The sequence below is a fragment of the Mycobacterium sp. OAS707 genome (genome assembly GCF_014873705.1).
GTDB lineage: Bacteria > Actinomycetota > Actinomycetes > Mycobacteriales > Mycobacteriaceae > Mycobacterium.
In genome coordinates, this window is the sequence record NZ_JADBDS010000003.1 from 226362 (window position 1) to 1138989 (window position 912628).

General features: G+C 65.7%; 913 protein-coding genes, 12 tRNA genes, 1 other RNA gene, 3 pseudogenes and 1 riboswitch (2 of these 930 only partly in view). Of the genes and pseudogenes, 435 read left to right on the forward strand and 494 right to left on the reverse strand.

The window, feature by feature from the left end; all coding sequences use genetic code 11:
* On the forward strand, positions 1-166 hold the 3' portion of the coding sequence (locus tag GGC64_RS19175; RefSeq protein WP_192724146.1) for an NAD(P)/FAD-dependent oxidoreductase. It extends 1319 nt beyond the left edge of the window; only the last 166 of its 1485 coding nucleotides appear in the window; its start codon lies off the left edge, out of view; the stop codon is at positions 164-166.
* A gap of 13 nt (positions 167-179) precedes the next feature.
* Here GGC64_RS19175 and GGC64_RS19180 read toward each other — a convergent pair whose 3' ends face one another.
* Together GGC64_RS19180 and GGC64_RS19185 are read right to left on the reverse strand one after the other, a co-directional pair.
* Positions 180-800, reverse strand: a complete 621-nt coding sequence (locus GGC64_RS19180) for a TetR/AcrR family transcriptional regulator (RefSeq protein WP_192724147.1) — start codon at positions 798-800, stop codon at positions 180-182.
* 56 nt (positions 801-856) lie between these two features.
* Entirely contained in the window at positions 857-1165 is a 309-nt protein-coding gene (locus GGC64_RS19185) for a hypothetical protein (RefSeq protein ID WP_192724148.1), read from the reverse strand.
* Between the two features lie 295 nt (positions 1166-1460).
* Here GGC64_RS19185 and GGC64_RS19190 point away from each other — a divergent pair, with 295 nt between their 5' ends.
* Entirely contained in the window at positions 1461-3716 is a 2256-nt protein-coding gene (locus GGC64_RS19190; protein WP_192725178.1) for a bifunctional SulP family inorganic anion transporter/carbonic anhydrase, read from the forward strand.
* 61 nt (positions 3717-3777) lie between these two features.
* Here the strand turns inward: GGC64_RS19190 and GGC64_RS19195 are convergent, their stop codons facing one another.
* The gene (locus tag GGC64_RS19195) at positions 3778-4071 is read right to left on the reverse strand and encodes a PepSY domain-containing protein (RefSeq protein ID WP_192724149.1); all 294 of its coding nucleotides are present in this window, start codon (positions 4069-4071) and stop codon (positions 3778-3780) included.
* 224 nt (positions 4072-4295) lie between these two features.
* Here GGC64_RS19195 and GGC64_RS19200 point away from each other — a divergent pair, with 224 nt between their 5' ends.
* Complete coding sequence (locus GGC64_RS19200; protein ID WP_192724150.1) at positions 4296-5066, forward strand: response regulator transcription factor; 771 nt, start codon at positions 4296-4298, stop codon at positions 5064-5066.
* Positions 5063-6562, forward strand: a pseudogene (locus tag GGC64_RS19205) (sensor histidine kinase); the annotation flags it as partial. The gene GGC64_RS19200 and the pseudogene GGC64_RS19205, both read left to right, overlap by 4 nt.
* Here the strand turns inward: GGC64_RS19205 and GGC64_RS19210 are convergent.
* From GGC64_RS19210 to GGC64_RS19220, 3 genes are all read right to left on the reverse strand, one after another.
* Positions 6542-6618, reverse strand: a tRNA-Phe gene (locus GGC64_RS19210). The pseudogene GGC64_RS19205 and the gene GGC64_RS19210 sit on opposite strands and share 21 nt — an antisense overlap.
* Before the next feature lie 37 nt (positions 6619-6655).
* Positions 6656-6732: transfer RNA gene (locus tag GGC64_RS19215), tRNA-Asp, on the reverse strand.
* Between the two features lie 35 nt (positions 6733-6767).
* Positions 6768-6840 (reverse strand) — tRNA-Glu (locus GGC64_RS19220).
* A 122-nt stretch (positions 6841-6962) separates the two neighbouring features.
* Between GGC64_RS19220 and GGC64_RS19225 the strand changes: the two genes are divergently transcribed.
* Positions 6963-7038: transfer RNA gene (locus GGC64_RS19225), tRNA-Lys, on the forward strand.
* Positions 7039-7046: 8 nt separating this feature from the next.
* On the opposite strand, the gene GGC64_RS19230 is transcribed toward GGC64_RS19225, so the two are convergent.
* From GGC64_RS19230 to GGC64_RS19245, 4 genes are all read right to left on the reverse strand, one after another.
* Positions 7047-7412, reverse strand: coding sequence for a group 1 truncated hemoglobin (locus tag GGC64_RS19230; protein ID WP_192724151.1), 366 nt, complete (start codon positions 7410-7412; stop codon positions 7047-7049).
* A 77-nt stretch (positions 7413-7489) separates the two neighbouring features.
* Positions 7490-8638 carry a serine/threonine-protein kinase gene (locus GGC64_RS19235; protein ID WP_192724152.1) on the reverse strand — a complete coding sequence of 383 codons (1149 nt, stop codon included), beginning with the start codon at positions 8636-8638 and terminating at the stop codon, positions 7490-7492.
* 40 nt (positions 8639-8678) lie between these two features.
* Positions 8679-8936, reverse strand: a complete 258-nt coding sequence (locus GGC64_RS19240) for a hypothetical protein (RefSeq protein ID WP_192724153.1) — start codon at positions 8934-8936, stop codon at positions 8679-8681.
* Positions 8937-8997: 61 nt separating this feature from the next.
* Positions 8998-9846 carry an SPFH domain-containing protein gene (locus tag GGC64_RS19245; RefSeq protein ID WP_225952094.1) on the reverse strand — a complete coding sequence of 283 codons (849 nt, stop codon included), beginning with the start codon at positions 9844-9846 and terminating at the stop codon, positions 8998-9000.
* 74 nt (positions 9847-9920) lie between these two features.
* On the opposite strand from GGC64_RS19245, the gene GGC64_RS19250 reads away from it, so the two are divergent.
* Positions 9921-10277: a DUF2510 domain-containing protein gene (locus GGC64_RS19250; protein ID WP_192724155.1), complete on the forward strand. Its 357-nt coding sequence runs from the start codon at positions 9921-9923 to the stop codon at positions 10275-10277.
* On the opposite strand, the gene GGC64_RS19255 is transcribed toward GGC64_RS19250, so the two are convergent.
* The gene (locus GGC64_RS19255) at positions 10274-11281 is read right to left on the reverse strand and encodes an oxygenase MpaB family protein (protein ID WP_192724156.1); all 1008 of its coding nucleotides are present in this window, start codon (positions 11279-11281) and stop codon (positions 10274-10276) included. The two genes, GGC64_RS19250 and GGC64_RS19255, sit on opposite strands and share 4 nt — an antisense overlap.
* Positions 11282-11354: 73 nt before the next feature.
* Between GGC64_RS19255 and GGC64_RS19260 the strand changes: the two genes are divergently transcribed.
* Complete coding sequence (locus tag GGC64_RS19260) at positions 11355-11939, forward strand: TetR/AcrR family transcriptional regulator (RefSeq protein WP_192724157.1); 585 nt, start codon at positions 11355-11357, stop codon at positions 11937-11939.
* A 3-nt stretch (positions 11940-11942) separates the two neighbouring features.
* Here GGC64_RS19260 and GGC64_RS19265 read toward each other — a convergent pair whose 3' ends face one another.
* Both GGC64_RS19265 and GGC64_RS19270 read right to left on the reverse strand, forming a co-directional pair.
* Entirely contained in the window at positions 11943-12365 is a 423-nt protein-coding gene (locus GGC64_RS19265; RefSeq protein ID WP_192724158.1) for a hypothetical protein, read from the reverse strand.
* A 99-nt stretch (positions 12366-12464) separates the two neighbouring features.
* On the reverse strand, positions 12465-12839 hold the full coding sequence (locus tag GGC64_RS19270) for a hypothetical protein (RefSeq protein WP_192724159.1): 375 nt from the start codon (positions 12837-12839) through the stop codon (positions 12465-12467).
* Positions 12840-13043: 204 nt separating this feature from the next.
* Between GGC64_RS19270 and GGC64_RS19275 the strand changes: the two genes are divergently transcribed.
* From GGC64_RS19275 to phoU, 4 genes are all read left to right on the forward strand, one after another.
* Entirely contained in the window at positions 13044-14051 is a 1008-nt protein-coding gene (locus tag GGC64_RS19275; RefSeq protein ID WP_192724160.1) for an acyl-ACP desaturase, read from the forward strand.
* On the forward strand, positions 14039-15202 hold the full coding sequence (gene dusB / locus GGC64_RS19280; protein ID WP_192725179.1) for a tRNA dihydrouridine synthase DusB: 1164 nt from the start codon (positions 14039-14041) through the stop codon (positions 15200-15202). The genes GGC64_RS19275 and dusB overlap by 13 nt, the downstream gene beginning before the upstream one ends.
* Positions 15203-15397: 195 nt before the next feature.
* Positions 15398-17461: an LCP family protein gene (locus tag GGC64_RS19285; protein ID WP_192724161.1), complete on the forward strand. Its 2064-nt coding sequence runs from the start codon at positions 15398-15400 to the stop codon at positions 17459-17461.
* A 106-nt stretch (positions 17462-17567) separates the two neighbouring features.
* Complete coding sequence (gene phoU, locus GGC64_RS19290) at positions 17568-18236, forward strand: phosphate signaling complex protein PhoU (protein WP_192724162.1); 669 nt, start codon at positions 17568-17570, stop codon at positions 18234-18236.
* A gap of 4 nt (positions 18237-18240) precedes the next feature.
* On the opposite strand, the gene GGC64_RS19295 is transcribed toward phoU, so the two are convergent.
* The 7 genes from GGC64_RS19295 to GGC64_RS19325 form a co-directional block, all read right to left on the reverse strand.
* On the reverse strand, positions 18241-19164 hold the full coding sequence (locus GGC64_RS19295) for an NADP-dependent oxidoreductase (protein WP_192724163.1): 924 nt from the start codon (positions 19162-19164) through the stop codon (positions 18241-18243).
* A gap of 35 nt (positions 19165-19199) precedes the next feature.
* Positions 19200-19976 (reverse strand): phosphate ABC transporter ATP-binding protein PstB, encoded by a 777-nt coding sequence (gene pstB, locus GGC64_RS19300; protein ID WP_192724164.1) that lies wholly within the window; start codon positions 19974-19976, stop codon positions 19200-19202.
* Positions 19977-19985: 9 nt separating this feature from the next.
* A complete protein-coding gene (pstA, locus tag GGC64_RS19305) occupies positions 19986-20900 on the reverse strand; it encodes a phosphate ABC transporter permease PstA (RefSeq protein WP_192724165.1) in 915 nt (304 codons plus the stop codon).
* A complete protein-coding gene (gene pstC, locus GGC64_RS19310; RefSeq protein ID WP_192724166.1) occupies positions 20897-21952 on the reverse strand; it encodes a phosphate ABC transporter permease subunit PstC in 1056 nt (351 codons plus the stop codon). Before pstC ends, pstA begins: the two co-directional genes overlap by 4 nt.
* Positions 21953-22000: 48 nt before the next feature.
* The gene (gene pstS / locus GGC64_RS19315) at positions 22001-23137 is read right to left on the reverse strand and encodes a phosphate ABC transporter substrate-binding protein PstS (RefSeq protein WP_192724167.1); all 1137 of its coding nucleotides are present in this window, start codon (positions 23135-23137) and stop codon (positions 22001-22003) included.
* A gap of 100 nt (positions 23138-23237) precedes the next feature.
* Positions 23238-24125 (reverse strand): mycothiol synthase, encoded by an 888-nt coding sequence (gene mshD / locus GGC64_RS19320; RefSeq protein ID WP_192724168.1) that lies wholly within the window; start codon positions 24123-24125, stop codon positions 23238-23240.
* On the reverse strand, positions 24122-24901 hold the full coding sequence (locus GGC64_RS19325) for a response regulator transcription factor (protein WP_192724169.1): 780 nt from the start codon (positions 24899-24901) through the stop codon (positions 24122-24124). The genes mshD and GGC64_RS19325 overlap by 4 nt, the downstream gene beginning before the upstream one ends.
* A 158-nt stretch (positions 24902-25059) precedes the next feature.
* Here GGC64_RS19325 and lmeA point away from each other — a divergent pair, with 158 nt between their 5' ends.
* The 9 genes from lmeA to GGC64_RS19365 all read left to right on the forward strand — a co-directional run bounded on the left by lmeA (position 25060) and on the right by GGC64_RS19365 (position 29617).
* The gene (gene lmeA / locus GGC64_RS19330; protein ID WP_192724170.1) at positions 25060-25875 is read left to right on the forward strand and encodes a mannan chain length control protein LmeA; all 816 of its coding nucleotides are present in this window, start codon (positions 25060-25062) and stop codon (positions 25873-25875) included.
* Positions 25872-26294, forward strand: a complete 423-nt coding sequence (locus GGC64_RS19335; RefSeq protein ID WP_192724171.1) for a thioredoxin family protein — start codon at positions 25872-25874, stop codon at positions 26292-26294. Before lmeA ends, GGC64_RS19335 begins: the two co-directional genes overlap by 4 nt.
* A 5-nt stretch (positions 26295-26299) precedes the next feature.
* Entirely contained in the window at positions 26300-26416 is a 117-nt protein-coding gene (locus GGC64_RS35330; protein WP_369434784.1) for an Ms5788A family Cys-rich leader peptide, read from the forward strand.
* A gap of 88 nt (positions 26417-26504) precedes the next feature.
* On the forward strand, positions 26505-26987 hold the full coding sequence (locus GGC64_RS19340) for a DUF4395 domain-containing protein (protein ID WP_192724172.1): 483 nt from the start codon (positions 26505-26507) through the stop codon (positions 26985-26987).
* On the forward strand, positions 26977-27810 hold the full coding sequence (locus tag GGC64_RS19345; protein WP_192724173.1) for a sulfurtransferase: 834 nt from the start codon (positions 26977-26979) through the stop codon (positions 27808-27810). Before GGC64_RS19340 ends, GGC64_RS19345 begins: the two co-directional genes overlap by 11 nt.
* Before the next feature lies 1 nt (position 27811).
* Entirely contained in the window at positions 27812-28114 is a 303-nt protein-coding gene (locus GGC64_RS19350; protein ID WP_015309369.1) for a DUF1416 domain-containing protein, read from the forward strand.
* A gap of 136 nt (positions 28115-28250) precedes the next feature.
* Positions 28251-28574 (forward strand): DUF732 domain-containing protein, encoded by a 324-nt coding sequence (locus GGC64_RS19355; protein WP_192724174.1) that lies wholly within the window; start codon positions 28251-28253, stop codon positions 28572-28574.
* Positions 28575-28727: 153 nt separating this feature from the next.
* Positions 28728-29357: an FABP family protein gene (locus GGC64_RS19360; protein ID WP_192724175.1), complete on the forward strand. Its 630-nt coding sequence runs from the start codon at positions 28728-28730 to the stop codon at positions 29355-29357.
* A complete protein-coding gene (locus GGC64_RS19365) occupies positions 29357-29617 on the forward strand; it encodes a hypothetical protein (RefSeq protein WP_192724176.1) in 261 nt (86 codons plus the stop codon). The genes GGC64_RS19360 and GGC64_RS19365 overlap by 1 nt, the downstream gene beginning before the upstream one ends.
* Here the strand turns inward: GGC64_RS19365 and GGC64_RS19370 are convergent.
* Positions 29614-30453: an ABC transporter substrate-binding protein gene (locus GGC64_RS19370; RefSeq protein ID WP_225952096.1), complete on the reverse strand. Its 840-nt coding sequence runs from the start codon at positions 30451-30453 to the stop codon at positions 29614-29616. The two genes, GGC64_RS19365 and GGC64_RS19370, sit on opposite strands and share 4 nt — an antisense overlap.
* Before the next feature lie 47 nt (positions 30454-30500).
* Between GGC64_RS19370 and GGC64_RS19375 the strand changes: the two genes are divergently transcribed.
* Positions 30501-31598: a sodium:calcium antiporter gene (locus tag GGC64_RS19375; RefSeq protein WP_225952097.1), complete on the forward strand. Its 1098-nt coding sequence runs from the start codon at positions 30501-30503 to the stop codon at positions 31596-31598.
* A 228-nt stretch (positions 31599-31826) separates the two neighbouring features.
* Here GGC64_RS19375 and GGC64_RS19380 read toward each other — a convergent pair whose 3' ends face one another.
* Positions 31827-32735 carry an adenylate/guanylate cyclase domain-containing protein gene (locus GGC64_RS19380; protein ID WP_192724178.1) on the reverse strand — a complete coding sequence of 303 codons (909 nt, stop codon included), beginning with the start codon at positions 32733-32735 and terminating at the stop codon, positions 31827-31829.
* A gap of 32 nt (positions 32736-32767) precedes the next feature.
* Positions 32768-33646: an aminodeoxychorismate lyase gene (locus GGC64_RS19385; RefSeq protein ID WP_192724179.1), complete on the reverse strand. Its 879-nt coding sequence runs from the start codon at positions 33644-33646 to the stop codon at positions 32768-32770.
* 32 nt (positions 33647-33678) lie between these two features.
* Between GGC64_RS19385 and GGC64_RS19390 the strand changes: the two genes are divergently transcribed.
* Entirely contained in the window at positions 33679-34752 is a 1074-nt protein-coding gene (locus tag GGC64_RS19390; RefSeq protein WP_192724180.1) for a folate-binding protein YgfZ, read from the forward strand.
* A 164-nt stretch (positions 34753-34916) separates the two neighbouring features.
* Complete coding sequence (locus tag GGC64_RS19395) at positions 34917-35108, forward strand: DUF3073 domain-containing protein (RefSeq protein ID WP_192724181.1); 192 nt, start codon at positions 34917-34919, stop codon at positions 35106-35108.
* Here GGC64_RS19395 and purM read toward each other — a convergent pair.
* Positions 35105-36178 carry a phosphoribosylformylglycinamidine cyclo-ligase gene (purM, locus tag GGC64_RS19400; protein ID WP_192724182.1) on the reverse strand — a complete coding sequence of 358 codons (1074 nt, stop codon included), beginning with the start codon at positions 36176-36178 and terminating at the stop codon, positions 35105-35107. The two genes, GGC64_RS19395 and purM, sit on opposite strands and share 4 nt — an antisense overlap.
* Before the next feature lie 107 nt (positions 36179-36285).
* On the opposite strand from purM, the gene GGC64_RS19405 reads away from it, so the two are divergent.
* Both GGC64_RS19405 and GGC64_RS19410 read left to right on the forward strand, forming a co-directional pair.
* Positions 36286-36717: a cupin domain-containing protein gene (locus GGC64_RS19405; RefSeq protein WP_192724183.1), complete on the forward strand. Its 432-nt coding sequence runs from the start codon at positions 36286-36288 to the stop codon at positions 36715-36717.
* A gap of 24 nt (positions 36718-36741) precedes the next feature.
* On the forward strand, positions 36742-37701 hold the full coding sequence (locus GGC64_RS19410) for an NAD(P)H-binding protein (protein WP_192724184.1): 960 nt from the start codon (positions 36742-36744) through the stop codon (positions 37699-37701).
* Here the strand turns inward: GGC64_RS19410 and purF are convergent.
* Both purF and GGC64_RS19420 read right to left on the reverse strand, forming a co-directional pair.
* Entirely contained in the window at positions 37698-39224 is a 1527-nt protein-coding gene (purF, locus tag GGC64_RS19415) for an amidophosphoribosyltransferase (RefSeq protein WP_192724185.1), read from the reverse strand. The genes GGC64_RS19410 and purF overlap by 4 nt on opposite strands.
* 133 nt (positions 39225-39357) lie before the next feature.
* Positions 39358-39753: a sterol carrier family protein gene (locus GGC64_RS19420; RefSeq protein WP_192724186.1), complete on the reverse strand. Its 396-nt coding sequence runs from the start codon at positions 39751-39753 to the stop codon at positions 39358-39360.
* A gap of 16 nt (positions 39754-39769) precedes the next feature.
* On the opposite strand from GGC64_RS19420, the gene GGC64_RS19425 reads away from it, so the two are divergent.
* The 3 genes from GGC64_RS19425 to GGC64_RS19435 all read left to right on the forward strand — a co-directional run bounded on the left by GGC64_RS19425 (position 39770) and on the right by GGC64_RS19435 (position 42425).
* On the forward strand, positions 39770-40975 hold the full coding sequence (locus GGC64_RS19425; RefSeq protein WP_192724187.1) for an MCE family protein: 1206 nt from the start codon (positions 39770-39772) through the stop codon (positions 40973-40975).
* 40 nt (positions 40976-41015) lie between these two features.
* A complete protein-coding gene (locus tag GGC64_RS19430) occupies positions 41016-41438 on the forward strand; it encodes a PPOX class F420-dependent oxidoreductase (protein WP_192724188.1) in 423 nt (140 codons plus the stop codon).
* A gap of 111 nt (positions 41439-41549) precedes the next feature.
* Complete coding sequence (locus tag GGC64_RS19435; protein ID WP_192724189.1) at positions 41550-42425, forward strand: LLM class flavin-dependent oxidoreductase; 876 nt, start codon at positions 41550-41552, stop codon at positions 42423-42425.
* An 11-nt stretch (positions 42426-42436) separates the two neighbouring features.
* Here the strand turns inward: GGC64_RS19435 and GGC64_RS19440 are convergent, their stop codons facing one another.
* The 4 genes from GGC64_RS19440 to purL are packed head-to-tail and all read right to left on the reverse strand — an operon-like array spanning position 42437 to position 47864.
* Positions 42437-43228 carry an SDR family NAD(P)-dependent oxidoreductase gene (locus GGC64_RS19440; RefSeq protein ID WP_192724190.1) on the reverse strand — a complete coding sequence of 264 codons (792 nt, stop codon included), beginning with the start codon at positions 43226-43228 and terminating at the stop codon, positions 42437-42439.
* Complete coding sequence (locus GGC64_RS19445) at positions 43215-43856, reverse strand: CPBP family intramembrane glutamic endopeptidase (protein ID WP_192724191.1); 642 nt, start codon at positions 43854-43856, stop codon at positions 43215-43217. The genes GGC64_RS19440 and GGC64_RS19445 overlap by 14 nt, the downstream gene beginning before the upstream one ends.
* Entirely contained in the window at positions 43856-45580 is a 1725-nt protein-coding gene (locus GGC64_RS19450) for an alpha/beta hydrolase (RefSeq protein ID WP_192724192.1), read from the reverse strand. The genes GGC64_RS19445 and GGC64_RS19450 overlap by 1 nt, the downstream gene beginning before the upstream one ends.
* 7 nt (positions 45581-45587) lie before the next feature.
* Positions 45588-47864, reverse strand: coding sequence for a phosphoribosylformylglycinamidine synthase subunit PurL (gene purL, locus GGC64_RS19455; protein ID WP_192725181.1), 2277 nt, complete (start codon positions 47862-47864; stop codon positions 45588-45590).
* A 77-nt stretch (positions 47865-47941) separates the two neighbouring features.
* Here purL and GGC64_RS19460 point away from each other — a divergent pair, with 77 nt between their 5' ends.
* Entirely contained in the window at positions 47942-49753 is a 1812-nt protein-coding gene (locus tag GGC64_RS19460) for a thiamine pyrophosphate-requiring protein (protein WP_192725182.1), read from the forward strand.
* Between the two features lie 213 nt (positions 49754-49966).
* Here GGC64_RS19460 and GGC64_RS19465 read toward each other — a convergent pair whose 3' ends face one another.
* Both GGC64_RS19465 and GGC64_RS19470 read right to left on the reverse strand, forming a co-directional pair.
* Positions 49967-50314, reverse strand: a complete 348-nt coding sequence (locus GGC64_RS19465; RefSeq protein WP_192724193.1) for a VOC family protein — start codon at positions 50312-50314, stop codon at positions 49967-49969.
* A 15-nt stretch (positions 50315-50329) separates the two neighbouring features.
* Positions 50330-51586: a M18 family aminopeptidase gene (locus tag GGC64_RS19470; RefSeq protein ID WP_192724194.1), complete on the reverse strand. Its 1257-nt coding sequence runs from the start codon at positions 51584-51586 to the stop codon at positions 50330-50332.
* A 43-nt stretch (positions 51587-51629) separates the two neighbouring features.
* Here GGC64_RS19470 and GGC64_RS19475 point away from each other — a divergent pair, with 43 nt between their 5' ends.
* Both GGC64_RS19475 and GGC64_RS19480 read left to right on the forward strand, forming a co-directional pair.
* Positions 51630-52661 (forward strand): Dyp-type peroxidase, encoded by a 1032-nt coding sequence (locus tag GGC64_RS19475; protein WP_192724195.1) that lies wholly within the window; start codon positions 51630-51632, stop codon positions 52659-52661.
* Complete coding sequence (locus tag GGC64_RS19480) at positions 52658-53455, forward strand: family 1 encapsulin nanocompartment shell protein (RefSeq protein ID WP_192724196.1); 798 nt, start codon at positions 52658-52660, stop codon at positions 53453-53455. The genes GGC64_RS19475 and GGC64_RS19480 overlap by 4 nt, the downstream gene beginning before the upstream one ends.
* Positions 53456-53536: 81 nt before the next feature.
* Here the strand turns inward: GGC64_RS19480 and GGC64_RS19485 are convergent, their stop codons facing one another.
* From GGC64_RS19485 to GGC64_RS19525, 9 genes are all read right to left on the reverse strand, one after another.
* Complete coding sequence (locus GGC64_RS19485; RefSeq protein ID WP_192724197.1) at positions 53537-54133, reverse strand: hypothetical protein; 597 nt, start codon at positions 54131-54133, stop codon at positions 53537-53539.
* Positions 54134-54216: 83 nt separating this feature from the next.
* Positions 54217-54951 carry a hypothetical protein gene (locus tag GGC64_RS19490; protein WP_192724198.1) on the reverse strand — a complete coding sequence of 245 codons (735 nt, stop codon included), beginning with the start codon at positions 54949-54951 and terminating at the stop codon, positions 54217-54219.
* 21 nt (positions 54952-54972) lie between these two features.
* Positions 54973-56079: a hypothetical protein gene (locus GGC64_RS19495; protein ID WP_192724199.1), complete on the reverse strand. Its 1107-nt coding sequence runs from the start codon at positions 56077-56079 to the stop codon at positions 54973-54975.
* Positions 56080-56299: 220 nt separating this feature from the next.
* Positions 56300-57025, reverse strand: coding sequence for a hypothetical protein (locus tag GGC64_RS19500; protein ID WP_192724200.1), 726 nt, complete (start codon positions 57023-57025; stop codon positions 56300-56302).
* Positions 57022-58365: a hypothetical protein gene (locus GGC64_RS19505; RefSeq protein WP_192724201.1), complete on the reverse strand. Its 1344-nt coding sequence runs from the start codon at positions 58363-58365 to the stop codon at positions 57022-57024. Before GGC64_RS19505 ends, GGC64_RS19500 begins: the two co-directional genes overlap by 4 nt.
* Positions 58366-58367: 2 nt before the next feature.
* Complete coding sequence (locus GGC64_RS19510; protein ID WP_192724202.1) at positions 58368-58652, reverse strand: type VII secretion target; 285 nt, start codon at positions 58650-58652, stop codon at positions 58368-58370.
* 185 nt (positions 58653-58837) lie between these two features.
* Positions 58838-59512, reverse strand: a complete 675-nt coding sequence (purQ, locus tag GGC64_RS19515) for a phosphoribosylformylglycinamidine synthase subunit PurQ (RefSeq protein WP_192724203.1) — start codon at positions 59510-59512, stop codon at positions 58838-58840.
* A complete protein-coding gene (gene purS / locus GGC64_RS19520; RefSeq protein ID WP_192724204.1) occupies positions 59509-59748 on the reverse strand; it encodes a phosphoribosylformylglycinamidine synthase subunit PurS in 240 nt (79 codons plus the stop codon). Before purS ends, purQ begins: the two co-directional genes overlap by 4 nt.
* Positions 59749-59775: 27 nt before the next feature.
* Positions 59776-60456, reverse strand: coding sequence for an ATPase (locus tag GGC64_RS19525; RefSeq protein WP_192724205.1), 681 nt, complete (start codon positions 60454-60456; stop codon positions 59776-59778).
* 45 nt (positions 60457-60501) lie between these two features.
* Between GGC64_RS19525 and GGC64_RS19530 the strand changes: the two genes are divergently transcribed.
* Positions 60502-61155, forward strand: coding sequence for an MBL fold metallo-hydrolase (locus tag GGC64_RS19530; protein ID WP_192724206.1), 654 nt, complete (start codon positions 60502-60504; stop codon positions 61153-61155).
* Here the strand turns inward: GGC64_RS19530 and GGC64_RS19535 are convergent.
* The 4 genes from GGC64_RS19535 to GGC64_RS19550 all read right to left on the reverse strand — a co-directional run bounded on the left by GGC64_RS19535 (position 61152) and on the right by GGC64_RS19550 (position 64646).
* Positions 61152-62795 carry an FAD-binding dehydrogenase gene (locus GGC64_RS19535; RefSeq protein WP_192724207.1) on the reverse strand — a complete coding sequence of 548 codons (1644 nt, stop codon included), beginning with the start codon at positions 62793-62795 and terminating at the stop codon, positions 61152-61154. The genes GGC64_RS19530 and GGC64_RS19535 overlap by 4 nt on opposite strands.
* Positions 62796-62819: 24 nt before the next feature.
* The gene (locus tag GGC64_RS19540) at positions 62820-63524 is read right to left on the reverse strand and encodes a DUF2334 domain-containing protein (protein ID WP_192724208.1); all 705 of its coding nucleotides are present in this window, start codon (positions 63522-63524) and stop codon (positions 62820-62822) included.
* Between the two features lie 63 nt (positions 63525-63587).
* Positions 63588-64079: a glutathione peroxidase gene (locus GGC64_RS19545; protein WP_192724209.1), complete on the reverse strand. Its 492-nt coding sequence runs from the start codon at positions 64077-64079 to the stop codon at positions 63588-63590.
* A gap of 9 nt (positions 64080-64088) precedes the next feature.
* Positions 64089-64646 (reverse strand): TetR/AcrR family transcriptional regulator, encoded by a 558-nt coding sequence (locus tag GGC64_RS19550; RefSeq protein ID WP_192724210.1) that lies wholly within the window; start codon positions 64644-64646, stop codon positions 64089-64091.
* Between the two features lie 82 nt (positions 64647-64728).
* On the opposite strand from GGC64_RS19550, the gene GGC64_RS19555 reads away from it, so the two are divergent.
* Complete coding sequence (locus GGC64_RS19555) at positions 64729-65178, forward strand: DoxX family protein (protein ID WP_192724211.1); 450 nt, start codon at positions 64729-64731, stop codon at positions 65176-65178.
* Here GGC64_RS19555 and GGC64_RS19560 read toward each other — a convergent pair.
* Positions 65137-67242 carry a S9 family peptidase gene (locus GGC64_RS19560; protein WP_192724212.1) on the reverse strand — a complete coding sequence of 702 codons (2106 nt, stop codon included), beginning with the start codon at positions 67240-67242 and terminating at the stop codon, positions 65137-65139. The two genes, GGC64_RS19555 and GGC64_RS19560, sit on opposite strands and share 42 nt — an antisense overlap.
* Positions 67239-68126 carry a phosphoribosylaminoimidazolesuccinocarboxamide synthase gene (locus GGC64_RS19565; protein ID WP_192724213.1) on the reverse strand — a complete coding sequence of 296 codons (888 nt, stop codon included), beginning with the start codon at positions 68124-68126 and terminating at the stop codon, positions 67239-67241. The genes GGC64_RS19560 and GGC64_RS19565 overlap by 4 nt, the downstream gene beginning before the upstream one ends.
* A gap of 30 nt (positions 68127-68156) precedes the next feature.
* On the opposite strand from GGC64_RS19565, the gene GGC64_RS19570 reads away from it, so the two are divergent.
* Complete coding sequence (locus tag GGC64_RS19570; RefSeq protein ID WP_192724214.1) at positions 68157-68774, forward strand: hypothetical protein; 618 nt, start codon at positions 68157-68159, stop codon at positions 68772-68774.
* 99 nt (positions 68775-68873) lie between these two features.
* Positions 68874-69740 (forward strand): type IV toxin-antitoxin system AbiEi family antitoxin domain-containing protein, encoded by an 867-nt coding sequence (locus GGC64_RS19575; RefSeq protein ID WP_192724215.1) that lies wholly within the window; start codon positions 68874-68876, stop codon positions 69738-69740.
* Here GGC64_RS19575 and GGC64_RS19580 read toward each other — a convergent pair.
* Genes GGC64_RS19580 through purB form a run of 4 tightly spaced genes read right to left on the reverse strand, consistent with a single transcriptional unit; the run spans position 69661 to position 73707 of the window.
* Complete coding sequence (locus GGC64_RS19580; RefSeq protein ID WP_192724216.1) at positions 69661-70581, reverse strand: tellurite resistance/C4-dicarboxylate transporter family protein; 921 nt, start codon at positions 70579-70581, stop codon at positions 69661-69663. The two genes, GGC64_RS19575 and GGC64_RS19580, sit on opposite strands and share 80 nt — an antisense overlap.
* Positions 70578-71057 carry a RidA family protein gene (locus GGC64_RS19585; RefSeq protein WP_192724217.1) on the reverse strand — a complete coding sequence of 160 codons (480 nt, stop codon included), beginning with the start codon at positions 71055-71057 and terminating at the stop codon, positions 70578-70580. The genes GGC64_RS19580 and GGC64_RS19585 overlap by 4 nt, the downstream gene beginning before the upstream one ends.
* Positions 71054-72280, reverse strand: coding sequence for a cytochrome P450 (locus GGC64_RS19590; protein ID WP_192725183.1), 1227 nt, complete (start codon positions 72278-72280; stop codon positions 71054-71056). The genes GGC64_RS19585 and GGC64_RS19590 overlap by 4 nt, the downstream gene beginning before the upstream one ends.
* An 8-nt stretch (positions 72281-72288) precedes the next feature.
* On the reverse strand, positions 72289-73707 hold the full coding sequence (gene purB / locus GGC64_RS19595; protein ID WP_192724218.1) for an adenylosuccinate lyase: 1419 nt from the start codon (positions 73705-73707) through the stop codon (positions 72289-72291).
* A gap of 40 nt (positions 73708-73747) precedes the next feature.
* On the opposite strand from purB, the gene GGC64_RS19600 reads away from it, so the two are divergent.
* Positions 73748-74590, forward strand: coding sequence for a DUF429 domain-containing protein (locus GGC64_RS19600; RefSeq protein ID WP_192724219.1), 843 nt, complete (start codon positions 73748-73750; stop codon positions 74588-74590).
* On the opposite strand, the gene GGC64_RS19605 is transcribed toward GGC64_RS19600, so the two are convergent.
* Positions 74587-75216, reverse strand: a complete 630-nt coding sequence (locus GGC64_RS19605; protein WP_192725184.1) for a TetR/AcrR family transcriptional regulator — start codon at positions 75214-75216, stop codon at positions 74587-74589. The two genes, GGC64_RS19600 and GGC64_RS19605, sit on opposite strands and share 4 nt — an antisense overlap.
* Before the next feature lie 50 nt (positions 75217-75266).
* Positions 75267-76103, reverse strand: a complete 837-nt coding sequence (locus GGC64_RS19610) for an oxidoreductase (RefSeq protein ID WP_192724220.1) — start codon at positions 76101-76103, stop codon at positions 75267-75269.
* 48 nt (positions 76104-76151) lie between these two features.
* Between GGC64_RS19610 and GGC64_RS19615 the strand changes: the two genes are divergently transcribed.
* Together GGC64_RS19615 and GGC64_RS19620 are read left to right on the forward strand one after the other, a co-directional pair.
* A complete protein-coding gene (locus tag GGC64_RS19615) occupies positions 76152-76730 on the forward strand; it encodes a TetR/AcrR family transcriptional regulator (protein ID WP_192724221.1) in 579 nt (192 codons plus the stop codon).
* Positions 76727-77635 (forward strand): alpha/beta hydrolase family protein, encoded by a 909-nt coding sequence (locus tag GGC64_RS19620; protein WP_192724222.1) that lies wholly within the window; start codon positions 76727-76729, stop codon positions 77633-77635. The genes GGC64_RS19615 and GGC64_RS19620 overlap by 4 nt, the downstream gene beginning before the upstream one ends.
* Here GGC64_RS19620 and purD read toward each other — a convergent pair.
* A complete protein-coding gene (gene purD, locus GGC64_RS19625) occupies positions 77632-78900 on the reverse strand; it encodes a phosphoribosylamine--glycine ligase (protein ID WP_192724223.1) in 1269 nt (422 codons plus the stop codon). The genes GGC64_RS19620 and purD overlap by 4 nt on opposite strands.
* Before the next feature lie 13 nt (positions 78901-78913).
* Entirely contained in the window at positions 78914-79684 is a 771-nt protein-coding gene (gene ddaH, locus GGC64_RS19630; protein WP_192724224.1) for a dimethylargininase, read from the reverse strand.
* A gap of 59 nt (positions 79685-79743) precedes the next feature.
* On the opposite strand from ddaH, the gene GGC64_RS19635 reads away from it, so the two are divergent.
* Both GGC64_RS19635 and GGC64_RS19640 read left to right on the forward strand, forming a co-directional pair.
* A complete protein-coding gene (locus GGC64_RS19635; RefSeq protein WP_192724225.1) occupies positions 79744-80973 on the forward strand; it encodes a cytochrome P450 in 1230 nt (409 codons plus the stop codon).
* 9 nt (positions 80974-80982) lie between these two features.
* Complete coding sequence (locus GGC64_RS19640) at positions 80983-81582, forward strand: TetR/AcrR family transcriptional regulator (RefSeq protein ID WP_192724226.1); 600 nt, start codon at positions 80983-80985, stop codon at positions 81580-81582.
* Here the strand turns inward: GGC64_RS19640 and GGC64_RS19645 are convergent.
* Both GGC64_RS19645 and GGC64_RS19650 read right to left on the reverse strand, forming a co-directional pair.
* A complete protein-coding gene (locus GGC64_RS19645) occupies positions 81572-82657 on the reverse strand; it encodes a dihydrodipicolinate reductase (RefSeq protein WP_192724227.1) in 1086 nt (361 codons plus the stop codon). The genes GGC64_RS19640 and GGC64_RS19645 overlap by 11 nt on opposite strands.
* Positions 82657-83682, reverse strand: coding sequence for a Rieske 2Fe-2S domain-containing protein (locus tag GGC64_RS19650; RefSeq protein ID WP_192725185.1), 1026 nt, complete (start codon positions 83680-83682; stop codon positions 82657-82659). Before GGC64_RS19650 ends, GGC64_RS19645 begins: the two co-directional genes overlap by 1 nt.
* 100 nt (positions 83683-83782) lie before the next feature.
* Between GGC64_RS19650 and GGC64_RS19655 the strand changes: the two genes are divergently transcribed.
* The gene (locus tag GGC64_RS19655) at positions 83783-84358 is read left to right on the forward strand and encodes a TetR/AcrR family transcriptional regulator (protein ID WP_225952228.1); all 576 of its coding nucleotides are present in this window, start codon (positions 83783-83785) and stop codon (positions 84356-84358) included.
* Here the strand turns inward: GGC64_RS19655 and GGC64_RS19660 are convergent.
* The 5 genes from GGC64_RS19660 to GGC64_RS19680 all read right to left on the reverse strand — a co-directional run bounded on the left by GGC64_RS19660 (position 84335) and on the right by GGC64_RS19680 (position 89123).
* On the reverse strand, positions 84335-85561 hold the full coding sequence (locus tag GGC64_RS19660) for a hypothetical protein (protein WP_192724229.1): 1227 nt from the start codon (positions 85559-85561) through the stop codon (positions 84335-84337). The genes GGC64_RS19655 and GGC64_RS19660 overlap by 24 nt on opposite strands.
* On the reverse strand, positions 85551-85979 hold the full coding sequence (locus tag GGC64_RS19665; protein ID WP_192724230.1) for a carboxymuconolactone decarboxylase family protein: 429 nt from the start codon (positions 85977-85979) through the stop codon (positions 85551-85553). The genes GGC64_RS19660 and GGC64_RS19665 overlap by 11 nt, the downstream gene beginning before the upstream one ends.
* Positions 85979-86833: an NAD(P)-dependent oxidoreductase gene (locus GGC64_RS19670; RefSeq protein WP_192724231.1), complete on the reverse strand. Its 855-nt coding sequence runs from the start codon at positions 86831-86833 to the stop codon at positions 85979-85981. Before GGC64_RS19670 ends, GGC64_RS19665 begins: the two co-directional genes overlap by 1 nt.
* A complete protein-coding gene (locus GGC64_RS19675; protein ID WP_192724232.1) occupies positions 86830-87579 on the reverse strand; it encodes an SDR family oxidoreductase in 750 nt (249 codons plus the stop codon). The genes GGC64_RS19670 and GGC64_RS19675 overlap by 4 nt, the downstream gene beginning before the upstream one ends.
* 77 nt (positions 87580-87656) lie before the next feature.
* Complete coding sequence (locus GGC64_RS19680) at positions 87657-89123, reverse strand: aldehyde dehydrogenase (protein WP_192724233.1); 1467 nt, start codon at positions 89121-89123, stop codon at positions 87657-87659.
* A gap of 141 nt (positions 89124-89264) precedes the next feature.
* Between GGC64_RS19680 and GGC64_RS19685 the strand changes: the two genes are divergently transcribed.
* The 10 genes from GGC64_RS19685 (at position 89265) to GGC64_RS19730 (ending at position 98514) form a co-directional block, all read left to right on the forward strand.
* Positions 89265-89849 carry a TetR family transcriptional regulator gene (locus tag GGC64_RS19685; RefSeq protein ID WP_192724234.1) on the forward strand — a complete coding sequence of 195 codons (585 nt, stop codon included), beginning with the start codon at positions 89265-89267 and terminating at the stop codon, positions 89847-89849.
* Positions 89846-91042, forward strand: coding sequence for a cytochrome P450 (locus GGC64_RS19690; RefSeq protein ID WP_192724235.1), 1197 nt, complete (start codon positions 89846-89848; stop codon positions 91040-91042). The genes GGC64_RS19685 and GGC64_RS19690 overlap by 4 nt, the downstream gene beginning before the upstream one ends.
* Entirely contained in the window at positions 91043-91870 is an 828-nt protein-coding gene (locus GGC64_RS19695; RefSeq protein ID WP_192724236.1) for an SDR family oxidoreductase, read from the forward strand.
* Entirely contained in the window at positions 91867-93219 is a 1353-nt protein-coding gene (locus tag GGC64_RS19700) for a cytochrome P450 (protein ID WP_192724237.1), read from the forward strand. The genes GGC64_RS19695 and GGC64_RS19700 overlap by 4 nt, the downstream gene beginning before the upstream one ends.
* Before the next feature lie 9 nt (positions 93220-93228).
* A complete protein-coding gene (locus GGC64_RS19705) occupies positions 93229-93435 on the forward strand; it encodes a ferredoxin (protein ID WP_192724238.1) in 207 nt (68 codons plus the stop codon).
* A 2-nt stretch (positions 93436-93437) separates the two neighbouring features.
* A complete protein-coding gene (locus GGC64_RS19710; protein ID WP_192724239.1) occupies positions 93438-93983 on the forward strand; it encodes a nuclear transport factor 2 family protein in 546 nt (181 codons plus the stop codon).
* A 93-nt stretch (positions 93984-94076) separates the two neighbouring features.
* A complete protein-coding gene (locus tag GGC64_RS19715; protein ID WP_192724240.1) occupies positions 94077-95204 on the forward strand; it encodes an NDMA-dependent alcohol dehydrogenase in 1128 nt (375 codons plus the stop codon).
* A gap of 2 nt (positions 95205-95206) precedes the next feature.
* Positions 95207-97207, forward strand: a complete 2001-nt coding sequence (locus tag GGC64_RS19720; protein ID WP_370582197.1) for an FAD-dependent oxidoreductase — start codon at positions 95207-95209, stop codon at positions 97205-97207.
* 13 nt (positions 97208-97220) lie between these two features.
* Entirely contained in the window at positions 97221-97655 is a 435-nt protein-coding gene (locus GGC64_RS19725) for a nuclear transport factor 2 family protein (protein WP_192724241.1), read from the forward strand.
* A 28-nt stretch (positions 97656-97683) separates the two neighbouring features.
* Complete coding sequence (locus tag GGC64_RS19730; protein ID WP_192724242.1) at positions 97684-98514, forward strand: SDR family oxidoreductase; 831 nt, start codon at positions 97684-97686, stop codon at positions 98512-98514.
* Positions 98515-98525: 11 nt separating this feature from the next.
* Here the strand turns inward: GGC64_RS19730 and GGC64_RS19735 are convergent, their stop codons facing one another.
* From GGC64_RS19735 to GGC64_RS19760, 6 genes are all read right to left on the reverse strand, one after another.
* Positions 98526-100073 (reverse strand): glycosyltransferase, encoded by a 1548-nt coding sequence (locus GGC64_RS19735; protein WP_192724243.1) that lies wholly within the window; start codon positions 100071-100073, stop codon positions 98526-98528.
* A gap of 3 nt (positions 100074-100076) precedes the next feature.
* On the reverse strand, positions 100077-101639 hold the full coding sequence (locus GGC64_RS19740) for a glycosyltransferase family 39 protein (protein WP_192724244.1): 1563 nt from the start codon (positions 101637-101639) through the stop codon (positions 100077-100079).
* Entirely contained in the window at positions 101636-102451 is an 816-nt protein-coding gene (locus GGC64_RS19745; RefSeq protein ID WP_192724245.1) for a glycosyltransferase family 2 protein, read from the reverse strand. Before GGC64_RS19745 ends, GGC64_RS19740 begins: the two co-directional genes overlap by 4 nt.
* Positions 102429-102887 carry a GtrA family protein gene (locus tag GGC64_RS19750; protein WP_192724246.1) on the reverse strand — a complete coding sequence of 153 codons (459 nt, stop codon included), beginning with the start codon at positions 102885-102887 and terminating at the stop codon, positions 102429-102431. Before GGC64_RS19750 ends, GGC64_RS19745 begins: the two co-directional genes overlap by 23 nt.
* A 27-nt stretch (positions 102888-102914) precedes the next feature.
* Complete coding sequence (locus GGC64_RS19755) at positions 102915-107783, reverse strand: PQQ-dependent sugar dehydrogenase (RefSeq protein WP_370582199.1); 4869 nt, start codon at positions 107781-107783, stop codon at positions 102915-102917.
* 604 nt (positions 107784-108387) lie between these two features.
* Positions 108388-109599 carry a glycosyltransferase gene (locus tag GGC64_RS19760; RefSeq protein WP_370582200.1) on the reverse strand — a complete coding sequence of 404 codons (1212 nt, stop codon included), beginning with the start codon at positions 109597-109599 and terminating at the stop codon, positions 108388-108390.
* Between the two features lie 73 nt (positions 109600-109672).
* Between GGC64_RS19760 and GGC64_RS19765 the strand changes: the two genes are divergently transcribed.
* Positions 109673-110077 (forward strand): HIT family protein, encoded by a 405-nt coding sequence (locus GGC64_RS19765; protein WP_192724247.1) that lies wholly within the window; start codon positions 109673-109675, stop codon positions 110075-110077.
* A gap of 3 nt (positions 110078-110080) precedes the next feature.
* Here the strand turns inward: GGC64_RS19765 and GGC64_RS19770 are convergent, their stop codons facing one another.
* The gene (locus GGC64_RS19770; RefSeq protein WP_192724248.1) at positions 110081-111517 is read right to left on the reverse strand and encodes a cell wall metabolism sensor histidine kinase WalK; all 1437 of its coding nucleotides are present in this window, start codon (positions 111515-111517) and stop codon (positions 110081-110083) included.
* 21 nt (positions 111518-111538) lie between these two features.
* The gene (locus tag GGC64_RS19775) at positions 111539-112258 is read right to left on the reverse strand and encodes a response regulator transcription factor (RefSeq protein WP_192725189.1); all 720 of its coding nucleotides are present in this window, start codon (positions 112256-112258) and stop codon (positions 111539-111541) included.
* Between the two features lie 126 nt (positions 112259-112384).
* On the opposite strand from GGC64_RS19775, the gene GGC64_RS19780 reads away from it, so the two are divergent.
* Positions 112385-113089, forward strand: a complete 705-nt coding sequence (locus GGC64_RS19780) for a hypothetical protein (protein WP_192724249.1) — start codon at positions 112385-112387, stop codon at positions 113087-113089.
* A gap of 2 nt (positions 113090-113091) precedes the next feature.
* On the opposite strand, the gene GGC64_RS19785 is transcribed toward GGC64_RS19780, so the two are convergent.
* Positions 113092-113421 carry a hypothetical protein gene (locus GGC64_RS19785; RefSeq protein WP_192724250.1) on the reverse strand — a complete coding sequence of 110 codons (330 nt, stop codon included), beginning with the start codon at positions 113419-113421 and terminating at the stop codon, positions 113092-113094.
* Positions 113422-113470: 49 nt separating this feature from the next.
* Between GGC64_RS19785 and GGC64_RS19790 the strand changes: the two genes are divergently transcribed.
* The 7 genes from GGC64_RS19790 (at position 113471) to GGC64_RS19820 (ending at position 118775) form a co-directional block, all read left to right on the forward strand.
* Positions 113471-113545, forward strand: a tRNA-Thr gene (locus GGC64_RS19790).
* Positions 113546-113589: 44 nt separating this feature from the next.
* Positions 113590-113994, forward strand: a complete 405-nt coding sequence (locus tag GGC64_RS19795; protein ID WP_192724251.1) for an HNH endonuclease — start codon at positions 113590-113592, stop codon at positions 113992-113994.
* Between the two features lie 74 nt (positions 113995-114068).
* Entirely contained in the window at positions 114069-116897 is a 2829-nt protein-coding gene (locus GGC64_RS19800) for a LuxR family transcriptional regulator (RefSeq protein WP_192724252.1), read from the forward strand.
* A 61-nt stretch (positions 116898-116958) separates the two neighbouring features.
* Positions 116959-117123: a hypothetical protein gene (locus GGC64_RS19805; protein WP_192724253.1), complete on the forward strand. Its 165-nt coding sequence runs from the start codon at positions 116959-116961 to the stop codon at positions 117121-117123.
* A 62-nt stretch (positions 117124-117185) separates the two neighbouring features.
* Positions 117186-117491, forward strand: coding sequence for a hypothetical protein (locus GGC64_RS19810; protein ID WP_225952102.1), 306 nt, complete (start codon positions 117186-117188; stop codon positions 117489-117491).
* Positions 117488-117808 (forward strand): hypothetical protein, encoded by a 321-nt coding sequence (locus GGC64_RS19815; RefSeq protein ID WP_192724254.1) that lies wholly within the window; start codon positions 117488-117490, stop codon positions 117806-117808. Before GGC64_RS19810 ends, GGC64_RS19815 begins: the two co-directional genes overlap by 4 nt.
* Positions 117809-117842: 34 nt before the next feature.
* Positions 117843-118775, forward strand: a complete 933-nt coding sequence (locus GGC64_RS19820; RefSeq protein WP_192724255.1) for a hypothetical protein — start codon at positions 117843-117845, stop codon at positions 118773-118775.
* Here GGC64_RS19820 and GGC64_RS19825 read toward each other — a convergent pair whose 3' ends face one another.
* Complete coding sequence (locus GGC64_RS19825; RefSeq protein ID WP_192724256.1) at positions 118776-118931, reverse strand: hypothetical protein; 156 nt, start codon at positions 118929-118931, stop codon at positions 118776-118778.
* Between the two features lie 95 nt (positions 118932-119026).
* Here GGC64_RS19825 and GGC64_RS19830 point away from each other — a divergent pair, with 95 nt between their 5' ends.
* Genes GGC64_RS19830 through GGC64_RS19840 form a run of 3 tightly spaced genes read left to right on the forward strand, consistent with a single transcriptional unit; the run spans position 119027 to position 121375 of the window.
* The gene (locus GGC64_RS19830; RefSeq protein ID WP_192724257.1) at positions 119027-119272 is read left to right on the forward strand and encodes a BatC protein; all 246 of its coding nucleotides are present in this window, start codon (positions 119027-119029) and stop codon (positions 119270-119272) included.
* On the forward strand, positions 119253-120491 hold the full coding sequence (locus tag GGC64_RS19835; protein ID WP_370582202.1) for a cupin domain-containing protein: 1239 nt from the start codon (positions 119253-119255) through the stop codon (positions 120489-120491). Before GGC64_RS19830 ends, GGC64_RS19835 begins: the two co-directional genes overlap by 20 nt.
* Entirely contained in the window at positions 120488-121375 is an 888-nt protein-coding gene (locus GGC64_RS19840) for a sucrase ferredoxin (RefSeq protein WP_192724258.1), read from the forward strand. Before GGC64_RS19835 ends, GGC64_RS19840 begins: the two co-directional genes overlap by 4 nt.
* Before the next feature lie 22 nt (positions 121376-121397).
* On the opposite strand, the gene ponA2 (GGC64_RS19845) is transcribed toward GGC64_RS19840, so the two are convergent.
* Complete coding sequence (ponA2, locus tag GGC64_RS19845; RefSeq protein WP_192724259.1) at positions 121398-123899, reverse strand: transglycosylase/D,D-transpeptidase PonA2; 2502 nt, start codon at positions 123897-123899, stop codon at positions 121398-121400.
* A 157-nt stretch (positions 123900-124056) separates the two neighbouring features.
* Between ponA2 (GGC64_RS19845) and GGC64_RS34755 the strand changes: the two genes are divergently transcribed.
* Positions 124057-124776 carry an SHOCT domain-containing protein gene (locus GGC64_RS34755; RefSeq protein WP_225952103.1) on the forward strand — a complete coding sequence of 240 codons (720 nt, stop codon included), beginning with the start codon at positions 124057-124059 and terminating at the stop codon, positions 124774-124776.
* Between the two features lie 87 nt (positions 124777-124863).
* On the opposite strand, the gene GGC64_RS19855 is transcribed toward GGC64_RS34755, so the two are convergent.
* A complete protein-coding gene (locus tag GGC64_RS19855) occupies positions 124864-126189 on the reverse strand; it encodes a hypothetical protein (protein ID WP_192724260.1) in 1326 nt (441 codons plus the stop codon).
* A gap of 254 nt (positions 126190-126443) precedes the next feature.
* On the opposite strand from GGC64_RS19855, the gene GGC64_RS19860 reads away from it, so the two are divergent.
* The 3 genes from GGC64_RS19860 to GGC64_RS19870 are packed head-to-tail and all read left to right on the forward strand — an operon-like array spanning position 126444 to position 131149.
* Positions 126444-129170, forward strand: coding sequence for a LuxR family transcriptional regulator (locus GGC64_RS19860; protein ID WP_192724261.1), 2727 nt, complete (start codon positions 126444-126446; stop codon positions 129168-129170).
* A gap of 51 nt (positions 129171-129221) precedes the next feature.
* A complete protein-coding gene (locus tag GGC64_RS19865; RefSeq protein WP_370582203.1) occupies positions 129222-129890 on the forward strand; it encodes an Abi-alpha family protein in 669 nt (222 codons plus the stop codon).
* A complete protein-coding gene (locus GGC64_RS19870) occupies positions 129887-131149 on the forward strand; it encodes a DUF445 domain-containing protein (RefSeq protein WP_192724262.1) in 1263 nt (420 codons plus the stop codon). Before GGC64_RS19865 ends, GGC64_RS19870 begins: the two co-directional genes overlap by 4 nt.
* A gap of 6 nt (positions 131150-131155) precedes the next feature.
* Here the strand turns inward: GGC64_RS19870 and GGC64_RS19875 are convergent, their stop codons facing one another.
* Positions 131156-131782, reverse strand: coding sequence for a TetR family transcriptional regulator (locus GGC64_RS19875; RefSeq protein ID WP_192724263.1), 627 nt, complete (start codon positions 131780-131782; stop codon positions 131156-131158).
* Between the two features lie 226 nt (positions 131783-132008).
* Between GGC64_RS19875 and GGC64_RS19880 the strand changes: the two genes are divergently transcribed.
* Positions 132009-133094, forward strand: a complete 1086-nt coding sequence (locus tag GGC64_RS19880; protein WP_225952237.1) for a cytochrome P450 — start codon at positions 132009-132011, stop codon at positions 133092-133094.
* A 12-nt stretch (positions 133095-133106) separates the two neighbouring features.
* Here the strand turns inward: GGC64_RS19880 and GGC64_RS19885 are convergent, their stop codons facing one another.
* Positions 133107-134942 carry an acyl-CoA dehydrogenase gene (locus GGC64_RS19885; protein WP_192724265.1) on the reverse strand — a complete coding sequence of 612 codons (1836 nt, stop codon included), beginning with the start codon at positions 134940-134942 and terminating at the stop codon, positions 133107-133109.
* A 154-nt stretch (positions 134943-135096) separates the two neighbouring features.
* Between GGC64_RS19885 and GGC64_RS19890 the strand changes: the two genes are divergently transcribed.
* From GGC64_RS19890 to GGC64_RS19905, 4 genes are read left to right on the forward strand one after another with little or no spacing between them, the layout of a single operon-like run.
* Positions 135097-137289 (forward strand): GAF domain-containing protein, encoded by a 2193-nt coding sequence (locus GGC64_RS19890; protein WP_192724266.1) that lies wholly within the window; start codon positions 135097-135099, stop codon positions 137287-137289.
* The gene (locus GGC64_RS19895; RefSeq protein WP_192724267.1) at positions 137286-137666 is read left to right on the forward strand and encodes a response regulator; all 381 of its coding nucleotides are present in this window, start codon (positions 137286-137288) and stop codon (positions 137664-137666) included. The genes GGC64_RS19890 and GGC64_RS19895 overlap by 4 nt, the downstream gene beginning before the upstream one ends.
* Positions 137666-138775 (forward strand): response regulator, encoded by a 1110-nt coding sequence (locus GGC64_RS19900; protein WP_192724268.1) that lies wholly within the window; start codon positions 137666-137668, stop codon positions 138773-138775. The genes GGC64_RS19895 and GGC64_RS19900 overlap by 1 nt, the downstream gene beginning before the upstream one ends.
* Positions 138776-138783: 8 nt before the next feature.
* Complete coding sequence (locus tag GGC64_RS19905; RefSeq protein ID WP_192724269.1) at positions 138784-140346, forward strand: peptide ligase PGM1-related protein; 1563 nt, start codon at positions 138784-138786, stop codon at positions 140344-140346.
* Here GGC64_RS19905 and GGC64_RS19910 read toward each other — a convergent pair.
* A complete protein-coding gene (locus tag GGC64_RS19910) occupies positions 140343-141056 on the reverse strand; it encodes a cutinase family protein (RefSeq protein ID WP_370582204.1) in 714 nt (237 codons plus the stop codon). The two genes, GGC64_RS19905 and GGC64_RS19910, sit on opposite strands and share 4 nt — an antisense overlap.
* A 55-nt stretch (positions 141057-141111) precedes the next feature.
* On the opposite strand from GGC64_RS19910, the gene GGC64_RS19915 reads away from it, so the two are divergent.
* The 3 genes from GGC64_RS19915 (at position 141112) to GGC64_RS19925 (ending at position 144210) form a co-directional block, all read left to right on the forward strand.
* Positions 141112-141477, forward strand: a complete 366-nt coding sequence (locus tag GGC64_RS19915) for a hypothetical protein (protein ID WP_192724270.1) — start codon at positions 141112-141114, stop codon at positions 141475-141477.
* Positions 141478-141650: 173 nt separating this feature from the next.
* Positions 141651-143729, forward strand: coding sequence for a DUF4185 domain-containing protein (locus GGC64_RS19920; RefSeq protein WP_192724271.1), 2079 nt, complete (start codon positions 141651-141653; stop codon positions 143727-143729).
* A 4-nt stretch (positions 143730-143733) separates the two neighbouring features.
* On the forward strand, positions 143734-144210 hold the full coding sequence (locus tag GGC64_RS19925) for a hypothetical protein (RefSeq protein WP_192724272.1): 477 nt from the start codon (positions 143734-143736) through the stop codon (positions 144208-144210).
* Between the two features lie 11 nt (positions 144211-144221).
* Here the strand turns inward: GGC64_RS19925 and GGC64_RS19930 are convergent, their stop codons facing one another.
* Both GGC64_RS19930 and GGC64_RS19935 read right to left on the reverse strand, forming a co-directional pair.
* The gene (locus GGC64_RS19930) at positions 144222-145091 is read right to left on the reverse strand and encodes a DKNYY domain-containing protein (protein WP_192724273.1); all 870 of its coding nucleotides are present in this window, start codon (positions 145089-145091) and stop codon (positions 144222-144224) included.
* Between the two features lie 16 nt (positions 145092-145107).
* Complete coding sequence (locus tag GGC64_RS19935) at positions 145108-145764, reverse strand: M15 family metallopeptidase (RefSeq protein ID WP_192724274.1); 657 nt, start codon at positions 145762-145764, stop codon at positions 145108-145110.
* A 92-nt stretch (positions 145765-145856) separates the two neighbouring features.
* Here GGC64_RS19935 and GGC64_RS19940 point away from each other — a divergent pair, with 92 nt between their 5' ends.
* From GGC64_RS19940 to GGC64_RS19975, 8 genes are all read left to right on the forward strand, one after another.
* On the forward strand, positions 145857-147086 hold the full coding sequence (locus tag GGC64_RS19940) for a cytochrome P450 (RefSeq protein WP_192724275.1): 1230 nt from the start codon (positions 145857-145859) through the stop codon (positions 147084-147086).
* A gap of 56 nt (positions 147087-147142) precedes the next feature.
* Complete coding sequence (locus tag GGC64_RS19945; protein ID WP_192724276.1) at positions 147143-148261, forward strand: XdhC/CoxI family protein; 1119 nt, start codon at positions 147143-147145, stop codon at positions 148259-148261.
* A 55-nt stretch (positions 148262-148316) separates the two neighbouring features.
* Positions 148317-150632 carry a xanthine dehydrogenase family protein molybdopterin-binding subunit gene (locus GGC64_RS19950; protein WP_192724277.1) on the forward strand — a complete coding sequence of 772 codons (2316 nt, stop codon included), beginning with the start codon at positions 148317-148319 and terminating at the stop codon, positions 150630-150632.
* On the forward strand, positions 150632-151324 hold the full coding sequence (locus GGC64_RS19955) for an SRPBCC family protein (protein ID WP_192724278.1): 693 nt from the start codon (positions 150632-150634) through the stop codon (positions 151322-151324). The genes GGC64_RS19950 and GGC64_RS19955 overlap by 1 nt, the downstream gene beginning before the upstream one ends.
* Positions 151321-152196 carry a xanthine dehydrogenase family protein subunit M gene (locus GGC64_RS19960; RefSeq protein WP_192724279.1) on the forward strand — a complete coding sequence of 292 codons (876 nt, stop codon included), beginning with the start codon at positions 151321-151323 and terminating at the stop codon, positions 152194-152196. Before GGC64_RS19955 ends, GGC64_RS19960 begins: the two co-directional genes overlap by 4 nt.
* The gene (locus GGC64_RS19965; protein ID WP_192724280.1) at positions 152189-152662 is read left to right on the forward strand and encodes a (2Fe-2S)-binding protein; all 474 of its coding nucleotides are present in this window, start codon (positions 152189-152191) and stop codon (positions 152660-152662) included. Before GGC64_RS19960 ends, GGC64_RS19965 begins: the two co-directional genes overlap by 8 nt.
* A 73-nt stretch (positions 152663-152735) precedes the next feature.
* The gene (locus GGC64_RS19970; protein WP_192724281.1) at positions 152736-153062 is read left to right on the forward strand and encodes a DUF732 domain-containing protein; all 327 of its coding nucleotides are present in this window, start codon (positions 152736-152738) and stop codon (positions 153060-153062) included.
* A 56-nt stretch (positions 153063-153118) separates the two neighbouring features.
* A complete protein-coding gene (locus tag GGC64_RS19975) occupies positions 153119-154033 on the forward strand; it encodes an NAD(P)-dependent oxidoreductase (protein ID WP_192724282.1) in 915 nt (304 codons plus the stop codon).
* On the opposite strand, the gene GGC64_RS19980 is transcribed toward GGC64_RS19975, so the two are convergent.
* Together GGC64_RS19980 and GGC64_RS19985 are read right to left on the reverse strand one after the other, a co-directional pair.
* Positions 154030-154866, reverse strand: coding sequence for an SDR family oxidoreductase (locus GGC64_RS19980; RefSeq protein ID WP_192724283.1), 837 nt, complete (start codon positions 154864-154866; stop codon positions 154030-154032). The two genes, GGC64_RS19975 and GGC64_RS19980, sit on opposite strands and share 4 nt — an antisense overlap.
* A 45-nt stretch (positions 154867-154911) precedes the next feature.
* Complete coding sequence (locus tag GGC64_RS19985; protein WP_225952104.1) at positions 154912-155877, reverse strand: enoyl-CoA hydratase; 966 nt, start codon at positions 155875-155877, stop codon at positions 154912-154914.
* A gap of 215 nt (positions 155878-156092) precedes the next feature.
* Here GGC64_RS19985 and GGC64_RS19990 point away from each other — a divergent pair, with 215 nt between their 5' ends.
* From GGC64_RS19990 to GGC64_RS20010, 5 genes are all read left to right on the forward strand, one after another.
* Positions 156093-156437: an intersectin-EH binding protein Ibp1 gene (locus tag GGC64_RS19990; protein WP_192725193.1), complete on the forward strand. Its 345-nt coding sequence runs from the start codon at positions 156093-156095 to the stop codon at positions 156435-156437.
* A gap of 123 nt (positions 156438-156560) precedes the next feature.
* On the forward strand, positions 156561-156914 hold the full coding sequence (locus GGC64_RS19995; protein ID WP_192724285.1) for an intersectin-EH binding protein Ibp1: 354 nt from the start codon (positions 156561-156563) through the stop codon (positions 156912-156914).
* A 122-nt stretch (positions 156915-157036) separates the two neighbouring features.
* Positions 157037-157387 carry an intersectin-EH binding protein Ibp1 gene (locus GGC64_RS20000; RefSeq protein WP_192724286.1) on the forward strand — a complete coding sequence of 117 codons (351 nt, stop codon included), beginning with the start codon at positions 157037-157039 and terminating at the stop codon, positions 157385-157387.
* Between the two features lie 47 nt (positions 157388-157434).
* Positions 157435-157596, forward strand: coding sequence for a hypothetical protein (locus GGC64_RS20005; RefSeq protein ID WP_192724287.1), 162 nt, complete (start codon positions 157435-157437; stop codon positions 157594-157596).
* Entirely contained in the window at positions 157597-159063 is a 1467-nt protein-coding gene (locus tag GGC64_RS20010) for a trehalose-6-phosphate synthase (protein WP_192724288.1), read from the forward strand.
* On the opposite strand, the gene GGC64_RS20015 is transcribed toward GGC64_RS20010, so the two are convergent.
* The 12 genes from GGC64_RS20015 to GGC64_RS20070 form a co-directional block, all read right to left on the reverse strand.
* On the reverse strand, positions 159050-159538 hold the full coding sequence (locus GGC64_RS20015; RefSeq protein ID WP_192724289.1) for a mammalian cell entry protein: 489 nt from the start codon (positions 159536-159538) through the stop codon (positions 159050-159052). The genes GGC64_RS20010 and GGC64_RS20015 overlap by 14 nt on opposite strands.
* Positions 159538-160230 carry a mammalian cell entry protein gene (locus GGC64_RS20020; RefSeq protein WP_192724290.1) on the reverse strand — a complete coding sequence of 231 codons (693 nt, stop codon included), beginning with the start codon at positions 160228-160230 and terminating at the stop codon, positions 159538-159540. Before GGC64_RS20020 ends, GGC64_RS20015 begins: the two co-directional genes overlap by 1 nt.
* Positions 160230-161978, reverse strand: coding sequence for a virulence factor Mce family protein (locus tag GGC64_RS20025; protein WP_192724291.1), 1749 nt, complete (start codon positions 161976-161978; stop codon positions 160230-160232). The genes GGC64_RS20020 and GGC64_RS20025 overlap by 1 nt, the downstream gene beginning before the upstream one ends.
* Complete coding sequence (locus GGC64_RS20030; protein ID WP_225952105.1) at positions 161978-163162, reverse strand: MCE family protein; 1185 nt, start codon at positions 163160-163162, stop codon at positions 161978-161980. Before GGC64_RS20030 ends, GGC64_RS20025 begins: the two co-directional genes overlap by 1 nt.
* Before the next feature lie 11 nt (positions 163163-163173).
* Positions 163174-164610, reverse strand: coding sequence for a virulence factor Mce family protein (locus GGC64_RS20035; RefSeq protein ID WP_192724292.1), 1437 nt, complete (start codon positions 164608-164610; stop codon positions 163174-163176).
* Complete coding sequence (locus GGC64_RS20040) at positions 164607-165653, reverse strand: virulence factor Mce family protein (protein ID WP_192724293.1); 1047 nt, start codon at positions 165651-165653, stop codon at positions 164607-164609. Before GGC64_RS20040 ends, GGC64_RS20035 begins: the two co-directional genes overlap by 4 nt.
* The gene (locus tag GGC64_RS20045) at positions 165646-166680 is read right to left on the reverse strand and encodes an MCE family protein (protein ID WP_192724294.1); all 1035 of its coding nucleotides are present in this window, start codon (positions 166678-166680) and stop codon (positions 165646-165648) included. Before GGC64_RS20045 ends, GGC64_RS20040 begins: the two co-directional genes overlap by 8 nt.
* Positions 166680-167870 (reverse strand): MCE family protein, encoded by a 1191-nt coding sequence (locus GGC64_RS20050; protein WP_192724295.1) that lies wholly within the window; start codon positions 167868-167870, stop codon positions 166680-166682. Before GGC64_RS20050 ends, GGC64_RS20045 begins: the two co-directional genes overlap by 1 nt.
* Before the next feature lie 11 nt (positions 167871-167881).
* Complete coding sequence (locus GGC64_RS20055) at positions 167882-168736, reverse strand: ABC transporter permease (protein WP_192724296.1); 855 nt, start codon at positions 168734-168736, stop codon at positions 167882-167884.
* Positions 168733-169497: an ABC transporter permease gene (locus GGC64_RS20060; RefSeq protein WP_192724297.1), complete on the reverse strand. Its 765-nt coding sequence runs from the start codon at positions 169495-169497 to the stop codon at positions 168733-168735. The genes GGC64_RS20055 and GGC64_RS20060 overlap by 4 nt, the downstream gene beginning before the upstream one ends.
* Positions 169498-169754: 257 nt before the next feature.
* A complete protein-coding gene (locus GGC64_RS20065) occupies positions 169755-170684 on the reverse strand; it encodes a 3-oxoacyl-ACP reductase (RefSeq protein WP_370582297.1) in 930 nt (309 codons plus the stop codon).
* 4 nt (positions 170685-170688) lie between these two features.
* Positions 170689-170880 carry a ferredoxin gene (locus tag GGC64_RS20070; protein ID WP_015309489.1) on the reverse strand — a complete coding sequence of 64 codons (192 nt, stop codon included), beginning with the start codon at positions 170878-170880 and terminating at the stop codon, positions 170689-170691.
* Positions 170881-171041: 161 nt separating this feature from the next.
* On the opposite strand from GGC64_RS20070, the gene GGC64_RS20075 reads away from it, so the two are divergent.
* Genes GGC64_RS20075 through GGC64_RS20090 form a run of 4 tightly spaced genes read left to right on the forward strand, consistent with a single transcriptional unit; the run spans position 171042 to position 175615 of the window.
* The gene (locus GGC64_RS20075) at positions 171042-172226 is read left to right on the forward strand and encodes an acyl-CoA dehydrogenase (RefSeq protein ID WP_192725195.1); all 1185 of its coding nucleotides are present in this window, start codon (positions 171042-171044) and stop codon (positions 172224-172226) included.
* 8 nt (positions 172227-172234) lie between these two features.
* Complete coding sequence (locus GGC64_RS20080) at positions 172235-173326, forward strand: acyl-CoA dehydrogenase family protein (protein ID WP_192724299.1); 1092 nt, start codon at positions 172235-172237, stop codon at positions 173324-173326.
* Position 173327: 1 nt separating this feature from the next.
* The gene (gene fadD17 / locus GGC64_RS20085; protein WP_370582206.1) at positions 173328-174827 is read left to right on the forward strand and encodes a long-chain-fatty-acid--CoA ligase FadD17; all 1500 of its coding nucleotides are present in this window, start codon (positions 173328-173330) and stop codon (positions 174825-174827) included.
* A 35-nt stretch (positions 174828-174862) separates the two neighbouring features.
* Complete coding sequence (locus tag GGC64_RS20090) at positions 174863-175615, forward strand: helix-turn-helix domain-containing protein (RefSeq protein ID WP_192724300.1); 753 nt, start codon at positions 174863-174865, stop codon at positions 175613-175615.
* Here GGC64_RS20090 and GGC64_RS20095 read toward each other — a convergent pair.
* The gene (locus tag GGC64_RS20095; RefSeq protein ID WP_192724301.1) at positions 175528-175923 is read right to left on the reverse strand and encodes a VOC family protein; all 396 of its coding nucleotides are present in this window, start codon (positions 175921-175923) and stop codon (positions 175528-175530) included. The two genes, GGC64_RS20090 and GGC64_RS20095, sit on opposite strands and share 88 nt — an antisense overlap.
* 219 nt (positions 175924-176142) lie before the next feature.
* Here GGC64_RS20095 and GGC64_RS20100 point away from each other — a divergent pair, with 219 nt between their 5' ends.
* Positions 176143-176862 (forward strand): LpqN/LpqT family lipoprotein, encoded by a 720-nt coding sequence (locus GGC64_RS20100; protein ID WP_192724302.1) that lies wholly within the window; start codon positions 176143-176145, stop codon positions 176860-176862.
* 50 nt (positions 176863-176912) lie between these two features.
* Here GGC64_RS20100 and GGC64_RS20105 read toward each other — a convergent pair whose 3' ends face one another.
* From GGC64_RS20105 to GGC64_RS20115, 3 genes are read right to left on the reverse strand one after another with little or no spacing between them, the layout of a single operon-like run.
* Entirely contained in the window at positions 176913-177614 is a 702-nt protein-coding gene (locus GGC64_RS20105) for an alpha/beta fold hydrolase (RefSeq protein ID WP_192724303.1), read from the reverse strand.
* Between the two features lie 23 nt (positions 177615-177637).
* Positions 177638-178759 (reverse strand): nitronate monooxygenase family protein, encoded by a 1122-nt coding sequence (locus tag GGC64_RS20110; RefSeq protein WP_192724304.1) that lies wholly within the window; start codon positions 178757-178759, stop codon positions 177638-177640.
* On the reverse strand, positions 178759-180411 hold the full coding sequence (locus GGC64_RS20115; RefSeq protein WP_192724305.1) for an acyl-CoA synthetase: 1653 nt from the start codon (positions 180409-180411) through the stop codon (positions 178759-178761). The genes GGC64_RS20110 and GGC64_RS20115 overlap by 1 nt, the downstream gene beginning before the upstream one ends.
* Before the next feature lie 70 nt (positions 180412-180481).
* On the opposite strand from GGC64_RS20115, the gene GGC64_RS20120 reads away from it, so the two are divergent.
* On the forward strand, positions 180482-181291 hold the full coding sequence (locus GGC64_RS20120) for a crotonase/enoyl-CoA hydratase family protein (RefSeq protein WP_192724306.1): 810 nt from the start codon (positions 180482-180484) through the stop codon (positions 181289-181291).
* Here the strand turns inward: GGC64_RS20120 and GGC64_RS20125 are convergent.
* The 4 genes from GGC64_RS20125 to GGC64_RS20140 are packed head-to-tail and all read right to left on the reverse strand — an operon-like array spanning position 181278 to position 186086.
* Positions 181278-183026, reverse strand: a complete 1749-nt coding sequence (locus GGC64_RS20125) for a fatty acyl-AMP ligase (RefSeq protein WP_192724307.1) — start codon at positions 183024-183026, stop codon at positions 181278-181280. The genes GGC64_RS20120 and GGC64_RS20125 overlap by 14 nt on opposite strands.
* Positions 183027-183053: 27 nt before the next feature.
* Complete coding sequence (locus GGC64_RS20130; protein ID WP_192724308.1) at positions 183054-184283, reverse strand: cytochrome P450; 1230 nt, start codon at positions 184281-184283, stop codon at positions 183054-183056.
* On the reverse strand, positions 184280-185011 hold the full coding sequence (locus GGC64_RS20135) for an acetoacetate decarboxylase family protein (RefSeq protein WP_192724309.1): 732 nt from the start codon (positions 185009-185011) through the stop codon (positions 184280-184282). The genes GGC64_RS20130 and GGC64_RS20135 overlap by 4 nt, the downstream gene beginning before the upstream one ends.
* A 43-nt stretch (positions 185012-185054) precedes the next feature.
* On the reverse strand, positions 185055-186086 hold the full coding sequence (locus tag GGC64_RS20140) for an LLM class F420-dependent oxidoreductase (protein ID WP_192724310.1): 1032 nt from the start codon (positions 186084-186086) through the stop codon (positions 185055-185057).
* A gap of 58 nt (positions 186087-186144) precedes the next feature.
* Between GGC64_RS20140 and GGC64_RS20145 the strand changes: the two genes are divergently transcribed.
* Genes GGC64_RS20145 through GGC64_RS20170 form a run of 6 tightly spaced genes read left to right on the forward strand, consistent with a single transcriptional unit; the run spans position 186145 to position 191630 of the window.
* The gene (locus GGC64_RS20145) at positions 186145-187134 is read left to right on the forward strand and encodes an OB-fold nucleic acid binding domain-containing protein (RefSeq protein ID WP_192724311.1); all 990 of its coding nucleotides are present in this window, start codon (positions 186145-186147) and stop codon (positions 187132-187134) included.
* A gap of 12 nt (positions 187135-187146) precedes the next feature.
* Complete coding sequence (locus GGC64_RS20150; RefSeq protein WP_192724312.1) at positions 187147-188202, forward strand: thiolase domain-containing protein; 1056 nt, start codon at positions 187147-187149, stop codon at positions 188200-188202.
* A gap of 2 nt (positions 188203-188204) precedes the next feature.
* On the forward strand, positions 188205-189374 hold the full coding sequence (locus GGC64_RS20155) for a thiolase domain-containing protein (protein WP_192724313.1): 1170 nt from the start codon (positions 188205-188207) through the stop codon (positions 189372-189374).
* Positions 189371-190249 carry a TIGR03619 family F420-dependent LLM class oxidoreductase gene (locus GGC64_RS20160; RefSeq protein ID WP_192724314.1) on the forward strand — a complete coding sequence of 293 codons (879 nt, stop codon included), beginning with the start codon at positions 189371-189373 and terminating at the stop codon, positions 190247-190249. Before GGC64_RS20155 ends, GGC64_RS20160 begins: the two co-directional genes overlap by 4 nt.
* Entirely contained in the window at positions 190246-190647 is a 402-nt protein-coding gene (locus tag GGC64_RS20165; protein ID WP_192724315.1) for a nuclear transport factor 2 family protein, read from the forward strand. Before GGC64_RS20160 ends, GGC64_RS20165 begins: the two co-directional genes overlap by 4 nt.
* Before the next feature lie 35 nt (positions 190648-190682).
* Positions 190683-191630, forward strand: coding sequence for an aldose 1-epimerase family protein (locus tag GGC64_RS20170; protein WP_192724316.1), 948 nt, complete (start codon positions 190683-190685; stop codon positions 191628-191630).
* On the opposite strand, the gene GGC64_RS20175 is transcribed toward GGC64_RS20170, so the two are convergent.
* Positions 191617-192597, reverse strand: a complete 981-nt coding sequence (locus tag GGC64_RS20175) for a zinc-binding dehydrogenase (protein WP_192724317.1) — start codon at positions 192595-192597, stop codon at positions 191617-191619. The two genes, GGC64_RS20170 and GGC64_RS20175, sit on opposite strands and share 14 nt — an antisense overlap.
* A gap of 104 nt (positions 192598-192701) precedes the next feature.
* Here GGC64_RS20175 and GGC64_RS20180 point away from each other — a divergent pair, with 104 nt between their 5' ends.
* Positions 192702-193724, forward strand: a complete 1023-nt coding sequence (locus tag GGC64_RS20180) for a LacI family DNA-binding transcriptional regulator (RefSeq protein ID WP_225952109.1) — start codon at positions 192702-192704, stop codon at positions 193722-193724.
* A gap of 4 nt (positions 193725-193728) precedes the next feature.
* Here the strand turns inward: GGC64_RS20180 and mmsB are convergent, their stop codons facing one another.
* From mmsB to chvE, 3 genes are read right to left on the reverse strand one after another with little or no spacing between them, the layout of a single operon-like run.
* The gene (mmsB, locus tag GGC64_RS20185; RefSeq protein WP_370582207.1) at positions 193729-194973 is read right to left on the reverse strand and encodes a multiple monosaccharide ABC transporter permease; all 1245 of its coding nucleotides are present in this window, start codon (positions 194971-194973) and stop codon (positions 193729-193731) included.
* Positions 194974-196482, reverse strand: a complete 1509-nt coding sequence (gene mmsA / locus GGC64_RS20190; RefSeq protein WP_225952250.1) for a multiple monosaccharide ABC transporter ATP-binding protein — start codon at positions 196480-196482, stop codon at positions 194974-194976.
* Between the two features lie 17 nt (positions 196483-196499).
* Positions 196500-197585 (reverse strand): multiple monosaccharide ABC transporter substrate-binding protein, encoded by a 1086-nt coding sequence (chvE, locus tag GGC64_RS20195; RefSeq protein WP_369434795.1) that lies wholly within the window; start codon positions 197583-197585, stop codon positions 196500-196502.
* Positions 197586-197908: 323 nt separating this feature from the next.
* Between chvE and GGC64_RS20200 the strand changes: the two genes are divergently transcribed.
* From GGC64_RS20200 to araA, 8 genes are all read left to right on the forward strand, one after another.
* Positions 197909-198880, forward strand: a complete 972-nt coding sequence (locus GGC64_RS20200; protein WP_192724319.1) for an ABC transporter substrate-binding protein — start codon at positions 197909-197911, stop codon at positions 198878-198880.
* A 93-nt stretch (positions 198881-198973) separates the two neighbouring features.
* Positions 198974-200509, forward strand: a complete 1536-nt coding sequence (locus tag GGC64_RS20205) for a sugar ABC transporter ATP-binding protein (RefSeq protein ID WP_225952110.1) — start codon at positions 198974-198976, stop codon at positions 200507-200509.
* Positions 200506-201579 carry an ABC transporter permease gene (locus tag GGC64_RS20210; RefSeq protein WP_192724320.1) on the forward strand — a complete coding sequence of 358 codons (1074 nt, stop codon included), beginning with the start codon at positions 200506-200508 and terminating at the stop codon, positions 201577-201579. The genes GGC64_RS20205 and GGC64_RS20210 overlap by 4 nt, the downstream gene beginning before the upstream one ends.
* A complete protein-coding gene (locus GGC64_RS20215) occupies positions 201576-202577 on the forward strand; it encodes a sugar ABC transporter permease YjfF (RefSeq protein ID WP_192724321.1) in 1002 nt (333 codons plus the stop codon). Before GGC64_RS20210 ends, GGC64_RS20215 begins: the two co-directional genes overlap by 4 nt.
* Positions 202574-203590: a LacI family DNA-binding transcriptional regulator gene (locus GGC64_RS20220; protein ID WP_192724322.1), complete on the forward strand. Its 1017-nt coding sequence runs from the start codon at positions 202574-202576 to the stop codon at positions 203588-203590. The genes GGC64_RS20215 and GGC64_RS20220 overlap by 4 nt, the downstream gene beginning before the upstream one ends.
* Positions 203591-203598: 8 nt before the next feature.
* On the forward strand, positions 203599-205266 hold the full coding sequence (gene araB / locus GGC64_RS20225; RefSeq protein ID WP_192724323.1) for a ribulokinase: 1668 nt from the start codon (positions 203599-203601) through the stop codon (positions 205264-205266).
* Entirely contained in the window at positions 205263-205967 is a 705-nt protein-coding gene (locus GGC64_RS20230; RefSeq protein WP_192724324.1) for an L-ribulose-5-phosphate 4-epimerase, read from the forward strand. Before araB ends, GGC64_RS20230 begins: the two co-directional genes overlap by 4 nt.
* A gap of 11 nt (positions 205968-205978) precedes the next feature.
* Positions 205979-207475, forward strand: coding sequence for an L-arabinose isomerase (gene araA / locus GGC64_RS20235; RefSeq protein WP_192725201.1), 1497 nt, complete (start codon positions 205979-205981; stop codon positions 207473-207475).
* Positions 207476-207719: 244 nt separating this feature from the next.
* Here the strand turns inward: araA and GGC64_RS20240 are convergent, their stop codons facing one another.
* Positions 207720-208706 (reverse strand): MOSC domain-containing protein, encoded by a 987-nt coding sequence (locus GGC64_RS20240; RefSeq protein WP_192724325.1) that lies wholly within the window; start codon positions 208704-208706, stop codon positions 207720-207722.
* A 22-nt stretch (positions 208707-208728) separates the two neighbouring features.
* On the reverse strand, positions 208729-209256 hold the full coding sequence (locus GGC64_RS20245) for a gamma carbonic anhydrase family protein (protein WP_192724326.1): 528 nt from the start codon (positions 209254-209256) through the stop codon (positions 208729-208731).
* 99 nt (positions 209257-209355) lie between these two features.
* Between GGC64_RS20245 and GGC64_RS20250 the strand changes: the two genes are divergently transcribed.
* The 3 genes from GGC64_RS20250 (at position 209356) to GGC64_RS20260 (ending at position 211589) form a co-directional block, all read left to right on the forward strand.
* Positions 209356-210504: a Rieske 2Fe-2S domain-containing protein gene (locus GGC64_RS20250; protein WP_192724327.1), complete on the forward strand. Its 1149-nt coding sequence runs from the start codon at positions 209356-209358 to the stop codon at positions 210502-210504.
* A gap of 1 nt (position 210505) precedes the next feature.
* The gene (locus GGC64_RS20255) at positions 210506-210970 is read left to right on the forward strand and encodes a hypothetical protein (RefSeq protein WP_192724328.1); all 465 of its coding nucleotides are present in this window, start codon (positions 210506-210508) and stop codon (positions 210968-210970) included.
* A 109-nt stretch (positions 210971-211079) separates the two neighbouring features.
* Complete coding sequence (locus GGC64_RS20260) at positions 211080-211589, forward strand: sensor domain-containing protein (protein WP_225952111.1); 510 nt, start codon at positions 211080-211082, stop codon at positions 211587-211589.
* 153 nt (positions 211590-211742) lie between these two features.
* Here GGC64_RS20260 and GGC64_RS20265 read toward each other — a convergent pair whose 3' ends face one another.
* The 3 genes from GGC64_RS20265 to GGC64_RS20275 are packed head-to-tail and all read right to left on the reverse strand — an operon-like array spanning position 211743 to position 214798.
* Positions 211743-212888, reverse strand: a complete 1146-nt coding sequence (locus GGC64_RS20265; protein ID WP_192724330.1) for a sulfotransferase — start codon at positions 212886-212888, stop codon at positions 211743-211745.
* Positions 212885-213667 (reverse strand): SDR family oxidoreductase, encoded by a 783-nt coding sequence (locus GGC64_RS20270; protein WP_192724331.1) that lies wholly within the window; start codon positions 213665-213667, stop codon positions 212885-212887. The genes GGC64_RS20265 and GGC64_RS20270 overlap by 4 nt, the downstream gene beginning before the upstream one ends.
* Positions 213668-213670: 3 nt before the next feature.
* Complete coding sequence (locus GGC64_RS20275) at positions 213671-214798, reverse strand: hypothetical protein (protein WP_192724332.1); 1128 nt, start codon at positions 214796-214798, stop codon at positions 213671-213673.
* An 86-nt stretch (positions 214799-214884) separates the two neighbouring features.
* On the opposite strand from GGC64_RS20275, the gene GGC64_RS20280 reads away from it, so the two are divergent.
* A complete protein-coding gene (locus GGC64_RS20280) occupies positions 214885-215790 on the forward strand; it encodes an IclR family transcriptional regulator (RefSeq protein WP_370582209.1) in 906 nt (301 codons plus the stop codon).
* On the opposite strand, the gene GGC64_RS20285 is transcribed toward GGC64_RS20280, so the two are convergent.
* From GGC64_RS20285 to GGC64_RS20320, 8 genes are all read right to left on the reverse strand, one after another.
* On the reverse strand, positions 215787-217874 hold the full coding sequence (locus tag GGC64_RS20285) for a RecQ family ATP-dependent DNA helicase (protein ID WP_192725202.1): 2088 nt from the start codon (positions 217872-217874) through the stop codon (positions 215787-215789). The genes GGC64_RS20280 and GGC64_RS20285 overlap by 4 nt on opposite strands.
* 52 nt (positions 217875-217926) lie before the next feature.
* Positions 217927-218637, reverse strand: coding sequence for a TIGR03943 family protein (locus tag GGC64_RS20290; RefSeq protein ID WP_192724334.1), 711 nt, complete (start codon positions 218635-218637; stop codon positions 217927-217929).
* Positions 218634-219575 carry a permease gene (locus GGC64_RS20295; protein WP_225952257.1) on the reverse strand — a complete coding sequence of 314 codons (942 nt, stop codon included), beginning with the start codon at positions 219573-219575 and terminating at the stop codon, positions 218634-218636. The genes GGC64_RS20290 and GGC64_RS20295 overlap by 4 nt, the downstream gene beginning before the upstream one ends.
* A 71-nt stretch (positions 219576-219646) precedes the next feature.
* Complete coding sequence (locus tag GGC64_RS20300; RefSeq protein ID WP_225952113.1) at positions 219647-220030, reverse strand: hemophore-related protein; 384 nt, start codon at positions 220028-220030, stop codon at positions 219647-219649.
* A gap of 87 nt (positions 220031-220117) precedes the next feature.
* Positions 220118-220507, reverse strand: a complete 390-nt coding sequence (locus GGC64_RS20305) for a heme-binding protein (protein ID WP_192724337.1) — start codon at positions 220505-220507, stop codon at positions 220118-220120.
* Positions 220508-220565: 58 nt separating this feature from the next.
* Positions 220566-221618, reverse strand: a complete 1053-nt coding sequence (gene dmpG / locus GGC64_RS20310; protein WP_192724338.1) for a 4-hydroxy-2-oxovalerate aldolase — start codon at positions 221616-221618, stop codon at positions 220566-220568.
* Complete coding sequence (locus GGC64_RS20315) at positions 221615-222532, reverse strand: acetaldehyde dehydrogenase (acetylating) (RefSeq protein ID WP_192724339.1); 918 nt, start codon at positions 222530-222532, stop codon at positions 221615-221617. The genes dmpG and GGC64_RS20315 overlap by 4 nt, the downstream gene beginning before the upstream one ends.
* Positions 222533-222554: 22 nt before the next feature.
* Positions 222555-223340: a 2-keto-4-pentenoate hydratase gene (locus GGC64_RS20320; RefSeq protein ID WP_192724340.1), complete on the reverse strand. Its 786-nt coding sequence runs from the start codon at positions 223338-223340 to the stop codon at positions 222555-222557.
* Between the two features lie 73 nt (positions 223341-223413).
* Here GGC64_RS20320 and kstD point away from each other — a divergent pair, with 73 nt between their 5' ends.
* The 5 genes from kstD (at position 223414) to GGC64_RS20345 (ending at position 229907) form a co-directional block, all read left to right on the forward strand.
* Positions 223414-225096 (forward strand): 3-oxosteroid 1-dehydrogenase, encoded by a 1683-nt coding sequence (gene kstD, locus GGC64_RS20325; protein WP_192724341.1) that lies wholly within the window; start codon positions 223414-223416, stop codon positions 225094-225096.
* A complete protein-coding gene (locus GGC64_RS20330; RefSeq protein WP_192724342.1) occupies positions 225096-225956 on the forward strand; it encodes a MaoC family dehydratase in 861 nt (286 codons plus the stop codon). Before kstD ends, GGC64_RS20330 begins: the two co-directional genes overlap by 1 nt.
* A gap of 319 nt (positions 225957-226275) precedes the next feature.
* A complete protein-coding gene (locus tag GGC64_RS20335) occupies positions 226276-226674 on the forward strand; it encodes a hypothetical protein (protein ID WP_192724343.1) in 399 nt (132 codons plus the stop codon).
* A 266-nt stretch (positions 226675-226940) separates the two neighbouring features.
* The gene (locus GGC64_RS20340; RefSeq protein WP_192724344.1) at positions 226941-228701 is read left to right on the forward strand and encodes a DUF4012 domain-containing protein; all 1761 of its coding nucleotides are present in this window, start codon (positions 226941-226943) and stop codon (positions 228699-228701) included.
* Positions 228702-228995: 294 nt separating this feature from the next.
* On the forward strand, positions 228996-229907 hold the full coding sequence (locus GGC64_RS20345; protein WP_192724345.1) for an MPT63 family protein: 912 nt from the start codon (positions 228996-228998) through the stop codon (positions 229905-229907).
* Positions 229908-230689: 782 nt separating this feature from the next.
* On the opposite strand, the gene GGC64_RS20350 is transcribed toward GGC64_RS20345, so the two are convergent.
* The 7 genes from GGC64_RS20350 to GGC64_RS20380 are packed head-to-tail and all read right to left on the reverse strand — an operon-like array spanning position 230690 to position 237480.
* Positions 230690-231460 carry a hypothetical protein gene (locus GGC64_RS20350; RefSeq protein ID WP_192724346.1) on the reverse strand — a complete coding sequence of 257 codons (771 nt, stop codon included), beginning with the start codon at positions 231458-231460 and terminating at the stop codon, positions 230690-230692.
* A 54-nt stretch (positions 231461-231514) separates the two neighbouring features.
* A complete protein-coding gene (locus GGC64_RS20355; RefSeq protein ID WP_192724347.1) occupies positions 231515-232681 on the reverse strand; it encodes a lipid-transfer protein in 1167 nt (388 codons plus the stop codon).
* A complete protein-coding gene (locus GGC64_RS20360; RefSeq protein WP_192724348.1) occupies positions 232681-233082 on the reverse strand; it encodes a MaoC family dehydratase in 402 nt (133 codons plus the stop codon). The genes GGC64_RS20355 and GGC64_RS20360 overlap by 1 nt, the downstream gene beginning before the upstream one ends.
* The gene (locus tag GGC64_RS20365; RefSeq protein WP_192724349.1) at positions 233079-234047 is read right to left on the reverse strand and encodes a bifunctional MaoC family dehydratase N-terminal/OB-fold nucleic acid binding domain-containing protein; all 969 of its coding nucleotides are present in this window, start codon (positions 234045-234047) and stop codon (positions 233079-233081) included. Before GGC64_RS20365 ends, GGC64_RS20360 begins: the two co-directional genes overlap by 4 nt.
* A complete protein-coding gene (fadE29, locus tag GGC64_RS20370) occupies positions 234044-235207 on the reverse strand; it encodes an acyl-CoA dehydrogenase FadE29 (RefSeq protein ID WP_192724350.1) in 1164 nt (387 codons plus the stop codon). The genes GGC64_RS20365 and fadE29 overlap by 4 nt, the downstream gene beginning before the upstream one ends.
* Positions 235207-236205: an acyl-CoA dehydrogenase family protein gene (locus GGC64_RS20375; protein WP_192724351.1), complete on the reverse strand. Its 999-nt coding sequence runs from the start codon at positions 236203-236205 to the stop codon at positions 235207-235209. Before GGC64_RS20375 ends, fadE29 begins: the two co-directional genes overlap by 1 nt.
* A gap of 27 nt (positions 236206-236232) precedes the next feature.
* The gene (locus GGC64_RS20380) at positions 236233-237480 is read right to left on the reverse strand and encodes a cytochrome P450 (RefSeq protein WP_192724352.1); all 1248 of its coding nucleotides are present in this window, start codon (positions 237478-237480) and stop codon (positions 236233-236235) included.
* Between the two features lie 120 nt (positions 237481-237600).
* Here GGC64_RS20380 and GGC64_RS20385 point away from each other — a divergent pair, with 120 nt between their 5' ends.
* Genes GGC64_RS20385 through GGC64_RS20400 form a run of 4 tightly spaced genes read left to right on the forward strand, consistent with a single transcriptional unit; the run spans position 237601 to position 240325 of the window.
* Positions 237601-238764 (forward strand): steroid 3-ketoacyl-CoA thiolase, encoded by a 1164-nt coding sequence (locus tag GGC64_RS20385; RefSeq protein WP_192724353.1) that lies wholly within the window; start codon positions 237601-237603, stop codon positions 238762-238764.
* A complete protein-coding gene (locus tag GGC64_RS20390; RefSeq protein ID WP_192724354.1) occupies positions 238764-239138 on the forward strand; it encodes a hypothetical protein in 375 nt (124 codons plus the stop codon). The genes GGC64_RS20385 and GGC64_RS20390 overlap by 1 nt, the downstream gene beginning before the upstream one ends.
* Positions 239139-239147: 9 nt before the next feature.
* Positions 239148-239600, forward strand: coding sequence for a nitroreductase family deazaflavin-dependent oxidoreductase (locus GGC64_RS20395; protein ID WP_192724355.1), 453 nt, complete (start codon positions 239148-239150; stop codon positions 239598-239600).
* A gap of 53 nt (positions 239601-239653) precedes the next feature.
* Positions 239654-240325, forward strand: a complete 672-nt coding sequence (locus tag GGC64_RS20400) for a hypothetical protein (RefSeq protein ID WP_225952260.1) — start codon at positions 239654-239656, stop codon at positions 240323-240325.
* A 152-nt stretch (positions 240326-240477) separates the two neighbouring features.
* Here the strand turns inward: GGC64_RS20400 and GGC64_RS20405 are convergent, their stop codons facing one another.
* Entirely contained in the window at positions 240478-241383 is a 906-nt protein-coding gene (locus tag GGC64_RS20405; RefSeq protein WP_192724357.1) for an SDR family oxidoreductase, read from the reverse strand.
* 13 nt (positions 241384-241396) lie between these two features.
* The gene (locus tag GGC64_RS20410; protein WP_192724358.1) at positions 241397-242167 is read right to left on the reverse strand and encodes an SDR family oxidoreductase; all 771 of its coding nucleotides are present in this window, start codon (positions 242165-242167) and stop codon (positions 241397-241399) included.
* Positions 242168-242221: 54 nt separating this feature from the next.
* Here GGC64_RS20410 and echA20 point away from each other — a divergent pair, with 54 nt between their 5' ends.
* The 5 genes from echA20 to GGC64_RS20435 are packed head-to-tail and all read left to right on the forward strand — an operon-like array spanning position 242222 to position 246805.
* Positions 242222-242980 carry a (7aS)-7a-methyl-1,5-dioxo-2,3,5,6,7,7a-hexahydro-1H-indene-carboxyl-CoA hydrolase gene (gene echA20, locus GGC64_RS20415; protein ID WP_192724359.1) on the forward strand — a complete coding sequence of 253 codons (759 nt, stop codon included), beginning with the start codon at positions 242222-242224 and terminating at the stop codon, positions 242978-242980.
* Positions 242977-243852 carry a cholesterol ring-cleaving hydrolase subunit IpdA gene (gene ipdA, locus GGC64_RS20420; RefSeq protein WP_192724360.1) on the forward strand — a complete coding sequence of 292 codons (876 nt, stop codon included), beginning with the start codon at positions 242977-242979 and terminating at the stop codon, positions 243850-243852. Before echA20 ends, ipdA begins: the two co-directional genes overlap by 4 nt.
* Positions 243852-244595, forward strand: a complete 744-nt coding sequence (gene ipdB, locus GGC64_RS20425; protein ID WP_192724361.1) for a cholesterol ring-cleaving hydrolase subunit IpdB — start codon at positions 243852-243854, stop codon at positions 244593-244595. The genes ipdA and ipdB overlap by 1 nt, the downstream gene beginning before the upstream one ends.
* Positions 244592-245653: a (3aS,4S,5R,7aS)-5-hydroxy-7a-methyl-1-oxo-octahydro-1H-indene-4-carboxyl-CoA dehydrogenase gene (ipdC, locus tag GGC64_RS20430; RefSeq protein WP_192724362.1), complete on the forward strand. Its 1062-nt coding sequence runs from the start codon at positions 244592-244594 to the stop codon at positions 245651-245653. Before ipdB ends, ipdC begins: the two co-directional genes overlap by 4 nt.
* A gap of 36 nt (positions 245654-245689) precedes the next feature.
* The gene (locus GGC64_RS20435; RefSeq protein WP_192724363.1) at positions 245690-246805 is read left to right on the forward strand and encodes an NDMA-dependent alcohol dehydrogenase; all 1116 of its coding nucleotides are present in this window, start codon (positions 245690-245692) and stop codon (positions 246803-246805) included.
* Between the two features lie 86 nt (positions 246806-246891).
* On the opposite strand, the gene fadA6 is transcribed toward GGC64_RS20435, so the two are convergent.
* From fadA6 to ipdE1, 7 genes are all read right to left on the reverse strand, one after another.
* A complete protein-coding gene (fadA6, locus tag GGC64_RS20440; RefSeq protein WP_192724364.1) occupies positions 246892-248040 on the reverse strand; it encodes a steroid 3-ketoacyl-CoA thiolase FadA6 in 1149 nt (382 codons plus the stop codon).
* Positions 248033-248635 carry a TetR family transcriptional regulator KstR2 gene (kstR2, locus tag GGC64_RS20445; protein WP_370582212.1) on the reverse strand — a complete coding sequence of 201 codons (603 nt, stop codon included), beginning with the start codon at positions 248633-248635 and terminating at the stop codon, positions 248033-248035. Before kstR2 ends, fadA6 begins: the two co-directional genes overlap by 8 nt.
* A 27-nt stretch (positions 248636-248662) precedes the next feature.
* Positions 248663-250174, reverse strand: a complete 1512-nt coding sequence (locus GGC64_RS20450; protein ID WP_225952114.1) for a DUF4153 domain-containing protein — start codon at positions 250172-250174, stop codon at positions 248663-248665.
* Complete coding sequence (locus tag GGC64_RS20455) at positions 250171-251124, reverse strand: HAMP domain-containing sensor histidine kinase (RefSeq protein ID WP_192725204.1); 954 nt, start codon at positions 251122-251124, stop codon at positions 250171-250173. Before GGC64_RS20455 ends, GGC64_RS20450 begins: the two co-directional genes overlap by 4 nt.
* A 68-nt stretch (positions 251125-251192) precedes the next feature.
* Positions 251193-251858, reverse strand: a complete 666-nt coding sequence (locus GGC64_RS20460) for a response regulator transcription factor (protein ID WP_192724366.1) — start codon at positions 251856-251858, stop codon at positions 251193-251195.
* 73 nt (positions 251859-251931) lie between these two features.
* On the reverse strand, positions 251932-252720 hold the full coding sequence (gene ipdF, locus GGC64_RS20465; RefSeq protein WP_192724367.1) for a (5R,7aS)-5-hydroxy-7a-methyl-1-oxo-2,3,5,6,7,7a-hexahydro-1H-indene-carboxyl-CoA reductase: 789 nt from the start codon (positions 252718-252720) through the stop codon (positions 251932-251934).
* Positions 252720-253883 (reverse strand): acyl-CoA dehydrogenase IpdE1, encoded by a 1164-nt coding sequence (ipdE1, locus tag GGC64_RS20470; RefSeq protein WP_192724368.1) that lies wholly within the window; start codon positions 253881-253883, stop codon positions 252720-252722. The genes ipdF and ipdE1 overlap by 1 nt, the downstream gene beginning before the upstream one ends.
* Positions 253884-253930: 47 nt before the next feature.
* On the opposite strand from ipdE1, the gene fadD3 reads away from it, so the two are divergent.
* The 4 genes from fadD3 to GGC64_RS20490 are packed head-to-tail and all read left to right on the forward strand — an operon-like array spanning position 253931 to position 258493.
* Entirely contained in the window at positions 253931-255475 is a 1545-nt protein-coding gene (gene fadD3 / locus GGC64_RS20475; protein ID WP_192724369.1) for a 3-((3aS,4S,7aS)-7a-methyl-1,5-dioxo-octahydro-1H-inden-4-yl)propanoate--CoA ligase FadD3, read from the forward strand.
* The gene (locus GGC64_RS20480) at positions 255475-256599 is read left to right on the forward strand and encodes an acyl-CoA dehydrogenase family protein (protein WP_192724370.1); all 1125 of its coding nucleotides are present in this window, start codon (positions 255475-255477) and stop codon (positions 256597-256599) included. The genes fadD3 and GGC64_RS20480 overlap by 1 nt, the downstream gene beginning before the upstream one ends.
* 2 nt (positions 256600-256601) lie before the next feature.
* Positions 256602-257555: an acyl-CoA dehydrogenase family protein gene (locus GGC64_RS20485; RefSeq protein WP_192724371.1), complete on the forward strand. Its 954-nt coding sequence runs from the start codon at positions 256602-256604 to the stop codon at positions 257553-257555.
* A complete protein-coding gene (locus tag GGC64_RS20490; RefSeq protein WP_192724372.1) occupies positions 257552-258493 on the forward strand; it encodes an acyl-CoA dehydrogenase family protein in 942 nt (313 codons plus the stop codon). The genes GGC64_RS20485 and GGC64_RS20490 overlap by 4 nt, the downstream gene beginning before the upstream one ends.
* Here the strand turns inward: GGC64_RS20490 and GGC64_RS20495 are convergent.
* The gene (locus GGC64_RS20495; RefSeq protein ID WP_192724373.1) at positions 258490-259308 is read right to left on the reverse strand and encodes a bifunctional 2-polyprenyl-6-hydroxyphenol methylase/3-demethylubiquinol 3-O-methyltransferase UbiG; all 819 of its coding nucleotides are present in this window, start codon (positions 259306-259308) and stop codon (positions 258490-258492) included. The two genes, GGC64_RS20490 and GGC64_RS20495, sit on opposite strands and share 4 nt — an antisense overlap.
* Positions 259309-259349: 41 nt before the next feature.
* On the opposite strand from GGC64_RS20495, the gene GGC64_RS20500 reads away from it, so the two are divergent.
* Positions 259350-260501, forward strand: a complete 1152-nt coding sequence (locus tag GGC64_RS20500; RefSeq protein WP_192724374.1) for a pyridoxal phosphate-dependent aminotransferase — start codon at positions 259350-259352, stop codon at positions 260499-260501.
* Between the two features lie 53 nt (positions 260502-260554).
* On the opposite strand, the gene GGC64_RS20505 is transcribed toward GGC64_RS20500, so the two are convergent.
* Genes GGC64_RS20505 through GGC64_RS20515 form a run of 3 tightly spaced genes read right to left on the reverse strand, consistent with a single transcriptional unit; the run spans position 260555 to position 264593 of the window.
* Positions 260555-262477 (reverse strand): acetoacetate--CoA ligase, encoded by a 1923-nt coding sequence (locus GGC64_RS20505; protein ID WP_192724375.1) that lies wholly within the window; start codon positions 262475-262477, stop codon positions 260555-260557.
* Positions 262474-263220 carry a 3-hydroxybutyrate dehydrogenase gene (locus tag GGC64_RS20510; RefSeq protein ID WP_192724376.1) on the reverse strand — a complete coding sequence of 249 codons (747 nt, stop codon included), beginning with the start codon at positions 263218-263220 and terminating at the stop codon, positions 262474-262476. Before GGC64_RS20510 ends, GGC64_RS20505 begins: the two co-directional genes overlap by 4 nt.
* On the reverse strand, positions 263217-264593 hold the full coding sequence (locus tag GGC64_RS20515) for an MFS transporter (RefSeq protein ID WP_225952115.1): 1377 nt from the start codon (positions 264591-264593) through the stop codon (positions 263217-263219). The genes GGC64_RS20510 and GGC64_RS20515 overlap by 4 nt, the downstream gene beginning before the upstream one ends.
* Before the next feature lie 113 nt (positions 264594-264706).
* On the opposite strand from GGC64_RS20515, the gene GGC64_RS20520 reads away from it, so the two are divergent.
* A complete protein-coding gene (locus GGC64_RS20520) occupies positions 264707-265621 on the forward strand; it encodes a LysR family transcriptional regulator (protein ID WP_192724377.1) in 915 nt (304 codons plus the stop codon).
* Here GGC64_RS20520 and GGC64_RS20525 read toward each other — a convergent pair.
* Positions 265618-265872: a hypothetical protein gene (locus GGC64_RS20525; protein ID WP_192724378.1), complete on the reverse strand. Its 255-nt coding sequence runs from the start codon at positions 265870-265872 to the stop codon at positions 265618-265620. The two genes, GGC64_RS20520 and GGC64_RS20525, sit on opposite strands and share 4 nt — an antisense overlap.
* Before the next feature lie 84 nt (positions 265873-265956).
* On the opposite strand from GGC64_RS20525, the gene GGC64_RS20530 reads away from it, so the two are divergent.
* From GGC64_RS20530 to GGC64_RS20555, 6 genes are all read left to right on the forward strand, one after another.
* Positions 265957-266205: a type II toxin-antitoxin system VapB family antitoxin gene (locus GGC64_RS20530; protein ID WP_192725281.1), complete on the forward strand. Its 249-nt coding sequence runs from the start codon at positions 265957-265959 to the stop codon at positions 266203-266205.
* Positions 266192-266626, forward strand: a complete 435-nt coding sequence (locus GGC64_RS20535) for a type II toxin-antitoxin system VapC family toxin (protein WP_192724379.1) — start codon at positions 266192-266194, stop codon at positions 266624-266626. The genes GGC64_RS20530 and GGC64_RS20535 overlap by 14 nt, the downstream gene beginning before the upstream one ends.
* 69 nt (positions 266627-266695) lie before the next feature.
* Positions 266696-267475: an alpha/beta fold hydrolase gene (locus tag GGC64_RS20540; RefSeq protein ID WP_192724380.1), complete on the forward strand. Its 780-nt coding sequence runs from the start codon at positions 266696-266698 to the stop codon at positions 267473-267475.
* A 230-nt stretch (positions 267476-267705) separates the two neighbouring features.
* A complete protein-coding gene (locus GGC64_RS20545) occupies positions 267706-268185 on the forward strand; it encodes a hypothetical protein (protein WP_370582214.1) in 480 nt (159 codons plus the stop codon).
* A 10-nt stretch (positions 268186-268195) separates the two neighbouring features.
* A complete protein-coding gene (locus tag GGC64_RS20550; protein ID WP_192724382.1) occupies positions 268196-269371 on the forward strand; it encodes a glutathionylspermidine synthase family protein in 1176 nt (391 codons plus the stop codon).
* A 2-nt stretch (positions 269372-269373) separates the two neighbouring features.
* On the forward strand, positions 269374-269829 hold the full coding sequence (locus tag GGC64_RS20555; RefSeq protein WP_192724383.1) for a DUF350 domain-containing protein: 456 nt from the start codon (positions 269374-269376) through the stop codon (positions 269827-269829).
* A 15-nt stretch (positions 269830-269844) separates the two neighbouring features.
* On the opposite strand, the gene GGC64_RS20560 is transcribed toward GGC64_RS20555, so the two are convergent.
* Positions 269845-270114 carry a hypothetical protein gene (locus tag GGC64_RS20560; RefSeq protein WP_192724384.1) on the reverse strand — a complete coding sequence of 90 codons (270 nt, stop codon included), beginning with the start codon at positions 270112-270114 and terminating at the stop codon, positions 269845-269847.
* Positions 270115-270157: 43 nt separating this feature from the next.
* On the opposite strand from GGC64_RS20560, the gene GGC64_RS20565 reads away from it, so the two are divergent.
* Both GGC64_RS20565 and GGC64_RS20570 read left to right on the forward strand, forming a co-directional pair.
* Complete coding sequence (locus tag GGC64_RS20565) at positions 270158-270643, forward strand: hypothetical protein (RefSeq protein WP_192724385.1); 486 nt, start codon at positions 270158-270160, stop codon at positions 270641-270643.
* Positions 270637-270885, forward strand: a complete 249-nt coding sequence (locus tag GGC64_RS20570) for a fibronectin-binding protein (protein WP_192724386.1) — start codon at positions 270637-270639, stop codon at positions 270883-270885. The genes GGC64_RS20565 and GGC64_RS20570 overlap by 7 nt, the downstream gene beginning before the upstream one ends.
* Here the strand turns inward: GGC64_RS20570 and hsaB are convergent.
* From hsaB to hsaA, 4 genes are read right to left on the reverse strand one after another with little or no spacing between them, the layout of a single operon-like run.
* Positions 270882-271448, reverse strand: a complete 567-nt coding sequence (gene hsaB, locus GGC64_RS20575) for a 3-hydroxy-9,10-secoandrosta-1,3,5(10)-triene-9,17-dione monooxygenase reductase subunit (RefSeq protein WP_192724387.1) — start codon at positions 271446-271448, stop codon at positions 270882-270884. The genes GGC64_RS20570 and hsaB overlap by 4 nt on opposite strands.
* A complete protein-coding gene (hsaC, locus tag GGC64_RS20580) occupies positions 271448-272350 on the reverse strand; it encodes an iron-dependent extradiol dioxygenase HsaC (RefSeq protein WP_192724388.1) in 903 nt (300 codons plus the stop codon). The genes hsaB and hsaC overlap by 1 nt, the downstream gene beginning before the upstream one ends.
* Positions 272347-273237: a 4,5:9,10-diseco-3-hydroxy-5,9,17-trioxoandrosta-1(10),2-diene-4-oate hydrolase gene (hsaD, locus tag GGC64_RS20585; protein ID WP_192724389.1), complete on the reverse strand. Its 891-nt coding sequence runs from the start codon at positions 273235-273237 to the stop codon at positions 272347-272349. The genes hsaC and hsaD overlap by 4 nt, the downstream gene beginning before the upstream one ends.
* Positions 273237-274421 (reverse strand): 3-hydroxy-9,10-secoandrosta-1,3,5(10)-triene-9,17-dione monooxygenase oxygenase subunit, encoded by a 1185-nt coding sequence (hsaA, locus tag GGC64_RS20590; RefSeq protein ID WP_192724390.1) that lies wholly within the window; start codon positions 274419-274421, stop codon positions 273237-273239. Before hsaA ends, hsaD begins: the two co-directional genes overlap by 1 nt.
* A 156-nt stretch (positions 274422-274577) precedes the next feature.
* On the opposite strand from hsaA, the gene GGC64_RS20595 reads away from it, so the two are divergent.
* Complete coding sequence (locus GGC64_RS20595) at positions 274578-275636, forward strand: ferredoxin--NADP reductase (RefSeq protein ID WP_192724391.1); 1059 nt, start codon at positions 274578-274580, stop codon at positions 275634-275636.
* A 38-nt stretch (positions 275637-275674) separates the two neighbouring features.
* Positions 275675-276220 carry a hypothetical protein gene (locus GGC64_RS20600; RefSeq protein ID WP_369434799.1) on the forward strand — a complete coding sequence of 182 codons (546 nt, stop codon included), beginning with the start codon at positions 275675-275677 and terminating at the stop codon, positions 276218-276220.
* A 3-nt stretch (positions 276221-276223) separates the two neighbouring features.
* Here the strand turns inward: GGC64_RS20600 and GGC64_RS20605 are convergent, their stop codons facing one another.
* Positions 276224-280690 (reverse strand): Ig-like domain-containing protein, encoded by a 4467-nt coding sequence (locus GGC64_RS20605; protein WP_192724392.1) that lies wholly within the window; start codon positions 280688-280690, stop codon positions 276224-276226.
* Between the two features lie 206 nt (positions 280691-280896).
* Positions 280897-283008, reverse strand: coding sequence for an acyl-CoA dehydrogenase (locus GGC64_RS20610; RefSeq protein WP_192724393.1), 2112 nt, complete (start codon positions 283006-283008; stop codon positions 280897-280899).
* A gap of 263 nt (positions 283009-283271) precedes the next feature.
* On the opposite strand from GGC64_RS20610, the gene kstR reads away from it, so the two are divergent.
* Positions 283272-283877, forward strand: coding sequence for a cholesterol catabolism transcriptional regulator KstR (kstR, locus tag GGC64_RS20615; protein ID WP_192724394.1), 606 nt, complete (start codon positions 283272-283274; stop codon positions 283875-283877).
* Positions 283878-283880: 3 nt separating this feature from the next.
* The gene (gene otsB, locus GGC64_RS20620) at positions 283881-286418 is read left to right on the forward strand and encodes a trehalose-phosphatase (RefSeq protein ID WP_370582216.1); all 2538 of its coding nucleotides are present in this window, start codon (positions 283881-283883) and stop codon (positions 286416-286418) included.
* Positions 286419-286489: 71 nt separating this feature from the next.
* Here otsB and GGC64_RS20625 read toward each other — a convergent pair whose 3' ends face one another.
* Positions 286490-287590, reverse strand: coding sequence for a LacI family DNA-binding transcriptional regulator (locus tag GGC64_RS20625; RefSeq protein WP_192724395.1), 1101 nt, complete (start codon positions 287588-287590; stop codon positions 286490-286492).
* A 91-nt stretch (positions 287591-287681) separates the two neighbouring features.
* Between GGC64_RS20625 and GGC64_RS20630 the strand changes: the two genes are divergently transcribed.
* From GGC64_RS20630 to GGC64_RS20645, 4 genes are read left to right on the forward strand one after another with little or no spacing between them, the layout of a single operon-like run.
* Positions 287682-288596, forward strand: a complete 915-nt coding sequence (locus tag GGC64_RS20630; RefSeq protein WP_192724396.1) for a metal ABC transporter solute-binding protein, Zn/Mn family — start codon at positions 287682-287684, stop codon at positions 288594-288596.
* Between the two features lie 9 nt (positions 288597-288605).
* A complete protein-coding gene (locus GGC64_RS20635) occupies positions 288606-289421 on the forward strand; it encodes a metal ABC transporter ATP-binding protein (RefSeq protein ID WP_192724397.1) in 816 nt (271 codons plus the stop codon).
* Positions 289414-290280, forward strand: a complete 867-nt coding sequence (locus GGC64_RS20640) for a metal ABC transporter permease (protein WP_192724398.1) — start codon at positions 289414-289416, stop codon at positions 290278-290280. Before GGC64_RS20635 ends, GGC64_RS20640 begins: the two co-directional genes overlap by 8 nt.
* Positions 290281-290312: 32 nt before the next feature.
* On the forward strand, positions 290313-291929 hold the full coding sequence (locus GGC64_RS20645; RefSeq protein ID WP_192724399.1) for an AMP-binding protein: 1617 nt from the start codon (positions 290313-290315) through the stop codon (positions 291927-291929).
* Here GGC64_RS20645 and GGC64_RS20650 read toward each other — a convergent pair.
* Positions 291902-292732, reverse strand: a complete 831-nt coding sequence (locus tag GGC64_RS20650; RefSeq protein WP_370582217.1) for a sulfurtransferase — start codon at positions 292730-292732, stop codon at positions 291902-291904. The two genes, GGC64_RS20645 and GGC64_RS20650, sit on opposite strands and share 28 nt — an antisense overlap.
* Positions 292733-292751: 19 nt before the next feature.
* On the opposite strand from GGC64_RS20650, the gene bluB reads away from it, so the two are divergent.
* Together bluB and GGC64_RS20660 are read left to right on the forward strand one after the other, a co-directional pair.
* Complete coding sequence (gene bluB, locus GGC64_RS20655) at positions 292752-293423, forward strand: 5,6-dimethylbenzimidazole synthase (RefSeq protein WP_192724401.1); 672 nt, start codon at positions 292752-292754, stop codon at positions 293421-293423.
* 10 nt (positions 293424-293433) lie between these two features.
* On the forward strand, positions 293434-294192 hold the full coding sequence (locus GGC64_RS20660) for a 5-oxoprolinase subunit PxpA (protein ID WP_192724402.1): 759 nt from the start codon (positions 293434-293436) through the stop codon (positions 294190-294192).
* On the opposite strand, the gene rpsR (GGC64_RS20665) is transcribed toward GGC64_RS20660, so the two are convergent.
* The gene (gene rpsR, locus GGC64_RS20665) at positions 294185-294442 is read right to left on the reverse strand and encodes a 30S ribosomal protein S18 (protein ID WP_370582298.1); all 258 of its coding nucleotides are present in this window, start codon (positions 294440-294442) and stop codon (positions 294185-294187) included. The genes GGC64_RS20660 and rpsR (GGC64_RS20665) overlap by 8 nt on opposite strands.
* A gap of 99 nt (positions 294443-294541) precedes the next feature.
* Between rpsR (GGC64_RS20665) and GGC64_RS20670 the strand changes: the two genes are divergently transcribed.
* The 3 genes from GGC64_RS20670 to GGC64_RS20680 all read left to right on the forward strand — a co-directional run bounded on the left by GGC64_RS20670 (position 294542) and on the right by GGC64_RS20680 (position 297557).
* A complete protein-coding gene (locus GGC64_RS20670) occupies positions 294542-295462 on the forward strand; it encodes an MBL fold metallo-hydrolase (RefSeq protein ID WP_192724404.1) in 921 nt (306 codons plus the stop codon).
* Entirely contained in the window at positions 295453-296688 is a 1236-nt protein-coding gene (locus tag GGC64_RS20675) for an SLC13 family permease (RefSeq protein WP_192724405.1), read from the forward strand. Before GGC64_RS20670 ends, GGC64_RS20675 begins: the two co-directional genes overlap by 10 nt.
* A gap of 110 nt (positions 296689-296798) precedes the next feature.
* Entirely contained in the window at positions 296799-297557 is a 759-nt protein-coding gene (locus GGC64_RS20680) for an SGNH/GDSL hydrolase family protein (protein ID WP_192724406.1), read from the forward strand.
* Positions 297558-297566: 9 nt separating this feature from the next.
* Here GGC64_RS20680 and rlmB read toward each other — a convergent pair whose 3' ends face one another.
* From rlmB to carD, 4 genes are read right to left on the reverse strand one after another with little or no spacing between them, the layout of a single operon-like run.
* A complete protein-coding gene (gene rlmB / locus GGC64_RS20685; protein ID WP_192724407.1) occupies positions 297567-298511 on the reverse strand; it encodes a 23S rRNA (guanosine(2251)-2'-O)-methyltransferase RlmB in 945 nt (314 codons plus the stop codon).
* The gene (gene cysS, locus GGC64_RS20690; protein ID WP_369434802.1) at positions 298512-299924 is read right to left on the reverse strand and encodes a cysteine--tRNA ligase; all 1413 of its coding nucleotides are present in this window, start codon (positions 299922-299924) and stop codon (positions 298512-298514) included.
* Between the two features lie 46 nt (positions 299925-299970).
* The gene (gene ispF, locus GGC64_RS20695) at positions 299971-300450 is read right to left on the reverse strand and encodes a 2-C-methyl-D-erythritol 2,4-cyclodiphosphate synthase (RefSeq protein ID WP_192724408.1); all 480 of its coding nucleotides are present in this window, start codon (positions 300448-300450) and stop codon (positions 299971-299973) included.
* 5 nt (positions 300451-300455) lie between these two features.
* The gene (gene carD, locus GGC64_RS20700) at positions 300456-300944 is read right to left on the reverse strand and encodes an RNA polymerase-binding transcription factor CarD (protein WP_043400059.1); all 489 of its coding nucleotides are present in this window, start codon (positions 300942-300944) and stop codon (positions 300456-300458) included.
* A gap of 295 nt (positions 300945-301239) precedes the next feature.
* Between carD and GGC64_RS20705 the strand changes: the two genes are divergently transcribed.
* Genes GGC64_RS20705 through disA form a run of 3 tightly spaced genes read left to right on the forward strand, consistent with a single transcriptional unit; the run spans position 301240 to position 304340 of the window.
* Positions 301240-301794: a hypothetical protein gene (locus tag GGC64_RS20705; RefSeq protein WP_192724409.1), complete on the forward strand. Its 555-nt coding sequence runs from the start codon at positions 301240-301242 to the stop codon at positions 301792-301794.
* Between the two features lie 33 nt (positions 301795-301827).
* A complete protein-coding gene (gene radA, locus GGC64_RS20710; protein ID WP_192724410.1) occupies positions 301828-303213 on the forward strand; it encodes a DNA repair protein RadA in 1386 nt (461 codons plus the stop codon).
* Between the two features lie 8 nt (positions 303214-303221).
* On the forward strand, positions 303222-304340 hold the full coding sequence (gene disA, locus GGC64_RS20715) for a DNA integrity scanning diadenylate cyclase DisA (protein WP_225952116.1): 1119 nt from the start codon (positions 303222-303224) through the stop codon (positions 304338-304340).
* 2 nt (positions 304341-304342) lie between these two features.
* Here disA and GGC64_RS20720 read toward each other — a convergent pair whose 3' ends face one another.
* Positions 304343-305287, reverse strand: a complete 945-nt coding sequence (locus GGC64_RS20720; protein ID WP_225952117.1) for a hypothetical protein — start codon at positions 305285-305287, stop codon at positions 304343-304345.
* 104 nt (positions 305288-305391) lie between these two features.
* On the opposite strand from GGC64_RS20720, the gene GGC64_RS20725 reads away from it, so the two are divergent.
* Positions 305392-305970, forward strand: coding sequence for an XRE family transcriptional regulator (locus tag GGC64_RS20725; protein WP_192724411.1), 579 nt, complete (start codon positions 305392-305394; stop codon positions 305968-305970).
* Here the strand turns inward: GGC64_RS20725 and GGC64_RS20730 are convergent.
* The gene (locus tag GGC64_RS20730; protein WP_192724412.1) at positions 305967-306743 is read right to left on the reverse strand and encodes a hypothetical protein; all 777 of its coding nucleotides are present in this window, start codon (positions 306741-306743) and stop codon (positions 305967-305969) included. The genes GGC64_RS20725 and GGC64_RS20730 overlap by 4 nt on opposite strands.
* A gap of 59 nt (positions 306744-306802) precedes the next feature.
* Positions 306803-307423, reverse strand: a complete 621-nt coding sequence (locus tag GGC64_RS20735) for a carbonic anhydrase (RefSeq protein ID WP_192724413.1) — start codon at positions 307421-307423, stop codon at positions 306803-306805.
* Between GGC64_RS20735 and GGC64_RS20740 the strand changes: the two genes are divergently transcribed.
* Both GGC64_RS20740 and GGC64_RS20745 read left to right on the forward strand, forming a co-directional pair.
* Positions 307422-308321: an A/G-specific adenine glycosylase gene (locus GGC64_RS20740; protein ID WP_192724414.1), complete on the forward strand. Its 900-nt coding sequence runs from the start codon at positions 307422-307424 to the stop codon at positions 308319-308321. The genes GGC64_RS20735 and GGC64_RS20740 overlap by 2 nt on opposite strands.
* Positions 308322-308375: 54 nt before the next feature.
* Positions 308376-309740: an adenylate/guanylate cyclase domain-containing protein gene (locus tag GGC64_RS20745; RefSeq protein WP_192724415.1), complete on the forward strand. Its 1365-nt coding sequence runs from the start codon at positions 308376-308378 to the stop codon at positions 309738-309740.
* Here the strand turns inward: GGC64_RS20745 and GGC64_RS20750 are convergent.
* Positions 309737-310723 carry a GlxA family transcriptional regulator gene (locus GGC64_RS20750; protein WP_192724416.1) on the reverse strand — a complete coding sequence of 329 codons (987 nt, stop codon included), beginning with the start codon at positions 310721-310723 and terminating at the stop codon, positions 309737-309739. The genes GGC64_RS20745 and GGC64_RS20750 overlap by 4 nt on opposite strands.
* A gap of 71 nt (positions 310724-310794) precedes the next feature.
* On the opposite strand from GGC64_RS20750, the gene GGC64_RS20755 reads away from it, so the two are divergent.
* Entirely contained in the window at positions 310795-311049 is a 255-nt protein-coding gene (locus GGC64_RS20755) for a hypothetical protein (protein ID WP_192724417.1), read from the forward strand.
* On the opposite strand, the gene GGC64_RS20760 is transcribed toward GGC64_RS20755, so the two are convergent.
* Positions 311023-311793 (reverse strand): alpha/beta fold hydrolase, encoded by a 771-nt coding sequence (locus tag GGC64_RS20760; RefSeq protein ID WP_192724418.1) that lies wholly within the window; start codon positions 311791-311793, stop codon positions 311023-311025. The genes GGC64_RS20755 and GGC64_RS20760 overlap by 27 nt on opposite strands.
* 25 nt (positions 311794-311818) lie before the next feature.
* On the opposite strand from GGC64_RS20760, the gene mhuD reads away from it, so the two are divergent.
* Positions 311819-312142, forward strand: a complete 324-nt coding sequence (mhuD, locus tag GGC64_RS20765; protein ID WP_192724419.1) for a mycobilin-forming heme oxygenase MhuD — start codon at positions 311819-311821, stop codon at positions 312140-312142.
* Positions 312111-313487: a serine hydrolase gene (locus GGC64_RS20770; RefSeq protein WP_370582219.1), complete on the forward strand. Its 1377-nt coding sequence runs from the start codon at positions 312111-312113 to the stop codon at positions 313485-313487. Before mhuD ends, GGC64_RS20770 begins: the two co-directional genes overlap by 32 nt.
* Here the strand turns inward: GGC64_RS20770 and GGC64_RS20775 are convergent.
* From GGC64_RS20775 to GGC64_RS20785, 3 genes are all read right to left on the reverse strand, one after another.
* On the reverse strand, positions 313453-314634 hold the full coding sequence (locus GGC64_RS20775; RefSeq protein WP_192724420.1) for a polysaccharide biosynthesis C-terminal domain-containing protein: 1182 nt from the start codon (positions 314632-314634) through the stop codon (positions 313453-313455). The two genes, GGC64_RS20770 and GGC64_RS20775, sit on opposite strands and share 35 nt — an antisense overlap.
* A gap of 105 nt (positions 314635-314739) precedes the next feature.
* Positions 314740-316596, reverse strand: a complete 1857-nt coding sequence (locus tag GGC64_RS20780) for a nucleoside-diphosphate sugar epimerase/dehydratase (protein ID WP_192724421.1) — start codon at positions 316594-316596, stop codon at positions 314740-314742.
* Between the two features lie 189 nt (positions 316597-316785).
* On the reverse strand, positions 316786-318300 hold the full coding sequence (locus tag GGC64_RS20785) for a polysaccharide biosynthesis tyrosine autokinase (protein WP_192724422.1): 1515 nt from the start codon (positions 318298-318300) through the stop codon (positions 316786-316788).
* A gap of 113 nt (positions 318301-318413) precedes the next feature.
* Between GGC64_RS20785 and GGC64_RS20790 the strand changes: the two genes are divergently transcribed.
* The 6 genes from GGC64_RS20790 to GGC64_RS20815 all read left to right on the forward strand — a co-directional run bounded on the left by GGC64_RS20790 (position 318414) and on the right by GGC64_RS20815 (position 324453).
* Entirely contained in the window at positions 318414-319799 is a 1386-nt protein-coding gene (locus GGC64_RS20790) for a hypothetical protein (protein WP_192724423.1), read from the forward strand.
* Positions 319789-320844 (forward strand): glycosyltransferase, encoded by a 1056-nt coding sequence (locus GGC64_RS35335; RefSeq protein ID WP_192724424.1) that lies wholly within the window; start codon positions 319789-319791, stop codon positions 320842-320844. The genes GGC64_RS20790 and GGC64_RS35335 overlap by 11 nt, the downstream gene beginning before the upstream one ends.
* Before the next feature lie 100 nt (positions 320845-320944).
* Positions 320945-321799, forward strand: coding sequence for a TylF/MycF family methyltransferase (locus GGC64_RS20800; protein ID WP_225952118.1), 855 nt, complete (start codon positions 320945-320947; stop codon positions 321797-321799).
* A complete protein-coding gene (locus GGC64_RS35340) occupies positions 321796-322941 on the forward strand; it encodes a glycosyltransferase family 4 protein (RefSeq protein ID WP_370582220.1) in 1146 nt (381 codons plus the stop codon). Before GGC64_RS20800 ends, GGC64_RS35340 begins: the two co-directional genes overlap by 4 nt.
* On the forward strand, positions 322934-323884 hold the full coding sequence (locus GGC64_RS20810) for an SDR family oxidoreductase (RefSeq protein ID WP_192724426.1): 951 nt from the start codon (positions 322934-322936) through the stop codon (positions 323882-323884). The genes GGC64_RS35340 and GGC64_RS20810 overlap by 8 nt, the downstream gene beginning before the upstream one ends.
* On the forward strand, positions 323881-324453 hold the full coding sequence (locus GGC64_RS20815) for a sugar transferase (protein ID WP_370582222.1): 573 nt from the start codon (positions 323881-323883) through the stop codon (positions 324451-324453). Before GGC64_RS20810 ends, GGC64_RS20815 begins: the two co-directional genes overlap by 4 nt.
* Before the next feature lies 1 nt (position 324454).
* Here GGC64_RS20815 and GGC64_RS20820 read toward each other — a convergent pair whose 3' ends face one another.
* The 7 genes from GGC64_RS20820 to lysS all read right to left on the reverse strand — a co-directional run bounded on the left by GGC64_RS20820 (position 324455) and on the right by lysS (position 331439).
* Positions 324455-325006 carry a histidine phosphatase family protein gene (locus GGC64_RS20820; RefSeq protein WP_192724427.1) on the reverse strand — a complete coding sequence of 184 codons (552 nt, stop codon included), beginning with the start codon at positions 325004-325006 and terminating at the stop codon, positions 324455-324457.
* Positions 325003-325728 carry a CbtA family protein gene (locus GGC64_RS20825; protein WP_192724428.1) on the reverse strand — a complete coding sequence of 242 codons (726 nt, stop codon included), beginning with the start codon at positions 325726-325728 and terminating at the stop codon, positions 325003-325005. The genes GGC64_RS20820 and GGC64_RS20825 overlap by 4 nt, the downstream gene beginning before the upstream one ends.
* A gap of 15 nt (positions 325729-325743) precedes the next feature.
* Positions 325744-325959 (reverse strand): CbtB domain-containing protein, encoded by a 216-nt coding sequence (locus GGC64_RS20830; protein WP_192724429.1) that lies wholly within the window; start codon positions 325957-325959, stop codon positions 325744-325746.
* A gap of 4 nt (positions 325960-325963) precedes the next feature.
* Positions 325964-326089, reverse strand: a riboswitch (adenosylcobalamin (AdoCbl) riboswitch).
* Positions 326090-326103: 14 nt separating this feature from the next.
* Positions 326104-326475 (reverse strand): YbjQ family protein, encoded by a 372-nt coding sequence (locus GGC64_RS20835; RefSeq protein WP_192724430.1) that lies wholly within the window; start codon positions 326473-326475, stop codon positions 326104-326106.
* A gap of 157 nt (positions 326476-326632) precedes the next feature.
* Complete coding sequence (gene clpC1 / locus GGC64_RS20840) at positions 326633-329182, reverse strand: ATP-dependent protease ATP-binding subunit ClpC (protein ID WP_192724431.1); 2550 nt, start codon at positions 329180-329182, stop codon at positions 326633-326635.
* 278 nt (positions 329183-329460) lie between these two features.
* Positions 329461-329802 carry a histone-like nucleoid-structuring protein Lsr2 gene (gene lsr2, locus GGC64_RS20845; RefSeq protein WP_192724432.1) on the reverse strand — a complete coding sequence of 114 codons (342 nt, stop codon included), beginning with the start codon at positions 329800-329802 and terminating at the stop codon, positions 329461-329463.
* A 122-nt stretch (positions 329803-329924) separates the two neighbouring features.
* Positions 329925-331439, reverse strand: coding sequence for a lysine--tRNA ligase (lysS, locus tag GGC64_RS20850; protein ID WP_192724433.1), 1515 nt, complete (start codon positions 331437-331439; stop codon positions 329925-329927).
* A gap of 23 nt (positions 331440-331462) precedes the next feature.
* On the opposite strand from lysS, the pseudogene GGC64_RS20855 reads away from it, so the two are divergent.
* Positions 331463-332679, forward strand: a pseudogene (locus tag GGC64_RS20855) (alanine racemase).
* Between the two features lie 30 nt (positions 332680-332709).
* Here GGC64_RS20855 and GGC64_RS20860 read toward each other — a convergent pair.
* The 11 genes from GGC64_RS20860 to ftsH form a co-directional block, all read right to left on the reverse strand.
* On the reverse strand, positions 332710-333525 hold the full coding sequence (locus GGC64_RS20860) for a type III pantothenate kinase (RefSeq protein ID WP_192724434.1): 816 nt from the start codon (positions 333523-333525) through the stop codon (positions 332710-332712).
* A gap of 4 nt (positions 333526-333529) precedes the next feature.
* Positions 333530-333937, reverse strand: a complete 408-nt coding sequence (panD, locus tag GGC64_RS20865) for an aspartate 1-decarboxylase (protein WP_192725214.1) — start codon at positions 333935-333937, stop codon at positions 333530-333532.
* On the reverse strand, positions 333937-334878 hold the full coding sequence (panC, locus tag GGC64_RS20870; protein ID WP_192724435.1) for a pantoate--beta-alanine ligase: 942 nt from the start codon (positions 334876-334878) through the stop codon (positions 333937-333939). The genes panD and panC overlap by 1 nt, the downstream gene beginning before the upstream one ends.
* Positions 334875-335819, reverse strand: a complete 945-nt coding sequence (locus GGC64_RS20875) for a Rossmann-like and DUF2520 domain-containing protein (RefSeq protein ID WP_192724436.1) — start codon at positions 335817-335819, stop codon at positions 334875-334877. Before GGC64_RS20875 ends, panC begins: the two co-directional genes overlap by 4 nt.
* Before the next feature lie 80 nt (positions 335820-335899).
* Positions 335900-337333, reverse strand: a complete 1434-nt coding sequence (locus GGC64_RS20880) for a DUF6779 domain-containing protein (protein WP_192724437.1) — start codon at positions 337331-337333, stop codon at positions 335900-335902.
* A 76-nt stretch (positions 337334-337409) separates the two neighbouring features.
* Positions 337410-337886 (reverse strand): DUF3180 domain-containing protein, encoded by a 477-nt coding sequence (locus GGC64_RS20885; protein ID WP_192724438.1) that lies wholly within the window; start codon positions 337884-337886, stop codon positions 337410-337412.
* Positions 337886-338398 (reverse strand): 2-amino-4-hydroxy-6-hydroxymethyldihydropteridine diphosphokinase, encoded by a 513-nt coding sequence (gene folK, locus GGC64_RS20890; RefSeq protein WP_192724439.1) that lies wholly within the window; start codon positions 338396-338398, stop codon positions 337886-337888. Before folK ends, GGC64_RS20885 begins: the two co-directional genes overlap by 1 nt.
* A complete protein-coding gene (gene folB / locus GGC64_RS20895; protein WP_192724440.1) occupies positions 338395-338778 on the reverse strand; it encodes a dihydroneopterin aldolase in 384 nt (127 codons plus the stop codon). The genes folK and folB overlap by 4 nt, the downstream gene beginning before the upstream one ends.
* A gap of 12 nt (positions 338779-338790) precedes the next feature.
* Positions 338791-339609: a dihydropteroate synthase gene (gene folP / locus GGC64_RS20900; RefSeq protein ID WP_370582223.1), complete on the reverse strand. Its 819-nt coding sequence runs from the start codon at positions 339607-339609 to the stop codon at positions 338791-338793.
* Positions 339606-340241 (reverse strand): GTP cyclohydrolase I FolE, encoded by a 636-nt coding sequence (folE, locus tag GGC64_RS20905; RefSeq protein WP_192724442.1) that lies wholly within the window; start codon positions 340239-340241, stop codon positions 339606-339608. The genes folP and folE overlap by 4 nt, the downstream gene beginning before the upstream one ends.
* Before the next feature lie 19 nt (positions 340242-340260).
* Positions 340261-342594, reverse strand: coding sequence for an ATP-dependent zinc metalloprotease FtsH (ftsH, locus tag GGC64_RS20910; RefSeq protein ID WP_192724443.1), 2334 nt, complete (start codon positions 342592-342594; stop codon positions 340261-340263).
* Between the two features lie 220 nt (positions 342595-342814).
* Here ftsH and GGC64_RS20915 point away from each other — a divergent pair, with 220 nt between their 5' ends.
* Genes GGC64_RS20915 through GGC64_RS20930 form a run of 4 tightly spaced genes read left to right on the forward strand, consistent with a single transcriptional unit; the run spans position 342815 to position 346674 of the window.
* A complete protein-coding gene (locus tag GGC64_RS20915) occupies positions 342815-343711 on the forward strand; it encodes an alpha/beta fold hydrolase (RefSeq protein ID WP_192724444.1) in 897 nt (298 codons plus the stop codon).
* Positions 343708-344901, forward strand: a complete 1194-nt coding sequence (locus GGC64_RS20920; RefSeq protein ID WP_192724445.1) for an LLM class flavin-dependent oxidoreductase — start codon at positions 343708-343710, stop codon at positions 344899-344901. The genes GGC64_RS20915 and GGC64_RS20920 overlap by 4 nt, the downstream gene beginning before the upstream one ends.
* A complete protein-coding gene (locus GGC64_RS20925; RefSeq protein WP_192724446.1) occupies positions 344901-345917 on the forward strand; it encodes a zinc-binding dehydrogenase in 1017 nt (338 codons plus the stop codon). The genes GGC64_RS20920 and GGC64_RS20925 overlap by 1 nt, the downstream gene beginning before the upstream one ends.
* Before the next feature lie 16 nt (positions 345918-345933).
* On the forward strand, positions 345934-346674 hold the full coding sequence (locus GGC64_RS20930) for an SIMPL domain-containing protein (protein WP_192724447.1): 741 nt from the start codon (positions 345934-345936) through the stop codon (positions 346672-346674).
* A gap of 104 nt (positions 346675-346778) precedes the next feature.
* Here GGC64_RS20930 and GGC64_RS20935 read toward each other — a convergent pair whose 3' ends face one another.
* The 6 genes from GGC64_RS20935 to dacB all read right to left on the reverse strand — a co-directional run bounded on the left by GGC64_RS20935 (position 346779) and on the right by dacB (position 353350).
* Positions 346779-348998: a molybdopterin-dependent oxidoreductase gene (locus GGC64_RS20935; RefSeq protein ID WP_192724448.1), complete on the reverse strand. Its 2220-nt coding sequence runs from the start codon at positions 348996-348998 to the stop codon at positions 346779-346781.
* Positions 348999-349062: 64 nt separating this feature from the next.
* Positions 349063-349299: a hypothetical protein gene (locus tag GGC64_RS20940; protein ID WP_192724449.1), complete on the reverse strand. Its 237-nt coding sequence runs from the start codon at positions 349297-349299 to the stop codon at positions 349063-349065.
* Positions 349300-349301: 2 nt separating this feature from the next.
* The gene (hpt, locus tag GGC64_RS20945; RefSeq protein WP_370582225.1) at positions 349302-349904 is read right to left on the reverse strand and encodes a hypoxanthine phosphoribosyltransferase; all 603 of its coding nucleotides are present in this window, start codon (positions 349902-349904) and stop codon (positions 349302-349304) included.
* Positions 349901-350863: a tRNA lysidine(34) synthetase TilS gene (gene tilS / locus GGC64_RS20950; protein ID WP_192724450.1), complete on the reverse strand. Its 963-nt coding sequence runs from the start codon at positions 350861-350863 to the stop codon at positions 349901-349903. Before tilS ends, hpt begins: the two co-directional genes overlap by 4 nt.
* Positions 350842-351894 (reverse strand): zinc-dependent metalloprotease, encoded by a 1053-nt coding sequence (locus tag GGC64_RS20955; protein ID WP_192724451.1) that lies wholly within the window; start codon positions 351892-351894, stop codon positions 350842-350844. Before GGC64_RS20955 ends, tilS begins: the two co-directional genes overlap by 22 nt.
* 73 nt (positions 351895-351967) lie before the next feature.
* On the reverse strand, positions 351968-353350 hold the full coding sequence (gene dacB, locus GGC64_RS20960; RefSeq protein ID WP_192724452.1) for a D-alanyl-D-alanine carboxypeptidase/D-alanyl-D-alanine-endopeptidase: 1383 nt from the start codon (positions 353348-353350) through the stop codon (positions 351968-351970).
* Positions 353351-353456: 106 nt separating this feature from the next.
* On the opposite strand from dacB, the gene GGC64_RS20965 reads away from it, so the two are divergent.
* Both GGC64_RS20965 and GGC64_RS20970 read left to right on the forward strand, forming a co-directional pair.
* Entirely contained in the window at positions 353457-353945 is a 489-nt protein-coding gene (locus tag GGC64_RS20965) for an inorganic diphosphatase (protein WP_192724453.1), read from the forward strand.
* 63 nt (positions 353946-354008) lie between these two features.
* Positions 354009-354530, forward strand: a complete 522-nt coding sequence (locus GGC64_RS20970; protein ID WP_192724454.1) for a 2-oxo-4-hydroxy-4-carboxy-5-ureidoimidazoline decarboxylase — start codon at positions 354009-354011, stop codon at positions 354528-354530.
* Between the two features lie 4 nt (positions 354531-354534).
* On the opposite strand, the gene GGC64_RS20975 is transcribed toward GGC64_RS20970, so the two are convergent.
* From GGC64_RS20975 to GGC64_RS20985, 3 genes are all read right to left on the reverse strand, one after another.
* Positions 354535-355065 (reverse strand): hypothetical protein, encoded by a 531-nt coding sequence (locus GGC64_RS20975; RefSeq protein ID WP_192724455.1) that lies wholly within the window; start codon positions 355063-355065, stop codon positions 354535-354537.
* Positions 355066-355087: 22 nt separating this feature from the next.
* Positions 355088-355327, reverse strand: coding sequence for a hypothetical protein (locus GGC64_RS20980; protein WP_192724456.1), 240 nt, complete (start codon positions 355325-355327; stop codon positions 355088-355090).
* Positions 355328-355462: 135 nt separating this feature from the next.
* Positions 355463-357805 (reverse strand): RyR domain-containing protein, encoded by a 2343-nt coding sequence (locus tag GGC64_RS20985; protein WP_192725216.1) that lies wholly within the window; start codon positions 357803-357805, stop codon positions 355463-355465.
* Positions 357806-357929: 124 nt separating this feature from the next.
* Between GGC64_RS20985 and GGC64_RS20990 the strand changes: the two genes are divergently transcribed.
* Positions 357930-361973, forward strand: a complete 4044-nt coding sequence (locus tag GGC64_RS20990; protein WP_192724457.1) for a TIR domain-containing protein — start codon at positions 357930-357932, stop codon at positions 361971-361973.
* A gap of 40 nt (positions 361974-362013) precedes the next feature.
* A complete protein-coding gene (locus tag GGC64_RS20995) occupies positions 362014-363165 on the forward strand; it encodes a serine hydrolase domain-containing protein (protein ID WP_192724458.1) in 1152 nt (383 codons plus the stop codon).
* Here GGC64_RS20995 and GGC64_RS21000 read toward each other — a convergent pair.
* The 3 genes from GGC64_RS21000 to GGC64_RS21010 form a co-directional block, all read right to left on the reverse strand.
* Complete coding sequence (locus GGC64_RS21000) at positions 363143-364477, reverse strand: acyltransferase (protein WP_192724459.1); 1335 nt, start codon at positions 364475-364477, stop codon at positions 363143-363145. The genes GGC64_RS20995 and GGC64_RS21000 overlap by 23 nt on opposite strands.
* A gap of 316 nt (positions 364478-364793) precedes the next feature.
* Positions 364794-365192: a hypothetical protein gene (locus GGC64_RS21005; RefSeq protein ID WP_370582227.1), complete on the reverse strand. Its 399-nt coding sequence runs from the start codon at positions 365190-365192 to the stop codon at positions 364794-364796.
* 45 nt (positions 365193-365237) lie between these two features.
* Positions 365238-366251, reverse strand: coding sequence for a TerC family protein (locus GGC64_RS21010; RefSeq protein ID WP_192725217.1), 1014 nt, complete (start codon positions 366249-366251; stop codon positions 365238-365240).
* A gap of 196 nt (positions 366252-366447) precedes the next feature.
* Here GGC64_RS21010 and GGC64_RS21015 point away from each other — a divergent pair, with 196 nt between their 5' ends.
* The 6 genes from GGC64_RS21015 to GGC64_RS21040 are packed head-to-tail and all read left to right on the forward strand — an operon-like array spanning position 366448 to position 374664.
* Positions 366448-367077, forward strand: a complete 630-nt coding sequence (locus GGC64_RS21015; RefSeq protein ID WP_192724461.1) for a DedA family protein — start codon at positions 366448-366450, stop codon at positions 367075-367077.
* A 12-nt stretch (positions 367078-367089) separates the two neighbouring features.
* Positions 367090-371016 carry a Pls/PosA family non-ribosomal peptide synthetase gene (locus GGC64_RS21020; protein WP_192724462.1) on the forward strand — a complete coding sequence of 1309 codons (3927 nt, stop codon included), beginning with the start codon at positions 367090-367092 and terminating at the stop codon, positions 371014-371016.
* On the forward strand, positions 371013-372362 hold the full coding sequence (locus GGC64_RS21025) for a M1 family metallopeptidase (RefSeq protein ID WP_192724463.1): 1350 nt from the start codon (positions 371013-371015) through the stop codon (positions 372360-372362). Before GGC64_RS21020 ends, GGC64_RS21025 begins: the two co-directional genes overlap by 4 nt.
* The gene (locus GGC64_RS21030) at positions 372359-373600 is read left to right on the forward strand and encodes a hypothetical protein (protein WP_192724464.1); all 1242 of its coding nucleotides are present in this window, start codon (positions 372359-372361) and stop codon (positions 373598-373600) included. Before GGC64_RS21025 ends, GGC64_RS21030 begins: the two co-directional genes overlap by 4 nt.
* A gap of 9 nt (positions 373601-373609) precedes the next feature.
* Positions 373610-374326, forward strand: a complete 717-nt coding sequence (locus tag GGC64_RS21035; protein ID WP_225952119.1) for a glycosyltransferase family 2 protein — start codon at positions 373610-373612, stop codon at positions 374324-374326.
* A complete protein-coding gene (locus GGC64_RS21040) occupies positions 374323-374664 on the forward strand; it encodes a DUF2304 domain-containing protein (RefSeq protein WP_192724465.1) in 342 nt (113 codons plus the stop codon). Before GGC64_RS21035 ends, GGC64_RS21040 begins: the two co-directional genes overlap by 4 nt.
* On the opposite strand, the gene GGC64_RS21045 is transcribed toward GGC64_RS21040, so the two are convergent.
* Genes GGC64_RS21045 through GGC64_RS21055 form a run of 3 tightly spaced genes read right to left on the reverse strand, consistent with a single transcriptional unit; the run spans position 374661 to position 378006 of the window.
* Positions 374661-375248, reverse strand: coding sequence for a TetR/AcrR family transcriptional regulator (locus GGC64_RS21045; protein ID WP_192724466.1), 588 nt, complete (start codon positions 375246-375248; stop codon positions 374661-374663). The genes GGC64_RS21040 and GGC64_RS21045 overlap by 4 nt on opposite strands.
* Position 375249: 1 nt before the next feature.
* Positions 375250-377031: an amidohydrolase family protein gene (locus GGC64_RS21050; protein ID WP_192724467.1), complete on the reverse strand. Its 1782-nt coding sequence runs from the start codon at positions 377029-377031 to the stop codon at positions 375250-375252.
* A gap of 39 nt (positions 377032-377070) precedes the next feature.
* On the reverse strand, positions 377071-378006 hold the full coding sequence (locus GGC64_RS21055) for a GDP-mannose 4,6-dehydratase (protein WP_192724468.1): 936 nt from the start codon (positions 378004-378006) through the stop codon (positions 377071-377073).
* A 57-nt stretch (positions 378007-378063) separates the two neighbouring features.
* Here GGC64_RS21055 and GGC64_RS21060 point away from each other — a divergent pair, with 57 nt between their 5' ends.
* From GGC64_RS21060 to GGC64_RS21070, 3 genes are read left to right on the forward strand one after another with little or no spacing between them, the layout of a single operon-like run.
* On the forward strand, positions 378064-379827 hold the full coding sequence (locus tag GGC64_RS21060; RefSeq protein ID WP_192724469.1) for a hypothetical protein: 1764 nt from the start codon (positions 378064-378066) through the stop codon (positions 379825-379827).
* An 18-nt stretch (positions 379828-379845) separates the two neighbouring features.
* Positions 379846-380214, forward strand: coding sequence for a carboxymuconolactone decarboxylase family protein (locus tag GGC64_RS21065; RefSeq protein WP_192724470.1), 369 nt, complete (start codon positions 379846-379848; stop codon positions 380212-380214).
* A gap of 17 nt (positions 380215-380231) precedes the next feature.
* Positions 380232-381110 carry an alpha/beta fold hydrolase gene (locus tag GGC64_RS21070; RefSeq protein ID WP_192724471.1) on the forward strand — a complete coding sequence of 293 codons (879 nt, stop codon included), beginning with the start codon at positions 380232-380234 and terminating at the stop codon, positions 381108-381110.
* 84 nt (positions 381111-381194) lie between these two features.
* On the opposite strand, the gene GGC64_RS21075 is transcribed toward GGC64_RS21070, so the two are convergent.
* Positions 381195-381267 (reverse strand) — tRNA-Thr (locus GGC64_RS21075).
* 58 nt (positions 381268-381325) lie between these two features.
* Positions 381326-382534, reverse strand: coding sequence for a DNA polymerase III subunit delta' (locus GGC64_RS21080; RefSeq protein WP_192724472.1), 1209 nt, complete (start codon positions 382532-382534; stop codon positions 381326-381328).
* Positions 382535-382615: 81 nt separating this feature from the next.
* Here GGC64_RS21080 and GGC64_RS21085 point away from each other — a divergent pair, with 81 nt between their 5' ends.
* Entirely contained in the window at positions 382616-384223 is a 1608-nt protein-coding gene (locus GGC64_RS21085; RefSeq protein WP_192724473.1) for an adenylate/guanylate cyclase domain-containing protein, read from the forward strand.
* On the opposite strand, the gene topA is transcribed toward GGC64_RS21085, so the two are convergent.
* The 3 genes from topA to GGC64_RS21100 all read right to left on the reverse strand — a co-directional run bounded on the left by topA (position 384220) and on the right by GGC64_RS21100 (position 388062).
* Positions 384220-387015, reverse strand: coding sequence for a type I DNA topoisomerase (topA, locus tag GGC64_RS21090; RefSeq protein WP_192724474.1), 2796 nt, complete (start codon positions 387013-387015; stop codon positions 384220-384222). The two genes, GGC64_RS21085 and topA, sit on opposite strands and share 4 nt — an antisense overlap.
* Before the next feature lie 136 nt (positions 387016-387151).
* A complete protein-coding gene (locus tag GGC64_RS21095; RefSeq protein WP_192724475.1) occupies positions 387152-387730 on the reverse strand; it encodes a hypothetical protein in 579 nt (192 codons plus the stop codon).
* Positions 387731-387858: 128 nt separating this feature from the next.
* On the reverse strand, positions 387859-388062 hold the full coding sequence (locus GGC64_RS21100) for a cold-shock protein (RefSeq protein WP_006243848.1): 204 nt from the start codon (positions 388060-388062) through the stop codon (positions 387859-387861).
* A gap of 283 nt (positions 388063-388345) precedes the next feature.
* Between GGC64_RS21100 and GGC64_RS21105 the strand changes: the two genes are divergently transcribed.
* Together GGC64_RS21105 and GGC64_RS21110 are read left to right on the forward strand one after the other, a co-directional pair.
* The gene (locus GGC64_RS21105; RefSeq protein WP_370582299.1) at positions 388346-390670 is read left to right on the forward strand and encodes a DEAD/DEAH box helicase; all 2325 of its coding nucleotides are present in this window, start codon (positions 388346-388348) and stop codon (positions 390668-390670) included.
* A gap of 290 nt (positions 390671-390960) precedes the next feature.
* Positions 390961-392004 (forward strand): PAS domain-containing protein, encoded by a 1044-nt coding sequence (locus GGC64_RS21110; protein ID WP_192724477.1) that lies wholly within the window; start codon positions 390961-390963, stop codon positions 392002-392004.
* Here GGC64_RS21110 and GGC64_RS34770 read toward each other — a convergent pair.
* From GGC64_RS34770 to ssd, 7 genes are read right to left on the reverse strand one after another with little or no spacing between them, the layout of a single operon-like run.
* Positions 392001-392423, reverse strand: coding sequence for an Rv3654c family TadE-like protein (locus GGC64_RS34770; protein ID WP_370582228.1), 423 nt, complete (start codon positions 392421-392423; stop codon positions 392001-392003). The two genes, GGC64_RS21110 and GGC64_RS34770, sit on opposite strands and share 4 nt — an antisense overlap.
* Complete coding sequence (locus tag GGC64_RS34775) at positions 392341-392628, reverse strand: TadE family type IV pilus minor pilin (RefSeq protein WP_369435030.1); 288 nt, start codon at positions 392626-392628, stop codon at positions 392341-392343. Before GGC64_RS34775 ends, GGC64_RS34770 begins: the two co-directional genes overlap by 83 nt.
* A gap of 41 nt (positions 392629-392669) precedes the next feature.
* Entirely contained in the window at positions 392670-392876 is a 207-nt protein-coding gene (locus GGC64_RS21120; protein WP_192724479.1) for a DUF4244 domain-containing protein, read from the reverse strand.
* A gap of 26 nt (positions 392877-392902) precedes the next feature.
* The gene (locus GGC64_RS21125; RefSeq protein ID WP_192724480.1) at positions 392903-393472 is read right to left on the reverse strand and encodes a type II secretion system F family protein; all 570 of its coding nucleotides are present in this window, start codon (positions 393470-393472) and stop codon (positions 392903-392905) included.
* On the reverse strand, positions 393469-394251 hold the full coding sequence (locus GGC64_RS21130) for a type II secretion system F family protein (RefSeq protein ID WP_192724481.1): 783 nt from the start codon (positions 394249-394251) through the stop codon (positions 393469-393471). The genes GGC64_RS21125 and GGC64_RS21130 overlap by 4 nt, the downstream gene beginning before the upstream one ends.
* On the reverse strand, positions 394248-395414 hold the full coding sequence (locus GGC64_RS21135; RefSeq protein ID WP_192724482.1) for a TadA family conjugal transfer-associated ATPase: 1167 nt from the start codon (positions 395412-395414) through the stop codon (positions 394248-394250). The genes GGC64_RS21130 and GGC64_RS21135 overlap by 4 nt, the downstream gene beginning before the upstream one ends.
* Entirely contained in the window at positions 395411-396481 is a 1071-nt protein-coding gene (gene ssd / locus GGC64_RS21140) for a septum site-determining protein Ssd (protein ID WP_304611115.1), read from the reverse strand. The genes GGC64_RS21135 and ssd overlap by 4 nt, the downstream gene beginning before the upstream one ends.
* Before the next feature lie 481 nt (positions 396482-396962).
* Between ssd and GGC64_RS21145 the strand changes: the two genes are divergently transcribed.
* The gene (locus GGC64_RS21145) at positions 396963-397766 is read left to right on the forward strand and encodes an HAD-IB family hydrolase (RefSeq protein WP_225952303.1); all 804 of its coding nucleotides are present in this window, start codon (positions 396963-396965) and stop codon (positions 397764-397766) included.
* 426 nt (positions 397767-398192) lie between these two features.
* Here the strand turns inward: GGC64_RS21145 and GGC64_RS21150 are convergent, their stop codons facing one another.
* Positions 398193-398939, reverse strand: coding sequence for an oxidoreductase (locus tag GGC64_RS21150; RefSeq protein ID WP_192724484.1), 747 nt, complete (start codon positions 398937-398939; stop codon positions 398193-398195).
* Positions 398940-399017: 78 nt separating this feature from the next.
* Between GGC64_RS21150 and acs the strand changes: the two genes are divergently transcribed.
* Complete coding sequence (gene acs, locus GGC64_RS21155; RefSeq protein ID WP_192724485.1) at positions 399018-400964, forward strand: acetate--CoA ligase; 1947 nt, start codon at positions 399018-399020, stop codon at positions 400962-400964.
* On the opposite strand, the gene GGC64_RS21160 is transcribed toward acs, so the two are convergent.
* Entirely contained in the window at positions 400965-401666 is a 702-nt protein-coding gene (locus GGC64_RS21160) for a S1 family peptidase (protein WP_192724486.1), read from the reverse strand.
* Positions 401667-401798: 132 nt separating this feature from the next.
* On the opposite strand from GGC64_RS21160, the gene GGC64_RS21165 reads away from it, so the two are divergent.
* Positions 401799-402308 carry a phage holin family protein gene (locus GGC64_RS21165; protein ID WP_192724487.1) on the forward strand — a complete coding sequence of 170 codons (510 nt, stop codon included), beginning with the start codon at positions 401799-401801 and terminating at the stop codon, positions 402306-402308.
* Entirely contained in the window at positions 402308-403252 is a 945-nt protein-coding gene (locus GGC64_RS21170; RefSeq protein WP_192724488.1) for an alpha/beta fold hydrolase, read from the forward strand. The genes GGC64_RS21165 and GGC64_RS21170 overlap by 1 nt, the downstream gene beginning before the upstream one ends.
* Here the strand turns inward: GGC64_RS21170 and marP are convergent.
* From marP to nth, 4 genes are read right to left on the reverse strand one after another with little or no spacing between them, the layout of a single operon-like run.
* Positions 403249-404439: an acid resistance serine protease MarP gene (gene marP / locus GGC64_RS21175; RefSeq protein WP_192724489.1), complete on the reverse strand. Its 1191-nt coding sequence runs from the start codon at positions 404437-404439 to the stop codon at positions 403249-403251. The two genes, GGC64_RS21170 and marP, sit on opposite strands and share 4 nt — an antisense overlap.
* Positions 404436-405218: a CoA pyrophosphatase gene (locus tag GGC64_RS21180; RefSeq protein ID WP_192724490.1), complete on the reverse strand. Its 783-nt coding sequence runs from the start codon at positions 405216-405218 to the stop codon at positions 404436-404438. The genes marP and GGC64_RS21180 overlap by 4 nt, the downstream gene beginning before the upstream one ends.
* Positions 405215-405871 (reverse strand): TlpA disulfide reductase family protein, encoded by a 657-nt coding sequence (locus GGC64_RS21185; RefSeq protein ID WP_192724491.1) that lies wholly within the window; start codon positions 405869-405871, stop codon positions 405215-405217. The genes GGC64_RS21180 and GGC64_RS21185 overlap by 4 nt, the downstream gene beginning before the upstream one ends.
* Positions 405872-405881: 10 nt before the next feature.
* The gene (gene nth / locus GGC64_RS21190; RefSeq protein ID WP_192725220.1) at positions 405882-406562 is read right to left on the reverse strand and encodes an endonuclease III; all 681 of its coding nucleotides are present in this window, start codon (positions 406560-406562) and stop codon (positions 405882-405884) included.
* A gap of 222 nt (positions 406563-406784) precedes the next feature.
* On the opposite strand from nth, the gene GGC64_RS21195 reads away from it, so the two are divergent.
* Together GGC64_RS21195 and crp are read left to right on the forward strand one after the other, a co-directional pair.
* Positions 406785-407117, forward strand: coding sequence for a hypothetical protein (locus GGC64_RS21195; RefSeq protein ID WP_192724492.1), 333 nt, complete (start codon positions 406785-406787; stop codon positions 407115-407117).
* A gap of 102 nt (positions 407118-407219) precedes the next feature.
* Complete coding sequence (crp, locus tag GGC64_RS21200; protein WP_041312815.1) at positions 407220-407894, forward strand: cAMP-activated global transcriptional regulator CRP; 675 nt, start codon at positions 407220-407222, stop codon at positions 407892-407894.
* Positions 407895-407906: 12 nt separating this feature from the next.
* Here crp and GGC64_RS21205 read toward each other — a convergent pair whose 3' ends face one another.
* The 3 genes from GGC64_RS21205 to GGC64_RS21215 are packed head-to-tail and all read right to left on the reverse strand — an operon-like array spanning position 407907 to position 409293.
* Complete coding sequence (locus GGC64_RS21205; protein WP_192724493.1) at positions 407907-408683, reverse strand: MBL fold metallo-hydrolase; 777 nt, start codon at positions 408681-408683, stop codon at positions 407907-407909.
* Positions 408680-409135, reverse strand: a complete 456-nt coding sequence (locus GGC64_RS21210; protein WP_192724494.1) for a RidA family protein — start codon at positions 409133-409135, stop codon at positions 408680-408682. The genes GGC64_RS21205 and GGC64_RS21210 overlap by 4 nt, the downstream gene beginning before the upstream one ends.
* Positions 409132-409293 (reverse strand): DUF4177 domain-containing protein, encoded by a 162-nt coding sequence (locus tag GGC64_RS21215; RefSeq protein ID WP_014817956.1) that lies wholly within the window; start codon positions 409291-409293, stop codon positions 409132-409134. The genes GGC64_RS21210 and GGC64_RS21215 overlap by 4 nt, the downstream gene beginning before the upstream one ends.
* Positions 409294-409341: 48 nt before the next feature.
* Here GGC64_RS21215 and GGC64_RS21220 point away from each other — a divergent pair, with 48 nt between their 5' ends.
* A complete protein-coding gene (locus GGC64_RS21220) occupies positions 409342-410361 on the forward strand; it encodes an ArsA family ATPase (protein ID WP_192724495.1) in 1020 nt (339 codons plus the stop codon).
* The gene (locus GGC64_RS21225; protein WP_192724496.1) at positions 410361-411503 is read left to right on the forward strand and encodes an ArsA family ATPase; all 1143 of its coding nucleotides are present in this window, start codon (positions 410361-410363) and stop codon (positions 411501-411503) included. The genes GGC64_RS21220 and GGC64_RS21225 overlap by 1 nt, the downstream gene beginning before the upstream one ends.
* On the opposite strand, the gene GGC64_RS21230 is transcribed toward GGC64_RS21225, so the two are convergent.
* Complete coding sequence (locus GGC64_RS21230; protein WP_192724497.1) at positions 411500-411856, reverse strand: WhiB family transcriptional regulator; 357 nt, start codon at positions 411854-411856, stop codon at positions 411500-411502. The two genes, GGC64_RS21225 and GGC64_RS21230, sit on opposite strands and share 4 nt — an antisense overlap.
* A 301-nt stretch (positions 411857-412157) precedes the next feature.
* Between GGC64_RS21230 and ponA2 (GGC64_RS21235) the strand changes: the two genes are divergently transcribed.
* The 4 genes from ponA2 (GGC64_RS21235) to GGC64_RS21250 all read left to right on the forward strand — a co-directional run bounded on the left by ponA2 (GGC64_RS21235) (position 412158) and on the right by GGC64_RS21250 (position 417161).
* Positions 412158-414620 (forward strand): transglycosylase/D,D-transpeptidase PonA2, encoded by a 2463-nt coding sequence (gene ponA2 / locus GGC64_RS21235; RefSeq protein WP_192724498.1) that lies wholly within the window; start codon positions 412158-412160, stop codon positions 414618-414620.
* 74 nt (positions 414621-414694) lie between these two features.
* A complete protein-coding gene (locus GGC64_RS21240; RefSeq protein WP_192724499.1) occupies positions 414695-415651 on the forward strand; it encodes a metallophosphoesterase in 957 nt (318 codons plus the stop codon).
* Between the two features lie 75 nt (positions 415652-415726).
* Positions 415727-416836 (forward strand): PLP-dependent cysteine synthase family protein, encoded by a 1110-nt coding sequence (locus GGC64_RS21245; RefSeq protein WP_192724500.1) that lies wholly within the window; start codon positions 415727-415729, stop codon positions 416834-416836.
* Between the two features lie 251 nt (positions 416837-417087).
* A tRNA-Pro gene (locus tag GGC64_RS21250) sits at positions 417088-417161 on the forward strand.
* Positions 417162-417194: 33 nt separating this feature from the next.
* Here GGC64_RS21250 and GGC64_RS21255 read toward each other — a convergent pair.
* Positions 417195-417440: a hypothetical protein gene (locus GGC64_RS21255; protein ID WP_192724501.1), complete on the reverse strand. Its 246-nt coding sequence runs from the start codon at positions 417438-417440 to the stop codon at positions 417195-417197.
* A 247-nt stretch (positions 417441-417687) separates the two neighbouring features.
* Here GGC64_RS21255 and GGC64_RS21260 point away from each other — a divergent pair, with 247 nt between their 5' ends.
* A complete protein-coding gene (locus tag GGC64_RS21260; protein WP_192724502.1) occupies positions 417688-418704 on the forward strand; it encodes an iron-containing redox enzyme family protein in 1017 nt (338 codons plus the stop codon).
* Here the strand turns inward: GGC64_RS21260 and GGC64_RS21265 are convergent.
* Entirely contained in the window at positions 418687-418902 is a 216-nt protein-coding gene (locus tag GGC64_RS21265) for a CDGSH iron-sulfur domain-containing protein (RefSeq protein ID WP_192724503.1), read from the reverse strand. The genes GGC64_RS21260 and GGC64_RS21265 overlap by 18 nt on opposite strands.
* Positions 418899-419594, reverse strand: a complete 696-nt coding sequence (locus GGC64_RS21270) for a HemK2/MTQ2 family protein methyltransferase (RefSeq protein ID WP_192724504.1) — start codon at positions 419592-419594, stop codon at positions 418899-418901. Before GGC64_RS21270 ends, GGC64_RS21265 begins: the two co-directional genes overlap by 4 nt.
* A 118-nt stretch (positions 419595-419712) precedes the next feature.
* On the opposite strand from GGC64_RS21270, the gene GGC64_RS21275 reads away from it, so the two are divergent.
* A complete protein-coding gene (locus tag GGC64_RS21275) occupies positions 419713-420384 on the forward strand; it encodes a phosphodiesterase (RefSeq protein WP_192724505.1) in 672 nt (223 codons plus the stop codon).
* Here GGC64_RS21275 and GGC64_RS21280 read toward each other — a convergent pair.
* Positions 420381-420533, reverse strand: a complete 153-nt coding sequence (locus GGC64_RS21280) for a hypothetical protein (protein WP_192724506.1) — start codon at positions 420531-420533, stop codon at positions 420381-420383. The genes GGC64_RS21275 and GGC64_RS21280 overlap by 4 nt on opposite strands.
* 103 nt (positions 420534-420636) lie before the next feature.
* Between GGC64_RS21280 and GGC64_RS21285 the strand changes: the two genes are divergently transcribed.
* A complete protein-coding gene (locus tag GGC64_RS21285; RefSeq protein WP_192724507.1) occupies positions 420637-421221 on the forward strand; it encodes a hemerythrin domain-containing protein in 585 nt (194 codons plus the stop codon).
* Between the two features lie 53 nt (positions 421222-421274).
* Here the strand turns inward: GGC64_RS21285 and GGC64_RS21290 are convergent, their stop codons facing one another.
* The 3 genes from GGC64_RS21290 to GGC64_RS21300 all read right to left on the reverse strand — a co-directional run bounded on the left by GGC64_RS21290 (position 421275) and on the right by GGC64_RS21300 (position 423743).
* The gene (locus GGC64_RS21290; protein ID WP_192724508.1) at positions 421275-422171 is read right to left on the reverse strand and encodes a manganese catalase family protein; all 897 of its coding nucleotides are present in this window, start codon (positions 422169-422171) and stop codon (positions 421275-421277) included.
* Positions 422172-422242: 71 nt separating this feature from the next.
* Positions 422243-423229 carry an LLM class F420-dependent oxidoreductase gene (locus tag GGC64_RS21295; protein WP_192724509.1) on the reverse strand — a complete coding sequence of 329 codons (987 nt, stop codon included), beginning with the start codon at positions 423227-423229 and terminating at the stop codon, positions 422243-422245.
* Between the two features lie 49 nt (positions 423230-423278).
* Entirely contained in the window at positions 423279-423743 is a 465-nt protein-coding gene (locus GGC64_RS21300) for a GatB/YqeY domain-containing protein (protein WP_192724510.1), read from the reverse strand.
* Positions 423744-423846: 103 nt separating this feature from the next.
* On the opposite strand from GGC64_RS21300, the gene GGC64_RS21305 reads away from it, so the two are divergent.
* Genes GGC64_RS21305 through GGC64_RS21325 form a run of 5 tightly spaced genes read left to right on the forward strand, consistent with a single transcriptional unit; the run spans position 423847 to position 429184 of the window.
* Positions 423847-425076 carry a glycerophosphoryl diester phosphodiesterase membrane domain-containing protein gene (locus GGC64_RS21305; protein ID WP_192725221.1) on the forward strand — a complete coding sequence of 410 codons (1230 nt, stop codon included), beginning with the start codon at positions 423847-423849 and terminating at the stop codon, positions 425074-425076.
* A 1-nt stretch (position 425077) separates the two neighbouring features.
* On the forward strand, positions 425078-425734 hold the full coding sequence (locus GGC64_RS21310) for a DUF4129 domain-containing protein (RefSeq protein WP_192724511.1): 657 nt from the start codon (positions 425078-425080) through the stop codon (positions 425732-425734).
* Positions 425731-426888: a DUF4350 domain-containing protein gene (locus GGC64_RS21315; RefSeq protein ID WP_192724512.1), complete on the forward strand. Its 1158-nt coding sequence runs from the start codon at positions 425731-425733 to the stop codon at positions 426886-426888. Before GGC64_RS21310 ends, GGC64_RS21315 begins: the two co-directional genes overlap by 4 nt.
* Positions 426885-427862, forward strand: coding sequence for a MoxR family ATPase (locus tag GGC64_RS21320; RefSeq protein ID WP_192724513.1), 978 nt, complete (start codon positions 426885-426887; stop codon positions 427860-427862). Before GGC64_RS21315 ends, GGC64_RS21320 begins: the two co-directional genes overlap by 4 nt.
* Complete coding sequence (locus tag GGC64_RS21325) at positions 427862-429184, forward strand: DUF58 domain-containing protein (RefSeq protein ID WP_192724514.1); 1323 nt, start codon at positions 427862-427864, stop codon at positions 429182-429184. Before GGC64_RS21320 ends, GGC64_RS21325 begins: the two co-directional genes overlap by 1 nt.
* Here the strand turns inward: GGC64_RS21325 and GGC64_RS21330 are convergent.
* Complete coding sequence (locus GGC64_RS21330) at positions 429181-430173, reverse strand: stage II sporulation protein M (protein WP_192724515.1); 993 nt, start codon at positions 430171-430173, stop codon at positions 429181-429183. The genes GGC64_RS21325 and GGC64_RS21330 overlap by 4 nt on opposite strands.
* A 28-nt stretch (positions 430174-430201) precedes the next feature.
* Between GGC64_RS21330 and GGC64_RS21335 the strand changes: the two genes are divergently transcribed.
* Positions 430202-431074: an RDD family protein gene (locus tag GGC64_RS21335; protein WP_192724516.1), complete on the forward strand. Its 873-nt coding sequence runs from the start codon at positions 430202-430204 to the stop codon at positions 431072-431074.
* A 2-nt stretch (positions 431075-431076) separates the two neighbouring features.
* Here the strand turns inward: GGC64_RS21335 and GGC64_RS21340 are convergent, their stop codons facing one another.
* Complete coding sequence (locus tag GGC64_RS21340) at positions 431077-431571, reverse strand: DUF1772 domain-containing protein (RefSeq protein WP_192724517.1); 495 nt, start codon at positions 431569-431571, stop codon at positions 431077-431079.
* 68 nt (positions 431572-431639) lie between these two features.
* Positions 431640-432305, reverse strand: coding sequence for a DUF998 domain-containing protein (locus tag GGC64_RS21345; RefSeq protein WP_192724518.1), 666 nt, complete (start codon positions 432303-432305; stop codon positions 431640-431642).
* 87 nt (positions 432306-432392) lie between these two features.
* On the opposite strand from GGC64_RS21345, the gene GGC64_RS21350 reads away from it, so the two are divergent.
* Both GGC64_RS21350 and GGC64_RS21355 read left to right on the forward strand, forming a co-directional pair.
* Positions 432393-433028, forward strand: coding sequence for a TetR/AcrR family transcriptional regulator (locus GGC64_RS21350; RefSeq protein ID WP_192724519.1), 636 nt, complete (start codon positions 432393-432395; stop codon positions 433026-433028).
* A gap of 9 nt (positions 433029-433037) precedes the next feature.
* Positions 433038-433997, forward strand: a complete 960-nt coding sequence (locus GGC64_RS21355; protein WP_192724520.1) for an AraC family transcriptional regulator — start codon at positions 433038-433040, stop codon at positions 433995-433997.
* Here GGC64_RS21355 and GGC64_RS21360 read toward each other — a convergent pair.
* The 3 genes from GGC64_RS21360 to GGC64_RS21370 form a co-directional block, all read right to left on the reverse strand.
* Positions 433967-435124, reverse strand: coding sequence for a cation:proton antiporter (locus GGC64_RS21360; protein WP_192724521.1), 1158 nt, complete (start codon positions 435122-435124; stop codon positions 433967-433969). The two genes, GGC64_RS21355 and GGC64_RS21360, sit on opposite strands and share 31 nt — an antisense overlap.
* Complete coding sequence (locus GGC64_RS21365; RefSeq protein WP_192724522.1) at positions 435125-435499, reverse strand: hypothetical protein; 375 nt, start codon at positions 435497-435499, stop codon at positions 435125-435127.
* A 95-nt stretch (positions 435500-435594) separates the two neighbouring features.
* Entirely contained in the window at positions 435595-436926 is a 1332-nt protein-coding gene (locus GGC64_RS21370; protein WP_192724523.1) for a carotenoid oxygenase family protein, read from the reverse strand.
* Between the two features lie 55 nt (positions 436927-436981).
* Between GGC64_RS21370 and GGC64_RS21375 the strand changes: the two genes are divergently transcribed.
* The 5 genes from GGC64_RS21375 (at position 436982) to GGC64_RS21395 (ending at position 440217) form a co-directional block, all read left to right on the forward strand.
* The gene (locus GGC64_RS21375) at positions 436982-437560 is read left to right on the forward strand and encodes a PadR family transcriptional regulator (protein ID WP_192724524.1); all 579 of its coding nucleotides are present in this window, start codon (positions 436982-436984) and stop codon (positions 437558-437560) included.
* A 74-nt stretch (positions 437561-437634) separates the two neighbouring features.
* Positions 437635-438015 (forward strand): hypothetical protein, encoded by a 381-nt coding sequence (locus GGC64_RS21380; protein WP_225952124.1) that lies wholly within the window; start codon positions 437635-437637, stop codon positions 438013-438015.
* 150 nt (positions 438016-438165) lie between these two features.
* A complete protein-coding gene (locus GGC64_RS21385; RefSeq protein WP_192724525.1) occupies positions 438166-438906 on the forward strand; it encodes a PadR family transcriptional regulator in 741 nt (246 codons plus the stop codon).
* Positions 438907-438956: 50 nt separating this feature from the next.
* Positions 438957-439829: an oxidoreductase gene (locus GGC64_RS21390; protein ID WP_192724526.1), complete on the forward strand. Its 873-nt coding sequence runs from the start codon at positions 438957-438959 to the stop codon at positions 439827-439829.
* A 142-nt stretch (positions 439830-439971) separates the two neighbouring features.
* Complete coding sequence (locus tag GGC64_RS21395) at positions 439972-440217, forward strand: hypothetical protein (RefSeq protein WP_192724527.1); 246 nt, start codon at positions 439972-439974, stop codon at positions 440215-440217.
* A 15-nt stretch (positions 440218-440232) separates the two neighbouring features.
* Here GGC64_RS21395 and glpK read toward each other — a convergent pair whose 3' ends face one another.
* Positions 440233-441786, reverse strand: a complete 1554-nt coding sequence (gene glpK, locus GGC64_RS21400; protein ID WP_192724528.1) for a glycerol kinase GlpK — start codon at positions 441784-441786, stop codon at positions 440233-440235.
* A 1-nt stretch (position 441787) separates the two neighbouring features.
* Here glpK and GGC64_RS21405 point away from each other — a divergent pair, with 1 nt between their 5' ends.
* Positions 441788-442564: a class I SAM-dependent methyltransferase gene (locus GGC64_RS21405; protein ID WP_192724529.1), complete on the forward strand. Its 777-nt coding sequence runs from the start codon at positions 441788-441790 to the stop codon at positions 442562-442564.
* 151 nt (positions 442565-442715) lie between these two features.
* Here GGC64_RS21405 and GGC64_RS21410 read toward each other — a convergent pair whose 3' ends face one another.
* Positions 442716-443363, reverse strand: coding sequence for a hypothetical protein (locus tag GGC64_RS21410; RefSeq protein ID WP_192724530.1), 648 nt, complete (start codon positions 443361-443363; stop codon positions 442716-442718).
* Between GGC64_RS21410 and GGC64_RS21415 the strand changes: the two genes are divergently transcribed.
* From GGC64_RS21415 to GGC64_RS21425, 3 genes are all read left to right on the forward strand, one after another.
* On the forward strand, positions 443317-446958 hold the full coding sequence (locus tag GGC64_RS21415; RefSeq protein ID WP_192724531.1) for a hypothetical protein: 3642 nt from the start codon (positions 443317-443319) through the stop codon (positions 446956-446958). The genes GGC64_RS21410 and GGC64_RS21415 overlap by 47 nt on opposite strands.
* A gap of 74 nt (positions 446959-447032) precedes the next feature.
* Complete coding sequence (locus GGC64_RS21420) at positions 447033-448511, forward strand: glutamate--cysteine ligase (protein WP_192724532.1); 1479 nt, start codon at positions 447033-447035, stop codon at positions 448509-448511.
* A gap of 10 nt (positions 448512-448521) precedes the next feature.
* Positions 448522-449199 carry a class I SAM-dependent methyltransferase gene (locus GGC64_RS21425; protein ID WP_192724533.1) on the forward strand — a complete coding sequence of 226 codons (678 nt, stop codon included), beginning with the start codon at positions 448522-448524 and terminating at the stop codon, positions 449197-449199.
* On the opposite strand, the gene GGC64_RS21430 is transcribed toward GGC64_RS21425, so the two are convergent.
* The 12 genes from GGC64_RS21430 to GGC64_RS21485 form a co-directional block, all read right to left on the reverse strand.
* Positions 449196-450566 (reverse strand): cation:dicarboxylate symporter family transporter, encoded by a 1371-nt coding sequence (locus tag GGC64_RS21430; protein WP_192724534.1) that lies wholly within the window; start codon positions 450564-450566, stop codon positions 449196-449198. The two genes, GGC64_RS21425 and GGC64_RS21430, sit on opposite strands and share 4 nt — an antisense overlap.
* 50 nt (positions 450567-450616) lie before the next feature.
* Positions 450617-451741: an ergothioneine biosynthesis PLP-dependent enzyme EgtE gene (egtE, locus tag GGC64_RS21435; RefSeq protein ID WP_192724535.1), complete on the reverse strand. Its 1125-nt coding sequence runs from the start codon at positions 451739-451741 to the stop codon at positions 450617-450619.
* On the reverse strand, positions 451738-452703 hold the full coding sequence (gene egtD / locus GGC64_RS21440) for an L-histidine N(alpha)-methyltransferase (protein ID WP_192724536.1): 966 nt from the start codon (positions 452701-452703) through the stop codon (positions 451738-451740). Before egtD ends, egtE begins: the two co-directional genes overlap by 4 nt.
* Positions 452700-453392, reverse strand: coding sequence for an ergothioneine biosynthesis protein EgtC (gene egtC, locus GGC64_RS21445; protein WP_192724537.1), 693 nt, complete (start codon positions 453390-453392; stop codon positions 452700-452702). Before egtC ends, egtD begins: the two co-directional genes overlap by 4 nt.
* On the reverse strand, positions 453392-454666 hold the full coding sequence (egtB, locus tag GGC64_RS21450; protein WP_192724538.1) for an ergothioneine biosynthesis protein EgtB: 1275 nt from the start codon (positions 454664-454666) through the stop codon (positions 453392-453394). The genes egtC and egtB overlap by 1 nt, the downstream gene beginning before the upstream one ends.
* Positions 454666-455958 (reverse strand): ergothioneine biosynthesis glutamate--cysteine ligase EgtA, encoded by a 1293-nt coding sequence (gene egtA / locus GGC64_RS21455; protein WP_370582230.1) that lies wholly within the window; start codon positions 455956-455958, stop codon positions 454666-454668. Before egtA ends, egtB begins: the two co-directional genes overlap by 1 nt.
* Before the next feature lie 123 nt (positions 455959-456081).
* Positions 456082-456723: a sensor domain-containing protein gene (locus GGC64_RS21460; RefSeq protein WP_192724539.1), complete on the reverse strand. Its 642-nt coding sequence runs from the start codon at positions 456721-456723 to the stop codon at positions 456082-456084.
* A 3-nt stretch (positions 456724-456726) separates the two neighbouring features.
* A complete protein-coding gene (locus GGC64_RS21465; protein ID WP_192724540.1) occupies positions 456727-457155 on the reverse strand; it encodes an organic hydroperoxide resistance protein in 429 nt (142 codons plus the stop codon).
* Positions 457156-457236: 81 nt separating this feature from the next.
* Entirely contained in the window at positions 457237-457656 is a 420-nt protein-coding gene (locus tag GGC64_RS21470; RefSeq protein ID WP_192724541.1) for a hypothetical protein, read from the reverse strand.
* 233 nt (positions 457657-457889) lie between these two features.
* Positions 457890-458975, reverse strand: coding sequence for a DUF4185 domain-containing protein (locus GGC64_RS21475; RefSeq protein ID WP_225952125.1), 1086 nt, complete (start codon positions 458973-458975; stop codon positions 457890-457892).
* 35 nt (positions 458976-459010) lie between these two features.
* Positions 459011-460042, reverse strand: a complete 1032-nt coding sequence (locus GGC64_RS21480) for an aspartate-semialdehyde dehydrogenase (RefSeq protein ID WP_192724543.1) — start codon at positions 460040-460042, stop codon at positions 459011-459013.
* Positions 460043-461308 (reverse strand): aspartate kinase, encoded by a 1266-nt coding sequence (locus GGC64_RS21485; protein WP_192724544.1) that lies wholly within the window; start codon positions 461306-461308, stop codon positions 460043-460045.
* A 79-nt stretch (positions 461309-461387) separates the two neighbouring features.
* Between GGC64_RS21485 and GGC64_RS21490 the strand changes: the two genes are divergently transcribed.
* Positions 461388-462005, forward strand: a complete 618-nt coding sequence (locus tag GGC64_RS21490; protein WP_370582232.1) for a nitroreductase family protein — start codon at positions 461388-461390, stop codon at positions 462003-462005.
* Between the two features lies 1 nt (position 462006).
* Here GGC64_RS21490 and GGC64_RS21495 read toward each other — a convergent pair whose 3' ends face one another.
* Positions 462007-462459, reverse strand: coding sequence for a hypothetical protein (locus GGC64_RS21495; protein WP_192724545.1), 453 nt, complete (start codon positions 462457-462459; stop codon positions 462007-462009).
* Between the two features lie 109 nt (positions 462460-462568).
* Between GGC64_RS21495 and GGC64_RS21500 the strand changes: the two genes are divergently transcribed.
* From GGC64_RS21500 to GGC64_RS21530, 7 genes are all read left to right on the forward strand, one after another.
* The gene (locus tag GGC64_RS21500; RefSeq protein WP_192724546.1) at positions 462569-463822 is read left to right on the forward strand and encodes an ammonium transporter; all 1254 of its coding nucleotides are present in this window, start codon (positions 462569-462571) and stop codon (positions 463820-463822) included.
* A gap of 72 nt (positions 463823-463894) precedes the next feature.
* Positions 463895-465196 carry a type III glutamate--ammonia ligase gene (gene glnT, locus GGC64_RS21505; protein WP_192724547.1) on the forward strand — a complete coding sequence of 434 codons (1302 nt, stop codon included), beginning with the start codon at positions 463895-463897 and terminating at the stop codon, positions 465194-465196.
* Positions 465197-465224: 28 nt separating this feature from the next.
* Positions 465225-466097: a glutamine amidotransferase gene (locus GGC64_RS21510; RefSeq protein ID WP_192724548.1), complete on the forward strand. Its 873-nt coding sequence runs from the start codon at positions 465225-465227 to the stop codon at positions 466095-466097.
* The gene (locus GGC64_RS21515; RefSeq protein ID WP_192724549.1) at positions 466085-466771 is read left to right on the forward strand and encodes a protein glxC; all 687 of its coding nucleotides are present in this window, start codon (positions 466085-466087) and stop codon (positions 466769-466771) included. Before GGC64_RS21510 ends, GGC64_RS21515 begins: the two co-directional genes overlap by 13 nt.
* On the forward strand, positions 466771-468078 hold the full coding sequence (locus tag GGC64_RS21520) for an FMN-binding glutamate synthase family protein (RefSeq protein ID WP_192724550.1): 1308 nt from the start codon (positions 466771-466773) through the stop codon (positions 468076-468078). The genes GGC64_RS21515 and GGC64_RS21520 overlap by 1 nt, the downstream gene beginning before the upstream one ends.
* A complete protein-coding gene (locus GGC64_RS21525; protein WP_225952127.1) occupies positions 468075-469256 on the forward strand; it encodes an FAD-binding oxidoreductase in 1182 nt (393 codons plus the stop codon). Before GGC64_RS21520 ends, GGC64_RS21525 begins: the two co-directional genes overlap by 4 nt.
* Complete coding sequence (locus tag GGC64_RS21530; protein ID WP_192724552.1) at positions 469231-469914, forward strand: XRE family transcriptional regulator; 684 nt, start codon at positions 469231-469233, stop codon at positions 469912-469914. Before GGC64_RS21525 ends, GGC64_RS21530 begins: the two co-directional genes overlap by 26 nt.
* A gap of 4 nt (positions 469915-469918) precedes the next feature.
* Here the strand turns inward: GGC64_RS21530 and GGC64_RS21535 are convergent, their stop codons facing one another.
* Positions 469919-470578: a hypothetical protein gene (locus GGC64_RS21535; protein ID WP_192724553.1), complete on the reverse strand. Its 660-nt coding sequence runs from the start codon at positions 470576-470578 to the stop codon at positions 469919-469921.
* Positions 470579-470824: 246 nt separating this feature from the next.
* On the opposite strand from GGC64_RS21535, the gene leuA reads away from it, so the two are divergent.
* A complete protein-coding gene (leuA, locus tag GGC64_RS21540; protein WP_192724554.1) occupies positions 470825-472645 on the forward strand; it encodes a 2-isopropylmalate synthase in 1821 nt (606 codons plus the stop codon).
* On the opposite strand, the gene GGC64_RS21545 is transcribed toward leuA, so the two are convergent.
* From GGC64_RS21545 to GGC64_RS21565, 5 genes are read right to left on the reverse strand one after another with little or no spacing between them, the layout of a single operon-like run.
* Positions 472642-473208 (reverse strand): TetR/AcrR family transcriptional regulator, encoded by a 567-nt coding sequence (locus tag GGC64_RS21545; RefSeq protein ID WP_192724555.1) that lies wholly within the window; start codon positions 473206-473208, stop codon positions 472642-472644. The two genes, leuA and GGC64_RS21545, sit on opposite strands and share 4 nt — an antisense overlap.
* Complete coding sequence (locus GGC64_RS21550) at positions 473208-473663, reverse strand: hypothetical protein (protein WP_192724556.1); 456 nt, start codon at positions 473661-473663, stop codon at positions 473208-473210. The genes GGC64_RS21545 and GGC64_RS21550 overlap by 1 nt, the downstream gene beginning before the upstream one ends.
* A 39-nt stretch (positions 473664-473702) precedes the next feature.
* Complete coding sequence (locus GGC64_RS21555; protein WP_192724557.1) at positions 473703-474152, reverse strand: VOC family protein; 450 nt, start codon at positions 474150-474152, stop codon at positions 473703-473705.
* On the reverse strand, positions 474152-475234 hold the full coding sequence (locus tag GGC64_RS21560; protein WP_192724558.1) for a Xaa-Pro peptidase family protein: 1083 nt from the start codon (positions 475232-475234) through the stop codon (positions 474152-474154). The genes GGC64_RS21555 and GGC64_RS21560 overlap by 1 nt, the downstream gene beginning before the upstream one ends.
* Positions 475231-476388 carry a Xaa-Pro peptidase family protein gene (locus GGC64_RS21565; RefSeq protein ID WP_225952128.1) on the reverse strand — a complete coding sequence of 386 codons (1158 nt, stop codon included), beginning with the start codon at positions 476386-476388 and terminating at the stop codon, positions 475231-475233. The genes GGC64_RS21560 and GGC64_RS21565 overlap by 4 nt, the downstream gene beginning before the upstream one ends.
* Positions 476389-476494: 106 nt before the next feature.
* Here GGC64_RS21565 and GGC64_RS21570 point away from each other — a divergent pair, with 106 nt between their 5' ends.
* On the forward strand, positions 476495-477757 hold the full coding sequence (locus tag GGC64_RS21570; protein ID WP_192724559.1) for a cytochrome P450: 1263 nt from the start codon (positions 476495-476497) through the stop codon (positions 477755-477757).
* Here the strand turns inward: GGC64_RS21570 and GGC64_RS21575 are convergent.
* On the reverse strand, positions 477754-478743 hold the full coding sequence (locus tag GGC64_RS21575; protein ID WP_192724560.1) for a DEDDh family exonuclease: 990 nt from the start codon (positions 478741-478743) through the stop codon (positions 477754-477756). The two genes, GGC64_RS21570 and GGC64_RS21575, sit on opposite strands and share 4 nt — an antisense overlap.
* 99 nt (positions 478744-478842) lie before the next feature.
* Here GGC64_RS21575 and GGC64_RS21580 point away from each other — a divergent pair, with 99 nt between their 5' ends.
* Complete coding sequence (locus tag GGC64_RS21580; RefSeq protein ID WP_192724561.1) at positions 478843-480072, forward strand: Mur ligase family protein; 1230 nt, start codon at positions 478843-478845, stop codon at positions 480070-480072.
* The gene (locus GGC64_RS21585; protein ID WP_192724562.1) at positions 480065-480781 is read left to right on the forward strand and encodes a type 1 glutamine amidotransferase; all 717 of its coding nucleotides are present in this window, start codon (positions 480065-480067) and stop codon (positions 480779-480781) included. Before GGC64_RS21580 ends, GGC64_RS21585 begins: the two co-directional genes overlap by 8 nt.
* Before the next feature lie 69 nt (positions 480782-480850).
* Here GGC64_RS21585 and GGC64_RS21590 read toward each other — a convergent pair whose 3' ends face one another.
* From GGC64_RS21590 to GGC64_RS21600, 3 genes are all read right to left on the reverse strand, one after another.
* Complete coding sequence (locus GGC64_RS21590) at positions 480851-481699, reverse strand: hypothetical protein (protein WP_192724563.1); 849 nt, start codon at positions 481697-481699, stop codon at positions 480851-480853.
* A 102-nt stretch (positions 481700-481801) separates the two neighbouring features.
* Positions 481802-482401 (reverse strand): recombination mediator RecR, encoded by a 600-nt coding sequence (gene recR / locus GGC64_RS21595; RefSeq protein ID WP_192724564.1) that lies wholly within the window; start codon positions 482399-482401, stop codon positions 481802-481804.
* Positions 482402-482734 (reverse strand): YbaB/EbfC family nucleoid-associated protein, encoded by a 333-nt coding sequence (locus GGC64_RS21600; RefSeq protein ID WP_192724565.1) that lies wholly within the window; start codon positions 482732-482734, stop codon positions 482402-482404. It lies immediately after the preceding gene.
* Between the two features lie 111 nt (positions 482735-482845).
* On the opposite strand from GGC64_RS21600, the gene GGC64_RS21605 reads away from it, so the two are divergent.
* Positions 482846-483601: an Rv3717 family N-acetylmuramoyl-L-alanine amidase gene (locus GGC64_RS21605; protein ID WP_192724566.1), complete on the forward strand. Its 756-nt coding sequence runs from the start codon at positions 482846-482848 to the stop codon at positions 483599-483601.
* On the opposite strand, the gene GGC64_RS21610 is transcribed toward GGC64_RS21605, so the two are convergent.
* A complete protein-coding gene (locus GGC64_RS21610) occupies positions 483598-484038 on the reverse strand; it encodes an SRPBCC family protein (RefSeq protein WP_192724567.1) in 441 nt (146 codons plus the stop codon). The genes GGC64_RS21605 and GGC64_RS21610 overlap by 4 nt on opposite strands.
* A 64-nt stretch (positions 484039-484102) precedes the next feature.
* Here GGC64_RS21610 and GGC64_RS21615 point away from each other — a divergent pair, with 64 nt between their 5' ends.
* Complete coding sequence (locus GGC64_RS21615) at positions 484103-485482, forward strand: FAD-binding oxidoreductase (RefSeq protein ID WP_192724568.1); 1380 nt, start codon at positions 484103-484105, stop codon at positions 485480-485482.
* Positions 485479-486789: a class I SAM-dependent methyltransferase gene (locus GGC64_RS21620; RefSeq protein WP_192724569.1), complete on the forward strand. Its 1311-nt coding sequence runs from the start codon at positions 485479-485481 to the stop codon at positions 486787-486789. The genes GGC64_RS21615 and GGC64_RS21620 overlap by 4 nt, the downstream gene beginning before the upstream one ends.
* Before the next feature lie 3 nt (positions 486790-486792).
* Here the strand turns inward: GGC64_RS21620 and GGC64_RS21625 are convergent, their stop codons facing one another.
* The 4 genes from GGC64_RS21625 to ffs all read right to left on the reverse strand — a co-directional run bounded on the left by GGC64_RS21625 (position 486793) and on the right by ffs (position 490667).
* On the reverse strand, positions 486793-487263 hold the full coding sequence (locus tag GGC64_RS21625) for a hypothetical protein (RefSeq protein ID WP_192724570.1): 471 nt from the start codon (positions 487261-487263) through the stop codon (positions 486793-486795).
* Between the two features lie 89 nt (positions 487264-487352).
* On the reverse strand, positions 487353-489221 hold the full coding sequence (locus tag GGC64_RS21630) for a DNA polymerase III subunits gamma/tau (protein ID WP_192724571.1): 1869 nt from the start codon (positions 489219-489221) through the stop codon (positions 487353-487355).
* 39 nt (positions 489222-489260) lie between these two features.
* Positions 489261-490544 (reverse strand): aminotransferase class I/II-fold pyridoxal phosphate-dependent enzyme, encoded by a 1284-nt coding sequence (locus tag GGC64_RS21635; protein ID WP_192724572.1) that lies wholly within the window; start codon positions 490542-490544, stop codon positions 489261-489263.
* A 28-nt stretch (positions 490545-490572) separates the two neighbouring features.
* Positions 490573-490667: signal recognition particle sRNA small type (gene ffs, locus GGC64_RS21640), an RNA gene on the reverse strand.
* A 68-nt stretch (positions 490668-490735) separates the two neighbouring features.
* Here ffs and GGC64_RS21645 point away from each other — a divergent pair.
* The 5 genes from GGC64_RS21645 to GGC64_RS21665 all read left to right on the forward strand — a co-directional run bounded on the left by GGC64_RS21645 (position 490736) and on the right by GGC64_RS21665 (position 494224).
* Positions 490736-490821 (forward strand) — tRNA-Ser (locus GGC64_RS21645).
* 74 nt (positions 490822-490895) lie between these two features.
* Entirely contained in the window at positions 490896-491642 is a 747-nt protein-coding gene (locus GGC64_RS21650) for a hypothetical protein (protein WP_192724573.1), read from the forward strand.
* 31 nt (positions 491643-491673) lie between these two features.
* Positions 491674-492087: a hypothetical protein gene (locus tag GGC64_RS21655; RefSeq protein WP_192724574.1), complete on the forward strand. Its 414-nt coding sequence runs from the start codon at positions 491674-491676 to the stop codon at positions 492085-492087.
* A 28-nt stretch (positions 492088-492115) separates the two neighbouring features.
* Positions 492116-493135: a S1C family serine protease gene (locus tag GGC64_RS21660; RefSeq protein ID WP_192724575.1), complete on the forward strand. Its 1020-nt coding sequence runs from the start codon at positions 492116-492118 to the stop codon at positions 493133-493135.
* Between the two features lie 18 nt (positions 493136-493153).
* Positions 493154-494224 carry a dihydrodipicolinate reductase gene (locus GGC64_RS21665; protein ID WP_192724576.1) on the forward strand — a complete coding sequence of 357 codons (1071 nt, stop codon included), beginning with the start codon at positions 493154-493156 and terminating at the stop codon, positions 494222-494224.
* Here the strand turns inward: GGC64_RS21665 and GGC64_RS21670 are convergent.
* Both GGC64_RS21670 and GGC64_RS21675 read right to left on the reverse strand, forming a co-directional pair.
* Positions 494221-495507 carry a serine hydrolase domain-containing protein gene (locus tag GGC64_RS21670; protein WP_192724577.1) on the reverse strand — a complete coding sequence of 429 codons (1287 nt, stop codon included), beginning with the start codon at positions 495505-495507 and terminating at the stop codon, positions 494221-494223. The two genes, GGC64_RS21665 and GGC64_RS21670, sit on opposite strands and share 4 nt — an antisense overlap.
* Before the next feature lie 50 nt (positions 495508-495557).
* A complete protein-coding gene (locus tag GGC64_RS21675; RefSeq protein WP_192724578.1) occupies positions 495558-495989 on the reverse strand; it encodes a hypothetical protein in 432 nt (143 codons plus the stop codon).
* Between the two features lie 153 nt (positions 495990-496142).
* On the opposite strand from GGC64_RS21675, the gene GGC64_RS21680 reads away from it, so the two are divergent.
* The 3 genes from GGC64_RS21680 (at position 496143) to GGC64_RS21690 (ending at position 499627) form a co-directional block, all read left to right on the forward strand.
* Positions 496143-498089 (forward strand): serine/threonine-protein kinase, encoded by a 1947-nt coding sequence (locus GGC64_RS21680; RefSeq protein ID WP_192724579.1) that lies wholly within the window; start codon positions 496143-496145, stop codon positions 498087-498089.
* Positions 498090-498173: 84 nt separating this feature from the next.
* The gene (locus tag GGC64_RS21685; protein WP_370582235.1) at positions 498174-498863 is read left to right on the forward strand and encodes a cutinase family protein; all 690 of its coding nucleotides are present in this window, start codon (positions 498174-498176) and stop codon (positions 498861-498863) included.
* 137 nt (positions 498864-499000) lie between these two features.
* Positions 499001-499627, forward strand: a complete 627-nt coding sequence (locus tag GGC64_RS21690; protein WP_192724580.1) for a DUF4352 domain-containing protein — start codon at positions 499001-499003, stop codon at positions 499625-499627.
* On the opposite strand, the gene GGC64_RS21695 is transcribed toward GGC64_RS21690, so the two are convergent.
* The 3 genes from GGC64_RS21695 to GGC64_RS21705 are packed head-to-tail and all read right to left on the reverse strand — an operon-like array spanning position 499628 to position 502796.
* Positions 499628-500692: a low specificity L-threonine aldolase gene (locus GGC64_RS21695; RefSeq protein WP_192724581.1), complete on the reverse strand. Its 1065-nt coding sequence runs from the start codon at positions 500690-500692 to the stop codon at positions 499628-499630. It abuts the gene before it with no gap.
* Positions 500689-501741 carry a non-homologous end-joining DNA ligase gene (ligD, locus tag GGC64_RS21700; RefSeq protein ID WP_192724582.1) on the reverse strand — a complete coding sequence of 351 codons (1053 nt, stop codon included), beginning with the start codon at positions 501739-501741 and terminating at the stop codon, positions 500689-500691. Before ligD ends, GGC64_RS21695 begins: the two co-directional genes overlap by 4 nt.
* Positions 501741-502796, reverse strand: a complete 1056-nt coding sequence (locus GGC64_RS21705; RefSeq protein WP_192725227.1) for an ATP-dependent DNA ligase — start codon at positions 502794-502796, stop codon at positions 501741-501743. The genes ligD and GGC64_RS21705 overlap by 1 nt, the downstream gene beginning before the upstream one ends.
* A 107-nt stretch (positions 502797-502903) precedes the next feature.
* Between GGC64_RS21705 and GGC64_RS21710 the strand changes: the two genes are divergently transcribed.
* Both GGC64_RS21710 and GGC64_RS21715 read left to right on the forward strand, forming a co-directional pair.
* Positions 502904-503977 (forward strand): ATP-dependent DNA ligase, encoded by a 1074-nt coding sequence (locus tag GGC64_RS21710; RefSeq protein ID WP_192724583.1) that lies wholly within the window; start codon positions 502904-502906, stop codon positions 503975-503977.
* A 10-nt stretch (positions 503978-503987) separates the two neighbouring features.
* On the forward strand, positions 503988-504455 hold the full coding sequence (locus GGC64_RS21715) for a hypothetical protein (RefSeq protein ID WP_192724584.1): 468 nt from the start codon (positions 503988-503990) through the stop codon (positions 504453-504455).
* 7 nt (positions 504456-504462) lie between these two features.
* On the opposite strand, the gene GGC64_RS21720 is transcribed toward GGC64_RS21715, so the two are convergent.
* The 13 genes from GGC64_RS21720 to GGC64_RS21780 form a co-directional block, all read right to left on the reverse strand.
* Positions 504463-504777: a gas vesicle protein K gene (locus GGC64_RS21720; protein WP_192724585.1), complete on the reverse strand. Its 315-nt coding sequence runs from the start codon at positions 504775-504777 to the stop codon at positions 504463-504465.
* A complete protein-coding gene (locus GGC64_RS21725) occupies positions 504755-504979 on the reverse strand; it encodes a gas vesicle protein (RefSeq protein WP_192724586.1) in 225 nt (74 codons plus the stop codon). Before GGC64_RS21725 ends, GGC64_RS21720 begins: the two co-directional genes overlap by 23 nt.
* Positions 504976-505752: a GvpL/GvpF family gas vesicle protein gene (locus GGC64_RS21730; protein WP_192724587.1), complete on the reverse strand. Its 777-nt coding sequence runs from the start codon at positions 505750-505752 to the stop codon at positions 504976-504978. Before GGC64_RS21730 ends, GGC64_RS21725 begins: the two co-directional genes overlap by 4 nt.
* Entirely contained in the window at positions 505742-506113 is a 372-nt protein-coding gene (locus GGC64_RS21735; RefSeq protein ID WP_192724588.1) for a gas vesicle protein, read from the reverse strand. The genes GGC64_RS21730 and GGC64_RS21735 overlap by 11 nt, the downstream gene beginning before the upstream one ends.
* Complete coding sequence (locus GGC64_RS21740; protein ID WP_192724589.1) at positions 506110-506415, reverse strand: gas vesicle protein; 306 nt, start codon at positions 506413-506415, stop codon at positions 506110-506112. The genes GGC64_RS21735 and GGC64_RS21740 overlap by 4 nt, the downstream gene beginning before the upstream one ends.
* Positions 506416-506420: 5 nt before the next feature.
* Positions 506421-506678: a gas vesicle protein GvpG gene (locus GGC64_RS21745; RefSeq protein ID WP_192724590.1), complete on the reverse strand. Its 258-nt coding sequence runs from the start codon at positions 506676-506678 to the stop codon at positions 506421-506423.
* A gap of 2 nt (positions 506679-506680) precedes the next feature.
* Positions 506681-507466 carry a GvpL/GvpF family gas vesicle protein gene (locus GGC64_RS21750; protein ID WP_192724591.1) on the reverse strand — a complete coding sequence of 262 codons (786 nt, stop codon included), beginning with the start codon at positions 507464-507466 and terminating at the stop codon, positions 506681-506683.
* On the reverse strand, positions 507453-507863 hold the full coding sequence (locus GGC64_RS21755; RefSeq protein ID WP_192724592.1) for a gas vesicle structural protein GvpA: 411 nt from the start codon (positions 507861-507863) through the stop codon (positions 507453-507455). Before GGC64_RS21755 ends, GGC64_RS21750 begins: the two co-directional genes overlap by 14 nt.
* Entirely contained in the window at positions 507860-508861 is a 1002-nt protein-coding gene (locus GGC64_RS21760) for an SRPBCC family protein (protein WP_192724593.1), read from the reverse strand. Before GGC64_RS21760 ends, GGC64_RS21755 begins: the two co-directional genes overlap by 4 nt.
* Before the next feature lie 5 nt (positions 508862-508866).
* The gene (locus GGC64_RS21765) at positions 508867-509604 is read right to left on the reverse strand and encodes a hypothetical protein (protein ID WP_192724594.1); all 738 of its coding nucleotides are present in this window, start codon (positions 509602-509604) and stop codon (positions 508867-508869) included.
* A 392-nt stretch (positions 509605-509996) separates the two neighbouring features.
* Positions 509997-510245 carry a hypothetical protein gene (locus tag GGC64_RS21770; RefSeq protein ID WP_192724595.1) on the reverse strand — a complete coding sequence of 83 codons (249 nt, stop codon included), beginning with the start codon at positions 510243-510245 and terminating at the stop codon, positions 509997-509999.
* 1 nt (position 510246) lies between these two features.
* Positions 510247-510456 carry a hypothetical protein gene (locus tag GGC64_RS21775; RefSeq protein WP_192724596.1) on the reverse strand — a complete coding sequence of 70 codons (210 nt, stop codon included), beginning with the start codon at positions 510454-510456 and terminating at the stop codon, positions 510247-510249.
* A 128-nt stretch (positions 510457-510584) separates the two neighbouring features.
* The gene (locus tag GGC64_RS21780; protein ID WP_192724597.1) at positions 510585-511598 is read right to left on the reverse strand and encodes a phosphotransferase enzyme family protein; all 1014 of its coding nucleotides are present in this window, start codon (positions 511596-511598) and stop codon (positions 510585-510587) included.
* Positions 511599-511644: 46 nt separating this feature from the next.
* Between GGC64_RS21780 and GGC64_RS21785 the strand changes: the two genes are divergently transcribed.
* From GGC64_RS21785 to GGC64_RS21805, 5 genes are all read left to right on the forward strand, one after another.
* Positions 511645-512946: an aspartate aminotransferase family protein gene (locus GGC64_RS21785; protein WP_192724598.1), complete on the forward strand. Its 1302-nt coding sequence runs from the start codon at positions 511645-511647 to the stop codon at positions 512944-512946.
* A gap of 29 nt (positions 512947-512975) precedes the next feature.
* A complete protein-coding gene (locus GGC64_RS21790; RefSeq protein ID WP_015309820.1) occupies positions 512976-513344 on the forward strand; it encodes a hypothetical protein in 369 nt (122 codons plus the stop codon).
* A 13-nt stretch (positions 513345-513357) separates the two neighbouring features.
* The gene (gene gluQRS / locus GGC64_RS21795; RefSeq protein WP_192724599.1) at positions 513358-514230 is read left to right on the forward strand and encodes a tRNA glutamyl-Q(34) synthetase GluQRS; all 873 of its coding nucleotides are present in this window, start codon (positions 513358-513360) and stop codon (positions 514228-514230) included.
* A 77-nt stretch (positions 514231-514307) separates the two neighbouring features.
* A complete protein-coding gene (locus GGC64_RS21800) occupies positions 514308-515738 on the forward strand; it encodes an ABC transporter permease subunit (protein WP_225952331.1) in 1431 nt (476 codons plus the stop codon).
* Positions 515735-516490: an amino acid ABC transporter ATP-binding protein gene (locus GGC64_RS21805; RefSeq protein WP_192724601.1), complete on the forward strand. Its 756-nt coding sequence runs from the start codon at positions 515735-515737 to the stop codon at positions 516488-516490. The genes GGC64_RS21800 and GGC64_RS21805 overlap by 4 nt, the downstream gene beginning before the upstream one ends.
* A 67-nt stretch (positions 516491-516557) precedes the next feature.
* Here the strand turns inward: GGC64_RS21805 and GGC64_RS21810 are convergent, their stop codons facing one another.
* From GGC64_RS21810 to tgt, 3 genes are all read right to left on the reverse strand, one after another.
* Complete coding sequence (locus GGC64_RS21810; protein WP_192724602.1) at positions 516558-517880, reverse strand: acetyl-CoA hydrolase/transferase family protein; 1323 nt, start codon at positions 517878-517880, stop codon at positions 516558-516560.
* Between the two features lie 3 nt (positions 517881-517883).
* Entirely contained in the window at positions 517884-519089 is a 1206-nt protein-coding gene (locus tag GGC64_RS21815; RefSeq protein WP_192724603.1) for a saccharopine dehydrogenase family protein, read from the reverse strand.
* Positions 519090-519156: 67 nt separating this feature from the next.
* Complete coding sequence (gene tgt / locus GGC64_RS21820; RefSeq protein ID WP_192724604.1) at positions 519157-520386, reverse strand: tRNA guanosine(34) transglycosylase Tgt; 1230 nt, start codon at positions 520384-520386, stop codon at positions 519157-519159.
* 17 nt (positions 520387-520403) lie between these two features.
* Between tgt and GGC64_RS21825 the strand changes: the two genes are divergently transcribed.
* Complete coding sequence (locus GGC64_RS21825) at positions 520404-520838, forward strand: lipoprotein LpqH (RefSeq protein WP_369434816.1); 435 nt, start codon at positions 520404-520406, stop codon at positions 520836-520838.
* Here GGC64_RS21825 and GGC64_RS21830 read toward each other — a convergent pair.
* Positions 520835-521740 (reverse strand): haloalkane dehalogenase, encoded by a 906-nt coding sequence (locus GGC64_RS21830; RefSeq protein WP_192724605.1) that lies wholly within the window; start codon positions 521738-521740, stop codon positions 520835-520837. The genes GGC64_RS21825 and GGC64_RS21830 overlap by 4 nt on opposite strands.
* Before the next feature lie 186 nt (positions 521741-521926).
* On the opposite strand from GGC64_RS21830, the gene GGC64_RS21835 reads away from it, so the two are divergent.
* A complete protein-coding gene (locus GGC64_RS21835; protein WP_192725229.1) occupies positions 521927-522424 on the forward strand; it encodes a lipoprotein LpqH in 498 nt (165 codons plus the stop codon).
* A gap of 73 nt (positions 522425-522497) precedes the next feature.
* Here the strand turns inward: GGC64_RS21835 and GGC64_RS21840 are convergent, their stop codons facing one another.
* Positions 522498-522839, reverse strand: a complete 342-nt coding sequence (locus GGC64_RS21840; RefSeq protein ID WP_192724606.1) for a DUF732 domain-containing protein — start codon at positions 522837-522839, stop codon at positions 522498-522500.
* Positions 522840-522895: 56 nt separating this feature from the next.
* On the opposite strand from GGC64_RS21840, the gene GGC64_RS21845 reads away from it, so the two are divergent.
* Positions 522896-523270 carry a hypothetical protein gene (locus GGC64_RS21845; RefSeq protein ID WP_192724607.1) on the forward strand — a complete coding sequence of 125 codons (375 nt, stop codon included), beginning with the start codon at positions 522896-522898 and terminating at the stop codon, positions 523268-523270.
* Here the strand turns inward: GGC64_RS21845 and GGC64_RS21850 are convergent.
* The 5 genes from GGC64_RS21850 to GGC64_RS21870 form a co-directional block, all read right to left on the reverse strand.
* The gene (locus GGC64_RS21850; protein WP_192724608.1) at positions 523267-523899 is read right to left on the reverse strand and encodes a hypothetical protein; all 633 of its coding nucleotides are present in this window, start codon (positions 523897-523899) and stop codon (positions 523267-523269) included. The genes GGC64_RS21845 and GGC64_RS21850 overlap by 4 nt on opposite strands.
* Positions 523900-523944: 45 nt before the next feature.
* Complete coding sequence (locus GGC64_RS21855) at positions 523945-524877, reverse strand: hypothetical protein (protein WP_192724609.1); 933 nt, start codon at positions 524875-524877, stop codon at positions 523945-523947.
* A gap of 381 nt (positions 524878-525258) precedes the next feature.
* A tRNA-Ser gene (locus GGC64_RS21860) sits at positions 525259-525349 on the reverse strand.
* Between the two features lie 29 nt (positions 525350-525378).
* The gene (locus GGC64_RS21865) at positions 525379-525837 is read right to left on the reverse strand and encodes a nucleoside deaminase (RefSeq protein WP_192724610.1); all 459 of its coding nucleotides are present in this window, start codon (positions 525835-525837) and stop codon (positions 525379-525381) included.
* Positions 525834-526355, reverse strand: coding sequence for a tRNA adenosine deaminase-associated protein (locus GGC64_RS21870; RefSeq protein ID WP_192724611.1), 522 nt, complete (start codon positions 526353-526355; stop codon positions 525834-525836). Before GGC64_RS21870 ends, GGC64_RS21865 begins: the two co-directional genes overlap by 4 nt.
* 108 nt (positions 526356-526463) lie before the next feature.
* Here GGC64_RS21870 and GGC64_RS21875 point away from each other — a divergent pair, with 108 nt between their 5' ends.
* Positions 526464-527408 (forward strand): prephenate dehydrogenase, encoded by a 945-nt coding sequence (locus GGC64_RS21875; protein ID WP_192725230.1) that lies wholly within the window; start codon positions 526464-526466, stop codon positions 527406-527408.
* Here GGC64_RS21875 and GGC64_RS21880 read toward each other — a convergent pair.
* From GGC64_RS21880 to GGC64_RS21900, 5 genes are read right to left on the reverse strand one after another with little or no spacing between them, the layout of a single operon-like run.
* Positions 527371-527988 carry a putative glycolipid-binding domain-containing protein gene (locus tag GGC64_RS21880; protein ID WP_192724612.1) on the reverse strand — a complete coding sequence of 206 codons (618 nt, stop codon included), beginning with the start codon at positions 527986-527988 and terminating at the stop codon, positions 527371-527373. The genes GGC64_RS21875 and GGC64_RS21880 overlap by 38 nt on opposite strands.
* The gene (locus GGC64_RS21885) at positions 527985-528785 is read right to left on the reverse strand and encodes an ABC transporter permease (protein ID WP_192724613.1); all 801 of its coding nucleotides are present in this window, start codon (positions 528783-528785) and stop codon (positions 527985-527987) included. The genes GGC64_RS21880 and GGC64_RS21885 overlap by 4 nt, the downstream gene beginning before the upstream one ends.
* Positions 528782-529465 carry an ABC transporter permease gene (locus GGC64_RS21890; RefSeq protein WP_192724614.1) on the reverse strand — a complete coding sequence of 228 codons (684 nt, stop codon included), beginning with the start codon at positions 529463-529465 and terminating at the stop codon, positions 528782-528784. The genes GGC64_RS21885 and GGC64_RS21890 overlap by 4 nt, the downstream gene beginning before the upstream one ends.
* Before the next feature lie 3 nt (positions 529466-529468).
* Positions 529469-530578 (reverse strand): ABC transporter ATP-binding protein, encoded by a 1110-nt coding sequence (locus tag GGC64_RS21895; protein WP_192724615.1) that lies wholly within the window; start codon positions 530576-530578, stop codon positions 529469-529471.
* 4 nt (positions 530579-530582) lie between these two features.
* Positions 530583-531524, reverse strand: coding sequence for an ABC transporter substrate-binding protein (locus GGC64_RS21900; protein WP_192724616.1), 942 nt, complete (start codon positions 531522-531524; stop codon positions 530583-530585).
* A gap of 129 nt (positions 531525-531653) precedes the next feature.
* On the opposite strand from GGC64_RS21900, the gene GGC64_RS21905 reads away from it, so the two are divergent.
* A complete protein-coding gene (locus GGC64_RS21905; RefSeq protein ID WP_192724617.1) occupies positions 531654-532058 on the forward strand; it encodes a lipopolysaccharide assembly LapA domain-containing protein in 405 nt (134 codons plus the stop codon).
* Here GGC64_RS21905 and GGC64_RS21910 read toward each other — a convergent pair.
* The 3 genes from GGC64_RS21910 to GGC64_RS21920 are packed head-to-tail and all read right to left on the reverse strand — an operon-like array spanning position 532055 to position 534617.
* Entirely contained in the window at positions 532055-532972 is a 918-nt protein-coding gene (locus GGC64_RS21910) for an alpha/beta fold hydrolase (protein ID WP_192724618.1), read from the reverse strand. The two genes, GGC64_RS21905 and GGC64_RS21910, sit on opposite strands and share 4 nt — an antisense overlap.
* 1 nt (position 532973) lies before the next feature.
* Entirely contained in the window at positions 532974-533999 is a 1026-nt protein-coding gene (locus GGC64_RS21915; protein WP_192724619.1) for a phosphotransferase family protein, read from the reverse strand.
* A gap of 9 nt (positions 534000-534008) precedes the next feature.
* Positions 534009-534617 (reverse strand): histidine phosphatase family protein, encoded by a 609-nt coding sequence (locus GGC64_RS21920; protein WP_192724620.1) that lies wholly within the window; start codon positions 534615-534617, stop codon positions 534009-534011.
* Positions 534618-534634: 17 nt separating this feature from the next.
* Here GGC64_RS21920 and GGC64_RS21925 point away from each other — a divergent pair, with 17 nt between their 5' ends.
* Entirely contained in the window at positions 534635-535405 is a 771-nt protein-coding gene (locus tag GGC64_RS21925; protein WP_192724621.1) for an SDR family oxidoreductase, read from the forward strand.
* A gap of 4 nt (positions 535406-535409) precedes the next feature.
* On the opposite strand, the gene GGC64_RS21930 is transcribed toward GGC64_RS21925, so the two are convergent.
* On the reverse strand, positions 535410-537287 hold the full coding sequence (locus GGC64_RS21930) for an alkyl/aryl-sulfatase (protein ID WP_192724622.1): 1878 nt from the start codon (positions 537285-537287) through the stop codon (positions 535410-535412).
* 48 nt (positions 537288-537335) lie between these two features.
* Between GGC64_RS21930 and GGC64_RS21935 the strand changes: the two genes are divergently transcribed.
* On the forward strand, positions 537336-537884 hold the full coding sequence (locus tag GGC64_RS21935; protein WP_192724623.1) for a cupin domain-containing protein: 549 nt from the start codon (positions 537336-537338) through the stop codon (positions 537882-537884).
* Here the strand turns inward: GGC64_RS21935 and GGC64_RS21940 are convergent.
* Positions 537859-538740 (reverse strand): NAD(P)-dependent oxidoreductase, encoded by an 882-nt coding sequence (locus tag GGC64_RS21940; protein ID WP_192724624.1) that lies wholly within the window; start codon positions 538738-538740, stop codon positions 537859-537861. The two genes, GGC64_RS21935 and GGC64_RS21940, sit on opposite strands and share 26 nt — an antisense overlap.
* An 89-nt stretch (positions 538741-538829) precedes the next feature.
* Here GGC64_RS21940 and GGC64_RS21945 point away from each other — a divergent pair, with 89 nt between their 5' ends.
* Positions 538830-539168, forward strand: coding sequence for a helix-turn-helix domain-containing protein (locus GGC64_RS21945; RefSeq protein ID WP_192724625.1), 339 nt, complete (start codon positions 538830-538832; stop codon positions 539166-539168).
* A 1-nt stretch (position 539169) separates the two neighbouring features.
* Here the strand turns inward: GGC64_RS21945 and GGC64_RS21950 are convergent, their stop codons facing one another.
* From GGC64_RS21950 to GGC64_RS21975, 6 genes are read right to left on the reverse strand one after another with little or no spacing between them, the layout of a single operon-like run.
* Positions 539170-539583, reverse strand: coding sequence for an MmcQ/YjbR family DNA-binding protein (locus tag GGC64_RS21950; RefSeq protein ID WP_192724626.1), 414 nt, complete (start codon positions 539581-539583; stop codon positions 539170-539172).
* A complete protein-coding gene (locus GGC64_RS21955) occupies positions 539576-540079 on the reverse strand; it encodes a metallophosphoesterase (protein ID WP_192724627.1) in 504 nt (167 codons plus the stop codon). Before GGC64_RS21955 ends, GGC64_RS21950 begins: the two co-directional genes overlap by 8 nt.
* 9 nt (positions 540080-540088) lie before the next feature.
* Positions 540089-540649 carry a DUF664 domain-containing protein gene (locus tag GGC64_RS21960; RefSeq protein ID WP_192724628.1) on the reverse strand — a complete coding sequence of 187 codons (561 nt, stop codon included), beginning with the start codon at positions 540647-540649 and terminating at the stop codon, positions 540089-540091.
* A 17-nt stretch (positions 540650-540666) separates the two neighbouring features.
* Positions 540667-541362 carry a Rieske (2Fe-2S) protein gene (locus tag GGC64_RS21965; RefSeq protein ID WP_192724629.1) on the reverse strand — a complete coding sequence of 232 codons (696 nt, stop codon included), beginning with the start codon at positions 541360-541362 and terminating at the stop codon, positions 540667-540669.
* The gene (locus GGC64_RS21970) at positions 541359-541910 is read right to left on the reverse strand and encodes an RNA polymerase sigma factor (RefSeq protein ID WP_370582302.1); all 552 of its coding nucleotides are present in this window, start codon (positions 541908-541910) and stop codon (positions 541359-541361) included. Before GGC64_RS21970 ends, GGC64_RS21965 begins: the two co-directional genes overlap by 4 nt.
* A gap of 3 nt (positions 541911-541913) precedes the next feature.
* Positions 541914-542387 carry a DoxX family protein gene (locus GGC64_RS21975; protein ID WP_192724630.1) on the reverse strand — a complete coding sequence of 158 codons (474 nt, stop codon included), beginning with the start codon at positions 542385-542387 and terminating at the stop codon, positions 541914-541916.
* A gap of 85 nt (positions 542388-542472) precedes the next feature.
* Between GGC64_RS21975 and GGC64_RS21980 the strand changes: the two genes are divergently transcribed.
* Together GGC64_RS21980 and GGC64_RS21985 are read left to right on the forward strand one after the other, a co-directional pair.
* Positions 542473-543930 (forward strand): adenylate/guanylate cyclase domain-containing protein, encoded by a 1458-nt coding sequence (locus GGC64_RS21980; RefSeq protein WP_192724631.1) that lies wholly within the window; start codon positions 542473-542475, stop codon positions 543928-543930.
* Entirely contained in the window at positions 543927-545285 is a 1359-nt protein-coding gene (locus GGC64_RS21985) for an adenylate/guanylate cyclase domain-containing protein (protein WP_192724632.1), read from the forward strand. The genes GGC64_RS21980 and GGC64_RS21985 overlap by 4 nt, the downstream gene beginning before the upstream one ends.
* Before the next feature lie 11 nt (positions 545286-545296).
* On the opposite strand, the gene GGC64_RS21990 is transcribed toward GGC64_RS21985, so the two are convergent.
* The 3 genes from GGC64_RS21990 to GGC64_RS22000 form a co-directional block, all read right to left on the reverse strand.
* Complete coding sequence (locus GGC64_RS21990; protein ID WP_370582239.1) at positions 545297-547405, reverse strand: acyltransferase family protein; 2109 nt, start codon at positions 547403-547405, stop codon at positions 545297-545299.
* A gap of 280 nt (positions 547406-547685) precedes the next feature.
* Positions 547686-547758: transfer RNA gene (locus GGC64_RS21995), tRNA-Arg, on the reverse strand.
* Positions 547759-547797: 39 nt separating this feature from the next.
* A tRNA-Ser gene (locus GGC64_RS22000) sits at positions 547798-547886 on the reverse strand.
* Positions 547887-547969: 83 nt separating this feature from the next.
* On the opposite strand from GGC64_RS22000, the gene GGC64_RS22005 reads away from it, so the two are divergent.
* The gene (locus tag GGC64_RS22005) at positions 547970-549019 is read left to right on the forward strand and encodes a pyridoxal phosphate-dependent aminotransferase (RefSeq protein ID WP_192724634.1); all 1050 of its coding nucleotides are present in this window, start codon (positions 547970-547972) and stop codon (positions 549017-549019) included.
* Here GGC64_RS22005 and GGC64_RS22010 read toward each other — a convergent pair.
* Positions 549016-549597 carry a TIGR03086 family metal-binding protein gene (locus GGC64_RS22010; RefSeq protein ID WP_192724635.1) on the reverse strand — a complete coding sequence of 194 codons (582 nt, stop codon included), beginning with the start codon at positions 549595-549597 and terminating at the stop codon, positions 549016-549018. The two genes, GGC64_RS22005 and GGC64_RS22010, sit on opposite strands and share 4 nt — an antisense overlap.
* 40 nt (positions 549598-549637) lie before the next feature.
* Here GGC64_RS22010 and GGC64_RS22015 point away from each other — a divergent pair, with 40 nt between their 5' ends.
* The 4 genes from GGC64_RS22015 (at position 549638) to GGC64_RS22030 (ending at position 552676) form a co-directional block, all read left to right on the forward strand.
* Positions 549638-550078: a hypothetical protein gene (locus GGC64_RS22015; RefSeq protein ID WP_192724636.1), complete on the forward strand. Its 441-nt coding sequence runs from the start codon at positions 549638-549640 to the stop codon at positions 550076-550078.
* Positions 550079-550097: 19 nt separating this feature from the next.
* The gene (locus GGC64_RS22020; protein WP_192724637.1) at positions 550098-550931 is read left to right on the forward strand and encodes a crotonase/enoyl-CoA hydratase family protein; all 834 of its coding nucleotides are present in this window, start codon (positions 550098-550100) and stop codon (positions 550929-550931) included.
* Positions 550932-551064: 133 nt separating this feature from the next.
* Positions 551065-552171 (forward strand): type III polyketide synthase, encoded by a 1107-nt coding sequence (locus tag GGC64_RS22025; RefSeq protein ID WP_192724638.1) that lies wholly within the window; start codon positions 551065-551067, stop codon positions 552169-552171.
* A gap of 4 nt (positions 552172-552175) precedes the next feature.
* The gene (locus tag GGC64_RS22030) at positions 552176-552676 is read left to right on the forward strand and encodes an isoprenylcysteine carboxyl methyltransferase family protein (protein WP_192724639.1); all 501 of its coding nucleotides are present in this window, start codon (positions 552176-552178) and stop codon (positions 552674-552676) included.
* Here the strand turns inward: GGC64_RS22030 and GGC64_RS22035 are convergent.
* Both GGC64_RS22035 and GGC64_RS22040 read right to left on the reverse strand, forming a co-directional pair.
* Entirely contained in the window at positions 552630-553574 is a 945-nt protein-coding gene (locus GGC64_RS22035) for an NAD(P)-dependent oxidoreductase (protein WP_192724640.1), read from the reverse strand. The genes GGC64_RS22030 and GGC64_RS22035 overlap by 47 nt on opposite strands.
* Positions 553571-553981, reverse strand: a complete 411-nt coding sequence (locus GGC64_RS22040) for a hypothetical protein (protein WP_192724641.1) — start codon at positions 553979-553981, stop codon at positions 553571-553573. Before GGC64_RS22040 ends, GGC64_RS22035 begins: the two co-directional genes overlap by 4 nt.
* A gap of 46 nt (positions 553982-554027) precedes the next feature.
* Here GGC64_RS22040 and GGC64_RS22045 point away from each other — a divergent pair, with 46 nt between their 5' ends.
* The gene (locus GGC64_RS22045) at positions 554028-555413 is read left to right on the forward strand and encodes a PLP-dependent aminotransferase family protein (RefSeq protein ID WP_192724642.1); all 1386 of its coding nucleotides are present in this window, start codon (positions 554028-554030) and stop codon (positions 555411-555413) included.
* A gap of 269 nt (positions 555414-555682) precedes the next feature.
* Here the strand turns inward: GGC64_RS22045 and GGC64_RS22050 are convergent.
* Positions 555683-555769 (reverse strand) — tRNA-Ser (locus tag GGC64_RS22050).
* A 77-nt stretch (positions 555770-555846) separates the two neighbouring features.
* Complete coding sequence (locus GGC64_RS22055; protein WP_192724643.1) at positions 555847-556359, reverse strand: MarR family winged helix-turn-helix transcriptional regulator; 513 nt, start codon at positions 556357-556359, stop codon at positions 555847-555849.
* 78 nt (positions 556360-556437) lie between these two features.
* Between GGC64_RS22055 and GGC64_RS22060 the strand changes: the two genes are divergently transcribed.
* Positions 556438-557418, forward strand: coding sequence for an NAD(P)H-quinone oxidoreductase (locus tag GGC64_RS22060; protein WP_192724644.1), 981 nt, complete (start codon positions 556438-556440; stop codon positions 557416-557418).
* Here the strand turns inward: GGC64_RS22060 and GGC64_RS22065 are convergent.
* Positions 557410-558606 carry a cysteine desulfurase-like protein gene (locus tag GGC64_RS22065; RefSeq protein ID WP_192724645.1) on the reverse strand — a complete coding sequence of 399 codons (1197 nt, stop codon included), beginning with the start codon at positions 558604-558606 and terminating at the stop codon, positions 557410-557412. The two genes, GGC64_RS22060 and GGC64_RS22065, sit on opposite strands and share 9 nt — an antisense overlap.
* A 125-nt stretch (positions 558607-558731) precedes the next feature.
* Between GGC64_RS22065 and GGC64_RS22070 the strand changes: the two genes are divergently transcribed.
* Genes GGC64_RS22070 through GGC64_RS22090 form a run of 5 tightly spaced genes read left to right on the forward strand, consistent with a single transcriptional unit; the run spans position 558732 to position 563740 of the window.
* Complete coding sequence (locus GGC64_RS22070) at positions 558732-560684, forward strand: DUF6541 family protein (RefSeq protein WP_192724646.1); 1953 nt, start codon at positions 558732-558734, stop codon at positions 560682-560684.
* A 27-nt stretch (positions 560685-560711) separates the two neighbouring features.
* Positions 560712-561215 (forward strand): bacterial proteasome activator family protein, encoded by a 504-nt coding sequence (locus tag GGC64_RS22075; protein ID WP_192724647.1) that lies wholly within the window; start codon positions 560712-560714, stop codon positions 561213-561215.
* 5 nt (positions 561216-561220) lie between these two features.
* A complete protein-coding gene (locus tag GGC64_RS22080) occupies positions 561221-562021 on the forward strand; it encodes an ABC transporter ATP-binding protein (protein ID WP_192724648.1) in 801 nt (266 codons plus the stop codon).
* Entirely contained in the window at positions 562014-562913 is a 900-nt protein-coding gene (locus tag GGC64_RS22085; protein WP_192724649.1) for a glycosyltransferase, read from the forward strand. Before GGC64_RS22080 ends, GGC64_RS22085 begins: the two co-directional genes overlap by 8 nt.
* Positions 562910-563740, forward strand: a complete 831-nt coding sequence (locus GGC64_RS22090) for an ABC transporter permease (protein WP_192724650.1) — start codon at positions 562910-562912, stop codon at positions 563738-563740. The genes GGC64_RS22085 and GGC64_RS22090 overlap by 4 nt, the downstream gene beginning before the upstream one ends.
* Here GGC64_RS22090 and GGC64_RS22095 read toward each other — a convergent pair.
* A complete protein-coding gene (locus GGC64_RS22095) occupies positions 563737-564255 on the reverse strand; it encodes an isoprenylcysteine carboxylmethyltransferase family protein (RefSeq protein WP_192724651.1) in 519 nt (172 codons plus the stop codon). The two genes, GGC64_RS22090 and GGC64_RS22095, sit on opposite strands and share 4 nt — an antisense overlap.
* 91 nt (positions 564256-564346) lie before the next feature.
* Here GGC64_RS22095 and GGC64_RS22100 point away from each other — a divergent pair, with 91 nt between their 5' ends.
* From GGC64_RS22100 to GGC64_RS22110, 3 genes are all read left to right on the forward strand, one after another.
* The gene (locus tag GGC64_RS22100) at positions 564347-564961 is read left to right on the forward strand and encodes a TetR family transcriptional regulator (RefSeq protein ID WP_192724652.1); all 615 of its coding nucleotides are present in this window, start codon (positions 564347-564349) and stop codon (positions 564959-564961) included.
* Between the two features lie 89 nt (positions 564962-565050).
* Entirely contained in the window at positions 565051-566433 is a 1383-nt protein-coding gene (locus tag GGC64_RS22105) for an HNH endonuclease signature motif containing protein (RefSeq protein ID WP_192724653.1), read from the forward strand.
* A 123-nt stretch (positions 566434-566556) separates the two neighbouring features.
* Complete coding sequence (locus GGC64_RS22110; protein ID WP_192724654.1) at positions 566557-568887, forward strand: tetratricopeptide repeat protein; 2331 nt, start codon at positions 566557-566559, stop codon at positions 568885-568887.
* 91 nt (positions 568888-568978) lie between these two features.
* Here the strand turns inward: GGC64_RS22110 and GGC64_RS22115 are convergent, their stop codons facing one another.
* Positions 568979-569446 carry a carboxymuconolactone decarboxylase family protein gene (locus GGC64_RS22115; RefSeq protein ID WP_192724655.1) on the reverse strand — a complete coding sequence of 156 codons (468 nt, stop codon included), beginning with the start codon at positions 569444-569446 and terminating at the stop codon, positions 568979-568981.
* A 48-nt stretch (positions 569447-569494) separates the two neighbouring features.
* On the opposite strand from GGC64_RS22115, the gene GGC64_RS22120 reads away from it, so the two are divergent.
* From GGC64_RS22120 to GGC64_RS22170, 11 genes are all read left to right on the forward strand, one after another.
* The gene (locus GGC64_RS22120) at positions 569495-570907 is read left to right on the forward strand and encodes a PLP-dependent aminotransferase family protein (protein WP_192724656.1); all 1413 of its coding nucleotides are present in this window, start codon (positions 569495-569497) and stop codon (positions 570905-570907) included.
* Between the two features lie 43 nt (positions 570908-570950).
* Positions 570951-571613 carry a phosphatase PAP2 family protein gene (locus GGC64_RS22125; RefSeq protein ID WP_192724657.1) on the forward strand — a complete coding sequence of 221 codons (663 nt, stop codon included), beginning with the start codon at positions 570951-570953 and terminating at the stop codon, positions 571611-571613.
* A 31-nt stretch (positions 571614-571644) separates the two neighbouring features.
* On the forward strand, positions 571645-572040 hold the full coding sequence (locus GGC64_RS22130) for a GtrA family protein (RefSeq protein ID WP_192725232.1): 396 nt from the start codon (positions 571645-571647) through the stop codon (positions 572038-572040).
* Between the two features lie 31 nt (positions 572041-572071).
* On the forward strand, positions 572072-573472 hold the full coding sequence (locus GGC64_RS22135; RefSeq protein WP_192724658.1) for an FAD-binding oxidoreductase: 1401 nt from the start codon (positions 572072-572074) through the stop codon (positions 573470-573472).
* Positions 573473-574255 (forward strand): decaprenylphospho-beta-D-erythro-pentofuranosid-2-ulose 2-reductase, encoded by a 783-nt coding sequence (locus tag GGC64_RS22140; protein ID WP_192724659.1) that lies wholly within the window; start codon positions 573473-573475, stop codon positions 574253-574255.
* Positions 574255-576108 (forward strand): galactan 5-O-arabinofuranosyltransferase, encoded by a 1854-nt coding sequence (locus GGC64_RS22145; RefSeq protein WP_192724660.1) that lies wholly within the window; start codon positions 574255-574257, stop codon positions 576106-576108. The genes GGC64_RS22140 and GGC64_RS22145 overlap by 1 nt, the downstream gene beginning before the upstream one ends.
* Entirely contained in the window at positions 576108-579350 is a 3243-nt protein-coding gene (locus tag GGC64_RS22150) for an arabinosyltransferase domain-containing protein (RefSeq protein ID WP_192724661.1), read from the forward strand. Before GGC64_RS22145 ends, GGC64_RS22150 begins: the two co-directional genes overlap by 1 nt.
* 126 nt (positions 579351-579476) lie before the next feature.
* Positions 579477-582725 (forward strand): arabinosyltransferase domain-containing protein, encoded by a 3249-nt coding sequence (locus GGC64_RS22155; RefSeq protein ID WP_192724662.1) that lies wholly within the window; start codon positions 579477-579479, stop codon positions 582723-582725.
* A complete protein-coding gene (locus GGC64_RS22160) occupies positions 582722-585922 on the forward strand; it encodes an arabinosyltransferase domain-containing protein (protein ID WP_225952133.1) in 3201 nt (1066 codons plus the stop codon). Before GGC64_RS22155 ends, GGC64_RS22160 begins: the two co-directional genes overlap by 4 nt.
* 1 nt (position 585923) lies before the next feature.
* Positions 585924-586835: an MBL fold metallo-hydrolase gene (locus GGC64_RS22165; protein WP_370582241.1), complete on the forward strand. Its 912-nt coding sequence runs from the start codon at positions 585924-585926 to the stop codon at positions 586833-586835.
* A gap of 325 nt (positions 586836-587160) precedes the next feature.
* Positions 587161-588006: a hypothetical protein gene (locus tag GGC64_RS22170; protein WP_192724664.1), complete on the forward strand. Its 846-nt coding sequence runs from the start codon at positions 587161-587163 to the stop codon at positions 588004-588006.
* Here the strand turns inward: GGC64_RS22170 and GGC64_RS22175 are convergent, their stop codons facing one another.
* From GGC64_RS22175 to glf, 14 genes are all read right to left on the reverse strand, one after another.
* Positions 588007-589353, reverse strand: coding sequence for a serine/threonine-protein kinase (locus GGC64_RS22175; RefSeq protein ID WP_192724665.1), 1347 nt, complete (start codon positions 589351-589353; stop codon positions 588007-588009).
* A gap of 21 nt (positions 589354-589374) precedes the next feature.
* A complete protein-coding gene (locus GGC64_RS22180) occupies positions 589375-590928 on the reverse strand; it encodes an acyl-CoA carboxylase subunit beta (RefSeq protein WP_192724666.1) in 1554 nt (517 codons plus the stop codon).
* On the reverse strand, positions 590925-596273 hold the full coding sequence (pks13, locus tag GGC64_RS22185) for a polyketide synthase Pks13 (RefSeq protein ID WP_370582242.1): 5349 nt from the start codon (positions 596271-596273) through the stop codon (positions 590925-590927). Before pks13 ends, GGC64_RS22180 begins: the two co-directional genes overlap by 4 nt.
* Positions 596274-596349: 76 nt before the next feature.
* On the reverse strand, positions 596350-598242 hold the full coding sequence (gene fadD32, locus GGC64_RS22190) for a long-chain-fatty-acid--AMP ligase FadD32 (protein WP_192724667.1): 1893 nt from the start codon (positions 598240-598242) through the stop codon (positions 596350-596352).
* Between the two features lie 243 nt (positions 598243-598485).
* Positions 598486-599496, reverse strand: coding sequence for a cutinase family protein (locus GGC64_RS22195; RefSeq protein WP_192724668.1), 1011 nt, complete (start codon positions 599494-599496; stop codon positions 598486-598488).
* A gap of 13 nt (positions 599497-599509) precedes the next feature.
* A complete protein-coding gene (locus GGC64_RS22200) occupies positions 599510-599854 on the reverse strand; it encodes a DUF732 domain-containing protein (protein WP_370582244.1) in 345 nt (114 codons plus the stop codon).
* 171 nt (positions 599855-600025) lie between these two features.
* Positions 600026-600904 (reverse strand): alpha/beta hydrolase-fold protein, encoded by an 879-nt coding sequence (locus GGC64_RS22205; protein ID WP_192724670.1) that lies wholly within the window; start codon positions 600902-600904, stop codon positions 600026-600028.
* A 131-nt stretch (positions 600905-601035) separates the two neighbouring features.
* Positions 601036-602088, reverse strand: coding sequence for an esterase family protein (locus tag GGC64_RS22210; protein ID WP_192724671.1), 1053 nt, complete (start codon positions 602086-602088; stop codon positions 601036-601038).
* 118 nt (positions 602089-602206) lie between these two features.
* A complete protein-coding gene (locus tag GGC64_RS22215) occupies positions 602207-603205 on the reverse strand; it encodes an alpha/beta hydrolase family protein (RefSeq protein WP_192724672.1) in 999 nt (332 codons plus the stop codon).
* A gap of 128 nt (positions 603206-603333) precedes the next feature.
* Positions 603334-605418, reverse strand: coding sequence for a flagellar motor control protein ZomB (zomB, locus tag GGC64_RS22220; RefSeq protein ID WP_370582245.1), 2085 nt, complete (start codon positions 605416-605418; stop codon positions 603334-603336).
* Positions 605396-606310: a decaprenyl-phosphate phosphoribosyltransferase gene (locus GGC64_RS22225; protein ID WP_192725235.1), complete on the reverse strand. Its 915-nt coding sequence runs from the start codon at positions 606308-606310 to the stop codon at positions 605396-605398. The genes zomB and GGC64_RS22225 overlap by 23 nt, the downstream gene beginning before the upstream one ends.
* A gap of 38 nt (positions 606311-606348) precedes the next feature.
* Positions 606349-606873, reverse strand: a complete 525-nt coding sequence (locus GGC64_RS22230) for a phosphatase PAP2 family protein (protein ID WP_192724673.1) — start codon at positions 606871-606873, stop codon at positions 606349-606351.
* The gene (locus GGC64_RS22235) at positions 606866-608806 is read right to left on the reverse strand and encodes a glycosyltransferase (protein ID WP_192724674.1); all 1941 of its coding nucleotides are present in this window, start codon (positions 608804-608806) and stop codon (positions 606866-606868) included. Before GGC64_RS22235 ends, GGC64_RS22230 begins: the two co-directional genes overlap by 8 nt.
* Entirely contained in the window at positions 608803-610017 is a 1215-nt protein-coding gene (glf, locus tag GGC64_RS22240) for a UDP-galactopyranose mutase (RefSeq protein ID WP_192724675.1), read from the reverse strand. Before glf ends, GGC64_RS22235 begins: the two co-directional genes overlap by 4 nt.
* 180 nt (positions 610018-610197) lie before the next feature.
* Between glf and GGC64_RS22245 the strand changes: the two genes are divergently transcribed.
* Positions 610198-611166, forward strand: a complete 969-nt coding sequence (locus GGC64_RS22245; protein ID WP_192724676.1) for a hypothetical protein — start codon at positions 610198-610200, stop codon at positions 611164-611166.
* A gap of 136 nt (positions 611167-611302) precedes the next feature.
* Positions 611303-612910, forward strand: coding sequence for an N-acetylmuramoyl-L-alanine amidase (locus GGC64_RS22250; RefSeq protein ID WP_192724677.1), 1608 nt, complete (start codon positions 611303-611305; stop codon positions 612908-612910).
* 11 nt (positions 612911-612921) lie between these two features.
* Here GGC64_RS22250 and GGC64_RS22255 read toward each other — a convergent pair whose 3' ends face one another.
* Genes GGC64_RS22255 through GGC64_RS22265 form a run of 3 tightly spaced genes read right to left on the reverse strand, consistent with a single transcriptional unit; the run spans position 612922 to position 615276 of the window.
* Entirely contained in the window at positions 612922-613734 is an 813-nt protein-coding gene (locus GGC64_RS22255) for an HAD family hydrolase (protein WP_192724678.1), read from the reverse strand.
* Positions 613731-614495, reverse strand: coding sequence for a 1-acyl-sn-glycerol-3-phosphate acyltransferase (locus tag GGC64_RS22260; RefSeq protein ID WP_192724679.1), 765 nt, complete (start codon positions 614493-614495; stop codon positions 613731-613733). The genes GGC64_RS22255 and GGC64_RS22260 overlap by 4 nt, the downstream gene beginning before the upstream one ends.
* A 4-nt stretch (positions 614496-614499) precedes the next feature.
* Entirely contained in the window at positions 614500-615276 is a 777-nt protein-coding gene (locus GGC64_RS22265) for a lysophospholipid acyltransferase family protein (protein WP_192724680.1), read from the reverse strand.
* A gap of 176 nt (positions 615277-615452) precedes the next feature.
* Between GGC64_RS22265 and GGC64_RS22270 the strand changes: the two genes are divergently transcribed.
* Entirely contained in the window at positions 615453-617015 is a 1563-nt protein-coding gene (locus tag GGC64_RS22270) for a Rieske 2Fe-2S domain-containing protein (RefSeq protein ID WP_192724681.1), read from the forward strand.
* Positions 617012-617347, forward strand: a complete 336-nt coding sequence (locus GGC64_RS22275; protein WP_192724682.1) for a hypothetical protein — start codon at positions 617012-617014, stop codon at positions 617345-617347. The genes GGC64_RS22270 and GGC64_RS22275 overlap by 4 nt, the downstream gene beginning before the upstream one ends.
* Here the strand turns inward: GGC64_RS22275 and serS are convergent.
* Positions 617344-618603 (reverse strand): serine--tRNA ligase, encoded by a 1260-nt coding sequence (gene serS, locus GGC64_RS22280; protein WP_192724683.1) that lies wholly within the window; start codon positions 618601-618603, stop codon positions 617344-617346. The genes GGC64_RS22275 and serS overlap by 4 nt on opposite strands.
* Positions 618604-618715: 112 nt before the next feature.
* On the opposite strand from serS, the gene GGC64_RS22285 reads away from it, so the two are divergent.
* The 3 genes from GGC64_RS22285 to GGC64_RS22295 are packed head-to-tail and all read left to right on the forward strand — an operon-like array spanning position 618716 to position 620744.
* Positions 618716-620149: a septum formation family protein gene (locus tag GGC64_RS22285; protein WP_192724684.1), complete on the forward strand. Its 1434-nt coding sequence runs from the start codon at positions 618716-618718 to the stop codon at positions 620147-620149.
* 4 nt (positions 620150-620153) lie between these two features.
* Positions 620154-620504, forward strand: coding sequence for a metallopeptidase family protein (locus tag GGC64_RS22290; RefSeq protein ID WP_192724685.1), 351 nt, complete (start codon positions 620154-620156; stop codon positions 620502-620504).
* A gap of 45 nt (positions 620505-620549) precedes the next feature.
* Complete coding sequence (locus GGC64_RS22295) at positions 620550-620744, forward strand: hypothetical protein (protein WP_192724686.1); 195 nt, start codon at positions 620550-620552, stop codon at positions 620742-620744.
* Here the strand turns inward: GGC64_RS22295 and GGC64_RS22300 are convergent.
* On the reverse strand, positions 620724-621410 hold the full coding sequence (locus tag GGC64_RS22300; RefSeq protein ID WP_192724687.1) for a histidine phosphatase family protein: 687 nt from the start codon (positions 621408-621410) through the stop codon (positions 620724-620726). The genes GGC64_RS22295 and GGC64_RS22300 overlap by 21 nt on opposite strands.
* A complete protein-coding gene (gene pheA / locus GGC64_RS22305) occupies positions 621407-622333 on the reverse strand; it encodes a prephenate dehydratase (RefSeq protein WP_192724688.1) in 927 nt (308 codons plus the stop codon). Before pheA ends, GGC64_RS22300 begins: the two co-directional genes overlap by 4 nt.
* A 116-nt stretch (positions 622334-622449) precedes the next feature.
* Between pheA and GGC64_RS22310 the strand changes: the two genes are divergently transcribed.
* From GGC64_RS22310 to GGC64_RS22320, 3 genes are read left to right on the forward strand one after another with little or no spacing between them, the layout of a single operon-like run.
* Complete coding sequence (locus tag GGC64_RS22310; RefSeq protein ID WP_192724689.1) at positions 622450-623211, forward strand: DUF2470 domain-containing protein; 762 nt, start codon at positions 622450-622452, stop codon at positions 623209-623211.
* Between the two features lie 28 nt (positions 623212-623239).
* Positions 623240-624007, forward strand: coding sequence for a type II CAAX endopeptidase family protein (locus GGC64_RS22315; RefSeq protein WP_192724690.1), 768 nt, complete (start codon positions 623240-623242; stop codon positions 624005-624007).
* Positions 624008-624016: 9 nt separating this feature from the next.
* Positions 624017-625207, forward strand: coding sequence for an LCP family protein (locus GGC64_RS22320; protein ID WP_370582248.1), 1191 nt, complete (start codon positions 624017-624019; stop codon positions 625205-625207).
* Here GGC64_RS22320 and GGC64_RS22325 read toward each other — a convergent pair.
* Genes GGC64_RS22325 through GGC64_RS22335 form a run of 3 tightly spaced genes read right to left on the reverse strand, consistent with a single transcriptional unit; the run spans position 625204 to position 627429 of the window.
* The gene (locus GGC64_RS22325) at positions 625204-626028 is read right to left on the reverse strand and encodes a glycerophosphodiester phosphodiesterase (protein WP_192724691.1); all 825 of its coding nucleotides are present in this window, start codon (positions 626026-626028) and stop codon (positions 625204-625206) included. The two genes, GGC64_RS22320 and GGC64_RS22325, sit on opposite strands and share 4 nt — an antisense overlap.
* 4 nt (positions 626029-626032) lie before the next feature.
* Positions 626033-627064 (reverse strand): DUF4328 domain-containing protein, encoded by a 1032-nt coding sequence (locus GGC64_RS22330; protein WP_192724692.1) that lies wholly within the window; start codon positions 627062-627064, stop codon positions 626033-626035.
* 23 nt (positions 627065-627087) lie between these two features.
* Positions 627088-627429 carry a rhodanese-like domain-containing protein gene (locus tag GGC64_RS22335; protein ID WP_192724693.1) on the reverse strand — a complete coding sequence of 114 codons (342 nt, stop codon included), beginning with the start codon at positions 627427-627429 and terminating at the stop codon, positions 627088-627090.
* A gap of 572 nt (positions 627430-628001) precedes the next feature.
* On the opposite strand from GGC64_RS22335, the gene GGC64_RS22340 reads away from it, so the two are divergent.
* Positions 628002-628160, forward strand: coding sequence for a hypothetical protein (locus GGC64_RS22340; RefSeq protein ID WP_192724694.1), 159 nt, complete (start codon positions 628002-628004; stop codon positions 628158-628160).
* Positions 628161-628229: 69 nt separating this feature from the next.
* On the opposite strand, the gene sodN is transcribed toward GGC64_RS22340, so the two are convergent.
* The gene (gene sodN / locus GGC64_RS22345; RefSeq protein WP_192724695.1) at positions 628230-628652 is read right to left on the reverse strand and encodes a superoxide dismutase, Ni; all 423 of its coding nucleotides are present in this window, start codon (positions 628650-628652) and stop codon (positions 628230-628232) included.
* 23 nt (positions 628653-628675) lie between these two features.
* Here sodN and GGC64_RS22350 point away from each other — a divergent pair, with 23 nt between their 5' ends.
* The 4 genes from GGC64_RS22350 (at position 628676) to GGC64_RS22365 (ending at position 631473) form a co-directional block, all read left to right on the forward strand.
* Positions 628676-629008: a S26 family signal peptidase gene (locus GGC64_RS22350; protein ID WP_370582249.1), complete on the forward strand. Its 333-nt coding sequence runs from the start codon at positions 628676-628678 to the stop codon at positions 629006-629008.
* A gap of 107 nt (positions 629009-629115) precedes the next feature.
* Entirely contained in the window at positions 629116-629649 is a 534-nt protein-coding gene (locus GGC64_RS22355) for a peptidase (RefSeq protein WP_192724696.1), read from the forward strand.
* A gap of 282 nt (positions 629650-629931) precedes the next feature.
* On the forward strand, positions 629932-630669 hold the full coding sequence (locus GGC64_RS22360; RefSeq protein WP_192724697.1) for a TMEM165/GDT1 family protein: 738 nt from the start codon (positions 629932-629934) through the stop codon (positions 630667-630669).
* A gap of 405 nt (positions 630670-631074) precedes the next feature.
* Positions 631075-631473: a helix-turn-helix transcriptional regulator gene (locus GGC64_RS22365; protein ID WP_192724698.1), complete on the forward strand. Its 399-nt coding sequence runs from the start codon at positions 631075-631077 to the stop codon at positions 631471-631473.
* A gap of 51 nt (positions 631474-631524) precedes the next feature.
* Here the strand turns inward: GGC64_RS22365 and GGC64_RS22370 are convergent, their stop codons facing one another.
* From GGC64_RS22370 to GGC64_RS22380, 3 genes are read right to left on the reverse strand one after another with little or no spacing between them, the layout of a single operon-like run.
* Positions 631525-632676 (reverse strand): hypothetical protein, encoded by a 1152-nt coding sequence (locus GGC64_RS22370; RefSeq protein WP_192724699.1) that lies wholly within the window; start codon positions 632674-632676, stop codon positions 631525-631527.
* A complete protein-coding gene (locus GGC64_RS22375) occupies positions 632673-633164 on the reverse strand; it encodes an ImmA/IrrE family metallo-endopeptidase (RefSeq protein WP_192724700.1) in 492 nt (163 codons plus the stop codon). The genes GGC64_RS22370 and GGC64_RS22375 overlap by 4 nt, the downstream gene beginning before the upstream one ends.
* Before the next feature lie 60 nt (positions 633165-633224).
* The gene (locus GGC64_RS22380; protein ID WP_192724701.1) at positions 633225-634211 is read right to left on the reverse strand and encodes a hypothetical protein; all 987 of its coding nucleotides are present in this window, start codon (positions 634209-634211) and stop codon (positions 633225-633227) included.
* A 210-nt stretch (positions 634212-634421) separates the two neighbouring features.
* Between GGC64_RS22380 and GGC64_RS22385 the strand changes: the two genes are divergently transcribed.
* The 10 genes from GGC64_RS22385 (at position 634422) to rraA (ending at position 645230) form a co-directional block, all read left to right on the forward strand.
* Positions 634422-635075: a DUF6474 family protein gene (locus GGC64_RS22385; protein WP_192724702.1), complete on the forward strand. Its 654-nt coding sequence runs from the start codon at positions 634422-634424 to the stop codon at positions 635073-635075.
* 5 nt (positions 635076-635080) lie between these two features.
* Complete coding sequence (locus GGC64_RS22390; protein ID WP_370582252.1) at positions 635081-635623, forward strand: hypothetical protein; 543 nt, start codon at positions 635081-635083, stop codon at positions 635621-635623.
* Between the two features lie 35 nt (positions 635624-635658).
* Complete coding sequence (locus tag GGC64_RS22395; protein ID WP_192724703.1) at positions 635659-636327, forward strand: YcnI family protein; 669 nt, start codon at positions 635659-635661, stop codon at positions 636325-636327.
* Complete coding sequence (locus GGC64_RS22400; protein WP_192724704.1) at positions 636324-636830, forward strand: copper resistance CopC family protein; 507 nt, start codon at positions 636324-636326, stop codon at positions 636828-636830. Before GGC64_RS22395 ends, GGC64_RS22400 begins: the two co-directional genes overlap by 4 nt.
* Positions 636806-637669, forward strand: coding sequence for a copper resistance D family protein (locus GGC64_RS22405; RefSeq protein ID WP_370582254.1), 864 nt, complete (start codon positions 636806-636808; stop codon positions 637667-637669). Before GGC64_RS22400 ends, GGC64_RS22405 begins: the two co-directional genes overlap by 25 nt.
* Before the next feature lie 69 nt (positions 637670-637738).
* Positions 637739-638227 (forward strand): hypothetical protein, encoded by a 489-nt coding sequence (locus GGC64_RS22410; protein WP_192724705.1) that lies wholly within the window; start codon positions 637739-637741, stop codon positions 638225-638227.
* 65 nt (positions 638228-638292) lie between these two features.
* The gene (locus GGC64_RS22415) at positions 638293-639045 is read left to right on the forward strand and encodes a MerR family transcriptional regulator (protein ID WP_192724706.1); all 753 of its coding nucleotides are present in this window, start codon (positions 638293-638295) and stop codon (positions 639043-639045) included.
* Positions 639046-639108: 63 nt separating this feature from the next.
* Positions 639109-641907 carry an adenylate/guanylate cyclase domain-containing protein gene (locus tag GGC64_RS22420; RefSeq protein ID WP_192724707.1) on the forward strand — a complete coding sequence of 933 codons (2799 nt, stop codon included), beginning with the start codon at positions 639109-639111 and terminating at the stop codon, positions 641905-641907.
* A 3-nt stretch (positions 641908-641910) separates the two neighbouring features.
* Positions 641911-644751, forward strand: coding sequence for an NB-ARC domain-containing protein (locus GGC64_RS22425; protein ID WP_192724708.1), 2841 nt, complete (start codon positions 641911-641913; stop codon positions 644749-644751).
* On the forward strand, positions 644748-645230 hold the full coding sequence (rraA, locus tag GGC64_RS22430; protein WP_192724709.1) for a ribonuclease E activity regulator RraA: 483 nt from the start codon (positions 644748-644750) through the stop codon (positions 645228-645230). Before GGC64_RS22425 ends, rraA begins: the two co-directional genes overlap by 4 nt.
* A gap of 4 nt (positions 645231-645234) precedes the next feature.
* Here rraA and GGC64_RS22435 read toward each other — a convergent pair whose 3' ends face one another.
* Positions 645235-646710: an NAD(P)/FAD-dependent oxidoreductase gene (locus tag GGC64_RS22435; RefSeq protein ID WP_192724710.1), complete on the reverse strand. Its 1476-nt coding sequence runs from the start codon at positions 646708-646710 to the stop codon at positions 645235-645237.
* A gap of 77 nt (positions 646711-646787) precedes the next feature.
* On the opposite strand from GGC64_RS22435, the gene GGC64_RS22440 reads away from it, so the two are divergent.
* Both GGC64_RS22440 and dinB read left to right on the forward strand, forming a co-directional pair.
* A complete protein-coding gene (locus tag GGC64_RS22440) occupies positions 646788-647429 on the forward strand; it encodes a TetR/AcrR family transcriptional regulator (RefSeq protein WP_192724711.1) in 642 nt (213 codons plus the stop codon).
* Positions 647430-647453: 24 nt separating this feature from the next.
* Complete coding sequence (dinB, locus tag GGC64_RS22445; protein WP_192724712.1) at positions 647454-648662, forward strand: DNA polymerase IV; 1209 nt, start codon at positions 647454-647456, stop codon at positions 648660-648662.
* Here dinB and GGC64_RS22450 read toward each other — a convergent pair.
* Positions 648659-649663 (reverse strand): PHP domain-containing protein, encoded by a 1005-nt coding sequence (locus GGC64_RS22450; protein WP_192724713.1) that lies wholly within the window; start codon positions 649661-649663, stop codon positions 648659-648661. The two genes, dinB and GGC64_RS22450, sit on opposite strands and share 4 nt — an antisense overlap.
* A gap of 101 nt (positions 649664-649764) precedes the next feature.
* On the opposite strand from GGC64_RS22450, the gene GGC64_RS22455 reads away from it, so the two are divergent.
* Both GGC64_RS22455 and GGC64_RS22460 read left to right on the forward strand, forming a co-directional pair.
* Positions 649765-650142 carry a metalloregulator ArsR/SmtB family transcription factor gene (locus tag GGC64_RS22455; RefSeq protein WP_192724714.1) on the forward strand — a complete coding sequence of 126 codons (378 nt, stop codon included), beginning with the start codon at positions 649765-649767 and terminating at the stop codon, positions 650140-650142.
* Positions 650139-651785, forward strand: a complete 1647-nt coding sequence (locus GGC64_RS22460; RefSeq protein ID WP_192724715.1) for a SulP family inorganic anion transporter — start codon at positions 650139-650141, stop codon at positions 651783-651785. The genes GGC64_RS22455 and GGC64_RS22460 overlap by 4 nt, the downstream gene beginning before the upstream one ends.
* Before the next feature lie 3 nt (positions 651786-651788).
* Here the strand turns inward: GGC64_RS22460 and GGC64_RS22465 are convergent, their stop codons facing one another.
* On the reverse strand, positions 651789-652358 hold the full coding sequence (locus GGC64_RS22465; protein WP_192724716.1) for a TIGR03086 family metal-binding protein: 570 nt from the start codon (positions 652356-652358) through the stop codon (positions 651789-651791).
* Positions 652359-652418: 60 nt separating this feature from the next.
* On the opposite strand from GGC64_RS22465, the gene GGC64_RS22470 reads away from it, so the two are divergent.
* A complete protein-coding gene (locus tag GGC64_RS22470) occupies positions 652419-653306 on the forward strand; it encodes an LLM class F420-dependent oxidoreductase (RefSeq protein ID WP_192724717.1) in 888 nt (295 codons plus the stop codon).
* Positions 653307-653379: 73 nt separating this feature from the next.
* Here GGC64_RS22470 and GGC64_RS22475 read toward each other — a convergent pair whose 3' ends face one another.
* The 5 genes from GGC64_RS22475 to GGC64_RS22495 all read right to left on the reverse strand — a co-directional run bounded on the left by GGC64_RS22475 (position 653380) and on the right by GGC64_RS22495 (position 663095).
* On the reverse strand, positions 653380-653529 hold the full coding sequence (locus GGC64_RS22475; protein ID WP_192725282.1) for a hypothetical protein: 150 nt from the start codon (positions 653527-653529) through the stop codon (positions 653380-653382).
* 165 nt (positions 653530-653694) lie between these two features.
* Positions 653695-654513 carry a polysaccharide deacetylase family protein gene (locus tag GGC64_RS22480; RefSeq protein ID WP_192724718.1) on the reverse strand — a complete coding sequence of 273 codons (819 nt, stop codon included), beginning with the start codon at positions 654511-654513 and terminating at the stop codon, positions 653695-653697.
* Between the two features lie 80 nt (positions 654514-654593).
* The gene (locus tag GGC64_RS22485; protein WP_192724719.1) at positions 654594-656060 is read right to left on the reverse strand and encodes a glutamate synthase subunit beta; all 1467 of its coding nucleotides are present in this window, start codon (positions 656058-656060) and stop codon (positions 654594-654596) included.
* Positions 656053-660636 (reverse strand): glutamate synthase large subunit, encoded by a 4584-nt coding sequence (gltB, locus tag GGC64_RS22490; RefSeq protein ID WP_192724720.1) that lies wholly within the window; start codon positions 660634-660636, stop codon positions 656053-656055. The genes GGC64_RS22485 and gltB overlap by 8 nt, the downstream gene beginning before the upstream one ends.
* Before the next feature lie 410 nt (positions 660637-661046).
* Positions 661047-663095: a heavy metal translocating P-type ATPase gene (locus GGC64_RS22495; protein WP_192724721.1), complete on the reverse strand. Its 2049-nt coding sequence runs from the start codon at positions 663093-663095 to the stop codon at positions 661047-661049.
* Between the two features lie 64 nt (positions 663096-663159).
* Between GGC64_RS22495 and GGC64_RS22500 the strand changes: the two genes are divergently transcribed.
* From GGC64_RS22500 to GGC64_RS22510, 3 genes are read left to right on the forward strand one after another with little or no spacing between them, the layout of a single operon-like run.
* Complete coding sequence (locus GGC64_RS22500) at positions 663160-663966, forward strand: PaaI family thioesterase (RefSeq protein ID WP_192724722.1); 807 nt, start codon at positions 663160-663162, stop codon at positions 663964-663966.
* 10 nt (positions 663967-663976) lie between these two features.
* On the forward strand, positions 663977-665287 hold the full coding sequence (locus GGC64_RS22505; protein ID WP_192724723.1) for a ClC family H(+)/Cl(-) exchange transporter: 1311 nt from the start codon (positions 663977-663979) through the stop codon (positions 665285-665287).
* A 58-nt stretch (positions 665288-665345) separates the two neighbouring features.
* Positions 665346-666410 carry a cupin domain-containing protein gene (locus tag GGC64_RS22510; protein WP_192724724.1) on the forward strand — a complete coding sequence of 355 codons (1065 nt, stop codon included), beginning with the start codon at positions 665346-665348 and terminating at the stop codon, positions 666408-666410.
* Here the strand turns inward: GGC64_RS22510 and GGC64_RS22515 are convergent.
* The 3 genes from GGC64_RS22515 to GGC64_RS22525 are packed head-to-tail and all read right to left on the reverse strand — an operon-like array spanning position 666396 to position 668282.
* On the reverse strand, positions 666396-666953 hold the full coding sequence (locus tag GGC64_RS22515) for a Dps family protein (RefSeq protein WP_192724725.1): 558 nt from the start codon (positions 666951-666953) through the stop codon (positions 666396-666398). The two genes, GGC64_RS22510 and GGC64_RS22515, sit on opposite strands and share 15 nt — an antisense overlap.
* A gap of 39 nt (positions 666954-666992) precedes the next feature.
* Positions 666993-667898, reverse strand: a complete 906-nt coding sequence (locus GGC64_RS22520; RefSeq protein ID WP_192724726.1) for a DNA-3-methyladenine glycosylase 2 family protein — start codon at positions 667896-667898, stop codon at positions 666993-666995.
* Positions 667899-667907: 9 nt separating this feature from the next.
* Complete coding sequence (locus GGC64_RS22525) at positions 667908-668282, reverse strand: DUF427 domain-containing protein (RefSeq protein WP_192724727.1); 375 nt, start codon at positions 668280-668282, stop codon at positions 667908-667910.
* A 60-nt stretch (positions 668283-668342) separates the two neighbouring features.
* Between GGC64_RS22525 and GGC64_RS22530 the strand changes: the two genes are divergently transcribed.
* On the forward strand, positions 668343-668810 hold the full coding sequence (locus GGC64_RS22530; RefSeq protein WP_192724728.1) for an SRPBCC family protein: 468 nt from the start codon (positions 668343-668345) through the stop codon (positions 668808-668810).
* On the opposite strand, the gene GGC64_RS22535 is transcribed toward GGC64_RS22530, so the two are convergent.
* On the reverse strand, positions 668807-670189 hold the full coding sequence (locus GGC64_RS22535) for an FAD-dependent oxidoreductase (RefSeq protein ID WP_192724729.1): 1383 nt from the start codon (positions 670187-670189) through the stop codon (positions 668807-668809). The genes GGC64_RS22530 and GGC64_RS22535 overlap by 4 nt on opposite strands.
* Before the next feature lie 26 nt (positions 670190-670215).
* On the opposite strand from GGC64_RS22535, the gene GGC64_RS22540 reads away from it, so the two are divergent.
* Together GGC64_RS22540 and GGC64_RS22545 are read left to right on the forward strand one after the other, a co-directional pair.
* Positions 670216-670746: a DUF4262 domain-containing protein gene (locus GGC64_RS22540; protein WP_370582256.1), complete on the forward strand. Its 531-nt coding sequence runs from the start codon at positions 670216-670218 to the stop codon at positions 670744-670746.
* 21 nt (positions 670747-670767) lie between these two features.
* Complete coding sequence (locus GGC64_RS22545) at positions 670768-671256, forward strand: DUF4262 domain-containing protein (protein WP_192724730.1); 489 nt, start codon at positions 670768-670770, stop codon at positions 671254-671256.
* Here the strand turns inward: GGC64_RS22545 and GGC64_RS22550 are convergent.
* From GGC64_RS22550 to GGC64_RS22560, 3 genes are all read right to left on the reverse strand, one after another.
* A complete protein-coding gene (locus GGC64_RS22550; RefSeq protein ID WP_192724731.1) occupies positions 671225-672043 on the reverse strand; it encodes a class I SAM-dependent methyltransferase in 819 nt (272 codons plus the stop codon). The two genes, GGC64_RS22545 and GGC64_RS22550, sit on opposite strands and share 32 nt — an antisense overlap.
* A gap of 64 nt (positions 672044-672107) precedes the next feature.
* Positions 672108-673121: an NAD-dependent epimerase/dehydratase family protein gene (locus GGC64_RS22555; protein WP_192724732.1), complete on the reverse strand. Its 1014-nt coding sequence runs from the start codon at positions 673119-673121 to the stop codon at positions 672108-672110.
* Complete coding sequence (locus GGC64_RS22560; protein ID WP_192724733.1) at positions 673118-673624, reverse strand: nuclear transport factor 2 family protein; 507 nt, start codon at positions 673622-673624, stop codon at positions 673118-673120. Before GGC64_RS22560 ends, GGC64_RS22555 begins: the two co-directional genes overlap by 4 nt.
* A gap of 61 nt (positions 673625-673685) precedes the next feature.
* Here GGC64_RS22560 and GGC64_RS22565 point away from each other — a divergent pair, with 61 nt between their 5' ends.
* Entirely contained in the window at positions 673686-674534 is an 849-nt protein-coding gene (locus GGC64_RS22565) for an alpha/beta fold hydrolase (protein ID WP_192724734.1), read from the forward strand.
* Here GGC64_RS22565 and GGC64_RS22570 read toward each other — a convergent pair.
* A complete protein-coding gene (locus GGC64_RS22570) occupies positions 674521-674919 on the reverse strand; it encodes a hypothetical protein (protein ID WP_192724735.1) in 399 nt (132 codons plus the stop codon). The two genes, GGC64_RS22565 and GGC64_RS22570, sit on opposite strands and share 14 nt — an antisense overlap.
* Before the next feature lie 61 nt (positions 674920-674980).
* Here GGC64_RS22570 and msrB point away from each other — a divergent pair, with 61 nt between their 5' ends.
* Positions 674981-675439, forward strand: coding sequence for a peptide-methionine (R)-S-oxide reductase MsrB (msrB, locus tag GGC64_RS22575; protein WP_192724736.1), 459 nt, complete (start codon positions 674981-674983; stop codon positions 675437-675439).
* Complete coding sequence (msrA, locus tag GGC64_RS22580; protein WP_192724737.1) at positions 675436-675945, forward strand: peptide-methionine (S)-S-oxide reductase MsrA; 510 nt, start codon at positions 675436-675438, stop codon at positions 675943-675945. The genes msrB and msrA overlap by 4 nt, the downstream gene beginning before the upstream one ends.
* Here msrA and GGC64_RS22585 read toward each other — a convergent pair.
* Positions 675942-677279 (reverse strand): cytochrome P450, encoded by a 1338-nt coding sequence (locus GGC64_RS22585; RefSeq protein ID WP_192724738.1) that lies wholly within the window; start codon positions 677277-677279, stop codon positions 675942-675944. The genes msrA and GGC64_RS22585 overlap by 4 nt on opposite strands.
* Positions 677280-677385: 106 nt before the next feature.
* Here GGC64_RS22585 and GGC64_RS22590 point away from each other — a divergent pair, with 106 nt between their 5' ends.
* Complete coding sequence (locus GGC64_RS22590) at positions 677386-677985, forward strand: TetR/AcrR family transcriptional regulator (protein ID WP_192724739.1); 600 nt, start codon at positions 677386-677388, stop codon at positions 677983-677985.
* Here GGC64_RS22590 and GGC64_RS22595 read toward each other — a convergent pair.
* Positions 677982-678551, reverse strand: coding sequence for a TetR family transcriptional regulator (locus GGC64_RS22595; protein ID WP_192724740.1), 570 nt, complete (start codon positions 678549-678551; stop codon positions 677982-677984). The genes GGC64_RS22590 and GGC64_RS22595 overlap by 4 nt on opposite strands.
* 54 nt (positions 678552-678605) lie before the next feature.
* On the opposite strand from GGC64_RS22595, the gene GGC64_RS22600 reads away from it, so the two are divergent.
* Positions 678606-679253, forward strand: a complete 648-nt coding sequence (locus GGC64_RS22600; RefSeq protein ID WP_192724741.1) for a class I SAM-dependent methyltransferase — start codon at positions 678606-678608, stop codon at positions 679251-679253.
* Between the two features lie 4 nt (positions 679254-679257).
* On the opposite strand, the gene GGC64_RS22605 is transcribed toward GGC64_RS22600, so the two are convergent.
* Entirely contained in the window at positions 679258-681861 is a 2604-nt protein-coding gene (locus GGC64_RS22605; RefSeq protein ID WP_370582258.1) for a LuxR C-terminal-related transcriptional regulator, read from the reverse strand.
* A gap of 85 nt (positions 681862-681946) precedes the next feature.
* On the opposite strand from GGC64_RS22605, the gene GGC64_RS22610 reads away from it, so the two are divergent.
* Positions 681947-683275: a cytochrome P450 gene (locus tag GGC64_RS22610; protein WP_225952137.1), complete on the forward strand. Its 1329-nt coding sequence runs from the start codon at positions 681947-681949 to the stop codon at positions 683273-683275.
* Here the strand turns inward: GGC64_RS22610 and GGC64_RS22615 are convergent.
* From GGC64_RS22615 to GGC64_RS22625, 3 genes are read right to left on the reverse strand one after another with little or no spacing between them, the layout of a single operon-like run.
* The gene (locus tag GGC64_RS22615) at positions 683272-684342 is read right to left on the reverse strand and encodes a prenyltransferase (RefSeq protein WP_192724742.1); all 1071 of its coding nucleotides are present in this window, start codon (positions 684340-684342) and stop codon (positions 683272-683274) included. The two genes, GGC64_RS22610 and GGC64_RS22615, sit on opposite strands and share 4 nt — an antisense overlap.
* Positions 684329-685060 carry a class I SAM-dependent methyltransferase gene (locus GGC64_RS22620; RefSeq protein WP_192724743.1) on the reverse strand — a complete coding sequence of 244 codons (732 nt, stop codon included), beginning with the start codon at positions 685058-685060 and terminating at the stop codon, positions 684329-684331. Before GGC64_RS22620 ends, GGC64_RS22615 begins: the two co-directional genes overlap by 14 nt.
* Positions 685054-686280: a glycosyltransferase family 4 protein gene (locus GGC64_RS22625; RefSeq protein WP_192724744.1), complete on the reverse strand. Its 1227-nt coding sequence runs from the start codon at positions 686278-686280 to the stop codon at positions 685054-685056. The genes GGC64_RS22620 and GGC64_RS22625 overlap by 7 nt, the downstream gene beginning before the upstream one ends.
* A 203-nt stretch (positions 686281-686483) precedes the next feature.
* On the opposite strand from GGC64_RS22625, the gene GGC64_RS22630 reads away from it, so the two are divergent.
* Positions 686484-686873: a DUF3224 domain-containing protein gene (locus tag GGC64_RS22630; protein ID WP_192724745.1), complete on the forward strand. Its 390-nt coding sequence runs from the start codon at positions 686484-686486 to the stop codon at positions 686871-686873.
* A 2-nt stretch (positions 686874-686875) separates the two neighbouring features.
* Here GGC64_RS22630 and GGC64_RS22635 read toward each other — a convergent pair whose 3' ends face one another.
* Positions 686876-687331: a PPOX class F420-dependent oxidoreductase gene (locus GGC64_RS22635; protein ID WP_192724746.1), complete on the reverse strand. Its 456-nt coding sequence runs from the start codon at positions 687329-687331 to the stop codon at positions 686876-686878.
* Positions 687332-687354: 23 nt separating this feature from the next.
* Between GGC64_RS22635 and GGC64_RS22640 the strand changes: the two genes are divergently transcribed.
* Genes GGC64_RS22640 through GGC64_RS22650 form a run of 3 tightly spaced genes read left to right on the forward strand, consistent with a single transcriptional unit; the run spans position 687355 to position 688674 of the window.
* Positions 687355-687840, forward strand: coding sequence for a flavin reductase family protein (locus GGC64_RS22640; RefSeq protein ID WP_192724747.1), 486 nt, complete (start codon positions 687355-687357; stop codon positions 687838-687840).
* A 9-nt stretch (positions 687841-687849) separates the two neighbouring features.
* Positions 687850-688314, forward strand: coding sequence for a nuclear transport factor 2 family protein (locus GGC64_RS22645; RefSeq protein ID WP_192724748.1), 465 nt, complete (start codon positions 687850-687852; stop codon positions 688312-688314).
* Between the two features lie 60 nt (positions 688315-688374).
* Complete coding sequence (locus GGC64_RS22650; RefSeq protein WP_192724749.1) at positions 688375-688674, forward strand: DUF222 domain-containing protein; 300 nt, start codon at positions 688375-688377, stop codon at positions 688672-688674.
* Here the strand turns inward: GGC64_RS22650 and GGC64_RS22655 are convergent.
* Positions 688671-688979: a hypothetical protein gene (locus tag GGC64_RS22655; protein WP_192724750.1), complete on the reverse strand. Its 309-nt coding sequence runs from the start codon at positions 688977-688979 to the stop codon at positions 688671-688673. The genes GGC64_RS22650 and GGC64_RS22655 overlap by 4 nt on opposite strands.
* A gap of 63 nt (positions 688980-689042) precedes the next feature.
* On the opposite strand from GGC64_RS22655, the gene GGC64_RS22660 reads away from it, so the two are divergent.
* Positions 689043-689681, forward strand: coding sequence for an FMN-binding negative transcriptional regulator (locus tag GGC64_RS22660; protein WP_192724751.1), 639 nt, complete (start codon positions 689043-689045; stop codon positions 689679-689681).
* On the opposite strand, the gene GGC64_RS22665 is transcribed toward GGC64_RS22660, so the two are convergent.
* Positions 689621-690142: a hypothetical protein gene (locus GGC64_RS22665; RefSeq protein WP_192724752.1), complete on the reverse strand. Its 522-nt coding sequence runs from the start codon at positions 690140-690142 to the stop codon at positions 689621-689623. The genes GGC64_RS22660 and GGC64_RS22665 overlap by 61 nt on opposite strands.
* Before the next feature lie 36 nt (positions 690143-690178).
* Here GGC64_RS22665 and GGC64_RS22670 point away from each other — a divergent pair, with 36 nt between their 5' ends.
* Together GGC64_RS22670 and GGC64_RS22675 are read left to right on the forward strand one after the other, a co-directional pair.
* Entirely contained in the window at positions 690179-691561 is a 1383-nt protein-coding gene (locus tag GGC64_RS22670) for an acyl-CoA dehydrogenase family protein (protein ID WP_192724753.1), read from the forward strand.
* A 43-nt stretch (positions 691562-691604) separates the two neighbouring features.
* Entirely contained in the window at positions 691605-692381 is a 777-nt protein-coding gene (locus GGC64_RS22675) for an isocitrate lyase/phosphoenolpyruvate mutase family protein (RefSeq protein ID WP_192724754.1), read from the forward strand.
* Here GGC64_RS22675 and GGC64_RS22680 read toward each other — a convergent pair.
* Positions 692363-693115: an SDR family NAD(P)-dependent oxidoreductase gene (locus GGC64_RS22680; protein WP_192724755.1), complete on the reverse strand. Its 753-nt coding sequence runs from the start codon at positions 693113-693115 to the stop codon at positions 692363-692365. The genes GGC64_RS22675 and GGC64_RS22680 overlap by 19 nt on opposite strands.
* Positions 693112-695427, reverse strand: a complete 2316-nt coding sequence (locus tag GGC64_RS22685) for a hypothetical protein (RefSeq protein ID WP_192724756.1) — start codon at positions 695425-695427, stop codon at positions 693112-693114. Before GGC64_RS22685 ends, GGC64_RS22680 begins: the two co-directional genes overlap by 4 nt.
* A gap of 80 nt (positions 695428-695507) precedes the next feature.
* On the opposite strand from GGC64_RS22685, the gene GGC64_RS22690 reads away from it, so the two are divergent.
* The 7 genes from GGC64_RS22690 to GGC64_RS22720 all read left to right on the forward strand — a co-directional run bounded on the left by GGC64_RS22690 (position 695508) and on the right by GGC64_RS22720 (position 702563).
* Positions 695508-696686: a zinc-dependent alcohol dehydrogenase gene (locus GGC64_RS22690; RefSeq protein ID WP_192724757.1), complete on the forward strand. Its 1179-nt coding sequence runs from the start codon at positions 695508-695510 to the stop codon at positions 696684-696686.
* Between the two features lie 18 nt (positions 696687-696704).
* On the forward strand, positions 696705-698165 hold the full coding sequence (locus GGC64_RS22695; protein WP_192724758.1) for an aminotransferase class I/II-fold pyridoxal phosphate-dependent enzyme: 1461 nt from the start codon (positions 696705-696707) through the stop codon (positions 698163-698165).
* An 83-nt stretch (positions 698166-698248) separates the two neighbouring features.
* Positions 698249-700105 (forward strand): hypothetical protein, encoded by a 1857-nt coding sequence (locus tag GGC64_RS22700; protein ID WP_192724759.1) that lies wholly within the window; start codon positions 698249-698251, stop codon positions 700103-700105.
* Positions 700102-700284 (forward strand): hypothetical protein, encoded by a 183-nt coding sequence (locus GGC64_RS22705; protein WP_192724760.1) that lies wholly within the window; start codon positions 700102-700104, stop codon positions 700282-700284. Before GGC64_RS22700 ends, GGC64_RS22705 begins: the two co-directional genes overlap by 4 nt.
* A complete protein-coding gene (locus GGC64_RS22710; protein ID WP_192724761.1) occupies positions 700281-700706 on the forward strand; it encodes a hypothetical protein in 426 nt (141 codons plus the stop codon). Before GGC64_RS22705 ends, GGC64_RS22710 begins: the two co-directional genes overlap by 4 nt.
* Positions 700703-702001, forward strand: a complete 1299-nt coding sequence (locus GGC64_RS22715) for a hypothetical protein (protein ID WP_192724762.1) — start codon at positions 700703-700705, stop codon at positions 701999-702001. The genes GGC64_RS22710 and GGC64_RS22715 overlap by 4 nt, the downstream gene beginning before the upstream one ends.
* A 10-nt stretch (positions 702002-702011) precedes the next feature.
* A complete protein-coding gene (locus tag GGC64_RS22720; protein ID WP_192724763.1) occupies positions 702012-702563 on the forward strand; it encodes an isochorismatase family protein in 552 nt (183 codons plus the stop codon).
* On the opposite strand, the gene GGC64_RS22725 is transcribed toward GGC64_RS22720, so the two are convergent.
* Complete coding sequence (locus tag GGC64_RS22725) at positions 702560-703375, reverse strand: enoyl-CoA hydratase/isomerase family protein (RefSeq protein WP_192724764.1); 816 nt, start codon at positions 703373-703375, stop codon at positions 702560-702562. The genes GGC64_RS22720 and GGC64_RS22725 overlap by 4 nt on opposite strands.
* A 96-nt stretch (positions 703376-703471) precedes the next feature.
* Here GGC64_RS22725 and glgX point away from each other — a divergent pair, with 96 nt between their 5' ends.
* The gene (gene glgX, locus GGC64_RS22730; protein ID WP_370582259.1) at positions 703472-705628 is read left to right on the forward strand and encodes a glycogen debranching protein GlgX; all 2157 of its coding nucleotides are present in this window, start codon (positions 703472-703474) and stop codon (positions 705626-705628) included.
* A gap of 1 nt (position 705629) precedes the next feature.
* Here the strand turns inward: glgX and GGC64_RS22735 are convergent, their stop codons facing one another.
* A complete protein-coding gene (locus tag GGC64_RS22735; protein ID WP_370582260.1) occupies positions 705630-705995 on the reverse strand; it encodes a hypothetical protein in 366 nt (121 codons plus the stop codon).
* 28 nt (positions 705996-706023) lie between these two features.
* Positions 706024-706377, reverse strand: a complete 354-nt coding sequence (locus tag GGC64_RS22740; RefSeq protein WP_192724766.1) for a hypothetical protein — start codon at positions 706375-706377, stop codon at positions 706024-706026.
* Between the two features lie 326 nt (positions 706378-706703).
* Here GGC64_RS22740 and GGC64_RS22745 point away from each other — a divergent pair, with 326 nt between their 5' ends.
* Entirely contained in the window at positions 706704-707264 is a 561-nt protein-coding gene (locus GGC64_RS22745) for a TetR/AcrR family transcriptional regulator (protein ID WP_225952139.1), read from the forward strand.
* On the opposite strand, the gene GGC64_RS22750 is transcribed toward GGC64_RS22745, so the two are convergent.
* Positions 707261-707632 carry a hypothetical protein gene (locus tag GGC64_RS22750; RefSeq protein WP_192724768.1) on the reverse strand — a complete coding sequence of 124 codons (372 nt, stop codon included), beginning with the start codon at positions 707630-707632 and terminating at the stop codon, positions 707261-707263. The genes GGC64_RS22745 and GGC64_RS22750 overlap by 4 nt on opposite strands.
* 53 nt (positions 707633-707685) lie before the next feature.
* Here GGC64_RS22750 and fabG point away from each other — a divergent pair, with 53 nt between their 5' ends.
* The gene (gene fabG, locus GGC64_RS22755; RefSeq protein WP_192724769.1) at positions 707686-708462 is read left to right on the forward strand and encodes a 3-oxoacyl-ACP reductase FabG; all 777 of its coding nucleotides are present in this window, start codon (positions 707686-707688) and stop codon (positions 708460-708462) included.
* Here the strand turns inward: fabG and GGC64_RS22760 are convergent.
* Entirely contained in the window at positions 708459-709088 is a 630-nt protein-coding gene (locus GGC64_RS22760; RefSeq protein ID WP_192725245.1) for a PAS and ANTAR domain-containing protein, read from the reverse strand. The two genes, fabG and GGC64_RS22760, sit on opposite strands and share 4 nt — an antisense overlap.
* A 75-nt stretch (positions 709089-709163) precedes the next feature.
* On the opposite strand from GGC64_RS22760, the gene GGC64_RS22765 reads away from it, so the two are divergent.
* The 3 genes from GGC64_RS22765 (at position 709164) to GGC64_RS22775 (ending at position 711248) form a co-directional block, all read left to right on the forward strand.
* A complete protein-coding gene (locus tag GGC64_RS22765; RefSeq protein ID WP_192725246.1) occupies positions 709164-709625 on the forward strand; it encodes a MarR family transcriptional regulator in 462 nt (153 codons plus the stop codon).
* Entirely contained in the window at positions 709622-710428 is an 807-nt protein-coding gene (locus GGC64_RS22770) for an ATP-binding cassette domain-containing protein (RefSeq protein WP_192724770.1), read from the forward strand. Before GGC64_RS22765 ends, GGC64_RS22770 begins: the two co-directional genes overlap by 4 nt.
* A 67-nt stretch (positions 710429-710495) precedes the next feature.
* A complete protein-coding gene (locus GGC64_RS22775) occupies positions 710496-711248 on the forward strand; it encodes an ABC transporter permease (RefSeq protein WP_192725247.1) in 753 nt (250 codons plus the stop codon).
* Position 711249: 1 nt separating this feature from the next.
* On the opposite strand, the gene GGC64_RS22780 is transcribed toward GGC64_RS22775, so the two are convergent.
* Together GGC64_RS22780 and GGC64_RS22785 are read right to left on the reverse strand one after the other, a co-directional pair.
* Complete coding sequence (locus GGC64_RS22780) at positions 711250-713076, reverse strand: glycosyltransferase family 39 protein (RefSeq protein WP_192725248.1); 1827 nt, start codon at positions 713074-713076, stop codon at positions 711250-711252.
* A gap of 82 nt (positions 713077-713158) precedes the next feature.
* Positions 713159-713647, reverse strand: coding sequence for a YkgB family protein (locus tag GGC64_RS22785; protein WP_192724771.1), 489 nt, complete (start codon positions 713645-713647; stop codon positions 713159-713161).
* A gap of 335 nt (positions 713648-713982) precedes the next feature.
* On the opposite strand from GGC64_RS22785, the gene GGC64_RS22790 reads away from it, so the two are divergent.
* Positions 713983-715056, forward strand: a complete 1074-nt coding sequence (locus tag GGC64_RS22790) for an endo-1,4-beta-xylanase (RefSeq protein ID WP_192724772.1) — start codon at positions 713983-713985, stop codon at positions 715054-715056.
* 9 nt (positions 715057-715065) lie between these two features.
* Here the strand turns inward: GGC64_RS22790 and GGC64_RS22795 are convergent, their stop codons facing one another.
* Positions 715066-716388, reverse strand: coding sequence for a phosphotransferase (locus GGC64_RS22795; protein WP_192724773.1), 1323 nt, complete (start codon positions 716386-716388; stop codon positions 715066-715068).
* Positions 716385-718163, reverse strand: coding sequence for a maltose alpha-D-glucosyltransferase (treS, locus tag GGC64_RS22800; RefSeq protein WP_192724774.1), 1779 nt, complete (start codon positions 718161-718163; stop codon positions 716385-716387). The genes GGC64_RS22795 and treS overlap by 4 nt, the downstream gene beginning before the upstream one ends.
* Before the next feature lie 227 nt (positions 718164-718390).
* Between treS and GGC64_RS22805 the strand changes: the two genes are divergently transcribed.
* Positions 718391-718780 (forward strand): hypothetical protein, encoded by a 390-nt coding sequence (locus tag GGC64_RS22805; RefSeq protein ID WP_192725249.1) that lies wholly within the window; start codon positions 718391-718393, stop codon positions 718778-718780.
* A 6-nt stretch (positions 718781-718786) separates the two neighbouring features.
* Here the strand turns inward: GGC64_RS22805 and GGC64_RS22810 are convergent, their stop codons facing one another.
* Positions 718787-719752, reverse strand: a complete 966-nt coding sequence (locus GGC64_RS22810) for a hypothetical protein (RefSeq protein WP_192724775.1) — start codon at positions 719750-719752, stop codon at positions 718787-718789.
* A gap of 185 nt (positions 719753-719937) precedes the next feature.
* On the opposite strand from GGC64_RS22810, the gene GGC64_RS22815 reads away from it, so the two are divergent.
* On the forward strand, positions 719938-720738 hold the full coding sequence (locus GGC64_RS22815; protein ID WP_192724776.1) for a DUF2470 domain-containing protein: 801 nt from the start codon (positions 719938-719940) through the stop codon (positions 720736-720738).
* 15 nt (positions 720739-720753) lie between these two features.
* On the forward strand, positions 720754-721329 hold the full coding sequence (pyrE, locus tag GGC64_RS22820; RefSeq protein WP_192724777.1) for an orotate phosphoribosyltransferase: 576 nt from the start codon (positions 720754-720756) through the stop codon (positions 721327-721329).
* Between the two features lie 76 nt (positions 721330-721405).
* Here pyrE and GGC64_RS22825 read toward each other — a convergent pair whose 3' ends face one another.
* Genes GGC64_RS22825 through GGC64_RS22840 form a run of 4 tightly spaced genes read right to left on the reverse strand, consistent with a single transcriptional unit; the run spans position 721406 to position 725217 of the window.
* Positions 721406-722449, reverse strand: a complete 1044-nt coding sequence (locus GGC64_RS22825; RefSeq protein ID WP_192724778.1) for an ABC transporter ATP-binding protein — start codon at positions 722447-722449, stop codon at positions 721406-721408.
* Positions 722446-723249, reverse strand: coding sequence for an ABC transporter permease (locus GGC64_RS22830; RefSeq protein ID WP_192724779.1), 804 nt, complete (start codon positions 723247-723249; stop codon positions 722446-722448). The genes GGC64_RS22825 and GGC64_RS22830 overlap by 4 nt, the downstream gene beginning before the upstream one ends.
* Positions 723246-724088 carry an ABC transporter permease subunit gene (locus GGC64_RS22835; RefSeq protein WP_192724780.1) on the reverse strand — a complete coding sequence of 281 codons (843 nt, stop codon included), beginning with the start codon at positions 724086-724088 and terminating at the stop codon, positions 723246-723248. Before GGC64_RS22835 ends, GGC64_RS22830 begins: the two co-directional genes overlap by 4 nt.
* Position 724089: 1 nt before the next feature.
* Positions 724090-725217, reverse strand: coding sequence for an ABC transporter substrate-binding protein (locus GGC64_RS22840; protein ID WP_192724781.1), 1128 nt, complete (start codon positions 725215-725217; stop codon positions 724090-724092).
* A gap of 195 nt (positions 725218-725412) precedes the next feature.
* Here GGC64_RS22840 and GGC64_RS22845 point away from each other — a divergent pair, with 195 nt between their 5' ends.
* Together GGC64_RS22845 and GGC64_RS22850 are read left to right on the forward strand one after the other, a co-directional pair.
* On the forward strand, positions 725413-726051 hold the full coding sequence (locus GGC64_RS22845; RefSeq protein ID WP_192724782.1) for a hypothetical protein: 639 nt from the start codon (positions 725413-725415) through the stop codon (positions 726049-726051).
* The gene (locus GGC64_RS22850) at positions 726051-726464 is read left to right on the forward strand and encodes a TIGR03668 family PPOX class F420-dependent oxidoreductase (RefSeq protein WP_192724783.1); all 414 of its coding nucleotides are present in this window, start codon (positions 726051-726053) and stop codon (positions 726462-726464) included. Before GGC64_RS22845 ends, GGC64_RS22850 begins: the two co-directional genes overlap by 1 nt.
* Position 726465: 1 nt before the next feature.
* Here the strand turns inward: GGC64_RS22850 and GGC64_RS22855 are convergent, their stop codons facing one another.
* Positions 726466-726834, reverse strand: coding sequence for a nuclear transport factor 2 family protein (locus GGC64_RS22855; protein WP_192724784.1), 369 nt, complete (start codon positions 726832-726834; stop codon positions 726466-726468).
* Positions 726835-726989: 155 nt separating this feature from the next.
* Between GGC64_RS22855 and GGC64_RS22860 the strand changes: the two genes are divergently transcribed.
* A complete protein-coding gene (locus GGC64_RS22860) occupies positions 726990-729182 on the forward strand; it encodes an elongation factor G-like protein EF-G2 (protein WP_192724785.1) in 2193 nt (730 codons plus the stop codon).
* Between the two features lie 4 nt (positions 729183-729186).
* The gene (locus GGC64_RS22865; RefSeq protein ID WP_370582262.1) at positions 729187-729675 is read left to right on the forward strand and encodes a hypothetical protein; all 489 of its coding nucleotides are present in this window, start codon (positions 729187-729189) and stop codon (positions 729673-729675) included.
* Between the two features lie 34 nt (positions 729676-729709).
* Here GGC64_RS22865 and GGC64_RS22870 read toward each other — a convergent pair whose 3' ends face one another.
* From GGC64_RS22870 to GGC64_RS22880, 3 genes are all read right to left on the reverse strand, one after another.
* On the reverse strand, positions 729710-731095 hold the full coding sequence (locus tag GGC64_RS22870; RefSeq protein ID WP_192724786.1) for an HNH endonuclease signature motif containing protein: 1386 nt from the start codon (positions 731093-731095) through the stop codon (positions 729710-729712).
* A 116-nt stretch (positions 731096-731211) separates the two neighbouring features.
* Positions 731212-731679 carry a GNAT family N-acetyltransferase gene (locus GGC64_RS22875; RefSeq protein WP_192724787.1) on the reverse strand — a complete coding sequence of 156 codons (468 nt, stop codon included), beginning with the start codon at positions 731677-731679 and terminating at the stop codon, positions 731212-731214.
* Positions 731680-731690: 11 nt separating this feature from the next.
* Positions 731691-733028 (reverse strand): DUF4118 domain-containing protein, encoded by a 1338-nt coding sequence (locus GGC64_RS22880; RefSeq protein WP_370582264.1) that lies wholly within the window; start codon positions 733026-733028, stop codon positions 731691-731693.
* Positions 733029-733425: 397 nt separating this feature from the next.
* On the opposite strand from GGC64_RS22880, the gene GGC64_RS22885 reads away from it, so the two are divergent.
* A complete protein-coding gene (locus tag GGC64_RS22885) occupies positions 733426-734028 on the forward strand; it encodes a sigma-70 family RNA polymerase sigma factor (RefSeq protein WP_192724789.1) in 603 nt (200 codons plus the stop codon).
* On the opposite strand, the gene GGC64_RS22890 is transcribed toward GGC64_RS22885, so the two are convergent.
* From GGC64_RS22890 to GGC64_RS22905, 4 genes are read right to left on the reverse strand one after another with little or no spacing between them, the layout of a single operon-like run.
* Positions 734029-734751 carry a hypothetical protein gene (locus GGC64_RS22890; RefSeq protein WP_192724790.1) on the reverse strand — a complete coding sequence of 241 codons (723 nt, stop codon included), beginning with the start codon at positions 734749-734751 and terminating at the stop codon, positions 734029-734031.
* Positions 734748-735956, reverse strand: a complete 1209-nt coding sequence (locus tag GGC64_RS22895) for a zinc ribbon domain-containing protein (protein ID WP_192724791.1) — start codon at positions 735954-735956, stop codon at positions 734748-734750. The genes GGC64_RS22890 and GGC64_RS22895 overlap by 4 nt, the downstream gene beginning before the upstream one ends.
* The gene (locus tag GGC64_RS22900) at positions 735956-737539 is read right to left on the reverse strand and encodes a S53 family peptidase (RefSeq protein WP_192724792.1); all 1584 of its coding nucleotides are present in this window, start codon (positions 737537-737539) and stop codon (positions 735956-735958) included. Before GGC64_RS22900 ends, GGC64_RS22895 begins: the two co-directional genes overlap by 1 nt.
* A gap of 37 nt (positions 737540-737576) precedes the next feature.
* Positions 737577-737840, reverse strand: coding sequence for a hypothetical protein (locus GGC64_RS22905; protein ID WP_192724793.1), 264 nt, complete (start codon positions 737838-737840; stop codon positions 737577-737579).
* A gap of 154 nt (positions 737841-737994) precedes the next feature.
* Between GGC64_RS22905 and GGC64_RS22910 the strand changes: the two genes are divergently transcribed.
* Positions 737995-739629 carry an L-lactate permease gene (locus GGC64_RS22910; RefSeq protein ID WP_192724794.1) on the forward strand — a complete coding sequence of 545 codons (1635 nt, stop codon included), beginning with the start codon at positions 737995-737997 and terminating at the stop codon, positions 739627-739629.
* Between the two features lie 21 nt (positions 739630-739650).
* Here GGC64_RS22910 and GGC64_RS22915 read toward each other — a convergent pair whose 3' ends face one another.
* Complete coding sequence (locus GGC64_RS22915; RefSeq protein WP_192724795.1) at positions 739651-740007, reverse strand: STAS domain-containing protein; 357 nt, start codon at positions 740005-740007, stop codon at positions 739651-739653.
* A gap of 130 nt (positions 740008-740137) precedes the next feature.
* Between GGC64_RS22915 and GGC64_RS22920 the strand changes: the two genes are divergently transcribed.
* The 8 genes from GGC64_RS22920 to GGC64_RS22955 all read left to right on the forward strand — a co-directional run bounded on the left by GGC64_RS22920 (position 740138) and on the right by GGC64_RS22955 (position 746291).
* The gene (locus tag GGC64_RS22920; protein WP_192724796.1) at positions 740138-741037 is read left to right on the forward strand and encodes an STAS domain-containing protein; all 900 of its coding nucleotides are present in this window, start codon (positions 740138-740140) and stop codon (positions 741035-741037) included.
* Between the two features lie 15 nt (positions 741038-741052).
* Entirely contained in the window at positions 741053-741442 is a 390-nt protein-coding gene (locus tag GGC64_RS22925) for an STAS domain-containing protein (RefSeq protein ID WP_192724797.1), read from the forward strand.
* Positions 741443-741449: 7 nt separating this feature from the next.
* The gene (locus GGC64_RS22930) at positions 741450-741863 is read left to right on the forward strand and encodes an anti-sigma regulatory factor (RefSeq protein ID WP_192725251.1); all 414 of its coding nucleotides are present in this window, start codon (positions 741450-741452) and stop codon (positions 741861-741863) included.
* Positions 741856-742482 carry a SpoIIE family protein phosphatase gene (locus tag GGC64_RS22935; protein WP_192724798.1) on the forward strand — a complete coding sequence of 209 codons (627 nt, stop codon included), beginning with the start codon at positions 741856-741858 and terminating at the stop codon, positions 742480-742482. Before GGC64_RS22930 ends, GGC64_RS22935 begins: the two co-directional genes overlap by 8 nt.
* Complete coding sequence (locus tag GGC64_RS22940) at positions 742479-744665, forward strand: SpoIIE family protein phosphatase (RefSeq protein WP_192724799.1); 2187 nt, start codon at positions 742479-742481, stop codon at positions 744663-744665. Before GGC64_RS22935 ends, GGC64_RS22940 begins: the two co-directional genes overlap by 4 nt.
* A gap of 85 nt (positions 744666-744750) precedes the next feature.
* Positions 744751-745173, forward strand: coding sequence for an ATP-binding protein (locus GGC64_RS22945; RefSeq protein WP_192724800.1), 423 nt, complete (start codon positions 744751-744753; stop codon positions 745171-745173).
* 3 nt (positions 745174-745176) lie between these two features.
* Positions 745177-745488 (forward strand): STAS domain-containing protein, encoded by a 312-nt coding sequence (locus GGC64_RS22950; RefSeq protein ID WP_192724801.1) that lies wholly within the window; start codon positions 745177-745179, stop codon positions 745486-745488.
* A gap of 44 nt (positions 745489-745532) precedes the next feature.
* Positions 745533-746291 (forward strand): ANTAR domain-containing protein, encoded by a 759-nt coding sequence (locus GGC64_RS22955; protein ID WP_225952142.1) that lies wholly within the window; start codon positions 745533-745535, stop codon positions 746289-746291.
* On the opposite strand, the gene GGC64_RS22960 is transcribed toward GGC64_RS22955, so the two are convergent.
* From GGC64_RS22960 to GGC64_RS22970, 3 genes are read right to left on the reverse strand one after another with little or no spacing between them, the layout of a single operon-like run.
* The gene (locus tag GGC64_RS22960; protein ID WP_192724803.1) at positions 746280-747368 is read right to left on the reverse strand and encodes a galactokinase; all 1089 of its coding nucleotides are present in this window, start codon (positions 747366-747368) and stop codon (positions 746280-746282) included. The genes GGC64_RS22955 and GGC64_RS22960 overlap by 12 nt on opposite strands.
* Positions 747365-748408 carry a galactose-1-phosphate uridylyltransferase gene (galT, locus tag GGC64_RS22965; protein ID WP_225952386.1) on the reverse strand — a complete coding sequence of 348 codons (1044 nt, stop codon included), beginning with the start codon at positions 748406-748408 and terminating at the stop codon, positions 747365-747367. The genes GGC64_RS22960 and galT overlap by 4 nt, the downstream gene beginning before the upstream one ends.
* 44 nt (positions 748409-748452) lie before the next feature.
* Positions 748453-749232: a DeoR/GlpR family DNA-binding transcription regulator gene (locus GGC64_RS22970; protein WP_192724805.1), complete on the reverse strand. Its 780-nt coding sequence runs from the start codon at positions 749230-749232 to the stop codon at positions 748453-748455.
* Positions 749233-749366: 134 nt separating this feature from the next.
* On the opposite strand from GGC64_RS22970, the gene GGC64_RS22975 reads away from it, so the two are divergent.
* Together GGC64_RS22975 and GGC64_RS22980 are read left to right on the forward strand one after the other, a co-directional pair.
* Positions 749367-751058: a sodium:solute symporter family protein gene (locus GGC64_RS22975; RefSeq protein ID WP_192725252.1), complete on the forward strand. Its 1692-nt coding sequence runs from the start codon at positions 749367-749369 to the stop codon at positions 751056-751058.
* A gap of 27 nt (positions 751059-751085) precedes the next feature.
* Positions 751086-751370 (forward strand): hypothetical protein, encoded by a 285-nt coding sequence (locus tag GGC64_RS22980; protein WP_192724806.1) that lies wholly within the window; start codon positions 751086-751088, stop codon positions 751368-751370.
* Here GGC64_RS22980 and GGC64_RS22985 read toward each other — a convergent pair.
* Positions 751367-752260 (reverse strand): DMT family transporter, encoded by an 894-nt coding sequence (locus tag GGC64_RS22985; protein WP_192725253.1) that lies wholly within the window; start codon positions 752258-752260, stop codon positions 751367-751369. The genes GGC64_RS22980 and GGC64_RS22985 overlap by 4 nt on opposite strands.
* 128 nt (positions 752261-752388) lie before the next feature.
* Between GGC64_RS22985 and GGC64_RS22990 the strand changes: the two genes are divergently transcribed.
* On the forward strand, positions 752389-752730 hold the full coding sequence (locus GGC64_RS22990) for an aminopeptidase (RefSeq protein WP_192724807.1): 342 nt from the start codon (positions 752389-752391) through the stop codon (positions 752728-752730).
* Between the two features lie 4 nt (positions 752731-752734).
* On the opposite strand, the gene GGC64_RS22995 is transcribed toward GGC64_RS22990, so the two are convergent.
* Together GGC64_RS22995 and GGC64_RS23000 are read right to left on the reverse strand one after the other, a co-directional pair.
* Positions 752735-753010, reverse strand: coding sequence for a hypothetical protein (locus GGC64_RS22995; RefSeq protein WP_192724808.1), 276 nt, complete (start codon positions 753008-753010; stop codon positions 752735-752737).
* 70 nt (positions 753011-753080) lie between these two features.
* Positions 753081-753482, reverse strand: a complete 402-nt coding sequence (locus GGC64_RS23000) for a hypothetical protein (RefSeq protein ID WP_192724809.1) — start codon at positions 753480-753482, stop codon at positions 753081-753083.
* 241 nt (positions 753483-753723) lie between these two features.
* On the opposite strand from GGC64_RS23000, the gene GGC64_RS23005 reads away from it, so the two are divergent.
* Positions 753724-753987, forward strand: coding sequence for a hypothetical protein (locus GGC64_RS23005; RefSeq protein WP_192724810.1), 264 nt, complete (start codon positions 753724-753726; stop codon positions 753985-753987).
* Between the two features lie 69 nt (positions 753988-754056).
* Here the strand turns inward: GGC64_RS23005 and GGC64_RS23010 are convergent, their stop codons facing one another.
* Positions 754057-754701 carry a TetR/AcrR family transcriptional regulator gene (locus tag GGC64_RS23010; protein WP_192724811.1) on the reverse strand — a complete coding sequence of 215 codons (645 nt, stop codon included), beginning with the start codon at positions 754699-754701 and terminating at the stop codon, positions 754057-754059.
* Between the two features lie 146 nt (positions 754702-754847).
* Here GGC64_RS23010 and GGC64_RS23015 point away from each other — a divergent pair, with 146 nt between their 5' ends.
* A complete protein-coding gene (locus tag GGC64_RS23015) occupies positions 754848-755309 on the forward strand; it encodes a hypothetical protein (RefSeq protein ID WP_192724812.1) in 462 nt (153 codons plus the stop codon).
* Positions 755310-755377: 68 nt separating this feature from the next.
* Positions 755378-756052, forward strand: coding sequence for a DUF899 domain-containing protein (locus tag GGC64_RS23020; protein ID WP_192725254.1), 675 nt, complete (start codon positions 755378-755380; stop codon positions 756050-756052).
* 139 nt (positions 756053-756191) lie between these two features.
* On the opposite strand, the gene GGC64_RS23025 is transcribed toward GGC64_RS23020, so the two are convergent.
* The 5 genes from GGC64_RS23025 to GGC64_RS23045 are packed head-to-tail and all read right to left on the reverse strand — an operon-like array spanning position 756192 to position 760275.
* The gene (locus GGC64_RS23025) at positions 756192-756605 is read right to left on the reverse strand and encodes a hypothetical protein (protein WP_192724813.1); all 414 of its coding nucleotides are present in this window, start codon (positions 756603-756605) and stop codon (positions 756192-756194) included.
* Positions 756602-757867, reverse strand: a complete 1266-nt coding sequence (locus GGC64_RS23030; RefSeq protein WP_192724814.1) for a DUF58 domain-containing protein — start codon at positions 757865-757867, stop codon at positions 756602-756604. The genes GGC64_RS23025 and GGC64_RS23030 overlap by 4 nt, the downstream gene beginning before the upstream one ends.
* A gap of 4 nt (positions 757868-757871) precedes the next feature.
* Positions 757872-758843, reverse strand: a complete 972-nt coding sequence (locus tag GGC64_RS23035; RefSeq protein ID WP_192724815.1) for a MoxR family ATPase — start codon at positions 758841-758843, stop codon at positions 757872-757874.
* Entirely contained in the window at positions 758840-759322 is a 483-nt protein-coding gene (locus GGC64_RS23040) for a hypothetical protein (protein WP_192724816.1), read from the reverse strand. The genes GGC64_RS23035 and GGC64_RS23040 overlap by 4 nt, the downstream gene beginning before the upstream one ends.
* A complete protein-coding gene (locus GGC64_RS23045) occupies positions 759319-760275 on the reverse strand; it encodes a DUF4129 domain-containing protein (protein ID WP_192724817.1) in 957 nt (318 codons plus the stop codon). Before GGC64_RS23045 ends, GGC64_RS23040 begins: the two co-directional genes overlap by 4 nt.
* A gap of 121 nt (positions 760276-760396) precedes the next feature.
* Between GGC64_RS23045 and GGC64_RS23050 the strand changes: the two genes are divergently transcribed.
* Positions 760397-761062 carry a class I SAM-dependent methyltransferase gene (locus GGC64_RS23050; protein ID WP_192724818.1) on the forward strand — a complete coding sequence of 222 codons (666 nt, stop codon included), beginning with the start codon at positions 760397-760399 and terminating at the stop codon, positions 761060-761062.
* Here the strand turns inward: GGC64_RS23050 and GGC64_RS23055 are convergent.
* Genes GGC64_RS23055 through GGC64_RS23065 form a run of 3 tightly spaced genes read right to left on the reverse strand, consistent with a single transcriptional unit; the run spans position 761055 to position 763268 of the window.
* Positions 761055-761282 carry an enoyl-CoA hydratase-related protein gene (locus tag GGC64_RS23055; RefSeq protein ID WP_225952143.1) on the reverse strand — a complete coding sequence of 76 codons (228 nt, stop codon included), beginning with the start codon at positions 761280-761282 and terminating at the stop codon, positions 761055-761057. The two genes, GGC64_RS23050 and GGC64_RS23055, sit on opposite strands and share 8 nt — an antisense overlap.
* Before the next feature lie 9 nt (positions 761283-761291).
* On the reverse strand, positions 761292-762095 hold the full coding sequence (locus GGC64_RS23060) for a hypothetical protein (protein ID WP_192724819.1): 804 nt from the start codon (positions 762093-762095) through the stop codon (positions 761292-761294).
* Positions 762096-762101: 6 nt separating this feature from the next.
* Entirely contained in the window at positions 762102-763268 is a 1167-nt protein-coding gene (locus GGC64_RS23065) for an alpha/beta hydrolase (protein ID WP_192724820.1), read from the reverse strand.
* A 33-nt stretch (positions 763269-763301) separates the two neighbouring features.
* Between GGC64_RS23065 and GGC64_RS23070 the strand changes: the two genes are divergently transcribed.
* Complete coding sequence (locus tag GGC64_RS23070) at positions 763302-765212, forward strand: potassium transporter Kup (RefSeq protein ID WP_192724821.1); 1911 nt, start codon at positions 763302-763304, stop codon at positions 765210-765212.
* 3 nt (positions 765213-765215) lie between these two features.
* Here GGC64_RS23070 and GGC64_RS23075 read toward each other — a convergent pair whose 3' ends face one another.
* Both GGC64_RS23075 and GGC64_RS23080 read right to left on the reverse strand, forming a co-directional pair.
* Complete coding sequence (locus GGC64_RS23075; RefSeq protein ID WP_192724822.1) at positions 765216-765515, reverse strand: hypothetical protein; 300 nt, start codon at positions 765513-765515, stop codon at positions 765216-765218.
* A 10-nt stretch (positions 765516-765525) separates the two neighbouring features.
* Positions 765526-766242: an SDR family oxidoreductase gene (locus GGC64_RS23080; RefSeq protein WP_192724823.1), complete on the reverse strand. Its 717-nt coding sequence runs from the start codon at positions 766240-766242 to the stop codon at positions 765526-765528.
* A 121-nt stretch (positions 766243-766363) separates the two neighbouring features.
* Between GGC64_RS23080 and GGC64_RS23085 the strand changes: the two genes are divergently transcribed.
* On the forward strand, positions 766364-767311 hold the full coding sequence (locus tag GGC64_RS23085; RefSeq protein WP_192724824.1) for a sigma-70 family RNA polymerase sigma factor: 948 nt from the start codon (positions 766364-766366) through the stop codon (positions 767309-767311).
* Here the strand turns inward: GGC64_RS23085 and GGC64_RS23090 are convergent.
* From GGC64_RS23090 to GGC64_RS23105, 4 genes are read right to left on the reverse strand one after another with little or no spacing between them, the layout of a single operon-like run.
* Positions 767300-767779 (reverse strand): GtrA family protein, encoded by a 480-nt coding sequence (locus GGC64_RS23090; RefSeq protein ID WP_192724825.1) that lies wholly within the window; start codon positions 767777-767779, stop codon positions 767300-767302. The genes GGC64_RS23085 and GGC64_RS23090 overlap by 12 nt on opposite strands.
* A 51-nt stretch (positions 767780-767830) precedes the next feature.
* A complete protein-coding gene (locus GGC64_RS23095) occupies positions 767831-768691 on the reverse strand; it encodes a rhomboid family intramembrane serine protease (RefSeq protein ID WP_192724826.1) in 861 nt (286 codons plus the stop codon).
* The gene (locus tag GGC64_RS23100; protein WP_192724827.1) at positions 768688-769101 is read right to left on the reverse strand and encodes a VOC family protein; all 414 of its coding nucleotides are present in this window, start codon (positions 769099-769101) and stop codon (positions 768688-768690) included. Before GGC64_RS23100 ends, GGC64_RS23095 begins: the two co-directional genes overlap by 4 nt.
* Positions 769102-769105: 4 nt before the next feature.
* Positions 769106-769474, reverse strand: a complete 369-nt coding sequence (locus GGC64_RS23105) for a VOC family protein (RefSeq protein ID WP_192724828.1) — start codon at positions 769472-769474, stop codon at positions 769106-769108.
* Positions 769475-769820: 346 nt separating this feature from the next.
* Between GGC64_RS23105 and GGC64_RS23110 the strand changes: the two genes are divergently transcribed.
* Both GGC64_RS23110 and GGC64_RS23115 read left to right on the forward strand, forming a co-directional pair.
* Positions 769821-770219: a heme-binding protein gene (locus tag GGC64_RS23110; protein ID WP_192724829.1), complete on the forward strand. Its 399-nt coding sequence runs from the start codon at positions 769821-769823 to the stop codon at positions 770217-770219.
* Positions 770220-770301: 82 nt separating this feature from the next.
* Positions 770302-770751, forward strand: a complete 450-nt coding sequence (locus GGC64_RS23115) for a hypothetical protein (protein WP_192724830.1) — start codon at positions 770302-770304, stop codon at positions 770749-770751.
* Here the strand turns inward: GGC64_RS23115 and GGC64_RS23120 are convergent.
* Positions 770748-771179 carry a PPOX class F420-dependent oxidoreductase gene (locus GGC64_RS23120; RefSeq protein ID WP_192724831.1) on the reverse strand — a complete coding sequence of 144 codons (432 nt, stop codon included), beginning with the start codon at positions 771177-771179 and terminating at the stop codon, positions 770748-770750. The two genes, GGC64_RS23115 and GGC64_RS23120, sit on opposite strands and share 4 nt — an antisense overlap.
* Before the next feature lie 50 nt (positions 771180-771229).
* Here GGC64_RS23120 and GGC64_RS23125 point away from each other — a divergent pair, with 50 nt between their 5' ends.
* From GGC64_RS23125 to GGC64_RS23140, 4 genes are all read left to right on the forward strand, one after another.
* Positions 771230-771715: a peroxynitrite isomerase gene (locus tag GGC64_RS23125; protein ID WP_192724832.1), complete on the forward strand. Its 486-nt coding sequence runs from the start codon at positions 771230-771232 to the stop codon at positions 771713-771715.
* Positions 771712-772959 carry a lipase LipE gene (gene lipE / locus GGC64_RS23130; RefSeq protein ID WP_192724833.1) on the forward strand — a complete coding sequence of 416 codons (1248 nt, stop codon included), beginning with the start codon at positions 771712-771714 and terminating at the stop codon, positions 772957-772959. The genes GGC64_RS23125 and lipE overlap by 4 nt, the downstream gene beginning before the upstream one ends.
* A gap of 85 nt (positions 772960-773044) precedes the next feature.
* Entirely contained in the window at positions 773045-773407 is a 363-nt protein-coding gene (locus GGC64_RS23135; protein WP_192724834.1) for an STAS domain-containing protein, read from the forward strand.
* Between the two features lie 77 nt (positions 773408-773484).
* On the forward strand, positions 773485-773880 hold the full coding sequence (locus GGC64_RS23140) for an ATP-binding protein (RefSeq protein ID WP_225952144.1): 396 nt from the start codon (positions 773485-773487) through the stop codon (positions 773878-773880).
* On the opposite strand, the gene GGC64_RS23145 is transcribed toward GGC64_RS23140, so the two are convergent.
* The 3 genes from GGC64_RS23145 to GGC64_RS23155 are packed head-to-tail and all read right to left on the reverse strand — an operon-like array spanning position 773877 to position 777102.
* The gene (locus tag GGC64_RS23145; RefSeq protein ID WP_192724836.1) at positions 773877-774326 is read right to left on the reverse strand and encodes a response regulator; all 450 of its coding nucleotides are present in this window, start codon (positions 774324-774326) and stop codon (positions 773877-773879) included. The genes GGC64_RS23140 and GGC64_RS23145 overlap by 4 nt on opposite strands.
* The gene (locus tag GGC64_RS23150; protein WP_192724837.1) at positions 774323-775897 is read right to left on the reverse strand and encodes an ATP-binding protein; all 1575 of its coding nucleotides are present in this window, start codon (positions 775895-775897) and stop codon (positions 774323-774325) included. The genes GGC64_RS23145 and GGC64_RS23150 overlap by 4 nt, the downstream gene beginning before the upstream one ends.
* Positions 775894-777102, reverse strand: a complete 1209-nt coding sequence (locus GGC64_RS23155) for a PP2C family protein-serine/threonine phosphatase (protein WP_192724838.1) — start codon at positions 777100-777102, stop codon at positions 775894-775896. The genes GGC64_RS23150 and GGC64_RS23155 overlap by 4 nt, the downstream gene beginning before the upstream one ends.
* A gap of 189 nt (positions 777103-777291) precedes the next feature.
* On the opposite strand from GGC64_RS23155, the gene GGC64_RS23160 reads away from it, so the two are divergent.
* Both GGC64_RS23160 and GGC64_RS23165 read left to right on the forward strand, forming a co-directional pair.
* Positions 777292-777558: a long chain fatty acid-CoA synthetase gene (locus tag GGC64_RS23160; RefSeq protein WP_225952145.1), complete on the forward strand. Its 267-nt coding sequence runs from the start codon at positions 777292-777294 to the stop codon at positions 777556-777558.
* Between the two features lie 109 nt (positions 777559-777667).
* Entirely contained in the window at positions 777668-779284 is a 1617-nt protein-coding gene (locus GGC64_RS23165; RefSeq protein ID WP_192724839.1) for a cytochrome bc complex cytochrome b subunit, read from the forward strand.
* On the opposite strand, the gene GGC64_RS23170 is transcribed toward GGC64_RS23165, so the two are convergent.
* Together GGC64_RS23170 and GGC64_RS23175 are read right to left on the reverse strand one after the other, a co-directional pair.
* Positions 779248-780372, reverse strand: coding sequence for an FAD-dependent oxidoreductase (locus tag GGC64_RS23170; RefSeq protein WP_192724840.1), 1125 nt, complete (start codon positions 780370-780372; stop codon positions 779248-779250). The two genes, GGC64_RS23165 and GGC64_RS23170, sit on opposite strands and share 37 nt — an antisense overlap.
* A 69-nt stretch (positions 780373-780441) precedes the next feature.
* Entirely contained in the window at positions 780442-780609 is a 168-nt protein-coding gene (locus GGC64_RS23175) for a hypothetical protein (RefSeq protein ID WP_192724841.1), read from the reverse strand.
* A gap of 172 nt (positions 780610-780781) precedes the next feature.
* On the opposite strand from GGC64_RS23175, the gene GGC64_RS23180 reads away from it, so the two are divergent.
* Entirely contained in the window at positions 780782-782482 is a 1701-nt protein-coding gene (locus GGC64_RS23180; RefSeq protein ID WP_192724842.1) for an MOSC domain-containing protein, read from the forward strand.
* A 30-nt stretch (positions 782483-782512) separates the two neighbouring features.
* Positions 782513-783775 (forward strand): carboxylesterase family protein, encoded by a 1263-nt coding sequence (locus tag GGC64_RS23185; protein ID WP_192724843.1) that lies wholly within the window; start codon positions 782513-782515, stop codon positions 783773-783775.
* Here GGC64_RS23185 and GGC64_RS23190 read toward each other — a convergent pair.
* The 3 genes from GGC64_RS23190 to GGC64_RS23200 are packed head-to-tail and all read right to left on the reverse strand — an operon-like array spanning position 783738 to position 789087.
* Positions 783738-784265 carry an OsmC family protein gene (locus GGC64_RS23190; protein WP_192724844.1) on the reverse strand — a complete coding sequence of 176 codons (528 nt, stop codon included), beginning with the start codon at positions 784263-784265 and terminating at the stop codon, positions 783738-783740. The genes GGC64_RS23185 and GGC64_RS23190 overlap by 38 nt on opposite strands.
* 20 nt (positions 784266-784285) lie before the next feature.
* The gene (gene hrpA / locus GGC64_RS23195; RefSeq protein WP_192724845.1) at positions 784286-788182 is read right to left on the reverse strand and encodes an ATP-dependent RNA helicase HrpA; all 3897 of its coding nucleotides are present in this window, start codon (positions 788180-788182) and stop codon (positions 784286-784288) included.
* 11 nt (positions 788183-788193) lie between these two features.
* Positions 788194-789087 carry a mycobacterial-type methylenetetrahydrofolate reductase gene (locus GGC64_RS23200; RefSeq protein ID WP_192725256.1) on the reverse strand — a complete coding sequence of 298 codons (894 nt, stop codon included), beginning with the start codon at positions 789085-789087 and terminating at the stop codon, positions 788194-788196.
* A gap of 282 nt (positions 789088-789369) precedes the next feature.
* On the opposite strand from GGC64_RS23200, the gene GGC64_RS23205 reads away from it, so the two are divergent.
* Positions 789370-789582, forward strand: coding sequence for a hypothetical protein (locus GGC64_RS23205; RefSeq protein ID WP_192724846.1), 213 nt, complete (start codon positions 789370-789372; stop codon positions 789580-789582).
* Positions 789583-789586: 4 nt separating this feature from the next.
* On the opposite strand, the gene GGC64_RS23210 is transcribed toward GGC64_RS23205, so the two are convergent.
* Positions 789587-790093: a hypothetical protein gene (locus tag GGC64_RS23210; protein ID WP_192724847.1), complete on the reverse strand. Its 507-nt coding sequence runs from the start codon at positions 790091-790093 to the stop codon at positions 789587-789589.
* Between the two features lie 15 nt (positions 790094-790108).
* On the opposite strand from GGC64_RS23210, the gene GGC64_RS23215 reads away from it, so the two are divergent.
* Complete coding sequence (locus GGC64_RS23215; RefSeq protein WP_192724848.1) at positions 790109-790615, forward strand: hypothetical protein; 507 nt, start codon at positions 790109-790111, stop codon at positions 790613-790615.
* 111 nt (positions 790616-790726) lie between these two features.
* A complete protein-coding gene (locus tag GGC64_RS23220) occupies positions 790727-792118 on the forward strand; it encodes a YdiU family protein (RefSeq protein ID WP_255528968.1) in 1392 nt (463 codons plus the stop codon).
* Here GGC64_RS23220 and GGC64_RS23225 read toward each other — a convergent pair.
* Positions 792115-793032 (reverse strand): CoA ester lyase, encoded by a 918-nt coding sequence (locus tag GGC64_RS23225; RefSeq protein ID WP_192724850.1) that lies wholly within the window; start codon positions 793030-793032, stop codon positions 792115-792117. The genes GGC64_RS23220 and GGC64_RS23225 overlap by 4 nt on opposite strands.
* 54 nt (positions 793033-793086) lie before the next feature.
* On the opposite strand from GGC64_RS23225, the gene GGC64_RS23230 reads away from it, so the two are divergent.
* Both GGC64_RS23230 and GGC64_RS23235 read left to right on the forward strand, forming a co-directional pair.
* A complete protein-coding gene (locus GGC64_RS23230) occupies positions 793087-793842 on the forward strand; it encodes a S9 family peptidase (RefSeq protein ID WP_192724851.1) in 756 nt (251 codons plus the stop codon).
* A 66-nt stretch (positions 793843-793908) separates the two neighbouring features.
* Positions 793909-794610, forward strand: a complete 702-nt coding sequence (locus GGC64_RS23235) for a cutinase family protein (RefSeq protein WP_192724852.1) — start codon at positions 793909-793911, stop codon at positions 794608-794610.
* Between the two features lie 7 nt (positions 794611-794617).
* Here GGC64_RS23235 and GGC64_RS23240 read toward each other — a convergent pair whose 3' ends face one another.
* From GGC64_RS23240 to GGC64_RS23295, 12 genes are all read right to left on the reverse strand, one after another.
* Positions 794618-795244, reverse strand: coding sequence for a hypothetical protein (locus GGC64_RS23240; protein WP_192724853.1), 627 nt, complete (start codon positions 795242-795244; stop codon positions 794618-794620).
* 22 nt (positions 795245-795266) lie between these two features.
* Entirely contained in the window at positions 795267-796130 is an 864-nt protein-coding gene (locus tag GGC64_RS23245) for a hypothetical protein (protein ID WP_192724854.1), read from the reverse strand.
* A 12-nt stretch (positions 796131-796142) separates the two neighbouring features.
* Entirely contained in the window at positions 796143-796553 is a 411-nt protein-coding gene (locus GGC64_RS23250) for a cupin domain-containing protein (protein ID WP_192724855.1), read from the reverse strand.
* A gap of 20 nt (positions 796554-796573) precedes the next feature.
* On the reverse strand, positions 796574-797296 hold the full coding sequence (locus GGC64_RS23255; RefSeq protein ID WP_192724856.1) for an SDR family NAD(P)-dependent oxidoreductase: 723 nt from the start codon (positions 797294-797296) through the stop codon (positions 796574-796576).
* A gap of 15 nt (positions 797297-797311) precedes the next feature.
* Complete coding sequence (locus GGC64_RS23260) at positions 797312-797863, reverse strand: sigma-70 family RNA polymerase sigma factor (protein ID WP_192724857.1); 552 nt, start codon at positions 797861-797863, stop codon at positions 797312-797314.
* Positions 797864-797992: 129 nt separating this feature from the next.
* Positions 797993-800788: an AAA family ATPase gene (locus GGC64_RS23265; RefSeq protein WP_192724858.1), complete on the reverse strand. Its 2796-nt coding sequence runs from the start codon at positions 800786-800788 to the stop codon at positions 797993-797995.
* A 96-nt stretch (positions 800789-800884) separates the two neighbouring features.
* Positions 800885-801640 (reverse strand): SDR family oxidoreductase, encoded by a 756-nt coding sequence (locus GGC64_RS23270; RefSeq protein WP_192724859.1) that lies wholly within the window; start codon positions 801638-801640, stop codon positions 800885-800887.
* A 78-nt stretch (positions 801641-801718) separates the two neighbouring features.
* A complete protein-coding gene (locus tag GGC64_RS23275) occupies positions 801719-802762 on the reverse strand; it encodes a methyltransferase (protein ID WP_192724860.1) in 1044 nt (347 codons plus the stop codon).
* Positions 802763-802835: 73 nt separating this feature from the next.
* Positions 802836-804020 (reverse strand): hypothetical protein, encoded by a 1185-nt coding sequence (locus GGC64_RS23280; RefSeq protein ID WP_192724861.1) that lies wholly within the window; start codon positions 804018-804020, stop codon positions 802836-802838.
* A gap of 99 nt (positions 804021-804119) precedes the next feature.
* Positions 804120-805289: an RNA polymerase sigma factor gene (locus GGC64_RS23285; RefSeq protein ID WP_192724862.1), complete on the reverse strand. Its 1170-nt coding sequence runs from the start codon at positions 805287-805289 to the stop codon at positions 804120-804122.
* A gap of 3 nt (positions 805290-805292) precedes the next feature.
* A complete protein-coding gene (locus tag GGC64_RS23290) occupies positions 805293-805706 on the reverse strand; it encodes a YciI family protein (RefSeq protein ID WP_192724863.1) in 414 nt (137 codons plus the stop codon).
* 93 nt (positions 805707-805799) lie between these two features.
* Entirely contained in the window at positions 805800-806630 is an 831-nt protein-coding gene (locus GGC64_RS23295) for an LLM class F420-dependent oxidoreductase (protein ID WP_192724864.1), read from the reverse strand.
* A 172-nt stretch (positions 806631-806802) separates the two neighbouring features.
* Between GGC64_RS23295 and GGC64_RS23300 the strand changes: the two genes are divergently transcribed.
* Positions 806803-807915, forward strand: coding sequence for a metallophosphoesterase (locus GGC64_RS23300; RefSeq protein WP_370582267.1), 1113 nt, complete (start codon positions 806803-806805; stop codon positions 807913-807915).
* 1 nt (position 807916) lies between these two features.
* Here the strand turns inward: GGC64_RS23300 and GGC64_RS23305 are convergent, their stop codons facing one another.
* Positions 807917-808561, reverse strand: coding sequence for a dihydrofolate reductase family protein (locus GGC64_RS23305; protein ID WP_192724865.1), 645 nt, complete (start codon positions 808559-808561; stop codon positions 807917-807919).
* 88 nt (positions 808562-808649) lie between these two features.
* Here GGC64_RS23305 and GGC64_RS23310 point away from each other — a divergent pair, with 88 nt between their 5' ends.
* Positions 808650-810977, forward strand: coding sequence for a Tex family protein (locus GGC64_RS23310; protein ID WP_192724866.1), 2328 nt, complete (start codon positions 808650-808652; stop codon positions 810975-810977).
* Positions 810978-810982: 5 nt separating this feature from the next.
* Here the strand turns inward: GGC64_RS23310 and GGC64_RS23315 are convergent, their stop codons facing one another.
* The 11 genes from GGC64_RS23315 to GGC64_RS23365 form a co-directional block, all read right to left on the reverse strand.
* Positions 810983-811720 carry a hypothetical protein gene (locus tag GGC64_RS23315; protein ID WP_192724867.1) on the reverse strand — a complete coding sequence of 246 codons (738 nt, stop codon included), beginning with the start codon at positions 811718-811720 and terminating at the stop codon, positions 810983-810985.
* A gap of 141 nt (positions 811721-811861) precedes the next feature.
* Complete coding sequence (locus GGC64_RS23320) at positions 811862-812959, reverse strand: ABC transporter ATP-binding protein (protein WP_192724868.1); 1098 nt, start codon at positions 812957-812959, stop codon at positions 811862-811864.
* Positions 812960-812961: 2 nt separating this feature from the next.
* On the reverse strand, positions 812962-813876 hold the full coding sequence (locus GGC64_RS23325) for a carbohydrate ABC transporter permease (RefSeq protein ID WP_225952147.1): 915 nt from the start codon (positions 813874-813876) through the stop codon (positions 812962-812964).
* Complete coding sequence (locus GGC64_RS23330; protein ID WP_192724869.1) at positions 813873-814766, reverse strand: carbohydrate ABC transporter permease; 894 nt, start codon at positions 814764-814766, stop codon at positions 813873-813875. The genes GGC64_RS23325 and GGC64_RS23330 overlap by 4 nt, the downstream gene beginning before the upstream one ends.
* Positions 814767-814773: 7 nt before the next feature.
* Positions 814774-816054 carry an ABC transporter substrate-binding protein gene (locus GGC64_RS23335; RefSeq protein ID WP_192724870.1) on the reverse strand — a complete coding sequence of 427 codons (1281 nt, stop codon included), beginning with the start codon at positions 816052-816054 and terminating at the stop codon, positions 814774-814776.
* A 5-nt stretch (positions 816055-816059) separates the two neighbouring features.
* The gene (locus GGC64_RS23340; protein ID WP_192724871.1) at positions 816060-817370 is read right to left on the reverse strand and encodes an alpha-glucosidase/alpha-galactosidase; all 1311 of its coding nucleotides are present in this window, start codon (positions 817368-817370) and stop codon (positions 816060-816062) included.
* The gene (locus GGC64_RS23345; protein WP_370582268.1) at positions 817367-818329 is read right to left on the reverse strand and encodes a DMT family transporter; all 963 of its coding nucleotides are present in this window, start codon (positions 818327-818329) and stop codon (positions 817367-817369) included. Before GGC64_RS23345 ends, GGC64_RS23340 begins: the two co-directional genes overlap by 4 nt.
* A 17-nt stretch (positions 818330-818346) precedes the next feature.
* On the reverse strand, positions 818347-819318 hold the full coding sequence (locus GGC64_RS23350) for a BadF/BadG/BcrA/BcrD ATPase family protein (RefSeq protein ID WP_192724872.1): 972 nt from the start codon (positions 819316-819318) through the stop codon (positions 818347-818349).
* A 7-nt stretch (positions 819319-819325) separates the two neighbouring features.
* On the reverse strand, positions 819326-820492 hold the full coding sequence (locus tag GGC64_RS23355) for an SIS domain-containing protein (RefSeq protein ID WP_192724873.1): 1167 nt from the start codon (positions 820490-820492) through the stop codon (positions 819326-819328).
* The gene (locus tag GGC64_RS23360; RefSeq protein WP_192724874.1) at positions 820485-821801 is read right to left on the reverse strand and encodes a D-tagatose-bisphosphate aldolase, class II, non-catalytic subunit; all 1317 of its coding nucleotides are present in this window, start codon (positions 821799-821801) and stop codon (positions 820485-820487) included. Before GGC64_RS23360 ends, GGC64_RS23355 begins: the two co-directional genes overlap by 8 nt.
* The gene (locus tag GGC64_RS23365) at positions 821798-822685 is read right to left on the reverse strand and encodes a class II fructose-bisphosphate aldolase (protein ID WP_192724875.1); all 888 of its coding nucleotides are present in this window, start codon (positions 822683-822685) and stop codon (positions 821798-821800) included. Before GGC64_RS23365 ends, GGC64_RS23360 begins: the two co-directional genes overlap by 4 nt.
* 131 nt (positions 822686-822816) lie before the next feature.
* On the opposite strand from GGC64_RS23365, the gene GGC64_RS23370 reads away from it, so the two are divergent.
* Positions 822817-823596 carry a DeoR/GlpR family DNA-binding transcription regulator gene (locus GGC64_RS23370; RefSeq protein WP_192724876.1) on the forward strand — a complete coding sequence of 260 codons (780 nt, stop codon included), beginning with the start codon at positions 822817-822819 and terminating at the stop codon, positions 823594-823596.
* Between the two features lie 18 nt (positions 823597-823614).
* On the opposite strand, the gene GGC64_RS23375 is transcribed toward GGC64_RS23370, so the two are convergent.
* The 5 genes from GGC64_RS23375 to GGC64_RS23395 form a co-directional block, all read right to left on the reverse strand.
* Positions 823615-824769 carry a hypothetical protein gene (locus tag GGC64_RS23375; protein WP_192724877.1) on the reverse strand — a complete coding sequence of 385 codons (1155 nt, stop codon included), beginning with the start codon at positions 824767-824769 and terminating at the stop codon, positions 823615-823617.
* A 110-nt stretch (positions 824770-824879) separates the two neighbouring features.
* The gene (locus GGC64_RS35180) at positions 824880-827522 is read right to left on the reverse strand and encodes a LuxR family transcriptional regulator (protein WP_192724878.1); all 2643 of its coding nucleotides are present in this window, start codon (positions 827520-827522) and stop codon (positions 824880-824882) included.
* Between the two features lie 117 nt (positions 827523-827639).
* Complete coding sequence (locus GGC64_RS23385; RefSeq protein WP_192724879.1) at positions 827640-828374, reverse strand: hypothetical protein; 735 nt, start codon at positions 828372-828374, stop codon at positions 827640-827642.
* A 22-nt stretch (positions 828375-828396) separates the two neighbouring features.
* Positions 828397-828726, reverse strand: a complete 330-nt coding sequence (locus GGC64_RS23390; protein WP_192724880.1) for a hypothetical protein — start codon at positions 828724-828726, stop codon at positions 828397-828399.
* 26 nt (positions 828727-828752) lie between these two features.
* Positions 828753-829037, reverse strand: a complete 285-nt coding sequence (locus GGC64_RS23395; protein ID WP_192724881.1) for a hypothetical protein — start codon at positions 829035-829037, stop codon at positions 828753-828755.
* A 179-nt stretch (positions 829038-829216) separates the two neighbouring features.
* On the opposite strand from GGC64_RS23395, the gene GGC64_RS23400 reads away from it, so the two are divergent.
* Complete coding sequence (locus GGC64_RS23400) at positions 829217-830299, forward strand: hypothetical protein (protein WP_225952148.1); 1083 nt, start codon at positions 829217-829219, stop codon at positions 830297-830299.
* A gap of 9 nt (positions 830300-830308) precedes the next feature.
* Here the strand turns inward: GGC64_RS23400 and GGC64_RS23405 are convergent, their stop codons facing one another.
* The 3 genes from GGC64_RS23405 to GGC64_RS23415 all read right to left on the reverse strand — a co-directional run bounded on the left by GGC64_RS23405 (position 830309) and on the right by GGC64_RS23415 (position 833335).
* Complete coding sequence (locus tag GGC64_RS23405) at positions 830309-831301, reverse strand: glycoside hydrolase family 6 protein (protein ID WP_192725261.1); 993 nt, start codon at positions 831299-831301, stop codon at positions 830309-830311.
* Between the two features lie 60 nt (positions 831302-831361).
* Positions 831362-832708, reverse strand: coding sequence for a S1C family serine protease (locus GGC64_RS23410; protein ID WP_192724882.1), 1347 nt, complete (start codon positions 832706-832708; stop codon positions 831362-831364).
* Between the two features lie 87 nt (positions 832709-832795).
* A complete protein-coding gene (locus GGC64_RS23415) occupies positions 832796-833335 on the reverse strand; it encodes a hypothetical protein (protein ID WP_192724883.1) in 540 nt (179 codons plus the stop codon).
* Between the two features lie 308 nt (positions 833336-833643).
* Here GGC64_RS23415 and GGC64_RS23420 point away from each other — a divergent pair, with 308 nt between their 5' ends.
* The 7 genes from GGC64_RS23420 to GGC64_RS23450 all read left to right on the forward strand — a co-directional run bounded on the left by GGC64_RS23420 (position 833644) and on the right by GGC64_RS23450 (position 839606).
* On the forward strand, positions 833644-835083 hold the full coding sequence (locus GGC64_RS23420) for an RNA polymerase sigma factor (protein WP_192724884.1): 1440 nt from the start codon (positions 833644-833646) through the stop codon (positions 835081-835083).
* Between the two features lie 109 nt (positions 835084-835192).
* Positions 835193-835453, forward strand: coding sequence for a hypothetical protein (locus GGC64_RS23425; RefSeq protein ID WP_192724885.1), 261 nt, complete (start codon positions 835193-835195; stop codon positions 835451-835453).
* 32 nt (positions 835454-835485) lie between these two features.
* Complete coding sequence (locus GGC64_RS23430; RefSeq protein ID WP_192724886.1) at positions 835486-836529, forward strand: alpha/beta fold hydrolase; 1044 nt, start codon at positions 835486-835488, stop codon at positions 836527-836529.
* An 80-nt stretch (positions 836530-836609) separates the two neighbouring features.
* A complete protein-coding gene (locus GGC64_RS23435) occupies positions 836610-837281 on the forward strand; it encodes a class I SAM-dependent methyltransferase (protein ID WP_192724887.1) in 672 nt (223 codons plus the stop codon).
* A 76-nt stretch (positions 837282-837357) separates the two neighbouring features.
* Positions 837358-838389: a fused (3R)-hydroxyacyl-ACP dehydratase subunits HadA/HadB gene (locus GGC64_RS23440; protein WP_192724888.1), complete on the forward strand. Its 1032-nt coding sequence runs from the start codon at positions 837358-837360 to the stop codon at positions 838387-838389.
* Positions 838390-838493: 104 nt separating this feature from the next.
* A complete protein-coding gene (locus tag GGC64_RS23445; protein WP_370582303.1) occupies positions 838494-839063 on the forward strand; it encodes an FKBP-type peptidyl-prolyl cis-trans isomerase in 570 nt (189 codons plus the stop codon).
* Positions 839064-839126: 63 nt separating this feature from the next.
* Positions 839127-839606 (forward strand): hypothetical protein, encoded by a 480-nt coding sequence (locus GGC64_RS23450; protein ID WP_192724889.1) that lies wholly within the window; start codon positions 839127-839129, stop codon positions 839604-839606.
* 9 nt (positions 839607-839615) lie between these two features.
* Here GGC64_RS23450 and GGC64_RS23455 read toward each other — a convergent pair whose 3' ends face one another.
* Positions 839616-842414: an RND family transporter gene (locus tag GGC64_RS23455; protein WP_192724890.1), complete on the reverse strand. Its 2799-nt coding sequence runs from the start codon at positions 842412-842414 to the stop codon at positions 839616-839618.
* Positions 842411-842857: an MmpS family transport accessory protein gene (locus GGC64_RS23460; protein WP_192725263.1), complete on the reverse strand. Its 447-nt coding sequence runs from the start codon at positions 842855-842857 to the stop codon at positions 842411-842413. The genes GGC64_RS23455 and GGC64_RS23460 overlap by 4 nt, the downstream gene beginning before the upstream one ends.
* Before the next feature lie 218 nt (positions 842858-843075).
* Here GGC64_RS23460 and GGC64_RS23465 point away from each other — a divergent pair, with 218 nt between their 5' ends.
* Positions 843076-844065, forward strand: coding sequence for an NAD-dependent epimerase/dehydratase family protein (locus GGC64_RS23465; protein ID WP_192724891.1), 990 nt, complete (start codon positions 843076-843078; stop codon positions 844063-844065).
* 93 nt (positions 844066-844158) lie between these two features.
* Here the strand turns inward: GGC64_RS23465 and GGC64_RS23470 are convergent, their stop codons facing one another.
* Entirely contained in the window at positions 844159-844470 is a 312-nt protein-coding gene (locus GGC64_RS23470; protein ID WP_192724892.1) for a hypothetical protein, read from the reverse strand.
* A gap of 95 nt (positions 844471-844565) precedes the next feature.
* Between GGC64_RS23470 and GGC64_RS23475 the strand changes: the two genes are divergently transcribed.
* Both GGC64_RS23475 and GGC64_RS23480 read left to right on the forward strand, forming a co-directional pair.
* On the forward strand, positions 844566-845186 hold the full coding sequence (locus GGC64_RS23475) for a hypothetical protein (protein WP_192724893.1): 621 nt from the start codon (positions 844566-844568) through the stop codon (positions 845184-845186).
* 98 nt (positions 845187-845284) lie between these two features.
* A complete protein-coding gene (locus tag GGC64_RS23480) occupies positions 845285-847363 on the forward strand; it encodes an AMP-binding protein (RefSeq protein ID WP_192724894.1) in 2079 nt (692 codons plus the stop codon).
* A gap of 5 nt (positions 847364-847368) precedes the next feature.
* Here the strand turns inward: GGC64_RS23480 and GGC64_RS23485 are convergent, their stop codons facing one another.
* The 5 genes from GGC64_RS23485 to GGC64_RS23505 form a co-directional block, all read right to left on the reverse strand.
* Positions 847369-848793 carry an MFS transporter gene (locus tag GGC64_RS23485; RefSeq protein WP_225952150.1) on the reverse strand — a complete coding sequence of 475 codons (1425 nt, stop codon included), beginning with the start codon at positions 848791-848793 and terminating at the stop codon, positions 847369-847371.
* 48 nt (positions 848794-848841) lie between these two features.
* Complete coding sequence (locus GGC64_RS23490; RefSeq protein WP_192724895.1) at positions 848842-849627, reverse strand: maleylpyruvate isomerase N-terminal domain-containing protein; 786 nt, start codon at positions 849625-849627, stop codon at positions 848842-848844.
* Between the two features lie 71 nt (positions 849628-849698).
* Positions 849699-849995, reverse strand: a complete 297-nt coding sequence (locus GGC64_RS23495) for a hypothetical protein (RefSeq protein ID WP_225952151.1) — start codon at positions 849993-849995, stop codon at positions 849699-849701.
* A gap of 279 nt (positions 849996-850274) precedes the next feature.
* Complete coding sequence (locus GGC64_RS23500; RefSeq protein ID WP_192724896.1) at positions 850275-851525, reverse strand: KasA/KasB family beta-ketoacyl-ACP synthase; 1251 nt, start codon at positions 851523-851525, stop codon at positions 850275-850277.
* Positions 851526-851798: 273 nt separating this feature from the next.
* Positions 851799-852101, reverse strand: coding sequence for a hypothetical protein (locus GGC64_RS23505; protein WP_192725283.1), 303 nt, complete (start codon positions 852099-852101; stop codon positions 851799-851801).
* Between GGC64_RS23505 and GGC64_RS23510 the strand changes: the two genes are divergently transcribed.
* Positions 852019-852669, forward strand: coding sequence for a cutinase family protein (locus tag GGC64_RS23510; RefSeq protein ID WP_192725266.1), 651 nt, complete (start codon positions 852019-852021; stop codon positions 852667-852669). The genes GGC64_RS23505 and GGC64_RS23510 overlap by 83 nt on opposite strands.
* A gap of 15 nt (positions 852670-852684) precedes the next feature.
* Here the strand turns inward: GGC64_RS23510 and GGC64_RS23515 are convergent, their stop codons facing one another.
* Complete coding sequence (locus tag GGC64_RS23515; protein ID WP_192724897.1) at positions 852685-853002, reverse strand: SHOCT domain-containing protein; 318 nt, start codon at positions 853000-853002, stop codon at positions 852685-852687.
* A 302-nt stretch (positions 853003-853304) separates the two neighbouring features.
* On the opposite strand from GGC64_RS23515, the gene GGC64_RS23520 reads away from it, so the two are divergent.
* The gene (locus GGC64_RS23520; RefSeq protein WP_192724898.1) at positions 853305-854294 is read left to right on the forward strand and encodes a YihY/virulence factor BrkB family protein; all 990 of its coding nucleotides are present in this window, start codon (positions 853305-853307) and stop codon (positions 854292-854294) included.
* A gap of 10 nt (positions 854295-854304) precedes the next feature.
* On the opposite strand, the gene GGC64_RS23525 is transcribed toward GGC64_RS23520, so the two are convergent.
* Complete coding sequence (locus tag GGC64_RS23525; RefSeq protein WP_192724899.1) at positions 854305-854910, reverse strand: TetR/AcrR family transcriptional regulator; 606 nt, start codon at positions 854908-854910, stop codon at positions 854305-854307.
* A 144-nt stretch (positions 854911-855054) separates the two neighbouring features.
* Here GGC64_RS23525 and GGC64_RS23530 point away from each other — a divergent pair, with 144 nt between their 5' ends.
* Together GGC64_RS23530 and GGC64_RS23535 are read left to right on the forward strand one after the other, a co-directional pair.
* Positions 855055-855849: an SDR family oxidoreductase gene (locus tag GGC64_RS23530; RefSeq protein WP_192724900.1), complete on the forward strand. Its 795-nt coding sequence runs from the start codon at positions 855055-855057 to the stop codon at positions 855847-855849.
* Positions 855850-855941: 92 nt separating this feature from the next.
* Positions 855942-857195, forward strand: a complete 1254-nt coding sequence (locus tag GGC64_RS23535; protein WP_192724901.1) for a hypothetical protein — start codon at positions 855942-855944, stop codon at positions 857193-857195.
* Between the two features lie 75 nt (positions 857196-857270).
* Here GGC64_RS23535 and GGC64_RS23540 read toward each other — a convergent pair whose 3' ends face one another.
* Positions 857271-857744 carry a MerR family transcriptional regulator gene (locus GGC64_RS23540; protein WP_192724902.1) on the reverse strand — a complete coding sequence of 158 codons (474 nt, stop codon included), beginning with the start codon at positions 857742-857744 and terminating at the stop codon, positions 857271-857273.
* Between the two features lie 8 nt (positions 857745-857752).
* Entirely contained in the window at positions 857753-858625 is an 873-nt protein-coding gene (locus GGC64_RS23545) for an SDR family NAD(P)-dependent oxidoreductase (RefSeq protein ID WP_192724903.1), read from the reverse strand.
* A gap of 251 nt (positions 858626-858876) precedes the next feature.
* Here GGC64_RS23545 and GGC64_RS23550 point away from each other — a divergent pair, with 251 nt between their 5' ends.
* Complete coding sequence (locus GGC64_RS23550; RefSeq protein ID WP_225952152.1) at positions 858877-859320, forward strand: nucleoside deaminase; 444 nt, start codon at positions 858877-858879, stop codon at positions 859318-859320.
* A gap of 53 nt (positions 859321-859373) precedes the next feature.
* Here the strand turns inward: GGC64_RS23550 and GGC64_RS23555 are convergent, their stop codons facing one another.
* From GGC64_RS23555 to GGC64_RS23575, 5 genes are all read right to left on the reverse strand, one after another.
* Positions 859374-859616: a hypothetical protein gene (locus GGC64_RS23555; RefSeq protein WP_192724905.1), complete on the reverse strand. Its 243-nt coding sequence runs from the start codon at positions 859614-859616 to the stop codon at positions 859374-859376.
* A gap of 78 nt (positions 859617-859694) precedes the next feature.
* The gene (locus tag GGC64_RS23560; protein ID WP_370582305.1) at positions 859695-860852 is read right to left on the reverse strand and encodes an epoxide hydrolase family protein; all 1158 of its coding nucleotides are present in this window, start codon (positions 860850-860852) and stop codon (positions 859695-859697) included.
* Positions 860853-861201: 349 nt separating this feature from the next.
* Positions 861202-862191 (reverse strand): sigma-70 family RNA polymerase sigma factor, encoded by a 990-nt coding sequence (locus GGC64_RS23565; RefSeq protein ID WP_192724907.1) that lies wholly within the window; start codon positions 862189-862191, stop codon positions 861202-861204.
* Complete coding sequence (locus GGC64_RS23570; RefSeq protein WP_192724908.1) at positions 862172-862912, reverse strand: DUF899 domain-containing protein; 741 nt, start codon at positions 862910-862912, stop codon at positions 862172-862174. Before GGC64_RS23570 ends, GGC64_RS23565 begins: the two co-directional genes overlap by 20 nt.
* A gap of 46 nt (positions 862913-862958) precedes the next feature.
* Positions 862959-863297 (reverse strand): hypothetical protein, encoded by a 339-nt coding sequence (locus GGC64_RS23575; RefSeq protein WP_192724909.1) that lies wholly within the window; start codon positions 863295-863297, stop codon positions 862959-862961.
* A 173-nt stretch (positions 863298-863470) separates the two neighbouring features.
* Between GGC64_RS23575 and GGC64_RS23580 the strand changes: the two genes are divergently transcribed.
* The 5 genes from GGC64_RS23580 (at position 863471) to GGC64_RS23600 (ending at position 868257) form a co-directional block, all read left to right on the forward strand.
* Positions 863471-864187, forward strand: coding sequence for a hypothetical protein (locus GGC64_RS23580; RefSeq protein ID WP_192724910.1), 717 nt, complete (start codon positions 863471-863473; stop codon positions 864185-864187).
* 139 nt (positions 864188-864326) lie between these two features.
* Positions 864327-864971 carry a TetR/AcrR family transcriptional regulator gene (locus GGC64_RS23585; RefSeq protein WP_192724911.1) on the forward strand — a complete coding sequence of 215 codons (645 nt, stop codon included), beginning with the start codon at positions 864327-864329 and terminating at the stop codon, positions 864969-864971.
* A 608-nt stretch (positions 864972-865579) separates the two neighbouring features.
* The gene (locus GGC64_RS23590; protein WP_192724912.1) at positions 865580-866779 is read left to right on the forward strand and encodes a S9 family peptidase; all 1200 of its coding nucleotides are present in this window, start codon (positions 865580-865582) and stop codon (positions 866777-866779) included.
* A 32-nt stretch (positions 866780-866811) separates the two neighbouring features.
* The gene (locus GGC64_RS23595) at positions 866812-867411 is read left to right on the forward strand and encodes a carboxymuconolactone decarboxylase family protein (protein ID WP_192724913.1); all 600 of its coding nucleotides are present in this window, start codon (positions 866812-866814) and stop codon (positions 867409-867411) included.
* A gap of 18 nt (positions 867412-867429) precedes the next feature.
* Positions 867430-868257, forward strand: a complete 828-nt coding sequence (locus tag GGC64_RS23600) for an MBL fold metallo-hydrolase (protein ID WP_192724914.1) — start codon at positions 867430-867432, stop codon at positions 868255-868257.
* Between the two features lie 88 nt (positions 868258-868345).
* On the opposite strand, the gene GGC64_RS23605 is transcribed toward GGC64_RS23600, so the two are convergent.
* From GGC64_RS23605 to GGC64_RS23625, 5 genes are all read right to left on the reverse strand, one after another.
* Positions 868346-869227 (reverse strand): polysaccharide deacetylase, encoded by an 882-nt coding sequence (locus GGC64_RS23605; protein WP_192724915.1) that lies wholly within the window; start codon positions 869225-869227, stop codon positions 868346-868348.
* Positions 869224-870357, reverse strand: coding sequence for an NADH:flavin oxidoreductase (locus GGC64_RS23610; RefSeq protein ID WP_192724916.1), 1134 nt, complete (start codon positions 870355-870357; stop codon positions 869224-869226). The genes GGC64_RS23605 and GGC64_RS23610 overlap by 4 nt, the downstream gene beginning before the upstream one ends.
* A complete protein-coding gene (locus GGC64_RS23615; protein WP_192724917.1) occupies positions 870354-871829 on the reverse strand; it encodes a cytosine permease in 1476 nt (491 codons plus the stop codon). Before GGC64_RS23615 ends, GGC64_RS23610 begins: the two co-directional genes overlap by 4 nt.
* A 65-nt stretch (positions 871830-871894) precedes the next feature.
* Positions 871895-873025: an asparaginase gene (locus tag GGC64_RS23620; protein WP_192724918.1), complete on the reverse strand. Its 1131-nt coding sequence runs from the start codon at positions 873023-873025 to the stop codon at positions 871895-871897.
* Positions 873026-873086: 61 nt separating this feature from the next.
* Entirely contained in the window at positions 873087-873650 is a 564-nt protein-coding gene (locus GGC64_RS23625; protein ID WP_192724919.1) for a helix-turn-helix domain-containing protein, read from the reverse strand.
* Between the two features lie 167 nt (positions 873651-873817).
* On the opposite strand from GGC64_RS23625, the gene GGC64_RS23630 reads away from it, so the two are divergent.
* Both GGC64_RS23630 and GGC64_RS23635 read left to right on the forward strand, forming a co-directional pair.
* A complete protein-coding gene (locus GGC64_RS23630) occupies positions 873818-874489 on the forward strand; it encodes an urea carboxylase-associated family protein (protein ID WP_192724920.1) in 672 nt (223 codons plus the stop codon).
* A complete protein-coding gene (locus tag GGC64_RS23635; RefSeq protein WP_192724921.1) occupies positions 874489-875049 on the forward strand; it encodes a VOC family protein in 561 nt (186 codons plus the stop codon). The genes GGC64_RS23630 and GGC64_RS23635 overlap by 1 nt, the downstream gene beginning before the upstream one ends.
* Positions 875050-875249: 200 nt before the next feature.
* Here GGC64_RS23635 and GGC64_RS23640 read toward each other — a convergent pair whose 3' ends face one another.
* Both GGC64_RS23640 and GGC64_RS23645 read right to left on the reverse strand, forming a co-directional pair.
* Positions 875250-875717, reverse strand: a complete 468-nt coding sequence (locus GGC64_RS23640) for a cupin domain-containing protein (RefSeq protein ID WP_192724922.1) — start codon at positions 875715-875717, stop codon at positions 875250-875252.
* Between the two features lie 53 nt (positions 875718-875770).
* Positions 875771-876643, reverse strand: coding sequence for an NmrA/HSCARG family protein (locus GGC64_RS23645; protein WP_192724923.1), 873 nt, complete (start codon positions 876641-876643; stop codon positions 875771-875773).
* A 225-nt stretch (positions 876644-876868) separates the two neighbouring features.
* On the opposite strand from GGC64_RS23645, the gene GGC64_RS23650 reads away from it, so the two are divergent.
* Both GGC64_RS23650 and GGC64_RS23655 read left to right on the forward strand, forming a co-directional pair.
* Positions 876869-877516 carry a TetR/AcrR family transcriptional regulator gene (locus GGC64_RS23650; protein ID WP_192724924.1) on the forward strand — a complete coding sequence of 216 codons (648 nt, stop codon included), beginning with the start codon at positions 876869-876871 and terminating at the stop codon, positions 877514-877516.
* A gap of 566 nt (positions 877517-878082) precedes the next feature.
* Complete coding sequence (locus tag GGC64_RS23655) at positions 878083-878592, forward strand: hypothetical protein (RefSeq protein WP_192724925.1); 510 nt, start codon at positions 878083-878085, stop codon at positions 878590-878592.
* Positions 878593-878734: 142 nt separating this feature from the next.
* Here GGC64_RS23655 and GGC64_RS23660 read toward each other — a convergent pair whose 3' ends face one another.
* Positions 878735-879388, reverse strand: coding sequence for a hypothetical protein (locus GGC64_RS23660; RefSeq protein ID WP_192724926.1), 654 nt, complete (start codon positions 879386-879388; stop codon positions 878735-878737).
* Positions 879389-879740: 352 nt separating this feature from the next.
* Positions 879741-880070: a winged helix-turn-helix transcriptional regulator gene (locus tag GGC64_RS23665; protein ID WP_370582273.1), complete on the reverse strand. Its 330-nt coding sequence runs from the start codon at positions 880068-880070 to the stop codon at positions 879741-879743.
* Between the two features lie 110 nt (positions 880071-880180).
* Here GGC64_RS23665 and GGC64_RS23670 point away from each other — a divergent pair, with 110 nt between their 5' ends.
* Positions 880181-881074 (forward strand): SDR family oxidoreductase, encoded by an 894-nt coding sequence (locus tag GGC64_RS23670; RefSeq protein ID WP_225952154.1) that lies wholly within the window; start codon positions 880181-880183, stop codon positions 881072-881074.
* Between the two features lie 104 nt (positions 881075-881178).
* Here GGC64_RS23670 and dnaB read toward each other — a convergent pair whose 3' ends face one another.
* From dnaB to rpsF, 5 genes are all read right to left on the reverse strand, one after another.
* On the reverse strand, positions 881179-883812 hold the full coding sequence (dnaB, locus tag GGC64_RS23675) for a replicative DNA helicase (RefSeq protein WP_192724928.1): 2634 nt from the start codon (positions 883810-883812) through the stop codon (positions 881179-881181).
* A 484-nt stretch (positions 883813-884296) separates the two neighbouring features.
* Positions 884297-884752: a 50S ribosomal protein L9 gene (rplI, locus tag GGC64_RS23680; RefSeq protein WP_192724929.1), complete on the reverse strand. Its 456-nt coding sequence runs from the start codon at positions 884750-884752 to the stop codon at positions 884297-884299.
* Positions 884753-884766: 14 nt separating this feature from the next.
* On the reverse strand, positions 884767-885030 hold the full coding sequence (rpsR, locus tag GGC64_RS23685; protein WP_015310183.1) for a 30S ribosomal protein S18: 264 nt from the start codon (positions 885028-885030) through the stop codon (positions 884767-884769).
* A gap of 42 nt (positions 885031-885072) precedes the next feature.
* A complete protein-coding gene (locus GGC64_RS23690) occupies positions 885073-885582 on the reverse strand; it encodes a single-stranded DNA-binding protein (protein ID WP_192724930.1) in 510 nt (169 codons plus the stop codon).
* Between the two features lie 88 nt (positions 885583-885670).
* The gene (gene rpsF / locus GGC64_RS23695) at positions 885671-885961 is read right to left on the reverse strand and encodes a 30S ribosomal protein S6 (RefSeq protein WP_015310185.1); all 291 of its coding nucleotides are present in this window, start codon (positions 885959-885961) and stop codon (positions 885671-885673) included.
* 142 nt (positions 885962-886103) lie between these two features.
* Between rpsF and GGC64_RS23700 the strand changes: the two genes are divergently transcribed.
* From GGC64_RS23700 to GGC64_RS23710, 3 genes are all read left to right on the forward strand, one after another.
* Positions 886104-887426, forward strand: a complete 1323-nt coding sequence (locus GGC64_RS23700) for an adenylate/guanylate cyclase domain-containing protein (protein WP_192724931.1) — start codon at positions 886104-886106, stop codon at positions 887424-887426.
* Between the two features lie 2 nt (positions 887427-887428).
* Positions 887429-888742: an adenylate/guanylate cyclase domain-containing protein gene (locus GGC64_RS23705; RefSeq protein ID WP_192724932.1), complete on the forward strand. Its 1314-nt coding sequence runs from the start codon at positions 887429-887431 to the stop codon at positions 888740-888742.
* 129 nt (positions 888743-888871) lie between these two features.
* Positions 888872-889027, forward strand: a complete 156-nt coding sequence (locus tag GGC64_RS23710; RefSeq protein WP_015310187.1) for a hypothetical protein — start codon at positions 888872-888874, stop codon at positions 889025-889027.
* Positions 889028-889096: 69 nt separating this feature from the next.
* Here GGC64_RS23710 and GGC64_RS23715 read toward each other — a convergent pair whose 3' ends face one another.
* From GGC64_RS23715 to GGC64_RS23725, 3 genes are read right to left on the reverse strand one after another with little or no spacing between them, the layout of a single operon-like run.
* Complete coding sequence (locus GGC64_RS23715) at positions 889097-890737, reverse strand: glycosyltransferase family 87 protein (RefSeq protein ID WP_192724933.1); 1641 nt, start codon at positions 890735-890737, stop codon at positions 889097-889099.
* Complete coding sequence (locus GGC64_RS23720) at positions 890734-893190, reverse strand: transglycosylase domain-containing protein (protein ID WP_192724934.1); 2457 nt, start codon at positions 893188-893190, stop codon at positions 890734-890736. Before GGC64_RS23720 ends, GGC64_RS23715 begins: the two co-directional genes overlap by 4 nt.
* A complete protein-coding gene (locus GGC64_RS23725) occupies positions 893183-893617 on the reverse strand; it encodes a DUF5318 domain-containing protein (protein ID WP_192724935.1) in 435 nt (144 codons plus the stop codon). Before GGC64_RS23725 ends, GGC64_RS23720 begins: the two co-directional genes overlap by 8 nt.
* 112 nt (positions 893618-893729) lie before the next feature.
* Here GGC64_RS23725 and GGC64_RS23730 point away from each other — a divergent pair, with 112 nt between their 5' ends.
* From GGC64_RS23730 to GGC64_RS34790, 4 genes are all read left to right on the forward strand, one after another.
* Entirely contained in the window at positions 893730-894590 is an 861-nt protein-coding gene (locus GGC64_RS23730; RefSeq protein WP_192724936.1) for a DUF1707 domain-containing protein, read from the forward strand.
* Between the two features lie 121 nt (positions 894591-894711).
* The gene (locus GGC64_RS23735) at positions 894712-895266 is read left to right on the forward strand and encodes a PadR family transcriptional regulator (RefSeq protein WP_192724937.1); all 555 of its coding nucleotides are present in this window, start codon (positions 894712-894714) and stop codon (positions 895264-895266) included.
* 46 nt (positions 895267-895312) lie between these two features.
* Positions 895313-896389, forward strand: coding sequence for an inositol-3-phosphate synthase (locus tag GGC64_RS23740; RefSeq protein ID WP_192724938.1), 1077 nt, complete (start codon positions 895313-895315; stop codon positions 896387-896389).
* Between the two features lie 10 nt (positions 896390-896399).
* Positions 896400-897299 (forward strand): alpha/beta fold hydrolase, encoded by a 900-nt coding sequence (locus GGC64_RS34790; protein ID WP_370582275.1) that lies wholly within the window; start codon positions 896400-896402, stop codon positions 897297-897299.
* 166 nt (positions 897300-897465) lie between these two features.
* Here the strand turns inward: GGC64_RS34790 and GGC64_RS23745 are convergent.
* Positions 897466-898716: pseudogene (locus GGC64_RS23745) on the reverse strand (flavin-containing monooxygenase); the annotation flags it as partial.
* 112 nt (positions 898717-898828) lie between these two features.
* On the opposite strand from GGC64_RS23745, the gene GGC64_RS23750 reads away from it, so the two are divergent.
* From GGC64_RS23750 to GGC64_RS23775, 6 genes are all read left to right on the forward strand, one after another.
* Entirely contained in the window at positions 898829-900898 is a 2070-nt protein-coding gene (locus GGC64_RS23750; RefSeq protein ID WP_192724940.1) for a PhoX family phosphatase, read from the forward strand.
* A 10-nt stretch (positions 900899-900908) separates the two neighbouring features.
* Positions 900909-901697 (forward strand): LLM class F420-dependent oxidoreductase, encoded by a 789-nt coding sequence (locus tag GGC64_RS23755; protein WP_192724941.1) that lies wholly within the window; start codon positions 900909-900911, stop codon positions 901695-901697.
* Between the two features lie 62 nt (positions 901698-901759).
* Positions 901760-902464 carry a GntR family transcriptional regulator gene (locus GGC64_RS23760; protein WP_192724942.1) on the forward strand — a complete coding sequence of 235 codons (705 nt, stop codon included), beginning with the start codon at positions 901760-901762 and terminating at the stop codon, positions 902462-902464.
* 48 nt (positions 902465-902512) lie between these two features.
* Positions 902513-904279 carry an ABC transporter substrate-binding protein/permease gene (locus tag GGC64_RS23765; RefSeq protein ID WP_192724943.1) on the forward strand — a complete coding sequence of 589 codons (1767 nt, stop codon included), beginning with the start codon at positions 902513-902515 and terminating at the stop codon, positions 904277-904279.
* Positions 904279-905007: an amino acid ABC transporter ATP-binding protein gene (locus tag GGC64_RS23770; protein WP_192724944.1), complete on the forward strand. Its 729-nt coding sequence runs from the start codon at positions 904279-904281 to the stop codon at positions 905005-905007. The genes GGC64_RS23765 and GGC64_RS23770 overlap by 1 nt, the downstream gene beginning before the upstream one ends.
* 56 nt (positions 905008-905063) lie before the next feature.
* A complete protein-coding gene (locus tag GGC64_RS23775) occupies positions 905064-905507 on the forward strand; it encodes a MarR family winged helix-turn-helix transcriptional regulator (RefSeq protein WP_192724945.1) in 444 nt (147 codons plus the stop codon).
* Positions 905508-905516: 9 nt separating this feature from the next.
* Here the strand turns inward: GGC64_RS23775 and GGC64_RS23780 are convergent, their stop codons facing one another.
* Both GGC64_RS23780 and GGC64_RS23785 read right to left on the reverse strand, forming a co-directional pair.
* Positions 905517-906332 (reverse strand): methyltransferase domain-containing protein, encoded by an 816-nt coding sequence (locus GGC64_RS23780; protein WP_192724946.1) that lies wholly within the window; start codon positions 906330-906332, stop codon positions 905517-905519.
* A gap of 111 nt (positions 906333-906443) precedes the next feature.
* Positions 906444-907784 carry an amylo-alpha-1,6-glucosidase gene (locus GGC64_RS23785; protein WP_192724947.1) on the reverse strand — a complete coding sequence of 447 codons (1341 nt, stop codon included), beginning with the start codon at positions 907782-907784 and terminating at the stop codon, positions 906444-906446.
* A 54-nt stretch (positions 907785-907838) separates the two neighbouring features.
* Between GGC64_RS23785 and GGC64_RS23790 the strand changes: the two genes are divergently transcribed.
* Positions 907839-908504 (forward strand): SDR family oxidoreductase, encoded by a 666-nt coding sequence (locus tag GGC64_RS23790; protein ID WP_192724948.1) that lies wholly within the window; start codon positions 907839-907841, stop codon positions 908502-908504.
* A 9-nt stretch (positions 908505-908513) separates the two neighbouring features.
* On the opposite strand, the gene GGC64_RS23795 is transcribed toward GGC64_RS23790, so the two are convergent.
* Complete coding sequence (locus tag GGC64_RS23795) at positions 908514-909815, reverse strand: lipase family protein (RefSeq protein ID WP_192724949.1); 1302 nt, start codon at positions 909813-909815, stop codon at positions 908514-908516.
* A gap of 103 nt (positions 909816-909918) precedes the next feature.
* On the reverse strand, positions 909919-912628 hold the 3' portion of the coding sequence (leuS, locus tag GGC64_RS23800; protein ID WP_192724950.1) for a leucine--tRNA ligase. The gene runs 131 nt beyond the window's last position; only the last 2710 of its 2841 coding nucleotides appear in the window; its start codon lies beyond the right edge, outside the window — the gene reads right to left on this strand; it ends in the stop codon at positions 909919-909921.

Sequence of the window (912628 nt, forward strand, 5' to 3'; positions counted from 1 at the left end):
CTACGTCAAGCGCAGCCTCGCCGAACTTCCCAAGCAGGGCGATCGGGCGCCATGGCGACTGCACCAGAACTACGTCAAGGACGTGCGACTGCTACGTCGCGGCCCGATCGATGACGCCGTCGTATTCGCACCGGCCGTCTCAGCACGGGTCAGGAGCATGGCGTGATGCGGGTTGTCGACTAGTCGGTCTGATCGCGCGGCGTCAGCAGCGCAATCGAGGCGTCCACCGCTTCCTCGGTGATGTCGCTCATCTGGCCACCTTCTTCGACGGTGATCGCGGCTAGTTCGCGGAGGCCGCCGAGCAGCATGATGATGCGTTGACGGGAAACGGGAGCGATGCCGGCGGCGCGGAATTCGTCGGTGCCGCCGAGTGCCTGCACCATTTCGATGAAGTTCTCGGTCGCGTCGCGCTGCAACCGGCGCGCAGCCTCGCCGAGCGACGGCACGTCGCGAAACCAGCTGAGCATCAGCGGGGACCGGGATTCGCCCGTGGAGATCCAGGCCTCGATCGCCTGCCGCACCTGGGTTCGCCATGGCGCGTGGGGGTCGACGGCCGCTGCGATCTGCCGAACCTGCGCGTTGTTTGCATCGTGAAGCAATGCGACGAAGCAGGCTTCCTTGGTGTCGAAGTGCTCGTAGAACGTGCGCCGCGACGTGCGCGCGCGCCGCACGATGTCGGCGACGGTCGTGCGCGAGTAGCCGTCCTCGGCAACCGATGCTTCGAGCGCGTCGAGCAGGCGCTGGCGGAAGTTGCTCTTCTCCTCGCCTGCGCGTTGTCCCGCCGTCTTGGCTGCGGTCACCGGCTCGCCCTCATCTCGCAGCCATCGTACGGCGGGCGCGCGTCAGCGCTGCGGGATCAGCATTTCAGGCCGACGTGAACTGTCGTGGTGGTCTGCATGTTGGGCACCCCGGTCAGCGGGTTGCCTGTGGGTGCCTGCCGCGTCTGAACCGGCCGAACCGATGCGACCGTGCACTGGCTGATCGGTCCCGAGCCCACCTTGTTGAGGATGACCTGGCTGCCCTGAGCCTGCAGGCGCGCGATGGTCTCAACGGCTGACGACGGGCCGGCAGGCGCCGCGCCGGCGGTAGCAGAGCCAAACGTCAGCGATCCGGCCAAGCCGCCCAGCATGATTGCCGACGCCGCAGCAATGCGTTTGGAATTCATTGTGTTTCTCCAATCAAAGTTGTTGTGACACTTCGAGATTAAGAACGCCCGGCGCGGGTCGGCAATAAAGTCATAGACCACGCATAGAAACGCGACGTGATCGGGGACACGTCTTTATGTGTTGTCTATGAATTCCTTGTCGCTGTGCGTATTCCGCGAATAGCTTCGATGAAGGCAACGCCGCCACACAGCTCGCACCGCTCGACGCGGACGTAATGCGCTGGGCTCTAATTCTTCTGACGCTTTGCCAGCGAACGCACCGATAGCGCTGCGCGACCGAACAAAGGAGACTCCGATTCTGCAACTTCGCGAAGCTCAACCCCGCGCCGAAGAACCGGCGCCCACATGGCGGGACCGCGCCCGGCCGCTACTTCGGTATGACCTACCGGCGTCGCTGGTGGTGTTTCTGGTCGCGTTGCCGCTTTCCCTCGGCATTGCGGTGGCCTCTGACGCCCCCGTGCTGGCCGGACTGATCGCTGCCGTCGTCGGCGGCATCGTCGCCGGGGCGCTGGGTGGCTCGCCGCTGCAAGTCAGCGGCCCTGCGGCCGGACTGACCGTCATCGTCGCCGGGCTGGTCGGCGAATTCGGCTGGGCGGTCACGTGCGCAATCACCGTGTGCGCAGGCATTCTTCAGGTCATCTTCGGGATGAGCGGGGTCGCTCGGTCCGCGCTGGCGATCTCCCCTGTCGTCGTGCACGCGATGCTCGCAGGCATCGGCATCACCATCGCGCTTCAGCAGGTACATGTGCTGCTCGGCGGCGAGTCACACAGCTCGGCGTGGAACAACGTCACCGACCTGCCATCGCAGTTGCTGACCGTCGAGCCCGCCGGTCTGTTCCTCGGCGTGCTCGTGATCGCCGTGATGGTGGCGTGGCGGTGGGTGCGGGGCCCGCTGTCGAAGGTGCCCGGTCCGCTCGTCGCGATCGTCACCGCGACGCTGGTCTCGGTTGTGCTACCGATCGACGTGGCCCGCATCCAGATCGACGGCTCGCTCCTGGATGCGCTCCAACTCCCCGCACTGCCCGACGGCAAGTGGGGCGCGTTCGCCACCGGTGTGCTCACCGTCGCGCTGATCGCGAGCGTCGAAAGCCTGCTCTCGGCGGTGTCGGTCGACAAGATGCACCGCGGGACGCGCACCGACTTCAACCGCGAACTGGTCGGCCAGGGCGCAGCGAACATCGCCTCGGGCGCTATCGGAGGCCTGCCCGTCACGGGCGTCATCGTGCGCAGCACGGCCAACGTCACCGCCGGTGCCCGCACCCGCGCCTCGACGATCATGCACGGCGTCTGGGTATTGGTGTTCGCAGTGCCGTTCGCGGGCCTGGCCCGCCAGATCCCAAGCGCGGCACTGGCCGGGCTGCTCATCGTGATCGGCGTGCAACTGGTCAAGCGCGCACACATCGAAACCGCCCGCCGAACCGGCGACATCGCGGTCTACCTCGTGACGATCCTCAGCGTCGTCTTCCTCAATCTGCTGGAAGGCGTGCTGCTGGGGCTGGCGCTGGCGGTGATGCTGACGGTGTGGCGGGTCATTCGGGTCCGGCTGCGCGCCGAGCAGATCAGCGCCGACGAGTGGCGTGTCGTCGTCGAAGGCTCGTGCACGTTCCTCTCGCTGCCCCGGTTGACCGCCACCCTGGCGTCCGTTCCGCCCGCGACCAGGGTGACGCTCGAGCTGACCGTCGACTTTCTGGATCACGCCGCACACGAGGCGATCGCCCAGTGGCGCCAGCAGCATGAGGCATCCGGCGGATCGGTTCACATCCACGACGTCGGCGCCCTGGAAGTAGGCACCACGGTCGACGGTCCACCTGCCCGGGCGTTCGCACCGATCGACAAGCGTGTCGGTGTAATGCCATGGAACTCTTGGCAACACGGCGAAGCGGACGGTTCACGGCGCCACAATGGACAGAGCCGGTCGGTGCTCACCGGGCTGGCGGTCTACCACCGGCGAACTGCCCCGCTGCTCAGACCGCACATGCGCGAACTGGCGCATGGCCAGCGCCCGGAAACATTGTTCATCACCTGCGCTGACTCCCGCGTGGTGCCCAACGTGATCACCAGCAGCGGGCCCGGCGACCTGTTCACCGTACGCAATGTCGGCAACCTGGTGCCTGCGGGCGACGGCGATGCGTCCACCCAGGCCGCGATCGCGTTTGCCGTCGGAAAACTGGCGGTCTCCTCGATTGTGGTCTGCGGGCACTCCGGTTGCGGCGCGATGAACGCACTGATCGCACCCGGCGCAGGGAGTCCCACCGACGCCTATCTGCGGCCGTGGCTGGCCAATGGCCAACCCACGCTGACGGCTTTCGCAGATGGCACGCATCCGGTGGCGCAGTCAGCCGCCGAAGCCGGCTTCGACACCGTCGACCAACTCAGCATGGTGAACGTCGCGGTGCAGGTCGAGACGCTGCTGCGGCATCCGCTGGTTGCCGAGGCACATCGACAGGGTCGCGTCGAAGTGCTCGGACTGTTCTATGACATCGCCAGCGCGCGGGCGCTGCAGGTCAGCCCCACCTATGTGCTGCCGTTCGAGGTCCACGAGAGCGTGTAACGGTTAGCTGGTCGAGGTCGGCGCTGGCGCGAGGTTGCGCGCCAGCGTCGGCCTCGTTGACCTACGCCGTGGCGTTACAGGAGACATCCACGTAGACGGCGGTGTGCCGCGTCGGGTCCAGTTGGCGGCCATGTGCGTCGATATTGGAGTCACGCAACCCGTGCACGCCGGTCGTAATGCATTGCGATAGAGGCCCGTTCGGTGCCGAGTTGAGATGCACGGTGTAGCCCTGCTCCTGCAGCCAGTCAATGGTCTCGGTGGCCGGCCAGCCGCCGGTGGGCGAGGCAGCCGCGACGGGGGCGAGTCCAATCGCAGCAGAAGCCGCCACACCGACAGCTATCGCGAAGATCTTCATTGTTCTCCTTTGTCCGTATTGCATTGCCAGACAACACATGTCGTCTACATCCGATCCTGACCGCGCGTGCCGGGCTTGTCGCCGAACTCATCGCGAACTCATATGTCTATGGAAAGGGCTGTGCAGCAAGGTGATTACCGCCACATACCGCCACATCAGGACGGCACCTTAGAAAAGGCTATGAATTCCGTGACAACGGTCTGTGCAGTCCGCACGATGGGTGTATGACACCGCCGTCCGCGCCTGCGCCCAACCGTCCACGTCAGGCCATCCTGGGTCAGTTGCCCCGCATTGAGCGCCTGGATGGCTCACCGATCCGCGTTCTGCTGGTGGACGACGAGCCTGCGTTGACGAACTTGGTCAAGATGGCACTGCACTACGAGGGCTGGACCGTGGACGTGGCGCACGGAGGTCGCGAGGCGGTCGCCAAATTCGACGAGCTGGGCCCCGACGTTCTCGTACTCGACATCATGCTGCCCGACGTCGACGGCCTGCAGATCCTGCGGCGGGTTCGCGAAGCCGAAACCTATACGCCGACCTTGTTTCTCACCGCGCGCGATTCGGTGTCCGACCGTGTCATCGGACTCACCGCCGGCGCCGACGACTACATGACCAAGCCGTTCAGCCTGGAGGAACTAGTGGCCAGGCTGCGCGGTCTACTCCGGCGGACCAGCTACCAGGAGGCCGTCCACGGCGAGCAGCTCAAGGTCGGCGACCTGGTGCTGTCCGAAGCCAGCCGTGAGGTCACCCGGGCGGGCGAGCCCATCTCGTTGACAGCGACCGAGTTCGAGCTGCTGCGCTACCTGATGCGCAACCCACGGCGTGCGCTGAGCCGGGCCGAGATCCTGGAGCGGGTCTGGAATTACGGGTTCGACGGGCGATCGAGCATCGTCGACCTCTACATCTCGTATCTGCGCAAGAAGATCGACGCGCGGCACGAGCCGATGCTGCACACGGTCCGCGGCGTCGGCTACATGTTGCGCCCGCCTCGATGAGACCCGCGCACGGCGGGCGCCGATGGTGGCCGCGCTCGGTGCGCCAGCAATTGGTGCTGGGCGTTTCGGCGGTCGTCTCCGTTGTGTTGTTGACCGTCGGGGTGGCGTCGGTGCTGATCCTGCGTACGTTCGTGACCAACATGACCGATACAGCGGTTGCGACTTCGCTTGGGGCGCTTGATCATTCAATCGCAAAGTTGGACAGCAAGCAGGCCGCGGTCACCGACGAGGCAATCAAGCACTTCACCGGTCACGCGCCGGGAAGTTTCGTCGCCGTCGTGCGCGACGGCACCGTGATCGCCTCGGCAGTGTTTTCGGAAGGTGAACCACAGTCCGCGCCGCCCGACGTCATTGCGGCGATCGAGGCCGAAGCGTGGCACGGCGGGCCGCCGCGCACGGTCAAGCTGGCGAGCCTTGGCAAATACCGGGTGCAGAGCACCATATCCGCGGCGGGCAACACGCTCGTGGTGGGAACGTCGATGGCCCCGGCCAACGAGGCAGTAGCCCGCAAGGTCGCGACGACGGTCGTCCTGATAGGCGCCGCGCTGATAGTCACATGCGCGGGAACAGCTTTGGTGGTCCGGTATGCGCTTCGGCCATTGCGCCGCGTCGCAGCGACGGCAGCCAACGTCGCTGCCCAACCCCTCACATTGGACGCCCACCGGATCACCGCCAGGGTGCGCTACGCCGATCCGGACAATGAAGTGGGCGTGGTAGGCGACACGCTGAACCGGTTGCTCGAGAACGTCGATGCGGCACTGGTCCATCGCGCCGAATCCGACCGCAGGACAAGGCAATTCCTCACCGACGCCAGCCATGAACTGCGCACACCATTGGCCGCGATCCGGGGCTACGCCGAACTCACCCGCCAGGACAGCGCCGACCTGCCGCCGACGAGCGAGTACGCGTTGGCGGGCATCGAGACTGCGGCACACCGGATGACCCGGCTGGTCGACGAACTGCTGCTGCTCTCCAGGCTCGACGAAGCTCAGGACCTGGAGACCGAAGACGTGGACCTGGTCGATGTGACCATGCAAGCGGTGAACGACGCCGTGGTGTCGGGGCCCGGCCACCGATGGTTGACCGACCTACCCGAGCGCCCGGTGTGGGTGCGTGGGGACCACGCCCGGCTGCATCAGCTGGTGAGCAACCTGCTGACGAACGCACGCGTGCACACGCCGGCCGGGGTGACGGTGACCACGAAGATCATGCACGGCGCGAATGCCGACGGTCCCTACGCCGAACTGACGGTCACCGATGACGGGCCGGGAATCGACCATGAACTTCTGCCGCACCTGTTCGAGAGATTCGTGCGGGCGGACGAGGCACGGTCGCGCCAGTTGGGTAGCACGGGACTTGGCCTGGCGATCGTGTTGTCGATCGTCGAAGCACACCATGGCTCGGTGTCTGTTGAATCCGACGATGAGCGAACGTCATTTCGGGTCCGCATTCCGACAATCGGTGCTTCCACCGCGTGGTGGCCAGGGCCGGGATCGAACCGGCGACCTTCCGCTTTTCAGGCGGACGCTCATACCAACTGAGCTACCTGGCCGGAAGGCACCCAACTCGCCCAAGTGCCTCGCCATGACTGGCGACCCTGACGGGACTTGAACCCGCGACCTCCGCCGTGACAGGGCGGCGCGCTAACCAACTGCGCCACAGGGCCTTGCTTTGCGACTCCATCGTACGAGGCGCCGCGTGTACCCCCTACGGGATTCGAACCCGCGCTACCGCCTTGAAAGGGCGGCGTCCTAGGCCGCTAGACGAAGGGGGCCAGCCGAATCTCTCCGGGGTACTCCCAACGCTGTGACGCTGGGAGCCTCGATAGCTTAGGGTACCGGGACCCCAATCCTCAAACGAGATGCCCTCAGGGACGCAGTATCCTGTTCACTCGTCGCCCCTATAGCTCAGTTGGTAGAGCTACGGACTTTTAATCCGCAGGTCGCAGGTTCGAGCCCTGCTGGGGGCACCAGCGTCGGACTACGCAGTTCGCGCCGTGGCGATGTCGTCGGCCAGCGGTGCGACGGCGCCGATGATCTTGCCGACGATCTCCTGGGGTACCCCGGCGGCCGACAGGCTGTCGGTCAGGTGCCCTGCGACCAGATTGAAGTGGTCCATCGTGATGCCGCGGCCCTGGTGCACCTGTCGCATCGGCGCCCCGGTGTAGGACTCCGGCCCGCCGAGCGCCGCGGCGAAGAACTCCGCCTGCTTGCCTTTCAGCCGCGCCATGTTCGTGCCGGTGAAGAACCCGGCCAGCTCGTCATCGGCCAGCACCCGGTCGTAGAAATCGGCGACAACCGCTTCGAGTGCCTCGGCGCCACCGATCTGCTCGTAAATGCTTGTCATGCCGATCCAGGAAACGCGCGACCGATTGCCGCCGTGTTGCCCTCCAATAGCGGCGGCGCTAACAACGCCTCACACCGCTAGTCACCCTTCTTGTGGCCGTTGCCATTTCCGTTGCCGCCGCGCTTCTTCGGTGGTGGCGGCTGCTCCACCTGAACCGGTGTGGTCGTCGGCGGTGGGGGCGGCACGAAAGAAGGTGTCGGTGCGGGAACCGACGTGCTGGTGCTGGCCGGCTCCGGGATCCCCGGGGTCGACGTCGAGTCGACGATGAACGCGACCGCGGCGATCAACACTGCAATCACGGCCGCCGCCGCGCCCAGGTACCACCGCGACGGCCTGCTGCGCCGCGGCGCCACCACCATCGTCGTCGGGTCGGGCAGCGGAGCGGCCAGCACGCGCGTCGCAGGCCGCACGGGCGGGCCTGCCGGGCCCGTCAGCGCCGCCCGCATCTCGTCGGCACTGCCGAACCGCCACGCCGGGTCCCGCGTCATCGCCCGTTCGATCATGGCTGCCAGCGCGGGGTCCACGTCGGGACGCAGCGCGGTCAGCGGCGCCGGCGCACCGTCGCAGATGGCACGGGCCAACTCGGCCAGGTTTTCCTGGGGGAAAGCCCGACGGCCCGTCAACGCCTCATAGCCGACGACACCGACGGCGTAGAGGTCGTCGGCGACGGAGGCAGGCCTGCCCGCGATCCGGTCGGGAGACAGATACGCCATCGTGCCGACGATCTGACCCGTCGCCGTGTGGGCGCTTGCCGCGCTCTTGGCGATACCGAAGTCGGCGAGCTTGGCGTGGCCCGACGGCGAGAACAGGATGTTGGCCGGCTTGATATCGCGGTGCAGGATGCCCGCGGCGTGCGCTGCCGCCAGCGCTGAGAGCACCTCGGCGAGGATCGAGCGCACCTGGGGTTGCGGTAGCGGTCCCCGGGCGATCACATCGGCCAGCGTCTGCTCGGACAGCCGTTCCATCACGATGTACGGCATGCCGGCGTGCTCGCCGCTGTCGTGGACGGACACGATGTGCGGATGGTTGAGCGCGGCGGCCGCACGGGCCTCCACCTCGAAGCGCATCCGGTTGTCCGGCTGCGAGGTGAACACCGGGTACAGCAGTTTGATCGCGACCGGACGGTCGAGCCGGATATCCCAGCCGTCGCGGACCTCCGCCATACCGCCGCGCCCAAGCACGCCGCGCAGTTCGTAGCGGCCGCCAAGCACTTCTGGCGCCTGCATAGGCTAAAACTAGCCGGTCTACACCGGCGTCAAACCACCCCTAGGCGCCGCTGCGCGGTGCGGGGACCGCGATCGGCGCAGGAGTGGCGAGCATCTCGACCGCGTCGGCAAGCCCCTCGGCGATGGTCTCGATGACATGCATACCGAAAGTAAACGGTGTGGTCAGCACCGTCAGGGGCGACGGCGGCGGTGGGTAAGCGTCCGTCACGTTCGTCGCCGACGCAGTCGGGGGCGCGGACAGCCCGATGACCACCGCGGCGAGCAATGACATCACCGCGCAGCCGACAGACCGCGTCACACGAAACACAAGTGAATCGTGCCCCATAAATCGCTCCAGGCATAGCGAAAAACGCCGAATGTTACCGGGCTGGCACGGTCGGCACCACAGAAGTGCCCGGCCAGCAGCCCAACGGGCTGATATGGGCCTCCCGCGCAGCGTCCAGGCACTTGCTCACCAGCACGTTGGGATCGTTGGAAACCGAAGCGGCCAGAACCTCGTTGGCCTTCGCCTCGGCGGCGGCGGTCTTCGCCCGCTGTTCGGCCACCCGGGTGTTGGCCTTCTCGACGTTCAGCGCGTTGATGCGCGACTGGGTGGCTTCGTCGTAATTGACCAGCGGCACAATCACATTGATGATCTCGATCTGCGCGCCGACCTTTGCCCGTAGCTTGTCGGCCACCTTGTCGCCAAGCGCCTGCACGTTGGCGCCGTCGGAGTTCTCAGGAGCCAGCGGATCGAAGTCGGCGAACACCTCGTTGAGGGCGGCCCTCAGCTCGCGGGTGACGAGGTTGTCACGGACGTTTTCGAAGTCGCGGTAGTCCAGGAACAGCTCATCGGCGGCCGCCGGCTGGATGCGCCAGCGCACGCTGTTGTCGACGAAGGCCGTCGAATTGTTGCCCAACCGGACCGTCGTCGCCGCTTCTCCAGTGTGGTTGTCGATCTGAATGGTGCCGTTCATCTCGGTCACCGACTGCCACGGCGCCTTGACGTGCAGGCCGTTGGTCAGCGTGCCGCTGGGCCTGCCGAACGTCGTCACAACGCCGATGTTGCGGGTCGAGACGATCGTCGTCGAGCCGAGGATCAGCACGAAGACCAGCAGGCCACCGGCGATCACCGCGGTCCGCGTCGCCCAGCTACGGCCCGCCTCGCTTTTCGACGTGGCCCGCATCAGCAGGGCGATCACGGTGACGATGACGAGCAATATCGCCATAAACACTTGCCAAGGCACTTGGGGCATTCCTTTTCGCAGAGGGAAACGTCCGCCGAATCGTATGATCAAAGGCGATGCTCTTCCAGCAAGTTCACAGGTCGTTTTGGCGGCGGCACCCGATATTCACCGGCGCGGGACTGGTGTTGGCGCTCTGGTGGCTGTACATCGGCGCCTATGACGCGCTGGCCGTGACGGCCGTCATCGGCTTGCTGATCTTCGTGGCGAGGCGGAGGCGGGCGCTGGCCATCCGCGATGCGGGGTTGCGGGCGCGCGCCGAATTCGAGCATCGGCTGAGCCTGGCCGGTGATCAGCGCGGCGTCTTCGGCCGCTACCCGCCCGTACAGCCAGGCTGGTTTCCGGATCCCCAAAACCGTTCGCAGCTAAGGTATTTCGACGGCGCACTGTGGACGCCGTACGCGCGGCCGCGCTAGACGACGGGGCAGTAATGCATGCCGTTGTCGCGGTGCCCTACCGGCGGCAGATTGCGGGCAGGCGTGTGCACCAGTGGCGCGTCGGCAGGAAGGCGGCCCGTCGCACGATCCCACCCCGCGCGCGCCCTCGGGTGGTAACGGCGACGCTTCGGCAGCAGCTTGAAGGACAAGTTCACCAGCCTGCCGAACAGCCAGTGCAATCGCTCATCGCGTGCCGACCACGTATAGCCCATCAATTCGCGGACCGCGGGATCGTAGAGACCGACAGTCACCCAAACAGCAAAGGGCCCAAGGACTTTCAGCTGCAGCTTCCACAGCCAATCCGGGATCCACTGCAGTGACGGGTGTTTGGGCATGGTCGACAGGTCGAGTACCTCGCGTGCTGCGAAGTTGTTTTCCAATACGTTGCGGCACATGTGATCCCAGTAGGCCTGGAAGTCTTCCCATGTCTTGGGCACCGGCCGCATACTCATTCCGTACATCGAGTACCAGGTGATGTGCTCGTCGAACAACTGCCGCTTCTGCTCCTCGGTCAAACCGTCACCGAAGCGTTCGGCCGTCAGAATCGTGCCCATGAAGAACGTCGAGTGCGCCCAATAGAACACGTCAGGATTCAGCGCGCTGTACCTGCGACCCTGGGCGTCGACGCCCTTGATGCCGACGTGATAGTCGCGTACCTCGGCGCCGGTCTGCGGCGCCCGGTCACCGTCGAAGACCACACCCCCGATCGGGTACAGCGACCGCAGCAGTCGTGGCATGCGCTCTGAGAAGAAGATCGAATGCTGCTCGACGGCGGCGCCCAATTGCGGATGCATGTTCTGCATCGAACCCGCCCACGGCCCCTGCAGCAGACCGCGCCAGTCGCCGAACAACTGCCAGGTCAACGAGTCCGGCCCGAGCGGAGCAGGCACGGCGGAATACCCGCCCGCGGAAACGGGACAGCCTGGCGCCGCAGAGGAGGATCCGGTGGTCTCCGGGCACACCTCAGACGTATCTTGAGTCACTGGTGATCTTCCGATCGGAGTCAGTGGCATTTCTGACTACGGGCGTTGTCACCAACAGAGCTTAGGGAGTGAAGTGCCGTCCAGTCAACGACGCGGCCGATGGTCAGGCGTTCCGCTGCAGGACCGCCAGGTCTTGCGCCGCGACGAACTGATCAGCGCCGGGGTCGACTTGTTGGGCGGCCCCGCAGGTCCGGCCTTGACGGTGCGGGCGGTCTGCCGTGCCGCGGGCTTGACCGAGCGGTACTTCTACGAGAGCTTCGCCGACCGCGACGACTTCGTCCGCGCCGTTTACGACGACGTGTGCACGAGGGCGATGTCCACGCTGATGACCGCCGAAACCCCGCGCGACGCCGTCGAGCGCTTCGTCGCACTGATGGTCGACGACCCGTCGCGCGGCCGGGTGCTGCTGCTGGCGCCAGGCGTCGAACCCGTGCTCACCCGCTCGGGCGCCGAATGGATGCCCACCTTCATCGACCTGCTGCAGCGAAAGCTGACCCGCATCACCGATCCGGCCGTCCAGGCCATGGTGGCCACCGGCCTGATCGGTGCCTTGACGGCGTTGTTCACCGCCTACTTGGACGGCCGCCTGGCCGCGACGCGGGAGCAGTTCATCGACTATTGCGTCGACATGCTCCTCAGCCGAGTTTCGAGCTACTGACCGCTACTGGTCGGGAGTGCTGACCTCGGCCAGCTGGGCTTCCTCTTCGGCGGCAGCCTGGTCAGCTGCGGCCTTGGCCTCGCGGCCCTCCGGGCTGGCCAGCGAGGCGCCGGGGTTGGTCGCCGTCGCGTATCCGCCGTTGCAGTTCAGGTAGAACTGCACCTGGCTGTCGTAATGTGCGCCGTCATTGGCAGAGATGAACGGTGCTGTCTGCGAACGGGTTACCAGGCAATCGTCCTGTGAGAGCTTGTCGCCGACGCGGCCTGCGACGACCACCGTCTGGCCGGCATCACTGGCCGCCGAGGAAGCGTCCGCGTAGGTCTGCCCCGCATAATCGTCCGCCGCAGCCACACCCGTGCCGAACAGCGCCATCGAGGCTGATGCGGCGACGGCCGCGGCGGCCGAGAGAACGATAGACTTCTTCACTGAGCTCGACCTCCGAAATATCGTAGAAATTCCTGGGAAAAACTGTTATTTCCGGAGTCTATTGCGTGGCCCGCGTCACCGCTACCGCGCGCGTCAGCGTCAGCCCGCTTCTTGCGCTATCAGCGCCTGACGACCTTCTGGGCTGGCCGCGGATGGCCCGGCCGATCCAGCCGAAGCGACCGCGGCATTGCAGTTCAGTGCCACCCAGACCTCGTCGGGACCGGGCGCCTGCCTCGGCTGATCGACGCTCGGTTTGGCCCATGCGTTGGTGACGATGCACTTGTCGATATCGGCCGATCCGCCGGTGCGTGTCGCGATGACGACCGCCGCCCCCTGGCCCTGGATGGTGTTCTTGGCGTCCTTGTACGTCTGGCCGACGACATCCGGGACCGCGGCGGTGGCTGCTCCCGCGCCGATCGAGATGGTTGCTGCAACCCCGATGGCAGCGCCGAACAGAACAGTGAGAGTCTTCATGAGAGCCCGACCTCCGAGTCGTCAAAGTGGCTGCGGTAGGAAATCACGGGCTCCCCAATATGCCCGCGCAGATAATAGCGCGACGCACGTTGCCCTGTGAGGCGGATGTGACACTCCGAGGACGACGATGCAACAACTTGATGTCACCGGAGTACACAGATATATTGAGTGCAACCATCAGGTACAGATAAACCGGGAGGGGCCATGGCGCAAGGTCTGACAGATCTGCAGCTACTGCACGAGCTCGAGCCCGTCGTCGAGCAGAACATCAATCGGCACCTGTCGATGCGCAAGGACTGGAACCCGCACGACTACATCCCGTGGTCGGACGGCAAGAACTATTACGCACTCGGCGGCAAGGACTGGGACCCCGAGGAATCGAAGCTGTCCGAGGTGGCCCGGGTCGCAATGCTGACCAACCTCTTGACAGAGGACAATCTGCCCGCATATCACCGCGAGATCGCGATGAACTTCTCGATGGACGGACCGTGGGGCTTCTGGGTCAACCGCTGGACGGCCGAGGAGAACCGACACGGCATCGCGCTTCGTGACTACCTCGTCGTCACCCGCGCCGTCGATCCGGTCGAGCTCGAGATGCTGCGCATGGAGCAGGTCACCCGCGGCTTCTCCCCCGGCCAGAACCAGCAGCTCGAGGGCGACGCCGACCTGTTCGCAGAAAGCCTGTTCGACTCCGTCATCTACGTGACGTTCCAGGAGCTGGCTACGCGTGTCAGCCACCGCAACACCGGCAAGGCGTGCAACGAAAGCGTCGCCGACCAACTGCTGCAACGGGTTTCGGCCGACGAGAACCTGCACATGATCTTCTACCGCGACGTTTCCGCGGCCGGGTTCGATATCGCACCCAACCAGGCGATGCACTCGCTGCACAAGGTGCTGAGCAACTTCAAGATGCCCGGCTACACGATTCCGGACTTCCGGCGTAAGGCCGTCGTCATCGCGTCGGGTGGTGTCTACGATCCGCGCATTCACCTCGACGACGTGGTCATGCCGGTGCTCAAGAAGTGGCGCATCTTCGAGCGCGAGGACTTCACGGGCGAGGCCGCGCGTCAGCGCGACGAGCTGGCCAAGCTTGTCGAGGAGCTCGAGGAGGCCTGCGTCAAGTTCGAGATCGCCAAGCAGCGCCGTCTCGAGCGGCTGGCCCAGATGGCGGACAAGAAGGCGGCAAAGGAGCTCGCCGCATCAGCGTCGTAACCGACGATCGGCCCGCATTACGGATAGGGCCGATCGAGCTGCGGAGCCCTGTCGTACTGGCCCCGATGGCCGGTGTGACAAATGTCGCATTCCGCACGCTGTGCCGAGAGCTGGAGCTGGCCCGGGCCGGCACGGTCAGCGGCCTCTACGTGTGCGAGATGGTGACCGCCCGCGCGCTCGTCGAGCGCCATCCGGTCACCATGCACATGACGACGTTCGCGCCCGACGAGTCGCCCCGCTCGCTGCAGCTCTACAGCGTCGACCCGGACAACACCTTTGCTGCGGCGAAAATGATCGCTGACGAGGGCCTGGCCGACCATATCGACATGAATTTCGGCTGTCCGGTGCCCAAGGTCACCCGGCGCGGCGGCGGTGCCGCGCTGCCCTTCAAGCGGCGGCTGTTCGGCCGGATCGTCGCCGCGGCCGTGCGCGCTACCGAGGGCACCGGCATCCCGGTGACCGTGAAGTTCCGGATCGGCATCGACGACGCGCACCACACCCATCTGGACGCAGGCCGGATCGCGGCCGAAGAGGGCGCGGCCGCCGTGGCACTGCATGCCCGCACCGCGGCGCAGCGCTACTCCGGAACTGCGGACTGGGAGCAGATCGCCGCATTGAAACAGCACGTCACGACGGTTCCCGTGCTCGGCAACGGCGATATCTTCGACGCGGATGACGCGCTGGCGATGATGGCAGCCACCGGGTGTGACGGAGTCGTCATCGGCCGTGGCTGCCTTGGCAGGCCGTGGTTGTTCGCCGAACTTTCGGCGGCCTTCGCCGGAACGACGCCTGCCACGCCGCCCACCCTCGGGGAGGTCGCGGCCATCATGCGCAGACACGGCCAGTTGCTCGCCGACCATTTCGGCGAGGACAAGGGCATGCGCGACATGCGCAAGCACATCGCGTGGTACCTGCACGGATTTCCCGCCGGGGCCGACCTACGACGGGCATTGGCCCTGGTCAAGACGCTTTCGGAGCTGGACTCGCTGCTGGCTCAGCTCGACCCGCAGGTGCCGTTTCCACTTGCGGCGACGGGGCCGCGCGGACGGCAAGGTTCGGCTGCATCGGTGGCCCTGCCCGAGGGCTGGCTGGCCGATCCCGACGACTGCACGGTGCCCGCGGGAGCAGACGTCATGCACTCCGGAGGCTAAACCGAGACGTTCTCGGTACTTCGGTGGACTGGCCGTCTCTCAGGATGTCTCAGTACGATAAGGCTCTTGTCGTATCCGGCTCCAACGGCGGAGCCCGCAGAGTGTCGTTACCCGAGCTAGAGGCACACGAAGTACTGCATACGCCCACGCGCACCGACGCGCGCGACGGTCCAGAAAGTCGGAGGCCACCAGAACATGAGTGACGGCGACGGGGATTTCCCTGATGCCACTCCTGGGCTTCCCAGCGCTGGGCCCAACCGATGGCTTACCCGAAGTACGCCGCCATCGCCAGGCGCCGCGCCGTGGGAGCGCAGCGGGCATTCCGATGCCGAGGACGACGACAAGGGCGCCCCTGCCGGTAACCACACCGACGGCGTCACCGTCGCCGACCTGATTGCGAAGCTGAACGGTGCTTCGAGCGTCCCCGAGGAACTGAGGCGACCCCGGCCTGCGCCGGAACCCCGGCCTGCGCCCGAACCGCCCGCTCCGGCGACCGAGATCATTCCGCCCGCTCCGGCGACCGAGATCATTCCGCCCGTCATCGAGCTGGACGATCCGGACACGGAGATCATCCCCGTGGTCGCCGGGTACGCCTCTGAGGTGCCGGATCTGGCGGCGCTGCGCAGCGACGACCGGGTGCAGCCGTCGCGTATCGGGTCCGGACGCGGCGCGCCCAAGGCCGAGAAGAAGCGGCCGCGTTTCACCAAGACGATGGTGGCCGGTCGGGTGGCCGCCGCGTTGATCGCGGTGAGCGCGCTGGCACTGACCGGCGGTGCCTGGCAATGGCAGTCGTCGAAGAACAACATGCTCAACAAGGTCTCGGCGCTGGATCCGAACTCGCGAGACATTCTGGACCCGAATGCACAGTTCGGTGACGAGAACTTCTTGATCGTCGGGGTGGACAGCCGATTCGGCGAGAACAGCGATATGGGTGCGGGAACCACCGACGACGCCGCAGGCGCACGGTCGGACACGATCATGCTGGTGAACATCCCGGCCAATCGCAAACGCGTTGTGGCCGTGTCGTTCCCGCGTGATCTCGCGATCACCCCCACCAAGTGCGAGCACTGGGATCCCGATACGCATCAATATGGTCCGGTCACCGACCAAGAGTCCGACGCCTACGGACAAGACCAGGTCTACACCGAGACGAAGATCAACTCCGCGTACGCGGTCGGCGGGCCCAAGTGTCTGGTCAAGGTGATCCAGAAGCTGTCCGGTCTTTCGGTAAACCGGTTCATGGCAGTCGATTTCGCCGGCTTCTCGAAGATGGTCGACGCTCTTGGCGGTGTCGAGGTGTGCAGCACCACCCCGCTGGAGGACTACGAACTCGGCACCGTGCTGGCCAATGCGGGCAGGCAGATGGTCGACGGGCACACCGCATTGCAGTACGTGCGCGCCCGCCAGGTCACCACCGAGACCAACGGCGACTACGGCCGCATCAAGCGCCAACAGCTGTTCCTGTCCTCGCTGCTGCGCTCGATGATCTCCAAGGAAGTGTTCTTCTCGCTGTCCAAGCTCAACAACGTGGTCAACATGTTCATCAACGACAGCTTCGTCGACAACATCGACACCAAGGACCTCGTCGACCTCGGCCAGTCCGTCCAGGGGGTCAGCGCCGGCCGCATCACATTCGTGACGGTGCCGACGGTCGGCTACGCCGACGAGTACGGCAACGAAACCCCCCGCACCGACGACATGCGGGCGCTGTTCGACGCGATCATCAACGACGACCCGCTGCCCGAGGAGAAGAATCCGGACAACACCCCGGTGCCCGGCACGCCCGAGTCGAAGACCAGCACCCCCGCGGCATCTCCTTCGCCTGCGCCGGAGAACGCCGAGTTGGTCAGCGCGGTCACCACCAACCCGCAGGACATCACCGTGCGCGTGTCGAACTCGACCGGTGAGGACGGCCTGGCGTCCACCGCCGCGAGCGAACTGCAGTCGCACGGCTTCAACGTGACCAGCCCCGACGACTATCCCGGACCGCTGAACTCGACGACGGTGTTCTTCTCGCCAGGCAACGAGCAGGCCGCGGCCACCGTTGCGTCGTCCTTCACCAATCCCACCATCGAACGGGTCAGCGGCTTGGGCGATGTGGTGCGGGTGGCGCTCGGAAGCGACTTCCTGTCGGTGACTCCGCCGTCGCCGAGCGGATCCCCCGTGCAGGTTCACGTTGTACGTGGGACCAGTACGACACCGACGCATCTGCCCGAGGATCTGACGGTCACCAACGCCGCCGACACCTCGTGCGAATAACGCTGTAGCACCGCCACCTTCGGGCCCCATTTAGGCAGGTGGCATTCACCTTTCGTTCACCGCTTGCGTCGTGACGTACCGACGACAAACACCGTAGGCTTGGCGCATGCGAACCGCGTACCACGAGCAATTGGATGCCCTGACAGCCCAGCTCGGCGAGATGTGCGGGCTGGCGGGCGCTGCCATGGAACGCGCCACGCAGGCCCTACTGCAAGCCGATCTCGTGCTGGCCGAGCAGGTCATCACCGACCACGAGCAGATCGCGGCGATGAGCACGCGCGCCGAAGAAAGCGCGTTCGTGCTCCTGGCGCTGCAGGCGCCGGTGGCAGGCGATCTGCGATCGATCGTCAGCTCGATTCAGATCGTCGCCGACGTTGACCGGATGGGCGCGCTGGCGCTGCACGTCGCCAAGATCGCAAGGCGCCGCCATCCCCAGCACGCGCTGCCCGAAGAGGTCAACGGTTATTTCGCTGAAATGGGCCGCGTTGCAGTCGAATTGGGCAACAGCGCGCAGGAGGTGCTGATCACCCGGGATCCGGAGAAGGCAGCGCGAATCCGCGAAGAAGACGACGCGATGGACGACCTACACCGTCACCTGTTCACGGTGCTGATGGACCGGGAATGGAAGCACGGGGTCGCCGCGGCCGTCGACGTGACGCTGCTCGGCCGCTTCTACGAGCGGTTCGCCGACCACGCCGTGGAGGTGGCCCGCCGCGTCATCTTCCAGGTCACCGGCAATCACCCCGACGAGGAACAGATCCCCACTCCGCGCTGAGGCGTTACGGCCGCAGCACGATCTTTCCCCTGGTGTGCCGCTCCTCCAGCGTGCGGTACGCCGCTTGTACCTGGTCAAGCGGGTACACCGCGGCAATGGGCAGCTCCAGCTCACCCGCTGCGATCAGCTCCGCCAACTCCGCGAGCACCCGAGCATCGGCACCCTCGGCATTGCCGTCGCCCTTCACGCCGAACCGCTCGATGGCTGCGAAGTCGATGATGGTGTCCACCCGCTGCGGATCGATGCCTAGTTCGGTCACCGCCAATTCGACGTAGCCACCGCCGAAGAAGTCCAGGAACGCGTCGATTCCATTGGGCGCCGCCGCGCGGAGCCGGTCGGCCAGCGAGTCGCCATAGTTGACGGGGACCACGCCGTGTGCGGTGAGCCATTCGTCGTTCGACGGGCCGGCGATGCCCAAAACCGTTGCGCCAGCGCGCTTTGCGAGCTGAACGGCGATGGTGCCGACTCCCCCGGCCGCACCCGCGACGGCGACCGTGTCACCCGGCTTCAACGCAACGGCACGGACCGCGGCGTAAGCGGTGGCGCCCACGCCGGGCAGGCCGCCTGCGACCTCCCACGGCACCGGATCGGGTTTGGCCGTGAGCTGGTCAGCGGGTACTGCGACGAATTCGGCCTGACTGGAGCGCTTCTCGGTGAAGCCCAGCACCCCGTCGCCGACTGCGAAGCCGTCGACGCCGGCACCGATCTCGGCGACCACACCCGCCAGATCACTGCCCTGTCCGGACGGGAACGTCGCCGGCCACCGGTCGTGAAATGCACCGCGGCGAATCATCGCCTCACCAGGGTTGATTCCGGCTGCCTTGACCGCAACCAGCACCTCGCCCTCACCAGGCACAGGCTTGTCGACCTCACGCACCGCGAGGACGTCGATGTCGCCGTACTGATCGAACTGCACTGCTTTGGCCATGGCCACTACGAACGCCGCAGCGTGTCGATTATTCCCTACCCGAAGCGGCCGGAGATGTAGTCCTCCGTGGCCTTTTCGTTCGGGTTGGAGAAGATCTTCTCGGTGTCGTCGATCTCGATGAGCCGGCCCGGCTTACCCGTCGCCTCCAGATTGAAGAACGCGGTCTGGTCGCTGACGCGGGCGGCCTGTTGCATGTTGTGCGTGACGATGACGATCGTGAAGTCCTGCTTGAGCTCCGCGATCAGGTCCTCGATCGCCAGCGTCGAGATCGGGTCGAGCGCTGAGCACGGCTCGTCCATCAGCAGCACATCCGGCTGCACCGCGATCGCGCGGGCGATGCACAGCCGCTGCTGCTGGCCACCCGAAAGGCCGCCGCCGGGCTTCTCCAACCGGTCCTTGACCTCGTTCCACAGGTTGGCACCCTTGAGGGAACGCTCGGCGACCTCGTCGAGCGCCTTCTTGCTGCGCACGCCCTGCAACTTCAGCCCGGCCACCACGTTGTCGCGAATTGACATGGTGGGGAACGGGTTTGGCCGCTGGAACACCATGCCGATGGTCTTGCGGACACCGACAGGGTCGACTCCCGCACCGTAGATGTCCTCACCGTCGAGCAGCACCGAACCTTCGACGCGGGCGCCGGGAATCACCTCGTGCATGCGATTGAGCGTCCGCAGCACCGTCGACTTGCCGCAACCCGACGGCCCGATGAACGCCGTAACACTGCGGGGCTGAACGGACAGCGCGACATCGGCCACGGCGTGGAACGAGCCGTAGTAGATGTTGACGTCCTTGAGGTCCAACCGCTTGGCCACTTGAAGCTCCTAAACCTTCTTGGGGGCGAAGATCTTCGCGATGAACCGCGCCCCGATATTGAGTATGGCGATCAACAGGATCAATGTCAGGGCCGCGCCCCAGAGTCGGTCGGTCGGCACCGGGTTGGCGCCCGCGCCCGCCGAAATCTGGTCGTACATCATGCCCGGCAGCGATCCCATGAATCCGTTGAACATGTCGAAGTTCATCGCCTGCGCGTAGCCGACCAGGATCAGCAACGGCGCGGTCTCCCCCATCACGCGGGCCAGCGCCAGCATGATGCCGGTGACGATGCCCGACAACGCCGTCGGAATGACGATGCGCACGATCGTCTTCCACTTCGGCACGCCCAGCGCATAACTGGCTTCGCGCAGGTCCATCGGAACGATGCGCAACATCTCTTCGGTGGCGCGCACGATGACCGGAATCATCAACAGCACCAACGCAAGTGACACCGCAAAGCCGGAGCGTTGGAAGCCGAGTGTGGCCACCCACAACGCGTAGATGAACAGCGCCGCCACAATCGAGGGCACACCCGTGAGGATGTCGACCATGAACGTGGTGATCTTGCCAAGTCGCGTACCACCGCCGTACTCAACAAGATAGACGGCGACGAAGATGCCGATCGGAATCGAGATGATCGCACACACCAAGCCCTGCAACACGGTGCCGATGATTGCGTGGTAAACCCCGCCACCGGCCTGGAATGCCGTCATGCCCGCCTGGGAGTTGGTGAACCAGACGGGTGAGGCGAGCGCCTTGATGCCCTTGGTGATGGTCGAGTACAACACCCACAGCAGCGGCACCAACGCGATCACCAGCGACGCCGTAACCAACACTGTCGCAATGTTGTTGGTGACCTTGCGGCGAAGGCTCACGCCCTGGAAGGTCGTGACTTTGACCGGGCGGTCCAGAGTCGAGGTCATTTCGCGCCCCTTCCGGCGACCGCGGCGCGAGCAAGCGAGTTCACCACGAACGTCAGGATGAACAACACCAGGCCGGCGGCGATGTACGCGCCTGCTTTGTACTGGTCGTTGAATTCGCTTGCGGTGGCGGCGATCTTGCTCGCAAATGTGTAGCCACCGTCGAACAGCGTCCAACTGAACGCCTTCTGCGTACCGCGCAGGATGATCAACAACGCGATCGTCTCACCCAGCGCACGGCCGAGGCCGAGCATCGCACCGCTGATGTAACCGGACAGGCCGAACGGCAACACCGTGGTGCGCACGACCTCCCATCGGGTGGCGCCGAGCGCGAGCGCCGCCTCGATCTGACCGCGGGGCGTCTGGATGAACACCTCTCGTGTCACCGCGGTGATGATCGGCAGGATCATGACGGCGAGCACGATGCCGGCCGTGAAGATGGTTCCGCCTCCCGCCACCGATGCGTTGCCGGTCTTGAACAGAAACAGCCAGTCGAGATTCTTGTTGAGCCACAAGGCAAACGGCTTGAGCACCGGGGCCAGCACGTAGAGCCCCCACACGCCGTACACGATCGACGGCACCGCCGCGAGAAGGTCGACCATGTAGCCCAGCGGGCCCGCCAGCCGCCGTGGCGAGTAGTGGGTGAGAAATATCGCGATGCCCAATGCGACGGGCATGGCGAGGATCAACGCGAAAAGCGATACGAAGACGGTCACCTGGAGCAGATCGAGGATGCCGAAGTGCATCGCCGACGTGTCGGTGGTGATCCAGTTTCCGCCGTAGAGGAAGAAGTTCTCTTTGTTGCGGGCGAGCGCCGGGACCGCCCGCCACAACAGGAAAGCCCCGATCGCGGCGATGATGACGACGATCAGGACTCCTGAGCCCTCCGCAAGCCCGCGGAAGACCCTGTCTCCCAACCGGACCTTCGTGCCTTTGGCAGGGTCGGTGGAGATGGGCGGCGGTGCGGGAAAGGGTGAAGCGATCACTTCACCCGAGCCCGCGTCCGCTGGGTTCGGCAGCCCGTTTGCTTCGGTCACATCGAGCCTATCGGTCATTGGTCCCGGCACCCATCCTCACCGCAATCGTGCTGTCGCGCAGGGCAACTATGCAATTGCGTCGACGGACTTGAGCAGGCGCTGCTTGAAGGAGTCCGGCAGCGGGACGTAACCGGCGGCAGACAGGTTGGCCTGGCCCTGGTTCGCCGAAACCGTCAGGAACGACTTCACCGCGGCAGCGGTGTCGGCGTCGTAGCCCTTGCTGCACACGATCTCGTAGGTGGCCAGCATCAGCGGGTACGAGCCGGGCTCCTTGCTGGCATACAGCGCGTTCAGGTCCAACGTCAGGTCGTTGCCGTCGCCCTTGACCTTGGCGGCGGCAACGGCCTTCCCGGTGGAGTCGTCGGTCAGGGCGACCGCGCCCGCACCGCTGTCGATCTCCGCATTCTTCAGGCCGGCAGCCGCGGCCGGACTCTTCTCCACGTAGCCGATCGACCCGGGCGTCGCCTGGATGGCCTGCACCACGCCGGACGACTTCTGCGCACCCTCGCCCGCGCCACCCTGGAACTCCTTGCCTGCGCCCTTGGTCCACGACTGCGGGGCGGCGGCGGCCAGGTACTTCTGGAAGTTGTCGGTGGTGCCCGACGAGTCCGAGCGGTAGACGGGCTTGATGTCGGCGTCCGGCAGGCTCGTGCCGCTGTTCAGGGCGGCGATGGCCGGGTCGTTCCACTTGGTGATCTGTCCCTGGAAGATCTTCGCCAGCACGTCCGCGTTCACGACGAGCTTGTCGACACCGTCGATGTTGAAGGCCAGCGCAACCGGGCCGAAGACCAGCGGCAGGTTCCATGCGGGGTTGCCGCCGCAACGGTCGGCGGCCTTCTTGACCTGGTCGTCCTTCAGCGCGGAGTCGGAGCCCGCGAAGTCGACCTGCTTGGCGATGAACTGGTCAACGCCGGCGCCCGAACCTGTCGGGTTGTAGGCGAGGGTCTTGCCGGAGCAGACCTGGCCCCACACCTTGTTCAGCTCGGCGATCGCGTTCTGCTGCGCCGTCGAACCCTCGCCGGTGAGCGAGTTCTTCCCGCCGCAATCAGCCTTGGCGGACGCGGTGCCGGTGCCCGTGCCCGACGCGCTCGTGCCAGGAGCCGAGGCGTTGTTGTCGCTACCGCAGGCGGTCAGCGTCAGCGCGGCGATCGCCGTCGCTGAGAGGGTAGTGCCGAGCGCCTTGCCAATGCTGTTGAGCTTCACTGATCCCACTTTCGGTTGACGGCTTTGAACTCCACGGCAACGTATGCGGCCGTAGTGGACGAATCTCAGATGGAAAGTGAACGGAAGGTGAACAGGTCAGCTAATTCACAGGTGGCGCCGCGTAGGCCGCGTCGACGCTGAATACGTCGAAACCCAGCCGTTGATACGTCTTGACGGCCGCGGAGTTATCTGCCTCGACGTAAAGCATCACCGTCGGTTGTTCACTTTCGGAAAGCCGCACGGCTAGATGGTGCAATCCGACCAATGTGAGTGTGGCGCCCAGTCCGCGTCCCTGCGCGGCCGGATCGACCCCGACGACGTAGACCTCGCCGAGATCGGCGTTGTGCACTTTGGTCCAGTGAAAGCCCACCAGCTTGTCGGTCTGCTCATCGAATGCCATGAACAATCCCGCGGGGTCGAACCAGGGCTCGCCGCGACGCTCGGCGATGTCGGCAGCCGTCCAGCCGCCCTGTTCCGGGTGCCATGCGAACGCGGCGTTGTTCACGCGCAGCAGTTCGGAGTCGTCGGCGGCCCCGGAATAAGTGGTGATACGGACTCCCTCGGCTGCGGTGACCGGGGGTAGGTCGGTCAGCGGCCGACGCATCTGGAGCAGCTCGCGCACTGTGACGAGGCCGAGCGCGTTGGCTGTCGCACGCGCGGCCTCGAGGTTGCCGTGCGCCCAGATTCGCGCGTCGTCGCCGCCTTCGGACAACCCGGCACGCGCCATCGCCGAACCGATGCCCCGGCGTCTGGCGTCGGGACGCACCACCAACTCAGCCATCGCGGGGTCTGCGGTGAGGTTGAGGTAGCCGAGGATGTCGTCGCCCTCGACGGCCAGCAGGTGTCGGGTGCGATCGTGGGCGAGTTCGCGAAGCACCTGGTCGCCGACGGGTGCGACGCCGTCTTCTTGTCGGGCCGCCGCGATCAGCTCACGGATCCGGCGCTGCTCATCATCGGACAGGCCCGCACGCCAGCCGATTGAGCTCACGGACTGCGCAGCGGGTCAGCCAGCGCGTCGGGCACGCTGTCCGGCGTCTCGTAGCTCGCGTCGTCGACGTCGTCGGACACTTCCGACCCCGGCGCAGGCGGCCTGCCGCGCGCGGGCCGCACCGCCTTGTAGCCGACGTTGCGCACAGTGCCGATCAGCGATTCGTATTCCGTGCCGAGCTTGGCGCGCAACCGTCGCACGTGCACGTCGACGGTGCGGGTGCCACCGAAGAAGTCATAACCCCACACCTCTTGCAGCAGTTGAGCGCGGGTGAACACTCGACCGGCGTGCTGAGCGAGATACTTCAGCAGCTCGAATTCCTTGTAGGTGAGGTCCAGCGGGCGTCCGCGCAGCCGGGCGGTGTAGGTGCCTTCGTCGATGATCAGCTCGCCGAGGCTGATCTTGCCGACGTTCTCCTGGTTCGCCACGCCCCCGCGGCGTCCGACCAGCAGCCGCAGCCGGGCGTCGATCTCGGCAGGCCCAGTGCCTGGCAACAAAATCTCGTCGAGACCCCATTCGACGTTGACGGCGACCAGGCCGCCCTCGGTCACGACGGCAACGACGGGCACCGAGGTTCCCGTCGTACCCAACAACCGACACAGGCCGCGAGCGGCGGCCAGATCCGTGCGCGCATCGACGATCGCCACATCCGCGGTGCCTGCCTCGAGAAGGGAGGACACCTCCGTCGGTGCTGTCCGCACGTTGTGGGCCAACAGGGCCAACGAGGGCAGCACAGTTTCGGGATGCGGATCGACGGTCAGTAGCAATAGATCCAACTGGCCCTCCAACAGCCATAGGGACCTCGCCCGGACAACGATGTCGGTGGTGACTTCCCAGATTCACGCCTGACATACGGCCGTTACCCGGCCGATGGTCACATAACGATAGCGCGGCACCAGGCGGTTAGCCGCGTCGAGCAGGGCAACCCGTCGCGGTGGGCCAGAATGTCCGGGTGCGAAAGCTGCTGATCGGTGCCATCGCGACCGTAACCGTGGTCGTGGTGGGTGCCGTGGGTGCTGACTTCGGGGCGGCGATCTACGCCGAATACCGGCTGGCCAGAAGCGTGCGCGCGGCCGCAAACCTGAACTTCGACCCGTGGGTGAGCATCCTGGGCTTTCCGTTCATCACGCAGGCGACCAGCGACCACTTCAATGAGATCGAGATCAAGGCGAGTGGCGTTGATCACCCTGTCGTCGGCAAGGTCGGCCTGGAGGCAACCCTGCATTCGGTCGACGCGGCCGACGCTTCCTGGCTCATCGGGCCCGATGCGAAGCTGCCGGTCGGCAAGCTGGAAAGCCGCATCATCATCGATTCGACGCATCTCGGGCGGTTCATGGGCGTCCCCGATCTGTTGGTCGAGGCCCCGTCGCGGGAGACCAACGACGCGACGGGCGGCACCACCGAGTCCGGCATTTCCAGCAACCGGGGGCTCGTGTTCACCGGAACTCCGAAGAAGGCGGGCTACGACAAGAAGGTCAGCATCTCCGTCGACCTCTCGATCGCCGGGCCCGACGAGACAACGCTGATCTTCACCGCGACCGGCGTGCTGACCGGCGCAGGCACCGCCGACCAGGAGATTCCCGAGGACAAACTGCCTGCTGTGCTCGCCGCGTTCAGCAATTCCCTGCCTGGTCAGAAGCTGCCGTTCGGGGTGCGGCCAACCAGCGAGGGGGCCCGCGGTTCGGACGTCATCATCGAGGGCATCACCAAGGGAGTAACCATCCCGCTCGATCGGTTCAATTTGTCATGAGCTCATCAGTGGTACTGGCGGTCACGGTGCTGATCGCCGCCTTGGGCGTGGCCTTTGTAATAGGCCGGCTGGTGACGCTGCGTGCCGGGATGCTGAAGGCCGCCTCCGACGCCAGCAATGTCGACACCTCCGACCTCGGGCTTTCCGAAAGCGGGCCGACCATCCTGCACTTCAGCGCGGATTGGTGCGGACCCTGCGGGGCGGTCCGGCGGGTGGTCGATCAGGTGTGCGATGAGCTGCCCGGCGTCGCGCACGTCGAGATCGACATGGACGCCAATCCCGAAGCCGCTCGACGGCTTTCGGTGATGTCGCTGCCTACGACGTTGATTTTCGATGCGGACGGCCGTCCCCGCTATCGCACCACCGGTGTGCCCAAGGCCGCTGACCTGCGCTCCGCCGTCGAACCGCTGTTGGCTTGATCACCATGTCATTGGGTAAGCTGTCCGACGTGTCCGCCCGCCTCGAGCCCATGCTCACCAAGCGCCGCGCAGTCGATCTGTGCCGCGTTGCGGGTTGTTGCTGTTGTTGTTGTAGCTGCTGAGCGCAGCCGCGCGGTCTAGCGCGCTCGCTCGGAGCAGCCGTTTCGGCCTGCTCATTCCCGGCCCGTCAACGCAACAGGAGTCTGTTTCATGTCGACCAACACCACGACCACGCAGGTGGATGTGCGTGGCCCCCGCTTCGCCGCGTGGATCACCACCGCCGTGCTCGTGGCGACGCTGCTCGCGGCGGCCGTCAGCCCGCTCGCCGCGGCCGTGGTTCTGGGCGTCCAGGCCGTCGTTTTCGCCATCGGCGCGTGGCGCGGCCCGCGTCAGCATCCCTATGGACTGATCTTCGCGCACCTCGTACTTCCGCGGCTCGGACCCACCACCGAGAAGGAACCCGTGCCGCCGCTGAAATTCGCGCAGCTGGTCGGTTTCGTGTTCGCTGTCGTCGGCGTCGTCGGATTCGCTTGTGGCATACAGCTTCTCGGCCTGATCGCCACCGGCTTCGCACTCGTGGCGGCGTTCCTCAATGCGGCCTTCGGCATCTGCCTCGGTTGCCAGCTCTATCCGCTCATTTCCCGTTTGACTCAATCACCAAGCAACCGAAAGGAATTCGTTCATGGCTCGTAGTGAGGTCCTGGTCAGTACCGACTGGGCCGAGAGCAATCTCACCGCGCCGAACACCGTCTTCGTCGAGGTCGACGAAGACACCAGCGCCTACGACGGCGGCCACATCGAGGGCGCCATCAAGCTCGACTGGAAAGAAGATCTCCAGGACCACGTCAAGCGCGACTTCGTCGACGCACAGCAGTTCTCCAAACTGCTGTCTGAACGCGGTATCTCCAACGACGACACCGTGATCCTCTACGGCGGCAACAACAACTGGTTCGCGGCGTACGCGTACTGGTACTTCAAGCTTTACGGCCACGACAAGGTCAAGCTGCTCGACGGCGGCCGCAAGAAGTGGGAGCTCGACGGGCGCCCGCTGTCGGCGGAGCCGGTGAACCGGCCGCAGACCAGCTACACCGCCAAGGAGCCCAACAACGCGATCCGCGCGTTCCGCGACGAGGTCATCGCCGCGATCGGCGAGAAGAACTTGGTCGACGTGCGCTCCCCCGACGAGTTCTCCGGGAAGATCCTCGCTCCCGCGCACCTGCCGCAGGAGCAGAGCCAGCGGCCAGGGCATATCCCCGGCGCGATCAACGTTCCGTGGAGCAAGGCGGCCAACGAGGACGGCACCTTCAAGTCGGACGAGGATCTGGCCAAGTTGTACGCCGAGGCGGGCCTCGACGGCGAAAAGGAAACCATCGCCTACTGCCGCATCGGTGAGCGCTCGTCGCACACCTGGTTCGTGCTGCAGGAACTGTTGGGACACAAGAACGTCAAGAACTACGACGGCAGTTGGACGGAATACGGCTCTCTCGTTGGGGCCCCGATCGAGTTGGGAAGTTGATATGTGCTCTGCACCGAAGCAAGGCCTGACGTTGCCAGCAAGCGTCGACCTCGAGAAGGAGACGGTGATCACCGGTCGCGTCGTCGACGGGTCGGGTCAGGCGGTCGGCGGCGCGTTCGTGCGCCTGCTGGACGCCTCTGACGAGTTCACCGCAGAGGTCGTCGCGTCGGCCACCGGTGACTTCCGGTTCTTCGCCGCGCCCGGCACGTGGACGCTGCGCGCGCTGTCGCCCGCGGGCAACGGCGACGCCAGCGTGGCACCGTCGGGAGCTGGCATCCACGAGGTCGACGTCAAGGTCGCTTGAGCGGACGCTGAGGCCGGGTTGCCGGCCGCAGCGCAGCTTTCGCTGCGAAAACGCTCCGAAATTAGCTAGGCCGGTCCACCATGGGGTTAGTTCCTGCGCCGCTGCGCAGGGACAACCACAATGAACAGGGCCGATCATGAAATTCGCAATTGGGGGATTCGCGACGACGGTGTTCGCCCTCCTCGCCATAGCAACTCCACCGCTGGCTGCGGCCAGCCCCGACACCGAGTTCCTCGACGCATTGGCCAGCAACGGTCTCACGATCCCGCCGCAGGCGCGGGTCGGAGTGATCAGTGCCGGGCACTCGGTATGCCGTGATTTCGCGGCCGGGGACACCTTCAAAGAGACCGTCGCGGACATCGCAGGCCGCGGTCTCGGCGGAAACAAGGGTCTCGCCGCGACGTTCGTCACCACCGCGGCTACCTCGTTTTGCCCGGAGTTCGTAAAGGAACTCGGGTAGTTTCGGCCAACCACGGCCGGCGAGAACCATTGGGGCCTCGGCGGCTAGACTCGCTGCCGTGGTGCTGTTCTTCGAGATCATGCTCGTCGCGGCCGTCGTGGTGATCACGTGGTTCGCGCTGTACGCGCTCTACCGTCTGATCACCGCCGAGTCGTGACGTCCGGCGACGACGCCGTCGCGGCGGCAGCCGAACGCGCCAAGACAACGGCGGCCCGCAACATCCCGGTGTTCGACGATCTACCGCTGCCAGCCGACACCGCCAATTTGCGTGAGGGCGCCAACCTCAACGACGCGTTGCTCGCCCTGCTGCCGTTGGTAGGCGTGTGGCGCGGCGAGGGTGAGGGCCGCACGGCCGGGCGTGATTACCGGTTCGGTCAGCAGATCGTCGTCTCGCACGACGGCGGCGACTACCTGAACTGGGAGGCCCGTTCCTGGCGGCTGACCGAGAGCGGCGACTACGAGGCGCCCGGTCTGCGGGAAACCGGCTTCTGGCGGTTCGTCAACGACCCGACCGACCCGTCCGAGTCGCAGGCCATCGAGCTGCTGCTCGCCCATTCCGCCGGTTACATCGAACTGTTCTATGGCAGCCCGCGCACCCAATCCTCCTGGGAGCTGGTCACCGACGCGTTGGCCCGCAGCAAGTCCGGAATGCTGGTCGGCGGGGCCAAGCGGCTCTACGGCATCGTCGAGGGTGGCGACCTGGCATATGTGGAAGAACGGGTGGACGCCGACGGCGGCCTGGTCCCGCACCTGTCGGCCCGGCTGTCACGATTCGTCGGCTGATGCGGGTGCGACCGATCGCCGTCGGGCTCGCCGCGGCCGGCCTGCTCGCCGCATGTTCGTCGAACACGCCGCCGCCCCAACAACAACCGTCGACGTCGGTCACGCCGGCAGGCCACGGAAGTCTCGCGCATTGTCTGAGCGAGCATGGTGTGCCCGCGGCGCCGGGTCCGGCCGCCGGTCCCCCGCCTGGCGTCGACGAGAGCACCTGGCGCAGCGCCATGCAGGCGTGCTCGTCGCTGGCGCCGGGTCCGGCGAGCTAAGCCAGCACGGGCGCCCTGCCCGCGTCGGTCAGCCACTGCTGCTTAAGCCGGTCCAGCGTGCCGTCCTTGCGGAGGCTGTCGACGGCCCACGATACGCAGCGAGTCAGTGCGCTGCCCTTGTCCAGCACGACGCCGAACTGCTCGATATCACCTGAGGCGCTTGGCAATTGGCCCACCATCAACCCGTTGCGCAGCTCGTTGGCGACGGAGAACGCTGTTGGCAGGTCGGCCACCAGTGCATCGATTTCGCCGTTGCTCAGCGCAATTTTGGCGTCGCCGTTGGTGTTGTACACCTCGACAGGAAAGTCACCGTTCACCGATGTCGCCGCGGTGTAACTGGTGGTACCGACCTGCACACCCAGTCGCAGCGCCTTGAGCTGCTGCACGGTCTTGACGGCCGCCGCCGGTGACGTCTTGATCGTGACGACCGCCTGCGTCACGTCGAAATACGGCGAGGAGAAATCCACTGCGGCCTTGCGCTGTTCGGTGATCGAGAACTCAGATAGGTTGGCGTCGAACGTCTTTGGCCCAAAAGCCAGCGCCGTGTTGAATGGCATCCGTACCCACCGCACCTCGTCGTCCGTGTACTTCATCTTGGCCGCGATGGCATAGGCGAGCGCAGCCTCGAATCCCTCACCGCTGGCGGGGTTGTCGCCCATGTACCACGGCGGGTACACCGGTTGGTCGGTGCCGAAGGTGAAGATGCCGGGATACAGCGTTCCGAGATTGTCCTTCGTGCACTTGTCTGCCGTGCCGGTGGCGGTCCGCTCGGAGATCGGCGCGCATGCGGTGGCTACTGCGACGGCCGCGACGGCCAGCCTCCACACGTTGCCCATGGGGCGCATCATCGCGCACCCAGCTAACTCACGCCAGCTTCACAGGGATGCTGGGCAGTCAAGCGGGTATTCGCCTCGGCGTGACGTCGTTGCCGTCGTGGGTGCTGCTGTGCGTTTTCCTCCTCTGCGCGATCGTGATCTGGGCGGCCGGCGTCAAATTGTCCGATGCCACCGACGTGCTGTCCCAACGGTGGCACCTCGGGTCGGCATTGGGCGGAATCCTCCTGTTGGCGATTGCCACCAACCTGCCCGAGATCGCGATCACGACCAGCGCGGCGCTGGCGCATCAACTCGACGTCGCGGTCGGCAACATCCTCGGCGGCATCGCGATCCAGACGGTAGTGCTGGTGGCACTCGACGCCGCCGGCGTGCGGCCCCGTAAGCCGTTGACTTACCTGGCGGCATCGCTGACCCTCGTCCTCGAGGGCGCGTTGGTGGTGGCGTTGTTGGTTGTGGTGGTGATGTCGACGCAACTGCCACCGGAGCTGATCGTCTGGCGGGTCACACCGGGTGCCGCGTTGATAGCCGTCATCTGGGCGGTGGGTCTGCTCTTGGTGCGCCGCGGTGACCGGGAGTTGCCGTGGCATGAGGGCGGTCACGCACCGGGCAGCCAGCAGAAGCCGCCCGGCCATTCCGCAAAGACCAACGCCGACAAGGCAACTCAGGGAGGTGTCAGCACGGCCCGGACCGTGACGGTGTTCGCGGTCGCGGCGGTCGCCACCTTGGTCGCGGGCGTCTATATCGAACGCAGCGGCGAAGCGGTGTTCGGGCGCTGGGGGATGTCCGGCGTGGTCTTCGGTGCGACCGTGTTGGCGGCCGCCACCTCATTGCCGGAATTGTCCACCGGGCTCACGTCGACCCGCCTTGGCGATTACAAGCTGGCGGTCAGCGACATCTTTGGCGGCAATGCGTTCCTTCCGGTGCTCTTCCTGCTCGCAGAAGTGCTGTCGGGATCCGCCGTCTTACCGTTGGCACACCACACCGACATCTACCTCACCGCGCTGGCGGCGTTGCTCACGGTGGTCTACATGGTCGGATTGGTGTTTCGCCCGGAGCGCCAATGGTTGCGCATGGGGCTGGATTCGATCGTCGTGCTCGTGCTCTACATCGTCGGCATCGTCGGACTGGCCTTCATCAGCGGCTAGCCGACGGCAGACATGAAGCGGCCCCCGAGCCGTTGTACCTGGTTGGACAAAACCGAGAGGCTCGGGGGCCGGGTGACTGCGGGGAATTCGCCAGCGCGCGCGGAGGACTCCCCGTGCGCTGCTAGCTCGCAGCCACCTCACATGTCCGTAAGTCAATCAATTGGTCGGACCACCTCCTTCCTTGTGTACGGCCGACCGTACCCTCGCATCCGCACGGCGACAACCGATTTAGCGCACTTTCGGTGTCTCGAACCAACGCACTCGTTGGGCGGCGACGGGCTCGTGCTTGCCCTTGACCGTGACGTGCTCGAGCGGACCGGCCGGTTCGTCGAGAAATCGCGCGAGGCGTTCGGCCACGATGACCTCGCCACTGCTTGCGCAGGACTGCAGCCGGGCCGCGGTGTTCACGACGTCACCGATGGCCGTGAAGTCACTGACCGCAGTGCCCCCGCCGATGTTGCCGACGAACGCTTCGCCGTAATCGAGGCCGATACCGAGGTCCAGCGCCGCACCTTCGCGACTGCCATAGCCCAGCCCTTCGAGCAGCCTGCGGGCATGGTCGAGCATCACGTTGGCCACCGTTCGCCGGTCGTCATCCTCGGGTGACCATGAGCTCCCTGCGACAAAGATCGGCAGATAAAGCGCCATGACCTCGTCGCCGATCAGCTTGTCGATCAGCGCTTCCGGGAAGAGCACGTCTTCTGCGACGGAATACAACCGGCGCAGCAGCGCGCTCGCCTCCTGCGGGGTGATGGACTCCGAACGCGTGGTGAAGCCCCGCAGGTCGGCGAACATGACGCCGACCTCTGTGGTGATGCCACCCGGCGGCGCCAGCTCGACGCACGTCGCACACAGCGTCGGATTCTTCCGGGACGGGCGAAAACCCAGCGGCCGAACCAACCGGCTGCCGATTCCGGCGAACGGCGCGCCGCACATGCCGCACCGCGGGCTGGCCGGCAGTGAGCGTAGGACGCGATGTACCGCCCGCGTGCTGGTGATGGTGGAGAACTCGAAGTAGGCCTGCCAGTCGCCCGGTGTCAGCGGCTCTCCAGGCCGCCTTCCCGCGTGCCTGATCAAGCGGCGCAACGCCAGCCGCTGCCACCTCGTCAGCCGTTCGTCAGCCGACCCGTCCCCCACCCATCCAGGATGTCGTATGGGTGGGTGCGACGTCAGCGATCGCTCAAGATGGCCTCGTCGACCAGCTCGGCGATCTCGCCGGCCAGCGGCGCAGACGACAGCGGCTTGCCATCCAGCGTATGCACCCGCGCGGCGAGCGTGATGCTCGAAACCAGCCAAACTCCTTGTGCGGCAAACAGATCGGCTGGCCGCAGATTGCGGTAGTCGCAGTCGTAGCCCTTGTTGCGCGCCACCTCGAACAGTGCCTGTTGCGTGGTGCCGCGCAGAATCGGATACCACGGCGGCGGCGTCAGTAGCGCGGGGTTCCCATCGAGTTCGGTCGCGATCACCACCGTCGACCGCGGCCCCTCCAGGACGTAGCCGTCAGAGCTGACGAAGATCACGTCCCCGGCACCCTGCTGCTCCGCATGCCGCAGCGCTGCCATGTTCACCGCGTAGGACAACGTCTTCGCACCCGCCAGCAGCCACGGCATGTCGGACGCCCCTTCGGCGGGCAGGCCGCGCGCCAGCGTCACCGCCGCCACGCCGTTACGCCTGGCCTCGGCGACCCGCGCGGCCAATTGCCCGATTGTCGCGAACGCCGTCGGCGGCGATCCGCTTTCCCTGCCGCGGCTGTACACCAGCCGAAGCACGCCCTCGCCTTCGCCATCGGCAAGCCAGCGTGCTACCCCCGCAGCGACGGCCGCCCGCCACTGCGGCAGGTCGGGCTCGGGCAGATCGGCCATTCGCGCCGACTGCGTCAACCGGGCCAGGTGCGCCTCCAGTAGGCATGGGCTGCCGTCGCGCACCAACAGCGTTTCGAAGACGCCGTCGCCGCGCACCGCTGCCAGATCGTCTGCGAAAAGCAGTGGCGCCGCGGGGTCGTGCAGTTGGCCGTCGAGGGTGACTACGACTCCGGGTTGGCTGGCCATGGCGTAGCAGCCTAGCCCGTAGAGTTGAAGGCATGTCCGCAGTTCCCGCGCCTGAGACCGGACCGGACGCAGGTGCCGTGTGGCACTACGGCGACCCCCTTGGCGAGCAGCGCTCGGCCGCCGACCACGCCGTCGTCGTCGACCGCTCGCACCGGGCCGTGCTGACGCTCACCGGCAGTGAGCGCAAGAGCTGGCTGCACAACATCTCCTCGCAGCACGTCAGCGAGCTCCCAGATGGCGCGGTCACGCAGAATCTGAGCCTCGACATGCAGGGACGTGTCGAAGATCACTGGATCCAGACCGAGCTCGACGGCGTCACTTATCTGGACACCGAGCCATGGCGCGGCGAACCGCTGCTCGCGTTCCTGCGCAAGATGGTGTTCTGGTCCGACGTCGCGGTCGAACCGGCCGAACTGGCGGTGTTGTCACTACTCGGCCCGCGGCTGGCCGATCCCGAGGTGCTCGAGGCGCTCGGCGTCGATTCGCTGCCCGGCGAAGGCACCGCTGTGGCGCTCGAAAGCGGCGGTTTTCTGCGGCGAATGCCAGGTAAAGGCATCGAGTTGGACCTTGTCGTACCCCGCGAACAAGCCGCCCAGTGGCGACAGCGACTCGTGGACGCCGGGGTCAGGCCTGCAGGCGTGTGGGCATACGAAGCCCATCGGGTGGCGGCGCTGCGGCCGCGTCTTGGCGTGGACACCGACGAGCGGACCATCCCGCATGAGGTCGGTTGGATCGGCACGGCCGTGCACCTCGACAAGGGTTGCTACCGCGGCCAGGAAACCGTCGCTCGCGTCCATAACCTGGGCAAACCGCCGCGCATGCTGGTGCTCGTTCAGCTGGACGGCTCGGCGGATCGCCCGGCAACCGGCGATCCTCTGCTGGCGGGCGGGCGCAGCGTCGGCAGGCTGGGCACCGTCATCGACCACGTCGACGACGGGCCCATCGCCTTGGCGCTGCTCAAGCGTGGCCTGCCGGCGGACACGCCGTTGACCACGGGCGGGGAAACGGAGGTCGCGGCGGTGATCGATCCCGATTCGCTACCCCCCGCCGATGTGGTCGGAGCGGGCCGAGTCGCGGTGGAACAGCTGCGCGGCCGCGGGCGTTGAGGTAGTCGGCTGACTGATCGGGCCTGACTCACGGCTCAGCCGGGAGCGGGCCTGCCAGCACGCGACAGCCGGGCACGGTAAAGTGTTGGCAGGACAATAAAGACACACAGATCGGAGCCGCCTAAAAATTGGGCCGCTCCGTTATTGCGCGAGGGGGTACCCCCATGGGCCGCGGCCGGGCTAAGGCAAAGCAGACCAAGGTTGCTCGTGAGCTCAAATACAGCTCACCGCAGACTGATTTCACCCAACTTCAGCGCGAGCTGGCTGGGTCGGACGGCTCTGGCGATCTCAACGGCACCGACGGATCGGGTGACGAATGGGCGCCCGATGAGGACGACTGGCGCATCAAGCCCTAGAAGCGGGGGTGCTGGCCCACCAGGCTGGCACGGGCGCTGTCCTTGCTGCCCTTCTTGACGGTGCCAAGCGTCCAGCAATCCAGATGCCTGGCGGTCAACACGGCCAGCGCGCGGTCGGTGTCCTCCGGCGCGACGACGGCGACCATGCCGACACCCATGTTGAACGTCTTCTCCATCTCCACCCGGTCGACGCGGCCACGCTGCGCGATCATCCCGAACACCGGCGCGGGCGTCCACGTCCCGCGGTCGATTTCGGCGACGAGGCCGTGGGGGATGACACGCTCGAGGTTTCCGGCCAGCCCGCCCCCGGTGACATGGCAGAACGTCCGGACCTGGGTTTCGGCGGCCAGCGCTAGGCAGTCCTTGGCGTAGATGCGGGTCGGCTCGAGCAACTCTTCGCCGAGGGTGCGGCCGAACTCCTCGACATGGCCCGCCAGGTTCATCCGGTCGATCTCCAGCAGCACCTTGCGCGCCAACGAGTAGCCGTTGGAATGCAGGCCCGTCGCCGCCATCGCGATGATCACGTCGCCGGGCTTGACCCGCTCAGGTCCCAGCACGTCGTCGGCCTCAACCACGCCGACGCCGGTGGCCGAGATGTCGTAGTGGTCGGGTGCCATCAGTCCCGGGTGTTCGGCGGTTTCGCCGCCGAGCAGCGCGCAGCCGGCCATCACGCAGCCGTTGGCGATGCCTGACACCAGTTCGCTGACCCGTTCGGGAACCGTGCGGCCGACGGCGATGTAGTCCTGCAGGAACAACGGCTCTGCGCCGCACACGACCAGGTCGTCGACCACCATCGCGACCAGGTCGATGCCGACCGTGTCGTGCTTGTCCATGGCCTGGGCGACGGCCAGCTTGGTGCCGACACCGTCGGTCGACGAAGCCAGCAGCGGTTCGCGGTAGCCGCCGCGCAGCGCGAACAGCCCGGCGAATCCGCCGAGCCCGCCGCGCACTTCGGGTCTGGTGGCCTTCATGGCCAGCGGTTTGAACAATTCGACGGCGCGGTCACCGGCTTCGATGTCCACCCCAGCCGATGCGTAGGAGATGCCGTGTTGTTCGGCTTGATCCGTCATCGACAGCAAGGCTACCGTCGTTGCCCACCCGCCGGTAACCGGTCGATCATCAGCCTTCCCGCAGATCGGCTCGCACGATCACCTCCGGTGTGAGAACGTGACCGACCATGAAAACAGTTCGCTGGTTTGCGTTGGTCGCCACGGCGATCGTGCCGGCTTCAACGGTCCTGTCAGCGCCCGCATCGGCGACTCCCGGCGTCGGCATCGACGCGGTCATCATCTCGCAGTCGACCGTCAACGGCGTGGACTACATCACCAAGGAGATCACCATCCAACCCGGCGGCAGCACCGGCTGGCACTATCACGACGGCCGGGTGTTCGGCGTGGTCCGCGAGGGCACCCTCACCCGCACGATGGGGGATTGCTCCGACGTCGTCTCCCCCGCCGGCTCAGCAGTCACCGAGGAAAGCGGGTCGAATCACGTGCACAACGGCCGCAACCTGGGGCCTGACCCAGTGGTGCTGTGGGTCGACTACATCGAACCCGCGGGCAGCCCTCAGGCCGTCGATGTACCCGATCCGGGCTGCGGCGTCGCCTGAGGACAATTTGGGTATCCGGCGTCGGTGTCTACCGACAAGACCCGCTGCCTGGTAACGGGAGCGACCGGCTACATCGGTGGCCGGTTGGCGCCGGTGCTGCTGGACCGCGGCCATGCGGTTCGCACTCTGGCCCGCAATCCGGACAAACTGGCCGCGGTGCCGTGGCGGGAACGTGTAGAGGTGGTTCGCGGTGATCTCGGCGAACCGGATTCGCTGACAGCAGCGTTCGAAGGCGTCGACGTCGTCTTCTACCTCGTGCACTCGATGGGCACTTCGCAGGACTTCGTGGCCGAGGAAGCCCGCTCAGCGCGCAACGTCGTCGCGGCGGCGCGCCGCGCGAATGTCAAGCGACTGGTGTACCTCGGCGGGCTGCACCCGCCGGACGTCGACCTGTCGCCTCATCTGCGATCGCGAACGGCGGTCGGTGACATCCTGCTCGAATCAGACATCGAGACAGTGGTGCTGCAGGCTGGAATCGTAATCGGTTCTGGCTCAGCGTCATTCGAGATGATGCGGCACCTGACCAACCGGCTGCCCGCGATGACGACTCCGAAGTGGGTGCACAACCGCATTCAGCCGATCGCGATCGACGACGTGCTGCACTATCTGTCCGAGGCGGCCGACGTCACGGTGCCGACATCACGCACGTGGGATATCGGCGGGCCGGACGTGCTCGAGTACGGCGAGGCGATGCAGGGTTACGCCGAGGTCGCCGGCCTGCGCAGACGGCTGATTGTGGCGATACCGTTTCTGACTCCGACGATCGCTAGCTTGTGGGTGGGGCTGGTCACGCCCATGCCTCCCGGCCTGGCGCGACCGTTGATCGAATCCCTGGAAGTCGACGCGGTCATGGCTGACCACGACATCGACTCGGTGATACCCCCGCCGAGGCAAGGGCTCATCGGATATCGAGACGCCGTCGCACGCGCGTTGCGGAACGGGCCGTTACCAACCGACCCGCAGTGGGCGCAGGTCGGGCGTTAGGGCCTGCGCAGCGCTGAGGCGTTGTCGTTCTCGGCCTGCAGCGGAATCCCGGTGCGCGCCGCGGTGGTCAGCATCTGCTCGATCACGTTCTTGCCCAACGCCGTTTCGCCGGGCAGTTCGATCGGGTAGTTGCCGTCGAAGCAGGCCGTGCACAACCGCGAGGCGGGCTGCTCGGTGGCCGCGACCATGCCGTGCTGCGAGATGTAGCCGAGTGTGTCGGCGCCGATCGCGTGCCGCACCGCCTCGAGCATCTCGTCCTCGTTTTCGACGGCGTTGGCGATCAACTCGGCAGGGGTGGCGAAGTCGATGCCGTAGAAGCACGGCCACTTCACCGGCGGCGAGGCGATCCGCACATGCACCTCGACGGCACCCGCTTCACGCAGCATCCGCACCAGGGACCGCTGGGTGTTGCCGCGCACGATCGAGTCGTCGACGACGATCAGGCGCTTGCCGCGGATGACCTCTTTGAGCGGATTGAGCTTGAGCCGGATGCCCAGTTGGCGAATGGTCTGCGACGGCTGGATGAAGGTCCGCCCGACGTAGGCGTTTTTCGTCAGGCCCTGCCCGTAGGGGATGCCGGACTCCTGCGCGTAACCGACGGCGGCCGGAATGCCGGACTCGGGCACACCGATCACCAGGTCGGCCTCGACCGGCTTCTCCTGGGCCAGCCTGCGGCCGATGTCGACGCGGGTCTTGTGCACCGATCGGCCTGCGATCGTGCTGTCGGGCCGGGCCAGATACACATATTCGAAGACGCAGCCCTTCGGCGACGGCGGGGCAAAGCGACTGGAGCGCACGCCGTCGGCGTCGATGGCCAACAGTTCACCGGGCTCGATGTCGCGGACAAACGACGCGCCGACGATGTCGAGCGCCGCCGTCTCCGAGGCGACCACCCAGCCACGATCCAGCCGCCCCAGCGACAACGGCCGCACGCCGTAGGGATCGCGGGCCGCGTAGAGGGTGTTCTCGTCCATGAACGTCAGACAGAACGCGCCGCGGACCGTCGGCAGCAGCTCGAGTGCGGCCTGCTCCAGCGTCGCGTCGGCAGCGCCGTGGGCCAGCAGGGCGCCAAGGATGTCGGAGTCGGTCGTGGCTGCGGGCGCGCCACGCGTTCCCAGCAGCCCGGCGTCGCGGGCGCGGGCAGCCAGTTCGGTGCCGTTGACCAAGTTGCCGTTATGGCCGAGCGCGACGCCGGTACCGGCGGCGGTGTTGCGGAAGACCGGCTGGGCGTTCTCCCAGGTCGTGGAGCCGCTGGTGGAATAACGACAGTGGCCGATGGCGACGTGGCCCTCCATGGCGGCCAGCGTCTGCTCATCGAAGACCTGGCTGACCAGGCCGAGGTCCTTGAACACGAGCACCTGCGAGCCGTCGGCGACGGCGATGCCCGCCGCCTCCTGGCCGCGGTGCTGAAGCGCGTACAGGCCGTAGTAGGTGAGTTTGGCGACTTCTTCACCCGGCGCCCAGACGCCGAATACGCCACACTCTTCGCGGGGTTCTGGATCGGTCTGCTGCTGGCCGGTCACAATATGGCTGCTCCCAGGGCGGGGTGGGTAGACGTGTTCAGTCTACGGCTACCACCGAGTAATCACGGAATCGCGGCAAAGTGTCGCGCAACACATCAACAAACTGCCGGCCCCAGACATTTCCGCATCTCCGTTACCGACCGTCGATTGTGACCAAGGGCAACCACTGCCCGATCTCATTTGCGCGCGACCCGGACAACTGCACAGCGCCTGTGGCGGCGGCGTCGGCGACGTCGAGCAGTCCGGCGGCGAGCAACAGCCAGGTGCGTGGATCGGTTTCGACGACGTTGGGCGGATTGCCGCGCCGATGCTCGGGCCCCGAAATGCATTGCACCGCAATGAACGGCGGCACACGAACTTCCACGCTGGCGCCCGGTGCCATGGCAGCCAGGGTGCGCGCGGTCAACCGCACCGCCTCGCCGAGCTCGGATCGGCCCGGTTCGGGGCGGTTGGGATCGTGCAACCACTCGGCGACGGCTGACACTGCGGCGCGGGTCTTCGCCGGATCGACACTGCGGCGGGCGGCCATACCTTAGATTCTCAAAGTGCATGTCGACCGCCACCGGCCGCCCTACAAAACAGCCGGCGCGGTCCTTCTGGTGATCGTCGCGGCGGTTGCATCCTTCATCTATCTGGAATTCCGCGGCGCGCTGTCCGGAAAGACTCAGTTGACTCTGCTGTCGCCGCGGGCGGGCCTCGTCGTCGAGCCCGGCGCGAAGGTGACGTACAACGGTGTCGAGATCGGTCGCGTTACCCGAATCGCCATGACCGACGAACGCGGCGCCCCGATGGCCAGGATGACGCTCGACGTGAAACCCGGTTACATTCAATACATTCCGGTCAATGTCGCGGTCGAGATCCAGGCTACGACGGTGTTCGGCAACAAGTACATCTCGTTCAGCTCACCGGAACACCCTTCACCGCAACGTATTTCGTCTCACGACGTGATCGACGCAACGGGCGTGAGCACAGAATTCAACACGTTGTTCGAGACGGTCACGGCGATCGCCGAGCAGGTGGATCCGATCAAGCTCAATCAGACGCTGGCCGCCGCCGCCGAGGCAATCACCGGGCTTGGTGACCGGTTCGGGCAGTCGCTGCAGAACGGCAACGAGATCCTCGACGACCTCAATCCGCAGCTGCCGCAAATCAATGAGGACACTCGCGAATTGGCCGATATTGCCGACGTCTATGCCGACGCATCCCCCGACTTGTGGAACGGGCTGGAAAACGCGGTACGGACCGCGCAGACCTTCAATGAGCACAGCGCCGACATCGATCAGGCGCTGATGGCCGCTGTCGGGTTCGCCAACGACGCCGCCGACAGCTTCGAACGCGGCGGGCCGTATCTGGTCCGCGGCGCCGCCGACCTGGTTCCCACGACGCAACTCCTCGACACGTACCAGGGCGAGATCTTTTGCACCATCCGCAAGTTCTCGAACGTCCAGAAGCGCTCGGCGGCGGTGCTCGGCGGCAACGGCTACTCGCTGGCCTCAGCGTCGGGCGTGCTGGCGGGAGCGGGCAATCCGTACGTCTATCCGGACAACCTGCCGCGGGTGAACGCCCGCGGCGGTCCCGAGGGGCGGCCCGGCTGCTGGCAGGACATCAGCCGAAACCTGTGGCCCGCGCCGTACCTGGTGATGGACACCGGCGCATCCATCGCGCCGTACAACCACGTCGAGCTCGCCCAGCCGTTGTTGGTCGACTACGTCTGGGGCAGACAGGTCGGCGAGTACACGATCAACCCATGACGGTTGACCTCAAGAATTGTTGAGGTTCTACGTTGGGGTCATGACGTTCAAACCGCATGAACTCGACTTCCTGAAGCAGGCCGAACTGGGCCGGCTGGCGACCATCCAGCCCGATGGCACACCACAGAACAGCCCGGTGGGGTTCAGTTACAACGAGGAACTTGGCACCATCGACATTGCGGGCTATCGGATGTCGAAGAGCCAGAAGTTCCGCAACATCGCTCACAACAACAAGGTGGCGTTCGTCGTCGACGACATCACCTCACGCGACCCGTGGCGGGTGCGCTGCCTGGAAATCCGCGGCACAGCCGAACAGGCCGAGATTCCGCCTTCACACGGCGCGGCAGGCGACGAACTCGACACCGCGATCATCCGGGTGACGCCGCGGCGCATCATCAGCTTCGGCATCGACGATCAACTCAGCGAGCCCCATCAGCTACAGGCGGACCGTCGCGACGTCTAATTCTTACCCGTCGGTGCCTAACGCACCAAATAGTGCCTACTTGCGGTTCCCGCAGTGGCACCTAATGTGGAAAGCCCCCTGCCACAACGCAATAGATGGAGCGCGCCCCGAATGGCCACCTTGAGCTTCGGAGTGATGCTGTACCCGGACGCCTCACTGTTGGAGCTGCCCAAGCAGTTCCGCTGGCTCGAAGAACTCGGTTTCGACCAAGTTTTCCTACCCGACCACAGCTCGGATCTGCGTGATCGCGACGGTGCCTGGTTCGATGGCTGGAGCGTGCTGCCGCTGGCCGCCGAGGCCACCGAACGCATCCGCATCGGCACACTGGTCAGCAATCCGATTCTGCGACCTGCCGCGACGTTGGCCCGGCAGGCGCTCACCGTCGATCACTTATCGGGCGGTCGCCTGGACCTTGGCATCGGGGCCGGGCTGTTCGAATGGGACCACCACGCCGTCGGCGAGGAGCCGTGGTCGCCGCGCGAACGCGCCGGCCGCTTCGCGGACTACGTTGCGATTCTCGACGGCATACTGCGCGGCGACGAAGAGCGCTTCACGCACAACGGTGAATGGCTTTGGGCAAAAGACGTTCCGACCGCCCCGCGATCAATCCAACGACCGCGTCCGACCCTTATCACGGGTGGTCAATCACCGACCGTCCTGCGCGTCACCGCCGAGCGCGCCGACGTCTGGAACACCATCGGCCCCATCACCGACGACGCCGACGACATCGTCGCGGTCACAGCTCGCCAGAACAAACTGCTCGATGAGCTCTGCGTGGCCAACGGCAGGGAGCCGACGTCGTTGCGGCGGTCGTACACCCCGTTCGGGCCGTTCGACTTCTGGCACCAGCCAATCTCTTTCGAGGCGCTGGTCGACCAATTCAGCGCGATCGGCATGACGGAGTTCGTCATCGAGATGCCGCCGCGTACTCGCATCGCGGAGTTCGAAAAGCTGGCCGGCCACATCATTCCGGCAATGCGCGGCTGAGCCGCATCACCTCAGTCGGGGAAGCCGAAGAGCTTGACTACGCCGTGATCACGGCCGGCGGTGTAGCCGCCGTCCACCGCGATCGCCTGGCCGGTCACGAACGACGCGTCAAGGGAGACAAGGAAAGCCGCAACCGCGGCGATCTCGTCGGGTTGACCTCGGCGGCCCAGCGCATGTTCCTCGGTGATGGAGCGCAGTGGGCCCTCCATTCCCTCCAGGCCCATCACGCTGGCCAGCATCGGCGTGTCAACGAAGCCGGGGCAGATGGCATTTGCCCGAATTCCACTCGGACCATAGTCCAGCGCAATGTTTTTCGTGAGCAACACGACGCCGCCCTTCGAGGCGTTGTATACGCTGCCGCCCGCGGTCCCCTCCAGGCCCTCGACGCTGGCGAGCGTGACGATCGAGCCGCGCTCGCCGTCCACCCGTGGCTGCTCGATCATTCCGGCCACCGCCGCCTTGGCGACCAAGAACGTCCCGGTCAGGTTGATTCCGATCACGCGTTCCCATTCGGACTGCGGCAGCAGATGGATGGGACCGCCGCCGGCCACGCCAGCGGAGTGAACGACGCCGTCGAGTCGATCAGGAACCGCGGCGAACACCGAGCCGACCGCGGATTCGTCGCTGATGTCGGCCGCCACGAACTCGAACCGCGCACCGAGATCGTCTGGCGGGGCGGCCAAGTCGGTGCCGATCACGGTGCCGCCCTCGGCCAACAGCCGACGCGCGGTCGCAAGACCGATGCCTGACGCGACTCCGGTGACGACGAATGTGCGCGAGCTCGCGCGATCAGCGCTGACCATTGGTAGACCCTAGCTGCCTGGCGCGCCGTTGCACGCCAAGAGCGGCCAGCCCGGCTGCCTGGTTCACAGCCAGGTGCGCCAGCATCGGCGCGGCCAGGCTGCCGGACCGCCTGTGCAGCCAGCCGAACAACCACCCCCCGATGCCGGTGAACAGCACGGTGCCCAGCACCGGTTGGCCAGTGACCCGGGCATCGACGATGTGCCACAACCCGAACGCCGCGGCCTGCAACAGCCGGCCGCGCGTCGGGCCGAACGCCTCTTCGGCGACGGTGCCAAGCGTGGCGCGGTAGGCGGCTTCCTCGGGCCATACCGTGCCGATCGGAATGCTCAGCAGCAGCCAGCGGGCGGGATGCTCGGGTAGCTCGCGCGCAGCCATAGCCCGGCGCACGGGCGGCAACGCACTGGTCGCGAAGACACCGAGCGCCGCGACGGCGCCTGCCGCAGAGCCGTACCGGATGCCCGACCACAACGCCGGCGGGCGCAGGCCCAGCGGCGAGCCGGTTGCTGCGACGAGTCCGGTGCCAAGCGCCGCGTTGGGAATCGGATGCCAGCGCACTCGCGGTGCGGCAAAGCTCCAGCCCACCATTGCCGCAGCCAGGCCGACCGCGCGTAACTTACTGGGCCGCATCAGTATTCGGGCCCGTCTTCGGCTTCCGTCTTCTCCAGCGCGATGCGGATGCGTTCGGTGTCGTGCTGCGTCCAGCCGTCGGGCGGGGCGACGGCGGCCCAGCCGTCGAGCACGAAGTCGCCGTAGTTGTGGCCGTGTCCACCGGGAACCGACGAGGCGTTCGTCATGTCCGCGGCCACCTGCCAGAACGTGATGATCGGATACCAGCGCATCGACGAGGTGCGGTCGCGGCCCGGCGGTTCCCTCAACCAGTCTGGGCGGTCGAACAGCAGATCCTGCGACCACCACACGATCGGGTCCGACGGATGCTGCAGAAACAGCACCCGGGTGCCCTCCCATGGCGACATCGTGTCGCTGTGAATCTCGTTGGCGTCGACGCCTTGTGAGAACCGCACGGTGCGCCCGTTGTCGTAGCGTGGGTTCACCGCCGTGGTGCCGGGATCGCGCCGCGCGATGATGCCGCTCCAGATCGGGCTGGCGTTGGGTGGCCCGACCCACAGCACCGACGAGAAGCCCATCCGCGAGATGTCCGGCAACCAGTCGAACGCGCCCTGCCCGGCCATCGAACCGAGGCTTTCGCCGTAGAGCACCAGCTTGGGCCGGTGATCGGGCGGCAGCTTGCTCCACCGATCGTGGATGGCTTCGATCATCATCCTGCCGGAACGCATCGACTTTTCTTCGTCGCCCAGAAACGAAATCCAGCTCGGCAGAAAGGAATACTGCGACCCGACGAGCGCGGTGTCGCCGTTGTACATCATCTCCAGAGCTCGCGCGGCAATCGGGTTGATCCACCCGGTGCCGGTAGTCGGGACGATGACGAGCAGCTTGCGGTCGAAGGCCCCGGTGCGCTCGAGTTCGCTCAGCAGCACCGCCATTCGGCTCTCGTCGTCGTCGGCGGTGTTCAGGCCGACGTAAACGCGCACCGGCTCCTTGGCGGGTTTACCGTTGAGTCGGGTGAGCCCGTCGGCGTGCGGACCAGTGGCGACGAAGTTGCGACCCTGGAAGCCGAGCGTGTCCCACGGCGCGAAAGACGTTGGGCTGCCGGAACGTTCAGGCTGCTGCGGCTGCACGATCCCCTCGCGGGTGGTGGTGTTCTGCGGCTGGAACACGCGGTTGGCGCCTGCCAGGAACCCGCGGACGAGCACACCGTTGATCAGGGTGATGGCCAACACGACGACGATCGCGGTGCCGATGAACAACGCCATCTCGTCGTGCAGGTGCCAACGCCTGATCAAGAAGCGGGCCATCGTCTTGATGAGGTCGAGCAGCACCCGAGTTACCCCGACGCACACCGCACCGACCAGCACCGCGACGATCAGGGTGCGCAGGTAACCCAGCGTGTTCGGGCCCTCCATGCCCATCACCGCCGACACCTGACGTTGCCATGCGGCAGCGGGGATCATCATCAGCACACACGCCGTCGCCGATCCCGCGACGATCACCGTTTTCACGGCATACATCGCCCGCCTCGGCGGCGGCCACCACTTGAGGCGACGTACCACGAAGCGCCGCAACATCTTTTCCACGAATGCGCCGATGCCGTAGCCGATCGCCGCGTTGAGCCCACCGATCAGTCCCTGGAACAGCCAGTCACGCGGGAGCAGCGAAGGGGTCAGCGAGAGGCAGAAGAACAGCGCGCCGAAAGCGATCCCGGTGAAGTCGAGGTGGACCAGGCTCCACGCCCAGACGAGTAGCGGATGTCGTTCGCGAGGTGCCCCGGTCACCCGAAGCTCACCCGAACAACCGGGGAAGCACGCCCTCCGACGTACTGCGCAGGTCCTCCAGCGAAACCGTGAACAAGCCTTGCACTTCTATCGCGTCGCTGGCCTCGTCCACGACCCCGATGCGCGCTGCGGGCAGCCCGCGCGCCTCACACATCGCGGTGAACCTGCTCTCCTCGGTTCGGGGCACCGCGACCAGCACCCGCCCCGCGGACTCCGAGAACAGCGTGACAAAGGGATCGGCGCCCTCGGGAAGCACAATGCGGCAACCGGTTTCGCCAGCGAGGGCCGCCTCGACGACCGCCTGCACCAGCCCGCCTTCGGACAGATCGTGCGCAGCCGAGACCATCCCGTCACGAGACCCCGCGGCGAGCACCTCGGCGATCAACTTCTCGCGCGGCAGGTCGACGCGCGGCGGCAACCCACCGAGATGATCGGCGGTGACCTGCGCCCAGATCGACCCATCGAACTCGTCGCGGGTGTCGCCGAGCAGGATCAGCGTTTCGCCGGGTTCTGCCCCGAGGCCGGTCGGAATGCGGCGCTTGACATCGTCGATGACACCCAGCACACCGACGACCGGCGTCGGCAGGATCGGCGCGGTCCCCGTCTGGTTGTAGAAGCTGACGTTGCCGCCGGTGACCGGAATGCCAAGTGCCGCACAGCCGTCGGCGAGGCCACGGACGGCCTGACTGAACTGCCACATCACGCCGGGGTCCTCGGGCGAGCCGAAGTTGAGGCAGTTGGTCACCGCAACCGGCTTCGCACCGGTGACTGCGACGTTGCGATACGCCTCGGCCAGCGCGAGCTGAGCGCCCGTGTACGGGTCGAGCTGGGTGTAGCGCCCGGATGCGTCGGTGGACACCGCGATGCCGCGCCCGCTCGCTTCGTCGACGCGCAGCACCCCGCCGTCGGCGTGTTCGGCGAGCACGGTGTTGCCGCGTACGTACCGGTCGTACTGCTCGGTGATGAAGGCCCGGCTGCACAGGTGCGGACTGCCAACCAGCGCAAGCAAAGTCGCCTTGAGTTCGTCGCCCGTCGACGGCCTCGGAAGCTTGGCCGACGTGTCGGCGTTCAACGCGTCCTGAGTGTCAGGACGCTGCACCGGACGCTCGTAGACCGGACCCTCGTGGGCGACGGTGCGCGGCGGCACGTCGACCACGGTCTCGCCGTGCCAGGTGATCTGCAGCCGGTCGCCGTCGGTGACCTCACCGATGACGGTGGCCAGCACCTCCCACTTGCGGCACACGGCCATGAACTTGTCGACGTTTTCCGGCGTGACGACCGCACACATGCGTTCCTGCGACTCGCTCGACAGAATCTCGGCCGGCGTCATGTTGGCCGCCCGCAGTGGCACGGTGTCCAGCTCGATACGCATGCCGCCATCACCGGCAGACGCGAGTTCCGATGTGGCACAAGATAATCCGGCGCCGCCGAGATCCTGGATGCCGACGACCAGGTCGTTGGCGTACAGCTCGAGGCAGCATTCGATGAGCACCTTCTCCATGAAGGGATCGCCCACCTGAACGCTTGGCAGCTTCTTGCGGCCGGGCGCACCGGATTCGTCGCCGCCGAATGTCTCCGACGCCAGCACCGAAACGCCGCCGATGCCGTCGAGACCCGTGCGCGCCCCGAACAGGATGATCTTGTTACCGGTGCCCGACGCGAACGCCAGGTGCAGATCTTCCTTGCGCAGCACGCCGACGCACAGCGCGTTCACCAACGGGTTGCCGGCATACGACGCGTCGAAAACCGTCTCCCCACCGATGTTGGGCAGCCCCAGCGAGTTTCCGTAGCCGCCGATGCCCCGCACCACACCGTCGACGACCCGGCGGGTGTCAGGCGCGTCGGCGGCGCCGAAGCGCAGTTGGTCCATGACTGCGACCGGGCGCGCGCCCATGGCCATGATGTCGCGGACGATGCCGCCGACACCGGTGGCCGCGCCCTGATACGGCTCGATGTAGGACGGGTGGTTGTGCGACTCCACCTTGAAGGTGGCCGCCCAGCCGTCGCCGATGTCGACGACGCCCGCGTTCTCGCCGATGCCTGCGAGCATTGCCTCGCGCATCTTTTCGGTGGTGGTCTCACCGAAGTAACGCAGATGCACCTTGGAGGATTTGTAGGAGCAGTGCTCGCTCCACATCACCGAGTACATGGCCAGCTCGGCGTCGGTGGGCCGACGGCCGAGGATCTCACGTATCCGCTGGTACTCGTCATCCTTCAGGCCGAGTTCGCGAAACGGCTGAGGTTGCTCGGGAGTGGCGGTGGCGTGGTCGACGGTGTCAGCGATATTCAGGCCGTGGGTTAGCTCCGACGTCACCCGGCCAGTCTAGTTTGGCACCGATCATGGCGGGTATCGCGACGCGTATGGGCCAAACCGTCGCCGACTACATCTTGTCCCGTCTACGCGAATGGCACGTCGGCCAGGTCTTCGGCTATCCCGGCGACGGGATCAACGGGCTGATCGCCGCGTTCGGCAAGGCCGACAACAACCCGCGGTTCATCCAGTCGCGCCACGAGGAGATGTCGGCGTTTCAGGCCACCGGCTACGCGAAATTCTCCGGCGAGGTCGGCGTGTGCATGGCGACGTCGGGGCCTGGCGCGATTCACCTGCTCAACGGGCTCTACGACGCCAAACTCGACCACACCCCGGTCGTGGCGATCGTCGGGCAGACGGCACGCAGCGCAATGGGCGGCAGTTACCAGCAAGAGGTCGATCTGCAGACCCTGTTCAAGGACGTGGCCAGCGACTACCTGGTCGAGGTCAACGTCGCCAGCCAGCTGCCCAATGCTCTCGATCGCGCGTTCCGGACCGCGCAAGCGCGGCGTGCGCCGACGGCGATCGTGATCCCGTCGGATCTGCAGGAGGAGGCCTACGAGCCACCGGCGCACGCATTCAAACAGGTGCCGTCGAGCGCGCCACACGACGTCGAACCGGTGCTGACCGCCAATCCCGATGCGATCTCACTGGCCGCCGACATTCTGAACAGCGGATCGCGCGTCGCGATTCTGGTGGGTCAGGGTGCCCGGGGTGCCGCGGCCGAGATCCACGAGGTGGCCGAACGCACCGGCGCCGGTGTGGCGAAGGCGCTGCTCGGCAAGGACGTGCTCTCCGACGACCTTCCGTATGTCACGGGGTCGATCGGCCTGCTGGGCACCAGGGCCAGCTATGAGTTGATGCGGGACTGCGACACGTTGCTGATCGTGGGGTCCAACTTCCCGTACAGCCAGTTCCTGCCCGAGTACGACAAGGCCCGCGCGGTGCAGATCGACATCGACGGCGCCAACATCGGCATGCGCTATCCCACCGAGGTCAACATCGTTGCGGACGCCAAAACCGCTCTGGTGCAACTGCTTCCGTTGCTGACCCGCAAGACAGAGCGCTCGTGGCGGGACACCGTCGAGGCCAACGTCGCGCAATGGTGGCAGACGGTGGAACGGCAGGCCATGCTGTCGGCCGATCCGGTGAACCCGATGCGGGTCGTGTGGGAACTATCCAGCCGGCTGCCCGCTAACGCGATCGTCGTCGGTGACTCGGGGTCGTCGACCAACTGGTACGCGCGCTGTCTGCGGTTCGGCCCGGACATGCGCGGGTCGCTGTCGGGGACGCTGGCGACCATGGGCCCGGCGGTGCCCTATGCGATCGGCGCCAAATACGCACACCCGGACCGGCCGGTGATCGCTTTGGCAGGCGACGGCGCGATGCAGATGAACGGCCTGGCCGAACTGCTCACCATCCGCAGGTACTGGCGGCAGTGGTCGGATCCGCGACTGGTGGTGTGCGTGTTCCACAACAACGACCTCTCCCACGTCACCTGGGAACTGCGCGCGATGGGCGGCGCGCCGAAGTTCGACGAGTCGCAGGCACTGCCCGACGTGTCCTACGCCGAGGTGGCCCGCACGATGGGGCTCAAGGCGATCGCCGTCGACGATCCCGACGCGGTTGGGTCGGCATGGGATCAGGCGCTGGCGACCAACGAACCCATCGTGCTCGACATGCGGACCGATCCCGAGGTGCCCCCGATCCCGCCACACACCACCTACGACGAGATGAAGTCGATGACCGAGGCCCTCCTCAAGGGCGATCCGAACGGCTGGCATGTGGTCGGAGAAATTGCGAAAAACAAAGCGGCGGAACTCCTTACGCGCGCAGGTTTGTCGCCCAAAAGCGGCGCGTAGGCGCTCGAGCGCTGCGGCTCGAGACCTACGTCAGCGACGCCCCGGGTTTGCGCTCGGCAAACGGCGGGTACGTGCTACTCGTGCCCGCCGCCGGCGAACCTTGCAGCGTCACTGACTTCAGCGACAGGAACTACAACGTCCTGTGGTACGCCGAGCAGTGCCTCCTTCGATTGCAGAACCACCTCGCCGCCGCGGAATTAGACGATCACCAGGTCAGCCCTCGTCGGTGACGCAGAAGGCGTTGCCCTCCGGGTCGGTGAGCACCACCCAGGCGACAGGGCCCATGCTGTGCCGCCCATTTTCGGTGGCACCGAGATCTACGAGCCGCTTCACCTCGGCGTCGACGTCGGCGGCGGAGAAATCGAGGTGGATCTTGTTCTTCCCCGGTGTCGGGTCGGCGACCTTCTGGAACAGCAGCTTGGGGCCCGGCTGCCGTTCGACGGCGACGTATTCGCCAGGGACATAAGGGGTTAGCTGCCCGCCCGCGGCTTGTGCCCACCACTGCGCGGCCTTGTCGGGGTCGGTTGTGTCGAAGGTGATCGATTCCACATTGAGCGCCATGGCGCCGACCCTAGATCACAGGGGTGACAAAAAAGCCTGAAGCGCGGCGGAGTAGGCGGCGACATCGGCGGCACCCATCACCTCGCGCGCGGAATGCATGGCGAGTTGCGGGGCACCGACGTCGACGGTGGGGATGCCGGTGCGCGCGGAGGTCATCGGACCGATGGTGGAGCCACATGGCAGGTCGGCGCGATGCTCGTAGCGCTGCAGCGGGACCCCCGCTTGAGCGCATGCCAGCGCGAAGGCGGCCGCGGTGCGCCCGTCGGTGGCGTACCGCAGATTGGGCTGCACCTTGAGCACCGGGCCCGCGTTGACCTCGATGAGGTGGCCCGGTTCGTGCCGCTCGGGGTAATTCGGATGGGTGGCATGCGCCATGTCGCCCGATGCCACCATCGAGCGCGACGCCCGTCGCAGGAAATCCTCCCGGCTGCCGCGCGCCGCCAGCGTGATCCGCTCCAGAACCGTCGGCAGCAAGTCGGACTGCGCGCCGTGGTCGGACTGCGAGCCGACCTCCTCGTGATCGAAGAGGGCGAGTACCGGAACGTGATCGGTGGGTTCGACGGCCAGCAGCGCTTCGAGGCCGGCGTAGCAGGTGGCTTGGTTATCCAACCGGGGTGCGCTCACAAGCTCTTGGTCGACGCCGGCCAGCCGTGAGGGCGTCAGGTCGTGGGTCATCAGGTCGTAGCCGAGCACGTCGGCCTCCGCGACGCCCGCATGCTCGGCGACATAGCGCAGAAATGACCGGCTGCCGCTGCCGACGCCCCACACCGCGTTGACGTGCCGCTGCGGGTCAAGGGCCACCGCCTTGCGATCGTCGGCCAGATGGATGGCCAACTGCGGCACCCGCAGGATCGGCTCATCGATGCGGACCGGCCAATGGTCGACGGTGTTGCCGACACGCAGTGAGAGTCGGCCGCTGACGCCGAGGTCGCGGTCGAGCCACGAGTTCAGCCACGCCCCGCCGTATGGCTGCAGCGCCACAACCTGCCAGCCGGAGACGAAGCGGTCGGGGTGTTGCTTGACCCGCAGGTTGGGGCTGTCGGTATGCGCGCCGACCACGCGGAACGGTGTGTTCGGGTCGGTGCCGGCGATCCACGCGACCAGCGAGCCGGCGCGCACGGTGAAGAAGCGGCCCGAGGCGGGCCAGGCGTCGGCCTCGGACAGCTCCGTAAACCCTGCGTCGACGAGGCGCTGCGCCACCGTCGCGCAGACGTGGAACGGCGACGGTGAGGCGTCGATGAACTCGCACAGCCCCTGTGCACTTGCGGACATGGTTAACCATCATTGCCGACGATCTTGACGATAAGGTCGAACGGTGCCCGACCCACTGCCGCAACCGGTAACGGCGCCGTTGACACCTGCAGCCATCTTCTTGGTGGTCACCATCAATGAAGAGGAGGGGGCGGTCCAAGAAGTCCACGACGCGCTGCCCGACATCGCTGGACTGGTCCGCGCCGTCGGCTTCCGTGACCCGGACAAGAGGTTGTCGGTGGTCACGTCGATCGGATCGGATGCCTGGGATCGGCTGTTCTCCGGCCCGCGTCCCGCTGAGCTGACGCCGTTCATCGAGCTGACCGGGGGCCGCCACGAAGCGCCTGCGACGCCAGGGGATCTGCTGTTCCACATCAAGGCCATGTCGATGGACATGTGCTTTGAGCTGGCCGGCCGCATCGTCAAGGCGCTGGGACCGGTCACGGTCGTCGACGAGACGCACGGCTTCCGGTTTTTCGACAACAGGGATCTGCTCGGTTTCGTCGACGGGACCGAGAACCCGGACGGCCCACTTGCGGTGTCCGCCACCGAGATCGGCGACGAGGATCCCGATTTTGCAGGCGGCTGCTATGTGCACGTGCAGAAATACCTGCACGACATGTCGGCGTGGGATGCGCTGTCGGTCACGGAGCAGGAGTTGGTGATCGGGCGGAGCAAGCTCGAGGACATCGAGATGGATGACGATGTCAAGCCGGCGAATTCGCATATTGCGCTGAATGTCATCGAGGACGAAGACGGCAACGAGCTGAAGATCGTCCGGCACAACATGCCGTTCGGGGAGATCGGCAAGGGCGAGTACGGCACGTACTTCATCGGCTACTCGCGCACCGCCGCGGTCACCGAGCAGATGCTGCGCAACATGTTCGTCGGCGACCCGCCGGGCAACACGGACCACATCCTGGAGTTCTCGACCGCGATCACCGGTGGCAAGTTCTTCACACCGATCGTCGACTTTCTCAATGACCCTCCACCGCTTCCGAATTCGGAGCCCGAAGAAGAGCAGCCCGAAGTCACCGTCGCGCCCGTCAGGAACGGCTCGCTGGGTATCGGCAGCCTGAAAGGAACCCGCCAATGAACAACCTGTATCGCGATCTGGCTCCGATCACCGAAGGCGCATGGGCGCAGATCGAAGAGGAAGCGACGCGAACGTTCAAGCGGCACATCGCGGGACGGCGTGTGGTCGACGTCAGCGAACCGGGCGGCCCAGTGACCGCGGCGATCAGCACGGGTCATCTCAGTGATGTCGCGGCGCCTGGCGATGGCGTGGTGGCGCATCTGCGCGACAGCAAGCCGCTGGTGCGGTTGCGGGTGCCGTTCACGGTGTCGCGCAACGCAATTGACGATGTCGAACGCGGTGCGCAGGATTCGGATTGGGATCCGGTGAAGGACGCGGCGAAGAAGCTGGCTTTCGTGGAGGACCGCGCGATCTTCGAGGGGTATGAGGCCGCGTCCATCGAGGGCATTCGGGCGTGCAGCTCGAACCCGGCGCTGGCCCTGCCGCAGGATGCACGCGAGATCCCTGACGTGATTGCCCAAGCGTTGTCGGAGCTGCGGCTCGCGGGTGTCGACGGGCCCTATTGCGTGCTGCTGTCGGCCGATGTCTACACCAAGGTCAGCGAGACGACCGAACACGGCTATCCGATCCGCGAGCACCTCAACCGTCTCGTCGACGGCGACATCATCTGGGCCCCCGCGATCGACGGTGCGTTCGTGTTGTCAACGCGCGGCGGCGATTTCGACCTGCAGCTGGGCACCGACGTGTCGATCGGTTACCTGTCGCACGACGCCGACAATGTCGAGCTGTATCTCGAGGAGACGCTGACGTTCCTCTGCTACACGGCCGAAGCCTCAGTCGCCTTGACTCCCTAGCCCCAACTACGCCGAGCGTGCGTGTCTGCACGCCGACACGCCGTAATTTGCGTACATTTCGCGCACGCTCGCGGCGCTCGATTACCCGATCCGTGGATCGGTTACCTCGTCGACGAGCTCATTCGCTTCCAGATCGAGCCGTTGCGGACGAGCTAGGTGTGCGGCGTCCGTCGTCACCTTCATGATGAGATCTGCCGGGTTCAAGCCGAGGCCCGTCAGCCCGTGCATCGCCGTCTGGACGGCTTCGTCTTCAGGGATGTCACGGCCGCCGGCATAAACCTTGGTGGTGTGGACGTATGCGGTGGTTCCGTTCGACGGGCGATGAAAGGAGACCATCCGCACACTGGTGGCCGTTTGGGGTGGCCCGCTGAATGAGCCCGTGGTGTCGAACTGGTTGACGACGGCGGCCGCCGCACCGTTGTCGGAGATCAACTGGAAGTGCATCTCGGTCACGTCCGCCGCGACGAAGGAAGGTCCGTTCACCACGGTCGCCGCTCCGTTGACGACGACGTTCTGAAAGAGCGCATAACTGCGGAACATTGGATGTGGCGGAAGATTGGAGTTGAACTCCAGATGCAGCGCCAGCGTTGACTGGGCGACGACTGTGTGCGGTGCGTGGGAGTAGTGAACCGTGGCGGTGCAACCCCAGGTATGCACGTGGTCTGTCAAGACGATCATCGACCGTGCCCCTTCTGCAGCGTGCACCAATTGTGACAGGCGGATCATGCGGGGAATGCGAAATTGCTCTCAGTTCAGATGGCTCAGTTCTTCGCTTGAATCTGCGCCAGACGCTTGAGCGCTCTCCCGTCGGTGAGTTCGCCCCGGGATTCTGGGTGCTGCCAATAGAACCGGACGAGTTCTCGCAATGCTGCACCGTAAGGTGTCATCCCACCGGCTGCGATCGTGGCGGTGCTTTCGTCTGACATGACGAACACGATCGCGTTCGGTGTTGGCGCCTGTTTGCTCGGTTCCTCGTCGGTGACGTCGTGGACTTGCTCCCAGCCACCCGAATTTGACCGAAAACCTTCTGACAACTCGAATCCGGCCGGCGTCACGCGCAGGTACTTGGTGCTGCCCCGACTTACATTCCGCCACAACATCGGTGCGCCCATCGCCACAAGCACGGCGCTGACAAACGGCAGCGAGTAGCGCATGAAGGGTGGCACCGGGATATCCAGCTTCCCGAGTGGTACGAGTACCACGATCAGGGCGCAGGCTACGACGGCGCCGGCGAGCGACACCTGGATGGATGTGTCGATGACGCGATCGGGCCGAAACGTCGTGCCCGCGTCGTCGACTTCTACGCGTGGAGTCACCGTGCCTCGGACAGCCTTAGCCACAGGAAATATCAACCCGTAGCAGAACGCGCAGCCACCAAGCGCCACAACGGCCGACGGGTACTCACCACGCACCAGACTGCGCACAGCCAAAAACGCGGCAACAGTTCCGATGGTGCCGAAGAAAAGCCAGGCCAGTATCGCAGTGGACATCTTCATCAGCGGCGAACTTCCTGGCCGTCAGTGGGGAGCCACCAACGAGAAGAGCTTGTCGTCGGTGCGTTGAACCAATGTCGTGTTCACCTTCCACACCTCTTTGGCTTCGTTCGGCGCGGAACCCGGAATCGACCACAGCGTGTCGCAGGTCGCTAGGTCGACACCTTGTGCAGGAGATTCCGCCGTCAGGGCGACCGCAACCTCGCCGTCTGACGCGATGTACTGGTAACCGAGGCTTGCGCCTTCACACGCTTTCCCTGCCTTGGCCGTTCGCAAGTCGAATTGCTGCCATCTTCGATGGTCGGCATCGGTCGAGATGTAGAACCGAAACCCGATCAGACGTGCATCTGGCGACGGTACCGATGGCGGCAGGTCGAGCAGCTTTCTGCCATCGATGCTGTAAACACGATTGTTGGAAGCCGACCCCACAACAGGGAGGTCTAAGGAGCGGGTCTCGAGACGGCCATCCCCCTGCGGCTCACCGACCTTCTTGCCGGTGTTGTCGAAGAAGGCGACCCGTTCCGTGAGATCAGGTCCCTCGGTGTATTCGTAACCGAAGCCCCCGGGATAGACAACTGCCTGACCAAGCTGAACATCCTGCAGCACAGCAGGTTTCACAATTTTTCCGTCGACGACAGAGAACACGATGTCACTTACCTGGCCACTGCCTTGGACTGCGAGCGTCGATGGAGCGCTGTCACGCGCCATCTTGGTGAACTGAGCGGGAAGTATGCCGTTGCCGGGCACGAACCAGGTCAGCTCGCCACGCGATCCCACGCCGTAGATGCCTTTGCCGGTGACGGTCGCAACGGCGTAGTCGCCGATCTGTTCGAGAATGGGCTGACCGTCCGTTCTCGCTACGCGCAGATCGGTAGGACCGTCGAAGGTTAGTGTGCCCGACGACGTATCGACCGCCCATGCGGTTGACGGCACTTTGGGGTCAGGCCCTTGTCGTACGCACAGAACCGCGGGTGGGCCGTTGACGTAACAGTTGAAATCCGTTGCATCACCGGCCGATCCGAGGCGCACCGGTCCGAACACACGCCGACCATTCGTCACGTCGAGGCCAAGCAGCCACCACCCCTCGCCTGCAATACCCAGGAAGACGCCACGATCACCGATATTGCCCACCGGCCGCACTACTGTTCCCGGCGGAAGACCTAGGTCCTTCGCGGTCGTTGTCCACCCAGGCACCGGCTGCCGGCGCATCGATGAGGACAGCAGAGTCTGTTGCGGCAGGCCCGTCACCGACGGTGCGGCATGCGGCTGCTCCTCTGCAGCGCGGCCACCGCAGCCGACCAACACGAGCAAGGCTGCGAAGAGCCACAGGATTTTCAGCATCATTCGTGCCTCAGGATTCTGTCTCGAGCCGCCGCAGAGCCCGGCCGTCGGTTAGTTCCTGACGGTCATCGGGATGTTTCCAGTAGTAGCGCACAAACTCCCGCAGCGCGTGACCGCCTGGTGTGTACCAGTCAGAGGGCAAGATTCGAGTACGCCCCTCGGTGGTTGTGATGTAGGTGGTTCCACTGGATCGGCGCGAGTTCTGGGGTCTGTCCGCGACATCTGTCACTTCGTCCCATGTTCGCAGCGCGGAGTTCACCGTGTTTCCCAACTCCAGGTTGTCGACCGTCATGCGGACGTAACTCGTCCCGCGTCGTCTGACGATCTGGAGCACACTGAAAACGCCTACCAACGTTGCGGCGGCACAAGCGAACACGAAGTACCTCACGTCGTTGCGTGGCACGCGAATGGCGATCATATCGAGAGGTGCGAAAACGGCGTAGCACGCCATCCCGAGGAACGCCCCGAAGGTCGAAGCCATCAAAAGGGCGTCCACTCGCCGGTCCGGCCGCACCATGATTCCGTCACTCTCACGCTGGATGCGCGGCTTCACTTTTCGCAGGGCGACGACGGCCAGCATCAATATCAAGCCCAGCGTGAAGACCGCGAATCCCAGTGCCACGACGGCCGATAGGTACTCTCCGCGCGCGATGTAGACGAATGCCCAAATGAGGCAGAAAATACCCAAAGGACCGAAGAGAATCCACAGGTACGCGGTAGCGAGCGACGACTTCACGGCGCGCACATTACGTTGCCGACCAATTCCCCCACGTATCCGAAGACGAAGCCGCCCGCCGTGTTTGCGCCGAACGCCGCGATTGGACCGACTCCCGGTATGGCTCCCACGACAACAGAGGTTGCGAGACCTCCGGCCACCCCAACACCACCCGACCACGCGGCAACGCAGCGGTCGTACAAGGTATCCGCCGTGACCATGTTGTAGGCCATCGTCGCGATGCCCAGCGCCGGCCCACCCCATTTCGCGCCGGCTTTGACCTTCTCCAGTTCCGCCATCGACAGCCCCGGAATGCCTTTGTCGGCTTTGGTTTCCAGCCCCGAGAGCGCACCGCCGGCCAATGTGGGAATCGGGTCGTTGAAGAACGAGTCCGGCAACACGGCGTGCCGACCGTCAGGCGTCGTGCAGCTACCGGTGCGGACTCCGTCGGCGGTTTCCGACATCACGACGTGCGTTCCATCGCCGTACCACACCTCGGTCGACTTGCCGCCGTCCTCACGCGGAATGGTCGACGTCAGCGATACCGTTTTCCCGTTCTTGTCGGTGTGCAGCACCGTGATCGTCCCCGCTGGGTACACCTGCTCGCTGGGCAAGCCTTGGTCGATGTACTCCGTCGTTACCTGTTTGCTGCCGTCCAGCATCGTGAACGTGGTGATCTGGTTGCCGTCCTTGTCCACTGAGTGGCTGACTTCGCGGACCGTCGACGCCATGTCCTGAGCACGGGCGATTTCCTGGAACTGCCTCCCCTCCTCTGTTCTCGGATCTGCCACGTCGTCGCCGGGGACGGGCGGCACCGGACCGGGAGGCCCGTACTCCAGATTCGTGAAAACCGATCCAGCGCCTGCCCTCGTTACCAGCAACGCCCGAGCGGTCGACGCGTCGGCTTCGTCAACGGCCTCCAACAGCCCGTTGACCTCGCCCTGGGCCGCTTCGGCTTCCTTCTGCAGTTGAGCGGCCTTCTCCGCTGACATCTCCGCCGGGTCGATCATCACGACCCACTGGTCAGTGACGTTCAGTGGTCCGCTGTCGATTTCCTCGGCGGTCGCCAATAGCTTGGCCCTGGCCCCACCGATCGACGAACTGCCTTTTTCCAGAGCGCCGGCAAAAGCTTCGGCATAGTTTTTGAATCGTGACGCCCTGTCAGTCGCTCGACCGAACATGTCCGCGGCCGCGGCGTGAGCCTCACCGCCCCATCCCCGCGCCTCAGGCATCCGGTCGATTCGATCATCGAGATCGCGGACCGCGGTGTAAATCGATCCTCCGGCGGCCCTGATGGTCGATGCCGGCGCCAACAGCGACTCAGGGTTCCAGCTCTGCAACCGCGAACGTGAAGGCAGCAAGATCAGAACAGCTGCTTGAAGGTGCCTGCCAGCGCGTGGTCGTCGACCTCGTAACGGTCGCCAGCACCGCGGACGGCTTGGCCCATGGACGTGATGTCCTTCACGATGTCCTTTGCCGCGAGCCCCAGGTGGTGGCCGACCTGGCGAGCCGCCCACTGCGTCTCCGACCCCGGCAACCCGTCGGCCGCAATTGTTGAGGTATTACCAACGTCGATTCCACTGATCGTCGCCGCGATGGCATCAACTTGAGCAGCGAAGGCGCGCAACACTTCTGGATCGACAAGCACCAATACTCCCGTGGTTCACCAAGCCGGGCGGCGCCGTGACAGCGACCACCGATGCGAACCTAACACGGGTCATATAGGGGCTCTGACACCAATTTGCGCACCTCGGCATCCCATCGAGCGTGCGCAAAATGCCAACATCCGCCCGCGTGTCGTGTGCAGACACGCACGCTCGGCTGTTCGGGAGGTTAGGCCGCGAGCACCAGATCCAGCGCGGAGTAGAACAGGCCGAGGCCGTCGTCGGACGGACCAGTCAACGCCTCGGTGGCGTGCTCTGGATGCGGCATCAAGCCGACGACGCGGCCGTTGGCCGAGCTGATACCGGCGATGTCGCGCATCGATCCGTTGGGATTGTCGCGGTAGCGGAACACCACGCGGCCGTCGCCCTCGAGTTCGTCGAGCACCTGCTCGCTGGCGACGTAGCGGCCCTCCCCGGACTTCAGCGGCACCAGGATGTCGGCGCCGACGTCGTAACGCGAGGTCCACGCCGACGAATTCGACGCCACCTCGAGCCACAGATCGCGGCAGACGAAGTGCAGGCCCGCGTTACGCGTCAACGCGCCCGGCAGCAGGCCCGCCTCGCACAGCACCTGAAAACCGTTGCAAATCCCCAACACTGGCAGTCCCTGCTCCGCGCCGCGGACGACCTCGCCCATCACAGGTGCGAACTTCGCGATCGCACCGCATCGCAGATAGTCGCCGTACGAGAAACCACCGGGCACCACAACAGCGTCGACGCCCTTGAGGTCGGCATCGGCGTGCCACAGGCTGACCGCCTCGGCGCCTGCCAGTCGAACCGCCCGTGCCGCGTCGACGTCGTCAAGTGTGCCCGGGAATGTGATCACGCCCACTCGCGCGGTCACGATTGCTCCCTGCTGACGCTGAAGTCCTCGATGACCGTGTTCGCCAACAGAGATTCGGCGATTTCGGCCAGGGTCTCGTCGTCGATGCTGTCGTCGACCTCGAGCTCGAATCGCTTGCCCTGCCGGACATCTGACACACCGTCGAAGCCGAGACGACCCAGCGCGCCGACGATCGCCTGCCCTTGCGGGTCCAGGATCTCCGCCTTGGGCATCACGTGCACCACCACCCTTGCCACGGCGATCACTCTACCTGCGGCTACTGCTCAACCACCCGACCGGCACGATCCGAGGTACGCGTCGCAGAGTGGCGCGGCCATCGCATCGAAGAGCTGCGCGTCGGCGACCCCAGGCCAGTCGACTCGTGGGGGCAGCGTCGACCACATGGCCAGTTCGACGACGGTGCTGCTCTCGGGGTGGGCCAGCAAGTACTCGTGCATGACCTGATGACCCGCATCGCTGATCACGGCAGCAATCCGGCGCGGCTCATCAGTGGTGATCGAAGGCGAGACTCCCGCGGCCGTCGATTGGCAGCCCTGCAGTCGTGACCTGGCGGTCCCCAGCGCGGTCAGCGCCGTCGGGCCGCCCGTCGCGGAGTCACCGCGCCAATGCATCACCTGCACCAACAGGTTCCACTGGCCCTGCTCGTGCAGCACGACCGACCGCGCTGCCACCGCGTACGCACGAGGGTCGTTGGCAACCAACGGGCTGCCACACATCGCCTCGAAGCCGAAGCGCGGCGACGGCGCCGTCACCGCCAGGCCTGCCAGTCCTGGCCAGCGATAGACCGGATACAGCGGAATGGACGTCGGCGCGATCCACGCCGAATCGGGGATCGCGTCGCAGATCGGCGGGCACACGCCTGGCACCGCGTGCGCAGGCCAGGCCGCATTCGGGGCGACAGCCAACCCGCAGGTCACCATTGCCATCGCCAGTAGCAATCGCACCGCTTAACTTCCCCCTGCTCGCCCCTTGCGCGCCACAATATAGGCATGCAATTGACGCATTTCGGCCATTCATGCTTACTCGCAAATTTCAAGGGCGAATCCGGTGAGGACACGACGGTGTTGTTCGATCCTGGGAACTTCTCGCACGGATTCGAGGGAATCACCGGCCTGTCGGCGATCCTGATCACCCACCAGCACCCCGACCACGCCGATACAGAACGACTGCCGGCCCTCGTCGAGGCCAACCCGCAGGCCGCGCTGTACGCGGACCCGCAGACCGCTCAGCAGCTGGGCGGCCCGTGGAAGGCCGTGCATGTCGGGGACGAGTTCAGCGTCGGCCACCTGACGGTGCGCGGCGTCGGCGGTCGGCACGCCGTGATTCACCCGGAAATCCCTGTGATCGACAACATTTCGTATCTCGTCGGCGACGGTGCGCACGCCGCACGGTTGATGCATCCCGGCGACGCGCTGTTCACCCCTGGCGAGCCCGTCGACGTGCTCGCCACCCCGGCCGCCGCGCCATGGATGAAGATCTCGGAGGCCGTCGAGTATCTGCGCGCGGTCGCGCCCGCCCGCGCGGTGCCGATCCACCAGGCGATCATCGAACCGAACGCCCGCGGCATCTACTACGGACGGCTGTCCGAGATGACTGACACCGACTTCCAGGTGCTCGAGGAGGAAAGCAGCAGGGAGTTCTAGGCCGTCGCCCGCGCCGCGGCCCGTCCCGCCGCCCGACCCGAGAACACGCATCCGCCAAGGAACGTGCCCTCCAAGGAGCGATAGCCGTGCACGCCGCCGCCACCGAAACCGGCGGCCTCACCCGCTGCATACAGCCCGTCGAACACAGTGCCGTCAGGGCGCAGCGCCCGGGAGTCGAGATCAGTCTCCAAGCCGCCCAATGACTTACGCGTCAGAATGTGCAGCTTCACCGCGATCAGCGGACCCGCCTTCGGGTCGGTGAGCCGGTGCGGTGCGGCGACGCGGGCGACCCGGTCGCCAAGATAGTTGCGCGCCAGCCTGATCCAGGCGATCTGGGTGTCCTTCGTGAACCGATTGGCCACCTCCCGATCGCGGGCGGTGACCTCCGCCTCGACAGTGCCGTAGTCGAGCGGCAACACGTCAGGGACATCGTTCATCGCGGACACCAAGTCGCGCAAGGAGTTTGCGCTGACGAAGTCAACTCCCTTGTCGACGAACGCCTGCACTGGCGCCGGCGCGCCTCCCCGCCCCCGAGACAGCACCTCACGCACGCTGCGGCCAGTGAGATCGGGGTTCTGCTCCTGCCCGGAGAGCCCGAACTCCTTTCCGATGATCCGCGCGTTCAGCAGATACCACGTGTAGTCCTGTCCGGTCTGCGAGATGTACTCGAGCGTGCCGAGCGTGTCGAAGCCCGGATACAACGGCGACGGCAACCGCTTGCCGTGGGCGTCCAGCCACAGCGAGGACGGCCCCGGGATGATCCGGATCCCGTGCAGCGGCCAGATCGGGTCGTAGTTCGTGATGCCCTCGGTGTAATGCCACATCCGGTCGGCATTGATGACGCGGGCCCCAGCGGATTCGGTGATGCCGATCATCCGACCGTCGACATGCGCGGGCACACCGGACAGCAACTGTTCGGGCACCCGGCCCATCCGCTTGGGCCAGTTCTGCCGGACCAGGTCGTGATTGCCGCCGATACCGCCGCTGGCGACGATCACCGCCTGTGCGCGAAATTCGAAGTCGCCGAAGGTGTTTCGTGACGACGCCACACCGCGCGCGACCGTCGTCGGCTCCAGCACCGCGCCACGTACACCGGTAACCGCACCGCCGTCGACGATCAACTCGTCGACGCGGTGCCTGTAGGCGAACCGCACCTTCGCATTGCCAAGCAGCCGGCGCGCGAAAACGTCGACGATCGCCGGGCCAGTCCCCCATGTGATGTGGAACCGCGGCACCGAGTTGCCATGGCCGCGGGCGTCATAGCCGCCGCGCTCAGCCCACCCGACGAGCGGAAAGGTCTGCAGCCCCCGCTCCCGCAGCCAACTGCGCTTCTCCCCCGCCGCGAAGTCGACATAGGCATGCGCCCACTGCCGCGGCCAGTGGTCCTCGGGCCGGTCGAAGCCCGCCGTGCCCAGCCAGTCCTGCAGCGCCAGTTCGTGGCTGTCGCGAATACCCAGCCGACGCTGTTCGGGGCTGTCGACGAAGAACAGCCCGCCGAAGGACCAGAACGCCTGACCACCGAGGTTGTTGGCGTTCTCCTGATCGACGATCAGCACGCTGCGCCCTCGTTCGACCAGCTCACAGGCGGCAACCAAGCCGGCCAGCCCGGCACCCACCACGATCACATCAGCGTCAGCCATGGCCGCCAATGTAGCGGTCTCGAGTCAGGCTGCGTCGGTGAGCGCTGGATACGGATCCCAGTGGTAGACGGCAGGCACGCACTGATGCATCAGCGCCAGGTCGACGGCGTCGAGCATGGCCTGCCGTGGTCCCGGCCTGCGCAGGTGCCGCGCGGCGACCGCGACGCGGACGACACCGTCGCGCCGCGCAGTGCGGTCCGCCGAAAGCACCAGCGTCCGGCACCACCATGGCTCGCTCAAGAACCCCTCGCCGATGCCGAGCACGCGGCCCTGCACCGTAGTCTGACGAACCAGATCCGTGATGCCGCTCAGGCTGGCCAGCAGTCGAAAGCCATTGCGGGGCAACACAGTTACAGTGCCCTGCGAAACCGTCCAGCCCGGCGCGGCGAACAACCGGGTCCGCAGCCCCAGGTGTTCGAGCACCCGGTCGGCCGCCATCAGCCGCAAATTGGCTTCGTGTGCAGGCAATGTCGCGAACTCGCCGCGCCGTTTCTTGGTAGCCGCCTCGTCGAAGCCGTGCAAGACGATGGCATCGCCTTGCTCACGCCGCTGCGCCAGCCACTCGACCGTCGGCGCATCGGAGTCGAGGCGGTAGCCGCCCTTGATCCGCGGAGCGACCAGAAATGAGACGGGCACATCGCGCTCGTCGAGCCGACGGCAGAACGCGTCGACGTCGGCAACTGTGCGGTCGCTGATCCCGGAAACCGAGACGATCAGTTGTCCAGCCACGTGTTCAGTGTGGCAACCTCAGGTGTCCCAACGGTTTACAACACGTGGTCAGCAGTTGACCATCTATCGCGGCAGGACGGCCTCGATGGCCGTGATCACCTCTGGCGCATCCGGAGCCGTGCGTGGCCGGAACCGGTTGACCACCCGGCCGCCCGGTGCGAGCAGGAACTTCTCGAAATTCCATTGGATGTCGCCCGCCTCGCCGCTGTCGTCGGCGGCCTTGGTCAGTTCTGCGTAGAGCGGGTGGCGGTGATCGCCGTTGACGTCGGTCTTGGCCAGCAGTGGGAACGTCACACCGTAGTTCGTCGAGCAGAACGTCTGGATCTCCTCCGCGGTGCCCGGCTCCTGGCCCATGAACTGGTTGCACGGCACGCCGATAACCGTCAGGCCGCGGTCACCGTAGTCCTTCGCCAGCTGCTCCAGCGCGGAGTATTGCGGCGTGAGACCGCATTTCGAGGCCACGTTCACCACCAGCGCAGCGCCGTCGGCAAGTTCGGCCAGCGTGGTGGGACGCCCGTCCAGCGTCGTCAGGGCGATCTCGTTCAGCGAAGTCATACCGGCACATTAACCGTTCTTGAAAAGCATTCCCGCAACACGGTGCACCAACGCGATCGGATCCGCTTCGTTATCGATGGCCTTGTTGAGCCACAGCAGCGAAAAGCCATGTACCAGAGACCATGCCGCCAATGCCGCGGCTTGCGGATCGCCTTTGGCGCGCGAATCGTCGAGCGTGCCTACGCCTTGGACAAGCTCGGTCCCAGCGGCGCCCACCGCCGCGATCAGCTCCTGGTCGTCCGGATTCAGCAGGGAGCTGTCGAACATCACCGCGTAGTGGCCGGGGTGGTCGAGCGCGAAGCGAACATAGGCAAGCGCGGCATCGATGAACTCCGGGCGAGCACCTTTCAATGCCTCGGCCAGCAACCGCCAGCCCTCGGCTGCCAAGGCCGTGAACAGGCCGCGACGGTCGGTGAAGTGATGCGCAGGGGCGGCGTGGGATACCCCGGCCTCTCGCGCGAGCTCGCGCAGAGAGATTCCGTCGGCGCCGCGCTCGGCGACCAGAGTGGCGGCCTTGGTCAGGATGACCGCCTTCAGATCGCCGTGGTGGTAGGTGTCCCTGCTCATTACGACATCCTAACCGCCAAATCTTGACAGTGGCTAGATTACTCGATACGTTCATCTTGTCACTGTCTAGATAGGAGCCGCGATGGCCGTCATCATCACTTTGGTCCTCGGCACGCTGGGTGCCCGCGTGGTCGGCTGGCTTGGGGTCGACTACGTCAACAGCTGGCCGCAGGCGTTCGCCGTCGGGCTCGCCGCGATGTTCGTGATGACCGGCGTCGCGCACTTCGTGAACCCGCTTCGGCGCGACATGATCGCGATCGTGCCGCCGCGGCTGCCCGCCGCCGGAATGCTCGTCACCATCACCGGCGTCCTCGAACTACTGGGCGCAGCCGGGCTGCTGTATCCGCCGACCCGGGTGGCTGCAGCGGTGTGCCTGTTCGTGCTGATGCTGGTGATGTTCCCCGCCAACATCTACGCCGCACGGATGCCCAACCCGCCGAAGTCGATGACCTCGCGGCTGGACGTGCGCACGGTCGAGGAGGTCGTGTACCTAGCCGCTGCCGTCGTGGTTGGCCTTGGCAGCATCCAATAGCCAGGCGTACTGGAATGCGGCTTCTTTCCAGCGCTCGTAACGTCCGCTGATTCCACCGTGGCCGGCGTTCATCTCGGTCTTGAGCAACACCGGGTGATCGTCGGTCTTGGTGTGGCGAAGCGCTGCAACCCATTTCGCGGGCTCGACATAGAGCACCCTAGTGTCGTTCAACGACGTCATCGCCAGTATCGGCGGATAATTCTTCGCCTCGATGTTCTCGTAGGGCGAGTAGGACTTCATGTAGTAGTAGACGTCCTTGTCTTGCAACGGGTTTCCCCACTCGTCCCATTCGGTCACAGTCAGTGGCAGCGACGGGTCGAGGATGGTGGTCAACGCGTCGACGAACGGCACCGCGGCCAGAATGCCCGAGAAGAGCTCGGGTGCCATGTTAGCGACGGCGCCCATCAGCAAGCCGCCTGCGCTGCCACCGAAGGCGACCAGGTTCTCCGGCCGCGTCACGTCGGTCTGGATGAGATGGCCTGCCACGACGATGAAATCGGTGAAGGTGTTCCTCTTCTCCAGCAGCTTGCCGTGTTCGTACCACGGCCTGCCGAGCTCCCCGCCGCCGCGCACGTGCGCGACCGCGAACACCATGCCGCGGTCCAGCAGCGACAGCCGGGCGATCGAAAACCGCGGATCCTCGCACGACTCGTAGGCGCCGTAGCCGTACAGCAGCGTCGGCGCCGGATAGGGCACGCCGATGCGGTGGACGATCGAGATCGGCACCCGCGCACCGTCTGGAGCCACCGCCCAGTCGCGCCGCTCCACATACTCATCAGGGTGGTAGTCGCCGAGCACCGGCTGCTCTCGCAGCAGCGTGCGTTCACCGCTGGCGAGGTCGATGTCGTAGATGCGCACCGGAATCACGAACGACGTCGCGCCGATCCGCAGCTTGGGCGAGCTCCAGTTCGGGTTGGCCGAAATGCCGGCCGACATCAGCTCGGAGTCGAAGGTGATGTCCTCGGGATGGCCGTAATCACCGTCGGCGTAGATCGGCCAGAGCTGAATCCGGGGCAGCGCCTCGCTGCGGTAGCTGACCACTAGATGGCGCTCGAACGCGTCGACCGAGTCGAGCCGGACATCGTCGCGATGCTCGATCAACGTGCGATATGTGTTGGGATCGCTGACCGGAGCCTCGACGAGCGTGAAGTTCTCTGCGCCGTCGTTGTGCAGGATCAGAAACCGGTCCTCGCCGCCGACAATCGCATGCTCGACGGAATACTCGACCAGCTCACGGCGCGGCCAGATGACCGTGAACTCGGCAGTGCCGTCGGTAGCGTCGGCGTATCGCATTTCGGTGGTGACGGCGCTACCGGCCGCGATGATGACGTACTTGTTGCTTCGCGTACGGCCGACCGCGAGCCAGAACTTCTCATCGGGTTCGTGGTACACCTTCTCAGCGGGCAGACCGGAGCCGAGTCGGTGCCGCCACACGGTGTCCGGTCGCCAAGCCTCGTCCACCGTGACGTAGTAGACGGTGCGGTTGTCCGCGGCCCAGGTGGCACCGGCGCCGATGCCGACGATCTCGTCGTCGTACAGCGAACCGGTGCGCAAGTCCTTGAACCGCAACGTGTATCGCTCGTCACCCTTGACGTCAACAGAGTAAGCCAGGATGTTGCCGTCCAGGCTGACGCCTGCTGCGCCGAGCGCGAAGAAGTCGTGGCCTTCGGCTTCGATGTTCTCGTCGAGCAGGATCTGCTCACCGGGAATCTCGGTGTCCTCGTCGAACTGCGGCGGCACCCAGTCGTCGAGATCGGTGACGGGGCAACGACATTGCACGCTGTACTGCTTGCCTTCGAAGCTTCTGCCGTAGTACCACCACTCGCCGCGGCGAGTCGGCACCGACAGATCGGTTTCCTTGGTGCGGGCCTTGATCTCGTCGAAGATCTTCTGCCGCAGCGGCGCCAGCCGTTCGGTCGTGTGGTCGGTGTACTCGTTCTCGGCCTTGAGATATTCGACGACTTCGGGATTGTCCTTGTCGCGCAGCCATTCGTAGGGATCGATGAACACGTCGCCGTGATACTCGCGGCGGTGCTCGACGCGCTTTGCTTCGGGTGGTTTCACGGCTTGATCCAGTCGCTGAATTTGAGGCCCGAGATACGTTCGTAGGCCTCGATATAACGGGCTCGGGTGGCGTCGACGATATCTGGCGGCAGCGCGGGCGGTGGCTTGTCGCCGTTGCGGTCCCATCCTGACTCAGGGCCGGTGAGCCAGTTGCGGACGAACTGCTTGTCGAAGCTCTGCTGGGTGACGCCTTCTTTGTACTCGTCGGCGCGCCAGTACCTGCTGGAGTCGGGAGTGAACACCTCGTCGGCCAGCCGCATGTTGCCGTGCTTGTCAACACCGAACTCGAACTTGGTGTCCGCGACGATGATTCCCTTCGTCAACGCGTGATCGGCACCCTGGATGTAGGTCTGCAGGGTCTTCTCGCGCAACTGGTTGGCCCGCACCGCACCGACGAGCTCGATCACGTCGACGAAGCTGATGTTCTCATCATGTTGTCCCAGTTCGGCTTTGGTGGCCGGGGTGAACAGCGGTTGGGCGAACTTGCTGGCTTCCGTCAGTCCTGGTGGCAGCGCGATGCCGCACACCTTGCCGGTTTTCTGGTAATCGATCAGGCCCGAGCCGGTCAGATATCCGCGGGCGACGGCCTCGACGGGCAACATTTCCAGCTCCTGCACCACCAGCGCTCGGCCAAGCACCTCCTGCGGGATGCGTTCATCGTCGGGCGGGCCTGCCAGATGGTTGGGCGTCTTGACGTAGTCGAAGAAGAACACGCTCATCGCGGTCAGGATTCGGCCCTTGTCGGGTATCTCGGAGTCGAGGATGTAGTCGTAGGCGGAGATCCGGTCCGTGGCGACGAACAGCAGGGTCTCGTCGTCGACGCGGTACAGCTCGCGAACCTTGCCGCTGGCCAGATGTTCGTAGTCCGACAGAGACGGGCGCATCGGGCCAGCCTATCTGCTGGGATCAATGCCATGACGTCCCGTTACGTGCCTTATGCCACCACCCCGACGCGGCTGCTCGGGCAGCTGATCAGCGACGCGGTCGTGATCGCCTGGTCGACCATCTGGGTGCTGGTCGGGATTGCGGTGCACTCCGCCGTGTCGACCATCGCCGAGGTCGGCCGTCAGGTCGAGACCGGGGCGAACGGCGTGGCCGACAACCTCGACTCCGCTGGTGATCGCACCGACGACTTCCCGCTCATCGGCGACGCGTTGAGCAAGCCGCTGCGGGCAGCCAGCCACGCCGCGCTCGATATCGCCGGGGCAGGCCACAGCCTGAACACCACGGCGTCGTGGCTGGCGTGGGTGCTGGCCATTGCCGTGGCCGCGCCACCCATCCTCTTCGTCGCAATGCCCTGGCTGTTCCTGCGGGTGCGGTTCTTCCGTCGCAAGTGGACGGCGTTGACGTTGGCGGCGACGCCGGCAGGCGAGCAGCTGCTGGCGCTGCGCGCGCTGGCGAATCGACCGCTGGCCAAGCTCGCGGCCATCCACGACGATCCGGTCGGAGCGTGGCGCAGCCACGACAGCGCGGCGATCCGCGGCCTCGCGGCCCTGGAACTCCGCGCGGCAGGCGTCCGCCTCCGCCGCTAACCCGCGATTTGTGCACGTTTTCACGCGGCGAGCGCGGATTTTCGTGCACGAATCGCTGGGCGTGGAACCCGTAGGGCGTGGGACACGTCCACCCTGAATGTGGTCGACGAGTATTTGCGTCAGCACGATGGCGTAATAACCCTTGCTCAAGCCATGCGCGCTGGACTCAGCCATGATGCAGTACGCAGACGAGTCCTCGCGGGCCGATGGCTGCGCTGCTCGCCAGGCGTGTTTTTCGCTGACGATCGACCATTCACTGACGCGTCGCGAGTACGTGTCGCGGTCTGGTCCTATGGCACGAAGGCAACCGCGAGCGGGCTTGCCGCTGCTTGGTGGCACGGCGTTACTCGATACGCTCCGGAAGTCGTCGAAGTAACGGTGCCGAAGGTGAGCAATCATCGACAACGACCCGGTGTCCGAGCTCGGCGACGGGATTTGGCGCCAAAGGACGTTGTCGAGCGGAACGGGTTGAGAGTGACAGCGCTGCCGCTGACGGTCGTCGAGGCCGCCGCGCGACGCGGCGGAGGCGCGAAGCTGATGGACTCGGCGCTCCAGCGTCATGTCGAGCTCGCACAGCTGTGGAATGCGCACTTGCGCAACAAGGGCCGCCACGGCTCACCCGCCGCGCGGCAACTACTGCACGCCGCATCCGACGGCGCGCGATCAGAAGCCGAGCGCCTGCTGATCAAGCTGTTGCGCGACAACAACATAACCGGGTGGAAAGCCAACTATCCGCTCGCCGGGTTCAAAATCGACGTCGCGTTTCCTAGCCAGAAGGTCGCCGTCGAGACCGACGGCTGGGCCTTTCACAGCAGCCAGGAAGACTTCCAAACAGATCGTGAACGGCAGAACAAGATCGCGCTGCTCGGCTGGAAGGTGCTGCGATTCACGTGGCTAGATCTAACCGAGTACCCCCAGCGGGTGCTGGCGGAGATCCGATTCGCGAGAGGGCTTGTAGCGCTGTGAACGCCCACGCCACCAACGCGATCCAGAAGAATGCCAGCGACACCGCCGTCAGCCACCGCCAGCCGGTCTCGACGGCGGTGGCATATGTCGCCGATGCGTACATCCCGAGGGGAAACACCGCGGGCCACGCCAGTCCGACTCGCCTGCGCAGCACCACATAGACCAGCACCGGGATCCACGCCGTCGCAACGATCCACGTCACCACCGTCACCGGCCATACAAACGTCAACCCCGCCTTGTGGATGTGATCACCTGCCAGAGTCGCGACCGCCGCGCCACCCATCAGAATCCAGATGTCGGGCTGCGCCAACTCCGGCGCAGAAGGATCACGCGCAGCCCGCCAGACGATCAGCCCGGTCATCATCAGGTACGCGACGATCGCGACCGCCCACAACACCAGCGCCCAGAACACGATCCGCAGATCCGCCATCAATATCGCCACTGCCGACGTCGCGACACTGGCCAACTCCCACCCGCCACGCGCACGGTCGCGCAGGCCTGAGCGGTCGCGCCACATCCGTCGCGCGATCACCGGCGCCAACGAAAGCCAGCCCTGCAGTGCCATTCCCGTCAGCGCCCACAGCACCCATCGGTGTTCGGCCAGGCGCGCACCGACCACCGCGCACGCCGCGACATAGGTGCACAACCGAAGGGAGACATCGAGATCCGTGAGCCTCCACGACTCGCGTTTCCACGCGATTGCGACGCCGACGATGAGCACGGGCAGCGCCACGGCGGCCAGCGCGATCAATGCCTCACTGATGACGTCAAAGCCGTGATCCAGAGCCGCGATCGACACGATGCCGGTCGCCATGACCGCCGCGAACGCATCGGGTTTCACGGCGTGACGATCACCTCTGCCGACATGATCACCGGCAGGTTCAGCGGCAGCGCGCCCGCCCCGATAGCGCTTCGCGCATGTCTACCGTGTTCGCGGAACACTTCGAGCAATAGGTCCGAGGCGGGGTTGAGCACCGCCGTCGTTTGCGGATAGCCGGGATCGGCGTTGACGAACCCGGTCAGAGTCACCCAATCACGCACGCGGTCAAGCGATCCCAACGCGATACGTAACGAGCTCAGCATCGCCAGCACCGTCAACCGCGCAGACTCCTGCGCGGCCTCCAACGACACCTCACTCGGCACCCGCCCGAAGGGACCCGCGGGCGCGCCATCCAAACCAAGCGCGCCATGGCCACTGAGCACACACCGCGAATCCACCACCCGCACCCACTCGAACGGAATCCGCACCCCCGGCGGAAGCAACGGCTCCGGCGGCAACTGCAGGCCGAGTTCTGAGACGCGCTGCTCGAATGTCACCGCAGCTCGACCACCAGATGCCGAATGCCGGTGTGACGGTTGCTTCGCGTCCACTCCACCGGCTTGACCACCTGCACCGACGAGAACCGGCCGAGCAGCTCCTCGAACAGCACCCGTAGCTCCAGCCGGGCCAGGTTTGCGCCGAGACAGTAGTGCACGCCCTGGCCAAACCCTAAGTGCGGATTGGGTTTACGCGTGATATCGAACGAATCGGCATTCGCGAAAACCAACGAGTCGCGGTTCGCCGACCCTTCCCAGATCTGGACCTTCTGCCCGGCCTCGATCAGGCAACCACCCAACGAGACGTCGCGCGTGGCGGTGCGGCGCTTGGACGGCGACGGCGACGTCCACCGCACCATCTCTTCGATAGCCGTCGGCAGCAGCCCAAGATCCGAACGCAACAACGCCAGCTGGGCGGGATGTTCAGCCAATGCCAGCAGCCCGCCGGCAACGGCGTTACGCGTGGTCTCCGCACCGGCACTGAACAGCAGGCTGAAGAACAAGTACAGTTCGAGATCCGAAAGCCCGCCGGCGTTGGCGACCACCGACAGCATGTCGTCGGTTGGCTTGGCGCGCTTCGCCGCAATCAACTCCTGGCCATAGGTGTACATCCGCGAGCCGGCCTCCTCGGCCGTCAACTGCCTAACTGTGCCTATCTGGGCCCTACGGGCCTCGCCGAAGTCGAACTGCGGCTCGATCGCGTGAAACAGCCAATGCCGTTCGTACTCAGGCACTCCCAGCAGAATGCAGATCATCTGCATCGGCAGTTCGGCGGCGATCTCGACCAGGAAGTCGAACGGCGACCCCGGCACGACCGCGTCCAGCAGACGACGAGCCCGCGCCCGCAGATCGTCCTCAACCCGAGCGATCATCCGCGGCGTCAACCCCGAACTGACCAGTCGGCGGATCTCCGAGTGTCGCGGATCATCCATCATGTTCAGAACCTGTCCCGCGATCGACAGATCCTGTAACAGCGTGCCACCGAACGGCCGCGACCCCCCGGTCACCGACGAGAAGGTGACCGGATCACGAAACACCGCAAGCGTTTCCGCGTGCGTGGCCACCGACCAGAAGCCCTCCCCATCCGGCGTGCGCTCGGTCGCGGCATGCCAGTACACCGGCGCCTCGCGCCGATGCACCTCGAACAGCGCGTGCGGGAATCCACCGGCGAAGTTGTCCAGATCGGTGAAGTCGATCTCCGACAACCCCGAAGACCCAGACAACGACGAACTCACAGGATGGCACCCGAGGTGTACTTGGCCGCCTCGGGATAGCGGCCGACCAGATCGTCGACCGCGTCCACCACCCGGTCGACCTGATCGCCCGCGGCGCCGGTGAACGCCTGCTTGTCAGCCAGCGCCGCATCAAGCGCCGGACGGTCCAGCGGCAGCCGCGGATCGGCCGCCAACCGATCCAAAAGGTCGGGCTCCGAACCCTTCTCGCGCATGGCCAACGCCACCGCGACGGCGTGCTCCTTGATCACCTCGTGCGCGGCCTCGCGGCCCATCCCGGCGCGCACCGCGGCGATCAGGATCCGCGTAGTGGCCAGGAACGGCAGATAGCGGTCGAGTTCACGTTGAATCACCGCGGGGTATGCGCCGAACTCGTCGAGCACCGTCAGGAATGTCTCGATCTGCCCGTCGATCGCGAAGAACGCGTCGGGCAGCGCGACCCGGCGCACCACCGAGCAGAACACGTCGCCCTCGTTCCATTGCGCGCCTGCCAATTCGGCGGCCATCGACCCATAGCCGCGCACCACCACTTGCAGCCCGTTCACCCGTTCACACGACCGGGTGTTCATCTTGTGCGGCATGGCCGACGAACCGACCTGGCCCGGTGCGAACCCCTCGGTCACCAACTCGTGGCCTGCCATCAGTCGGATGGTGTGCGCCAGTGACGACGGCCCCGCGCCCAGCTGAACCAAGGCCGAAACCACGTCGTGGTCCAGCGACCGCGGATACACCTGGCCGACGCTGGTGAAAATGTCTGTGAAGCCGAGGAATTCGGCTACCCGCCGCTCCAGCTCGGCCAGCCGAGACGTATCGCCGGAGAACAGGTCCAGCATGTCCTGTGCGGTGCCCATCGGACCTTTGATGCCGCGCAACGGATATCGGTCGATCAGCCCCCGAAGCCGTTCCAAGGCCAACAGCATCTCCTCGGCCGCCGATGCGAATCGCTTGCCGAGCGTCGTCGCCTGCGCAGCGACGTTGTGGCTGCGGCCCGCCATCACCAGATCGCGGTAGCTGATCGCCCGTTCGGCCAACCGCGCCACCACCGCGACGCCGTGCGCGAAAACAAGTTCCAAGGACCGGCGGATCTGCAGTTGCTCGACGTTCTCGGTCAGATCACGAGAAGTCATGCCCTTGTGCACGTGCTCGTGGCCGGCCAGGGCGTTGAATTCCTCGATGCGAGCCTTCACGTCGTGACGTAGCACCCGTTCGCGCTCGGCGATCGACGACAGGTCGACGTCCTCGAGAACCCGCTCGTAATCGGAGACCACGCCGTCGGGTACGTCGACGCCCAACGAGGCCTGCGCCCGAAGCACCGCCAGCCACAGCCGACGCTCGGCGACGACCTTGGCCTCCGGCGACCAGATCGCCACCATTTCCTCGCTGGCATACCGGTTGGCCAGCACATTGGGGATCGTCACAGACACACAGCTTACGGCCCGGATAAGGCAGGCTAGGCGCATGCACTTTGTTGGGCTGGATCTTGCGTGGGGCGAAAAGAAGCAGACCGGGGTGGCCGCAATCGACTCCGACGGGCGCCTGCTTCACGTCGGCATCGCCGAGGACGACGCCAGCATCATCGACGCGGTGGCCCCGTTCACCGGCGACGACTGCGTGGTTGCCATCGACGCGCCGCTGATCGTGAACAACCCGACCGGATATCGGGCCGCCGAGACCGCGTTCAACCGCGACTTCCAGAAATTCGATGCGGGCGCATATCCGGCCAACACCACCAATCCCCTTTTCAATCCGCCGCGCGCCGCGGTGCTGGCAGCCAACCTCGGTCTCGACATGGATCCGGGCTCAAACGCGAACCGGCGGGCCATCGAGGTCTACCCGCACCCGGCCACCGTCGTCCTCTTCAACCTCGAGAAGACGTTGAAGTACAAGAAGGGGCCGTTCGACGAACGCCAGCGCGAGTTGCTCAAGCTGATGACGCTGATCGAGGGACTCGACAACGCAACACCGAGGCTTCGCGCGAATCGCAGCGTCTCGTGGGTCGAACTCCGCAGAAGGGTCGGGGCCGCCACCAAACCGAGTCAACTCGACAGGGACGAGGATCCGGTCGACGCGGTCATCGCCGCCTACGTCGCGCTGTACTGGTATCACCGGCCGGAGGACGTGACCATCTACGGCGACTACGAAAACGGCTACATCGTGACACCGACGCTGCCCGTCAAGACTTCTGCAGTTCCAGAACGCAAAGGCAGTCGGTCGTCGCTGGAGAATCGGGTCATCCGGGCGATGGAACTGCTCGAAGACGCCCAGCGCGAACTGACCGCGATCCGGGAAGCGCTGCGTTAGGCCGACACCGCCGGTTCGTCGATCGGTGCGAGCACATCGATCACATCGATCAGTGTCGCGCGGGCCGTCGCACGCGGGCCGTCGCCGTCGCCAACCAACGCCGCCACCACGGCGCCGTCGACAGCGCACACCAGCGCGGTGAGAAGTTCGGCGCGCACTGCGCGGCCCGACCTCTCGACGACCTCGACCACAGCGTCGGTGCGCTGCTGCAGAATCCGTCGTTCGATCTCGCGCAGCCCGGGCTGGCGCGCGCAGGCGATGTATCGCTCATAGCGTGAGATCAACTGCTCGGTGACCCGCAGCCCGTTGGCCTCGCCGACCAACAAATCAACCAACAGATCGGCCGTTGCCTCCGCACCGCGACGCCGCCGCGACAGCACCGAAACCCGTGACCGCAACTGTTCGGCTTCACGCGTTCCGGCGTGTTCTACGGCCTTTGCGATGAGGTCGTCGAGGGACGAGAAGTAGTACGTCGTCGACGCCAGCGGCAACCCCGCCCGGCGGGCGACGGCGCGGTGCCGCACCGCGTCGAAGCCACCCTCGCACAGCAGATCAGCGGCCGCGCTCACCAGCGCATACCGCCGACGTTCTCCCTTAGGAGTGACTGCTGCCGTCACCTCTAGCATGCTGCCAGTCACGGCCTTGCGGCATCGCGCTTTCGGCTAATCATCAGGCTTTACTCAGGGAAGTCGGCGCTGCGGCTGACGGCCGCCCACTGCCGGGCCTCCTCGTTGCGCTCGGTGCCATTCGCCAGTGCTAGTTCGACGGCGTCGCTGCCGAGCAGCAGGCGCCGTGGCGGCTCGGGTGATTCGACCACATCGATGATGATGCGTGCGGCGCGCGCCGGGTCGCCGGGCTGAGTTCCGTTGGCGGTTCTGCGCAATTCATGAATGAACGAAATCGCTTCTCGGTAGTCGGCGCCCGGCTCGTGCATCGTCATCGATGAGCCCATCCAATCGGTGCGGAACGCGCCGGGTTCGACGATGATCACCTTCAGCCCGAACGCGGCCACCTCGTTGGCGAGCACTTCGGAGAAACCCTCGACGGCGAACTTCGCCGTCTGATATGCCCCAAGGCCAGGAGTGCCACCGACGCGGCCGCCGATCGACGAAAACTGAACGAACACACCGGATCGCTGCGCCCGCAACACGGGTAGCGCTGCGCGAGTGACGTTTACGACGCCGAACAGGTTGGCCTCGATCTGGGCGCGGAAGTCGACAGGGTCGGTTTCCTCGATAGGCGCGCTGTTCGCGTAGCCGGCGTTGTTGACGACGACGTCGATGCGACCGAACTCGGCGACGGCGAATTCGACTGCGGCGACGGCGGCGTCGGCGTCGGTCACGTCCAGAGCGAAAACGCGCGCGCGGTCCTCATATCCCGCAACGAGCGCGCGCAGTTGCTCCGGCTTACGTGCGGTGGCGACGACGCGATCGCCGTTGGCGAGGACGGCGCGCACCAACTCGGCGCCGAAGCCGCGGGAACTTCCGGTGATGAACCAAACCTTCGATGTCATATGTCTACAGACGTAGACTTAGCGCTTCCTATTCCCTACCGTCGAGCCATGGCATCCACGCACCGCCGACCGCGCAACGCCGCAGCCACCCGCGACGCGATCCTCGAATCCGCGATTCGCAACTTCGCCCGCGCCGGCTACGACGGGGTCGGCGTGCGCGAGATCGCGACCGACGCCGGCGTCACGGCAATGATGGTGAACAGGTACTTCGGCTCGAAGGAGCAGTTGTTCGCCGAGGCCGTCGAGACGTCGTTCGCGATTCCGGCCGTGATCGCCGACGATGCCGACGACCCTCCGCACGGCGCGGCCGTCGCGCTGGTCGCCAGGACCGATCCGGACGCCGACCCCCTCGAGCCGTTCCTGATCATGCTGCGCTCGGTGTCGAATCCGCGCGCCGTCGAGATCGTGCGCGCCGGTATCGAGCGTCACGTCGGCACGCGGCTGTCCCGTCAGCTTCCCGAACCCGGTCGCGCGATCCGCACCGAAGTCATGCTGTCGGTGATCGCCGGGGTGCTGCTGATGCGCCGGGCGGTCGGCACCCGTGCACTCAACCAGGCCGACCCCGATCAGCTGGTCAACGTGCTCGACGCGGTGTTCACGGCGATCGTCGAAACGCCTTTGGCATGATGGCCCGCATGCCTGAACTCAGTCGCCGCGCGATTCTGCGCCTTGGCGTCGGCGCCGTGGCCGGGGCCGCCGGTGCTTACGCGCTGGGTTCGGTGCTGCACACGCCGAGCACGGCCGCGCCGTCGGTGTCGATGACGAGTGCGGGCACTCCACTGGCTCCCCCGCCGCCGATGGAGCCCGCACCCGCAGCCGTGCAGCCGACGTACGTCGACGGCTCGTTCGTCTCCGCCGCGCGTGGCGGTGTTGCGACGAACTGGGCGATAGCGCGCCCGCCCGGACAGACCGCCGCGCTGCGGCCGGTGATCGCACTGCACGGCAAGGGGCAGGATGCCGCGGGCGTGATGGCGGGCGGCGTCGAGAACGGTTTGGCGCAGGCCGTCGCGGCGGGAATCCCGCCGTTCGCGGTTGTCGCGGTCGACGGCGGCGGAGGCTACTGGCACAAGCGTGCGTCAGGCGAGGACTCCGGCGCGATGGTGCTCAACGAACTCATCCCGATGCTGGCCTCGCAAGGGCTCGACACTTCACGGGTCGGCTTTCTCGGCTGGTCGATGGGCGGCTACGGCGCGCTGCTGCTCGGCGCGCGACTCGGCCCCGCCCGCACCGCGGCGATCTGCGCGGTGAGCCCCGCGCTGTGGACATCGTCGGGCGCGACGGCCCCGGGTGCGTTCGACGGGGCCGACGACTACGCCACCAACAGCGTGTGGGGTCTGCCGCAGCTGGGCCAGATCCCTATCCGAATCGACTGCGGCAACAGCGATCCGTTCTACTCGGCGACCAAGCAGTTCATCGGCCAGCTGCCCACTCCGCCATCGGGCGGGTTTTCGCCCGGCGGACACGACGGTGCGTTCTGGAGTTCGCAGCTGCCGGCGGAGATCGCCTGGATGGCTCCCCTGCTGACTGCTTAGACGCTGACGCGGCCCTCCGCCGCTGCCAGCCCGATGTCGGACCGAAAGTGGCTGCCGGGCAAGCGAATCGAATTGGTCAGCGCATAGGCGGCATCGCGAGCGGCCACCAGATCCGCGCCAGTGCCGACGACTGAGAGGACCCGGCCGCCCGACGACACGATCGCGCCGTCGTCGCGTCGCGCGGTGCCCGCGTGCAGCACGCCGTCGGCCTCCGACCCGACGATCACGTCGCCGACCCGCGGCCGCCCCGGATAGTTCTCCGCAGCGACGACGACGGTCACGGCATAGCCGTCGCGCCATTGCAGCGGCGGCTGATCGGCCAGTTGACCGGTGGCGGCCGCGCGCAGCAGTTGCCCTAATGGACTGTCCAGCAGCGTCAGCACGGACTGAGTCTCGGGATCGCCGAAGCGGCAATTGAATTCGACGACGGCAGGGCCGCGCGATGTGATCGCCAGCCCGGCGTACAGCAGACCCGAGAACGGGCTCCCCCGCCGAACCATCTCCACCGCAACGGGTTTGACCACTTCGTCGACGATCCGCTCGACCACCTCGGCGGGCAGCCACGGCAGCGGTGCGTAGGCACCCATCCCGCCGGTGTTGGGTCCGGTGTCGTTGTCGCCGACTCGTTTGAAATCCTGTGCGGGAACCAGCGGTACGACGGTCTCGCCGTCGACAATGCTGAACAGCGACACCTCGGGGCCGTCGAGAAACGATTCCAGTAGCACCGGGTGTCCGGAGTCGAGCAGGCTCGCGGCGTGCGCCCGCGCGGCGTCGCGGTCAGCGGTCACCACCACGCCCTTGCCTGCGGCCAGCCCGTCGTCCTTGACCACCCACGCCTGCTCGCCGGCGGCGGGACCAAACCGGTCCAGCGCCGCGTCGAGGTGCGCAGGGTTGTCGACGATCTCGCTCGTCGCGGTCCGCACACCCGCGGCGGTCATCACGTCCTTGGCGAACGCCTTGGATCCTTCGATGCGGGCGGCGTCCTTCGTCGGCCCGAAGCACGCGATGCCCGCGGCGCGCACGGCGTCGGCGACGCCGAGGACCAATGGCACCTCGGGACCCACGACAACCAGGTCGGCACCGATGCGCTGGGCCAGTTGGGTGACGGCCTCGCCGGAGCCGACGTCGACGTCGTACTGATCGGCGATGATCGCGGTTCCGGCATTGCCTGGGGCGACAGCCAACTCCTCGACTTCGGGGTCTCGGCGCAGCGCCAACAGCAACGCATGTTCACGGGCTCCGGATCCGATCACGAGGACGCGCACAGGCACACCCTAATCAGATGCCGCGCAGCCGGACCGACAGGCACGTCACGCAGCCCTCGAGCTTCTCGAACTCTCCGATGTCGACGAGCACCGGTTCGTAGCCACGCGTCCGCAGCAACGCGGCGGTCTCGGGTGCGGCCGAGGACATCAGTAGCTTTCCGTCGCCGAGCAGGACGACGTGGGCACCCGGCTCCTCGGGTACCGCGAGGAACGTTGGAAAGACCGACGGGTCGTCGACCACCGGCTCGTAGCCGATGATCGTGCCGTCGGGCAGCGCGGTCACCGCGGACTTGAGGTGCAGCGCCTTGGACAGCGCGACGGGCAGCACGGTCGCGCCGAACGACTCGAGGTGCTCGGCCAGCTGGCGGATGCCGTCGGCGTTGGTGCGGCCCGACTGTCCGACGTAGACGATGCCGTCGTGCTTGAGCACATCGCCGCCGTCGAGCACCCCGGGTGCCTCGATATGTGCGATGCGGTAACCCATTTCGGCGACAGCTTTCTCGGTGCCCGCAGTTTCCGGGCGGCGTTCGGCGGGCCCGGGTCGTGCGATGACGGCGAGGTCGCCGTACACCACGACGGTGTCTTCGACGAACACGCTGTCGGGACACGCAGGCGCGGGCTCGACCTCGGTGACCCGCCACCCTGCGTCGACGAACGCCCTGAGGTAGCCCTCCCACTGCCTCATCGCGGTGTTCACGTCGACAGGGGACCGCTCGATGTGGGTGAGGAGCCCTTCGGCCAGCCGTGAGCCGGGCCGCCTCACCAACGCCTTCTTGCCGTGCACTGCTCGATCGTACGGTCGGATCAGGCCATACACTTGACATCGCGGTGTATGGTCTAACTATGACGCAGACCACATGTCCGTTCGGCCAGGGTTACGACTTCACCGACCCCGACGTCCTGCTCAAAGGCATCCCCGTCACCGAGTTCGCCGAGCTGCGCAAGACCGCGCCGGTGTGGTGGAACGAGCAAAAGGAATCGATCTTCGACGACGGCGGCTACTGGGTGATCAGCCGTCATGCCGACATCAAGGAGATCTCGCGCAACGGCGACCTGTGGTCGACCAACCGCAAGGGTGTGGTGATGCGGATGCCCGAGGGCACCGACGCCGAACAACTCGAGCTGACCAAGGCCTTGCTGATCAACCACGACGCGCCGGAGCACACGCGGCTGCGCAAGCTCGTGTCACGGTTGTTCACGCCGCGAGCCGTGTCCACGTTGGAGGACAAGCTCGCCGTCGCGGCCCGTGAGATCGTCGCCGCGGCAAAGGAGAAGGGAAGCGGTGACTTTGTCGACGACATCGCGATGAAGCTACCGCTGCTGGCGATCGCGGACCTCATCGGTGTGCCCGAGGCGGACCGCGAAAAGTTGTTCCACTGGACCAACGCGATCATGAACACCGAAGATCCCGACTTCGAGGCGGGTTACGTTGCCGCCAACGCCGAGTTGATGGGCTACGCCTACACCATGGCCGAGGAGAGGCGCCGCTGCCCGGCCGACGACATCGTCACGCGGTTGGTCCAGGCCGATATCGACGGCGAATCCATGGAAGACGTGGAGTTCGCGTTCTTCGTGATCCTGCTGGCGGTCGCGGGCAACGAGACCACCCGTAATGCGATGACACACGGGATGAACGCGTTCTTCGAAAACTCCGACCAGTGGGAGTTGTTCAAGCGTGAGCGGCCCGAGACGACGGCCGACGAGATCGTCCGCTGGGCCACCCCCGTGCATTGCTTCCAACGAACGGCGTTGGCGGACACCGAAATCGACGGGGTCGCCATCCGTGAGGGGCAGCGCGTCGGCCTGTTCTACAGCTCCGCCAACTACGACGACGCGGTGTTCGACCAACCCTTCCGATTCAATATCCAGCGCGACCCCAACCCGCATCTGGGCTTCGGCGGCAACGGAGCACACTTCTGCATCGGCGCCAACCTCGCGCGCATGGAGATCAAGCTGATCTTCAACGAGATCGCCGAGCAGATCCCCGACATCGCCAAACTGTCGGAGCCGGAACGGCTTCGATCAGGCTGGCTCAACGGGGTCAAGCGGCTACAGGTCTCTTATCGCGGATAGCATCGGCGCGTGCGCACCCACGGCTGGTCGGGCTCGGCCCCCGCAACCGACGAAGAAGCCGTCGCCCGCATCCTCGACGCCGCGGGCAAGGCCATCGACGCCAAGGGTGCCGACTTCTCCATCGCCGACGTCGCCCGCACGCTCGGGGTCACCCGACAGACCGTCTACCGGTATTTCCCCAGCACCGAGACGTTGCTTGTGGCCGCTGCCGTGCACGCCGCCACCGACTTCCTCGACCGACTGGCCACGCATCTGCAGGGCATCACCGATCCGGTCGAAGCGGTCACGGAAGGCATTGCGACGGCGCTGGAATGGCTACCGAAGGACAAGCACATCGGGCTGCTGATCGTTCCGGGCCGCGCCGATGCGCATACCGAATCGGTCACCTCCGACGTCGCCGTGCAGTTCGCCAACTCGATGCTGCGTCGGTTCGATGTCGACTGGGCCGGTCTCGGCTTCAGCGACGCGGATCTCGACGAACTCGCCGAGCATCTGCTGCGCATCATCCAGTCGTTCGTCGTCGATCCCGGCCGACCGCCGCGGCAGGGCGCCGAGTTGCGCGACTACTTGAGGCGTTGGGTCGGCTCGGCTGTCGGGCCTAGATCCTGAATCGGCCTGCGAACCCCCGAAGCGGGAGATCGGCACTGGTGAGCAGCCCTGGCGGGGCGGCCACCACCGACTCGATCGCATGCAGCGCGGGCATGCCAGTGACGGTCATGCCGATCGACGCGAAGTTCGACGGATCGGAGAGGTCCACGCCGGGCTTCGGGAAGATCATGTGCTTGTTGTAGATGCACGGGTCGCCCTTGATCTGAGTGATGTAGCAGCCCTTGATATCCCAGCTCGGATCCGTGTGCGGTGTCATCTGCCACTCGAGGTGCGTCTCGACGCGCGGCACCCCGTCCACCATGCCCTGGTACTTGATGTAGTTGCCGCCGAGGGAGCCCTTCGGCAGGGTGTACCAACCCAGATCGACGTCCTTGGTGCACGCGCCCAGTTCGTAGCTGAACTTGACCTCGTCGAGCTTCAGTTCGAAGCAATCGGCCATCATCAGCACACTGTCGGCGAAGACACGCGTGTACTTTTCCAGCTTGCCCGGAATGCTCGGATCGTCAACGGGCAGACCGTAACCCACCTCTATCCAGGTGTCCTTGCTGTGGTGGCACGACACGTCGACGGACTCGATGGTGGTGACGTTCTCGATCTCGGCGACATCCGATGAGCAGACGACGCCGAGGATCTGGTTGACACCGGGGTTCATTCCCGTGCCGTAGAAAGTAGCGCCGCCCTTCTCGCACGCCTCTGCCAGCACCTGGCTGACCGGCTTGCCCGATGGGTGGGGGTGGTTGGTGTCGCGGTGCCAGCCGGTGATCCAGTCGGCCGTGGTGACAACATTGATCCCGGCCTCGAGCACCTTGACGTAGAGGTCCTCGTCGGGGAACACGCCGTGGAAGGTCAGCACGTCGGGCTTGGCGGCGATGATCTCCTCGACCGTGCCCGTGGCGACGACGCCGTTCGGTTCGATACCCGCAAGCTCGCCGGCATCCTTGCCGATCTTATCCGGCGAATAGCAGTGCACCCCAACCAGTTCGAGCTCGGACTGTGCGCCGTAGCGCTTGATCATCTCGGAGCCCACGTTGCCCGTGGCGACTTGGAACACACGAATCGGCTTGTTGGACAACATCAACCCTTCTGATTGGCCGAGGCAAGGTCCGCGGCACTGCCGCCGCGGCCGTCGGGATAGAACTGCAGGGCCCACTTGCGGATCGCCGTGAACCCTTCGTACTCGGAGCTGGCCAGCGCGGGCGGATCGGAATAACGCTGGTGCGACCAGATGTGGATGTCCTGGCGGAACTGCCGGATGACTTCTTCGCCGAACTCCGCGGCCTTCTGCGCCGCCCGCTCCGTGTCTTTGCCGGGCGTCCGGCCGATGTAGACCATGAACCGGACGTCAGATGTTGATTCGTCGACGGGGGTGATCGCGGAGATCGTGCGGTTGTCGATCATCCCCCAACTCTTGGTCACCGCCACACCGAGTCCGCCGTTGATGGCCTCCACCCCACTGCCGACGTCGTCGATGGACTGTTGGTCATCGCCCTCGAACGTGATGGTGAAGTCGACGTAGGACACCGGTGCGGCGAAGTCGTGGCGGGTGAAGATCGGGTTGATCGGCGTCTGGTGCACGTACTTGAAATGCGCGAAGTCGACACCGTTTTCGAGCACGTACTGCGGATGCAGCTCATGGCCTTGCTCGAAGAGCCGCTGCTGCGGGTAGTAGTCGGCCGGGTTGCGGCCGTCATGGAAGTCGGCGAACACGTCCGGTGCGTCGAAGAACGGGTCGCGACCCTCGATGTCGTGCCAGAGGTAGATCGACTCGTTGCGCTCAACGACGGGATAGGTCTTGATCCGACGGCCGCGGTTGGGCCTGCTCTCGTAGGGGATGCAGACGTTGCGGCCGTCGGCGTTCCACTGCCAGCCGTGGAACGGGCACTGGATCACCTCCCCCACGACGTGGCCGCCGAACCCGAGGTGCGCGCCGAGGTGTTCACAGTAGGCATTCATGACCGTGACCTGGCCGGACTCGCAACGCCATGCGATCAGCTCCTCGCCGAAGTACTTCATCGCGTGCACGTCGCCGACGCCGACCTCGTCCGACCAGGCGACCTGGAACCAGCCCGTCGGCTTCATGGACAGTGGCGGCTTGGCCATGTCGACAAGAATCACAGAGGGCTCTATCATTCGTCAAGTGTCAGATTCGGCGACGAGCGCTCGGCGGAGCAACCGCCGCGGTCAGGCGACGCGTGACGCCATGCTCGACGCGGCGCTGCGCGCCCTGGCGAGCGGTGATGTCGCCGCGGCTTCCGCCAATCGCATCGCGAAGGACGCCGGCGCGACTTGGGGTGCGGTCAAATATCAGTTCGGCGATATCGACGGCTTGTGGGCCGCGGTGTTGCGTCGCACCGCTGAGCGGCGCGGGCAATTGCCTTCACAGGCCACCCCGGATGCGCCGTTGCGCGAGCGGGTGGCCGCCATCATCGACCTCCTCTTCGACGGGTTGTCGGCACCCGATTCGCGCGCGATCGAGACGCTGCGGGCAGCGTTGCCCCGCGATGGCGCGGAGTTGGAGCGGCTCTATCCGAAGACGGCCGCTGAACTCCAGTCATGGGGGCGTAGTTGGATCGAAGCGTGCCAAGAGGCGTTCCGCGACGTCGATGTCGATCCCGAACGGGTCCGTGAGGTCGCGTCGTTCATCCCAGGCGCTATGCGGGGCCTCGCCTCGGAGCGCCAACTCGGTTCCTACTACGACCTCGATATGGCGCGGCGTGGCCTGACGAACGCCATCGTGACGTACGTGCAGCGCTCAGATCACGGTGAGCGGCAGTGACTTCCGGTGCTCGAAGGTAAACGTCGCGCCGCCGCTGACCCGGACCACCGATACCTCCGGTAATTCCTTTGCCGCCGTGTCGGTTTCGATGATTCGCGCCGTCCACTCGTTGTCAGTTCCTGCGGTCTCGACGTCGAGTCGCGGGTCGATCGCGGCGACGGCCGCCTGCAGTGGGCGCGTCTCGGTCGGTCCGACCAACGACAACCACGCCCCGTCCTCGTGCGCCGCAGAGCGGCGGACGTGCACGGTGTCCGGGCCGAATTCGGCGGTCACGTACGGGGCGGGATTGAACATCGGATGCAGTTCAAGCGTGCGCATCGCGCCCTCGATGCCGCCGGGCAGGCCCAGAGCGCGGTGAATACGTTCGGCGGCGATGCCGGCAAGGCCGATGAGCTGTTTGGTGCAGATCTCGGTCGCCAGTTCGGTGTTCGTACCCGCGCGCTTGCCGACCGCGATGACGAACGACAGGTTCAGCAGGTGCATCTGCAGACATACTTCGTCGGCCATCCGCACGAGCGCCGACTGTGAGAACGCGCCGAAGTCGAAGTCGGACACCAAGGCGCCCGAGTAATCCGACTGCCCTTCGTCGGCAGCGTCGATCGGGTCGAGTTCGGTTCGGGCGGCGCGAGTTCGGCGTATCACGTCGAGGACGGGATGGTCCTGCACCTCTGGGTGAGACTCGTCGATGACCACGGTCCACGCGCAGTGGGGGTGGCGGTCGGCAGGCGCCCGCGGCGGGCGGTGAATGGGACGGATCTGCGCCCTGCGGTTGGTGGCCACCGCGGTGGCGTCGAACGTCGGGTCCTCGATGTCGTGGCACATGCCGCGGACGTACTCCTCGCCCATCGGTTCGACGTCGAGCAGCGCGCCGCAGTGGTCGAGGTGGAACTCACCGTGCCAACGGTCATGCACTGTGTAGCGGAAGTCCATGAATTGCGGGGGCGCGCCGATGTCGAGTTGCAGGCCCTTGAAGATCGTGACGACGTCGTCGCCCTCGTAGTTGAGAGCCTTCTGCATTCGCCTGGTGTAGATCGGGCTGGCGCCCATCCATTCCTCGATCGCGATCTGCAGCATCTCCTCGCGACCGAAATTGCTGATGCACCAAGCCATTCCGGAGCGGTCGATCAGCTGACCGATCAACAGCAGCTCCGGCACCAGCGTCGCGAGCTGCTCCCGCGACAGGCCGGCAAACCTACTTGTCATCGAGACTGCTTCCCGAGTGCATCTTCAGCGCCGCGTCGACGTTCGCCTTCTTGTCCTCGCCCTGCTGCTTCTTCCGCTGCTTTGTCACCTTCGTGACCACGCCGTCGAGCTTGGAACCCAACGGGAATCCGAGGTAGTGGGTAAGGAAGATCGCCATCTCCTTGAGCTCGTCCTCGGTGATCTCGCCGTTGGCGAGCGCGGCGTTGGCCTGGATCTCGGCCAAGTCAGAGATACCGAGAGCGGTCACCACGGTCAGCGTCATGATCCGTTTGTCCCGCATCGACAGGCCGGGGCGCGTCCAGATGGTGCCGAAGAGGTGGTCTGCGGTCAGGGCGAAGTACTCGCCGGGCATGTCCGGCATCTCCCACCCATAGACCTCGTTCATCTTGGCGAGGCCCTTCTTGCGCAGCTCTTCCATTACGACTCCTTCGTATGCGGGACGCCGAGGCTGGCGGCGAAGTTTTGCAGTGCGTATTCCGCCATCGGCAGCTCGACGCCCAATTCCTCACCGAGCGCCAGCGCCAGGCGCAAATCCTTCTCGCCTAACGCGCGGTTGTGCAGGAAGGGTTGATACAGAAAGTGGTCAGGGGCAAGTGGCTTCGCATCGTCGCGCCACATGACCATGCCTGCGCCGCCGCTCTGCTTGTCACTGTGGCGGACGACTTTGCCGAGGTCCTGGCAGTTCACACCTGCTGCGTCGGCGAGCTTCAATGCCTCACCCGCGGCGGTGAACGAAATGAAGTGCAACATGTTGCGGGCCAGTTTCATTCGGGTACCCGCGCCAGGCTGTCCGGCGTGCACGATGAGCGATGCCCACAGCGAGAACGGCTTCTCGACGAGTTCGAACGCCTCATCACTGGCGCCGACCATCACTGCCAACTCGCCCTTCTTCGCGGCGCGGTCGCCACCGCTGACTGGTGCATCAACGATGTGAATGCCCTCCGAATGCAACTGCTCGGCCAACTCGGCGGCAGTCCCGTCGCTGATCGTGGAGTGGATCGCGATGACGGTGCCGGGCTTCGCATGCGCCGCCAACTCCCCGACAACATCGCGCACCTGCTCGTCGTTGAGCACGGTGACACTGATGACGTCGGCCTCCGCCACGTCGGCCACACTGTCGGCGAGACTGGCGCCGGCTTCGGCCAGCGGCGTCATCGCCTCGGCGCGCGCATCGAAAACCACCAGACCGCCGGGCCATTCGACGAGACGCTTGGCCATGGGCGCGCCCTGGTTGCCAAGGCCGATATAGCCGAGCTTGATGTCGTCACTCATGAGCGGATGATCTGTCCGCCGTCGACGTTGAAGATCTGGCCGGTGATCCACTTCGCTTGATCGGACAGCAGGAACAGGCACATGCCGACCAGGTCTTCGGGTTGGCCCATGCGGGACAACGGAATTCCCTTGACGATGTCGGCAACCATCTCCTGCGGCGTCGTGGTCCGGTTCGCCTCGGTGTCGATGGGACCGGGCGCGATCGCGTTGACCCGGATGTTCTGCCCGCCGAGCTCAGTGGCCAGCTGCTGGGTGAGGCCGTTGACGCCGACCTTCGCCAGACCGTAGAAGTTCGAGTACAGCCAGGCCGCCGTCGAGGACTGATTGACGATGGCGCCGCCACCGCGCTTGGCCATCTTTCGATACACCGCGCGAGTGCACACCAGGGCACCGTCCATATTCACGCTCATGAACTTCTTGTAGTAGTCCCAGTCGACGGTGATCAGGAAGTCCAGCTTCATGCCGCCGAAGATCGCCGCATTGTTGACCAGATAGTCGATGCCACCGAACTCCGAAAGCGTCTGCGCGGCCATCTCTTTCGCTGAGTCCGGATCGGACACATCCACTCGGACCGCCAGCGCGTTGCCGCCCTCGCCCTTGATCCCGTCGGCGACCTTCTGCGCGCCCTCGGTGTTGATGTCGGCCACCACCACCGCAGCGCCCTCGCGGGCCAGCGCCTCGGCGTAGGCCTGGCCGATGCCGCCACCGGCGCCGGTGACGATCGCGACCTTTTCGTCGAACTGCATATCTTTCCTTTCCGCCGAGCGTGGACTTGATGCACGTTTTTCGCCGTTAGGCGTGCGGGTAACCCACGTTCGGCGGGTCAAATTGCTGTGGCAATGGCCTTGGTCTCGAGGTACTCCTCGAAACCCGCCAGGCCCATCTCCCGGCCGATGCCGGACTGCTTGTATCCCCCGAACGGCATGTCGGCGGAGTACCAGACGCCGCCGTTGACATTGACGGTGCCGACGCGCATCCGCGCGGCGATGCCCGCGGCACGGTCCGGATCGGCCGAGAACACGGTGCCGGACAGCCCGTACGGCGAATCATTGGCGATCCGCACCGCGTCGTCGTCGCCGTCGTGCGCGATCACCGTCAACACCGGGCCGAAGATCTCCTCACGTGCGACCTTCGCGTTGTTGTCAAGGCCCGCAATGACTGTCGGCTCGATGAAGAAGCCGGTGTCGCGGTCGGCGGGCCTGCCGCCGCCGCAGGCGAACTTGCCGCCCTCGTCGGTGGCCGAGTCCAGATAGCCCTGAACGCGGTCCCGCTGCCGCGCGGAGATCAACGGCCCGCAGACGGTGCCGGGGTCTGTCGGATCGCCCGGCTTGATCGAGCCCATGGTTGCCGCCGCAGCCTCGACCGCCTCGTTGTAACGCGCTCGCGGCACCACCAGCCGGGTCGTGATCGCGCAGCCCTGACCGGCGTGCATCGATGCAGTGAACGCCGACATCGAACACGCGCCGGCCAGATCCGCGTCGTCGAGCACGAGGAAGGCCGACTTGCCACCGAGTTCAAGGAAGACCTTCTTGAGTGTCGCGGCGCCGTCGGCCATCACTGCGCGTCCGGTGGCCGTCGACCCGGTGAACGAAACCATGTCCACGCGTGGGTCTTTCGACAGCAGCGCGCCGACGCCGTGGTCGCTGGAGGTGACGATGTTGAGCACGCCGGGCGGGATGTCGGTGTGCTCAGCGATCAACTCGCCGAGGATGGCGGCACACCATGGCGTGTCCGGCGCCGGCTTGAGGACGACGGTGTTGCCCGCCGCCAGCGCCGGGCCGAGCTTGGCCAGGTTGATCTGATGCGGGAAGTTCCATGGGGTGATGGCACCCACGACGCCGACGGCTTCCCGTGCGACGGTGCGGTGCGTCTTGATGCCCATCGGCTCGGCGATGCCGAAGTCGGTTGTCCACTGGTAGGACTCGGCGGTGTCGGCGCAGAAACTCAGGTCGGCGATCGGACCTTCCAGCTGCGCCATCGAGGTCAGCATGACTGGGGCACCGACTTCGGCAATGGTCAGCTCGCGTAGTTCCTCGACGTTCTTGGTGAGCGCCTCCTGCAGCTGGCGCACACACCGCACCCGCAACTCGACGTTGGTCGACCAGTCCGTCTCGTCGAACGCGCGGCGAGCTGCCTCGATCGCCCGGTCCATGTCGTCGACGGTCGCGTCGGCGGCCATTCCGAGCACCTCTTCGGTGGCGGGATTGATCGTCGGAAACGTGCCACCACTACCGGCAACCAGCTTCCCGTCGATGAACAGCTGACTCTGGCGATCGCTGCGCAGGCCCATGACCAACTCTCCGCTTCTTTGCTGGACAACTGTCCGACTTGGCTTATCCGAACGATAGCCCGCGAAGCGTCCTTGTTGCAAGCATGACCCGATTCACCTGCGTACTTGCCTATCGGCCATCCGGTCAGATAACTTGGACATGTGTCCAGCGATGCCGTGGCAGCCGTCACAGAACAGCCACGCAACCGCCGCCAGGAGGAGACGTTCCGCAAGGTGCTCGCCGCCGGCGTCGAAATGCTGCGCGAGTCGTCATATGCCGATCTGACGGTGCGGGCGGTGGCCGCCCGCGCCAAGGTCGCCCCGGCGACCGCCTACACCTACTTCTCGTCCAAGAACCATCTGATTGCCGAGGTGTACCTGGACCTCGTCCGGCAAGTGCCGTACTTCACCGACGTCAACGACACCCGCACCAGTCGCGTCGAGCAGGCGCTGCGTGCGCTGACACTGATGATCGCCGACGAGCCGGAGGTCGCGGCCGCGTGCACGACGGCGCTGCTGAGCAATGGCGATCAGGCCGTGCGCGCGGTGCGCGATCGCATCGGCGCGGAGATCCACAAGCGCATCCGGTCGGCGGTCGGCCCAGACGCCGACCCACGCACGGTATCGGCCCTCGAGATGACGTATTTCGGCGCGCTGGTCCATGCGGGCAGCGGCGTCGTCACGTACCACCAGATCGCCGACCGCCTCACCTACGTCGTCGGCCTCATCCTGGGAGAAGAAGAGTGACCGTAAGCGACCTCGTGCTCGATCCGTACGACTACGACTTCCACGAAGACCCGTACCCGTACTACCAGCGGCTGCGCGACGAAGCTCCGCTGTATCACAATGAGGAGCTCGGGTTTTGGGCGTTGTCGCGGCACAGTGACGTGCTGCAGGGTTTCCGCAACAGCACGACGCTGTCGAACAAGTTCGGCGTTTCGCTCGACCCGGCGTCACGTGGCCCGCACGCATCCAAGACCATGTCGTTTCTCGCGATGGACGATCCCGCGCACTTGCGGTTGCGCACCCTGGTCTCCAAGGGTTTCACCCCGCGGCGCATCCGCGAACTGGAACCACGAGTCACCGAGATCGCCATTCAGCACCTCGACATCGCTTTGCAGTCAGAGACTTTCGACTACGTCGACGAATTCGCGGGCAAGCTCCCGATGGACGTCATCTCCGAATTGATGGGCGTTCCCCAGCCCGACCGGGCTCAGGTCCGTGCTTGGGCCGACGGTGTCATGCACCGCGACGAAGGCGTCACCGACGTGCCGCAAGCGGCGGTCGAGGCGTCCATCAACCTGATCGTCTACTACCAGGAGATGGTCGCCGAGCGTCGCAAGAAGCCCACCGACGACCTGACGACGGCGCTGCTGGAGGCCGAGATCGACGGCGACCGGTTGACCGACGACGAGATTCTGGGCTTCATGTTCCTGATGGTCATCGCGGGCAACGAGACCACCACCAAACTGCTTGCCAACGCGGCGTTCTGGGGGCACAAGAACCCTGACCAGCTGACGCCCGTCTACGACGACATGGAGCGGGTGCCGTTGTGGGTCGAGGAGACGCTGCGTTACGACACCTCCAGTCAGATCCTCGCGCGCACCGTCTCCGGAGACCTGACGCTGTATGACACCACCATTCCCGACGGCGACGTCCTGTTGCTCCTGCCGGGTTCGGCCCACCGCGACGAGCGAGTCTTCACCAACCCCGACGACTACCTCATCGGACGCGAAATCGGGTCCAAACTCATGAGTTTCGGCAGCGGTGCCCACTTCTGCCTCGGCGCGCACTTGGCGCGAATGGAGGCTCGGGTGGCGCTGGCCGAGTTGTTCAAGCGAATCCGCGGATATGAAGTCGACGAGGCCAACGCCGTCCGCGTCCACTCCAGTAACGTCCGCGGATTCGCTCATCTACCGATCACCGTGGAGACCCGCTGAATGCCCCGCTTTGAACCGCTGCCCAAGCGCAGACCAGCCATCGTCGCCGGCGCCTCGTCCGGGATCGGCGAAGCCACCGCGATCGAGCTTGCCGCGCACGGCTTTCCCGTCGCACTCGGCGCTCGCCGCGTCGAGAAGCTCGACGAAATCGTCGGCAAGATCCGCGCCGACGGCGGCGAGGCCGTTGGTTTCCACCTCGACGTCACCGACCCCGGCTCGGTCAAATCCTTTGTCTCGCAATCGGTCGAGGCGCTCGGTGAGATCGAGGTACTGGTGGCGGGCGCCGGTGACACCTACTTCGGCAAGCTGGCTGACATCAGCACCGACGAGTTCGAGTCGCAGCTGCAGATCCACCTGGTCGGCGCCAACCGGCTGGCCGCCGCGGTGCTGCCCGGCATGATCGAGCGCCAGCGTGGTGACCTGATCTTCGTGGGCTCCGACGTCGCACTTCGTCAGCGCCCGCACATGGGTGCCTACGGGGCGGCCAAGGCCGCACTGGTCGCGATGGTCACCAACTTCCAGATGGAACTCGAAGGCACCGGCGTCCGTGCCTCGATCGTGCATCCCGGCCCGACCAAGACCAACATGGGTTGGAGCCTGCCCGCCGAGTTGATCGGTCCAGCCCTCGAAGACTGGGCCAGATGGGGCCAGGCCCGTCACGACTACTTCCTGCGGGCGGCGGATCTCGCGCGGGCCATCACGTTCGTCGCCGAGACGCCGCGTGGCGGGTTCATCGCGAACATGGAACTGCAGCCCGAGGCGCCGTTGGCCGACAAGAAGGACCGGCAGAAACTTGCGCTTGGCGAGGAAGGAATGCCACCGGTATGACCACCGCAATTGTGCCCCGGGTGTCCGGGGGCGAAGAAGAGCACGGCCACCTCGAGGAATTCCGCACCGACCCAATCGGTTTGATGAAACGCATCCGCGAGGAATGCGGCGATGTCGGCTGGTTCCAACTCGTCGACAAGCACGTGATCTTCCTGTCCGGCGCGGAGGCCAACGAGTTCTTCTTCCGCTCTGCCGACGAAGATCTCGACCAGGCCGAGGCCTACCCGTTCATGACGCCGATCTTCGGCAAGGGTGTGGTGTTCGACGCCAGCCCCGAGCGGCGCAAGGAGATGCTGCACAACTCGGCGCTGCGCGGGGAGCAGATGAAGGGCCACGCCGCGACCATCGAGGGCGAAGTCAAGAAGATGATCGCCGACTGGGGCGACGAAGGCGAGATCGAACTGCTCGACTTCTTCGCCGAGCTGACCATATACACCTCGACCGCGTGCCTGATCGGGTTGAAGTTCCGCGAACAGCTCGACCACAGGTTCGCCGAGTACTACCACGACCTGGAGCGCGGCACCGATCCGCTGTGCTATGTCGACCCGTACCTGCCGATCGAGAGCTTCAGGCGCCGCGACGAGGCCCGCGTGAAACTCGTTGCGCTGGTGCAGGAGATCATGGACCAGCGGTTGGCCAATCCGCCGAAGGACAAGGCCGACCGCGACATGCTCGACGTGCTGGTGTCGATCCGCGACGAGGACGGAAACCCCCGGTTCTCCGCCGACGAGGTCACCGGCATGTTCATCTCGCTGATGTTCGCAGGCCACCACACCAGCTCAGGAACATCGGCGTGGACGCTGATCGAACTGATCCGCAATCCCGAAATCTACGCCGAGGTGCGCGACGAACTCGACGAGCTCTACGCCGACGGCCAAGAGGTCAGTTTCCATGCGCTGCGCCAGATTCCGAAGCTGGACAACGTCGTCAAGGAGACGCTGCGGCTGCATCCGCCGCTGATCATCTTGATGCGGGTCGCCCAGGGCGAGTTCGAAGTGCAGGGCTTTCCGATTCACAAGGGTGACTTCGTCGCCGCGTCTCCCGCTGTCTCCAACCGGATCCCCGAGGACTTCCCCGATCCGGACGCTTTCATCCCCGATCGCTACAACAAGCCCGAACAGGCCGACATCGCCAACCGCTGGACCTGGATCCCGTTCGGCGCGGGACGGCACCGCTGCGTCGGCGCCGCGTTCGCCCAGATGCAGATCAAGGCGATCTTCTCGGTGTTGTTGCGCGAGTACGAGTTCGAGATGGCGCAGCCCGCCGACTCGTACCGCAATGACCACTCGAAGATGGTGGTGCAACTGGAGCGCCCGGCCAAAGCACGCTACCGCAGGCGCGCCAAGTAGGAGGAGACCATGGGTTTTCGGATCGAGGTCGACTTGGATCTCTGCCAGGGCCACGCCATGTGCGAGGTCGAGGCACCCGACTACTTCACGGTGCCTAAACGGGGGAAGGTCGAAATTCTCAATACAGAACCGCCGGAAGAAGATCGGGCCCAGATCGAACAAGCCGTGTGGGCCTGTCCCACGCAAGCACTGTCCATCAAAGAAGATAAGGACTGACTATGCCGTCATTGCCCCGAGAAGAACTCGACAACTGGGTCGAGCAGTGGCTTGCGGTCAACCGCGACTGCGAAAAGAACGGTGACTGGCGACCTCTCGCCGACTTCTACACAGACGACGCCACGTACGGCTGGAACATCGGCCCGATGGAAGACGTGATGTGCGTCGGCATCGATGAAATCCGCGACGTCGCCTTGGGTCTGGAGATGCAGGGCCTGGAGAACTGGCGCTACGAGTATCAGAAGGTGATCGTCGACGACAAGCTCGGCGAGATCGTCGGCTTCTGGAAGCAGATCGTGGACAAGGCGGACGGCACGCAGGACGAGATCTACGGCATCGGCGGCAGTTGGTTCCGGCTGAACGCGAACCTGAAGATCGAGTGGCAGCGTGACTTCTTCGACTTCGGCCACGTCTCCAAGATGTTCATGAAGCTGATCGAGTCCGGTGACCTCAGCGCGGGCATGCAGAAGCGGATCGAACGCTCGCTGGCCGGGGAGAAGCTGCCCGGCTACTACCCGCTCGGGCAAGCGCCGGTGCCGATCTGGTGACTCCCGGCCAAGCGGTTGCTTGGGGGCGGGTGTGACGCACCTAACTAATGGCTCTAGTCTGTGGTCAGTGGCACTAGCGGAAGGCACCTGAGGATGAAGACAAAAGGCGCTCTCATCTGGGAGTTCAACCAGCCGTGGTCGATCGAGGAGATCGAGATCGGCGACCCCGTCAAGGACGAGGTGAAGATCCAGATGGAGGCGTCGGGGATGTGCCACTCCGACCATCATCTGGTCACTGGCGGCATCCCGATGGGCGGCTTCCCGGTGCTCGGCGGCCATGAGGGAGCCGGCATCGTCACCGAGGTCGGGCCCGGCGTGGAGGAAGTCGCCCCCGGCGACCACGTCGTGCTGTCCTTCATCCCGTCGTGCGGGCACTGTCCGTCGTGTCAGGCCGGGCTGCGCAACTTGTGTGACCTGGGCGCAGGACTTCTCAACGGCGCGGCCGTCTCCGACGGCACCTTCCGGATCCAGGCCAAGGGCCAGAACGTTTTCCCGATGACGCTGCTGGGCACCTTCTCGCCGTACATGGTCGTGCACAAGAGCTCTGTGGTGAAGATCGACCCGTCGATCCCGTTCGAGGTGGCCGCCCTGGTGGGTTGCGGCGTGACCACCGGCTACGGCTCGGCAGTACGCACCGCTGACATCCGGCCCGGCCAGGACGTCGCGGTCGTCGGCGTCGGCGGCGTCGGCATGTCAGCCCTTCAGGGTGCGGTCAATGCTGGCGCTCGGCACATCTTCGTCATCGAGCCCGTCGAGTGGAAGCGCGACGCGGCACTGAAATTCGGTGCCACCCACGCATATCCGGACATCAACACCGCGCTGATGGGCATCGCCGAGGTCACCGCGGGCTTCATGGCCCACAAAGTCATCGTCACCGTCGGTGAGCTCCACGGGGAAGACATCGACAACTACCTGATGATCACCGCCAAGGGCGGCACCTGCGTCGCGACCGCGATCGGCAGTCTGCTCGACACCCAGGTGACGCTCAACCTCGCGATGCTCACGCTGATGCAGAAGAACCTGCAGGGCACCATCTTCGGCGGCGGCAACCCGCACTACGACATTCCGCAGCTGCTGTCGATGTACAAGGTAGGCAAGCTCAACATCGACGACATGATCACCCGTCAGTACAAGCTGGAGCAGATCAACGAGGGCTACCAGGACATGCTGGACGGCAAGAACATTCGCGGCGTGATCCGCTACACCGACGACGACCGGTAGCGGTGGCCCGCGGGTTCACCCACCTGTTGCAGCCGGGCCGGATCGGCTCGATGACGCTGCGCAACCGCTTCGTCATGTCTCCGATGGAGACCATGTACGGAACGCCGGACGGCCTACCCGCGGAGCGCACGCGTGCCTACTTCGCCGCCCGGGCCAAGGGAGGCGTTGGGCTGATCACCGTGGGCGCCACCGGAATCGACCCCAAACACCCCGAGACGCCCGGCGGCCTGCACCTTGGCACCGACGCGGCCGTCGACGCCCACCGCGCACTGGTTGACGCGGTGCACGAACACGGCGCCAAGATCCAGCCGCAGATCGTGCACGCCGGACCCGACGGGCTGGGACCGGAGATGTACGGCGTGACTTCCATTGGGCCGTCGGTCATTCCGTCGTACCTGACCGGTAGGCCGTCGGCGGAGGTCACCCACGAACAACTCGTCGAGGTGTTCGACTTGTTCAAAGCGGCGGTTCGCCGAGCGGCCGAAGCCGGCTACGACGGCATCGAACTACATGCCGCGCACGGCTACATGTTCCTCGGGTCATTCCTGGCGCCGCAGCGCAACCGCCGCACCGACGACTACCGCGGCGACTCGGTCAAGGGCCGCATCCGCGTCGTCGTCGAGGCGCTGGCCGCCATCAGATCCGAGATCGGTGACGCACTACCGATCACACTGCGCATCTCCGGGTATGAGCGGGTCGCAGGCGGTCGACCGATGTTCGAAACCGCCCAGGTGGCACCGCAATTGGTAGCCGCCGGTGTGAACGCCTTCCACGTCAGCGGCGGCGTGATCGACCGGCTCGTAACCGGCATGGTCAACTCCTCAGACGACGGCGACGCGCTCAACGTCGGCGCGGCTGCCGCGGTCAAGCAAGTCGTCGATGTGCCGGTCATCGCTGTCGGACGCATCCACGACGCCGAGCGTGCCGAGCAGATTCTCGCCGACGGGCGCGCCGACTTCATCGCGATGGGCCGTCCGATGCTCGCCGACCCCGAGCTGCCGAACAAAGTCGCCTCCGGTCACGCCGACCGCGTGCGCAAGTGCATCTCATGCGAAAACTGCATCGACGCCATGGAACAACGCTTCTCTGTCGACTGCGCCGTCAATCCCCGCACCGGCAAGGAACGCGAACTGGCCGCACCCCGCGCGCCGCGCGCCAAGAACGTGGTGGTGATCGGCAGCGGACCGGCAGGCATGGAAGCAGCGCGGGTCGCCGCCGGGCGCGGCCACCGTGTCACGCTCTTCGAACGCAACACCCAGACCGGCGGCGCGCTGCTGTGGGCGTCGATCCTGCACCAGGAGAACGAACCGTTCTTGCGGTGGCTACGCGATGAGGTCAGCCGCAGCGAGGTGAATGTCGAGCTGGGACACGAGGTTTCAGCAGATGACATCGTTTCCCTGCAGCCCGACGCGGTCGTGGTTGCCAACGGTGGCCAGGTCGTCCTGCCTACCATCGCAGGAAGTTCACTGCCGCATGTGCAGACCGGCGAAGCGCTTCGCGAACAGTTCGGCGGGTGGCGGCAGCGGCTGGTCCGCCCCGGGACTGTTCGGCTGGCGTCCAAGGCATGGATGCCGATCGGTCATCGCGTCGTGATCATCGGCGCCGACCTCGTCGCGCTGGAGCTCGCCGAGTTCCTCGCCGCGCGTGGTCGGCTCGTCTCGGTGCTCGAGACAGGCAAGACCATCGCGCCCGAACTGGGCAACAAGCGCAAGACCGAACACATGGACCGGCTCGACCGGTTGGGCGTCACGGTGCACGTGCGCGTCGCGGTGGAGCAGATCGCGCCCGACGGGGTGGATTTCACGCCCTATGGCGGCCGCAGCCGCAGGCTCGCTGCGGACAGCGTCGTCGTTGCAGGCACCCTGCAACCGAACACGGAACTGTACGAGAAGCTCGTCGCCGCGCTGCCCAACGCGGCTGTGCACGCCGCGGGGGACTGCACTGGGCTCGGGCTGATCCGCAAGGCCACCGCGGACGGCGCCCGCGCCGCCTGCGCCATCTAACAAGAGGAGTGAAATGAGTCAGGAGACAGTGGAAAAGACGCCCGTCGTCGCCGCATCGGAGTCGTCATGGCGCTGCGTGCAATCCGGGGACAGGGAGGGTTGGCTGGCGTTGATGGCCGACGACGTCATGATCGAGGACCCGATCGGCGATGCGTTCACCAATCCTGGTGGCACCGGTGTGCGCGGCAAAGAGGCCGTTGCGGCCTTCTACGACGCGAACATCGGCCCGAACAAGCTCACGGTCACTCGGGAAGAGACATTCCCGTCGAGCTCACCGACCGAGATCGCCTACATTCTGGTGCTGCGCACCGAGTTTCCTAACGGCATGGTTGCCACCGTGCGCGGCGCGTTCACCTACAAGGTCAACGACGCCGGGCTGATCACCAATCTGCGCGGCTACTGGAACATGGACGCCATGCAGTTCACTGAGCCGGACAAGAAGGATTAGCGCGCTTCTCGCCGGCCGCGGCGCCGTCGTGGTCGGCGGCACCCGTGGTGTCGGTCTCGCGGTCGCCGAATTGCTGGCCGCGCAAGGCGCCGGCGTGGTGGTCAACGGCCGCGATCAGGGCACGGCCGCCGAAGCAGCCCAACGCATTACGGGTGCTGTCGCATTCGCGGGTTCTCCTGCCGAACCCGCCGTCGCTGACGCGTTGATCGACGCCTGCGTCCAACAGTTCGACCGGATCGACATCCTGGTGAACTGTGCGGGGACCGCCGGGCTGGCCAGCGAGTCGATACTCACCGTGACCAGTGCACGGTTCCGCGACCTGGTCGACGCGCACCTCGGCACGACCTTCGAGACGTGTCGCGCTGCGGCACCGAAAATGGTTGCGCAGGGCGGCGGTTCGATCATCAACAGCAGTTCGTTCGCCTACCTCGGCGACTACGGCGGCACCGGCTACCCGGCCGGCAAGGGCGGTGTCAACGGGCTGACGATGGCGATCGCGGCCGAGCTGAAGGAGCACGACGTGCGCGCGAACGTCGTGTGCCCTGGCGCGAAGACGCGGCTGTCGACAGGCCCGGAGTACGAAGACCACATCGTCGCGTTGCACCGCCGCGGTCTGCTCGACGACACCAGCATGCAGGCGGCGCTCGACGCTCCGCCAGCCGAGTTCGTGGCACCGACGTATGCGTATCTGGCCAGCGATCTCGCCAAGGGCATCACGGGTCAGATCTTCATCGCCGCAGGTGGTTTCGTCGGCCGCTTCGACCGCCCGAAACCGTCGATCGTTGCGTACCGGGACCACAGTGAGTCGCCCCCATGGTCGGTGAACGAACTCGACGAGATGATCCGCACAGCCGACTAGCGACAGATCAGCTACGCCGTTTCCTCATGCACCTGCCTCTCGGCGTCGGGCCGCAGCGGAATCACGTTGTCGCCTGTCGCGACTTCCAAAGTGTGCAAATCGTGCCCGTGCGCCGTCTTGTCCCAGAAGTGCCGCTTCGTCGGCGTCATGAGCTCGTAGACCGCCTTCACCAGTGACACCACGGTCAGCATCTGCCAGATTCCGCACAGCACCAAGAGCATGTATTTGACGGTGCTGAACCCTTTACGCTTGTTGGCGGCAGCCACATGCTGCAGGAACAGCGCGAAGTTGCCGAAAACGAGCAGTAGCACGCCCAGATAGAGCAACAACACGGGAAAGAGCTTTTCGATGCCGGGCGATCGAGTGGCGAAGTAGACGAACGTCAAGACCCAGGACAATGCGCTGAGCAGAATGCTCAATGGTGTTCCGATCAAGAACAATTCGTAAACGAACCACCGGCGCAGACCCATGTGGCGGATGGTGCGCAACGGCCTGCGCATGAAGATCAGCGCGGTTTGAATGTAGCCCTTGAGCCACCGCGAACGCTGGCCGATCAAGGTAGGCACCGTCGTAGTGGCGATCTCGTACGTGACGCTGTCGAGCATGGCGATCTTGTAGCCGTGCAGAGCCAAAGCGCCCGCCAAGTCGGCATCCTCGGTGACGTTGTACATGTCCCATATCCCGATCCACTTGGCGTCGCGGGGCAGCCGACTCCTGCTGATGCCGACACGGATCAACGGTTCAAAGCGGAAGTGATTGGACGTGCCGCCGAGTGGGGGTACCAGGCCGAGGTGTGCGAGTCCGGGCAGCACCCATTCGAAGTGGATCGCGTACTCCACCCACATCAACCGCGACACCCAGCTGCTGGTCTGGTTGGAGAACGCCAATCGCGCCTGCAAGCAGACAACGCCCGGGTCGACCTTCTCGTAGGCGCGGAATGCGCCCGCGGCCTTGAGCAGCTGGCTCGGCTCCGGGCGGTCCTCCGCGTCGTACACAACGCAAAGGCCGGCCCTGAACTTCTTCGACTTGTCCTGAAGGACCTTGTGCGCACCGTAGTTCAGGGCACGCTGCTTGCCGTAGGGCTTGACCGGCGGCACTTCGACGACCTCGACATAATCGGGCAGCTTGGCCTCGTCGATTGCGGCACGAGTCTGCGGGTCGCGATCGCGGGTTTCGACAAGCAGCATCACCCGCAATTTGTCTCTCGGATAAAGCAATTCATTCAGCCCCCGTATCATCGGCGGTATCATCGCTGCTTCCTGGTACAAGGGCACGAAGATGGTGTAACGCGGCAGGTCTGGGTCGGTGACGTCCGGCACGACGTAGTCCGGATGCCGGTACCGCGTCGACGCCCACCATGCGCCCATCTTGAAGAGACCGACGAAAACGGCGAAGAACGTCAGCACCAGTGCGACAACCACTTTCGCCGCGGTCAGCGGGGCGACAATTGTGAACGCGACGACCAGGACGATTACCGTCGCGAAGAAGATCAGTTGGCCGGTATTGACGACAGCGGCGGCGGTGTAGCGCACCGGACGCGCGGCGGCTTGCGTGACCATGCCTCACGCCTTTCTCTCGTAAATGATGTAGAGGTCATTGCGGAACACTTCGGTATAGGCAGCGATCTTGTTGGACGAATACAGCTCGCCGAACGTCTTGTCGGGGGTCTTCCCGACGCGCATCACGATCCACTTGATCTGCTGACCGGGCGGATCGCTGAGGGCGGGATCCCATTTCTGGTAGCTGCCCTCGTAAACGTTGTTGGTGAGCGGCACCCTGGCGTTGAAGAGGACCGATTCATTGCCGAACGACTCGATCAATATCACTTCGCCCTTGCGGTAATTGGCAGCGAGATACTCGCTGGTCTCCCTGACGTTGCTTTCCAATCCGATGAAGAGGCTGCCTTCCCTGGCAGTGACTGCGCCGGTCGGACCGTCCGGGAAGAGGGGGATGAGCGTGACGGCGCAGGCCAAGATGAGTCCGTAAACGCGTGCGCGCGAGGGGATGAGGCTGACGAGATATCCCCCGAGGATCGCCGCGGGAATGGCCATCAGTAGACCGAACCGGACGTTGTAGATGTCGCCTGTGATCTCCGCGACGTGTAGCGGGCGCTGGCCGACAGTGAGGGCTACGGCGAAGAAGGGCGCCATCGTCAGCAAGCCGAGTGTCGGCAGGGAGTCCAGTTTCCTGCGCTTCACTACCATCATGACCACGCCCACGAACATGACGAGGACGAGGACCAGCCCGATGTTGTCCACCGTCGCATACCAGTACGTCTTGATCGCGACAATCGGGTTGCCGACCGCTTTCTCGCCCTCGCTCACCCATAGCGACGGCTTCGCATATTCGCCGTTCTGGAAATTCAGCGGATTGCCGAAGATGAGGGTGTTCCAACCTATCCAGAGCGCAATGGCGGCGCCTGCGAAGAACAGAAACGTCAGCAACACACCCTCAGCGGCGCTCCGGCCGAACTTCCGCCACGCGGCGAACAACAGCACCGCCGCCAGTACGAAGGTGACGACCCAGGCCTCGTAGCGTGTCAGGCAACCGAGAAACAGCGCGAACGCACCGGCGAAGAGGAACGGATAGCCGCGCGAATGGTCGTCTGTCTGAATCCACTTCTGCACGTAGTAGGTCGCGGCGGCGACAGTGGCGAAGAAGAGCAGTTCGGTCATCGGGGTGCTCTGCATGTAGAGCACATTGGGATTCAGAGCGAACACCAGAGTTCCGGCGACCGCGGCAGTTCGTGTATTGGTGAGATCTCGGATGATCCGGTAGATGAAGACGCAGCTGACGACGTAGCTGGCCATGCTCACCACACTGCCGGCGAAACCGCTGTAGTAGAACGAATCCACCCACACGAACGGCAGCATCAACAGGTGCGGTACCGGCAACCAGACGCCGCCCAGCTGCGCGAAGCCCGCGGTCGGGCTGTCCAGCGTGCGTGCGGCGATCTGCAGATGCGAAATCGAGTCCGCATAGCCGAGGGCGATGCCCTTGCTGACGAAGTACATGTACGCGCAGACAGAGGTGATGACAGCGAAGATCGCCACCCACCATGATGTGTGATCGGGACGGGCCGCGGGGGCTGCGGCACGGACCTTTACCGCTTCGGTGACGATCACGATGCGTCCTGTCCCGCGATTCTGATGGCGATCGCGGCAAGTGGATCGTTGACTACCAGGCCACGCTGACGAGGCCCCGCGAGTTCATGTCGAACGTTGTAGAGGTCGACGAAGGACCGGATCACCACTCTGACCTTCAGACCGGTCTGCGTACCGTTCACGCGTGGATAGTGCGGTACAGGGACCTCGACGAACTTCTGACCGTCGCGGTAGAGCCGGGCCAGCAGCTCCGGCGAGATCGCCGCGTAATCGCTTTGCAAGCGGCCGACGACGGCTCCGATCGCTGTTCGGTGCATCAACTTGAAGCCGCAATCCACGTCGGCCGCCTGGAATTTCAACACGAGCCGGCTGATGCCGTGCCACATACGGCCCGCGGCCCTTCGCGCCAAGTTGTCGGCACGCTTGGTGCGTACCCCTAGCACGACGTTGACGTCGTGCGAGTACGCGGCCACCAACAGCAACGCCAGATCGCTCGGATTGAACTGGCCATCGGAGTCGCAAAAGGCCACCCATTCACAACCCGTCGCCAGTGCCGCGCTGAACCCCGAACGCAGCGCCCGACCGTAGCCGCCGTTGACCTCGTGGGAGACGGTCTCGACAGGGTAAGTGCTCCTGAGGTTTTCGATGACGTCGGCGGTGTCGTCGGTCGACCCGTCATCGACGATGATGACGGCTCGCTTCTCGATGCCGACCGCGTCGAAGAATTCGAATGCCTTCGTCACGACGCCGACGAGGTTGGCTGCTTCGTTGAATGCCGGCATGAACAACGCGACACTGGGCAGTGGTGTTTTAGCAATGGGCAATATCCGCATGATGCTCTTCTCCATGAACGGTCGATGAAGGTTTACGTTCGGCTTTGAACACGACGAAGTGGTTCACAAGGAAAGTCCAGACTGTGCTGGCAGCGTTCGCGACGAGCAGCGCAAGCCAGAGCCACAGACCTGTCTCACAAAGCAGCCAGAAGACGGCCGCATTGATGATGCTGACCGAGATCAGCGCGCTGGTGTTGAATTTGGCCCACCGCACAAGCAGCGATTCACCGCGCAGACGGTCGCGCCAGGTGAACACCTGACTCAGTGTGAAATTCAGCTGTGCGGAAAGAAGAAAGGCGATCAAGTCGGCACAGTAGAGATGCATGCTGTGTTCGAGACAAACCATGAGGCCTAATTGGACTGTGTAGCAGAGCATTCCGACCGCTGCGAACCGCACGATCCGGGGGGCGAAGTTGAGGCCCGTCTCCGCTGCCACCGTTGTCATATTCCCCCCGCTTTCGATTCAGACTGCTGCCGGCGACACGGACACGTTGTCGAATACCGACGTGTTGATCATCGAGCCGTTGTGCGAGCAGACGAAGAAGCCGAACTCCGCAGCGGTTCCCAACGCGAGAACTGTTGTGCCAACTGGTGTCCACGTGGTGCCGTTCGCGGAAACGTAGGCGGTGATCACGCTGCCCGACCGGGTGAGCTTCAGCCACGCATTCGTGGGTGTGTACGGAACGGAATCGGTATTGCCTGTGAAGTTGTATTGGAATGCGACTCCGTGCTGGGGGGTGACAGCAAGTAGCGCGTAAGGCGATCCGGAGGCAGTGGACTGCTTGATCATCACACCCGATTTGGCCCAGGGATCCGTTGGTGTCTGGCTGGCGACTCGCGCGATGATCGTGCCGTCTCCCGTCAACTTCTGGTGCACGAACTGGAACTGGTCGGCGCTGCCCCAGATGTCGTTGCCTGCACCCTTTACCGTGAACGAGCCCGCCGAGTACGTGCTCGAACCAGCCACCGTGGGTGTGCCGATGTCACCTGCCTGCCACGGCGCGGGTACCGCAGGGGGCGCCGCGACACCTTGGGTCACCCGGACGTTGTCGAACGTCGCGGTGCTCAACTGCCCACCATTGTGCGATGTGACGAACAACCCGATCTGCGCATCAGCGCCTGCCGCAGCAGCGACGGTGGCCGTCCCTACTTGAGTCCACGTCTGACCGTCAACCGAGGCATAACTCGTGACCGTGTTGCCGGAACGCGTCAGCTTCAGCCATGACGCTCCCGCCGGGCCCCCGACCGAATTGTTGAAGTTGGACTGGAAGTTCACCCCGTTGCCGGGTGTGACGGCAAGCAGGGCGTATGGCGAGCCGGCGATCGTCGACTGCTTGATCATCACACCGGCCTTGGCCCACGGGTCGGTCGGTGCCTGGCCAGTGACGTGCGCGACGATCTCACCGTCACCGGACAGCGCTTGATGCACGAACTGGAACTGGTCTGCGGTGTCCCAGATGTCGTTGCCGCCACCCCTGACCGTGAACACGCCACCGGCATACGACGATGCACCTGACACGGCCGGGCCCCCGACGTCGTCGGCGGTCCACGGGGCAGGCAACACTGCCCTGGTCACCGAGACGTTGTCGAAGGTCGCGGTGCTCAACTGCGCGCCGTTGTGTGACGTGACGAACAATCCGATCTGCGCGGCGGCACCCAAAGCCACTGTGGCCGTGCCTACTTGGTTCCAGCTCTGCCCATCGGTCGAAGCGAAGCTCGTCACCGTGTTGCCGGTGCGCGTGAGTTTCAGCCACGCGGTCCCTGCTGGGATCGCCGGACCTGCCACCGAGTTGTTGAAGTTGGACTGGAAGTTCAGCCCATGGTCCGGCGTCACCGCGATCAGCGCGTACGGTGCGCCGGCCGCCGTCGACTGCTTGACCATCAGGCCGGCCTTGGCCCATCCGTCAGTGACCTGCTGACTGGTGACTCGCGCGACGATCTCACCATCACCCGTCAGACCCTGATGTAGGAATTGGAATTGGTCCGCGGTGCCCCAGATGTCGTTGCCGCCACCCTTGACGGTGTAGGTGTTGCCGATGATGGTGGTGCCGCCTGCGAGCGTCGGGGCCCCGACGTCCTCGCTCGTCCATTCCGGGTGAGATGAAACGCTGACGTTGTCGAACGTCGAGGTGTTCAATGTGCCGTTCACATGAGAGGTGACTGCAAGGCCTGCAGTGGCATTCGCGCCCATGACCACTGTTGCCTGGCCTACGAGGGTCCAGTCGGTGCCGTTGGCGGACGTGTAACCCCTGAACACGTCGCCTTGGCGCTCCAGCTTCAGCCACGCGTTGGGATACGTGTATGGCGCATTCCCGCTTTCGCCGTTGAAGTTGTACTGGAATCTGACGCCGTTGTCGGGAGTGGCCGCCAGCAGTACGTACTTGCTGTTCGGATCCGTCGACTCCTTGATGATGATTCCCGACTTGGCGAAGGGGTCGGTGTCGTCCTGCGAGGTCACCCGGGCGATGACCGTGCCGTCGCCACCGAATGACTGGTAGACATAATGGAATTCGTCGGTGTCGGCCCAGATGTCGTTGCCGGACCCCCGCACTGTGAATACGCCGTTTTGAAACGACGTGTAGCCCAACGTGGTGCGAACTCCGATGTCGCCGTCGTGCCATGGCGCAGGCGGTGTGAAGAACTTGTCGTAGTTCACCGTGTAGGTTGCATCGGCGCCTGGCGTCGTGAGCGTGTGAGTCTGGGCCTGGCCGTCGGACCAGTTGTCGAATACGAACTGTCCGTCGCTGACGAATTGCGGTGAAAGCCCGCCGATCACGCGTTCCACACCCACGACGGCTCGTTCCGTGTGCGAGCCCTTGTATGGGATGCCGTCGATGGTGAAGGATGCCTCCGGATCGCTCGCGTTGACGGTGAGATTGACGAGGTTTGGCTTTATCTCGACCGACCGCGAGGTCGATAGGCCACTGCTGTCGGTCACCGTGAGCGTCAGGATGTAGGACGTGGTGTCGATGTTGTCGGGACTGCGCGGGATGGTGATGCTTCCGGTGGGGCCGACGATGTCGTTGCGGAACGGGTGGATGTGTTCGGCGTGATGGAACACGACCGACCAGTTGTACGCGCTGGCAGGCAGCGTGCCGTCCTCGGCGTCGGAACCGATGCCGCTGAACGTGATCACATCACCGGCGTTGTACTTGGTCGCAGAGGTCGGGCTGAGGATCTGAGCGGTCGGTGCGGTACTGCCGACGACGATTCGCTTTGCGGCCTGGCCGATCTTCGCGCCGTCGCTGACTGTCAGGGTCACGTCATAGGGACCGTTGACTGTGTAGGTATGTGTCGGGTTGGTCGATGTCGACGTCGCGCCGTCGCCAAAGTTCCACGCATACGTCAGGGTCGTGTCGGGGTCCGGATCGTTGGAGCCTTGCGAGGAGAAGTTGACCGTCAACGGTGACAGACCGTTGTCGGGACTGGCGGTGATGACTGCGCTCGGCGCGCGGTTGCCGCCCGACGGGGCGATCATCGACAGCTCGCCGGGGAAGATGTTCAGTTGATAGATGTTGCCGTCGGGTCCCTGGGCAAGCTTGACGACGGTGCCGGCATTGCTGTCGAACATCTGCTCGCCGATGAAGCTGCTGTAGGTGGAGTCGAAGGTCAACGTCTTGATCCAGCCGAGCGTGTAGTCGGCGATGAACACCTTGTTCTCATACGACGGGTCGAAAGTTGTACCGGTGTAGACCATCACGGCCGTGATCGAACCCGCGTGCGCCTCGTCTGCAGTGTGCGCGTAGGAATAGATCGGGTTCGCGAACCCGCACCCGTCACAGACTCCTTCGGCCAGCGGCCAGCCGTAATTGGCGCCAGGTGTGACGACGTCGAGTTCTTCGAAAAGGCTGCCGCCTACATCGCCTGCCATGAGCTTGCCGTCGGGTGTGAAGGTGAATCGGAACGGGTTGCGAAGTCCGTACGCCCAGATCTGGGGCAATGCCCCGGGGGTATCGACGAACGGATTGTCCGCAGGCACAGTGCCATCCGGGTTGATGCGCAGGATCTTGCCGTGGACGTTGGCGAGGTTCTGCGAATTGGGGTTGTACGTGTTCATCCCCATCGCCCAGTAGAGCTTGCCGTCGGGGCCGAAATGAATTTCTCCACCGTGGTGGAACACGTTGCCCAACTGGTCGGATTCGAGTAATACGACCTCGGACGTGGGGTCGGCGGTGTTGCCGGACACCGTGATGCGCGACAAGCGATCGTGGTTCTGCGCAGTGGTGTAGGAGACGTACAGGTAGCCGTTTTGGGTGAAATTCGGATCGACTTCGATACCGAGAAGGCCGCGTTCCTCGTCGTTGTCGGTCTGCAGCACGGCCAGGGTGATCACCGGATCGGGGTGCAGCGTTCCGTCGTAAACCTTGATGGCGCCGCCCTTTTCGGCGATGAGGATTCGGCCGTCAGGCAGGAAGCGGAAGTCAGTCGGCTGGTTGAGCCCGGACACGATGGTGGTTCTGTCGAACTCGGGATTCAAACCTTCGACGTCGGATGCGTCAAGCTCCAATTGGGTCGTCTGTCCAACGGTCGACGTTGCCCCCTGGCCGGAAAGGGCTTGGACGAGCTGTTGACGACCCCACGCCAGTAGTCCCAGAAGCGTTGGCGACTCCGGCGGAGCACCGGTGCCCGGTCCGATAGTGCCGAGTACTGTGCGGATCAAATCTGCCGCCACGGTGATCACAGTTCTGGGAATCGCCGCAATGGTGGGCATCGAATCCGCCGTTGCGGGCGCAAAGGTCGGCGTACTGAAGCCCTGGTCGGCGGTCGTACCGGCGATACGCGCGGGTGCGTCTACGGTGCCGCTCGAAAAACTCTGCACCTGCTCGACCGCATCAGCCCTGGTATAGGACGGTGCGTCGACAGCTTGCTTCCGCGCGAATCGTGTTGCGCTCGAGATAGTCCGGCGCTGGCCACGCGTAACGGCTTGACGCGGTGAGGCATCCTCAGTATTCGCGCCGCCTTTTGGCGGCACCGCGGTGTCGTGGTCGCTCGGCTGGTTCTCATCAGCGTCGGCAGCACCATCGTCGACGATTGACGTGTGCGCGCCACCGGAGCTTCGCACGATCACGCCGTCAGACGTGACCGTCTCCGTCGCCGTTGCCGATGCGCCCGGTTTGTCGCTCGTGCTGTTCGGGTCCGAGGACCCAGCGGAATTCGCCTGTGCGGCTTCGCTTGGCGTCGAGCTGTCCACCGTTGACGTCGAAGGAGACGCATTCGCCTCCGATGAGGTAGACGTGGGCGGAGAGGACCCGGTCGGGTCATCCGCCCACGCCACCCCCGGGAGGGCAACGACGGCCGCGCCTACGCCGAGCACGACCGCGAGTGCGCCCACACGTCCAATGTGTTTCGCGTACCCATTGGTTAGCGGAGTCGCCCCGCTACCGCCCCCCCATTCAGCTGGCCGGTAACTCGCGTACGAAGTGGCTGCACGCATGATCCCCCCACCGATCGGCCCGATATTCAGCAGCAGTCAATATTTGCTACTGAATAGTGGCACCAAATTGTCAGCAACGTGAGATATCTATCGCCCATGGGGTGGCAAGATCTTGCTTTTGCAACGACTACCATGTGAGACCGCAATGGCCTGACATCGGCTTTAGCGTAGTTGAGCTGGTTTTTGTCTCGACCAGCGCATCAAATGACAAACACAACTGGCGTCAATATTGCTATGCCATGTCCGCCATGGCGCTCGGGCCTCAGTGCCGGTACAGCGAATGTCTAGGTGACCTTTACCAATTTGCTAGCAACAATACAAAGGCCCGGTTGGGCATATTCGCACCCGTCCTGTGAAGGATGCACAGGTGAATTCTGGGTAACTCTCCTGCCACTGCAGGGAAGGTCAATGCTGCGGAGACGAGTGACCGGCCGCCTCGCAAACGCGACGACCAGCCCAGCGGCCACACAAGTGGATGTGCTCCTCGCACCTTCGCCGACCGTCAGGCGCTGAAAACCCTTCGCAGCGCGACGAATCGGATCAACGTCGCCACCAGGTTCGCCCCGACGAGCACCGACAGCTCCACAACCCTGCCGACGGTCGGGTCGAATCGATGCAGCACGAACAGCGAGCCGCTGGTGATGGCCAGACAGAACGCGAACACCACCAAGCCATTCAACTGATGACGAGCAACGCCAGTACGCCCACGGATGCCGAACGTGAAGGCCCGGTTGGCCGCGGTGTTGGCGATCGCGGTCAACAACAACGCGGTGAGGTTCGCGGCCTGTGCGCCCATCACGGGGTGAAGCAGCAGATACAGCAGGGCGAAGGCGAGCGTGCTCGCGATGCCGACGATGCCGAACCGCACCATCTGCCCGACCATGCCGCGCGGTACGCCGGCCACCAGCGGCTCGCGGCCGAGGCTGCGCTGCAGCTCGCGGATCGGCAGCTCGCCGGTCGCCAGCGCCCTGCCCACCCGCCAACAGCCCTTGAGGTCGTTGATCGCAGTGCGAACGATGTCGACCCGCGAATCCGGATCGTCGACCCAGTCGACCGGAACTTCGTGGATGCGCAGCCCGGCACGCTCGGCGATCACCAGCAGCTCGGTGTCGAAGAACCATCCGGTGTCGGCGACGTGCGGCAGCAGTTGGCGTGCGACGTCGGCACGCACGGCCTTGAAACCGCACTGCGCGTCGGAGAACTTGGCGCCGAGCACACCGCGCAGAATCAAATTGTAACTGCGAGAGACGAATTCGCGCTTGGGCCCGCGCACCACACGCGATGACGCCGCCAGCCGTGAGCCGATCGCGACGTCGGAGTGGCCCGAAATGAGCGGCGCTACAAGGGGCATCAACGCTGACAGATCGGTGGACAGGTCGACGTCCATGTAGGCGACCACGTCGGCGTCCGAAGCCATCCACGCGGTGTACAGCGCGCCGCCGCGGCCCTTGGCGTCGAGGTGGATGACGTCGACGTCGGCCAGCTCGTCAGCCAATGAATGCGCAACGGCCAGTGTGGTGTCCGTGCTCGCATTGTCGGCGATCGTGATTCGCGACGGGTAGGGCACCTCGGTGGCCAGGAAGTGATGCAGCCGGCGGACGCTTCCCGGAAGATCGCGCTCCTCGTTGTAGACGGGAATCACGATGTCGAGGACGTAGCTGCGCGTCGAACGTGGCGCCGCCTCGGCCGTGGGGGAAGCCACCAGGTCAGTCACGATGTCGAGCGTCTCTAAATAGGCTGCTACCCCACTGCGCCCTACCTGGGAGCTTGCTGGAATGCTCATCGGCATGTCGACCGTTTTCACCAAGATCATCAACGGGGAAATACCGGGCCGGTTCGTCTACGAGGACGACGACGTGGTCGCCTTCCTGACGATCGCGCCGATCACGCAGGGCCACACGCTGGTGGTGCCGCGCGCCGAGATCGACCAGTGGCAGGATGTCGACGCCCCCGAGTTCAACCGGGTGATGGCCGCCTCGCAGCTGATCGGCAAGGCCGTCTGCAAGGCATTCGACGTCGAGCGCGCGGGGCTGATCATCGCGGGGCTCGAGGTGCCGCACCTACACGTGCACGTCTTCCCGGCCCGCAACCTGAGCGACTTCGGCTTCGCCAACGCCGATCAGAACCCTTCGGCCGAATCACTCGATGAGGCACAGTCGAAGATCAAAGCGGCGCTGAACGAATTGGCTTGAGCCTCAACTGACCTGAGCGGGCACGTCGGCGATTCGCGGCAGGTTGACCTTGAATCGACAGCCCTCGCCCGGCGCCGTGACGACGCTGACGGAGCCACCGTGGGCGTGAACCAGCGAGTCGACGATCGAAAGGCCCAGGCCGGTGCCGCCGCTGGCGCGGGCGCGTGACGAGTCGGCGCGGTAGAACCGCTCGAACACCCGGTGCGCGTCGTCCTTACTCATGCCGGGCCCCTCATCGCACACCTCGAGCACCGCGTTGTCCCCGTTGGTGCCGACCCGCACTGTGATGCCTGCGGTGTCGGGGGTGTGCTGCAACGCGTTGGCGACAAGATTGCCCAGCACCTGACGCAGCCTGGCCTCGTCGCCAAGTACTTCCGGCGTGCCAGGCCCGTCGAACACCTCCATCGTGATCTTGCGTGCCGGTGGCGCGATCGACTGCGCGTCGTGCACGGCGTCGGTGGCGATGGCCAGCAGGTCGACGCGGTGACGGTCCAGCGGGCGCTGCTGGTCGAGGCGGGCCAGTAGCAGCAGATCCTCGACGAGCAGACCCATGCGACGGGATTCGCTCTCGATGCGGTTCATCAGCATCTCGACGTCGTTGGCTGCGCCCTGCCGGTACAACTCGGCGAAACCGCGGATGGTGGTCAGTGGGGTGCGCAACTCATGGCTGGCGTCGGTGATGAATCGCCGCATCCGGTCCTCGGAGGTGCGCGCCGCCTCGGCCGACGACTCCGACGACGCCACGGCCCGCTGGATCTGCGCGAGCATTCCGTTCAGCGCGGCCGACAACCGGCCCACCTCCGTGCGCGGATCCCGTTCTGGGACACGACGATCCAGCTGTCCGGCGGCGATAGCCGCCGCGGTGCGCTCCACCTCCACCAGTGGCCGCAGGCTGCGATGCACCACCCAATACCCGACGACACCGAGCACCAGCAGCACCGCACCGCCGATACCGAGCTGCGCGTAAATCAGCGCCCGCACGGTCGTCTGGACATCGGACAGGTCGATCGCGACGGTGGTCAGCTCGCCGCGGATTCCGCGCACACTCATCGCCCGCCACTGCACGTTCGAGTGGTCGATCGAGCCGACGGTCACCGGCACCGGCCCCACGTCGTTGTCGGCCGGTAGCGCGGGCTCGGCCGCGCGGTCGTTGACCGCCATCCAGATGCGGCCGTCGGGATCGATGCCGCGCACGTAGAAGTTGGACGGCGGCCTGGCCGGGTTGGGGCCCTCGATCGGCGGGGCGGGCATTCGTCGTGGGGCCTGCGCCCAGCTGCGGGAGGCGTCAAGCAGCGTCTCGTCGACGCGGTTGGTCAGGTCGTGGCGCAGGATCGTGGTGACGGCGATGCCGGACGCCAGCAGGCCGCCGGCCACCAGCACAAGGGTGGCGGCGACCAGCCCGACTCTCAGGGGTATGCCTCGCCCGCGCAGGACCGCCATCCCCCTATTCTCGCGAACTTGCTAACGCGGTTCACGCAGGACGTACCCGACGCCCCGCAATGTGTGCAACAGCCGCTTCTCGCCGGTGTCGATCTTGCGCCGCAGATAGGACACATAGGATTCGACGACGTTGACGTCGCCGCCGAAGTCGTAGCGCCAGACGTGGTCGAGGATCTTGGGCTTCGACAGCACCGTGCCTGCATTGATGATGAAGTAGCGCAGCAGCGTGAACTCCGTCGGCGACAGCGAAACGGGCTCGCCGGCCTTCCAGACCTCGTGGGTGTCCTCGTCGAGCTCGATGTCGGCGAAGGTGAGCCGGGCGTTGCGGGGTTCCTCGACGCCGCGGCCGGACCGGCGAAGGATCACCCGCAGCCGGGCCACCACCTCTTCGAGGGAAAACGGCTTGGTGACATAGTCGTCGCCGCCAAGCGTCAAGCCCGCGATCTTGTCCTGCAGGGAGTCGCGGGCGGTCAGGAACAACGCCGGGGAATCGATGCCGTCCGCGCGCAGCCTGCGCAGCAACCCGAAGCCGTCCATGCCCGGCATCATCACGTCGAGGATGACCGCATCGGGCCGTACTTCACGCGCCTTGTCCAGCGCCGCGGGCCCATTGGACGCGGTGTGGACCTCGAAACCTTGGAACTTCAGGCTCACCGACAGGAGCTCGACGATATTGGTCTCGTCGTCCACGACGAGAACCCGCGCCTCTGGAGTGTTGTCAGGTAATGCAGCCATCGCCATTCCGCTAATGTCCACGACTTCACTTGGAATCATGCTGCATGAAGCCTGTCAGCTCCCTGTGAGTTTGTTTTCAGGCGCTACGCGGAAGCCTCAGGTGCGCCGACGCTACACCCATAGACTGAGCCCATGAACCTCGGCAAAGCGCTGACGGATCTCGCCACCACGCCGGTACGCGTCGGTATCGCGGTCGCGGAAACCGGTCTCGACATCGCCAAGAGCGCGCTGGGGCAGGCCCAATCGGGGTCCGGATCGGTGGCCCACATCCTCGGCATCGACGACGCCGTCGAACGCGCGAACCGGCTGGCCAGGCTGATGGATGCCGATCAACCGCTCGGCCGCGCGCTGGCGCCGGACGGTCCGGTGGATCGCCTGCTTCAGCCCGGCGGCTTGGTCGACCGGCTGACCGCGCCGGGAGGTGTGCTGGACCGGGCCACGCAGGAGAACAGTGGCCTGATGCGCGCGATCGAACCGGGCGGACTGATCGATCAGCTCCTCGCCGAGGACGGTTTGGTCAACCGGGTGCTCGCAGAAGACGGCGTGGCCGATCGGCTTCTCGCCGAAGGTGGGGTGATCGACACCCTCACCGCGAAGAATGGTCCGCTCGAGCAGCTCGCGATGGTCGCGGACACACTCAACCGGCTGACGCCCGGACTCGAGGCGTTGGAGCCGACGATCGAAGCGCTGCGGGAGGCCGTGATCACGCTGAGCCAGGTGGTCAATCCGCTGAGCAACATCGCCGACCGCATCCCGTTCCCGGGCCGCAGGCCGAGAAGCCGCCCGTCATCGGCTAGGCCCGTGCCGTCGCAGCGGATCATCGAAGCCGAGGAGTGACCTCAGCCCTCCGCTTCGACGACCTCGATGCTCTTCGAGATGTTCTCCGGAGCCGGAGGGTGCTCGTCGTCCTGCCACTCCTGAAGCAATAGGACGACGGCGCCGCGCAAGATACGGACGTATTCATCGACATCGCCGGACTGCTTGTATGACTCGATCCTGGCTGCGACCTCGGGCGCCACTGGTTTCAGGGCCGTGGCGATGCTGAGGCCGAGGCGGCCCTCGGTGCTGGCACTTTTGTCGAGGAGCGTCAGCAGCTGCTCGACCTCCGGCCGGGCCAGGCCCGGATAGATCCGGGAGAAGTCATCGAGCAGGTCGTCTTTGACACTCACGGGCAGCGGACTTCCCGAACCGGCGACCCGATAAACTCTTAGCCCGCAGGCCTCCTTAGCTCAGTGGTAGAGCGTTCGCCTTGTAAGCGGAATGTCATCGGTTCAATCCCGATAGGAGGCTCCACTTGGCGGCGCTGGTTGTCGGTAGCCAGCCGTAGCGTCACTCGCATGAGACAGTGTCGCGGTTGCGGTTCAGTTCTCTTGAAACGCAGCCAAAAGATCTACTGCAGCAACGCATGTCAGGCGTCGGTCCGCCGCGACAACGGTACGAAGCGGTGGCTCGAGTCCGGCGATGCGGTCGTCGCCACTTCCCGCGGTCACTACATCCGGATGTATCTCGTAGCCGCTCAGTCGGGCTGCTGCGCGATCTGCGGCGGAGCCAGCACCTGGCTTGGCCTGCCACTGGCATTGGTGTTGGACCACATCGATGGTGACCCGACCAACAATCGACGAGACAACCTGCGGCTGATCTGTCCGAACTGCGACTCGCAGCTTCCGACCTATAAGAGTCGGAATCGCGGCAACGGGCGCCATTACCGCCGGCAGCGATACGCCGACGGTCAGTCGTACTGAACTCGCGACTCTCTCCGTCACGCGAAATCGCTGCGACACCGACGTTTGCGGCGCCGACGCCCGATAATGCGACCGTGGTCGCGGAGCTGATCGAGCGCGAAGGCCAACTGGCGGCTGGCGCCGCACTGATACGGCAGGCGCTGGAGGGCGTCGGCAACCTGCTCATCGTCGAGGGCCTTGCGGGTACCGGCAAAACTCGGCTGCTGACTGAGCTTGTCGCGATCGCCCGGGCGCAGCCGATGGCGATCCTGACGGCCGCGGGCGGTGAGCTCGAGATGGACGTGACTTACGGGATCGCCCGCCAGTTGTTCGAGCGACGGCTGCACGACGCCCCGGCCGCTGAGCGGCATCGGCTGCTGTCGGGTGCGGCGAAGCTGGCACAGGCCGCGGTGGTTCCGGATACGGATGTCGAGTTCTCGCCGGCCACCGGCGTCGATCACGGTCTGTACTGGCTTGTCGCGAACATCGAGTCCGACGGGCCGCTCGTCCTGGTCGTCGACGACGCGCAGTGGGCCGACGCGGAGTCGCTGCGGTTCCTGCTGTACCTGGCGCGCCGCGTCGGATCGCTGCGCGTGCTGATCGTGGTCGCGATCCGCACGGGCGAACTGCCCGCGGACCCCGCGCTGATCCGCCACCTGCGCGCCCAAGCGGTCCGGACCATCGTCGTCGAGCCGCTCAGCGAGGCCGGCAGCGAAGCGCTGTTACGCGCACGCTTCGACGGCGCGCTGCCGACCGCGGTCGCGCGGGCCTGCCACCGCGTATCGGGTGGCAACCCGTTCTTCCTCGGGCAGGTCGCGGACGCGCTGCCGGACGCCCAAGGTGTCGACGAGCGGGCTCTGATCGAGCGGGTGGACACGCTCGTGCCGGACGAGGTCCGCGTGTCGATTCTGCTGCGCCTCAGTCGAATTGGTGACGACGCCCGCCGGCTGGCCGAGGCGTTGGCGGTGGCAGGCGACGGCGTGTCGGCGCAGGTGCTGGCGGCAATGGTCCAGCGTCCGGTACCCGCGACGGCTGGCATGCTCGATGACCTGGTGCGCGCTGGGATCGCCGCGCCCGGCGAACCGGCGCGCGTCGTCCATCCCGTCGTGCGCACGGCGATCTATCACGACATCCGCCCCGACCGGCGCGAGTGGCTGCATGCCGCTGCGGCCGCCGCGCTGCGCGCCGCTGCGGCGCCGGTGGAGGAGGTCGCCCACCATCTCGGACTCACCAGCCCGGCCGGCGACGAGGGGGTGGCCAGTACGTTGCGCGCTGCCGGCGAGCGTGCCCTGGCGCGTGGCGCGACCCAAACGGCGACCGCAATGCTGCGTCGGGCGCTCACGGAGCCGCCTGCGCCAGCGGATCTCGCCGCGGTGCTCGTCGCGCTCGGCGAGTCCGAGTTCCGCAGCGGCGCAAACGCGGAGACACTCGGGCATCTCGAGCAGGCGCTGCAATTGCGGCCCGACAGTCAGCTGTCCGTGCGGGCGGCGGTCACGCTCGCGTCGGCGCTGTTCGCGCAGGGCCGCGTCGGTGAAGCGTTCTCGGCACTCGAACGCGAGGGCAGGCGGATCGGCGGCGCCGGCACGCTGCGGCTCGACACCGAGCGCGTATTGCTCGCCAACTGGATCCGAGATTCGACACAGCCACCGTGGCGCGACGCGTTGCTCGCAGACTTCCGCCGCCTGCAAGGCGCCACGCCCGAGGAGCGCTTCGCGCTCGTGCAGGCCGCGATTGGACAGGCCTTCGACCCCGGTTCCGATAGCGAGTCGGCGGCGGCACTCGCCCGCCGCGCGATAGGCGATGGCGCCCTGATCGCGGAGTTTCCAGTCGACAACGTTGGCGGCGCTCAAGCCACCTACGTGCTGGTGATGGCCGAGGATCTCGAAGTCGCCGAGACGGAGATCGCGGCGCTGCTGGCGCGGGCGCGGGAGCGCGGATCGGTCGCCGAGTTGTTGCAGGCGTCCATGCTCGCCGGCCAGGTTGCACTGGCACGGGGCCGACTCGCGTCGGCGGCGGCGGACTTCGAGGTCGGACTCAACGCCGCGCTGTCTCTTGGCGAATCGCCCATCGCACACCGCTCGATCGCGTTTGCCTCGAGCTGGCTGATCGAGGCGCTGCTGGGCCGGGGCCAGGTCGACGCCGCGCGCAAGGTGCTCGAAGGCGTCCAGGCCCTCGACGCCTTCGAGCGACACGAGCTCGTGTGGGCGCGAGCGGGGCGCGGCTGGGTGCGGCTCCTCGTCGATCAGGACGCCGACGGCGCCGCCGCTGACTTCCTGGCTTTCGGCGACGCCGCGCTCGCCGGCGGCTACGAGGAGCGCGGCGCACTGTGGCGGCTGTGGGCCGCGCAAGCATTGGCTGCGGCGGGCGCGGGCGAGCGCGCGGCCGCGCTGGCCGACGAGCAGTTGACGATCGCCCGCGCGTGGGGCGCGCCCGGGGGCCTGGGTATGGCGCTTCGCGTGCGCGCGGCCGTCGACCCGTACGCCGACGGTGGTTCGACGCTCGATCGCGCTATCGCGTCGTTGCGCGACTCCGCGTATCGCCTCGAGCTCGCGCGGGCGCTTGTCGATCGCGGACGGCTGCTGCGACGCGACGGGCGGCGCGTCGCAGCGCGGTCGCTGTTCGAGGAGGGCATGGAACTCGGCGCGCGGTGTGAGGCGGCGCCGCTTGTGGAAGCCGCGCGCGCCGAACTCGTCGTGCTCGGCGCGCGACCACGACGGCTGATGGTCTCCGGTGTGGAGGCGCTGACGGCGGCTGAGCGCCGCGTGGCCGACCTGGCTGCGACCGGGCTCGCCAACCGCGAGATCGCGCAGACGTTGTTCGTGACCGAGAAGACCATCGAGGCCCATCTGCACCGCGTGTTCCGCAAGCTCGCGATCCGATCGCGCCGGCAACTGCCGACGCTGCTCGCCGAGGCGGGACCCTAACACAAAAGATCAGGGTGCCGATCCTGATGACCGTCGCCGCTCCCGGCGACAGGCTGCTCGCATGGAGAACGAACACGACGCAGCGGCCGAGCTCCCCATCGCCCCAATCCCTCTCGAGGTCGTCGAGCTGGCCCGCTCCGGCAACCGGCTAGAGGCCATCCGGCGCTACCGGCAGCTTCGCGGCGGCAGCCACGAGGACGCCCAGACCGCGATCCGCGAGGTTTAGCGACTCGTGTCAACCAGGACGACGTCGTCAAGTAGGCGGCATCAAACGAAAGGAATAACCCAATGAAGATCGTCCCGACCAGCATCCAGCAGCACGTCAACCGCGTCGATCGCCAACGCAGCCTGGCGATTGGAATCAGCTGCGGCCTACTCGCATTCTGGTCCGCCTACCGGGTGATCTGGTCCCTGTACCTGACGATGACTTACAACTTCTTGTTCGGCTCGCTGGTCTTCCAGATTGTGCTGTGGGGCGTGATCGGTGCCGCGGCTGCGATCGCGGCGACGGCGTTTCTCACTCATTACACCGCCGCCCCGGCGAACGACGGAAACGACCGCACTGAAGACACCACAGAAGGCAAAACGATATGAGCACCGCTCATGCGCTGAAGCAGATCATCGCCGGAGCCGTCCTGTCTGGCGGCGTTGCAGTGGCCAGTCTGGGATTCGGCGCAGGCGTGGCCCAGGCCGATAACCAGGGGCCATTTCAATGGTGTCCAGGCCAACCCATGTCCTACCCGGGGCCAGGGAACGAATACGTGTGGGACATGGGCATCTGCCACACCTGGTACCGCGTCGACTATGGAAAGGGCAACGTCTCCAAGAACATTCCGCCGCCGCCGGAGTCCAACGTCTGGGACGGAGACAATCCCCCGCCGAGCGATCGCTGCTATCCGTGGTGCCTGTGATGAGCACTGTCCACCCCTGGAACACCGAACTGCCATGACCAACAACATGTTTACCGCTACAGGCACGGTCCACCTGACCGATCTGGCTGCCGGCTCGTCCGGCTCGGGCCACAGTGCCCTGTGGATGGGACTCCTCGCCGCGACCGTCTTCGGCGGTGTTACTGTCTTGGGCCCGATCGTCATTCGTCAAATGCGAAAGATCCGCGGGCCGGTAGTGCCCGGAACGGCAGAAGTGTTGTCGTTGAGACAGTTCGGCTCCGTGGCATCGAACGGCCCAGCCCGCATGATCTGCCGACTCCGATTGAGGGTGTCTATCCTCGGTCAAGAGCCCTACGACGTCAAAGTGTGGTGGAATATCGCGCCATGGGACTTGGGTGCCTTCCAAAAGGGAAGCACTGTCGCGGTCGAAGTCAGTGAGACGAACCGGAAGAGGCTTCGACTCGGCCGCAGCCAACCGCAAGCGAGGTCAGCTGTCCAGACACGTGTTGTCAACCTGCCGCCGAAGGTCACGTTCAACCAGTCCTCGTGGTCACCGGACACAGGATGGTCTGGCTCACCGCCCCCCGCCGACCTCGCCGATCAAATCAAGGCCGCGGTTGACGGTGCGTTCAGCCAGAACCCAGGTGCCGTACCGGGTTTCGCGCACCCGAACGCCGCCGTGTTATCGGCGGCAGCCTTGCTCGCGTCGGGTCAGCGCGTGCCTGCCGTGCTGAAGTCGTTCGCCGCCACGGGAACGACACCCCGCAGCCTAGGCAGGACTCCCAGCCGACCCGAATTCATCGACGCCCCGCACTACATGCTCGAAGTCGAGCTTCATCTCCCGAATCTCGCTCCGACTGTCGGTAGAGCCGTCCAATCGGTACCCGTCGCCCAAGTTCCCAACCTGGCCGTCGGCCTCCCCCTGACGTGTGCGGTCGACCCGGCTGACCCCTCACACCGGTTCGTCGTGGACTGGGGCTACGTGTGACTAGGTTTCGTCAGCGACCTGATCCTTCGACTGGTGCCGCCCAGGAGCGTCTGGATCGTCATGTTGATGATCGAGCTCGCTTTGGAGCTCACGCTGTTCTTCCGTCGCCTTCGTGGCGTCCTTCGGCGTCGCCCGCGGGTCGTTCGTCGGTTCCATGCCGATGCAATACCCGTCAGATGAAAGAACGAAAGCCGTTTCACAACGACGGTCCCGGGTAACTCTGCGCCCACGCATCGCGGGAAGGGATCACCATGGCACTGAACGACGACGACATCACCACCTCGGGCGGCGGCGAGGGTACCGCTGACGGCGGCTCAAACCCGCAGGGCCACGACGGCGGCGCCGACGGCAGCGCGGGCGGCGAAGGCCCAGCTGACGGCGGCTCGAACCCTGAAGGCCACGACGGCGGCGCCGACGGCAGCGCGGGCGGCGAAGGCCCGGCCGACGGCGGCTCGAACCCTGAAGGCCACGACGGCGGTGCCGACGGAACCGCATGAGCGCTTCGCGGCACTGAGTCGCTGCATCGCGACCGACCCCGGATCATTTGCCACTGAGTTCTGGGGCCGTAAGCCGCTACTCAGCCCGTCGAGCGCGCTGCCCCGCGATTTCAGCGATTTGCTTTCGGCCGACACGGTCGACGAATTGATCGCCGAGCGCGGAGTGCGCGCGCCGTTCATCCGGTTGGCCAAGGAGGGCGAGGTCTTGGCCCGGGATTGCTATCTCGGCCCGGCCGGCTTTGGCGCGGAGATGCCTGACCAAGTGGACTCCGCCAAGGTGCTCGCCCAGTTCGCTTCTGGCGCAACGATTGTGTTGCAGGGTTTGCATCGGCTCTGGCCACCGCTCATCGACTTCGTCCGGCAAGCCGTCGACGAATTCGGCCATCCGGTGCAAGCGAACGCTTACATCACCCCGCCCGGCAATCGCGGGTTCGATCCGCATTACGACGTCCACGACGTCTTCGTCCTGCAGGCGGCTGGGCAGAAGCGCTGGGTAGTGCACGAGCCGGTACACAACCATCCGCTGCCCTCTCAACCGTGGACGCAATATCGGTCCGCGATCGCGGAGCGAGTGAGCGCCGAGCCAGTGATCGACGCTGTGCTTTCCGAAGGCGACGCACTGTACATACCGCGTGGGTGGGTGCATGCGGCGCAAGCCTTGGACAGCACGTCCGTCCACATCACTGTTGGCATCTCTGCCGTGACGGCACTGGACGTGGCGCGCGCGGTCATCGATCAATTCGCGACGATCGAAGAATTCAGAAAGCCGCTACCGCTGGGCCATGACCCGACCGACCAGGATGAGCTCGACGCGACGGTGACCAAGGTGATGGCCGAAGTGGTCGACACGTTGCGGGACGAGGCGGCTGCGCTCAGCGCCGGCGCCGCCGCGCAACTGATTCAAAGCCACGCCGAGCGGACACGGCCCGTCGCAGTCCGTCCGCTTGCTGCGGTCGACGCATCAGAACGCGCAGGCACCTCAGTGGTCCGGTGGCGCCGCGGGCTCGTCGCCACCACGGAATACTCCGACGGACGTGTCGTGCTCCGGTTGCCTGACAAGGTGATGACGTTTCCGATCGCGTGTGCCGACGCCGTGGCGGCGCTTCACCAGGGGATGACGGCCGATGCCGAGACGTTGCCGGGTCTGGACCGCGCGGACGCCACAGTGCTGATCCGCCGCCTGCTGCGGGAGGCCGTTGTCGTACCGGTGAACGGATGACGGCTGCTAAGCGGGTGCCGTGCAGTGACCAGTCGCTCGCAAGGGACGATCCGATGTACGGCACGGCTTCGGCCGGCCTGTCGTGGGTGCTGCTCGAATTAGCGGGCGGCTGGGGGCATTCGGCGTTTCTTCGGTCTCCGTCGGTGATCGATCCCGAAATCGGTCGCGCCATTGTCCGTCGCGTCGAGAAGGCAAAGATGCGTATCGCGGCCATACGCAAGCACGGCCGACGCCCGTCCACGCCGCGATGGCGCTGGTTCATCGCGCACTCCGAAGTCGGCAACGAGGTGCTCTACAGCGGAGAGGTGAGCGATCCGCGCGACTATCTGGATCTCGCACTCGACGGCAGCGATGGCGCGGTGTGTACGGATCCACTTGTCGCGGTCTGCGCCCATGGCAAGCACGACCAGTGTTGCGCTGTTCGCGGCCGCAGCGCATGCAAAGCGATTGCGGCAAAGTACCCCGACTTCACTTGGGAATGCTCGCATTTGGGCGGCGATCGGTTTGCCGCCACCATGCTGGTGCTACCCGAGGGACTCTGTTACGGCCGGGTCGACTCGACCGATTCGGCCGACCTGGTGCGGTTGTATCTCGAGGGGCGACTCGACAACACGCTATTGCGCGGCCGCACCTCGCTACCGCACGCCGTGCAAGCCGCACAATACTTCGCACGGGAAGCCACCGGCGACGACTCCATTGCGGGCTTACCTCCCCTGGCCGTTGAGCGCGGCGAGGGCAAAATCCGCGTTCTGCTTCGCGGCGCGGCGGGGCCCATCGAGGTATGGCTTCGCGAGGAAATGTCAGAGCCTCTGCTGTCACAGTGTCACGCACAGGTTTCCGGCCGGGTGCGGACCTTCGCCCTCGACGCGATCACGTCGGCGTAATCGCATCCCTCGAGCGCGGCCGTCACGGTGGTGGCGGCGGCGGTGGTGGTGGTGCGAAGGGTGGCGGCGGCGGCGCGAACGGCGGAGGCGGTTCGCCAGGCGGCGGCGCGACCAGAGGCACGAAAATCGGCGGCAGCCCGGGAATCTCGACGACGGTCATGCCGTCGGGCGGAACGACCGGAGGCGGCGGCTCACCCGGCGGTGGCGGAGGCGGCGGCGGCGGTGCGGGCGGGACGCCGTTGCTGATGTTGATCGTGATGATCGATCCCGGAATCGTCTTACCGCTTGGGGAGGTTCCGACCACCGTGCCGTAGCTCGAGAAGCTGTTCACCGGTGTGGCCTGGTCGGCAACCTGAAATCCGGCATTCTTCAACCGCTCTCGCGCGGCATCGAGCTTCATGCCCGAGACATTCGGCACCTGGCTGCCGGATGTGCCGTCGACGTAGCGCAGATCCGTCGGGGGAAGGTGGACATCGCCGAAGTCGGTGGCAATCGGCTTCATCGCCTCGAACCAGGTGCGGGCCGGCTCGCTGCCGCCAAAGAGGTCGCCGCTGCCGCACTTGCGCAGTGGGAACGAGCAGATTCCGGCCGGATTGCTGGAGTCGTCGAAGATATAGTTCGCGGCCGCGTATTGATTTGTGAATCCCACGAAGCCGGCGGAGCGATGCGCTTCCGTCGTGCCGGTCTTACCCGACATCGGCAGGTCCCACCCCACCGAGGCTGCGGCGCCGGACGCGGTACCCGGACTCAACGCGTCCTTGCTCAGCGCGTTCGCCAACGTGTTGGCCAGCCCCTCCGGCACGGCCTGCTCGCACGGCTGTGTGGCAACCGGAACCTCGTTGCCGTGGCGGTCGAATATCTTGTCGACAGGATTCGGCGGGCACCACACCCCACCCGAGGCCAGCGTTGCCGCAACATTCGACAGCTCGAGTGCGTTGAGCTCGAACGGCCCCAGCGTGAACGACCCCATGTTCTGTCTCTTGATGAAGTCGGCCAGGCTTTCGTTGCTGTCGGGGTCATAGTCACGCGCCGTTCCTGGCAGCGCATAGGACCGCATCCCCAGCCGCACCGCCATGTCGACGGCGCGGGTCACGCCAACCTGTTGAATCAGCTTGGCGAAAGCGGTGTTCGGCGAGACAGCCAGCGCGTCGGTGACCTTCAGCGAGCCGCGGTAGTTGCCGGCATTCCTGACACACCACGTCTCCTTCGGACAGCCCGGCGTATCGCTGCTGCCGAGCCCCCTGGCCTGAAACGTGCCAGGCACATCCAAATCGGCATCGATGCCCATACCCATATCGAGGGCTGCCGCCGTGGTGAAGATCTTGAAGATCGAACCGGCGCCGTCGCCGACGAGCGAGAACGGCAGCGGCTGCATGGTCTCGTGGGCATCGTCGTTCAGTCCGTACGCGCGATTGCTCGCCATCGCGATCACCCGGTGCGCATCCTTGCCGGGCCTGATCACATTCATCACGCTTGCGACGCTGTCGAGTTTGGGGCTGGCCAGCTTGTCGATCGCCGCCTTGACCGAACCCTGCACCTTCGGGTCCAGCGACGTGCGAATCAGAAAGCCGCCGCGGGCCACCTGGTCCGTGCTGATGCCTGCCCGCGCGAGGTAGTCCAACACGTAGTCGCAGAAGAACCCGCGATCGCCCGCGGTGATGCAGCCGTTCGGCAGCCCGTTCGGCTGGGGCAGCACGCCCAGCGGCTGGTTCTTGGCCGCCCTCAGCTCGTCGGCGTACTGCGGAAGATTGTCGATCATGGTGTCCAACACGACGTTTCGCCGGCTGATCGCGCTGTCGGGGTTGGTGTAGGGATCGTGCAGACTGGTCGACTGCACCAGTCCCGCGAGCAGCGCGGCCTGCTGCCAGTTCAGCTCGGAGGCGTCGATCCCGAAGTAGGTCTGCGCGGCGTCCTGGACACCGAACGCGCCGTTGCCGAAATACACCAGGTTGAGGTACCGGGTCAGGATCTCGGCTTTACTCAGCGACTTGTCGAGCGCCAGCGCCATCCGGATCTCGCGCAGCTTCCGCGCCGGTGTCACTGCGACAGCGGCGCGCCGCTGGGCATCGGTCTGAGCCGTCACCAGCAGTTGGTAGTTCTTGACGTATTGCTGCTCGATCGTCGAACCGCCGCGCGTGTCGGGGTTGCCTGCGAGGTAGCCGGACAGGCCGGTCAGTGTGCCGGGCCAGTCCACGCCGTTGTGCTCGGCGAATCGCTTGTCCTCGATCGATACGATCGCGAGCTTCATCGTGTTGGCGATCTGGTCGGTCGGCACTTCGAAACGGCGCTGTGCGTACAGCCAAGCAATTGGATGGCCCTCGGTGTCGACCATCGTCGACACCTGCGGGACGTCACCCGCGATCAGTTGCGAGGAGCCGTTGGCTACGACGTCCGCCGCGCGATTCGACATGAACCCGATGCCGCCGACGAACGGGAACATCAACGCCGCTGCGAGCGCTCCGGCCAACACACAGCAGCCCGCCAACTTGCGGACTGTGGCCCCCGTCGGCCGCCCCTCCGACATAACTCCAGGTTATTCGCGGCTGCCGCCCGAATTCCGGTTATTGACGAAAGCGTGACACTACGTAAACCGCGGGCGGACAACGCATGACGCTTTCAGCAAGCTCCCAGGGTCGCCGATTTGGGATCGGTAGCCAACCGGTCGACCTTTACTTGTGCTCATGAAACTCAAACGGCTATCCGACCGCGAGCTGTTGATGAACCAGCAGGCCGCCGCGGTCGCGGCGACGGTGCTGTCCCAGCCGGTCGAGGCCGCCACGCGATGCGAGCAGATCTCGACCAAGGCGACGAAAATGTATGCCTCCGGTGGCGGCGAGATGCGTTGGAAGAGCGTTCCGAACGGAACCGGCCTGCCGAAGAGCTTCATCCTGGCCCTCACCCGCACTCATGTTTATGCGCTCGAGGACAAGCAGCACCGGGGCGACCTGGTTCCCGGACAGGTGCTCAAGGTTTGGGACCGCGGGGGATTCCGGGCGCAACCCGGGCGCGACGCCATGTTGGCGGCGAGCGGAATGCCCGAGGATCGTCAGAGCCTCATTCTCTTTCTTCCCATCGACGCCGACAGCAGTCCGATGGCACAGCAGATCGCCAGCCAGCGCGCGGCGACCGGCCAACGAACCCCAGGCCTTCCGCACGGGTTCGTCGTGGGCAGGGATGCGGCGAGCCAGCGGGTGGTCGCCGCGCTTGCCGCGTCGTCGCCGCCGGCAGGTGGCATCACGATCAACGGTCAGACCATCCAGCAGATGGTCAACCAGGCGGCCCAGCCCCAACAGCGGCCGGTAGCCCAACGGCTTGCCGAACTGGAGACGCTTCGCGCCACCGGCGTGCTCACCGAGGCCGAGTACACCCACAAACGCCAGCAGATCATCTCCGAGATCTGAGCACCGCAGGCACATGACAGCCGACGCATGAAAGGAGGCCTCCCCCATCGCATTTGATGGAGGAGGCCAACCCCTCGACAGAGGGCGCTATTTGGCTTTGGCGTGCTTGGCCGTGCCTGCGCTCTTTTCCACACTCTTCGCTGCACTGCCGGACGGCGCGGCGTCCGCGGCGGACGACGTATCCGTCTTCTCCGTCGTTGCTTCCTGCGTGGGCGACTCCGTCGCGTCGCCCGCCTTGGTCACGTCGGAACCGCTGGCGGGCTTCGGCTCCACTTTGTTGCCGGATGTCACGTCGACGCTGGTTACCGTTGGCTTGGTGGTCGAAGCAGTCTGGGACTTCGAATCCGTTGTGGTGCTTGGTGATTCACTAGTGGTTGAACCGTTCGACGAGGGCTTCGGTGCCGTCGCCTCGACAGCGGTCGCCGCCTCCTTGGTCGGGGCGGGGACGCCGGTCGACACAGTTACGGTCGTGGCGGCGGTCGACGGAACACTCGCAACGTCCGCGGTCTTGACCGCGACCGGGGTCTTCGGTGCGAGCGCGCCCGCGATCTTCGCAAGTGCGGCCTGGAGCGCGGCGATTGGGCCCCCGGTGTTGACGAAGAAGCTGCCGTCCGGATTGAAGACCAGCGTGGAGGAACTGAGAAGTCCGCCTGCCTTGACCGGGAAGGGGCTGTCGACGAGCGGCCCGAGGTCAGGTCCGTAACCACCATTGAGCAGACCGTCGGCAACCGTGGCCGGCGCGCCGAGAAGCGCGCCGACGACCGCCATCGGGTTGCCTGTACCCACGGCAGTGATCACGTTCTGGACGGCGGTCGCTGCGGCGGCGGGCGTGCTGATCAGCGGTCCGATGAAACCGGCGAGAATCAGCTCGGTCCCCAACGTGTCGCCGGTGAACGCCTTGACCACGTTGACGATGTTCTCCAGCGGTTTGGTGATGATCGTCGCGAGCGCGGGCAGGATGTTCTGCAGGGGCAACCCGAGCGTCAGCGGGATCTGAAGCAGGGCGTTCGCCGCACCCGCGACGTTGCCCGCCGCGAGTTGACCGACTGCGGTCTGCACTGTCTGCGGCAGCTGAGCCAGGGCGCCACCGACGGCACCACTGGTCGCGCCGAGGGCAGCGCCGAGCGTTCCGGCGCTGTTGAGCTGGTTGGCGAGGATGGCCTGCAGCACCTGCCCGGGCTTGGCGTTCTCGGCCAGCGTGCTGACGTTGGTGAGCGCGTCATGCAGGACCTGCGAGTAGATCGCGAGCGGATTCACCGCGGCCGTGAGATCGACATCCATGGTGCGGATCGCGGGCAGGTGGATATCCGGCAGATGGACGTCGGCTACCGGTGCCACGGTCGAGGCGACGACAAGACTCGCGCCGACGAGCGCGACACCTGTCGTGAAACGTGGACGACTGGCAACTTGCATGGAAAACCCCTTGGCTGGTGATCGCCGGCACTGGCGGAACTTACTTGCGGGTAATGTCGCAAGCAGCGCTGACTCAATCACCAAAGCCATCGCCTGCCCATCGCATGAATGGATGATCTTTTTCCACGCGCGGATTAGATGGACGGAATCATTCCGGCGATGCGGCGTTAGTCACTACGTAAAACACAGTTCGGCCCGTCGGGGGTGCGCGGCCTCAGTGGTATCGATTTGGGGCTTGACGGGATGGACGACTGATGGCGCGGGTCGCGCTCAGAGGACGCAGCGACGCGATGTCGAAGGCGCTGACCGCACTGGATCGCGCGGCGCGCACCGGCCAGGACGCGCTTGTGGTGATCAGCGGCGAACCAGGCATCGGCAAGTCGGCCGTGTTGCGAACCGTCGTCGAACAAGCGGCGCGGGCCGCGTTCCGGGTCGGCAGCGGCAAGGCTGAGCAGGGCGACCAAATCGCGCCGGGCGCACCACTTCTGATGGCGTTGCGCTCCGGCCCGCAGCCATTGCTGGCGGGTGAGGTCTTCGCGGGCCTGGCACCGCTCTATGACAAGCCGCTATGGCTCGTCGACCGGATCGGTGCGCTGCTCGAGGAGTTGACCGTCCACAGCCCGGTGTTGATCGCGATCGACGATCTGCAGTGGGCCGACCGCCTGACCAGGTTCGCGCTCCGTGTGCTGCCCGCCCGACTGGCGGGTTCGCCGGTGGTGTGGGCCGTCGCCAGTCGGTGGCTGCCCCGCGAACCCGTCGAAGAGTTGATCGCGGGGACGGCCGACGCCACCACGGTCACCCGCATCGAACTCGGACCGCTGAGGGCCGCCGACATCGACGACATCGCAGCGGATCTCCTTGGCGCCGAACCGTCGGTGCATACCCGCAAACTTCTCGGCGGAGTTGGCGGTAACCCATTCTGGGCGGTGCAGGTGATCGAGGGCCTCGCCCGTCGCCACGAACGGGGCCAGGACATCGGCGACCTGCATGCCGAGCTGTCGGTCGGGGTGCGGGCTCGCCTCGAAGCGCTTTCGGCGCAGACGGCTGCGTTGATCCGGCTGGCCGCGGTGTGGGGTCGCGCCATGAGCATGGCCGACGCGGGACACCTCCTCGGCAACGTGTCGGACGCCCAACTGCGGCTGTTGGCGCGGGAAGCCATCGACAACGGCTTGCTCGGCAGCGCCGAAGGCGAAGTGTTCTTCCCACACGACCTGGTTCGTGAAGCGGTGTACGCGGATATCCTGCCTGCGGACCGGCGTGCGCTGCACCGCGCGTGTGCACGACACATCACCGGCGAAGGTGGATCAGCGTTGGCCGCCGCCAACCACTTTCACGCCAGCGCCGTGCGGGGCGACGAAGAGGCGGTGCTCGCACTCGAACAGGCCGCGCGCGAATGCATGGTCTCGATGCCGGATCAAGCCGCCGAACTCGCGCGCCAGGCGTTCGCGCTGACGACGCAGGGCCACCGGTTGTGGTTGCGCGCCGGTGAGTGCGCCGTCGAGACCCTGGTCAACATGCAGCGCGACGGCGAGGCGCTGGCAGTGGCGGATCGGCTGCTGGCCGTCGCTGCGGAGCCCGAGATCATCGCCAGGATCGAACTGCACGCCTGCCGGGCGCTGTGGGTGGCAGGCGAATGCGTTCAGATGGAGCGACGTGCCGCAGTCGCACTCGCTCACGACGGCGTCTCCGAGGCGCTGCGAGCGCGATTGTCGGCGGCTGTCGCGTTGGCCGCGTCGCGGACGCAGTCGGCGGCACACGCGGAGGCCATGGCACAGAAGGCGTTCGCCGAGGGAAACCGATTGAACGACAACTACTCTCAGCGACTGGCCGTCGTCGCGTTGATCGAGGCCGCCCGCAACCAAGGCCGGCATCGCCTGGCATTGGATCGCTTCAGCGACCTGCGCCGGCTATCGGATACGGCGTATCTGGCCGAAGAGATCCGCACACTGCAGCATCTGGATCGCTACGACGATGCCGAAGCCATGCTCGTCAAGGCTCGCGAGGCCGCCGACGACATCGACAGCTCGCCGATGCTGTATGCCCAGATGTGGCAGGATCACAACCTCGCGCGCCTCGACGCCGCCGAAGCCGGCGCACGGACACTGTTGACACTTGCCGACGAGACCGGAAACTACGGCTACCGACTCAACGCGCGCATGGTGCTCGCCGCCGTGGCGACCTACCGGGGTGATCCGGCCAAGGCGACGGAGCTGTTGGCTCCCGTCGAAGACGACGGAAATGCCCCGCGCCTGCGCCTGATGCAGGGCTGGTTGAAGGCCAGCATGGGCGATTTCGGTGGCAGCCTGACGATTCTGAGCCCGCTGCTCGACAGGGCCGGCGAGTTCGAGGATCCGTGGCCGTGGTCGCCGCCGTGGATGCGGATACTGGCCCGCATCGGCCTCGACGCCGGCGACCGCATCTTTGCGAGCAAGGCTGCTGACATCGCTGACCTTGTCGCACAACGCAATCCAGGGGTCCCAACATTGGAAGGCACGGCACTGCACATCCACGGTGCGCTGGCCGACGATCCCCGCCCGCTTGCCGATGCGGTGCGTGTCCTTCGAGATTCCCCACGCCCGTTGTTGCTCGCCGATGCGCTGAAAGATCTCGGATCAACCCTGTTGGACCACACGCAGCCGGACGAGGCCGTCGAAGCTCTTCTCGAAGCGGCTGAAATCTATCAGCGTGCCGGCGCGGAAGGGGGCAGCCGTGCGGTGTCGACTCTTCTTCGCAGCCACGGCATCCGCGGCGTTCGTATCAACGCGCCCGCCCCTCGACCGTCCACTGGATGGGCGGCGCTGACACCGACAGAGCTCAGCGTCGTCGACCTGATCAGCTCGGGTCACACGAACCGTTCAGCCGCAGCGGAACTGGGGGTTTCACCGAACACCGTCAACACGCATCTGCGTGCGGTGTTCCGAAAGCTCGACGTGAACTCGCGTGTGCAGTTGACCAACGCCTACCGCGAGCGCTCGTCATGAGTTGACGACGTCTCGCTGCTGCGCCGTACCCCCAGCCGCTACGGTTCACTCGTGGGGAATTCCCAAGATCCGTTCGGACTGGTCGGAATGGCGTCAGGAGTCGCGAGATTCTGGCTGCGCACCTCGATCCGGACCCAGGAACAGCTGATCGGGCTGCTCGGCGAAAAGGCTGAGGAGCCCGAGGCGCCGACGAGCCCGCCCCAGGCCGCAGCAGAGCCCACGGACACCGAAGCGCTGGGCTCGAAGATGCGCGGGTTGCTCGACCGGGCCCTCGACCACAGCACCAGCAGCAGTCAGATGGAGCTGTTCCATCACATCCTCGACCAACTGGTCGCCGACGAGGCGCGGATCATCAGCGCGCTGTCCGACGGCTCGTCCTCGCCGTTGGTGAGCATTCACGACTGGACCCGGCGCCGTGTCCAGGGCCGAGCCGTGCTCGAGAACGCATCGTTGATCGGGCGGACCGCCAACGTCGCATTGCCCGGCATGGTCCCGTCGTATGTCAGCCATCTGCTCTCCCTCGGCCTGGTGGAGATCGGTCCCGAGGACCCCGATTTGAAGGACGACTACGAAGTGCTGATGGCCGAGCCGTCGGTACTCGCGGCCATCAAGACCGCCTCCCGCGGACCCCTCGCCGCGAAGATCGAGAAGTTCACCCTGACGCTGTCCGGCCTCGGCCAGTCACTGTGGGCCGCCACGATGCAACAGGGCGGGTCGTGACCGACCTTGTGGTCGCGTTGCAGTCCTGGCGGGAGATCAAACACGACTTCGGCGCCAACTGGCTGATCTATTTGTCGATGCCTTTCGTGGCCGCCTTCGTCGGCTGGAGCACCAAGATCGTTGCGCTGGAGATGATTTACCGCCCGCTCGAGTTCAAGGGCATCGGGCCGATCGGCTGGCAGGGCATTGTGCCGAGACGGGCAGGCAAGGTCGGCTCGAAGACCATCGAATTGCTGACCTCGAACCTGCTCAAGCCCGAGGAGTTGTTGGAACGGATCGATGCGGCGGAAGCCGTTGAGGCACTGCGTGATCCGCTGGTTCAGGCGGTTGACGACATCTCCCGCGACCTCGCCGAGCAGATTCGGCCCGGGCTCTGGGACTCGCTGCCCGAGGCAGCACGAAAGGCCGTGCAAGAGCGCATCCAGGCACAGGCACCGCGCGTCACCGAGAACATGCTCAACGAGATGAAGGCGGACCTCGGCCGGTACGTCGATCTGCAATTCCTCGCCGTCACCACGCTGGTGCGCAATAAGGAGAAGCTGGTCAAGCTGATGCGCGGCGTCAGCGACGACGCGATGGCCTTCGTCCGGCGCAGCGGAATCTACTTCGGGCTTGCCATAGGTCTCGTGCAGATGATCGCGTGGGCCCTGTTCAAGAACCCGTGGATCATGCCTGCGTTCGGTTTCGCCGTCGGCTTCATCAGCGACTACATCGCACTCAACATGCTGTTCCGGCCTGTGCAGCCCAAGAAGTTTCTCGGCATCTTCGCATTCCAGGGAATGCTGCACGCGCAACGGGAGAAGATCACCCGCGACTACGCCAAAATCCTTGCCGACGACCTCTTTTCACCAGAGATCCTGCTCGACGGCATCCTCAAGGGACCCGGCTCGGACAAGCTGTTCGCGTTGGCGGCCAAGGAAGTCGAGGCTGCCATCGATGCGCAGACCGGGATCGCGGGCCCGATCGTCGTGCTCGCCGTCGGCACGAAACGCTATCGCGCACTGAAGGACCGGGTGGTGCAGCTGGTGCTCGACCGTCTTCCGACCACGTTGGTCGAGGCGCAGGAGTACGCCGTTGGCGCCATCGACCTCGAGAACACCATCGTCGAAAAGATGAATCAGCTCACCAACGAGCAGTACGAGTCGATTCTTCGGCCCATCTTCAAGGACGACGAACCGCTGATGATCGCGGTCGGCGGCGTGCTGGGCGGCGTCGTCGGCGAGTTGCAGGTCCTGCTCATCGAACAGTTCGGACACTGAAGGCAGTCACATCCAACTGCTCGACGCGCGATCGAGACGCAGCGGAGCCGAAACGGGCAGCGGCTCGGGGTCACCGGTCGAGATCGCGTCCAGAATGAGCGCGACATAACGTCGCCAGCCGTCGCTTCGCGCATCCATCGTGAACAACACCGTGTAGAGCATCGCGATCATTCGCGGCAGGTCATCGGCGACCAGGTCGGCGCGCACCAGGCCGGCCTCTTGGCCCCTCTCGGCAAGCTCGGCGAGCGCTTCATGCAGCGGGGCCGAGATGTCGGTGCTCAACGAACCGGCCCGCAGCGCCGCGGTCAACAAGTTGTGTTCGCGGGCGCCCAGTGAGATCGCGGCCTCGATCAGTTGCGCGAGGCCGCGCAGCGGGTTGTCTGCCCGGCGGGCTTTTTCGATCGCCGGGCTGAGGTCTTCGGCGATGCTCTGATCCAGGGCGGCCCCGATCAGGTCACCCTTTGTCGGAAACCTTCGGTAGATCGTGCGCTCGCCGACGCCGGCGTGGCGCGCGATCGCGTCGATTTGCGCATCCGGTCCCACCTCGCTGTAGACCTCGCGCGCGGCGCGCAGGATGCGTTCCGCGTTGCGGGCGGCGTCTGCCCGCAATGGCCGTTCGGTAACCGCTGTCACGTGGTCAGCGTAACTGACAGTTGACTGCCAATAAAGCGCGTCCTAGGCTCGGACCAACTGACAGGCATCTGACACTTGATGGGAAACGCCGGTGGTATCAACGACTTCCGATCTGACCCCGGAGACGGAACTGCCCGTCATTCCCGCCTCACGTGCTGCGCACTGCCCGCTGCATCCGCCTGCGGAATTCACTCAATGGCGGTCGGAACCCGGCCTGCGACGGGCGATGTACCGGGGCCAACCGGCCTGGGTGGTGAGCCGTTACCAAGACATCCGGGCCGCGCTCGTCGACCCACGACTGTCCGCGCAGACCATTCCGGACTATCTGATTCCCGATACCGAAGATCACCACATTCCCGTGATGTTCGCTCGGACCGACGATCCCGAACATCATCGGCTGCGAAGGATGATGACCAGCGTCTTCACCTTCAGACGCACCGACGCGATGCGTCCGGCGATCCAGGAACTCGTCGACGAACACCTGGACGCGATGATCGCCAACGGACCACCCGCAGAGCTCGTGCGCGACTTCGCGTTGCCGATTCCGTCACTCGTGATCGCGCACCTGCTCGGCGTGCCACCGCAGGACCTCGAGTTCTTCCAGAGCAACACGTCACGCGGAATGGACATGAACTCCTCCGACGAGCAGAAGGCCGAGGCCTTCGCCGTCATGTACGTCTACCTTCTGGAGTTGATAGACCGCAAAGAGCGCTCTCCCGGCGACGACTTGATCAGCCATCTCGTCTCCGAGTACGTAGCGACCGGCCAACTCACCCGTGAGACCACAGCCATGAACGGCGTGATCATGATGCAGGCGGGCCACGAGACGACGGCCAACATGATCTCGCTGGGAACCGTTGCGCTGCTCGAACATCCCGAGGTGTTCGCACGCCTCGCCGCCACCGAAGACCGCGCCGTCGTCGCCAACATCGTCGAGGAGTTGATGCGCTATCTCACCATCGTGCACAGCCAGGTGGACCGGGTGGCCCTCGCGGATTTCACACTGGGCGGGCAGCGTATCCGGGCAGGCGACATGCTCGTGATGAACCTTCCCGCAGGCAATTGGGACACGGAGTTCGTCGACAACCCCGAGACGTTCGATGTCGAGCGAAGCGCCCGCGGGCACTTGGGTTTCGGTTACGGCGTGCACCAATGCATCGGACAGAACCTCGCCCGGGTGGAGATGCAGGTCGCTTTCGCCACGCTCGCGCGGCGCCTCCCCGGCCTGCGCTTGGCGACAGCACCGGAGCAACTGAAGTTCAAAGGTGAGTCGGATATCTACGGCATGAAAGAGTTGCCCGTCACGTGGTGAAACGCCGACGCATCAGAAGGCGTCTTCGCTGACCTCCATGATCGCGAGATCGTCGGCCTCGATCGTGCGGCGCAGAGCATTCAGCCGCGGAAGCACCGTGGTCGCGAAAAACCTTGCGGTTACCACCTTCCCGCGATAGAACGCCTCATCCCGCGGGGACGGCTGTTGATCGAGCGTGCGAAGCGCGATGTCGGCCTGGCGCAGCAGCAGCCAACCGATCAGCAGGTCGGCCAGGCCGAGTAGGAATGGCACCGCCTGCAACCCGATCCGATAGACGTTGCGAGGCTCGCTGCTCGACTGCACGAGCACATCGGTGAACGTCGCAACGATGGCGTCGATGTCGGCGGCTGCCGCGGCAAGGTGCGCGGTGGCGTCGTGCAGACTCGGCGGCACGGCGCCGCTGTCGAGGTACGTCCGAACCTGCAGCAGGAGGTGGTCCAGGGCGCCGCGCTGATCACGAATGATCTTGCGGAACACCAGATCCTGGGCCTGAATGGCGGTGGTGCCCTCGTAAAGCGAGTCGATCTTCGCGTCGCGGATGTACTGCTCGATCGGATAGTCGTTGAGGTAGCCGGAACCGCCCAGTGTCTGCAGTGATTCGGTGAGGTACTGGTAGGACCGCTCCGATCCGGCCCCCTTGACAACCGGCAGCAGCAGACCGCTGACGCGCGCGGCCATTGCCGGGTCTGCACCCGAGACCAGTTGTGCAGCAACGTCGTCCAGATGGGCGGCGGTGTAGAGGTACAGCGCACGCAGCCCTTCGGCATAGGCCTTCTGCGTCATCAGCGATCGGCGGACATCCGGGTGTCCGATGATCGCGATGCGAGGCGCCGTCTTGTCCGTCATCCGCGTGAGGTCGGCACCCTGGACCCGTGTCTTGGCGTATTCGAGGGCATTCAGGTAGCCGGTGGACAAGGTGGCAACGCCCTTGATGCCCACCATCATTCGCGCGAACTCCATGATCTTGAACATCTGCGCGATGCCGTTGTGACTGTCCCCCACCAGCCACCCGACCGCGGGCACACCGTGCTGGCCGAACGTCAGCTCGCAGGTGGCCGACGCGGTCAGGCCCATCTTGTGTTCCAGACCCGTGGCAAAAACTCCGTTGCGTGCACCTGGTTCACCTGTCTCGGGGTCCGGCAGATACTTCGGCACGAAGAACATGCTCAGGCCCTTGGTGCCGGGCTCGGCGCCGACGGGCCGGGCCAGCACCAGGTGCACGATGTTCTCGAAGAGGTCGTCGGAGTCTCCCGAGGTGATGAAACGCTTGACACCTTCCAGGTGCCAGGTGCCATCGCCTTGGTCGACGGCCTTGGTGCGCGCGGCGCCGACGTCGGACCCGGCGTCGGGTTCGGTGAGCACCATCGTCGAGCCCCAATTGCGTTCCATCCCCAGCGCCGCCCAGTGCCGCTGTTGCGCGTTGCCGACGCGGTAGAGGACGTCGAACATGGGCGGGCCGACGAGGTAGAAGAACGCCGCGGGTTGGCCGCCGAACAGAAACTCGTTGATCGCGCAGCCCACGCTGGCCGGCGCAGGCACGCCGCCGATTTCCTCGTGCAGTCCGACCCGCACCCAGCCCGCATCGTTCCAGGCCCGCACCGACTCCTTGAACGCGTCGGGCAGCGTCACGTCATGGGTCTGCGGATCGAGGGTGGGCGGATTGCGGTCGCCCTCGGCGAACGATTCGGCCAACGGACCCGCCGCCAGCCGCGCGGCCTCGTGCAGCATGTCCCGGACGGTCGGCCCGTCGAGGTCGCCGAATTCGCCTGTGGCCAGCACCTTCTCGAGGTCGAGCACCTCGAAGAGGTTGAACTCCAGGTCACGCACGTTGGCTTTGTAGTGGCTCATCGGCAGCCTTTCGCCGTCGGTGCGCTCAGAGTAACCGTCGCCGCAGCGCGGCCGCATATCACATGCGTGTGACGAAATTGACGAAACTGTCACGGCCAATTGGCTGTCAAGTCGCTGTGTAAACAGCAGACTTAGACGGGTTCGGGAGGGACCAGTGGGTGAGCGAAGCGAACGTACGACGCGAGTCTCGCGCGCCTCGACACAACTGAATGAGGCGCTGCGCGACGCGCGCGAGCAGTCAACGGCAAGTCGCGAGATCCTCGCAGCTCTAGGACGTGCCGACGCCGACCCCGAGGTCATCCTTGACACCATCCTCGAGCGCGCCACCCATCTCTGCCGTGCGCAGGCCGCAACGCTGTACATCCCCGAGGAGGATGTGTTCCGACTGTCGCGCCACTCCGGCAAGATCCCCGAGGAATTTCGCAGGCAGGTCCTCGACCGCCCACTTGCCAGGAACAGATCATCCACCGTCGGTCGCGCCGCCGAAGAGATGCGGACAATCCAGATTCCCGACGTGTTCAACGACGCCGAGTTCGGGCGCCAAGACCTGCAACGCCTCGCCGGCTATCGCACGCTGCTGTCCACGCCGATGATCCTGCAGAACGAGGTCGTCGGTGTGCTGTCCATGTGGCGCACCAGGGTCAAGCCCTTCAACACCCGCGAATGCGAGCTCCTCGAGGAGTTCGCCGTGCAGGGCGCAATCGTGATGCGCCAGGACGCGCTGCGGCGCGCACTGGCCAGCAAGGTCAAGCAGCTGGAGGTGCTGGGGGAAGTCGGCGATGCCGTCGGCTCGACGCTCGACCTCGACGAAGTGCTCGACCAGATCGTCAGCAACGCCGTGGGGCTGACGAACACCGACGGCGGATCCATCATGGAGTACGACGAGTCGACCGATTCCTTTCACGTTCGCGCCGCATACGGCAGCAGCCCCGAACTGCTGAAGCAGTTGCGCGCCATCACAATTGACCGCAAGACGACGCTGGTCGGCCTGGCTGCGACCGACCACCACACGCTCGAGGTCCCTGATCTGGCAGCCAAAACCGAACTCGACCCCCACCTGGAAGCGTTGTTCCGCGACGGCTGGCGGTCTGTGCTGGCGGTTCCGATTCTGCGAGGTGAGCGGATCTTGGGCGTTCTGGTGATCCGGCGGCGCACCACCGGCTCGTTCGGTCCCCACGTCGAACTGCTCGAGACCTTCGCGGGCCAGTCGGCACTTGCCATCGTCAACGCGCGCCTGTTCGGTGAGCTGCAAACCAAGACCAGGGAACTCGAGGTCGCCAGCCAACACAAATCCGAGTTCCTGGCCAGCATGTCCCACGAGCTGCGGACCCCACTCAATGCGGTGATCGGCTTCTCAGAGGTGCTGCTGGACCGGATGTTCGGCGAACTCAACGAGCGCCAGGACGAGTACCTGCGCGACATCTGGAACTCCGGCAAACACCTGCTGGAGTTATTGAACGAGATCCTCGACCTGTCCAAGGTCGAGGCCGGCCAAATGGTGCTTGAACAAAGCACATTCAGCGTCATCAGCGCCATCGACTACTGCGTGACGATGCTGCGCGAGCGCGCGACACAGCACGCGATCACCGTCACCGTCGAGGTCGCCGACGAAATCGCGACGATCGATGCCGATGAGCGCAAGTTCAAGCAGGTCGTGCTCAACCTGGTGTCCAACGCCGTCAAGTTCACCCCCGACGGCGGATCCGTTGCCGTCCGCGCCTTCCGCGACGCGGGCGATTTGTTGGTGACGGTGACCGATACCGGCGTCGGCGTACCACTCGAAGATCAGGAACGGATTTTCGAGTCCTTCCAGCAGGGCCGTCGTGGCGCGCCGAAGGAGGAAGGCACCGGCCTCGGCCTGACGCTGTCGCGTCGCTTCGTCTGGTTGTGGGGTGGGCGCATGTGGCTGGACAGCACTCCCGGCGAAGGCAGCACGTTCGGTTTCTCGATCCCCGGGGTGCTCAAGGGTGACGAGGCAGTGCCCGCGGATGTGCCGGCCATCCTCCTTGTCGACGACGACCGGGCCTCGCTGGACCTCAACTCGGCCTACCTTGACGGTTCGCCGACGCGGGTACTGCGGGCCAGAGACGGCGTCGAGGCCCTCGAGATGGCGCGCAAAGAACGCCCGGCCGCCGTCATCCTCGAAGTGGGGTTACCCAGGCGCGACGGTTGGCAGGTGCTGGCCGACCTCAAGGACGATTCCGGCACCGCCACCATCCCGGTGATCATCGCCACGGACGTCGACGATCGGGCCCGCGGGCTCGCCCTCGGCGCGGATGCCTACCTGCGCAAGCCAATTGGCCGCGATGAGTTGATCGAAGCACTGAAACGAGTTGGTGTGCTTTGACGCCACACCGCATCCTGGTAGTCGAGGACAATCCGTTGAACCTCAAGCTGGTTCGCGATGTATTGAGCTTCGCCGGCTACGACGTTATCGAGGCACAGTCGGGCGAGGAGGGCCTGCGCGCGGCCAAGGAGACTCCCCCGGACCTGGTGCTGATGGACCTCCAACTGCCCGGTATCGACGGAACCGAGACGCTGCACAGACTGCGCAGGGACACCCTCGGACCTGACGTGCCGATCGTCGCCGTGACTGCCTTCGCGATGGCAGAGGACAAGGAGCGGGCAGCGCGTGCCGGCTTCGACGGCTACATCGAGAAGCCGATCAGCGTGCGTGCATTACCCGGCCAGATCGAAGCGTTCCTCGGCGGACAGGCGGACTGATGGACATCATGGCGACGGTACTGGCTGTCGACGATCAGCAGACCAACCTGAAGTTGCTCGACGCGGTGCTCGCCCCGCGCGGGCACCGCGTGCTGACCGCGCAATCGGGCCCCGAAGCGCTCGCGCTGCTCGAGAAGGAGGACATCGACATCGTTCTTCTCGACATCCTGATGCCCGAGATGGACGGTTATGAGGTGTGCCGACGGATACGGTCAACTCCCGCAACGGAATTCCTTCCGGTCGTGATGATCACGGCCAGCGGCAGTGAACAACGGCTGGCGGCACTGCAGGCTGGCGCCGACGACTTCGTCACCAAACCCTTCGACAAGAGCGAGCTGCTGGCGCGGGTGGCGTCGCTGACGCGGATCAAGCGCTATCACGACACCATCCTGCGCCAGGCCGCCGAGCTGGCCGAGTGGAACGCCGAACTCGAAAGCCGCGTCGCCCAACAGGTTTCGGAATTGGAGCGCACCAACCGGTTACGCCGTTTCCTGTCCCCCCAGCTTGCCGACCTCGTGGTCGGCGACGAGAGCCTGCTTGCCAGCCACCGCCGCGAAATCGTGGTCCTGTTCACCGATCTCAGGAACTTCACCCCGTTCGCAGAGACCAGTGAGCCCGAGGAGGTGATGGGCGTACTCGCCGAATATCACCACGCCATCGGCCGCCTCGTCCATGCCTACGAAGGCACGCTGGAACGGTTCACCGGCGACGGGATCATGGTGTTCTTCAACGACCCCGTCCAATGCGACGACCCCGCGCAGCGGGCGGTGCGGATGGCACTTGAGATCCGTGACGCCGTGCGCGATCTGGCCGATGGCTGGCGCCGCAGGGGCTACGAGCTCGCCGTGGGCATCGGCATCGCCCAGAACCACGCGACGCTCGGCCGGATCGGTTTCGAGGGCCGGTTCGACTACGCCGCCATCGGCAGCGTCACCAATCTGTCCGCGAGGCTGTGTTCGGATGCGGGCCCCTGGCAGGTGCTGGTGACCGACCGCGTGCTCGCTGCCACCGAGGACATCTGCGTCTCCGAAATGGTCGGGGACGTGCAGCCCAAGGGATTCAGCCGCAAGGTGCGGGTGCACAACATCAGCGCACTCAAAGAGAATTAAGGAAAGACATGGCACCCAGTCAGAAACTGTCGGAGCTCGACGAAGACCAACGCTACAACTACTTCGACAAACTACAGCTGACCATGCCGGGCGTCTGGGAGTCGATGCGGCGCGACCTGGAGGGTGAATCGGTCGTGGTGGTGCCCTCGATCAGCATCGCCCGCACCACATCCGGCAGCGGCACCGTCATGCAGGCCATGGAGGAGCGGGCGCTGTTTCTGCTGCTGTTGTTGCGCCAGCCTCGGCTGCAGATGATCTACGTGACCAGCCAGCCGGTCTCCGAGTCGATCATCGAGTACTACCTCGGGCTGCTGCCCGGCGTGATCCCCAGCCACGCGCGCGCCCGCCTGACGTTGGTCCCCGTCGGTGACGCATCGACGCTTCCGCTGAGTGCGAAACTGCTTGCACGGCCGCGACTTCTGCGTGAGATCAGGTCACTGATTCCCGATCCGGACCGCAGCCACCTGATCCCGTACAACACCACGCCGCTCGAGCGGGACGTCGCGCTGAGCTTGCGAATTCCGATGTACGGCGCGGACCCCCGGCTCGAGGATCTTGGCAGCAAGACCGGCTGCCGCAGGATGTTCGAGGATCTCGGCGTGCGGTGTCCGGTTGGCGCAGAGGACCTCCGCACAGTCGACGACATCATCGCCGGCGTGCAGAGCATGCGGCGGCGGCGGCCGTCGCTGAGCCAGGCGATCGTGAAGCTCAACGAAGGGGTCTCCGGGGCCGGCAACGCGATGGTGGACCTCAGCGACCTGCCCGCTCCCGACGCGCCCGATGAGGCGGCCGTCATCAAGGACCGCATCATGAACATGGCGCCCGAAGCCGAAACCCTTTCCGTCGACTCGTATCTGGCCGCGTTCGAGAAGGACGGCGGGATCGTCGAAGAGCGGATCACCGGGCAGGCGCTGGAAAGCCCGAGCGTGCAGATGCGGGCCCTGCCCGACGGCACCGTCGAGCTGTTGTCCACCCACGACCAGTTGCTCGGCGGCAAGAGCGGCCAGAAGTATCTAGGCTGCGTCTTCCCGGCCAACCCGGACTACGCGGCGGCTATTGCCGAGCCCGCCATGGTGATCGGCAGACGCCTGGCCGAGTTGGGCGCTCTCGGTAGGTTCGCAGTGGATTTCGTTGTGGTGCAAGACAACACGGGAGCATGGACGCCATATGCGATCGAGTTGAACCTCCGCAAGGGCGGTACCACCCATCCGTTCCTCACCCTGCAGTTCCTCACCGACGGCACCTACGACGGCGAGCGCGGGGTGTTCCTGACACCCAGCGGCAGCGAGAAACATCTGATCGCGACCGACCATTTCGAGGACGACCGCCTCAAGGCGCTGACGGTGCGCGAGCTGTTCGACGTCGTCGTGCGTCACGGCCTGCATTTCGATCAGGCTCGGCGAACCGGCGTGGTGTTCCACATGATCAGCTGCCTCACCGAGTGCGGCCGCGTCGGTTTGACCGCAGTCGGCGATACCCCCGAGGACGCCGCGCGCCTCTACGAGTTGGCCCAGTCCGTCGTTCTGCAGGAGGCGGGGCAGGCGCTCGAAGAAGGCTGCGTGATCGGCTAGAGCCGGCCTGCCGCGAACTCTGCGCCCTGGTTGACCATGCCGTTCATCGGATACATGGCGTGCGCCATCGAGGGGCCACCCAACGGGGCGCCGTTGCAGATCGTGTCACCGTCGGCGCACAGATCGAGAGTCTTGGGCACGTACAGCGGACCGATCACCACCGGCGGGGCGCCCGCGTCGCTCAGCCATTGAGTCGACGGCTTGCCGAACAGAACGACCGCGGCGACGTGGTTGGCCACCTCGGGCGGCATCGGATTGGGGATGAAGGACCGGAATTCGGCAGGGACCGAATCCGGGATGACCGCAGCGGTCACGTAACCCGCCACCACGGCGCCCTGGGAGTACCCGCCGATGACGATCCTGGTGTTCGGACAGTTCGCCGCGGTCGCCTCTACGTGGGTGCCGGCGTCCCTGATCCCGTCGACGACGGTTCTCGCGAACCCGATGCGGTCACCGAAGTCGCCGCTGGCGACGTAGTCGACCGGGTACACATCCATCGATTTCGCGCCGATCTGCGAGCGCAGTGTGTCGACGAACGCCTGCCCGACACCGCCGACTCCCGGCGGCTCGCCGGTGCCCCGCGCGAAAACCACCTCCACGTCCGGGCACGGCTGCGCGGACGCGGCCGGGATTTGTGCGGTCAGCAGCATCCCGATAGCCAGGATTGCGACACCCGCGAGATGCAGAAAACGAGCGATTCGGTCCGTCATGAGTGAACTCCTACATTTCCCCGAATAGACCGATCCTCAGTTTAAGGTCGGGGCCATGGCCGAATCCGGATTCTGGGTCGCATGGGGACTACCCACACAGGGCCGGGAAAAACAAGCCCTCGACTTGCTCACCGAGTCGAGGTCCTACCTCGAGCGTCTGGCAGAAAATGACCGGATCGAGCGGTTCGATATCGCGATTCTGCGGCCACAGACCACAGAGCTGGGCGGCTTCTTCCTGATTCAGGGCACCCAGGCGCAGGTCGACGCGCTGCGTCACGACGACGACTTCCAGGTCTGGGTGAACCGCGTCCAGCTCGTCGCCGACCGGGTCGGAGTCGTCGACGCGTGGGTCGGTGACGGCATCGCCGAGGCGAGCAAACTCTACGAGCAGGCGCTTCAACAGGCCGGGCTGTACCCCTAGCGCAGGTATAGCTCCACACGCAAAAACCGCGAAAAAACCCCACCAAGATCAAAACCACTGCGACAGCTGTTGTTCTTGAGACGTTTGTCCCTTTTGCTGTGGCCGTCCCCTCGATTCGATTTAATGGGCCCATATTGCTAATTGACGGGGGAGAAGCTTCATGGAGGCAGGGCATGGGAGCGGCAGCGTACATCGGACGCGTCGGGGGACTGGCGGTCGCGTTGGGCGTTGGAACGGCGATCGCCACAGGACAGGGGGTCGCCGCCGCCGACGATGCGCCCGCGACCCCGCCGTCGGCTGACACGACTGACGCATCGACGGGCGGGGCGACCGACACCAAAGCGCCGGCCACCACCACCGACACGAAGGCGTCGAACGAACCGTCGACACCGGAGCCCGACAAACCCAGCACTTCGGCGGGCACCACCACGACCACGGTGAAGGACGGCACCGTGGTGAGCGCGCAGACCAACACCGGGACGACCGCCACCACGGGCACAACGACAGAGCCGACTCAGGCCGCAGAGCCGACCACCGAGCCCACGCAAAGCGCCGAGCCCACGCAGGCACCCGCGACCGAAACACCTGAAGAAACTCCGAAGCCGAAGCCGACCGCCGTAAAAAAGGCGTCGACCAAAACGTCCGAGGAGTCGACGACTTCGGTGGCCGCCCACACTGTCCGGTCCGTCGCCGATCCCACCGCGGCACTCGAGTCGACCGATCCGGTCGCCGTGTTCGCCGATGCACGAACGCTGGCCGCCGCGTCGCCGACAAGGATCTCGCCGATGATGGCGGCCCAAGTCACCTCCGTCGACACAACGCAGCCGGCCGTCACCACAGCACCGGAAAGTCCGCTGACCGCCGTCACCAAGCTGGTGTCGAACGTCCTGGGCTTCGTGCTGAACCCGTTGGCAGGCAACATGCCGACGACACCGGCGCAGCCCCCGCTGATCTGGAGCCTGCTCGCATTCGCGCGCAAGGAGTTCGACAACTTCTTCGCGGTGTTGGCCGGCGCAACGGCCGACACCGCCTCGCCGGTGGCGCGCCTCACCAGCCTCGCGCTTGCCTCGATCAATAACCCCATTCCGCCTCGACCTGCCTTCCCCGCTCCCGGTCAGCAACTCAGCACGTCGACGAACTTCGTCGACTGGGTCACGGGAAACTTCCTGCCCAACAACACGTCCCAGCGATTCTCCATCTGGGGCACCGACGTCGGGACGATGTGGGACAACGGCATTCCCGACGACCCGAGCACGCCGTACAACGAACACCAAATACTCATCGCCGTCGGCGACACATTCAGCGGCGCCAACATGACGGGTGACTGGCGGTCCAACACGATTCTGCGCAGCGGCGACACCTTGCTCGTCGACGGCATGTCGATCCCCGACGGAGAGTGGTTCAACGGCAACATGTTCGGCGGCGCGCCGTTGTCGAGCCCGACCACAGCGCGCCAAGTCATCTTCCCCGGCAAGCTGCCCGCGGGCGTGACGCTGATCCCGACGGCGGGCATCAGCCTCCCGACGCCGGGCACTCGGTTCGGGGCCACCCAGTACATGAGCTTCATGTCGGTCAAGCAGTGGGGCAACCCGGGCTCGTGGACCACGAACTACTCCGCGATCGCCTACTCGACGGACAACGGTGAGAACTGGACCGTGGCACCGACATCCGTCCGGTACAACCAGTCGTGGAGCGGTAACAAGAACTTCCAGCAGGCGGCGTTCGTGTTGGGCAACGACGGTTACGTCTACGCGTACGGCACACCGAACGGCCGTCAGGGCGCTGCGTATGTGTCCCGCGTGCTGCCCAAGGACATCCTGGACACGACGAAGTACGAGTACTACAGCAAGGGCACGAAGAGCTGGTTCTCGAGCACGCCCGCCGGGTGGTATAAGAACGACCCCGGCAAGGCCACCCCTGTCTTCGGCAAGGAGGGCGGGGCCTGCGGCGTCGCCAGCGCGGGCAACACCGTCAGCGAAATGTCGGTGCAATTCAACAAGACGCTCAACAAGTATGTCGTGCTCTACGGCGACCAGTTCAACAACATCGTGATCCGCACCTCGGACAGTCCGCAAGGCGCGTGGTCAACCGCGAAAACCATTCTCACACAGCAGAACGGCGGCATTTACGCGCCGATGATGCATCCGTGGTCGCCGTCCACGATGGGCACGGGAACCGACCTGTATTGGAACCTGTCGCTGTGGTCGCAGTACAACGTGATGTTGATGCGCACCGACCTGACGAAGGTGTAGCCCAATGCTGAGAACGACGCTCGCCATCGGGGTGCTGGCGGCCGCGCTGGGCGCACTGCCCGTCGCGTCCGCCGAACCGCCTGCGCCACAGGCCGGTACGGCGTGCACGTCCGACCTGGCCGGCGTGATGACCTGGCCCGCAGATGAACTGACACCCCTGGTGTGCGTCGATGGACAGTGGCAGGCCCTCACAGCACCGCAACCACCCAACGACCGGTGGTTGAGCGTCGGGCCGACGATCACGTTGCACGGCCAGGGGCTACGCAACCCCGACGTCGCATCGGGTCAATGGACCGCCACCCCGCTGGAACCCGGCAGCCGATGCCGAGCCGAGCAACAGACGGTCGTCAGCCCTGGCGTCAAGAGCGCACCGCAGGTCTCCGAAGGTGAACCAGGACAACCACTTTCGCTTCAGTTGCTGCCCAGTCTGTTCTCGGTGGAACTGAGCGGGCACTGCCTGTGGACCCGAAGCCCCAGTTGAGCCGGCGCGCCCTACTCGGCAAACGAGATGGTGGTGTCGCTGCAGTTGGTCGCCTGACGCCCAGCGGGAAAAGTCTTCGGGTCTGCGCCCACGATGACGGCCTGCCGGTAGTACGCACGGGTGGCATCGGCTGAACATTCGAACGCCGCGTTCAACACACGGAAGGTGGCGGGATCGGCGCCGTCGATCACCTTGCCCATCCAGTAGATGCGGGTGGCGTCGCGGGCATACGGCCCGTCGAGCGGACGAAATGAGGCCGCGTCGGCGGCCACTACCGGATCGGTGAAGTAGAAGACTCGGTGAGCGTCTTGCGCGTATGCGCCTGCCAGCACACGGAATGTCGCGGGATCCGCCTGCGCGATCGGGTTGCCGTTGACGTGGACGCTTCGCCCGTCTTTCGTGAACAGGTAATGATCGTCGCTGGAGATGACCGCGAAATGCGTTGGATCGTTGGACAACACCCGACCGTCGGTCCAGTACACGGCGGCGCTGTCCTTCGACAGTCCGCCGTCGAGGAACTCGAAGTGCACCGGGTCCTCGCTGATCGGCCGGTCCAGTTGGTAGACGTGGCTGCGGTCCTTGGCGAAGCTGCTGCGGCTCAGCACGTCGAAGCTGGCTGCATCAGCGCCCGCGATCGGGTGGCCGTTGAAATACGCGTTGGTCTTGTCTTTTGCATAGGTGGTGTCAAACGCCTTGAACGACAGGGGGTCTGCGTCCGGGATTTCGAACGCCTTACCCGGGAACGCGACCAGGTAGTACACCTTGTCGCCGCGGACGTGGTAGCCGGCGCCGTCGAACAGCGAGTTGGGCGCCTTGTTGTCGCTGCAGGCCGGCAACAACACCACCGCGACGAGGCACAGGGCCGCGATCGATCTGCGCATGCGACGATCGAAGCACCTAATTCAGCGGCGCATTGAGAATCGGGCGCTTCTCGTAGGCGCCGCTGGTGTCGAAATGCCACCACTCGCCCTGGTAGACCGTCAGTCCGCCTGCGCTCATCGCGTCGCGCAGTCGGGCGCGGTTGGCCTGCGCGGCCGCGCTGACGCCGTCGGTCGCGTAGGCCAGTGCGCGCGGAGTGAAGTCGTCGAAGTCGGTGCCCATCTCGAGAGGTCCGGCGGCGTCGGCGATCGTCACGTCGACGGATCGGCCGGTCTCGTGGCTGCGCGAGTACGGCCCCGGCTTGGCGACCCAGTTCGGGTCGGGCACCTTCTGAAACATTCGCACCTGCACATCGTGGGGCCGATAGCAGTCCCAGAACTGCAGCACTTCACTTTTGGACCGCAATACCGCAGCGGCGGCAGCCAAGCCCTGCGCCATCGACTCGTGCACCAGGCAGCGGGCGTCCGCGGGGTAGAGCGGGACCCCGACGAAGTTGTTTGGCGTCGCGTACCGAAGGTCGATGATCGCGTCGGGTACTACAGTGCGCACGTCGATCAGCCCGGCCGCCCGCGCGGCGTCGGACACCGGGGGCACCGGTGGCGCGGCAAATGCGCTGACAGAAGTGCTGCCGGCGATACACAAAGTTGCCAGCACAACGACCACACGTACTCGCATGCAAACACCTCCCAAAAGCAGGTATCCGCATACGCTATCGGCCCCCTGTATGCGGTCAGACCATGTAGGCGTCCCGAAAAGAGGAGGCCAGCATGACTGCTGCGACCGTCAAGTGCCCGACCGTCTTCGAGGCCGACCTGCCAATCGTCTCCTACCAAGATGCGCCAAGCCCGCAGGCGGCGCACGAAAACCTCAAGCGAGCGCGGGAACAATCCGCGATCGGCATGGGGGCGCAGGGGCCCGAGATCCTGCGATACGAACTCGCCCACATCGCGCTGCGTGATCCGCGGATGTGCCCGCCGCCGGGGATGGGCCTGGAGACGCAGGGCATCACGTCTGGCGAGCTGTGGGATCGGGTCAGCTCGTCGCTACTGTGCATCAACGGTGAGGACCACGCTCGGCTACGCCGACTGGTGTCCAAGGCCTTCACCCCGCGCTCGGTCGCGAGACTGGACAAGACGATCACCGCCATCATCAACGAGTTGACCGACCCGCTGATGGAGCTCGGCCGCTCGGAGATCGTCGCGGACATCGCGCGCCCCTATCCGGTTCCGGTGATCTGCGAGTTGCTCGGGGCGCCACGCCAGGATTGGCAGCTGTTCTCCGCGTGGGCCGACGACTTCTTCAAGACCTTCACCTGGAGGGCGGCCGAGTACGAGGCCGAGATCCTCAAGGCGTGGCGGGAACTCGACGACTACGTCGACGACATGGTGGCCGAGCGACGCACTTCGCCGACCGACGACCTGATCACGGGGCTGGTTCGGGCCGAGCACGAGGGCGACCACCTGACCATGGCCGAACTTCGCATGCTTGCCGGCGGCATTCTCATGGCAGGCACCGATACCACCCGCAACCAGGTGGCCGCTGCCATCGATGCGCTCTGCGATCATCCCGAGCAATGGGAGCTGCTCGCCGAGCATCCCGAATTGGCGATGAAGGCGGTCGAAGAGCTGATGCGCTTCTATCCCGTGACCTTCGGCGTGATGCGGATGACGACCGAAGACGTCGAGTACGAGGGTGTCGTGATCCCGGCAGACACATTCGTCTGGGTCAACACGGCCGCTGCCAACCGGGATCCATCGGTCTACGAGGATCCCGACCGTCTCGACATCACGCGCGAAGGGGCGCCGCCGATGCAGTCGTTCGGCGCTGGCGCACATTACTGCCTGGGCGCGAACCTGGCCCGGCGCGAGATGGCCGAAGCGTTGACCGTGATGGCCCGCCGCATGCGCAACCTGCGTCGCGCAGGTCCTGCGCCGTGGAAGCCGCTGGTCGGCATCAGCGGGCCCGACATGCTGCCGGTGGAATTCGACGCGGCCTGACGTCGCGCTGAGCACTCGCACAGAGCGGCCGGGTCACCGGCATAGACTTAGCGACCGTGCGAGACGTGCTCGACGAACTGCTGGCGGTGTGGCATGCCGGCGGGACGGCGGGCGTCGCCACCGTCGTCCGCACCATCAAGTCCGCGCCGCGCCCGCCTGGCGCCACCATGGTGGTCTCCCCCGACGGCACCGTCGCCGGTTCGGTGTCAGGGGGTTGCGTCGAGGCCTCGGTGTACGAACTCGCCAACGAGGTCGTCGAAACCGGACGACCCGAACTGCACCGCTACGGGATATCCGACGACGACGCTTTCGCCGTTGGTCTCACGTGTGGCGGGATCATCGATATCTTCGCAGAGCCGGTGTCGCGCAACACTTTTCCGCAGTTGCAGACGATCGCTGACGATATTGCGGGCCAACGCCCGACTGCTGTTGCCACGGTGATCGCACACCCCGACCCCGCATGGCTCGGGCGCAGGTTGGTCGTCGGGCCCCAAGCGGTCACGGGATCGCTGGGGTCTGCGCGCGCCGACGACGCCGTCGCCGACGACGCCAAAGGATTGCTTGCCGCGGGCCGAACCGCGGTGCTGTCGTATGGCCCCGACGGGCAGCGCCAGGAAGCGGGCATGGAGGTGTTCGTCGCCAGCCATGCCCCGCGGCCGCGGATGCTGATCTTCGGCGCCATCGACTTCGCGGCGGCGCTGGCCCGCCAGGGCGCGTTCCTCGGATATCGGGTCACGGTGTGCGACGCGAGGCCCGTGTTCGCGACGCAGGCCCGCTTTCCCGACGCCGATGAGGTCATCGTTGACTGGCCCGACCGCTATCTGCGCGCGCAGGCCGAGCAGGGGGCCATCGACGGCAGGACGGCGATCTGCGTGCTGACCCACGACCCGAAGTTCGACGTGCCCGTGTTGCAGGTGGCGGTGCGGCTGCCCGAGGTCGACTACATCGGCGTGATGGGGTCACGGCGCACCCACGAAGACCGGATGAACCGGTTGCGCGAGGTCGGCCTGACCGACGCCGACCTGGACAGACTGGCCAGCCCCATCGGCCTCGACCTGGGCGCCCGCACCCCAGAAGAGACAGCCGTTTCGATCGCCGCGGAGATCATCGCGCGCCGATGGGGCGGCGGCGGACGGCCGTTGACCGAGGTCAATGGCCGAATCCACCACGATTAATTAGATGAGACAATCAGGGTGGAAATGTCGCTCTCAAATACGATAACGTGATTCCGTGACGGAGACCGTAGCTACTCGTTACGCAGGCACCCGCGTTCCTCGCGTCGAGGACAACCGGCTTCTCACCGGTCGTGGCACGTTCGTCGACGACGTCACCAGGCCGGGCATGCTGCACGCCTGCTTCGTGCGCAGCCCATTCGCCCACGCGAAACTCGGCGCCATCGACACGACCGCGGCGCTCGCACTGCCGGGGGTCCGCGCGGTGTTGACGGCCGCTGATATCAATCCGGAGGTCAAGGAGGCGTGGCACGCGGTCGCCGGTAAGGACATCCCGGACACGCCGCGCCCGCCGCTGGCCGAGGCCGAAGTCAAGTTCGTCGGCGACCCGGTCGCGTTGGTCATCGCTGAGAGCCGCTACCTCGCCGAAGATGCGGTCGAATTGGTCGAGGTGGACTACGAGCCGCTGCCTGCGATCGCCGACTTCACGCGCGCCATCGGCGCCGACGTCATCGTCCACGAGGCGTATCCCGACAACGTTGCGGGCGGTATGGGCGGCGCACCGCCGGACGAAGAGACCTTCTCGTCGGCGCCACACGTCGCGGAAGCGAGTGTCTACCAACAGATTTACGCGCCGGTGCCGATGGAGACCCGCGGCATGGTCGTGGAGTGGGATGCCCCTTCGGCGGAGCTGACGGTGTGGGCGTCCACCCAAACCCCCCACGAACTGCGGGCATTCGCCGCGCGACTGCTCGGCATTCCGGCGCAAGGCGTGCGAGTCATCATGCGCGACACCGGCGGTGGCTTCGGCCAAAAGGTCGTCCCGATGCGCGAGGACATGTGCATTCTGCTGGCCGCACGCAAGGTCCCTGTCGCGCTGAAGTGGGTAGAGGACCGCCGCGAGAACCTGATGTCGGCCGGCCAGGCGCGCCACGTCGACGGCAAGGCCAGGATGGCATTCGACGCCGAGGGCAACATCCTCGCCGCCGACATCGACTTCCTTCAGGACGTCGGGGCGTATCCGACGCCCTACCCCGTGCTGACCACCGCTGCGATCGGGATGTTCTTCCCTGGGCCGTACCGCATACCGAAGGCGAGCTTCAACTACAAGACGGTGTTCTCGAACACCGCGGGGCTGGCGGCCTACCGCGGGCCGTGGCAGTACGAAACGCTGGCCCGCGAAGTTCTTCTCGACATCGCCGCGCGCAAGATGAACATGGATCCCGTCGAGCTACGGCGGCGCAACATCCTGCGCGGCGACGAGATGCCGTACTTCAACCCCAACGGCATGCCCTACGACCACGTCGCGCCCGCCGACACGTTCGAGCAGGCCGTGAAAATACTTGACCACGAAGGGTTTCGCCGCGAACAGCGCGAAGCCCTGGACCAGGGCCGCTATATCGGGCTCGGCTTCTCGGCCTACATCGAGCCGACGGGCGCGGCCACGGGGCACCTCGCCACCGAAGGTGCGACCATCCGGATGGAGCCGACAGGCAAGATCAACGTCTACGTGAACGGCGGGTCGACCGGCAACAGCATCGAGACGACGGTCGTGCAGCTGACGGCAGACGCGCTGGGCGCCAACATCGAAGACGTCTCCACCATCCAGGGCGACACCGCTGTGACACCGTACGGTGCGGGCACGCAGGGCAGCCGATCCGGTCCGATGACGGCGGGCGCAGTTCACGAGGCGGGCAGCATGCTGCGCAAGCAGATCGTGGCGATGGCCGCGCATCGGCTGGGTGCCGAGGAGGCCGACATCGAGCTGAGCGAATCGAAAGCCGTTGTCCGCGACGACCCGTCGAAGAGCGTCACTTTCGCCGATATCGCCTACCGGTCGTATTACGAGCCACAGCAACTCCCGCCGGGGATGGCTGCGACACTGGAGGCGACGGCGCGCTTCACGTCGCAGACCATGATCCACTGGGCGAACGCCACCCACGCATGCACGTGCGAGGTCGACGTCGAGACCGGCCACGTCACGCTGACGCGCTACATCGTCAGCGAGGACGTCGGCGCGATGATCAACCCCAATGTGGTCGAGGGGCAGATCGCGGGCGGCACGGCGCAGGGCATCGGCGGCGCGCTCCTGGAGAACATGGCCTACGACGACGACGGAAACCCGCTGTCCTCAACGTTTGTCGACTACCTGCTGCCGACCGCCACCGAGGTGCCCCCGATCGAGTACGGCCACGTCGAGATCCCCGGCCCTGGCATCGGCGGCTACAAGGGTGTCGGCGAGGGCGGGGCCATCGGGTCCACTCCCGCGGTGATCAACGCGATCAACGACGCGCTGGCACCACTGGGCGTCACACTCACCCGTCTACCGGCCAGCCCAGCCGCGATCGTCGCACTGATCGAGGAGTCCCAATAATGGAACTGAACAACGAATTTCGGGTCGCGGTGCCTGCGGCGAAGACGTGGGAGGTGCTCACCGACGTCCAACGCGTCGCGCCCTGCCTTCCCGGCGCCACGCTGCTGACCGTCGACGGCGACGAGTTCACCGGCGCGGTGAAGGTCAAGGTCGGCCCGATCACCGTGTCCTACAAGGGAAATGCCGCGTTCCTGGAGAAGGATCCAACAGCGCATCGGGTGGTGCTGAAGGCGAACGGCAAGGAGACGAGGGGCAACGGCAACGCGGCCGCCGTCGTCACGGCGCAACTCAAGGACGAAGGCGACGCCACCACCGTGGTGATCAAGACGGACCTGACCATCTCGGGCAAGGCCGCCCAGTTCGGTCGCGGCGTGCTCGGCGATGTCGCGGGCAATCTGATCGCACAATTCGCCAAGGCGCTCGAGGCCGACATCATCGGTGGGACACCGAACACCACAGCCGCGCCGAGCGTCACAGCCGCGCCCACGGCCGAAACCCTCACGGCGGCAAGCCAACCCGCCGCCGCGGATTCCGTGGACCTGCTCAAGGTCGTCGCGGTGCCGATGGCCAAGCGGTTCGCGCCCGCATTGGTCGCGCTGGCGGCGGGCGGGGTGATCGGTTTCCTTCTGGGTCGCCGACGTAACCGCCGCTCCGATGATCTGCTGGATGCGCTGGCACGGTTGGTGTCATGAAGGCAGCCCCATTCGCGTATCACCGGCCCGAGGGCGTCGACGAAGCCGTCGGGCTGCTAGCCGAGTACGGCGACGATGCGAAGATACTGGCGGGTGGACAGAGCCTGGTACCGATGCTCGCGATGCGCCTTACGCATTTCGACAACCTCATCGACATCTCACGCATCAGTGAGTTGGTCGGTATCGACGTGCGCGACAACGAGATTCGGATTGGCGCCGCGACGCCGCATGTATTCGTCGGGATGGACGACGAGGTCGCAGAGTCGGTGCCGCTGCTGACGTTGGCGACGCCGTACATCGGCCATTTCCAGATCCGCACCCGCGGCACGCTCGGGGGCGCGATCGCGCACGCCGATCCCGCGGCGGAGTACGCAGCGGTCGCGCTGGCGCTCGATGCGCGGATGGAAACAGTCTCGCCGCGCGGCGCACGAGACATCCCGGCTGCCGAGTTCTTCAGCGGGCTGTGGGAGAACTCCATGGCCTCCGACGAAATCCTCACCGCGGTGCGATTTCCCGTGTGGGGGTCGCGGTCGGGCTTCGCGGTTGAGGAGTTCGCGCGCAGGCACGGCGACTTCGCCATCGCCGGTGCAGCCGTCGCGGTACAGCTCGATGCGGATAATCGGGTGAGCCGCTGCGGGATAGGGCTGCTGGGTCTCGGATCGACGCCGTTGCGGGGTTCGCCTGCCGAGCAGGCCGTCGTCGGGCGCCCCGTCGACGACATCACACCCGATGACGTCGGCAGGCTGGCCGTCAGTGCGTTGACCGACATCCCTGCCGATCTGCAGGGGTCGGCCGCTTATCGAGCCAAGGTCGGGGCCACCATGGTGGCGCGCGCCTGGAAGTCTGCGACAGCGGAGGCAAGCGATGCATGAGTGGCCGGTGCAGGTGTCCGTCAACGGGCAGCCGACCGAGGCGACGGTGGAACCGCGGCTGACGCTCGCTGACTACTTGCGCGAGCGGTGCGGCCTGACCGGGACGCACCTGGGGTGCGAGCACGGCGCCTGCGGGGCGTGCACGGTGTTGGTCGACGGGCAGGCGATGCGCTCCTGCCTGATGTTCGCCGTGCAGGCGGACGGCTGCGAAGTGACGACGGTCGAGGGCGTGGCGTCCGCCGACGGCGCACTGTCCCCGGTGCAGGAAGCGCTGCGGGAGTGCCACGGCCTGCAATGCGGGTTCTGTACCCCTGGGTTCGTCATGTCGATCACCGCGCTGCTGCGGGACAACCCGACACCCACTGACGAAGAAATCCGCGAAGGCCTGTCCGGGAACTTCTGCCGCTGCACGGGCTACCAGGGCATCATCAACGCAGTTCACCGCGCTGCAGAGAGTCAAGCCTGACTAACTGCCCCTGGCAGCGATACCTTTGCCGGCGTACTCTGCTGAAAGGCCGGGGACGTTACTGGGGAGACAGATGAGAAAGAAGCATTTGTTGGCGGCGATCGCGGTTGCGGTCGGCACAGCCACGGCGCTGGCGGCGCCGGCCTCCGCCGATGATCAGTTGGACCAGGCATTCCTGAAGGGCCTTCAGCAGAAGGGCATCACCGTCAAGTCGGACCAGTACGCCCTCGACCTGGCCCACTCCACGTGCGACCTCCTCAATGGCGGTGGCTCTGTCAACGACGCGCTGAACATGATCGTGAAGAAGACCAAGTGGTCGACGCAGAAATCCGCTGACTTCGGCGGCATCGCCGTCTACGCCTACTGCAAGGACAAGATTCCCGCCGGAACCGGCGGCTAGCTTCGACCAGTCACCCCGCCCGGCTTCCCACAGGAACACCCGGCATGGTGGACACCATGAAGATTGGGTTCATCGGGTTGGGCAACATGGGCGCCGGCATGGCCGCGAACCTGCTGAAGGCCGGCCACGAGGTGACGGCGTACAACCGGTCGCAGGACAAGGTTGCGGCCCTTGCGGAGCAGGGCGCCAAGCCGGCGAAGTCGGTGGCGGAGACGTGCGACGGCGACATCGTGATCACGATGCTGGCCAACGACGACGCTGTGTCAGCTGTGACGTTCGGCGACGACGGCATCCTGGCCTCGCTGAGGCCCGGCGCGACGCATGTCTCGTCGAGCACGATCAGCGTCGCGCTGTCCGAGCGGTTGACAGCCGCGCACACCGAGGCGGGCCAGGGGTTCGTCGCGGCACCGGTCTTCGGCAGGCCGGAAGCAGCCGCGGCCGCAAAGCTTTTCGTGGTCGCGGCAGGAGACGGCGATGCAGTGCAATCGCTCTCACCTGTGTTCGACGCGATCGGCCAGCGAACGTTCGTGGTGTCAGACGAGCCGAAGGCAGCCAGCCTGGTGAAGTTGAGCGGCAACTTCCTGATCGCCTCGGTGATCGAATCTCTCGGGGAAGCAATGGCTTTGGTGGCCAAAGCGGGTGTCGACAAGAACGACTATCTCGAGATCCTCACCTCGACGCTGTTCGGCGCCCCGGTGTACAAGACATACGGCGGCCTGATCGCGCGCGACGAGTTCGAGCCAGCGGGATTCGCCGCAGAACTCGGCCAAAAGGACATCCGACTGGTTCTCGCGGCGGCCGAGGAACTGCAGACTCCGCTGCCGATCGCCAGCCTGCTGCGGGATCGCTTCCTGACGCTGCTCGCCAATGGTGGCGCCCACCTGGACTGGTCGGCCGTCGGCGCGCTATCCGCCTGGGAGGCAGGCGGATCGAACCCAGCGGCACGCGACCAGGGCGTCGCCCGAAGCTAGGTCGCGACGACGCCGCGCAGCCCGTCGGCGCCGAAGAGCGGTTCCAGCATCGCCGAGTAGTCAGGCCCGCGCCGGACCAGCACGCCGCCGTCGACGTTGATCACCTGGCCGGTGATGTAGCTCGACGCGTCGCTGAGAAGAAACAGTGCCGCGTTCGCGATGTCTTCGACCTCGCCGGGACGGGGCAACGGTGTGATCGTCGCGTAGTCGGCGCTCAGCTCCGGTGAATCGAGAACGGGCGCAACGAGTTCGGTGCGGATCAGACCGGGCCGGATGCTGTTGACTCGCACCCACGACGCACCCAGTTCGTCGGCGGCCAACTGCATCAGATGATCGATCCCCGCCTTGGAGACCCCGTATGCGCCGAACCACCGGTGGGTGTTGCTCGCCGCGATCGACGAGATACCGATGAACGATCCGCCACCGCCGCGGACCATCTCCCGCGCGGCGTGCTTGATCATGTACATGGTGCCGTTGATGTTCAGGTCGACGGTACGCCGCCACGCCTCGGAGTCGATCTGCGTGATCGGTCCGATGGTCTCGCTGCCGCCCGCGCAGTGCACCACGCCCCACAGCCGTCCGGTCCACGCGGTCGCCGCCTCGACGACACGTGCCACTTCGTCCTCGTTGGTGACATCGGCCGGTTCGTACAGCACCGCCCCGGGGCCGCCTTGCGCCGTGATCTCATCGGCCGCAGCAGCCAGTTTGTCGGCGTTGCGACCGACCAGCATCGCGTTGCCGCCGGCAGCCACCACCGCGGCGGCCGTACCCTTGCCGATCCCGCTGCCACCGCCGGTGACCAGAACCGTTCGCTCCGCCAATGACAGCTGCACCGCTGCCCCCTTCGCCGCGTTACTAGAACAGGTTCTAGTTATACGTCACGGCTCGTCGCGGCGGGCGAGCTTGGGGGCACCAAGGCTGCGCCAGTCCGGTACGTCGGGCGGCAGGCCGACCGGATAGCGGTTCTCGTTGGCCGCCGCCCAGTGTGCGTGGCCGAGCTCGTGAATGTGAAATGCGTGTCGCAAGGCTTCGGTGAACCCCATCGCGTCGGCCGCCGCGTTGACGGAATCCTTCACCAGCAGCGCGGCCATGGTCGGCCGCTCAGCGATGCGCCGCGCGAACGCCAGCGTCTTGTCCTCGAGTTCTGCGCGCGGAAAAACCTTGGACACCATGCCAAGCCGATATGCTTCCTCCGCGTCAATCGAATCACCGGTCAGCAGAAGCTCTTTTGCTTTGCGCGCGCCGAATTCCCATGGATGCGCGTAATACTCAACGCCTGGCATCCCCATCCGTACGGCGACCACATCGCTGAACTTCGCATCGTCGGCGGCGACAATGAGGTCGCACGCCCAGATCAGCATCAGGGCCGCCGAGATCGCGTTGCCCTGCACCTGCGCGATGGTGATCTTGCGCAGATCACGCCAGCGCCGGGTGTTTTCGAAGAAGTAGTGCCACTCCTGTAGATACGTCCTCTCCGCAACGGCAGACCTTGTCGCGCCGTTGAGTTGGAACGTGGGATGCTGCCCCGGTCCGGGCTTGCGCTCGGCCAGTGCCTCCTCCGAACCGAGGTCGTGGCCTGCCGAGAAGTTCTTGCCGCGCGCGGCCAGGATCACCACACGCACCGTGTCGTCGGCTTCTGCGCGACCGAAGGCCTCATCGAGCTGCACCAACAGCGTTCGCGATTGCGCGTTCTGGGCGTCGGGCCGGTTCAGCCAGATCCGCGCGATCGTGCCGTCTTCCAGCGTCTCGTACGTCACCTGCTGGGGCGCGTCGCCGCCGATCTCCTCGGTGCTGGTCAGGTCAGGGCTTGCCACAGCGGACCACCTCGTTCGCTTAAAAACCATTGACGGCTTGCACATTACGGTGCCGGCGCAAGCGGTCGCGAAGTGGTGCCACAGCCACCTGACAGCAACTTTTCAGAATTGGCACAACCGCACCACTTTATTGACGTTGACCGGGCGTTTTCCCAGTCGGCAGCGTAAGGTCTCCGCTAGCAGATCCCCTCTGCCGCCACAACTTCGGGCGACAAACAAACAGCAAAACTACAGAAAGCGTGACGATGCCGACCTTCAAGCTTCCACTTCAACGACTGCTCCTTGCCGGCGGGTTCGCAGTCGCTATTACGGCCGCGCCTGCGGTCGCCGTCGTCGCCACGCCCACCCACGTGCCCACGATCGCGGCCTGCCCCGGCGGCGAGTCCGAGGACACGTTCACCGGTGAATGCACGCCGGATCTGGTGCCGAATTCCCCTGAGGTTGGCGTGACCTCGCCGGGCGGCCTCCCGGAGGTGGACAGCATTCCGTGCACCGGAGGCAATTCCGGCCAGTGCATCGGCTTGTCCGAAGAGGAGCAGGCAGAAGGCCCGCAGCCGGTGCCGCATTCGACCGTGAGCTCGAGCCCCTAGCGGACAATTCAAAAAGCCGGGGCGCGCAGAAGTGCCCCGGCTTTTTTGTTTGCGCCGCAGAGAGATTCCCAGCGAACACGGAGAATGTCTGCAGATTGCTTTCAGCATTCGTAGAATTCGACGATGACGAAAGATTCGATCACCACTCGACGCCTGTTGCTTGCCGGCGGATTCGCGTTCGCGGTTGCCCTCACGCCGGCCGTCGCAATCGCCGCGCATCCAACGGATTCCAGGCCGATAGCGCAATGCGACACCGGCGAAGAAGAAGACGTTTACACGGCTTCCTGCACGCCTTTCCTGGTGCCGAACTCACCCGAGGGATTCACCTCGACGGCAGCCAATCCCGACATTCCAGAAATCGAGGGCGTTCCGTGCACCGGCGGGCGCAGTTCAGGCGCCTGCATCGGCCTGGCCGAGAATGAGGCGGACGCGGGCCCTCAACCTGTGCCGCGCTCGACCATCGAAGCCAGCCCGTAAACACTGGCTGCTCGGCGAGCCGAGGGGTCGCACTCTCAGGGAACTCACGGAAGATCTGCAGGTTTCTCCCAGCTTCCATAGAATCCCCGACGAGATTGTCAATGACTACGTAAGGCGTGACGATGGCGACCCTTGAGCTTTCAGTACGACGACTGATCCTGGCCGGCGGATTCGCGGTCGCAGTAGCCGCGGCCCCGGCCATCGCCGTCGCGACCATTCCGAGCGCCTCGGTGCCGCTGGCGCAGTGCCCGTCGGGTGAAGAGGAAGACCTGTACACCGGCACCTGCGTCCCGCACACGGTGCCGAACTCGGGGGCAGTGTTCAGCAGCATCCCCGGCAATCCGGACCTGCCATCGGTCGCTGGCGTCCCCTGCACCGGCCACAACTCCGGCCAGTGCATCGGCCTGGCCGAGGAATCGGAGGACCTCGGGCCACAGCCGGTCCCGCGTTCGACCGTCAGTTCGAGCCCGTAGCGGACGGCGTCGACCCTTCCTGACCACGCGGTCGGTAAGGTTGTCATATGCCTGCGAAATCTGACCCCGCCGAGATCGGCGACGTGGAGCCGCTTGCCGACAGCACTGCACGCCAGGCCAGGCGCGTCGTCGCTGCATACGCGAACGACGCCGACGAATGCCGGATCTTTTTATCGATGCTCGGCATTGGACCGAAGCTCGAGGCTTAAGTGAGTCCGGGGGACCGCCAAGCGCACGGCCCCGGTGAGGCGGACTTCGTCGTGGTGGCCAACCGGCTACCCATCGACATGGAGCGGCTGCCCGATGGCAGCACGACGTGGAAGCGGAGCCCCGGTGGCCTCGTCACCGCGCTGGAGCCCCTGCTCCGCCGTCGCCGCGGCGCGTGGATCGGCTGGCCGGGTATACCGGATGCCGACGACGAACCGATCGAGCAGGATGACATGTACCTGTGCCCGGTCCGGTTGTCGGCCGACGAGGTGGCCGACTATTACGAGGGTTTTTCAAACGCCACCCTGTGGCCGCTGTACCACGACGTGATCGTCAAGCCGATCTACCACCGAGAGTGGTGGGACGCCTATGTCACGGTCAACCGGCGCTTCGCCGAGGCCACCGCCAAAGTGGCGGCCGAGGGCGCGACCGTGTGGGTGCAGGACTATCAGCTGCAGCTGGTCCCGAAAATGCTGCGGATGCTGCGGCCCGATCTGACCATCGGCTTCTTTCTGCATATTCCGTTCCCACCGGTCGAGCTGTTCATGCAGATGCCGTGGCGCACCGAGATCACCGAGGGCCTGCTCGGCGCCGACCTGGTCGGGTTCCACTTACCCGGCGGCGCACAGAATTTCATGATCCTGGCGCGCCGGCTTGTCGGGGCGAACACCTCACGCGGGACAGTCGGCGTGCGTTCCAAATTCGGCGAGATCGACGTCGGCTTCCGCACGGTCAAGGTCGGCGCCTTCCCGATCTCCATCGACTCGACGGCCCTGGACCAGCAGTCCCGCAGCCGCGCGATCCGGCAGCGCGCGCGAGAGATCCGCAGCGAGCTGGGCAACCCGCGCAAGATCCTGCTCGGTGTGGACCGGCTGGACTACACGAAGGGCATTGACGTTCGGCTGCGGGCGTTTTCGGAACTGCTCGCCGAACATCGGGCCAAGCGGGAAAACACGGTGCTCGTGCAGCTCGCGACGCCGAGCAGGGAGCGCGTCGAGAGCTACATCGAGATGCGCGAGGACATCGAACGGCAGGTCGGGCACATCAACGGCGAGTACGCCGAGGTCGGTCATCCCATCGTGCATTACCTGCATCGGCCGATCCCCCGCGAAGAATTGATCGCGTTCTTCGTGGCGGCCGACGTCATGCTGGTCACCCCGTTGCGCGACGGAATGAATCTGGTGGCCAAGGAGTATGTGGCCTGCCGCAGCGATCTGGGAGGTGCGCTGGTGCTCAGCGAATTCACCGGCGCCGCATCCGAACTCCGCCAGGCCTATCTCACCAACCCCCATCACCTCGAAGGTGTCAAGGATGCGATCGAGGCGGCGTTGAATCAGGCCCCTGAAGAGGGCAGGCGGCGCATGCGTGCCCTGCGCAGGCAGGTGCTGGCACACGACGTCGACCGATGGGCAAGGTCGTTCCTCGATGCTTTGGCTGGCACGAACGGCGAAGCCGCTAAATCGGAGTGATGTAGTTGATCAACCATTTGCCGTCGATGCGCTTGTATTCCACGCGCAATCGCACGCCGTCGTAGATCGGCCGCTCGCGACTCGACTTATCGGACACCGTCCGGTTGAGGTACACCATCACAGCTGCGGAGTTGCGCTGCGCGTCCATGACTCCGACGCCGACCACGTTGGCTTGGCTCACCACCTCCCGCTGCCGCGCCTGCGGGATGATGTCTGAATTCGCTCTGCTCTGGAACTCCTTGCGGTAGTCCGGAGTCAGCAGGTTGTAGGCGTCGGTGAGGCTGCGCTCCACGGTTTTGTAGTCGTAGTTGAACACGGCAGGAATCTGCTGTTGCGCAAGCGGTCCCAGCTCATCGCGGGCGGCTTGCTCACTACGCATTTCGACTCGTTGCCAATACATCGAACCGCCCACCGCGGCCAACCCCACGAATGCGGCGGTGAGTAGGCCGGCGACGATGCTCGCGAACCAGCGCATCAGTTCCCGCCGTTGGGGTACTTGAGGTCATATGCCGTCATGCGTCCGTCGTCGCCCTCATGCACGACGATGCGCAGTCGGTAGGGCTGCGACGGCCTGTTGTTTCCGTTCATGTCGCTCGCGGTGACGCGGGCGGACACGAGCACCGAGGCGTTGCCACTGATGCCGTCAACGCCTTCCAGCGCGGCGCCGTTGATCACCGCCTCCGAGCTACCACCGGTGTCCCGGAAAATCGCCTTCAGGTTCTCGACATTGTTGCTTCGGCCGAGCATGTCGCGCAGCGGCCCACTTGTGTTGTCGTACAACCTGTTAACGCTGTCATCGATGGTGTCCTGTTTGAAGCTGAACATGTTCACCACCGTCTGCGTGGCGGTGTCGATGAATCGCTGGTTGCGCGCCTGCGCGGCTTCCGCGTGGTTTCTCTGGACGACCATCACCGACACCGCAGTGGCCAGCAGAGCCGTTGCCACGAGTCCGACGCTCAGCGCAACGACCGCCACCATCCGACGATTTGCCGGTCGGCGTGCAGGCGCCGCGGGCCTGCCGGCCTTGCGAGCGCTGGTGGCGCTGGTTGAAACGGGCGCCTCGACGCGCACCGCTATTGTCTCGGCCGACTTTCCGTTCGCGGGACCAGCGGCCCTCGATGCGCGGCGGCGCGCAGCCTGCGGGGAACGTGTAGGACTGGACGTCATCACGTCTGCCTCGGATAAAGCATGAGATCTACCCAATTCTCTTGTGGCCGCATGTCAGAGGCACCTGCCGCGAACACCCCGGTACCGCCTGCCGGGTCGACGAACACACCGGTGTGCTGATCGTACGTGCCGTAAGCGGTTCCGCTGGCCAGCGGCGGGCTCACCGCCGACGGCGGCAGCTCAGCAGGCGCCGGCGGCGGTGGTGGGGCCGGAGCCGGCCCCGGTGGCGGTGCCACCGGGTTGTACGGACCCGGAAACATGAACGGCGGTTGCGGATTCGCCGGTGGCGGCCATGCATCCGGATACGGCGCAGGCGGTATCCATGCCGTCGCCGGGGGTGGGGGTCCATTGTCGTTCGGGGGCGGGATATACGGCCACGGTTGATGCGGCGCAGGCCCCGGACCTGGCTGGATCCCCGGCGGAATCAACCCCGGTGCCACCGGATAGCCCGGGTCGGGATCGGCTTCCGGCGGAATGTACGGGAACTTGTTCGGCGGCAGGATGTTGCGAGGGTCCGTAACCGGTGTACCCGTCGGAATCGGCGGCCCTCGCCACGGATTGCTGCCGATCGGGACGTATCCCTTCGGATCCCGGCAGAGCTGCACCGTTGGAGCCCGCTTACCGGGGAATTCCTGGCACGGGTAATTCCTCGCGCCGCGCACGACGCTCGGATCATTCTGGGGCACCTTGCAATACAGGTCCGTCGGCAACTCGCGCAACGTCGTGTCGCCCGGCGATCGAATATCCATCGGCGACAGGAACCCGACGTTGCACGGAGGGGGGTCGTTGATGGATATCTTGAAGTCCTGTTTGCCACCTTCGTCCGCGGGTAGCTGACCGCCGATGGTGATGAGAGCAGCCTGCAGGGCGGGGAAGATGACCAGCGCCTGTTCGATCGACCTGTTGTAGATGACACCGATGCGGCCGAGGTTGGCCAGGTTGGCTGCGAGCACCGGGAAGGACGGGCGAATGCCCTCGAACGTCTGACTGGCCTCATCGGCCGTCGACGGCGCGTTCGCCAGCACCGACCGCAGCTGAGGATCGGCGTTGGCCACCTCCGTCGTCAAGCGGGCAAGCCCGTCGGCGAAGGACCGGATGTCGTCGCCGCTACGGATCTGAGTGTCCAGGAACGGCCCGGCCTGGTCGATGAGCGCCGAGGTCTGCGGCCAGCTCGAGTTGGCCTCGTCGATCAACAACCGCGTCGATTGGATCAGCCGCGCGAGTTCAGGCCCAGAACCGTTGAACGCCTTGAACGTTTCTCGCAGCAGGTCCTGAAGACGCGTGTTGTTGAGGCTGCTCACCAATTGGTCTGCCTGGTGCAACAGGTCGGCTACGTCCTGCGGGAGCGCCGTCCGCTCCTTCGGGATCACGGAACCGTCACCCAGCACCGCCTGCGACGGATGCTCGGGCGGCACGAAGTCCACATACTGTTCGCCGACCGCAGAGACGCTCTTGACCGTCGCGGTCGAGTTCGCCGGGATTTTGACGTCGCTGTTGAGCCGCAACCGCGCGGCGACGCCATCGTCGGTCAGTGTCACGGACTCAACGCGTCCAGCCTGCACACCGCGGAAAGCGACGTTGGCGTTTTGATAGAGGCCACCGCCCGCGGCAAAGTTCGCCGTGACCTCATAGGCGCCAATTCCCAGCCGAGCCGGGACGCGCAGGTAGAACATCGCGATCGCCGCGACCGTGAGCACGGTCACGAGGGCGAAGATGACGAGTTGGATTCGCGCAGTTCGGTTCAGCATTACTTGGGTGGTACCTCCTGACCCGACGCGGTACCGGGCGGAATCTTGAACGGATCTGCGGCCTGCCCCGAGAGATTGGCCATCTCCCCGACCAGGAAGTCCGGCGGGCTGACGACTTCGTCGAGGTGCTTCATGTTCGGGTCCAGGCCCAACGACGTCGTGAAGATCGTCTCGCCCAGGCGGCGAAGGGTCAGGTCGAAAACTTCCCAGATGTTGAAGTAGTCGCCTCTTGCCACGCGCTTCAGGTTCTTACCAGGGAACGGGAAGGTCGCCAGGAAGTCCAGGGAGTCCACCAGCGCCGAGCGATTGTCGTTGACCGGCTTGATGACTGCGTACAGGTCCTTTGTTTCCGCGGCGAAATCAGTCTTCGTCTCCGAGAGGATGCGTGCCCCGACCGTGGCGAGCCTGCGCAGCCCGGCGAACGCGTCGACTATGTTGGCGCGGTTGTCGTTGAGCACCTTCAACGCTGCGGGAAGCGTGTCAAGGGTGCGGTTCAGGCTGTCCTTTTGGTTCGCGAGGATTCCGGCGAAACGGTTGAGACCTTCGGCCGCACTGATGATGTCGTCGGTCTGCCGATTCAACGACGCCGCCAGCTCGGCGAGCCGCGGAATCAGGTCAGCGAACTGGCCTTCACGTCCGGCCACCGCGGTCGAGACTTCTTGGGTGATGTCTTGCAGCGCACCAAGGTTGCCCTTGTTGACGACGACACCCAGCGCGGACAGCACTTCCTCGGTGGACGGGAAGCGGCCGCCGTGGCTCTCGGGGATCCGCGACCCGTCACGCAGCTCCCCAATCGCGGGCTGGCCCACGGGCGCCGACAGCTCGACGTGCTGCGAGCCCAATAGCGATGTCTGCCCGACTTGGGCGGTGGCGTTGGCCGGCAACTTGACGTTGTGTTCCAGCGAGAGTTTCACCGCCGCATAGAAAGTGCCATCCGCGCGCTGTACGGCCTCCACGCCCGACACACTGCCGACGGTGACGTCGTTGATGATCACCGGCGAGTTCTGCGGCAGGGTGGCCACATCCGGCAGCTCAACCGTGATCGAGTAGGCGCCTGCGCCATGGCCAACGGTGCCCGGCATGTTCAGCGAGTTCAGCCCGCCGAATTGGCAGCCGGCCAGCAGCATCACGCCGGAACCCATGGCCACGGTGCCGCGGGTAGCGCGGCCGACGTTGAGGCTCATCGACTTTCGCATCATCCGCCGCCTCCAGGGCCGACCGGTTGCATCGGTGGTACGGCGTCGGCCGGCACCGGCGCCTCCGCAGGGAGCGGACCGGCCGCAGCGGGCGCAGGCGCGTCCGGCGCTGGTCCTGGCGGCGGCACTACGGGACCCAACGTGTACGGCTGCGCCGGTGGCGGCGGGCCGGGAGTGGGATTCGGCGGCAGCAGCAACGAACTGACATCACCGCCCTCACCGGATCGGGGCGGATACCGTCCGTCTGACGGTATCCACTGCAGATACGGGATGTAGGTCTGCGCCTTGGCCTCGGTCGCTGGCGTGTCGTAGATGATCTGGCCCTTGTACGCGGTGATCGTGTTGATTCCGTGCGACATGATGGGCGGGTAGTTCATCATCAAGCGCCGCAGCACGGGGGCCATCCGTTGGCGACAGATTTCGGTTCGCTTGTAGTTGTCGGGCTGGCCTGCAGCGTCAAAGTCTGCGCAGATGAACTGCACCGGGTTGGTGAACTCCGGCAGGCTGAGCAGACCGTTCGCGGTGCCCTGGGCCGGGTTGTAGATGTTGTAGAAATTCGCCATCGCGTTCGGAAGGACATGCAGCAACTGCTCGATGTCCTCGCCCTGGTTCGACAGCAGGCTGGTGAAGTCGGTCAACTTGTTGACGCTGCTGATCAGGGTCTGATTGTGCTCGCCCAGGAAGCCGCGAATGTCTGACAGGGCCTGGTTGAGCGTGCCGAGGGTGTTGTTCAGCCCCTGCGAGCTTTCGGCAAGCACCTGCGACACCGACGCCAAATGCCCACTGAATTGCACGATTTGCTCGTTGCTGCGCGACAGTGCGTCGATCAGGATCTGCAGATTCTTGACCGTACCGAACAGGTCGGTGCGTGAGTCACCCAATCTCCCTGCGGTCTGGGACAACTCGCGCAGGGCTTTCCGGAACGAATCGCCGTTTCCGTCGAACGTGTCGGCCGCTTGGTCAATGAATGCGCCCAATGGACCTTGAACCTGGCCCGCCTGCGGTCCGAGCTGCTGGCTGAGTTGCGTCAGCTCGGTTTTGACTTCGTCCCATTCCACCGGAACAGCGGTGTGCTGCAGCCCGATGCTGCCGCCGTCCTTCATCGCCGCGCCGCCCTTGAATGCGGGGGTGAGCTGAATGAACCGGGCCGCAACGATATTCGGCGCAATGATGACCGCGCGGGCATCAGCGGGCAATTTGACGTCGTCCTGCACCCGCATCGTGATCTTGACTGCATCGGCTTCCGCCGAGATCGATTCGATCGAGCCGACGGGGACACCGACCACGCGGACATCGTCCCCGGGATACAGGCCGGTTGCCGACGTGAAATAGCCGACCACCCGGTATGTGCCGACTCGCGGCCACACCACGTACACGCCACCGATCAGTGCCACCACCAGCGCACCGATGACTCCATAACGCAACCAGCGGCTCATGGTGACTTCGGCCTTACTATCAACCGCTCGTCGATGAATCCGCGGATGAAATCGGCGAGGCTGTCTGGAACCTTGCCCGGTTGGAAGTAGAGGTCCAGCAACAGCTCCTGCTGAGAAATGTTCGGTACGGCGTTGGGCAGGTTGACGTTGAAGCCCGAACCGGAACCAACCGATTCGCCGAGGGCGGTGGCATACGGCGGCAACCGACGAATCGCCTGGCTGATGTGCTCGCGGCGCTCGAGGAGATTGTCGAGCACGAGGTTCAACTTCGTCAGAGCCGGACCGAACTCACGGCGGTTGTCGGCGACAAATCCCGAAATCTGGCGTGAGACATCGTCGATGCCTGCGATCAAGGTGCTCAACGCGGTACGGCGCTCGTCGAGCGCGGCGAATAGTTGATTGCCGTCAGTGACGAGCTGGTTCACCTGACCGGCCCGGTCGGCGAGCACCTTGGTCACCTTCTGAGCGTGGTCCAACAGCTGCCCCAATGCCTCATCGTTGGCATTGATGCTGCGGGACAACGACGCAACTCCGTCCAGTGTTCGACGCAGCTGCGGGGTCGCGTCGCGCAGGGATTCGGTCAACACGCTCAACGCCTGGTCCAACTGCCCCTTGTCGAGTTCGGCGGAATTCTGACCGAGATCCTGCAGCGCCATGTTCAGCGTGTAAGGAACTGTGGTGCGCCCCAGAGGAATTGATGTCACTGACCCGCCGCCTCGCGGTGTCACCGCTAGCGACCTCTCACCCAGCACGGTGTCGGTCTTGATCGAGGCTAGCGTCTGATCACCCACTCGGACCTTGCGGTTGACGGTGAACGTCACCTTTGCGACGTCGCCCGCGAGTTCGACCCCGGTCACCTTGCCGACCGCAATGCCGGAGACGTTGACGTCATTGCCCGGCGAAATGCCGCCGGCGTCGGCGAAGTAAGCCTCGTATTGCTTGCCCTGCGGATAGAAAGGCAGTGTGGTGTAACCGAACGCGACGATCAAGACACATATGACGATCACCAGTCCGAAGATGCCCGAGCGCAGTGTCTTATCCATTTTCCGAGCACCTCCCCTTCGACAGGTCCGGGACGCCGCCTATTGGCAGGAACACATCGCTGCCCGCTGGCCCGTTGAACTTCAGCGACACCGAGCAGATGTAGTAGTTGAAGTATGAGCCGTATGCGCCAAGGGAATTGAGCCGCAGGTAGTTCTCGGCGAGCGGTTCGATGACTTTGTTGATGTCTCCCTTGCGGTTGTCGAGCTCGGTTGCCAGCGGGCGAAGGTTTTCGAGTATGCCCTGCACCGGCCGGCGCGAGTTCACCAGGAGGTCGGTCAGGTCCGTTTCAGCGGATGCCAGGGGTGGAATGGCCCCGGCGATCGGGTCGCGGCCTTGGGCCAATCCACTTACCAGCTTCTGGAGCTGGTCCACGCTGGCATCGAACTGTGCGCTCTTCCCGTCGATGGTGCCGAGCACCTCATTGAGATTGTGGATCACCTCCGAGATCACCTGATAGCGATCGGCCAGAGATTGGCTGAATGTTCCAGTGTCGGACAGCAATTGCGACAACGCACCGCCTTGGCCCTGCAAGAGCTCGAGGATCGCATTGTTGATCTGGTTGATCTGCGTGCCGTTGAGGCCCTTGACCACCGGACGCAGCCCGCCGAGCAAGGCATCGAGATCCAGAGCGGGCTCGGTGTGGTCGATGCTGACCGTACCGCCAGGCGGCAACTTCCGAAGGTCACCGGGCCCCGACGTGACTTCCATGTAGCGGTCGCCAACCAGATTCTCGTATCGGATCGCCGTACGCGTCGACGTATACATCTGATACTTCTTGTTGACGGTGAACGCCACATCGACGGTGTTGTCGGGGTTCAGCTTCACGTCTTTGACACTGCCCACCGGTACGCCCGCGATGCGCACATCGTTGCCACTCTCCAACCGCGACGCGTCGGTGAAGGTGGCGTGGTAGGTGTTGGTGGAGGCGAACCGGAACTCGCCGAAGATCACCACCAAGGCAGCGGATACCAACAGCATGACCACTGCGAAGATGCTCACCTTGAGCAGGAGTGCTCGGTGGCCCATCAGAAATCGTCCCGCTCTGCGAATGCGCCATTGAACAGGAACTGCAACGTATTTGGCGCGTCGACCTGAACCTCCGTGAAGGGCTCGTACGGGATGTAGGCGTTGTCGGTGACCAGGAACGGTGCCCGGTACCAGGAGCCGCCGTACTGCTTGGTGGGGATGTCGGGCAGGCCGCGGCAGTTGGGACCGCCGGACGCGTTCACGATGGGCAGGCTCTCCGGGTAGGTGTACGACGGCACGCCGAGCACGAAGCTGGAACTCACCATTGCGCCGGGGTGCATGCCGCCGACAACCCGTTCTCCGCGCTGAGCGGCGATCTTGGTGCCCTGCAAGACACAACCGATCTCCGGCGAATAGTCGCCAAGCACCTTCAGCGGTGCCCGCAGTCGCTGGATCGCGGCGATGTAATCGTCTGCTCCCGGTTCGAGCGTGTCGGCTCCGACGTTCGCCAAACCGATTGTGGCGAGCAGCGTGGCGTTCAGGTCGTCCTGCTCATCGATGATCGTCTGATTGATCTTCGGCACGTTGTTGATCACAGTGACCAGATCCTGGCCCGCATCTCCGTAGATGTTGGCGACCTTCGCCGTCTGCGCGATATCCGACTCGAGCGTTGGCAGCTTTGGATTCACCTGCGCCAGAAACTGATTCAGCCCCGCAAGGCCGGCGCCGGCGTCGTCGCCATGGTTACGCAAGCCCTCGGCGATCGCCGTCAGGGTGGCGTTGAGGTGTATCGGGTCGATCTTGTGCAGCACGTCGGTCAGCGTCTGGAACAACGTGTTGGCTTCCAGCTGCACCGAGGAAGCCTGCACGTTGGCGCCAGGATGCAGCGGCGTGCGGTCCGGCTGCGGCGGTGCAATGAACTCCACCGACTTCGCGCCGAACACCGTGGTACTGCCGATGCGCACCAACGCGTTCGACGGGACATAACGCATTTGGTCGCGGTTGATCGCCAATGTCAACTTGGCCTGGTCACCGGTATACGCGATGTCTTCGACCTTGCCGATTTGGACACCGCGGTATTTGACCTTGGCCTCCTTGTCCATCACCAAACCGGCGCGCGGCGACGTCACGGTCACGGAGTCGGTGGGGGTGAAGGCGGCGGTATATGCCAGATAGGTGAACACGGTGAACGCCACGATGATCAACGCCAACACAGCGGCGGCGATTCTGATCGCGGCAGTCCTCGACACGACGTCTCCCCTTACCCCGAGAGGTTGAAGTTACCGGACGCGCCGTATACGGCGAGGGCGATGAACAAAGTGATGACGACCACGACGATGAGCGACGTCCGCACCGCCTGACCCACGGCGACGCCCACGCCGACGGGGCCACCCGACGCGTTGTAGCCGTAGTAGGTGTGCACCAGCATCACCGCGATCGACATCACGATGGCCTGGGCGAACGACCACAGTAGGTCTGTCGGTATCAGGAACGTATTGAAGTAGTGGTCGTAGAGGCCGGCGGATTGTCCGTTGACATAGACGGTGATCGCGCGGGCAGAGAAGAACGCCGCGAGCGTGGCCAGCGAGTACAACGGAATGATCGCCACCAGGCCGGCCATGATCCGAGTGGAAACCAGATAAGCCACCGAGTGCACGGCCATGGCCTCGACCGCATCGATCTCCTCGGCGATGCGCATCGCGCCGAGTTGGGCTGTGGTGCCGGCGCCGATCGTGGCGGCGAGCGCGATCCCCGCGATGATCGGGGCGACGATGCGTACGTTGAGGAAGGCGGACAGGAAGCCGGTCAGCGCCTCGATCCCGATGTTGCCCAGCGACTGGTAGCCCTGCACGGCGATGACCCCGCCAGAGGCGAGGGTCAGGAACGCCGCGACGCCCACTGTGCCGCCGATGAGTATCAATGCACCGGTGCCCAACGTCATCTCTGCGATCAGCCGCACGGTTTCCGTGCGGTATCGCCTCAGCGCCAGAGGTATGAATCGGACCGACGTCGAGTAGAACAGGGCCTGTTCACCGAAGCTGTCCACCGCGGCCGTCACCCGTCGAAGCGCCCGCCGCAACCGCAGCGTGACGTCGTAGCTCCCCAGCTCGCTCATCTGCCGAGGATCCGAATGCCGATTGCCGTCATGAGGACGTTGATCACGAACAGGCAGATGAACGCGTAGATGACCGTCTCGTTGACGGCTTCTCCGACACCCTTGGGTCCGCCTTTCACGGTCAGACCGCGGTAGCAGCCGACGAGCCCCGCCATGACACCGAACAGCAATGCCTTGAACTCAGAAATAACCAACTCGCCCAACCCGGTCAGGATGGTCAGGCCGTTGATGAACGCGCCGGGGTTCACGCCCTGTAACAGCACGGAGAATACGTAGCCGCCGCTCAGGCCGATCGCGATCACAAGACCGTTGAGAAGCAGTGCCACGAACGTCGAAGCCAGAACGCGAGGCACCACCAGGCGCTGGATCGGGTCGATACCCAGCACCCGCATCGCGTCGATTTCCTCGCGGATGGTGCGGGCACCCAGGTCGGCGCAGATCGCAGTCGCCCCCGCTCCGGCAACGACCAGCACGGTTGAGACCGGGCCCAGCTGCGTCACGGTGCCGAAAGCGGTACCCGATCCGGACAAGTCCGCGGCGCCGATCTCGCGCAACAAGATGTTGAGGGTGAAGGCGACCAGCACTGTGAACGGAATAGAGATCAGCAGCGTCGGAACGATCGAAACCCGCGCAATCATCCAGGTCTGATCGAGAAACTCACCGAATTGAAAGGGTCGACGAAAGATCGCCCGGAAGGTGTCGAGAGACATTTCCATGAACCCGCCGACGGCCCGAGCCGGAATGGCGAGTTGCTCCCTCAACCTCGGCTCCGTTTCTGGCGGGGCGCGGAAAGTGCGCCTTGGCGAAGAGTTCGAAACCACTCCCCGCGGCGGTTCTCCCACCCTTTTGTTAAGCGTTGCTCTTAGTGAGCCGGATCATACTAACTAGAACAAGTTCGCAGTGTCAAAGAACGGAAAAACTACTCTAAATCGTAACTTTTGTGCAGGTCAAAGCCACTGTGACCCAGGTCATTCTGTAACACGTTCTAGCTCTACACAAGGCCCTCAAAGAGAGAACGTCATTCTCCTTGAGCCATGAGGGCCGTTGCTGAGAAATTCCTTTCAGGATCACGGCCAGCAAAGTAATTCTGCAACGTTTCCGACAGCTTGGACGGGTCCCAAGCCTCGGAATCCGCACTGAAGCGGTGCTCTGCCGTCGGCGCCGCCACGAGGGTCACCGTAGGACCGTAGACGATGAACAGCTGTCCGTTGACGTCTCGCGACGCGGGCGACGCGAGGAACCGCACGAGGTTGACCACGTGCTCGGGCGACAGCGGGTCGATCTGCCCGTCGGCGAGTTCCGGGGAATCGCCGAAGACGTCGGCGGTCATCGCGGTGCGCGCGCGGGGCGCGATCGCGTTGGCCCGCACCCCGTAGCGCTCGAGCGCACGTGCCGCGGTCAGCGTCAGCGCGGTGATGCCTGCCTTGGCGGCACCATAATTCGCCTGGCCGACCGGTCCTGCCAGGCCGGCCTCCGAGGAGGTGTTGATGATGCGGCCGTAGACCTGTCCATCGTTTTCCTTGGCCTTGGCCCGCCAGTAGGTGGCCGCGTTGCGGGTCAACAGGAAGTGGCCGCGCAGATGCACTGCGATCACCGCATCCCAGTCTTCGTCGGACATGTTGAACAACATCCGGTCACGAGTGATCCCCGCATTGTTCACCACAATGCCGAGACCCCCGAGACCATCGGCGGTCTGCACCAATTCGTCGGCGGTCGACCGCTCGCTGATGTCGCCTGCGACAGCGACAGCCTTGGAGCCGGCAGCCGTGATCTCGTCGATGACGTCGGAGCGGTCCAACGCGCTCGCGATGTCGTTGACGACGATGGTGGCGCCCACCCGGGCAAGCCCGATGGCCTCGGCGCGGCCAAGCCCCGCCGCCGCGCCTGTGACCACCGCGACCAGTCCGGACAGATCGGTCGCGTCGTTCGAAACCGTCACTTTATGAATACCTCTAGTCTCTGCGGATCAGGGCAGCTCGTGGGCACTCGGCGATCGACTGCTCGGCCAGGTCCTCCTGGTCGGCAGGCACCGGGTCAGCCTTGACCACCGCATAGTCCTCGTCGTCGAGATCGAACAGGTCGGGGGCAATTCCGACGCAAACGGCGTTGCCCTCACAGCGGTCACGGTCCACTTCCACTCGCATGACAGTCTCCTTTCGGGGCCACGCGGCCCCTGCTGCTTTGCGCGCCAGTGTGGCACCGGCCTGGACCCCAAGACTAGAACGTGTTACAACCGGGAGTGAAGGCGGGCCGTATGACGGCTTTCTTAATACACCAGAAGTATCCAAGACGTGAGGACATGGCGATGCGGATCGGCTACACCCCGGAGCAGGAGGAGTTGCGCCGCGAGCTGCGGTCCTACTTCACCAAACTCATGACACCTGAGCGTGCCGAGGCGCTGTCCGCGGGCGATGGCGGCGAGATGGGCCGCGGCAACGTCTACCGCGAAACGGTCCAGCAGATGGGCAAGGACGGCTGGCTCACGCTGAACTGGCCCAAGGAGTACGGCGGCCAGGAGCGCACGCCGATGGAGAGCCTGATCTTCAATGACGAAGCCGCGATCGCGAATGTGCCGGTGCCGTTCCTGACCATCAACAGCGTCGCGCCGACGATCATGCATTTCGGCAGCGAGGAGCAGAAGAAGTTCTTCCTGCCCAAGATCGCCGCCGGTGAACTGCACTTCTCGATCGGCTACTCCGAACCTGGTGCGGGCACCGACCTCGCCGCGCTGCGCACCACCGCGGTGCGTGACGGCGACGACTACGTCATCAACGGCCAGAAGATGTGGACCAGCCTGATCGCCTACGCCGACTACGTGTGGCTGGCCGTGCGCACGAACCCGGAAGCCAAGAAGCATCGCGGCATTTCGATGCTGATCGTGCCGACCACCGCCGAGGGCTTCTCGTGGACGCCGGTGCACACGATGGCCGGCGTCGACACCAGCGCCACCTACTACCAGGACGTGCGGGTGCCCGTCACGAACCTCGTCGGCGAGGAGAACGCCGGCTGGAAGCTGGTGACCAACCAGCTCAACCACGAGCGCGTCGCACTCGTTTCTGCCCAGCCGATCTTCGTGGCGCTCAACGGCGTTCGCGAATGGGCGCAGAACACCAAGGACATCCACGGCAACCGGCTGATCGACTCCGAATGGGTGCAGCTGAATTTGGCAAGGGTGCACGCCAAGGCCGAGGTGCTCAAGCTGATCAACTGGGAGCTGGCGTCCTCTGCCGAGGCCTCCCCGTCTCCCGCGGACGCGTCGGCGGCCAAGGTGTACGGCACCGAGTTGGCCACCGAGGCCTACCGGCTGCTGATGGAGGTGCTCGGCACCGCGGGCACGCTTCGCACGAACTCCCCCGGCGCGCTGCTGCGTGGACGCGTCGAGCGCATGCATCGCAGCTGCCTGATCCTCACGTTCGGCGGCGGCACCAACGAGATTCAGCGCGACATCATCGGAATGGTGGCGCTCGGACTGCCCCGGGTCAATCGGTAAGGAAGATCATGGATTTCAAGACGACGGAAGCCGCGGACGATCTGGGCGGTCTGGCCCGCACCATCACCGATTCGGTGTGCACCAATGAGCATCAGCGCGAGCTCGACAAGCTCGACGAGCGCTTCGACCGCGACCTGTGGGGCAAGTTGATCGAGGCCGACATCCTGTCCGCAGCCGCGCCAGAGGCACTGGGCGGTGGCGGTTTTGGCGTGCTGGAGCAGGTGGCCGTGCTGGAGGCGCTTGGCCGTCAGCTTGCCGCGGTGCCCTATCTGGATTCGGTGGTGCTCGGCGCAGGCGCGCTGGCGAAGTTCGGCTCCGAGGCGCTGCAGCAGGAGTGGGCGACGCCCGCGGTCGCCGGCGAGAAGATCATCGCAGTGGCGCTTGACGGCGAGATGGGCGAAGGCCCGGTACGGGCTCAGGCTAGTGGCTCTGGCTATCGGTTGACGGGTTCGCGCACGCAGGTCGCCTTCGGGCCGGTCGCAGACGCGTTCCTGGTTCCGGCCGAAACCGATTCCGGGACAAAGGTTTTTCTGATCGGCGAGGCAGACGCGGGCGTGACGGTGACGAGCCTCGAAACCACCGGCCTCGGCAGCATCGGCCACCTCGAACTGCAGGGTGTCGAGACCGATCGGGTCGTCGGCGGCGAGGAGGTCATCGGCTGGCTGACCATCCACGGCGCGTTGGGTCGCAGCGCGTATCAACTCGGCGTGCTCGACCGGGCGCTGGAGCTGACGGCGTCCTACGCCCGTGAACGTGAGCAGTTCGACCGGCCAATCGGCAGTTTCCAGGCGGTGTCATCGCGGCTGGCCGATGACTACATCAACGTGAAGGCGCTGCGCCTGACGGTCACCCAGGCCGCGTGGCGGTTGTCGGAGGACTTACCCGCAGACATCGACGTCAATACGGCGGCGTTCTGGGCGGCCGACGCCGGTCACCGCGTGGCGCACACCACCGTGCACGTGCACGGCGGCGTCGGTATCGACCTGGACCATCCCGTGCACCGGTACTTCCTGGCGGCCAAGCAGACCGAGTTCGCCGTCGGCAGCGCGACGGGACAGTTGCTGCGCATCGGCCGTGAATTGGCCGATACGCCCGCTTAGCGTGGATCTTCCAACTGTCACCGGCCTGCTGACCCCGCTGGTCGAGGTCGACGATCGCGGCGTCTTCTTCGAGGACGACTTCACCAGCTGGCGCGACCACATCGCGCACGCGGCCGCGATCGCTGCCGCTTTGAAGGCGCGCCTGGACCCCGCACGACCGCCGCACGTCGGTGTCCTACTGCAGAACACGCCGTTCTTCTCCGCGGTGCTCGTCGCTGCGGCGCTGACGGGAATCGTCCCGGTGGGACTGAATCCGGTGCGACGCGGAGCGGCTCTGGCCCGTGACGTCACCCACGCGGATTGCCAAGTGGTGCTGGCTGATTCGGCGTCGGCAACCGGACTCGATGTCGACTACATCGATGTCGATTCGCCGGAGTGGGCGACAGAGGTGGCCGCCTACCGGGGCACACCCGTCGTCGCGTACGACGCAGATCCCGGCGACCTGTTCATGCTCATCTACACCTCGGGCACCAGCGGCGAGCCCAAAGCCGTGAAATGCAGCGAAGGCAAGGTCGCGATCGCGGGAGTGACGATGGCGCAGCGCTTCTCGCTCGGCCCCCAAGACGTGTGCTACGTCTCGATGCCGCTGTTTCATTCGAACGCGGTGCTCGTCGGCTGGGCGGTGGCGATCGCATGCGGTGGCTCACTTGTGTTGCGGCGCAAGTTCTCTGCGTCGCAGTTCATTCCCGATGTCCGCCACTACGGTGCGACGTATGCGAATTACGTCGGCAAACCGTTGTCGTACGTGCTCGCCACGCCCGAGCGTCCCGACGATGCGGACAACCCGCTGCGAGCGGTCTACGGCAACGAGGGCGCGCCTGCCGATGTGGAGCGGTTCGCCAAGCGGTTCGACACCCTGGTGATGGACGGGTTCGGGTCGACGGAGGGCGGCATCGCGATCGGCCGCACACCCGACACGCCGCCCGGCGCACTTGGCCCGTTACCGCCTGGGACCGAGATCATCGACGTCGAGACCGGTGAGCCGTGCCCGCCCGGCGTCACCGGCGAGCTGGTAAACGCTTCGGACGCAGGGCGTTTCGAGGGCTATTACAACGACCCCGATGCCGAGGCCGAGCGGATGCGCGGAGGCATGTACCACAGCGGGGACCTGGCGTACCGCGACGAGAACGGCTACGCGTACTTCGCGGGCAGGCTCGGCGACTGGATGCGCGTCGACGGCGAGAACCTCGGGTCCGCGCCGATCGAGCGAGTGCTGCTGCGCCACCCCGACGTGGTCGAGGTCGCGGTGTACGGTGTCCCCGCTCCTGACGTCGGCGATCAGGTGATGGCGGCGCTGGTGCTCACCGAGGATGCGGAGTTCGACCCCGACAAGTTCACGGCGTTTCTGGCCGAACAACCCGATCTCGGGCCTAAGCAATGGCCCTCGTTCGTGCGCGTCGGCGCGCAACTGCCGAGGACCGAGACGTTCAAGGTGATCAAGCGACAGTTGCAAGCGCAAGGCACCGACTGCCCCGACCCGGTGTATCCGATCAAGCGCTGACGCCGTTGTCGTAGCGCGGCGGTAGCCTGGCGATCGTGGGCTATCGGGAGTTTTCGCCCCCGACCGCGCTGCGCGACCTCGTCGAATGCGCGTGGGTGGTGGACGGCCCGCCCCAGGTGGTGCGTGTGCTTCCCGATGGCTGCATGGATTTGATTCGGATGGACGGCCGCATCATGGTCGCCGGACCCGATACCAGCGCGTCGGTCACCCCAAACGGTGGAGAGCCGTTCGTGGGCTTGCGGTTTCGTCCAGGCGTACTGCCCCGCTTACTCGGTGTGCCCGCCGCAGAGCTGCGCGACGACCGCGTGGCACTGACCGAGTTGCGCAGCGGGCTCCCCCGCCGTCGTTCTCTGGTTGATCTCGCGACGGAGCTCGCAGCTAACGAACCCCGCCCAGAGACCGCGCCCTGGTCGCTGTCGCTGCTGGGCCATGTGACCGAAAGGCTCGCCACGGGCTCAGCGGTCGCCGGCGTGGCCCGCGAGATCGGTTGGTCGAACCGAACCATGCAGCGCCAGTGCACATCTGTATACGGCTACGGTCCCGCAACACTGCGCCGCATCTTGCGATTCCGGCGCGCTGTGGTTCTGGCACGCGACGGGCTGCCGCCGACGGAGGTGGCCGCCAGGGCCGGGTATGCAGACCAGCCACACCTGTACCGCGAGGTGCGCGACCTTGCGGGAGTGCCGCTGGCCGAGTTGCGTCAGGAATCCAGTAGCGCGAACAGATCGACCCAATTGCCGTCGGGATCGGCGACAGTCGCATACCGCATTCCCCACGGCGCGTCATAGGGCGGCAACGGCCCGGCATGACCTGCGGCCGTGACCTTCTCGAACAACGCGTCGACTTCCGCCGGTGATCCGACCCCCAGCGCCAATGCCAGTCGGCTGTCCGAGGAAGTCGGCGCCCAACCCGGATGCATGCCGGCGATCGTGTTCTCAGTGTCGAGCGACAGCTTGTTTCCACCAGGTAGGTCAACCGCTACGTGCGGGGTTTCGCCATCCGGTATGCGCAGGCCCAGCAGGCGGTAGAAGTCAATCGATCGCTCGAGGTCCGACGCGAAGACTTGGAACACGGCCGAATTCAGGTGTATGTCCATGTCCAGCACGCTAGGTTGCGGCCTGCGGCGCTGTCGTGAACAAATCGGACACGAACGGTGCGCACTCGCCGACCCTTGCTAGGTAGTTCGCAGGGGAAGAATAAGTAGATCTACTCTGCCTGCATATGGGCGATTTTGCACTACGCTTCGCTACGGCACATCCGCCGAATCCGTTTGCCGTCACGGCGACCGGCGAGCACAGATCGACAGGAGTAATTAGTGAAACGCACAGCAATCACTGGGACCGTCGCGATAGCCGCGACGCTCGCCGTCCTGCTGTCCGGTTGCGGCTCTGACACGAAGACTGCACCCAGCACATCCACCTCTTCGAAGACCTCCACCAGTTCCTCGACGAGCAAGAAGGCCGCCCCGTCGTCGAAACCCAAGGTGGCCCCGCGCGATGAGGACGCAAAGGGACCGAACCCGACCATCGCCAGCTACATCGCGGAGAACAACATCCAGGAGACCCCGGTCAAGCGCGGCGATCCCGGTTCGCCCACCATCGATCTGCCGGTTCCCGACGGCTGGGAGCCCGCCGGTGAGGACACGCCCGATTGGGCATACGGCGCAATCGTTTACACCGGACCTGACGCCGGCGACTACACACCGAGCATCGTCGCCCTGGTTTCAAAACTGACCGGCAACGTCGATCCCCAGAAGATCATCGACCTGGCTCCCGGTGAGCTCAACAACCTGCCCGGTTGGAAGGCGATGAACGAGGGCGAGACGAGCACACTTGGCGAGTACCCGGCCTTCCAGCTCGGTGGCACCTGGACCCAGGACGGCCAGACGAAGATCGTCGCGCAGAAGACGGTCGTGATCCCAGGCAGCGACGGCCTTTACGTCCTGCAGCTCAACGCCGACGGTCTGGAAGACCAGAAGGAAATCATCGGCGCGGCAACCGATGTGATCGACACGGACACCACGATCACGCCCTGACCGACTGCGACGCAACGCCGCCGGAGATCTGCATTCCGGCGGCGTTTGCGTTATGCCAGACCGCTCAGAGCAGCAGCCAAATCGGTTGGCCGCGAGTAGAACGGCGAATGGCCGCCTGGCAGTTCAACGATTTCGGCCTTGAGCCAGTCCCGCGCGATCCGCCTCGACCACGGCGGATTGACCATGCGGTCCTGTTCGCACACTATGTATTTGGTGTCGACGGCGGGATACGCGGGCAACGAACACGGCACCTTGTACGGCTCCATGGATTGCGGACGAAGCCGAACGAAAGCGGCCGAAGCCGTCGCTTCGTCGCAATCACCGAAAACGTGAGAGTGCGCCAGTTTCTGGTCTATCCAGTTGCGACGACCTTCGGCATCCTTCACGCCCAACCCACTCGGATAGTCGCGGTTGAGCATTTCCGGTTCGTCGATCATCTGCTGCGCGAACGCCCGGCCAGGAATCGGTGGTACGCCGCACACATAGACCAGACGTCGCAACGGCCTGCGCGCAGCGACGAGTGGGATCGTTTGTCCGCCCATTGAATGACCGACAAGAACCAGATCATCGCCGCGGACGTCTCTGATTGCGGCACAGACGATGTCGGCGTAGTCGTCGAACGTTGCTGCACTGTCGTCTACCGGTAGGTCCATCACGATCACTCGATGACCTTGTGCTTCGAGTTCGGGTACCAGGCTTTCCCAACACCACGGGCCGAGCCACGCCCCGTGCACCAACGCAAAAGTCGCCATCATCCCCCCTCAGGGGACTCTAGCTAACCCTCCCGGATGTCGTCGAGCTTGCGAGTAGCTTGCTCGAAGCCGGCTACGAGCTCGGCGATGATGTCGGCGACGGGCCGGATCTCGTTCATCCGGCCGACGATCTGGCCGACAGGCATCGCGACGGTGTCGGGATTGTCGGACTCGTTCATCCGCTGATGGGCCTCACTGACGAGGATGTTCTGCAGCGGCATCGGCAGCGGCTCCGGCGCATCGCGTTCGTCCCACGCGTCAGTCCAGCGAGTCTTGAGCAGCCGGGCCGGCTTGCCCGTGTAGATGCGGCGGCGGACCGTATCGCTGGAGTTGGCCCGTAGCAGCGCTTCCTGAATCGTCGAAACGCCGCCCGGTTTACGGTTACCGAGGTCGTACTCCGCCGACGTCAGGAACGCCGAACCCATCCAAACACCTTGTGCGCCAAGGGCTAACGCCGCGGCCACCTGCCTGCCGGTGCCGATGCCTCCGGCCGCCAGCGCCGGCGCCTTACCGTCGAGAGCGTCGACGATCTCCGGCCACAACACCATCGACCCGATCTCACCGGTGTGTCCACCGGCCTCATGGCCCTGCGCGACAACGATGTCAACACCGTTGTCGACATGGCGCTGCGCGTGTTTGGCGCTGCCGGCCAGCGCCGCCACTGGAACACCGGCCTCGTGGGCCTGGTCGATGACGTCGCGCGGCGGTGAGCCAAGCGCGTTCGCGATCAGCTTGATCGGATGCTTGAGGGCCACCTCGACGTGCGAGCGCGCCACCGAGTGCAACCACCCGAGTACACCCTCGTTGCGCTCCCCCTCGTCGGGCAGCGGCGGAACACCAAGATCGGCAAGGGTTTTGGCGACGAAGTCACGATGGCTCTGTGGAATCAGCTTGTCGATGTCGACTGCCGAGCCTTCTTGCGGCACCTTGGCGGGCATGACGATGTCGACGCCGTACGGTTTGCCGTCGGTGTTCTCGTCCATCCAGCACAGCACGTTCTCGAGATCGTCGGCATCGTTGAACCGCACACACCCGAGCACGCCGAGTCCACCGGCCTTGCTGACAGCAGCGGCAACCTTTTCCGATGGTGTGAAAACGAAGATCGGATAGTCGATGCCGAAGCGGTCACACAGCTCGGTGCGCATCAGCTCGACGACCCCACGTGGTTGGCGTGCGCATCGTCGGCCGGCCGCTCCTCGGTCTGGTCTTTCGCCCATCGGTAATCGGGCTTCCCGGCCGGGGTCCGCTGGATCCCGTCGACCCACCAAACCTTGCGCGGCACCTTGTATCCCGCGATCTCGTTGCGCACGAAGGCGTCGAGTTCGGCAAGCGTCGGGTTGGTGCCGGGCCTGCGATGCACGACGGCGGCGACGCAGTTGCCGTACCGCTCGTCGGGAACGCCAACCACGAGCGCGTCGAAAACGTCGGGATGGCCCTTGAGCGCGGCCTCGACCTCTTCGGGGTAAATCTTCTCGCCGCCGCTGTTGATGGACTGCGAGCCGCGACCGAGCATCGTCACCGATCCGTCTTCCTCGACCTCTGCGTAGTCGCCGGGGATCGCGTAGCGGATGCCGTTGAAGGTCTTGAAGGTTTCGGCGGTCTTTTTCTCGTCCTTGTAATAGCCGACCGGGATGTTGCCCTTCTTCGCGATCATCCCGCGCACTCCGGAGCCCGGCTTGACCTCGTTGCCGTTCTCGTCGAGGACGACGGTGCGGTGATCGATGGTGACGCGCGGCCCGCCGGTGTGCGACTGCCCCTTGACGACGATGTTGGTACCGCCGAACCCGGTTTCCGACGAACCGATCGAGTCCGTGATGACCCGGTTGGGCAGCAGTTCGAGGAATTTCTCCTTGATGCTGGTCGAGAACAACGCGGCCGTGCTGGCCAGCAGGAACAGGCTCGACAAGTCCGGCTCGTGGCCACCGTCGTGCAGCTTGGTCAGCGCATCGAGCAGCGGGCGCGCCATCGCGTCACCGGTGAAGAACAGCAGGTTGACCTTGTACTTCTCGATCGTCCGCCACACGTCGTCGGCGTCGAATTCCGGTGCAAGAACAGTGGTTTGGCCCGAGAACAGCGACATCCACGTGGCCGACTGCGTGGCACCGTGGATCATCGGCGGAATCGGGTAGCGGATCATCGGCGGGTTCTCCGCTGCGGCCTTGGCCAGGTCGTACTCGTCCTTGACGAACTCGCCCGTCGCAAAGTCGGTGCCGCCGAACAACACTCGGTAGATGTCCTCGTGGCGCCACATCACGCCCTTGGGGAAACCGGTCGTGCCGCCCGTGTAGAGCAGATAGATGTCGTCGGCGCTGCGTTCACCGAAATCACGCTCGGCTGAGGCCTGCTCGAGTGCGGAGTAGAACTCGATGCCGCCGTAGCGGGCGAAGTCGTCATCGCTGCCGTCCTCGACGACCAGGATGGTCTTGACGTTCGGCGTCTCCGGCAACACGTTGGCGACCCGGTCGGAGTAGCGGCGCTCGTGTACCAACGCGACCATGTCGGAGTTCTCGAACAGGTACTTCAACTCGCCCTCGACGTAGCGGAAGTTGACGTTGACCAGGATGGCGCCGGCCTTCACGATGCCGAGCATCGCGATCACGATTTCGATGCGGTTGCGGCAGTACAGGCCGACCTTGTCGTCCTTCTTCACGCCCTGGTCGAGGAGGTAGTGAGCAAGGCGGTTGGCCTTCTCCTCCAACTCGGCGTAGGTGATCTGCTCGTCACCGCAGATCAGGGCAACACGGTCAGGCACAGCGTCGATGGCGTGCTCGGCGAGATCGGCAATGTTCAGGGCCACGAGACCTAAACTAGAACGTGTTACATTTTCATTCAAGTCTGTGGCATCGACGCTGGAAAGAAGGCTGGTCGTGAGCGACGCGCAAACATCGGAAAAAGGCCCCGACGCCCTCATTGAGCAGCGCGGACACACTTTGATCTTGACACTGAACCGGCCCGAGGCGCGCAACGCGCTTTCCACCGAGATGCTCTCGATCATGGTCGAGGCTTGGGACCGCGTCGACAACGATCCGGAGATTCGCAGCTGCATCCTGACCGGCGCCGGCGGCTACTTCTGTGCGGGCATGGACCTGAAGGCCGCGACGGCCAAACCGCCGGGCGACTCGTTCAAGGACGGCAGCTATGACCCGTCGCGCATCGATGCCCTGCTCAAGGGCAGGCGGCTGACCAAGCCACTGATCGCAGCCGTCGAAGGCCCCGCGATCGCCGGCGGCACCGAGATCCTGCAGGGCACCGACATCCGCATCGCGGGCGAGAGCGCCAAGTTCGGTGTCTCGGAGGCCAAGTGGAGCCTGTACCCGATGGGCGGCTCGGCCGTTCGGCTGGTGCGCCAGATTCCTTACACCGTGGCCTGCGACATTCTGCTGACCGGCAGGCACATCACGGCCGCCGAGGCCAAGGAGATGGGCCTGATCGGCTACGTCGTCCCCGACGGCACCGCACTGGAGAAGGCGCTCGAGATCGCCGAGGTGATCAACAACAACGGACCGCTGGCCGTGCAGGCGATCCTGCGCACGATCCACGAGACCGAGGGTCTGCACGAGAACGACGCGTTCAAGATCGACACCAAGATCGGTATCGAGGTGTTCCTCTCCGACGACGCCAAGGAAGGCCCGCTGGCGTTCAAGGAGAAGCGCGCGCCGAATTTCAAGATGCGCTGAGGTAACGGGTGCGCGACGCCCACCGGGCGAGCTTGCCGCTCGTGGTGCGGGGGATGGCACCCGCGGGCACGAAGCGAACATCGGACACCGTCAGCCCGTGTTTGTGCGACACCAACTCCGCGATGGCCTCGATCGCCGGCGCCGGGTCGTCGCGGGACGTGCCCGCAGCGCGTTCCGCCACGATCACGAGCCGCTGACTGTCGTCGGTGAACGCGGCCACGTAGCCCCGCCGTACCATCGGCGACGCCGCCGCAGCCGTGGCCTCGATGTCCTGCGGGTAATGATGCATCCCGCCGACGGTGATCAGGTCCGCAATCCGGCCTACGACGTAGAGCTCGCCGGCCAGATACACGCCCAGATCGCCGGTGCGCAACCAGTCACCGGGCCGCGACGGCAACCTGGCGCCGAACGTGCGGCGGCTTTCGTCGGGTCTGCCCCAATAGCCTCGACAAATGTTGTTGCCCTGCAACCAGATCTCGCCGACGCATCCGGCGGGCAACTCCTCGGCGGCATCGGGGTCGACGATCACCGCTACGAGACTTCGCGCCACCTGACCGCACGACACGTGCGGCATCGCGCTGGGATCGTCGGCGGTCGTCGTAACCGCCCTGTCGCGGGCCAGTTCTTCGCGATCGAAGTAACGCACGATGGGCTCCGCATCGGGCGCGATGGTCGACACCAGCAACGTTGCCTCTGCAATCCCGTAGGACGGCTTGAACGCCGAGCGCGGTAAACCGAAGGGCGCGAACGCTTTATCGAAAGCACGGATCGCATCCATGCTCACCGGTTCCGATCCGATGATCAGCGCCACATTGCTCAGATCGATATCGTCGCCGGGATCGGGCACGCCGCGCTGCGCCGCCCACTCGTAGGCGAAGTTCGGCGCGGCGGTGATCACGCGTCCCTCGCGGGATCCCGCCGACAGCGCATTGATCCACCGTTGCGGCCTGCGGATGAACGCCGTCGGCGACATCAGTGTCGAATGGCCGCCGTACACCGCGGGGAACCCGATCATCGACAATCCCATGTCGTGGTACAGCGGTAACCAGCTGACGCCGTGGGTGTTTCGGTCCAACAGGTCGATCGACAGGATCATCTGGATGAGATTGGTACCGACCGCGCGGTGGGTGACCTCGACGCCGACGGGTGGCCGCGTCGCGCCTCCGGTGTACTGCAGATGAGAGATGTCGGCGACGTCGACTGTCACAGGGGCGAACTCGTCGGCCGCCGAATCCGGGATCTCGTCGACGGCGATCACGTGCGGCCTTCGCGCGGGCGCCATCGTTGTGAGGAACGCGTCAACCGAATCCCTGGCGGCTGCGGTGGTCAGCACGAGGACGGGTTGCGAGTCGTTCAGCGCCGTTTCCAGCCGCTCCGCATGGCCGGGCAATTCCGGCGCAAACAATGGCACCGCAATGGTTCCCGCCTTGATCGCCGCATAAAACGCCGAGACGTACTCCAGGCCCTGCGGAGCCAAGATCGCCACTCGGTCACCATGGCCCGCGACCTGCTGAATGCGTGCGCCGATGGCTTCCAGCCGAAGCCCGAGTCGCTTCCACGTGATCTCCGTCGGTTGCCCTGCCTCCGATCGCGTGAAGTCGAGGTATCGGTAGGCCACCGAGTCACCGACGTTGGCGATGTTGCGCTCGATCAGCGAGATCAGCGTGACCCCGGGCGGCACCACGACGCTGCCGTCGGCGGCGAGGCATTCCTCGATCTGTAGCAACCCGGCCATGGAGACAGGGTATGCAGTGCCGCTGTCCTAGCCGGTCAGCGGCTTGGTCGGGGTGAATTGCACCGGCATCGACTCCAGGCCGGACACGAAGTTCGCCGGGCGCAGCGGAAGGTCAGCGCCGTCCGCCAGCCTCAGATCGGGTAGCCGGTTGAGCACGCGACTCGTCATGTTGATCAACTCGATCCTGGCCAGCTGGTTGCCAAGGCAGAAATGCGTGCCGAAGCCGAATGCCAAGTGGCTGTTGGGATCCCGCTGAATCCGGAAGTTGTCCGGGTCGCCGAAAACGGCCTCATCGAAGTTCGCCGACTCGAACAGCAGCAGCATCTTCTCACCCTGCTTGAGGCTGGTGCCGTGAAACTCCGTGTCGGCGGTGATTGTTCGGGCCATGTTCTTCAACGGTGATGTCCAGCGCAGCATCTCCTCGATCGCTCCGGGGAGCAGGCCAGGATCGTTGCGCAGTAGCTCCCACTGGTCCCGGTTGCGTATCAGCTGCTCGATACCACCGGAAATCGTGTGACGCGTCGTCTCGTCACCGCCGACGAGGATCAGCAGCGTCTCCTGAAGGATGTCGTCATCACTGAGCCGTTCGCCGTCGACTTCGGAGTGCACCAGGACGCTGATCAGGTCCTCGGTCGGTTCGGCGCGACGCTGTTCGATCTTGTTGCGGGTGTAGTCGTTGTAGGCGACGAACGCATCCATGGTGGCCTGCATGTCGGCCTCGGACACCGTGGAACTGAGTCCGCTGACCAAGTCGTCGGACCACTTGAGGAACAGTTCCCGCTCGTCCGGCAGTACGCCGAGCATGTCGCCGATGACCGCCATCGGCAGAGGTGCGGCAAGGTCTCTGACCAAGTCGCATTCCCCGCGTTCGCATACCGCGTCGATGAGCATGTCGCACAACCGACCGATCGACTCGTCTTGAACCTTGAGCCGCTTTCGCGTGAAGCCGGCGTTGACGAGCTTGCGGCGCAACAGGTGTGCCGGATCGTCCATGTCGATCATCATCGGCAGCGGAGGCTGGTCGGGCCTGATGCCGCCGGCATTGGAGAACAGTTCGGGGTTGCGCTCGGCCTCGATCACCGCGGCATAGGTGGCCGCCGCCGCCAACCCGTTGCGGTCGCGGAACACGGGCTGGTTGGCCCTCATCCAGCGATAGGCCTCGCGCGAGGCCGGGCGGTCGGCGTAGAAATTGCCGTCGGTCAAGTCGACGTCGGGGACGGTAGCCCGCGGCGCAGCCGAGGATGAAACGTCCGTCATGAGATCTCCCGCGCGTCGGCGAATGTCATCTCCACATTGCCCGCCGAACTGGAGACCAGGGCGCGTTTCGGGAAACCAAGCGAGGCCAGTTCTTTCGCGTACGGATGATCGCCAAGACGCACCTGGGCGCCGCCGAGTCGGTAGCGCACGTCGTGCATCGTCATCTCTCCGATGGTTTCGCGTAGCACCCCGTCGCGATACGAGTAAGTGGGGTTGGATTGCGGGCGCGACGTGAGCGCTGCAGGCATCGGCAGCCCCGGACGGAAATCCATGCCGACTGCGAATTGACCGTCGATGGACACATCGAAACTGAACGGCTTGCCGTCACGAACGGTGAAGTCCGCCATGACTTTTGGATAGCCCCAGATCTTTGTGCCCGCCTCGAGGGTGAATGCCTGGTCGACGGGAAGGTGGTGGATGAACGCCCCGGCATCCTGAAGCGCCTTGACCCCGGACGCATTCGAGCCTGGCGGATTGACCATCACGTTCGTGCCGTACTCCAGGTACTGGCCGAGGTCGCCGTCGAGGTAGTGCATCAACATCAGGACGACGATCGCGCGACCAGGGAGGTACCGACACACTTTCAGGCCGCTGTAGTCGATCAGTCGCTGCGCGGCGTCGGCGTCCACCGAGAACATCGCCATGTGCTGGTTGGCCTTGCGGATTTTCACCGGCATGGTGAGCACGGTGCCTGCAATGGTGTGCTGCGAAGACGCTGAGCCGGTCATCCGGCCAATCTAGAACGCGTTCTAGACAAGTAGCAAGAAGTGTCTACACCAATCCGGCAAGGTCGCGGATCTGCTCCGTCGAGCGGGCGCCCACGACCATCATCGTCACGCCTGCGGCCTCCCAGGCCTTGATCTGTTGCTGCACATAGGGGAGGTCGCCGACGATCGCCGAGTCGTCGACGAGCTCGTCGGGAATGATCTTGGCGGCCTCGTCCTTGCGGTCGCTGCGGAACAGCTTGGTGACGTCGTCGACCACCTCGGCGTAGCCCATCCTCCGGTAGACGTCGGCGTGGAAGTTGGTGTCCTCGGCGCCCATGCCGCCCATGTACAGCGCCAGGTGGGGCTTCATCAGTTCCATGATCGCCGGGCGGTCATCGGTGACGACCACCTGCGCGGTCGCGCAGATTTCGAAGTCCTCGCGGCTGCGGCGAGCGCCCGGCCGCGCGAAGCCTTCGTCGAGCCACTCGTTGTACATGCCCGCGATCCGGGGCGAGTAGAAGATCGGCAGCCAGCCGTCGCAGATCTCGGCGGCCAGCGCGACGTTCTTCGGCCCCTCGGCGCCGAGCATCACCGGGATGTCGGCGCGCAACGGATGAGTGATCGGCTTGAGGTTCTTGCCGAGCCCGGTGGTGCCCTCACCGGACAGCGGCAGCGGGTAGTGCGGGCCGTCGCTGTGCACAGGGGCCTCGCGGGCCCAGACCTGGCGAAGGATGTCGATGTACTCGCGGGTGCGGGCCAGCGGCTTGGGGAACTTCGCGCCGTACCAACCCTCGACGACCTGCGGCCCGGACACTCCGAGCCCGAGGATGTGGCGGCCGCCGGACAGATGGTCGAGCGTCAGCGCCGCCATCGCGCAGGCAGTGGGCGTGCGGGCCGAGAGCTGGATGACCGAGGTGCCCAGCCGCATGCGCTTGGTCTCGCGGCCCCACCAGGCCAGCGGCGTGTAGGCGTCCGAGCCCCAGGCTTCGGCGGTGAACACGGTGTCGAAGCCCGCATCCTCGGCCGCGGCCACGAGTTCAGCGTGGTTTTCCGGCGGCTGCGCGCCCCAATATCCCAGCTGCAAACCCAGCTTCATTAGCCTGCCTCTCGACCCGTGGTTGAAACCATTCTTAGAACCTGTTCTACTCGATGCCGTGACCACCAGCCAAAGCAGCCCGGTGCAGATCGACAAGCATGAGCGGCCGCTCTCCGCGCCGCTGAAGCTCTCATTCGACTACACCCGTTCAGTCGGCCCACTCCTGTCTCAGTTCTTCACCGCCCTGCGGGAGCGGCGCATCGTCGGTGTGCGCGGTTCAGACGGGCGCGTGCACGTGCCGCCCGCAGAGTACGACCCGGTCACGTACGAACAATTGACCGAGATCGTACCGGTGAGCGGCGTCGGCACGGTGCTGTCGTGGACCTGGCAGTCGACCCCACTGGAGGGCCAGCCGCTGGACCGTCCGTTCGCATGGGCGCTGATAAAACTGGACGGCGCAGACACCCCCCTGCTGCACGCCGTCGATACCGGCTCCTCCGACGCCATCAGCACCGGCGCCCGCGTGCATGCGCACTGGATTGACGAGCCGGTCGGCGCGATCACCGACATCGCGCATTTCCTGCCAGGCGAAGATGCCGAGCCGGAGGGCCAGCCCGACGACCGGGAGCCGGTCAAGATTCAGGTGACGCCGTCGTCCATCGAGATCCAGCACACCGCGTCGCTGCCCGAGACCAAGTTCCTCAAGGCGCTGGAAGAGGGCAAGCTACTTGGCGCGCGGACCGGCGACAACGGGAAGGTGTACTTCCCGCCCAAGGAGGCCGACCCGGCCACCGGCCTGGAACTCGACCAGTTCGTCGAGCTGCCCGACAAGGGCACGGTCACCACGTTCGCGATCATCAACATCCCGTTCTCGGGTCAGCGGATCAAGCCGCCCTACGTCGCGGCCTATGTGCTGCTCGACGGCGCCGACATCCCGTTCCTGCATCTGGTCACCGAGATCGACCCGGCCGATGTCCGGATGGGTATGCGGGTTCAGGCCGTGTGGAAGCCCCGCGAGGAGTGGGGTCTCGGCATCGACAACATCGACTACTTCCGGCCGACGGATGAGCCCGACGCGGAGTACGACACCTACAAGCACCACCTGTAAAGGGCTTTTCATATGACTGATATCGCAGTGGTGGGCTTCGCGCACGCACCGCATGTTCGCCGCACCGACGGCACCACCAACGGCGTGGAGATGCTGATGCCGTGTTTCCACCAGCTCTACGACGAACTCGGGTTGCAGCAGACCGATATCGGCTTCTGGTGCTCGGGATCGTCGGATTACCTTGCCGGGCGGGCGTTCTCGTTCATCTCGGCGATCGACTCCATCGGCGCGGTGCCGCCCATCAACGAGTCGCACGTCGAGATGGATGCCGCATGGGCGCTCTACGAGGCCTACATCAAGCTGCTGACCGGCCAGGTCGAGACCGCGCTGGTCTACGGATTCGGTAAGTCGTCGGCGGGCACGCTGCGGCGCGTGCTGGCACTGCAGACCGACCCCTACACGGTCGCCCCGCTGTGGCCGGATTCGGTGTCGATGGCCGGTCTGCAGGCCCGGATGGGGCTCGACGCAGGCAAGTGGACGGCCGAGGACATGGCGCAGGTCGCACTGGATTCCTTTGCGGCGGCGGGTCGTACCGACTCGGAGAAACCTGCCAAGTCCATCGATGAACTGCTGTCTCGGCCGTTCTTCGCCGACCCGTTGCGGCGCCATGACATCGCCCCGATCACCGACGGCGCGTCGGCGATCGTGCTCGCCGCAGGCGACCGGGCTCGAGAACTCCGCGAAAATCCGGCCTGGATAACCGGATTCGAGCACCGCATCGAAACCCCGATTCTCGGCGCACGCGATCTGATCACCTCGCCGTCGACGGCCGCGTCGGCCAAGGCGGCCACGGGTGGTGACGCCGGCTCCATCGAGGTAGCCGAGATCTACGCGCCGTTCACCCATCAGCAGTTGATCCTCACGGAGGCGATCGGGCTGGCGTCGTCGACCAAAGTGAACCCTTCGGGCGGCGCGCTGGCGGCCAACCCGATGTTCTCGGCGGGGCTCGAACGCATCGGCTTCGCCGCGCAGCACATATTCGACGGGTCAGCCCAGCGCGTGCTGGCGCACGCCACGAGCGGGCCTGCGCTGCAGCAGAATCTCGTCGCCGTCCTGGAAGGGAAATAGAAATGGCGGGGCAGCTCGCAGCGGTGCTCGGCACCGGGCAGACGAAATACGTCGCCAAGCGCCACGACGTGTCGATGAACGGCCTGGTTCGCGAGGCCATCGACAGGGCGTTGGAAGACTCTGGCTCGACGTTCGACGACATCGACGCCGTGGTGGTCGGCAAGGCGCCCGACTTCTTCGAGGGCGTGATGATGCCCGAACTGTTCATGGCCGACGCAACCGGCGCCACGAACAAGCCGTTGATCCGCGTGCACACCGCGGGCTCGGTCGGCGGCTCGACCGCGATCGTCGCAGCCAGCCTCGTGCAGTCAGGCAAGTACAAGCGCGTGCTGACGATGGCGTGGGAAAAGCAGTCGGAGTCAAACGCCATGTGGGCGTTGAGCATTCCCGTCCCGTTCACCAAACCGGTCGGTGCGGGCGCGGGTGGCTATTTCGCCCCCCATATCCGCGCCTACATCCGCCGCTCCGGCGCGCCCAACCATATCGGCGCGATCGTCGCTGTGAAGGATCGCCGCAACGGCGCCAAGAACCCGTTGGCACATCTGCACCAGCCCGACATCACCGTCGAGAAGGTGATGGAGTCGCCGATGCTGTGGGATCCGATCCGCTACGACGAGACGTGTCCGTCGTCGGACGGCGCGGCGGCCATGGTGATCGGCAATGAGGAAGCGGCAGAGGCGCATATCGCCGACGGTCATCCGGTCGCATGGATCCACGCGACCGCGCTGCGCACCGAGCCACTCGCCTACGCCGGCCGTGATCAGGTCAACCCGCAGGCCAGCCGTGACGCCGCCGCCGCGTTGTGGAAGGCCGCCGGAATCAAGAGCCCGATCGACGAGATCGACGCCGCCGAGGTGTACGTGCCGTTCTCCTGGTACGAGCCGATGTGGTTGGAGAGCCTCGGCTTCGCCGCGGAAGGCGAAGGGTGGAAACTCACCGAAGCGGGCGAGACCGAGATCACCGGAAAGATCCCGCTCAACGCCTCCGGCGGTGTGCTCTCGTCGAATCCGATCGGCGCCTCCGGCATGATCCGGTTCGCCGAGTCGGCGATCCAGGTGATGGGCAAGGCCGGCGACCATCAGGTTCCCGGCGCCAGAAAGGCGTTGGGTCACGCGTACGGCGGTGGCGCGCAGTATTACTCGATGTGGGTCGTGGGGGCTGACAAGCCGTGAAGTACACCGTCAGCGTGGCGATGAGCCCGATCGAGCAACTCATCGAGCTCGCGAAGACGGCGGAGGAAGTCGGCTTCGACTCGATCGCACTGCCGGACTCGATCTTCTACATGGAGAAGCAGTCGACCGACTATCCGTACACCGCCGACGGTTCGCGGATGTGGAACGAGGAAACCCCGTGGGCGGATCCGTTGATCGTCGCGGGCGCCATGGGTGCGGTGACATCGACGCTGCGCTTCTACACCAACGTGATGAAGCTGGGCTCGCGCAACCCGCTGCTGCTCGCGCGCCAGGTGGGCTCGGTAGCCAACCTCACCAACAATCGGTTCGGCTTCGGTGTCGGGATCGGTTGGGCACCTGAGGAATTCGAGTGGTGCGGCGTGCCGTACGCCAAGCGCGGCAAGCGCGTCGACGAGATGATCGAGGTGATCAAGATCGTGCTTGCCGGCGGCATGGTCGAATTCCACGGCGACTTCTACGATTTCGACAAGCTGCAGATGAGCCCGGCGCCGAGCAAGCCGGTCCCGTTCTATGTCGGCGGCCACACCGACGTTGCGCTCAAGCGCGCCGCGCGCATCGGCGACGGGTGGACCAGCGCGATGTTGACCTGCGACCAACTGGCCGAGATCATCGGCAAACTGAAAGCTCTGCTCGCCGAGCACGACCGCGCTCACGTGCCGTTCGAGTTCCAGGCGGTGTGCATCGACAAGTTCGACGTCGACGGGCACCGTGAACTCGCCGACGCCGGGGTGACCGACAACATCGTCATCCCATGGGTTCTCGAGGGGCACGGCTTCGATGCTCCACTCGAGACGAAGAAGGACTCTTTGAAGCGGTACGCCGACACCTTCATTCACTCCGGTTGGCAACAGTGACGGCGCCGGTTCATCTGGCGGGCAAGCGTTCCCGCGAGGCCGCCACGGCGCACGACAAAGAGGCGTGGCTGGCCGTGTTCGCCGATGACGCCATCGTCGAGGATCCGATCGGTCCTTCGCATTTCGACCCGGACGGTAAGGGCCATCGCGGTAAGGAGGCGATCGCGAAGTTCTACGACATGGCGATCGCCCCGAGCGAGCTGACGTTCAACTTCGAGAAAACCTACGTCTGCGGCAACGAGGAAGCCAACGTCGGCAACATCGTGATCAGGTCCGCAGGCTACGAAGTCACCGCCGAGGGCGTCTTCACGTACCGCGTCAACGACGACGGCAAGATCGTCGCGCTGCGGGCCTATTGGGAACTCGACAAGGCCACGGCGAGCGCGCGCAAGCTGTAACTGCGCTCAGGAAATGTTAGCGCTAACATTACCGGGTGACGGTTACCCCTTGGCCCGCGCTCGGTGAGCAATACGAGCTATCTCTCGACGCGGTCGGCCGGTCCGTGCGGGCGATCGTCACCGAGGTCGCCGCCGCCATCCGGCACCTCTCCATCGACGGCGTGCAACTCACCGCAGGCTACGACGCCGACGCCCCGCCGCCGTTCGGAAGCGGAATCGTCCTGGTGCCGTGGCCCAATCGGGTGCGCGACGGGCGATGGACGTACGCGGGCCAGACGATGCAACTCGACATCACAGAACCAGCGCGCGGCAACGCGCTGCATGGCCTGCTGCGCAATACGCCGTACCAACTCGCCGAACGCACCGAACGGTCGGTGACCCTGCGGGCACCCGTCTTCCCGCAGAACGGCTACCCGTTCACGCTGGACACCACCGTCCGCTACGCGGTCGTCTCCGACGGCCTCGAGGTGATGCACACCGTCCGCAACGTCGGATCCGCCTGCGCGCCAGTCGCTGTCGGAGCCCATCCGTTCCTGAGAATCGGCGACGTCCCAACGGATTCGCTCACCTTGACGGTATCGGCCAGCAGGCACATCGATGTCGACGAACGGCTCAATCCGATTGGCGTGACGCCCGTCGACGGCACAAAGTGGGACCTGCGTGCGGGCCGACTGCTGGCCACCCTTGACCTCGACGACGCATGGTCGGCAGTGGTGACGGCCGGCGGTGGCAGCACCCACTGGCTCAGCGCGCCGGACGGGCGGACCGTATCCCTATGGGCCGACGAACAATTCGGCTATGTGCAGGTTTTCATCACACGCGAATTCCCGGGCGCGGGCGGATTGACCACGGCTGTCGCGATCGAACCGATGACCGCACCGGCCGATGCGTTCAACAGCGGGGAAGGACTTCGGTGGCTCGAGCCCGGCGAGTGCTGGTCGATGTCGTGGGCGATCCGCTACCACGACGCTAGGGCTCGATGACGACCTTCAGCCCTTGCCTGTCGGCGGCCACGGCGAACGCCTCGGCGGCATGCTCGAGCGGGTATCGATGGGTCACGATCGACGAGATGTCGACCAGCCCTTGCTCGACGAGCCGAATCGCCCGCGGGTAAGCCTCGTTCATGCGCCTGACCAATACCAGCGTCAGGCCCTTCCGGCGCGCGATGGACGCTTGAAACGACGTGCGGTCACCGTCGGGAATGCCACCGAGCACCACCCTGGCGCCCGGTCGCGCGGCGCGCAGCGCGATCTCGACCGCTGCGTCGGTGCCTGCCATTTCGAAAACGGTGTCGGCGCCGATATCGTCGCCCGCCTCATCAACGTCGAGCACGACGTCGGCTCCCAATCGCTTGGCTGCGTCTCGTCGGTGCGCAAGCGGTTCGACGACCACGACGCGAGTAGCCCCAGATCTCCTCGCGGCCTGCGCCAACAGCAGGCCGATCGGGCCAGCGCCGACGACTGCGATCGTCGAGCCAATTCGTAAGTGGCCCAAGTCCAATGCGTGCAGTGCGACGCCGAGTGGCTCGAGAACTGCGCCGTCGATCGCGCTCATCCCGGCTGGCAAGGGATGAAGGGCCCACGACGGCCAGGCCAGGTACTGCTGCAGTCCGCCGTCCTTGCCGCCGTGCCCGGCGAACACGACATCCGGACAGAGGTTGAGATCACCGCCGAGGCATATCTCGCACTGACGGCATGGCAAGGCCGGGTCCACGGCGACGGCCACGCCGTGGCGCGGTCCGCCCTCGATGACGCCTGCGAATTCGTGGCCCGGCACCACCGGTCGCGTCAGCTTCGCGTCGCCGATGCCCGCCTCGGTGAACCAATGCAGGTCGGATCCGCACAGCCCGACCGCGGTAATACGCACCAGTTCCTCACCGGCACCCGCGGTTGGCACGGCCTCGCTGTGGCACCTGATATCCCGCACTCCGTGGAGTCGCGCGACGGTCATCTCGGCCAGCATAACCGAAATGTTAGCGCTCACATCTAGTCCGTCAAAGCCCGGTGACCGTACATATTCCGACTACGATGCGACAGCAAAGGAGGTCGCTTTCGATGGCTGAACGGGTCGAGCGCCGACCGGTGAACATGTTCGACGTCGCCAAGGCCGCGGGCGTCTCACATCAGACCGTGTCCCGGGTGCTCAACGACTCCGCGGCGGTGAAGGAATCCACCCGGCGCCGCGTGCACGCCGCCATCGACCAGCTGGGCTATCACCGCAACCTGGCAGCGCGGGCACTTGCCACTCACCGGTCAAAAACGTTGGGCGTCATCTGCTTTGACAGCACGCTGTACGGGCCGGCGAGCATGCTCTACGCGATCGAGCATGCATCCCGCAGCGCGGGCTATTTCGTCAGCGTGGCCAGTGAATCCACCATCGACCGCACCACCTTGCCTGGCGCGATGAACCGACTGACCGAACAGTCCGTCGAAGGCGTGGTGGTGATCGCGCCGCTGTCCGAAACCCGCGAGGCGCTTTCGGGGCTGCGGCGCGACATGCCCGTCGTTGCCGTCGACGGCACCGGTGGATTGGGGTTGCCGGTGGTCAGCGTCGATCAGTTCGACGGGGCGCGACAGGTCACGCGGCACATGCTCGAGCAGGGCGCATCGACCGTCTGGCACGTGACTGGTGCCGACGGCTGGACGGAAACCGAAGCCCGGTTGGCCGGGTGGCGCGAGGAGCTGTCCGCCTCGGGGCGGGTCATTCCCGAACCGCTGCAAGGCAACTGGTCCGCCGCCTCGGGCTATCAGGCCGGCATCGCTCTCGCGCGTCGCACCGACGTCGAGGCCGTCTTCGTCGCCAACGATCAGATGGCGCTCGGCCTGCTGCGTGCACTGGCCGAGGCAGGCCGCACGGTCCCGGACGACATCCTGGTGGCCGGATTCGACGATGTGCCGGAAGCCGAGTTCTATTCGCCGCCGCTCACCACGGTCCGCCAGGATTTCGCAACGGTCGGCCGCCGAAGCGTCGAAATGCTCGTCGCTCGAATCGAAAACACCGACGACGGGCCGATCGACGATCAACCGATCCTGGTACCCGCTCAACTCGTCATTCGGCAGAGCACCAGGCGACGCTGACGTTCTAGCGTCCGCCCTTTCGCCTGTTGTAGACGTCGAAACCGACTGCTGCGAGCAGCACCAGGCCCTTGATCACCTGTTGCACGTCACTGCCGATGCCGAGGATCGACATGCCGTTGTTCAGCACGCCAAGCACCAGTCCACCGACGATCGCCCCGAACACGGTACCGACACCGCCGCTGGACGACGCGCCGCCGATGAACGCCGCAGCGATGGCCTCGAGTTCGAAGTTGATGCCCGCCTGAGGTGTCGCCGAGTTCAGTCGCGCCGCGAACAACAGGCCCGCAACCGCGGCCAGGATGCCCATGTTCACGAACACCAGCAGTGTGACGCGTTGGTTGCGGACCCCCGAAAGCCTTGCTGCAGCGGAGTTTCCGCCGACGGCGTATACCTGGCGCCCGAGGACGGTGTTGCGCATGACGAATGCGTAGACGATGGTGAGCACGACGAGGATGATGCCGACGATCGGTACGCCCCGGTAACTGGCCAGCAGAAGAGTGAATGCTGCCAGAGCGACGACGATGGCCGCGCACTTCGCGACGAAGATCGCGGTTGACGAAACCTCGTGGCCGTATCGGAGTTGTGAACGCCGACGACGGACTTGCACCACCACGGCGGCAACGGTGACGACGGCTCCGAGAATGACGGTCGGCCAGTGGTAGACGGCGTTGGCCCCGAGCTCTGGCAGAAATCCGCTGCTGACTTGCTCCAACCCATGCGGCATCGGGGCGATGGACTGTCCCTCGAGTAGGTATTGAGTCGCGCCGCGGAAGACCAGCATTCCGCCAAGGGTGACGATGAACGACGGGATCCCGACGTAGGCGATCCAGAACCCCTGCCAGGCGCCGATGAGTGCGCCTATCCCAATACACACCGCGACGCCAAGCAGCCACGGCATGTCGTTGCGCACCATCAAGACTCCGGACATCGCCCCGATGAATCCGGCGATGGATCCGACGGACAGGTCGATGTGGCCGGCGATGATCACGATGACCATGCCGATCGCGAGAACCAGTATGTACCCGTTCTGCTGAATGATGTTGGTGACGTTCAGCGGCTTGAGCAGGATTCCGCCGGTCCACACCTGGAACAACAACACGATCGCGGCCAGCGCCACCACCATGCCGGACTGACGAATGTGTGACACGAGAAATGAGGACACCCGTTGGCGCAGTCCCGGCGGCGCCGGCTTGTTCGATTCTGGTTGCGCCTCTGGGGTCTGCGACGGCTGCTCGACGGTGGTGGTCACCTACGCACGTCCTTTCATCATGTAACGCATCAGTGTTTCTTGCGTCGCGTCAGCTTGCGCCACCTCGCCGGTGAGCTGGCCCTGGCTCAGTGCATAGATGCGATCGCAGATGCCAATCAGCTCAGGCAGTTCCGATGAGATGACCAGCACCGCCTTTCCGCGTGCGGCCAGCTCGTTGATGATCGTGTAGATCTCGTACTTGGCGCCGACGTCGATGCCGCGCGTCGGCTCATCGAGAATGAGCACGTCGGGGTCGGTGAACAGCCACTTACTCAGCACGACCTTCTGCTGGTTGCCGCCCGAGAGCTTGCCCGTCACCGCCGACACGGACGACGTCTTGATACGCATCGAGGCGCGAAACCGTTCGGCAACACCGGATTCCTCATGCTGGTTGACCACCCACCGCTTGCTGATCTTGCGCAGCGACGGCAGGGTGATGCTTTCGGCGATGCTGTCCATCAGGTTAAGACCGAGATGCTTTCGATCCTCGGTCGCGTAGGCGATGCCGTTGCGGATCGCATCCGAGACGGTTCGGGTACTGATTTCCTTCTCACCCTTGAAGACCTTGCCGCTCACGTACTTTCCGTACGAGCGGCCGAACACGCTGAGGGCCAGCTCTGTCCGGCCTGCACCCATCAGTCCCGCGATGCCCACGATCTCGCCTGCGCGTACTTGAAGCGACACATCGTCGACGACCTTGCGCTGCTGGTCGATTGGATGCAGAACGGTCCAGTTGGACACCGCGAACGCGATTTCACCGATGTCGCGCTGCGGCCGAGGCGGAAACCGGTGGGTGAGGTCGCGGCCGACCATGCCGCGCACGATGCGGTCCTCCGAGAGCTCATCGTCGACACTCATCGTCTCGATCGTGTGCCCGTCACGCAGAATGGTGATGGTGTCCGCCACCTGCATCACCTCGTTGAGCTTGTGGGAGATGATGATCGAAGTGATGCCTTGCTCGCGGAGGTCGACGATGAGGTCGAGCAGGTGACGGCTGTCGGAGTCGTTGAGCGCCGCGGTCGGCTCATCCAGGATGAGCAGGCGAACCTTTTTCGAAAGCGCCTTGGCGATCTCGACCAGTTGTTGCTTACCGACACCGATGTCAGCGACGCGGGTTTGTGGGCTCTCCCGCAGACCGACCCGGTCGAGCAGCGCCTGCGCCTCGATAAGGGTCTCGTCCCAGCCGATTACGCCGCGACGGCTACGTTCGTTGCCGAGGAACACGTTCTCGGCTATCGAGAGGTAGGGCACCAGCGCGAGTTCCTGGTGGATGATCGCGATGCCGGCGCGCTCGCTGGACCGAATGCCCTTGAACTCGCATACCTGATCGTCGAAGCGGATCTCACCGTCGTAGTCCCCATGCGGATAGACCCCACTGAGGATCTTCATCAGCGTGGACTTACCGGCGCCGTTCTCACCGCAGATGGCATGGATGGCACCGGCTTTCACCGTCAGATCCACATCGGAGAGCGCGGTGACGCCGGGGAACCGCTTGGTGATGCCCCGCATCTCCAGCAGCGTCGAGGTCACTGCACCTGCGCTTCGGTGTAGTAGCCCGAGTCGACAAGCGCGGCCTTGTAGTTCGACTTGTCGACGCTGACCGGCTGGAGCAGATACGACGGGACCACCTTGACGCCGTTGTTGTACGTCTTGGTGTCGTTGACCTCCGGCTTGCCGCCGGTGAGCACGGCATTGCCCTCCTGCACAGCAGCTTTCGCGAGTTCGCGGGTGTCCTTGAAGACGGTCTGGGTCTGCTCACCGGCGACGATGGATTTCACCGAGGCCAATTCGGCGTCCTGTCCGGTGACGATCGGCAGCGGCTTGGCGGGGGTGCCGTAACCCGCACTCTTCAGCGCCGACAGCACACCGCGGGAGATGCCGTCGTAGGGCGACAGCACAGCATCGACTCGCGCCGTGGTGTAGGCCTGGCTGAGCAGATTGTCCATCCTCGACTGGGCCAGACCGGCATCCCACCGCAGAGTCGCGATCTGGTCGAAGGACGTCTGGCCGCTCTTGACGACCAGCTTGCCGCTGTCGAGGTAGGGCTTGAGCACGCTCATCGCGCCGTCGAAGAAGTACGTGGCGTTGTTGTCGTCGGGTGAACCGGCGAACAGCTCGATGTTGAACGGACCCTTGCCCTGGGCCAGTCCGAGCTTGTCGATGATGTAACTGCCTTGCAGCACGCCGACTTTGAAGTTGTCGAATGTCGCGTAGTAATCGACGTTGGGCGTGCCCTTGATCAACCGGTCATAGCTGATCACTGGGATCTTGGCATCCGCCGCATGTTGCAGAGTGGTGGTCAGTGAGGATCCATCGATCGGTGCGATGACAAGGAGCTTGACGCCCTTGGTGATCATATTCTCGATCTGGGACACCTGGTTCTGCACGACGTCATCGCCGTACTGCAGATCGGTGGTGTAGCCCAGCGACTGGAATTGATCGACCATGTTCTTGCCGTCGGCGACCCAGCGCTCCGACGACTTGGTCGGCATCGCGATTCCGACGGTGCCCTTCTCCCCGTTGCCGCTGGCCGTGTCCGTGGACCGGCCGCAGCCCGAGAGAGCCAGCGTGGTCAGCAGCGCCACGACGGCGAGCCAGATCAACTTCCGCACGAGATCCTCCTGGTAAACCCGGCACAGAGGCCGGTCAGAATGTGAGCGTTAACATGCAAGGCGATAGTATGTGAGCCAACTCACTGGCTTGTCAACAACTTCGGTCATTCAGGGCACTGAACTGGTGCGTTGGCAAATTTCGCGTCAACAACGCGACGGCTTCTCCGCCTGGATTCGCATCTCGATTCAGGCGTTGACACCCTTTGATTGTTAGCGCTAACATCCAGGCAGTGTAACGCCGGTCACACTGCAGGTGCAGCGCGAACCCGCGCCGACCTGGCCCGCAGCGACCGAGTTCGACAACCGACAAGTGAGGAGTCGCGGTGAAGAGAACCCTGGCAGCGGCGCTGGGTGCGCTGATCGCAGCAACGGTGGTGGGCTGCGGAAGCGGTCCGGCGCCCGGCGGCTCCGCGGACGGCAAGATCACCATGGGCTTCTCCCAGGTGGGTGCCGAGAGCGGCTGGCGAACGGCCAACACGAAGAACATCCAAGAGGCCGCCACGGCCGCCGGCATCGACCTGAAGTTCTCCGACGCCAACGGAAAACAGGAGAACCAGATCTCGGCGATCCGGTCGTTCATTCAGCAACACGTCGACGTGATCGCGTTCAGCCCCGTCGTGCGGACCGGTTGGGATGCGGTGCTGCTCGAAGCAAAGAACGCCGGCATCCCGGTGATCCTGACCGACCGCGCGGTCGACACCCAGGAGACCGACGTCTACAAGACGTTCGTCGGCGCCGACTTCGTTGCCGAAGGCCGCAGCGCCGGTGACTGGGTCGTGAAGCAATTTGCAGCGGCGCCAGCACAAGTGAACATTGTCCAACTCGAAGGCACCACCGGAGCGGACCCTGCCATCGACCGAAGCAAGGGGTTCGCCGACGCCATCGCGGCCAACCCGAAACTGAAGGTCATCGCCTCGCAGACAGGAGATTTCACGCGCTCGGGCGGCAAGCAGGTGATGGAAGCCTTCCTGAAAGCCAATCCGAAGATCGACGTGGTGTTCGCCCAGAACGACGACATGGGTCTGGGAGCCATCGAGGCCATCGAGGCAGCCGGTCTCAAGCCGGGACAAGACGTCAAGATCGTCGCGGTCGACGCCACCCACGACGGCATGCAGGCGTTGGCCGACGGCAAGTTCAACTTCCTCGTCGAATGCAATCCCTTGCTTGGCCCGCAACTGATGGATCTGGCCAAGAAGGTTGTCGCCGGTGAAGCGGTGCCATCGCGTGTTGTCGTGCCCGACAAGACGTTCGATCAGCAGCAAGCAATCGCAGCGCTGCCCGATCGCAAGTACTGACAACACCTTTTGAAGACTCTTGGCGCCGCCCCGGTCGGCCCAACCCCTCATCCTGGGGCGGCGCCAAGTTCCACACCGGAAAGCGATGGCCCCATGGCACCGACATCCACCGCAGAGTCGCCGACTCCCGTGGTCGAGATGCGTGACATCAGCATCACCTTTCCCGGGGTGAAGGCGCTCGACGGCGTCGACTTCCGGTTGTTACCCGGTGAGGTCCACGCCCTGATGGGCGAAAACGGCGCGGGCAAATCGACTCTGATCAAAGCTCTTACCGGTGTGTACGACATCGACGCCGGAAGCATCACGGTGGCCGGTGTGCCATGCCGTTTCACCGGTCCACGCCAGGCACAGGACGCCGGAATCAGCACCGTCTACCAGGAAGTCAACCTCTGCACCAATCTGACTGTCGCAGAGAACATTCTGCTCGGCCGCGAACCGCGAAAGTTCGGACGCATCGATCACCGTGCACTGAACCGCCGCGCTCGCGACCTGCTCTCGCACCTGGAACTCGACATCGACCCTCGTTCGACACTCGGTGCCCATCCGATCGCCATTCAGCAGCTCGTCGCGATCGCCCGCGCCACGGCGGTTTCGGCGCGGGTCCTCATTCTCGATGAGCCGACGTCCAGCCTGGATGCCGAGGAAGTCGCCGAGCTGTTCCGGGTGATCCGGCAACTGCGCGACAACGGCACGGCCGTGCTCTTCGTTTCGCACTTTCTCGACCAGGTGTATGAGATTTCGGACCGAATGACGGTGCTGCGCAACGGACGGCGGGTCGGCGAATACCTCACCGCCGACCTCGGTCGCCACCAGCTGGTCACCGCGATGCTGGGCCGTGAGCTCGAGGTACTCGACGAAATCGCGGAGACGGCACAGGAAACACACCGCAACGACATGGTGCCGCCGATTGTCAGTACCTCAGACATCGGCAGGCCGCCACGGGTGCACCCTGTCACCCTCGACATCTTCCCCGGCGAGGTGGTTGGCCTGGCGGGGCTACTCGGTTCTGGCCGAACGGAATTCGCCCGCCTGCTGTTCGGCGCGGACAGGCCGACGAGCGGGCACCTCAGCGTCGACGGCAAGCAGGCCCGGTTGCGCTCGCCGCGGGCCGCGATCGCTCGCAGGTTCGCGTTCACCTCCGAGGACCGCAAGACGCACGGCATCGTCGCCGAGCTCAGCGTGCGCGACAACCTGGTGCTGGCGCTGCAGGCCAGGCGCGGCTTCGCCCGGCCGCTGTCGGCGAAGGCGAAAAACAGGCTGGTCAGTCGCTACATGGAGACACTCGACATCCGGCCCCGAGATCCGAATACGCTCATCAAGAACCTCAGCGGCGGCAACCAGCAGAAGGTGCTGCTGGCCCGCTGGCTGATCACCCAACCCGCGCTGCTCATCCTCGACGAGCCGACGCGCGGCATCGACGTCGGCGCCAAAGCCGAGATCCAGAAGCTGGTCACCGAACTGGCTGCCGACGGCATGGCGGTGCTGTTCATCTCGACCGAACTCGATGAGGTCGTTCGCATCAGCGACCGAATCGCGTTGATGCGTGACGGCCACAACATCGCCCAACTGGACGGCGGCTGCCCGGTTTCGGAGCTCACCCGGCTCATCGCGAGCGGCAGCCAACAATGACTCGCCGCGCGATCGCCTCACCACTGCTTTGGCCGGCGTTGGCGTTGATCGCCCTGCTGGGTCTCAATGTCGTACTCACGCCGTCCTTTTTGGCGATCCGCGTCGAGGACGGCCACCTGTACGGGAGTTTGATCGACATTCTCCGCAACGGTGCTCCGACCATGCTCGTCGCACTTGGGATGACGCTCGTCATTGCGTCGCGCGGCATCGACCTGTCCGTCGGCGCGGTGGTCGCGATTTCCGGCGCGCTGGCGTGCGCACATATTGCGGCGCAGCCGGACGGCAACAGCCTGACCGGAGTTGCGACGGCGATGCTGATCGCGCTCGGTGCGGCGGTGGTGCTCGGCTTGTGGAACGGGATCCTGGTGTCCAGCTTCGGAATTCAGCCGATCATCGCCACGCTGGTGTTGATGACGGCTGGTCGTGGCATCGCGCTGCTGATCACCAACGGACAGATTGTCACGGTCAGCAGTGAGCGGTTCAAGGTCCTCGGCGCCGGCTATGCGCTCGGGCTGCCGGTGGCGATCCTGGTGAGCCTGGCCGTGTTCGCCGTCGTCGCAATCATCACCCGTCGCAGCGCGCTGGGCATGCTGCTGGAAGCCATCGGCGTCAATCCTGAGGCCAGCCGACTGGCTGGTGTGCGGTACCGGACGATCGTGTTCGCCGTCTACGTGTTCAGCGCGTTGTGCGCCGGTATCGCAGGCTTGATGATCGCCTCCAACATTTCGGCCGCCGACGCCAACAACGCGGGATTGTGGATCGAGATGGATGCCATCCTGGCAGTGGTGATCGGCGGTACATCGCTGCTGGGTGGTCGCTTCAGCCTGACCGGAACCATTCTGGGCGCCTTGATCATTCAGACGCTGACCACCACGGTGTACACCGCGGGTATCACGCCGGAGACGACGCTGGTGTTCAAGGCGGTGGTGGTCATCGCGGTGTGCCTGATGCAAGCACCCAAATTCCGGAGGCTACTTCGGCGGCGGCGCGCTACAGCGGGGCAGCCCACGATCCCCAATGACGACGTCGCCGAATCTGCGCCGAGAACGGACACGGTGGCGGCGTCATGAGCACCCAGACCTTGCATCGCCGTGATGGCTTCCTGCCCGCGGTGACCGACCGAATCCGCGGCCGGTACCTGTCCCCTGTCGCCTCGTTCGTCCTTTTCGTCGCGTTGTTCGCCACCATCGTCGTGCGGTACGGGTTCAGCAGCCCCTCGCAGGTGTTCTTGAACCTGCTTGTCGACAACGCTCACCTGATCGTGCTGGCCGTCGGAATGACCTTCGTCATTCTCACCGGCGGCATCGATTTGAGCGTCGGCTCGGTGGTCGCATTGTCCACGGTGATACTCGCCAAGACGCTGGAATCGGGTTGGCCCGCACCGGTTGCCATCGTGTTCGTACTCCTGGCCGGCACGGTGCTGGGTCTGTTGATGGGCACGGTCATCGAGTACTTCGACGTGCAACCGTTCATCGTCACGCTGGCAGGCATGTTCCTGGCCCGCGGGCTGTGCTACGTCATCAGTGTCGGCACGCTGCCGATCAAGGATCCGCTGTTGCGCAAGCTCGGGTTGAACTATCTGTATCTCTACGAGGACAAGTTCATCCGCTGGACCGTCGTCATCGCGTTGATCGTCGTGGTGGCGGCGATATATGTATTGCACGAAACGCGGTTCGGACGCACGGTTTACGCCATCGGCGGCAGTAGGCAGTCGGCCCAGCTGATGGGATTGGCCGCCGCCCGTACCCAGGTCTGTGTGTATGTGATCAGCGGCTTCTGTGCCGCGTTGGCAGGCGTGCTGCTGGGCGTGCAGAAGTTGTCCGGGTACAGCCTCAACGGCATCGGATTGGAACTCGACGCGATCGCCGCCGCGGTGATCGGCGGTGTATTGCTCTCCGGTGGGGTCGGTTTCGTGCTCGGCGCCGTGATCGGGGTGCTCGTGCTCGGCACGATCCAGGTCTTTGTCACCACGGAGAACCTCGACTCCTACTGGACGCGCATCATGACGGGGGTTCTGCTGCTGGTGTTCGTGTTGGTGCAACGCGTACTGGTCAGGGACACCCGATGACCGTCGAACCCACTCCGCGCAGACCCGTGATGGCCGACGTCGCGAAACTCGCGGGCGTGTCCCACCAGACGGTTTCGCGGGTCATCAACGGCTCGGCGAACATCCGGCCCAGCACGCGCGAACGGGTGGAGCGCGCGATCGCCCACCTGGACTATCGACCCAACACGGCCGCCCGCGCACTGGTCACCAGACGCTCCAAGATCATCGGGATCATCGGCAGCAACACCGCCCTCCACGGGCCTGCCAGCATCCAATTCTCCATTCAGGACGCGGCCCGTGCGGCTGGCTACTTCACCAGTCTGGTGACCGTCGCCGCGGTGACTCATGACGAATTGCGCGGCGCGCTGGACTATCTCAGCCGCCAGTCGGTCGAGGCGATCATCATGATCGTCACCCAACAGGACGCACTCGCCGTCGTGCGCTCAGAGGCCACGTCGATCCCGTTGATCGTCGTCGAAGGCGAGCTGTCAGGGCGAGGGCTGAGCGTCGGTGTCGACCAGACCGAAGGAGCACGGCTGGCGACCCAACACCTCGTGGATCTCGGTCACCGCGACATCATCCACGTCAGCGGCCCGCTGACGTGGACCGAGGCCCGGGCCCGCCGTGCCGGGTACGTCGAGGTCATGCATGCAGCCCGACTACCGGTACGAGCTGACCTCGAAGGCGACTGGACTCCCGCCCGCGGCTACGCCATAGGCCGGGAACTGGTCAACCGCAACGACTTCTCGGCTGTCTTCGTCGCCAACGACCAGATGGCGATCGGCATCCTGCACGCATTCGCGGAAGCCGGCATCTCGGTGCCCGGCGACGTCAGCATGGTCGGGTTCGACGACGTGCCCGAGGCCGCCTACCTCAATCCCGCGTTGACCACAGTCCGACAGGACTTCCACGCCGTAGGCCAACGCGCAATCGAACTTCTGACCGCCGTCATCGACGGGGTCTCGCACGCCACACCACTGCTCGCTCCCGAACTCATCGTTCGGGACAGCACTCGGGCATACCCGACCAAGTGAGGAACGACATGCAACGCCAGAAGTACACGATCGGAGTCGATTTCGGCACGCTGTCGGGCCGCGCCGTCGTGGTCCGCGTCGACGATGGCGAGGAAGTGGCCAGCGCGGTGCACGACTACGAACACGGTGTGCTCACCCGCTCGCTACCGGCCGGGGACGTGCGCCTGCCCGCCGAATGGGCTCTGCAGGTCCCCGAGGACTATCGGCGGGTGCTCAAAAGGGCTGTCCCGGAAGCGATCCGCCGGTCCGGTATCAATCCGGATGACGTGATTGGAATCGGCACGGATTTCACGGCCTGCACCATGATCCCGGTCCAGGCCGACGGTAGGCCGCTGTGCGAGACGGCAGCGTTCGCGGAGCGCCCGCACGCCTATGCCAAACTGTGGAAACATCACTCTGCGCAACCGCAGGCAGACCGGATCAACGCATTGGCCGCTGACCGAAAAGAGCCATGGCTCAAGCGCTACGGCGGCTTGATCTCGAGCGAATGGGAGTTCGCCAAGGCCCTGCAAATCCTTGAGGAGGACCCGGAGGTCTACCACGCAATCGACCGGTGGGTCGAGGCCGCCGATTGGATCGTGTGGCAGCTGTGCGGAACTTATGTGCGCAACGCGTGCAGTGCCGGCTACAAGGGCATCCTCCAGGACGGTCACTACCCCACCCCGGACTTCCTTGCGGCGCTTGCTCCCGACTTCGCCGATTTCGTCGACACCAAACTGCGCCATCCGATCGGCGCGCTCGGAGACGCGGCAGGAACCTTGACCGAGACCGCCGCGGCTTGGACGGGCTTGCCTGCCGGTGTTCCGGTTGCTGTCGGAAATGTCGACGCACACGTAACGGCCGCAGCGGCCGACTGCCTTGAACCCGGCCAGATGCTGGCGATCATGGGCACGTCTACCTGCCACGTGATGAATTCCAATGTCCTGCGCGAAGTCCCAGGCATGTGCGGCGTCGTCGACGGCGGCATCGTCACCGGCTATTGGGGCTATGAAGCAGGCCAGTCAGGAGTCGGTGACATCTTCGGCTGGTTCGTCGACAATTGCGTCCCCGCCGCAGCACACGAGAAGGCGCTGGCGCGCAACATCACGGTGCACGAGCTGCTCACCGAGGCCGCCGCCGGCCAGGCCGTCGGCGAGCATGGCCTGATCGCACTCGATTGGCACAGCGGCAATCGGTCGGTGCTCGTCGACCACCAGCTGTCGGGTGCAATCGTCGGGCAGACCCTTGCCACCACGTCCGTCGACATGTATCGCGCCTTGTTGGAGGCGACGGCCTACGGCACCCGGATGATCGTCGAGACGTTCATCAACAGCGGTGTGCCCGTGACCGAACTCGTGGTGGCAGGCGGCCTGCTCAAGAACCGCCTGCTGATGCAGATCTACGCCGACGTCTTGGGATTGCCTCTGTCGACAGTGAATTCGGCCCAAGCTCCGGCGCTGGGCTCGGCCATTCACGCCGCCGCGGCGGCGGGCGCGTACCAGGATGTGGCCGCCGCCGCCAAGCAGATGGGCGGACGCGTCCGCAATGCGTACGTCCCGAATCCCGACAACGTTGCGCGCTACGACGCGCTGTATGCGGAGTACGTGAAGCTGCACGACTGGTTCGGGCGCGGCAACGCAATGATGCGCACGCTTCGCGAGATATCGGCAACCGCACGAGCTGGAGCAACCGAGTGACCGTCACATCTGAAATCAATTCCGTTGTCGCACAACTGCGGCGAGAGGTCTGCGAGCTACACGCGCAGTTGACGAAGTATCAGCTCGTCATCTGGACGGCGGGCAACGTATCAGCCCGCGTGCCGGGCCATGACCTGATGGTGATCAAACCGTCGGGCGTGGACTACGACGCGCTGACACCCGACGACATCGTGGTATGCGACCTGCACGGAAACCTTGTCGACGGCCGTCTCGCCCCCTCGTCGGACACAGCCGCGCATGCCTATGTCTACCGCCACATGCCCGAGGTCGGCGGAGTGGTGCACACCCACTCGACATACGCCACCGCGTGGGCGGCCAGGGGCGAACCCATTCCGTGTGTGCTGACGATGATCGCCGACGAGTTCGGCGGTGACATCCCCATCGGCCCCTTCGCCCTGATCGGTGACGACTCGATCGGCCGCGGCATCGTCGAGGCGTTGCGCGGCAGCCGATCTCCTGCGGTGCTCATGCGCAACCACGGACCGTTCACCGTGGGACCCGACGCCCGCTCGGCGGTCAAGGCCGCTGTGATGGTCGAGGACGTCGCGCGCACCGTGCACATCGGTCAACAGCTCGGATCGGTCGACCGCATCGACGATCGCCACGTCACCGCGCTCTTCGACCGCTACCAGAACGTCTACGGCCAGCCGGAGGTTCCACAGGAAGGCTCAGCAACGTGATCGACTCCCGAATGCTCGATGGCGAAGTATGGTTCGTCACCGGCAGCCAATCGATGTATGGCCAGGAGACCCTCGACCAAGTGGCGAGCCAGTCACGCCAACTGGCCGAAAAGCTCGACGGCTGCACCGAGATTCCCGTCAAGATCGTTTGGCAGCCAACGGTCGTCACCTCCGACAGCATCGCGTCGGTGATCCGACAAGCCAACGACAGCGCCCAATGCGTCGGGGTGATCGCGTGGATGCACACCTTCTCCCCGGCGAAGATGTGGATCCGTGGACTGAAGACGCTCCAAAAGCCACTGCTGCACCTGCACACGCAGTTCGGAGTCGAACTGCCTTGGGACAGCATCGACATGGACTTCATGAACCTCAACCAGGCCGCCCACGGCGACCGCGAGTTCGGCTACATCCAGTCACGGCTGTCGACCTCACGCAAGACCATCGCAGGCCACGTCAACGACCAGCGCACCCGCTCTCGGATCGGGGCGTGGACACGGGCTGCGCTGGCCGCCGCCGAACTCGCGACCTTGCGGGTGGCACGATTCGGCGACAACATGCGAAACGTCGCCGTCACCGAGGGCGACAAGGTCGAAGCCGAAGCGCACTTCGGGGCGTCGATCAACACCTATCCGGTCAACGAGCTCGTCGACATGGTCGAACGTGTCCCGGCGTCCGAGGTGGACAAGCTGGTCCGCGAGTACGAGCACGCCTATCGGCTGGCGCCAGAGCTGCGGCCCGGCGGTGATCGCCACACCTCGCTTCGGCATGGTGCGCAGATCGAAGCCGGCCTGCGAAAGTTTCTGGAGACAGGCGGTTTTCACGCCTTCACCACGAACTTCGAGGACCTGGGTGGGCTGCGCCAGTTGCCTGGCCTCGCCGTGCAGCGCCTGATGGCCGACGGTTACGGCTTCGGCGCCGAGGGTGACTGGAAAACGGCGGTGATGTTGCGGGCGGTCAAGGTGATGGCTGAGGGCCTGCCAGGGGGTACGTCATTCATGGAGGACTACACCTACGACCTGACACCCGGCGACGAACGCGTACTGGGTGCCCACATGCTGGAGGTCTGCCCGTCGATCGCGGGCGACGTGCCGTCGCTGGAGGTGCATCCACTGTCCATCGGCGGCCGCGAGGATCCCGTCCGGCTGCGGTTCACCGCGGCCCCCGCCGACGCGGTAATCCTCGGAATCAGCGATATCGGATCGCGATTCCGGCTGGTGGCCAACGAGGTTCGGGTCGTCGAGCCGACGGCCCCGTTGCCGAACCTTCCGGTGGCGTGCGCGGTCTGGGAGCCACGCCCAAGCTGGTCGGTCGCCGCGGAAACCTGGCTGATGGCGGGTGCGCCGCACCACACGGTGCTCACCACCGCCGTCGGCACGGAGCTGCTCGAGGATTTCGCCGCGATGACCGATACCGAGTTGCTGGTGATCGACGGCGACACCACCGTCCGCGGATTCACCCGGGAGCTCAGATGGAACGATGTGTACCACCACGCGGCAGCCGGTCTGTGACTACAAGCGGTTCGCGCAAGCGGCAATTGGATCGCTTCGACCGCGACCTGCTTACGTTCGTGCTCAGCTGGGCGCCCTACGGCGGACCACCCGACAGCGAGTGCTTCGTCGAGTTCGGGATGAACGCCGAGCGCGTGCGTAAGCGGTGCATGGACGTCGTTTCGACCACTCGCGCAATGGATTGTGCCGACGACGAGCGTGAGCTACTGCTGCGCACCTGCCGGCTGCTGCTGGGATGCCAGAGTCAACGCGACAGACGGTCCATCGCCTCGTTGACCAAGCCGAAAGTGACCCGCTTGGTACGTCGCGCGGCGTTGAGGACCGCTTTGCGGCCCGCTGAAACGGGTTGGAGCGCAACGTCGTCCCCGACGCGAACGCTGCCGCCGCTGTGGACCCAGCAGTAGACGCCCAGGCACCGGTCCGCTCGAGTCGCCACGGCCTTGGTGATGCGGCGGTCGACCTCGATACCTGGCTGCGCGCGGCTGGGCATCACGCAGCGAATCGTCGGCATCGCAACGTTGAGGCCGACGTCGCCGACCGTGAGGCGGGACCCGGTCCAGTGCGACTCCGGTAACTCTCCTGATGGATTGTCCAGCGCCAGTAGCACATTGGGGCGGAAGCGGCGCACATCGAGATCGCTGCCGACCTCCGCGCCGATGGTTGCCAGGCTGGTCTTGGTCAGCACATGAATCGGAGCAAGGTCGACGAACATGCCGGGCGGAGTCGAGTAGCGGGTGAAGTTGACCATGTCTGACACCCGGACCATCGACAGATCGGGCAACTTCTCGTCGTCCGAGAGACCGAACGCGGCGCGCAGCCACCCGGCCGACATGGTTTCGGCGCGCTCTGTTCGACTCAGCTTGTGCAAGCTGGTGTCCTCGGCAGGCGGCAGTGCGGTCAGCTCGACTTCACGCCCAGTCAGTTCGGAGAGCTTGGCATGCACCCCGCCGTCGCTACTGGACATCACCGTCCCGTCGGGGAACGTGATCTCCACCTCGGGAACGTTGCCGGGGCCTGCGTCGGGCGGGACCGCGGCGGGGTAACGAGCGGTTGCGGTCAGCAGCACCGGCAGCTGCCTCGCCGACGCGGTGACGTCCTTCCCGACGTCGCGGACCGCCCACAAGCGGTCGCCAAGCACCCCCCTGGCGCTCACGTCGGCCTGATCAATCTGCGTGCCGCCCAGCGACTTGACGGGGTACCGCCATAGTTCGGCGACCTGGCCGATGGTCATAGCGCCACGGTACGGCGCACCGCTACGTAACGGGCTGCATTCCGGTCAGGTAGCGGCGGGCCAGATCCTGATAGGCACCGGGGTTTGTGTTCACCCACATCTCCGCCCCCGTGCCCGCGATCGGACCCCGCACTTTCGCGGGCGAGCCGGTCACCAGCACCTCGTCGGGGATCTTGGTGCCGCCGACCACCAGTGAATGGGCGGCGATGAGGCTACGAGCGCCGATGACGGCACCGTCGAGCACCGTGCAGTGGTTGGCGAGCACGGCCTGAGAGCCGATGTGCACCCCGTGCACCACACAACCGTGCGCGACCGTCGCACCCGGTCCGACGTCGACGGGGATGCCCGGCGGGGCGTGCAGCACGCAGTTGTCCTGCACGTTGGCCCCCTCGCGGACGATGATCGGGGCGAAGTCTGCGCGGATGACCGCGTTGAACCACACCGACGCTCCCGCCTCGACGTGGACGTCGCCGACGAGCGTGGCGGTGGGGGCGATGAATGCGCCTGCATCGATCGTCGGTGAACGACCCTCAAATGAGTACAACGGCATCGTCTAGATATACCGCAGGTAAAACCCGTTTAGATTGCGCCCCGGGGGGCAAAAACTGTAACGTGTTCTAGTTAGAGAGCACAGATTGGGAGGCCCCAGGTGACCACCGAAACCGCAGCCATTCGCGAGATCGACGCCGGAGCGCTGCCGGACAGGTACGCGCGAGGCTGGCACTGCCTTGGCCCGGTGCAGACCTACCTGGACGGCAAGCCACACGGCATCGAGATTTTCGGCACGATGCTGGTGGTCTTCGCCGACTCCAATGGCGACGTCAAGGTGCTTGACGGCTACTGCAGGCACATGGGCGGCAACCTCGCTCAGGGCACGATCAAGGGCGACGAGGTCGCCTGCCCCTTCCACGACTGGCGCTGGGGCGGCGACGGCAAATGCAAGCTGGTGCCCTACGCCAAGCGCACGCCGCGACTGGCCCGCACCCGGTCGTGGACCACCGACGTCCGCGGCGGCCTGCTGTTCGTCTGGCATGACCACGAAGGCAACCCCCCGCAACCAGAAGTTCGAATCCCCGAGATCCCCGAGGCGGCCAGCGACGAGTGGACCGACTGGAAGTGGAACTCGATCCTGATCGAGGGGTCGAACTGCCGAGACATCATCGACAACGTCACCGACATGGCGCACTTCTTCTACATCCATTTCGGTCTGCCGACCTATTTCAAGAACGTGTTCGAAGGTCACATCGCATCGCAGTACCTGCACAACGTCGGGCGTCCCGATATCAACGACATGGGCACCACTTACGGTGAGGCACATCTGGATTCGGAGGCGTCCTACTTCGGCCCGTCGTTCATGATCAACTGGCTGCACAACAGCTACGGCGGCTTCAAGGCCGAGTCGATCCTGATCAACTGCCACTACCCGGTCACCCAGAACTCGTTCATGCTGCAGTGGGGCGTGATCGTCGAAAAGCCCAAGGGGCTCGACGAGCAGACGACCGAGAAGCTGGCCACGGTGTTCACCGAAGGGGTGAGCAAGGGCTTCGTGCAGGACGTCGAGATCTGGAAGCACAAGACCCGCATCGACAATCCGCTGCTGGTCGAGGAGGACGGCGCGGTCTATCAGATGCGCCGCTGGTATCAGCAGTTCTATGTGAACGCCGCCGACGTGACGCCCGACATGACCGACCGCTTCGAGATCGAGATCGACACCACTGCGGCCAACGAGAAGTGGAATGTCGAGGTCGAGGAGAACCTCAAGCAGCAGGCTGCCGAGAAGGAAAAGACCGGCTCCTGAGATGACGCCGCGCGATCAAGCCCCAGACGTCGACCAGCTCGCCCGGTCGATGCTGAGGCTCTATGGCGCACACGACGACCACGACGAGCATGGCGGTGATCCGGAAGTTCGTGCTCGAAGTTTTTCCGGGGCACCGGACTTCGCATCTGACCCCGCCCGCGCCGCCGCGGTCCGGGAGGCAAGCCTGCGTGACCGCGAGCGGTACCTGACGTCGGGGTTGGTGTCTGTCGACTGCCGGTTCTGTCATGTCGCAGTGCAGGTGAAGAAGCTCGGGCCGGGGCATACTTCCGTGCAGTGGAACACGGAGGCTTCCCGGCGTTGTGCGTACTTCAGTGAGATCCGGCAGTCCGGCGGTGATTCCGCGCGCGCCAAGGCGTGTCCGAAGCTCGCCGACAGCATCAAACACGCGGTCGCCGAAGGGTGCCTGGAGGAAATCTCCAGTGCGCCTTCGCCGGGCGACGGCTAGCGCTGCGCTGCTCCTCGTTCTCGCGGGCTGTACGCGTGGCGCCGAAAAGCCACGACCTCGACCACAGCAACCGGTAGCCCCCATCACCGCACTTCAGGTCGGCGACCTGTTGAGCGACAAGGTCCAAGACAGGGACGGCAACCTGTTCATCACCGTTGAGCCGAAACAATGCAGCGGCATGGCGCTCGAGGTGGATCCACCGCTGATCTTCGATCTCGATCCAGCGGCCACCGACGGCGGGCACTGGGTGACCGAGGACGGCCGCAATGTCGTCATCGACGAGGCCGCAGGCGTCTATCCCGCCGATTTCGATGCCGAGCATGCACTCGCGGAAACCAAGCGCACCATCGACTCCTGCCGATCCGTTCCGTTCACCGTCACCGACATGCGGGGCCGCGAATACCATTTCCGGCTACTGCCGCAAGTGGATTCCGGCTCGCCCGACATCGTGCTCTACTCGTTTGCGGCTCCCGACTGGGCGTGCGACAACGCGTTCACCGCCGCGCACAACGCTGCGGTCCGTATTTCCACGTGCGCCACGGTCAATGGCTACGACGTGCTGTCGCTGGCTCGAGACGCGCTGAAACGGATTGAGACGCTGGCCAATACGACTGCGTGACCGCACCTAGTCGAGTGGCGGCCGCGAGATTGCACTTACTGCGCCGGCGTCTCGAAGTCTTTCGCAATAACTGCAATCTGGAAAGCGCGCACCGGCCGGCGCCACGTCACGCCCCCGTCGCCACCATGTGGACCGCGGGCGTCGGCGCGACTGTCACAGGCCCTTGAACCGTTCCTCCACCTCTTCGTCGGTCAGGCCGTAGTCGGCCAGCGAGTAGGTGTGCTTCGGCGCGCGCGGGCCCTTCTTGCTCTCGGCATGGGTATGCTCCACGGCGGCGCGGGCCTCCTCGGTGAAGTCGATGCCGAAGTGCCGGTAGATCCTCTCGACCTCGCGCACCGGATCGGCGATGAAGTCGAAGTAGTCCATGTCGTAGAACTGGGCCGAATCATGTTTTACGCGTTCGGCGTTGAACCGCTCCAGCCCGCGCGACCAGGTGTCCAGGGTGTCCTGGCCGAGGGTGGCGCCGACAAAGGTATTCGACCAGCCTTCTGTCGTGTGCTGAGCGAGGGAACACGTCGACGCCATGATGGTCGCGGGCGGCCGGTGGCACTGAATGACGAGCGCGTCGGGATACGTCGCGAACAACGCGTCAAGCGCGAAGAGGTGGCTCGGGTTCTTCAACACCCATCGCTTTTCGGTGTCGTTGAGCCCGATGAGTTGCAGATTCTTGCGGTGCCGCTGATAGGGCTTGGTCCAGTCCTGCTTCGCAAGCCAGTGCGCATATGTCGGGATGTGCGCCATCGTCTCGTACGACACCGAATGCAGCGACTGGCGCAGCAGCTGCCAGCACTCCTCCACCTCGTCGGCGGTCATATAGTGCAAGCCTGTGTAATCCGGGTTCTCATCGTGCGCCTGCTTGAACCGGGCGTCCAGGTCGACGAAAACCGGGTTGTCGGACCATGTTTCGCGCGGTGGCCGCGGCTGGGGGAACTCGGCGAGCCACAGTTCCAGGCCCTGATGCCTCGGATCGGCGCAAAGCAATCGGTGCAGTGCGGTCGTGCCGGTACGGGTCAGGCCGGTGACAAAGATCGGACGTTCGATCGTCACGTCGGCATGCTGCGGATACTGCTTCCACGCCGCCTCACTCAACAGCCGCGCCACGAGCGCGTTGCGCAGGAAGAACCGCGACATCTTGCTGCCCAGTTCGGTGAGATTTGCCTCGCGCGCGTACGACTCGAGCAAGATCGCCAGCGCTTCGCGATAGTTGTCGTCGTCGGCGCCGAAATCGTCGAGCCCGCACGCCTTCGTCGCCGAGGCGTGCAAATCCTCGACGGTCCCGACATCGGTACGTGGTGTCACGCCTTGAACTCCCCGCAGTTGACGTCCAAGGTCTGCCCGGTGATGCCGCTCGACAGGTCGCTGGCCATGAACAAGATGGCCGACGCGACCTCGTCTTCGGTGGGCAGTCGCTTCAGGTCACTGTTGACCGCGGCCGCCTTGTAGATCTCATCGACGGTGGTGCCGTACTTGCCGGCTTGATGCTCGAAGTAACCCTGCAGGGTGCCGCCCCAGATATAGCCGGGCAGCACCGAATTCACCCGAACGCCCTGGGGGCCAAGCTCGCTGGCCAGCGACTGCGACATGGCAAGCAATGCCGATTTGGCCATCTTGTAGGCGCCCTGCTTCGGATCGGAGTGGCGGACCACCATCGAGTTCACGTTGACGATGGAGCCCTTCGCCTCGGTCAGTGCGGGGGTGAAGCCCTGGATCAGCCGCAGTGCGCCGAGCACGGTGAGTTCCATGGTGTCGCGGATGTGGTCGAAGGTGGTGTTCGCGAACGGCTTCATGGACGGCACCTTGAAGGCGTTGTTGATCAGCACGTCGACCTTGCCGTACGCCTTGAGCGTCTCTTCGACGAGGTTGTTCACCTGCGCCTCATCGGTGATGTCGGTGCCGACCGACACCGCGCGCCTGCCCAGATCGGTGATCTGCTTGGCCACATCGTCGAGGCGCTCGACTGTCCGCGCCGCCAACACCAGGTCCGCGCCCGCCTCGGCGCAGCGCCGCGCGAGCGTAGTGCCGAGGGCGGGGCCCACACCACTGATGACGACAACCTTGTTGTCCAGCAAGCCGGCCATCTGCTACCCCACCATCCTGTGTCCAATTTGCTCCTGGCGCTGGGCAATTCGCGCGCGCCAGTCTTCCTCGGAGATCTTGTTCTGCTCGTAGTACGGCAACGCGGCGGCGACCTTGTCGAAGTCGACCAACTCCGCGGTCGGCCCATCCGCCTCGGTGAGCTCACGCGATACCCGCTGCCACCGGAACTGCAGATAGCCCTTGGCGTGGCCCAGGGTTTCCACCCAGTTCGTGACGCCCGGGTTGCGGTCGCCGACCACAATCCGGATCTTGCCGTCCGGATCAGCTTGCGCCTGAGTGCCGTTCAGCGACGTCTGGTGGTTGATGTAGTCCAGCGAGATGTACCACAGGCTGCCCAACTGGAAGCCCAGATACGGCGCGTCGCTCACCGGCAGGGTGATCACCAGCGCCTGATCCGGTGTCAGGTCGAATTGCCCGACGGACGAGTACTGCGTGGCCAGGCCGCCCGGGGTGAGCCGCGGCGCCACCAGGGTATTCACTCCAATGTTCGTATAGAACCACTGCGGAAACTGCAGCCAGGTCTTGACCCGCTGCACCAACTGCTTACCTGCTGTCGCGTAACGCTTTTCGATGAGCTCGCGGGTCAGCGGCGGCGGCGCTGTGCCGGCCGTGTCCAGTCGTTTGATGGCGAAGGACCCGCGCTGCGCCGACCAGTCGTTGTAGACCTCCCTGATCACCAACTGCGAAGGGGTCTCCGGGCGGAACCGCCATTCGAAGCTGCCGTCGGCCGCGATGTCGAGCTTGCGATCGTCGAACGCGGTCTCACTGTCCGGCACCACCTCGTCGGTGTATTCACCGCCGAGTAGTTGGAAGCTCACGTCGGTGGTGGTGCCGCGCTTGCCGGTCACGACGTAGTCGTGCCCTGGCAGCACACGGGTCCCGAAATACATCGTGTCGGGATTGTCCAGGCCCATCTTCGTGAACGGTCCGGTGCCGCTGTGCAGGAACGGATGGTCGCGCTCGTAGTCGAACGCGACATGCGTACAGGCCGCGATGCAGCCCGCCAAATACTGCAGGCCCTCCAGTAGATCGGCTTCGGATTCGATGTGCGGGGCCGCCGCGACTAGTTTCTCGGCCTCGGCGATCGCGTCTGTGAATGGCTGCGAGTACACGCCCTTGAAACTAGAACGCGTTCTACTGATAGTCAACATATCGACCGCTCTGTTCCATATATGGACCGACGGTGTACGCTGCTCGCGTGTCCGCCCCCGACTCCGCAGGCCGCGCCTCGCCGCCTACCGAGCGCGTGGTCCGCATCCTGGACTATCTCGCAGGCCGACCGGAAAGCCGCTTCGGCCTGTCCGATCTGGCGCGGCGGGTGGGGCTGAGCAAGCCCACCTGCCTCGGCATCGTCACGTCGCTGACCGACGCCGGCTACCTGGTCCGCGATGCCGCCGACAAGACCTACCGGCTGGGGCCTTCGCTGATCACGCTTGGGCACAAGGCGCAGGAGTCGATGCGGGTCAGCCCCGCGGCCCGCGACGAGTTGCGCAGGCTGTCGGCGCGCTTCGAGGTCACGGCGGCCCTCTCGGGGGTGATCGAAGATCGGATCACGCTGCTGGACTTGGTGGCCCCCGCAGGCGCCCACCCCGGCGTAGAGGTCGGCCAGAGTTACCCGTTCGCCCCGCCCGTCGGGTTGATGTTCGTGCTGTGGGACGACGAGGCCGAGCGCAACTGGCTGGCCAAGGAGCCGACAATCCCGCTGCGCACCAACACCGAACGGCTCAACCGGGTGATCGCCGCCTGCCGCGCCGACGGCTACCTGGTCGAGCGCCTGACGCCGGGCGGCCGTCGGCTGTATTCGTTGATGGCGGGTATGTCGAGCAATCTGCCCGACGAATTACGCGCGCTGCTCGGCGAATTGGTGTCCGACATCGGTGAGCGGGTGTACCTGCGCGACGAGAGCGCGGGCGGTCGTACCCGTCACGACGTCAGCGTCATCTCCGCACCTGTCTACGACCACTATCAGCGCCAGGTCATGGTCGCGTCCATGCACATCGGAAAGGCGTTGACCGACAACGAGATCGCCGACCGGGCCCGGGCGGTTGTGGCGACGGCCGACGCCGTCACCAAACAACTCGGTGGCGTGAAACCAGGACGCTAGCTGACACTGGCCAATGCGAAAGGCAGTACTTCCTGCGCGCCGGCACGACGCAGCACCCTGGCGGCCATGGTCAGCGTCCATCCGGTATCGGCGACATCGTCGACCAACAACACCGGGCCGTCCAGCCCATTGATGATCGACGGGTCGGGCTCGCACCACGAATTGTTCAGCGCGGCAACGCGGTAGGCGGAGTTGGCCGCCGTCACAGGTCGACGGCCGGGGGCGTATTGCAGGGTGCCCAGGTTGATCAGCCGGCCGAGTCGGGAAAGCCCATCCACGACGGAGCCGATCAACATGGGATGGGCAACCGAATCCAGACCCATGACAGCGCTCGGCCGGGTCTCCCACGGCCACGCGGCCAGCACCGCGACCGCGGCCCGAATCACCTCGTCGGGAACGGGACCGTCCGGTTCATCAAGCAACCGCTTCAGCCGTGCACCCCAGCCGAGATCGGTCAGCCGCCCGATCGTTCGGCCAACCGCAGGCCCGTCGTCGATCCGGCCGCTCAGTTCGACGCCCAGCTTGTTCATGCCCGACGGCCATTGCTTGCGGGGCGTCAGTTCGATCCCCGGTCGGCGGAGTTGGTCGCGGGCGGCATCGGTCGCGGTCGAATCCACCTCAGCGCTGTAGCGTGGGCCCCCGCAGTTGTCACAACGTCCGCACCGGGCGCCTTCGGTCAACTCCGGATCGTCCAATTGTCCACGCAGGAAAGCCATTCGGCACCCCGACGTGTCCTGATAGTCCAGCATCGCCTGCTGTTCGCGGCGTCGGGCTTCGTCGAGCTTGCGGTACCGCGGTTCGTCGTACGTCCATGGTTGGCCGGTACTGACCCAGCCGCCCTTCACCCGCCGCACCGCACCGTCCACATCGAGCACCTTGAGCACCATCTCCAGGCGTGACCGACCAAGGTCTACGAGGGGTTCCAGGGCCGGCGTCGACTGCGGGCGATCGGGTTCGAGCGCGTCGATCACGCTGCGCACCATGGGTTCTGACGGAAACGCCACCGAAGCGAAGTAACGCCAGATGTCCTGGTCCTCGTGACCGGGCAGCAGGATGACCTCTGCGCTGGCGGTGGCCCGGCCGGCACGGCCGACCTGCTGGTAGTACGCGATGGGCGAGGAGGGGGCCCCGAGGTGGATGACGAAACCGAGGTCGGGTTTGTCGAATCCCATGCCGAGCGCCGAGGTGGCAACCAGCGCCTTGACGCGGTTGTCGAGTAGGTCGGCTTCGAGTTGCTCGCGTTCGGCGGGGTCGGTCGCGCCGGTATACGCGGCGACCTTGTGGCCGCAGTCCCTCAACAAGGTGGCGATGTCATGGGCATTGGCGACCGTGAGGGTATAGATGATGCCGCTGCCGTCGATCGAATCCAATTGCGCGGCAATCCAAGCCGCTCGTTGCGCAGGGGTGGTCAGCTTCACCACGGAAAGCCGCAACGACTCACGGTCCAGGCCGCCCCGGAGCACCAGGGTGTCTCTGCCACCGACCCCGAGTTGAGCGGCAACGTCGTCGACCACCCGATCGTTGGCGGTGGCTGTAGTGGCCAAAACCGGTATGTCCGTTCCCAACTCGGCGATCAGTGTGCGGATGCGCCGGTAATCCGGCCGGAAGTCATGGCCCCAGTCGGACACGCAGTGCGCCTCGTCGACCACCACCAGCCCCGCATCGGCCGCCAGCGACGGCAACACATTGTCGCGGAAGTCGGGATTGTTCAGCCGTTCCGGGCTCACCAGCAGCACGTCGAGTTCACCGTCGGCGACCCTGGAATGGATGGCATCCCATTCTGTGACGTTGCCCGAATTGATCGTGGCCGCACGGACGCCTGCGCGCTCGGCGGCCGCGACCTGGTTACGCATCAGCGCCAGCAGTGGGGACACGATCACCGTCGCCCCGCGGCCGCTCTCGCGCAGCAGCTTGGCGGCGATGAAATACACCGCAGACTTACCCCAGCCGGTCCGTTGCACCACCAGCGCCTGCCGTCGCTGCACCACAAGGGCTTCGATCGCCGTCCACTGGTCGTCACGCAGGTTGGCCGCGGATCCAGCGAGCTGTTCGAGGATCGCCTGGGCCCGGTCTCGGGTGATGATCGGCGAGCTGGTGGCGGTCATCAGACCATCGTGCCTTGCCGCTCCGACAGGGTTAGTAGGCGTACGTGTTCGCGGGTTTGTCGATGCGCGTGACGCGTGACACCGAGAACGTCGGGACGAAATTGGTCGATGCCGTCGACGTTCCCGGGACCACGGTGCCCTCCACCTGCAACCAGGTGTCTTCGGGGTAACCGGCCGCCTCGGCCGCCGCGGCGCCGGACAGATGGATTCGGGCCAGTTGCGCATCGGCGGCGCAGCAGACGATGACGACGCGACCCAGATCGGTGCCATCGGGATACTTGACCGTGAATCCAGCCAGGGTGATGAGCCTGCGGTCCAGGCTGTTGGTGGAATCGGCGGCCGCCCGCATGACCGCGTCGGGAATCGACACCGCTGGCGCCCGTCCGGCAGGCAGCGGCGGGAACGCCCGCTTCGGCGGTGCAGTCGCCGCGACGGCCTCGGGAGCGGCCCCCTGTGCGCCCAGCGGGGGCGGTACCACGAATGTCGTCAGCGCGATCGGCAGCAACAACAGCCACACGAGCCACGGCCGATGCCCGTGCTCGTCGGCGTCGGAGCCGTCCGGGGCGTCGCGCAGGTCGCGAACGATCGATGCCACCGCGAGCACAACCAAGACGACCCCTGCGGCGATCAACCACGGCAACAGCGACGGCTTCACGAAGTGCAAGTAGGTGCCCTTGATCGCCATCAGCAGGGCACTCAGACCGACGAGCAGGACCAGAGTGTTCTGCGTACCCCGGCTCATCGGAGAACCACCAGGCCGACGCTGGTTGCGACCACAGTGGCGACGACGAATGTCGCGGGACCGAAGCGAATAGCGAAGGGACGCCCGAACATTCCGGCCTGCATCGCCGACAGCTTGACGTCGATGGCAGGGCCGACGACGAGAAAGACCAGCCGAGGCAGCAACGGCAGCATTGTCAGGCTGGCGGCGACGAAGGCATCGGCCTCCGAACACAATGCCAACACGACGGCCAACACCGCCATGGTCAGAACCCCGAGGACCAGATGGCCGGCGAGGTGCTGAAATACCCAGGGCGGCAAGGCAACTCGCAACAATGCCGCGGCGGCCGCTCCGAGCACCAGATAGGAGGCTCCCTGTAGGAAATCGTGGCGTGCCGCCTCGGTGAACACCGTCCAGCGAGACGCCTCGGTGGCGTGCGGCGTCGGCAGCCGCCGGGTCACCCATTCGGCGCGGCCAAACCGTTGCCAGAGCAATCCCATCGCGACCGCGGTGAGCAACGACGCGGCGCAGCGAGCGAGCACCATCGCAGGCTGGCCGGGAAAGGCAACCGCGGTGGCCACCAGCACAACGGGATTGATGGCGGGCGCCGACAACATGAATGTCAGCGCGGCCGCTCCGGACACCCCGTCACCGAACAGTCGTCGAGCCACCGGCACCGAGCCGCATTCGCAGCCCGGCAGCGCCGCGCCGCCCACTCCGGCGACCGCAACGGCCGCCGCCGGCCGACGGGGCAGCCAGCGCGCCAGGCGATCGGCCGAGACGAACGCGGCGATCAGCCCGCTGATCACCACACCGAGCACCAGGAACGGCAAGGCCTGAACGAACACGCCGCAGAACACGGTGGCGGCCACGCTCACGTCGGCATGACCGGCCACGAAAGCACTCATCGCGCCGGCCGCTAAGGCCAGCGCGATGAGCGAGGCGAGCAAGACTTCCATCGACCCGATGCGCCTGCGGCGCTGAATGGAGGCGGCGACGATCACCGGCCCATCTTGCCCGTCTCAGCTGATTACAGCGTCTGCAGAATCTCCGAGATCGGTGTCGGCGTCACAGTCACGCCGCACTGCGCCAACAGGTCGTCGGCGGGCTGGTTGATCGCTTGCAACTCGTTGGCGATCTGCGGATTGCTCGCGAAGTACGCCTGGTAGGCCGCCTCGGCCTGATCGGAGGGCTGCTTCGCGATATCAGTCAGCTCCTGGTTGGTCTGCGGATGGGCAGCCAGGTAGGCCGCGGTGCTCGCTGAGACCGAGCTTGCGGTGGTTGCGATTCCACTTTGGGTACAGCCGTCAGGCGTGGCGTTGGCGACCGGCATCACGATGGCCGCCGAACCCAGGGCCAACACGCCGCCGGCGAACATGCCGTACAGGCCGCGTCGCACGGTCGTTGCGGACATATACATCGAATCACTCCTTGTGGTCTGCGACGAAAGTCGCAACCAAAGGCCTAACCGGTTACCCGGGAGCGCTAAACAAGCCGCAGGTCAAACCTCGGCGAGGACCGTCAGCGCGTCGGTCGGCGACACCTCCATGCCACAGCGGTTCTTGTAGTCGGCCAAGGGCTGCTGAATGGCACGCAGCTCATCGGCTTCCTGGGGGTGATCGTTGAAGTAGCCGTCGAACTGCCCGACCGCGACAAATGCCGGTTGCCTGGTGATATCGATCAGCGCCTGGTTCGCGTCGGGATGGGCCGCGAAGTAGTCCGATAGCGACGCGGTGACCGAACTGACCGTTTTGGCCAGCGTGCTGGCGTTGCAATCGCTGGGCGGGGCGGGCGCAGGAGCGGGGTCAGGGTCGGCGCCGGCTACCGGCACAGTCAGGGCCGCGCAGGCCAGGGCGCCGAAAGCGGCAAACGCAACGTTGCGAAATTTCACGGGCGAGCTCCTAGGGTCGACGAATTCCACTCTGCTTGTCGCCGGCCGCAGCGAACCGTTACTTCGCGGCGGCCGCGTCCTGTTCCCGCTTGATCTCGAGTGCGATGTCGATGAGCTGGTCTTCCTGACCGCCGATCAGCTTGCGCTGACCCGCCCGGTGCAGCAGTTGATGGGCGGGCACACCGTAACGCTCGGACTGACGGATGGCGTGCTTGAGGAAGCTCGAGTACACGCCGGAGTAGCCCATGATCAGGGCGTTGCGGTCGAGCAGGCACTCCTGGGGCATCGCGGGTGCGACGACCTCTTCGGCGGCATCCGCGATGTCGAAGAAGTCGATGCCGGTCTTCACGCCGATCTTGTCGAACACACCGATCAAAGCTTCGACCGGCGCGTTGCCCGCTCCGGCACCGAACCGGCGGCAGGAGCCGTCGATCTGCTTGGCGCCCGCCCGCACGGCCTCAACGCTGTTGGCCACACCAAGGCCGAGGTTCTCGTGGCCGTGAAAACCGACCTGTACATCGGGCCCCAGTTCGGCAACCAGGGCAGCGACGCGATCACGCACGCCTTCGAGCACCAGCGCCCCGGCCGAGTCGACGACATAGACGCACTGGCAGCCGGCGTCGGCCATGATCCGGGCCTGGGCGGCAAGCTTTTCCGGCGGGATCGTGTGGCTCATCATCAGGAACCCCACCGTCTCCAGGCCGAGCTCGCGGGCCAAGCCGAAGTGCTGAATGGAAACGTCGGCCTCGGTGCAGTGGGTGGCGATGCGGCAGATCGAGCCGCCGTTGTTCTGCGCTTCTTTGATGTCCTCCTTGGTGCCGACCCCGGGCAACATCAGGAACGCGATCTTGGCTTCTTTGGCTGTCTCGGCGGCCAGCTTGATCAGTTCCTGCTCAGGGGTTTTCGAGAAGCCGTAGTTGAAGCTCGACCCCCCGAGCCCGTCGCCGTGGGTGACCTCGATGACCGGCACACCTGCTTCGTCGAGCGCCGAAACAATCGCGTGCACTTCGTCTTTCGTGAACTGGTGTCGCTTGTGGTGTGAGCCGTCGCGAAGCGACGTATCGGTGATGCGGATGTCCCACACCGGGTTGAAGAAGATGTCGGTGCTCATGCCTGTGCACCTCCCGCCAAAGAGAGTGATTCCTTTGCGATTTCCTCGCCGACCTTCGTGGCCGCCGCGGTCATGATGTCCAGGTTTCCCGCGTACGGTGGCAAGTAGTCTCCTGCGCCCTCGACCTCGATGAACGTCGTGACCAGATGGTTGCCGCCGTTGACTACCGACGGCTCGTCGAACTGCGGCTCGTTCAGCAGCCGATATCCGGGCACATAGGTCTGCACCTCGGCGACGACATCCTTGATCGACTGGGTGATCGCGTCGTGGTCGGCGTCTTCGGGGATGGCGCAGAAGATGGTGTCGCGCATGATCATTGGCGGCTCGGCCGGGTTCAGGATGATGATCGCCTTGCCGCGCTTGGCGCCACCGATGTTCTGCACGCCCGCACTGGTGGTCTTGGTGAACTCGTCGATGTTGGCCCGCGTTCCCGGTCCGGCCGACGCCGACGACACCGACGCGACGATCTCGCCGTAGGGCACGTCGACGACGCGACTGACCGCGTAGACGATCGGGATGGTGGCCTGCCCACCGCAGGTCACCATGTTGACGTTCGGCGCGTCCAAATGCTCGCGCAGGTTCGCCGGCGGAATCACGCCAGGCCCGACGGCGGCAGGGGTCAGGTCGACAGCGCGGATGCCGGCCTCGGCGTACTTCGGCGCCGCGTCACGGTGCACGTAGGCGCTTGTCGCCTCGAACACCAGATCCGGCTTGTCGCTTTGAGCGAGCAGCCAGTCCACACCTTCGTGCGACGTCTCCAACCCGAGCTTGCGCGCGCGGGCCAGCCCTTCGGACTGCGGGTCGATGCCGATCATCCAGCGCGGCTCGAGCCACTCCGAGCGCAACAACTTGTACAGCAGGTCGGTGCTGATGTTGCCCGAACCGACAATCGCCACCGAGGCTTTGGAAGGCATATGCAATTCCTTGCTATTGGAGCTACTCGAAACTCAGTCGTACAGAACCTAACCCGGCGAAGTCCGCAACGAAATTGCTGCCCGGCGGTGCATCTATCGCACGCGTGCACGAGCCGGGCAACACGATGTCTCCGGCCTTCAGGCGGACGCCAAAACTCTCGACCTTGCGCGCCAACCACGCCACCGCGGTCACCGGATTTCCCAGCACCGCATCGCTGCGGCCCTTGGCGACCACCTCACCGTTGTTGGTGAGCACCGCGTCGATGTTGCGGATGTCGATGTCCTTCGGCGACACCCGCGCCTCACCGAGCACCCACCCGGCCGACGACGCGTTGTCGGCGATGGTGTCGCACAGCTTGATCTTCCAGTCGGTGATGCGGGTGTCGATCAACTCGATCGAGGGCGCGAATGCCGCCGTCGCCGCCAGCACGTCGTCCTCGGTGCAGCCCGCGCCGGGCAAGTCGTCGGCGAGCACGAAACCGACCTCGACCTCGACGCGCGGATACAGATACTTCGCCGACTTCACCGGCCGGTCTTCAAACACAGCCATCTCGTCGAGCAGGTGCCCGTAATCCGGTTCGTCCACGTTCATCATCTTCTGCATGGCCTCGGACGACAGGCCAACCTTGTGTCCCACTACGCGGGCACCCTCTGCGACCCGCTGCCGGATGTTGATCAGCTGAATCTCATAGGCGTCGACCACGTCCATGTCGGGGTTTCGGTCGGTCAACGGCGAAATCGGGACGCGGCTGCGCTCGGCCTCGGCCAGGTCGGCCGCCAGCTGTTCACGCACCTCGGCACTGAGCATGTCCGCGAATTCCCCTCGTCTCTTCCACCGGCGCAGTTGTGGGTCGGCCGGGCAATTCTATAACGTGTTCTACATGACGGGTCAGGAGTACGACGTCGTCGTGGTGGGCAGTGGCGCGGCCGGCATGGTCGCCGCCCTCACCGCGGCCCACCAGGGACTATCCACAGTAGTCGTCGAGAAGGCGCCACACTATGGCGGTTCCACTGCGCGGTCAGGCGGTGGCGTGTGGATTCCGAACAACGAGGTCCTCAAGCGCGCAGGCGTCACGGACACCCCCGAGGCAGCGCGTACATATCTGCACACGATCATCGGCGACGTGGTCGAACCGGAGCGTATCGACACCTACCTCGAGCGCGGTCCCGAGATGCTGTCCTTCGTTCTGAAGCACTCACCGCTGAAGATGTGCTGGGTGCCCGGCTACTCGGACTACTACCCGGAGACGCCCGGCGGTCGCCCCGCGGGCCGGTCGATCGAGCCGAAGCCGTTCAACGCGCGCAAGCTCGGAGCAGACGAGTCCGGCCTGGAACCACCTTACGGCAAGGTGCCGCTCAATGTCGTTGTGATGCAACAGGATTACGTCCGGCTCAACCAGCTGAAGCGTCATCCGCGTGGCGTGCTGCGCAGCCTCAAGGTCGGCGGGCGCACGATGTGGGCGAAGGCGACAGGTAAGAACCTCGTCGGCATGGGACGTGCTTTGATCGCCCCTCTTCGGATCGGCCTGCAAAAGGCCGGCGTCCCAGTGCGATTGAACACCGCGCTCACCGACCTCTACGTCGAGGACGGCGTCGTCCGGGGAATCTACGTCCGCGACGCAGGCGCTCCGGAATCGGCTGAGCCCGAACTTATCCGGGCCCGGCGCGGGGTGATCCTCGGTGCCGGCGGTTTTGAGCACAACGAGCAGATGCGGGTGAAGTACCAGCGCGCGCCGATCACCACCGAGTGGACTGTCGGCGCCAAAGCGAACACCGGCGACGGCATTCTGGCCGCCGAGAAACTGGGCGCCGCGCTGGATGTCATGGAAGACGCGTGGTGGGGTCCGACGGTGCCACTGGTGGGTGCGCCGTGGTTCGCATTGTCCGAACGTAACTCCCCTGGCTCGATCATCGTGAACATGTCGGGCAAGCGATTCATGAACGAGTCGATGCCCTACGTCGAGGCGTGCCACCACATGTACGGCGGACAGTATGGCCAGGGGCCAGGGCCCGGCGAAAACATCCCCGCTTGGCTGGTGTTCGACCAGCAGTACCGCGACCGCTACATCTTCGCCGGATTGCAACCGGGACAGCGCATTCCGAACAAGTGGCTGGAGTCCGGCGTCATCGTCAAGGCCGACACTCTCGAGGAGCTGGCGGCCAAGGCAGGCCTGCCCGGTGAGGATTTGAAGGTGACGGTCGAGCGGTTCAACGGGTTCGCCCGGTCGGGCACAGACGAGGATTTTCACCGCGGCGAGAGCGCCTACGACCGGTACTACGGTGACCCGACGAACAAGCCGAACCCCAACCTCGGCGAGATCACCCATGCGCCGTTCTACGCGGCCAAGATGGTGCCTGGCGACCTCGGTACCAAGGGCGGCATCCGCACCGATGTGTACGCCCGCGCGCTGCGCGACGACGGTTCGGTGATCGACGGGCTGTACGCGGCCGGCAACGTCAGCGCGCCGGTGATGGGCCACACGTACCCGGGACCGGGCGGGACGATCGGCCCTGCTATGACTTTCGGATATCTTGCAGCGCTACACCTGGCGGGGAAGAGCTAATGCCGATCAATCTGGACGTCGCACTGGGCGCGGAGCTCGAACCCGCTGAATTCTCTTGGACCAGTAGCGATATTCAGCTTTACCACCTCGGCCTCGGGGCTGGCAGCGACCCGATGGACAAGCGCGAGCTGCGCTACCTCACCGACGAGACCCCGCAGGTGCTGCCCACGTTCGGCAACGTCGCGCAGAGCTTCCATATGACGAAGCCACCGACAGTGCAGTTTCCCGGCATCGACATCGAATTGAGCAAGGTGCTGCACGCCAGCGAGGCGGTGTCGGCACCTGGCCCCATTCCGCCGGCGGGGACCGGTATCGCGGTGACACGCTTCACCGACATCTGGGACAAGGGCAAGGCCGCTGTCATCTGGTCGGAGACCACGGTGAAGGCTCCCGACGGCACGGTGCTGTGGACTCAGAAGCGCTCCATCTTCGCCCGCGGCGAAGGCGGCTTCGGCGGTGAGCGCGGCCCCTCGACTTCATCGCAACCGCCAGAGCGGGCGCCAGATTTCGAACTCTCCATCCCGGTGTCGCCGCAGCAGGCGCTGCTGTACCGGATGTGCGGAGACCGCAACCCGCTGCACTCGGATCCCGATTTCGCCGCGGCGGCCGGGTTCCCCCGCCCCATCCTGCACGGGCTCTGCACCTACGGCATGACATGCAAAGCCATGGTCGACCATCTACTCGACGGCGACACCGCACGGGTCGGCAGCTACGGCGCCCGGTTCGCGGGCGTCGTGTTCCCCGGTGAAACGCTGAAGGCCAGCATTTGGAAGGACGGCGATGGCTTCCAGGCCGTCGTCACCGCGCCTGAAAGGGACGATGCGGTGGCGTTGGCCGGCGTGGAGTTGATTCCGGCCTGAATGCGTCGCCCAAGCACCACCAGGGCGTTTAGTTGCAAGATCAAATTGCAGCAAACTTGCAACCGGCAGGACCATCAGCGCGTCGTACCTCGTCGGGCCGTCGCAGCGCTGTGACATGCATCACTTCCGGTTAAGTTCGCTGTCGCAATCGTCGAATCAGGCGTCGAAGTTCGCTGACGCTACCGTTGAATTAAATAGTCCGAATGGCCGACAACGGTTGCTGGCAAAGCCCTTATTTCATCGAATCTAGTGGTTGACAGGCTGCATGCGAGTCTGAGACGCTAGCAGAGACTTCCACGGAGGAAAGGCAGGGGGATCCATGAATACGATTGCTACAAGGCTCAAAGTCGGGACAGCGGCGATTGCGGTAGCGGCGGCGGCGACCTTAGTTCCGGTAGCGGCGCAAGCAGCACCCGAGATCTCGGCGCCCACAGCGCCGATCACGCAGGTGATCGACCGGGTGGCATCGAGTGTCGGTGTGGGTGCCGCGAGCATCCCCGAATTCAGCTTCTTCTTCTTCGGTCCGACGCCCGCGTCGCAGCCGCCAGGGGTCACCTTGTTCAGCCCCGCCTTCCCGCTTCTCGGGCCGGTCTCACGGATCCTTGATCCGCTGTGGGCCGTGCTCGGCCTGAACGGTAAGGAACTCTGCCTCGGCGGCGCCAGCATCCAGTTCGGCGCGTACGGCGGGTTCAGCATCCGTGTCGGCCTGGGCTGCTAGCCACCTCCGACTGTAAGTAAGCAGAATCGACCGCTCGACACTCGTCGGGCGGTCGATTTTGCATTGCTGACGTAACGCATTCGTCGAGCTGGCAACTTTGTTGATTCTCGAAGAATGTTGTCTGATTTGCGAATTGACGGCAATGTGCGGGGGATACTGTCCGAGTGGCAAACACGGGGGATAAAGATCAAGATTCGCCAGCGGAGGACGGCCCGCAGGAAGAGCGCGGCGTCGCTCCAGTAGAGCGGGGGTCTCGATGGCAGTCGATGCCTCGAGGCGTGCGGCGGGCGGTAGTACCTGGGCTGCTGTTGCTTCTAGCCGTGGCGTTTGCCGGCTGGCTCGGTTTCCAGGCGACACACGCGAAGTCATATCTCGAGCAGGCGCGCAGTGACGCCCAACAGGCCAGAGATGCGATCTCGAATGCGAACGTCGGTGAAGCAACGAAATGGGCTGACGCCGCGCAAGGGCATGCCCAGCAGGCACACGACGCGACCCATTCACTGCCGTGGAACATCGTCGCTGCGGTGCCGTGGCTCGGTAGCCCGTTCAAGAGCGGCCAGCAGATATCCGACGTCGTAGCCGATCTGGCTTCGCAGGTGCTGAAACCGTCGGTCGACGTCGCACAAGCCCTCTCACCGGATCACTTGCTCAGCGGGGAGGGCCGGGTCGATGTTCAGCTGCTCAGCAGCAACGCGCCGAAACTGGACGAGCTGTCGGCTGCTGCCACCAAACTGGACGCCCAAGCCAAAGCGATCACCGAACCCGCGTACCTGTCTGCCATCGGAGACGCGCGGTCCGCGCTTCAGACGCAGACGTCAGAACTCGCCGGACTGCTCGCGAACACCGCCCTGGCGGGGCGTCTCGCGGCGCCAATGATGGGTGCCGAGGGTCCCCGCGCGTACTTCATGGGGTTCCAGACGAACGCTGAGGCTCGTGGCACCGGCGGCCTGATGGGTGGATTCGGCATTTTGCGCTTCACCGACGGCACCGCAAGGGTGGATACGCTAGGACAGAACGCCGATCTGAACAAGGAGTTCTCGCCGCTCGATCTCGGTCCAGACTTCGCCAAGCAATACGGGTACAACAACCCCTCCACCGATTGGCGGAACAGCAACTGGAGTCCCCATTTTCCGTATGCCGCCCAGATCTGGAAATCCATGTGGCAGCAGCAATCCGGAGAGAGTGTGGACGGTGCCATCTCGATCGACCCCATCGCACTGAGCTACATCCTGGCCGCCGTCGGTCCAGTCAACATGGCGGACGGGGAAACGATCACCGCCGATAATGTGGTCGAGCTGACCGAATCGACGGCCTACATCCGGTTCGCTGATGACAACGCCGCGCGCAAGGCGTATCTGCAGGACGTCGCCGCCGCGGTCGTGCGGAAGATGACGGGGCACCTGGACTCGCCGCGCCAACTTCTCGATGCGCTCGGTAAGGCAGTCGGCGAAGGCCGGATCGCGGTGTGGAGTAGCTCGCCGGAACAACAAAAGCTACTCGAGAAGACCCAGCTGGCGCATATCGTGCCAGACGATGCAGCGCCGTATGCCTCGGTGATCATCAACAACATCGGCGGAAACAAGCTGGATTACTACCTGTCGCGAGAGATCGAATACAACGGCAGCGCTTGCGATTCCGACACGCGGAAGACCGCAGTCACCGTGCGACTGATCAACCATGTTCCCGACACGCCGTTACCCGAGTACGTCGCCGGATACGGTGGTTTCACCGGCAGGCAGGTTGATTTGCCGCCGGGAACCAACCCGACGTCCGTCACGCTTCTCGCTACCAAGGGGGCGAAGCTGACGGGGGCCTTCGTCAACGGCCTGAAGGTGCCGTCGGTATTCGGTGGCATGGAGCGCGGTCATCCCACCTTCGAGGTACAGGTGGGTCTGCAGCGCGAACAGCCCGTCGTGATCAGGTGGGAACTCAGCGAGCCGACGGCGCCCGGTGAAGTTCGCGTACCGATACAACCGTTGCGGGACGAAGTCGCTCCGAAGGTATCGGTTCCCGAGTGCACCAAGTGAACCTGGCCGCGCCAGGTCGCTCGGTCCTTGCTGCCGGGGGCTAGGCAATCGCGAACCTACCGACGGTAGGGGCTGAAGACTTCAGCAACTTTGCGTAGGACTCCTGTTGAGCAAAATGTGGCGACGTTGCTTCGCCGTGTGCTGACTTCGCGATATCCGCCGACCGTCGAATTGCGTTGCGTCAGAGGGTGAGCCGTGCGCGGTCCACAACCCCGACACAACCTGATAACTTCCTTTGCAAACAAGTGCACGAGCCCGTTACGGGCCGGTCGGACGACTCAGGAGCACACCACAGTGAAGATCACCACGCCTGCCACCGTATTGACCGCGGCAGCGACCGCCGCCGCGAGCGCCCTCGGCATCGTCGCAGCGCCGATCTCAGCGGCCGAGGACGTGACGACGACCTCTATCGGCACTCAAGGCAAGCTCGTCGACGGCAATGTCGTGCAGGGCTGGACCATCACCGATCTGCGACCGAGTTCAGATGTGATCCCTTATCCCGTCGCCGGCACGCTGTGGGAGGCGACCGCCACCGACGAAGCCATCCAGGGTGCGGCGACGCCGATCGTGTCGAATCTGAACGCCCGCGCCCGCAGCGGCCAGACGTACCGGGTTCTGTTCGGCGTCGCGACCCCGCAGGGCGTCAACCCGGCCACCCTCGGTCAAGGTGAAAAGACTACGGGCAAAGTGTATTTCGATGTGACCGGTGATTCACCCGACGCCGTCGTTTACAGCGCCGGCGGGCAAGACCTGCTGGCGTGGGTACAAGCGCCGCCTGCGCCGCGCCAGACCGGCACCCAATGGTCGCCACCTGCTCGTAGCCAGACCTCGCCTGCCCCGGCCGCTACACCGGCGACTCCCGCACCGGCCGCCGCCCCGGGGAGCACGCCCACCCCGACCGCTGCGCCCGGAACTCCGCTGCCCGCATCGGCGGAAGCCAGTCCAGGAGCACCTCTTCCGGCGGGGAGCCAGGGCACGCCGCTTCCTGCCGGCGCGCAGGGCACACCGCTACCAGCCGGCTCTCAAGGCACGCCGCTGCCCGCCGGCAGCCAGAGCGCTCCCGCCGCGGCCACGCCTGAGGGTGCTCCGGTTCCGGCAAGCACAGCGACCACGCCGCTGCCCGCCGGCAGCCAAGGCACTCCGGCTACCCCTCCGGCGGCGCCGGCAACGCCGGTGACCACGGTCCCCCCGGCACCCGCCGCCTGAGCGACGGCCGCTTCTGGCTAACCCGCCGCCTTGTGCAGCGCCACGTCGGCCGATCGTGGCCGCGGCGCCGGGCACGTCTGCAAGTGCGTGTAGATGTAGTCGTGCAGTTTTGGTGCCTCGGCCACGAACCGAACATCTAGGTCCCCCGAGTCGCTGACCGACGGAATGTCGACCAACGTTATCGGGACCGACAAACTGACCCCGCACCCCGCGGGGCACTCGACAGTCAAAATGCCCGGCGGCTTGACAACATTGATGGCCTCCGACTGAACCAGCGGAATGCCCGGTTCACAGCCATGGCGCGATGCGTGAACGAACGCGTCCACTTTCGCCGCCGACAACATCAGACGTGATCTGCCAACCCATCCGCACGAGCACATCGCCTGAGCCCGATGCCTAGGTTGCGTAGCTACGACGACGCCTTTGCCGCCCCCCGAATCCCCCATTACGTCAATTCACCGTCCCACAACTGAATCCCCCCAGTGCCTACTGGCACTGCAATCGCCCAGCGGCCATTGCGGTCGCTCCCTCCGCCCGCGGGCCTGGTGTCCGCTTGTGGCGTGTATCACACCACCCTATAGTTTGCCAGAAACGAGGTCAAGCGACGCGAAACCGTGTCGGCGGTGACTCGATCCGGCTGACCTCCAGCAGGGCAATAACCGCCAATTACCTGGTATTTCGGCTATGCCGTCGTGATTGACGGCTACGTTACTCAAGCTGGAGCTACCCACTGCGGCCAACATGGATTGATTGCTAGTGCAATTGCCTGCCGCGCTGAGCAGTCAGGAGTGGGAAGACCACCAGGCGTACAACTCGTCGAACGTTGGGGCCCGGGGACCCGCATGGACCGAGCTCATCACGAGTCGGGCGTCATCGGTCCACGCGATCGTCGGACGATCGCCTTCCAGACCACAAAACAGGGTCCCGCTGGTTTTGTCCGGGGTCGCGTTGCGTCGCCACGGCCCGGGTGACTGGATATTGCCGGGGCAGTTGACTCTGGTCGACGCTCGGATGACGTCGTTGAAGGTGGCCTCGAGTGAGGCCCTGTCCTTGACCAGGCTGTAGGTCGCGGTAGCCGGACCGCCGAAGTCGGAGTTGGTATCGCATTTCACCTGTGCGAGCACACTTTTGGGCGTGGTGGCCGGTGTGCATGAGCCTGCCGGGTAGCCGGTCGGAAGTAGCCGCATCAGCGCCTGCGTTTGCGCGTCTCGCTCGTCTGAGGGGGGCGCGCTGGGTGTCTGCTGATTCGCGGTCGACGACTCTGCATTGTCAGACGAGGGACGCACGAGCCAGTAGATCAAACCGCCCACGACGGCGATGACCACCACCGCGACGATGCTGAAGAAGACAATCGGCTTGCGATTGTCTTGCACTTGCCGTGGGTTCACCGTCAACGGTGCGTCGAAGCGGGCCGCCCAGGTATCAGGTGTGGGCCTCCAGTCGTCGTCGGCCTGCGCCGACTTCGACACCTGCAGTGGGCCGGTGTCCGCGTCGTCCGGGTCGGGTTCGTCGGGCGACGAGCCTTCTGTCGGGTGCACTTGCACAACCCCCATGAATCGCTTCGGCGAGTCCAGCGGTACTGAGGGTAGTAGACCGGCGGCGCCGGATCAGCCCAGAATCAGCCCCGAGGTCGGGACGCCGGTGCCCGCGGTGACCAACACGTGTTCGACGTCGTCGACCTGATTGACGGATGTACCGCGAAGCTGGCGAACCCCTTCGGCGATGCCGTTCATCCCGTGGATGTACGCCTCACCCAACTGGCCGCCGTGGGTGTTGATCGGCAGCCTGCCGCCGATCTCGATCGCGCCGTCGGCGATGTAGTCCTTGGCCTCACCTTGACCGCAGAATCCCAACTCCTCCAACTGAATCAGCGTGAACGGAGTGAAGTGGTCATAGAGAATCGCGGTCTGGATATCGGTCGGCTTGAGGCCCGACTGCTGCCACAGCTGCCGGCCGACGAGACCCATTTCCGGCAGCCCTAGCTCCGGGCGGTAGTAGCTGACCATCGAGTACTGGTCGGGGCTCGCTCCCTGCGACGCGGCCTCGATGATCACCGGCCGGTGTTTGAGATCCTTCGCCCGCTCAGGTGATGTGACGACGATGGCGACGGCACCGTCGGTCTCCTGGCAGCAGTCGAGTAGGCGCAGCGGCTCGGCGATCCACCGCGAATTCTGGTGTTCCTCAATGGTGATCGGCTTCTCGTAGAAGTAGGCCTTCGGGTTGTTCGCCGCGTGTTTGCGGTCGGCAACCGAAACCGCGCCGAAGTCCCTGCTGGTCGCGCCGGACAGGTGCATGTAGCGCTGGGCGATCATCGCCACCTGCGCCGCCGGGGTGGACAGGCCGTGGGGATACGAGAACGAGTTGTCGACGCCAGTGGAGTCGGCGTTCTCCACCAACCGCATCTGCACCTGACCGAACCGCGTTCCCGAGCGTTCGTTGAAAGCACGGTATGCGACAACGCAATCCGCGACGCCGGTGGCCACCGCGATCGCGGCCTGCTGAATCGTCGCGCAGGCTGCGCCGCCACCGTGGTGGATCTTGGAGAAGAACTTCAGCTCCCCGATAGCTGTCGCGCGCGAGACGGCGACCTCGGTATTGGAGTCCATCGTGAACGTCACCATGCCGTCGACGTCAGACGGTGTCAGCCCGGCGTCGTCTAATGCGTCGAGCACCGCCTCGGCCGCCAGCCGAAGCTCACTGCGGCCGGAGTTCTTCGAGAAGTCGGTGGCGCCGATACCGACGATCGCCGCCCTCCCGGACAGCTGGCCCGGCATCAGGCAGCTCCAATCGTCAGTGTCGAGGTCGCGATCACGTGGTCGCCGAGACTGTTGCTGCCAACGACTTTCAGGGTTATCAGGTCACCGTCGATCGCGGTGACTTCGCCCCTGAAGGTCACGGTGTCGTAGGCGTACCACGGCACACCGAGTCGCAGCGATATCGACTTGATGACCGCACTCGGCCCAGCCCAGTCGGTGACGTAACGCTGCACCAGCCCGGTGTCGGTCAGGATGTTGACGAAGATGTCCTTCGACCCCTTGGCCTGTGCCTTGTCGCGGTCGTGGTGCACGTCCTGGTAATCGCGGGTCGCGATCGCCGTCGACACGATGAACGTCGGGTCGCCGTAGAGGGACAGCTCGGGTAGCTTCGTGCCGACTTCGATTGTTGGTGAACTCATGCGTCGGGCTCCCATGCATACAGCGTCCACGCGGGCCCCGCATCTCCCTCTGGGAAGTCGATATACGTTGCGCGAACGGGCAATCCGATCTTCACCTTCGCAGGGTCTATGTTGCGGAGCTCGCCGAGCATGCGCACTCCTTCTTCGAGTTCGACGAGCGCGATGACGAAGGGCAGCGTGCGACCGGGCACCTTCGGGGCGTGGTGCACGACGTAACTGAACACCGTGCCCTTGCCGCTGGCCACCTGATATTCGATGGGAGCCGACTTGTCCTGCCAGATCGCAGGTACCGGTGGGTGTTGCAGGCTGCCGTCGGCCCTCTTTTGGATGCGCAACTCGTGGGCGTTGACGCCGTCCCAGAAGAACTTCGTGTCGCGCGATGACGCCGGTCGCATCATCGAGGCGGCATCGAGGTCATCGGGGACAGTTGCGGCCTTGTCGGCCGAGTCGTTTTCGGCGGGTCTGAATTTCATGATGCGCCACATCATTTCGGCGACGTCCTCGTCGCCGACCTGCCAGGTGATCTTCTGCGTGATGAAGAAGCCTTCACCAAGTGCGGTCCGCTTCGGGCCCACCACGTCGGTCAGCTCCGCCAAAACGCTGACTTCCTCACCCGGCCGCAGATAGCGGTGGTAGGTCTGTTCGCAATTGGTTGCGACCACGCCGACGTACCCTGCGTTGTCGAACAGATCCATGATCTTGCTCAGGGGGTCATCGGCGGCACGACCGCCGCCGAGGCCACCCATCGTCCACACCTGGATCATCGCCGGTGGCGCGACGATGCCGGGATGGCCTGCGGCCCTGGCCGCATCGTCGTCGACGTAGATGGGGTTCTTGTCGCCCATCGCATCGAGCCAGTGGTCAACCATCGGCTGGTTGACCGGATGGCGCCCGACGCGCGGCTTGCTCTTGCCCTCCGCCTTGACCTTCTCGGCGGCTGCCTGAATGTCTTCGACCGCACTCATCTCGGAACCCTCGGTACCTTCAGACCCGACGCCGCAATCATCTCGCGCATCACCTCGTTCACTCCGCCGCCGAATGTGATCACCAGATTCCGCTTGGTCTGGCTGTCGAGCCACTTCAGAAGTTCGGCGGTATCCGGTTCTGCCGGGTTGCCGTACTTTCCGACAATCTCCTCGGCCAGCCGGCCCGCGTACTGGATGCGTTCGGTGCCAAACACTTTGGTCGCTGCCGCATCGGCGATGTCGATGGTTTCGCCCGATGCAGCGACCTGCCAGTTGAGCAGTTCGTTGATCCGCCACATGGCCTTGAGTTCACCCAGCGAGCGTTTGACGTCGTCGTGGTCGAGCGGGATGTCGCCGTTGCCGCCCGGCTTGGATGCCCACGCATGGATTCGGTCGTAGAGCGCGGCGAACCGGCCGGCGGGGCCCAGCATCACGCGTTCGTTGTTGAGCTGGGTGGTGATCAGCCGCCAGCCGCCGTTCTCCTCACCGACGAGCATGTCGGCGGGCACCCGCACGTCGCTGTAGTACGTGGCATTGGTGTGGTGCGCGCCGTCGGACAGGATCATCGGCGTCCACGAGTAGCCGGGATCCTTCGTGTCCACGATGAGAATCGAAATCCCCTTGTGCTTGACCGCTTCCGGATCTGTGCGGCACGCAAGCCAGATGTAGTCGGCGTCATGCCCACCGGTGGTGAAGACCTTCTGCCCGTTGACGATGTACTCGTCGCCCTGCCGAACCGCGGTGGTGCGCAACGACGCAAGGTCGGTGCCCGCCTCAGGCTCGGTATAGCCGATCGCGAAGTGCACATCACCGGAGAGGATGGCCGGCAGGAACTTCTTCTTCTGCGCCTCGGTGCCGAACACCTGCAGCGTCGGGCCCACGGTTTGCAGGGTGACGGCCGGCAGGGGCACATCGGCGCGGTGGGCTTCGTTGACGAAAATCGACTGCTCGATCGGGCCATACCCGAGGCCGCCGAACTCCTTGGGCCAGCCGACACCGAGTTTGCCGTCGGAACCCATGCGCTTGATCACGGCACGATAGGCCTTGCCGTGCCGGTCGGCCTCCATCTCCTTGTATTCCTCTGAGGAGATGAGGTTCGAAAAGTATTGCCGCAGTTCGGCTTGCAGCTGCCGCTGCTCAGGCGTCAGTTCGATGAACATTACGCTCCCACCAGATCGAGACGATGCGACGGGCCGCCAACCAACCTGGTCAAGTCCTTGATGGTGGAGTAGTAGCGGTCCATCGGGTAGTCGATGTCCATGCCCATGCCGCCGTGCAGGTGATGACAGATCTGCATCACCGGCGGCGCCTGGGAGGCCAGCCAGTAGCCGAGGACGTCCAGATCGTCGTCGGCGTCGCGCCCTTCCGAGAGCCGCCAGACGACTGACGTCGCCGCCAACGTCAATGTGCGCGAAGCGATGTACACCTCGGCCAGCTGAGCGGCGACAGTCTGGAATGTGGACAGCGGTTTGCCGAACTGATGACGGTTGGCCACATAGTCGGCGGTCAGCCGCAACGCACCCGCCACCACACCGGAGGCGAACGCACCAATTGCCGCCAGCGCCAACTGGTTTACGCGATGCACGGTCGCACCCTCGAGCACACCGTCGGCCTCGGCATCAGCGAACGTCACGGTGTACTCGTCGCCGTGGTTGGAGGTCGGCGACTTCGCCAGCGCAACGCCGTCGGCCTTCGGTGAGATCACCACCAACGCGTTGTCGGCGGTCACCAGAATCCAATCCGCTTGCTCCGCATAGCCGACCGCGACTTTAGTGCCGTTGAGTCTGCCGTTCGAAAACGTCGTCGCAGGCCGATCCGGCAGCGGTGCACCCGGCTCATTCAGCGCCGCCGTGACGACACCACCCTTGGCGACGCCTGCGAGGTATCGATCCTGCTGCTCGTGCGAAGCCAGGTCGATCAACGGCACCAGACCGAGGCCGAGGGTCGCCAGCGCCGGGCCTGTCGTGCCGTGCCTGCCGATCTCGGTCAGGGCCGTAGCGACCTCCGACAGACCGAGGCCGTCTCCGCCGAGTCGCTCCGGCACGGCCAGCGCCGTCACGGCTCCTGCGACCAGAGCATCCCAGCTGTTGTCGCGTTCGAGCACCGACGTCACCACGTCGGCGACAGCCTGCTGCTCCGGGTTCGGTGTGAAATCCACCCGACTCCTCCTTGAGTTGCGTGGTTTCTAGTGAGAGACCGGGCACTTACCGGTGTAATCCACCTGCCAGTGCTTGATGCCGTTCAGCCAACCTGATTTCAGCCGCTCGGGCTCGCCGATCGGTTTGAGGTCGGGCATGTGATCTGCAATCGCATTGAAGATCAGGTTGATGGTCATCTTGGCGAGATTAGCGCCGATGCAGTAGTGCGCACCCGTGCCGCCGAAGCCGACGTGCGGATTGGGATTACGCAGCACGTTGAACTTGTGCGGCTCCTCGAACACGTCTTCGTCGAAGTTGGCCGAGCGGTAGGACATCACCACTCGTTGCCCCTTCTTGATCTGCACACCACCCAATTCGGTGTCCTCGAGCGCGGTGCGCTGGAACGCCGAAACCGGGGTGGCCCACCGGACGATCTCGTCGGCCGCTGTCTCCGGGCGCTCCTTCTTGTAGAGCTCCCACTGATCCGGGTTTTGCGAGAAGCCGATCATGCCGTGGGTGATGGAGTTGCGGGTCGTCTCGTTGCCTGCCACGGCCAGCATGACCACGAAGAAACCGAACTCGTCGTCGGAAAGCTTCTCGCCCTCGATGTCGGCCTCGATCAGTTGCGTGACGATGTCCTCGGTCGGATTCTTCGCGCGCTCCGCGGCCATCTGCATCGCGTACTGAATGAGCTCGATCGACGACATCGCCGGGTCGATGTGCGCGTACTCCGGGTCCTCGCCGGCTGTCATCTCATTCGACCAGCGGAACAGCTTGTCGCGGTCGTCCTGCGGCACGCCGAGCAGCCCGGCGATGGCCTGCAGCGGCAGCTCGCACGACACCTGCTCGACGAAGTCGCCGGATTCTTGCGAGGCGGCGGTCTCGGCGATCTTCTGAGCGCGGATCCGCAGCTCATCCTCTAGCCGCCCCACAGCGCGGGGGGTGAAGCCACGGGAAATGATCTTGCGCAGTCGGGTGTGCTGCGGTGCATCCATGTTGAGCAGCACGCTGCGCTGCAAGTCGATGGCGTCGCGCGTCATCTCCTGGGGCCAGACGGGGATGGCGCCATCGGGCGAGCTACCGAAGATCTCGTTGCGTTTCGAGACCTCCTTGACGTCGGCGTGCTTGGTAACCAGCCAGTACCCTTTGTCTCCGAACCCACCAGTGCCACCGGGAACATCGACCCAGTGGACCGGCTCGGACTTGCGCAGCTCGGCGAGTTCGGCGACGGGCAGACCCGCTCGATTGAGCTCGGCGTCGAGGAAATCGAAGTCGGCTGAGATGGGGCAGGGCATATAAAGCTCTCCTCAATTGCAACGTGTTCTAGTGCCAGTAAAACATGGCTTCTGCGCAGATAAAAGGCAGGTCACCATCCTCGCTTGTCAGAGTAATGAAACGTGTTCTAGCCTGACGGAATGGGTAACCCTGTCATCGTTGAAGCCACCCGCAGCCCCATCGGCAAGCGGAACGGATGGCTGTCAGGCCTGCACGCCACCGAGTTGCTGGGCGCCACGCAGAGGGCACTGGTCGAGAAGGCCGGCATCGATGCCGGCGACGTGGAGCAGGTCATCGGCGGCTGCGTCACGCAGTTCGGTGAGCAGTCCAACAACATCACCCGGGTCAGCTGGCTGGTCGCCGGGCTGCCGGAGCACGTGGGTGCGATGACGGTGGACTGCCAGTGCGGCAGCGGCCAGCAGGCCAACGGCTTGGTCGCCGGGCTGATCGCTGCGGGCGCCATCGACATCGGCATCGCCTGCGGCATCGAGGCGATGAGCCGCGTCGGCCTCGGCGCCAACGCGGGTCCGGACCGTGGCATCCTGCGGCCGGCTTCGTGGGACATCGACCTGCCCGACCAGTTCACCGCCGCCGAGCGGATCGCCAAGCGCCGCGGCATCACCCGCGAGGACATCGACCAGTTCGGTTTCGACTCGCAGCGCAAGGCCAAGGAGGCTTGGGCCGAGGGCCGGTTCGACCGCGAGATCAGCGGCATCGAGGCCCCGGTGCTCGACGAGAACAAGCAGCCGACCTCGGAGCGCCACGTCGTCACGCGCGATCAGGGCCTGCGGGACACCACGCTGGAGGGCTTGGCATCGTTGAAGCCGGTCATCGAGGACGGCATCCATACGGCGGGAACGTCGTCGCAGATCTCCGACGGTGCCGCTGCGGTGCTGTGGATGGACGAGGACAAGGCCAAGGCGCTCGGCCTGCGGCCGCGGGCCCGGATCATCAGCCAGGCGCTGGTCGGAGCGGAGCCCTACTACCACCTCGACGGTCCGGTGCAGTCGACGGCGAAGGTGCTGGAGAAGGCCGGGATGAAGATGGGTGACATCGACATCACGGAGATCAACGAGGCGTTCGCGTCCGTCGTGCTGTCGTGGGCGCGCGTCCACAACCCCGACATGGACAAGGTGAACGTCAACGGCGGCGCGATCGCGCTCGGTCACCCCGTCGGCAGCACCGGCAGCAGGCTGATCACCACCGCGCTGCACGAACTGGAGCGCACCGACAAGACCACGGCGCTGATCACGATGTGCGCCGGCGGCGCCCTGTCCACCGGAACGATCATCGAGCGAATCTGATGCCGGCTTCCGACGACGAACGGATCGCCGCGGCGCAGGCGTACATCGACGCGCTGGTCAGTCACGACGCCGACAAGGTTCCGTTCGCGCCCGGATGCACCCGCATCGAGTTCGGCGTCAAGACCGGATTCTCGGGAGATCACTTGCGCCGCAGCCTGAACGGCGGACCGCAGTATCGAATCATTCGAGACACGTCGGTGCCCGAGTTCACGATCGAGGGCGACGTCGTGCGCGCGAAATTCGATCTGGTGACCAAGCCATCAATCGCCGGCCGACGGGTCGGCGCACACATCGACGAAACCTTCCTCATACCTGCCTCCGACGGCGCAATCCATCACATCACGGCGGTCGTTCGGCCCTTCCTGACGTCCTAGGATCGAGCCATGCCAAAGTCGCCGCCACGTAACCTGAACTCACCGTTCGCCGACTCGTTCATCAAGTGGATGTCACGCGGTAACACGTGGATCTACAAGGTGACCGGCGGCAGGCTCGGCGGCACCGTTCAGAAGGCACCCGTCGCACTGCTGACAACGATCGGCCGAAAGACGGGTCAGCCCCGGGTAGCGCCGCTGCTGTATATCCGCGACGGGGACAAGGTCATCGTGCCGGCGTCAAGGGGCGGCAGCGACAAACACCCGATGTGGTACCTCAATCTGAAGGCCAACCCGAAGGTGCAGGTTCAGATCAAGAAGGATACGTTTCACCTGACCGCCCGCGACGCCAACGAGCAAGAGCGCGAACGCTATTGGCAGCAACTGGCCCAGGTCTATCCGACGATTGAGGACTACAAGTCCTGGACCGACCGAGTGATTCCGCTCGTGGTTTGCGAACCGTGACAACAGGTTACGACCTTCACTTCTACTTCGATCCGGTCTGCCCGTTTGCCTGGATGACCAGCAAGTGGGTGCGCATCGTTGCCGCCCAGCGCGACTACACGGTGGATTGGCGCTTCATCTCATTGCGGATACTCAATGCACACATCGACTATGCGGCGCACTTCCCTCCTGAGTACGAGGAGGGACACACCGCCGGATTGCGGCTGTTGCGGGTCGCCGCACGCTTGCGTGCAGAGCAGGGACGCGACGCGGTCGGGCCCCTCTACGAGGCGATGGGCACCAGGATCTTCGACACGTCACGCGAGGTCGATCCGTTGTCGGCATCAGGTCAAGGTTCGCGCCAAATGCTGGAGCCGTTGCTGCAAGAGCTTGGATTGGCCGTTGATTTCCTTGAAGCGCTTGAGGATACGTCGCTGGACGAGGAGATCCGGACGGAGACGGACGAGGCGCTGGCACTGACGGGGCGCGATGTCGGCACCCCGATCCTGCACTTCCAACCTCCCGGCGGCAAGGCGTTCTTCGGACCGGTGATCAGCAGGCTGCCGTCGCCCGACGACGCCGCTGAGCTGTGGGACCACGTCATCGCGCTGGCGAGCTTCCCCGGGTTCGCCGAGATGAAGCGCAGCCTGCGTGAGCGGCCGCAGCTGGCGAGCTTCGGCGTCGATACCGATTCGGTTGGCAAACAAGAGGATTGGCACGGCGGCAGCCGTCGGCTCAAGAAGTAGGTCGACGTCGCAGAGCTGCTGCTGAAATACTTCGCGCGCGCTCACATCTGGGTCTACCAGCGGACCAATGGGCCCTAGTATCGGTCCGCGTCGAAACCGCAGTTGTCGGGCGAGAGTGCGAGAAGCCAACGCGAGAACTGCAATCTCGAGGCCTAGGCGCCGTAGACCGGAACCGGCGGACGAGCCTTGGCCAGCAGATCCTTGACCACCGGGCCGAGTTCGGCGGGGTCCCACCGGGCGCCCTTGTCGATCTGTGGTCCGTGTGCCCAACCCTCGGCGACCCGGACAATGCCCCCCTCGACCTCGAACATCCTGCCAGTGACGTCCCTCGACTCGACGCTGCCCAGCCAAACCACAAGCGGTGAAATGTTTTCCGGCGCCATCGCATCGAAGTCGTTGTCCTGCGTCGACATCATCTCGGCGAACACCGTCTCGGTCATGCGGGTGCGCGCCGACGGCGCGATCGCATTGACGGTGACGCCGTAGCGCCCCATCTCGGCGGCTGCCACCAGCGTCATCGCCGCGATGCCAGCCTTCGCCACGCTGTAATTCGCTTGTCCCACACTGCCTTGCAGGCCCGCGCCGGAACTGGTGTTGATGATGCGTGCATCGACGGCGTTGCCCGCCTTCGACTGTGCACGCCAGTAGGCCGCCGCATGGCGCATGGTCGCGAAGTGGCCCTTGAGATGTACGGCGATGACCGCGTCGAATTCTTCCTCACTGGTGTTCGCGAACATTCTGTCGCGAACGATCCCCGCGTTGTTGACCAGAACGTCCAGGCCACCGAAGCTGTCGACCGCCGTCTGGATCAGGCCTTCGGCTTGCGCCCAGTCGGCGACGTTCGCCCCACTGGTGACGGCTTCGCCTCCGGCGGCGGTGATCTCGTCGACGACACCCTGTGCAGCGCTGCCGCCGCCAGCGGGTGAACCGTCCAAGCCAACGCCGATGTCGTTGACCACAACGCGTGCGCCCTCCGCGGCGAACGCCAGCGCGTGCGCGCGCCCGATGCCGCCACCGGCACCTGTCACGATGACCACCCGGCCGTCGAGCAAACCCATATCCGATGTCTCCTTAACTGATTGCGTTCGTTGTGGCCAGGTAGTGCGGCGGCTCACCGCCGCCGTGTACTTCGAGGCTCGCTCCACTGATGTAAGACGCGGCGTCCGACGCGAGAAACGCTGCGGCCCAACCGACATCGGTAGGCTTGGCCAGCCTGCCGAGCGGCACATTCTTCGAGATGGCCGCGATGGACTCTTCGTCGCCGTAGAACAATTCGGATTGTTCTGTCTCGACCATGCCGACGACCACGGAGTTGACCCTGACCTTCGGTGCCCACTCGACAGCCAGTGTGCTGGTGAGGCTTTCGACACCGGCCTTGGCGGCACCGTACGGCGCCGTCCCTGGCGTCGGCCGACGCCCGCTGACGCTGGCGACGTTCACGATCGACCCGCCACGCTCCTGCGTCTGCATCACCGCGTTCGCGTGCTGTGACACCGAGAGCGGACCCAGCAGGTTGAGCTCGATGATCTTTCGGCTGAACTTCGCACTGGCGTCCGCCGTGAGCACGTACGGCGAGCCGCCCGCGTTGTTGATGACGACGTCGAGTCGCCCGTAGCGCTCGGCGATGGCGCCGATCATTGCGGCGACGGCATCGTCGTCGCGCACGTCGCAGGAGTGGAACTCATACGGCAGCCCCTCGACCGCGCGGCGTGCGCAGGTCACCACCGTGGCGCCCTGATGGGCGAAAACGGCGCTGATGCCGGCGCCGACGCCGCGGACCCCACCGGTCACCAGGACCACCCTGTCCTTGAGCCCGAGGTTGATGTCAGCGGCGTCGGTCACTGTGCTAGCGTACCAAGCAAGTGCTTGCTTAGGTACCGACCCCCAGGAAGTGCAATGCCAATCACCTCCACGACCACTGAGCCGGGCATCGTCTCGGTCACCGTCGACTACCCGCCGGTCAACGCGATCCCGTCGCAAGGCTGGTTCGAACTCGGCGATGTCATCACCAAGGCGGGGGCGGACCCCACGACCCACGTCGTGATCCTCCGCGCCGAGGGCCGTGGCTTCAACGCCGGCGTCGACATCAAGGAAATGCAGAACACCGAGGGCTTCACCGCGCTCATCGACGCCAACCGCGGATGCTATGCGGCGTTCCGCGCGGTCTATGAATGCGCGGTTCCGGTGGTCGCCGCCGTCAACGGCTTCTGCGTCGGCGGCGGCATCGGCCTTGTCGGCAACGCCGACGTGATCGTCGCCTCCGACGACGCGAAGTTCGGCTTGCCCGAGGTGGAACGGGGCGCTTTGGGCGCGGCCACCCACCTGTCGCGCCTGGTACCCCAGCACATGATGCGCAGGCTGTTCTTCACCGCAGCCACCGTCGACGCAGCGACGCTGCATCACTTCGGATCGGTGCACGAAGTGGTGCCTCGCGCGGAGTTGGACGAGGCCGCCCTGCGGGTCGCACGCGACATCGCGGCCAAGGACACCCGGGTGATCCGCGCCGCCAAGGAAGCGCTGAACCTGATCGATGTGCAGAAGGTCAACTCCAGTTACCGCATGGAGCAAGGCTTTACGTTCGAATTGAATCTGGCCGGCGTGGCGGACGAACACCGCGACGCCTTCGCAGGGACGGCGAAGGGCAAGAAGGCGTGAGCGACAAGCGGACCACATTGGACGAGGCCGTCGCCTCGGTCGAAAGCGGTATGACGATCGGCATCGGCGGCTGGGGTTCACGTCGCAAGCCGATGGCGTTCGTACGCGCGCTGCTGCGTACTTCAGTGAAGGACTTGACCGTTGTCACGTACGGCGGACCCGACCTCGGGCTGCTGTGCTCGGCCGGCAAGGTGAAGCGCGTCTACTACGGTTTTGTGTCGCTGGATTCACCGCCGTTCTACGACCCGTGGTTCTCCAAGGCCCGTACCAGCGGTGCGATCGAGTCGCGTGAGATGGACGAGGGCATGTTGCGGTGCGGGCTGCAGGCCGCCGCGCAGCGGTTGCCGTTCCTGCCCATCCGCGCCGGCCTCGGCAGCGATGTGCGCGCCTTCTGGGGTGACGAACTGAAGACGGTGAAGTCGCCGTACCCCACCGATGGCGGTTTCGAGGAGCTCGTCGCGATGCCTGCGCTGCGGCTCGACGCCGCATTCGTGCACATGAATCTCGGTGACGCGCAAGGCAACGCCGCCTACACCGGCATCGACCCGTACTTCGACGACCTGTACCTGATGGCCGCCGACCGGCGCTACCTGTCGGTGGAAAAGGTGGTGCCCACCGAGGAATTGGTCAAAGGCGTACCGCCGCAGGCACTGTTGATCAACCGGATGATGGTGGATTCCGTGGTCGAGGCGCCCAACGGAGCCCACTTCACCACCGCCGAACCGGATTATCGGCGTGACGAGAAGTTCCAGCGCCACTACGCCGAGGCGGCTGGGTCCGACGAGACGTGGCAGGAATTCGTGGCGACATATCTGTCTGGCAGCGAGGCCGATTACCAGGCGGCCGTACGGAAGTTTGGAGAGACGAAGTGATGTCGACGACCCGAGCCGAGGTCTGTGCCGTCGCATGCGCCGAACTGTTCCGCGATGCCGGTGAGATCATGGTCAGCCCGATGGCGAACATGGTGTCGATCGGCGCCCGGTTGGCGCGGCTGACGTTCTCCCCCGACATCCTGCTCACCGACGGTGAGGCCCGACTGCTCGCCGACACGCCCGCGATTGGTGTGGTCGGAGCGATCGAAGGCTGGATGCCGTTCGGCCGCGTATTCGAGACGCTGGCCTGGGGTCGTCGCCATGTTGTCATGGGCGCCAACCAGATTGACCGTTACGGCAACCAGAATCTGTCAGCGTTCGGCCCGCTGCAGCACCCGACCCGGCAGATGTTCGGGGTGCGTGGCGCCCCGGGCAACACGATCAACCACGCGACCAGCTATTGGGTCGGCAACCATTCCAAGCGGGTGTTCGGCGATTCCGTCGACGTGGTCTCCGGCATCGGCTGGGACAAGGTGGACCCGGATAATCCGGCGTACCGCTTCGTCAACGTCTACCGGGTCGTGACCAACCTCGGCGTGTTCGACTTCAACGGGCCGGATCACCAGATGCGAGCGGTGTCACTGCATCCGGGTGTGGAAGCCGATCAGGTCGCCGAGAACACCTCGTTCGAGGTACACGACCTGGACAAGGCCGAGGCGACAAGACTCCCCACCGCTGATGAGCTGAAGCTGATCCGCGACGTGATCGATCCGAAGTCGGTGCGGGACAAGGAAGTACGATGAGCAAGCTGCGCACGCCACTGACCGAGCTGATCGGCATCGAGCATCCAGTGGTGCAGACCGGGATGGGCTGGGTGGCGGGTGCGCGGTTGGTGTCGGCGACGTCCAATGCAGGCGGCCTCGGCATCCTGGCCTCGGCGACGATGACCCTCGAGGAACTGCAGACGGCGGTCACGAAGGTCAAGGCCACGACGGACAAACCGTTCGGCATCAACATCCGCGCCGACGCGGGCGATGCGGGTGATCGCATAGATCTGCTGATCCGCGAGGGCGTGAAGGTCGCGTCTTTCGCGCTGGCGCCCAAGCCTGACCTGATCGCGAAGCTCAAAGAGGCTGGCGTGGTGGTGATTCCGTCTGTCGGCCTGGCCAAGCATGCGAAGAAGGTCGCAGGCTGGGGTGCCGACGCGGTCATCGTCCAGGGCGGCGAGGGCGGTGGGCACACCGGTCCGATCGCGACCACGCTGCTACTTCCGTCGGTGCTCGACGCCGTCGACATTCCCGTCGTCGCGGCGGGCGGGTTCTTCGACGGCCGCGGGTTGGCGGCGGCGCTGTCCTACGGCGCCGCGGGCGTTGCGATGGGCACGCGCTTCCTGTTGACCTCCGACTCCACCGTGCCCGACGCCGTCAAGCAGCGGTATCTCGAGGCAGGCCTGGACGGCACCGTGGTGTCGACGCGCGTCGATGGCATGCCGCACCGGGTGCTTCGCACCGGACTGGTCGAGAAGCTCGAGAGTGGCTCGCGGGTAAGGGGTTTCACGGCTGCGGTGCGCAACGCGCAGAAGTTCAAGAAGATGTCGGGCATGACGTGGCGGTCGATGATCAGCGATGGTCTGGAGATGCGCCACGGCAAGGAACTGAGCTGGGCGCAGGTGGTCATGGCGGCCAACACCCCGATGCTACTGAAGGCCGGCCTTGTCGAAGGCAATACGACCGCGGGTGTGCTGGCATCGGGTCAGGTCGCAGGCATTCTCGACGACCTGCCGTCGTGTGCCGAACTGATCGACACGATCGTGAGTGACGCCGTCAAGCATCTGCAGGCGGCCGCCGCGTTCGTCGAGTAGCCCGTATCGGGCCTGGGTCTTTCCTACACTCGGCCCATGAAGACGAACGCGGCTGTGCTGTGGGGGCTCAACGAGAAGTGGAGCGTCGAAGAGGTCGAGCTTGATGGGCCGAAAGAGGGCGAAGTCCTGATCTCATTCGAGGCGACCGGCCTGTGCCATTCAGATCACCACGTGGTCACCGGCGACTTCGCCGGCGTCCCTCTGCCGATCATCGGTGGACACGAGGGTGCAGGAATTGTGCAGGAAGTCGGCCCTGGCGTGCGCGACCTCAAGGTGGGCGATCACGTGGTGACGTCATTCCTGCCGGCATGCGGGCGCTGTCGCTGGTGCGCCAGCGGGCACCAGAACCTGTGCGACCTCGGCGCACTGATCATGGTCGGGGTGCAGGCCGACGGCACATTCCGGCGCAAGGTGCGGGGACAGGACGTCGGAGTTTTATCGGGCGTCGGGAGCTTCTCGCAGTACGGCACGCTCTCGGAGGCGTCCGTCGTGAAGATCGACGACGACCTGCCGTTGGCCAGAGCCTGCTTGTTGGGGTGCGGCGTGATGACCGGCTGGGGGTCTGCCGTGAACAGTGCTGGGGTCAGTCCCGGCGACACCGTCGTGGTGATTGGTTGCGGCGGAATCGGCAGCGGCGCCATCCAGGGCGCTCGACTCGCGGGTGCCGAGCACATCGTGGTGGTCGACATCGTTGATACCAAGCGGGACAAGGCCTTTCAGTTCGGCGCAACACACTTCGTCACCTCTGTGGTCGAGGCGACCGAACTGGTGACCGACCTGACGCGCGGCGTGATGGCGGACTCAGCGCTGCTCACCATGGGGGTGTTGGAGGGCGCGATGCTCAACGACGCGTTCAACATCATCCGCAAGGGCGGTGCCGTCGTGATGACGGCGATCGCCTCAATGGCCGACGTCACGCCGACGTTGCCGATGACGTTCGTGACGCTGTTCCAGAAGCGACTGCTCGGCAGCCTCTACGGCGAGGCCAACCCACGCGCCGATATCCCGCGGCTGCTCAACCTCTACCGGGACGGCAAGCTACTGCTGGACGAGACGGTGACGGCCGAGTACAAACTCGCCGACATCAACGACGGATATGACGACATGCTCGCCGGCCGCAACATCCGTGGCGTGGTCCTCCACGACCACTGAGCGGGTGCTCGACTCCGCGCGAGCGACCGCATTTGTACACAAAAGTGCGGCGTGTCGTGCACAGACACGGTCGCTCGGCGTAGTGACTACAGCCGCTCGATGATGGTGACGTTGGCGGTGCCGCCGCCCTCGCACATCGTCTGCAAGCCGTAGCGACCGCCGGTGCGCTCCAACGTATTCAGCATGGTGGCGAACAGCTTGGCGCCGGTGGCACCCAGCGGGTGGCCGAGCGCGATGGCGCCGCCACTGGGGTTGACCTTCGCGTGGTCGACCTTGAGCTCCTTCATCCACGCCATGACGACCGGCGCGAACGCCTCGTTGATCTCCACTGTGTCGATGTCGTCCATCGTCAGGCCCGTCTTCTCCAGCGCGTAGCGCGTCGCGGGAATCGGCCCCGTCAGCATGAACACGGGGTCCGCGCCACGGGCACTGATGTGGTGGATGCGGGCGCGTGGCTTCAACCCGTGGTCCTTGACGGCCTGCTCGGATGCGAGCAACACCGCGCTGGCGCCGTCGGAAATCTGGCTGGCCATCGCGGCGGTCAGGCGGCCGCCGTCGACCAACGTCTTCAGCCCCGCCATCTTCTCCAGTGAGGTGTCGCGCGGCCCCTCGTCGGTGACAAAACCGTCGACCGGGATGATCTCGTTCTCGAAGTAGCCGGACCGGATCGCCTCCTGCGCGCGCTGGTGGCTGGCAAGCGAGAACTCCTCCATCTCCTCGCGAGAGATCTCCCACTTCTCGGCGATCAGCTCCGCGCCACGGAACTGCGAGATCTCCTGATCCCCGTAGCGGTGCAGCCAGCTCTTGGATTCGTTTGTGGGAGAAGTGAATCCGAACTGCTCGCCGACGCTCATCGCGGAGCTGATCGGGATCTGGCTCATGTTCTGCATACCGCCGGCGACGATCAAGTCGGCAGTGCCCGACATGATGGCCTGCGCGCCGAAGGACACCGCCTGCTGGCTGGAACCGCACTGCCGGTCCACGGTGACGCCAGGCACCTCCTCCGGGTATCCGGCCGCCAGCCAGGACAGCCGGGCGATGTTGCCCGCCTGCCCCCCGATCGCGTCGACGCAGCCGGCGATCACGTCGTCGACCGCAGCGGGATCGACGTCCACCCGGTCGAAGAGTCCGCGCCACCCGGCCGCGCCTAGGTCGACGGGATGCACACCGGCGAGCGAGCCATTGCGCTTGCCGACCGCGGTGCGCACAGCTTCGATGACGTACGCCTCAGCCATTTGGAGCTCCTTCTTTGGTAATGCCGCCAAGCACGATGCTCAGATACTGCTGGCCGACTTGTTCGGCCGTCAGTGGTCCGCCGGGTTGATACCAGCGGACCGAAACCCACGTCGTGTCGCGGATGAACCGATAGACCAGGTCGACGTCGATGTCGGGCCGGAAGCGGCCCTCGGCGACACCCTGCTTGAGCACATCCACCCACATCCTGCGCTGTTCGCGGTTGCGGCTCTCGACGAACTCGAACTGCGGAAGCGAGGACAGTCGTTTGGCCTCGTCCTGGTAGATGACGACCTGCGCATGCCGGTGTTCGATCGCCTCGAACGAGGTCATGAAGAGGCCCTTCACGCGCTCCAGCGGATCGGTTTCGCGTGCGACGATCTCGGCGTACCGGTCGAACAGCCAGTCCAGGAAGTCCCGCAGGACCTCCTCGACCATCTGCTCCTTGGACTTGAAGTGGTGATACAGGCTGCCGGAAAGGATGCCCGCCGAGTCGGCGATGTCGCGCACGGTGGTCGCGCGCAACCCCCGCTCGGCGAACATCGTCGCCGCGAGGTCTAAGAGCTCGTCGCGGCGGCTCGGAAGCGCCTTATCCACTCCGATAGGATAGCAACCAAGCGCTTGCTAGGTAAGACCGGGGCATCCGCCGTGTGGAGCACGCCAGTGCGCCAGGTTGAACTCGTACCACGGGTCCGGTCGGTCGTCGCGGTACGTCGGGCAGACGCGGACCCCTGCGGGCAGCCCTGCCAACGCCGGTTCGATGTCCGCCGACAGACCACTGAGGTAGCCGATGTCCAACACTTCCCCCTGCTCGTAACGGTCGATGTTGCGTTCGGCGATCAGCCGCTCCGGGTTGGTGGCGGCCAGGCCCAGTAACGCGACTGCACCGGCCACCAGGATCGCCCGTGGCAACCACCGCCCTTTCATCCGTATGCCCGCGACCGCGACGAGGACGAACACCAGACCGAGCCACGACTCGATGGTGATCACCATCAGTCGTTGCACGCTGAACCCGTAGGCCTGCTGATACAGCCACATCCGGTGTATCGCCGAGATCACCACCACAACCGAAGTCGCACAAAGGATCCCGACGAGTATCCGAAGGAGGCGACGACCTGTCGCCTGACGCCGCCCTGCCACGCGGATGACGCCGCTCAGCACCAGAAGCGTCAGCGCAGAAACCCACAACAGCTGCCAGAAGCCCTGGCGCGCATACTCCGCGTAGGTCAACCCCTCAGTCTCAAGCACATGCTGGTGTCCGCCGAACAACACCGTGGCCTGAACCGCGACGAATCCGATGAAGAGCACATCCAGCACCGCGAGCGGCACCGCCCACTCCCAATTCGGCAAGGGACGCATGGGTTCTGGCGCCAATGCATCCAGCTTGGGGGCGAAACGCACCACGTATCCGCCGAACAGCACGAGGCACAGCACAATTCCGAAGACGAAGCCGCGGGCGTAAAACTCGGCGAGGTTCAACTCGGGTATCAGGGCATCGATCAGTCGCGCGAAGGCCACGTCGGCGGAGGCAAACAGGCCGCCGAATACCAGCGCCAGCACGATCGTGACTGCTGCGACGACGCCGATCCGGACCCCACTTGGCCGATCGTTCCACGTCAATCCGCCCTCGGGAACGGCGCGACGCACCCACCCGACCACCCTGGCGGGCAGCAGCGCCGGGATGAACGGTCCTGTGAAGACGGCGGTCCACGTCCGGCCGCCGACAAGTGTGCCCCAGCCGACCAGCCAGGCCGCCAGAATGCACAGCACCCCAAGCCATTTGGCGGCCAACAACGCGGGCACGGACAGCAGTGCCAGGGTGAGCGCGATCCCGAGCCATTGCCCGCGCGAAGGACGACGCCCGGCGGTGCCATACACGACGGCGAACACCGCGATACCCACGACGAGGTAGCCAGCGCTGAGCACCGAGGGTCGCCAGAACTCGGCGCCCGCTCCGGCAGCGACGAGCGCCAACGTGACAAGCCGCCGCGGCGCGACGGCCCGAAGGTCGAGCGGCCAGATCCGATGCGGCCAGACGGTCCAGCCTGGTTCGCCGTGTCGCGCCGGTTGTGGACCGAGCATCGGCGGCGGTGGCGGTGGCGGTGGTGTCCCGTACCGGCCGTACAACGTGGTCAACGCGAGTCCTCCTGTGTCGTCGGGATCGTGACCCCGATACGGCATCCCGCGGGCGCAGCTATCACTTCTATTGCGCCCCCGTGCAATTCGACCGCCCACCGCGCGATCGCCAACCCGAGACCGGTACCTCCTGCCGACGTCGCTCCCCTGGTGAAGCGCTGGAACACGCGTTCGCGCTCGGCAGGCGGTATTCCCGGTCCCTCGTCGCACACCTCTAGCCGCAGGCCGGTCGGCTGCGCCGCGCGTGCCATCACGGAGACCGCAGCGCCTGCGGGACTGTGTCGAATCGCGTTGTCGACCAAGTTGACGACCACCTGCCGCAACCGAGCCTGATCGGCGACGGCCACCAAGTCCTCCGGTGAGACCTGCACCGACACCTGCACACCGTCGGCAGTCACCGCCACGTGCCCGATTGCTTCCTCGAGGAATCGCTTGACGCCGAATCTCGTGGGTTGCAACGGGATCGCGCCGCCCTCGAGACGGGACAGGTCGAGTAGATTGGTCACCAGTTCGCCGAGCCGCTCGGTCTGCGACAGCGCCATCCGCATGGTTTTCTGGTCCGGCTCGGCGATGCCGTCGACGACGTTCTCCAGCAACGCATGCAACGCCGTGATCGGTGTGAGCAATTCGTGCGAGACATTGGCGATGAGCCCACGCCGATACTCGTCGGCCGCCCCCAGGTCGGCCGCCATCTGGTTGTAGGCCGTCGCAAGCTGTCCGACTTCATCCCTCGAGGTGGCCCGGACGCGGACGCTGTAGTCACCGCGGGCCATCACCCGCGCGGCCGCCGTCATCTGACGCAGCGGCGACGTCATACCGTGTGCGAGAAACAAAGTGAGCCCGAGTGATCCGACGAGCGCGGCGAGCAGCGTGTAGCGCAGCTGCCAACCCGCGCCGATCCAGAACATGAACGCGACGAGGGTGATCGCGCCGACGACGAGCAGACCCATCTTGACCTTGAATGAGGCGAAGGGATCCAGCGGCCGCGGCAGCCGATCCCATGCGGCGCCGAGCCGGCTCACCGCGGTAACTCCAATGCGTACCCGACGCCGTGCACGGTGCGGATGAGCTCTGCACCGAGCTTGCGGCGCAACGCCTTCACATGCGTATCGACGGTACGGCTCTCCACGCCAGACCCCCAACCCCACACATGTTCGAGCAGGGCATCGCGGGACACCGCGGCGCTCGGCCTGCCTGCCAGAAAGACGAGCAGATCGAATTCTGTTCGCGTCAAGTGGACTTCGGCATCACCCTTGTGAACCCTGCGCGCCTGCAGATCGATTCGATGTTCACCGATCCACATAGGCTGAGCGGGGCCAGTGCGATCCATGCGGCGCAACAGCACCCGGATCCGCGCGACCAGTTCGCGCATGCTGAACGGCTTGGTGAGATAGTCGTCGGCGCCGATTCCGAGCCCGATCAGCATGTCGGTCTCGTCGCTTCGCGCAGTCAACATCAACACCGGGATGGGCTGCACGGACTGAATTCGCCGGCACACCTCGAGCCCGTCGAACCCGGGCAACATGACATCGAGCACCACGAGGTCCGGCGGATCGGCCAGCGCCGCTGCGACGGCCGACGGTCCGTCCACGGCCGTCGCGACCTGGAACTCCTCGGCACGCAGCCTGGTGGCGACAGCAGCCAAGATGGTCGGCTCGTCCTCGACCACCAGGATTCGCTTCACACACCTGACTGTAGGTGCCAGATGTGGGGCTTCTGGGCAGCGTTTGTGAAGATTCCGTGGAGAAAGCGCTGCGTCAGGCCCGCTGGCTCGACACCGAGATGACCTCGCCAGTCAGATAACTGGAGTAGTCGCTGGCCAGGAATGCGATGGTGGCCGCGATCTCCCACGGTTCCGCCGCGCGGCCGAACGCCTCCCCCTCCGAGAGCCGGTCGAGCAGATCTGCAGAGCTGGTCTTCTCGAGGAACTTATGCCTGGCGATGCTCGGCGATACCGCGTTGATGCGCACGCCGTAGTCGACGGCTTCGATTGCGCTGCATCGGGTCAACGCCATCACACCCGCCTTCGCCGCGGCATAGTGCGACTGCGAGTGCTGCGCCCGCCAGCCGAGCACGCTGGCGTTGTTGACGATCACGCCGCCGTGATCGGCGTCGCGGAAATACCGCAGCGCCGCGCGGGTGGCCCGCATCGTCGACGTGAGGGTCACGTTGAGCACCCGATCCCATTCCTCGTCGGTCATGTCGACGACTGGCGTGGTGCCGCCAAGGCCGGCGTTGTTGACCAAGACGTCGAGGCGGCCCATTCGCGCGGTGGTCGACGAGATCAATGCGTCGACCTGAGCTGTTGACGTCACGTCGCAGACGACGCTTTCAACACGGCCCAGCCCGAGCTCGGTCAACTGGTCGCGCGTATCCCCCAGCCGGCGTTCGTGGTGGTCGGAGACGACGACGTCGGCGCCTTCGGCCAGTGCACGGCGAGCGACGGCCGAGCCGATGCCGGTGCCTGCGGCGGCCGTCACGACGACCACCTTGCCTGTCAGAAGTCCGTGTCCCTCAATCTCTTTCGGCGGTTCCGCCAGTGTCACTAGCCCTTCACCTCACGCGGTAGGCCGAGCACCCGCTCGGCGATGATGTTGCGCTGGATCTCGTTCGACCCGCCGTAGATGGTGTCCGCGCGGGTGAACAGGTACAGGTGCTGCCAGACGTCGAACTCGCCGTCCTTGGCCACCAGACCGGCCTTGCCAACGATGTCCATCGCCAGCTCGCCGAGATCGCGATGCCAGTTGGCCCACAGCAGCTTCGACACTGAGTCTTTCCCGGCGGACTGACCGCCTCGCTGCTCGACATCCATGGTCGCAAGCGCATACGACCGCATTGTCTGCAGGCCCACCCACGATCGTGTCAGCCGTTCACGGATCAGCGGGTCGTCATCGGCGCCGGTGCGCTTGGCCTCCTCGACCAAGTTGGAAAGCTCACGCGCATAACGGATCTGCTGACCAAGCGTCGACACGCCACGCTCGAACGTCAGCGTCCCCATCGCGACCCGCCAGCCGTCGCCGGGTTCGCCGACCACCAGATCGGCGTCGGTGCGGGCGTCGTCGAAGAACACCTCGTTGAAGTCGGCGGTGCCGGTAAGCTGCACAACCGGCCGGATCTCGACACCGGGTTGATCAAGCGGCACAAGCAGATACGACAAGCCGGCGTGTCGCTTCGAGCCCTTTTCGGTGCGGGCCACCACGAAGCACCACTGCGACAGGTGCGCCATCGACGTCCACACCTTCTGGCCGTTGATCACCCACTGATCACCGTCGAGCTCGGCTGTCGTCGAGACGTTGGCGAGGTCACTGCCCGCGCCGGGTTCCGAGTAGCCCTGACACCACAGCTCGGTGACGTCGAGGATCTTCGGCAGGAACCGCTTCTTCTGCTCCTCGGTGCCGAACGCGATCAGCGTCGGGCCAAGCAGTTCCTCACCGAAGTGATTGACCTTGTGCGGCGCGTCCGCGCGGGCGTACTCCTCGTAAAAAGCGACGCGGTGAGCGACCGATAAGCCGCGACCACCGTGCTCGACCGGCCAGCCCAGGCAGGTCAGGCCCGCGGCCGCCAGATGCTGGTTCCAGGCGCGTCGCTCCTCGAACGCCTCGTCCTCGCGGCCAGGCGCCCCTAGGCCCTTGAGCGCGGCGAAATCGCCGACGAGGTTCTCGGCGAGCCAGTCACGGACCTCGGCCCTGAACTCCTCGACCTCTATCACCCCTGTAGGCTAACCTACCAAGCACTTGCTTTGTTAGAGGAGCATCAATGGGGTGGGCCCACGACCGCAGGACCGGGGACGACCGTAGGACCATTCCGCAGGTCCTGGACCGGATTGCCGACCAATTCTCCGAGCATGACGCGCTGGTCACTCCAGATCGGCGGCTGACCTACGCCGAGCTGCGCGACGAGGTCCGCCGGGCCGCTGCGGCAATGGTCGACCTCGGCGTCAGCGCCGGAGATCGGGTCGCGATCTGGTCGCCGAACACCTGGCATTGGGTGGTGGCATGCCTGGCCACCACCTACGCCGGCGGAGTCCTCGTGCCGCTGAACACCCGCTACACCGCCAGCGAGGCCACCGACATCCTGGCGCGAACCGAGGCGCCGCTGTTGTTCGCGTCCGGCGAGTTCCTTGGCGCCGACAAGGCCGCGTCACTGGACCGCTCCGCGCTGCCCGCGTTGCGCCACATCGTCCGAATCCCGGTCGAGAAGGTCGACGGGACCTGGGATGAGTTCATGGCCCGCGGCACCGACTTACCGGCGGCCGATGCCAGGGCATCCGCCGTGACACCCGACGACGTCTCCGACATCCTGTTCACCTCCGGCACCACCGGGCGCAGCAAGGGCGCGCTGTGTGCGCACCGGCAATCGCTGGCCGGTTCGGCGGCGTGGGCGCAGTGCGGCCAGATCACCAGCGATGACCGCTACCTCTGCATCAACCCGTTCTTCCACAACTTCGGATACAAGGCCGGCATCCTCGCGTGCCTGCAGACCGGGGCCACCTTGATTCCGCAGCTGACATTCGACCCCGAGGGCGCGATGCGGTCGGTGCAGGAACACCGGATCACCGTGCTGCCCGGGCCGCCGACGATCTACCAAGTGCTTCTCGACCATCCCAAGCGCGGCGACTACGACCTGTCCTCGCTGAGGTTCGCGGTCACCGGCGCGGCGGTGGTGCCGGTCGTGCTGATCGAGCGCATGCAGAAGGAGTTGGACTTCGACATCGTGCTCACTGCATACGGGCTGACCGAGGCCAACGGGTTCGGCACCATGTGCAGCGCCGGCGACGACCCCGTCACCGTCGCCACCACGTGCGGACGACCGATTGCGGACTTCGAACTCCGGATTGGCGAACACGACGAGGTGCTATTGCGCGGGCCGAACGTGATGCTGGGCTACCTCGACGATCCCGAAGCGACCGCCGCAGCGATCGACGCCGACGGCTGGTTGCACACCGGAGACGTCGGAAAGCTGGACGCTGCAGGCAATCTCAGCATCACCGACCGCCTCAAGGACATGTACATCAGCGGTGGATTCAACGTGTACCCCGCCGAGGTCGAGCAGGTGCTGGCAAGGTTGGACGGCGTCGTCGAGTCCGCGGTCATCGGCGTGCCGGATGAGCGCCTCGGTGAGGTTGGTAAGGCCTTCGTCGTGGTCAAGCCGGGTGTATCGCTGGATGAAGAGACGGTAATCGCCTACACGCGTGAGCATTTGGCGAAGTTCAAGACGCCGCAGTCTGTGGAATTCCTCGATGTTCTGCCGAGGAACCCGGGCGGCAAGGTGGTCAAACCACTGTTAAGGGAAAGAGCCTGATGGACCTGAACTTTGACGACGCCACACTGGCGTTCCAGAACGAGGTACGTGAATTCCTCGCCTCGAACAGGGACTCGTTCCCCACCAAGTCGTACGACACCGCCGAGGGCTTTCAACAGCATCGGCGTTGGGACAAGGTGCTTTTCGATGCAGGACTGTCGGTGATCACGTGGCCCGAGAAGTACGGCGGTCGTGACGCCACGCTTCTGCAATGGGTGGTCTACGAAGAGGAGTACTTCCGCGCAGGCGCACCGGGACGGGCCAGCGCCAACGGCACCTCAATGCTCGCACCGACGCTATTCGCCCACGGCACCGAAGAACAGCTCGATCGGGTGCTGCCGAAAATGGCCAGCGGCGAGGAGATCTGGGCGCAGGCGTGGTCTGAGCCGGAGTCGGGCAGCGACCTGGCATCGCTGCGTTCGACCGCGACAAAGACCGACGGCGGCTGGCTGCTGAACGGTCAGAAGATCTGGAGTTCACGGGCTCCGTTCGGGGAGCGCGCATTCGGGTTGTTCCGTTCGGATCCAGCTGCCGAGCGCCACCGCGGTCTGACGTATTTCATGTTCGACCTGAAGGCCGACGGCATCACCGTCAGGCCGATTGCGCAGCTGGGTGGGGACACCGGCTTCGGTGAGATCTTCCTCGACGACGTGTTTGTGCCCGACAACGACGTGATCGGCGACGTGCACGACGGCTGGCGCGCGGCGATGAGCACATCGAGCAATGAGCGTGGCATGTCGCTGCGCAGCCCGGCCCGCTTCCTTGCACCGGCCGAACGACTTGTCGAGCAATGGAAAGCCAATCCCGATCCGGTGTTCGCCGACCGTGTCGCCGATGCGTGGATCAAGGCGCAGGCGTACCGGCTACACACCTTCGGGACGGTCACGCGTGTGGCCGCGGGCGGCGAGCTCGGCGCCGAGTCGTCGGTGACCAAGGTGTTCTGGTCCGAGCTCGATGTCGCCCTGCACCAGACCGCGCTGGACATGCAGGCCGCCGATGGTGAGCTGGTCGATTCCTGGACCGATGGCCTGCTGTTCGCGCTCGGCGGCCCGATCTACGCGGGCACCAACGAAATTCAGCGCAACATCATCGCCGAGCGCCTGCTGGGCCTACCGCGGAAGTAATCATGAAATTCAGTCTTGACGAACAGCAGCGCGACTTCGCCGCCAGCATCGACGCTGCGTTGGGCGCTGCCGACATGCCGGCCGCGGTGCGCGCCTGGGCCGCGGGCGACACCGCGCCCGGCCGCAAAGTGTGGGCGCAGCTGGCCGACCTCGGTGTGACGGCACTGGCTGTGCCGGAGAAATACGACGGCATCGAGGCACACCCTGTCGATCTTGTGGTCGCCGTCGAGCGGCTGGGCCGGTGGTGTGTGCCGGGGCCGGTAGTTGAGTCCATAGCGGTGGCACCGGTTTTGCTCGCCGATGACGAGCGGTCGGCTGCGCTGGCGTCCGGTGAACTGATCGCGACCGTCGCGCTGCCGCCGCAGGTGCCGCGGGCCGTTGATGCGGATGTCGCAGGCATCGTCTTGGTGGCCGCCGATGGCCAGGTGCGTGACGGCGCTCGCGGGGAGCAACACGAATCCGTCGATCCGAGCCGAAAGCTGTTCGAAGTCAACGCCTCCGGTGAACCGCAGTCGGCCGATGTGGCGCGGGCCTACGAATTCGGTGCACTGACGACGGCTGCACAGCTGGTCGGTGCGGGCCAGGCGCTGCTCGACGCGTCGGTCGAATACGCCAAGCAGCGCAGCCAGTTCGGCAAAGTGATCGGCACCTACCAGGCGATCAAGCACAAGCTGGCCGACGTGCACATCGCGCTCGAGTTGGCGCGGCCGTTGGTGTACGGCGCGGCGCTGTCGCTGGCCGACACCTCGGAAGACACCGCACGCGACGTGAGCGCCGCCAAGGCCGCCGCTTCCGATGCCGCGTTGCTTGCGGCACGGTCTGCGCTGCAGACCCACGGCGCCATCGGCTTCACGCAGGAACACGACATGTCGCTGTTGCTGCTGCGGGTGCAGGCACTGCGCTCGGCGTGGGGCGACCCGACCGCGCATCGGCGTCGACTTTTGGAGGCTTTGTGACAGAAGAACGGGAACTGCTGCGCGAGACCGTCGCGACGCTGGTCGACAGGCACGCGTCGCCGGCCGCGGTGCGCGAGGCGATGGCGTCCGAACGCGGTTACGACGAGTCGCTGTGGAAGTTGTTGTGCGAGCAGGTCGGTGCGGCCGCACTCGTGGTGCCCGAGGAGTTGGGCGGCGCCGGCGGCGAGCTCGCCGATGCCGCGGTGGTGCTCGAGGAACTGGGCAAGGCGCTGGTGCCGACTCCGTTGCTGGGGACCACGCTTGCCGAACTCGCCCTGTTGGCGTCTGACGAGCCCGACGCCGACGCATTGGAACGGTTGGCCGAGGGCACGTCGATCGGCACGGTCGTCTTCGACCCCGAGTTTGTGATCAATGGCGATGTCGCGGACATCGTGATCGCGGCGGACGGGACAACGCTGAGCCGATGGACGACCTTCGCAGCGCACCGCGTCGACGCCATGGATCAGACGCGCCGACTCGCCCGTGTCGAACCCACGGACACCGCCGACATCGGCACCGACCCCGGGCTCGCCGACATCGCCGCGATCCTGTTGGCCGCCGAGCAGGTCGGCGCGGCCGCCAAGTGTCTGGACCTGACCGTCGAATACACCAAGGACCGCGTTCAGTTCGGCAGACCGATCGGCAGCTTCCAGGCACTCAAGCACCGGATGGCCGACCTGTACGTGGCGGTGCAGTCCGCGCGGGCCGTCGTCAACGACGCGATCGCCGCGCCATCGGCCACGTCGGCGGCGCTGGCGCGGGTGACGGCCAGTGAGGCCTTCACCAAGGTGGCCGCCGAAGCCGTCCAGATGCACGGCGGGATCGCGATCACCTGGGAGCACGACATCCAGCTGTACTTCAAGCGCGCCCACGGCAGCGCACAGCTGCTCGGCCCGCCGCGCGAACATCTGCGGCGGCTCGAAACCGAAGTGTTCTAACGTTTGACGGCTTGCAGCGTGTAGCTCAGCGGGAGCCGCTCAGGGTGCTCGATGAGGCGCCATTCGCCGTCGTCTCGATGCATGCGACCCGGAAGCGTCTCGTTCGGCGCGGAGTCGTGCTCGACGAACATGGTGAGCTCCAAGCCCGCCTGAAGGATCGCGGTGATGACGTCGCCGATCCCGTGACTCCAGTCGCTGACCTGCTTGTGGCCGAACTCGGCTTCGGTGTGGACGTACGTTCCCGGCGCGTCGAAGACGCCCGGTTCTGGCTGCTCGAAATACGAATAGCGCAATACCCATTCGTCCGTTCGCTGTTCATCGAAGGCCAGCATCATCGGGTGAAGCTCGCGCAAGAACAGCCTGCCACCCGGGCGCAGTAGTTCTGCGACGGTCCTTGCCCATCGCCCGACATCGGGTAGCCAGCACAGTGCGCCGATGCCGGTGAAGACGAAATCGAAACCGCCGCCCACGACGGCGGGCGCGTCGTAGACGTCGGCTTCGACGAAGGTGACATCGGCGCGGGCGTCGGCGGCTATGCGTCGGGCGATGGCGATCGATTCGCCCGAGAAGTCAAGGCCTGTCATCGCGGCACCGAGGCGATGCAGTGAGATGGTGTCGGTCCCGATGTGACATTGCAGATGGATTCCCCGCTGCCCCTTGATGTCACCAAGGCGGGGCACGTCGAATCGGACCACGTCGGAAAGGCGCGTCGGGTCGGCGATGAGTGCTTGCACGGCGTAGTCCGGCGAACCGGCGTGGGCTGGCGCGCGTTCGTCCCACCAGGCTCGGTTGATCGCGAAGTGGTCGTCCGCCATGCGCCAAACCCTTCCATACCGCCGTTGTTAACCTGACTCAGATGAGCGTTGCGTTGCGAGCAGGGATTCCGCCGTTCTATGTGATGGACGTGTGGTTGGCCGCCGCGGAGCGCCAACGCACCCACGGCGACCTGGTCAATTTGTCGGCAGGCCAACCCAGCGCGGGGGCGCCGAAGGCGGTGCGGGAGACCGCCAAGCAGGCGCTGGACAGCGGCCCGCTGGGTTACTCGGTCGCTTTGGGCATCCCCGAGTTGCGTACCGCGATCGCGAGCTCCTATACGGACCGGCACGGTCTCGACGTCGACCCCGACGATGTCGTGATCACCACCGGTTCCAGCGGTGGCTTCCTGCTGGCGTTTCTCGCATGCTTCGACGTCGGCGATCGGGTGGCCATCGCCAGTCCCGGCTACCCGTGCTACCGCAACATCCTCTCGGCGCTGGGCTGCGAGGTCGTCGAGCTACCGTGCGGACCCGAGACGCGGTTCCAGCCGACCGCGCAGATGCTTGCCGAGCTCGATCCGCCCGTACAGGGCGTGATCGTGGCGAGCCCGGCCAATCCGACCGGCACCGTCATCCCACCCGAAGAACTGGCGGCGATTGCGTCGTGGTGTGATCAGGCGGGCGTTCGTCTGATCAGCGATGAGGTCTACCACGGGCTGGTCTATGAGGGCGCGCCCGCCACCAGCTGCGCATGGCAGACGTCGCGAGATGCCGTGGTGGTCAACAGTTTTTCGAAGTACTTCGCGATGACGGGATGGCGGCTGGGCTGGCTGCTGGTGCCGAAGGAACTGCAGCGGGCAGTGGACTGCCTGACGGGGAACTTCACCATCTGTCCCCCCGTGCTACCGCAGTACGCCGCGGTCGCGGCGTTCACGCCCGAATCGATCGCCGAGGCGGACGCGCTGCTGCATCACTACGCGGCCAATCGCCAACTGCTGCTCAACGGGTTGCGCTCGATCGGCATCGACCGGCTCGCTCCCACCGATGGTGCCTTCTACGTGTACGCCGACGTCTCGCACCTGACTACGGACTCGCTGTCGTTCTGCTCGAAGCTGTTGAACGACACCGGCGTTGCGATCGCGCCGGGCATCGATTTCGACACCGTGCGCGGCGGTTCGTTCGTCCGGTTGTCGTTCGCGGGTCCGACATCCGACGTCGAAGAAGCGCTGCGCCGCATCGGGTCCTGGCTCTAGTCCCCGATTACGCCGAAATAAGGTTCCGGTACACAAAACCGGCGTCTAGCGTGTCACAAGTCTGAGCTCGTCGAGCGGCGGTAGCTGGCGTACCAGTCGAGCAAGGCAGGGTCATCGACGGCGCTCTTCTCGACGACGCGCGACGCGTCGGCGCCCTGGAACAATTTCTTGATCGGCACCTCGAGCTTCTTGCCCGTGCGCGTATGCGGAACGCCCGGGGCGACGATGATTTCATCGGGCACGTGCCGCGGCGACACTTCTTCGCGGATGGTGCCCTTGATGCGGTCGCGTAGCTCGTCGGTCAGTTCGGCGTCATCGACAAGCACTACGAACAGCGGCATCCAATAGCCGCCGTCGGGTTGTTCGGCACCGATGACCAACGCCTCGGCAATCTCCGGTAGCCGCTCCACGGCTTGGTAGATATCTGCGCTTCCCATGCGGATGCCGTGGCGATTCAGCGTCGAGTCGGACCGTCCGTGCACGATGATGCTGCCGTGATCGGTGATGGTGATCCAGTCGCCGTGTCGCCAGACTCCTGGGAACATCTCGAAATACGCACTGCGATAACGGGATCCGTCCTGGTCGTCCCAGAACGAAATCGGCATCGACGGCATCGGCTTGGTGATCACGAGTTCACCGACCTCGCCGCGCACGGGCTTGCCCGATTCATCCCACGCGTCGAGCGCCACGCCTAGGTACGGGGCGGACAACTCGCCAGGCCACACCGGAACAGTGCGCACACCGCCGATGAACGCCGACACGACATCGGTGCCGCCGCTGATCGAGGCCACCTGTACCCGGTCACCCACATTGTCACGGAGCCACAGCGACGACGACGGCGGTAGCGAGGACCCGGTGATTCCCACTGTCCGCAATGCCGACAGGTCGTGTTCGGTGCGCGGCACCGCTCCTGCCTTGGCGCACCCCAATACGTAGCCGGGGCTGGTGCCCAGCACGGTCGCACCGACGCGGGCGGCGATGTTCCACAATGCATCCGGTCTCGGGTGGTTCGGACTGCCTTCGTAGCAGACGATCGTCGCACCGACCAGGAGCCCTGCAACCTGGAAGTTCCACATCATCCAGCTAGGGCTGGTGTACCAGAAGAAAGTGTCGTTGGATCCGATATCCGATTGCAGTGCAAGGGCTTTCAGGTGCTCGAGCACCACGCCGCCATGCCCGTGCATGATTCCCTTCGGCAGGCCCGTCGTGCCCGACGAGAAGAGGATCCACAGCGGATGGTCGAAATCGACGGGAACCGTCTCCAGTTCGGTGTGGGTCTGAGCGGTCAACTCGGATGCCAGCACGGTGGCACGCAGCGTCGGCAGTCCCGCCTGCAGTGCGGCGACGTCGTCGCGCTTGTCGTGGTCCTTGCCGCCGTACCGATACCCGTCAGCGGTGACGAGGACGACTGGCTCCAGCTGGCCGAGCCGGTCCAGCGCCGCTTTCGCGGAGTAGTCCTGGCCGCAGGCACTCCAGACGGCTCCGAGGCTCGCTGTAGCGAGGAACGCGATAACCGCCTCCGGGATGTTGGGCAGATAGCCGACAACACGATCGCCTGCCTGGACTCCGTGCGAGTGCAAGGTCTGCGCGAATGCTGCTACGCACCCGAGCAATTCGCGCCAGGACAGCTCGCTGACCCCGCCGTCCTCACCGACGTGCAGGATGGCGGGCCGGTCGGAGCGCGCGTTGCGCACGATCTGGTCGACGTAGTTGAGCCGAACGCCGGGGAACCAGCGGGCCTCCGGCATGTCGGCGCTGTCGAGTATGCGATCGGGCGGATCGCCGAGGTCGAAGTACTCCCACAGCGCGCCCCAAAACGCGGCCGGGTCGTCAACCGACCACTGCCACAATGACTTGTAATCGGGCAGCGTCGCACCGATGCGGTTTTGCACGAACTTGGCGAAGTCGGTGACGCGCGCGTTCGCGATATCGCTTTCCGTCGGCTCCCACTGCGGAACATCGACAGCATGTGTCATCGGGCGCTCCACCCACCGTCCATCGTGTACGACGCACCGGTCACCATGCCTGCGCTCGGCGAGGCAAGCCAACCGACAAGGGCGGCAACCTCTTCCGGTTCGACCAGTCGCTTGATCGCGCTCTCCTTCAGCAGGATGTCGGCCACCACCTGATCCTCGGGGATATTGTGGGTGCGAGCCTGGTCGGCGATCTGCTTGGTCACTAGGGGTGTGCGGACGTATCCGGGGTTCACACAGTTGCTTGTCACGTCGTGCGGACCGCCTTCGAGTGCGGTCACCTTGGACAGTCCTTCGAGCGCGTGTTTGGCGGTGACGTAGGCGACCTTGTACTCAGAAGCGCGAATGCCGTGCACCGATGAGATGTTAATGACGCGGCCGAACTTCTGCCGGTACATGTGCGGAAGCGCTGCCCGGATCAACAGAAATGGTGCCTCTACCATCAAGGCGAGCATCATCCGGAATTTGTCGGGCGGAAACTCTTCGATCGCGTTGATGCTCTGCACGCCGGCGTTGTTCACCAGGATGTCGGTCTCCAGCTGAAGCTTCTCCAGCGATGAGACGTCGAGCAGGTCGACTGCCCACGCTCGTCCGCCGATGTCGCTGGCCAGTTCCTTGGCACCGGCTTCGTCGACGTCGGCGACGGTGACCGTAGCGCCGCGCGCGGCGAGTTCCCTGGCGCACGCCGCCCCGATCCCGCTCGCACCCCCGGTGACCAACGCGGTGCGGCCGTCGAGATCGGTCATGCGACACCCGCTTTCGCGAGATCCTCACGATCGGCGCGATCCAGCGTGGCCAGGTCAATGCCGTTGGTTTCGCGGGTGAAGTAGACCGCAACGAGCGTGATGGCTGCAGCACCGGCCAGGTAGAGCGCGATCGGCACCGACGAGTCGTACACCTCGAGCAGTTTGACCGCGATGATCGGTGCTAGCGAGCCTGCGACGATCGACGTGACCTGATAGCCAAGGGAGACACCGGAATACCGCATGCGGGTGGGGAACATCTCGGCCATGATCGCCGGCTGTGGCGCGTACATGATCGCATGGATGATCAGCCCGATGATGATCGCACTCATGATGACGAGATAGTTGGCGCTGTTCATCATCGGAAACGCGAAGAAGCCCCACGTCCCGGCGGCCAGCGCACCGACGAAGTACACCGGGCGACGGCCGATTCGATCGGAAAGCCTGCCCACCAATGGAATTACGGCGAAATGGACCGCGTGGGCGGCCAGCAGCCACCACAGGATGTCGCTGGTGTCGGCGTGCACCTGAACCTTGAGGTAGGTGATCGAGAAGGTGACCACCAGGTAGTACATGATGTTCTCGGCGAAGCGCAGGCCCATCGCGGTGAAAACGCCACGGGGGTAACGCTTCAGCACCTCGAAGACGCCGTATGAGACGGCCTTGACGCGTTCGGCCTCCTGCTGGGCCGCGACGAAGATCGGCGCATCGGTGACCTTGGTGCGGATGTAGTAGCCGATGAGCACGACGACGGCCGACAGCCAGAACGCGACGCGCCAGCCCCAGGACAGGAACGCGTCATCGGTGAGCGTGGTGGTGAGCACCAGAAGCACGACGGTGGCAAGCATGTTGCCCATGGGCACAGCGGCTTGCGGCCAGCTGGCCCAGAACGCGCGGCTCTTGTTCGGGCTGTGTTCGGCGACCAGCAGCACCGCGCCGCCCCATTCGCCGCCGACGGCGAAGCCCTGCAGGAACCGCAACACGACGAGCAGCGCCGGCGCCAGGTAGCCGACCTGGCCGTATGTGGGCAGACAGCCCATCAGGAAGGTGACGGCACCGACCAGCAGCAGGCTGAACTGCAGGAGTTTCTTGCGGCCGTACTTGTCACCGAAGTGGCCGAAGACCACGCCGCCGATCGGTCGCGCGGCGAAGCCGACCGCATAGGTGAGGAACGCCGCGAGGATCGCATCGAGGTCGCTGTCGCCCTTGGCGAAGAACACCTTGCTGAACACCAGGGTGGCGGCGGTGCCGTAGAGGAAAAACTCGTACCACTCGACGACGGTGCCGGCCATCGACGCCGCCACCACGCGCTTCAGCCCCGTCGTGATCGTTGCTGGTTGGTCGCTTACCTGCGGTGTGTCGTCGCGGACACTCATCGCACACTCCTGCCTCAGATGTGATGGCGGACACAGATCTCTGGTGAGTATTCATGCAGATAACGGCCGGTGCAATGGTCAAATCTGCAGGACATATCTGCAAAAATGCAGATATGTCCGAGTCGCCCGGCCGCCGGCCCAGCGCCGATGACCTGCTGGTGCTGCTGGCGGTGGGCCGTTCCGGGCGCTACAACACGGCGGCCGAGGAGTTGGGTCTCAACCACACCACGATCTCGCGGCGCATCGCCGCACTGGAACAGTCGATCGGCGGCCGTGTGCTCGCGCGCGTCGGCGGCGGATGGGAGCTCACCGACCTCGGACGCGAGGCGTTGGCCGCCGCAGAGGCCGTCGAGTCTGCGGTCCGCTCATTGACCGTCGACGCCGGCGGCGTGCGCACCATGGAAGGTGTGGTGCGAATCTCGGCCACCGACGGGTTCAGCGCGTATATCGCCGCCCCGGCCGCAGCCGAGGTGCAGCGTAAGCATCCCAAGGTGGCGGTCGAGATCGTCGCCGCAACTCGGCGGGCCACCCAGCAGCGCTCCGGACTCGATGTGGAGATCGTCGTCGGAGAACCAAAGGTCCACCGTGCCAAGGCAATTCGGCTTGGCGACTACTGCCTCGGGCTCTACGGATCCCGCACCTACCTCGCACGGCACGGCACGCCGACGAGCATCGCGGACCTCGCGAGTTATCCGCTGGTGTACTTCATCGACTCGATGCTGCAGGTCGACGATCTCGACATCGCGACGAGCTTCGCCCCCGCGATGCGCGAATCAGTCACGTCCACCAACGTTTTCGTGCACGTCGAAGCGACCCGCGCGGACGCAGGCATCGGCCTGCTGCCGTGCTTCATGGCCGACCGCCATGACGACCTGATTCGCGTGCTGCCTCGCGAGGTCGCCATCCAGTTGACGTACTGGTTGGTCACCCGCGCCGAAACGCTACGCAGGCCCGAGGTCGCCGCCGTCGTGGCCGCGATCCGCGACCGCGTGAGCGAGCAGCGCGACGTGCTGCTCGGCCGGAACTAGCGCCGGCGCCGTTTTCGCGCCTTTCGTCGTCGGCGGCGGGGCGAGCCGAGGGCCACGCGCGGACTGGACGGTGTGGGCGCCGAACCCGTGGCGGCGCGCAGGCCACGCCGGTAAATCTCCTGTATTGCGGCGACGCGGACATCCATAGCCGCCGTCTCTACCACTGTGGCGAGCAGCATGGCATCCAGCAGTCCGAGATCGTCGAGGTCAGGAAAGGTTTCCGGGCCGGGCAAATCAATCGTTTCGAACATGTTTGCGACAATAGCGTCCAGCCCTGACATATCGGTGCAGGATGATCGCATCATGATGACCCGTAGTGATGTTATGATGCTTCAGTGCGTACGACCGTCAACATCGACGACCACCTTCTGGCCGAAGCCAAGATCCTCGCAGCGCGAACTTCGAGATCCCTGGGCTCGGTGGTTGAGGATGCGTTACGTGCGATGCTCCGGCGCGATGCCGATGAACGCGGTCACGGCGAATTCCGTCTGGCGACGCACGGCAGCGGAGGCCTGCAAGCGGGCGTTGACCTGAACGATAAGGAAGCCCTCGCCGAGCTAGTTGGCGACAATGCTGCTCCTTGATGTAAACGTCTGCATATACGCCATTCGTGAGGACACCGTCGATCACGAGGCATACCAGAGATGGGTCGGCAGCGTCCTCACCGGCGAGGAGCCCATCGGTATAAGCGAACTCGTGCTCTCGGGCGTCATGCGGCTTCTGACGAATCACCGAGTTTTTCGAGAACCCAGCACGACCAGCGAGGCGCTCGACGCATGCAATTCGCTTCGATCGGCGCCAGCCGCGGTCCCGTTACGGCCCGGGCCACGACACTGGGGGATCTTCGAATCGCTTTGCACTGAGGTCGGCGCGAGGGCCAACACGATTCCAGATGCCTACCATGCGGCACTCGCCATCGAAAACGGCGCAACGTGGATCACCACCGACAGATCTTTCGCACGATTCCCTGGCCTGCGCTGGGAACTGCCTTTGGGGCGGGCCTGACGAGCCCGCTTCGCTCACAGCGTGATCCGAAGGCTTGCGGTTCGAGGCGCAACTTGCTGCAGTCGTGGCATGCCGTTCATCGATCACCCGCAGGGTCGCGCCTATTACCGGCACTGGGCGGCGGCAGAGCCGCGCGCCGCTGTCGTCTTCCTGCATGGCTTCGGAGAGCACACCGGCGTATATCACCGCTACGGGTTCACGCTCAACGGCGCAGGCATCGACCTATGGGCCGTCGATCAGTTCGGCCATGGCCTCAGCCCAGGCAACCGCGGCGACTTCGGGTCGATCGAGGACAGTTCCGCACTGGGCGACGCATTGACCGACCTGGCCGAACGTGAAAGTCCCGGCCTGCCGCTGATCGCACAGGGACATTCGTTCGGTTCGGTAGTCACTCTGTTCCGGCTACTGGATCAACCCGAGCGCTACCGCGCGGGCGTGATCTCCGGGGCTCCGCTGGTTCCCATCCCTGAAATGCTGGACTCTGACACGTCTTTCGACTTGGACCCCGGCTGGTTATCGGGCGACCCGTTCTATCTCGACTCGCTGGAGAATGACCCGCTGGCATTCGTCGACGCAGACGGCAAGCCACTGGCGCGTGAACTCGACAGGGCCTGGGACCGGTTTGGCGCCGAGCTGCCGAGGCTGGCGGTCCCGACCCTTGCGGTGCACGGCGTCAACGATCCGATCGCGCCCATCGAGCCGGTGCGCGCGTATGCCGAACAGATAGCGCCGCTGCAACTGCAGGAGTTTCCCGGCGCGCACCACGACATTCTCAACGAGACCGTGCACCGGGAGGTTGCGGCGGCCATCATCGACTTCATCGAAAAATTTGCGGGTCTATCCGAATAGTCGTGGAACCTTGGCGTTTGCTGTGCCAGACTGCCTGCGAGGTCCGAGACCGCGGTGACGACAAGGAGCGATGAGTGGGGCCGCAGGAAGATCCGCCCCCGGGCAGCCGTCCGTCGGGGGACGACCATGGTGATCCTGGCGACAACGCCGGAAAGGGCTCTTCGCAACCCGGGAACCGACCTGAGGATCCAGAGACCGCATCTCGTGGCAGCATGCGGTTCCAGGACCCCGTGACTACGCGTCCGCGCCCGCCAACCCTTGGCGAGACGCGTGCCAGGGAGAAAGCCGAGCGCGAGCGCAAGGCGGCCGAGCGGGCGCGCTTCGAGGCGAACGTCAAGCGGTATCACCGCAACCGGCGCCTCAAGGGTGGTGCCGCCGTCGTCGGTGTCGTAGGTGTTGTTGCGGCGCTGGGTTATTGGGCGTTGTCGCCGAGAACGGTCAACGCGCAGTGCGTCCAGGAGGACGGTACGGGTGGGCCGATCATCGTGCCTGACAACTACTGCACCGGCCACAGCAGTGGCCCCGGCGGTTTCTTCATCTACAGCGGCCACCAGTACCGCTATTACTACGGCAGCAGCGGCACTGTTGGGGCGAGGCCGGCGGGCGGCACCACAGTGATGCCGAAGGACACGACCGTCAAGACATCGTCGGGTACAACCATTCAACGCGGCGGTCTGGGCACCAGGTTCTCGGGCAGCGGCGGCGGCTGAGCAGCGACACGTGAAACGCGTCAGAACACACCGACGGCCGGACTGGCAGTCGATCGTGGAAACACAGGGGCTGGTCTTCGGCACACCGGCAGTCGATGCGTCGGGCGCCGACCGCGTGTACTGGGACGAGTCGGTGTACTACGAATTCGAGATGGACGAAGTGCTGGCTCTAGAGGCCGACGTCGAACTGCTGCACTCCATGTGCCTGAACGCCGTCGAGCAGGTCGTGACGTTGGAGCGGTACGCGGACTTCGGTCTGCCGGAATGGAGTTGGCAGCCAATCGCCCAGTCCTGGCGCCGGTCCGATCCGCATGTCTACGGTCGCTTCGACCTGCGCTACGACGGCGGCTCCCCCGCCAAGTTGCTGGAGTACAACGCCGATACCCCGACCACGTTGCTCGAGTCGTCGGTTCTGCAGTGGCACTGGCTGCAAGACATGTTCCCGGGTTTCGACCAATGGAACTCACTGCACGAGCAGCTCGTCGATCGCTGGAAGGCCGTGCGGGAGTCGTTGCCCAGCAATGATATTCACTTCTCATGGTCGGGTGCCGAGCAGACCGGCGAAGATCAGATCACAACCACCTACATGCAGGAGACTGCAGCCGAGGCCGGGTTCGAGACGATCGCGCTGGAAATCGAGGATGTCGGATGGGACACCGCGCTGGAGCGTTTCGTCGATCTGGAAGAGGCGCCGATAGCCGCGATGTTCAAGCTCTACCCCTGGGAGTGGGTATTGGACGACGAGTTCGGCCAGCGCGTCGTGTCGAGCCTGCCACAGACCATGTGGATCGAGCCGCTATGGAAGACGCTGCTGTCGAACAAGGCGATACTGGCGATCCTGTGGGAAATGTATCCCGGCCACCCGAACCTGCTACCGGCCTATCTCGATGATCCGCACGAACTCACCGAGTATGTCCGTAAACCCAAGCTCGGGCGCGAGGGAGGAAACATCACCATCGTCGGGCCCGGCATAGAGTTGGCCACCGGCGGGATCTACGGCGAAGAAGGTTATGTCTACCAGCTTTTCGACCCCCTACCGCTTTTCGACGACATGCGGCCCTCGCTGGGCGCGTGGGTGGTCGGCGATTCGTCCGCGGGTCTGGGCATCCGCGAGGCAGGCGGACTGGTGACCGATGATCGCGCAGCCTTTGTCCCACACCGTATTCCGTTGACCGAAGAAAGCTGATGATGACGACCAACGTGATGGCGCTGAATGCAGAATTCTGGAGCACGATCGGCCGGGGCGTCGGCGCCATGTGGCTGTATGCCGCTGTGGGGCTGGTGCTGATGGTGATCGGGTTCTATGCGATCGATCTGACGACGCCGGGCCCGCTGCGCCAAATGGTCAAGCAGGGCAAGCCGAATGCTGTCGTCATCTCCGCGGCGGGCATCATCAGCATGGCGCTCATCGTGGTGTTGGCGATCTACGGATCCGGTGGCAGGTTGGCCGAGGGACTGACCTCGACGGCGATATTCGGTTTCGTCGGCATCGTGGCGCAGGTGATCATGATGCGGGTCGCGACGATCGTGCTAGGCGTCAACATGGCCGGCTGTTTGGAGTCCGAGGAGTTCCGCTACCCCACGCTGATGGTTGCGGCCGCGCAGTTCGCGCTCGGCCTGGTGGTCGCGGTCGCCATTCTTTGAGAAGTCGGTGGTAGGTCAGTCGCCCCCGCCGCCGCATCCGCCGCCTCCGCAACTGCTGCCGCCTCCGCAACTGCCGCCATGGTCCGATCCGCCGCCACAGCCCCCGTGGTGCGAGGTCCCGCTGGCGTGGTCGCCTCCCCCGTCACCGATCACGAATCCGCCGGCCGACCAAGCGCCGAATTGCTGGCGTTTGGGCCTGCGGAAAAGCCGCCACCACACGAAAAATGCGACGGCAAGCGCCTCCACCACAAACGAGCCGATGATGATCAGCATGACGGTGTCCACGGCAAGAGGCTACGGGGCCTGACTCCCCGCTTAGAGTGAAAACGTGAAGCTCAGGCGCGTCAATCGGCTCGACCGCGTATCCACAGCGGTGGCCGAACTCGACTTACCGCCAGCCGTGTTCAAGACGTGCCCGTGGCAGCCACGCGAGCTCATCGAAACGGGTTTGCGGCAGTGGCTGCGCTGCTGCGCACCCGCGTTATGGGACAACCAAGTGATCGGGATGCCGTCGCGCGCGGTCGACGAGGCGTGGCACGGCCTGATCCTCTGCACCGCAAGGTATTCGGCGTTCTGCACGAAGGCATACGGCGAGTTCCTTCATCACCACCCCGACGGTGGCGCTCCCGCAGGTCTCGACGCAGACCCGACAGGCACGCAACTCGGCAGGACCGTCGTCGCGTGGTCGCTGGTCGCCGAACCCGGCGAAGCGTGCGTGTTGTGGGATCTGGATGCTCGGGTCGGTGTCGAGGCACCGTGGGGTATAGACGCAGCCCGGGTAGAAGCGATCCAGAGTAAGGTGAGCCGATGCTGAAGAGGACAGCCGTCGCGGCGGTCGCAGCGCTGGCTGCGGGGATACTCGTGGCGAGCCCGGCGAATGCCGACCCCAACGACGGCCCGTGTGAGCTGGCGATCAGCTACTTCTGCAAGTTCGTCCCGATCGCGCCCGACCTCGACCATGACCTCGATCTCACCCAACAGCAGCCGGTCGACCCCAATGCGCCGCCACCGGAGTCACTTCCATTGATCAACCCGTGCGCGACGGGATGTATCTAGAGCCAGGTGTCGTCGGTGGTGGCAGTGAGGAACGCCTCGAGGTCATCACGCCACTGCGCGGGGCTGTTCTTGTCGGGCTCGATTCCGGTGTACTCGCCGCGGTAGAACAGCAGCGGCCGCGGCTTCTTGTGCGGCACATCTGACAACGAGTGCACCGCGCCGAACACGACGTAGTGATCGCCGCCGTCATGCACGGAGTGCACTGTGCAGTCGATGTGGGCCAGCGTCCCGTCGATGATCGGCGACCCGAGTTTGGAAGGACGCCAATCCAACCCGGCGAACTTGTCAGGCTCCTTGGAGCCGAACCGCGCCGAGACGTCCTTCTGCTTCTCGTGCAACACGTTCACGCAGAACTGTCCGCTGGACTCGATCGCCTGCCACGACCGCGACACTTTCGTCGGGCAGAACAACACCAGCGGCGGATCCAACGAGAGTGCCGCGAACGACTGACACGCGAACCCAACCGGCGCCCCGTCATGCATGGTGGTGATCACGGTGATGCCGGTGCAGAACTGCCCCAGCACATTTCGGAATGTGCGCGGGTCCAGCGGTTCCTTGGTCACTAGCTCTTGAAGCCGACGCTGAAGTCGTGGCCCCACAGACTGACGGCCGTGCTTTCGCGGGCCACCCAATCGGTGTCCTCGACTTCGAGCCCTTCGCAACCGAATTCGACGTCGAAACCGCCGGGAGTCTTCATGTAGAACGACAGCATCTTGTCGTTGACGTGTCTGCCGAGTGTCGCCGACATCGGCACCTTGCGTCGCAGCGCGCGATCCAGGCACAGCCCGACGTCGTCAGCGTTCTCCACCTCGACCATCAAATGCACGATGCCGCTTGGTGTCTCACCCGGCATGAACGCGAGGCTGTGGTGGCGCGGGTTGACTCCGAAGAACCTCAGCCACGCGGGCGGGCCGTCTGCGGGCCTGCCGACCAGCTGCGGTGGCAGCCGCATCGAATCGCGCAGCCTGAAGCCCAACACGTCGCGGTAGAAGTGCAACGACTCCATGTCATCCCGCGTGGTGAGCACGACGTGCCCCAGGCCTTGCTCCTCGGTGACGAACTTGTGTCCGTAGGGACTCACTACCCGGCGGTGTTCCAGCGCGGCGCCGTGAAAGACCTCCAAGCAGTTGCCAGACGGGTCTTGGAAGCGGATCAGTTCGTCGACCCGACGGTCGGCAAGCTCTGCGGCGGTGGCCTCCTTGTACGGCGTGCCCTCCACGTCGAGGCGATTGCGGATCTCTTGCAGCCCTTCAGCATTGGCGCATTCCCAACCGGACTCCAGCAGGCGGTCGCTCTCGCCAGGCACGATCACCAGCCGCGCCGGAAACTCGTCCATCCGCAAGTAGAGCGCGCCTTCGGTCTGCCCCTTGCCTTCGACCATGCCGAGCACCTTGAGGCCGTACTCGCGCCACGCCGCCACGTCCGTCGACTCGATCCGCAGGTAACCAAGTGACCGGATGCTCATGACCCGCCTCCCAGAAAGTCAACCGTGAGCTTGTTGAACTCGTCGAACTTCTCCAGCTGCGCCCAGTGCCCGCACTGCCCGAAGACGTGCAACTGGACCTTCGGGATCTGCTTGAGGGCAACAAGCGCACCGTCGAGCGGATTCACCCGGTCCTCCCGACCCCAGATCAGCAGTACCCGCTGGCGCAGCTTGTACACCTCGCGCCACATCATGCCGAGTTCGAAGTCGGGGCCGGCGAACGACTTTCCCATCGCGCGCGTGGCCGCCAGCGATTCCGGTGTGCTGGCGATCGCAAAGCGTTCGTCGACCAGCTCGGGCGTGATCAGCTTCTGGTCGTACACCATGATTCGCAGGAACGCCTCGAGGTTCTCGCGGGTGGGCTCGGCGGAGAACTTGCCAAGCAGCTTGACACCCTCGGTCGGGTCTGGCGCGAACAGGTTCACCGACAGTCCGCCAGGACCCATCAACACCAGCCTGCCCGCACGCCTGCCGTTGTCCAACGCGAACCGCACCGCGGTCCCGCCGCCGAGCGAATTGCCAATCAGGTCAGCACTTTCGATGCCGAGGTGATCGAACAAGTTCAGCAGCGCCGTGGCGCTGTAGCGGTTGTACTGCTCGTGCTCGGTGTGCTTGTCGGAGTGGCCGTAGCCGGGCTGATCGACGGCGAGCACGTGGAAATGCTGTGCCAGCACGCTGATGTTGCGCCCGAAGTTGGACCAGCTCGAGGCACCAGGTCCACCTCCGTGCAGCAGCACGACCGTCTTGTCGTTGCCGACGCCGGCCTCGTGGTAGTGCAGCCGCATGTCGTCGCGAACCTGCGCGTAGCGCGAGGTCGATTCGAACGTGATCTCTTGCTGCTGTGCGGTTTCGGCGGCGAAGGACGTCATCAGACCATCGTGTCCTGCGGCGGCAGTCCAAACTCGTTGTTGCCGAAGATCAGGTACGCGCGTTCGGGGTCGTTGGCCGCGTGCACCCGACCCGCGTGCGCATCGCGCCAGAACCGCTGCACCGGAGCGTCGTTGTTCAGCGCGGTGGCACCAGACGCCTCGAAGAGCCGGTCGATCGACGAGATGGCGCGGCCGGTGGCGCGCACCTGATCACGCCGGGCGCGCGCACGCAGTTCGAACGGAATTTCCTTGTCCGCCTTGAGCAGTGCGTACTCGTCGCCGACGTTGCCGATCAGCTGTCGCCAAGCGGCGTCGATGTCGCTGGCCGCCTCGGCGATACGCACCTTGGCGAACGGGTCATCCTTGGCCTTCTCGCCCGCGAACGCGGCGCGCACGCGCTTGCCCTGATGCTCGACGTGGGCGTCATAGGCGCCATACGCCATGCCAACGATCGGCGCTGAGATGGTCGTCGGATGCACTGTGCCCCAAGGCATCTTGTAAACCGGCGCGGTGTTCGTCTGCAGGCCGCCCGCGGTGCGGTCGTTCATCGCCTTGTACGACAGGAAGCGGTGCCGTGGCACGAAGACGTCCTTGACGACGACGGTGTTGCTGCCGGTGCCGCGCAGACCCACCACGTGCCAGACGTCATCGATGCGGTATTCGGTGCGCGGGATCAAGAAGCTGCCGAAGTCGACCGGTCGGCCATCCTTGATGACGGGACCGCCGAGGAACGCCCACGTGGCGTGATCGCAGCCCGAGGACCAGTTCCACGAACCGCTGACCAAGTAGCCGCCGTCGACGACCGTGCCCGCACCCATCGGCGCGTAGGACGAGGAGATGCGCACCGACGGGTCGTCGCCCCACACCTCTTCCTGGGCCTGCTGGTCGAACAGCGCGAGGTGCCAGTTGTGCACACCGATGATCGAACTGACCCACCCGGTGGAACCGCATGCCGTCGCGATGCGGCGCACGGCTTCGTAGAACACCGTCGGGTCGCACTGCAGGCCGCCCCACTGCTCGGGCTGGAGCAGCTTGAAGAAGCCGACCTCAACGAGCTCGGCGACGGTTTCGTCGGGCAGCCGACGCAGATCTTCGGTCGCCTGGGCTCGCTTGGCGATCAGAGGTAACAGGTCGTCGATGCCGGCTAGGACCGACTGCACGTCACCCTGTTCAATGGACGTCACTGCTTTGCCTCCCGAGAGAACGGACCTGAAAGAAGATTAGAACACGTTACGATTTGTGTCGAGCAGGGTGTATCTGCGGCGGCTGGACCTGGACACATGCATTTCTGTAACCTGTTCTAGTTATCTCCGCATCTTTGACTAGGAAGGGCGTCGCTAGTGACCGACGAGCCGCTTGGTAGCCACGTGCTCGAGCTGCAAGTGGCCGATGTCGTCGAGGAGACCGACGATGCACGGTCGCTGGTGTTCGCCGTGCCTGACGGTGTCGACATCCCCGCCGATCGGCTGCGGTACTCGCCTGGGCAGTTCTTGACGCTGCGGGTGCCAAGCGACCGCACTGGTTCGGTGGCCCGCTGCTACTCGCTGTGCAGTTCGCCGTTCACCGGTGACCCGATGACCGTCACCGTCAAACGCACGGTGGACGGGTATGCGTCGAACTGGTTGTGCGACCACGCGCACCCCGGCATGAAGATCCATGTGCTCGCCCCGTCGGGCACATTCGTACCCAAGACGCTGGACCAAGACTTCCTGCTGCTGGCGGCCGGCAGCGGCATCACCCCGATGATGGCGATCTGCAAGTCCGCTCTCGCCGAGGGCAGCGGCAAGGTGGTGTTGATCTACGCCAACCGCGACGAGCAGTCGGTGATTTTCGGTGGCGTGCTGCGGGATCTGGCGGCGAAGTATCCCGACCGTCTGAGCGTGGTGCACTGGCTGGAGAGCGTGCAGGGGCTGCCGAATGCGGCGGCACTGGCCGGCCTGGCCGCGCCGTATATCGGCCGCGACGCCTACATCTGCGGGCCCGGGCCGTTCATGGCGGCGGCCGAGGAGGCGCTGAAGAACTCCGGTGCGCCCGCCGACAAGATCCACATCGAGGTGTTCAAGTCGCTGGAGTCCGACCCGTTCGCGGCAGTGGTCATCGAGGAAGACGACAGCGACGAGGGTCCGGCAACAGCGATCGTCACGCTCGACGGCCAACGCCACGAGGTGCGGTGGCCGCGCAACGCGAAGCTGCTCGACGTCCTGCTCGACAAAGGTCTCGACGCGCCGTTCTCCTGCCGCGAAGGCCACTGCGGCGCATGCGCGGTGCTGAAGAAAAGCGGTGACGTCGAGATGGAGGTCAACGATGTGCTCGAGCAACAGGATCTCGACGAGGGACTGATCCTTGGCTGCCAGGCCCATCCGCGGTCGGATTCCGTCGAAGTCACCTACGACGAGTGAGCGCGGGCTACCATTCGCCGCACCGAAGGGAGCGAACCGTGAAGCGGTTGAGCAGTCTTGTCGGGCCGTTGTGTGCGGGTGTGATGATGGCCGCCGCGCTTTGGATGCCGGCTGTTTCGTCGGCCGCGACCAACAATGGGGACTCCTCCATCCCGCTGCCCGACGGCACCACTTTGGAGATGCACACCACGCTGAACTGTCCGCTGCCTGACAAGCAGTGCTACTTCACGACGCAGGCGCAACGCCGCGATGGCGACGGGGTCGAAGGGTTTCCAGGGGACCTCTGGGCACGGCAGACGACCACGATGCGCTCGATGAACAAGTACAACTATTTGGAGACCCAGGTCGTCGCCGAGAACACCAGGGTCTTCAAGGCAGGCGGCACCCGCGAGGTCACCACGATCTACTTCGGCGGCGGCCCGCCCGAGAAGTACTTCATCAGCGGCCAGATCCAACCCACCGACTGGCACACCGGCCAGCCGATGCTGACCGCCGACGTGATCGTCTGCGCTCACATTCAGGTCGTCTACGCCGGCGTGAACATCACGTCGCCGGACGCGTGCGCGCAGACCACGTTCAGCTAGCGATTACAGTCCCGGGTCCACCAGGAACGGCGCGGTATTTACGACGGTCACGGCCGTGCTGTCGTTCGATGCCGTGGCAACCACCAAACGGGATCCGCTCAGTGTCACCCGTACATCACCGAATGAAGGTTGAGTGCCCTCGAGCGCGATGACGCCGAGAACGGTTGGGGTGCCGGTGATGTCGACAATGACCAGTCGCGTCGACTGTGTGCCGCCGTCATCGACGATCACCGTTTGGAAAGCAGTCTTGCCGTCCGACGCGATGACCGGTGCCCCGACCGCTGTTCCTGTACCCAGCGGCGTCGAGGTGGCGCTGCCGTCGGATAGGTTCACAGCGGTCAGCGTCGCCGTGCTTGTTGCAGGGCTACCGCCGCTGGTCGCGGTGACGAACACGCGGCTTCCGTCGGCACTAAAGGTCAACCCTGTCTCCCCGCCTCCCAACGGAATTGGTGCACCCACGGCCAAACCCGTGTCGGCATTCAACACAGTCACCGCTGTGTTCCCTGACGATCTAGTTTGCAGGATCACGCGTGTGTCGTCGAAGGCGAACTGCGGGCCGCCCGTCAGGGCGGCGTTGACTTCATAGGTGCTACCGACTTGGTTACCGGTCGCGGCCTCGATCACCGCCACGCGAGTTGTGGAGGACGGCGGACCAAACGGGCCACCGCCACTCGACGTCATAGTTGTGATCACGACGTGCGATCCGTCGTCGCTGAACTGTGGACTACGGATGGCAGGTCCGGTGACAGTAGTGGCGCTGTTGACAACTGTCCCTGATGCCGTATCGATGACCGCAACTCGCGTCGTCGTGCCCTGCAGGATCAGCTGAACCGCGAGCGTGCCATCGTCATTGAGCACCGCGTTACCTTGCGGTGGGCCTCCAGGCGCGCCGGCGAATTCGATCGGATCGCCTGGCGCGGTCGTCCCATTGACCAAGTCGAGGGTGTAGATCCGGGTCGCAATTGTCTGGCCGGTATTCGGGTCGCGGATATCGACCGTCTGCAGCGCTCGGTCGCCACCGTCGAACAATTGCAGCCCGCCTGCCGCGGCGCCGTCCAAAACTATCGGGTCACCGATCTGTTCGCCCGTCACCGCGTTTATGATCTGCACTCGCGTTTCGACAGGTTGGTTCGGGGCGATGTAGCTGACTGTCTGGTATGCACGTGTGCCGTCCGTGCTGAATTTCACCGGATCGATGGAGGTGCCGAGAACGCCTGGCGTCGTGTGGATTCGGCCACCGTTGATGGCGTCGACCACGGTGACGAACGTCGTTATGGTCCCGTCCGGATTCGAGACGACGGTTGACATGAAGGCTCGTTGGCCGTCGCGGCTGAATTGCACGCCCTGAAAGGCATTGCCGGTCGCATCGACGGTACTTCCGACTTGCTCACCCGTCGCGGTGTTGATGATCGAGACGGACGAGTGCGTCGTTGAGGACGCTTGGTCAAATTGCGATGTAACGACTGCGACGCGTGAGCCGTCGACATTGAACACCGGCACGCCAACCGATTGCGCCGTCGGCAGCGGTGCCGTCTCCCCAACCTGTTGCCCGGTGACTGTGTCGATGACGGCCACTTGCGGAGTCTGTGCCGAGTCGAGTGTTACCTGAGCAGCGAGCGTCCCGTTCGGGCTGAGCGTCGGACCGCTCGTGTTTGGCGTGCCGTCCACCGGCGTCTGGCCCAAAATCCCGGCCGGCGCGATCTCGACGGTGACGGTCGACGGCACCAAGCCGCCGTGCCCGTCATCGGTGAGGATCTCGAAGCTGTCCGTATCGATGCCGAGAGTTGCCGCCGCTGCACGACGCGCTGCCGCGTCGGGTGTGTACGTGAACTGCCCGGTGGTCGGGTCGATAATGGCGTTGCCGCTGGTGCCGTTCGAGGAAACTGTGTAAGTCAACGAATCGTTGTCTGCGTCCGTCGCGGTCATGTGGCCGGTGACGACACCGGTATTGAGATTGATGTTGTCCAAACTCGATGTGACGACGGGTGAGTCGTTGCCGACGAGCAGAAGCACAGTGACGGTGTTGTCCAGCGAGTTTGTGATCGTTGCTTCTGTGCCGTCCTCGCTGATCGTTACGTCGTGCGGTCCGTCGCCCACTGACACGTAGGTCACCGCGTTGTTGTTTGTTGTGTCGATGATCGCGATGTTGTCGTCGCCGAAATCCGCGACGTAAACCTTTCCGTCCGGGGCGATGTCGATGCCGCGGGGTTGGTCGCCGACGGACACGTAGGTCACGAAGTTGTCGTTTGTCGTGTCGATGACAGCAACGCGGTCCTCGTCGGTGAGGGTGACGTAAATGCGATCACCCGACGGGGTTGCGACGACCCCGTACGGTCCGAGCCCGACGGGCACGTTCACGATGTCCCCGGATGGTCTTCGGTCGATGATGGTGAGGGCGCCCTCGTCAGGGTTGGCGGCGTATATGAGGAGCCCGTCGTCGCTCACGTCTAGACCAATGGGATCAACGGTGATCGGAGTGGTTGTGCCAGTTGCGAGGTCGATGATGGTGAGGGTGTCGTTGGCGTTGGCCGTGATGAGAAAATCGCCGTTCTCGGTGAGAACCATGCCGGTCGGTTCGCCGTCCACTTGAATCGGAGTACCGACCGTTCCTGTTGCGGTGTCGATCGCCACGACCGCACTGTCGCCCGCGTTGGCGACATAGAGAGTGCTTCCGTCGCTATTCAGTGCCAGGGCGACCGGGCGGTCTCCGACGCCGTTGAAGGTCGTGACGACTTCATTTGTAGAGGCATTCAAGACCGTGACGCTGTCATCGTCGGTGTTCGCGACATACGCGAAGTGCTGGTTGACCACGACGACGCTGGGCCCTTGGCCGACGCCGACCGTGGCGATCGGGCTGTTGGTGGGCAGTTCGGCGACCACGATGTCGGGGACGGTGACTGCGACGGGAGTATGCAATCCGTCGGTCACAGCGACTGTGAACGAATCGGTCTCTGATGTTGTGGTGGTGAGTGCCGCCTGCAAACGGGATGCCGGATCGGGCGTATACGTGTAAATGCCTGTATTCGGGTCCACGGTCACTGAGCCGTATGTGGGCCCGTCGGTGACCGTGTAGGTGAGGTCATCGCCGTCCGGATCGACGACGTTGATGTTGCCGATGACGACACCGTCCGAAGTCGGCAAGTTCTGAGTGGGATCGGACGTCGCGAACGGTGCCTCGTTGGTATTTGGCGCGGCCAGCGTCAGTTTGACGAAGGTCGTGTGGTTCAGCGCTTGCTTACCTTTCAACCGGAATCCGGCAGCACCGATGTCGCTGACAGTCACCGTGAAGTCGTCTGGGTCCGTTGCTTGCGGACTGGGCGTGTAGATGAAGTCGCCATCGGGGCTGGTGATCTGGAAAGTCGCGCCGGGGTCGAGTCCAGTGGCGCGGTACGTGAGTACGTCGCCATCGGGATCAGCGGCGCCGAGAGATCCGATGATTTGACCGTTCACCACTTCGTCCTTGGCCGGGACGTAGCTGGTCGTGGGTGGATGATTCAGCGGTGGTTTGGGCGGCTTCACGGGCTTGCCCGTGGGGCTGACGAGTGAACTGGTCGCGAGGTTCGGGTCAACGAGGCTCGTAGTCGTCGCCTGATCGATCGTGTTGGACGAGTCGGCAGCCAGTTCCTCCCGGCTCTGTCGACGCTGCCACGCCAGTACCACGGCGGCGGCAGGCGGCGGCGAAGACGGCGCCGACGGAAGGTCCGTCCCGGAGGGATCAAGGCCCGCCACGGCCAGCAGCGTGGTGGCCACCGAGATGGTGGGCGATGTACTTGGCACATCCGATGCCACCGTCCCACCACCTGCGTCAGCGGAGTTGAGGGCGGGCAGCGTGGAATCGAGAACGACTTGTGAGACAGGCGGCTTCACAACGTCGGCTGGAGCGGGAGTGTCGACCGGGTTCGGCTGCGTCGTCACGTTCGAAAGGCTTTCGGCCGCGTTGACGGAGCTATCAAGCTGGCTGCTGTTGTGTGCCAGCTTACGCGAATCGCTGCCCTTGCGCGCCGGTTTCGCGTTGACGGCATCAACCCCCGGTTTGCCCTTCGGCGTGTCGTCAGCGACAGTCGTGTTGGAGCCGCCGGCAGCACTCACCGTGACCGGCGGTGACGATTCTCGGCCCACGACAGCGGTATCCTGTGACTGCGAATCAGATTGGGGCACAGCAGAAACCGCGCCAGGTTCGACCTCGGAGATGGTTTCCGATGAAGGCGGCGGAGTGGTCGCCACGTCGCCTGGGGATCCACCAGTATCCGTAGTAGGGGGCGGAACCGCTGGTGCCCCTCCTTCGGGTCCAGCAGTATCCGTTGCGCTATTGGAAGCCGACGGCGGATCCTGCGCCGATTCGACCGAGCCGGCGGACGAGTTCGGGTCGGTGGTCCCCCACGCGAAACCCGGAAAACCGCCAACTGCGGCGCCGACCCCGAGTGCGACGGCAAGTGCACCCACCCGCCCGACGTGCTTTGCGTAGCCCATGATCCCCCCGCCATCGTGCCGGCGCTTTGGCTGAACGTACGCTGTGAGCCGCTTCGAGGAATCGGGGGTTTCCCTCGATTGTCATCCTGCTTAGCCGCGCGAAACCGATTGAATCGCTTGTTTTTTCACGAAGTTATGTTGCACATTCAAAGGTTTGTCAACGCGGACCTCAACGAACGGCCGACATTGGCGTTTCGCCCCTGGATCTAGCGCGGCAGTCCCAGCAGCCGCTCACCGGCCATCGTGAGCAGGATCTGCTCGGTGCCGCCCGCGATGGTCAGGCAGCGGGTGTTGAGGAAGTCGTGCACTTCAGTGTTCTCCACAATGCCTGCTCCTGCGGAGAGCTCCATCCGGAACTCGGAGAGCGCCTGCCGGTACCGCACGCCAATCAGCTTGCGCGCGCTTGCCTGTGGGCCGGGGTCCTGACCGCCGAGGATCAACTGCGCGATCTTCTGGTCCAGTAGCGAACCGACCTGCGCCGACCGGATCAGCTCGCCCATCTGATCGGCGACGGCGGGATCGAGGTCGAGTTCGGAAACGGTGCGAAGCAGTTCTTCCATCGGATTGCCGAGCGCGGTGCCGTGGGCCATCGCGACGCGTTCGTTGGCCAGCGTCGTGCGAGCCAGTCGCCAGCCGTCGTTGACCTGACCGACCACCATCTCGTCGGGCACGAACACCTCGTCGAAGAACACTTCGTTGAAGAGGTTGTCGCCGGTGATCTCGCGCAACGGCCTGATGTCGATACCCGGCGACTTCATGTCGATCAGGAAGTACGTGATGCCCTTGTGCTTCGGGGCATCGGGATCGGTGCGCGCCAGGCACACCCCGAACTGCGCCCAATCCGCCCGCGATGTCCAGACTTTCTGTCCTGTGAGCTTCCAACCGCCTTCGGCGCGAACGGCTTTCATTCGCAGCGACGCCAGGTCGGAACCCGCGCCCGGCTCGCTGAACAGCTGGCACCAGAACAGCTCGCCCGTCAGAGTGGGAGGCACGAAGCGCTCGATCTGCTCGGGGCTGCCGTGTTCGAGGATCGTCGGCGCTGCCCACCATCCGATCACCAGATCGGGACGGGTCACGCCGGCCTTGGCCATCTCCTGATCGATCAGCAGTTGTTCGGCCGGGCTCGCTTCCCGGCCGTACGGTCGCGGCCAGTGTGGCGCCAGCAGCCCGGCCTCGGCCAGGGCAACGCGCTGCTTCTCGACTGGCTGTGCGGCGACTTCGGCCACGGCAGAAGCGATTTCGGGCTGTAGATCGGCCACCGAGTCCAGATCGATGTGCAGTTCGCGGCGGACACCGTCAGCCGTCAGCGCGGCGACCCGTCGCAGCCACCGCGACAGGCCGCCGAGGAACTGCGAAATCCCGTATGCGCGACGCAGATACAGATGCGCGTCGTGTTCGAAGGTGATGCCGATTCCGCCGAGCACCTGGATGCAGTCCTTGGCGTTGGCCTTCGCGGCTTCGATGGCGGTCGCCGCGGCTACCGCTGCAGCGACAGAGAGTTGGCGCTCATCAGGATTGGCGACAGCGGCGGCCGCGTCGGTGGCCGCCACCGAAATCTGTTCAGAGCGCAGCAGCATCTCGGCGCACATGTGCTTGATGGCTTGGAAACTGCCGATCGGCTTGCCGAACTGCTCGCGCACCTTCGCATATTCGGTGGCCGTCTGCAGTGTCCAGCGGGCCACGCCCGCGGCCTCGGCGGCCAACACCGTCGCTGCCAGGTCCTCGACACGCTGGGCGGAAACGTCCAGCGCTTCCGCAGGAGCGGAGTCGAGCACCACCCGCGCCAGCGGGCGCGAGAAGTCGGTGGCTTTCAAAGACTCCAGCGTCACGCCGTCGGCCGCCGCGTCGACGAGCAGCCAGGTGTCCCCCGCGGGCAGCAGCAGCACGCCCTGTGGTTCGGCCCCCAGCACCCACTCCGCCGTCCCGCTGGCCCGGCCGTCGCCGAATCGGAGGTCTGCCGAAAGCGCGACACCTGCGGTCCGCTGCCCTGATGCCAGGGCTTCGAGTAACTCGACATGTGAGCCACCGAGGACGAGCGTGGCCAAGGCCGTCGTGGCAACGGGACCTGGCACCATCGCGGCAGCCGCCTCGTCGACCATCGCCAACAGATCCTCGGCGGTGCCGTCGGCGCCACCATGCTCCTCGGGCAGCGCGACGCCGAAAAGCCCCAGCTCAGCCACGCCCTGGTACGCGGTACGCCAGGCGTCGGCGTCGCCGCGTTCGACGGCGCGCGCGGCCGCAACCGCGCCCGAGCTGGCTGCCCAGCTACGGATCAGTTCGCGCGCGGCAAACTGCTCATCAGTGATCGTGGCCGACACCGTAGACTCCTAGCGTTTGGGTGAGAAGAGCGTGCTTCTCACTAGAACGTGTTCTAATAGTGCCAGCGTTCGACCGTCAAGTCGACCGCCATTAGAGCAGGACACGTCGATGCCGCAGCGGCGCCGAGGTGAGAAAATGGAGCCGCGCATGCGTATCGTTTTCGGCGAGTACGCACGATGAAGGAGCAGCCGACCACATGTCGTCACCAGCACAGCCCAACTCGGGTTCAGGGTCGGATTCTCGGCCTCGCCAGGTGATGAATGTGGCGGTATTAGCGGAATCCGAGCTTGGGTCCGAAGCCCAACGCGAGCGCCGCAAGCGCATCCTGGACGCCACCCTGGCCATCGCATCGAAGGGCGGCTACGAGGCCGTTCAGATGCGCGCTGTCGCCGAACGCGCCGACGTGGCCGTCGGCACGCTGTACCGCTACTTCCCTTCGAAGGTGCACCTGCTGGTGTCAGCGCTGGGTAGGGAGTTCGAGCGCATCGACGCCAAGACCGACCGCGCGGCACTGTCGGGCGGCACGCCGTATCAGCGGCTCAACCTGATGGTCGGCAAGCTCAACCGCGCGATGCAGCGCAATCCGCTGTTGACCGAGGCGATGACGCGGGCATTCGTGTTCGCCGACGCGTCGGCCGCTGGTGAGGTCGATCACGTCGGCAAGCTGATGGACTCGATGTTCGCCCGCGCGATGAGCGACGGCGAGCCGACCGAGGACCAGTACCACATTGCGCGCGTGATCTCCGACGTCTGGTTGTCCAATCTGCTGGCCTGGCTCACCCGCCGCGCATCGGCAACCGACGTCAGCAAGCGGTTGGATCTTGCCGTACGACTACTCATCGGCGACGGCGAGCACCCTAAGATTTAGCGGGTGGCTTCACCGCTACCAATCGAACTGCAACGCGCGCTCACCACAGCCGCCCGGGTACCGCGGCTCTTGGTGGCTTGCGACTACGACGGCACCATGGCCCCGATCGTCGCGAACCCCGACGATGCGCGTCCCCTGATGGAGTCAGCGGCGGCGCTGCGCTCGCTTGCGGCGTTGCCGTCGACGACGGCTGCACTGATCTCCGGTCGTGCGCTGCGCGATCTGGCGACGCTGTCGCGGATGCCCGCCGAGGTCCATCTCGTCGGCTCCCACGGTTCTGAGTTCGACACCGGCTTCGTGCACGCGATCGACGATGCCGCCAAGGCCCTGCTGGGCAAGATCAAGGACGCGTTGAGCGCGATCGCGGCGGAGTATCCGGGAGTCGCTGTCGAAATCAAGCCGGCCAGTGTCGCGCTACATGTGCGCAACGCCGATTCCGCCGACGCAGATGAGGCGCTGAAGAAGGCGCACGCCGCGTCGCAGCATTGGGATGCGCAGATCACCGAGGGCAAGGCTGTTGCCGAGTTCGCGGTCATCCAGACCGACAAGGGCCAGGCGCTCGACATCCTGCGGCACCAGAACGGCGCGTCGGCCGCGGTGTTCATCGGCGACGACGTCACCGACGAGAAGGCGTTTCGCCGTTTGCACGGACCCGACGTCGGCATCAAGGTCGGTGACGGTGACACGCTGGCCGGCTATCGCATCGAGTCGCCGGAAGATGTTGCGACGGTGCTGGAATGCCTGCTCGACGCGCGTCGAACCTGGTTGCTCGGCGGGCACAGCACGCCGATCGAGCGGCTGACGATGCTGTCCAACTCGCGCACAGTCGCCCTGCTGACACCCGACGCCGACGTGGTGTGGATGTGCCATCCGCAGGCCGATTCGGCCGCCGTGTTTTCCCGACTGCTCGGCGATGCGACCGCAGGACACTTCTCGATCGGCCCGCAACGCGAGGCACTTCCGCTGTCGCAGCGCTACGTGACGGGCACGATGACCGTCGAAACCCGTTGGGCCAGTTTGCTTGTCACCGATTACCTGTCACACGACGTCGGTGCGGGCCGGACCGACCTGATCCGGGTGATCAGCGGCCAGGCGGCGGCGGTGGTCGAGTTCGCGCCGCGGCCCGAGTTCGCCCAGGCGCCCGTGCATCTGCGCGTCGACGAGGGCGGCCTCCGAGTGTTCGCGACAAACGACCCGATGGTGCTGCGCTCGCCGGGCGTTGCGTGGGAGATCGTCCCCGACGGTATTCACCAGACCGCGCGGGCGGTCATCGACCCGTCCCAAGGGCCGGTTGTCTTGGAATTGCGCTGCGGTACCGAGGATTTGGCTGAAAGCCCGGTCGACGACCCGTCACGGCGCGCACGCGCGGAAAGCTATTGGAGCGACTGGGTTTCAGAGCTTTCGCTGCCGTCGCTGAAACCGGAGCTGATGAAGCGCTCAGCCTTGACGCTTCGGGGCTTGGTGCATGCCGACACCGGCGCGATCATGGCGGCGGCCACCACATCGCTGCCCGAGGAGATCGGTGGCGTTCGCAACTGGGATTACCGCTACTGCTGGATCCGCGACGCGGCGATGACCGCCTCGGCGCTGGTGTCACTGGGCTCGATCGTCGAGGCCGAGGGCTATTTGAACTGGCTGCACGGGGTGATCGAGACCATGCACGGGCCCGAGCGCCTGCATCCGCTGTATGCGTTGTCTGGAGCGATCCTCGGCCCTGAGGCGGTCATCGACTCGCTGCCCGGCTACGCGGGTTCGCGACCTGTGCGGGTCGGCAACGCCGCCAACGTTCAGGTGCAACTCGACGTGTTCGGCCCTGTGGTGCAGCTGATCTGCGATCTGAGTCATCGACGGGTAGCCGACGGAGTGGCGGAGGCATTGACCGATGCCGACTGGAACCTGGTCAGCGAGATGGTGTTCGCTGTCGAAAGCCGTTGGGTGGAGCCGGATCACGGTATCTGGGAGATCCGCGGCAATCCGCGACATCACGTCTACTCGAAGGTGATGTGCTGGTTGACGGTGGACCGCGCGCTGAAGCTGGCCAAGGAGTTCGGTCGAGAAGCCCCACCCGGTTGGGCCACACTGCGCGACGCGATCTCAGCGCAGGTGCGCGAGCGCGGCTGGAACGACGAGGTGCGCTCGTTCACCGCCGCATACGACGGCACCGACCTCGACGCCGCGACGCTGCACATCGGGCTGTCGGGGCTGATCGACCCGTCCGACGAGCGGTTCGCCGCGACGGTCGTCGCCACCGAAGCCGAATTGCGCAGCGGTGCAACCGTTTACCGATACCACCGCGACGACGGGTTGCCGGGCACCGAGGGCGGCTTCCATCTGTGCGCGGCGTGGCTGCTCGAGGCATATCTGCTGACGGATCAGCGCTCGCAGGCTGAGGCGCTGTTCGACCGGTTGGTCGCGGCTGCGGGGCCGACGGGTTTGTTGTCCGAAGAGTACGACCCGGTCGCTGAACGCGCACTGGGCAACCACCCGCAGGCCTACAGCCATATCGGGCTGCTGCGCTGCGCGCAATTACTCGACGCTTGAGCGCCGCGAGCGTGCGCGAAATGTACGCGATTTGCGGCGTGTCGATGTGCAGACACGCACGCTCGGCGTAGTTAGGCGGGGGGGCCTGCGGTGCGGCCGCGCACCACTTCGGTTGGGAGCACATCCATTACCGGCAGGCCGTCGCGCGGCGGGTTGTGCAGCAACCGTCCGGCGCGCCTGCCCTTCTCCATGCTCGGCTGCACGACCGTCGTCAGGCCGCGGCGCACCGCCTCGGGGATACCGTCGAATCCGGTGACGGTCATCTGGCCCGGTACGTAGATCCCTCGTGCGCGCAGGTGGTCCATCGCCGACAGCGCGAGGACGTCGGCCGTACACATCAACGCGGTGATTCGCGGATTCGCGTCGAGCGCCACGTCGGCCGCCGCGCCACCCGACGTCGGAAGGTGTTCGTAGCTCTCCACCACGGTCAGCGACTTGGGATCCAGCCCGGCTCCCCGCATCGCGTCGTAGACGCCGTGGATGCGCTCCCGCTGCACGTGAAAGTGCGGCGTCTGCACGCGTTCGGGGTCGGCCACCGCGGGTCGGGGCCCGCCGTGCGGCCAGTCGCGGCCGAGCCGCATGGTGAGCAGGCCGATCTCCCGATGACCCAGTCCAACAACGTATTCCGCCAACTTTCGCATCGCTGTGCGGTCGTCGATGCTGACCCGCGAGGTGCCAGGGACGTCCTTGGGCTGATCGACGACCACCACCGGCAGATGCCGCTGCTGCACGACGGACAGATACGGGTCGTCGTCAGAGGCCGAGTAGACGACGAAGCCGTCGACACCCGCGGCGAGCACTGCCGCGGTGCCGTCGCTCACACTGCGGTTCGGCCCGATCGCCACCAGCAGCAGGCCTTGTCCCGCCTCCTCACACGATTCAGCAAGTCCGGCAACGAAATCCAGTGCGGCGGGATCGGAGAACGAGTAGTTCAGCGGCTCGGTGATCATCAGGCCGACCGCGCCGGCCTTACGGGTGCGCAGCGACCGGGCCACCGGATCGGGACCCGGGTATCCCAGCCGCTTGGCGGTGGCCAGCACCCGCTCGCGCAGGTCAGCCGACAACTGGTCCGGCCGGTTGTACGCATTGGAGATGGTGGTCCGCGAAACCTTGAGCTCGGCGGCCAACGAAGCCAGGGTCGCACGCCGTCTGGGCGTCGAACTCCTCGACATGCTCCACGAGGTTAGCCGATCAAGTTGATAAACCTCGGATGCCGTGCGGTAGAGTAATTGGAAACGGTTTTCATTTGTATTAGGAGCATGCATGCGCGCGATCAGGGCAGCGGTCGGTTTGGCGTTGAGCACCGGCCTGATCGCCGGTGCGGTCGGCTGCAGCCAGGACAACAAGGCCGCCTCTGACCACACGGCGTCGGTGGTGGCCTCGACCAATGTCTGGGGCAGCGTGGCCAGCGCCATCGCCGGTGATCACGCATCGGTCAAGTCGATCATCTCCAACCCCGAGCAGGATCCGCACTCGTTCGAGGCCACGCCGTCGGACGCCGCCGCCATTACGGACGCGACGCTGGTCGTCTACAACGGTGGCGGCTACGACCATTGGGTCGACGATGTGCTGGCCGGCCATCAGGGCGTGGCGGCCGTGGACGCCTACTCGCTGCTGCCTGCCGTCGGGCCGCAGCCGGCCAACGAGCATGTGTTCTATGACCTGGAGACCGTCAAGTCCGTCGGAAATCAGATCGCCGACAAGCTCTCGCAGGCCGATGCCGGCCACGCCGACGACTACCGGGCCAACGCCGCCAAGTTCGCCGACCAGGCCGACACCATCGCCGCCGCCGAGCGCGCGATCGGCGCTGCGCATCCAGGAGCGACCGTGGTCGCGACCGAGCCCGTCGCGCACTACCTGCTGACCAACTCCGGCATCACCGACAAGACGCCGCAGGGTTTCACCAAGGCGATCGAAGGCGACAGCGACCCGTCACCCGCCGACCTGGCCGCCGTGCTGGATCTGATCAAGACGCGCCAGGTCTCGGCGCTGGTGTACAACACCCAGACCCAGACCGACGTCACGAAGCAACTCGAGAACGCGGCCAACCAAGCATCGGTGCCCGTCATCTCGGTGACCGAGACGCTTCCCGCGGGCGTCGACTACCTGACCTGGCAGCGGCAGACGGTGGACCAGATGGCGAACCAGCTCGACAAAGCGCCGCAGGCGAGTCGATAGGTTCTGTCTGTGTCTGCTGACGTCGTCGCCGAACTGACCGGCGCCCGACTGGCATTCGGCGACCGCGTGCTGTGGGACCACCTCGACCTGACCGTGGCTGCCGGCGAATTCGTCGCTGTCCTCGGCCCCAACGGAACCGGTAAAACCTCGCTGCTCAAGGTGTTGCTCGGTCAAATGACGCTGACCGCGGGCACCGTAACGGCCGAACGGCAGCCGGTACGTGCGGGCAGCGAACGCATCGGATACGTCCCGCAGCACCGTTCGGTGGAGCGGGGGCTGTCGATGCGCGGGCAGGACCTCGTGGGGCTGGGCTACGACGGCCATCGCTGGGGTGTCGCGAGCATGCGGCCCGGTGACCGCGCGGCCAAACACGCCGCCGTGCAGCGTGCACTCAAACAGGTCAACGGCATGCATCTGGCCGGCGTGCCGGTCGGTGTGATGTCCGGCGGTGAGCTACAACGGATCCGCATCGCGCAGGCGCTGGCGAGCGATCCGGTGCTGCTGCTGTGCGACGAACCGCTGCTCAACCTCGACCCGGCCAACGCCCGGTTGGTTTCCGCATTGATCGACCAGCGCCGCCGCGAGGCAGGCACCGCGGTGCTGTTCGTCACGCACGAGGTGAATCCCGTTCTGCCGTATGTGGATCGGGTGTTGTATCTGGTCGACGGCCGGTTCCGCGTCGGCGCAGTCGAGGAGGTGATGACGTCGGCCACGCTGTCGGAGCTGTACCGCGCCGACATCCAGGTGGTCAAGGTCGGCGGCCGTTACGTGGTGGTCGGCCAGGAGGACCACTCGGGTCATGCGAGCGGACACACCCATGACTGAACGACTCACGGACATGTTGTCGAAGCTGTTCTCGTTCGACGTCACCGCAGACCTGCTTGGCCGCGATTTCGTCCAGCAGGCGATTCTGGCCGCAGCCCTGCTTGCCTTGGTTTCGGGCTTGATCGGACCGTTCATCGTGATGCGACAGATGTCCTTCGCAGTGCATGGATCGAGTGAATTATCGCTTACCGGAGCATCTTTCGCGCTTCTGGCCGGCTTCAATGTCGGGCTCGGCGCCCTGATCGGGTGCGGGCTGGCTGCCGTGTTGTTCGGCATTTTGGGACAGCGCGCCCGCGAACGGGATTCAGCGATCGGCGTCGTGCTCGCCTTCGGACTCGGTCTTGCGGTGTTGTTCATCCATCTGTATCCGGGGCGCACCGGCACCAGTTTCGCATTGCTGACCGGTCAGATCGTCGGTGTCGGATATTCCGGCCTGGCACTGTTGAGTGTCATCGTCGTGCTCGTCGTCGCGGTGCTCGCGGTCTCCTACCGCCCGTTGTTGTTCGCGACCGTCGACCCCGAAGTGGCCGCAGGACGCGGAGTTCCGGTGCGGGCGTTGGGCATTGTGTTCGCAGCACTCGTCGGGGTGACCGCGGCACAGGGCGTACAGATCGTCGGCGCGCTGCTGGTGATGTCTCTGTTGATCACACCCGCCGCGGCTGCGGTTCGGGTGTTCGTTTCACCGATCGCGACGATCGTCGCGTCGGTGGTCTTCGCCGAGATCGCCGCCGTCGGCGGGATCGTGCTCTCTCTTGCCCCCGGCGTTCCGGTTTCGGTGTTCGTCACGACGATTTCGTTCGCAATCTTCTTGGTGTGCTGGGCGATCGGAAGTCGTGATCGTTCCTCGGCTTCCAGCTAAGCTGTTGCTCACCTGGCACCGGGGGGCGACAGATGAGTGCTTTGACCACCTCGCATTGGATTCCCGACGGCAGCGGCCTGCCGTTGTTGGACGGCGTGATCGTCGGCGGCCGGCTTCGCGAGATCGCCGACGAAGTGCCCGATCGCGTCGCCCTGGTCGAGGGGTTGCCGACGCCTGATCGACGCCAGTGGACTTATGCGGAGCTGCTCGCCGACGCGGAACGCTGCGCATATTGGCTCCTGGACCACTTCGAACCGGGTGAGCACGTCGCGGTGTGGGCGCACAACCTGCCGGAGTGGGTGATTGTCGAGTACGGCGCCGCGCTCGCCGGATTGACTCTGGTGACCGTGAACCCAAGCCTGCAGCCCGAGGAGGTGAAATACATACTCGGGCAGTCGAAGGCCGCTGGGGTGCTACTGGTGCCCGAGGTGAGAGGCAATCCGTTGATCGCGCACATCGACGCGATCCGACCCGACCTGCCGGGGCTTCGCCATGTCTTGCGGCTCGACCAGCTCGAGGAGCTGACGACCGACGCGGGTGGCGCAACCCTGCCGACCGTCGGCTCCGACGACCCCGCCCAGATTCAGTACACGAGCGGTACCACCGGCTTTCCCAAGGGCGTCATGCTGCGCCACAGCAGCATCGTCAACAACGCCAGGCTGTGGGCCGATCGGGTCGGGATTCCCGACGGTGCCGGCATGCTGTTACCGATGCCGTTGTTTCACACGGCTGGATGCGTGATGGGCGTGCTGGGAGCGCTCGACCGCCGCGCGACGTTCATGACGATGCCGACGTTCGACCCCGGCTTGTATCTGGAGCTGATCGAGCGGGAACGGCCCTGGTTCGCGGGCGGCGTGCCGACCATGCTGATCGCAGCCATGGAGCACCCCGACGCGACGCGGCGCGATCTGTCGTCGTGGAAGTCCGCGGTGGCCGGTGGTACACAGGTGCCCGAGGTCCTGGTGCGTCGCGTCGAAGAGGCTTTGGGTGTCGACTTCACCATCATCTACGGCCAGACCGAGTGCTCTCCCGTACTGACCAACACCTTTCCCTCGGATAGCGTCGAAGACAAAGGTACGACGGTCGGAAAGCCTTTGCCTCACACCGAGATTCGCATTGCCGATCCCACATCGCTGGAGACGGTGCCTGTCGGTGCTTCCGGAGAACTGTTGGCCCGCGGGTACTTCACGATGCTCGGCTATTTCAACATGCCCGAGGCAACTGCCAAGACCGTGACTTCTGACGGCTGGGTACGCACCGGCGACCTGGCGGTGATGGACGAGCGCGGCTATTGCCGAATCGTCGGGCGGTGCAAGGACATGATCATTCGCGGCGGCGAGAATCTGTTCCCTGCCGAGATAGAAGACGTCCTCTACCGTCATCCCGCTGTCGCCGAGGCGACCGTTGTCGGTCTTCCCGACGATCATTGGGGGGAGGTCGTCGGCGCATTCATCCGACCGCATGATCGGGCACCGACGATCACCGAATTGCGTTCGCACATGCGGGCACACATCTCACCGCAGAAGACGCCGACGAAGTGGTATGCCGTCGATGGCTTCCCGCTCACCGGCTCCGGCAAGATACAGAAATTCGCCATCCGCGAGGCGTGGGAGAAGGGCGCCTACGACGGCCAGGAACTCGTGCCCTGACCCGTTTCGACCGGATGCGTTGCGTCCGAGCACCATTCGGACCACGACCCAGGGTAAAGCGCCGCAGTGAGGCCGTTGGCGGCCAGTGCAGCAACCACGACCGATGCGGTGACACCCGATCCGCAATAGGCTCCGACCTCCCCATCGACCACAGGAAGCCGGTCAAGGGCGAAGGTGCCGTCGGGTTTCAACAACCCGGTGCTCGGCACGTTCCTGGCTCCGGGAATGTGGCCTGCGACCGGATCAACAGGTTCGACCTCACCGCGGAATCGCTCCGGTGCCCGCGCATCGAGCAAGACGTCGGCAGCGCCGGCCTGCTCCGCGGTCAGTGTTGGCAGTGCGCCGGCATACAGGTCGTCGTATGCCACCGTCACGTCGCCAGGTTCCGGTGTGACGGCCCCGGTTTCGAGCGGCCCGGTCCAGGCGCTCAGGCCGCCGTCCAGGATGCGGACGCCGGCAATGCCCGCGGCGGTCAACACCCACCAGGCCCGCGCCGAGCCTGCCCGATTCCAGTCGTCGTAGACGACGACCGGAACTCCCTCGCGCACACCCCACCGCCGGGCCGCGGCCTCGACACTGCGCCCCGAAGGCAGCGGATGGCGTCCGCGCCCGGTCACGCTGTGATCGCTCAGCTCGTCTTCGAGAGACACGTACACCGCCCCTGGGAGGTGTCCCCGCTCGTAGGCGGGCCTGCCGTCGGGCTCAGTCAACTGCCAGCGGACATCCAGAATCGTCAACGGCTCAACGGCGGCCATCCGCTGAGCCAATTCGGTTGCGGTGATCAACACGTCATCGCGGCTCACTGCATCGATGGTGCCACCTATGCTGTCCCGCGTGACCGACCACGCCTTCAGCGCAACGGAGCGCCGGGCCATCTACCGCGCCATCGCCGAGCGGCGCGATATGCGCAGATTCGTGCCGGATGCCGCGGTGCCGGAGGACGTGCTCGCGCGACTGCTGCAGGCCGCACACGCTGCGCCCAGCGTCGGGTTGATGCAGCCGTGGCGGTTCATCAGGGTCACCGAGGCTGGGTTGCGGGCGCGAATCCACACCCTCGTCGATGAGGAGCGGCTGCGCACCGCCGAGGCGCTGGGCCCGCGTGGCGACGAGTTCCTCTCGCTGAAGGTCGAGGGCATTCTCGAATGCGCCGAACTGCTGGTGGTGGCGCTGGCCGACGATCGAGCAGCCCACGTGTTCGGCAGGCGCACCCTGCCGCAGATGGACCTGGCGTCCGTGTCGTGCGCGATCCAGAATCTGTGGCTGGCCGCGCGTGCCGAAGGCCTCGGCATGGGCTGGGTGTCGATCTTCGATCCCGTCCGACTCGGCGAGCTGCTGGGAATGCCAGACGGGGCGGAGCCGGTCGCGATCCTGTGCCTCGGACCGGTGCCCGACTTTCCGCCGAGGCCACAACTGGAGATCGACCACTGGACACTCGGTCGTCCGCTTCGTGAATTCGTTTCGGAGAACGGCTGGACCGCGCCGGCACCGGCATAGGCTGGCAGCCGTGGGGACAGTGGATCTCAACGCGGATCTGGGCGAGAGCTTCGGGGTTTGGCGGCTCGGCGACGACGACGCGATGCTCGACGTGGTCACCAGCGCCAACGTGGCGTGCGGGTTTCACGCAGGCGACGCCGCGACGCTGGCGCGGACCTGTCGGGCAGCCGCCGAACGCGGCGTGCGGATCGGCGCGCAGGTCAGCTATCGCGACCTGGCCGGGTTCGGCCGTCGCTTCATCGACATGTCACCCGAGGAGCTGACCGCCGACGTCATCTATCAGATCGGTGCGCTGCAGGCGCTCGCCCACACCGAGGGCTCGTCGGTCAGCTACGTCAAACCCCATGGCGCGCTGTACAACACGATCGTCAACAACCACGGTCAAGCCCGCGCCGTCGCACAGGCGGTGCACGCCGTCGACCCGGGTCTCGCCGTGCTCGGGCTTTCGGGATCGGTGTTCTTCGCCGAGGCTCAGGAACTCGGGCTGCGAACGGTGCCCGAAGCGTTCGCCGATCGCGCGTATCGCTCTGATGGACAACTGGTTTCGCGGAAGTTGGCCAATGCCGTCCTGCATGACGTTGCGGAGATTGCCGAGCGGGTGGCGTCAATGGTCACCGCAGGCCGAGTGGCTGCCGTAGATGGATCGACAATCCCGATCACCGTGGAATCCGTTTGCGTGCACGGTGACTCGCCCGGTGCAGTGCAGATCGCGAACGCCGTACGGGATCGGCTCGTGGCCGACGGCGTCGAGTTGAAGGCGTTTACTTGATCTCGACGAACGGCAGCAACGCCATTTCGCGCGCATTCTTGATCGCGATCGCGACCTGACGCTGTTGCTGCGGAGTCAGCCCTGTCACGCGCCGGGACCGGATCTTGCCGCGCTCGGAAATGAAGGTGCGCAGCAGGTGGGTGTCCTTGTAATCGATGGCCGTGACGCCGAGCGCCTTGAGTGGATTCTTCTTCTGCCGCTTGAGCTCTGGCAGTGGCGGCCTGCGCATCCGGGACTTCTTGGCCATCAGCGCAGTGTCCTCAATCTGGACGTCGAGAGTGTGGGATATGACAGATTTCGGCCGGATTCCGTCAATTATCCGACGTCCGGCAGCCTCTAAGGTGGCGGTATGCGCCTCAAGCTCGGCCGCCCCGACCTGCGGGACTACGTCAGCGCCTTCGACGCGCCCGCTGCTGGGCCGAACGCGCCATTGACGGTCACGTGGGCCGGTGTCACCACGTTGTTGATCGACGACGGCGACTCGGCGCTGATGACCGACGGGTTCTTCTCCCGGCCCAGCCTGCTCGAGGTCGGGCTGAGGCGACTCGAGCCGTCGGCACCGCGTATCGACGGCTGCCTGGCCCGCCTGGGCGCACACCGGTTGGAGGCGGTGTTGCCGGTGCACACCCACTTCGACCATGCGATGGATTCGGCCGTCGTAGCCGAACGAACGGGCGCACGCGTGGTCGGCGGAACGTCGGCGGTTCAGGTCGGCCGCGGCGCAGGCCTGCCCGACAACCGCTTGACGACCGTCACACCGGGCGAGCCGGTGACGCTGGGCGCCTACGACGTCACGCTCATCGAGGCCGAACACTGCCCACCCGACCGATTCCCGGGAATCATCCGTGAACCCGTCGTTCCCCCCGTCAAGGTCTCTGCCTACAAGTGTGGCGAAGCCTGGTCGACGCTGATACATCACCGCCCGTCCGAGAAAGGGATGCTGATCGTCGGCAGCGCAGGCTTCCTCCGGGGCGCGCTCGTCGGGCAGCACGCCGCGGTGGTGTACCTCGGCGTCGGCCAACTCGGGCTGCAACCGGAGGAGTACATCGTCGACTACTGGACCGAGACCGTCCGCACCGTCGGCGCCCGTCGGGTGGTGCTGATCCACTGGGACGACTTCTTCCGGCCACTGCACAAGCCGCTGCGTGCGCTGCCGTACGCAGGCGACGACCTCGACGTGTCGATGCGGGTGTTGTCCCGGCTGGCCGAAGAGGATGGCGTCCCGTTACACCTGCCGACGCTCTGGCAGCGCTGCGACCCGTGGAGTTGACGCTGGCGCTGGCTGCGCTGGCTGTGGTGCTCGGATTCGCGATGGTCCGCCCGCACCGGTGGCCAGAGGCCGTCGTCGCGGTGCCTGCCGCAGGCCTGCTGATCGGATTCGGGGTGATCTCCTGGCACGACGCCGCGGCGGAGGTGAGCAGGCTGCTGCCGGTGGTCGGCTTTCTCGCAGCTGTGCTCGTGCTGGCCAGGCTCTGTGACGACGAAGGGCTGTTTCGTGCTGCGGGCGCGGCCATGGCGCGGTCGAACTCAGGCAGTCAACGAGGGTTGCTGGCAACGGTTTTCGTGATAGCGGCGGCCACGACAGCGATCCTGAGCCTGGACGCGACCGTGGTCCTGCTCACCCCCGTGGTGCTCGCGACGGCCCGTACGCTCCGTGTGCCTGCGAGGCCGCATGCCTACGCCACGGCGCATCTGGCGAACAGTGCCTCACTGCTGCTACCGGTTTCCAATCTGACCAATCTGCTGGCGTTCGGCGCGGCGGGCCTGTCGTTCGTCCACTTCACCGCCGTCATGACGCTGCCGTGGCTGGCGGCGATCGGTGTCGAATTCGTCCTGCTGCGTTGGCTTTTCCGCCGCGATCTGGCGGTAACACCGACACACGACGGCGTTCCCGACGAGGTGCAGACACCGGTGTTCGCACTCGTGGTGGTCGCGTTGACGCTCGTCGGGTTCGCGGTGACATCGCTGTTCGGTTGGTCGCCTGCGTGGGCCGCGCTTGCCGGTGCTGTCGTGCTCGGCGTGCATGGCGTGGCCCGCCGCCGCAGCACCGTCTCCGGAATCGTTGCCGCGCTCGACGTGCCGTTCCTGGCGTTCGTGTTGTGCCTTGGCGTCGTCGTGGCAGCGGTCATGCTCAACGGCCTCGACGACGCGATGCGCGACGTGCTGCCCGCCGGGCACGGGTTGCTTGCGCTGCTGGGTGTCGCCGCGATCGCAGCCCTGCTGTCCAACGTCGTCAACAACCTGCCTGCGGTGCTCGTACTTCTGCCATTGGTATCGGGCCCGGCCGCCGTGCTTGCGGTGCTGATCGGCGTCAACATCGGACCGAACCTGACTTATGTCGGGTCGCTGGCGAACCTGCTGTGGCGCAGTGTGGTACGCCGCGACATCAAGGTCGGTTTCGTCGAGTTCACCCGGGTCGGCGTGCTCACCACGCCGGCCACGCTTGTGGTAGCGGTGCTCGGCCTGTGGGTGGGGCTTCGGATCTTCGGCGTCTGACGAAGCGGGGGTTACGACGACGCGAACAACGAAGGACCAGCTGACGTCGATTCGCCGACCTGCCGCGCTGCTGGCGAGCAAATCGCCGTAGCATCGGGAAAATTGGTGCCGTGTTCACCAGGTACGTGGCGCTCGGCGACTCGTTCACCGAGGGTGTCGGCGACCCACATCCCAATAGCCCCAACGGCTTGCGTGGCTGGGCGGATCATGTCGCAGTCGCGCTGGCCCAGATCAACCCTGGGCTTCGCTACGCGAACCTGGCGGTGCGTGGCCGCAGAATGAACGAGATCATCGCAGATCAGCTCCAGACCGCCGTCATGCTCGAACCCGACCTAGTCATCATCTACGCGGGCATGAACGACCTGCTGTTGGTTCGCAACGACATCGACGCGATGATGGCCAGATACGCCGACGCACTGAAGACGCTGCAGCAGACCGGCGCCCATGTGCTGGCATTCACCGCCGGTGATCTGGGCACGGTGCCGCTGTTTCGGCGGTTGCGTGGACGTGCCGCCGTCTACAACGAACTGTTGCGCGGCATCGCCGACGACCTCGGCCTGCAGTTGGTCGACTTCTGGCGGTTCACCGAGTTCCGCGATCCGCGGCTGTGGGCAGGCGACCGTATCCACCTCTCACCCCTCGGCCACGAACGGATGGCCGCGAAAGTCCTTGACGCACTGACTGTTTCCCATACCCTGCCGACACGCTCGGCCGCGTTGCTTTCGTCCGATCCTCCCGTGCGCAGCTTCTGGGCCAACCTGCAGTGGACATTGGCGTTCGCTGCGCCTTGGGTGGCCAAACGGCTGCGCCGCGCGACGCCGGGCAGAGGCGTCGAGCCAAAGTATCCGACACTGACGCCGATTCTCTAGCCCGAGAAGCTAACCCCGCCGCTGGCGGGCGATTTCGGCCAGCACCACGCCCGCGGCCACCGACGCGTTGAGCGACTCCGTTGGCCCCGCCATCGGGATGGACACCACGGCATCGCAGTTCTCGCGCACCAGTCGCGACAGGCCCTTGCCCTCGGAGCCGACCACCACGACCATCGGCCCGGTGCAGTCGAGTTCGTCGATCGTGGTGTCGCCGCCCGCGTCGAGGCCGACCACCTGCAGCCCGGCATCGGCCCAATCCTTCAGTGTCCGATTGAGATTCGTTGCCCTGGCCACCGGCAACCTGGCCGCAGCACCAGCGCTGGTGCGCCAGGCCACCGCGGTTACGGACGCCGAACGCCGCTGCGGGATCACGACACCGTGGCCGCCGAACGCTGCAACCGAGCGCACGATCGCCCCGAGATTGCGCGGGTCGGAGATGTTGTCCAGCGCAACCATCAGCGCCGGAGCGCTGTCCTTCGTCGCTTCGGCCAGCAGGTCGTCGGGGTGCGCGTACTGGTACGGCGGCACCTGCAGCGCGATTCCCTGGTGCAGGCCGTTGGCGGCGATGCGATCGAGGTCGTGTCGCGGCACCTCCAGAATCGAGATACCGGAATCGGCAGCCAATTTCACCGATTCGGTGAGTCGTTCGTCGGCCTCGGCGCCGAGTGCGACGTACAGCGCAGTGGCGGGCACTGCGGCCCGCAGGCACTCGAGCACCGGATTACGGCCGAGCACGATCTCGGTGTCGTCGGTCTTGCGACCGGACCGTCCCTGCTGTTGCTTCTGTGCCTTCGACGCTCGTTTGGCCGCCGGGTGGCCCGGCCGCATGTGCGCGGGCGGGGTGGCGCCGCGGCCCTCGAGCCCGCGACGGCGCACGCCGCCGGATCCGACGGTCGGCCCCTTCTTGGTACCGGGTTTGCGAATCGCGCCCCGACGCCGTGAATTACCGGCCATCTATTTCGTGTATCCGTCGAGCAGTGCCCACTGAGGCCCGTCAGCGGTGTCGGTGACCTCGATGCCGGCTTCCTTGAGCCGGTCGCGGATCGCGTCGGCCTCGGCCCAGTCCCGCCGCGCCCTGGCGTCCTCGCGACGCTGCACCTCGGCCTGCACCAGGACGTCGACCGCGGCCAGCGCTGCGGACGTTTCGTCGTGGGATTCCCAGCGCTCGTCGAGGGGGTCGGCGCCGAGGATGCCCATCATCGCGCGGATCGACATCGCTTGCGCCAGCGCCGTGTCGTGATCGCCTGCGTCCAAGGCGCGGTTGCCCTCGGCACGGGCGGCGTGCACCTCGGCCAGTGCGATCGGCACCGCCAGGTCGTCGTCCAGAGCCGCCGCGAACTTCGGCGTCCACTCTGAAGGCACCACCGCGCCGACGCGGTTGCGGACACGGTGCAGGAAGTCCTCGATCCCGGCGTAGGCCTTGGCCGCATCCTGCAGCGCATTCTCGGAGAACTCGAGCATCGACCGGTAATGCGCGCTGCCAAGGTAGTAGCGCAACTCGGCGGCCCGAACCCGTTGCAGCACAGCGGGAATCGCCAGCACGTTGCCAAGCGACTTACTCATCTTCTCGCCACCCATGGTGACCCAGCCGTTGTGCAGCCAGAATCGGGCGAACGGGTCGCCGGCCGCCTCGGCCTGGGCGATCTCGTTTTCGTGGTGGGGGAACACCAGATCCATGCCGCCGGCGTGGATATCGAATTCGGGGCCGAGGTACGCCTCGCACATCGCCACACACTCGGTGTGCCAGCCCGGCCTGCCGGGACCCCACGGCGTCGGCCAGGACGGCTCACCGGGCTTGGCGCCCTTCCACAGCGTGAAGTCGCGTTCGTCGCGTTTGCCCCTGGCTAGACCCTCGCCTTGGTGCACGTCGTCGATCTTGTGGCCGGAGAGCTTGCCGTAGTCGGGCAGGCTCAACACGTCGAAGTAGACGTCGCCTGCCCCGTCACCGGAGCCCGCGTAGGCGTGTCCCCGCTCGATCAGCCGCTCGATCAACTCGACCATCTGTGTGATGTGGCCGGTGGCGCGGGGCTCAGCCGACGGCGGAAGCACCCCCAGCGCGTCGTAAGCGGCCGAAAACGCCCGCTCGTATGTTGCCGCCCATTCCCACCACGGCCTACCGGCGTCGGCCGCCTTGTTGAGGATCTTGTCGTCGATGTCGGTCACGTTGCGGATGAAAGCGACGTCGTAGCCCTTGGCCATCAGCCAGCGACGCAGCACATCGAAAGCGACGCCGCTTCGGACATGTCCGATGTGCGGCAAACCCTGCACGGTGGCGCCACACAGATAGATCGACGCGTGGCCGGGCCGCAGCGGCACGAAATCGCGCACGGCACCGGTCATGGTGTCGTAAAGCCGCAACTCGGTCACCCCGACTTGCCGTTCGCTCCGCTCACGACGGGCCAGCTTACCGGCACTATTCGGCGCGAATTACCAGAGCGGTCGCGATGGCAGCCAAACCTTCGCCACGGCCAGTCAGCCCGAGGCCGTCGGTGGTCGTCGCAGACACCGATACCGGGGCGTCCAGCAGTTCGGAAAGAACTTTTTGCGCCTCGGTGCGTCGCGGCCCCACTTTGGGCCGATTCCCGATCACCTGAACCGCGGCATTGCCGATCCGATAGCCCTCTGCGGTCAACAGCTCACGGACATGCCGGAGCATGTCGGAGCCGCTGGCATTGCGCCACTGCGGGCGCCCTGTGCCGAAGACTTCGCCGAGGTCACCCAGGCCCGCCGCCGACAACAACGCATCGCATAACGCGTGCGACGCGACGTCACCGTCGGAATGGCCGGCGCAACCGTCGGCGTCGTCGAACAACAGGCACAGCAGCCAACACGGCCGACCGGCTTCGATTGGGTGTACGTCGGTGCCGAGCCCGATCCTGGGCAGGCCGCTCATGGCCTTCAGGAGGCGGCGGCCAGAACCTCGTCGAGGATGGTCGACGCCTTGGCGTCATCCGTGTTCTCGGCAAGCGCGAGCTCGCCGACCAGGATCTGACGCGCCTTGGCCAGCATCCGCTTCTCGCCGGCAGACAACCCGCGCTCCTGATCACGACGCCACAGGTCACGGACCACCTCGGCGACCTTGTTCACGTCGCCCGAGGCCAACTTCTCGAGATTGGCCTTGTACCGCCTAGACCAGTTCGTCGGCTCTTCGGTGTGCGGGGCACGAAGCACCTGGAAAACCTTGTCCAAGCCCTCCTGCCCGACGACATCGCGAACCCCGACATACTCGGCATTCTCTGCGGGCACTCGAACGGTGAGATCTCCCTGGGCAACCTTCAAGACGAGGTATTCCTTTTGTTCGCCTTTGATGGTTCGGGTTTCGATCGCCTCGATCAATGCAGCACCGTGGTGTGGATAGACAACGGTGTCTCCGACCTTAAAAATCATCAGATTCGAGCCCCTTTCACCCCTCAATGCTAACACGGGGCTCAGACAGGTGCCGATCAACTATGCAGGTCAGGGGCACCGCAGGTGAAGACCAGGGGTTGACAGGGTGACGAAACCGTGCAACACCGGGGCTGGTTGACGCGGCATTTCTTGCGGCGCGGCGACCCTGTCGAGGTAGCTGCGATGCACCCTCGCGCCCTCAGCTACCGCCGCCAACCGCCACCTACTACTGTGCATAGTCGAATCGAGAGCGGCCGCGCCACGGTCGCGTAGTCGGCCGAGCAGGAGGTTGCGCGTGAACCGCTTCATATTGGCCGCGTGCGGGGTTGCCGCCGCCGTCGCCCTTTCCGGTTGCGGCGCAGGCCAGGTGTCCCAGACCGCGACGCAGGAGCCCGCTGTGAACGGCACGCTCGCCACCGTCGGGCCGATCGCGCTGCGCAACATCCATCTGCGCGCCCCGCAGAGCACCGATTACGTCCAGCCGGGCAGCGACGCCGAGCTGTTGTTCGTCGCTGCCAACAACTCGCCGGACGTCAACGACAAATTGCTCTCGGTCACCACCGACATCGGCACGGTCAGCCTGTCCGGCGACACCTCGGTGCCAGCCAACGGCGTCCTGGTGGTCGGCGAGCCCGACGGCCAGATCGCGCCGCTGGAGGCCGCCGAAAAGGCCGAGGTCGTCAAGGCAACAGTCGCGCTGTCGAAGCCGATCACCAATGGGCTGACCTACAAGCTCACGTTCACCTTCGAGAAGGCGGGCGAGACCTCGGTGCAGGTGCCGATCTCGGCCGGTGAGCAGCCGCGGCGTGAAGCCGCCGCGGAAGCGGGCGACACGGGCGGTCACCAGTAAGGATCTGTCGGTCCGACCGGTTACGGTCACGGCGTGGCTAAAGCGCGTTCGCAGTACCGCTGCTCGGAATGCCACCACGTGACCCCGAAATGGGTCGGCCGCTGTCCCGATTGCGGCACCTGGGGCACCGTCGATGAAGTCGCGGTGCTGGCCGCGGTCAACGGTTCGGCCACGCGCCGCGCCGTCGCGCCGACTTCGCCGGCTGTGCCGATCAGCTCGATCGACCCCGGCACTACCCGCCACTTCCACACTGGCGTAAGCGAATTGGACCGTGTGCTCGGCGGAGGTCTGGTCCCCGGCTCCGTGACCCTGCTCGCGGGTGACCCGGGCGTCGGCAAGTCGACACTGCTGCTCGAGGTCGCCCACCGCTGGGCGCAGACGGGCAGGCGGGCGCTGTATCTGTCCGGCGAGGAGTCCGCGGGCCAGATCCGGCTGCGGGCCGAGCGCACCGGCTGCACCCACGATGAGGTCTACCTGGCCGCCGAGTCGGATCTGCAGATGGCGCTCGGCCACATCGACGAGGTGAAGCCGAGCCTTGTCGTCGTCGACTCGGTGCAGACCATGTCGACCACGGAAGTCGACGGCGTCACCGGCGGCGTCACCCAGGTGCGGGCAGTGACGACCGCGTTGACCATGACCGCCAAGACGTCCGGCGTGGCAATGCTTCTGGTCGGCCACGTCACCAAGGACGGCGCGATCGCCGGGCCGCGGTCCCTCGAGCATCTCGTCGACGTGGTGCTGCACTTCGAGGGCGACCGGGCGTCGGCGCTGCGGATGGTGCGCGGCGTGAAGAACCGGTTCGGCGCGGCCGACGAGGTTGGCTGTTTCCTGTTGCACGACAACGGGATCGAATGTGTGGCCGACCCGTCGGGACTGTTCCTCGACCAGCGGCCGAAACCGGTATCGGGCACCGCGGTGACCGTCACGCTCGACGGTAAGCGGCCGCTGATCGGTGAAGTGCAGGCACTCATCGGGTCACCCGCCAGCGGATCGCCGCGCCGGGCGGTCAGCGGCATCGACTCGTCGCGCGCCGCGATGATCACCGCCGTGCTCGAGAAGCGCGCCAGGTTGCCCGTCGGCACCAACGACATCTACCTGTCGACGGTCGGCGGCATGCGGCTGACCGACCCGTCGTCGGATCTCGCGGTGGCGCTTGCGATCGCCTCCGCCTACACCGACCTCCCGATGCCCGCCAACGCGGTGGCCATCGGCGAGGTAGGCCTGGCAGGCGATCTGCGCCGGGTCAGTGGCATGGACCGCAGGCTCTCGGAGGCGGCGCGGCTGGGCTTCGGCTGCGCCGTCGTGCCCGCCGGTGTCACCGCGGCCCCTGCAGGTTTGCGGGCTCTTCCCGCCGACAACATCCAGACCGCGTTGCGGGTGTTACGGGAAATCAGTCAGACTGACGCCGGCCGACCCTAGGAGGAGGCATGGCCGTCAAGGCGAGCGGCAGGTCGAGTCGCAACGTGGTGCAGTTGGCACGCCCGACCCTGCGGGAAACGATCGCGCGGCTGGCGCCGGGTACCGCGCTGCGCGACGGGCTGGAGCGCATCCTGCGCGGCCGCACCGGCGCGCTGATCGTGATCGGCTATGACGACAGCGTCGAGGGCATCTGCGACGGCGGTTTCGAGCTCGACGTCCGCTACGCGCCGACCCGGCTGCGGGAGTTGTCGAAGATGGACGGCGCGGTCATCCTCTCCACCGACGGCGGCCGCATCGTGCGGGCGAATGTCCAGCTGGTGCCCGACCCGTCGATTCCCACCGAAGAATCAGGCACCAGGCACCGTTCCGCCGAGCGCACCGCGATCCAGACGGGCTATCCGGTCATCTCGGTGAGCCACTCGATGAGCATCGTGACGGTGTACGTCGCAGGCGAGCGCCACGTCATCCCGGATTCGGCCGCAATCCTGTCGCGGGCCAACCAGACCATCGACACGCTGGAGCGCTACAAGACCCGCCTCGACGAAGTCAGCCGTCAGCTCTCGACCGCCGAGATCGAGGACTTCGTGACGCTGCGGGACGTGATGACCGTCGTGCAGCGGCTGGAGATGGTTCGCCGCATCAGCCTCGAAATCGACTCCGACGTCGTCGAACTCGGCACCGACGGACGCCAGCTCAAGCTGCAGCTGGAGGAGCTTGTCGGCGACAACGACACCGCCCGCGAGCTGATCGTGCGGGACTATCACGCCAACCCCGATCCGCCGACCGCCGCTCAAGTCAGTGCCACGCTCGAAGAGCTCGACTCCCTTTCGGATAACGAACTTCTCGACTTCACCACTCTGGCAAGGGTTTTCGGCTATCCGTCGACGGCAGAAGCGCAGGATTCGGCGATGAGCTCGCGTGGCTACCGCGCGATGGCGGGCATTCCGCGCCTGCAATTCGCTCACGTCGACTTGCTGGTGCGGTCATTCGGCTCACTGCAGGGACTGCTCGCCGCGACGTCCGACGACCTGCAGTCGGTGGAAGGCATCGGCTCGATGTGGGCCCGCCACATCCGGGAAGGCCTGTCTCAATTGGCCGAGTCGACCATCGCCGACCGACTGGCCTAGCCCTATTCTCTTGCCGCGCTTGAGTTGTCGAGCCCGTTGCGGAGCAACTCCCACGCCAGGCTGCGGGCTTCTGCGGCTCTGGTCTGCATGATCCGCTGCACGGTTCTGATGGAATCCGCCTTGGGCGTGCGGCCGTCGACGACCGCGTCGTGTACATCCTCGGCCACCCGGATCGCCATCACGGCAGCCTCGTTGACCTGGTTCAGCGAGCGGTGCAGGCGATCGTCTTCGATCAGCACGTTGGCGTTGCTGATCTCGACGGAAAAGTCGTTCACCACCCGGCTGATCTGCTCGAAGATGGGGTTCATCGCCTGCTCGCGCTCATCGCGGTCCTCGATGCGCAGGATGCGGGCACCCTCGTTCCACAGCGTGGCGAGCATCTGGGTGTGCCCGTTGACGGCGCGCGACACCTCGACCATCGCTTGCTTTTGCAGCTGGTTGAGCAGATGCATGCGCTCGATGCGAGCCAGCTCGCGCTGTGCCTCGACCTCCGCGCGGAACACCTTCTCGCGTGCTTCCATCTCGACTCTGTGCAACGCCTGCGTCATCGCGATCTCGCGCGCGGTGCGTTCCTCGGCGGCCACCAGCTCGACGCGCAGCCGTTCGGCGGCCGCCGCCGCGTGCCGATTGGCCTGGCGCTGGACGGTCAGCGTCTGCCACATGGTCACCAGCACAACGCAGAACACGGCCGCACCGAAGAACCACTCGGCCTTCGACCCGAGCTCGCCGCGGCTGAAGAAGATGAACCACGCAATCGCGAGAAGGCCCGCGATGCCGCAGGCAAACCATCCGACCGGGTGCCAGCCCTGCCGACTGGGTTCAGGGCTAACTGGTGCCGCGGGGGCTGGGGGTGCGTGCACCTCTGAAAGCGCCGAATCCTCGGTGGCCCTGGTGGATTGCACCAATCCGGTCATCGTGGTCTCCCGTTCGCCCGAGCCTGCGGCCATGCTGGTTCAGACTAGGCGGCACCAGTCGAGCCGTCTGCCTCAGACCGCTAGGGTCGACCCGTAATCACCGCTATCGGATTGACCCGCTAGAGAATTGAGGGCCCATGGCACTATCCGCGTCACAGGAAGGTGATTCGGGGATCATCGTCGACCTCTCCGAGGCGGCGATGCACATGTACACGGCGGCGATCGACGCGTTGCCGTTCCAAGAGGACCGAAAGTTTCATGCTCGCGCGGACGTGGTCCTGTCAGGTCTGCGAAAGTTGCGCGCCGCGCTGACGGAGGCAGCAAGCACCAGCAGGCCGTCGTCCGCGGTCATCGTCGCGCTGAGCAATGTTCGGCGCCGCTACGAGTCGCTGGTAGAGCACGCCGCGGCGGCGCCAGGGTCCAGCCTTGGCCTGCAGATGTACGCCACCCGCGTCCACGCCAAGCTCTCTGCGACGGAAGTGGAAAACGGCGCGGGACTTCGCACCGGTCTGCTCGACGAGCTCGAAGCAGGCGCCACCCCCACCGCCGAGGAAGCCGAAAAGATCACCGAAGCGATCGCGGCTCTCGGCGGGGTCCCGGGTACCGAGCACCTCCGGCCCCACGTTGCCGAACCCGAGCCTGAGCCGGCCGCGGAAGTGGCCGAGGAGTCACACGTCAACGGCTGGGACGGGGAACTGGTCGAGAACGCCGGTTAGCCACCCTGCGGCGGCGCAGGCGCGGGCCCGGCCTGCGGAAGCTGCTCACCCGGTGGGGGTGCTGCCGCAGCAGGCGCGAGGATGAACGGCACCGTTGCCGATCTCAGATTGCCCAGCTGCACGACGAGGTTGTACGTGCCGGGCCCGATCGGCTGACGCGGCAGCGGGCACTGGGGTGCCGAGCCCATACCTGTCCAGGTCACCTCGGTCGTCACCTGCTCGCCGGGCTGGAACGTCTTGACCAGTGTCTCGTTCGACGGCGCGCAGTCGAGGTTCGACCACAGCCGCTGGTTGTCCAGCGAGTACACGTAGGCGGCCAACACCGCGGCGCCAACGTCTCGCTGGCACGCGACCAGGCCGATGTTGGTGACGACCATGGTGAACTTCGGCTGATCGCCGACGACGTACTGCGGCTGGTTGGTGATGCCCTTGACCGCGAGCGTGGAGTCCGGGCAGTCGTCACCTTCCTTGAGCACCGGCGGCGGTACGACGGCAGCGGTCGGCGTTGGGGTCGGCGCAGGGGCCTGCTGTGCCGGCGGCATCACCGGCGTCTTGACCTCGGGGTTCTCCCCGGGAAGCGGGGTCGGCGCGGCCGCCTGGGTGGGCGCCGGCTTCTCGGCGGGCTTGGCTGGGCTGCTCGTGCTGTTCATGACGACCATCACCACCACTGCGGCGATGACGCCGATGACGAGGACCGCTATACCGAGCGCGAGTGCCCTCCGACGCCAGTAGATCTGCCTCGGTAGCGGGCCATGCGGTTCTAGATCCAGCACATCTTCACGGTAAGGGCAGGTCATGCCACCCCGTCCGAGGTGACTCGGCGTGTCGGCGGTTAGCCTTCGCCGATGTCGCCCAGATGATCCCGCAACACCACCCGACCGTCGGACAGGTGGTACGTCAAGCCGACGATCGCCAGGTCGCCGGAAGCGACCCGTTCGGCGATCGCAGTCGAGCGCGCAAGCAGCTGCGAACCGGTTTCCGTGACGTGCCGCGCCTCGAACTCGTCCACCCTGCTCAGCCCTTCACGGCGGCCCGCGAGGATCGACGGGGTCACCCGCTCGACGATGTCGCGGACATAGCCACCGGGCACCACGCCCTCGTCCAGCGCCGACAAGGTCGCCTTCACCGCGCCGCAGCTGTCGTGGCCGAGCACCGCGATCAACGGCACGTTGAGCACCGTGACAGCGAACTCGATCGAGCCGAGGACCGCCGAGTCGATGACATGGCCGGCGGTACGCACCACAAACATGTCGCCGAGGCCCTGGTCGAAGATGATCTCCGCAGCCACCCGGCTGTCCCCGCAGCCGAACACCACCACGTTGGGCTTCTGGGACTCGGCCAGGCTGGCGCGATGCTCAATGCTCTGACTCGGGTGTAATGGCTTACCGGCGACGAATCGCTCGTTACCTTCTTTGAGTGCTTTCCAAGCGGTCAACGGGCTCGTGTTCGGCATGGCCGACATTCTGCCGGAGTATCCGGCGGTGATCGATTCACGTGAGTTATCACACTGGTTTGCGCACGCGCAGCGTGACCTGCCATGGCGGCGACCAGGCGTAACGCCGTGGCAGATCCTGGTCAGCGAGTTCATGCTCCAGCAGACGCCGGTCTCGCGGGTCGAGCCGATCTGGCTGGCCTGGGTGGATCGGTGGCCGACGCCATCGGCGACCGCTGCGGCCAGCGCTGCCGATGTGTTGCGGGCGTGGGGCAAGCTCGGCTACCCGCGACGGGCCAAGCGCCTGCATGAATGCGCGACGGTGATCGCCGAGCAGTTCGACGACCGGGTGCCCTCGGACGTAGAGACGTTGTTGACGCTGCCCGGCATCGGCGCCTACACCGCCAGGGCCATCGCCTGTTTCGCCTACGGGCAGCGAGTGCCGGTCGTCGACACGAATGTGCGCAGGGTGGTCGCCAGGGCGGTGCACGGCAGGGCCGACGCGGCCGCCTCTTCGTCACCGCGCGACCTCGACGACGTCGCCGCTTTGTTGCCCGATGATGTTGATGCGCCGAGGTTTTCGGTTGCGCTGATGGAACTGGGTGCGACGGTGTGCACGGCCCGCTCGCCGAAATGCGGCCTGTGCCCGTTGAGCGCGTGCGCGTGGCGGACGCTCGGTTATCCGCCCGGCACCGAGGCCCGCCGCGTGCAGAAGTACGCGGGTACGGACCGTCAGGTCCGGGGCAGGTTGCTGGATGTGTTGCGCGGCAACGACTCTCCGGTCTCACGCGCCGAGCTGGACGTGGCGTGGCTGACCGACACCGCGCAGCGCGACCGGGCGCTGGATTCGTTGCTCGTCGACGGCTTGGTGGAGCAGACGGCCGACGGCCGTTTCGCGTTGGCCGGCGAAGGCGACTAGCGGGCAATTTGCACAACGGGTTTAGAGCCGGGTCGGTGGCGTTAGCCTGAGGCTGTGGCGCAGGTTCTGCGTACTCGGTATGCCAGCTGTGGTGACATCGACATCGCCTACCAGGTCCTCGGCGACGGGCCGAGCGACCTCATCATGCTGTCCGGACCGTTCATCCCGGTCGACTCCATAGACGACGAGCCTTCGTTTCACCGCTTCCATCGGCGGCTCGCATCATTCAACCGTGTCATCCGGTTCGACCACCGCGGCACCGGCCTTTCCTCGCGAGTGCCCTCCATGGATGTCGTCGGGCCTGCTTTCTGGGTCGCGGACGCGCTCGCGGTCATGGATGCCGTTGGCTGCGAGCAGGCTGCGATCTTCGCGCCGAGCTTCTCTGCGATGACCGGAATCGTGCTCGCTGCCGATTACCCGGAGCGGGTGCGCAGCCTGTTGATCGTCAACGGCACGTCGCGGATGGTGCAAGCGCCGGACTATCCGATTGGCGCGGACATCAGCGCAGCCAATCCATTCATGACGGTCGCCATGGAGCCCGATGCCGTAGAACGGGGCTTTGACACTCTCAGATACGTTGCACCGACCGTCGCGGACGACGACTCATTCCGCACGTGGTGGGACCACGCAGGCAATCGCGCCGCGTCGCCGAGCATGGCCCGTGCTCTCACCCAGGTGGTCGCCGCGGCCGATGTGCGCGACACGCTCGCGCGCGTCACGGCGCCGACGTTGATTCTGCATCGAAGGGACGCGATATTCATTCCGGTGGGCCACGCCCGATACCTTGCCGAGCGGATCGCAGGATCGCGCTACGTCGAGTTCCCCGGAGCCGATTCGCTGTACTGGGTCGGCGACAGCGCACCGATGCTCGACGAAATAGAGGAATTCATCACCGGCGTGCGCGGCGGATCCGATGCCGAACGTGTACTCACCACAATCGTTTTCACCGACATCGTCGGTTCAACGGAACGGGCCGCCGCCCTTGGCGACGACCGCTGGCATGCGCTTCTCGACAACCACGACAACGTCGTCCGTCACGAACTCAAGCGGTTCGGCGGTCGGGAGGTCAACACGGTCGGAGATGGTTTCGTCGCGATATTCACCAGCCCCAGCGTCGCGATCGATTGCGCGGAAGCGATCGTCGACGCCGTTCGTCTGCTCGGGATCGAAGTCCGCGTCGGCATTCACGCCGGTGAGGTTGAGGTGCGCGGCGAAGACATCGCCGGAATGGCGGTCCACATCGGCGCTCGGGTGGCGGCACTCGCCGCACCGAGCGAGGTGCTCGTGTCGTCGACCGTACGGGAGATCGTCACCGGGTCGCGGCGCAGGTTTTCGGAACGCGGCGGTCACGAACTCAAAGGTGTACCTGGCCGCTGGCGAGTCTACGGCCTGGTCGGTAGCCGCGCTGAGCACCGCTAGGCGGTCGCGGCCTCCTCCTCGCACGGGCCACCGCAGGCGAACCGGCGGCGGTAGTCCGACGGCGTGACGCCGATGACCCTGCGGAAGTGGTGGCGCAACAGCGTGGCGGTGCCGAAGCCTGACCGGTCCGCGATCCTGTCGATGTCGAGATCGGTCTCCTCGAGCAGCCGACGCGCATACAGCACCCGTTGATCGGTCACCCATTGCATCGGGGTGCGCCCTGTCTCCTCGACGAATCGGCGGGCGAAGGTGCGCGCAGACATGTTCACCCGGCGCGCCAGCATCGCCACCGTCAGCGGCTTGTCGAGGTTGCTCAGGACCCAATCCAGGTGCGGCGCAAACCCTTCCGAGCATCGCACCGGGATGGGCTGGTCGATGTACTGACGCTGACCACCGTCGCGCTGCGGGGGCACCACCATTCGACGCGCGATCTTGTTGGTGACCTCGCTGCCCAGCTCGCGTCGCACCAGGTGCAGGCAGGCGTCGATACCCGCCGCAGTGCCCGCGCTGGTGATCAGATTGCCGTCGTCGACGAACAGCACGTTGCGGTCGACCTTGGCGGTCGGATACATCTGGGCCAGTTCGTCTGCGTGCATCCAGTGCGTGGTGCACGGCCTGCCGTCGAGCAGGCCGGCTGCCCCGGCAAGGAAGGCACCAGAGCACACCGTCAGGATGATCGAGCCCGAATCGGCGGCCTTTCGCACCGCCTCGAGAGCCTCCGGCAGGTACCCGCCGAACTGGCTGCTGATCGCCGGTATCGCAACCAGGTCCACGCCGACGAGGTCGTCGAGACCGTGGTCAGGAGTGATGGTGGCGCCGACGGACGTCCGCACCGCCTTGCCCGGCTCCGGCCCGCAGACCTTGAAATCGAAGTTGGGGACACCGTCGGCTGACCGGTCGATTCCGAAGACCTCGCAGATCACGCCGAACTCAAAAACCGCTAGACCGTCCAGCACCAGTGCAGATACGCTCTTTAATGCCATGGCAGCATTTTATCGCAAGGTGTCCTTCCTGCCACTGTTGGCTGGATTTTTATCAGCGGAGCATTACTGCCATGACCACTGCACTCTCACTCCTCATCCTGATCGCCCCCTTCGCGGTGGCAGCGGCGCTCAGCTGGGCCGCCCATCGCTCTGACTCGCTTCGTATCCGCTTCGATCAGTTCCGGTGGTCGGCCCCGATGGTGGGTCGGCTGTTCGAGGACGATCGTGACGGCTTCCGCATCGCACACGACGTTGATGCGATCCGCTCACGGTTTGAGAAGCAACCGTTTTGGCCCGCCTCAGGCGCCAGCGGCGAGCGTCGCTAGGAACTCTTCGACCGCCTGCCGGTAAACCGAAGGCGCGTCATCGTGGATCAGGTGACCGGCGCCGGGCACGTGCAAATACGTTGCCCGGTAGCCGGTTTCCTGCATTCTGCGCATCTGTCCCTCGGGCGTGACCGAGTTACCCGCCTCCAGGAGCAGAGCGGGTACGCGCACCGCATTCCACTGCGACCAGTAGTCGCGGGTGCCCCACTCGGCTGCGATTTCGATCCACGTACTGGGGCGGCCGTGCAACCGCCAGCCCGTCGCAGTCCGGTCGAATGCCTCGAGGAAATACTGACCGGCGACCGGCCCGAACTCGTCGTAAACCTGTTGGGCCGTGGCGAATTCGACCGGAAGCGCATGCACCCACGGTTCCCAAGGCCCGGTGGTGCGACCGCGAAAGTCCGGTGCCATGTCCTCTACCACCAATGCGCTGACAAGGTCGGGCCGTTGCGCGGCCAGACACCACGAGTGCAGCGCGCCCATCGAATGGCCGATCATCACGGCAGGCCGGCCCAGTTCGCCGACCGCGTCGCCGAGATCGGCAACGAACCGCTCGGTGCTGATCGGGTACGGGTCGACGACGTCGCGGCCACGGTGCCACGGTGCGTCGTAGGTGTAGACCGCACCGAGGCGGCTCAGCCATGGCAGCTGACGTGACCACGTGCTGCCCCGCCCCATCAGCCCATGCACCAGGACCAGCGGATCACCGTCGCCTCCGCGCGGGGTGAGCAGGTCGGGGGCCATGGCAGCGCACGGTAACCTGGGCGGCATGCCGAGCCCAAACGTAGTGGTGAAGATCAACGCAATCGAGGTCCCGCCCGACGCAGGACCGGAACTGGAGAAGCGGTTCGCTCACCGCGCGCACGCGGTCGACAACCAGCCCGGTTTCCTGGGCTTCCAACTGCTGCGCCCGGTCAAGGGCGAAGACCGCTACTTCGTCGTCACACAGTGGGAATCCGAAGAGGCGTTCCAGGCGTGGGCGACCGGCCCGGCCATCGAGGCGCACAAGGGCCAGGCCGCCAACCCGGTGGCCACGGGGGCCTCACTCCTCGAGTTCGAGGTTGTCCTGGACGTTGCGGGCGCCGGCAAGTAAGGCTCGGCGTAGCGCGCGCGCCGCGGCCAGCCTGTCGATCGCCGCGGCGCTAGTCGTCGCGTTGGCGTGTGGCTGTGCGAAGACCGCAGCGCCCGCGCCGGTGGCGGACACGACGTACGGCGCGCCGATCGAGATCAACACGCCCCAGGGTCTGCGGGCCAAGCAGACCATCGACATGATCAACTCCGAATGGCCGATCGGAACCGTCGGGGTGGCCACGATGGCCGCCCCCGATCAGGTCAACGGCGTCACCTCGGCCATGGGCAACCTCTGGCTGGATCGACCGATCACGGTGGCTGGCATCGAGATCCGCGCGGGACAGGCGACAGTGCACACGCTGACGCCCTACGGCGCCGCGCAGGACATCGAATTGCGCACCAACGCAGACGGTTTCGTCGACCGGTTCGCGGTGAAGCTACAACCCCCGAAGATCACCGACTGGCGCGATATCGACGCGGTGCTTGCGAAAACCGGTGCGCGCTACTCGTATCAGGTCGCCAAAGTCGATAACGGCAAATGCGAGGCGATAGCCGGCGCCAACGCGGACCTCTCCCTGCCGTTGGCGTCCATCATGAAACTGTATGTGCTGCTTGCGGTTGCCGACGCCGTCAAGGCAGGCACGCTGCACTGGACCGACCAACTCACCATCACTGACGAAGCCAAGAAGGTCGGATCGGCCACTCTCGGCAAGCTGCCGTCGGGCACAGAGGTTCCCGTGCGCAAGGCGGCCCAGGAAATGATCTCCGCAAGCGACAACATGGCGACCGACTTGCTGATCGAGCGGTTGACCCCCAGGGCCGTCGAGCGCGCCCTCGTCGCGGCCGGTCATCACGACCCGGCCAGCATGACGCCGTTTCCGACCATGCACGAACTGTTCTCGATCGGTTGGGGCAAGCCGGATCTGCGCGAGCAGTGGAAGGAAGCCACCCCCCAAGTTCGTGCGCAGCTGCTAGAGCAGACGAATTCCCGCCCCTACGAACCAGATCCAGCCCGCACCGGCACACCGGCGTCCATCTACGGTGCCGAGTGGTACGGCAGTGCCGCCGACATCTGCCGGGTACACGCCGCGCTGCAGACCGCGGCGGTCGGTGCGGCGGCACCGGTCAAAGACATCCTTTCCAACGTGCCTGGCATCGACTTGGACTCCTCGAAGTGGCCGTATATCGGGGCCAAGGCCGGAAACCTGCCCGGCGACATGACGTTCAGCTGGTATGCGGTCGACCGCACCGGCCAGCCCTGGGTGGTCAGCTTTCAGGCGAACTGGGCGAGTTTCCGAAGCAATACCGCGGCGGGCTGGCTGCTGTCGATCGCTAAGCAGGCGTTCGGTCTGATTCCCGTCGGCTGACCCTTCCGGATGTGCTGCGGGCGATTTCGCGCCGGGCGAGCAGCGCCATTACGCAGTAGGCCGCGACAGTCGAGATGGTCGCCCCCCATAGGTTCAGGAACGGGACTGTCACCACGCAACAGGTGAGAAGAATGCTTGCGCCCACCACGTTGATTCGGCGTGCGCTTGCGAGCCTGCCAAGACCACTGAGCGCGGCGATGTCCAAGTTGTAACTGGCCAGCGGAACCATTGCGGCGATCAGCGCGTAGCTGACGCTGATTGCTCCCACATAGGCAGGGCCCAATACGTGCCAAACGAGGTACGGCGACGCCAGCGCCATCGCCGCGCAACCGCAAACTGTCAGCAGCATCGCAACGTTGCGAATGTGTTTGTACCACAATCCTGTTCCGGTTACCGCCATGCGACGGAAGACGACCTGCGACACTCCAAGCGAGATCAGGCCGACGACTTCAGCCATCGTTGCCGCGACGCTGTAGATTCCCACGGCCGCCGTTGTGGCCAACGTCGCGAGAATCAACCGATCGCCGCGGTAAGCAAATGCCTGGCAGAACACTCCGATTGCCGCCGGCGAGCTGAACCGCACGATGTCGGCGAACGTCAATCGATCGACGACGGAGGGTGCCGCGGATCGGATCCTGCGAATCTGCCTCCAGAGGAACAGATTCTGCGCGACGGATCCCGCGAGCACGGCCGCACACGCCATGTCGATGTTCAAACCGGCAATCAGATGCACCGTAGCGACCAGTACGATCTGCACCGTCGCCCAGATCAGTTCGCCGGAGATCGCGGTGGCGTGAAATCCGAAGCCGTGCAGGCCTTCACGTTGAAAGTAGCCGTACAACTGCGATGCCGCGTTCGCGACGAAGAGAACAGCTACCACGGTGTCGGGTAAAGCATCTGAGAGCCAGAGGATTCCCAGGCCGACGGTGGCCGACCCAACGACGTGCAGAACTGACAGTGTTCGCGCAATCGACAGATATCGGTCAAGGCTCAGGCGGGTGGCCAGGAGCACCCGTCCGCCGGTTGGCACACCCACAGACCCGATGAGCATCAAGAATGTCGAGGCCGCGATGAACGTGACCAGAACCCCTCGGTCTGTCGGGCCGAGCCACCGCGCCGTCAGTACCGAGAGAACTGTTGCTGACATCGCTTGAATGCCAAGGGTCGCAACGACACGGACTTCCGGTCGCACGACCGACGTTCGTAGGGTCCGCACCGACCGGATCATCACGCGACGAAAGACCGGCCGGGATCAACCAGCGATTGCGATGGGATCACCGGCGATGGTCGAGTTGGTACCGGCAACTGTACTTCTGGAGGCCAGGGCATTCATTATCGTCCGCACCCACTTCGGTGTGGCGATGGAATCGAGCTGAGAACCCGTTAGTTCGAACGTAAGTGGCGGCACGAGGACGTGCGAAATCAGGGGGTTGACGGGGCGGAAGTCCCGCGGCTCGTCGGCTGAGAAAAGGCATTCGTGCATCTTTTCGCCGGGTCGCAAACCGGTGTACACGATATCGATGCCTGCTTTGCCGGACCGTGCGATCAGCAACCTCGCGATGTCAGCTATCTTCACCGGCACCCCCATATCGAGGACCATCGCCTCACCCGAACGTCCAATTGCGCTCGCCTGCAACACAAGTTGGCAGGCCTCGGTGACGGTCATGAAGTAACGGGTGACATCGGGGTGTGTCACCGTCACCGGCCCGCCGGCAGCGATCTGGGCCTCGAATGTGGGCAGCATCGAACCGCGCGAACCGAGCACGTTTCCGAATCGAACGCTCACGTAGAGGCCGTCGCAACCCTCGACTCCGGACGTCAGGCGCTCACCGATTCGCTTGCTTTTACCAAGGACACTGATTGGGTCGGCGGCCTTGTCGCTCGAGATGTTCACGAAGGTGCTCACGCCGCTTGCTCGGGCTGCCGCCAAGACGTTCATGGTTCCCACCACGTTGCTGAGCCACGCCTCGCGCGGATGGGCTTCCAGCATCGGAAGATGTTTGAGCGCAGCGGCATGGAACACCACCTCGGGGCGGTGCTCGGCGAATGCGAGGGACAGAGAGCCGGGATCCCGAATGTCAGCCAGCGCGATGGCGGGTTCAGCGTGGAGCGCCCCGGCGTAGATCGACATCCGGACAGCGTGCAGAGCGGACTCGTCGCGATCGAGCATGATCAGCCGCGACGGTCCGAATTCGTGAATCAATCTGCACAACTCTGAGCCGATCGAACCGCCTGCGCCGGTCACGAGAACCCTCTTGTCGCGAATGCGGCCGGATATCGATTCCACGTCGAGCTGAATCGGTTCGCGCCCAAGGATGTCCGCCAACTCGACTTCCTTCAAGTGGCGAGGCTCGACGGACGCGTGGAGCAGGTCACGAAAACGGGGAAGAACGAATGTCTTCATTCCCAAAGCCGCCGCCTCCGCGGAGACTTCGCGGACGGTGGCGCCGTCCGCGTCGGGGATAGCGATGACGACGGCACTTGCCTTCGATCGCCGCGCCGCCGCCGCGAGGTGTTTGCGTGTTCCAGATACCGCGATCCCTTCGATGTGCATCCGGCGTTTCGACGGATCGTCGTCGAGGACTGCGACCGGATGGAACGGCGAGGTCGCGTCGGTGCGCATGTGCCGCAGCAACTGCACGCCCGTGTTCCCCGCCCCAAGGACTATCGCGTTGTCAGCTGGGATCCGATCGATGCGGCGATACTCTCGCAGTCGACCGATGACCCGCACTCCCCACATGCCCACCAGTGCACACGCTCCGGCGATCACCGGCACACTTCGAGGGACATCCGCCGGGTGGACCAGTAGGAGGACGCACTGCAGCGCGCTCGCCGAGATCAGCACGTTCAGTGCGATCATCTTGGCCTCGTCGAAGCTGCCAGCCACATAGCTGCGTCGGTAGATGTGTACACAGAATCCGACGGCGGCATTGATCACGACCGCAAAGAGCGCGACAAGCGCGGTCGCCCGGGGGGCGACGCCGGCGAAACCGAAATCGTGGCGGGCCCACGCGGCGGCCATCACAGAGACGAACCACACCGCCGAGTCCGGCGCGATCAGGGACGTAGGCGACGACAGTTCGCTGCGAGGCGCGACGGTTTGTACCATCTACCACCTCCACCTGCTCCCCGCTTCGTCATCGTAACGTCCATTTGGTAGCCAGAATCGCATAATTGACGTATACGCCTATTTTAGGCGGACCTTGGGCTGGTGGCAGCTTCGCTAGGGCTGCAGGAACTCGTAGCGTGTGACGGCCGGTGTTCGGTCAGAACCAGTCCTGTTGGGCGTCGCTCTGACCTAGCCGTCCGTCCGTACCTCGCCGTTCGGACGACGTCGCGCGCTTGGTGCAGAGTGCCGGGTGCGGGACGGATGCCCGTTTTGATTACCCCGATCCGCTGATCGAAGCCAGGACTTTCGCGACGTGACGGGGTCGGGCTTGATGTGCGGTGCGATCGCGGGTGGCGCGGAGGCGCTGTCGCGATCAGAGCCGCGCTTACCGCCGCGAGTCGTGACTGTGTTCAGGATGGTGCCAAGGAAGTTGCAGTCGACACCCTCGAGAATTCCGACCGCGCCCCGGAGCTCGTCGATCCTGGTGTGACGACGGCGGGCCACGACGATCACACCGTCCGACAGGGTCGCCAACACGGCGCCGTCGGTGACAGCCAGCAGTGGTGGTGCGTCGATCACGACGTAGTCGAACTGCTTCCGCAACGAGGCGACGACCGACAGCATCTGCTGCGAACCGAGTAGCTCACTTGGGTTCGCCGGGCGGGGACCAGGTCCCAGCACCTTGATGTGGTGGCCTTTGGGCTCCTGAATGACCTGGTCGATTGCGGCGGCGCCGGACAGGACGCTGGTCAAGCCGGCGTGCTCCACCAAGCCCAGGTAACCACTCACCGCCGGATGTCTGAGGTCCCCTTCGACCAGCACGACGGAGGCTCCTGTCTCCGACAAGGCCGCCGAGAGGTTGATCGCGACCATCGTTTTGCCTTCGGTCGAGCCGGCACTCGTGACGGTGATGACGCGCGGGGATCGTTCGACATCGGCGAAGAGCAGCTTCGTCCTGACCTGTCGGAATGCTTCGGCTGCAGCGGAATTCCCGGCCGTGAAATCGATCAACGGCTGCTTTGTTCGTTTGGTGTCGAATGGGATCAACCCGATCAATTCCGTCCCGGTGATCTCGGCAACTTCGGCGGGGTCGTTGAGCCGGGTGTCGAAGTGGGCGCGGAGCAAGGCGAGGCTGCAGCCGACGATCAACCCGAGGAGGCCGGCAAACGCGACATTTCGTTTCGTCCTCGGCGACACCGGCGCCGTGGGTAGCAACGCTTTTTGCACTATCGACGCGTCGGCGGATGGGACGGTGGAACCGGGCGGTGTCTCCAACTCCGCGATCTGCTGCGCCAACTGTTCGGCAAGTCCGTTGGCCAGGTCCCTGGCCATCTGCGGCGACCGGTCGTTGACGACGATCGTCAACATCACGGTGTCGGACGCGGGCAGAACCGTGGTTTCGCGGACCAGCTCGGCAGCCGAGATCGGCAGCTTCGTTGCGTCGACAACCTTCTGCGCAAGCTGTTGGTTCTTCGCGAGCTGGGCGTACGAAGCCATTCGTTGCTGCGTGTACAGGCCTCCGGAATACAAGCCGCCAGGGGATTCGGGCGTGGTGGCAGTCTGCACGAATATCTGTGCCTGCGACTCGTAGCGCGGTGTCATCAGCAGCGAGAGTGCAAGCCCCGCAAGGGCGGCGGCGAGGGTGACCGCGACGATCAGCAGCGCGTTATCCCGAAACGTCGCCAAGAGCCGTCGGATACTCACTGCCGGACTACTTTCAGTTTCAATTCTTCAATTCACGGTTGCTCCCGCCGAAAGACGGGCGGTCACAGCCGTTGGCGCAGAGTATGCTCCCAGCAGCCCACGGAGGGTTGAAAATGGTGCGACTCGTCAGCGCGCTCGCCTTGGCGTACATCGTCTGGCGGCCGGTTTCCAGTGGCTATGCCTTGTATCCGACGCTGACCGTGATCGCCGCCCTGGCATTGTGGCGGGTGTCGTCTCGCCGATATGTCGCCGAACCATTCGTAGTGAGTGGATTGCTATTTGTGTTCGCTGGCGCGATCGCCGCGGTGATCGGATCATTCAACTCGGCACCCGGTCTTTCACACGAATGCTGGGTGTGGTTCGGCAGTTTCATCATCTGGGGGCTGTGGGCAATTTCCTTGGACCGGACCGCAATTCGCGACGCTCTGCTCGCAATTACGATCACGGCGACATTGGTGGGCGGCACCATCGTGCTGTACACCTGGGGCAACGATGGCATCCTTCCGCAACTCATTCCTGACTGGTTGGTGCGTGCCCAGGGAGCGGGGTTCAGCCTCACGGCGGAGGGCAGCCACATCCGCTACTACAGCTTGTCCTCGCTGGCCGCTGCGGCACCGTTGGTGACCGCCGGTCTACTGGCAGGCAAAGACAGCTTGTTACCTCCGCGGTGGCTGCTCGCCGTCGCCTCTGCCGTATGCATCACTGCAGCGCTGGTTTCCGGACGGCGTGCGATCGCCGTGGTCGCGATCATGGCTCCGATCATCGCGTTCCTCTTCATGAGGGCGCTGCGACCAACGCCCGTGCGGCGCGGCCGACCCCGCGATATCGATTTGCGGGTAGTCGCCGCGGTCCCACTTCTTCTCATCGGCATCGCGATTGCTGCCAACTTCTTGGTCGTTCGGCGAGTTCTGACTGCGATGTCGCAGGCCGCGTTCGTGTTCTTCGACATCGGCCGGCCCACCATCGGTGTCAAAGGGGCAGGCGACATCGAGCGGGACATCCAGGCCACCCAACTGCTGACCGCCTTTGCCGAAAAGCCGCTATTCGGTTACGGATTGGGCGCACGGTTGCCCAGCGGGTACTACCGTGCCGTGGACCGGCCATACCTGTTCGAACTGCAATACCACCAGTTGCTGTTCACATCCGGTCTGGTGGGCTTTGCACTCGTGACGGCCGCAGGGGTGGCAGCAATTGTCGGCATCCGCCGTGCGGCAAGGGCATGCCCCCAGCATCTGCCCGTGCTCGTCGCATCGGCGACGGGCGCCGCGGCGCTTCTGATCGTGAATGCGTCGAACCCGTACCTGCAGGCCGTCGGCCACGGGTGGGGACTCGCACTGGTTGTCGGCGTCGCGAACGCGCTACTCGACCCGCAGCAGCGCGACGACCCTCCCTCGAGTTCCGACGCCAACTCGTGGAAGCAGAAATACTTCGAGGCGTTCGGTAGGAGCATCAGCGGCCGGCGTGCCGCCGGCCGGGCGGGGGCGATTGGTGGCGACTAGCGCGCCACTCACCACAGTCGCGACGTATGGCCGCGCCGGATCGAGCAGTCGCGTCCGGATCCATGACTGGATCACGCACCTCGGCTTGTCGACGACGAACTACGACTACCTCGGCACGCCAAACCTTTTCGGCAGGACAGTGATGGCCAATTGGACGCGAATACCCGCGGCCGAGGCACGGATTCGGCTTGCTGGTCGGTCACGGCGGATCGACAACCTACTGATGTCGCGAGAGGCGACGCCGTTCAGCAGAGGCGGAGTCGAAACCCGATTGCTACGCAGGGCGAAACACAGCTCGTACGATTTCGATGACGCCATTTGGGCGGACGACCGTGGCGGAATCCATCGCTTGCTTTCGAAGCCCAGAGTGTGGGCGCGTTCGGTCGCAGCTGCCGATTGTGTGATCGCGGGAAGTGACTACCTGGCCAACGCCGCGGCGCGTTTCAACTCCAATGTCGTCATGATTCCCAGTTGTGTCGAACCCGACATGTACGAGTGCCCCTCGTCGTACGAATTGGACGAGTCCCCGGCTCTCGTCTGGCTTGGGTCGCCGACCACTGAACATCACCTCACCGCGATCACCGACGCGCTTCTGCAGTTGAACAAGCGGCGCGGGGCCAGGCTCAAGGTCATCAGTTCGGGTGATCGCCCGCTCGGGCCGCTGGCGGCGATGACCGATCGCATCGCGTGGAACCTGGACGACTTCACCAAGCATCTGTCCATGTCCGCGGTCGGGTTGGCTCCCCTGCGCGAGGATCCGTACAGCGCCGGGAAATGTGCCTACAAATTGCTGCAATACGGAGCGGCCGGGCTACCGATTGTGGCCTCGCCGGTAGGCGCCAATCGCGAGGTGGTGGATGCGTTGGGCGGGCTGGCGGCGACGTCGCAGTCAGAATGGGTCGACGCGGTCGGTTCGATTCTGGACGCCTCTGCCGAGTCGCGCGCGGCGATGGGCAGAAGGGCCAGGAACGGCGTATGTGAGGGCTACAGCTTTGCGGCGTGGTCCGCGCAGTGGCGCAACGCAGTGCTTGATCACTCAAGTTGACGCTCGGCCGCCGTCTCAAGAACTTCGCTGACAGCATCGAAAGCACCCGCGTTATTGACGGTGGCGCATAAAATGGCGGTGGCCATTTGAGGAGTGCCCCTTGTCAAAGCCCTCTGCCGAGCGGGTCGGAGCCGTCGACGTCGGTGAACGGTACGTCGATCTGCTGCAAAGCGCCCTCATCATGTCGCTGTGGAATGCCGGCGACGGCGCACTCGAGCAGCGGATCGGCGGCCCACTTCAGGTCCTGGCCACCAAGGTGAAAACGCAAATCAAGCGACAGCTCACGATGTCGCAGGCCGAGCGCGCGGCCAAACTCGGAGCACGCGATGACGGCCGGGATTGGCCGCGGCTTGCACATACGATGATCGGCCGGAAACGCATGGAGAACCTGCGCTTCTGCATGGAAGACGTGCTTGCCAACGACGTGCCCGGCGACTTCATTGAGACGGGCGTATGGCGCGGCGGCGCCTGCATCTTCATGCGCGGCATCCTCGCCGCGCGCGGGGTCACCGACAGGCGCGTGTGGGTTGCCGATTCCTTTGCCGGACTTCCGCCGCCCAATGCCGCGAAGTACCCGGCGGACGCCCGAGGGAAGCTGTACGACTGCGCCGAACTGGCGGTTCCACTGGAGACGGTGAAGGCAACATTCGAGCGCTACGGCCTGCTCGACGACAACGTCCGATTCCTCAAGGGCTGGTTCAAGGACACACTCCCGTCGGCTCCGATCGAACGACTGGCCGTCGCCAGGCTCGACGGCGACATGTATGAATCCACGATCGACGCTTTGACCAATCTGTATCCGAAGCTCTCGCCGGGCGGGTATCTGATCGTCGACGACTACGGCGCGGTACGGGCATGCAGACGGGCCGTTGCCGATTACCGCGCCGAGTACGGCATCGAGGACCCGATCGTGGCTATCGACTCGTCCGGGGTGTTCTGGCAGAAGTCGGGGTGATCGGCGTTACCGGGCAGGATCGCGTCGGGATCATCACCAGCCAGGCCTTCTCGGTGGTCAACTTCAGAGGCCCGTTGATCAGCGAACTGGTCAAAATCGGCGTCGCGATCTACGCGCTGGCCCCGGACTACACCGAGGACCTGAAGCGTCAGGTCCGCGAACTGGGCGCCGAACCCGTCGACTACTCCCTTTCGCGGGCAGGCCTGAATCCCATTTCAGATGCGAAAAGCATGTTCAGCATGATCGCAACCGTGCGGCGGCTGAGACTCGACGCGGTCCTCACTTACCACATCAAACCGGTGATCTACGGATCGATTGCCGCCGTGATCGCACGAGTTCCAAACCGGTACGCGATGATCGAAGGGTTGGGATATCTGTTTTTGAACGATCCCGACTCAGGAAGTAAATCCCGGGCTGTCATGCGTTGGGTGGCGACCAACATGTATCGACTGTCGCTCTTCTTCAATCGCAGGGTCTTCTTCGAAAACGAAGACGACCCAACGCGATTCCGTCACCTTGGCGTCGTCAAGCCGACTCAGATCGTGGTCCTGGACGGGATAGGTGTGGACCTCGAGCACTATCCGGTGAAACATGACTTTCCTCCCCCGACGACATTCATCCTCGTCGCAAGGATGTTGCGCACCAAGGGCGTCCGCGACTACGTCGATGCGGCCAGAATCGTCTGCGCGAGATATCCGACCAGCCGATTCATTCTGGTGGGGCAGGTCGACGTCAATCCAGACTCGATCACAGCGTCCGAGCTGCAAACCTGGGTGGACGAAGGCATCGTCGAATGGACCGGCCACGTCCCAGACGTCCGCGTCTGGCTGGCGCAGGCGAGCGTGTTCGTATTGCCCTCCTACGGCGAGGGAAAGCCCCGCAGCACGCTGGAAGCGATGGCCAGCGGCCTGCCGATCATCACCACCGACTGCAGCGGCTGCCGCGAAACCGTCGAAGAGGGCGTGAACGGATTGCTGGTCCCCGTTCACGACCCGAAAGCCCTCGCCAAGGCCATGATTCGGTTCGTTGAAGACCCGGCGCTGGCCAAAGAGTTCGGCCGGATGAGTCGCCAGATAGCGGAACGCAGATTCGACATTCACGAAGCCAACACACAAATCATGCGGGCGCTGGGTTATGGCTGACCGCGTCTTACTCACTGGTGCAACAGGTTTCGTCGGCAGGGCCGTGTTGGACCGGCTGACGGAACTCGATTTCGACGCCGTGGCGGCATCTCGCGACTTCGACGCGGTGTCACCCGATGTGCGTAGGTTCGGTATCGATCGGTTGGATGCCGGCACGGAGTGGGAAGACGCTCTTCGAGACGTGGCGTGTGTCATTCACACGGCTGCTCGCGTGCCCGGGACAAACGACGCCGAACATGCGGCTGACTTTCGCACCGTCAACGTCGATGGGACGCTGAATTTGGCTCGGCAGGCCGCGGATGCGGGCGTGCGCCGATTCGTCTTCCTCAGTTCAATCAAGGTCAACGGCGAAGAGACCACGTCCGATCGCCCCTTCGACGCCGATGATGCACCCGCACCTGTTGGCCCATATGGGATTTCGAAGCTACAGGCCGAGCAACAGCTGCTGAAGTTCGCCGATAGCAGTGGCATGGATGTGGTCATCATCCGTCCGCCACTCGTGTACGGCCCACACGTGAAGGCAAGCTTCCTCGGCATGATGAGATCGCTGGACAAGGGTTTGGCTCTGCCGTTCGGGCTGATTCGGAACAAGCGCAGCCTGATTGGTGTGGACAACTTGGTGGGCTTGATCATGACCTGCATCAGCCATCCGGGCGCCGCCAATCAGGTGTTCCTGATCAGCGACGGCGAAGACCTCTCGACGCCGGAGTTGCTGCGACGTCTCGGACGAGCGATGGGCAAGCCCGCCAGGTTGGTGCCCACACCCCTGTCTGCGATCGAATCGGGAGACTCGTTCCTCGGAAAGCCCGAAGTTGTACGACGACTGTGCCGAAACCTGCATGTCGACATCTCAAAGACCAAGCGCGTCCTCGGTTGGGCACCGACGATGAGCGTCGACGACGGCCTGCGCCGCACGGCGACCTGGTATCGAGTGTCGACGTGAGTGCCGCGGGGAAGCGCATAGCCGACTGGGTGCTGGCCATCGCGGCGCTCCCAGCGTTCGTTTCCGTCGGCGTGATCGTGGCCGTCGCTGTGCGAGTCACGTCGCCGGGCCCAATCTTGTATTGGAGTCAGCGCGTTGGCGCCCATGACAAGCTCTTCCTGATGCCGAAGTTTCGGACTATGCGCGTCGACACCCCTGCTGTGGCAACTCATCTGCTCGAGAACTGCGATGCGTACCTGACGCCGATCGGAGCTTTTCTACGCAAAACGAGCCTCGACGAGTTGCCGCAGATATGGAGCATCTTGGTTGGCGACATGAGCTTTGTCGGCCCGCGTCCGGCACTGTTCAACCAATTCGATCTGATCGAGTTGCGCAGAAAGCGCGGTGTCGACGCACTCATGCCAGGACTGACCGGCTGGGCTCAGGTCAATGGCCGGGATGACCTCGCCATCCCCGAGAAGGTGCGGTTCGACAGCGAATACCTGGCTCGGCAATCCCTGCACTTCGACATGTATATTCTGCTGCTGTCGATCGCGAAAGTCGTTCGCCGCGAAGGTGTTTCACACTGACTTACAGACTCGACCGCAGCGTCCAGGCGTGCCCGCGGAAGTGCATCACCGTGCGGCTGACCGGCGCAATGTCAATGCGCCAGAACGATTTCGGCGGTGCGTTGAGAACCACGAGGATCGCGGCGCGGACCACCGCGGGGTGGGTGACAGCGACCAGCCGGGCACGACGGGCGGTCAGCGAATCCATCCACCCTGCGACCCGGTCGATCAACTCCACGACGGTCTCGCCACCGTGCGGCGCCCGCGTCGGGTCGGTGAGCCAGATCGCCAGATCGTCGGACTGCACGCCGCCGACCACATCGCCGCGCCAGCGGCCATAGTCCAGATCCGCCAATCGGTTGTCGACGGTGGCGTGCAGCCCGAGAAGTTCGGCGGTCTGTCTCGTTCGCTTCTCCGGTCCGCAGTACGCGCGCTCGGTGATGCCAAGGTCGATCGATGCGTCGACCTGACGATGCCCAACGGCGTTGAGCGGTTCATCGGTGGGAAATCGTCCGGCTGCCATCGCGTCGGTCATGGCGTGCGACACGAGGGTGAGCCGGACGACCTCACTCACGCCGCGATGCTCTCCCGTCGCGGTTGTCGCAGCAGCCGGTCAGCCATCGATCCGAACACCAGTCCGATCATCGCCCACAGCACGAATTGCGTGCCGAGCGAATACAACCGGAAGTCGTAGAGGACCTCGGCCGAAAAATCGCCGGGCGTCTCGTCGATCGTGGGCAGAACCAGCATCACGACCGCAATCGCCACCACGTACGCCCCGGCACCGATCAGCGTCGCGCTCCATCGGCCGTACTGCGCCACCAGGCGGTGGCCCAGGTACACCGCCGCCACCAGCAGCGCAGCCGACAGCACGACCATCAGCAGGTAAAGCAGGGTGCGCTGCCTGATGGTTTCCTCGAGGCTGGTCGCGGGAGGATTCGGTGGATACTTCAAAAACGGAATCACGTACAGCGACAAGAACATTCCGCAGGCAAGCGCGACGGACAGGGATCGCGGCGACAGGTTGCCGACGCGGCCGTAGAGCACGCAGTACGCCACGGCGAACAGGGCGCCCATCGCCACGCTGAACGCGAGCACGCCGAAGCCCATGCCGATGTTGGCCTGCACTCCGCGGGTGAACAGTTCGACGCCGTGCTCATGGCCGTGTTCGTGTGATTCCTCATAGGCGAGCGCACGGGTGATCACCGGCTCGACAAACGTGCGCGCGAATAGAAAGGCGAGCACGCCACCGATTGCGCCGGCCAATAGCCCGCGCGCGATTATTCGTTTTTCCATACCGCGGCTACCTGCTCAGTGGCAGGGGAAGCCGAGCAGATGGCGCGCATCGTGCACGAATTCGTGCACATACATGTTGTCGCCGAACACCGAGGTTGCCCCCTGGTCCAGACCGACGAAGTACAGCACCACCAAGGCGAGGAACACCGTCAGCGACAGCCACATGGCCGCCTTGGCCACCGACAGATCGACTGCCGGTACGACGGTCTTGCGAGCCTCGGGAGAAGTCATCTCGTTTCCTTTCCGGGATGTCGCGTCCCAGCTACAGGGTTGACGACGGACGTCGGGTCTGACTGTCCACAGTGGCGCGACCGTTCTGGATTTTCACCAGCATTCCTTCGCCCGTCGATTACATGAGCATCCTAAACAAAGCCGCTAGCCTCCGGCGCCATATCCCAACTGCTGGGCGGTGTACTTCGCCGCATCGGTGACGGGCACGGCCTGTACCGCGGTGCCGTAGGCGCAAATCTCGGTCCACACGTCGCCGAGTTCGGTGGTGTCGAACCGCATACAGATGATGGCGTTCCCGCCCCTTCCGCGCGCCTCGGACATCAGCCGGTTCATCGCCTCGTTGCGGCTCTCGGCGAGGTTCTTCGTCATGCCCTGCAATTCGCCGCCGAACATCGACTTGAACCCGGCGCCGATTTGCGCGAAAGCGTTTCGGGATCGGACGGTCAGCCCGAATACCTCGCCGCACACTCGCTGGATCTCCCAGCCGGGAAGATCATTGGTGGTCACTATCAGCACGCGCGGTCCTTTCTGAGGTGTTGCGGCCGAGATTAGCCGCAGCGAGTGTGCGAATTTATCCGCCGGCCGCGGCGCGTCGCGGATGAAACGGCACAGTCGTGGCCATTGCATGCAAAAACGCCCCCGACAATGTCGGGGGCGCTTTCGCTGTCGTTGTTTACTCGGACGCTGCCGCTGTCGGCGTGCCAGCCGCCGCTGCCTTCTCCAGTTCCGGCTCGACCGGCTCGGCCGGCTTCTTGGTTCCGGTGAACGTGAACTTCGCGTCCTCTCCGGAGCCTTCGCCGTCCCAGTTGTCGACGTCGACGGTGACGAGCTGGCCGGGTCCGACCTCCTCGAAGAGGATCTTCTCGCTCAACGCGTCTTCGATCTCGCGCTGGATGGTGCGGCGCAGCGGCCGGGCACCGAGCACGGGGTCGAACCCGCGCTTGGCCAGCAGGGCCTTGGCCTTGTCGGTCAAGACCATGGCCATGTCCTTGCCCTTGAGCTGCTTGGACACCCGGCCGATCATCAGGTCCACCATCGTGATGATCTCGTCGCGAGTCAGCTGGTGGAAGACGATGATGTCGTCGATGCGGTTGAGGAACTCAGGCCGGAAGTGCTTCTTCAGCTCGTCGTTGACCTTCTGCTTCATCCGCTCGTAGTTGTTCTCACCACCGCCCTGGGTGAAGCCGAGCCCGACTGCCTTGCTGATGTCGGACGTACCGAGGTTCGACGTGAAGATCAGCACGGTGTTCTTGAAGTCGACCGTGCGACCCTGACCGTCGGTCAGGCGGCCGTCCTCGAGGACCTGCAACAGGCTGTTGTAGATCTCCTGGTGGGCCTTCTCGATCTCGTCGAAGAGAACCACGCTGAACGGCTTGCGCCGCACCTTCTCGGTGAGCTGGCCGCCCTCCTCGTAGCCGACGTAGCCCGGAGGGGCACCGAACAGCCGCGAGGCGGTGAAGCGGTCGTGGAACTCGCCCATGTCGATCTGGATCAGCGCGTCGTCGTCGCCGAACAGGAACTCAGCGAGCGCCTTGGACAGCTCGGTCTTACCCACACCGGACGGACCGGCGAAGATGAACGAGCCCGACGGCCGCTTGGGATCCTTCAGCCCGGCGCGGGTACGCCGGATCGCCTTGGAGACAGCCTTGACGGCGTCCTCCTGGCCGATGATCCGCTTGTGCAGCTCGTCCTCCATGCGCAGCAGACGAGTGGTCTCGGCCTCGGTCAACTTGAACACGGGGATACCGGTCCAGTTGCCGAGCACCTCGGCGATCTGCTCGTCGTCGACCTCGGCGACCACGTCGAGATCGCCTGAGCGCCATTGCTTCTCGCGCTCAGCCCGCTGCGCGACGAGTTGCTTCTCCTTGTCGCGCAGGCTGGCGGCCTTCTCGAAGTCCTGCGCGTCGATCGCGGACTCCTTCTCACGGCGCGCCTCGGCGATCTTCTCGTCGAAGTCGCGCAGGTCTGGCGGCGCCGTCATCCGGCGGATCCGCATCCGGGCACCGGCCTCGTCGATCAGGTCGATCGCCTTGTCCGGCAGGAAGCGGTCGTTGATGTACCGATCGGCCAGGGTGGCCGCGGCCACCATCGCGCTGTCGGTGATCGAGACGCGGTGATGCGCCTCGTAGCGATCGCGCAGCCCCTTGAGGATCTCGATGGTGTGCTCGACCGTCGGCTCGCCGACCTGCACCGGCTGGAACCGGCGCTCCAGCGCGGCGTCCTTCTCGATGTACTTGCGGTACTCGTCGAGAGTGGTCGCGCCGATGGTCTGCAGCTCGCCGCGGGCCAGCTTCGGCTTGAGGATGCTGGCCGCATCGATGGCGCCCTCGGCGGCACCCGCGCCGACGAGCGTGTGCAACTCGTCGATGAACAGGATGATGTCGCCGCGGGTGTTGATCTCCTTGAGCACCTTCTTCAGGCGTTCCTCGAAGTCACCGCGGTAGCGGCTGCCCGCCACCAGCGAACCGAGGTCCAGCGTGTAGAGCTGCTTGTCCTTCAGCGTCTCGGGCACCTCGCCGTGCACGATGGCCTGCGCCAGTCCTTCGACGACGGCCGTCTTGCCGACACCGGGCTCGCCGATCAGCACCGGGTTGTTCTTGGTGCGCCGGCTCAGCACCTGCATCACCCGCTCGATTTCCTTCTCGCGGCCGATGACGGGGTCGAGTTTGCCCTCCATCGCGGCCGCGGTCAGGTTGCGGCCGAACTGGTCGAGGACCAGCGAAGTGGACGGATTGCCCGCCTCGCCGCCGCGGCCGCCGGTGCCGGCCTCCGCGGCTTCCTTGCCCTGGTATCCGCTCAGCAGCTGGATCACCTGCTGGCGCACGCGGGTCAGTTCCGCGCCCAGCTTCACCAGCACCTGGGCTGCGACGCCCTCGCCCTCACGAATCAGGCCGAGCAGAATGTGCTCGGTGCCGATGTAGTTGTGGCCGAGTTGCAGCGCCTCGCGCAGGCTCAACTCGAGCACCTTCTTGGCGCGGGGAGTGAAGGGGATGTGGCCCGACGGCGCCTGCTGGCCCTGGCCGATGATCTCCTCGACCTGGCTGCGCACGCCTTCGAGCGAGATGCCAAGCGACTCCAGCGACTTGGCCGCTACGCCTTCACCCTCGTGAATAAGTCCCAACAGGATGTGCTCGGTGCCGATGTAGTTGTGGTTGAGCATCCGGGCTTCTTCTTGAGCCAGGACGACGACCCTGCGGGCACGGTCGGTGAATCTCTCAAACATCGGTGGTTACCTGCTCTCCATCAAATAGGTATCGCGCATGCACGCTGTACCCGTCACCCAAGTCTAGTGGGCGGCCGCCGCCGCTGCGCTGCCCGCTGGCACAGTCCAGAAAGCCGGTGCAAAGACGGTCCTTGGCGCCATAGGCCCTGTACCCGGCACCGCACATAGCAACGCCCCTGGTGGAGAATTCGTTTCCGAAGACCGCTCGCCGCGGGTTCGCCGCTAGCGAAAGGCGACTACCGGCCGTATCCAGGGCGAGCTGACCTGGCAACTCCCGCTTATGTTGCCGCGTGAAAAGCGTCTATCACATCCGCGGGGATGCGTCCGCGGGTGGAAACGTTGTGCCCGTTGCGCCGGGCCCATTCGCGAATTGCCGCACTTTGTTCGCGGTCGATCGCCGCGCGACCGCGGCCGGATCCAGCTGAACGGCCCCGCCTGCGGCCACCTACCCGACGGCCCGCGTCGACCCATTGCTTCAGGTCGTTTCGAAGCTTTGCGGCATTTTTGGAGGAAAGGTCGATCTCATAGCTCACCCCGTCGAGCCCGAATTCGACCGTCTCATCGGCTGCGCCTTCGCCGTCGAAATCATCGACAAGCGTGACGGTCACTTTCTTCGCCATTCCCCACACTGCCCTTCTGCTTGAGCACTAGCCCGGTAGTTTAGTCCTCGAACCCCCGCCCCAATGTGCCATAAGAACGCATACCATTCAACAAGTTCTGAAAAAATCGGAAACGAACCAGTTCAGTTGCTGTGCCGACGAACAATCGGGAACAAAACAGTCTCTCGAATCGACAGTCCCGTCAATGCCATCAACAACCGGTCGACGCCCATTCCGGTGCCAGTAGAAGGCGGCATCGCATACTCCAATGCGGACAAAAAATCCTCATCAAGAGCCATTGCCTCGTCATCGCCGGCGGCCGCCGCGCGAGCTTGGGCTTCGAACCTTTCGCGTTGGATAACGGGGTCGATCAGCTCGGAGTAACCGGTGGCCAGTTCGATCCTTCTGACGTACAGATCCCACTTTTCAGTGACGCCTTCGACGCTGCGGTGTGAGCGGGTCAGCGGGGTCGTCTCAACGGGAAAATCGCGCACGAAGGTCGGCGCCCAAAGGTTGTTACCGACAGTATGTTCCCAGAGTTCCTCGACCAATTTCCCGTGGCCGTAACCGCGATCGCGTGGAATCTCGACTTCGAGTTGATCGGCGATCTCCCATAACCGATCGGCCGGAGTCTGGGGCGTGATCTCTTCACCGAGTGCATCTGACAGAGACGGATACATTTGTATCGTCTCCCATTCACCGTCGATGTCGTAGATGCTGCCATCGGGCAATGGCAGCTTTCTTGTGCCGATGGCTTCGTCGGCGACCTCCTGAATAACCTCACGCGTCATGACGGCGGAATCGTCGTACGTGCCGTAGGCCTGATAAGTCTCGAGCATCGCGAATTCCGGCGAATGCGTCCAATCCGCGCCTTCGTTTCGGAACACCCGATTCAACTCGAAGACGCGCTCGAATCCGCCTACCAAGCAACGCTTTAGGAACAGTTCCGGCGCGATCCGAAGGTACAGGTCGGCATCGAGCGCATTGGAGTGTGTGACGAACGGACGCGCGGCGGCGCCGCCTGCCAACGTCTGCAGCATTGGCGTCTCGACTTCGAGAAAACCGCGCCGCTGCAGCGCCTCGCGGACTGCACGCACCACTGCCACCCGTTGGCGAGCAATGGCGCGGGCTTCCGGACGAACGATCAGGTCGACATAGCGCTGCCGGACACGGGACTCTTCACTCATCTCTTTATGTGCAACAGGAAGGGGTCGCAATGCCTTGGAAACAATTTGCCAGGAATCAGCGAGCACAGAAAGTTCGCCGCGTCGGGAACTGATCACCTCGCCGTGCGCGAAAACGAGGTCGCCGAGGTCGACATCCGACTTCCAGGCATCGAGCGATTCCTGTCCGACGCGATCGAGGCTGATCATCAGCTGCAGTTGCGTGCCGTCGCCCTCCTGCAACGTGGCGAAGCAGAGCTTTCCGGAATTACGCGCAAACATCACGCGGCCGGCGACGCCGACGAGCTGGCCCGTTTCGGCGTTGGCCTCCAGATCGGGATACGCCTGGCGGATCTCGGCCAGCGTGTGCGTGCGGGCGACCTCGACGGGGTAGGGCTCACGGCCCTCAGCGAGCAGCCGCTCCCGCTTGGCCTGACGGATCCGGAACTGCTCGGGGACGTCGGACTCGAATTCGGGCTGATCAGGTGAGGTCACGACCGACCAGCTTAAATGAACGCATGGCCGCTCCGATCAGCGCCGCTGCGGTCACCGCGCTGGCCGACGAAGTGATCGACTGGCGCTTCAAGGGTCTGCCATCGGCGTGGTGGGGCCGCACCGTAGCGGAGGTTTGTGCAGAGCGACCCGATCTGTTCGAGGCAGGCGCGGTCGGCCCGGTATGCGTGCTGCGTGCCGATGCGCTGACGCACAACCTCACCGCGATGGCGGGCTGGTGCCGTGACCGTGGCGTCGAGCTGGCGCCACACGGCAAGACGCACATGGCCCCTGAGCTGTTCGCCAGGCAACTCGAAGCGGGCGCCTGCGCGATCACCGCAGCGACACTGAGTCACGTGCGCGCATACCGCGCCTTCGGGGTGCGGGACATCGTGCTGGCCAATGAACTTGTCGACACGGCCGGATTGCGCTGGCTGGCAACCGAACTCGACGCCAATCCCGACTTCTCGGTGGTGTGCTGGGTGGATTCGGTCCGCGGCGTCGAACTGATGACGGCGGCACTGGCGGCCGGTGACAGGCCGGTCGAGGTCTGCGTGGAGATCGGTATGCCCGGCGGGCGTACGGGCTGCCGCGACCGTGCCGCTCTCGACGAGGTGGCGCGGGCGGTCGCCGCGTCGCCACGGCTGCGGCTGGTCGGCGTCGGGGGCTACGAGGCCGCGTTCGGCCACGACATCGCACCGGACGCCGTCGCTGCGGTGACGGGATATCTACGTGACATGCGCGAAGCAGCGGTGCGACTGGCGCCGCTGTTCGAGACGGATCACGCGATCGTGACCGCGGGTGGCAGCACCTACTTCGATGCGGTGGCCGACGTGCTGGGTGGAGATTGGCGCACGATCGTGCGCAGCGGTGCGTACCTGACCCACGACGACGGCCTGTACGCGCGCACCTCGCCGCTTCGCACCACGCTGCAGCCCGCATTGCAGGTGTGGGCACAGGTGATGTCCCGTCCAGAGCCCGGATTGGCCTTGCTGACCATGGGCCGCCGCGACGTGTCCTTCGATCAGGATCTGCCGATGCCGCTCGGCTTGGCCGACAGTGAGGGACCAAGCTCAACGATCAGCACGCGTACTTGCGGCTGGGCGGCGACGACGGCGTCGAGGTCGGCGACTGGCTGGGCTTCGGTGTTTCGCACCCGTGCACGGTGTTCGACAAGTGGCAGCTCATCCCTGAACTCGATGCGCACGACCGCGTCGTCGGCCTGATCCGGACCTACTTTTGAGCGGCCCTGGCCAGCAGGCCGCTCGGCCGTCTAGCGGGCCTGCTTCAGCCGGCCACGGCTGCTGTCGCGGTTGCGTTCGAACACCAGCCGCAGGCCGTCGAGCGTCAAGTGTTGGTCGTACTTCTCGACGGTGTGCACGTCGGGCAGCACCAGCGGGGCGGTGTGTCCGGTGGCGACCACCGCGACGTCGTCGCCGGCGAAGCCCTCGACGTCCTCACGGATGCGGTTGACCAACCCGTCGACCAGCCCGGCGAATCCGAACACGGCGCCGGCCTGCATGCACTCGACGGTGTTCTTGCCGACGACCGAACGGGGGCGGGTCAGCTCGACGCGACGCAACGCCGCCGATCGCGCGGCTGCGGCGTCGGAGGACACCTGCACCCCGGGAGCGATTGCGCCGCCGAGGAATTCACCTTTCGCGGACACGACGTCCACGCAGATCGACGAACCGAAGTCGACCACGATCGCCGCGGAATTGTACTTGTGGTAGGCCGCCAGACAGTTGACGATGCGGTCTGCCCCAACCTCTTTCGGGTTGTCGACCAATAGCGGAATGCCGGTGCGGACCCCCGGTTCGATCAACACGTGCGGCACCGAGGGCCAGTACTGCTCGAGCATCACCCGAACCTCGTGCAGCACCGACGGCACAGTTGAAAGGCCCGCCGCGCCGGTCAGACGTTCGGAATCGTCACCGATCAGGCCGTCGATGGTCAGGGCAAGCTCATCGGAGGTCACCTCCGACTCGGTGCGAATCCGCCAGTGCTGCACCACCTTCGCGTGGTCGCCAGATCCCGAGATCAGGCCGACGACGGTGTGAGTGTTGCGTACGTCGATAGCGAGAAGCACGGGCTTACCGCGGCGACATCAGCTCGGCCGCATCGGCCGGCACGTAGGCGGGATCATGCCCCAGGTCGATCTGCTTGTTGTCGGCGTCGACGAAAACCACGCGGGGCTGATAGGTCCTGGCTTCGGCGTCTTCCATTGTGCCGTAGGCGATCAGGATCACCAGATCACCCGGATGCACCAGATGTGCTGCAGCACCGTTGATGCCGATGACACCGCTGCCGCGCTCACCAGTGATCGCGTAGGTGACCAGCCTGGCGCCGTTGTCGACGTCGACGATGGTCACCTGCTCGCCCTCGAGCAGGTCGGCCGCGTCCATCAGGTCGGCGTCGATGGTCACCGACCCGACGTAGTGAAGGTCGGCCTTGGTGACCGTCGCGCGGTGGATCTTCGATTTGAGCATTGTCCGTAACATCAATTCCTCCAAGGTAATTCGTGAGTCTCTTCAGGCCCGACACGTGGGTGGCCGTCGGTCGCGCCGGTTGCTCCGATGTCGATGGCGATGTTGTCGAGAAGTCTGGTACCGCCGAGTCGGGCCGCGATGAGCATGCGGGCGACGCCCTCTGCGGGAGCAGGACCCAGCATCACGTCGCGCACCTCGAGGTAGTCGACGTCGATCGCGGGCACTTCGTCGAGCACGGCGCGCGCGGCGTCCAGCGCCGATGCGGTACCACCCGACGCGGCATACATGCCTGCGAGCAGCGCCGCCGAGAGCGCACCGGCCTGCTCACGTTCCTCCTCACTGAGATAGCGGTTGCGCGACGACATGGCGAGCCCGTCAGCCTCCCGCACTATCGGCACGCCCACGATCTGTGTGTCGATATTCAGGTCGGCGACCATCTGCCGGATCAACACCAGCTGCTGGTAGTCCTTCTCACCGAAGAACGCCCGGTCCGGGTGCACGATCTGAAGCAGTTTGAGCACGACGGTCAGTACACCGGCGAAATGTGTTGGGCGGGCTCCTCCTTCGAGTTCGCTGCCCAGCTGGCCGGGGTGTACCGAAGTGCGCATGCCGTCGGGATACATGTCGGCGGCCGTCGGTGTGAACGCGATTTCGACACCTTCGGAGCGCAGCGCGGCGAGATCGTCGTCGAGCGTGCGCGGGTAGGCGTCCAAGTCTTCACCCGCGCCGAACTGCAACGGATTGACGAAGATCGACACCACGACGACCGCGCCCTGCACTCGCTTGGCGGTCCGAACCAGCGTCAGATGGCCCTCGTGCAGCGCCCCCATCGTGGGTACCAGCATCACCCTGCGCCCCGTCGCACGCAGCGCCTTGGTGACATCTGAGACGTCGCGGGGGCTGGCGTAGACGTTGAGGTCACCGGAGGTGAACTTCGGTTTCGACATGGTCATGATTGTCCCGTCCCCAGGCGACGCGTGGGCCCATCGGCGAGCACGGAGAACACTTCCCTGGGCGCGTGGGCGCGCTGCGCCGTACGCAACGAGTTGGCCCGATACGCCTGCGCCAGTTGCGGATCCACTTCTTCCAGCGCCCGCAGGTGACCGGCGACGGCGTCCGCATCGCCGCGAGCCACCGGCCCGGTCAGCGCCGCTTGCCCGCGCTGCAGCGAGTTCTCCAGCGAGGCCCGCGCCAGCGGACCGATCACGCGCTCGGCGATGCCGCCAGGTGCGTCACCGACAAGCTCCTGCCCCAACAGCTCCTGACCCCACAGCGCCGCACGCAATGCTTCGACGGCGTCGAGCAGCACCGTCACGACGTGGTTGCTGGCATGGGCCAATGCCGCGTGATACAGCGTGCGAGCGTCCTCGCGGACACGGAACGGTTCTCCGCCGATCTCGAGCACCAGCGACTGCGCGATCGCGTAACCGACCCCGTCGGCGGCCGTGACGCCGAAGCAGGTCTCCGACAGCCGCGCAATGTCCTCGTCGGCTCCGGTGAACGTCATCGCGGGATGAATGGCCAGCGGTATGCAGCCCCGCTCGGTCAGCGGCGCGAGCACGCCGATGCCGTTCGCACCCGATGTGTGCGCGACGATGGTGCCCGGCCGAACCGAGGACGTGGCCGCCAGACCTGACACCAGGGCGGCGAGCTCGGCGTCCGGCACGGTCAGCAACAGCAGTTCGGCGCGAGCGGCGACCTCGTCGGGCGGCAGGATCGCGGTGTCGGGCAGGCGCCGCTCGGCGCGCTGGCGCGAAGCGCGCGAGATCGCGCTGCATGCGACCACCACATGATCGGCGCGCTCGAGCGCGACGCCGAGCGCTGTGCCCACCCGACCAGCGGAGATGATGCCGATCGTGAGGCGCGCCGGACGCAGTCCGTCCACCTGCTCCATCGCAGACGACCTCGCAAAATGTCTGGTTTCTTCGTTCCGGTCCTGCGTTGCGGGTACCGGACGGTCGCTGAAAGCCTAACTCACTCGTCGCGGCGCCTGCGACGGCCGCCCCCGGTCGGGGTGGCCTGGAGCCGGGCCAGCAGCTCGGCAACCGATTGTCCGCCGGTGTCCTCTGCGCTGCGGTGCCTGCGCCCCTCGGACTCGGCAGGCGGGGGTTCGGTCGCCGGCTCTTGCTCGCGCTCGTGATGTGGCGGCGGACCGCCGGATTCCGCGTGCAAGGACGGCGGAGCGGGCGGGCGACCGGGGTCGGCCGCCTCCGGGGGTGCGGAGTGGCGGCCGCGGCGGAGCTCGGCTGACGGGGACTGCATGGCCGGCTGAGCCGGCGATTGGGCAGGGGCGGGCGGAGCCGGCGACTGGGTAGGGGCGGGCGGAGCCGGCGAATCGGTAGGGGCCGGCTGAGCCGGCGGATAGGCGGGGGCCGGCTGCGCCGGCGACTCGGCGGAGTCCGGCTCGGGTGCCCGTCGTCTGCCGACGTACTCGGCGGTCGAGCCGTTCTCGGTAGGCACCTCGGCGACCGGGGTCGGCACGGGCGCAACCCAGTTGCTACCCGGTGCGCCAGGGGGTAGCCACTGACCCTCGGCCGGTGCCGGCTGCCAATCGGAAGCCTGTGCTCCGGCTTCTTCCTTCGCAACCGGCTCCGGCTCGGGGCGCGGTGGCGGGGCCGGTGGTCGCTCCTGTTGCGGTGGCTCCCAAGTGAATTGGGTGGTGGTCTCGTTGACCGATGGTGGTGGTGGCGGCGACCACGCGCGTGACTGCTCCTCGGCGCGATGGCGTCGGGCCCGCTCCTGCTCTGTCTCCGACGGTCGACGGTGTGCACCGCCGGTCATCGGCGCCCACTCCGCCTCGGGTGCGTGGGGTTCGGCCGACACGTCGATGATCGGGCTTTCCTCGGTGTTCGCATCGCCGTCGTCGGAATCTTCGGTGTCGATCCGGCTGGCGGTGACCCGGCCTGCGGATTCTGCGACCCGTGGCCAGTCGCCGTAGTCGCGGCTGCGATCGGTTTCGATCGCGGGCCGGTGCGACAGGTCGGCGTCGAACAGAATTTCCAAATTGGCCCGAAGCGCGGCCAATTCGGCCCGTAGACCGGCAACCTCGTCGGCGGCCTGTGCGCGGATCTCAGAGGTCAGCTCGCGGCGTAGCTGGGTTTCGACCGTTAGTTCATATTCACGCCGCGCCGAGATCTCGCGGTCCAACTGCAGGTCATACACGAGCTTGAGGTCGCGCACCTTGGCCTGGTCGATGTCGCTTTGCCTGCGGTAGATCACCGAAACGAATGCCGCCACCACGGCGGCCCACAACGCCAGGATGACGGCCAGCTTCAGCAACTCCACCTTGTTGGTGAATACGAGCGCCGAACTCGCCCCGATGGCGAGCACCAGCAACACCGTCATCAGCAGCCAACCCGGCCTGCGGGCAGCGCGCCGGGAGCGCGTACCGCGGGACAGATCGGCCATGGGCCGACTGTACCTGCCACAGGTCATCTCGCGTGTCGACCCATTCGGCGATTCGGCCGTCGACGCCGCTGGTCAGTTACTCGGTCGCCCCGTCGGCGTTCTCCGGCGGCTCCTGTGGGGACTTGCAGCAATGCTGTAGCCATAGCGCAGCAATCACCAGCGCGAGCGCGCAGACGGCCGCCACGATCGCTCCCGCGGTGTCCTCGCCCGCCACCCGAAGCGTGCCGCGGCGCGGCAAAAGGTAGACCAGCACGGCGATCCACCAACCGAACACCAGCGCGCCCACCCACGCCGACGCCTTTGCGATCACCACGGACCGTGCCACCGCAAGCGGATGCAGCCAACCGCGCGCGTCGCCGATTTCGTTGTTGTTGATCTTGGTGCGTACATAGAACGCCCAGCCGGCCTCAGCGATCGCAACGGCAAGCAGCGACACCCCAGTCCACACCGTGATCGGCGGGAAGTAGCGGTACGCCAGCACGACGAACAAGTAGCCAACGACGGCGGCGAGCACCGTCGCGGCCGTCAGGTCACGCTTGCGAGTGGGTCCCATCAGTTCAGCGCCAGCTCGGTAGCGCGCACACCGTCGCGGTCGGCAGCGTCGAGTTCGGAGAGCAGGTTTCCGACCCGGCGCGGTTGGCCTGCCACCGTCAAGACGGCATCCGGGTCGATCGCCAGCCACGGGATGAGCACGAATGCCCTCAGGTGTGCCAGGGGGTGCGGCAGCGTGAGCTCGGCGTCACGCGACGTCACTTCACGCTCGCCGTCATGACAGGTGACGAGATCAACGTCGAGAGTACGTGGGCCCCAACGCTGTTCGCGTACCCGGTCGGCCACCGCTTCGAGCTCCTGTGCACGACGAAGCCAGCCATGCGCGTCCATGGCGGGGTCGTCGGCGATGAGCACCGCATTGAGAAACGGGCCTTGCTCGACCCCACCCCACGGCGGCGTCTCGTAAACCGGTGACACCGCCCGTACCGCCCCCTCGAGACCGTCGACCACCGACTGCAGTCGCGCCAGCCGATCACCGAGGTTCGATCCGATGGACAACACGACGCGCGTCATGCCGCTCCCCCGCGTCCCCCGCGCCGCGAACGTCGCGCTGTGACGGCAACATCGGTGAATGCCAGCGGAATCGGTGCCGACGGCTTGTGCACGACGACCTCGACAGCGTGCGCGCGTTCGTCGGTCATCACATCGTCGGCGATCGCGCCTGCCACCGCCTCGATGAGGTTGCGCGGCGGCCCCGCGACGATATCGGCGGCGCGCTGGGCGAGCCTGCCGTAGTCGAGCGTGTCGGCGAGGTCGTCGCTCGCGGCGGCGCCCGCCAAGTCGATCCATACCGTGATGTCGACGATGAAGTCCTGGCCGTCGCGACGTTCGTGATCGAACACACCGTGGTGGCCGCGAACGGTCAAGCCACGCAACTCGATTCGATCAGCCATGCTCAACCATTCTCAGCCCGTCCAAGCCTCGAGCACCTTCAGAGCGTCCACCGACGCCCGCACATCGTGCACCCGCACCCCCCACGCGCCGTGCAGTCCTGCCAGCGCAGAGATCACCGCTGTTGCGGTCTCCCTTCCGTCCGGCGACCGGGGCTCGCCGTTCGTGCCCGCCAGCAGTGAGCCTAGGAAGCGCTTGCGCGACGCGCCGACGAGCACCGGGATACCAGTGTCGACGAACTCCGGCAGCGCACGCAGCAGTGCCCAATTGTGTTCTGCGGTCTTGGCGAAACCCAAGCCGGGATCGATTATCAGCCGGGACTGGTCAACACCCGCATGCACCGCCGCATCGACGCTTGCGAGCAACTCGTCACGCACTGCCGCCACCACGTCGCGGTAGTTGGGCGCCTGATGGGGTGCCTCTGCGCCGACCGAGCGCCAATGCATCAGCACCCAAGGCACTTTCGCGTCAGCGAGCAGTGGAGCCATGTTGGGGTCGGCGCGCCCGCCGGACACGTCGTTGACGATCTGGGCGCCGTTTTCCAGCGCCGCCTGCGCCACCTCGGCGTGCATCGTGTCGATGCTGACCGTAATACCTTGCCCGGCAAGCTCTTTGATGACGGGCAGCACGCGGGCTGACTCGACGCGCGACTCGACGCGGGTGGCGCCGGGCCGGGTCGATTCGCCGCCGACGTCGATGATCGCTGCACCCTGCGCGGCCAGCGCCAGTCCATGTTCGACGGCGCGGTCACGGTCGAGGAACAGTCCCCCGTCGGAGAAGGAATCGTCGGTGACGTTCACGACACCCATGACCTGCACGCGCGTCGTGCTCACTTTCGCAGGATCAGATCCAGCGCCTCGGCACGCGATGCCGCATCGCATTTGAACTGCCCGCGCACCGCCGATGTGGTGGTGATGGCGCCGGGTTTACGCACGCCGCGCATCGCCATGCAGAGGTGCTCGGCCTCGACGACGACGATCGCGCCGCGCGGATCGAGCTTGCGCATCAGCGCGTCGGCGATCTGCGCAGTCAGCCGCTCCTGCACCTGCGGGCGCTTGGCGTACAAGTCGACGAGGCGCGCGATCTTCGAGAGGCCGGTGACCCTGCCGTCCTTGCCGGGGATGTAGCCGACGTGCGCGACGCCGTGGAACGACACCAGGTGGTGTTCGCAGGTGGAGTACATCGGAATCTGCTTGACCAACACCAGTTCGTCGTGCTGTTCGTCAAAGGTGGTGTCCAGCACGGTATCCGGGTCGGTGTAGAGCCCGGCGAACATCTCCTGGTACGCCCGCGCCACCCGGGCGGGCGTGTCCTCGAGACCATGCCGGTCGGGGTCCTCGCCGACGGCGATCAGCAGTTCGCGGACCGCGGCCTCGGCGCGCGGTTGGTCAAAGACACGGTGGCTCACCGTGGCCGAGTTGTTGTGCGACGTCTGCGGTACCGCTCCTCGCGTGCGCGGGGTCATCGGAGCCTCCGTTTATCTGTCAGCCGTTCGGGCGGCCGCTGTCATGGCCCGGATCCTCGTTGGCGCCCTGCGCAGGCGGAGTGTCCTGTACCCCAGGAGCGTCCTGTACGGGCGGAGCATCCTGTACGGGCTGCGGATGTCCGGTCTGCGGGTAGGGCTGATACGGGTAGTGCTGCTGCCAGTGGGGCGGCGGGTACCAGTACCCCTGCGGTTGGGGGTACGGCTGTCCCGGCGGCTGGCCCTGCGGTGGCCAGCCGGGCGCGTGCCATCCGGCTGGGGCGCCGTAGTCGGGCTGCGTCGGCGCATTCGCGGGGATTCCGTTGGCGCCGTTACCATTTGTGCCGTTCTGGTGGGCCTGGCGCGCGGCGGCCTCCTGGCTTGCCTGCGCGATGGCCGCCTTGAACGCGGGCTCGGGGATCGGCTTGGGCCACGGCTCGCCGCGTTCGATGGCGAGCTCGCCCGGCGTCTTGATCGGCGGCTTGTCGGACGGCACCCGGCCGCCGAAGTCGTCGAACATGGTGAGCCGGGGCCGCTTCTTCACGTCACCGAAGATGGCCTGCAGTTCGGCGCGGTGCAGGGTTTCCTTCTCCAGCAGCTCGCCTGCGAGCGTGTCGAGCACGTCGCGGTATTCGGTGAGGATCTCCCACGCCTCGGTGTGCGCGGCCTCGATCAGCTTGCGCACCTCGTCGTCGATGATCTGCGCGACCTCATGGCTGTAGTCGGCCTGCGTGCCCATCGTCCTACCGAGGAAGGGGTCGCCGTGTTCGGTGCCGTAGCGCACCGCGCCCAGTTTGCTGCTCATGCCGTACTCGGTCACCATCGCACGGGCGATCTTGGTGGCCTGGTCGATATCGGAGGACGCCCCGGTGGTCGGCTCGCGGAACACCAGTTCCTCGGCGGCGCGCCCGCCCATCGCGAACACCAGTCGGGCGATCATCTCCGAGCGGGTCATCAGGCCCTTGTCGTCCTCGGGCACCGCCATCGCGTGGCCGCCGGTGCGGCCGCGGGCAAGGATCGTCACCTTGTAGATCGGGTCGATGTCCGGCATCGCCCACGCCGCGAGCGTGTGACCGCCCTCGTGGTAGGCGGTGATCTTCTTCTCGTGCTCGCTGATGATCCGGCTCTTGCGCCGCGGCCCGCCGACGACGCGGTCGACCGCCTCCTCCAGCGCGGGGCCGGTGATCACGGTGCCGTTCTCCCGGGCGGTCAGCAGCGCGGCCTCGTTGACGACGTTGGCCAGATCGGCGCCGGACATGCCGACGGTCCGCTTGGCCAGCCCGTCGAGGTCGGCGTCGGGCGCGATCGGCTTGCCCTGCGAATGCACGCGCAGCACCGCGCGGCGGCCGGCGAGATCGGGGTTGGACACCGGGATCTGGCGGTCGAAGCGGCCCGGCCGCAGCAGCGCTGGGTCGAGGATGTCGGGTCGGTTGGTGGCCGCGATCAGGATGACGCCCTGACGGTCGCCGAAGCCGTCCATCTCGACGAGCAGCTGGTTCAACGTCTGCTCGCGCTCGTCGTGCCCGCCGCCGAGGCCGGCGCCACGCTGGCGACCGACCGCGTCGATCTCGTCGACGAAGATGATGCACGGGCTGTTCTGCTTGGCCTGCTCGAACAGGTCGCGCACCCGGGACGCGCCGACACCGACGAACATCTCGACGAAGTCCGAACCCGAAATCGTGAAGAACGGAACCCCGGCCTCGCCTGCGACGGCCCTGGCGAGCAGCGTCTTGCCGGTGCCCGGTGGGCCGTAAAGCAGCACGCCCTTGGGGATCTTGGCGCCGAGCGCCTGATAGCGGGTCGGGTTCTGCAGGAAGTCCTTGATCTCGTAGAGCTCTTCGACCGCCTCGTCGACACCCGCGACGTCGGCGAACGTGGTCTTCGGCATGTCCTTGGAGAGCTGCTTGGCCCGCGACTTGCCAAAGCCGAAGCCCATCCGCCCGCCGGTCTGCATGCGGGAGAACATCACGAACAACCCGACGAGCAACAGCAGCGGCAATAGGTAGATCAGCAGCGAGCCCAACATGCTGCCCTGGTTGACCACGGTGTTGACCTTGGCGTTCTTCGCGTTCAGCGCGTCGAACAGCGGCACGGCGTACCCGGTGGGGAACTTGGTGATGACCTTGTCGCTGTTGTCGGTGTCGGCGTTGCCGTTCTTCAGCTCGAGCCGCAGTTGCTGCTCACGGTCGTCGATCTGCGCGCTCTTGATGTTGTCGCTGTTGATCTGGGCCATCGCCACCGAGGTATCGACGGGTTTATAGCCGCGGGTGTCGTCACTGAAATAGAAGAACGACCAGACCAGCAGCAGGATCACGCAGACCGCCGTGACCGTGCGAATCACATTTTTCCGGTTCATCAAGCATCGGCCCTCGTGGGCCAGGTCCTTCCATACGCGCAGCTGGAAACCTCAAGGCTACCGCTAGACCAACGAACAACAGTTCCCGCGGTTGTCTGGCCCTTCCGCCGAACGTGGGTTACCCGCACGCTTGTCGCGCTCGAAGCGTGACACGAGCCCACACTCGGCCCCGGCAGAACACACTCTTTCGGCGACCGTTGCCCTGTGCTTGGCTGTGGTCGTGCTCACCTCGACCGAACGGTTAGTTGAGACAAACGGCGTTTCACTGCGGGTGTACGAAGCCGGCGAGCGCGGCGCACCCCTGGTCGTGCTGGCACACGGTTTCCCCGAACTGGCTTACTCGTGGCGCCACCAGATCCCGGTGATCGCGGCGGCGGGCTACCACGTGCTGGCTCCCGACCAGCGCGGCTACGGCGGCTCGGACCGTCCCGACGCTGTCGAGGACTACGACATCCACGCGCTCACCGGCGACCTCGTCGGCCTGCTCGACGCCGTCGGCGCACGACAAGCGATATTCATCGGCCACGACTGGGGTGCCATGGTCGTCTGGCACACCGCCGTCTTGCACCCCGGACGCGTGCGGGCGGTCGCGGGCCTTTCTGTTCCACCCATCCCGCGGGCACGGTCGCGCCCCACCGAACGCTGGCGGCAGAAGTTCGGCGACGACTTCTACATGCTGCGGTTCCAGAACCCAGGCGTGGCCGAGGCCGAGATGGAAGCCGACGTCGCCGCGACGATGAGCGGAATGTTCGCCGGGCTGTTGACCGGACCCGCGCCGCTGCCGGACTGGATCAGCGCCGACGAATTCGAGCACTACGTCACCGAGTTCAGCAGGACGGGCTTCACCGGCGCGCTGAACTGGTACCGCAACTACGACCGCAACTGGGAGTCGACGCCGCAGCTCGCCGACGCGAAGATCACGGCGCCCGCGCTGTTCGTCGGCGGCACCGCAGACCCGGTGGGCCACACCATGAACCCGGCCCGCGCGCGTGAACTGGCCGTCGGCCCCTACACCGAAAAGTGGATCGACGGTGCGGGCCACTGGGTGCAACAGGAACGCGCCGACGAGGTCAACCGAATCCTGCTGGCATTCCTGACCGAACTGGAGGAGTCATGAGCGGTAAGCCGATGAACTTCGGAGTCTTCATCACGCCGTTTCACCCCGTCGGTCAATCTCCAACCGTCGCACTGGAATACGACCTCGACCGCACCGTCGCACTCGACAAGCTCGGATACGACGAAGTCTGGTACGGCGAGCACCACTCCGGCGGCTACGAACTGATCGCGTGCCCGGAGGTGTTCATCGCCGCAGCCGCCGAGCGCACCAAGCACATCAAGCTGGGCACCGGCGTGGTGTCGCTGCCCTACCACCATCCGCTGATGGTCGCCGACCGTTGGGTGCTGCTCGACCACCTGACCCGCGGACGCGTGATCTTCGGCACCGGCCCGGGCGCGCTGCCTTCCGACGCCTACATGATGGGGATCGACCCGGTCGAGCAGCGGCGGATGATGCAGGAATCCCTCGAGGCGATCCTGGCATTGTTCCGCGCGGCGCCAGAGGAGCGGGTCAGCAGGCATTCCGACTGGTTCACGCTGCAGGAAGCCCAGCTGCACATTCGTCCGTACACGTGGCCGTATCCCGAAATCTCAACGGCGGCAATGATTTCCCCGTCCGGTCCGCGGCTGGCGGGTGCGCTTGGCACCTCGCTGCTTTCGCTGTCGATGTCGGTGCCCGGCGGCTATGCAGCGCTGGAGAACACCTGGGAGGTCGTGGTCGACCAGGCCGAGAAGTCCTGCCGTGACGAGCCGGACCGCGACGACTGGCGGGTGTTGGCCATCATCCATCTGGCTGACACCAAGGAGCAGGCGATCGACGACTGCACCTATGGGTTGCAGGATTTCGCGAACTACTTCGGAGCGGCCGGATTCGTGCCCTTGTCGAATTCGGTTGAGGGAACGCAATCCCCGCGCGAATTCGTGGCCGAGTATGCAGGCATGGGCAATTGCTGCATCGGCACGCCCGGCGATGCAGTGGCCTACATTCAGGATCTGCTCGATCAGTCCGGTGGGTTCGGCACGCTGTTGCTACTCGGCCACGACTGGGCCTCGCCCGCTGCCACGTACCACTCGTACGAACTGTTCGCGCGTGAGGTCATGCCGCATTTCAAGGGACAGCTGTCCGCGCCGCGTGCCAGCCACGATTGGGCAAAGGGCATGCGCGACAAGCTCCTTGGCCGCGCGGGCGAGGCCATCGTCAAGGCGATCAACGAGCACACCGACGAGCTCAAAGAGCGCGAGCAAACCTGATGCGCGCCTCCGTTCTGCGCGACGGCCGCATGGTACTGCGCGACGATGTCGCCGAACCGGTTCCCGGCCCCGGCCAGGTGCTCGTCGGCGTGAAGGCGTGCGGAATCTGCGGCTCGGACCTGCATTTCGCCAAACACGGCGCCGATGTGCTTGAACTCAACGATCAGATCGAGGGCTTCGGTGGCGGCGGCATGAATATCGATCTGAGCCGTGACGTTTTCATGGGTCATGAGTTCAGCGCCGAAGTACTCGAGGCGGGGCCCGACACCGAGGCGCCTGCGCCCGGCACGCTGGTCACCTCCCTGCCGGTGCTGGTTTCGGCCGGCGGCATCGAGCCGATCGTCTACTCCAACAGGACGATTGGCGGCTACGCGGAGCGGATGCTGTTATCGGCTCCGCTGCTGACGCCGATCCCTAATGGACTGGACCCGCGGCACGCTGCGCTGACCGAGCCGATGGCCGTCGGCCTGCACGCGGTGAACAAATCTGCTATCGAGCGCGGTGAGGCCGCTTTGGTGCTCGGTTGCGGGCCCATCGGCATCGCGATCATCGCGGGGCTTCGCCACCGCGGTGTGGAAACAGTTGTGGCGGCGGACTATTCGGCCCGCCGACGCGAACTGGCCCTCGCGATGGGCGCAACGTCGACCGTAGACCCCGCTGATGGGTCACCGTTCGACAGCGCGCGCCCCACGGTGGTGTTCGAGGCAGTCGGCGTGCCGGGCATCATCGACGACATCCTGCGCCGGGCGCCTGTCGGTGCGCGCGTCGTCGTCGCCGGAGTGTGCATGCAGGCCGATAGTTTCCATCCGTATTTCGCGATCGCCAAGCAGATCAACGTGCAGTTCGTGTTGGCCTACGACCCGACGGAGTTCACCGATTGCCTGCGCGCGATCGCCGAGGGTGACGTCGACGTGGCGCCGATGATCACCGGTGAGGTCGGCCTGGACGGCGTCGGTGCGGCGTTCGACGAGCTGGCGCACCCCGACGCGCACTGCAAGATCCTGGTGGCTCCCTGAAGGTATGGTGCGAGGCATGCCGATCGCAGCGAGAGCGAAGATGTCCACCCGTTTCCTCCTTCTCGCCGCGGCGGGGCTTGCCGCCGTTGGTCTCTCGGCCTGCGACTCCTCCTCTGGCCCAACGGCAACGGGCGACAAGGACGCCCGGCAAGTAACCGTCGTCGGCGCGGGCGAGGTGCAGGGCACGCCGGACCGGCTCACCGTCAACGCGTCGATCGAGTTCGTCGCACCCGACGTCAGCGGCGCCATGAACCAGACCAGCGACCGTCAACAGGCGGTCATCGACGCGTTGGTGGGCTCGGGCATCGACCGCAAGGACATCAGCACGTCGAATGTGAGCCTGCAACCGCAATTCGCGGGCGGCGACAGCACGACGATCATCGGCTACCGCGCCACGAATTCGATCGACGTGAAGATCCGCAAACTCGACAGCGCATCGCAGGCGTTGGCGTTGATCGTCAGCACCGGCGGGGACGCCACGCGCATCAACTCGGTGAACTATTCGCTCGAGGACGACTCGCAACTCGTCAAGGACGCGCGGGCGCGGGCGTTCAACGATGCCAAGGACCGCGCCCAGCAGTACGCGCAGTTGTCCGGTCTGAAGCTCGGCAAGGTCATCTCGATCACCGAGTCGGGCGGCTCGACACCGCCGACGCCCGTGCCCAACTTCAAGGGTGCGGAGATGGCGGCCGTGCCGCTGGAGCCCGGCCAGCAGACGGTCGGCTTCTCGGTGACGGTGATCTTCGAGCTCACCTGACTTTGCGCACACTCGCGCCGCGCCGAGCGTGCGCGAAATGTCCGCAACTAGCGGCGTGTCGGCGTGCAGACACGCACGCTCGCGGTAGTTGGGGCTAGGTGTGGCTAGGCGGGGGCGACGACGACCGGGATGCCGTTGAGCACAGCGGTGCCCGACAGCGGGTCGAGTTGGCCGCCGTCGTTGAGCTGGTTGACGTTGACGCCGGGTTGATCGGCGGCCACCGCCTGCCGCGTGCCGCCGCGGTCGTGGCCCCAGCCGTGCGGCAGCGACACGACGCCACGCCGCATACCCGGATCCAGTTCGATCGGCGCGACCACATCGCCGCCGGGCCCCTTGATCGACGCGTTGTCGGTCAGCCCCAGTTCTGCCGCGTCATCCGGATGGATCTGCAGCGTGCAGCGGTTCGTCCCGCCCGCCAGAGCGGGCAGGTTGTGCATCCAGCTGTTGTTCGAACGCAGGTGCCTGCGACCGATCAGCACGAAACCGTCGTCGCCGCGGCTCAGCGAATCCTGCAGTCGAGCGGCGTCGGCGATCAGCGGCTCGGGTGCGAGTTCGATTCTGCCCGAACGTGTTTTGAGCACCGCCGGCATCCTGGGCTGTAGCGGGCCGAAGTCGATGCCGTGCGGCGTCGCCTTGAGTCGCTCCAGGGTCAGGCCATCGGCGTTGGCGCCGAACGCATCTCCGTAAGGGCCGAGCCGAAGCATCATGTCGAGACGGCGTTCGTATCCCGGACCGTCGATCAGCATCGCTGTCAGTTCGTCCACCGCACGCCCGGCAACCGGTGAATCGGGGTCGGCGGTTTCCTTCTGCAGCGTCGTCGCGATGACCTGGTCGTCCACCAACGCCGGGTCGGCCTGATACCCGATGCCGTAAAGGATCAGCGCGAGGCGCGACAGGATCTCCGGCTCGTCGGGTCGACCATCCGATTGCAGCGCCGGCGGCGAGTAGCGGGCATTGTTGCGCACCGCAAGGTTGTTCAGCGCGAAGTCGAAATGGCCTGCCTGTGACGGCGGTGGCGGCGGCAGGATCACGTCGGCGTGCCGCGTCGTCTCGTTGAGATACGGGTCGATGCTGAGCATGAAATCGACGCTGTCCAGCGCCCGGTCGAGCCGGTCGCCGTCGGGCGCCGACAGCACGGGGTTGCCGGCGATCGTGATCATCGCCTTGATCTGACCATCGCCTGCGGTGTCGATCTCCTCGGCGAGCGCGACCGCGGGCAGCTCCCCGAGCGCCTCGGGATAGCCGGAGACGCGGCTGTGCCAGCGGCCGGTGGTGAACCCCTTGCCGGGGCCCGCAGGCCGTGGCGCGGACATCGCCGCGCCCAGCGGGAACATCGCCCCACCCGGCCGGTCGAGATTCCCGGTAAGGACGTTGATGACGTCGACCAGCCAGCTGCCGATCGTGCCGAATTCGACTGTGGACGTACCGATTCGGCCGTACACCGCCGCCGACGGCGCGGCGGCGATCTCCCGCGCCAAGGCCCGGATCTCGTCGGCCGGCACACCACAGTGCGTGGCGACCGATTCCGGTGAGAAGCCTGACGCCAACTCGCGAAGTTCCTCAAGGCCGTTCACATGCTCGGCCAGACCGCCGAGATCCGGTGCGACAAGGCCTTCTTCGAACAAGGTGTGAACTACCCCGAACAGCAGAGCGGCATCGGTGCCTGGACGCGGTGCGATATGACGATCGGCGAGTTCGGCGGTGCGGGTGCGGGCCGGATCGATGACGGTGAGCTTGCCGCCGCGCTTGCGCAACGCCCGCAGCTTGCCGGGGAAGTCCGCCGCAGTGGCCAAACTGCCGTTGGACACAAGGGGATTCGCGCCGATGATCACCAGATAGTCGGTGCGGTCAAGGTCGGGGACGGTGAATGCGACTGGGCTGCCGAACACGTAGCCAAGGGCGACGTGTTTGGGCATCTGGTCAAGAGTGCTCGCGCTGTACACGTGCCGGGTTTTCAGCGCCCTGATGATCAGCGGTCCGTAGAGGGCACCGGCGATCGTGTGTGCGTTCGGGTTGCCGAGATACACGCCGACCGACGTCGCGCCGTGGTCCTTGATGACCCCGCCGAGCCGCTCGGCGATGACGGCGTACGCCTCATCCCAGGTGGCCTCGGTGAGTTCGCCGTCACGACGGACCAGCGGCGTCGTCAACCGGTCGGGGTCGTTGTCGAGTTCGGCGAAGCTGGCGCCCTTCGGGCAGATGAACCCGTGGCTGAACACGTCGTCGCGGTCGCCGCGGGCGCCGGTCACCCGGCCGTCCTCGATCGTCAGCGTCAAGCCGCAGGTGGCCTCGCAGAACGGGCAGATCCGAAGGGCTGTGGTCATCTCCGCATTCTGCGCTGTGCCCCGGCGGTCGCGCCATTACCCCCTACGTAATCGCTGTTGCCGCTCATTTGAGCAGGAGATCGGGCGGAAGCGGGCGGGCCGGATCGACCTCGACGTGGATCACGTTCTGCTGGCTGTAGCCCGCCCAGTCCGGCATCCAGGTCTCCACGTAGTAGTCCCCTGGCTGCAACGGCGGATGCCAGCCCTCCTGACGTGTGGACTCGTCGACACCCGCCCGCACCTGCCGGTATCCGAGCCCCTCGAGCACATGCAGCGATTCGGCGAGCTCTTCGTTGCCCACGCCTACTCCTGCTCGTACACCTTGGGATCGAGCGTGCCGATATACGGCAGGTCGCGGTAGCGCTCGGCGTAGTCGAGGCCGTAGCCCACCACGAACTCGTTGGGGATGTCGAAGCCGACGTAGGCGATGTCGACGTCGGCGCGCACCGCGTCGGGCTTGCGCAGCAGCGTGCACACCCGAAGCGACCTCGGCCGCCGGGTGGCCAGGTTGCGCAGCAACCACGACAAGGTCAGCCCGGAGTCGACAACGTCCTCGACGATCAGCACGTCGCGGTCGTTGATGTCGCGGTCGAGGTCCTTGAGGATGCGCACGACGCCCGAGGACGAGGTCGAGGAGCCGTAGGAGCTGACCGCCATGAACTCCAGCTGTGTCGGCACCGGAATGGCCCGCGCGAGGTCGGTGACGAAGAACACCGCACCCTTGAGCACCGTGACGAGAAGCAGGTCGTTCTCGGCGATCGCGTCGCGGTAGTCCGCGCCGACCTGCGCACCGAGTTCGGCCACCTTGTCCTGGATCGCCTGCGCTGAGAGCAACACCGACTTGATGTCGCCTGGGTACAGCTCGGCGGGTTGCTCAGCCACGTCCACAGCGTGCCATATCTTCACACCGGCTCGGTGTGCAGCGTCAGCATCCCGTCGCGGCGCCCGGCGATCAGACGCTGATTGCGCAACGCCGAGCCGACGGCCACGCCGCCCTGACCGCGCCACGCCGTCACCAACGTGTCCACTCCGCGGATCTGCTTGTCGGTCAGACCGCTGGCCCCACCTGCGAGCAGCCAACCCCGAATCACCCTGCGGCGGACCGCGTCCGGCAGCGCCGCCAGCCGCACAATGTCCAGACCCCCGCGGGTGCCGATCTCGGCCATCGCGTGCGCTGCCAGGTCGTCGAGGGCTTCGGTGTCTTCGCGCAGCGCGGTCGCGGTCCGCGCCAGCGCCTCGGCCACCCCGCCGCCAAGCACGTCCTCCAGCAGGGGCAGCACCTCGGTGCGCAGCCGCGTGCGGGTGAACCTTCGATCGGCGTTGTGTGGGTCCTGCCACGGTGAGAGCCGCAGTTCCTCGCAGGCGGCATGCGTCACCGCCCGACGAACAGCCAGCAGCGGGCGATACCACGGCGGGTCGCAGACCCGCATGCCTGCGATGGACCGCGCGCCCGAGCCACGCCCCAGCCCGAGCAGCACCGTCTCGGCCTGGTCGTCGAGGGTGTGCGCGAGCAGCACCGGGGCCTGCCCGCTGGCATCCCGCAGGGCTTGATAGCGAGCGGTGCGCGCGGCCGCCTCCGGCCCGCCGTCGGTGCCCACATCGACGCAAAGCACTTGGGCGTCAACACATCCCAGCGATAACGCCTGCTCTCGCGCCGTCGCCGCCACCCGGCCGGATTCGGGTTGCAGCCGATGGTCGACGATCAGCGCGACGGTGGGTTTGGCTGCGGCGGCCACGGCCGTGAGCGCCAACGAATCCGCACCGCCGGACAACGCCACACACCAGCGTTCGTGATGTGCGGCATGCGCGCTGACGAAGGCGGCCACCGCCGCGGTCAGCGTCGCTACAGCACCCGGTCGATCCATCGCTGAGGATCATCGACTTCGGTTGGCAGCGGCAGGGTTTCGGGGCTGGTCCAGATCGTGTTGAACCTGGCCATGCCGACCCGGCCGACGACATGGTCGACGAATGCCTTACCGCGCGTGTACTGACTGAGCTTGGCGTCGAATCCCAGCAGCGCCCGCACGATGCGCTGCAGCGGCGGTTGCTTGCGTTTGCGGCGCTCGTCGAACCGGCGCCGAATCGTGCTGACCGTCGGGACCACTGCGGGACCCACGGCGTCCATCACGTGGTCGGCGTGTCCCTCCAGCAGCGTGCCGAGCACAAGCAACCGATCGAGCGCCTGGCGCTGCGGCTCGGACTGCACCGCTCGCAGCAAGCCGAGTACACCAGCCGAATTCGGTTCCGGCGCAACGCCGTCACGCCTGTTACGGATGATCTCGGCCAGCCGCCCGACCACCTGGGAGACATCCTCCCCGGCGTCCTCGGTCAGCACCGCGAGTGACTGCGACATGTGCTGGGCGAGCCAGGGGTTGGCCCGGAACTGGACCCGGTGGGTGACCTCGTGCAGGCACACCCACAGCCTGAAATCGGCTGGCAACACCCGCAATTGACGCTCGACTGCGATCACGTTCGGATACACCAGCAGCAGCTCGCCGCCGTTCGGCCCGAACGGGTCGTACTGGCCGAGGATTCCCGACGAGATGAACGCCAGCACGGCGCCGGTCTGCGCCCCGGTGAGGCGGCCGGTGATGAAGCCGCTGGGGTGTTCTGCACCGCCCGTCATCACCCGCATGGATTGCGTTGCGGCGCGGATCCATTCGACGCGGTCGACGACGCGTGCCTCGGGAATCTCGCCGCCCTCGATCAACCCCGTCACCTCGCGCACAGGTAATTCGGCGGTGCGCGACGACTCGGCCAGCTGATCGATGACCTGCCGGTGGGTGTAGTCGGTGGCGGCGGGACCGGGCCGGACCAATTTGGCGCCGACGGTCGCGGCGAACTGCCAGTCCACGGCGCGGCCGACAGTGAGCTTTGGCCTCGTTGACGGACTCATGCCTCGACTCCCGGTCGCTCCGGTCCTCGCTCGTTCCTCGCTGCGATCCTCACTCGCGGTCGTCTTCGGGTGCTCATGCGCTGCACCCGCACGACCGCAGGGCAGCGGCCAGCGCGTCGATCGCAGTGCGGCCCGTCGGGCCGGCGTTGTTGGAGATGAACGCGAACGTGAGCACCCGCCCGCTGGCGTCGGTGACGATGCCGACCAACGAATTGGTTCCGGTCAACGACCCCGTCTTGGCCCGTAGGTATCCGGCGGCGGCACGGCCGGCGTCGGTGTCCAGGTAGCGGTTGGACAGCGTGCCGCTGCCACCCGCGATCGGCAGCAGGTCGACCAGCGGCCGCAGCCGTGGCTGGTCATCGCCGGCGGCGGCGGTCACCACCCCGTCCAGCGTCTCGGCGGTGAGCCGGTCGTCGGCGGAGAGCCCGCTGGAGTCCAGCAGATGCGCATTGCCGGTGTCGATCTTCGCCTTGTCCAGTTGAGCAAGCACCGCCTGCACACCGCCGTCGAAACTCTGCGGCTTGTTCTCATGCGCCGCCACCTCGCGGCCGATCGACTCGGCCATCACGTTGTCGGAGTCGTTCATCATCTGCCGCAGCCGCTCGATCAGCGGCGGCGACTGCACCGACGCGATCTCCTTGCCTCCGCTCATGCCGGAAGGCAACACGGTCACCGTGGCGGGGTCGACCTTCAGCGCGACGGCCAGCGCGCGGCCCGCGTCAAGCGCGGGCGTCCTGGACCGTGCCGAATCGACGCTCACCGGCTGGGTGCGGCCGCCGTCGAGCATCACCGCTTCCATCGGCGCCATGTCGCCGCCGTCGATGTCGGCGGGATCCCAACCGGGCGCCAAGGTCGGTCCGCTGTACGCACTGACGTCGACCTGCACGGTCGTCACGTCGACGCCGCTGCTACGCACCTGGTCGGCGAGGTCGCTGATGCGCGCCGCACCCTTGTACCAGGTGTCCTGACCGATCGGCGCCGCCGAAAGCGTCGGGTCGCCGCCGCCCTTGAGCACGACGACACCGGGCTGCCCGGTCGACAGCACCCGGGTGGTCAGCCTCGCGTCGCGGTCGAGGGCAAGCAACGCCGCGGCCGTGGTGAGCGTCTTGTTCACCGACGCGGGTTGCATCGGCACCTCCGCGCCCTGCGCCCACAGCTGCGCCCCGGTGATCGCGTCGGTGATCCGGCCGGTCAGCGCCCCCAGGTTGGGGTCGGCCACCAGCGGGGCCAGCGTGGCTGCCAGCCGGTCGGGAGTCGGCTTGGTCGCAGAGTCGGAAACGGGCACGATGCCCGGCGCCGCGGTCGCAGCGGCCGGCACGGCCTTGACGGCCTGCGCGTCGCTGGTGGAGTTGCCGCTACCGAACACCGCGGCCGCCGCGACGACGCCTGCGACCAGCAGCAGCACCGCCACGCCGATCCCCACATGCGTGGATCGCCGCCACTGCGTCGGCCGCATATCTCTCCTGATCTAGTGAACCGCCCCCTTACAGCAGCGTATCGCTCCGTTAGGGTGAGGCCCGTCCCCGGAAGAGACCTGAGCACATGCGTGAGGAGCTGCGGCGGTGGAGTTCGACGTCGTCATCGAGATCCCGAAGGGATCGCGCAACAAGTACGAGGTGGACCACGACACCGGCCGGGTGAAGCTGGACCGCTACCTGTTCACCCCGATGGGCTACCCGACCGACTACGGCTTCTTCGAGAACACGCTCGGCGAAGACGGCGATCCGCTGGACGCGCTGGTGTTGCTGCCTGAGTCGGTGTTCCCCGGCTGCGTCGTGGAGGCCAGGCCCGTCGCGATGTTCAAGATGACCGACGAGGCAGGCGGTGACGACAAGCTGCTGTGTGTGCCCGCAGGCGATCCGCGGTGGGACCACATTCAGGACCTCGGCGACGTGCCCGCCTTCGAGCTCGAGGCGATCAAGCACTTCTTCGTGCACTACAAGGACCTGGAGCCGGGCAAGTTCGTCAAGGCCGCCGACTGGGTGGGCCGCGAGGAGGCCGAGGCCGAGTTGAAGGCGTCCGTCGACCGCTTCAAGAACGCCGGGCACTAGTTAGTTTTCCTCGCTGTAACACGCGGTAACGTCGGCGTGCTCTGCGCCTCTGATGATTGCTGTGTGTTGCTGCATCAGGGGATCGGCCTGGCCGCGTTCAACGCATTGCCGATGCGTCGTGCGGTGCACGCCATCTACGAGTGCTGCTACAGCGTGCCGCTGGCCGCCGATTTGGCCCGCGGCCGACCGTACGACAGCCACGATCGGTTGTTCCGCGAAGCCGACGCGCTGCTGTTCGGCCTGTCCGAGGACTCGATCGACTCCATCCTGCAGGCCTACCCCGATGTGGGGCGGCGGCCGGGCAGCGAGAAGTCGCAGGCCGAGCAGTGCGCGGTCTGGTGTGATCAGCCCGAGGTGATGGACCGCCTGACAGCCGCGTCCAAGAAATACCTCGAGCACTTCGGCTTCGGCTTCGTGATGTTCATCAACGGCTACACCGCCCAAGACGTGCTGGCCACCATGAACGACCGGCTCCTCAACGACTTCGAAACCGAGCGCAAGGTGGTGCGCAACGAACTCGCGCGCATCAACCGCACCCGGCTCGAACGCATGCTCGGACCCGAGGGCGGCTACGACAACTGGTGAGCTGTTAAGCGGCCTGCCAGTCGCGGATCGCGGTGTCCTGCTTGCGACCCAGTTCCAGCACCAGGTCCGACGGCGCGGGATCCTTTGGTGCACCGGCGAATTCGATTGTGGTAGCCGTATTGCCCTCGGTGAAGGACAGCACGGTCACCGACTTCGACCCGTCCGGCGACATTCCGGTCAGCATCGTTCCGCCCGAACCGACCGCCGCGGGCTGTGACTTGCCGTTGGCGACCGCCAAACCTGCTCTCGCACCGTCCAATGCCGCGGCTGCCGCGCCTGCGTCGGGCAGCACGAGCACGGTGGTGGTGATCGTCCGACTGCCGTCGCGGTGGGTGTAGACGGTCTCGACACCCGGCTGCCCATTCGGGTTGTAGACGGCAGGCGCCGCGTTGTAGGCCAGCGAATCGGTGATCAGATTGGGGTCAACCGGTAGCGTGCTGAAGTCGCCGGGTTGTGCTGCGGCATAACCGAAACCGCTCATGGTCAGCACCGCGGCCGCTGCGAATCCGCCTGCCATTGTGCGAATCTTGTTCACGACATGCTCCAATCGGTGGTGATCAGCAGGGGTAGCAGGCCCAACCGCGCCAGCCGTCGCGCCACACCCAGCCCGGTCCACAGCCCATTCCGCCCGTGGTCCCGAAGCAGTCGAGCATCTGCACGGCCGGACCGACAGGCACCGAAGGCTGGGTGTAGGTGGTCGTGTCGTGTGAGCTCTGCGCCGCGTATGCCGTCTGCGCGGTGACCACCGAGCCCGACATCATCGCGACGATCGCGAGGGCCATACCGAACTTGCGCATCACATTCCTCCCCGGGGTGTGGGAAATTTGCGAAGAAAACGGTACGCCGCGCGGACCCCTCTGTTGGCGCATTTGCGCAATGCGAGTGCGCAATTCGCGGAATTTCGAGGGTGTAATTGCGTCGTTGTTTTCTGCTCAGTCCACAGGTCCTTCATAGCGACGGCCGAACTCCTCGGCCGACACCGGCCATCGCTCGCCGCCCTCTCCACGCACGATCCATCCGCCGGGTCCTGCTGCCGCCGTGCCTTCCAACGTGTCGACGACCTCACCGTCGCGGGCCGGCCGTGCCGCGACGAATCCGGCTCTGCGCCAATGCTTGTCGTCGACGCGCTGATAGGTGGCGCGGAAGATGTCGTCGCGCACCGACCACGACCTTCCCCCGTCCTCATGTACCAGCCAGTCGCCCGCGCCGGCACGCATCTCGTGTCCCGAGTCCGACGTCCATGTCCACGGCTGCGACCGCTGCTCTGCGGTGACCACCCCGACGCGGCGGTAGCGCCGCCAGCGCGGCACTGATCGGTAACCTAGTTCGCGCAGCTGCGAGAGCGTGGCAGCCAGGCTGGCCAGCGAGGCGTGCAGGAGTTCGGGGTCGGCCTCGACGGTGCGCCAATCGGTCAGGTTCGGGTGCGTCTTGCGTTCGTGGTCGCGGACCTCACCCCACGACCACCCGGCTTTGCGGTAGTAGCGACACCAGTCCTCGTGTTCTGCGCGCGCCATCGCCAGCGCAGCAGCGCGGTCAAAGCCCATCGCCTGCAGCTGATCCAGCGGCTCACAAGCCTGGGCCTTCGGGATGTCGGGGGCCCCGCCCTCCAGGCTGTTCCAGGTGTGCCCGCCGATCTGCTCCACCAGCCACAGGGCATTGCGCACTTGGCGACGGTTCGAGCCGCGGTAGAACTCGTCCAGCTCCGCCCACGGCCGACGCGCCGGCGACGTCCCGCCGGCACTGAGCCGGTACCGCTCGTGGATCAGCATCGCCGCCCGCTCCCACGCGTCGTGCGCGTGCCCAGCGGGCAGATCCATGGTGAGTCGATAGGTGCGCAGCGCGTCGATGCCGGCGCGCTCGCCGCCCGCACTTTCGGCCTTGGCGTTCCAGGCGAAGATCGGCACGTCCGGGAATCGCATCGCCAGCCGTGTCGCGATGGTCGGGTCGATCGCGGCGCCGAACATCGGGTCGGCGTCGACGAAGATCACCGCGCAACCGGCGTCGTGTGCTTCCGCGATCAGTCGCGTGAGTACCGGTATCGACGGTGCCTCATCGACGGCGTCGACGTAGCGGTCGCCGCGCGGCAGCCCGAGCCGTTGTTGGCGGTGCCGGTGGTCGTTGGCGTATTCCTCCGCCGCATCGGCGACCACCGTGATCGTGGGAAAGTCATGATCGCCGCGAACGCAGAACTCGTGTTCGCGCCTGCGCTGTTCGAGGTCGGCGCACAAGGCCAACGTCAGAGGCGACGTGCCGCACACCAGGATGCGGTTGACGCCACCGCGTTCGCCGATCTCGTCGAGCAGCCGCCGCGCAGTCACCTCGTACTTGCCGACCGCGTCGGCGGCCCAGCGGCCGTCGCTTCCCCCGGCCTGCTGAGCGCGCCAGGCAACGGCATACCAGGGGTCGTCGATGCGCACGATCAGGGGAAGCCGGTGTTCGGCGCCGCGGGCGGCTCTGGCCTCGCCGATGGTCTGCAGGCGGGCCAGGTTGGTCGACGGGTCACCGTGCAGCAGGTAGAGCCGGTTCAACTTGTGCCACAACGGAAGTGCGGCAAGAGCTTCGGGTGAATCAAGCGACGCGGCGATCAGCCGCGCGCCATCCGCTCGGCAATCCGCCACGACAGGCTGGTCGATGTTGTCGGCGACGACGACCAGTTGGCTGCGCGGCTCGAGGGTTCGAGCGACTGCAGTGATCATCGAACGGGAGTCGTCGTCGACGCCGATCACCGCGGTCACCGTCCGGGCAGCGCGCGCCCTGACCCGGTCGACCTGAGCGCGAAACAGCGCAATGGCCACGCTGGCGACGCCGAGGAAGATCACCGCGAGCGCACCCATCCGCGCGATGTCCAATGCGACCGGGATCGGCGTCGGACAGGCGACGCCGCCGGCCATCTGCAGTTCCGAAACGCCGCCCTTGACCAGTTGCGCGGTCCACATCAACGGCGTGATGAACACGGGATGGGCGCTGTCGTGGCAATTCCAGTAGGAGGCCATGCCGAGCACGCAGTTCATCACCGTCAGGGCAAGCACGATGCTCAGCGAGACACTGCTTGCGGCCCTGGCGCGGTAGGCGATCACGCACAACGTGACGATGCCGATCGCGACGACGGCGATGGTCGGCCCGGAGCCCGGTCGGCCGAACCACCGCAGCCCTTCGGGTGCGGCCTCGCGGACCGCGGGGTCGACCGCCAGCACCGACAGATACACCGTCGCGGCCACGACGACGCCGAGCAATCCAGCCTGGGCCAGGCGCACCGCATCGATGTCACGACGCATCACGAATCGAGCTTGCGTCAACCGCAGTCTGCAGAATGGCCTTTTCACGTTTTCAGACCCATTGCGGGCGGTAACCGAAATACGCTAGGCCGGTTGCCGATGTAATTTGCGAAGGCGTGAACTAATGTCGCGTATCTTCCTGAGCCATTCCAGCCGGGATAACCGGCAGGCAATTGCCTTGCGCCAGTGGCTGATCGGTCAGGACGCGCGGTTAGCCGACGAAATCTTCCTCGACCTCGACGCCTCTGCAGGCATTCGGACAGGCACGCGGTGGAAGGAAGCTCTGCGCCAGGCCAGCACCAGATGCGAGGCGGTTATCTGTCTGCTGTCTGACAATTGGCTGTCCTCACCGGAATGCATAACCGAATACCGGTTCGCGGAGTATCTCAACAAGCGAATCTTCAGTGCGCGCATCGGTGCCACCTCGGGCGAGGATCCGACCGCCGAATGGCAACGCATCGACTTGGTCGGCGACGGTGCCCTCACCGCAGTCGACATCGGCGACGGCGCGGAGCCCGTCGCCTTCCTCACCGACGGGTTGCGTGGGCTTCGCGACGGGATCGTCAGCGCGGGCATCGGTGCCGAGTCGTTCGCGTGGCCGCCTGCACACGAACCGGATCGCGCGCCGTACCGCGGCTGGAACCCGCTCGAAGAAGTCGACGCGGCAGTGTTTTTCGGCCGCGACGCGCAGATCGTGCGCGGCCTCGACGCGCTACGCGGGATGCGACGCTCGGGCATCGAGACACTGTTCGTGGTGCTCGGGCCGTCCGGAACAGGTAAGTCGTCGTTCCTGCGGGCGGGGTTGTTGCCCCGATTGCGGCGTGACGACCGCGACTTCGCGTTGCTCGACATCGTGCGCCCGCAGCGCAATGTGTTGACCGGTGATGCCGGTCTGGCGAAGGCAGTGCACGCCACACATGCCCGGTTCGGTGTCACCGGTCCCGACCTCGGTGAGATCAAGCGGGCCTGCGTCGCAGGCGATTCAGAACGGGTGCGGCAGTGGCTGCTCGACATCCGTCGCGCCGCGGCAGCGCGGTTGTTGACCGAGGCGCAGCAGCCACCGCCGACATTGGTGCTGCCCGTCGACCAGGCCGAGGAGTTGTTCGGCGCCGATGCGGGACGCGAAGCGGTGGCGTTTCTCGAGCTGATCGCCGACCTGGCAGCAGCGCCCGGCGACGACACTGCCGACGTCGACTTGATCGTCGCGGTGACAATCCGCAGCGATCTGTACGAGCCGCTGCAGACCGCGCCCCAGCTCGCCGAGGTCGGCAGCGTCTTGTTCGACGATCTGAAACCGATGCCCCGCACCCAGTTCAAGGAGGTGATCACCGGCCCCGCGGCCCGCGCAACCGAGGGTGGCCGGCCGCTGTCGGTCGATCCCGCTCTGGTGAACCACCTGCTCGACGACTGCACCGAGGGGGCGGACACGCTTCCGTTGCTCGCGCTCACACTGGCCCGCCTCTACGAGGACTACGGCGACGACGGCGCGCTGACGCTTCGCGACTACCGCTCGATGGGCGGCGTCCGAAGCGTCGTGCAGTCCGAGATCGACCACCTGTTGTCCTCCGACGACGAACGTCGTGTCGAGCAACTGCAGCACCTGCGCAGCGCGTTCATCCCATGGCTGGCCACCATAAGTCCGGACAGCGATCAACCGGTACGACGAGCCGCCCGGTGGACCGATCTGCCACCCGAAAGTCGGCCTCTGCTGGAAGGATTCGTCGCTCGACGGCTGCTGGTGAGGGACACTCACGACGGCGAGGTCGTCGTCGAGGTGGCCCTGGAGAGCCTGCTGCGCCAGTGGGACGACCTGGCCACCTGGCTCGCCGAAGAGCGCGGCGACCTGAAGGACGCCGACCATCTCGAGCGCTCCGCTGCCGCGTGGGAGGACAACAACCGCAACCCGGCCTGGCTGCTCGAAGGCACCCGGTTAGCGGACGCCGAAAAGCTCAGTGCCAAAACGGCTTTCCGCGACCGGTTGACCCATGTGCACGATTTCCTCGCCGCGTCGCGGCGCCGCGAGCAGGACAGAATCGAGGCCGAGGACAAGCGCCGTATCGCCGAACTTGAGAAGGCCCAAGCACACGCCGCAGTGCTGCGCAAGCGCTCACTCGTGCTGCGCCTCGTGCTGGTCGTCGCACTGTTGATCGCGGCCGCCGCCGTGTACGGCTTCGTCACCGCCAAGAAGGAAACCGACCGGGCCAACGAGCGCACCCGCGAGGCACTCGGGTTGCGGCTGACGTATCAGGGTCAGGCAATGCTCGCGGGAATCCAAGGCGGAGGCGACATCCGGGCGCTGTCACAGATTCTTGCCGCACAACACGTGATGTCCGACAACGTCGGCGGCCTGTTCACCGCAGCGCTGATGCGCATCGACACCACAAAGATCATCCAGTCGAACGCCCCGATCATGGATGTCACGTACAGCACCGACGGGCAGCGTCTGGTGTCGGGCGGCGCAGACCACACCGTGCGGGTGTGGGACGCGCACACCGGTGCGCCGGTCGGGCCGCCGATGATGCAGACCAACGCAGTCACCAACGCGGCGTTGAGCGATGACGGCAAGGACGTGGCTTTCGCGAGCGCCGACAGCGTGCGGGTATGGAACGCGCTGACCGGTCAGCCCGTCGATCCGCCGATGCTGCAGAACTCGGCCGTGACGAGTCTGGATCTGAGCGACAACGGCCAACTCGTCGCCGCGGGCAGCCCGGACGGCACCACCCGCATCTGGAATGCCGCAACCGCCGTACCGTTGGCGGCCCCGATGGCCGGACAGTTGAGCCCAGTCACGACAGTGGATTTCAGCGACGACGGGCAACGTGTCGCGGTCGGCGATGCCAACGGCACGCTGCGCGTCTGGAACACCGGCACCGGCCAGCCCATCACACCACCGATGACCGGCCACACCGGCGCGGTCACCACCGCGGCGTTCAGCCCTGACGGCCAGCGCGTCGTGTCCGGCGGCGCCGACCACACCGTGCGGTTGTGGAACGCCGACACCGGCCAGCCCATCGGGGTTCCGATGACCGGACATCAGAACACGGTGACCAGCGTGGTGTTCAACCCGGACGGCGGCCGCATCGCCTCCGGCAGTTTCGATGGCACCCTGCGGATCTGGGACGCGAGCACCCAGCAGCCGGTCGCCCAGCCCATGACCGGTCACGTCGGGTCGATCAACGCGGTGTCGTTCAGCCCCGACGGGCATCGTCTTCTCACCGGCGGCGCCGACGAGACGCTTCGCGTCTGGGACGCCGATGTGGGGCCACAGCCAGGCGTTCCCGCCAACTCCGCGGTGACGAGTGTGACGGTCAGTACCGATCGTCATCGCATCGTCTCGGGCAATGGTGACGGCACGGTGCGGTTGTGGGACGCCGACAACCGAAGCCTGCTAGCCGAATTGACCAACGGCAGGCACGCGGCGACGACGAGCGTCGCGATCAGTCCGGACGGTCGCTCGATCGCGTCGGGCGCAGCCGACGGCACGGTGCAGCGGTGGAACGCCGAAACCAAGACGGCCGTGGGCCCCGTGATCAACGCACACAAGGGCGCCGTCACGAGCCTGACATACAGCTGGAACGGCAGCCGGCTCGGCTCAGGGGGCGCCGACAACACCGCACGAGTGTGGGATCTCGCGACAGGACACCCGGTCGGCACGGCGATGACCGGCCACACCGCGCCGGTGCTTACCGTGGCGTTCAGCCCGAACGGGCAGCTGCTGCTGTCCGGGAGCGCAGACACCACGCTGCGGATGTGGAACACCGAGACCGGTAAACCCGTTGGCACCCCGATGACCGGGCACACCGCCGCGGTGACGGACGTGGCCTTCGGGCCTGGCGGCGGGCGGATGGTGTCCAGAAGCGAGGACCACACGCTGCGACTCTGGGATGCTGCCAGCACCACGCCTGTCGGACCGCCGATGAACGCGCACAACGCCTACATGCTGGGCGTGCAGTTCAGCGCTGATGGTCAGCAACTGCTGTCGGACGGCGCCGCCCCGGATCGCCGGTTGTTCCCACCGCCTGCCCTGACGGCATGGTCAAACCTGTTGTGCGCCAAGCTTTCTGCGAACCTCAGTCATCAGCAGTGGCATGACTGGGTCGCTCCTGACATCGCGTACACGGAATTGTGCCCCGGGCTGCCGGTGGCACCGGAGGGCGGCACGGGCTGAAGTTGTCCCGAAACCCGTCGGTGGGGCGCATGATGGCCCGATGAACGATCTCGTGCACGGGCACTGCGACAGCCGTTTCTCCCGCGTCGCCGACGCATTGGCCGACGAGGTGGCCAAGGGTGAGGAGTTGGGCGCCTCGATCGCCGTCGACATCGACGGTGAACTCGTCGTCGACATCTGGGCCGGCCACGCCGACCGCGCAAAGACCGTCCCGTGGCAGCAGGACACCATCGTCAACTTCTTCTCCTGCACCAAGACGCTCACCGCGCTGGCGGCACTGATCGTGATCGATCGCGGCATCGTCGATGCGTTCGCGCCTGTCGCGAAGTACTGGCCGGAGTTCGCGGCGAATGGCAAGCAGGACATCGAGGTACGCCACCTGATGTCCCATACGTCAGGGGTTTCCGGGTGGCAGGTGCCGTTCGCGGTCGAGGACATGTACGACTGGGAGAAGGCCACCGACCACCTCGCGCGTCAGGAACCGTGGTGGCAGCCGGGAACGGCGTCGGGCTATCACGCCGTCAACTACGGACACCTGATCGGCGAGGTGATCCGCCGCGCGACCGGCAAGACCCTCAAGGAGTTCGTGCGCGACGAGATCGCAGGCCCGCTCGACGCCGACGTCCAAATCGGCCTCGACCCGTCCGACGAACATCGCGTCGCCCAGATCATCCCGCCCCCGCCGTTGCCGATCCCGCTCGACGCGTTACCCACCGACCACCCGGCCTACAAGACGTTCGCCAGCTTCCCGCCCGACGACAACACCGCCCTGATAGCCGAGACGACTGGATGGCGTCGCGCGGACATCGGCGGGGTCAACGGACACGGCAACGCCCGCGCGCTCGCCCGGGCGCTGTCACCAATCACGTTGGGCGGCAAGGCCAACGGCGTGCAACTGCTGAGCCCGGAGACGATCGACCTGATCTTCGAAGAACAGTCGAACGGCCCCGACCTGGTGCTGCTGGTCCCGCTGCGGTTCGGCATCGGCTTCGGACTGCCGTCGCCGCAAAGCGTGCCCGCCATTCCCGAGGGCAGGATCTGTTGGTGGGGCGGCTGGGGCGGCTCGGCGATCGTGATGAATCCCGACCGCGGCGCCACCTTCGCCTACGTGATGAACAGAATGGGGCCCGGCACGACCGGCACCGAGCGCACCAACCGCTACTCCGCGCTCATCTACCAAGCCCTGGGCTGACCCCTACCTTCTCGTCAGTCTGGCGCGGCGGCGCCTTCTTGGCGGCACGAAGCCGTCTGGCGTAGTTCATCGCCGGCTTCTCGATGAGGTAGTACGTCACCGATGCGGCGAGAATCGTTGCGGCGAGCAGGATCACGATGTTGTGCAGCATTCCGGGCAGCGTGTCACCCGCCATCCAGCCGAGGCGACCCAGCAACAGCAGCATCGGAAAGTGCCAGAGGTAGGCAGACAGTGAGATCTCACCGACGTACCGAATCGGCCGCACGTCGAGGAACGTCGCCAACTTCGACTTGCGGCCACGGGCCAACGGCACCACGACGATCAGGATCATCATGGCGGCGACGACACCGACCCCCGCCGTCACGAACTGCACCGCGATGGCGAAAAACGCCGCGCTGACCACCAATACGGGCAGGATCAAAACCGCGCTGAGCAGTCGAACGCGTCGACTGATCCGTTCGGCAAGGGCGCCGTGCTCGATCGCGACGAACACGATCGCGGCGAACATGCCCATCGCGAAGTTGTCGGCGTTGGTAAGGATGCTCTTGGTGAATACCGCGGCGATGTTCGGACCCCAGTTGAGCAGGATGAAGTCCGTGGTGCCTGCGTAGCGATTCACCACTGGAATCAGCGCGCGTCCGATGAGGCCGACGATCAACAGGATGCTGGGCGCCAGCATGGCCACCACGAACGGGTTGCGGGTGCTGCGCTTGCGCATGCGGAAGACGGCCAATCCCAGCAGTGGCAACGACAGATAGAAGGCGTACTCCAGCGTCAGCGACCACGACGGCCCGATGCCGGTCTGGATGTAGGACGGGAAGTAGGTCTGCACCAGCGCCAGGTTGGCGAGCAATTCACCGGGATCGGTGATGACGCCGACGCCGGTCCTGGCGTCATCGGGCATCAACGCCGCATTCTGCACATAGGACAACCGCAAGACGAAATTCACGATCAAAAAGATCGCCAGGTAGGCAGGCATGATCCGGGCCAGCCGGTGCACCGCGTAATCGCGCGTGTTCGGCATGCGAGCCGACGAGCGCTCGGCAACCACATTTCGGACATACGGTAAGAACAACAGGAAACCACTTAGCACGAAGAAGTACACCAGCGAGAAGCCGAAGATATTCGTCTTCCAGACCGCAGCGGTGTGTTTGGAGTAGTACCCCGTCACGTGCGTGATTGCGATGCTCAGGCACAACAGCCCACGGACGCCATCGAGGCCGATGATGCGCGCCCGCCTGCGGGTTTGCGGTTCGGGCGGATCCGTTGCCGCCGCTGAGTCTGCTGTTCGATGAGTCGAGTCGGCGGTCATCGCGAACAAAAATTGACGTCGGAAATAATTACCGGCAACTGACGCCCCTTTTTCTGCAGACTCGTGAAATATGCACGGCCATCCCCATAGCAACCGATAGTGATGCCTGGCCAGCTAATGAACTGTACATCGCAGGCGATACTTTCGCATGCGAAATAAGTCGACTTATTGTGCCGCTATTTGTGTTATGCGCATCGAATTGTATTGCTTTATTAAAGCTAGTTACGTAACGGAAAGCCGATGGGTCCGCTCCGATTATGTAAATCGGCGGCGGTGAGCGGCTTCAGCGAACTCGGACCGGGATGCCCGGCCGCCACTACGACGCGCGCAATTGGTCCCGAACGCTGAGCCGGCGCAACACCTGCCGCGCGAGGTCACTCAGGTCCTGACGCGGTGACGCGGAGATCAGCGTGACGCCATCGGCGACGTCGGCCATTGCGATGTCGGAGATCAGGCCGGCAAGTCCGTCCACTGTGCCCGCATAGTGCACGGTGTGTCCGGAGGACCCCAGAGCGGTTCGCGCCGAACGGAAGTCACTTGCTACGGCCACCGTGACGTCGAGGATCACCGCCACGTCCCGATCGCCTGCGCGTATCCGCATGCGGGCCCGGCGCGCCTGCTGCAGGTCCGTCGCCGCGACGCGCACAGTGCGCGCCTCACCGTCGGTCAGTTCTGTCCAGTCGCCGCTCGGCGTGTCCGCCACGAATAGCCGCACCAGGGTCACGCTAAAAAAACGGACCGTTGGTGTCGACTATTCCGATCAAGCCGAATCCAAGGCCTTCTCTTCGGCCTCCTTGGCGTCCTTCCTGACGTCGTGCACCCGCGTCTTGTACAGGCTGGCCGCGGTGGTGATGACGAGCGTCACCACGATCACGCCGAGGCTGGCCAGCGTCGGGATCTCCGGGACCGGCACGTGCTCACCGCCGTTGATGAACGGCAGCTCGTTCTCATGCAGGGCATGCAGCAGGAGCTTCAGCCCGATGAACGCCAAGATGAACGCCAAGCCCTGCGACAGGTAGACCAGCCGCTTGAGCAGATCCCCGAGCAGGAAGTACAGCTGGCGCAGTCCCATCAGCGCGAACACGTTCGCCGTGAACACCAGATACGGCTCCTGGGTGAGGCCGTAGATTGCGGGGATCGAGTCCAGCGCAAACAGCAGGTCGGTGGTCCCGAGCGCGACGATGACGAGGAACATCGGCGTCATCAGCCGCTTGCCGTTGTCCTTGATCCACAGCTTCAGGCCGGCATCCCATTTCTCCGTGAGCTTCAGATGCCTTCGCGCGAACCGCACCACGAAGTTCTCGGCGTCGTCGTCGTGCTCGGTGTCGCGTGCCAGGGTGATCGCGGTGTACACCAAAAACGCGCCGAAAAGATAGAACACCCAGGAGAACTGGTTGATGGCCACCGCGCCGAGTGCGATGAAGACACCGCGGAAGATCAGCGCAAGGATGATGCCGACCAACAGCGCCTCCTGCTGATACTTCTTGGGCACCTTGAAGCTGGCCATGATGATCAAGAAGATGAACAGGTTGTCCACCGACAGGCTGTATTCGGTCAGCCAGCCGGCGAAGAACTCCAGCCCGTACTGGTCGCCGTGGTAGAACCACGTCCACAAGCCGAACGCCACGGCGAGCGCTACGTACACCGACAGCGAGACAATGAGCTCCCGCTTGGAGGGTTCGTGCGGTCGACGCCCGATCACGATCACGTCGAACAACAGCACAGCAATCGTCACGCTCAGCGTGATGATCCACTCGAGTTGGGTTACGTGCATGCAGAAGCCTCCGGCCGTTGTTGAAACGCCGGAGGTCTCTTCCACCGACCCGAAGGTCGGCCCGCGGTCCCGGTCGGCCGATGACGGTCGACGTGGTGACGACACCGTGGCGAAGGAATACTCCCCTCCACCGGCCATTGTGCCAGCCGGCCGCCTTCGATCGAAATCGGAGCCGCATGAACTTACGGTTACAGCCATGACCGACACCCAACTGCCTGGTGTTTTCGGGGATGTTCAGCCGCTGCTCGAGCACTACGGCTACCTGGGTGTGGCCGGAATGTTGTTCCTGGAGGACTTCGGCGTCCCTGTGCCCGGCGAGATCATGTTGATCGCCGCCGCGGTGTTCGCCGGTGCGGGTCAGATGAACATCGCCGTCATCTTCGTGGTTGCGGTGGCGGCCGCCGTGATCGGCGACAACGTCGGGTTCGTCGTCGGTCACTTCGGCGGCAGGCCACTGGCCGAGCGCTACGGCCGGTACGTGTTCCTGACACCGCAGCGGTTGGACCGGGCCGAGGCGTTCTTCAACCGCCACGGCGGCAAGATCGTCACCGTCGCGCGCTTCATCGACGGCCTGCGTCAGATCAACGGCCTACTGGCAGGCATCGTCGGCATGCATTGGCTGAAATTCCTCGGCTACAACGCACTGGGCGCGGTGCTGTGGGTGGGCGCGTGGTCTGCGCTGGGGTACCTCGCGGGTGAGCACATCGTGGAGATCTACGACACGTTCGAGCGGTACAAGTGGTACGTCGTCGCCGCCGTCGTCCTGGTTGTCGCGATTGTGATCACCCACCGCGTGCGGCGCGCCCGGGCCGAGCGAGCGGCTTAGTAGTTTGTACTCGTGACAACGGCTTTCCATCCCGAGGTACCGCCTCAATACCTGTTGTCTTCGTGCGCGCCCGAACCGCGCACGCTCATCGACATCCTCAACGACACGGCAGCCCGATACCCGGATGCACCGGCGCTCGACGACGGCGAGGTCCAGCTGACCTACGCCGAGTTGCTCTCCGACATCGAGGAGAGCGTCGAATGGCTCGCTGCCCGCGGCATCGGCCGCGGCGACCGCATCGGGATCCGGATGCCCTCGGGCAACTACGCGTTGTACGTGGCGATCCTCGCGACGCTGGCCGCGGGAGCCGCCTACGTGCCCGTCGACGCCGACGACCCCGACGAACGCGCCGAGCTGGTGTTCGGCGAAGCCGACGTGGTCGGCATCATCACCGAGCGGGGCCTGCACCGCGCGCAGGGCGAATCGCGCGGATGGCGGACCGGCGCGCCGCTCGGTCGCGACGATGCCTGGATCATCTTCACGTCCGGATCCACCGGCACCCCGAAGGGTGTCGCCGTCACGCACCGCAGCGCCGCCGCGTTCGTCGATGCGGAAGCGCAAATGTTCTTGCAGGACAACCCCATTGGTCCCGGTGACCGGGTGCTGGCAGGCCTGTCGGTTGCGTTCGACGCATCGTGTGAGGAGATGTGGCTGGCCTGGCGGCACGGGGCGTGTCTGGTGCCCGCCCCGCGCGCGCTGGTGCGCAGCGGCATGGACCTGGGCCCGTGGCTGGTGAGCCGCGACATCACCGTGGTTTCGACGGTGCCGACGCTGGCGGCACTGTGGCCCGCCGAGGCGCTCGAAGCGGTGCGGCTGCTGATCTTCGGCGGCGAGGCATGCCCGCCGGAGCTCGCCGAGCGGCTGGCCGTCGATGGTCGCGAGGTGTGGAACACCTACGGCCCGACCGAGGCGACGGTGGTGGCATGCGCAGCGCGTCTGGAGGGCTCTGCGCCGGTGAGCATCGGCCTGCCGCTGCGGGGCTGGGATCTCGCGGTGGTGGACAAAGAGGGCCTGCCGGTGGGCACGGGCGAGGTCGGTGAACTCGTCATCGGCGGTGTCGGGCTGGCCCGCTACCTGGATCCGGCCAAGGACGCCGAGAAGTACGCGATGATGCCGACGCTCGCATGGTCACGCGCCTATCGCAGCGGCGATCTGGTGCGGCTCGAGCCCGACGGCTTGTACTTCATGGGCCGCGCCGACGACCAGGTGAAGGTCGGCGGCCGCCGCATCGAGCTCGGCGAGGTCGACGCCGCGCTGGTGAATCTGCCAGGGGTCAGCGGCGGCGCCGCTGCGGTGCGCAAGACCGCCACCGGCACACCGCTGTTGGTTGGCTACATCGCAAGCGCCGACCCGTCGTTCGACATCGGTAAGGCCCGCGCCGCGCTGGCCGACACCCTGCCTGCCGCGCTGGTGCCGAGGCTGGTGCTCGTCGACGAGCTGCCGACCCGCACGTCGGGAAAGGTCGACCGCAACGCCCTGCCGTGGCCCGTCGCAGGCAGTGCCGAGGAGGAGCCGGATCTCGGCGGCACGCTCGGGTGGCTGGCCGGATTGTGGCGCGAGGTCCTCGCCGCACCGATTGACGGGCCGGAAGCCGATTTCCATGCCCTCGGCGGAGGTTCGCTGTCCGCCGCGCAGTTGGTCGCCGCGATGCGCCATCGCTATCCGCAGGTGACCGTCGCCGACCTCTACGACCATCCCCGCCTCGGGTCGCTGGCGGGCTATCTCGACGAGCTGGACCCACCGCCTGCGGTCGAAACGCGCGTGGTCAAGCCAACCCCGCGATTGACCCAGGCCGTGCAGGTGGCGGTGTCACTGCCGCTGGCCACGCTGACCGGGCTGCAGTGGGTGGTGTGGCTGGCATTGCTGAACAATGTTGTCGAAAGCGGTATCGCCCAACTTCATCCGCTGCCGTGGCTGGTGCCGGTGAACTGGTGGTTCGTCGGCGTCGGCTTCCTTCTGTTCATCACTCCGGTCGGCCGCATGTCGATCGCTGCGCTGTGCGCGCGAATCCTGTTGGGCGGGTTGCAACCTGGCACGTATCGCCGCGGCGGGTCGGTCCACCTGCGGGTGTGGCTTGCCGAGCGCCTCGCCGAGGCCAGCGGTGCGGAGAATCAGGCCGGCGCACCATGGCTGGTCTACTACGCCCGCATGCTCGGCAACCAGGTCGGCAAGGGCGTCGATCTGCACTCGGCCCCGCCCGTGACGGGCATGCTGCGTCTGGGCCATCGCTGCTCGATCGAACCCGAGGTCGACCTTTCTGGGCACTGGATCGACGGCGACCACTTCCATGTCGGGCCGATCACCGTCGGCAACGATGCGTCCATCGGTGCGCGCACCACGCTGCTGCCCGGAGCCGTCGTCGGCAAGAACGCCGACGTCGCGCCGGGCTCCGGGGTGGTCGGCAAGGTCAAGAACGGCCAGTACTGGAAAGGCTCGCCCGCGGTGAAGTCGGGCAAGGCCCGCCACCCGTGGCCTGAGCACCGGCCGCCGAGCGCACCGTTCTGGATGGCCGTCTACGGCGTGACATCGATTCTGCTCGGCGCGCTGCCGCTGCTGGCGCTCGGAGTCGGTCTTGCCGTGATCGGTTGGGCCGTCCGCGATTCCGCGTCACTGACGGATGCGGCGCTGGCCGCTGCGGTGTGGACGCCCGCTGCAACGCTGGCCGCGATCGTCACCTACGCCGCGCTGACGGTGATCGGGGTGCGGCTGTTGTCGATGTGGATGCCCGAGGGATATCACCCCGTGCGCAGCCGCGTCGGATGGCAGCTGTGGGCGACCGAGCGGCTGATGGACGCCGCCCGCAATTACCTGTTTCCGATTTATGCCAGCCTTCTGACGCCGTGGTGGCTGCGGATGCTCGGAGCGAAAGTCGGTCGTGGCACCGAGATTTCGACAGCGCTGCTGGTGCCGAAGTTCACCGTCGTCGAGGACGGCGCGTTCCTGGCCGACGACACCATGGTGGCGTCCTACGAACTGGGCGGTGGCTGGATCCACGTCGCCAAGGCGACGATCGGCAAGCGGGCGTTCCTCGGCAACTCCGGCATCACCCAGCCCGGCCGACGGGTGCCCGACGACGGTCTGGTGGCCGTGCTGTCGGCGACGCCGCACAAGGCCAAAGCTGGCTCGTCGTGGCTGGGCAGCCCGCCGGTCCGGTTGCGCCGCAAGACCACCGCGGCCGATGTGTTGCGCACATTCCATCCCTCGCCGCGGCTGAAGATCCTCCGCGCAATGGTCGAGACGTGCCGGCTGATCCCGATGATCGTGACGTTCGCGATCGGGGTGGCCGTGCTGTTCGCCGTGCAGTGGTTGGCGATCGAAGTCGGCTGGGGTTGGACCGCGGCGGCAGGCGGTGTCGTGCTGCTGGCCGCGGGCGCGTTCGCGGGCGCCGTCGCGGTGGTCGCGAAATGGCTTGTGGTCGGCCGTATCACCGCCATCGAGCACCCGCTGTGGTCGTCATTCGTGTGGCGAAACGAGGTGTCCGATACGTTCGTCGAAACCGTCGCCGCGCCCTGGTTCGCCCGCGCCGCCAGCGGCACTCCGGTGATGAACCTGTGGCTGCGCGCGCTGGGCGCCAAGATCGGCCGCGGTGTCTGGTGTGAAACCTATTGGCTGCCCGAGGCCGACCTCGTCACCCTCGAGAAGGGCGCAACGGTCAACCGCGGCTGCGTGGTGCAGACCCACTTGTTCCATGACCGGATCATGCGGATGGACACCGTGGTGCTGGAGGAGGGCGCGACGCTGGGCACGCACTGTGTCGCACTGCCCGCCGCGCGCATCGGTGCAGGCGCGACGGTCGGTCCGGCGTCGCTGGTGATGCGCGGCGACGAGGTGCCCCCGTCCAGCCGCTGGCAAGGCAATCCGATCGCCCCGTGGGACCTGTTCCGCAAGAAGGGCGGCGACGCGACCAAACCCCCCAAGAACAAGGCAACCGCCGCGTGACAAGAAGCAAGAAAGCGGCGAAGAAAGCGGCCCAACCACCGGTCATCGACCCGTACCTACCCAGCAATGGCAACTTCGGCTATCGGGTGTCGCGCTACGAACTCGACCTCGAATACAAGGTGACGATCAACCGGCTGGCCGGATCCGCCACCATCACCGCCGTCACCCTTGCCGCGTTGCGCACGTTCACCCTTGACTTGTCGGACGCCCTTTCGGTTTCGAAGGTGACGGTCAACGGCAAGCGCCCGGCCCAGTTCCGGTCGTCGAACGGAAAATTGCACATTGCGCTGTCCGACACGCTGCCCGCGGGCGCGGCCATGACGATCTCGGTGCGCTACGGCGGCACGCCGCGGCCGGTCCGCTCCCATTGGGGCGAAGTCGGTTTCGAGGAACTGTCAGAGGGCGTGCTCGTCGCAGGCCAGCCCAACGGCGCCGCGTCGTGGTTTCCGTGTGACGACCATCCCAGCGCCAAGGCCAGCTTCCGTCTCCAGATCAGCACGGAGAGCGCGTATTACGCGCTGGCCAACGGCGAGCTGTTGTCGCGACGCGCGAGAGCGGGCATGACGACGTGGACGTACGAGCAGGCCGAGCCGACTTCGACATATCTGATCACCCTGCAGATCGGTGTGTACGACCGGCACCGGATAGCCAAGAACGGTGTCCAGATACACGCAGTGCTGCCCGACCGGCTGCGCCGCAATTTCGAGCAGGACTTCGCCGACCAACCGCAGATGATGAAGTTGTTCGTCAAGCTGTTCGGTCCGTACCCATTGGACAGCGGTTACACCGTCGTGGTCACCGACGACGATCTCGAGATACCCCTTGAAGCACAAGGGATTTCGATCTTCGGCGCCAACCATTGCGACGGTCATGGTCGCGCTGAGCGGCTGATCGCCCACGAGCTGGCCCATCAGTGGTTCGGCAATTCCGTCACCGCCAAACGCTGGCGCCACATCTGGCTGCACGAAGGTTTCGCCTGCTACGCCGAATGGTTGTGGTCCGAGCATTCCGGCGACCGCAGCGCCGACGAGTGGGCGCGCCACTATCACCAGCGGCTGGTGGATTCGCCGCAGGATCTGGTGCTGGCCGACCCGGGACCGCGAGACATGTTCGACGACCGCGTGTACAAACGCGGGGCGCTGACCCTGCACGTGTTGCGCGGGCACATCGGCGACGACAGTTTCTTTGCGCTGCTGAAGGATTGGACGGCACGCTATCGGCACGGCACCGTCGTCACCGACGATTTCACCGGATTGGCCGCCAACTACGCAGACGAATCGTTGCGTCCGCTGTGGGACGCGTGGCTGTACTCGATGCCGGTGCCCTCGCTCGACGAGCCGTCATGACCGACGCGGCGCCGACCGGACCGATCACCCGCGCCAGCGTGACGCGGGTCGGCACCGCCACCGTGTTGTCCGCGCTGTGCGGATACGCGGTGCTGTACCTGGCGGCGCGCGATCTCGAGCCGGCGGGTTTTTCGGTGTTCGGGGTGTTCTGGGGCGCATTCGGGTTGGTCACCGGCGCGGCGTTCGGACTGCTCCAGGAGGCCACCCGCGAGGTGCGCTCGACGCGCTACGCGGAGGTCGTCGCCGGGCCGCGCACGCATCCGATGCGGGTGGCGGCGATGGTCGGGGTGGTGGCCGCGGCGGTCATCGCCGTCAGCTCGCCGCTGTGGTCGGCGCACGTGTTCGTCGAGTCGCAGTGGCTGAGCGTCGGGCTGCTGAGTGTGGGGTTGGCCGGCTTCTGCCTGCACGCGACCCTGCTGGGCATGTTGGCGGGGGTGAATCGGTGGACCGAGTACGGCTCGCTGATGGTGACCGACGCAGGCATGCGCGTGGCAGTGGCGGCCGCGACGTTCGTGGTCGGCTGGGGCCTGGTCGGCTATCTGTGGGCGACGGTCGCAGGCGCGATCGCGTGGCTGATCCTGCTCATCGCATCCCCCTCCACCCGCGCAGCGGCGCAACTGCTGACACCTGGCGGCACCGTGACGTTCCTGCGCGGCGCTTCGCATTCGATCGCTGCCGCCGGGGCAAGCGCTGTCCTGGTGATGGGCTTTCCGGTGCTGCTCAAGGCGACCTCGGGTGACCTGGGCGCCACCGGCGGCGTGGTGATCCTGGCGGTCACGCTGACCAGGGCACCGCTGCTGGTGCCGCTGACCGCCATGCAGGGCAACCTGATCGCGCACTTCGTCGACCAGCGCACGGAGCGGCTGCGGGCGCTGGTGCAGCCCGCGCTGGTGGTGACCGGCGTCGGTCTGCTGGGGGTGCTGCTCGCGGGGGTGTTCGGGCCGTGGCTGCTGCGCGAAGGGTTCGGCGCGCAGTATCGGGCCGACGGCGAGCTGCTGGCCTGGCTGACCGGCGCGGCGGTCGCGATCGCGATCCTGACGTTGACCGGCGCCGCTGCGGTCGCGGCCGCCCTGCATCGGGCATATTCGCTCGGCTGGGTGTCGGCGACGGTGGCCTCGGCGTTGCTGCTGCTCCTGCCGGTAGGTCTGGAAACACGCACGGTGATCGCGCTGCTGTGCGGGCCGCTGGTAGGAATCGCGGTGCACCTGGCCGCGCTTGCCAGGATGCCGGATCGCTGACCCTGTATTTTGAGGGGCATCAGTATCTCGGACTCGCGCTACCACGACGTTTGGCTCATCATCCCCGCCTTCAACGAGGCGAGCGTCATCGGCGACGTCATCTCTGACGTTCGCTCCGTTTTCGACAACGTGGTGTGCGTCGACGACGGCAGCCGCGATGACACCGGCGACGTGGCGTTGCGCGCCGGGGCCCATTCGGTGCGCCACCCGGTCAATCTCGGACAGGGCGCGGCCATCCAGACCGGTGTGGAGTACGCCCGCAGGCAACCGGGTGCGGCGGTGTTCGCCACCTTCGACGCCGACGGCCAGCATCGCGTCAAGGACGTCATCCGGATGATCGACCGGCTCGCAGGCGACGACGTCGACCTCGTCGTCGGCACCCGATTCGCCGACCCCGGTGTGGTGAGCCACACGCCGCTACTCAAGCGCGTTGTGCTGCGCACGGCGGCCACCTTGAGCAGGCGCAGCCGCAAGCTCGGGCTGACCGACGCGCACAACGGGCTGCGGGTGTTCAACAAGAAGGTGGCCGACGGGCTCAACCTCACCATGAACGGCATGAGCCACGCCGACGAGTTCATCGCGCTGGCGTATGAAAACGGTTGGCGGGTAACGGAAGAACCCGTCGAGATTCTCTACACCGAGTACTCGATGTCCAAGGGCCAGCCGTTGCTCAACGGCGTCAACATCATCTTCGACGGTTGGTTGCGAGGAAGGATGTCGCGATGAACTGGATCCAGGCGCTGCTGATCGTTTCGGTGCTGTCGCTGTTGGTTTACCTGTTGCGCTCGCGGCGCAGCGCGCGGTCCAAGGCGTGGGTGAAGGTCGGTTACGTGTTGTTCGTCATCGCCGGTATCTACGCGATCCTTCGCCCCGACGACACCACTGTGGTCGCGAATTGGCTTGGCGTGAAACGCGGTACCGACCTGATGTTGTATCTGCTTGTGATCGCGTTCGTGTTCACAACGCTGTCTGCCTACATGCGGTTCAAGGATCTCGAACTGAAGTACGCGCGGTTGGCGCGGGCCGTGGCGCTACAAACCGCCCGGGTGCCTGAAGAACATTAGGGCGCTTCACCGATCAGCCGTGCCAGCAAGGCAATTCGATTGTCCTCGAGATCGGGCTGCGGCATGACCGCCCTGACGATCGCCGCGCCGTCGAAGGTATTGGTGATGATGGCAACCAATGCGGTGAAGGTGTCGTCGGGGAATCGGTCAGCTCCTGGCAGCGCCCGTGCGACATCGTAGATGTTGGCGGCGTATTCGGTGAGCACCTCTTGCAGTGTGGTCCGCAGCTTCTCGTCGGTGCGGGCAGCGACCATGAGTTCGTACATCACGGCGTTGGTGGGGTTGCCGGTGACATCGCGCATGATCGTCAGCGCCGCCTGTAGCGGAGGCTTGTCGGCGGGGATCTCGGCGACTTGCTTGGTGAACGAATCGAGTTGGCGCCGCATCACCTCGCGCGCGGTGGCGGCCATGAAGTCGCCCATGGTCGGGAAGTGCCGGAACAGCGCGCCGTCGGAGACCTGGGCACGTTTGGCGATCACCGCGGCCGACGCGCGCGCATAGCCGACATCGATGATGGAGTCGATGCTCGCGTCCAGTAGCCGCGCGATGGTTTCCTCGCGACGTTGTTGCTGAGTTCTTGCCATGTCAGGCAAGCGCTTTCACGGCGTCGCCGACGCCGGCGCGCAGGAAGCGGCCGGTCTTCAGAGTCGTGGCGTAACCGTCGCAGAACTGTCCGTCGCGGAAGACCACGGTGCCGTTGACACCGGTCGCGACGATCGCGGCGTCATTGCGGTTGACCATGCGGCTCAGGTCGCCGTAGAACGGCACCTTCTCCTCGTGATAAGCGTCGACCGAGGCGTCGAGGCCGGCCGGGTCGATCACCACGAAGTCCGCACGGTCGCCCTCACGCAACGTGCCTGCGTCCAGACCGAACCAGTCGGCGACCTCGGCGGTGAGCCGGTGCACCGCTCGCTGCAGGCTCAGGAACGGGCGCCCGGCGGCCTCTGCGTCGCGGACCCGCTTCAGCAATCGCAGCGAGAAGTTGTAGAAGGCCATGTTTCGCAGGTGCGCACCGGCGTCGGAGAAGCCCATGTGGACCGACGGATCCGCGGCCAGCTTGTCGAGTTGTTCGGGCCGGTGGTTGGCCACGATGGTGGTCCAGCGCACGTTGCGCTCGCCGTTCTCGACGAGCACATCCAAGAACGCATCAAGGGGATGCAGCCCGCGCTCGTCGGCGATCTGCCCAAAGCTCTTGCCGATCAATGTCTTATCCGGGCACTCGACGATGGTGGCGTCGTGAAAATCCCGATGCCACAACGTCGGGCCGAGCTTGCGGCGGTCGAACGACCTGCGGAACCGGCGACGGTAGTCGGTGTCGGCGAGCAGTTCGTTGCGCTGGATCTGGTCGCGCAGATGAAGCGCGGCGGTGCCTGCCCCGAACTCCTCGAACACGGGCAAGTCGATGCCGTCGGAGTACAGCTCGAACGGCACGGGAAGATGCTGGAACCGCACCAGCGAGTCGAAGACCTTGTTGAGAAGCCTTGTCCCTGGCCCGAATACGTGCACGGCGCCCGGAGCGGACTTGGCATCGGCCGACACCAGCAGGCTCATGCGCACGCCTGCACGCCGACCGAACAGCCTGCTGCTGGTCAGGAAGAACATCAACGCTTCGAGGGGGTTCTTGGTGTTGGGTGCGCTCTGCAGAATTCGGCGGCGCTTGCGCAGCACGGAGATCAGTTTGCGGCGCTCCCGCCAGGTGGCGAACGTCGACGGCAGCGCGCGCGACCGGTAGCGGTCGCCGTCGAGTTTGTCGATGGGAGCGTCCATTCCGGACATGCCGAGCAACCCGGCGTCGAGAGCCTGATCGAGCATGTCTGCCATCCGGTTCAATTCGGCTTCCGTCGGCTTGACGCCGTCGGTGGTGGCGCGGTCGAGGCCGAGAACAGCCGTGCGCAGATCCGAATGCCCAAGCATGGAGCCGACATTGGGGCCGAGCGGCAGTTCGTCGAGGGCGCGAACGTATTCCGCTGGCGTCGACCACGTCTTCTTGGCTTCCAGCGCACCGAGCACGTAGTCCCGGGGAACAGCTTCGACGCGGCTGAACAGATCGGCGGCGTCGTCGGAGTCGGCGTATACAGCCGACAGCGAGCAGTTGCCCAACAGGATCGTTGTCACGCCGTGGCGGACCGACTCCCGCAGACCCGGGTCGAGCAGCACCTCCGCGTCGTAGTGCGTGTGCACGTCGATGAACCCCGGCGCGATCCACTTGCCCGCGGCATCGATGACGTCGGGGCAGCCCGCCTCGTCGACCGGGTCGGCCGAAACCGCGACGACGATTCCGTCGCGAATCCCCAGCGTGCGAACCTGCGGCGCGGCTCCCGTGCCGTCGAACCACAGGCCGTTGCGAATGATGACGTCGTAGGGCATGGCGCCAACGCTACAACAGAAAGTAAGTACTTACAATCTTTATTGAGCGCGGAAGTAGTCGACTGTCCTGGCGACGCCCTCGTCGATGTCGACCTCCGGAGCCCACCCGAGCACTCGCCTGGCGCGGCTGATGTCGAGGCAGGACCGGCGCAGATCGCCGAGTCGCGGGGGGTGAAACTCCGGCTCGTCGGGGGCGCCCGCGGCCTTGGCGATCACCGAATGCAGTTGCCGCGTCGAGGTTTCGGTTCCGGTGGCGACGTTGAAGCGTTGCCCGTCACCGGCCTCGCCGGACGCCTTGACGAACGCGTCCACGACATCGTCGACAAATACGTAGTCGCGGGTGTCGCTGCCATCGCCGAAGATCTTGGTCGGCTTCCCCGCCAGCAGCGCCCTGGAAAAGATCGCCACCACGCCCGCCTCGCCGTGCGGATCCTGGCGAGGCCCGTAGACGTTGCCCGGCGCGATGTGCGAGCACTGCAGGCCGTAGAGGTTGCGGTACATGTTCAGATACACCTCGCCCGCGACCTTGCTTGCCGCATACGGCGACGACGGGTTTGTCGGCACGTCTTCACTGGTCGGGTATGTCGGCGGGGTGCCGTAGACGGAGCCGCCGGAGGAGGTGTGCACGATCTTGCGGACCCCGGCACGACGCGCCGCCTCGGCAAGCCGCACCGTGCCGACCACGTTGACCGAGGAATCGAACTGCGGGTCGTCGACCGAGAGCTTCACCGAGATCTGCGCGGCCAAGTGGAAAACCACCTCGGGTCGGGTGTCGGCGAGCAGCCCGATGAGGTCAGCGCTGACGATGTCGGCCTTGGCGAATTCGAAGCCGTCGTGCCGCTCTGCCGAGACGATGTTCTCGCTGCGCCCCGAGCTCAGGTCATCGACTCCTACAACCGTGTGTCCCTCTGCAAGAAGGCGGTCTACCAGCGTTGATCCGATGAAACCGGCTGCCCCGGTGACCAGTGTGCGCATCGGCCCACCATACCGACGGCGGCTACGCGTCAGCTCTGTCCGTAGGCTCGACCACCGATGAACTGGGTTGCCCGCACCGCCGCCGTGCTGATCGTGGTGCAGCTCGTCGTCCGGGCCGTGCTGGCGTTCCGAGGCTATTTCTACTGGGACGACCTGATCCTGACCGGCCGCGCAGGCACGCAGAGCCTGCTGTCGCCGGCGTATCTGTTCGACGACCACGACGGACACGTGATGCCGGGCGCCTTCCTGGTCGCGGGCGGCATCACCCGTATCGCGCCGCTGAACTGGATCGGACCAGCGCTCAGCCTGGTGGTGCTGCAACTGCTGGCGTCGTTGGCACTGCTGCGGGCGCTGCACACGATTCTCGGCTGGCGCCCGGTGCTGCTGCTGCCGTTGACGTTCGCGTTGTTCACGCCGCTGTCGGTACCCGCATTCGCATGGTGGGCGGCGGCACTGAACTCACTGCCGATGCTCGCCGCGCTGGCGTGGGTATGCGCCGACGCGGTGCTGTTGGTCCGCACCGGCAACCAGCGGTATGCGGTGACCGGGCTGCTGGTGTACTTCGGTGGCTTGCTGTTCTTCGAAAAGGCGGCCGTCATTCCGTTCGTCGCCTTCACGATCGCGGCGCTCTACGCGCACGTCACCTCGACCGGCTCGGTGCTGCAGGTGTGGCGGCGCGGGCTGCGGCTGTGGGTGTCGGCGCTGGCCCTGACGGCGGCGTGGATCGGCGTCTACCTGGTGGTGGTCGATCAGAAGCGGTGGAGCTTCGACCTGGCGATGACCTGGGACCTGTTGAGCCGCTCGGTAACTCACGGCATCGTGCCCGGTTTGGTCGGCGGACCGTGGGAGTGGCAGCGCTGGGCCCCGGCGTCGCCGTGGGCGACACCGCCGATCGCGGTGATGGTGCTGGGCTGGGTGGCGTTGGCGGGCGTGGTCGCGATCTCGTTGCTGCGCAAACAGCGAATCGGGGCGGTGTGGGCGGTGGCAGTCGGCTACGCGGTCGCCTGCCAGATTCCGATCTACCTGATGCGTTCGTCGCGGTTCACCGCACTCGAACTCGCGCAGACGCTGCGTTATCTGCCCGACCTCGTGGTGGTGTTGGCGCTGCTGCTCGCGGTCGGCCTGTGCGCGCCGAACCGCAAGCGATCGACATGGCTGGACGCCTCACGGCCCCGCACAGCTGTAATTGTCTGTCTCACAGTCATTTTCGCTGCGAGCAGCATGTACTCGACGGCTACGTTCATGACCATCTGGCGGGAGAACCCGACACAACCGTATCTGCAGAACGCCAGGGCGGGACTGGCGGCGGCGCATGCGGCATCGAGTGCGCCGATGCTCGACCAGGAGGTCGACCCGATGGTGTTGCAGCGCGTTGTCGGGCCGGAGAACTTGGCCAGTCACATGTTCGCCCTGCTGCCGGATCGGCCCGACTTCGCAGGCGCGACAACAGATTTGCGCATGTTCGATGTGAGTGGGCACGTCATCGATGCGAAAGTCACGTGGGTGCGGTCGATCGCGCCAGGGCCCGAACCGAATTGCGGATATCTGGTACAGCCCGACTTTCCCGTTTCGATGAAACTGGATGGTCCACTGCTGCCTGCCGACTGGACAGCGGAGATCAACTACCTGGCCAACAGCGACGGGTCGCTGACGATGTCGCTGTCGGAGGGCACGGAGACGAAGGTGCCGGTACGTCCCGGCCTCAACCGTGTCTTCGTCCGACTGCCGGGGGCAGGCGGTGCGATCAAGGTACGGGCGAACACGGCCGCGTTGTCGGTGTGTCTCGCGTCGGGGCCCGTCGGGTTCGTGGCGCCTCTCTAGTCATGCCAGTCTGAATGGATGACAGACATCCGTGAACAGGGCCTGCGGGTCTTTCGTGAACTTCTGCCGGGCGCTGCCACAGCAGAGAGGTTGCGGGACGGCAAGTTCGGTGACGAGCTGATGGAGATCGGCATCGACAACGTCTTCGGACGGCTGTGGGGACGCGACGGCCTGAGCCGACGTGACCGCAGCCTCGTCACGCTCGGCATCCTGATCTCGTTGCGCGCCACCGACGAGCTTTCGATTCACTTCCAGATCGCTCGCACCAACGGTCTCACCGAAGACGAGATCGCCGAAGTCATCTACCACGCCAGCGGATACGCGGGCTTTCCCGCGGCCAACACCGCCCGCAAGATCGCCCGCGAGGTGTTTGACGAGTCACAGTGACGGGGAACGTGAGCGGTATGCCGCTCGCACCTGTGCGCCACCGCCGCATCACCGTCGACGGGATCGACACCTTCTACCGCGAGTCCGGTCCCACCGACGCTCCCGTCGTGCTGCTTCCGCACGGCTACCCGTGCTCGTCGTACGCCTACCGCCACCTGTTGGCCCACCTCGGCGCGCGCTGGCGATGCATTGCGCCAGACCTACCCGGATTCGGTTACAGCGCAACACCTTCCACTGACAGCTTCGGCTACACGTTCGACGCCTACGCGGAGTTTCTGCAAGCCTTCGTCGAAACCATGGGCCTGACGCGCTACGTGGTCTGGTTGCACGACTACGGTTCGCAGTTCGGCTTGCGTCTGGCGCTTCACCAACCCGACCGCATCGCCGGGCTCGTCATCCAAAACGGAGACATCTACGAGGATGCGTTCGGCCCGAAGTACGAGTTTCTCAAGAAGTCATGGAGCAACCCGGGCCCCGACGCGCGACGCCGCATCGCCCAACACGTCACGTTCGACGGCTTCCGCAGCGAGTTCGTCGGCGAGCTGCCCGATGACGTCGCCGACCGCATCAGCCCCGACCTGTGGACGCTGCACTGGTCGCTGATGTCCACGCCCGACCGCGTCGCCAACCTGATCCGTCTGCTCGAGGACCAGCCGTCGACGCTGGAGTGGTTCTCCAAGGAGCAGGCATACCTTCGCGAGCACCGGCCGCCGACGCTGATCGTCTGGGGTTTTCATGACGGGTACATGCCGGAGGAGTCGGCCCGCGCCTACCATCGCGATTTGCCGGACGCGCCGCTGCACCTGCTCGGCGGTGGGCACTGGCTGCTGGAAACGCACCTCGACGAGGTGGCGCCTCTGGTGCAGGACTTCTTGACTAGCGCATATGGCCGGTGAAATCCCCGCGAGCGACCGCAGAATGCCAGTAGGACTCGGCGCGTCGCGTACAAACACGGTCATTCGCGGGAAGGGAACGGCTTGAGCCACCTAGGAGAATCGAACTCCTGACCTATTCATTACGAGTGAATCGCTCTACCGACTGAGCTAAGGTGGCGCGCCCGGCCTCTGTCCGGGCGGGACGAGTCTACGGCAGGCCCCAGTCGCAACCCAAGTCAGTTCCGCAGGGCCTGCCCGACGGTGGCCACCATGGCATCGACCGCGAACTTCGGCTTCACGTTCACCGCCAGCGCGTCCCGGCACTCCAGCACCGCCTCGATGCAACGCAACAGCTTCTCCGGTGACGCGTGCGCGGCCATCGCCGCCACCCGATCGGTCATGTCCGGATGGTTGGCCTGGACCTGGCCTGCTCCCGACGACACGAGCAGCGCATCGCGGAAATATGTCGCCAGGTCGATCAGCGCGCGGTCCAACGCATCGCGTGACGCTCGCGTCTGCCGCGACTTCTGCCGTCGCTCAAGGTCTTTGATGGCACCCGTGGCGCCGCGCAACGTTCCGGTGGTGCCCTTACCGGTGCCGCCCGCGCCGAGCGCGGTGCGCAACTCCTCGGTCTCGGCCTCGTTGCGGTCTTCGGTCAGCGCCCGCGCCTCGGCCTCGGCCGTCGCCACCAACTCCTCGGCCGCGGCGTAGGCCCGCGACGGCGTCGCCGCGTCACGCGCCAGCCCGAGGGCACGCTGCCGCCGCTCACGCGCCTGCTCGTCGGTGGCCAGCCGCCGCGCGCGCCCCACATGGCCACCGCTGACCGACGCCGCCCAGACGGCCTCGTCCTCCGGCAGTTCGTCGGTCTCGATCAGCACCCTGGCGATCGCATCGACCGGCGGCGTGACCAGTGCCACATGCCGGCACCGCGAGCGCAGCGTGATGGCGATGTCCTCGGGGTCGACGGACGGCGCGCACAGCAGGAACACCGTCGACGGCGGCGGCTCCTCGACCACCTTGAGCAGCGCGTTCGCGGCGCCTTCCGTGAGCCGGTCGGCGTCCTCGACCACCACGATCTGCCAGCGCCCTGTCCCAGGACGGCGCGACGCGATCTGCACGATGGTGCGCATCTCGTCGACACCGATCGACAAGCCCTCGGGGATGATCCGGCGCACGTCGGCGTGGGTCCCGGCCATCGTCGTGGTGCAGGCCCGGCATTCTCCGCAGCCGGGGATGCCCTCGGAGGTGCATTGCAGCGCAGCGGCGAAGCACAGCGCCGCGACCGAACGGCCCGAGCCGGGCGGCCCGGTGATCAACCAGGCGTGTGTCATGGTCCCGGCTGAAAGGACACTGTGAGCCGAATCACCGCGGGCGGCCTGCGCCGCGGCAACCAGTTCCGATTCCACGGCGTCTTGCCCCACCAGACGCGAAAACACACCGGCCATCGAGATAACAGTAATGCTGCGAACCGACACGTCCGTCCCACAGCACCCTTTTCCGTCCGCCCCGCCCGATACGGTTGAGCTGTGAGCACGGAGGCCATTCCGATCAGGCGAATCAGCGGATTCGTCCGCTGGGCTGCGCGCACGCCGTGGCCGGTGTTCACGCTGGGCATGCTGCAGAGCGACATCATCGGCGCGCTGTTCGTGCTCGGCTTCCTTCGCTTCGGCCTGCCGCCCGAGGACCGCATCCAGCTGCAGGATTTGCCGGCCTTCAACCTGGCGGTGTTCCTCGGCTACCTGTTCCTGTCGTTCACCGTGGGCTCGTATCTGAGCCTGCGACTGCTGATCCCGGTGATGCGGTGGCAACGCCGAGACACGCTGCTCGGCGACTCGGATCCATCCAGTACTGAGCTCGCGCGGGCCCGCGCATTGAAGATGCCGTTCTATCGCACCCTGATCAGCGTCGCGAACTGGTGCCTCGGCTCGATCGTGTTCATCGTCGCCAGCTGGCCGGTCGCCAGCAGGTCCGCGCCGGTGGTGGCCGTCGCGACGGGACTTGGCGCCACCGCGACGGCGATCATCGGCTACCTGCAATCCGAGCGAGTGCTGCGGCCGGTCGCCGTGGCTGCCCTGCGAGGCGGCGTGCCCGAGAACTTCCGGGCGCCCGGCGTCATCCAGCGTCAGGTGCTGACCTGGGTGCTGTCCACCGCCGTGCCGGTGCTGGCGATCGTGTTGGCCTTGGTGGCAAGCAAGTTTCAGATCCTCACCGCGTCAGCGGACCGCCTCACCACGCCGATCCTGCTGCTCGCCGTCGCCGCGTTGGTGATCGGGCTGTTCGGCACGGTGCTGGTGGCCATGTCGATCGCCGACCCGCTGCGCCAATTGCGTTGGGCGCTTGGCGAAGTGCAACGCGGCAACTACAACGCGCATATGCAGATCTACGACGCCAGCGAATTGGGCTTGTTGCAGGCCGGGTTCAACGACATGGTGCGCGACCTTGCCGAGCGGCAACGGCTGCGCGACCTGTTCGGCCGGTACGTCGGCGAAGACGTGGCTCGTCGCGCGCTCGAACGCGGCACCGAGCTCGGCGGCCAAGAGCGCGATGCCGCAGTGCTTTTCGTCGACCTGGTCGGTTCGACGCACTTGGCGTCGACACGCCCGGCGGCCGAGGTCGTCAGCCTGCTCAACGAGTTCTTCCGCGTCGTCGTCGACACCGTCAACCGGCACGGCGGCTTCGTCAACAAGTTCCAGGGTGACGCGGCGTTGTGCATCTTCGGCGCACCGATCGAACACCCCGACGCGTGCGGTGCGGCGCTGGCCGCATCGCGTGAGCTGCACGACGAACTGATCACCGTGCTCGGCGAGACGGAGTTCGGCATCGGCGTCTCCGCCGGACGCGCCATCGCCGGCCACATCGGCGCGCAGGCCCGCTTCGAGTACACAGTGATCGGCGACCCGGTCAACGAGGCCGCCCGGCTGACAGAGCTGGCGAAACTCGAGCCGGGCCACGTGCTCGCATCGGCGATCGCGGTCAGCGGCGCGCTCGACGCAGAGGCACTGTGCTGGGATGTCGGCGAGATCGTCGAACTGCGCGGCCGCACCGCACCCACTCAGCTGGCCCGCCCGCTGAACCTGGTGTCGCCAAGCGAAGCCGCTCATCCCGACGACGTCCGGAGCGACGCGACGCGCTAGCCCTTCTTCGCGGCCTTTTTCGCGGGCGCCTTCTTCTTGGCGGGTGCCTTCTTCGTCCGCTTGACCGGCCCGCGCGCACGGCGGTCCGCCAGTAGCTCGGCGGCCCGCTCGTCGGTGATCGACAGCACGTCGTCGCCCTTGCGCAGGCTTGCGTTGGTCTCGCCGTCGGTGACGTACGGCCCGAACCGGCCGTCCTTGATCACCATCGGCTTGCCGCTCGCCGGGTCGTTGCCGAGCTCGCGCAGCGGCGGGGTCGCCGCACGCTGTCCGCCACGGCGTTTGGGCTCCGCGTAGATCTTCAGCGCCTCGTCGAGCGTGATGTCGAACATCTGCTCCTCGGTCGCCAACGAGCGAGAGTCGGTGCCGCGCTTCAGATATGGGCCGTACCGGCCATTCTGAGCAGTGATCTCCTCGTTCGTGTTCGGGTCGACCCCGACCACCCGGGGCAGCGACAGCAGTCGCAGCGCGTCTTCGAGCGTCACCGTTTCCAGGTCCATGGTCCGCAACAGCGAACCCGTGCGCGGCTTGGGACCCGTCGGCTTCTTGCCCTTCTTCGCCGGTGTGCCTGCGTCGCCTTCGTCACCCGACTCCGGTTCCGGCAGCACCTCGGTGACGTAAGGACCGTAGCGTCCGTCCTTGGCGACGATCTCGTGACCGGTCGCCGGGTCGACACCCAGCGAGCGCCCCTCTTGCGGTGTGGCGAAAAGCTTTTCGGCCAGCTCGAGGGTCAACTCGTCGGGCGTCAGCTCATCCTTGAGGTTGGCCCGCTGCGGTTTGAGCTCGCCGTCTTCGTCGGCCACCATGCGCTCGAGGTACGCGCCGTTCTTGCCGACCCGCACGTAGATGGGCCGGCCCTCTTCGTCGTCAAACAGCTTGATGGAGTTGACTTCTCGAGCGTCGATGCCCTCGAGGTTCACTCCGACAAGCTTTTTCAGTCCGCCAGAGCGCGCGATCGAGTCCTGCACCCCGTGCTCGCCACCGAAGTAGAAGTTCGACAGCCAATTGGTGCGCTGCTCGTTGCCTGCGGCGATCTCGTCGAGCTCGTCCTCCATGGCAGCGGTGAAGCCGTAGTCGACCAGCCTGCCGAAGTGCTGCTCCAGCAGGCCCGTCACCGCGAACGCCACCCAGGACGGCACCAGCGCGCTGCCCTTCTTGTGCACATAACCGCGGTCCTGAATGGTCTTGATGATCGACGAGTACGTCGACGGCCTGCCGATGCCGAGATCTTCCAGCGCCTTGATCAGCGACGCCTCGGTGTAGCGCGCGGGCGGCGACGTGGTGTGGCCGTCGGCGGTCAGCTCCTTGGCGTCGACGCGCTGGCCCTGTTCGAGGTTGGGCAGCCTGCTCTCGGCGTCGTCGGCCTCGCCGCCCGCCTGGTCGTCGATGCTCTCGACGTAGGCCTTCAGGAAACCGGCGAACGTGATGGTGCGGCCGCTCGCGTTGAACACCACCTGCTCACCGGTCGACGCGGCTCCGCTGATCCGCAGGGACAGCGTCGTACCGCGGGCATCGGCCATCTGCGACGCCACCGTGCGCTGCCAGATCAACTCGTAGAGCCGGAACTCGTCGGTGTCCAACTGGCTGTGCAGCTGCCCCGGCGTGGAGAACACGTCACCGGCGGGCCGGATCGCCTCGTGTGCTTCCTGCGCGTTCTTCACCTTGCGGGTGTACTGCCGCGGCGTCGGGTGCACGTACTCCTCGCCATAAAGCTGGCGGGCCTGATTGCGCGCGGCGTTGATCGCCGACTCCGACAAAGTCGTGGAGTCGGTACGCATATAAGTGATGTAGCCGTTCTCGTAGAGCCGCTGCGCGATGCTCATGGTGCGCTCCGAAGAGAACCGGAGCTTGCGACCGGCCTCCTGCTGCAGCGTCGACGTCATGAACGGCGCATAGGGCCTGCGGGTGTACGGCTTCTGCTCAACCGAGGACACTGCCAGCTGCGCCCCGCGCAGCCCGGTGGCCAGCGCGCCCGCGGTGGCTTCGGTGAGTACCAGCACCTCGTCGGGCTTCTTCAGCCCACCAAGCGAGTCGAAGTCGCGGCCGGTGGCGACGCGCCTGCCGTCGACCGAATTCAGCTTGGCCGTGAACGTCGGCGGCTGCGCCTGCGGATCGGAGACGCTGGCGTCGAGTTCGGCGGTGACGTCCCAGTAGCCGGCGCTGCGGAACGCCATCCGCTCACGCTCGCGCGAGACGATGATGCGCGTCGCGACCGACTGGACGCGGCCCGCCGACAACTTCGGCGCGACCTTCTTCCACAGCACGGGGCTGACCTCATAGCCGTAGAGCCGGTCGAGAATGCGGCGGGTCTCCTGCGCGTCGACCAGGTCGTTGTCCAGGTCGCGAGGGTCCTCTGCGGCGGCCCGGATGGCCGGCTCGGTGATCTCGTGGAACACCATCCGCTTGACCGGCACACGCGGCTTCAGCGTCTCCAGCAGGTGCCAGGCGATCGCCTCACCCTCGCGGTCGCCGTCCGTCGCCAGATAGAGCTCGTCGACGTCCTTGAGCAGATCCTTCAGCTCGGCGACGGTGCTCTTCTTCTCCGGGCTGATGATGTAGAGCGGCTCGAAGTTGTGGTCGACGTCCACCCCGAGGCGTGCCCAGGGCTCGGATTTGTACTTGGCCGGCACGTCGGCGGCGTTTCGCGGCAGGTCGCGGATGTGCCCCCGGGACGACTCGACAATGTAGTTGGATCCCAGGTAGCCAGCTATTTTGCGTGCCTTGGTAGGCGACTCGACTATGACGAGCCGCCGCACGCTCCCGTTGCGGCCGCTGCTGCGGTCGGTGTCTGCCACCTCTGCCTACGCTCCACTTCTTCTGTTGCCAGGGGCCCAAGATATATAACGCCTCGGACGAATCGGACCCCCCTGGCAACTGACAATTTCGCACCCCGCGCCAGCCGACGCAAACTGACCCCCCGGGCGCGGCCCCTCAAATACGAGGCCACTGTTCAAACGCCTCGACGCTCCCAGGGGGTTCCCCCACGTTCTCTACCAGGCGCGATAGCCGTCGACGGCCACTGATCCGCAGCGCTGGGTGCGACCCTCTTGTGCCAATCAAGGTTGGGGCGATCCCGACCCGCATCATCGCCGACGCCAGCGCCGCATGGGTGTCCGGGGCGTGCGGATCAAGGCCCAGCAAGTACCGGTCGGCTTCGGGGGTGCCCGACGCCAGCGTCCAGGCCCGCAACTCGCGAGGTCCGGGCAGCCACTGCGGCGGCACGGTCTTGACGGCGCCAAGCGTCCAATCGCGGGCAATGGCCAACAACCGCGGGTCGGCTTGGGTGCGCACCAACGGCGTGTTCTCGTCGGTGCGCGCTATCTCCGCCTGCAGCCCGGCGTCGGTGATCATCTCCGCGAGGCCCTCTGCGCGCCACAGCCGATCCACGACGACGGACAGCCGAGCCCCGCTGCCGACGAGGACCACCTGGCCCGGCGCGGCGAGAATTCCCGTCAGGTCGGCAACCGCGGGCGGCACCGACTCAGCCGAGAAGAACGACAGCTGGCTCACGTCAACGACAGTAGGCCAGGGGTGCACCACAGATGTGTCGCCAGGCCGCTCGGAAGCGTCCGCCAAAACGAAAACACCCCGCGCCGTCCGATCAAGGATGACGCGGGGAGTTATTCAGTTTCGCTTGCTCAGACGGCCCGAACACCCGTGGCCTGCGGCCCCTTGGGGCTCTGGCCAACCTCGAATTCAACCTTCTGGTTCTCCTCCAGGGTGCGGAATCCGCTGCCCTGAATTTCCGTGTAGTGAACGAACACGTCCGCAGAGCCGTCCTCCGGGGCGATAAAGCCGAAGCCCTTCTCCGCGTTGAACCACTTCACAGTTCCCTGTGGCATTTCCTTGATCTTTCCTTTTCTTTTTTCCGGGTGCGGTCCACCGTGTTTCGGTACACCGGGCCCGTTCCGACCGCTGACCTTCGCGGAGTAATCGGAACTTGACCCGACCTACATTCCTCGCAGGAACCGCGATCGCAACGACGATCCTGCGAGTGCTAATACACGAACACAGAAGCTGCGACCGCGCTAAGTCAATCATGTTCGGCGCTGGTGCGACAGTCTCAACGCAATCGAGTGGGGAACAATTCACTTACATAGGGGTTTCAGGAGGCTGGCAGTGTCAATTCCGGGGTCGGATTTCGGCCGCGCACTGCTTTCCTGTGCGATCGAAGGCACGGATCCCGACGAACAACCGTTGCGGCACGTCGCAGACTTGCCCGCGCGTCAGGGCAGGCCGCAACCGTGGCCGCGATGGGCGGACCCAGATGTGGTGCGGGCGTTCGTTGATCGCGGTATCGAGTCACTTTGGGCGCATCAACTCGCCGCCGCCGATCTCGCCCGCGACGGGCGGCACGTCGTGCTCAGCACAGGAACCGCATCGGGAAAGTCATTGGCATACCAGTTGCCGATATTGACGGCCCTGAAAGCGAATCCGCGTGCGCGGGTGCTCTATTTGTCGCCGACCAAGGCCCTCGGCCACGATCAACTGCGAACCGCAGTGGCACTCACCGAAGCCGTGCCGGGGCTGGACAACGTCGCGCCCAGTTCATACGACGGCGACAGTCCGAGCGAGGTGCGACGTTTCGCGCGTGAGCGGTCGCGCTGGATCTTCTCGAATCCGGACATGATTCATCTGTCGCTGCTGCGCAACCACGCCCGCTGGGCGGTGTTCTTGCGCAACCTGCAGTTCATCGTTGTCGACGAATGCCATTACTACCGAGGCGTTTTCGGCTCGAACGTGGCCATGGTGCTGCGCCGACTGCTGAGGCTGTGCAATCGGTACTCGTCGACTCCGACAGTCATCTTCGCCAGCGCCACCACCGCACAGCCCGCGGCGACCGCGTCCGAGCTCATCGGCCAGACCGTCGAAGAGGTCACCGAGGACGGTTCCCCGCACGGCGCGCGCACGGTCGCGCTGTGGGAGCCGGCACTGCGGGACGACATCCTCGGCGAAAACGGCGCTCCGGTAAGGCGTTCGGCGGGTGCTGAGGCCGCGCGGGTGATGGCCGACCTGATCGCCGAAGGCGCCCGGACGCTGACGTTCGTGCGATCGCGCCGCGGCGCGGAGTTGACCGCGCTGGGGGCGCGGGCCCGACTCGAGGACACCGCACCCGAACTCGCCGAGCGGGTGGCGTCCTATCGCGCCGGCTATCTCGCCGAGGACCGCCGAGCACTGGAACGTGCTCTGGCCGAAGGGGAATTACGCGGCATGGCCACCACCAACGCGCTCGAATTGGGTGTGGACATCGCGGGCCTCGACGCGGTGGTGCTGGCCGGCTTCCCCGGCACGGTCACGTCGTTCTGGCAACAGGCCGGCCGCTCCGGCCGTCGCGGGCAGAGCGCGTTGATCGTGCTGATCGCCCGCGACGATCCACTGGACACCTACCTCGTGCACCACCCAGCAGCGCTGCTCGACAAACCGATCGAGCGAGTGGTTATCGATCCAGCCAACCCGTATGTGCTTGGGCCACAACTACTTTGCGCCGCGACAGAACTTCCGCTGAGCGATGCGGAGGTCCGCATGTGGAATGCGGAGGCGGTGGCGGAAGCGCTCGTCGACGACGGGCTGTTGCGCCGACGACCGAGCGGCTACTTCCCCACTCCCGGCGTCGATCCGCATCCGGCGGTTGACATTCGCGGGTCGTCGGGCGGGCAGATCGCGATCCTGGAGGCTGACACCGGCCGACTGCTCGGCAGCGCCGGCGCGGGACAGGCGCCCGCGTCGGTGCATCCCGGCGCGGTGTATCTGCATCAGGGTGAGAGTTATGTCGTCGACTCGCTGGATTTCGAGGACGGCGTCGCGTTCGTGCACGCGGAGGATCCCGGCTACACCACCTTCGCTCGCGAGCTCACCGACATCGCCGTCACCGGCGACGGCGAACGAAACACCTACGGCGCGGTGACCGTTGGCGTGGTTCCGGTGTCGGTGACCAACACCGTGACCGGTTACCTGCGGCGCCGCCTGGACGGTGAGGTGATCGACTTCGTCGAGCTTGACATGCCGACCCGTACGCTCGACACCATGGCGGTGATGTGCACCATCACCCCAGAGGCGTTGCAGCACAACGGGATCGAGTTGCTCCGCGTGCCGGGCGCACTGCATGCCGCAGAGCATGCGGCCATCGGACTGCTGCCATTGGTCGCCAGCTGCGACCGCGGCGACATCGGCGGCATGTCGACAGCAGTCGGTCCGGTCGACGGCCTGCCGACGATCTTCGTCTACGACGGCTACCCGGGCGGGGCTGGTTTCGCCGACCGCGGCTTCCGCAAAATCGACACGTGGTGGGCGGCGACGGCGGCGGCGATCGAGGCCTGCGAATGCCCGCTCGGTTGCCCGTCCTGCGTTCAGTCGCCGAAGTGCGGCAGCGGCAACGACCCGCTCGACAAGGAGGGTGCGGTGAGGGTGCTGCGGCTGGTGCTCGAGGCGGTGGCAGGAAGGCGCCATTAGCCGACCATGGGGGCGACCCACCCCTCGACGGTCGCCCCCATGGACCCGTGGCCAGTGTGCTTGCGCACACAGCGGACTCACAGACGGCTGCGGTCGAACGGTCGGACAACTCGATCCGTTCCCAATCCCAGAAAGTGGGCGCAGACGGAAAATACCTCGTCGGAGGGGCTATGGCAACTTAGGGATGCTTTACCGAAACCGCGCTGTGACCTCCTAGCTGCACAGATTTGCGGAATCCGTAGACGGCTCACCTGGCGGGTAGCTGTGAGGCCGACGGCTAAAATGCCGCCATGACCCACGACTGGCTGCTCGTGGAAACACTGGGCAGCGAGCCCGCCGTGGTCGCACAAGGTCCTCGAACCAAGAATCTCGTTCCAATCAGCGCGTTCTTGAGGCGAAACCCACACCTGATGGCGATACAGAGTGCCATCGGTGAAACCGTGCGCGCCGGTGTCGGCCTGAGCAGCATCACCCCGAAGAACGACCGCGTAATCCGTACCGAAATTGTCAAGATGTCCGACGGGTTAATACACGGTGTCCATTTGTGGATCGGTCCGCCGGACCTCGAAGCGCCCGCACGGCCGGTCCCCGGACCGTTGCTCTGGGACCTGACGAGCGGGACCGCGACCGATACCCCGGAGTCGCTGTGGAACAGCGGATGGGATCCCGAGAAGGCGCCGACCCACGGCAGGGCGTTCGCCGATGATCTGCCGCGCCGCGACCTCAATCCAAGCGAAGCCAAGGTGCTGTCCATGGCGATCAAACCCGAAGTGGGTATGGCGTTTTCCAGCACCTGGGACGTCACGGATTACCAGGGGGAACCAATCACCATCGGGTTCGTGTCCCGCGTGCGTCAGGAGAGCCAGGACGACGGCAGTGAACGGTTGATCTGCCGCGCGATGAACTGGCGAAGCGTGCGCGAGGAAACAGCGATCCCGCGCGATTACCTGGCGCAGCGCATTCTCGACAGCCTCTCGCGACCGGGCGTGTATCGGTGCATGGTCGATCTGAACAACTGGACGCTGCTGAAGTGGCTCGACGACCCCGTGCCGTTCTTCGACTGGCGTGCCAGCATGACTGGAGACCACGCGGTGCATCCTGCTGATCGCCGTCAGATGTCAAAGATGGCAAGCGAATTCGTGCCGACAGGGACAGCCTCGGGCGTGCTGCGGATGGTGGCCAACGGCGGCGGCTGGACGCCGGTGCACGTGACCGTCAACCGGGTGCAACTCGAAGAGGACATCTACGCGGGGTTGGCGACGCTGCGAATTCCGACCGACGCAGAGATCGCCGCGGCCGGCCTCGACGACATCGACGAGGCGGCCCTCCGCTAGCCGTCCTCAACCGGTCCAGCCCTCGCGGTTGCGCGGGCCGGGCCGACGCCGAACCTGCCGAGTGCGACAGCGGCGTCGACAGTGACGATCACATCGAGGTCCTCGACGGCGCACTGCGTGACGGTCGTGTGCATGGCGCGCGCCAACGACGCTGCGTGCACGCAGGCCTCGGCGCTGCCATCGGCAAGGTGCGCGGCGGCCGCAAGCGCGGCCAGGTCGGCGGCGCCCTGCGCCCGATGACGCGCCACCACCGTCGACCCGACGTACACCCCACCCACGGTGAGCGCCAACAACACGGCCATCATCGCGACGGCCACCAGCGAAGCCGAGCCGTGCTCAGCGCATACCAGGCTCGAGCGCGGCGACGGCGTCGGCTGCGATCGTGACGCCCGGCAGCAGCGGTGATCGCGCCGTGACACTGGCCACGACCAGTTCCCCGTCGCGCCGCAGCTGCACGGCCGCCCCGTCCGGCGCAATGCGTTGCGCGGCAACGGCGGCCGAACCGTCGTCGCCACGCGCGGCGAGGCGGGCGGCCTCCCGTGCGGCATCGACGCAACGCACCTGCATCGACACCGCGGTGAGCCCCGACACGCACAGCGTGAGAACCACGACCAGGGCCGCGATCGCGAAGGCCGCCTCAACCGTGACGCCCCCGGCCTCATCGGCTAGATGTTGGTGTTCAACGCCCGGTTGATGATGTTGGTCAACGCACTGACGATCGAGTCGCCGGTGACGACCGTGTAGAGGATCGCCCCGAACGCCGCCGCGGCGATGGTGCCGATCGCGTACTCCACCGTCGACATCCCGTCGTCGTCGGTGGCCAACAAAGTCAGCCGCGCCCACAGTGTGCGAATCTTGTTGCCTACCATCATGCTTTCCCCTCATTTCTCGTCGGCCGTCACAGAATTCCCGACCCCAGTACATCGCCGGCCAACCCGGCGACCACGGGCACAATGCCCAAGCACACGAATGCCGGCAGATAGCACAGACCCAGCGGCCCTGCGATCAACACCGAAGCCCGCTCCGCGGCAGCGGTCGCCGTGGCGGCCGCCTCATGGCGTGACTGGTCGGCCAGGTCGGCCACTCCTTGGGCCAAAGCCGCTCCCGACGCTGCCGACCGCCTGGCGAGCCGCAACAAGGCGTCAACGGTCTTGTCGTCGGGCCCAGTGGCGTTCGTCCACGCCATCGCCGGTTCGGCGCCCAGCGCCAATAGGTCGGCGGCACGGCCGAGTGCGCCCGCCAGTGCGGCCGGCGCAGACGGCGCGGTCGCCGACGCGGCCGTCGCTACGGCCATGCCCGAGCGCAGGCACGCCGCGAGCACGTCGAGACTGGACGCGGCGGCCAACGGGTCATCGACGCGCGCCGGCGCCGACCGGCGTCGGACGACCTGCAATCCCGCGCGCATCCTGGGCCGGGAATCGGTGGCCAGCATCAGCGCGGCAGCCAAAAGCATTGCGACCCAACTCATATCGTTGCCTGCGCGGTGATCCGATCCGACCAGAGCATGCCCACGCACACCAGCGCGACGCCGATGACCAACAACCAGCCGCCGACGCCGCCGGACAACAGGAAGCTCAACGGTGCCGCGCCGATCAACTCGCCAAGGCCGACACCGAGGAGCGGCAGCCCGGCCAGCACGAAGGCAGTGGTTCGCGCGCCGGTCAGCCCGGCATCGACCCTTGCCGCGAACTGCTCGCGTTCGACGACATCCCGCTGTGCGGTCTGCATCAACGGCGCGATCGACAGGCCGTGGTCCTGGGCGAGTTGCCAGCAGACGCCGAGCCGCTCCCAATGCGCAGGCAGCGCCGAGCCCGCGGACACGCTACGCAGGCCCGCGGGGACGTCGGCGCCGAGTCGGGCACGCGCCGCTACCGCTCGCATCGACTCCGCGACCGGGCTGTCGACCTCTGAGGCGGCGACACCGAACGCGGCAACCGGATGCGCGCCGACGCGCAGTTCGCCGACGAGGACTTCCAATGCGCCCTGCAGCGCAGCGGATTCGGCCGCTCGCCGCTTCTCCCGGATACGCCGCCGCCTCCGGACCCACCACGTGACACCGAGGATCGCCGTGGCGGCAACGAGACCGGCGGGCAGCACGACCGCCAACGCCGCCGCCACGCCTGCGCACGGCAATACCGACGGCCGGCGTCGCCGCGTCACCGCGAAACCGAGCACATCGAGCCTGCCACGCGTCGGCGCGGGCAGGATCAGCAGCGCTGCTGCCAGCGACAGCAGCGCGGCACTCACAGCACCCCCCGGCCGCGCAACAACAGCGTCAAAGTATCTCTCCCGCAACCAAATCCAGTGTCGGCACGCCAAGCGGTCACGACCCTGACCCTGCCGTCGTCGGTGCGGTCGAGCACCGCGATCTCGGTCAGTCGCCGCACGCCCGTTCGGTCACGACTGACGTGCAACACCACCTGCACCGCCGCGGCCAGTTGGCTGTGCAACGCGACGCGGTCCAGCCCGCCCAGAGCAGCGAGGGCCTCGAGCCGTGCCGGCACCTCAGCAGGGTTGTTGGCATGCACGGTGCCCGCGCCCCCGTCGTGGCCGGTGTTGAGGGCAGCGAGCAGATCCACCACCTCGGCGCCGCGCACCTCGCCGACCACGATCCGGTCCGGTCGCATCCGCAGCGCCTGCCGGACCAGATCGCGGACAGTCACCTCGCCGACGCCTTCGACGTTGGCACACCGCGCAACCAGCTTGACCAAATGCGGATGGGCAGGCGCGAGTTCGGCCGCATCCTCCACGCAAACGATGCGTTCGTCGGCGGCAACCGCGCCCAACACCGCGGCCAACAGGGTCGTCTTGCCCGCACCCGTCCCGCCGGAGATGAGGAACGCCAACCGCGCCGCGATGATGTCCCTGAGCAACGCGGCCGCGTCTGGTGCGATCGCACCGGAGTCGGCAAGCGTGGCCAGATCCTGAGTAGCGGGCCGCAGCACCCGCAGCGACAGGCACGTGCCGCCGTCAGCGATCGGCGGCAACACCGCGTGCAGCCGCACGCTGAACCGGCCCGTGCCGAGCCCCGTCAATTGGCCGTCGACCCACGGTTGCGCCTCGTCGAGGCGCCGACCTGCCGCCAGCGCCAGACGCTGCGCCAGCCGTCGCACCGCGGCTTCATCGGTGAATCGAATTTCGCTGCGGCGCAACCCGTCTCCGTCGTCAACCCAGACCGCATCCGGCGCCGTGACGAGCACGTCGGTGGTGCCTTCTGCAGTCAGCAGCGGCTCGAGGATGCCAGCCCCGGTGAGCTCGGTCTGAAGCACCCGCAAGCTGCTCAGCACTTCGGAGTCGCCGAGCACTCCTCCTGACTCGGCGCGAATGGCGGCGGCCACCACGTTGGGCCGCAGCGGTGCCGACTCGGCGGCCAGCCGTTCGCGCACGCGGTCGATCAGGGACGCGCTCATCCGGGTGCCTGCCGACGCTGGTGCAGCATTCCCAGGACGCGCCGCGACGCGGCAGCCAGTGGCGATCGCCGTCGCAAATGCAACCCGCCCCGCTCCAGCACGTCTGCCACCCCCGGCTGCGCGCGCATCGCGGCCAGCAGGGGCAACCCGACGATCCGCGCGACGTCCGCAGAGCGCAGGCCGCCCGGCGAGGGGCCACGCACCACCACGCCGGCGTTTGGATTGGCCGCCGACACCCACGGCGCGAGCGCCGCCGCCGCAGCACACGACCGCACGTCGGCGGGAGCGACCACGACGACGAGGTCGGCCGCGTCGAGCACGGTCTCCACCGCGCCCGTCGACCGCCGGGGCAGGTCGCAGATCACGGTCGCTCCGCCGCGACTGCCCGCCTCGACCACCGCGGCCAGCGGAGCGGCCTCGATGTCGCTGCCGACGCGGCTGCCCGACAGCACGCACACCCCGTTTCGTTGCGGCAATGCGTCCCGCAACGCCGGATAGCTCAACCGGCCACCCTGCAACGCCAGGTCCGGCCAGCGCAGGCCGGTCTCGCCTTCACATCCGGCGACGAGGTCGATGCCACCGCCCCATGGATCGGCATCGATGAGCAGCGCGTCGCAATTCGTTGTCGCCGACTGTGCCAACGCGGTCGCAAGAACCGAGGCCCCTGCCCCGCCGCGACCCGCCATCACTGCGACTATCGCGCCGCGTCTGCCCTCCTCACGGTAGGCGTCGGCGGCGTCGGAGAGTTCGCTCATCAACTCGCCGTCATGGGCAGGCAGCATCACGACTCGCTGCGCGCCGGCCGCAATCGCGGCCTGGAAATCGCTCGCCGCTGGCTCGGAGCCGACGACCAGAATCACTCGGCTGCGCCGCGGCAGCGCTCGATCCGTGCAGCGCCGGGCAGCGTCAACATCCACCAATACGGCCGCAGCGCCCGTCCACGCGTTGCGGCCCGGCGGCTCCGTCGAGTGGACGACCGGCAGTCCGGCGGCTGCCGCGACTCGGTCGACGTCGTCTCGAAGTTCGGGGTCGCCTACCAGCGCCAAGACCCCGTTGGTTGCGGTCATGACCTCAGCTTGCAGTCGGCTGACGACGTCCGGCCATCGCTGCGACGGCATCTGTGGATGAATGCGAATCTGGGGACAGACCAAACAAACCGTTTGGTATGTACCTAGTGAAAATCGCATTCCGCAACTAATGCGGCGTGGATTAGCTGTCCCGGATGCGAAAAGACCCCACAAAAGGGACGACCCCCGCCAGGGGGGGAGGAGGCGGAGGTCGTCGTGTATCAGCCCCGGGGGGTCGGGCTGATGCACACCCGGCATAAGCCGAGTAATGCTCACTATACACACGCCATAGCGGATCGGCGCAAGTGCTGCTTGCCAGAGAAAGCACCCGATAGCAGGAAAGACTGCAGTTACCGGCACCTGTCGTGAACTGCCAATTTGTACACTCTGTCGCCAGTTGTCACGCGTCCACCCCTATGCTGGCGCTGTGACCGCACCGGAGCCCAGGGCCGACGGGTTGATTGCGCGGCAAACACCAACAATGGCTGGCAAACCCGTTCGGACCGCTGCCTTCTTCGATCTTGATAAGACCGTCATCGCCAAATCCAGCACATTGGCTTTCAGCAAACCTTTCTTCGATCAGGGGCTAATCAATCGGCGTGCGGTCCTCAAGTCGACCTATGCGCAGTTCCTGTTCTTGATGTCGGGTGCCGATCACGACCAAATGGACCGAATGCGGTCCTACGTGACGAACATGTGCACCGGATGGGACGTCGAGCAGGTGAAGTCGATCGTCGGCGAGACGCTGCACGACATCGTCGACCCGCTGGTGTTCGCCGAAGCGGCCGACCTGATCGCCGACCACAAAATCTGTGGCCGCGACGTCGTCGTGGTCTCGGCATCTGGCGAGGAGATCGTCGCGCCGATCGCGCGGGCGCTTGGCGCCACCCACGCGATGGCAACCCGGATGGTCGTCGAGGACGGCCGCTACACCGGCGAGATCGCGTTCTACTGCTACGGCGAGGGCAAGGTGGAGGCGATTCGTCAGCTCGCGGCCCGCGAGGGCTACGCGCTCGAACATTGCTACGCCTACTCCGACTCGATCACCGATCTGCCGATGCTCGGCACCGTCGGACACCCGACTGTGGTGAACCCGGATCGCGCACTGCGCAAAGAAGCCGCCGCACGGGATTGGCCGGTGCTCACCTTCTCCAAACCGGTGTCTTTGCGCGACCGCATCCCGGCCCCGTCCGGCGCGGCCGTCGCAACCACCGCGGCCGTCGGAGTCAGCGCCCTGGCGGCAGGCGCGCTGACGTATTCGTTGCTGCGCCGGTTCGCGTTTTAAGGCGCGGCTTCGTCCAAAAGAGCAAGTAGCTGGCGCGGGCTTGTAACGATCCCGAGTCACCGGCGTTTGGCCCTTGATGTGACGAGGGTCACGGAGTACAAAGGAAGCACGGAAGCCTGGGGAGGCCAAGACCGAGCCGGAAGAGAAGGCTCGATCTCCCGAACCGGACTTTCCAGCACGGATCCCGGCACCCACGCGGAGCACATACCGCGGAATAGGTAAAAGTGTTGCGGGCCTGCGTAATTGCGAAGAGCGGACGGCCACGACGGCCCCTTGGGTGGGGTTGCAGTCGAAGCGCATCGCAAGGACGCCGAGGTCAACCCACGCAACCCACAAAGCACGCTTGGTAACCGGAGTCCGTGCTAGCGGGCGGCGAGCCGAATCAGTTCGGAGCGTCGCCCGCTTCGCGTTGCTGGGGCCGTCACGTCAGGTCTGCGCCGACGCGCCTTGCGCGATCGAAAGTGCCTCGCGCGCACCCGCATGCAACGCCTTGGCACTCAACACCAGCCAGGCGGTCAGACCGTCGGGTGTGCCGGACGAGAAGCCACGCGCGGCGGCCCGGTAATCGCCGGAGCGCTGCATCCAATACACCTCCGGCACGCCGAGGCCGTGTGGGTCCAGCCCGCTGGCGATGGTCACCAGCCGCGAAACCGCTCTGGCCACCACACCATCGGCGACGCCGAACGGCTCGAGCGTGAGCAGCTCACCGTGGACGACCGCGGCCAGGACCGTGGCAGGCACCTGGGTCCCGCCCGTCACGATGTCGGCCAACAAGGCCAGCCGCGTGCCGACCTGCTCGTCGCCGCGTGGCCGGCCCAACCGGTCATCGTCGACGAGGTCGGCAGCTGCCAACGCATGCAGTCGCGCGATGGCTTGCAGCGGAGCGCGCTGCCAAACGCCGATCAGCGACGTGGCGCCGCCCTCCAGTGCCTCCGAGACGCGAAGCGCCCCCGCCAACACCGGATCCGGCTCACCGGCCTCGGACAGCTGAAGCGAGCCGCCGTCGAGCACCGAAGAGGCACGCGCCGCCCGCAGCGACGCCTCGGCGGCCGTCGCAGGCCAGCCCCGCAGATTCGTGCGGTGGCGGTGAGCGCGGCCCAGCGCCTCACGGGCTTCCTCGCCGGCCGCGGCCACACCGGGCAGGTCGGCCAGCGGGGCCAGCGGATCAGTCACGGCAGCCCAGGCTACTGCTACCCGCCGAGCTGTGACTTGCCAACCTCAGTGCAACGTTCGGTGACTACCCTCACAGATATGTCCGACGCGCACACCGAAGTTCACTCCGTCTACCCACCGTCCTCCGAGTTCGCTGCGCAGGCCAATGCGACCGACGAGCTGTATCGCGCGGCCGAGGCCGACCGGCTGGCCTTCTGGGCGGAGCAGGCCAACCGGCTGTCCTGGGACACCCCGTTCGACGACGTGCTCGACTGGTCGGAGGCCCCGGTCGCCAAGTGGTTTGTCGGCGGCAAGCTCAACGTCGCCTACAACTGCGTGGACCGACACGTCGAGGCGGGCAACGGCGATCGGGTGGCGATCAAATGGGAGGGCGAGCCCGGCGACAGCCGCGAGCTGACGTACGCAGACCTGCTCGCCGAGGTGAGCAAGGCCGCCAATGCGCTTACCGAACTCGGGCTCGTCGCGGGCGACCGCGTCGCGATCTACCTGCCGATGCTGCCGGAGGCGATCGTCGCGATGCTGGCGTGCGCGCGGCTGGGTGTGCTGCATTCGGTGGTGTTCGCCGGTTTCTCCTCGACGGCGCTTGCCGCCCGGATCGAGGACGCAGAGGCCAAGCTGGTCATCACGGCCGACGGCCAGTACCGCCGCGGGCAGGCGGTGTCGCTCAAGGAGGCGGTCGACGAAGCCTGCGACGGGCAGAAGTCTGTTGAGCACGTTCTTGTGGTGCGCCGCACCGGAATTGACACGCCATGGACCGAGGGCCGCGACCTGTGGTGGCACGACACTGTGGACACGGCCTCGGACCAGCACACGCCCGAGGCGTTCGACTCCGAGCACCCGCTGTTCCTGCTCTACACATCGGGAACCACCGGCAAGCCCAAGGGCATCATGCACACTTCCGGCGGATATCTGACCCAGTCGTCGTACACCCACTACAACGTGTTCGACATCAAGCCGGAGACCGATGTGTATTGGTGCACAGCCGATATCGGCTGGGTCACCGGCCACACCTACATCGTCTACGGGCCCCTGTCGAACGGGTGCACGCAGGTGGTCTACGAGGGAACGCCGAACAGCCCGAATGAGCATCGGCATTTCGAGGTCATCGAAAAGTATGGCGTCACCATCTATTACACGGCGCCGACGCTGATCCGGATGTTCATGAAGTGGGGTCGCGAGATCCCCGACGCCCATGACCTGTCCAGTCTGCGCCTGCTGGGCAGCGTTGGTGAGCCGATCAACCCGGAGGCGTGGCGCTGGTATCGGGATGCGTTCGGCGGCAACCGAACTCCGGTCGTCGACACGTGGTGGCAGACCGAGACCGGCGCGATCATGATCTCACCCCTCCCCGGCGTCACGGCGGCCAAGCCGGGGTCGGCGATGAAACCACTACCGGGCATCTCGGCAAAGATCGTCGACGAGGAGGGCAACGAGCTGGTGCCCGGTGCCGACGAGGCCGAACACGTGACCGGCTACCTGGTGCTCGATCAGCCATGGCCGTCGATGCTGCGCGGCATCTGGGGCGACCCGGAGCGGTACAAGGAAACGTACTGGTCGCGTTACGCCGACAAAGGCTGGTATTTCGCGGGCGACGGGGCACGCGTGGACTCCGACGGTTCGATCTGGCTGCTGGGCCGCATCGACGACGTGATGAACGTGTCGGGCCACCGCATCTCCACCACCGAAGTGGAATCGGCATTGGTCGGACACTCGGGTGTCGCCGAAGCAGCGGTGGTCGGCGCGTCGGATGAGACGACGGGACAAGGCATTTGCGCGTTCGTCATACTCGAGTCGCACGCCAAGGACAACGACAACATGGTCGAGGAGCTACGCGAACAGGTCGCCAAGGAGATCGGAAAGATCGCCCGGCCCCGCGAGATTCACGTCGTGCCGGAGCTGCCGAAGACCCGCAGCGGCAAGATCATGCGCAGGCTGCTGCGTGACGTGGCGGAGGGCCGCGAACTCGGCGACACCTCAACGTTGGTGGACCCCAGCGTGTTTGAGGCGATCCGGGCCAGCAAGTAGCTAAGCCGCGGCAGAACCGACCGGGACGAACCCCGAGCCCGGTCGGTTCTTGGCGGTGATGTCTGCCAACTGGGTGCTGAACGACATGGTCACCGCAGGCGTGTGCAGCGGTATGTACTTGACGACGCACGTCGGCAAATCCTCGCTGAATGCGCCGTGGATCATGCCGACCAGTCGGTTGTTGACGGTGACCGGCGCGCCGGAATCGCCGGGCTGGCCGCAGACCTGGTTGACGATCGTGCCCGGCTGATCACCAGGCCCCCACGTCACACCGCACGAATAACCTGTCGTGCGACCGAGTTTGCACGCGATGTCGCCGAATACCGGATCGGGCCCAAGGCCGTCGATCTGGAAACCCTTGACGTTGTTGACCGGTTGCACCTTCTGCGGGTCGAACTGAATGACCGCATAGTCGAGCGTGTCATTGCCCGCGACCATGGTGCCCAGCACGCCCGCCGCTTCAGCGCCTTCGGCGGACACCTGCTCGCCCTGACCTCCGCAGTGCGCCGAGGTGAAGCCGATGAGGTTGCCGCGGTTGTCGCTGCCGATCGCGGTGAGCGTGCAGAACGTGTCGCCTTCGATCACGATGCCAGAACCGCCGCCCAACGGAACCAGCCCGTCGGCGTGCGCGGACGGCAGCAGCAGCGCGAACAGCGCCACGACCACCGCGGAAACAGTCAGGCAGCGGACGCTGGTCCTCAACTTCTCAACCCCCATCGATGTGCCGCCCGACCGATCAACCGGGCCAGTCTAACGTCGGCCGGGATCGTTTCCATGGACGGCACGTGGCAACATGAACGCGACTGACACCGTGATGCGGGGAGGAAATGTTCCGTGAGTGATCGCAGGGATGGCGTGCCGACGACTGTGACCTCGATACCGCTGGTCGACCCGCATGCGCCCAAGGAAAATCCGTCCATCGGTGACCTCGTGAAGGATGCGACGGCCCAGGTGTCGACGCTGGTGCGGGCGGAGGTCGAACTCGCCAAGGCCGAGATCACGCGGGACGTCAAAAAGGGCCTCACCGGCAGCGTGTTCTTCATCCTGGCGCTGGTGGTGCTGTTCTACTCCACATTCTTTTTCTTCTTCTTCCTCGCCGAGTTGCTGGACACCTGGCTGTGGCGGTGGGTTGCGTTCCTGATCGTGTTCGCCCTGATGCTCGTGGTCACCGGCGTCCTTGCGTTGTTCGGCTACCTGAAGGTGCGACGCATTCGCGGGCCGCAGCAGACCATCGAGTCGGTGAAGGAAACCCGCGAGGCCCTCACCCCGGGCCATGACAAGGCGCTGACCTCGTCGCCCAATGGTGACGGCAAACCCCTGGCGACCGATCCGTCAGGCTGGTAGTGGCCCCACCCGACCCGTCGGTGGTGCGCATCGACGGTCCCTGGCGTCATCTCGAGGTGCACGCCAACGGGATTCGCTTCCACGTCACGGAAGCGGAGTCGGCCGATACGGGTTCGATCACGGATCGCCCGCTGGTGATCCTGCTGCACGGCTTCGGCTCGTTCTGGTGGTCGTGGCGGCACCAATTGCGCGGCCTGACCGGTGCCAGAGTGGTCGCGGTCGACCTGCGGGGCTACGGCGGCACCGATAAACCGCCCCGCGGCTACGACGGCTGGACGCTTGCCGGCGACACCGCGGGCCTGGTCCGCGCACTGGGCCACAAGTCCGCGACGCTGGTCGGCCATGCCGACGGCGGGCTGGTGTGTTGGGCCACGTCTGTGCTGCACCCGCGGATGGTGCGCGCGATCGCGGTGGTGAGCTCGCCGCATCCCGTCGCGCTGCGGGCCTCCGCGCTGACCCGCCGCGACCAGGGCCGGGCACTGATGCCGTCGATGCTGCGCTACCAGGTTCCGATCTGGCCGGAGCGATCGTTGACCCGCCACGACGCCGAGGAGCTGGAACGCTTGGTGCGCAGCCGTGCCAGCGGCAAATGGCAAGCCTGCGAAGACTTCTCGGAGACGATTCGGCATATGCGACGGGCCATCCAGATTCCCTCGGCGGCGCATTCGGCGCTGGAGTATCAGCGCTGGGCGGTACGCAGCCAGCTGCGCGGCGAGGGCAGGCGCTTCATGCGGTCGATGAAACGTCCGCTGCCGGTGCCGGTGCTGCACCTTCGCGGGGACGCCGACCCCTACGTGCTGGCCGATCCGGTGTACCGCACCCAGCGCTACGCCCCGCACGGCCGCTACGTATCCATCGCAGGCGCAGGGCATTACGGCCACGAGGAAGCACCAGAGCTGGTCAACGAGCAGCTGTCGCGGTTCTTGGCGCAGGTGTACCGCTAGCCGCCGACGCAGGCGCCGGTCGGAACGCGTTGCGTGTTGCCGATCTTCGCCATCTGGCGGGAGACTTCCTTCGCGGTCAACACGAAGCCGGTGTCGGCGTCGTCGACGGCTGCGCCGAACACCACACCGAGCACCTTGCCGCTGCGGTCAAGCATCGGCCCACCCGAATTTCCTTGCCGCACAGTGCCTCTGATGGTGTACACCTCGCGGGTGACGGTGGCGGTGCGATAGATGTCGGGTCCGTTGAGCTCGATGATCTCGCGAACACGGGCAGGTGTTGCGACGAAGTCGCCGCCGCCGGGGTAGCCCATCACGATCGCGTCGGTGCCCGTCGGTGCGCCACCCTGGACGAATTCCAGCGGCGCTGACTGCAGGTTCGGCACGTCGAGTATCGAGATGTCGGCTTCGGGGTCATAGGAGACCACGCTTGCGTCGTAGGTCTGTCCGTCGACCTCGACGGTGACGCTGTCTGAGCCGGCGACCACGTGCGCATTGGACATCACGCGGTTCGGTCCGACCACGAAACCGGTTCCCTCCAACACCTTTTGACAGCTGGGCGCCACGCCGCGGATCTTCACGACACTGGGCCGGCTGGCGGTCACGACGGCGTCATTGGCCAGCGCTGCGTCGGGAGCGTCGACGGCGATGATCGGGGTGCGGCCGTACTGGGAGAGCACGTCGGGCAGACCCGACGTATCCAGCAGCGCCGACAGCCGAGTCGGCACGGACTTCAGCCAACTGGGTGCCACCTCGTCGACCTGGGCGAGCACCTTCGACCCGCGCACGGCAGCCGCCAGGTTGGGCTGGTCCGAGGACGTCAGCGGGGTCGCGAGCATCCACGCCGCGACCAGCACCGCGATCAACTGCAGGCCGACGCCGATGATCGAGTCGAACGTGCGCAGCGTGCGGTTGCGCAGCGCGCCGCGCACCGCCCGGCCCAGCACCACACCGGCGATCTCACCGATCACCACCAGCGCGAGGATCAGGAACAGCGTGACGAACAGCTTGGTGCGGGGGCCGCTGATGTGCGTGACGATGTGCGGCGCCAACAGCACGCCTGCGACCGCGCCGAGCACGACGCCGACGAATGACAGCAGGGAGCCGAGTGCGCCGGAGCGCCATCCGGAGATGGCGGCAACGAACGCGATCGCGAGGACGGCGAGGTCAAGCCACTGTGACGATGTCATTGTTGTGCATCACCGTAGCTGCCCTCGTGCCCGACGAGCGCCATTGCGTCGTCGAGTTCTCGAACGTCGTCGGTGTTCCACGGCCTGGCCCAGCCGGCGACGTCGAGCATGGCCGAGATCACCTGACCGGTGAAGCCCCACACCAGCATCTCGTTGAGCAGGAAGGCCGGACCCGCGAAGTGGCGGCCATTTTCCTTGCGGTACACCATGATTCGGTTTTCGGGATTGATGAACGCCCGCACCGGCACCCGCGCGACGATCGCGGTCTCTGCTTCGTTGACCACCGCCACTGGCCCCGGATCCTGTGAATATGCCAGGACCGGCACCACGTGGAACCCCGATGGCGGGATGAACATCCGTTCCAGGGTGCACAGCGGGCGCAGCAGGCTGGTGTCGATGCCGGTTTCCTCGTTGGCTTCGCGCAGCGCGGTGTGCACAGGTCCTTCGTCGCCGGGGTCGGCCGCCCCACCGGGGAACGCGGCCTGACCTGCGTGGTGGCGAAGCGTCGAGGCACGCACCGTGAGCAGCAGGTCGGCGTCGTCGGGCAGGCCGCCGGTCGGCGAGTCCGGAGGGCCGGAGAACAGCACCAGCACCGCCGCGTCGCGCTTCTGCCCCGTGATCGCCGCCTTGGCGTTGGCCGCGGTGAGCAGCGCCAGCATCTCGGCAGGCACGCGCTTTCGATAGGCGCGCTTCACGTGGCCACAGTTGTCGGTCAGGGGCTTCAACCAGGTCGGGGCCGCGTCAGGGGTCAGCTGCCCCGGTGCGCTGGCCCAACTCACCCCGGCACTCCTGTCTTCTGGCCGACCGCCGGTTCCACCGCCGCGGCGATCTCGTCGGCGCTGGCGAATGACCTCGGCAGAACTTCGGCAACGCTACCGTCCGAGCGCAGCACCACGGTCGCGGGCATCACGTTGGGTACCCGCAACGCGGCGGCCACCAGCCTGCGTCCGTCCTGCAGCGTCGGCAGCCGCACCCCGAGGTCGGCCAGCCGCAGCAATGCGGCTTCCTCGTTCTCGTCCTGGTGCACCGTCAGCACGGTGACGCTGGGTCCGACGCGGCGTTGGTATTCGGCCATCGCGGGCAGTTCCTTGGCACATGGCGCACACCAGTAGGCCCAGAGGTTGAGGATCGTCGGGCGGCCTGCGACAGCCTTGGCCACCTCGACGCTCACACCGTCGCCCGCGCATTCGAGGGTGATGCCGCGCAACGGCTGAGGCCCTTGCCCGTTGCCGACAGGACACGGCGGCAGGTCGGCGCGTGCGCGCGGGCCTGCGAGGGCTTGGGCGGTGTCGGCGTCGCGACGGTCGCGAGGCTGTCCCTGCCCCAGCGACCCTGTCGGCGAACCGTCGTCATCCAGTTGCATCCAGAATGCGACGCCCAGCGCGACCACCACGACCAGCACCGCGACGGTCCACCGGGTCGACGTCCTCATCTGCAGCAGGTTAGAGGCCGGCCATCGCGAGCAGGTGCTCGGTCTCCGGACCCTTGACCAGCGGCGCTGCGATCAGCGGGTCGGTGGGCCCTGTGCCGAAGGACGGGCAGTCCTTGGCCAGCACGCACACCCCGCAGGCGGGCTTGCGCGCATGGCAGACGCGCCGGCCGTGGAAGATCACCCGGTGGCTCAGCAGCGTCCACTCGTGGCGCTCGATCAGCTCGCCGACCGCGTGCTCGACCTTGACCGGGTCCTCTTCGGCGGTCCACCGCCACCGGCGCACCAGCCGACCGAAGTGGGTGTCGACGGTGATCCCCGGAATGTCGAACGCGTTGCCCAGGATGACGTTGGCGGTCTTGCGGCCGACGCCGGGCAGCGTCACCAGTTCCTCGATGGTGTCGGGGACGTTGCCGTCGAAGCGCTCGACCAACTCCTGACCGAGCCGCATCAGCGAGGTGGTCTTGTTGCGGTAGAAACCAGTCGGCCGGATCAGCTCTTCGAGCTCGGTGCGGTCGGCCTGCGCGTAATCGAGTGCGGTGCGGTAGCGCTTGAACAGCGCGGGCGTGGTGAGGTTGACGCGCTTGTCGGTGCTTTGCGCCGACAATATGGTCGCCACCGTCAGTTCCAGCGGATTGGTGAAGTCCAGCTCACAGTAGACATGCGGAAATGCTTGTGCCAGTGAGCGATTCATCCTGCGAGCCCGGCGGACGAGCCCGACGCGGGTCTCGTTGTCCCACTTGCGCGCCGACGCACGCCGAGGCGCCTTGGCGGGGGTGGTCTTATCGGCTGAACTCTGGCCAACGGTCACGAATGTCAGCCTACGCAGCGGGTACGACGCGCCCGGCGGATACCGGTGCGGACCGGTTACATTTCGTGATCCCGCTGAGACCTTCGCAGTGTTTACTTCACCCTTGTGTCTTGGTTGCTCGCTGCGTTTATCCCGGCGTTGCTGATGCTGGCAACATTCGGGCTGCAGCGACTCGAATCGAATCTCGAAAACGAAGCCGTCTCCGCTGCCGACGTAGCCGAGTTTCTCGACCAAGCCGAGGCTGATGACGTCAACACGCTGGCGCGGGAAGGCATGGGCAGCGCGCTCGACGGCCTGCATAAGCGATTGGGCGAACAGGAATGGACACTGGCCACTGCGCCAGCCGCTCGCGAGATGTCAAGTTTGCCAAATCGGCTGGTCATGCATCATCGAGCCAATCCTGAATTTCAGCCGACTCGACATGCCAATCGTGTGTAGCGTGGGCTAGTCGCGGCGGGCCGTACCTCTAGACTGATTTCGCTAACCAGTAAGAGGTCGGCTGGCGCATGTCATATCACCCAACAGCTTAAGAGGGGCAACGTGGACGAGATCCTGGCGAGGGCCGGAATCTTCCAGGGGGTCGAACCCAGCGCCGTATCCGCGCTGACCAAGCAACTACAGCCCGTCGACTTTCCGCGCGGACACACGGTGTTCGCCGAGGGAGAGCCCGGCGATCGGCTGTTCATCATCATTTCGGGCAAGGTCAAGATCGGCCGCCGTTCGCCCGACGGTCGCGAGAATCTGCTCACGATCATGGGTCCATCGGACATGTTCGGCGAGCTGTCGATCTTCGACCCGGGGCCGCGGACGTCGAGCGCGACAACCATCACCGAGGTACGCGCGGTGTCGATGGACCGCGACGCGCTGCGGGCGTGGATCGCCGACCGTCCTGAGATCGCCGAGCAATTGCTGCGAGTCCTGGCCCGCCGCCTTCGTCGCACCAACAACAACCTGGCCGATCTGATCTTCACCGACGTTCCCGGCCGCGTGGCCAAGCAACTGCTGCAGTTGGCGCAGCGGTTCGGCACACAGGAGGGCGGCGCGCTGCGCGTGACGCACGATCTGACGCAGGAAGAGATCGCGCAGTTGGTCGGCGCATCCCGCGAGACGGTCAACAAGGCGCTCGCCGATTTCGCCCACCGCGGCTGGATTCGCTTGGAGGGCAAGAGCGTGTTGATCTCCGACTCGGAGCGGCTGGCCCGCCGGGCCCGCTAGCTCCTTGCGATTTCAGGAACGTAAGTAGTCCAGTTGCGCCTGGACACTCCATTCGGCTGCGTCCCATAGCTTTTCGTCGACGTCGGTGTAGACGTGCTCGACGATCTGTCGCGCCGTGGCGTCGTCGCCGAGTGCACGGAGCGCGCCGCGCACCTGGTCGAGTCGCTCTTCACGGTGTGTCAGGTACATGGCGCTGACGGCTTCGAGGTCGTCGAGGTCGGGCCCGTGGCCGGGCAGCACGGTGCGATGGCCAAGGCCGTGCAGCCGGCGCAGCGACTCCATATAGTCGCCGAGGCTGCCGTCTTCGTTGTCGATGACGGTGGTGCCGCGGCCCAGCACCGTATCCGCGGTCAGCACCGCATCGTCGAGCAGGAACGACACCGAGTCGGCGGTATGTCCCGGCGTCGCCATCACCGTGATGCGCAAGCCGGCCGCATCGATGACCTCACCCTCGGCCAACGGACCGCCGAGGCCGCGCAGGAAGCCGCTGCCGACGGAGCGGACCACCGCGCCGGTACGGGCGACGATCTTGTCGATGGCCCCGGTGTGGTCTTCGTGTTTGTGGCTGATCAGCACCAGCGGGATCTTTCCGAGTTCGGCGATCTTCGCGACGTGCTCATCGTCGTCGGGCCCCGGGTCGACGACCACCATCTCGTCGCTACCCGGTCCGCGCAGCACCCAGGTGTTGGTGCCATCCAGCGTCATCAAGCCCGGGTTGTTGCACAGCAACACCGACGCCGTGTCGGTGACCGGTCTGAGCAGCCCGTACGCGGGATGCTCGAGGCTCACGACACCTCGACGATGATCTCAACCTCGACGGGCGTATCGATCGGTAGCTCCGAAACCCCGACCGCCGAGCGGGCGTGCTTGCCCGCATCGCCGAACACCTCACCGAGCAGCTCCGAGGCTCCGTTGATGACGCCGGGTTGACCGTTGAAGCCCGGCGCGGATGCGACGAATCCGACGACCTTGACGACGCGGGTGACGCTGTCGATGCCGACCAGCGAATGCACGGCGGCCAATGCGTTGAGTGCGCACGTGCGCGCCAGCGCCTTGGCCTCCTCGGGGGTCACCTCGCCGCCGACCTTGCCGGTCTGCGGCAGCTTGCCGCCCTGCATCGGCAGCTGGCCCGCGGTGTAGACCAGGTTGCCGGTGCGCACCGCGGGCACATAAGCACCTGCAGGCGGGACCACGTCCGGAAGCTCGATGCCCAGCTCGGCGAGCCGTTCTGATGCGGTCATTTCGGACGTTTCAGATAGGCGACGTGCTGCTCGCCCGTCGGCCCCGGCAGCACCGACACCAGTTCCCAACCATCCTCACCCCACTGGTCGAGGATCTGCTTCGTCGCGTGCGTCAGCAGCGGGACGGTGGCGTATTCCCAACGGGTCGGTTCGCTCATGTGGCTGAGCTTATCGGGCATCGATTTCCTCCCAGCTAGCATGCAGGTGTGGCTACCTCAGCGAACAGCGGTAGACCGGTCGGCTGGCCGTCTCGCCTGACAAAGGCGCGGCTGCACTTCGTCACCGGCAAGGGCGGCACCGGCAAGTCGACGATCGCGGCCTCGCTGGCGTTGGCTCTGGCCGCGGGCGGACGCAGCGTGCTGTTGGTGGAAGTCGAAGGGCGCCAAGGCATTGCGCAGCTGTTCGACGTGCCACCGCTGCCGTACGCGGAGGTGAAGATCGCCACTGCCGACGGCGGCGGCACCGTGAATGCGCTCGCGATCGACACCGAGGCGGCCTTCCTCGAATACCTCGACATGTTCTACAACCTCGGCCTCGCAGGCCGCGCGATGCGCCGGATCGGGGCCGTCGAGTTCGCGACGACGATCGCGCCTGGCCTGCGCGACGTGCTGCTCACCGGCAAGATCCGCGAGATCGTCACCCGCGCCGAGAAGGGTAAGCAACCCGTCTACGACGCCGTCGTGGTCGACTCCCCACCGACCGGCCGCATCGCCCGGTTCCTCGACGTCACCAAGGCCGTGTCGGATCTCGCGAAGGGCGGACCGGTGCATTCGCAGGCCGAGAGCGTGGTCAAGGTGCTGCACTCCGACCTCACCGCGATCCACCTGGTCACCCTGTTGGAAGCGCTGCCCATCCAGGAGACCATCGAGGCCATCGAGGAATTGCGGGAACTGGAACTGCCGATCGGCAGCGTGATCGTCAACCGCAACATCCCCGCCTATCTACCGGCAGATGACCTGGCCAAAGCCGCCGAGGGAGACATCGATGCCGACGCGGTGCGCACCGGACTGGAAAGTGTCGGAATCACGTTGCCCGACAGTGAGTTTGCCGGCCTGTTGACCGAGACCATCCAGCACGCGACACGGATCACGGCGCGTGCTGAGAGTGCCGAGCAGCTCGACGCCCTCGACGTCGCGCGGTTGGAGTTGCCGCAGATCGCTGACGGGGTCGATCTCGGCAGCCTCTACGAACTGGCCGAAGCGCTTGCCCACCAGGGGGTTCGATGATGAGCACCACACCGCCGGCCCTCGATATGGGCTCGATCCTGACCGACACCTCCAACCGCGTCGTGGTGTGCTGTGGCGCGGGCGGCGTCGGCAAGACCACCACCGCGGCGGCAATGGCGTTGCGGGCGGCCGAATACGGCCGCACCGTCGTCGTGCTGACCATCGACCCGGCCAGGCGACTGGCCCAGGCACTTGGCATCAAGGATCTGGGCAATACCCCGCAGCGGGTACCGCTTGCCCCCGAGGTACCCGGCGAGTTGCACGCGATGATGCTCGACATGCGCCGGACGTTCGACGAAATGGTGATCCAGTACTCCGGACGCGACCGCGCACAGGAGATTCTGGACAACCAGTTCTATCAGACGGTGGCCACTTCGCTTGCAGGCACGCAGGAGTACATGGCGATGGAGAAGCTGGGTCAGCTTCTCGCCCAAGACAAGTGGGACCTCGTCGTCGTCGATACCCCGCCGTCGCGTAATGCACTGGACTTCCTGGACGCGCCAAAACGCTTGGGCGGCTTCATGGATAGCCGTCTCTGGAAGCTGCTTCTCGGCCCGGGGCGCGGCATCGGCAAGCTGGTGACGGGCGCAATGGGACTTGCCATGCGTGCGTTGTCCACCGTGCTTGGCTCGCAAATGCTTTCCGACGCAGCCTCTTTCGTGCAGTCACTAGACGCGACGTTCGGCGGCTTCCGGGAGAAGGCCGACCGCACCTACGAGCTCCTCAAGCGACGCGGCACGCAGTTCGTCGTGGTGTCGGCCGCCGAGCCCGACGCGCTGAGGGAGGCGTCGTTCTTCATCGATCGGCTTTCGCAGGAACACATGCCGCTGGCCGGGTTGATTCTCAACCGCACCCACCCCACGTTGACCGAACTGCACGCCGACAAGGCCGAGGAAGCCGCAGACGAATTGGACAAGAAGGATCCCGATTCGTTGGCGGCCGCGGTGCTGCGCATCCACGCCGACCGGGCGATGACCGCCAAGCGTGAAATCCGGCTGCTGTCGCGGTTCACCGGCGCCAACCCGCACGTGGCGATCGTGGGTGTGCCGTCGCTGCCGTTCGACGTGTCCGACCTCGAGGCACTGAGGGCCATCGCCGATCAGATCACCGGCGAGACGAAGACAGTTACTGAAACGGCCTAAACGGCGCTGCGGTGCTTGCGTTGGGCGGCGAAGAAGTCAGCCCAGGAAACGACCTCGGGGTGCTGCTTGAGCAGGGCACGGCGCTGGCGTTCGGTCATGCCGCCCCAGACACCGAATTCGACGCGGTTATCGAGTGCATCGGCGCCGCATTCGAGGATCACCGGGCAGTGGCGGCAGATGACGGCGGCCTTGCGCTGTGCGGCACCGCGGACGAAGAGCTCATCGGGATCGGCCTGGCGGCACCGAGCCTGGGATACCCAAGCAATACGGGCCTCGGCCTCCGCGCCGTGGACAATGGCGTGTGCTGACATGTTCGGGGTTGTCCTCCGCGCGGCGGGCCTCGTTGCTGACACCAGCGTTCCCTTCGTTCCAAGCCGCCGAGCTAGCACAGCGACGGCGTAGTCCTCCGGTGTAGAACGCTGATGCGATCTACGCCACATTGCGAGGGTCGAGTGTGACCTGCATCGCACTGTTAGCTCAACTTAGGTGGTCAGGGGCGTTCTTGGCAACAGTCTGGGAGGCACTTTTTTGGGACGACCGTGCCGTCAGACTGCAAAATTGACGCAACGGCAGGTCGGCGCGGCCAGCGAACCCGGCAATCGACCGACATGAACTGCCATTTTGTGCTCTCAAGGCCCTAGTTACTCTGTACGCATGCCGGAGCAGCCACCGACCCGACCACCGACCGTGCCCGTCACGGTTACGGTCATCAAGCTCGCCTGGTGCTGCCTTCTGGCCAGCGTGGTCGTTGCCGGGCTGATGTTTCCCGTCGTCGGCGGGTTCGGATTGCTGTCCAATCGCGCCTCCGACGTAGTGGCCAACGGCTCCGCCGCGCTCGTCGAGGGTGAGGTGCCGCAGGTGTCCACCATGGTCGACGCCAAAGGCAACGTCATCGCGTGGCTCTACTCGCAGCGCCGGTTCGAGGTGCCAAGCGATCAGATCGCCAACACGATGAAGCTCGCGATCGTCTCGATCGAGGACAAGCGGTTCGCCGAACACAACGGCGTGGACTGGCAGGGCACGCTCACCGGCCTTTCGGGCTACCTGACCGGAAACCTCGACACCCGCGGCGGGTCGACGCTGGAACAGCAGTATGTGAAGAACTACCAGCTGCTGGTGATCGCGCAGACCGACGCCGAGAAACGGGCCGCCGTCGAGACGACGCCCGCCCGCAAGCTGCGCGAGATCCGGATGGCGCTGACCCTGGACAAGACGTTCACCAAGCCGGAGATCCTGACCCGCTACCTCAACCTGGTGTCGTTCGGTAACGGCGCGTTCGGAATTCAGGACGCGGCGCAGACGTACTTCGGGGTCAACGCCTCCGAACTGAACTGGCAGCAGGCCGCGCTGCTGGCGGGCATGGTGCAGTCGACGAGCACACTGAACCCGTACACCAACCCCGACGGTGCGCTGGCTCGTCGAAATCTGGTGCTGGACACCATGATTGACAATCTTCCCGAACACGCCGACGAGCTGCGCGCGGCCAAGGAGCAGCCGCTGGGCATCCTGCCGCAGCCCAACGAGCTGCCTCGAGGCTGCATTGCCGCGGGCGATCGCGCGTTTTTCTGCGACTACGTGCTCGAGTACCTCGCCCGCGCCGGCATCAGCAAGGAGCAGGTCGCCAAGGGCGGCTACCTGATCAAGACCACGCTCGACCCCGACGTGCAGACCCCGGTCAAGTCGGCGATCGACAGCCTCGCGGCGCCCGATCTCGACGGAGTCGCCAGTGTGATGAGCGTGATCAAACCGGGCAAACAGTCGCATCCGGTGCTGGCGATGGCCAGCAATCGCACCTACGGCCTGAACACCGAAGCCGGGGAAACCATGCAGCCGCAGCCGTTTTCACTGGTCGGCGACGGCGCAGGCTCGGTGTTCAAGATCTTCACGACGGCCGCCGCGCTGGACATGGGCATGGGCATCAACGCGCAGCTCGACGCCCCGGCCCGCTTCGAGGCCAAAGGCCTCGGCAGCGGCGGCGCCAAGGGCTGCCCACCTGCGACCTGGTGTGTGCAGAACGATGGCAACTACCGCGGTCAGATGAGCGTCACCGATGCACTGGCACAGTCGCCCAACACCGCGTTCGCGAAGCTGATCTCTCAGGTCGGCGTGCAGCGCACCGTCGACATGGCGGTCAAGCTGGGCATGCGGTCCTACGCCCTGCCCGGCACGGCACGCGACTACGACCCGCAGAGCAACGAAAGCCTGGCCGATTTCGTCAAGCGCCAAAACCTCGGCTCGTTCACGCTGGGCCCCATCGAGGTCAACGCCCTCGAGTTGTCGAACGTCGCGGCGACGCTGGCATCGGGTGGCACCTGGTGCCCGCCCAACCCGATCGACAAGGTCATCGACCGCACCGGCAAGGACGTCGCCGTCACGACCGAAACGTGTGAGCAGGTGGTGCCCGAGGGGCTGGCCAACACGCTGGCCAACGCGATGAGCAAGGACGACACCGGCGGCACCGCCGCTTCTGCCGCCGGTTCGGCCGGGTGGAATCTGCCGATGTCGGGCAAGACTGGCACCACCGAGGCGCACCGGTCATCGGCGTTCGTAGGCTTCACGCCCTTCTACGCGGCGGCGAACTACATCTACGACGACTCGACCACGCCGGGCGACCTGTGTTCATTCCCGTTGCGGCAGTGCGGTTCTGGGAACCTGTACGGCGGCAACGAGCCTGCGCGCACCTGGTTCACTGCGATGAAGCCGATCGCCGACAACTTCGGTCCTGTTGCGTTGCCGCCCACCGACCCGCGCTATGTCGACGGGGCGCCGGGCTCCAAGGTGCCCAGCGTGGCAGGCATGAACCAGGACACCGCGCGCATGCGGCTCAAGGAGGCGGGCTTCCAGGTTGCCGACCAGGCCACGCCGGTCAACAGCACCGCGCCGTACGGAGCGGTGGTCGGCACGTCGCCGGCCGGGCAGACGGTGCCCGGTTCGATCATCACGATCCAGATCTCCAACGGCATCCCGCCGCCACCGCCCCCGCCGCCGCCAGGCGCGATTCCTGGCCTACCTGGCATGCCGCCGGAAATCGGTTCGACCGTCGTGGAGATTCCTGGTCTGCCGCCGATCACGGTTCCCGTGCTCGGGCCACCCCCGCCTGCGCCGCCGCCACCGTGACCAGGCTGTGGAATTGACCACGCGCACCGGGTGTGAAGACGGTGCCTGCCAGTAACTGGCAGTAGGCTCTCTACATGCCCGCCCGTTCGTCGATCCTGAAGAACACCGCAGCCGTGACCGTCGGTTCGGTCGTAGCAGGGATCGGTTATGCGTCGCTGATCGAGCGCAACGCGTTCGTGGTTCGCGAAGTGACCATGCCGGTGCTGTCGCCCGGCTCGTCACCGCTGAAGGTGCTGCACGTCAGCGATATCCACATGCGGCCCAAGCAGCGGCGCAAGCAGGCCTGGTTGCGCGACCTGGCCCGCTGGGAGCCCGATCTGGTCGTCAACACCGGCGACAACCTGGCGCACCCGAAGGCGGTGCCCGGCGTCGTTCAGGCGATGGGCGATCTGCTGGCCGCCCCGGGTGTCTTCGTCTTCGGCAGCAACGACTACTTCGGGCCGCGGCCGAAGAACCCGGCGAATTACCTGACCAAGCCCAGCCACCGCATCCACGGCGAACCGTTGCCCTGGCAGGACCTGCGGGCGGCGTTCACCGAGCGCGGCTGGCTGGACATGACGCACACCAAGCGCGAGCTCGAGGTGGCCGGTCTGCGCATCGCCGTCGCCGGTGTCGACGATCCGCATCTGTCGCGGGATCGCTACGACACCATCGCGGGCCCGGCCAGCCCGGCGGCGAACCTGACGCTGGGGCTGACGCACTCCCCCGAGCCGCGGGTGCTCGACCGCTTCGCCGCCGACGGCTATCAGCTGGTGATGGCCGGCCACACGCACGGCGGCCAGCTGTGTCTGCCGTTCTACGGCGCCATCGTCACCAACTGCGACCTCGACAGGTCGCGCGCGAAGGGTGCTTCGCGGTGGGGTGCACGGACGCAACTGCACGTCTCGGCGGGCATCGGCACGTCGCCTTACTATCCGGTGCGGTTCTGCTGCCGGCCGGAGGCCACGCTGCTGACGTTGGTGGCGGCGCCCATCGGCGGGCGTGACGCGGGAAAAAGGGCGGAGTCCCACCCGAGCGTTTCGGTGCGGTGAAGAACCGTTGTCGAGTGTGGGCTTAACGCACGCTTTCGGCGCAAAAACGTGTCATAACCCCACACTCGCGGGGATATGACCACCGAAAAGGCCGCGACGGCTGTTCGGAGCCAGCCGCGCTCATGGGTGGACAATGCGGTTCGGCTGATCGAGGCCGACGCCAGGCGCAGCGCCGACACCCATCTGCTGCGCTATCCATTGCCTGCGGCGTGGTGCGACGGCTGCGACATTCAGCTCTACCTGAAGGACGAGACCACCCACATCACCGGCAGCCTCAAGCACCGACTGGCGCGGTCGTTGTTCCTCTACGGGCTGTGCAACGGCTGGATCGGTGAGGGCACCACGGTCATCGAGGCGTCGTCGGGGTCGACGGCCGTTTCGGAGGCCTACTTCGCGGCGCTGCTGGGTCTGCCGTTCATCGCGGTGATGACGTCATCGACAAGTGCCACCAAGATCGCGCTGATCGAATCTCAAGGCGGCCGTTGCCATTTCGTCGCCGAGGCGTCGCAGGTGTACGCCGAGGCGGAACGGCTGGCCGCAGAGACCGGCGGCCACTACCTTGACCAGTTCACCAATGCCGAGCGTGCGACCGACTGGCGCGGCAACAACAACATCGCCGAGTCGATCTTCGAGCAGATGCGTGACGAGACGCATCCGATTCCGGAGTGGGTCGTCGTCGGTGCGGGGACGGGCGGCACCAGCGCCACCATCGGCCGCTACATCCGCTACCGGCGCTACGCGACGCGGTTGTGCGTCGTGGACCCGGAGAATTCGGCGTTCTTCCCGTCCTACGCGCAGGGCCGTCGCGACGTGGTGACCGGTATGTCGTCGCGGATCGAGGGCATCGGCCGGCCGAGGGTTGAGCCGTCGTTTCTGCCTGAGGTGGTGGACCGGATGGTGGCGGTGCCAGACGCCGCGTCGGTCGCGGCGGCACACCACGTCAGTAAAGTTCTCGGCCGTCGGGTCGGCCCGTCAACCGGGACGAATCTTTGGGGGGCGTTCGGCTTGCTGGCCGAGATGATCACCGAAGGGCGCAGCGGCTCGGTAGTGACGCTGCTCGCCGACAGCGGCGATCGCTACGCGGACACCTACTTCTGCGGCGAGTGGCTGACCAGCCAGGGGATTGATCCCTCGGCATCGGCCGAGGTGTTGGTGGAGTTCGAGCGCTCGGGCCGCTGGCCTTGATCGTCGGATCCGCCGGTGAGTGGCCCATCGGAGGTCAGAAACAGCCACAATGCGGCCAGGGCGAAGAATCCCAGGTAGATGGAAGCTCCAAGCCCAGTCATTTCGTGCCTCGATTCTGGAGTTACTGCCGTCAGTGTGCATAACGCCACCGACAAGTGACTTCCATCCCGCGGCGTGTCGTGATCTGGCTAACGTACGAAAGCCGTTTGGCTTCACCGACCGCCGGTGCGATACGCTGTCGTGGCTTCACGCGGGGTGTGGCGCAGCTTGGTAGCGCGCTTCGTTCGGGACGAAGAGGTCGTGGGTTCGAATCCCGCCACCCCGACTGTGTGATCTGCTCGGCCGACTGCGGCCGCGACTAGGCGTAGATGCCGATACTGCGTCGGGGTTTCGACGGGACCTTCGTCAGCACCATCACCGAACTCATCTCGACGAGCCCGACGACCAACAGCGGCCAGATGGCGCCGGCGCCCAGGCTGACGACCATCATCAACGGCTGGTCCGCGCGCGCTCTGCGATCTGCAAGACGGGTGCCCGCCGCGTACGCCACAAGGCTCACGGGCAACCAGCCGATGAGGTAGATGGCTATCAGCGTGCCGACCATAACGTTCTCCCCCTGCGACTCGACAACGTTGGGAGCCGACTTCCCCACCAACTCTAGAACTAAACAAACCCCCACGACATTAGGCTCGCGATCACGCCGACGGATTTGCGGCACGAGTGGTGACACCCGCCTTTTCCGTACCTTTTGGTCTACCGCATTTCGCATGCTGGATATCGGCCGCAGACGCCAGTAACGGAGTCGCTCGGACGTAGTTTGACTGCCCGTGTGGTGGGGAATTACATGCGGCGTGACTTTGCCGTCGACCTCCATCGAACCCAAGCTGCCCCGTGCCGTCGGCCCTCTCTCTTCGGCGATCATCGACACGCTCGCGCGCGGCAGGCCGGCGCTGCACGCCCGTCCGATCGACGTCCCCCTCTGTGAGGCCGATCCGTACGGTCTCGACCTGCAGCTGGCCCTCTACGTCTGCTACGAACTGCACTACCGCGGCTTCGACGGCGTCAACCCCCGCTGGGAATGGAATCCGGGACTGCTGCACGTCCGCGGTCGTCTCGAGGAAGCGTTCCTGAGCGCGGTCCGCCACGACGTCGGCGAGATCGCCGACGACGAAACCGCGGCCGACGCGATGGACGCGTTGTCGATCGAACCGGTCGACGGCGAGGGCCCGTCGTATTACCTGCGCGACAGCGGCACCTGGGATCAGATGCGGGAGTACTTCGTGCACCGCTCGCTGTATCACCTCAAGGAAGCCGACCCGCACGCGTTCGCGATACCTCGCTTGATCGGACAGGCCAAGGCGTCGTTCGTCGCCGTCGAGTTCGACGAATACGGCGGTGGCCGTGGACCTTTGGTGCATCAGCAGCTGTTCGCCGACCTATTGGACGCCGCCGGCCTCGACTCGACCTACCTGGCCTATCTCGACGATGTGCCTGCCGACGCACTGGCTTCGGTCAACCTGATGTCGCTGTTCGGTCTGCACCGCGAACTGCGCGGCGCCGCCGTCGGCCACTTCGCATCGACGGAAATCACGTCGTCACCCGGTTCCCGCCGCCTCGTCGACGCGCTGGAGCGGATGGGCGCACCGCAGGCGTGCATCAGTTTCTACCGCGAACACATCGTCGCCGACGCAGTGCACGAACAGGTGGTCCGCACCGATGTGGTGGGGGATCTCGTTGCGCGCGAACCACATTTGGACCGCGACGTGGTGTTCGGCATCAAGGCACGTGACATCGTGGAAGACCGACTCGCCGCACATGTGATGGCGTGCTGGAAGTCGGGCCGCTCGTCGCTACGCCGTCCGCTCTGACCGTTCGGGCCGCTGACGGCAGCGGTGGCTGGTGTCGCACAGCGGGTAACTCTTGCTGCGCCGGCAGGTGCAGATCGCGACCATGAACCGGTCGGACTCCACGACGCTGCCGTCGGCCATCTCGATGCGCACCGGCCCCTGCACCATCACCGGGCCTGCGGGCACCACCCGCACGATGCGGGGCTCGTCGTCGCTCACGCCTTGTCCGCCCTGATCACCAACAGCTCTTCCTCGCGACGGCCCGGCTCGAGCCGACCCGTCTCCTCCAACCACTGCGCCCGTGACGACAGCACCGGACCAAAGGGAATCCATTGCCATGCAATGACTTCCGCGTCCAGCCCGGTGCTGGCCAGCTGCGCCAACGTCTGACGGGGGCCGGCGAACTCCGACTGCACCAACAGCAAGGTGCCGCCGGTAGCGAGTAAATCGTTCGCGGAGGCGCACAGGGGGTCAAGGACCATGCGGCCGTCGTATCCGGCATCCCACGCCACCGAGGACCCGAGATGAGACGGGAACTGCACCCCTTCGGCGCTCGGATCATGCGGCACGTATGGCGGGTTGCAGACGATCAAGTCGTACGGGCCGAATTCGATCGCGCGCGCCCACGAGCCGAGGTGCACCGCGACATCGAAGCCGGCGCCTGCGGCGTTGCTTCGCGCGCAGTGCACGGCGCGCGGGCAGATGTCGAAGGCCGTGACCTCGGTGGCGCCCTGTTGGTAGGCGGCGATCGCGGCCACACCGCTGCCGGTGCACAGGTCGGCGACGCGGTGACCACGCGCGAGGCCGGTCTTGTCCATGACGTCAATGAGCAGTTGAGAGTCCGCTTGTGGTGTGTAAACACCCTCGACAACGGCTGGAAAATCCAGGTCGGTGTATGCCCTTGTCAACATCGGCCTTTCGACAGTGTTTGCTTGTGCGTCCAGCACTGCGGTGATTAATGCCCGGTATCGGCTGCGTTAAACCACTGGTATGGGTTTTGCACTGCGGCATTCAGGGCACACATGCCTGGTGCATGCTTCTGACGTCGTGGCGTTGCCGGTGCGGCTCGGAGCCGCCATCCGCCAGAGTCGGCTGTTCCATCCGCATGGTGTCCTCGCCGCGGGCCGACTCGAGCGGGTAGCGCCACCGGACCACGGACTGCCGATGCAGTCGTGCGACATCATCGGCCGGGTCTCCAAAGGCGTGGGCCTACCAGGCGCGATGGCCGACGTCGCCGGCCTCGCCTGGCGTATCCCGCCTCCGCAGGATCTGCGCTCGTGCGTGCCATGGGATGTCCTGCTGGCCTCGACGATCGCGAACAGCCGCTTCGTCCTCGGGCCGACACGGTCGTGGTCTGGCACGTCGTTCTCCAGCCTGATGCCGCTTCGATTCCGCGACGAGACGTGGTGGGTGCGCGCCAGACTGGTCACGAGGATCGATGAGCCCGGCCTGTCGCTGGACACGATCAGCAATCAAATCGACTCTGGCGGAATAGATTTCGATATCGAACAAGCCAAGGGCAGCGGAGAGTTCGAACCGCTGGCACGGTTGAAACTGCTCCATCTGGATCCGAGCAACGACGACATCGCGTTCGATCCCGTACTCCACAGCGATGAGGACGTGCAGTTGGCTCCCGGTTGGCTCGCGAACATCCGCCGAGCGGCGTATCGGCGCAGTCGCGAAGGCAGAGAATCCAACTAAGCGGTGGGCTCCGCGTCGGTCTCCGCGACATCAGGCGCATTCTCCCGGGTCGCCATACCCCCTTCGCGGCCTTCATCTTTCGGACCGGGACGCCCGCCCTTTGGCTCGTCGGCGTTTTCGTTGTCGTAGATCCCTTTACCGGTTGGCATCGCAATACCTTTCGTCCTCGTGGAACTACCCGCTGACGGCCCGTTTCAACCTGCCTGCCTCGGGTATGCGCTGCGGACTATCGACTCGCGAAAGGCAACAAGAGTGGAAGCTTTGACGTTTCTTCGAGAAGATCACAAAAGCGTGCTCGGGATGTTGGAGGTCCTCGACGGCGCCCCGTCGGGTTCCGGTGCCGACCTCAGCGGCCTCGGCACCATGGTGACCAACCTCGTCATCGCCGAGTCGCAGCATGAGGCTATCGAAGAGCAATTCTTCTGGCCTGCGGTCCGGGACGCGCTCAGCAACGGTGATGAGTTGGCCGACGAAGCAATCGCCCAAGAACAAGAGGGCAAGAAGCTGCTTCAGCGACTGGAAGACGGCAAGCCGGGAGAGCCCGATTACCAACAGGCGCTCCAGGATTTCGTCAAGGCCGCGCGAGAGCACATCAGGTATGAGCAGGACGTCGTGTGGCCCGCATTCGAGGCGGCGGTCAGTCGGCAGGAACGCGACAAATTGGGCGAAAAGCTCGAAGCCGCAAAGAAGATCGCACCGACCCGGCCCCACCCGGACACTCCACCCAATTCGGCCGTGCAGAAGACGATGGGAACGGCAGCGGCGATCGCCGACCACGTGCGTGACGCGGCCACTGGCCGAGAGGCGGAGAACCCGCCCGACCCACAGATGCACTGAGCACGCCGGAACCGGCGTCGTGGGTTCGACGCCGGTTCCGCGCTATGGGTGAATCAGGTTGTGGGCATGCGTTGTTCGTGCGTGAACGGCTTTTCGCAGGGCACGTCCGGTTCCCCGTCGGGGTTCATCTTGGCGCCTTTATTCTCGCGCAACTTGGTGCCCAGCCACTCTTCTTCCGGCTTGCCGACGTACTTCCACTTCATGCCGTCAGGCCACGGTCCCTGACCCTGGTTCCACGGACCACGAACCGGCCGACTCCCGCCGTTTGACATGTTGAACGCCACGTTCTGGAAGCGGTCGTCGCCGGCCAGCGTGCCGGGCGGGAAGTTGACCGGCAGCTCGTTGAGAGCAGCGGTGAACTGCTGGTAGTGCGCGATTTCCCGGGTCATCAAGAATGTCAGGGTGTCCTGCACACCGGGGTCGTCGGTGAATTGCTTGAGGTACTCGTAGACGACCTTCGCCCGTGACTCGGCGGCAAGATTGTTACGAAGGTCGACGGTCGGATCGCCGTTGGCGTCGATGTAGGCGCCCGTCCAGTTGTTGCCTGCCGAATCCTTGGCATCCGGTCCGCCGCCACTGAGAACGAAGAACAACGGGTTGACGGCGACTTGATGGATGGCCTGCTCGCGGCCGTCCGCGTTAGCCACCGCAGGCATCCAGTCGCAGCGCTCATGGGCCATCTTGAGGTCGTCGTTGAGGCCGTCGAGAAGCATCGTGATCGTCGACCCGACGATTTCCAGGTGGCTGAGTTCCTCGGTGGCGATATCCATGAAAAGGTCGTACATCTTCGGATTCTTCTGACGCAGAACGAATGCCTGGATGAAGTACTGCAGGGCAGCAGTGAGCTCACCATTGGCTCCCCCGAATTGCTCCATGAGTAGCGAGGCAAACCTCGGGTCGGGCCGCTCCACCCGCACCTCGAATTGAAGATCTTTGTTGTGAACGAACATTGGCGCCTCCCGGCGATTGAAGTAGTGCAGATCGCCGCCGGTTACCCAAGGTCTTGGACGCCAAACTGAATCTAGCCCGATGCGCTGCGCAGCTTCTCCAACAGTGAGCCCGCCGCCTCCTTCAGGAACAGCTCCTGGTTGTCATCGCCGATCTGCACGAGCGCAATGTCGGTGAACCCGGCTTCCCAGTACTTGCGCACCGCGTCGACGATTGCGTCGAGATCCGGTCCGCACGGGATGGATTCGGCGACATCCTCCGGCCTGACGAATTGCGTGGCACCCTCGAATCCCGCCGTCGTCGGTAGATCGGCATTGACTGCCCAGCCGCCACCGAACCAACGGAACTGATCGTGGGCACGCGCGACCGCGGCGTCGCGGTCGGGGTCCCAGCAGATCGGTATCTGCCCGATCACGCGCACGTCGCCGGGCAGTCCGGTCGCGCGGCGTGCGTCATGCCATGCATCGACGAGGTCCTTGTTCGGCTCGACGGCGATCAGATGGTCGGACAGCGGCGCGAACATGTCGACCGACCGCTCGCCGGAGACAGCCGTGGCAATCGCGACGGGTGTCTCGGGCACGTCCCATATCCGGGCCGAGTCAACCTCGAAATACTCACCTTTCCAGTCGATCAGCTCGCCGGTGAACAACTCGCGGATGATCTGGATGGCTTCCTTGAGCATCTGCTGGCGCCGTGACACCGTCGGCCAGCGCCCGCCGACCACATGTTCGTTGAGATTCTCGCCGCTGCCTACGCCGAGCGTGAATCGCCCATCGGCGAGGATCTGAAGTGTCGCGGCTTTTTGCGCCACGACTGCGGGGTGATACCGCATCGTCGGGCAGGTGACGTAGGTGAACAGCTCGACCTGTTCGGTCGCATGCGCGACGGCACCGAGCACCGACCACGCGTACGGCGCATGGCCTTGCGACGCCAGCCACGGAAAGTAGTGGTCGCTGGACACCTCGAAGTCAAAGCCTGCGCGTTCCGCCGAAACGGCATAACGGACAAGCTCTTTAGGGCCGCTCTGTTCTGTCATCAGGGTGTAGCCAAAACGCGTCATGGCACTCGGGTACCCGGCCGTCTTTCCCGAGAAACGATCGGCGAACCGGCTACAGCCTGTCCTTGACCGCCTCCGACAGTCGCTTGCCGTCGGCCTTGCCTGCGGCAATGGCGGTCGCGGCCTTCATCACCTGGCCCATCTGTCGCATGCCGGGCCGCTCCCCGATCTCCTCGGCCACCTGTGCGATCGCGGTGTCGACGACGTCGGCCACCTCGGCTTCCGTGAGCTGCGTCGGCAGATACTCGTCGATGATGCGAGCCTCGGCGTGCTCGTTCGCCGCGAGTTCGCCGCGACCGTTCTGCGTGTAGATCTCGGCCGACTCACCGCGCTTTTTCGCCTCGCGCTGGAGCACTTTGATCACGTCTGCGTCGGATAGCTCACGCGGCGCGTTCCCTGAAACCTCTTCGGTCTGTATCGCCGCCAGCACCAACCGCAACGTCGCGGTGCGCAGCTTGTCCTGCGACTTCATCGCGGAGGTCAAGTCGGCGCGCAACCGGTCTTTGAGTTCGGCCATGACGCAAACGCTACGCCGGGGCGGCCGCAGGCCGGTGCGCCTTTCCGGCGGCGCGCCGTCGACGACGTTGTCAATTCGCACTGTCATCGACAGGATGGTGACCATGAGCAACGACGCCGGCGGCTACCCCACGGCTGGCCCGTCGACGCCCGGCTATCCACCTCCCGGCTATCCGCCGCCGGGCTACCAGGGTCATCCGACGCCCCCGTATCAGGGCTATCCACCCCCTGGGGGCTATCCCCCGCCGGGATACCCGCCGCCGGGATACCCGCCGCCTGGCTACGGCTTCCCGGGTGGCTACCCCCCGCCGGGCTACCCACCACCCGGATACCCCCCGCCCGGGTACGGTGCACCGTTGGCTCTCAAGCCCGGCGTGATTGCGTTGCGGCCGTTGAGTCTGTCGGACATCTTCAACGGGGCGGTGGCCTACATCCGCGCCAATCCCAAAGCGACGCTGGGGTTGACGACCGTGGTAGTGGTTATCGCACAGCTTCTCGCGCTCGTATTATCGGTCGGCCCGTTCGCCGTCACGGGTCGGCTTCAGCCGACGCTGAACGGTCAGGAAGTATCGACGGGCTTGCTGATCGGTTCGTCGGCCTCGAGCATCGCGGGCGCAGCCGCCACGTGGCTGTCGTCCATCTTGTTGAGCGGCATGCTCACCGTCGTCGTCGGACGTGCCGTGTTCGGCGCGAGCATCACCGTGAAGGAGGCGTGGCAGCGGCTGCGCCCCCGACTGTGGGCGCTGATCGGCTTCGCGGTGCTGCAGGTGCTCGGCGCCGTCGTCCTGGTCACCATCGGTGTGCTCGTCATCGCCGGAGTCGCGGTGGCGGCCAACGGTACCGCGGCCGCCGTTGTCGGGGTGCCGTTGGTGATCGCACTGGCTCTCGGCATGATCTACCTGGCCACGATGCTGATGTTCACACCGTCGCTCATCGTGCTGGAACGGCTCGCGATCTTTCCTGCGATCGCGCGCTCATTCAAATTGGTGCGCAACGACTTCTGGCGGGTGTTCGGCATCTGGCTGCTCGCCATGATCGTGACCTCAGTGGTGGCGGGAGCGGTATCCGTACCATTCAGCCTCGGCGGCCAAATCCTGCTCACTGCAGCGTCTTCCACGATGGCGTTCCTTTTCGCCCTGGTGCTGTTGTCCGTGGGCAGCGCGATCGGCCAGATCATCACCGCGCCGTTCTCTGCCGGTGTCGTCGTGCTGCTCTACACCGACCGCCGCATCCGGGCCGAGGCGTTCGACATGGTGCTGCAGACCGGTGCGTGGTTGGGGCCCGGCGCTCCACCAGATTCCACCGACCACCTGTGGCTGACCCGCCAACCCTGACGTGCCGACAATAGACATCGACCGCGACGCCGCGCACGAGGCGGCGCAGCACGAGCTCGCAAAGCCGATATACCCCAAGGCATCACTGACCGATCGGATCCTCGACTGGATCAACGAGATGCTGTACCGGCTGATGGAGGCCAGCGCATCGGTGCCCGGCGGTTGGCTGACGCTGAGCGTGTTGGGGATTCTGCTTGCGATCGCCATCGTGGTCGCTATCCGCATCGCCCGACGCACCATGCGCACCAACCGTCGCGGCGAGCATGCACTGTTCGGCGAGCACGAACTCAGCGCCGCTCAACACCGCGCCACTGCCGAACAGAATGCGGCACAAGGCAATTGGTCCGCCGCGATCCGCAACCGGCTCAGGGCCGTCGCCCGGCAGTTGGAGGAGAGCTCGGTCCTCGATCCCGTACCCGGCCGCACCGCGACCGAACTCGCGCGCGACGCCGGCCGCGCGCTACCCGCGCTGACCACCGAATTGAGCGGGGCAGCAGAGGCTTTCAACGACGTCAGCTACGGTGAGCGGCCGGGAACCGAGGCTGCTTACCGGATGATCGCCGACCTCGACAACCACCTGAGATCACGCACGTCGGCCACCTCCAACGCCGCGGCTGTGGTCCCCGCGGCCGCCGACGGTTGGGCCGAAGTGCGATGACAGCCCGCGATACCGCAGTCGGGCCGACGCTCACCCAGCGATGGCGAAGTGCTCGATGGGTGCTGTTCGCATTGGCCGTCATCATCGCGGTGGCCGCCGTCAGCGCATTACTGACGGCGCCGCGACCCGGCGGCCCGATGGACCCCGAATCGACGTCACCGGAAGGCGCCCGAGCGCTGGTGACGATCCTGCGCGAGCACGGCGTGGACGTCGTCGCGGCAGGCGACATCGCCGCGGTAGAAGCCGCTGCGCGACCCGACACCTTACTTCTCATCGCGCAAACGATGTATCTGTCCGACGACGACGTGCTGCACCGGTTGGCCGCGCTGCCCGGTGATCGTCTGTTGGTTTCGCCGATATCCAGAACCCGCGAGCAACTCGCCCCCGAGGTGCGTCTCGGTGGCTCCACGATCGCCTTCGCCGATGCAAAACCCGACTGCGACATGCGTGAGGCGAACCGCGCGGGGCGGGTGCAACTCGGCCTCGGCGATGACTACGAGGCGGCCGGCAAGGTGTCGGTGACGCGCTGCTACGGCGGAGCGCTGGTCCGCTACACCGAAGATGGCCGTGAGGTGACGGTCGTCAGCTCAGCGGATTTCATGACCAACTCCGGCCTGCTCAAGGAGGGCAACGCCGCGCTGGCGATGAATCTGGCTGGATCGCATCCGCGGCTGATCTGGTACGCGCCCCAGCACAGTGAGGCCAGCGGCACCGAATCAAGCGGCAGCCCAGGGCTTTTCGGGTTGATGCCCGCGCCGGTCAAATGGGTCCTTCTGCAGTTGGTGTTGGTGGTCGCAGTGCTGGCGGTCTGGAAGGGCCGCCGCATCGGCCCGCTGGTTGCAGAGCAATTGCCCGTAGTCGTCCGGGCCTCGGAGACCGTCGAGGGTCGTGGCCGACTGTACCGGTCGCAGCGTGCGCGCGATCGCGCAGCAGAAGCGCTGCGCACCGCCGCGCTGCAACGGATGACGCCTCGACTCGGACTCGGGCCCGACGCAGACCCACCTGCGATCACCGCGGCGGTCGCCGAACGCAGCGGATCGTCTCCACCAGCGGTGACACACATATTGTTCGGGCCACCGCCAGCCAGCGACCCCGAACTAGTCAATCTCGCGCACGAACTCGACAACCTCGAAAGGCAGGTCGCTCAATCGTGACTCAGCCAACCGCCCAGAGCACCGCGACATCGGACTCCGCGCGAAACGCCTTGCTGGCGTTGCGCGGTGAAATCGCCAAGGCGGTCGTCGGACAGGACGCCGTCGTCAGCGGGTTGGTGATCGCGCTGCTCTGCCGTGGCCATGTGTTGCTCGAAGGTGTGCCGGGCGTGGCGAAAACGCTGCTGGTGCGAACCCTGGCCGCGGCATTGCAACTCGAGTTCAAACGCGTGCAGTTCACCCCCGACCTGATGCCCGGCGATGTGACCGGCTCACTCGTATATGACGCCCGCACAGCGGAATTCGAGTTTCACTCGGGCCCGGTGTTCACCAACCTGCTGCTCGCCGACGAGATCAACCGAACCCCGCCCAAAACCCAGGCCGCCTTGTTGGAGGCCATGGAGGAACGCCAGGTCAGTGTCGAGGGCGAGCCGCGTCCGCTGCCCGACCCGTTCATCGTCGCCGCGACACAGAACCCGATCGAGTACGAGGGCACCTATCAGCTACCCGAGGCCCAGCTGGACCGCTTTCTGCTGAAGCTCAACGTGCCCCTGCCACCGCGAGATCAGGAGATCGCGATCCTCAACCGGCATGCGCGGGGCTTCGACCCACGCGACCTGTCGGCGGTGAAACCCGTTGCCGGAGCGGCCGAGCTGGCGGCCGGCCGCGAGGCAGTTCGTGAGGTGCTGGTGGCCGACGAGGTGCTCGGCTACATCGTCGACATCGTCGGGGCGACGCGGCACTCGCCGTCACTGCAACTGGGTGTGTCGCCACGCGGGGCGACGGCGCTGCTGGCCACGGCGCGGTCCTGGGCGTGGCTGTCCGGCCGCAACTACGTGACCCCCGATGATGTCAAGGCCATGGCCCGGCCGACCCTGCGCCACCGGGTATCCCTTCGGCCGGAGGCCGAACTGGAGGGCGCCAACCCGGACGGCGTGCTCGACGGCATACTCGCGGCCGTGCCGGTACCGCGGTAGTGATTTTGACCGGCCGCGTCGGCCTGATCGCGCTGATCTGTGTTTTGCCGATCGCGGTATCACCCTGGCCCGCAACCACTTTCGCCGTACTGCTGGCGGCCCTGGGCGCGGGCATCGTCGCGGATATCGCGCTGGCCGCGAGCCCACGCAGTCTGCAGTGCAGCCGGCTCGGCGAGACGGCGGCTCGGCTCGGCCAGCCAGTCGAAGCCGAGTTGGTGGTCGAAAACGCGGGCAGTGCACGCTTCCGCGGCCAAATCCGCGACGCATGGGCGCCCAGTGCCCGCCCGCAACCGCGCACGCACGCCGTCAATGTCGCTGCGGGCCAGCAGGTTCGCCTTGTCACCACGCTACGCCCGGTGCGCCGCGGCGATCAGCGTTCCGGGCTCGTCACGGCACGCTCGATCGGGCCGCTAGGGCTGGCCGGCAGGCAGGGCTCGCACCGGGTGCCGTGGCAGATCCGGATCCTGCCGCCGTTCCTTTCGCGAAAGCACCTGCCCGCCCGGCTCGCGAAACTGCGTGAACTGGAGGGCATGACGCCGGTGCTGATCCGCGGCCAGGGCACCGAATTCGACTCGTTGCGCGAATACGTCATCGGCGACGACGTTCGATCCATCGACTGGCGTGCCACCGCCAGGCGCGGCGACGTGGTGGTGCGGACGTGGCGGCCGGAGCGTGACCGACGCGTTGTCATCGTGCTCGATACCGGCCGCACGTCGGCGGGCCGCGTCGGAGTCGACCCGACCGCCGGCGATCCCGGCGGCTGGCCGCGGCTGGACTGGTCGATGGACGCGGCGTTGCTACTGGCCGCGTTGGCGGCGCGCGCAGGCGATCACGTCGACTTCATCGCCCACGACCGGGTGGCCCGAAGCGGCGTCCACAACGCGTCGCGTACCGAACTTCTCGCACAGTTGGTCGAGGCCATGGCGCCGCTTGAGCCCGCACTGGTGGAATCGGATGCGCGGGCGATGGTGGCCGCGGTGCGACGGCGAATCCGGCAACGGGCGCTGGTTGTGCTGTTGACGGACCTCAACGCCTCGGCACTGCACGAAGGCCTGATGGCGGTGCTGCCGCAACTGTCGGCCAAGCATCAGATACTGCTCGCAGCCGTCGCGGATCCACGCATCGAACGCCTTGCCGCGGGCCGCTCCGACGCCGCCGAAGTATATGACGCCGCGGCGGCAGAACGGGCACGCAACGACAGGCGCGCGATCGCGTCGCGGCTGCGCCGCTCGGGCGTCGACGTGGTGGACGCCCCGCCCGAGGAGTTGGCACCCGCACTCGCCGACCACTATCTGGCGATGAAAGCCAGCGGACGGCTCTAGCCCGTCGGCACCACGTCGGGGGCGTCGTCGATGTCGCCGGTCTCGCCTGCCCTCGCGGCCTTGCGCCCGAAGTGGAAAATGTAAGCGAGGAAAGCGATTTCGGCCCCAACGCCGATGGCGATGCGCACGGCCGTCGGCAGCGACGACGGAGTCACGAAAGCCTCGATCATCGCCGAAACCAACAGCACACCGAACAACCCGATGGTCACCGCGACCACCGCCCTGCCGCGTTCAGCGAGAACCTGAGTGCGGGGCCGGTTTCCCGGTGAGACCACCGACCATCCGAGCCGCATACCGACCGCGCCGGAAAGAAACACCGCCGTCAGTTCCAGCAGCCCGTGCGGGATGATGAGGCTGAGGAAGACGTCGCCCTTCCCGGCGTCGAACATCAACGCCGCGTTCGCGCCGAGGTTGAGGGCGTTCTGGAACAGCATCCAGGGAATCGGGATGCCGAGCAGGATCGAGGCGCCGATGCACTGCGCCGAAACCCACCAATTGTTCAGCCACACCTGCGAGAAGAACGATCCCGCCGGGTGTTCGCTGTAGTACGACACGAAGTCGTGATTGACCAATTGGTCTATCTCGCTTGGGGTTTTGAGACTGGACTGCAGCTCGTGGTTGCCGGAAATCCACAGCGCGACCAAGACACTCACCAACAGAAACCCGATGGCCGTGCCGAGCCACCACCGCCAGGCCTGGTACACCACGACCGGAAAGGACACCGCGAAGAACCGGATGAACTCGCTCCACAGCGGTGCGTGGGCGCCGGTCACCGCAGAACGCGCCCGCGCCACCAGACCCGACAATCGCCCGATCAGCAGCGCGTCGGTTGAAGCGCTGCGCACCATCGACAGGTGCGTCGACACCCGCTGATAGAGATCGACCAGTTCGTCGACCTCCGCGCCGGTCAATCGCCGACGACGCTTGACCAGCGTCTCGAGCCGATCCCACGTCGGGCGATGCGCGAGCACAAACGCGTCGACATCCACATGGCAAATCCTAGTAGCGTGGGTTGACATGGTCGGCCAGCAAGAACAAGTGGTGACCGGGGACGCGGTGGTCCTTGATGTCCAGATCGCCCAGCTACCGGTGCGCGCGCTGTCGGCGATGATCGACATCACGGTGGTGTTCATCGCCTACATCCTCGGAACGCTGTTGTGGGCGGCCACGCTGACGCAGTTGGACGAAGCCTTGTCGGCCGCCATCCTGATCATCTTCACCGTGCTGGCGCTGGTGGGTTATCCGGTCGTGTTCGAGACGGCAACCAGGGGGAGATCGCTTGGCAAGATGGCGCTCGGGCTGCGAGTGGTGTCGGAGGACGGTGGTCCAGAACGCTTTCGTCAAGCACTCTTTCGGGCGCTGGCCGGGATATTCGAGATCTGGACATTCCTCGGCGGACCTGCCGTGATCTGTAGCCTGCTGTCCGCCAAGGGAAAACGCATCGGCGACTTCTTCGCGGGCACCGTGGTGATCACCGAGCGCGCCCCCCGACTGAGCCCACCACCGCCGATGCCACCCCAGCTCGCGTGGTGGGCGTCGTCGCTCCAATTGTCGGGCCTCAATCCCGAGCAGGCCGAGCTCGCCCGTCAATTCCTTTCCCGTGCAGCGCAATTGGATCCTGCCGTGCGCGACCCGATGGCTTATCGGATCACCACCGATGTGGTGGCCCAGATCTCCCCGCCGCCCCCGCCTGGCACGCCGCCGCAACTGGTGCTGGCGGCGGTGCTGGCCGAGCGGCATCGCCGCGAGCTCGAGCGGCTGCGGGTCGCGGGCCCGCCGACTGCTCCCCCACCCCAGTGGCAGCAGTGGCCCGCTCAGCCGGCATATCCACCCCAGGCGCCGCCGCCCCAACCGCCAACGGATTCGGGCGGTTTCACGCCGCCGAGCTGATGTCAGCGGTGACGTAGCCCGACAAGCAGCACCGCCGCTCCGATGAAAGCGGTGAGGGTGCGGGCGTGGTTCCACGCCGTCCAGGTCGAGAAATACGCCTGCCACTCACGCGCGGCATCGGCCGCCGACAGAGCAGCGGGGTCGACCGAATCGAGGTGGTTGTTGAGCGGCACATTGAAAGCCATCGTGATGATGGCACCGAGGATTGCGAAGATCGCGCCGATCAGCAGCCACCAACTGCCTGGCTGATTGAGTCGCACGACCGCGATGACGCCGACCACCAGCGCAAGGATCGTCGCGCTGAAGTACCCCAGCAGGAACGCGGGGCTGGCGTTGGCTTCGGCGTTGATGCCGCGCATCGCGGTGATGGCGTCCACCGGTCCGGTGCGGTCGAGACCGCGCATCACCATGGTCGAGAACACGTACATCATTCCGCCGCCTGCGGCACTGGCGAGGGCGGTGAGCGAGGTCAGGATGACGACGGGGCTGGTATTCATGCCATGAAGTCAACCGAGACCAGCGGCGACGGGCCATCGTTGACCGTCCCGACTCCATACGCGTGCGTCTATGCCGGGCCGGTGCCGCCGTACAGCTTGACCGACACCGCGGTCAACCAGCCCCACGCCAACACCACGGCCGCGGTGAACACGAGAATCGTTGCCGCCCCGCCGGATCCGGATGCCAGCGCCATGAAGCTGCCCGCGAATACGACGCCGGTGATGCGGGAGAACCACGCCCACCGCGACTGTCCGGTGCGCGCGAACCACGCGCCGAGCACGAAGCATGCTGCCACCAGACACGCGAAACCGACGCTCGCCACCATCAGGTGCGCCATGCCGTGCCAGCTGACCTCACCCATGCCAGGTGGAGTGCCCGGTGGGAACCCGTCCGACGGGTCAGCCCGAAAGATGCCAGCCCCGACAAGTGCGACGCCGTAAACACCGAGCAGCCCAGAGGCCCAGGCCGACAATCGTCCCGGCCCAAGCGCACGCCGCACGCCGACGGCGGCCGCGATCGTCATCGCGCCGGTGACCAGAAACGTCGCGATCTGAATCCAGCCGAGGTGTCCGTTCGCGAGTTGACTGGCCGCGTGCCGGGTCGGGTCGAACCCATCGCGCGTCGCCATCTGGCCGGCGACCGCAACCACGTAGATAGGGCCCGCGATGACGCCATAGCCGAGCAGCGACTTTGTGATCCGCACCGATAGTGGCGGGCAATCGGTCGTGATCATGACGGGCCTTTCGCCGAAATCAAACTAGGCTGTCCAGTACTGTACTCATCGCAGAACTAGACTGTCCAGTACCGAAAGGAGGGCCGCATGCCCGAGGCAGTACTCGGTCGCTCCGCGCGCAAGCGACTGACCATCCTGGAGGCGGGACGAGACCTGTTTCTGAGCAACGGCTACCAAGCCACCAGCGTCGACCAGATTGCCGCCTCGGCAGCGGTCTCCAAGCAGACGGTCTACAAGCACTTCGGCGACAAGCACGAACTGCTGCTGAGCATTGTGAACGAAGCCTTGAACGACACGGTGGCACCGTTCCTCGACAGGATTGCGGCGCTCGCGGACGCCGCCGATCTCGAAACCGAATTGACCGCGCTGGCCGCCGACTATCTTCGGGCTGTGTTGCAGGAGCCCGTCGTTCAGCTGCGACGGCTGGTCGTCGGCGAGGCCAACCGGGTGCCCGAGTTGGCCGAGCTCTACTACACGCAGGCACCCGCCCGCACGCTGTCCGCCTTCGCCGCCTGCTTCGCGGCGCTGCATCGGCGTGGCCTCCTGCACGTCGCTGAACCTGCCGTCGCCGCAGAGCATTTCGCGTTCCTGATCGTCGGACGATCGATCGACCAGGCGTTGTTCTACGGTGGGCCGCAGGTGTTGGCGGATATCGACATCGAGCACCATGTCCGTGCGGGTGTACAGGTTTTTCTGGCCGCCTATCAGGTGCACACGGGTTAGGCTCGCGGCGTGGACGCCGTGGTCGGGCTGCTCGATGGTGTGCGAGCGCGAGGCGCTTTCGTGTTGCGGATGATGATGGACCCGCCGTGGTCGATGAGCATCAAAGACGATGCGCCGCTGACGCTTATCTGCCAGACGCACGGCCGCGCGGTGATCCTCGGTGAGCACAGCGGAACGTTGTGGCTTGGCCCCGGCGACGTCGCGCTCACCCGCGGTACCGAACATTACGTCTTCGCCGACGACCCGGCCACCACGCCGATGGTCGTCATCCATCCGGGCCAGCGGTGCACGACGCTGTCCGGTGAAAGCCTGAAGTTCGAGATGTCGCTCGGCGTGCGGACGTGGGGCAATAGTTCATCGGGTGCCACGCGCTCGGTGATCTGTGCGTATGAGGGCCGCAGCGAGGTCAGCACGCGCCTACTCGAGGCGTTGCCCGCTGTGCTGGTGCTGCGGGCCGACGATTGGGAAACGCCGCTGGTCGATCTGCTGACGACCGAGGCGGGCCACGATGGGCACGGTCAGGAGGCGTATCTCGACAGACTGCTGGATCTGTTGCTGATCGCCGTGCTGCGCACGTGGTTCGACCGCGACGAGAACGCCCCGACCTGGTGGCACGCCGAACACGACCCGGTGGTCGGCCCTGCGCTGAAGCTGATCTACAACCATCCTGGCCATCCCTGGACTGTCGCGAATCTTGCTGCGGCGGTTGGTAGTTCGCGGGCCGTATTCGCGAGCAGGTTCACCGAGCAGGTCGGCGAGCCACCCATCTCGTTTCTGACCAACTGGCGGCTAGCGCTGGCCGCGGATCTGTTGCGGTCCAGCCAGTCCACCATCGCAGCGGTGGCGCGGCACGTCGGATACAGCACCCCGTTCGCGTTGAGCAGCGCGTTCAAACGCGCCTACGGAGTCAGCCCGAACACCTACCGCGCCGACGCCGCCTACCCGGGCGCAGCGGTCGAGGCGCTCTGACCACGGGCAGCCACCATTGAAGCGATCGACGTGGTCGCCACCGTGACCAATGCCCCAAGCATCAACGCCGACGGCTCACCGGGAGCCAACAGATGTTGTTCGGTGCCCAGGGTTGCGGCGGCGACCGGTACCCCGAGCTGTGCTGCCGACAGCACGGCGAGTGTCAGGGGCTGGCCGAACAAGCTGCCCAGGCCGTGGGCAAGCAGCGCACCCACACCGAGGCCAAGGCCGAGCAGGATGAGGGCGGGATGGTGGCCGAGTTCGCGCACTTGCAGTGAAGCACCCAGCCAGACGAAGAACAGCGGGCCGAAGAAGCCTTCAGTGATGCCGAACAGCTGCCGCGCCAGTCGGTGCGGTTCGCCGACCCCGGACACCACGAGGCCAAGAGCGAAGCCGGCCAACATGATCGATACGTGTGTGCTCAGAGCCAGCGCACACAGCCCGAAAAGGATGATCAGGCTCAGCCGAAGTTCCAGCGCGACCCGGCGCTTGTGCGAGTAGCGGTGCAACCGCCTGCGCCAGCCGCGCCGGTTGGCGATGCGCAGCACGAAGAAGACTGCCGCGGCACAGCACGCTATCGCGAGCGCGCCCAGCGCAGCGCGTGGCGCCTGCGCAGGATTGATCACCAACGGCAGCAACACGATCGAGGCTGCGTCGGCGATCGCAATCTGGGTAGTCACCGACAGCACCGGCGGCCCATCCAGTCGCAGCGCATCGATCACCGGCAGCGCCAACGCAGCCGAGGAGGACGCCATCAGCACCGCGTAGACCGCCGCGTGTCCGGTGCCGAAGATCTCCGCCAGCACGACTGAAACCACAGCGGCCACCGCGCCCACCGCCACCGCGCGCAGCAGCGCCTTTGGAACCGATGACCGCAACGTCTTGTCCCGCACGGGAACATGCGTACCGGCGACGAACATCACCAACGCAAAGCCGATGTTGGCCAATAACGTGAACGTCGGATCGGTATGGTCCACGATGCCGAAACCCGTCCGCCCGACCACAAGACCGGCGACCAGTTCACCGATGACCACCGGGATGGCGAACCGCGGCATCGACGCCAGCAGTGGCCCCGCAACGCCGATGACGGCTATCACGGCCAGGGTGTCGAAGCCGAACCCGGACATCTATTGCCAGGACACCAAATGGCAAGGGATATCGGTGTTTTCGTCGGTCAGATAGCTCGCACAGACCCGGTGGTAGCCGTCGGCGATCTGCAACGAACAACCCCCGACGGCGCTGCCCCGCACCAATAGAATGGGCGACAGTTTCTTGCCATCGCTGATCTTCGCCAAGTCGGCCCGGACATGGGCGTTGGTCTCAGGTAACAGCTTCAGTCCGGCCGCGCGCAGAATATCCTTGGCCTTCTGAGAGACGGGCTTGGCTTTTTTCAGCGCCGCCACGGTCTTGTCGACAGCGTCGTCCTCCGCGAGCATGCTGAGGTACGCCGCCGCCGCGTCGTAATCGTGGGCCTCGGGTTCGGCCAGCCACTTCACCGTCATGGCCGGACACGTTACTCAGCCCGCTGACCACTTGCCATCGAAAGCTGCCAAGTACGGTGCGACAGCGCAATTCTGGCAACCGGCTGTGTTTCGGCCTAGTTGCCGATCCAGTTGCCGTGGAAGCCGTACGGAACTCTGTGCGGCAGCTTGATTCTGGCTACCGGCGGCGCGGCGAAGTCCGATGCGTCGATGATCACCAGATCGCTGCCGTCACGCGCCGGGTCATAGACGTAGCCGAGGTACCAGCCACTGCTCTCATCGGCAGGCCCTGCTGCCGAAGGCACGAACACCGCCTCCCCTGGTCCGCCCGGCGAGTCCGCCGTGCCGAACGGATGCTCGACCGCGGCTCCGGTGGTCAGGTCGTAACGGACCAGACGCGCGTCGCCGACAGACACCGCGTAACGGGCGGGAAGTGTCGCCAACCGGTCGTCGATGCGCGGGAACTCCACCGCGCGGTCGTCGAGCTGCCGTTCGGCAACCGTGCCCGCCTGTAGGTCGATGGTCCAGCTCCACAGCACTCCGTCGGAGTCGAACCCGCCGCTGTCGCGCCACAGTTCGGGATAGCGAACCGCCTGCAGCACAATCGAATTCCCTTCGTCGTAGGCGTTGGCGACATGGAACACATAACACGGCTCGATGTCGAACCACCGGATCGGGCCGAACGGGTCGTCGCGCCGCATGACGCCGAACCGCGCACCGTACTCGTCGCTCCACCGGTAGGGCATGTCGCCTTCGCCCTTGATCGCGACGTCGAGGTTGAACACGATCGGCAGGTCCATGAAGACGACGTGCTCGGCAGTCAGCGCGAAGTCGTGCATCATGGTGTGCGCCTTGGTGTCCAGCGGCCGGTTGATGGTCAGCTCACCATGTGCGTCGGCCCGGTGATAGGTCACGTAGGGCTCGAAGATGCTGCCGTAGCCGAAGAAGTGCAACTCCCCGGTCGTCGGGCAGATCTTCGGATGCGCGGTCATCGAATCGACCAGCTTGCCGCCGAAATCGTAGGCGCCCAACGTTTCCAGCTCGTTGGTGATCTCGTACGGCAGTGACGATTCGACGAGCGCCAGTGTCTTGCCTGCATGGTTGACGACGTGGGTGTTCGCGACGCTGGCCCGCAGGTTGCGGGTGCCGTCGGCGTTGTAGAGCGGGAAGTCCTCCTTGAAACTGTCCGTGCGCACCCATCTGTTGCGGTACCAGGCGGCGCGGCCGTTTTCGATGCGGACGCCGTGGATCATGCCGTCGCCGGTGAACCAGTGCGCGGTCGCCTGCCTCGGGTTGGGTCCATTGCGTAGGTACCAGCCGTCGAGTTCGGCAGGGATGGCGCCCTCCACGGGCAGGTCGAACTCGGTCAACTCGTCGGTCACCGGAGCGTAGTTGTCGCGCTTGAAGTACTCGCCGGTGCCGAACAGCGTCGAGGTGGTATCGGTCATGCCCCAAACATGACATGTCTAAAGTGACATGTCAAGAGTGGAGTATGCTTCGTGCGTGAGTTTGCGAATGGCGGCGTTGGGCCTGCTGGCCCAGGAACCGGGCAGCGGATACGACCTGCTCAAACACTTCGAGAAGTCGATGGCCAACGTGTGGCCGGCCACGCAGAGCCAGCTGTATGGCGAGCTCAACAAGCTTGCGGACTCGGGGCTGATCGAGGTGTCCGCCGTCGGCGCGCGCGGGCGCAAGGAGTACCGGATCACCGACGCCGGGCGTGCCGAACTGCGGCGGTGGGTGAACAGCCCGCACGATGATCCACCATTTCGCAGCGCAGCATTGCTACGGGTGTTCCTGCTTGGCGAAGTACCACCCGAGGACGCCCGCGACCACGTGATGGCGATGGCCGGGCACGCCGAAGCCGAGGTCAAGCGCCTCGAAAAGTTGCGCGCCTCCATCGACTGGGCCGATGACGAAGGGGCGTTCTACGGCCTCGCCGCCCTCGAGTACGGACTGCGGATGAACGCGATGCAGGCGGACTGGGCGAACTGGCTGGTGCAGCAGATCGACAAGCGCGCACCGGCAGCGCCGCGGCTGGGCGGAAATCGCGCCCGCAAAAATTCTTCTCAAAAAATGTAAGACCCGCGCGACCTGACTGCTCCTACCTGTGAAAGCGGCTCAACGGGAGTCGCGACCACACAAAGGAGCAAGAAATGAACGACAACACCAACAATCGGAAGAAGTCCGTCACCGCGGTACTCGGTGCAGTCGCGGCCACCCTGGCCGCACCGGCGATGCTGTTTCTCGGCTCGGGCAGCGCGCAGGCGGCGAGCACGCTCAACACGGCTAGCGACGCGGCCGGCGTGACCGTCGAAATCCACTCGACGGGCAGCGAGGGCCTGTGCTTCTACAGTGCCGAACCGTGGTTCGGCTGGCAGACCGTGAAGCCGTTACCGGTGTACAAGGTGCCGTTCTATCTGCAGGCGAACCAGACCCACAACCTCTGGTTTCCGGGCATCCAGACCGGCACCACCTGGAAAGCCCAGGTGGAATGCCCCGTCGGCGGCGTTGACTACTTCAACCCGACCTACTGAGTGCCAGCCGCCAAGCGTGGTGGTCGTGACGCAAGTCCCGATCACCACGCTTGCGGCGCATTAGACGTTGCATCGCGATAGGTTCCGATATATCGTTAACGTATCGGTAGCGCATCAGGCGCATCCATCACAAACGTAAGGAACCATCAAGTGACCAACCCATTCACACCACCTCACGGTCCGTTCGGCTTCGGCTTCGGCCCCGGCGATCGGCGCGCATTTCATCAGCAGCGGCGCCAAGCCCGCCGCGACTTCCGCGAACACCTTCGCGACCACCTACGCGAGCACGACGCCGGGCCCGACTTTCAGGCAGGCTTTGGCCCCGGTCGTGCCTTCGGACCCGGCCGCGGCTTCGAGTTCGGCTTCGATCCCCGCGCCGGTTTCGGCGGATTCGGCTTCGGCGGCCCAGGAGGTCCGCGCGGCCGCGGCCGTGGCGGTCGAGGACGCGGCAAGCGCGGTGACGTCCGCGCCGCGATCCTCAAATTGTTGGCCGAGCGGCCGATGCACGGCTACGAGATGATCCAGGAGATCGCCGAGCGAAGCCAGAACCTGTGGCGACCAAGCCCCGGTTCGGTCTACCCGACACTGCAACTGCTGGTGGACGAGGGACTGATTGCCGGAACCGAAAGTGAAGGCAGCAAAAAGCTTTTCGAGCTGACCGACGACGGCCGCGCCACGGCCGAGAAGATCGAGACCCCGCCATGGGACGAGATCGCCGAAGGCTGGAAAGACGAAGCGCCCGGACACCTGAACCTGCGCGCCGCGATCGGCCAGCTGATGGGCGCCGTCGCACAGTCGGCGCACACGGCCAGCGATGAGCAGCAGGAGCGCATCGTCGACATCGTCAACAATGCCCGTCGTGAGATCTACGGGATCCTCGGCGAAGACTGACTAGTCAACTGCAGGGAATAAGTCCAGCGGGACTGGTGTACGCATTCACTATGCAAACCTTCCCGCTGGGCTCATTCCATGTTGGCCGCGTCGGATTCGGCGCCATGCAGCTACCCGGCCCCGGGGTGTTGGGGCCGCCACGCGATCACGATCAGGCGCTGGCCGTGCTGCGGCGCGCAATTGAATTGGGCATCAACCACATCGACACTGCGCAGTTCTACGGCCCCGATGTCGCCAACGAACTGATCCGCGAAGCGCTGCACCCCTACCCTGCGGATCTCGCTCTGGTCAGCAAGGTCGGCGCCCGCCGCGACGACGCAGGGACATGGGTTGCCGCGCAGGAGCCCGACGATCTGCGGGCCGACATCGAAACGAACCTGCAAACGCTGGGCGTCGACCGGTTGGCCGCGGTCAATCTGCGCATCCACTCCGGTGACCCCACGGCGGTCGGCCCTGTCGACCGCGAGCTGTTCGACGCCCAGTTGTCGGCGATGATCAAGGCCCGGGACGAAGGATTGATCGGTGGGATCGGGCTGAGCAGCATCAGCCTCGAGCACCTACAGATCGCACTCGATCGCACTGACATCGTGTGCGTGCAGAACGCCTACAACCTCCTCGACAGGACATCGCAACCCGTCCTCGACGCCTGCCTGGACCGCGGCATCGCGTTTGTCCCGTTCTTCCCGCTCGGTTCGGGCTTCTCGCCCGACAACCCGGTGCTCAATCACCCGGCGGTGCGCAGCGAAGCCGACAAGCTCGGCCGCGCGCCTGCCCAGATCGTGCTCGCGTGGACGCTGTCGGTGGCGCCCAACGTGTTATTGATCCCCGGCACGTCATCGGTGGCGCATCTCGAGGAGAACACCGCCGTCGCCGAGATCGAGTTGGACGACGACACCAGGACGCAACTCGACGACGCGGCATAGATCACATTTCGGGGACGGGGAATACCCGGTTCCGCGCGGCTGCTGAATCACCTTGTCGGACAACATCAGTCCGATGCACGAAGTATAATTAGCCTAGCTAATACAACTAGTGATCAAACGCTGCGGAAGGAGTTGATCAACGATGAAACCCGCAAAGATCTTCGCAACACTGGCAGTCGCCGGTGGTCTTGCCGCCGGGGCGATCGGAGTCGGTGCCGGCGTCGCAAGCGCCGACCCAGGTTATTGGTACGGCGACGGCCACCATGGGCACGGCTGGAACGGTCCTCGATGGGACAACCGCGGATGGAACGGCGACCCTGTTCCAGGTGGCTGGAACGGCGGCTGGGAACCCTGGGGCGGCGTCTGCGTGTTCGGGGCGTGCATCTAACGCGCTAGCACCCGGTCAGTCGACATCGACCCAGTCCAGCGTGCGCTGCACGGCTTTCTGCCAACCGGCGTAACCGGACGAGCGCTGGTCCTCGCTCCACGCGGGTGACCAGCGCTTGTCCTCCTGCCAGTTGGCGCGAAGGTCGTCGGGGTTCTCCCAGAACCCGACGGCCAGGCCTGCCGCGTACGCCGCACCCAGCGCGGTGGTTTCGGCGACGACGGGCTTGACCACATCGACGCCGAGCACGTCGGCTTGGATCTGCATGCACAGATCGTTGGCGGTGATGCCTCCGTCGACCTTCAGGACTTCCAGGTGCACACCGGAGTCGGCCTCCATCGCGTCGACGACGTCGCGGCTCTGGTAGCAGATCGCCTCGAGGGTTGCGCGTGCCAGGTGGGCATTGGTGTTGAACCGCGACAGGCCGACGATTGCGCCGCGGGCATCCGAACGCCAGTACGGCGCAAACAATCCCGAGAACGCGGGGACGAAGTACACGCCGCCGTTGTCGTCAACCTGACGGGCCAGCGCTTCGCTCTGTGCGGCGCCGCTGATGATGCCCAACTGGTCGCGAAGCCACTGCACGGCCGAGCCGGTGACCGCGATCGAACCCTCAAGGGCGTAAACGGGTTTGGCGTCACCGAACTGATAGCAGACGGTGGTCAGCAGTCCGTTCTCGGAGCGCACGATCTTTTCGCCGGTGTTGAGCAGCAGGAAATTGCCTGTGCCATAAGTGTTTTTGGCCTCACCGGCGTCCAGGCAGACCTGCCCGACCATCGCGGCCTGCTGATCGCCGAGTATCCCGGTGATCGGTACCTGCCCCGAGACGGGCCCGTCGTCGCGGGTGACGCCGTATGACTCGGGAAACGACGACGGTTTGATCTCGGGCAGCATCTGGCGCGGAATCCCGAAGAACGAGCACAACTCGTCGTCCCAGTCGAGGGTCTCCAGATCCATCAGCATGGTCCGGCTGGCGTTGGTCACGTCAGTGACGTGCACGCCGCCACGCGGCCCTCCGGTGAGATTCCACAGCACCCAGGTGTCAGGGGTGCCGAACAGCGCGTCGCCGTTCTCGGCGTCGGCCCGCACACCATCGACGTTGTCCAGAATCCACTGCACCTTGCCTGCGGAGAAATACGTGGCCGGTGGCAGGCCGGCCTTGCGCCGGATCACGTCGCCGCGGCCATCGCGATCCAGTGCCGAGGCGATGCGGTCGGTGCGGGTGTCCTGCCAGACGATCGCGTTGTGATACGGCCGCCCGGTCCGTCTGTTCCACACGAGTGCGGTTTCGCGCTGGTTGGTGATGCCCAACGCGGCCAGGTCGGGAGCCGACAACTTCGTCTTGTTCAGGGCCGACTGGATCACGGACGCGGTGCGTTCCCAGATCTCCACGGGGTTGTGCTCAACCCAGCCGGCCTTGGGCAGGATCTGTTCGTGTTCGAGCTGGTGGCGCCCGACCTCGGCGCCGTCGTGGTCGAAGATCATGCACCGCGTGCTGGTGGTGCCCTGGTCAACGGCGGCTACGAACTCGGCCACTCCCGCTCCCTCCTGACGGCGATTCCAATCGACCATCATGGTCTACATGGCTGCACCGATCACTGACATTGACCGCATGCCCCGCGGGGGGCCGGATGCCTCCTGCCTCGACCGGCTGTTGCAGACCGACCGCTCGGAGTACCTCGACCGCGACGACGTCGATGACAAGACCAAGCGCAGCGTCATTCGCGCACTCGAATGGGCGGGCGAATTCTTCGGCAACACCGAGAAGTTCGCGCAGATCGTGCTCGACGAGGTAGCCGACGTGCCCGACCCGAAGATCCTCGAACTGGGCTCCGGCCACGGTGGCCTGTCGCGGAAGCTCCTCGAATGGCATCCGACCGCAGAGCTCACGGTGACCGACGTCGAAGCGCAATCCGTTAAGGCGATCCAGCAGAGCGACCTCGGTGAGCATCCACGCGCGCAAGTGCGGGAGATGGACGCAACCGAAATCGACGCGCCCGACCGGTATTTCGACGTCGCCGTGTTCGCGTTCTCGTTTCATCACCTGCCGCCGGGCCAGGCAGCGCGGGTGTTCGCCGAAGGCACCCGCGTTGCCGACAAGCTGGTGATCATCGACCTGCCGCGGCCGCCTTCGCCGTTGCACCTCATCCGGCTGGCGACAATGCTGCCGCTCGCGCCGATCGTGCCGTTTGTCCACGACGGTGTGATCAGCTCACTGCGCTGCTACAGCCCGTCCGCGCTGCGCGCGCTCGCCACGCACGCCGATCCGCAAATCGAGGTGGAACTGCGCGGCGGACTGATGAATCCGCAGATCGCGGTGGCCAGCCGCCGAGTCACCACACCCCGCTGATCGCCGGTACGTCCACCCCGATACGCAAATTTGTCAGGTGAATACCTGATTTCTTCCGCGGTCGTATCGCTCTAGCGTTCCGACCGAGTGCATAGCGCCCGTTCGGCGTTTGCTGTGCGTCAGGGCGGAGGAACGTCGTGGGAAATTCGCACTATGTCGGTCGGGTGGGCGCGCTGGCGGTGGCCCTTGGCGTGGGCGCGGCGATCGCCTCCACACTGCCGATAGCTTCTGCCGACACCACCGGCTCAGGCGACTCGGCGTCGGGGACGACGACGCATACGGATTCTCCGGACACCGGATCGTCGGCAGGCACATCACCGTCGGGCGGCACGGCCGGCGCCGGCAGCGGGGACGTCTCAGGCGGTTCGCCGACCGCATCGGACCCGCCCGGAACCTCAGGTGCGGGCGGCGCGGACACCACCGGATCCGGCTCGACGACCACGACCGGCTCACCGGGTGGATCGACCAGCACGGCAGGAAATCCCAAATCGACTGGCGGCACATCGACAAACGGCACTGGCGGACGCCGGGTCCCTCGTAAGGGCGCCACGACCGGTTCGACCACTAAGACGGCTCGCCCGTCGACCCCCACTTCGGAGTCCTCGGCCGCGCCGACGTCGTCAGCTTCGACTCCGGCCCGCAGTGATATGGCTGCGCCGAGCCTGTCGGCAGCCCCATCAGGTTCGTCGTCATCGGTGCCGACGGCAGCCACACTGTCGTCGCCGACGTTCGCCGACTTGCCGGCCGCGGCGGTGGCAACACCCACCACAACGGCCGCGCCCTCGCCGAACGTCGTCACCGCCCTGGTGGCCGGGCTCCTGTCGTCGCTGGGCCTCGGTCCGCAGGCCACCGGAACCGACCCCGAGACCCCGGTACAACTGCCGTTCACGTGGGCGGCGCTGGCATTCGTGCGACGCGAACTCGGGCAGCCGGCGACGCACGATCGGCTCGATGACGTCGATCCCGCCGGAGCCGATTTGGCGCGCAACAGCCTGGCCATCGCTTCGGGTGCTGGACAACCGAACGCGTTGATCGGCTCGGCCGCCAACCCACCCGTCGATACGTCCGCGCTAGCCGCTCCCCATGTCGCCGCTCTGCCGGCCGTATCCGACATCGGTTCCCTGATCGGTGATTTCGTCGCCGTGTTCATCAGCAACGGCACCGCCGCCCACCCCAACGGCGGCTTTCTGATCGGCAGCGGGTTCAGCTATGACGCCAGCACGTGTGCCAGCGTGTGCCGGGGCGGCAACGGCGGATTGCTGCTCGGCAGCGGTGGCAGCGGCTTCAATGGCGGCGCAGGCGGCAACGCCGGTCTGGTCGGCAACGGCGGTGACGGCGGCGCCGGGCTGGCCGGGGTCAACAACGGCGATGGTGGCCGCGGCGGCCTAGGTGGCCTGATTCTGGGTAGCGGCGGTGACGGCGGCGCGGGCGCCGCCGGGATCACCGGAGTCAACGACGGCGCAGGAGGCAAGGGCGGCGCAGGCGGGAATGCGGGCCTGCTGTCGTTGGCCGGCAGTGGCGGTGACGGCGGCGCCGGCGGAGCCGGTGCAGCGGGCGCGGCCAGCGTGGACGGTATCGATCCGGGTGAAGCGGGATCGTCGGGCGGTGACGGTGGCGCGGGTGGCGCGGGTGGCGCCGGCGGCAGCGCGGGCGGACTTGCCCTGTTCGGCAACGGCGGATCGGGTGGCGTCGGCGGCACCGGAGGTGACGGAGCCGGCGGCGGCGACGGCGCGCAGGGCCTGACCGCCACCACCGCGGGAGAGGGCGGCGGCGACGGTGGTGACGGCGGCAGCGGCGGGGCCGGTGGCACCGGCGGAGTCGGCGGCGCGGCAGGCAGAGGCGCATTTTTCGGCCGAGTGGGAGTCAACGGCGACGGCGGCGAGGGAGGCGACGGCGGCGACGCGGGCGCACCTGGCGACGGAGGGGACGGGGCCGACGGTGATGTCGCATCGCCCGACGGCGGAGCGGGCGGCGACGGCGGCGACCCCGGCAGTGTCGGGGCCGCGGGACTCGGCGGCGCTCCCGGCACCGGTGGTACCGGGGGTGGCAGCGGGGCCAATGGAAGCAGCGGTACAGGCGTAACCGGCCCGGCCGGCAGCGGCGGCGACGGCGGAAACGGTTTCGACGCGGCCGCGCCAGGTGCACCGAAGGGATCCACACCCGGCGACGGCGGCGACGGCGGAAACGGTGGCGCCATCGGCAACGGCGGTGACGGCGGCTCCGGCGGCAGAGCGATAAACGGCAATAGCGGTGACGGCGGCGCCGGCGGAAACGGCGGGTCGATCAGCGGTGACGGCGGTAACGGCGGCGACGGCGGCGACGGCGAGGGCGGCTTCGCCGGACACGTGACCGCGGGTAGGGGTGGTAACGGCGGCGATGCCTTGAGCGTCGGTGACGGCGGCACGGGCGGCGACGGCGGCAACGGCAACGGCGTTCGCGGTGGCATCAGCGGCGCAGGCGGCGACGGCGGCAAGGGCGGTCTGGTCAGCGGTGACGGCGGCGACGGCGGCGACGGCGGCAGCTCGGGCCGCGACTCCACCAGCGAAACCGGAGACATGACCGGCGGAGCGGGCGGCCGCGGCGGTGATGCCCGTGGCGACGGGAACGGCGGCAACGGCGGCAACGGCGGTTTCGCCGATTCCGACAATGGAATCAATGTCGGTGGTGGGGGCGGTGCCGGTGGCAATGCCGGAGTCAACGGCGATGGCGGCAAGGGCGGTGACGGCGGCTTCGGCGGCGACGGCACCCGCGCGGCCACTGGCGGTGCCGGCGGCGACGGTGGTTCCGGTGGCACCGAAACCGGCGACGGCGGCGACGGTGGAAATGGTGGCAAGGGCACCAGTGGGGTGAGCAAGGGCACCGGCGGTGCGGGTGGAAACGGCGGTGCCGCAGGCAAATCCGGTGATGGCGGCGATGGCGGCATCGGAGGTGAGGCCGAAGGCGGCTTCAGCTCCACCGCGACCGGAGGTAAGGGTGGTGACGGCGGCAGCGGCGGCACCACCGAGGGTGCCGGCGGAGTCGGCGGTGACGGCGGCAAAGCCACCGGCCACGGCAACGCCAAGGCCAGCGCCGGTGACGGCGGCGCAGGCGGGCAAGCCTTCGTCGGCCCAGCAGGTGCCGGCGGTACGGGCGGGGAGGCCAGGGGAACCGACAACGCCAGCGCCACGGGAGGCACCGGCGGCGCCGGGGGCAGCGTGCTCACCGCAGGTGACGGCGGGGCAGGCGGCGCCGGCGGTAAGGCGATCGCCCTCGGCGGCGGCGACGCGACCGGCGGTGACGGCGGTGCCGGCGGATCCGGCGGCCAGCAGAGCGGCAACGGCGGCGACGGCGGCAAGGGCGAGATCGGCGGAACGTCCAGCGGAGACGCCAAGGGCGGGCACGGCGGTGACGGCGGCGCCTCTTACTTCGGTGACGCGGGAGACGGCGGAGCAGGCGGTGAGGGCAACGGCGGCGTGTTCGGCAGCTCCGTGGGCGGCGATGGTGGCGTCGGCGGCGACGCGGCGATCCAGGGCAACGGCGGCAGGGGCGGTGACGGTGGCGCTGGCCAGGGTGTCAAAGGCGGCATTGGCGGTGACGGCGGTGCCGGCGGCAAGGGCGGCACGCAGAGCGGTGACGGCGGCGACGGCGGCAACGGCGGCTCGGTCGGCAGGGAAAGCACCACCGAAAACGGCCCTGGCACCGGCGGAGCGGGCGGCCGCGGCGGCGACGCCCGTGGCGACGGCGACGGCGGCGATGGCGGCAACGGCGGCAACGCCGATCCCGACCAAGGAGTCACGGTCGGCGGCGCCGGCGGTGACGGCGGCAACGGCGGCATCAACGGCGACGGCGGACGAGGCGGTGACGGCGGCTTCGGCGGCGACGGCACCCACGCGGCCACTGGCGGTGCCGGCGGCGACGGTGGTGCCGGCGGCACCGAAACCGGCGACGGCGGCGACGGCGGAAACGGCGGCAAAGGCACCACTGGTATCAGCAAGGGCACCGGCGGTGCGGGTGGAAACGGCGGTGCCGCAGGCAAATCCGGTGATGGTGGCGATGGCGGCATCGGCGGTCAGGCCGAAGGCGGTATGAATTCCACCGCGACCGGAGGCATCGGCGGTGACGGCGGTAGTGGCGGCACCACTGTGGGTGCCGGCGGCGACGGCGGCGACGGCGGCCAAGCCATCGGCCATGGCGGCGCCACAGCCAACGCAGGCGACGGCGGCAACGGCGGCAACGGCACCGGCGCCCCAGGCGGAGCGGGCGGCGACGGTGGGTCGACCGTCACTACCGACGCCGCCACCGGTAACGGCGGAGACGGCGGCGACGGCGGGCACGGCTCGCCCGGCGGGCCCGGCGGCAGCGGCGGCACGGGCAGCGGCGGCGGCAGCAACGGCAGCGACGGTGCCGACGGCTAGTCCGGCGACACCTTGAAGTCCACCAATCGCGGCGTGTCGGCGTAGAAACACCTCGGCTCGCCGACAATGGCGGTGTGGGCGAAGAGGTGAAGCAGACCGACTTTTCTCGCGCACAGCGCCGCGAGTACCGCCGCAAGGTGCAGCTGTGCCTCGATGTCTTCGAGACGATGCTCGCCCAGTCCAGCTTCGAATTCGACCGACCGTTGACCGGCATGGAGATCGAGTGCAATCTCGTCGACGGCGACTATCAGCCCGCGATGAGCAACCAAGAGGTGCTGGCGTCCATCGCCGACCCGGCTTACCAAACCGAATTGGGCGCCTACAACATCGAATTCAACGTTCCACCGCGACGGTTGCCCGGCCGGGCCGCACTGGAGTTGGAGGCCGACGTCCGGGCCAGTCTCAACGCCGCGGAAGCGAAGGCGAACTCCAACGGCGCGCACATCGTGATGATCGGCATCCTCCCGACGCTGATGCCCGAACATCTTTCGGGCGGTTGGATGAGCGATTCGACGCGCTATCAGGCGCTGGAGAACTCGATCTTCACCGCGCGTGGCGAGGACATCCTGATCGACATCGCGGGGCCCGAACGGTTGAGCCTGCAACTGGCGTCGATCGCGCCGGAATCGGCGTGCACCAGCATGCAACTGCACCTGCAGGTCTCCCCCGCCCAGTTCGCGAACAACTGGAATGCCGCCCAGGTGATTGCGGGTCCGCAGTTGGCACTCGGCGCCAATTCGCCGTACTTCTTCGGCCACCAGCTGTGGCCCGAGACCCGCATCGAGTTGTTCGCCCAAGCCACCGACACCCGACCCGACGAGCTCAAGTCGCAGGGCGTTCGTCCGAGAGTGTGGTTCGGCGAGCGGTGGATCACGTCGATCTTCGATCTGTTCGAGGAGAACGTCCGCTACTTTCCGTCGCTGCTACCCGAACTGTCCGACGAGGATCCCGTTGCGGCGCTCGGCGACGGTCGCACCCCGCAACTGGCCGAGCTGCGACTGCACAACGGCACGATCTGGCGATGGAACCGGCCGGTGTACGACGTCGTCGAGGGCAAGCCACATCTCCGTGTGGAGAACCGGGTGCTGCCCGCAGGGCCCACCGTTGTCGACATGTTGGCCAACGCGGCGTTTTACTACGGCATGCTGCGGACGCTGTCCGAAGAGGACAGGCCGCTGTGGACCAAGATGAGTTTCGCTGCGGCACAACATAATTTCGTCGCATCGGCCGAGCACGGCATGGAGGCCATGTTGTATTGGCCAGGCCTCGGCGAGGTGACCCCCGACGAATTGGTGTTGCGCAAGCTGCTGCCGATGGCCGATGAGGGGCTGCGCCGCTGGGAGGTGGCAAGCGAGGTGCGCGACCGGTATCTCAGCGTGATCGAGGGTCGGGCGAAGACCGGACGCAACGGCGCCTCGTGGCAAGTGGCCACCGTGGCGGCATTGCAGGAGCGGGGCATGACGCGCCCCAGCGCACTGGCCGAGATGCTGCGCCTCTACTGCGAGCGGATGCACAGCAACGAACCCGTACACACCTGGGATGGCCCGGACTAGCCTGAGTGACATGACATCTGACGACATGATCGATTGGGACGGCGCGTACCGCGGGGAAGGTCAATTCACGGGTCCGCCGCCGTGGAACATCGGCGAGCCGCAGCCCGAATTGGCTGCGCTGCACCGCGACGGCAAGTTCCGCGGCGACGTACTCGACGCCGGCTGCGGGCACGCCGAACTGTCGCTCGCATTGGCAGCCGACGGCTACCCGGTGGTCGGAGTGGACCTCAGCCCGACGGCGATCGCCGCGGCCACCAGCGCGGCGCAGGACCGCGGTCTGACGAACGTCTCGTTCGTCCAGGCCGACATCACCAACCTCACCGGATACGACGGCCGCTTCGACACGGTCATCGACAGCACGCTGTTTCACTCGCTGCCCGTCGAGGGTCGGGATGGCTATCTACGGTCTGTGCATCAAGCGGCCGCACCCGGCGCGTCCTACTACATACTCGTTTTCGCCAAGGGCGCGTTTCCCGCCGAGATGGAGCCCAAGCCCAACGAGGTCGATGAGGACGAGCTGCGCACTGCGGTGTCGAAGTACTGGGAGATCGACGAGATCCGGCCCGCGGCAATACATGCCAACCCGATCGAAGTCCCTGACGCGCCGTTCGAGATGCCTGCGCACCCGACCGACGACAAGGGCAGGGTCAAGTTCCCCGCTTACCTGCTGACGGCGCACAAAGGTTAGTGCCCGGCCCTGGCGGGTTGGCCCGCTGAGGCGTGTTCGTCGTCGACCATGGTGCGTTCGTCGAACGGCTTGTCGCCGTCGAGCACCTGATGCATCTGTCGGTGGTCGACGGATTGAGTCCATGCGCCGATGAGCACCGTGGCGACCGCATTGCCCGAAAAGTTTGTCAGCGCACGGGCTTCCGACATGAACTTGTCGATGCCGACCACCAAGCCGATGCCGTCGAGCAATTCGGGTCGGTGACTCTGCAGGCCTGCGGCGAGTGTGGCGAGGCCCGCGCCGGTGACGCCTGCCGCCCCCTTGGAAGCGATCATCATGAACACCAGCAGCCCCAGCTGCTCACCGATCGACAACGGCTTGCCCATCGCATCGGCGATGAACAGCGATGCCATTGTCATGTAGATGGCGGTGCCGTCGAGGTTGAATGAATATCCTGTCGGCACAACGATTCCCACGGTGGTTGGTTGCACACCGGCATGCTCCATCTTCGCGATCAGCCGCGGCAGCGCCGATTCCGACGACGACGTGGCGAGGATCAACAGGTATTCGCGCGCGAGGTAACGAACCAGTTTGAACACGGAGACACCTGCGGCGAAGCGCAGCAGCGCACCCAGCACGCCGAACACGAAGATGAGGCAAGTGAGATAGAACGCCAGCATCAACACGCCCAACTGGATTACCGCGTCAAACCCGGTGTCGCCCACCACCTTAGCGATCGCGCCGAACGCGCCGATCGGCGCCAGCCACAGGATCCCGCCAAGGATGCGGAAGACCAGTTTCTGCAGCAGAGCGACGCCACGAAGCAGCGGCTCGCCGGAGGCGCCCATTGCCTGAATGCCGAACCCGACCAGCAGCGCAACGAACAACGCCTGCAGCACGTTTCCTGCGGTCAGCGACGAGAACAGCGTCTTCGGGATGATGTCCTGGATGAAGTCCATGGTGCCGCCGGAACTGTGCGCCTCCGACGCGAGCTTTGCGCCCGCACCCGGATCCCCATGCGCGTTGAGGCCACTGCCGGGGCTGATGATGTTGCCCACCAGCAGGCCGATGCCCAGCGCTGCGGTCGACATGACGAGGAAGTAGCCCAGTGCCAACCCGCCGACCTTGCCGACGGACGCCACCTTTCGCACCGAACCGATGCCGAGCACGATGGTGCAGAAGATCACCGGCGTGATCATCATCTTGATCAGGTTGACGAACATCGTGCCGAGCACGCCGAGCGATTTGCCTGTGTCGGGCGCGAGCAGGCCAACCACCACACCGGCGACCACACCGACGATCACCAGTATGTAGAGCCAATGTGTGCGGTCGCGTTTGGGTTGCTTCTCGTCGGCCGACTTGGCCGGGCCGTCCTCTACGTGCGTCATCTGCGGCTCCCTCGGTGTCGTGCACCTGGGATAGCCAGAAGTGCGCTACGTCACACCTGTGTGGTCGCGACGGCCAACGCCTCGGCGAACTGATCCAGGTCCTCGGCGGTCGTGTCGACATGGGGCGACGCCCGCAGCACCGGAGTGGTCATCTCGAAGGGTGCGCGCTGCAGCTCGGCATAGGTCGTCACGATGCCGCGCTCGGCGATCAGCCACGTCCGCACGCGCTGCGGATCGGCTCCGTCGACGGGCTCCAACGTCGTGATCGCGGTCGGCTCGTCGACCGGCTCGACGACTCGCCACCCCTTCACGTCGGCGAGCGCGGTGCGCGTCATCCGGCCGACCTGCGCGAGGCCGTCGCGGATGTGCTCCGGCCCGGCAGCCAGATGCTCGCCGAGTGCGATCGAATAGCCAACGCGCGCAGCGATATTCGTCTCGCCGAGGTCAACGGATTGCATCACCGGGATCGGCAAGCCCCATTCCGGTGGCGGCAGCCGCGGCCGCAGCCGCTGCGCCAGGTCGGGGTGAATCGCCAGGGCACCGACGCCACGCGGACCCGCCATCCATTTGCGCGACGAGCTGTAGACGGCTGCGGCGCCAACCGCACAGTCGAGATGTCCGAGTGCTTGCGCGGCGTCCACCACAAGCGGCAGACCGAGATCGCGGCACACGTCGGCGATCTCGGCCAGCGGCTGGGCCAGCCCCCGGTGGCTGGCGAGCGCGGTGATGTGAACCATGGCGGGTGCATCATGGGCGAGTTGGCGCGCGGCGTCGTCGACGGCGAGCCTGCCGAGGTCGTTGGCGGGCAGCGCACTGATCCGAAACCCGTTGGCCGCCATGACCGCGAGGTTGGGACCGTACTCACCGGGTAGACAGCCGACTGAGCGTTCGCCGGACCAACTGCTGAGCAGGATGTCGAGGGCGTTGTTGGAGCCGGTGGTGAATACGACGTCGGAACCGGTCAAGCCGGTCAGTGCGCCGATGGCCGCGCGGCCCGCGTCGAGCACAGGCGTTGCGGCTTCTGCGGCGACGTACCCGCCGACTTCTGCCTCATGTCTGGCGTGCTGCGTTGCCGCGTCGATGACCGCGAAGCTCTGCCGCGAGCAGGCGCCGCTGTCGAGATGCAACCCGGCGACCTTGGGCCGGGCCGCGCGCCACTGCTCGGGCAGGTTCATTTGGTCGACAGGGACAGCCCGAAGTCACCCGCGGGGTCGGTCCACCAATGGGTGCGGCGCAGACCCGCCGCGGCCAGTTCGGCTTCCACCCCCTCGGGCCGGAACTTGCACGACACCTCGGTCAGCATCCCCTCACCCTCGGCGAAGTCAACGCTCAGATCCAAGGCGCTGATCCGAACGTGTTGTGCGGTCGATGCCCGCAACCACATCTCGATGCGCTCCTCGGCGGGGTTCCACTTCGCCACATGCTCGAACGCGCCCAGATCGAAGTCGGCGTCGAGTTGCCGGTTGACCACAGCGAGCACGTTGCGGTTGAACCGGGCCGTCACCCCGGCGCTGTCGTCGTAGGCACGCACCAATCGATCGGTGTCCTTGACGAGGTCGGTGCCCAGCAGCAGGCTGTCGCCCGGCTGCAACGTCTCCGCCAAAGTGGACAGAAATTCGGTTCGCGGGCCCAGCGTCAGGTTGCCGATCGTCGAACCGAGGAACACCACCAGTCGTCGGCCGACGCGCGGGATCTTGCCGAGGTGCTCTTCGAAATCGCCGCACACCGCATCGATTTCGATGCCCGGGTACTCGCGTTCGATCGCCGACCCCGCCGCCTGGAGTACGCTCGCGTCCACGTCGAACGGGATGAACCGGCGCAGGGCTCCACTGTCGCGCAATGCGCCCAGCAGCAGGCGGGTCTTCTCCGAGGTACCGCTGCCGAGTTCGACAAGCGTGTCGGCACCGGACGCGGCGGCGATCTCAGCTGAGCGCGCCCGCAGAATCTGCGCCTCCGCACGGGTGGGGTAATACTCCGGGAGCCGGGTGATCTGGTCGAACAGTTCGCTGCCCGTCGAGTCGTAGAACCATTTGGGCGGCAACGACTTCGGCGTCTGCATCAACCCGTCGCGCACGTCTCGGCGCAGCGCCTGTGCGGCGGAGTCGGCGGCCAGATAGTTGGACAGCGAGAGGGTCATGGCGATCCTTTCAGTGGGATCAAGTCGACACGCGATCCCTCGACCAGCACGAGATGGCGATCGGGGATTTCCTGCCAATCGGGGTTGTCGTCGTATGGTTCGCTGGCCAGCACCACGCCGTCGTCTCGACGTAGTACCGACAAGGTGTCGCCCCACGTGGTGGCGTGTAGTTGAGATCCGTTGGCCGCCAGGATGTTCAGCCTGGCATTGGGGTCCGCGGCGGCGACCTCGACGATGGTTTCGCCGAGCGCGTCGAGACCTCGCTCGAAGATCAATGCGGCCAGAAGCGCGCTGTCGACGGTCGACTCGGCTTTGGCGGACAACGGCAACACCCCGCGGTCGACCAAGCCGTTGTGGGACAGCAGCCACTGTCCGTCGCTGAACGGCGCCGACGCCGACGGTTCGATCGGCATGCCGATGGAGGCCGAACGCACCGCAGCGACAACGCAATTGCTGCGCAACGCCGGTGCCACCGACGCGAACGACGCGTCGCCCCACAGCGGTGCGGCGCTACGCCACCGACGCGCGACCCCTTCGTCGAAAAAGCCAACGCCCCAGCCGTCGGCGTTCATCAGCCCGTGCTTCTGGCGGCGAGGGGCATACGACTGGACCAGCAGCCCCGATGCCGGCTCAAGCACCAGAGACGCGATCGATCGCGGTTCGCCGAGCCAGCCGAGGTGCCGGCACATCAGGCGTCCCAGGCCAGGCGTACGCCGGAGAAGATCTGTCGGCGGATCGGGTGGTCCCAGTTGCGAAAGCTCGGCCGCAGGATGCCCGCCGCGACCGCCCATGATCCGCCGCGCAACACTTTGTAGTCGCCGTCGAAGAAGGGCTGTGAGTACTGCTCATAGATCATGGGCGTGAACCCGGGCCACGGTCGCAGCGGCGACGTCGTCCACTCCCACACGTCGCCGAGCATCTGCTCGGCACCGTACGCCGACGCACCGGCCGGGTAGGCGCCAACCGGCGCCGGACGCAGCGCGTCACCGCCGAGATTCGCCAGCGCATCGGTGGGTTCGGTTGCGCCCCAAGGGAATCGGCGACGCTTACCCGCTGCGGGGTCCCAGGCGGCCGCCTTCTCCCATTCGATCTCGCTGGGCAACCGCGCGCCGGCCCACGCGGCGTACGCCTCGGCCTCGAAGTAGGTGACGTGCTGCACGGGTTCGTCGGCGGGGATCGCCTCGACGTGTCCGAACCGGGTGCGCGTGCCGTCTGGATTCCAGAACTGCGGCGCGCTCAGGCCGGCCTCCTGCCGATGCCGCCACCCGCGCTCCGACCACCAGCGTTGCTGTTGGTATCCGCCGTCGTCGACGAACTGTCGCCATTCGCCGTTGGTCACGGGCACCCGGCCGATGCGGAAGGCCGGCACGTCGACCACGTGCGCGGTCCGCTCGTTGTCGAGCGAATGCGGCTCGCTGACGGCGTCGACGCCGAGGACGAATTCCCCTGCCGGAACCAGCACCGAAGTACCCGCGACGCCCGACCGTCCCGGCGGCAACGGCGATCCGGTGCTCAACAGCGGCGGACCAGTCCGCAGATTCAGTGCCTGCAACATGGTTTCGTCGTGCTGGTTCTCGTGGCTGATCACCAAGCCGAAGTTGAAACCCGTGTCGTCATCCGGCAATGCGTCCAACGTGTCGAGGACTTTGTTTCGCACCGTGCGGCAGTAGGCGCGGGCATCCGACGGCGGCAGCAGCGGCAGATTCACCCGGCTGGCGCGCGAGTTCACGAACGCGTCGTAACACCGCTCGACTTGCGGCTCCAGCAATCCGGGCTTGTCGGCGTTGTTACCGCGAAGCAGCCAGAGTTCTTCCTGCCATCCGATGTGCGCGAGGTCCCACACCAGCGGGCTCATCAGCGGGTCATATTGCCGGTGCAGTTCGGCGTCGTCGAAATCGACGAGCCGCAACGTGCGGTCCCTCGCCTTGGTCAGCTCACGCGCAAGCGTCTCGCGTGCGGCCACTACTCCCCTTGCGCCAGTTGAGTGATCGCCGTTGCGATCCCGTATTTGACTGCCCGGTCGGAGAAATCGTCGGCCGGACAGCGTCCTTTCTCGACCGAACGCACCAACTGCGCCATCGATTCCTCGATTTCGGCGGGCGCTCGCTCGGCGGCGACCGCCACGCAGCGAGTTGCCGCCTCGCGCAACCGGCGGTCACCGAGGCCGATCTGGGCCGCGCGGTCCCAGGCCGTGGCCACCGGTTCGGTGACTTCTGCGGCGATGTCGGCGGCCACCGGGTCGTCGAGCAGGGTGACAAGGGTGAACACCACGGCAGGCCACACCGTATCGGGCAGGCTGTCGAGGTAGCGGATCTCCAGCCAGCGCCGCGGCCGCACCGGTGGGAACAGCGTCGTCAGGTGGTACTCGAGGTCCGCCTGCGTCGGCCTGCGACCGTCGAGCAGCACCCGCCCGTCGGCCCAGTCCGCGAACGGCACCCAGTCCGTCACGGGCACGGCATCCATCTCCGGGGTCGGGTGCACCAGCATCACCGGCGCCTTCAGCGCGTAGCGGGCCCAGTCGGCGGCCGGGTCGTCGCCGTTGGTCCCGAGGATGGGGCCGCAGCGCGCCGAGTCCAGCTGGCTCCACACCCGCTGCCGCGTCGACTGCCACCCGGTGAACTGGCCGCCAAGCAGCGGCGAGTTGGCGGCGATCGCGATCATCGTCGGGCCCAATGCATGCGCCAGCCGCACCCGGTCTGCCCATCCCTCGCGCGGGCCCGCATCGAGGTTGACCTGTACGGATGCCGTCGACGTCATCATCGCCGCACCGGCTTCTCCGGTTTGGCTGGCCGTGAAGAACTGCTCCATCGCCAGATACCGGTCGCCCGGGTTCACCCGTTTGGCCGGCCGCAGCGGGTCGGCGCCAAGGAGCACCAGGCCGAGGCCGGCCTGCGCGAACGCCGCCCTCAGCGTCGCCCGATCAGCCGTCATCGCGGCGATGGCGGTCACAGGATCGTCCATCGGCGGACCGGACAGCTCGACGGCGCCGCCGGGTTCGACGGTGATCGCGCTGCCGCCGGGCAGTGCCGGCACTCGCGTGATCGCGTCGGTCAGCTCGGCCCAGCCCGGGCGACGCGTCGGATCGGCGAGATCGAAGCAGTGCGCTTCGACTTCGAGGCCCACCTTTCCTACGGGACCGTCGGCAAGACACGTCTCACCGATGTGCTGCGCAGCGGCATACGCGCTGGTCAGCTCGCCTGCCTGCGCTTGCATTGGATGAGCGTCGTCCACCTCGGACGGGATGGCGAAGGTCATGTCTTCCGGCCCCTTTCGGGTAGGGAACGATCGCGGCCTTCTATCCATCTTCCAGAGCACACCGACAAAATCCCGCGATTTTTGGATGACGCGTTGGTGACACGTACCCAAAAACGTTGCCTGCTACTGCCCCAATGTGTTCTGCATCGCCCCGGCCAGCACGTTCACCGCCGGGCCGCCGTTGCCAGATTGGCAGACTTTCGCCTGCAGCAGAACGTTCTCGCGCTTTCGGGTGGTGGTGAAGCAGCGGCGGTCGGTCCCCGCCTCCTGTTTCACCCAGTCCGCGTCGGTCGCCCCGGCCGGCCCGCCGCTGAAGGTCCACACCTGAGTGGTGAAGTTGTCCAGGTGCATCGCGGTGGTCTGGCCATTGCAGCCCGCGGTTCGGTCGACGACGCGGTGGAAGGCGCGGTCGGCCGCGTCGCTGGTGGCGAATACCCCGACCGCCTGCTTGACCATATGGGTCTGGTCGTTGTCGGCGGTCTGCGCGACCGCACCGTTGAACGACGCCAGGTCCGGATCGAGGTAGACCTCCGGCAACCCGACGTCGGCCCAGTTGTTGCAGGCCGGCTCGTCGACGTAATACGACTGGAACGGATCGGTGTATGTCCACGCGAACCGCAATGGCGCGCCGACGATATTGCTCACCGAACCCTTGCCCATCACCGCGTAGTTCACCACGCCGGGGTCAGACGGACGGGCTTGCGCCGGCGCAGCCACCGCAAGACCGACGGCCAGCACAACGCCTGCGCCCGCGGCGGTCCGCACCCGCTAGACCTTCGCCGACAACGTGACGTCGATATTGCCGCGGGTGGCCTTGGAGTACGGGCAGACCTGGTGGGCCTGGTTCATCAGATCGTCGGCCGCGCTCTGCTCGAGGCCCGGCAGGTAACCGATCAGCGCAGCGTTGATCGCGAAGCCCCCTTCGGGGTCCTTGCCGAAGCCGACCTGTGCGGTGATCCCGCTCGCGTCGTCCAGGTCGATCTTGTTGTTGCGCGCTACAAGTCGAAGCGCACCCAGGAAGCACGCCGCGTAACCGGCGGAGAAGAGCTGCTCGGGGTTGGTGCCCTCGCCGTTGCCGCCTGCTTCCTTCGGCATGCGGGTGTCGAGATCGATCCTGCCGTCTGACGACTTCACGTGGCCGTCGCGGCCGCCCCCGGTTGCGGTTGACTCAGCGGTGAAAACGACTTCGATGCTCATGGGCTCGATCATGCCAGCCGGCACGACAACGGCAAGACGCCCCGGCCGAGGGGTGACCGGGGCGTCTTGGGTGACAAGTTGTTACGACGGGCGTGGTGCAGTGGTGCTCGGGGCGCCCGGCTGTTGCGGGCCGGGACCCTGTGGCCCTTGGAAGTTCGGGCCGCCCGGTCCCATCGGGAAGGGACGTTCGAACTCGCCGCGCGGCGGACCCATCGGGAACATCGGCGGCGGGCCCTGGTGGATGATGCCGAATTCGCGGTCGCCGTCACCGTGGTGCCAGCCGCCGCGGTGGCCGCCGGAATGCGCGCCGAGGAAGAAGCCGGAGAAGAAGACGACGGCGACGATGAAGACGACGCCCGCCACAATCCCGACCCAGGCGGCAACCGCGGTGAGCCGGCTGTGGCCTCGCGGCTCGGTGACTACAGCGGTCGGCTCGGTCGGCGGAGGCGTGGCGGTGGCCACTGGGCCGGTCGCAGGTTCAGAGGACGTTGGTTCGCTCATGTATCGAGGATGCAAGCGATGCCGATGCGTCCGTGATGAATTGCTTATGAATCAGCTGTGAATGCTCCAATGTGTTGCTGGCGCGTGGCGCGGGTACAGGTGCAGTCATGAACAGCGACGCGCTAATCGCGGTGTCGGGCCTGCTCATGCTGGGCGGCGCCGCGCTGACCGGGGCTTTGTGGGGCACTCAATTGGTGGCAGCACCACTGCGGTGGTTGTTGAGATAACCGGGACTACGCCTTCACGGGGTTCACTGCGAACTGGATGACCCGGTACGGCGTGTTGTCGCCGGGGCCGGTGTTCCACTGGCTGACGAACACCCGTAGCTCGTCGAGCGTCGAGCCGGGTGAGAGGTAGCCGCCGTACGGCTGTGCCAGCTGGTTGTTTTCCGGCGGGCCCAGCTCCTCGGCAGGATCGGGCCAGGTGCCCGCGACGACCACCGTTGTAACCGGCGCGGTTCCCAGCCCGGTCGGATCAGCCGCGACGCGCACCTCCATGTTCCCGGTGCTGGCGTTGAAGTACGACAGCACCGTCTGGCCGTCGATCTGTCGCACACTCATTTCGCCGACGCGATCTGGCCACAGCGGTGTCGGCGGCTTGCCCCAGCCCCCCTGAGCCGACCAGCCCTGCCAGGTGGCCCGGTCGGTGAACGTTTCCTTCTTCGCCCGGTACAACACCACCGGCCCGCTGCGGTCGAAGTTGTTGGCGACGAGATACACCCAGCCGGTTGGGGAATCCGGCTTGGGGATCGGGTCGTAGTAACCGCTGACCTGCGACTGCGTGGCGCCCTCATAGCTGGCGGGCCGGGCAGAGTTCGGGACGGTAGGCCAATTACCTTGTGCCGGATTGGCTTTCACCAGCCTGGAATTCTGCGGCACCAGATCCTTCACCGTCGTCACCATCAGGTAGTTGTCCCTGTTGATCTGCACCACGCCCGCGGGCAACTGCGACATCCCCGGCGGTGTCGGGTCGGCCAGCAGCGGATTCATGTTGCCGGTGACCCGGTCGTAGCGCACGCCCGTCGGGTCGTCGATCGAGTCGCCGTCGACGTGCAACGCAATCGGTGAGTGCCACGGCCCGAACCCGACGCCTTGTCCTGCGAAGCTGTCGCCGCACACCTGCAGGATGCCGTCCGGGAACTCCATGAACTCGCAGAGGTCGGTGGCGCCGATGTCGTAATCGCTTGTCGGCGTACCAGTTCCGGCCGCGGGCGCGATACGGATCACCTGACCGGGCGCCAACGGGGGCAGCACGGGCGCGGGGACGGGCTCCGGCTCCGCATGCGCCGGCGAAACTGTATTCCAGCAGAGAAAGATCAAGAAGAGGCCTGCTGGAATACAGTTTCGGCGCAAGGTTAGCCTCGAGCCAGCAGCTCAGCGATCTGAATTGTGTTCAGCGCAGCACCTTTTCGCAGGTTGTCGCCTGAGACGAACAGCGCGAGCCCGCGACCGTTTTCCACGCCGGGATCCTGGCGGATCCTTCCGACGAGCGACTCGTCGACACCCGCGGCGGCCAGCGGCGTGGGCACGTCGACCAGCTTCACCCCAGGCGCCTCGGCCAACAGCTGACGCGCATGCTCGACCGAAAGCGGCCGCGCGAATTCGGCGTTGATCGACAACGAGTGCCCGGTGTAGACCGGCACCCGCACGCACGTTCCGCTCACCAAGAGGTCGGGGATGCCGAGGATCTTGCGGCTTTCGTTGCGCAGCTTCTGGTCTTCGTCGGTCTCGCCGGAGCCGTCTTCGACGTACGAGCCGGCAAGCGGGACAACGTTGAACGCGATCGGGGCGACGTATTTGTCAGGCGCGGGGAATTGCAACGCCGAACCGTTGGCCACCAACTCCCTGCTGTCGCCGACGACGGCGCTGGCCTGTCCGTACAACTCCTCGACGCCTGCGACGCCACTGCCCGACACCGCCTGGTACGTCGAGGCGATCATCCGCACCAGTCCGGCCTCGTCGTGCAGCGGCTTGAGCACCGGCATCGCGGCCATCGTCGTGCAATTCGGGTTGGCGATAATGCCTTTCGGCCGGTTGCGGGCGTCGCGCTCGAAGTTGACCTCGCTGACCACCAGCGGCACGTCGGGGTCCTTGCGCCATGCCGACGAGTTGTCGATGACGACCGCTCCCGCCTCGGCGAACCGCGGCGCCTGCACCCGCGACATCGTCGCGCCTGCCGAAAACAGGGCAATGTCAATGCCACTCGGATCAGCCGTCGACGCGTCCTCGACCTCGATCTCCTGACCACGGAACGACAGCTTCTTGCCCTGCGAGCGCGCCGACGCGAAGAACCGAACACTGGTGGCCGGAAAGTCCCTCTCCTCCAACAGCGTTCGCATCACCTGGCCGACCTGACCGGTCGCACCAACCACACCGATGTTGACCATTTATCGCCCCGTCCCCGCGTAGACAACCGCTGCCTCGTCGCCGCCGAGTTCGAACGCCTCGTGCAGCGCCAGAACCGCCTTGTCCAGCTCAGTGTCCTTGATCAACACCGAGATTCGGATCTCCGAGGTCGAGATCAGGTCGATGTTGACTCCGACCTCGGCGAGCGCCTCGCAGAACTTCGCCGTGACGCCGGGATGGCTGCGCATGCCCGCGCCGACCAACGACACCTTGCCGATGTGGTCGTCGTAGAGCACCTTCGAGAATCCGATCTCCTCCTGCAGGGAGGCCAGCTTCTCCACTGCGCCAGGGCCGCTTTCGCGCGAGCAGGTGAACGTGATGTCGGTCTTGCCGTCCTCGATCTTGGAGATGTTCTGCAGCACCATGTCGATGTTCACGTCGGCGTCGGCAACCGCGCGGAACACCTTGGCGGCGTAGCCGGGTACGTCGGGGATGCCGACGATCGTCACCTTCGCCTCGCTGCGATCGTGAGCGACTCCGGTGATGATGGCGTCTTCCATGGGGATGTCCTCTATCGATCCGGTCACGAACGTGCCGGGCTTATCTGAATACGACGACCGGACGTGGACCGGCACGTTGTAGCGGCGGGCATATTCGACGCAGCGCAGCATCAGCACCTTGGCGCCGCACGCGGCGAGCTCGAGCATCTCTTCGAACGTCACCGTGTCCATCCGCCTGGCGTTGGGCACGATGCGCGGGTCGGCGGTGAAGATGCCGTCGACGTCGGTGTAGATCTCGCAGACGTCGGCCTTGAGCGCCGCGGCCAGTGCCACGGCGGTGGTATCCGACCCGCCGCGGCCGAGCGTGGTGACGTCCTTGCTGTCCTGGCTGACCCCTTGGAAGCCGGCGACGAGGACGATCAGGCCCTCGTCGAGTGCGTCCTGCACCCGGCTCGGGGTGACGTCGATGATCTTGGCGTTGCCGTGCGTGCTGGTGGTGATCACGCCCGCCTGCGACCCGGTGAACGACCGGGCCTGCGCGCCCAGCGAGTCGATGGCCATCGCGACCAGCGCGTTGGAGATCCGCTCACCGGCGGTCAACAGCATGTCCATTTCCCGCGCCGGGGGCGCCGGGCACACCTGCTTGGCCAGATCCAGCAGGTCATCGGTGGTGTCGCCCATCGCGGAGACCACGACGACGACGTCGTTGCCCTGCTTCTTGGTTTCGACGATGCGTTCGGCGACGCGGCGGATCCGTTCGGCATCCGATACCGAGGATCCGCCGTACTTCTGTACGACGAGCGCCACTGTGAAACCTTTCTTGGCGGGGTTCATCTAAGAATAAGGGGTCTGCGCACACCATTTACTCCGCCGGTAGCGTCAAGATGTGGTCAAGACCGACGAGCGCTTGCGCGAGGAGCAGACAGCCACGGCCCAGACCCGAGTGCCCATCCATCCGCACCTCGCCCAACGCTGGAGTCCGCGGTTGTTCGACGCAGACGCCGTGCTCGAGGCCGATGACCTCGTCGCGGTCCTCGAGGCAGCACGCTGGGCCGCCACCTGGGGGCACCGTCAGCCGGTGCGCTTCCTGGTCGGACTGCGTGGCGATGAGACCAACACCAAGATCGCCGGGCTGCTCAAGCGCGGGAACAGCTACGCCAAGGCCGCCGGGGCGCTGGTGATGGTCTGCGTCGACGAGGGCGAGGACGAGCGGACCGCACGATATGCCGCCGTCGACGCCGGTGCGGCGATCGCCCAGTTGACCGTGGAGGCGACCTCGCGCGGTTTGATCGCGCACCCGATGGCGGGCTTCGACGGCGACGCCGCGCACGAGGTGTTCGGCATTCCCGAAGGAGTGCGTCCCATCGCGGTCGTCGCGGTCGGATCGCTTGGCGACTACGACAACGCGCCGCCCGAGATCGTCGAACGCGACGCGAAGGGTCGCGACCGACTGCCCCTGGAGGACGTGGCCTTCACAGGCACGTGGGGCCAACCGCTGCTGTGACTCAGGAGCAGGCCTTGGCCAACTCGTCGAGACCGTTGGAGATCCTGGCGTTCAGCGCCGCCATCTCGTAGACCGCAGGCGGCGCAGGCGCGCCGGGAGCACGCGAGTCGGTCTGTGAGCGCACAAGCGACAGCTTCCCGACGAAATCATTGGCCAGGCTGGCGACCGTCGTCGCCGTGCGCGCCAGGTCGGGCTTGGTCACCTTCTGCGCGCGCTCAGCCATGCCGTCGGCCCATGCCTGATATGCGGCTTCCTCGGCGACCGTCGGAACGCCTTTCGCGTCACCGGTTTTCGACGCGATCTGCTCACCCTGGGCCCGGTTGAAGTCCAGCAGGTCCTTGACCGGACGGCACTCCTCGGACGGTCCGGCGAACACCGTGTAGCGCAGCACCAGCGCCGCAACTGCGACCACCACGACAGCAATGGCGACCCACCAACGCCGGTCTAGTTTCATCCGACGAACTTAACCCGTCCGAAACACCGCGAGCCTGTCCACGTAACAGAAACATTGATTACTACCAGTGAACGGCCCTGGCGAGGGCCGCCCACTCCAGGAGATGTACATGGATACAGGAACCACGGCATTCATGCTGTGTTGCATCATCGGGCTGACGATGATGATTCCCGGGCTCGCGCTTTTCTACGGCGGCATGGTGTCGGTCAAGAGCTCGACCAACATGATGATGATGACGTTCGGCGCGGTGGCCGTCGTCGGCGTGCTCTGGGTGCTGTTCGGGTTCTCGATGACATTCGGCACGTCCTACGGCGGCTTCGTCGGCAGCTTCACCGAGTTCGCGGGCATGAAGAACCTGACCGAGCCGATGACCACCATCAACGGCCTGCCGGTGAGCCTGTTCTCGTTGTTCCAAGCACTTTTCGCGGCGATCACGGTTGCGCTGGTTTCCGGTGCGGCAGCCGACCGGATGAAGTTCGGCGCCTGGATGACGTTTGCAACGGCGTGGGCGATCCTCGTCTACTTCCCCGTCGCGCACTGGGTGTTCGCGTTCGACGGCGTGGTGACGCCGGACGCCAAGGGCGGCTGGATCGCCAACCAGCTCAAGGCCATTGACTTCGCGGGCGGCACGGCTGTGCACATCAACTCGGGCGCCGCGGCGCTGGCCGTCGCGATCGTGCTCGGCAAGTCGCTCGGATTCGGCAAGTTCCGCAAGCCGCACAATGTGCCGCTGACACTGCTCGGTGCCGGACTGCTGTGGGCAGGCTGGTATGCGTTCAACGGTGGCTCGGCGCTGGCCGCAGGCACCTCGGCGGCCATCGTCATGGTCACGACGTTCACCGCGACCTGCGCGGCGACGCTGGCGTGGCTCGGCGTGGAGAAGATCAAGGACGGGCACGTCACCGGTGTCGGCGCGGCGTCGGGTGCAGTGGCCGGGCTCGTGGCCATCACGCCCGCGTGCGGCGCGGTCACCCCGGTCGGCTCGATCTTCCTGGGCCTGATCGCCGGTGCGATCTGCCCGTTGGCGGTGGGCCTGAAATCCCGCTTCGGCTACGACGACTCACTGGACGTGGTCGGCGTTCACCTGGTCGGCGGCGTGATCGGCACGCTGCTGATCGGCTTGTTCGCCAGCGCAAGCATGCCGAACAAGACCGACGGCCTGTTCTACGGCGGTGGGCCCGAGCAACTGTTGAAGCAGGCGATCGCCGCGGGCGCGGTGATGGCCTACTCGTTCGTGGTCGCGTACATCATCGCGTTCGTCATCAAGAAGACGATGGGCATTCGCATCTCCACCGACGAAGAGGAAAAGGGCATCGACGCGAAGTTCCACCGGGACGCCGCGTACGAACTTCAGCCCGCCTGACGAGCTCCGGCCGGCGCGGAAACCACTCGCCCGCGCCGGCCGGCCCTCACTGGTGAAAGAAATGGGAGAAGCATGTCCGAGCTAGCCACCCTGGCCGAACAGTCGGGAACGAAGTTCATCCTCGCACTGTTCGTCGACCTCCGCGGCAAGCCGTGCGCGAAGCTGGTGCCGGTCGAGGCCGTCGATCTGCTCGCGACCGAGGGCGTCGGGTTCGCCGGGTACGCCGTCGGCGCGATCGGCCAGGAGCCCAAAGACCCTGACCTGATGGCCATTCCGGACCCGGCATCGTTCACGCCGGTCCCCTTCATCAAGGACGGCCTCGCGATCGTGCACTGCGATCCGCACGTCAACGGCGAGCCGTGGCCCTTTGCGCCGCGGGTCATCCTCAAGTCGCTGATCCAGCGGGTTGCCGACGCGGGCTACGAGCCGTGGGTCGGCGCCGAGGTCGAATATTTTCTGCTGCACCGGAATTCAGACGGCAGTCTGTCGGTCGCCGACACCGCCGACGACGCCGCACAGCCCTGTTACGACGCCAGGGGCGTGACACGGATGTACGAGCACCTCACCGCGATATCGACGGCGATGAACACGCTCGGTTGGTCCAATTACGCCAACGACCACGAGGACGGTAACGGCCAGTTCGAGCAGAACTTCGAATACGCCGAGGCGCTGACCACCGCCGATCGCGTCATCACGCTGCGCTACATCCTGTCGATGATCGCGGCCGAACGCGGCATGGTGGCCACCTTCATGCCGAAGCCGTTTGCCGACAAAACCGGCAGCGGTCTGCATCTGCACCTGTCGCTGACCAGTGGCGGCGCGCCGGTCTTTCCCGCTGACGACGACCCTCGCGGCCTCGGTCTTTCCGAGACCGCATATGCATTCGTCGGTGGAATCCTCGATCACGCCGGTGCGCTGCAGGCTGTGGTGGCGCCAACAGTCAACTCCTACAAGCGAACCGGCGCGACGACGACGGCTTCGGGAGCATCGTGGGCGCCGAGGACGCCAACCTACGGCGGCAACGACCGCACCCACTACATCCGCGTGCCCGACTCGGCGCGCGTCGAGTTGCGCGGCGGCGACGGCAGCGCCAACCCGTATCTCGCGATCGCCGCGGCACTGGGCGCCGGCATCGATGGGGTCAAGCGCAGCGCTGACCCCGGAGACATTGGCGGACAACACCGTTCACCGCTGCCGCCAACGCTGCTGCACGCAGTCGACGAGTTCCAGCGCGACCCCGTCGTCACCGGGGTGCTCGACGCCGCGGGCGACGGTGTCGCCGATTACTTCGCCAACGTCAAGCGTGACGAGTTCTTTGCCTATCACAGCGCGGTGACGCCGTGGGAGGTCGACAGCTACCTCACCGCGTTCTGAATCGCCGAAGAGTCAAAGGAGACAGTAGATGTGCGGGATCGTCGGGCTGCACCTGCGCACGCCGGATCTCTATCCCCGGCTTGGCGAACTGCTGACCGGGATGCTGTGCGAGATGGGCGAGCGCGGCAGCGACTCGGCAGGTGTCGCTGTGTACGGCGACCCGGTCTGGTCGCCGCCGGGCCGCGGCTGCGTCTCGGTCCTGGAGGTGACCCCGGCGGCCGATGCCATCGACCTCGACGTGAGCATCGTTCGCCTCGGCGACACCTATCTCGTTACCGCAGAAGCGTCTTCCGGTGAGCTATTACACGCGGTGAAGGCGGCCTACCCGCAGGCCCTCATCGCGGGGTTCGGCGCGGATATGGCCGTGCTGAAGGGAGTTGGACATCCGCGCGAGCTGACCGAGGGCTGGGGTTTGAGCAAGGCACAGGGTTGGCAGGGCGTCGGCCACACCAGGATGGCAACCGAGTCGGCGGTGACGCCGGCGGGTTGCCATCCGTACGCGGTCGGTCCAGAACAGTGCATGGTGCACAACGGCTCGTTCGCCAACCACGCCACGATCCGCCGCGAACTCCGCGCCGCCGGTGTGCAATTCGACAGCGAGAACGACACGGAGGTGGGCGCGCGGTTCATCGCCAAGCAGTTGGCCGACGGCCGCGACGTCGAGGCCGCACTCAAGGAACTGTGCGCGGTCTTCGACGGGTTCTACACGCTGCTGGTGTCCAATCGCGACTCCTTCGCAGTGGTGCGCGACGCGATCGCATGCAAACCGGCCGTCATCGCCGAGACCGACGATTGGGTCGCGATGGGCAGCGAATACCGGGCGCTCGCAGGGCTTCCCGGCGTCGAATCGGCCAAGATCTGGGAGCCGGAACCGGAGGTGATCTACGCGTGGAACAGGTGACCGCATTCGATCTGCGCACCACGCCGCTGCGGGAGATCAACGCCGCACTGCACAAGCCGGACCTGTCTGGTGAGTTCGTGATCGCGAATCCCGATGGCGCGCACAACGTCGCCGTCGGCGTCGACGCGCCGGTGAAGGTGACGATCGACGGACACGTCGGCTACTACGCCGCGGGGATGAACCAGCAGGCCGAGATCACCATCGACGGTAACGCGGGCACCGGCCTGGCGGAGAACATGATGAGCGGGACCGTCTGGGTCAAAGGCAGCGCGTCGCAGTCGGCGGGTGCCACCGCGCACGGCGGTCTGCTGGTGATCGAGGGAGACGCAGCCGCTCGGTGCGGGATTTCGATGAAGGGCGTCGACATCGTGGTGGGTGGCAATGTCGGACACATGAGCGCGTTCATGGCCCAGGCCGGCCGGCTGGTGGTTCGCGGCAATGCCGCCGACGCACTGGGCGACTCGATCTACGAAGCGCGCATCTACGTCCGCGGCGACGTCGCATCGCTCGGCGCCGACTGCGTCGCCAAGCCGATGCGGTCCGAGCATCACGAGGAGCTCGAATATCTGCTGAAGGCTGCGGGTTTCGAGGGAGACGACACCGCGGCCTACACCCGGTACGGCTCCGCGCGAAACCTCTACCACTTCCACATCGACAACACCTCGAGCTACTGATGACCAACTGGGAACTTCGCGAATCCGCCACCTTCGACAGGCCGACGATCGCGGCCATCCAGCGTGCCGCCGAGACTGGCATCTACGACATTCGGGGATGGGGCGCCAAGCGGCCGCTGCCACATTTCGACGACCTGCTGTTCCTCGGTGCGTCGATGTCGCGCTATCCGCTCGAGGGTTATCGCGAGCGGTGCGGCACCGATGTCGTGCTCGGTGACCGGTTCGCGAAACATCCACTGCACCTGGATATTCCAGTGACGATTGCCGGCATGTCGTTCGGTGCGCTGTCGGGGCCGGCCAAGGAGGCGCTTGGCCGCGGCGCCAGCGAGGTGGGCACATCGACAACCACGGGCGACGGTGGCATGACACTCGAGGAGCGCGGGCAGAGCAAGTACCTTGTCTACCAATATCTTCCGTCGCGATACGGGATGAACCCCGACGACCTGCGCAAGGCAGACGCGATCGAGGTGGTGCTCGGCCAGGGCGCCAAACCCGGCGGCGGCGGAATGCTGCTGGGTCAGAAGATCTCCGAACGCGTCGCCGCGATGCGCACGCTTCCCGAGGGCATCGACCAACGCTCCGCGTGCAGACACCCGGATTGGACGGGTCCCGACGACCTGACCATCAAGATCAACGAACTGCGCGAGATCACGGACTTCCAGAAACCGATCTACGTCAAGGTCGGTGCCACGCGGACGTACTACGACGTGAAACTGGCCGTGCATGCCGGTGCCGATGTCGTGGTCGTCGACGGCATGCAGGGCGGCACCGCCGCCACCCAGGAGGTGTTCATCGAACACGTCGGCGTCCCGACGCTGGCCGCAGTGCCGCAGGCCGTGCAGGCGCTGGCAGAGCTCGGCGTGCACCGCAAAGTGCAACTCATCGTGAGCGGCGGCATCCGCACCGGCGCCGACGTCGCCAAGGCGCTTGCGCTGGGGGCCGACGCCGTCGCGATCGGCACCGCAGCGCTGATCGCGTTGGGCGACAACCATCCTCGCTACGCCGCCGAGTACGAGAAGCTCGGCAGCGCGGCAGGCTTCTTCGACGATTTCCAGGACGGCACGGATCCGGCCGGGATCAGCACGCAGGATCCCGAACTCGCGGCGCGGTTCGACCCGGTCGAGGGGGGCCGCAGGCTCGCCAACTATCTGCGGGTGCTGACCATGGAGGCCCAGACCATCGCCCGCGCCTGCGGCAAGGCGCACGTGTGCCACCTCGAACCGGAGGACCTGGTCGCGGTGACCATCGAGGCAGCCGCGATGGCGCGGGTGCCGCTGGCGGGAACGTCATGGATCCCGGGGCTATGACGGCAGACGTCGTCATCGTCGGCGGCGGCATCGAAGGTGCGGCGACCGCGTGGGCGCTCAGTCAGCGCGGCATCACCGATGTCGTTCTGCTCGAACGCAATACCGTCGCGTCGGGGATGACCGGCAAGTCCAGTGGCATCGTCCGCTGCCACTACGGGGTCACGTCGCTTGCCGCGATGGCCACCGTCGGACTCGAAGTCTTCGAAAATGCCGAGGAGATCTTCGGTACTGACATCGGATTCCGGCAGACCGGATACGTCGTCGGCGTCGGCGAATCCAACGTCGAATCGCTGCGCAAAAGCCTTGCCGCGCAACGCGCGGTCGGTGTGCAGACCGAGGAGATCGACAAATCGGACGTCGCCGACCTGTGGCCGTTCGCAGACCTGTCGCCGTTCGAGGCGTTCGGCTGGGAGGCGCGCGGCGGCTACGGCGACGCGTACATGACCGCGCAGGCGTTCGCGGCGTCGGCCCGCGCGGCGGGCGTGCGAATCCGCCAGGGCGCCAATGTGATCGAACTGCTGGTCACCGGCGATCGCGTCACCGGCGTCCGGCTCGCCGACGGCAGCGAGATCTCCGCCGGCACCGTCGTCGTCGCTACGGGCGTGTGGACGAAACCGTTTTTGGCGCCGTACGGCGTCGACGTGCCGATCCGCGTGGTGCGCGAACAGATCGTCACGATCGCGCCAGGCATCGATATCGGGGCGGTGCCCGTGTTCTCCGATCTGGTGTCGTTGCAGTACGTGAGGCCAGAGGTCGGCGGCGACATCCTGTTCGGCAACAGCGACCTGTCCGACGTCGAAGAAGCGGATCCGGACAACTACCTGAACCGGGCCACCGACGCCTTCGTCGACCTCACCGTGGACAAAGTCGGCTCCCGATTCCCCGGCTTCGCGGACGCGGCGATCAGCAGCAGCTACGCGGGCTGTTACGACGTCACACCGGATTGGAACCCCGTCATCAGCCGAACCGACATGCAGGGCCTCGTCGTCGCAGCGGGATTCAGCGGGCACGGATTCAAGATCGCGCCCGCAGTGGGCCGACTGGTCGCCGACCTCGTCATCGACGGACACAGCACCGACGCGCGCATTCCGCACTCCGACTTCCGGCTGTCCCGGTTCGACGAGGGTGACCTGCTCAAGAGCCCGTATCCGTATGTCGGCGCCGGGCAAATGCGATGATGGTGGCCCCGTGACAGACGTTCCGCTTCTTCGCAACAAGTCGGGCACGGCGCGAGACCGTGACCCACACGAGCCCGTCGAGGAGCTCGAGTTCGAAGCCGCGATCGGTCGAAACGTGCGCCAGCTGCGGCTGCAGCACGGCCTGACAGTGGCGGAAATGGCTGCCCGCGTTGGCATTTCGAAGGCCATGATGTCGAAGATCGAAAACGCCCAGACGTCATGCAGCCTGGGCACGCTTGCGTTGCTGGCCAAGGGTTTCGACGTGCCGGTCACCAGCCTGTTCCGTGGTGCGGACGTCGAGCGGCCCGCGGCGTTCGTCAAGGCGGGCACCGGCGCGCGCATCGTGCGCAACGGCACGAAGGAAGGCCACGAGTATCAGCTGCTCGGGTCGTTGCGGGGCGAGCACAAACGCCTCGAGTGCCTGCACGTCACGCTGTCGGAGAAGAGCCAGACCTATCCGCTGTTCCAGCACCCCGGCACCGAATTCATTTACATGCTCGAGGGCGTCATGGACTACAGCCACAGCCGCTCGGTGTATCGCCTGCACCCCGGCGACTCGCTGCAGATCGACGGTGAAGGCGCACATGGGCCTGTCGATCTGGTGGAGTTGCCGATCCGCTTCCTGTCGGTCATCGCCTTCCCTGACTCTCAGGTCTGAGTGGCTATGCGACCGTCCCGTCCTGCGGCAGCACCTCGATCCCAGACAGGACAGTCTCGGCCTCGCTCTGCTGCGCAGGATCTTGCGACCCACCGACCTGCACCACGGCGATCAGGTATGTGTCCCCGCCGGATTCGGCCACCACGGCCACGGTCTTGAACGGGTCGTCGCTCGGCAACGCATTCACCGCGCCGCCCATCGCCGGCTCAGCCGCCGCGATGGAGACCGTCTCTGCAGGCAACCCGCAGACGGTGCCAGGCGTGCTGGTCAGTTCAGCCGACAGGCCCTCCTGTTCGGCGCCAATCAACAAGCCCTCTTGGAAGTTGTCGAAGATGACTGCAGGATCGCCCTCCGGAATCGACCTCACCATGACTATGACCGCCGCTTCGTCGTCCGACAGCGCGAGCCGGGTGGGCGAGCCATCCTTTTCGAGTTCGGGGGTGCGCTCCCAACCGGTGGGCTGGGGAATGCGGATCTGCGGTTCAGTACTGCCTGCGGCCGGAACATCCAGCATCGGTGTGTCGACGTGTGTGCAGGGGCCCCGGTCACCCGCCATGGCGGCTCCGGGCGTGACGTTGGTGCAGCCGGTCACGGACAGGGCCAGCACCGTTGCGGCGCCTGCGGCGGTCAGGATCAGTCGGCTGCGGGTAGAAGTGGTGGCCACGATGTGCTCTTTCTGCGTTCGGCGACCCCCGATGGGCCGCGCTCATAGGTAGGAGCGGCGACGCCCGGTACCTCTGACACTTTTTTGACGACTTTTTTGGACCGACAGCCAGGCTTGCTACAGTGGTCGGGTGCAGCGGGTGCTCCTTCTCGGCAGCCGCGACGGGGTCTGATCAGACTGGCCTCCCGTCGCGGGTAGTCGCGATGCGCCGGTCGAGTCCCGTCTATAACTCCCGGAGCAATCCCAATGACTACCTTCTCGAAATCCACGCCAGATTCACCTGACGCCTTCAATTCCGTACGAAGCATCAACAAGCCGTCCGGCCCGGCCAACCCGGGCCAACCGGCCTGGAACACTCAACGGGCCACGTCCATGCCGGTCAGCCGGTATCGGCCATTCGCCCAGGAAGTCGAACCCGTCACGCTCGCCGACCGCAGCTGGCCCGACAAGGTCGTCGACCGCGCCCCGATGTGGTGTGCCGTCGACCTGCGCGACGGCAATCAGGCGCTGATCGACCCGATGAGCCCGGCGCGCAAGCGTCGCATGTTCGACCTGCTGGTCCGGATGGGCTACAAGGAGATCGAGGTCGGTTTCCCGTCGGCCAGCCAGACCGACTTCGACTTCGTCCGCGAGATCATCACCCAGGGCGCGATCCCCGACGACGTGACCATCCAGGTGCTGACGCAGTGCAGGCCCGAGTTGATCGAGCGGACGTTCGAGGCGTGCGAGGGTGCACCGCGAGCGATCGTGCACTTCTACAACTCGACCTCGATCCTGCAGCGCAGGGTCGTGTTCCGCGCCGACCGCGAGGCGGTCAAGGCCATCGCCACCGACGGCGCCCGCAAGTGCGTCGAGGAAGCCAAGAAGTACCCGGGCACGCTCTGGCGCTACGAGTACAGCCCGGAGTCCTACACCGGTACCGAGTTGGAGTACGCCGTCGACGTGTGCAACTCCGTCGCCGAGATCATCCAGCCGACGTCCGACGTGCCGCTCATCGTCAATCTGCCCGCCACCGTCGAGATGGCCACGCCGAATGTGTACGCCGACTCGATCGAGTGGATGCACCGGCACCTGACCCCGCGCGAGGCCATCATCTTGAGCCTGCATCCGCACAACGATCGCGGAACTGCCGTTGCCGCAGCGGAATTGGGCTATCAGGCCGGTGCCGACCGAATCGAGGGCTGCCTGTTCGGCAACGGCGAGCGTACCGGCAACGTCTGCCTCGTGACGCTGGGATTGAACCTGTTCTCCCGCGGCATCGACCCGCAGATCGACTTCTCCAACATCGACGAGATCCGTCGCACTGTCGAGTACTGCAACCAGCTACCGGTGCACGAACGCCACCCGTACGGCGGCGATCTCGTCTACACCGCGTTCTCCGGCAGCCATCAGGACGCCATCAACAAGGGCCTCGACGCGATGAAGGTATCGGCCGACGAGCAGGACGCCGATGTTGACGACATCCTTTGGCAGGTCCCGTATCTGCCCATCGATCCGAAGGACGTCGGCCGCACCTATGAGGCGGTCATCCGGGTCAATTCGCAGTCGGGCAAGGGCGGCGTGGCCTACATCATGAAGGCCGACCACGGTTTGGCCCTGCCGCGCCGGTTGCAGATCGAGTTCAGCCAGGCGATCCAGAAGATCACCGACGGTGAGGGCGGCGAGGTCTCCCCGAAGGAGATGTGGGACGTTTTCGCCGACGAGTACCTGGCGCCGATCCGGCCGCTGGAGCGCATTCGGCAGAAGGTCACCGCAGCCGAGGTCGACGGTGGAACGGACACGATCGAGGCCGTGGTCAAGGTCGACGGCATCGAACGCGAGATCGTCGGCGCAGGCAACGGTCCGCTCGCCGCGTTCGTCGACGCGCTCGGCGCAATCGGGATCAACGTCTCGGTGCTGGATTACTCCGAGCATGCGCTTTCGGCTGGCGAGGAGGCGCAGGCCGCTGCCTACGTCGAGGCGTCCATCGACGGCAAGACCGTGTGGGGCGTCGGCATCGCGACTTCGATCACCACTGCATCGCTTCGCGCGGTGGTGTCGGCGGTCAACCGCGCAAGTCGCTCCTAATCGAGGAAGGCGCTCAGCAGTCGGTTCACAAGACCGGCGGCATCTAGCGCGCCCGACTCGGGCGCCATGGTGAGATTGCTGAACACAAAGCCGTTGAGCAATCTGCTGAGTTCGTCCATCCGCTGCGGTGTCGGGGTGAAGCCGGCGGCCTCGATGATGAGTGTCGCCGACTTCACCGCGGCCGCCTGAAGCTCCTTCATTAGCGGCCGAAGCTCTTCTCGCCGGGTGCTTTCCATGAAAAGCTCGAACCGTGCGAGGGTGAAGCGCCGCATCTGCTCGTCGGGTTCGAGCATGCGAATCATCAACGCCTTCAACGCATCCCGACTCAGCGGACCGATCGCCGACTGCAGCGTCTCGACGCGCTGCCAGTGCAGATCAACCGTCCGTTGGGCGGTCGCCTCGAGCAGCGCCTGGCGCGTGCGGAAGTAGTTCGACGTGGTGCCCGCCGGCACGCCCGCGCGGCTGTCGACCTGTCGGTGCGTGAGCCCCCCGACGCCGTCATCACACAGGATGTCGATCGCGGCGTCGAGGATCTGCGTCCGTCGTTCTGGATTGGGTGGCATCAGTTCCTATATTGCAGCCTGGCGAACAGGGTCAGGAACGCCGGGTAGACGACGATCAGCAGGAACCAGCTGAACCACATCGGAAACCATGTGACCAAAGTGGTGTCCCAGATGATGTAGGAGCAGTAGATGTGCAGCGGCACACTGCCTGCGATGTAGACCACCGAGCCGGTGAAAAGCGCGCGGTGCCGTTTGTTGGCAAACCTCACGCGATGCGTCGCCAGCAGCACGATCCCGGTGACGGCGGCATATGTCATCGGCACGAGCAGGATCTTGTCGGTCGTCGGCGTGATCGCGTATTGCAACGCCCAGGCGTCACCGAAAATCACCCGCAGCAGATGCAGGACCACGCCGAGAACGATGGTCAGCATCGCCGCTTCCTTGAAGAAGTAGCCGTGGCGCCGATAAGCGTCTGAACGGGACGGTTTACGTACTACGTCTGTAGTGGTTGTCATCAGCCGACGGTATCACTACGTGTGTAGTGACTGCAATAGTTAGGGCCGGGGCGGCAGGTTGGCGAGCCACGAATCGGGCAGCAGTTCGATCAACTGCCCGTCGGGATCACGGATCATGGCGAACTGCTCGGTGACGGTCTCGTGGACCACCGCTCCGCCGAACTCCTCCACCATCGCCAGCACGGCAGCCAGATCCGACACCGACAGCGACATGTGCGTCAGCCCCGCGTGGTCCATCGCACGCTGCTGCGGCTTGACCTCTCGCTTCGAGTAGTCGAGCAGTTCGAGCACCAGCCCGTCGCGCACCAGGTAGGTCGCGTGCACCCCGATCGGCCGTTCGAGTTGGAGCAGCTTTTCGGTGCCTGCGTCTGGCAGTTCCAGTTCCCACCAGAACTGGAAGCCGAGCAGGCCTTCGTAGAAGCGCCGCGATCGCTCGCGATCGGCCACACACAACCCGATGTGGTTGAAAGCCGTTCGGTGGCTTGCCATTACAACCTTCCGTATCGGGTGAGCAGCCTTGGCCCGTCGCTCTCGACGAGCACCGTATCCCGCTGCAGGCAGCCGCCATCTGGCTCGGTAACCCACGACTGCACGCTCAACACCATTCCCTCCACGATGGCAGCCTCGCGGCCGCGCCCAAGGCCGATCAGTGGCGGTTCGGCACCCAGCCCCAGCCCGTGCGCCAGCGGTAGCCCTGGATCCGCGTTGCCGGTCGCCTCCCATGCCCGGTACAGGTCCGCGCCGGTGTTCCCCGGGCGGCATGCGGCGACTAGCGCGTCCATTGCACCTTCACATCGCGACACCAAATCGCTGTCGGCTGTCCTGGTGCGCGCCAGGCCGGCCTCGTAGCCCGCGTAGAGCGCGCCGGGCGCGAGCATCACCGACGATGGCGTCACGGTGCAGACGTCTTCGGACGGCGGCATCGGTGCGCCGAGATTCGCGATCCGCTCGTGGTAGACGGCGAGCAGTTCGCGCGCGGTGATGCCAGGCGCCAGTGCGCCTTTCATCGCGCTCAGCGCGGCCTCGGCGATCGCCGACGCGACCTCAACGCAGAGGATCTCGTCGGCCGTCTTGGTCCGCCGCGCAGCGGTCAGCATCGGTCCGGCATCGACGAGGTCCGCCTTCGTCACCATCTCCGGAATCAACGAAGCGAACATCGGCGTCAGCCCGTCGGTGCCGACGCGCCGCGCGTCGCGCACCCCGGGAACCTTGGCGAGATCGGCAGCGAGATTGGCTGGATTCCAGCTCATGCGGTACAGGTCGTCGCGGCCGATCTCGGGCGGCACTCCCTCGTCCCACGTGGAAAGCAGATGCACGCGTTCGGTTTCCCGTACCACCACCACGACGGGTGCGAACGGCAGCACACCCGAACGTCCCAGCTGACGCGCGCCCGACACGTACTTCACATTGCCGACGCCGCCGAGCATCAGCGCATCGAGATCGTGAGCTGCCATGCCGGAGAATACTTTTGACCGTCGCTCGGCACGCAGGCGCGCGAAGTCGACGCGTGCGCTGTCCTCGAGGCCCATCATGCCGATGAACACTCCGCGGTCGCGGGGAGCCGGGCTCATGCCTCGACTCCATACGGCTCATAGGTTGACCCGCTGAGCTTCACCCAACCGGTATCCGTCACGGCCACAATGTCTTCCGACCGATAGCCGGCATGGCCGTCTTCCCAGATGACCGGCTCGAGGACGAGCACCATTCCCGGTTGCATGATGAGGCGCTCGTCAAAGCCTTCGCCCAGGTCGGTTCCGATCAGCGGCATTTCGGCGCTGTCCGTGCCGACACCGTGAGCCAGATAGAAGTGCTCGATCCAGGGCCGCATACCGTCGTTGGCGTCGATGGCAACCTTGCCGAGTTCGAGCGCGGACACGCCGGGCTTCAGAACGTCAAGGGCGGCGTCGACGACGGTACGCCAGCGACGAAAGTGTGCTTGCTGCTTGGCATTCGGGGCAGCGCCGGTGGTCCATGTTCGGCCGTAATCGGATGCGTAGCCCTCCCAGGTGATGCCGGAGTCGACCCAGATGACGTCACCCTCGCGGAGAAAGCGGTCGGTGGTGACGGTCGGGTAAGCCAGGTCGCCGTGCAACGTCCAGGGCCCCAGCTGGCGGGTCGGCGCCATCACCTGCCAGATCGGATCGATGCCGTTCGCCGACGCTCCGAGTTCGAACACTCGCCGCAGGAATACTGCGCTCAGGTCGATCTGGCGGACCCCGGGACGCAGCGCCGCCAACGCGTCGGCCATCGCGAGTTCATTGAGCCGCTGCGCGTTGCGGATACACGCGATTTCGTCGGGCGTCTTGGTCAGCTTCGCGGCGCCGACCACGTCGGAGGCGTCGGCCCATTCGAATCTCGGCAGCCCGCGCAACATCGCATGCGTCTGGTCGTCGACGCCGAGGCGTGCTCCGGAACTGAAGTGTTCGGCGAGCTCCTTGGCGAAGACATCGATACCGTCGTCGAGATCGGGGAACAACGGCCCGTGCAGATGGTCGTCGGGAAGTTCGGCTGGCACGCCGTCGGAGAACGGTGTGTAAAGGTGCGGCGCCGAATCCCCGGTCACCACCACCGCCACCTGGCGGAACAGCGCCGCCCGGTCACCGTCTTGGGCGGGGGCCGCGGCTCCGGTGGCATAGCCGACCGAACTCGATCCGAGCAGGACAAGGCCGTCGATGCCCTGCGTCTCGAGCTGTCGCTGCAACCGCTCGAAACGTTCCCTTCGCATCCGCGGCAGATCAGGCTGGTCCGGAATCGCTCGCCCGCCGATGGTCGCTCCGCCGATGAGTCCACCTCCTGCGGACTTAATTCCCTAAAAATGTAAAGATAGCCGAATGGGCCGTCCCGACGTCAGTGCCGACGCGATCGTGGGATTTGATCACCATTCCGCGGAGTTCACCCGCAACGAGAACGAGCTCAACGCCGACCTACGCAGCCGGTGCCCCGTCGCGTGGAACGAGAAGTACGGCGGGTTCTGGTACGTGTCCTCCTACGACGCGGTGGAACAGATCGCGCGCGACACTGACACCTTCGCCCACAAGTACGAGCCGGACGCCGCCGACGGCGTGAATTATCAAGGCGAGATGGGTGTTCCGCGTCCCGAAGGGCAGCCGCCGCTTGGCATCGGCGAGGTCGACGGCCCGTACCATCTGGCGCTGCGCAAGGCACTCACGCCGTTCTTCTCATCGGGCGCGGTCGAGAAGATGCGGCCGTTCATGGAGCAGTCTGTGCACTGGTTCCTCGACCAGAGAATCGCCGACGGCCGAATGGACCTCGTGCTCGACTACGCGAGCCCGGTCCCTGCCATTCTCACCATGCGACTGATGGGCCTGCCCTACGACAACTGGCGGCTGTATGCCGACCTCTTCCACGGGGTGATGGATGCGGGCGACGCCGCGCAGTACAACAAGGTGATCGCCGAAGTACCTGCGATGATCGACGGGCTGCTGAGGTTCGCAGCGACCCGGCGTGCCGATCCTGCCGACGATCTGACCAGCTTCCTCGTTCAGTTCGAATTCGACGGCAAACGCCTTGACGACAACCAGCTCATCGACATCCTCTGGAACTTGATCGGCGGCGGCGTCGACACCACAACCTCACTGACCGCGCTGAGCCTGCTGCATCTCGGCACCCATCCCGAACTGCGGCGCCAACTCATCGAACAGCCAGACCTCTATCGCACTGCAGCCGACGAATACCTCCGCTATTGCTCGGTCAACAAGACGCTCAGCCGCACCGTCAGCCGCGACACCGTCCTTGGCGGACAACAACTTCGGCGCAACGACCAAGTGCTCATCAGCTGGTTGGCCGCCAACCACGACGAGCGGGCGTTCGACCGCGCCGATGAGGTCGTGCTCGATCGCGCGCCCAATCGTCACCTCGCGTTCGGCCTCGGGCCGCACCGCTGCATCGGCGCGCCGCTGGCGCGGGTGATGTTCGCGGTGATGGTGAAGGCCGTGCTCGACCGCATCCCCGACTACGAGGTCGATCTGACACGCGTGCATCGCTACTCCGGCAACCCGAGCATGACGGGGCTCGGCAGGCTGCCGGTCACGTTCACACCCGGTGCTTCGCTGGGTACCGCCCCGCCGAGTTAGAAGAGTGCGAACTGGTCGCCGGCCAGTGTGGTGTCGGTGAACTGCTCGATGTCGGTGCCGCCGATGACGCCGTCGAGGAGTCGCATGAAGTCGGCATCGTTCACCAGCGGCACACCCACCTCGATGGCCTGATAGCCCTTGCCGTGTTCGGGTTCGGCCTCGTTGCAGATGACGAGCGAGGTTTCGGGGTCGACGTTGTCGGTGTAGGCCAGCCCGGCGTGCACGATCCGCTCGATCAGCTCTTCGTGGGTGCGGGTGACTTCGGCCGACAACGCGACCCGCATGCCCTGGACCAGCGGCCTGCCCGCGACGAATCGGCCGGGATTCATGTACGGGCACGGCAGCCGCGAGGCCAACATCTTCAGCGGGCGCAACTCGTCGTGGGTGACCTGGCCGTTGGGCCATTGCCGCCGCGACACCGAGCGCACGGGCAGCCATACCTTGCGCTCCCTGGCGCGGACCAGCACCGGCTTGAGGATCTGCGCGAGCACCATCGCGTCGTCGAGCGCGTCGTGCGGCTTGATCTGCGTGATGCCCCAGTGCGACGCGAGCGTCGACAATTGCAGGTTCTCGGTGCCCAGCTCGAGGCGACGGGCCAGCTCGACTGTGCACATCACGGTGTCGATGGGCAGCTCCGCCCCGACCAGCTCGGCCTCTGCGGCCAGGAATGAGTAGTCGAAGCCGACGTTGTGCGCGACGAGCGTGCGGTCCTTGAGCAACGCGATCAGGTCGCCGACGACGTCGCCGAAGCACGGCTGGTCCTGCAGCATCTCGGCGGTCAGCCCGTGCACGTGGGTCGGGCCGGGGTCGACGCCCGGGTTCAGCAGGGTATAGAGGCTTTGCTCGACGTTGCCGTCGTCGCCGACGGCGAGCGCCGCGACACTGACGATGCGGGCCTGCCCGGGGCGGAAGCCGGACGTCTCTACGTCCACGACGGCCCAGCCCGGACCGGTCTCGTTTGCCGGCCGGCCCCAGGTTTGACTCACATTTCGAGCATGGCACGGGGTCCCGACAATTCCCCTCAAGGACTTGATCGCCGTCACAGCGTGTCGGCTCCCTGCCTCTACCCTTTTAGACTGCCGAGGATGGTCACCACTCGTGGACGTGTCGCGCTTGCGGCCGGGGCAAGCGCGCGCTGGGCGTCGCGGGTCACCGGGCGCGGCGCGGGCGCGATGATCGGCGGGCTGGTGGCGCTTGCGCTCGACAAATCGATGCTCCGCCAGCTGGGCGAAGGCCGTCGCACGGTGGTGATCACCGGCACCAACGGCAAGTCCACGACGACGCGGATGACAGCGGCGGCCTTGGGAACGCTGGGGCCCGTCGCCACCAATGCCGAGGGCGCGAACATGGATGCGGGACTGGTGGCGGCCTTGGCTGGGGCCCGTTCCGCGTCGTTGGCCGCGCTCGAGGTCGACGAGATGCATGTGCCGCATGTCGCTGACGCTGTGCAGCCCGCGGTGATCGTGCTGTTGAATCTGTCGCGCGATCAGCTGGACCGCGTCGGCGAGATCAACCACATCGAGCGAACGCTCCGTAGCGGGTTGGCGCGTCACCCCGGCACCGTCGTCGTAGCCAACTGCGATGACGTGCTGATGACGTCGGCGGCCTACGACAGCCCGCGCGTGGTGTGGGTGGCCGCGGGTGGCGGCTGGGCCAACGACTCCGTGAGCTGTCCGCGGTCAGGTGAGACCATCGTGCGTGACGGCAGCCACTGGTATTCGACGGGCACCGACTTCAAACGACCGACCCCGCAATGGTGGTACGACGATGCGAACATCTATGGGCCGGAAGGGCTTTCGCTGCCGATGACGCTGGCGCTGCCGGGGGCGGTGAACCGCGGGAATGCCACGCAGGCGGTGGCGGCTGCGGTGACGCTCGGCGCGGATCCGGCCGCGGCGGTGGCGGCTGTCTCGGGTGTGGATGAGGTCGCAGGCCGGTACAGCACGGTGCAACTCGGCGCGCACTCGGTGCGAATGTTGTTGGCGAAGAACCCAGCCGGTTGGCAGGAAGCGCTGTCGATGGTCGACACCGACGCGGGCTCGGTGGTGATCTCCGTCAACGGTCAGGTGCCCGACGGCGAAGACCTGTCGTGGCTGTGGGACGTCAACTTCGAGCATTTCGTGAACAAGCCGGTGGTTGCCGCCGGTGAGCGCGGCACCGATCTTGCTGTACGACTTGGGTATGCGGGCGTCGAGCACACATTGGTGCACAACGCGATTGAGGCGATCGCGTCGTGCCCGCCGGGACATGTCGAGGTGGTCGCGAACTACACCGCGTTCCTTCAGCTTCAGCGGGCGGTTGCGCGCCATGGCTGAATCTGCTGTGCGGATCGGGCTGGTGCTGCCCGATGTGATGGGCACCTACGGCGACGGCGGCAACTCGGTGGTGCTGCGGCAACGGTTGCGGCTCAGGGGTTTTGACGCCGAGATCGTCGAGATCACGCTGGCGGACCCGGTGCCGTCAGAACTCGACTTGTACACGCTTGGCGGCGCAGAGGATTACGCGCAGCGCCTGGCCACCAAGCACCTGATTCGTTACCCCGGATTGCAGCAGGCGGCCGCGCGCGGTGCGCCGGTGTTGGCGATCTGCGCGGCGATCCAGGTGCTCGGGCATTGGTACGAGACGTCGTCGGGTGAGCGCGTCGAAGGCGTGGGACTGCTGGACGTGACGACGTCGCCGCAGGAGACTCGGACCATCGGCGAGGTGGTGTCGCAGCCCTTGGTGGCCGGGCTGTCGCAGCGGCTCACCGGTTTCGAAAACCACCGCGGCGGAACGGTTCTCGGCCCTGCGGCGCACCCACTGGCGAAGGTGATCAGCGGGGCGGGCAACCGCGCGGGCGACGGCATCGACGGCGCGGTGCAGGGCAGTGTGATCGCGACGTATCTGCATGGGCCGTGCCTGGCCCGCAACCCGGAGTTGGCCGACCATCTGTTGTCGAAGGTCGTCGGAGAGTTGGCGCCGCTCGAGATCGCCGAAGTGGCGCAACTACGCCGCGAACGCCTGGCGGCCCCGCGCCGCGTCTAGGCGGACGGCGAAACTGCAGTTATTGCGCGAAAGTTCGAGTGGGCCACGCAGTAAGCGCGATTTCGCGGACTACGGTCGCCAACCGCGCGAGACCAATGCCTTCCGCGCGCGGGCGACGATCTCCGCGGGCCGATCCTCTTTGATCACTTGGTCGACGATCCAACCGAGTTCTCTGGCCCTTCGTAGGCTTCGGATGTCCTTGGTGTACTGCCCGCGATTGGTGCGGTGTTGATCCCCGTCGTACTCGGAAACGACCATGAATTCTTCCCAGCCCATGTCCGCCCACCGGACAAGTCGCCCGCGGCCTTCGACGATGGGGATCTGGGTTGTCGGCGTTGGCAATCCCGCGTCGATGTACAACAACCGAAGCCGTGTCTCCCGTGGCGACGCGGAACCACCGTCGACAAGCGGAAGGGCTGTTCGAAGTGCCTTCAGCCCCCGTGCGCCTCGGTATCGCTTGGCGAGCAGCAACACGTCCTCAATCGAGAACACCTGCGAGTGCATGAGGGAGTCGAGTCGGGCGATGGCTTCGTCACGGGGCAAGTAGCGGCCGAGATCGAACGCGGTACGCACTCGCGTTGTCACGGGAATCCCAGCCACCCTGGTGATCTCATCCTCGGCCAACGCCTCATTGCGAACGAGCAATTCGTTGGGCGAGCGGCCGTAGTTCCAGATCAGCTCGATCGGGATGTCATCGCCAACCCATTGGGCATTGTGCAGTGCCGAGGCTGCAACTCCCGCGATGACGCCTTCGCGGCCAGATCGCAGCCAGGCGCCCTCGATCCGATCGCGGAGCGTCACGTCATTCGACTTTTCGAGATATACATCGCGGAAAAGGCGCTGATGCCAGCGACGCAACTCGTGGGCGGTCAGCGCCCCCTCTTCCACCGCCTCGCTACCTAGAAACACTCTCCGCATGTGGGGATGCTCGCAGCGAGGGCCGACATGTCCGCGAAACTACAGTTACTGCGGGAGAGTTCGAGTGAGCAACGCGATAAGTGCGATCTCGCGAAAAGCAAGCTAGGCCATGGCGCGGCGGCCGGCCAGCGCCCGGCCCAGCGTCAGCTCGTCGGCGAACTCCAGGTCGCCGCCCATCGGCAGACCCGACGCAATGCGCGTCACCGTCAAACCGGGGATATCGCGCAGCATCCGCACCAAGTACGTGGCCGTCGCCTCACCCTCGGTGTTGGGATCCGTCGCGATGATCACCTCGGAGATCTCGGTCTCGGCCAGCCGGTTCAACAGCTCGCGAATCCGCAGTTGTTCTGGCCCAATGCCAGACAGCGGATCGAGCGCCCCACCCAACACGTGGTAGGTGCCACGAAATTCGCGGGTGCGTTCGACGGCCTGCACGTCCTTCGGCTCCTCGACCACACACACCACAGCGGGATCACGGCGTGCATCCGAACAGATTCGGCAGCGGTCCTCGTCGGAGACATTTCCGCACACCGCGCAAAACTTCACACCGTCGCGGACCTTGTTCAACACGGCGGTCAGCCGGTCGATGTCGGGCGGCTCCACCGACAACAAATGGAATGCGATCCGCTGCGCGCTCTTCGGCCCGATGCCGGGCAGCTTGCCTAGCTCGTCGATCAGATCCTGGACGGGGCCTTCGAACACTTAGAGTCCTGGCAGACCCAGGCCACCCATCCCGCCCGCGAGCGGCCCGAGCCGGTCGTGCGCCAGGATGGTGACCTGCTTGGCGGCGTCGGCAATGGCGCCGACGACAAGGTCCTGCAGCGTCTCGACGTCGGAGGGATCCACGACCTTCGGATCGATCGACACCGCGACCACTTCACCGCTGCCCTTCATGGTGACCTGCACCAGGCCGCCGCCCGCCTGCCCGTGCACCTCGGAGTTGGCCAGCGCTTCCTGCGCCTCCATCAACTGCTGCTGCACCTGCTGGGCCTGCGCGAGGAGTGCCGACATGTCGGGCGTGCCTCCGGGTTGCATGACTGTTCCCCTTGCGTGTTAGTTGCAGATGGGTCTCGACTTGGTTGCGCTCATCGGTAAGCGGCGGTTCGGGCTTTCAGCCTAGTCGCCAGACGGGCTACCGTGGCGCCCGTGCCAGCCACCCTGCGTGTCGGCGCCGCAATCGCCGCCGGTCTCCTCGTCGTCGCGTCGACGCTCGCCAGCCCAGCGTCGGCCGCCCCCGCCAACATCGCGGGGATGATCGTGTTTCTCGACCCCGGCCACAACGGCTCCAACGACGCCTCCATCGGCAAGCAGGTGCCCACCGGCCGCGGTGGCACCAAGAACTGCCAGGAGAGCGGTACCTCGACCGACGACGGCTACCCCGAACACACGTTCACCTGGGACACCACTCTGCGCATCCGCCAGGCCCTCACCGCGCTCGGTGTGCGCACCGCGATGTCCCGCGGCGACGACACGGGCCTGGGCCCGTGCGTCGACGAACGCGCCGCGATGGCCAATGCGCTGGCGCCGAACGCGGTCGTCAGCATCCACGGCGACGGCGGCCCGCCCACCGGTCGCGGCTTCCACGTGCTCTACTCGTCGCCTCCGCTGAACCAGGTGCAGGCCGGCCCTTCCGTCCAGTTCGCGCAGACCATGCGTGACCAGATGCAGGCCGCAGGATTCGTGCCGTCGACCTACACCGGCTCCAACGGCCTCGACCCCCGCTCCGACATCGCTGGCCTCAACCTGGCGCAGTACCCGTCGATCCTCGTCGAATGCGGGAACATGAAGAACCCTGTCGACTCGGGGCTGATGAAAACACCGGAGGGACGGCAAAAGTACGCCGAGGCCGTCGTGCGCGGAATTGCGGGCTTCCTGGCCACCCAGCCGCCGCGGACCAATTAGCCCTTCTCGACCTCAGACTTCAAGTTCGCCAGCACCTCGCCCTGGATCTTGCGCAGCCCCAGCGGCGCGAAGGTCTTCTCGAAGAAGCCGCCGATGCCGCCTGCGCCCTGCCACGAAGTCTTGACCGTGACCGACGACCCCGGGCCGGCCGGTGCGACGGTCCAGTTGGTGATCATCGACGAGTTGGCGTCCTTCTCGATGACGGTGTGGCCTGCCACGTCGACGTTGGCCTTCACGTCACGCACCCGCGATTTCGTCGCCTGCAGCTTCCAGGTCGCGACGGTGCCCGCGCCCTGACCGCCCTCGAGCACCTGGTAATCGCGGTAATGCGACGACAGGATCTTCGGGCGGACGGTCGCATAGTCGGCAACGGCCGCCAGTACGCGCTCCGGCGGGGCGTCAATCAAGACGGTGCTGGACGCGCTGACCTGTCCCATGAGATGGCTCTCCTGTCCGCTAGGTGCGGTCGCATCGGCTGCGACCGCGGACTAGCGTATATCTGTGTCAGTTGAGGGGAGCGACGCACAGGCTGCGCACGCTGCGGGCGTGCAGCGCCTTCTTGCCAGTTACCGCGCGATTCCGCCGAACGCCACGGTGCGACTCGCCAAGCGCACGTCAAACCTGTTCCGCGCGCGGGCCAAATCGACGGCCAAAGGGCTGGACACCTCGGGGTTGACGGGCGTCATCTCCGTCGATCCCGAGCGCAAGACGGCCGACGTGGCGGGCATGTGCACCTACGAGGACCTCGTCTCAGCCACCCTGCCCTACGGGCTCGCGCCGTTCGTGGTGCCGCAGCTCAAGACCATCACGCTGGGCGGCGCGGTCACCGGGCTCGGCATTGAGTCGACATCGTTCCGCAACGGGCTGCCGCATGAGTCGGTGCTGGAGATGGACATCCTGACCGGCACGGGCGAGGTCGTGACGGCAAGTCGTGACCACTGCTCCGACCTGTTCCATGCCTTTCCGAATTCTTATGGCACGCTTGGCTATTCGGTCCGATTGAAGATCGAGCTGGAATCCGTCAAACCGTTCGTGGCGTTGCGGCACTTGAGATTCCACACGCTGGACGACCTGGTCGCGGCCATGGATCGCATCATCGAGACCGGCGGACACGACGGCACCCCTGTCGATTACCTCGACGGTGTGGTGTTCACCGCGGACGAGAGTTACCTGACGCTGGGCTTCCAGACCGGCACGCCCGGTCCTGTCAGCGACTACACCGGCCAGCAGATCTACTACCGCTCCATCCAGCACGCCCACGGCGAGAAGCACGACCGACTCACCATCCACGACTACCTGTGGCGGTGGGACACCGACTGGTTCTGGTGCTCGCGCGCATTCGGTGCGCAGGATCCGCGGATCCGCCGACTCTGGCCGCGGCGCTACCGGCGCAGCAGCGTCTACTGGAAGCTGATCGCCTACGACCAGCGCTTCAACATCGCCGACCGGATCGAGAAACGCAACGGAAGGCCGCCCCGCGAACGCGTGGTGCAGGACGTCGAGGTGCCCATCGAGCGCACCGCGGAATTCCTCGCCTGGTTCCTGGACAACGTCCCGATCGAACCGGTGTGGCTGTGCCCGCTGCGACTGCGCGGCGACGAGCGCTGGCCGCTGTATCCGATCCGCCCGCACCACACCTACGTCAATGTCGGCTTCTGGTCATCGGTGCCGATCGGACCGACCGAAGGGCACACCAACAGGCTGATCGAACACAAGGTCAGCAGCCTGGAAGGGCACAAATCGCTGTATTCCGACGCTTTTTACTCCCTTGAAGAGTTTGACGAGCTGTATGGCGGGGAGGCTTACAAGACCGTCAAGAAAACCTACGACCCTGACTCACGGCTGCTAGACCTGTACGCGAAGGCGGTGCAAAGACGATGACGACCTATAAAGAGCAATCACACGCCCCGGCGAGGAAGCTGACGCTGGCCGAGATCCTGGAAATCTTCGCGTCAGGGCAACTGCCCCTGAGGTTCAGCGCTTACGACGGCAGCACGGCCGGGCCCGACGACGCGCCCGTCGGCCTCGACCTGAAGACGCCGCGCGGCACCACGTATCTGGCCACTGCCCCCGGCGATCTCGGCCTGGCGCGCGCCTACGTGTCCGGCGACCTGGAACCGCTCGGGGTGCATCCCGGCGATCCCTATGAGCTACTCAAGGCGCTCGCCGACAAGATGGACTTCAAGCTGCCACCGGCGCGGCTGTTGCCGAATATCATTCGCTCGATCGGCTTCGAACATCTCAAGCCCATCGCGCCGCCGCCGCAGGAAGCGCTGCCGCGCTGGCGTCGGATCGCAGAAGGGCTGCGGCACAGCCGAATCCGTGACGCCGAGGCAATTCACCATCACTACGACGTGTCAAACACGTTCTACGAGTGGGTTCTTGGCCCTTCGATGACGTACACCTGCGCGTGTTACCCGACTCCGGACGCCACGTTGGAAGAGGCGCAGGAGAACAAATACCGACTGGTGTTCGACAAGCTGCGGCTGAAGCCAGGCGACCGACTGCTCGACGTGGGCTGCGGCTGGGGTGGCATGGTGCGTTACGCGGCCAGCCACGGCGTCAAGGCCATCGGCGTGACGCTGTCGAAAGAACAGGCCGCGTGGGCGCAGAACGCGATCGAGGAACAGGGACTTTCGGATCTGGCCGAGGTCCGCCACAGCGATTACCGCGACGTGCGTGAGTCCGGATTCGACGCGGTTTCGTCCATCGGCTTGACGGAACACATTGGCGTGCACAACTATCCGGCATACTTCCGGTTCCTCAAGTCGAAGCTGCGCACCGGCGGTCTGCTGCTCAACCACTGCATCACGCGCCACGACAACCGAACTGGGGCGAACGCGGGCGGTTTCATCGACCGCTATGTGTTCCCCGACGGTGAGCTGACCGGTTCGGGCCGCATCATCACCGAGGCCCAGGACGTCGGTCTCGAAGTGATCCACGAGGAGAACCTGCGCCACCACTACGCGTTGACGCTGCGCGACTGGTGCCGCAATCTCGTCGAACACTGGGACGAGGCCGTCGAAGAAGTCGGACTGCCCACGGCCAAGGTGTGGGGCCTGTACATGGCGGGCTCGCGCGTCGGCTTCGAGACGAATGTCGTTCAGCTGCACCAGGTGCTGGCGGTCAAGCTCGACTCGCATGGCCACGACGGCGGGCTGCCGCTGCGGCCGTGGTGGACGCCCTAGCTTCTACCAGTTGTCGCCCCGGGTGTAGGAGAGCAGGAAGCCGTGCTCGCCCGTCTCGCAGACCATCGAGCCCTGAAGGCCGTGGCTGCATTTGGCGTTCCCGTTCACCAGTTGGCGGCCTTCCGGCAGAATATCGACCTCGCGAGTAAACGTCGGAGCGAGTGAAAAGCGGTAGCTGGCCGCCTCAGCCGGCGTGGCGACGGTCTGGTTGGTGCCCGCAGGCGGATAGGTCTTCGGCTGCATGGCGGGGTATTGATCGGGTTGCGGAACCCGGTCGCAGCCGACCGTACCGTCCGGGCCGATGCCACAACCGAAGTAGTCATGAATGTCGGGCTTCATGAATTCGTCGATCACGAAGTACACCCAGCCGGGATCGCCGTCAGTCGTGTAGTTTCCTTCGGCCGTCGGGAAATCGCTCGTGTGAGGCACGCCGTGATGGTCCGCACTCGCCACCGGTGCGGCGGCCAGTGCCACCGAGAACAACGCGATCAGGACAGGATTTCGATACACAGACACATCACAACTACAGCACAGCGAACGGCGAGAAGTGCGTGATTACGCAACTAACCGCCGTCGATGCGACGAGCGCCGAGTTCGGTCTGCAGTAGCTCGAGCGCGGCTTCCTCAGGATCGCGGCGCGTCACCTCGGAGGTGTCGTTGCTGGCCTCGGCCAGCATGTCCTCTTCGTCGTCATCTTGCTGCGGCGCCGACACCACCACAGGATCAGCTGGCTCCGGCGCCACAGGGGCGGCGGCGGTTCCGACTTCGCAGCGGATCTTCCAGTCCACGCCGAGCGCGTCCTTGAGCGCCTCCCGGATCACGTCGGAATTACGTTGTTCCACAAGTCGTTTCGCCAACGGCGCTGACTCGTGGCTGAGCACCAGCGTGTCACCCTCGACCGCGCGGACGATGGCGCCCGCAAGCATCACGTCGATGGTGCGGCTGCGCTGCCGAACCTTCTCACGCACCGTGGTCCACATGCTGCGCACCGCGGCCGCGTTGAGTTCACCTCCGACCGGCGGTGTCGGGGGCGCCTCCACCACGGGGTCGGACGGCGGTCGCACCGGGGGCGGTGACGGCGGCGGTTCTGGCGCGGACACCGGTTCGGGTGCAGGCGGGGTCGGCTCGGTCTCGACCTTCGGTGCCGGCGTGGGCTCCGGCTTGGGCTCCGGCTTCGGCTCGGCGGCCGGAGTCGGCTCGGTCTTGCTCTTGCGGGCGTACTGCTTCGGCGGCGCCAGTGAAGCCGAACCAGACGCGGCCTCCCCCGCCGGGATGGACAGGTCCAGCCGCGTCTCGATGCGTTCGACACGTTGCAGCAGCGCCGCTTCGGTGTCGCTGGCCGACGGCAACAGCAGCCGTGCGCACACCACCTCGAGCAGTAGGCGCGGCGCAGTGGCACCCCGCATCTCACCGAGCCCGGCGTGCACCACTTCGGCGTACCGGGTCAGGGTCGCAGTGCCGACGCGCGTGGCCTGCTCGCGCATCCGCTCCAGAATGTCCTCGGGCCCGTCAACCACGCCGCGGGCGATCGCGTCGGGTACGGACTGCAGCACGATCAAATCGCGGAAGCGCTCCAGCAGATCGGTCGCGAACCGGCGCGGGTCGTGACCGGCGTCGATCACCGCCTCGATGGCCCCGAACAGCGCCGCGGCGTCCCCTGCCGCCAGCGCGTCGACGGCGACATCGATCAGCGCGACGTCCGTCGCGCCGAGCAACGCCAGCGCGCGCTGATAGTCCACCCGGTTGCCTTCGGCACCTGCCAGCAGCTGGTCCAGCACACTCAACGTGTCGCGCGGCGACCCACCGCCGGCCCGAATGACCAACGGGTACACCGCATCATCTACCGAAACGTCCTCGGCCGAGCAGATGCGTTCGAGCAGTGACCGCATCGTCCGCGGCGCCAGCAACCGGAACGGATAGTGATGCGTGCGCGAGCGGATGGTCGGCAGCACTTTTTCCGGCTCCGTCGTCGCGAACACGAAGATCAAGTGGTCCGGCGGCTCCTCGACGATCTTCAGCAGCGCGTTGAAGCCGGCGGTGGTGACCATGTGCGCCTCGTCGACGATGAAGATGCGATAGCGCGACTGGGCAGGAGCATAGAACGCCCGGTCACGAAGCTCGCGGGTGTCGTCGACGCCGCCGTGGCTGGCCGCGTCGAGTTCGACGACGTCGACACTGCCCGGCCCGTTCGGCGCCAGGGCGACGCAGGAGTCACATACGCCACACGGCGTCGGAGTGGGCCCCTGCTCGCAGTTCAGCGAGCGCGCCAGGATCCGCGCCGAGGACGTCTTGCCGCAACCCCGCGGCCCCGAGAACAGGTACGCATGGTTGATGCGTCCCGCGGACAGGGCGGTCGAGAGCGGTTCGGTGACGTGCTCCTGGCCGACTACATCAGCGAAGGTTGCCGGTCGATACTTCCGGTAGAGCGCCACGCTCAGCAGGCTACCGGCGCGGTCCGACGGATGGACACGTCAGCTCTTCAGAAGCGACTCGGTCGCCGACAGCAGCGCGCACGTGGCAAGGCCGTCGATCGCGTCGCGCAGCTCGGGCAGGCCGGGAAAGGACGGCGCGATTCGAATGTTCTTGTCTTCCGGGTCTTTTCGATACGGAAACGCAGAGCCGGCTTCCGTGACCGCGATGCCCGCGTCCTTTGCCAGCGCGACGGTGCGCTTGGCAGTACCAGGCAGCACGTCGAGGCTGACGAAGTAGCCGCCCTTGGGATCGGTCCACGACGCGACCTTCGATTCGGCGAGGCGGTCGTCGAGAATCTCCTGAACCAACGCGAACTTGGGCGCAAGCAGCTCTTGGTGGCGCTGCATCTGCAGGCGCACGCCGTCGGCGTCCCCGAAGAACCGCAGGTGCCGCAGCTGGTTGACCTTGTCCGGCCCGATGGACTTCTTGCCCGCGTATTGCAGATACCAGGCGATGTTGCCGAGCGAGCCTGCGAAGAAGCTGACGCCGGCGCCCGCGAACGTGATCTTGGACGTCGACGAGAACACCAGCGGCCGGTTCGGGTTGCCCGCGGCCTCGGCCAGCCCGAGCACGTCGACCTGCTGAACGAAGTCGTGGGTCAGCGTGTGCACGGGATAGGCGTTGTCCCACATCAGCCGGAAATCTTTTGCCGCCGTTTGCATTTGCACCAGCCGACGGACGGTTTCCCAGGAGAACGTGACACCGGTCGGGTTCGAGTAGACCGGCACGCACCACATGCCCTTGATGGCCGGGTCGGCGGCGACGAGTTCCTCGATCAGGTCGACGTCGGGGCCCTCCTCGCGCATCGGCACGGTGATCATCTCGATTCCGAGGGTCTCGGTGATCGCGAAGTGCCGGTCGTATCCGGGCGACGGGCAGAGAAATTTGACGGTCGGCTCTTTGATCCACGGCTGGGTGGAGTCCACGCCGCCGTGCAGCATCGAGTACGTCACCACGTCGTGCATCAGCTCGAGGCTGGCGTTGTTGCCTGCGATGAGGTTGGGCACCGGAATGCCCAGCAGCTCGCTGAAGATCGCGCGCAGTTCGGGCAGACCGTGCAGGCCGCCGTAGTTGCGGGTGTCGGTGCCGTCACCGTCGCGGAAGGCATCCTTTCCGGAACCGGGCAGCTCTAGCAGGGCATTGGACAGATCCAGCTGCGCAGGCGACGGCTTTCCGCGGGTCAGATCGAGGCTGAGCTTCTTGGCCTGCAGGTCGGCGTAGTTGCGGGACTGCAGCTCGTGCTGTGCCTGCAGTTCGTCACGGCCAAGAGACAAAAACGACACGGCGCGCCTTTCCGATTAGCCGTGAAACAGAAGGGGACCCCGCGCACCCGCCAGAGCCCATTGACCCTTGCTGCCTTCCGGCCCTGGGGGAGTTCACAGGATAGACGCCGCGCGGGGTCCGTAGCGAGTGTAATACCCGCGGACCCTGCGACTCGACGGGCACATCAGCGCGGTCGGCTACCATAGCCCGCGGAGGATTCGCCTAGTGGCCTATGGCGCTCGCCTGGAACGCGGGTTGGGTTAATAGCCCTCAGGGGTTCAAATCCCCTATCCTCCGCACTCGGCTCGGGAGTGCGACCGGCTGGTCCAACGGCCCGGTCGCACCCCGGCCAAATAACCAATAGGAGGGCTATGAGCCGCACCGTGGCGGTGGTTTGGCACGCGTCGTTTTCTATCGCCGCCGGTGTCCTCTACTTCTTCTTCGTCCTACCGCGGTGGTGGGAACTTTCGGGCGACACGTCACCCACTCTCGGTACCGCGTTGCGCATCGTCACCGGCGCGCTCATCGGCCTGGCTGCGCTGCCGGTGGTGTTCACGCTGCTGCGCACCCGTCGGCCGGAGTTCGGCACGCCGCAGATGGCCCTGCGCCTTTACACGTCGTCGATCGTGTTGCACGTGCTCGCGGGAGTGCTGATCCTGGGCACCGCGATCAGCGAGATCTGGATCAGCCTCGACAACGCCGGGCAGTGGCTGTTCGGCATCTACGGCGCCGCCGCCGCCATCGCGCTGCTCGGCATCTCCGCGTTCTATCTGGCGTTCGTTGCCGAACTGCCGCCGCCTCCGCCCAAACCGCTCAAGCCGAAGAAGGCCAAGCAGGGCCGCCGTGGCCGCAAGGCCGCCGAGGACGAGGCCACCGAAGACGCCGCTGAAGACGCCGCTGAGGACGCCGCCGAGGAGACCCCTGAGGACGTTACGGACGAAGCCGACGCGGAACCAGCCGAGGTCACCGCCGAAAGCACGGACACCGCGGAGACGGAGTCGACGACAGAGGATCCGGAGCTCCCCGTGGAGGACGAACCGGCTGCCGAGTCCACCAACGGCGGGCTGCGCAACCGCAGACGCAGGCGGCTGCGGGGCCGTGTCGCCGTCGAGGACTAGCGTCTGCGCAGTTCTCATCGGCTTGGCATTGATGAGCTGCCGGGCCGGCGGGCCCGCCCGGGCCGATATCCCCGAGTTCACCCTCGATACGCCGTTCGCGTTGGCAGGCGGTCGGGAAGCCCTGATACCGAGCGAGAAATTGCGCCTTCGGTTCGCCGACGTACTCGAAGACTCCCGCTGCCCGACCAGGGTGCAGTGCTTCTGGACCGGACAGGCCAGGATCGCGATTGCGGTGCAACCCGATTCCACCGCCCCGACGACGGTGGAGTTCAACACCAACCCGGCGCCGGGTCAGACGGTCAACGTGGCGACTGTTGGCGCATACCGCATCGCGTTGCAGTCGCTTGAGCCCTATCCGCAGACGCCCGACGACCCGATCAGGTTCGAGGATTACCGGGCCACGATCGTGGTGCAGAACGCTGACGACGACGCCTTCGAGGGTTAGCGGACCGCAGTTCGGGCACTATAGGCAGATGCGCACATCTCCCAAGCGCCGCCTGGTGCCTGCATTGCTGACCGTGCTCGCCGCGGTCTTCGCCCTCGTCGCACCGGCGACGTCGGCGGCAGCACCGGTGGACATCGCCGCGGCTGCCGCTGCGGTCGAACCTGCGGTCGTCCAGATCACCACGAAGATCGACTATCAGCAGGCGATCGGGACCGGCACCGGGATGGTCATCGATCCGGGTGGCGTGGTCCTGACCAACTACCACGTCGTCGCGGGCGCCAACACCATCACCGGCACGGTCGGCGGCCGGGACTACCCGGTCGACCTGGTCGGCTACGACCGCAAGAACGACATCGCGGTGTTGCAGTTGCGTGGCGCCGGCGGAGTGCCCGCCGCCCCGATCGGTGACTCCGGTCAGGTCGTCGTCGGTGAGCCGACGGTCGGCCTTGGCAACGCGCGCGGTACGGGCGCACCCCTCACCCACGAAACCGGCCCGGTGGCCGCACTGAACCGCACCGTGAACGCCGAAGACGCGCTGACCGGCAGCTCGGAAGAGGTCAACGGGCTCATCGAGGTGTCCGCCGACGTACGTCCCGGCGATTCCGGGGGTCCGCTGGTGAACGGCGCCGGGCAGGTCATCGGGGTGGTCACCGCCGCGACGGTGAACTTCCAAATGGGCCCTGCTGGAAAGGGTTTCGCGATACCCATCAATGACGCGATGGCCGTCGCGAACCAGATCCGCTCCGGTGCGCCGTCGCCGAGCGTGCACATCGGACAGCCGACGCTGCTCGGCGTCGGCGTCGGCACGCAGCCGCGCAACGGCGGCGGGATCATCGTGCGCGACGTGGTGATCGGAGGCCCGGCCGCCCAGGCGGGCCTGACCATCGGCGACGTGCTGACGGTGCTCGACGGCACCTCGCTGGACTCGGCCACCACACTGACCTACGTGCTTGACCGGCACTACCCCGGTGATGTCGTCGACCTGACCTGGATCGACCGCAGCGGCCAGGAGCGCACCGGCAAGGCGACTCTGGTTTCCGGCCCCTGACCGCCCTATGCTGAGCGAGTGCTCAACACCACTCCTCATCGCGTTGTCCAGTGGACGACGGGAAACGTCGGAAAAAGCTCCGTAGCGGCCATCGCTGCCAACCCCACACTTGACCTCATCGGGTGCTACGCCTGGTCGAAGGACAAGGTCGGCCGTGACGTCGGCGAACTGGCCGGCATCCAACCGCTTGGCGTCAAGGCAACCGACGACGTCGCCGCGCTGCTCGCGCTCAAGCCCGACTGCGTCGTCTACAACCCGATGTGGATCGACGTCGACGAGCTGGCCCGCATCCTCTCGGCCGGTGTCAACGTCGTCGCCTCCGCGTCCTTCATCACCGGCCACAATCTCGGCGACGACAGAGCCAAACTCGAGGATGCCTGCCAGAAGGGTGGGTCGACGCTGTTCGGCTCCGGTGTGAGTCCTGGCTTCGCGGAACTGCTCGCGATCGTGGCGGCGACATCATGCGACCGCGTCGACAAGGTCACCATCGCGGAGTCCGCCGACACCACCCTCTACGACTCGCCCGACACCGAGCGGCCGTGTGGTTTCGGCATGCCGATCGACGACCCCGACCTGGAGCCGATGATGTCGAAGGGCACCGTGGTGTTCGCCGAGGCGGTACAACTGGTCGCCGATTCGCTCGGGGTGGAACTCGACGAGATCAAGTGCGTGGCCGAATACGCCCAGACCACAGAGGATCTCACGATGGCCTCGTGGACCATTCCCGCGGGCCACGTGGCGGGCACCTTCGCCAGCTGGCAAGGGATTGCCAACGGCAAGACAGTCATCGACATCAACGTCCGGTGGAAGAAGGGCCAGACGCTCGACCCTGACTGGAAGCTGGACGCCGATGGTTGGAAGATCACGATCGAGGGCCGTCCGACGGTCAACATGCAGGTCGGCTTTCTTCCGCCACAGGACATGATCGAGAACGCGAAGTCGATTGACGATTTCTTCGTCCTCGGCCACATCATGACGGCGATGCCGCCGATCCACGCGATCCCGGCCGTCGTCGCCGCGCCACCCGGCATCGTGACCTACAACGACCTGCCCCTTCCACAAGCGAAAGGCGTTGTGCCGCAGAACTAACGGCGCCCTGCCAGCCTCTTCTTCTCCTTTTGGCCGACGTCGCGATACCGCGCACCGTATCTCGGTACCGCAAGCGGGCCCGCGTGCCGGGCCGCGGTGATTGCGTTTCGTAACGGCCGGGCCAGTCCGGCGAACGACGCCATGTCGAGCACCATCGGGGTCAACAGCCGGTTGTGTACGAATGCGAACGCCGCGCCCGACGCCGGGTCGGCCCAGCCGAGGGTGCCGCCAAGGCCGAAGTGGCCAAAGCCCTTGAGCAGGCCGGGTATCGGCGACTCGTGATAGCCGAGGTGAAACGGCATCGGTACGCCGATGTTGAGATCAGGCCAGGGTTTCGGGTTTCCGATCAGCCCCTGCGCCAAGTCGTTCGACACGAACTGGGTGTCGTCGATCCTGCCGCCGTTGGCGATCGCGGCGTACATCTTGGCCAGCCCACGGGCGGTGACGACGCCGTTGGCAGCGGGCACCTCGCCGTCGAGAAATGGAATATCGCCCTGCACAAACGATTTGATGCCGGGAAAGAACATCGCCCCGAACGCGCCAGAGAGCGGCAGGCCCGCCACCTTCGGCGCGACGAAGTTGAACACCGGATTGCCGCGACTGCTCTGCGGTGCAAGGATTTGCGCGACCTTCGTCGGCGAGCCGGCAGGCGGGCGGCCCAAATGCAGACCGTCGGTGTCCAGAGGACGGGCCACCTCTTCGCGGATCAGCTCACGCATGCCCTGCCCGGTCACCGCGCGGGCCAACCCGGAAAGGATCCACCCGTACGTCAGCGCGTGGTAGGCCGGCCAGCCACGCAGGTGGTCCACCGACGCAGCGGCCAGCCGCTGCTCCATCAGCTCGTGGTCGAGCAACTCGTCGCGGCCGACACCCTTCAGATGCGACAGGCCGGAGCGGTGCCGCAGCACGTCGCGGATCGTGATGGCGTCCTTGCCGTTGGCCCCGAACGCGGGCCAGTACGTTGCGACCGGTTCGTCGTAGTCCAGCAGGCCGCGATCGACGAGGCGGTGAATGACAGTCGCCGCTACGCCTTTCGTCGCCGAAAACACCATCGCACCGGTGTCAACGGTCCAGGGCTGTTCCCCCGCGCGGTCGGACCAGCCCGTCCAGACATCGACGACCGGCCGCCCGTCGATGTACACCGAAAGCGCGCCGCCACCAAACCGTCTGCCCGGGAACAGACCCGCGAACACGCGAACGACATTGGAGAACCGCGAATCGGCCGCCCCCTGAACACCGCGGGGCAGGCCTTCCTCAGCGCGGAGCAACGAGGCCTTGCTCATAGCGCTAACAATGCGTCCAGGACGCCGCCACGCGTGGGAAATCGCAATATTCAGCCGACTACCTGCAGGACGACGGCTTGCAGTCGGGCCGCAGGCGGTCCTTCGAGCACCACGTCCTTGAGGATCTTTGCCTGGTTGCCCTCGACGGTGAACTCGCCGGGCTGGGGCAGGTTTCCACCCTGCACCTCATATTTGACCGTGAACGGGGTGGTCGGCAACGGATGGAAGCCAATGTATTTCGGCTCGATCGTGTACTTGTAGACGCATCCGGGACCAGGGTCACAGTTCTGCTCGGTGACGACCACGTTGACCGTGAACTCCTTGGGTATCGGCACCGACGGCGGTGGCGGAGGCGGAGGTGTGGCGACCGTCGGCACAGGTTTGGAGTGGTCACCGAAGATCAGCGCCGCCGCAATGCTGATGCCGCCGATGAGCATTGCAACGATCGCGACCGCGGCAAGCAGCTTGCGGATTGTTTGCATCGGGTCCCCAGGCTAGTTCGGGCGGACGTGTCCGTCGATGATTTCAGCCAGGTTGTCACTCCCAATGCGGACCTCAATACCCGCCTCCGGGCGAGGCAACGGCCTTAGTGTGATCGCTGTGAACCTGTCGGTTTGCCGCCGAGCGGAGTCGTTGTGAAGGGCACGCCGTTCGGCCGATACCAATTGCTCGAGCTGTTGGGTCGCGGCGGCATGGGTGAGGTTTGGAAGGCCTTCGACACCGCCACCCAGCGCATGGTGGCCGTGAAAGTCCTGCCGGCGCAGTTGGCCGCCGACCCGATGTTCGAGCAGCGATTCCGTCGCGAGGCCTTCACCGCTGCCGGACTGAACAATCCTCATGTGGTGCCGATCCACGACTTCGGCGAGATCGCGGGGCGCCTCTACGTCGACATGCGCCTGATCGAGGGAGAAGACCTCGAGCACACGCTGGAGCGCGGCGCACTGGAACCGGAACGGGCTGTGAAAATCATCGAGCAGGTTTCCTCGGCGCTCAACGCTGCGCACCGGGCGGGGCTGGTGCATCGCGACGTCAAACCCTCCAACATCCTTATCGCGGAGGATGATTTCGCGTATCTCATCGACTTCGGGATTGCCCGCGCAGCGAGCGAGACAAAGCTGACCGCAACCGGCAATGTCGTTGGCACGTGGGCGTATATGGCCCCGGAACGCTTCACCAGCGGTGTATCGGATGCGCGTTCGGACATCTATGCCCTCGCCTGCGTCCTGTACGAGTGCCTGACGTCGAACAGGCCCTTTCCCGGCGAAAGCGTCGAGCAGCAGATCGCCGGTCATCTCACGACTCCCCCACCGCGGCCGTCGATTTCACGGCCCGGAGTGTCAGCTGCGCTGGATGCGGTTGTCACCACGGGGATGGCCAAAGAGCCTACCGATCGATACAGCACGACCACAGAGATGGCGCGCGCGGCGCGCAAGGCACTGACTGCCGTCACCCCCACGACTCCGACTGGTCTCGAACACACTGCGATCGGCGTTGCGGCCGATTCACCGACCGAGGTTTTCTCTCAGGAATCCGCAGAAGCCTGGGCGCCAACGCAGACCGGTACGCCGGTACACCTCGAGAAAGCCTGGGCCCCAACACAGTACGGCACGGCCGAAGCCACCGAAGCCAAACCTGACGAGTTCCACCCGCCGCTGCCATGGTGGCAACGAAAGACGGTCGTGATCCCCGTCGCCGTAACCTTGATGGTCATTGCTCTGGTCACGATTTTCTCGGTCGTCGGTGGCAGCGACAGCGGGAACAAACCGCAGCAAGTGACACCTCTCAACGGCATCTACACCGTCGAGTTCGGCACTGCTGAGCCGCCTGATGCGCAGTCAAACGCGAACCAATCGGGCGGTTCGGAGACATGGGTGATCAAGTCTGCCTGCCAGACCGAAGGATGCGTGGCCACCGCATCAAAGGTCAGCGGATCTCGATCAGCTGCATCGACGATGGTGCTCGACGAGCTCGGCGGACACTGGGTCGCCGTGAGCGCAGCGCAGGGGTCATGCATGAACAGCCAGGCCGAGGTCTGGGAAGCGATGTCGCTTCAGCTTCGGCCAGACGGAACGCTGGACGGTAACTTCGTCGTTCGGTCAACGGCAAGCTGTGCGACCGACCAACAGGTTCAGTTCACACGCGTCGGAGATTTGAAACCCGATGCGTCAGTTGCTGATCCGTGGAAGCAACCGCCGCGCGTGCCATCGCCGGCCCAAGGGCTGCACGGCAATTACCAAGAGACGGATACCTATGCCGTCGGTGGCCGCAACGCGGAAGTGAACTTCGACATTGCGACGTATTGCCTGCGCACCGGCGATCGCTGCCTGAGTTATTGGCAGAATCCCGGCGACACCAAGGTCCTGCTATTCGCGAAGAATCAGTGGGTGCTGGCGGACACGTCACAAGATGCGAAGTGCACCAACGGCAGCCCTGCTCGTGCCCAGATCACCCTGAACTACCCGCTTCCCCAGCCGGCCCAAGACCCCGTCACGCTGCTGACGGGGCGGGGCCACTACACCGTCACCGGCGAGTGTCCGTTCAACAGTGACTTCGACTCCCGGGTCCAGCGGACCGGCGACTAGACCAGTCGGCCGCCGTGCCACCCAGTTCCTTGCACTCGCAACAAGATCCGTGCTTATACCGACCTGTTATGCCACGATTGAGACGTGAGCGCACACGCAGTCGTGTGTGTCCTGGGTTCCGCGATGGTGACAGCGTGGACGGCCCTTTCTATGCCCGCCATCATCGCCCCGGCACTCGCCGCAGGCTGCCCCGACATCGAAGTCGTATTCGCCCGCGCCACAACCGAACCGCCCGGTGTTGGGCAGGTCGGGCAGGTATTCGTGGACACACTGCGCTCACAGGTCGGTGGCAGATCCGTCGCCGTTTACCCGGTTGACTACCCCGCCTCGGACGACTTCGCCAGTTCCGCCTCGGTGGGTGCCGACAATGCCCGAGCACACGTTCAGTCGACGGTGACGAACTGCCCCAACACCCGCATCGTGCTCGGCGGCTACTCCCAAGGCGCGTTGACGATCGATCTGATCACCGCGATCCCGGTATCGCTCGCGGGCTTCACTCCCGCGCCGATGCCACCAGATGTCGCGAATCACGTTGCAGCGGTGGCAGTCTTCGGCAATCCGTTGGACAGATATGTCGGCATGCCGCTGACAGGTGTGAGCCCGCTATATGCCGACAAGACCCTCGACTTGTGCGCGGCCGGCGACCCGATCTGCACACCCGGCGGCGGTATGTCGACACCTACGCGCGACGAGATGTTCTCCGACGCGCACCTGTCCTACGTGCGCTCGGGCATGGCCAGTCAGGGCGCGGCGTTCGCCGCGGGCCGGGTCTAGCTAGCACCTTCTTGAGCAAACAACCACCAAACCGCCAACGACCAGGCTCTCAAGTTAATTCGACGCCCTAGTTAGTTCCAGCAAACTTTACTCCCGATGCTGCGTGCCGCTATGGTCCATTTCGGGAGGGAATTTCAGTGGCAAGCACACCAATGAGGGGATGGTATCCGGACCCATCGGGCGCGCCGCGGCAGCGCTACTGGGACGGTGTTCAGTGGACCGGCCATGCGCCTGCGCGGCCAACCCTGAGCAGGACCGGGCTGTGGATCGCAGTAAGCGTCATCGCGGTGATCGCGCTGTTCTTCGGGGGCTGCACCGCGATGGTCGTGGCGGGATCGAAGTCGGACACCCCTAGCGCAGACAAATTCCATGGGCCCACCGGTTGGCTCGGTACACCGCTCCGTGATGGTGATTTGGAGTTCGTCGTCACGGACGTGGCCACCCCGGCCAATTGGCGTGGCGATCCGCGCCCGAAGGGTGAGTGGCTCATCGCGACGATGACCGTGCACAACCTCGATGACGAGTCGCAGGAATTCGCTGCCACCAACCAGAGGTTGATCGACTCGAATGGCCATGTCTACGCGGCCGATGCCGAAGCAGCTGTCGCGATGAACAACAGCTCGATGGTGGTCACGATGAAGCCCGGCGCCAACATGACCGTGAAGTTGCCGTTCGACGTGCCAACGGGAACACTGCCGAAGGCGCTGGAACTACACGACTCGGTGTTCTCCGAAGGCGCTCGCATTCAGGTGAATTCGTCCTGACTAGCGCGCCATCTCTTCCTTCACGGCCGTGACGAATGCATCGACGTCGGCCTCGGTGGTGTCGAACGAACACATCCAGCGGACGTCGCCGGCCGCCTCGTCCCAGAAGTAGAACCGGAATCGCTTCTGCAGCCGCTCGCTGACGTCACGGGGTAGCCGAGCGAAGACCGCGTTGGCCTGCACCGGATGAAGCACTTGAACCCCGTCGACGGCGCGCACTCCTTCGGCGAGGCGTTGCGCCATTTGGTTCGCGTGCCGGGCGTTGCGCAGCCAAAGGTCCTTGGCCAGCAGCGCTTCCAGCTGCACCGCGACGAAGCGCATCTTGGAGTGCAGCTGCATCGACAGCTTGCGCAGATGCTTCATATGGCTGGCCGCATCCGGGTTGAGCACCACAACAGCCTCGCCCAACAGCGCGCCGTTCTTGGTGCCACCCAGCGACAGGATGTCAACGCCGACGTCGGAGATGAATGCACGCATCGGGAGGTCAAGTGTCGCAGCCGCATTGGCGATACGTGACCCGTCGACGTGCACCTTCATGTTTCTGCCGTGGGCCTGGTCGCAGATCGCCCGGATCTCGTCGGGTGTGTACAGCGTGCCCAACTCGGTGCTTTGGGTGATCGACACGACCTGCGGCATCGCTCGGTGCTCGTCGCTCCACCCCCACGCCTGCCGGTCGATCAGGTCCGGGGTGAGCTTGCCGTCGACTGTGGGCACGGTGAGCAGCTTGAGTCCGCCCATCCGCTCGGGCGCGCCGCACTCGTCGACGTTGATGTGCGCGGTCTCGGCGCACACCACAGCACCCCATCGATCGGTGACGGCTTGCAGGGCAACGACGTTCGCCCCTGTGCCGTTGAAAACGGGAAACGCTTCCGCGGTGGGGCCGAAGTGCTCGCGGATGATGTTCTGCAGGTTCTCGGTGTACGCGTCGTCACCGTAGGCCACCTGGTGCCCGCCGTTGGCCAGCGCGAGAGCGTCGAGTATTTCCGGGTGAACGCCGGCGTAGTTGTCACTGGCGAAGCTACGAACGTCCGGGTCGTGGCGGCGTTGGGCGTCGGTGTGGCTCACCGGCTCACCGGGTTGCCCGCGTCGTCCCAATTCGCGGCCACCTTCTTACTCGGCTGCACCCTCGGCGGTTCGCCCGGCATCTTCGGATAACTCGGCGGATACGGCAGATCGCCGAGCCCGCGGTCCTCGTCGGCCTTGACCATCTCCAACAACGGCTCCAATGACTGTGCGACGGAATCGATTCCGTCCCAGGGGTCGGGTCGGCCTGCGACGAAATCGGGTGCGGTGGTGATCGTGTAGTCATCGGGATCGGCGTCGCGCAGTTCGTCCCATGTCAACGGCATCGACACCGTCGCAATCGGCGTCTTGCGTGCCGAGTACGCCGACGCGAAGGTGCGGTCGCGGGCATTCTGGTTGTAGTCGATGAAGATTCGCTCGCCGCGCTCTTCTTTCCACCATGACGTCGTGACCGCGTCGGGCGCCCGCCGCTCCACCTCGCGGGCCAACGCGATGCCCGCTCGCCGCACCGCGATGAAATCCCAGTCGGGCTTGATGCGGACGAAGATGTGCACACCGCGACCGCCGGACGTCTTCGGATAGCCGACCAGGCCGAGTTCGTCGAGCACCGGCTTGAGCACGTCGACCGCGATTGTGCGAGCCTCCTTGAACGCTGTGCCGGGCTGCGGATCCAGGTCGACCCGCAACTCGTCGGGATGCTCGGTGTCCGCGCAGCGCACCTGCCAGGGATGCAGGGTGATGGTTCCCATCTGCGCTGCCCACACGATCGCTGCCGGGTGAGTCACCTTGAGCGCGTCCGCAGTTCGGCCCGAGGGGAAGGTCACCACGCAGGTCTCCAGGTAATCTGGCGCATGCTTGGGAATCCGCTTCTGATAGATCTCCTCGCCCTCGATGCCGTCTGGAAAGCGCTGCAGATGTGTTGGCCGGTCGCGCAGCGCCGTGAGCATCGGACCGCTCGCGACGGCCAGGTAATACTCGACGAGTTTGCGCTTGGTGCCCTCGGAGCCCAGCTTCGGGAAGTACACCTTGTCGGGGTTGGTCAGCCGGACGTTGATGCCGTCGACGTCGATTTCCTCTGCGGGCGTGGCCATCAGCGCGACTCCAGCACGTCGTACAGGTCGAAGGTGATCGGCACATCGAGCTGTTCGAAGGTGCAGCTGTCCGGTTCGCGATCAGGGCGCCATCGGACGAACTTGACAGCGTGCCGAAACCGCTTGCCGTGCACTGTGTTTCCCTCCATCTGGTCGTAGGCCACCTCGCACACCTTCTCCGGACGCACCGGAATCCAGCGCTTGTCGGCCGCCGAGTTCCACCGGCTCGGATCCCCTTCGCGCACTTCGTCGCCTTCGCGCAGCGGCTCGAGATCGGCGAGCAGCTTGAGTCGGTCCTTCGCGGTGAACGACGCAGCGCCGCCGACCATTTGCAGTTCGCCGTCGTCGCGGTAGAGCCCGAGCAGTATCGAGCCGATACCCTCGCCGCTCTTGTGGATGCGGTAGCCCATCGCCACACAGTCGGCATCGCGGGCGTGCTTGACCTTGACCATCTCCCGCTTGCCCGACAGGTAGGGGCCGTCCAGTCGCTTGGCGATCACGCCGTCAAGGCCGGCGCCCTCGAAAGTGTCGAGCCACTTGGCGCCCTGCTCCGGATCCTCGGTGGTGCGGGTGACATGGCACCACTGCTTTTCGTTGACCGAATCGGACAGCACGTCGCGGCGCACCCGGAACGGCTCTTTCAACAAAGACCTCTCGCCGGTGGCCAACGCGTCGAATCCGATGAAATGTGCGGGCGTCTGCTCGGCCAGCAGCTTGATTCGGCTGGCTGCCGGGTGGATGCGCTGCGACAGCGACTCCCAGTCCAGCCGGATGCGGCCGTCGATCTCGCGCGGCACCACGATCTCTCCGTCGAGCACGCAACGTGGCGCGAGTTCGTCGCGCAATGCCTGCTCCAATTCGGGGAAGTAGCGGCCGAGTTCCTTGCCGTTGCGCGACTGCATGACGACTTTGTCGCCGTCGCGGAACACCAGCGCGCGAAAACCGTCCCACTTCGGTTCGTAGGACCACACCCCCGGTTCGGGTGGCACCTTGGCCTGGGCCTTGGCCAGCATCGGCTCCAACGGTGGCAATACGGGGAGATCCACGCTTTCCATACTCACGTAGACCGCCGACACCGGGCAATGTCATCGGACGGCGAACGGGTTGATTACTAGCGCCTGGTACGAGTAATCACCCCGTTAAGGCGCGAGAGAATGAGCCAGTGCAGCTGCCTGTGATGCCGCCGGTGTCTCCGATGCTGGCCAAGCCGGTGCGGTCCATCCCGCCGGACGCCTCCTACGAACCGAAGTGGGACGGGTTTCGGACGATCTGCTTCCGTGACGGCGACGAGGTGGAGCTGGGCAGCCGCAACGAGCGGCCGATGACCCGGTATTTCCCGGAAGTCGTAGCGGCAATTGCCTCCGAATTACCGCAACGCTGCGTGGTCGACGGTGAGATCGTCATCGCCACCGACCGTGGACTGGACTTCGAGGCTCTGCAGTTGCGCCTGCACCCTGCGGCCAGCCGCGTCAACATGCTCGCCGAGCAGACACCGGCGGCGTTCATCGCGTTCGACCTGCTCGCCCTCGGCGACGACGACTACACCGGTCGACCGTTTCACGAACGTCGCGCCGCGCTGGTCGACGCGTTGGCCAGTTCAGGTCCGTCGGTCCATGTCACGCCCGCGACCACCGACCTGACGACCGCGCGGCGGTGGTTCACCGAACTCGAGGGCGCCGGGCTCGACGGGCTGATCGCCAAGCCGTTGGACATCACCTATCAGCCGGACAAGCGGGTCATGTTCAAGGTCAAGCACGAACGGACCGCCGACTGCGTGGTCGCCGGCTACCGGGTGCACAAATCGGGCGAGGACGCGGTCGGCTCGCTGCTGCTCGGCCTCTACACCGACGACGGCACGCTCGCATCGGTCGGCGTCATCGGCGCATTCCCGATGGCCGAACGCCGGCGGCTGTACGCCGAGTTGCAGCCTCTCGTCACGACGTTTGAAGGCCACCCGTGGAACTGGGCCGCACACGCGGTGGCCGACAACCCAAGGCGCTACGAAGGGGGCTCGCGCTGGAACGCAGGCAAGGACCTTTCGTTCGTCCCGCTACGACCCGAGCGCGTGGTGGAGGTCCGTTACGACCACATGGAAGGCCGACGGTTCCGCCACACTGCGCAGTTCAACCGCTGGCGGCCAGACCGCGACCCACGCTCATGTACTTACGAGCAGCTCGAGCGGCCTGCGACGTTCGACCTTGGCGATATCGTGCCCGGCCTCGGCCGAAACATGTGATGCTTCGCCGATGGCGATCACCCGCGCGATGGCTGCCGCCATCACTGTCACCAGCGCCGCTATCGGCTTGGCAAGCCCGGCATCGGCGGACGACCAACTCGATGGCGACTACAACCTTGTCACCGACGGCCCGCCGACCATCTGGACCATCACTACGCAATGCAATGCAGAGCGCACTTGCGGAGGGTCGGTGGCGACGTCTCGGGGGTGGGTCGGGGCGATCAGCAGAGTGGCCGGCGGCCCCTGGACCGCTGAACGCCTTGGCGCCTCGACCGGGTGGACGTGCCCCGACGGAAGTACCGGCCCGGCAGACCTGCTGTACTCGTTCGACCCTGTGACGCTCGCGGGCACCGTCAGCGCCACGTCGAAACCCGGGGTGTGCAACGACCCCAACCCGCAGCAGGGTCAACAGCCGATCAGTCTGGAGCCCGCGGCCCCGTCTGCGCCACCAAAGTTTCTCGACGGCCTGATTCCCTGACATTGATCTAGGCCGGATCGGTCGGAAGCAACGTACCCAACGGGCCGAGGTCGATGTTGAGATCCTCTGGCCGCAAATCGAAATGTTCGCGGAGCTCAACCATCTTCTCCTCCAACAACATCAGCGTGGTTCCGACCCGCTCGATCTGCTCCTCGGTCAACAGCCCGTCGTCCACCCGGCGGATCGCTTGGCGTTCCATCAGCTGCCGCAGCAACTCGACCAGGGTCAGCACCAAACTCACCAGGCCGCGCTCCACGGTCGCGGGGTCAGCGTTGATTCGTTGCCGCGGCGCAACGAGATCACCGCGCTCGGCGCCCGTCATGGTCACCTCCAGTGATTCCTTCAACCGACATCAACGAACCGACCGACGAGACGAGCGTGCGCAGGGAGATGACGACCAGATCGACGTCGGCGATGGACAGCACCACTTCGCCGCTGATCACCACGCCTCCCGCGAGCACGCGATCCAGAAGGTCCACCAGCGAGATGCGCCGGTCCTCCTGCGCAGGTAGCACTTCGTTCATTCGGCGACCGGCTCTCCCGCGAACGAGTACGGCGGCCATGGCCCCGTCGTCTCCAGTGACAGTCGTGCCGTCGACATTGCCAGTGCGGCAACGGTTTCCCGGAAGAACTCGACGGCGTCAGCGTCGACGAGGTACGTACCGTTGAGCACCGCGAGGTCGTTTCGGCCTGAGAGACTGCGGTCGGGCGGCGGTTTGCGCTTACCGTCGACGGCGTGCCGCATCAGCGTCGTGTGGATGCGGTCAGCCTCCACAGCCGCGGCTTGGTAGGCCTCCTCGCGGGAGGCGAGCTCACGCCGGCGACGCATCAGATACGAAGTGCCGCTGCGCGCCCCGTGATCGACAAATCCTTCGTCCGGCATCGTCAAGCTCGCCGGATCGGCATATACCTTCACGCCGACTTCAGCGCGTCCGGACAGCCGACTCAGCGTCGCGACGAATTCTCGGCGCCGGTGCTCCAACAGATCCCGCACCCGGCCGTCATCGAGGTACACCGTCGCCATCCGCACCGGAATCACCGCGCCTGAGCGTGCAATCGCGCTTATCACTGCGTCATGCGCGCGCGCCTTCTGCGACATCCAATCGAGGTCTTCGAGGTTGCGGCGCAAGGCATCCTGGCCGTACTCGTCGAGACTGACGACGCCAACAACCGCGGCCAGGTCATCGGAAGCGACCACCTGCACTGGTTCGCCCGCCACCCCGCGCAACCCAGACACACGGCTCTCAGCGCGGCCGACGTGGATGACCGCATAGACCCAGACAGCGTCAACGCTCATCCTCGTACTCCGCGGATCGCGCCGTCACCGCACGACGGTCACCGTCGCCCTGCTGCAGGCGCTCGATGTCGGCGCGCAGCCGCTGGTTCTCGATTTCGAGGCGCGACTTCTTACCGGTCAGCCAGGGATCGTTTTCCCACCAATCGATTCCGACCTCCTTAGCCGTTTCCAGCGACGCGACGACGAGGCGGAGTTTGATCGTCAGGAGCTCGATATCGAGCAGGTTCACCTGGATGTCGCCTGCGATGACGATGCCCTTGTCCAGCACCCGCTCCAGGATGTCGCCAAGGTTGGCGGGCTGGGGGTTGCCTACGGCGCCGCCGTAGCCGCGAGGCACCAGGCTGTCGTCTCCCAACGTCACGTCGCCTCACTCCCATCGCGGGTCTGGCCTCGGAGGTACCGGCGTGTCCTGCGGAAGCCGAGCAGTTCGCCGTCGGCATCCAGTTCCACTTCGTAGAGCGCCAGCACATCCGCCGACGACGGAATTCGACGGTCTTCTACCACTTCGAATTCCACGACCCAGCCGTCGGCATCGGTCAGTTCCACCGATGTCATCGCGACCGGTTCGCCGCCGTTGAGCTCCGTGATGAATTCCCTGGCCACTTCGGCGGCATCTCTCGCGCGAAGCGGTGGGTCGTTTCGCGACTGAGTGCGTTGGGCCATCGTTCTCACCTCTTTCTGCGAGGTGCGCGCCTGGCCGGCTGCGGACCAATCCTCGATTCAAGGATCCGTGCCTGCGCTTCGCGCTCCTCACGCGCGGATATCTCTCCACGGCCGCGCGCTTCCGCGAGTTCCTCTAGCTGCCGACGAGTCCTTGCCGGATCGTTCAGTTCGTCGTTGACCTGCCGCTGGATCAGCTCGGCGAGCGTCACTACGCCGCGAACCGGAGTCAGGGGCCACAGCACCAGCGACGAGAGGATGCCCATTGTCAGCCTTCCGCCGTACGGGTGACGACGAAGTCGTATGCCGCAAGGGGCCCCAGCAGCCGCAGCTGCACTCTGTCGCCCCATTCCTCGGCAAGGTCGTCCACCTCGGCCTGCAGTTCGTCGTGGTCGTCGACGGCAGCGAGCACCGCCAGATTGACGGCGTCCAGTTCATGCGTGGGCTTGCGGACATTGACCTGCTTGGCAACACCCTTGAGCTTGTTGACCGCGGCGTCGGTGTCTGCGGCACGTTTGGCGTCGATCGCCTTTACCACGATTTCGCCAAGCGCCATCCGCGCCTTGCGGGAAGCGTCTTCTGACATGCCCACCAGGCTCTGGCGAAGGCGTTGCGCCTCACTGCTTTCCGAGATCACCTCCCGCAGGATGATGTCCTCCTCGTAACGGCCCTTCAGGACGTACTCCGCCTGTCCTTCAAGGGCATGCAGCGCCCCGGCGAACTCGTCGTGATTCTTCCGCAGCAGTTCTTCGGCAACCGAGTCTTCGTCGGTCATCACCGCCCCGAATCGCAACGGCAGCACCGGCGCAACCGACGCCGTTCCGTCGAGCAGCCGGGCGTGCGCCTGCAGGCATTCCGGCTTCCCGAGCGGTTCGTCGGTGGGTACCTGACTGACGAGCGCCGCGATGTCGCCCTCGCGAATCACCGTGACCGTCGCCGGTGGATCGCCGATGCCTTGCGCGTCTTCCTCGACCTCGACATCGGCGGGAACGATTCCGTACACATAAATTCCCGTCGCCGCTTCAGCGCGGCCGGACCCTTTACTCGTCATCATCACTCCTTCGCCGCGCTCGGCGGGGAGCCCGTTCGCGTGACGACGTGGACTCGCCAAGGAGATCGCTGAGCTTTTCACCCGCCGCTTCGAGCGCGCCTTTCGTCTTGTGTTTGGCACCGCCCTCGGTGATGTCACCCACCAGTTCGGGCAGGCCGGCCTTGGGCTCCTGCGCAGAGATGTCGAGCCGGTTCACCGCTTCGGCGAACCGTAGATACGTGTCGACGCTGGCGACAACGACGCGAGCGTCAACGGTCAATATCTCGATGCCCACCAACGAAACTCGAACATAGGCATCGATGACCAGCCCCTTGTCGAGGATCGTGTCGATCACGTCGGCGAGGCTGCTGGAACTCGGCCCACCGACGTCGCCGCCGGCGGGTTGAATCGCGGTAGTCACGAGCGGGCCGCCTTCCTGGCCGGCGAGCGCCGTTGCCCCGAAGCGGACCGCGGTTGGGTGCGCGTCCTGGATCGGCTTGGCTTCGACTCACTGGTTTTACTGCGCGCGGCCGTCTTTCGCGGCCGACGCTTGGGCCGATCGGCCGACTTCTCGTCGGATTCAGCGTCGTTCGACACGACTTCGCCATCCCGGATTTCACCCTGCCAGCCGTCGACGTCGTCCGCATGCAGGATCGTGTCGGTCATCACCTGCCGCTGGAAGTGCTTGAGTTCCAGCCGAACCCGCCTACCCTGAGCGCGCCACAGGTTGCCGGTCTTTTCAAAGAGTCCTTGCGGATGGTATTCGAGCACAACCACGACACGCGTCAGGTCGGGCGTCAATTCATGGAACGTGATGGCACCGTCGACATACCCCTTGTCGCCCTTGGATTTCCATACGATCCGGTCATTGGGCACCTGCTCGACGATCGTGGACTCCCACGTCCGGTGCGACAAGAACACCTGCGCCTTCCACCGCAACTTCTCGTCGGAGACCTGCTCGACCTGTTCCACTTTCTTCATGAACTTCGGGAACTCGGCGAATTGAGTCCACTGCCGGTAGGCCACGTCGATCGGGACTCCCACGTCGATCTCCTCGACGATGTTGGTGACCTTGATCTTGCCGCCGCCACCCTTGCCGCCCTTGCCGCCAAGAGCCTCTGTTACCGAATCCTTTACGCCCTTCAGCGAGTCCTTCACCTTTCCCGCGGCACCGCCAACACCCGCGCGCAGCGCCGACTTCACCGGGGATGACACATCGTCGAGGCCAGTCACCGCCGAGAGCAGACCCCCTCCACCGTTCTGCGCGTAATCGGTCAAGCGGCCGGTCGCTCCGGTGAGACGATCTGACACCGAACTCACCGCCCGGTCGGTCATGGACCCCGCCAGCCGCTGGATGGAATCCTGCAGGGCGCCTGCTCCGTTGGACGAGGCGCTTTTTTGGGTTGTCTGCCTTGCCATTTCACTCACCTGCCTCGGCGCACAGGTGCCCGCTTGGCGGCCGCCGATGCGCGTCCGCGACGCGACGGCCCCTTTGGCGGTTCACCGTCACCGCTCGATGTCGTCGTTCTGCGCCGCGTCGATGCCCGCGGAGCTGACGCCTTCCGTGCCGCCCGCCTACGCGGTGGTGGCGGCTCGTCCTCGAATTCGGCTTCGTCATCCAAGTCGTCCTGGTCGTCCTGCTCGTCCTGGTCGTCGCCATCGAGGTCTTGGTCGTCGAAATCGTCATCATCGAGGTCCTCGTCTTCGAGGTCCTCTTCTTCCACGTCCAACGGCTCTTCGTCGTCGTAGGCTTGCTCGTCTTCAAACTCGTCGCGGTCATCGAAGTCGTCACGCCGGCGACGTCCGCGCCCGGCAACCGATGTCAGTCCCCGGCCCGCGGAGCCAACCGCACGTCCGACGTCTTCGGTGGGCACCACGCCCTGCAGACGATCGTTGAGCGCATCAACCCGATGAGTCGCAGCAGAAACCGCGGCAGCTTTGGCGGCTGTCAGCACCTCTCCGCGCAATTGGTCGGTCAGATCATGCAATTGATCGGCGGCGCCGAGCGACTTCAATCCATGGGCGAGGAGTTCGGCGGATCGGGCCGGAAACTTTCCGGTGATCCCCGCTGCCGCCAACATCATGGCTATCCGCATCTTCCTGGTTCTGCCGAGTAGGTAGCCCGCTCCGACAGCGACCGCCACCTTTGCTCCGTTCGACACGATGCGCCTCCCTTCCGCTTTCTAACGTCCGATACATCCGGTGCGTAGCGCTGGATCGCTGTTGGCCGTTCCGTCGCCCGCGACCGTCGTATGTCACCTGCTCTACCCCGTCGCGCTCGCCGCTAACCCGATAAATGCTGAGGTAAATCGCTGTTTCTACGTATCCGTCAGTAATGCAAACCCTTGCCGATAGCTCGCCGCGCAGGTATGACGCATGTCACAGCGCTTATGTACCTCGGGATCGTTCGCTTAGTTAATTAACGCGTCAAATAGGTAGATCTTGACTCACCGGAAAGTTCGCTAGATCCGCTTCGGCCGACCATTTTCCACCGGGCACGCTCGACCGGCCCACGCGCGTGTGGGCCAAACACACGGTCTGTCGACTCGCCGCTTCAGGCCACGCGCTTGCGAAGCTTGCGTGCCTTCTTCTGCGTCGTCTTGGTGATCTCGTCAACAGGGTGCGCCAACGACCGCGGCAGCATCAGCTGGACCGCCCGCGTCAGCAGCCGCCGAGCGAGGCCCAGCAGCGGAATGCCGAGCGGAAGCAGAATGACCGTCACACACAGCACAAAGCCGAGAAGGCCGAGAATCGCCGCGACGATCCACAGCAGCGCGCCAAGCAGGCCTCGTAGGAGCCGCATCTCAGCCGCCGATGTGCATCATGTCGCCGGCGAGGCCGAACAGCCGAGAACCGAGCTTCATCACTGGAATGCCAAGCGGGATCAGGAGCACCGTCACGCACAGCACGGCCCCGACGAGCCACACCAACGCCGCGACGATGCCCAAGACGACGCCGAGCACAGCCCCGAGGATTCCGAGCACCACACCAAGCAGGCGATTGAGAACTTGCACGATGACCCTCCTCAACTACGGAGGATCAGAGCCGGCGAAGCGGGCGCAATCACCGGCTCCGCTCCCCGTAGGTGGGGCTACCCCTTGGGCACAGAATTAACCCAGGCGTCGATTCCGCCCTGTAGCGGTCACACTCGCGACGAGTGGATCGCGTCGCGCAGCCAGTCGCGATCGGTGAGGTATCGCTCGGCCAGCCTGGCCGTCCCCGTCGCGAACCCGTCGGTGAACGCGATCGCGGCGTCGGCATCGGCGTGCGAGGCAACCCAGGCGGTCAGCATGAGTCTGCGCAGCATCACCAACGTCGGGATCACCTCCAGGTGTTCGCCGGGAATGTCGCGCACCTCGTGGTAACCGCGCAGCCAGTCGGCGATCATCCGCTCGGCCTCGGGGGTGTCCTCGATGAACGACACCACTGCGGCGAGATCGAAGAGATACCAGGACCATCCGCAGTCGTCGAAGTCGATGACCGTGATCCGTCCCGAAGCATCGGTCGGGTCGACCATCAGATTCGCCATCCGCAGATCCGCGTGGATCAGGCCGAAACGGTCTGTCCCACATCCGAATTCGGTGAGCCGGCGGCCAACCTCGGCGGCCGCGCGTGCCACGACGGCCTCGTCCGCGGAAGTAAGACCAGGCGCGTGCCGCCAGTTGCCCCAGCGCGCCTCACGACCGAGCGTGGCGTCGACGTCCCAGCTGAACCGGGTGAAGTATTCGGGTGCAGTCCATCGCTGGACGTGATTGTGCATGGCCGCCGTGATGCGACCGAGTTCGTCGAAGCCGACGACATCGGGTTGCTCTTCGGCGGTGCAGCCGGAAATGAACGTCACCGCGTCGACGTGCAGGGTATTGCCGCCGACCGTGGCTGGGACCACGTCACGGCCATCACGCGCCGGGATCAGATGCGGGGTCAGCACGCCGGCCTGCTCACGCAGTGCGGTCATCCACTGCAGTTCCGAGCGGATCCCGTCCAGCGAGTGGTAGCCGGGCCGGTGCACCCGCAACACCATCGGGTCGCCGTCGTCGACCAGGTACGTGGCGTTCTCCGACAGGCTGAGCAGACGCAGCGGACTGTCGGGTTCGCGGCCGTAGGCGGCCAGCGCCGCACGGGCATACGACACGTGGTCGGGCGGCAATCCGGACATTCCACACAGTCTGACGGACGACGCCGGATACAGCAGACTGGGCCCGGTGAGCTTCAGCAACATCATGGACTCGAACAGCTACACCGCCGGCGACGACGGCGACCCGCTGATCGAGGCGCGTGAGCGGGTGCTCGGCCCGGCGAACCGGCTGTTCTACGACCGGCCTGTGCATCTGGTCCGCGGGCTGGGCAGCCACGTGTTCGACGTCGACGGCCAGCGGTATCTGGACGCTTACAACAACGTCGTCAGCGTCGGGCACTGCCACCCGCACGTGATCGAGGCGGTCACGCGCCAGATGTCGACGCTGAACACCCACACCCGTTACCTGCACCGCGGCATCGTCGACTATTCCGAGCGGCTGCTCGCCACCATGCCCGCCGAGATCGATCAGGTGATGTACGGCTGCACCGGCTCAGAGGTCAACGACCTCGCGTTGCGCGTCGCCGAGGCCTTCACCGAAGCCAAGGGCGTCATCGTCACCCGCGACGCTTACCACGGCAACACCGCTGCGGTGACACAGATTTCGCCGTCGCTGGGTGACTCGACCACGCTCGCCCCGCACGTGCGGACGGTGCCGCCACCGGACAGCTACCGATATCCGGACGCGGCAGCGCGATTCGCAGCCGATGTGGCGCAGGCAGCTGACGACCTGAGCCAGAAGGGGATTCGCGTCAGCTGCCTGATCGCCGACACGATCTTCTCGTCCGACGGCATCTATCCCGACCGCTCCGTGCTTGCACCCGCGGTCGACATCGTGCGCCGAAGCGGGGGCGTGTTCATCGCCGACGAGGTGCAACCGGGCTTCGCGCGCACCGGCGAGTCCATGTGGGGCTTCGAGCGCCACGGCGTGGTCCCCGACATCGTCACGATGGCCAAGCCGATGGGCAACGGCCTGCCGGTCGCTGCGATGGCGGTGCGCGACCAGGTCTTGTATCCGTTCGCGGTCAGGGTGCCGTACTTCAACACCTATGCCGGCAACCCGGTGTCGATGGCCGCCGCGGCGGCGGTGCTCGATGTCATCGAGGTCGAGAACCTGATGGCCAATGCGGCCACGATCGGCACGGCGCTGCGGACCGAGTTGGCGCGGATCGCGGAAAGCAACCCGCGGATCGGCGATGTGCGCGGGGCAGGGCTGTACATCGGCGTGGAGATCGTCAGCGACGCCGAAACCAAGGCACCGGATCGTGCCGGCGCCAAGGCACTGGTCAACGCCATGCGCGAACGGCGGGTGCTGATCTCGGTGTGCGGTCATGACGGCAACGTCCTGAAAATCCGCCCGCCGCTGGTGTTTTCCAGCAGCGACGTCGACTGGTTTTGCAGCGAATTCACAGCGGCGCTGGCGGTTTAGCCCGTCCGTGGTGCGGGCACGCTTTTCCTATGTCAGTGACAGCATTTCAAGATCTGCCGCTCGCTGATCGCGACCGTGAGTGGGACGGCGACGCGGCAGAAAAGCGAGTTCGTAAGTGGGCCGATGCGCAAGACGAGCCCAACCAGAAATATCGCGACGCGCACGTCTGGTACGACAGCGACAACAAGGACAACTTCACCGCCTACAAGCTGCTGATCGCCGACGTCGTCGACGGCAAGCTGGAGGCCGTCCCTCGGGGTGTGATGGCCGCCGGCGCGATCATGCAGGGCTCACGCGGCGGCGTCGACCTTCCGAAGGACGACATCGACCGCGTCAAGAGCCACCTGGCCAAGTACTACAAGAAGATGGGCGACACGGCTCCCTGGGAGCGCAGCTAGGTAGATTGCGGGCGTGACCGCCGGCAGGTTCGCGCCCAGCCCGTCCGCCGATCTGCACATCGGCAATCTGCGTACAGCAGTGCTGGCGTGGCTGTTCGCGCGTTCGACGGGACGTCGGTTTCTGATGCGCGTCGAGGACCTCGACGACCGCACCCATGCCGACATCGCCAACCGCCAACTCGACGATCTGGCGGCGATCGGGCTGACGTGGGACGAGCCTGCCGAATGGCAGTCCGCACACCCGCAGCGCTACGACGCCGTCGTCGGCGAGTTGGCCGAGCGCGGTCTGCTCTACGAATGCTATTGCACCAGAAGGGATATCGCGCAGGCCCCGCGAGCGCCGCACGCACCGCAGGGCGCTTACCCGGGCACCTGCCGCGACCTCTCCGATGCCGAACGGGAGGACCGGCGTCGCGAGACAGGCCGCCCGCCGGCGCTGCGGTTGCGCGCTGACACGTTCGTGCACACGGTCCACGACCTGCTGCACGGCCAGTACACGGGCATCGTCGACGATTTCGTTGTGCGGCGCGGCGACGGCGTGGCGGCCTACAACCTCGCGGTGGTGGTGGATGACGCTGCGCAGGGTGTCGACCAGGTGGTGCGGGGCGACGACCTGCTGTCGTCCTCCCCGCGGCAGGCCTACCTCGCGCGGCTGCTCGGCTACCCGGAGCCGACGTACGCCCACGTCGCATTGGTGCTCAACGAAGACGGCGCGCGGCTGGCCAAACGCGACGGCGCTGTGACGCTTGCCGAGATCGGCGTCGAGCGGGCACTGGCGCAGATCGCTTCCTCACTCGGCTATTCGGCGGCGACCCCAGAGCAGATGCTCACGCAGTTCAAACCGGCTGCGCTGCCTCGCGAACCGTGGATATACCGGCCGGGTTGAGCAGAACTCTTGGTGTACACGAGCAGACTTGCTAGCTTCCGCCGGTGTGCAATCTACGAAGAGCCGTCGTGGCCGTTTTGCTGCTCGCCGCCTGTCTGCTCACGGCATGCGGTTCGTCGGCCACCAACGGCGACAACCCGGTCAAGTCGGCAGGAGTGCTGCGCGTCGGGACCGAAGGTGTCTACTCACCGTTCAGCTACCACGACCCTGCCACCGGCCAGCTCGTCGGCTACGACGTCGACGTGGCCCGCGCGGTGGCCGACAAGCTCGGCGTGAAGGTCGAATTCGTTGAGACGCCGTGGGATTCGATCTTTGCGGCGCTGGAGGCCAACCGGTTCGATGTGGTGGCCAACGAGGTGACCATCAACGCCGAACGCAAACAGAAGTACGACCTGTCCGAGCCGTACTCGGTCGGCGAGGGCGTGATCGTCACACGCACGAACGACAACTCCATAACGAAGCTCGCAGACCTGAAGGGCAAGATCGCAGGCGAGAACGCGACCAGCAACTGGGCGGACGTGGCCCGAAAGGCGGGGGCGCGCGTCGAGACCGTCGAAGGGTTCACCCAGGCGATCAAGCTTCTCAATCAGGGCCGCGTCGACGTCGTCGTCAACGACAGCATCGCGGTGTACGCCTACCTTGCCGAGACTGGCGACACCTCCGTCAAAATCGCCGGGAACGTCGGCGAGAAGAGCGAACAGGGCTTCGCCGCGCGCAAAAACAGCGGACTTCTCCCGGACCTGAACAAGGCGCTCGACGAACTCCGTGCCGATGGCACGCTGGCGAATATCTCGCAGAAGTATCTGAAGGCCAACGCGTCCGGGGCCCCCGCAGGCAAGCAGTCGAAGTCGACGTGGGGGCTCATTGCGGAGAGCCTCGGGCCGCTGGCCAAGGCGGCGATCACCAAGACGATCCCGTTGACGGTGATCAGTTTCGTGATCGGCCTCGTGCTGGCTCTTGCGGTTGCGCTGGCGCGACTCTCTCCGAACCTGATCCTCACCAACGTCGCGCGGTTCTACATCTCGATCATCCGCGGAACCCCTTTGCTGGTACAGCTTTTCATCGTGTTCTACGCGCTTCCTGAATTGGGCGTGAAGATCGATCCGTTCCCCGCGGCGATCATCGCGTTCTCGCTGAACGTGGGCGGCTACGCGGCGGAGATCATCCGGTCGGCGATCCAGAGCATCCCCAAGGGGCAGTGGGAAGCCGCCGAGACGATCGGCCTCAATTACGTTGGCGCGCTTAGGCGCATCATCCTTCCACAAGCCGCGCGGGTGGCGGTGCCGCCACTGTCGAACACGTTGATCTCACTGGTGAAAGACACTTCCCTCGCCTCGACCATATTGGTCACCGAGTTGCTGCGGCAGGCCCAGATCATCGCGGCGCCGACATTCGAGTTCTTTGCGTTGTACGGCACGGCGGCCGTGTACTACTGGGTGATCTGCCTGGTGCTGTCGTTCGGTCAGAGCCGCGTGGAACACCGGCTGGAAAGGTATGTGGCGCGATGACAGAGAACCGCGTGGTGGCCGAAGGTGTGCACAAGGCCTTCGGAGACAACGAAGTGCTCAAAGGCGTTTCCTTCAACGTGCCGCAAGGCTCGGCGACGACGATCATCGGACCGTCGGGTTCGGGGAAGACGACCCTGCTGCGCGCGCTCAACGCGCTGGACGTGCCTGACGCGGGAGTGGTTCGGGTCGGGGGGGTCGAACTGGACTTCTCCAAGCCGGTGAGCAAGGACCTGCTGCGTCGCTATCGCGCGCAGAGCGGCTTTGTCTTCCAGTCTCACAACCTTTTTCCGCACAAGACGGTGCTGCAGAACATCACCGAAGGCCCGATCTTCGTGCAGAAGAGATCGAAGGACGATGCCGAGGCCGAAGCCCTCGAACTGCTCCAGCAGGTCGGCTTGGCCGAAAAGCGCGACCAATATCCGTATCAACTGTCCGGTGGGCAACAGCAGCGCGTCGGCATAGCGCGGGCGCTGGCGCTGAAGCCGAAGGTCGTGTTGTTCGACGAGCCGACGTCGGCGCTGGATCCCGAACTCGTCGGCGAGGTGCTGTCAGTCATCAGGGACCTGGCCGTCGAAGGTTGGACTCTGATCATCGTCACGCACGAAATCCAGTTCGCCAAGCAGGTTTCCGATCAGGTGCTGTTCACCGATCAAGGAGTGATCCTGGAGCAGGGCCCGCCCGCCGAAGTCATCGGCAATCCGAAAGAAGAGCGCACCCGCCAGTTCCTTGACCGGATTCTCAACCCGCTCTAGCGGCGCGAGTGTGGGATTGATGCACGCACTTTGTGGTTCAGGTGTGCGGGTAACCCACGTTCGCGCGTCAGGTCGCGACGGGCGAGCGGCCTTTTGCGGCGCGCTCTGCCGCTGCGGTCAGTTCGTCGCGGAACTGCGGGTGGGCGATCGCGGCCAGCGCCTCGCCGCGCTCACGCACGGTCTTGCCCTCCAGTTCGGCGGCGCCGTATTCGGTGACGATGACGTCGACCTGATGCCGTGGCGTCGTGATCACAGCACCGGGACCGAACCATGGCACGATCCGCGACTGCACCACGCCGTCCTTCTCGAACGTCGACGGCAGGCAGATCAGCGAGCGATCGGACAGTTCCAGTCCGGCGCCCGCCACGAAGTCTTCGGCACCTCCGATTCCGCTGAACTGCCCGCCGGAAATCGTGTCCGCGACGACCTGACCCTGGACGTCGATGGCCAGCGCGCCGTTGATGGTGGTCATGTCGTTGTTGGCCGCGATCACATCCGGTGCGTTCACGATCTCGACAGGCAGGAACGCGACATCGGAGTTGCCGTTCAGCCAGTCGTAGAGTTCGGCCGAGCCGAACGCGAACGTCGTCACACTCACCCCGTCGTATTGGCCCTTGCAGGCGTTGGTCACCTTGCCCGCGCGGTGCAGGCGCATGCAGCCGTCGGTGAACATCTCGCTGTGCAGGCCGTAGTTGCCGCCATTGCCCTCGGCCAACAGCGTGGCGATCTGGTTGGGAATCGAGCCGATTCCCGTCTGCAGCGTCGCCCCGGAAGGGATGTATGCGACGGCGTGCCGTGCGATCGCGCGGTCGACGTCAGTCGGTGCCGCCTCGCCCCCGGGCAGCGCGAGCGGGGCATCGGTCGAGTGCACCAGGATGTCGATCTCGTCGACATGCAGCGCGTGGCGGTCCTCGCCGAGCCCGAACGTCCGCGGATAGGCGTCCGACACCTCGACGACCAGTAGTCGGTCGGGATCGGCTCCGGCGCGGTGCAATTCGCCGATCGTGCCGCCTGCGTGCAACGAAAGCGAACACCAGCCGTTCGTGTCTGGCGGCGTCGCGACGGTCGTCATCACCCGCGGCGCCTGACGCTCGAGCAGCGGGCCGAACCGGCGAAAGTCGGCAGGCGCGAAGTCGATGTCGGCACCCATGGCTTGCAGCGCCCGCTCGATCGGACCGTAGAAGCCCGAAAGGTAGTGCACGCCTTGGCGCGAGAACAGTTCGGTCCCGACGGCCAGTAGCGCACCGTACACACGCAGATTCGTCCAGTCATCGCGCTGACCGAGCGCGCGCATGAACGCCGGCGGTTGGCCCGGCCCGAGCGGCATCCCGAGCGTGTCGGCCGTGTCGAGCAGCGCAGCGGCCTGCTCGGCGGTGAGCTCTGTTGGCATCCGCTAGAGCTCCTTTTGGCCCCACGGCGAACCGTAGGCGGTCAGCAGTTCGAGGAAGGGCACCGAGTCGAACGCCTCGGGCCCGAGCACGCCGCTGCCCCTCCAGGTGTCGTTGGCCAGAAGCTCCAGCGCCACAACGGGATTGATGGCGGTTTGCCAGACCACGCACTGATGACCGTACTCCGTCATCGACCATTGGTTGTCGACCACGTGGTACAGGTAGGTCGATCGCGGATTGCCGTCCTTGCCGGTCCCCGTCACCCACAGGCCGGCGCAGGTCTTGCCGTGCATCTTGGGCCCGAGCGTGGCGGGATTCGGCAGGCAGGCCGCGACGACATCGCGCGGACTGACCTCGACGCCGCCGACGGTGACCTTGTCGGTGCGATCGAGGCCGAGCTTGTGCAGCGTCTTGAGCACGTCGATGAACTCCTCGCCGAGGCCGTACTTGAAGGTGGCGCGTTTGCAGTTCACCCAGCGCGGCATCAGCAGGACTTCTTCGTGCTCGACGTTGACGCATTCGACCGGGCCGATGCCGTCGGGAAAGTCGAAAACCTCTGGCTCAGAAAAGGGTTCGGTGGTGAACCAGCCGCGGTCGGCCTGCCAGATCACCGGCGGATTGAGGCACTCCTCGATGGTGGTCCAGATCGAGAACGACGGCGCGAACTCGTAACCGTCGACGGTGAGGTTCGAGCCATCGCGCGTGCCGAGCTCATCGATGTCGGAAAACAAGTGATCGGCGGCGTATCGGGCGAACACGTCGGAGAGGCCGGGCTCCACGCCTATCCCGACCAGAGCGAGTCGGCCCGCCGCCTTCCACTGCTCCTCGACCGCGAACTGCTCGTCGCCGAGTTTGACGCCGGTGAGTTCGTAAGGTCGCTCGGGATGGCGTTGCGACAGGCTCATCGCCATATCGAGGTAGTCGGCGTTGCCGGCCAGTGCACCGTTGAAGATGGGCATCACGAACCGCGGGTCGACGGCGTTCATGACGTGGGTGATGCCGTGTTGGTCGACTACTGCAGCGACGTCGTCGGCCCACGTCGCGTCCACCCGCGCTGCCGAGAACCTGTCGTCGCCAACGGCCTCCGCGGCTTGTTTGGCCCGCGATTCGTCGTAGTCACTGACGACGATGTGCTCGAAGAAATCTCGACGCGCCGCGATGGCGCAGAACGCCGCACCGACCCCGCCTGCGCCCACCAACAGAATTCGCATGCGCTCGACCGTATACACGGTCTCGCCGAGATCGACGTTTTGGCGAGTTCTACTCGAACTTTTTCGGTTATAAGCGCGTCGAGTAGTACTGGCCGAGAACGTGCGCGCGGAGTTCGTCGAACTCGCCGGAGCGGATCGCGCTGCGAATCTGATCGACGAGGCGGATGACGAAGCGCTCGTTGTGGATGGTGCACAGCGTCTTGGCGAGCAGTTCTTTCGCCTTGAACAGGTGGTGCAGGTAGGCACGGGTGTAGTGGGCGCAGGTGTAGCAGTCGCAGTTCGCGTCGACGGGACCGAAGTCACGCCGGTAGCGCGAGTTGGTGACGTTGAAGCGGCCGGTCGGCGAGTAGACGGCGGCGTTGCGCGCGACGCGCGACGGCGAAACGCAGTCGAAAGTGTCGGCGCCCGCCGCGACCGCGGCGAACAGGTCGTCGGGCTCGCTGATGCCCAGCAGGTGGCGGGGTTTGTCCGCGGGCAGCTCACTGCTCACCCAGCCGACGATGGTCGCGAGGTTCTGCTTCTCCAGCGCGCCGCCGATGCCGTACCCGTCGAAGCCTCGCCCGTCCTCGTCGACGATGCTCGTCAGCCCGCGGGTGGCTTGCCTCCGCAGGTCCTCGTATTGGGCGCCCTGCACGACACCGAACAACGCCTGCGCGGGCTTGTCCGGATGTTCGGTGGTCAAGCGGCGGTGTTCGACCAGGCATCGGACCGCCCAGTCGTGGGTGCGCTGCACCGACTCTTCCTGGTAGCCACGGGTGTTGACCAGCGTGGTCAACTCGTCGAACGCGAAGATGATGTCCGCCCCGAGCTTGTGCTGAATTCCGATCGACACCTCTGGGGTGAAGCGATGGGTCGAGCCGTCGAGATGGGAACGGAATGTGACGCCGTCGTCGTCGACGTGGGCCAGCCGCTCCTTGCCCTCGGCGATGATGTCGTCGGCCTGCACTCGCTCGGTGTCCATCGCCAGCACCTTTTTGAAGCCGGCACCTAGCGAGAGCACCTGAAACCCGCCGCTGTCGGTGAAGGTGGGGCCGTGCCAGTTCATGAACGCGCCGAGACCGCCTGCCTCCTCGACAATGTCGGGGCCGGGCTGCAGATACAGGTGGTACGCGTTGGCCAGAATGGCTTGCGCACCAAGCTCTTTCATGGTTTCGGGCAGGACCGCCTTGACGGTGGCCTGGGTGCCGACGGCGATGAACGCCGGGGTGTGGATGTCGCCGTGCGGAGTGCGAATGATGCCGGCGCGACCGAGTCGTCCAGGCAATTCTGCGTCAACGCTGAAGAACGACTCACTCACGCCGTAGATTCTGCACTGTGAGAACTGGGTGGGTGGCCGCCGCAGCGGCAACGTTGGCTGTCGCGGGCTGTTCATCTGCTCCGCCGGACTACAAACCAGGGCCGGGGATGCTCGTCGCGGGCACCGCGCAGGTCACCGTCAACGGTCAGAACGTCGGTACCACCCAGGCGGTGGCGTGCACGCCTGCGGGCCCGCTGACCACGATTACCACCGGCGACCAGGTGTCGGGGGTGACGGCGCTGATCTCCAACAAGGACGAACTGGCCGCCGACGCCGTCAGCATCAACAACGTCGGCGGCTTCACCGGCAGCTACAACAGGGGCCTGGGCGGGGACGCCAAGGTCACGATGGCCGGCAGGACCTACGACATCAGTGGAACAGCCGACGGCTTCGCCACCGCCAACCCCAGCTTCCGCACCTCGGGCACGTTCGCCATCAAGGTGGCTTGTTAACGCGCCAGGAATCGAACAATCGCCTCAGCGAGCTCCTCGCCGGCGTCTTCCTGCAGGAAGTGTCCGGCATTGGCGATGACGGGATGCTCGATGCCTTGGGCGCCACGCATCCTGCTCGAGAAGATGGGAGCCATTGCGCCGGTGATCGGGTCGCTGTCGCTGAACGCCACCAGCATAGGAGTCGTGCTCTCGCACAACGCTTTCCACGCCGCGCGGTTGGCCTGCGTCGCCGGGTCCTCGGGTGAAGTGGGCACCAGCCCCGGCATCGCGCGCGGGCCGACGCAGTAGCTGTCGTCGGGGAACGGCGCACTGTAGGCCGCGCGGATTGGGTCGGTGAGCGGGTGCGCGCAACCGGCCTCCACCCACCTGCCCACGTCGAGTTGCGGGGTCCGCTGAATGGTCTTGTAGAAGTTCCACCACACGTCGGGCATCCGGTGATCGCCGGTGGGCAGTCCGGTGTTGGCGACGACGATGCGCGCCAAGCGATCCGGATTCTCGGCGGCGATGCGCAGGCCGATCAGGCCACCCCAGTCCTGTCCGACGAGCGTCACCTGTCGCAGGTCGAGCACGTCGAACGCGAGGGTGCGCATCCATTCCACGTGCCGGGCATAGGTGTGGTCCTCGATGCGGGTCGGCTTGTCGGACCTACCGAAACCGACCAGGTCCGGACAAATGACCCGATACCCCGCAGCCACCAGGATGGGCATCATCTTGCGGTAAAGAAACGACCACGACGGCTCACCGTGCAGCATCAGCACCGGATTACCTTCGGCCGGGCCGTCTTCCACCCACGCCACCCGCAATTGCCCGCCCTCACCGTCATCGACTTCGCAATACTTTGCGGGATAAGGGAATTCAGGCAGTTCGGCAAACCGCTCGTCTGGCGTGCGCAAACTCTGCATGGTGGCGAAGATATCGGATATCGCAAGAGCCACGGGGCCGTTCGCGTCAACCCCAGATAACAATCAGCGGCTGAACAGGCAAATTTTTCGCCAAATCGCCATGTCCGCGTTGAACAAGCCAACCATACTGGCCGGGATGCTCCGCCGATCTTGACGGATCACAACAAAAACAAAGGAGAACCAGTGGTGAAGCGTGGGTTCGTGGTCGCCGTAGGCGGCGCGGCAATTGTCATCGCCGGCCTGTCAGGCTGTTCGTCGGATGACAAGAAGTCCGAAAGCAGCGGCAGTTCAACAGCGAGCAGCGCGTCGGGCACCGCCTCAGTCAGCGCAACGGCAGCACCCAGCGGGGGCGGCACCAAGGTCACGATCGACGGCAAGGACCAGAACGTCGCCGGCACCGTGGTCTGCACCGCGATGGGCGGAAACATGAACATCGCGATCGGCGAGGCCGCAACCGGCATCGCCGCCGTGGTCAGCGAGGATGGCTCGAACGTCACCTCCGTGGGCCTCGGCAACGTCAACGGCGTCACGCTGGGCTACCAGAGCGGCACCGGCCAGGGTGAGGCCAAGGCCACCAAGGACGGCAACAAGTGGACGATCACCGGCACAGCGACCGGCATTGACATGGCCAACCCCATGCAGCCGGTGAACAAGCCGTTCGAAATCGACGTCACCTGCCCGTAGCCAGGTACTTCAGGTTCGACACGACGGCGGCGCCTCCGAAAGGGGCGCCGCTGTTGTCGTGAGAACGCAAGGCTCAGGCGGGAAGGGTGTAACCGGCCGCCGACTGGCGCAGCTGCCAGACCTGAGCTGGGCACAGCTCGTTCACGGCCTGGTTGATCAGGTAGGCGCCCTGGTAATAGTCGGCCGTGTTGAAGTCGGCCTTGACCTGTTCGACCAGTTGCGCGTAACTCATCTTCGCGGCGACCCGGTCGCAGATGCTGTTGCCGTAGCCGATCGCGGCGTCTGCGTTGGGGAAGTTGTAGCCGGGACGCACGGTCACGTTGACGAGGTAGGCCACCACATCGGCATTGGCGGGTGCCGCGAAAGCAACCAGCGACAACAAGCTCGCGAACACGGCGACAGCCAGCGACTTCATGCGTAGTGAGCCTAATGCGCACCCGTGCGCCTGCGCAGGGCCCTACGCTAAGCGCCATGAAACTCATGGCTGCAGTGGCGTTGGGTTGTGGATTCATCGCGGCACCGATGGTGACGGCGACGAGCGCATCGGCGTATCCGGTGTCCTGTGACGGCACCGCGCCCGCCTGCGTGCCGTATATCGAACGCGGCGCCAGCGCGGGCGATGCCTGTGTCACGAGCACCCGATACAACCTGGCCCTCGACCCGTCCGGTGCCACGCTGGCATGCAGCGCCAAGGGGCAGTGGATCAGCTCGCCGCCGCTGGTCGGCATCCGCACCAACCGCGCGGCGTGCGGTGAGGACAAGGGCGTGGCGCTGACGGCCGACGGCGTGACGATGAGCTGCATCGGCGGCGCATGGACACCCGACTACGGCGTGCCGTTCGCTTAACGGCGTAGGGGAGGCGGGCTGTCGGCAGGCCCGATCAAGTCGCTTGGGCTACTCGACGTGGTCCGTCGCCACCGTCCATACAAAGGAAGCTCGCGCATGGTCCGGGTCGACCGGCGTGGGTATCGACGGGCTACATGCCGAATGCCGGTGCGCACGAAGCGAGTCGGTTCGGTGAACCAACGCCATTCGTAGAGCTGACTGTCGTTGAGCCGCTGAGCAATTGCCTCGGAATCGATGCCCTCGAAGTGCGACCGAATCCAGGAGACCATCACCCAGGCGTCGGACGCTGCTTCGCCGTCCGGCACGGTGAAGGTCCAGTCGATCGGGTCGTCGCGGGCGCTCATCGTGGTTCGAGGTGCCGGCGACACGGGTGTTGCAGCGAATTCCGGCAATCCGAGGAGATCCACCGTGACGTTGTGAAAGACGCCGGGACCACCAACCTCGAAGCGGACGCAGTGCTCACGACCCCCGGCCGATTCCGTGCGCTCCGACGAGAACGCCACCATCCCGCCGACTGCAACCAATCGGGCGTATACGAGCTGACTTCCGAAGTCGAGGAGTCGCCGTGCAGCAAGAATCACTGTCAGCGTCGCGACGGTAAGCGCGAAAACACTCAGCACGAGCTGCACGGGGACAGCCTTACAGACGAGCGCGCCGTTGTCGGCAACAAAGCGCTACCAGTGCAACAACCCCTGGCCGATTGTGTTGACAGTCGCAGTGGTGCTTCCCAGCACTGCGGTGACCGGAATCAACAGCGTCACTCCTGGCACTGGCACCGCTTTGAGAATCGGGGTGGCCAGGGCGAGAACGCCGCTGACGATGTCCAAAGCGCCGCCGATCAGATGAAGAGTCTTGAGTTCGTTCAACCCGGTTTGCAGATGCCATACGCCCAACGCCCCTGCGATCACGGGGTTCATCAGGTCCTGGGCTCCTTTGAGGTCGTAGGCAATCACCGCACCGATGAGCCCAAACGGGTTGGGCAGTGCGGCGGCAGGCCCGGCGAGTGAGACAGCGCTCGTCGGCTTCGCCGTCGCCGAAAAACGGCTCCCCGCCGTGTTGGCGCCATTGAAGCCGAACACCGTCGAACTGCCTACGGCGTCAACGGGATCCGGGCTGGAAACCTCAACGGGGTCGGCAACGGGCTGCGCATCGGCTGCCACCGCAGCCGACTTCTCCGAGGTGTCGGTGACTGTCTCCGTCGGGGACTTTGAATCCTCTGCTGTCGGTGTGGCGTCGGGCGACTCAGTGTCCTTCTGCGTCGTCGCGTGCTTACCGGCATCCGACGACTTGGTGTCGGGTTTTTCTGTTCCATCGAGCGCAGAATCGGCGACTTTGGTAGTCGTTGCTGTGTCCGCAGCCGCTGAGTCATCGGACGTCGGCGTGTCCGACTCGGACTTCTTGTGGTCGGTAGCGGGAGAGTCGGGCTTCTTCGGGGCGTGGACCTGGTCGTCGGACGAGGTCGACGTCGATGATGCCGAGGACGCGGTGGCGGCGGGTTTACCCGAATCGTCGTCAGCCTGTGCGATACCCGACCCGCCGACGAATGCGGCCCCGAGCGCGACACTGACCGTGATCGCGCCGGCGCCCAGCCAGTTGTACGGCTCCAAATGGCGCGATGTTCTCGCGCGATGGCGGCCGCCTCCGTTTCGACGGGCACTCGAGCGAGCCTGAGATGAATGTGCGGCCATGAGCAAATCCCCGTTCGTTAGGGCAGTGCGGGTGAGAGTCGCGTTTATTTACCACGGCGCAGGTTTGACGTAGGTGCAAATAAGATAAGTGTGAGCAAGACCAAGATCAGAGTCCTGGTGCATCCACTGAAACCGCAGCTCAAGCGAATCGGCAGCCCTCGCTGATCGTCTCGGAGACGGCGTAACCGGCCGGCGATCGCGGCCTCGAAAGCTTCGCCATCAAGCGCTGAGCGAACTTCTCGCAGGTCTTCAGCGTCGAGAAGTGACGCCATCGACCTGCTCGAACAGGCTGCTGGCTGTTGGCGGTGGCGGAGGGATTTGAACCCTCGGACGGGGGTTACCCGTCACACGCTTTCGAGGCGTGCTCCTTAGGCCGCTCGGACACGCCACCGTGTGGCAGCTTACCGGCCGACGACCGCCCTAATCCAATCGCTGCTTCGCGAAGAACGCCTCGAGCGGCGCGGCGCACTCGGAAGCCAACACTCCCCCGCGTACTTCGGGCCGGTGCGTGAGCCGACGATCGCGCACCACGTCCCACAACGACCCGACCGCACCGGTCTTGGGTTCCCACGCACCGAACACCAGTCGCGCTACCCGCGCCATCACCAACGCGCCCGCGCACATCGTGCATGGCTCCACCGTGACCGCCAGCGTGGCGCCTTCCAACCGCCAGCCGTCGCCCAACGCGGATGCCGCGGCCCGCATCGCCAGGATCTCGGCATGCGCGGTCGGATCACCGAGTTCCTCGCGCATGTTGGCCGCCCGCGCCAATTCCGTGCCGTCCGCGCCGACGATCACCGCCCCGATCGGCACATCGCGCGGGCCCGCTGCCCGCGCGGCCTCCAACGCAACCCGGATGAGGTCTTCGTCGGTTTTCACCGACCCAAACGGTCGAGGACGGCCGACAGCTCGTCGGCGAATCCCATCTCCCTGGCGATCCGGCCCAACTGCTCGTCGGCATACAGGTCGGATTCGTCGAGGATCACGCCAAGCACCGCTTCCGGCAGGCCGATATCGGCCAATACCCCGAGGTCGCCCTCCTCGAACGGGTCGGCTTCTTCGAGTTCCTCGGGTGAGATGTCGTTGTCGAGCTTCTCGAGCACCTCGGCAGCGATGTCGTAGTCGAGTGCGGCGGTTGCGTCCGAAAGCAGCAGCCGCGTTCCGGCAGGCGCCGGCCGCACGATCACGAAGAACTCGTCGTCGACGTCCAGCAATCCGAAAACGGCACCGGCACTGCGCAATTCGCGTAGCTCTGTTTCCGCCGCGGTGAGGCTGTTCAGGGCGGCCTTGCGCATCGCCGAGCAACGCCACTTGCCGTCCTCGCGTACAACGGCCACGCCGAAGCCGTCGGGCATATCCGCGGCCTGGCCCTGTGCCGGTGCACTCTGTGCTCCCATGTGGGCTAACGGTAGTCCGGAGGTGCAGGCTTTACCAGCAATGGCCACCAAGCCTGACGTCGGGCGATACCGGCGATATGCCAACCTGGAAGGGTGACAAACACACCCATTTGCGTGGTGGGTCTTGGACTTATCGGGGGCTCCGTAATGCGCGCGGCGGCCGCGGCCGGGCGTGAGGTGTTCGGCTACAACCGCTCGATCGATGGCGTCCAGGCCGCGAAGTTCGACGGCTTCGACGCCACCGACAACCTCGACGATGCCCTGACGCACGCCGCCGACAGCAAAGCCCTGATCGTGCTCGCCGTCCCGGTGCCTGCACTGTCGCAGATGTTGGGTCGCATCCGTGACACCGCGCCCGAATGCCCGCTGACCGACGTGACCAGTGTGAAGGGCTGCGTTGTCGACGAAGTCCGGTCGTTCGGTCTGCTCGAGCGCTTCGTCGGCGGCCATCCGATGACCGGGACAGCGCACTCCGGCTGGGCCGCCGGCAACGCTCGGCTGTTCGTCGGCGCGCCCTGGGTGGTCGCCGTCGACGACCACGTTGACCCCGACATCTGGACGATGGTGATGAACCTCGCGCTGGACTGCGGCGCCGTCGTCGTCCCGGCCCGATCCGACGAGCACGACGCCGCCGCCGCCACCATCTCACACCTACCCCACCTGCTTGCCGAAGCGCTCGCGATCACCGCGGGCGAGGTGCCGTTAGCGTTCGCGTTGGCCGCCGGCTCGTTTCGTGACGGCACCAGAGTGGCGGCCACCGCACCTGATCTGGTGCGCGCCATGTGCGAGGCCAATGCCGATCAGCTGCTGCCTGTTCTGGAGCGCACGCTTTCACTGCTCGGCCAGGCCCGCGATGCGCTGGCCGCGAAGAGCCCGCTGACGGAGCTGGTCGAACCAGGTCATGCGGCCCGGATCCGCTACGACAGCTTCAGCAGACCCGACATCGTGACGGTCGTCGTCGGCAACGAGAGGTGGCGCGAGGAGCTCGCCGCCGCCGGCCGCGCGGGCGGGGTGATCAGATCCGCTCTGCCAACCCTGGGTAGTCGAGGATGAAGCCCTCGTCGTCGACCCGGATCGTGGTCTCGGCGACCGGAGAATGCAGCTTGATCCCGTCGGGCGCGCTGCTGTAGCCGATGACCGCAGGGTCCACCGACAGCTCGGGCAGCCGCACGTAGACCACCGGGCACGTGATCGAATCGGTGCGCTGATAGAGCCCGGTGCGCCGGATCGGCAGCGCGTTGAAGAACGGGCTGAAGATCACATCGACATCGAGCGCGCCCTCATAGGCGGCGCGTTTGGATTCGCCGGTGTGCTGTTGGATCAGCCACATGTTCTCTTCGTCGCGGGCGATCGACAGCTGCCGCTCGCGCTCGGCAAGTGTGACGGTCATCGACAGCCGCTTTGTCCCGCCCGCCTCATCGGTCACCAGGTCATAGGAAGCCGAGAAGGCGGGATGCGACGGCGTCGCGGCGGCGACGATCCTGCCGTATGCCTTTATGCGGTTGCCGGACAGCTGAACCCGCACGGATTCCATCCGCGGTACGTCATGCGCTCGCCAGGTCAAGATTCGCGGCCACTGGCCCTTTTGCTCCTCGCGTGCGCCTGCGCTTTCGGAGCCGCCTGCTTCACTCACCCCTCTACCGTAAGCGAAGGATCCCCTCGTTCGTAGCGGCCTACCGAACTGCTTGAAGAAGGCGAGTGCGCCGTCGTTCTCGACTCGAGGACGATCTCGTCGCCGAGCAACGGTTGCGGCATGCCCCGAAGTTTCTGCAGCCGGCCGGAGCCGGGGACCGACGCCCATACGGCGAAAGCCAGCGCCGCGTCGAGGAGCAACGCCAGCGCGGTGACCATCAGCGCACCGACCAACGCGAGATAGAACTGACGCACCTTGATGCCGTCGATCAGGTAGCGGCCGAGGCCGCCGAGACTGGCGTAGGCCGCGACCGTCGCGGTGGCGACGATCTGCAGCGTCGCCGTGCGCAGGCCCCCGAGGATCAGCGGCATCGCGTTGGGCACCTCGACGCGCAGCAGCACCCGGGTCTCTGTCATGCCCATCGAACGCGCCGCGTCGACGACCGCGCGGTCCACATTGGCGATGCCGGAGTAGGTGCCCGCCAACAACGGTGGGATGCCCAGCAACATCAGCGCCACCGTCGGCGGCACCAGCCCCAGGCCCCACAGCAGTACACCCAGCAACAACACGCCGAGCGTGGGCAGTGCGCGAAGCGCGTTGACCCCGGTCACTACGAGGAAGGTGCCGCGGCCGGTGTGCCCGATGATCATGCCGAGTGGGATGGCAATGAGGGCCGAGAAGACGACGGCGACGAGGGTGTACTGCAGGTGCTCGAGAATGCGGGCCGTAAGGCCGGCGGCCCCACCCCAGTTGGCCGCGGTGAAGATGTACGAAAGTGCTTGCTGCAGAAAGTTCATGCGGCCGCTCCTGCGGTCGCTCCTGCGCGTGCTGCTCGGGGCACATTGGTGGCCCTCGTCCAGGGCGTCATCGCCTTTCCGGCGAACATGATCAGGGAGTCGATGACGATGGCCAGCACGAAGATCGCAATGATGCCTGCGATGATCTGGTCGCTCTTGTTGGCCTGATACCCCTCGGTGAACCAGGTGCCAAGGCCACCGATTCCGATCACCGATCCGACCGAAACCATGGAGATGTTGGTGACGGCGACCACGCGCAGACTTGCAATGAGCACCGGAACAGCAAGTGGCAGCTCCACTTTCAACATTCGCGAGATCGGCTTGTAGCCGACGGCGGTCGCGGCGTCGAGCACCGCGGGTGACACCGCGTCCAGCGCCTCGGGCACCGCGCGCACCAACAGCGCGACGGTGTAAAGCGTCAGCGCCACAATGACATTCGCCTCGTCGAGGATGCGGGTAGGAATGATCAGCGGCAGCACGACGAACAGGGCCAGGGACGGGATGGTGAAGATGATGCTGGCAGTCACCGTCGTCAGCCGTCGCAACGCAGTGGTCCGCTGGACCAGCGCGCCGAGCGGCACGGCGATGATCAGTCCAAGGACGATTGGAACCAGTGACAACCGTAGGTGGATCAGCGTCAGCGTCCAGAGGTCGTCGAGGTGAGTGAGCAGATAGCGCATCGGCTACCCCAGCTCCGGAACGCGGCGCTGTTCGCTGAGCGCCTCGAGCACATCATCGGCGCGCACGCCGCCGATCAAGTGGCCGCTCTCATCGACCGCAACACCCAACCCGGTCGGTGAGGACAGCGCGGCGTCGAGCGCCTGTCGCAGGGTGCCGTCCGGCTTGAAGAAGGACCCGCCGCCGACGGTGCTGTCATACAGCGATGAGCCCTTGCGGTGGACCGCGACACCATCGGCGTTGATCCAGGCCAGTGGCGTGCGATCTGCCTTGACGACCAGGGACCATTCACCGGGCTGCAACGCCAGAGCGTCGACCTCGCCGTCGGCCACCGTCTTGATCTCGTGCAGCGGCAGACCCGTCGCATGGAAGAACTGCAAGCCCCGATAACCACGGTCGGCCCCGACGAATCCCGAAACGAGCTCGTTGGCGGGGTTGGACAACACGAACGCCGGGTCTGCGTACTGCAACAACGTGCCGCCGCGCCCGAACACCGCGACCTTGTCGCCTAGCTTGACCGCCTCGTCGATGTCGTGGGTGACGAACACGATCGTCTTGCGCAATTCGCTTTGCAGCCGCAGGATTTCGGTCTGCAACTCTTCGCGCACCACCGGGTCCACCGCGCTGAACGGTTCATCCATCAACAGGATCGGCGGGTCCGCAGCCAACGCGCGAGCCACACCAACCCGCTGCTGTTGACCGCCCGACAATTGCGCCGGGTAGCGGTTGGCGAGCTTCGGGTCCAGACCGACGCGCTCCATCACGTCCAGCGCGGATTTGCGTGCGCTGCGCCGTGATTCGCCTCGCAGCACCGGCACGGTGGCGACGTTGTCGACCACCCGCAGATGCGGCATCAACCCCGCGCTCTGGATGACATAGCCGATGCCGAGCCGCAGCTTCACCGCGTCGACTTTCGTGACGTCTTTACCGTCCACGGTGAGTGTGCCCGACGTCGGCTCGATCATCCGGTTGATCATCCGCATCGAGGTGGTCTTGCCGCAGCCGGATGGACCGACGAACACCGTCAGCGTCCCCTCCGGGACCTCCAGTGTCAGGTTGTCAACCGCGACAGTGCCATCGGGATATTTCTTGGTGACGTTCTCGAATGTGATCATTCGTCTATTTCTGCAGGGGCTTGTCGAAGCCGTTGTCCTTGATCCACTTTTGCGCCGCCTCGTCGGGGTCGATGCCCTTGTTGCCTTCCACCGCCGTGTTGAGCTGAATCAGACCCTCTGTGGTCAGTTTCGCGCTGACGGCGTCCAATACGGTCTTGAGCTCAGCGGACATCTTCTGTGACGCCACCAGCGGCACCACGTTCGCCGCGAGGAATACGTTCTTCGGATCCTCGAGAACCACAAGGTGACTCTGCTCGATCGCCGGTGAAGTGCTGAAGACGTTGGCCGCGGTGATGGCACCGCTCGTCAGGGCTTGCACTGTCGCGGGTCCGCCGCCGTCACTGATCGCGACGAAGTTGGCGGGCGCGATGTCCAGACCGTATTTGTCCTTGAGACCGACGAGGCCGGTCACGCGGGTCTGAAATTCCGATGGCCCGCCGACTTTCACCTCGGCTGAATGCGCGGCAAGGTCCGCAATCGATTTGAGATTCCACTTCTGCGCGGTCGCCTCGGCCACCGCCAGGGTGTCTTTGTCCTCCGCCGGTGATGGATACAAGATCGACAGATCGCCGGGAAGCGCTTTGAGCAGAGCCAACAGCACCGCATCGGACGTCGTCGCCGTCGCCTGCTTGTCGAAGTACTGAAGGAGGTTGCCGGTGTACTCCGGGATCAGGTCGATGGAATGGTCTTGCACCGCAGGGATATACGTTTCGCGGCTGCCGATGCCGAACTGACGGCCGACGGTGAAGCCGTTGGCTTCCAACGCCTGGGCGTAGAGCTCGGCGATGATCTTCGACTCGGTGAAGTCGGCCGAACCGACCTTGATCGACTTGAGATCTCCGGATATCTCTCCGCCGCCGAGCGGGTTGGAGCTGCCGCAGCCTGCGATCACGAGCGCGAGAACCGCCGCCATGACCGCCAGAATCGATGTACGCGTGCTCGACATACCGAACGTCCTCCCGGCGCATTGGCTCCCCCGGGACCCTATCGAGATGTGCGCCGAAACGCCGCCCTTTAGGTCAGCGTGATCACTGATGTGGTTTCTTTCGGTGCTGGAACGGGCAAAGATGGCACTATGACCAGCGATCCGCCCGCCTCGCCCGATCACCCCCGCGGCGAGGTTCCGCCGAGGCCTCTTGAGCCGCAGGCGGGCTCCTCGAAGGGGGCGCCGCCGGACCCGACGGCCACCCCGGGCGAGTATCTCGTTTCGCCGGAGTCGGCCGTCAAGTTCACGCGTGCGGCGGCGCTGTGGTCGGCGCTGATCGTCGGGTTCGTGATTCTGATCCTGCTGCTGGTCTTCATCCTGCAGAACACCGATTCGGCGACCATCCACTTCTTCGGGTGGGAGTGGAACCTGCCGGTGGGCGTGGCGATTCTGCTCGCCGCGGTGTGCGGCGGACTGCTGACCGTCGCGGCAGGCACCGCGCGCATTGTGCAGTTGCGCCGCGCGGCGAAGAAGAATTTGAAGGCAGGCCTTTAATTCAGCACCGCAGCGGCGATCACGTCGGGGTGGGTGTACGGGATCATGTGGTTGCCGTCGACGATGACCAGTCGGGTCTGCGGCAGGCTGTCGGCGAGCCGTCGGGCGTGGTCGATACTGATCAGCTTGTCGTCGAGCGCGGCGACGATCACCGACGGCACGCGGATCTGGGACACGTTGGCGTCCACCCAACGCGAGGTGTCGTCGAACTCCAGTTGGTCTGAGGCGTATGCGGCCAGATTGCCGGGCGTCATCGTCACCGACAGCAGGCGCGCCTCGTATGTCGCGTCCGTCGGCTTCGGCTCGAAGGCATGCGCTGCACCACCGCTCGCGATCAGCCGTTTGATCACGTTTCCTGCCGTCACGTCGATGACTGTGCCGACGACCGGCAGCTGACTGAACTGGACGTAGTGGGCGTTGAATTGATCCATCGGCTTCGAGCGGGTGCCACCCGCGCCGGGCGCGACGAGGATCATCTTTGCGATGTCTTGCGGATACCGACGCGCAAGCCCGAGCGCCACCGTGCCGCCGAACGAGTGCCCGACCACAACCGCGCGGGAAAGCCTTAGCTGCGTGAGCATTTCGTGCACCAGCTCGATCTGTTCCTGATACGGCAGCCAGCCGCCCTTCGACCACCCGAACCCGGGGCGGTCGATTGCGATCACGTGCCTGCCCCGCAGCAGCGGGAAGACCCGCTCGAAATCCTTGTGCGTGCCGGGCAGTCCATGAATCAGCACCACCGGAGGACCTTCGCCGGGCTGCTCGAAGAAGTTAATGTCCTTGCCCCGCAGGCTGATATACCGCCCGTCGGACTGCGGCATCGAAGGCAGCTTCGCCAATGTGAGGTTGACCGCCGTCAGTGCAACCACCAGGAGAACAACCGACCAGGCAGCGAAGCGGACGAACCGGCGCATGTCAGGCCAGGATGCGCAGGCCCTCGGCGACCAGCGGAGCCACCGCCTTGTCGACCGCATCCGCATCGTCGGCCACCCCGCCACCCATGCGGGCTCGAAATGCGATGCCCGCGGCGATGATTGCCACCTTGAAGTAGCCGAGTGCCAGATAGAAGTCCCAGTTGTCCAGCGGCTGTTCGGCTGCCAACGAATAGCGATTCGCGAGGTCGTCCACCTCGGGCATGAGCGGTGACGCCCACGCCGACGCCGCGTGGATCATGTTGAACATGGGGTGGCGGTAAACGCACATCAGCGCGGCGTCACTGAGCGGATCGCCAAGCGTGGACATCTCCCAGTCCAGCACCGCCACGACCTTGGTGGCATCCTGCGCATCGAGAATCGTGTTGTCGATCCGGTAGTCGCCGTGCACGATCGAGCTACGACTCTGCGGCGGAATCGCTTCTGCCAGAGCCGAATGCAGCCGTTTGACGTCGGCGTCGCACGGGTCGTCCTCGCGCCGCACCAGGTCCCACTGCCCGCCCCAACGGCGTACCTGCCGTTCGAGGTAGCCCGTTGGCTTGCCGAAGTCGCCGAGCCCGACGGCCTCAGGGTCGACGGCATGCAGATCGGCGAGCACCCGAATCAGCGCGTCGACGCAGTCGCTGATGACGGCCTTGTCGCCGAGCTTCTCGAGCTCGTCGTCGTAGCGGACGACCCGGCCCGCAACATGCTCCACCATTTGGAACGGCGCGCCGAGCACGGAGTCGTCGTTGCGCATCGTGACGGCGCGCGCGACGGGCACCGGGGTGTCGGCCAGCGCCGCAACCACCTTGTACTCGCGCGCCATGTCGTGGGCCGAGGGCGTCAGCCCGTGCAGCGGCGGCCGCCGCAACACCCACTTGTGCGCGTCGTCGGACACCAGGAACGTCAGGTTGGACCGGCCGCCGGAGATCAGCTCGGCCCGCAACTCCCCGCTGCGTGCGATGCCGATGGACTGCAGATGGCGATCAAGGGCGTCGAGGTCCAGCCCTTCGAGCGAGGTAGTCACTCGACTTGTCTACCACCGCTGGTTTCGCGGCAAGAGGTCCCATACGTGCTCGGTTCCGTTGACGGCGGCGACGTAGAGGTTGCCTTCGCGGGAGGACAGCAGCCGCGTGATGCCGGCGTAGTCGACGTTGACGCACAGGATCTTCTCGGTGCCCATGATGGTGTGCACGAGACCGTTGATGACGCCACCGTGGGTGAACACCGCGACCGTGTCCTCGTGCTCGCTGGATTCAGCGATCGCCCGGATGCCCGCATTGATGCGGTCCAGGAACGCCTGCTCGTCGACACTGCTGGGCAGGTGCCCCTGCGCCAGGCGCGCCAGCTCCTCGGGGAATTCGGCGGCGATCTGTTCGATCGGGATGTAGTGGGCCATGTCGCGGTCGTATTCGGCGAGCCGGTCGTCGACCTCGATGTCCAGCCCCAGCGCGTCGGCAACGGGCTGGGCGGTCTGTATCGAGCGGACCTGCGGGCTGCTGACCAGCCGCGTGATCGGGAACCGGGCGAGCGCGTCGGGCAGTCGCTTGGCCTGCTCGAAACCCTCCTCGGACAAGTCAGGGTCCGAGCCTTGTCCTGGTTCGCTGCGCAGCGGCAGCGCATGCCTGATGAGAAGCAGTTGCACCGTGTCACCATATTGCTGTGACTTCTCGCGGATACGCCGACCAACTCTTCGATCTCACCGACCGGGTCGTGCTGGTCACCGGCGGCAGCCGCGGCCTCGGCCGGGAGATGGCGTTCGCGGCCGCGCACTGCGGCGCGGATCTGGTGATCGCCAGCCGCAAATACGACTCGTGCGTCGACACCGCCAAGGAGATCGAGGCCGCCACCGGGCGCAGCGCGTTCCCGTACCAGGTGCACGTCGGGCACTGGGACGAGATCGACGGGCTGGTGGCCGCGGCCTACGAACGGTTCGGCAAGGTCGACGTCCTGATCAACAACGCGGGCATGTCGCCGCTGTACGAATCGCTGAGCTCGGTCACCGAGAAGTTGTTCGACTCCGTGATCAACTTGAACCTCAAAGGCCCGTTCCGGTTGTCGGCCCTGGTCGGCGAGCGGATGGTGGCCGACGGCGGCGGTTCGATCATCAACGTCAGCTCGAGCGGGTCACGCCGGCCCAGGCCCGAGCAGCTGCCGTACTCAGCGGCCAAGGCGGGGCTCAACGCGCTGACCGAAGGGCTGGCCCTTGCCTTCGGACCGACGGTGCGCGTCAACACGTTGATGCCGGGGCCTTTCCTGACCGACATCAGCAAGGCCTGGGACATCCCGGCGACGACTAAGGGCGCCCAGCACTTCGCGCTCAAGCGGCTGGGCAATCCGCCCGAAATCATCGGCGCCGCTTTGTTTTTGGCGTCCGATGCGTCGAGCTACACCAGCGGTTCGATCATCCGCGTCGACGGCGGCATTCCGTGACGATTCAGGGCGTGATGATGTTGAAGTTCGGGTCGGGCCGGTCGACCACGGCGATGATCGACGGCAAAGCCCCGGCATCCCCGCTGATCTCGATCCCGGGCGAGTCGCTGTCGCCGGCGGCAAAGGTCAACAGCCGCAGCTTGTTTGCGAGTTTGACCGTCGCATTGGCTGTCGAGTCGTCCGCAGGTACCTTGCGATACACCAGCACGCCGTTGCGGAGCGTCAGCCGGTAGTTGGTGCCGACGTCGAGGAAGGTGATGTCGACGGCGACGTCGAGATCCCACGCCTGCGGCCCGTTGATGTTGATCGCGAACGTGTCGAACATCTGCTCAGGAGTCAGTTGGCCGAGGAGGGACGGCGACGCGGCCACTGTCGGAGATCCGAAGTTGCCCTCACGCAGCTCCGTCGCACCGCCGAGGAAGAAGTTGCGCCACACTGCGTTCTCCGCCCCGTAGGCCAGTTGTTCGAGTGTGTCCGCGTAGAGCTCGCGTGCCGCGGTGTGGTTCTGGTCAGTGAAGATCGCGTGATCGAGCAGGGTTGCGGCCCAACGGAAGTCGCCATCGTCGAAGGCCTGGCGCGCAACTTCGACAACGCGGTCGATGCCGCCGATCGCCTCGACATAGCGTGGCGCCAATGCCTCGGGTGGATGCGCCCACAGCCGGCCGGGATTGCCGTCGAACCAGCCCATGTAGCGCTGATAGACCGCCTTGACGTTGTGGCTGACCGAGCCGTAGTACCCGCGTGTGTGCCACGCCCGCTCCAGCGCGGGCGGCATCCGAAAAGTCTCGGCGATCTCGATGCCGGTGAAGCCCTGGTTGAGCTGTCGCAGCGTCTGGTCGTGTAGATAGGCGTACAGATCCCGTTGCAGGGAAAGGAATTCCACAATGCGGTCGCGGCCCCAGGTGGGCCAGTGGTGTGAGGCGAAAACGACGTCGGCCCGGTCGGCGAAGCGGTCGAGGGCCTCGGTCAGATAGCCGGCCCATCCGTGTGGATCGCGTACCAGTGCACCGCGCAGCGTCAGCAGGTTGTGCAGGTTGTGCGTGGCATTCTCGGCCATGCACAACGCCCGGAATTTCGGGAAGTAGAAGTGCATCTCGGCGGGCGCTTCGGTGCCGGGTGCCATCTGGAACTCGATCTCGACGCCGTCAATGGTGTGCGTCTCGCCGGTTTCGCGAATGTCGAGCGTTGGCACGATCAGCGCCACCTCACCGGTGGAACCGACCTGGCCCAGCCCGCAGCCGACCTGACCTTGCGGGCCGCGTTGCAACGCTGCGCCGTACATGTAGGCCGCCCGCCGCGCCATCGCGGTGCCGGCGTAGACGTTCTCCTGGACGGCGTGTTGGGTGAAGTGTTCGGGCGCAATCACTGCCACCCGGCCCGCGTCGACGTCTGCCTGCGTGATCACACCGAGCACGCCACCGAAATGGTCGACATGGCTGTGGGTATAGATCACGGCGACGACGGGCCGCTCACCGCGGTGCGTGCGGTACAGGTTCAGCGCGGCGGCGGCCGTCTCTGTGGAGATCAACGGATCGATCACGATGACTCCGGTGTCGCCCTCGATGAAGCTGATGTTCGACAGGTCAAGACCACGCACTTGGTAGATGCCCTCGACCACTTCGTAGAGGCCCTGTTTGGCGCACAACTGGCTCTGTCGCCACAGGCTGGGATGCACCGAGTTCGGCACATCGGCATTCAGGAACGCGTAAACGTCGTTGTCCCACACCACTCTTCCGTCGGCGGCCTTGACGACGCATGGTTCGAGCGCGCCGATGAACCCGCGGTCGGCATCCTCGAAGTCGCGGCTGTCATCGAACGGCAGGCCGTTGAGGTGGCCGCTGTTTGCCGACTCGATGGTGGCGGTGGGCGGTTTCTGCTCCATGACGCAGACACTGCCACGGATTCCCGACGGCGGTGCTTGACTGACGCCATGAATGTGCGTCGAGTAGTGACCGGGCACAACCCGTCCGGCAAGTCCGTGTTCGTCAGCGACGAGTTGGTGCAGCCGTCGCCGACGACGGGGTTTCATCGACTATGGGGTGGCGACACGACGCCGGAGTTCCCGGACGACGGCAGCATCCCCGACCATCACTCGTATTTCCCGCCGGTCGGTGGCTTTCGATTCGGGATGTTCTCCTTGCCGCCGGCCAGCACGGCAGGCTCCGATATCGAGGGCGCCGCGAGCGTGGCCGACCTCGAGGCCGAGGCGCCGGGGCTGCTCCGGTACATGGACCGGTCCGACCCTGGTATGCACACCACCGACACGATCGACTTCGAAGTCGTCCTCGAGGGCACGGTCGTGCTGGAACTCGACGACGGCGCGGAGGTCACCTTGACCGCCGGTGACACCGTGGTGCAGAACGGCACTCGGCATCGGTGGCGGAATGCCGGCGACACGGTGGCGCGTCTCGCGGTCTTCATGTGCGGCGCGAACCACGCCGCCGTGCCTGCCGTTACGCCACCTCCTCCGGGTGCTTGATGCTCTCGATCGCGCGGGCGAACCCGTCCTTGCCGTAGCCCGCGTCGATCTGCCGGTGGATCAGACGCTGGACCATGTCGACCACTTCGGTGCTTATGCCGAGTGCGCGGCTCGCCTCGACGATGTCGCTGATGTCGGAGAACTCGAGGCTCTGCTGGCCGGGGCGCGAGTAGTCTCCGGCATCGATGATCTCGGCGTATCCGGCGATCGAAGGCACCATGCTGTGCAGCCACCCGACCGCTCGCGTCGCGAACTCACTGGCGGGGACGCCCGCGGCGCCGACCATCGCCGCGCCGTGGAAGAAGCCTGCGAACATCACGTACATTCCTGACAGCAGCGCCAGGTCATACAGGGATGCCATCCCCGCGTCGGCACCGAAATATTCAGCGCCGCCCCATAATTCGAGTAAATCCCGGTACTCGTCATAGAGCCGCCGCGAGCCGCTGTACAACACACTTGATGACGGCGTGCCGATCATCTTCGGTGTCGCCATGATCCCGCCGTCGAGGTAGTCGACACCGACGTCCGACGCCCATCGCGCCAGTTCGCGGGAACCGTCGGGGGATGTCGTCGTCAGGTTGAGCAGGCGCCGGCCCGCGAGCCGATCGCCCAGCGGGTCGAGTACGTCGTGGACGGATTGGTGGTCGAACAGGCACACCACGATCAGGTCGGAGGACATGACGGCGTCGGCTGCCGTGCCGGCAGGGCGGGCGCCTGCGTCGACAAGGGCGGTCATCTTGTCGGCACTGCGATTCCAGACGGTAGTGGCGCAGCCCCCGGCCAGGGCTACGCGGGCAAGGGCAGAACCCATTTCACCGAGTCCGAGGAAGCTCACCGTGCGCTGTGGAGTGGTCATGCGACCATCGTTGGGTCCACGCAAACTTTTGGACAAGTACCCACTAAAAAGTGCGATACTTACCTTTTTGGAACTAATGGAGGTGAGCAGTGGCGGCGTTGGGGAAGTACACCTGCGGGCTCGACGCCGCGATGGCCGTGGTGGACGGCAAGTGGAAGCCGCTGATCCTCTGGGAGCTACAGGGCGGACCCAAACGGTTCAACGCACTGCACCGCAGCCTGGCCGGCATTTCGCAGAAAATGCTGACTCAGCACCTCAAGGAGTTGCAGCGCCACGGTGTCGTGCACCGGGAGAGCTATCACGAGGTGCCGCCGCGGGTCGAGTACTCGATGACACCGGCCGGCGAGGAGCTATTGAAAGCCCTTGGACCCCTTGGTGATTGGGCGACCAAACATATCGGCTTGATTTGCGCCGCCGACGCGAGCTGAGCTAGCCTTCCCGCTCGGCCAGCCACTTCTCCGCGCGCCGCTTCGACGCCCGCGACAGCCAGGCGTCCTGGATCAGCTCGGTCAACTCGCTTTTGCTGATCGAGCGTAAGTCCTTGGCGCGCACCAAAACCGACAGATGCCCGTCGAACCGGTCGGTGGTGAAGAACGGCGAACCGGGATCCTGGATGAGCGCGAGCTTGTCGCTCTCGGACTCCACCCAGATCATGATCACGTCGGCGTAGCGTTCGCCGGTCTCCGGATCTTCGGCATCGGGCTGCGGCGTGCGGAAGAACACGAACGATTTGCCGCCGACCTGATAGATGGCGTTTCCCTTCGGCCCCTCGATGCGGGTCACGTGGGGCATCGCTGCGGCGATCTCATGCACGTCGGCGACGCGCGCTTTGCGGTCAGGCATGGCGATCCAGGTTGTGCAGCACGACATCTGACAATGCGGCGTGCTCAACGGTCGCCGTCATGTACGTGCAGAACGGTTGCCTGCGCCGGTCGGTCGGTGAGCCGGGGTTGAGCAGGCGCAGACCGGTCTTCGCGGTGGTGTCCCACGGAATGTGGCTGTGGCCGAACACCAGCACATCGGTGTCGGGGTACGCATTGGCCATCCGCGCTTCGCGGCCGGTGGCCGCCCCGGTCTCGTGCACCACTGTGAAGCGCAGTCCGCCTAGCGTCACGTCGGCGCGTTCGGGCAGCCGTCGCCGCAACTCCGCGCCGTCGTTGTTGCCCCAGCAGCCGATCAGACGCTTGGCCTTGGCTTCGAGCGCGTCCAGCAGCGCAGGGTCTACCCAGTCGCCGGCGTGCAGCACGACGTCGGCGTCGGCTACCTCGTCCCACACGCGACCGGGTAGGTCACGGGCTCGCTTGGGGATATGAGTGTCGGCGATCAGAAGCAGTCGCACAGTCCCAACCTATCGGTTGGACACCGGGCGCCATCCCGGAGGCGGATCCTCGCCCACCCGTCCGTCGACGACCTCTCGAATCAGGTCGGCGTGCCCGGTATGGCGCCCGTATTCCTCGATCAGATCGCACAGCAGACGGCGCAGGCTCGCGTGCTCGCCGTCGGCGGAACAGACGTCGACGAGTTGATCGAGGCCGCCGCGGGCCAGCGCCGCGTCGACCCGCGCGCGAGACCGCTCGACCGCGTCGTCCCACAACTCGTAGAGCCGCTCGGGTGCATCGCCTGCGGCACTGGTGAACTCCCAGTCGTCGGTGCCGTCCCACCACGACTCCCACGGTTCGCCGATCGGTTCGCCGGTCAGCTTGCTGGTGAACATGGCGTCCTCGTTGATCGCCATGTGTTTGAGCAGGCCGCCGAGCGTCAGCGCCGACGCACCGATCCGCGTGGCCAGTCCGTCCGCGTCGAGGTCGTCGACCTTCCATCTGAACGTCGTGCGCAGACGGTCGAGGGCACCGAGGAGGTGCTCGGGTTCGGTGCCGGCAAGCGGGGGCTCCCACGGGGTGTCGGTCATACCGACACCGTATGCGGCTAGGCGGATTTCGTCGGCGCGAAGACCTGGATCACCCCGTCGATCTCGCGTACCCGGTACCTCGGCAGCGGCGGCGGAGCGACGGGTAGCTGATGGGTGACGTTCGTCCCCTCCAACGAGAACGACGTCGAGTGACAGGGACAACGCAGCCGGCTCTCCGGCGCATCCAGCCACAGCTTGCAGCCCTGATGCGTGCAGACGCCGGACACCGCCTCCAGTTTGGCGTCGTTGCGATGCACGAATCCGTTGACTGAGCCGAGGTCGAAGGCAAGTGCCCCGCCATCGGGTAGATCGGCGCTCGCACCGACAGCCCGCCACGTTCCCGCGTTGGGTTCGAGTTCGCCTTGGACGGGCGCCGCCTGCTGGGTCACGGTGGGCGCGAGCAGATTACGGCCGACGACCAAACCTGCTGCCGCCGAGGCGGCGGCCACCGAGCCGCCGATGACCACCTCCCGCCGGCGTGGCGCCCATCGCGGATGCGAGACCGCGGGCTGGTCTTCGGCCATCTCGGCCGCCAGCCTGCGATGCAGATCGGTGACGAATTCCTCGCGGGGGGCATCGCTGCCCAGTCGCGCCGCCCGCAATTCGATCGCGGTCTTCATCTGTTCGGCCTCGAAGTCGTCGGGGCGTGCGGACTCTGTGCGTTGCCCTCGCAACAGCCCCTCGACGAAACGGCGTACGGTTCGGTTGCTCACGACGTGGCCTCCTCACCCGACTGTGCGGCCATCCGCAGCGCGCGGTGCTGCAACACCTTTGCGTTCGCGACAGTCACCCCCATCTGGTTGGCGGCCTCCCGCACCGAAAACGCCTGCAGGAAGCGCAGTTCCAGGATGCGACGATAGTTGTCCGGCAGGCGCTGCAGCAGCTGGCGCACCTTGTCTGGTGCCTCGCTGGCGATCGACTCCGGTTCGATGGGCTCGGGCACGTCGTCCTCGATGACGGTCACCTGGCGGCCCATTCGGTCACCCCAGTAGGACGCGAGGACCGTGCGAGCCGTCATACGAAGATACTTGCGCACCTCGGGCACGGTTGCCGAAACCCGCAGCGGGCGCAGCGCGGTCATGAAGACTTCTGCGGTCAGATCCTCGGCGTCGGGCTGGTTGCCGACCTTGCCGTACATCAGCCGATAAACCCACGTGACGTTGTCGCGGTACACCGCATCCCAATCCGCATACGCCGCCCCCGTCACCGGTTGCAGTCCGGCAACGGGTCGAGGACGGCGCTCCTCACGCTCGCTGCGGATCACTTACGTGACTACGGCAGGAGCGCGGTCAGGGTTCACTCGGGCATCGTACGAATACGCCCCGGCACCGACCATGAGCAGGAAGACACTGCCGCACAGCATCGCCACTTCGAGGCGGCCTTCGTGGAAGAAGTCCCAGAAGCCGCTCTCCTTCGGGTACAGCGGCGCATGCCCCCACAGCAGTGGCACCTTGGTGATGCCCAACGCCCCGAGCATGTCGACGATCATCGGCAAAGTTGCCAGCCGCGTGAACAACCCGACGAGAATCAGCATGCCGCAGCCGATTTCGAAGACGCCATCCAAGTACGCGAAGAACGTCGCGCCGGGGATGCCGACCTTGATGAAGCGGCCGGGCCCAAGTGAGTCCGGCCGCAGGAACTTCAGCACCCCTTCGCACGCGAAGACCAGGCCGACATAGAGGCGGATCAGAACAACAGCGCTCGACGCGCGCGTGGCAGTCAACTGAGTCAGCGTCATACCAAGAGATAGGCGCGGCGGTTACACCGTTGCTGCAATCGCCAGAAACGCCCTGATCACGCGGTCAAGTGGGATACTGGGCGCGATGGCCCCGTTGCCGCAGACGCAGTACGCAAAGGGCCCGGGGGGAGATCTCGCCTATCAGATCGTCGGCGACGGTCCGATTGACTTGGTGATCGTTCCGGGCTGGTTCTCCCATGTCGACCTGCTGTGGGCGGATCCGGGCTGGAAGGCTTTCCTTGACGACCTGGCCTCGTTCGCCCGCGTGATCCTCTACGACAAACTCGGCACGGGGCTGTCCGACCCCATCGACCGACCGCCGACTCTCGAAGACGAAGTTGCCGACTTGCGGGCCGTACTGGATGCCGCCGAATCCGAACACACGGCGCTATTCGGTTACTCAGAGGGTGGGCCGATCAGTGTGCTGTTCGCCGGAACGTATCCCGAGCGGGTTCGGGCACTCGTGATGTTCGGGTCCTATGCCTGCGGATGGCCGGAAGAAGACGATTCGCCCGCGAGGGCTAAATGGCTCGAACTCAAGCGACTGGCGCGGGATTCCCTCGACCATTGGGGCGAGGGTCGGACCGTGGACTGGGCGGCACCCAGCCGAAAAGGCAGCGCCCTGTACCGAAGGGCCGTTGGCGCGTACGAACGCGCGGGCATGAGCCCGAAAATGGCCCGATTGGTCTTCGAGTCGATCCTGATACATATCGACATCCGGGACATTCTCGGTAGCGTTCGCGTTCCTACGCTCGTACTGCACCGCACAGGGGATGCGATCCCTGTGGAGTACGGTCGCGAGCTCGCCGAGAAGATTCCCAATGCGCGGTTCATCGAACTGGATGGCGTCGATCATTGGCCTGGTGCCGGCGACATCAAATCGATCACCGGCGCGACCGAGGAGTTCCTCACCGGCCACCGACACCAGACTCCGGCCGACCGCGTGCTGGCCACGGTGATGTTCACCGACATCGTGGATTCGACAAGGCGCGCCGCCGAACTCGGCGATCGAAGCTGGCGCGAACTGCTTGGACGCCACGACGAGATGACGCGTGAAGAGATCGCGCGGTTCCAGGGGCGAGAAATCAAGCACACCGGCGACGGTTTCCTTGCGACCTTCGATGGGCCAACGCGCGCCGTACGTTGTGCCACCACGCTCAACGAGCGCATCGCGGGGCTGGGGATCGACATCCGAACGGGCCTTCACACCGGCGAGTGTGAGGTACGCGGCGACGACATCGGTGGGATCGCCGTCCACATCGGAGCCCGAATCGCTGCGCTGGCCGACAGACAGGAGGTGCTCGTCTCCAGCACGGTCAAGGACCTTGTGAACGGATCCGGCATCACGTTCGAAGAGCGCGGCACACATGCGCTGAAGGGCATTCCGGCGCGATGGCAGCTATACGCGCCCGTAGGCGAGCGCGATCCCGCTGAGATTGATCAGGCAGTGGCAACTCAGCCGCGCCGAGATCTGCTGGCGGATCAGCTCGGACGTCAACCCCGAATCGCACGTACCGTGCTGCGATTGGCGCGAAGACGATGACTCCGCACACGCAGTACGCAAAGGGCCCGGGGGGAGATCTCGCCTATCAGATCGTCGGCGACGGTCCGGTGGACTTGGTGATCGTCCCGGGGTGGCTCTCCCACGTCGACCTGCTGTGGGCGGATGCCAGCTGGGCGAAGCTTGTCGGAGATTTTGCGTCGTTCGCGCGCGTGATCCTCTACGACAAGCGCGGTACGGGGCTGTCTGATCCAGTCGATGGCGTACCCACCCTCGAGAGCCGCGCCGACGACCTTCGCGCCGTACTGGACGCCGCAGGAAGCCGGCGCGCTGCACTGCTCGGATACTCCGAAGGCGGGCCCATCAGTGTCATGTTCGCCGCCACGTATCCACACCGCGTGCATTCGCTGATCCTCTTCGGCACGTACGCAAATGGATCGCGTGATGACGACGGCTCACCCGGCCGCGCGAAGTGGATAGAGCTGATGGCCCGGGTCGAGGCGACCCTCGACCATTGGGGCGAGGGATCGACTTTGGATTGGGCGGCCCCCAGCCTCAAGAACAGCCCCGCGAGCCGAATGGGCACCGGAGCGCTGGAGCGGGCCGCGATGAGCCCGAAGATGGCCCGCCTCACCTTCGAGGCCGTGCTCACCAGGGCCAAGGTCCAGGACATCCTGAAAAGTGTTTCGGTGCCGACGCTTGTGCTGCATCGCACCGATGAAGCCATCCCGGTGGAGTTCGCACGGGAGATCGCCGAAGAGATCCCGACGGCACGCCTCATCGAGCTGAATGGCATCGATCACTGGATGGCCGTCGGGGATATCGCCTCGATCACCGGTGAGGTCGAGCAGTTCCTCACCGGGCACCGCCACGAGCCGCCGCCCGATCGCGTGCTGGCCACCGTGCTGTTCACCGACATTGTCGATTCGACGCGCCAAGCTGCCGAGCTCGGCGACCGCGACTGGCGTGAGCTGCTCGAGCGCCACGATGATCTGACTCGCGAGCACATCAGTCGCTTCCAGGGCCGCGAGGTCAAGCACACCGGTGACGGATTCCTGGCGACGTTCGACGGACCAACCAGGGCGGTGCGCTGCGCGAAGACGCTCGTTGACCTCATGCCGCAGATCGGCATCGAGATCCGCAGCGGTTTGCACACCGGCGAATGTGAGGTACGCGGCGACGATATCGGCGGCATCGCCGTCCACATCGGGGCGCGGATCGCCGCACTCGCCAAGAGCCGAGAGGTCTTGGTGTCGCGCACCGTCAAGGATCTCGTCAACGGCTCCGGCATCACGTTCGAAGAGCGCGGCGCACATGTGCTGAAGGGCATTCCCGCGGCGTGGGAGCTGTACGCGCCTGTGGGCGAACACGATCCGGCTGCGGGATTGCTCCATTGAGCCGACGCGATTCAGTAAACGCCTGCAGCCCTTAATGACTCGTCGATGACCGCAACGATCCGCTCACCGTAGGCCCGGGTCGGGTGCGTCGCATCGCGTTTGGTCGGCGTGGTTCCGACAAAGCCGGGGCAACGTCCGTCCCCGCTGCAGAACCACGGACGCGAGTCCACCCACAGCCCGCCAACGGATTCGGCGAGGCGCTTCTCGGCTGCAGCAGTGGAAGCCCATTGGTCGGTGACGCGACTGATGCAGTTCGCCGGGACGCTCGACCCGGTGCCGTAGCAGTCTTCGATGTTCTTGTCGGCGGGCGGCGGTGAAAGGAACGCGAGCTTGGTGGCGGCGTCGCGGATCTGGCCGACGATTTGACGCACCGAATCAAACCACACGTCCGTCGTCATCGGACGACCGTCGCCGGCTCGAAAGTCCCCGTAGGAGTTCGCGATCAACACAACTGTCGGCCTGTTCGCGGTGATGTAGTCCACCGCGCGTTGCTTGCGGGCAGTGCAGGCGTCGGCGGACTGCTGATCATTGTTGAACGGGCAACCGCCCATCGCCTCCAGATGTATCTGTATCTGGTCGCCGGAGTTCAGCGCCAGCTCACGCAGCGAGTTCGCGTAATTCAGCGCGGCATCGTCGCCCACCATCACGATCCGGGTCGGCGCCGAAGTTGCGCCCCACGTGCACTCTTCGTCGCTGGGCAGTGTGGTGTCCGAACAACGCTGGATCTCCGACGGCAAGGGCTCGACCATCGCGGCTTCCATCGAGGGGTCGAGCGGAGGCCACTGCGTGGCTGACAGCGCAGCAGTGATCTCCACTTGCAGCGCCGAAGCCAGGGGACCGGACTTCGCTTCGGACTTTTCCAGCACCGCGACCGGAGGCCGAGCCGCCATCGGCGACGGGGCCGGCGTTGCCACCGACGGCGGCACGTAAATGGACTGTGTCGTAAGCCCCAAGGCGTAGGCGGTGAGCCCCACCGCCGACAGCATCAGCACCGCGGCGGCGGCAGGGCGTATCGACCGCTGCGGTTGGAAGCCGCCGCGAGGTATCTCACGGAGCGCGGAAACGGTTTTGCGCCAGTCGAAATACCGCAACGGATTCTCGACGAAGTGGTAGCAGCCGACCGCCAACGCGAAGGTGAGCGCGCCGGCCGCGAAGAAGAAGCTGCCGCCACGCGGCATCTGCGCGGCGAGGAAGACGATCACGGGCCAGTGCACCAGATATAGCGAGTACGAGATGTCGCCCAGATAGACACTGGCGGGATTTCGCAGAAATGCTTGTGGCGGTTCGTGTTCCACGCCTGCTGCGATGACAAGTGCCGCGCCCGTCACCGGCAGCAGCGCCCATGGCGCCGGGAAGCCCGCCTCGGGGATCAGCAGCAGGCCCGCCGCGATCAGCGCGAGTCCTCCCCATGACAACCACGACTTGAGCGCCGGCGGTATTCGACCCAGCGTCCCGACCGCTGTCGCCAACAGCGCGCCGACGCCTAGCTCCCACACCCTGGCGAAGGTGTTGAAGTACGCCCATGTCGGCCACGTCGCGGTCGCGTGTAGGGCGAATGCCAGGGAGGCGATGACGATGTATGTCACCACCGCGACCATGAACTTCATTTGGCGTCGTCGGGTCCACGCCATGCGGACGACAATGAGCCCGATCACGAAGATCAGCGCCGGCCAAACGAGGTAGAACTGTTCCGCGATCGACACCGCCCAGTAGTGCTGGACCGGCGAAACAGCGCCCTCCGCCGCGAAGTAATCCGGCTGCTGGGCAGCGAATCGCCAATTCGACATGAAGATGAAAGCCGACCACGCATCCACGCCGACCTGACGGGCCCGAGATGGTGGGAACACCACCACCGAAGCCAGATAGGTACAAAGCAGAACGGCGGAGGCGGCCGGGAGGATCCGGCGGACCCGATTCCAATAGAACCGCCGGATCGACACACTCCCGCGACGGCCGGTGCTGCGTAACAGGCTGCCGGTGATCAGGAACCCCGTAATCACGAAGAACACATCCACGCCGATGAAGCCGCCCCGCGGCCAGCCGCACAGGTGGAAGGCGAACACGGCCACCACCGCGACCATCCGCAGGCCCTGGATGTCCAAGCGCTGCTGCGCCGGCACGGCTTCGCTTCGTCGGCGCCGCGATGGGCGCGGGCTCTGATCCAGAACGGCTGCCACCTCAGGCCTCCCGGGATTTCCCGTTTGCAGGGGACCTTACAAGAAAGATATACCGGCTACGTCAATTTCGAATCGTGAGGCCCTGACCTGTTGATCAGTCAAAAATCGGAGACGATCCGGGAGTTCACGGAAGAACTAGCACACACACGTACATTTGCTGTTGCGGCGGCCGAGCGGGCAACAAAAACGCCCCGACCGATGCCGGGGCGTCCTCGAAAGTGAGCGCGCCCGAAGGGATTCGAACCCCTAACCTTCTGATCCGTAGTCAGATGCTCTATCCGTTGAGCTACGGGCGCCTGTCCTGTTCAGTTGTGTGGCTGACGAATCAGCCGCGGCGGAGGCGAGAGGATTTGAACCTCCGGTCGCCTTTGAGGGCGACAACTCATTAGCAGTGAGCCCCATTCGGCCGCTCTGGCACGCCTCCCGACGATTACCGCCGATCCGACAGCGTACACAGGGGTAACAGGCGAAGGCAAAGCGCAGGTGAGCGACCCATAAACTGGTCGGGTGACCGCCCGTCTACGACCCGAACTGGCCGATCTACCCGCCTACACCCCGGGCAAGACGGTGCCGGGTGCGATCAAGATCGCCAGCAACGAGACGGTGCACGGGCCGCTGCCGAGCGTGCGGGCCGCTATCGAGAAGGCCGCCGACAACATCAACCGCTATCCCGACAACGGGTACGTGGAACTCAAGGAACGCCTGGCCAAGCATGTCGACTTCGCCCCCGAGCACATCTCGGTGGGCTGCGGATCGGTCAGCTTGTGTCAACAGCTGATCCAGATCACCTCGACGGTCGGTGACGAGGTGCTGTTCGGTTGGCGCAGCTTCGAGATCTATCCCCTACAGGTCCGCACCGCGGGTGCGACGCCCGTGCAGGTGCCGCTGACCGATTACACCTTCGACCTCGACGCCATGCTCGCCGCGATCACCGACCGCACCCGGCTGATCTTCGTGTGCAACCCGAACAACCCGACCAGCACCGTCGTCGACCCCGACGCGCTGGCCCGGTTCGTCGAGGCGGTGCCGCCGAACATTCTGATCGCTCTCGACGAGGCCTACGTCGAGTACATCCGCGACGGCCTGGTTCCCGACAGCTTCGGGCTGGTCCGCAAGCACAGCAATGTCGTTGTGCTGCGGACGTTTTCGAAGGCTTACGGCTTGGCCGGGTTGCGCATCGGGTACGCGGTGGGCGATCCGGACATCATCACCGCGCTGGGCAAGGTCTACGTGCCGTTCACCGCGACCAGCATCTCGCAGGCCGCGGCCATCGCGTCACTCGACGCCGCGGACGAATTGCTGGCCCGCACCGACGCCGTGATCGCCGAACGCGCCCGCGTCTCTGCGGCTTTGCGCGATGCCGGTTATACCGTTCCGCCGTCACAGGCCAACTTCGTCTGGCTGCCGTTGCCCGGTCGCGCTCAGGAGTTCGCGAACGACTCGGCGAACAGCCGGGTGATCGTCCGGCCTTACGGCGACGACGGCGTGCGCGTCACCGTCGCCGCCCCGCATGAGAACGACGCGTTCCTCGCCTTCGCGACGGGCTGGAACCGCTAGCTCGGCTGGCGTCCGGTGTAGGCGACCAACCGATCCAAAGCGCCGGCATCGGCGGCCACGTCGATCGGATTGTCAAACCCGACGTTGGTGCGGCCCTCCGGCGTGATGATCGTCTTGGCGAGGCCCAAGACGTAGTCGGACAGCGAATCGGGTGCGGTCACCTTACGTCCGGTCGCCTTCGCGTAATCCCAAGCGTGGACCAGGAATTCGAGCGAAAGGATGCTCACCATCATCTTGGCGGGAGCCTCCCCCGACCGGAACGGCACATTGCCCTCGAGGCCGTGCTTATGCCACGCGTCCAGAGCCGGCCGCGCAGCGAGCACGACCTGCCGCTCGACCGAGTCGGAGCTGTCGCGTTCGGGGAACTCCGCACCGACCATCCCACCGATCGTGGTGATCGAGTTCATCAGATGGTCTGTCAGCGCGGCGACGTCGAACTCCCGGCACGGCGTCTGTTTGGCTTCGTCGTCTTTGGCGATGCCGTGCAACACGTGCACCAGCACAGCCAGCGTCGCTTCGGCGCTTTGCAGCTCGTCAGTCGGCGGTGAATCAGGTCCGGGACGCAAGTCGTCAGGCATGCGCTCACGCTACGACGCGGCACCGCATATCGTTGCCGGGATGAGGACCCACGTTTTGGCGGTGGCCGGAGCCGCCCTGATCCTCGCCGGCCTGATCGCCGGCTGCGAGCGCTCAACGCCCGGCACTGTCGCCATGACGACCGAGCCCGGGCCACCGCTCACGTCGACACGCGCGCCGAGCACGACGATGCCCGGGCTGCCAGGCATCCCGATCCCTAACATTCCGTTCCCCGGCTTCCCGAAGAACACCGACGTCCCTGTGGTGCCCGCACCGCCCAACGCGCTGACAATGACCTGCAGCGACTTCAACAAACTCGATGAGGCCACCCGACTGGCCGTCATCCGGGAAATCCTCAAACAGAAGGACAACCCGCTCGGCCCCAACGGCGAATCCGTCGGCCAGATGCTGGTCGAGGCGGCCTGTCAGTTCCTGCCTCAGGCCACTGTCAGCGAGGTACTGATGGGAACGCCGCCTCGCTGAGTGGCTAGCGTATTGCGGCATGGGCCGCGAAGTTGAGGCATATGAATCCGTCACCGTCGACATTGAGAACCATGTCGCGCAGGTGACCCTGATTGGTCCCGGCAAGGGCAACGCGATGGGACCGGCGTTCTGGGCGGAGATGCCCGAGGTGTTCGCCAAGCTCGACGCCGACCGCGACGTTCGCGCCATCGTGCTGACCGGATCGGGCAACAACTTCAGTTACGGCCTTGATCTGCCCGCGATGGGCGGCGCGCTGTCGGGGGTGCTCGGCGGTGGCGGATCGGCTCTGCCGCGGGCGGAGTTTCACCAGACCATCCTGCGGATGCAGGGTGCGATGAACGCCGTCGCCGACTGCCGCACCCCGACCATCGCGTCGGTACACGGCTGGTGCATCGGCGGCGGCGTCGACCTGATCTCGGCAGTCGATATCCGTTACGCCAGTGCGGACGCGAAGTTTTCCGTGCGCGAGGTCAAACTGGCCATCGTCGCGGATGTCGGCAGCCTCGCCCGGCTGCCGCTGATCCTGACCGACGGGCATCTGCGCGAATTGGCGTTGACGGGCAAGGACATTGACGCTTCCCGCGCCGAGAAGATCGGTCTCGTCAACGATGTCTACGCCGACGCCGACGCATCGCTGGCCGCGGCACACCAGACGGCGGCTGAGATCGCCGGCAACCCGCCGCTGGTGGTCAACGGGATCAAAGACGTGCTCGATCAGCAACGCATTGCCCGCGTCTCGGAAAGCCTGCGCTATGTCGCGGCCTGGAACGCCGCATTCTTGCCGTCGAAGGATCTCACCGAGGGGCTCACCGCGACGTTCGAAAAGCGCGCGCCGAACTTCACCGGCGAGTAATTGTCCTCCGGTCTGCCTGCGAAAACACTGCGAGGAAGCGGTGAATTCGCCAAGGCGGCCGTGCGCGGTGTTTCGCGTCACTATGCGGATGCAGAACTGAATACATATGCGGCTCAACGCCGTATTGATCGGTATGACGGATACAACGCATTCCATTTCGCTGGATCACATTGCCGGACAGCGAACCGGCGCCCCACATATTGCAGGCACTGCGGTCGCACTGACCACGCACCGCTACGAGCAAGACCAAGTCGCGAGCGTGCTGACGAGCGGCCTCGGCCCTGAATTCGCCCGCTTCGCACAGACCAGCGGCGTGGATACCCGCAGCCTCGCGCTGCCGTTGTCCCGCTACCCCGAGTTGACCGGCTTCACCGAGGCGAACGACGCCTACCTGCAAGTCGCCGTCGAGCTTGGCGAGCAGGCTGTGCGGGCGGCGCTCGACGCGGCGCACGTCACGCCCCAGGAAGTGGATGCCATCGTGATGGTGTCCAGCACCGGGGTCGCCGTGCCGACCATCGACGCCAGGCTGGCGTCGCGGATCGGGTTCAGGCCGGATATCAAACGCATTCCGTTGTTCGGGCTCGGTTGCGTCGCCGGTGCGGCAGGGATGGCGCGGGTGCACGACTACCTTCGCGGCTTCCCCGGCCATGTCGCGGTGCTGTTGTCGGTGGAGTTGTGCTCACTCACGCTGCAACGTGACGATCTGTCCATTCCCGCACTGATCGGCGCGTGCCTGTTCGGTGACGGCGCAGCAGCCGTTGTCGCCACCGGAGCCGACCGCGTTCCCGTTGCGCCGACGGCCTACCCCGGTCCTGCCGTACTGTCCACGCGAAGCCGGTTGTTCCCGGGGACCGTCGACGTAATGGGTTGGAAGGTCAGCTCGAACGGCTTCAGTCTGGTGATGTCGCGCGATGTGCCCCACATGGCCGACGCGTATCTCGGCGACGAGGTCGACCGCTTCCTCGCTGATCACGGCCTGACGACCGGTGACATCTCGACGTGGATCTGTCACCCCGGTGGCCCGAAGGTGCTGGACGCGATCGAGCGTGCTGTCGGCTTGCCTCCGGAAGCCAATGTGCACAGCCGAGAATCGATGCGGCAGAACGGAAACTTCTCGTCGGCATCGGTGCTCGACGTGTTGCACCGCACGCTGGCTACCCCGCCGCCGGCCGGTTCGCTTGGTGTAATGCTGGCGATGGGGCCGGGATTCAGCTTCGAGCTGTTGCTGCTGAGCTGGTAGCGCGATGTACTACCTGTTCATCCTCGCCATCGGCGCGGAACGACTCGTCGAGCTCGTCGTCTCACGGCGCAATGCGAACTGGTCATTTGCCAACGGTGGCAAGGAGTTCGGCCGCGGCCACTATCCGGTGATGATCGGCATGCACACCCTGCTGCTGGTCTGCTGCATCGCCGAAGTCGCGCTGCTGCACCGGCCTTTCATTCCATGGCTGGGTTGGCCGATGGTGGTGCTCGTGGCACTCAGCACCGTCCTGCGGTGGTGGTGCGTGGCAACGCTCGGTAAGCATTGGAATCCGCGACTGATCGTCATTCCCGGTGAGCCGCTGGTACATCGGGGACCGTACCGCTTCCTGCACCACCCCAACTACACGGCGGTGACCGTGGAGGTGGCTGCGCTGCCCCTTGTGCATGCGGCGTGGCTGACGGCGATCGTGTTCACTATCGCCAACGCCCTGGTGCTCAACGTGCGGATCCGCTCCGAGAACGTAGCGCTGGGTTACGCGTGACGGGCGTCCAGCCCAGATCCGCCTTGGCCTTCGCGTTCGACAACGGCAACCAGGTGTCGCCGAACGCGATTGCCCCGTAGGGAGCGACGAGGCCGAACAGTCGCCGTGGAATAGGCAGCGGCTTGGGCCGGTGCAGCGTTGCTGCCAGTTCGCGGATGTAGTCGCCGAACGATTGCGGTCGATCGTCGACGATGTTGTAGATCTGTCCGCCCCGACCGCTGTCGACGGCGTCTGCGGTCGCCTTGACGACGTCGTCGATGTGAACCCAGGACACGACGCCGTTTCCGGTCGGGGCGGGCATCGCCCACCACTTCACCAGCCGGGTGAACAGTTCGTCGTGCGGCACGCCGGGGCCGTAGAAAGCGCCGTAGCGCAACACGATTCCCTCGGTTTCGCTGTGTTGACCCGAGGTGAGCACCGTCTGCTCCATGTCACGCAGCGCCTTGAGCATCGCCTCACCTCCTGGCGGCGGCGGACCGGGATATGGGTCGGACTCGTCCATCAGCGCGGGCCCGGCCGACGGGTATCCATACGCGAAGATCACCGACTCCGCGACGATCCGGCGCACGCCGGCACGCTGCGCAGCCGCGACCAGGTTCGGTGCGCCGCGGCCCCACAGTGCGCGTGCCGGCTCAAAGTCCTTGAGCCGCATAGGACCCCGCTTCGGCAGCGTGGTCAACAGACTGACCACGACCTCGGGTTCGACGTCGGCGACAAGGGCATCGATCTGGTCGGCATCGAAGACGTCGGCCACCACCGGTTTAGCACCTGCCTGTTCGATCTGCGGTGTCTTCGACGACTGCCGGGTCAACCCGACGACGTCGTGGCCGCGTGCGCTCAATTCCCTCAGCAGTGGAAGACCCGGCACGCTGGTCGCTCCTGCTACCAGAATTCTCATCGGGCCCTCTCCCCGGAGATGCTGGCGCGCAGCGCAATTGCGAGGAAGACGGTGGTCACCACCAACCCCGCAGCCTCGAGCCAGCCGACCGATTCACCCGCCGCGTGGTGCGGGTCGATGATGTGACTGACGGCGTGCAGGCCCCAATGCACTGTGGCGAACGCCAATGCGGGGACTCGCCACGACGGCCATCGCAGCGCGGCCAGCATCATCAGGCCGAGCGGAAACTCGAACGACGCGTTGTCGACGATGTAGTGGTCGTTGCGGACGCCGAAGTTTCCGAGTGTCTCGAAGAAGGTTCCCGGCGCGAAGAACATGAACAGTCCGAGGGCCACCGAGTACGCGCCGAAGACGATGAGAATCACCTCGACGTAGCGGGTCCTTGTGCGCAGGGGTGTCGTCGTCATATCTTCACGCTAGTTCTTCAATGGCCTCACGATAGGCTCCACTTCGATGGCAATTTCGGGTACCACTTCTGGTCCGGAGCTGCTGGTCGAGCTCGACCGGGCGGCGCCGGAGCCGCTGCACCGTCAACTGGCCAACGGTCTGCGCGACGCCATCCGCACCGGACGGTTGGCACCCGAGACGCGGCTGCCGTCAACCCGTGTGCTGGCCGCAGATCTCGGCGTCTCGCGACGCCTCGTGGTCGATGCGTACAGCCAGCTCGCCGCGGAGGGGTTTCTGCTCAGCACGCACGGCTCCGGCACCCGCGTGTCGAGGGTCGACACGGCCAGCACCCCGCGGCGCGACGCCGGCGAAGCTGCCAAGCAATTCGACTTCGACTTCGCTCCCGGCTCGCCGGACCTCGCGAGCTTTCCGCGGCACGCCTGGCTGCGGGCGCTGAGACAAGGGCTCGCCGAGACCGAATCGCAGGCGTTCGGTTATGTCGAACCGCAGGGGTTGTATTCCGCACGCGTGGCGGTGGCGGACTATCTGCGGCGTGCCAGGGGTGTTGTTGCCGACCCGCGGTACATCGTGCTGTGCTCGGGGGCGACGCAGGCCGTCGCGCTGCTCGCGTCGACGTTGAGCGGCCAGCCGGTGGCGATGGAAGATCCCGGCTTCTGGCTGCATCGGATGGTGCTGCGGCACAACGGTATCGAGCCGGTGCCCGTGCCTGTCGATGACGATGGCCTTGACGTCGAAGCACTGGCGGCCAGCGATGCGACGGCTGTCCTTGCGACGCCGGCACATCAATCGCCGACCGGGGTGGTGCTGTCCGCGGCGCGGCGCACCGCGCTGGTGCAGTGGGCGAGGTCGGACCACCTTGTCATCGAGGACGATTACGATGCCGAATACCGCTACGACCGTGCGCCCGTGGGCGCGCTTCAGGGCATCGCTGCCGACCGGGTGGTGTACATCGGTTCGACCAGCAAAACGCTCGCGCCAGGACTGCGCATCGGCTGGATGGTGCTGCCCGCACACCTCGTCGGCGCTGTCGCACTGGCCAAAGGGCTGGCAGACACTGGAAGCTCGGTGATGGACCAGATCGCATTCGCCAAGCTGTTGGTGTCGGGTGAATACGATCGGCATCTGCGCCAGATGCGCCGCCGCTACCTCAGTCGCCGAAATGCATTGCTGCAGGCGCTGACCCGGCACTTGCCGGAAGCAACGGTGCTCGGCGCGGCAGCGGGCGTTCACCTGACCGTCCGCTTTCCTGACGGTTATCCAATCGCGGAATTGGTGCGCCGCGCGGCACGGCGTCGAGTGCGGGTCGAGCCGCTGTCGCCGTGCTACGCCGAAGACTCCTCAGCGCCACCGGGTTTGATGCTCGGCTATGCCAATCTGACCGAGTCCCAGATCGTCACCGGTGTGGAGACGCTTGCGCAGGCTATCCGCTGAAGACGCGGTACCAGAGGTTGGTCACCGCAGACGGGTGCGACGGCATGAATATCGCCGACGAAGGTGACACCGGCCACCGAAAGCCTCGCCCTCGCCCTCGCCGTCCAGCCACGACAGGTCCCCGCCTGGTCCTGCGATGAAGCCGTCGGCGGACATCGCGGCCGAATAGAGAGATTTCGCCATATCGGTACCGGCCATTTCGGCCGCCGCGATTCACCGCACCCGACATTTTTGCTGAGTCAATTTCCGCAAGCGTCAATTCGGAAGAGCGGTGGCGGAGGGATTTGAACCCCCGGACGGTTTTAGCCGTCTCTCGCTTTCAAGGCGAGTGCATTAGGCCGCTCTGCCACGCCACCGCCGACAAGAGTACGGGGCGGATGCGCGCTTGTGCGAAGGGCCGACGGGTCAGTCGGCCCTCGAGCCTGGACGTGAGCTAGACGCGGCCGAGCTTCGCCGGCGGCGCACCTGCCTTCAGTGCGACGTTGATGCGCCGACAGTTTTCGCCCATCGCCGCGATCTGCGGGCGAGACAATCTGCCGAGGAAATGCGACCGCACTCCCTGGCCGTAAGTGACCATGGCCTCGGTCACCGCGGCCCGGCCCTCCTCGGTGATGGAGGCCAGCACGCCTCGGCCGTCATCGGGGCTGGCCCCGCGGCGCACCAATCCCTGCAGTTCCAGGCGCCGGATCTGCCGGGTGACCCGGCTCGGCAATGACATCAGCCCGTCGGCTAGGTCCCCCATACGCGCAGAGCCGGTCGCGGACTTGTCCAACATGTCGAGCAGCCGCACATCATTCAACGTCAGATGATGCGCGTCTACCAGCGACCGGTTCAGGGTCGCGTACATCCTCAACGCCGAGTCGAGGAAGTTTTGCCACGACCTCTGCTCAGCGATATCTAGACCAGGCATCTCACTAGCAGTACGCCCGGCAATCATCCCCTCCATTTCGCTATAGTAAATCAAGCAAGCATTGCTCCGTGAGGGAAATGCATACTACATTCCGCGCGTAGTAGCGTTGACCCAATGCGCGCGATCGTGGCCGAAGCAGCCGATCAGCTCAGCTGGCAAGAAATCCCCGACATCGCACCGGAAACCGGCGAAGTCCTCATCAAAGTAAGTGCCGCTGGTGTCAACCGTGCGGACCTGCTGCAGGCCGCCGGGAACTATCCGCCCCCTCCCGGTGCCAGCCAGACACTCGGACTCGAGGTCTCCGGAACCGTCGCACAAGTGGGCAACGACGTGACCCAGTGGGCTGTCGGGCAACAAGTCTGCGCTTTGCTGGCAGGCGGCGGCTACGCCGAATTCGTCGCCGTCCCCGCCGGCCAGGTGATGCCGGTTCCCGACGGTGTTCCGCTGCCGCACGCCGCCGCGCTCCCCGAAGTGGCGTGCACCGTCTGGTCGAACCTCATCATGACCGCTGGTTTGGCGTCCGGCCAGCTGCTGCTGATCCACGGCGGCGCCAGCGGCATCGGCACGCACGGCATTCAGGTGGCCCGCGCGCTCGGCGCCAGGGTGGCCGTGACCGCAGGGGCACAGAACAAACTCGACCTGTGCGCCGAACTGGGAGCCGAGATCACCATCAACTACCGCGACGAGGACTTCGTCGAGCGGCTCCGCGGCGAAGGCGGAGCGAACGTGATCCTCGACATCATGGGGGCCAAGTACCTCGACCGCAACATCGATGCACTGGCCACCGGCGGGCGGTTGGTGATCATCGGGATGCAGGGCGGCGTCAAGGCCGAACTCAACATCGGCAAACTGCTCGGCAAACGAGCCGGTGTCATCGCCACAGCGTTGCGGTCTCGTCCGGTCAGCGGGCCGGGCAGCAAGAGTGAGATCGTCGCGGAGGTGATCGACAACGTCTGGCCGATGATCGCCGACGGCCAGGTGCGTCCGATCATCGGCGCCGAGTTCCCGATCGATCAGGCCAAGGCCGCGCATGAGCTGCTGGCCTCGGGCGAGGCGTCAGGGAAAATCCTTATGCGCGTTGGTGATTCAGCCTAGCGAGGCCAGCGCACGCACCAACTGATCGACCTCGGCAGTGGTCGTGTAGTGCGCCAAGCCGACGGTGACCGCACCACCGACATCGTTGACCCCGATGACATCGAGCACCCGCGAGCTGACATTGGAGACGGCCAGGATGCCGTTGTCGGCCAGTCGTTGCACTACCCGTTCGGCAGGCACGTCGCTGACCGCGAAGCTCAGCACCGGGATGTGTGTCTCCGGCCTTCCGATCACCATCACGGTGGACAGCGAACGCAATGAGGTCAACAGGTAGTCGAACACGCGGTTCATGTAAGTCGCCGCGGATTGCATTGAGAGCGAAAGTCGTTCGCGCCTCGATCCGCGCGCCGACTCATCCAGGCTTGCCAGGTATTCGATGCTGGCGACGACTCCCGCAAGCAGACCGAATTGGTGTGTGCCCACCTCCAGTCGCGCGGGACCGGTGGCGTACGGGTTCAGCGATACCGAGCTGAACGAGTCGATCAGCGACGGCTCGCGGAACACCAGCGCGCCGATCGGGGGGCCACCCCACGCCACCGCGTTCACCGCAACCACGTCGGCGTCGATCTCGTCGATGTCGATCAACCGGTACGGGGCGGCCGCAGAGTGATCGACGACCACCAGCCCGCCGCCGTCGTGCACCAGCTTCGTGACCGCCCGCAGATCGGTCACCGTGCCAAGCGTCGAAGAGGCCGACGAGATCGCGACCAACCGGGTCGACCGCGAGATCAGCCCCTCCCACTGCCAGGTCGGCAGTTCACCGGTTTCGATGTCGACTTCGGCCCACTTCACTTTGGCGCCATAGCGATTCGCCGCGCGCAGCCACGGTGCGATGTTCGCCTCGTCGTCGAGGCGGGTCACCACCACCTCGTATCCGAGACCGACCCGGGACGAGGACGCGTCGGCCAGCGACGTCAGCAGCACCGCACGATCGGCACCGAGCACCACGCCCCGCGGGTCCGCGTTGACCAGATCAGCGACGGCCTGGCGCGCGGCCTCCAGCACCGCCGCACTGCGTTGCGCCGACGGATGCGGTCCAACGGGCGTCGGCATCGAGCCACGGAACGCGGTCGACACTGCTCGGCCGACTGTGTCGGGCAGCAGCATGCCGTTCTGGGCGTCGAAATGCACCCAACCATCGCCCAAGGACGGGTGCAGACCGCGCACCCGGGCGACGTCGTATGCCATTCCAGCCCACCTTAGAGCGCCTGTGAATTCCACAAACCGACACAATCTTGGCGGATGCCCGGCCGTGCCCTGTCGCTGCCCATGCCGTGCCCGGACCGAGTCACCTGGGCAGCCATACTAGTGCAGTGAGCTTGGGGTTCGGAGTGCTAATTGCACTGTTGTTGCTGGTGATCCCCGGGGCAGTCGTCGCACGTGTTGGCCGGCTAACTTGGCCGGCCGCGGTCGTAGTCGGTCCTGCACTGACCTACGGCACAGTGGCGTTGGCCATCGTTCCGTTTGGCGCACTTGGCGTCCCGTGGAACGGATGGACGGCACTGTTTGCTCTGGCGATCGTTACGGGTATTGCGTGGTGTTTGCGGATCGTGCTCGGCCGTGTTCGCGACGTCGATGCCGAGGCCCTGGCGGTCGCCCGCGGACCCGCACTGGTGGTGGCGGCAGGCGTCCTGGTGGGCGCCTTGCTGATCGCGTTGGCAGCGGTTCGGGGGATGCCGAACTGGCAGTCCATTCCGAGTAACTGGGATTCGGTGTGGCACGCCAACACGATTCGCTTCATCGTCGACACCGGCCAGGCCTCGCCGACGCACATGGGCGAGTTGCGCAACGTCGAGACGCGCGAAGCGCTGTACTACCCGTCGACGTTTCACGCTCTCGCGGCGGTGTTCAGTCAGCTCACCGGTTCGGCACCCACCACCGCCTACACGCTGAGTTCACTGGCCGCCTCGATCTGGTTGTTTCCGGTCAGCGCCGCGGCGCTGACGTGGCGGATGCTGCGCACCCGCACCGACGCATGGCGTACGGCGGGCGCCGCTGCCACCGCAGCGGCGCTGTCGGCATCGTTCACCGCGCTGCCCTACATCGAGTTCGACGTTGCGTCTATGCCCAACCTCGCCGCCTACGGCATCGCGATCCCGACGATGGTGTTGGTGGTGTCGTCGCTGCGACACCGGGATCGCATGCCGCTCGCAGTGCTGGCGCTGCTCGGTGTGTTCTCCGTGCACATCACCGGCGGAGTGGTGACGGTTCTGTTCGTGGCCGCCTGGTGGCTGTTCGACGCGCTGTGGCGGCCGGTCCGCGGCCGCGTGGCCGACTTCGTCAACCTGTTGCTCATCGCCGCCCCAACCGTGGTGCTGTTGCTGCCACAGTTTCTCGGCGTGCTGCAGCAGGCAGAGATCATCGTCGGGCACGCGTTCGTCACCCACGAGGGTAAGAAGCGGGGCTTGTTCGACGCCGTCGTGCAGCACACCCGTCACCTCAACGACTTCCCGATCCAGTGGGTGCTGATCATCCTGGCGGCCGTCGGAGCGATCGTGCTGATCGTGCGGAGGGTGTGGTGGCCGCTGGCCATCTGGTGCCTGCTGGTCGTGGCGATCGTGCACTCGTCGGCGCCGTTTCGGCTGGGGCCGGTCGGCCCGATCATCGGAAAGTTCGCCGACCTGTTCTACAGCGATCCCCGCCGGCTGTCGGGGGTCATCACGATGCTGCTGTACGGGGCGGTCGGCATAGCCGTGTTCACGCTGGCGTCGTTTGTCGTCGCAGGGGCGCGCCGGGTGGTCAAGCGCGGCGATCAACGGGCCTGGCACGCGGCGACGGCCGCCATCTGTGTGGCCGTCAGCATCGGCATCGGGCTCGCGTATCTACCGCGGGCCCAATTTCTGTTCGGCGAGAAGTACGACCGGGTGATGGTCGATGCCAAGGACCTGCAGGCATGGGCGTATCTGGCCACGCTGCCGGGCGCGCATGACACCCTGATCGCCGATGCGAACACCGACGGCACCGCGTGGATGTACGCCGTCGCCGACCTGCATCCGCTGTGGACGCACTACGACTATCCGGTTCAGCAGGGCCCGGGCTTTCACCGGTTCATCATCTGGGCCTATGCCGACGACGCCGACACCGACCCGCGCGTTGCCGAGGCGGTCAAGGCGCTCAACATCCGGTACGTGGTCACCAGCACACCGGTGGTCCGCGGGTTCGTGATGCCCGACGGACTAGTGTCGCTAGATAGGTCACGGTCGTGGGAGAAGATCTACGACAACGGCGAGGCCCGCATCTACGAGTGGCGCGGCATTGAGCACTAGCGAAGAGCAGAAGACCGGAGAGGAAAAATGACGGCCAATCCCGACGACGACAACATCGAAATCATCGGCGGCGAACCCCGCGCGATGTCCGATGACGATGCCGACGGCAAGTCGTTGACCGATCTGGTTGAGCAGCCTGCCAAGGTGATGCGGATCGGCACGATGATCAAGCAGCTGTTGGAGGAAGTGCGCGCGGCACCGCTGGACGACGCCAGCCGCAACCGGCTGCGCGACATCCACCGCACCAGCATTCGCGAGCTCGAGGACGGACTCGCGCCAGAACTTCGCGACGAGCTCGAGCGGCTCACGCTGCCGTTCACCGAGGACGGCGTCCCGTCCGATGCCGAACTGCGGATCGCACAGGCCCAGCTGGTCGGCTGGCTCGAAGGGTTGTTCCACGGCATCCAGACCGCGTTGTTCGCCCAGCAGATGGCGGCCCGTCAGCAGTTGGAGCAGATGCGCCAGGGCGCGCTGCCGCCCGGCGTGGGCGTGCCCGGCCAGCGCGGCGGCGGGACTGGTCAGTACCTGTAGGTCACGTGGTCCACATCGAGACCCACAACGCGTGGGTGGAGTTCCCGATCTTCGACGCCAAGACGCGGTCGCTGAAGAAGGCATTCCTGGGGAAGGCCGGCGGCGCGATCGGACGCAACGAATCCAATGTCGTTGTCATCGAGGCGTTGCGTGACATCACGATGTCGCTCGAACTCGGCGACCGAGTTGGTCTCGTCGGACACAACGGCGCAGGCAAGTCGACGCTGCTGCGGCTGCTGTCCGGCATCTACGAACCGACCCGCGGCGTGGCTTCGGTGACGGGCAGGGTGGCGCCCGTGTTCGACCTCGGCGTCGGGATGGACCCGGAGATCTCTGGGTTCGAGAACATCATCATCCGCGGGCTTTTCCTCGGTCAGACGCGAAAGCAGATGCTGGCCAAGGTCGATGAGATCGCGGAGTTCACCGAACTCGGCGACTACCTTTCGATGCCGCTGCGCACCTACTCGACCGGCATGCGGGTGCGGTTGGCGATGGGTGTGGTCACCAGCATCGACCCCGAGATCCTGCTGCTCGACGAGGGTATCGGCGCTGTGGACGCCGAATTCCTCAAGAAGGCCCAGACCCGGCTGCAAGGTCTCGTCGAGCGATCCGGAATCCTGGTGTTCGCAAGCCATTCCAACGAATTTCTCGCCCGCCTCTGCAAGACCGCGATGTGGATCGACCACGGCACCATCAAGATGACCGGCGGCATCGAGGACGTCGTGCGCGCCTACGAGGGTGAGGACGCGGCCCGACACGTACGAGAGGTGTTGGAAGAGAACGCCCGAGAACGTGCACATGACTGAGTCGATATGCGCAGTGGTCGTCACGCATCGACGACCCGATGAACTCGCGAAATCCCTTGACGCGGTTACCGCCCAGACCCGGGCACCTGATCACCTGGTGGTTGTCGATAACGACGACGACCCTCGGGTGCGCGAGATCGTCGACGGCCAGCCGGTCGCGTCAACCTATCTCGGATCGCGCCGAAACCTCGGTGGCGCAGGCGGTTTCGCGCTGGGCATACTGCACGCGCTGGCGCTTGGCGCGGACTGGGTATGGCTGGCCGACGACGACGGCCGTCCGGCCGACTCCCAGGTGCTGGCCACGCTGCTGGCGTGCGCTGAAACGTACGGGCTGGCCGAGGTGTCGCCGATGGTGTGCGACATGGATGACCCGCGACGGCTGGCGTTTCCGTTGCGCAGGGGCCTGGCGTGGCGGCGATGGGTCAGTGAATTGAGCACGGGCACCGAAGATGTGCTGCCCGGCATCGCGTCGTTGTTCAACGGCGCGCTGTTTCGCGCAGCGACGCTGGAGGCGATCGGGGTTCCGGATCTTCGATTGTTCGTGCGCGGCGACGAGGTAGAGATGCACCGCCGTCTGGTCCGGTCCGGGCTGCCATTCGCCACCTGCCTGAACACGGTGTACCTGCATCCGCACGGCAGTGATGAGTTCAAGCCGATCCTCGGTGGCCGGATGCACACCCAGTACCCCGACGACGCCTCGAAGCGATTCTTCACGTATCGGAACCGTGGTTATCTGATGTCGCAGCCTGGCATGCGGAAACTGTTGCCGCAGGAATGGATCCGCTTCGGCTGGTACTTCCTGGTGTCGCGGCGTGACCCGGCAGCCCTGTGGGAGTGGATTCGGTTGCGGCGCTTGGGTCGTCGCGAGAGATTCGAAAGGCCTGGCTCTTGACGTTCACCGATGCGGCGGCGCAGTCGCGCACGATGAATCGCGCGTGGGGTGACCTCGTCGCGGGATTCGGCAAGCGTGAGCTGTGGCTGCACCTTGGCTGGCAGGACATCAAGCAGCGGTACCGGCGTTCGGTGCTCGGCCCGTTCTGGATCACGATCGCGACGGGTGCTACCGCGATCGCGATGGGCCTGCTGTACTCGAAACTGTTCAAGCTGCCGCTCGCCGAGCATCTTCCTTACGTGACGCTGGGCCTGATCATCTGGAATCTGATCAACGCCTCGATCCTCGAGGGCGCCGAGGTGTTCGTCGCCAATGAGGGCCTCATCAAACAACTTCCGACACCGCTGAGCGTGCACGTCTATCGGCTGGTGTGGCGCCAAGTCATCCTGTTCGCCCACAACATCATCATCTTCGTCGTCATCGCGATCATCTTTCCCAAACCGTGGAAATGGACCGATCTTGCCGTCATCCCAGCCCTTGGCCTGATCGTGCTGAACATGGTTTGGGTGTCGATCTGCTTCGGCATCTTGGCCACGCGCTATCGCGATATCAGCCCGTTGTTGTTCAGCCTTGTGCAGTTGTTGTTCTTCATGACGCCGATCATCTGGAACGAGTCCACGCTGCGGCAGCAGGGCGCGGGTTCGTACGCCAGGATCGTCGAACTCAACCCGCTACTGCACTACCTCGACATCGTGCGGGCCCCGCTGCTGGGCGCCGATCAGGAATTGCATCACTGGGTGATCGTGGTGGTGCTGACCGTAATTGGGTGGATGTTCGCCGCGTTGGCGATGCGCCAGTTTCGCGCGCGCGTGCCGTACTGGGTTTAGACCCGGCTCGGCTCCCACGCGGTGGGCTGCGGAATCCACCGCGGCACGTGACGCAAGTATTCGTCGTAGTCCGCGCCGAACCGCCGGCGTAGGTGGGGTTCTTCTATCCCCCGAATCGCGATCAGTACGCAGGTGAAGAAGAACGCGAACCAGCCGAACAGCCACGGCGACGCGGTGGCGATCGCAGTGCCGAGCTGAATGCAGAACACGCCCGTCATCATCGGATTGCGCACGTGTCGATACGGGCCGCGGACAACCAGTTTGGTTGGTGACCCGATGGCCAGGGTGCCCTCACCGACGCGGTCGAACAGCACGACAGTCCACACCAACATCGCCAGGCCGCCTGCGATCAGTACGGCGCCTGCGATGGCCAATGTCAGGCCCTTGGCGGTGCTCAGATCCGGGGCGTGCGTATCCGTGGCCGACGCGATCGCCCACGGAATGAAGACCGTCATCATCGCCGGTGCCAGCAGTACCGAAAGCAGATGCCGCCACCAGAGCCGTCGTCTTGCCATTTCGGGTGCCTCCTTCTTCAACAGTCGCTGAAGAAGACGGTACGCTTGGAGTTCGGTAAACGTCAACAGGCGTTGAAGTACGCTGCTCGGCATGGCTGAACTGCGGCGAACGGGCCGATGGCGGACGGGCCAGCAGAGCAAGCAGCGCATCATCGAGGTGGCCCGCGAGCACTTCAAGCACGGTTATGAGAAGGCGACCGTGCGCGGAATCGCCGCCGACGCCGGCGTCGACGTCGCGATGGTCTACTACTTCTTCGATAACAAGGAAGGCCTGTTCAACGCCGCCGTCATCGACATCCCAGAGCACCCACTGCACCAATTGGCCGAACTGCTCGACGATCAGGGCCGAGACGGGATCGGCACGCGCCTTGTCCGGCGCTTCATCGAACGCTGGGATGAAGGCGATACCTTCGAGCCGCTACTGACCGTGTGGCGGTCGGCGACGGTACATCCCTTGGCGCGCAAGCTACTTCACGATGCATTGGCAGGCCCAGTCGCTGAACGGGTCGCGACGGAGTTCGGTGTCGCTGACGCCGTGCTGCGCGTCGAATTGGTCGCCTCGCATCTGATGGGGTTGGCGTTCGCGCGTTACCAGCTGCAGATCGAACCGATGGCGTCCGCTGATATCGATGAGCTCGTCGCGTGGGTGGGTCCAACCGTGCAGCGGTACCTGACGGGTCCGACATCTTTGGGCCCGGAGGTGTAGTTATCCCCAGGTTCGAATTCATCCACAGGTTGGCGTCGAGAGTGCTTGTTGCCGAGCCGAATTGACGGCGGATTCGGAAGAATTGAGGTGTGTTCGAAGAGTGTGGTGATGGCGAGTTGCTTGATCTGATGGGTGATGCCCAGCAGGTCGAGCGGGCCGCGTCGGCTCAGCGGTTGCTGGCCATCGGCCAGTACACGGTGCGTCGGATCGCTGAGCAGACCGATGAACACAACTTCTGGGCGGTCGATGGCTGGGAGCAGATCGCCGCGGAGATCAGCGCGCAGTTGGGCATCAGCCGCAAACGCGCGTCGTCGCAGATGAGCGACGGGCAAAGCCTGATCGAACGCCTGCCCAAACTGGCCGAGGTGTTCGCCGCAGGGCAGGTGGATTTGCGGGTGATCGCGGCCGCCATTTACCGCACCGATTTGATCATTGACGAGGCCGCGTTGGCGAGCGTTGATGCGCAGTTGGCGGACAAGGCGCCGGGCTGGAACAAGCTCTCGCGCGAGAGGGTCGCCGAGTTGGTCGACTGGATGGTCATCGCTGCCGACCCCGAGGCGATCCGGGTCGCCAAACAGGCCGACGCCGATCGCCATATCGCGGTGCGCCCCGGCGCCAACGGGTCCGCCGAAATCTATGGCCAGGTCCGCGGCCCCGATGCCGCGGTCTTCGACACCGCGTTAGACGAACTAGCGGCCACGGTGTGCCCGGATGATCCACGCACCCACAAACAGCGCCGCACCGACGCACTGACACCGCTGGCCGCCCGCGCAATGAACATGGCGTGTCTGTGCGGGTCCCCGGACTGCCCCGCCACCGGTGCCGCCACCCCGGCTAATCCGGTGGTGATCAATGTGATCGCCGAGGCCGCCACCGTCGCCGGCACCAGTAGCAAGCCGGGGTATCTGCCTGGCTATGGCGCGGTGCCCGCGGCCACAGTCGCCGAGTTGGCCAACAGCGCCTCGGTGCGCCCGGTACCCACCGCCAAAGACCTGGCCGCTGAACCCCATTACCGCCCGTCGGCGGCACTGACGCGGTTCATTCAGTCCCGGGATCTGACGTGCACGTTCCCCGGGTGTGATCAACGGGCGGTGGGTTGCGACATCGACCACAGCGTGCCCTACCCGCACGGCCCGACGCATCCGTCGAACACCGGCTTGAAGTGCCGGATTCATCATCTACTCAAAACGTTCTGCGGCTGGGCCGACTCCCAACGTCCGGATGGCACCGTCGTGTGGACCTCACCGCGCGGGCGCACCTACACCACCGCCCCGGCCGGGGCGCGGTTCTTCCCCCAGCTCGCCACACCCACCGAAACACTGACCCTGCCCAACAGCCCACCGCCCGACCCGAACCGCGACCTGGCGATGCCCCAACGCAAACGCACCCGAACCCAAGACCGCGCCTACCGCATCGACTACGAACGCGCCCAAAACCGCGCCCGCTACGCAGCCGACCCACCACCCTTCTAAGCGAGTCGGATCGAGGAAGGCTTCCTTGATCTCCGGACCCGGCTGGCGCCAACGCGGCAACAAGCATTATCGAAAGCAAGGATTCGGCCGCGTGCACTGCTCTAGTTAGCTAGGCTCCACGCCGTGCTGGATCGACTGCGACGGCTCGCAGGCGGCACATCGCGGCGCTCGCTGGAGCGCGCGGCCGCCGACGGCGACATCGAAGCCATGTATCGCCTAGGCCACCTGTGTCTCGAGGAGCCCAAGGCCGATGTCAGCATCGTGCGTACCTGGTGGGAGCGCGCGGCAGCGGCTGGTCACTGCGGCGCAATGTACGACCTCGGGTGGCTTCACGAGGAGTTGCTGGAGCCGCCAGATCTCGATGGTGCCTGCCATTGGTACGGGCGGGCGGCCGACGCCGGTGACATCGAGGCCATGCGCGCGCTCGGCCTCATCTACGGCCACGTCATGAACCCTCCAGACTCCGACTCCGCGCGGCAATGGTTTCACCGGGCCGCTGATGCAGGCGACGCCGACGCGATGAACATGCTCGGCCTCATCTACGCCCAAGAGACGAATCCTCCCGACCTAGCGGCGGCACGCCACTGGTGGGAACGCGCCGCCGCCGGCGGTCACGGCGAGGCCATGAACCAACTGGGCGCGCTCCATATGAGGATGGAGCCCCCAGATCTGGAGATGGCTCGGCACTGGTACACGCGCGCCGCCGAGACAGGCACCACCAAGGCCATGACGAATCTCGGCGAGGTGTGTGGCTGGCTGATCGAGCCACCGGATCTCGACACCGCGCGACACTGGCTTCAACGCGCAGCCGAGGCCGGCGACGGCAGGGCCATGTTCAGACTGGGCGCCCTCTACGCGACGCAGATTCAACCGCTCGATTTGGCGACGGCACGCCACTGGTGGGAACGCGCTGCAGCCGGGGGCTACAGCGATGCGATGAACCAACTCGGGGTGATCTGCGAGCAGCAGACGGAGTCGCAGGATCTCGAAAGCGCCCGCCAATGGTATGAGCGCGCAGCCACTGCCGGGAACGCTACGGCCGCGGGCAACCTCGGTAGGCTCGCCGCGACATCGACGCCGCCTGACGTCGAAGCAGCGCGCCGTTGGTACACGCAAGCCGCCGATGCAGGCGACGCCGACGCGATGAACATGCTCGGCCTCATCTACGCCCAAGAGACGAATCCTCCCGACCTGGAGGCGGCACGCCACTGGTGGGAACGCGCCGCCGCCGGCGGTCACGGCGAGGCCATGAACCAACTGGGCGCGCTCCATATGGGGATGGAGCCCCCAGATCTGGAAACGGCTCAACACTGGTACGCGCGCGCCGCCGAGGCAGGCACCACCAACGCCATGACGAATCTCGGCGAGGTGTGTGGCTGGCTGATCGAGCCACCGGATCTCGACACCGCGCGACACTGGCTTCAACGCGCGGCCGAGGCCGGTGACGGCAGGGCCATGTTCAGACTGGGCGCCCTCTACGCAACGCGGTTAGAGCCACCAGATTTCGCGATGGCGCGGCACTGGTACACCCAGGCCGCAGATGCCGGCGTCGCCGACGCGATGAATGCCCTCGGGACGATTTACGCGTCATCGGCACCGCCCGACTACGAGAGCGCACGCCGGTGGTTCGAGCGCGCCGCCGAGACCGGGCACCACGAGGCGCTGAACAACCTCATCACCATTCACTTCCGGTCGAGGCATGACTACGACTTGCCAGCAGCGCGACCACTTTTCGAGCGGGCCGCCGAGGCCGGACACCGCGGCGCGATGTACTGGCTCGGGATGGTGTGGGCGTATCACGTGGACCCACCCGATTTGGATCTGGCACGCCAATGGTTCGAACGGTCGGCAGAGGCGGGACACAGCGGTGCAATGACCGCGCTCGGAGATATGTTCGCGCAGTTGATGAATCCGCCGAATCTCGTTGCCGCCCGACAGTGGTACCAGCGCGGCAGCGCCGCCGGTGATCGCGGCGCGATGCACAACCTGGAGGTGCTGTTCGGGGATACCACGCAGGCTCCCGCGGGCTGGGGTGTGAGTCCGCCGAACGACGAAGAGATAGACAAGATGGTCGACTGGGTTCACGAACACGGTGTCGTTGTCGGCGAAGCGATCGAGTTCTCGTTCGTCGCCCTTCTCGAGTTCGGTGATTCACCTGAGCGTACCGACGAAGCGGCGGGAAGGGTTGTGCTCGACAAGATCTGCCGTCGCATCGTGGACGAATTCCCGCTGGCGCTTCCGACTCCGGACGCCGAATTGACACGGGTCTTACAAGGGACGATCGACGATGCGGGCGAATGGATTTGGACCCACCGCGAATCATCGGGGTCGCTGACACCGCAGCAGCGCGAGACGCTGCACAGCCGCACAGCCGAATTGCTATCGCGTCTCCAAGTCCTGACGTCGATCCTCGCGCGTGACGAGCAGATTCTCGAATCGTCCGGCCGGGCCTAGAGCATCCGCTCGCAAGCGCGAAAGCCGGGTCGTCAACGCTCGATCGTGTTAGTTCGGTCATCTGCTCGGTCAACGCCAGCGCGGCGATGGCTCACCGGCGCGGGGGCTCAAGGCCTATCGTCACGTTGATCCGGTTCCACGCATTGATGGTGACTGCCATCGCGATGACCTGACCGAGCTCGCGTTCGGTGAAAACCGCTGCGGCCCTTGCATACACCTCATCGGAGACGTGGCCGTTGCTCAGCTCGGTGACGGCTTCCGTCAGCGCCAGCGCCGCCCGCTCACGCTCGGTGTACAAATCGCCCGCTTCCTGCCAGGCAGCCAGCACGTCCAGCTTCTGATCGCTGACGCCATGCTTGCGCGCGTCGCGGGTGTGCATGTCGAGGCAGAACGCGCAGTGGTTGATCTGCGAGGCACGGATCTTGATCAGCTCGCCGAGCTCCGGCTCGACATCCTTGGCAGCCGCGGTGCTCAGCGCCATCATCGCCTCGTACAGCTCCGGCGACGTCTTGTAGATCTTCAGGCGGGTGGTGGGCAGGTTGTCCAGTGTCGTTGTCATGCCTCAACGCTAACGACGAAAGTCCCATCTACATGGTTCAATTCCGCTATGAATTCATGGGCCAATTCGGGGAGTCGCGATCTGCACCTCGATCTGCGCCAGACGATCAACCCGGGCTCCCGCGGGGTACGCGACCTGCTGCTCAGCGCCTTGCGCGACGCCGTACGGTCAGGCCGGTTGGCCCCCGGCACCATGCTGCCTCCGTCGCGCAGCCTGGCCACCGATCTCGGATTGGCCCGCAACACCGTGGCGGAGGTCTACGCCGAACTGGTCGCCGAAGGCTGGCTCGGATCGCGCCAGGGCGCGGGCACCTGGGTGCTCAACGTCGGTGCGACCGGGGGCCCCGCCACACCGCGCGGCGTTCGCGTGGTGCCGAACCACAACCTGATGCCGGGATCGCCTGATGTGTCGGAGTTTCCGCGCGCCCAATGGGTCGCCGCCACGCGCCGGGCCCTGACCAATGCCCCCACCGAGGCGCTGCGGATGGGCGATCCCCGCGGACGGCCCGAGCTGCGCGACGCGCTCGCCGAATACGTCGCCCGGGCGCGGGGCGTGCGGACATCACCTGAGACCATCGTGATCTGCGCCGGTGTCAGACATGCGGTCGAATTGTTGACGCGCGTGGTCGGCAGCCCCATTGCCGTCGAGGCCTACGGACTCCATTTCTTTCGCGATGCCATCACCGCTCTCGGGGTGTCGACAGTACCGATCGGCCTCGACGAAAACGGCGCTGTGATAAGCGATCTCGACGACGTGGATGTGTCGGCCGTGCTGCTCACCCCCGCTCATCACAATCCGCAGGGCATGCCGCTGCATCCGTCGCGGCGCACCGCCGTCATCGAATGGGCACAGCGCACCGACGGCTACATATTCGACGACGACTACGACGGCGAGTTCCGCTACGACCGCCAGCCGGTCGGCGCTCTACAAGCGCTGTGCCCCCAACGGGTCGCCTACCTGGGGTCGACCAGCAAGAGCATGGCGCAGACGATGCGACTCGGCTGGATGGTGCTGCCCGAGGAACTCGTCGACCCGGTGATCGACGCCGCAGGCGGCGCACAGTTCTACGTCGACGCCATCAACCAGCTCACGATGGCCGACTTCATCACCAGCGGCCAGTACGACCGCCACATCCGCAGGATGCGAATGCGCTACCGCAGACGTCGCGACGCGCTCGTCGACGCGCTCGCCGGGTTCGACGTCGGGATCAGCGGCCTGGCCGCGGGGGTCAACGTGCTGCTGACCCTGCCCGACGGAAGCGAGCCAGAGGTGCTGCGGCGGTCCGGCGAGGCAGGCATCACCCTGCAAGGCCTATCGCGGATGCGCCACCCACACGCCGGTCCGCAGACTCCCGCCCGCGATGGCATCATCGTCGGCTTCGCCGCCCCCGCCGAGCACGCGTTCGGTCCAGCAGTCGATGCGCTCTGTGGCGTGCTGCGGGCCAGCGGGCTGGCAAAGTAGTCGGCATGATCGCGCAGCGCCGCCAGCTCCGGCGAGCCGCGCCGTGACCGATCCCCCGGCTCCGTTTCCGCGGTGGCTGCGCGCATTGCTGTGCCTGGGGGCTTCGGTGTGCTTCTTCGCATTGCTTGTCGCGGTCGCGTACAACATCCGCGAAGGCGGCGACGCGCTCTGGCTCGACGACGCGATCGCTCGGCATGTGCCGCCTCACATCGCGCCCCACCGGACCCGGCTAGCGGAGAGGTTGACCCAGATCGGATCGCCGGCGTTCATCATCCCTGCCACCTTCGTCGCAGCGCTGATCAGCGCCATCGTGCGCCGATCGTTCTGGACCGGCATCGTTGTGATCGCAACGGTGGGTCTGGTGGGGATTGGCAGCACTGTCGGAAAGCAGGTGATCACTGCCGCCCACCCGCACTTGGTGGAGAAGATGCAAATCGGGCTGCAGCACACCTTTCCGTCCGGTCACGTGGCGTCGGCCTTGTCGCTGATCGGCATCGTGGCCATTGCGTGCGGCGCGAAGCCGCGACATCTGCTCGTTTGGGTGGGCATCGCGATCGTCACCGCGACCGTCGCCGCGACGCGCATCTACCTCGGCGTGCATTGGTTCTCAGACACGCTTGGTGGCGTATTCCTCGGTTGCAGCGCCGTATTTGCCGGCGCCGCGCTGTTGCCCGATCGGCCCAGACCCCGAGCCGGCCAGGGTTGATCGCTACGCTGCCCGGGTGGCCGAGCCCCCGATGTCGCCGAACCTGACCCTGAAGACCCAGGCGTGGCGGTTCATCGTGACCGGCGGATTCTCCGCGATCGTCGACTACGGGCTCTACGTCGGGTTGCACGCGCTGGGCCTTCAGCGCGACCTCGCCAAGATCCTGAGCTTTATTGCCGGCACCACTACGGCCTACGTCATCAATCGACGCTGGACATTCCAAGCGCCCCCCAGCACGGCCCGATTCATCGCCGTCGTCGTGCTCTACGCGCTCACGTTCGTCGTACAGGTGGGCATCAACCATGTCCTGTACACGGCATGGGCCGACAAGTCGTGGGGTGTGCCGGTGGCATTCGTGATCGCCCAGGGCACCGCGACGGTGATCAACTTCATCGTCCAGCGGGCGGTCATATTCCGGCTGCGCTGAGCCCCAGACGCCAGGCGGTACCCTCGTCACGATGTTTGAGAACCTCCCGACGACCGCGCGTGCCCTGACGGGCTTCGGGCGCACCGCCCCGTCCGTCGCGCAGGTTCTCGCCACCCCCGACGTCGAACTGATCGCCAAGGCCGTCCGCGAAGCCGCCGATCCCAGTGCGTCGAGCCCGTCCTTCCTGCGGCGCGGCATCCTGGCCCGCGGACTCGGCCGCTCCTACGGCGACCAGGCCTGCAACGGCGGCGGCCTCGTCATCGACATGACCGCGCTCAACAAGATCCATTCGATCAGCGCCGAGTCGGCGGTGGCCGACGTCGATGCAGGCGTCAGCCTCGACCAACTGATGAAGGCCGCGCTGCCGTTCGGACTGTGGGTCCCGGTGCTGCCCGGCACCAGGCAGGTCACCGTCGGCGGGGCAATCGCCTCCGACATCCACGGCAAGAATCACCACAGCGCGGGCAGCTTCGGCAACCACGTGCTGTCGCTGGACCTTCTGATGGCCGACGGCGAAGTGCACACCATCACGCCCGACGGCCCCGACAGCGACCTGTTCTGGGCAACCGTCGGCGGCAACGGCCTGACGGGAATCGTGCTGCGGGCCAGCATCGCCATGACCCGAACCGAGACCGCGTACTTCATCGCCGACGGCGTGGCCACCAAGGACCTCGAAGAGACGGTGGCCGTCCATCTCGACGGCAGCGAAGACAAATACACCTACTCGAGCGCGTGGTTCGACCTCATCAGCCCGCCGCCGAAACTGGGCAGGGCCGCAGTCAGCAGGGGCAGCCTCGCGACGCTGGACCAGCTGCCGCCCAAGCTGGCGAAGAACCCGCTGAAATTCGATGCACCGCAACTGCTCACGGTGCCCAACGTCTTTCCGGTCAGCGCCATGAACAAGCTGTCGTTCATGGCGATCGGCGAGGTGTACTACCGCCTCGGCGGAACGTACAGCGGCAAGATCATGAACCTGTCGCAGTTCTACCACATGCTTGATCTGGTCAGCGGGTGGAACAACGCTTACGGCCCAACGGGTTTCGCGCAGCATCAGTTCCTCGTACCGCCCGACGCGCTCGACGAGTTCAAGGCCATCATCCGGTGGATTCAGACGCGCGGCCACTACTCGGCACTCAATGTTTTCAAGCTGTTCGGCCCCGGCAACCGCGCGCCGTTGAGCTTTCCGATGGCCGGGTGGAACGTCGCGATGGACTTCCCGAACAAACCCGGGGTCAACGAGTTCCTCAACGAACTCGACGACCGCGTCATGCAATTCGGCGGCCGCGTCTACACCGCGAAGGACTCCAGGGTGAGCGCCGACAGGTTCCACAAGATGTATCCCCGTATTGACGAGTGGATTGCGCTGCGCCGCAAGGCCGACCCGAACGGCGTCTTCGCATCCGACATGGCCCGACGCTTGGAGCTGCTCTAGATGGTGCTTGACGCCGTAGGCAACCCCCAGACCATCCTGCTGCTCGGCGGCACGTCCGAGATCGGGCTGGCCATTTGCGCGCGTTATCTGCGCAATGCCCACGCTCGCATCGTGCTGGCCGACCTGCCGGACCACCCGCGCAAGGACGAAGCCGTCGCCGCGATGAAAGAGGCCGGTGCCAAGTCCGTCGACTGGATCGACTTCGACGGCACCGAAACCGAGAACCATCCGAAGGTCATCGACGCCGCGGCGGCCGGTGGCGACATAGATGTGGCGATCGTCGCGTTCGGTCTGCTCGGCAATGCCGAAGAGCTGTGGCAGAACCAGCGCAAGGCCGTACAGATCGCCGAGATCAACTACACCGCAGCGGTTTCCGTCGGCGTACTGCTCGGCGAGAAGATGAAGGCGCAAGGCTTCGGGCAGATCATCGCGATGAGCTCGGCAGCCGGTGAGCGAGTGCGCCGGTCCAACTTCGTCTACGGGTCCACCAAGGCCGGCCTCGACGGGTTCTACCTCGGTCTCGGAGAAGCGTTGCGCGAGTTCGGGGTTCGGGTGCTGGTGATCAGGCCCGGGCAGGTGCGCACCAGCACCACCATCGCGCACTGGAAATCGACAGGCGCCAAGGAAGCGCCGTTCACCGTCGACAAGGAGTACGTCGCCGAGTTGGCGGTCACGGCATCGGCCAAGGGCAAGGAACTGGTATGGGCGCCGGGGGCGTTCAGGTACGTGATGATGGTGTTGCGACACATTCCGCGGCCCATCTTCCGCAAGCTCCCCATCTGATGCGCGGCCCGCTGGCCGTTCTCGGCCAGATGACGGTCGCGGTCGTCGTGGCGGTGGCGGTTGCGGCGATCTCGCTCGCCGCGATAGCGCGGGTGGAGTGGCCCGCCTACAACTCATCTAACCAGTTGCATGCGTTGACCACTGTCGGCCAATTCGGTTGCCTGGCAGGCATCTTCGCTAGCGGATGGGTGTGGCGCCGCGGACGGCGACTGCTCGCGAGGGCAGGTGCCGTGGTGTTCCTGTCGGCGTTCGCGGTCGTCACTCTCGGGATGCCACTCGGTGCGACCAAGCTCTATCTGTTCGGCATCTCGGTGGATCAGCAATTCCGCACCGAGTACCTGACCCGACTGGCCGACACCGCCGCCCCGCACGACATGACCTATTACGGTCTGTCGCCGTTCTATCCGCCGGGCTGGTTCTGGCTGGGCGGGCGGCTCGCGGCGCTGACGGGCACCCCCGCATGGGAGATGTTCAAGCCGTGGGCCATCACGTCGATCGCGATCGCCGTTGTGCTCGCTTTCGTGTTGTGGGCCAGCATGATTCGTTTCGAGTACGCGCTGATCGTCTCGACAGCCACGACCGCCGCGGCGCTGGCATACTCACCGGCAGAGCCCTACTCGGCGATCATCGCCGTGCTGCTACCGCCGGTGTTCGTCCTCGCCTGGTCGGGGCTCCGGGGGGCGACTCGCGGTGGTGGCTGGGCTGCCGTCATCGGCGTCGGCGTCTTCCTTGGTGTCGCCGCGCTGTTCTACACACTGCTGTTCGGGTTCGCCGCGTTCACGCTGGCAATCATGGGCCTGCTCCTCGCGGTCGCGCGGCGACGGCTGGAGCCATTGGTCAGGCTCGTCGTCATCGCCGTCATCGCAGGCGCCATCGCACTGATCGGTTGGGGTCCGTATGTGATGGCCGCGATCAACGGCCATCCCGCCGATTCCGGCACCGCGCAGCACTATCTGCCCGCCGACGGCGCGGAACTGTCCTTCCCGATGCTGCAGTTCACCCTTCTCGGCGGGCTCTGCATGGTCGGCACGCTGTGGCTCGCGGTCCGCGCCCGTTCCTCGACCCGCGCCGGGGCACTGGCGATCGCGGTGCTGGCCGTCTACGCGTGGTCGCTGCTGTCGATGCTGACCACACTCGCCCGCACGACGCTGTTGTCGTTCCGGCTGCAGCCGACACTGACGGTGCTGCTCGCCGCCGCAGGCGCATTCGGGTTCGTCGAGGCGACACTCGCGATCGCCAGCAGATACCGACCGGAAGTCGGCAGGCGGGTCGTCGCCGCGGCGGCGGTCCTCGGCGCTGCGGGCGCACTCGGGTTCACCCAGGACATTCCGAACGTGCTGAAGCCAGACATCGTCGTCGCGTACACGGATACCGACGCCGACGGCCACCGCGCGGATCGCAGGCCGCCGGGGGCCGAGCAGTACTACCGCGAGATCGACGCGAAGATCCAGGCGACGACGGGGCAGCCGCGCAACCAAACCGTCGTGCTCACGGCGGACTACAGCTTCCTGTCCTACTACCCCTACTACGGGTTCCAAGGACTGACGTCGCATTACGCCAATCCGCTCGCCCAGTTCGACGAGCGGGCCAAGGCGATTGAAAGCTGGGCCACGCTCACCAACGCCGACCAGTTCATCACCGCCCTGGACAAGCTGCCGTGGAGGCCGCCGACGGTGTTCTTGATGCGCCGCGGCGCCAATGACACCTACACGCTGCGGTTGGCCGCCGACGTCTACCCGAACCAGCCCAATGTCCGCCGCTACCACGTCACCCTGGACAAGGCGCTCTTCACCGACCCGCGGTTCGCCGTGACCGACATCGGGCCCTTCGTGCTGGCGATCAGGAAGTCGTGATGGCCACAGAAGCCCCGCCACACACCGGCCAATTACCATCAACCCCCGTGACCGCTGCGGGCAACCATCGCATCGCGCGGCTCATTGCCATCGTCGCCGGGCTGCTCGGTGCCGCGCTCGCGATCGCCACCCCGTTGCTTCCGGTCACCCAGACCACCGCGCAGCTCAACTGGCCGCAGAACGGTGTGCTGCAGAGCGTCAACGCGCCGCTGATCGGATACGTCGCCACCGACCTGGACATCTCGGTGCCGTGCAGCGCGGCCGCCGGGCTGACCGGCCCAGGCAAGACCGTGCTGCTTTCGACGGTGCCCAAGCAGGCACCGAAGGCGGTCGACCGCGGGCTACTCATCGAGCGGGTCAACAACGACCTGCTCGTCATCGTCCGCAACACGCCGGTGGTCAGCGCCCCGCTGACTCAGGTGCTCAGCCCCTCCTGTCGAGAGCTCACGTTCACCGCGCACGCCGACAAGGTCACCGGTGAGTTCGTCGGCCTGGTGACGCCGCACGATTCCGACAACCCGGGCAAGCCGTTGCGCGGCGAACGCAGCGGTTATGACTTCCGCCCGCAGATCGTCGGCGTCTTCACCGATCTGGCAGGCCCCGCGCCCCCGGGCCTGAAGTTCTCCGCGACCATCGACTCCCGCTACAGCAGTTCGCCGACGCTGCTGAAAATGCTGGCGATGATCGTCGGCGTCGCGATGACCGTGCTCGCGCTCGGCGCGCTGCACGTACTCGACGCCGCCGACGGCAGACGGGTCAAGCGATTCCTGCCCCAGCGCTGGTGGTCGGCGACCCCGCTGGACGGCGTGGTGACCGCCGTCCTGGTGTGGTGGCATTTCGTAGGCGCCAACACATCTGACGACGGCTACATCCTGACCATGGCCCGGGTGTCGGAGCACGCCGGTTACATGGCCAACTACTACCGGTGGTTCGGCACCCCGGAAGCGCCCTTCGGCTGGTACTACGACCTGCTGGCGCTGTGGGCGCATGTCAGCACCAACAGCGCCTGGGTGCGACTGCCGACGCTGGTGATGGCGCTGACGTGCTGGTGGCTGATCAGCCGCGAGGTCATCCCCCGACTCGGCCACGCGGTCAAGACCAGTCGGGCCGCGGCATGGACGGCCGCGGGCATGTTCCTGGCGTTCTGGCTGCCGCTGAACAACGGGCTGCGCCCGGAACCGATTATCGCCCTTGGCATTCTGCTGACCTGGTGCTCGGTCGAACGGGGCGTAGCCACCAACCGGATGCTGCCGGTGGCCATCGCGATCATCATCGGCGCGCTGACGCTGTTCTCCGGTCCCACGGGCATCGCCGCCGTCGGCGCCCTGCTCGTTGCCGTCGGTCCGCTGAAAACCATTGTGGCGCGGCATACTTCGCGGTTCGGCTACCTGGCCCTGCTGGCGCCGATCCTGGCTGCCTGCACGGTGACGATCATCCTGATCTTCCGCGACCAGACGCTGATCGGAGAGGTCCAGGCCAGCACCTTCAAGTCCGCAGTCGGCCCGAGCCTGAGCTGGTTCGACGAACACATCCGCTACGAGCGGCTGTTCACCACCAGCCCCGACGGGTCGGTGGCCCGCCGGTTCGGTGTGCTTACTCTGCTGCTGGCGCTGGCCGTTTCGGTGGCAATGTCGTTGCGCAAGGGCCGGATTCCCGGCACCGCGCTCGGGCCCAGCAGGCGCATCGTCGGCATCACGATCATCTCGTTCCTCGCGATGATGTTCACCCCCACCAAGTGGACCCACCACTTCGGCGTGTTCGCCGGGCTCGCAGGATCGCTCGGAGCATTGGCCGCGGTGGCCATCACGGCATCGGCGATGAAGTCGCGCCGCAACCGGGCGGTGTTCGCCGCCACGGTGCTGTTCGTGATGGCATTGTCGTTCGCCACCGTCAACGGCTGGTGGTACGTCTCCAACTTCGGTGTGCCGTGGTCGAATCAGTTCCCGGAGTGGCATTTCGGCTTCACCACATTCCTGCTCGGCCTATCTGTGCTGGCGCTCTTGGTCGCGGCGTGGTTCCACTTCTCCGGCCGTGACGAATCCCCGCCGACCCAACGCCGGTGGCAGCGAATTGTGCAGAGCCCGTTGGCAATTGCGACCTGGGTGCTGGTCATCTTCGAAGTGCTGACCCTGACACTAGGGATGACGCAACAGTTCCCGGCGTGGAGCAACGGCCGATCCAACCTCGAGGCGCTCACCGGCAAGACCTGCGGGCTGGCCAACGACGTGATGGTCGAACAGGATCCCAACGCCGGACTGCTGCCTCCCATCGGCGTGCCCGTGGGCGAGGCGCTTGGTCACGTCACGGCAGAAGGCTTCGGCCCCAACGGCATTCCCGGGGATGTGTCCGCCGACCCGGTGATGGAGTCTCCCGGCACCTCCAACTTCGCAGACACCGAGACCGGAACCCTGAGCGCCAACGAGGCCGGCACAGAGGGCGGCACGACAGCGGCCGCGGGGGTCAACGGCTCGAAGGCCCGGCTGCCGTACAACCTCGACCCCACCCGCACTCCGGTGATGGGCAGCTGGCGGCCCGGCACCCAGCAGCCCGCGGTGTTGCGCTCCGCGTGGTACCGGCTGCCGCCCCGCGACCAAGCGGGCCCGCTGCTCGTTGTCTCGGCCGCAGGGCGCTTCGATCCGGGCGAGGTCGTCGTGCAATGGGCCAACGATCAACAGGCGGCCAAGGGCGAGCCGGCGGGCGGAGTCGGGTTCGCCGACGTCGGCTCGGCACCCGCCTGGCGCAACCTGCGGGCACCGATGGCCGCGATTCCGCGCGACGCCACCCAGGTGCGGCTGGTCGCCACCGACGACGACCTCAACCCGATGCACTGGATCGCCGTCACCCCGCCGCGGATCCCCCACCTGCGCACGCTGCAGGACGTCGTCGGCTCACAGGACCCGGTGCTCCTCGACTGGCTCGTCGGCATGGCGTTCCCCTGCCAGCGGCCGTTCGGCCATCAGTACGGCGTCGTCGAGGTGCCGAAGTGGCGCATCCTGCCCGACCGGTTCGGCGCGGAAGCCAACTCGCCGGTGATGGACAACCTCGGCGGCGGCCCGCTCGGCATCACTGAACTGCTGCTGCGGCCCACCACGGTGCCGACCTATCTGCGCGACGACTGGTTCCGCGACTGGGGCGCGCTGCAGCAGCTCACGCCGTACTACGCCAACGCCCAACCAGCACGGCTCGATCTCGGTTCGGCAACTCGCAGCGGACTCTGGAGCCCGGCGCCGCTGCGTCATTAGGCACACCCAGCGCCCAAACTGCGGCCAGATCGCGAACTCGCGCAAAATCACGATCTCACCGCAGTCTCGCGGAGCCCGGCCACGCGTCGACAACCAACAAAGGTCCGTCGCCTACCATCGACGCTCGTGCCTGCCCACCGCATCGCCCGGCTGATCGCCGTCATCGCGGGCATCGCGGGCGTCGTGTTGTGCGGGCTGGTCCCGCTGCTGCCGGTCACGCAGACCACCGCGACCATCGCCTGGCCGCAGGCGCCGGGCCCGGACGGACTGGTCACCGACATCACGGCGCCGCTGGTCTCCGGAGCCCCGCAGGCCCTCGACGCCTCGATCCCCTGCCGGACCATCGCGTCGATGCCTGCCGCGGGCGGTGTGGTGCTGTCCACCAACCCGCCCGGCGGCATCCAGGCCACGCGCAACGGGCTGTTCGTGACGGCCAACGCGGACTCCGTCGTCGTCGCCTTCCGTGACTCGGTGGCCGCGGTGGCGCCGAGGGCGGCCGTCGCCTCCGGCGCGTGCAGCACCCTGCACGTGTGGGCCAACCCCGGCAGCGTCGGCGCCGACTTCATCGGCATGCCCGGCGCCACCGGAACGCTGGCCGCGGAGAAGAAGCCTCAGGTGACCGGCGTGTTCACCGACCTCCAGGTGGCGGCTCAGCCGGGGCTGTCGGCACGCATCGATGTCGACACCCGCTTCATCACCTCACCGACTGCTTTGAAGCTCGGTGTGATGGTGCTCGGCGTCATCTGCGTGATCGCCTCGATCGTGGCGTTGGCGGTGCTCGACCGCCGGTCCGGTCGTCGCGTCCCGTGGCGGCGGTTCTGGCGGGCCGGCCCGTCGACGTGGATCCTCGACGTCGGCGTTGTCGGCACCCTGCTGCTCTGGCATCTGATCGGCGCGACATCGTCCGACGACGGCTACAACCTCACCATCGCGCGCGTGTCCGCCGACGCCGGTTACGCGGCCAACTACTACCGCTTCTTCGGCGCGACCGAGGCGCCGTTCGACTGGTATCAGTCGGTGCTCGCGCACATGGCCGCGATCAGCACGGCGGGTGTGTGGATGCGACTGCCCGCCACGTTGGCGGCCATCGGTACCTGGCTGATCATCAGTCGCTGGGTGCTGCCACGAGTCGGTCGGCGGCTGGCCAACAATCGGGTCGCAGCGTGGACCGCGGGCGCGGTGTTCCTTGCCGCGTGGCTGCCGTTCAACAACGGCCTTCGGCCCGAGCCGTTGATCGCATTCGGTGCACTCGTCGCGTGGGTGTTGATCGAGAACACCATCGCCAGCCGTCGGTTGTGGCCCGCCGCGGTCGCGATCGTGGTGGCAGTCTTCTGCGTGACGCTGGCGCCCCAGGGTCTGATCGCACTGGCACCGCTTTTGGTCGGGGCGCGGGCGGTCGCCGGGGTGGTTCGGAGCAGACGCGCCGTCGACGGGATTCTGGCGCAGGTGGCGCCACTGGCCGCTGCGCTTGCGTTGATCTTCGTTGTCGTCTTCCGCGACCAGACGCTGGCCACGGTCGCCGAGTCGGCACGCATCAAATACAAGGTCGGCCCGACGATCCCGTGGTATCAGGACTTTCTGCGCTACTACTTCCTGACCGTCGAGGACAGCGCCGACTCCTCCCTGACCCGGCGCTTTGCGGTGCTGGTGCTGCTGGTGTGTCTGTTCGGCATGCTGGCGGTGCTGCTGCGGCGCGGCGGGGTGCCCGGCATGGCGCGCGGGCCGGTGTGGCGGTTGATCGGCGCGACGGCGGTGGGACTGCTGCTGCTCACCTTCACGCCGACGAAGTGGGCGGTCCAGTTCGGTGCGTTCGCCGGCCTGGCGGGTGCGCTCGGCGGGGTGGCCGCCTTCGCGTTCACCCGGGTCGGACTGCACAGTCGCCGAAACCTGGCGCTGTACGTCACGGCGCTGTTGTTCGTATTGGCTTGGGCGACATCAGGTATCAACGGCTGGTTCTACGTCGGCAACTACGGGGTGCCGTGGTTCGACAAGCAGCCCGTCATCGTCGGGATCCCGGTGACGGGCATCTTCCTTGCGCTGGCGATCGTGACCGGCCTGCTCGCAGGCTGGCTGCACTTCCGGATGGATTACACCGGACACACCGAAGTTGCCAACACCCGCCGCAACCGGGTGCTCGCATCGACGCCGCTGCTCGTGGTGGCGGTCATCATGGTCGTACTCGAAGTGGGCTCGATGGCCAAGGGCGCCGCGCAGCGCTACCCCGTTTACACCACTGCGAAGGCGAACGTCGACGCGCTGGCATCCGGGTTGTCGAACACCAGTTGCGCGATGGCCGACGACGTCCTCGTCGAACCCGACGCGAATGCCGGTCTGCTGCAGCCTGTTGCAGATCAGCGCTTTGGTCAGTACGGGCCGCTCGGCGGTGAGAGCCCGGTCGGGTTCACGCCCAACGGCGTCAGCGACGTCCTCGAGCCCGCCGAGCCCGTCACAGCCAATCCCGGCACGGTGAACTCGCCGGGTTCGCCGAACGAGCCCAACATCGGCATCGGGTATGCCGCGGGCACCGGCGGCGGCTACGGCCCCGTCGGCGTCAACGGGTCCAATGTCTTTCTGCCGTTCGGCCTCGACCCGAAGCGGACGCCGGTGATGGGCAGTTATAACGAGAACACCGTTGCGGCCAAGGTCACTTCGGCGTGGTATCAGCTGCCGCCGCGCACCCCCGATCGTCCGCTGGTGACGGTCGCCGCGGCGGGCGCGATCTGGTACTACGAAGAGGACGGCTCGTTCAACTACGGCCAGTCACTGAAGCTCGAATGGGGCGTGCACCGTCCCGACGGCAGCTACCAGGCTCTGGGCCAGGTGCAGCCGATCGACATCTTTCCCCAAAAGGCTTGGCGCAACCTGCGTTTCCCGCTGGCGTGGGCGCCGCCGGAGGCCAATGTCGCGCGCATCGTCGCCAACGACCCGAATCTGTCCACCGATCAGTGGTTCGCGTTCACCCCGCCGCGGGTACCTGTGCTGGAGACCGCGCAGCAGCTGCTCGGCTCGCACACACCCGTGTTGATGGACATCGCCACCGCGGCGAACTTCCCCTGCCAGCGCCCGTTCTCCGAACACCTTGGCGTTGCTGAACTTCCGGAGTACCGCATCCTGCCGAACTTCAAGCAAGTGGTGGTGTCGTCCAAGCAGTGGCAGTCCGCCGAGGGCGGCGGCCCGTTCCTGTTCATCCAGTCACTGCTCGGCACCACCACCGTGCCGACCTATCTGCGCGACGACTGGTATCGCGACTGGGGTTGGATCGAGCGCTACAACCGAGTCGTGCCCGCGTCAGTGGCGCCCAACGCCGTGATCGATGAGGGCTCGAAGCGAGTGTTCGGCTGGAGCCGCAGCGGACCGATCAGGGCGTTGCCATGAGTGGGGCGATGACGCGCGACGTCAGGATCGCGCGCTGGACGGCGACGATCGCGGGCCTGATCGGGTTCATACTCTCGGTCGCGACGCCGCTGTTGCCGGTGGTGCAGACCACGGCGACGTTGAATTGGCCGCAGGGCGGTCAACTGAATAGTGTTACCGCGCCGCTGATTTCGCAGGTGCCCGTGACCATGACGGTGACGGTGCCGTGCGATGTCATCCGCTCCCTGCCGCCGGCGGGCGGGATGGTGCTGGGCACCGCGCCGAAGGACGGCAAGCAGGCGGCGCTGCAGTCGTTGTTCGTCAATGTCAACAAGGACCGCGTCGACATCACCGACCGCAACGTGGTGGTGGCCAGCGTGCCCAGAACGCGAGTGGCAGCACCGGAGTGCCAGCGCATCGAAATCACCTCCTCGGAGGCGGGCACCTTCGCGAAGTTCGTCGGGTTGACCGATCCCGCGACGGGCAAGGAACAGAACACGGGCTTCCCCGACCCGAACCTGCGCCCGTCGATCGTCGGCATCTTCACCGATCTGACCGGGCCCGCCCCGCCGGGGCTGAGCGCGTCGGCCGTCATCGACACCCGGTTCTCCACCAAGCCAACGGCTTTGAAGCTGACAGCGATGGTGCTCGCGATCATCTCGACGATCATCGCGCTGGTCGCACTGTGGCGCCTCGACCGCCTCGACGGCCGTCGGATGCAGCGGTGGATCCCGCAGCGGTGGCGCACATTCTCGGCGACCGATGTCGTGGTGATCGGCGGCTTCGTCGTCTGGCACATCATGGGCGCCAACTCCTCGGATGACGGCTACATCCTGCAGATGGCGCGCGTCGCCGGGCACGCCGGTTACATGTCGAACTACTTCCGCTGGTTCGGCAGTCCGGAGGACCCGTTCGGCTGGTACTACAACCTGCTTGCGGTGATGACCGGCGTCAGCGACGCCAGCATCTGGATCCGGCTGCCCGACCTGGTCTGCGGAATCGTGTGCTGGCTCTTGCTATCTCGCGAGGTACTGCCCCGGCTCGGACCCGCGGTCGCAGCGAGCAAGCCTGCGGTATGGGCCGCGGGTCTGGTGCTGTTGGGCGCATGGATGCCGTTCAACAACGGCCTGCGCCCCGAGGGCCAGATCGCCACCGGCGCGCTGATCACCTACGTGCTGATCGAGCGCGCGATCATCTCGAGCCGGATGACGCCTGCGGCGCTGGCGATCCTGACCGCCGCGTTCACGTTGGGCATTCAGCCAACGGGTTTGATCGCCGTGGCAGCCCTGCTGGCGGGGGGCCGCCCGATTCTGCGAATCCTGGTGAAGCGCCACCGCATCGTCGGCACCCTGCCGTTGGTTGCACCGCTGCTCGCGGCAGGCACGATTGTGTTGGCCATCGTGTTCGCCGATCAGACGTTGGCAACGGTGTTGGAGGCCACCAGGATTCGCACCGCAATCGGACCAAGCCAGGCGTGGTACACCGAGAACCTCCGGTACTACTATTTGTTCCTGCCGACTGTGGACGGCTCGCTGTCGCGTCGGTTCGGTTTCTTCTTCACTGCGCTGTCGCTGTTCACCGCGATGTTTGTGATGTTGCGGCGCAAGCGTGTTCCCGGTGTTGCGCGCGGGCCGGTGTGGCGGTTGATGGGCGTCATCTTCGGCACCATGTTCTTCCTGATGTTCACGCCGACCAAGTGGGTGCATCACTTCGGCCTGTTCGCGGCGGTTGGCGCGGCGATGGCCGCGGTGGCCACCGTGCTCGTGTCACCCGCCGTGATGCGATGGTCGCGCAACCGCATGGCGTTCCTCGCGGCGGTGTTCTTCACGCTGGCGCTGTGCTTCGCGACCACCAACGGTTGGTGGTACGTGTCGAGTTACGGCGTGCCGTTCAACAATGCGACACCGAAGATCGCCGGGCTGACAGTCAGTTTCCTGTTCTTCGTCCTCTTCGTGATCACCGCGATCTATGCGATGTGGCTGCATTTCGCGTCGCGTGACCACGGCGAGGGCCGCATTGCGCGCGCGTTGACGGCCGCACCGATTCCGATCGCGGCCGGCTTCATGGTTGTGGTCTTCGTCGGGTCGATGACCGCGGGCATCGTGCGGCAGTATCCGACCTACTCCAATGCTTGGGCGAATCTGCGCGCCTTCACGGGTGGCTGTGGACTGGCCGACGACGTGCTGGTCGAGCCCGACGCGAACGACGGCTTCCTGACGCCGCTGCCTGGCAACTACGGTCCGCTGGGCCCGCTCGGGGGCGACAAGCCGGTCGGCTTCATTCCCAACGGTGTTCCGGAAAAGATAGTCGCCGAGACGATTCGGCAGAACCTGCCGCAGCCCGGCACCGACTACGACTGGGATCAACCCATCAAGCTCAAAGCCCCCGGCGTCAACGGGTCGACTGTCCCGCTGCCGTTCGGGCTCGATCCCGCACGAGTTCCGTTGGCGGGCACGTACATCGAGGGACCGCAGCAGCAGAGCAGGTTGACGTCGGCGTGGTACCAGCTGCCTGCGCGCGACGACGCACATCCGCTCGTCGTGATCACCGCTGCGGGCACCATCAGCGGAGTCAGTATCTTCAACGGGCGCACCGACGCTCAGAAGGTCGAACTGGAGTACGCGCGCCCCGGTCCGGGCGGCGCCCCGGTCGCCGCGGGCAGCCTGGTGCCCTACGACCTGGGACCGATCCCGTCGTGGCGCAACCTGCGCTTCCCGCGGGCGCAGATTCCCGCCGACGCCGTCGCGGTGCGAGTGGTGGCCGAGGACCGGTCGCTGACGCCGGGCGACTGGATCGCGGTAACCCCGCCGCGGGTGCCCGAACTGCGGTCGGTGCAGGAGTACATCGGCTCGAAGCAGCCCGTGCTGATGGACTGGGCGGTGGGCCTTGCCTTCCCGTGTCAGCAGCCGATGCTGCACGCCAACGGCGTGACCGAGATTCCGAAGTTCCGCATCACGCCGGACTACAACGCCAAGCGCAAAGACACCGACACGTGGGAGGACGGCCTCAACGGCGGTCTGCTCGGCATCACGGACCTGTTGTTGCGGGCGCACGTGATGGCGACGTACCTGTCCAACGACTGGGGCCGGGACTGGGGCTCACTGCGCAAGTTCGACACCACCCCTGATGCGCGCGACGCCCAGCCCGCGCAGATCGACTTCGGCACCGCGACGCACAGCGGGTTGTGGAAGCCCGGCAAGATCCGCATCGGACCCTGAAGTGGCAGACCGGATTCGGCTCGGCAACGCGGCGCTGACCCGCGTGGTCGAGTGGCAGGTCGACACCTTGCCGGTGACGGTCTTCCCGCGAACTCCGGCGCAGGCGTGGCTCGAACTCGCGGACGAGTTCGCACCGACGTTCTGGCGCGATGAGCAGTGGCGAATCGCATTGCAGATCTGGGTCGTCGAGGTGGACGGCCTCACGGTCGTGGTCGACACCGGCGTTGGCAACGACAGGAATCGGCCTCGGATGGCGGTGCTCGATCACCTGCACACCGACTTCTTGACGTCGCTGGGCAACGCGGGAGTCGACCGAGCCGATGTCGACGTCGTCATCAACACACATCTGCACTTCGATCACGTCGGCTGGAACACGATGCGAGACGGCGACGGGTGGGTACCGACGTTCCCCAACGCCCGCTACTTCGTGCCGGACGCGGATTACCGGCATTTTCATCCAGACAGCGCCGAGCAGCGCGCGGCGCCGCGGTCCGAAGAGGAGGCATCGGTGCGCGAGCATGTCCGAACGGTGTTCGCGGACAGCGTGCTTCCGGTGGAAGACCAGATCGAATTGTGGTCCGACGACTATCAGCTGAGTGAGTCGCTGCGCCTGCGTCCCGCGCCGGGTCATACCCCTGGGTCGTCGGTGGTGTGGCTGGACGCAGGCAAGCCCGCCGTGTTCGTCGGGGACCTCACGCACTGCCCGATGCAGCTGCACAGACCCGCTGATCCGTGCATTTGGGACGAGGACTTCGAGGCCGCCGCGGTGACGCGCAAGCGGGTGCTGACGGAGGCGTCGCGGCGGCGCGCTTCGGTGATTCCGGCGCACTATCCGGGCCACGGCGGCGCGACGGTCGTCGCCCGCGGCGACGCGTTCATGGTCGACGACTGGCTGGACTTGCCGGAGATTTAGGGGCGCCGCGGTCTCGGACCCCTAATACCTGAAAGTGCCCAGCTCTGGGCGACAGAGTCGCGGGCGACGACACTGTCGCTAAGAGCCGGGCGCTCAACAAAGTTGTGGTCTAGCTGGTCCGCGGGGCCCTTGGCTTGGCCCGAATCCGCGAGGTTGCCGGTGAGGTAGCAGGCGATTGCACCCCTACGAATTATCGTTTCCGCTAATTGATTTCGCCTGCGAGTCCGGATCGACCCGCTCCAGAAACTTTGCTGGAAGCCTTCTTTTTTGCAAACGCAACCGTTTATGATCATGATGCTCATCCGGCTGAATCGAGGTGGATCTCATGCATCGCACCGCTATGCCCCACATCGCCACCGCAATGGCTCTCGTCGGCGCAGGCATCATCGCGACCACTCCCATGACCGCGCCGCCTCCCGATTTGCATCCAATGAAGATCGCTACCGTCCAAGACGTTGAGCTAACGAGCTTGAGCAGTGCACTTGTGGGAGTAATCGAAGGACTCAGGACCACCGTCGACACAGGTGCGGCCTCGGTGGAAACCGGCCTGGAGCAGACGTGGTCGACGCAATATCTGGCGGTGAAAGGCCTTATCGCCGACGGCCAGAGCATCAACACCGCGATCACCACCGCAGTCGAATCGGCCGCAGGCGCCATCCCCGTCGTCGGACCCGTGTTGGTCACCGTCATCGACACCCCCCGCAGCGTCGTCCCCCAAGGGCTGGCGACGCTCGACGTGGTCTACCGAATCGGCACGCAGTTGGCGTTCGGCGCTGTCGAATTCGTCCCCCTCGAGGCAGCGAATGTCACCGATGTTGTCGCCAAGACGGTGATCGGTCTGCTCAACGCGGTGCCGGCACCGTTGGCCGTCGCGTCGACCACCAGTGCGCCGCTGAAGACCACCGCCGCGAGCAGCGTGGGCAGCAACACTGGAACAGAGACCACCCCGGTTGCTAAGCCGGGTACCCGTGCGGCCAAGGCTGTTTCCGCTGCCGCGACCGCCGCCAACAAGGCGTTCTCCCATGTCGTTTCGAGCGCCTTGAGCGGGCTGCACCCACCGAAAAAGAAGAAGTCCGCCGCAACCAACACGGTCACGACCGCATCGCCTTCGGACACGAGCGGCGATACCAAGTCGTCGGACGGCGCTGACAACACCGGTTCGTCGAAGTAGCTAGGACGTCGGCGCCGCAGAGGCTGTGGCGTTGCTCTGCAGAATGTCGTTGTGACAGTCCAGGTGCGTCTGGCCGGTCTGCTCCATGCACACCAGCACCGGTGCCTCCGTCTCCGACGGATACACCTCGTCGTTGGGCCCCGCGGTGGCGGTGGGGCTGGAGATCTCCCCCGGATATTTCGACCAGATCGTGTCATCGGTGGTCGGCAGGTGCGCGCAGTACGCCGGGACGCCTGCTTCGGTGATACCTGCGGCGCCCAACGTCGCACACTTGGCGCCGACCACCACCACCGGCAGCGTGATATTGCCAGTCGCTGCGGAGTGCCCACGCGTCCGGTCGAAAACGACGAAACCGACTGCGGCAAGGGCGATTACGACGAGGCCGGCCGCGACACCGATCATCACGCGCCGCCGTCGTCGGTTCTGCTTCTGCCCATTCCTGGCGTGCCGCGGGCCCGTCGTCGGGATTGCCAGCTTCGTCGCGTCCGCGTTGAGATTCTGTTCGTCGGCGCCGATGTGATGCGCCAGCGCGCGGGCGAAGTCGATGCACTTGTCGTAGCGGTCGCGCGGCGACTTCGCGAGCGCCTTGTCGAAAACCGGGCCGAGGCCCGCCAATTCCGGCCGTCGCTTCCCGATTTTGGGCGGGTCGGCCGTCAAGTGCTGACTGATCACCACGGCCGGGTTGGAATGCTGGAACGGCGGTGTGCCAGTGAGTAATTGGAACGCGGTGGCCGCCAGCGCATACTGATCGGCACGGCCGTCGATCTCTTCGCCCTTGAGTTGCTCAGGGGCAGAGTACGCGACGGTGCCCACGGTCATGTTGGTGCCGGTCAGCGTGCTCGACTCATCGATCCACCGGGCAATCCCGAAGTCCGCCAACATGATCCGCGCGCCGTCGGCATCGTCGTCGGTCATCAGGATGTTGGCCGGCTTCACGTCGCGATGCAGCAGGCCTTTGGAATGAGCGTAGTCGAGCGCTCCTGCGACCGCCGTCACGATCCGGGCGACCTCGTCGGGCGGCATACCCTCCTGATAGCTCTCAGCCAGCAGTCGCCCCGCGTCGGTGCCCTCGACGTAATCCATCGAGATCCACAGCTGTCCGTCGACGTCGCCGCGGTCGTGTACCTCGACGATGTGCGGGTGCCACAGCGTGGCTGCGATATCGGCTTCGCGGTTGAACCGCTGCCGGTACTCGCTTTCCGAACACACCGACGCCGAGAGCACCTTGAGCGCGTCGCGGCGGGGCAATCGCGGATGCTGGGCCAGGTAGACCTCGCCCATCCCGCCAACGCCCAGCGATCGCAGGATCGTGTACCCCGCGATCACCTCGCCTTCGGCTAGCGGCATGGGCGCATCTTAATCGCCGGTTTAGAGCGGCGTGAGACCGTGCTTGCGTTGCACTTTGGTCAAATTCTGTTTGTCCCGCAACAGCCGCAGCGACTTGCGCAGCAGCAGCCGCGTCTCGTGCGGTTGGATGACGCCGTCGATGTAGCCGCGCTCGGCGGCGATCCACGGCGTTGCCATGTTCAGGTTGTAGCCCTCGATGAAGTCGTCGCGGATCTTCTGCACCTCGGGCGCGGTCGGATCGGGGAACCGTTTCACCAGCAGCTGGGCGGCACCCTCGGCACCGATCACGGCGATCCGCGCGGTGGGCCATGCGAAGTTGAGATCCGCCGACAACTGCTTGGAGCCCATGACCGCGTATCCGCCGCCGTAAGCCTTGCGCACGATGATGGTCACCTTGGGCACGTCGGCTTCCACGATGGCGTTGAAGAACCGGCCACCGCGCTTGATGATGCCGCCCTTCTCCTCCTCGACACCCGGCATCGCGCCAGGGGTGTCGACGACGAACACCAGCGGCAGATTGAACGAGTCACAGAACCGGATGAACCCGGCGGCCTTGTCGGATGCCTCGTTGCCAACCGCGCCGGACATGTGCATCGGCTGATTGGCGATCACACCGACCGGATGGCCGTCGACGCGGGCGAACGCGGTGATCATGGACGGGCTGCGCTGCTCGGCGATTTCGAAGACGTCACCGTCGTCGAAGATCCGCAGCAGGATCTCGTGCATGTCATAGGCCATGTTGTCGCTGTCCGGCACGATCGTGTCGAGTTCGTAGTCGTGCGGGGTCAGCTCCGGCTCCAGCCCGGGGTTGATGATCGGCGGGTCATCGAAGTGGTTGGCAGGCAGGAAGCTCAGGTAGTCGCGCACATACTGGTAGGCCGCGGCCTCCGAGTCGACCACCTTGTGAATGTTGCCGCGCTGCGCCTGGACGTCGGCGCCACCGAGTTCGTCGAAGGTGACGTCCTCGCCGGTGACGTCCTTGATGACGTCCGGGCCGGTGATGAACATGTAGCCCTGATCGCGCACCGCGACCAGCAGGTCAGTCTGGATCGGCGAATAAACCGCGCCCCCAGCGCATTTCCCGAAGATCAGGGAAATCTCAGGGACCAGACCGCGCAGCATCTCATGGCGGCGGCCCAGCTCGGCATACCAGGCCAGCGAGGTCACCGCGTCCTGGATGCGGGCGCCGGCCGAGTCGTTGATGCCGATGATCGGGCAGCCGACCATGGCCACCCACTCCATCAGCTTGGCGACCTTGCGACCGAACATCTCGCCGACCGAGCCCTGGAACACCGTCTGGTCGTGGCTGAAGACGCCAACGGGCCGACCGTCGATCGTGGCGTGGCCGGTGACCACGCCGTCGCCGAACAACGCGTTGGGATCACCGGGCGTCTTGGCCAGCGCACCGATCTCCAGGAAGCTGCCGGGGTCGACCAGCGCTTCGATGCGGGCCCGGGCGCTGGGGATGCCCTTCTTCTCCCGCTTGGCGACGGCCTTCTCGCCGCCGGGTTCCTTGGCCAGTTCGAGCTTCTCGCGGAGTTCGGCCAGCAGCGCCGCGGTGGTTCGATTGGTCACTTGGCCTGCTTCTCCTCGGCGTGGATGCGGTCGATCGCCTCGCTCATATGCGCCCCGACCTTCGCAATGTACGGCTCGTCGATGGCCTGGATGTGCTCACCCCCGATGTGCACGATCTCCAGGTCCGAGACGAACTCGCCCCAGCCGCCGTCGGGCTGGCGGATGGCGTAACGCGGCTCGAAGAAGATCGCGTCGTCGTGGTAGCGGTCGGCCATGTAGAGGGTGACGTGTCCGTCGTAGGGCTGGATCTCGGCCGTCTCGAGCAGCCGGTTGTCCAGGTAGGACGTCCGCTGATGCTCGATGACGCCGCCGGGGATCTGGACGCCGCTTTCCTTGATCGCGTTCAGCACGAACTGGACCTGCCCGTCGTCGTCGAGATCCTCGAGCTGCTCGTACGGGATCGGCGGCACCTCGACGTTGAAGGTCCGCTCGGCGAACCGCGCGTAGCGGTCCCAACGGGCGCGCGTTTCCTCCTTGGTCTGCGGGATCTCCTCGCCGGGCCGGACCATGTCGATCAGCCCGACGAAGCGGACGTCGGCGCCCGCACGCTTCAGGCCGATCGCGCAGGCGTAGGCCAGTGCACCGCCAAGCGACCAGCCGACCAGGACGAACGGCCCGTTGCCGCCCAGCTCCAGCAGCTTCGGCAGATACTGGCGTGCGCGTTCCTCAACCGAGCCCTCGACTCGTTCGAAGCCGTACATCGGGGTGTCCTGCGGCAGCCGCTTCAGCAGCGGCTCGTACACCACCGTCGAGCCGCCGGCCGGGTGGAAGACGAACACCGGCGTGCTGTCGGATCCCTCCTGCGGCGCACGCAGGGTGCGGACGAACCCGTCGATCTCACCGGCCTCGAGGTACTCGCGCACAATCGTGGCCAGCGCCTCGATCGTCGGCGAGTTCTTCACGTCATCGACGGTGATGGTTCCCTCGGCCCGTTCCGAAAGCCGTTGTGCCAGTTTCTCGGCGGTCGCATCGTCGAGTGTGGGCAGCGCGTTGAAGATGCCGCCCGGCGACTTGCCGGTGACGATCGCCCACGTCGCGAACGTGACGCGCTCGGCGGCCTCACGCGGCGGCACGTCGGCGCCGAGCGCCTCGGTGACGGCCTCCTGGGTCAGCACCTGCGCGGCCAGCGACGCAGCTGACGGCTGGTCCGGGCCCGCCGGATTGGTCGGTGGCGGCGGCACGGCCGGCCCACTGGGATCGGTTGGGGGCGGCGGAATGTCGCTTGCCCTGGCGGTGCCCGCACTGGTGAGCGCATCTTCGACCTCGGCCACAGTCGACGCGCCGCCCATCAACTGAGCCTGTTCGGCGGCGATCTCCTCAGGCGTCAATTCCTTCTGATGCTCGGCGAGCTGCTCGACCTCGTCGCGGTGCTCGATCGCGTATTCGATCAGCTTCTCCACCGCGTAAAGGTTCGCGTCTCGCACCGCGGTCAGCTGAATCGGCGGCAGGTCGAAGTCGTACTCGACACGGTTCTTGATCCGCACCGCCATCAGCGAGTCGAGGCCGAGTTCGATCAGCGGCACCTCCCACGGCAGGTCCTCGGGCTCGTAGCCCATCGCACCGCCGACGATCGTGCCAAGCCGGTCACGCACGGTCTCGCCGGAATCAGGCGACCACTTGGCAAAGCCTGCACCGAGATTCGCGCCCTGCGTCAGGTTGTCCTGCAGGATCTCCGCACTGTCCGGTTCTTCCTCGACGACGGACGTTGCGGTAGGCGCCGCGACCGCGACTCCTGCACCCACTGCGGCCGGCAGAGGCGCGGCCTGGCCACCGCGTGCGACGACCGCGTCGTAGACCAACGTGAAGGACTCGTCGATGCGGGCGTGCACCTGAACCGTCGCTCCGCCGGGGTGGCGCGTCAACGTCGTCACCAGTCGCGCGCCCTCGCCGGGCACCGCGCGCTGTTCGAACGCCGTCAGCTTCGCATCCGGAATAACCTGTGCCGCAGCGGCTTTCACCAATGCACCGAGGTCGGGCTGGCCCTTCGGAGCGAACTCCCAGACATGGCGACCGTCGGGTGTGGCGACGTGGTTGCCGGGCATCATCACTGAGCTGTCGCCGGTGAACTTCGCGTCCAGCCAGTGCGACTTGCGGCGGAAGCGGGTTGGCGGAATATTCGCATATTCACCGCGCTGGAAAAGCGTCCGGAAGTCCAGATCGTGACCGTGCACGAACAACTGCGCCAAGGCCGACGTCATCGAGTCGACCTCGTCCTGCTTGCGCGCCAGCGTCGCGATCAGCTGCGCGTCGTGCAGCCCCGCAGCCGCGGTGGTCAGGCCAACCTGCATGAGGGCCACCGGATTCGGTGCCAGCTCGAGGAAAGTGGTGTGGCCGTTGTCGACGGCATTGCGAACGCCCTGGGTGAAGTAGACGCTGTGGCGCAGCCCCTTCTTCCAGTACTCCACGTCGTGGATCGCCTCGCCGGGCCGGATGTATTTGCCCTCGTGCACCGTCGAGAAGTAGCCGATGGTGATCGGATGCGGCTGGATGCCCTGCAGTTCGGCGGCGAGCTCACCGAGCAGCGGATCCATCTGCGAGGTGTGGCTGGCGCCCTTCGTCTGCATCTTGCGCGCGAACTTGCCTTCCTGCTCGCAGCGCTCGATTATCGCGTCCACCTGGTCGGGTGGACCGCCGATGACGGTCTGGGTGGGCGCGGCGTACACGCACACCTCGAGGTCCTTGAAGTCGGCGAACACCGTCTCGATCTCCTCGGCCGAATACTCGACCAGGGCCATGAGCCGGATCCATTCGCCGAACAGCATCGCCTCGCCTTCACCCATCAGGTGCGCACGCGCACAGATGGCCCGGGTGGCATCCTCGAGTGACAGGCCGCCTGCGAAATATGCCGCGGCCGCCTCGCCAAGCGACTGTCCCACCACGGCAGCCGGTTTCGCGCCGTGATGCTTGAGGAGCTCGCCGAGCGCGATCTGCAGGGCGAAGATCACTGTCTGGACTACTTCGATCGGGTAGTCGCAGGTCTCGTTGGTGTAGTCGATCCGGTCATCGAGGATCAGCTCGACGATCGAGTAGCCACGTTCATCCTGGATCAGCGCGTCGACTTTGTTGATCCACTGCGCGAAGGTCTCGTTGCGCAGATAGAGGTTCTTGCCCATCTTGCGGTGCTGCGCACCGAATCCCGCGAGCACCCACACGGGCCCGTTGGTGACAGGTCCGTCGGCGGTGAACACGTTGGGGTTCTGCTTGCCTTCGGCCAGCGCGCGCAGACCCTTGATGGCCTCGTCGTGGTCGTGGGCGAGCACGACCGCGCGCGAGCGACCGTGGTTGCGCCGCGACAGCGATCGACCGATCGACTCCAGCGACGACGCCCGGCCCTCGGGGCTGTCGATCCAGTCGGCCAGCTCGGCTGCGGTCGCCTTCTTACGGGACGTCAGGAAGCCTGAAACCGCGAGCGGCACAACGGGAGTGGGCTGCTCGGAAGCCTCGAGCTCCTCGCGGGCGACCTCGAGCAGGCGCAGCGCCTCGTCGGTGAGGCCCGGCAGGTCCGGCTCGTCATCGGCGACGTGAGCGGGCCGGTCAAGGCCGTCGCTATCGTCTTCTGCGGAGTCGATGAACTCGCCGTACTCGTCCATGCGCACGCCGCCGACGTACACGGCGTCCGCGTCGGATTGCTCCGCTTTTTCGGGCTCGGCGTGCGGCTGCGGTTCCGGCTCAACGAGATCCGACGGCAACACCTCACGCAGCACCATGTGCGCATTGGCGCCGCCGAAGCCGAAGCCCGACACACCGGCGATCGCGTGACCGCTGTAACGCGGCCAGTCGGTGACGGTGTCGGCGACCTTCAGCCGGACAGCTTCGAAGTCGATGTACGGGTTGGGACCTGAGTAGTTGATCGACGGCGGGATCTTGTCGTTCTTCAGCGCCAACGCCATCTTCGCCAGGCTGGCGGCGCCTGCGGCCGACTCCAGGTGGCCCACATTGGATTTCACCGCGCCGAGCAGCGCCGGCTTGTCTGCCGGACGGCCCCTGCCGACGACGCGGCCGAGCGCGTCGGCCTCGATCGGGTCACCGAGGATGGTGCCGGTGCCGTGCGCCTCGATGTAGTCGACGTCGCGGGGGTTGATGCCCGCGTCCTTGTATGCCGTGCGCAGCACCTCGGCCTGAGCATCCGGGTTGGGCGCCAGCAGCCCGTTGGACCGGCCGTCATGGTTGACCGCGCTGCCCGCGATGACCGCCAAGATCTCGTCGCCGTCGCGTCGCGCGTCCGAGAGTCGCTTGAGGACGAGCATGCCGCCGCCCTCGGAGCGCGCGTAGCCGTCGGCGTCCTTCGAGAACGACTTGATCCGGCCGTCCGGTGCCAGCACCCCGCCGACCTCGTCGAAGCCGATCGTGACCAGCGGGGTGATCAGCGCGTTGACGCCGCCGACCACTGCCACGTCGGCCTCGCCCGAGCGCAGCGCCGCGACACCCTGGTGTGCGGCCACCAACGAACTCGAGCATGCGGTGTCGATGGCCATCGACGGGCCGCGGAAGTCGTAGAAGTAGGACACCCGGTTGGCGATGATCGAGCTCGTTGTCCCGGTGATCGCGTACGGATGCGCGATCGACGGGTCCGAGACGCTCAGGAAGCTGTAGTCGTTGTTCGAAGCCCCGATGTAGACACCGACGCGCTCGCCGCGCAAGCTCGATGCCGGGATGCGCGCGTTTTCCAGTGCCTCCCAGGTCAATTCGAGGGCCATCCGCTGTTGCGGGTCGACGTTGTCGGCCTCCATCTTCGACAGCGTGAAGAACTCGGCGTCGAAACCCTTGATGTCAGAGAGGTAGCCGCCGCGGGTGCGGGCCTTCGCCACGCGTTCCGCGATCCGCGGCTCGTCTAGGAACTCCTCCCACCGGCCGGGGGGTAGATCGGTGATCGCGTCGCGGCCCTCGAGCAGCGCCTGCCACGTCTCGTCGGGGGTGTTCATGTCGCCGGGGAAGCGGGTGGCGATGCCCACGATCGCGATGTCGTCGACATCGCGGGTGCGCGACCAGTCCTCACCGCTGTCGGACATGTCGACCTCGGGCTCGCCCTCGACGATCACGGTCGCCAACGACTCGATGGTCGGATGCCGGAACGCGACCGTCGCGGTCAGCGTCACACCGGTGAGGTCCTCGATGTCGCTGGCCATGGCGACCGCGTCACGTGACGACAGGCCAAGCTCGACCATCGGCGTCGCGTCGTTGATCGCATCGGGTGCCTGGCCGGTTGCGTTGGCGATCCAGTTGCGCAGCCACTCGCGCATCTCGGCGACCGTCATATCAGTACGCGCAGGCGTCAGCGGCTTCTCCGGCGCGAGCTGGAACTCCTGCTCGGCCGCGGGTTGCGAATCATCGTGTGTATCAGTCATTTTCACTTCACCTTCGATGGACGCTTCGATGGACCACGCGCCCGTCGTCCGCTGGTCATTTCTGCTCAGTCAGCAGTTAGTCCGTCTCGTCTGGGAACGCGTTGGCCACCTTGCCGCTGCGCAGACTTCCGTCCAGATACGCAGTACGGCAGGCGCGCCTGCCGATCTTGCCGCTCGAGGTCCGGGGAATCGCGCCTGCAGGAGTGAGCAGCACGTCACGCACGGTCACGCCGTGCCGCACCGCGATCGCCGCCCGGATGTCGTCGGCGATGGGACCCATCTCCAGCTTGTGTGCACCTGGGGCGCGCTCTCCGACAATCACCAACTGCTCGGACGTGTCGTTCGGGTCGCGCTTGAGGCCGGCGTGTGCGTTCTCGAAAACCGCGTCGGGCAACTGGTTCGCGGGTACCGAGAAGGCCGCGACGTAGCCGACTCGCAGCGCCTTGGTCGCCTCCTGCGCGGAGTACTCGAGGTCCTGCGGGTAGTGGTTGCGGCCGTCGATGATCACCAAATCCTTTGTGCGGCCGGTGATGTAGAGCTCGCCCTTGTGATAAGCGCCGAGGTCGCCGGTGCGCACCCACGTCGCGTCGTCGGTCGCGCCTTCGGCGTGCGACGGGTTCGTCCGAGACTTCAGGATGTTCTGGAAGGTCGCGACCGTCTCCTCGGGCTTGCCCCAGTAGCCGGTGCCCATGTTCTGGCCGCTGATCCAGACCTCACCGATCTGACCGTCGGGAAGCTCGGTGGCGGTCTCCGCGTCGACGATGACGGCCCATTCGGCCACGCCGATCTTGCCTGCGCCTGCCTGCGCGACGGCCTTTGGCGAATCGGCTGAGACCTCGACGAAGGTGCCGGTGTTCAGCGCATCGCGGTCGACGTGGATGATGCTCGGCTCGGCGTCCATCGGTGTCGTCGACACGAACAGGGTGGCCTCGGCCAGGCCGTAGGACGGTTTGATGGCCTGCGGCTTGAATCCGTACGGGGCGAACGCGTCGTTGAACCGGTTCACGGTGGCGGCCGAGATCGGCTCACTGCCGTTGAGGATGCACTTCACCACGCTCAGGTCCAGGGGCGGTTCGTCGTCCTTGGGCAGGCCCCGGGCCGCGGCGTGATCGAACGCGAAGTTCGGCGCGACCGAGATGACGCCGCCGGTGTCATCGGGTTTGCGCGACATCTCCCGCAGCCACCTGCTGGGCCTGCGGACGAACGCGGCCGGCGTCATGAACGTGAAATGGTGCCCGATCATCGGCGCGAGCATGGCCGTGATGAGGCCCATGTCGTGGAAGAACGGCAGCCACGAGCAGCCCCGGTCACCTTCCTGACCATCGAGGGCCTCGATGACCTGAACGATGTTGGTGGCGAGGTTGAGGTGGGTGATCTGCACGCCGGTCGGGATGCGGGTCGAGCCCGAGGTGTACTGCAGGTAGGCGATGGTGTCCTCGGTGACGTCCTCGACGGGCACCCAGGTGGCGCCGACCTCGTCGGGCACAGCGTCGACGGCGATGACGCGGGGCCGCTCCTTGGCAGGCCGGGTGCGGAAGAACTTGCGCACGCCCTCGGCGGCTTCGGTGGTGGTCAGGATCGCGGAGGGCTGGCAGTCATCGAGCACGGCGTGCAGCCGGCCGACGTGACCGGGCTCGGAGGGGTCGAACAGTGGTACCGCGATGCGACCCGAATAGATGGTGCCGTACATCGCGACCACGTAGTGGAGATTCTGCGGGCAGAGGATGGCCACCCGGTCACCCGGTTGGGTGACCTGCTGCAGCCGGGCGGCGAGCGCGCGGTTGCGGGCACCGAAGTCCGCCCAGTTCAGGTCGCGGGCCACACCGTCGCGCTCGACAGAGAAGTCGAGGAAGCGGTAGGCGAGCTTGTCGCCGCGAACCTTGGCCCACTTCTCAACGTGCTTGACCAAGCTGCCGTTGTCCGGGAACTTGATCAGTCCGTCTTTGAGAAACGGGTTATGGAAGGCCATCGCACTCTCCTGTCAAAGCCACGCTCACTGCGAAGCCGCTTGCGCTCTTGTCGGCGGGACGCCGCAGACGCTGGACCTCAGCCGCGCGAACCCTAAACCCCGAAGATCCTACCGGGGAGTAGGCGCTCACCGCCTTTAAGGGCTCTGGCCTGCGGATTCAGCCCGGCTTCCGACCACCGCTCTTACTTTTTTCTTAATGTTAGGCGACCTGTTGGCACACGCCAAATCGCCCTCGGTCACATGTCAGCCATGTTTTGGGTGCGGAGCGTTATCGATCACGTTCTGCGCCCAGCCCAGTGTCCACTGCGTGGACGTCGCACCGTCGAGATTCCAGAACTCGGGCGTGGCGTACAGCGCATGCACCGGCGCGCCGCCGCCGCCGGTCAGCACCTGAAGCGTCCTCGGCAGCTCGGTGATGCTGAACGCGGACTCCGGCGCCGCACAGATCAGGTCACCCTTCGCGCAGATCTCGTTGGTGCGGTCGTTGAGCATGCCGAATCCACCGGGCCGCGCGCCCGTCATCGTCAGGCCCATCGCCGACAGCGTCGGGACCTCCTGCAGCGTGATCTCGGCGCCCTGGCCGTCAGGGTTGGGGCCGATGTCCTGACCGACGTTGTCCTGACGACGTCCGTCGGCGATCAGTGTCACGCCAAGCACGAGATCCTCGTCGACCGGTCCCCTGCCGTTGCCGACGTCACTGGCGATGTCGCCGGCGATCACCGCGCCCTGCGAGAACCCGGCCAGCACGTAACTGGTCAGCGGGCACCGGTTGTTCATATCCGTGATCGCCTTGACGGCGCCGCGGGTGCCCTCGGCGCGGCTGTCGTTGTAGGACATCTGCTGATCGGCAGACAGCGGATTGTGGAACTGCGCGGTGTAGGGAACCGTGAAGATCTCCACCCGGTCGTTGCCGAACTGCGAACGCAGCGGGTTGGTCACCTTCGACATCAACGAGTTCGGAAACTGGTTGGGGTTGAAGGGATCGTCGGTCGGGGAAGATTCCCACGTCCCGGGTATCGACACCATCATCACGTCGGGGCAGCTCGCGTCCTGGAACTCGGGGCGCGGCTTTTTCGGCGCCGTTGGCACGCCGGTGGGCGGCACCGCGGTCGGCGGCAGAGCAGTCTGCGGCGTCTCCGGTTTGCGCAGCACGACGATCACGATCGCCACGATCAGCACGACGACGAGCGCCATTGCCCCGGCTGCAACGAGCGCGAGTATCCGGTGGCGTTTCCGCCGGTTGGTCTTTGGCATCTGTTGTTTCCTGCTAGCAGAGTTTGTCGGTTGCGATCCGAATGTAGTCAGCGGTCGCCGCATCAACCTCATCGGCAGAGGGCACGGCGGAGCTCATGTGTGCGGTGCGCACGTCGCCGCGCACCAGCGGCACAACGACATCCCACACCGCCTGATCACTCTGCTTGGCGGCGCGGGCCTGGCACACATAGGACCCGATGCGCAGGGCCATCAGGTCGCTCGACGGCTTGACTCCCGCGGCGTTCAGCGAGTCGAGGTAGGCGCGCTGCTGGCCGGTGACGACCATTGCGTTGGTATCACCCTGCGGTTGCTCGGGGGCGGGCGCGGTCTGCGATACCGGCATGCCGACGGTTGCCATCACGTCATCGGCGACGGAGCATCCAGTCAGCAGGGCCGCCGACGAAGCGACAAGCAACGTGGTTGCCGAGCAACCAAAAAAGGTTGCTAGACACCTCGGTCGTCGTTCGGCGTGCAGCACTCCTCCAAGGTACCGGCTGCCGCTGAGCGAACCGGTTGACCGAGATCGTGCCTACTTGATCGTGGCGGCGAGTTCGCCCGACATCGCGCCGAGCTGACCCGACCAGGTACCCCAGTCGTGTTGAGGGCCGTCGGGGAAGTCGAAGTGCCCGTTGTGCCCGCCGACGTTGCGGTAGTGCTGGTAGAACGTGCGGTTACTGCCCTGGGCCTGATCGCAGTAGCCGATCATCGCGGCGGGGTCGCTGCAGCTCAGCGTCGACGGGCTCATCACCCACAGCCGCGTGTTGTTGTCCGCCAGCAGTTGCACGTGCACGTCGGGGTCGTGCCACTTCCACCGGCCCAGCTGTGGCAATCCCCACATATTGCGGGTGTCGACGCCGCCGAACTGCGCCAGCCCAGCGGTGATTGCGCCGTTGGTATAGGTGTTGGACGGGGTGAGGAACCCCGACAGTGAGCCGGCGAAGCGGTAGCGGTCGGGGTGGAACGTCGCGATCGTCAGCGCACCCGTGCCGCCCTGGGCGGCGCCGACGATGCCGTGGCCGCCCGGCGCCAGGCCCTTGTTGGCGGCCAGCCAGTCGGGCAGCTCGTTGGCCAGGAAGGTCTCCCATTGCATGGAGCCGTCCTGCTCCCAATCGGTGTAGAGGCTCCACGCGCCGCCTGCAGGTGCGGCCACCGAGATGCCCTTGCCTGCGAGCGTGTTCATCGCATTGCCTGCGGTCACCCAGTTGCTGACGTCCGGCGCGGCATTGAACGCGTCGAGGAGGACGACCATGTGCGGGCCACCGGCCTGGAAGGCGACGGGGATGTCGCGGCCCATGGCAGCCGAAGGGACCATCAGCATTTCGACCTGGGCGCTGGCGGTCGGTGCTGTGGCGGTCCACAGTCCCGCGGCAAGCACAACGGTCAAGAGCGCTCTTACCCACCCACGCATAAAGCCCACCTCACGTCGCATTGGTCCCCGCCGGAGGTAGTGAATCATATTGACGGGACAGGGCGCTCCCGAAACGAGCACGGCGGCGACCCCCGAGGGGATCGCCGCCGTCGAACGTATTGCTGTTGCGATTAGCCGCCGTTGGTGGCTGCGGCGGCCTGGGCCGCCGGAGCCGCTTGCGGCGTTGCGCCGAGCACCCGCTGGATGTCGGGCTTCATCTGCTGCAGCTGCTGACCCCAGTAAGGCCAGTCGTGCACGCCGTCGGACGGGAAGTTGAACACGCCGTTGCGACCGCCGGCGGCGAGATAGTTCTCCTGGAACGTCTTGTTCGTGCGGAGAGTGAAGCCCTCCAGGAACTTGGCGTTGAACAGGTTGCCCGCCGACAGACCCGCGCTCAGGTCGTTCGGGGTGCCGTTACCGCAGTACACCCAGATGCGGGTGTTGTTGGCGACCAGCGTCGACATCTGCACCATCGGATCGTTGCGCTTCCATGCGCTGTTCGCGTCCTCGGTCTTGCCCCACATGTCGTCGGCCTTGTAGCCGCCTGCGTCACCCATCGAGATGTTGACCAGCATCGGCCACCAACCCTCGGACAGGTTCAGGAAGCCGGACAGCGAAGCCGCGTACGGGAACTGCTCCGGGTGGTAGATCGCCAGCGTCAGCGCTGCCGAACCTGCCATCGAAAGACCGACAACGGCGCTGCCGGTCGGCTTGACCTGCTTCTGAGAAGCGAGGTATGCGGGCAGCTCCTGAGTCAGGAACGTCTCCCACTTGTAGGTCTGGCAGGCGCCGGTCTTCTTGCTGCACGCAGGCGAATACCAGTCGCTGTAGAAGCTGGACTGGCCGCCGACCGGCATGACCACCGAAAGGCCCGAGTTGAGGTACCACTCAAAGGCCGCGGTGTTGATGTCCCAGCCGTTGAAGTCATCCTGTGCGCGCAGACCATCGAGCAGGTACACGGCCGGTGAATTCGGCCCGCCGCTCTGGAACTGCACCTTGATATCGCGTCCCATCCCCGCTGACGGAACCTGGAGGTACTCGACCGGCAGACCCGGACGAGAGAAAGCCCCCGCAGTCGCCGAGCCGCCGACGACACCTACGAGGCCGGGCAACACGGCGGCGGCCATGGCCGCAATCGTGAGCCGACGCACCCAGGCGCCGCGCATCTTCCCAACGAACTTCATGCTTCTACCTATCCCATCTGTCGAATGCCGCACAGCAGACACGAGGCGCCGTGCCCGTGCAGTCAACCACAACTTGCTGTCATCCCTCTATTCAGCGTGTATTGTCCCTGGTCGCTCCTCACCCGTTGAGGGTCGCGATCAGGTCTGGTTTCAGTGACATCAACTGCTGACCCCAGTACGGCCACGCGTGGTTACCCGCGGTGGGAAATACAAAGGTGGCGTTGTTGCCGCCGGCCTTGGCGTAGGCCTCCTGAAAGTCCTTGTTGCTCTTCAGCGCCATGCCTTCGAGGCTGTCTGCGTTGAATTGCTGATTCGGATCGGGGTTCGGATTGACGGGGCTGTTACCACCGGGCGCGCAGTAGATCCACAGCCTCGTTCCGTTGCCGACGATGCGCGTCACCTGCTGGATCGGGTCGTTTCGTTTCCACGCGGAATCCCAAGGCGCGCCCCACATGTTGTCGACGTTGTAGCTGCCCGCATCCAGCATCGCGACGCGGATGGCCTGCTGCATCAACAGCGCCGAAGGGTTCAAAAAGCCCGACAACGACGCGGCGTATTTGAACTGCGACGGGTGGTATGCGGACAGAATCAGCGCCGCACCACCCGACATCGACAGTCCGACAACGCCGTTGCCCGTCATCGAGATCTGCTTGTTGGTGGCCAGCCACTGCGGAAGCTCAGTTGTGAGAAACGTCTCCCACTTATAGGTGTAGCCCTGGTTGTTGAAGCTCGACGGCGAATACCAGTCGGAATAGAAGCTGGACTGCCCGCCGACGGGCATCACCACAGCGACACCGGAGTTGTAAAACCACTCGAAAGCGGGGGTTTCGATATCCCAGCCGTTGTAGTCGTCACGTGCACGCATGCCGTCGAGCAGGTAGACAGCCTTGTTCGAGGCGGCGCCTGCGGGCTGGAACTGAACGCGGACGTTGCGGCCCATCGACGTCGAGTACACGTCGAGGTATTCGACGGGCAGACCCTCACGCGAGAACGCGCTGGCGTGCGGGGTGCCGCCGACGACGACCAACAGCGCGGGCAGCGTCAGCAGCGCGGCGGTGACCGCAAGCAGGCGGCGAAGCCGAAAAGGCACAGCGTTGAGCGCCGATGGCCTGGGCATCTGTTGCTTCTACCGTCCGTTCACGTATGCACGCCGTAGCAACGGCGGTCTCGAGGTGGCTATCGCGCCAACATGGCTGCGGCGTTACCGAATTCCCAGAAAAGTGCGCCACCTAACACCGCTGGCCGTCACGGTCCCGTCGCTGGCATGCCGGTATAGGGCGCGCCCTTTGGTGGCGGTATTTCGAGTCCGCAGCGGACGAGCTCATACATCGGAACGCGATTAATTCGGTAACTGGTGAATTCTGGCGAGTGCAACAGGTTGGACGCGAACCTTCGCAAACCCATCGGACCACGCACCGCGGTCAGCATGGCGTCGGTCGCCGGGCACTTCAGCGCGGCCCTGGCCTGTAGCACCCAGTCCTCGTCCAGGTAGGGCGGAATGAACGGCGGCATCGTCAGGAACGGCCCGTCGGCCACGGCCCAGTCGGGGAACAGGTTCTTGTCGTGTCCGATGCGGCCATCGGTCAGGCGTTGCGTGTGCGCCGCCAATGGGTTTGCCAGGCCGATCTGGTCGAGCACCCGCACGTCCAACCCGACGTTCATGCCAAGCATGCCGAGGTTGGTGAAAAACACTGTGTGCGGTCCTTTGTAGTCCTTGCGCACATCGGCAGGCATGTCGGGCGGCGGCGGAACGGCGGGCACCACGTCCCATTGGTCATAGTTGCCCGACGGCAGCAGAAGCGCGCCGTCCGGAGTGTTGTTCAACGCGACGAGCACAGCCCGCATACGCGGATAGTCAAGGTAGTCAGCGGCGGTCAACGGATGCGGGTTGCCGGTCGCCTGCGAGTAGAACCGGCGTTCGTCGACGATTCCGGTGTAGGTGACGCGGGTCGCGTCGGACCCCATCCCGGGCGAGTTGGCAGCCCACAGCGACCACGCCGCCACCGCGAGCCACAGCACACCCGTCGCGCTGGCGAACAAATATGCTGGGCCCCTTGGCATTTGAGCGCCGTCGGGCAGCGCCATTGGGATGACGGCCACCGGCGCCAGCAGACAGAACAACGGTGTGAGCAGCACGCGGCCGTGCATGAAGTCGCCGCCCTGGCGAATCCAGTAGATGGCCTGCAGCAGCCCACTGACCAGCATGAAAATCACGACCGCAGAAGGGCTTTGCACTCTACGCGCCAACCAGGTGTAGCCAGGCGGCGTTGCGCGGCGGATCCACCACGGCCTGCCGCGAGTGGCCAACGCGACCAGGCCGAGCCCGACGAGCAGTATCGCAGGAGCCCACAGCAGGTATGGACGGTTGAAGTTGGCCAGGTACACAAAGCCTTGCGTCCATTTGGATCCCGACGCATCCTTGGCGATGGCCGTGCTCGGGTAAAGCAGGCCGTAATAGCCCATCCGGAAGATCTGATAGCCCACCGGTAGCAGGCCGCCCGCGACGATGATCAGCACGCGCCGTCGCCAGCCACGGGCGGCCACGAGCATCATGACCAGTGCGAGCCCACCGATGAGCGCCAACTCCGGACGCACCAGGACGCTCAGCCCCGCAACGAACGCCAGTGCCGCATCGAAATATCGGCTGACGACATTGGTGGCGGGCGGCGGCACGGGCGGGCCGGCATAAGGCGCTCTGCGGAGCGTCGGGGGGGCGCCGCGACGCGGCATCGGTTGCTGTTGGGGGACGGAAACGGCGCGCAAGGCCTGCGACCAGCAGACCATCATCCACCACAGCAGGCCCAAATACGCCATCACCAAACCGTTTTCGAGACCGGACGTGGCGAAGTCGCGGGCGGGCGGAACCGCGATGTAGACCAGCGCGCCCGCAGGCAGCAGCAGCGCGCGTCGACCGCGCAGCCCGGGGGCGTAGAGCCTGCCCGCGCCGAGCATCGCCAGCGCCATCCCGGTGACACTGAGCACCAGCGCGACGACCAGCGCGACGTACTCGAGCCGCACCGGGCCGCCGATCCAACCACCGAGGGTGATCAGGTAGGTCCAGATCGTCGACGTGTTGGCCTCCACCCGCTCGCCCGCGTTGAACACCGGACCGTTGCCTGCCAAGAGGTTTCGCACCGTGCGCAACACGATCAGGCCGTCGTCGGCGATCCAGCGACGCTCCCACGCCCCCCAGCCGAACAGTGCGCAGACCACGACCACACCGAGCCACAGGCTGATGCGTGCCGTCACGCCATACGGAAACGCCGGCCACCGGGCCAGGCGCTCAGCAGCCGGAGTCCGGATTCGCTCAGCTGAGGAAGACTGCGGCACCGATGGTTCCGATCCACGCCAGCAGGAGGAGTTGCAGCACACGGTCCTTCGACGCGATCTCCTCCGGCTCACCGGCCAACCCACCGTCGACGTCAACCGCGTAACGGAGGACTGCGATAGTGATCGGAATGATGGTCACCGCATACCAGGATGCGTTGGTGCCGTCGCGCTCGAAGGCCCATAGCGCATAGCACAACACCATCGCCCCTGCCGACAGTGTCCAGACGAACCGCAGGTAAGAAGCCGTGTAGCTCTCCAGCGACTTGCGGATCTTGGCGCCGGTTCGCTCGGCGAGTTGTAGTTCGGCGTAACGCTTTCCGGCCACCATGAACAGCGACCCGAAGGTCATCACCAACAGGAACCACTGCGACAGCGGGATACCCGTTGCAGCGCCACCTGCAATCGCGCGAATCAGGTAAGCAGAGGACACGATGCAGATGTCGAGCACGGCCTGATGCTTGAGTCCGAAGCAGTAAGCCATCTGCATCGCGATGTAGATCGCGATCACGATCACGAGGTTCAGCGAGGCCAGGTACGAAATGCCCAGTGCCGCAACGCCGAGCACGACCGCGACGGTATAGGCAAGCCAGACCGGCACCACGCCCGCCGCGATCGGCCGGAACCGCTTCGTCGGGTGCTGGCGGTCCGCTTCGACATCGCGGACGTCGTTGACCAGATACACCGTCGAGGCGGCCAATGAGAACGCCACGAACGCGATCAAGACTTTGACCGCGACCTCGCGATAGTCGTAGTGAACGTTCCCGCCGAGCGCGGCCACCGGTGCCAGCAGCACCAGTAGGTTCTTCATCCACTGCCGCGGCCGGATCGCCTTGATGACGCCGGTGACGAGATTCTTTGGTGGGCCCTTGACCGGTGCCGGTTCTTCACTCATCTGCTGGGCGCTCTCTGCACTGCTGTCACTTGAGATGCTCATCGATCCCCTCCAACCCGATCAGCGACGGCTCCGACCGTCTTCGCGACCACCGCCCCGACCGCGACGCCGGTGAGCACGTCGCTGGGGTAATGCACGCCAAGAACCAAGCGGGACAACGCCATCGGCGGCACCAGCACCACAGGCAACGGCAGGCCGGTGGTGCGCGCCAGCAAGATCGACGCTGCAGTGGTGGACGTGGCGTGCGCAGAAGGGAAGCTCAACCGGCTCGGGGTGCCGACGTTGACGGCGACTGCCGGGTGGTGCGGGCGCTCCCGCTTGACCACCCGCTTGATCACCACGGCGGCGGCGTGCGCGATGAACGCTCCCGCGCCCACCGCAAGCCACGCCTTGCGGCGGCGCGGTTGGAGCAGCGCGCCCAGCGCGGACACCGCCACCCAGCCGATGCTGTGCTCACCGAAATGCGAGAGTGCACGTGCACCTGCCAGCACACCGGGCCGGTCGGCCAGCGCCGACTGCACGGCCACCAGCGCGGCTTCCTCGCCTCGAGGCTCGTCAGCCATTGGCCGGCGACGATTCCAGCAGCACCGTTTCCCATTTCTGCTTGCTCGACAGCACCGGGAGCGCCTCGCGGTAGACCCTGCGCATCTTGTTGAACTTGCGGGCGAGGAGCAACTGCCGCCGCAGCGACTCACGAAGCAGCTCGAACATTTTCGCGCGGTCACGCTGGCGATAGACCACTCCGCGACCGTCGGCGGTGGTGACCGTGACGCCGTCGACTCGGCACAGCGAGAACCACCGGGCGTCCTGCGTCGCGACATTGACCTGCGGGCGGCGATGGTGCTCGGGGTCGTGCGCCTTGAGCTGATGAATGACGCCGCGGGTCAACCGGTACGAGATCGACAACGCGTTCGTCGGGATGGTGACCTTCTTGCGCCAGCGCTTGTCCGACGGTGGCGGCAGGGCTGTGGCACCCGGCAGCACCACGGCGTCTGGGTAGCCCTGGCGCATCTTGCGTACCTCGGGCAGCGCCGATTCCAGAATCGAGAAGATGTGCTCCGGGCCGGCCAGGAAGTCGTCCATCGCCTTGTTCTGAATCGCGACGGTCGAATACTCAAGGCAGAGCAGGTGTTTGAACGTCGCCTTGAGGTGGCTCGCCAGCAGCCCCATGACGTTGCCGTCCCAGTGCATGGCCGCGACAACCAACCGGTTACGCAGATGGAAGTACGCCTGCCAATCGATGGCGTCGTCCTTGTCGCTCCACGCCATGTGCCAGATCGCGGCACCGGGCAGCGTGACGGTCGGATAGCCGTGCTCACCGGCGCGCAACCCGTAGTCGGCGTCGTCCCACTTGATGAACAGGGGCAGCGGCTGGCCGAGCTCCTCGGCGACCTGGCGCGGGATCATGCACATCCACCAGCCGTTGTAGTCGACGTCGATGCGGCGGTGCAGCAGCCGGCTGCGGTATTCCTCTTCGTCGTTGAGCCGATACTTCGCGAAGTTGTGGTCGTACTCGGTGTTGACGGCGTTGGTCCACATGAAGTTCTCTGCGTCGACCATCTCGCCCATCACGTGTAGATGCGACGGCTCCTGCAGATTGAGCATCTGACCGCCGACCAGTGTCGGCGTCTTGGCGAACCGGTTCATCGCCAAGGCCCGCAGGATCGAGTCGGGCTCGATGCGGATGTCGTCGTCCATGAACAGGATCTGTTCGCAGTCAGTGTTTTTCAGCGCCTCGTACATCACCCGGCTGTATCCACCGGAGCCACCGAGGTTGGGTTGGTTGTGGATGGTCAGCCGGTTGCCCAGCGCTGCGGCGGCCGCAGCGAATCCTGGGTGGTCGACGGCCTTCTGGGTGCCCTGGTCGGACACGATCACAGCGCCGATGACGTTGTCCACCAACGGATCTGAGGTCAGCGCGGCCAGCGCGTTGACGCAGTCGGCGGGCCGGTTGAACGTCGGAATGCCGACTGCGACGTTGGCCCGGCCCGGCGCAGGCACCGGCGCGTACCAACCGGCGCTGTGCAAAGTGACCTTGGAATTGGTGGTGATGTCGAACCAGATCCAGCCGCCGTCCTCGAACGGATCGAGACCGATCTCGAACTCGACTACCGCGGGCTCTTCGGAGTCACCGCTGGAGGCCGGGGCGCCGCCGACCGTGATCCGGGCGCCGGTGGCCTTGGACCGGTAGACGTCGACGCGGGCACTGCCGGTCAACTCGACGCGCAGCACCACCGACTCGAGCACCGACCAACGCCGCCAGTAGCTGGCGGGGAAGCCGTTGAAGTAGGTGGCGAACGAAACCTCGGACTCCGCGCCGATCTCGAGCGTGGTGCGGGTCGGCGCATGCGCGCGCCTGGCGTTGGTGTCCGACTCCTCGATGTAGAGCTTGCGGACGTCCAGCGGCTCGCCCGGTCTCGGCAGGATGACACGGGAGAGAAGGCTGACCGCCTTGGATTCCGCGGCGTCGAGCGCGCCGGACGGGATGTCACTCATGCGCTGTTGCTTTCTGTGCCGTTTTCGGTCAGGGGGGCGCCGTCACGCAGGTGCGGCGCGAGTGTGTTGTCGTACATATTCAGCGCACTGGCGATCGCCATGTGCATGTCGAGGTACTGGTAGGTGCCCAGCCGGCCGCCGAACAACACCTTCGATGATGCCGTCTCGGCCTTGGCCCGCGCACGGTACGCGCCGAGCACAGCCCGGTCGGCTTCGGTGTTGATCGGGTAATAGGGCTCGTCCTCGGCATCGGCGAATCGGGAGTACTCCCGCATGATCACCGTCTTGTCGGTCGGATAGGCCCGCTCCGGGTGGAAGTGCCGGAACTCGTGGATGCGGGTGTAGGGCACGTCTTCGTCGTTGTAGTTCATCACCGGGGTGCCCTGGAAATCACCGGTGTCCAGGACCTCGACCTCGAAATCGAGTGTGCGCCAACCCAACCGGCCGTCGGCGTAGTCGAAGTAGCGGTCCAGCGGTCCGGTGTAGACCACGGGCGCGTCGGGACTTTCCGCCCGCAGCCCGTCGCGCACGTCGAACCAGTCGGTATCCAACCGCACCTCGATGCGGTCGTCGGCCGCCATGTTCTTCAGCCAGGCCGTGTAGCCGTCGGCGGGCAGACCCTCGTAGGTGTCGTTGAAGTAGCGATTGTCGAAGGTGTAGCGAACCGGCAGCCGGGTGATGTTGGCTGCGGGCAGTTCCTTGGGGTCGGTCTGCCACTGCTTGGCGGTGTAGCCCTTGACGAACGCCTCGTAGAGCGGTCGGCCGATCAGCGAGATCGCCTTTTCCTCGAGGTTCTGCGCGTCTTCGGTCTTGATCTCGGCCGACTGCTCCTTGATCAGCTGGCGCGCTTCGTCGGGGGTGAAGTACTTGCCGAAGAACTGCGACACCAGACCAAGGCCCATCGGGAACTGGTACGCCTGGCCGTTGTGCAGCGCGAAGACGCGGTGCTGGTAGCCGGTGAACTCGGTGAACTGGCGCACGTAGTCCCACACCCGCTGATTGGAGGTGTGGAACAGGTGTGCGCCGTACTTGTGCACCTCGATACCGGTATGCGGCTCGGGTTCGGAGTACGCGTTGCCGCCGATGTGCGGGCGGCGCTCGACCACGAGGACACGCTTGTCCAGTTGCGTCGCCACGCGCTCGGCAATCGTCAGACCGAAAAACCCGGAACCGACGACAAATAGATCAAAACGAGCGGTCATCGGCAGCAAGGGTATCCGACCGCTCCGGCGCGCCCCGAATCCACAGAGGGCCGAAGGTTGCGATCGGCTCACAATTCCGTATCGCCACTTTGGTCTCACTAGTCACACCAGTACCGTCGATCACGTTAGTTCTTGGCGCAGTTGCCAAGCCCACGTACCAGACGTAGTCCATATATTGAGGAGACTTCCGTGCCGAACCGACGTCGACGCAGGCTTTCCACAGCCATGAGCGCGGTCGCCGCCCTGGCAGTCGCGAGTCCAGCAGCAGTTATCGCCGTGTCCGACTTGTCCGACAGCGCCGAGCCACCGACGCAGCACCGCCAGTTCGTCCAGGCCGCAATGATCACCGACCTGCCCAACGAGCTGATGTCGGCGCTGTCGCAGGGCCTGTCGCAATTCGGGGTCAACCTGCCCCCGATGCCGACGGGTCTGCTGACCGGCTCGGGCTCGAGCACGCCCGCGTCGTTGACCTCTCCTGGCCTCACCACACCGGGCCTGACCGCCCCCGGGTTGACCACACCGGGCCTGACCACACCGGGCCTGACCACGCCAGGTCTGACCACGCCCGGTCTGACGACACCGGGTCTGACGACACCAGGCCTGACGGCGCCCAGCGCCACCCTGCCGGGAGTCACCGCGACGGGTCCCGCCCTTACGGATCCCGCGCTGAGCAACCCCGCGCTGACGAACCCGGCGCTGACCAGCCCGACGGGTCAAGTTCCCGGGCTGGCGACGCCGGGTCTCACTACTCCGGCTGCCGGTGCCGTGGATCCGGCGCTGGCCTCGCCGATCTCCAACGCGGGGGCCCTGCCCGCGCCTGGCGAGGTGCCGATCTCCGCACCGATCGGGCTGGATCCGGCGGCGGGCACCTACCCGCTTCTCGGTGATCCGTCGCTGGCGGCTGCTCCTGCTGCCACCGGCGGCAGCGGTGGACTGCTCGGCGACCTGTCAAGCGCCGCCAATCAGCTTGGCGCGGGCCAGGCGATCGACCTGCTCAAGGGCGTTTTGATGCCGGCGATCATGTCCGCGGTCAAGCCGGCGGGCGCTCCGGCAGCGGATGCGGCTGCGGCGGCCACGTCGGCCATCCCCGCAGCGGCTGCCGCCCTGCCGGCGGGAGCACCGGAAATCCCGGGCCCCGGGCTCATCCCCGGCCTGTAAAGACCTGCAACCAGACGGCACCGCAGAAACGCCTCCAAGGCTCTGCGGTGCCGTTGCAGGTTGCTGTGTGCATTTAGTCACGGCAACTACCGTGTCGAAACACTGGTAACAACTGACACATACGTAACATCGGGCCGTGTCGTGCCGTCGTCCCGCGCCGTCGCTGCTGTTCACCGCGGTGGCGGCAACAGTCGTGATGCTGCCGATGGCGGTCAACGGGCTGCCCGGCGACGACAAGCAGGCAAGCCAGGCGCCACAGGTCGCACAGCAGCCGCTCTCCGGGGTCGGCGGGGGCGAGACGCTCCGCGAGGTCCATCAGGACACGCCGTTCTCGATGGTGGCGCTGACGTCGGACGACCTGAGCGGCACCACGGCGAAGGTCAGGGCCAAGAAGGCCGACGGGTCGTGGGGTCCCTGGTACGACGCCGAGACACTCGAAGGCGTCGGCCCCGACTCTGCTGCGCCGCGCGGCACTGAGCCCATCTTCGTCGGCCGCACCACCACGGTGCAGATCTCGGTCACCAGACCGGCCGGGTCGGCGCCTACCGCCGGGCCGACGACTGCACCTGCCAAGCCCGGCCTCGGGTACATACCCGCCAATGTCGAGCAGCCGTTCGCACAGAACATCAACGCGGTGCTGATCAGCCCGCCGCAGGCACCCGTTGACACGTTGCCGCTGCCGTCGGCCGTCACCGTTCCCGGCCAGCCCCCCAACATCATCAACCGCGCGCAGTGGGGTGCTGATGAGGGAATGCGGTGCGGTAATACCGTGTACGACAACGGAATTCGGGCCGCCGTGGTCCATCACACCGCAGGCAGCAACGACTATGCTCCGGAGGATTCGGCAGGCATCGTCCGGTCGATCTACGAGTACCACACCCGCACGCTGGGGTGGTGCGACATCGCCTACAACGCGTTGGTCGACAAATACGGTCAGGTATTCGAGGGCCGCGCCGGCGGCATGGACAAACCGGTCGAGGGTTCACACACCGGCGGTTTCAACCGAAACACCTGGGGCGTGGCGATGCTCGGCGACTTCGACACCGTGCCACCGACTCCGATTCAGCTGCGCACCGTCGCCCGTCTGATCGGCTGGCGACTCGGCCTTGACCACATCGATCCTCGCGGCACGGTGGTATTGCCTTCTGCGGGTGGGTCATTCACCAAGTTCCCGACGGGTGCGACGCCGACGTTGCCGACGATCTTCACCCACCGCGACGTCGGCAACACCGACTGTCCCGGCAACGAGGCGTATGCACTGATGGACCAACTGCGCGATATCGCGGCGCGGTTCAACGACCCGCCGGGTCCCGCAGACCTGGCCGAATCCCTGCGCGGCGGAGCGATCTTCGCGCGGTGGGACACGATGGGCGGGATGAACAGCCTGCTGGGCAAGCCCACCTCACCGGAGGCATCAGGCGAAGGTGCGGCGCGTTACGTCACGTTCGACAAGGGTGCGATCTACTGGTCGCCGCAGAGCGGAGCCGAACCCGTCACAGGTGAAATCTACAAGGCGTGGGGATCGCTGGGCTTCGAGCGCGGCGCACTCGGCCTGCCGACCAGCGGGGAGATCCAGGAGCCGCAGTGGATCGTGCAGAACTTCCAGCACGGCACACTGAACTTCGATCGCGAGAAGGGTACGGTGACGCGGGTAATCGACGGCGTCCCATTGGAATTGCCACCGCCCTCCATCGAGGCCGCACCGATTCAGCTCGAGCGGTTCAGGCCGATCAACCCTGCCTAGTCTTTCGCCCGTCAGCCCCACCAGCGTTCGAGCACGCGCGCGAGGCCGTCTTCGGTGTTGGGCGCGGTGACCTCGTTGGCCGCGGCCACCGCATCCGGATGGGCGTTACCCATCGCGACGCCGAGGCCGGCCCAGGACAACATCGGCACATCGTTGGGCATGTCACCGAATGCGACGACGCGCTCGGCGGTGATGCCCAGGGGGCGGGCTAGCTCCTCGACGCCGGTGGCCTTGCTGATGCCGAGCGGAACGACCTCGATAAGGCCGTTGTTGGTGGAATACGTGAGATCGCCTTGTTGCCCAACATGTTTGGCCAACGCCTCGGCCATTTCGGAGCTGCGGGCACCGGACTTACGGATCAGCAGCTTGACCGCGGGGGCGCTGAGCAGATCCTCGATGGACACCTCGGTGTTGTCGGGGTTCAGCCAGGCATGTTCATAACCGGGTGAACTGACGAACTGCGGGGTGGCGGCGTCGTGCGCGCTGGTGCCGACGCGCTCGACGGCCAGCCCCGCGCCGGGGATGACGCGGGTGGCGATCTCAGCCAACTCACCAAGCACGTCGGCGGAAAGTGTGCGGGCCGACACGATGCGGTCGGTGGCGGGGTCGTATATCACTGCGCCGTTGGCGCACACCGCCATTGGGGCGAAGCCCAGCGCATCGACCACGGGCTGCACCCAGCGCGGCGGGCGACCGGTGGCGAGCACGAAAGTCGCGCCGGCAGCGACGGCCGCCGATACGGCCTCGCGAGTTCGGGCAGTGACCTTCTCATCGTCGTCGAGCAGCGTGCCGTCCACGTCGGAGGCAATGAGGTCAGGAGTCACCGGTGACTCTTCGCCTCACGCTCGGCCCGCTTACGCGCACGCTCGGCCAACTCCGCCTCGTCAAGCGCCTTGGCCTGTGCCAAAGTCGGTGCGCTGCCGCCCAACCGGCGCGGCACCCAATACGCACCCTCGGGATGCGGATAATCCAGCTGCACCTTGTGCAGCAACACCGTCATCGCCTCGCGCATCGCATCGCTTGTCTCATCCATGGTGGCCGATGCACGCAGAGGAGCTCCCACCGCGACAGTCACCGGGATTTTGCTCTTGCGCCGCATGTCTTTTGGGTGATCCTTGGTCCAGCGCCGGTGCGCCCCCCACACGATCAGCGGGATGATCGGCACGTCGGCATCGCGGGCCATCCTGGCTGCGCCCGTCTTGAACTCCTTCAGTTCGAAGCTGCGGCTGATGGTCGCTTCTGGGTACACCCCGACGATTTCACCGGCCCTCAGTCGGTCGACTGCGACCGCGTACGCACCTGCGCCGGCGCGGCGGTCCACCGGGATGGTGCCGGAGTGCTTGATCAGGAAGTTGACGACCTTCACGTCCTGCATCTCCGCCTTGATCATGAACCGCATCCGTCGGCGCCGCTGGTAGGCGGCCAGCGCCGCAGGGGCCCAGTCGAGGTAGCTCGTGTGGTTGATCGCGATGACGGCACCGCCGCTTTCCGGGATGTTTTCCAGACCCTGGTAGGTGATCGTCGTCCCGATGACTTTGGTCGCTGTGTCGACGGCAATCTCGAGCGCGCGGAAAACCGGCTCCATGCTGCTACCCCGGCGCCTCGGTGGGGTCGGCTCGTTGCGCGCGACGGGCGGCTTTCTCTGCCGCCTCCTCGGCATCCATCCGGTTGGCCTCGGCCAGCGTCGGGGCTCCCCCGCCCAGCCGGTGCGGCACCCAGAACTCGCCGGGCGGATGCGGGCCGTATTCGTCTTGCACCCGTTCGAGCAGATGCTGCATCCGAGAGTGCAGCAGCGCCGTCAGCTCCGTTGCCGGCAGGGTCGGCATGATCGGCTCGCCGACCGCGACGGTGATCGGCACCTTCGGGCGCCACATCTTCTTCGGGTGGCCCTTGGTCCAGATGCGCTGCGCGCCCCAGACGATGTGCGGCACGATCGGCACGTCGCAGGCCAGGGCCATTCGGGCTGCCCCGGACTTGAACTCCTTGATCTCAAAGCTGCGGCTGATCGTGGCCTCGGGATAGACGCCGACCAGTTCGCCATCCTTGAGCGCACGGCAGGCGTGCTCGAACGACGCGGCGCCGTCATGGCGATCCACCTCGATGTGCCGCAGGCTGCGCATGATCGGGCCGCTGACCTTGCTGTCGAAGACTTCCTTCTTGGCCATGAACCGGACCTTGCGGCCGAGGTGCTGTTTGTAGGCGGGCAGCCCGGCGAAGGTGAAGTCGAAGTAGCTGGTGTGGTTGATCGCGATGACGGCACCGCCGGTGCGGGGCAGGTTCTCCACGCCGGTGACGGTGAACTTCAGCCCCTGCACGCGCCACACCAGGCGGGCGAGCTGGATGACAGTTCCGTATACCGGTTCCACATCAGGCAGCCTAGTCGGGTGAGCGTGCCCATCGAACCCGTGCCGGTTCCGGAGATCGTCGAGCGCATCGCAGCGGGCCGGATGGTCGTCGCGGCGTGGGACTCGTCCGAGGACGATCAGGACCCGCTGGCGGGCTAGACTCGCGCGAGCGACTATACCGCAAAGAAAGGGCATTAGTGCAGGTCACCAGCGTCGGGCATGCGGGATTCCGGATCGACACGAAGGCCGGAAGCATCCTGTGCGACCCGTGGGTCAACCCCGCGTACTTCGCGTCGTGGTTCCCGTTCCCCGACAACAGCGCGCTGGACTGGGACGCTCTCGGCGACGTCGACTATCTGTACGTGTCGCATCTGCACCGCGACCACTTCGACCCGCGGAACCTGCGCGAGCACGTCAACAAGGACGCCGTCGTGCTGTTGCCCGACTTCCCGGTGCCCGACCTGCAACGCGAACTCGAGAAGGTGGGTTTTCACCGGTTCTTCGAGACGACGGACTCGGTCAAGCATCGCGTCAGCGGCCCCAAGGGTGATCTCGACGTGATGATCATCGCGCTGCGCGCGCCTGCCGACGGGCCGATCGGCGACTCCGGCTTGGTGGTCGACGACGGAGAAACGGTGTGCTTCAACATGAATGACGCACGCCCCGTCGACCTCGACGTGTTGCACGCCGACTTCGGTCAGGTTGACGTGCACATGCTGCAGTACTCCGGCGCGATCTGGTACCCGATGGTCTACGACATGCCTGCGCGCGCCAAGGAAGCCTTCGGCACCCAGAAGCGTCAGCGGCAAATGGACCGCTGCCGCCAGTACATCGCGCAGGTGGGTGCGACCTGGGTGGTGCCGTCGGCGGGCCCGCCCTGCTTCCTCGACCCGGCGCTTCGTGACCTGAACGACGATCACGGCGACCCCGCCAACATCTTCCCGGACCAGGCGGTGTTCCTCGACCAGATGCGCGCGCATGGCCATGACGGCGGCCTGCTGATGATGCCCGGGTCCACAGGGGATTTCACTGGCTCACAGCTGAATTCGCTGATCCATCCGCTGCCCGAAGACGAAGTGCAGGCCATCTTCACGACCGGAAAGGCCGCCTACATCGAGGCCTACGCACAGCGGATGGCGCCGGTGCTGGCGGCGGAGAAGGCGAGCTGGGCGCCCGCGGCGGGCGAACCTCTGCTGGAGCCGCTGCGAGTGGTGCTCGAACCGATCATGCTGCAGAGCGATCAGATCTGCGACGGTATCGGGTATCCGGTCGAACTTCGGCTACAGGGCGGAGGCCATCAAGAGACCGTTGTGCTGGATTTCCCGAAACGGGTGGTGCGCGAGCCGATTCCGGACGAGAAGTTCCGATATGGGTTCGGCATCCCGCCGGAACTGGTGCGCACTGTCCTGCGCGACAACGAGCCGGACTGGGTGAACACCATCTTCCTGTCGACGCGGTTTTCGGCGTGGCGGGTCGGGGGTTACAACGAGTACCTCTACACGTTCTTCAAATGCCTCACCGATGAGCGGATCGCCTACGCCGACGGCTGGTTCGCCGAGGCGCACGACGACACCGCGTCGATCACCTTGGACGGCTGGGAGATTCAGCGCCGCTGCCCCCATCTGAAGGCCGACCTCTCGAAGTTCGGCGTGGTCGAGGGCACCAAGCTGACGTGCAATCTGCACGGCTGGGAGTGGAACCTGGAGACCGGTCGCTGCCTGACCACCAAGGGCCATGAACTTCGGAGCGCACGCAAGTGACCGGTCCGCGACAGTACTACGACGACGGCCTGATTCAGCTCGACCGCGAGGCAATCACATTGCGGCGCTATCACTTTCCGTCAGGAACGTCGAAGATCATCCCGCTGAGTGCGATCCGCGGATACAAGGCCGAGTCCCTTGGCCTGTTCACCGAGCGCTTCCGGATCTGGGGCAGCACCGATCCGCGCCGCTGGATGCCGCTGGACGTGTGGCGCCCGATCAAGTCGACCCTGGTGACGCTCGACGTGCCGGGAGTGCGACCGAGCCCCGCGTTCACCCCGCAACGCCCGCAGGAGTTTCTGGCGCGGCTCGACGAGCTGCTGAAGAACTAGCCCTTCGGTTCGAGCACCTCGGCGCCGACATACGGCACCAGCGCCTCGGGAATGCGCACGCTGCCGTCGGGCTGCTGGTGGTTCTCCAGGATCGCCACCAACCACCGTGTGGTGCCCAACGTTCCGTTGAGCGTCGCCGCGGTCTGCGGCTTACCGTTCTCGTCGCGGTAGCGCACCGACAACCGTCGCGCCTGGAACGTGGTGCAGTTCGACGTCGAGGTCAACTCGCGGTAGGTGCCCTGCGTCGGAACCCATGCCTCACAGTCGAACTTGCGTGCCGCCGATGAGCCCAAATCGCCTGCGGCGACGTCGATTACGCGGTACGGCACCTCGATTTGCGCCAGCATCTGTCGCTGCCAGCCGAGCAGCCGTTCGTGTTCGGCCTCGGCGTCCTCCGGCTTGCAGTAGACGAATCCCTCGACCTTGTCGAACTGGTGCACGCGGATGATGCCGCGGGTGTCCTTGCCGTAGCTGCCCGCCTCGCGGCGAAAGCACGACGACCAGCCGGCGTAGCGCAGCGGGCCGTCGGACAGGTCGAGGATCTCGTCGGCGTGATACCCCGCCAGCGGCACCTCGGACGTGCCGACCAGATAAAGGTCGTCGGCCTCGATGCGATACACCTCGTCGGCGTGTGCACCAAGGAAGCCGGTGCCCGCCATCACCTCCGGGCGCACCAGCACCGGCGGGATGACGAGCGTGAAGCCGTTGGCCGTCGCCAGCCGCACCGCGAGCTGCAGCAGGCCCAGCTGCAGCAGTGCTCCCGCGCCGGTCAGGAAGTAGAACCGCGAGCCGGACACCTTCGCGCCGCGCTCCATGTCGATCAGGCCGAGCGCCTCGCCGAGTTCGAGGTGGTCCTTCGGGTTTTCGATGGCCCGCGGCTCCCCGACGGTGTCGAGCACCGCGAAGTCGTCCTCGCCGCCGGCGGGAACCCCGTCAATGACGACGTTCGAGATCGCCATATGCGCTGCGGTGAAAGCGTTTTCGGCCTCGGCCTGCTCGGCCTCGGCCTTCTTGACCTTCTCAGCGAACGCCTTCGCCTGCTCCAGCAGCGCCGGCCGTTCGTCGGGCGACGCCTTGCCCACCTGCTTGCTGACGGCCTTCTGCTCTGCGCGCATGTTGTCGGCGGTCGACACCGCAGACCGGCGAGCGGAGTCGGCTTCGAGCAACGAATCGACGAGCGCCGGGTCTTCGCCGCGGGCCCGCTGAGACGCGCGCACCACGTCCGGATTTTCGCGCAGCAGCTTGAGGTCGATCACGGCCGCAACCCTACTTTTGATGGTGGGCCGCGGCGCCGTCGGCCCCGCTCAGCCACAACCTCATAACGTTACAACTGCAACTCTTGTCACAGCGCCTGACACGCCTGTCACAATGGAGCGGATGTTGGAGGCACCCGAGCGCTTGACTGACAGCGCTTTGCGCGCCGAACGCGAAGATGGGCAGCCGTCGGACCGGGTCGCGTGGTGGCAGAGTCTGCACGCTACGTCGACGCGCCGCGTGCTGCTGTTGACCGCGCTCGGCGGCCTGTTGATCGCCGGATTGATCACCGCGCTACCGACCAAAGACGGCGCCAACGGCCTGACGGCCAACTCGATCTCGCTCGGCCCCCGTGGCAACGAAACGTTCAACCACGCGAAGGCCGGCGACTGCCTGAGCTGGCCGGAGCGCACGCCCGATGCGGCCGAGATCGTCGACTGCAAGGGCGACCACCGCTTCGAGGTCGCCGAGTCGGTCGACATGCGTACGTTCCCCGGCAGCGAATACGGTCCGGACGCGGCGCCGCCATCACCCGGGCGCATTCAGCAGATCAGCCAGGAGCAGTGCTCGGCGGCCGTCAAGAACTATCTCGGCAACCGCTTCGACCCGAACAGCCGCTTCACGGTCAGCATGCTGTGGTCGGGCGACAAGGCGTGGCGGCAGGCGGGTGAGCGACGCATGCTGTGCGGGCTGCAGCTGCCGGGGCCGAACAACCAGCAGTTGGCGTTCAAGGGCAAGGTCGCCGACGTCGACCAGTCGAAGGTGTGGCCGGCAGGCACCTGCCTCGGCATCGACCCGGGCACCAACCAGCCCACCGACATTCCCGTCGACTGCGCGGCGCCGCACGCGATGGAGGTCACCGGCGCAGTCAACCTCGCCGAGAAGTTCCCCGAGGCGCTGCCGCCCGAGGCCGAGCAGGACGGCTTCATCAAGGACGCCTGCACCCGGATGACCGACGCCTACCTGGCGCCGATCCAGCTGCGCAGCACCACACTGACGCTGATCTACAGCACCATCTCGCTGCCGAGCTGGTCGGCAGGCAGCCACCAGGTGTCGTGCAGCATCGGCGCCACCCTCGGCAACGGCGGCTGGTCGACGCTGCTGAACAGCGCCAAGGGCCAGCTGATGATCAACGGCCAGCCGCCCGTCGCACCACCCGACATCCCGGTCGACCGGCTGAATCTTCCGCCGATCCCGGCGATCGAGCCGCAGATGCCGGACTCGTCGGACTCCTCGTCATCGTCATCGTCATCGTCCTCGTCGTCGAGCGGCAGCCAGAGCGATTCGGGCCAGCAGACGCAGCACATGCCGGGACAGCAGTCGACGGGCTCCACCCAGACCACGCAACCGTCGACGGCTGCGCCTGCCCCGCCCGCGGGCAACACATTCCTCAACGGGCCACCGCCGCCTCCTGGCGCGCCGCAGGACGGGCCGCCACCGCCGGAAGGTGCTTCCCCGCCGCCAGCCGAGGGCGCGCCGCCACCGGCGGGCGCACCACCTGGGCCGCCGCCTGGCGAGCCGGTGCTGCTGCCACCGCCAGGGCAGTAGCCGCGTGGCCGTTCGGATGAGCCCGCAACGGTTTGACGAGCTGGTCTCCGACGCACTCGATTTGATTCCAGGCGAGCTCGCCGCGGCAATCGACAACGTCGTGGTGCTCGTGGAAGACCGCAACCCCGACGAGCCCGACCTGCTCGGCCTGTATCACGGCGTGGCGCTGACCGAACGCGATTCGTGGTACGCCGGCTCGCTCCCCGACACGATCACCATCTACCGCGACGCCCTGCTCGACGTCTGCCACGACGAGGCCGAGGTGGTCGACGAGGTGGTGATCACGGTCATCCACGAGATTGCGCACCACTTCGGGATCGACGACGAACGGCTACACGAACTGGGTTGGGGCTAGGCGCGGCAACCACACTTCGTGACGGCCCAGTGCCATTCTTGGGCCATGAGTACGGAGTGCCGCGAGTGTCTGGCGGGGCTCGAGCATTGCCATGGCACCGTCATTCATCACGCCTGGTTCCGGTCGGAGTGCACCGAGGACGGCTGCGTCACCCCAGAGGTGATGCACGCATTCAGCGTCGACTGCGACGCGCTCGGCTGCACATGCAGTGTCCGGGCGTCAGCCCATCGGGTCAGCTGACGACAGCGCATCCTCGACCGGATGCACATCCGGCTCGGGATAGAACGGCGGCGTCAGCTTCGACCACTGCACGCAGCTCCATCGCCCGTCGGTGATAGGCGCCAGCACAACGGACTCGGCGTTGGGCAGGTGATGGTCGAGAACGAAGCTGCCGTCGACCCCGGCCAGCACGGCAGACACCAGCCGGATGGCCGCGCCGTGACTGACGACGACGATGTCGCCGTGCCACGCGGCGTCGTCGAGGTAGCGCATCCGCAGCTGCGTCAGCACCGGCACATAACGGTCGAGCACCTCGTTGCCCGTCTCGCCGCCGGGCATCGACACATCCAGGTCGCCCTCGTGCCACCGCTGATAGACCGTCTCGAACTCCGCGATCGCCTCGTCGTCCTTACGGTCCTCGAGGTCACCCACCTGTACCTCGTGAATGCCCTCGAATTCATGTGGCGGCAGGCCGAGTTCGCCGCTGATCTCCTCGGCGGTCTGCGCGGCCCGTACGGCCACCGAGTGCACGAGCATCCCGGCGGGGTGTGCCAACTCGCGGGCGAAGGTGCGGGCCTGTTGGCGGCCGAGGTCGGTCAGTTCGGCGCCGGGCGGTCGGGTGTCCAGCCGACGGTCGACGTTGCCGTGCGACTGTCCGTGTCGAACCAAGACAAGCCGACCGGTCACTGCTTGCCCTCCCGCAGCTGTGTCAGCCAGCGTGCGGCCTCGTCGAGTTCCGGCGGCGTCGAACCGGCGGCCGACCCCGTCGGCCATGAACCTAGAAATCTCACGTCTGCACAACGTCGGTGCAACGCCTTGAGTGCCTCGGCGACGGCTTCATCCTCGAGGTGTCCGACACAGTCGAGGAAAAAGAAGTACGTGCCCAACTCCTTTCGCGTTGGCCGCGATTCGATGCGCGTGAGATCGATATCGCGGATCGCGAACTCGGTGAGCGCCGACACCAGCGCACCGGGCACGTTGTCGAGCCACAGCACCACCGAGGTGCGGTCGGAGCCGGTGCGGTCAGGTGGCGGCGCGGGCCGACCCGCCAGCACGAAGCGCGTGCGCGCGTTGGGTTCGTCGACGACACCGGCGGCCAGCGTCGAAAGGCCGTAGCGTTCGGCGGCCAGCGCCGTGCTCACTCCGGCGTCGGCGCGGCCGTCGGCAACATCCTGCGCGGCCGCGGCATTCGAATTGGCAGGCACCACTTGTGCTTTCGGCACGTGGTCGGCAAGCCAATGCCGCACCTGTGCCGCGGCCACCGGAAACGCCGCCACAGTCGCCACGTCGGCGGCAGCCGTACCCTTTCGCACGACGATGGAGAACGACACCTCCAGCGTCAGTTCGGCGAAGATCTGCAGCGGTGTTCCGGTGGCGAGGTGGTCCATGGTCGGCAGCACCGGTCCCTCGATCGAGTTCTCGATCGGCACGCACGCGTAGTCGGCTTCGCCGGAGCGGACCGCAGCAAGGGCCGCAGGCGTGCTCTCGGTGGGCATCGGCGTGATGCCCTCCGGCGAGACAGTGCCGGGCACCAGACCATTGGCCGAGATCTTCAACAACGCCGCTTCGGTGAAGGTCCCTTCAGGTCCGAGGTAGGCGATGCGCGGCACATTTCAACCCTATCCGTTGTCGCAGGGACGCCCCGGATGCCGCGGCGGTAGGGCTTGCGTCACCTCTGTCATTCCAGTTAAGTAAGGCTTACCTCACTTACACGAAAGGCGACGCGATGACAGGTGCGGCACCGACGACGGCCGAGCGGATCCGCAGTGCGTGCATGCGGGCCGGCGGCGCGATGCTCGCCGTCGAGGGTCTCGAACCCACCTGCACGCCGGTTCATCACCTACTCGACGACGGCTCGTTCGCGATCACGGTCCCTGGCGACGGCATCCTCGCCGGGATGGTGCTGGCCGCGGGCAGCGCGGGTGTCCAGGCGGTTCTGGAGATGACCGACTACGCCCCGCTGCCACTGCGCGAGCCGGTGCGCTCGCTGGTGTGGATCCGCGGCAGGCTGCACGGCGTCTCCGACAGCGAAGTCGCCGGTCTGCTCGATCTGATAGCGGCCGATGATCCCAATCCTGCTCTGCTGGAGGTTAATTCGGAGTCGACGCTGATGCGGCTGGAGATCGAGTCGGTAGTGGTGGCGGACTCCTCAGGCGCCGAAGCGATCAGCGTCGCCGCACTGCTGGGTGCCAGGCCCGACCCGTTCTGCGCGATGGAGTCGTGCTGGCTCAAGCACATGGAATCCGCGCACCGCGAGGTCGTCGACAGGCTCGCCAGCCGGCTGCCGTCCCCGCTGCGGCGTGGCCGCGTACGCCCGCTTGGCCTCGACCGTTACGGCGTGCAGTTGCGCGTGGAGGGCGACGACGGCGATCACGACGTGCGACTGCCGTTCGCCAAACCGGTCGACGACGTGACGGGGCTGAGCCAAGCGATTCGCATCCTGATGGGCTGCCCGTTCCTCAATGGGCTGCGCGCCCGGCGACTCTAGGGAGGTGGCGGCCGCTAGCGTGGCTCCGGTGACTGGGCCACCCGACGAGCTGAGCAATCCGCAGCGGCGCGGCATGCGCATCGAGATCACCGTCGTGCTGGCCGTGACGTTCGGGATATCGGCCTACACCGCGTTCCTGCAACTGATCGAGGCGGTGCTGCTCGGCCTTGCCGGCAGGCGGGTCGCGCTGAACCCGCGTCGCTCACCGTTCGACCTCATCGATCTGGGCCTCAACCTCGCCGTCACCTTCCAGCTCGTCGCGTGGGGCGCGCTGGCCGTATACCTGTTGTGGCGCAGCGGGTTTGGCCTCGCGCAGATCGGACTCGGCAAGGTCCGCTGGCGACCGGACGTGCTCGGTGGTCTCGGCCTGGCGGCCGTGATCGGCCTGCCGGGACTCGGCTTGTACATGGCCGCGCGGGCGCTTGGCCTTTCGGCGCACGTCGAACCCGCGGAGCTCTACGACACCTGGTGGCGCATACCGGTGCTGCTGCTGACGGCCTTCGCCAATGGCTGGGCCGAGGAAGTGGTCGTGGTCACGTTCCTGCTGACCCGGCTTCGCCAGCTGCGCGTCAATCCCGTCGTCGCATTGTTGGCATCCAGCCTGCTGCGCGGCGCGTACCACCTCTACCAGGGCTTCAGCGCGGGACTGGGCAATGTCGTGATGGGCGTGATCTTCGGCTACGTATGGCAGCGCACCGGCAGGTTGTGGCCGCTGATCATCGCCCACGGAATCATCGACTCGGTCGCCTACGTCGGTTACGCGCTGGCGGCGGGGCATTTGAGCTGGCTGTCGTAAATTCAGACTGTGAACGACAACCGGCCGCCGGGTCGCGACCCAAGAGCGTATCGCCGGGAGCCGTCGCAAGTGATCCGGCGTGACCCGAACTACCGGCCACCACCGCCTGCCCAACCGAGGCCGCCCAACCCGCCCCCACCGCCCGCGCGTCGCCCCCCGCCGCCACCACCCCCGCGTCGGCCGCCGCCACCGGTGACACAGCAGCCACCTCCGCTACCGAGGCCGAAAAAGCCTCGGCGCAAACGACATTGGGGCCGCGTGGTGTTGGCGCTGCTGTTGGTCTTCGTCATCGCGACGATTGCGGGCGGGTGGTGGATGGACACGTCGCTGCACCGCATCCCCGCCCTCGCCGATTACGCCGAGCGGCCGGCCTCCGGCAAGGGCACGACCTGGCTGCTGGTCGGCTCGGACAGTCGTCAGGGTCTGACGCCCGAACAGCAGGCCGAGCTGACCACCGGTGACGACATGGGCAACGGCCGCACCGACACCATCCTGATCGTGCACGTGCCTGCCTTCGGCTCCAGCGCGCCCACGACGATGGTGTCGATCCCCCGCGATTCCTACGTGTCGATTCCCGGTTACGGCGAAGACAAGATCAACGCAGCGTTCTCCGAGGGCGGGGCGCCGCTGTTGGCGCAGACCGTCGAGCAGGCCACTGGGATGCGACTCGACCATTACGCCGAGGTCGGGTTCGACGGTTTCGCCGTGCTGGTCGACGCGGTCGGTGGGGTGACCATGTGCCCCACCGAACCGATCAGCGACCCGCTTGCAGGCATCGACCTGCCCGCCGGCTGCCAGAAGCTCGACGGCCGCAATGCGCTCGGGTTCGTCCGCACCCGCGCCACCCCGCGCGCCGACCTGGATCGGATGGTGAACCAGCGGCAGTTCATGGAGGCGTTGATGCATCGCGCCGCCAGCCCGGCCGTGCTGCTCAATCCGCTGCGCTGGTATCCGATGGCGCATGCGGTCAACGGTGCGCTCACCGTCGATACGGGTGCCCACATCTGGGATCTGGCGCGACTGGCGTGGTCGTTGCACGGCGACATCACCACCACGACGGTGCCGATCGGCGAGTTCACCGGTAGCGACTCCGGCTCCGTCGTGATCTGGAACAGCGACGCCGCGGGCCGCTTGTTCGCGGCGCTGACATCGGATTCGCCTGTCCCCCAGGATGTTTTGGACGCCGCCAAACCCGACTAGTCCCTGCCCGCTCCCGTCAGCCCGTCCTGCAGCCAGCTCTTGGTGCGACCGGGGTGGTTCGTCGCGACCCACGCCACGCCGACATCGCGGCAGTACCGGACGTCCTCGTAGTGGTCGACGGTCCAGCAGTACAGCGCCCGGCCCTGAGCCGCGGCCCGGTCGACCAACTCGGGGTGATCGCGCAGCGTGGCGATCGAGGGGCCGACCGCGGTGGCACCGACGGTGGTGGCCGCGCCGCCGCCGAGATAGCGGGAGGTCTCGCCGAGCAACACAGTGGGCAGCATCGGGGCAGCGCGACGGATCCGCCACACCGCCGCGGCCGAGAAGGACATCACCACCGCGCGGGAAAGGTCCGCCGACGCAGGAGAGGCGATGCCGTAACGGTGCAGCAAGGCCAGCACCTTGCTCTCGACCAGCGCGCCGTAGCGCACGGGATGTTTGGTCTCGATGAACAGCTTGACCGGCCGATTGTGGTCCAGCACGAGCGAAACCAGATCATCGAGGGCGAGCAGACCGGTGTTGCCGTGGCTGCCGTCGGCGCGCCAACTGGGATGCCATGCCCCGAAATCGAGTTCACGCAACTGCGCCAGTGTCATCTCACTGACCAGCCCGGTCCCGTTCGACGTGCGGTCGACCCGCCGGTCGTGCACGCACACCAGGTGCCCGTCGCGGGTGAGCCGAACGTCGCACTCGACGCCGTCGGCGCCTTCTTTCAGTGCCAGTTCGTAGGCGGCCAGCGTGTGCTCGGGACGTTCGGCCGATGCGCCCCGGTGCGCCACCACGAACGGATGGCCGCCGAGCAGCTCGTCGCCCGAATTCATATGGCTATGCTGCCGGGTCCTGGCCTTCGGACTCAACTGCAACGGCCGGGGCCTCATCTTGCTGGGCTTTCTGGTCATCCCGGACGACCACCCAACGCTTCGTCGGTCGTGCCACCGGCTGGCGTTCGAAGCCGAGGAACACCTTCATGACCAGCAGCAGCGCCGCCATCGTCAGCAGGTAGGCGACGATCGTGGTCACCGTGTTGTCCGCGATGCCCTGCGCATCCTGGGTGAAGCTGGTCGCGATCGAGAAGATCGACACCACGTAGCTGAAGACCCAGACGATCCACCACACCACGATCGGCCGGCGCAGCCAATTCAACCGCTCTTCGACACCGGCCAGCTCGAGCACGAACACCGGCGCCCAGAACAGATTCACAAGCGGCACAAGGCAACCCAGACGCAGCGCCGTCGCGGAGCGGGGGTCGTCGCGGCGGTGATGCGCGTAGGCCGCGGCCCGCCGCGCGATCAGCCAGTTGGTCAACACCACCAGGCTCGCGACGAACATGAACAGTGCGATCACGCTGACGAGCACGCCCGCCCAGGTGGCGGCGAACGCCACGACCTTGTTCAACAACATCGACCGGTTCACGATGAGCAGCACGTAACGCACGACGTGAACGAACGCGGCGAGACCCAGCATCACGATGGTCGCGACGAGCACGCCACGCACCATTGCGAGCGAGGGTCCGTTGCGCGGGGCGGCGGCAGCCTGTACGTCCGACGTCTCGAAGCGGTCGACCAGACCCCACCGAGGGATGGCGCCGTAGCGAGGGGTGGGCCCGAGAGCGCGCGTTCGACGGCGAGGCGGTGGCGCCGTGCCAGGTCGCACCGCGATCCAACGGTATCCGGGCGGCAGTGGCCGACCTGGCGGCGTGCGATCGCTCTGCCCCAGCGGCGAGGCCGTCGGCCGCCACTCGGAACCAGGCGGCGGACCCGACGGTGCATGCAGCGTCCCGTGACACCGCGGGCACCACACCCGCCTGCGGTCGCGCACGTTCCACCGCGTCCCGCACTGCGAACACACCTGGATCACGCGACCAGCCTAGCGACGCCGGCTCAGATGACGCCCGCACCGCCGTCGTCGGTGATCACGGGTCGGCCGGCGGCGGCCCAGGCCAACATGCCACCCGAGACGTTCACCGGGGCGTAGCCGTTTCCGGCCAGGTACTGGGCGACGCGTTGGGATCGGCCGCCGGCCTGGCACACCACGAACAGCTTCGCGTCGGTGTCGATCTCACCGAGGCGCGACGGCACCTGGCCCATCGGGATGTGCTGGGCGCCGGGTGCGTGCCCCCGCTGCCATTCGTCGTCCTCACGCACGTCGAGCAAGACCACGGGCCCGTCGAACGTCGAGGGAACATCGGCGATCGACGCTTGCGTGACCTCGACTTCGTCCATACCGCCAATGCTGACACGACACCGGCTCGTGGCTCTACCGCCGCAGGGCTGACCGACGCGTCGATTCAACGTCAGCAATTGCCGACTATCCACAATTTCCACAAGTTCATCCACAGGGCTTCAACGGGCGAAACCCCGTTTGAGCCGCTCAATCTGTGCGCTTGCTGGGAGTTATTGTGGATAACCCTGCGGGGCGACACGCCGCCGATCAACAGGGTCGCGGGTGCCCGAGCGAAATGGATTGCCCCACTAAGTTTCCGATGGCAAGCATTGGTCTGCACCCAGCCGTGTCGGCCATTCGGGCGACAGTCGGCTACGCCGCCCGACAGCTTCGATGACGTGATGCGGAGTTTGCTAGGACGCGCATGACCACCCTTGGGCGAACTTGCCGCGCTGGTTTTATCCACAGCGCCGGGCACGGCCGCCCCCTCCGCGCCCGACGGGCCGCGGCTTGCGATGCGGAGCCGATTTTTCACGGCCGAACAACAGGGGTTATGATCGGCGTCACACGCGCTGTTTGTGACAGATCTCACTGGGGGAGGGCCATAGATCGTGCAGGTAGGGAGGGTTTGATGGCGTCACATCCGATGGGTCCGGGTTCAGCTGTACCGCCGTCTGAATGGCACACGTCGTCGAATGTCTATACGCGCGGCCAGATGATGGCCTGTCTGCGCGCCGGCGTCATCGCGCTGATTCTGCTGGGCGTTCTCGCGCTCATCGTCCTGTTCTGATCCGCAGCAAAAAGATCCCCGGCTCAACATTGTGAGCCGGGGATTTCCTGTACGGACGGGTGAGCGTTCTCAGGCGGGCGGGTAAACGCCCATGCCCTTGGCCTTCTCGGTCTGCCAGAAGATGTCAGCGATCTCGTCGATCGTCTTGAGCAGCTTCTCGGCGACGGCGACGTCGAGCGACTTCTTGACGTCACCTGCCCCGTGCACGCCGTCCCAGAACAGCTGGTGCAGATTCGGGAACTGCTCGAAGTGCTCCTTGGTGAAGAAGTCGGCCCACAGCACCATCAGGTGATGCTTGACCTCCTCGGCGCGCTGCTCCTTGATGAGAATTGCGCGGGTCTTGAAGTGCTCGTCATCGGAGTCCGCGTACTTCTGAAGGATTTTCAGGCAGGAGAGCGCTTCGATCTTGGCCTGGGCGGGGTCATAGACGCCGCAGTACAGATCGCAGTGGGCGTGGGCGGGGGTGGCGTTGGCGAAAAGTCGATGCAGCATGTTCCTAAACCTACCCTTTGGGGGTGGACGGAAACCATCCGCGGCGACGGTGGCCGCTACGCCGTTTCGCCGTCGTCGAGGACTCGATGCGTCCCACCCTCAATCCAGGTGACGGGCTGCTGGCGGTCAGCGGCGGCGCTCCCCGGCGAGGCCAGCTTCGCGTGTTTGCCGACCCCACTTCGCCGTCGCGATGGCTCGTCAAACGCGTCGGAAATGTGCGAGGGCGCGGCCGCAGCGCGACATTTGAAGCCGTTTCGGACAATCCGCGCGCGGTAGGGGTCGTCGACTCGCGGCAGTTCGGTTGGGTGCCCGCGGCAGGCTCTTACCGCGTGCTGTGGACGGTCCGTGCGCGTTGAGTGTTGTGCGTGTCCACTTGCTAGCAGGTTTGACCTGCCGCATTCTGGTCAAATCGACCCAAAGGCGTGTCGCGGAGGAATCCGAACACCGATGGCGCGGAGGCGAGATGGAAATGGGGTCTGGCCGGGCGATAGAGATCGCCCCTTTCCATTCGCATGGGTCTCTCAAGGGGTTTGTGGTGTCCGGTCGGTGGCCGGAGTCCACAAAGGAGTGGGCACAGCTACTCATCGTCGCCGTGCGCGTCGCGTCGCTGCCCGGATTGCTCTCAACCACAACGATTTTCGGCGCCCGTGAAGAGCTACCGGACGCGCCCGTCCCCGGCACCGTCGGACTGGTCGTGGCCGAAGGCACGGTGGTCGGTGAATCCGCAGTTCCCCCAGGGCATTTCGCCGAACACCAGCCACCCGCGCTACTCATGCTGCACCCACCCTCGGAGACCATGCCGTCGCTGCCGGAGTGCAACGGCGCCGCGTCGGGTTGCGTGCTGCTACCGGGGCTCCCCTATCTCGGTCTCGAGCATCGCGCAGCGTGGGTCGAAGCGGAAGCCGACGGCACAGTGACGTCGATGGTGAGCCGGGTCGGTGTGGATCCCATCAGCCATCCCGACACCGCCATCTTGGCGATGCTGCTTGCGGCATAAGGTTTTTCGAACCATTTGATTCGTCGCCCTGAACGCTCGATTCGGGCACCCGAAACTCGCTTGCCGAGTGGCGCGGCCCCGAAACCGCCGCTATCGTCGACGGAGTCAGCGAAGGGGAGTAGCCCCCAATCGTCGAGTCGACATACTGGCGGCCGCGCACGTGAGGAGCAATAGTGCCGGAGCCCGGCCGACGAACCGCATTGCGGTGGGCGAGACCTTCGACCGAAGTCTGACGGGTTGCGCGCAATCGACCCGTCGGCGACGTGTCGAGAGGTCGTTCCCATGCTCACCGCCGCACTGGTCAGTCTCTCCGTGGTGTTCGTCGCCGAACTAGGCGACAAGTCGCAGTTGATGACCATGACCTACGCCCTGCGGCATCGGTGGTGGGTGGTGCTGTCCGGCGTCGGCATCGCGTCGTTCATGGTGCACGGCCTGTCGGTGACGGTCGGCCACTTCCTCGGTCTCACATTGCCCCAACGCCCGATAGCGTTCGCCGCCGCGATCGCCTTCTTGTTGTTCGCGGTGTGGACGTGGCGGGAGGGCCGCAGAGGCGGCGACGACGAGATCAAGGTCGCCGAACCGCGGCATGTGCTACTGGCCGTCATCTCCTCGTTCGTTCTCGCCGAACTCGGCGACAAGACGATGTTGGCCACCGTCGCCTTGGCCAGTGATCACAACTGGGCAGGCGTCTGGATCGGCGCGACCGTGGGCATGGTGCTCGCCGACGGCGTGGCCATCGCGGTGGGCACGCTGCTGCACAAGCGATTGCCCGAACGGTTCCTACACGGTTTGGCCAGCGTGCTGTTTGCCCTCTTCGGAATCTGGATACTGCTCGACACGGCGATCGGTCTGCGCTGGATGGCGATCTCGGCTACCGCGACGATCGCCGTGGCTGCGGCGATGGGGGCCGCGGTGACCCTGGTCCGCAGCCGACGCGAGCATTCTCCTGCGCTGTTGCCACTCGAACCGTCGCGCGATCCCGAAGACCCTCCTGCTGGCTACTGTCGGTCAATCGACTGACCAGGTTCTGACGGTCTGCTCGCTATCGGGCGTCAACTGCCGAGGAGCATGACGGCCGGTGTCCATACCACCCACTTGCGTGCGCAACTAGCAAACACCGGTTTCCGCTTCCTTTCGCGCATGCGGAGTTGCCCGTGGTGAACTTCAGCATTCCTGTGACGGGTTGTGCGCAACTTCTGCAAAAGTCATCGCCAGGCAGCCGTTATTATTTGCTTCGCCGCACCGTAAGATGACGGTGCCGGCACACACCGACGGCGCCGTTAAGACCTGTAGCGGCCTCACGAAACAAAAGGCGGGTTAACTTTTCCGCGGTTTGCACTTGGTTGTTGGCACAACTCTCGCTACGATGATCAGCAAATACGCCGCCCCAGAAACCCGCTCGTCCAGCAAGTGGAGGTCAATTCGATGAGCAAGACGTTCGCCGCCCGGCTAAACCGCCTGTTCGACACGGTTTACCCGCCCGGTCGTGGCCCGCATACGTCCGCTGAAGTCATCGCAGCGCTCAAGGCAGAGGGCGTCACGATGTCGGCTCCGTACCTGTCGCAGCTCCGCTCAGGCAACCGCACCAACCCCTCGGCGGCCACCATGGCAGCCCTTGCCAACTTCTTCCGCATCAAGCCGGCTTACTTCACCGACGACGAGTACTACGAGAAGCTCGACAAGGAATTGACCTGGCTGGCGAATATGCGCGACGAGGGTGTTCGCCGTATTGCGGCACGCACCGTCGGTCTGTCCGTTGAGGCCCAGCAGGACATTGTTCAGAAGGTCGACGAGCTGCGTCGCCGGGAGCACCTGGACGATTAGCTTGCCGCTCGCCGCAACGCGGCGTCCGGCGAATTTGGGCAATTCGGTCTGTCAGGCCGACCCAGTCTTGGAGATTGCCAGTTGGCGATACTGCTGTGCGATCTCGAGGATCCATTCGCGATCAGAAAATGACGTGGGCTGGCGCAGCCAGCCAAGTCCAGGGAAGGTAGCGCCGGCATCGTCCGGCGCGTCTTCTCGGCCGTCGTAGATCCACTGCGCGATGCCGCGTGCCTGCTCCTCCGGCGGCACCCCCGGTGACTCGACTTCGGATACGTCGTCTTCCTCATCGAGCTCACGCGCAGGTGGCGTTCCGACGGGCCGCTTGCGCGCCGCGTCGGCCGAGGTGGCCTCGAGGAACAGCGCGTCCGAGATCAGCGACATCCGCTCGGCGACGCGAAACACCAGCGGTCCGCGGGGCCGGACACCGATGCCGATGTCCGGGTGGCGCCGACCGAGTTCGGTGAGCAGCGGTGAGATGGTGCGCAGCTCATAGCGGGCGCCGAACCAGTCCTCGACGCTCGGTAGCAGCGAGCCCGCCGCGACGACCAGCATCGCGCAGCCCAGTAGCGTGGCCGCCGCGCCGACGCCGAGTAGTTGGGTGCTGCCGGCGGCCCGCAGCAGGAAAAACGCGGACGCCAGCACGATGAGCACGATGCCGAGGGTGAACACGAACAGTGCGCGCCCGCGTCTGCTGCGATTGGAGTGACGCATTCCCGCCCACGACACCAGGGTCAGCGCCAAGAACACATAGAGCAGGGGCAGCAACCACGGCAACCTTCCGCCGCTGGAGGCCAGGTTCTGCTTGAGGTACTCCTCCGGCGCCATCTCCGATTGCTGGCCCGAAGCGAAGAAGATCACCAGACTCAACAGCCCGATCACGCCGGCAACGCTGTACTGCGCAATAGCAATTTTTCGAATGGTCGCGGGTGACTTCTCCGACGCGACGGTCGTGATCATCACGCAACTGCCCGCGGCGCAGCCGATCAAGGCCAGCTGCGATAACCCCATCGCAAGGTTGTTCCAGCCCAGCGCCTCATCGATCAGCAGCGTCAGCGGCTGCCAATTCAGCGCCGCGACCACCCCGAGGCTGCCAAGCGCGAGGATCATCGCGGTACTGACGAGAGACTGCTTGTTGACCAGGGCCCAGCCAATCCGGAGGCCGGTCGCCAATCCGAGCAGACCGGCGATCACCCAGATGATCAACCAAATGCCTCTCCGAGCCGGACCTGAACTATCGAGGATCGATCCGACGGAAGCCGACCAAGGCGGTAGATGAGCAGTGCCGCGAAGTCCTCGGCCTCCTGCTCGGCGTCTTCACCCGCGGGACCCATGCAGCCGGTCCGCTGGTTGAGCATGTAGCCGATCAGGTCGGAACTGGCCATCTCGGTGTTCTCCCGGGCTGCCTGGACCACAGGGATGCCTTCGTGCCCGAGCACCAGGTGGCCGAGCTCGTGGGCCAACGTGCGGTCCCAGGCGGGGAGGCCCTTCTGGATCAGGAAGACGTCGCGGTCGGCGTACTGACGCCACTGCCCACACACTCCGGGTGGCAGATCGGCCATCTTCAGTTCAATGGGCCGGTCGCGGTCCTCGCTCACCGCATCGACAAGGCGGGGCAGTGACACTTCCCCGCGTCGTGGGGCGAGTTCGAGCACCGCGCTTACGGCACGGGTGACGCGGCGGCTGGCAGGCATACAACCCCCTTCTCGACGAGTCCACTATGCGCTGTCCCGCCCCAAAAAGGCGGGCAGTTGTCAGTTCACGAACCTTGCGGTGCCGTTTGTGTGTACCGCATGGCCCGCCTTTGCCTGGCGATATCCAACCCATCCCCCGGCACCGGTGAGTACCAGCATGCCCGTTACGCCGGGCACTGCCAAGGCCGCTACCTGGGACAATCCTGCATTCCGCAAATAATCGGCGTAGCCGACCCGGTATGACGCAGCCGGTACGGCCACGTTGCTGCCCACATTGGCAGGCAGTGGCTCTCGGCCCGCAGGTGGCTCGGCAGAAACGGCACGCGGAGCTGCTGGCAACTCCGGTAGACCCGCCGACCCTGCTCCGAGCCCCGCAGCAGGCGCGACGATGATCGGCAGCGTCATCGGCGGGATCGGAACCTCGACGGCCGCCGCTCCGACGCCGGGAACCACGTCGATCGCCGACGGCTCGGAAGCCGGTGGCAGCTGCATGGCCGGCACTTGCGGGCGGCCGGACGGTGCCTCGGCCCCGCCACCGCCGCCGCCACCGATACCCGGCGCAGGCACGCCCACCGAGGAACTTGTCGTGGACGTTGTGCCGGTGGTCTCGCTCGACGTTGTCGTCTTTGTCGTCGTGGTCTTCGTCGACGATTCCGTGGTCTTCGTCGACGATTCCGTGGTCTTCGTCGACGATTCCGTGGATTTCGTCGTCGACGGGCTGGGCGGCGGCGATTCCGAGCCTCCACCGCAGTGCTGCGCGTTCCCGTTGCTGCCGTCGTTGCCGCAGTTGCCGTTCCCAGGATTCTCGCCGTTGCCGGGTTTGTCCTCGGCGGACTGCGGATCCTCTTCCGCGCTGGCTTTTGAACCGTCCTTGCCGTCGGAGTCGCTCTTCGGTCCGTTGTCGTGCACGTCGTTGGAATGAGTACCGGGCGGCAGATCAGATGGCGACGACGGCTCGGCGATTGCCAGCGCCCCGCCCAGGCCACACAGGAAAAGCCCTACAGCGACGAAGCAGGCCGACGCGGCGCCGTGCACACGCGAACCCACCTCGTCACCACCCCTTCAAGGCGTCAGCAGTCACCTATTCACAAGACCCGTCAATCTTCGCACAGCCAGGGCAAACGGTTCGCTGGCAAGTTGAATGTACCCGCGAGGAGGACACGCCGAAACCGCCAATGACCCGGACGATAATGTTGGGCTGCACCATTTCTGCTTTTGTCATGATTCGCCCGCCACGATGACCGGGAGGCCGCCGGGATGAGCCTGTTCAAGCGCAAAACCCGTGCCACCCGCCGGGCCGAAGCACGCGCGATCAAGGCCAAGGCCAAGCTCGAGGCGAAGCTCGCCGCGAAGAACGAGGCCCGCCGCATCAAGTCCCAGCACAGGACCGAAACGCGGGCCCTCAAGGCGCAACTGCGGGCCCAGCGCGAGAGCGACAGGGCCGCACTCAAGGTCGCCGAGACTCAGCTGAAGGCGGCGCGCGAAGGAAAATTGTTCTCCCCCAGCCGAATTCGACGCCTTCTTACGGTGACCCGGCTGCTTGCTCCGATCGCCGTTCCGCTGTTCTACCGTGGCGCCGTCGCCGCACGCGGCTATCTCGACGAACGCAAGGCCGACCGGCTCGGCGTTTCGCTGAGCCAGCTCGGCCAGTTCTCCGGCCACGGCGCTGAGTTGTCGGCGCGGATCGCGGGAGCCGAGCAGTCGTTGCGCCTGGTTGCCGAGAAGAAGCCGAAGGACGCCGAGACCAAGCAATTCGTCGCGGCGATCACCGAGCGTCTGCGCGACCTGTCAGCGGCGGTCACGGCCGCCGAGAACATGCCGTCGTCGCGCCGCCGCGCAGCGCACGACGCCATTTCCCAGCAGCTCGACGGCATCGATGCCGACCTGATGGCCCGGCTCGGCCTGGTCTGACCGACGTGTCTCACGGCCGTTCCAGAGTGCGCAATCCCGCTGCGCGCCTTCGCGGTTCGGCCGCGGGCCTGCTGACCGCAGCGCTGGCGGTGGCGGCGCACTCGGTTGGCAGTGGGACAGCACCGACCGGCGCCGTCGTCGCGCAGTTGGCAGTCCTCGCGGCGACAGTCGGCGCTCTCGCGGCGACGATCTCCCGCGCCGCCGATGTCAGGGTGCTGCTGGGCTTGCTCGCGGCGGGCCAGCTGATCGGTCACGTCATGCTCAGTGCCGCCGGGCATCACCACCCCGAGGTGGCGGGTCCACCTGCCGCGGTGATGCTCGCCGCGCATGCAGTGGCGATCGGCGCGGGCGCGCTTCTGATCGCCGCGAGTGATCGGCTGTGCCGTGCGGTGTCACGCGCAGTGCGCGTCGCGGTTCGGATCGTCGCCGTGCCGGTTGCAGGACCGCCTGTCGTAGTGGTCGGCCAGGCCGATCAGCCACTGCGCTCCACACTTCTGATTGCCGCTTCGATGTCGCACCGGGGTCCGCCGGTCAGCCGCAACTGCTGACCGACATCCCAACGACACAAGAAAGCCACAATCGAATGCGATCCACTACTCGGGCGTCCTCGCGCGCCCTCATCACCGGTGCGCTGGTATCCATCGGCCTGTTGGCCGCCGCTGCGCCCGCATCCGCCCACGTTCGCGCCACCGCGGACAATCCCACGCCCGGCTCCTATTCGTTGGTCACCTTGAAGGTGCCCAACGAGTCCGAAAAGGGCGCGCTCACAACACAATTGAGCGTTACTTTGCCCAACGTCGCATCCGCCAGCACGGAAGCCATGCCGGGCTGGACCGCCAAGCTGGACCGCGACGCGGCCGCGGGCACCGTCCGCTCCGTCACGTGGACTGCCGCGCCAGGAACGGGTATCGCAGCCGACCAGTTCGCGCTGTTCCGGATTTCGGTGAAGCTGCCCGACACCCCCACACTCAGCCTCCCGGCCATCCAGACGTATTCGGATGGGACGGTCGTGAAGTGGGACCAGCCGACACCGGCGGGCGGAGCCGAACCCGAATACCCGACTCCCGAAATCGCGCTGACAGGCGCCAAGTCCGAAGCGGGTGATGGCGATCCGACGCCGATGACCCAGGCGGCCCACGGGTCGCCTGCGGCTCCTGCCGCCGACAACACCGCACGATGGTTGGCCGGCGGCGCGCTGGCGCTGGCCGCCGTTGCGGTGGCGACCGCGCTGCTGGTACGACGACGAGCATGAATCGCTTCCTCGCGGCACTGGTCCTGGCCATCTCGCTGACCGCAGCGGCGATGGCCGGGGCCGGTGTGGCGTCGGCTCATGCGACCCGCCTGGCCACCGACCCAGTCGAGAACAGCGAACTGACCAAGGCGCCGGAGAAGGTCAGCGCGACGTTCAACGAGGCGCTGCAGCAGTCATTCGCCGCGATGACGGTCGTCGGTCCCGACGGCAACCTCTGGTCGACGGGCGACCCGCATGTCGATGGCGCTGTCGTCAGCGTCGGCGTGCGGCCACTGGGCCCGTCCGGCACCTACACGGTGAACTACCGGGTGACGTCCGCCGACGGGCACGTGGTCTCTGGGTCGTGGTCGTTCAAGATGACGGTGTCCGGCACCGGCACACCAGGGCCGTCGGCATCGGCGACGAGCGCGGCGGATGACGGCATCCCGGTGTGGCCGTTCTTCGTCGCGGCGGGCTTGATCGTCGCAGGCGGCGCACTGTGGGCGGTGCGACGGCAGAAGTGACCCCGCTGACCGCAACGCTGGTGCGGGCGGCTGCCGACTTCTGCGCGGTGGTCGCGCTCGGCCTGGCCGTGGTGCCGATGCTCGACATCGACCGCTATCGCGGTGAGCTGATCCGTCGTGCCACCGGCCCGTTGACCGTGGCAGGCGCGGCCTGGTTACTCGCCGAGCTGCTTCGGTTGGGGGTGGCAGCGGCCCAGGCCGCGGCTACTCCGCTGTCCCGGCTGGGCGTGCACACCGCGGTCGATTTCGCCGTGCACACCACACCGGGGCGGTCGGGATTGTTCAGCGTGGTGGCCGCGGCGCTGGTGTGCGTGGTCGTAGTGGTGGTTCCGCGCTCGGCGGCGACGAACGTCGCGGTCGTCGGCATCGCGGCCGCGGGACTGGCGGCGCGTCCGCTCACCGGCCACCTGTCCGAGAGCGCACTGGGCGGGTTGGCGATGGCCGTACACACCCTCGCTGCGGCGGTGTGGTGCGGTGCGCTGGCGGCACTCGTGCTCACAGTCGACCATCGCGGTCAGTGGGCGCGGGTGCTGCCGCGGTTCTCGCAGCTGTCGCTGGCGTGTGTGGCTGCGCTGCTAGTCGGTGGGGTGCTGGGCGCCGCGGTGACGCTCGGGGCGCCCAGTCAGCTTTATACGACCGCATATGGGCGGCTGCTGTCGGCGAAGGTCGTGGTGACCGTGGTGCTCGTGCTGCTGGCGTACCGCAACCGGACGGTATGGCTGCCCGCAGCGCGTTCGCACCGAACCACGGCCGTGGTGTCGCGGTCCAGGGCACTGATCGAGGTCGCGATCATGGCCGTAGCGCTGACCCTGGCGGCCGCGTTGGCCGTGACCGGTTAGCGCCATCTCCGGCCTGGCATGATGGGAGCCACTGCCGGGTAGACGTAACGGTCGCAAAGGAGCAGCCAGATGGCAGACCAGCAGGATCGGCCCGACGAGACGCCTGACGCCGCCATACCGGCAGAGCAACCGGCCTCGTCGGCGCCCAGCCCTGATCCGGCGCCGCCAGCCACCGAATCGCCCGCGCCACCTGCCCCGCCTGCCAAGGCTGCTGCGAAGAAGGCGCCGGCCAAGGCGGCCAAGAAGACGCCTGCTAAGAAGGCACCTGCTAAGAAGGCCGCCAAAAAGACCGCAGCCAAGAAAGCCCCGGCGAAGAAGGCGCCGCCCGTCGCCGCGAAACTGGCGGACACCAACGGTGATCTCACGTCGGCCGCCAAAGAGGTTGCGGCACAAGCGAAGTCAACGGTATCGACTGCGAGCAACCCCGTCGCCGGACCAGCACCCGTGCCGTTGATCGGTCCAGAGCCGTCGCGCCTGCCGCTGGCTGCCGCTATCGCCGCCGGCGTGCTGGCGATCCTGGTCGTGCTGCTGGCGTCCCGCCGCGGAAGCAGCAATTGAGCACGCGCGATTCCGAGGGTTAATCTCCTTGACCCTGACGCGGCGTCAGGGTCGATAGTGGCGTCATGGACGCCAACACTGTCGGCGCGGTAGCCGCCCTCACGGGTGTCTCCGTACGCACTCTGCATCACTACGACCACATCGGTCTGGTGGTGCCGAGCGTCCGCACGCAGGCGGGTTACCGCGGATACACCGACGCCGACATCGAGCGGCTGCACCTCGTGCTGGTGTACCGCTCGGTCGGGATCCCGCTCGACGATGTCCGTGCGCTGCTCGATGACCCGGGTGCGGACGTGGTCGAGCATCTGCGGCGCCAACACCAATTGCTGCTGGAGCAGGCCGACCGACTGCAGCACACGATCAAAGCAGTGGAGGAACTGATGAACGCTCACCGCAGCGGTATCCAGCTGAGCGCGCAGGAACAGGTGGAGATCTTCGGCACGACGGCTTTCGGCGAGGAGTACGCCACCGAAGCCGAAGAGCGTTGGGGCGACACCGATGCGTGGAAGCAATCCCAGCAACGGGTTTCGCAATTCAGCAAGCAGGATTGGATCGCGATCAAGGCCGATGGCGACGCCCTGCTGTCGGACTTGGCGCGGGCCAAGCGCGACGGCGTCGAACCGGGATCCGCAGAAGCGAACGCGCTGGCGGCCCGTCACCGCGCGTCGATCGAACGCTTCTACGACTGCGGCGACGAGATGCACCGCAATCTGGTGCAGATGTATCTGGCCGACGAGCGGTTCACCCGCTATTACGACGACGTCGAACCGGGGCTGGCGCAATTCCTGCACGACATCGTGGTGGCTAGCTACGCTTAACCTCCTATAACCCGAGTTCAACGGGTTTGGGGGGAGTTGGCGGTGCACCCACCGTCGGGCACGGTGACCTTTCTTCTCACCGACCTCGAAGGGTCCACCCGTATGTGGGAAAAGGACCCCGAGGCGATGAAGGCGGCCATGGTGCGCCACGACGAAATCCTGGAGAAAACGATTGCGGCGCACCGCGGATTCGTGTTCGCGCGGATGGGTGACGGCATGGCGGCTTCATTCGCAACGGCGCGCGACGCGCTTTCGGCGGCGATCGCGTTTCAGCAGGCCCTGGCGCGGGTGCCGTGGGGTACCGAGCGCCCGTTGCGGGCCCGGGTCGGATTGCATACCGACGAGGCGGTGATCGTCGACGACACTGGTTATGCGAGCTTGCCGATCAATCGGTGCGCGCGGTTGATGGCCGCGGGGCACGGGGGGCAGACGCTGATTTCGGAAGCCACCGAGATGCTGATGCGCGGTCAGTTACCCGACGGTATGGCACTGGTCGATCTCGGCGAGCACCGACTGCGCGACCTCGGCCGGCCGACACGCATCTTTCAATTGAAGCGCTACGGCGATCACGCTGAATTCCCACCGCTACGCACCCTCGATGCATTTCCGGGAAACATTCCCGCACAGGTCAGTTCGTTCATCGGGCGGCAAGACGATGTAGCCCGAGTGTGCGCGGCGCTCGAAACATCCAGGGTGGTAACAGTCACCGGCGTGGGCGGGGTTGGCAAGACCCGGTTGGCATTACAGGTCGCTGCCGAGATACTGCCCCGTCATCGAGACGGTGCGTGGCTGATCGAGCTGGCCGCCGTTCGCGACACGGCGGCGGTGGTAGACGCGGTCGCTGAGGTGTTTCGCGTCACCGGCCGCGCTGGTCAGCCGGTCGAAGACTCCTTGCTCGAGATGTTTGCGCATAAAGAGGCACTGCTGGTCCTGGACAATTGCGAGCACGTGCTCGGCGTGGTGGCAAGGCTCGTGAGCCGGATAGAACGGCAGTGCCCCGGCATCGCGGTCTTGGCTACCAGCCGCGAAGGACTCGCGATCGACGGCGAACAGATCCTCGCACTTCCGCCCCTGGACGCCGGGCAACCGGACGACGACATCGACCGGCTGATACACACCGACGCGATAAGCCTGTTCGTCGAGCGCGCGCGCCAAGTCAAAGCTGACTTTGCACTGACCGCCAATAACTCGCGCGCAGTGGTCGATATCTGCCGACGTCTGGACGGTGTGCCGTTGGCGATCGAACTGGCGGCCGCACGCGTAATGGCCTTGAGTCCGGCCGAACTGCTGCGCCGGCTCGACCGCCGATTTGAGGTGCTTTCCGGTGGACGCCGGGGTGCAATCGAGCGGCACGCGACATTGCGGGCCGCGATCGATTGGTCCTACGACCTATTGAACTGTGCCGAGCAGCGACTGCTCGTGCGCCTCTCGGTATTCTCCGGAGGCTGCACGCTCGAAGCAATCGAAGAGATCTGTAGTGGAGATCCGGTCGAGCGTGACGATGTCATGGACTTGGTCGCCGCGCTTGTCGCCCGCTCGCTTGTGGTTGCCGAGGACAACGACGTCGGCACCCGCTACCGCCTTCTGGAAACCATTCGCCAATACGGCGAAGAACGGCTCGCGGATCACGGCGAAACCGATGCGTTGCAGCTTCGGCATGCCGCGTTCTATACCCGGCTCTCCGCGCGCGCAGCCGAAAACACGCACGGGCCAGAACAACTCGTCTGGACCCGACAGATCAAGCTCGAGCGGGACAACTTTCTCGCCGCCCTGGCGAAGGCGGTCCATTCCGGCAACGTAGCAGCGGCCGTCGAGTTGGTGGCCAGCTATCCCATCCAATACCGGGCGGAGGGGACAACCGGTGAGATAGCCGTAGTCGACGTCACGCCCGTGCTCCGCATGCCCGGGGCATCCGAACAGCCGGCATATCCCTTCGCGCTCGTGGTGGCGGCGTATAAGGCGCAATCGATCGGCGATTGGCAGCGCGTGAACGAGCTGTGCGAGCAGGCACTGGAAGCTGAGAAAAGACTCGGCGCGATACACGGTCCGAAGATCGAGATGGAGATCTGCAGTCTGCAAGCTCAGATCTTTCTTGGGCGCGGTGCCTATGGCGATGCGGTCTCGGCATACTCAAGGGCCGCCGAATTGGCAAACCGCGATGGATCTCCCGGCATGGCCGCGATCTTCCTGGCCTACAAGGTCAGTTGTGCGATCCTCGGAGGGAGTCCGGCGGAGGAGCTGGAGCCGACTGCCGAGGAATCTGTTGCGCTGGCAAGACAATCCGGGATGCCGGGCGCCATGGTCATCAGCCTCAACTCGATGGCGATGACGCTATCAGAGCGTAATCCGCTGCGAGCTAAGACGGTTCTTCGCGAGAGCATCGAACGCTCAAGTACCCCCGGCCAAGAAGTACCGACGGGTTTCATCATGGCCGCAATGGTTGCCACCAGACTTGATCAGTGGGAAATTGCGTTGGCGCTTGCAGCTCGGAACCTGCAGATGTGGCGCGGAGTGCAGGCATACATGGCCGCCGCCCCCAGCCTGGCCGTATGCGCGCGGGCGCTCGCTGAGGCTGAACCAGAGGTGGCGGGGGTGCTGCGGGGTGCGGCCTATGCCGCCTACCAGCACGGAAGCACTGGACAGTCCGCGCCAGACACAGAAGGCGGCAACCCCAGCATCAACTATCTCCATCAGGAGCTGCGCAATGCAGGTGACATCGTTACCGCTGCGTTGGGTGAGGAGCGAAGACGGCAGCTGCGTGAGCAGGGCGCCGCGATGACCATGGACGAAGCCGCGTCCTACGCCCTGAGCCACATCGATCCGAAGCTTCTCGTCGGACCCATCTCGATGGCTCAGGACTAAGAGATGACCGCACAGCCGCCTTCGGGCACAGTGACTTTCCTGCTCACCGATCTCGAGGGTTCCACCCGGATGTGGGAACAGGAACCCGATGCGATGAAGGCGGCTATGGTGCGCCACGACGAGATTCTCGAGAAGGCGTTCGCGGCGAACCGTGGTTTCGTCTTCGCGCGGATGGGCGACGGCATGGCCGTCGCCTTCGCGACAGCCGGTGATGCGATATGCGCTGCAATCGCAATCAAACAAGCTCTCACAGAAGAGAATTGGCGAACAGCGACGCCGTTGAAGGCCCGCATCGGGGTGCATACCGCGGAGGCTGTCATCGTCGACGACACCGGCTATGCCAGCTTGCCGATCAACCGATGCTCCCGGCTGATGTCGTCGGCGCACGGCGGACAGATCGTCCTTTCCAATACCACTGAATCCTTGGTGGGCGATGCGCTGCCCGATGACGTCGAGCTGACGGATTTGGGCGAGCACCGCCTGCGTGACCTTGGCCGACCCCTCAGGATTTTCCAGATCGGGCGGGAAGAGTTCCCACCTATTCGAGGCTTGGATTCCTTCCCCGGCAATCTGCCCGCCCAGGTGAGCTCATTCATCGGACGCCAGACCGAGGTGTCCCGCGTCGCTTCCGCGCTCGGCGAATCGCGAGTTGTAACGATTACGGGCGTGGGCGGAGTTGGCAAGACACGCTTGGCAATCCAGGTTGCCGCCGATTTACTACCCCGCTATCGCGAAGGCGTTTGGCTTGTCGAGTTGGCATCTGTGACCGAGCAGTCGTCTGTCGTCGAGGTGATATCTGACGTCTTCCATGCCGCCAGTCGAAGCGGGCAGTCCCTCGAGGACAGCCTCATCGAAACCCTCTCCCGTAAACAGGTGCTCGTGATACTGGACAACTGCGAACACCTCCTGGGATCGGTATCACGACTTGTGACGCGCATCGAAGAGTCGTGCCCCGGCGTGGTCGTGCTGGCGACAAGCCGAGAAGGGATGGCAATCGAAGGCGAACAACTGATTGCACTCCCGCCGCTTGGTACCGGTGCGCCGGGCGACGACATCGATCAGCTGATACACACAGAAGCCGCCAGCTTGTTCATCGAACGGGCTCGACGGGTCAAATCCGACTTCACGCTGACTCAGGACAATGCACATGCAGCCGTTGAGATCTGCCGACGTCTCGACGGTGTGCCACTCGCGATCGAGTTGGCCGCAGCCCGCGTTATCGCGTTGAGCCCCAACGAGATTCTGCGGCGTCTGGATCGTCGCTTTGACCTTCTCGCGGGCGGTCGGCGAGGCGCAGTAGGACGCCACGCTACGCTTCGCGCGGCGATAGACTGGTCATATGAGTTGCTCGACTACAGCGAGCAGCGGCTTCTCGCACGTCTGTCCGTGTTCGCCAGCGGCTGCACCCTGGAGGCGATCGAGGAGGTGTGCAGTGGCGATCCCGTTGAGCGAGACGCTGCGCTCGATCTGATCACCGCCCTGGTCACCCGCTCATTGGTGATCGTCGAGGACCACGCGGCAGGAACGCGGTACCGCCTGCTGGAAACCATCCGCCAGTACGCAGAGCAGAAGCTCGCCGAGTTCGGCGAGACGCAGACGGTGCGGACTCGACACTCCCGCTTCTACGCCGACCTCTGTCTGGGGACCACGCGAGGCCATTTCAGAAAGCTCGCAGTTGATTCCGAGGTGTCATGGACCGGAAGGATAGGTGTCGAACGCGACAACATCCGGTCGGGGCTCGCAAATGCCATCGACGCCGGCGACGTTGAGGACGCGGTCCTGATCGTCGCCAACCATCCTCATCGTGATCGCGCCCAGGCTGGTCGCACCGGTCAGGTGTTCTCGGTGCCCGCCTCACGGGTGATCCAGATGCCGGGCGCGACAACGCATCCGGAGTATCCGAGGGCGTTGATGGTCGCGTCGTACGAGGCACTGGACAGTGGGGACTACGCCCGCGCCGACCAGCTGTGTCAGCAGGCGCTGGAGGCTGCCAGCCGCATGCCCACTCCAGTAGAAGGACCACCGATCGCGCTCGACGCACTCACCGTACGGGCGGAAGAGGCGATGGGAGCCGGTGAGTACGACGATGCGGTCGCCGCTTATGTCCACGCAGCGCAGCTTGCCGAGAGCAGCGGCTACCAGGGAATCGCCGCCATTCATCTTGCCTACAGCGTGACCAGCGCCCTGCTCGGCAACGGCGACCCGGAGGCGGCGCTGGGCCGGGCCGAGAAGTCGTTGGCGTTGGCGCGTCAGAACGAGATGTCGGGTGCAATTGTGATCGCGCTGAATGCCCTTGCTCTTGCACTCGTAGAGCATGACCCCGAACAGGCCCGAACGCTGCTCCACGAGAGCGTTGAACGCAGCATCACTCCTGGCGAGGAGATCGCTCCGGCGTTCGTCACCGCAGCGTTGGTCGCCGGTCGGCTGCACGACTGGCGACTCACACTGGCGCTGGCAGGCCGGGCCATGTACATGTTCCGCGGCATCATGAACCCGCTGCATGCGGCACCATGCCTCACGGGGTGCGCTCGAGCGCTGGGAGAGGACCAGCCCGAGGCCGCCGGATTGTTGAATGGAGCCGCATTCGCCACCTTCCGAAGCGCCGACCCGACGACCCACACAGCGCGTCGAGCAGACAAGCAGCCGTTCGGAACCAGCACCAACTTCCTCCTGCAGATGCTGCGTGAAACCAGTGACATCGTGACGGCGGCGGTGGGCGACGCGCGGGCGCGCGAGCTCCGCCGGACCGGCGCCGCAATGGGACTGGACGAGGCGGTCTCCTTCGCCCTGGCCAACGTCGACCCGAAACTGCTCACCGGTCCCATCGCTAACATCGAGCGGTGACCATCGAGCCTCGCCCCACCGCTGACCTCGTCGACGAGATCGGCCCCGACGTCCGCAGCTGCGACCTTCAGTTCACTCAGTACGGCGGCCGGATGCAGTTCGCGGGTCCGATGACCACCGTTCGGTGCTTCGAGGACAACGCGCTTCTGAAGTCTGTGCTCTCGGAGCCCGGCAACGGCGGTGTACTGGTGATCGACGGCGACGGGTCGCTACACAGCGCGCTGGTGGGCGACGTGATCGCCGGGCTCGGCGTCGACAACGGCTGGGCGGGACTGATCATCAACGGCGCGGTCCGCGATGCGGCGACGCTGCGCACACTGCCGATCGGAATCAAAGCGCTTGGCACCAATCCCCGCAAGAGCACCAAGACCGGCGAGGGCCAACGTGACGTTGCAGTCGAGTTCGGTGGCGTACTGTTCAAGCCCGGCGAGATCGCCTACAGCGACGACGACGGCATTGTCGTCGTCACCGCAGACTGAATCGCTAGGCCGAAACGCGCTCCGCGGCACGGTGTTTGGTGAACGCCAACGCCTCGTCGTCGACGCTGCCATGCCGGATCAGGCGCAGGTCGAGCAGGTAGTTCTGCCTGAGTCGCCACGGTGCGACGTGACCGGCCTTCGGCAGGTAGTCCAGCGCGCGCAGCACGTAGCCCGGCGTGAAGTCCATCAGCGGCCGCTCGTCGACCGAGTTGCCAGGGTGCTGCGGCTCGACGGTGTCAAAGCCGTTGGCGTCCATGTAGTTCAGCACGCGGCAGACGAACTCCGAAACCAGGTCGGCCTTCAGCGTCCACGATGCATTGGTGTAGCCAATGGTGAACGCCATGTTCGGCATATGCGTGAGCATCATGCCCTTGTACGCCATGGTCTCGTTGAGATCGACCGGCTCCCCGTTGCGTGAAATCGCGGCACCGCCGAACAGCTGAAGGTTCAAACCCGTTGCGGTAACGATGATGTCGGCCTGCAGCTCTTCGCCAGAGGCCAGCTTGATGCCGGTCTTGGTGAAACGCTCGATGGTGTCGGTGACGACGTCGGCCTTACCCGAGCGGATCGTCTTGAACAGATCGCCGTTGGGCGCCAGGCAGAGACGCTGATCCCACGGGTTGTAACTGGGACCGAAGTGCTTCTCGACGTCATAGCCTTCGGGCAGGCGCCGCTGCGCCATGGTCATCAGCGTCTTGCGCATGAAGTTCGGGAAACGCCTGCTGATGTTGTACTGCGCGGACTGGAAGAGGATGCTCTTCCATCGGTTCAGCACGTAGGCCGGCTTGGTAGGCAGCGCCTTGTTGGTCCGCACGGTGAACGGGTCGACGTCAGGCAGCGCACCGATGTACGTCGGCGACCGCTGCAGCATCGTCACATGTCCTGCGCCCGAATTGGCAAGGGCCGGAATCAGAGTCACGGCGGTGGCGCCGCTGCCGATCACGACGATCTTCTTGCCCGTGTAGTCGAGGTCCTCAGGCCAGTGCTGCGGGTGAATGATCGTGCCCTCGAAGTCGTCGCGTCCCACGAACTCCGGGGTGTAACCCTCGTCGTAGTTGTAGTAGCCGCTCGCCGCGAACAGGAAGCCGGCCTTGATCTCGACCTCTTCGCCGTCGCGTTCGACGCGAACGGTCCACCGGTTCTCGGCGTCGGACCAGTCGGCTCCAACGACCTTCTGGCCGTAGCGGATGTGCTTGTCGATGCCGTACTCGGCGACCGTTTCCTTCAGGTACGCCATGATGGACGGACCGTCGGCGATGGCTTTCTCAGACGTCCACGGCTTGAAGCGGAAGCCAAGGGTGAACATGTCGGAGTCCGAGCGGATGCCCGGGTACTTGAACAGGTCCCAGGTGCCCCCGGGGTTCTCGCGGCGCTCCAGGATCACATAGCTCTTGTCCGGGCAGCGGTCCTGTAGGTGCCAGGCAGCGCTGATGCCGGAGATGCCGGCCCCGACGATGACTACGTCGACAAATTCGGTCATGATGTAAAGCTATCAACACTGTGTCGAATGAGTCAACAGTGTGTCGAGAAATTCGACATGGCGTAAAGTCATACCCCGTGACCAGCGTCAGCCAGCCGCGTGCCGCCCGCGGGCGCCGCACGGTCCGGCCGTCCGGCGACGACCGTGAGCTGGCCATCTTCTCCACCTTGGAGCGACTGCTGGAAGGCCGGTCGTTCGCCGAAATCTCCGTCGATGACCTGGCCAGAGGCGCGGGGATCTCGCGTCCGACGTTCTACTTCTACTTCCCGTCGAAGGACGCGGTGCTGCTCACGCTGTTCGAGCGAGTGCTCGCCGAGGCTGATGCCACGTTCGAGAGCAGGGCCGACGACTACTCCCTCGACCCGGCGCGGGTCTGGCGCGAAGGCATCTACGCCTTCTTCGAACCTCTGCGCGCGCACCTCGCCGTCGCCCTGGCCGGTGTGGCGGCGACCGGTACCAACGCCGAGATCCGCGAACTCTGGTCGACGTTCATGCAGAAATGGGTGGACCGCACAGCCGCGGTCATCACCGCCGAACGCGCTCGTGGCGCCGCGCCGGAGACTGTGCCTGCCCAAGACCTCGCCGTGGCGCTGAACCTGATGAACGAGCGGACCATGTTCGCGTCGTACACCGGCCAGAAGCCGGCGATCGTCGAAGACACGGCACTGGACACCCTGGTGCACGTCTGGATCACCAGCATCTACGGCCGGATGCCCTGACCTGTCGGGCCCGAATGCGAACATATGTTCGTGTCCGGCGCCGGCGCCACCATCCTGCACGCCGATCTCGACTCGTTCTACGCATCGGTCGAGCAGCGTGACGACCCCGCCCTGCGCGGCAAGCCGGTGATCGTCGGCGGCGGTGTCGTGTTGGCGGCCAGCTACGAGGCGAAGGCCTACGGCGTCCGCACCGCGATGGGTGGCCGTCAGGCGCGCGCGTTGTGCCCGCACGCGATCGTGGTCCGGCCGCGGATGTCGGCCTATTCGCAAGCAAGTGACGCAGTGTTCGAGGTGTTCCGCGACACCACGCCGATGGTCGAACCGCTCTCAGTGGACGAGGCATTCCTCGACGTATCGGGACTGTGGCGGGTATCGGGCACGCCGGTTCAAATCGCGGCCCGCTTACGCGCAGAAGTCCGCGACCGCGTCGGTTTACCCATCACCGTCGGCATCGCACGCACCAAATTCCTGGCCAAGGTCGCCAGCCAAGAGGCCAAGCCCGACGGACTGCTGCTCGTCCCGCCCGACCGCGAACTCGCGTTCCTGCACCCGTTGCCGGTACGACGACTCTGGGGCGTCGGCGCGAAGACCGCCGAGAAGTTGCACGCACACGGCATCGAGACAGTCGCCGACGTCGCCGAACTGGGCGAGTCGACGCTCGCCGCGATGGTCGGCGGTGCGATGGGCCGTCAGCTGTTTGCGTTGTCGCGCAACATAGATCGTCGCCGCGTGGTGACGGGTGTACGCCGTCGTTCGGTCGGCGCGCAGCGGGCGCTGGGCCGGGCGGGCAACACGATGTCGGCGGCGGAGGTCGACGCCGTCGTCGTCAACCTGGTCGACCGGATCACCCGCCGCATGCGCAAGGCCGGCCGGACGGGCCGAACGGTGGTGTTGCGGTTACGGTTTGACGATTTCGGCCGGGCCACCCGCTCACACACGATGCCGCGCGCTACGGCGTCGACGGATGTCATCCTGGCAGCCGCCCGCGGTTTGGTCGCGGCGGCCGCTCCGTTGATCGCCGATCGGGGTCTGACACTCGTCGGGTTCGCGGTGTCGAACATCGACCGCGACGGCGCCCAGCAGTTGGAGCTGCCTTTCGAGGAATCCGCGGACACCGTCGCGATCGACGATGCGGTCGACAAGGTGCGGGAGCGTTACGGGAACACGGCACTGACGCGCGGCGTGCTGCTCGGCCGGGACCCCGGCCTCGAAATGCCGCACCTACCTGATTAACTCGTCGTCCACTCCAGCAGCTTGTCGGCCGACCAGGTGTTGACGATCCGCTCGGTGGGCACGCCGGCGTCGAGCGCGCGTTGCGCGCCATAGCCAAGGAAGTCCAACTGCCCGGGCGCATGCGAATCCGTGTCGATGGAGAACAGGCACCCGATGTCCAGCGCCAGTTTCAACAGCCTGGTCGGCGGGTCCCTGCGTTCAGGCCGGGAATTGATCTCGACGGCCGTTCCGTTGTCCCGGCACGCGGTGAACACCTTCTCCGCATCGAACTTCGACTCCGGCCTGGTGCCGCGGCCGCCGGTGACGAGCCGGCCGGTGCAGTGCCCGAGCACATCGGTGTGTGGGTTGGCCACCGCCTTGAGCATGCGGCGCGTCATCGACGACTCATCCATCGACAGCTTGGAATGCACACTTGCCACCACCACGTCGAGGCGTTCCAACAACTCGGGTTCCTGGTCCAGCGACCCATCCTCGAGAATGTCGACTTCGATGCCGGTCAGGATTCGCATCGGCGCGACGGTGTCGCGTAGTTCGTCGATGACGTCGAGCTGCTTACGCAGCCGCTCCGGCGACAGGCCGTTGGCGACTTTGAGCCGGGGCGAATGGTCGGTCAGCGCGCAGTACTCATGCCCCAGCTCCTTGGCGGCGAGCATCATCTCCTCGATCGGCGCCGAGCCGTCCGACCAGTTGGAATGCACATGCAGGTCGCCCTTGAGCGCGGCACGAAGCTCGCCGCCGCCCAGATCCTTTACCGCCGAACGCAATTCGACGAGCACATCCGGTTCGCCACCGGCCCATGCCTGGGCGATGACCTTGGCGGTCTTCGGTCCGATACCAGGCAACGACTGCCAACTGTTGGCGGTGCCGTGTCGCTCGCGCTCCGCTTCGGACAGTCCTTCGACGATGTCGGCGGCGTTGCGGTAGGCCATCACGCGACGCGGATCTTCGCGGGCCCGGTCCTTGTAGTACGCGATCTGACGCAGCGCGAGTACTGGATCCATCTCTCCAGTGTGCCGCTCGGCATCCGGTTTGCCTGGCGTGGCCTGCTCACCCTAGACTGGATTGAGATTTCCTTCAATCCATCAATCCACTAGGTTGTCGCGTGCCCACTCAGTTTCCAGGTAGTACCGAGCAGCCCCTTTACGAGATCAAGGCGAACCTGTTCAAGGCACTCGCCCATCCGGCCCGAATCCGCATCCTCGAGATCTTGTCGGCCAATGATCGGCCAACTCCAGTCAGCGAGATCCTCGCCGACACGGATATCGAGCCCACCCTGTTGTCGCAGCACCTGGCTGTCCTCAAACGCCACCACGTGGTCCGTGCCAAGCGCATCGGCAATGCCGTGATCTACGAGCTGGCCCATCCGAAGGTCTCTGAGCTTCTGGTCATCGCCAGGACCTTCCTTGCTGACACGCTCGGTGCTCAACGCGACCAACTCGAGGCACTCAGCTCGCTGCCCCCGCTGGGAACCCTCAAGTGATCGCAGCCGCCGCAGACAACATCGCCCGACTACTCCCGCATCGCCGCGACTACGCCGACCTGCCCCGCTCATGGCGGCGCGACATCCTTGCCGGCGTCACCGTTGGCGTCGTCGCACTTCCACTGGCGCTGGCATTCGGTATCAGCTCGGGCGTGGGCGCTGCGGCCGGTCTGATCACCGCCGTCGTGGCGGGATTGGTGGCCGCTGTCTTCGGTGGCTCCCACGTGCAGGTGTCTGGGCCCACCGGGGCGATGGCCGTGGTGCTTGCACCGATCGTCGCCCAGCACGGTTTGGGGAGTGTCGCGTTGGTAACCGTGCTCGCCGGGCTACTCGTGGTTGCCGCGGGCGTCACCGGCCTCGGCCGCGCAGTGACGTTCATTCCGTGGCCGGTCATCGAAGGCTTCACGCTTGGAATCGCGGCCATCATTTTCTTGCAGCAGGTTCCTGCCGCATTCGCCCGTGAGGCGCCCGCGGGGCTGAAGACATTGCCGGCAGCCTGGCAGGCGATCAGTCATGCCGACTGGTCTGCCGCCACGAAAAGCCTTGCGGTGGTTGCATTTATCGCGGTGCTGATGGTTGTCCTGCCTCGTGTGCACCGCAGCATCCCCGAGTCGTTGACAGCCGTGGTCGTCGTGACGGTGGCCGTAGTCATGTTTGGCGTTTCGGTTGCCACCATCGGTGAATTGCCGTCGCACCTGCCGAGTCCGGTGCTGCCGCATGTAGACCTCGGCGCGCTGCGGACAGTCGTCGGTGCCGCGGTCGCGATCGCCGCGCTGGCAGCCATCGAATCACTGCTGTCTGCGCGGGTCGCTGCCACCATGGCGGCCACCGGCCCCTATGACCCCGATCGCGAATTGGTCGGGCAGGGCCTGGCATCGATGGCGTCGGGCGCGTTCGGCGGCATGCCCGCGACGGGTGCCATCGCGCGGACCGCTGTCAACGTGCGGTCCGGCGCACGCACCCGCGTTTCGGCAATCGTGCATTCGCTCGTCCTGCTTGCGGTGGTGTATCTGGCGACTGCCCCGGTGTCGGCAATTCCGTTGTGCGCGTTGGCCGGCGTGCTCATGGTGACGTCGTTTCGGATGATCTCGGCGTCGACCATCCGCAAGATACTGTGCTCCACCCGCTCTGATGCGCTGACGTTTGTCCTGACCGCCGTCATCACGGTGTGCTTTGACCTCATCGAAGCCGTGGAGATCGGGCTCGTCGTCGCGGCGTTCTTCGCGCTGCGCAGTGTGGCGCGGCGCAGCAGCGTCGTGCGCGAGCAACTCCCGGGGGCGAGTCGGCCCGGCGACGGTCAGATCGCGTTGCTGCGGCTCGACGGCGCGATGTTCTTCGGTGTGGCCGAACGCATCTCGAACGCGATCGTCGACGCCGACCATCCACGAACGTCGGTGGTGATCATCAGGATGTCTCAGCTGGGCATGCTCGATGCCACGGGCGCTCACACACTGGCGCAGATCTGTACCGAACTGGAGGCTCGCGGAATCACGGTGATCATCAAGGGCGTTCGGCCCGAACACCTCAACCTCTTGACCAATGTGGGTGTCTTCGAGTCGCTCCGGCACGAGAACCACTTGCTCGACACGCTCGACGACGCGATCAGCCACGCCCGCACGCATGTCGCCGCCCAGCCGCACTGAGCGTCAGGCGCGTCGCACCGGGTCGCGTCCGCTCAATGCAATGACCCGATCGAGCATCGGCGCGTCATCGGCGACCGGCATCGCCGGTCCGAACAACCCCTCGACGGGACCCTGCTCAGCCGTGGCCGTCACGTGCGGCAGCACCGCCTGCAACGTGGCCGGGTCGACGTCGTAGTCCTGGCCCGTCGCGGCCGCGATGTCCCAGCCGTGGATGACGACCTCGGTGAGCGCGACGATGCCGCCGACCTCGGCAGGAAAGTCGACGCCACCGGCGCGCGTCATGCCCTCCCACGACGCCGGCTCACGCCATGCTGCAGCCAGTTCCGCCAGTCGCTGCGGGTACGCGGTGCGCCAGTCCTCGTCCAGCGGCGCTCCCTCGACCGGCGGGGTGTCCGTGAGCGGGCCGAACTCCTTGCGGGCGGCGGCGGTGAACGCCAACGCCAAGCCACCCACGTGGCCGACGAGGTCTCGCAGGCTCAGCTTCGCGCACGGCGTCGGGCCTGCTAGCTGTTCGTCGGTCAGGTTCTTGAGCGTGTCGGCCGTGCGTGCACAGGCCGGGGCGAAATCGATCATGGGTTATTGACCTCACCGGTGCCAGGAATTAATCGGGTTCGGCGACTACTTTGGAAACACGTGAGATTCGCATTCAAAACTTCCCCGCAGAACACCACTTGGTCGGACATGCTCGCCGTTTGGCAGGCCGCCGACGACATCGACGTTTTCGAGTCCGGCTGGACCTTCGATCACTTCTATCCGATCTTCTCCGACTCGTCAGGTCCCTGCCTGGAGGGCTGGACCACCCTGACGGCGCTCGCGCAGGCCACCAAACGCCTTCGCGTTGGCGTTCTGGTGACCGGCATTCACTACCGCCATCCCGCCGTTCTCGCGAACATGGCTTCGGCGCTCGACATCGTGTCCAACGGCCGGCTCGAGCTCGGCATCGGCGCGGGCTGGAACGAAGAGGAGTCCGGTGCCTACGGCATCGAGCTCGGCAGCATCAAGGAGCGCTTCGATCGGTTCGAGGAGGCCTGTGAAGTGCTGACCAGCCTGCTGAGCAAGGACAGCACGACCTTCGACGGCAAGTTCTACCAGCTCAAGGATGCTCGCAACGAGCCAAAGGGGCCGCAGAAGCCCCATCCCCCGATCTGCATTGGCGGCAGCGGCGAAAAGCGGACGCTGCGCATCACTGCGAAGTACGCCCAGCACTGGAACTTCGTGGGCGGCCCGCCGGAGGAGTTCGCGCGCAAGCGCGACGTGCTCGCCGCGCACTGTGCGGACATCGGCCGCGACCCGAAGGAGATCATGCTGTCCTCGCACATCCGGTTGAGCGACAACCATCTCGAGCACGGCAAGCCGCTCGACTTCGCACACGGGATCGCCGAGGCGGCCGCGCTCGGTGAAGAAGGGCTGGATCTGGCGATCATCTATCTGCCGACGCCGCACACCCCCACGGTTCTCGAACCGCTCGCCGAGGCGATCAGGGATTCAGGCTTGCTCACCAGCAAAGAGAATGGACGGTAACGATAATATAACGGTTAGGCAAACACAGGGTCCGACGCCGTCTCGCCGGCGCAACCACTGGGCTTCAGATTCGCTAGACGCCGTAACGAAGTAGCTCGTCGGCGGTGATCAAGCGCTCTGCCTTGGCGGGGAATTCGCGGCACTTCAGCGGATGACGGAACAATGACCAGGCGATTCGGCTCACCCGAGACCGGGACAGCGGGTTGACGTACACGGCGCTCACTCCTGCGACTTAGCAATAGCTGAACCGGGGGCTTACGTTACCGCAAAACCCTCATCAAGTCATTAGATACCTAGTATCCGGCAAACTGAACTAGGCACGCCGATCAATAATCTGCTGTTTTTGAAGTGACTGGTGTGACAGATGTGACGACGCACAGGAAGCGTCTCAAGCCTGCTGTTCGGGTTTCGCGAACACGTCATTGAGCGTGACGGTGCGCAGATTCCGCGACCTGATCACGTCGACCAACTGGTCGTAAACGTGCGTGACAGGCACATGGTTGAGGTGGCCGATCACGATGGCCTGAGGGTTGAAGTACTTGTTGGCCATCTTGACGATCTCGTCCTCGGGAATGATGTTCTGGTCTTCCAACGACCCCGACCACATTGTCGGCACGAAGTACCCGAGCTCGGCGGCGACGGCGTCGACAACCGGGTTGTGGCTGCCATACGGCGGCCGAAAGTAGGGCCTGGCGTCGACGCCGTAGTTTCGCAGCAGGAACTGGTGGTTGCGCCGAAGTTGTTCGGCCACTTGGTCTTTGGGTAGCGCCGCCAAGTCGGGATGCGACCAGGTGTGGTTGCCGAGCTGGATCTGGCCCGCCTCAACAAGGGGCCGCAACAGATCCCGGTTGTCGGTCCATGACGCGTACCGGCCGTTGACGAAGTACGTCAGCCGCACGCCGGTGTCCTTGGCGAACTGCGTGTAAGCCCGCACCACATCGCTGTTGACGCCGTCGTCCAGCGTGAGCGCCAGCAGGTCGCCGTCCCCGGGGATGCTGCTCAGCGCCCCGCCACCCGGCAACGGGATTTTGTTCGCCACCACCGGAGGTGCGACGGGCGCCGTCGCCGCCTGCGCGAGCCGTGGCGGCGCGCCGATGGTCCACCGCGCCAGTCCAACTCCGGCCAGGGTGGCCACAGACAGACCCGCAAGGAAATGGCGCCGAGTTAGCTCGGTGCCTGCGTAGGTGATCGGTGTGCGGCCAGTCATCGGGACTACTGTCTCGCGACCCGACGCAAATGCCGCTCATTCCGCTGCGTGTCGCAGCCCTTAGCTACCTAACGCACAGGCTAGCGCTGCGGAACGGCCGTCGGCTTGATCGGCGCAGGAAGCGCCGTCTCCCCCATCAGGTAACGGTCCGCGCCCGCCGCGGCCGCACGCCCTTCGGCGATTGCCCACACGATCAGCGACTGCCCGCGGCCCATGTCGCCCGCGACGAAGACGCCCGGCACGTTGGTGGCGAAATTCGCGTCGCGTGCGACGTTGCCGCGCTCGTTAATTTCTACGCCGAGGTCCGTCAGCAGTCCTTCACGCTCGGGGCCCACGAAGCCCATCGCCAACAGCACCAGGTCGGCTTCCATCTCGAAGTCGGTGCCGTCGACCTTCTCGAACTTGCCCGCGTTCATCACGACCTCGTGTCCGCGCAGTCCGGTGACATGGCCGTCGCTGCCGACGAACTCCTCGGTGTTGACCGAATAGACGCGCTCGCCGCCCTCCTCGTGCGCCGAGGACACCCGGAACATCAGCGGGTACACCGGCCACGGCGTGGAGTCCGCGCGGGTCTCCGGCGGGCGGGGCATGATCTCGAACTGGTGCACACTGGCGCAGCCCTGCCGGTGCACAGTGCCAAGGCAGTCGGCGCCGGTGTCGCCACCGCCGATGATGATGACCTTCTTGTCCTTCGCGTGCAGCGGCGGCAGACCGTTCTCGTCGACGACCGGATCACCGTTTTGCACCCGGTTCGCCCACGGCAGGAACTCCATCGCCTGATGGATACCGTCCAGCTCGCGGCCGGGGATCGGCAGATCGCGCCACGCGGTCGCACCACCGGCCAGCACCACCGCGTCGAACTCCGACCGCAGCTGCGCGGCAGTGATGTCGACACCGACGTTCACGCCGGCGCGGAAGACGGTGCCCTCGGCCTCCATCTGCGCGAGGCGCCGGTCGATGTGGCGCTTCTCCATCTTGAATTCCGGGATGCCGTAACGCAGTAGGCCGCCGATGCGGTCGTCGCGCTCGAACACCGTCACCTTGTGGCCGGCGCGAGTCAGCTGTTGTGCGGCGGCCAGACCAGCGGGCCCGGATCCGATGACCGCGACGGTCTTGCCGGTCAGCTTGTCGGGCGGCAGGGGGACGACCCAGCCCTGGTCGAAGGCGTTGTCGATGATCTCGACCTCGACCTGCTTGATGGTCACCGGGTCCTGGTTGATGCCGAGCACGCAGGAGCCCTCACACGGGGCCGGGCACAGTCTGCCGGTGAACTCAGGGAAGTTATTGGTGGCGTGCAGCCGCTCGATCGCGTCGCGCCAGCGGTCCGTGCGCACCAGGTCGTTCCACTCCGGGATGAGATTCCCGAGTGGACAACCGTTGTGACAGAACGGGATACCGCAGTCCATGCATCGGGCGGCCTGCTCCTGCAGCACGTCGTGGGAGAAGTCCTCGTAGACCTCTTTCCAGTCCATCAACCGCAACGGGACCGGCCGACGTTGCGGGGTCTCGCGCTTGGTGTACTTGAGGAAGCCCTTGGGATCAGCCATTGGCCGCCGCCGTCATGATCGCCTCGTCGACGTTCGCGCCGTCCCGTTTCGCTTCCGCGATGGCCACGAGCACTCGCTTGAAGTCGCGCGGCATCACCTTGGTGAAGTTCTTCAGTTCGTTCTCCCAATCGGACAGGACACGTTGTCCCACAGCCGAGTCCGTCGCATCGACATGCGCCTGGATCATGTCCTTCAGCCACTGAATGTCGTCGGCGTCCATCTCGTCGAGGTCGACCATCTCGGCGTTGAGGTTCTCGCCAAGCTCGCCCGCGGGATCGTAGACGTACGCGACACCGCCCGACATGCCTGCGGCGAAGTTGCGTCCGGTGGGCCCGAGGATGACGACCTTGCCGCCCGTCATGTACTCGCAGCCGTGGTCGCCAACGCCTTCGACGACCGCATGCGCACCGGAGTTACGGACCGCGAACCGTTCGCCCACCACACCGCGCAGGAACACCTGACCGCTGGTGGCGCCGAACAGGATCACGTTGCCTGCGATGATGTTGTCCTCGGCGACGTAGTCGGCGGGCGCGTTGTCCGACGGCCGCACCACAATGCGGCCACCCGAAAGGCCCTTGCCGACATAGTCGTTGGCGTCGCCGTAAACGCGCAGCGTGATGCCCTTCGGCACGAACGCGCCGAAGCTGTTGCCCGCCGACCCCTCGAACGTGATGTCGATGGTGCCGTCCGGCAGTCCTTGTCCGCCATATGCTTTCGTCAACTCGTGGCCCAGCATCGTGCCCACCGTGCGGTTGGTGTTGGCGATCGTGGTGGAGAACCTCACCGGCGTGCCGGAATCGAGGGCCTCGCGGCTCTGCACGATCAGCTGCTGATCCAGCGCCTTGTCAAGGCCGTGGTCCTGGCGCGAGCTGCAGTACAGATCCTGGTTCATGAACGCAGACTCTGGCTCATGCAACACCGGCGTCAGGTCCAGCTTGTAGGCCTTCCAGTGCTCGGCGGCCTTCGTGGTGTCCAGCGAGCCGACCTGACCGACCATCTCGTTGACGGTCCGGAAGCCCAACTGCGCCATCATCTCCCGTACTTCCTCGGCGAGGAACATGAAGAAGTTCTCGACGAATTCCGGCTTGCCGGTGAACCGCTGCCGCAGCACCGGGTTCTGGGTGGCCACGCCGACGGGGCAGGTGTCGAGGTGACACACCCGCATCATGATGCAGCCCGACACCACCAGCGGTGCGGTGGCGAAACCGAACTCCTCGGCACCGAGCAGCGCGGCGACCACCACGTCGCGTCCGGTCTTGAGCTGGCCGTCGACCTGCACGACGATGCGATCGCGTAACCCGTTGAGCAGCAATGTCTGCTGCGTCTCGGCAAGGCCGAGCTCCCACGGCGCGCCCGCGTGCTTCTGCGACGTCAGCGGCGTCGCGCCGGTGCCGCCGTCATGACCGGAGATCAGCACGACGTCGGCGTGTGCCTTGGACACACCCGCAGCCACCGTGCCGACGCCGTTCTCGCTCACCAGCTTCACGTGCACGCGCGCCTGCGGGTTGGCGTTCTTCAGGTCGTGGATCAGCTGCGCCAGATCCTCGATCGAGTAGATGTCGTGGTGCGGCGGCGGGGAGATCAGGCCAACGCCCGGCGTGGAGTGCCGGACCTCGGCCACCCACGGGTACACCTTGTTGCCGGGAAGCTGTCCGCCCTCACCGGGTTTCGCGCCCTGGGCCATCTTGATCTGGATGTCGGTGCAGTTGGTCAGGTAATGGCTGGTGACACCGAAGCGCGCCGAGGCCACCTGCTTGATGGCGCTGCGCCGCCAGTCGCCGTTCTCGTCGTGCTCGAAGCGACGGACATCCTCACCGCCCTCACCCGAATTCGACCGGCCGCCAAGGCGATTCATCGCGATCGCCAGCGTCTCGTGCGCCTCGGCGGAGATCGAGCCGTAGCTCATCGCTCCGGTCGAGAAGCGCTTGACGATCTCGCTCGCCGGCTCCACCTCGTCCAGCGGCACCGGCGGTCGCACGCCATCCTTGAACTTCAGCAGGCCGCGCAGCGACGCGATCTTCTCGCTCTGGTCGTCGACGAGAGCGGTGTACTCCTTGAAGATCGAGTGCTGACCGGTGCGCGTCGAGTGCTGCAGCTTGAATACCGTGTCCGGATTGAACAGGTGGTACTCGCCCTCACGGCGCCACTGGTACTCGCCGCCGACCTCGAGTTCGCGGTGTGCCCACTCGTCGGGTCGGTCGAGGTAGGCCAGCGCGTGGCGGGCCGCCACATCGTCGGCGATGTCGTCGAGATCGATGCCACCGACCGGACACGTGAGGCCGGTGAAGTACTCGTCGAGCAGCGACTGGCTGACGCCGATGGCTTGGAACAGCTGCGCACCGGTGTAGGAAGCCAGCGTCGAGATGCCCATCTTGGACATCACCTTCAGCACACCCTTGCCCGCGGCCTTGACGTAGTTGGCCTTGGCCTGGTCGCTGGTGATGCCCTTGATCGCGCCGCGATCGATCATGTCCTCGATGGACTCGAACGCCATGTAGGGGTTGATCGCCGCGGCGCCGAAGCCGACGAGGCACGCCATGTGGTGCACCTCGCGAGCGTCGCCCGCCTCGACGACGAGCCCGACCTTGGTGCGGGTGCGGTCGCGAACGAGGTGATGGTGCACGGCCGAAACGCTCAGCAGCGACGGAATCGGCGCCATGGTCTCGTCGGACTCGCGGTCGGAGAGCACGATGATCCGCGCGCCGTCACGAATGGCGGCCGACACCTTGGCCCGGACGTTGTCGAGCGCTTCCCGCAGGCCCTGCCCGCCGCGGTTGACCGGGTACAGGCAGCGGATCACCGCCGCGCGCATGCCGTGCTTGTGCCCGCGGATCTCGTGGTCGGGATCCACGCAGATCAGCTTCGACAGTTCCGCGTTTCGCAGGATCGGGTTCGAGAGCGTGATTTGGCGGCACGACTCCGCCGTCGGATTGAGCAGATCGCCCTCCGGACCGACGGTGCCAGACAGGCTCGTCACCACCTCTTCGCGGATCGCGTCCAGCGGTGGGTTGGTGACCTGTGCGAAGAGCTGCTGAAAATAGTCGTAGAGCGTCCGCGGCCGCTGCGACAGCACCGCAACCGGGGTGTCGGTGCCCATCGAGCCCAGCGCTTCGGCGCCCGTCCGCGCCATCGGCGCGACCAGCAGGTTGAGCTCCTCGTAGGTGTAGCCAAAGATCTGCTGGCGCAACACAACCCGGTGATGGGGCATGCGGACGTAATCGCCTGGCGGCAGCTCTTCGAGATGGAACAGGCCGGCGTCGAGCCATTCCTGGTATGGCTGCTCGGCGGCCAACTCGGCCTTGATCTCCTCGTCGGCGACGATGCGGCCCGCCGACGTGTCGACCAGGAACATGCGCCCGGGCTGCAGCCGCATCTTCTTGACCACGGTGGAGGGGTCGAGGTTCAGCACGCCCGCCTCGGACGCCATCACGACCAGGCCGTCCTCGGTGACCCAAATGCGTGACGGGCGAAGGCCGTTGCGATCCAGCACCGCCCCGATCACGGTGCCATCGGTGAACGTCATCGACGCCGGGCCGTCCCACGGTTCCATGAGCGACGCGTGGTACTGGTAGAAAGCGCGGCGCGCCGGATCCATCGACTCGTGCCGCTCCCACGCCTCGGGGATCATCATCAACACCGCGTGCGGCAGGCTGCGCCCGCCGAGATGAAGGAGTTCGAGCACCTCGTCGAAGCGTGCGGTATCCGATGCGCCCGGCGTGCAGACCGGGACGATCTTGTCGAGATTGTCGGAACCGAACACATCGGTGTTGATCAGCGCCTCGCGGGCACGCATCCAGTTCTCGTTGCCGGTGACCGTGTTGATTTCACCGTTGTGCGCGATGCGCCGGAACGGGTGGGCCAGCGGCCATGACGGGAACGTGTTCGTCGAGAAGCGCGAGTGCACGATGCCCAGGGCGCTCATCAGCCGATCGTCTTGCAGGTCAAGGTAGAACGCCTTGAGCTGCGGCGTGGTCAGCATGCCCTTGTAGACGAAGGTCTGACCGGAAAGGCTTGGGAAATAAACGGTTTCGCGCCCGGGGCCGTCCTGACCTGGACCCTTGGTGCCGAGCTCGTGCTCGGCGCGCTTGCGCACGACGTACGCACGGCGCTCCAGATCCATGCCAGAGGCACCGGCGATGAACAGCTGGCGGAACGTCGGCATCGCGTCGCGGGCCAGCGCACCCAGCGACGACTCGTCGGTGGGCACATCGCGCCAGCCCAGCACCTCGAGGCCCTCGGCCTCGACGATCTTCTCGACAGACTCGCAGGCCGCGGCGGCATCCTTGGACGACTGCGGCAGAAACGCGATACCGGTCGCATAGCTGCCGTATTCGGGCAGGTCGAATTCGACCACGGCGCGCAGGAACTCATCGGGAACCTGAAGCAGGATGCCCGCACCGTCCCCGGTGTGCGGTTCAGCGCCCTGAGCACCGCGGTGCTCCAGGTTCACCAGGGCCGTGATGGCCTTGTCGACAATGTCGCGGCTGCGGCGGCCGTGCATGTCGGCCACCATTGCCACGCCACACGCGTCATGCTCGAACGCGGGGTTGTACAGCCCTTGACTGCTGGGCGCCATTCCCACCTGTCCTTTTCTCAACGCCTTACGAAGCTTCTACAAGGCAGCCGTCGACGACGGCATTAGCCGGATCGGCGATGGAGGTGCCTTCGTGCAGCATCGAACGACGGCCCTATCCCACTCGCCACAAGTGGAGAAAACGATATGACAAACACCGCCTGACATGCCAACTTAGTCAGACCTAACTATACTCGTCGCGCGGATCGGGATTGCCGACGATTTCGGCGTCGATAACAATCGAATAACGTTGCCCCTGTTGGGCTTTCGCGGGGCTGGGCGCCCTGCCGATGTTGTGAGTGGTAGATCACATCTTTGGCCCATTCATCCACAAGATTTGCTGTGATGGACATGCAACTGTGTACCCAGCGATGACTGCGAGCAACCAGTTTGCGAAAAGCCTTCTCAGATTCTTAGAGAATGGCCGCCACACTGGCCTCCGGCCGCAAATCCAGGCGCCGCAGCAGTTGAGCGTTGAGCGCCACCACCACGGTCGAGATCGACATCAAGATCGCCCCTACCGACATCGGCATGACGAACCCGATCGGGGCCAGCACCCCGGCGGCAAGAGGCACCGAGATCAAGTTGTATCCCGCTGCCCACCAAAGGTTTTGCTGCATCTTGCGATACGAAGCCTTGGACAGCTGGATCACCGAAAGCACCGAGCGCGGGTCGGAGCTGGCCAGGATCACGCCTGCCGACGCGATCGCCACATCGGTGCCCGCGCCGATGGCGATGCCGACGTCCGCTTGGGCCAGCGCGGGTGCGTCGTTGACGCCGTCGCCGACCATCGCGACCGACAGCCCCTCGTCCTGCAGCCGTGCCACCTTGGCGGCCTTGTCCTCGGGCCTTACACCTGCGAACACTCGGTCAATACCGAGCTGAGCGCCGACCGCGTCCGCCACCGCCTGCGCGTCCCCTGTGATCATCACCACCTCGATGCCGAGCCGGTGCAGTGCGTCGACCGCCTGCCGCGATTCCTCGCGGATCTCGTCGGCCAGTGCCAGCGCCCCGACGACGGCTCCGTCGACAAGCACATGCAGGATGATGGCGCCCTCGGCACGCCAGCGCGCCGCGTCCTGCAGCTCCGACTGGCCGGCCTCCTGGAGCATGCGCGGCCCGCCCACTCTGATCGTGTGGCCGTCGACTCGTGCCGTCACGCCGACGGCCGGCGACGAGGTGAAGTCCGAGGATGCGGGCACCCTCAGCTCGCGGCGGCGCGCAGCCTCGACGATGGCCCTGGCGAGCGGGTGCTCGGAGTCGCCCTCTGCGGCCGCAGCAAGTGCCAGCACGTCGTCGATGCTGTGAGACCCCGCCGCGGCTATCGCGGTCACCGTCGGCTCGCCCTTGGTCAACGTTCCGGTCTTGTCGAACAGCACCGCGCGCACCGTGCGCATGCTTTCCAGCGCCAGCCGATCCTTGATCAGCACACCGCCGCGGGCGGCGCGTTCGGTCGCAATGGAGATCACCAGCGGGATGGCCAGACCAAGCGCGTGCGGGCAGGCGATCACCAACACGGTGATGGTCCGGATCACCGCCTCGGAAGGCTGCCCGATGAGGCCCCACACCACCGCGGTCACGATCGCCGCCGAGAGGGCGAACCAGAACAGCCAGGCCGCCGCCCTGTCGGCCAGCCGCTGCGCCCGCGACGACGAGTTCTGCGCCTCGGTCACCAGTCGCTGGATGCCGGCCAGTGCAGTGTCGTCCCCGACGGCAGTCACCTTGACACGCAGGCCGGAGTCGGTGGCCACGGTGCCCGCGACGACGGCGTCACCCACGCCGCGGCGCACGGGCCGGGATTCGCCGGTCACCATCGACTCGTCCATCTCGGCGGCACCGTCGACGATGACGCCGTCGGCGGGCACGCTCCCACCGGGCCGCACGATCACGACGTCGTCGACCCGCAGATCGGCAGGGGCCACGGTTTCTGTGCCTTCGTCCGTGACGCGCTCGGCCTCGTCGGGCAGCAGCGCGGCCAGGGAATCCAGCGCCGACGTGGTCTGGGCCAGCGACCGCATCTCGATCCAATGGCCGAGCAGCATGATCACGATCAGCAGCGCCAGTTCCCACCAGAAGTCCAGGCTGTGCGGCAACACGCCGATGCTGGCGCCCCAGGACGAGACGAACGCGACCGTGATAGCCAAACCGATCAGCAACATCATTCCCGGTGCGCGGGAACGGATTTCACTGACCGCGCCGGTCAGGAACGGCCGGCCACCCCATAGGTACATCACGGTGCCCAGCACGGGCGAGATCCAGGTCGAGCCAGGGAAATCCGGCACCGCGTAGCCGAGGATCATCGCGAACATGCCCGAGAGCGCGACCGTCGGGACGGCGAGCACGAGCATGGTCCAAAACAGCCTGCGGAACTGTGCGACGTGATCTCCGTGGCCCCCGTGGCCGTGCGCCGCATGACCATGCTCGGCATGTTCGGCGTGCATCTGGTGCTGCGTCTCGGTCATGATCATAACTATATACCCCCTAGGGGTATATAGGCCAGCCCGATGCACGTCACTGTGGACGGCGATGTCGCATCCGCTGAACACTCCACTGGGCCGCTTCGGCATCGTGACGGCCGAGGAGGGCCCGCAGCGCTGCATTGCCTCGATACCCGCGGGCGCGATGACCAACCCGCTGACCGGCCAACCGACCATCGCGGCGCTGGCGATGCTCGTAGACCACGTCGGCGGTTTGATCAACCATCACCGCAGGGGACCCGGCGAATGGACCCTCAGCAGCGAGTTGTCGCTCGAGGTCGCACCCGATGCGCTGGCGCATATCGCCGCGGCACCCGAACTCCCGGTGACCGCGACCAGCCGACCGTGCGGCCGCAAAGGCCCCAACGCTCTCGGGTTGTGCGAATTCACCCATCGCGACGCCGTCATCGCGACCGCCACGGTGCGCTCGTTCTACATCGCAGCGCCCGACCACCTCGCCGCGTTTCCCGACGGCCCGACGGGGCCGCTCCCGCCCGGTTCGCTTGCCGACCGGATGGCGGTGCGGGTCGCCGAGAGTGGCGGCGCGACGAAAGTCCTCGTGCAGGACTCCGATCCGGTGCTGAACAACAGCCTGGGCATCGTGCACGGCGGGGTGTCGGCGATGGCGCTGGAACTGGTGAGCTCGGCGGCTCTCAACGACGGCCGCGAGGATCAACCACTGCATACGGCGTCGCTGCGCGTGAACTTCTTGCGCCAATTTCGCGCTGGTCCCGAATCCCGTTATGAAGCAAGAGCTTTAAGGGTGGGCCGCAGCAGCGGCGTTGCGGAGGCCCTTGCCGTCGACGCCTCCGGTAAGCCGGCGATCATCGCCCGCGTCACCGCCTATCTCGGATAGCATCCGCGTCATGGCCGACCCCGACGATTCCATGCGGGGCGCCTTACACATCTGCGTCACGGCGATCGTCGCCGGCGTGCTCATCGGCTTCGTCGGCGGCGCGTTCCGCTGGTGTCTGCAGAGAGCCGATGAGCTGCGCATCGACGTCGTCGACTGGGCCCACAAACTGCCGGGCCCGGGTTGGCTGGTGCCGATGGCCGCCGCCGCGGCAGGCGCTGCCCTCGCCGCGCTGATCGTGCGGTGGGAGCCGTTGGCCGCGGGAAGCGGTATCCAGCATGTCGAGGCGGTGTTCCTGGGTGAGGCTCAGCCGCCGCTGATCCGACTGCTTCCCGCGAAGTTCGTCGGTGGCGTGCTGAGCATCGGGTCGGGACTCGTGCTGGGTCGCGAGGGTCCGACCGTGCATATGGGCGCGGCGATCGGAGCGGAGGCGGCACGCCGCGCCCGGCTACCCGACAGCGAGGTCCGGATGATGCAGACGGCGCTGGGCGGCGCCGGACTGGCGGTGGCGTTCAACGCACCGATCGGTGGCACCCTTTTCACGCTCGAAGAAGTCACCCAATCGTTTCGGCTGAAAACCGTTCTGGCGACATTGTTTTCAGCTGCCTCGGCCGTCGCTTGCTCGCGGCTGATATTGGGGAACCACGCCGATTTCGACGTCGAGTCCATCGGTGATACCGCCCTCGCCTGGCTGCCCCTTTTCGTGGTCTTCGGGTTGGTCACCGGTGGTCTGGGGGCCGTCTACAACTGGCTGGTGCTGTGGTTCCTCGATCACGTCGGCGCCGTTCGCCGGATCCCGACCCTGGCGAAGGCGGCCATCATCGGCGCCGTCATCGGGCTCGCGATGTTCGCCTACCCGTTCGCGGGCGGTGGCGGCGAGGACCTGACCCAGCGCATCCTCGGCGGACAGCACCTGGTCCTCTCCGCGGTCATCGCGATCCTTGCGGTGCGGTTCGTCGCTGGCCCGCTGTCCTATTCGGCCGCGGTCCCCGGCGGTCTGTTCGCGCCACTGCTTGCGGTTGGCGCGCTGTGGGGGCTGTTGTTCGTCGGCGGATTCGACGCGGTATGGCCCGGCGACGCAACGCAGTTGGCGGTGCCGATGGCGCTGGTCGGGATGGCGGCGTTCTTCGGGGCCACCGTGCGCGCACCCGTGACGGGCATGGTCGTCGTGACGGAGATGACGGCGACCACCGAGGTGCTCGTGCCGATGATGGCGGCGACCGCGGCGGCGGTGTTCGTCGCGTACCTCGTTGGCTCGCCGCCGATTTACGAGAGCCTGCGCGAGCGGATGTCCGACGCCACGCCCGACCGAGATCAGAGTTGACGCACGGTTCTAGTCATTTCGCGTGCAACAACTCTGATCTGGGCGGAAGCTTTCGGCCATGCCAACTACACACGCCACTTCACTGATAGACGGCGAGATCGTCGAGGAGAACGACCTCGGTTCGATCAGGCGGGTGACCGCTGACACGCTGCCGATCTTGTCGGGCCTCTCCATCAAGCGGATCGTCATCAACCCCGGCGCAATGCGAACCCCGCACTGGCACGCCGATTGCAACGAGCTCACCTACTGCGTGTCCGGCACGTCGTTCGTCTCGGTGCTCGACACCTACAGCAGGTTCTCCAGCTTCACGGTCAGCGCAGGCGAGATGTTCCACATCGACTCGGGCTCGCTGCACCACATCGAAAACGTCGGGCAGGAACCAGCCGAGTTCATCCTCGCCTTCCGCAGCGAGCGCCCCGAAGACTTCGGTCTGGCAGCGGCTTTCGGCGCGATGACCGACGCTGTGCTCGGCAACACCTACGACCTGCCCGCCGCCGACTTCGCCAAGGTGCGTCGGGACACCACCGACCGCAAGTTGGCGGCACGCACCGGCGATCCGGTGGTTCCGGCGACCGCAGCGTTCGACGACCCACACAAGTTCGCGGTCGAGGCGCAGAGCCCGCCGATCGGCATCGCTGTCGGCTCCGCGCGGCTGGCCCGCCTGCAGTTCTGGCCGGCTCTGAAGGACCTGTCGATGTACTCGCTGCGCATCCGTTCCGACGGCATGCGTGAACCCCACTGGCATCCGATCACCGCCGAGATGGGTTATGTGCACAAGGGTTCGGCGCGGATGACGGTGATGGATCCCGATGGGACGCTTGACACTTGGCGCCTGAAGGAGGGCGATGTGTACTTCATTCCGCGCGCCTACCCGCACCACATCGAGGTCGTCGATGCGCCCGATATGCACTTCGCGATCTTCTTCGACCAGCCCACACCTGGCGACATCGGCTATCGCGCGTCGGCGAGTGCATACTCCCGCGAGGTGCTTGCCGCGACGTTCAACATGCACATCGACGACCTGCCGAACTTCCCGTTCACCAAGACCGATCCGCTCATCGTCACACGCAACAATCCCGTCGACGAATACGCAGTCGGAGAACGCCAATTACTTGACGGGTGACTTCTTCTTCGCCTTGGTTGCAGCGGCCCGCTCGGTCCGTGCGCCCTCGTTGGCCAACTGACCGCCGGAGTTTTCCAGATGCGCACGCACGAACCACTGGAACTTCTCCAACTCGCCTGCGTGGCTGATGATCATGTCCTGGGAAACCAGGTCGAGATCTTCCAGCGTCTCGATGCACTTGCGGGTGTCCTCGATCACGCCGGTGTACACCAGGTCGAGCGCTGCGAGATGCGCCTGCACCGTGTCACGCTCGACGGAGTAGTCGTCCCAGGTGCGGTCCTTGATGATCGCGCCGGGGGTGCCCTGCGGCGACTTACCAAGTGCCGCAATGCGTTCGGCGACTTCGTCGGCGTACCCACGGACCAGATCGACCTGGGGATCGATCATTTCGTGTACGCCGATGAAGTTGGGGCCGACAACGTTCCAGTGCACGTGCTTGAGCGTGAGGTGCAGGTCGTTGTACGTGCTGAGCTGCTTCTGCAGCAAGTCGGCGACCTTGTTGCCGTCTTTCTCGGACATGCCGGGGATGGTGAACTCAGTCATGCGCGACGGGTACCCGGACCCGCGCGGCGGTAATCGTGGCTAGAGCGCACGCAGCTTCGGTATCGCTTGCCGCGCCGCCCGCCGCGGGGCGTGTGCAGGACCGGTGACCTCGAGCAGCCGGACGGCCCGATGGCGATGCGGCCGCAGCGGCTCGAGCAGTTTCTCCATCGCCGGGTCGTCGATCGGATGGCCGAGCAGCCGCCAGCCGACCATCGAGGCGAGATGGTAGTCACCGACACTCAGCGCGTCGGCGTCGCCGAATGCCCGCTGAGCCGTCTCCGCCGCCGTCCATATGCCGACGCCGGGCAGCGACATCAGCGCTGTTCGGGCGTCCTCGGGCGCACGGGTACAGAGCCGCTCCAGCGAATCCGCCCGCTGCGCACAACCGACGATGGTGCGGGCCCGGCCCGGGTCGACGTTGGCGCGGTGGAACTCCCACGACGGGACGCGCCGCCATACCTCGCCTGGCGGCGGTACCCGCATGTGGGCTGGCGCAGGCCCCGGCGCAGGCGAGCCGAACTTGGTGACCAGCGCGCGCCACGCACGACGCGCGTCCATGCCGTACACCCGCTGCTCGAGGATGGCGGGAACCAACGCCTCGAGCACCCGGCCCGTCCGGCCGAGTCGCAGGTGCGGCACCGACCGGTGTGCGGCAGCGATCGTCGGCTCAGTCGGCGCGAACCCCGACGCATCGTCGTCGGCGCCGAGCAGCGCTGGCAGCGATTCGACGAATTCGGTTGCGCCCGTTCCCCATACCTCACATTCGACGGTGTCGGGCGCCGACTTCGTGAGGCGCGCGGTGACCGGCCCGCTGCCCATCAGCGTGGTTCGCCAGATCGCCCCGTCGGCAGCGTCGTGATAGCAGGGATCGCCGCGACCGCGGCGCAACGGCGCCAGCGTCAGGCCCGGGCTGGCCGGCCCGTCGAAGCTGACCGACGTGTGCACCCGTTCAGGCTATGTGACGGTGATGTCGGCCTTGTCCGGATAGAACGCGACATGTCCCGCGATCTGCGCGACCGCCGGATACGGCTGCTGGTAGGTCCAGATCACGTCGTCGACGGTCGCGCCCGCCTCGGTGACGACGTGGTAGTAGCTGGCGTCGCCCTTGAACGGGCAGTACGTCTCGGTGTCGCTGGCCTTCAGTCGCGCGGCCACAACGTCGTGCAGCGGGATGTACTGCACGGCGGGATAGGTGGATTCCTGCAACGTCAGCGCGTCGTCGGTTTCGGCGACCAGGTCGCCGTTCACGCGCACGGTCACATGCTTGCCCGTCGGTTCGACGGTGATCGGATGCGCTTCGGTGGGCTCGAGTACAGGTCGGTCGGTCATAACTGAGCCAACGTCGGCACAACGGCCGCTGTTCCGCAAAGCCGTCGCTACGATCGCCCCATGACTGATCAAGGTGCCGCCTGCGCACAGGCCGAGGTGACCATCAGTGCCGACCCCGAGCGGGTGTATCACCTGATCACCGATCTCTCCACGCTTGCCGCATGCGCCGAAGAGGCCGCAGCGATGAAATGGCTGAAGGGCGACTCGGCGCGGCCCGGCGCGGTGTTCAAGGGGACGAACCGCAACGGAATCCGGCGGTGGAGCACCAAGTGCACCGTCACCGACGCCGAACCCGGTCGGGCGTTCGCCTTCGACGTCGGCTATTTCGGGATCCCCGTCGCGCACTGGCGCTACGACATAACTGCCGCAGGCGACGGCTGTCGACTGACCGAACGCATGTGGGACCGCCGGCCCGGCTGGTTCGTGAAGCCCGGCGGCCTGGCCACCGGGGTGATGGACCGCCCCTCGGCCAACACCGAGCACATCAGGCTGACGTTGCAGCGGCTGAAGGAGAAGGCCGAAAGCTAGTGCGGGCGGCCTGCGATCTTGTCGGCGATGACCGCGATCGGTGACGTCGTCTGTCGCCCCCGCGCCTCGTGCCAGTCGGCGGCCTTGTAGGCGAGGTACATGCCGCGTACTCCGATCCAGCGCAGCGGCTCGGGTTCCCAGTTGCGTGACCGATGGCCGACCCACGGCAGCTCGGTGAGCGGGCTGCGCTGATCGCACACCAGGTCTGCCAGGGTGCGGCCGGCGAGGTTGGTCGCGGTGACGCCATGGCCGACGTAGCCGCCCGCCCAGCCGAGACCCGTCGACTTGTCGAGCACGATCCCGGCCTCCCAGTCACGCGGCACCGCAAGTACACCGCACCAGCCGTGCGCGATCGGGACGTCGCGAACCTGCGGCAGGATCGCGTGCAGTGTCGCGGTCAGGTGCTCGATGGTGCGCTGGGGCACCGCGCCGTCGACGTCGGTGCGAGACGCGTATCGATACGGCACGCTGCGACCGCCGATCGCGATCCTGTTGTCGACGGTGCGCTGGGCGTAGAAGAACCCGTGCGCGGTGTCGCCGACGGTTTCGCGGCCGTCCCAGCCGATCGATGCCCACACGCTCTCGGAAATCGGATCGGTGGCGATCATCGAGCTGTTCATCGGAAGCCAGCGGCGACGCAGTCCCCGCATCCGCGCGGTGAAGCCCTCCGTGGCGCGCAGCACGATCGGCGCGCTGACGGTGCCGAGGGGCGTGACTGCGCGGCCGGACGCGATCTCGGTGACCGGCGACTTCTCGTAGATGTCGACGCCTAGCCGGGCGACGGTATCGGCCAGACCGCGCGCCAGTTGCGCAGGCTGGATCCGCGCACAGTGTGGTGTGTAGTAGGCCGAAACCACACCGTCGAACTGAATGCGTTGGGCGGCTTCGGTTTTGGTCAAAGGCGCGATGCCGTCGACCTTCCAGTTGAGTTCCTCGTCGATCTCGGCGGCCAGTCGGACTGCCTGCGCAGCATTGCGGGCGATCTGCATGGTGCCGCCCTTGACGATGCCCGCGTCGATCCCCTCAGCCGTCGTGATGTCGATGACTTCGTCGATGGCCTCGTTGAGCGCCTGCTGCCACGCCAGCACGCGCTCGCGCCCGTGCTGCTGGGCCATCCGGTTGCGGTCGCCGGGAACCAGGCCGGAGAGCCAGCCACCGTTACGACCCGACGCGCCGAAGCCGGCGAAGCGGGCCTCGAGGACGACGATGCGCAGCGAGGGATCGGCCCGCTTCAGGTAATACGCCGTCCACAACCCGGTGTATCCGGCGCCGACGATGCACACATCGGCGTCGCGGTGTCCTGGCAGCGGTGGCCGCGATGAGGGGTAGTCGGTGAACCAATTCGAGACGCGACCGTTGACCGGACCTGCTGTGGACACCGTCCGATTCTGGCAGGCACGCGGACTTGTCGGACCGCGGGTGCAAGCTGTGCTCCAACGACGACTACGAGAGGCGCGGCATGTGCTGGTTGTGCGATCACCCCGAAGCGACGCGCGACGACTACTACGACTTGTTGCAGGGAAGGATCCGCAAGGACGGCTGGACGGTGCAGTACGTCGAAAGTGACCGCAGGCCATACGCTTACACGGTCGGACTGCACGACTGGGACGTGCCCGAGCTACTCATCACCGGGGTATCCCGACAGCGCGCACTGCGGCTGCTGAACACAGCGGCCCGCAAGCTGGTCAGCGGTGAGGTGATGACTCCCGGACAGCAGGTCTCGCTGCCTGAGGGCCCTCTGATCGAGGTCGTCGAGGTGAACCATCCGGATGCCCACATGGGCTGGGCGGTGGCGTTCGGGGGACCGGAGATCAACGCACTGCAATTGGTATGGGCCGACGGTCGAGGGCGCTGGCCCTGGTCGGCGGAGTTCGCCGACGGACGCGCGACGCAACCGGTGCTGGGTTGTCGGACCCCGAGCGCAAGCTGGCCGTAACTACGACAGGAAGGTGCGGTCATGTGCTGGCAATGCGACAACCCCAACGGCACCACCGAGGAGTACCTCGACGAACTCCGCGCGTCGGTCCGGTTGCACAGTTGGGTGGTGCAGGGCGTCGAAGACGACCGGCTGCCGTTCGCCTACACGATCGGGCTGCACGACCGCGGGCTGCCCGAACTGCTGGTGACCGGGCTGCCGCAGGACAGCGCGGCGGGTCTGCTGAACGATGTCGCGGCGGCCGCGGTGGGCGGTCGCGTTTTCCAACCCGGCGCGCACATTGCGGTAGGCGATGGCCCGCTGCTGGAGATCGTCGAGGTGGACAACCCCGACGCGCACCTGAATTTTGCTGTGGCACTGGGCGGTCCGGATATCCGGGCGTTGCAGCTGGTCTGGTGCGACGACCGCGGCCGCTGGCCGTGGGCTGCCGGGTGGGGTCCCGGCCAGCTTCGGCAACCGGTACTGGGAAAACGCGCGCTCAGAAGGCGTAGCGGTGGTACTGGGCCATGAAGCGAAGGGCGGGAACGATTTTCATCGTCTTGAGCGTCCACCGGTAATACCAGGACACGTGCTCGAATGCATCCGATTCGAGGGCCGATACCCATGACAACAGTCGTACCCCGGGCACCGCCTCGGTGATGTCATCGGGCCCGTCGATGCCCCAGTGCAGCGTCGCTCCAGAGCGCCGTACCACGGTGTTCGTCCACTGCGACTTGATGCCAAGGCGGTTGAACGCATCGAACTGCAGTTCGCCGGACGGCGCGTGGTCCACGACACGACGCAGCAGTGCGACGCCGTCCTGTTCGGTCAGGTACATGGTCAGGCCCTCGCCGATCATCAAAGTCGGCCGGTCGCAAGGAATCTCCGCGAACCAGGCCGGGTCGGTGACCGAGCCCGCGATCACGTGGTAGTGGTCGTGGCTCGGGTAGAGCTGCCGGCGCAGGTGGGCGACGTCGGGATAGTCGATGTCGTACCACTCGACACCGGGTCCCGGTGCCAGCCGGAAGAAGCGGGCGTCAAGGCCGCAGCCGAGGTGCAGCACAACGGCTTCGGGGTGCACCGCGAGGAACTGTCGTGCCCAAAGGTCGAAGTGTGCGCTGCGGGTGGTCACCGCGGGCGAGTTCCTCGCCGTGATCGACGTCTTCTTCCAGTCGTAGTCGATGCGGTCGACGATCTCCTTCGCGAACCGGTCGCCGAGGATCGGATGCTCGAGGTCGGCGTCCACCGCCTTGGCGTAGAAGGTCGCCAGCATCGTTTGCGGTGCACCGGAAAGGTCGACGCGCAGTTTCTCCGTCACGTCGTCGACGTTAGTGGGGCGCCAAGGCCGAAGGCCAGCGACTAAACGGCTCTCGGCGCGCCGTTCAGCTGCTGGTCTTGCTTTTGCGTTTGGCGTCGCGCAGACCGACCCAGAACCGGGCGGCTTCGCGAATCGATTCCTCGACCGGCCTTGGCTGCCAACCCAATTCGCGAACCGCCTTGCTGTGGTCGACAGGCGCTTCTGCGCGCATGAGACGCAGCGAGCCCATCGACAGCTGCTCGTCGGTACCCCGCAGCTTCGCCTTGATGCTGCCCGCGCCCGCCAACGCGTACGACACGGGCAGCGGAATCGACTTGGTAGGAGCCGGAACTCCGGCCGCCTCCGCGGCGATGCGCACCACCTCGGCGTTGCTGATCATCTTCTCCGAGACGAGGTAGCGCTCGCCGACACGACCGCGTTCGGCGGCGAGAATCATTGCGCGCGCGGCGTCGTCGACTCCGACGGCCTCCAGTTCGATGCCGCTCATCACGAACGGCAGCTTGCCGAACGCCGCGCCGGCGATGATCGCACCGTGGGGTGTGCGGCCCCAGTCGCCGCTGCCGTAGGTCGTCGACACACACATCGCAACCACCGGCAGACCATGCTCTTTGGCATAGGCCAGCACGAGGTTCTCGGCCTGCACCCGCGACCGTACGTACGGTGTCAGCCCGCGATCGTCGCCGATGATGTCGTCTTCGGTGGCGACGTGCCCGCGCCGCCGGCCGACGGTCACATAGCTGCTCGTGAAGATGAACTTCCGCAGCCCCGCGTCCTTCGCGACGTCCAGCACGTTGCGCGTGCCCTCGACGTTGGTGTGGAACAGCGGCGCAGGATCACGCAGCCACCCGCGGGTGTCGACCACGCAGTAGTACACGTCGTCGACACCGGCCATCGCTTCGCGCAACGTGTCGTTGTCCCAGATGTCGCCGTGGTACCGCGTGACGGCCAGGTCGTCGATACCGATCGTCATCGCATTCGGCCGGACCATCGCCCGCACCTCATGCCCATCGGCGACAAGCTGCCTGGTGACATGCGAGCCGAGAAACCCGTTGGCTCCGATGACCAGTTTCGCGCTCACTTGGCGTCTCCGAACTGCCGCATCCACGCGGCGGCCTCATCGGGCAGCGTGCCCAGTTCCTCGGCTTTGCGGCACCACTTCCGCGTCGCCGCGACGAACCGCAGCGGGTTGTAGATGTCCTCCTGGCGACACCACAAGCCGTCGCCGGCGTAGGTGATGATCGAGATGTTGGTGGCGCTGATGATCGTGCCGTCACCGGGGTCGCGCATCGGGTTGTCGAGCTCGCAGATGATCCGCCCCGTCGACTCGTCGATCACCGACCACAGCGACGGAAACGACGTCATGTAGCTGCCGGGGAAGCTTTCCATCGTCGCCCAGATCCACGGCCGCACCTCGTCGCGGCCATGCATGGTGCCTGCCGCGTGTTCGACGTAGGTGACGTCGGGTGAGTACTGGTCAACCCATGGATCCCAGTCGCGGGTCCGAGCGGCGCGGTCCACCGTCGCTTCAAATCTCTCGAACGCCTCGGCCAGCTCGTCGCGAGTGAACGTCTTGCTCGTCACCTGAAGAACTAGAACACGTTCTACCTGTATTTGTCGAGCACCTCGTCGTATCGTCAGCGGGGTGAAGGCCCTGCTCGGGCTGATCTTCGCGCTCGTCGTCCTCGCCGGGTGCGTGGCAGAACCGCGCGACGCGAACTTCGCGGGACTTGTGGACATCGGAAACGGTCGAGCGCTGTTCCTGACCTGTCACGGCGCCGGGTCGCCGACGGTGTTCATCATTCCTGGCAAGGGCAGCGACGCCGAGGCCTGGAGCACCGCTGCCCCGGCGATCGCCGGGACGACTCGGGTCTGTGCCTACGACAGGCCCAACACCCGACAGGACGGGCCGCTGCGGTCCACGCCCGTGCCGCAGCCGCACTCCGTTGGGCAGGCCGTCGCCGATGTCGTGAAACTGATTGCGGCGGCTCGACTTTCGACACCGATGGTGGTTGTCGCGCATTCCTACGGCGGACTCATCGCCGATCTGCTGGCCCGGACCCACCCCGAAATGGTCAGCGGCCTGGTGTTCGTGGACCCGATGTCGGAGTATCTGCCGCGACTGGGCCGGGCAGCTCAGGACGCCGAGTTCGATCAGGCTGCGCGCACACCGGCGCCCGCTCCCGAGGGCGAGGCGTTCTTCGCCGACGATGCGTTCGCCGCGATCAAAGCCGCGCCCCCGCTGGCGTTACCGAGAGTGCCCGCCGTCGTGCTGAGCTCCGACGTCTTCCCGCCGCGCGCAACGGTCGGGCCTGACGACTTCACCAAGTTCCAGGTCCACCGCGCGAACAGCCTGTTGGCCGAGACGCTGTGGACCGACAACGTGATCGTCGGTGGCAGCGGACACAACATGATGCTCTATCAGCCCGACGCGGTCGCCACCAAGACCATCTCGGTCGTCGAGTTGGTGCGCTCGGGCGCTAGACGGCGCTGAGCACCTGCCGGTCGCCGAGCGGGCTGCTGAGAGGGACGACCAGCGTGCCGGTCACCGCCAGCATGATGCACATCCGGCCCGGGACCGAGGGCAGCGAACCGCCCGTCAGCGTGACGGTCACGGCGTCCGCTGTCTCCTGTGCGGTGGCATGCACGCCGTTGCAGGCGGGCGTCCCGCTGGTGAAATGCACCGCCACCGCGCGCTCACTACCGACGCGACTCCACGACTCGACGGGCACCGGACGCGGATCGACGATCGACGAGTTGTCGGTGAACGCGACGCCATCGACATCGGCCACTTCGGGTGGGGCGCTCGTCGCCGAAGCGGTAGGCGCACCCCAGCCGACGAGGACTAGGGCGGCAAGGACCACCGCGGCTGAACGCATCTATTAACGGTAGCGACAATCACGGGATTAACCGGCTGCGCCGCGCGGTTATAAAGGCACTATGTCGCACCAATACAACAACAATCCGGCCGCGGTCGACGCGCTCTCGCCGGAGCAGTACTACGTCACCCAGAAGAACGGCACCGAACGGCCCTTCACCGGCGAATACTGGGACAACCACGAGCCGGGCATCTACGTCGACGTGGTTTCGGGTGAGCCGCTGTTCGCCTCGGTCGACAAGTTCGACAGCGGCACCGGCTGGCCCAGCTTCACTCGGCCCCTCGATGCCGAGAACGTCGTCGAGAAGCGCGACTTCTCGCACCTGATGCTGCGCACCGAGGTCCGCTCCGCACACGGCGACAGCCATCTCGGCCACGTGTTCAACGACGGGCCGCGCGCCGAAGGCGGGCTGCGGTACTGCATCAACTCGGCGTCGCTGCGGTTCATCCACCTCGACGACCTCGAGGCGCAAGGATATGGGCAATACAAGTCTTTGTTCACAAAAGAGGAGACAGCGTGAGCGAGTACAAGAAGGCGATCCTGGCTGGTGGCTGCTTCTGGGGCATGCAGGACCTGATCCGCAAGCAGCCCGGCGTGGTGTCCACCCGCGTCGGCTACACCGGCGGGCAGAATGCCCACGCCACCTACCGCAACCACCCCGGCCACGCGGAGGCGATCGAGATCGTCTACGACCCGTCGCAGACCGACTTCCGCAACCTGCTCGAGTTCTTCTTCCAGATCCACGATCCGACCACGAAGGACCGGCAGGGCAACGACGTCGGCAGCAGCTACCGGTCGGCGATCTTCTACGTCGACGACGAGCAGAAGCGCGTCGCGCTCGACACCATCGCCGACGTCGAGGCGTCCGGGCTGTGGCCGGGCAAGGTGGTCACCGAGGTGACGCCTGCGAGCGACTTCTGGGAAGCCGAACCCGAGCACCAGGACTACCTGGAGCGCTACCCCAGCGGCTACACGTGCCACTTCCCGCGCCCCGGCTGGAAGCTGCCGAAGCGAGCCGAAGTTTAAGCAGCCCTGCGGCGCACGGTGATTCGGCCGCCGTCCTTCGGTGTGAACGCGATGCCCCGGAAGTGAACTTTTTCTTCCGGGGCGTCGTCGGTTTCGATCACGAAGTGCTGCAGGATCGTTCGCAACACTACGTCCATCTCGACGTTGGCGAATGCCGCGCCGATGCAGCGCCGGGTGCCGCCGCCGAACGGGATCCACGCCGTCGGCGTCCTGGTGCCGATGAAGCGGTCGGGGTCGAAGCGCTCGGGGTCGGGGAACATGTCGGCATTGGCGTGCACGTTGGCGATCGCGATCATCACGGTATAGCCGTGCGGAATTCGGAACTCGCCGAGATCGAAGTGCGGCGCCTGCACGTGCCGGCCTGAGAAGTCGATCACGGTCCGGTTGCGCTGCAACTCTTGAATGGTCGCCTGACGAAACTCGTTGCCGCCCTTGTCGTTTTCCTCCACCAGCCGGGCCAGCACCGCGGGGTGACGACGCAGCCGCTCGAACGCCCAGCCAAGCGTCGACGCGGTGGTCTCATGCCCGGCCCCGAGAAGCGTCAGCAGTTCATCGGAAACGTCCTGGCGCGACATCGGAGTGCCGTCCTCATACGTGCTGCGCAGCAACAGCGCGAGGATGTCGGTGCGCTCTTCGAGCCGCGGGTCGGCTTGGGCCTTGTCGATGAGCGCGAACACGGTGCGGTCGAAGTTGCTGCGGAACTCCGCGAGCTTGCCCCACGGACTGCGGCGCCCCGTGTTGAACGGCGGCTCCGGCAGCGTTGCCATCCGCGACCCCAACTCGGCCCACGGCGGAATGATCTCGCGTAGGAAATCGAGCTCCGCGCCATCGGCGCCAAAAACGGTGCGCAGGATGACATTCAGTGTGATTCGGTTCATCGGCTCGAGCGTGCGGAACTCGACGCCTTCGGGCCACGACGCGGTCTCGCGCAGTGTCTCCTCTTCGATGACCTTCTCGTAGTTCTTGATGCTCTGGCCGTGGAACGGCGGGGCCAGCAGCTTGCGCCGGGCGCGGTGCTCCTTGCCGTCCAACGCGAAAACCGAACCGGGGCCGAAGATCCGGCTGAGGTTCGGTTGCACGTTGATCAGGTCGTCGGTGCTCGCGAGGAACACCTGACGCGCGAGCGCAGGGTCGGAGACCACGACGCTGCGGCCGAAGAACGGAACGTTGATCGCGAACACGGAGCCGTAACGCTTGCCCGCATATCGCAGGAACCTGCGGCGGAACCCTGCCATCAGCACCATCTGGACCGGCTTGGGCAGGCGAATCGCGGGCGCCGTCTTGCCCGGAGTTGTCGGGGGCTTGGCTTCGACGGTCACTGCGGTGTCTGTCATCGGTGCATCACTCCCAGCCGTTTCCCTGGTACTTCGGTGTACCGTGGGTGTGTGTAGTACGGTACCGCTTGGTACCAGGCACGCGCAAGGGTTGCGGGGAGGCGAAATGACGACAGCGCTCGACACAGGGGCGTCCGTCGATGACCCCTTTCGCGACCGGTTGATCGACGGCCTCGCCGCCTCGATCGGTGAACGCGGCTATCGCGACTCCACCGTGGCCGACATCGTCCGGCATGCGCGCACCTCCAAGCGCACCTTTTACGAGCAGTTCGCCAGCAAGGAAGAGTGCCTGATCGAGCTGCTGCGCAGGAACAACGAGGACCTGATCGCCAACATCCAGACAGCCGTCGACCCCGAGGCGGACTGGCAGGACCAGATCCGCCAGGCGGCGGTGGCCTACGTCGACCACATCGGGTCGCGGCCGGCGATCACGCTGAGCTGGATCCGCGAGGCGCCGGCACTCGGCCTGGTGGCGCGGCCGCTGAACCGCCTCGCCATGGAGGCGCTGACCGACATGCTGGTCGACCTGACCGACAGCCCCGGTTTCCGGCGAGCCGACCTGACCCCGATCTCGCGCCCGCTGGCGCTGATTCTGCTGGGCGGCCTGCGGGAGTTGACCGCGCTGTTCGTCGAGGACGACCGCGACGTGCAGGGCATCGTCGAACACGCGATCGCGGCGGCCACCGCGATCCTCGGCCCCCGCTAACGCAGCATCAGCCGGGCGGACTTCTCCAACCGGTGCGCGATATCCGCGTACGACGCGTAGCCCATCCCCGCTCGCACCAGCGCGCCCGAGTACAGCATCTCCAGTGAGTCGATGATCTCCGGGTCGGTGTCGGATCCCAGCGCGGCGGTCAACCGGTCGCGAATGTCGCGGCCGATGCGCAGCCGAAGCACCTCGACGTCAGGGTCCTTCCCGAGCAGCGAATTCGTTACCGCACAAGCGAATTCGGGTTCATCAGCGACCAGCAGCGAGATGTGGCGCAGTACGTCCACCACCCGGGTGGCCGCGTCGGCCGAGTCGTGCGCCGCCGGTGGCGCGCCCGCGAGTCGACGCCAGAACACCTCGGCGACGAGGTGCTCCTTCGACGAGAAATACGTGTAAGCGGTGGCCGCTCCGACCCCGGCTTCAGCGGCTACCCGTCGCACGGTCAGGCCGGAGAATCCTTCCCGACTCAAGAGGTCCACGGCGGCGCGGCCGAGGCGATCGACGGTGTCGGCCTGTTTGGCGGTCAGGCGACGACGAGTCGACTCCAAGACCGGATCGGACACGTGTCCGGACGCTACTACAAGTGCCATTCACCAGCAACGGTAAGGTGGCCGCCAATGAGCAGCACAGACGAACTCTTCACCCTTGCCGAACAGGTCATCGGCTTCATGCCGGCCGAAGAGGGGCGCACGCTTTACGACATCGCGGTCAGATACCTGGGTGACGGCGTCGGCGTCGAAATCGGCACGTACTGCGGTAAATCGACGGTCCTGCTCGGCGCCGCCGCACAGCAGACCGGCGGGGTGATCTACACCGTCGACCATCACCACGGCTCGGAGGAACATCAGCCGGGCTGGGAGTATCACGATGCGTCGATGGTGGACGACGTGACCGGGCTGTTCGACACCCTTCCCACGCTGCGGCACACGCTCGACGCGGCGGGACTCGACGACCACGTGGTGGCGATCGTGGGCAAGTCCCCGATCGTCGCGCGCGGCTGGCGAATGCCGTTGCGGCTGTTGTTCATTGACGGAGGGCACACCGAAGAGGCCGCGCAGCGCGACTTCGACGGGTGGGCGCGATGGGTCGACATCGGCGGTGCGCTGATCATCCACGATGTGTTCCCCGACCCGAACGACGGCGGCCAGGCGCCGTTCCACATCTACCAGCGGGCACTGGCCACCGGTGACTTCCGCGAAGTGTTGGCGACAGGTTCGATGCGCGTGCTCGAGCGGACGTCAGGAACGCCGGGCCAGGACCTGTAGCGAGCTATTTACTCGGCCGCTTCAACAACCCGGCGAGTTCCTCGCGACTGGCCGTGCCTGTCCGGGCCATCGCCCGGTAGATGTGGCCCTCGACGGTGCGCACGGACAGACACAACCGGTCGGCGACTTCGCGGTTGGTCAGGCCCTCTGCGATCAGTGCGACGATCTCACGTTCGCGCGACGACAGCGGCACGGGTTCAACTGCCTCACGCAGCGCGGGTGTCGTTGCACCGCCGCATGATTCGGCCAGCCCCGCCGCCCTGGCTGCATGTGTGTACGCCGAGCCCCGCAGATCCTGGCCGCGGCATATCAACGCGGCGTGCGCAGCCGCATCTGCCGCCGCGATGAGGTCGCCGATCTCCTCGAAACCCTTGGATACGTCGGCGAGTTCGGCTCCATCGCCCCTGTGCAACGCGCCGGCAAATCGGGCCACCAGTGGGGCGCGTGGCCCTTCGACAATCTCGGCCAAGGCTTGCAGGCGGGACTCCGCGGACGCGTGGCCGAACTGCGTCGCCGCCTGCAGACAGACCACTTCGGCCGCCAGCTGCCCATTGGCTGCAGCGGTATCAGCCGCCGCGAGCGCATGCGAAATCGCCTGGCTGACAATGCCTTGGGCCGCCGCGACCCACGCCTGCGCCAGCCCCAGCTCGAAGTCAGTGCAGCCATGACTGGGATGGCGATGCTTCTCGGCGCTGGCAAGTGCCGCCGCCGCGTCATCGGCTGATCCACGCATGGCCAGCGCGATCGCGTGCGGTAACTGGTATCGATACCCCCAGCCGTTGCTCTCAGCGATCAACAAATCGATCGGCTGCAACATCGCACATGCGGCCTCCAACTGACCGGCTCCCAGGGCGGCACGGCCTGCGACGGCGAGGCTGAGCACCTGAAGGACACCCGGCAGATCAGCCCACCGCCTGCGTAAGCCCTCGGCGGCGAGCACCGCATCACGCACGCGACCCGACTGCACCAGCAGGCCGACATGACTGGTGGTGATGACGAATCGAATGTTCTCAGCATCGAAGGAGCCATCCACGATGGCGTAACCCTCCTCGGCCGCTGCAACGCCGTCTGTCGTGCGGCCGACGTCTCCCAGTGCCAGGGCAATCTGCGACGCGGCCTGCGCGCCGACAACGGCGGGTAGGTCCGTCAGGACCAGATCCTGCGACGCCGCCAACGAAAGTTGTGGCTTGCCCAGCATGGCCCAATACACGGAGTGGAAGGCGTCGAGGCAGCCGTCTGCGCCGGTGCGTGAAAATACCTCGTCGACAACGGCTTTCGCACGACCCGGATCAGCCAGCGTGTAGATCAAGTTCATGCCGCGAACGAAGGCCAGCCGGGCATGATCGGCACCGGTGAAGCCCTCGGTTGGGACGGAGGCCAGTACTGCTTCGGCGTCCTCGCCACGGCTGAGCCCCGAAAGGTTGCATCCGCGAATGATGTACGCCTCCGCGCCGCCGCCCGCTCGGATGGCCGCGTCGGCAAGCCGATCGGCGAGCGGAAGATCGGCCAGCCACACGGCGCCGTGGGCGGCATTGACAAGCAGCTCGGGGTCCGGCTCCAGATCGGAGTCGATGCTCAACGTCGCGCGCCGCACGATCGTCCGCATGTCGTCGGCGTCGCTGCCGTTGGCGAGTTCAGCGGCTACACACCCACGCAGTCGGCGTAGGCGGGTCGATGGCGCTCGGTTGCGGCGAACCTCGCCGTAAAGCGGATGTGCCAACCGTGCTTCGACCCTTCCGTCGGCGCTGTCGAGCTTGATCAGGCCGCGCATGTCAGCCTCTTCCACCGCAGCGGCGTCGGTGATTCTGCACAGCGAAGCCAGCTCGATGGGTTCGCCCACCGCCAGCGCGTCGATCACCTCGCCGACCGCTGCCGACAGTGCACCTGTGCGCGCTTCGATCATCTCGACCAGGCTCGACGTCACGACCGGCTTACCCGTCCACGTCCAGAAGCCATGCCGCTCGGCGAGCCGCCCGTCGGCCACTTCTTGTTCAACGATGTTGCGCAGATACAAGACATTTCCTCGGGTGAGGTTCCACAAGCGACGCGTCGCATCCGCGTCAACGGGACCGCCCAGCGCCGCCGCGATGAGTGTCGCGGTTTCGTCGCGGGAAATCGGTTGAAGGTCGATGCGTTCGAACTGCTCGCGCGTCCACATCTCCTGCAGCCCCATCGGAATCGGCTCACCCTCGCGGGCCGTCACCACCACCTTGGCGACTCCGCGCTGCACGATCTGCTGCAGCACGAAGGTGGAGAGGTCGTCGAGCAGGTGCACGTCGTCGACGGCGACGACCACGCAGGCGTTCTGGCGTCTGGCGGTCAGCGCTTCGATCACACCACGCACCAGCTGCAGCATGTCGCCGGAAGCCGAGCCGACGAAAGACGCGAACGCGCCAAGCGGAAGGGCACGGGCAGCAGTGGTGGCGACGGCCCAGTGGACCTCGCAGCCACGCGACTCGGCGGCCGAAAGCGCCTCCCTGGCGATCCGGCTCTTGCCGACGCCTGCGGCTCCCGATAGGAGTATCCCGGCGGTGTCTTTGTGTGCGATCGCCGCCGAGACCAGCTGCATCTCCTCCGAGCGGCCCGTCAGGGGCCACGTCAAGCGCACCCGAATAGCGTAAGAGGATGCCGACGCGTGGTCGTCGCTTTCCGTCCATTGACTGGATGCCTCGCCCGCATACCATCCCCGCGCCATGACAACGATTGAGCGCGACGCGTCGATGACCGCTGTGAAGTTGCCGCCGGGTCCGCGCCTGCCGCGGACTGTGCAGGGGGCGTTGGCGTCGACAAACCGCAGGATCGCGCTGCAGATGCTGCGGCGCGTCTACGGCTCGGCCTTCACCATCGACCTGCCCATCTTCGGTCGGCTGGTTGTCCTCAGCGATCCCAACGACATTCGGCAGCTTTTCAAGGCCGCGCCGCACCTCGTCGACACCACCGATGCGAACCTCGGCCGGGTGATGGGACCGAACTCGATGTTCGCGATGATGGGTGATCGGCACCGCGCTCGCCGCAAGTTATTGACACCGTCGTTCAATGGCAGGCGGTTGGCCGCTTACGAGTCGATCATCGAACGCGAAGCGGCCCAGGAATTCTCGACATGGCCCGAGAATGAGGCCTTCGCGGCGCTGCCGTCGATGATGCGCATCACGCTGAACGTGATCCTGCGTGCCGTCTTCGGCGCCGAGGGACAGGAGCTGGAACGGCTGCGGGAGATCCTGCCCGCGGGGATCAAGCTCGGCTCAAGGCTCGCGATGATCCCTGTACCGCAATGGGATTGGGGCGCGTGGAGTCCGTGGGGTCGGTTCTTGCGATACCGCCGCGAATACGACGCAATCGTCAACCGACTGATCGGCAACACGCTGGCCGACCCAGGTCTGGCCGATCGTGACGATGTGCTGGCGTTGATGCTGCGGAGTCGCTACGACGACGGGTCGCCGATGAGTCGCGACGAGATCGCCGACGAGTTGATCACCCTGCTCGCCGCCGGTCACGAGACGACGGCCACCGCGCTTGCCTGGGCCCTCGAGCGGTTGCAGCGACACCCGGCGCTGCTCGAGCGTCTCGTCGTCGACCTCGATGCCGGCTCCGAGGAACTGTTGACCGCGACCCTCTTTGAGGTGCTGCGGATCCGCCCCGTCATCGATACGACCTTCCGCCAGGTGAAGGCCCCGACCCTGCAGATCGGTCCGTGGTCCATCCCGCAAGGGCACACGATCGTCGCCAGCATCGGGCTGCTGCATGCCGACGAGTCGGTCTTCCATGACGCCGCCCGCTTCGATCCCGGTCGCTTCACGGCTCAACGCCCCGATCCGGCGCAGTGGATCCCGTATGGCGGCGGCGTCCGTCGTTGCATCGGCGCGGCATTCGCGACGATGGAGATGCGCATCGTCTTGCGAACCTTGCTGCGCGACTATGCGATTCAAGCCTCGAGCGCCCGCGACGAAAGATGGCAGACACGCGGCGTCGCGCTGGCCCCGGCGCGTGGCGCCCTGGTCCGTGTCCGCCGCCGGGACGGCTAGCGCTCGCTGGCGGCGCAGGCGCAGTCGTACTCGCCTTCGAGGCCGCGCGGCAGGTCGGTGCCGCGGAAGATGCCGTTGGCAGCAGTGGTCCTCGACAGCGCGTCGGCAGCGAGAATCATCGCCGCACCGGTCCACGTCGTGCGCTCGACCGGCCACCGCTTGCCGTCGGCGTACACCAGGCCGGTCCAGTAGGAGCCGTCCTCTTCGCGGAGGTGGTGCATCGCCGCGAACTGCTGGTGCGCACGGGCCGAATCGCCGATGGCGTCCAATGCCATCACCAGTTCGCAGGTTTCGGCTCCGGTGACCCACGGCCGGTCGTCGACGCACCGGATGCCAAGGCCCGGTACCACGAAGTCGTCCCATCGTTCGTCGATGCGTTCGCGCGCCGCCGGCCCGCGTAAGGCGCCGCCGAGCACCGGGTAGTACCACTCCATCGACCAACGGTCCTTGATCACAAACGCCTCGGGGTGGTGGGCGATCGCGTGACCCAACTGACCGACAGCGACTTCCCATTCCGGTTGTGGATCACCGAAGTAGTCCGCCAGGGCAAGCGCGCATCTGATGCTGTGGTAGATGCTGGCACAGCCCGTTAGCAGCGCCTCCGGCTCAGGGCCGGAAGAGCTTCTGGCCCAAGCGATTTCACCGCCACTGGCCTGCAGGTCGACGACGAAGTCGATGGCCTTGGCGACCACCGGCCACATCGTCTCGGCGAACTGGCGGTCGCGAGTGATCAGCACGTGATGCCAGACGCCAGTTGCGATATAGGCGCAGAAGTTGCTGTCGCTGTTGGCGTCTTCGATCGCGCCGTTGCGCAATTGGATGGGCCAGGAGCCGTCCGGTCGCTGGGCATTGCGGCACCACTCGAACGCGGCCCGAGCCGGCTCCAAAAGCCCTGCGACGGTGAGGGCCATCGCATTCTCCACGTGGTCCCACGGATCGGTGTGCCCGCCGTCGAACCAGGGGATCGCGCCAGAGGATTCCTGAGTTGCGGCGATCGACTGCGCGGTCTGACGACACTGCGCCGGCGTCAGCACGCCGGGAACGCCGGGAAGCTCAGGAGACAGCAACAGTCTTTACCGGCTTCCTGAAGTACAGCGCCACGCTCTTGCCGATCAGCGGATTCAGCAGCGACTCCGCGGTGCGGGTGAGCCAGGGCTGCTCCATCATGTCCCAGACCAGCAGTTTGTGGTACGCCGCCACGGCGGGGTGATCGTTGTTCGAGGTTCCCACAGCACATTTCAGCCACCAGAACGGCGCATGCAGCGCGTGCGCGTGATGCGTGTGCGTCAACCGCAGGCCGTGCGCCAGTACCTTGTCGCGCAGCGCGTCGGCCCGGTAGATCCGGATGTGGCCGCCTTCGTTGGCGTGGTATTCGTCCGAAAGCACCCAGCACACCTTCTCCGGCAGCCACCGCGGCACCGTGATGCCCAGCGAGCCGCCGGGTTTCAGCACCCGAACGAGTTCGCTGATGGCCCTGTCGTCCTCGGGGACGTGCTCGAGGATCTCCGATGCGATGACGCAGTCGAAAGTGCCGTCGGCATAAGGCAAGTCGAGCGCGTCGCCCTTGACAGCTTCGGCCCGCGCCGAGGACGGCGCCTCGCCCTGGTCCTTCATCGCCTGCAGTATCTCGTCGACGTCGTTGAGGTCGGCCGCGCTCTGGTCGAACGCGATCACGTCGGCGCCGCGCCGGTAGGCCTCGAATGAGTGTCTGCCCGCGCCGCACCCCACATCGATCACCTTCGTGCCGGCACCGACGCCCAGCCGGTCGAAGTCGACAGTCAGCATTTAGCCATTGCTTTCTCGTAGACCGCGACGGTCTGCGCCGCAACCGATTCCCAACTGAACACCTCGACTGCGCGGCGACGCCCTGCGGCCCCCAAGCGCGCCAGCTCCTGCGGCGAGTCCAACAGCTGCCCTAGGACACTGGTCAGCTCGTCGACGTCGGCGGGCCGCACCAGTCGGGCGCACTCGCCGTCGGCACCGACCACCTCGGGCAACGCCCCTGCACGGCTGGCCACGATCGGGGTGCCGCTGGCCATCGCCTCAACGGCAGGCAGCGAGAAGCCTTCGTACAGCGAAGGGATGCAAGCGATTTCGGCCGATGCGAGCAGATCTGCCAGCTCAGTGTCGCTCAGCCCGCTGGAGATGTGGACGATGTCCGAGACGCCCAGTTCGGCGATCAGCTTCTCGGTCGGCCCGTTGGGTTCGAGCTTGGCCACCAGCTGTAGCTCGAGATCGCGTTCGACGCGCAGCCGCGCCACCGCGTGCAGCAGGTGACTGACGCCCTTGAGCGGTACGTCGGCGCTGGCGATCGCGATGATCCGGTTGCGCACCCGCTTTTCAGCGGGCTGGAACAACGCGGTGTCGACACCGAGGGGCACCACGTGCAGCTGGCTCGGTGTGACCTCGAAGTCTTCGGCGATGTCGGCTGCCGACGTCGAGGACACCGTCAGCAGCTCGGGAATCTGGCGGGCCACCTTCTTCTGCATCTCGGCAAACCCGTACCAACGACGGACCAACGGTTTCCGCCACCACTGCGCGGCCGCCACGTCCAGGACACGATCGCGCGTGATCGGATGGTGCACCGTCGCCACCACCGGCAGGCCCAGTTCGGCGAGGTCCAGCAGCCCGGTGCCCAGGCTCTGGTTGTCGTGCACGACGTCGAAGTCGCCGAGTCGCCGGCTCAGCAGCCGGGCGGCACGCATCGTGAAGGTGCGCGGCTCGGGGAAACCGGCTGTCCACGTCGTCAGCAGCTCGAGCATGTCGATGCGGTCGCGGATCTCGCTCGGCCGCGGAATGCGGAACGGATCGGGCTCCCGGTACAGGTCGAGGCTGGGCACCTTCGTCAGGCGCACGCGCGGGTCGAGCACCTCGGGATAGGGCTGGCCGGAAAACACCTCGACGTCATGACCGAGTTCGACGAGGCCGCGCGAGAGGTGCCGGACGTAGACCCCCTGCCCGCCGCAATGAGTTTTGCTCCGGTAGGACAACAACGCGATGCGCATGGTCAGCGCAAAGATCGAGGGCCGGTGAGCTGGGCAAATGCTGTCACGCAGTAACTCCGAACCCTCTGGACATGTGTCCAGACTATAGTTTGACGTGCTAGCGGACGCAATGCGGCCACCTAGCCCTGACTATCACAGGCGGCGCGAAGCGCGCTGGTCGGCCCGTCGATTCCGGACCTGTCGTCCGGGGTACCCGGCCCCCTATGAGCAGACACATCGAAGCTCGTTTCGAGATCGCCAGCTGGGACGAGACGCCGTTCGAGGACGGCGACGACGCAACGAAGCTGACCGAGGCGCTGGTGGCGAAGCGCTATGAGGGTGACATCCAGGGCACGTCCACGACGAAGTGGTTACTGGCCTACGCGCCCGACAAGAGCGCGTTGTTCGTCGGCGTCGAACACATCACCGGGACGATCGGCGGCAAGAAGGGTGGCGTGGTGCTGTTGCACGACGGTCAGTACCGCGACGGCGTGGCGGCCGCGGAGCTGAGGGTCGCTGCGGGCACCCAGGGGCTGGCGAAGGTGGCAGGCACCGGAAAGTTCCGCGCCGATCCGGCGGGCACGATGACGCTGGACCTCGACGGCGCGTGGTAGCGCTATTGCGGAGGGAAGCCGCCCGTCGCAACGGGACCCCAGCGTCGGGGAGTGACGCGGATCAGGCACTTGCCCTGATCGACCATCGCCTGCCGGTATTCGGCCCAGTCAGGGTGCTCGCCTGCGATGGAGCGGTAGTAGTCGACCAGCGGTTCGACGGCGTCGGGCAGTTCGATCACCTCGGCGTCGCCGTCGACCTGGACGTAGGCATCATTGAATTCATCGGACAACACCAACACACTGGCCTGCGGGGTGCGACGAACATTCGCCGACTTGGCCCGCTGGGGGTAGCTGGAAATCACGATGCGACCGGCGTCGTCGACCCCGCCGGACACCGGCGAGGTCTGCAGCGATCCGTCAGCGCGAAATGTGGTGAGCACCATGCGATGTCGCGGCCGGATGAAATCGAGCAGATCGGGCAACTCGACTGCGTCCGCAGTCGCGTACTTTCTGGCCATGCCACAACCTTAGCGACGCGGCCATGACGCAACCCTTCGAGAAGCTGGTCGCTCTGCTCGACTATCCGATGTTCGTCGTCACCACGCGCTCCGGTGACGAGTTGGCCGGTTGCCTTGTCGGGTTCACCAGCCAGACGAGCATCCACCCGCCGCGGTTCTTGACGGGACTGTCGAAACGCAACCGCACCTTTCGCGTCGCCGAGCACGCCAGCCACCTGGCGGTCCACCTCCTCGAGCGACAGCACGGCGAACTCGCCAGGCTGTTCGGCGGCGAAACCGGCGATCACACCGACAAGTTCGCGCGCTGCGCATGGCATCGCGGCCCGCACGACTTGCCGATCCTCGACGAAGCCGCCGGGTGGTTCGCAGGCGAAGTGCGCAACCGTTACGACCTCGGCGACCACGTCGGTTTCCTGCTCGAACCCGTAGCGGGCGACGCCCCCGAAGGGTTCGAGCAACTGGTCACGTTCTCTGATGTTCGCGACCTCGACCCGGGCCATGAGGCCTAGAATTCAGCGGTGACAAATCCTGCGGCACAGCCACTTTCGGCATTGGACCGGCACGCCATCGCCGAGACTGTGACCGGGGTGGGTTTCTATTGCGACGTCCGGCAATGGGATCGCGTGACGGAGCTACTTGCCGACGACGTGCGCACCGACTACACGAGCCTTTTCGGTGGCGAGGTGACCACAGCGGCCGGTGCGGCGCTGGTCGGGCAATGGCGCTCGACGCTTCAGGGTTTCGACGCCACCCAACATCTGATTACCAACGTGCAGGTCGACGGCGCCGGCGACGAGGCAACCACCCGGTCACACGTGCGGGCGACCCATCGGCTCGATGACCGATTCTGGACCGTCGGCGGTGTCTACACCCACCACCTCCGGCGTTGCGCAACGCGTTGGCGAGTCACCTATATGCGGATCGATCGGCTCTATGAAGAAGGCGACCGGGCCGTGCTCCAAGAAGCCGCCGCGCGCGGGTAACGAAGCCCTTCAGTCGTCCGACTTCGCGGTGTTGTCGGTGGGCCCGGGCATGGTTGCGGTATGAGAACTACCAAGGACGAGGTCATCGGAGCGCTCGAGGCCGTTGAATCCGGCTATCGCACACTTTCCGCCTTGCCGCTCGAGGCATTGTCTCGATCGGAGACTTATGCGCTCATCGAGCGGCTGGAGACACTGGACAAGGCCGCGGCCGGACTGAGCCGACGACTCATCGGGCTGCTCATCTCTGCACCCGACCCCGCGACGTTCGGTGGATCGTCGCGGGCGGAGGCACTCGCGAGGCGACTGCGCATCTCGCCGGGGGAAGCGCAGCGGCGCATAGACGACGCGATGCCGGCCTAGTCGGTTTTTCGCTTGAGCACCCATGCCGGAATCCAGTGGGTCACCGACTTGCGTCGCGAACCATAGGCGATCTCGTAGGTGACCAGTCCCCACCAATAGCCCTGCTCGCAGATGCCCCAACAGGTCAGCCTGCCGTCGACGACGGAGTGCATCTGCAGGCCGGCGGGGTTGTAGCCGCCGCCACGATGCGGCTCGCGCGGGAACAGCGCAGCAAGGTCCACCAGCACCGCGACCGGCGGGTCGACGCGGCGGAAGGCCTGCTGCACGGGCTGCCCGTTGTAGCCGATCGATTGGAGCTCGCCCACTGTTCGATCATACGTTCGAATGGACCGCATCCCGGTTGCTGACCGCTTTACGCTGAAGCTGCCATGTACATACCTAGACAGTTCGCACTTGCCGACGAGGAAACCGCGGCCGCGCTGGCTCAGGCGGGCTTCGCCCATCTCGTCACACACGACCCCTCGGGGTTGATGGTGACGCCGCTGCCGCTGCTCTATGACGCGGACCGGCACTCGCTCGTCGGGCACGTGTCGCGGGCCAACCCGCACTGGAAGGCCGACGGCTGCGAGTCGGTGGCGATCTTCTCCGGACCGCACGCCTACATCTCGCCCAGCTTCTACGCGACGAAGACGGAAACGGGCAAGGTCGTGCCGACGTGGAACTACGAGTTGCTGAACGTCTACGGCCGACTCGTCGCCCACGACGACGCGGAGTGGGTGCTCGACCTCGTCACGATGCTGACGAACCGGCACGAGCAAGGTCGCGCTCAGCCGTGGCAGGTCACCGATGCGCCCGAGAGCTACACGCGGGCACAGCTGCGTGCGATCGTCGGCGTCGAGCTGGTGATCGCGAAAGTCGAAGGCAAGGCGAAGATGTCGCAGAACCAACCCGAACGCAACCGCACGGGAGTGGTGGCAGGGCTCAAGGAATCCGATGCGCCGGGCGATCAGCTCGTCGCCGACCGTGTCGAGGCTTTCGGCAGCACGAACGCGAACACCCGGGGATAGCCCAACGCGGCCAGCCGCGATCGCCTCACCGCGTCGACCGACACCGTGCGTACCGCTCCGGACGACGGCTCGTAGCACTGCCACAGCGGTCCGGCCACTTCGACGATCAGCACCCAGTGCCGCGGGATGAACCGTCCTATCAACATCGCGACCGGACGGCCGGCCTGCACCGCACGCCCCACATCGGACAAGTTGTCGCGCCACCCCCGAAACACCCGCCACCGGTAGCGGACGCCGGAACCGCTCAGCGCATGCGCCATCCCCATCGGCGTGGTGCCCAATCGGCGCGGCCAGATCCGGTTCACCTCACGATGCACCCTGGCCTGTTCGTCGGCGAACCACGCGGGATCGGACAGCCCGACGCCCCGGCCCGGGTCCAGCAGCGCACCCGCGACTACTGCGACGGTCGGTCCGCACGTCACGCCGTCACGCTGCCGAAGGTTCAGCTCACCGAGGTTCACCGGTTACCACGGTAGGTCGAGGGGTACCCGGCGCTGGTGAGCTTCGACATCACGCCTACGGCTGCGCAGCACGACCTCGCCCGACGCACACACGAGTTCGCAGAGCAATGCGTCAGACCGGTGGCCCTCGAGTACGACCAGCGCCAGGAGTTTCCGTGGCCGGTGCTGGAGGAGGCCGCAGGCCGAGGGTTCTACAGCCCGCTGTTCTACCGCGACCTGATCGGCGACCCGACCGGGCTGTCGCTGCCGATGTTCATGGAGGAGCTGTTCTGGGGCTGCGCAGGCATCGGGCTTGCGATCGTGATGCCTGCATTGGCGCTTTCGGCGATCGGCCAGGCCGCCTCGCCGGAGCAGATGCTGCAGTGGGCGCCCGAATGTTTCGGCACACCAGGCGATCTCAAGCTCGCCGCCCTCGCCATCTCGGAGCCCGAGGGTGGCAGCGACGTGCGCAACCTGCGCACCCGAGCACGCCGCGATGGCGACGACTGGATCATCGACGGCCACAAGATGTGGATCGGCAACGGCGGCATCGCCAACGTGCACGTGGTCAACGCCGTGGTCGACGAGGAACTCGGCCACCGAGGCCAGGCGCTGTTCATCGTGCCGGGCGGCACGCCTGGCCTGGAACTCGTGCGCAAACTCGACAAGCTCGGCTGTCGCGCGTCGCACACCGCCGAGCTGAAGTTCAACGGCGTTCGGGTGCCAGGCGCCAACCTGCTCGGCGGTCAGGAAAAGCTCGAGCACAAGCTCGCCAAGGCCCGCGAAGCGATCGAGGGCGCCAAGCATTCCGGCTCAGCCACCATGGGCACCTTCGAGCAGACCCGCCCGATGGTCGCCGCACAGGCGCTCGGAATCACCAGGGCCGCACTGGAATACGCGACCGAGTATGCCAACAGACGCGAGGCTTTCGGCGCCCCGATCATCGACAACCAGGGCATCGCGTTCCCGCTGGCCGACCTGGCCACCGCACTGGACGCCGCGCGGTTGCTGACCTGGCGGGCCTCCTGGATGGCCGCGACCGGGGTGCCGTTCGAGCGCGGTGAAGGCTCGATGGCCAAGCTTGCCGCCAGCGAACTCGCCGTGCGCACCACCGAACGCGCGATCCAGACCATGGGCGGCTGGGGCTACATCAAGGACCATCCTGTCGAGAAGTGGTATCGAGATGCCAAGCTGTACACCATCTTTGAGGGCACCAGCGAGATTCAGCGCGTGGTCATCTCCAATGCGCTCGGTGCCGCCGACGGCAAACCGCCCCTGCATGTGGACCTGGAGCCGACCGGTGGCCCGCTGAACAAATGGTTCGGTCGCGGCACGCCACTGCGCGGCAGGGCGGCCGATGCGGCGCTTGCGGCCAAGGATCGCGTCCCCGGCCCGATAATGCGGTTGGCGATGAACGCTTTGCGTCCGCCCCGCAAGTGACCCGCAAGTGAAAGGTGTCCGCGATGGCGGTCAGGACCGGCGAGTGACGTTTCGGGACCTGCACTATCGCGACGTTCCGCTGCTGCTGCCCAACGCCTGGGATGTGCCGTCTGCGCTGGCGCTGCTGGAATGTGGCTTCACCGCTGTCGGCACGACGAGCTTCGGCGTCGCATCCAGCCTCGGCAGACCCGACGGCGGCCGAGCCACCAAAGAGGCCAACCTCGCCCTCGCCGCCGCACTGCAACCGCTGGACTGCTACGTCAGCATGGACATCGAAGACGGCTACGCCGATGACCCCGGCCAGGTCGCCGAATACGTCACCCGACTGCAGGCCGCCGGCATCAACATCGAGGACAGCACCGACGAGAAGCTGATCGACCCCGGCCGGCATGCGGCGAAAGTGCAAGCCATCAAACATCGTTCGCCCGACGTGTTCGTCAACGCCCGCGTCGACACCTACTGGCTCGGCCAGGATGCCACGGTGACAGCGACGCTCACCCGTGCCGCGCGATACGTCGAAGCAGGCGCCGACGGCATCTTCGTCCCCGGCGCCACCGACCCCGACGTGGTACGTCAGCTCACGACAGAGATTCCGGTACCCGTCAATGCCCTTGCCATCCCCGGTCACTCGCTCGCAGAACTCGCCGAACTCGGCGTGCGAAGGGTATCCACGGGCTCACTGCCGTACCGCGCCGCAATTCGCGCCGCAGCGCAGGCCGCCGTCGCGCTGCGCGACGCCACCGAGGTGCCCGCGGCCGACCCCTACCCCGAGATGCAGGCCCGCCTCGTGCGCTACGCCGATCAGAAGTTCAGCGGGTAGCCGCCGCTGACCTTGAGCGTCTCACCGGTGATGAACGACGCCTCGTCCGAACACAGGAACAACATCGCCGACACGACGTCGTCCATTGTGCCGAGCCGGTGCACGAGCTGGAGTCGTTGCACGAATTCGTCGATCAGCGGTGTCGGCAGATCGGCAAGCGCGTTCTCGGTGCTCATCAGGCCGGGAGCTATCGCGTTGACCCGGATGCGGTCCGGCGCCAGTTCGGTCGCGAACGCGACGGTCAGACCACGGACGGTCAGCTTGGACACCGCGTACGGCGTCGCGCTCTGATAGCCGGCAATCGACGAGATGTTCAGCACGACACCGCCCCCGCGGTCGCGCATCGAATCCCGGCACGCCAATGTCACGTTGATCACGCCCATCACATTGACGTCGAAGAGGTTGCGGATCTCGTCACGCGACAACGCCCCGAAGGGCTGGTTGTACTTCGTCAGGTGCAGACCGGCGTTGTTGATGACGATGTCGATACCGCCGAACTGCGCGCTCGCCGCGGCGACTGCGGCGTCTACCCGGTCCGCGTCGGCGACGTCGCAGTCCACCGCGATCGCGTGAGCCCCCGACGAAACGAGTTCGGCCGCAGTGCGTTCGGCTCCGTCGACGTCGATGTCGGCCAGTACGACGTTGGCGCCCCCGGCTGCCAGTGCCCTCGCGAACGCCCTGCCAAAGCCGATCGCGCCGCCGGTGATCAGGGCGGTGCGACTTTCGAAGGTCATTGCAACTCCTTCGTCGGCGGCGCCGTCGCGCTGGTATCGGCCGGCGCAGATCCTTCTGGCAGCACCGTGGACTGGAGGGCGGTCATGGCGTCGTCGTACTCCTTGCGGGTCCAGAAACCGGAGTGCCCGCAGACCCGTCCCCCGGGGTCCGGTACCGACCCCGTCCGCGGTACATCAAACAGGCGCCAGTCGATGTCCTCGCTCTGTGCCAGTCGCAGTTCGGTGTTCTCGTCGTCGAAGATCCACGCCCCGATCGGGTCGGAGCAGCACCACAGGTTGATCCACTGTTCGTTCGGCTGCAGCTGCCACTGCCGCAACCGTCCCAACGCCTCGGCGCCGAAGTAGGCCGGGAAGTTCTGCGCGTACAGCCGCCGCAGCGGTGAGCCGAACGTCAGCAGGGGGTAGTGCTCGGTTGCCGTATTCGCCTGCAGCAGCGTCGCTCCCGCGATCACGGTGCCCTGGCTGTGGGCGACGAGTACGACTGGGACACCGGCTCGCCTGAACCCGTCGAGCCGCAACCGCACATCCCACACCGTTCGGGCGCCATACGACGGCGGAGTCAACGGGTGATTGGCGCGTGGCCAGAATGTCACCACATCCCACAGGATGGCCACCGCGCGTCGCAGTTGGCGGTTCCGATAGGCCGCCGCGGCCAGCAGCACCAAGCCGGCCGCCAGTGCGGCGGAGATGAACACGCTGATCCGAAAGATCCATGTCGACCAGTTGAACGAACTGAACTGGGGCACTGAAAGATTCACGATCAGCGCGCCCGCGGTTGTTATCACGGCGACCAGCGCCATGGCTGCCAAGCTGCGGGCGCCGACGTCGGTCAGTGACGCCAACGCCCGTGCCCGAGCAATCGTGTCGAGCTGTGCACTGGGGCCGGTGACGCCGGGGTAGTCGGTGCGCACTTCACGCAGTTGGCTTTCGACGCGTCTCGGAATGACCCGCAGCCACACGTACGCGCCCACCGCGATTGCGACAGCGATCGTCGCGACGGTGGCAACGGCCGCCCAGACATACGGCGGCGGCACGATCAGCGGCGCATCTACCTTCGGTGTCTGCGCAGTCTCGGCGGACAGCACGGGCCTGCCGAACACCTGCGCAATCCCGAGGCCGACACCGACGCTGAACCCGCCGCCGATGAGCCAACCGACCAACGCCACAAAAGGTCCGGTGAATCCGCTGAGCGTCATCCGGTAGCCGCCGTCGCGTGTGGTTCGCTCCGCGGTTTGTGTACCGCGCATCGACAACGCGGTGAACACAAACAACGCGCACAGCATCACCACCTGCACGACGAACAAGACATAGATCGCCATGTGCAGGCCCGGCAGGTGTCCCGGAGCGGTCGGATAGGACACGTCGGCAACGCCGGCCCAAAGCAGCGCTGCGACAAGCATTCCCAGCGATACGACCCGCACCGCGTTCAGCGGGCGTGTCACATGGTTGACGCCGTTTCCGCCGCGCGCGGTGGCCTTGCTCGAGGCGGTGGCCAATACGGCGGTGGGCAGAAGCAGGCCGTTGACCGCCAGCAGGCCAATGCCCACCGTGCGGGCGGTAGGCGACGCGGCGTACTGCACCGGTGCGGCCAACACCACGGCGGCCAACCCGGCCGCCCACGCCGTCACATGGCAGTAGCGCAGCCGCAGCACCGACTCGTCGGGATTCCAGAACGAGTTCTGCGCCAGCGGCGTATCTTGCTCCAGCACAGCAGGACTCGGCGGTGCGTCACGGCCATCCGTGTCGACCTTCGTCTCCTCGGCACCCAGCCGCCACAACAACGCGATTGCCGCCACCAGCGGCAGCGCGCTCGCCGCCAGCTGCCAACCGCGGGGCCACGCTTCCATGAACGTCAACGGACCCGCGCTGCAGTAGTCCAAACCCACGCACTGCCAGACGATTACATCCATCACCGCGATCGCCGCGGCGAGCATCAGCGTCAACGTGAACGACAAGGCGATCAACCGCAGCAATGTCACCGAGATGGCGGCGGGACGCCTTCGGCCCGCGGGCGGCAACATCCAGTGCGCGAGGTCGATCAGGATGAACGGCAGAAACAGCAGCCACAGCGCGCGGCTGGCCTTACCGGATGTCAACGCGCCCCACGAATACGCCTCCATCACCCTGCGCCACCCGTCGGGCTTTGACGGGCCGGCCGCCTCGTCGATCCCCGGCTTTCGGCGATAGAAGCCGGCATCCGCGTCGCCTGCGGTCCGCTCGACGTCCTCGGGGGGACAGCCGAGCAGCGCTTCTGGCGGTGCACCCGAGACGCCGTGCACCCGCAACTCCACGACCGTTCCGATGTCGGTCATCCCCCCATCCTTGCCCGAGGTTTGGCGATCGCCGAGATGGGCACGCCCGTAGAAACGACGAATCTGCAAGGAGCACACACATGCGAGCAGTCACGTGGCAGGGCAGGCGAAAGGTGTCCGTGGACACGGTGCCCGATCCGGCGATCAAGGAGCCCACCGACGCGATCATCCGAGTAACCAGCACGAACATCTGCGGATCGGATCTGCACCTGTATGAGGTGCTCGGAGCGTTCATGACGCCGGGCGACATCCTCGGCCACGAAGCGATGGGCGTCGTCGAAGAAGTCGGCCGCGAGGTCGACACCCTGGCCGTCGGAGACCGCGTCGTGATTCCGTTCAACATCTCCTGCGGCAGCTGCTTCATGTGTGACCACGGACTGCAGAGCCAATGCGAGACGACGCAGAATCGCGACCAGGGCACCGGCGCTGCGCTGTTCGGCTACTCCAAGTTGTACGGCGAGGTGGCCGGCGGCCAGGCGGAGTATCTGCGGGTGCCGCAGGCGCAGTACACCCACATCAAGGTGCCGCAGGACGGGCCGGACGAGCGGTACGTGTACCTGTCGGACGTGCTGCCCACCGCGTGGCAGGCCGTGGAGTACGCCGACGTCCCCGACGGTGGCACGCTCGTCGTGCTCGGTCTCGGACCGATCGGTTCGATGGCGTGCCGGATCGCGGCGCACCGCAAGAGTTGCCGGGTGATCGGAGTGGACCTGGTCGAGGAGCGACTGGACCGCGCCCGCGAATACTGCACTGACGTCATCGATTTGCGAAAAGAAGACGTGCACGACGTGGTGCTGAGCCACACCGACGGCCGCGGCGCCGACTCGGTGATCGACGCGGTCGGGATGGAAGCTCACGGCTCGCCCATCGCCGAGACCATGCAGACCGCCGCCGGCTTCCTTCCTTCACCGGTTGGTCGCGTGGTGATGAAGCAGGCAGGGGTCGACCGCCTGGCCGCACTGAACTCCGCGATCGCGTTGGTGCGCAGGGGCGGCACCATCTCGCTGTCCGGCGTCTACGGCGGAGCGGCAGACCCGATCAACATGATGTCGTTGTTCGACAAACAGATTCAGTTGCGGATGGGCCAGGCCAACGTCAAGAAGTGGGTGCCCGACATCATGCCGCTGCTGACCGCCGAGGATCCGCTGGGAGTCGAGCAGTTCGCCACTCACCGACTGCCGCTGACAGCTGCACCCGACGCCTACGAGACGTTCCAGAAGAAGCAGGACGGCATGGTCAAGGTGGTACTCACGCCGTAAACGGGTACTCCGCCGATCATGGATCAATCCGAAGCGCCGATCCTTGATGCCCTTGTCGGCTACCGCAAGAGCAACCGGTACGGATACACCCCACCGGGACATCGGCAGGGTCGCGGCGTCGACGACCGCGTGCTGGCCGTGCTCGGCCACGAACCCTTTCGGGACGACCTGCTCGCCAGTGGCGGCCTCGATGACCGCAGAACCAGCAACAAGTATCTGAAGCGCGCCGAAGACCTGATGGCCGAGGCGGTCGGCGCCGACGTCGCATGGTTCTCGACGTGCGGCAGTTCGCTGTCGGTGAAGGCGGCGATGATGGCAGTGGCGGGCGGCGACGGGAGTCTGCTGGTCCCCCGCGACAGCCACAAGTCGATCGTCGCGGGGCTGATCTTCTCCGGCGTGCAGGCGCGGTGGGTGACTCCGCAGTGGGACGCCGAACGCCACATCTCCCACCCGCCGTCGCCGCAGGACTACCGCGAAGTCTGGGACCGGTACCCCGACGCGGCAGGCGCGTTGGTGGTCAGCCCCAGCCCATACGGCACCTGCGCCGATTTGGAGGGCATTGCGAAGGTGTGCCACGAACGCGGTAAACCGCTGATCGTCGACGAGGCATGGGGCGCACATCTGCCGTTCCATGAAGACCTGCCGACATGGGCGATGGACGCGGGCGCCGACGTGTGTGTGGTCAGCGTCCACAAGATGGGCGCCGGGTTCGAGCAGGGGTCGGTGTTCCATCTGCAGGGTGACCTGGTGGACCAGGATCGGTTGTCGGCGTGCGCTGACCTGCTGATGACCACCAGCCCCAACGTCATGGTGTACGCGGCGATGGACGGCTGGCGGCGACAGATGGTCGAGCACGGCCGCCAATTGCTCGGCGACACACTGGAATTGGTGCGAGGGCTGCGTGACGACATCGAGTTGATTCCCGACGTCGAGGTGCTCGACGACGAGCTCCTCGGCCACGAGGCGTCCCACGACCTCGACCGGCTTCAGATCCTGATGGACGTTTCGGCGACGGGAACGTCTGGTTATCAGGCCGCCGACTGGCTGCGCGAGCACAAGCAGATCGACGTGGGCATGAGCGATCACCGGCGGATCCTGGCGACCATCACGTTCGCCGACGACAAGGCCACCGGCGAGCGACTGCTCGATGCGCTGTGGGGTTGGCGAAAGGCGGCCAACGACTTCGACTCGCCGCCGCCGATGCGACTGCCGTCGCCGCGGGGGATCGAACTCGAGAACGTCCAACTGCCGCGGGACGCGTTCTTCGGCAAGGTCGAAGAGGTGCCGGCGGAGAAGGCCGGCGGCCGCATCTCGGCCGAGCAGATCACCCCGTACCCGCCTGGTATCCCGGCCGTGGTGCCGGGCGAACGGCTCAACGACGCCGTGATCGACTACCTGCGCTCCGGGCTCGACGCCGGGATGAACGTCCCCGACGCCGCCGACCCGACATTGAAGACGTTCAAAGTCGCGGTTACCTGATACCCCTGGTTTCGACTGGGGAGCTTCTGGCAACATTACTCACGAGTCAGTTCGTCCGACGACAGTCAGCGGTGGGGATGGCAATGACGTATTCGACGGGGTATTCGACCAGTTCAGAGCACTTTTCTGTGCTTGCTCAGGGCACTGAGGGCGGGGGTGCGGCACTCGACCAAGTGATCGGCATGTCGGTGGTCGCGCTGGTGGTCACGGCAGGTCTGCTGTGGATCGGGTACCTGCACCGGCAGCGCCGCATCACGTGGCTCAACAGCCTCGCGGAGTGGGCGGCCGGCAAGTTCAAGCGTCCGCCGTGGGTGGCACTGCCGATGGCGTTGTTCATCGCGACGCTGATCTGCGCGTTGTTCGGGTTCATCTGGGATGTCAGCCTGCACATCGGCAAGGGCCGCGACCCGGGTCCGCTGGCCAACCCCGCGCACTACTTCATCCTGTTCGGGCTGTTCCTGTTGTTCATCGCCGGCTGCATGGCGTGCGTGCTGCCGTACGAGAAGCCGGGCCCATCGGCCGTCCGCATCACCAGAGATTGGTATGCCCCTGTCGGCGGCATCCTGATGGCCGGTTGCGGCCTGTACGCGTTGCTCGGTTTCCCCCTCGACGACATCTGGCACCGCATCTTCGGCCAGGACGTGACGCTGTGGGGACCGACCCACCTGATGATGATCGGCGGCGCCGGCTTCTCGACGCTGTCAGCGATTCTGCTCAACCATGAGGGTCTGAGGGCCATGGGCGATGATGCGCCGACGGGCGGCATCGGCATCAAGTTCGTCCAGTACCTCGGGTTCGGCGGCATCATCGTCGGTTTGTCGGTTTATCAGATCGAATTCGATTTCGGCGTACCGCAATTCCGCCAGGTGTTCCAGCCGATGCTCATCGCTGCCGCGGGCGCGTTCGCGTTGGTGGCTGCCCGCATCATGCTGGGTCGCGGCGCAGCGATCATCGCGGCTCTGTTGGCGATCGTGCTTCGCGGCGGGGTTGCACTCGTTGTCGGCCCGATTCTCGGCGCGCCGATCAACTGGTTTGCGCTGTATCTCGGATCGGCGATCGTCGTCGAATTGGTCGGCCTGACACCGCTATACAAGCGGCCCGTGGTGTTCGGCGCCGTGAGCGGCCTTGCCGTGGCCACCGTCGGGCTCTGGCTCGAATCGTTGTGGATCGACACTGTCTACTACTTCCCCTGGCCCACCAGCATCTGGCCCGAAGCATTGGCCATGGCCATCCCCGTCGCCATACTGACCGGTTGCTGCGGTGCGATGTTCGGTCTGGTGGTCTCCTCGCAAAGGCTGCCTTCGCGTGCGATCAGCATCGGTCTGGTGGTGCTGACCATCCTGGCCATCGGCGGGGCGACAGCCAATGGGCTGCGCTATAACGTCCCCCAAAACGTCACGGCCACGGTCACTCTCACCGAAGCCCCGGCCAGCCCCGGCCAGCGGATGGTGAACGTCGATGCGCGGATCAATCCGCCGAACTTCATCAGCGAGAACCCCAACTGGGTAGCGATACTCGCTTGGCAAGGTCATCTGAACAACGAGCGGGGCCGGGTGATCAACAACCTCGAGAAACTCGGCCCCGGCCACTACCGCAGCACCGAGCCCGTGCCGGTTTGGGGCACCTGGAAGACGTTGCTGCGCCTGCACGACGGAAACACGTTGACCGCAGTGCCGATCTACCTCGCGGGCGATCCCGGCATCGGCGCCAAAGAAGTTCCTGCCGACGCCACGTTCACCCGGCCGTTCGTTGCCGAGGTCACGATCCTGCAGCGTGAGCGCAACCCCGAGACCCCGGCGGTGCTGTGGACCATCGGCTGCCTGACTGTGCTGTTCTGCACGCTCGTCATGCTGGGTGGACTCAGTTGGGGCGCAGGGCGAATCAACCGCAGCGAGGCCTCGGGCAGCAAGGCCGAGCTTCAACCGACGGCGCAGGCGTGACCGGACAACCGCACGTCGAGATACTGGCCCACCACGGGTTGCTGCTCGCGATACCGGCGTTCGCACCGGCGATAGCTGTCGCGGGCGTGGTGATCTATGTGGCGGTGCGCGACCGCCGCAAAGGCGAGGACCCTCAACGTGAGAGTTCGGACGCCTCGGGCCAAGATGGTTCACCGTGACAACATCCAGGACCCTTGTGATCATCACCGCCGCCGCGCTCATCACCGCCGGATGCGGCGGTTCGAACAGCTCGAACAGCGCGTCGAACAGCACTTCGGCCAGCCAGCCGTCGACCGTCAGTCCCTCGGACATGTCGAACGAGCAGGCGCCCCCGGCCCGGCTCGAAATCGATGTCGACATCAAGGGCGGTAACGTCACGCCGACCAATCAACAACTGCAGGCGGCCGTCAAGGAGCAGATCGTCGTGCGCGTCAACAGCGACGCCGCCGATGAGTTGCACGTGCACTCCACGCCCGAGCACAGCTTCAACGTCGAGGCCAAGCCGATGCAGATCTTCCAGTTCACCGTCGACGTGCCCGGCAAGGTCGACGTGGAGCTGCACAAGCTGAACAAGACCGTCGCGACCATCACGGTGCAGTGACAACTGATCGGTCGACCGAGTTACTGGCCCACGGCCTCGGCGGCTCGACCGATCTGCCAATCCCGTTGAGCTACGCACTCATTGGCGGGGCATGGGCGCTGACGTTCACATTCGCGGTCGTCGCGCTGGCATGGCGACGGCCTCGGTTCGACCCCGACAAACAGGGCCGTGCGCTGCCGCGCTGGGTGACAGCGCTCGTCGACGCGCGAGTGACCCGATGGGCTGTCGGGATCGCGGCGCTGTTGTTCGCAGGGTGGGTGGCGATCGCGGGCTGGTTCGGCCCGCAGGATGCGACGAACCCGTTGCCCGGCGTGTTCTACGTGTTGCTCTGGGTCGGGCTGGTGGCGCTGTCGTTGGCCGTTGGACCGGTGTGGCGGGTCATCTCTCCGGTGCGCACCGTGCACCGGTTGCTGGGCCGGCGGTCAGTGGGGTTGCGCTATCCGGAGCGGGCTGGTTACTGGCCTGCGGCGGCCGGCCTGTTTGCGTTCGTCTGGCTCGAGCTCGCCAGCCCTGACCCGGGATCCCTTGGCGCCATCAAGATTTGGCTGATCGCCTATCTGGCCGTGACGCTGTCCGGCGCGCTGCTCTGCGGGCAGCGCTGGTGTGCGCGCGCCGACCCGTTCGAGGTGTACAGCGTGGTGGCGTCGCGGCTGTCGCTGTTTCGCCGCAACGACGACGGCCGCATTGCAATCGGCAACCCGTTCGACCACCTGCCGTCGCTGCCGGTGCGGGCCGGCACTCTCGCGGTGCTCGCCGTGCTGCTGGGATCGACTGCGTTCGACAGCTTTTCGGCTTCTCCGCAGTGGCGGGGCTTCGTCGACGGCCACACCGACTCTGCCGCGACGGCGACGCTGATGAAGACCGCGGGCCTGCTGGTCTTCGCTGGCGTGGTGGCGGGCACGTTCTGGCTCGCTGCGCGCGCGACCGGCGGCGTCGACCCGGCGCGCCGTCGCGAATTGCCCGGTCTGATGGCGCATTCGCTGGTCCCGATCGTCATCGGCTATGTGTTCGCGCACTACCTGACCTACCTCGTCGAGCGCGGACAACAGACGATCATCCTGCTGCTCGGCCTGCACGACGTGCAGGCGAATTATGTGCTTTCCATGCATCCTTCGGTGCTGGCGACAATCAAGGTCTGCTGTGTGGTCGCAGGACACATCGCGGCGGTGATCGCCGCGCACGACAGGGCGTTGCGCATACTGCCCGCAGGCCATCAGCTGACCGGACAGCTGGCGATGATGCTGGTGATGGTCGGGTACACCTTCACCGGGCTCTATCTGCTGTTCGGCGGGTAGGGTGACGGCCGTGCGCGCGCTGATCATCGTCGACGTTCAGAACGACTTTTCCGAAGGTGGCTCGCTGGCCGTCGTCGGCGCGGCAGCGGTAGCGGGCCGAATCAGTGAGTTCCTTGCCAGCGGGCCCGACTACGCGCACGTCGTGGCCACCAAGGATTTCCACATCGACCCCGGTGAGCACTTCTCCGAGAGCCCGGACTACGCGACATCGTGGCCGCGCCACTGCGTGGTCGGAACGCCCGGCGCCGACTTTCATCCCGAACTCGACACCCGCGCGGTGGAAGCCGTCTTCACAAAGGGCAACTACGCGGCGGCGTACAGCGGCTTCGAAGGCACCGACGCCGACGGCACGCGACTGGCCGACTGGCTACGGCGGCGCGGCGTCGAGCAGGTGGACATCGCCGGCGTTGCGACGGACTACTGCGTGCGTGCCACTGCGGCAGACGCCGTGGCGGCCGGGTTTTCCACGCGGGTGCTGCTCGACCTCACCGCGGGCGTCGCACCGGACACCACCGCCAAGGCAGTGAAGGAACTGCGAGCGGTCGGCGTCGAAGTCGCCTAACGGGTCGGGTCGCGCGGGACACCGGTCCACCGCGGCGGGCGACGGTCCAGGTGCGCACGCACGCCCTCCTTCGCGTCGTCGTGATCCATCAGCGCCAGGTGAACGGCGGTCTCGCGAGCGCCGACGGTCTCACGGTCGAGGTCGAACGAATCCCACAGCAGCCGCTTGCTGGCGGCCACCGACATCGGGGCGGTGTTCTGCGCGATGTCGTTGGCGAGGTCAAGCGCGGCGGGCAGCACGTCGGCGGCATCGAGCACGCGACTGCCGAGCCCCAACTGCACCGCCCGGTGACCGTCGAAAGTTGCTCCCGTCAACAGGATTTCGGCGGCGTTGGCGATGCCGACCAGCCGCGGCAACACCCAGTGCGAGTAGGCGTCGCCGACGACGCCGCGCCGCACCTGCACGACGCCGTAGCGCGCGTCGGCGGCGAAGAACCGGATGTCGCACTGCAGCGCCAGCGTCAGGCCCAGCCCGATCGCATGACCGTTGACCGCGGCGATCACCGGCTTGGACAGCGACCATGCCGGCACCTCGATGCCCGCCGCGCTGAAACCCGGACCTGGTTCGGCGAAGGTTCGCTCACCGGCAGCGAGGTCGGCGCCCGCGCAGAACGCAGGCGGTGTTCCGGTCAACACGATCACTCGCACGGCGTCGTCGGCATCGCAGGCGCGGTAGGCGTCGCACAGCTCGTCGCGCATCCCGTCGCCGATCGCGTTGCGTTGCTGTGGCCTATTCAGCGTGATCGTGGCCACGCCGCGGTCGAGGTTGAACAGCAAAGTTCGGTACCCGGGCAGGTTGGTATGGCGGGACATTGGGTACCTCCGTTGGGCGAGATCGGGTCACCGGTGACCCGTATTGTCGCTCTGGTCCGTCTGTCGTCCCGTCTGTATCCGTCTGGAGCGTGCACTTTGCCCCCCGCCACCCCGAATGCCGAGCAGGTCGCGGCGCAGCCGCTGGAAATCTGGCCAGGTAAGGCGTACCCGCTGGGCGCCACCTACGACGGCTCCGGAACGAACTTCGCGGTGTTCAGCGAGGCCGCCGAAAAGATCGAACTGTGCCTGTTCGACAACGGCGACGAGACGCGTATCGCGCTGCCTGAGGTCGACGGTTTCGTGTGGCACGGCTTCGTCCCGAACATCGAGCCCGGCCAGCGCTACGGCTACCGCGTACACGGTCCGTACGACCCCGCCGCCGGGCAGCGCTGCAACCCGAACAAGTTGCTGATCGACCCGTATGCGAAGGCCATCGACGGCACCTTCGACTGGAATCAGTCGCTGTTCAGCTACAACTTCGGCGATCCCGAGAGCCGCAACGATGAGGACTCCGCGGCCAGCGTGCCGAAGTGTGTGGTGATCAATCCCTACTTCGACTGGGGGGTGGATCGTCCGCCCGGCCACGAGTACGCCGACACCGTCATCTACGAGGCCCATGTCAAAGGCCTCACCCAGACACACCCGGATATTCCCGAGAACATCCGCGGCACGTATGCGGCCGTCGCGCACCCGGTGATCATCGAGCATCTGAAAGCATTGGGCGTCAACGCAATCGAGTTGATGCCGGTGCACCATTTCGCCAATGACTCGACGCTCGTCGACAAGGGGCTGTCGAATTACTGGGGCTACAACACCATCGGATTCTTGGCCCCGGACTCGAAATACAGTTCAAGCCCCAATCCCGGCGGCCAGGTGCAGGAGTTCAAGGCGATGGTGCGGGCCCTGCACGAGGCCGACATCGAGGTGATTCTCGACGTGGTGTACAACCACACCGCCGAGGGCAACCACATGGGTCCGACGCTGTCGATGCGCGGTATCGACAACGCCGCGTATTACCGACTGGTCGACGATGACAAGCGGTACTACATGGACTACACCGGCACCGGCAACAGCCTCAACGTCGGCCACCCGCACGCATTGCAGTTGATCATGGATTCGCTGCGCTATTGGGTGACCGAGATGCACGTCGACGGCTTCCGGTTCGACCTCGCCGCAACCCTGGCGCGCGAGTTCTACGATGTCGACCGGCTGTCAGCGTTTTTTGAACTCGTGCAACAGGATCCGACGGTCAGCCAGGTCAAACTGATCGCCGAACCGTGGGACGTCGGCCCAGGCGGCTATCAGGTCGGCAACTTCCCGCCGCAGTGGACGGAATGGAACGGCAAGTACCGCGACACCGTGCGAGACTACTGGCGCGGCGAACCGGCCACCCTCGACGAGTTCGCCTACCGTCTCACCGGATCCGCCGACCTCTACGAGCACACCGGCCGCCGCCCCGTCGCCTCGATCAACTTCGTCATAGCCCACGACGGGTTCACGCTGCGGGACCTGGTGTCCTACAACGAGAAACACAACGAGGCCAACGGCGAAGACAACAACGACGGTGAAAGCCACAACCGCTCGTGGAACTGCGGGGCGGAAGGGCCGACCGACGACAAGGAGATCAACGCGCTGCGTGCCCGCCAGCAGCGGAATTTCCTTGCCACCCTTCTGCTTTCCCAAGGCGTACCGATGCTGGCACACGGTGATGAACTCGGCCGCACTCAGCAGGGCAACAACAACGTCTACTGCCAGGACAACGAGCTGTCGTGGATCGACTGGTCGAATGCCGACACCGAGCTGATCGAGTTCACCAAGACCGTGTCGGCGCTACGCACCGCGCATCCGGTTTTCCGCAGGCGACGGTTCTTCAGCGGTAAGCCAGTGGGGCGCCGAGGGGCCGCGGGACTGCCCGACATCGCGTGGTTCGCACCCGACGGCTCAGAGATGACCGAAGAGGATTGGGATTCCGGCTTCGCCAAGTCGGTCGCGGTGTATCTGAACGGTCAAGGTATCCCCGACCTCGACGTGCGCGGTCAACGCGTCACCGACGACTCGTTCGTGCTGTTCTTCAACGCCCACTACGAGCCGATCGAATTCTCTTTGCCTGCAGACGAATTCGGGTCCGCCTGGGTGCCGGTGATCTACACCGCCGACACGTCCACGGCCGACGAAGCCAAACCGGTGACTGCGAACGCCAAGGTGTCGGTCGACGCCAGGGCGCTGATGGTACTTCGGGCGGCGACGGACTAGCTCACTCGACGATCGGGAACAATGAATCGCCGTCCTCGGGGCTTCCGCTGATCTGACCCTCTTCGGTGCCGTGGTCCGCGGGGTCGATGCGGTCCATCGCCACTCCCTCATCCGTCGGTTGCGCCGGCGGTTCGGGTTCCTCGGCGGCGAGCTTCTCATCGAGCGATTCACCGTCGGGTTCCTCGGCGATGTGGTCGGCCGCGGCCCAGTCTTCGGGCGGGTCGACGACCTCGTCGCCATCGTCGTTGCGGACGTCGTCTGCGTCGAGCGCCTCGGCGGGGCGCAGCGTGTCGTCCACTCCGCCGGTGTCGTTGGGTGATTCGGGGAATTCGGGGTCTGCGCTATCCACGGTTGACCGGTTGCCCACTCGTGCGATCACTAAACGCGCAGGCGGATCACTCGACGACGTCGTAGAACGACTCCCCATCCTCGGGCGTGCCGTCGATCTGGCCGTATTCGCGGCCGTGCTGTTCGGTGTCCATGCGGTCGATTTCGTCATTGCTGACCAAGGTCAGGCCACCGCCCGCGTCGGAGTCGTGCGCGTCGCGCGGTGCGTCGTCCTCTTCGTCCTCGCCGTCGTTGTCGGGTATCTCCTCGGCGAGTCGCTCATCGAGCGTTTCGTTGTCCTTGGCCTCAATCCACTCATCTGGTGGGTCGACGACCTCGTCGCCGTCGTCATTGCGGATCTCGTCGGAGTCGAGTTGCTCCTCGGGCTCCAAGGGATTGTCGTCGAAGGCGTCACTGGCCATGGGCCCCATGTTGCCCGACGCAGCGATGCACTGAAAGGGCGGGCGGCGTTCGAAAGTGTTGCGCGGCAGGCCGCTTGCAAACCGAGATGACGCGTCCATACCAGGCCGTATGGTACGGTAGGGCGCTGCAGCAACCGTGGCCGCCGCCTTGGCTCTCGGGATTTCTCGAAGATCTCGTTGATGCCACCGGCCGGGCGGGCCGGGAGTAGTAGGAGCCGAAGAGCGGCGGCGCCCTACCTGGCGGTCACGGTTGCCAGCACCCCTGCTGAACGCAATTTTCCCCGGTGTCAACAGCGGCAGCGTTCGATCGCCGTATGCTGCCCCACATGGCGCCGCCGCGCGATTCCGGCCGTCGGCTCACGGCCGACGACTGGATCGACGCCGGATTTGCTGTGCTGGCTGACGGCGGTCCGAACGCACTGCGGATTGATCGGCTGTGCGAGCGATTGAATGTCACAAAAGGCAGCTTCTACTGGCATTTCGCCGACTTCTCGGCATATCGCGGGGCGCTGATCGAGGCGTGGGGCAGCCTGCACGACCGCAGCCGGAGGCACTTCGAGCACATGCCCGACGTCGAGCCACGCGAACGGCTGACGGCGATGATTCAGACCTGGCTCGCCCCTCAACACTGGCAACTGGAGCGGGCGATGCGGATATGGGCGTTGACCGACGACGCTGTGCTGGCCAGTGTCCAACACAGCGACGCACGCGTGCTGCGCGCGATCCGACAGGCCTTTGTCGACTGCGACTTCGCTCCCGAGGATGCCGCATTGCGCGCCTTGGTGGCGTTCTCTGCGGGTGTCGGGATGCTGCACTCGACGGATGCAGCCCCTGCCGCACCGCCGGACCTTCAGGACGCTTTCCTGGATTTCATGCTGCGGCCCTAGCTTTTGGCCGTCGGCTCCAGCCCCGTCTTCTTGTCGAGGTACTGCAACAGGTCGTGTGCCGCGAGCTCGACGTCTTTGTGGCGCCATTCCGATGCGCGATACACGCACGCGATCAGGCCGGTGCGGTGGATTCTGCGAAAATCCCCGTACACGAACGCATATCGCGCCTTCGTCTCGTCGTTTGCGCCCTCGGTCAACCCGAGATGCCATTCGGCGTACTCGTCCCAGGAATGCGACTTCAGGTAATCGTTCTGCGCATCTGCCCGTGGCTGCACCTCACCCCAGTCACTGTCGAGCACGTACTGGCGACCATCGATGAGCGAGCGCGCCTTGACCACCGCGGCTTCGTTTAGCGAATAAGAGGCCATGGACTCGATTGTCCGCCCTGCGGAGCGGGCGTCCATGGCCGACACTGATCCGCATGTTCTCACTGGCGGGTAAATCGGTTCTGGTCACCGGCGGTAGCAAGGGAATCGGCCGCGGTATCGCGTCGGTATTCGCAGCGGCGGGCGCGCACGTCGCGATCGCGGCGCGCTCACGTGCCGACCTCGATTCGGCGGTCGCCGCCCTCGACGGCCTCGGCGCAGGCAAGGTCCTCGGCGTCACAGTGGACGTGTCCGACCCCGATTCCTGTGCCGCGATGGCAGCCGACGCGGTGGAGGCGTTGGGCGGGCTGGACGTGTTGTGCGCCAATGCGGGGATCTTCCCGGATGCTCCGCTGCAGTCGATGACCCCCGCCCAGCTCGCCGAGGTGCTCGACGTCAACGTGAAGGGCACCGTCTACAGCGTGCAGGCCTGCCTCGATGCGCTGATCGCATCGGGCCGCGGCCGGGTGGTGCTGACGTCGTCGATCACCGGGCCGATCACCGGTCTGCCCGGCTGGTCGCACTACGGCGCCTCCAAGGCTGCGCAACTGGGATTCATGCGTTCTGCGGCCATCGAACTGGCCCCGCACAAGATCACCGTGAACGCCGTGCTGCCCGGCAACATCCTCACCGAAGGCCTCGCTGATCTCGGCGACGACTACCTCGCGGGCATGGCGCGTGCGATTCCCGCGGGCGCGCTCGGCACACCGGAAGACATCGGCTACACGGCGGCGTTTCTCGCCAGCGACGAAGCCGGCTACATCACGGGCCAGGCAATCACCGTCGACGGCGGCCAGGTGCTTCCGGAGTCGCCGGACGCCGTCACGCCCTAGCGGGGCAGTCGCTCGTGGGCGGTGGCCAGAATCTCGTCGATGCGCGCCGTGTCCTGCAGCGGCGCGGCGGCCGCCTCCTTGACGAACTGAGCGGCCAACTCGCGCAGTTTGACGTTCGTCTGTTGTGAGCGCTGGGCCAGCATGGCGAACGCCTTCTCGGCGGTCACCCCATGGGCCAGCATCAGCATGCCGATGGCCTGGTTGATGGTGGCCCTGCGCGCAGCGATCGTCGCGACCACCTCGTCGAGCGAGCGCCGCACGTCGGCGTCGAAGTCTTCGGTGACATCGACATAGAAGCCCGTCGTGCCGATGACCTCGCCGCCGCCGTCGGTCCACCGGTCGCCGACCACGACGACCACGTGGATGTTGCCCGCTGTGTCGATGATGCGATGCCTGCTGGAGAACGGGATGCCGAGGCGCCGAACCTGATCGATCAGCTGTGCCACCGTCGGCTTGTCGTCCGGATGCTTGTGCGACAGCACGAGTTCGGTCGTCGGGGTGACGGTCCCAGGTTCGTAGCCGTGCATCGCGGCCACCTCGTCGGACCACTCCCAGCGGTCCTCCTGGGCGTGGTATCTGAAACTTCCCGCTGCCGGCCACCCCGGCGGCGATTGCTCCGCGTCGATGCTGCCTCCCCTTTCGCCTGACTGGAGTATGTCAATTCCCGGCCGCCGTGAAAATGGCTCTGTTACAGAGGTACCATCGGGACGGTGGACACCCGCACCGATCTGATCGCCCAGCTGTTCAATGTCGTGGGCCGGTTCCGGCGGCAACTGCGCCGGTCGACCGGCAGCGGGTTCGACACCACCGGGGTGACCGAGTCGCAGGCGGAGATGCTGCGCTTGGTCGGCCGCCAACCGGGTATCTCCGTTCGGGAGGCGGCCACCGAGCTGGCACTGGTGCCCAACACCGCCTCGACGCTGGTGTCCAAACTGGCCGCCGAGGGGTTGCTGATTCGCAGTGTCGACGCCGACGACCGCAGGGTGGGCCGACTACGGCTCACCGAGCCTGCACAGCGCATCGCCGACGAGTCCCGCGCCGCGCGCCGCGCTGCGCTGTCGCAGGTGCTCGATGAGCTGGATCCCGAGCAGCTGGACAGCCTCGAGCGCGGATTGGAGGTACTGGCCGAGATGACCCGCATGCTGCACGAGAGGCAACCATGACACTCGCGATCGACTGCGCGGACCTGACCCACCGCTACGGCAGTTTCACCGCCGTCGACGACCTCAGCCTGCAGGTGCGCTGCGGTGAAACGGTAGGCCTGCTCGGACCCAACGGCGCAGGCAAGACCACGGTCGTGCGGGTGCTGACCACGCTGACGCCCGTGCAGAGTGGAAGGGTGTGCATCTTCGGTCTCGACTCGCGCAGGCACACGATGGACATCCGACACAACATCGGCTATGTCCCCCAACAACTTTCGATCGAGTCGGCGTTGACGGGCAGGCAGAACGTCGAGTTGTTCGCACGGCTGTACGACGTGCCACGGCGCGAGCGAACCGACCGCGTCGACGAGGCACTTGGTGCGATGCAACTGCTCGATGTCGCCGACGGCCTTGCCAGCACCTACTCCGGCGGCATGGTGCGCAGGCTCGAGCTGGCCCAAGCGTTGGTCAACCGGCCGTCGCTGCTGATTCTCGATGAGCCGACGGTCGGCCTTGATCCCATTGCGCGCGACAGTGTTTGGGCTCAGGTGGGCCGCATGCAGCAGGAGTACGGCATGACAGTGCTGTTGACCACTCACTACATGGCCGAGGCCGACGAATTGTGTGACCGGGTGGCGCTGATGCACCACGGCCGCCTGCAGGCGGTGGGCTCGCCGGCTGAGTTGAAACGGACGGTGGGAGAGGACGCCACACTCGAAGATGTCTTCCGGCACTACGCGGGCTCGGATCTGGGCGAGGACACGTCCCAGGCCGGATTGCGCGCGGTGCGCAACAGCAGAAGGACGGCGCGCCGTGTCAGTTGAGCAGAACCTGGAAGGCCCGGGGGTTCGGATCGTCCGCGCGCCCCACGGATGGCGACGCGTCCGCGGAATGGCCATGCGGATGGGCGCTTTCGCGATCGTCGAATTGCAGAAGTTGCGACACGACCACACCGAATTGCTCACCAGGATGGTCCAGCCGGCGCTGTGGCTGTTGATCTTCGGGCAGACGTTTTCCCGGCTGCGCGTCATCGACACCGGCCACGTGCCGTACCTGGCGTTCCTGGCGCCGGGCATCATCGCGCAGTCGGCGCTGTTCATTTCGATCTTCTACGGCATCCAGATCATCTGGGACCGCGATGCGGGCATCCTCGCGAAGTTGATGGTGACGCCTGCCCCGTCGTCGGCGCTGATCACCGGCAAGTCGTTCGCCGCGGGCGTGCGGTCGGTGGTGCAAGTCATCGGCGTGGTCGCGCTGGCATATCTGCTCGGCGTGCACATGACCGTCAACCCCCTGAAAATCCTTGGCGCAATGGGTGTTGTGATGCTGGGCGCGGCGTTTTTCGCGTGCCTGTCGATGACGCTGGCCGGGCTGGTGCAGAACAGGGACCGGCTGATGGGCATCGGCCAGGCCATCACGATGCCGTTGTTCTTTGCGTCCAACGCGCTCTACCCGGTCGACGTGATGCCGCAATGGCTGCGCTGGCTGTCGGCGGTCAACCCGCTCAGTTATGAGGTCAACGCGCTGCGCGGACTGCTGATCGGCACGCCCACCAACGGCTGGCTCGACGTCGCGGTGCTGGTGGTTGCCGCCGTCGCAGGCATTGCGATGGCGTCGGCGTTGTTGCGCCGGCTGGTCCGCTAGGTCATTTGGGCACCGACAGGTTGTACACCGTCGCGTCGCCAACCGACGTCGAGCCGAACGTGGCCGCGACCCACTTCGCAATGTCGGCGTGACCGCGGTTGTTGCCCCAGCCCGGTCCGTGGCCGTGGTCGTTCACGAGGACGTAGTACGCCACCTTGTGTTGCGCCACATCGTTCTTGAACTCGTCCAGCGTCGGCGCGGGGTCACTGCCCGAGAAGCCGCCGATCGCCATCACCGCTGTGTCCGTTGACAATTCAAGACCCGCGGCGCTCGACGACCGACTGATCGCAGCCGACCATTCGGTATCGGCGGCCCTCAGCATCGCGTCGAGGGCGGGGTTGTCCTTGTTCTGTCCGAAGCCGAAGTGCCCCTGGCGAGAGGCGTCGGCAGGCCCGACTGACGGTCCGCCGCCTTCATGTGGCTGTCCGACAGTGACAATGGCATACACGGCGGGGCCTGCGAGCGCAGCGGCCAGTCCGGCGCCCAATGCGGCCACCGGGAAGCGCCGGAAAAGCCACGCCACCACCGAGACCACCGCCACCGCGAGGACGGTCCAGCGCAGACCGGGCAGCCAGCTTGCATTCCGGCCGAGGAGCCACCAACCCCATATGCCCGTCCCGCCCAGCAGCGCCGCCAAACCGATTCGGTACAACCACTTTTCGCGGCGCTGCCACATTTCGTGCACACCGATGGCGAACATCGCGGCCACCGGAGGCGCGATGGACAGGCAGTAGTAGGCATGGATCGCGCCGTTCATGAAGCTCAGCACCAGTCCGTCGACGATCAGCCAGCCGCCGAAAAGAATCGCCGCCGCGCGGGTCAGATCCGTCCGCGGAGCACGCCCGCGGGACAACACGACAAGAACGGTCGCCAACAGCGCCGCGGGTACCAGCCAGCCGATCTCGAACCCGAATTCGCCACTGAACAATCGCGCCAACCCATGCGACTGGTTGCCGAACGCGAAGCCGCCGTGTCCGCCGGTGTGCAACTGCGCCCCCGCGGAGGTACCGACGACGTTGTCGGGCGTACCGAAGCCCATGTGGTTCTTGCCGAGTACCCGCGCAAAACCGTTGTAGCCCAACACCAGGTTCATGAAGTTGTTGTCGGTGGAGCCCGCGATGTACGGCCGCGAGGAAGCCGGCCACAGCAACGTCAGCACCACGAACCAGCCGGCGGACACGACGAACGCGACCGCGGCCACCCCGACGTGCCGCAGCCTGGCACGAAGTGTCGTCGGCGCCGCGATCAGATAGGCAGCGGCCAGAGCCGGGGCCACCATCAGTCCTTCCAGCATCTTGGCCAGAAACGCGAATCCCAGTGCCACCGCAGCCAACGCCAACCATCTCGAGCTGGCCAATTGCAGCGCGCGCACGGTGCAGTACGCGGCAGCCGTCATCAGCAACACCATCACCGCGTCGGGGTTGTTGAACCGAAACATCAACGCCGCCACCGGAGTCAAGGCCAGCACTGCACCCGCAAGCAGCCCGGTGCGCGGTCCGCTGATGCGCTGCACAGCGCCGTACAGCAGCGCGACGGAAGCAACCGCCATCAACGCCTGCGGGACCATCATGCTCGCGCTGCTGAAGCCGAATAGCTGGCCGGACAGCCCCATCACCCATTGCGAGACGGGCGGCTTGTCGACGGTGATGAAGTTGTGTTGATCGAGCGAGCCGAAGAGCAGCGCTTCCCAATTCTTCGAACCCGCTTGCGCCGCAGCGGCATAGAACTGATTGCCCATCCCGTTGACCGTGATGTTCCACAGGTACATCACCGCCGTGGCGATCAGCAGCACGGCCAGGCCCACCCGGTCCCACGTGATCGCGGTCATCCGGGTGGGCCGTGGCCGGTCTGCGTCGGCGGGCGGTGCTGGCGTCTGTAGCGTGGAAGTCACACCAGCCAGTGAGGCATCGCTAGGTTGCGTGAACCTGTGAGGACCCGGCGAGCCTGCTGCGGGTTGCGCGCAGCGCGTCGGTCAGCGTCCATACCGAAATGCCAAGCAGCGCGACGTCCTTGAACAAGAATCCGGTGGTCAGCGACGGCGCGGGATAGCTGATTGAGTCGTCGAAGGCGCCTGGCGTGGTGAACAGGAAGCTGATGGTCGCAACGAACAGCAGGACGGCGAGTGCGCTGCCGAACGCCGACGCCTTCGGCCACCACGGCTTGACGGCGATCAGCACCGCCGCGGCCAGTTCGAACACGCCCAGCAGGACCGAGAACGTATACACCGAGAAGATGCCGTACAGCCAGCTCATGAAGGGGCTCGCGGAGACGAGCGGCTCAATGCCTTTTGCCTCGAATTCCGTGAACTTCAGCAGCCCGAAGGCACCGATCACGATGACCAGGCCGTAGCGGGCGGCCAGGCCGCCGATCTCGTCGTATCGAATCTTGTTGAGTGTCATACCCGGTCGTGGTGCGCCGGGCTCCGACCGTTACGCCGTCCGATAGAGCGCACCGAGGGTGGCCGACGCCCATGGCTCAGGGTCCAGAAAATCGTGCCGGAGTAGCGGTATTGCCTGCCGCCGATGATCATCATGCTTTGCCGGTCATCAACGCCTTGATCCGGTCCTACCCGGGCCCGATCCACGCGCCGGCGCAGATCACGCAATAATTGACGTCCGGCATAATTGCCATGCTGCGCCCACGAATCATTTGTCGTGTGGTTTTGTTACTTTCAGCGGGGAAATACCGATACATCAGTTGATGTCATTTCGGTGCCCGAGATAAGGGGAATTCGTTGCGTATCTTGCTCAAGGCCGCAGGCGCGCTGGCGGCGGTCGTGCTGCTTTCGCTGTCCCTGACTAACATGCTGTCCCCGGGTTCGAGGCCGCAGAACTACCCGGTGCGCGAGACGGCGGCCGTCGGGTCCCTCGGTTTCGCGGATTCGTGGCTGTGGTTTTTGTCGCCCGATGACGTCAACCGGCAGCTGGACCTGATGGTGTCGACCGGCGTGCACAACGCCCGCATCCTGATGCCCTGGGCTGCCATCCAGCCCGCCCCCGACGCGTACGACTGGGGGCAGGCCGACACGATCATCAACGCCGCCAACGCCAGAGGTATCGCGGTCGTCGGGCTGCTCAACTCGACCCCCGGCTGGGCCACCGGAGGCGGACCGGCCATCTCGAGCCCGCCCGCTGACCCGGCAACATTCGCCAGCTTCGCGGGCACCGTCGCGAGCCACTTCGCGGGCCGGATTGCTGCGTACGAGGTCTGGAACGAGGAGAACGCAGTCCAGTTCTGGAACGCCGGACCGGCCGGACCGCAGCCCGACCGATACGCCGACATGCTGAAGGCCGCCTATCCCGCGATCAAGGGCGGCGATCCTGGTGCGACTGTCGTCATGGGCGGACTCAGCCCCACCATCAACTTCTTCTCGATCACCAAGAACCCGGTCGACTACCTGAACAACGTCTACGCGGCGGGCGGCGGCGGGTCCTTCGATGCCGTCGCGTTCCACCCGTATCTGTTCACCAGCAACACCGACGCGAGGTTCTCGACGGGCAAGGTCAACTCGCCGCGCAGTCTGTACGACGGCTTGCGCGGGGCGATGAACGCCAACGGCGACGGTGGAAAGCAGATCTGGGCGACCGAGTTCGGCGAGGCGACGTCGAAGGTGGACGAAGCCACCCAGGCCGCGTGGATCCAAGACTTCATCACCACCTGGCGCGGACTGCCCGGCGCAGGCCCGGCGTTCGTGTACACCACTCGCGACCGCAACACCGGCAACGGCAACGCGCAGGACAACTACGGGGTGTACCGCACCGACTGGTCGCCCAAGCCGGCGGCGGACGTGATCAAGGGTCTTGCCTGACGCGACCGCCTAAGTCACTATTCGGGCGATCGACTTCAACGGGATCGGCAGCCAGCTGGGCCGGTGCCGCGCCTCGTACGCGGCCTCATACACCGCCTTGTCGAGTTCGTAGGCTTCGAGAAGATGGCGGGAGTCGCGCGGATCTGCGCCGGTGACTTCGGCGTAGCCCTCGCAGAACGACGCGGCATTGCGGTCCACCCACTCCCGGGCCCGCGCGGCCAGCTGCCGATCCCGGTCGTCGTCGCCTGCCTGCTCCATCAACCGTTGGTAGGCCGCGTACTCGAATGACCGCAGCACGCCGGCTACGTCGCGCAGCGGGGAGTCGGGCCTGCGTCGCTCATCGAGCGGCTGGCCGGGTTCGCCCTCGAAGTCGATCAGCAGCCAACCCTCGGGGGTGCGCAGTACCTGCCCGAGATGCAGGTCGCCGTGCACCCGTTGGACTGTGACCGTTTCCTCCGCGAGCTTGCCGTAGCGCTCCTCGATCAGCGATACGTACTCCCGCAGCTCGGGCACCGCCGCGGCTGCAGCCGACAGTCGCTCCAACACGGTCTCGGTGGGGAACAGGATCGTTGACGTGCCGAGTTGTTCGGCGAGCGTCGCATGCACGGCCGCGACGGCCTCGCCGAGCCGGTACGACTCGCCGGCGAAGTCACCACCGACCTCGTCGGCATACAGGTCGCCCTCCGCGAACAGGTCACGGGTGCTGGCCGTGGCCATGTCCCATCCTTCGGCGGAGTTGGCGGCGAACTCGGTGACCATGCCGAGCGCGTACGGCTCCCCGGCGAGCGTCGTCTCATACGAGCCGAGCAGCCGCGCCACATGCTCGTTTCCTGCGCGCGCCAACACGCGATTCAGTTCGATATCCGGATTGATGCCAGGCGTGATGCGGCGGAACACCTTGAACACGGCCTGTTCTTCGAAGATCACGCTGGTGTTCGATTGCTCCGCCGCTGACACCCGCGGCGCCGCCTCAACGGGCAGCGTGACATCGGGCTCGCGAGCGAACCGCACATCGCCGAGCGTTGCCGACGAGTCGACAAGCGACAGAAGGTATTTCGCGTCCGCCGGGTTGTACAGCGCGTCGTAGGCGGTGCGGTCGTCGTCCGAGCCGATGGTCGCGACCGAGCTGTACTCCTCGATGGGACCCGTATCCCATCGCACGATGACCTGGTATCGCTCGCCCGGGCCTTCGGCGTAGCCGACGTCGAGCAGCACCAGCTCGAGGTCGTCTCGCAGCGACACCACCAAACCGGGCTCGGCGGACGTCAGTTCGCGGTTGCGTCCGGCATACCAGCGTTGCTGGACGATCCATTCGTCGAACGGAAGGTTCATTGCTGCTCTCCAGATTCTGGCGGCCGCAACTGGAACCAGTAGAAACCGTGGCCGGGCAGGGTCAGCAGGTAAGGCAGCTGGCCGATGCGGGGGAACTCAACGTACCCGGTCATCTCAACCGGGGTGTACCCATTCCAGTTCTGCAGGTTCATCTCGATCGGTTGCGGGAAGCGCGACAGGTTGTTCACGCACAACACGGTGTCCTTGTGGCCGTCCTCTCCCATCTCGCGCACGAACGTCAGCACCGAGGGGTTCGACCCGCCAAGCTCTCGGAAGGTACCGATGGCGAATGCGTCGTGGCGGCGGCGCACCGCGAGCATGGTCCGCGTCCAGTTCAACAGCGAGTTCGAACTGTCGCGCTGCGCTTCGACGTTGACGGCTTGATAGCCGTAGATCGCGTCCTGGTTCGGCGGCAGGTACAGCCGGCCGGGGGTTGCCGTCGAAAACCCCGCGTTGCGATCCGGTGTCCACTGCATGGGCGTGCGCACACCGTCGCGGTCGCCGAGCCAGATGATGTCGCCCATGCCGATCTCGTCGCCGTAGTAAAGCACCGGCGAGCCGGGCAACGACAACAGCAGCGCGGTGAACAACTCGATCTGGTTGCGGTCGTTCTCCAGCAGCGGCGCCAACCGACGGCGGATGCCCACGTTGGCTTTCATCCGCGGGTCCTTGGCGTATTCGGAGTACATGTAGTCGCGCTCTTCGTCGGTGACCATCTCGAGCGTGAGCTCGTCGTGGTTACGCAGGAAGATGCCCCACTGCGCCATGTCGGGAATGTCCGGCGTCTGCGCCAGAATCTCTGAGATCGGGAACCGCGACTCCCGCCGCACGGCCATGAAAATGCGTGGCATCAGCGGGAAGTGGAACGCCATATGGCATTCGTCGCCGCCGGTGTCGGGATCACCGAAGTACTCGACGACATCGGCGGGCCATTGATTGGCCTCGGCAAGCAGCACGCGGCCGGGGAACTCGTCGTCGATGACCTTGCGGCAATGCTTGAGGAACGCGTGCGTCTCGGGCAGGTTCTCGCAGTTGGTCCCTTCCCGCTCGAACAGGTAGGGCACGGCGTCCAACCGGAAGCCGTCGATGCCGAGGTCCAGCCAGAACCGCAACACGTCGAGCATCGCGTTCTGCACGGCTGGGTTGTCGTAGTTGAGATCGGGCTGGTGGCTGAAGAACCGGTGCCAGTAGAACTGGCGGCGCACCGGGTCGAACGTCCAGTTCGACTCCTCGGTGTCGACGAAGATGACCCGCGCGTCGGGGTACTTGTCGCTGGTATCGCTCCACACGTAGTAGTCGCCGTACGGTCCGTCCGGGTTTCGCCGCGACTCCTGAAACCACTCGTGCGAATCGGACGTGTGATTCATGACCAGATCGGTGATGACGCGAATGCCGCGGCGGTGCGCGGCGTCGAGCAGTTCGACGAAATCGTCGACCGTGCCGAACTCGGGCAGCACCTTGTAGAAGTCGCGGATGTCGTAGCCCCCGTCGCGCAGCGGCGAGTCGTAGAACGGCGGCAGCCAAAGACAGTCGACGCCAAGCCACTTCAGGTAGTCGAGCTGTTCGCACAGCCCGCGCAGATCACCGGACCCATCTGAGTTCGAGTCGTAGAACGCTCGCACCAACACCTCATAAAACACCGCACGTTTGAACCACGTGCGGTCCTCCGGCAATGCGCGAGCGTGTCCGAAGTCTTCTGCGGTTGGATGTTCGACCACGCCGTCCTCGACGTGGCTGCCTTCCACCGGATCGTGTACCGCGCTGCTTGGGTCCATCGATCTTCAAACCTACCCATGTCGAGCGGAATGCAATCGCGCTCAGTCCACCAGTTGAAACCGCAATCAAGTCGGGTTACGGTTTCGGCGTCCTAGATCCGTCAGCGTGGCGATCTGGCCATCACTGGCGTTTGCGTACGACTAAGAATCGAGTGGCCGTGGCTGATTCGACGCCCAATGATGGTGAAGCTCCAGTAATTGTCGGCATGGCCGACGCGGCGATGCACATGTACTCCGCCGCAATCGACGCGCTTCCCGATGTGCACGACCCGGAGTATCCGCACCGCGCAGGCATCATCCTCGCCGGGCTCCGCAAACTTTCGGGTTCGTTGTCTGAGGCCGCCGGGCGCAGCAGGGTCACCCCATCGGTGATCGTCGCGTTGAGCGGTGTGCGGCACCGGTACGACGAGTTGATGGAGACCGCCGCCCACGGGCCGGGCGCGACGCTGGGTCAGCGACTGTATGTCGCCCGCGGTCGCGCCAAGCTTTCGACGAAGGAAGCGGCAAACGGTGTGGGGCTGCGCAAGGACCTCATCGAGGCGGTCGAGGCGGAAGAGCCCGCCACCGAAGAAGAGACCAGCCGGATCAAGGATCTGATCGCCGCCCTTGGCGGCTGACGTCGCTCAGCGCAGGAACCGCGCGGCGCTCTGCGCGCGGAACATCCGGGCGCTGTTGGCCTGCCGGTAGCCGATGAACCCGCCGGACAGCGTGAGCACCATCAGTCCGGCGAGGCCCGGCAGTGCCATGAGCGCGAGCTCGCCTGTCGTGGGCTCGCGTAGATAGCGGGGGTAGCCCAGCCTGGTCGGCTGTCCGCTCGTCGACGACGTCATCGAGATCATCGACGAATTGGCGGGCTCCGTCGTCGGCGGCAGCGAGCCGCGGATCACCGGCGCCCTGGCTCCGACCGCAGCGACGTCGACGGCGGCCGGCGCGGGGGCCGCAGCGCCTGCCGCCGTGCCAAGCGGAGCAACGGGCGGGGCCGCGGCAGAAATCGGAATGGGCAGCGGCGCGATCACCAACGGCACCTGCAGCACCGGCGGCTCGGCGGCAACAGCGGCGGACAACGGGTTGTCGCCACCGCCTCCTGCGTCCACAACCGGCGGCGACTCCTCCTGCGTTTTGAAGGTGGGACCCGGCGCGGGCGCCGGCGGCTGCGGCTGCGCGGCGGCGAACAACTCGGCAAGAGTCGGCACCGGAATGACCAGTGTCGTATAAAAAAGTTCGGGATTCGGCAATCCACTCTGCGGTAGCTCGTCGCGCCTGGGGATGCGCAGGATAGGAATGGTCCACGCGCCTTTGAATTTCTTCGTCGCCGACGGCACGCCGTTATTCTTTTTGTCGTCTTCTGCGGTCTTTACGTCGACGCCATCGCGGCCATTTCCGAACGTACTGCTCGGCGGCTCGGGATTGCTGGCGCCCGCCGCACCCGAGCCCGAATCGTTGTCGTCAGATTTGCTGGTGACAGCTGCAGCATCGGCTTCGGCGCTCGCCGCATCGCCGGTGTCCGCGACCGAAATTCCCCCGCTCATCAACAGCCCCGTGCTCAGCACGCCGGCACATGCGAACAAACGCATTGCCAAACGTGCCACGGCGCTCACCCCCGATGAGAATCGTTGTCCGTGTTGACCATAAGTGGCGTTATTCTCCCACATTCACGCCTTTAGGTAGATGCGAAATTCGTGGCCGAATTCGAACGACTATTGGCGGACCACGTCATTTGACCGGAGCTGACGCGAGGGCTCGCCGGTCGGGTGGGATTGGGTATCGTGCCGACGTGGCGTCCCGTGATCACGGGGACCCGGGCGATGCGCCTTCGGTCCCTCCCCCGCTTACCGCCGTCGCGAATGCGGACCGCCCGTCGGCGGCCGAGGAGGCTCGCACGATCGCGGCGTCGACCAATACGGGCACACTGGCGACGCTGACCGCCGACGGCGATCCGTGGGCGTCGTTCGTCACCTACGGACTGCTGGGCGGTGCCCCGGTGCTGTGCGTGTCGAATCTGGCCGAGCACGGCCGAAACCTTGCCGCAGACCCCCGGGCGAGCATCGCGATCGTGGCGCCCCAGCGCGAGTCCGATCCGCTGGCCAGCGGACGCGTCACGTTGGCAGGCGTCGTCGAGGCACCGACCGGCGACGAACGCGTGGCCGCCCGTGAGGCGCACCTGTCGGCCGTCGCAGCGGCGAAGTACTACATCGACTACAGCGACTTCTCCCTGTGGGTGCTGCGGGTGCGACGGGTGCGCTGGGTCGGTGGGTACGGGCGAATGGACTCGGCGAGCGGAGAGGACTACGCCGCTGCCGCGCCCGACCCCGTGTCACCGCATGCGGACGGGGCGATCGTTCATCTGAACAACGACCACGCCGACGCATTGGTCGCGATGGCCCGGGCATTCGGCGGATACCCGGACACCACCACGGCCACCTGCACAGGTGCCGACCGCTACGGGCTCGACCTGCGGGTGCTCACCGAGCGCGGCGTCGCCTACACCCGCATCGGCTATGCCAGCCCCATCGACTCGATCGACGAATTGCGTTCGGCCACGGTCGAGTTGACGCATCGCGCTCGGCAGGCCTGAAATAGGCTCTCGACTATGTCTGTCACCGACCGCCCGGACACCTGGCAAGCCGCCTTCGATCTCATCCGCACGCGCGGCTACGAACATCGCGAGGAACCGTTCCGGCTGGCCAGCGGACAGCTGAGCCACGACTACATCGACGGCAAGTACGCGATCGACAACGGAGAGCGGCTGGCGATCGTCAGCCGCGCGGTCGCCGAGCTCGCGACGATGAACGGAATCGAGTTCGACGCAGTCGGCGGCTTGACGATGGGCGCCGACCCGCTGGCGCACGGCGTCGCGATGGTCACCGGCAAGGCGTGGTTCTCGGTGCGCAAGGAGCAGAAGCAGCGCGGCCGCGAACAGTGGATCGAAGGCACTCGGCTAGAGCCAGGCACACGAGTGTTGTTGGTCGACGACGTGATCAGCACCGGCGGCTCAACGGAGAAGGCGCTCGAGCGCGTGACCGCGGTGGGCGCCGTCGTCACGGGTGTGATCCCGATGGTGGACCGCGGAGACGTCGCGACCAAGCGTTTCGCCGCGCGGGGCGTACCGTTTGTCGCGCTTGTCACCTATCGCGATCTCGGCATCGAACCGGTCAAGGACGTGTGACTAGTGCGTCCAGCGGCCACTTAATGCACGAGTTTCACCGAATCGCGTGACATAACTGGCCACTCGACGCGGCTAGCTAGGCGGCGTCCACGACGAGCACACCGCTGGGTTCGACGCCGACGCTCACCGCGTCGCCGGGCGAGAACACCCGCGCCGCCGAACTGGCCATCTGGGCGCTGATCACCGAGCCGTCGGGCAGCGCGCAGTACACCCGTGAGATCGGGCCGAGGAAGGCGACCGAGGTGATCGTCGACGTTCCCGACGAGTCGGGTGACACCGTGACGGACTCCGGGCGCACCATCGCCAAGCCTGATCCCGACGCGATCGAGCCAGGCAGCGTCGGCACCGATGCTCCGAGCACACGGGCCTGGCCGCCCGAAACCTCAGCTGGCACTTTGTTGTTCAGCCCGACGAACTCGGCGACGAACGGCGTCGCGGGGTTGGCGTAGAGATCGGCAGGCGCCGCCAGTTGTTCGAGCTTGCCCTGGCTCATCACGCCGACCCGATCGGCGACGGCCAGCGCTTCCTCCTGGTCGTGGGTGACGAACAGCGTCGTCGTGCCGACTTCCAGTTGGACGCGCCGGATCTCGTCGCGCAGTTGGCTGCGCACCTTGGCATCCAGCGCCGACAACGGCTCGTCGAGTAGCAGCACGCGAGGCTGGATCGCAAGCGCCCGTGCCAGTGCGACGCGCTGCTGTTGGCCGCCGGACAGTTCGCTGGCGTATTTGTGTTTGTGTGCCGACAGTCCGACCAGATCCAACATGTCCGCGGCCTGAGATGTGCGTTCGCCCTTGGCCTTTCCGCGCATCTTCAGCCCGAAGGCGACGTTGTCGAGCACCGTGAGGTGCGGGAAGAGGCTGTAGGCCTGGAACACCATGCCCATGTCGCGTTTGTTGGCAGGCACCTTGCTGACGTCCTGACCGCCGACCGATACCGTGCCCGACGTGGCTTCGTCGAGGCCGGCCAGGATGCGCAGCGCGGTCGTCTTACCGCAACCGGACGGTCCGAGCAGCGCGACGAGTTCGCCGGGCTCGATGTGCAGGGTGAGCCCGTCGAGCGCCTTCACCGTGCCGTAGACACGGGTGAGCTCGTTGAGTTCGACGGCGACTCCACTTGTCATTCAGTAACTCCCGTCGGTGTGGGGACCGCGGCGTCCAGCGCGGTGGCCCTGCGGCGGCCGCGCGTGACCAACGACAGCACGAGCAGCAGGACGAAGCCGAACAGCAGCACGGCCAGCGATGCGGCCACCGATGTGGGGCCGTCGGTCTTGCCGATCTGGACGATCTGCACCTGCAGCGTCTGATACCCGGACAGCGAAGCGATCGTGAACTCGCCGAGTACCACCGCGATGGAAATGAATGCGGCAGAAAGGATTCCGGACCAGATATTGGGCACCACAACCCGCAGAATCGTCGTAGCCCAGCCGGCGCCCAGCGAGCGCGCCGCCTCGGCCAGGGTCTTGAGGTCGATGGACGCCAGCGCCGCATCGATGGCCCGGTACGCGAACGGCAGCACCAGCACGACGTAGACGAACGTCAATGTCAGCGCCGATTCGCCGAGGAAGTACGTCACCCACAGATACACGTTGCGCAGTCCGACAACGATCACCAACGCCGGGATTGTCAACGGCAGCAGACACAGAAACTCGACGAAGCCCTTGGCCCACGGCGTGCGCAGCCGCACCCAGATCATCGTCGGCACCAATATGAGCAGCATCGCCACCACGGTGAAAACCGCAAGCAGCAAAGAGATCACGATCGCGGAGTACAGCGCATCGTCGGCGATGAGGTTCTGCCACGCCCGCAAGGTCCGCCCACCGGAGATCAGGTTGCGCGTCGAGAAGTCGGCCATCGCGTACAGCGGGAACAAGAAGAACAGCCCGAACGCCAGCCACAGCACCGCGCGCACGATGCGCGTCATCGCAGCCACCTCGCGGTGCGTCGAACCAGTGCGTTGTAGGCCACCATCACCGCCGCGACCACGACGATCATCTCGAGTGCCAGCGCGTAGGCGAAGCCGGACTGGCCCAGCACCACCTCACTGGTCAACGCGGACCGGATCAGCAGCGGCACGATCGGGCTGCCTTGGCTGACCAGTGCGGCCGCCGTCGCGTACGCCGCAAAGGCGTTGGCGAACAACAGCAGCGCCGATCCGAGAAACGCCGGCGTCAGCAGCGGCACCGCGACCTCGCGCCAATAGCGCCACGTCGAGGCGCCGAGGCTGACCGCGGCCTCACGCCACTGATCGCGCAGCCCTTCGAGCGCGGGCACGAAAACGATCACCATCAACGGGATCTGGAAATACGTGTAGACCAGGATCAGACCGGTCAGGCTGTACAGCCAGCCCGACCCTGCGAGGTTCCAGCCGAAGACCTGCTGCACCCACAAGGTCAGCACACCGTTGAGACCGACAGTCGCCAAAAACGCGAATGCCAGTGCGACGCCGCCGAACTGGGCCAGCACGCTGCACAACGAGATCACCGCGCGGCGCACCATCGACGTCGGCGGGCTGCTCACGATCAGCCACGCCAGCACCGCGCCGAGCACCGCCCCGATGAGCGCCGTGCTCCCGGAAAGCAGCACGCTCTGCCACAGTGCCGCCAGCGCCGTCGATGAGAACAGCGCCTGGATGCGCGCCAGCGAGAACTGCCCGTCGGCGAAAAACGCGCTGCCGATCACCGTCACGGTCGGGATGATCAGAAAGATCACCACCACCGCGAGGAACGGCAGCAGCGGCAGCCCGTCCCTCAGCTTGCGCACGTCAGCCGATCGCCTTCGCCCAGTTCTCCGACAGGTACTTGGTGGCCTTGCTGGTCTGATCGGGGGACGGCACAGTCACCGGGCCATCGATGACCGGGATCTTGCTCGTGACCGCCTTGTCCATCGTGCCGGCCTGCAGCATCTGGTCGGCGCGCACCGGCCGCACCCCGCCTGCGGCGAACAGGTTCTGGCCCTCGTCGCTGTAGAGGAACTCCTGCCACAACCGGGCGGCCGCGGGATGCGGGGCGTCCTTGTTGATGGCCTGGTAGTAGTAGCCGGCGACCACACCGTTGTTGGGAACCAGGACCTGCCAGCTGGGCAGCTTCGCGGTGGTCGCGGCGTTCAGGTAGTTCCAGTCGATCACCACAGGCGTCTGCCCGGACTCGATGGTGGCCGGAGTGGGGTCCACGGGCAGGAAGTTGCCCGCCTCCTTGAGCTTGCGGAAGAACTCGACGCCGGGAGCGATGTTGTCGGCCGAACCGCCTTGCGATAACGCGACCATCAGCACACCGGAGAACGCGGCGCCTGCCTGGGTGGGATCACCGTTGAGCGCGACCTTGCCCTTGTATTCGGGCTTGAGAAGGTCGTTCACGCTCGTGACCGGCGGCACCTTGGCGGTGTCGAATCCGATCGACATGTAGCCGCCGTAGTCGTTCACCCAAGTGCCGCTCGGATCCTTGTACGCCTGCGGGATGTCGTCGAACGTCGCGACCTTGTACGGCGCGAATGTCGCAGTGTTGGCGAGCGCGACTGACTGGCCGAGGTCGAAGACGTCGGGTGCTGAGCTCTTGCCCTTCTGCTGGTTGGCCGCGTTGATCTCGTCCTGGCTGGCCGCGTCGGGCTGCGCGGAGTTGACCTTGATGCCGTACTTGTCACCGAAGGCCTTGATGATCGCGCCGTAGTTGGCCCAATCCGGGGGCAGCGCAATCACATTGAGCTCGCCCTCCTTCTTGGCCGCCGCGACGAGGGCATCCATCCCGCCGACGTCCGCGGCGGACTTCGCCTCGCTGATCTTCACGCCGTTGGCCGACTCGCCGCCGGAGTTGTCTTTCTGCGGCGGCGCACAGCCGATCAAGCTCGCGAAGACGAGAGCCGATGCGGCGGAGACTGCCAGGAGGGACTTGTTCATTGGCGAAACCTTCCGATGGGTAGGAAACGGCACGATGGCGCGGCGGCAACGGCGGCTGATCTACGCGGTGAATGAAGATCCAACAGGCGACCGAACCCTATCGTGGCTGCGACGATGCCGGTGCAAGTTCTTTCAGACTGCGTCCGATTCCAGCCGGCTGCCCATTTGCCCTGGTACGGGCGTTAGCATCTCTATGTGGTTGAACGCGAAGCCTCGGGGGACTTCGACTACCTCTGGGACGACCCGGCCGACGAGGGCGGGTTGACCAGCCATGACCTGGGCGCCCACGCGCAGGCGGGACACGAACCCGAGGATCTTTTGAAGGGTCCCGGCGACGACCAGTGGGACGACCCGGATGACAATTTCTGGGATAACCAGCCCGATGTCGACGACCCGGGTCAGTTCGACGCGTTCAACGACAACACGTGGAGCTTCACGCCTGCGCCGGTGCCGTGGTACCGCACCAAGCAGGCGATGACGGCGATCGTTGCCGCCTCTGCGGCCGTGGCCGCGATCGTGGTGGCGGGCGTGCTGCTGGTGTTCCGCGGCGGCGAGGGGACCGTCAACGACAACACGTCATCGGTGACCCCGACGGCGCCGACGAGCGTCGCGCCCGTTCAGGTCGCGAGCAGCGAGGCGCCTCCGCCGGAGCCACCACCGCCGCCACCGCCAACGGAGACGGCGGCCTCGCCGGTGAACCCCGGGCCGGGCTACAACCCGACATACGAGCCCCGGCCGACGAAGCCGCCCGAGATCGGCGTGACACGAACGCCCGTGACGCGGTTGCCGATCAGCGTCGCGCCGCAGCAGCGCGGTCCGCGCAACGGGCACTGATGGCCGACTCCGATGCGGCCGCAGTGGCCAGGTTCGCCGAGTCGCCCGTCGCGATGCTCGCGACCGTCGGGGCAGATGGCGCACCGCATCTGGTCCCAGTGGTGTTCGCGGTGCACAAGGACGTCGTGTACACCGCCGTCGACGCCAAACGTAAATCCACCCAACGACTTCGCCGGTTGGCGAACATCGAAGACAACCCCCAAGTGAGCATGCTCGTCGATCATTACGACGACGACTGGGCGCAGTTGTGGTGGGTGCGCGCAGACGGCGTAGCGGCGGTCCACTACAGCGGTGAGGAGATGGCCGCCGGCTACGCCCTGCTTCGCAAGAAATACGTTCAGTACCAACGCATTGCGCTCGATGGACCGGTCGTCACGGTCCAGGTGCGGCGCTGGGCGTCCTGGCAGGCCTGAGTCAAGCCGCAGCGGGCACCTTGTCGAGGAATCCGAGCACTGTCTGGATGTGGCCGGAGTCGTCGCAGACGGCGACGTCGAATCCGACGATCGGTGCATCGGCGCCCGCGGGCCCGAGCTCCCAGCCGAACCGCGCCTGGTTGTGGTGCCCGTCGACGGGGCCGACCAACCGGAACACGAAGCCGGGGAACTGCTGCTGCACGGCGCCGATCATCTCGGTGATCGCTTCACGTCCCTCAGCGGCGGCCAACGGGTCGACGTAGCGGGCGTCCTCGGTGTAGAGCCGGTCGACTGCGGCCCGTCGGGCATCGGCGTCCGTCTCGTTCCAGGTGTCGATGTAGCGCTGTGCGAGTTCGTCATATGTGGTCATGCCGTCAACCCTCGCCGGGCGGGCGCCGCGTGTCGATTACCTCGGGGGTAGGCACTCACGAAAGTCACCGAAACGGTTGTGCTCGGTGGCGGTTGGGGGAATTGTGGTGTTCACACGCCTCGGTAGCAGAGCCGCTGCCATCAGGAGGGAACGTCATGGCTGACAAGACGACAACTTCTGCGGGCGCCGGAGCCGCCCCCACCGCGGACAGTCCGGCCGCCATCCGCAACGTGGTGCTGGTGGGCCCATCGGGTGGCGGCAAAACCACACTCGTCGAGGCCCTCCTGGTCGCCTCCGGGGTACTCACCAGACAGGGATCGACCGTGGACGGCACCACGGTGTGCGACTTCGACGAAGCCGAGATCACTCAGCAGCGGTCGGTTGGTCTCGCGCTCGCGTCGTTGCAACATGATGGCGTCAAGGTGAACCTGATCGACACGCCCGGCTATGCCGACTTCGTCGGCGAGCTGCGGGCCGGGTTGCGCGCTGCGGACTGTGCGCTGTTCGTGATCGCCGCCAACGAGGGCGTCGACGACCCGACCAAGTCCCTGTGGCAGGAGTGCGCCCAGGTTGGTATGCCACGGGCCGTGGTGATCACCAAACTCGACCACGCCCGCGCCAGCTACGAGAACGCTCTGGCGGCGGCGCAGGAGGCGTTCGGCGACAAGGTGCTTCCGCTTTATCTGGCCGCCGACACTCCCTGCACGGGGCTGATCGGGCTGCTGTCGCAGACGCATTACGAATACGCCAACGGCAAGCGCGCCGATTCCCATGCACCGGATGCGTCGTACTCCGATTCGATCGAGGAACTGCGCGGCAGCCTGATCGAGGGAATCATCGAGGAATCCGAGGACGAGACGCTGATGGAGCGTTACCTCGGCGGCGAGGAAATCGACCAGGCGGTGCTCATCGAGGATCTCGAGAAGGCCGTTGCCCGCGCCTCGTTCTTCCCCGTGATCCCGGCGTGCAGCGCCACCGGCGTCGGAACGCTCGAACTGCTCGAGATCATCACCAGCGGGTTCCCGTCGCCGCCCGAACACACACTGCCAGAGGTGTTCACGCCGCAAGGCAAGGAGCGCACCGGGCTGACGTGCGACCAGAACGGACCGCTACTCGCCGAGGTAGTGAAGACGACGTCGGATCCGTATGTCGGCAGGGTCAGTCTGGTCCGGGTGTTCTCCGGGACCATCACGCCCGACGCGACAGTGCATGTGTCGGGCCATCTCTCGCAGTTCTTCGGTTCCGAGGGATTCCTGGCCTCGGCTGCCATCCATGCCGAGTCCGGGGCGATGGCTGCGCACGCCGACCACGACGAGGACGAGCGGATCGGCACGCTGTCTTTCCCCTTGGGCAAGCAACAGCGGCCCGCGCCCGCGGTGGTGGCCGGAGACATCTGCGCGATCGGCAAGCTGAGCAGGGCCGAGACCGGTGACACGCTGTCCGATAAATCCGATCCGCTGGTGCTCAAGCCGTGGACGATGCCCGAGCCGCTGTTGCCGGTGGCCGTGCAACCGCGGGCCAAGACCGATGAGGACAAGTTGTCGGTTGGGTTGCAGCGGTTGGCCGCCGAGGATCCGACGCTGCGCATCGAGCAGAACCCGGAGACCCATCAGATCGTGCTGTGGTGCATGGGCGAGGCGCACGTCGGCGTGGTGCTCGACGCGCTGAACCGGAGATACGGGGTCGCGGTCGACACCGTGGAGCTGCGGGTCCCATTGCGAGAAACGTTCGGCGGCAACGCCAAAGGACACGGCAGACATGTCAAGCAGTCCGGCGGACACGGTCAATACGCGGTGTGTGACATCGAGGTGGAACCGCTGCCGGAGGGCTCCGGGTTCGAGTTCGTCGACAAGGTGGTCGGTGGCGCGGTGCCGCGAAACTTCATCCCGAGCGTCGAGAAAGGCGTCCGCGCACAGATGGAAAAGGGAGTCGGCGCGGGCTTCCCGGTCGTCGACATCCGGGTGACGCTGTTCGACGGCAAGGCCCACAGCGTGGACTCGTCGGACTTCGCCTTCCAGATGGCAGGGGGGCTGGCGTTGCGCGAAGCCGCTGCGGCGACGCGGGTGAACCTGCTCGAGCCCGTCGATATCGTTTCGGTGCTGGTGCCCGACGACATGGTCGGGTCGGTGATGGGTGACTTGGCCGGACGACGCGGCCGCGTGCTCGGCACCGACAAGGTCGGCGAGGATCGCACGCTCATCAAGGCGGAGATCCCCGAGGTCGAATTGACCCGCTACGCAATCGATTTGAGGTCGCTGTCGCACGGAGCCGGATCCTTCACCCGGGCGTTCGCCCGCTATGAGCCGATGCCTGAGTCGGCGGCAGCGAAGGTGAAGGCTTCTGCCTGACGCGGTGCTCGGGATCGATTTCGGCCGGGTGATCGAAGGTGGTCTCGGCGTGGACGATGCTGCCGACACCAGCTTCCTCGATTCCAGCTTCGAAGAGGCGCTCGCGACCCCGGCGACGCCCGGCGCCTTCGAGGTCATTCCTCGACTCGTCGCCCTCTTCGACGGCAGGGTGTGGATCATCTCGAAATGCGGTGAGAGCACACAACGTAAGACGTTGGCCTGGTTGGACCATCACGACTTCTACGACCGGACCGGCTTTCCGCGCGGCAACGTCCGGTTCTGCCGCGAGCGCGCCGAGAAGGCCATCCACTGCCGCGAGTTGGGTATCACGCACATGATCGACGACCGGCTCGATGTGCACCGGGCGATCAGGGACGTCGTCCCGCACTTGTATCTGTTCGGCCCTCAGAACGGCGATGTCCCTGACTGGGTGGTCCACGCACCGGACTGGCACGCCGTGGAGGCCGCGCTGCGCTCTACGTCTTCCTGCTAGCAGGAGGCGCGCCGAGAGCTGTTGGGCGCCAAGGTCACTCACCCCCGAGCTCAGGTGGGTCGGGGTTGCCGTGTAGGAGTTCTTCGGGGTGGTGGGCGTGGTTGATCTCGGGTGCTGTGGTGCCGTCGGTCCAGGCCAGTCGGCCGTTGTGGGTGATGCTGGTCTGGTAGTGGCCGTCGGTGATGAGTTTGTGGTCGGGTCCGCAGGCAAAGAACAGGCAATCGGCGTCGGTGCGGCCCTCGGGTGTCCAGTCCGGGCAGTGGTGGACCTCGCTGTGATAGCCGGGTTGCGTGCAGCCCGGCCGGGTGCAGCCGCCGTCGCGCGCATAGCAGATGATCCGTTGATCGGCCGTGGCGATGCGAGTCTGGCGCCCGAGGTAAATGGGCCGTTCGGTGTGGTCGTCGAACACCGCCAGATAGTGGATGGAATCGGCGGCCAGCCGGATCACATCACGCATCGGCAGGACACCGTCTCCGCCGGTGCGCGCCGGCGAGGGCATCGGGATATCGGGGTTGGTGACCGCGTGGGCGGCCTGGTTGAGTTCGGCCAGCGTGGTGCGCGCGATCACCGTTACCGGATGACCGCGATGGCTGCCCAGCCCACCGGCAGCGATACCGGCCTTGAGCCCGAGTTTGACCCCGTCGTGGCAGCGCTGGGGGCCACTGCGCTCATCGACGACCTCGGCCATGTGTCCGTCGGGTAGGTGGCGGCCGGGGCGCACCGCGGCGGTCACCGCCTCCACATAGGCGCGGGTTTCGGGGTCGATGTAGCCCGACAACCGTGACATCCCATCGCGGCCCTGCGTCCCCAGGAGCAGTCCGCGCCGCCGCTGCCGGTCGGCTTCATCGAAGTCACCGTCGGGGTTGAAGATCTCATCGATACGCCGCGCCAGGGCCCGCACGATCTCGGCGTCGTTCTTGGTGGCCTCGCGCACCAGGCTGGCCTCGACGTCCTCGCGATCTGTGCCCGACACCGCCGAGGGCAGCGTGTCGATGGCCCGCGCGATGACCCGCAGATGATCCTCACCGATCACCCCGGCGGCCAGCGCGTCGGCCACCTGGGGTAGTTCCGGTGCCAACGACGGACCCGACAGACAGCGCCGCGGCACCAAACGGGCCGCAGTCTTCATCCGGCGTTTGACCTCAGCCGGCGCGATCCGCAGTCGCGCGGCCAGACTGTTGACCAGTGCAGGCACCATCGCGGTCTCATCGGGCGGATCAGCAATCTCACCGAAGAACCGATACATCAACCCCCGATTGGTGCGCTCCTGGGCCTCCAACCGCTCGGCGAGGTCCACCCGAAACTCGTTGCCCACCTCAGCCGACGACAACCCACGCATCTCGGCATAGGCGGCATCCACCGCATCAGCCAGCGCGTCAAACCGCTCCCGCGCCGCTTGTGCAGTGACGAATTCGCCCATGGCACAACACTATCGAACACCTGTGCCAAATCCCCGGCACTCAACTGCCACCTGTGGATGAATTCGCACCTGGGGACAACCCACCACCCACAGCCAAAAAATGTCAGACCCACATGCTAAGCCGTCGGCAATTCCTTGCGCATTGCTATACCAAGAGCGCCACGACCCTGACCCACCACACGAAACCCTTTGCGTCGGTACAAGTGTGCCGCCGGATTTCGTTGGTGGACGTTCAGGGCAAGCGCGTCGTACTTACCCGTGCAATGCTCGATCAATTCGTCCAGCAGCGCCGCACCGATACCCTGCCCACGCATCTCCCGGACAACTGCGATGGCGATTTCCGGCAGCGGGACGTTCTCGGCGTCGAAGAGGAGCGGCGGATTGTGACGGAAGGTCCACACCGCGCCGAGCCTTACTTCTCCTGCTCCTGAGGCGACGATCCCCGTGTCATCAATGCCTGGCAGGAGACTTCGCGTGTCTTCGGAGTCCGCCTCGGGTAGTGGCCAGTCTTCAATGACGCAGGCATGGCGAGCCATTTCAACGATGAAGGCGGTGTCGTCGAAGTTCGTCAGTCGCAACCGCACGGTGACACATGCTAGGCCGCGCACGGGATCGACGCCGCCAGCGACGTGCCGACGCCGACCGGACTGTCGACCCACAGGTGCCCGCCGACCGCTTCGACCCGATCGACCAACCCGGTCAGTCCGGACCCGTTCGACGGGTCGGCGCCGCCGGCACCATCGTCGGAGATCATCAAGTTCAGTTGGCCATCGACGGCCTGCACTCTGATCTTGACCTCGTCAGCGCGGGCATGCCGCGCGGTGTTGGTAAGTGCCTCAGCCACAACGTAATACGCGGCCACCTCAACGCGGTCGGGCAGCCGGCAGGGCACATCGACATTCAGGTCGACCGGCACCACCGAACGGCATGCCAGTGACCGCAGCGCGGGGCCGAGCCCGCCCTTGGACAGGATCGCCGGATGGATGCCGCGGGAGATTGCGCGCAGTTCCTCGCAGATGTCGCCGAGACCCTGCACGATCTCGTTGAGTTGCTCCCGCACCGCGTTCTGCCAATCGGGCAACGACACTTCCGTCATGCGTGCCTTGAGCGCCAGCGACACCAGGCGCTGCTGTGCACCGTCGTGCAGATCGCGTTCGAGGCGTCGGCGCGCATCGTCAGCAGCGGTCACGATCCTCATCCGCGACGAGGTCAGGTCCGATCGGGCCTGCGCGTTCGCGATAGCCATCGCCACCAGTCGGGCGAAGTCCGCAAGCCGTGCGTCTGTGTCAGAGGGAAGCGGTTGGGCGCGTGACGAACTCACCACGGCGACGCCCCATTGGTGTCCGTCGACGACGATCGGTGCGGTGCGACCGACGGATGTCGACTTCCCGCCGGACTCAGCGACCAGGACGACGGTTCCGTCAGCTTCATGGCGAAACAGCGCGGCATGCTCGGCGTGCAGAGCGTGCGCCAACTCCGTTGTCACGGTTGCGAACACGTCACCGGCCGGCAGTCCTTGCGCAACCGCGGTCGCGACACGTCGCAGCGCCGCCTGCCGCTCGGCAATCCGTTCGGCCTCTGCCGCTCTGGCCCGCGCCACACCGGCCAGCGTGTTCGCCATCAACGTGATGACAAGGAACACGCCGATCACCACCCAGTTGCGCAGGTCGGTCGGATCGAAGCTGTCGTCGGGCCAGTCGCGGAAGTAACCGAAACCAAACGCGCTCACCACCGAAGTCACCGCAGCAAGGCCAGTACCCCAGCCGATCGCGACCACGAGCGCACCGAGCAGATAGACCACACCGAACGTGTCCATCGGCGCAAGCGTTCGCAGCACGACTACCAATAGTGTCTCGGCCGAAATCGCCGCTGCGGCAACCAGTAATCCCACCCACATCGGTGGTGCGGTCGGGCGCACCAGCAATGACAACACCCGGCCGGTCACACCCCTTGATAGCTCTCGTGGCTGTTCAGCAGCTGTGCAAGGGCTGTCGAGCGGCTGCCAGGCTGTCAAGTGCCGCTAGCGGTAATCATGAATGGCCGCCAGCATCGAAGACCGGATCGGCGCGGCGCGCAAAGGTCTAGTGACATGGACACCACCACCGACAGACGCCTGGCCCGCCATGTCGTCGTGACGGTCATCCTCGCCGTTGCGGCAGCGGTGGCTGCCTGGGATGTCCTGTTCACCGGACCCGATATGGGGGTTAACCGGTATGTGCCAGGTCGGGTTTTCATTACCGACGTTAGGGGGCCAGCCATGCAGACACCGCCCAAGCCCACAACGAGAGTTGTGAGCATACAAGAAGATCCGTTGCCAATAGGAGTAACGCATGCTCAGTACCGCCGCAGTACCCGAGTCCCACGATGACGAGTTGGCCGCGCGGTTCGAGCGTGATGCCGTCCCGTTGATCGCCGCGTTCTACCCGCAGGCGATGAAGCTGACCCGCAATCGCACCGAGGCAGAAGATCTGCTGCAGGAGACCGCGGCCAAGGCGTTCGCCGGGTTCCGTGGTTTTCGCGATGGCACCAACCTCGGCGGCTGGCTGTATCGCATCCTGCTCAACACGCACATCAGCGGCTACCGCAAGCAACAACGCCGGCCCGTGCAGTGGCTGACCGACGAGATCACCGACGGACAACTGCTCGCAGAGGCGCGTCACTCGTCGATCGGACTGCGCTCGGCAGAAGACCAGGTGTTGGACATGCTCGGCGACACAGATGTCAGAGCGGCGATGCGTCAACTGCCCGAAAAGCTGCGTACCGCAGTCTATTACGCCGATATCGAGGGCCGCCGATTCAAGGAGATCGCCGCGATCACCGACGTCCCGATCGGGACGGTGATGTCGCGGCTGCATCGCGGACGACACCGGCTGCGCGCACTGCTGGCCGAGGTGGCCAGGGACCGCGGCTACGGACTCACCGAAGTCGCCTGATCACCGCGGCGGGTCGCCGCGCCAAGCGAAGCTGTTGACGTACTTGCCCATGTCCAAAGCGATTTGGAGATTGGCGCCGGACGGTTTGCCGCTGCCGAAGCTCGGGCCGAACTGCCGAAACGGGCCAATCGCAGCGGCGACCAGAGCCAGGTCGTTCTTGACCGCAACCATGACCAACACGCGCATCTTCATGTAGCTGCTGTTGGCGCCCTGCGGCCAACAGTCGGCGGCCTCGCCGTAGCCGGGCTGATACCCCACCATCGCGTTGGGAATCTTGTAGGCGGTGCGCGCGTCCGGAAACGTCTTGCGGATCAAGCTCTTCGCTATCTGCTCCGGTGACCGGTTCGCCGCCGGCTCGCTGAACAACTGCAACGTGCCGCCGTCGCCTGCCTGCAGATCCGCGGTGACGCCGTTGGGTTTGGTGGTGATTTTGTACGCCGTCCCCTCGGCGGGATACGACACCGAGAACGCGCCGTCTGCCGCCGTGAACCGGGGGTTGGTGTTGACCGGTGTCCCCGTCGGCGGATGCCCGCAGCTGGGCGGACACATATATCGGGCGGGCGGCTTGCTTCTCAACATCGTCACACCGACCAGCGCGACGGCCACCACCGCGATCGCGGTGAACCAGATCAGCAGCACCCTGACACGCGAATGGCGCACCGGCGGGGCGGCATAGGACCCGGCGGGCACCGCATAGCCCGGAAAGAAGGTCGGCGAGCTCATGATCCGTCCGTCTCCTGCTCGCTGCGCACGGGTCGGACATCACGACGTGCCGTGCGCGACGATCGCGACGACGCCCGCGTCGCGACACCGCACGCTGGGCAGAACGCCATATCGGGTACGACGTGTCCGCAGTGCGGGCACAGCAGCGGCTCGTCGGATTGGATCTCGTCGTGCGCCTCGTGCAGCAGCGAAAGGTGCAGTCCGATACGCAACAGCAACAGCGCGAGCCCGGCAACCGCCAGATACAACACGAGCATCAGCACCTGCGGGAAATGGGAAACGTCGATCAGGCCGAGCGCCAGATACACGGCGAGCACCGCCACCGCGAACGACACCAGCAGCGCACGCACCACACCGGGACGCTGCTTCTCCTTGCTCGGCGGGCGCCTGAACCACAGTGCGGCACCGATCAATCCGCCCGCCGCTGCCGCGGTGAGCGGCACCGCCACGCCCCTGATTCCCGCCTCGACGAGCAGGCTGTCGAGCGGGCGCTTGCTCACCACGCCGCTGCCGAACTGGGGGGCAAGTCGCGTCAACGTCGCGGCCGCGGTGAACGAGAGCGCGCCGAGCGCGCCAACCATGAAGCCCTCCAGCGCTTCCCGCGTTGGCGGCCGCAGCAGCCGCACGATCACCGCCGGCATCAGCATCAGGATCACGCCACCAAGGGGGATACCGATCCCCATGCTCAACATGCGCGAGCCAACGACGCCCGCTCCCAACGCAATTCCGTACGAGCGGGCCACCATCGCGCCCGTCAGCAGCACCCACCCGACCCCCAACCCGACACCGAGCGCGGCGGTCAGCGCCCACGTGCGGGCCGGCACGTCCTCGAACCCGTCCGACTCGCGCACGTACAGCGCGAACAGGAACGGGAAACCGAGCGCGGAAACCGCAACCAGTGCACCGGGCATCCGCAGCACCGCGAACACCACCAGTGCCACCAAAACCAGAGCCAGCCCGACCCGGAACACGGTGCGCGACCGCGCAGGCAGATGGGGGAACAGGGAACTCGCCAGCGACGGCTGAAGCAGATGCTCACCCGGTGCGGCACCAAAGTCGCGGATTCGCAACCAGTCCGGACCTTCTCCCGGCCGCGGCGTGAGGTGGCAACCGCACAGGCCGCAGTACTCGCCGGCAGGCACATCGACCTTGCATATCCGGCACTCCGTCTGCGGGACGGCGTCTTCGTTCGGTCCAGTACTCATCACGTCGCCTTCTGCACGATCAGCAGGTTGCGCACCAGGTTGTCGATGTCGGGTGTGCCGAGCCCGGTCACCAGGTCGTAGCCAGGGGTGGCGTCGTCAACGGCGTTGCCGCCCAACACCACATCGCGGAACCCCGGGAGCGGCGCGCCTGCCGCGATTCGGTACAGCAGCGGGTTGAGGTCGCCGACCTCTCGTCCGCCGTTGGCGAGCAGGTACTGGTTCATCACCGCGGCGAGGCCCGCCCAGATCGGTGCCGACTGCGATGTCCCGCCGCCTACGAGGTCCTGCTGGTCGAACACGATCCGCACGCCGGTGAACGGGTCGGCGACCGCAGCGACATCGGGAGTCAGCCTGCGCGTCCGATCGCGTTCGGCCAACACCCCGCGCTGCCAGTCGGGTCGGTCGAACAACGACGACACCCCACCGCCGGTGCCTTGCGACAGCGGTACGTCGAACCACGCCTGCTCGGCCTGCCACACGCCGTTGGCGTCGGTGGACAGCGTGGTGCCGCCGACGTCGACCATCTCCGGCAGCGAGGCCACCGAATCCAATCCGACGTCGCTCGCCCCAGGCGGCGACGACCAATCTTCACCGCCCTTGCACTCCAGGCCGGCAAGGTCTCCGCTGGCGTTGAACGCAGTCGTGCCATGCGCGTGCGCAGTCTTCATCGCCGACCGCACCGGCGCGAGATCGGCGGCGGTGATCAGCTTGTCGCAGCCCCATCCGATCGAAAAGCTCCACACCGCACCGGGGAACTCCCGGTCGGCGTCCTGCAGCATCTGCCCGATCTTCTCGTAACCGCCAGCGCCTTCCACAGTGGAGCGGGCGTTCCACACCACCTTGCGCGCATCGGGCGCGACGGCGTGGGCGACCTCGAGGTCCATCGTCGTCTCACCGCGCGCCTCACCCGGCTGGCCGCCGACCACCGTCGGGGTGAACTTCGGCAACTTGTACGTGGTGGCGAACGTGTCGAGGTCGGCCTGCTCGAACCCGTCGAACGCGAAGAAGACGATGGTCTGGCCTTTACCGGTGAAGCCGTCGGTCGCCAGCTTCTGGGCGTTGTAGGTGGTCAGCAATCCCGCTGGGGTGAGCCCTCGGTCCGGCACATCCAACGGCAGGATCGACGGGCGCGACGTGTGGTGCGGCGTATAGCCGAGGATCCTGCCGAACTCAGCGACTTCGTCGCGCAGCGGATCGGGGATCGACGGTTGCTGCGGCGACGCATAGAACACCTGGCCGCGCTGGCCGCGGTAGTCGTGCACCTCGACGTCGAATGCCTTCGCCACGTCCTCGGCGTTGCCCTCGACGACCGCCCACTCCTCGCCCGGTCGCCACCGCACGTCGAGCCCGTTGTCACCGGCCCAGCCGTACAGCGCGTCCGGTCGGGTCGAACCGCGCAGGGCGGCGGTCAACTGCGTGTCCGTGCGGTGCGACGGACCGAGATCGGTGGAGCTGGCCAACAGATACGCGTAGGGCCCGCTGATCAGACCCGCGGTGCCGGACACCGTCGGGCGCAGGTCGGAGGCGAGCACGAACACGCCGACAGCGACCAGCGCCAACGTTGTGAAATGCCGGGCGACCACGTAAGCCAGCGTACGTCCGAGCTGGCCAGGGGCGGTTCTAGTTATCGCCGGGGATGGCCGTCGGCGCCGGCGGCGCCTTCACCGGCGGCGTGAACAGGTTGCCGCCGGTCGGGTTGATCGACTTCTCCGTCGGCGCGACGGTCGGCGGGGCGGTGGTCGCCGACGTGGTCGTGGTGGTCGTAGTCGTCGACGTCTCGGGAGCCTTCTGCTCTTCCTTGCCGCACGAGGCGGTCAAGCCCACCATCGTGACAACCGCGGCACCTCCGACAACTGCCGCGACACGGCGAGCGATCCGACCCATGAGTTATGTCCTTCCCGACCTTTACCAGCGGCTTTGAAGATCAAGCCGGCGAAACCGAACTCTAATCCAATGTTTTGACAGTCGCACAGTGATTACGCAGTCAGCGCCAAGCCCGCGAGGGTTGAACCGCACGTCCACGGGCTATTCCGTCCCGGTGTACCAACAGGTTCTCGATCCGGTAGCGCATTCACTGGCGTGGAGCTCGCTGGTCGCAGCCCTACCTCTGCTGCTGCTTTTCGTCATGCTTGGCGCGCTGCGGGTGACCGCATGGGTGGCTTCGTTGGTATCCCTGGTGCTGGCGATCGTGCTCGCGGTCCTCGTGTACGGGATGCCGGTCGGCCAGACCCTGCTGGCCGGGACCGAAGGCGCCGCTTTCGGGTTCTTCCCGATCCTCTGGATCGTGATCAACGCGATCTGGGTCTACCAAATGACCGTGGAGACAGGGCATTTCGACGTTTTGAGGCGGTCGTTCGCCCGGGTCAGCGACGACCAGCGAGTGCAGGCGGTCATCATCGCGTTCTCGTTCGGCGCGCTTCTCGAGGCGCTGGCCGGTTTCGGCACCCCGGTAGCGGTGACGTCGGTGATGCTGATGGCGCTCGGATTCCGGCCGCTCAAGGCGGCGGCGCTCGCACTGACCGCAAACACCGCACCCGTCGCATTCGGCGCGATGGCCACCCCGATCCTGACGCTCGGCAAGGTGACCGACCTGCCCAGCGACACGCTCGGTGCGATGGTCGGCAGACAGACGCCGATCCTCGCGTTGTTCGTGCCGCTCGCCCTGGTCGCAATCGTCGACGGGTGGCGGGGCCTGCGCGAGACCTGGCCGGTCGCACTGGTCTGCGGCATCGTGTTCGCGCTCGGGCAGTATGCGACGTCGAATTTCATCTCGGTGCCGCTGGCTGACGTGGTCGCGTCGCTGCTGTCGGCGGCCGCGGTGGTCGCGATGGTGCGGGTCTGGCGGCCGCGCGTCGAGCACTCCCCCGCGGTCGTCGCCGGTGGCGCCGCTGATGAGCCGACGCCCGAGTTCGCGCAGCGGGTCGCGAATCCCGACAGCCGCGCCGAGGTCGCCAAGGCGTATGCGCCCTACGCGATCATCATCGCGGTCTTTGTCATCTGTCAGATCGGCGCGGTCAAGAAGCTGCTCGACAAGGCCACGATCAAGTTCGGATGGCCCGGCCTGCACGTCGTCAGTCCCAAGGGAAAGCCGGTGTCGCTCACCGAATTCACCCTCAACCTGCTGACCACCCCCGGCACCCAGATGCTCATCGCGGGCCTGCTGACGATGATCGTGCTGAAGCTGTCGGTGCCGCGCGCGATCAAGGCGTACGGCGCGACGCTGGTGCAGCTGCGCTTCGCGATCGCGACCGTGATGATGGTGCTGGCACTGGCGTTCGTGATGAACCTGTCGGGGCAGACCATCACACTCGGCACCTGGATGGCGGGCGCGGGCGGCGCGTTCGCGCTGCTGTCGCCGGTGCTCGGCTGGCTCGGCGTCGCGGTGACCGGCTCGGATACGTCGTCGAACTCGCTGTTCGGCGCCCTTCAGGTGACCGCAGCCAACCAGGCCGGACTGTCCGATGTGCTGATGGCCGCCACCAACAGCTCGGGCGGCGTACTCGGCAAGATGATCTCACCGCAGAACCTGGCCATCGCCGCGGCCGCGGTCGGGATGAACGGCAAGGAAGGCGACATCTTCCGCCGCGTGGTGGTGTGGAGCCTCGTGTTCCTGGCGCTGCTGTGCGTCCTGTCGGCGCTGCAGGCCTCGGTGCTGTCGTGGATGGTGCCCTGACGAAACCGGTTGGCGGCCAGGCTATTTGGACTGAACCGCGGTCAACGCCTCGTCCAGCGTCGGGTACAGCGCAAAGATCTGGTCGAGGCCGGTCAGCTGAATCGGGCGACTGGTCGCGGCGCTGTTCGCAACGACCGCGAACTGCGCGCTCTCGCTGACGTTGTTGTGCGTGGCGACCAGGGCCTGCAGGCCTGCTGAGGCGAGGAAGCCGACCTCTGACAGGTCGATTACCAGCCCCGTCGGCTTGGGTATCAGGGCTTCGTCGATAGCGGCTTCCAGTGCGGGGACCGTGGCCAGGTCGATGTCTCCGTCGACCTTGAGCACGGCGATCCCATTCTGGTAGGCGAGCGCGGTGGCGATCGCTTCCTCGGCGGGCATGGGGAGAGCCTAGTAGGCAATCGCAGGAGGAGTTTGGCGACTTCGTCAGTTGGACTCCCTTCGCAAAGACTAGGGTCGGCTCAGGACTCGTGCATTCGACTGGGCGCGAGTGGAGTTGGGAGGCCGCCGAATGTCTGAATCGACGACAGATCTCGCCGCAGGCGTCACCATCCCGCCGGCCGAGCTCGTCGGCGAAGTTCTACTGCCCCAACTCGTCCAGCACCTTCGCCAAAACCGCACCGTCCTGCGTGAGGAGTGGGCGCGCCGCATCACCGAAGCCGAACTGCTCACCGCGATGTCGCCGGAGGAGATCTTCTCCGAGGCCACCACGGTGTACGACAGCTACGTCGAGGTGCTCGAGACCGGCAGCGTCGAAGCGCTGCAGGACTACGCACGCGACCTGTCGGAACGCATCATCCCCCGTGGCGTCGAAACCGACGAGGTGGTCGGCATCGTGCTGCTGCTGCGAGACGTGCTGGCCCGCTCTCTGTTCGAGAAGTACCAGACCGACTTCAACCTGCTGAACCGGGTGCTCGACGCGTACGAGCCCGCCGCGAACCGCATCGCGAACACCGTGGCCGTCGGCTTCGTGCAGGAACGCGAACGCATCATCCGGCAACAGCAGGAAGCCATCCGCGAGCTGTCCACACCCGTGCTCCAGGTGCGCGAACAGCTGCTGATTCTGCCGATCATCGGCGTGCTCGACAGCCAGCGCGCCCGCCAGGTCACCGAGCAACTGCTCCGTGCCATCCGCGCCAACCGCGCCAAGGTGGTCGTCATCGACATCACCGGTGTGCCGACCATCGACTCCACCGTGGCCAACCACCTGGTGCAGACCGTCGACGCATCCGGTCTGATGGGCGCCAGCGTGATCATCACCGGCCTGTCGTCGGATATCGCACTGACCCTGGTGACCATCGGGCTCGATCTGTCCAAGATGAACGCCGTCGGCGACCTGCAGGGCGGTATCGAGGAGGCCGAGCGGCTCCTCGGTTACGAAGTTACCCGAACCGGCGAGCAGAACGGCTGACGGCGCTAGCGCGACATGCCAGTACCCATCCTGAAACAGGGCGCGATCCTCATCGCTTCGGTGCAGGCCGCGCTCACCGACTCCGACGCCGAACGGCTGCGCCACGATCTGATGGAGCGGGTCAGCCGGTACCGCGCACACGGCATCATCGTCGACGTCACCGCGATCGACGTAATGGACTCGTTCGCCGCCAGGTCGTTGCGCACGATCGCGCACATGACCCGGCTGCGGGGCGCCGACACCGTAATCGTGGGTCTGCAACCCGAAGTGGCGTTCGCGATGGTCCAACTGGGCCTTGTCTTCGACGACATGTACACCGCGCTGGATCTCGAGGAGGGACTCGCGTTTCTCACCCGGCAACTCGAAGCGCGCCAGCCGACGATCGGGCGCGACGGTGCCGATTGACGCCGAGATGACCCCGAGAGAAGAAGTGATCGACGTCAAGAATTCCGACGACATCGTCGCTGCCCGCCAGGCCGGGCATCAGCTCGCCCGGGATCTCGGTTTCTCGCTGACCGACGTCACGATGATCGCCACCGCGATCTCGGAGGTGGCGCGCAACATCACCAGTTACGCGGGCTCCGGCGCGATCCGGGTCGCGGTCGCCGAGCGGGACGGACGCACGGCGTTGGTGGTGCGGGCCGAGGACGAGGGTCCCGGCATCGTCGACATCGAACGTGCCTTGGAGGATGGCTACTCGACGGGCCGGGGCCTTGGCCTCGGGTTACCCGGTGCTCGACGCTTGATGGATCGACTGATCGTCGAGTCGACGCCCGGGCAGGGCACGGTGGTCGAGATGTGGAAGTGGATACCGGCCAATGCGTAGAAAGGGGTCGATCGGACCGATTGAGTGGGCCGCGGCGCGTCGCCCGCTACCCGGCGAGGACGTGTGCGGCGACTATCCGATCGCCGTCGACCTCGGAGGCACCGCCGCGTTGTTCGGGGTCGCCGACGGGCTCGGTCACGGCACGGCCGCGGAGACCGCGGCACTACGCGCCGACGAGGTGGTCAACCGCAGCCGCAATGAACCGCTCGACGTGCTGCTGCAGCGCTGTCACCGCGGACTCACCGACACACGCGGCGCGGCAATCACGTTGGCGCGCATCGACTTCGAGACCGACACGCTGAGCTGGATCGGCATCGGCAACGTGACGGCCGACCTGGTCTCCAAGAGTGCAGCCGGTATCCACATCCGGGCTTCAGCACTGCTGTCGGGCGGCATCGTCGGCTATCGCATCCCGCACGCCCTGGCCACCCACCAGGTATCGATGACCCCCGGCGACCTGCTCGTGATCGCCACCGACGGCATTTTGGAAGACCACGTGAAGGGCATCGACTTCGCCGCACCAGCGATGTCGATCGCCGAACACATCCTCGACGTTTACAGCCGCGAGTCCGACGACGCGCTGGTGCTCACGGCGCGGCATCGGGGCGTCTCGTCATGACTCCCGCGGCCGAGTTTCACGCCTCCTACGCCGCCGCGCTGAGTGCCTACCTCGCCGCACAGGGCGAAGACACCCTCGCAGTCGGCCATGAACTCGGACGCCGCGCACTGGCTGAACAGATCAGCATCCTGGACATCATCGAGAACCACGCACGCCTGGTGGCAGGGCAAGACTCGGCGGTCGCGCTGCAGTTTCTGCTACAGACGCTGGCGACACTGGACGTCGCTACGCGCGGATTCATCGACGGCACAAAGAGATACGAGCAGCAGCGGGCCCGCGCCGACGATCTGGCCGACCGCGACGAGTTCCGCACGGCTCTGGTGAACTCGCTGCAGGAGGGCTTCTTCGTTTCCGACAGCAGCGGCGCGGTCATCGAGGTCAACGAGGCGTTCGCCGACATCACCGGTTACGGACCCGAGGGTCTGCCGTACGCATGGCAACACCCGTGGATGGCCGACGACGCCGGCTCGGGTGATCGATTGTCAAGGCTGCTCGCCGAGGGCACTCTGGAGGCCGAGGCGCCGATCCGGCATCGCGACGGTCACACCGTATGGGTGGCGATGAGCGTCAACAAAGTCACCTCACCGGGCGCCGAGGACGCCGGGGGGACCTACGTCGGAACCATTCGCGACATCACCGCCCCGCGCGCCGCTGCCGAACGTGAGCGCGCCGTCGCTCATTTGGCGACCGCGGTCAGCGTCGCCAAGAGCATCGGCGAGGTGCTTTCGGCCACCCTCGACGAGTGCCGAACCAGGCTGGGCGTGCGGCAGGTGGCCGCGATCGCGTGGCCGCCCAGCGAATACGAAGAACCGACGGTGCACCTCGCAGGCACGCCCGTGACAGTAACGTGGCATGACCTCGAACCCGAGCTGCGGCGGTCGCTCGACGACGCCAGGGCATGGCTTCCGCTATCGGTCGAAACCGTCGGCTGGGCAACGGAATTCGACTACGCACATGGCATCGTGGCCACTTTGACGCGTGACCTGACCCTGTGGCTCGAGTTCGACGCACCCCGCAGGGTCGGCGCGGAAGACCGCCAACTGGTCGCCGCGCTCGCCGGCCACCTCAGCCTTGCCATGCAGCATGTGCGCCAGTTCGAGCTCGCCCGTGACACGTCGTTGACGCTGCAGCGGGCGATGCTCGCGCCGACAGAACTGCCGCCTGGCTTCGCGGCGCGCTACGAGCCTGCGGTCTCACCGCTGGAAATCGGCGGAGACTGGTACGACGTGCTGCCTGTCGGCGACGACCGGATCGGCATCATCGTCGGCGACTGCGTCGGTCGCGGGTTGGCCGCGGCTGCGGTGATGGGTCAGCTGCGCAGCTCGGCCCGTGCGCTGCTGCTCACGGGTGAATCGCCGGCGACATTGCTCGAACACCTCGACTCAGTAGCGGCGTTCATTCCAGATGCGTTCTGCACCACCGTCTTCGTCGCAATCCTCGATGCACAATCCGAGACGCTGTCCTACAGCAGTGCCGGACACGTGCCCGCGGTACTGGCCGATGTCGAGGCTGAACCACAGCTGTTGATCGATGCGCGGTCGGTGCCGCTGGCCGTGCACAGGGACGAACCCCGCCCACAGGCCACCACGACCCTGACCGGCGGTTCCACCCTGCTGCTCTACACCGACGGTCTTGTCGAGCGGCGTGGCGAACCGATCGACGCCGGCATCGCTCGGGTCGGCGACGTGCTGACGCGGACCACGGAGCTGCCGGTGGACACCGTGGCCGACACGATGCTCGAGCAATTGGCACCCGCCCTCGGCTACGACGACGATGTCGCGATCGTGCTGTACCGTCACCCGGGCCCCGCGCTCGTCATTGAAATCGACGCGATTCCAGCACGATTGACCGATGTCCGGCATCAGCTCACCGCGTGGCTGCACAGCGCCGGCGTATCCGAGATGCAGGCCGCGGACATCGTGTTGGTGGTCAACGAGGCGTGCAGCAACAGCGCCGAGCACGCTTACCGTGGTCAGGACCCCGGCCCGATGCGGGTGGAGGGGGCGGTCGATGACCAGCACATTCACATCCGGGTCGCCGACTCTGGTTCGTGGAAGACACCGCCCGCCGACCCCGGCACCAGGGGCAGGGGCCTGCTGCTGATGCGGACACTCAGCGACAAGGTCGACCTGGAAGGCACCGCGCACGGCACCACTGTCGGCATGCGGTTCGCGGTCGGATAGGCCCACACCGTGAAGGTTCACGTGATATGACAGCTACGGCAATTTGCGGCTGTCGGGCCTGCCGCTCGACGTGCCGGAGGTACTGATGACCAAGATATCCGGGGCATCCAGTACCGACGCGCGTCAACCCGCGCCGATGCGGGTGCTGTTACCCGCGATCCCGGCGAGCCTGGCCGTCATCCGCGCCCACCTGCGCAAGTGGTTGCCGACCGCGGCGGTGAATGCCTCGGCCGCGGCCGAGGTGCTGCTCGCCGTCGGCGAAGCCGCGTCCAATGCCATCGAACACGCTGTGCGCGACGCCGCCCACAATGTCGTCGTGGAAGTCACGGCACGCGCCACTGATACGGGTCTGGCGTTGACCGTCAAGGACAACGGCCGCTGGCATGCGCCACAGTCGAGTCCGCGGGGTCGCGGCCACGGCAGCAGGTTGATGAGGGCCCTCGTCGACACAGTCACGATCACGCCAACCCCGCAGGGGACCACGGTGGAAATGCGCAAGGAGCTGTAGTTAATGAACAACCGTCAGTTCCAGATGTCCGCCGCGGACGCCGAGCAGCCGCCGGTGGTCACCGCGTCCGGAGACATCGACCTGGCCAACGTCAACGAGTTCTCCGAAGTCCTCGACCGCGCCGCCGCCGATAGCGACACGATCACGGTCGACCTCTCTGAGGTGACCTACTGCGACAGCGCTGCCGTACGAGCCTTGTTCGCTGTCGCCGCGACGACGAAGCTCGCGTTGATCGTGCCTGCGACGGGACCGATCATCACGCTGCTGAACATCTCCGGCCTCGACCGCGTAGCCACCGTCGCGACCCGCGACTGAACATGCCCCCGCCCCACTTTCAACCGCGCCAGCATCCGCAGTTGATGGCGCTGCTGCATCGCATCCTCGAGCGGATACAGTCCGACCACCTCGATGCGGTCGGATTGACGATCACGGTGCACGACAAGCGCCATGACGAGGCGCCGTCCGTGCTCGCCGCAATCGGTGTGGGTGCCGAGTTCGTCGAAGCTCAGCTGGCAGGCATCGGCGGTCCGGTTCCCGATGCAATCGCCTATCAGGTGCCGGTGCTGAGTCCAGACCTGTGGACCGACAACCGCTGGCCCCAGCTGACCCTGGCGAGTATGAATAGCCTTGCGCCGCAATATGAGTCGACGTGGGAACAGTTACACGGCGTCGCCGCCGTTCCCGGCGTGTGGGCCGACGATGCGACGGTCGTCATCTGCTGCACGCTGTCCCAACCTGCCGGCGCTGCGACGGTGGCCAGCCTGATCAACTACGAACAGCTGATCTCAGCGGCGTTGATCACCACCGCGGCCGAGAACGCGTCCGCGATCGCCGACATCATCACGGTGCTGCAGTCACGCGGCGCTATCGAGCAAGCCAAGGGTGCGCTGATGGGCCTGGTGCGTTGCGACGCCGACCACGCGTGGCGGATCCTGCGTCGCGCCAGCCAGGAGTTCAACGTGAAGCTGCGGGAACTGGCCGTCGCGCTCCTCGAGCACATCAGCGGCGCGCCCGCCGAACAACCAGACACCGGAGCGCCGATCACGCCCGACGAACGCACCCGGCAAGCGGCCCGGCTGATGTGGGCCGCACTCTCGGACCCGCCACTACCGCAATAGGTGTGCGCCCGCACCCGCGTTGGTGCGGACGATCGTCGGCGCGTTGTAGCCGGCGTCGGCGACCGCTGTGCGGACGGCGTCGGAGATGTGGTCGGACTTCGCGGCAGGCGCCAGCGCGATCACACATCCACCGAAGCCGCCGCCGGTCATCCTGGCGCCCAACGCACCTGCCGCCACCGCGGTGTCGGCGATCAGGTCGATGTGCTCGGTGGTGATCTCGAAGTCGTCGCGCATCGATGCCTGGGATGCGTTGAACAGATGGCCGATCGTCGTGAAGTCGGAATCCTGCAGCGCGGCAACGACATCGAGCACGCGCTGATTGTCGGTCAGGATGTGGCGGGCCCGCCGGGCATCGACGGGATCGGCCACCCCGGCCAGCACGGCAACGCCGCGGTCCTGGACCTCGCGCAGCGAGGCCACGCCGAGGTCGGCGGCCGCCCGTTCACACGACGCCCTGCGCAATGCGTACTCCCCACCGGCATGTTGGTGTGGTGCCCGCGAATTGATCAGCAGCAGGGCGACATCGGCGGCGTCGGGATCGAACGCCACCGGTTCGACGGTCGGCTCACGAAAGTCGATCATCAACGCTTTGCGCGATTCACCACACAGCGAGGCCAGTTGATCCAACATTCCGGTCGGCGCACCGACGTATTCGTTCTCGGCCCGCTGCGCCAGGCGGGCCAGTTCGACGCGATCGAGGTGAATGTCGGCGCCCGTTGTCAACGCGCCGATGACCGCGCACTCCAGTGCCGCCGAAGACGAGACACCAGAGCCCATTTCGACATCGCTGACGATCGACATCGTCCCGCCGCGGATTCGGTGGCCTGCCGCGTGCAGCGCCCACATCACCCCGGCCACATAGCCCGCCCAGCCGTCCACGTCGCCGGGTGCGGTGTCGAGCGGGATCGACACGTCGCCGTCTTCCTGGTCGCTGCGCACCGCGAGTTGCCCGCCGTCATCTGGCGCATAGGTGACCACCGTGCGTTCGGGTAGCGCGATCGGCAGCGCGAAGCCCAAGTTGTAATCGGTGTGTTCGCCGATCAGGTTGATCCGACCGGGCGCCGCGTATCGAATCATGCCAACTCCCGCAGTCGCTCGGCCACACTCTCCGGAGTCACATCGCTGATGAATGCGTTCATCGCGGACTCCGAGCCGGCCAGAAACTTCAGTTTGGTCGCGCTGCGCCGCACCGACATCAGCTCGACGTGAAAGTAGCCCTGCCGCTGTTCGTCGGAGTTGGCGTATTGGTGGAGTGCCGAAATATAGGGCAGCGCAGTGGGATACATGCGATCGAACCGCTTCAGGACGTCGAGGTAGATCTGCGCGAAGCCGTCGAGCTCTGCGTCGGTCAGGTCAACGAGGTTGTGTACGAATCGGTTCGGATAGATGTGCACTTCCACGGGCCACCGCGCCGCGAACGGCACGAACGCGGTGAACAGCTCGGTGCTCGCGACGATGCGGCTGCCCTCGCCAACTTCGCGGGCAAGGATGTCGGTGAACAGGTTGCCACCCGTGCGGTCGGCATAAGCGCGGGCCTCGCGCAGCATCTCGGCCGCCCGCGGCGGCAGATACGGGTAGCCGTAGATCTGACCGTGCGGGTGGGTCAGCGTCACGCCGATCTCCTCGCCGCGGTTCTCGAAGCAGAACACGTTCGCAATGCCGGGGCGAGCCATCAGATCCGCGGTGCGATGCCGCCACGCGTCGACGACGAGGCGCGCGTGCGCCTGCGCGAGTTGGCTGAACGAGCCGGTGTGATCGCTGGAGAAGCAGATGACCTCGCATCGGCCGTGGCCAGGGGCGGACTGGAAAAGATCCCCGTTGGGGTACGGAAGCTCGAACGCGGCACCGCCCGCCCCGGACAAGCTGGGGAAGCGGTTCTCGAACACCGCGACGTCGTAGTCGGGTGCCGGGATCTCACTGGTTAGCCCGGTAGGACCGGGGCACAGCGGGCACTGGTCGGCAGGCGGCTTGTAGGTCCGATCCTGGCGCAGCGCCGCGATGATCACCCACTGCCCGGTCTGGCGGTCGAACCGCAACTGCGACCGTTGATCACCGCGCTCGGGCAGCGGGCGCCTGTCGGGCACCGGCGCCGGGGTGTGCCCGGCCAACGGGAACATCAACAGCTCACGACCGTCGGCAAGCGGCCATCTCGTCGGGTCGGTCACGGGTGCACCGTGGCGATGGTCAGGCGCCCGACATGTTCCTCGACGATGCCGCGGTCGACGATGTCAAGGCCGTCGTCGACGATCAGGTTGTCGACCCGGCGCATGCGTGCGAACACGTTTGTCCCCACTTCTCGGTACTTGGTGTGATCGGCCAGCACCGTCAACTGAGCGCCGATGCCGATCATCGTCCGATTGGTCTGTGCCTCAGCGATATTCGGTGTCGTCAAGCCCGCCTCCGGGTCGAAGCCATGTACGCCGAGATACGTGCCGTCCACCCGGAAGGACCCGATCGTCGCCTCGGCCACGGGTCCGACGAGCGCATCCGACGGCGTGCGGACTCCGCCTGACAGATACACCTGCGGAGCGTCGGTCGCGTCGGGATCGGTCAGCACCTCGAACACGCGCAGCGAGTTCGTCACCACGGTGATCGACGACCGGTGCCGCAGCCGGCGCGCCAACTCTGTGGTCGTGGTGCCTGCACTGATCGCGATCGTCATGCCGTCTTCGACGGTCTCGGCTGCCACCGCGGCGATCGCCGCCTTCTCGGCGCGCTGCTGGCCCGCCTTGACCGACGACCACGGTTCTTCTCCGCGGTTGTGCCGGGTCACCGCGCCGCCGTGCACTTTGCGAAGCAGATTCTGCGCATCCAGCGCGTCGAGGTCGCGGCGCACGGTCATCTCGGACACGTCGAGTTCGGCGGCCAGGTCGGCGACCCGGACCGCTCCGTCGGCGTTCAACGCCCGCAAGATCGCATATCGGCGTTCGGCGGCGAGCATGGGAACGCACAATATCAAACAAAATTTCCTGATTTGGCCCAGTTTGCTGGGGTCGCCCTGTTAGTTTCTGGTTGTTTGTGACCGATCATGTGCTGGATTCGACTTACTCCAACCAAGGAGTTGATGACTACGAGATGACCGAAAACGTGCTGCGCCTCAACCTCGGCTGGCTCGATTACGTGCTCGTCGCGATCTACTTCGTCTTCGTCCTGGGCATCGGCTTCATCGCCAGAAGCCAGATCTCGACAAGCCTGGACTTCTTCCTGTCCGGCCGCCGGTTGCCCGCCTGGGTGACCGGTCTGGCGTTCATCTCGGCGAACCTCGGCGCCGTCGAGATCATGGGCATGTCCGCCAACGGCGCCCAGGTCGGGCTGTCGACCATGCATTACTACTGGATCGGCGCGATCCCGGCCATGCTGTTCCTCGGCGTGGTGATGATGCCGTTCTACTACGGCTCCAAGGTGCGAAGCGTGCCCGAGTTCATGCGGCGGCGCTTCGGGCCCGGCGCCCACCTGGTCAACGCGATCAGCTTCGCCACCGCGCAGGTGCTGATCGCGGGGGTCAACCTGTTCCTTCTTGCGACGGTCATCAACGCGCTGCTCGGCTGGCCGCGGTGGCTGTCGCTGATCGTCGCAGCGCTGGTTGTTCTCAGCTACATCACGCTGGGTGGCCTTTCGGCCGCGATCTACAACGAGGTGCTGCAGTTCTTCGTCATCGTGGCGGCGCTGGTGCCCCTGACGATATTCGGGCTGACGAAGGTCGGCGGCTGGAATGGCTTGAAGGACAAGGTCATTGACACCGTCTCCTCCGGCAAGGTGACAGCGACGACACACGAGCAGCTCACCACATGGCCAGGTACGGCGTTGTCCGGGTTCTCCAGCCCGGTGTGGTCGGTGATCGGGATCGTGTTCGGTCTGGGGTTCGTGCTGTCCTTCGGATACTGGACCACGAACTTCGTCGAGGTGCAGCGCGCGATGGCTTCGGACTCGATATCCGCGGCGCGGCGTGCGCCGATCATCGGTTCTTTCCCGAAGATGTTCATCCCGTTCGTGATCATCGTGCCCGGCATGATCGCCGCCGCGTCGATCGGCGACATGATCCGGCTGAAAACGACTGGCAAAGGCGACATCACGTACAACGACGCGATGCTGCTGATGATCCGCGACATCCTGCCCAACGGCCTGCTCGGCGTCGCCATCGCGGGCCTACTGGCCTCGTTCATGGCGGGCATGGCGGCCAACATCTCCGCCTTCAACACCGTGTTCAGCTATGACATCTGGCAGGACTACGTCGTCAAGGACCGGCCCGACAGCTATTACATCGCTGTCGGGCGAATCGCCACCATTGCCGCCACCATCCTTGCGATCTTCACCGCGCTGATCGCGGCGGGTTACTCCAACCTGATGGACTACCTGCAGACGCTGTTCGGCTTCTTCAACGCGCCGTTGTTCGCGACCTTCATCCTCGGCATGTTCTGGAAGCGGATGACGTCGACCGCAGGCTGGGCCGGCCTGGTCAGCGGAACCCTTTCTGCCATCTTCGTTTTCATTCTCTCCAAGGTCGGTGTGCTCAGCCTTCCCGGCCAGGGCGTGCCGTTCGTCGCCGCATCGGTGGCGTTCGTCGTCGACATCGCCGTCAGCGTGGCCGTCACCATGGTGACCACGCCGAAGCCCGTCAGCGAATTGGTCGGACTGGTGTACTCCGAGACGTCGAAGGACGTCTTCTCCGACCCTGAGAGTGCCGGAAAGGCGTGGTACTACAAGCCTGTTCCGCTCGCCGCGGTTTCACTCGCACTGGTCATCGTGCTCAACATCGTTTTCCACTAGCCGGCTTTCACTGAGAAGGACTTGAAGATGCGACACCTTTTCGACGTCCGCAACATCATCGGCGCGCTGCTCGGGATCTACGGCATCGTGCTGACCATCGCCGGCTTCGTCCCGGCCCTGCTCGGCAACCACCACAGCGCCGCCACCGACAACCCCGTCGACCTGTATGTGGGCACCGACGCCAACTGGTGGGTGGGCCTGGTGCTCATCGCCGTTTCGATCGTGTTCATCGGCTGGGCGTTACTGCGGCCGGTGAAGGTGCCTGAAACACCCGAAACAGCCTCAGCGACAGAGGAAACCGAGCCGCACTAGGCCGAGCGGCGCGCCATCGCCGCCTCGAGTTGCTCCTCGTAGGCACCCTCGTCGCGACCGAGCGCGATGGTGGCCGAAACCATCGCGATCGTGCTGATCGTGATCAGCACGGCGTCGAGGTGGCTGACGTCCAAGTTCTCGCCGAGCACGATCGCGCCGAGCAAGACGGCGATCAGCGGTTCGAGCACCAGCATCGTCGGCACCGACGTCTGCAGCGACCCGGCGTGAAAAGCCGACTGCTGCAGGAAGGTTGCGAAAACCGCAATCAGCGCAAGCAGATACGGCACCGGCGTGCTCAGCAGTGCGCGTACGCCTTCGTGAATCAGGACGTGCATCAACAGCTTGGTCAGCACCGCGACGACACCGAACAGCACACCGACTGCGAGTGCGAGTAACACTGCGCGCTTCCAGCCCATCGTGCGAGTCGCGACCACCACGCATGCGCACACCGCGGCCGTGCAGATCACCGCCACGAGCGCGGTCAACGGCAGCGACGCCTCGTAGTCACCGGGGCGGGTCTTCGCGAGCACGACGAACACCGCAAGCGCAACCGTCAGCACCACAGCCCACAGCCATTCGCCGCGGGTGACGCGCCGGTGGGCCAGCCTGGCGCTCAACGGCAGCGCGAAAAGCAGCGCCGACACCAGGATTGGCTGCACCAACAGCAGCGAGCCCTTCGCCAGCGCAAGCGCCTGGAAGACATACCCCGCGACCGCCGCCGCGGTGCCTGCCCACCACAGTGGACGGCGCAGCAGGGTGAGGAACATGACCGAACTGACGCCGTGCTCTTGTGGGACGTCCATCGTGGCGCGCTGGCGCACCACGATTCCGATCGCAAGAAACACCGCGGCGAGCACGGCGAGCAACACCGTCAGACCATGGCCTACCAAAGCGTCGCGCTCCTTTCGGGCCACGGCCACCACACCGGACAAGAACAACATATATGCGCGCGCGGTGCACCCTTCGGGCCAGCTGTCCAGATGGTTTCAAACCCGGGCGATTGGGCATAAAACAGCCCATGAACTTGCGACGGTTGATTTTGCTGGTGGGGGCGGTCGTGCTCGTGGTCGGCATCATCGGGCTGCTCATGCCCGTATCGGTGCCCGGGCCCGACAACGGCAGCATCGGATGCGGCAATGGTCTCGCTGCCGATCAGTCAGCCGCACAGCAGGCGGACAACCAGAATCCCGCCAACCTGCCGATACTCAACCAAGTCATCCCGCACACCGACTATGTCCAGCAATGTCAATCGGCGGTCTCGAGCCGGCGGACGTGGGCCATTCCGGTCGCGGTGATCGGTCTGGTGGTGATCGCAGGCTCGTTCGTGGTCGGCGGCCGGACCGGCGCGCGAACGCCCTAGCGCGCTAGCTGGCCTCGCGGCCGCCGACGAGGTGCAGGCGCGGCTCGCGCGGTTCTTCGGTGCCCAGCTTGTCGGTGACTCGCTCGACGACTGTGTCCACTCGATGGACGGCTCTGTCGCACAGGTCGCGCACCCTGTCACCGGCCGCGTCGACGTCGTCGGCGGCGCTCAGCAGATACGCCCTGACGTTGACGCGCAGGCGTTCTCCCGCACGGCGTACGCGACGGCGGAGCCGATCGTCGATCTCGACGGTGACGTAGGGCAACACCTGAAGCTTCATTCCCGCCCTCCCCTTCGTGGATGCCTGGCCTCACCCTACTGGGCAGCGCGGCCCGCGGCCGGGGCTGGCGCTACGAAGATCCGGACGCGGCCTTGGCCTCGTCTTCCTGTGCCTTCTGGATGGCCGCCCGGCCCTCGGGGCTGGCCGCCGAGTTGCCGGGATCCTTTGCAGACGCGACGGTGGCGTTGCAGTTCAGGTAGACCAGGACGGTGTCGGTGACAGGGGAGAAGTCGTCACCCTTGATCCACGGCGCCGACTGCGAATGCGAGACGATGCATTCGTCGTCGGCGAGCGTGTCACCGGCCCGGCTGGCGATGACGGCCTTCTTGCCCGCATCGCTGATGGCCTTCGACGCGTCGCCATAGGTCTGCCCGCTGTAGTCGTCGGCCGCGGCGACGCCGGAACCAAAGAACGCCATCGACACCGCCGCCGCACCGACAGCGCTGATGGCATAAACGCCGAACTTCTTCACGTACGACCTCCGGAGCCTGTGGTTGTGCTTGTCAAAAACTGAGGGTTTTGTGCACAGGACGTTAGAGACGCTGGCTGGCAAGACGCTGATAAGAACAATGCAAGTTCCTGCCAATACCAGGCCCGCCCTTGACAGCACTCCCCGAGTTGGACGGCCGCGTCCCGCGCGATGCCGATTGTCACGTTGACGAGCAGGTTTTTTGGACGATATAGTTCAGTTCTCGATACAGATAGGACGCAATATGAGGTCAGGCACCCGTCGCCTCGCCGCTACCGCCGGCATGGGCGCGATCATCGCCATGGGCGTGCTCTCAGCCTGTGGTCAGGGCGAGAAGGCACCGGAGACCACGACGCCCACCACCACGACTACCACCAGCGAGACGACGTCGGCGCCTGCGCCTGCGCCCGCTCCGACGGAGAAGTCGATCAACCCGACCGGCGGCAACCTGTTCACGCCTCCGGTCAAGGCGCCACCGGCGCCGACGGCCATCCCCGGCGACAACTAGCCGCCGGACTGGTCGATCAGGTCCAGATCGCGGCCGGCGGACATTTCGCCGGCCGCGTTTTTGGCGCTCTCACCGCACTGCTGTGCCCGCGGTCGCGAAGGACGCCACGTGGCCGATCGCCATGTTCAGCGCCGACTGCATGAGCCGCGGGTCCCGTCCCGTCTGGGACAGCAGGTAACCGCCTTCCACCGCCGCAAGTAGCCCTGTCGCAAGGGATTTCACGTCGACGTCGGCGACGAGCGCGCCGTTGTCCCGCATCCGCTCGAGCGCCGCACCGAGCAGGCCCCGCCACTCGGAGAAATGCTCCGACAGCGAGGCCCTGGCCTTGTCGTCGGTATCGGACAATTCCGCAGCCAGAGAACCGAGTTCGCAACCCCACAGCCCCCGCCGCAGCGCGCACCGCTGCACCATCGCGTCGCGCCATTGGTAGAGCCCGCGAAACGAATCGACCTTCTCCAGTCGTAGCCGCTGCCAGGACAGAATCTCGTCAGCGCGCATCGTGATGACCTCGTACACCAACTCCGATTTGTCCTCGAAGTGTTGGTAGAACTGGGATTTACTCGCTGCGCTCGCCGCCAATACGTCGTCGATCGTGGTCGCTGCGACGCCCTGCACATGCATCAACTCGGCGGCGGCAAGAACGATGCGGTTGCGCGTGGCAGCGCCGCGTGACGTCAACTTGGGCCGCGTCGCTGGACTGTCTTGCTGCGGCACCCACTTACTGTAACCCGCCGGATTGGAACGTTTGGTCCGATACGCACTGTGACAGTGCCCGGTCCGCAGCCGGAGATATTTCTAGAACGGGTTCCATTTTTCGACATCGTCAATTACTGTCCGCTCGAAGGCAGGAAAGGGGCACGATGGGCTTCTTCGACAGCTGGCTGGAAAGAGCGATCAGAGAGCGAATGCCAGCAACGCTTGGTCCCGATCATATGGTCGACGCGCTTGGTGAGTTGGGACCCGCATATACCGCCGATCGCGGCAAGACGATGCGTGATCCGGTCGAGGGCTGGATGCATGTCGTCGGCTGCACAGCAAGCAACCCCGGTGCGAGCCGGGCGCCGTGTCACATCACGTACGTCGTCCAGGCCGAAGGCGTCGGCCTTTTCTCGGGCGACCAGGTCTTCGAGTTGGACAGCGAGCAATGGCCGAAACCCTGCGACGATCTGCCGGTCGTCTTCGACCGCGCCCACATCGACCATATTCAGATCCAGTGGGACCGGCTGCCGACCCATGCCGAAGGCCTCAAGCACCAAATCAACTCGCACCCCAAAGGCGCAGACTCCTGGCGGAAGACGACGTCGCACAACGCCGCCACCTGAGGTTCACGCCGATGACTTTCGGCCGGTCGGAGTGTCTATACCTCGGACCGACCGAAGGAGATGCGCCGATGGACCTGCCGCCGATCGTCTCGCCACAGGAGTGGGACGCCGCCCGCCAGGAACTACTCGTGAAGGAAAAGGAGCACACGCGCGCCCGCGACGCGCTGGCGGCTCAGCGTCGGAGGATGCCGAGGATGGCCGTCGACAAGGACTACCTCTTCGACGGTCCCGCCGGTCCGGCCAGCCTGCTCGATCTCTTCGACGGCAGGCGCCAGCTGATCGTCTACCGGTTCTTCTTCCAGCCCGATGTCGACGGCTGGCCCGACGCCGGTTGCCCCGGTTGTTCGATGCTCGCGGACCAGGTCGGCCATCTGGCTCACCTCAACGCCCGCGACACGACCCTGGTGTTCGTCTCCCGTGCGCCCCAGGACGCGATCACGCGGTTGAAGAAGAAGATGGGCTGGGACATCCCGTGGTTCACCCTGACCGATTCGTTCGACGCCGACTTCGGGGTCGACGAATGGCACGGCACCAACGCATTCCTGCGAGACGGCCATGAGGTTTTCCGCACGTACTTCGTCGACAACCGTGGCGACGAAGCGATGGGTAGCACGTGGTCATACCTGGACATCACCGCGCTGGGCCGTCAGGAGGAGTGGGAGGACTCCCCCGACGGCTACCCGCAAACACCGCCCTATCAGTGGTGGCGCCGACACGACGAATACCCGGCGACGGGGACTTGACAGCAAATTAGTACTTCGAAACGCTCACGTACCAAAGCCGCGTCAATTAATCTCCCGCCCAACTACAGAGAGGCGTTGCTGATGGGCTGGCTGGACAATGCGATCAGGCGACGCATGCCTGTGACGCTCGGTGTCGAGATCACGACGTCCAATATGGACGAGTCATCAGAACGTAAAGCCCCAGCACCGCCAGCGGCGCCAGCAGTGGTACCCACGGCAACTGGAACGGAAGCGACGCTGCCGCCAGCCCTGCCGCGGTAAATCCCGCCGCTCCCAACACCGTCGGCGAACCGACCGCCGCGGTGTGTCGCAATACGAGGTAGGCCGTCGCGCAGAGCCCCGCCGTCGCGGCCAGCACGGGATCGGCGTCGGCGAGCACGATCACCGCGACGGTGCACAGCACCGCGACCGAGGCCGCCGGCCGAAGCCAACTGCTCACCAACACGGCAGCCGCCGCGACGACGGCCGCGATCAGCGCCGGACCGTCGGCCTGCGCTGCGGCCGACGCCACCATCACCAGACCGAAAGCCGTCGAAACGGCGCGGTTGCTCATGTGTACGCCGCCCGCGGTCGCGCGGGTCTGCGGTGGTCGGGAACCAGTTGCATCGCCTGATCGAGGGTGGAGTCGGCGCGCCACGACACCACGTCGACGCCGATCGTGCGCATGTCGCGGTACATGAACGACCTTTGCAACGACCACATTCGGGCCACCAGGCCGTCACGCTCCTCCTCGAAAGGCGCGCCCTCCAGCACGTCGACGGCGACCACGGTGTGGCCACGCTTGCGCACGTCGATCAGTGCCAGCGCGAATTCCGTGTCGAGCAGGGTGGAGAATGCGACGACGATCGCGCCGGGCGGAAGAGCGGCGCGCGGCGCAAGCGTGCCCGGTGTGGTCTCGAAGTCGCCCGCGGTCAGCATCGCGTCGAGAATCCGGTAGAACTGCCTGCGCCCGATGTCGGCTCCCAGCCAGCGTGGGTGGCGGTCACCGAGCGCGACGACGCCCGCGCGATCACCGCTGCGCAGCGCGCTCTGCATCACTTGCACGGCGCCGCGGGCGACGCGGTCGGTGGCCTCGGTGGCCGGGCCTGGCGGTTGCGGGTACGCGTCGATCATCACCACCACGTCCGCGGCGCGGTCGGTCAGCCGCTCAGTGACATGCAGGCTGCCGCGCCGCGCGCTGACCGGCCAGTTGACCGTGCGCAACTGATCGCCAGGGACATAGCGGCGGACGTCGGCGTACTCGACGCCCGGTCCGATGTGCCGGGTCAGATGGGTGCCGAGCCGGTCCAGCAGTTCGGTGCGCGGAATCGCCGTTGCCTGCGGCGGAGCCAACGGAAACACGAACACCGTGGCGGCGTCGACGACGCCGGTGCCGAGGACAAGTCCCCCGCGGGCAACGACGTTGACGCGAGCCACGATCGGATAGCGGCCCCACTTGTCGGCGGTGACGGTCGCGGTCTGACGCTCGGGCGACCCCGAGTCGACGGTTTCGAGGCTCATGCCGTCGACGGTCTCGAGGGTGAGAGCCACTGTCGCGTCGGCACTTTCGGCGCTGACCCAAACCGTCAGCCGGGTCTCCTCGGCCTCGAAGCATCGCTGCGAGCCGGGCTCGGCGTGCACATGCACCCTCGGCGCGTGCCGCTGCCAGCCGACCGAAACCAGCACGCCGACCATCGGGGCCGCGAACGCGACCAGCTGCCAGTAGCCGCCGATCACCGCGACGACCAACGCGACTGCCGCGCACGTCACCAGCGAGCGCGTCAAAGGCGAAGGGCGCCAGCGCAACTCGACTTCGGTGGTGCGGGTTTCGATCACGTCGTCAGGTCTTTGTCCGCGGAACGGGCAGCCGCCGCAGCAGCTCCTCGACGACGTCGGACCCGTGTACCCGGCGCACCCACATCTCCGGCCGCAGGCTGATCCGGTGTGCCATGGTGGGGACGGCCAGCGACTTGACGTCCTCGGGTATCACGTAGTCCCTGCCGAGCAGCAGCGCCCTGGCGCGGGCTAGCTGCACCAGATCGAGTTCCGCGCGGGGGCTGGCGCCCACTGCCACCTGCGGGTGCTGACGGGTCGCGGTGGCCAGCGACACGACGTAGCTCAACACGTCGTCGTGCACGGTCACCTGCTCGACCGACTCGCGCATGGCGAGCAGGTCGTGCGCATCGACGACTTGATTCACCGTCGGCTCCGCCGAACCGCGGTCCAGGCGTCGCCGCAACATCGACGCCTCTTCCTGTTCGGACAGATACCGCAGTTCGAGTCGGATCGCGAAGCGGTCGAGTTGAGCCTCCGGCAGCGGATACGTGCCCTCGTATTCGATCGGGTTGTCGGTGGCCAGCACGATGAACGGGGCGGGGAGTTTGTGCGTGACGCCGTCGATGCTGACCTGACCTTCTGCCATCGACTCCAGCAGCGCCGCCTGCGTCTTCGGCGGCGTCCGGTTGATCTCGTCGGCGAGCAGCAGGTTGGTGAAGATCGGCCCTCTGCGGAATTCGAAACGGCCCGACTGCATGTCGTACACGGTCGAGCCGAGCAGGTCGGCAGGCAACAGGTCCGGGGTGAACTGCACGCGAGTGAAGTCGAGGCCAAGTGCCGCCGCGAACGACCGCGCGATCAACGTCTTGCCGAGGCCGGGCAGATCTTCGATGAGAACGTGACCTCCCCCGAGCACGGTCGTCAGGATCAGCGACAGGGCGCCACGCTTGCCCACCACCACCCGGCCGATCTCGTCGAGCACGGCTTCGCAGTTGGCGGTGGTGGTCGCCACGGGCAGTCCAGCATTCGGAGTCATACTTGCTCCAACCGTCGCAGAATCTCATCGAGGGCGTCTCGGCCCGGCCCGGGTTCGCTTTCGCCGGACCGGGATACGTTCTGCGGGTCCACCCACTGCCACAGCTGCGGCCCGAACAGCATCGTGCCGGTGGCGTGAAACGCCGCAAGGTTCCTGGCCTGTCGCTGCCCGGTCGCCAGTTCGAACTGCCGGGCCAGCATCGGCCGCAGGTGGCGGTCCCAGTCCCTGCGCGTCGACTCCGCGCGGCTGATCAACGTCTCGGTGCGAGACATCCAGCGGCGCAACGACTCCGCTGCGTCGTTGCCCGTCGCGTCCGACTCGTCGCCTCGCTCGCGCACCAGATAGAACCGCAGGCCCAGTAACACCAACGCCACCATTGCGCCGACGACCACCAGCACGATTTCGCGGTCAAGCACCGCGATCGCGGTGATCTCCACGAGTACCACGATGAAGATGCCCGCGGCGACAAGCCTTTTCATGCCATGCTCCGCAAGTCCGTGAGCACCAGCCTCAGCGCGTCGACCGCGGCATCCCGGTGTCCCTCGTTCATCACGTGCGGTGAGAAGCGTGCCTCCTCGAACAGCTCGACCAGGCGCGTCGCGCTCTCGGCGTTGAGCGCATGTTGGCCGACGGCCCTGGCCAGCACCTCCGACGGGGTGTCGCAATCCAACGGCGCCGCGCCGGGCACGCGGGCGAGTTCGCGCTCCATCGCGGCGTAGCACGCGATGATCGCCTCCCGCGGTTCGCGGCTGAGGTCACCGATCTCGGCGAGGCCGACTTCGGCTGCGCGCGCCAGGGATTCGGCCGCGCCGGGCTGCTGAGGGCTTTCGGGCACCTGACCCTCGGCGGTCCACGCCGTGGCACGGCGCTGCCTGCGCGATCCGACAACCGTGCCGAAGACCACCAACACCATCAGGATGAGCATCGGCGGGATCAGGTAGCCGACCACATTGGGACCCGGTTGCGCTGTGGAATCCGGTTGGGGTGGAACAGGATTAGGGCCGGGCTGCGCCGAAGTGCCTGGATCTGCGGCGGTCGCCGCGCCCGTCGGAGAATGATCCCCCGGCTGCCCGAACCCGAGTCGCGACAGCACCAGCACGAGCAGCAGCCACGCAATGACCACTGCGAGCGCGACGAGCGACAACCGCCATGTCGGGCGGCCCATCGCGCCCCGCCCCTCCGGCAGCGACGTCGGCCCTGGGCGGCGCACCTGCCGATTGCGCAGTCGGGCGACGATCGCGAACGCGATGATTCCGACCGAGATGCTGACCAACGCGATATCGACGATCAGCGCCGCCGGGTTGCTTGCCGGCCGCGTTCGGTCGGCTGCGGCTTCGACGCCCGGCAGATAGCCGCGCAGTGCCCACGCGGTGACGAACAACAGCGCGAGCACCGCGATCACTCGCGCTGTCGACCTCTCGATACCGGCCATCGGCACACCAATCGGCTGGGCTGATCCCATCCTGGCACGGGCGTCGAGGCTGCGGACGGAGTTTCTGAGCGTTGCATCGCGATACGTTGCGATATATCGGTGCGGTGCTATCTTGGACCGAGTGACCACCACACTGCAGGACGCCCGCGTCGCGTCCGCCCTCGACCGCATGTACACCGAAGCAGGCGAACAGTTCGCCCGGCTACGCGAGGACCGCGCCCTGTTCGAACGAGTCGCCAACGCAAGCGCACAGGAGCGCGCCGATGCGCTCAGCGAGATCTACATGCCGGTCACACCGGATGCGGGCCGGTTGCTCTATGCGCTGGTGCGGTCGTCTCGGCCTGCCACGATCGTGGAATTCGGGATGTCCCTTGGCATCTCGGCGCTCCATCTTGCGTCGGCGGTGCGCGACAACGGCACCGGCCGAGTCGTCACCACGGAACTGAGTGCGGCAAAAGTCGCCACGGCGAAGCGGACGTTCGCCGAGACCGGGCTCGACGATCTCATCACTGTCCTGGAGGGCGACGCACTCACCACGCTGGCGGCGATCGACGGGCCGATCGGCTTCGTTCTGCTGGACGGCTGGAAGGAGCTCTATCTTCCGGTGATCGAACTGCTGGAGCCCAAGCTCTCGCCCGGCGCGCTGATCGTGGCCGACAACACGTCGATGGCCGACACGCGGCCATACCTCGACCATGTGCGTGATCCGGCCAATGGCTACGTCAGCGTGAACTTCCCGGTCCGCGAGGGCGACAGCATGGAAATCAGCTGCCGCGCAATCACTTGAGCGCGGCGAGGAAGGTGTCGGTGTACTCGGGCGGGCCGTCGAGAATCGCGCGCAGGTCCACGCCTGCCGAGAAGCAGGCCCCCGCCCCTGTCAGCACGATCGGCCCGTCGATGTTGCGGACCGTGGCTGTCGCGTCCCGGACCAGATCCAGAGTGAACGCGTTGACCGGCGGATGGTCGATGCGGACGACCGTCACACCGTCGGCCAGTTGCACGTCCATCACAGTTGTCTACCGCAGCCGGGCCTTCGCGGCCTTCACCACCGCCCCTGCGTCGCGGCTCGCCTGCTTGCCCTTGGCGTAGGCGTCTTCTGCGGCCGCCAACGCCTCTTCGGCGTCCTTCAGCCGTCTACGGGCATCGTCACGACGCAACCGGGCAGTCGCGAGATCGGACTGCAGCTCGGTCAGCGCCTCGTCCGCGTCGGCTTTCGCGCGCTCGGCCGCGGCCAGCTCCGCCCGCGCCTTCTCCCGCTCGCGGGCCTTGTCGTCGTCCTTCTTCGGCGGTTCCGCCGGCTTTTCGCGGGTGGCCGCCGGTTTGCGTGACGACGTGAAAACCATTGCGGTATCGCCGAACTCGCCGAACCCCGACCACTGCTCGGCCTTGGCCAGTCGCCCGAGTCGAGCGGCGACGTCCGGGTCGGCGATCGCGGCCTGCAGGGTGCCGGCGACGTCGTCACGCAGCGCGGCCGACGGGTCGGTGAGCTCGGCTTCCTCGAAGGCCTGCTTGGCCACGTCGTCGACGAGTCGGCGCTGCTCCCTGGACAGCTCGCGGATGCGCTCACCGTCCATCGCGGTGTGCGCATCCTTCAGCCGCTCGCCGAGTCCGGCCAGGCGCGTCCTGGTGTCCGGGTCCCGGATGGCGAGGCGGTTGACCACCCACGCCGCCATCGTCGGTTTGCGTGCGGCCGAGATCTGCTTGGCCGAATCGGAATCGCCGCGTTGTTTGGCCGCCGCGGCCAGCTTTGTCCGCAGCGCGGTGAACTCCTCGGGCTTGACCTCGTACAGCTCGTCGAGTGCGTCGGCCATGGCATCCATGATCCGCTACGGCGACTGGCCGTGGTCGCGCAACCAGCGCGCGGTCAGCTGCCGATACGCCTGTTCGCCGATGCTGCCGCGCCTGCCGTCGAAGACGTGGTCGGCGTACGGCACGTCGACGAGCGCCACGTCGACACCGGCGGCCCGCGCCCGCTCGACGAACCGATAGGTGCCGTCGACCGGCACCAGATGGTCGGCCTCGCCGACGATGACCAGCGTCGGTGGCGCGTCGGCGCTGATGTGGGTCTCGGAGGCGATGCGGGCATAGCGATCGGGGAATTGCTGCGGCGACCCGCCGGTGTAGGCGCCGGCCATGCCGCGCGACGTCGCGCCCAACGCAGGGTCGCGGTTGTCGTAGAAGCCTGCCGGGTCGACCACCGGGTACACCGCCGAAACCGCGGCGACCCTCGGCATGGTGCCGCCGCATGACGACGGCAACCTGCCCGCTGCCGACAGGTAGGCAGTGTTGACCGCGAGGTTTCCGCCAGCGGAGTGCCCGGACACCGACAGTCGCGTCGGGTCACCGCCGTACTTGGCCGCATTCGCGACGACCCAGCCCAGCGCGCAGCCGAGCTGCGCCTGCGTCACGTCCCACAGGTGACGGTCTGCTGAGGACAGCGTGTAGTCGACGCTGACCACCAGCCACCCGTGGTCGGCGAACCACCGAAGGTCCGCGCTGTGGCCGGTGAGATCCCCGGCAACCCAGCCTCCGCCGTGGATGTAGACGAGAATCGGTGCGGGAGAACGAGATTCGCGCGGCCGGAAGACGGCGAGGCGCAGCGGAGCACCCTCATGAGTCGAGTACGTCACCTCGTCGTCGGGCGCGGCGAGTTTCGGCGCGCCAACACCGAACGTGTCGAGCAGGCTGATGTCGGCGCCTGCGTGCTCAACGGATGCGACCATGCGGGCATCGATGACCGCCCCGCCCGCGACGGTCAGCGCAGCGATGACCGCCAGCGCGGCGCCGATGCGACTGCTGCGCATCCGCCAGTGCACGACCGCGAGCACGCCGCCTGCCACCGCCACAACGATCAGCCAGGGCAGGTACCAGGGCACATACGCGGTGACGAGGCCGAGATAGGGCACGGTGTGGAGATAGGTGCCCACCACCGCGAGTGCGGTCGGCACCACGAGCAGTGCGGCGGCGACGGCTATGACGGGAGCGACAGGCACGATTCATCTTCTCCGACACCTGCGGATGCAACGATGTCAACCGTGGACACTCGGCAGGCGCTGCGACCGGCCATCGTGATCGGTGCACTGGGCGTGGTGTTCGGTGACATCGGCACCAGCCCGATCTACACCCTTCAGACCGTGTTCAATCCCGGCGACCCGCACCCCGTGCCGATTTCGACGGCCAACGTCTACGGCGTGGTGTCGACGATCTTCTGGTCGGTGATGATCATCGTCACGCTGACCTACATCACGCTGGTGATGCGTGCCGACAACAACGGCGAAGGCGGGATCATGGCGCTGATCACGCTGTTGCGCCGCTGGAACGGCCAACGCCGCCACCGCACCGCGATGGTGTTGGCCGCGCTCGGGATCTTCGGGGCGTCACTGTTCTTCGGCGACAGCATGATCACGCCTGCGATCTCCGTGCTGTCGGCCGTCGAGGGCCTGAAGGTCATCCAGCCGGGCTTCGAGGATTTCATCGTGCCGATCACCGCGGTGATCATCGTCGGGTTGTTCTCCGTCCAGCGACACGGCACCGCGGCGGTCGGACGGTTCTTCGGGCCTGTGATGATCGCCTGGTTCGCGGCGATCGGCGCGTGTGGAGTGCTCGGCATCATCGACAATCCCGAGATACTCAAGGCGCTTTCCCCGACCTACGCACTGACGTTTCTGGTGGGCCACTTTCACATCGCGTTCTTCTCGCTGGCCGCGATCGTGCTTTCGGTCACCGGGGCCGAGGCCCTGTACGCCGACATGGGCCATTTCGGGCGCAAGGCCATCACCATCGGTTGGCTGGGGCTCGTGCTGCCGGCCTGCACACTGAATTACTTCGGCCAGGGCGCCCTGGTGCTCGCCGACGAGTCGAAGGTGAGCGCGCCGTTCTTCCTTCTCACCCCGGAGTGGGCCCGCATTCCGATGGTGCTGCTTGCGACGGCGGCGACGGTCATCGCGTCGCAGGCGGTGATCACCGGTGCGTTCTCGGTGGCGTCGCAGGCCTCCCGACTCGGCTACCTACCGCGGCTGCGCATCGAACACACGTCGGCGTCCACGATGGGTCAGATCTACGTGCCATGGATCAACGGCGTGCTGACGGTGATGGTGCTGATCCTCGTCTTCGCGTTCCGCAGCTCGGCCGCCCTGGGCTATGCCTACGGCATGGCGGTCACAGGAACGATCACGATCGTCGCCGCGCTGTTCTTCTACTACGCCCGATCCAAATGGCGATGGCCCCTCTGGGTGGTGCTGAGCGTCGGCGGCTTCGTGCTGCTCGTTGATTTGATGTTCTTCGCCGCCAACATGACCAAGCTCGTGCACGGCGCCTGGTTGCCGCTACTGATCGCCACCGTCGCATTCACGGTGATGACCACTTGGCAGAAGGGTCGCGAAATTGTCACGCGCGCAAGGGAAAAGGCCGAAGGCCCGCTGCGCGAGTTCGTCGACGGCCTTCGCGACTGCGAGCCGCCTCTGGTGCGAATGGCCGGCACGGCGGTGTTCCTCAACCGCGGCAAGGAGACAGCGCCGCTTGCGATGCGGGCCAACGTCGAGCACAACCGGGTGCTGCACCGGCATGCCGTCGTGATGTCTCTCGACACGATGCCCGTGCCACGAGTCCCCGACGACGAGCGGATAACGATCGACGAACTCGGCTACAAGCGAGACGGCATCATCCACGTCAACGTGTGCTACGGCTACATGGAACGGCCGGATATTCCTGCGGCGCTGCGACTTCTCGATCCCGCGCACACCGAAGGACACATCGACGTGGACACGGCTTCGTACTTCCTGTCCAAGCTGGAGCTGATGGTGGGCGACGACGCCACGATGTCGCCATGGCGCAAGCGCCTTTTCATTGCGACGTCCTACATCACCGCCGACGCCGCGGCGTATTTCAATCTGCCGCTGGACCGCACGGTCATCATCGGCTCACGCATCGAGGTCTGAGCGTCAGCCGTCTTCTTTGTCGTCGTTGTCGTCGTCGTCGTCGCTGTCGTCCTTGTCGTCGCTTTTCGCCTTGTCCTTCGTCTCGTCCTTCTTTTCGTCTTTGTCTTTCTTGCCGTCCTTCTTGCCCTTGCCGAGCTCGATCGTCGCCCAGTGACCCGGGGAGACGAGCACCGACCAATCGCCGTCGCCACGGCCCAGCTTGAGAACGCCGTCGTCGACCTCCCACTTGGTGTCGTCGTCGTAGGTGTCTTCTTGTCCGTCGATGTATGTGAGTTTGAACGCCATGCTGACGGATACCCACATTCGCGTCTGCTCAGCCCAACGGCGACAAACCCGCGGAGCTCAGCGTGTATGCGCGGTGTTCCTGCGGTCCCGCGGTGGCCAGCTCGAGCACGGACTTGCCGACCTGCTCGGCGGTCAGCACAGCCGGAAGGGACAGCACGAACTCCTCTACGTCGACACCCTGGCGCTCGGCGTAGGCCGCCACCGCCTGTGCACCCAGCTCGGTCGAAGGCGTCAACGTAGGCAGCACCGATACGAAGTCGATGCCGAGCCCGGCGCGCTGCGACTCGAGTGCCGCGTAGGCCGCGATCAGCCGGACGGTGGCCTTGGCTCCGGCGTAGCCGCCACTGAGCGGCGATCCGTTGATCGCCGCGCCGCTGGAGACCGCGATGACGGTGCTGCCTGGCGCAAGGGGCTGCAGCAGCGCTTCCCGGACCCAGTGAAATGCCTGGGCCACATCGACATTCCAGTTCCTGCTGAAGGATTCCCACGTCTGCTCCTGCAGCGGGCTCATCCGCGGCGCCGCACCTGCACACAGCACGACCGTGCGTGGCTGGTACCGCTCGATGAGCCGGTGAGCGGTTGCGGGGTCGGCGGCATCGGCGGTGACGGTGCCCCCGCTGCGGGCGACGCCGATCACCTCGGCTCCCGCTGCGGTGAAGGCCTCGGCGATACCGCGACCGAATCCTCGACTGGCGCCGGTCACTATCACGGTGGAACCGGCAATGGTGTTGTTGGGTTGGTTCATATCAAGTCAGATGCATGCCGGGAGCTGGATTCGTCGGGTGCTGGTCGATGAATTCCGGCCGCCGGGCGTATCTGTATTGGAAAGACCGCGATACGCGCGATAGGTAGGTAGGAGGGGCGCCGTGCCGGCCCAGCAGGACTTCATCGAGCAGGCAGCGCCGTTTCGCGCCGAGTTGATCGCACACTGCTACCGGATGCTGGGCTCGGTGCAGGACGCCGAGGACCTGGTGCAGGAGACGTACCTGCGCGGTTGGCGCGGCTACGAGGCGTTCGAGGAACGTGCAGCGTTGCGGACCTGGCTGTACCGCATCGCGACCACCGCGTGCCTGCGCGCGCTGCAGAACCGCGCCCGCCGCGTGCTGCCCGCTGGACTCGGCGCCGGTTCCATCGATCCCGATGTCGACATCGACGCGAGCAAGGCCGGCTTCCCGTGGCTAGAGCCGATTCCGGACACGTTCACACCGGAGACCGCGGTGACGGCACGGCAGAGCATCCGGTTGGCGATCGTGACGGCGATGCAGGAACTGCCCGCCCGCCAGCGGGCGGTGTTGATCCTGCGCGACGTGGTCCAGTTCAGCGCCGCCGAGGTGGCTGAACTCCTCGAGACCACACCGGCCGCGGTCAACAGCGCGCTGCAGCGGGCCAGGGCCCATCTCGCCGCCGTCGCGCCCAGCGACGACGAGATTCCCGAACCCGAAGACCGCGAGCTGCTCGCACTCGTCGAACGTTATTGTGCGGCTTTCGAAAACGGCGACATGGCCGCGTTGACCGCGCTCCTGCGGGCCGACGTCACGCTCGAGATGCCACCGTTCGCCGTCTGGTTCACCGGCCGCGACGCGGTGACGCGATTCCTGTCCGCGCGTGCGTTCACCGAACCCGGCGCTGTGTCGATGGTTCCGACATCCGCCAATGGTCAACCGGCCGTTGCGGATTACCGCCGCGACGCCGCGGGAGTGCTGCAGGCCCACGCGATACACGTGCTCACTCCCGGCGAGGACGGAATCGGCGCGATCACCGTCTTTCTTGATCCCGGGCTGTTCGCGGTGTTCGGCCTGCCGTCAACGCGATGACGGCCGAAACACCACCCAGCGCATCGCGCTGTACATGTAGACCGCTTCGCAGGCACCCGCCGCGATCCGCGCGACGTGATACTCGACGCCGAGTGCCGTCAGCCCGCTGGAGACGCCGAGAATGAACGCCAGGTAGTTCACGACGACCACCGCCACGTACACCGCGAACTGCGGGCCGACCGCGCCATGCGATCTGAAGTTCAGTATGCGATTGAGTAGGTAGCTCAGCGTGAATGCGCCTGCATACGCCACTGTCACCGCGACGGCCAGTGGGACGCCTAGCCGGCCGTGTAGCGCGCTCAGGAGCACCAGATCGACTCCGAACGTGCAGCCGTTGAGGATGACGAAGCCCAGAAAGGTCGGCGCCACAACGGAATTCAGCCCGAACGGCAGCCGGGCAACGACGACCTCGCAACACCGATGGAAGCGCTCGACCGGCCGCAGGGATGCCTCGGGCTGCACGCTCATGCAGCAACGCTGGCATGGCCAGGTGGCTGCTTGCTGAGCAGCGGGCAAACGTCAGGTGATGCCGAACCGGGTCAGCAGATCGACCGTCCGCCATCCGATCAGTAGGGCGAACGCCGCCAGCAGCGCAACCGTCGCTGACACCTGGACCAGCGTCCGGTGCTCACGCGGTGCATACGCGTACGCGGCTGCCACCGCCGCCCCGGTGACAAGGCCGCCGATGTGGCCCTGCCAGCTGATCTGCTGCCCTCCCAGCGCCGGAATCACGAACGTGAAAGCCAGGTTCAACGCGATGAGCCCCACCACCCAACCCACGTTGAGGTTGAGCCGCTTACCGACGACGAACGCCGCACCGAACAGTCCGAACACCGCGCCCGATGCGCCCGCTGTCGCCGCGTTGAGCGGCGAGAGCAGATACACCAGGACAGAGCCGCCAAGCGCGCTCAACGCGTAGAGCGCGATGAAACGCAGTCGGCCCAGCCAACTCTCCAGTGACGGGCCCATGACGTAGAGCGCGTACATGTTGAACAGCAGATGCGGGATGCCGTAATGGAGGAACGCAGACGTCACGAGGCGATACCAGTCGCCGGCCGCGACGGAGGGCGAATGCAGCACGAGATCGCTCTGCAGGTTCGGCGACGCTTTCTGCAGAAGGTACATCGCCACGTTGATCGCGATCAGCGCGTAAGTGACGACGGGCGTGTGCGTCGTCAGGCGCGCGCCGGACGCGGTCTGCGGCTGAGGGACCGTTCTTGCGCCCTCGCGTACGCACTCTTCGCACTGGTGACCCACCGCGGCGCTGCGCATGCATTCGGGACAGATGGGGCGGTGACATCGCGTGCAGGTCACATATGTCGCGCGATCGGGATGCCGGTAGCAGGTCGGTGCGGCCTGCGGCGTGGTCGGGTAGTTCACAGCGTTCCGAACAACTCGATCCAGTTGCCGTCGGGGTCGGCGACGAACATCCACCCCATCCCCGGCACCGGAGCGAATTCGGTCACCGGCTCGACGATTTCGTACTCGGACTCGGCGAACGCCGCCGCCACAGCGTGCAGGTTCTGCACTCCGATGGTGAAGTAGCGGACGCCTGCCTGAGCCCGGCCGCCGCCCGGCGCTGCCGGTTCCGGCGGTGGCGAGTCGAACGTCACCAGCTTCACCACGTTCTTGCCGAGCGAGTACCGCCGCTGCGAACCGCCGGGAAACTCGACTTCGCCTTGCAATTCGAGCTGCAGGAAGCCTTCGTAGAAGGCGACCATCTTGTCGAGGTTCGTGGTGACGAGGCCGACTTCGATGGCGGGACTGAGCAGGTCGAAGCGCACGGCCACGAGACTACTGGTCGACTCCCCAAACCAGACAGAACGTGTGCCCGGCCGGATCCCGGAACACCCGGAACTGACTCTCGTCGACTGCTTCGGTCACGCGGGAAGCGCCGAGTTCGAGCACCTTTGGCTCGGCTTCTCCGATGTCATCGACGAGCACATCGAGGTGGAACTGTTGCGACCCGTGCGGATCGGGGAACTGCGGCGGGTCATGTTCGGGCGAATACTGGAATGCCAGCCTGCGGCCCGCGGGGTCGGTCAGCACCACCCACGAATCGTCCTGAACGTCCACCGTGCCGCCGATGAGGCCGGCGTAGAACTCTGCCAGAGCCTTCGGTTCCCTGGCGTCAACCACCACTGCGCGAAGTTGTCCGATCATGGCGTCGGAATTACCGGTCGCGTCTCCGTCTAACCGTGCTGGAGTCCGGCTCACGCGGACGGCGTGTCACCGACGCCCGAATAACAATTCGATCACTATGCAAATCACGATCACTTAAGAGGCCGCGGCAAATATTGAGAGTTTTCAAGATCTCCGCTCGGATCTGGTCGATGACTTATCGAAATCGGCGCAAATTGCGGGCAATCTCACTCCGTTGCGCTGTAACGCTTTTCGTCGCGCACCGGCAGCCGTCGCTTCCGGAATTTGCACTCTTCGCGTTCAGCTACCTTGGTTTTCAGGGACGGGGAAAACAGCGACAAATCGCAATTCAAAGGAAGAAATGATCATGAAATTCAGTGGTACCACTGCGCGCCGTCGCGTCGCCGGTGTGGCTGTCGGCTGCGTGCTCGGGGGCGTGGCTGCAGCAACCATCGCCGCGCCGACCGCAACAGCCGCACCCGACTGCTCTGCGGCCGGGGTGTCCAACACCGTCAGCACGACGTTGGGCTCGGCGCGCGCCTACCTGAACGGCCACCCCAGCGCCAACCAGGCGGTCGGGGCCGCGTTCAGCCAGCCGCGCGACCAGGCATCGGCAACGCTGCGCGGCTACTTCACCGCCAACCCGCAGGAGTACTACGACCTGAAGGGCATCTTGGCGCCGATCGGCGACACCCAGCGTCAGTGCAACGTCTCGGTGTTGCCGCCGGAACTGGCTTCGGCCTACGGCGAGTTCATGGCCGGCTAGAGCCACGCACAAACCGCCCGCTGCAGCCGCGCGCTGTAGCGGGCGGTTTTCGTTAGCAGGGCTTAACGTCTACTCTGGTCGAATGAGGTCGACACGCACAACCGCGGTCGCGGCGATTCTTCTCGCCGGCTTGGCCGCATCGCCCGCGGTCGCCACCGCCGATCCCACTCCAGCGCCACCGCCAGGGCCCAAGACGACCATCGACGGCGATGGCACCTACGCCGTCGGCAAGGACATCCAGCCCGGCACGTACAGCTCGGCGGGCCCCGTCGGCGACGGAGCCTGCTACTGGAAGCGCACCAACGGGAACACGATCGTGGACAACGCCCTGTCCAAGAAGGCCCAGATCGTTCAGATCGACGCCACGGACACCTCGTTCACCACGAACGAATGCCAGACCTGGCAGCTGACGGACGCACCCGTGCCGCCGCAAGCGGGTCCCGGCGATCTGATGGGTGCGCTCGGCCAACTCGGGCAGATCATCGCCCGCAATCCTGGCGGCGCGCCGCCGCCCGCCAACCCGGGCGGCTAGCGGATCTTCTCGCCGTACACGCGGTCGACGGTCAACGCCATCAACACGCGGCGATCGGAGACCATCACCGCCCGGTACTCGTCCCAATCCGGATGTTCCCCGGCAGCAGCCCGGTAGTAGTCGACGAGCGCCTCGACCTCGGCGCTATGAGGGTCGGTGCCCGGTCCGGTCAGCGTGACGGAGCCCTCGGCCGTGGCCCACGCCCACCCGTCGGAACTGGTGACCTCGAGCGCGGCGCGCGGATCCCGGCGCAGGTTCGCCGTCTTGGCGCGGCCCTCGGTCATCGAGACATAGATGACGCCCGCGTCGCGGTCGTAGTACGGAGTCACGGGCGACAGCTGAGGCAGGCCGTTGGCCTTGATCGTGGCGAGCACCCCAAGCCTGCTCTCGGCGATCAGGGCATGCGGGTCGAATGTGGTGGCGGTCATGTCAACCGGCAACCGGCGATCGCATGCCCGCTATTCCGTACCCTGGCGACGTGGTCGATCTGCATCCCGACGTCGCCGTGTTGGCGCCTCTACTGGGCACCTGGTCCGGTCGGGGCGAGGGCGTGTATCCGACGATCGCCTCGTTCGGCTATCTCGAGGAAGTGACCTTCGACCATGTCGGCAAGCCGTTCCTGATCTACCGGCAGCGGACCAGGGCCACCGACGACGGTCGTCCCTTACACGCGGAGACCGGATACCTGCGCGCGCCGTCGCCGGATCGCGTCGAGCTCGTACTGGCCCATCCCACCGGCGTCACGGAGATCGAGGAGGGCACTCTGTCGAGCTCAGAAACGACCATAGAGTTGGAGCTGACCGCGACCGCGATCGGCCGCACCTCGTCGGCTAAAGAGGTCACAGCGCTGAGCCGTTCGATTCGCGTCGACAGTGACCAGTTGACCTACACGGTTCGGATGGGCGCCGTCGGCCAGCCGCTGCAAGATCATCTGGCCGCGACACTGCACAGGGCGCGGGGATGACGCTGGCCGGCCGGATCCGCGTCCCCGCCGACCTCGACGCCGTCACGGCCGTCGGCGAGGAAGACCACTCCGAGATCGATGCCGCAGCCGTCGAGCGGATCTGGCAGGCCGCGCGGCACTGGTATGCGGCCGGCATGCACCCCGCAATTCAGCTCTGCCTGCGACACAACGGCAAGGTCGTGCTGAACCGGGCGATCGGACACGGCTGGGGCAACGGACCTGATGATCCGCCCGACGCGGAAAAGGTCGCTGTCACAACGGAAACCCCGTTCTGTGTGTACTCCGCAGCCAAGGCGATCACCACGACCGTCGTGCACATGCTTGTCGAACGCGGCGTGTTCTCACTCGACGATCGGGTGTGCGACTACCTGCCCAGCTACACCAGCCACGGCAAGGACCGCACCACGATCCGCCACGTGATGACGCACAGCGCGGGCGTGCCGTTCGCCACCGGGCCGCGGCCCGACCTGAAGAGGATGGACGACAGCGAGTACGCCCGCGAGATGCTCGGCAACCTGAAACCGATCTACCGTCCCGGACTGGTGCACATCTACCACGCGCTGACGTGGGGCCCGCTGGTGCGGGAGATCGTCTCGGCCGCCACCGGTAAGAACATCCGCGAGGTGCTTGGCACCGAGATCCTCGATCCGCTCGGTTTCCGCTGGACGAACTACGGCGTGGCCGAGGCCGACGTCCCCCTGGTCGCCCGCAGCTATCCGACGGGTAAACCGCTGCCGGCACCGATCGCTGCGGCGTTTCGCACCGCCGTCGGCGGGACGATGCACCAGATCATCCCGTATTCCAATACACCGCAATTCCTGACCGGAGTGGTGCCGTCGTCAAACACGGTGTCCACCGCCGACGAGATGTCCCGCTTCGCCGAGATCCTGCGTCGCGGCGGCGAACTCGACGGCGTGCGGATCATGACGCCCGAGACCCTTCGCGCCGCTACCCGGGAGTGCCGCAGGCTTCGTCCCGACCTGGCGACGGGACTGCTCCCGCTGCGGTGGGGCACCGGATACATGCTGGGCTCCCAGCGATTCGGGCCCTTCGGACGCAACGCGCCCGCCGCCTTCGGTCATACCGGGCTGGTCAACATCGCCGTGTGGGCCGATCCGCAGCGCGGGCTGGCTGCGGGCCTGATCAGCAGTGGCAAGCCGGGCAGGCATCGCGAGGCGAACCGCTACCCGGCCTTACTCGACCGCATCACTGCGGAAATCCCCCGAATGGAAAAGAATGTTTGAGTCTCGGCCGATTCGGGAACCGGGTGTTAGCCGCTGGACCGAGCACGTCAGGCCCGAGCGGTTTAAGTCATGTTGGAGGTAAAACGTGTCGAACCAGTCCGCGGCCAGTCAGTGCACCATCAAGCGGCGCCGAGTCGATGAGATCGAGGTGCTTTCGGTGGCCGGCGTGGTCGACATGCTCACCACGTCGCAACTCGAAGAGGCGATAGCCACCGCGGCCAAGGACTCCCCGCGCGGTGTGGTCGTTGACCTCGGCGCGGTCGACTTTCTCGCCTCGGCGGGCATGGGCGCCCTGGTGGCCGCCCGCGAAGAACTACCGGCCGACATCCTGTTCGCTGTCGTCGCCGACGGACCCGCGACCAGCCGGCCGCTGAAACTGGTCGGGATCGCCGACGTCGTCGGCCTGCACGCCACCCTGGATGAAGCGCTTGCCGCTCTGGCGGCTTAACAAAAGCGCATATGGGGTAGTCGGCAGCCGAGATGTCAACTTCGGAAAAGCTTTGTAACAGATCACACTTCGCACGGATGGACGCCGTCGCCGATCCGGAGAGCGCCGCGGTCATCCGACGCGAGTTCTCGGACTGGTTGCACGAGCACTTCACGCTCGACGCGACGAAGGCCTGCGACATGGTGCTCGCGGTCAACGAGGCGTTGGCCAACGCGGCCGAGTACGCGTACGCGACGGCCGACCGCCCCGGCGTGATGCAGGTGCAAGCCGACTACGACGACGCCGCGGCCACGCTGACCGTCACGGTGACCGACCAGGGCGCGTGGCGCGAGTCTGATGCGGGCACCAACCAAATCAGAAGAGGACGCGGTATCCCGCTCATGCAGGCGCTCGCCGATCGGGCCACCCTGGATTCGTCGCCGACAGGCACCCGCGTGTGCCTGGAATGGGGCCAGGTCAGCGCACCGCACTAGAACTGGGGCAGGCGCACCACCTGAACGAAAAACTCGTCGATCTGCCGCACGGCGCTCATGAACTGATCGAGGTCGACGGGCTTGGTGACGTAGGCGTTGGCGTGCAGTTTGTAGCTACGCAAGATGTCCTCCTCCGCCGACGACGTGGTAAGTACGACGACGGGAATGTGGCACAGCTCGGGGTCGGACTTGATCTTCTCGAGCAGCTGGCGCCCGTCGTATTTCGGCAGATTCAGATCGAGCAGAATCAGATCCGGCCTCGGCGCATCGGTGAACGGGCCGCGTCGGTAGAGGAAGTCCAGCCCCTCCTCACCGTCGTGGGCGACGTGCAAGGTGTTCTTGATCTTGTTGTGTTCGAACGCTTCTCGGGTGATCAGCTCGTCACCCGGATCGTCTTCGACCAACAGCACATCGATTGCGCGGCCGTCGGCGGTCTCTGAAGTCATTCAGTTGCTCCTTCGAGGATTGCCGTTGCGTGAACGGGCAGGGTGAATTGGAAACGCGTGCCCTCGGTGTTCGAGGTGTCGATCCAGATGTTTCCGCCGTGGTGTTCGACGATTTTCTTACACAGCGCAAGCCCAATGCCTGTGCCGCTGTATGCGTCCCGGCCGTGCAGACGCTGAAAGATCACGAAGACCTTGTCGGCGAACTCGCTCGGGATGCCGATCCCGTTGTCGGACACCGTGAAAATCCAGTCGGCGTCGTCGTCGCGAACACGTTGATCGCACTCGATGACGATCTTCGGGGCCGTTCCCTCCCTCCGGAATTTCACCGCGTTGCTGATCAGGTTCTGCCACACCATCACCAACAGGGTGGGGTCACCGTCGACCTGGGGTAGTCCCCCTGGCGGCCTGGTGATCTGCGCGCCCGACTCCTCGAGCGCGGTCGACAGGTTGCCGAGGGCGGCGTCCAACGTGGTGTCCAGATCCACCTGGGTGGACGTGGCGTTGAGCCGTCCGACTCGCGAGAACGTGAGCAGATCGTTGATCAACACCTGCATCCGTTTGGCACCGTCGACCGCGTACGCGATGTATTCGGTGCCGCGCTCGTCGAGTTTGTCTCCGTAGCGTTTCTCGAGCAGCTGGCAGAACGACGCGACCTTGCGCAGCGGCTCCTGCAGATCGTGTGATGCGACATAGGCGAACTGCTCGAGTTCGGCGTTCGACCGGCGCAGCTCGACAGCCTGCTCGTCGAGGGCCGCCTGTGCCGACTGCGACGACTCCAGTTCCTCGACGATTCGCTGTCGCATGTCTTCGACGTCGGTTGCGATGGATCGAATGTCCTTGGGGCCACGGGGCACAATGCGCTCGCCGAAGTTGCCTTCGGTGATTCGCCTGCAGGCCGCGGCAAGGGCGGCCAGCGGCCGGGTGACCGCGGTTCGGATCAGCACCGCAAGCAGTACCGTCATCGCGAAAAAGGTGACGATCAGCCCGGCAAGCACGGTGTTGCGCCACGCGCGCACGTTGTGGAGCTCCTCGAGACCGGCTTGCCTGATCGCCGAAAGGTGCTCGTTCTGAGCGATGAATAGTGCTCGCAGACGGTCGAATTCGACCTTGCCGCGGTCGGCGGTCGCGTTGTCCAGCACTGTCGGCCTGCCGGGCGTGATGCTCGCGATCAAAGGATCCGCGTAACTCGTTCGCCAGTCGGCAGCCGCTCGCTCGATGGCATCGAGGTCGTCGGCGGCTTCGCGATGAGAGCCGAGATGGCTGCGAACGTCGTCAGCGGCTGACCGCTCGGCACGCTGTCCGTCGAAGTAGGGTTCGAGGAATTGCCGGTCGGCCGCGATCGCGTAGCCGCGAAGCGCCGTCTCCTGATCCCGCAGCGCGGCCTGCAACTGATAGGCGGCAACCCGCGCCGGCTGCGTGTTGTCGATCAATTCGTCGGACACGTCGTCGGTCCGGGTCAGCAGGATGCCGCCTGCGATCGCGGCGGCGAGCACCACCGCTCCCATCACTGACAGCACGACGTTCTGCCAGCCCTGCACGGTCAGGCGGCGGGTGCCCCCCGGCGAAGTCATCGTGGCGTCCGCTCGACACGCACCACCGCGATGTCGTCGGTGTGCCCGCCGTGCGTGCGCGCCCGCGCCTCCACCTCACCGATGAGCGTGTCCACAAAGGCGCGGCCCGGCAGCGCGGCAAGGGAGCGCGCGAGTTCGAGCAGGCCGTCCTCGCCGAGGCGTTCGTTGCCCTGTCCGGAGTGGCCTTCGAACAGACCGTCGGTCAGCAGCAGCAAGCCGTGTCCTTCCGGCAGTTCGAGTTCGTTGACCGGCCACTCGCGCGCGCCAAGCCCGAGCGCGGGGCCTGCGGCCGGTTCGATCCATTGCACATCGTTGTTCCCATGCATCAACATGCCGGGATGCCCAGCGCGCACCGCGTTGAATCGCAGACTGTCTGGAGCAAACGCGAGGCTCAGCAGAGTCGCGAAGATTCCCTTCGTCGGCCGTTCCGTGAGCAGGACCCGCTCGAGTTGGTGCATGCGCTCGTTGCCGCGCAGACCGGCGAATGTGAGTGCCCGCCAACCGATGCGCAAAGCCACGCCGAGCGCGGCCTCGTCCGGGCCGTGCCCGGCCACGTCGCCGACCATGACGTGCACGGTTCCGTCGGGTGTCTGCACCACGTCGTAGAAGTCGCCGCCTAACAGCGCATACGCCCGACTCGCCCGGTAGCGGGTGATGATGTCGACGCCGGGGTCGTCGAGCAAAAGGGGTGACGGCTGCAGGCCACGCTCGAGTCGAGCATTCTCCCCTGCTCGAATGCGGCTGGCGTGCAATTCGACTGCCGTCAACTCGGCCCGTTTCCGCTCGATCGCATACAGCAGCGAACGGCGGAGCGTCTCAGGCTCCACCCGACCCTTGACCAGGTAATCCTGGGCGCCGGACGCCACCGCGGAGATCCCGAAATGTTCGTCGTTCAACCCCGTCAACACCACGATCGGGATGTTCGGATCCACAGTGCAGATGCGCTGCAGCGCGTCGATGCCGTTGGCGTCGGGCAGATTCAGGTCCAGCAGCACGCAATCTGGGCGGTTGCGTGCCAGCTCCCGTTCGGCTTCAGAAACCGTGGCCTTCCACGCGAATTCAATGTCGACTGCGGCGTCGGCGATCAGCTCCTCGACCAACAACGCATCGGCGCGATCGTCCTCGACCAGCAGCACTGACAGGCGCGGCCCCGCGGCCGCGCGAACGACAGCGGGGTTGTCCTGGGAGTAATGCGGCGCGCGCATGTGCCATCACGTCCTTTTATACGTAACGTCACCCTGGCCGCGCTGACCCTTCTTCAGTGACAACGTCACGACCATACCGAGTCCGTTGCATGGGCACATTCCTGGGGAACGTCGGCCCGCTGACAGATTAGGTGGTATGGCCGTTTAGCAGTACGCTTGCGCGCGGTTCCCCGTTGCCCAGGAGAGATCATGCCCACGCTGTCCGCAAGGACCGTCTCTGCACAACCTATCCGCAGCGGCCGCTCGATTCGCCGCATCGTCCCGGGTCTGACCGCCGGTCAGTGCTTCGAAATCGAGGTCAGCCCCGAAGTCACGGGCTGGGCCATCCGGATTCCTGAGCTCGACGCCGTGGCCCATGCGACCAGGCGGGCCTCCGTCGAGATCGTTGCGCGTAAGTACATCGCCGCGCGCACCGGCATCCCGATCGGCTACATCACCGTGGACGTTCGCGACTAGCCGCACCACGACACAAAGGGCACCCGATTCGGGTGCCCTTTTCGCTATGCGCCGACGCGATGTAGTACTACCCTGAGTAGTACTACATCGGTATCAGGGAGCGGTGCTCATGAGTCCGAAACTGGCTGACAGCGTGGTCCGCCACGGCGACGCGATCGATTCGCGCTATCACCCGTCTGCGGCGGTCCGCCGCGGCCTCAACAAGGTGTTCCCGACCCACTGGTCGTTCCTGTTGGGCGAGATCGCGCTGTATTCATTCGTGGTCCTACTGATCACCGGCGTCTACCTGACGCTGTTCTTCGACCCGTCGATGGCTGAGGTCACGTACAACGGCGTGTACCAGCCGCTGCGCGGTGTCGAGATGTCGCGGGCGTATGCGTCGGCGCTGAACATCAGCCTGGAAGTCCGCGGCGGGTTGTTCGTTCGGCAGGTCCACCATTGGGCGGCTTTGATGTTCGCCGCCGCGATCATGGTGCATCTCGCACGGGTCTTCTTCACCGGGGCGTTCCGTCGACCGCGTGAAGCCAACTGGGTGATCGGCTCGCTGCTGTTGATACTTGCGATGTTCGAGGGTTACTTCGGCTACTCCCTGCCCGACGATCTGCTGTCCGGCATCGGGCTTCGTGCTGCGCTGTCGTCCATCACGCTGGGCCTGCCTGTGGTGGGCACCTGGCTGCATTGGGCGCTGTTCGGCGGTGACTTCCCCGGTGACGTCCTGCTGCCGCGGCTGTACGCGCTGCACGTATTGATCATTCCGGGAATCATCTTGGCGCTCATCGGTATTCACCTGGCACTGGTGTGGTTTCAGAAGCACACGCAGTTCCCCGGCCCCGGCCGCACCGAGCGCAACGTCGTCGGCGTGCGCGTCATGCCGGTCTTCGCGGTGAAGTCCGGGGCGTTCTTCGCGATGGTCACCGGCATCCTCGGTCTGATGGGCGGCCTGCTGCAGATCAACCCGATCTGGCAGCTGGGCCCCTACAAACCGGCGCAGGTCTCGGCGGGCAGCCAACCCGACTTCTACATGATGTGGCCGGAAGGACTGATGAGGCTGTGGCCCGCGTGGGAGTTCTACCTTTTCGGCCACACCATCCCCGCTGTCGTGTGGGTCGCCGCGATCATGGGGCTGGTCTTCGCGCTACTGACCGTCTATCCGTGGCTGGAGAAGAGGGCCACCGGCGACAGGTCGCACCACAATCTGCTGCAACGGCCGCGAGATGTGCCGGTGCGCACCGCAATTGGTGCGATGGCGATCGCGTTCTACCTGGTGCTGACGCTGGCGGCGATGAACGACATCATCGCGCTGAAGTTCCACATCTCGCTGAACGCGACGACCTGGATCGGGCGCATCGGCATGGTGGTACTGCCCGCCATCGTCTACTACGTCACCTACCGCTGGTGCATCGCCCTGCAGCGCGGCGACCGGGCGGTGCTCGAGCACGGCATCGAGACCGGGATCATCAAGCGGCTGCCGCACGGCGCCTACATCGAAGTGCACCAGCCGCTGGCGCCAGTGCCGCTGGAATATGCGGGCGCGCCGGTGCCGAAGCGGATGAACAAGCTCGGCTACGCGGGCGCACCGGGTAGCGGAGGGTTGCTGACCGCCGACCCGATCGCCGAACACGAGGCGTTGACGGAAGCGGCACACGTGTCAGAACGCAAGGCGCTCAATGCATTACGCGAACACCAGGATCAAGACAGCGGGCGGTTCTCGCGCACCCCACGGTAGATGCCCCACCGGACGAACAGTGGCATCAGCACCCGGTCGAACGACCACGCCGGGAACGTGAAGGCGCGACCGTTCGGCGCAAAGACCTCCAGCCCGTCGGGTTGGATTCCGATCACCGAACCCCACCGTCGTTTCGGTGGGCGGTAGGCGCGCAGCGGTCGACCCGCGAACTCGGCGCGGATGTTGTGGGCCAGCAGGCCGTCGGCCCTGTTGCGCGCCGAGCTTCGCAGCGGATCCGTCGCCGCCACGTCGCCGATGGCGAACACGCCGGGATGGCCGGGTACGCGCAGCTCGGGAGTCACTCGGACGAAACCGCTTTCGTCGAGCAGCTCAGCAGGCAACCAGTCGGTGTTGGGCCGTACCCGTCCCGTCGCCCACAGGACGGCATCTGCCGACGCCGCCGGCTGCCCGGTGCTCCATCGGACCGGCTCGCTGGTGATCCGGTCACAGTTGAATCCGTCGGGTATCAAGGCGCGATGCCCCGGGTGGAGCACCACACCCGCCTCGCGAAGCCGGTCCTGGATGCGCGCCCACGCCCGGGGGTGATGGCCGACCAACGCGCGGTCGCCGGGGAAGTACAGGTCCACCCGCTTTCCGGGCCAAGACCTCGCGACGTTGGCTGCGCTGCTGACGGCCGCCGCGCCGCCGCCCACCACGATCACCGAACCGGCTGCGGCCAACTGATCGTGGGCGGCGCGCAGGTCGGCGCCGATCTCGTCGGCCGATTGAAAGCTCGGCTGCCGCCAGAAGCCGTTGGTGACTCCCGTCGAGATGACCAGTGCGTCGTATGGCTCGGACGACGTCGAGCCGTCGTCATGGCGCACAAGGACTTTCCGCGCGGCGAGGTCGACCCCGGCCAGGGTGCCGTGCACGGTGCGTACCCTGTCGAGCCCGCGGAACTTGTCGAACGGAATCCAGTTGGCGCGCGCCCACTCATGCGGACGCGACAGTCGCCAGCCCAGCTCCTGTCCGCTGACCAACGCGGGCTTGGCCGAGATTCCGACCACCTCGGCGTGGCGGGCCAACCGGATCGCGGTGAGCACACCGCTGTCGCCAAGACCGGCAATCACGACGCGGCGCAAATCCATGGGGACACGCTGACATACGAAGAGGGGCACCCGCTACCGGGTGCCCCTCTTCAAGTGAGATTCGGTTGGTCAGTGGCTCTGGTGAACGCTGGTGTCGACGTGCGGCACGCTCACCGACGGCTGGATGTCATAGATCCAGTCGTGGTGGATCGAGTCGGCCTGCGCCGGCCCGGCCAAGCCGAGGATCGCGGCGGCCAGTCCACTGGCGGCGATGGTGGCGAATCCGAACTTCTTCATTTTGATGCCTTCTTCTTGTCCGTGTCGGCCGGTCTTGTAACTTCATTGGCCGATCTGACTGGTTAAACCAGGAGGTCAGGGTATTAATTCCGTTGGCAGTAATTGACCGGCGGTTGGCAGGAATCGATCGGTCGCCACCGCACCTTCACCTTTTGGGGCTACGTTGTCCGTCATGACCCCCAGGCTGGTGTCCGTCAACGTCGGCATGCCGAAAGACGTGCCGTGGAACGGTAAGACGGTGCACACCGGCATCTGGAAAACGCCGGTCGAGGGCCCCGTGATGGTGCGCCGCCTCAACATCGACGGCGACGGCCAGGGTGACCTCGGCGGGCACGGTGGCGAACAGCGCGCGGTCATGGTCTACCAGACCGAGTCGTATGACTTCTGGCGCGACTACCTGGGCCGCGACGATCTGGTGCCGGGCAACTTCGGGGAGAACTTCACCGTCAGCGGCCTGGCCGATCGCGACGTCTGCATCGGTGATCGCTACCAGATCGGCGACGCCGAGTTCGAGGTCACCCAGCCGCGCGTCACCTGCTTCCGCGTGGGAATGCGCCTCGGGGTGCCCGAGATGCCCAATCTGCTTGTCTCCCAACATCGGCCGGGCTTCTATTTCCGGGTCATCGCCGAGGGAGTCGTGCGTGCGGGTGACGATATCGTGCTGACCCGCCGGGGGCGTCACGAACTCAGCGTCGCCGACGTCGACGCGCTGTTGTATCTGCCGGACCGGAACACAGAGCTGCTGTCCAAGGCCGTCGACATGCCCGCACTGAGTCCCGGGTGGCAGCAGTCGTTCGGCGACATGCTCGTCGGGCCCGAGAAAACCTCCACCGAGGCGGGATGGGTCGGCTTCCGGCCGTTGCACGTGACGGCCACCCATGCGGAAAGCCCGACAGTGCTGTCGATCCGACTCGAGGCCGACGATGGCGGCGCGCTTCCGGCGCCGCTGCCCGGCCAGTACCTCACGCTGAAGATCCCCGCCGCGGGCGACCCGCCGCCGATGCGCAGCTATTCGCTCTCAGGAGATCCGAGCGCCGGGCACTACCGCATCAGCGTCAAGCGCGAGGAGCACGGTCAGGTCAGCCGCTGGCTGCACAGCCATGCCGCGGCCGGGATGGTCATCGAATGCGCCGCGCCGCGAGGCGATTTCCATCTCCTCGACGAGGACGGCCCCGTCGTGCTGGTGTCGGCCGGCGTCGGCGCCACTCCCGTGATGGCGATGGCACACGCATTGGCGTCGGCGAAGCGGCAGCGCCAGGTTTGGTGGCTGCACACCACACAGAGCGCGGCGACATACGCGTTCGCCGCCGAGATCGCCGGCCTGCTCGACACCTTGCCCGGCGCACACCAGCACGTCTTCTACACGCGCGACGGTGACGCATCATCGCGCCTGGACGGCCGCTCGATCGCCGCGCTGGGTCTGCCGACCGACGCGACGGCATACCTCTGCGGTCCCGCCGCTTTCATGGCCGACGTCCGCGACGCACTCGCCTCGGCCGGACTGGACCCGACGCATATTCACACCGAACTGTTCGGAGCGCTACCGCCGATCAATCCCGGCGTCGTCGGCGCAGTCGCCCCGCCCCGGCCACACCCACCGGCCGGCCGACCGGGCGCGGGACCGCAAGTCACCTTCGCCCGAAGCGGACTCAGCGTCGACTGGTCGCCCGCCTTCCACACGCTGCTCGAATTCGCCGAGGCCTGCGATGTGCCGACCCGGTATTCCTGCCGCAGCGGCGTGTGCCATACCTGTGCCACCGCGGTGATCGAGGGCACGACCGACTATCTCGAGCCGCCGTTGGAGGAGCCCACCGACGGCACGGTGCTGTTGTGCACTGCCACGCCGCACACCGATCTCGTCCTCGATCTCTGACCCAGAATCGACGGGACTACGGTGAATCAGGTGCCGTCCCGACGCCTTGATCCGCCCGCCGGGCCCCTGCTGGCCGAGGACGACGGCGCGCTGTTGCACGTGCGCGGTATCCGATACGCGCGGGCCGCCCGCTTCGCTGCGCCGCAGCCTCTTGCCCCGTGGTCCGATGTCCTCGACGCCACCGCACGCGGCCCGGCGTGTCCGCAGCTGTCATCGCGGTTGGAGTGGGTCACCGGTCCGGTGGTCGAGGGGCTCGCGATGAGTGAAGACTGCCAAGTCCTGTCGGTGACGGCGCCAAGCGATGCGGACGCCTTGCCCGTCATGGTCTGGCTGCACGGCGGCGCCTACGTGTCCGGCGGAGGCGAGGCACCGAAGTACGACGCCGACGAACTCGCCAACACCGGTCGCGTCGTCGTGGTCAGGGTCAGCTACCGGCTCGGCGTACTTGGCTACCTCAGCCCGAGTGGGGTCGACAATCTCGGGCTGCGCGACCAGATCCTTGCGCTGCAATGGGTGCACGACAACATCGCCGCGTTCGGCGGCGACCCAGACCGGGTGACCGTCTTCGGCCAGTCCGCCGGGGGCGACTCGGTGTTCTCACTGATGCTGTGCGAGCAGGCGGTTGGGTTGTTTCGCCGGGCGATCATGCAGAGCGCGCCGCTCGGGATCCGCAGTGGCCGCGACGCGATGACGGCCGCGATGCGCACGGCGGCGAAGTCCGTCACCACCGGTGAAGTGCTGGATGCCCAGACCGCAGCCGCTGCGGCCGCCGCACGCTTCGGAGTGGTCAGCGGCATGCCGTTCGGCCCGATCATGGGGCTCGATCCGCTGCCCGCGGAGTCCGAAGTCGACGAGCGGTTGGCCGACGCCGCGAAACGCATCGAGCTGCTCGTCGGCTACACCCGCAACGACGGCGCTCCGTTCGCGGCGATGAATGCCCGTGTCGCACGGCTGAAACGCTTTGGCGCGCTTGGCCGTATCGCCGAGCGGGTCGCAGCGGCCGCGATGACGCAGCGCGCGTTCGGTAGGAGTGCGCGCCGACTCGCCCGGCAGTGGCATGAGTACGGCGGCCGCAGTGCGACGTTCCGCGTTGACTGGTCGCCCTCCGAGATGGGGGCCTGTCACTGCATCGAGTTGCCGCTGTTGTTCGACCCGGCGCAATGGGTCGATGCGCCGATGCTCGGTGGCCGCCCTATTGACGAACGACTCGCGAAGGCCATGCGCCGCAACTGGACCGGCTTCGCACACAACGGAATCAGCGGGCTTGATTCGTCGACGCTCCGGTTCGGGTGACACGGATCGACGGAATTCGCGCCAAGCTTTGTCCCACAACGCAATAACGCTCAGTCAGCTCGGCAAGCTTGGCCAAGGTCGAGTCGTCGGCATCGGTCTGCAACTCGGCGACGATACTTATGTCCTGCACGCCTATCGGTACGTCACGGTCGATGCCGAGCGTGCCGCGGGCGTCGAACATGCCGGTAGCGCGCAGCTCGGCGCCGCTGATGTCGACACCCATTGCGGTGGCCACGCTGCGCATCGTGACGCCTGCGCAGGCCAGCAGGGCCTGCAGCAACATGTCGCCGGAGCAGGCGTCCTCGCCGTCACCGCCGGTGGCCGGATGCAGGCCCGCGCGGGCAGGCCCTGACCATGTCTGAACTAACGCCGTCACGCCGTCGGTCTCGAAGGAGGCCTCGGCCGTCAGTGGAGTGCGTGAGCTGCCCGGGTCGTCCCGATACCGCCGCTTGAGCGGCGCCTGCAAATCCCTGAGAGCGGCTGCGTCCATTCGGTCATCATGGCAGTCGATCAAGGTGTGATGGCGTCGATTGCCCGGTATATCCGCTGCTCGCTGACCGGCCGCGCGGTGCCGAGCTGTTGAGCCCACAGGCTGACTCGCAGCTCCTCGATCATCCACCCGATGTCGCGCACATCCTCGGCGGTGGCGCGGGCTGGCGAAAGCGCTTGCCGCAGTTCGTCATACGCGTCCTCTACCGCGTGCACCCGCTGCATGCGCTCGCTGTCGCCTGCGGCGTCGCGCGGCAACCGCTCGAGTCGGCGGCCGATCGCGGTGAGATACCGGGTGAGATCGCCGAGACGCGCGGCGCCCGTCGCGGTGACGAACCCCTTCGGCAACAAGCGATCGAGTTGCGCCCGGATGTCAGCGACGGCGTCGGCCTGCGCGGCGGACGGCTGAGCCGGCAATGCGACCTCCACCTCGTGCACGGCGGCGAGCACCTTCTCCACACGCCCGACGATGTCGAGCGACGTCGCCGTCAGCGCGTCCCGCACACGACCCCGCACCGCTTCGAACTCCGCACGGCTCCACACCGGCGTCGGAGCCAACACGGCCACCGCGGCATCCGCGCAGTCCTCCAGCAGCGCGGCCAACGAACCGTCGGGATTCGCGCCGAGCACCAGGCGGGTACGCGGATTCAACTGCCGTTCAATCGCTTTCACAGGAGACGCGGCGGTAAGGCGCAGCAGGCGCCGAACACCGGACGCCATCGCGGCGCCCTGCTCAGCCGTCGTGGCGAACACCCGCACATCCACCGCGCCGCCCGCATCGACGAATGCCGGGAAACCCCGCACGGTGTGCCCACCGCTGACCCGTTCGACGGCGCGCGGCAACTCGTCGAGATCGTCGGGCCAACCGCGCAGCCCACGTCGCTGGAGTCCGTCGGCGACCGCTTCTGCGACGGCTTGCCGCACGGGAGCGGCCAGTCTCTCCTGCAACGCCGCCAGGTCCTTGCCGCGCGCCACCTCGGCGCCGTCCGAAGACTCGACGGCGAACGTGACCCGCAGGTGCGACGGCAACTTGTCCAGGTCGAAGGCGTCGATCGGAACCAGCACACCTGTGCGCCGCTGCAAAACCCGCTGCAGTGACTGCAGCAGCGGTTCGTCGCCCGGCTCGAGCGTGGTCAGCACCGCCCTCGCCGTGTCGGGGGCGGGAACGAAGTTGCGGCGCAGGTCTTTTGGCAGCGAGCGAATCAGCGCGGTGATGAGCTCTTCGCGCAGCGCGGGAACATGCCATGCGAACGCCTCGCCGCCAAGGCGCGCAAGCACTTCGACCGGTACATGCACCGTGATGCCGTCATCCTCGGCGCCTGGCTCGAATTTATAGGTCACCGGAAGCGACAGGTCACCGGCCTGCCAGGTGTCCGGCCTATCGGTGGCGGCCTCCTCGGTGCGCAGCAGATCGTCACGGGTGAACGTCAGCAGCGCCGGCGTACGGTGCCGCTGCTTTTTCCACCACGCGTCGAAGTGCCGCGCGGAGACGACATCGGCCGAGATCCTGGCGTCGTAGAAGGCGTAGATGTCGTCGTCGCCGACGATGAGGTCGCGACGGCGGGCGCGTTCCTCGATCTCCTCCAATTCCTCACGGAGCCGGGCGTTGTCGCGGAGGAAGTGGTGGCGGGTCTGCCAGTCGCCCTCGACAAGCGCGTGCCGGATGAACAGCTCACGGGCCAGCTCAGGTTCGATCTGCGCGTAATTGATCCGCCTGCGGGCCACCAGCGGCAGCCCGTAGAGCGTCACCCGTTCGAAGGCCATCACCGCGCCGCGCTGCGCGTCCCAGTGCGGTTCGCTATAGCTGCGCTGCACCAGATGTTCGGCGAGGCGTTCGATGCCTTCCGGTTCGATGCGCGCCGCGATCCTGCCGTAGAGCCTGCTGGTTTCGACGAGCTCGGCGACCACGACCCAGCTTGGCGGCCGCTTGGTGAGGACCGAGCCGGGGGCGAGGACGAATCGCGTGTTCCGTGCGCCCGTGTACTCGCGGGAATCGCCCTCCCTCAGTCCGAGGTGCGAAAGCAGCCCTGCGGTCAGCGCGGCGTGGATGCTGGCGGGTGAGGCGTCCTCGTCCGACTCCCGGATGCCGATGTCACGGGCGATGCTGCGCAGCTGCCCGGTGAGATCCTGCCACTCGCGGATGCGCAGGTAGTGCAGGAACTCCTCGCGGCACATCCGACGAAATGCGTTGCCGGAGCGTTCTTTTCGTTGCTCGCGCAGGTAGCGCCACAGGTTCAGGTACGAGATGAAGTCCGAGCGCTCGTCGGCGAACCGCGCGTGTTTCTGCCGCGCCGCCTCCTCGCGATCGGCAGGCCGCTCGCGTGGGTCCGGAATGGACAGCGCCGCGGCCAGCACCAGCACCTCACGCACACAGCCCTCGGTGTCGGCTTGCAGGATCATCCTGCCGATCCGCGGGTCGAGCGGCAGCCGCGCGAGCCTGCGTCCGACCTCCGTGATCGACCCGTCCCGGTCGAAGGCACCCAATTCCTGCAGCAGCAGCACCCCGTCGCGGATGCTGCGCTTATCCGGCGGATCGAGGAAACCGAACTTCTCGACCTCGCCCAGCCCCAAGGCGGCCATCTGCAGGATCACCGCAGCAAGGTTGGTGCGCAGGATCTCGGGATCGGTGAACCGCGGCCGTGACGCGAAGTCCTCTTCGGAGTACAGCCGGATGCACACACCGGGCGCGACGCGACCCGAGCGCCCAGCCCGCTGTGCGGCGGACGCCTGCGAGATCGGTTCGATCGGCAGCCGCTGCACCTTCGTCCTGCGGCTGTAGCGCGAGATCCGCGCGGTGCCGGGATCCACGACGTAGCGGATGCCGGGCACCGTCAGCGACGTCTCGGCGACGTTGGTCGCGAGCACCACGCGCCTGCCGGTGTGCGGCGCAAAAACCTTCTGCTGCTCGGCCGTCGGTAACCGGGCATACAGCGGCAGCACTTCGGTGGTCTTCAGATCTCGCAATGCGTCTGCGGTGTCGCGGATTTCGCGTTCGCCGGACAGGAACACCAGCACGTCGCCGGGCGGCTCCTTCTCGAGCTCGTTGACGGCGTCGACGATCGCCTCGGTCTGATCCCGCATCTCGGTGCGAATCACGTCATGGTCAGGATCGTCGGGATCCTCGTCGCTGTCGTCGGTCCGAACGGCGACTTCCAGTGGGCGATAACGGATTTCAACTGGATAGGTTCTACCGGACACCTCGACGATGGGCGCTTGACCGAAGTGTGCCGCGAACCGCTCTGGTTCGATGGTGGCCGACGTGACGATCACCTTGAGGTCGGGCCTGCGCGGCAGCAGCTCGCGTAGATACCCGAGCAGGAAATCGATGTTGAGGCTGCGCTCGTGCGCCTCGTCGAGAATCAGTGTGTCGTAGCGCAACAGCCGCCGGTCACGCTGGATCTCCGCCAGCAGGATGCCATCGGTCATGAGCTTCACCAATGTGCGGTCGCTGGCCTGGTCGGTGAATCGGACCGTGTAGCCGACGGCGTCGCCGAGCGGCGTGCCGAGTTCGTCGGCGATGCGCTGGCCGACGGTGCGGGCGGCGAGCCGGCGCGGCTGCGTGTGCCCGATGGTGCCGCGAATGCCACGGCCCAACTCCAGGCAGATCTTCGGCAGCTGAGTCGTCTTGCCCGAGCCGGTCTCACCTGCGACGACCACCACTTGGTTGTTGGCGATCGCCGCGGCGATCTCGTCACGCCGATCGCTGACCGGCAGATCCGGGTAGGTGATCTCAGGAACGGCCGCCAGTCGGGTGGCGACCAACGCCTCGGCTGCGGCGAACTGCTCGACGATCTGCTGCAGCTTCTCGGGGCCGACCCGGCCCCGCATGTTCTTCAGACGACGACCGAGCCGGGCGGCGTCGCGGATTGTCAGGCCGTCGAGGCGCTTTCGTAGCTCGGAGACAGACGGCTCGGACACTGACGGCCAGGCTAGCCCTTGTCCGGTGACCAGTAGTCGAGCATCTCCGCGAACGTCTCGAACGCGGGCGCCGACGCGCCGTAGGCCGCCTCGAGGTGGATGCTCAGCGGGAAGCCGAGGTCGGCGACGCCGTCGATGACGCGCTTGTACAGGTCGATCATCAGCTTGCGTTTCTGCGCCGGGTCGGTCTCGGCCAGCTGCGTGACGAATGCCTGCTCGTCGGCAACTGCCGGATTGCCGGGATCCTGAATCAGCCAGTTGATCAACCCGATTCGCGTCTCGACCTTCGGTACGAACCCGAACGACAGCAGGATCTCGGGGCGGTGGTCGGTGGTCTTCGCGAACTCGGTCAGGAACCCGACGATCGCGTCGGAGTACAGCAGCTGGGTCATGCCATATGTCGCGCCCTGGCCGCACTTGAAGTTGAACCGGCCGTGTTCTCCCTCACGGGTGGGGATCAGGATCGCGCCGCGGTTGGGCACGAGCTGGTCGTAGAGAGACAGCGCATCGGTGGGCGCGACGCCGGACCCCTCGCCGTCGCTCATTGTGCGCGGCACGCCGACGAACGCGATGCCGTCGAAGCCCGCGTCGCGCAGATCGGTCAGCCGGTGACGCAGCGAGTCCTCGTCCATGAACGCGGTGACCTGCGTGCACAGCCCCTTCATCCCCGGCAACTCACCCTTGATGAGGTTCCAGAAGTCCAGCACGTCCAGGCGGGGCTTCATCTCGACGGGACGGTCGTCGTCCTCTTCGATCATGCCCGGGATCATCACGTGTCCGATGCGGCCGTCGATGCCGGTTTCCTTGGAAAACCGCAGCACCTTGCGCGCTTCGTCCACGGCCTGCTCGGGACCGAGGTCGGCATTCGGCGGGACCAACTCGAACGCGACGGTGTTGAGGGTCAAGAGGTTGCTCCTCATTGCATGACTGCTCCGACCGGAAGACGACGATGACCGCCGGGGAGGACCAGATTTCACTGTTGCGATCGAGATTAGCGACTGACCGGTAGCCGATGCTCGCCCCCCACGACGCGAGTGGCAGCTATTGATTCCCCCGTCGCGATCCTGCCACGGCTGGTAGAGATCCTGCCAACGGGATGACCGCCGTCTACCTGGGCGTTTCACCCAGCAGACGGGAAACGCCGATTCGACGGCACTCCCCCAAGACCGCCGAAGGAGGCGCCCCACATGAAGAAGATCACCTTTGCCACCGGGGTCTCGACCGCGCTGGCGGCACTGGCTATCGCACTGGCAGGCCCGGCCGCATCGGATGCAGGCAGCGGCTCGAATGTTCCAAAGCCCGCTCCCGTGTATCCGCAGTCGAGTTTCGGTGGCGCGAACCCGTACACGCCATACGGCGTCGACCCCTACGTCCCTTACGGGGTGTGGTCGCAGCACTGAGCGGCTAGAGGTTGGCGAGTACCTTCGTCAGCCCGTCTTCCACGGTCGCGGGCGGGGACCCGGCGGTGACGTAGGCGATCATGACCGTCGGTCCCTGCGCGTAGGTATAACCCTCGGCCGTCAACGGAACATTGAAGTGCGTCAGCACATCTTCGCCGAGCCGCTGGGATTCGCTTGGCAGGCCGACGCCGTCGCGCGTCTTGGCTGACAAGGTCTCCAGATACTTGTGGACGTACGCATCACCATTGCCCGATTTGACTTGGCCCGCAAGCACTCTGAGCACCGGGATGCCGTTCTGGCTCACGACGCCTGCCGTTAGATCGTCGAACTCCTGACTCGCGACCGTGGGGTCGACATCCGCCGGGCGTATTTCCGTGACGGTGAAGCCGGGAAGTTCGGAGAACGGCGACGCCGGTCCTGCTGAGGCGGTCGTCGTCGACGCGCACGCGGCGCACGTCGCGACGACGGCGGCCACGAACGTCGCAGCCTTGATCCGCGTGGCATGAGGCACAATTGGCAGCATCCGATGAGGGCCTTGGAAGATTCTTGGCGTTCCGCGGCCGGCTGCCTGGCTGCGCTGATCATGCTGACGGCGTGCGGTGCGAAAGGCACCACGCCGGCGACCACGAGCACGGCGGCGACGCGCTCTGTTGCCGAAACCACGGCTACCTCCGTGGCCGCAGAGGGCCCGCAACTCAAGAAGTGGATCGACCTGCAGGTCGGCGATTGTCTGGCCGATCCGCCGCCGGTCGACCCGGGCGTTGTGATGGTGTCGGTCGTCGACTGCGCGATACCGCATGCCGCCGAGGTATACCTGCGCACCGACGTCGAGGTCAACGCCGCGGTCGCCGACGTCGCCGATCGGCAGTGCAACGCGGGACTCACGCAATACAGCGGCGGCGGGCCGTTCGCGATGACCTACCTGATCGACTCCAACCAGGACCGGACGTCGGCCGACCCGCTGCCGAGCACCGTGATCTGCCTGCTTCAGGCGTCAAACGGGGGACCGCTGACAGGGTCGGCCCACCGCTAGGCCGAAACGCATTGCATCACAACGACTGCGCATCCGTAACCTGGATGAGTGAGCCTTGCACCGAAAGCCGCCGTCGTGCTGGACGACCGGTTCGTCCGCGCGCTGCCGGAGATGGCGGTGCAGTGGCAGGCCGATGCGCCGCCCGATCCGCGGCTGTTGGTGCTGAACACGCCACTTGCCGCCGACCTGGGGCTGGACGCCGACTGGTTACAGAGTCCCGACGGGCTGCGCTTCCTGGTCGGCGCCGCGGTGCCCGACGGCGCCACGCCCGTCGCGCAGGCATATGCGGGCCATCAGTTCGGCGGATTCGTGCCACGCCTCGGTGACGGTCGGGCGCTGTTACTCGGTGAGCTCACCGGCACCGAAGGCGGCATCCGCGATCTGCACCTCAAGGGCTCGGGGCGCACGCCGTTCGCCCGGGGCGGCGACGGCCTTGCTGCGGTCGGCCCGATGCTGCGCGAGTACGTCATCAGCGAGGCGATGCACGCGCTCGGCATTCCCACCACCCGCTCGTTGGCTGTCGTGGCGACGGGTCGCACCGTGATCCGCGAGACGCCGTTGCCCGGCGCGGTGCTCGCGCGGGTCGCGAGCAGCCATCTGCGGGTCGGCAGTTTTCAGTACGCGGCAACAGCGGGCGACACCGACCTGGTTCGTCGGCTCGCCGACCACGCCATCGTCCGCCACCACCCTGGCGCGGCTGCAGCGGACAACCCTTACCGCGCGCTGTTCGAGGCCGTCGTCGCCGCGCAGGCGTCGCTGGTGGCGCAGTGGATGCTCGTCGGGTTCGTGCACGGGGTGATGAACACCGACAACATGACGATCTCCGGCGAGACCATCGATTACGGCCCGTGCGCGTTCATGGAGGCCTACGACCCTGCGACGGTGTTCAGCTCGATCGATTCCTGGGGCCGATACGCATACGGACAACAGCCGGCGGTGGCCGCGTGGAACCTGGCCAGGTTCGCCGAGACCTTGCTGCCGCTGTTCTCCGACGATCCCGACCAGGCGCTCACCCTTGCCCAGGAGTCACTCGACGGGTTCCGCCGCGAGTACGTCGCCGCATACACCTCGGGCATGCGCGCCAAGCTCGGCCTACGCGGTGACGACGACATCACGGGTTTGATCACCGAACTGCTCGAGCATCTCGAGCAGAGCCATGTCGATCACACGTCGTTCTACCGAGCCCTCGGCCTTTCTGCGCGCGGTGACGACGAACCGGCGCGCGGGTTGTTCGTGGACCTGGCCGGGTTCGACGGGTGGCTGGCGCGGTGGCGCGCACTGGATCCGGATCCCGATGCGATGGATCGGGTCAACCCGGTGTACATCCCGCGCAACCACTTGGTCGAGGAAGCGCTGGCGGCGGCGACCGACGGCGACCTCGATCCACTGTCGCGGCTACTCACAGCGGTCACCGCGCCGTATGACGAACGGCAAGGGCTCGATCGCTACGCCGAGCCTGCGCCCGACGACTTCGGCTCCTACCGAACCTTCTGCGGTACCTAGTAGTGGTAGGTGTCCGACGGCGCGGGCATGTGCACGGGCTCGTCCTCGAAGTGCGACGCCTCGATGCCGTATGAGCGAGCGAGCTCGAGGATCTTGGTGGCCCGCGCGATGCGCGGCAGGTCCGAGCCGTTGCGAATCTCACCGCCGTCGCGCTCGAACTCGGCGAAAAACTCCTTCGCCCAAGCGATTTCTTCCTGCGACGGGGACAGTCCCTCGTTGACGACGGCACACTGATCCGGGTTGAGGCAGATCTTGCCGGTCATCCCGAACTCCACCGACACGGCGGTTGCCTCGATCAGCTTGAGCGGATTCGAGCCGATGGTCGGGCCGTCGATCGCGCTCGGGAGATGGGCCGCCTTGGCGGCGATCGTGAACCGCGAGCGCGTGTACGCCAGCGTCGCGGGGTCGTCGCCGAAGCCGGTGTCACGGCGGAAATCGCCGATGCCGAACGCCAGCCGGAACGTGCCCTTGGCCGCCGCGATCTCGGTGATGCGTTCGAGCCCGCGCGCCGTTTCCACGAGCGCCACGATCGGCACGTTCGGCAGCCGCTTGGCGGTCTCGGTGACGTGGTCGACGGACTCGACCATCGCCAGCATCACACCGCCGATGGAGGTGCCGGCCAGGGTCTTGAGGTCGTCGGCCCACCAGGGTGTGCCGAACCCGTTGATGCGCACCCAGTCGGAGTTGCCTGCTTCCAGCCACTGCACCACGTTGTCGCGGGCGGCCGCCTTGTCCTTCGGAGCCACCGCATCCTCGATATCGAGGACGACGATGTCGGCGCGTGAGTGCGCCGCTGCCTGAAACCGGTCTGCCTGCGCGCCGTTTACCAGCAGCCAGCTCCTGGCGAGCACCGGGTCGATGCGCGAGCCGATGTCGGCCGGATCGGGCGCGTTGGTGGTGACCTGTTCAGACATGTCTAAACGGTAGCGACCTGGCAATCGGGCAGCGCAAGGTGGTAAACCTCCGGCATGGCTGAGCGCGTCACGTTTGCAAGCTCGACGGGACCGAGCTTGGCGGGAATCATCGATCGGCCTGCCGGCGAGCCGCGCGGCTGGGGAGTCTTCTCGCACGGATTCACGCTCGGCAAGGACTCGCCCGCGGCGGCTCGCATCTGTAAGCAGCTCGCCGAGGACGGCATCGGCATGCTGCGCTTCGACGCGCTCGGCTTGGGCGACTCGGAGGGTGACTGGGGCGACGGCTCGTTCACCGTGAAGGTCAACGACGTCGTCCGGGCTTGCGAATTCATGGCCGAGCAGGAGACGCCCGCCGACATCCTCGTCGGGCACTCCTTCGGGGGTGCGGCGGTGATCGCAGCGGCGCGACAGTCACCCGGAGTGCGGGCCGTCGCCACCATCGGGGCGCCGATGGACCCCTCCCACGCCGAGCACCACTACGACGCCGTCGTCGACCGGGTGCTGTCCGAGGGCAGCGCAGAGTGGATGGTCGGCGGGCGTTGTCTCACGCTCAAAAGGGCTTTCGTCGAAGACGTGCGGGCAGCGGCCCTGCACGACAAGATTCGCGGTCTGAAACTGCCGCTGCTGATCCTGCACTCACCGACCGACAACACTGTGGGCATTGCCAATGCCAGCGAGATCTTCCGTACCGCACGCCATCCCCGCAGCTTCGTCTCACTCGAGGGTTCTGAGCATCTGCTGACCGGCCCGGGGCAGGCGCGTCGCGCGGCTCGCATAATCGGCGCGTGGGCCGATCCTTACCTAAAATAGGGTTTCGTAATCAGCACCACCGGGTACCCACGTGCGTCATTTGTGGAGCGACAGTCGGGAGTCAAGGTGAGCTTCATCGGTCGGATCTTCGGTACTGCGGTCGTCGTGACTTCGGCGCTGTTGGGCACTGCCGTCACCAGCCCAAGCGCTTCTGCTGATCCTTGTCCGGACGTCGAGGTCATTTTCGCCCGCGGCACTTTCGAGCCCGCAGGCGTTGGCGTGACGGGGCAGGCATTCGTCGACGCGCTGCGCGACCAGCTCGGCGGCAAGTCGATGGAGGTGTACGCGGTCAACTATCCGGCGTCGCTCGATTTCGCAACGGCGGCCGACGGTGTGATCGATACGAGCAACAGGGTCCGCGACATGGCCGCGCGGTGCCCGAACACCAAGATGGTGCTCGGTGGCTACTCGCAAGGCGCAGCCGTCGTGGCATATACCACCGAAGACGCTGTGCCCAACGGCTTTACCCTTCCCGAGGGCATCACGGGACCGATGGCTCCGGACGTGGCCAAGCACGTCGCCGCCGTGGTGCTGTTCGGCAAGCCCTCGAGCGGGTTCCTTCAGATGATCTACACCGGTGCCCCGCCGATCACGGTCGGCAAGCTGTACACCGGCAAGACCCTCGATCTGTGCATCCCGGAGGACAACGTCTGCTCGCCTGGCGGCACCGACAACGGCGCACACAACCTCTATTCGGTGAACGGCATGGCGAACCAGGCCGCGTCCTATGCGATGGAACGGCTTTCGTCCAATGGGTCGAGGACGTAGCGGGTACCTAACCGTCGAGCTCACCGATGATTCCGCGCTCGATAGCGGAGCGGGCGCGCTGCGGTAGCACGATCAGGCCGTCGAGTTCGCGAGAGGCAACGGCGTAGGCGCGTTCGCGCTCCTGCCGCGTCGCGCCGCTGTCGACCGCCATCCGCAAGGCGCTGCGCGCGCGGGAAAGGCGCTGCTGCTCTGCTTTCGTGAAATCGTTGCGCCGCTTGCGTATTGCCTCGGTTTCTGCGATGTCGAACGCGGTCACGTAATTCTCAACCGCGTCCAGGTACTGGCGCGCGGCGTCGCTGTCTGAAAGAAGGTCCTCGACGTTGCCCGGCCGCAGCAGGTCGGCTCGCAACTTGGCCCGGTGGAAGCGCTCGGTCAGCGGGTTGCGCATGTCGGTCATCAGCGGAAAGTCGAGCAGTTTGCCGATGTCGAGTTCATAGTCCAACCACCGGGTGTCCGTTCGGTCATGCTCCTTGATCGTCCGCGCGATGGCGCGCGCTTGCGCCGCCTGGCTCTCCGGGGCCGGCTGGTGGCCGACGCGCGCGGCGGAGAACGCCTTCACACCGCCGACAACCAGGCCGACCACCGGAACAACGATGATCAGCAACTCGACGAGACGGACGAGAAGCAGCCCCATCAAGCCAGGATGCCACCCCTTGTCAGACCGCGACCGACAGGTGATTGGCGGGTTGAAGCCAGGAGGCGATGTTGCGGATGTAGCCCTTGAAGATCGCCAGTCGCGACGGGTCGGCCTTGATCTGATTTCCCGGTGCCTCACTGACGAATGACGGTGCGCCGCAATCGAGATCCCAGTTGTAGTCGGCGAAGTGGTGGAAGGTCGACTCAGCGACCGCGCGGCCCATCGGCCTGCCGTCGGGTGCTAGTTCACCATCGAGCACGACGGCGAGGTTGAAGTGGCGGCCGGTCGCGGTGCTGCGGCCCTGTGCGATCGCGGTGGCGAACGCCCCGGTCGCCGACACCAGGCCCTCGTGCGGGTGGGCGGGGAACCACTCGATGTGCCCGCTGGCGGTGTGCTCGGTGCGCAACAGCTCGTGCACCGGCCCTTCGACGAGCACCGGCTGGTAGTCGCCGTTGGCGCCGGAGTGGTAGTTGGGCCACGAGATGGTCGGGGTGTTCTGGTCGTCGCACATCGTGCTCGGGTCGACGCTCTTGTCGTGGAATTCGTTCACCACGCCGAGCGCGCCGAGCCTGCTCAGGCAGCAGCCCAGGTCCTGGTGATCGCGCGCGGTCAGCACGCCGCCGCCGTTCTCGCGGAACCGCCGGATGGCGTAGGCGTCGGCGGCGGACAGGCCGTCACCGACGTCGACGGCCATTAGCCACAGCTGGTCGAAGTTCAGTTGGTCTAGGTGGCTGAGCACCAGGTCGTCGCCCCGGCTCGACCGGTTGCGTGCGACGACCTCATGGCCGGCGGCCCGAAGTTCGTCGGCCAACAGCGAGAAACGTGAGACGTCCCAGTCGTCGGGACTCTCGGGAATGGTCGTTTGCAGCAGGATCCGTGCCATCGGAACGCACTCCTATTCGGCGGTTACGCGCAGGTGTTTGCGCGCCTCGAGTTCCTCGTCGTCGACGAGGGTGAGCATGGGTTTGCCGGGCACGCAGAGCATCGTGACGAGATAACGAAGTTTGATGTCGTCGCGATTGTTTGCGTCGGAGTAGTGGATGACGTCGCCGCCGGGTTCCCAGAATGCCTCTCCGGCCCGAATGACGCGCGGCGCTTGGCCTTCCAACTCGAACAGCATCTCGCCTTCCAACACGTAGCCGAAGGCCGGGCCGTAGGGGTGTCGGTGTGGTGGGGCGCCGGCACTGCCTGGACGGAATTCGACGACAACGGTCATGGCGTGTGCGCCTTCGGGAATAGCAGGCGGTTGCACTTCCTGCACCACCGTCAACGCGTTCTCCCATTCGGCGTCATAGTTTTTCGACATCGGACATTCCTTCCTGGTGTTCATATGGCGGTGCCGCCGCCGTCGGCGTGCAGTGTGGAGCCGGTGATGAAAGTCGAGCGGGGCGAGGCGAGAAAGAGCACCGCGTCCGCGATTTCTTTGGGTTTGGCGGTGCGGCCCAACGGCAGCGCGCGGCCGAGTTCCTCGTTGGTTTCGCCCCATTCCGCCTCGACGCCTTCGGTTTTCGTGGGTCCGGGGGCGACGCTGTTGACCCGCACGCCATGGGAACCGAATTCGGCGGCCCAGGTACGGGTGAGCGATTCGACTGCGGCCTTAGTGGCGCTGTACACGCCGGCACCGGGGACGCCCTTCGAGGCGACCATCGAGGTGACGTTGATGATGCTGCCGTGCCCTCGCCTGAGCATTCCGGGCACGAGGCCGGCTGCCAAGAAGTAGGTGCCGCGGACGTTGGTGTCGAACGTCTTCTCGAACGCGGTCACTTCCTGGTCGACGGTCAATGCCGCCGGAAAGCTGGCGGCATTGTTGACCAGAATGTCGACGTCTCCAGCCTGCGCGACAAGCGATTTCACCGACTCGATGTCAGACAGATCGGCCTGGACGAAGCGCACGCTGCCGTCGATCCCCGCGGCCGCCGCTTTGCCGCGTTCGGCGTCTCGACCGGAGATGATGACCGATGCGCCTTCGTGTGCCAGCAGCCGGGCGCATGCCAGGCCGATGCCTGCAGTTCCTCCGGTGACCAACGCTGTCTTATACGCTAATTCCATTGCAAACTCCTAGGTTTAAGCGACGTGAGCCAGGGACTGGCGCAACCGTTGTCTGCCGCGGGACGCCCGCGACATCACGGTGCCGTGTGGGATGCCGAGAATCTTGGCGGTCTCGGCATAGGTGTAGCCCTCGACATCCGCGAGGTACACGACGGTGCGGAAGCTGTCGGGCAGAGCGTCCATCGCGGCCTTGATTTCGTTATCGGGCAACGCGGCCAGCACCTCGGCCTCGGCGGAGCGGGGGCCCGCAGGAAGCCGGGCGGCGCTGTCGGCGAGGTCCTGCTCGGTGACACCGTCGACAGGGACCTCCCGGGGGCGGCATTGTCTGGAGCGGTATGCGCTCACCCACCGGTTGTAGAGAATCCGGAAGAGCCAGGCCTTGAGGTTGCTGCCCTCCTTGAAGGTGGCGAAGCCCGCGTAGGCGTGCATCAGCGCGTCTTGCAGCAGGTCCTCGGCGTCGGCCTCGCTGCGGGTCAGCCGCCGCGCTCCGCGCGCCAAGACATCGAAGAGCGGCTCCACATCGTGGGCGAAGCGCGTAGCGAGATCCGTGCCCGACGTGCCTTGCATGATCAGCCTCCCGTTGATGCGGTGTCTTTGTCCTGGCCTGCGCCCGTGTCGGGCCGTCCAGATCAGACTCGCGGTTGCGGAGGTGAAGCGAACCCTTGGAAGTCCGTAGTCAGTAGTCCGTAGTGGGCGCTAGCTCGCCCACGAGATGGTGCGCAGTTGCCTGCGCGAGGTGATGCCGAGCTTGACGAACACCTTTCGCAGGTGCCACTCGACGGTGTGGGTCGAGATGAACAACTGGGCGCCGATCTCCTGATTCGTCAGTCCGTCGCCTGCCAGCCGCGCGATCTGCGCCTCCTGAGCAGTCAGCTCCGAATGCGAGCTGGCTTGCTGCTTGCGCACCTTCTCCCCGGTGGCCACCAGCTCTCGTCGGGCCCGTTCGGCGAATGCCTGTGCACCCATCCGGGTGAACGCCTGGTGCGCCTCGGTGAGGTGGCGTCGTGCGTCGACGCGGCGGTTCACCCGACGTAGCCATTCACCGTAGTGCAGTCGCGTCCGCGCGAGGTGGACCGCGACGCGCGTACGGCCCAGGCGTTCAACGGCTTCGGTGTACAGCGCGTCGGCGTGCGCATCGTCGGCCACCATCGCGCGCGCGTGTGCCACCGCGCCGAGGTGCCAGTCGGTTCCACTCACGCCCGCATACTTCTCGAACCGCTGCACGGCCGACACGGCGGCTTCCTGGTCGCCGGTGCGTATGGCGGCCTCGATCAGTTCGAACAGGCACCAACTGTGGAAGCCGAGGTCCTCGTATCTGCATGCCTCACGGGCGGCCGCGAGGGCCTCCTCGTACCGGCCGAGGCCGTTGTACAGCAGGGCGGCGGCGCAACCGGTGAGGCCGAGCAGCCTGCCCTCTCCCCTGGCCGCCCCGTCGGCGGCGGCCGACTCGATCAACTTCACCGCGTCGGCCGGATCACCACGCCACGCTGTCAGCAGCAGCGAGTGATACCTGACCGGCGCGAGGTGATCCGTCGATGCGGAGATCGAATTGGCCTCTTCGATAAGCGTTTCCGCCGTGGTGAATTCGCCCGAAAGCAAGTGCGCCCCAGCCTGGTACACGAGAGCGCGTGGCAATACGTCCAGTGCGCCGGCATCGCGTGCCTGCCGCACGACGGCGGCGGACAGTTGGTGCACTATCGCTTCGTCCCACAGGTCATGGGCAGCGGATTCCTGAAGGATCGGAAACGCTGGCACCATCCACCGCCGAACCTGAAGGTCGTTCGACTCCGTCATCGCCAACATGGCGTCCAGCGCTGCCCGCAATGGAGCGGTGCCCGCGCTCACACCGCCGGTGATCCGTTCTGCGATGCCGGTCAAAAGCAGCTCGATAGCGCGTGGAGGTTTCGTCGCCCGACTGACAAAGGACCGCGCGGCTTCGGCTGCATCGCCCAGCGAACCGGGATCACCGAGCCGCCCGGCATACAGGATCGCGGCGATCGCCTCCGCGTACGTCTCGCAGGCTGCGTAGTCGTCGAGGTTCTCCAATTGTTTTGCGGCAGTGAGGAGTTGCAGCGCGGTTGCACTGACCGGGGCCGCACCGGCATCGCCGCCGCGGCTACGGGCGAATTCCATCTGGGCCCTCAGCCGGGCGATCTGGGCGCGTTGCAGGTCGGACAATTGGCCGAGTTCGGCGATCGCGAGCAATTCGTATGCCGCAGCAGGTGCCGCCGCGTCCCGTTTGGCCTGCGCTGCCGCCAGCGCCCGCGCGCTGCGCAGGGCCGGGTCCGACGTCAACGCGGTGGCGCGTTCGAGGAATGCCGCCGCGGCGGCGATCCCGCCTCGGCCCTGGGCACGACTTGCGGACGACTCCAGTTCCGCGGCGACCGCCTCGTCGGGACCCGCGGCCGCGTTGGCGGCATGCCACGCCTTGCGGTCGGGATCCGTTTCGGGATCGGTCGCGTCGGCCAACGCGCGGTGAATCGCCCGGCGTTCGGTCAGGTCCGCGGCGCGGTAGGCGGCCGACCGCAGCAGCGGATGGTGAAAGCGCATCCGCGGACCGAATTCGATCACGCCTTCGGCTTCGGCAGGGGCCAACGCGTCGACCGCGATGCCGAGGTGCGCGGCCGCGCGGAGGAACAACGCGGCATCGCCGACCGGTTCGGCCGCCGCGAGCAGCAGCAACCGCTGGGTTTCGGCGGGTAAGGATTTGATGCGGTTGACGAAGCCCTCCTCGAGCGCCGCCGCCGACGAGCGCTTGCCGGAAATCCAGAACCCGCCCGAAAGCTCGGTTGCTGACACACTGCGCGGCACCTCGATGATGGCAAGCGGGATGCCGCGGGTCTCGGCGACGATGCGGTCGCGGACGCGCGGGTCCATCGCCCCCACGATCACCGATTCCAACAGTTCCCGCGCATCGCCGTCGGACAGGCCGCTGAGCGCCAATTCCGGCAACCCCATCAACGCCTCTGCGCCCCGTTCACGCGCCGCGAACACCATTGCGACCGGCTCGGCGAGCAGGCGTCTCGCCACGAAGGCGAGCGTCTGCACCGACACTTCGTCGAGCCATTGGGCATCGTCGACGACGCAGAGCAGGGGTTGGTCGTTGGCGGCCGCGGCAATCAGGCTCAGCACCGCCAGGCCGACGAGGAAACGATCTGGGGGGGCGCCGACACCCCGACCGAACGCGACATTGAGCGCCTCACGCTGTGGCTCGGGAAGTTCATCCAGGTGATTCAGCAGCGGCGCGCACAGCTGCTGCAGGCCGGCGAAGGCGAGTTCCATATCGGACTGCACACCGGCCACTTGGACGCAGCGGAACCCGGCCGCCAGTTCTGTCACGAACCCGAGCAGTGAGGTCTTGCCGACTCCGGGCTCACCGCGCAGCACCAGCACCTGACTGGTGCCCGATCGGACAGCGTCGATCAGCCCCCGAAGTGTCTCGCTTTCGCTGGCGCGACCGCGAAGACGTGTCCCCCGACCTTCGCTCGACATAGGGCTCCACCGCGTCTGTTTGCAGTGGAGACCTTACCGCTGGTCCGGCTGTGAACTGGCTCTCGCCAGGGACCTCGAGCCGGCCCGGCGGTCCCGCTACGCCTTGGCAGCGGTTTTGAGAAGCCAGTCTTCGAACCTGGTGTCGAACAGCGTCGCACCCTCGCCGGGGCACAGGGTGCGCTCGCCGATGTCGATGCCCCAGTACTGCGCGTCGGGATCAGCGACGACCTCGCGGGCATCGCCGCGGGCCGTCAACGCGGTCCTGATCAGGTCGGGCAGCAGGACCGCCTCCGGCCCGCCGATTTCGGTGATGCCCTTGACCGGCTCATTGACCGCGGCGATCGCGAGCCCTTCCGCGACGTCGGCGGCGGCCATCGGCTGAAAGTACGCCGGTGGCATGCGCACCATGCCGTCGACGGTCGCGGAGTCGGCGAGGGTGTTGACGAACTCGAAGAACTGCGTCGCGTGTACGAGCGTGTACGGAATCGGCCCTTCGGCGATCAGGTTCTCCTGCAGCTGCTTGGCCTCGAAATAGCCGCTCTTGGGCGCCAATTCAGCGGTACCGACCACCGACAGAGCGACATGGTGGCCAACCCCGGCATCCTTCTCGGCAGTGAGCAGATTCGTGGTTGCCGTGCGGAAGAACTCGATGGCCGAGTCGTCGAGCTGCGGCGAATTCGACACGTCGACAACCACCGAGGCGCCTGCGAGCACCTCGGGCAACCCCTCGCCCGTCAGCGTGTTCACCCCGGTCGAGGGTGCGGCCGCGACCGCCTCGTGCCCGTGTTGGTCCAACGCCTGCACCAACTTCGAGCCGATCAAGCCCGTTCCTCCGATGACGACGATCTTCATGATTGCCCTTCCGTTGTGCTTCCGACGTGCTCTGACCGCCAGAACGAATGGGCATCCGCGAAGTCATCCCGGCACGGGCTATTTGATGCCGACGACCATCGAATCAGGACCGACCAGGTGCTCGACGTAGCTCTTGCTGAAGCCGACCTCAGCCATCCACCCGCGGCAGTCGGCGCCCGTGTAGTCGAAGCCGCCGAGACCCTCGATCAGCATGTTGAGGCTCATCAGCAGACCGAATGAGTTGTGGCGCCGGTCGTCGTCGATAAGCGCCTCGTAAACGATCAGTGCCCCGCCGTCGGGCAGTGCTTCGTAGGCCTTCTGCAGTAGTAGACGCTTCTCGCCCATGTCCCAGTCGTGGAGTATGTGGCCCATGACGAGAACGTCGGCACTCGGTAGCGGGTCGGCGAAGAAGTCGCCGGGCGTGAATTGCAGACGGTCAGCCAGACCGTGTTGCGAGACATAGGAATTGAAGATCGGCTCGATGGGCGGGAGGTCATATCCGCCGCCGGTCAGATGGTCATGGGCTGTCGCGATGGCAACTGGGACAGCGCCTTGGGCGCACCCGATGTCGATCACACTGCCGTAGTCGCGCCATGGGAACTTGGCTGCGATGGCCTCGCCCGCCGACCGGCTGAGACCTGACATCGCGGCGGCGAACCCAGCCAGCTTTTCCGGGTCGGCGTATAGCGTCTCGAAGAACTCGCCGCCGGTCTTCACCTCGCTTTGCGGCTGGCCGGTTTGCAGAGCCTCGGTCAGCGACCCCCAGAAGTTGTAGAGGCGGACGCTCGACATTTCCAATACCCCTCCCACGTAGGTGGGCTTGGCCGGATCGAGGAAGAGGTCGGTCTGCGGAGTGTTTTCGTAGCGGCCGTCGGTGCGGTCGAGCATTCCGAGAGCGACGAGTGCGTCGAAGAAGTCCCGCGCACTGCGCGGATGCAGGCCGAGTCGGTCGCGGAGTTGCTCGGCGTCCAGTGGGCCAGCCTCGCTGAGCACGCCGAACAGTCTCAGCTCGACGGCACTCAGTAGCGCCCTCGAGCCCCAGAAGCCGAAACCCAGCTGCATGATGCCGTCGGGTGTCACCGCCTCGGAATCGGGCGCAGGCAGCGTTGTTGGTTTGCTCATTTGATTCCCCCCATCGAAAAGCCAACCAAGGGTCCAACTTAGCCCCAAAGCGCGTGTTTGCGGTGGCTTTTCGTCAGCAGGTGAGCGGCGGCAGTTGGTCGGCGCGGAGGACGACCGCACTGGTCGGTGCAGCCTTTCCACCGGGGCCGTGCTGCGCGCTCAACGCAATGGTGCCGCCGTCCGCGCCGACGGCCCAAGGCCCCAGGTTCACGACCGCGCCCGAGCGGGTGTCGATGACTGTGGTCCAGGTGTCCGTTTCCTGGCGACCGATGCCGCTCACCACATACGGACCCATCACCCAAATTGGACGGATCCCATCCCAGCCGCCAACGGCATCTCCGGTGACTCTCACAAGTCCGGACTCCGGTGACCACCACGCCACGCCGCTGACGCCGTGATCGACGCCGGTGAACCATGCATATGCATTGCCGTCGGTGGTCAGGCTCAGCCGGTCCGGCCCCGTGCCCACCGCGTCGGCGACCGGCGTCGGGAGTTGCGCGGGGGTGATCACTTCAGCACGCTCCCAAGGCTTCCGTTTCGAGTCACGGTCGACGAGAGCGGTCACGCCGACCGCGCTCGCCCGCACGCTGTCCATCGAGCCCGCCTTCACCTCCGCGATGGCGCCGGTGTTCACGTCGTAGGACCGCATAGTGCCGTTGCTGCTGGCGTACTTCTCGTGGGTGATCCAGTACACCTTGCCGTCGAACAGTGCGACGGAGTCGATGGTAGGGCCGCCGGTCCCGTAGTCGTCCTCGCTGGACTTCACGACGGTCCGCACTGCACCGCCGCTGCGGTCGATCAGGTCGATTTGGAACAGTGTCGGCAGTACGCCGTTGGCGCCGCGCGGTATTCGGTCGATGCCGACGACGATCCAGCGGTCGTCGATCGCAGCGAACCCGACGTCGTTTCGGTTCGGCTCCGGGACGCCATAGATCGGCTTGACCGACTTGTCGGCACCGATGAGCAACAGATCACGGGTGTCGCCGTTGTCGCGAACGGCAACCACCTCGCCGGCTCTGCCGACCGCCAACGCCATGGTTGAGCCGCCGGCGTCGACTCTGTTGCTCTCGATCGCCTGCTGCCATGCGGCGGGTAGCGCCGCCTGGCAGGCCCGCTGCTCCTGCGGCGCTTGTTGGGAAGGCGACGTGGCCGTCGGCGCGGCCGCGTTGTCGGGCTCGCTCGTACACGCTGCCGCGATCGCGACCACCACAAACGCGAGCGCCGCGCCCCGGCGGGTTCGTATTGACGGAGAAGTCAACGTAATCCCCACTCGCACAGCATTTTCCAAGTTTCGCACGCAACCGGTGTTTTCCTCTGCAAATTCTCTATTTGGGACCTCAACGAGGCCGCGGACTCGCTATGAGGTTTCGTCAGATAGGCGCTGACGAACGCTGGCGGCGCGCAAGGTGAGGTGGTTTCGCTCGGCGACGTTCTGTGCTTGCGCGGCAGCTTCGACGTAAAGCCTTGCCGCAGTGGCAAGTTCGCCCGCCCGCTCGTGCAGGTATGCCGCAGACGCGGTGTACCTCGGCAGGCTCGGGTCGACCTCGCCGAGCGCGGCTAACCCCGCCTGGGGTCCGTCCGCCTCACCGACCGCGACTGCGCGATTGAGCCGCACGATCGGGCTGTCGGTGAGCCGGACAAGCTCGTCGTACCACTCGACGATCTGGACCCAGTCAGTCTCGTCAGCGCTCTGCGCGTCCGCGTGCAGCGCCGCGATCGCGGCCTGTACCTGGTACTCCCCCAACCGGTCGCGGGCCAGCGCAGCCTGGAGTATGTCCACACCCTCAGCGATCAGGTCTCGCCGCCACAGACTGCGGTCTTGATCAGCGAGCACCACCAGGCTGCCGTCGGCCCGGGTACGGGCGGGGCGTCTGGCGTGGTGAAGCAGGAACAACGCGAGCAGGCCCGCGACCTCCTCGTCATGCGTCGCCGCGGCCAGTTGTCGGGCCAGTCGAATCGCTTCCTCGGCAAGGTCGACATCGCCGCTGTATCCCTCGTTGAAGACCAGGTACAGCACCTTCAGCACCGTGCGCAGATCACCCAGCTGATCGAGCCGCACATCGCTCACGGTGCGTTTCGCGCGGCTGATCCGTTGCGCCATGGTCGCTTCCGGCACGAGGTAAGCCTGCGCGATCTGGCGCGTGGTGAGCCCGCCGACCGCCCGCAGCGTCAGCGCAACGGCCGACGCGGGCGACAGGCTCGGGTGCGCGCACAGAAAGTACAGCTGCAGAGTGTCGTCGACGGACTCCGTCGGCCCTGGCCGAGGTTCGTCAGTCACCCGCAGTTCGCGGTCGCGTCGCGCGGAGTCAGACCTCGCAAGATCGATGAACCGGCGCCACGCCGTGGTGATCAGCCAACCCTTCGGATCGTCGGGGCGCCGATTCGGCCATGCCTCAACAGCTTTGAGCAATGCCTCCTGCACCGCGTCCTCGGCGGTCGCGAAGTCGGCCCCGCGGTGGACGAGGGCCGCCAGCACGCCGGGGATCAGATCCCGCAGCTGCGCCTCGTCCACCGCGCGGGCGGCCATGACTCAGTGACACTCAGTGGTGTTCGGGGCGGCCGTCAGGAACGGCCGGACCTCGAGCCACTCGTGGATCGGCTGGCCGCCGGCGCCCGGCGCCGCGGACAACTCGCCTGCCAACTCGACGGCGCGGTCGTACGAGTCGACGTCGATGATCATCCAGCCCGCGATGAGGTCCTTGGTCTCCGCGAACGGACCGTCGGTGACGGGCGGCTTGCCCTCGCCGTCGTAGCGGACCCACGCGCCCTCCGGTGCCAGCGCCTGGCCGTCGACGAACTCGCCGCTGGATTGCAGCTTGGCCGCGAAGTCGTTCATGTACTTGATGTGCGCCTCGACCTCTGCCGGCGCCCACTGGTCCATCGGCACGTTGTTGACGGCCGCGGGCGCGCCTCGGTAGTGCTTGAGAAGCAGGTACTTCGCCATGAATTTCTCCCTTCAGGTTCGCGACCCTAGTTGGTCGCTCACCCCTGGGACGGAGCCGTCACGGCGTTCTCGACATCGGTGGCGAAAACTTTTTCAGCCGCGATATTGCGTGACCTGTTTCGCGTATTCGTCGAGCAGTCGCAGCGATTCGTCATGCGGCTTGGTCGGCAGCAGCAGGTTCGCTTGGCGATAGCCGAGTCCCTCGAGTCCGCGCCAGTACTCCGGATCGATCGGCGTGCCGAACGTCGTCAGAGGGACGTCGTGGCCGGCGCCCTCGCGAAGTTGGTCGATACGGCGCTTGAGGTGATCGATCGGGAACGGGTTGGAGATCCAGCCCGCCTCGTGGCGGATCACCCGCTTGACGGTGGCATCGGAGTCACCACCGATGACGATCGGCGGATGTGGTTTCTGGACGGGCTTGGGTCGCAGGTAGGACGGCTCGAAGTCGACGTATTTGCCGTGGTACTCCGCGGGTTCGTTGGTCCACAGCGCCTTGATGGCCTCGATGCGTTCATCGAGCAGCGCTCCGCGCGTCTTCGGATCGGTGCCGTGATGGCGCAGCTCCTCGATGTTCCAGCCCGCCCCGACGCCGAAGACGAAGCGGCCGTTGGAGATCAGGTCGATGCTGGCGGCTTCCTTCGCGGTGATGATCGGGTCGCGCTGGATGAGCAACGCGATGCCGGTGATCAGTTCGATGCTGGAGGTGACGGCGGCCGCGGCCGCCAGCGTGACGAACGGGTCCAGCGTTCGGTAATAGATCGACGGCAGTTCCCCGCCGAGCGGATAGGCCGACTCCCGGCTGGCCGGGATATGGGTGTGCTCGGCGATCGCGAGCGAGTCGAACCCGCGCTCCTCGATGGCACGCGCCAGCGAGACCGTGTCGATGCTGTCGTCGTTGACGAATGTCGAAATCCCGAACTTCATGTGCACCCTTATCTGCCGTTGTCTCGGATACCTAACGCCGACCCGCACCACGCTAATCCCGGCTACCGGCTTCAGTACCGTCGTAGGCACGACGACGGATAACCCTGCCGAATTGGTGGAATCGGTCGGGCCGCCACCGCGGTCCCGGCGGAGATGGCGCCGCACTGCGGTCGTGCTCGCGATCATGCTGGTGTTGTTCGGCGTGCCTTGGTGGACGCTGGTGGCAGGCGGTCCGGCCTGGCCGACAGCGGTAGTGGTGACCGGCACACTGCTTTTCGTCGGCGCCGCAGCCGCGATCCCGGTCCTGATGATGCTCGGGCATGGCCACCGGCATCTGGACTGGGCTGCCGCTCTCGGGAACTTGCTGCTCGGCGTGGCCTGGGTGCTGTTCGCCTGGTCCGTGCTGGGCCAGCTGGTGGGCCTGATGCTTCTGGTCGGAGGAGTCGAGGATCCGGTGCGCTCGCGAGTGGTCGCAGGCGCGGTCCTGACCGTCGCGGTGGCGCTCCTCCTCTGGGGTTACGCCGAAGCGATGCGAGTCCCGCGCGTCAAGCGCCTCGAGGTCGCGATCGACCGGCTCGGCCCCGCGCTGGACGGCCTGCGCGTCGCGATCATCACCGACACGCATTTCGGGCCCATCGATCGCGCCACGTGGTCGGCGGCCGTGGTGGCCCGTGTAAACGAACTCGACGCCGATGTCGTGTGCCACGTGGGAGACATCGCGGACGGAACGGTGGACATCCGCATAAGCCAAGCGAGCCCGCTCGCCTCGGTGCAGGCATCGTCGGCTCGCGTGTACGTCACCGGCAACCACGAATACTTCAGCGAGGCGCAGGGATGGCTCGACTACATGGAAGGCATCGGATGGTCCGCGCTGCACAATCGGCACCTCGTCGTCGAGCGCGGCGGTGACCGTTTGGTGGTCGCCGGTGTGGACGACGCGACGGCGACTGCGTCCGGCGTGAGTGGACACGGCGCGGACCTGCGGGCAGCGCTGGCCGGAGCCGACCCCACACTGCCGGTCCTGCTGCTGGCGCATCAGCCCAAACAGGTCGCACACGCCGCTAGCGCCGGAGTCGACTTACAGATCTCGGGTCATACCCACGGCGGACAGATCTGGCCGTTCAACTTCCTGGTTCGACTGGAGCAACCGGTGGTGAGCGGGCTCAGCCGACACGGCGATCGGACCCAGCTCTACACCAGTCGCGGTACCGGCTTCTGGGGCCCGCCGTTTCGGGTGTTCGCGCCCAGCGAGATCACCCTGCTGACCCTTCGCTGCCCGCACTGATTCATCGGCGCCAGAACAGGTGGTGCGTCACCCCACTGGGGCTGGGCACCACGTCGTGGTGAAATCGATCGTCCAGTTCATCGGGCGATTTCCAGAGGCGCGACCCGGCCCCGATCTCGACGTCTGAAACCGCCACGTGCAGGGTGTCGATAAGGTCAGCATCGAGGAACTCGCGGATAGTGGTCGCGCCGCCGCCGAGACGGACGTCCTTGCCCTGTGCGGCCTCGCGCGCTTTCGCCAGCGCCGTCGCGGGATCGGCGTTGATGAAGTGAAATGTCGTGTCGGACAACGTAAATGATGGACGCTCGTGGTGGGTCATGACGAACACCGGAGTATGGAACGGGGGCTCGTCGCCCCACCAGCCCTGCCATTCGTAATCACGCCACGGGCCGCGGAACGGACTGAACTTGTTGCTTCCCATGATTTCTGCGCCGATGTTGTTGGCGAAGTCCCGAGTGAAGTAGTCGTCGAGGCCACGGCTACCGCCGGGGTCCGTGCGGTTCGGCCAACTCGCAGTCGCGCCTGCCCACGCCATCATCCGGGCCGGATCGGCGTCACCGAACGGACGATCGAGGCTCTGATTTTCACCGGCGCCGAATCCGTCATTGGAAACGGCGAAGTTCTGGACTTTGAGTAGTTGGACCACGTGGAGTCTCCTAGTCGTAGACGTGCAACTGATCAGACCACCGGTGCCCGCAAAAGTCATCGCGGCACCGAGTCTGTAGAGTCATCGCGTGCCTGTCAGCCCACCCGCAAAGTCTGTAAATGCCCGTCTCGCTGCGGAATTGACCGTCGACGAAGTGCAGGTCGCCGCTGCTGTGCGACTGCTTGACGAGGGCGCGACCGTCCCGTTCATCGCCCGATACCGCAAAGAGGCGACCGGCAGCCTTGACGACGGCCAGCTGCGGATCCTCGAGGAGCGACTCCAGTACCTGCGCGAGCTCGACGACCGGCGAGCCGCAGTGCTCGCGTCGATCCAAGAGCAAGGGAAGCTGACCGACGAGTTGAAGGCCGCCCTGATGGCCGCCGACACCAAGTCGCGGGTCGAGGACATCTACCTGCCCTACAAGCCGAAGCGAAGGACCAAGGCGCAGATCGCTCGCGAGGCGGGGCTCGAGCCGTTGGCCGACCGGCTGCTGGCCGATCCCACGCTGGTGCCTGACGAAGCGGCCGCGGAGTTTCTCGGCGACGACGTGGCCGATGCTGCTGCAGCGCTGGACGGTGCGCGTCACATTCTCGCCGAGCGTGCCGCCGAGGATGCAGAGCTCGTCGGCGCCATCAGAGAGAAGTTCTGGGCCGGCGGCTCGCTGCGTACCGAGCCGTGGTCCGCCGAGACAGCGAAAAGCCCTGCAGCACAGAAGTTTCGCGACTACTTCGAATTCAGCGAATCACTGGAGACCATGCCGTCACACCGCGTGCTTGCCGTGATGCGGGGTGAGAAGGAAGAAGCGCTTGCGCTTACCTTCGACGGTGGTGACGAAGCGATTTACCACGCCATAATCGCCAAGACGCTGGGTATTGACATGTCGGCGAAGGCCGCCGCAACGCCGTGGCTGACCGCCACCGTCGAGTGGGCGTGGCGCACGAAGCTGATGATCTCGGGCAGGGTCGACGCCCGCCTGCGGTTGCGGCGCCGTGCCGAAGAGGAGGCCGCGGCGGTGTTCGCCAAGAACCTCAAGGATCTCCTCCTCGCCGCGCCTGCGGGGAACCGGACAACGCTCGGCCTGGATCCCGGCTTCCGGACGGGAGTCAAGGTCGCCGTGGTCGACGGCACCGGCAAGGTCCTTGACACCTGCGCGATCTACCCGCATCAGCCGCAGAAGCAATGGGATACGGCCAAGGCAACTTTGGCGGCGCTCGTCGCCCGCCACGGTGTCGAATTGATCGCCGTCGGCAACGGCACCGCATCGCGTGAGACCGATGCCTTTGCCGCCGAACTCATCGCCGACATCAGGGCCGCGGGCGCCAAGGCGCCCGCCAAGGCGATGGTGAGCGAGGCGGGCGCTTCGGTGTATTCGGCGTCTGCGTATGCGGCGCACGAGCTGCCGACGCTCGACGTGACGCTGCGTGGCGCGGTGTCGATTGCGCGGCGGCTGCAGGATCCGCTTGCCGAACTGGTGAAGATCGATCCGAAGTCGATCGGCGTTGGGCAGTACCAGCACGACATCACGCCGGGGACGCTGGCGCGCAGCCTGGACGCGGTCGTGGAGGACGCGGTGAACGCCGTTGGCGTCGACTTGAATACGGCGTCGGTCCCGCTGCTGGCGCGGGTGAGCGGGGTATCCGAATCCCTGGCCGAGGCGATCGTCGATCATCGGGACAAGACCGGCCCGTTCGCCAGCCGTAAGGCTCTCCTGAAGGTTCCTCGCTTGGGCCCCAAGGCCTTTGAGCAATGCGCAGGCTTCCTGCGGATCCGCGGCGGCGACGACCCGATTGATGCGTCGGGTGTGCATCCCGAGGCGTATCCGGTTGTCCGTCGCATCCTGGACCGCTCAGGCGTGACGCTGGCTGAGCTGATCGGCAACGAGCGGTCACTGCGGTCGCTTCGGCCTGCCGACTTCGCCGATGACCGATTCGGCATTCCCACGGTGACCGACATCCTGGCCGAACTGGAGAAGCCGGGACGCGATCCGCGGCCGGCGTTCTCGACGGCGACGTTCGCCGCTGGTGTGGAGAAGGTCGCCGACCTCAAGGTGGGCATGGTGCTGGAAGGCGTGGTCACCAACGTCGCCGCGTTCGGTGCGTTCGTGGATGTCGGCGTGCATCAGGACGGCCTGGTGCACGTCTCCGCGATGGCCGACCGCTTCGTGTCCGACCCGCATGAGGTGGTCCGCTCTGGGCAGGTGGTGCGGGTCAAGGTGGTCGCGGTTGACGTCGAGCGTCAGCGGATCGGGTTGAGCCTGCGACTGAACGACACACCGGAGCGCGGTCAGGCCAAGCGCGCCGATCAGAGTCGTGCCAAGCGCCCAAACCCCAATCGTGGCAAGGATTCTGGCCGGCGTACCCAAGACGCGGGCGGGTCGATGGCAGATGCGTTGCGCAAGGCGGGTTTCGGGACCTGATCCGGCTACTGCGTCGTAGCCCTGCCTGCACTCAGATCGCGGTAGGTGTACACCAGGAACAACACCGCCACGGGCGCGAAGACGAGCAGCCCGACTACCAGTAACACCTCGCCGACGAGGATCAGGCCGACGAACGTCAGCGTCACCGACAACGCTGTCCAGAAATCGCCCCGCGAGATCGCGCGGCTGGCCCTCAGCGCATCGAGCGGCGACAGGTCACCGTCGAGCAGAGCGACAAGCGCGAACACCAACCAGACGCTCACCACGACTCCCGGCAGCCAGCACAGCGCGAAGCCGACGGCGATCAGCGCCGCAACCAGAAGTTGCGTCCCGACGGCTGCACCGATTCTGCGCGGTTTGAAGAAGCACCCCAGCGGGGCGCGGTACCCGTCGGCGATGCGCAGGATGCCGGAGAGGTACGCGGACTGCATCACCGCGCCGACGGCGACCATCACGCCCGCCCCTACAAGCCTGACGATGTTGGCCGGCGTCGAGAGGTACGCGACCATCGAGGCGGCGGCATCGTGGGGCGGTGATAGGTCGACCAGATTCGTGTGCGGGGCGGCGTCGACGGCGATGTCCAGTCCGAGGAAGAGACCGACGGTGATGGTGCTGTACACCAGGGTCGCGACCATCAGCGCCACAGCATTCTGACTGAATACGGAGAACGCCCAGGAAACGGCCGCGCCGATTCGATACCGCCGCGGCGGGTAGGGGGCTGCTGCCGGATATTGAGATGTCATGGTCGTGCTCCAAGCGTCAGCGGCGCGGACATGCTTGGTGGGCAGTCGCCGCGGGCACCCACTCACAGGTATGGGCGCAACGGGACCCGGTTGGGGACAGTTTCAGCGGCGCCAGTCGCGACGCCTACTCAAAGTTCCTGTTCAAGCGTGGCCGAGGGAGACGTGCTCGCGGGTACGGCGCACGTCGCCGGTCTCGGCGTCGAAGAAGTACGTCCGGTCCTGCGGCAGGGCAAGCCCAATTCGCACTCCGCTGACCAACTCGGTGCCAGCCGGAGCGTTCACGATCACCGGCACCCGTCGTCCGCCGACCTCTACCTGGGCCGTCACCAGGACGTGACTGCCGAGCGGCTCGGTGAAGTCGACGCGAGCAGGCACCATGCCGTCGATGTAGCTGGTGTGCAACTGCAGATGCTCGGGCCGTACGCCGACGGTCACCGGGCCATCGGGCGAGGGAACGGCGGTCACCTCCGTCTCGCCGACGTGCAGGACGCCGGAGCGGATGACGCCCGGAATCAGGTTCATCGGCGGGCTGCCCATGAACGCGGCCACGAAGGTGTTGGCGGGGCGGTTGTAGATGTCGTCGGTGGTCCCGATCTGTTGTACTTCGCCACCTGCCATCACACAAAGCCGATCACCCAACGTCATCGCCTCGACCTGATCATGGGTGACGTAGATCGAGGTCACCGGAACCTCACGGTGGAGCCGTTTCAGATCACCGCGAACCTGGTTGCGCAGCTTGGCATCCAGATTCGACAGCGGCTCGTCGAGCAGGAAGGCCTGCGGTTTACGCACCAGCGCACGCCCCATGGCCACTCGCTGCCGCTGACCGCCCGACAGCTGGCCAGGCTTGCGGTCGAGCAGTTCGGTGATCTGCAGCAGTTCTGCCGTTTCCCGGACCCTTCGCTCGACCTCGGCCCGGGGCGTCCGGCGTTGACGCAGACCGTACGCCAGATTGCGGTACACCGACATGTGGGGATACAAGGCGTAGTTCTGGAACACCATCGCGATGTCGCGTTCCCCCGGTGCAAGGTTGTTGACGACCGCGCCGCCGATTCTGATCTCGCCCGAGGTCGGCTTGTCGAGTCCGGCCAGCAGGCGCAGTGCGGTGCTCTTGCCGCAGCCCGACGGGCCAACCAGAATCAGGAATTCGCCTTCGGCCACAGTCAGATTGAGGCCGTTGAGTGCGGTCACTCCCCCGGCGTACCGTCGTGTGACGTCACGAAACTCTACTTCGGTCATGTTCAACCCTTCAGTCCGGTATTGGCCACCGACTGGACGAAGTATCGCTGCGCTCCAATGAAGACCAGCAGCATCGGCAACAAGCTCATCACGTTGGCCGCCATCAACAGCGGCCATTTCACGCGGTGCGCGCCCTGAAAGTAGCTGAGCCCCAACGGAACCGTCATCTGGTCATGGGAGGTGATCACGATCAGCGGCCACAGGAAGTCGTTCCACGATGTCAGCACCGTCAACGCTGCCAGCGTCGACAATGCAGGCAGCGACAGCGGCAGCACGATCTTGAACAGCACACCAAGCCGCGACGTGCCGTCCACCCGGGCGGCTTCCTCGAGTTCGACGGGCACCGTCTGAAAGAATTGGCGCAGAAAGAAGATCCCGAATGCCGTCGCCAAGTTCGGCAACATCAACGCGCCGATGTGGTCGATCCCCAAACCCGCCCACACGTTGTCGCCGAACCATTTGACGATCAGGAACACCGGGATCATCGTGACCTGGAAGGGCACCATCAGGGTTGCCATCAAAGTGACGAAAAGTGCTCCGCGACCGAGGAATCGAATCCGGGCGAATGCGTAGCCGGCCAAACTGCAGACGACTAGGTTGCTCACCAGCACCACCAGGGTCACCATGACGCTGTTGAGAAAGAAGTGGCCGAACGGCGCGGCCGCCCATGCCTCGGAGTAGTTCTCGAACCGCGGGCTCTCCGGTATCAACACCGGCGGAAACCGGTTGGCCTCACCCTCGGTTTCCAGCGAAGTGACCAACATCCACAACAGGGGGACGACCAGCAGGAAGCTCAGCGGAATGAGCACCAGGTGCCACGGACTGAAACCCAGCCGCGACCGCCGCTCACTGACGGGCGCCAGCGGTTCCTGCGCCTCGGGTTCTGCTGTGAGAGTGGACAATTGCGGCGTTGTCATGAGATGTGTGCATACTTCCTGGCGACACGGAACTGGACTGCGGTGATCAAGAGGATGACCACGAACAGCGCGTAGGCCATCGCCGCGGCGTAGCCCGCATCGAACTGCACGAAGGCGCGGTCCCACAGGTAGTACACGATGACGGTGGTGGCGCGCAGCGGCCCGCCACGCGTGGTCGCATACACCTCGTCGAACAGTTGCAACGCGTTGATCGTCAGCCACACGACGAGGAACAGATTCGCCGGGCCCAGCAATGGCACCGTGATGGTGCGAAAGCGTGTGAACGCCGTCGCACCGTCGATCGCTGCGGCCTCATGCAACTCGGCCGGGACTCCCTGCAGCGCGGCCAGATACACGATGACCGAGAAACCCGTCCAGCCCCAGATGGTCATCGCCACGATCACATACAGCGCCTGCGTCGGTGATGCCAGGAACGGTTGTGACTGCACCCCAACGGAATTGAGCGCCGCGTTGACCAGACCATAGTCACGATCCGTCAGCCACAAGAAGATGATGCCCTGCGAGATGGTCGACACCGCCATCGTGATGTACGCGGTCGTTCGGTACACCGAGATGAAGCGAACCGAGCGATTCATCGCCGACGCGACGAACAAGCCGACCAGCATGGTGCCCGGGACGAACAGCGCCGTGTAGACGATAGTGTGCTTGATCGCTTCGACGAAGACGGGATCGGTGGCCAGCTTGCGGTAATTGTCGAGACCCACCCACGGCGTCTCCGGGGTGAGCAGATCGGAGTGCTGGAACGACAGCACCAGCGACATGACCACCGGCAGCAGGCCGAATATCCCGATGAGCACCGCTGCGGGGCTCACCAGCGTCCACCCCGACAGGCTGTCTGAGCGACCGATACGGTCCAGCAATGCGGGCATCTGACTCCTACTTGCCGGCCAGGGCGGTGTCGGCGGCCTGCACCGCGGAGTTCAGCGCCGCTGCCGGTTGATCTTTGCCGAGCATCACCGAAACGATCGCCTGACCGAGAGCTTCTGAGATGGCGGGGTACTGCTCGACCTGCGGTCTGACCTTCTTGACGTTGTTCAGGTTCTCCACGAATGTCGCACTGCCTGGCAGCTTTTCGTTCATCTTCGCCAGCAGGTCGGCATCCTTGCCGACAGAGATGCGGGTCGGCAGATCGCCGGTGCCCAACGAGAAGGCCTTGACCTGCTCCGGTGCGGTCAGCCACTTCACGAAGTCGAGCGCTGCCTGCTTCTTCTTGTCACCGTTGTTGAAGACCACCCAGTTGTCCGGTCCGGAAATCGTCTGATGCGCACCGGCCGAACCGGAGAACGTCGGCATCACCTGCACGCCGTAGTCGATGTCGCTGAGGGAACTCAGATCCCACGGGCCGGTGACCAGCATGGCGACCTTGCCGCTGTTCATCAGCTTCGGCCCGTTCTCGTTGGTGGTGTCCAGGTACAACGACTTGTCGGTGACAGCCATCTGCTGCAGCGTAGTCAGCGCCTTGACGCCCGCCTCCGAGTTGAACGTCGCGTGCTGGTTGTCGGCGGACAGGATGTCGCCGCCGGCCTCCCAGAGCATCGGAACGTAGTGCCAGACCGTGTCCTCGCTGCCGTCGGCAGGAATGAGCCAGCCGTACTGCCCCTTGGTGGGATCGGTCAGCTTCGCGGCCGCGGCGCGGAAGTCGTCCCACGTCCAGGTCGGTGAGGGCGGCGCGACGCCGGCGTCGGCGAACAGCTTCTTGTTGTAGACGATCGCGAGGTTGTCGACCAGTGCGGGGACGCCGACGATCTTGTCCCCCACGGTGGCCGCCTGCCGCTCGGCCGGATAGAAGTCGTCCCACTTCCAATCCGGTGCAGAGACGACGTCGGACATGTTGACCAGCTGTGGGATCTTGGCGATGTTGGGCGACCACGAACCGAACATGTAGGCGACGTCGGGCGCACTGTTTCCCCGCACGGCGGTCAGAACCTTCTGCAGCACAAGGTCATTGCTGGAGTACAACTCGGTGACTTTGACGTCGGGATGCGCCTTGTTGTACTGGTCGATCAGCCCCTTGAACACGTCGCCCTCGGTGTCCTGGTAGCCGTGCCACACGGCGATCTCGACCGGGCCCGAGGATGACGTGCCGCCACCGCCGCAGGCGGCGAGCACGAGCGCCAAGACAGCTACCAGAGCAAGGCCCAGCCGGCGTCCAATCACGGTGATCACTCCTTTGTTGATGAGCGCAGCGGCTCGGGTAGTAGGTCCGCATGCGCGATCGTGAGCTCGTCGCACAGCTGCCAGATCTGATCGGCAGTCAGCGTGGCCGCGGTGTTCGGGTCCACCATGGCCGCCGCGCGCACCAGACGTGGGTCCCCGTCGACGGCCGCACGCACTGCGAGGTCGACAGGCCCGAGGAAACTGCGGTTGAGTGCCGCGCACTGCGGCGGCAGGTCGCCCACCTTCATCGGATGAGCGCCCAACGCGTCGAGCAGTGTGGGGACTTCGACGGCCACACCGTCGGGCAGGTTGGTGATCAGACCCGCGTTGACGACGTTCGCCGAGATCACTCGCGTGGTGCCTGTCTCAAGGGAGTGGATCACCTGCGGTGCGTACTCCGTGGACGTGGTGTCCACCGGCAGTGAGTTCGCGGTGACCAATTCGGCTCGCACGCGGTCATATTCGGCGAGGTTGCGCTCGCTGATGGCCACGTATTCGCCGATGTTGATCCGCAGCCGCTGCACCTCGCTCGGATGGTGCAGATACCACGGCACGTATTCGCTGGAGTGCTCGCTCGTCTCCGTGGGGTAGTAGCCGAGTCGGCGGTACATGTCGACTCGCACACGCCTGCGTAGCTCCGGGTCGTCGTGAATTCGCTGATCCAGCAACGGATAGAGATCCTGGCCGCCGCGCTCCCACCGCAGCACCCACGCTTGGTGGTTCACTCCGGCCGACCAATAGGTCACCTCGTCGTACGGGACGGAGATGAGCTCGCACAGCCCGACCATCGTCCAGTACACGGAGTGACACAGCCCGAGGACCTTCAATCGCGGGGCGACGTGGTGCAGGAAGGTGACGTTCATGGCCATCGGATTGGTGTAGTTGAGCAGCCACGCGTCGGGGCACACCTGTTCCATGTCACGGGCGATGTCGGCCAGCACGGGAAATGTCCTGAGCCCGCGGAAGATTCCGCCGACGCCGATGGTGTCGCCGATGGTCTGGTGCAGTCCGAACTTCGCCGGTATCTGGAAGTCGCGCAGGGTGGCTTCATGCATGCCGACCTGGATGACGTTGATGACGTAGTCGGCACCATCGAGCGCGCGTAGTCGGTCGAGCGTCGCGACCACTTCTGGTTGGGCGCCGGCCGCCACTGCGGTGGCGCGGGCGATCGCCTCCGCTGTCTGCAGACGCTGCGCGTCGATGTCGTGCAACACAACGCGAATCGATGCGAGTTCCGGGAAGGACAAGATGTCCCCGAGTAGCTCGCGGGTGAACTCGACGCTGCCGGCACCGATGATGACGACCGTCGGCTTCATGTCAGGCTCCCTGGCTGACTCTTGGCGGAAACGGCCGGTTCCAGGACCGCCGCCGTGGGTGCTTCACCGCGTTTCTCGTCGCTGTACACCATCAGCGTCGAGCCGACGAGCGCCAGCACGATGCCGACCGCGCCATACGGACTGGGTAGCGTCTGGTAGGCGACGAGGGACACGATGATGGTCAGCGCCGGGGCAAGCGCGTTGGTGGTCGGCGCGACGATGGTGGCCTTGCCGCGGCTGAGCGCCATCACCAGAAACAGCGCGCCAACCGCGTTGAGCAGCTGGGTTGCCGCCGTCAATGCCGGTGCCTGCCAGGGAAAGTCGGTTGGAAGACCGCCGAGCGAGATCAGCGCAACCGGGATCAACAGGATGGCGCTGATGGCCATCCACCCGAAGGTGGTGGCGTCGTTGACCCCGATCGTCGCCGTCTTGCGCATGAAATAGGCCTGCACGCCCCACGCCACGCAGATCAAGATGGCCAGCGGCAGCCACGGGCCCGACGACCGGTCGGAATCCCCGCCGGTGATGCTGAACAGCACGATGGCCGCCAATGCCGCGACGAGGCCGACGCAGGCCAGTGTGCTGATCCGTTCGCGCAACAACACCATCGCCATGATCACGGTGATCGCCGGTGAGATCGAAACGATCGGGAAGATGAGGTAGGCCGGACCCATGGTCAGCGCCTGGAACAACAGCAGTTGGCCGCCCGCACCCGTAAGGCCGATGAGTAGCCCGTAGATCGTGGCTTGGGGCCTGCGGTCGAAGTGCTGGCCGCGCAGCACGAAGACCGCGGGGATGATCATCGTCAGCGCCCAGATGCTGTAGATCATCTGGTCGGGGTAGCCATACCAGTTTGCGGGTAGCGCCGAGAACGCTCCCCAGATTCCCCAGAACACGATCAGCAGCGCGGCGTAGAAGATCCAGCTGCGGGTGGCCTTGCTCGTCGGTGCGGCGGTCACGGTGTCTTCACCTCGAATCAGGTTGTGCTGGTGGTCAGTTGGTGCAGCGCGCTCGGATTCAACGGCCGGCCGCTGTGCTTGGCGGCGTACAACGCTGCCCCTACCGCCGGGTCGAGCAGCGGACGCTGCAAGTCGTACTTGGCGGGCTGCTGCTGGAGAACACTCAGGAACCGCTCGAGGAAGCCCTGGTCGGAGAACATGCCGCCCGAGTAGGACACCGCAACGGTCTCCTGGTCGGTGAATCCGACGAGTTTCCTTGTGGTTTCGATGAGCATGACCAACTCGTCGGCAGCTTCGGACAGGATCTTGACCGCCACAGGATCTGCGGCGTAAGCCGCCTTGCAGACGGTGGTCGACAAAGCGGCTATCGAACTGCGGTTGCCGGACCACTTGTCGATGACCAGGCTCACCACGTCGAGATCACCTGCCAGATGCAGGTGCTCCTTGAACAGGGTGTACAGCGGTCCCCGCACGAGCCTGCCGTCGCTCATCCGGCTGAACGCGTTGAGGCCCTGCGCGGCAACCCAATACGCCGATCCCTCGTCGCCGAACAGCTCGCCCCAGCCGCCGACACGGTGCCCGACGCCCTGGCGTTCGCCGTAAGTCATGGATCCGGTACCGCTGATGACGTTGATGCCGTCTTCGCAGGCCAGCGAGCCGGCCCAGCCGCAGACCATGTCGTTGTTGCAGCTATAACGATCGTGGCCCAGCACATGTCGAGGGGTTGCATCGAGTCGTTCGATGTCGTCGCTCGCCTCGCCATATCCCGGAATACCGAAGAACGCGGCGTCGATGTCGGCGGTTTCGATGCCGAGTTGGTCACAGATGTCGGAAATACCCTGCGCGAGAACGCGTTCGACCACGTCGAAGCCATCGTTGAAGTAGTACGACGTCGGCGCGGTCGCGCGGGCAAGGACATGTCCGCCGTCGTCGATCAGCGCGAACGCCGTCTTCGAACCGCCGCCGTCGACACCTAGGTAACGAGCCATGGTCTTCTCACCGCCCATTCGGGGTTTCAGGAGAGGTCATCGGGTAGATGGTCACGCCGCGCACCACGCGGCTTACTTCCCCGGACGGGAAAGGATTGTCCGGTGTCTTGGCGTATTCCAGTGAAGTGAACAGTGCAAGGTATTGCGCGAACACCAAGTAGCTCAGCGCCACTCGCGGGTCGTCGAGACCGTCGAGGCCGGGCAACACGATGGCAGGCCCGTGCGATGCCGGTATCGGATCGGTGCTGATGACCGTCACGGAAGACTGTCCGAGTTGCGCTCGGATCTCGGCGATGATGTCCAGGTCGTAACGGCGGGTGTACGGGTCGGTCGAGACATAGATGACGACGTGGGTGTCGGCATCCAGCACCGATTTCGGTCCATGCCGGAATCCCAACGGAGAGTCGAAGTATGTGACGACCTCGCCGGCAGTCAACTCGAGCAGTTTGAGCGCTGATTCACGCGCGAGACCCTCCAGGGGTCCGCTGCCCAGGTAGACGAATCGTTGCTTCTTGGCTCGGGCGAGGGCGCGGATATCGGGCTGCAGGCCGGTGACGTGTTCGGCAGCGCGGGCAAGTGCCTCGGCATCTTGGGGGCTGGCCGGTCCCAGCGTCATCAAGCAGGACAACAACATCGACGTCAGGCTCGATGTCATGGCGAAGCCCGTGTCGTTCGTGCGTTCAGGCATGTACACCACCCGTGAGTTCGGCCGTGCACGATGTGCGCGGCCCAACTCACCGTCCCGGTCACAGGTGTAGACGAGGTGCCAGGCGTCGGTGATGAGTTCGTCGGCGAGAACGGTGGTTGCCAAGCTCTCTGGACTGTTCCCGGAGCGGCCGAAGGACACCAGCAGCGTGGGTGTCTCAGGCTCCAGGTAGTCCGAGGGGTTGGCGACGATATCCGTGGTGGGGATCGCGTCGACACGCCTGCGCAGATGACGCCGCAGCGCAGGGGCGGCGATCTCACCCACGAAAGCGGAGCTCCCCGCCCCGGTCAGTATCACCCGCAGGTTCGGCCGGTTGAGTACGTCCAGCAGGAAGGAGCTGACACCGTCGTCGGCTCGCGCAGCGATCTCACGCCATGCGTCGGGTTGCTGGCCGATCTCCAGAATGGTTGCGCCGCCCTCGTTTTGGCCGGTGAGGCCGTCGCGGTCATGGACAGACGAGCTAGTCATGGGCACCTCCGGCGGTCGCGTGTGCGTACGGTCGCAAGGCGTCGCGTATTCGGTCGAGTACCAGCGACTGTGCGACGGGATCCAGGACGCCCGCCCGGATGCGCTCATACTGGCACGGCAGAAATTGGCTGATGAGGGGGAACGGAATACCGGTGCGGTCGAGGTTCGCCAGCAGTGTGCGGCGCGCGGCGTCGACCCGCTCGTCGGCCCAGTAGTAGCGCAGTCGGTCGCTGTAGCTGTATCGGCGGGACGTGCGCTGTGTCACCGGATCGCCTTCGTAATAGCCGCGCCAGTGGTCGGGTTCGTCGAGCATCCGTCGTTCGATCACCTCGACCAGATTGGACCGCGACGGTCGCGGCACCAACTCCGTCTCGATGAGGCTCAGCGCGAACAGCGCTTCGCGCATCGCGAACGTCAACGCGGGCCCGACCTTGAGAACGGCCCAGTGGTCCTCCACCAGTTCCCGTAGCTGCTCGGGTCGCTGATAGTCGGTGGAATGCGCCTCGAACACCAGGGTGTCCTCGCTGTCGAGCACACGGCGCAACTCGGTGGTCGCGCTGCGCTCGTAGTCGATGACGTTGAGATGGTCGAACTCGACGCCCGGCTGCACCACGAGGGCCATGACACGCGACCACACGTGTGCCAGGCCAACTTCCGCGAAGGCGTTGCGATGCGCGGCGATGGTCAGCCGCGCCCGGTCGGCCGGTGTGGGGGTCAGGCGGCTGAGTGTTTCATGCGCACCGCCTGGCACCGGGACCTCGGTCCCGATCACGTAGGTGGGTGGCTGTAAACCGCTGCGGTTGGCAGTGTCTTCCGCGACCGCGAGCAGCCGCGCCGTTCGGGTTGCGACGACCTCGTCCGAAAGGGTCTCCGGATCGTCCGCACACGCCATGCTGCAGTCGAGGTGGATCTTCCGGTACCCGGCTTCGACATAGACGCGTATCAGGTCTTCTGCGTTATCCATTGCAGCACTGGCGGTTTGGCGCTGCCACCTATTCGGACCGAGGTGATCGCCGCCGAGCACCACCCGGTCGCGGGCGAAACCACTCTGATCGGCAATGCCGAGAACCATGTCGCGGAACTCCGCGGGCCGCAGACCGGTGTAGCCGCCGAACTGGTCGACCTGATTCGAGGTCGCCTCGATGAGCACATAGCTGCCGTCTGCGGCGGCTTGCGCCATGGCGGCCTCCACCACGGTGGGATGCGCGGAGCACACCGAGTAGACGCCCACCGGTGTGCCGGCCTTGTGCTGGCGGACGGTTTCGGCGAGCCAGTCGACCAGCGTCGTGTTCGATTCGACCCTGTTCATCGCGCATCACGCTGCCCGGCGCCTGCTGCTTGGCGCGGCGCTACGGCTTGGCACAGGTCCGCCACGGTGTCGGCGATGGCTCGCCGTCCCGCGGCGAGGTACGCGCGGGGGTCCACCTTCAGTGGCTCGCTGGAAAGGCCGGCCCGGATGGCGCCGGTGTAGGCGACATTGAGTGCGGTTCCGATGTTGATCTTGCGGATCCCGGCATCGACCGCGCCTCGGAGCTGGTCCTCGGCAACGCCGGAAGATCCGTGCAGCACAAGGGGAATCGCGACGACGGCGGCCAGTTGTCGGATCAGTTCGATATCGAGGCTGGCATCGCGGGTGGTCATCGCATGCGTGCTCCCCACGGCCACCGCCAGCCCGTCCACACCGGTCTGTTCGGCGAACGCTACAGCTTCGCCGGGATCGGTTCGTGCGCCCGACGTGTGCGCCCCATGTCCCTTGCCGCCGATCTCCCCCAACTCCGCCTCGACCCACAACCCGGATGAGTGGGCCTGCACAGTGAACGACCGGGTCTGGTCGATGTTGGCTTGGTAAGGCAGGTGCGCGGCGTCGATCATGATCGACGTGACGCCGAGTTCGGTGCCGGTCTCGAGCGCCTCGGCGATCAGCGCTTCGTCCTGAAAGTGATCGAGGTGCAACGCCAACGGTGCCGTCGAGCATCGTGCGATGTGCGCACAGGCCGACACCAGGGGCGCGATCTGGCCGCCGTGAAACTTCACGGTGTTCTCGCTGATCTGCATGAGCGCGGGGACGTCCGCGCGTTCGGCACCCTGCGCGATGCCTTCAGCGTGCTCGACCGTGATGACGTTGAACGCGAGCACTGCTGCGCGCTGCGCTGCTGCGGAGGTGACGAGGTCGGCCGTCGCTACCAGAGGCACGTGACCGCCCAGTGCAAGATCGTGTCGAACATTCGTCGATCATGAGAAGCTCGCTCAAAGCGCGCAATACGAGACCGCGAAACGATCAGTAAAACTGAGCGTCTCCTGTCACCTCCTGGGAGTTGTCTGCGATGTCGATCAAACGCACGGACCGCATGCGTCAGGTGCTCTCACTTCTGCGCGACCGCGGAGAGGTGGCGTCGCAACTGCTGTGCGACGAGTTGGGGGTATCGGCGGCGACATTGCGCCGCGACCTCAGCGAACTCGAGGAACAGGGTCTGCTGGTGCGGACCCACGGCGGCGCCAAGGCGTTGGACCCAAGCGGTAGTGAGATCCCGGTGCGGCTGCGCGATCATCGGATGGTCGCGATCAAGCGACGCATCGCGCAGCACGCCGCGGCGCTGATACCCGCTGGCGCACAGGCGGTTGCGCTCACCGGCGGAGTCACCACCGCCGAGGTTGCCCGATCGTTGAAGGGCCGCCCGCAGATGACCATCGTCACCAATTCGCTGACGATCGCGGCCGACTGCGCGGTGGACGCCCACATGAAGGTGATCGCGACCGGCGGATTGGTCAGGGCCAACACACTGGAAGCTGTCGGCCCGATGTCCGAGCACGCATTTCAGGTGGTCACTGTCGGGACAGCGGTCCTGGGTGCCGACGGAATGTCGGCCGAAGTGGGTGCGACGACGTTCGATGAGGCCGAAGCCCGCACCGCGATTGCGATGGCGACGAACGCGCAACGGGTGGTCGTCGCCGTCGACGGATCGAAGATCGGCAAGGTGACGCTGGCAAAGATGGTGTCGCTCAACCAAATTGATCATCTGGTCACCGATTCCTCCGCGGATCCCCAACAACTGGAACGCATTGCAGCCAGCGGCGTGCGGGTTCACGTCGTTGAGGTGAGCTAGCGGTCCCTATAGGCGGGTTCACGCGTTCGTGTGCAAGCGCTCGGCCAAGCCGAATGTCTGTACGAAGGTCAGCCAATCCGCCCCCGAAACCTCGTAGTCAGCGCGCCCATGTTCGGCGGGTACGTCATCGGGCCAGGAAAATCGCTTGTCCAAACCCGAGACAGAGTCGCGGCAACTGATGGTCAGTGGCGCAATGCCGGGAATGGACACGGTCATGCCGGGCCACGTCGACCAGTGGTTGAACATCGCATCGCTGATGACGTTCCCGATGGTTGGAACGGGTACGCCGGCCAAGGTGACCAACGGGTTCTGCACAGGCCGGTAGGTCACCGGGGCCGCAGTCACTTGCGCAGGCAACACCGAAGCGAAGACCGCATGGGTGTACGGGTCCATCACTCGGATCGAGTCTGGGCCGATCTCGATGGCCAGTCGGGGTTTGCCGACCGATTGCATGAATTGGCGGCGTTTTCCAACCGCGAACGATCCAATCTCTTGAACCAGCAACGGGTTCGGGAACAGCAGACAACGAGTCGGCTCGCCGGGCTGAGGCGGTCGCGTGTCCAGACCGCTCGATCGGCCGACGATCGAAAGGATCTCCTCGAACTCCGTGGCGGGCAGCCACGCGTCGATGTCGACGGGAAAGCCGTAGCCCGCGTCCGGTGCATCGAGCCGAGTTCCGTTGGAAATTCGGCGATCCCGACCGCCGAGAACGAACCGCTTGGCGCCGCAGTGCAGGTGCAGTGCCGCGCCCATTGTCACGCCGCCGGTCTGCCCCCAGGTACCCAGCTTCGCGCCGCTGAGCGAATACACATCGCCGGGCCGGGTGCTGACGGTCAGACCGTCAGACGTGAGGGAGATGATGATCTTTCGACGCCGAGACCACCAATGCCAGCCGTAGACGCCTGCAAAAAGCAACGCCAGTGATCCGTATCGAAATCCCTCCCCAGTGGTTTCCTGGACCCACTCGGAGCTGTCCGCGGCAAGCGATTGCACGCCCATGTAGAGGCCGCCGAGGACGGCCGAGAACGCCAATATCCCGGCGACCATGATCAGGTACGACTTACCGGGGCTCTCTTGCCAACTGGGCCCCGTCTTCGACGCGACTTTGGCGCCCCAGAACGGGGGCTGCGCCACGAATTGCCGGGACGTAGCCGCTGCGGTGTTGGTGTGCATCGTGACTCCTCTGGCCTGAAGGCTGCCAACCGAGAACAAGGTTGGTTCCGGCTAGAAGTGTGTTCGACCGAGCAGCATTGGCCTATGGGGCATTTGCCTACTTTTTGCCGTCACTCCATCGGTGGCTGGGTGTCCGGCGCGCGCTGGGCGGCATAGGCCGCCGCGGCTTGTGCACGGTTGCGGACGCCGAGCTTGGCCAGGATGGCTCCCACGTGCTTGTTGACGGTCTTGCGACTGATGAACAGAATGCCTGCGATTTCGACGTCGCTGTGTCCGGCCGCGACGAGTTCGAGTACGTCACGTTCACGCTCTGTGAGACCGTGCGGGTCGGCGATGGTGTTCTTGCGGCGCGCGTCTGGATCTCGGCCGCGCAATTCCGCGAGGCGCTGCCGAGCGCGACGGGCAGCAGCGCGCGCGCCCAGGCGGCGGAACGTCTCTGATGCTGCTTCCACTGCCGCGATGTCGCCGCCGAGTTGGGCGATGGCCGCATCGTATGGGCAGCCCAGTCGCGTCCATTCGGCGACCGCGCCCTGCCAGTCGCCGCTGACTTCGAGTCGATACGGCGTGACGGTGTCGACCGCGGCACCAGCGTCGGCGTCGCCGCCGGCCAGTTGTGCCCAGCGCCGCAGGTGACCAACAAGCCACGGGTCGGCATGACTGCTGGTGGCTGCGGCCAAGCCCGTCTGCGCTTCGGCGCGGGCGGCGTCATCGTCGCCGGCGAGCCACGCTGCCTCGGCGCGTGCGGCCCACACGATCCCGAGCCGGTACAGGTCGCCGGGCTCGGCCCCGGACAACGCCTCGTCGAGTAGCTCCGAAACGGGTTGCCCCCCACGGCGCGCGCGGATCAACGCCACGCAAACCAGCGGCAAAATCCGATGCAAAGCGGGAATGCCGCGGTGTGTCAATACCTCCTCGGCATACGCAAGGGAGCCGTCCCACTCTCCGCGATGCAAGGCGACAACCGCCGCCGAGCCGGTCGACAGTGGGCGAAACATCGCCAGGTCATGGCTGGCGCAAAACGAGTCGGTTTGACGGATATAGGCCGCGGCACGCTCGATGTCGTGGTGCATCGCGGTCGTCCAGCACAGCAGGGCCCCGGTGACGCCGGCTTGTGGGGCCAGTCCGCTGGTGGCCATGGCGTCGCTCCATGCCGATTCGGCGTCCTCCCAACCGGTGTCGCTGCGCAGCACCGTGGCCAGCGCTGCGAAGCAACGGGCCGCCACCACTACGTCGTTGTCACCGAGCTCGGTCCCAAGCGCGATCGCACGCGTTGCGTAGTCGCCGGCGTCGGCGTCGAAGCTCAGGCTGGCCACCGCAGCCACGTTGATCAGCGACCACGCCAGCTCAAGGGATGCCTCGATCTCTTCGAGCACCCGCACCGACGCGAGCGCGGCCTCCGCGGCCTCGGTCTGGCGTCCGTATGGCAACAGCACGTTGGACAGCCAACGCAGGTCCACTCCCTCACCGAGCCGGTCGCCCATATCTCGTCGGAGCGCAACCGCCTCTGCGAATGACCCGACGGCCGCCTCCGGTAATCCGCTCAGGTAGCTCGTGAGCGCGTGCTGTTCGAGCCAAACGACTTTCTGTTCGGCGGAGACGGTTTCGGCGTGGCGCAGCGTCAAGGCGTACAACTCAGCGGCCTCGCGGTTGGCGGCAAGGCGTGCGGCCCGCTCTGCGGCTATTGGCGCAAACCCGACGACCGCGTCGTCGTCGCCGGCCCGGTCAGCATGAAACGCTAACTCCGCCAAGGTATCCGGGTCTATCGGAGGTTCGGCCAGCACCGCCAAGGCTTGTTTGTGCAATTGCTTGCGTTGATAGGCGGGGATCTGGTCGAGCGTGGCTTGGCGAGCAAGCTCATGGCGGAAGCCCACCGTGTCCGCGTCGGCCAGCAGCACCCCGGCGCTCAGGCATTCGGGTAGGCCCACCGAAGCCGCAGCACACACTTGCTGAACCAGGGCGATCCTGGGACGCGACCCGCACACCGCCACCGCATGCGCGGTGTCGCGACCAGAAATCGACAACCGTGCCAGTCTGCCAAGCACGGCCTCAGATACGCTGCGCGGCAAGGTATCTCGTGTCAACCGGTCACGTTCGGCGGCCAGCACCTCGGTCACGTAAAACGGATTACCGCCCGTCAGCCGAAACAGGGACTCCGCGTTGACCCCGCTGCCCGCGGCCAACTCGGCCACCGCTGCCTCGCTGAGCGGATCCAGCGCGATCCTGCTCACCACCGATGAAGTCGACAGATCACCGAGCAGAACCGCCAACGGATGTTGGTCACCGATCTCGTCGTCTCGGTAGGACACGACCAGCAGCAACGGCAACGAGTCGATGCGGCGCGACAGAAATCGCAGCAGATCCAGGGTGGCGCCGTCGGCCCAGTGCACGTCTTCGATGACGCACACGCACGGGACTCCGGTACCGAACATGTCCAGTAGGCGACCGTAGATGGCCTCGGTGTCACCGGCGTCGATCGCCGCTCGCAGCCCCGCGTGTGCAACCGAGACGTCGGCGAACATGTCGAGCATCGGCCCCAACGGCCGCGGCGCGGTCAACGGATCACACCAACCCCGCAAGACGCGGGCGCGATGCCCTAGCCCGGCGACAAACCGGGCGATCACCGTGGTCTTACCGACCCCCGCCTCGCCGCGCAGCAACACCATGCGACCAGAACCGGCCGCGACCGCTCGGCGGTGCCGATCCAGCTGGGCCAGTGCGTCATTGCGCTCGAGTAGCCGGTCTGTCGAGGCCACAGCCCTCCTCGGATCGATTACCAGACCCCGTCGGCAGTCGAAAGCTTAGCCCGTCTAGCCGCACGTCACCCACCAAACGCACGAAGGCAAGTCAGTTTTGCGCTGTTGATCAGAGGGCTACAGCTGGGCCCAGTCCACGACGAACCGTCGGGAGGGGTCTGCGGCATCGACTACGCAGGGCAGTTTGAGTCCGATGGCAAGGCGCGGCACCTGCGCGCGGGGGACCGGTTGGATGGCGCGACCGGCGACCGGGGCGAGATTGGGAAACTGAAGCTCCACTTCGAGCAGATAGTGTGGCGCGTCTTGCAATTCCGGCCTGCTCGACGTCCGGCCGAGGCTGTGGGCGGTGGTCCCAATGGCCGCGAACGACTTGAGCACCGCGGGCACCCGCTGTCCTGAGGCCAGTAGCTCGGCTGCCGAGACCACCAGGGCAGCGAGTGACCGCCCGGGAGATGTCGACTGCCCCCCGAAGGGCGAGTGCGCCAAGACATCTGGCCCGGCGAAGGGTTGGGCTGAGCGACTGAGATTGATGCGTAGCTTCTTCGGTTTGGTCGTGTCGATGTCTACCGCGACTGTTCTCCCTGGCTCGACTGCACCGATATCCCACGGATCGATGTTCTGCCAGACCGTCGCTGTGTACGGTTCGCGACCGGGACGCTCTATTCTCAGGCGGATCCGGCATATCGTGCGCGGGACCGGAGTGTTCACCGACATCGAACCCCACTGGCTCAGCGTGATCACCCGCGCCGTAGCCGGCTCCACGGGTCCGCGAATTCTTTTCATCCGGCTCACCGCGAAAGGCCCTACCACAGAGGCGATCACGACGCCTCCGATGACGAGATTGATGATCATTCGGTCACCCGACAGCGCCTACTCATACTCTGGGGCAGAAGATGCCGAGGATCTGCCGGCAATTGTCGCGGTTGATCAGGCCGGGTGGCGCCTGTGGCTTCGGCGGCGGATTGTCGCCGTCCCAAATCAGATTGGCGACGTTTCCCTGGCCCGGGTAGACGTACCAATAGGTGTGGCAGATGTTCCAGTCCCACACCACTGGATCGGTGATGTGATTGCCGGTATGCGGCGCCTCATCGCCGGGGCACCAGTGACACGGCCCACCTTCTTGATCGCATCCGGGCCAAGGGTCTGCGATGGCGGCGGCCGCGAACGTCAACCCTGACAGACCCAGTCCGGCCGATACGAGCATAGTCGTCGCCAACTTCGAAATCCGGTTCATTGCTTGGGGCTTTCGTTCGACTCGCCGGTGGGCGCCTTGGTGTAGCGCGTGATGAAGCCGAAGGCCGCGACGGCGGCGATGGCGCCGACCACACCCCAGAACACAATCCCGAAGACCAGTGAGCCGAACAGGAAGTCGTAGGTCATCGCGAGGTAGAGAGACCAGATGACGCGGTAGATTGACCAAAAGGCGACCAGACCGCACGCGATGCCGATGAACAAACTGGGTTGGCGGTCAACGCGATTGATCTGTTGCTCGATGCTCGCGGGGAGAATTTTCACTGTCGTATTCCTTTCCTTGGGCGCCGATCTGTCGGCGGGCAATACGCAGTGTGCTGGGTGGGACCGCTCTGGGCATATGCGGAATTTGCCCCATATTCCAGTGCTGACGTCGACGCACGGCAGATATGGGGCAAATTCCGCATATCCCCGCGCCGCCCTGTCGGTGCACCGTGGATCTCATGGAAGAAGCAGTCGACATGAGCCTCGGTGACGGCTCTGTCTCACACAGGTTCGTGGCGTCCTCGGTGGCTTACTCGCCCGCCTGGGAGCGCTGGAGCGGCCCGCGAGTGAACAAGTACTCAATGGCGGCATTTGTGGTGTTCGTCGCGCTCGTCGTGCTGGTGCAGTTGGGTCCCATGTGGGGCCTGCACGTGCGATTACCGCATGTCAACCCGGTCGTCTGGCTATGCATGCCACCCGCAATGGTGGTGTTCAGTGCCGGTATCGGCGGCTATCTCTTCTTGCGTTCGCGCCGCAAGTACGTCATCACCGTGACGAAAGACGGGATCACCATCGATCGGCGGCCGGGTGACGTCTATTCCTTTGCAGATGCGCGGCTGGGGCTATGGGTCGAGAACGGGGTGGCGCTTCATCTGCGACACGGTCGTCACCGCTTTCTTCTCGGTGGGCGCGACCGCCGACTGAGCCCGACGACACCGCTCAGCGCGGAGCCCGTCCAGCTTGTCGACGCCTGGCTGCCTGAACCAGACTTCGACGCGCTTCTTTCCCTGGACGCTCGGTGGAGCGGCGCTGTCGCCGACGGGGCACATATCAGATGTCTGCTGTTCCCCAATCCGCTGTTGATCCAAAGTTGGGGACCGTTCGCATTCCGAAAGACGCAGCGCCTGATGCAAACACGCACAGAGCCGCAACTGTTCATCGACGTCGACGGCGTCGGCATCCGGGTGATCGACCCGAAAACCAACGCACTGACCGCTGCGGCCCCGTGCTCACAGGTCACCGCCACACCGGTGATCTACCACCTCGCAGGCGGGCATGCGTTCCCGTCGGCGCAGAATGTCGCGAGTGATGCTGCGGGCCAATACTTTTCCACTATGCCCGCAATGACCCTGTCTGTTCCTGGCATGCCACCCCTGACCGTCGGGTGTCACGACTTCAGCGGGCTGGGGCGGCGATTCTCATGGCTGGGCTCTGTGCCGATCACCAATGATCCACCGCCGTATACCGTATCGGCGGCCGATTGGCTGACGCTGGTCGAGAAGTGCGGCTTGACCCCGCATCTGGAAGACACGGCGAAATAGGGACCTGGCTCAGTGGCCCGCGTTGCGCGCCAGTTCGACGGCGAACTGGGTCACGAAATTCCCGGCGGGCGGGTCGCCGCGGTTGCACGAGCCGTCGGACTCGCCGGGACGTTTGATCCACAGGTATGCGTCGGCGTGCGCGCCCGCGGTCGCGGTAGTGGGTGGAGTGCCCAGTGCGCGGCCGTCGGGGTTGCACCAGTCGAGCGCGGAGCTGGGCGCCGGTCCCGCGCCGTTGCGCGACGTGTCGATCACGTAGTGCGAACCGTTGGTGAGCCCCGAAATCGCTTCGCCATAACCGATTTCGTCGTCGGTGGTGAAGAAGTTCGCGGTGTTGAGGCTGAAGCCGCGCGCCTGCGCCACCCCCGCCTGGTTGAGCCTCGCGGCCATGTCGTCGGCGCTGTGCCAACGTAGGTGTCCCGCGTCGATGTAGACGGCCGCGGCCGGATTGCGGGTCAGTGTCTCGACGGCGTAGCGGATCAGGTCGTAGCGTTCCTGACGCTGATCACCTGAGAGGCAGTCGGCCATCGCGAGCGCATCGGGTTCGACGATGACCGCCGCCGGCGACCCGCCGATGTCGGCTGCGATGCCGTCGACCCAGCCCTTGTACTCGGCGGCCGACGCGAAACCACCGGCGGCAAAGCTGCCGCAGTCACGGTGCGGAATTCCATAGAGCGCGAACACCGGCATGGCGCCCGCGGCCTGAGCGTCACCCACGTACTTCGCGACCGTCGCTGCCGATGAACCCGGGACGAGCCAGTACGCCTGCGGTGTGTTGGCGATCGCGGTCAGCTCGGGACTCGGCGGGTCGGCCTTCTGCGCGGCGCGCATGGCCGCCGACGTGGGGTTGACGTAGAACGTCGCACCTGCCAATGGGTTTCCGTCGTCGGCGGCCAACCGAACGCTCGGTGCAGGCGTCGGGGCGGCCTGCAGGCCCAGGCCGGCGACGGCCACCACGGTCAGGAAGGGAGCTATCCACCGCGCGACCGCGCCAACAGCTGACATCACCCCGGAAAAATTAGTGCCTGGCGGGACCAGGCGCCAATCGCCGCTGCCGACCGGGGGTTATGCCTTGCCGAGTACCACCTGCGTCGTCTGGGCCGCCCCGGATTCGTCAACGTAACTCAACGAAACCGTGTCCCCTGGTGCCTTCGAACGAACCGCGGCCACCAGAGCCTCGGGACCGTCGATCACCTGATCGTCGACCTTGGTGATCACCGCGCCGCTCGGGATGCCGGCGGCCGCCGCGGGACCACCATCGACGACCTCACCGATTGCCGCCCCGCCGCCCTTCACACCATCGCTGCTGAGTCGAACGCCCAGCGAGCCGTGGCTGGCGGTGCCGGTCGATACGAGCTCGTCGGCGATGCGTTTGGCCTGATCGGACGGAATCGCGAAGCCCAGCCCGATCGACCCGCTCTGGCCGCCGCCTGCTCCGCCGTCGCCTCCGCCCATGCTCGCGATCGCGGAGTTCACCCCGATCAGTTCGCCGTTCATGTTCACCAGCGCGCCGCCGGAATTGCCAGGGTTGATCGCCGCGTCGGTCTGGATGGCATCGATCACCGAGACGTCGCCGCCGCTGCCGTCGCCTGCGGCGACCGGCCGGTTGAGCGCGCTGACGATGCCGTTGGTCACGGTCCCCTGCAGACCCAGCGGCGACCCGATCGCCACCACTTGCTCACCGACCTTCACATCCTTGGACGATCCGATGGCGATGGGCGTCAGCCCCGACACTCCTTGCGCACGCACCACGGCGAGGTCCCCGCTGGGATCGGTACCGACGACGGTGAACGGTGCCGTCTGGCCATTGGCGAAGGTGACGGTCTTGGTGATGCCGCCATCGCCGGTGGAGTCGGAAAGGGCATGCTCGGCTCCCTGACCGGCGTCCGCCGCCGGAGCCACCACGTGGTTGTTGGTCAGGATCAGGCCGTCAGCGCTCAACACGATGCCCGAACCGGTGTCGCCTTGACCGCCCATGTCGATCTGCAGCTTGACGACACTGGGCATCACTTTGGCCGCGACCTGTTCAACCGAGCCGGCGGGCGCCTTTGCGGCAGGCTGCGGGGTCAACGGCGCTTGGGCGATCGGCGGCTTGGTGGCCGGCCTGTCGTGGGCCAGCGACACGGCCCCCATGGTGGCCGCACCGAGTCCGCCGCCGACCACCGCAACGACCGCCGCGCCTGCGATCATGGCGCCGCGGCGAGAACCTTTCGACCGAATCTTCGGAATCGGCGCCGTGATCGCTTGGTGTGCCGCGTGATACGGGTCATACGGCTGATGGGCGTAGCGATAGTCGTAACGCAGATGTGAAGGAATGTAGGGCTGTGGGTTCGGGTTGGCCTGTCCCGCAGGCTGACTCGGATACGGCTGTTCTTCGGGCCGATCCGTGGGATAGCGCGGAGGGTTGGTCATCGTGTTCCGTTCTCTGTGAATCGTGAATCAGCCCAGTGGCTTAAGCACAAGGTGCCCGCGATTGCTGAGACGGAACTGAGAGCCTGCTCAGGAGAGGCCGAGACTTTGCTCCTCGGCACGCCGGTGCACTGCGGCCGTCAGCCGCGCAATTCGGCGACGCATCAAGAACATGGCCGCCGCCTCGAAGATTGCGAACAAGACGAACATTGCGGTCGACATCCAATCGTGTTCGAGGCTCTGCAGCACCGCAAGTAACGCGAACACCCCTACGCCCGTCAGCGCCCACTTGTTCGACTGGCGGCTGGTCGCCAGCCAGCCTTGCCATTCGGCAGGCTCGATTTGCGTCGGCAGTTCGCCGGTCCGCAATGCGCGTGAGTACGTAAGCGCCTGATCTATCGATCCGTACGTGCGGCGCATGCGTTGGTCCCCGAGTACGACCCCGACGGCGCCGGCGAGCATGCCGGCGATCGTCGCGATCAGCAGTCGGCCGATGAGCGGTAGATGGGTCTCGCTCGCGGGGCCGGAAAAGGTCAAGTAGGACATCACTCCGAAGATTGCGGCCGACGACAGTACGCCGATGATGAGCGCGCGAACTGCGGCAGGCAGCCGATAGAACCGGGTTTGCATTGGGGGTCTCCTCAAGGTCTCTCGTGCGAGCCGTGGGTGGCCGCACTGGTATGTGCGCGCAGACCACCGTCTGGAGACACTTTTTGGCCGGCGTCGCATCGCACGGCTGTCGAAATTCGAGTAGTGCACTACGCAAGCATTCGTAAGCCGTCGCCGCTTAACGTCGCAGCGCACGACCCGTACCTGCTAGTCGCCTGTGAACCGATTGGCCGTTAGTTGCGTATGAACATAAAAGCCCGACGCGGCCTCGGTCGGCCGGGCCGCCGCGCGAGCTTCGAGAGACGATCGACCCCCAGGTTGGAGACCCCATGTCTGTGACGGCTGAGTTCGATTGGAACGTCGTTGGCGACGCCGAGTTGGTCGGTGCCGCCGCAGCTGGCGAGAGGGCGGCGTTCGCCGAGATCTACGACCGTTACGCCACCCGTCTTTACGACTTCTGCATCGGCATGGTCGGTGACCGCGACGCGGCCGACTGCGTGCAAGAAGCGTTCTACAACGCGGCTGTCGACCTTCCGAAACTGCGTGATCCCGACAAGCTTCGGCCCTGGCTCTACACCATCGCCCGACACCAGGCGCTGCGCACGTTGCGTGCGCGCCGGCGCGAGACGGTGTCCGACGAATTCCCTGACGCACCGGCCACCGACATCGGTCCCGACACGTTGGCGGCGCGCAACGAGCTCGCGTCGTTGGTGGCCCAGGCAGAGGGCGGGCTGTCGCAGCGCGACCGCGAGGTGCTGGATCTGGCCTACCGGCACGGCCTGAGCAACGCGGAAATCGCCGAGACGCTAGGTGTCAGTAGCGCATCGGCCAAGAAGATGGTGCAGCGGTTGCGCGACACCGTCCAACAGTCCCTGGGTGCGCTGCTGGTGGCGCGCCAAGCCGCTACCGGCCAGAACCGCTGCGCGGACCTTGCGACGACCATCGCGGGTTGGGACGGGCAGTTCACCATCCTGGTGCGCAAGCGCGTCTCCCGACACATCGCGTCGTGCGCACACTGCGGCGAGCATCGGGGCAGGCTGGTCAACCCGAAGGCGCTGCTCGGGGCGGCACCGGCACTGATCCCCGCACCGGCATGGCTGCGTGAGCAGACGCTGAACACTGCACCGCATCTTCCATCGGGCACCGCAGTTACCGCCGCCGCGGCGGGCCACGCGGTGAAGCACGTCTCCGGCCGACTCTTGGCGCTGACCGGGCGCGTCACGCTGGTGGCCGCGGCGGTGGTCGCCGTGCCCGCAGCGATATGGGGTTTGACGACCGGTGCGCCCGCACCTCGCGACACGCAGATCACGCCGGCCACTTCCGTCGTGGTCCAGCCTGCCGCACCGGCATTCACTCCGTCGCAACGGTCCACCGCTACGCTGACGCCCAAAACCGTTGCAACCGAACCGAATACGTCGATCCAGCCCTCCTCAGGCCCGGTGCACACGGACATTCCCAATTCCCAAAACCCCGGTAATCCGCCCATCGAGCAGGCGCCCCCACCGCGTGAAACCACCGCTGCGGCGCCCTCGAGTTCGCCGACCGTGACGCGAACCAGTCACGCGGCACCCGCATCGGTGGCGCCGAGAGCTCCTGCCTCCACGCGCCAACGCGCACCGCAACAGCCCCCCGCCAAGCACTGCGCCGACGGCAGCACCGTGGACAGCGGCCAGTCCTGCCCTACCCCGCTGGCGCCTGCCACCCCGCAGTGTCCACATGTGGCCGTGCCGGGCAACCCGGTCTGCGGGCGGACAACGGAGGGCAACTGAACCGGAAATACGGTCGCGGAAAAAGTGTCCCCGCTGACGTCCCAGCGTGTCCTTACCCACGACTGCCGCCCACCCGGGGCGGCGATCGACGTGGGAAACGGAGCATCACATGGATATCGACAAGTACGCGAACATCGCCTTTCTCGTCGTGTTCGGCGGGGCCATGGTCCTGGTCGTCTACGGGACTCTGGTCAAGAACAAATGGGGCATCAATCTGCGCCGCGTCTCATGCCCGAACTGCGGAACGGCGATGGGGCAACTGCGGGTGCCGAAGTCGGCTCAGCAGGCGATGTGGGGCGGCCATACCTGCCCCAACTGCCAATGCGAGATGGACAAGTGGGGCCGCCGAATCGCCATCGAGAACACCTGAATCCCGGTCTCGCCGGTCGTACGCTCGGGACGATGCCGGACAACTCTGAGATTCGCTTCCTCCGCCTCGGCGCCAGTCGACTGGCGTACGAGGTGCGTGGCGACGGTCCACCACTCGTCGCCCCGGCGTGGTGGGTGAGCCATCTCGAGCTCGACTGGCAGAGCCCGGGCGTTCGGCAGTTCTGGCAGGGGGTAGCGGAGAGCCACACACTGATCCGCTATGACCGTCTCGGTGTCGGCATGTCGGATCGCACGCTGCGAACTTCCGACCTGACCCTGGAGGGCGAAGTCGCGACACTGCGCGCACTGCTCGACGAGCTCGGCCTCGATCGCGTGACGCTCGTCGGCGGATCATCCGGAACCTGCACCGCGGTGGCATTCGCCGCGACGTTTCCCGAGCGTGTGGAGCGACTGGTGCTGTACGGCTCCTATCCCCATGGCGACGTGCTGACGCCTCCCGGCGTATCCGACGCGATCGTCGCGGCGGTTCGCGCGCATTGGGGACTCGGGTCGCGCATGCTCAGCGACTTGTTTCTCGGCGGCGCCGATTCGGTAGCACACGAACGCTTCGCCCGGTTGCAGCGCGAGTCGGCCAGCGCGGAGACTGCCGCCGCTCTGCTCGGTCTGGTGTATCGCCTCGACGTGCGCGCTCACCTGCCATTGGTCCACCAGCCGACGACGGTGGTGCATCGCCGCGACGATCGTGCCGTGCCCTACAAGCTGGGCCGTGACGTCGCCGCCGCGATACCAAACGCGACATTCGTTCCGCTGCAAGGAAACTCGCACTTCCCTTGGCACGGTGATGTGGATTCGGTCGTGCGCGCGTTTCGGCAAGCGTTGACACCGCAGCAACCGACTGCGCGCGGTGCCGGCGAGCCAGAACCGGTGCTGCTCTCCGGTCGCGAGCGCGAGATCCTCGCCTGCGTTGCGCGCGGGCTCGGCGACCGCGAGATCGCAGAGCAGCTGGTGCTCAGCCCGCACACCGTTCACCGCCACGTCGCGAATATCCGCCGCAAACTCGGTCGCACATCACGCACGGCCGCCGTCGCCGAGGCCGCACGGCTCGGGCTGTTGTGAGATGGCCGAAACCGGCCATCTGCGAAGGATGGCCGCGATGGGCGATGCTCGCAGCACCGCGCTGCTCGTAGATTCTCGGCATGACAGACGTCGCCCCTGCCCAACCCATCGTCCAACCCCACGCCAGTGCTTCCTACGCGGCGTGGCTGCGGGTCATGGCGGTGCTGTACAACCCGTTCGTCTGGCTGGGCGAGTTGATAGGCATGCGGCGCCGCCGTCGCGACCTTGTCGCAGCAGCGCACGGGGTCGTCGTCGAAATCGGTGCGGGCACCGGGCTGAACGTCGCGCACTATCCCGCCGCGGTTGACGAGCTCATCCTCACTGAGCCAGAACCCGGGATGCGACGAAAGCTTGCCCGGCTTCTCGAGCGGAAGGCGCCCGATGCCCGGATCGTTGACGCCCCCGCGGAACGCCTGCCGTTGGGTGATGCCAGCGTCGACACCGTCGTCTCCACGCTCGTGCTGTGCACCGTGGACGACCCCGCGGGAGCGCTTCGCGAAATCGCCCGCGTACTGCGCCCGGGCGGGCAGTTGCTGTTCATCGAACACGTGCGCGCGAGCTCACGGTTCCTCGCCGCATGCCAGGACCTTCTCCTCAAACCGTGGCGCGGCTTCGCAGGTGGGTGCGTCTGTAACCGCTCGACCCTCGAGCTGATGCGCGCCTGCGGCTTCACCGTCGAGTCCGACAACGCGGTGTGGCATGGGATGCCCGCGATCGTGCACCCGCTCATCGTCGGGCGAGCGACTCACTGACCGGACGGTGATGTCCGCGCGTTAGTGTCTTTCGATCGGCTTCAGCGAACAAGCCGACGGAAGAGTTGAGCAATTCATGACGGCACCAACAGAAACTTCGCCGCTCGAAGCGCGGGTGGGCCACTACTACCAGATGGACGGCACCTACCTGGTCGGGCGCGAGAAGTTGCGCGAGTACGCCCGTGCTGTGCAGGACTACCACCCGGCACATTGGGACGTCGCCGCCGCCGCAAAGCTGGGCTATTCAGACGTCATCGCGCCCCTGACGTTCACGTCGGCGCCGGGCATGCAGTGCAATCGCCGGATGTTCGAGCAGATTGTCGTCGGCTACGACACCTACCTGCAGACCGAGGAAGTCTTCGAGCAGCACCGCCCGATCGTGGCAGGCGATGAATTGACCATCGACGTCGAACTGACGTCGGTCCGCAGGACCGCAGGCAGAGACTTCATCACCGTCACCAACACGTTCACCGACACCACGGGCGAGCGGGTGCACACCCTGCACACCACCGTCGTCGGTGTCACCGCCGAGGACATCGACTCGGAAGTCAAAACGGCCGTGCAGAACGCGATGATGCACGACATGAACATCCTCGACATCGCCGGACTCGACGACGAGTACGAAAAGGAGGTGCGACCGGAGGGCGAGATCCGCATCGCCGACGGCGGCACCACCCGCACGCCCGGTACGCCGGCCTTCGAGGATGTGCAGGTCGGCGACGCGCTTCCTGCACACCACACCCGGCTGTCCCGCGGCGACCTGGTCAACTACGCCGGCGTGGCCGGTGACGCCAACCCGATTCACTGGGACGAACACATCGCCAAGCTTGCCGGGCTGCCCGACGTGATCGCCCACGGAATGCTGACCATGGGCTTGGGTGCCGGCTACGCCTCCGCGTGGTCGGGCGATCCCGGTGCGGCCACCCGGTACACGGTGCGGTTGTCGGCGCCCGCGGTCGTCTCGGCCGCCGAGGGCACCGACATCGAGTTCAGCGGGCGGATCAAGGCACTGGATCCGGCCACCCGCAGCGGGGTCGTCATCATCGGCGCGAAGGCCGGTGGCAAGAAGATCTTCGGCATGGCGACGTTGGACGTCCGCTTCCGCTGAGAGGGCTACTGCCAACGGCCGTGCAAGGCGTCAGTAGCGTGACAGCCGTGAATGCCATCCGGATGTCTTCTGTCGCTGTCCTTGCCTGCGCCACGACGCTCGTCATGACGTTGTCCGCATGTGGTTCCGACAAGGAGACCCCATCGGCAAGCACGTCGTCGTCACCGGCCTCGGACGTGTTCACACCACCCTCATTCGCGCAAACCGCGACCGGAGACGCGGGCTGCCCGTCCGCAGCACCTGCCAACGCTGCGCCGGAGTGGACGCTGCCGGGAGCGACCGGAAGCGTCGCCGTCACCGGGGCCACCGACTCGGCGGCGCCGCGGATCCAGGTCACCGCACCGTTCAGCGTCACCGAGACCCAGGTGCACACGCTGAAGGCCGGCGACGGACCGGTCGTCGCGGCCACCGCGAAGGTGTTCGTCTGCTACATGGGCGTCAACGGACGCGACGGCTCGGTGTTCGACAGCACCTACGAACGAGGCGCCCCCATCGACTTTTCGTTGCAGGGCGTGGTGCCCGGGTTCCAGAAGGCGATCGCAGGGCAGAAGGTCGGCTCCACTGTCGCCGTCGCAATGACGTCCGCCGACGGCTATCCGGAGGGCCAACCGAGCGCGGGCATCCAGCCGGGCGACACCCTCATCTTCGCGATCAAAATCCTGGACGCTTCGTAGCCTCGCGTTGGACAATTAGTTCATATAACGTTTTGACGGAGCGCAGGACTACAGGAGCGGCACGTGGATCTCGGAGGCTGGGGTGATCTCACGATCCTCGCTGCCGTGATGGAAATGGTCTTTGCCACTTGTGTATTCGTGTACTTCGGTCGGTTGGAGAAGCGCACCTCCCATCCGTTGGGAGAAACGGTGGGCGCCCACAAAGAGGTGCTGGCCAAGCTCCGCAAGGGCGAACCGATGTCCCAGGACGAAGTGGACTATGCGACCGAACTGGTGGCCGATGCTCGCTCACCACTGGCGTACGCGATACCCGCGGCTCTGTTCACCATGGGCTTCTTCTACGTGGTCGGCTGTCTGTTCATGCTTCACCTCGATGGTGGTCATCCCTCTTTCCGAACGTTCATCGGCGGCATCCCGATGTTGACCTCGATGAACATCGCCGCCCAACTGCGCAGGGTGGCAGGGCTCAAAGGCCGCTTGAGCCGGGTGTCGGTGTCGTCGACCGACCCGTCCAACGAGCTCAATCCTGTTGGTAGCGCCTGACTTTCATCTCTAGGTTCGGCGGGCCGGACGCTGGCGCACGTTCAACGGCCACCAGAACCACCGCCCCAGCAGTGCCGCGACGGCCGGAGTCATGAACGAGCGCACGATCAGCGTGTCGAACAGCAGACCGAGCGCGATCGTGGTGCCGATCTGACCGAGAATGCGCAAGTCGGCGAAGATGAATGAGGCCATGGTGGCTGCGAACACCAGACCTGCGGCCGTCACCACCGCGCCTGACCCGGCCATCGCCCGAATGATGCCGGTGTTCAACCCTGCGCCGATCTCCTCCTTGAACCGGGAGATCAACAACAGGTTGTAGTCCGAACCGACCGCCAACAGCAGGATGACGGCCAGCGCCAACACAATCCAGAACAGCTCGATACCAAAGATGTCCTGCCAGATCAGCACGGAAAGCCCGAACGAGGCACCCAACGACAGCGCGACGGTGCCCACGATAACCAACGCGGCGACGAGGCTTCGGGTAATGAACATCATGACGAGCAAGATGAGGCTGAGCGCCGCGATCCCTGCGATCAGCAGATCGTATTTGGCGCCGTCCTGGATGTCCTTGTAGGTGGCTGCGGTGCCTGCGATGAAGATCTTCGACCCCGCAAGCGGCGTCCCCTTGACGGCTTCCTGCGCGGCATGCCTGATCGCATCGATATGCGAAATGCCTTGGGGCGTAGCCGGATCACCTTCGTGCGTGATGATCATTCTGGCAGCTTTGCCGTCCGGCGACAGGAACAACTTGAGCCCGCGCTGGAATTCCGGGTTGGTGAACGCCTCCGGCGGTAGGTAGAACGAGTCGTCTGTTTTCGACGCGTCGTAGGCCTGGCCAAGGGCGGTCGAGTTCTGCAGTGCCGCCTCGGTCTGGTCGTTGATGCCCGACGTGGTGGCGTAGTTGGTCAGTGTCAAGTCGCGGTTGGTCTGCTGACTAGCGATCTGTGGTGGGATGAGCGCGAGCAGCTTGGGCTGCAGCGCGTCGAGCTTGGTGATGCTCGCCGAGACATTGCTCAGTTGGTCGGTCAGCGCGTCGATGCCGTCGAGGGCGTCGAACAGAGACCGCAGTGCCCAGCAGGCTGGGATGTCGTAACAGTGTGGCTCCCAATAGAAGTAGTTGCGCAGGGGCCGGAAGAAGTCGTCGAAGTTGGCGATCTTGTCACGCAGGTCTTGGGCGGTGGCGACGGTGTCCTTGAACGCCTGGGTCTGCTCGTCGGTGATGGCGGCCGATTGCTGCTGAAGCGCAAGCTGTTGTCGCAGAATGTCTATCGAGTTGTTGATCACGTCGACCTGCTTGAGCAGATCGGCGCCGCGGGCCTGCTGGAAGGGCAGGCTGTTGAGTTGAGCGGCGCTGCCCGCACTGATCTGGAACGGTATCGACGTGTGATCCAACGGCGTGCCGAGTGGCCGGGTGATCGACTGGACCTGCGCTATGCCGTCGGTGTGGAAGACCGCCTTGGCGACGCGTTCCAGCAGGATCATGTCGGTGGAATTGCGCAGATCATGGTTGGCCTCGACCATCAGCAGTTCGGGGTTCAGCCGGGCCTGCGAGAAGTGGCGTTCTGCCGCCGCGTAACCGACATTGGCTGGTGCCCCGGCCGGCATGTAGCCGCGGGCGTCGTAGCTCGTCTTGTAGTTCGGCAAGGCGATCAGACCGATGAGGGCGACGGCGACCGTCGCCATCAGGACGGGCACGGGCCACCGAACGATCACCGTGCCGATGCGTCGCCACCCCCGGGTCTGCAATCGCCGGGTGGGCTCGAACAGACCGAAGTGCCGGCCGATCATCAACAGGGCGGGCGCCAGGGTCAACGCCGCGATCACCGCGACAAGCACACCGATGCCCGCGGGAACACCGAGGCTGTTGAAATACGGGAGGCGGGTGAACATCAGACACAACACGGCGCCCGCGATCGTCAGGCCTGAGCCCAAGATGATGTGCGCGGTGCCGTGGTACATCGTGTTGAACGCCGACACGCGGTCCTGCCCGAGGTAACGCTCCTCGTGGAAGCGGCCGAGGATGAAGATCGCATAGTCGGTTCCGGCCGCGATGACCAGCAGCGTCAGCAGATTGGTCGAGTACGTCGACAGCTGGATGATGCCCGCGTTCGCAAGCACAGCGACGACGCCGCGCGACGCGGTCAACTCGATCATCACGGTGAAGATCACAAGGAACACCGTGGTGAGACGACGGAACAGCGAAAACAGCATCACGGCGATGACGCCGATGGTGATCAGCGTGGTTTTCAGGGTGCCGTGCCGGCCCACCTCGAACTGATCGGTGACCAGCGGCGCGGCGCCGGTGACATAGGCCTTGACGCCCGGCGGCGGCGTGGTGTGGTTGACGATGTTGCGCACCGAATCGACCGATTCGTTGGCCAGTGACTCGCCTTGGTTGCCCGCGAGGTAGATCTGCACCAGCGCGGCCTTGCCGTCTGAGCTCTGCGAGCCGGCCGCTGTCAGCGGATCGCCCCAGAAGTTCTGGATGTGCTGGACGTGCTTGGTGTCCTGCTGGAGCTTCTCGATGAGGCCGTCGTAGTAGCGGTGGGCTTCGGCGCCGAGTGGCTGGTCGCCCTCCAGCACGATCATGGCCGAACTGTCGGAATCGAATTCGCCGAACACCTTGCCGATACGCTTGGCGGCCACCAACGACGGCGAGTCCTGTGGGCTCAACGACACGTTGTGCGCTTCGGCGACTGTCTCCAACTGCGGCACAAACACATTCGTCACCACCGCAAGTCCGAGCCAGAACAGCGCGATGAGCACCGCGTACCGGCGGATGAAGTCAGGAACCCGGTGCGGCGTCATCCGGACTTGTCCAAGCAATAGGTGAAGGCGTTGTGGGTGTTGATGGTTCTTTCGTCCTTGACGACGTCGTCGATCTTGATCCGGCAGCCGAGCGAGTTGCTGTTGCCCTGGGCGGAGACGTTGACGAAGACGGCAGGCTGGGTGGTGGTCGTGTCATAAGACCAGGGCAGCGTCGCGGCGTCGGCGCGTTGGGGTTGTGCGTTGACGTCCAGGTAGGTGATGGTCGCGACCGTGCCGGCCGGGCCGAAGACCTCCATGACCACGTGCTTGGGGTTGAACGGGACGATCTCGTTCGCGGACCCGCTAGGGGTGGAGGTGACATCCTTGGAGCCGAAGATGCCGTTCAGCCGATACACAGCAAAACCTGCGACCGCGACGACCAGCACCGCCACCAGCACCATCCACCGTCGCAACAGCCGGCTTCCGATCGAAACCCGTTGCATCCGTGACCTTTCAAGCGCGGTGACCAGCCTTGGCATAGCGAGAATCTAGTAGGGCGGCTAATCAACTAGGTTGACGGTACGACACGGTTTCGGACTCCACAACACCGGGCTGGGGCCTTCGAGGTAGGCGATTTGGCACGGCGTCATTGGCGGGGATGACATCGACGTGAATGGGTACTTGGACTCGAAGAGAACCGGCTGCGATTGGGGAAAATCCTGTGAAGGTGCTGATAACAGGCGGGACCGGATTCGTCGGCGCATGGACCGCCAAGGCCGTGGCCGACGCCGGTCATTCGGTGCGGTTTCTGGTCCGGAAACCTGCGCGGCTGCAGACGAGCGTCGCGCGGCTAGGCGTCGACACCACCGACCACACGGTCGGGGACATCGGCGACGCGGGCTCCACCGCGGCGGCTTTGGATGGGTGTGACGCCGTGATCCATTGCGCGGCAATGGTCTCCACCGATCCGGGGCAAGCGGACACGATGCTGCGAACCAACCTCGACGGCGGGCGCAACGTCCTCGGCGCCGCGGCCGAGCGCGGGCTGGATCCGATTGTGCACGTGTCAAGCTTCAGCGCACTCTTTCGGCCGGGCCTCGATGTGCTGCACGCCGACCTTCCCGTCGTCGGCGGACGCGACGGTTACGGCCGTTCGAAGGCAGTGCTCGAGGCGTACGCGCGCGGTCTGCAGGACGCCGGCGCTCCGGTGGCGATCACCTATCCGGGCATGGTGCTCGGGCCTCCAGCGGGTGACCAGTTCGGTGAGGCGGCCGAGGGTGTGCAGGCGGCGGTTCAGATGCGGGGGTTGCCGGGACGCGGCGGTGGTTGGCTTGTCGTCGACGTCCGTGATGTCGCCGCGCTGCATGCCGCTTTGCTGACCCCGGGCAAGGGCCCTCGCCGGTACATGGCAGGCGGGCGGCGGATTGGAGTCGCCGAGCTCGCGTCGATGATCGGTTCGGCGGCCAACCGCTCGCTGCGCGTGTACCCGCTGCCGGATACGGTGCTACGTGGTATCGGTGAGCTGACCGACGTGGTGGGACGCTTCCTGCCGTTGGATACAGCAGTGAGCGCGGCGGCGATGCAGTATTTCACCCAGATGCCGCAGTCAGACGACACACCCAGCACCGCGGAGCTCGGCGTCAACTACCGAGATCCGCGAGATACGTTGCGCGATACGGTTTCTGGACTGCGCGAGCTCGGCAGGCTCTGAGTCCGGCTACCACTCGAGCCCGCCGTGCCCGCGAGAGGCATTGCGCTATACGGGTTCTGAATTACCGGAGGTCGGCAGACTACAAGTGAACGGTTAGACCTGGCCGAGCGGTCGACAGGCGTTGGACACCGGATTCCAGTACTGTCCGTCCCCGCAGTTCGGCGGGAACGGCGCCAACGGCGGCCTGCACACATTGGCGACCGGATCCCACCAGTCGCCGTTCTGGCAGCCCAACGGAACCGGGCCCACCGGCGGCTGACAGACGTCGGCGACCGGGTCCCACCACTCCCCGTTCTGACAATCGAGCGGTTGCGCCGAGCCTGCCGCCGGGAGAACCAGCGACAGCGCGGCGATCGGTGCAAAAGCGGCGGTGAGGATCGCCGCACGACAAATGAGCTTTCCCATGAGCTGAGCCTGCCCCATGCAGGGCCTTCTCAAACCGCTGCCAAGAATCCACCAAGTGCCAGTCCTCAGCATTGGTCTAGACGAAAGGAAACCCGATGACCAGGAACGCCAGCCGACTGGCACTCACCGCGGTAGCAGCCGTCATGCTGACCGCCGGGTGCACATCACAGGCGGGTTCGACTGCGGCACAGCATAGTTCGACGACAGCGCCGGCCCCGACGACGGCTGCCCCCAGTGTCGCCGCGGTGCAGCTCGCCGACTTGCTGTCAGCGCCTGTTCCAGAGCTGTGTGAGCACGAACCGGGCAATCTTGTGAACGGACAGCTGCCCAATCAGGATCCCCATAACGGGCAGGTCCGGGTTGCCAGGAAGGGGTATCCGGACGGTGACTACTGGGTCGCGTTCGGTGACCTGACCGGTGATGGCGTCGAGGACGGCGCGCTGGTCACTGAGTGCAGCGCAGGCGGCGTTCCATGGGCGGCCACCGTACAGCTCTACGCCGGTGGGCCCACGCGGCTGGGCGGCGTGGACTTGAGCGACCTGACTCACGGACGCGAAGTGGTGACCGGGTTGTCGATCGCCGACGGGATCGCGCACGTGTCGTGGCTGACCCAGGGTCCAGATGACCCGGAATGCTGCGGCACCGTGCGCATGACAGCAGATCTGCGCTGGGACGGCTCGAGAGTCGTGACGGAGAACGTCCAGCGAATCAACTGAACTGCGCTGCGTGGTCCAGCGAAATGGTTCCACGCCGTGGGCGGATGAACCACAATGTGTTCTTTCGCTCGGCCTAGGAACTACCTGGCAGGACCACCGTGGCACATGATGTGATCGCTTTCGACATCACGCTGGATCACTCATGTGCCGACGTCTGGGGCATCCTGGAGGCGCCCGACGGGTATCCGCGATACTTTCGCGGCCTCGGGTCGTGCGAAGAGGTTGCCGGCAAAGGCCTGCACTTCGAGGTCCGGCTGGCCACCCCTCGCGGCGCCGTGATGGTTCACGAGATGCGGCAGACGCTCCGCCGGTCGAACCTGCTGATGTGGCTCCACTCAACCCAGGTGAGTGATTCCTTCGTGTCGATTCGCCTGACGCCCGAAAAGGGCGGCACCCGGATCGCGCTGAAGATCTTCGGCGTCGGACTGCTGCATCCCGACCTCGAAAAGGTCAGCGACGGCGCCATCCGGAACTGGCTCAAGGAAGGGCTGCTACGGGTTTCGGACTACCTCGAAGGCAAGCAGTCGTCAGTTCTGGTCAATATGGGAGACGGGCGTTCACTGCAGCTCAGCGTCATGAAGACGATGATCGCGAGCGGTGTCGTGCGTGCGTCGCGACCGGATCGTGGCCTGCGACAGCTCAATTCGCTTGCCAAGTGGGGCTTCACGCTTGCCGGCGGCCTCGGGGCGGCCGCCGCGCGGTCACCGCGCAACATAGCGTCGATCGATCGGTACGGCACGTCGACCTACGCGGACATGGCCGAACGCACCACACGCCTGGCGTCGGGCCTCACTGCGGGGGGCTTCACCAGCGACAGTAAGTTCGCGGTCCTCGCGCGCAATCATTGCGCGATGGTCGAGTGCATGGTGGCTTCGAGCAAGCTGGGTGCGGACCTGTTGTTGCTCAACACCGGCCTTTCGGCGCACACGATCGAATTGATCATTGCGAACAACGCGGTCGACGCGATATTCGTCGACGACGACTTCGAACCTCTGGTCCGTTATCTCCCTGCAGAGCTTCCGCGGATCTCGACGCACCCTGATTCGCTTGTCTCGCAGTGGCGTTCGATCGACGATGTCATCTCCGCGGGCGCAGGCGCAACGGTGGCGCCGCCGAAACAGCCCGGCAGGCTCATCGTTCTCACCTCGGGTACCACCGGCACGCCCAAGGGTGCACGCCGGCCAACACCTCCGGGCTTCGGCGCAATCGCCGCGATGTTGTCGCGGATGCCGCTACATCGCGACGAGGTGATGATGCTGTCTGCGCCGCTGTTCCACGCCTGGGGCCTGGCCGCACTGCAAGTGAGCACGCCGCTACTCGCGACCGTGGTGCTGATGGAACGGTTCGACGCCGAAGAATGCCTCAAAACCATTGCGCTGCATCGCTGCACCGTGCTGATCTTGGTTCCGGTCATGTTGCAGCGCATTCTCGAGTTGCCCGCCGAGGTGATCGATCGCTACGACACGTCATCGCTGCGGGTGGTCGCCAGCAGCGGGTCGCCGATTCCCGGTGCGGCCGTCGTCAAGTTCATGGACACCTTCGGCGACATTCTGTACAACTTCTACGGGTCCACCGAGGTGTCGTGGGCGACGATCGCCGATCCAACCGACCTGCGCCTTGCGCCCACGACCGCCGGTCGACCACCGCTGGGCACTCGCATCGCCATTCTCGGTCAGAACGGCGATCCCGTGCCGGTCGGTGCCGTCGGCCGCATCTTCGTCGGCAACGACATGCTGTTCGACGGCTACACCAATGCGGCGTCGCCCGCCATCGAAGACCAGCTGATGGACACCGGGGATCTCGGGTACCTCGACGCCAGCGGTCGGCTTTTCGTCGCCGGACGCGACGACGAGATGATCATCTCCGGCGGAGAGAACGTCTTTCCGCGGCCTGTCGAGGAAGCCATCGCCGCCCTGCCACAGGTCGTCGAGGCGGCAGTGGTCGGCGTTCCCGATCCGGAGTTCGGTCAACGCCTCGCCGCGTTCGTCGTCCGCGCCGAAGGGGCGTCGCTGGATGAAGCGATGGTCAAGAACTTCGTCCGAAACCGCCTGAGCCGCTTCTCGATTCCGCGCGACGTCACGTTCGTCAGTCAGCTGCCGCGCACCGCGACGGGAAAAGTGTTGAAGCGTCATCTGACCGACGGCCAGTTCCCGCTGGAGACAGGCTGGCCCGGCTAGCGCGGTCAGGGGGTCGACGCTGACGAACGCCGCAGTCCGCCGGGGATGAAGACGAGCGCAAGTACGGCGACCATCAAATACAGAGCGGCCGCACCGATGGCGGTGACGTGAAACCCAGCAAGGAAGCCGGGCGCGTCGGGTTGGCCTGCGATCGCTCCGGCGACGGCGATACCGATCGCTCCACCCGCCTGGCGCGATGTGTTGTTGATGGCCGAAGCCAAACCGGCACGCTCCGATGGAACCGTGCTGATCGCAGCGGACACGACTGCAGGCGTCAAGATTCCGAGGCCAATACCCCAAAGCAAGAACGCGGGAAGCAGCAGCGCATAGGTCGATCGCGGTTGCGCCAGCGCCAGGAGGCCGAGGCCGGCGGCGGCGATGACGAGACCCGCGCCGGCGGGCAGTCGCGGACCGATGCGGCTCGTCAGCCGCCCCGCGAGCGGAGCGAGGATGGCCAGCGGAGCAAAGAGGGGGACGATGAACAGTCCGGCGACCAGCGCCGAACGGCCTTGAACCGTCTGCAGATACAGCGTCAGAACGAACAGCATCCCGAGCGTGCACAGGTTCATCGTCGCAGCCGCGACATTGGCCACCGTGAACACCGGGCGCCGGAACAACGCCAGCGGCAACATCGCGTCATCACCCCGTGCACGCTCGACGACGACGAACCCGACGAGCAACACCACCGCGGCGACCGCCGCGCCGATCACCTCAGCGGACCGTGCGCCGGAATGCCCTGCGCCAATGAACGCGAAGGTGATCGCCGCCAGGGCCAGCACACCTAAGACGACGCCAACCACATCGAGGCTTCTTCCCTGCCGATCCGTGCTCTCCTTTACCAGGATCGCCGCCGCGACGACCGCCAACACCACGATCGGTACGTTGATGAGAAATATTGCGCGCCAACCGAAGCCGGCGATCAGCGCTCCTCCCAGCAGCGGGCCGGCGGGCAAGGCCAAGCTTCCGATTCCTGCCCAAATCCCGATCGCTTTGGCCTGCTCGCGGCCTTCACCAAACGCATGCGTGATGATCGCGAGCGTGCCCGGTAGCAGCAGCGCGGCACCGACACCCTGGAACACCCGCGCGCTGACAAGCACCGCCACGTCAGGGGCGACGGCACAAGCCAAGGACGCGACGCCGAACACCACCAGTCCGCACAACACGACGCGTTTATGTCCGTGTAGGTCGCCGACCGTGCCGCCGGCGAGCATCAGCGATGCGAGAGCCAACGCGTAGCCGTCGACCACCCATTGCAGTCCGCTCACCGATGCCCCGAGCCCCGATGCGATCGACGGGAGAGCGACATTGACGATGGTCACGTCGAGCAGCACCAGGAAATATCCGGCGCACATCACCACCAGCACGGCATACGGCGATACGTCTCTCGGCCTGAACAGTGATCTCAGCGGTGTCGATGAAATTTGTGACATCCCTTCCCCTCAACAGTTGGTTCTGGCTGGCGGGCGAGGCGCGTCGGGTCAGTAGCCGCTGAGCAGTGTGCGCAGGCGACCCAGCGCGACTGGTCCGACGGTGCTGCAGACGCGGCTGGGGTCTGCCGGCCGGCGTCCCCACAACAGCAGTACCCGCGCTGCGCGGTCGGTTTCGATCGTCGCAGCGCCCTCGGCAGGTTCAAGCGCGATGGAAGATTCCTGCGCGTCGGCGGTGATGACCACGTCGGGGTCGCCGTTCACCCTGATTCTGGATTCGATGCGGTCAGCGCCCAGTGCCGCCAGTCGTTCGAGTCCTCTTTTGAGCAGTGGGAGGCCGACGGCGTGCACACTGTGTTCGGTCATCCACGGCTCGCCCAGCCGTGCCTGTGCACCCGGCTGGTCACCCGTGATGTCCCAGCCATGCAGCACGAGCTCCTCACGCATGTGTTCGGCGAACCACGCCGGCTTCATGGTGCGGCCAGTCCAAGCGACGTCAGTGTCGTCGGGCAGGTCTTCGGCCGCCTCCGCGGCTCGGCCTAGCCGGGCCATCTGTGCGGCGAATGCCGACCACAGGTCGGTGTCGTTCATCGCCCGATAGCGCGCTTCGCGCTGCTCGAATGCACGGGTCTGGACGGGCGCGCCGGACAGGTGGCCTTCGAGGACTCGCGCCAGTTCTTCGGCGTTGCCGGTTTGATGGATGACGATGTCGCGAACGGTCCAGGCTTCACACCACGTCCCGGCGTCGGGTCGGCGGCGCTGAACTGCTTCGGCGAACGGCGCCCATTCCGGGAAACGATCCCCGTCCACATGATGATCGGTCGACGAAGTATTCATGAGTCCATGGTCAACGCGGAATGATTCGATCGGCGTCGAACCATTGCCGGTGCCTTAGCCCATACCGTCGTTCAGTCCGGCCAGATGCCTTCGAGCATGACAAGAGGCTCCACGCCGGGTCCGGCGCTTCGAAACCAACTGCGGCCGCTGAGCTTCCAGATCCAATGCCCGTTGGCTGCGTACAGCGTCACGTGGGTGCCATCGAAACTCAACCCGACGTCGGGATTCGCTTGGCTGTGCTCCAGGACATGACGGGCGAACCACATGATCGGCGGCGCGTGCTCCACACACAGCCGCTCGCCCTCACGGCGAAACCGTACTTCGCCGAACGACGGCGGCGGGTCGCCGGCGTGCATCTCCGCGCTCATAGCCAGCATTCGTTGCCCGCACAGTCGCGGATGGGTTCGTATGCCTGGTTGTGACAGGTTGGCCGATGCTGTTACCGCGGCGCGCGTCGCGCACCGCTTTGATCACCGCGGCGCCGGTGACCGCACTTTGCACCAGCACCCGAGTCACTGCTCGCACAACGTCCACATTGGCCTCACGATCGCGTTCCGATACAGACCATTCGGAGCCGACACTTCATTGGATGGGTTAGCGCCCGATTCAACGGCTGACGCAATTGATCAAAGCTGCCAGGCCTTCGGTCAGTACGCGCCGAACACCACTGCGACGTTGTTGCCGCCGATTCCCAGGGAATTGCTCAGCGCAAAGCCGAGATTGGCACGTCGCGCACCGTCGGTGACGACGTCGAGGTCGATTTCGGGATCGAGATTCTTCAGATTCAGCGTGGGCGGCACGACGCCGTCGCGCAGGGCCTGCACAGTCAGCACGGCCTCCACCGCCCCTGCGGCTCCCAGCGAGTGCCCCAACGCCGCCTTCGGCGCATACACCGCAGGCATGTGGCCGCCGAGCGCGCGTCTGATGGCGCGGGCTTCGGCAAGGTCGCCGATCACGGTTCCGGCGGCGTGCGCGTTGACATGGTCGATGTCCGATGGCGCCAACCCGGCCAGATCTAGTGCACGGACGATGGCGTCGGCGGCGCGCTCCCCGTCGGGCTCTGGCGTGAGAGCGTCGTGACCGTCGGAGGTGATGGCGCCGCCCAGCATGCGGGCCAGGATGGGCGCACCGCGGGCCTTTGCGTGTTGCTCGGTCTCGAGCAGCAGCAGCGCGCCGGCCTCGCCGAACACCATGCCGTCGCGGTCCTGATCGAACGGTCGGCACGCGCCCGGCGGGTCGTCGTTGTTGGTCGACAACATCCCCAGATGCGAGAACGCCGCAACCGGAACGGGCTCGATACCGGTTTCCACACCGCCACAGATCGCGATGTCGGCGTCGCCGAACACTATGGTCCGCCACGCCTGGACAAGGGCTGCGGAACCCGAGGCGTCGGCCAACATCGGGCTGAGGATTCCCGCCTTGGCGCCACGGTCGAGTCCCACCGCGGCCGCGGGCGCGTTTGGCATGTGCATCTGCACCGAAAGCGGATTGGCCGCGCGCATGCCGCGGGCCAGAAAATCGTCGTAGAGCAACACAAGCGCCTCGGTAGACCCCTGCGCATGCCCGATCGACACCATCAGCCGGGCGGTGTCGACATCAGGGGAGTTCGCCGTCTCCCACAGCCGGCGACTGAGCACCACCGCCATCTTCTGCATGTACGACAATCGACGAATCTCGATGCGGGTCAGGTGCTCGTCGAACGTTTCGCGAAGTTGGCCGCCGATGCGCACCGGGGAGTCGAACTGGTCGACGAACTCTTTGTCCAGCTCTCGGATGCCGCTTTCTCCCGCCAGCAGGCGCTGCCAGCTGTTCTCCGCGTCGGGTGCCAGAGCGGTGCTCGAGACCACCGCCGTGACCACGACATCGGGTAGGCCCTGACCCGTTCTCACCGCAGCCATACCTGCCTGATCCTCCGTTTACTCGCGCGGTCCGCTTCGGGCGCCCTCCTGCTCGCGCGTCTGCTGCCTGCGGCGATGAAGGGAGCATTCGCTGTTCCAACAGGAGGGTCCCCGCCGAGATTCCGGCCGGGAGCCGACGCTGACCACCCGGACGTACATGGGACGGCCGCACTCACACATCTCGCCCGTGTACTCGTTGCGTCTGGACATCGCTGCCGCCCTTGCTCGGTCGTCTCGGCGTCTCGCTGGCCTAGGAGACGAAGTTCGCCGCGGTCATACCCCGGTCGGCCCCGTGGCAAACGCCGTTGCGACAACGCGGCCGACTTCGGCGAGCAGGTGAAGGAACCAGCTGACCGTCCTCCAATTCGGCTCCTCGGCTAAGCAATTGACGCCAATCGCGGAGCCCAGCGCGAAGAAGATAGCCGTACTAAGATAAAGCGACATGAGATCGGCCCCATCGAAGAGCCGCGCGCGCGGACGATTTGTCGCTTGGATGCTCTGCTTTGCCACCGCGCCTGTGTTGGCCCTGACATGCGTCGTGCCACCGGCCTCCGCGGCTTCGTCATGTCCGGACATCGAAGTAGTGTTCGCCCGCGGTACGAACGAGCCACCAGGTGTTGGTAGGACAGGGCAGACGTTCGTTGATGCGTTGCGGACTCTTGTCGGATCCAAGTCGATCGATGTTCATCCCGTGAGCTACCCAGCCTCAGACCAGTGGGCGACCGGTCTCGACGGCATCAAAGACGCAGGCGCCCATGTGGTTTCGATGGCCACCACCTGCCCGAAGACGAAGATGGTGCTCGGTGGCTTCTCCCAGGGCGCGGCGGTGATGGGATTCGTGACGTCAGCTTCGGTGCCTGCTGGCGTGGATCCTGCGACGGTTCCCAAACCGCTGCAGCCCGAGGTCGCAGACCATGTCGCAGCAGTCGTGCTCTTCGGGCTGCCCAACGACCGAGCGATGAATTTCCTCGGCCAGCCGCCAGTGGCGATCGGTTCGTTGTATCAGCCCAAGACGGCGAAGCTCTGCGCGCCTGAAGACCCCGTGTGCTCGGACGGGCTCAACTTCGCCATGCACAACCCGGACGCGTACGACGGAGACCTGACCAACCAAGGCGCGGCCTTCGCCGCCAGTCGGCTCACCTAGCGCGAGAACGCCCGCTCAATTTCCGAGCAGCTTTCGCCTGCGCTCCTCGTACTGGACTTCGGTGATCTCGCCGCGTTCGCGTAGCTGCATCAGCTCCGTCAGCCGGTCCACCGGGCTGCGTGACTCTTCCTGCAGCCATTGCTCGCGCATCGCGAAAGTGGCCTGCTGCGCGGCATTTCGCCTCTCGACGGAAGGATCGAAAACCACCTTGCGCTGGTCGGCCGGGTCATAGAGAACGGGGATCAACGTATCGGCCCACGGTCGATCTGTGTCATAGAGCCACGCGTCGATGCGGGCGTCGAAGGCGGGTCCCGCCGCAGGTTCAACGCGCACGCTGATGGTCCACAGAGCGGGTGTGGCTTGAACCGGTGGACTCTGATAAAACGCGTCATTGCTCCGGTACAAACCTGACACCTTGCGGTGCGCGAAGAGAACTCTCGCCATCGCGGACTCGCCGCGTCGTCGTAACCTTCGCTCGAGCCGTTTTGCACCGAGGCTGAACACCTTTTGACCTCCGCTCTGGTTGACCGCTTCCACGGTAGGCAGCCCCCACTGCTCGATCTAGTCGGCATCGATTCAGGGTGCGTGTACCGGGGTATCACCCAACGCGGGTGTAGGGCATCGGGGTGATCGTGATGGTTCGCTGGCTTGATCGACTGCAGCGACGAAGTCGCGCGGCGGGATTCGTCATCGCCGTGATCTACAAGCACGTCGACGATCAGGGCAGTTACCTGGCGGCGCTGATCACCTACTACGCGTTCCTGTCGCTGTTTCCCCTGCTCCTACTGTTGACCACCACGCTGGGCGTCGTACTTGCGGGACATCCCGACGTGCAACAACAAGTGCTGACGTCCACACTCCGCCAGTTCCCGGTGATCGGAGATCAGCTCAGCGAACCTCGCAGGCTCAGCGGCGGACCGACCGGGGTGATCGCGGGCATTGCCGTGGCCTTGTACGGCGGTTTGGGAATCGGACAGGCGATCCAGAATGCGATGGATTCGGTGTGGGCCGTGCCGCGCAACATCCGACCAGATCCGCTGCGATCGCGGCTGCGCAGCCTGCTGATGCTCATCGTGCTGGGCTCGGCGGCGGTCGCGTCCACGGTCCTCTCGTCGATCGGGCATGTCACCGACTCGTTCGGGATCCTGTCCAAGGCGGGGCTTGTGCTGGCGGCCGTTGCGATCAACGCGGGGGTCTGCGTAGTGCTGTTCAAGGTGACCACCGCCCGCGAGCTGACGTGGGGTGACGTCCTGCCCGGTGCACTCATCGCTGCCGTCATCTGGCAGCTGTTGCAGTGGTTCGGCGCCGCTTATGTCTCCCACACCGTCAAGACCGCCAGCGCCACCAATAGCGTCTTTGCGCTCGTGCTCGGTCTGCTGGCGTTTCTGTATCTGGTCTCGCTCAGCCTGGTGCTGTGCGCGCAAGTCAACGTGGTTCGCACACAGCGGCTGTATCCGAGGTCGCTGCTGACCCCTTTCACCGACAACGTCGACCTCACCCGTGCCGACCGCAAGACATACACCGGGCGGGCAAAAGCAGAGCGGGCCAAAGGGTTTCAGCACGTCCACGTCACATTCGACGAGCCCGAGAAGAAGCCTCGATCAACCCCACCGGTCGAACACTGACCGGTGGGATCTAGCCGGCAGCGGGAGGCGACACCGCAAGCAGCGTGACGGCCTGTTCAGCGGCCAGCTTGATCGTCGCAGCGGATGCGCCGCCCTTACGTAGTGCCTCCATCCCGCGCAGCACGGCCAGCAGCAAGCTGGCCATCGACTTGGCGTCGGTGTCCGACGGGATGTCGCCGTCGGCTTGGGCGGCACTGATCGTGGCCGTCAGTTCCCGTAGCCAGCCGTCCAAGATCCGTTTGACCTGCTTGGCCACCACCGGGTCCGTGGAGGACAGTTCGGCAGCACTCTTGGCCAGCAGGCAGCCGCGACGGTCGGTATCGGACGCAATGTCGGCGGCCGCGGCCCGCACATGCCCAACCAGACGGTCGTAGGCCGACAGGTCTGGGTTGCGGAGTTCGGCACGGATGCCGTCGAAGGCCTCGGCGCAATACAACTCGAGGCTGCGCAAGAACATACTGCGCTTGTCGCCGAACGCCTTGTAAAAGCTGCCGCGACCCAAACCGGTGGCAGCACTGAGGTCGTCGATACTCGTCGCGGCGTAGCCCTGATCCCAGAACAGGTCGCGACTTGCCTCGATGACCTGAGCTTCATCGAACTTCCGGGGGCGCGCCATACTGTCCACGATACCCATTAACGACACTGCGGTACATAACTGCGTCCTTGCAGGAGTCGGCGTTGTGTACTATGCAGTCAATAACCCGCCATTGTTCTAGTGCTGCACGAAACAGAATGCCGTCAAACTCGAAGGAGATGTCGCATGACTACGCCCATCGTGGCTCCACAAGTGCCCACCACGCCCGTTCTCGACCTCGTCGGCAAGACTGCCGTGATCACCGGCGGCAGTAGGGGCATCGGCGCGGCCACCGTGGCTCGGTTCGTCAAAGGGGGCGCCCGCGTCGTCACCTCCGGCCGCTCGCAACCGGATTCGCTGCCTCCAGGCGTCGAGTACGTGGTTGCCGACGTCGCAACGCTTGACGGTGCCAACGAATTGGCCCGACGAGCGCGGGAGATACTCGGCGACGTCGACTTCATCGTCAACAATGCCGGCGCATCGACGCCGCATCCGTTGGGCGTCCTCGACATCGATGACGCCGAATGGGTCAAAGATCTCAACATCAACTTCCTGGCCGCCGTCCGGCTCAGCGCCGCGCTGCTGCCCGCGCTATACGAGCGTGGCACCGGCTCGATCATCAACGTGTCCTCGGCCGTGACGCTGAGCCCACCCTCGGCGATGTTGCACTACGCCACCGCCAAGGCGGCCTTGTCCACGTACACCACGGGTCTCGCCGCAGAGGCTGGGCCTCGCGGAGTGCGGGTCAACACGGTGACACCCGGGAACGTCACCTCGCCGGGTGCCGACGCGGTAAGACAAGCGCTCATCGACGCCGGAGGCGCCGACACCCCTGAGGCCGGTGGCACCCCGATCCCGCTGGGCCGAAACGGCGAAGGGGCCGACATCGCCGAAGCGATCGCATTCCTCGCCTCCGACCGGGCAGCGTGGATCACGGCCAGCAACCTCGTCGTCGATGGCGGCCAGATCCAAGCCGGATGACCTCAATTAGCCCGCCGGCGCGCGACTTTCGTCAACTTCTCGATCCAATTGATCGACGTGTTCGGGGCCTGCCGGCGGTAGCCTGACAACCCATGAGTGACGGGTGGGTTCTGCTGGAAGGCGGCGACATCGCCGGCCTGATCCGGCATCTGAGGTTGAACGCCGACAGCATGGAACTGGCCGAGGTGGCGCGGCTCATGGAAGGCGCGGCGGCACTGTTGGGGATCGATGACATGCGGGAAGCCGCCGCGGCGATGGCCCATGAGCAGGGACCGCAGCAGCTTTACCGGTTCGGTTACACCTGCATCGAGCGCGGCATTCCGTTCCTGGCTATTCCGCCGTTGCGGCGCGCGCTCGAAATCATGCCGGGCGAGCCGCTGTTGCTGATGGAACTGGTGTCCGCACTCGAACGGGAGAACCGGCATGCCGAGGCCGTCACGGTCTTGGCACCACACGTCGACTCGCTCGATCCGTGGCCCGCGCGTTATCTGTTGGCCTACAACGCGCTTCTTGCCGGCGACCTCGGCCGGGCTGAGGCGGAAGCCCAACGGCTGCCCGTGCCCGACGGTGACTGGATGCCCGCCCGCGACCGAATCGCGCGGATGATCGCGCGGGCGCACGCGGCCCGGGCCGTGTGCCCCCTGGACGGCAGGGACCTGAGGGGCTGGCATTTCGCACTCAATGGTGGCCTGCTGATCACGATCTCGCCGTATGGGTTCAATGACGGCATGAACGGCCGGTTCGCGTTTACCTCCGACACCTTCGCGATGTGTCGGCTGAGCCTTGATCGGCTTGGCTTGATCCTGACCGCGGTGGGCCGGCGGCCGGCGTCGGTAGGTCTGCTGCCAGATCGCTCCAGCCAGATCCTCGGACTAGCGGCGGCCGGGCTTTTCGGCCTACCCGCCGAGCCGTTTGTCCCAGGGCGCCCCGATGCGCTCGTGGTGGCCTACGACCTGAACGAGACGGACACCGGGGGGCTGCGGGAACGCGCCGACGGGCAGGTGCTTTTCGAGCATGCGTCCTGCTGGACGGACCCGCCGGCGGTTGGCGGCGACGTCACCGGGTTCCTGCACCAGATGGCGACGTCGCCGTGGGGTGAGCGGCTGAGCGCATCCCCGGCCGGCGAGCCGCAGACCGTCCCGCCCGACGAGCGTGGCGTCGAGGAACTCGCCGCCGAGATCGTCGGTGCCGCACCGGAATCCTTGGACAACGCTGAGGACGGCGTCCCGCGGGATCCGGACGAGACGCTCGTCGGGCTGGCGGAGGCCGTGCGCAGCCACTGGCTCACCGGACCGAGGGACGCTGCGCGCTCGCCCGGCCCCGTTCCCAGCAGCCGGTTCGCCTAGACGGAAGTCGGTGTTCGTCTGCCGTTGAGCGGCGCCTGCGAAATGCTTTGCACCCCACACGATTTGACGCGGCGGTTAGCAGGTGTCGCCGGTGGTGCCGCCGTAGGTGGCGATTTTGTACTCGGTGGCGGCGAGGGAGAGGGTGAGTTCGCGGATCTGCCGGCGGATGGTGTCGCGATGTTCGAGCAGCATGTCGAGTCGTTCGGGCACGGTCTGCTCACCGCTGTCGACGAGCGTGATGTAGTGCTGCAGATCGCGGATGGCCATGCCGGACAACCGCATCCGGGTGAGGAAGACGAGTCGGCGCACCGCCTCGGGCTGGTAGCTGCGGTGGCCGCTGCTGTCGCGATCCACCTCGACCAGGCCGATGCGTTCGTAGTAACGCAGGGTGTGAGCGGAGACGTCGAGCAGATCGGCCACCTCGGCGATGGTCATCGGCTCGCGGACTTCACTGGTGTCGGCGAGACGGTGGATGACCTCGATCGACATCGGGCCGTCGATCTCATCGAGTGCGGCGAGCGCCCTGCTCATCAGGTCGTCGGTGGACATACCCGATCCTAGATCGGACGCACCGAGGCGGGGACGTCGGTGAAGTCGGCGCTGCGGGCAACCTCAGCCCACTGGCTGACCCCCTCCAAACCGCGCTGATAGGTGGCCGTGAGGCGCTCGACGGCTTCGGCGCCGAGCGGCAGCCGCAGCGGCACGTAATCGGAACGGGTCAACGAGACGATGATCTGCGCGGCCTTTGCCGGGTCACCTTCCTGGTTTCCGTCCGCACCCGCCATGTCGGCGCGCACGTCGGCCAAGATCTCCCGGTAGGTCGGCGAGACCGCGGTGAAGTCGAGCACGTCGACGGTGTTGAACGCGGTGCGAAACCGGCTGGGCTCAACCAGCATCACGCGGATCCCGAACGGCGCGACCTCGCCGGCCAAGGCCTCTGACCATCCCTCCAAAGCAAACTTCGACGCCGAGTAGGTCGAGACGCCGGGGAAGGACATCCGGCCGCCCTGGCTGCTCATTTGTACGATCGTCCCGCGCCCCTGGCCACGCATGATCGGTAATGCGGCACGGACGAGGGCGGCGGGACCGAACAGGTGCAGGTCCATCAGGTCGCGCAGTTGCGCATCGGTGACTTCCTCGGCGGCGCCGACGATGGCGCGTCCCGCGTTGTTCACCAGGACGTCGAGCCGGCCGTAACGGTCGACCGCGGCATGGACGAGGCCGGCGGCTTTGGTGGTGTCTCGGGCATCGAACTCGACGCTTGTGATGCGGTCACCGAAGGCGGTGCTCAGGTCGGCCACGGCGTCAGGATTTCGGACTGCAGCCACGACCTGATCGCCCGCGACAAGGGCAGCCTCGGCTAGTGCACGCCCGAGGCCCTTCGACGCCCCGGTGATGATCCAGGTCTGCGATCCCGTCTGAGTTGTCATGGCCGTGACGTTAGGAGTTCGAGCGCGCTCGAACGCAAGCTCGACCAAAGCGGTGGGTCACAAAGAAGCCACCTACGGCGCCCGCTCTCTTAATGTGTCCCGTGGAGGTGTCCTGCTTATGCTCGACGGTTCGTTGCGGTACGCGCTCGATGGGGGCGCACCCGTGCTCGGAATTCAGCTTCCTGGTGTGTCTGAGCGGAGCATGCCAAATGCGAAGGGCAGCAGGCAAACACGCAATGCATGCTGAGTACATGCGGCTCGCGTTGGCGCTCGCAGAGAAGGCAACGCGTGAGGGTGAGCCGCCCTTCGGCGCCCTGGTGGTGGGCCCAGACGGAGACGTTGTAGCGGACAGCACCGACCGGGTCGTCGCGGAAGCCGACATGACCCAGCACGCGGAGGTGAATGTGGTGCGGATTGCTTCCCGCGCGATGGGACCGGATCTCAGCGGTTGCACGCTCTATACGACCGTCGAGCCCTGTCCGATGTGTTTCACGTCGGCGTGGCTGGCCAGGGTGTCGCGGGTGGTGTTCGGTTGCACGATGGATGCCGTCGATTCCGTCACGCAGGGGCAGCAGCGCGAGCTGCGAATTCCCGCCAGCGAGGTGAACGCACGTTCCGGTGAACCAATTGAGCTGCTGGGTGGCGTGCTGGCGGAGGCCTGTCTACGACTATTCGAAAACCGCGCTGACCATTGACCTCGACGCCCTGTGGAACTGGCGGCAATGACGAGCCAAGCGCGGGTCGAGGGTCAAGCCTTCCCAAAGGGGTAACCGCGCGAGTACTGGCGCCGCGGATTGAGGGGCACCGAATCGCCTGGGCCTGAATAGAAGTTCGGCTCTTCTCCGGGAATGCGGCCCGCGTCGATCCATTCCTGACGTCGCCGCTCCATGGACCTGCGTTCAGCGTGATTCGCGCGCCTCATCAGAGCGGTCATCGCCGCCAGCAGCAGAAACGAGCTACCGATCACGATGGCAACCTGATCGACAGTCATAACACGAAGCCTAACCGAGTCAACGCCGGTACCGGCCACCGAGTTTATGCAGATGAGAGCTCCGTTGACGAGTTACGGTTAATCACCGCCGTACCTGATGGCTGCGAAGGAGGCACGCAGCTCGTCGACGAACAGCGCGGGCTGTTCGAAAGCGGCGAAGTGGCCGCCCCGGTCGGGCTCGCTCCAATACCGGATGTCGGTGAAGCGCCGCTCTGCCCAGCGTCGTGAGGGACGTGGGGTGTCGTTGAAGACTGACGCTCCTAATGGCGCGTCGACGGTGTCGGTGTGTGCACTGGTTAACCAATCGTTGACCGTCGCAAAGCTTTCCCAGTACAGCCGGGTGGATGAGGCGCCGGTACCGGTCAGCCAGTACAGGCTGATGTTGTCGAGGATCTGGTCGCGGCTCAGCACAGCGAACACATCTCCGTCGTGGTCACACCATTCGACGAACTTCTCAAAGATCCAGGCGCATTGCCCGGCCGGCGAGTCGAGTAGGGCGTAGCCCAGCGTCTGTGGCCGAGTTGAGTGTTGGGCCGTGTATCCGCTCCCGGCTTGTGTTGCTGCCGCGAGCATTTGGGCCGACTCATGTTCCTGTGCGGTCCAGTTGTCACGGTTGGCGTAGTCGGGGGCAACGAGCGGCGGGGTGAGGTGTATGCCCAGTACCGCATCGGGCGCCTGCACGGCCAGCATGGTGCTGATACTCGTTCCCCAGTCGCCGCCGGTCGCGCCATAGTGGTCGTAGCCGAGTCGGCGCATCAGCTCAGCCCAGGCAGTCGCGATTCGCTCTATGCCCCAGCCTGCAGTTGTCGGGCGTGAACTGAAACCGTATCCGGGAACCGATGGGATCACGAGATGAAATGCATCGGTGGATGTGCCCCCGTGCGACGTCGGATCCGTGAGGGGGTCGATTACGTCCAGGAATTCTAAGATTGAACCGGGCCAACCGTGCGTCAGCAGCAGCGGGGTCGCGTCGGCGTTCGAGGATCGCACGTGTAGAAAATGAATGTCGAGTCCGTCGATACGTGTTGTGAATTGCGGCAGTGAGTTCAACCGACGTTCACAACGGCGCCAATCGTATTCGTCACGCCAGTACGCACAAAGCGCCCGCATGGAGGTTAGCGGCACACCCTGCGACCAGTCGTCGACCGTCTCGCGCTCGGGCCAGCGAGTGCGGTGCAGGCGACTGCGCAGGTCTTCCAGCGCCGCGTCGGGTACATGCACCGTGAATGGTTGAATCTCAGGCATCTTCTGATTGTGCAACGTAAGCCAACTCATTTCCTGGCTCCACGATTCAGGGCGGCATCGCCTGACGCCCCCGTGTCAGCGGTGTCGCTGAGCAGCGAGCAGTCCCGCCAAGGCATCTCGAAGCGCGTTGTCTGCCAGTATTTTTCACCGGCTCATGTGCGCCGGAACTGCTAACGAAGCGAGCAGATGACGCCGCCGGTCAGCGGCCTGACCCTCTAGCGCGGCAGCCGACGATTCGTCGTCCAGTCTGATGGTGAAGGCGCTCGGTCGAGGCCGTTCCTTGACATGCATAGCGCCACAAACTCGGCTCTGTCGGATGTGATCGCGCGCAACGCTGCGCCTACGGCTTTGACGGTGTTTGGGTTGGCAGTTGCTCGGGCAGGTCAAGGCGCCGCAGCATGCCGGTGTCCATGAAGGCCACGATGCGCCCGACGCCGTGCGGGGAGAGGGTGAGTACGTGCAGGGCGTGCAGGCGATACTGTCCGTCCGGTGCCGCCGGGTAGAGCGCGACCGCCGGTTGTCCGTTGGCCGTGGTGCGTATGACCGGGGTTTCGCCGAAGCCACGCATGTGCGGGCCGAGAAAGGTGCCGATGGCGGCGCTGCCCTCAAACCACGTGAGAAACGGCGGCATTTCGTATCGTGCGTCCTCGGTCAACACCGCGAGCAGTGCGTCAACGTCGGCGTTTTGGAATGCCGCGACATACCGGTCGAGTAGTTCACGCTCCCGCTGTTCAGATGGCTGCACCAGTAAATCGGTGTCCGCCGGCAGATGCGAACGGGCCCGCTGTAGCGCACTGTTGACTGCGGCCACACTCAGATCGAGTAGCGCAGCGACTTCGGCTGCAGACCAAGCCAATACCTCGCGCAGAATCAGCACCGCGCGCTGCTGGGGAGGAAGAAGTTGCAGCGCCGCGATGAAGGCCAGCCGCATGGTTTCCCGCGCAGCCACCACGGTGGCGGGATCGCTCGTAGTGGCGGCCAGCAGCGAATCCGGGCCCGGTTGCAACCATGTCAGCTTCGGGTCACCGGCGACAATGCGCGCGGCGGGGTCGGCTTCCGGCGCATGCAGGTCCGAGGGCAGCGGGCGGCGCTTGCGACCTTCGAGTGCCTTCAGGAAAGCCCGGGTGGCGATGCGATACAGCCAGGTGCGCAGTGACGAGCGCCCTTCGAACCGGTCGTAGGCCCGCCATGCATCCAGGTAGACGTCTTGGACGACTTCTTCGGCGTCGTCGATCGAGCCGAGCATGCGGTAGCCGTAGGCGATCAGCTCGCGTCGATACGGCTCGGCCAGTTGTGCGAAATCCTCGCCGTCAAATGTGGTGGTGCTCATGACCTTCCGGTGCCCCATAGGTGTCGTGCCACGGCCATTCGTTGATGTAGCGTTGCCGGCCCAACGGGGTCAGATCCAGGAACCGGTAGGTGCTCAGCATGACATCGGCACCGACGCCGTAGGCCGAATAGGTGTGAAACACCCTGCCGCCGTCCTGGACGAAGACGCTGATGCCTTGACCGTCGGCGCCGTCGTGGACCATGTACTCCAGCCCTTCGCGCACCAGGGTGGCTTTGTCTTTGTAGTTGTATTCGATGGGCGTCTTCGATTCGTCGTTGCTGACGTGGAAGTCGAAATTGAAGTCGCTGCCGTGCGAGGAGTACCACGGCAGGGTCCATCCCATGCGGTCCTTGAACTCGCGCAGTCGCGCGTAGGGTGCCCGCGACACCAACGCCAGCGTGGTGTCGGCGCCCTCGTTGAGATGGATCGGATCGGGCATGTCGTCCACGGCGAATGAGCAACTCGGACAACCCTGTTCGATGTCGTGCAGCCACATGAAGTGGTAGACGATCAACTGGCTGCGGCCGTCGAACAGGTCGATCAGCGACACCTTGCCATCGGGGCCGTCGAACACATAGTCCTTGTCGACGGCCACCGCGGGAAGTGCGCGGCGCTGCTCGGCGAGTGCGGCTAGCTGGCGGCTCGCGGCCTTTTCCTTGGCCAACAACTCCAGGCGCGACGCCAGCCACTCCTCGCGCGACGCAGTATTCGTGATTTTCATTGCGGTTCCTTTCGTCAGCATTACTGAGGAGCCCAGTGGTCGAAACTCATCGGCGCGGCGTGAGATCAGCGCCCCGCCTCGAGGGCTGACGGCCGCGGTAGGAGCCGATCAACGTCGCACGCATGACGACAGGTGGTGTGGCGAGGCGCTTTGCGAGTTCGCGGTGGAATTCGCGATAGGCGGCGCAGTCCGCGAATGGGTCGGTGGTTCCGTCGAAGGCAACGGCATGCATGAATCCGACGCCGTCATCGAACATCAACACTTGATAGTCGACTCCCCCGGGATCTCGGGCAGCCAGTTCGCGTAACACGTCCTCGATCAACTCGCGGTTGCGCTGCGCATCTTCGATGGTCGTGAAGTACTGCACTACAGCGGCTCTGTTCATCACATACCTCCCACACGTACAGAGGCCTGAGGGCTAACAGACTCATCGGCCACAACCACCGCGGTGATGCCGAGAGGGCTGCTCAGGCCCATGGCCGCGGTATGGGCGATGAGTTTCAGCCACACGCCACCTCCGTATGTCGCAGAGACGTGCTACTAGCCACAGGAGGAGAAATGAACGACCTACTCGAGAGCGCCGTCGCCGCGCATGGGGGCCTGGACCGATGGCACCACCTCAAATCGATCACCGTCGACGCCTCCATCACCGGCGCCCTCTGGTACGTCAAGGGCAAACCCGACGTTCTCAAAGACGTGCGTCTGACAGCCGACACCACACGACAGTTGCTTGCGATGGACTTCGTCGGCCAAGACAAACGGTCGGTGTTCGAGCCCTCTCGCGTCGTTATCGAGCACAGTGACGGCACGATCATCGAGGCACGTGACGAGCCGGAGAACTCATTTGAGGGCCATCAGCTCGAAACCCCGTGGGACGATCTGCACGTCGCCTACTTCACCGGCGAGGCGCTATGGACCTACCTGAACACGCCGTTCCTCTACACCTGGCCCGAGTTCGCCACCGAAGAAATCGCCCCGATCGAGGTCGACGGTGAAACCTGGCGACGGCTAAAAGCGACATTCCCCGAATACGTCAAAAGTCATACCCGCAAACAGATCTCATGCTTCGGCCCCGACGGACTGCTACGCCGCCATGACTTCACGATCGACGTGATCGGCGGGGCGACCGGCATGCTCTACGCCAGCGACTACCGTGACGTCGACGGCATCATCATCCCCACCACGCGGCGTGGCTACGCCTGGCAGGGTGACTACCAGCGCGTCCCGGAGCCACTGCTAGTCGCCATCGACATGGGTGCCATCACCATCGGATGACCACATATCGGCCATCATCACGCAGGCTAGGCGGACAGGTCTTGATCACGGCGATGCTCGAATCAAGACCCGGCGTCGGGGTAGCCGGCTGTTGTTGGCCTCCACGCTCTGAGTAGCCGTCGCGAAGTACCGTGGAGGCATGTCTCGAGCCGTTCCCGGTGTACCGACACCTCCGCTCGACGCGAGATCGACCCGAGAGACAATCTTGCGTACCGCTGAACGGGTCTTCCTGACCCACGGCTACGAAGAGTCCAGCATGGACCTCATTGCGTTGGAGTCGGGCGTGGCGCGGCGGACGGTGTACAACCAATTCGGTAGCAAGAAGGCGCTTTTCGACGCCACGATGGCCCAGATGTGGGATCGCATGCCTCTCGACGCGATCATCGAAGCGACCTCGCAGGTGCGGCCGCCTGAGGAGGTCTTGTTCTCGATCGGCCGCACGATTGCCAGTTTCTGGGCGCAGCCAGAAGCAGTGGCGTTGATGCGCCTGGTGATCTGGGAGAGTCCGCGATTCCCAGAGCTCGCCGAGAGCTTCTTTCTCAACGGCCGGGAGCCGGCTCGACGTGCGGTCAACGAGTACGTGCGGCGGCTCAGCCGGGAGCCGGGGTACCGCGTTGACGATCCCGATCTCGCGACCGCGCAGTTCATTGACGTCATCTTGGGCGAGGTACTGCTGGGGCGGCTGGTCGCCACGTCGATGATTGCCCTCGATGAGGACAGGTGCGACTACGTGGTGCGTCAAGCGGTGAAACTGTTCCTGGCCCGATATCGCCCTCACCGCTGATATTTGGAACAAAGGACCCGGTAAGCGTCACTGCACTGCGCAGTGCAGTGCATGACAGTCCGTCTCGGTCGACCGATCGTTTCCAACGATGGGGGCCGCGAGAAGTGAACCGGTCAGCGAACGGCTGGGCACGTTGACCGATACCCTCCCGCCGAGCGGCGTTGAGCTTGCGGTTGCGGCACGACATCAAGCGGTCAGGTGATGCTGTTCTTAGTGCGACCCCAATGGACCGCGCACACCACCTGACGAACCCCGCCTTGTGCACCGAAATTGATCGTGTTGTCCCACACCGCTATATATCGCATAGCCAGACCCGGTGACGCGTGAACATGACTGCACTCACCGCAGAAGCTTCTCCATCCACGCTCGTGGCTGATGTCGGTCGACAGTGAGCGGTTCGCCACGATTCACCGACCCCAACCGGCCATTCGGCGCATACAGGTAGCGCTAGCCGGAAGAGGCGTTTGAGGACAGCCGGAAAAGGTACAGCGGAGAACCCGTAGCGCTTGTCCACGGCCTGCACTCGACTGTACAGTGCAGTGCAGTCGCCTTTTCGCCTCGCAGAATCGTTCACCGCGTCCCTCAACTCTTGTTCGAAGGAAAATGCCATGAAAGTTGGTTTCAAAGACGATTCGTTCGCTTTCGAACTCGTCCGCAATCTGGGTTTCGTCTACTACGGCGGCGCCGACATCGGCGAGCTCATGGCCACCGCGGACAGCATCGCCGAAGGTGATTTCGACAGCTGGTATGAGAACTGGCACGACCGCGGCGAGCGCGTGCTCGGGCGCGCGAAGGACTACCTGTCCACCGGCCACCGCGTCAGTGCTCGCGAAGCCCTGCTGCGCGCGTCGACCTACTTCCGGATGGCGGAGTTCTACCTGCACGGCAATCCCGACGACCCGCGCATCATGGCCGATTCCAAAGCCTCCGAGAAGGCTTACGCCAAGGCGGCTGAATTGATGGGGCCCACCTGGGAGCCGGTCGAAATCCCCTACGAGGGAACGACTTTGCCCGGATACTTCTACAAGCCCGACGAGTCGAACGAGCCGCGCCCCACCTTGGTCTTCCACGGTGGCTACGACTCGAGTCTCGAGGAGCTCTACTACTTCGCCGCAGCGGCCGCCGTCCGTCGGGGCTACAACTGCCTGACGTTCGACGGTCCGGGCCAAGGCATGCCGCTTCGTGAACAGAAGCTGACGTTCCGATACGACTGGGAAAAGGTCGTCACCCCGGCAGTCGACTACGTTCTGTCGCGCCCCGACGTCGACGGTGATCGCTTGGTTCTCAAGGGCATGAGCCTCGGCGGATACCTCGCCGCCCGGGCAGCTGCCTTCGAGCCGAGATTCAAAGCAGTCGTCCTCTTCGACGGCGTCTGGAGCTTCTACGACGCCATCGTGAGCATCTTGTCACCGGCGGCAAAGAAGGCTCTCGACGACGAGGACGCCGCGACCTACAACGACCTCGTGGGCAAGGCGATGGACGCGAACACCCAGGTGCGGTGGACCTTCACCCAGGGGTTGTTCAGCTTTGGCGTGAAGTCCTACTACGACCTCACTGTCGAGAGCAAGAAGATGTCGCTAGACAGCGACGTCGTCGAACGAATCAGCTGCCCCACTTTGGTGATGGAGGCCGACGGTGACCAGTTCTTCCGGGGTCAGCCAGAGCACGTCTACGAGTCGCTGAAGGCGCCCAAGACGTTCGTGAGCTTCAGCGAAGATGACGGGGCCGAAAACCATTGCCAGTCAGGCGCATTGGCCTACAAGGACGAAGTGGTCTTCAACTGGCTCGACGACACGCTCAAGGCCTGACGGCACCGGATCTCATTCCTGAAGGAGACACCATGACCAACGCAGAACCGGCGCTCGGTGGGCGATTGCCTCTGATCGATCCCGCGACGCTGAGCGGCAGCCAAAAAGACCTCTACCAGACGATGCGCTCGACGCTCATCAAGTGGGCCGACAGCAACGGCTTCCGAGGAATGACCGACGACGGGAAGCTCATCGGTCCGTTCAACCCGTATCTGTACAGCACGGGCATCACTCCGGGGTTCCTGGCATGGATGCAAGCCGACTCGAAGCACACCACCCTCGACAAGCAAACGCACGAGGTGGTCATCCTCACGGTCGGGGCGATTTGGAAGTCGCCCTACGAGATGTACGCCCATTCAGCTGTCGCGCGGCAGGTCGGTCTTGCCGAAGCTGCCATCGAGGGTCTCTGCCGCGGCGAGACGCCGCCCGAATTGACTCCCGGCCAGCTGTTGGCGCACAGGTTCGCGAGCCAACTCACCCGTGAATACAAGGTCGACGACGACCTATATCGAGAGGCCGAAAAGCACTTCGGGTCGGCAACATTGGTCGACGTTGTCTATCTGGTGGGCCTCTACCTGCTCACCTGCGCCCTGCTCAACGCCTTCCAGATTCCGAAGCCCGTTGAGGCCTGAGCGGCTCGAGGAGAACTAGTGGCGTCCAAGATCGAGATCGAGCACGCGACATTCGGATTGATGGGTCCGCTGGCGCACACTTCGACGAAATCCATGTCCATCCACTGCGTCATCTTCCACATCGGTGATCGAGTCATTCTGCTCGACAGCGGGTTCGGCACACAGGAGATGGACGACCCGCAGACGCTTCTCGGGGCCGATGCGCTGTTCAAACTGGGCATCCTGATCGATCCGCGGTTGACTGCGCTACACCGTTTGCAGGCGCGGGGGATCGAACAGGATCAGGTGACCGATATCGTCGTCACGCACCTGGACAACGATCATGTAGGCGGGCTGCACGACTTCCCCAACGCCACAGTGCACGTCGCATCCGAGGAGCTGGCGGCCTACGACAGCACCCAGCAGCGCGGGCCCTACAAGCCTTATCAGGTATCTCACCAGACGCGGTTCAAGACCTACGGACCGACCGATGAGCGGTGGTTCGGACTGCCGGCGCGCACTCTGGAACTTCCCGAAGTCCTGGACGCGAAACTGATTCCGCTGCACGGACACACAGCCGGGCACTGCGGTGTTGCGTACCGTGAGAACGGCAAGTGGTCGCTACACGCAGGTGACGCGTATTTCGATCACAAGATGAATTTCCTCGCCCATGCCCCGGGATTGCCGTTGGAGATCGCGTTCCAGACCGACTATGCAAACCGGGTGGCAACGCTGGCAAAACTACGCGAACTACGGTTGGCCCATTCCGATGAGATCCAGATGTTCTGTACTCATGACCAGAGCGAGTACATCAACTGGACCGAGGAACGAGGCCAGCCCGATTCGCTCATCCTTTACAGGGAGTGACGACGTGCACAATTACGGTCCTCAGCAATAGCGAAAAATCGTCGTCGCGGATCTAACGCCGCAGGCATATCGATGGTCCCGAATCCTATTAGGAGACAGGCGCTATGAGGATTCGTTGCGCCAGCGCATCGCATCGGAGGATGTCGACGTCGCGGCATTCGTGCGCGAAGGCGATGAGGTCGGCGATGACCTTCAGCCGGGAGGGGCGGCCGCTGAGGAAGGGGTGGGCGCAGATGTTGCAGAGGCTGCCGGTGGTGCGCATGGCATCGAGTTCGCCGGTCCATAGTTCCCGAACGGTGGACGGAGTGTTGATGACTTGGCCGATGTCGGGTTCTGGGAGGAAGGCGTATTGCTCCCAATCGTCGAGGCTCCAGTGCACGGGTAGTTCGGCGATGCGGCCGGCGGGGTGGTCGATTAGGTAGGGACGGTCGTCGTCCATCAGGCTGGAGTCGTAGGTGAGTCCGCTTTCGATGAGCAGTTCGAGAGTCCTGGTGGTGAGTTGCCAGTTCGGCGCCCGGTAGCCCACCGGTTGAGCCCCCAGAGCCTTGAGTGCTTCCATGTTGGCTTGGAGGTCGTCGGCCTGTTGAGCGTCGGACATGGTTGTCAGGGGTTTGTGTAGGTCGCTGTGCAAGGCGACTTCGTGTCCGCCGGCCAGGATGGCTTCAACGGCGTTGGGCCAGCGTCGTGCGCTTTCGCCGGGCACGAAAAAGGTTGCTGCGACGTCAGTTTCGGACAGCAGGCGCAGAATGCGGGGCAATGCGGTCTGGGGCCCGTAGGCTTGGTGCGACATCGTTGACAAGTCGTACGCGGCAGCCTCGGACCGGGCTAGCACAGCGCTTTCGGCGTCGAGGTCGAAGGTAAGAGTCAGTACCGCGCTTGCCCCGTGGCGCCATGTCTCGGCAGCGTCGCGCCGCCAGTTCCGTAAGCCGGACTGCTTCGGGCTGTCGTTGGGGTGCATCGTGGTGTTCATCGTTTCGTTGTAGCGTGCCGTGCACGCGCGTGGTCGGTGTTGGCCAGGGTTGCCGACGGGGTGATGAAGTCGGCAACAAACGCCTCCGGGGTGTGTCCGTCCCTGATGCGCGCGGGCCACGCGGGATCGGCCAGCGCGGGCCTTCCGAGGCTGACCAGATCCGCTTCGCCGTCGGCCAGGGTTTGTTCGATGAGTTCCGGTGTGTGCAAGCCGCCGTTGACGATCACGGGCAGGCCAGTGCTTCGGCGTGCCAAGGCGCCAAGGGCTGTACCGTCTGCGGCGCGGCCGCTTTGTGTCCAGGGGCGCCCCTCACCCGCCAGATGAAGGTAGGCGGGTTTCGCCGCGGCAATCGTGGTGTAGATGTCCTCGGCTTCTCGTGCGTTGACCCACTTGTGGTGTGAGTCGTTGACCTTGGCCTGTGACAGGCGCACCCCCACCGGGACCCTGTCCTGAGTGCGCTCGACGACGGCAGCGATGACCTCCGCGGTCAATCGTGCTCGGGCACAGGCGGATCCGCCGTAGCGATCGCTGCGCGTGTTGGTGTAGTCGGTCAGGAACTGGTCGAGCAGGTAACCATTGGCTGCATGCACCTCGACACCGTCGAACCCGGCCTCCTCGGCTAGAGCAGCCGACCGGGCAAACCCGTCAACGATGTCTTCTATTTCCGACTGGCTCAGCGCTTGTGGGGTGGAATAACTTCCGCTGCCCCCGTACTCGGGCATCTTCGCTCCCCGCGGTGTGATCGCGCTGGGGCCCAGGGTCGTTTGTAGGTGTTGAGAAAGCGCACCGGCGTGCATGATCTGGGCGAAGATGATCCCGCCGCAGCGGTGCACCGCGGTGGTCACCGAGCGCCAACCCTCCACGGTGGCAGTGGAGGTGAGTGCGGGCTGATTGGCGTAGCCCTGCGCGGCCGGGCCCAGAGGATAGATCCCTTCGGTGATGATCATCCCGAAACCACCCTCGGCGAATCGTCGGTAATAGTCGGACATCTGCGCGGTGGGGACGCCGTCGCCGCAGGTGCTCACCCGCGACATCGGTGCGACGACGACCCGGTTGGCCAGCTTGAGCGTGGACAGGGTGAACGGCGAGAACAGCTTCGGGAACTGCTCGATGGGTCGGGCGCTCGTCATAGCGCCTCGTCCCACGCTGCCGACGTGGCGATGACGGGCCGCTGAGGGTGCATGGTGTCGTCCGCCGAGGCGTTGATCGGGATGGTCTTGTCCCGGCTCCGGTTGTGGCGGTTGAGAAGGTAGAACGCGGCACCGGCCACCGCGAGGGAGACGGCGAAGGCGATGTCGACTCCGTCGAGTGCTCGGGCGAGCGGACCTTGGTAGAAGGTAAGCACCATGAAGGGGATCTCGGAGGCGACGCCGAGCGCGTAGGCGGTCAGGCCACGCCAGGCCCAGTGCCCGTAAACCCCGTCGGGATTGAGGATCTCGGAAATGTCGTAGTGGCCCCGGCGGATGAGAAAGTAGTCGACCAGGTTGATGGCCGTCCACGGGGCGAGCAGATACAGCATGATCAGCACGGAGTTGTTGATCGCTGCCGAGATGTCGTGGACGACCCACACACCGACGACGGTCGACACGGCGCCCAGAATGAGGGTCGCGACCACTCGCCGTCGCCACGTACCAAAGCTGGGGTGAAAACAGTTGACGGCGGTCAAGACGGTCAGCGTCGCGCTGTAGGTGTTGAGTCCCATCGTGGCCACCAGCGCCAGTCCGCTGATCACCACCAGGGCCGTGCCGGCGCCGGGGATGACGTTGTTGGTGGCGTCGTGGACTCCGACGAGGGTGTCGGACACACCGAATCGAGCGCCGAGCCAGGCGCCGAGCGCGATCATCCAGATCGCGGAGACGGAGGCACCCCAGTAGATGGTCGAGATCAGCGACCGCGAGGACACCTGGACGGGGAGGTAGCGGGTGTAGTCGGAAACGATGGGGGCATAGGTGATGTTGTAGCTGGCGCCGATGGTGAACATCACCACGAACGCGCTGAGGTTGAAGCCCAGCTCGTGGTTGGGTTGGCCGCCAGCGGCTCCTGACAGCATCCCGACGGTGAGGAGGAGCCAGAACGGCAGCGACGCCCAGAACAGAATTCGGAAAGCGCGGTGTAGCCAGTCATGCCCCCAGGCGGCCAACGCGATCGACAACACGCCGATCGTGAGCCCGAGGACGGTGGCGTTCCAGCCGAACAGCGTGTGGAATCCGGCGTCGACTAGCACCGTGTCGACGACGTTGTACCCGAGGAAGGTGAACACGGCCGCGAACAGGATGACGATCACCCCGCGGTAGCCCAGCTGCGCCCGGGACTGGATCATCTGCGGAAGGCCCAGGTTAGGGCCTTGCGAGCCGTGCAGCGCGAGGAACACGGTGCCGAACAGGACCCCCAGCGTGGCCCCGATGATCGTCCATCCCAGGCTCAGACCCAGGCTGGGGCCGACCAGGCCGAGCGCGACGGTCAGTGGGTGGAAATTGCACAGGAACCAGAACGGGCCTTGCTGGCGGGTCTTGCCGTGGCGCTCCTGCGGCGGAATCCATTCGATGGAGCGGCTCTCGATACCGCCGGGTCGCAGCGCAGCGGTGGTGTCGTCGGGATGCATGGCGAGTCCTTTCAGGTACAGATGTTTCGCGGAGCGGGTTGACGGGCTGATGGTCGTGATTCGAGTTACAGCTGAAGCCGTTGTGCCGCTGCAGGTTCGGCGGCCAACGAGGTAAACCGTTCACGCACACTGCGGTGGCCGTCACCGTCGGCCAACAGCGCCATCAGGGCGATGCGCGCCTGGCTCGGGCGCATCCATCCGGCGGGGATGGCGCCGGCGGCCACTAACTCGCGGCCGCCGCCTTGGCCTCCGTACAGCGGAGAGATGGATCCGCGGTGGACTCGCGACGACACCACCACGATCAGACCGGCGCCGGTGAGTTCGGATACCGCCGACACAAGTGGTGGTGGCGCATTGCCGCTGCCCGTGGCCTCCAGAATCAGCCCCCGGGCACCTGCGGCCGCGTGTGCGCGCAGGGCGATGTCGTCGGCGCCTGGATATGCAGCGACGATGTCAACGCGCACCGACGAAAGGTCAGCACACCCCGTCACGGCGGGGAGGGGCGCGACCGGGGAAGCTTGTTGGGCGAACACAGGGTGCCCGTCGCGCACGGATCCGACCGGCCCGAAATCGGGCGAGTCGAACGCCGCACGTGCGGTGGTGTCGACCTTTCGGGTGCCGGCTGCGGCGAAGACGAGTCCGTCGAAGACCACTAGGACGCCGCGGTTTCGTGCCGAGGTCGACGCCGCGACGATGACTGCATCACGCAGGTTCGACGGCCCGTCGGGCTCGGGGGCATCGGCCGGCCTGATAGCGCCGGTCACGACCACCGGTCGGGAATCGCCGTGCAACAGCTGCAGCAGATAGGCGGTCTCTTCGATGCTGTCGGTGCCGTGGGTGATGACCACTCCCGCGACGTGGGGCGCGCTGAGGTGCTCTGCCACGGCCTGTCGCAACCGGTCCCAATGTTTTGCCGTCAGCGCGAAGCTGCTCTCCATGAAAACCGGAACGGTGCGCACCTCGAAGTCCGCGAAAGCGGGCAGCCTCGCGATGTGTGCGTCGCCGGAGCGCAACACACGGCCCGCCCTGGGGTCGGTGACACTGGCGATGGTGCCTCCAGTGGCAAGCACCACGACGACGGGACGGATATCGGCAACCGCGACTCGCGGAGTGCACGGTCCCGACGGTTCGGTCAAGGCACCGTGTGGTGAAAGCCTCGAGGCAGAACTGGCGGTGGTGCTGGGCGATACGGCCATGTGACGCTCCTCCTGTCTAGGAGGAGCCTCGCATGGGTTATACAAAAAGGCAATACCGAGATCAATATCCGGCGGGTGTGATGATCCACAGCGCGCGGACCTCGGCGGCGCCGGCGTTGTGCCAGGCGTGCGGTACGCGGCAGCTGAAAGTCAGCGCATCCCCCGGCTGAAGGACATATCGGACATCCTGTACCTGGACCTCGAGAGTTCCAGTGAGCAGCACGATGCACTCCTCGTCGCCAGGGTGACTGTAGGGCTCGTCGCCACTACCGGCGCCGGGACTGATCACCGTTTCGAGAACCTCAAGACGACCCGAACGCGTGGGCGACAGCAACTCGTCGGCAACCCCGTGGCTGCGGATGATCCGCCGTTCGCCGGCTCGCACGAGCGGTCCTGTGTCATCCGCGCCGTGGAACAGATCAGCCACCGGCTGACCCAAGGCCTGCATCACCTTGGACAGAGTGCTCACCGTCGGACTGAGCTGACCGTTCTCTAGCCGACTCAGATACGCCGGTGTCACATCGGCGAGCGAGGCAAGCTGGCGAGCGCTGAGACCCTTGGCGAGGCGAGCGGCACGCAGCCGCTGTCCGACGGCGGGATTGACCGAATCGGGTACCGCACTCATAATTGCCCTTTCGCGCAATGTGAAATACTATCGTATAACGACGGTAACTATAGTTTACCGCTGCTTTTACCTGCCATCGCTCAACCAGGAGTGCCACCTATGAATCGTGTGAGACCACAGCTGGCGATCGTTGCACCCGTGCCGGTGCGTGTGGAACGGCGTCGGAGATGACGGTTGAAGTGGTGCACCCGCGCCACGCGCGCACCATCGAGGGCGGCCGCGGCGGCAGTGTGGTCTTACGAGCCGGACAACGCCTACACGTCGTCAACACCCTCGGATATCAGGTGGTCGACACCTGGGCGCTTCGTCTCGACGGCGCCGCCGCGTTATCGATGTCGCATAGCCGATTAGCGATGGGCCGGCTGAGCCCGCTCGTCGGTGACACCCTGGTCGATGACCGCCGAATGGCGATGTTGACCCTGGTGGCGGACGACAGCGGCGGGCTACACGACACGCTGATCGCGGCGTGCGACCCGGAACGGTATCGCGCCTTGGGATTTCGAGGATGGCACGCCAGCTGCGCGGAGAACTTCCGGCACGCGGCCGAAGGGGTCGCGCTCAGCGGTACGGCCGCTGGGGTAGTGCGACCAGCGCTGCACACCGTGCCGGATCCGCTGAATCTGTTCATGGCGGTCGAGGCGTCGCCGTCAGGCGAGCTATCGCTCAAGTCGTCGGTGGCCGCCCTGGGCAGCCGGGTGATCCTGCAGGCGCACCAAGACGTGGTCATCATCGTCAGCGCGTGCCCGCAGGATCTCGTTCCGATCAGTGGAAACGAAAGTCCCCCAAGACTGGTCGATCTGTACGTCGACGACGCCTCATCCAGAAACGGAGAACGGTAATGGCGCAGGACCCCGCAGCTCTTCCCACGGTGCTCAACGAGTTCGAGATGGACAACAGCTTCCTCGGCAAGCTCATCGAGGTCTGCCTGGTCACCGAAGACGCGCAACGCACCATGGAAGGCCTTGTGCGGCTGGGCATTGGACCATTTCGGGTGTACACGTTCACATCGGAAACAGTCACCGAGCAGACCTATCGCGGGGAGCCGAGCTCGTTCAGCCTGACGGTCTGCTTCGCGACCAACGACGACTTGACCTTCGAGATCATGCAGCCGCTCTCGGGCCGCACCATCATGCGCGAATTCCTGGACCACCACGGCGAAGGCATCCACCACATCGCGTTCGACTGCAACGGCATTCCGTGGGACCAGCGTCTGAAACTCTTCGCCGACCGCGGCTTCCCCGCCACGCAAAGCGGTCGTTGGCTCGACCAGAACTCGTTCTCATTCTTCGACACCGAAGCGGCCACCGCCACGTGCTTCGAGACCTATCACTTCCCTGACGGCTTCGCCTATCCCACGCCCGATCGCTGGTATCCCGGGCCGCCACCCGGCGAACAGTGACCTTGTGGCGGGATTACGGGCCGTTTCCCGACATCGCTCGTCTAGTGAACCGACGTACTGCTGAGCCGAACAACCGCGGGGTGAGGCCTCGACAGCCTGGCCAACATGAAGGCGGAGCGCAATCCAGAGCTGGGCCGCACGATGGGATAGCTCGAAAGTCGGTGCAAACCCCACAGAGTGGCAACCTGTCGGGTCGGAGATCAACGCGGGGGGCCCAGAATAACCTGGCCGAATTCCCTTGCCCCTTCTGCCATCTTCGCGGGCGAGATCTCGAAGTCGTCCGGTCGTGGCGTCGCCAAATCGCGCCCGGAGTGCCGGAACATACCCTCGATTCCTGCCGGAGTGTTGATCATCAGCAAGTCTGCCGTCTTCGACGTGATGCGGTATGCGTGCGGAATGTTCTTGGGTAAGAACACAATCCCACCCTCGGATAGCTCCATCTCCTGGTCGTCAACCCACACCAGTGCGGTTCCCTTAATCAACATGAAAACCTCGTCTTCGCGGGTGTGCTTGTGGTAGGGCGGGGCTTCACCTTCGTTGACATCAAAGCGTCCGACCATCAATTGCCCGCCAGTTGCCTTGCCGTCCAGCAAGATTGCCAACGTGCCACCGTCGAGCCATTCCAGTTTTTGTTGCTGTTCGGGTTGAGCCAGGTACGCCATGCTCATATCGGGTCGCCTCTCATGACTGGCCAGCTATGTGTCTGGCGTTTGTGTAATTGCTACGCTCCCCGATCAGGTGAAAGGTTCCAGTGCTCATTCAGCCATTGTTCGAATGTCTGTAATTGAGGGGCGAGTTCAGCGGTGAGCGGCCGATCTGCTTGATAGGACGGCGGTGTGGCGAACCACTTGAACATGGCTCGCAGGTCGTCGTCGCCCGCAGCTGTGAGCGGCAGCGCTTCGAAACGGGCGGGCACTCCTGCTCGGCGTCCGAAGGCGTCGGCAATCTGCGAGCCGGTCAACTCGTCGCCAGCAATCTCGACCGCGCCCGTGGGTACGCGAGACGGGTCGATGAGTACCGCGGCGGCGACGGCGCCAATGTCATCGACGGCCACCATTTGCAGCGGAATGCCGTCGGGCATCGGGAGGCGCACGATCAATACGCCGTCCTCAAGCGCCGACGACTGGCTAAGCAGGTTGTCGTAGAAGAACGTCGGTCGCACGAACGTGGCTGGTAATCCAAGACTTTCGATGTGCTCCTCGACGCGGCGCTTGCTCTCGAAGTGCGGAATCCCGGTGTGCCGCTCCGCGCCGCCCACCGAGCTGTACACGAGATGCTCGACACCGGCGGACTTGGCCGCATCCGCGATCAGGATGCCATCGCTGATCTCACCCGCCGTGCCCCGACCCGAGGCCATCGTGGCCATCGCGAAAACACGTGCAACACCGTCGAAGGCCGACTGGAGACTTGCCGGTTCGTCGAAATCGGCGACGGCCAGCTGCGCTCCGGCAGCTGCGAGTGCCTGCGCGGCGGGCTTCTGCGGGTCGCGGACCAGCGCCCGCACCGTCACCCCAGCGCTCAGCAGAGCCCGCGCGGTCGCGCCGCCTTGCTGACCGGTTGCTCCGACGACGGCGTACACGTCAGATAGCGCCACGTTCTTCTCCGCTCAGCGAGGTATGGCAGCTGCGTCGTTGCGGTTGCGGCGACGCTCAGGAGCGGACGAAATATTCCGCATAACGGTAGCGTAGGTCGCTCACCCGTGTTTCGGCAACGCGAAACCGCTGCCGTCGCGACGACCCGTTGAGCCGACAACAGCGCCTGGTGTTGAACCAACCAACTGCTGTGCTGGTCGGTCCGGGTGCTGTGTGACACTCGATAGATGACCGCCGAGCTGCAGCCGCGTCGCCGCGCGGTGCGGCGCGACGCGCTCGTAAACCGGGAGAAGATCCTGCGTGCCGCAGCTGAATCGATGGCCCAGCACGGCCTCAACGTTCCGCTTGCCGACATCGCCAAGGCTGCCGGCGTCGGTGTCGGTACGTTCTATCGCGGGTTCCCGGACCGCGCGGCGCTGCTGCACGCCCTCGAGCACCGCTCGTACGACATGCTCATCGACATCCTCGATCGGATCGATGAGTCCGGGCAGACCGGCGCCGACGCGATCGAGACCTACCTCCTCGAAAGCCTGAAGCTCGGCCACCAACTCGTCCTCCCGTTGCGCGGAGCGCCACCGCTGACGTCGGCGTCCGCCGTCGCCGCCCGTCGACGAATCAATGCGTCCCTCGAACGATTCCTCGCCGACGGCCGCATCGCCGGCACCGTGCACACCGACGTCAACGCCACTGACGTCATCGTCTGCGCGGCCATGACCGGACAGCCGTTACCCCACGGCCCCGCGTGGCCCACCATCGGCCGCCGCCACCTCAGCCTGTTCGTCCGCGGCCTGCGATCACCCGACGAACAGCCGCTCCCGGGACCACCCGTCACCCGCGACGACCTCGAGACGCAGTTCGCCGCGGACGCAGACTGAGTGCCGATCGAACCCACCGTTGGGCGAATGCGTTCAGGGCCGGGCATTGGCCAAGGTCGGCGATGGTCGGTTCGCGGGCGCCCTACGCAAAATCGCTTGCAACACAGGTGGATTGCTACCACGGAAGCCGTGCCTGTCATAGTCGAAGGGCGTTGGATAGCAGCGTCGCGATTGCGAACGTCCTAGGGATCGGTCCGACCCGCGACGCCCCTCTGGGAACCGAAAGCGGCTGTAGCTTCTCAGTTCCGTGTCATATGCCGATGCTGCGCGCGGTCAATCGCCGCCAGCCGAGGGTTTCGATGACTCTGCCATTCCTGCCAATCGACAAGCGTCGCACCGAACTCCGCCCCATCGCTAGGCAACAGGGCGCCGTCCACGTCCAGGAACAGCAGCGCCCGGCCGTCCACCCCACCTCGCCGGGATCACCGAGCCGACCTTTGGAAGGGGCCAGTACTCGCTGACCCTTACGGCAACGGACAGGCCTTCGCATCGGTAGGAACTCGCACGGCGTAAAAACCCATCATTGCCAGCAGACCGCACGAGTGGCATAACTAAAATTCCTCGGCATGATCGACGAGTCGAGGGCCCGCGAGTTGGCCAGCGGCGCGTTCGGCGCCCGGGAAGTGGTCCTTGGCGGCGCCCGTGAACTGAACGACGGGTGGTTCTTTCCCTGCGTGACCAAGGGAGCCCAACTCTTCAGCGGCATCATTGTGAACAAGAAGACGGGCCGACTCCTTCCGGTGAGCGCGCAATCCCCGATGAGCAACGACCTCACCCTCTACGACCGCGGTTACCAGTTCGACAACTACGACCTCGTGGTCCTGACCGTCGAAGACCTGGACCAAACCGTGCACGTGCTCACTGCCCTGCACATAGTCACCATTGACACGTACTACAAGAACGACCGTGTCTACCGGGTCGGGCGACCACTCACCGAAACCGAAGTCCGCGATCGCCTTTCGCAGCTGCCATCCGTTTTCAGCGGTAGGTTTGACTTCCAAATCGAGAAACTCGAGCAGGCCCGCGAGGCCGGCTGGTTCTCGTTCAAAGTGTTCGAGTACCGCGGCAAGCAATAGGCTCGCGCCCAACCCGCGTTCTTGCACCCGCGTAGCTCCGTGACCCGCTGCATCGAGGCATGCAAATCCAGTCTCTCACATGCGACGTCGTGTGATTTTTTCGATGGGCCCTGCAGCGGTGCTCGGCGCTCCAGCGCGGAAGTTAACAGCCTACGGTGTCGAGCACATGCTGGTATCGCGGGCGCGACGGAGAATCCGGCGGATATGCGGTCACCAGCAGTTGCTTCGCCCTCTCGGGCTCGCCCAGTACCAGGAACGCGGCCGCGACGACGACGGGCTCGGCGCCCCACTGGCCGTCATTGCCCCCGAACTTGTCTATGAGCGCCGCCTTCGGCTCAGCGAAGGCCCGCACCGTCCGTCGTGCGTCCAGATGCGGCAGTACGCCGGTGCGCAGGTAACCCTCGATCGTCGGCGCGTGCGCGTCCAGTTCGGCCGGAGTCCGGAACGTCATGATCGGCGGATTCCTGACCAACGTGCCCAGCAACTCGCGCTGGACCAGCTCGTGCTTGCGGCGCACGAAGGGCTCGCCCCGCAAATCAGCCGCCTTCGCCCCGACTTCTGGCAACAGCAGCGAGGTGAACAGCGTGAGCTGCACAGCGTCTTTGGCGTATCGGGGCCGCATTATCAGGTCGAAATCGATCCGTTGCTTGCCCTCGTCGATCTTCCTCGTGTAGCCGATACTCTTGGTCGGCCGCGTGAAACCCTCGGCCCGCAGCGTCTCATCCAGCCGAGCCGCCATCATCCCGCGGAGCCAGCCAGTCGCCGTCGCCCGGGCAATGAGCTCGGTCTCGTTCACCGTGAGACGCTTCACAGGTACACACCTACCACCGGTACGCCCATTCTGCTGCCGACCGTGACCGCTTGGACCCAGTCTCGGTGTCGTGTCCAGGCATGTGCCGAGCCCGTGTTGTCGGCCAACACGTTCCTCGGCCAACTACATTACTGCTTGCAGAACCACCGAATGGTCAACGCCGCCATGGCTTTCGCGTGCGCAGCCGAGGAAGTCTCCGCGTCACATGCAGGACTCGACCCGAGTGGGCTCGGTCCGCAACGTAGTTCAGTCCCCAGACTTGACACGCCGACTACGCCCGCCGAGATACCGGACGCTCACTGGGGGCTGAAGTCCGAGCCGCGCGCCCACGATGTTGTCATCGGCGTTTTCGTTGCCGCTTTGCGTCGAAGCTGCGGCGTGCTCTTTCGACGTCACTGAGATTGTCCGACCAGTTGGCCAGGGCGGCGAAAACGGGCGACAGGCTGCGTCCTAAGTCGGTGATGTCATAAACCACGCGGGGCGGAACTTCTGGATGGTAGGTCCTGGTGATCAGCCCGTCACGCTCCAAAGCGCGCAGCCGCTCGGTGAGGACCTTGGGAGTGATTGTGGCGATGTGGCTTTCGAGCTCCGTGAAGCGGTGAGGCCCGTCGTGATGCAGGGTCCACAGGATCGCGGTGGTCCACCGGCTGAAAATCAGCTCGACCACGGGGGTGATCGGGCAGGCCAGTTCCGGGGGAACCGATCCAGACGGTATGTGCATTGTGCGTTTGTCCACAAGTTGCCTCTGAGTCCAATACTTTCTTCTAGGTACCTACTATGACCGTCATAGTAGCGTCGGCCGCACTGGATTTCGGTTCGTCTTCCAAAGGAGCGGTCATGATCGTGATCACGGGAGCTACCGGCAATGTCGGTCGTCCACTTGTTCGTATGTTGAGCGACCGCGGTGAACAGGTCACGGCCACCGCGCGTGCAATCTCCGTGGCCGACGTGCCGCCGGGTGTGACCGTTCGGCGCGTCGATCTGACCGTTCCGTCGACGGTGAGCCCCGCGATCGCGGGTGCCGAGGCGGTGTTCTTGTTGACGCCGACCGACATGCATGCCGAAGACGGACAAGCGTTTCGCGCCCTCATTGATGCGGTGCGCGGAGCCGGCGTAGCGCGGGTGGTCTTGCTGTCGTCACAGGGCGTTGCGACGGGCCGTCATCCCGCTGTATTGGAGGACATTGTCAGGCAGTCCGGTCTCGGGTGGACGATTCTTCGCCCTGGCGGATTCGCATCCAATGCGCTGTGGTGGGCTGAAGGTGTTCGGCGACAACGGGTTATCGCCGCACCGTTCGCCGATGTCGGATTGCCGGTCATCGATCCTGCCGACATCGCCGCGGTCGCCGCGGTCTGCCTTCGCCGGGCGGGTCATGAGTCACAGACGTATGTGTTGACGGGGCCTGAACCGATCACGCCCCGCCAGCAGGCCGCGGCGATCTCGAATGCCTTGGGTGGTGCGCCCATCGAGTTCGTCGAACAGACACGAGCGCAGGCGATGGCTGAGTTACAGCGTGTGATGCCGCCGGTGGTGGCCGAGCGGACGCTTGACGCGTTGGGCGCGCCCACGCCCGAGGAGCAGCAGGTGCCGCAAGACCTGCCGAGGGTTCTCGGCCGCAACGCCGCCCCATTCGCCCAGTGGGTCTCGCGCCATGTGGACGCGTTTCGGTAGGCCGGTCGCCGGCGTCGGTTGCGCTGCCGAGACAGCGCACGTGCAGCAAAGCCCTTAGGCCCGACAGGCATCCGGGCGGTACGTACGACGATTCCCGCCCGCGGCTACGCCTTGGCCATGTTCGTGAAACGCGACAGATGCAGCTGATGCGCGACGGTGATCGTCTTCGTCGGGCCGCTGCGGTGCTTTGCAATGATCAAGTCGGCTTCGCCGCCGCGCGGATCGTCTCGCTCAAAGGCGTCGGGCCGGTGCAGCAGAATGACCATGTCCGCGTCCTGCTCGATCGCGCCCGACTCGCGTAGATCGGAGAGCATCGGCTTCTTGTCGGTGCGCTGTTCTGGACCACGGTTCAACTGGCTCATCGCGACTACCGGGACCTCGAGCTCCTTCGCCAAAAGTTTGAGCTGCCTTGAGAATTCGGACACCTCTTGCTGACGCGACTCGACCTTCTTGCCCGATGTCATCAGCTGGAGATAGTCGATGACGATCAGTTTCAGGTCGGCTTTCTGCTTGAGCCGACGCGCCTTGGCGCGGATCTCCATCATCATCAGATTCGGAGAATCGTCGATATACAAAGGCGCTTCGCTGATTTCGCTCATGCGCCGCGCGAGCCGTGTCCAGTCGTCGTCGCTCATCCGGCCCGACCGCATGTCCGCGAGCTTGATCTTCGCCTCCGCCGAGAGCAGGCGCATCACGATCTCGGACTTGCTCATTTCCAGGCTGAAGATAACGCTCGACATCCGGTGCTTGATCGAGCATGACCGCAAGAAATCCAGTCCCAGTGTCGAATTGTGCGTCGGGATCATCGCGCGACTGGCCAGATACATGTGGTCGTCGTTGTCGACCTGGACGCAACGGACCGGCACGCTCTCCACTGGCCGAACGTCGACGATGAATCGCGACCCCGAACGGGCAGTACCTCGAGCCGCCCGACGCTCCTTGTGCAGCAGCGCCTTCCGGGGCAGGCCGAATACCTCGTCATCTGTAGAGAAATTGAGCGTGTACGCGATTGAGGACTCTGGACGACGGCCCTTGACCCGCTTGGCGGCCATCTGACACCGATAGCCAAGACTGACGATCAACTCCGCGACATCGTGCGCAAGGCGGCAGTTGGTGACACTGAACTGCACTGCGCCACCGGCAGTCACCGTGCCATCGGTGTCGAGAAGCCCTGCCAACAGCGCGCGGCGCTGGTGTTCCGATGCTCGCAGATACTCCATCGGGATGTGCTTGTTTCCAAGGACTCCTACGGTTCTCAGCCGGGCCTGCAGGGTGCCAACTGCGTTGCGACATTGTTGGCAGAGCGCCAGTCCACAGGACGGTCCGCCGCAATGTGAGCAGCGCGGCGCAGCTACAGGAGCCGATACAAAGCGTGCGCGGCCACCGCACGAACGACCGCACGTCCGCACTTGACTGGTCTGCGGTACGAAAAGCTCACCGCAGACTACACATTCGCGCGGGGAAACGGCCGGTGCATCGGGTAGCCGCAACTGGTAGCGGTACTTGGCTGTTGCCGACGGATGCGCGTCGATGCCTTCTGCTTCGATCCGCATGATGAGCTCTGGATCCGCGGTGGTGATCTGCGCCGCCGCGCTCGTGCCGTCGCCTAGCCAGGCGCCGAGAGTGTAGGGCGGGACGAGCAAGTCTTCCTCGGGCGTCTGCAAGGGCGCGGCGTTGACAACGGAGTGGTTCAACCGACGATCAGCAGTCGGGCATCGCAATGTGTTGGCGATTTCCCGAGTGGTCCGAACTTCTGCGAAGGTGCGCTGGTTCTTGTACCGGTTGTAGCCGACTGCGGCGGCTTGCGCCGACTTCCGCGAAGCCCGTGTTTCGGTCAGCCACTGATGCTCTGCATCGGCGACGATGACTGTGCCATCGGAGAATTCGACTTCATAGCAGGGACGGCCGGTCATCACCTCTGTCGCCGCCACCACCCGGGTCGGCTTGCCGTCGGCGCCGATCAACCAATCTCCGACGGCAACCTCGCCCATGGTGGTCCAACCCTTGGGTGTCGGTAGCGGCGTGTCCAACTTCAGCGCCTTGCCCATACCAGGCCTGGCCGCGATGACGATCATCTGGCCGGGATGCAGGCCGTTGGTCACGTCGTCGAGTTCGACGAAGCCCGTCGGCACGCCGCGCGCGAGGCCGCCCTGCGACGCGATCGCGTCGATCTCGTCCATGGTCGGCTGAAGCAGTTGTTCCAGCGGCACAAAGTCTTCCGAAGCGCGCCCCTCGGCGACGTCGTAGATTTCTGCCTGCGCGCGGTCGACGATCTCTGCGACGTCCGCGCCCTCAGCGCCGGCGTAGCCGTACTGCACCACGCGGGTGCCTGCCTCCACCAAGCGGCGCAGCAGCGCCTTCTCGGCGACGATGCCCGCGTAGTAGCCCGCGTTCGCCGCGGTCGGCACCGTCGAGATCAGCGTGTGTAGATACGGCGCCCCGCCGATCCGGCGCAGCAGGCCCCGGCGATCCAACTCGGCGGCCACCGTCACCGCATCGGCCGGTTCTCCGCGGCCGTATAAATCGAGAATCGCGTCGTAGACGTTTTGGTGGGCGGGCCGATAGAAGTCGCCTGGACGCAGTCTCTCCAGCACGTCGGCGATGGCGTCCTTGCTCAGCAGCATGCCGCCCAGAACAGACATTTCGGCGGCGTTGTCCTGCGGCGGCTGACGACCGAAGTCCTCACTGGGTGGCGGTGTGTCCATTCCGGAATGGCCGAGGTCATCTACGACAGCCACCGAGCGTCCCACCTCCCCTTATGAGTCGAACATATGTTCGTCTAACGCTCTTGTGAGCTTAAGTCAGCCGACCGACATGTACCACCTCGCGAACCGCAATTCTGCCTTGCGACGGCCAACGCTAGACGTTGCTGGGAGGCCTACCAAACGGGCCTGTTCATGAAGTTGTGTATGGGTTGTGGATAGGTGTGGGCAGCTATGTTGAGGCATTGGGGAGAACCTGTGGACTAAGCACTTTGTTCGGTGCATCCCCGCAGATAAGCGCACCACAATCACCGTGCATATCTGTGGATGACAATCCCCTCGGCGTGTCGGCCTGGGTTGCGATCTCGGGCGTGTTGTGTTTCGCGCGAGGGCCGCGGAGGTTAACAGCTCGTTAGCTTCGCTGCCGGGGGAATGCGCGGCGAAGTTCGCCAGGGCGCACAGCAACGGCCGGGTGAAGATCGATCATGGTCTTCACCCGGCCGAATTGACGCTGAGGTAATTACCCCGCGACGACGTTCAGCGACACCGTCGCGTTCACATCGGGATGCAGCCGCACCGTAATGGGGTGCGTGCCCACCGACTTGATGTGCGCCTTGGGCAACTGGACCGTGCGCTTGTCCAGGTTCGGCCCGCCGGCCTTCTTGATCGCCGCAACGACGTCTGCCGCGGTCACTGAACCGAACAGCTTGCCGGTATCGCCCGCCGACTTCACGGACAGCTCGACAGTGTCGAGGCCCTCGATCGCGGTCTTCAGTTCCTTGGCGTGCTCGAGACCCTGCACCGCTTTGATCTCGCGGGCGCGACGGATCTCTTCTGCCTGGCGCTCAGCGCCGCGCGATGCGACGATCGCCAGCCCGCGCGGCAGCAGGAAGTTGCGGCCGTAGCCGTCCTTGACCTCCACGATGTCGCCGGACACACCCAGGTGGTCCACCTCTGCAGTAAGAATCAGCTTCATCTCTATGTCCTGCCTTATCGCGTCGACGAGCTGAAGGGCAGCAGCGCCACCTCGCGGGCGTTCTTCACGGCGATCGCGATGTCGCGCTGGTGCTGCACGCAGTTACCGGTCACGCGGCGGGCACGGATCTTGCCGCGCTCACTGATGTAGGTACGCAGCAGTGCGGTGTCCTTGTAGTCGATGTTCTGCCCCTTGCCCTTCTTGGAGCAGAAGACGCACTTACGGGTCTTGATGGGCTTTTCGGGCGCGGGGCGCCGCTTGGTACTGGCCTTGGCCATGTGTCTATCTCTTTCTGGGTATTACTGATTGAAAGTTGTTGGCTAGAAAGGCGGTTCGTCGTCGCTGCCGGAGAACGAGCCCGACGCCGGGGCGCTGCCCCACGGGTCGTCCTGTTTGGCTTCGCCGCCGCCTGCAGCTGGGCGGGAACCGCCGCCGCCGCCGAATCCACCGCCACCGCCGCCGCTGCGGCTCGCCTTGTTGACCTTGGCAGTCGCATACCGCAGTGACGGGCCGATCTCGTCGACCTCGACCTCGACAACGGTGCGCTTCTCACCCTCACGGGTCTCGAACGAGCGCTGCTTGAGCCGGCCCTGCACGATCACCCGCGAGCCGCGGGTCAGGCTTTCGGCCACGTTCTCAGCGGCCTCACGCCAGATGTTGCAGCGAAGGAACAGCGCCTCTCCGTCCTTCCACTCCCCGCTCTGGCGGTCATAGATGCGCGGCGTCGACGCGACGGTGAAGTTCGCGACGGCCGCACCCGACGGGGTGAAGCGCAGTTCCGGGTCGGCGGTCAGGTTTCCGACGACGGTGATGGTGGTGTCACCAGCCACGAGATTCCTCCTGGGATTTGGCGGTGTGCGCGAAGCTTGGTCGCAGGCGAGCCTACGGAAGCACTACGACGCGCACACGCCGTTCCGGCTAGTGCTTGTCGGTCCGCAGCACCTTGGTCCGCAGCACCGACTCGTTCAGGTTGAGCTGACGGTCGAGCTCGGACACGGTCGCGGGCTCTGCCTTCACATCGACGACGGCGTAGATGCCCTCGGCATGCTTGGCGATCTCGTATGCCAGACGGCGCTTGCCCCAGATGTCGACCTTGTCGACACTGCCGCCGTCCTTGCGGATGACGTTGAGGAACGTCTCCAGCGACGGAGCTACGGTGCGCTCGTCGAGAGTGGGGTCGAGAATGACCATGATTTCGTATGGACGCATAAGGAACCCATCACCTCCTACGGTCTAGTCGGCCACGGTCGTTCCGTGGCAGGAGGGTCGCCTGCGTCGGCAACCGGCCCAGGCTACAGGAATGCCCGCTGATCTGCGAAATCGCGCAGCTCGACCTGCTTACACTTCGGCCGTGTTCTCCGAGACGCGCTACGCCCGCAATGGCGACTTGCGCGTCGCGTACCGCGCCTCGGCTCCGGGGGAGCGGGACATTGTGTTAGTCCCCCACTGGTTCACATGCTGCGAACTCATGCCCGAACTACCGTCGCTTCAAGGGTGGGTCGAGGCGATGACCTCGCTCGGTCGGCTGATTTTCTTCGACCAGCCTGGCACCGGGGCATCCGATCCCGTTGAGACGGGTGCGCTACCGACCCTGGAGCAATGGTCCGACAGCATCACCGCCGTGTTGGACGACCTCGGGAGCCGGGAAGCGGTTCTCGTCACGATCGATGGTGCATTTGCGACTGGTGCACTGTTCGCGGGCACACATCCATCCCGCACCACGGCACTGGTCGTGCTCGAGGGCTACGCGCACCCAATCATCGTTCAACGCACTGCCGTCCTCCAACCCGAGGATGTCGGCGCTGCCATGGATGCGATGTGGGGGACGGGAGAATTCCAACACCTGCTGAATCCGGACATGCCGTGGAACGAGGAGATCCGGGCCACGTGGGCGAGATTAGAGCGCCTGGCAGCAAGCCCACGAACAGTTGCGCTCGTGCTGCCACTCGTGCGTGAAGTAGACGTGCGCTCGCTGCTTCCGACAATCCGCGTGCCCACCCTCGTCCTCCATCACGCCGACGACCCCTACATTCTGGCCACTGCCGGTAAGCTGGTCGCCGACCACATACCGGGCGCGAAATACGTTGAGCTGTCTGGACGCAACATGCTCCACTTCGTCGAACCGTGGCGCGAGTCGTTTCAAGAGATCGCGGAGTTCCTCACCGGCCACCAGGCTGACCTTGCCTATGATCGAGTGCTCGCGACGGTGCTGTTCACCGACATCGTCGACTCGACACGCACCGCTGCCGGTATGGGCGACCGCGACTGGCATGCCTTGCTCGACGCGCACGACGTCGTCGTGCGATCACAACTTGCTCGCTTCCGGGGCCGCGAGATCGGTTCGGCCGGTGACGGTTTCCTCGCAACGTTCGACGGACCGCAGCGAGCCATCCGCTGCGCCATGGCAATTCGCGACGCGGTGCAAGCCCTTGGCATACAGGTGCGCGCCGGGTTGCATACCGGCGAGTGTGAAGTCCGCGGTGACGACATCGGCGGGATCGCCGTACACATCGGCGCGCGGGTGTCGGCATTGGCGGGGCCCAACGAGGTTCTGGTTTCCAGCACGCTGCGCGACCTCGTCATCGGATCGGGTCTGAAATTCGACGACCGTGGGTCCCATGAGCTCAAGGGCGTGCCCGGCGAATGGCATCTGTTCGCGGTGGTGGTCGCCTAGCCATGTTCTCGGAGACACGCTATGCCCGCAACGGCGACTTGCGCGTCGCGTACCGCGCCTCGGCTCCGGGCGAGCGGGACATCGTTTTCGTGTCGAACTGGTTTATAAACTGCGAGGTCGCCCTAGAGATACCGTCCGTTCAAGCCTGGGCTGAGGCGATGACATCGCTGGGCCGAGTGGTGTTCTTCGATCAACCTGGGACGGGCGCATCCGATCCAGTTACGCCCGATGCGATGCCGAACATGGAGCAGTGGACCGACAGCATCACCGCGGTGCTCGACGATCTCGGCAGTCGCGATGCGATCCTCGTTGCAGCTGACGGCGCGTTTCTCACGGCCGCCTTGTTTGCAGCGACACATCCGTCTCGAACCGCCGCGCTGATCGCGCTCGAGTGCTACGCGGACGCGGCGGACCGCACCACGTACGTTGGCGACGAGGCCCTCAAGGCGATGCTCGCGATGTGGGGCAGTGGCGAATATCAGCACTTGCTCAATCCCGACATGCCATGGAACGAAGAGATCCGCTCAGTCTGGGCCCGCCAAGAACGGCTGGCCGCAAGTCCCGGGACGGTGGCCCTCATGTTTCCCCTGCTGATTGAGCTGAACGTGCGGGCAGTGCTCCCATCTATCCGTGTGCCGACTCTCGTCCTCCAGCACACTGATGACCCGGTCATCACTCCCGCGATGAGCAAGTACATCGCCGATCACGTGCCGGGTGCGAAGTACGTTGAGCTGCCGGGGCGCAACCTGTATCACTTCGTGGAACCGTGGCGTGAGTCCTTTCGAGAGATCGCCGCGTTCCTCACTGGCGAGCAGGCAGACGTGGCCGACGACCGGGTGCTGGCCACGGTGCTGTTCACCGACATCGTGGACTCGACGCGGCGGGCCGCGGTGATGGGTGACCGGGATTGGCGCGCTCTGCTCGATGCACATGACGCGATTGTTCGTTCCCAGCTCGCACGCTTTCGCGGACGCGAAATAGGCACTGCCGGTGATGGTTTCCTCGCGACCTTCGACGGCCCACAGCGAGCCATCCGCTGCGCCATGGCAATTCGCGATGCAGTGCGCGCGCTCGGCATTGAAGTGCGCGCCGGTCTGCACACCGGTGAATGCGAAGTCCGAGGCGACGACATCGGCGGCATCGCCGTACACATCGGCGCGCGGGTGTCGGCATTGGCGGGGCCCAACGAGGTACTTGTGTCCAGCACGCTGCGCGACCTCGTGATCGGGTCAGGGCTCGAGTTCGACGACCGCGGTGTCCATGAGCTCAAGGGCGTGCCCGGCGAATGGCACCTGTTCGCCGTCGCGTCGGGGTAGCACGCTGCAGCGCTGATAGCGGCCAAAACCTTGCACATGCAGACTCCTGGCGGCAAGGACGTTTTGGAATTGACGGATGTGGCAATCCCGGTCTCAGCCCACATACGTTTCGGCAGATCGGATCCAACCATGATCGTGCTCGGCATAATCCTCTTGGTGATCGGCTACTTCACCGGTCTGTCCATCCTGTACACGATCGGCGGCATCCTCGTCGTGATCGGCATCGTGTTATGGATCCTCGGCGCCGTTGGCCGCCCCGTCGGCGGCCGAAAAGTCTGGTTCTAGGACAGCGGGTCTAGCGACTTGTGTGCGTTTGGGAGCGCTCAGCGCAACAAAACGCACACAAATCGCCGTTTACTTAGCTTCCGCGAGTTCTGGTTCCGGTTCGGGAGCCGGCGTCATACGGGTCCGGCCGGCCTGCGGGCGCAACCAGTCCGGCAGCCACCGCGGCGGGTCATCAGGCGCCAACTCGAAGACCCCGCCCGACGGGTCGTCGACATCTCCTCGGCTACGCACCACGTCCAGCTCGGGTCGATAGATCTCTCGAATCACCAACGCGCACAGCACAATAACCGCGATATCGCGCAGCAGCACCGTGACCGTGAACGGTTGTTCGGGTAGGCCGCGGTTCTGCTCGCCATAGAGGAACATCATTCGCGGCACCCACACCAATGCGTCGATCGTCATCCAGGCCAGCAGGATCCGGCGATGCGGCAGCGCCAGCACCGCCAGCGGCACCAGCCACAGCGAGAACTGCGGACTCCACACCTTGTTGGTCAACAGGAACGCCGCCACCACCAGGAAGGCCACCTGCACCAGCCGCGGTCGCTGCTTTGCCGTCAGCACCACGTAAGCAATTGCGATGCAACACGATATGAACAGCACCGCGCTCACCGCGTTCAAAACCGTCGGCGGCTGCCAGAACCCGAGATGCGGATCGAAACCGCTCCAGCCCGTGAACGACTTCACGACGTTGTACAGCGAGTCCATGTCATCACCGCGACGGGTGTTGAGCCGGAAGAACTCCGACCACCCGCGCGGGAAGAGCACCATGATCGGCAGATTCACCACGAGCCATGTCAGCACCGTGGCGGTCGCCCCCTTGCCCACCTCGCGCAGACGCCCGGTCCGCAGCCCGAGGAGCACCATCGGCACGAACAGCAACAGCGGATACAGTTTCGCGGCCACGCCGAGGCCGATCAGCGCGCCGGCCAGCCAGGGTTTTCGCCGCGCCCACGCCAGCAGCGCCCCCGTCGCGAAAGCCGTTGCCAGAGCATCGAAATTCGTGAACACCTGGAAGATCAGGATCGGTGACGCCGCGACCAACGCCGCATCCCAGACCCGGCGAGGCCCAGCCAGCCGTGAACTCGCCCACACCGTGACCAACCACGCCAGCGCCAACCCGAAGGCGGCGATGTTGAAGAACATCACCACTTCGGCGATGACCGGCATGGAAACAAGCTTCGTCAGCGCGGTGTACGTCTTGGCCAGCGCCATCGACACGTACTGGTAGATGCCCGTCAGCACGGGATACTCCATGTAGCGCACGGCGATGTTGCCGTCGTACTGCTTGCGCGGCTTCCCGTCGCTGTCGGTCTCGATCCAGCTGGACTTGTACGGAAACTTGCCCAGGTTCAACAGCTCTGCCGTGTAGAGCGGAACCGTGTCGGAATAACAGAGTTCGTAGTAGGCCCGCTGGTTCTGCCAGTTGCCCACCCGCTGATCGGCCGTGCCGGTGCCAGTGGTCTGGAGGCACGCCGCCTTGGTCGAGTAGCCGAGCGCGAGAAACACCAGCGCGATGATCAGCATCGCCCGCAGCGGCGTCAGAAAGCGCTGGCGACCGATCAACGCGTGTCTGCCGACCGGACCGCCGATCGCCCCAGACAGCGCCGCACCGATCGTGTCGGTGCGGCTGGGGAGGTCACGGTCGTCGAGACTTCGCCTGTCGTCGGCGAGCCGCGCCGGCGAAACCGTCTCGGGCTCCGGCTCTGTCACGGAGGCGGCGGGGGTCCAGCCGCCGGGACGCCTGGCTGTCCTGGCGGCACCGGCGGGCCGACGGGCATGGTGGTCGGGGGGCCGATCGGGATCGTAATGCCCGGGGCCACTTCGATTGTCGGCTGTATGACGGTCTCCGACGGGATCGGCGGCGCGGTGGTCGACGGCGGCGGCGGTGGGGCCTGCGGCACACCGGCATAGCCTCCGATCTCATCCGGCTTCGGGAACGACTCGTTGTCGGTGCCCTTCAGCGCACCGTCCATCGTCGACTTCCAGATGTCGGACGGCAGGCCCGACCCGTAAACCGCTCCACCAGAAGCGTTTACGAGTGGTTTCGTGCCTTCGGTGGTGCCGACCCACACCGCGGTCGACAACGAAGGGGTGTAACCGACCATCCATGCGTCACGGTTGGCGTCGGTGTCGCCGAGCTGGTTGGTGCCGGTCTTGGCGGCCGACGGACGACCGCCTGCGAGGTTGTGACCGCGGGACCAGCCGGCGATCGGCTGCATCGCGGCCGTGACGTTGTCGGCCACCTTCTTGTCGATGCGCTGCTCACCGTTGTCGCTGTCCTGACTGGCGTCGAACAACACGTCGCCCCGAGAATTGACCACCTTCTGCACGAAGTGCGGCTTGTGGTACACACCGGAGGCGGCGAGCGTGGCGTACGCCGACGCCATGTCGAACACGCGAGTCTGGTACTGGCCCAGCACAACTCCGTTGTTGGGTGGTCCGCCCTTGCCGTCCTCGGACAGCGTGTGCTCGACGCCGGGGAAGCTCTCCGCGACGCCCGCCTTGTGCGCGGCGTCGGCGACGTCCTGCGGGCCGTTCTTCAGCTTCAGCATCAGCCGGTAGTAGCTGGTGTTCAGCGACCGCTTCAGCGCCTCGGCGATGTTGCAGACGCCGCACCCTTCACCCTCGACGTTGGTGATCTTGATGCCGTTGACCTCGACCGGTGAGCTGTCGACCTGATAGCCGAGGCCCATGCCCTGCTCCAGTGCTGCCACCAAGGCGAACACCTTGAACGACGAACCCGTCGGCAGGCCGGCCTGCGCGAAGTCGAAGCCCTGCGCATCGGTGCCGCCGTAATACGCTTTCACACCACCGGTTTTCGGGTCGATCGACACGATCGCCGTGCGCATGTCGGGGTCCTGGTCCTCCAGGTACTTGGATGCCGCCGACTCGGCGGCCGCCTGCGCCTTCGGGTCGATCGTCGTGGTGATCTGCAGGCCCTGCGTGTTCAGGGTCCGCTCGTCGATGTTGAACAGGTCGAGCAGTTCCTGGGTGACCTGCCGCTCGATCAGCCCGTTCGGGCCACTGGTCTGGTTCTGCGAACGCGCTTGCTCCGGCGGCACGGTCGGCGGGAACTGTTGTGCGGCACGGTCTTGCTTGGACAGCGCGCCGATGTCGACCATGCCGTCGAGCACCCAGTTCCACCGCTCCGCGGCGCCCTCCGGGTTGACGGCGGGATCCAGGCCCGACGGTCGCTGGATGAGCGCGGCCAGCAGAGCGCCCTCGGCGACATCGAGCTGCTCGACCGGCTTGTCGAAGTACGCCTTGGCCGCCGCCGAAATGCCGTAGGCGCCGCGGCCGAAATAGATGATGTTCAGATAGGACTGCAGCACTTGGTCTTTCGACCACTCGCTGGACATCTTCGTCGAGATGACCAGTTCTTTGGCCTTGCGGACCAAGCCGCCGACACCCGAGCGAGCGTCACCAACCAACGCGTTCTTCACGTACTGCTGGGTGATTGTCGAGCCGCCCTGCAGGTCGCCGCCGAAGATGTTGTTCTTGAACGCTCTGGCAAACCCACTGAACGAAAAGCCGGGATTGGAGTAGAAGTCGCGATCCTCGGCGGCCATCACGGCGTTGCGCACGTGAACTGGGATCTGGTCGATGTTGACGTCGACGCGATTGCCTTCGGGCGGAACAATTTTCGCGAGCTCGCTGCCGTCGCTGGCCAGAATCGTCGACACCTGGTTGGTCCGGATATCGCCGGGCTTGGGCACGTCGACGATGAGATAGGCCATCGCAAAGGTAACGATGGGCAGCACGATGACGACGGCCGCCGTGAGGTAGAGCCCGCGGCGCACCCACTTCCAGTTGATCTGCTGGCGGAAGCTGGGCTTCGGCGCAGGTGGTGGCCCTCCTCGCGGGCCACCGCCACCGGGCGGACGCCGTGGCGGGGGCGGCGGAGGCTGCCTCGGCGGTGCAGGCGGCGTGCCGTCCAGCGCTCGCTTGACCACATCGATCGGGTCACGCAGATGCGCGGGCGTGCCACTGCGCACCTGCGGCAAAACTGAGGTCAACCGGTCGTCGGGCGGAACACCAGCGGCGCGATGCCGGGGCGGCCCGTCCTGGCGGTTCGGCGGGGGCGGGGGCGCGCCAGCACCATCAGCCCCGCGCCCTCTGCGGACATCACTGGCTGACCGGTCGTGGCGCCCTTCGCTATTCACTGGCCGTGCGCGCGCGACCGCGCGCCGACTGGGTGCCCCTCGGTCCACGCCCCTTCTTTGGCGGCGGGATCGCGCCGAGCACATACGACTTGACCAAGTGATTCCAACTGCAGGTGCGGCATACCTCCACCACGTGTACGGAGAATTCGTCGTAGCGGGTCGCCAGCAGTACCAACTCCTCTGCGGTGCGGGCCGAACCCGAGACAGCGCCCAGGTGGTCACCGAAGACCCACGACACCAAGGTGAGCTGTTCCTTGCGGCAGATCGGGCACATCACCGAACTGGGCTTCCCATGGAACTTCGCGGCCCGCAGCAGGTAGGGGTTGGCGTCACAGACCTCCGAGACGCCGGTGCGGCCGGAGTACACCTCGGCCAGCAAGGACCGACGCCGAAGGGCGTAGTCCACTACCTGTCGCTGCAGTCGCACGGAGACCAGAGTACGTCGGCCTCGCTGCCGCCGAGGCGTGACTGCGCCGCCGTTGCCCAGTGATGACGATCTGGTCTGCGGTGATAGCAACCGAACTCTTACGATCATCGTCGTGGCGACACGGCATACACCGGGAACGCGGGCGAAGGACAGCGACCGCAACGACACCTGCCAGATCCTCGACAGCGCGCTGTCGGACGGGCAGCTGTCGATGGAGGAGCACCGAACAAGGGTTGCGCTGGCGACCGGTGCCGAGACTCTCGGCGATCTGCAGTCGCTGGTGTCGGACTTGCAGACCAACAACGCGCCGGTACAACTGCAAGATCTGAAGAAGCGGCCGAGATTGTCGAGCGCTGGTCGTAGCCGGGGCATCGGCATCGCGATGTCCGCAGTGCTCGTGCTCCTGGGCATCGCGATCGGCTGGGGTCTGTACGGCAACACGTCCTCCCCGCTGAGCTTTCAAACCGATCCAGGTGCGAAGTCCGACGGCGTGGTCGCGAATGTGTCCGCGCCGCCGCGCCTGCTGCACTCGGTTGGCGGTTTGAACGGGTTGCTGGAGCAGTCCCGCAAGAAGTTCGGCGACACCATGGGCTACGGCATGACCATTTACCCCGATTACGCGGTAATGGAACGGGCCGACCCCAACGACGACCGACGCGTGCTTCGCTACGACTACCGAGGCGGGTGGCAGGGCAATCCGTCCGCAAGCGGCAAGAGCGACGACGAGAGGCTGGTCGACCTCGGCCAATTCGACGTCACTGCGATCGTCGGCCGGCTGCGTGGCGCCCCGCAGATTCTCGGTGTCGAACAGAAGGACGTGAAGAACATCTACGTCTCGATCGGCCCGAGCAAGGACCCGGCCACGCCGGGCGCCATCTCGATCTCGATTTATGTGTCGACCACCTACGACAAGGGCGGTCGTCTCGAGGTCGATTCGCAGGGCAACGTCACCAGCCAATACCCTCCGGACTGACCGTCGAGCGAGTCTTTTCGACGCCACCGCTATAGCGGCGCATATATCGGCGCGATACACTGGCCCGAGGTGTCGAACCGTCGTAGCGGCCAAGTTCAAGTCTTCCGGGGAGGTGATTCGTTTGCTAGAGCTCGCCATCCTGGGTCTCCTGCTCGAATCACCGATGCACGGCTACGAGCTGCGTAAACGGCTGACCGGCCTGCTCGGCGCCTTTCGTGCGTTCTCCTACGGTTCGCTCTACCCGGCGCTGCGCCGCATGCAGGCCGACGGGCTGATCGTCGAGGACGCCGCACCAGAGGGGATCCCGAAGGTGCGTCGCGCGCGGCGCGTCTACCAGCTCACCGATGCGGGTAAGCAGCGCTTCGCTGAACTGGTGGCCGACACCGGTCCGCAGAATTTCTCCGACGACGGTTTCGGCGTGCACCTCGCGTTTTTCAATCGCACGCCGGCCGAGGCCCGAATGCGAATCCTGGAGGGCCGCCGCCGTCAGGTGGAAGAACGTCGTGAGGGTCTGCGCGAAGCAGTGGCGCGGGCCAGCAGTTCGCTTGACCGCTACACCCGACAGCTGCATCAGTTGGGTTTGGAGTCCAGCGAGCGGGAAGTCAAGTGGCTGAACGAGCTGATAGCCGCCGAGCGGACGGCGCAGGGACGCTCGGACAACCCAGTCCAGCCGTAAGCAATACCGAGTTTGTACGACAGGAATTACGAAGGGAAGAGTCGTCATGACTGAGAACACCGAGGTGCGGGTCGCGATTGTCGGTGTAGGTAACTGCGCGTCCTCGCTTGTGCAGGGTGTGCAGTATTACCAGGACGCCGACGAGAACGCGACGGTTCCCGGGCTTATGCATGTGCGCCTCGGCCCGTACCACGTCCGGGACGTGAAGTTCGTCGCCGCATTCGACGTCGATGCCAAGAAGGTCGGCTTCGACCTGTCCGAGGCGATCTTCGCGTCGGAGAACAACACCATCAAGATCGCCGACGTGCCACCCACCAACGTCACGGTCCAGCGCGGCCCGACACTGGACGGCATCGGCAAGTACTACGCCGAGACCATTGAGGTGTCCGACGTCGAGGCCGTGGACGTGGTCAAGACGCTGAAGGACAACGACGTCGACGTGATGGTGTCCTACCTGCCCGTCGGCTCCGAAGAGGCCGACAAGTTCTACGCCCAGTGCGCGATCGACGCCGGCGTCGCATTCGTCAACGCCCTGCCCGTCTTCATCGCCAGCGACCCGGTGTGGGCCAAGAAGTTCGAAGACGCCGGAGTGCCTATCGTCGGCGACGACATCAAGAGCCAGGTCGGCGCGACCATCACCCACCGCGTGATGGCCAAGCTGTTCGAGGACCGCGGCGTGCAACTCGACCGCACGATGCAGCTCAACGTCGGCGGCAACATGGACTTCCTGAACATGCTCGAGCGTGAGCGGCTGGAGAGCAAGAAGATCTCCAAGACCCAGGCCGTCACGTCCAACCTGCAGCGCGAGTTCAAGACCAAGGACGTGCACATCGGCCCGTCGGATCACGTCGGTTGGCTCGACGACCGCAAGTGGGCCTACGTGCGGCTGGAAGGCCGCGCCTTTGGCGACGTGCCGCTGAACCTGGAGTACAAGCTCGAGGTGTGGGACTCGCCGAACTCGGCCGGCGTCATCATTGACGCGGTGCGTGCGGCGAAGATCGCCAAGGACCGCGGCATCGGCGGACCTGTCGAGGCCGCCTCGGCGTATCTGATGAAGAGCCCGCCCAAGCAGCTGCCGGACGACATCGCGCGGGCGCAGCTCGAGACGTTCATCGAGGGTTAGCCTCGACGGCGTGACCAACGCCGAAGTCTCTGACGACGATTTGATCGGGCTCGACGAGTTCGGGCTGCTGCACGAAAACGCCGAGCAGATCGGCGTCGACACGATCCCGCCGGTGCGGCGCATCGAGTCCGGTCCGATCAGCGCGCTCAAGTGGGGCGAGGAGCCACCGCAGGTGGTGTTCCTGCACGGCGGCGGGCAGAACGCGCACACCTGGGACACCGTGATCGTCGGACTCGGGCTGCCCGCGCTCGCGATCGACCTGCCAGGACATGGCCGATCGGCATGGCGCGAGGACGGCGCCTACGGGCCGCGGATCAGCGCCGAGACCCTGCGCCCTGTACTGCGCGAGTGGGCGCCGCGTCCGCGACTGGTCGTCGGCATGTCGTTGGGCGGCCTGACCGCGCTGCGGATCGCGGCGTCGGAGCCAGACCTCGTTCCTCAGTTGGTACTCGTCGACGTCACGCCGTCTGCACCCGAGCGCCACGAGCAGATGACGAAGGCCCAGATGGGCACCGTCGCACTGGTCCAAGGCGACCGAACGTTTCCGACGTTTCAGGCGATGCTCGACGTGACGGTGACCGCGGCGCCGCATCGTGATCGGAAGTCGTTGCGCCGCGGCGTCTTTCACAACTCCAAGCAGCTCGACGACGGCACCTGGACGTGGCGCTACGACTCGTTCCGCAATGGCGACGGCTTCGAGGCGCTGTGGGACGACGTGCCCGCGATTACGATGCCGACCACGTTGGTGCGCGGCGCGAATTCATACTTCGTCAACGATGAAGACGCCGAGGCGTTTGCGAAGGGGGCGCCGGGATTTCAGCGGACGCACGTGGTCGCTGACTCCGGGCACTCGGTTCAGGGCGACCAGCCAGCTGGCCTTGTGGAGATCCTGCGCGGCGTTGTTCAGTGACGCCGCTATAGCGGGCGGGCGTGAACTCTCCCAGGTATTCGGTGAAGACGTTGCGCGTGCGTCGCGTCGGCACACCCATGTCGGTAAGTAGGTCGTCGACGTAGTGCGCCACGCACGGGCCAACGAAGAAACCTTGCGAGCGCGCGGGAAGCACGTCCGCCAGCCAGGCATGCACGCGCTGTATCTCGGACTCCATCTCATCGACCGTGGGCGGGATGAGCTCGCCACGGAACGTCTGGGAGAGCCAATGGGCGGCGATCTCCGCGGTGAGCTGACACGCGGTCGATGAGGCGTAACCGATGAACCCGAGCCGCGGTTCGGTCGGCGGAAGGATGTGCCGGTAGAGCACGAACCGGCCATCCCGCATTGCCGCCGACGCAAGCTCTGGCGTCAGGAAAGGCAACGTCTGCCGCCAACCGGTGGCGAAGACCACCGTGTCGGCGGCGATGCGATCGCCGCTCGCGAGCACTACCTCGTCGCCGTCACCGAAGGCCATGATCGAGTCGTGCCTTAGGTTTAGCCGTCCCTGGCGGGCCGCCGCGTAGAACTCCGGTGCAACTCCGACGTTCTCGAGACCCATCGGCAATCGCTGGCTGGGGATCATGACCGCCGGCATGCGCAGCAGCGAGCTGAAGAGCAAGCTGGCGAGCCACCAGAACACCTGTGTGAGGATCTTTCCCGGCCCGTGCAGAAACCCCTCGACACGGTTGAGGCGGTGATAGCGAAAGAACGCTTCGGAGAATCGGCCCAACACAAGTCGATCGATCGGAACTCCACCCGGCAGTAGTCGCGGCGACATCCAATGCGGCGCGCGAAAGACCAGGGTGCACCGTTGTGCATGCTCCGCCGCCCAGGCGGCACAGTCGAGTGCCGACTTTCCCGCCCCAACGACGACGACGCGCTTCTCCGCTAGCAGCGCGCGATCCGTCGCCTCGCTGGAGTGCAACATCGCCCCGCCGAAGCGCTCGACCCCAGGGATCTCGGGCACCAGCGGTTCGGAGAAAGTGCCAGCGCAGACCACGACGAAGTCGCAGTGCACGGTCGCGGCCCCTTCCGGACCTCGCACCGCGACCTCGAACCCGTCGTCGCGTCGACAGACGCTGACCACTTCTGTCGAGAGTCGGATCGACGGCGCTAGTTCGAACCGGTCGACATACGACGCGAGATAGCGGCGAACCTGCTCCGCCGTCGGAAAGAGGTCGGCGGAACGGTCATAGGGGTGGTCCGAAAATGCATAGGTGTCACGAGAATTGTTGGTTCGCAGACCGGGATACGTCCGCGACTCGATCCACACCCCGCCTGCCGCAGATTCCTTTTCGAACGCAATCACGTCAAAACCGTCGTGACGCAACACCTTTGCGGTTACCAGACCGGCGATACCCGCACCTATCACCACGACACGCTTGCGCTCGTCCATCGTGTTGATCGCCCCCCGGCATAGACAGCTACAGCGATGCTATCCCTCTGCGTCCCCAGCTGTTTACCAATTGCTTCCCAGCTGATTGCCAAACAGTCGTAGGTTCCACGATGTGGCCCTCATTCCGTTGAATCTGCTTGTCGCCCACGGCGGCCGATCGTCGCGCCAGCACGTGACCTGCCGGTACAAGTGCGGCGACGCCTGCTCCAAGCCCGCGCCCAACCCCACCGACAACGAATACTTCGGCGACATCGTCAAGGCGCTCTCGCGGCGGTCGATGCTGCGTGCCGGTGGCGTCGCGGTGCTGGCGGTCGGCGCCGGGTCGGCGCTGGCAGCCTGCGCAAGCGGCGAGCAGCCCGTCGCGACGCCCAGCTCATCGCCCACACCAGCGGCACCGCCGCCCGGCATGAACTTCACCGCCGTGGCTCCCAACAAAGAGGACGCCGTCGTCATCCCCGAGGGCTATCAGCAGTCGGTGGTGATCAGCTGGGGCGACCCGATCCTGGCTGGCGCCCCGAAGTTCGACGTGAAGGCGCAGACCGCCGCCGCGCAGCGCGGCCAGTTCGGCTTCAACAACGACTTCGCCGGGCTGCTGCCCGTCCCCGGCCAGCAGAACCGCTTCCTGTTGGTCACCAATCACGAGTACGTCACCCCGCAGTTCATGTTCCCGGGTTACGACGCCAAAAAGCCCACCCGCGAGCAGTTCGACATCGAGATCGCCGCGCTCGGAATGTCCGTCGTCGAAGTCGAGCGCACCCCGGACGGGCTCAAACCGGTGGCAGGCGCCTACAACCGGCGTATCACCGCCGACACTCCCTTCACGCTGACGGGCCCCGCGGCGGGCACCGACTTCGTCAAGACGGCCGCAGACCCGACCGGGCGCACTGTGGCCGGCACCTTCGCCAACTGCTCTGGCGGCGTAACCCCTTGGGGCACAGTACTTTCCGGTGAAGAGAACTTCCACAGCTATTTCGGCGCTCCCGATGGCGCGGCCAAGCCCAGCCCGGTGGACGCCGACCGCTTCGACCGCTACGGCGTCGCCCACGAGCCGTCAGAACTGCTGTGGGAGACCTTCGACCCGCGCTTCGACGTCGCCAAGACGCCCAACGAAGTCAACCGGTTCGGCTGGGTGGTCGAGATCAACCCGTGGGATCCGAACTCGAAGCCCGTCAAGCACACCGCCCTGGGCCGGCTCAAGCACGAGGCCGCCACCGTCTACGTCACGGGCGACGGCACGGTGGTCGCCTACAGCGGTGACGACGAACGCTTCGACTACATGTACAAGTTCGTCTCCGCCAAGAAGATTCAACCCGGTACCGATCCGGCCGCGATGGCGCACAACCTGACGATCCTCGACGAGGGCACGCTGTACGTCGCGAAGCTCACCAGCGACATCCCCGCCGACGAGATCGACGGCTCCGGCAAGCTGCCGAAAGAAGGCGCTTTCAGCGGCACCGGAACATGGCTTCCGCTGCTGCGCTCCGGACCCAACGGGGAGGGCCAGTCGCTGGTCGAGGGCGTTACCGCGCAGGAGGCGGCGGTCTTCACACGACTGGCGGCCGACAAGGCCGGCGCCACCAAGATGGATCGGCCCGAAGATTTCGAGGCCAACCCCAAGACCGGCAAGGTCTACGTCGCGCTGACCAACAACGACAAGCGCGGCACCCAGGGCAAGGCGCCCGTCGACGCCGCGAACCCGCGCAACGAGAACAAGAACGGACAGATCCTCGAGATCACCGACGACCACGCGGGCACCAGCTTCACCTGGGATCTGCTGCTTGTCTGCGGCGACCCGAAGGCCGCCGACACCTACTTCGCCGGTTTCGACAAGGCGAAGGTCAGCCCCATCTCCTGCCCCGACAACGTCGCGTTCGACAGCCACGGAAACCTGTGGATCTCCACCGACGGCAACGCGCTGAAGTCCAACGACGGGTTGTTCGCGGTCGCGCTCGAAGGCCCCAACCGCGGCGAGACCAAGCAGTTCCTGACCGTGCCGAAGGGCGCTGAGACCTGCGGCCCCGTCGTGACCGACGACCTCGTCACGGTGTGCGTGCAGCATCCCGGCGAAAACGACGACAACAGCCTCGACAACCCGCTGTCACACTGGCCGGAGGGCGGCGCCGGAACGGCCAGACCGTCGGTGGTCGCGGTCTGGAAGGCCAACGGTCAAATAGGCGTATAGCGTCAAGACAGTGAGCTTCCCCATTCGCATCGGCGTGCAACTGCAGCCGCAACACTCCCCGCAATACAGCCACATCCGCGACGCGGTCCGCCGCTGTGAGGACATCGGCGTCGACGTCGCATTCAACTGGGATCACTTCTTCCCGCTCTACGGCGATCCAGACGGCCCGCATTACGAATGCTGGACGATGCTCGGCGCGTGGGCCGAGCAGACGTCGCGGCTCGAGATCGGCGCACTGGTCACCTGCAACTCGTATCGCAACCCCGAGCTGCTGGCCGATATGGCGCGCACCGTCGACAACATCTCCGAGGGGCGCCTGATCCTCGGCATCGGCTCCGGCTGGAAGCAGAAGGATTACGACGAGTACGGCTACGAGTTCGGCACCGCAGGCAGCAGGCTCGACGACCTCGCCGCCGACTTTCCGCGCATCAAGTCGCGGCTGGCCAAGCTCAATCCGGCACCGACCCGCGACATCCCCGTGCTGATCGGCGGACAGGGCGAGAAAAAGACGCTGCGACTGGTCGCCGAGTACGCCGACATCTGGCACGGATTCACCTCGCTGGACACCTACCCCGCGAAGGCGGAGATCCTGGCGCGGCACTGCGCGGACGTCGGCCGCGACCCGGCCAGCATCGAGCGCTCCGCAGGTGTGCAGGGCAAGGGCCTCGATGCGCTGCTGGCCGAGGCCGACGCGTTCGCCGACCTGGGCGTCACGTTGCTGACCGTCGGCGTCAACGGACCAGACTACGACCTGACGCAGGCCGAAGCGCTGTGCCGCTGGCGCGACCGTCGGCAATGAATGGAAACTGAACTGGCGGAACGGCTCCCGGCGCGGCGGCTACGTGAGATGCTGACCGCGCCATGCCCAAGAAGTATGGGGTCAAAGAAAAAGACCTCGTGGTTTCGCATGTCGTCAACCTGGTGCTGACTGGCAAACTGCGGTCGGGGGACCGGGTTGATCGCAACGAGATCGCCAATGATCTAGGACTGTCCCGCGTCCCGATACAGGAGGCGGTGGTCCAGCTCGAGCATGACGGCATCCTGTCGACGCAGTACCACCGCGGCGCGTACGTCGAACGATTCGACGAGTCCGTGGTGCGCGAACACCACGAGCTCTATGGACTGCTGAGTGGCCTCGCATCGTCGCGTGCCGCGGTCGACGCGCTGCCGCACATCCTCGACCAGCTGACCGTGTTGACGGAGGCGATGCGCAGCAGCAAAGACTCGCGCACGTTTCAGGAGACGGCATGGCAGTTCCGCAGCGTGATCAACGACGAGTACGCGGGCCCGCGGTTGCAGGCTGCCATCCGCGCGTCGCAGACGTTCATGCCACGCGGTTTCTGGTTGGCCTACCTCAACAACCACGACGAGATGCTGCCATTCTTCGAAGCCGAGACGGCCGCCATTGCCCGCCGGGACCCTGATGCTGCCCGCGCCGCGTGCGCCCAACGCTCCGATGCGATGGCCAGGATCATGCTCGGCGAGTTGGTGCGCCGCGGAGTGCTGCGGCCGGCCGGAGCCGCTTGGCCGGCGACATCCAGCTCAGGCGCATCGGTTGTGTTCTAAGTGAGCTGAAGGCGATTCCGTCAGGCGCTCGGCGGCTACCTTGCTCTGATGACCGCCGTGAAGACATTCGTCGTCGCCCTGATCGCGCTGCTGATCGGCAGCATGGGGCTGGCGGCGCCCGCGGGCGCGGTCGACCAGTGCGCCCCGCCGGGAGTCTCGAGTGCCAGCGCCTTGCCCACGAATCTCGCCGCCGCCGCGCAGGGCCCAGGCGCCGACAAGTACACGACCGCGACGGTCCAACCGCTGTCTGCCGTCAACGTCAATGCGCTTGGCCTGAGCGTGCCGGGCACCCTGACCGTCGGCACGCTGTCCGACGCGCCGCCGAGCATCTGCATCAACTCCGCGGGCCAGTTCACGGGCTTCGACAACGAACTGCTGCGCGCGATCGCTGACAAGCTCGGCCTGAAGATCAACTTCGTCGGCACCGAATTCTCCGGTCTGCTCGCACAGGTGGCGGCGCGGCGCTTCGACGTCGGCTCGTCGTCGATCACCACCACCGATGCGCGACGGAAAACCGTCGGCTTCACCAACGGCTACGACTTCGGCTACTTCTCCTTGGTGGTGCCTTCCGGCTCGCCGATCACCGGCTTCGACAAGCTGGCGGCGGGCCAGCGCATCGGCGTCGTGCAGGGCACGGTGCAGGAGGCATACGTCATCGACACGCTGCATCTGCAGCCGGTGAAGTTCCCCGACTACAACACCGTCTACGCCAGCCTCAAGACCCGCCAGATCGACGCGTGGGTGGCGCCGTCGCAGCAGGCTTCTGGCACCGTGCAGGCGGGCGATCCGGCGCAGATCATCGAAAACACCTTCAGCTTGGACAATTTCGTTGCGTGGGCGGTGGCCAAGGAGAACAAACCGTTGATCGACGCGCTGAACTCCGGGCTGGACGCCGTGATCGCCGACGGCACCTGGGCGCGGCTGTACTCCGACTGGGTGCCGCGCGCATTGCCGCCGGGATGGAAGCCCGGATCGAAAGCAGTTCCTGCGCCGCAGTTGCCCGACTTCGCGGCGATCGCGGCGGCCCATCAGCAGCCGGCGTCGAGTGCTGCCGCGCCGAAGTCGACGCTGTCGCAGCTGAAGGATTCGTTCCTCAACTGGGATCTGTACAAGCAGGCGATCCCCGACCTGTTGAAGACCGGGCTGCCGAACACGTTGATACTGACCGTTTCTGCCGCGGTGATCGGTCTGGTGCTGGGCATGGCGCTGGCGGTCGCGGGCATCTCGCGGGCGCGGTGGCTGCGATGGCCTGCGCGCGTGTACACCGACATCTTCCGTGGGCTGCCCGAAGTGGTGATCATCCTGCTGATCGGGCTCGGCGTCGGGCCGGTGGTCGGCGGGCTGACCGGTAACAACCCGTATCCACTCGGGATCGCGGCGCTGGGGTTGATGGCGGCCGCCTATGTCGGCGAGATCTTCCGGTCCGGGATCCAGAGCGTGGAGCCGGGACAGCTGGAGGCCTCGCGCGCACTGGGCTTCAGTTATCCGTCGTCGATGCGGCTGGTGGTGGTGCCGCAGGGCGTGCGGAGGGTGTTGCCCGCGTTGATGAATCAGTTCATCTCGCTGTTGAAGGCTTCGTCGCTGGTGTACTTCCTCGGGCTGGTGGCCAACCAGCGGGAGCTGTTTCAGGTCGGCCGAGATCTCAACGCGCAGACCGGAAATCTGTCGCCGTTGGTTGCGGCAGGGTTGTTCTATTTGTTGTTGACGGTTCCGCTGACGCATCTGGTGAACTTCATCGACTACCGATTACGTCGTGGTCGCGAGCCAGGCCGAGAAGACCCGCTCGAGCTGTCCACGTCGCAGGAGATGATCTGATGGCCGCGGTTTCCTTGGGCGCCAAGGATATTCACTTGGCATTCGGTCCGAATGCGGTGCTGCGCGGGGTTGATCTGGACGTGCCCGCGGGGACGACGACCGCGGTGATCGGGCCGTCGGGGTCGGGAAAGTCGACGCTGCTGCGCACCCTGAACCGGCTGTACGAACCCGACAAGGGCGACATCCTGCTCGATGGGCGCTCGGTGCTGGCCGACAACCCCGATCAGTTGCGGCAGCGGATCGGCATGGTGTTTCAGCACTTCAACCTTTTTCCGCACCGCAGTGTGCTGGACAACGTGACGCTGGCGCCGCGAAAGCTCAAGCGGCTCAGCGCCTCGGAGGCCCGGGAGCTTGGGCTCGCGCAATTGGAGCGCGTGGGGCTGCGGCAGAAAGCCGACGTGCGGCCGGGCACGCTGTCGGGCGGGCAGCAGCAGCGGGTGGCGATTGCGAGGGCGCTGGCGATGTCGCCCGAAGTGATGTTCTTCGACGAGGCGACTTCGGCGCTGGACCCCGAGTTGGTCAAGGGCATCCTTTCGTTGATCGCCGAACTCGGCGCTGACGGGATGACGATGGTGGTCGTCACGCACGAGATGGGCTTCGCCCGGTCGACGTCGGATGCGGTGGTGTTCATGGACCACGGTCAGGTGGTCGAGTCGGGTCCGCCGGAGCAAATTTTCGACGCGGCGGAGACGGATCGCCTGCGCCGATTCTTGTCGCAAGTTTTGTGAGGTTAATTGACGCGCATTCCCATGTGGCAGGCAACGACAGGTTAGACTGGCGAATTATGGTGGAGACGGATTCGCAGGTCGGCGAGCTCGCCGGCGAGCTGCAACGCGTGCTCTCCAAGGTGTTTTCGGTGCTTCGCCGGGGGGATACGAATCGCAACGAAGCCGGCGACCTGACGCTGGCTCAGCTGTCGATTCTGCTGACGTTGCTCGACCAGGGGCCGATCCGAATGACGGAGCTGGCCGCACACGAGCGGGTCCGTACCCCCACGACGACGGTGGCGATTCGCCGGCTGGAGAAGCTGGGTCTTGTCAAGCGTTCGCGCGACCCTTCGGATTTGCGAGCCGTGCTCGTCGACATCACCCCGAAGGGGCTGTCTCAGCATCGCGAAGCGCTTGCCGCGCGGCGGGCCCATCTCGCCGCACTTCTGGCAAAACTGTCGCCGGAGGATCTCGAGACGCTGACCAAGGCGCTCGTTCCGTTGGAGCGGTTGGCCGAATAGTCACGCGGGTCAGCCGGGTTTGCGACCCCAGACCTGGATGTACGGGCCGAAGAACACGGCCGTCCCTGGGTCGTCGAGATGTGTTGTGACTGCTGCCTTCAACTCGTCGACCTCGGCTTCGGTGGCCAGATCCATCGCCACGATTCGATCCTTGAAGTTGCCGACGAAATCGACGACGAGGCTTCGGCGGGGATCACCTGAGGGATGGTGATGCATGATCGGGTGCACCCGGACATCGACCAGCCCGCTCTCGCGAAGCATGCGGGGCAGGCGCCTGCCGAGGTAATAGTCGTTCCCGTTCTTCGCCGAGACGGTGAGGTACAGGTCCCACAGCGTGCTCCACGCCTGCGACGGCGGGTCGCACATGACGCCGACAAAGTCGATCTCGTGAAACGCCACCACACCGCCCGGTCGCGTCAACGCAACCGCGGTTGCGATCACCTGCTCCGGCTCAGGAATGTTGACCAGGACCAACCGCGAAGTGACCACGTCGAATGACCCTTCGACCAGGCCGACAGCGCGCGCATCGCCTGCGTAGACTTCGACGTTCTGCAGGCCCTGTGTGCTCAGGAAGTCTCGGGCCCATTCGACGGCGGTGGGGCTGAGCTCGACGCCGACGACGCGGCCCGTCGGGCCGACCCGCGAACTGAGCAGGTCGAGACAGCCGCGCGGCCCGCAGCCGATCTCCAAAACCCTTGCGCCCTCGGCAATCCCGATCTGGTCGAAGAGCCAGGCCGACTCCGCGCCGAGCTCCTCGGCTTGACGTTGCAATCGCTGCTGTTCGGACTCGCGATAGCCCAGTGCATAATTCTCGGCTGCTGTCATGGCCCCTCCCCTGGCTCGGACAGTGCGTGCTTGGCAGTATGCGCGCCCGCGGCTCGGCGCGGATGCCAAACTGCGGCAGTAGTTCTCGGACTATTCCGATCGCAACGACAGTTAGCCGAGCCAGTCGAGGACGGCTGCGGCGGTCCACGACTGTTGCATGCTGCCAAGCGGCTCGCCGGTGAAGGGCTCGTAGTACTCGGCGAAAGTTCCGTCGCTGGCCTGCCGCAGGCCTTCCCGCTTGAGCATCAGCGCGCGTTCGGACCAGCCGCGGCGGGCGAAGCACCAGGAGAACAGCCACGTCATCACCGGCCACACGGGCCCGCGCCAATATTCACGCTGGCGGAAGTCCCGCGACACCGGTGACGTCGACGGAATCAACGCGTACCGCAGATCGGGGTGCCCGCAGAACCGTGGCCCTTCGAGGAGTCGCAGCAGCGCGCGTTCCTTGTCGTGCGGCAACCCGCCGCACAGCAGTGGGGCGAACTGCGCAACGGTCTCCGTGGCCACCCAGCGGTCGGCGCGCACGTCGAAATCCCTTGCAGCGCCGGTTCTTTCGTCGGTGGTTTCGACCACCCCGCTGCGGAACCGCTCGGCCCACGCGTACAGATCCTTGACGTCGGCGTGCGGCCGCTTGTAGTCCTCGCCGATCTCGGCGAGGACTTGGCACGCGACGGACAGGATCGCCGAAACGAACACGTCTTCGACGGCGAAGCTCATCACTTTCGGCAGCAATTCGTCGTCGTAGCGCGCCGACTTCATCTCCTCCAGCAGCCACAGGTAGCGGTCGTACTCGAGGTCGCTCGGCCGCTGGCTGGCGTCGGTGACGATCGTGTTGTCCTCGCGCTGGTACTCCGGGACACTGCCGGGAATCACGTTGGCGTAGGCGCTGTCCCAGCGCGGCGAGTTGTCCATGCCGGACTCCCAGCCGTGATACAGCGTGACGCGGCCGCGGGCTTTCGGGTCGCGGGCCTCGGCCAGCCAACGGTGCCAACGGACGAGGTCGGCCCACCGGCGATCCAGGAACGCCTCGGCGACGGCGCGGGTGGACCGGCCGCGAGAGCGCGCCTGGTCGAGAATCCGTTGCACGGCGATCGCATGCACGGGCGGCTGGGTGATGCCAGAAGTGTGGCGGGTCCGCGGCGCGTTGGCCGCAAGCGCGCTCGTGGCCCAGCGGGCGGGCCCCGGGAAGTAGCCGTCGACGCCGTTGGCGAAGACGATGTGCGGGATCATGCCGTTCGTCCATTGCGCAGAGAGCAGGGTGTCCAGTTCGACGACGGCGCGCTCGACGCTCAGCGGCGCCAGCCCGATGGCCACGAATGCGGCGTCCCAGCTCCACATGTGCGGGTACAGCAACGGCGCCGCGGTAGTCATCACGCCCAGGTCATTGCCGCGCAGCAGGTATGCGGCGCGGGCTGCGAGCTGGGTCGGAGCGAAGCTGTGGTCGGGTGGCATTGGTCTAATAATGCGACGCGTTTGCCCGAATCGCAGATCGGTAGGGTTTCCGACATGCCGACTGCGATGATCACGGGGGCTTCCGGCGGGCTTGGCGCTGCCCTCGCCGAGGTGCTTGCCCCGACGCACACCCTGTTTCTGGCCGGCCGTCCGTCGGCACGCCTCGACGAGGTGGCCACCCGCTTCGGCGCGACCACCTGGCCCGTCGACCTGGCTGACACCGACGAGATTCCTGCGGCCGTCGAGCCGATCGACGAACTGGACGTGCTGATCCACAATGCCGGGGTGGCGTTCCCGGGCCGGGTCGCCGAGTCGGATGTCTACGAATGGCGAATGACCATGGAGGTCAACGTCATTGGTGCGGTGGCGTTGACGTTGGCGCTACTGCCCGCATTGCGTGCGGCCAACGGTCACGTGGTGTTCATCAACTCCGGAGCGGGGATCAGCGCATCTCCGGGATTGGCGTCGTATACGGCTTCCAAGTTCGCACTGCGCGGATTCGCCGACTCGCTGCGCAACGACGAGCCGTCGCTGCGGGTGACGTCGGTGCACCCCGGACGGATCGCGACCGCGATGCAGGAAGGCTTGATCGCTTACGAAGGCAAGGACTACGACCCGTCGCAATTCCTGAGTCCAGAGACGGTGGCGAAGATCGTGGCAGACGCGGTGAACGCCCCGTCCGACGCTCGCATCAACGAGGTCATCGTTCGTCCGAGGTGAATCGTTGTGTCAGGCCGCGTCGGCTTTCGACAGCGGCCGTCTGCCCACCGCCTGCCCCAGAATCACTTTCGTCGTGATCGCGGCGAGCTTGAGCATGCCGAGGTGGGTTGACGGATTGAACAACGTAGGCCATTTGGTGCGTGTCCTGTGCGCGTCGAGCGGACGGTCGGTGAACCGGTCGCGCAGCCACCGCAGTGTCATCGGCGCGGACAACGGATGCAACAGCAAGTGTTCGCAGAACCGGTCGCGGTGGTAGGTGACCGCCGCCCCTCCGTCGTCGTAGGTGCGCACGAGTGCGTCGATGTCGTCGACGCTGATGATGCCGTCGTGGACGGCCTGGACGATCAGCACAGGCACGTCCGGCATCGACTTGCCGAGCTTGGTTTCCTCGAAGATGTGGCGGACCTGCGGTAGGTCCCACAACTCGTCGGCCGACATGTCGACGTAGGACCCGATGTCGATGTGACGAAACCGCCACACCGCCTGCAACGTCGTCATCGTGTGCAACGCGTCGAGCAGCGCTTTGCCTTCGGTGGTCGCGTGCTCGTCGACGACCTGCTGCGCGCCGGGGAAGACGTGCGTCAGCGCGGTGATCATCAAGGCGGCCAGGCCGGCAAAGAAGCTGCCGTTGAGACGCCGCGCCACACTGCCAGGATCTCCGACGGGTGAACCGAGTACCGCGCCGACCACGTTGAGTTCGGGCGCGTAACTGCTGCGTAGCTCGGCCGCCCACGCTGAGGCCAGCCCACCGCCGGAGTATCCCCACAGGCCGACCGGCGCGGAGGGCTGCAGGCCCAGCTTTTCGCAGTGCAGTGCGGCGCGCACCCCGTCGAGGATTCGGTAACCCGGTTCGCGCGGCGAACCCCACATGCCGTGGCAGCCTTCATGGTCGGGCACCGAGACCGCCCAGCCTTCGGCCAGCGCCGCCGCCACCAACAGATATTCGGCTTGGGTGAATGCCCCGACCGGGCCGGTCCCTAGACGCATCGCGTGCGACGGGAAACAACGGGACGTCACCGCGTCGATGGCGCACTGATAGGACAACAGTGGGCACGGTCGGGCGGGGTCCGGCTGCGCCGGCAGCAACACCGTGGTTACGGCCACCTCCGCGTCGCCATGCAAGTTGGTGGTTCGGTACAGCAGTTGGGTGGCGGCGACCCGCTGCGGGATCACGCCGAGGAAGCCGATCGTCACATCGCGCGAGCGCAGCACCGTGCCGGGCTCAGCCTGCGCGTAGCCCGGCGGCGGCTCGTAGAAGGGATCGTCGTCGGGGGTGGTCGCGTCCTCGATGACGCCGGCATCACTGCTCACGCCTCAATCGATACCCGCGGTACCGCATTCTCAACCTTCGGCTGGGCGTGATTAGTGTGCGTTTGGGAGCGGTGAGCGCTCCTCAACGCACACAAATCGCTGACTAGACGACGATGTTGACCAGGCGGCCTGCGACCACGATCACCTTCTTCGGTGTCGCGCCGTTGATGAACGCCTGCACTTTCTCGTCGGCCAGCGCCGCGGTCTCCAGCGTGTCGGCGTCGGCGTCGGCGGGCACCGTCACGTGGCCGCGAACCTTGCCGTTGACCTGCACCGGGTACTCGACGGTGTCCTCGACCAGGTACTGCGGGTCGGCCACCGGGAACGGGCCATGCGCCAGCGACTTCTCGTGGCCAAGGCGCTGCCACAATTCCTCAGCCAAGTGCGGGGCCAGCGGCGCGACCATCAAGACCAGCGGCTCCAGCGCCGCCCGCGAGCGCACCTCGTTCTTGGTCAGGTAGTTGGTGTACTCGATCAGCTTGGCCGCCGCGGTGTTGTTGCGCAGCGCCGCGTAGTCCTCGGACACCCCGGCGATCGTGCGGTGCAGTTGGCGCTGCGTCTCGTCGTCCAGCGCCTCGTGTTCGGCGGCCCGTTCGACGCCGGTCTGCTCGTCGACCACCAGCCGCCACACCCGCTGCAGGAACCGGTGCGCGCCGACGACGTCCTTGGTGGCCCACGGCCGCGATGCCTCCAGCGGACCCATCGACATCTCGTAGACGCGCAGCGTGTCGGCGCCGTAGTTGTCGCAGATCTCGTCGGGTGACACCGAGTTCTTCAAGCTCTTGCCGATCTTGCCGAACTCCTGGTTGACCTCGATCTCGCCGTCGGGTCCCGTCCAGTAGAACTTGCCGTCGCGCTCGGTGACTTCAGCAGCGGGCACATAAGCGCCGCGAGCATCGGTGTAGGCGAACGCCTGGATGTAGCCCTGGTTCACCAACCGCCGGAACGGCTCCTTGCTGCTGATGTGGCCGAGATCGTAGAGCACCTTGTGCCAGAACCGCGCATACAGCAGATGCAGCACGGCATGCTCGACACCACCGACGTACAGGTCCACGCCGCCAGGGTCCTTGGCGCCGTGCTCAGCGGGCCGCGGCCCCATCCAGTACGCCTCGTTCTCCTTGGCGCACAAGGCTTCTGAGTTGTGGGGATCGGTGTAGCGCAACTCGTACCACGAACTGGCCGCCCACTGCGGCATGACGTTGGTGTCGCGGGTGTAGGGCTTCAGCCCGTCGCCGAGGTCGAGTTCGACGTTGACCCAGTCGGTCGCCTTGCCCAGCGGCGGTGACGGTTCGCTGTCCGCATCGTCGGGGTCGAACTGCACCGGGGCGTAGTCGGGGATATCGGGCAACTCGACGGGCAGCGCCGACTCCGGCAGCGGGTGTGCGCGGCCGTCGGCGTCGTACACGACGGGGAAGGGCTCGCCCCAGTACCTCTGGCGCGCAAACAGCCAGTCACGCAGCTTGTACTCGACGCGCGCGCGGCCCCGGCCCTCGGCCTCGAGCCGTTTGGTGATCGCCTCTTTCGCCGACGCGACACTCAGTCCGTTGAGGAAGTCGGAGTTGACGACTTCACCGTCGCCGCTATACGCGCCTTGTGAAATGTCGCCGCCTGCAACGGTTTCCACGATCGGCAAGCCGAACTCGTGAGCGAAGTCCCAGTCCCGCTGATCGCCGCCGGGCACCGCCATGATCGCGCCGGTGCCGTAGCCAAGCAGCACGTAGTCGGCGATGAAGATCGGGATGCGTTGACCGTTGACCGGGTTGGTGGCGTAGGCGCCGATGAAGACGCCGGTTTTGTCCTTGTTCTCCTGACGCTCCAGATCCGACTTGGCCGCGATGGTCGCGCGGTAGTTGGCGACGGCTTGGGCAGGTGTCGGCGCGCCGAACGTCCACCGCTCGTCGACACCGGTCGGCCATTGGGCCGCGGTCAGCTTGTCCACCAGATCGTGCTCGGGCGCCAGCACCATGTATGTCGCGCCGAACAGCGTGTCGGGGCGCGTCGTGAACACTTCGAGGTCACCCGCATCCGTGCCGAACAGCACCGAAGCGCCGGTGGACCGGCCGATCCAGTTGCGCTGCATGGCCTTGACCTTCTCGGGCCAATCCAGCAGGTCGAGATCGTCCAGTAGCCGGTCGGAATAGGCGGTGATGCGCATCATCCACTGCCGCAGCCGTTTCCGGAACACCGGGAAGTTGCCGCGTTCACTGCGCCCGTCGGAGGTGACCTCTTCGTTGGCCAGCACCGTGCCCAGCCCCGGGCACCAGTTGACCATCGAGTCCGCCCGATACACCAGCCGATAGGAGTCGATCACGTCGGCGCGCTCATCGGCAGACAACTCCGCCCAGGATCGACCGTCGTCCAAAGTACGTGCGCCGGAATCGAATTCGGCAATCAGCTCCGCGATGGGCCTGGCCTTGTTGACGGCAGGGTCGAACCAGGCGTTGAAGATCTGCAGAAAGATCCACTGCGTCCACTTGTAGTAGTCGACGTCGGTGGTGGAGAAGCTGCGGCGGGAGTCATGCCCGAAGCCCAGCCTGCCCAGCTGGCGGCGGAAGTTGACGATGTTCGCCTCGGTGCGGATGCGCGGATGCGTGCCGGTCTGGATCGCGTACTGCTCAGCGGGCAGACCGAACGAATCGAAGCCCAACGCGTGCAACACGTTGCGCCCGGTCATCCGGTAATAGCGGGCGTAGACGTCGGTTGCGATGTAGCCGAGCGGATGCCCGACGTGCAGTCCCTCGCCCGACGGATACGGGAACATGTCCTGCACGAACATCTTGTCCGCGGGCAGCGGTGTGCCGTCCGTCGGCGCC

Coding starts and splice junctions, on each gene's coding strand:
- GGC64_RS21560 (WP_192724558.1), bottom strand. CDS start 475,234: ATGAGCCCGGCTCCCCGCGACCGCGGAGTGTTCATCGGCATGATGGGC.
- pstC (WP_192724166.1), bottom strand. CDS start 21,952: ATGACCGATAGGCTCGATGTGACCGAAGCAAACGGGCTGCCGAACCCA.
- GGC64_RS21790 (WP_015309820.1), top strand. CDS start 512,976: ATGTCAGTGACAGCATTTCAAGATCTGCCGCTCGCTGATCGCGACCGT.
- GGC64_RS19480 (WP_192724196.1), top strand. CDS start 52,658: ATGAACAACCTGTATCGCGATCTGGCTCCGATCACCGAAGGCGCATGG.
- GGC64_RS23780 (WP_192724946.1), bottom strand. CDS start 906,332: ATGACAGCAGCCGAGAATTATGCACTGGGCTATCGCGAGTCCGAACAG.
- GGC64_RS23580 (WP_192724910.1), top strand. CDS start 863,471: ATGAACGACCTACTCGAGAGCGCCGTCGCCGCGCATGGGGGCCTGGAC.
- GGC64_RS23285 (WP_192724862.1), bottom strand. CDS start 805,289: ATGGCCGCCCGCGCGGTGGACGAGGCGCAGCTGCGGGATCTGATCCCC.
- GGC64_RS21295 (WP_192724509.1), bottom strand. CDS start 423,229: ATGACGCGTTTTGGCTACACCCTGATGACAGAACAGAGCGGCCCTAAA.
- GGC64_RS23565 (WP_192724907.1), bottom strand. CDS start 862,191: ATGAGCACCACCACATTTGACGGCGAGGATTTCGCACAACTGGCCGAG.
- GGC64_RS22635 (WP_192724746.1), bottom strand. CDS start 687,331: ATGGCCAGAAAGTACGCGACTGCGGACGCAGTCGAGTTGCCCGATCTG.
- rpsR (WP_015310183.1), bottom strand. CDS start 885,030: ATGGCCAAGGCCAGTACCAAGCGGCGCCCCGCGCCCGAAAAGCCCATC.
- GGC64_RS22095 (WP_192724651.1), bottom strand. CDS start 564,255: ATGGCAAGACGACGGCTCTGGTGGCGGCATCTGCTTTCGGTACTGCTG.
- kstD (WP_192724341.1), top strand. CDS start 223,414: ATGACGGGTCAGGAGTACGACGTCGTCGTGGTGGGCAGTGGCGCGGCC.
- GGC64_RS21315 (WP_192724512.1), top strand. CDS start 425,731: ATGACAGCCCGCGATACCGCAGTCGGGCCGACGCTCACCCAGCGATGG.
- GGC64_RS19605 (WP_192725184.1), bottom strand. CDS start 75,216: ATGCTAGAGGTGACGGCAGCAGTCACTCCTAAGGGAGAACGTCGGCGG.
- phoU (WP_192724162.1), top strand. CDS start 17,568: ATGCGAACCGCGTACCACGAGCAATTGGATGCCCTGACAGCCCAGCTC.
- GGC64_RS20400 (WP_225952260.1), top strand. CDS start 239,654: ATGACCAGCAAGTGGGTGCGCATCGTTGCCGCCCAGCGCGACTACACG.
- GGC64_RS19420 (WP_192724186.1), bottom strand. CDS start 39,753: ATGGCCGCCCGCCGCAGTGTCGATCCGGCGAAGACCCGCGCCGCAGTG.
- GGC64_RS20130 (WP_192724308.1), bottom strand. CDS start 184,283: ATGACGGACGTTTCATCCTCGGCTGCGCCGCGGGCTACCGTCCCCGAC.
- GGC64_RS21805 (WP_192724601.1), top strand. CDS start 515,735: ATGACAGAGAACCGCGTGGTGGCCGAAGGTGTGCACAAGGCCTTCGGA.
- GGC64_RS22700 (WP_192724759.1), top strand. CDS start 698,249: ATGACGTATTCGACGGGGTATTCGACCAGTTCAGAGCACTTTTCTGTG.
- GGC64_RS22980 (WP_192724806.1), top strand. CDS start 751,086: ATGCGACACCTTTTCGACGTCCGCAACATCATCGGCGCGCTGCTCGGG.
- GGC64_RS23205 (WP_192724846.1), top strand. CDS start 789,370: ATGAAGAAGATCACCTTTGCCACCGGGGTCTCGACCGCGCTGGCGGCA.
- GGC64_RS22530 (WP_192724728.1), top strand. CDS start 668,343: ATGACTGATCAAGGTGCCGCCTGCGCACAGGCCGAGGTGACCATCAGT.
- GGC64_RS21830 (WP_192724605.1), bottom strand. CDS start 521,740: ATGCAGAGTTTGCGCACGCCAGACGAGCGGTTTGCCGAACTGCCTGAA.
- GGC64_RS20270 (WP_192724331.1), bottom strand. CDS start 213,667: ATGGCCGGCTTGCTGGACAACAAGGTTGTCGTCATCAGTGGTGTGGGC.
- GGC64_RS21890 (WP_192724614.1), bottom strand. CDS start 529,465: ATGCGCTATCTGCTCACTCACCTCGACGACCTCTGGACGCTGACGCTG.
- GGC64_RS21770 (WP_192724595.1), bottom strand. CDS start 510,245: ATGCGGCTCCTACGAGGCCTGCTTGGCGCGCTGCTGTGGATCGTCGCG.
- GGC64_RS20080 (WP_192724299.1), top strand. CDS start 172,235: ATGGATTTCAAGACGACGGAAGCCGCGGACGATCTGGGCGGTCTGGCC.
- GGC64_RS21125 (WP_192724480.1), bottom strand. CDS start 393,472: ATGAGTTGGGTCGCAATGCTTTTGGCTGCCGCGCTGATGCTGGCCACC.
- purM (WP_192724182.1), bottom strand. CDS start 36,178: ATGACGGATCAAGCCGAACAACACGGCATCTCCTACGCATCGGCTGGG.
- GGC64_RS19700 (WP_192724237.1), top strand. CDS start 91,867: ATGACCACCGCAATTGTGCCCCGGGTGTCCGGGGGCGAAGAAGAGCAC.
- GGC64_RS19600 (WP_192724219.1), top strand. CDS start 73,748: ATGCACTTTGTTGGGCTGGATCTTGCGTGGGGCGAAAAGAAGCAGACC.
- GGC64_RS23500 (WP_192724896.1), bottom strand. CDS start 851,525: ATGGCTGCGGTGAGAACGGGTCAGGGCCTACCCGATGTCGTGGTCACG.
- GGC64_RS23455 (WP_192724890.1), bottom strand. CDS start 842,414: ATGACGCCGCACCGGGTTCCTGACTTCATCCGCCGGTACGCGGTGCTC.
- GGC64_RS22950 (WP_192724801.1), top strand. CDS start 745,177: ATGAACAACCGTCAGTTCCAGATGTCCGCCGCGGACGCCGAGCAGCCG.
- GGC64_RS19920 (WP_192724271.1), top strand. CDS start 141,651: ATGGGAGCGGCAGCGTACATCGGACGCGTCGGGGGACTGGCGGTCGCG.
- GGC64_RS20220 (WP_192724322.1), top strand. CDS start 202,574: ATGACCGTCGAACCCACTCCGCGCAGACCCGTGATGGCCGACGTCGCG.
- GGC64_RS21345 (WP_192724518.1), bottom strand. CDS start 432,305: ATGATCACGACCGATTGCCCGCCACTATCGGTGCGGATCACAAAGTCG.
- GGC64_RS23525 (WP_192724899.1), bottom strand. CDS start 854,910: ATGGCGCGCCCCCGGAAGTTCGATGAAGCTCAGGTCATCGAGGCAAGT.
- GGC64_RS21935 (WP_192724623.1), top strand. CDS start 537,336: ATGAATGTGCGTCGAGTAGTGACCGGGCACAACCCGTCCGGCAAGTCC.
- GGC64_RS19365 (WP_192724176.1), top strand. CDS start 29,357: ATGCGGGTGCGACCGATCGCCGTCGGGCTCGCCGCGGCCGGCCTGCTC.
- GGC64_RS20255 (WP_192724328.1), top strand. CDS start 210,506: ATGACGCCGCGCGATCAAGCCCCAGACGTCGACCAGCTCGCCCGGTCG.
- GGC64_RS21010 (WP_192725217.1), bottom strand. CDS start 366,251: ATGCACGTAACCCAACTCGAGTGGATCATCACGCTGAGCGTGACGATT.
- GGC64_RS21705 (WP_192725227.1), bottom strand. CDS start 502,796: ATGGAAAGCGTGGATCTCCCCGTATTGCCACCGTTGGAGCCGATGCTG.
- GGC64_RS22885 (WP_192724789.1), top strand. CDS start 733,426: ATGCTCAGTACCGCCGCAGTACCCGAGTCCCACGATGACGAGTTGGCC.
- GGC64_RS19185 (WP_192724148.1), bottom strand. CDS start 1,165: ATGAATTCCAAACGCATTGCTGCGGCGTCGGCAATCATGCTGGGCGGC.
- GGC64_RS22145 (WP_192724660.1), top strand. CDS start 574,255: ATGCGCGGCCCGCTGGCCGTTCTCGGCCAGATGACGGTCGCGGTCGTC.
- GGC64_RS20025 (WP_192724291.1), bottom strand. CDS start 161,978: ATGCTGAACCGAACTGCGCGAATCCAACTCGTCATCTTCGCCCTCGTG.
- GGC64_RS20515 (WP_225952115.1), bottom strand. CDS start 264,593: ATGAGTGTCCGCGACGACACACCGCAGGTAAGCGACCAACCAGCAACG.
- GGC64_RS20245 (WP_192724326.1), bottom strand. CDS start 209,256: ATGCCGTTGTACTCATTTGAGGGTCGTTCACCGACGATCGATGCAGGC.
- nth (WP_192725220.1), bottom strand. CDS start 406,562: ATGAATCGCTCACTGGCACAAGCATTTCCGCATGTCTACTGTGAGCTG.
- GGC64_RS21040 (WP_192724465.1), top strand. CDS start 374,323: ATGAACTGGATCCAGGCGCTGCTGATCGTTTCGGTGCTGTCGCTGTTG.
- GGC64_RS23635 (WP_192724921.1), top strand. CDS start 874,489: ATGGCGCAGGACCCCGCAGCTCTTCCCACGGTGCTCAACGAGTTCGAG.
- GGC64_RS22015 (WP_192724636.1), top strand. CDS start 549,638: ATGAGGACCCACGTTTTGGCGGTGGCCGGAGCCGCCCTGATCCTCGCC.
- GGC64_RS23150 (WP_192724837.1), bottom strand. CDS start 775,897: ATGACTTCGCCGGGGGGCACCCGCCGCCTGACCGTGCAGGGCTGGCAG.
- GGC64_RS21430 (WP_192724534.1), bottom strand. CDS start 450,566: ATGACGCACGTAGAGGACGGCCCGGCCAAGTCGGCCGACGAGAAGCAA.
- GGC64_RS23250 (WP_192724855.1), bottom strand. CDS start 796,553: ATGTCGAAAAACTATGACGCCGAATGGGAGAACGCGTTGACGGTGGTG.
- GGC64_RS19440 (WP_192724190.1), bottom strand. CDS start 43,228: ATGGTCAGCGCTGATCGCGCGAGCTCGCGCACATTCGTCGTCACCGGA.
- GGC64_RS19350 (WP_015309369.1), top strand. CDS start 27,812: ATGTGCTCTGCACCGAAGCAAGGCCTGACGTTGCCAGCAAGCGTCGAC.
- GGC64_RS19490 (WP_192724198.1), bottom strand. CDS start 54,951: ATGAAGATGTCCACTGCGATACTGGCCTGGCTTTTCTTCGGCACCATC.
- GGC64_RS22075 (WP_192724647.1), top strand. CDS start 560,712: ATGACGGCCAATCCCGACGACGACAACATCGAAATCATCGGCGGCGAA.
- GGC64_RS20040 (WP_192724293.1), bottom strand. CDS start 165,653: ATGGATAAGACACTGCGCTCGGGCATCTTCGGACTGGTGATCGTCATA.
- GGC64_RS20240 (WP_192724325.1), bottom strand. CDS start 208,706: ATGACCATCGGCCAGGTCGCCGAACTATGGCGGTACCCCGTCAAGTCG.
- GGC64_RS20790 (WP_192724423.1), top strand. CDS start 318,414: ATGGTGCGACTCGTCAGCGCGCTCGCCTTGGCGTACATCGTCTGGCGG.
- GGC64_RS21305 (WP_192725221.1), top strand. CDS start 423,847: ATGAGCAACGACGCCGGCGGCTACCCCACGGCTGGCCCGTCGACGCCC.
- GGC64_RS21610 (WP_192724567.1), bottom strand. CDS start 484,038: ATGGGACAGGTCAGCGCGTCCAGCACCGTCTTGATTGACGCCCCGCCG.
- fadD3 (WP_192724369.1), top strand. CDS start 253,931: ATGGGGTGGGCCCACGACCGCAGGACCGGGGACGACCGTAGGACCATT.
- GGC64_RS19275 (WP_192724160.1), top strand. CDS start 13,044: ATGGCGCAAGGTCTGACAGATCTGCAGCTACTGCACGAGCTCGAGCCC.
- GGC64_RS23245 (WP_192724854.1), bottom strand. CDS start 796,130: ATGGCACGGATCCTGCTGCAAACGACCATTCCCGAGAGTCCCGACGAC.
- GGC64_RS19935 (WP_192724274.1), bottom strand. CDS start 145,764: ATGCGAGTACGTGTGGTCGTTGTGCTGGCAACTTTGTGTATCGCCGGC.
- GGC64_RS22115 (WP_192724655.1), bottom strand. CDS start 569,446: ATGACAACGACACTGGACAACCTGCCCACCACCCGCCTGAAGATCTAC.
- GGC64_RS23140 (WP_225952144.1), top strand. CDS start 773,485: ATGGACGCCGTCGCCGATCCGGAGAGCGCCGCGGTCATCCGACGCGAG.
- acs (WP_192724485.1), top strand. CDS start 399,018: ATGTCCGACGCGCACACCGAAGTTCACTCCGTCTACCCACCGTCCTCC.
- GGC64_RS23605 (WP_192724915.1), bottom strand. CDS start 869,227: ATGAACACCACGATGCACCCCAACGACAGCCCGAAGCAGTCCGGCTTA.
- GGC64_RS23230 (WP_192724851.1), top strand. CDS start 793,087: ATGGCTGAGCGCGTCACGTTTGCAAGCTCGACGGGACCGAGCTTGGCG.
- galT (WP_225952386.1), bottom strand. CDS start 748,408: ATGTTCCCGTTGGCCGGGCACACCCCGGCGCCGGTGCCCGACAGGCGC.
- GGC64_RS22135 (WP_192724658.1), top strand. CDS start 572,072: ATGTTTGAGAACCTCCCGACGACCGCGCGTGCCCTGACGGGCTTCGGG.
- GGC64_RS19465 (WP_192724193.1), bottom strand. CDS start 50,314: ATGGCGCTCAATGTGGAATCGATCACCTTCGACACAACCGACCCCGAC.
- GGC64_RS22505 (WP_192724723.1), top strand. CDS start 663,977: ATGGCCGACCCCGACGATTCCATGCGGGGCGCCTTACACATCTGCGTC.
- GGC64_RS22335 (WP_192724693.1), bottom strand. CDS start 627,429: ATGGACGAAGTCGAGGTCACGCAAGCGTCGATCGCCGATGTTCCCTCG.
- GGC64_RS21425 (WP_192724533.1), top strand. CDS start 448,522: ATGACATCTGACGACATGATCGATTGGGACGGCGCGTACCGCGGGGAA.
- GGC64_RS19335 (WP_192724171.1), top strand. CDS start 25,872: ATGAGCTCATCAGTGGTACTGGCGGTCACGGTGCTGATCGCCGCCTTG.
- egtD (WP_192724536.1), bottom strand. CDS start 452,703: ATGACCCTCTCGCTGTCCAACTATCTGGCCGCCGACTCCGCCGCACAG.
- GGC64_RS23535 (WP_192724901.1), top strand. CDS start 855,942: ATGAGTGACGGGTGGGTTCTGCTGGAAGGCGGCGACATCGCCGGCCTG.
- GGC64_RS21070 (WP_192724471.1), top strand. CDS start 380,232: ATGCCGCTCGCACCTGTGCGCCACCGCCGCATCACCGTCGACGGGATC.
- GGC64_RS21495 (WP_192724545.1), bottom strand. CDS start 462,459: ATGAAACTAGACCGGCGTTGGTGGGTCGCCATTGCTGTCGTGGTGGTC.
- GGC64_RS22695 (WP_192724758.1), top strand. CDS start 696,705: ATGGATCAATCCGAAGCGCCGATCCTTGATGCCCTTGTCGGCTACCGC.
- GGC64_RS22780 (WP_192725248.1), bottom strand. CDS start 713,076: ATGACCGCGATCACGTGGGACCGGGTGGGCCTGGCCGTGCTGCTGATC.
- GGC64_RS21600 (WP_192724565.1), bottom strand. CDS start 482,734: ATGCAACCCGGAGGCACGCCCGACATGTCGGCACTCCTCGCGCAGGCC.
- GGC64_RS19905 (WP_192724269.1), top strand. CDS start 138,784: ATGGCACCCAGTCAGAAACTGTCGGAGCTCGACGAAGACCAACGCTAC.
- GGC64_RS22150 (WP_192724661.1), top strand. CDS start 576,108: ATGGCCACAGAAGCCCCGCCACACACCGGCCAATTACCATCAACCCCC.
- GGC64_RS21900 (WP_192724616.1), bottom strand. CDS start 531,524: ATGTCGAGCACGCGTACATCGATTCTGGCGGTCATGGCGGCGGTTCTC.
- leuA (WP_192724554.1), top strand. CDS start 470,825: ATGACTACCTTCTCGAAATCCACGCCAGATTCACCTGACGCCTTCAAT.
- ipdB (WP_192724361.1), top strand. CDS start 243,852: ATGTCGACGACCCGAGCCGAGGTCTGTGCCGTCGCATGCGCCGAACTG.
- GGC64_RS22375 (WP_192724700.1), bottom strand. CDS start 633,164: ATGCCTGCCAGCCGCCGCGTCACCCGTGCCGTAAGCGCGGTGCTCGAA.
- GGC64_RS21185 (WP_192724491.1), bottom strand. CDS start 405,871: ATGAGGACGTCGACCCGGTGGACCGTCGCGGTGCTGGTCGTGGTGGTC.
- GGC64_RS22805 (WP_192725249.1), top strand. CDS start 718,391: ATGTACTCCGCCGCAATCGACGCGCTTCCCGATGTGCACGACCCGGAG.
- GGC64_RS22040 (WP_192724641.1), bottom strand. CDS start 553,981: ATGACGACGACACCCCTGCGCACAAGGACCCGCTACGTCGAGGTGATT.
- GGC64_RS20070 (WP_015309489.1), bottom strand. CDS start 170,880: ATGCGAGTGGAAGTGGACCGTGACCGCTGTGAGGGCAACGCCGTTTGC.
- GGC64_RS19195 (WP_192724149.1), bottom strand. CDS start 4,071: ATGAAGATCTTCGCGATAGCTGTCGGTGTGGCGGCTTCTGCTGCGATT.
- GGC64_RS22640 (WP_192724747.1), top strand. CDS start 687,355: ATGACGCAACCCTTCGAGAAGCTGGTCGCTCTGCTCGACTATCCGATG.
- GGC64_RS21590 (WP_192724563.1), bottom strand. CDS start 481,699: ATGCGGAGAGTGTTTCTAGGTAGCGAGGCGGTGGAAGAGGGGGCGCTG.
- GGC64_RS20645 (WP_192724399.1), top strand. CDS start 290,313: ATGAGTGCTTTGACCACCTCGCATTGGATTCCCGACGGCAGCGGCCTG.
- GGC64_RS23510 (WP_192725266.1), top strand. CDS start 852,019: ATGCTCTGCTTTGCCACCGCGCCTGTGTTGGCCCTGACATGCGTCGTG.
- GGC64_RS22970 (WP_192724805.1), bottom strand. CDS start 749,232: ATGCTCGCCGCCGAACGCCGATATGCGATCTTGCGGGCGTTGAACGCC.
- GGC64_RS23295 (WP_192724864.1), bottom strand. CDS start 806,630: ATGAAGTTCGGGATTTCGACATTCGTCAACGACGACAGCATCGACACG.
- GGC64_RS20605 (WP_192724392.1), bottom strand. CDS start 280,690: ATGGGCTACGCAAAGCACGTCGGGCGGGTGGGTGCACTTGCCGTCGCA.
- GGC64_RS22990 (WP_192724807.1), top strand. CDS start 752,389: ATGAACTTGCGACGGTTGATTTTGCTGGTGGGGGCGGTCGTGCTCGTG.
- folK (WP_192724439.1), bottom strand. CDS start 338,398: ATGACGCGCGTCGTGTTGTCCATCGGATCGAACCTCGGTGATCGGCTG.
- GGC64_RS20290 (WP_192724334.1), bottom strand. CDS start 218,637: ATGAGCCGGGGTACGCAGAACACTCTGGTCCTGCTCGTCGGTCTGAGT.
- GGC64_RS21390 (WP_192724526.1), top strand. CDS start 438,957: ATGCAAACCTTCCCGCTGGGCTCATTCCATGTTGGCCGCGTCGGATTC.
- GGC64_RS23710 (WP_015310187.1), top strand. CDS start 888,872: ATGATCGTGCTCGGCATAATCCTCTTGGTGATCGGCTACTTCACCGGT.
- GGC64_RS22260 (WP_192724679.1), bottom strand. CDS start 614,495: ATGGAGCCGGTTTTCCGCGCGCTCGAGATTGCCGTCGACACAGCGACC.
- GGC64_RS20035 (WP_192724292.1), bottom strand. CDS start 164,610: ATGAGCCGCTGGTTGCGTTATGGAGTCATCGGTGCGCTGGTGGTGGCA.
- mhuD (WP_192724419.1), top strand. CDS start 311,819: ATGCCGAGCCCAAACGTAGTGGTGAAGATCAACGCAATCGAGGTCCCG.
- GGC64_RS22785 (WP_192724771.1), bottom strand. CDS start 713,647: ATGACACTCAACAAGATTCGATACGACGAGATCGGCGGCCTGGCCGCC.
- ssd (WP_304611115.1), bottom strand. CDS start 396,481: ATGACCGCAACCAACGGGGTCTTGGCGCTGGTAGGCGACCCCGAACTT.
- GGC64_RS21720 (WP_192724585.1), bottom strand. CDS start 504,777: ATGACGGGCGCCGAGCGCGGTGATCTCGTTGCGCCGCGGCAACGAATC.
- GGC64_RS23360 (WP_192724874.1), bottom strand. CDS start 821,801: ATGAACAGGGTCGAATCGAACACGACGCTGGTCGACTGGCTCGCCGAA.
- GGC64_RS19770 (WP_192724248.1), bottom strand. CDS start 111,517: ATGGCGGTCCTGCGCGGGCGAGGCATACCCCTGAGAGTCGGGCTGGTC.
- GGC64_RS22230 (WP_192724673.1), bottom strand. CDS start 606,873: ATGGCTGACGAGCCTCGAGGCGAGGAAGCCGCGCTGGTGGCCGTGCAG.
- fabG (WP_192724769.1), top strand. CDS start 707,686: ATGTTCTCACTGGCGGGTAAATCGGTTCTGGTCACCGGCGGTAGCAAG.
- GGC64_RS21950 (WP_192724626.1), bottom strand. CDS start 539,583: ATGCCTGACCGCAAAGCGCGCGTCGCCGACGTGCATGAGATCGCCGCA.
- GGC64_RS22035 (WP_192724640.1), bottom strand. CDS start 553,574: ATGAGAATTCTGGTAGCAGGAGCGACCAGCGTGCCGGGTCTTCCACTG.
- GGC64_RS35330 (WP_369434784.1), top strand. CDS start 26,300: ATGTCATTGGGTAAGCTGTCCGACGTGTCCGCCCGCCTCGAGCCCATG.
- GGC64_RS20395 (WP_192724355.1), top strand. CDS start 239,148: ATGCCAAAGTCGCCGCCACGTAACCTGAACTCACCGTTCGCCGACTCG.
- GGC64_RS23440 (WP_192724888.1), top strand. CDS start 837,358: ATGACGGCACCAACAGAAACTTCGCCGCTCGAAGCGCGGGTGGGCCAC.
- GGC64_RS23425 (WP_192724885.1), top strand. CDS start 835,193: ATGGATATCGACAAGTACGCGAACATCGCCTTTCTCGTCGTGTTCGGC.
- GGC64_RS20810 (WP_192724426.1), top strand. CDS start 322,934: ATGGCTGACCGCGTCTTACTCACTGGTGCAACAGGTTTCGTCGGCAGG.
- GGC64_RS21780 (WP_192724597.1), bottom strand. CDS start 511,598: ATGTCCGGATTGCCGCCCGACCACGTGTCGTATGCCCGTGCGGCGCTG.
- GGC64_RS20380 (WP_192724352.1), bottom strand. CDS start 237,480: ATGCCCTGCCCCATCTCAGCCGACTTCGATTTCCTCGACGCCGAGCTC.
- GGC64_RS23405 (WP_192725261.1), bottom strand. CDS start 831,301: ATGTCAGCTGTTGGCGCGGTCGCGCGGTGGATAGCTCCCTTCCTGACC.
- GGC64_RS21675 (WP_192724578.1), bottom strand. CDS start 495,989: ATGCAAACAATCCGCAAGCTGCTTGCCGCGGTCGCGATCGTTGCAATG.
- GGC64_RS23165 (WP_192724839.1), top strand. CDS start 777,668: ATGAGTCCGAAACTGGCTGACAGCGTGGTCCGCCACGGCGACGCGATC.
- GGC64_RS20110 (WP_192724304.1), bottom strand. CDS start 178,759: ATGCGCACCGAGCTGTGTGACCGCTTCGGCATCGACTATCCGATCTTC.
- GGC64_RS23445 (WP_370582303.1), top strand. CDS start 838,494: ATGACGTTGTCCGCATGTGGTTCCGACAAGGAGACCCCATCGGCAAGC.
- GGC64_RS21725 (WP_192724586.1), bottom strand. CDS start 504,979: ATGAACGAAGTGCTACCTGCGCAGGAGGACCGGCGCATCTCGCTGGTG.
- GGC64_RS21405 (WP_192724529.1), top strand. CDS start 441,788: ATGGTCTACATGGCTGCACCGATCACTGACATTGACCGCATGCCCCGC.
- GGC64_RS23325 (WP_225952147.1), bottom strand. CDS start 813,876: ATGACAACGCCGCAATTGTCCACTCTCACAGCAGAACCCGAGGCGCAG.
- GGC64_RS19655 (WP_225952228.1), top strand. CDS start 83,783: ATGCTCGACGCGGCGCTGCGCGCCCTGGCGAGCGGTGATGTCGCCGCG.
- GGC64_RS20980 (WP_192724456.1), bottom strand. CDS start 355,327: ATGCGCAAGTTCGGTATGGCCCTCGCGATCGTCGCGATGATGTCGGGC.
- GGC64_RS22225 (WP_192725235.1), bottom strand. CDS start 606,310: ATGAGTGAAGAACCGGCACCGGTCAAGGGCCCACCAAAGAATCTCGTC.
- GGC64_RS20335 (WP_192724343.1), top strand. CDS start 226,276: ATGAATACGATTGCTACAAGGCTCAAAGTCGGGACAGCGGCGATTGCG.
- GGC64_RS19965 (WP_192724280.1), top strand. CDS start 152,189: ATGCATGAGTGGCCGGTGCAGGTGTCCGTCAACGGGCAGCCGACCGAG.
- GGC64_RS23020 (WP_192725254.1), top strand. CDS start 755,378: ATGGACCTGCCGCCGATCGTCTCGCCACAGGAGTGGGACGCCGCCCGC.
- panD (WP_192725214.1), bottom strand. CDS start 333,937: ATGTTACGGACAATGCTCAAATCGAAGATCCACCGCGCGACGGTCACC.
- bluB (WP_192724401.1), top strand. CDS start 292,752: ATGCTGTCCCGCGTGACCGACCACGCCTTCAGCGCAACGGAGCGCCGG.
- GGC64_RS21065 (WP_192724470.1), top strand. CDS start 379,846: ATGACAGACATCCGTGAACAGGGCCTGCGGGTCTTTCGTGAACTTCTG.
- GGC64_RS21365 (WP_192724522.1), bottom strand. CDS start 435,499: ATGACGGTGAAGTGGCTGGCCGAACCCGAGGCCCACGATTACGACGCG.
- GGC64_RS22940 (WP_192724799.1), top strand. CDS start 742,479: ATGACTCCCGCGGCCGAGTTTCACGCCTCCTACGCCGCCGCGCTGAGT.
- GGC64_RS22065 (WP_192724645.1), bottom strand. CDS start 558,606: ATGGCATACGACGTCGCCCGGGTGCGCGGTCTGCACCCGTCCTTGGGC.
- GGC64_RS19665 (WP_192724230.1), bottom strand. CDS start 85,979: ATGGAAGAGCTGCGCAAGAAGGGCCTCGCCAAGATGAACGAGGTCTAT.
- GGC64_RS22285 (WP_192724684.1), top strand. CDS start 618,716: ATGGAGCGGATGTTGGAGGCACCCGAGCGCTTGACTGACAGCGCTTTG.
- GGC64_RS21255 (WP_192724501.1), bottom strand. CDS start 417,440: ATGGTCGGCACGCTGATAGCCATCTACCTCATCGGCTGGTTGCCCGTG.
- GGC64_RS21650 (WP_192724573.1), top strand. CDS start 490,896: ATGAGCCGCACCGTGGCGGTGGTTTGGCACGCGTCGTTTTCTATCGCC.
- GGC64_RS22925 (WP_192724797.1), top strand. CDS start 741,053: ATGCCAGTACCCATCCTGAAACAGGGCGCGATCCTCATCGCTTCGGTG.
- GGC64_RS19545 (WP_192724209.1), bottom strand. CDS start 64,079: ATGACTTCGCTGAACGAGATCGCCCTGACGACGCTGGACGGGCGTCCC.
- GGC64_RS20330 (WP_192724342.1), top strand. CDS start 225,096: ATGCCGATCAATCTGGACGTCGCACTGGGCGCGGAGCTCGAACCCGCT.
- disA (WP_225952116.1), top strand. CDS start 303,222: ATGGCCGTCAAGGCGAGCGGCAGGTCGAGTCGCAACGTGGTGCAGTTG.
- GGC64_RS22600 (WP_192724741.1), top strand. CDS start 678,606: ATGAGCAGCACAGACGAACTCTTCACCCTTGCCGAACAGGTCATCGGC.
- GGC64_RS20315 (WP_192724339.1), bottom strand. CDS start 222,532: ATGCCTTCCAAAGCCTCGGTGGCGATTGTCGGTTCGGGCAACATCAGC.
- GGC64_RS20570 (WP_192724386.1), top strand. CDS start 270,637: ATGCTGAAGAGGACAGCCGTCGCGGCGGTCGCAGCGCTGGCTGCGGGG.
- GGC64_RS20520 (WP_192724377.1), top strand. CDS start 264,707: ATGTCCGAGTCGCCCGGCCGCCGGCCCAGCGCCGATGACCTGCTGGTG.
- GGC64_RS20540 (WP_192724380.1), top strand. CDS start 266,696: ATGCCGTTCATCGATCACCCGCAGGGTCGCGCCTATTACCGGCACTGG.
- GGC64_RS20525 (WP_192724378.1), bottom strand. CDS start 265,872: ATGTTCGAAACGATTGATTTGCCCGGCCCGGAAACCTTTCCTGACCTC.
- GGC64_RS19535 (WP_192724207.1), bottom strand. CDS start 62,795: ATGGCTGACGCTGATGTGATCGTGGTGGGTGCCGGGCTGGCCGGCTTG.
- GGC64_RS19925 (WP_192724272.1), top strand. CDS start 143,734: ATGCTGAGAACGACGCTCGCCATCGGGGTGCTGGCGGCCGCGCTGGGC.
- GGC64_RS21840 (WP_192724606.1), bottom strand. CDS start 522,839: ATGAAGTCGCTGGCTGTCGCCGTGTTCGCGAGCTTGTTGTCGCTGGTT.
- GGC64_RS21670 (WP_192724577.1), bottom strand. CDS start 495,507: ATGAGCAAGGCCTCGTTGCTCCGCGCTGAGGAAGGCCTGCCCCGCGGT.
- GGC64_RS23115 (WP_192724830.1), top strand. CDS start 770,302: ATGAGGTCGACACGCACAACCGCGGTCGCGGCGATTCTTCTCGCCGGC.
- GGC64_RS23355 (WP_192724873.1), bottom strand. CDS start 820,492: ATGACTAGCTCGTCTGTCCATGACCGCGACGGCCTCACCGGCCAAAAC.
- GGC64_RS20365 (WP_192724349.1), bottom strand. CDS start 234,047: ATGAGTGCGGTCGAAGACATTCAGGCAGCCGCCGAGAAGGTCAAGGCG.
- GGC64_RS19250 (WP_192724155.1), top strand. CDS start 9,921: ATGCTCTTCCAGCAAGTTCACAGGTCGTTTTGGCGGCGGCACCCGATA.
- GGC64_RS19470 (WP_192724194.1), bottom strand. CDS start 51,586: ATGTCCGCAAGTGCACAGGGGCTGTGCGAGTTCATCGACGCCTCACCG.
- GGC64_RS22360 (WP_192724697.1), top strand. CDS start 629,932: ATGCTCACCGCCGCACTGGTCAGTCTCTCCGTGGTGTTCGTCGCCGAA.
- GGC64_RS22510 (WP_192724724.1), top strand. CDS start 665,346: ATGCCAACTACACACGCCACTTCACTGATAGACGGCGAGATCGTCGAG.
- GGC64_RS20385 (WP_192724353.1), top strand. CDS start 237,601: ATGGGTAACCCTGTCATCGTTGAAGCCACCCGCAGCCCCATCGGCAAG.
- GGC64_RS19960 (WP_192724279.1), top strand. CDS start 151,321: ATGAAGGCAGCCCCATTCGCGTATCACCGGCCCGAGGGCGTCGACGAA.
- GGC64_RS23575 (WP_192724909.1), bottom strand. CDS start 863,297: ATGAACAGAGCCGCTGTAGTGCAGTACTTCACGACCATCGAAGATGCG.
- GGC64_RS21580 (WP_192724561.1), top strand. CDS start 478,843: ATGGTCACCACTCGTGGACGTGTCGCGCTTGCGGCCGGGGCAAGCGCG.
- GGC64_RS23595 (WP_192724913.1), top strand. CDS start 866,812: ATGACCAACGCAGAACCGGCGCTCGGTGGGCGATTGCCTCTGATCGAT.
- GGC64_RS23240 (WP_192724853.1), bottom strand. CDS start 795,244: ATGGGGCTGCTTCTCGTCCGTCTCGTCGAGTTGCTGATCATCGTTGTT.
- GGC64_RS23175 (WP_192724841.1), bottom strand. CDS start 780,609: ATGAAGAAGTTCGGATTCGCCACCATCGCCGCCAGTGGACTGGCCGCC.
- GGC64_RS20720 (WP_225952117.1), bottom strand. CDS start 305,287: ATGGCCGCAGGCTCGGGCGAACGGGAGACCACGATGACCGGATTGGTG.
- GGC64_RS19810 (WP_225952102.1), top strand. CDS start 117,186: ATGAAGATCGTCCCGACCAGCATCCAGCAGCACGTCAACCGCGTCGAT.
- GGC64_RS21000 (WP_192724459.1), bottom strand. CDS start 364,477: ATGACCGCCGACTCGACTCATCGAACAGCAGACTCAGCGGCGGCAACG.
- GGC64_RS21525 (WP_225952127.1), top strand. CDS start 468,075: ATGACGGCAGACGTCGTCATCGTCGGCGGCGGCATCGAAGGTGCGGCG.
- GGC64_RS23765 (WP_192724943.1), top strand. CDS start 902,513: ATGACCGCCGTGAAGACATTCGTCGTCGCCCTGATCGCGCTGCTGATC.
- GGC64_RS23160 (WP_225952145.1), top strand. CDS start 777,292: ATGCCCACGCTGTCCGCAAGGACCGTCTCTGCACAACCTATCCGCAGC.
- GGC64_RS20985 (WP_192725216.1), bottom strand. CDS start 357,805: ATGCGTCGTGACATCGATGCGGTGCGCCTGGCCCAGGCTGGATTGCTC.
- GGC64_RS20725 (WP_192724411.1), top strand. CDS start 305,392: ATGGCACTATCCGCGTCACAGGAAGGTGATTCGGGGATCATCGTCGAC.
- GGC64_RS23275 (WP_192724860.1), bottom strand. CDS start 802,762: ATGAGCAAACCAACAACGCTGCCTGCGCCCGATTCCGAGGCGGTGACA.
- GGC64_RS21550 (WP_192724556.1), bottom strand. CDS start 473,663: ATGACAACCACTACAGACGTAGTACGTAAACCGTCCCGTTCAGACGCT.
- GGC64_RS20535 (WP_192724379.1), top strand. CDS start 266,192: ATGCTGCTCCTTGATGTAAACGTCTGCATATACGCCATTCGTGAGGAC.
- GGC64_RS19200 (WP_192724150.1), top strand. CDS start 4,296: ATGACACCGCCGTCCGCGCCTGCGCCCAACCGTCCACGTCAGGCCATC.
- GGC64_RS23550 (WP_225952152.1), top strand. CDS start 858,877: ATGCGGCTCGCGTTGGCGCTCGCAGAGAAGGCAACGCGTGAGGGTGAG.
- GGC64_RS22590 (WP_192724739.1), top strand. CDS start 677,386: ATGACGACAGCGCTCGACACAGGGGCGTCCGTCGATGACCCCTTTCGC.
- GGC64_RS21210 (WP_192724494.1), bottom strand. CDS start 409,135: ATGACCGCATCAGAACGGCTCGCCGAGCTGGGCATCGAGCTTCCGGAC.
- GGC64_RS19860 (WP_192724261.1), top strand. CDS start 126,444: ATGGCGCGGGTCGCGCTCAGAGGACGCAGCGACGCGATGTCGAAGGCG.
- GGC64_RS20670 (WP_192724404.1), top strand. CDS start 294,542: ATGCGCCTCAAGCTCGGCCGCCCCGACCTGCGGGACTACGTCAGCGCC.
- GGC64_RS23620 (WP_192724918.1), bottom strand. CDS start 873,025: ATGGCCGTATCGCCCAGCACCACCGCCAGTTCTGCCTCGAGGCTTTCA.
- GGC64_RS20750 (WP_192724416.1), bottom strand. CDS start 310,723: ATGGCATTAAAGAGCGTATCTGCACTGGTGCTGGACGGTCTAGCGGTT.
- ligD (WP_192724582.1), bottom strand. CDS start 501,741: ATGGCCACGCCCGCAGAGGAAATCGACGTCGACGGCATCAACGTCCGG.
- GGC64_RS21055 (WP_192724468.1), bottom strand. CDS start 378,006: ATGCGCACACTGGTCACCGGGGCAGCCGGTTTCATCGGATCAACGCTG.
- GGC64_RS23080 (WP_192724823.1), bottom strand. CDS start 766,242: ATGAACCAACCCAACAACACCATTGCCGGTTCCACCGTGATAGTGACC.
- GGC64_RS21015 (WP_192724461.1), top strand. CDS start 366,448: ATGACCGACACCCAACTGCCTGGTGTTTTCGGGGATGTTCAGCCGCTG.
- ponA2 (WP_192724498.1), top strand. CDS start 412,158: ATGCCGGAGCAGCCACCGACCCGACCACCGACCGTGCCCGTCACGGTT.
- GGC64_RS21395 (WP_192724527.1), top strand. CDS start 439,972: ATGAAACCCGCAAAGATCTTCGCAACACTGGCAGTCGCCGGTGGTCTT.
- GGC64_RS19705 (WP_192724238.1), top strand. CDS start 93,229: ATGGGTTTTCGGATCGAGGTCGACTTGGATCTCTGCCAGGGCCACGCC.
- GGC64_RS23350 (WP_192724872.1), bottom strand. CDS start 819,318: ATGGCTCGTTACCTAGGTGTCGACGGCGGCGGTTCGAAGACGGCGTTC.
- GGC64_RS19565 (WP_192724213.1), bottom strand. CDS start 68,126: ATGCGCCCGTCTCTGTCGGACTACGAACATCTGGCCAGCGGCAAGGTT.
- GGC64_RS20030 (WP_225952105.1), bottom strand. CDS start 163,162: ATGAGCCTCAACGTCGGCCGCGCTACCCGCGGCACCGTGGCCATGGGT.
- GGC64_RS21565 (WP_225952128.1), bottom strand. CDS start 476,388: ATGCGAAGGGAACGTTTCGAGCGGTTGCAGCGACAGCTCGAGACGCAG.
- rpsF (WP_015310185.1), bottom strand. CDS start 885,961: ATGCGTCCATACGAAATCATGGTCATTCTCGACCCCACTCTCGACGAG.
- folB (WP_192724440.1), bottom strand. CDS start 338,778: ATGGCTGATCGAATCGAGTTGCGTGGCTTGACCGTTCGCGGCCACCAC.
- GGC64_RS22750 (WP_192724768.1), bottom strand. CDS start 707,632: ATGGCCTCTTATTCGCTAAACGAAGCCGCGGTGGTCAAGGCGCGCTCG.
- GGC64_RS19390 (WP_192724180.1), top strand. CDS start 33,679: ATGTCCGCAGTTCCCGCGCCTGAGACCGGACCGGACGCAGGTGCCGTG.
- GGC64_RS19775 (WP_192725189.1), bottom strand. CDS start 112,258: ATGGCGATGGCTGCATTACCTGACAACACTCCAGAGGCGCGGGTTCTC.
- GGC64_RS22830 (WP_192724779.1), bottom strand. CDS start 723,249: ATGACGCGCATCGTGCGCGCGGTGCTGTGGCTGGCGTTCGGGCTGTTC.
- GGC64_RS23110 (WP_192724829.1), top strand. CDS start 769,821: ATGAAATTCAGTGGTACCACTGCGCGCCGTCGCGTCGCCGGTGTGGCT.
- GGC64_RS23495 (WP_225952151.1), bottom strand. CDS start 849,995: ATGAGCGCGGAGATGCACGCCGGCGACCCGCCGCCGTCGTTCGGCGAA.
- GGC64_RS21585 (WP_192724562.1), top strand. CDS start 480,065: ATGGCTGAATCTGCTGTGCGGATCGGGCTGGTGCTGCCCGATGTGATG.
- GGC64_RS19910 (WP_370582204.1), bottom strand. CDS start 141,056: ATGACGGACCGAATCGCTCGTTTTCTGCATCTCGCGGGTGTCGCAATC.
- GGC64_RS23785 (WP_192724947.1), bottom strand. CDS start 907,784: ATGCCACCCGACCACAGCTTCGCTCCGACCCAGCTCGCAGCCCGCGCC.
- GGC64_RS22570 (WP_192724735.1), bottom strand. CDS start 674,919: ATGCGTTCAGCCGCGGTGGTCCTTGCCGCCCTAGTCCTCGTCGGCTGG.
- GGC64_RS21975 (WP_192724630.1), bottom strand. CDS start 542,387: ATGACGCTGACTCAGTTGACTGCCACGCGCGCGTCGAGCGCTGTTGTT.
- GGC64_RS19710 (WP_192724239.1), top strand. CDS start 93,438: ATGCCGTCATTGCCCCGAGAAGAACTCGACAACTGGGTCGAGCAGTGG.
- GGC64_RS23475 (WP_192724893.1), top strand. CDS start 844,566: ATGACCAGGAACGCCAGCCGACTGGCACTCACCGCGGTAGCAGCCGTC.
- GGC64_RS20500 (WP_192724374.1), top strand. CDS start 259,350: ATGAGCGTTGCGTTGCGAGCAGGGATTCCGCCGTTCTATGTGATGGAC.
- GGC64_RS20630 (WP_192724396.1), top strand. CDS start 287,682: ATGCGCGCGATCAGGGCAGCGGTCGGTTTGGCGTTGAGCACCGGCCTG.
- GGC64_RS20055 (WP_192724296.1), bottom strand. CDS start 168,736: ATGAGCGAGCTGGGGAGCTACGACGTCACGCTGCGGTTGCGGCGGGCG.
- GGC64_RS22890 (WP_192724790.1), bottom strand. CDS start 734,751: ATGAGCTCGCCGACCTTCTTTCCGGGCTATGCGGTGCCCGCCGGGTCC.
- GGC64_RS22740 (WP_192724766.1), bottom strand. CDS start 706,377: ATGGCCAGTGACGCCTTCGACGACAATCCCTTGGAGCCCGAGGAGCAA.
- GGC64_RS22825 (WP_192724778.1), bottom strand. CDS start 722,449: ATGACAAGTGGAGTCGCCGTCGAACTCAACGAGCTCACCCGTGTCTAC.
- msrB (WP_192724736.1), top strand. CDS start 674,981: ATGTCGCACCAATACAACAACAATCCGGCCGCGGTCGACGCGCTCTCG.
- GGC64_RS19995 (WP_192724285.1), top strand. CDS start 156,561: ATGACGAAAGATTCGATCACCACTCGACGCCTGTTGCTTGCCGGCGGA.
- GGC64_RS20935 (WP_192724448.1), bottom strand. CDS start 348,998: ATGACCACAGCCCTTCGGATCTGCCCGTTCTGCGAGGCCACCTGCGGC.
- GGC64_RS21215 (WP_014817956.1), bottom strand. CDS start 409,293: ATGAGCGAACCGACCCGTTGGGAATACGCCACCGTCCCGCTGCTGACG.
- GGC64_RS23415 (WP_192724883.1), bottom strand. CDS start 833,335: ATGCAAACCCGGTTCTATCGGCTGCCTGCCGCAGTTCGCGCGCTCATC.
- GGC64_RS23505 (WP_192725283.1), bottom strand. CDS start 852,101: ATGTCCGGACATGACGAAGCCGCGGAGGCCGGTGGCACGACGCATGTC.
- GGC64_RS22975 (WP_192725252.1), top strand. CDS start 749,367: ATGACCGAAAACGTGCTGCGCCTCAACCTCGGCTGGCTCGATTACGTG.
- GGC64_RS23070 (WP_192724821.1), top strand. CDS start 763,302: ATGTCAACCGTGGACACTCGGCAGGCGCTGCGACCGGCCATCGTGATC.
- GGC64_RS21940 (WP_192724624.1), bottom strand. CDS start 538,740: ATGACCACTCCACAGCGCACGGTGAGCTTCCTCGGACTCGGTGAAATG.
- GGC64_RS22410 (WP_192724705.1), top strand. CDS start 637,739: ATGGCAGACCAGCAGGATCGGCCCGACGAGACGCCTGACGCCGCCATA.
- GGC64_RS21980 (WP_192724631.1), top strand. CDS start 542,473: ATGGCCCCGTTGCCGCAGACGCAGTACGCAAAGGGCCCGGGGGGAGAT.
- GGC64_RS21810 (WP_192724602.1), bottom strand. CDS start 517,880: ATGCCAACAGAGCTCACCGCCGAGCAGGCCGCTGCGCTGCTCGACACG.
- GGC64_RS23120 (WP_192724831.1), bottom strand. CDS start 771,179: ATGACCGCCACCACATTCGACCCGCATGCCCTGATCGCCGAGAGCAGG.
- GGC64_RS22620 (WP_192724743.1), bottom strand. CDS start 685,060: ATGCTGACTGTCGACTTCGACCGGCTGGGCGTCGGTGCCGGCACGAAG.
- GGC64_RS21815 (WP_192724603.1), bottom strand. CDS start 519,089: ATGCGAATTCTGTTGGTGGGCGCAGGCGGGGTCGGTGCGGCGTTCTGC.
- GGC64_RS23370 (WP_192724876.1), top strand. CDS start 822,817: ATGTCGATCAAACGCACGGACCGCATGCGTCAGGTGCTCTCACTTCTG.
- GGC64_RS19915 (WP_192724270.1), top strand. CDS start 141,112: ATGGCCGAATCCGGATTCTGGGTCGCATGGGGACTACCCACACAGGGC.
- GGC64_RS22525 (WP_192724727.1), bottom strand. CDS start 668,282: ATGACCGACCGACCTGTACTCGAGCCCACCGAAGCGCATCCGATCACC.
- GGC64_RS22515 (WP_192724725.1), bottom strand. CDS start 666,953: ATGACTGAGTTCACCATCCCCGGCATGTCCGAGAAAGACGGCAACAAG.
- GGC64_RS23290 (WP_192724863.1), bottom strand. CDS start 805,706: ATGGCGAAGTACCTGCTTCTCAAGCACTACCGAGGCGCGCCCGCGGCC.
- GGC64_RS20830 (WP_192724429.1), bottom strand. CDS start 325,959: ATGACTTCTCCCGAGGCTCGCAAGACCGTCGTACCGGCAGTCGATCTG.
- GGC64_RS22140 (WP_192724659.1), top strand. CDS start 573,473: ATGGTGCTTGACGCCGTAGGCAACCCCCAGACCATCCTGCTGCTCGGC.
- GGC64_RS23270 (WP_192724859.1), bottom strand. CDS start 801,640: ATGAAGATCGTCGTCATCGGAGGAACGGGCTTGATCGGCTCGAAGTTG.
- GGC64_RS23485 (WP_225952150.1), bottom strand. CDS start 848,793: ATGTCACAAATTTCATCGACACCGCTGAGATCACTGTTCAGGCCGAGA.
- echA20 (WP_192724359.1), top strand. CDS start 242,222: ATGCCAATCACCTCCACGACCACTGAGCCGGGCATCGTCTCGGTCACC.
- GGC64_RS22855 (WP_192724784.1), bottom strand. CDS start 726,834: ATGACCACATATGACGAACTCGCACAGCGCTACATCGACACCTGGAAC.
- GGC64_RS22935 (WP_192724798.1), top strand. CDS start 741,856: ATGCGTAGAAAGGGGTCGATCGGACCGATTGAGTGGGCCGCGGCGCGT.
- lsr2 (WP_192724432.1), bottom strand. CDS start 329,802: ATGGCGAAGAAAGTGACCGTCACGCTTGTCGATGATTTCGACGGCGAA.
- GGC64_RS20095 (WP_192724301.1), bottom strand. CDS start 175,923: ATGGACATACACCTGAATTCGGCCGTGTTCCAAGTCTTCGCGTCGGAC.
- GGC64_RS19295 (WP_192724163.1), bottom strand. CDS start 19,164: ATGGCCAAAGCAGTGCAGTTCGATCAGTACGGCGACATCGACGTCCTC.
- araA (WP_192725201.1), top strand. CDS start 205,979: ATGCTCGATGGCGAAGTATGGTTCGTCACCGGCAGCCAATCGATGTAT.
- GGC64_RS22905 (WP_192724793.1), bottom strand. CDS start 737,840: ATGGGTCGGATCGCTCGCCGTGTCGCGGCAGTTGTCGGAGGTGCCGCG.
- GGC64_RS20210 (WP_192724320.1), top strand. CDS start 200,506: ATGACTCGCCGCGCGATCGCCTCACCACTGCTTTGGCCGGCGTTGGCG.
- GGC64_RS19670 (WP_192724231.1), bottom strand. CDS start 86,833: ATGAGTGACGACATCAAGCTCGGCTATATCGGCCTTGGCAACCAGGGC.
- GGC64_RS20005 (WP_192724287.1), top strand. CDS start 157,435: ATGCCTGCGAAATCTGACCCCGCCGAGATCGGCGACGTGGAGCCGCTT.
- GGC64_RS19900 (WP_192724268.1), top strand. CDS start 137,666: ATGGACATCATGGCGACGGTACTGGCTGTCGACGATCAGCAGACCAAC.
- GGC64_RS22055 (WP_192724643.1), bottom strand. CDS start 556,359: ATGGAGGGGATGATTGCCGGGCGTACTGCTAGTGAGATGCCTGGTCTA.
- GGC64_RS21225 (WP_192724496.1), top strand. CDS start 410,361: ATGAGCACCACACCGCCGGCCCTCGATATGGGCTCGATCCTGACCGAC.
- GGC64_RS19985 (WP_225952104.1), bottom strand. CDS start 155,877: ATGGTTTTTAAGCGAACGAGGTGGTCCGCTGTGGCAAGCCCTGACCTG.
- glnT (WP_192724547.1), top strand. CDS start 463,895: ATGTCCGAGCTAGCCACCCTGGCCGAACAGTCGGGAACGAAGTTCATC.
- GGC64_RS19820 (WP_192724255.1), top strand. CDS start 117,843: ATGACCAACAACATGTTTACCGCTACAGGCACGGTCCACCTGACCGAT.
- GGC64_RS20215 (WP_192724321.1), top strand. CDS start 201,576: ATGAGCACCCAGACCTTGCATCGCCGTGATGGCTTCCTGCCCGCGGTG.
- lipE (WP_192724833.1), top strand. CDS start 771,712: ATGACGCTGGCCGGCCGGATCCGCGTCCCCGCCGACCTCGACGCCGTC.
- GGC64_RS21870 (WP_192724611.1), bottom strand. CDS start 526,355: ATGGGAGCACAGAGTGCACCGGCACAGGGCCAGGCCGCGGATATGCCC.
- GGC64_RS20340 (WP_192724344.1), top strand. CDS start 226,941: ATGCCTCGAGGCGTGCGGCGGGCGGTAGTACCTGGGCTGCTGTTGCTT.
- gltB (WP_192724720.1), bottom strand. CDS start 660,636: ATGGCGCCCAGCAGTCAAGGGCTGTACAACCCCGCGTTCGAGCATGAC.
- GGC64_RS19555 (WP_192724211.1), top strand. CDS start 64,729: ATGGCCGTCATCATCACTTTGGTCCTCGGCACGCTGGGTGCCCGCGTG.
- GGC64_RS22170 (WP_192724664.1), top strand. CDS start 587,161: ATGCATCGCACCGCTATGCCCCACATCGCCACCGCAATGGCTCTCGTC.
- GGC64_RS22685 (WP_192724756.1), bottom strand. CDS start 695,427: ATGACCGACATCGGAACGGTCGTGGAGTTGCGGGTGCACGGCGTCTCG.
- GGC64_RS22355 (WP_192724696.1), top strand. CDS start 629,116: ATGGAAATGGGGTCTGGCCGGGCGATAGAGATCGCCCCTTTCCATTCG.
- GGC64_RS19445 (WP_192724191.1), bottom strand. CDS start 43,856: ATGCGGCCCAGTAAGTTACGCGCGGTCGGCCTGGCTGCGGCAATGGTG.
- GGC64_RS23590 (WP_192724912.1), top strand. CDS start 865,580: ATGAAAGTTGGTTTCAAAGACGATTCGTTCGCTTTCGAACTCGTCCGC.
- GGC64_RS20640 (WP_192724398.1), top strand. CDS start 289,414: ATGACTGAACGACTCACGGACATGTTGTCGAAGCTGTTCTCGTTCGAC.
- GGC64_RS22160 (WP_225952133.1), top strand. CDS start 582,722: ATGAGTGGGGCGATGACGCGCGACGTCAGGATCGCGCGCTGGACGGCG.
- GGC64_RS22625 (WP_192724744.1), bottom strand. CDS start 686,280: ATGCGCATCGCGTTGTTGTCCTACCGGAGCAAAACTCATTGCGGCGGG.
- GGC64_RS19245 (WP_225952094.1), bottom strand. CDS start 9,846: ATGGCGATATTGCTCGTCATCGTCACCGTGATCGCCCTGCTGATGCGG.
- egtA (WP_370582230.1), bottom strand. CDS start 455,958: ATGACCTTCGCCATCCCGTCCGAGGTGGACGACGCTCATCCAATGCAA.
- GGC64_RS22465 (WP_192724716.1), bottom strand. CDS start 652,358: ATGATCGATTTCGCCCCGGCCTGTGCACGCACGGCCGACACGCTCAAG.
- GGC64_RS20755 (WP_192724417.1), top strand. CDS start 310,795: ATGACCACTGCACTCTCACTCCTCATCCTGATCGCCCCCTTCGCGGTG.
- GGC64_RS23340 (WP_192724871.1), bottom strand. CDS start 817,370: ATGAAGCCGACGGTCGTCATCATCGGTGCCGGCAGCGTCGAGTTCACC.
- clpC1 (WP_192724431.1), bottom strand. CDS start 329,182: ATGTTTGAGAGATTCACCGACCGTGCCCGCAGGGTCGTCGTCCTGGCT.
- GGC64_RS19825 (WP_192724256.1), bottom strand. CDS start 118,931: ATGGAACCGACGAACGACCCGCGGGCGACGCCGAAGGACGCCACGAAG.
- GGC64_RS20150 (WP_192724312.1), top strand. CDS start 187,147: ATGACTGATATCGCAGTGGTGGGCTTCGCGCACGCACCGCATGTTCGC.
- GGC64_RS23015 (WP_192724812.1), top strand. CDS start 754,848: ATGGGCTTCTTCGACAGCTGGCTGGAAAGAGCGATCAGAGAGCGAATG.
- GGC64_RS19990 (WP_192725193.1), top strand. CDS start 156,093: ATGCCGACCTTCAAGCTTCCACTTCAACGACTGCTCCTTGCCGGCGGG.
- GGC64_RS23520 (WP_192724898.1), top strand. CDS start 853,305: ATGGTTCGCTGGCTTGATCGACTGCAGCGACGAAGTCGCGCGGCGGGA.
- GGC64_RS20155 (WP_192724313.1), top strand. CDS start 188,205: ATGGCGGGGCAGCTCGCAGCGGTGCTCGGCACCGGGCAGACGAAATAC.
- GGC64_RS22020 (WP_192724637.1), top strand. CDS start 550,098: ATGGGCCGCGAAGTTGAGGCATATGAATCCGTCACCGTCGACATTGAG.
- GGC64_RS21530 (WP_192724552.1), top strand. CDS start 469,231: ATGTCGGCGCCGGGCAAATGCGATGATGGTGGCCCCGTGACAGACGTT.
- GGC64_RS19815 (WP_192724254.1), top strand. CDS start 117,488: ATGAGCACCGCTCATGCGCTGAAGCAGATCATCGCCGGAGCCGTCCTG.
- GGC64_RS22960 (WP_192724803.1), bottom strand. CDS start 747,368: ATGATTCGATACGCGGCGCCCGGTCGGATCAACCTGATCGGCGAACAC.
- panC (WP_192724435.1), bottom strand. CDS start 334,878: ATGACCATGTCGAAACCGAAGTTCACCTCCGGTGACCTCAACGTCTAC.
- GGC64_RS21470 (WP_192724541.1), bottom strand. CDS start 457,656: ATGAGCGAACCAACGTCCTCTGAACCTGCGACCGGCCCAGTGGCCACC.
- GGC64_RS23790 (WP_192724948.1), top strand. CDS start 907,839: ATGCCGACTGCGATGATCACGGGGGCTTCCGGCGGGCTTGGCGCTGCC.
- GGC64_RS23435 (WP_192724887.1), top strand. CDS start 836,610: ATGACAGACGTCGCCCCTGCCCAACCCATCGTCCAACCCCACGCCAGT.
- GGC64_RS20885 (WP_192724438.1), bottom strand. CDS start 337,886: ATGGGACCCACTCGCAAGCGTGACCTGACGGCCGCGACGGTGCTCGCC.
- GGC64_RS23640 (WP_192724922.1), bottom strand. CDS start 875,717: ATGAGCATGGCGTACCTGGCTCAACCCGAACAGCAACAAAAACTGGAA.
- GGC64_RS21045 (WP_192724466.1), bottom strand. CDS start 375,248: ATGGCAAGAACTCAGCAACAACGTCGCGAGGAAACCATCGCGCGGCTA.
- GGC64_RS22795 (WP_192724773.1), bottom strand. CDS start 716,388: ATGAACCTTCCGTTCGACGAATGGATCGTCCAGCAACGCTGGTATGCC.
- GGC64_RS21290 (WP_192724508.1), bottom strand. CDS start 422,171: ATGTTCGTTCACAACAAAGATCTTCAATTCGAGGTGCGGGTGGAGCGG.
- GGC64_RS21730 (WP_192724587.1), bottom strand. CDS start 505,752: ATGAGCGTTGACGCTGTCTGGGTCTATGCGGTCATCCACGTCGGCCGC.
- GGC64_RS23490 (WP_192724895.1), bottom strand. CDS start 849,627: ATGAATACTTCGTCGACCGATCATCATGTGGACGGGGATCGTTTCCCG.
- GGC64_RS19780 (WP_192724249.1), top strand. CDS start 112,385: ATGAACCTCGGCAAAGCGCTGACGGATCTCGCCACCACGCCGGTACGC.
- GGC64_RS21520 (WP_192724550.1), top strand. CDS start 466,771: ATGACCAACTGGGAACTTCGCGAATCCGCCACCTTCGACAGGCCGACG.
- GGC64_RS19660 (WP_192724229.1), bottom strand. CDS start 85,561: ATGACAAGTAGGTTTGCCGGCCTGTCGCGGGAGCAGCTCGCGACGCTG.
- GGC64_RS23190 (WP_192724844.1), bottom strand. CDS start 784,265: ATGGACGCAGCCGCTCTCAGGGATTTGCAGGCGCCGCTCAAGCGGCGG.
- GGC64_RS19485 (WP_192724197.1), bottom strand. CDS start 54,133: ATGATCGTCTTGACAGACCACGTGCATACCTGGGGTTGCACCGCCACG.
- GGC64_RS20955 (WP_192724451.1), bottom strand. CDS start 351,894: ATGAGTCCGTCAACGAGGCCAAAGCTCACTGTCGGCCGCGCCGTGGAC.
- folE (WP_192724442.1), bottom strand. CDS start 340,241: ATGACCCCGCGCACGCGAGGAGCGGTACCGCAGACGTCGCACAACAAC.
- GGC64_RS23655 (WP_192724925.1), top strand. CDS start 878,083: ATGATCGACGAGTCGAGGGCCCGCGAGTTGGCCAGCGGCGCGTTCGGC.
- GGC64_RS23570 (WP_192724908.1), bottom strand. CDS start 862,912: ATGAAAATCACGAATACTGCGTCGCGCGAGGAGTGGCTGGCGTCGCGC.
- GGC64_RS21895 (WP_192724615.1), bottom strand. CDS start 530,578: ATGATCACATTCGAGAACGTCACCAAGAAATATCCCGATGGCACTGTC.
- dinB (WP_192724712.1), top strand. CDS start 647,454: ATGTTCGTGTCCGGCGCCGGCGCCACCATCCTGCACGCCGATCTCGAC.
- GGC64_RS19550 (WP_192724210.1), bottom strand. CDS start 64,646: ATGAGCAGGGACACCTACCACCACGGCGATCTGAAGGCGGTCATCCTG.
- GGC64_RS22955 (WP_225952142.1), top strand. CDS start 745,533: ATGGCGCTGCTGCATCGCATCCTCGAGCGGATACAGTCCGACCACCTC.
- pstA (WP_192724165.1), bottom strand. CDS start 20,900: ATGACCTCGACTCTGGACCGCCCGGTCAAAGTCACGACCTTCCAGGGC.
- egtE (WP_192724535.1), bottom strand. CDS start 451,741: ATGAACCTGCCCGAGCAGTGGCGCGCGGCCCGGCCCAAGGTCGCCGGG.
- GGC64_RS20740 (WP_192724414.1), top strand. CDS start 307,422: ATGGCCGACATTCTGCCGGAGTATCCGGCGGTGATCGATTCACGTGAG.
- GGC64_RS22045 (WP_192724642.1), top strand. CDS start 554,028: ATGGCAATTTCGGGTACCACTTCTGGTCCGGAGCTGCTGGTCGAGCTC.
- rlmB (WP_192724407.1), bottom strand. CDS start 298,511: ATGGCCGGTAATTCACGGCGTCGGGGCGCGATTCGCAAACCCGGTACC.
- GGC64_RS22010 (WP_192724635.1), bottom strand. CDS start 549,597: ATGCCTGACGACTTGCGTCCCGGACCTGATTCACCGCCGACTGACGAG.
- GGC64_RS23090 (WP_192724825.1), bottom strand. CDS start 767,779: ATGAGCGTGCAGCCCGAGGCATCCCTGCGGCCGGTCGAGCGCTTCCAT.
- GGC64_RS22340 (WP_192724694.1), top strand. CDS start 628,002: ATGGCGTCACATCCGATGGGTCCGGGTTCAGCTGTACCGCCGTCTGAA.
- GGC64_RS20295 (WP_225952257.1), bottom strand. CDS start 219,575: ATGGAAGTCTTGCTCGCCTCGCTCATCGCGCTGGCCTTAGCGGCCGGC.
- GGC64_RS22770 (WP_192724770.1), top strand. CDS start 709,622: ATGACACTCGCGATCGACTGCGCGGACCTGACCCACCGCTACGGCAGT.
- GGC64_RS21360 (WP_192724521.1), bottom strand. CDS start 435,124: ATGTCCGGGTTCGGCTTCGACACCCTGGCCGTGATAGCCGTCATCGGC.
- GGC64_RS22175 (WP_192724665.1), bottom strand. CDS start 589,353: ATGCCGCTAGCCGAAGGCGAGGTGATCGCGGGGTACACGATCCTGCGA.
- GGC64_RS21060 (WP_192724469.1), top strand. CDS start 378,064: ATGAACTGGGTTGCCCGCACCGCCGCCGTGCTGATCGTGGTGCAGCTC.
- GGC64_RS23035 (WP_192724815.1), bottom strand. CDS start 758,843: ATGACTCCGAATGCTGGACTGCCCGTGGCGACCACCACCGCCAACTGC.
- GGC64_RS22060 (WP_192724644.1), top strand. CDS start 556,438: ATGCGCGCGATCGTGGCCGAAGCAGCCGATCAGCTCAGCTGGCAAGAA.
- GGC64_RS19680 (WP_192724233.1), bottom strand. CDS start 89,123: ATGGGCCTGCGCAGCGATCGCCAGAGTCAGCTGTTCATCGACGGGAAG.
- GGC64_RS21135 (WP_192724482.1), bottom strand. CDS start 395,414: ATGAGCGCGTCCCTGATCGACCGCGTGCGCGAACGGCTGGCCGCCGAG.
- GGC64_RS19975 (WP_192724282.1), top strand. CDS start 153,119: ATGAAGATTGGGTTCATCGGGTTGGGCAACATGGGCGCCGGCATGGCC.
- glpK (WP_192724528.1), bottom strand. CDS start 441,786: ATGGTCGATTGGAATCGCCGTCAGGAGGGAGCGGGAGTGGCCGAGTTC.
- GGC64_RS22775 (WP_192725247.1), top strand. CDS start 710,496: ATGGCCATGCGGATGGGCGCTTTCGCGATCGTCGAATTGCAGAAGTTG.
- GGC64_RS23625 (WP_192724919.1), bottom strand. CDS start 873,650: ATGAGTGCGGTACCCGATTCGGTCAATCCCGCCGTCGGACAGCGGCTG.
- GGC64_RS20140 (WP_192724310.1), bottom strand. CDS start 186,086: ATGAAGCTGGGTTTGCAGCTGGGATATTGGGGCGCGCAGCCGCCGGAA.
- GGC64_RS23420 (WP_192724884.1), top strand. CDS start 833,644: ATGTCTGTGACGGCTGAGTTCGATTGGAACGTCGTTGGCGACGCCGAG.
- GGC64_RS20360 (WP_192724348.1), bottom strand. CDS start 233,082: ATGAGTTCACCAACAATCGAAGTCGGCACGAAGCTACCCGAGCTGTCC.
- GGC64_RS22945 (WP_192724800.1), top strand. CDS start 744,751: ATGACCAAGATATCCGGGGCATCCAGTACCGACGCGCGTCAACCCGCG.
- GGC64_RS19635 (WP_192724225.1), top strand. CDS start 79,744: ATGACGCAGACCACATGTCCGTTCGGCCAGGGTTACGACTTCACCGAC.
- GGC64_RS20105 (WP_192724303.1), bottom strand. CDS start 177,614: ATGGCGACTTTTGCGTTGGTGCACGGGGCGTGGCTCGGCCCGTGGTGT.
- GGC64_RS22680 (WP_192724755.1), bottom strand. CDS start 693,115: ATGACCTTCGAAAGTCGCACCGCCCTGATCACCGGCGGCGCGATCGGC.
- GGC64_RS23555 (WP_192724905.1), bottom strand. CDS start 859,616: ATGACTGTCGATCAGGTTGCCATCGTGATCGGTAGCTCGTTTCTGCTG.
- GGC64_RS20930 (WP_192724447.1), top strand. CDS start 345,934: ATGCCGATCGCAGCGAGAGCGAAGATGTCCACCCGTTTCCTCCTTCTC.
- GGC64_RS20780 (WP_192724421.1), bottom strand. CDS start 316,596: ATGGTACAAACCGTCGCGCCTCGCAGCGAACTGTCGTCGCCTACGTCC.
- GGC64_RS19765 (WP_192724247.1), top strand. CDS start 109,673: ATGTCGACCGTTTTCACCAAGATCATCAACGGGGAAATACCGGGCCGG.
- GGC64_RS21335 (WP_192724516.1), top strand. CDS start 430,202: ATGGTCGGCCAGCAAGAACAAGTGGTGACCGGGGACGCGGTGGTCCTT.
- GGC64_RS21845 (WP_192724607.1), top strand. CDS start 522,896: ATGAAACTCATGGCTGCAGTGGCGTTGGGTTGTGGATTCATCGCGGCA.
- GGC64_RS19460 (WP_192725182.1), top strand. CDS start 47,942: ATGGGCCAAACCGTCGCCGACTACATCTTGTCCCGTCTACGCGAATGG.
- GGC64_RS19270 (WP_192724159.1), bottom strand. CDS start 12,839: ATGAAGACTCTCACTGTTCTGTTCGGCGCTGCCATCGGGGTTGCAGCA.
- GGC64_RS19880 (WP_225952237.1), top strand. CDS start 132,009: ATGTACCGGGGCCAACCGGCCTGGGTGGTGAGCCGTTACCAAGACATC.
- GGC64_RS19940 (WP_192724275.1), top strand. CDS start 145,857: ATGACTGCTGCGACCGTCAAGTGCCCGACCGTCTTCGAGGCCGACCTG.
- GGC64_RS21370 (WP_192724523.1), bottom strand. CDS start 436,926: ATGACCGATACCACCTCGACGCTGTTCGGCACCGGCGAGTACTTCAAG.
- fadA6 (WP_192724364.1), bottom strand. CDS start 248,040: ATGGCTGAGGCGTACGTCATCGAAGCTGTGCGCACCGCGGTCGGCAAG.
- GGC64_RS19395 (WP_192724181.1), top strand. CDS start 34,917: ATGGGCCGCGGCCGGGCTAAGGCAAAGCAGACCAAGGTTGCTCGTGAG.
- GGC64_RS23530 (WP_192724900.1), top strand. CDS start 855,055: ATGACTACGCCCATCGTGGCTCCACAAGTGCCCACCACGCCCGTTCTC.
- GGC64_RS19675 (WP_192724232.1), bottom strand. CDS start 87,579: ATGCAGTTCGACGAAAAGGTCGCGATCGTCACCGGCGCCGGTGGCGGC.
- GGC64_RS20875 (WP_192724436.1), bottom strand. CDS start 335,819: ATGGAGCAGGTGGACGGACTGCGTCCGGCGCGCCTCACGATCGGCATC.
- GGC64_RS23045 (WP_192724817.1), bottom strand. CDS start 760,275: ATGGCCGGTATCGAGAGGTCGACAGCGCGAGTGATCGCGGTGCTCGCG.
- GGC64_RS21100 (WP_006243848.1), bottom strand. CDS start 388,062: ATGCCACAGGGAACTGTGAAGTGGTTCAACGCGGAGAAGGGCTTCGGC.
- GGC64_RS23615 (WP_192724917.1), bottom strand. CDS start 871,829: ATGCATCCCGACGACACCACCGCTGCGCTGCGACCCGGCGGTATCGAG.
- GGC64_RS23040 (WP_192724816.1), bottom strand. CDS start 759,322: ATGAAAAGGCTTGTCGCCGCGGGCATCTTCATCGTGGTACTCGTGGAG.
- GGC64_RS21465 (WP_192724540.1), bottom strand. CDS start 457,155: ATGAGCATCGAAGTCGTTTTCACCGCTGAGTCAACCGCAACCGGGGGC.
- GGC64_RS20920 (WP_192724445.1), top strand. CDS start 343,708: ATGAGCGGTAAGCCGATGAACTTCGGAGTCTTCATCACGCCGTTTCAC.
- GGC64_RS22195 (WP_192724668.1), bottom strand. CDS start 599,496: ATGCCAAAGACCAACCGGCGGAAACGCCACCGGATACTCGCGCTCGTT.
- GGC64_RS20405 (WP_192724357.1), bottom strand. CDS start 241,383: ATGGGTTTGCTCGACGGCCGGGTGGTCATCGTGACAGGTGCCGGTGGC.
- GGC64_RS23540 (WP_192724902.1), bottom strand. CDS start 857,744: ATGTCCACCGACGACCTGATGAGCAGGGCGCTCGCCGCACTCGATGAG.
- GGC64_RS21110 (WP_192724477.1), top strand. CDS start 390,961: ATGACCCACGACTGGCTGCTCGTGGAAACACTGGGCAGCGAGCCCGCC.
- GGC64_RS22210 (WP_192724671.1), bottom strand. CDS start 602,088: ATGAAGTTCGTTGGGAAGATGCGCGGCGCCTGGGTGCGTCGGCTCACG.
- GGC64_RS19430 (WP_192724188.1), top strand. CDS start 41,016: ATGACGTTCAAACCGCATGAACTCGACTTCCTGAAGCAGGCCGAACTG.
- GGC64_RS19735 (WP_192724243.1), bottom strand. CDS start 100,073: ATGGTCACGCAAGCCGCCGCGCGTCCGGTGCGCTACACCGCCGCCGCT.
- GGC64_RS23025 (WP_192724813.1), bottom strand. CDS start 756,605: ATGAGCAACCGCGCCGTTTCGACGGCTTTCGGTCTGGTGATGGTGGCG.
- GGC64_RS19725 (WP_192724241.1), top strand. CDS start 97,221: ATGAGTCAGGAGACAGTGGAAAAGACGCCCGTCGTCGCCGCATCGGAG.
- GGC64_RS23650 (WP_192724924.1), top strand. CDS start 876,869: ATGACCGCCGAGCTGCAGCCGCGTCGCCGCGCGGTGCGGCGCGACGCG.
- GGC64_RS21745 (WP_192724590.1), bottom strand. CDS start 506,678: ATGGGCATCCTCTCGTCGCTGGTGCTGTGGCCCCTGACTCCGGTTCGC.
- GGC64_RS22435 (WP_192724710.1), bottom strand. CDS start 646,710: ATGACCGAATTTGTCGACGTAGTCATCGTCGGGGCCGGCATCTCCGGC.
- GGC64_RS22995 (WP_192724808.1), bottom strand. CDS start 753,010: ATGAAGCTTCAGGTGTTGCCCTACGTCACCGTCGAGATCGACGATCGG.
- GGC64_RS20175 (WP_192724317.1), bottom strand. CDS start 192,597: ATGACCGTCGCGCGACTCCACGGAGTGCGGGATATCAGGTGCCACAGC.
- GGC64_RS23180 (WP_192724842.1), top strand. CDS start 780,782: ATGACCCCCAGGCTGGTGTCCGTCAACGTCGGCATGCCGAAAGACGTG.
- GGC64_RS22415 (WP_192724706.1), top strand. CDS start 638,293: ATGGACGCCAACACTGTCGGCGCGGTAGCCGCCCTCACGGGTGTCTCC.
- GGC64_RS23460 (WP_192725263.1), bottom strand. CDS start 842,857: ATGCAACGGGTTTCGATCGGAAGCCGGCTGTTGCGACGGTGGATGGTG.
- GGC64_RS20045 (WP_192724294.1), bottom strand. CDS start 166,680: ATGGGCCACCGAGCACTCCTGCTCAAGGTGAGCATCTTCGCAGTGGTC.
- GGC64_RS23170 (WP_192724840.1), bottom strand. CDS start 780,372: ATGGATTTGCGCCGCGTCGTGATTGCCGGTCTTGGCGACAGCGGTGTG.
- GGC64_RS23315 (WP_192724867.1), bottom strand. CDS start 811,720: ATGACATCTCAATATCCGGCAGCAGCCCCCTACCCGCCGCGGCGGTAT.
- GGC64_RS23430 (WP_192724886.1), top strand. CDS start 835,486: ATGCCGGACAACTCTGAGATTCGCTTCCTCCGCCTCGGCGCCAGTCGA.
- GGC64_RS20925 (WP_192724446.1), top strand. CDS start 344,901: ATGCGCGCCTCCGTTCTGCGCGACGGCCGCATGGTACTGCGCGACGAT.
- GGC64_RS21740 (WP_192724589.1), bottom strand. CDS start 506,415: ATGGCCCAACGCACTCAGTCGCGAAACGACCCACCGCTTCGCGCGAGA.
- GGC64_RS21750 (WP_192724591.1), bottom strand. CDS start 507,466: ATGATGACGAGTAAAGGGTCCGGCCGCGCTGAAGCGGCGACGGGAATT.
- GGC64_RS20555 (WP_192724383.1), top strand. CDS start 269,374: ATGACGACCAACGTGATGGCGCTGAATGCAGAATTCTGGAGCACGATC.
- GGC64_RS22485 (WP_192724719.1), bottom strand. CDS start 656,060: ATGGCTGATCCCAAGGGCTTCCTCAAGTACACCAAGCGCGAGACCCCG.
- GGC64_RS20775 (WP_192724420.1), bottom strand. CDS start 314,634: ATGTCAGCAACAGTTCTCTCGGTACTGACGGCGCGGTGGCTCGGCCCG.
- hsaD (WP_192724389.1), bottom strand. CDS start 273,237: ATGACGTCCTTCGCCGCCGAAACCGCACAGCAGCAAGAGATCACGTTC.
- GGC64_RS22930 (WP_192725251.1), top strand. CDS start 741,450: ATGACCCCGAGAGAAGAAGTGATCGACGTCAAGAATTCCGACGACATC.
- GGC64_RS21910 (WP_192724618.1), bottom strand. CDS start 532,972: ATGCGCCGGTTCGTCCGCTTCGCTGCCTGGTCGGTTGTTCTCCTGGTG.
- GGC64_RS20320 (WP_192724340.1), bottom strand. CDS start 223,340: ATGCTCAGTGCCGAGGTGCGTGAACAGCTGGCGGCCGACCTGGCCGAG.
- GGC64_RS20135 (WP_192724309.1), bottom strand. CDS start 185,011: ATGACCGGCTCAGCGTCTTCGCAGCACACCATTGCAGGCACCGTGCTC.
- GGC64_RS21570 (WP_192724559.1), top strand. CDS start 476,495: ATGGGCCGTCCCGACGTCAGTGCCGACGCGATCGTGGGATTTGATCAC.
- GGC64_RS23055 (WP_225952143.1), bottom strand. CDS start 761,282: ATGGACGTGCAACTGGCCGACGGTGTGACGGTCGTCCGCATCGACCAT.
- GGC64_RS19805 (WP_192724253.1), top strand. CDS start 116,959: ATGGAGAACGAACACGACGCAGCGGCCGAGCTCCCCATCGCCCCAATC.
- GGC64_RS23255 (WP_192724856.1), bottom strand. CDS start 797,296: ATGGAATTAGCGTATAAGACAGCGTTGGTCACCGGAGGAACTGCAGGC.
- GGC64_RS34755 (WP_225952103.1), top strand. CDS start 124,057: ATGAAACTCAAACGGCTATCCGACCGCGAGCTGTTGATGAACCAGCAG.
- GGC64_RS20015 (WP_192724289.1), bottom strand. CDS start 159,538: ATGCGCTGGTTCGCGAGCATCGTCGCCGGCCTACTCACCGCCGCATTC.
- GGC64_RS23385 (WP_192724879.1), bottom strand. CDS start 828,374: ATGATCATCAATCTCGTCATCGGAGGCGTCGTGATCGCCTCTGTGGTA.
- GGC64_RS23005 (WP_192724810.1), top strand. CDS start 753,724: ATGAGGTCAGGCACCCGTCGCCTCGCCGCTACCGCCGGCATGGGCGCG.
- GGC64_RS21120 (WP_192724479.1), bottom strand. CDS start 392,876: ATGATGGTAGGCAACAAGATTCGCACACTGTGGGCGCGGCTGACTTTG.
- GGC64_RS20825 (WP_192724428.1), bottom strand. CDS start 325,728: ATGGAAAAACGAATAATCGCGCGCGGGCTATTGGCCGGCGCAATCGGT.
- GGC64_RS19885 (WP_192724265.1), bottom strand. CDS start 134,942: ATGAGCCACTACAAAGCCAACGTGCGTGACCTGGAGTTCAACCTCTTC.
- GGC64_RS19530 (WP_192724206.1), top strand. CDS start 60,502: ATGCAATTGACGCATTTCGGCCATTCATGCTTACTCGCAAATTTCAAG.
- GGC64_RS19355 (WP_192724174.1), top strand. CDS start 28,251: ATGAAATTCGCAATTGGGGGATTCGCGACGACGGTGTTCGCCCTCCTC.
- GGC64_RS19645 (WP_192724227.1), bottom strand. CDS start 82,657: ATGTTGTCCAACAAGCCGATTCGTGTGTTCCAAGTCGCCACGGGCAAC.
- GGC64_RS23220 (WP_255528968.1), top strand. CDS start 790,727: ATGGCGGTGCAGTGGCAGGCCGATGCGCCGCCCGATCCGCGGCTGTTG.
- pyrE (WP_192724777.1), top strand. CDS start 720,754: ATGTCTGTCACCGACCGCCCGGACACCTGGCAAGCCGCCTTCGATCTC.
- GGC64_RS23410 (WP_192724882.1), bottom strand. CDS start 832,708: ATGACCAACCCTCCGCGCTATCCCACGGATCGGCCCGAAGAACAGCCG.
- GGC64_RS22920 (WP_192724796.1), top strand. CDS start 740,138: ATGTCTGAATCGACGACAGATCTCGCCGCAGGCGTCACCATCCCGCCG.
- GGC64_RS21930 (WP_192724622.1), bottom strand. CDS start 537,287: ATGGAGCAGAAACCGCCCACCGCCACCATCGAGTCGGCAAACAGCGGC.
- mmsA (WP_225952250.1), bottom strand. CDS start 196,482: ATGCGGGGCATCACCAAGCGGTTCCCCGGCGTCACCGCGCTCTCCGAT.
- GGC64_RS19375 (WP_225952097.1), top strand. CDS start 30,501: ATGCTGGGCAGTCAAGCGGGTATTCGCCTCGGCGTGACGTCGTTGCCG.
- GGC64_RS22310 (WP_192724689.1), top strand. CDS start 622,450: ATGACAGGTGCGGCACCGACGACGGCCGAGCGGATCCGCAGTGCGTGC.
- ftsH (WP_192724443.1), bottom strand. CDS start 342,594: ATGAACCGGAAAAATGTGATTCGCACGGTCACGGCGGTCTGCGTGATC.
- GGC64_RS19610 (WP_192724220.1), bottom strand. CDS start 76,103: ATGACATCGAAGGTTTGGTTCATCACCGGAAGTTCCCGCGGCTTCGGC.
- GGC64_RS22030 (WP_192724639.1), top strand. CDS start 552,176: ATGTACTACCTGTTCATCCTCGCCATCGGCGCGGAACGACTCGTCGAG.
- GGC64_RS19840 (WP_192724258.1), top strand. CDS start 120,488: ATGACGGCTGCTAAGCGGGTGCCGTGCAGTGACCAGTCGCTCGCAAGG.
- fadD32 (WP_192724667.1), bottom strand. CDS start 598,242: ATGGCCTTCCATAACCCGTTTCTCAAAGACGGACTGATCAAGTTCCCG.
- GGC64_RS20435 (WP_192724363.1), top strand. CDS start 245,690: ATGAAGACGAACGCGGCTGTGCTGTGGGGGCTCAACGAGAAGTGGAGC.
- GGC64_RS19235 (WP_192724152.1), bottom strand. CDS start 8,638: ATGCAGGCGCCAGAAGTGCTTGGCGGCCGCTACGAACTGCGCGGCGTG.
- GGC64_RS22450 (WP_192724713.1), bottom strand. CDS start 649,663: ATGGATCCAGTACTCGCGCTGCGTCAGATCGCGTACTACAAGGACCGG.
- GGC64_RS22130 (WP_192725232.1), top strand. CDS start 571,645: ATGTCGCCGAACCTGACCCTGAAGACCCAGGCGTGGCGGTTCATCGTG.
- GGC64_RS21340 (WP_192724517.1), bottom strand. CDS start 431,571: ATGAATACCAGCCCCGTCGTCATCCTGACCTCGCTCACCGCCCTCGCC.
- GGC64_RS23075 (WP_192724822.1), bottom strand. CDS start 765,515: ATGTGGGTATCCGTCAGCATGGCGTTCAAACTCACATACATCGACGGA.
- GGC64_RS19855 (WP_192724260.1), bottom strand. CDS start 126,189: ATGCAAGTTGCCAGTCGTCCACGTTTCACGACAGGTGTCGCGCTCGTC.
- GGC64_RS22840 (WP_192724781.1), bottom strand. CDS start 725,217: ATGAACAAGTCCCTCCTGGCAGTCTCCGCCGCATCGGCTCTCGTCTTC.
- ispF (WP_192724408.1), bottom strand. CDS start 300,450: ATGAGCGGCCTGCCCAGGATCGGGCTCGGCACCGACGTACACCCAATC.
- GGC64_RS19345 (WP_192724173.1), top strand. CDS start 26,977: ATGGCTCGTAGTGAGGTCCTGGTCAGTACCGACTGGGCCGAGAGCAAT.
- GGC64_RS20880 (WP_192724437.1), bottom strand. CDS start 337,333: ATGGCCGATCTGTCCCGCGGTACGCGCTCCCGGCGCGCTGCCCGCAGG.
- GGC64_RS19385 (WP_192724179.1), bottom strand. CDS start 33,646: ATGGCCAGCCAACCCGGAGTCGTAGTCACCCTCGACGGCCAACTGCAC.
- GGC64_RS22365 (WP_192724698.1), top strand. CDS start 631,075: ATGAGCAAGACGTTCGCCGCCCGGCTAAACCGCCTGTTCGACACGGTT.
- GGC64_RS23770 (WP_192724944.1), top strand. CDS start 904,279: ATGGCCGCGGTTTCCTTGGGCGCCAAGGATATTCACTTGGCATTCGGT.
- GGC64_RS21030 (WP_192724464.1), top strand. CDS start 372,359: ATGACCGACGCGGCGCCGACCGGACCGATCACCCGCGCCAGCGTGACG.
- GGC64_RS23585 (WP_192724911.1), top strand. CDS start 864,327: ATGTCTCGAGCCGTTCCCGGTGTACCGACACCTCCGCTCGACGCGAGA.
- GGC64_RS21480 (WP_192724543.1), bottom strand. CDS start 460,042: ATGGTCAACATCGGTGTGGTTGGTGCGACCGGTCAGGTCGGCCAGGTG.
- GGC64_RS21380 (WP_225952124.1), top strand. CDS start 437,635: ATGAACGACAACACCAACAATCGGAAGAAGTCCGTCACCGCGGTACTC.
- GGC64_RS22325 (WP_192724691.1), bottom strand. CDS start 626,028: ATGAATTCGGGCGACGAGCTGCTCGGCGGCCATCCGTTCGTGGTGGCG.
- GGC64_RS21080 (WP_192724472.1), bottom strand. CDS start 382,534: ATGGCCGGTGTGTTTTCGCGTCTGGTGGGGCAAGACGCCGTGGAATCG.
- GGC64_RS20180 (WP_225952109.1), top strand. CDS start 192,702: ATGGCTGAACGGGTCGAGCGCCGACCGGTGAACATGTTCGACGTCGCC.
- GGC64_RS19570 (WP_192724214.1), top strand. CDS start 68,157: ATGACGTCCCGTTACGTGCCTTATGCCACCACCCCGACGCGGCTGCTC.
- GGC64_RS22120 (WP_192724656.1), top strand. CDS start 569,495: ATGAATTCATGGGCCAATTCGGGGAGTCGCGATCTGCACCTCGATCTG.
- GGC64_RS22870 (WP_192724786.1), bottom strand. CDS start 731,095: ATGGGCGAATTCGTCACTGCACAAGCGGCGCGGGAGCGGTTTGACGCG.
- marP (WP_192724489.1), bottom strand. CDS start 404,439: ATGACATCGTCACAGTGGCTTGACCTCGCCGTCCTCGCGATCGCGTTC.
- GGC64_RS21145 (WP_225952303.1), top strand. CDS start 396,963: ATGGCTGGCAAACCCGTTCGGACCGCTGCCTTCTTCGATCTTGATAAG.
- GGC64_RS21245 (WP_192724500.1), top strand. CDS start 415,727: ATGACCACCGAAAAGGCCGCGACGGCTGTTCGGAGCCAGCCGCGCTCA.
- GGC64_RS20995 (WP_192724458.1), top strand. CDS start 362,014: ATGAACGATCTCGTGCACGGGCACTGCGACAGCCGTTTCTCCCGCGTC.
- GGC64_RS23320 (WP_192724868.1), bottom strand. CDS start 812,959: ATGACCGAAGTAGAGTTTCGTGACGTCACACGACGGTACGCCGGGGGA.
- GGC64_RS22425 (WP_192724708.1), top strand. CDS start 641,911: ATGACCGCACAGCCGCCTTCGGGCACAGTGACTTTCCTGCTCACCGAT.
- GGC64_RS22500 (WP_192724722.1), top strand. CDS start 663,160: ATGTCGCATCCGCTGAACACTCCACTGGGCCGCTTCGGCATCGTGACG.
- GGC64_RS22395 (WP_192724703.1), top strand. CDS start 635,659: ATGCGATCCACTACTCGGGCGTCCTCGCGCGCCCTCATCACCGGTGCG.
- GGC64_RS20625 (WP_192724395.1), bottom strand. CDS start 287,590: ATGTCGAGGAGTTCGACGCCCAGACGGCGTGCGACCCTGGCTTCGTTG.
- GGC64_RS23375 (WP_192724877.1), bottom strand. CDS start 824,769: ATGCACACCAACACCGCAGCGGCTACGTCCCGGCAATTCGTGGCGCAG.
- GGC64_RS22200 (WP_370582244.1), bottom strand. CDS start 599,854: ATGGCAACCGTCGGCATGCCGGTATCGCAGACCGCGCCCGCCCCCGAG.
- GGC64_RS21500 (WP_192724546.1), top strand. CDS start 462,569: ATGGATACAGGAACCACGGCATTCATGCTGTGTTGCATCATCGGGCTG.
- GGC64_RS22385 (WP_192724702.1), top strand. CDS start 634,422: ATGAGCCTGTTCAAGCGCAAAACCCGTGCCACCCGCCGGGCCGAAGCA.
- GGC64_RS21760 (WP_192724593.1), bottom strand. CDS start 508,861: ATGGCAAGGCAGACAACCCAAAAAAGCGCCTCGTCCAACGGAGCAGGC.
- GGC64_RS21715 (WP_192724584.1), top strand. CDS start 503,988: ATGGCGATCACCCGCGCGATGGCTGCCGCCATCACTGTCACCAGCGCC.
- GGC64_RS23215 (WP_192724848.1), top strand. CDS start 790,109: ATGAGGGCCTTGGAAGATTCTTGGCGTTCCGCGGCCGGCTGCCTGGCT.
- GGC64_RS22215 (WP_192724672.1), bottom strand. CDS start 603,205: ATGCCCAGGCCATCGGCGCTCAACGCTGTGCCTTTTCGGCTTCGCCGC.
- GGC64_RS22480 (WP_192724718.1), bottom strand. CDS start 654,513: ATGACTGGCCGCACACCGATCACCTACGCAGGCACCGAGCTAACTCGG.
- GGC64_RS23630 (WP_192724920.1), top strand. CDS start 873,818: ATGACGGTTGAAGTGGTGCACCCGCGCCACGCGCGCACCATCGAGGGC.
- GGC64_RS21655 (WP_192724574.1), top strand. CDS start 491,674: ATGAGCTGCCGGGCCGGCGGGCCCGCCCGGGCCGATATCCCCGAGTTC.
- GGC64_RS23705 (WP_192724932.1), top strand. CDS start 887,429: ATGTTCTCGGAGACACGCTATGCCCGCAACGGCGACTTGCGCGTCGCG.
- GGC64_RS21280 (WP_192724506.1), bottom strand. CDS start 420,533: ATGCCAACCGGTAAAGGGATCTACGACAACGAAAACGCCGACGAGCCA.
- GGC64_RS19745 (WP_192724245.1), bottom strand. CDS start 102,451: ATGCGGATATTGCCCATTGCTAAAACACCACTGCCCAGTGTCGCGTTG.
- GGC64_RS20760 (WP_192724418.1), bottom strand. CDS start 311,793: ATGGCCCCCGACCTGCTCACCCCGCGCGGAGGCGACGGTGATCCGCTG.
- GGC64_RS22860 (WP_192724785.1), top strand. CDS start 726,990: ATGGCTGACAAGACGACAACTTCTGCGGGCGCCGGAGCCGCCCCCACC.
- GGC64_RS20000 (WP_192724286.1), top strand. CDS start 157,037: ATGGCGACCCTTGAGCTTTCAGTACGACGACTGATCCTGGCCGGCGGA.
- GGC64_RS22630 (WP_192724745.1), top strand. CDS start 686,484: ATGAGCAGACACATCGAAGCTCGTTTCGAGATCGCCAGCTGGGACGAG.
- GGC64_RS22690 (WP_192724757.1), top strand. CDS start 695,508: ATGCGAGCAGTCACGTGGCAGGGCAGGCGAAAGGTGTCCGTGGACACG.
- GGC64_RS22400 (WP_192724704.1), top strand. CDS start 636,324: ATGAATCGCTTCCTCGCGGCACTGGTCCTGGCCATCTCGCTGACCGCA.
- GGC64_RS22235 (WP_192724674.1), bottom strand. CDS start 608,806: ATGAGTGACATCCCGTCCGGCGCGCTCGACGCCGCGGAATCCAAGGCG.
- GGC64_RS22100 (WP_192724652.1), top strand. CDS start 564,347: ATGGCTGAACTGCGGCGAACGGGCCGATGGCGGACGGGCCAGCAGAGC.
- GGC64_RS22495 (WP_192724721.1), bottom strand. CDS start 663,095: ATGACCGAGACGCAGCACCAGATGCACGCCGAACATGCCGAGCATGGT.
- GGC64_RS20485 (WP_192724371.1), top strand. CDS start 256,602: ATGAAATTCAGTCTTGACGAACAGCAGCGCGACTTCGCCGCCAGCATC.
- GGC64_RS23610 (WP_192724916.1), bottom strand. CDS start 870,357: ATGACGAGCGCCCGACCCATCGAGCAGTTCCCGAAGCTGTTCTCGCCG.
- GGC64_RS23330 (WP_192724869.1), bottom strand. CDS start 814,766: ATGCCCGCATTGCTGGACCGTATCGGTCGCTCAGACAGCCTGTCGGGG.
- GGC64_RS22915 (WP_192724795.1), bottom strand. CDS start 740,007: ATGCCCGCCGAGGAAGCGATCGCCACCGCGCTCGCCTACCAGAATGGG.
- GGC64_RS22085 (WP_192724649.1), top strand. CDS start 562,014: ATGACTGAGTCGATATGCGCAGTGGTCGTCACGCATCGACGACCCGAT.
- GGC64_RS19795 (WP_192724251.1), top strand. CDS start 113,590: ATGAGACAGTGTCGCGGTTGCGGTTCAGTTCTCTTGAAACGCAGCCAA.
- GGC64_RS22725 (WP_192724764.1), bottom strand. CDS start 703,375: ATGTCCCGCCATACCAACCTGCCCGGGTACCGAACTTTGCTGTTCAAC.
- GGC64_RS23775 (WP_192724945.1), top strand. CDS start 905,064: ATGGTGGAGACGGATTCGCAGGTCGGCGAGCTCGCCGGCGAGCTGCAA.
- GGC64_RS22650 (WP_192724749.1), top strand. CDS start 688,375: ATGAGAACTACCAAGGACGAGGTCATCGGAGCGCTCGAGGCCGTTGAA.
- GGC64_RS22585 (WP_192724738.1), bottom strand. CDS start 677,279: ATGACAGACACCGCAGTGACCGTCGAAGCCAAGCCCCCGACAACTCCG.
- GGC64_RS21300 (WP_192724510.1), bottom strand. CDS start 423,743: ATGGCCGAACTCAAAGACCGGTTGCGCGCCGACTTGACCTCCGCGATG.
- GGC64_RS22745 (WP_225952139.1), top strand. CDS start 706,704: ATGGCGCCGCCGCGCGATTCCGGCCGTCGGCTCACGGCCGACGACTGG.
- GGC64_RS20735 (WP_192724413.1), bottom strand. CDS start 307,423: ATGCCGAACACGAGCCCGTTGACCGCTTGGAAAGCACTCAAAGAAGGT.
- GGC64_RS20510 (WP_192724376.1), bottom strand. CDS start 263,220: ATGACCGATCTCGACGGCCGCACCGCGTTGGTCACCGGGGGTGCGAGC.
- GGC64_RS21545 (WP_192724555.1), bottom strand. CDS start 473,208: ATGCCACCCAATCCAGAACGACGGACGCAGATCCTCGACGCCGCGATC.
- tilS (WP_192724450.1), bottom strand. CDS start 350,863: ATGGATCGACCGGGTGCTGTAGCGACGCTGACCGCGGCGGTGGCCGCC.
- GGC64_RS22610 (WP_225952137.1), top strand. CDS start 681,947: ATGACAACGATTGAGCGCGACGCGTCGATGACCGCTGTGAAGTTGCCG.
- GGC64_RS23760 (WP_192724942.1), top strand. CDS start 901,760: ATGCCCAAGAAGTATGGGGTCAAAGAAAAAGACCTCGTGGTTTCGCAT.
- GGC64_RS21660 (WP_192724575.1), top strand. CDS start 492,116: ATGCGCACATCTCCCAAGCGCCGCCTGGTGCCTGCATTGCTGACCGTG.
- GGC64_RS21905 (WP_192724617.1), top strand. CDS start 531,654: ATGACCAGCGATCCGCCCGCCTCGCCCGATCACCCCCGCGGCGAGGTT.
- GGC64_RS19405 (WP_192724183.1), top strand. CDS start 36,286: ATGAAAACAGTTCGCTGGTTTGCGTTGGTCGCCACGGCGATCGTGCCG.
- GGC64_RS19695 (WP_192724236.1), top strand. CDS start 91,043: ATGCCCCGCTTTGAACCGCTGCCCAAGCGCAGACCAGCCATCGTCGCC.
- GGC64_RS20355 (WP_192724347.1), bottom strand. CDS start 232,681: ATGCCGGGCCAGCTGTCCGGGAGGGCGGCGATCGTCGGTATCGGCGCC.
- GGC64_RS23145 (WP_192724836.1), bottom strand. CDS start 774,326: ATGACTTCAGAGACCGCCGACGGCCGCGCAATCGATGTGCTGTTGGTC.
- GGC64_RS23060 (WP_192724819.1), bottom strand. CDS start 762,095: ATGGATGCCATGGCCGACGCACTCGACGAGCTGTACGAGGTCAAGCCC.
- GGC64_RS22295 (WP_192724686.1), top strand. CDS start 620,550: ATGAGTACGGAGTGCCGCGAGTGTCTGGCGGGGCTCGAGCATTGCCAT.
- GGC64_RS20390 (WP_192724354.1), top strand. CDS start 238,764: ATGCCGGCTTCCGACGACGAACGGATCGCCGCGGCGCAGGCGTACATC.
- GGC64_RS20300 (WP_225952113.1), bottom strand. CDS start 220,030: ATGTCCGCAACGACCGTGCGACGCGGCCTGTACGGCATGTTCGCCGGC.
- GGC64_RS21510 (WP_192724548.1), top strand. CDS start 465,225: ATGTGCGGGATCGTCGGGCTGCACCTGCGCACGCCGGATCTCTATCCC.
- GGC64_RS19830 (WP_192724257.1), top strand. CDS start 119,027: ATGGCACTGAACGACGACGACATCACCACCTCGGGCGGCGGCGAGGGT.
- GGC64_RS19970 (WP_192724281.1), top strand. CDS start 152,736: ATGAGAAAGAAGCATTTGTTGGCGGCGATCGCGGTTGCGGTCGGCACA.
- GGC64_RS19650 (WP_192725185.1), bottom strand. CDS start 83,682: ATGGCCAAGCCGCCACTGTCCATGAAGCCGACGGGCTGGTTCCAGGTC.
- GGC64_RS19435 (WP_192724189.1), top strand. CDS start 41,550: ATGGCCACCTTGAGCTTCGGAGTGATGCTGTACCCGGACGCCTCACTG.
- egtC (WP_192724537.1), bottom strand. CDS start 453,392: ATGTGCCGGCACCTCGGCTGGCTCGGCGAACCGCGATCGATCGCGTCT.
- carD (WP_043400059.1), bottom strand. CDS start 300,944: ATGATTTTTAAGGTCGGAGACACCGTTGTCTATCCACACCACGGTGCT.
- GGC64_RS20505 (WP_192724375.1), bottom strand. CDS start 262,477: ATGACACATGCTGTCGATGTTCCGCAGTGGGAGCCGACGGAAAGCGAT.
- sodN (WP_192724695.1), bottom strand. CDS start 628,652: ATGCTGCATCGACTTTTCGCCAACGCCACCCCCGCCCACGCCCACTGC.
- ponA2 (WP_192724259.1), bottom strand. CDS start 123,899: ATGTCGGAGGGGCGGCCGACGGGGGCCACAGTCCGCAAGTTGGCGGGC.
- GGC64_RS20205 (WP_225952110.1), top strand. CDS start 198,974: ATGGCACCGACATCCACCGCAGAGTCGCCGACTCCCGTGGTCGAGATG.
- treS (WP_192724774.1), bottom strand. CDS start 718,163: ATGGACCCAAGCAGCGCGGTACACGATCCGGTGGAAGGCAGCCACGTC.
- GGC64_RS22545 (WP_192724730.1), top strand. CDS start 670,768: ATGTGCTGGCAATGCGACAACCCCAACGGCACCACCGAGGAGTACCTC.
- GGC64_RS21885 (WP_192724613.1), bottom strand. CDS start 528,785: ATGAACTTTCTGCAGCAAGCACTTTCGTACATCTTCACCGCGGCCAAC.
- ipdC (WP_192724362.1), top strand. CDS start 244,592: ATGAGCAAGCTGCGCACGCCACTGACCGAGCTGATCGGCATCGAGCAT.
- pks13 (WP_370582242.1), bottom strand. CDS start 596,273: ATGACTGATACACACGATGATTCGCAACCCGCGGCCGAGCAGGAGTTC.
- GGC64_RS21350 (WP_192724519.1), top strand. CDS start 432,393: ATGCCCGAGGCAGTACTCGGTCGCTCCGCGCGCAAGCGACTGACCATC.
- GGC64_RS23105 (WP_192724828.1), bottom strand. CDS start 769,474: ATGATCGGACAACTTCGCGCAGTGGTGGTTGACGCCAGGGAACCGAAG.
- GGC64_RS19615 (WP_192724221.1), top strand. CDS start 76,152: ATGGCATCCACGCACCGCCGACCGCGCAACGCCGCAGCCACCCGCGAC.
- GGC64_RS20480 (WP_192724370.1), top strand. CDS start 255,475: ATGGACCTGAACTTTGACGACGCCACACTGGCGTTCCAGAACGAGGTA.
- GGC64_RS20990 (WP_192724457.1), top strand. CDS start 357,930: ATGTCGCGTATCTTCCTGAGCCATTCCAGCCGGGATAACCGGCAGGCA.
- GGC64_RS21985 (WP_192724632.1), top strand. CDS start 543,927: ATGACTCCGCACACGCAGTACGCAAAGGGCCCGGGGGGAGATCTCGCC.
- GGC64_RS23545 (WP_192724903.1), bottom strand. CDS start 858,625: ATGACAACTCAGACGGGATCGCAGACCTGGATCATCACCGGGGCGTCG.
- GGC64_RS20455 (WP_192725204.1), bottom strand. CDS start 251,124: ATGGGTCTGCTCGTCGTCGGCGCGATCACCCTCGTCGCGTTCATGTTC.
- araB (WP_192724323.1), top strand. CDS start 203,599: ATGCAACGCCAGAAGTACACGATCGGAGTCGATTTCGGCACGCTGTCG.
- GGC64_RS23400 (WP_225952148.1), top strand. CDS start 829,217: ATGGAAGAAGCAGTCGACATGAGCCTCGGTGACGGCTCTGTCTCACAC.
- GGC64_RS22850 (WP_192724783.1), top strand. CDS start 726,051: ATGGCCGACTCCGATGCGGCCGCAGTGGCCAGGTTCGCCGAGTCGCCC.
- GGC64_RS20020 (WP_192724290.1), bottom strand. CDS start 160,230: ATGACGTCCAGTCCTACACGTTCCCCGCAGGCTGCGCGCCGCCGCGCA.
- dacB (WP_192724452.1), bottom strand. CDS start 353,350: ATGCGGCCGACGCAGTGGCGGCGATCCACGCATGTGGGGATCGGCGTG.
- GGC64_RS19230 (WP_192724151.1), bottom strand. CDS start 7,412: ATGACAAGCATTTACGAGCAGATCGGTGGCGCCGAGGCACTCGAAGCG.
- GGC64_RS19620 (WP_192724222.1), top strand. CDS start 76,727: ATGATGGCCCGCATGCCTGAACTCAGTCGCCGCGCGATTCTGCGCCTT.
- GGC64_RS20495 (WP_192724373.1), bottom strand. CDS start 259,308: ATGGCGGACGACCACTTCGCGATCAACCGAGCCTGGTGGGACGAACGC.
- GGC64_RS23470 (WP_192724892.1), bottom strand. CDS start 844,470: ATGGGAAAGCTCATTTGTCGTGCGGCGATCCTCACCGCCGCTTTTGCA.
- GGC64_RS23225 (WP_192724850.1), bottom strand. CDS start 793,032: ATGTCTGAACAGGTCACCACCAACGCGCCCGATCCGGCCGACATCGGC.
- fadE29 (WP_192724350.1), bottom strand. CDS start 235,207: ATGTTCATCGAACTGACGCCTGAGCAGCGGCAGCTGCAAGCCGAACTG.
- GGC64_RS22025 (WP_192724638.1), top strand. CDS start 551,065: ATGACGGATACAACGCATTCCATTTCGCTGGATCACATTGCCGGACAG.
- GGC64_RS19955 (WP_192724278.1), top strand. CDS start 150,632: ATGGAACTGAACAACGAATTTCGGGTCGCGGTGCCTGCGGCGAAGACG.
- GGC64_RS20350 (WP_192724346.1), bottom strand. CDS start 231,460: ATGGGGGTTGTGCAAGTGCACCCGACAGAAGGCTCGTCGCCCGACGAA.
- GGC64_RS21050 (WP_192724467.1), bottom strand. CDS start 377,031: ATGCCCTACGACGTCATCATTCGCAACGGCCTGTGGTTCGACGGCACG.
- GGC64_RS22205 (WP_192724670.1), bottom strand. CDS start 600,904: ATGCGTGGGTGGGTAAGAGCGCTCTTGACCGTTGTGCTTGCCGCGGGA.
- GGC64_RS23155 (WP_192724838.1), bottom strand. CDS start 777,102: ATGCGCGCGCCGCATTACTCCCAGGACAACCCCGCTGTCGTTCGCGCG.
- GGC64_RS21240 (WP_192724499.1), top strand. CDS start 414,695: ATGCCCGCCCGTTCGTCGATCCTGAAGAACACCGCAGCCGTGACCGTC.
- GGC64_RS21555 (WP_192724557.1), bottom strand. CDS start 474,152: ATGGCAAGCCACCGAACGGCTTTCAACCACATCGGGTTGTGTGTGGCC.
- GGC64_RS19340 (WP_192724172.1), top strand. CDS start 26,505: ATGTCGACCAACACCACGACCACGCAGGTGGATGTGCGTGGCCCCCGC.
- GGC64_RS21960 (WP_192724628.1), bottom strand. CDS start 540,649: ATGACCGACACCCCGTGGGAGCCCCCGCTTGCCGGCACCGAACCCGAG.
- GGC64_RS23260 (WP_192724857.1), bottom strand. CDS start 797,863: ATGCAAGGCACGTCGGGCACGGATCTCGCTACGCGCTTCGCCCACGAT.
- GGC64_RS23265 (WP_192724858.1), bottom strand. CDS start 800,788: ATGTCGAGCGAAGGTCGGGGGACACGTCTTCGCGGTCGCGCCAGCGAA.
- GGC64_RS23670 (WP_225952154.1), top strand. CDS start 880,181: ATGACCGTCATAGTAGCGTCGGCCGCACTGGATTTCGGTTCGTCTTCC.
- GGC64_RS21270 (WP_192724504.1), bottom strand. CDS start 419,594: ATGTTGACAAGGGCATACACCGACCTGGATTTTCCAGCCGTTGTCGAG.
- GGC64_RS19285 (WP_192724161.1), top strand. CDS start 15,398: ATGAGTGACGGCGACGGGGATTTCCCTGATGCCACTCCTGGGCTTCCC.
- dmpG (WP_192724338.1), bottom strand. CDS start 221,618: ATGAGCACCGACATCTTCTTCAACCCGGTGTGGGACATCCGCATCACC.
- GGC64_RS22660 (WP_192724751.1), top strand. CDS start 689,043: ATGTACATACCTAGACAGTTCGCACTTGCCGACGAGGAAACCGCGGCC.
- GGC64_RS23390 (WP_192724880.1), bottom strand. CDS start 828,726: ATGCTCGTATCGGCCGGACTGGGTCTGTCAGGGTTGACGTTCGCGGCC.
- GGC64_RS22895 (WP_192724791.1), bottom strand. CDS start 735,956: ATGAGTACTGGACCGAACGAAGACGCCGTCCCGCAGACGGAGTGCCGG.
- GGC64_RS20075 (WP_192725195.1), top strand. CDS start 171,042: ATGCGGATCGGCTACACCCCGGAGCAGGAGGAGTTGCGCCGCGAGCTG.
- rplI (WP_192724929.1), bottom strand. CDS start 884,752: ATGAAGCTGATTCTTACTGCAGAGGTGGACCACCTGGGTGTGTCCGGC.
- GGC64_RS23740 (WP_192724938.1), top strand. CDS start 895,313: ATGACTGAGAACACCGAGGTGCGGGTCGCGATTGTCGGTGTAGGTAAC.
- hsaC (WP_192724388.1), bottom strand. CDS start 272,350: ATGAGCATCCGGTCACTTGGTTACCTGCGGATCGAGTCGACGGACGTG.
- GGC64_RS21620 (WP_192724569.1), top strand. CDS start 485,479: ATGACGACCTATAAAGAGCAATCACACGCCCCGGCGAGGAAGCTGACG.
- GGC64_RS20125 (WP_192724307.1), bottom strand. CDS start 183,026: ATGGCCGGGTTGCTACAGATCGAGGAATGCCTCGCCGCCGACGGCAGC.
- GGC64_RS19370 (WP_225952096.1), bottom strand. CDS start 30,453: ATGGGCAACGTGTGGAGGCTGGCCGTCGCGGCCGTCGCAGTAGCCACC.
- GGC64_RS19715 (WP_192724240.1), top strand. CDS start 94,077: ATGAAGACAAAAGGCGCTCTCATCTGGGAGTTCAACCAGCCGTGGTCG.
- GGC64_RS19930 (WP_192724273.1), bottom strand. CDS start 145,091: ATGCGCAGATCGATCGCGGCCCTGTGCCTCGTCGCGGTGGTGTTGTTG.